The 922,746-nt window shown below is 61.2% G+C and carries 782 protein-coding genes, 10 tRNA genes, 31 pseudogenes and 2 riboswitches (2 of these 825 cut by a window edge); of the genes and pseudogenes, 376 read left to right on the top strand and 447 right to left on the bottom strand.

Annotated features, from left to right (window positions below; genetic code table 11):
- Positions 1-785, top strand: partial view of a glyceraldehyde-3-phosphate dehydrogenase gene (locus QMK50_RS04775; RefSeq protein ID WP_095165314.1) — the 3' portion only. Its footprint begins 679 nt before the window's first position; the window shows 785 of its 1,464 coding nt (coding positions 680-1,464); the start codon falls outside the window, past its left edge; it ends in the stop codon at positions 783-785.
- Between the two features lie 45 nt (positions 786-830).
- Here QMK50_RS04775 and QMK50_RS04770 read toward each other — a convergent pair whose 3' ends face one another.
- Positions 831-2,162 (bottom strand): IS4 family transposase, encoded by a 1,332-nt coding sequence (locus QMK50_RS04770; protein WP_320332658.1) that lies wholly within the window; start codon positions 2,160-2,162, stop codon positions 831-833.
- Positions 2,163-2,335: 173 nt separating this feature from the next.
- Between QMK50_RS04770 and ampC the strand changes: the two genes are divergently transcribed.
- From ampC to sthA, 3 genes are all read left to right on the top strand, one after another.
- Entirely contained in the window at positions 2,336-3,499 is a 1,164-nt protein-coding gene (gene ampC / locus QMK50_RS04765) for a class C beta-lactamase (RefSeq protein ID WP_320332657.1), read from the top strand.
- Positions 3,500-3,622: 123 nt separating this feature from the next.
- A complete protein-coding gene (locus tag QMK50_RS04760; protein ID WP_320332656.1) occupies positions 3,623-4,648 on the top strand; it encodes an FAD:protein FMN transferase in 1,026 nt (341 codons plus the stop codon).
- A gap of 210 nt (positions 4,649-4,858) precedes the next feature.
- The gene (sthA, locus tag QMK50_RS04755) at positions 4,859-6,253 is read left to right on the top strand and encodes a Si-specific NAD(P)(+) transhydrogenase (RefSeq protein ID WP_095165311.1); all 1,395 of its coding nucleotides are present in this window, start codon (positions 4,859-4,861) and stop codon (positions 6,251-6,253) included.
- Positions 6,254-6,295: 42 nt separating this feature from the next.
- Here the strand turns inward: sthA and QMK50_RS04750 are convergent, their stop codons facing one another.
- Both QMK50_RS04750 and QMK50_RS04745 read right to left on the bottom strand, forming a co-directional pair.
- Positions 6,296-7,018, bottom strand: a complete 723-nt coding sequence (locus QMK50_RS04750; protein ID WP_095165310.1) for a glycerophosphodiester phosphodiesterase — start codon at positions 7,016-7,018, stop codon at positions 6,296-6,298.
- Positions 7,019-7,031: 13 nt separating this feature from the next.
- Positions 7,032-7,613 (bottom strand): PilZ domain-containing protein, encoded by a 582-nt coding sequence (locus tag QMK50_RS04745; protein WP_095165309.1) that lies wholly within the window; start codon positions 7,611-7,613, stop codon positions 7,032-7,034.
- A gap of 94 nt (positions 7,614-7,707) precedes the next feature.
- On the opposite strand from QMK50_RS04745, the gene QMK50_RS04740 reads away from it, so the two are divergent.
- The 3 genes from QMK50_RS04740 (at position 7,708) to QMK50_RS04730 (ending at position 10,957) form a co-directional block, all read left to right on the top strand.
- Complete coding sequence (locus tag QMK50_RS04740) at positions 7,708-8,958, top strand: lipoprotein-releasing ABC transporter permease subunit (RefSeq protein WP_095165308.1); 1,251 nt, start codon at positions 7,708-7,710, stop codon at positions 8,956-8,958.
- Positions 8,959-8,965: 7 nt separating this feature from the next.
- Positions 8,966-9,649, top strand: coding sequence for a lipoprotein-releasing ABC transporter ATP-binding protein LolD (gene lolD, locus QMK50_RS04735; RefSeq protein ID WP_174244588.1), 684 nt, complete (start codon positions 8,966-8,968; stop codon positions 9,647-9,649).
- Between the two features lie 63 nt (positions 9,650-9,712).
- Positions 9,713-10,957, top strand: a complete 1,245-nt coding sequence (locus QMK50_RS04730; protein WP_159997025.1) for a lipoprotein-releasing ABC transporter permease subunit — start codon at positions 9,713-9,715, stop codon at positions 10,955-10,957.
- A 153-nt stretch (positions 10,958-11,110) separates the two neighbouring features.
- On the opposite strand, the gene QMK50_RS04725 is transcribed toward QMK50_RS04730, so the two are convergent.
- Positions 11,111-12,472, bottom strand: coding sequence for a heavy metal sensor histidine kinase (locus QMK50_RS04725; protein WP_095165304.1), 1,362 nt, complete (start codon positions 12,470-12,472; stop codon positions 11,111-11,113).
- Complete coding sequence (locus QMK50_RS04720; protein WP_320332655.1) at positions 12,472-13,152, bottom strand: heavy metal response regulator transcription factor; 681 nt, start codon at positions 13,150-13,152, stop codon at positions 12,472-12,474. Before QMK50_RS04720 ends, QMK50_RS04725 begins: the two co-directional genes overlap by 1 nt.
- Positions 13,153-13,307: 155 nt before the next feature.
- On the opposite strand from QMK50_RS04720, the gene QMK50_RS04715 reads away from it, so the two are divergent.
- Complete coding sequence (locus QMK50_RS04715; protein WP_320332654.1) at positions 13,308-13,853, top strand: cupredoxin family protein; 546 nt, start codon at positions 13,308-13,310, stop codon at positions 13,851-13,853.
- Between the two features lie 61 nt (positions 13,854-13,914).
- Positions 13,915-14,745, top strand: a complete 831-nt coding sequence (queF, locus tag QMK50_RS04710) for an NADPH-dependent 7-cyano-7-deazaguanine reductase QueF (protein ID WP_320332653.1) — start codon at positions 13,915-13,917, stop codon at positions 14,743-14,745.
- Positions 14,746-14,837: 92 nt separating this feature from the next.
- On the opposite strand, the gene QMK50_RS04705 is transcribed toward queF, so the two are convergent.
- Positions 14,838-15,101, bottom strand: coding sequence for a DUF4404 family protein (locus QMK50_RS04705; protein ID WP_095165300.1), 264 nt, complete (start codon positions 15,099-15,101; stop codon positions 14,838-14,840).
- A gap of 123 nt (positions 15,102-15,224) precedes the next feature.
- The gene (locus QMK50_RS04700) at positions 15,225-15,845 is read right to left on the bottom strand and encodes an HAD family phosphatase (protein WP_320332652.1); all 621 of its coding nucleotides are present in this window, start codon (positions 15,843-15,845) and stop codon (positions 15,225-15,227) included.
- A 191-nt stretch (positions 15,846-16,036) separates the two neighbouring features.
- Between QMK50_RS04700 and QMK50_RS04695 the strand changes: the two genes are divergently transcribed.
- The 3 genes from QMK50_RS04695 (at position 16,037) to rssC (ending at position 18,724) form a co-directional block, all read left to right on the top strand.
- Positions 16,037-16,726: a VacJ family lipoprotein gene (locus QMK50_RS04695; RefSeq protein WP_320332651.1), complete on the top strand. Its 690-nt coding sequence runs from the start codon at positions 16,037-16,039 to the stop codon at positions 16,724-16,726.
- Between the two features lie 334 nt (positions 16,727-17,060).
- A complete protein-coding gene (rssB, locus tag QMK50_RS04690) occupies positions 17,061-18,245 on the top strand; it encodes a two-component system response regulator RssB (RefSeq protein ID WP_095165297.1) in 1,185 nt (394 codons plus the stop codon).
- Positions 18,242-18,724, top strand: coding sequence for an anti-sigma factor antagonist RssC (rssC, locus tag QMK50_RS04685; RefSeq protein ID WP_093421055.1), 483 nt, complete (start codon positions 18,242-18,244; stop codon positions 18,722-18,724). Before rssB ends, rssC begins: the two co-directional genes overlap by 4 nt.
- Positions 18,725-18,837: 113 nt before the next feature.
- Here rssC and tal read toward each other — a convergent pair whose 3' ends face one another.
- Positions 18,838-19,764, bottom strand: a complete 927-nt coding sequence (tal, locus tag QMK50_RS04680; RefSeq protein WP_095165296.1) for a transaldolase — start codon at positions 19,762-19,764, stop codon at positions 18,838-18,840.
- A 177-nt stretch (positions 19,765-19,941) separates the two neighbouring features.
- On the bottom strand, positions 19,942-20,952 hold the full coding sequence (gene dusA / locus QMK50_RS04675; RefSeq protein ID WP_320332650.1) for a tRNA dihydrouridine(20/20a) synthase DusA: 1,011 nt from the start codon (positions 20,950-20,952) through the stop codon (positions 19,942-19,944).
- Between the two features lie 103 nt (positions 20,953-21,055).
- On the opposite strand from dusA, the gene QMK50_RS04670 reads away from it, so the two are divergent.
- Both QMK50_RS04670 and QMK50_RS04665 read left to right on the top strand, forming a co-directional pair.
- Positions 21,056-22,123, top strand: coding sequence for a site-specific integrase (locus QMK50_RS04670; protein WP_320332649.1), 1,068 nt, complete (start codon positions 21,056-21,058; stop codon positions 22,121-22,123).
- Positions 22,092-22,493: pseudogene (locus QMK50_RS04665) on the top strand (Presumed portal vertex protein); the annotation flags it as partial. The gene QMK50_RS04670 and the pseudogene QMK50_RS04665, both read left to right, overlap by 32 nt.
- 58 nt (positions 22,494-22,551) lie before the next feature.
- On the opposite strand, the gene QMK50_RS04660 reads toward QMK50_RS04665, so the two are convergent.
- Both QMK50_RS04660 and QMK50_RS04655 read right to left on the bottom strand, forming a co-directional pair.
- Positions 22,552-23,961: an ATP-binding protein gene (locus tag QMK50_RS04660; protein WP_320332648.1), complete on the bottom strand. Its 1,410-nt coding sequence runs from the start codon at positions 23,959-23,961 to the stop codon at positions 22,552-22,554.
- A gap of 55 nt (positions 23,962-24,016) precedes the next feature.
- A complete protein-coding gene (locus QMK50_RS04655) occupies positions 24,017-24,883 on the bottom strand; it encodes a phage antirepressor N-terminal domain-containing protein (protein ID WP_320332647.1) in 867 nt (288 codons plus the stop codon).
- A gap of 848 nt (positions 24,884-25,731) precedes the next feature.
- Between QMK50_RS04655 and QMK50_RS04650 the strand changes: the two genes are divergently transcribed.
- Positions 25,732-26,064 (top strand): hypothetical protein, encoded by a 333-nt coding sequence (locus tag QMK50_RS04650; protein WP_320332646.1) that lies wholly within the window; start codon positions 25,732-25,734, stop codon positions 26,062-26,064.
- Positions 26,065-26,145: 81 nt separating this feature from the next.
- On the top strand, positions 26,146-26,982 hold the full coding sequence (locus tag QMK50_RS04645; protein ID WP_320332645.1) for a hypothetical protein: 837 nt from the start codon (positions 26,146-26,148) through the stop codon (positions 26,980-26,982).
- 133 nt (positions 26,983-27,115) lie between these two features.
- On the opposite strand, the gene QMK50_RS04640 is transcribed toward QMK50_RS04645, so the two are convergent.
- The 4 genes and pseudogenes from QMK50_RS04640 to QMK50_RS04625 all read right to left on the bottom strand — a co-directional run.
- Complete coding sequence (locus QMK50_RS04640) at positions 27,116-27,319, bottom strand: helix-turn-helix transcriptional regulator (RefSeq protein WP_320332644.1); 204 nt, start codon at positions 27,317-27,319, stop codon at positions 27,116-27,118.
- Between the two features lie 354 nt (positions 27,320-27,673).
- Positions 27,674-28,585 (bottom strand): DUF2971 domain-containing protein, encoded by a 912-nt coding sequence (locus QMK50_RS04635; RefSeq protein ID WP_320332643.1) that lies wholly within the window; start codon positions 28,583-28,585, stop codon positions 27,674-27,676.
- Between the two features lie 378 nt (positions 28,586-28,963).
- On the bottom strand, positions 28,964-29,425 hold the full coding sequence (locus tag QMK50_RS04630; RefSeq protein WP_320332642.1) for a hypothetical protein: 462 nt from the start codon (positions 29,423-29,425) through the stop codon (positions 28,964-28,966).
- A gap of 413 nt (positions 29,426-29,838) precedes the next feature.
- A pseudogene (locus QMK50_RS04625) lies at positions 29,839-30,039 on the bottom strand (beta-ketoacyl-ACP synthase II); the annotation flags it as partial.
- Positions 30,040-30,233: 194 nt separating this feature from the next.
- Between QMK50_RS04625 and QMK50_RS04620 the strand changes: the two are divergent.
- The 6 genes and pseudogenes from QMK50_RS04620 to QMK50_RS04595 all read left to right on the top strand — a co-directional run.
- Positions 30,234-31,748 carry a hypothetical protein gene (locus QMK50_RS04620; RefSeq protein WP_320332641.1) on the top strand — a complete coding sequence of 505 codons (1,515 nt, stop codon included), beginning with the start codon at positions 30,234-30,236 and terminating at the stop codon, positions 31,746-31,748.
- A 1,109-nt stretch (positions 31,749-32,857) separates the two neighbouring features.
- Positions 32,858-33,577: a CatB-related O-acetyltransferase gene (locus QMK50_RS04615; RefSeq protein ID WP_320332640.1), complete on the top strand. Its 720-nt coding sequence runs from the start codon at positions 32,858-32,860 to the stop codon at positions 33,575-33,577.
- Positions 33,578-33,701: 124 nt separating this feature from the next.
- Positions 33,702-34,258: pseudogene (locus QMK50_RS04610) on the top strand (transposase); the annotation flags it as partial.
- Between the two features lie 84 nt (positions 34,259-34,342).
- Positions 34,343-34,702 (top strand): annotated as a pseudogene (gene tnpB / locus QMK50_RS04605) (IS66 family insertion sequence element accessory protein TnpB).
- A 69-nt stretch (positions 34,703-34,771) separates the two neighbouring features.
- Positions 34,772-36,210 (top strand): annotated as a pseudogene (tnpC, locus tag QMK50_RS04600) (IS66 family transposase).
- A 48-nt stretch (positions 36,211-36,258) separates the two neighbouring features.
- Positions 36,259-36,741 (top strand): annotated as a pseudogene (locus tag QMK50_RS04595) (IS3 family transposase); the annotation flags it as partial.
- Between the two features lie 178 nt (positions 36,742-36,919).
- Here QMK50_RS04595 and fabF read toward each other — a convergent pair.
- Positions 36,920-38,188, bottom strand: coding sequence for a beta-ketoacyl-ACP synthase II (gene fabF, locus QMK50_RS04590; RefSeq protein WP_320332639.1), 1,269 nt, complete (start codon positions 38,186-38,188; stop codon positions 36,920-36,922).
- A 114-nt stretch (positions 38,189-38,302) separates the two neighbouring features.
- Here fabF and QMK50_RS04585 point away from each other — a divergent pair, with 114 nt between their 5' ends.
- The gene (locus QMK50_RS04585) at positions 38,303-38,800 is read left to right on the top strand and encodes a helix-turn-helix domain-containing protein (RefSeq protein ID WP_320332638.1); all 498 of its coding nucleotides are present in this window, start codon (positions 38,303-38,305) and stop codon (positions 38,798-38,800) included.
- A 44-nt stretch (positions 38,801-38,844) separates the two neighbouring features.
- Here QMK50_RS04585 and QMK50_RS04580 read toward each other — a convergent pair whose 3' ends face one another.
- Both QMK50_RS04580 and QMK50_RS04575 read right to left on the bottom strand, forming a co-directional pair.
- Positions 38,845-39,960, bottom strand: a complete 1,116-nt coding sequence (locus tag QMK50_RS04580; protein WP_320332637.1) for a right-handed parallel beta-helix repeat-containing protein — start codon at positions 39,958-39,960, stop codon at positions 38,845-38,847.
- Positions 39,961-40,095: 135 nt separating this feature from the next.
- Positions 40,096-40,584, bottom strand: coding sequence for a hypothetical protein (locus QMK50_RS04575; protein WP_320332636.1), 489 nt, complete (start codon positions 40,582-40,584; stop codon positions 40,096-40,098).
- A gap of 421 nt (positions 40,585-41,005) precedes the next feature.
- On the opposite strand from QMK50_RS04575, the gene QMK50_RS04570 reads away from it, so the two are divergent.
- Together QMK50_RS04570 and QMK50_RS04565 are read left to right on the top strand one after the other, a co-directional pair.
- Positions 41,006-48,529: a type I polyketide synthase gene (locus QMK50_RS04570; RefSeq protein WP_320332635.1), complete on the top strand. Its 7,524-nt coding sequence runs from the start codon at positions 41,006-41,008 to the stop codon at positions 48,527-48,529.
- A 22-nt stretch (positions 48,530-48,551) separates the two neighbouring features.
- Entirely contained in the window at positions 48,552-49,904 is a 1,353-nt protein-coding gene (locus QMK50_RS04565; RefSeq protein WP_320332634.1) for an aminotransferase class I/II-fold pyridoxal phosphate-dependent enzyme, read from the top strand.
- Between the two features lie 1,872 nt (positions 49,905-51,776).
- Here QMK50_RS04565 and QMK50_RS04560 read toward each other — a convergent pair.
- The 8 genes from QMK50_RS04560 to QMK50_RS04525 all read right to left on the bottom strand — a co-directional run bounded on the left by QMK50_RS04560 (position 51,777) and on the right by QMK50_RS04525 (position 62,326).
- Entirely contained in the window at positions 51,777-52,820 is a 1,044-nt protein-coding gene (locus QMK50_RS04560) for a phytanoyl-CoA dioxygenase family protein (RefSeq protein WP_320332633.1), read from the bottom strand.
- A gap of 3 nt (positions 52,821-52,823) precedes the next feature.
- On the bottom strand, positions 52,824-54,950 hold the full coding sequence (locus QMK50_RS04555) for a capsular polysaccharide biosynthesis protein (RefSeq protein WP_320332632.1): 2,127 nt from the start codon (positions 54,948-54,950) through the stop codon (positions 52,824-52,826).
- Positions 54,947-55,525, bottom strand: a complete 579-nt coding sequence (locus tag QMK50_RS04550; protein ID WP_320332631.1) for a GNAT family N-acetyltransferase — start codon at positions 55,523-55,525, stop codon at positions 54,947-54,949. Before QMK50_RS04550 ends, QMK50_RS04555 begins: the two co-directional genes overlap by 4 nt.
- Positions 55,526-55,529: 4 nt before the next feature.
- Positions 55,530-57,041, bottom strand: coding sequence for an LTA synthase family protein (locus QMK50_RS04545; RefSeq protein WP_320334493.1), 1,512 nt, complete (start codon positions 57,039-57,041; stop codon positions 55,530-55,532).
- A gap of 7 nt (positions 57,042-57,048) precedes the next feature.
- A complete protein-coding gene (locus QMK50_RS04540; protein ID WP_320332630.1) occupies positions 57,049-57,825 on the bottom strand; it encodes an SDR family NAD(P)-dependent oxidoreductase in 777 nt (258 codons plus the stop codon).
- Positions 57,822-59,138, bottom strand: coding sequence for a capsular biosynthesis protein (locus QMK50_RS04535; RefSeq protein ID WP_320332629.1), 1,317 nt, complete (start codon positions 59,136-59,138; stop codon positions 57,822-57,824). Before QMK50_RS04535 ends, QMK50_RS04540 begins: the two co-directional genes overlap by 4 nt.
- Positions 59,078-61,099 carry a capsular polysaccharide biosynthesis protein gene (locus tag QMK50_RS04530; RefSeq protein ID WP_320334492.1) on the bottom strand — a complete coding sequence of 674 codons (2,022 nt, stop codon included), beginning with the start codon at positions 61,097-61,099 and terminating at the stop codon, positions 59,078-59,080. Before QMK50_RS04530 ends, QMK50_RS04535 begins: the two co-directional genes overlap by 61 nt.
- A 186-nt stretch (positions 61,100-61,285) precedes the next feature.
- Positions 61,286-62,326 carry a phosphotransferase gene (locus tag QMK50_RS04525; protein ID WP_159996990.1) on the bottom strand — a complete coding sequence of 347 codons (1,041 nt, stop codon included), beginning with the start codon at positions 62,324-62,326 and terminating at the stop codon, positions 61,286-61,288.
- A 238-nt stretch (positions 62,327-62,564) separates the two neighbouring features.
- Here QMK50_RS04525 and QMK50_RS04520 point away from each other — a divergent pair, with 238 nt between their 5' ends.
- The gene (locus QMK50_RS04520; protein ID WP_159996988.1) at positions 62,565-63,497 is read left to right on the top strand and encodes a KpsF/GutQ family sugar-phosphate isomerase; all 933 of its coding nucleotides are present in this window, start codon (positions 62,565-62,567) and stop codon (positions 63,495-63,497) included.
- Between the two features lie 152 nt (positions 63,498-63,649).
- Here the strand turns inward: QMK50_RS04520 and kdsB are convergent, their stop codons facing one another.
- From kdsB to QMK50_RS04455, 12 genes are all read right to left on the bottom strand, one after another.
- Positions 63,650-64,936 carry a 3-deoxy-manno-octulosonate cytidylyltransferase gene (gene kdsB, locus QMK50_RS04515; RefSeq protein ID WP_159996986.1) on the bottom strand — a complete coding sequence of 429 codons (1,287 nt, stop codon included), beginning with the start codon at positions 64,934-64,936 and terminating at the stop codon, positions 63,650-63,652.
- A gap of 31 nt (positions 64,937-64,967) precedes the next feature.
- Complete coding sequence (kdsA, locus tag QMK50_RS04510; protein WP_320332628.1) at positions 64,968-65,810, bottom strand: 3-deoxy-8-phosphooctulonate synthase; 843 nt, start codon at positions 65,808-65,810, stop codon at positions 64,968-64,970.
- 78 nt (positions 65,811-65,888) lie between these two features.
- Positions 65,889-67,457 (bottom strand): glycosyltransferase family 4 protein, encoded by a 1,569-nt coding sequence (locus tag QMK50_RS04505; RefSeq protein WP_320332627.1) that lies wholly within the window; start codon positions 67,455-67,457, stop codon positions 65,889-65,891.
- A gap of 15 nt (positions 67,458-67,472) precedes the next feature.
- Entirely contained in the window at positions 67,473-68,924 is a 1,452-nt protein-coding gene (locus tag QMK50_RS04500; RefSeq protein WP_320332626.1) for a hypothetical protein, read from the bottom strand.
- A gap of 99 nt (positions 68,925-69,023) precedes the next feature.
- A complete protein-coding gene (locus tag QMK50_RS04495) occupies positions 69,024-70,454 on the bottom strand; it encodes a mannose-1-phosphate guanylyltransferase/mannose-6-phosphate isomerase (protein WP_320332625.1) in 1,431 nt (476 codons plus the stop codon).
- A gap of 33 nt (positions 70,455-70,487) precedes the next feature.
- The gene (locus QMK50_RS04490; protein WP_320332624.1) at positions 70,488-71,579 is read right to left on the bottom strand and encodes a polysaccharide biosynthesis/export family protein; all 1,092 of its coding nucleotides are present in this window, start codon (positions 71,577-71,579) and stop codon (positions 70,488-70,490) included.
- Positions 71,572-72,678: an ABC transporter permease gene (locus QMK50_RS04485; protein WP_320332623.1), complete on the bottom strand. Its 1,107-nt coding sequence runs from the start codon at positions 72,676-72,678 to the stop codon at positions 71,572-71,574. The genes QMK50_RS04490 and QMK50_RS04485 overlap by 8 nt, the downstream gene beginning before the upstream one ends.
- A 56-nt stretch (positions 72,679-72,734) precedes the next feature.
- Positions 72,735-73,388 (bottom strand): ABC transporter ATP-binding protein, encoded by a 654-nt coding sequence (locus QMK50_RS04480; RefSeq protein ID WP_320332622.1) that lies wholly within the window; start codon positions 73,386-73,388, stop codon positions 72,735-72,737.
- Between the two features lie 12 nt (positions 73,389-73,400).
- Complete coding sequence (locus QMK50_RS04475) at positions 73,401-74,243, bottom strand: ABC transporter permease (RefSeq protein ID WP_320332621.1); 843 nt, start codon at positions 74,241-74,243, stop codon at positions 73,401-73,403.
- Positions 74,244-74,953: 710 nt separating this feature from the next.
- Complete coding sequence (locus QMK50_RS04470) at positions 74,954-75,679, bottom strand: acyltransferase (protein ID WP_320332620.1); 726 nt, start codon at positions 75,677-75,679, stop codon at positions 74,954-74,956.
- A 661-nt stretch (positions 75,680-76,340) separates the two neighbouring features.
- Positions 76,341-76,811, bottom strand: coding sequence for an arsenate reductase ArsC (locus QMK50_RS04460; protein WP_095165267.1), 471 nt, complete (start codon positions 76,809-76,811; stop codon positions 76,341-76,343).
- A gap of 181 nt (positions 76,812-76,992) precedes the next feature.
- Positions 76,993-77,481, bottom strand: coding sequence for a hypothetical protein (locus tag QMK50_RS04455; RefSeq protein WP_095165266.1), 489 nt, complete (start codon positions 77,479-77,481; stop codon positions 76,993-76,995).
- A gap of 174 nt (positions 77,482-77,655) precedes the next feature.
- Between QMK50_RS04455 and QMK50_RS04450 the strand changes: the two genes are divergently transcribed.
- Positions 77,656-78,321: a ribonuclease T2 family protein gene (locus QMK50_RS04450; protein ID WP_159996971.1), complete on the top strand. Its 666-nt coding sequence runs from the start codon at positions 77,656-77,658 to the stop codon at positions 78,319-78,321.
- A 109-nt stretch (positions 78,322-78,430) separates the two neighbouring features.
- On the opposite strand, the gene QMK50_RS04445 is transcribed toward QMK50_RS04450, so the two are convergent.
- Positions 78,431-78,592, bottom strand: coding sequence for a hypothetical protein (locus QMK50_RS04445; protein WP_320332619.1), 162 nt, complete (start codon positions 78,590-78,592; stop codon positions 78,431-78,433).
- A gap of 365 nt (positions 78,593-78,957) precedes the next feature.
- On the opposite strand from QMK50_RS04445, the gene QMK50_RS04440 reads away from it, so the two are divergent.
- Complete coding sequence (locus tag QMK50_RS04440) at positions 78,958-80,526, top strand: diguanylate cyclase (protein ID WP_320332618.1); 1,569 nt, start codon at positions 78,958-78,960, stop codon at positions 80,524-80,526.
- Here the strand turns inward: QMK50_RS04440 and QMK50_RS04435 are convergent.
- Positions 80,513-80,998 (bottom strand): HIT family protein, encoded by a 486-nt coding sequence (locus QMK50_RS04435; protein ID WP_320332617.1) that lies wholly within the window; start codon positions 80,996-80,998, stop codon positions 80,513-80,515. The genes QMK50_RS04440 and QMK50_RS04435 overlap by 14 nt on opposite strands.
- Positions 80,999-81,141: 143 nt before the next feature.
- Between QMK50_RS04435 and QMK50_RS04430 the strand changes: the two genes are divergently transcribed.
- The 4 genes from QMK50_RS04430 to QMK50_RS04415 all read left to right on the top strand — a co-directional run bounded on the left by QMK50_RS04430 (position 81,142) and on the right by QMK50_RS04415 (position 86,198).
- The gene (locus tag QMK50_RS04430; protein ID WP_095165260.1) at positions 81,142-81,972 is read left to right on the top strand and encodes an arylamine N-acetyltransferase family protein; all 831 of its coding nucleotides are present in this window, start codon (positions 81,142-81,144) and stop codon (positions 81,970-81,972) included.
- A gap of 209 nt (positions 81,973-82,181) precedes the next feature.
- On the top strand, positions 82,182-83,705 hold the full coding sequence (locus QMK50_RS04425) for a nucleobase:cation symporter-2 family protein (RefSeq protein WP_159996966.1): 1,524 nt from the start codon (positions 82,182-82,184) through the stop codon (positions 83,703-83,705).
- A 238-nt stretch (positions 83,706-83,943) separates the two neighbouring features.
- On the top strand, positions 83,944-85,161 hold the full coding sequence (locus QMK50_RS04420) for an alpha-xenorhabdolysin family binary toxin subunit A (protein ID WP_320332616.1): 1,218 nt from the start codon (positions 83,944-83,946) through the stop codon (positions 85,159-85,161).
- A gap of 32 nt (positions 85,162-85,193) precedes the next feature.
- Positions 85,194-86,198, top strand: coding sequence for an alpha-xenorhabdolysin family binary toxin subunit B (locus QMK50_RS04415; protein WP_320332615.1), 1,005 nt, complete (start codon positions 85,194-85,196; stop codon positions 86,196-86,198).
- Between the two features lie 78 nt (positions 86,199-86,276).
- Here the strand turns inward: QMK50_RS04415 and QMK50_RS04410 are convergent.
- Positions 86,277-86,352: transfer RNA gene (locus QMK50_RS04410), tRNA-Asn, on the bottom strand.
- Between the two features lie 252 nt (positions 86,353-86,604).
- Here QMK50_RS04410 and QMK50_RS04405 point away from each other — a divergent pair.
- The gene (locus tag QMK50_RS04405) at positions 86,605-86,838 is read left to right on the top strand and encodes a hypothetical protein (protein WP_095165258.1); all 234 of its coding nucleotides are present in this window, start codon (positions 86,605-86,607) and stop codon (positions 86,836-86,838) included.
- 4 nt (positions 86,839-86,842) lie between these two features.
- On the opposite strand, the gene QMK50_RS04400 is transcribed toward QMK50_RS04405, so the two are convergent.
- The 4 genes and pseudogenes from QMK50_RS04400 to QMK50_RS04385 form a co-directional block, all read right to left on the bottom strand.
- Positions 86,843-87,046 carry a hypothetical protein gene (locus tag QMK50_RS04400; RefSeq protein WP_095165257.1) on the bottom strand — a complete coding sequence of 68 codons (204 nt, stop codon included), beginning with the start codon at positions 87,044-87,046 and terminating at the stop codon, positions 86,843-86,845.
- A gap of 180 nt (positions 87,047-87,226) precedes the next feature.
- A pseudogene (locus QMK50_RS04395) lies at positions 87,227-87,486 on the bottom strand (integrase core domain-containing protein); the annotation flags it as partial.
- A 7-nt stretch (positions 87,487-87,493) separates the two neighbouring features.
- Positions 87,494-88,657, bottom strand: a pseudogene (locus QMK50_RS04390) (IS30 family transposase); the annotation flags it as partial.
- 40 nt (positions 88,658-88,697) lie between these two features.
- Positions 88,698-89,017 (bottom strand): annotated as a pseudogene (locus QMK50_RS04385) (transposase); the annotation flags it as partial.
- 144 nt (positions 89,018-89,161) lie between these two features.
- Between QMK50_RS04385 and QMK50_RS04380 the strand changes: the two are divergent.
- Complete coding sequence (locus QMK50_RS04380) at positions 89,162-89,857, top strand: CatB-related O-acetyltransferase (protein ID WP_320332614.1); 696 nt, start codon at positions 89,162-89,164, stop codon at positions 89,855-89,857.
- A gap of 112 nt (positions 89,858-89,969) precedes the next feature.
- Here QMK50_RS04380 and QMK50_RS04375 read toward each other — a convergent pair whose 3' ends face one another.
- The 7 genes and pseudogenes from QMK50_RS04375 to QMK50_RS04340 form a co-directional block, all read right to left on the bottom strand.
- Positions 89,970-91,844 carry a glycosyltransferase family 1 protein gene (locus QMK50_RS04375; protein WP_320332613.1) on the bottom strand — a complete coding sequence of 625 codons (1,875 nt, stop codon included), beginning with the start codon at positions 91,842-91,844 and terminating at the stop codon, positions 89,970-89,972.
- 16 nt (positions 91,845-91,860) lie between these two features.
- Entirely contained in the window at positions 91,861-92,130 is a 270-nt protein-coding gene (locus QMK50_RS04370; RefSeq protein WP_320332612.1) for a hypothetical protein, read from the bottom strand.
- Positions 92,131-92,132: 2 nt separating this feature from the next.
- The gene (locus QMK50_RS04365; RefSeq protein WP_320332611.1) at positions 92,133-93,224 is read right to left on the bottom strand and encodes a hypothetical protein; all 1,092 of its coding nucleotides are present in this window, start codon (positions 93,222-93,224) and stop codon (positions 92,133-92,135) included.
- A gap of 615 nt (positions 93,225-93,839) precedes the next feature.
- Positions 93,840-94,603: pseudogene (locus QMK50_RS04355) on the bottom strand (transposase); the annotation flags it as partial.
- 110 nt (positions 94,604-94,713) lie between these two features.
- A pseudogene (locus tag QMK50_RS04350) lies at positions 94,714-95,060 on the bottom strand (IS3 family transposase); the annotation flags it as partial.
- 40 nt (positions 95,061-95,100) lie between these two features.
- Positions 95,101-96,146 (bottom strand): annotated as a pseudogene (locus QMK50_RS04345) (transposase); the annotation flags it as partial.
- Positions 96,147-96,256: 110 nt separating this feature from the next.
- On the bottom strand, positions 96,257-97,453 hold the full coding sequence (locus tag QMK50_RS04340; protein ID WP_095165256.1) for an amino acid aminotransferase: 1,197 nt from the start codon (positions 97,451-97,453) through the stop codon (positions 96,257-96,259).
- Positions 97,454-97,803: 350 nt separating this feature from the next.
- On the opposite strand from QMK50_RS04340, the gene uvrB reads away from it, so the two are divergent.
- Positions 97,804-99,819, top strand: coding sequence for an excinuclease ABC subunit UvrB (gene uvrB / locus QMK50_RS04335; protein ID WP_159996962.1), 2,016 nt, complete (start codon positions 97,804-97,806; stop codon positions 99,817-99,819).
- A gap of 114 nt (positions 99,820-99,933) precedes the next feature.
- On the opposite strand, the gene QMK50_RS04330 is transcribed toward uvrB, so the two are convergent.
- Together QMK50_RS04330 and QMK50_RS04325 are read right to left on the bottom strand one after the other, a co-directional pair.
- The gene (locus tag QMK50_RS04330) at positions 99,934-101,424 is read right to left on the bottom strand and encodes an MDR family MFS transporter (protein ID WP_320334491.1); all 1,491 of its coding nucleotides are present in this window, start codon (positions 101,422-101,424) and stop codon (positions 99,934-99,936) included.
- Between the two features lie 49 nt (positions 101,425-101,473).
- Positions 101,474-102,520, bottom strand: a complete 1,047-nt coding sequence (locus tag QMK50_RS04325) for an HlyD family secretion protein (protein ID WP_095165253.1) — start codon at positions 102,518-102,520, stop codon at positions 101,474-101,476.
- A gap of 231 nt (positions 102,521-102,751) precedes the next feature.
- On the opposite strand from QMK50_RS04325, the gene gltX reads away from it, so the two are divergent.
- The 8 genes from gltX (at position 102,752) to QMK50_RS04285 (ending at position 106,996) form a co-directional block, all read left to right on the top strand.
- A complete protein-coding gene (gene gltX / locus QMK50_RS04320) occupies positions 102,752-104,233 on the top strand; it encodes a glutamate--tRNA ligase (protein WP_095165252.1) in 1,482 nt (493 codons plus the stop codon).
- A 180-nt stretch (positions 104,234-104,413) separates the two neighbouring features.
- Positions 104,414-104,489 (top strand) — tRNA-Ala (locus tag QMK50_RS04315).
- Between the two features lie 78 nt (positions 104,490-104,567).
- Positions 104,568-104,643, top strand: a tRNA-Glu gene (locus QMK50_RS04310).
- A gap of 53 nt (positions 104,644-104,696) precedes the next feature.
- Positions 104,697-104,772 (top strand) — tRNA-Ala (locus QMK50_RS04305).
- A gap of 79 nt (positions 104,773-104,851) precedes the next feature.
- Positions 104,852-104,927, top strand: a tRNA-Glu gene (locus QMK50_RS04300).
- Positions 104,928-105,107: 180 nt separating this feature from the next.
- Entirely contained in the window at positions 105,108-105,647 is a 540-nt protein-coding gene (locus QMK50_RS04295; RefSeq protein ID WP_159996956.1) for a TetR/AcrR family transcriptional regulator, read from the top strand.
- Positions 105,648-105,676: 29 nt separating this feature from the next.
- Positions 105,677-106,510, top strand: a complete 834-nt coding sequence (locus tag QMK50_RS04290; protein ID WP_320332610.1) for an alpha/beta fold hydrolase — start codon at positions 105,677-105,679, stop codon at positions 106,508-106,510.
- 48 nt (positions 106,511-106,558) lie between these two features.
- Positions 106,559-106,996 (top strand): thioesterase family protein, encoded by a 438-nt coding sequence (locus QMK50_RS04285; protein ID WP_320332609.1) that lies wholly within the window; start codon positions 106,559-106,561, stop codon positions 106,994-106,996.
- Between the two features lie 106 nt (positions 106,997-107,102).
- Here QMK50_RS04285 and QMK50_RS04280 read toward each other — a convergent pair whose 3' ends face one another.
- The 23 genes from QMK50_RS04280 to QMK50_RS04170 form a co-directional block, all read right to left on the bottom strand.
- The gene (locus tag QMK50_RS04280) at positions 107,103-107,897 is read right to left on the bottom strand and encodes a hypothetical protein (protein WP_320332608.1); all 795 of its coding nucleotides are present in this window, start codon (positions 107,895-107,897) and stop codon (positions 107,103-107,105) included.
- Positions 107,898-108,141: 244 nt separating this feature from the next.
- Complete coding sequence (nuoN, locus tag QMK50_RS04275) at positions 108,142-109,605, bottom strand: NADH-quinone oxidoreductase subunit NuoN (RefSeq protein ID WP_320332607.1); 1,464 nt, start codon at positions 109,603-109,605, stop codon at positions 108,142-108,144.
- A gap of 7 nt (positions 109,606-109,612) precedes the next feature.
- A complete protein-coding gene (gene nuoM / locus QMK50_RS04270; RefSeq protein WP_159996948.1) occupies positions 109,613-111,145 on the bottom strand; it encodes an NADH-quinone oxidoreductase subunit M in 1,533 nt (510 codons plus the stop codon).
- Between the two features lie 39 nt (positions 111,146-111,184).
- Positions 111,185-113,038 (bottom strand): NADH-quinone oxidoreductase subunit L, encoded by a 1,854-nt coding sequence (gene nuoL, locus QMK50_RS04265; protein WP_320332606.1) that lies wholly within the window; start codon positions 113,036-113,038, stop codon positions 111,185-111,187.
- A complete protein-coding gene (nuoK, locus tag QMK50_RS04260; protein WP_093421177.1) occupies positions 113,035-113,343 on the bottom strand; it encodes an NADH-quinone oxidoreductase subunit NuoK in 309 nt (102 codons plus the stop codon). The genes nuoL and nuoK overlap by 4 nt, the downstream gene beginning before the upstream one ends.
- Positions 113,344-113,346: 3 nt before the next feature.
- Entirely contained in the window at positions 113,347-113,847 is a 501-nt protein-coding gene (nuoJ, locus tag QMK50_RS04255; RefSeq protein ID WP_095165244.1) for an NADH-quinone oxidoreductase subunit J, read from the bottom strand.
- A gap of 9 nt (positions 113,848-113,856) precedes the next feature.
- Complete coding sequence (gene nuoI / locus QMK50_RS04250) at positions 113,857-114,405, bottom strand: NADH-quinone oxidoreductase subunit NuoI (RefSeq protein ID WP_042559871.1); 549 nt, start codon at positions 114,403-114,405, stop codon at positions 113,857-113,859.
- An 11-nt stretch (positions 114,406-114,416) separates the two neighbouring features.
- Positions 114,417-115,424, bottom strand: a complete 1,008-nt coding sequence (gene nuoH / locus QMK50_RS04245) for an NADH-quinone oxidoreductase subunit NuoH (RefSeq protein ID WP_095165243.1) — start codon at positions 115,422-115,424, stop codon at positions 114,417-114,419.
- The gene (gene nuoG / locus QMK50_RS04240) at positions 115,421-118,135 is read right to left on the bottom strand and encodes an NADH-quinone oxidoreductase subunit NuoG (protein WP_095165242.1); all 2,715 of its coding nucleotides are present in this window, start codon (positions 118,133-118,135) and stop codon (positions 115,421-115,423) included. The genes nuoH and nuoG overlap by 4 nt, the downstream gene beginning before the upstream one ends.
- A gap of 136 nt (positions 118,136-118,271) precedes the next feature.
- Entirely contained in the window at positions 118,272-119,627 is a 1,356-nt protein-coding gene (nuoF, locus tag QMK50_RS04235) for an NADH-quinone oxidoreductase subunit NuoF (RefSeq protein WP_159996942.1), read from the bottom strand.
- The gene (gene nuoE / locus QMK50_RS04230; RefSeq protein ID WP_008020715.1) at positions 119,624-120,121 is read right to left on the bottom strand and encodes an NADH-quinone oxidoreductase subunit NuoE; all 498 of its coding nucleotides are present in this window, start codon (positions 120,119-120,121) and stop codon (positions 119,624-119,626) included. The genes nuoF and nuoE overlap by 4 nt, the downstream gene beginning before the upstream one ends.
- A gap of 2 nt (positions 120,122-120,123) precedes the next feature.
- Positions 120,124-121,908, bottom strand: coding sequence for an NADH-quinone oxidoreductase subunit C/D (nuoC, locus tag QMK50_RS04225; protein ID WP_095165240.1), 1,785 nt, complete (start codon positions 121,906-121,908; stop codon positions 120,124-120,126).
- A 72-nt stretch (positions 121,909-121,980) separates the two neighbouring features.
- Entirely contained in the window at positions 121,981-122,655 is a 675-nt protein-coding gene (locus QMK50_RS04220) for a NuoB/complex I 20 kDa subunit family protein (protein WP_093421209.1), read from the bottom strand.
- Between the two features lie 10 nt (positions 122,656-122,665).
- A complete protein-coding gene (locus tag QMK50_RS04215; RefSeq protein ID WP_007905050.1) occupies positions 122,666-123,079 on the bottom strand; it encodes an NADH-quinone oxidoreductase subunit A in 414 nt (137 codons plus the stop codon).
- A gap of 556 nt (positions 123,080-123,635) precedes the next feature.
- On the bottom strand, positions 123,636-124,961 hold the full coding sequence (gene aceA, locus QMK50_RS04210; protein WP_008032724.1) for an isocitrate lyase: 1,326 nt from the start codon (positions 124,959-124,961) through the stop codon (positions 123,636-123,638).
- Between the two features lie 496 nt (positions 124,962-125,457).
- Positions 125,458-126,195: a secretin N-terminal domain-containing protein gene (locus QMK50_RS04205; RefSeq protein WP_159996940.1), complete on the bottom strand. Its 738-nt coding sequence runs from the start codon at positions 126,193-126,195 to the stop codon at positions 125,458-125,460.
- Positions 126,196-126,424: 229 nt separating this feature from the next.
- The gene (locus QMK50_RS04200; RefSeq protein ID WP_095165229.1) at positions 126,425-126,850 is read right to left on the bottom strand and encodes a GNAT family N-acetyltransferase; all 426 of its coding nucleotides are present in this window, start codon (positions 126,848-126,850) and stop codon (positions 126,425-126,427) included.
- Positions 126,843-128,012 (bottom strand): cupin domain-containing protein, encoded by a 1,170-nt coding sequence (locus tag QMK50_RS04195; RefSeq protein ID WP_320332605.1) that lies wholly within the window; start codon positions 128,010-128,012, stop codon positions 126,843-126,845. The genes QMK50_RS04200 and QMK50_RS04195 overlap by 8 nt, the downstream gene beginning before the upstream one ends.
- An 86-nt stretch (positions 128,013-128,098) precedes the next feature.
- Positions 128,099-129,469 carry an adenylosuccinate lyase gene (purB, locus tag QMK50_RS04190; RefSeq protein WP_320332604.1) on the bottom strand — a complete coding sequence of 457 codons (1,371 nt, stop codon included), beginning with the start codon at positions 129,467-129,469 and terminating at the stop codon, positions 128,099-128,101.
- 124 nt (positions 129,470-129,593) lie between these two features.
- Positions 129,594-130,217 carry a high frequency lysogenization protein HflD gene (gene hflD, locus QMK50_RS04185; RefSeq protein ID WP_320332603.1) on the bottom strand — a complete coding sequence of 208 codons (624 nt, stop codon included), beginning with the start codon at positions 130,215-130,217 and terminating at the stop codon, positions 129,594-129,596.
- A complete protein-coding gene (mnmA, locus tag QMK50_RS04180) occupies positions 130,214-131,338 on the bottom strand; it encodes a tRNA 2-thiouridine(34) synthase MnmA (RefSeq protein ID WP_095165224.1) in 1,125 nt (374 codons plus the stop codon). The genes hflD and mnmA overlap by 4 nt, the downstream gene beginning before the upstream one ends.
- Before the next feature lie 59 nt (positions 131,339-131,397).
- Entirely contained in the window at positions 131,398-131,844 is a 447-nt protein-coding gene (locus QMK50_RS04175; RefSeq protein WP_320332602.1) for an NUDIX hydrolase, read from the bottom strand.
- Between the two features lie 199 nt (positions 131,845-132,043).
- Positions 132,044-134,269, bottom strand: a complete 2,226-nt coding sequence (locus QMK50_RS04170) for an NADP-dependent isocitrate dehydrogenase (RefSeq protein ID WP_095165222.1) — start codon at positions 134,267-134,269, stop codon at positions 132,044-132,046.
- Between the two features lie 491 nt (positions 134,270-134,760).
- On the opposite strand from QMK50_RS04170, the gene icd reads away from it, so the two are divergent.
- Positions 134,761-136,017, top strand: a complete 1,257-nt coding sequence (gene icd, locus QMK50_RS04165) for an NADP-dependent isocitrate dehydrogenase (RefSeq protein ID WP_007905029.1) — start codon at positions 134,761-134,763, stop codon at positions 136,015-136,017.
- 86 nt (positions 136,018-136,103) lie between these two features.
- On the opposite strand, the gene cspD is transcribed toward icd, so the two are convergent.
- Positions 136,104-136,370, bottom strand: a complete 267-nt coding sequence (cspD, locus tag QMK50_RS04160) for a cold shock domain-containing protein CspD (RefSeq protein ID WP_159996936.1) — start codon at positions 136,368-136,370, stop codon at positions 136,104-136,106.
- A 226-nt stretch (positions 136,371-136,596) separates the two neighbouring features.
- Here cspD and clpS point away from each other — a divergent pair, with 226 nt between their 5' ends.
- Together clpS and clpA are read left to right on the top strand one after the other, a co-directional pair.
- Entirely contained in the window at positions 136,597-136,959 is a 363-nt protein-coding gene (clpS, locus tag QMK50_RS04155; RefSeq protein WP_093421263.1) for an ATP-dependent Clp protease adapter ClpS, read from the top strand.
- 29 nt (positions 136,960-136,988) lie between these two features.
- Positions 136,989-139,259 carry an ATP-dependent Clp protease ATP-binding subunit ClpA gene (clpA, locus tag QMK50_RS04150; protein WP_095165219.1) on the top strand — a complete coding sequence of 757 codons (2,271 nt, stop codon included), beginning with the start codon at positions 136,989-136,991 and terminating at the stop codon, positions 139,257-139,259.
- 1,157 nt (positions 139,260-140,416) lie between these two features.
- Here the strand turns inward: clpA and infA are convergent.
- From infA to trxB, 4 genes are all read right to left on the bottom strand, one after another.
- On the bottom strand, positions 140,417-140,635 hold the full coding sequence (gene infA / locus QMK50_RS04145) for a translation initiation factor IF-1 (protein WP_002553999.1): 219 nt from the start codon (positions 140,633-140,635) through the stop codon (positions 140,417-140,419).
- Between the two features lie 111 nt (positions 140,636-140,746).
- Positions 140,747-141,454, bottom strand: coding sequence for an arginyltransferase (locus tag QMK50_RS04140; RefSeq protein ID WP_095165218.1), 708 nt, complete (start codon positions 141,452-141,454; stop codon positions 140,747-140,749).
- 29 nt (positions 141,455-141,483) lie between these two features.
- Positions 141,484-142,194, bottom strand: a complete 711-nt coding sequence (aat, locus tag QMK50_RS04135; protein WP_320332601.1) for a leucyl/phenylalanyl-tRNA--protein transferase — start codon at positions 142,192-142,194, stop codon at positions 141,484-141,486.
- Between the two features lie 61 nt (positions 142,195-142,255).
- On the bottom strand, positions 142,256-143,206 hold the full coding sequence (trxB, locus tag QMK50_RS04130) for a thioredoxin-disulfide reductase (protein WP_095165216.1): 951 nt from the start codon (positions 143,204-143,206) through the stop codon (positions 142,256-142,258).
- Between the two features lie 307 nt (positions 143,207-143,513).
- On the opposite strand from trxB, the gene ftsK reads away from it, so the two are divergent.
- From ftsK to cysG, 6 genes are all read left to right on the top strand, one after another.
- Entirely contained in the window at positions 143,514-145,919 is a 2,406-nt protein-coding gene (ftsK, locus tag QMK50_RS04125) for a DNA translocase FtsK (protein ID WP_320332600.1), read from the top strand.
- 58 nt (positions 145,920-145,977) lie between these two features.
- On the top strand, positions 145,978-146,601 hold the full coding sequence (gene lolA, locus QMK50_RS04120) for an outer membrane lipoprotein chaperone LolA (protein ID WP_095165214.1): 624 nt from the start codon (positions 145,978-145,980) through the stop codon (positions 146,599-146,601).
- A 162-nt stretch (positions 146,602-146,763) separates the two neighbouring features.
- Complete coding sequence (locus tag QMK50_RS04115; protein WP_095165212.1) at positions 146,764-148,086, top strand: replication-associated recombination protein A; 1,323 nt, start codon at positions 146,764-146,766, stop codon at positions 148,084-148,086.
- On the top strand, positions 148,086-148,460 hold the full coding sequence (gene crcB, locus QMK50_RS04110; RefSeq protein ID WP_095165211.1) for a fluoride efflux transporter CrcB: 375 nt from the start codon (positions 148,086-148,088) through the stop codon (positions 148,458-148,460). The genes QMK50_RS04115 and crcB overlap by 1 nt, the downstream gene beginning before the upstream one ends.
- A 16-nt stretch (positions 148,461-148,476) precedes the next feature.
- Positions 148,477-149,757 carry a serine--tRNA ligase gene (serS, locus tag QMK50_RS04105; RefSeq protein ID WP_320332599.1) on the top strand — a complete coding sequence of 427 codons (1,281 nt, stop codon included), beginning with the start codon at positions 148,477-148,479 and terminating at the stop codon, positions 149,755-149,757.
- A complete protein-coding gene (cysG, locus tag QMK50_RS04100) occupies positions 149,758-151,152 on the top strand; it encodes a siroheme synthase CysG (RefSeq protein ID WP_095165209.1) in 1,395 nt (464 codons plus the stop codon). It abuts the gene before it with no gap.
- Between the two features lie 752 nt (positions 151,153-151,904).
- Here the strand turns inward: cysG and QMK50_RS04095 are convergent.
- The 9 genes from QMK50_RS04095 to QMK50_RS04055 all read right to left on the bottom strand — a co-directional run bounded on the left by QMK50_RS04095 (position 151,905) and on the right by QMK50_RS04055 (position 156,796).
- Complete coding sequence (locus QMK50_RS04095) at positions 151,905-152,906, bottom strand: glutathione S-transferase family protein (protein WP_159996926.1); 1,002 nt, start codon at positions 152,904-152,906, stop codon at positions 151,905-151,907.
- Between the two features lie 91 nt (positions 152,907-152,997).
- Positions 152,998-153,999: a glycosyl transferase family protein gene (locus tag QMK50_RS04090; protein ID WP_159996924.1), complete on the bottom strand. Its 1,002-nt coding sequence runs from the start codon at positions 153,997-153,999 to the stop codon at positions 152,998-153,000.
- Positions 153,996-154,331, bottom strand: a complete 336-nt coding sequence (locus QMK50_RS04085; RefSeq protein ID WP_159996922.1) for a TusE/DsrC/DsvC family sulfur relay protein — start codon at positions 154,329-154,331, stop codon at positions 153,996-153,998. The genes QMK50_RS04090 and QMK50_RS04085 overlap by 4 nt, the downstream gene beginning before the upstream one ends.
- On the bottom strand, positions 154,328-154,627 hold the full coding sequence (gene tusB / locus QMK50_RS04080) for a sulfurtransferase complex subunit TusB (protein WP_159996920.1): 300 nt from the start codon (positions 154,625-154,627) through the stop codon (positions 154,328-154,330). The genes QMK50_RS04085 and tusB overlap by 4 nt, the downstream gene beginning before the upstream one ends.
- Complete coding sequence (tusC, locus tag QMK50_RS04075; protein ID WP_320332598.1) at positions 154,627-154,989, bottom strand: sulfurtransferase complex subunit TusC; 363 nt, start codon at positions 154,987-154,989, stop codon at positions 154,627-154,629. Before tusC ends, tusB begins: the two co-directional genes overlap by 1 nt.
- A 3-nt stretch (positions 154,990-154,992) precedes the next feature.
- Entirely contained in the window at positions 154,993-155,385 is a 393-nt protein-coding gene (gene tusD / locus QMK50_RS04070) for a sulfurtransferase complex subunit TusD (protein WP_095171383.1), read from the bottom strand.
- A gap of 65 nt (positions 155,386-155,450) precedes the next feature.
- Positions 155,451-156,155 (bottom strand): YoaK family protein, encoded by a 705-nt coding sequence (locus tag QMK50_RS04065; protein ID WP_159996914.1) that lies wholly within the window; start codon positions 156,153-156,155, stop codon positions 155,451-155,453.
- 3 nt (positions 156,156-156,158) lie between these two features.
- The gene (locus QMK50_RS04060) at positions 156,159-156,488 is read right to left on the bottom strand and encodes a DUF6388 family protein (RefSeq protein ID WP_159996912.1); all 330 of its coding nucleotides are present in this window, start codon (positions 156,486-156,488) and stop codon (positions 156,159-156,161) included.
- Between the two features lie 59 nt (positions 156,489-156,547).
- Positions 156,548-156,796: a hypothetical protein gene (locus QMK50_RS04055; protein WP_095171377.1), complete on the bottom strand. Its 249-nt coding sequence runs from the start codon at positions 156,794-156,796 to the stop codon at positions 156,548-156,550.
- Between the two features lie 168 nt (positions 156,797-156,964).
- Here QMK50_RS04055 and QMK50_RS04050 point away from each other — a divergent pair, with 168 nt between their 5' ends.
- Positions 156,965-157,303 carry a hypothetical protein gene (locus QMK50_RS04050; RefSeq protein WP_320332597.1) on the top strand — a complete coding sequence of 113 codons (339 nt, stop codon included), beginning with the start codon at positions 156,965-156,967 and terminating at the stop codon, positions 157,301-157,303.
- Between the two features lie 100 nt (positions 157,304-157,403).
- On the opposite strand, the gene lpxH is transcribed toward QMK50_RS04050, so the two are convergent.
- Both lpxH and QMK50_RS04040 read right to left on the bottom strand, forming a co-directional pair.
- Positions 157,404-158,147, bottom strand: a complete 744-nt coding sequence (lpxH, locus tag QMK50_RS04045) for a UDP-2,3-diacylglucosamine diphosphatase (protein ID WP_095171374.1) — start codon at positions 158,145-158,147, stop codon at positions 157,404-157,406.
- On the bottom strand, positions 158,144-158,647 hold the full coding sequence (locus QMK50_RS04040; protein WP_095171372.1) for a peptidylprolyl isomerase: 504 nt from the start codon (positions 158,645-158,647) through the stop codon (positions 158,144-158,146). Before QMK50_RS04040 ends, lpxH begins: the two co-directional genes overlap by 4 nt.
- A 250-nt stretch (positions 158,648-158,897) precedes the next feature.
- On the opposite strand from QMK50_RS04040, the gene QMK50_RS04035 reads away from it, so the two are divergent.
- The 5 genes from QMK50_RS04035 (at position 158,898) to gltS (ending at position 165,154) form a co-directional block, all read left to right on the top strand.
- On the top strand, positions 158,898-160,598 hold the full coding sequence (locus tag QMK50_RS04035) for a glutamine--tRNA ligase/YqeY domain fusion protein (RefSeq protein WP_320332596.1): 1,701 nt from the start codon (positions 158,898-158,900) through the stop codon (positions 160,596-160,598).
- Between the two features lie 18 nt (positions 160,599-160,616).
- Complete coding sequence (gene cysS, locus QMK50_RS04030) at positions 160,617-161,999, top strand: cysteine--tRNA ligase (protein ID WP_159996908.1); 1,383 nt, start codon at positions 160,617-160,619, stop codon at positions 161,997-161,999.
- Between the two features lie 203 nt (positions 162,000-162,202).
- On the top strand, positions 162,203-162,928 hold the full coding sequence (locus QMK50_RS04025; RefSeq protein WP_320332595.1) for an IclR family transcriptional regulator: 726 nt from the start codon (positions 162,203-162,205) through the stop codon (positions 162,926-162,928).
- A gap of 20 nt (positions 162,929-162,948) precedes the next feature.
- Complete coding sequence (gene hutG, locus QMK50_RS04020; RefSeq protein WP_095171365.1) at positions 162,949-163,887, top strand: formimidoylglutamase; 939 nt, start codon at positions 162,949-162,951, stop codon at positions 163,885-163,887.
- Positions 163,888-163,945: 58 nt separating this feature from the next.
- The gene (gene gltS / locus QMK50_RS04015; protein WP_095171363.1) at positions 163,946-165,154 is read left to right on the top strand and encodes a sodium/glutamate symporter; all 1,209 of its coding nucleotides are present in this window, start codon (positions 163,946-163,948) and stop codon (positions 165,152-165,154) included.
- 129 nt (positions 165,155-165,283) lie between these two features.
- Here gltS and QMK50_RS04010 read toward each other — a convergent pair whose 3' ends face one another.
- Positions 165,284-167,119 (bottom strand): sigma-54-dependent Fis family transcriptional regulator, encoded by a 1,836-nt coding sequence (locus tag QMK50_RS04010; protein ID WP_320332594.1) that lies wholly within the window; start codon positions 167,117-167,119, stop codon positions 165,284-165,286.
- Between the two features lie 292 nt (positions 167,120-167,411).
- On the opposite strand from QMK50_RS04010, the gene QMK50_RS04005 reads away from it, so the two are divergent.
- From QMK50_RS04005 to QMK50_RS03980, 6 genes are read left to right on the top strand one after another with little or no spacing between them, the layout of a single operon-like run.
- A complete protein-coding gene (locus QMK50_RS04005) occupies positions 167,412-168,506 on the top strand; it encodes an ABC transporter ATP-binding protein (RefSeq protein WP_320332593.1) in 1,095 nt (364 codons plus the stop codon).
- Positions 168,506-169,621, top strand: a complete 1,116-nt coding sequence (locus tag QMK50_RS04000) for an ABC transporter ATP-binding protein (RefSeq protein ID WP_320332592.1) — start codon at positions 168,506-168,508, stop codon at positions 169,619-169,621. Before QMK50_RS04005 ends, QMK50_RS04000 begins: the two co-directional genes overlap by 1 nt.
- The gene (locus QMK50_RS03995) at positions 169,618-170,484 is read left to right on the top strand and encodes a sugar ABC transporter permease (RefSeq protein ID WP_320332591.1); all 867 of its coding nucleotides are present in this window, start codon (positions 169,618-169,620) and stop codon (positions 170,482-170,484) included. The genes QMK50_RS04000 and QMK50_RS03995 overlap by 4 nt, the downstream gene beginning before the upstream one ends.
- Before the next feature lie 8 nt (positions 170,485-170,492).
- Positions 170,493-171,293 carry a carbohydrate ABC transporter permease gene (locus QMK50_RS03990; RefSeq protein WP_095171355.1) on the top strand — a complete coding sequence of 267 codons (801 nt, stop codon included), beginning with the start codon at positions 170,493-170,495 and terminating at the stop codon, positions 171,291-171,293.
- A 10-nt stretch (positions 171,294-171,303) separates the two neighbouring features.
- Positions 171,304-171,576, top strand: coding sequence for a DUF2160 domain-containing protein (locus QMK50_RS03985; RefSeq protein ID WP_095171353.1), 273 nt, complete (start codon positions 171,304-171,306; stop codon positions 171,574-171,576).
- A gap of 46 nt (positions 171,577-171,622) precedes the next feature.
- Entirely contained in the window at positions 171,623-173,365 is a 1,743-nt protein-coding gene (locus QMK50_RS03980; RefSeq protein ID WP_095171352.1) for an extracellular solute-binding protein, read from the top strand.
- A gap of 223 nt (positions 173,366-173,588) precedes the next feature.
- On the opposite strand, the gene QMK50_RS03975 is transcribed toward QMK50_RS03980, so the two are convergent.
- Both QMK50_RS03975 and QMK50_RS03970 read right to left on the bottom strand, forming a co-directional pair.
- A complete protein-coding gene (locus QMK50_RS03975; RefSeq protein WP_159996895.1) occupies positions 173,589-174,278 on the bottom strand; it encodes a peptidase E in 690 nt (229 codons plus the stop codon).
- Positions 174,279-174,831: 553 nt separating this feature from the next.
- Complete coding sequence (locus QMK50_RS03970; protein ID WP_162530190.1) at positions 174,832-174,981, bottom strand: hypothetical protein; 150 nt, start codon at positions 174,979-174,981, stop codon at positions 174,832-174,834.
- On the opposite strand from QMK50_RS03970, the gene QMK50_RS03965 reads away from it, so the two are divergent.
- Together QMK50_RS03965 and QMK50_RS03960 are read left to right on the top strand one after the other, a co-directional pair.
- On the top strand, positions 174,980-175,939 hold the full coding sequence (locus tag QMK50_RS03965) for a tRNA dihydrouridine synthase (RefSeq protein ID WP_095171348.1): 960 nt from the start codon (positions 174,980-174,982) through the stop codon (positions 175,937-175,939). The two genes, QMK50_RS03970 and QMK50_RS03965, sit on opposite strands and share 2 nt — an antisense overlap.
- A gap of 120 nt (positions 175,940-176,059) precedes the next feature.
- The gene (locus QMK50_RS03960; RefSeq protein ID WP_095171347.1) at positions 176,060-176,506 is read left to right on the top strand and encodes an Hsp20 family protein; all 447 of its coding nucleotides are present in this window, start codon (positions 176,060-176,062) and stop codon (positions 176,504-176,506) included.
- 67 nt (positions 176,507-176,573) lie between these two features.
- Here QMK50_RS03960 and QMK50_RS03955 read toward each other — a convergent pair whose 3' ends face one another.
- The 8 genes from QMK50_RS03955 to QMK50_RS03920 all read right to left on the bottom strand — a co-directional run bounded on the left by QMK50_RS03955 (position 176,574) and on the right by QMK50_RS03920 (position 186,771).
- Positions 176,574-177,506: a phosphatidate cytidylyltransferase gene (locus tag QMK50_RS03955; RefSeq protein WP_320332590.1), complete on the bottom strand. Its 933-nt coding sequence runs from the start codon at positions 177,504-177,506 to the stop codon at positions 176,574-176,576.
- A gap of 1 nt (position 177,507) precedes the next feature.
- A complete protein-coding gene (locus QMK50_RS03950; RefSeq protein ID WP_095171343.1) occupies positions 177,508-178,128 on the bottom strand; it encodes a lysophospholipid acyltransferase family protein in 621 nt (206 codons plus the stop codon).
- A gap of 9 nt (positions 178,129-178,137) precedes the next feature.
- Positions 178,138-178,593, bottom strand: coding sequence for a hypothetical protein (locus tag QMK50_RS03945; RefSeq protein ID WP_095171341.1), 456 nt, complete (start codon positions 178,591-178,593; stop codon positions 178,138-178,140).
- Complete coding sequence (locus QMK50_RS03940) at positions 178,583-179,926, bottom strand: phosphatase PAP2/dual specificity phosphatase family protein (RefSeq protein ID WP_320332589.1); 1,344 nt, start codon at positions 179,924-179,926, stop codon at positions 178,583-178,585. Before QMK50_RS03940 ends, QMK50_RS03945 begins: the two co-directional genes overlap by 11 nt.
- Positions 179,923-181,680, bottom strand: coding sequence for a bifunctional alpha/beta hydrolase/class I SAM-dependent methyltransferase (locus tag QMK50_RS03935; RefSeq protein WP_320332588.1), 1,758 nt, complete (start codon positions 181,678-181,680; stop codon positions 179,923-179,925). Before QMK50_RS03935 ends, QMK50_RS03940 begins: the two co-directional genes overlap by 4 nt.
- Positions 181,681-181,690: 10 nt before the next feature.
- Positions 181,691-182,314, bottom strand: a complete 624-nt coding sequence (locus QMK50_RS03930) for a CDP-alcohol phosphatidyltransferase family protein (protein ID WP_320332587.1) — start codon at positions 182,312-182,314, stop codon at positions 181,691-181,693.
- A gap of 207 nt (positions 182,315-182,521) precedes the next feature.
- Entirely contained in the window at positions 182,522-185,812 is a 3,291-nt protein-coding gene (locus QMK50_RS03925) for a PAS domain S-box protein (RefSeq protein WP_159996885.1), read from the bottom strand.
- A 68-nt stretch (positions 185,813-185,880) separates the two neighbouring features.
- Positions 185,881-186,771, bottom strand: coding sequence for a LysR family transcriptional regulator (locus QMK50_RS03920; RefSeq protein WP_095171332.1), 891 nt, complete (start codon positions 186,769-186,771; stop codon positions 185,881-185,883).
- Positions 186,772-186,918: 147 nt separating this feature from the next.
- On the opposite strand from QMK50_RS03920, the gene leuC reads away from it, so the two are divergent.
- The 20 genes from leuC (at position 186,919) to QMK50_RS03820 (ending at position 207,100) form a co-directional block, all read left to right on the top strand.
- Positions 186,919-188,337, top strand: coding sequence for a 3-isopropylmalate dehydratase large subunit (gene leuC / locus QMK50_RS03915; protein WP_095171330.1), 1,419 nt, complete (start codon positions 186,919-186,921; stop codon positions 188,335-188,337).
- Positions 188,338-188,348: 11 nt separating this feature from the next.
- Positions 188,349-188,993: a 3-isopropylmalate dehydratase small subunit gene (gene leuD, locus QMK50_RS03910; RefSeq protein ID WP_095171328.1), complete on the top strand. Its 645-nt coding sequence runs from the start codon at positions 188,349-188,351 to the stop codon at positions 188,991-188,993.
- Between the two features lie 90 nt (positions 188,994-189,083).
- On the top strand, positions 189,084-189,851 hold the full coding sequence (locus QMK50_RS03905; RefSeq protein ID WP_159996881.1) for a class I SAM-dependent methyltransferase: 768 nt from the start codon (positions 189,084-189,086) through the stop codon (positions 189,849-189,851).
- A 53-nt stretch (positions 189,852-189,904) separates the two neighbouring features.
- Positions 189,905-190,987: a 3-isopropylmalate dehydrogenase gene (gene leuB / locus QMK50_RS03900; RefSeq protein WP_320332586.1), complete on the top strand. Its 1,083-nt coding sequence runs from the start codon at positions 189,905-189,907 to the stop codon at positions 190,985-190,987.
- 67 nt (positions 190,988-191,054) lie between these two features.
- Positions 191,055-192,167, top strand: a complete 1,113-nt coding sequence (asd, locus tag QMK50_RS03895) for an aspartate-semialdehyde dehydrogenase (protein WP_095171322.1) — start codon at positions 191,055-191,057, stop codon at positions 192,165-192,167.
- A gap of 203 nt (positions 192,168-192,370) precedes the next feature.
- Complete coding sequence (locus tag QMK50_RS03890; protein WP_095171321.1) at positions 192,371-193,381, top strand: aspartate-semialdehyde dehydrogenase; 1,011 nt, start codon at positions 192,371-192,373, stop codon at positions 193,379-193,381.
- A 196-nt stretch (positions 193,382-193,577) separates the two neighbouring features.
- Positions 193,578-196,316, top strand: coding sequence for a FimV/HubP family polar landmark protein (locus QMK50_RS03885; protein WP_320332585.1), 2,739 nt, complete (start codon positions 193,578-193,580; stop codon positions 196,314-196,316).
- Positions 196,317-197,196: 880 nt separating this feature from the next.
- On the top strand, positions 197,197-198,021 hold the full coding sequence (truA, locus tag QMK50_RS03880) for a tRNA pseudouridine(38-40) synthase TruA (RefSeq protein WP_159998870.1): 825 nt from the start codon (positions 197,197-197,199) through the stop codon (positions 198,019-198,021).
- Positions 198,022-198,084: 63 nt separating this feature from the next.
- A complete protein-coding gene (locus QMK50_RS03875) occupies positions 198,085-198,717 on the top strand; it encodes a phosphoribosylanthranilate isomerase (RefSeq protein ID WP_320332584.1) in 633 nt (210 codons plus the stop codon).
- Between the two features lie 272 nt (positions 198,718-198,989).
- Complete coding sequence (gene accD / locus QMK50_RS03870; RefSeq protein ID WP_095171991.1) at positions 198,990-199,910, top strand: acetyl-CoA carboxylase, carboxyltransferase subunit beta; 921 nt, start codon at positions 198,990-198,992, stop codon at positions 199,908-199,910.
- On the top strand, positions 199,907-201,214 hold the full coding sequence (gene folC, locus QMK50_RS03865) for a bifunctional tetrahydrofolate synthase/dihydrofolate synthase (RefSeq protein ID WP_320332583.1): 1,308 nt from the start codon (positions 199,907-199,909) through the stop codon (positions 201,212-201,214). Before accD ends, folC begins: the two co-directional genes overlap by 4 nt.
- Complete coding sequence (locus QMK50_RS03860) at positions 201,198-201,851, top strand: SPOR domain-containing protein (protein WP_159996871.1); 654 nt, start codon at positions 201,198-201,200, stop codon at positions 201,849-201,851. The genes folC and QMK50_RS03860 overlap by 17 nt, the downstream gene beginning before the upstream one ends.
- A 98-nt stretch (positions 201,852-201,949) precedes the next feature.
- On the top strand, positions 201,950-202,510 hold the full coding sequence (locus QMK50_RS03855; RefSeq protein WP_095171985.1) for a CvpA family protein: 561 nt from the start codon (positions 201,950-201,952) through the stop codon (positions 202,508-202,510).
- Positions 202,511-202,551: 41 nt separating this feature from the next.
- Positions 202,552-204,057, top strand: a complete 1,506-nt coding sequence (gene purF, locus QMK50_RS03850; RefSeq protein ID WP_095171983.1) for an amidophosphoribosyltransferase — start codon at positions 202,552-202,554, stop codon at positions 204,055-204,057.
- Between the two features lie 78 nt (positions 204,058-204,135).
- Complete coding sequence (locus QMK50_RS03845) at positions 204,136-205,347, top strand: O-succinylhomoserine sulfhydrylase (protein WP_320332582.1); 1,212 nt, start codon at positions 204,136-204,138, stop codon at positions 205,345-205,347.
- On the top strand, positions 205,344-206,120 hold the full coding sequence (locus QMK50_RS03840; protein WP_159996867.1) for an SDR family oxidoreductase: 777 nt from the start codon (positions 205,344-205,346) through the stop codon (positions 206,118-206,120). The genes QMK50_RS03845 and QMK50_RS03840 overlap by 4 nt, the downstream gene beginning before the upstream one ends.
- Positions 206,121-206,288: 168 nt before the next feature.
- Positions 206,289-206,364, top strand: a tRNA-Val gene (locus tag QMK50_RS03835).
- Between the two features lie 54 nt (positions 206,365-206,418).
- Positions 206,419-206,495: transfer RNA gene (locus QMK50_RS03830), tRNA-Asp, on the top strand.
- 93 nt (positions 206,496-206,588) lie between these two features.
- A tRNA-Asp gene (locus QMK50_RS03825) sits at positions 206,589-206,665 on the top strand.
- 273 nt (positions 206,666-206,938) lie between these two features.
- Complete coding sequence (locus QMK50_RS03820; RefSeq protein WP_174244586.1) at positions 206,939-207,100, top strand: hypothetical protein; 162 nt, start codon at positions 206,939-206,941, stop codon at positions 207,098-207,100.
- Between the two features lie 15 nt (positions 207,101-207,115).
- Here QMK50_RS03820 and QMK50_RS03815 read toward each other — a convergent pair whose 3' ends face one another.
- Positions 207,116-208,141 carry an AraC family transcriptional regulator ligand-binding domain-containing protein gene (locus tag QMK50_RS03815; protein ID WP_320332581.1) on the bottom strand — a complete coding sequence of 342 codons (1,026 nt, stop codon included), beginning with the start codon at positions 208,139-208,141 and terminating at the stop codon, positions 207,116-207,118.
- Positions 208,142-208,212: 71 nt separating this feature from the next.
- On the opposite strand from QMK50_RS03815, the gene QMK50_RS03810 reads away from it, so the two are divergent.
- Complete coding sequence (locus QMK50_RS03810) at positions 208,213-209,127, top strand: LysR family transcriptional regulator (RefSeq protein ID WP_095171976.1); 915 nt, start codon at positions 208,213-208,215, stop codon at positions 209,125-209,127.
- A gap of 9 nt (positions 209,128-209,136) precedes the next feature.
- Here QMK50_RS03810 and QMK50_RS03805 read toward each other — a convergent pair whose 3' ends face one another.
- Entirely contained in the window at positions 209,137-210,087 is a 951-nt protein-coding gene (locus QMK50_RS03805; RefSeq protein ID WP_159996863.1) for a transporter, read from the bottom strand.
- Between the two features lie 259 nt (positions 210,088-210,346).
- On the opposite strand from QMK50_RS03805, the gene QMK50_RS03800 reads away from it, so the two are divergent.
- The 6 genes from QMK50_RS03800 to QMK50_RS03775 all read left to right on the top strand — a co-directional run bounded on the left by QMK50_RS03800 (position 210,347) and on the right by QMK50_RS03775 (position 219,085).
- The gene (locus QMK50_RS03800) at positions 210,347-211,384 is read left to right on the top strand and encodes an AraC family transcriptional regulator (RefSeq protein WP_320332580.1); all 1,038 of its coding nucleotides are present in this window, start codon (positions 210,347-210,349) and stop codon (positions 211,382-211,384) included.
- Positions 211,385-211,447: 63 nt separating this feature from the next.
- The gene (locus tag QMK50_RS03795; protein WP_159996859.1) at positions 211,448-212,335 is read left to right on the top strand and encodes a Dyp-type peroxidase; all 888 of its coding nucleotides are present in this window, start codon (positions 211,448-211,450) and stop codon (positions 212,333-212,335) included.
- Between the two features lie 1,018 nt (positions 212,336-213,353).
- Positions 213,354-213,971, top strand: coding sequence for a transcriptional repressor LexA (lexA, locus tag QMK50_RS03790; RefSeq protein ID WP_320332579.1), 618 nt, complete (start codon positions 213,354-213,356; stop codon positions 213,969-213,971).
- Positions 213,971-214,588: a translesion DNA synthesis-associated protein ImuA gene (gene imuA / locus QMK50_RS03785; protein ID WP_159996857.1), complete on the top strand. Its 618-nt coding sequence runs from the start codon at positions 213,971-213,973 to the stop codon at positions 214,586-214,588. The genes lexA and imuA overlap by 1 nt, the downstream gene beginning before the upstream one ends.
- A gap of 7 nt (positions 214,589-214,595) precedes the next feature.
- Positions 214,596-216,011 carry a Y-family DNA polymerase gene (locus tag QMK50_RS03780; protein ID WP_159996855.1) on the top strand — a complete coding sequence of 472 codons (1,416 nt, stop codon included), beginning with the start codon at positions 214,596-214,598 and terminating at the stop codon, positions 216,009-216,011.
- Positions 215,987-219,085: an error-prone DNA polymerase gene (locus QMK50_RS03775; RefSeq protein ID WP_320332578.1), complete on the top strand. Its 3,099-nt coding sequence runs from the start codon at positions 215,987-215,989 to the stop codon at positions 219,083-219,085. Before QMK50_RS03780 ends, QMK50_RS03775 begins: the two co-directional genes overlap by 25 nt.
- Before the next feature lies 1 nt (position 219,086).
- Here QMK50_RS03775 and QMK50_RS03770 read toward each other — a convergent pair whose 3' ends face one another.
- Positions 219,087-220,037 (bottom strand): alpha/beta fold hydrolase, encoded by a 951-nt coding sequence (locus tag QMK50_RS03770; RefSeq protein ID WP_320332577.1) that lies wholly within the window; start codon positions 220,035-220,037, stop codon positions 219,087-219,089.
- Between the two features lie 334 nt (positions 220,038-220,371).
- Between QMK50_RS03770 and QMK50_RS03765 the strand changes: the two genes are divergently transcribed.
- Together QMK50_RS03765 and QMK50_RS03760 are read left to right on the top strand one after the other, a co-directional pair.
- The gene (locus QMK50_RS03765; protein ID WP_320332576.1) at positions 220,372-222,447 is read left to right on the top strand and encodes a PAS domain-containing sensor histidine kinase; all 2,076 of its coding nucleotides are present in this window, start codon (positions 220,372-220,374) and stop codon (positions 222,445-222,447) included.
- 123 nt (positions 222,448-222,570) lie between these two features.
- A complete protein-coding gene (locus tag QMK50_RS03760) occupies positions 222,571-222,810 on the top strand; it encodes a DUF465 domain-containing protein (RefSeq protein WP_095171767.1) in 240 nt (79 codons plus the stop codon).
- A gap of 38 nt (positions 222,811-222,848) precedes the next feature.
- Here the strand turns inward: QMK50_RS03760 and QMK50_RS03755 are convergent, their stop codons facing one another.
- From QMK50_RS03755 to QMK50_RS03735, 5 genes are all read right to left on the bottom strand, one after another.
- Positions 222,849-223,955 (bottom strand): SMP-30/gluconolactonase/LRE family protein, encoded by a 1,107-nt coding sequence (locus QMK50_RS03755; protein WP_320332575.1) that lies wholly within the window; start codon positions 223,953-223,955, stop codon positions 222,849-222,851.
- Complete coding sequence (locus QMK50_RS03750; RefSeq protein ID WP_320332574.1) at positions 223,955-225,109, bottom strand: sterol desaturase/SRPBCC family protein; 1,155 nt, start codon at positions 225,107-225,109, stop codon at positions 223,955-223,957. The genes QMK50_RS03755 and QMK50_RS03750 overlap by 1 nt, the downstream gene beginning before the upstream one ends.
- Before the next feature lie 103 nt (positions 225,110-225,212).
- Positions 225,213-226,076, bottom strand: a complete 864-nt coding sequence (locus QMK50_RS03745) for a LysR family transcriptional regulator (RefSeq protein ID WP_159996843.1) — start codon at positions 226,074-226,076, stop codon at positions 225,213-225,215.
- Between the two features lie 143 nt (positions 226,077-226,219).
- Positions 226,220-226,534 (bottom strand): SCP2 sterol-binding domain-containing protein, encoded by a 315-nt coding sequence (locus QMK50_RS03740; RefSeq protein WP_095171774.1) that lies wholly within the window; start codon positions 226,532-226,534, stop codon positions 226,220-226,222.
- 51 nt (positions 226,535-226,585) lie between these two features.
- On the bottom strand, positions 226,586-227,296 hold the full coding sequence (locus tag QMK50_RS03735; protein ID WP_095171776.1) for a histidine phosphatase family protein: 711 nt from the start codon (positions 227,294-227,296) through the stop codon (positions 226,586-226,588).
- Between the two features lie 205 nt (positions 227,297-227,501).
- On the opposite strand from QMK50_RS03735, the gene sohB reads away from it, so the two are divergent.
- Positions 227,502-228,524, top strand: a complete 1,023-nt coding sequence (sohB, locus tag QMK50_RS03730) for a protease SohB (RefSeq protein ID WP_095171778.1) — start codon at positions 227,502-227,504, stop codon at positions 228,522-228,524.
- Positions 228,525-228,988: 464 nt separating this feature from the next.
- Positions 228,989-232,936, top strand: a complete 3,948-nt coding sequence (locus QMK50_RS03725; protein WP_320332573.1) for a dermonecrotic toxin domain-containing protein — start codon at positions 228,989-228,991, stop codon at positions 232,934-232,936.
- 49 nt (positions 232,937-232,985) lie between these two features.
- On the opposite strand, the gene QMK50_RS03720 is transcribed toward QMK50_RS03725, so the two are convergent.
- Together QMK50_RS03720 and QMK50_RS03715 are read right to left on the bottom strand one after the other, a co-directional pair.
- On the bottom strand, positions 232,986-233,480 hold the full coding sequence (locus QMK50_RS03720) for a DUF934 domain-containing protein (protein ID WP_095171782.1): 495 nt from the start codon (positions 233,478-233,480) through the stop codon (positions 232,986-232,988).
- The gene (locus QMK50_RS03715; RefSeq protein WP_095171784.1) at positions 233,464-235,122 is read right to left on the bottom strand and encodes a nitrite/sulfite reductase; all 1,659 of its coding nucleotides are present in this window, start codon (positions 235,120-235,122) and stop codon (positions 233,464-233,466) included. Before QMK50_RS03715 ends, QMK50_RS03720 begins: the two co-directional genes overlap by 17 nt.
- A 521-nt stretch (positions 235,123-235,643) precedes the next feature.
- Here QMK50_RS03715 and QMK50_RS03710 point away from each other — a divergent pair.
- Entirely contained in the window at positions 235,644-236,729 is a 1,086-nt protein-coding gene (locus QMK50_RS03710; protein WP_320332572.1) for an ABC transporter substrate-binding protein, read from the top strand.
- A gap of 8 nt (positions 236,730-236,737) precedes the next feature.
- Here QMK50_RS03710 and QMK50_RS03705 read toward each other — a convergent pair whose 3' ends face one another.
- The 3 genes from QMK50_RS03705 to QMK50_RS03695 form a co-directional block, all read right to left on the bottom strand.
- Positions 236,738-236,956: a DUF2970 domain-containing protein gene (locus QMK50_RS03705; protein ID WP_095171787.1), complete on the bottom strand. Its 219-nt coding sequence runs from the start codon at positions 236,954-236,956 to the stop codon at positions 236,738-236,740.
- 95 nt (positions 236,957-237,051) lie between these two features.
- On the bottom strand, positions 237,052-238,824 hold the full coding sequence (locus QMK50_RS03700; RefSeq protein ID WP_320332571.1) for an acyl-CoA dehydrogenase C-terminal domain-containing protein: 1,773 nt from the start codon (positions 238,822-238,824) through the stop codon (positions 237,052-237,054).
- Positions 238,825-238,900: 76 nt separating this feature from the next.
- The gene (locus QMK50_RS03695) at positions 238,901-240,523 is read right to left on the bottom strand and encodes an acyl-CoA synthetase (RefSeq protein ID WP_320332570.1); all 1,623 of its coding nucleotides are present in this window, start codon (positions 240,521-240,523) and stop codon (positions 238,901-238,903) included.
- A gap of 206 nt (positions 240,524-240,729) precedes the next feature.
- On the opposite strand from QMK50_RS03695, the gene QMK50_RS03690 reads away from it, so the two are divergent.
- The gene (locus QMK50_RS03690; protein WP_320332569.1) at positions 240,730-243,006 is read left to right on the top strand and encodes a PAS domain S-box protein; all 2,277 of its coding nucleotides are present in this window, start codon (positions 240,730-240,732) and stop codon (positions 243,004-243,006) included.
- Between the two features lie 4 nt (positions 243,007-243,010).
- Positions 243,011-243,646: a response regulator transcription factor gene (locus QMK50_RS03685; protein ID WP_320332568.1), complete on the top strand. Its 636-nt coding sequence runs from the start codon at positions 243,011-243,013 to the stop codon at positions 243,644-243,646.
- Between the two features lie 540 nt (positions 243,647-244,186).
- Here QMK50_RS03685 and QMK50_RS03680 read toward each other — a convergent pair.
- On the bottom strand, positions 244,187-245,116 hold the full coding sequence (locus QMK50_RS03680) for a LysR family transcriptional regulator (RefSeq protein ID WP_095171909.1): 930 nt from the start codon (positions 245,114-245,116) through the stop codon (positions 244,187-244,189).
- Between the two features lie 98 nt (positions 245,117-245,214).
- Here QMK50_RS03680 and QMK50_RS03675 point away from each other — a divergent pair, with 98 nt between their 5' ends.
- From QMK50_RS03675 to QMK50_RS03655, 5 genes are all read left to right on the top strand, one after another.
- A complete protein-coding gene (locus QMK50_RS03675) occupies positions 245,215-246,078 on the top strand; it encodes an AraC family transcriptional regulator (protein WP_159996827.1) in 864 nt (287 codons plus the stop codon).
- A 98-nt stretch (positions 246,079-246,176) separates the two neighbouring features.
- Positions 246,177-248,003: a DUF1302 domain-containing protein gene (locus QMK50_RS03670; protein WP_320332567.1), complete on the top strand. Its 1,827-nt coding sequence runs from the start codon at positions 246,177-246,179 to the stop codon at positions 248,001-248,003.
- 12 nt (positions 248,004-248,015) lie between these two features.
- On the top strand, positions 248,016-249,353 hold the full coding sequence (locus QMK50_RS03665) for a DUF1329 domain-containing protein (protein WP_095171904.1): 1,338 nt from the start codon (positions 248,016-248,018) through the stop codon (positions 249,351-249,353).
- A 72-nt stretch (positions 249,354-249,425) separates the two neighbouring features.
- A complete protein-coding gene (locus QMK50_RS03660) occupies positions 249,426-250,781 on the top strand; it encodes a DUF1254 domain-containing protein (RefSeq protein ID WP_320332566.1) in 1,356 nt (451 codons plus the stop codon).
- Between the two features lie 3 nt (positions 250,782-250,784).
- Entirely contained in the window at positions 250,785-252,188 is a 1,404-nt protein-coding gene (locus QMK50_RS03655) for a DUF1254 domain-containing protein (protein WP_320332565.1), read from the top strand.
- An 866-nt stretch (positions 252,189-253,054) separates the two neighbouring features.
- Here QMK50_RS03655 and QMK50_RS03650 read toward each other — a convergent pair.
- Positions 253,055-255,028 (bottom strand): alkyl/aryl-sulfatase, encoded by a 1,974-nt coding sequence (locus tag QMK50_RS03650; RefSeq protein ID WP_320332564.1) that lies wholly within the window; start codon positions 255,026-255,028, stop codon positions 253,055-253,057.
- Positions 255,029-255,179: 151 nt separating this feature from the next.
- Between QMK50_RS03650 and QMK50_RS03645 the strand changes: the two genes are divergently transcribed.
- The 4 genes from QMK50_RS03645 (at position 255,180) to QMK50_RS03630 (ending at position 260,109) form a co-directional block, all read left to right on the top strand.
- Positions 255,180-255,851 carry an ABC transporter ATP-binding protein gene (locus QMK50_RS03645; RefSeq protein ID WP_095171897.1) on the top strand — a complete coding sequence of 224 codons (672 nt, stop codon included), beginning with the start codon at positions 255,180-255,182 and terminating at the stop codon, positions 255,849-255,851.
- A complete protein-coding gene (locus QMK50_RS03640) occupies positions 255,848-258,325 on the top strand; it encodes an ABC transporter permease (protein WP_320332563.1) in 2,478 nt (825 codons plus the stop codon). Before QMK50_RS03645 ends, QMK50_RS03640 begins: the two co-directional genes overlap by 4 nt.
- Positions 258,315-259,388, top strand: coding sequence for a lipocalin-like domain-containing protein (locus QMK50_RS03635; RefSeq protein ID WP_320332562.1), 1,074 nt, complete (start codon positions 258,315-258,317; stop codon positions 259,386-259,388). Before QMK50_RS03640 ends, QMK50_RS03635 begins: the two co-directional genes overlap by 11 nt.
- Before the next feature lie 142 nt (positions 259,389-259,530).
- Positions 259,531-260,109 carry a hypothetical protein gene (locus QMK50_RS03630; RefSeq protein ID WP_095171892.1) on the top strand — a complete coding sequence of 193 codons (579 nt, stop codon included), beginning with the start codon at positions 259,531-259,533 and terminating at the stop codon, positions 260,107-260,109.
- A gap of 279 nt (positions 260,110-260,388) precedes the next feature.
- Here QMK50_RS03630 and QMK50_RS03625 read toward each other — a convergent pair whose 3' ends face one another.
- The 3 genes from QMK50_RS03625 to QMK50_RS03615 all read right to left on the bottom strand — a co-directional run bounded on the left by QMK50_RS03625 (position 260,389) and on the right by QMK50_RS03615 (position 264,371).
- Positions 260,389-261,786 carry a VOC family protein gene (locus QMK50_RS03625; RefSeq protein WP_320332561.1) on the bottom strand — a complete coding sequence of 466 codons (1,398 nt, stop codon included), beginning with the start codon at positions 261,784-261,786 and terminating at the stop codon, positions 260,389-260,391.
- A 180-nt stretch (positions 261,787-261,966) separates the two neighbouring features.
- Positions 261,967-262,896, bottom strand: coding sequence for an alpha/beta fold hydrolase (locus tag QMK50_RS03620; protein ID WP_159996805.1), 930 nt, complete (start codon positions 262,894-262,896; stop codon positions 261,967-261,969).
- A gap of 20 nt (positions 262,897-262,916) precedes the next feature.
- Positions 262,917-264,371 carry an NAD(P)/FAD-dependent oxidoreductase gene (locus QMK50_RS03615; protein ID WP_320332560.1) on the bottom strand — a complete coding sequence of 485 codons (1,455 nt, stop codon included), beginning with the start codon at positions 264,369-264,371 and terminating at the stop codon, positions 262,917-262,919.
- A gap of 227 nt (positions 264,372-264,598) precedes the next feature.
- Between QMK50_RS03615 and QMK50_RS03610 the strand changes: the two genes are divergently transcribed.
- Positions 264,599-265,672: a diguanylate cyclase gene (locus tag QMK50_RS03610; protein WP_095171886.1), complete on the top strand. Its 1,074-nt coding sequence runs from the start codon at positions 264,599-264,601 to the stop codon at positions 265,670-265,672.
- A gap of 12 nt (positions 265,673-265,684) precedes the next feature.
- On the opposite strand, the pseudogene QMK50_RS03605 reads toward QMK50_RS03610, so the two are convergent.
- From QMK50_RS03605 to QMK50_RS03590, 4 genes and pseudogenes are all read right to left on the bottom strand, one after another.
- A pseudogene (locus QMK50_RS03605) lies at positions 265,685-266,593 on the bottom strand (ABC transporter substrate-binding protein); the annotation flags it as partial.
- Complete coding sequence (locus QMK50_RS03600) at positions 266,586-266,957, bottom strand: (2Fe-2S) ferredoxin domain-containing protein (protein WP_095171884.1); 372 nt, start codon at positions 266,955-266,957, stop codon at positions 266,586-266,588. The pseudogene QMK50_RS03605 and the gene QMK50_RS03600, both read right to left, overlap by 8 nt.
- A gap of 13 nt (positions 266,958-266,970) precedes the next feature.
- The gene (locus QMK50_RS03595) at positions 266,971-268,836 is read right to left on the bottom strand and encodes a TonB-dependent receptor (RefSeq protein WP_320334490.1); all 1,866 of its coding nucleotides are present in this window, start codon (positions 268,834-268,836) and stop codon (positions 266,971-266,973) included.
- A 204-nt stretch (positions 268,837-269,040) separates the two neighbouring features.
- A riboswitch (cobalamin riboswitch) is annotated at positions 269,041-269,246 on the bottom strand.
- Positions 269,247-270,089: 843 nt separating this feature from the next.
- Entirely contained in the window at positions 270,090-270,701 is a 612-nt protein-coding gene (locus tag QMK50_RS03590; protein WP_095171464.1) for a glutathione S-transferase, read from the bottom strand.
- A 364-nt stretch (positions 270,702-271,065) separates the two neighbouring features.
- Between QMK50_RS03590 and QMK50_RS03585 the strand changes: the two genes are divergently transcribed.
- On the top strand, positions 271,066-271,470 hold the full coding sequence (locus QMK50_RS03585) for a TraR/DksA family transcriptional regulator (RefSeq protein ID WP_095171462.1): 405 nt from the start codon (positions 271,066-271,068) through the stop codon (positions 271,468-271,470).
- Between the two features lie 330 nt (positions 271,471-271,800).
- Positions 271,801-272,022, top strand: coding sequence for a hypothetical protein (locus QMK50_RS03580; protein WP_159996795.1), 222 nt, complete (start codon positions 271,801-271,803; stop codon positions 272,020-272,022).
- Here the strand turns inward: QMK50_RS03580 and QMK50_RS03575 are convergent, their stop codons facing one another.
- Together QMK50_RS03575 and QMK50_RS27320 are read right to left on the bottom strand one after the other, a co-directional pair.
- Positions 272,023-272,253: a hypothetical protein gene (locus tag QMK50_RS03575; protein WP_095171458.1), complete on the bottom strand. Its 231-nt coding sequence runs from the start codon at positions 272,251-272,253 to the stop codon at positions 272,023-272,025.
- A gap of 157 nt (positions 272,254-272,410) precedes the next feature.
- Positions 272,411-272,659 (bottom strand): hypothetical protein, encoded by a 249-nt coding sequence (locus tag QMK50_RS27320; protein ID WP_401131024.1) that lies wholly within the window; start codon positions 272,657-272,659, stop codon positions 272,411-272,413.
- Between the two features lie 429 nt (positions 272,660-273,088).
- Here QMK50_RS27320 and QMK50_RS03570 point away from each other — a divergent pair, with 429 nt between their 5' ends.
- The 3 genes from QMK50_RS03570 (at position 273,089) to QMK50_RS03560 (ending at position 274,461) form a co-directional block, all read left to right on the top strand.
- Positions 273,089-273,538 (top strand): hypothetical protein, encoded by a 450-nt coding sequence (locus tag QMK50_RS03570; RefSeq protein WP_095171455.1) that lies wholly within the window; start codon positions 273,089-273,091, stop codon positions 273,536-273,538.
- Positions 273,538-273,741, top strand: a complete 204-nt coding sequence (locus QMK50_RS03565; protein WP_159996793.1) for a hypothetical protein — start codon at positions 273,538-273,540, stop codon at positions 273,739-273,741. Before QMK50_RS03570 ends, QMK50_RS03565 begins: the two co-directional genes overlap by 1 nt.
- A 282-nt stretch (positions 273,742-274,023) precedes the next feature.
- Complete coding sequence (locus QMK50_RS03560) at positions 274,024-274,461, top strand: DUF3995 domain-containing protein (RefSeq protein WP_095171451.1); 438 nt, start codon at positions 274,024-274,026, stop codon at positions 274,459-274,461.
- A gap of 9 nt (positions 274,462-274,470) precedes the next feature.
- Here QMK50_RS03560 and QMK50_RS03555 read toward each other — a convergent pair whose 3' ends face one another.
- The 7 genes and pseudogenes from QMK50_RS03555 to QMK50_RS03525 form a co-directional block, all read right to left on the bottom strand.
- Complete coding sequence (locus QMK50_RS03555; protein ID WP_095171449.1) at positions 274,471-274,839, bottom strand: Na+/H+ antiporter subunit G; 369 nt, start codon at positions 274,837-274,839, stop codon at positions 274,471-274,473.
- Positions 274,836-275,114 carry a K+/H+ antiporter subunit F gene (locus QMK50_RS03550; protein ID WP_095171447.1) on the bottom strand — a complete coding sequence of 93 codons (279 nt, stop codon included), beginning with the start codon at positions 275,112-275,114 and terminating at the stop codon, positions 274,836-274,838. The genes QMK50_RS03555 and QMK50_RS03550 overlap by 4 nt, the downstream gene beginning before the upstream one ends.
- Entirely contained in the window at positions 275,111-275,599 is a 489-nt protein-coding gene (locus QMK50_RS03545; RefSeq protein WP_095171445.1) for a Na+/H+ antiporter subunit E, read from the bottom strand. The genes QMK50_RS03550 and QMK50_RS03545 overlap by 4 nt, the downstream gene beginning before the upstream one ends.
- Positions 275,596-277,281 (bottom strand): monovalent cation/H+ antiporter subunit D, encoded by a 1,686-nt coding sequence (locus QMK50_RS03540; protein WP_159996789.1) that lies wholly within the window; start codon positions 277,279-277,281, stop codon positions 275,596-275,598. The genes QMK50_RS03545 and QMK50_RS03540 overlap by 4 nt, the downstream gene beginning before the upstream one ends.
- Positions 277,278-277,622 (bottom strand): Na+/H+ antiporter subunit C, encoded by a 345-nt coding sequence (locus QMK50_RS03535; RefSeq protein ID WP_005789164.1) that lies wholly within the window; start codon positions 277,620-277,622, stop codon positions 277,278-277,280. Before QMK50_RS03535 ends, QMK50_RS03540 begins: the two co-directional genes overlap by 4 nt.
- Complete coding sequence (locus tag QMK50_RS03530; protein ID WP_320332559.1) at positions 277,622-280,540, bottom strand: monovalent cation/H+ antiporter subunit A; 2,919 nt, start codon at positions 280,538-280,540, stop codon at positions 277,622-277,624. Before QMK50_RS03530 ends, QMK50_RS03535 begins: the two co-directional genes overlap by 1 nt.
- A gap of 297 nt (positions 280,541-280,837) precedes the next feature.
- Positions 280,838-281,847, bottom strand: a pseudogene (locus tag QMK50_RS03525) (DMT family transporter).
- Here QMK50_RS03525 and QMK50_RS03520 point away from each other — a divergent pair.
- Positions 281,842-282,405: an XRE family transcriptional regulator gene (locus QMK50_RS03520; RefSeq protein ID WP_320332558.1), complete on the top strand. Its 564-nt coding sequence runs from the start codon at positions 281,842-281,844 to the stop codon at positions 282,403-282,405. The pseudogene QMK50_RS03525 and the gene QMK50_RS03520 overlap by 6 nt on opposite strands.
- A gap of 63 nt (positions 282,406-282,468) precedes the next feature.
- Positions 282,469-283,902: an FAD/NAD(P)-binding protein gene (locus QMK50_RS03515; protein WP_320332557.1), complete on the top strand. Its 1,434-nt coding sequence runs from the start codon at positions 282,469-282,471 to the stop codon at positions 283,900-283,902.
- A gap of 440 nt (positions 283,903-284,342) precedes the next feature.
- Here the strand turns inward: QMK50_RS03515 and QMK50_RS03510 are convergent, their stop codons facing one another.
- The 3 genes from QMK50_RS03510 to QMK50_RS03500 form a co-directional block, all read right to left on the bottom strand.
- On the bottom strand, positions 284,343-285,110 hold the full coding sequence (locus QMK50_RS03510) for an SDR family oxidoreductase (RefSeq protein ID WP_320332556.1): 768 nt from the start codon (positions 285,108-285,110) through the stop codon (positions 284,343-284,345).
- 39 nt (positions 285,111-285,149) lie between these two features.
- Positions 285,150-286,217, bottom strand: coding sequence for a phosphotransferase family protein (locus QMK50_RS03505; RefSeq protein ID WP_159996783.1), 1,068 nt, complete (start codon positions 286,215-286,217; stop codon positions 285,150-285,152).
- A 144-nt stretch (positions 286,218-286,361) separates the two neighbouring features.
- Positions 286,362-287,327: a 2-hydroxyacid dehydrogenase gene (locus tag QMK50_RS03500; protein WP_320332555.1), complete on the bottom strand. Its 966-nt coding sequence runs from the start codon at positions 287,325-287,327 to the stop codon at positions 286,362-286,364.
- Positions 287,328-287,642: 315 nt separating this feature from the next.
- Between QMK50_RS03500 and QMK50_RS03495 the strand changes: the two genes are divergently transcribed.
- Positions 287,643-288,923 (top strand): serine/threonine transporter, encoded by a 1,281-nt coding sequence (locus tag QMK50_RS03495; protein ID WP_095171428.1) that lies wholly within the window; start codon positions 287,643-287,645, stop codon positions 288,921-288,923.
- Between the two features lie 181 nt (positions 288,924-289,104).
- Here the strand turns inward: QMK50_RS03495 and acnB are convergent, their stop codons facing one another.
- Positions 289,105-291,705 carry a bifunctional aconitate hydratase 2/2-methylisocitrate dehydratase gene (gene acnB, locus QMK50_RS03490; RefSeq protein ID WP_095171427.1) on the bottom strand — a complete coding sequence of 867 codons (2,601 nt, stop codon included), beginning with the start codon at positions 291,703-291,705 and terminating at the stop codon, positions 289,105-289,107.
- 406 nt (positions 291,706-292,111) lie between these two features.
- Here acnB and QMK50_RS03485 point away from each other — a divergent pair, with 406 nt between their 5' ends.
- On the top strand, positions 292,112-292,582 hold the full coding sequence (locus QMK50_RS03485; RefSeq protein ID WP_159996767.1) for a DUF1289 domain-containing protein: 471 nt from the start codon (positions 292,112-292,114) through the stop codon (positions 292,580-292,582).
- Positions 292,583-292,648: 66 nt separating this feature from the next.
- Here QMK50_RS03485 and QMK50_RS03480 read toward each other — a convergent pair whose 3' ends face one another.
- Positions 292,649-293,515, bottom strand: a complete 867-nt coding sequence (locus tag QMK50_RS03480) for a universal stress protein (RefSeq protein ID WP_159996765.1) — start codon at positions 293,513-293,515, stop codon at positions 292,649-292,651.
- Positions 293,516-293,739: 224 nt separating this feature from the next.
- On the opposite strand from QMK50_RS03480, the gene QMK50_RS03475 reads away from it, so the two are divergent.
- The 3 genes from QMK50_RS03475 (at position 293,740) to QMK50_RS03465 (ending at position 296,517) form a co-directional block, all read left to right on the top strand.
- Positions 293,740-294,348: a tRNA-(ms[2]io[6]A)-hydroxylase gene (locus QMK50_RS03475; RefSeq protein ID WP_159996763.1), complete on the top strand. Its 609-nt coding sequence runs from the start codon at positions 293,740-293,742 to the stop codon at positions 294,346-294,348.
- Positions 294,349-294,522: 174 nt separating this feature from the next.
- A complete protein-coding gene (locus tag QMK50_RS03470) occupies positions 294,523-295,230 on the top strand; it encodes a winged helix-turn-helix domain-containing protein (protein ID WP_320332554.1) in 708 nt (235 codons plus the stop codon).
- Positions 295,231-296,517: an ATP-binding protein gene (locus tag QMK50_RS03465; RefSeq protein WP_320332553.1), complete on the top strand. Its 1,287-nt coding sequence runs from the start codon at positions 295,231-295,233 to the stop codon at positions 296,515-296,517.
- A 353-nt stretch (positions 296,518-296,870) separates the two neighbouring features.
- Here QMK50_RS03465 and QMK50_RS03460 read toward each other — a convergent pair whose 3' ends face one another.
- Both QMK50_RS03460 and QMK50_RS03455 read right to left on the bottom strand, forming a co-directional pair.
- The gene (locus QMK50_RS03460; RefSeq protein WP_320332552.1) at positions 296,871-297,671 is read right to left on the bottom strand and encodes a MipA/OmpV family protein; all 801 of its coding nucleotides are present in this window, start codon (positions 297,669-297,671) and stop codon (positions 296,871-296,873) included.
- Between the two features lie 111 nt (positions 297,672-297,782).
- Positions 297,783-298,187 carry a PaaI family thioesterase gene (locus tag QMK50_RS03455; protein ID WP_320332551.1) on the bottom strand — a complete coding sequence of 135 codons (405 nt, stop codon included), beginning with the start codon at positions 298,185-298,187 and terminating at the stop codon, positions 297,783-297,785.
- A 222-nt stretch (positions 298,188-298,409) separates the two neighbouring features.
- Here QMK50_RS03455 and QMK50_RS03450 point away from each other — a divergent pair, with 222 nt between their 5' ends.
- The 5 genes from QMK50_RS03450 (at position 298,410) to QMK50_RS03430 (ending at position 302,556) form a co-directional block, all read left to right on the top strand.
- The gene (locus QMK50_RS03450) at positions 298,410-300,086 is read left to right on the top strand and encodes an MFS transporter (protein WP_320332550.1); all 1,677 of its coding nucleotides are present in this window, start codon (positions 298,410-298,412) and stop codon (positions 300,084-300,086) included.
- A gap of 148 nt (positions 300,087-300,234) precedes the next feature.
- A complete protein-coding gene (locus QMK50_RS03445; protein ID WP_320332549.1) occupies positions 300,235-300,873 on the top strand; it encodes a cytochrome b/b6 domain-containing protein in 639 nt (212 codons plus the stop codon).
- Positions 300,870-301,661 carry a molybdopterin-dependent oxidoreductase gene (locus QMK50_RS03440; RefSeq protein WP_320332548.1) on the top strand — a complete coding sequence of 264 codons (792 nt, stop codon included), beginning with the start codon at positions 300,870-300,872 and terminating at the stop codon, positions 301,659-301,661. Before QMK50_RS03445 ends, QMK50_RS03440 begins: the two co-directional genes overlap by 4 nt.
- A gap of 72 nt (positions 301,662-301,733) precedes the next feature.
- Positions 301,734-302,045, top strand: coding sequence for a pentapeptide MXKDX repeat protein (locus QMK50_RS03435; protein ID WP_320332547.1), 312 nt, complete (start codon positions 301,734-301,736; stop codon positions 302,043-302,045).
- A 157-nt stretch (positions 302,046-302,202) separates the two neighbouring features.
- Complete coding sequence (locus QMK50_RS03430) at positions 302,203-302,556, top strand: BON domain-containing protein (RefSeq protein ID WP_159996751.1); 354 nt, start codon at positions 302,203-302,205, stop codon at positions 302,554-302,556.
- A 58-nt stretch (positions 302,557-302,614) separates the two neighbouring features.
- Here QMK50_RS03430 and QMK50_RS03425 read toward each other — a convergent pair whose 3' ends face one another.
- The 7 genes from QMK50_RS03425 to QMK50_RS03395 form a co-directional block, all read right to left on the bottom strand.
- A complete protein-coding gene (locus QMK50_RS03425; protein WP_320332546.1) occupies positions 302,615-303,586 on the bottom strand; it encodes an oligopeptide/dipeptide ABC transporter ATP-binding protein in 972 nt (323 codons plus the stop codon).
- Entirely contained in the window at positions 303,586-304,575 is a 990-nt protein-coding gene (locus QMK50_RS03420; RefSeq protein ID WP_095171469.1) for an ABC transporter ATP-binding protein, read from the bottom strand. The genes QMK50_RS03425 and QMK50_RS03420 overlap by 1 nt, the downstream gene beginning before the upstream one ends.
- Positions 304,576-304,577: 2 nt before the next feature.
- On the bottom strand, positions 304,578-305,459 hold the full coding sequence (gene ddpC / locus QMK50_RS03415) for a D,D-dipeptide ABC transporter permease (RefSeq protein ID WP_320332545.1): 882 nt from the start codon (positions 305,457-305,459) through the stop codon (positions 304,578-304,580).
- 1 nt (position 305,460) lies between these two features.
- Positions 305,461-306,477 carry an ABC transporter permease gene (locus QMK50_RS03410; protein WP_095171400.1) on the bottom strand — a complete coding sequence of 339 codons (1,017 nt, stop codon included), beginning with the start codon at positions 306,475-306,477 and terminating at the stop codon, positions 305,461-305,463.
- 75 nt (positions 306,478-306,552) lie between these two features.
- Complete coding sequence (locus tag QMK50_RS03405) at positions 306,553-308,133, bottom strand: ABC transporter substrate-binding protein (RefSeq protein WP_320332544.1); 1,581 nt, start codon at positions 308,131-308,133, stop codon at positions 306,553-306,555.
- 160 nt (positions 308,134-308,293) lie between these two features.
- Positions 308,294-308,830, bottom strand: a complete 537-nt coding sequence (gene ddpX / locus QMK50_RS03400; RefSeq protein ID WP_095171397.1) for a D-alanyl-D-alanine dipeptidase — start codon at positions 308,828-308,830, stop codon at positions 308,294-308,296.
- 37 nt (positions 308,831-308,867) lie between these two features.
- A complete protein-coding gene (locus tag QMK50_RS03395; protein WP_095171395.1) occupies positions 308,868-309,728 on the bottom strand; it encodes a MurR/RpiR family transcriptional regulator in 861 nt (286 codons plus the stop codon).
- A gap of 241 nt (positions 309,729-309,969) precedes the next feature.
- Between QMK50_RS03395 and QMK50_RS03390 the strand changes: the two genes are divergently transcribed.
- The 6 genes from QMK50_RS03390 (at position 309,970) to QMK50_RS03365 (ending at position 316,965) form a co-directional block, all read left to right on the top strand.
- The gene (locus QMK50_RS03390) at positions 309,970-310,929 is read left to right on the top strand and encodes a helix-turn-helix transcriptional regulator (RefSeq protein ID WP_095171467.1); all 960 of its coding nucleotides are present in this window, start codon (positions 309,970-309,972) and stop codon (positions 310,927-310,929) included.
- 867 nt (positions 310,930-311,796) lie between these two features.
- Entirely contained in the window at positions 311,797-313,539 is a 1,743-nt protein-coding gene (locus QMK50_RS03385) for an amidohydrolase (protein ID WP_159996743.1), read from the top strand.
- Positions 313,540-313,656: 117 nt separating this feature from the next.
- Positions 313,657-314,397, top strand: coding sequence for a TorF family putative porin (locus tag QMK50_RS03380; protein ID WP_095171587.1), 741 nt, complete (start codon positions 313,657-313,659; stop codon positions 314,395-314,397).
- A 53-nt stretch (positions 314,398-314,450) separates the two neighbouring features.
- On the top strand, positions 314,451-315,857 hold the full coding sequence (locus QMK50_RS03375; protein ID WP_320332543.1) for a cytosine permease: 1,407 nt from the start codon (positions 314,451-314,453) through the stop codon (positions 315,855-315,857).
- 90 nt (positions 315,858-315,947) lie between these two features.
- Positions 315,948-316,400, top strand: coding sequence for a YMGG-like glycine zipper-containing protein (locus tag QMK50_RS03370; RefSeq protein ID WP_095171590.1), 453 nt, complete (start codon positions 315,948-315,950; stop codon positions 316,398-316,400).
- A 40-nt stretch (positions 316,401-316,440) separates the two neighbouring features.
- Complete coding sequence (locus tag QMK50_RS03365) at positions 316,441-316,965, top strand: transporter suffix domain-containing protein (RefSeq protein ID WP_159996739.1); 525 nt, start codon at positions 316,441-316,443, stop codon at positions 316,963-316,965.
- 38 nt (positions 316,966-317,003) lie between these two features.
- On the opposite strand, the gene QMK50_RS03360 is transcribed toward QMK50_RS03365, so the two are convergent.
- From QMK50_RS03360 to QMK50_RS03340, 5 genes are all read right to left on the bottom strand, one after another.
- A complete protein-coding gene (locus tag QMK50_RS03360) occupies positions 317,004-317,831 on the bottom strand; it encodes a 5'-nucleotidase, lipoprotein e(P4) family (RefSeq protein WP_371917611.1) in 828 nt (275 codons plus the stop codon).
- Positions 317,832-318,171: 340 nt separating this feature from the next.
- A complete protein-coding gene (locus QMK50_RS03355; protein ID WP_320332542.1) occupies positions 318,172-319,737 on the bottom strand; it encodes an amino acid permease in 1,566 nt (521 codons plus the stop codon).
- Between the two features lie 146 nt (positions 319,738-319,883).
- Positions 319,884-321,044 carry an iron-containing alcohol dehydrogenase gene (locus QMK50_RS03350; RefSeq protein ID WP_320332541.1) on the bottom strand — a complete coding sequence of 387 codons (1,161 nt, stop codon included), beginning with the start codon at positions 321,042-321,044 and terminating at the stop codon, positions 319,884-319,886.
- Positions 321,045-321,047: 3 nt separating this feature from the next.
- Positions 321,048-322,439 carry an aldehyde dehydrogenase family protein gene (locus QMK50_RS03345; RefSeq protein ID WP_320332540.1) on the bottom strand — a complete coding sequence of 464 codons (1,392 nt, stop codon included), beginning with the start codon at positions 322,437-322,439 and terminating at the stop codon, positions 321,048-321,050.
- 7 nt (positions 322,440-322,446) lie between these two features.
- Positions 322,447-323,820, bottom strand: coding sequence for a glutamine synthetase family protein (locus QMK50_RS03340; RefSeq protein WP_320332539.1), 1,374 nt, complete (start codon positions 323,818-323,820; stop codon positions 322,447-322,449).
- 356 nt (positions 323,821-324,176) lie between these two features.
- On the opposite strand from QMK50_RS03340, the gene QMK50_RS03335 reads away from it, so the two are divergent.
- The 7 genes from QMK50_RS03335 (at position 324,177) to QMK50_RS03305 (ending at position 329,935) form a co-directional block, all read left to right on the top strand.
- Positions 324,177-324,251, top strand: a tRNA-Gln gene (locus QMK50_RS03335).
- Between the two features lie 156 nt (positions 324,252-324,407).
- Positions 324,408-324,788 (top strand): RidA family protein, encoded by a 381-nt coding sequence (locus QMK50_RS03330; RefSeq protein WP_095171602.1) that lies wholly within the window; start codon positions 324,408-324,410, stop codon positions 324,786-324,788.
- 121 nt (positions 324,789-324,909) lie between these two features.
- Positions 324,910-326,913, top strand: a complete 2,004-nt coding sequence (locus tag QMK50_RS03325) for a U32 family peptidase (protein ID WP_320332538.1) — start codon at positions 324,910-324,912, stop codon at positions 326,911-326,913.
- A 153-nt stretch (positions 326,914-327,066) separates the two neighbouring features.
- Positions 327,067-327,309 (top strand): CopG family ribbon-helix-helix protein, encoded by a 243-nt coding sequence (locus QMK50_RS03320; protein WP_095171606.1) that lies wholly within the window; start codon positions 327,067-327,069, stop codon positions 327,307-327,309.
- Positions 327,299-327,583, top strand: a complete 285-nt coding sequence (locus tag QMK50_RS03315) for a type II toxin-antitoxin system RelE/ParE family toxin (RefSeq protein WP_320332537.1) — start codon at positions 327,299-327,301, stop codon at positions 327,581-327,583. Before QMK50_RS03320 ends, QMK50_RS03315 begins: the two co-directional genes overlap by 11 nt.
- Before the next feature lie 254 nt (positions 327,584-327,837).
- Entirely contained in the window at positions 327,838-329,253 is a 1,416-nt protein-coding gene (locus tag QMK50_RS03310; RefSeq protein ID WP_413787289.1) for a DUF2252 domain-containing protein, read from the top strand.
- Between the two features lie 43 nt (positions 329,254-329,296).
- Entirely contained in the window at positions 329,297-329,935 is a 639-nt protein-coding gene (locus QMK50_RS03305) for a dihydrofolate reductase family protein (RefSeq protein ID WP_159996727.1), read from the top strand.
- A 5-nt stretch (positions 329,936-329,940) separates the two neighbouring features.
- Here QMK50_RS03305 and QMK50_RS03300 read toward each other — a convergent pair whose 3' ends face one another.
- Together QMK50_RS03300 and QMK50_RS03295 are read right to left on the bottom strand one after the other, a co-directional pair.
- Positions 329,941-330,816, bottom strand: coding sequence for a DUF2950 domain-containing protein (locus QMK50_RS03300; RefSeq protein WP_320334488.1), 876 nt, complete (start codon positions 330,814-330,816; stop codon positions 329,941-329,943).
- Positions 330,817-330,854: 38 nt separating this feature from the next.
- Entirely contained in the window at positions 330,855-332,339 is a 1,485-nt protein-coding gene (locus QMK50_RS03295; protein ID WP_320332536.1) for a DUF3300 domain-containing protein, read from the bottom strand.
- 255 nt (positions 332,340-332,594) lie between these two features.
- Between QMK50_RS03295 and QMK50_RS03290 the strand changes: the two genes are divergently transcribed.
- The 3 genes from QMK50_RS03290 (at position 332,595) to QMK50_RS03280 (ending at position 338,853) form a co-directional block, all read left to right on the top strand.
- Positions 332,595-333,752, top strand: coding sequence for a two-component system response regulator (locus QMK50_RS03290; protein WP_159996723.1), 1,158 nt, complete (start codon positions 332,595-332,597; stop codon positions 333,750-333,752).
- Positions 333,753-333,798: 46 nt separating this feature from the next.
- Positions 333,799-338,184 carry a response regulator gene (locus tag QMK50_RS03285; RefSeq protein ID WP_320332535.1) on the top strand — a complete coding sequence of 1,462 codons (4,386 nt, stop codon included), beginning with the start codon at positions 333,799-333,801 and terminating at the stop codon, positions 338,182-338,184.
- 102 nt (positions 338,185-338,286) lie between these two features.
- Positions 338,287-338,853 (top strand): nucleotidyltransferase family protein, encoded by a 567-nt coding sequence (locus QMK50_RS03280; protein WP_320332534.1) that lies wholly within the window; start codon positions 338,287-338,289, stop codon positions 338,851-338,853.
- A 12-nt stretch (positions 338,854-338,865) separates the two neighbouring features.
- Here QMK50_RS03280 and QMK50_RS03275 read toward each other — a convergent pair whose 3' ends face one another.
- Together QMK50_RS03275 and QMK50_RS03270 are read right to left on the bottom strand one after the other, a co-directional pair.
- Positions 338,866-339,501: a DUF502 domain-containing protein gene (locus QMK50_RS03275; protein ID WP_095171621.1), complete on the bottom strand. Its 636-nt coding sequence runs from the start codon at positions 339,499-339,501 to the stop codon at positions 338,866-338,868.
- 165 nt (positions 339,502-339,666) lie between these two features.
- Positions 339,667-339,930 carry a hypothetical protein gene (locus QMK50_RS03270; RefSeq protein WP_320332533.1) on the bottom strand — a complete coding sequence of 88 codons (264 nt, stop codon included), beginning with the start codon at positions 339,928-339,930 and terminating at the stop codon, positions 339,667-339,669.
- A gap of 801 nt (positions 339,931-340,731) precedes the next feature.
- Here QMK50_RS03270 and QMK50_RS03265 point away from each other — a divergent pair.
- From QMK50_RS03265 to QMK50_RS03240, 6 genes and pseudogenes are all read left to right on the top strand, one after another.
- Complete coding sequence (locus QMK50_RS03265) at positions 340,732-341,250, top strand: Hcp family type VI secretion system effector (protein WP_320332532.1); 519 nt, start codon at positions 340,732-340,734, stop codon at positions 341,248-341,250.
- 108 nt (positions 341,251-341,358) lie between these two features.
- Positions 341,359-341,574, top strand: a pseudogene (locus QMK50_RS03260) (type VI secretion system tip protein VgrG); the annotation flags it as partial.
- Entirely contained in the window at positions 341,570-341,965 is a 396-nt protein-coding gene (locus QMK50_RS03255; protein WP_320332531.1) for a hypothetical protein, read from the top strand. The pseudogene QMK50_RS03260 and the gene QMK50_RS03255, both read left to right, overlap by 5 nt.
- Positions 341,962-342,819, top strand: a complete 858-nt coding sequence (locus QMK50_RS03250; protein ID WP_320332530.1) for a DUF4123 domain-containing protein — start codon at positions 341,962-341,964, stop codon at positions 342,817-342,819. The genes QMK50_RS03255 and QMK50_RS03250 overlap by 4 nt, the downstream gene beginning before the upstream one ends.
- Positions 342,816-343,604, top strand: coding sequence for a hypothetical protein (locus tag QMK50_RS03245; protein WP_320332529.1), 789 nt, complete (start codon positions 342,816-342,818; stop codon positions 343,602-343,604). The genes QMK50_RS03250 and QMK50_RS03245 overlap by 4 nt, the downstream gene beginning before the upstream one ends.
- 12 nt (positions 343,605-343,616) lie before the next feature.
- Entirely contained in the window at positions 343,617-345,818 is a 2,202-nt protein-coding gene (locus tag QMK50_RS03240) for a lipase family protein (protein ID WP_320332528.1), read from the top strand.
- 400 nt (positions 345,819-346,218) lie between these two features.
- Here QMK50_RS03240 and QMK50_RS03235 read toward each other — a convergent pair whose 3' ends face one another.
- A complete protein-coding gene (locus QMK50_RS03235) occupies positions 346,219-348,345 on the bottom strand; it encodes a TonB-dependent receptor family protein (RefSeq protein WP_320332527.1) in 2,127 nt (708 codons plus the stop codon).
- Positions 348,346-348,645: 300 nt separating this feature from the next.
- Here QMK50_RS03235 and QMK50_RS03230 point away from each other — a divergent pair, with 300 nt between their 5' ends.
- From QMK50_RS03230 to QMK50_RS03200, 7 genes are all read left to right on the top strand, one after another.
- Positions 348,646-349,125 (top strand): VOC family protein, encoded by a 480-nt coding sequence (locus QMK50_RS03230; RefSeq protein ID WP_095170806.1) that lies wholly within the window; start codon positions 348,646-348,648, stop codon positions 349,123-349,125.
- 203 nt (positions 349,126-349,328) lie between these two features.
- Positions 349,329-350,093, top strand: a complete 765-nt coding sequence (locus tag QMK50_RS03225; protein ID WP_320332526.1) for an enoyl-CoA hydratase/isomerase family protein — start codon at positions 349,329-349,331, stop codon at positions 350,091-350,093.
- A gap of 156 nt (positions 350,094-350,249) precedes the next feature.
- Positions 350,250-351,311 carry an ABC transporter substrate-binding protein gene (locus QMK50_RS03220; protein WP_095170803.1) on the top strand — a complete coding sequence of 354 codons (1,062 nt, stop codon included), beginning with the start codon at positions 350,250-350,252 and terminating at the stop codon, positions 351,309-351,311.
- A 12-nt stretch (positions 351,312-351,323) separates the two neighbouring features.
- On the top strand, positions 351,324-352,394 hold the full coding sequence (locus QMK50_RS03215; RefSeq protein WP_320332525.1) for an ABC transporter ATP-binding protein: 1,071 nt from the start codon (positions 351,324-351,326) through the stop codon (positions 352,392-352,394).
- Positions 352,391-354,094: an ABC transporter permease subunit gene (locus QMK50_RS03210; RefSeq protein ID WP_320332524.1), complete on the top strand. Its 1,704-nt coding sequence runs from the start codon at positions 352,391-352,393 to the stop codon at positions 354,092-354,094. The genes QMK50_RS03215 and QMK50_RS03210 overlap by 4 nt, the downstream gene beginning before the upstream one ends.
- A 3-nt stretch (positions 354,095-354,097) precedes the next feature.
- Complete coding sequence (locus QMK50_RS03205; RefSeq protein ID WP_320332523.1) at positions 354,098-355,651, top strand: AMP-binding protein; 1,554 nt, start codon at positions 354,098-354,100, stop codon at positions 355,649-355,651.
- Between the two features lie 123 nt (positions 355,652-355,774).
- The gene (locus tag QMK50_RS03200; RefSeq protein ID WP_256585534.1) at positions 355,775-356,578 is read left to right on the top strand and encodes an IclR family transcriptional regulator; all 804 of its coding nucleotides are present in this window, start codon (positions 355,775-355,777) and stop codon (positions 356,576-356,578) included.
- 335 nt (positions 356,579-356,913) lie between these two features.
- Here QMK50_RS03200 and proC read toward each other — a convergent pair whose 3' ends face one another.
- From proC to QMK50_RS03160, 8 genes are all read right to left on the bottom strand, one after another.
- Entirely contained in the window at positions 356,914-357,702 is a 789-nt protein-coding gene (proC, locus tag QMK50_RS03195; RefSeq protein ID WP_320332522.1) for a pyrroline-5-carboxylate reductase, read from the bottom strand.
- On the bottom strand, positions 357,699-358,904 hold the full coding sequence (locus QMK50_RS03190; RefSeq protein WP_320332521.1) for an alpha-hydroxy acid oxidase: 1,206 nt from the start codon (positions 358,902-358,904) through the stop codon (positions 357,699-357,701). Before QMK50_RS03190 ends, proC begins: the two co-directional genes overlap by 4 nt.
- A 102-nt stretch (positions 358,905-359,006) precedes the next feature.
- Positions 359,007-359,837 (bottom strand): IclR family transcriptional regulator, encoded by an 831-nt coding sequence (locus QMK50_RS03185; protein WP_320332520.1) that lies wholly within the window; start codon positions 359,835-359,837, stop codon positions 359,007-359,009.
- A 98-nt stretch (positions 359,838-359,935) separates the two neighbouring features.
- The gene (gene dapA / locus QMK50_RS03180; RefSeq protein WP_095170788.1) at positions 359,936-360,853 is read right to left on the bottom strand and encodes a 4-hydroxy-tetrahydrodipicolinate synthase; all 918 of its coding nucleotides are present in this window, start codon (positions 360,851-360,853) and stop codon (positions 359,936-359,938) included.
- A gap of 32 nt (positions 360,854-360,885) precedes the next feature.
- Entirely contained in the window at positions 360,886-362,655 is a 1,770-nt protein-coding gene (locus QMK50_RS03175; protein WP_320332519.1) for an ABC transporter permease subunit, read from the bottom strand.
- Positions 362,652-363,761 (bottom strand): ABC transporter ATP-binding protein, encoded by a 1,110-nt coding sequence (locus QMK50_RS03170; protein ID WP_320332518.1) that lies wholly within the window; start codon positions 363,759-363,761, stop codon positions 362,652-362,654. The genes QMK50_RS03175 and QMK50_RS03170 overlap by 4 nt, the downstream gene beginning before the upstream one ends.
- A 66-nt stretch (positions 363,762-363,827) precedes the next feature.
- A complete protein-coding gene (locus QMK50_RS03165) occupies positions 363,828-364,910 on the bottom strand; it encodes an ABC transporter substrate-binding protein (RefSeq protein ID WP_320332517.1) in 1,083 nt (360 codons plus the stop codon).
- A 67-nt stretch (positions 364,911-364,977) separates the two neighbouring features.
- On the bottom strand, positions 364,978-366,402 hold the full coding sequence (locus tag QMK50_RS03160) for an FAD-binding oxidoreductase (protein WP_320332516.1): 1,425 nt from the start codon (positions 366,400-366,402) through the stop codon (positions 364,978-364,980).
- A gap of 288 nt (positions 366,403-366,690) precedes the next feature.
- Here QMK50_RS03160 and QMK50_RS03155 point away from each other — a divergent pair, with 288 nt between their 5' ends.
- Entirely contained in the window at positions 366,691-366,852 is a 162-nt protein-coding gene (locus QMK50_RS03155; protein WP_320332515.1) for a DUF2986 domain-containing protein, read from the top strand.
- An 11-nt stretch (positions 366,853-366,863) separates the two neighbouring features.
- Here the strand turns inward: QMK50_RS03155 and QMK50_RS03150 are convergent, their stop codons facing one another.
- The 7 genes from QMK50_RS03150 to QMK50_RS03120 all read right to left on the bottom strand — a co-directional run bounded on the left by QMK50_RS03150 (position 366,864) and on the right by QMK50_RS03120 (position 372,707).
- Positions 366,864-367,316, bottom strand: a complete 453-nt coding sequence (locus QMK50_RS03150) for a hypothetical protein (RefSeq protein WP_320332514.1) — start codon at positions 367,314-367,316, stop codon at positions 366,864-366,866.
- A gap of 109 nt (positions 367,317-367,425) precedes the next feature.
- Entirely contained in the window at positions 367,426-368,214 is a 789-nt protein-coding gene (locus QMK50_RS03145; protein WP_413787288.1) for an amino acid ABC transporter ATP-binding protein, read from the bottom strand.
- Between the two features lie 17 nt (positions 368,215-368,231).
- Positions 368,232-369,473, bottom strand: a complete 1,242-nt coding sequence (locus QMK50_RS03140; protein WP_320332513.1) for an FAD-binding oxidoreductase — start codon at positions 369,471-369,473, stop codon at positions 368,232-368,234.
- Positions 369,474-369,524: 51 nt separating this feature from the next.
- A complete protein-coding gene (locus QMK50_RS03135; protein ID WP_095170771.1) occupies positions 369,525-370,235 on the bottom strand; it encodes an ABC transporter permease in 711 nt (236 codons plus the stop codon).
- Complete coding sequence (locus QMK50_RS03130; RefSeq protein WP_095170769.1) at positions 370,232-370,951, bottom strand: ABC transporter permease; 720 nt, start codon at positions 370,949-370,951, stop codon at positions 370,232-370,234. Before QMK50_RS03130 ends, QMK50_RS03135 begins: the two co-directional genes overlap by 4 nt.
- Before the next feature lie 111 nt (positions 370,952-371,062).
- Positions 371,063-371,818 (bottom strand): transporter substrate-binding domain-containing protein, encoded by a 756-nt coding sequence (locus QMK50_RS03125; RefSeq protein WP_320332512.1) that lies wholly within the window; start codon positions 371,816-371,818, stop codon positions 371,063-371,065.
- 13 nt (positions 371,819-371,831) lie between these two features.
- The gene (locus QMK50_RS03120) at positions 371,832-372,707 is read right to left on the bottom strand and encodes a MurR/RpiR family transcriptional regulator (protein WP_166591989.1); all 876 of its coding nucleotides are present in this window, start codon (positions 372,705-372,707) and stop codon (positions 371,832-371,834) included.
- A gap of 130 nt (positions 372,708-372,837) precedes the next feature.
- Here QMK50_RS03120 and QMK50_RS03115 point away from each other — a divergent pair, with 130 nt between their 5' ends.
- The 12 genes and pseudogenes from QMK50_RS03115 (at position 372,838) to QMK50_RS03060 (ending at position 387,303) form a co-directional block, all read left to right on the top strand.
- Positions 372,838-373,875 carry an Ldh family oxidoreductase gene (locus QMK50_RS03115; protein ID WP_320332511.1) on the top strand — a complete coding sequence of 346 codons (1,038 nt, stop codon included), beginning with the start codon at positions 372,838-372,840 and terminating at the stop codon, positions 373,873-373,875.
- A 762-nt stretch (positions 373,876-374,637) separates the two neighbouring features.
- Positions 374,638-375,735: a carboxynorspermidine decarboxylase gene (locus QMK50_RS03110; protein WP_320332510.1), complete on the top strand. Its 1,098-nt coding sequence runs from the start codon at positions 374,638-374,640 to the stop codon at positions 375,733-375,735.
- A gap of 27 nt (positions 375,736-375,762) precedes the next feature.
- The gene (locus QMK50_RS03105) at positions 375,763-377,007 is read left to right on the top strand and encodes a saccharopine dehydrogenase family protein (RefSeq protein WP_095170753.1); all 1,245 of its coding nucleotides are present in this window, start codon (positions 375,763-375,765) and stop codon (positions 377,005-377,007) included.
- A gap of 164 nt (positions 377,008-377,171) precedes the next feature.
- Positions 377,172-378,089 carry a LysR substrate-binding domain-containing protein gene (locus QMK50_RS03100; protein ID WP_095170751.1) on the top strand — a complete coding sequence of 306 codons (918 nt, stop codon included), beginning with the start codon at positions 377,172-377,174 and terminating at the stop codon, positions 378,087-378,089.
- Between the two features lie 238 nt (positions 378,090-378,327).
- Positions 378,328-379,515 (top strand): aromatic ring-hydroxylating dioxygenase subunit alpha, encoded by a 1,188-nt coding sequence (locus QMK50_RS03095; protein ID WP_320332509.1) that lies wholly within the window; start codon positions 378,328-378,330, stop codon positions 379,513-379,515.
- Between the two features lie 12 nt (positions 379,516-379,527).
- Positions 379,528-380,973 (top strand): aldehyde dehydrogenase family protein, encoded by a 1,446-nt coding sequence (locus QMK50_RS03090; protein WP_320332508.1) that lies wholly within the window; start codon positions 379,528-379,530, stop codon positions 380,971-380,973.
- 5 nt (positions 380,974-380,978) lie between these two features.
- Positions 380,979-381,143: pseudogene (locus tag QMK50_RS03085) on the top strand (rubredoxin); the annotation flags it as partial.
- Complete coding sequence (locus QMK50_RS03080) at positions 381,132-382,376, top strand: FAD-dependent oxidoreductase (RefSeq protein ID WP_320334486.1); 1,245 nt, start codon at positions 381,132-381,134, stop codon at positions 382,374-382,376. The pseudogene QMK50_RS03085 and the gene QMK50_RS03080, both read left to right, overlap by 12 nt.
- 10 nt (positions 382,377-382,386) lie before the next feature.
- Entirely contained in the window at positions 382,387-383,715 is a 1,329-nt protein-coding gene (locus tag QMK50_RS03075) for an FAD-binding oxidoreductase (protein WP_320332507.1), read from the top strand.
- Positions 383,712-384,083 (top strand): ethanolamine utilization protein EutQ, encoded by a 372-nt coding sequence (locus QMK50_RS03070; RefSeq protein WP_095170742.1) that lies wholly within the window; start codon positions 383,712-383,714, stop codon positions 384,081-384,083. The genes QMK50_RS03075 and QMK50_RS03070 overlap by 4 nt, the downstream gene beginning before the upstream one ends.
- Before the next feature lie 39 nt (positions 384,084-384,122).
- Positions 384,123-385,367: an MFS transporter gene (locus QMK50_RS03065; protein WP_177440703.1), complete on the top strand. Its 1,245-nt coding sequence runs from the start codon at positions 384,123-384,125 to the stop codon at positions 385,365-385,367.
- Between the two features lie 241 nt (positions 385,368-385,608).
- Positions 385,609-387,303, top strand: coding sequence for a BCCT family transporter (locus QMK50_RS03060; protein ID WP_095170741.1), 1,695 nt, complete (start codon positions 385,609-385,611; stop codon positions 387,301-387,303).
- On the opposite strand, the gene QMK50_RS03055 is transcribed toward QMK50_RS03060, so the two are convergent.
- From QMK50_RS03055 to QMK50_RS03000, 13 genes and pseudogenes are all read right to left on the bottom strand, one after another.
- Positions 387,304-387,567: an Ada metal-binding domain-containing protein gene (locus QMK50_RS03055; protein WP_095170739.1), complete on the bottom strand. Its 264-nt coding sequence runs from the start codon at positions 387,565-387,567 to the stop codon at positions 387,304-387,306.
- The gene (locus QMK50_RS03050; protein WP_320332506.1) at positions 387,564-388,175 is read right to left on the bottom strand and encodes a DNA-3-methyladenine glycosylase; all 612 of its coding nucleotides are present in this window, start codon (positions 388,173-388,175) and stop codon (positions 387,564-387,566) included. Before QMK50_RS03050 ends, QMK50_RS03055 begins: the two co-directional genes overlap by 4 nt.
- Positions 388,176-388,279: 104 nt before the next feature.
- Positions 388,280-388,708 (bottom strand): nuclear transport factor 2 family protein, encoded by a 429-nt coding sequence (locus QMK50_RS03045; RefSeq protein WP_095170735.1) that lies wholly within the window; start codon positions 388,706-388,708, stop codon positions 388,280-388,282.
- The gene (locus QMK50_RS03040; RefSeq protein WP_320332505.1) at positions 388,701-389,435 is read right to left on the bottom strand and encodes an SGNH/GDSL hydrolase family protein; all 735 of its coding nucleotides are present in this window, start codon (positions 389,433-389,435) and stop codon (positions 388,701-388,703) included. The genes QMK50_RS03045 and QMK50_RS03040 overlap by 8 nt, the downstream gene beginning before the upstream one ends.
- 9 nt (positions 389,436-389,444) lie before the next feature.
- Positions 389,445-389,531 (bottom strand): annotated as a pseudogene (locus tag QMK50_RS03035) (LysE family translocator); the annotation flags it as partial.
- A gap of 151 nt (positions 389,532-389,682) precedes the next feature.
- Positions 389,683-389,871: a TetR/AcrR family transcriptional regulator C-terminal domain-containing protein gene (locus QMK50_RS27315; protein WP_413787320.1), complete on the bottom strand. Its 189-nt coding sequence runs from the start codon at positions 389,869-389,871 to the stop codon at positions 389,683-389,685.
- Between the two features lie 10 nt (positions 389,872-389,881).
- Positions 389,882-390,031 (bottom strand): hypothetical protein, encoded by a 150-nt coding sequence (locus QMK50_RS03030; protein WP_320332504.1) that lies wholly within the window; start codon positions 390,029-390,031, stop codon positions 389,882-389,884.
- Between the two features lie 239 nt (positions 390,032-390,270).
- Positions 390,271-391,242, bottom strand: a complete 972-nt coding sequence (locus QMK50_RS03025; RefSeq protein WP_320332503.1) for a WD40/YVTN/BNR-like repeat-containing protein — start codon at positions 391,240-391,242, stop codon at positions 390,271-390,273.
- 14 nt (positions 391,243-391,256) lie between these two features.
- Complete coding sequence (locus tag QMK50_RS03020; protein WP_320332502.1) at positions 391,257-393,617, bottom strand: efflux RND transporter permease subunit; 2,361 nt, start codon at positions 393,615-393,617, stop codon at positions 391,257-391,259.
- Between the two features lie 67 nt (positions 393,618-393,684).
- A complete protein-coding gene (locus QMK50_RS03015; protein ID WP_159996673.1) occupies positions 393,685-395,547 on the bottom strand; it encodes a DUF1302 domain-containing protein in 1,863 nt (620 codons plus the stop codon).
- Between the two features lie 21 nt (positions 395,548-395,568).
- Entirely contained in the window at positions 395,569-396,924 is a 1,356-nt protein-coding gene (locus tag QMK50_RS03010) for a DUF1329 domain-containing protein (protein ID WP_159996671.1), read from the bottom strand.
- A gap of 88 nt (positions 396,925-397,012) precedes the next feature.
- The gene (locus tag QMK50_RS03005) at positions 397,013-397,924 is read right to left on the bottom strand and encodes an NmrA family NAD(P)-binding protein (protein WP_159996669.1); all 912 of its coding nucleotides are present in this window, start codon (positions 397,922-397,924) and stop codon (positions 397,013-397,015) included.
- A 374-nt stretch (positions 397,925-398,298) separates the two neighbouring features.
- Entirely contained in the window at positions 398,299-399,114 is an 816-nt protein-coding gene (locus QMK50_RS03000) for a helix-turn-helix domain-containing protein (protein ID WP_159996667.1), read from the bottom strand.
- A 552-nt stretch (positions 399,115-399,666) separates the two neighbouring features.
- On the opposite strand from QMK50_RS03000, the gene QMK50_RS02995 reads away from it, so the two are divergent.
- The 7 genes from QMK50_RS02995 (at position 399,667) to QMK50_RS02965 (ending at position 404,341) form a co-directional block, all read left to right on the top strand.
- On the top strand, positions 399,667-400,311 hold the full coding sequence (locus QMK50_RS02995) for a hypothetical protein (RefSeq protein WP_159996665.1): 645 nt from the start codon (positions 399,667-399,669) through the stop codon (positions 400,309-400,311).
- 73 nt (positions 400,312-400,384) lie between these two features.
- A complete protein-coding gene (locus QMK50_RS02990; RefSeq protein ID WP_237234927.1) occupies positions 400,385-401,599 on the top strand; it encodes an amine dehydrogenase large subunit in 1,215 nt (404 codons plus the stop codon).
- Complete coding sequence (locus QMK50_RS02985) at positions 401,593-402,138, top strand: MauE/DoxX family redox-associated membrane protein (RefSeq protein ID WP_320332501.1); 546 nt, start codon at positions 401,593-401,595, stop codon at positions 402,136-402,138. Before QMK50_RS02990 ends, QMK50_RS02985 begins: the two co-directional genes overlap by 7 nt.
- Positions 402,135-402,731: a methylamine dehydrogenase accessory protein MauD gene (gene mauD / locus QMK50_RS02980; protein ID WP_159996661.1), complete on the top strand. Its 597-nt coding sequence runs from the start codon at positions 402,135-402,137 to the stop codon at positions 402,729-402,731. The genes QMK50_RS02985 and mauD overlap by 4 nt, the downstream gene beginning before the upstream one ends.
- Positions 402,732-402,757: 26 nt before the next feature.
- Positions 402,758-403,285, top strand: coding sequence for a methylamine dehydrogenase light chain (locus QMK50_RS02975; protein WP_411740880.1), 528 nt, complete (start codon positions 402,758-402,760; stop codon positions 403,283-403,285).
- Entirely contained in the window at positions 403,282-403,725 is a 444-nt protein-coding gene (locus QMK50_RS02970; RefSeq protein ID WP_110660981.1) for a hypothetical protein, read from the top strand. The genes QMK50_RS02975 and QMK50_RS02970 overlap by 4 nt, the downstream gene beginning before the upstream one ends.
- Entirely contained in the window at positions 403,685-404,341 is a 657-nt protein-coding gene (locus tag QMK50_RS02965) for a c-type cytochrome (protein ID WP_320332500.1), read from the top strand. Before QMK50_RS02970 ends, QMK50_RS02965 begins: the two co-directional genes overlap by 41 nt.
- 112 nt (positions 404,342-404,453) lie before the next feature.
- Here QMK50_RS02965 and QMK50_RS02960 read toward each other — a convergent pair whose 3' ends face one another.
- From QMK50_RS02960 to QMK50_RS02950, 3 genes are all read right to left on the bottom strand, one after another.
- Positions 404,454-405,227: an SDR family oxidoreductase gene (locus QMK50_RS02960; RefSeq protein WP_320332499.1), complete on the bottom strand. Its 774-nt coding sequence runs from the start codon at positions 405,225-405,227 to the stop codon at positions 404,454-404,456.
- Between the two features lie 82 nt (positions 405,228-405,309).
- Positions 405,310-406,233 carry an SDR family NAD(P)-dependent oxidoreductase gene (locus tag QMK50_RS02955; protein WP_320332498.1) on the bottom strand — a complete coding sequence of 308 codons (924 nt, stop codon included), beginning with the start codon at positions 406,231-406,233 and terminating at the stop codon, positions 405,310-405,312.
- Positions 406,234-406,291: 58 nt separating this feature from the next.
- The gene (locus QMK50_RS02950) at positions 406,292-408,097 is read right to left on the bottom strand and encodes an acyl-CoA dehydrogenase (RefSeq protein ID WP_320332497.1); all 1,806 of its coding nucleotides are present in this window, start codon (positions 408,095-408,097) and stop codon (positions 406,292-406,294) included.
- Positions 408,098-408,198: 101 nt separating this feature from the next.
- Here QMK50_RS02950 and QMK50_RS02945 point away from each other — a divergent pair, with 101 nt between their 5' ends.
- Together QMK50_RS02945 and QMK50_RS02940 are read left to right on the top strand one after the other, a co-directional pair.
- Positions 408,199-409,041 carry a helix-turn-helix domain-containing protein gene (locus QMK50_RS02945; RefSeq protein WP_202982078.1) on the top strand — a complete coding sequence of 281 codons (843 nt, stop codon included), beginning with the start codon at positions 408,199-408,201 and terminating at the stop codon, positions 409,039-409,041.
- A 505-nt stretch (positions 409,042-409,546) separates the two neighbouring features.
- The gene (locus tag QMK50_RS02940) at positions 409,547-410,281 is read left to right on the top strand and encodes a transporter substrate-binding domain-containing protein (RefSeq protein ID WP_320332496.1); all 735 of its coding nucleotides are present in this window, start codon (positions 409,547-409,549) and stop codon (positions 410,279-410,281) included.
- Positions 410,282-410,847: 566 nt separating this feature from the next.
- On the opposite strand, the gene QMK50_RS02935 is transcribed toward QMK50_RS02940, so the two are convergent.
- From QMK50_RS02935 to QMK50_RS02920, 4 genes are all read right to left on the bottom strand, one after another.
- On the bottom strand, positions 410,848-411,279 hold the full coding sequence (locus QMK50_RS02935) for a GNAT family N-acetyltransferase (protein ID WP_320332495.1): 432 nt from the start codon (positions 411,277-411,279) through the stop codon (positions 410,848-410,850).
- 88 nt (positions 411,280-411,367) lie between these two features.
- A complete protein-coding gene (locus QMK50_RS02930; RefSeq protein WP_159996649.1) occupies positions 411,368-411,988 on the bottom strand; it encodes a LysE family translocator in 621 nt (206 codons plus the stop codon).
- A gap of 173 nt (positions 411,989-412,161) precedes the next feature.
- On the bottom strand, positions 412,162-412,731 hold the full coding sequence (locus QMK50_RS02925; protein WP_320332494.1) for a DJ-1/PfpI family protein: 570 nt from the start codon (positions 412,729-412,731) through the stop codon (positions 412,162-412,164).
- Between the two features lie 121 nt (positions 412,732-412,852).
- Positions 412,853-414,331 (bottom strand): DUF1254 domain-containing protein, encoded by a 1,479-nt coding sequence (locus QMK50_RS02920; RefSeq protein ID WP_320332493.1) that lies wholly within the window; start codon positions 414,329-414,331, stop codon positions 412,853-412,855.
- A 182-nt stretch (positions 414,332-414,513) separates the two neighbouring features.
- Between QMK50_RS02920 and QMK50_RS02915 the strand changes: the two genes are divergently transcribed.
- Entirely contained in the window at positions 414,514-414,960 is a 447-nt protein-coding gene (locus QMK50_RS02915; RefSeq protein WP_320332492.1) for a GNAT family N-acetyltransferase, read from the top strand.
- A 19-nt stretch (positions 414,961-414,979) separates the two neighbouring features.
- Here the strand turns inward: QMK50_RS02915 and QMK50_RS02910 are convergent, their stop codons facing one another.
- Together QMK50_RS02910 and QMK50_RS02905 are read right to left on the bottom strand one after the other, a co-directional pair.
- Complete coding sequence (locus tag QMK50_RS02910) at positions 414,980-415,609, bottom strand: LysE family translocator (RefSeq protein ID WP_320332491.1); 630 nt, start codon at positions 415,607-415,609, stop codon at positions 414,980-414,982.
- Positions 415,603-416,013 carry a VOC family protein gene (locus QMK50_RS02905; protein WP_320332490.1) on the bottom strand — a complete coding sequence of 137 codons (411 nt, stop codon included), beginning with the start codon at positions 416,011-416,013 and terminating at the stop codon, positions 415,603-415,605. The genes QMK50_RS02910 and QMK50_RS02905 overlap by 7 nt, the downstream gene beginning before the upstream one ends.
- Positions 416,014-416,141: 128 nt before the next feature.
- Between QMK50_RS02905 and QMK50_RS02900 the strand changes: the two genes are divergently transcribed.
- Positions 416,142-417,464, top strand: coding sequence for a PLP-dependent aminotransferase family protein (locus QMK50_RS02900; RefSeq protein ID WP_320332489.1), 1,323 nt, complete (start codon positions 416,142-416,144; stop codon positions 417,462-417,464).
- 45 nt (positions 417,465-417,509) lie between these two features.
- Here the strand turns inward: QMK50_RS02900 and QMK50_RS02895 are convergent, their stop codons facing one another.
- From QMK50_RS02895 to QMK50_RS02880, 4 genes are all read right to left on the bottom strand, one after another.
- Positions 417,510-417,728, bottom strand: a complete 219-nt coding sequence (locus tag QMK50_RS02895) for a hypothetical protein (RefSeq protein WP_320332488.1) — start codon at positions 417,726-417,728, stop codon at positions 417,510-417,512.
- A gap of 10 nt (positions 417,729-417,738) precedes the next feature.
- Positions 417,739-418,074: a hypothetical protein gene (locus QMK50_RS02890; RefSeq protein WP_320332487.1), complete on the bottom strand. Its 336-nt coding sequence runs from the start codon at positions 418,072-418,074 to the stop codon at positions 417,739-417,741.
- A gap of 447 nt (positions 418,075-418,521) precedes the next feature.
- Positions 418,522-419,460, bottom strand: a complete 939-nt coding sequence (locus tag QMK50_RS02885; RefSeq protein WP_320332486.1) for a DMT family transporter — start codon at positions 419,458-419,460, stop codon at positions 418,522-418,524.
- A gap of 104 nt (positions 419,461-419,564) precedes the next feature.
- Positions 419,565-420,341, bottom strand: coding sequence for an AraC family transcriptional regulator (locus QMK50_RS02880; protein ID WP_320332485.1), 777 nt, complete (start codon positions 420,339-420,341; stop codon positions 419,565-419,567).
- Positions 420,342-420,787: 446 nt separating this feature from the next.
- On the opposite strand from QMK50_RS02880, the gene QMK50_RS02875 reads away from it, so the two are divergent.
- The gene (locus tag QMK50_RS02875; protein WP_202982091.1) at positions 420,788-422,239 is read left to right on the top strand and encodes a DUF1254 domain-containing protein; all 1,452 of its coding nucleotides are present in this window, start codon (positions 420,788-420,790) and stop codon (positions 422,237-422,239) included.
- A gap of 155 nt (positions 422,240-422,394) precedes the next feature.
- Positions 422,395-422,805, top strand: coding sequence for a VOC family protein (locus tag QMK50_RS02870; protein ID WP_177082905.1), 411 nt, complete (start codon positions 422,395-422,397; stop codon positions 422,803-422,805).
- Positions 422,806-422,961: 156 nt separating this feature from the next.
- Here QMK50_RS02870 and QMK50_RS02865 read toward each other — a convergent pair whose 3' ends face one another.
- Positions 422,962-423,831, bottom strand: a complete 870-nt coding sequence (locus tag QMK50_RS02865; protein WP_320332484.1) for an AraC family transcriptional regulator — start codon at positions 423,829-423,831, stop codon at positions 422,962-422,964.
- A gap of 208 nt (positions 423,832-424,039) precedes the next feature.
- On the opposite strand from QMK50_RS02865, the gene QMK50_RS02860 reads away from it, so the two are divergent.
- Positions 424,040-424,477 (top strand): NUDIX hydrolase, encoded by a 438-nt coding sequence (locus tag QMK50_RS02860; RefSeq protein ID WP_320332483.1) that lies wholly within the window; start codon positions 424,040-424,042, stop codon positions 424,475-424,477.
- Positions 424,478-424,565: 88 nt separating this feature from the next.
- Positions 424,566-425,129 carry a dihydrofolate reductase family protein gene (locus QMK50_RS02855; protein WP_320332482.1) on the top strand — a complete coding sequence of 188 codons (564 nt, stop codon included), beginning with the start codon at positions 424,566-424,568 and terminating at the stop codon, positions 425,127-425,129.
- A 12-nt stretch (positions 425,130-425,141) separates the two neighbouring features.
- Here QMK50_RS02855 and QMK50_RS02850 read toward each other — a convergent pair whose 3' ends face one another.
- The 4 genes from QMK50_RS02850 to QMK50_RS02835 form a co-directional block, all read right to left on the bottom strand.
- Positions 425,142-426,188, bottom strand: coding sequence for an alpha/beta hydrolase family protein (locus QMK50_RS02850; RefSeq protein WP_320332481.1), 1,047 nt, complete (start codon positions 426,186-426,188; stop codon positions 425,142-425,144).
- Positions 426,189-426,227: 39 nt separating this feature from the next.
- Entirely contained in the window at positions 426,228-426,518 is a 291-nt protein-coding gene (locus QMK50_RS02845; protein WP_320332480.1) for a hypothetical protein, read from the bottom strand.
- Positions 426,519-426,713: 195 nt separating this feature from the next.
- Positions 426,714-427,091, bottom strand: coding sequence for a cytochrome c (locus tag QMK50_RS02840; RefSeq protein WP_320334485.1), 378 nt, complete (start codon positions 427,089-427,091; stop codon positions 426,714-426,716).
- A gap of 319 nt (positions 427,092-427,410) precedes the next feature.
- Entirely contained in the window at positions 427,411-428,301 is an 891-nt protein-coding gene (locus tag QMK50_RS02835; RefSeq protein WP_159996599.1) for a LysR substrate-binding domain-containing protein, read from the bottom strand.
- A gap of 129 nt (positions 428,302-428,430) precedes the next feature.
- Here QMK50_RS02835 and QMK50_RS02830 point away from each other — a divergent pair, with 129 nt between their 5' ends.
- On the top strand, positions 428,431-429,864 hold the full coding sequence (locus QMK50_RS02830) for an MFS transporter (protein WP_320332479.1): 1,434 nt from the start codon (positions 428,431-428,433) through the stop codon (positions 429,862-429,864).
- Positions 429,861-430,889 carry an LLM class oxidoreductase gene (locus QMK50_RS02825; RefSeq protein WP_320332478.1) on the top strand — a complete coding sequence of 343 codons (1,029 nt, stop codon included), beginning with the start codon at positions 429,861-429,863 and terminating at the stop codon, positions 430,887-430,889. Before QMK50_RS02830 ends, QMK50_RS02825 begins: the two co-directional genes overlap by 4 nt.
- A 2-nt stretch (positions 430,890-430,891) precedes the next feature.
- Here the strand turns inward: QMK50_RS02825 and QMK50_RS02820 are convergent, their stop codons facing one another.
- Positions 430,892-431,446, bottom strand: a complete 555-nt coding sequence (locus tag QMK50_RS02820; RefSeq protein WP_095169853.1) for a DinB family protein — start codon at positions 431,444-431,446, stop codon at positions 430,892-430,894.
- 54 nt (positions 431,447-431,500) lie between these two features.
- Positions 431,501-432,040 carry an adenylate kinase gene (locus QMK50_RS02815; RefSeq protein ID WP_320334484.1) on the bottom strand — a complete coding sequence of 180 codons (540 nt, stop codon included), beginning with the start codon at positions 432,038-432,040 and terminating at the stop codon, positions 431,501-431,503.
- A gap of 125 nt (positions 432,041-432,165) precedes the next feature.
- Between QMK50_RS02815 and QMK50_RS02810 the strand changes: the two genes are divergently transcribed.
- From QMK50_RS02810 to QMK50_RS02740, 15 genes are all read left to right on the top strand, one after another.
- Positions 432,166-434,025 (top strand): ABC transporter ATP-binding protein, encoded by a 1,860-nt coding sequence (locus QMK50_RS02810; protein WP_320332477.1) that lies wholly within the window; start codon positions 432,166-432,168, stop codon positions 434,023-434,025.
- A 176-nt stretch (positions 434,026-434,201) separates the two neighbouring features.
- Positions 434,202-435,479: a cystathionine gamma-synthase family protein gene (locus tag QMK50_RS02805; protein WP_320332476.1), complete on the top strand. Its 1,278-nt coding sequence runs from the start codon at positions 434,202-434,204 to the stop codon at positions 435,477-435,479.
- Between the two features lie 143 nt (positions 435,480-435,622).
- On the top strand, positions 435,623-437,053 hold the full coding sequence (locus QMK50_RS02800) for an amino acid permease (protein WP_159996587.1): 1,431 nt from the start codon (positions 435,623-435,625) through the stop codon (positions 437,051-437,053).
- Between the two features lie 59 nt (positions 437,054-437,112).
- Positions 437,113-438,003 (top strand): LysR substrate-binding domain-containing protein, encoded by an 891-nt coding sequence (locus QMK50_RS02795; protein ID WP_095169856.1) that lies wholly within the window; start codon positions 437,113-437,115, stop codon positions 438,001-438,003.
- Positions 438,004-438,019: 16 nt separating this feature from the next.
- Complete coding sequence (gene thrC / locus QMK50_RS02790; protein ID WP_320332475.1) at positions 438,020-439,414, top strand: threonine synthase; 1,395 nt, start codon at positions 438,020-438,022, stop codon at positions 439,412-439,414.
- Positions 439,411-439,848: an Lrp/AsnC family transcriptional regulator gene (locus QMK50_RS02785; RefSeq protein WP_320332474.1), complete on the top strand. Its 438-nt coding sequence runs from the start codon at positions 439,411-439,413 to the stop codon at positions 439,846-439,848. Before thrC ends, QMK50_RS02785 begins: the two co-directional genes overlap by 4 nt.
- Positions 439,849-440,468: 620 nt before the next feature.
- Positions 440,469-441,512, top strand: a complete 1,044-nt coding sequence (locus QMK50_RS02780) for a homoserine dehydrogenase (protein WP_320332473.1) — start codon at positions 440,469-440,471, stop codon at positions 441,510-441,512.
- 10 nt (positions 441,513-441,522) lie between these two features.
- Positions 441,523-442,935, top strand: a complete 1,413-nt coding sequence (locus QMK50_RS02775; RefSeq protein ID WP_159996581.1) for an aldehyde dehydrogenase family protein — start codon at positions 441,523-441,525, stop codon at positions 442,933-442,935.
- 317 nt (positions 442,936-443,252) lie between these two features.
- Entirely contained in the window at positions 443,253-444,455 is a 1,203-nt protein-coding gene (locus QMK50_RS02770; protein WP_095169935.1) for a pyridoxal phosphate-dependent aminotransferase, read from the top strand.
- 55 nt (positions 444,456-444,510) lie between these two features.
- On the top strand, positions 444,511-445,410 hold the full coding sequence (locus QMK50_RS02765) for a transporter substrate-binding domain-containing protein (RefSeq protein ID WP_095169861.1): 900 nt from the start codon (positions 444,511-444,513) through the stop codon (positions 445,408-445,410).
- A gap of 122 nt (positions 445,411-445,532) precedes the next feature.
- Positions 445,533-446,261: an amino acid ABC transporter permease gene (locus tag QMK50_RS02760; protein ID WP_159996577.1), complete on the top strand. Its 729-nt coding sequence runs from the start codon at positions 445,533-445,535 to the stop codon at positions 446,259-446,261.
- 2 nt (positions 446,262-446,263) lie between these two features.
- Complete coding sequence (locus tag QMK50_RS02755; protein ID WP_320332472.1) at positions 446,264-446,950, top strand: ABC transporter permease subunit; 687 nt, start codon at positions 446,264-446,266, stop codon at positions 446,948-446,950.
- The gene (locus QMK50_RS02750) at positions 446,947-447,675 is read left to right on the top strand and encodes an amino acid ABC transporter ATP-binding protein (RefSeq protein WP_095169864.1); all 729 of its coding nucleotides are present in this window, start codon (positions 446,947-446,949) and stop codon (positions 447,673-447,675) included. The genes QMK50_RS02755 and QMK50_RS02750 overlap by 4 nt, the downstream gene beginning before the upstream one ends.
- 492 nt (positions 447,676-448,167) lie before the next feature.
- Complete coding sequence (locus QMK50_RS02745; protein WP_095169866.1) at positions 448,168-448,491, top strand: helix-turn-helix domain-containing protein; 324 nt, start codon at positions 448,168-448,170, stop codon at positions 448,489-448,491.
- Positions 448,492-448,640: 149 nt separating this feature from the next.
- On the top strand, positions 448,641-450,992 hold the full coding sequence (locus tag QMK50_RS02740; protein WP_320332471.1) for a hypothetical protein: 2,352 nt from the start codon (positions 448,641-448,643) through the stop codon (positions 450,990-450,992).
- 62 nt (positions 450,993-451,054) lie between these two features.
- Here the strand turns inward: QMK50_RS02740 and QMK50_RS02735 are convergent, their stop codons facing one another.
- Positions 451,055-452,446: an aldehyde dehydrogenase family protein gene (locus QMK50_RS02735; RefSeq protein WP_095169868.1), complete on the bottom strand. Its 1,392-nt coding sequence runs from the start codon at positions 452,444-452,446 to the stop codon at positions 451,055-451,057.
- Between the two features lie 100 nt (positions 452,447-452,546).
- Here QMK50_RS02735 and ptrR point away from each other — a divergent pair, with 100 nt between their 5' ends.
- Positions 452,547-453,443 carry a putrescine utilization regulator PtrR gene (ptrR, locus tag QMK50_RS02730; protein ID WP_159996573.1) on the top strand — a complete coding sequence of 299 codons (897 nt, stop codon included), beginning with the start codon at positions 452,547-452,549 and terminating at the stop codon, positions 453,441-453,443.
- On the opposite strand, the gene QMK50_RS02725 is transcribed toward ptrR, so the two are convergent.
- Complete coding sequence (locus QMK50_RS02725) at positions 453,440-454,774, bottom strand: PLP-dependent aminotransferase family protein (protein WP_320332470.1); 1,335 nt, start codon at positions 454,772-454,774, stop codon at positions 453,440-453,442. The two genes, ptrR and QMK50_RS02725, sit on opposite strands and share 4 nt — an antisense overlap.
- A gap of 110 nt (positions 454,775-454,884) precedes the next feature.
- Between QMK50_RS02725 and QMK50_RS02720 the strand changes: the two genes are divergently transcribed.
- Positions 454,885-455,481: a DJ-1/PfpI family protein gene (locus QMK50_RS02720; protein ID WP_320332469.1), complete on the top strand. Its 597-nt coding sequence runs from the start codon at positions 454,885-454,887 to the stop codon at positions 455,479-455,481.
- Positions 455,482-455,547: 66 nt separating this feature from the next.
- Here the strand turns inward: QMK50_RS02720 and QMK50_RS02715 are convergent, their stop codons facing one another.
- The 6 genes from QMK50_RS02715 to QMK50_RS02690 all read right to left on the bottom strand — a co-directional run bounded on the left by QMK50_RS02715 (position 455,548) and on the right by QMK50_RS02690 (position 461,426).
- Positions 455,548-457,953, bottom strand: coding sequence for a TonB-dependent siderophore receptor (locus QMK50_RS02715; RefSeq protein WP_320332468.1), 2,406 nt, complete (start codon positions 457,951-457,953; stop codon positions 455,548-455,550).
- Between the two features lie 76 nt (positions 457,954-458,029).
- Positions 458,030-458,986, bottom strand: a complete 957-nt coding sequence (locus tag QMK50_RS02710) for a FecR family protein (RefSeq protein ID WP_320332467.1) — start codon at positions 458,984-458,986, stop codon at positions 458,030-458,032.
- On the bottom strand, positions 458,983-459,498 hold the full coding sequence (locus QMK50_RS02705; protein ID WP_320332466.1) for a sigma-70 family RNA polymerase sigma factor: 516 nt from the start codon (positions 459,496-459,498) through the stop codon (positions 458,983-458,985). Before QMK50_RS02705 ends, QMK50_RS02710 begins: the two co-directional genes overlap by 4 nt.
- 109 nt (positions 459,499-459,607) lie before the next feature.
- On the bottom strand, positions 459,608-460,060 hold the full coding sequence (locus QMK50_RS02700; RefSeq protein ID WP_320332465.1) for a GNAT family N-acetyltransferase: 453 nt from the start codon (positions 460,058-460,060) through the stop codon (positions 459,608-459,610).
- Positions 460,057-460,599, bottom strand: a complete 543-nt coding sequence (locus QMK50_RS02695; protein ID WP_320332464.1) for a cysteine hydrolase family protein — start codon at positions 460,597-460,599, stop codon at positions 460,057-460,059. The genes QMK50_RS02700 and QMK50_RS02695 overlap by 4 nt, the downstream gene beginning before the upstream one ends.
- A gap of 218 nt (positions 460,600-460,817) precedes the next feature.
- Entirely contained in the window at positions 460,818-461,426 is a 609-nt protein-coding gene (locus QMK50_RS02690; RefSeq protein WP_320332463.1) for a helix-turn-helix domain-containing protein, read from the bottom strand.
- A gap of 139 nt (positions 461,427-461,565) precedes the next feature.
- On the opposite strand from QMK50_RS02690, the gene QMK50_RS02685 reads away from it, so the two are divergent.
- Entirely contained in the window at positions 461,566-462,645 is a 1,080-nt protein-coding gene (locus QMK50_RS02685; protein WP_320332462.1) for a sugar phosphate isomerase/epimerase, read from the top strand.
- Positions 462,646-462,647: 2 nt separating this feature from the next.
- Positions 462,648-463,553, top strand: coding sequence for an alpha/beta hydrolase (locus QMK50_RS02680; protein WP_320334483.1), 906 nt, complete (start codon positions 462,648-462,650; stop codon positions 463,551-463,553).
- A gap of 46 nt (positions 463,554-463,599) precedes the next feature.
- Here the strand turns inward: QMK50_RS02680 and QMK50_RS02675 are convergent, their stop codons facing one another.
- The 6 genes and pseudogenes from QMK50_RS02675 to QMK50_RS02650 form a co-directional block, all read right to left on the bottom strand.
- Positions 463,600-464,274 (bottom strand): DUF3313 domain-containing protein, encoded by a 675-nt coding sequence (locus tag QMK50_RS02675; protein ID WP_095169880.1) that lies wholly within the window; start codon positions 464,272-464,274, stop codon positions 463,600-463,602.
- Between the two features lie 40 nt (positions 464,275-464,314).
- A pseudogene (locus QMK50_RS02670) lies at positions 464,315-464,462 on the bottom strand (transporter); the annotation flags it as partial.
- 48 nt (positions 464,463-464,510) lie between these two features.
- A complete protein-coding gene (locus QMK50_RS02665) occupies positions 464,511-464,906 on the bottom strand; it encodes a hypothetical protein (RefSeq protein ID WP_095169881.1) in 396 nt (131 codons plus the stop codon).
- Between the two features lie 121 nt (positions 464,907-465,027).
- On the bottom strand, positions 465,028-465,744 hold the full coding sequence (locus tag QMK50_RS02660; protein WP_320332461.1) for an anti-sigma factor domain-containing protein: 717 nt from the start codon (positions 465,742-465,744) through the stop codon (positions 465,028-465,030).
- The gene (locus QMK50_RS02655) at positions 465,741-466,322 is read right to left on the bottom strand and encodes a sigma-70 family RNA polymerase sigma factor (protein ID WP_320332460.1); all 582 of its coding nucleotides are present in this window, start codon (positions 466,320-466,322) and stop codon (positions 465,741-465,743) included. Before QMK50_RS02655 ends, QMK50_RS02660 begins: the two co-directional genes overlap by 4 nt.
- 51 nt (positions 466,323-466,373) lie before the next feature.
- On the bottom strand, positions 466,374-466,916 hold the full coding sequence (locus QMK50_RS02650; protein WP_159996551.1) for a DUF3455 domain-containing protein: 543 nt from the start codon (positions 466,914-466,916) through the stop codon (positions 466,374-466,376).
- Positions 466,917-467,312: 396 nt separating this feature from the next.
- On the opposite strand from QMK50_RS02650, the gene QMK50_RS02645 reads away from it, so the two are divergent.
- On the top strand, positions 467,313-469,469 hold the full coding sequence (locus tag QMK50_RS02645) for an LTA synthase family protein (protein ID WP_413787319.1): 2,157 nt from the start codon (positions 467,313-467,315) through the stop codon (positions 469,467-469,469).
- An 88-nt stretch (positions 469,470-469,557) separates the two neighbouring features.
- On the opposite strand, the gene QMK50_RS02640 is transcribed toward QMK50_RS02645, so the two are convergent.
- The 5 genes from QMK50_RS02640 to QMK50_RS02615 form a co-directional block, all read right to left on the bottom strand.
- Positions 469,558-470,004: an NUDIX hydrolase gene (locus tag QMK50_RS02640; protein ID WP_320332458.1), complete on the bottom strand. Its 447-nt coding sequence runs from the start codon at positions 470,002-470,004 to the stop codon at positions 469,558-469,560.
- A 526-nt stretch (positions 470,005-470,530) separates the two neighbouring features.
- Positions 470,531-472,954, bottom strand: coding sequence for a TonB-dependent siderophore receptor (locus tag QMK50_RS02630; protein WP_320332457.1), 2,424 nt, complete (start codon positions 472,952-472,954; stop codon positions 470,531-470,533).
- Between the two features lie 97 nt (positions 472,955-473,051).
- Entirely contained in the window at positions 473,052-474,020 is a 969-nt protein-coding gene (locus QMK50_RS02625; protein ID WP_320332456.1) for a FecR family protein, read from the bottom strand.
- Positions 474,017-474,529, bottom strand: a complete 513-nt coding sequence (locus QMK50_RS02620; protein WP_095169889.1) for a sigma-70 family RNA polymerase sigma factor — start codon at positions 474,527-474,529, stop codon at positions 474,017-474,019. The genes QMK50_RS02625 and QMK50_RS02620 overlap by 4 nt, the downstream gene beginning before the upstream one ends.
- A 212-nt stretch (positions 474,530-474,741) precedes the next feature.
- Complete coding sequence (locus tag QMK50_RS02615; protein ID WP_095169890.1) at positions 474,742-475,641, bottom strand: bile acid:sodium symporter family protein; 900 nt, start codon at positions 475,639-475,641, stop codon at positions 474,742-474,744.
- Between the two features lie 203 nt (positions 475,642-475,844).
- Between QMK50_RS02615 and QMK50_RS02610 the strand changes: the two genes are divergently transcribed.
- Positions 475,845-477,290: a SulP family inorganic anion transporter gene (locus QMK50_RS02610; protein WP_095169891.1), complete on the top strand. Its 1,446-nt coding sequence runs from the start codon at positions 475,845-475,847 to the stop codon at positions 477,288-477,290.
- Positions 477,291-477,411: 121 nt separating this feature from the next.
- The gene (locus QMK50_RS02605) at positions 477,412-478,404 is read left to right on the top strand and encodes an NAD-dependent epimerase/dehydratase family protein (RefSeq protein ID WP_320332455.1); all 993 of its coding nucleotides are present in this window, start codon (positions 477,412-477,414) and stop codon (positions 478,402-478,404) included.
- On the opposite strand, the gene QMK50_RS02600 is transcribed toward QMK50_RS02605, so the two are convergent.
- From QMK50_RS02600 to QMK50_RS02585, 4 genes are all read right to left on the bottom strand, one after another.
- Positions 478,374-478,772: a GFA family protein gene (locus tag QMK50_RS02600; RefSeq protein ID WP_320332454.1), complete on the bottom strand. Its 399-nt coding sequence runs from the start codon at positions 478,770-478,772 to the stop codon at positions 478,374-478,376. The two genes, QMK50_RS02605 and QMK50_RS02600, sit on opposite strands and share 31 nt — an antisense overlap.
- Before the next feature lie 32 nt (positions 478,773-478,804).
- Complete coding sequence (gene chrA / locus QMK50_RS02595) at positions 478,805-480,010, bottom strand: chromate efflux transporter (RefSeq protein WP_320332453.1); 1,206 nt, start codon at positions 480,008-480,010, stop codon at positions 478,805-478,807.
- A gap of 78 nt (positions 480,011-480,088) precedes the next feature.
- Positions 480,089-481,126, bottom strand: a complete 1,038-nt coding sequence (locus tag QMK50_RS02590) for an AraC family transcriptional regulator (protein ID WP_320332452.1) — start codon at positions 481,124-481,126, stop codon at positions 480,089-480,091.
- 9 nt (positions 481,127-481,135) lie between these two features.
- Entirely contained in the window at positions 481,136-482,050 is a 915-nt protein-coding gene (locus QMK50_RS02585) for a GGDEF domain-containing protein (RefSeq protein WP_095169896.1), read from the bottom strand.
- Between the two features lie 457 nt (positions 482,051-482,507).
- Here QMK50_RS02585 and QMK50_RS02580 point away from each other — a divergent pair, with 457 nt between their 5' ends.
- The 5 genes from QMK50_RS02580 (at position 482,508) to QMK50_RS02560 (ending at position 489,097) form a co-directional block, all read left to right on the top strand.
- Entirely contained in the window at positions 482,508-485,051 is a 2,544-nt protein-coding gene (locus QMK50_RS02580; protein ID WP_320332451.1) for a TonB-dependent receptor, read from the top strand.
- Between the two features lie 46 nt (positions 485,052-485,097).
- On the top strand, positions 485,098-487,011 hold the full coding sequence (locus tag QMK50_RS02575) for a phytase (protein ID WP_320332450.1): 1,914 nt from the start codon (positions 485,098-485,100) through the stop codon (positions 487,009-487,011).
- Positions 487,012-487,107: 96 nt separating this feature from the next.
- Positions 487,108-487,818, top strand: a complete 711-nt coding sequence (gene tolQ, locus QMK50_RS02570) for a protein TolQ (RefSeq protein ID WP_095169899.1) — start codon at positions 487,108-487,110, stop codon at positions 487,816-487,818.
- Between the two features lie 14 nt (positions 487,819-487,832).
- Positions 487,833-488,279 carry a protein TolR gene (gene tolR, locus QMK50_RS02565; RefSeq protein WP_095169900.1) on the top strand — a complete coding sequence of 149 codons (447 nt, stop codon included), beginning with the start codon at positions 487,833-487,835 and terminating at the stop codon, positions 488,277-488,279.
- A complete protein-coding gene (locus QMK50_RS02560; protein ID WP_320332449.1) occupies positions 488,276-489,097 on the top strand; it encodes an energy transducer TonB in 822 nt (273 codons plus the stop codon). Before tolR ends, QMK50_RS02560 begins: the two co-directional genes overlap by 4 nt.
- Before the next feature lie 48 nt (positions 489,098-489,145).
- On the opposite strand, the gene QMK50_RS02555 is transcribed toward QMK50_RS02560, so the two are convergent.
- Positions 489,146-490,855 (bottom strand): amidase, encoded by a 1,710-nt coding sequence (locus QMK50_RS02555; protein WP_320332448.1) that lies wholly within the window; start codon positions 490,853-490,855, stop codon positions 489,146-489,148.
- A gap of 222 nt (positions 490,856-491,077) precedes the next feature.
- Between QMK50_RS02555 and QMK50_RS02550 the strand changes: the two genes are divergently transcribed.
- The 4 genes from QMK50_RS02550 (at position 491,078) to QMK50_RS02535 (ending at position 495,013) form a co-directional block, all read left to right on the top strand.
- Positions 491,078-491,344 carry a ParD-like family protein gene (locus QMK50_RS02550; protein ID WP_095169903.1) on the top strand — a complete coding sequence of 89 codons (267 nt, stop codon included), beginning with the start codon at positions 491,078-491,080 and terminating at the stop codon, positions 491,342-491,344.
- Positions 491,341-492,132, top strand: coding sequence for a type I methionyl aminopeptidase (gene map / locus QMK50_RS02545; protein WP_159996525.1), 792 nt, complete (start codon positions 491,341-491,343; stop codon positions 492,130-492,132). The genes QMK50_RS02550 and map overlap by 4 nt, the downstream gene beginning before the upstream one ends.
- Before the next feature lie 90 nt (positions 492,133-492,222).
- Positions 492,223-492,675, top strand: coding sequence for a GNAT family N-acetyltransferase (locus QMK50_RS02540; RefSeq protein WP_320332447.1), 453 nt, complete (start codon positions 492,223-492,225; stop codon positions 492,673-492,675).
- A 979-nt stretch (positions 492,676-493,654) separates the two neighbouring features.
- A complete protein-coding gene (locus tag QMK50_RS02535; RefSeq protein WP_320332446.1) occupies positions 493,655-495,013 on the top strand; it encodes an MATE family efflux transporter in 1,359 nt (452 codons plus the stop codon).
- Between the two features lie 48 nt (positions 495,014-495,061).
- On the opposite strand, the gene QMK50_RS02530 is transcribed toward QMK50_RS02535, so the two are convergent.
- Complete coding sequence (locus QMK50_RS02530) at positions 495,062-495,715, bottom strand: peroxiredoxin (RefSeq protein WP_095169907.1); 654 nt, start codon at positions 495,713-495,715, stop codon at positions 495,062-495,064.
- Positions 495,716-495,886: 171 nt separating this feature from the next.
- Between QMK50_RS02530 and QMK50_RS02525 the strand changes: the two genes are divergently transcribed.
- Together QMK50_RS02525 and QMK50_RS02520 are read left to right on the top strand one after the other, a co-directional pair.
- Complete coding sequence (locus QMK50_RS02525; protein ID WP_095169908.1) at positions 495,887-496,090, top strand: hypothetical protein; 204 nt, start codon at positions 495,887-495,889, stop codon at positions 496,088-496,090.
- A gap of 69 nt (positions 496,091-496,159) precedes the next feature.
- The gene (locus tag QMK50_RS02520) at positions 496,160-496,375 is read left to right on the top strand and encodes a hypothetical protein (protein WP_237234923.1); all 216 of its coding nucleotides are present in this window, start codon (positions 496,160-496,162) and stop codon (positions 496,373-496,375) included.
- A gap of 10 nt (positions 496,376-496,385) precedes the next feature.
- Here QMK50_RS02520 and QMK50_RS02515 read toward each other — a convergent pair whose 3' ends face one another.
- Complete coding sequence (locus QMK50_RS02515; protein WP_320332445.1) at positions 496,386-497,240, bottom strand: CAP domain-containing protein; 855 nt, start codon at positions 497,238-497,240, stop codon at positions 496,386-496,388.
- Between the two features lie 152 nt (positions 497,241-497,392).
- Here QMK50_RS02515 and QMK50_RS02510 point away from each other — a divergent pair, with 152 nt between their 5' ends.
- The 4 genes from QMK50_RS02510 to QMK50_RS02495 all read left to right on the top strand — a co-directional run bounded on the left by QMK50_RS02510 (position 497,393) and on the right by QMK50_RS02495 (position 500,762).
- The gene (locus QMK50_RS02510; RefSeq protein WP_159996515.1) at positions 497,393-498,016 is read left to right on the top strand and encodes a cell wall hydrolase; all 624 of its coding nucleotides are present in this window, start codon (positions 497,393-497,395) and stop codon (positions 498,014-498,016) included.
- Positions 498,017-498,471: 455 nt separating this feature from the next.
- Positions 498,472-500,118, top strand: a complete 1,647-nt coding sequence (gene mqo / locus QMK50_RS02505) for a malate dehydrogenase (quinone) (protein ID WP_095169912.1) — start codon at positions 498,472-498,474, stop codon at positions 500,116-500,118.
- A 146-nt stretch (positions 500,119-500,264) separates the two neighbouring features.
- The gene (locus tag QMK50_RS02500) at positions 500,265-500,579 is read left to right on the top strand and encodes a hypothetical protein (RefSeq protein WP_166590616.1); all 315 of its coding nucleotides are present in this window, start codon (positions 500,265-500,267) and stop codon (positions 500,577-500,579) included.
- Positions 500,580-500,582: 3 nt separating this feature from the next.
- Positions 500,583-500,762: a DUF1289 domain-containing protein gene (locus QMK50_RS02495; RefSeq protein WP_095169917.1), complete on the top strand. Its 180-nt coding sequence runs from the start codon at positions 500,583-500,585 to the stop codon at positions 500,760-500,762.
- A 2,170-nt stretch (positions 500,763-502,932) separates the two neighbouring features.
- On the opposite strand, the gene yghX is transcribed toward QMK50_RS02495, so the two are convergent.
- On the bottom strand, positions 502,933-503,820 hold the full coding sequence (yghX, locus tag QMK50_RS02490; protein WP_095169065.1) for a YghX family hydrolase: 888 nt from the start codon (positions 503,818-503,820) through the stop codon (positions 502,933-502,935).
- Between the two features lie 62 nt (positions 503,821-503,882).
- Complete coding sequence (locus QMK50_RS02485; protein WP_159996511.1) at positions 503,883-504,392, bottom strand: MaoC family dehydratase; 510 nt, start codon at positions 504,390-504,392, stop codon at positions 503,883-503,885.
- A 200-nt stretch (positions 504,393-504,592) separates the two neighbouring features.
- Here QMK50_RS02485 and QMK50_RS02480 point away from each other — a divergent pair.
- Positions 504,593-504,739, top strand: a pseudogene (locus tag QMK50_RS02480) (LysE family translocator); the annotation flags it as partial.
- Positions 504,740-504,913: 174 nt separating this feature from the next.
- On the opposite strand, the gene QMK50_RS02475 reads toward QMK50_RS02480, so the two are convergent.
- The 6 genes from QMK50_RS02475 to QMK50_RS02450 form a co-directional block, all read right to left on the bottom strand.
- Positions 504,914-507,355, bottom strand: coding sequence for a TonB-dependent siderophore receptor (locus QMK50_RS02475; protein WP_320332444.1), 2,442 nt, complete (start codon positions 507,353-507,355; stop codon positions 504,914-504,916).
- Between the two features lie 102 nt (positions 507,356-507,457).
- The gene (locus QMK50_RS02470) at positions 507,458-508,426 is read right to left on the bottom strand and encodes a FecR domain-containing protein (RefSeq protein WP_159996507.1); all 969 of its coding nucleotides are present in this window, start codon (positions 508,424-508,426) and stop codon (positions 507,458-507,460) included.
- Entirely contained in the window at positions 508,423-508,929 is a 507-nt protein-coding gene (locus QMK50_RS02465) for a sigma-70 family RNA polymerase sigma factor (protein ID WP_095169074.1), read from the bottom strand. The genes QMK50_RS02470 and QMK50_RS02465 overlap by 4 nt, the downstream gene beginning before the upstream one ends.
- 95 nt (positions 508,930-509,024) lie before the next feature.
- Positions 509,025-509,495 carry a copper chaperone PCu(A)C gene (locus tag QMK50_RS02460; RefSeq protein ID WP_320332443.1) on the bottom strand — a complete coding sequence of 157 codons (471 nt, stop codon included), beginning with the start codon at positions 509,493-509,495 and terminating at the stop codon, positions 509,025-509,027.
- Positions 509,495-510,100: an SCO family protein gene (locus QMK50_RS02455; RefSeq protein WP_159996503.1), complete on the bottom strand. Its 606-nt coding sequence runs from the start codon at positions 510,098-510,100 to the stop codon at positions 509,495-509,497. Before QMK50_RS02455 ends, QMK50_RS02460 begins: the two co-directional genes overlap by 1 nt.
- Positions 510,101-510,236: 136 nt before the next feature.
- The gene (locus QMK50_RS02450) at positions 510,237-511,025 is read right to left on the bottom strand and encodes an AraC family transcriptional regulator (protein ID WP_095169077.1); all 789 of its coding nucleotides are present in this window, start codon (positions 511,023-511,025) and stop codon (positions 510,237-510,239) included.
- 83 nt (positions 511,026-511,108) lie between these two features.
- Here QMK50_RS02450 and QMK50_RS02445 point away from each other — a divergent pair, with 83 nt between their 5' ends.
- Positions 511,109-512,107, top strand: a complete 999-nt coding sequence (locus tag QMK50_RS02445; RefSeq protein WP_159996501.1) for a bile acid:sodium symporter family protein — start codon at positions 511,109-511,111, stop codon at positions 512,105-512,107.
- A 16-nt stretch (positions 512,108-512,123) separates the two neighbouring features.
- Here QMK50_RS02445 and QMK50_RS02440 read toward each other — a convergent pair whose 3' ends face one another.
- Positions 512,124-513,170: an ornithine cyclodeaminase gene (locus QMK50_RS02440; protein ID WP_320332442.1), complete on the bottom strand. Its 1,047-nt coding sequence runs from the start codon at positions 513,168-513,170 to the stop codon at positions 512,124-512,126.
- Between the two features lie 398 nt (positions 513,171-513,568).
- Here QMK50_RS02440 and QMK50_RS02435 point away from each other — a divergent pair, with 398 nt between their 5' ends.
- The 6 genes from QMK50_RS02435 to QMK50_RS02410 all read left to right on the top strand — a co-directional run bounded on the left by QMK50_RS02435 (position 513,569) and on the right by QMK50_RS02410 (position 518,819).
- Positions 513,569-514,330: an ATP-binding cassette domain-containing protein gene (locus QMK50_RS02435; protein WP_143501217.1), complete on the top strand. Its 762-nt coding sequence runs from the start codon at positions 513,569-513,571 to the stop codon at positions 514,328-514,330.
- Positions 514,331-514,357: 27 nt separating this feature from the next.
- Positions 514,358-515,140, top strand: coding sequence for a transporter substrate-binding domain-containing protein (locus QMK50_RS02430; protein ID WP_320332441.1), 783 nt, complete (start codon positions 514,358-514,360; stop codon positions 515,138-515,140).
- Between the two features lie 255 nt (positions 515,141-515,395).
- Positions 515,396-516,109 carry an ABC transporter permease gene (locus QMK50_RS02425; protein ID WP_095169082.1) on the top strand — a complete coding sequence of 238 codons (714 nt, stop codon included), beginning with the start codon at positions 515,396-515,398 and terminating at the stop codon, positions 516,107-516,109.
- Positions 516,110-516,114: 5 nt separating this feature from the next.
- On the top strand, positions 516,115-516,813 hold the full coding sequence (locus tag QMK50_RS02420) for an ABC transporter permease subunit (RefSeq protein ID WP_320332440.1): 699 nt from the start codon (positions 516,115-516,117) through the stop codon (positions 516,811-516,813).
- Positions 516,813-517,784 carry a DMT family transporter gene (locus QMK50_RS02415; protein WP_320332439.1) on the top strand — a complete coding sequence of 324 codons (972 nt, stop codon included), beginning with the start codon at positions 516,813-516,815 and terminating at the stop codon, positions 517,782-517,784. Before QMK50_RS02420 ends, QMK50_RS02415 begins: the two co-directional genes overlap by 1 nt.
- Before the next feature lie 18 nt (positions 517,785-517,802).
- Positions 517,803-518,819 carry a succinylglutamate desuccinylase/aspartoacylase family protein gene (locus QMK50_RS02410; RefSeq protein ID WP_320332438.1) on the top strand — a complete coding sequence of 339 codons (1,017 nt, stop codon included), beginning with the start codon at positions 517,803-517,805 and terminating at the stop codon, positions 518,817-518,819.
- A gap of 274 nt (positions 518,820-519,093) precedes the next feature.
- Here QMK50_RS02410 and QMK50_RS02405 read toward each other — a convergent pair whose 3' ends face one another.
- From QMK50_RS02405 to QMK50_RS02395, 3 genes are read right to left on the bottom strand one after another with little or no spacing between them, the layout of a single operon-like run.
- Entirely contained in the window at positions 519,094-520,227 is a 1,134-nt protein-coding gene (locus QMK50_RS02405) for a branched-chain amino acid ABC transporter substrate-binding protein (RefSeq protein ID WP_095169085.1), read from the bottom strand.
- A 48-nt stretch (positions 520,228-520,275) separates the two neighbouring features.
- Positions 520,276-522,966: an alpha-ketoglutarate dehydrogenase gene (mdeB, locus tag QMK50_RS02400; protein ID WP_320332437.1), complete on the bottom strand. Its 2,691-nt coding sequence runs from the start codon at positions 522,964-522,966 to the stop codon at positions 520,276-520,278.
- Positions 522,967-522,978: 12 nt separating this feature from the next.
- Positions 522,979-524,178, bottom strand: a complete 1,200-nt coding sequence (locus QMK50_RS02395; RefSeq protein WP_095169087.1) for a methionine gamma-lyase — start codon at positions 524,176-524,178, stop codon at positions 522,979-522,981.
- 124 nt (positions 524,179-524,302) lie between these two features.
- Between QMK50_RS02395 and QMK50_RS02390 the strand changes: the two genes are divergently transcribed.
- Positions 524,303-524,773, top strand: coding sequence for an Lrp/AsnC family transcriptional regulator (locus tag QMK50_RS02390; RefSeq protein ID WP_320332436.1), 471 nt, complete (start codon positions 524,303-524,305; stop codon positions 524,771-524,773).
- A 103-nt stretch (positions 524,774-524,876) separates the two neighbouring features.
- Entirely contained in the window at positions 524,877-525,269 is a 393-nt protein-coding gene (locus tag QMK50_RS02385) for a GFA family protein (RefSeq protein WP_320332435.1), read from the top strand.
- Between the two features lie 12 nt (positions 525,270-525,281).
- Here the strand turns inward: QMK50_RS02385 and QMK50_RS02380 are convergent, their stop codons facing one another.
- Positions 525,282-525,998, bottom strand: a complete 717-nt coding sequence (locus tag QMK50_RS02380) for a TetR/AcrR family transcriptional regulator (RefSeq protein WP_320332434.1) — start codon at positions 525,996-525,998, stop codon at positions 525,282-525,284.
- A gap of 78 nt (positions 525,999-526,076) precedes the next feature.
- Between QMK50_RS02380 and QMK50_RS02375 the strand changes: the two genes are divergently transcribed.
- On the top strand, positions 526,077-526,742 hold the full coding sequence (locus QMK50_RS02375) for a M24 family metallopeptidase (RefSeq protein ID WP_320332433.1): 666 nt from the start codon (positions 526,077-526,079) through the stop codon (positions 526,740-526,742).
- Between the two features lie 7 nt (positions 526,743-526,749).
- Here QMK50_RS02375 and QMK50_RS02370 read toward each other — a convergent pair whose 3' ends face one another.
- A complete protein-coding gene (locus tag QMK50_RS02370; RefSeq protein WP_320332432.1) occupies positions 526,750-527,613 on the bottom strand; it encodes a LysR substrate-binding domain-containing protein in 864 nt (287 codons plus the stop codon).
- 134 nt (positions 527,614-527,747) lie between these two features.
- Here QMK50_RS02370 and QMK50_RS02365 point away from each other — a divergent pair, with 134 nt between their 5' ends.
- From QMK50_RS02365 to QMK50_RS02345, 5 genes and pseudogenes are all read left to right on the top strand, one after another.
- Positions 527,748-528,800 carry an agmatine deiminase family protein gene (locus tag QMK50_RS02365; protein WP_320332431.1) on the top strand — a complete coding sequence of 351 codons (1,053 nt, stop codon included), beginning with the start codon at positions 527,748-527,750 and terminating at the stop codon, positions 528,798-528,800.
- A 4-nt stretch (positions 528,801-528,804) separates the two neighbouring features.
- Positions 528,805-529,719 (top strand): N-carbamoylputrescine amidase, encoded by a 915-nt coding sequence (gene aguB / locus QMK50_RS02360; protein ID WP_095169094.1) that lies wholly within the window; start codon positions 528,805-528,807, stop codon positions 529,717-529,719.
- Positions 529,716-530,816 (top strand): annotated as a pseudogene (locus QMK50_RS02355) (extracellular solute-binding protein); the annotation flags it as partial. The gene aguB and the pseudogene QMK50_RS02355, both read left to right, overlap by 4 nt.
- Before the next feature lie 32 nt (positions 530,817-530,848).
- On the top strand, positions 530,849-531,973 hold the full coding sequence (locus QMK50_RS02350) for an agmatine deiminase family protein (RefSeq protein WP_320332430.1): 1,125 nt from the start codon (positions 530,849-530,851) through the stop codon (positions 531,971-531,973).
- 236 nt (positions 531,974-532,209) lie between these two features.
- Positions 532,210-533,310, top strand: a complete 1,101-nt coding sequence (locus tag QMK50_RS02345) for a polyamine ABC transporter substrate-binding protein (protein ID WP_095169097.1) — start codon at positions 532,210-532,212, stop codon at positions 533,308-533,310.
- Positions 533,311-533,941: 631 nt separating this feature from the next.
- Here QMK50_RS02345 and QMK50_RS02340 read toward each other — a convergent pair.
- Positions 533,942-534,763: a helix-turn-helix domain-containing protein gene (locus QMK50_RS02340; RefSeq protein WP_320332429.1), complete on the bottom strand. Its 822-nt coding sequence runs from the start codon at positions 534,761-534,763 to the stop codon at positions 533,942-533,944.
- Positions 534,764-534,878: 115 nt separating this feature from the next.
- Here QMK50_RS02340 and QMK50_RS02335 point away from each other — a divergent pair, with 115 nt between their 5' ends.
- From QMK50_RS02335 to QMK50_RS02320, 4 genes are all read left to right on the top strand, one after another.
- Positions 534,879-535,205, top strand: coding sequence for a DUF2834 domain-containing protein (locus QMK50_RS02335; protein WP_320332428.1), 327 nt, complete (start codon positions 534,879-534,881; stop codon positions 535,203-535,205).
- Positions 535,202-535,636 carry an MAPEG family protein gene (locus tag QMK50_RS02330; protein ID WP_320332427.1) on the top strand — a complete coding sequence of 145 codons (435 nt, stop codon included), beginning with the start codon at positions 535,202-535,204 and terminating at the stop codon, positions 535,634-535,636. The genes QMK50_RS02335 and QMK50_RS02330 overlap by 4 nt, the downstream gene beginning before the upstream one ends.
- A gap of 87 nt (positions 535,637-535,723) precedes the next feature.
- Positions 535,724-536,560 (top strand): AraC family transcriptional regulator, encoded by an 837-nt coding sequence (locus QMK50_RS02325; protein ID WP_320332426.1) that lies wholly within the window; start codon positions 535,724-535,726, stop codon positions 536,558-536,560.
- Between the two features lie 51 nt (positions 536,561-536,611).
- Positions 536,612-537,208 (top strand): LysE family translocator, encoded by a 597-nt coding sequence (locus QMK50_RS02320; RefSeq protein ID WP_159996479.1) that lies wholly within the window; start codon positions 536,612-536,614, stop codon positions 537,206-537,208.
- A 122-nt stretch (positions 537,209-537,330) separates the two neighbouring features.
- Here QMK50_RS02320 and QMK50_RS02315 read toward each other — a convergent pair whose 3' ends face one another.
- Complete coding sequence (locus tag QMK50_RS02315; RefSeq protein ID WP_320332425.1) at positions 537,331-537,972, bottom strand: alanyl-tRNA editing protein; 642 nt, start codon at positions 537,970-537,972, stop codon at positions 537,331-537,333.
- Positions 537,973-538,028: 56 nt separating this feature from the next.
- The gene (locus QMK50_RS02310; RefSeq protein WP_320332424.1) at positions 538,029-538,961 is read right to left on the bottom strand and encodes a LysR family transcriptional regulator; all 933 of its coding nucleotides are present in this window, start codon (positions 538,959-538,961) and stop codon (positions 538,029-538,031) included.
- Positions 538,962-539,090: 129 nt separating this feature from the next.
- Between QMK50_RS02310 and QMK50_RS02305 the strand changes: the two genes are divergently transcribed.
- A complete protein-coding gene (locus QMK50_RS02305; protein WP_320332423.1) occupies positions 539,091-540,494 on the top strand; it encodes an MFS transporter in 1,404 nt (467 codons plus the stop codon).
- Between the two features lie 572 nt (positions 540,495-541,066).
- On the top strand, positions 541,067-542,623 hold the full coding sequence (locus QMK50_RS02300) for a TerC family protein (protein WP_320332422.1): 1,557 nt from the start codon (positions 541,067-541,069) through the stop codon (positions 542,621-542,623).
- A gap of 30 nt (positions 542,624-542,653) precedes the next feature.
- Here QMK50_RS02300 and QMK50_RS02295 read toward each other — a convergent pair whose 3' ends face one another.
- Positions 542,654-543,418, bottom strand: a complete 765-nt coding sequence (locus QMK50_RS02295) for an alpha/beta hydrolase (protein WP_320332421.1) — start codon at positions 543,416-543,418, stop codon at positions 542,654-542,656.
- A gap of 30 nt (positions 543,419-543,448) precedes the next feature.
- On the opposite strand from QMK50_RS02295, the pseudogene QMK50_RS02290 reads away from it, so the two are divergent.
- Positions 543,449-544,279, top strand: a pseudogene (locus QMK50_RS02290) (aldo/keto reductase); the annotation flags it as partial.
- Between the two features lie 106 nt (positions 544,280-544,385).
- Complete coding sequence (locus tag QMK50_RS02285; RefSeq protein WP_320332419.1) at positions 544,386-545,393, top strand: Ldh family oxidoreductase; 1,008 nt, start codon at positions 544,386-544,388, stop codon at positions 545,391-545,393.
- Positions 545,394-545,606: 213 nt separating this feature from the next.
- On the opposite strand, the gene QMK50_RS02280 is transcribed toward QMK50_RS02285, so the two are convergent.
- The 16 genes from QMK50_RS02280 to QMK50_RS02205 form a co-directional block, all read right to left on the bottom strand.
- Positions 545,607-547,193 carry an aldehyde dehydrogenase (NADP(+)) gene (locus QMK50_RS02280; protein ID WP_320332418.1) on the bottom strand — a complete coding sequence of 529 codons (1,587 nt, stop codon included), beginning with the start codon at positions 547,191-547,193 and terminating at the stop codon, positions 545,607-545,609.
- Between the two features lie 108 nt (positions 547,194-547,301).
- Entirely contained in the window at positions 547,302-548,696 is a 1,395-nt protein-coding gene (abaF, locus tag QMK50_RS02275; protein WP_320332417.1) for a fosfomycin efflux MFS transporter AbaF, read from the bottom strand.
- A gap of 71 nt (positions 548,697-548,767) precedes the next feature.
- Positions 548,768-549,685, bottom strand: coding sequence for a dihydrodipicolinate synthase family protein (locus QMK50_RS02270; protein ID WP_159996461.1), 918 nt, complete (start codon positions 549,683-549,685; stop codon positions 548,768-548,770).
- Positions 549,686-549,798: 113 nt separating this feature from the next.
- Positions 549,799-550,827 carry a trans-3-hydroxy-L-proline dehydratase gene (locus QMK50_RS02265; protein WP_159996459.1) on the bottom strand — a complete coding sequence of 343 codons (1,029 nt, stop codon included), beginning with the start codon at positions 550,825-550,827 and terminating at the stop codon, positions 549,799-549,801.
- A 1,066-nt stretch (positions 550,828-551,893) separates the two neighbouring features.
- Positions 551,894-552,616, bottom strand: a complete 723-nt coding sequence (locus QMK50_RS02260) for an amino acid ABC transporter ATP-binding protein (RefSeq protein WP_159996457.1) — start codon at positions 552,614-552,616, stop codon at positions 551,894-551,896.
- Positions 552,609-553,259: an amino acid ABC transporter permease gene (locus QMK50_RS02255; protein WP_095169115.1), complete on the bottom strand. Its 651-nt coding sequence runs from the start codon at positions 553,257-553,259 to the stop codon at positions 552,609-552,611. The genes QMK50_RS02260 and QMK50_RS02255 overlap by 8 nt, the downstream gene beginning before the upstream one ends.
- 10 nt (positions 553,260-553,269) lie before the next feature.
- The gene (locus QMK50_RS02250; protein WP_095169116.1) at positions 553,270-553,935 is read right to left on the bottom strand and encodes an amino acid ABC transporter permease; all 666 of its coding nucleotides are present in this window, start codon (positions 553,933-553,935) and stop codon (positions 553,270-553,272) included.
- A complete protein-coding gene (locus tag QMK50_RS02245; RefSeq protein ID WP_320332416.1) occupies positions 553,928-555,706 on the bottom strand; it encodes an aconitase X in 1,779 nt (592 codons plus the stop codon). Before QMK50_RS02245 ends, QMK50_RS02250 begins: the two co-directional genes overlap by 8 nt.
- A 10-nt stretch (positions 555,707-555,716) precedes the next feature.
- The gene (locus tag QMK50_RS02240; RefSeq protein WP_095169118.1) at positions 555,717-556,535 is read right to left on the bottom strand and encodes a transporter substrate-binding domain-containing protein; all 819 of its coding nucleotides are present in this window, start codon (positions 556,533-556,535) and stop codon (positions 555,717-555,719) included.
- A 440-nt stretch (positions 556,536-556,975) separates the two neighbouring features.
- Positions 556,976-557,725, bottom strand: a complete 750-nt coding sequence (locus tag QMK50_RS02235; RefSeq protein WP_320332415.1) for an AraC family transcriptional regulator — start codon at positions 557,723-557,725, stop codon at positions 556,976-556,978.
- Positions 557,726-557,799: 74 nt separating this feature from the next.
- Positions 557,800-559,056, bottom strand: a complete 1,257-nt coding sequence (locus QMK50_RS02230; protein ID WP_320332414.1) for an FAD/NAD(P)-binding oxidoreductase — start codon at positions 559,054-559,056, stop codon at positions 557,800-557,802.
- Positions 559,053-559,289 (bottom strand): (2Fe-2S)-binding protein, encoded by a 237-nt coding sequence (locus QMK50_RS02225; RefSeq protein WP_320332413.1) that lies wholly within the window; start codon positions 559,287-559,289, stop codon positions 559,053-559,055. Before QMK50_RS02225 ends, QMK50_RS02230 begins: the two co-directional genes overlap by 4 nt.
- The gene (locus QMK50_RS02220) at positions 559,282-560,397 is read right to left on the bottom strand and encodes an FAD-dependent oxidoreductase (RefSeq protein WP_320332412.1); all 1,116 of its coding nucleotides are present in this window, start codon (positions 560,395-560,397) and stop codon (positions 559,282-559,284) included. Before QMK50_RS02220 ends, QMK50_RS02225 begins: the two co-directional genes overlap by 8 nt.
- On the bottom strand, positions 560,394-561,326 hold the full coding sequence (locus QMK50_RS02215; RefSeq protein WP_095169123.1) for a 4-hydroxyproline epimerase: 933 nt from the start codon (positions 561,324-561,326) through the stop codon (positions 560,394-560,396). The genes QMK50_RS02220 and QMK50_RS02215 overlap by 4 nt, the downstream gene beginning before the upstream one ends.
- 114 nt (positions 561,327-561,440) lie before the next feature.
- A complete protein-coding gene (locus QMK50_RS02210; RefSeq protein WP_095169124.1) occupies positions 561,441-562,112 on the bottom strand; it encodes a GntR family transcriptional regulator in 672 nt (223 codons plus the stop codon).
- A 76-nt stretch (positions 562,113-562,188) separates the two neighbouring features.
- Entirely contained in the window at positions 562,189-562,737 is a 549-nt protein-coding gene (locus QMK50_RS02205; protein WP_320332411.1) for an acyl-CoA thioesterase, read from the bottom strand.
- A gap of 153 nt (positions 562,738-562,890) precedes the next feature.
- Between QMK50_RS02205 and QMK50_RS02200 the strand changes: the two genes are divergently transcribed.
- Positions 562,891-563,850: a GlxA family transcriptional regulator gene (locus QMK50_RS02200; protein WP_159996443.1), complete on the top strand. Its 960-nt coding sequence runs from the start codon at positions 562,891-562,893 to the stop codon at positions 563,848-563,850.
- A gap of 66 nt (positions 563,851-563,916) precedes the next feature.
- Positions 563,917-564,291: a cytochrome c family protein gene (locus tag QMK50_RS02195; RefSeq protein WP_320332410.1), complete on the top strand. Its 375-nt coding sequence runs from the start codon at positions 563,917-563,919 to the stop codon at positions 564,289-564,291.
- 7 nt (positions 564,292-564,298) lie between these two features.
- Here the strand turns inward: QMK50_RS02195 and QMK50_RS02190 are convergent, their stop codons facing one another.
- Complete coding sequence (locus QMK50_RS02190; RefSeq protein WP_320332409.1) at positions 564,299-564,799, bottom strand: GNAT family N-acetyltransferase; 501 nt, start codon at positions 564,797-564,799, stop codon at positions 564,299-564,301.
- A gap of 95 nt (positions 564,800-564,894) precedes the next feature.
- Positions 564,895-565,257 (bottom strand): winged helix-turn-helix transcriptional regulator, encoded by a 363-nt coding sequence (locus tag QMK50_RS02185; RefSeq protein ID WP_095169129.1) that lies wholly within the window; start codon positions 565,255-565,257, stop codon positions 564,895-564,897.
- Between the two features lie 120 nt (positions 565,258-565,377).
- Between QMK50_RS02185 and gstA the strand changes: the two genes are divergently transcribed.
- Positions 565,378-566,007, top strand: a complete 630-nt coding sequence (gstA, locus tag QMK50_RS02180; protein ID WP_320332408.1) for a glutathione transferase GstA — start codon at positions 565,378-565,380, stop codon at positions 566,005-566,007.
- A gap of 127 nt (positions 566,008-566,134) precedes the next feature.
- Here gstA and QMK50_RS02175 read toward each other — a convergent pair whose 3' ends face one another.
- On the bottom strand, positions 566,135-566,734 hold the full coding sequence (locus tag QMK50_RS02175; RefSeq protein ID WP_095169131.1) for a hypothetical protein: 600 nt from the start codon (positions 566,732-566,734) through the stop codon (positions 566,135-566,137).
- A gap of 390 nt (positions 566,735-567,124) precedes the next feature.
- On the opposite strand from QMK50_RS02175, the gene katG reads away from it, so the two are divergent.
- Positions 567,125-569,404, top strand: a complete 2,280-nt coding sequence (katG, locus tag QMK50_RS02170) for a catalase/peroxidase HPI (RefSeq protein WP_320332407.1) — start codon at positions 567,125-567,127, stop codon at positions 569,402-569,404.
- Here katG and QMK50_RS02165 read toward each other — a convergent pair.
- Positions 569,387-569,584 (bottom strand): annotated as a pseudogene (locus tag QMK50_RS02165) (site-specific integrase); the annotation flags it as partial. The gene katG and the pseudogene QMK50_RS02165 sit on opposite strands and share 18 nt — an antisense overlap.
- 45 nt (positions 569,585-569,629) lie before the next feature.
- Here QMK50_RS02165 and QMK50_RS02160 point away from each other — a divergent pair.
- Entirely contained in the window at positions 569,630-569,911 is a 282-nt protein-coding gene (locus QMK50_RS02160) for a DUF1353 domain-containing protein (protein ID WP_320332406.1), read from the top strand.
- Positions 569,912-570,145: 234 nt separating this feature from the next.
- Positions 570,146-571,435: an MFS transporter gene (locus QMK50_RS02155; RefSeq protein WP_320332405.1), complete on the top strand. Its 1,290-nt coding sequence runs from the start codon at positions 570,146-570,148 to the stop codon at positions 571,433-571,435.
- Between the two features lie 219 nt (positions 571,436-571,654).
- Here QMK50_RS02155 and QMK50_RS02150 read toward each other — a convergent pair whose 3' ends face one another.
- From QMK50_RS02150 to ppk2, 3 genes are all read right to left on the bottom strand, one after another.
- Positions 571,655-571,870: a hypothetical protein gene (locus QMK50_RS02150; RefSeq protein ID WP_320332404.1), complete on the bottom strand. Its 216-nt coding sequence runs from the start codon at positions 571,868-571,870 to the stop codon at positions 571,655-571,657.
- Positions 571,871-572,044: 174 nt separating this feature from the next.
- Positions 572,045-572,248: a hypothetical protein gene (locus tag QMK50_RS02145; protein WP_320334482.1), complete on the bottom strand. Its 204-nt coding sequence runs from the start codon at positions 572,246-572,248 to the stop codon at positions 572,045-572,047.
- A 350-nt stretch (positions 572,249-572,598) separates the two neighbouring features.
- Positions 572,599-573,516 (bottom strand): polyphosphate kinase 2, encoded by a 918-nt coding sequence (gene ppk2 / locus QMK50_RS02140; protein WP_095169136.1) that lies wholly within the window; start codon positions 573,514-573,516, stop codon positions 572,599-572,601.
- Positions 573,517-573,696: 180 nt separating this feature from the next.
- Between ppk2 and pstS the strand changes: the two genes are divergently transcribed.
- The 6 genes from pstS (at position 573,697) to QMK50_RS02110 (ending at position 578,934) form a co-directional block, all read left to right on the top strand.
- The gene (pstS, locus tag QMK50_RS02135) at positions 573,697-574,728 is read left to right on the top strand and encodes a phosphate ABC transporter substrate-binding protein PstS (RefSeq protein WP_320332403.1); all 1,032 of its coding nucleotides are present in this window, start codon (positions 573,697-573,699) and stop codon (positions 574,726-574,728) included.
- 75 nt (positions 574,729-574,803) lie between these two features.
- The gene (gene pstC, locus QMK50_RS02130; protein WP_159996429.1) at positions 574,804-575,769 is read left to right on the top strand and encodes a phosphate ABC transporter permease subunit PstC; all 966 of its coding nucleotides are present in this window, start codon (positions 574,804-574,806) and stop codon (positions 575,767-575,769) included.
- Complete coding sequence (gene pstA / locus QMK50_RS02125) at positions 575,769-576,662, top strand: phosphate ABC transporter permease PstA (protein WP_095169167.1); 894 nt, start codon at positions 575,769-575,771, stop codon at positions 576,660-576,662. The genes pstC and pstA overlap by 1 nt, the downstream gene beginning before the upstream one ends.
- Before the next feature lie 76 nt (positions 576,663-576,738).
- Positions 576,739-577,500: a phosphate ABC transporter ATP-binding protein PstB gene (gene pstB / locus QMK50_RS02120; RefSeq protein WP_045058436.1), complete on the top strand. Its 762-nt coding sequence runs from the start codon at positions 576,739-576,741 to the stop codon at positions 577,498-577,500.
- 100 nt (positions 577,501-577,600) lie between these two features.
- On the top strand, positions 577,601-578,299 hold the full coding sequence (locus QMK50_RS02115; RefSeq protein WP_095169140.1) for a hypothetical protein: 699 nt from the start codon (positions 577,601-577,603) through the stop codon (positions 578,297-578,299).
- A complete protein-coding gene (locus QMK50_RS02110; RefSeq protein ID WP_320332402.1) occupies positions 578,299-578,934 on the top strand; it encodes a hypothetical protein in 636 nt (211 codons plus the stop codon). Before QMK50_RS02115 ends, QMK50_RS02110 begins: the two co-directional genes overlap by 1 nt.
- Positions 578,935-578,961: 27 nt before the next feature.
- Here the strand turns inward: QMK50_RS02110 and QMK50_RS02105 are convergent, their stop codons facing one another.
- On the bottom strand, positions 578,962-579,282 hold the full coding sequence (locus tag QMK50_RS02105) for a universal stress protein (protein ID WP_320332401.1): 321 nt from the start codon (positions 579,280-579,282) through the stop codon (positions 578,962-578,964).
- A 268-nt stretch (positions 579,283-579,550) separates the two neighbouring features.
- On the opposite strand from QMK50_RS02105, the gene QMK50_RS02100 reads away from it, so the two are divergent.
- Positions 579,551-580,525, top strand: a complete 975-nt coding sequence (locus QMK50_RS02100; RefSeq protein ID WP_320332400.1) for a TerC family protein — start codon at positions 579,551-579,553, stop codon at positions 580,523-580,525.
- A gap of 61 nt (positions 580,526-580,586) precedes the next feature.
- On the opposite strand, the gene QMK50_RS02095 is transcribed toward QMK50_RS02100, so the two are convergent.
- Entirely contained in the window at positions 580,587-581,021 is a 435-nt protein-coding gene (locus QMK50_RS02095) for a GFA family protein (RefSeq protein WP_320332399.1), read from the bottom strand.
- A 71-nt stretch (positions 581,022-581,092) separates the two neighbouring features.
- Positions 581,093-581,845, bottom strand: coding sequence for a carbon-nitrogen hydrolase family protein (locus QMK50_RS02090; protein ID WP_320332398.1), 753 nt, complete (start codon positions 581,843-581,845; stop codon positions 581,093-581,095).
- A 4-nt stretch (positions 581,846-581,849) separates the two neighbouring features.
- On the opposite strand from QMK50_RS02090, the pseudogene QMK50_RS02085 reads away from it, so the two are divergent.
- From QMK50_RS02085 to QMK50_RS02065, 5 genes and pseudogenes are all read left to right on the top strand, one after another.
- Positions 581,850-582,341 (top strand): annotated as a pseudogene (locus QMK50_RS02085) (winged helix-turn-helix transcriptional regulator); the annotation flags it as partial.
- Positions 582,342-582,517: 176 nt separating this feature from the next.
- Positions 582,518-583,984 carry a DUF1254 domain-containing protein gene (locus QMK50_RS02080; RefSeq protein ID WP_320332397.1) on the top strand — a complete coding sequence of 489 codons (1,467 nt, stop codon included), beginning with the start codon at positions 582,518-582,520 and terminating at the stop codon, positions 583,982-583,984.
- Between the two features lie 14 nt (positions 583,985-583,998).
- A complete protein-coding gene (locus QMK50_RS02075; protein WP_320332396.1) occupies positions 583,999-585,489 on the top strand; it encodes a DUF1254 domain-containing protein in 1,491 nt (496 codons plus the stop codon).
- A 264-nt stretch (positions 585,490-585,753) separates the two neighbouring features.
- The gene (locus tag QMK50_RS02070) at positions 585,754-586,227 is read left to right on the top strand and encodes an antitoxin Xre/MbcA/ParS toxin-binding domain-containing protein (protein ID WP_320332395.1); all 474 of its coding nucleotides are present in this window, start codon (positions 585,754-585,756) and stop codon (positions 586,225-586,227) included.
- A complete protein-coding gene (locus QMK50_RS02065) occupies positions 586,227-586,718 on the top strand; it encodes an RES family NAD+ phosphorylase (RefSeq protein ID WP_320332394.1) in 492 nt (163 codons plus the stop codon). The genes QMK50_RS02070 and QMK50_RS02065 overlap by 1 nt, the downstream gene beginning before the upstream one ends.
- 61 nt (positions 586,719-586,779) lie before the next feature.
- Here QMK50_RS02065 and QMK50_RS02060 read toward each other — a convergent pair whose 3' ends face one another.
- Positions 586,780-587,946: an MFS transporter gene (locus QMK50_RS02060; protein WP_320332393.1), complete on the bottom strand. Its 1,167-nt coding sequence runs from the start codon at positions 587,944-587,946 to the stop codon at positions 586,780-586,782.
- A gap of 94 nt (positions 587,947-588,040) precedes the next feature.
- On the opposite strand from QMK50_RS02060, the gene QMK50_RS02055 reads away from it, so the two are divergent.
- Positions 588,041-588,934, top strand: coding sequence for a LysR family transcriptional regulator (locus QMK50_RS02055; protein ID WP_320332392.1), 894 nt, complete (start codon positions 588,041-588,043; stop codon positions 588,932-588,934).
- Between the two features lie 4 nt (positions 588,935-588,938).
- Here the strand turns inward: QMK50_RS02055 and QMK50_RS27310 are convergent.
- Both QMK50_RS27310 and QMK50_RS02050 read right to left on the bottom strand, forming a co-directional pair.
- A pseudogene (locus QMK50_RS27310) lies at positions 588,939-589,024 on the bottom strand (glutathione S-transferase); the annotation flags it as partial.
- 188 nt (positions 589,025-589,212) lie between these two features.
- Positions 589,213-589,851, bottom strand: a complete 639-nt coding sequence (locus QMK50_RS02050) for a TetR/AcrR family transcriptional regulator (RefSeq protein ID WP_320332391.1) — start codon at positions 589,849-589,851, stop codon at positions 589,213-589,215.
- A gap of 129 nt (positions 589,852-589,980) precedes the next feature.
- Here QMK50_RS02050 and QMK50_RS02045 point away from each other — a divergent pair, with 129 nt between their 5' ends.
- On the top strand, positions 589,981-591,198 hold the full coding sequence (locus QMK50_RS02045; RefSeq protein WP_159996399.1) for an MFS transporter: 1,218 nt from the start codon (positions 589,981-589,983) through the stop codon (positions 591,196-591,198).
- A gap of 170 nt (positions 591,199-591,368) precedes the next feature.
- On the opposite strand, the gene acs is transcribed toward QMK50_RS02045, so the two are convergent.
- The 7 genes from acs to QMK50_RS02010 all read right to left on the bottom strand — a co-directional run bounded on the left by acs (position 591,369) and on the right by QMK50_RS02010 (position 600,670).
- Positions 591,369-593,324 carry an acetate--CoA ligase gene (gene acs, locus QMK50_RS02040; RefSeq protein ID WP_320332390.1) on the bottom strand — a complete coding sequence of 652 codons (1,956 nt, stop codon included), beginning with the start codon at positions 593,322-593,324 and terminating at the stop codon, positions 591,369-591,371.
- Positions 593,325-593,442: 118 nt separating this feature from the next.
- On the bottom strand, positions 593,443-594,963 hold the full coding sequence (locus QMK50_RS02035) for an aldehyde dehydrogenase family protein (RefSeq protein WP_095168548.1): 1,521 nt from the start codon (positions 594,961-594,963) through the stop codon (positions 593,443-593,445).
- Between the two features lie 75 nt (positions 594,964-595,038).
- Entirely contained in the window at positions 595,039-595,866 is an 828-nt protein-coding gene (gene phnX, locus QMK50_RS02030) for a phosphonoacetaldehyde hydrolase (protein ID WP_320332389.1), read from the bottom strand.
- Between the two features lie 39 nt (positions 595,867-595,905).
- Positions 595,906-597,249 carry an MFS transporter gene (locus QMK50_RS02025; protein WP_320332388.1) on the bottom strand — a complete coding sequence of 448 codons (1,344 nt, stop codon included), beginning with the start codon at positions 597,247-597,249 and terminating at the stop codon, positions 595,906-595,908.
- 269 nt (positions 597,250-597,518) lie between these two features.
- Complete coding sequence (locus QMK50_RS02020) at positions 597,519-598,685, bottom strand: 2-aminoethylphosphonate--pyruvate transaminase (RefSeq protein WP_320332387.1); 1,167 nt, start codon at positions 598,683-598,685, stop codon at positions 597,519-597,521.
- Positions 598,686-598,878: 193 nt separating this feature from the next.
- Positions 598,879-600,270: an FAD-dependent oxidoreductase gene (locus QMK50_RS02015; RefSeq protein ID WP_320332386.1), complete on the bottom strand. Its 1,392-nt coding sequence runs from the start codon at positions 600,268-600,270 to the stop codon at positions 598,879-598,881.
- Positions 600,271-600,319: 49 nt separating this feature from the next.
- A complete protein-coding gene (locus QMK50_RS02010) occupies positions 600,320-600,670 on the bottom strand; it encodes a RidA family protein (RefSeq protein ID WP_320332385.1) in 351 nt (116 codons plus the stop codon).
- 145 nt (positions 600,671-600,815) lie between these two features.
- Here QMK50_RS02010 and QMK50_RS02005 point away from each other — a divergent pair, with 145 nt between their 5' ends.
- Complete coding sequence (locus QMK50_RS02005) at positions 600,816-601,691, top strand: LysR substrate-binding domain-containing protein (RefSeq protein ID WP_095168558.1); 876 nt, start codon at positions 600,816-600,818, stop codon at positions 601,689-601,691.
- A gap of 171 nt (positions 601,692-601,862) precedes the next feature.
- Here the strand turns inward: QMK50_RS02005 and ycaC are convergent, their stop codons facing one another.
- Entirely contained in the window at positions 601,863-602,489 is a 627-nt protein-coding gene (gene ycaC / locus QMK50_RS02000) for an isochorismate family cysteine hydrolase YcaC (protein ID WP_320332384.1), read from the bottom strand.
- 53 nt (positions 602,490-602,542) lie between these two features.
- Positions 602,543-603,229 (bottom strand): hydrolase, encoded by a 687-nt coding sequence (locus tag QMK50_RS01995; protein ID WP_320332383.1) that lies wholly within the window; start codon positions 603,227-603,229, stop codon positions 602,543-602,545.
- Between the two features lie 496 nt (positions 603,230-603,725).
- Here QMK50_RS01995 and QMK50_RS01990 point away from each other — a divergent pair, with 496 nt between their 5' ends.
- The 9 genes from QMK50_RS01990 to QMK50_RS01950 all read left to right on the top strand — a co-directional run bounded on the left by QMK50_RS01990 (position 603,726) and on the right by QMK50_RS01950 (position 617,137).
- Positions 603,726-605,066 carry an EAL domain-containing protein gene (locus QMK50_RS01990; protein ID WP_320332382.1) on the top strand — a complete coding sequence of 447 codons (1,341 nt, stop codon included), beginning with the start codon at positions 603,726-603,728 and terminating at the stop codon, positions 605,064-605,066.
- A 406-nt stretch (positions 605,067-605,472) separates the two neighbouring features.
- Entirely contained in the window at positions 605,473-606,159 is a 687-nt protein-coding gene (locus QMK50_RS01985) for a response regulator transcription factor (RefSeq protein WP_320332381.1), read from the top strand.
- Positions 606,160-606,288: 129 nt separating this feature from the next.
- Positions 606,289-606,954 carry a response regulator transcription factor gene (locus QMK50_RS01980; RefSeq protein WP_320332380.1) on the top strand — a complete coding sequence of 222 codons (666 nt, stop codon included), beginning with the start codon at positions 606,289-606,291 and terminating at the stop codon, positions 606,952-606,954.
- Entirely contained in the window at positions 606,951-609,344 is a 2,394-nt protein-coding gene (locus QMK50_RS01975; RefSeq protein ID WP_320332379.1) for an ATP-binding protein, read from the top strand. The genes QMK50_RS01980 and QMK50_RS01975 overlap by 4 nt, the downstream gene beginning before the upstream one ends.
- Positions 609,345-609,361: 17 nt before the next feature.
- Entirely contained in the window at positions 609,362-611,719 is a 2,358-nt protein-coding gene (locus QMK50_RS01970) for an ATP-binding protein (protein WP_320332378.1), read from the top strand.
- A gap of 306 nt (positions 611,720-612,025) precedes the next feature.
- On the top strand, positions 612,026-612,568 hold the full coding sequence (locus tag QMK50_RS01965; protein WP_320332377.1) for a fimbrial protein: 543 nt from the start codon (positions 612,026-612,028) through the stop codon (positions 612,566-612,568).
- 73 nt (positions 612,569-612,641) lie between these two features.
- Positions 612,642-613,388 carry a molecular chaperone gene (locus QMK50_RS01960; RefSeq protein WP_320332376.1) on the top strand — a complete coding sequence of 249 codons (747 nt, stop codon included), beginning with the start codon at positions 612,642-612,644 and terminating at the stop codon, positions 613,386-613,388.
- A 33-nt stretch (positions 613,389-613,421) separates the two neighbouring features.
- A complete protein-coding gene (locus QMK50_RS01955) occupies positions 613,422-616,016 on the top strand; it encodes a fimbria/pilus outer membrane usher protein (protein WP_320332375.1) in 2,595 nt (864 codons plus the stop codon).
- Positions 616,013-617,137: a fimbrial protein gene (locus tag QMK50_RS01950; protein WP_320332374.1), complete on the top strand. Its 1,125-nt coding sequence runs from the start codon at positions 616,013-616,015 to the stop codon at positions 617,135-617,137. The genes QMK50_RS01955 and QMK50_RS01950 overlap by 4 nt, the downstream gene beginning before the upstream one ends.
- 397 nt (positions 617,138-617,534) lie before the next feature.
- Here QMK50_RS01950 and QMK50_RS01945 read toward each other — a convergent pair whose 3' ends face one another.
- From QMK50_RS01945 to QMK50_RS01915, 7 genes are all read right to left on the bottom strand, one after another.
- Complete coding sequence (locus tag QMK50_RS01945; protein WP_320332373.1) at positions 617,535-618,584, bottom strand: iron ABC transporter permease; 1,050 nt, start codon at positions 618,582-618,584, stop codon at positions 617,535-617,537.
- 2 nt (positions 618,585-618,586) lie between these two features.
- Entirely contained in the window at positions 618,587-619,819 is a 1,233-nt protein-coding gene (locus QMK50_RS01940; RefSeq protein ID WP_320332372.1) for an ABC transporter substrate-binding protein, read from the bottom strand.
- The gene (locus QMK50_RS01935; RefSeq protein WP_320332371.1) at positions 619,816-620,784 is read right to left on the bottom strand and encodes an ABC transporter ATP-binding protein; all 969 of its coding nucleotides are present in this window, start codon (positions 620,782-620,784) and stop codon (positions 619,816-619,818) included. The genes QMK50_RS01940 and QMK50_RS01935 overlap by 4 nt, the downstream gene beginning before the upstream one ends.
- Before the next feature lie 2 nt (positions 620,785-620,786).
- Positions 620,787-622,844, bottom strand: a complete 2,058-nt coding sequence (locus QMK50_RS01930) for a TonB-dependent siderophore receptor (protein ID WP_320332370.1) — start codon at positions 622,842-622,844, stop codon at positions 620,787-620,789.
- An 802-nt stretch (positions 622,845-623,646) separates the two neighbouring features.
- Positions 623,647-626,715 (bottom strand): efflux RND transporter permease subunit, encoded by a 3,069-nt coding sequence (locus QMK50_RS01925; protein ID WP_320332369.1) that lies wholly within the window; start codon positions 626,713-626,715, stop codon positions 623,647-623,649.
- On the bottom strand, positions 626,712-627,818 hold the full coding sequence (locus QMK50_RS01920; protein WP_320332368.1) for an efflux RND transporter periplasmic adaptor subunit: 1,107 nt from the start codon (positions 627,816-627,818) through the stop codon (positions 626,712-626,714). Before QMK50_RS01920 ends, QMK50_RS01925 begins: the two co-directional genes overlap by 4 nt.
- 76 nt (positions 627,819-627,894) lie before the next feature.
- The gene (locus tag QMK50_RS01915; protein ID WP_095168605.1) at positions 627,895-628,509 is read right to left on the bottom strand and encodes a TetR/AcrR family transcriptional regulator; all 615 of its coding nucleotides are present in this window, start codon (positions 628,507-628,509) and stop codon (positions 627,895-627,897) included.
- 89 nt (positions 628,510-628,598) lie between these two features.
- Between QMK50_RS01915 and QMK50_RS01910 the strand changes: the two genes are divergently transcribed.
- Positions 628,599-630,026, top strand: coding sequence for an efflux transporter outer membrane subunit (locus QMK50_RS01910; protein ID WP_320332367.1), 1,428 nt, complete (start codon positions 628,599-628,601; stop codon positions 630,024-630,026).
- 380 nt (positions 630,027-630,406) lie between these two features.
- On the opposite strand, the gene QMK50_RS01905 is transcribed toward QMK50_RS01910, so the two are convergent.
- Positions 630,407-632,062 (bottom strand): arylsulfatase, encoded by a 1,656-nt coding sequence (locus tag QMK50_RS01905; RefSeq protein ID WP_095168613.1) that lies wholly within the window; start codon positions 632,060-632,062, stop codon positions 630,407-630,409.
- Between the two features lie 405 nt (positions 632,063-632,467).
- On the opposite strand from QMK50_RS01905, the gene QMK50_RS01900 reads away from it, so the two are divergent.
- Entirely contained in the window at positions 632,468-633,715 is a 1,248-nt protein-coding gene (locus QMK50_RS01900) for an OmpP1/FadL family transporter (RefSeq protein ID WP_413787287.1), read from the top strand.
- Between the two features lie 300 nt (positions 633,716-634,015).
- The gene (locus tag QMK50_RS01895) at positions 634,016-635,629 is read left to right on the top strand and encodes a mechanosensitive ion channel family protein (protein WP_320332365.1); all 1,614 of its coding nucleotides are present in this window, start codon (positions 634,016-634,018) and stop codon (positions 635,627-635,629) included.
- 34 nt (positions 635,630-635,663) lie between these two features.
- On the opposite strand, the gene QMK50_RS01890 is transcribed toward QMK50_RS01895, so the two are convergent.
- From QMK50_RS01890 to QMK50_RS01865, 6 genes are all read right to left on the bottom strand, one after another.
- Positions 635,664-636,890, bottom strand: a complete 1,227-nt coding sequence (locus tag QMK50_RS01890; RefSeq protein ID WP_095168620.1) for an MFS transporter — start codon at positions 636,888-636,890, stop codon at positions 635,664-635,666.
- A gap of 208 nt (positions 636,891-637,098) precedes the next feature.
- Positions 637,099-638,445 carry an OprD family porin gene (locus QMK50_RS01885; protein WP_320332364.1) on the bottom strand — a complete coding sequence of 449 codons (1,347 nt, stop codon included), beginning with the start codon at positions 638,443-638,445 and terminating at the stop codon, positions 637,099-637,101.
- 201 nt (positions 638,446-638,646) lie between these two features.
- Positions 638,647-639,669 (bottom strand): histone deacetylase family protein, encoded by a 1,023-nt coding sequence (locus tag QMK50_RS01880; RefSeq protein WP_320332363.1) that lies wholly within the window; start codon positions 639,667-639,669, stop codon positions 638,647-638,649.
- Positions 639,670-639,757: 88 nt separating this feature from the next.
- Positions 639,758-640,690 carry a glyoxylate/hydroxypyruvate reductase A gene (locus QMK50_RS01875; protein ID WP_320332362.1) on the bottom strand — a complete coding sequence of 311 codons (933 nt, stop codon included), beginning with the start codon at positions 640,688-640,690 and terminating at the stop codon, positions 639,758-639,760.
- Between the two features lie 2 nt (positions 640,691-640,692).
- Positions 640,693-641,445, bottom strand: coding sequence for a class II aldolase/adducin family protein (locus tag QMK50_RS01870; protein ID WP_320332361.1), 753 nt, complete (start codon positions 641,443-641,445; stop codon positions 640,693-640,695).
- Positions 641,445-642,755 carry an MFS transporter gene (locus QMK50_RS01865; RefSeq protein WP_320332360.1) on the bottom strand — a complete coding sequence of 437 codons (1,311 nt, stop codon included), beginning with the start codon at positions 642,753-642,755 and terminating at the stop codon, positions 641,445-641,447. The genes QMK50_RS01870 and QMK50_RS01865 overlap by 1 nt, the downstream gene beginning before the upstream one ends.
- A gap of 160 nt (positions 642,756-642,915) precedes the next feature.
- Here QMK50_RS01865 and QMK50_RS01860 point away from each other — a divergent pair, with 160 nt between their 5' ends.
- The 5 genes from QMK50_RS01860 (at position 642,916) to QMK50_RS01840 (ending at position 648,571) form a co-directional block, all read left to right on the top strand.
- Positions 642,916-643,890 (top strand): LysR family transcriptional regulator, encoded by a 975-nt coding sequence (locus QMK50_RS01860; RefSeq protein ID WP_095168630.1) that lies wholly within the window; start codon positions 642,916-642,918, stop codon positions 643,888-643,890.
- A 304-nt stretch (positions 643,891-644,194) separates the two neighbouring features.
- A complete protein-coding gene (locus tag QMK50_RS01855; protein ID WP_159996331.1) occupies positions 644,195-645,538 on the top strand; it encodes a gluconate:H+ symporter in 1,344 nt (447 codons plus the stop codon).
- 38 nt (positions 645,539-645,576) lie between these two features.
- Positions 645,577-646,929 (top strand): D-serine ammonia-lyase, encoded by a 1,353-nt coding sequence (locus tag QMK50_RS01850; RefSeq protein ID WP_320332359.1) that lies wholly within the window; start codon positions 645,577-645,579, stop codon positions 646,927-646,929.
- A gap of 56 nt (positions 646,930-646,985) precedes the next feature.
- Positions 646,986-647,933 (top strand): DNA-binding transcriptional regulator DsdC, encoded by a 948-nt coding sequence (gene dsdC, locus QMK50_RS01845; RefSeq protein ID WP_320332358.1) that lies wholly within the window; start codon positions 646,986-646,988, stop codon positions 647,931-647,933.
- 134 nt (positions 647,934-648,067) lie between these two features.
- Positions 648,068-648,571, top strand: coding sequence for a signal peptidase II (locus tag QMK50_RS01840; protein WP_320332357.1), 504 nt, complete (start codon positions 648,068-648,070; stop codon positions 648,569-648,571).
- Here the strand turns inward: QMK50_RS01840 and QMK50_RS01835 are convergent.
- From QMK50_RS01835 to soxR, 6 genes are all read right to left on the bottom strand, one after another.
- Entirely contained in the window at positions 648,568-649,044 is a 477-nt protein-coding gene (locus QMK50_RS01835; RefSeq protein WP_320332356.1) for a hypothetical protein, read from the bottom strand. The two genes, QMK50_RS01840 and QMK50_RS01835, sit on opposite strands and share 4 nt — an antisense overlap.
- An 80-nt stretch (positions 649,045-649,124) precedes the next feature.
- Entirely contained in the window at positions 649,125-649,415 is a 291-nt protein-coding gene (locus tag QMK50_RS01830) for a hypothetical protein (protein ID WP_320332355.1), read from the bottom strand.
- Between the two features lie 48 nt (positions 649,416-649,463).
- A complete protein-coding gene (locus QMK50_RS01825; protein ID WP_320332354.1) occupies positions 649,464-650,741 on the bottom strand; it encodes a flavohemoglobin expression-modulating QEGLA motif protein in 1,278 nt (425 codons plus the stop codon).
- Between the two features lie 196 nt (positions 650,742-650,937).
- On the bottom strand, positions 650,938-651,372 hold the full coding sequence (locus QMK50_RS01820; RefSeq protein WP_159996321.1) for an HIT family protein: 435 nt from the start codon (positions 651,370-651,372) through the stop codon (positions 650,938-650,940).
- 96 nt (positions 651,373-651,468) lie between these two features.
- Complete coding sequence (locus QMK50_RS01815; protein ID WP_320332353.1) at positions 651,469-653,643, bottom strand: TonB-dependent siderophore receptor; 2,175 nt, start codon at positions 653,641-653,643, stop codon at positions 651,469-651,471.
- Positions 653,644-653,785: 142 nt separating this feature from the next.
- Positions 653,786-654,250 carry a redox-sensitive transcriptional activator SoxR gene (gene soxR, locus QMK50_RS01810; protein ID WP_095168650.1) on the bottom strand — a complete coding sequence of 155 codons (465 nt, stop codon included), beginning with the start codon at positions 654,248-654,250 and terminating at the stop codon, positions 653,786-653,788.
- 108 nt (positions 654,251-654,358) lie between these two features.
- Here soxR and QMK50_RS01805 point away from each other — a divergent pair, with 108 nt between their 5' ends.
- Both QMK50_RS01805 and QMK50_RS01800 read left to right on the top strand, forming a co-directional pair.
- On the top strand, positions 654,359-655,816 hold the full coding sequence (locus QMK50_RS01805; protein WP_320332352.1) for an MFS transporter: 1,458 nt from the start codon (positions 654,359-654,361) through the stop codon (positions 655,814-655,816).
- Positions 655,817-655,917: 101 nt separating this feature from the next.
- On the top strand, positions 655,918-656,352 hold the full coding sequence (locus QMK50_RS01800) for a GFA family protein (protein WP_095168653.1): 435 nt from the start codon (positions 655,918-655,920) through the stop codon (positions 656,350-656,352).
- Here the strand turns inward: QMK50_RS01800 and QMK50_RS01795 are convergent.
- Positions 656,308-656,874, bottom strand: a complete 567-nt coding sequence (locus tag QMK50_RS01795) for an AAA family ATPase (RefSeq protein WP_095168655.1) — start codon at positions 656,872-656,874, stop codon at positions 656,308-656,310. The two genes, QMK50_RS01800 and QMK50_RS01795, sit on opposite strands and share 45 nt — an antisense overlap.
- A 240-nt stretch (positions 656,875-657,114) precedes the next feature.
- Between QMK50_RS01795 and QMK50_RS01790 the strand changes: the two genes are divergently transcribed.
- The 3 genes from QMK50_RS01790 to QMK50_RS01780 all read left to right on the top strand — a co-directional run bounded on the left by QMK50_RS01790 (position 657,115) and on the right by QMK50_RS01780 (position 659,083).
- Positions 657,115-657,852 carry a hypothetical protein gene (locus QMK50_RS01790; protein WP_320332351.1) on the top strand — a complete coding sequence of 246 codons (738 nt, stop codon included), beginning with the start codon at positions 657,115-657,117 and terminating at the stop codon, positions 657,850-657,852.
- Positions 657,849-658,274 (top strand): hypothetical protein, encoded by a 426-nt coding sequence (locus QMK50_RS01785; RefSeq protein WP_095168658.1) that lies wholly within the window; start codon positions 657,849-657,851, stop codon positions 658,272-658,274. Before QMK50_RS01790 ends, QMK50_RS01785 begins: the two co-directional genes overlap by 4 nt.
- Positions 658,275-658,444: 170 nt before the next feature.
- The gene (locus QMK50_RS01780) at positions 658,445-659,083 is read left to right on the top strand and encodes a LysE family translocator (protein WP_320332350.1); all 639 of its coding nucleotides are present in this window, start codon (positions 658,445-658,447) and stop codon (positions 659,081-659,083) included.
- Between the two features lie 23 nt (positions 659,084-659,106).
- Here QMK50_RS01780 and QMK50_RS01775 read toward each other — a convergent pair whose 3' ends face one another.
- A complete protein-coding gene (locus QMK50_RS01775) occupies positions 659,107-660,582 on the bottom strand; it encodes an L-lactate permease (RefSeq protein WP_320332349.1) in 1,476 nt (491 codons plus the stop codon).
- A gap of 129 nt (positions 660,583-660,711) precedes the next feature.
- Here QMK50_RS01775 and QMK50_RS01770 point away from each other — a divergent pair, with 129 nt between their 5' ends.
- Positions 660,712-661,200 carry an Lrp/AsnC family transcriptional regulator gene (locus QMK50_RS01770; RefSeq protein ID WP_095168664.1) on the top strand — a complete coding sequence of 163 codons (489 nt, stop codon included), beginning with the start codon at positions 660,712-660,714 and terminating at the stop codon, positions 661,198-661,200.
- 75 nt (positions 661,201-661,275) lie between these two features.
- Here the strand turns inward: QMK50_RS01770 and QMK50_RS01765 are convergent, their stop codons facing one another.
- Positions 661,276-661,731, bottom strand: a complete 456-nt coding sequence (locus QMK50_RS01765; RefSeq protein WP_320332348.1) for an isoprenylcysteine carboxylmethyltransferase family protein — start codon at positions 661,729-661,731, stop codon at positions 661,276-661,278.
- 406 nt (positions 661,732-662,137) lie between these two features.
- Here QMK50_RS01765 and QMK50_RS01760 point away from each other — a divergent pair, with 406 nt between their 5' ends.
- A complete protein-coding gene (locus tag QMK50_RS01760) occupies positions 662,138-662,398 on the top strand; it encodes a DUF6429 family protein (RefSeq protein ID WP_320332347.1) in 261 nt (86 codons plus the stop codon).
- Positions 662,399-662,572: 174 nt separating this feature from the next.
- Here the strand turns inward: QMK50_RS01760 and QMK50_RS01755 are convergent, their stop codons facing one another.
- From QMK50_RS01755 to QMK50_RS01745, 3 genes are all read right to left on the bottom strand, one after another.
- Positions 662,573-665,059, bottom strand: a complete 2,487-nt coding sequence (locus QMK50_RS01755; protein WP_320332346.1) for a TonB-dependent siderophore receptor — start codon at positions 665,057-665,059, stop codon at positions 662,573-662,575.
- Positions 665,060-665,175: 116 nt separating this feature from the next.
- A complete protein-coding gene (locus QMK50_RS01750; protein ID WP_320332345.1) occupies positions 665,176-666,126 on the bottom strand; it encodes a FecR domain-containing protein in 951 nt (316 codons plus the stop codon).
- Between the two features lies 1 nt (position 666,127).
- The gene (locus QMK50_RS01745; RefSeq protein ID WP_159996301.1) at positions 666,128-666,637 is read right to left on the bottom strand and encodes a sigma-70 family RNA polymerase sigma factor; all 510 of its coding nucleotides are present in this window, start codon (positions 666,635-666,637) and stop codon (positions 666,128-666,130) included.
- Between the two features lie 239 nt (positions 666,638-666,876).
- Here QMK50_RS01745 and QMK50_RS01740 point away from each other — a divergent pair.
- Positions 666,877-666,952 (top strand) — tRNA-Phe (locus tag QMK50_RS01740).
- A 148-nt stretch (positions 666,953-667,100) separates the two neighbouring features.
- Here the strand turns inward: QMK50_RS01740 and QMK50_RS01735 are convergent.
- Both QMK50_RS01735 and QMK50_RS01730 read right to left on the bottom strand, forming a co-directional pair.
- Entirely contained in the window at positions 667,101-667,907 is an 807-nt protein-coding gene (locus tag QMK50_RS01735; RefSeq protein WP_320332344.1) for a glycosyltransferase, read from the bottom strand.
- A gap of 57 nt (positions 667,908-667,964) precedes the next feature.
- Positions 667,965-668,426, bottom strand: a complete 462-nt coding sequence (locus QMK50_RS01730) for a helix-turn-helix domain-containing protein (protein WP_320332343.1) — start codon at positions 668,424-668,426, stop codon at positions 667,965-667,967.
- A 79-nt stretch (positions 668,427-668,505) separates the two neighbouring features.
- On the opposite strand from QMK50_RS01730, the gene QMK50_RS01725 reads away from it, so the two are divergent.
- Positions 668,506-669,012: a DUF2938 domain-containing protein gene (locus QMK50_RS01725; RefSeq protein WP_320332342.1), complete on the top strand. Its 507-nt coding sequence runs from the start codon at positions 668,506-668,508 to the stop codon at positions 669,010-669,012.
- 10 nt (positions 669,013-669,022) lie between these two features.
- On the opposite strand, the gene QMK50_RS01720 is transcribed toward QMK50_RS01725, so the two are convergent.
- From QMK50_RS01720 to QMK50_RS01700, 5 genes are all read right to left on the bottom strand, one after another.
- Positions 669,023-670,366, bottom strand: a complete 1,344-nt coding sequence (locus tag QMK50_RS01720) for an APC family permease (protein WP_320332341.1) — start codon at positions 670,364-670,366, stop codon at positions 669,023-669,025.
- A gap of 148 nt (positions 670,367-670,514) precedes the next feature.
- Positions 670,515-671,267 carry an N-formylglutamate amidohydrolase gene (locus QMK50_RS01715; protein WP_320332340.1) on the bottom strand — a complete coding sequence of 251 codons (753 nt, stop codon included), beginning with the start codon at positions 671,265-671,267 and terminating at the stop codon, positions 670,515-670,517.
- Entirely contained in the window at positions 671,251-672,606 is a 1,356-nt protein-coding gene (locus tag QMK50_RS01710) for a glutamine synthetase family protein (protein WP_320332339.1), read from the bottom strand. Before QMK50_RS01710 ends, QMK50_RS01715 begins: the two co-directional genes overlap by 17 nt.
- The gene (locus QMK50_RS01705) at positions 672,603-673,247 is read right to left on the bottom strand and encodes an isochorismatase family cysteine hydrolase (protein WP_320332338.1); all 645 of its coding nucleotides are present in this window, start codon (positions 673,245-673,247) and stop codon (positions 672,603-672,605) included. The genes QMK50_RS01710 and QMK50_RS01705 overlap by 4 nt, the downstream gene beginning before the upstream one ends.
- A 2-nt stretch (positions 673,248-673,249) precedes the next feature.
- The gene (locus QMK50_RS01700) at positions 673,250-674,104 is read right to left on the bottom strand and encodes a MurR/RpiR family transcriptional regulator (RefSeq protein ID WP_320332337.1); all 855 of its coding nucleotides are present in this window, start codon (positions 674,102-674,104) and stop codon (positions 673,250-673,252) included.
- 306 nt (positions 674,105-674,410) lie between these two features.
- Here QMK50_RS01700 and QMK50_RS01695 point away from each other — a divergent pair, with 306 nt between their 5' ends.
- Complete coding sequence (locus QMK50_RS01695) at positions 674,411-675,274, top strand: sensor domain-containing diguanylate cyclase (protein WP_320332336.1); 864 nt, start codon at positions 674,411-674,413, stop codon at positions 675,272-675,274.
- Between the two features lie 67 nt (positions 675,275-675,341).
- Here the strand turns inward: QMK50_RS01695 and QMK50_RS01690 are convergent, their stop codons facing one another.
- The 12 genes from QMK50_RS01690 to QMK50_RS01635 all read right to left on the bottom strand — a co-directional run bounded on the left by QMK50_RS01690 (position 675,342) and on the right by QMK50_RS01635 (position 691,159).
- Complete coding sequence (locus QMK50_RS01690) at positions 675,342-676,661, bottom strand: LLM class flavin-dependent oxidoreductase (protein WP_320332335.1); 1,320 nt, start codon at positions 676,659-676,661, stop codon at positions 675,342-675,344.
- Positions 676,662-676,683: 22 nt separating this feature from the next.
- Positions 676,684-678,108 carry an NAD-dependent succinate-semialdehyde dehydrogenase gene (locus QMK50_RS01685; RefSeq protein WP_413787318.1) on the bottom strand — a complete coding sequence of 475 codons (1,425 nt, stop codon included), beginning with the start codon at positions 678,106-678,108 and terminating at the stop codon, positions 676,684-676,686.
- A 48-nt stretch (positions 678,109-678,156) separates the two neighbouring features.
- Positions 678,157-680,652: a TonB-dependent receptor gene (locus QMK50_RS01680; RefSeq protein ID WP_320332333.1), complete on the bottom strand. Its 2,496-nt coding sequence runs from the start codon at positions 680,650-680,652 to the stop codon at positions 678,157-678,159.
- Positions 680,653-681,028: 376 nt separating this feature from the next.
- Positions 681,029-682,618: an ABC transporter substrate-binding protein gene (locus QMK50_RS01675; RefSeq protein ID WP_320332332.1), complete on the bottom strand. Its 1,590-nt coding sequence runs from the start codon at positions 682,616-682,618 to the stop codon at positions 681,029-681,031.
- An 87-nt stretch (positions 682,619-682,705) separates the two neighbouring features.
- On the bottom strand, positions 682,706-683,449 hold the full coding sequence (locus QMK50_RS01670; RefSeq protein WP_320332331.1) for an ABC transporter ATP-binding protein: 744 nt from the start codon (positions 683,447-683,449) through the stop codon (positions 682,706-682,708).
- The gene (locus QMK50_RS01665) at positions 683,437-684,282 is read right to left on the bottom strand and encodes an ABC transporter ATP-binding protein (RefSeq protein WP_320332330.1); all 846 of its coding nucleotides are present in this window, start codon (positions 684,280-684,282) and stop codon (positions 683,437-683,439) included. Before QMK50_RS01665 ends, QMK50_RS01670 begins: the two co-directional genes overlap by 13 nt.
- A gap of 8 nt (positions 684,283-684,290) precedes the next feature.
- On the bottom strand, positions 684,291-685,196 hold the full coding sequence (locus QMK50_RS01660; RefSeq protein ID WP_320332329.1) for an ABC transporter permease: 906 nt from the start codon (positions 685,194-685,196) through the stop codon (positions 684,291-684,293).
- Positions 685,193-686,260: an ABC transporter permease gene (locus QMK50_RS01655; protein ID WP_320332328.1), complete on the bottom strand. Its 1,068-nt coding sequence runs from the start codon at positions 686,258-686,260 to the stop codon at positions 685,193-685,195. The genes QMK50_RS01660 and QMK50_RS01655 overlap by 4 nt, the downstream gene beginning before the upstream one ends.
- A 25-nt stretch (positions 686,261-686,285) precedes the next feature.
- Positions 686,286-687,674 carry an aminotransferase gene (locus QMK50_RS01650; protein WP_320332327.1) on the bottom strand — a complete coding sequence of 463 codons (1,389 nt, stop codon included), beginning with the start codon at positions 687,672-687,674 and terminating at the stop codon, positions 686,286-686,288.
- On the bottom strand, positions 687,671-688,777 hold the full coding sequence (locus QMK50_RS01645; RefSeq protein WP_320332326.1) for an LLM class flavin-dependent oxidoreductase: 1,107 nt from the start codon (positions 688,775-688,777) through the stop codon (positions 687,671-687,673). Before QMK50_RS01645 ends, QMK50_RS01650 begins: the two co-directional genes overlap by 4 nt.
- The gene (locus tag QMK50_RS01640) at positions 688,774-690,003 is read right to left on the bottom strand and encodes an acyl-CoA dehydrogenase family protein (protein ID WP_320332325.1); all 1,230 of its coding nucleotides are present in this window, start codon (positions 690,001-690,003) and stop codon (positions 688,774-688,776) included. Before QMK50_RS01640 ends, QMK50_RS01645 begins: the two co-directional genes overlap by 4 nt.
- Positions 690,004-690,265: 262 nt before the next feature.
- Positions 690,266-691,159, bottom strand: a complete 894-nt coding sequence (locus QMK50_RS01635) for a LysR family transcriptional regulator (protein WP_320332324.1) — start codon at positions 691,157-691,159, stop codon at positions 690,266-690,268.
- Between the two features lie 119 nt (positions 691,160-691,278).
- Between QMK50_RS01635 and QMK50_RS01630 the strand changes: the two genes are divergently transcribed.
- Positions 691,279-691,887 (top strand): cysteine dioxygenase, encoded by a 609-nt coding sequence (locus QMK50_RS01630; protein ID WP_320332323.1) that lies wholly within the window; start codon positions 691,279-691,281, stop codon positions 691,885-691,887.
- Positions 691,884-693,467 (top strand): rhodanese homology domain-containing protein, encoded by a 1,584-nt coding sequence (locus tag QMK50_RS01625; protein WP_320332322.1) that lies wholly within the window; start codon positions 691,884-691,886, stop codon positions 693,465-693,467. The genes QMK50_RS01630 and QMK50_RS01625 overlap by 4 nt, the downstream gene beginning before the upstream one ends.
- 19 nt (positions 693,468-693,486) lie before the next feature.
- On the opposite strand, the gene QMK50_RS01620 is transcribed toward QMK50_RS01625, so the two are convergent.
- Positions 693,487-694,401, bottom strand: a complete 915-nt coding sequence (locus QMK50_RS01620; RefSeq protein WP_095168690.1) for a LysR family transcriptional regulator — start codon at positions 694,399-694,401, stop codon at positions 693,487-693,489.
- A gap of 192 nt (positions 694,402-694,593) precedes the next feature.
- Here QMK50_RS01620 and QMK50_RS01615 point away from each other — a divergent pair, with 192 nt between their 5' ends.
- The 4 genes from QMK50_RS01615 (at position 694,594) to QMK50_RS01600 (ending at position 697,868) form a co-directional block, all read left to right on the top strand.
- The gene (locus QMK50_RS01615) at positions 694,594-695,769 is read left to right on the top strand and encodes a M20 aminoacylase family protein (protein WP_095168691.1); all 1,176 of its coding nucleotides are present in this window, start codon (positions 694,594-694,596) and stop codon (positions 695,767-695,769) included.
- Positions 695,770-695,817: 48 nt separating this feature from the next.
- Complete coding sequence (locus QMK50_RS01610; RefSeq protein WP_320332321.1) at positions 695,818-696,597, top strand: ABC transporter substrate-binding protein; 780 nt, start codon at positions 695,818-695,820, stop codon at positions 696,595-696,597.
- 10 nt (positions 696,598-696,607) lie between these two features.
- On the top strand, positions 696,608-697,462 hold the full coding sequence (locus QMK50_RS01605) for a phytanoyl-CoA dioxygenase family protein (RefSeq protein WP_320332320.1): 855 nt from the start codon (positions 696,608-696,610) through the stop codon (positions 697,460-697,462).
- A 76-nt stretch (positions 697,463-697,538) separates the two neighbouring features.
- Positions 697,539-697,868, top strand: coding sequence for a hypothetical protein (locus tag QMK50_RS01600; RefSeq protein ID WP_095168694.1), 330 nt, complete (start codon positions 697,539-697,541; stop codon positions 697,866-697,868).
- Between the two features lie 43 nt (positions 697,869-697,911).
- Here the strand turns inward: QMK50_RS01600 and QMK50_RS01595 are convergent, their stop codons facing one another.
- The 5 genes from QMK50_RS01595 to QMK50_RS01575 form a co-directional block, all read right to left on the bottom strand.
- Complete coding sequence (locus QMK50_RS01595) at positions 697,912-698,424, bottom strand: PaaI family thioesterase (RefSeq protein ID WP_320332319.1); 513 nt, start codon at positions 698,422-698,424, stop codon at positions 697,912-697,914.
- A gap of 90 nt (positions 698,425-698,514) precedes the next feature.
- Positions 698,515-699,471 (bottom strand): helix-turn-helix domain-containing protein, encoded by a 957-nt coding sequence (locus QMK50_RS01590; protein WP_320332318.1) that lies wholly within the window; start codon positions 699,469-699,471, stop codon positions 698,515-698,517.
- A 97-nt stretch (positions 699,472-699,568) separates the two neighbouring features.
- Entirely contained in the window at positions 699,569-701,659 is a 2,091-nt protein-coding gene (locus QMK50_RS01585) for a hydantoinase/oxoprolinase family protein (protein WP_320332317.1), read from the bottom strand.
- Between the two features lie 36 nt (positions 701,660-701,695).
- Positions 701,696-703,441: a hydantoinase B/oxoprolinase family protein gene (locus tag QMK50_RS01580; protein ID WP_320332316.1), complete on the bottom strand. Its 1,746-nt coding sequence runs from the start codon at positions 703,439-703,441 to the stop codon at positions 701,696-701,698.
- Between the two features lie 582 nt (positions 703,442-704,023).
- Positions 704,024-704,308, bottom strand: a complete 285-nt coding sequence (locus QMK50_RS01575) for a hypothetical protein (RefSeq protein WP_159996271.1) — start codon at positions 704,306-704,308, stop codon at positions 704,024-704,026.
- 192 nt (positions 704,309-704,500) lie between these two features.
- Between QMK50_RS01575 and QMK50_RS01570 the strand changes: the two genes are divergently transcribed.
- Complete coding sequence (locus tag QMK50_RS01570; RefSeq protein ID WP_095168705.1) at positions 704,501-705,088, top strand: LysE family translocator; 588 nt, start codon at positions 704,501-704,503, stop codon at positions 705,086-705,088.
- A gap of 3 nt (positions 705,089-705,091) precedes the next feature.
- Here the strand turns inward: QMK50_RS01570 and QMK50_RS01565 are convergent, their stop codons facing one another.
- The 4 genes from QMK50_RS01565 to QMK50_RS01550 all read right to left on the bottom strand — a co-directional run bounded on the left by QMK50_RS01565 (position 705,092) and on the right by QMK50_RS01550 (position 710,185).
- Positions 705,092-705,925 carry an AraC family transcriptional regulator gene (locus QMK50_RS01565; RefSeq protein ID WP_320332315.1) on the bottom strand — a complete coding sequence of 278 codons (834 nt, stop codon included), beginning with the start codon at positions 705,923-705,925 and terminating at the stop codon, positions 705,092-705,094.
- 149 nt (positions 705,926-706,074) lie between these two features.
- Positions 706,075-708,555 carry a TonB-dependent siderophore receptor gene (locus tag QMK50_RS01560; protein ID WP_320332314.1) on the bottom strand — a complete coding sequence of 827 codons (2,481 nt, stop codon included), beginning with the start codon at positions 708,553-708,555 and terminating at the stop codon, positions 706,075-706,077.
- 112 nt (positions 708,556-708,667) lie between these two features.
- Entirely contained in the window at positions 708,668-709,654 is a 987-nt protein-coding gene (locus QMK50_RS01555; RefSeq protein WP_320332313.1) for a FecR domain-containing protein, read from the bottom strand.
- A 6-nt stretch (positions 709,655-709,660) separates the two neighbouring features.
- A complete protein-coding gene (locus QMK50_RS01550) occupies positions 709,661-710,185 on the bottom strand; it encodes a sigma-70 family RNA polymerase sigma factor (RefSeq protein WP_095168708.1) in 525 nt (174 codons plus the stop codon).
- Positions 710,186-710,543: 358 nt separating this feature from the next.
- Between QMK50_RS01550 and QMK50_RS01545 the strand changes: the two genes are divergently transcribed.
- From QMK50_RS01545 to QMK50_RS01530, 4 genes are all read left to right on the top strand, one after another.
- Complete coding sequence (locus tag QMK50_RS01545) at positions 710,544-711,698, top strand: NnrS family protein (RefSeq protein WP_320332312.1); 1,155 nt, start codon at positions 710,544-710,546, stop codon at positions 711,696-711,698.
- A gap of 159 nt (positions 711,699-711,857) precedes the next feature.
- On the top strand, positions 711,858-712,319 hold the full coding sequence (locus QMK50_RS01540; protein ID WP_095168710.1) for a (2Fe-2S)-binding protein: 462 nt from the start codon (positions 711,858-711,860) through the stop codon (positions 712,317-712,319).
- A gap of 2 nt (positions 712,320-712,321) precedes the next feature.
- Positions 712,322-714,490: a xanthine dehydrogenase family protein molybdopterin-binding subunit gene (locus QMK50_RS01535; RefSeq protein WP_320332311.1), complete on the top strand. Its 2,169-nt coding sequence runs from the start codon at positions 712,322-712,324 to the stop codon at positions 714,488-714,490.
- A gap of 1 nt (position 714,491) precedes the next feature.
- A complete protein-coding gene (locus QMK50_RS01530) occupies positions 714,492-715,070 on the top strand; it encodes a hypothetical protein (protein ID WP_320332310.1) in 579 nt (192 codons plus the stop codon).
- 580 nt (positions 715,071-715,650) lie between these two features.
- Here QMK50_RS01530 and QMK50_RS01525 read toward each other — a convergent pair.
- The gene (locus tag QMK50_RS01525) at positions 715,651-717,594 is read right to left on the bottom strand and encodes a DNA topoisomerase III (RefSeq protein ID WP_320334481.1); all 1,944 of its coding nucleotides are present in this window, start codon (positions 717,592-717,594) and stop codon (positions 715,651-715,653) included.
- A gap of 256 nt (positions 717,595-717,850) precedes the next feature.
- On the opposite strand from QMK50_RS01525, the gene QMK50_RS01520 reads away from it, so the two are divergent.
- Positions 717,851-719,176 carry an OprD family porin gene (locus QMK50_RS01520; protein WP_320332309.1) on the top strand — a complete coding sequence of 442 codons (1,326 nt, stop codon included), beginning with the start codon at positions 717,851-717,853 and terminating at the stop codon, positions 719,174-719,176.
- 173 nt (positions 719,177-719,349) lie between these two features.
- On the top strand, positions 719,350-719,565 hold the full coding sequence (locus QMK50_RS01515) for a hypothetical protein (protein WP_095168714.1): 216 nt from the start codon (positions 719,350-719,352) through the stop codon (positions 719,563-719,565).
- 174 nt (positions 719,566-719,739) lie between these two features.
- Here QMK50_RS01515 and QMK50_RS01510 read toward each other — a convergent pair whose 3' ends face one another.
- The 4 genes from QMK50_RS01510 to QMK50_RS01495 all read right to left on the bottom strand — a co-directional run bounded on the left by QMK50_RS01510 (position 719,740) and on the right by QMK50_RS01495 (position 725,857).
- The gene (locus tag QMK50_RS01510; RefSeq protein WP_320332308.1) at positions 719,740-720,072 is read right to left on the bottom strand and encodes a DUF2790 domain-containing protein; all 333 of its coding nucleotides are present in this window, start codon (positions 720,070-720,072) and stop codon (positions 719,740-719,742) included.
- Between the two features lie 149 nt (positions 720,073-720,221).
- Positions 720,222-723,383 carry a CusA/CzcA family heavy metal efflux RND transporter gene (locus QMK50_RS01505; protein WP_320332307.1) on the bottom strand — a complete coding sequence of 1,054 codons (3,162 nt, stop codon included), beginning with the start codon at positions 723,381-723,383 and terminating at the stop codon, positions 720,222-720,224.
- Between the two features lie 26 nt (positions 723,384-723,409).
- Positions 723,410-724,615: an efflux RND transporter periplasmic adaptor subunit gene (locus tag QMK50_RS01500; protein ID WP_320332306.1), complete on the bottom strand. Its 1,206-nt coding sequence runs from the start codon at positions 724,613-724,615 to the stop codon at positions 723,410-723,412.
- A gap of 66 nt (positions 724,616-724,681) precedes the next feature.
- A complete protein-coding gene (locus tag QMK50_RS01495; protein WP_320332305.1) occupies positions 724,682-725,857 on the bottom strand; it encodes a TolC family protein in 1,176 nt (391 codons plus the stop codon).
- Positions 725,858-726,394: 537 nt separating this feature from the next.
- On the opposite strand from QMK50_RS01495, the gene QMK50_RS01490 reads away from it, so the two are divergent.
- Positions 726,395-727,069, top strand: coding sequence for a heavy metal response regulator transcription factor (locus tag QMK50_RS01490; RefSeq protein ID WP_095168719.1), 675 nt, complete (start codon positions 726,395-726,397; stop codon positions 727,067-727,069).
- Entirely contained in the window at positions 727,066-728,472 is a 1,407-nt protein-coding gene (locus tag QMK50_RS01485) for a heavy metal sensor histidine kinase (RefSeq protein ID WP_320332304.1), read from the top strand. Before QMK50_RS01490 ends, QMK50_RS01485 begins: the two co-directional genes overlap by 4 nt.
- Positions 728,473-728,616: 144 nt before the next feature.
- Here the strand turns inward: QMK50_RS01485 and QMK50_RS01480 are convergent, their stop codons facing one another.
- Positions 728,617-731,772, bottom strand: coding sequence for a hypothetical protein (locus QMK50_RS01480; RefSeq protein ID WP_320332303.1), 3,156 nt, complete (start codon positions 731,770-731,772; stop codon positions 728,617-728,619).
- Positions 731,773-732,411: 639 nt separating this feature from the next.
- Here QMK50_RS01480 and QMK50_RS01475 point away from each other — a divergent pair.
- Together QMK50_RS01475 and QMK50_RS01470 are read left to right on the top strand one after the other, a co-directional pair.
- Positions 732,412-735,996: a patatin-like phospholipase family protein gene (locus QMK50_RS01475; protein ID WP_320332302.1), complete on the top strand. Its 3,585-nt coding sequence runs from the start codon at positions 732,412-732,414 to the stop codon at positions 735,994-735,996.
- 39 nt (positions 735,997-736,035) lie between these two features.
- Positions 736,036-737,541, top strand: a complete 1,506-nt coding sequence (locus tag QMK50_RS01470) for a DUF2235 domain-containing protein (RefSeq protein ID WP_320332301.1) — start codon at positions 736,036-736,038, stop codon at positions 737,539-737,541.
- Between the two features lie 51 nt (positions 737,542-737,592).
- On the opposite strand, the gene mgtA is transcribed toward QMK50_RS01470, so the two are convergent.
- On the bottom strand, positions 737,593-740,307 hold the full coding sequence (gene mgtA / locus QMK50_RS01465) for a magnesium-translocating P-type ATPase (protein ID WP_320332300.1): 2,715 nt from the start codon (positions 740,305-740,307) through the stop codon (positions 737,593-737,595).
- 921 nt (positions 740,308-741,228) lie between these two features.
- Positions 741,229-741,447 carry a DUF4287 domain-containing protein gene (locus QMK50_RS01460; protein ID WP_095168723.1) on the bottom strand — a complete coding sequence of 73 codons (219 nt, stop codon included), beginning with the start codon at positions 741,445-741,447 and terminating at the stop codon, positions 741,229-741,231.
- Positions 741,448-741,613: 166 nt separating this feature from the next.
- Here QMK50_RS01460 and QMK50_RS01455 point away from each other — a divergent pair, with 166 nt between their 5' ends.
- The 3 genes from QMK50_RS01455 to QMK50_RS01445 all read left to right on the top strand — a co-directional run bounded on the left by QMK50_RS01455 (position 741,614) and on the right by QMK50_RS01445 (position 745,687).
- On the top strand, positions 741,614-742,135 hold the full coding sequence (locus tag QMK50_RS01455; RefSeq protein WP_095168724.1) for a sigma-70 family RNA polymerase sigma factor: 522 nt from the start codon (positions 741,614-741,616) through the stop codon (positions 742,133-742,135).
- Positions 742,132-743,103 (top strand): FecR domain-containing protein, encoded by a 972-nt coding sequence (locus tag QMK50_RS01450; RefSeq protein ID WP_320332299.1) that lies wholly within the window; start codon positions 742,132-742,134, stop codon positions 743,101-743,103. Before QMK50_RS01455 ends, QMK50_RS01450 begins: the two co-directional genes overlap by 4 nt.
- Before the next feature lie 106 nt (positions 743,104-743,209).
- Positions 743,210-745,687 (top strand): TonB-dependent siderophore receptor, encoded by a 2,478-nt coding sequence (locus tag QMK50_RS01445; protein ID WP_320332298.1) that lies wholly within the window; start codon positions 743,210-743,212, stop codon positions 745,685-745,687.
- A 71-nt stretch (positions 745,688-745,758) separates the two neighbouring features.
- Here the strand turns inward: QMK50_RS01445 and QMK50_RS01440 are convergent, their stop codons facing one another.
- Entirely contained in the window at positions 745,759-747,381 is a 1,623-nt protein-coding gene (locus tag QMK50_RS01440; protein WP_095168727.1) for an MFS transporter, read from the bottom strand.
- Positions 747,382-747,489: 108 nt separating this feature from the next.
- A complete protein-coding gene (locus QMK50_RS01435; protein WP_320332297.1) occupies positions 747,490-749,142 on the bottom strand; it encodes a GMC family oxidoreductase in 1,653 nt (550 codons plus the stop codon).
- A 133-nt stretch (positions 749,143-749,275) separates the two neighbouring features.
- On the opposite strand from QMK50_RS01435, the gene QMK50_RS01430 reads away from it, so the two are divergent.
- The gene (locus tag QMK50_RS01430) at positions 749,276-750,172 is read left to right on the top strand and encodes a LysR family transcriptional regulator (RefSeq protein ID WP_320332296.1); all 897 of its coding nucleotides are present in this window, start codon (positions 749,276-749,278) and stop codon (positions 750,170-750,172) included.
- 5 nt (positions 750,173-750,177) lie between these two features.
- Here QMK50_RS01430 and QMK50_RS01425 read toward each other — a convergent pair whose 3' ends face one another.
- A complete protein-coding gene (locus QMK50_RS01425) occupies positions 750,178-751,281 on the bottom strand; it encodes a DNA alkylation repair protein (protein ID WP_320332295.1) in 1,104 nt (367 codons plus the stop codon).
- A gap of 253 nt (positions 751,282-751,534) precedes the next feature.
- Positions 751,535-753,346, bottom strand: a complete 1,812-nt coding sequence (locus QMK50_RS01420) for a monovalent cation:proton antiporter-2 (CPA2) family protein (protein ID WP_095168732.1) — start codon at positions 753,344-753,346, stop codon at positions 751,535-751,537.
- A 231-nt stretch (positions 753,347-753,577) separates the two neighbouring features.
- Between QMK50_RS01420 and QMK50_RS01415 the strand changes: the two genes are divergently transcribed.
- Positions 753,578-753,916, top strand: a complete 339-nt coding sequence (locus QMK50_RS01415; RefSeq protein WP_095168733.1) for an FKBP-type peptidyl-prolyl cis-trans isomerase — start codon at positions 753,578-753,580, stop codon at positions 753,914-753,916.
- A 7-nt stretch (positions 753,917-753,923) separates the two neighbouring features.
- Here QMK50_RS01415 and QMK50_RS01410 read toward each other — a convergent pair whose 3' ends face one another.
- Entirely contained in the window at positions 753,924-755,030 is a 1,107-nt protein-coding gene (locus tag QMK50_RS01410; RefSeq protein WP_320332294.1) for a cytochrome P450, read from the bottom strand.
- An 80-nt stretch (positions 755,031-755,110) separates the two neighbouring features.
- On the opposite strand from QMK50_RS01410, the gene QMK50_RS01405 reads away from it, so the two are divergent.
- On the top strand, positions 755,111-755,875 hold the full coding sequence (locus tag QMK50_RS01405; RefSeq protein WP_320332293.1) for a helix-turn-helix transcriptional regulator: 765 nt from the start codon (positions 755,111-755,113) through the stop codon (positions 755,873-755,875).
- A gap of 125 nt (positions 755,876-756,000) precedes the next feature.
- Here the strand turns inward: QMK50_RS01405 and QMK50_RS01400 are convergent, their stop codons facing one another.
- The 5 genes from QMK50_RS01400 to QMK50_RS01380 all read right to left on the bottom strand — a co-directional run bounded on the left by QMK50_RS01400 (position 756,001) and on the right by QMK50_RS01380 (position 762,228).
- Positions 756,001-757,020 carry a branched-chain amino acid aminotransferase gene (locus tag QMK50_RS01400; RefSeq protein WP_095168736.1) on the bottom strand — a complete coding sequence of 340 codons (1,020 nt, stop codon included), beginning with the start codon at positions 757,018-757,020 and terminating at the stop codon, positions 756,001-756,003.
- Between the two features lie 242 nt (positions 757,021-757,262).
- Complete coding sequence (lpdA, locus tag QMK50_RS01395) at positions 757,263-758,645, bottom strand: dihydrolipoyl dehydrogenase (protein ID WP_159996237.1); 1,383 nt, start codon at positions 758,643-758,645, stop codon at positions 757,263-757,265.
- Between the two features lie 3 nt (positions 758,646-758,648).
- Positions 758,649-759,932 carry a dihydrolipoamide acetyltransferase family protein gene (locus tag QMK50_RS01390; RefSeq protein ID WP_320332292.1) on the bottom strand — a complete coding sequence of 428 codons (1,284 nt, stop codon included), beginning with the start codon at positions 759,930-759,932 and terminating at the stop codon, positions 758,649-758,651.
- Positions 759,933-760,991 (bottom strand): alpha-ketoacid dehydrogenase subunit beta, encoded by a 1,059-nt coding sequence (locus QMK50_RS01385; RefSeq protein WP_095168739.1) that lies wholly within the window; start codon positions 760,989-760,991, stop codon positions 759,933-759,935.
- A 1-nt stretch (position 760,992) separates the two neighbouring features.
- Positions 760,993-762,228, bottom strand: a complete 1,236-nt coding sequence (locus tag QMK50_RS01380) for a 3-methyl-2-oxobutanoate dehydrogenase (2-methylpropanoyl-transferring) subunit alpha (RefSeq protein ID WP_095168740.1) — start codon at positions 762,226-762,228, stop codon at positions 760,993-760,995.
- Between the two features lie 186 nt (positions 762,229-762,414).
- Between QMK50_RS01380 and bkdR the strand changes: the two genes are divergently transcribed.
- Positions 762,415-762,903, top strand: a complete 489-nt coding sequence (gene bkdR / locus QMK50_RS01375) for a Bkd operon transcriptional regulator BkdR (RefSeq protein ID WP_095168741.1) — start codon at positions 762,415-762,417, stop codon at positions 762,901-762,903.
- 12 nt (positions 762,904-762,915) lie between these two features.
- On the opposite strand, the gene QMK50_RS01370 is transcribed toward bkdR, so the two are convergent.
- Positions 762,916-763,779 (bottom strand): MBL fold metallo-hydrolase, encoded by an 864-nt coding sequence (locus QMK50_RS01370; RefSeq protein ID WP_320332291.1) that lies wholly within the window; start codon positions 763,777-763,779, stop codon positions 762,916-762,918.
- Between the two features lie 162 nt (positions 763,780-763,941).
- Here QMK50_RS01370 and QMK50_RS01365 point away from each other — a divergent pair, with 162 nt between their 5' ends.
- From QMK50_RS01365 to QMK50_RS01345, 5 genes are all read left to right on the top strand, one after another.
- Positions 763,942-764,748, top strand: coding sequence for a sulfite exporter TauE/SafE family protein (locus tag QMK50_RS01365; RefSeq protein WP_159996229.1), 807 nt, complete (start codon positions 763,942-763,944; stop codon positions 764,746-764,748).
- Between the two features lie 333 nt (positions 764,749-765,081).
- Positions 765,082-766,266 carry a porin gene (locus QMK50_RS01360; protein WP_320332290.1) on the top strand — a complete coding sequence of 395 codons (1,185 nt, stop codon included), beginning with the start codon at positions 765,082-765,084 and terminating at the stop codon, positions 766,264-766,266.
- Between the two features lie 153 nt (positions 766,267-766,419).
- Complete coding sequence (nosP, locus tag QMK50_RS01355; protein WP_320334480.1) at positions 766,420-767,583, top strand: nitric oxide-sensing protein NosP; 1,164 nt, start codon at positions 766,420-766,422, stop codon at positions 767,581-767,583.
- Positions 767,513-770,146 carry a hybrid sensor histidine kinase/response regulator NahK/ErcS' gene (gene nahK, locus QMK50_RS01350; RefSeq protein WP_320332289.1) on the top strand — a complete coding sequence of 878 codons (2,634 nt, stop codon included), beginning with the start codon at positions 767,513-767,515 and terminating at the stop codon, positions 770,144-770,146. The genes nosP and nahK overlap by 71 nt, the downstream gene beginning before the upstream one ends.
- Before the next feature lie 141 nt (positions 770,147-770,287).
- Positions 770,288-771,034, top strand: a complete 747-nt coding sequence (locus QMK50_RS01345) for an SDR family oxidoreductase (RefSeq protein WP_095168748.1) — start codon at positions 770,288-770,290, stop codon at positions 771,032-771,034.
- Here the strand turns inward: QMK50_RS01345 and mapR are convergent.
- The 3 genes from mapR to QMK50_RS01330 form a co-directional block, all read right to left on the bottom strand.
- The gene (gene mapR / locus QMK50_RS01340) at positions 771,031-772,440 is read right to left on the bottom strand and encodes a GntR family transcriptional regulator MpaR (RefSeq protein WP_095168749.1); all 1,410 of its coding nucleotides are present in this window, start codon (positions 772,438-772,440) and stop codon (positions 771,031-771,033) included. The two genes, QMK50_RS01345 and mapR, sit on opposite strands and share 4 nt — an antisense overlap.
- Before the next feature lie 117 nt (positions 772,441-772,557).
- Positions 772,558-773,970, bottom strand: coding sequence for a cytochrome c oxidase accessory protein CcoG (gene ccoG / locus QMK50_RS01335; protein ID WP_320332288.1), 1,413 nt, complete (start codon positions 773,968-773,970; stop codon positions 772,558-772,560).
- 195 nt (positions 773,971-774,165) lie between these two features.
- Complete coding sequence (locus QMK50_RS01330; protein WP_095168752.1) at positions 774,166-774,399, bottom strand: DUF3203 family protein; 234 nt, start codon at positions 774,397-774,399, stop codon at positions 774,166-774,168.
- A gap of 122 nt (positions 774,400-774,521) precedes the next feature.
- Between QMK50_RS01330 and QMK50_RS01325 the strand changes: the two genes are divergently transcribed.
- Positions 774,522-775,022 carry an MgtC/SapB family protein gene (locus QMK50_RS01325; protein WP_095168753.1) on the top strand — a complete coding sequence of 167 codons (501 nt, stop codon included), beginning with the start codon at positions 774,522-774,524 and terminating at the stop codon, positions 775,020-775,022.
- Between the two features lie 10 nt (positions 775,023-775,032).
- On the opposite strand, the gene QMK50_RS01320 is transcribed toward QMK50_RS01325, so the two are convergent.
- Complete coding sequence (locus QMK50_RS01320; RefSeq protein ID WP_174244579.1) at positions 775,033-775,200, bottom strand: hypothetical protein; 168 nt, start codon at positions 775,198-775,200, stop codon at positions 775,033-775,035.
- 990 nt (positions 775,201-776,190) lie between these two features.
- Here QMK50_RS01320 and QMK50_RS01315 point away from each other — a divergent pair.
- The 3 genes from QMK50_RS01315 (at position 776,191) to glgB (ending at position 783,816) form a co-directional block, all read left to right on the top strand.
- Positions 776,191-778,185, top strand: a complete 1,995-nt coding sequence (locus QMK50_RS01315) for an alpha-1,4-glucan--maltose-1-phosphate maltosyltransferase (protein ID WP_159996223.1) — start codon at positions 776,191-776,193, stop codon at positions 778,183-778,185.
- A gap of 61 nt (positions 778,186-778,246) precedes the next feature.
- Positions 778,247-781,600, top strand: coding sequence for a maltose alpha-D-glucosyltransferase (gene treS / locus QMK50_RS01310; protein ID WP_320332287.1), 3,354 nt, complete (start codon positions 778,247-778,249; stop codon positions 781,598-781,600).
- Positions 781,600-783,816: a 1,4-alpha-glucan branching protein GlgB gene (glgB, locus tag QMK50_RS01305; RefSeq protein WP_320332286.1), complete on the top strand. Its 2,217-nt coding sequence runs from the start codon at positions 781,600-781,602 to the stop codon at positions 783,814-783,816. The genes treS and glgB overlap by 1 nt, the downstream gene beginning before the upstream one ends.
- A gap of 878 nt (positions 783,817-784,694) precedes the next feature.
- Here glgB and QMK50_RS01300 read toward each other — a convergent pair.
- The 13 genes from QMK50_RS01300 to QMK50_RS01240 form a co-directional block, all read right to left on the bottom strand.
- On the bottom strand, positions 784,695-785,759 hold the full coding sequence (locus QMK50_RS01300) for an autotransporter outer membrane beta-barrel domain-containing protein (RefSeq protein WP_320332285.1): 1,065 nt from the start codon (positions 785,757-785,759) through the stop codon (positions 784,695-784,697).
- A 314-nt stretch (positions 785,760-786,073) separates the two neighbouring features.
- The gene (locus tag QMK50_RS01295) at positions 786,074-786,874 is read right to left on the bottom strand and encodes an endonuclease/exonuclease/phosphatase family protein (protein ID WP_095170507.1); all 801 of its coding nucleotides are present in this window, start codon (positions 786,872-786,874) and stop codon (positions 786,074-786,076) included.
- A 101-nt stretch (positions 786,875-786,975) separates the two neighbouring features.
- Entirely contained in the window at positions 786,976-787,734 is a 759-nt protein-coding gene (locus QMK50_RS01290; RefSeq protein ID WP_320332284.1) for a PIG-L family deacetylase, read from the bottom strand.
- A gap of 203 nt (positions 787,735-787,937) precedes the next feature.
- Positions 787,938-790,100 (bottom strand): glycogen debranching protein GlgX, encoded by a 2,163-nt coding sequence (glgX, locus tag QMK50_RS01285; protein ID WP_320332283.1) that lies wholly within the window; start codon positions 790,098-790,100, stop codon positions 787,938-787,940.
- A gap of 120 nt (positions 790,101-790,220) precedes the next feature.
- The gene (locus QMK50_RS01280) at positions 790,221-790,493 is read right to left on the bottom strand and encodes a DUF2934 domain-containing protein (RefSeq protein WP_095170502.1); all 273 of its coding nucleotides are present in this window, start codon (positions 790,491-790,493) and stop codon (positions 790,221-790,223) included.
- 21 nt (positions 790,494-790,514) lie between these two features.
- On the bottom strand, positions 790,515-793,286 hold the full coding sequence (locus QMK50_RS01275; RefSeq protein WP_320332282.1) for a malto-oligosyltrehalose synthase: 2,772 nt from the start codon (positions 793,284-793,286) through the stop codon (positions 790,515-790,517).
- Positions 793,283-795,364: a 4-alpha-glucanotransferase gene (gene malQ, locus QMK50_RS01270; protein WP_095170498.1), complete on the bottom strand. Its 2,082-nt coding sequence runs from the start codon at positions 795,362-795,364 to the stop codon at positions 793,283-793,285. The genes QMK50_RS01275 and malQ overlap by 4 nt, the downstream gene beginning before the upstream one ends.
- Positions 795,361-797,166: a malto-oligosyltrehalose trehalohydrolase gene (treZ, locus tag QMK50_RS01265; RefSeq protein WP_320332281.1), complete on the bottom strand. Its 1,806-nt coding sequence runs from the start codon at positions 797,164-797,166 to the stop codon at positions 795,361-795,363. Before treZ ends, malQ begins: the two co-directional genes overlap by 4 nt.
- Positions 797,167-797,179: 13 nt before the next feature.
- Entirely contained in the window at positions 797,180-798,748 is a 1,569-nt protein-coding gene (gene glgA / locus QMK50_RS01260) for a glycogen synthase GlgA (protein ID WP_320332280.1), read from the bottom strand.
- Between the two features lie 571 nt (positions 798,749-799,319).
- Positions 799,320-799,754, bottom strand: coding sequence for a YqaA family protein (locus QMK50_RS01255; protein ID WP_095170492.1), 435 nt, complete (start codon positions 799,752-799,754; stop codon positions 799,320-799,322).
- A complete protein-coding gene (locus QMK50_RS01250) occupies positions 799,754-800,203 on the bottom strand; it encodes a DUF411 domain-containing protein (protein WP_320332279.1) in 450 nt (149 codons plus the stop codon). Before QMK50_RS01250 ends, QMK50_RS01255 begins: the two co-directional genes overlap by 1 nt.
- A gap of 35 nt (positions 800,204-800,238) precedes the next feature.
- The gene (locus QMK50_RS01245) at positions 800,239-801,087 is read right to left on the bottom strand and encodes a copper resistance protein B (RefSeq protein ID WP_237234920.1); all 849 of its coding nucleotides are present in this window, start codon (positions 801,085-801,087) and stop codon (positions 800,239-800,241) included.
- Positions 801,084-802,820 carry a copper resistance system multicopper oxidase gene (locus QMK50_RS01240; protein ID WP_320332278.1) on the bottom strand — a complete coding sequence of 579 codons (1,737 nt, stop codon included), beginning with the start codon at positions 802,818-802,820 and terminating at the stop codon, positions 801,084-801,086. The genes QMK50_RS01245 and QMK50_RS01240 overlap by 4 nt, the downstream gene beginning before the upstream one ends.
- A 220-nt stretch (positions 802,821-803,040) precedes the next feature.
- Between QMK50_RS01240 and QMK50_RS01235 the strand changes: the two genes are divergently transcribed.
- Entirely contained in the window at positions 803,041-803,229 is a 189-nt protein-coding gene (locus QMK50_RS01235) for a hypothetical protein (protein ID WP_095170484.1), read from the top strand.
- A 16-nt stretch (positions 803,230-803,245) separates the two neighbouring features.
- On the opposite strand, the gene QMK50_RS01230 is transcribed toward QMK50_RS01235, so the two are convergent.
- The 3 genes from QMK50_RS01230 to QMK50_RS01220 form a co-directional block, all read right to left on the bottom strand.
- A complete protein-coding gene (locus QMK50_RS01230; RefSeq protein WP_095170482.1) occupies positions 803,246-803,626 on the bottom strand; it encodes a fe2+ zn2+ uptake regulation protein in 381 nt (126 codons plus the stop codon).
- Between the two features lie 234 nt (positions 803,627-803,860).
- Positions 803,861-804,847, bottom strand: coding sequence for a FecR family protein (locus QMK50_RS01225; protein WP_320332277.1), 987 nt, complete (start codon positions 804,845-804,847; stop codon positions 803,861-803,863).
- Between the two features lie 97 nt (positions 804,848-804,944).
- Complete coding sequence (locus QMK50_RS01220) at positions 804,945-809,672, bottom strand: dermonecrotic toxin domain-containing protein (protein ID WP_320332276.1); 4,728 nt, start codon at positions 809,670-809,672, stop codon at positions 804,945-804,947.
- Positions 809,673-809,880: 208 nt separating this feature from the next.
- Here QMK50_RS01220 and QMK50_RS01215 point away from each other — a divergent pair, with 208 nt between their 5' ends.
- On the top strand, positions 809,881-810,912 hold the full coding sequence (locus QMK50_RS01215) for an Ldh family oxidoreductase (protein ID WP_159996201.1): 1,032 nt from the start codon (positions 809,881-809,883) through the stop codon (positions 810,910-810,912).
- A gap of 134 nt (positions 810,913-811,046) precedes the next feature.
- On the opposite strand, the gene QMK50_RS01210 is transcribed toward QMK50_RS01215, so the two are convergent.
- Positions 811,047-811,364 carry a DUF883 family protein gene (locus QMK50_RS01210; protein ID WP_095170474.1) on the bottom strand — a complete coding sequence of 106 codons (318 nt, stop codon included), beginning with the start codon at positions 811,362-811,364 and terminating at the stop codon, positions 811,047-811,049.
- Positions 811,365-811,529: 165 nt separating this feature from the next.
- Between QMK50_RS01210 and QMK50_RS01205 the strand changes: the two genes are divergently transcribed.
- A complete protein-coding gene (locus QMK50_RS01205) occupies positions 811,530-811,781 on the top strand; it encodes a hypothetical protein (RefSeq protein ID WP_095170472.1) in 252 nt (83 codons plus the stop codon).
- Between the two features lie 67 nt (positions 811,782-811,848).
- Here QMK50_RS01205 and QMK50_RS01200 read toward each other — a convergent pair whose 3' ends face one another.
- Genes QMK50_RS01200 through QMK50_RS01190 form a run of 3 tightly spaced genes read right to left on the bottom strand, consistent with a single transcriptional unit; the run spans position 811,849 to position 814,431 of the window.
- Positions 811,849-812,391 carry a GNAT family N-acetyltransferase gene (locus QMK50_RS01200; RefSeq protein WP_159996199.1) on the bottom strand — a complete coding sequence of 181 codons (543 nt, stop codon included), beginning with the start codon at positions 812,389-812,391 and terminating at the stop codon, positions 811,849-811,851.
- A 38-nt stretch (positions 812,392-812,429) separates the two neighbouring features.
- Positions 812,430-812,903: an LEA type 2 family protein gene (locus QMK50_RS01195; RefSeq protein ID WP_095170469.1), complete on the bottom strand. Its 474-nt coding sequence runs from the start codon at positions 812,901-812,903 to the stop codon at positions 812,430-812,432.
- 55 nt (positions 812,904-812,958) lie between these two features.
- Positions 812,959-814,431, bottom strand: a complete 1,473-nt coding sequence (locus QMK50_RS01190; RefSeq protein ID WP_320332275.1) for a nucleobase:cation symporter-2 family protein — start codon at positions 814,429-814,431, stop codon at positions 812,959-812,961.
- Between the two features lie 230 nt (positions 814,432-814,661).
- On the opposite strand from QMK50_RS01190, the gene zapE reads away from it, so the two are divergent.
- On the top strand, positions 814,662-815,786 hold the full coding sequence (gene zapE / locus QMK50_RS01185) for a cell division protein ZapE (protein ID WP_320332274.1): 1,125 nt from the start codon (positions 814,662-814,664) through the stop codon (positions 815,784-815,786).
- A gap of 95 nt (positions 815,787-815,881) precedes the next feature.
- Positions 815,882-816,373: a GNAT family N-acetyltransferase gene (locus QMK50_RS01180; protein WP_095170463.1), complete on the top strand. Its 492-nt coding sequence runs from the start codon at positions 815,882-815,884 to the stop codon at positions 816,371-816,373.
- Between the two features lie 41 nt (positions 816,374-816,414).
- Here the strand turns inward: QMK50_RS01180 and QMK50_RS01175 are convergent, their stop codons facing one another.
- Both QMK50_RS01175 and QMK50_RS01170 read right to left on the bottom strand, forming a co-directional pair.
- Positions 816,415-818,661, bottom strand: a complete 2,247-nt coding sequence (locus QMK50_RS01175) for a TonB-dependent siderophore receptor (RefSeq protein ID WP_320332273.1) — start codon at positions 818,659-818,661, stop codon at positions 816,415-816,417.
- Between the two features lie 173 nt (positions 818,662-818,834).
- The gene (locus tag QMK50_RS01170; RefSeq protein ID WP_095170459.1) at positions 818,835-820,574 is read right to left on the bottom strand and encodes a phosphoethanolamine transferase CptA; all 1,740 of its coding nucleotides are present in this window, start codon (positions 820,572-820,574) and stop codon (positions 818,835-818,837) included.
- Positions 820,575-820,813: 239 nt separating this feature from the next.
- On the opposite strand from QMK50_RS01170, the gene QMK50_RS01165 reads away from it, so the two are divergent.
- Entirely contained in the window at positions 820,814-825,757 is a 4,944-nt protein-coding gene (locus QMK50_RS01165) for a dermonecrotic toxin domain-containing protein (RefSeq protein WP_320332272.1), read from the top strand.
- A 71-nt stretch (positions 825,758-825,828) separates the two neighbouring features.
- On the opposite strand, the gene QMK50_RS01160 is transcribed toward QMK50_RS01165, so the two are convergent.
- Positions 825,829-826,014, bottom strand: a complete 186-nt coding sequence (locus tag QMK50_RS01160) for a DUF6026 family protein (RefSeq protein WP_320332271.1) — start codon at positions 826,012-826,014, stop codon at positions 825,829-825,831.
- Between the two features lie 222 nt (positions 826,015-826,236).
- Here QMK50_RS01160 and gnd point away from each other — a divergent pair, with 222 nt between their 5' ends.
- Positions 826,237-827,271, top strand: a complete 1,035-nt coding sequence (gene gnd, locus QMK50_RS01155; protein ID WP_413787317.1) for a phosphogluconate dehydrogenase (NAD(+)-dependent, decarboxylating) — start codon at positions 826,237-826,239, stop codon at positions 827,269-827,271.
- Positions 827,268-828,788 carry a glucose-6-phosphate dehydrogenase gene (zwf, locus tag QMK50_RS01150; protein WP_320332269.1) on the top strand — a complete coding sequence of 507 codons (1,521 nt, stop codon included), beginning with the start codon at positions 827,268-827,270 and terminating at the stop codon, positions 828,786-828,788. Before gnd ends, zwf begins: the two co-directional genes overlap by 4 nt.
- A gap of 120 nt (positions 828,789-828,908) precedes the next feature.
- Here zwf and nhaB read toward each other — a convergent pair whose 3' ends face one another.
- From nhaB to QMK50_RS01135, 3 genes are all read right to left on the bottom strand, one after another.
- A complete protein-coding gene (gene nhaB, locus QMK50_RS01145) occupies positions 828,909-830,411 on the bottom strand; it encodes a sodium/proton antiporter NhaB (protein ID WP_320332268.1) in 1,503 nt (500 codons plus the stop codon).
- Positions 830,412-830,505: 94 nt separating this feature from the next.
- Complete coding sequence (locus tag QMK50_RS01140) at positions 830,506-831,804, bottom strand: hypothetical protein (protein ID WP_320332267.1); 1,299 nt, start codon at positions 831,802-831,804, stop codon at positions 830,506-830,508.
- Positions 831,805-832,109: 305 nt separating this feature from the next.
- On the bottom strand, positions 832,110-832,376 hold the full coding sequence (locus tag QMK50_RS01135; protein ID WP_095170447.1) for a hypothetical protein: 267 nt from the start codon (positions 832,374-832,376) through the stop codon (positions 832,110-832,112).
- 343 nt (positions 832,377-832,719) lie between these two features.
- On the opposite strand from QMK50_RS01135, the gene QMK50_RS01130 reads away from it, so the two are divergent.
- On the top strand, positions 832,720-834,045 hold the full coding sequence (locus QMK50_RS01130; protein WP_320332266.1) for a sigma-54 dependent transcriptional regulator: 1,326 nt from the start codon (positions 832,720-832,722) through the stop codon (positions 834,043-834,045).
- A gap of 66 nt (positions 834,046-834,111) precedes the next feature.
- On the opposite strand, the gene QMK50_RS01125 is transcribed toward QMK50_RS01130, so the two are convergent.
- The 9 genes from QMK50_RS01125 to QMK50_RS01085 form a co-directional block, all read right to left on the bottom strand.
- Positions 834,112-835,425 (bottom strand): hypothetical protein, encoded by a 1,314-nt coding sequence (locus QMK50_RS01125; RefSeq protein ID WP_320332265.1) that lies wholly within the window; start codon positions 835,423-835,425, stop codon positions 834,112-834,114.
- Positions 835,426-835,471: 46 nt separating this feature from the next.
- Entirely contained in the window at positions 835,472-836,233 is a 762-nt protein-coding gene (locus tag QMK50_RS01120) for a hypothetical protein (protein ID WP_320332264.1), read from the bottom strand.
- Positions 836,234-836,280: 47 nt separating this feature from the next.
- Positions 836,281-836,961 (bottom strand): C39 family peptidase, encoded by a 681-nt coding sequence (locus tag QMK50_RS01115; protein WP_320332263.1) that lies wholly within the window; start codon positions 836,959-836,961, stop codon positions 836,281-836,283.
- A gap of 64 nt (positions 836,962-837,025) precedes the next feature.
- On the bottom strand, positions 837,026-838,003 hold the full coding sequence (locus QMK50_RS01110; protein WP_320332262.1) for a heme utilization protein: 978 nt from the start codon (positions 838,001-838,003) through the stop codon (positions 837,026-837,028).
- 64 nt (positions 838,004-838,067) lie between these two features.
- Positions 838,068-838,646 (bottom strand): adhesin, encoded by a 579-nt coding sequence (locus QMK50_RS01105; protein ID WP_320332261.1) that lies wholly within the window; start codon positions 838,644-838,646, stop codon positions 838,068-838,070.
- A gap of 1 nt (position 838,647) precedes the next feature.
- The gene (locus tag QMK50_RS01100) at positions 838,648-839,094 is read right to left on the bottom strand and encodes a hypothetical protein (protein WP_320332260.1); all 447 of its coding nucleotides are present in this window, start codon (positions 839,092-839,094) and stop codon (positions 838,648-838,650) included.
- Between the two features lie 356 nt (positions 839,095-839,450).
- Entirely contained in the window at positions 839,451-839,975 is a 525-nt protein-coding gene (locus tag QMK50_RS01095; RefSeq protein ID WP_320332259.1) for an AAA family ATPase, read from the bottom strand.
- Positions 839,972-840,535 carry a nicotinamide riboside transporter PnuC gene (gene pnuC, locus QMK50_RS01090; RefSeq protein ID WP_320332258.1) on the bottom strand — a complete coding sequence of 188 codons (564 nt, stop codon included), beginning with the start codon at positions 840,533-840,535 and terminating at the stop codon, positions 839,972-839,974. Before pnuC ends, QMK50_RS01095 begins: the two co-directional genes overlap by 4 nt.
- A gap of 295 nt (positions 840,536-840,830) precedes the next feature.
- Positions 840,831-842,465 (bottom strand): methyl-accepting chemotaxis protein, encoded by a 1,635-nt coding sequence (locus QMK50_RS01085; RefSeq protein WP_320332257.1) that lies wholly within the window; start codon positions 842,463-842,465, stop codon positions 840,831-840,833.
- 292 nt (positions 842,466-842,757) lie between these two features.
- Here QMK50_RS01085 and QMK50_RS01080 point away from each other — a divergent pair, with 292 nt between their 5' ends.
- Together QMK50_RS01080 and QMK50_RS01075 are read left to right on the top strand one after the other, a co-directional pair.
- Positions 842,758-843,588 (top strand): undecaprenyl-diphosphate phosphatase, encoded by an 831-nt coding sequence (locus tag QMK50_RS01080; RefSeq protein WP_095170436.1) that lies wholly within the window; start codon positions 842,758-842,760, stop codon positions 843,586-843,588.
- A complete protein-coding gene (locus QMK50_RS01075; protein WP_095170435.1) occupies positions 843,585-843,989 on the top strand; it encodes a DUF1294 domain-containing protein in 405 nt (134 codons plus the stop codon). Before QMK50_RS01080 ends, QMK50_RS01075 begins: the two co-directional genes overlap by 4 nt.
- On the opposite strand, the gene QMK50_RS01070 is transcribed toward QMK50_RS01075, so the two are convergent.
- On the bottom strand, positions 843,986-844,330 hold the full coding sequence (locus QMK50_RS01070) for an MmcQ/YjbR family DNA-binding protein (protein ID WP_174244618.1): 345 nt from the start codon (positions 844,328-844,330) through the stop codon (positions 843,986-843,988). The two genes, QMK50_RS01075 and QMK50_RS01070, sit on opposite strands and share 4 nt — an antisense overlap.
- Before the next feature lie 11 nt (positions 844,331-844,341).
- Positions 844,342-845,250: a LysR substrate-binding domain-containing protein gene (locus QMK50_RS01065; RefSeq protein WP_159996171.1), complete on the bottom strand. Its 909-nt coding sequence runs from the start codon at positions 845,248-845,250 to the stop codon at positions 844,342-844,344.
- Between the two features lie 127 nt (positions 845,251-845,377).
- Here QMK50_RS01065 and QMK50_RS01060 point away from each other — a divergent pair, with 127 nt between their 5' ends.
- The 3 genes and pseudogenes from QMK50_RS01060 to QMK50_RS01050 all read left to right on the top strand — a co-directional run.
- Positions 845,378-845,989, top strand: a complete 612-nt coding sequence (locus tag QMK50_RS01060) for an FMN-dependent NADH-azoreductase (protein WP_320332256.1) — start codon at positions 845,378-845,380, stop codon at positions 845,987-845,989.
- Between the two features lie 88 nt (positions 845,990-846,077).
- A pseudogene (locus QMK50_RS01055) lies at positions 846,078-846,341 on the top strand (PIN domain nuclease); the annotation flags it as partial.
- Positions 846,335-846,535: pseudogene (locus tag QMK50_RS01050) on the top strand (Tn3 family transposase); the annotation flags it as partial. The pseudogenes QMK50_RS01055 and QMK50_RS01050, both read left to right, overlap by 7 nt.
- Before the next feature lie 414 nt (positions 846,536-846,949).
- Here the strand turns inward: QMK50_RS01050 and QMK50_RS01045 are convergent.
- On the bottom strand, positions 846,950-847,672 hold the full coding sequence (locus QMK50_RS01045; protein WP_320332255.1) for a DUF4225 domain-containing protein: 723 nt from the start codon (positions 847,670-847,672) through the stop codon (positions 846,950-846,952).
- A complete protein-coding gene (locus QMK50_RS01040) occupies positions 847,669-848,154 on the bottom strand; it encodes an Hcp family type VI secretion system effector (protein ID WP_159996169.1) in 486 nt (161 codons plus the stop codon). Before QMK50_RS01040 ends, QMK50_RS01045 begins: the two co-directional genes overlap by 4 nt.
- A gap of 185 nt (positions 848,155-848,339) precedes the next feature.
- Between QMK50_RS01040 and QMK50_RS01035 the strand changes: the two are divergent.
- Together QMK50_RS01035 and QMK50_RS01030 are read left to right on the top strand one after the other, a co-directional pair.
- Positions 848,340-848,432 (top strand): annotated as a pseudogene (locus QMK50_RS01035) (FMN-dependent NADH-azoreductase); the annotation flags it as partial.
- A 203-nt stretch (positions 848,433-848,635) separates the two neighbouring features.
- Positions 848,636-849,685, top strand: coding sequence for a dienelactone hydrolase (locus QMK50_RS01030; protein ID WP_320332254.1), 1,050 nt, complete (start codon positions 848,636-848,638; stop codon positions 849,683-849,685).
- Between the two features lie 8 nt (positions 849,686-849,693).
- On the opposite strand, the gene QMK50_RS01025 is transcribed toward QMK50_RS01030, so the two are convergent.
- From QMK50_RS01025 to efeU, 5 genes are all read right to left on the bottom strand, one after another.
- Complete coding sequence (locus QMK50_RS01025; RefSeq protein ID WP_095170431.1) at positions 849,694-850,884, bottom strand: MFS transporter; 1,191 nt, start codon at positions 850,882-850,884, stop codon at positions 849,694-849,696.
- 150 nt (positions 850,885-851,034) lie between these two features.
- A complete protein-coding gene (gene efeO / locus QMK50_RS01020; protein WP_320332253.1) occupies positions 851,035-851,859 on the bottom strand; it encodes an iron uptake system protein EfeO in 825 nt (274 codons plus the stop codon).
- Between the two features lie 33 nt (positions 851,860-851,892).
- Positions 851,893-853,191, bottom strand: coding sequence for an iron uptake transporter deferrochelatase/peroxidase subunit (gene efeB / locus QMK50_RS01015; RefSeq protein ID WP_320332252.1), 1,299 nt, complete (start codon positions 853,189-853,191; stop codon positions 851,893-851,895).
- A gap of 18 nt (positions 853,192-853,209) precedes the next feature.
- Positions 853,210-854,409: an iron uptake system protein EfeO gene (efeO, locus tag QMK50_RS01010; protein WP_320332251.1), complete on the bottom strand. Its 1,200-nt coding sequence runs from the start codon at positions 854,407-854,409 to the stop codon at positions 853,210-853,212.
- Positions 854,410-854,417: 8 nt separating this feature from the next.
- Positions 854,418-855,269, bottom strand: a complete 852-nt coding sequence (efeU, locus tag QMK50_RS01005; RefSeq protein ID WP_320332250.1) for an iron uptake transporter permease EfeU — start codon at positions 855,267-855,269, stop codon at positions 854,418-854,420.
- A 232-nt stretch (positions 855,270-855,501) separates the two neighbouring features.
- Between efeU and QMK50_RS01000 the strand changes: the two genes are divergently transcribed.
- The gene (locus QMK50_RS01000; protein ID WP_320332249.1) at positions 855,502-856,518 is read left to right on the top strand and encodes an AraC family transcriptional regulator; all 1,017 of its coding nucleotides are present in this window, start codon (positions 855,502-855,504) and stop codon (positions 856,516-856,518) included.
- 542 nt (positions 856,519-857,060) lie between these two features.
- Here the strand turns inward: QMK50_RS01000 and QMK50_RS00995 are convergent.
- On the bottom strand, positions 857,061-858,074 hold the full coding sequence (locus QMK50_RS00995; protein WP_320332248.1) for an RHS repeat-associated core domain-containing protein: 1,014 nt from the start codon (positions 858,072-858,074) through the stop codon (positions 857,061-857,063).
- 464 nt (positions 858,075-858,538) lie between these two features.
- Between QMK50_RS00995 and QMK50_RS00990 the strand changes: the two genes are divergently transcribed.
- From QMK50_RS00990 to QMK50_RS00970, 5 genes are read left to right on the top strand one after another with little or no spacing between them, the layout of a single operon-like run.
- Complete coding sequence (locus QMK50_RS00990) at positions 858,539-860,197, top strand: AMP-binding protein (protein WP_159996157.1); 1,659 nt, start codon at positions 858,539-858,541, stop codon at positions 860,195-860,197.
- 16 nt (positions 860,198-860,213) lie between these two features.
- The gene (locus QMK50_RS00985) at positions 860,214-860,975 is read left to right on the top strand and encodes an SDR family NAD(P)-dependent oxidoreductase (RefSeq protein WP_095171473.1); all 762 of its coding nucleotides are present in this window, start codon (positions 860,214-860,216) and stop codon (positions 860,973-860,975) included.
- Between the two features lie 12 nt (positions 860,976-860,987).
- Positions 860,988-862,181, top strand: coding sequence for an acetyl-CoA C-acyltransferase (locus QMK50_RS00980; protein WP_095171474.1), 1,194 nt, complete (start codon positions 860,988-860,990; stop codon positions 862,179-862,181).
- 9 nt (positions 862,182-862,190) lie between these two features.
- The gene (locus QMK50_RS00975; RefSeq protein ID WP_320332247.1) at positions 862,191-863,318 is read left to right on the top strand and encodes an acyl-CoA dehydrogenase; all 1,128 of its coding nucleotides are present in this window, start codon (positions 862,191-862,193) and stop codon (positions 863,316-863,318) included.
- 15 nt (positions 863,319-863,333) lie between these two features.
- On the top strand, positions 863,334-864,107 hold the full coding sequence (locus QMK50_RS00970; protein ID WP_320332246.1) for an enoyl-CoA hydratase: 774 nt from the start codon (positions 863,334-863,336) through the stop codon (positions 864,105-864,107).
- Positions 864,108-864,203: 96 nt separating this feature from the next.
- Here the strand turns inward: QMK50_RS00970 and QMK50_RS00965 are convergent, their stop codons facing one another.
- Positions 864,204-865,355, bottom strand: a complete 1,152-nt coding sequence (locus tag QMK50_RS00965; protein ID WP_095171480.1) for an acyl-CoA dehydrogenase family protein — start codon at positions 865,353-865,355, stop codon at positions 864,204-864,206.
- Positions 865,356-865,360: 5 nt separating this feature from the next.
- Positions 865,361-866,467 (bottom strand): enoyl-CoA hydratase/isomerase family protein, encoded by a 1,107-nt coding sequence (locus QMK50_RS00960; RefSeq protein WP_320332245.1) that lies wholly within the window; start codon positions 866,465-866,467, stop codon positions 865,361-865,363.
- 459 nt (positions 866,468-866,926) lie between these two features.
- Here QMK50_RS00960 and QMK50_RS00955 point away from each other — a divergent pair, with 459 nt between their 5' ends.
- From QMK50_RS00955 to ctlX, 6 genes are all read left to right on the top strand, one after another.
- Entirely contained in the window at positions 866,927-867,706 is a 780-nt protein-coding gene (locus QMK50_RS00955; RefSeq protein WP_320332244.1) for a transporter substrate-binding domain-containing protein, read from the top strand.
- A 75-nt stretch (positions 867,707-867,781) separates the two neighbouring features.
- Entirely contained in the window at positions 867,782-868,507 is a 726-nt protein-coding gene (locus QMK50_RS00950) for an ABC transporter permease subunit (RefSeq protein ID WP_320332243.1), read from the top strand.
- Complete coding sequence (locus tag QMK50_RS00945) at positions 868,504-869,214, top strand: ABC transporter permease (protein ID WP_320332242.1); 711 nt, start codon at positions 868,504-868,506, stop codon at positions 869,212-869,214. The genes QMK50_RS00950 and QMK50_RS00945 overlap by 4 nt, the downstream gene beginning before the upstream one ends.
- 74 nt (positions 869,215-869,288) lie before the next feature.
- A complete protein-coding gene (locus tag QMK50_RS00940) occupies positions 869,289-870,050 on the top strand; it encodes an ABC transporter ATP-binding protein (RefSeq protein WP_320332241.1) in 762 nt (253 codons plus the stop codon).
- 12 nt (positions 870,051-870,062) lie between these two features.
- Positions 870,063-870,539 carry an Lrp/AsnC family transcriptional regulator gene (locus QMK50_RS00935; RefSeq protein ID WP_320332240.1) on the top strand — a complete coding sequence of 159 codons (477 nt, stop codon included), beginning with the start codon at positions 870,063-870,065 and terminating at the stop codon, positions 870,537-870,539.
- Between the two features lie 173 nt (positions 870,540-870,712).
- Positions 870,713-871,651 (top strand): citrulline utilization hydrolase CtlX, encoded by a 939-nt coding sequence (gene ctlX, locus QMK50_RS00930; RefSeq protein WP_320332239.1) that lies wholly within the window; start codon positions 870,713-870,715, stop codon positions 871,649-871,651.
- A 1-nt stretch (position 871,652) separates the two neighbouring features.
- Here the strand turns inward: ctlX and QMK50_RS00925 are convergent, their stop codons facing one another.
- From QMK50_RS00925 to arnC, 9 genes are all read right to left on the bottom strand, one after another.
- Entirely contained in the window at positions 871,653-872,360 is a 708-nt protein-coding gene (locus tag QMK50_RS00925; protein WP_320332238.1) for an HPP family protein, read from the bottom strand.
- A gap of 209 nt (positions 872,361-872,569) precedes the next feature.
- On the bottom strand, positions 872,570-873,091 hold the full coding sequence (locus tag QMK50_RS00920) for a GNAT family N-acetyltransferase (RefSeq protein WP_320332237.1): 522 nt from the start codon (positions 873,089-873,091) through the stop codon (positions 872,570-872,572).
- Positions 873,092-873,100: 9 nt separating this feature from the next.
- Positions 873,101-874,477 carry a UDP-glucose/GDP-mannose dehydrogenase family protein gene (locus QMK50_RS00915; protein ID WP_320332236.1) on the bottom strand — a complete coding sequence of 459 codons (1,377 nt, stop codon included), beginning with the start codon at positions 874,475-874,477 and terminating at the stop codon, positions 873,101-873,103.
- The gene (gene arnF, locus QMK50_RS00910; protein WP_095171491.1) at positions 874,474-874,887 is read right to left on the bottom strand and encodes a 4-amino-4-deoxy-L-arabinose-phosphoundecaprenol flippase subunit ArnF; all 414 of its coding nucleotides are present in this window, start codon (positions 874,885-874,887) and stop codon (positions 874,474-874,476) included. The genes QMK50_RS00915 and arnF overlap by 4 nt, the downstream gene beginning before the upstream one ends.
- Positions 874,884-875,228 (bottom strand): 4-amino-4-deoxy-L-arabinose-phosphoundecaprenol flippase subunit ArnE, encoded by a 345-nt coding sequence (gene arnE, locus QMK50_RS00905; protein WP_095171493.1) that lies wholly within the window; start codon positions 875,226-875,228, stop codon positions 874,884-874,886. Before arnE ends, arnF begins: the two co-directional genes overlap by 4 nt.
- Positions 875,225-876,871: a lipid IV(A) 4-amino-4-deoxy-L-arabinosyltransferase gene (gene arnT / locus QMK50_RS00900; RefSeq protein WP_320332235.1), complete on the bottom strand. Its 1,647-nt coding sequence runs from the start codon at positions 876,869-876,871 to the stop codon at positions 875,225-875,227. The genes arnE and arnT overlap by 4 nt, the downstream gene beginning before the upstream one ends.
- On the bottom strand, positions 876,868-877,752 hold the full coding sequence (gene arnD, locus QMK50_RS00895) for a 4-deoxy-4-formamido-L-arabinose-phosphoundecaprenol deformylase (RefSeq protein ID WP_320332234.1): 885 nt from the start codon (positions 877,750-877,752) through the stop codon (positions 876,868-876,870). The genes arnT and arnD overlap by 4 nt, the downstream gene beginning before the upstream one ends.
- Positions 877,752-879,743 (bottom strand): bifunctional UDP-4-amino-4-deoxy-L-arabinose formyltransferase/UDP-glucuronic acid oxidase ArnA, encoded by a 1,992-nt coding sequence (gene arnA, locus QMK50_RS00890; RefSeq protein ID WP_320332233.1) that lies wholly within the window; start codon positions 879,741-879,743, stop codon positions 877,752-877,754. The genes arnD and arnA overlap by 1 nt, the downstream gene beginning before the upstream one ends.
- On the bottom strand, positions 879,740-880,759 hold the full coding sequence (gene arnC, locus QMK50_RS00885) for an undecaprenyl-phosphate 4-deoxy-4-formamido-L-arabinose transferase (protein WP_320332232.1): 1,020 nt from the start codon (positions 880,757-880,759) through the stop codon (positions 879,740-879,742). Before arnC ends, arnA begins: the two co-directional genes overlap by 4 nt.
- 490 nt (positions 880,760-881,249) lie before the next feature.
- On the opposite strand from arnC, the gene xerC reads away from it, so the two are divergent.
- Positions 881,250-882,200 carry a tyrosine recombinase XerC gene (xerC, locus tag QMK50_RS00880; RefSeq protein ID WP_095171501.1) on the top strand — a complete coding sequence of 317 codons (951 nt, stop codon included), beginning with the start codon at positions 881,250-881,252 and terminating at the stop codon, positions 882,198-882,200.
- A 90-nt stretch (positions 882,201-882,290) separates the two neighbouring features.
- On the opposite strand, the gene QMK50_RS00875 is transcribed toward xerC, so the two are convergent.
- Positions 882,291-882,917, bottom strand: a complete 627-nt coding sequence (locus QMK50_RS00875; protein ID WP_159996135.1) for a histidine phosphatase family protein — start codon at positions 882,915-882,917, stop codon at positions 882,291-882,293.
- A gap of 364 nt (positions 882,918-883,281) precedes the next feature.
- Between QMK50_RS00875 and QMK50_RS00870 the strand changes: the two genes are divergently transcribed.
- Positions 883,282-883,635: a DUF1428 domain-containing protein gene (locus tag QMK50_RS00870; protein ID WP_095171505.1), complete on the top strand. Its 354-nt coding sequence runs from the start codon at positions 883,282-883,284 to the stop codon at positions 883,633-883,635.
- 19 nt (positions 883,636-883,654) lie between these two features.
- Here QMK50_RS00870 and QMK50_RS00865 read toward each other — a convergent pair whose 3' ends face one another.
- Together QMK50_RS00865 and QMK50_RS00860 are read right to left on the bottom strand one after the other, a co-directional pair.
- The gene (locus QMK50_RS00865) at positions 883,655-883,846 is read right to left on the bottom strand and encodes a hypothetical protein (RefSeq protein WP_095171506.1); all 192 of its coding nucleotides are present in this window, start codon (positions 883,844-883,846) and stop codon (positions 883,655-883,657) included.
- A 13-nt stretch (positions 883,847-883,859) separates the two neighbouring features.
- On the bottom strand, positions 883,860-884,510 hold the full coding sequence (locus QMK50_RS00860) for an MliC family protein (RefSeq protein WP_095171508.1): 651 nt from the start codon (positions 884,508-884,510) through the stop codon (positions 883,860-883,862).
- Between the two features lie 177 nt (positions 884,511-884,687).
- Between QMK50_RS00860 and QMK50_RS00855 the strand changes: the two genes are divergently transcribed.
- Together QMK50_RS00855 and QMK50_RS00850 are read left to right on the top strand one after the other, a co-directional pair.
- Complete coding sequence (locus QMK50_RS00855; protein WP_320332231.1) at positions 884,688-885,908, top strand: helix-turn-helix domain-containing protein; 1,221 nt, start codon at positions 884,688-884,690, stop codon at positions 885,906-885,908.
- Between the two features lie 34 nt (positions 885,909-885,942).
- Positions 885,943-886,569, top strand: coding sequence for a PQQ-binding-like beta-propeller repeat protein (locus QMK50_RS00850; RefSeq protein WP_320332230.1), 627 nt, complete (start codon positions 885,943-885,945; stop codon positions 886,567-886,569).
- A 3-nt stretch (positions 886,570-886,572) separates the two neighbouring features.
- Here the strand turns inward: QMK50_RS00850 and QMK50_RS00845 are convergent, their stop codons facing one another.
- The 4 genes from QMK50_RS00845 to QMK50_RS00830 are packed head-to-tail and all read right to left on the bottom strand — an operon-like array spanning position 886,573 to position 889,635.
- On the bottom strand, positions 886,573-887,232 hold the full coding sequence (locus QMK50_RS00845; protein ID WP_320332229.1) for a glycosyltransferase: 660 nt from the start codon (positions 887,230-887,232) through the stop codon (positions 886,573-886,575).
- The gene (locus QMK50_RS00840; RefSeq protein WP_159996127.1) at positions 887,229-887,828 is read right to left on the bottom strand and encodes a class I SAM-dependent methyltransferase; all 600 of its coding nucleotides are present in this window, start codon (positions 887,826-887,828) and stop codon (positions 887,229-887,231) included. Before QMK50_RS00840 ends, QMK50_RS00845 begins: the two co-directional genes overlap by 4 nt.
- Positions 887,825-888,592, bottom strand: a complete 768-nt coding sequence (locus tag QMK50_RS00835) for a PIG-L deacetylase family protein (protein ID WP_159996125.1) — start codon at positions 888,590-888,592, stop codon at positions 887,825-887,827. Before QMK50_RS00835 ends, QMK50_RS00840 begins: the two co-directional genes overlap by 4 nt.
- Positions 888,589-889,635: an acyl-CoA dehydrogenase gene (locus QMK50_RS00830; RefSeq protein ID WP_320332228.1), complete on the bottom strand. Its 1,047-nt coding sequence runs from the start codon at positions 889,633-889,635 to the stop codon at positions 888,589-888,591. Before QMK50_RS00830 ends, QMK50_RS00835 begins: the two co-directional genes overlap by 4 nt.
- A gap of 219 nt (positions 889,636-889,854) precedes the next feature.
- Between QMK50_RS00830 and QMK50_RS00825 the strand changes: the two genes are divergently transcribed.
- Entirely contained in the window at positions 889,855-891,780 is a 1,926-nt protein-coding gene (locus QMK50_RS00825) for a PAS domain S-box protein (RefSeq protein WP_320332227.1), read from the top strand.
- A gap of 876 nt (positions 891,781-892,656) precedes the next feature.
- Here the strand turns inward: QMK50_RS00825 and QMK50_RS00820 are convergent.
- The 4 genes from QMK50_RS00820 to QMK50_RS00805 all read right to left on the bottom strand — a co-directional run bounded on the left by QMK50_RS00820 (position 892,657) and on the right by QMK50_RS00805 (position 896,521).
- Entirely contained in the window at positions 892,657-893,274 is a 618-nt protein-coding gene (locus tag QMK50_RS00820) for a Yip1 family protein (protein ID WP_320332226.1), read from the bottom strand.
- 62 nt (positions 893,275-893,336) lie between these two features.
- Positions 893,337-894,680, bottom strand: coding sequence for a sodium:proton antiporter (locus tag QMK50_RS00815; RefSeq protein ID WP_320332225.1), 1,344 nt, complete (start codon positions 894,678-894,680; stop codon positions 893,337-893,339).
- A 65-nt stretch (positions 894,681-894,745) separates the two neighbouring features.
- Positions 894,746-895,276, bottom strand: a complete 531-nt coding sequence (locus QMK50_RS00810) for a hypothetical protein (RefSeq protein ID WP_320332224.1) — start codon at positions 895,274-895,276, stop codon at positions 894,746-894,748.
- A 42-nt stretch (positions 895,277-895,318) separates the two neighbouring features.
- The gene (locus QMK50_RS00805) at positions 895,319-896,521 is read right to left on the bottom strand and encodes an MFS transporter (protein ID WP_320332223.1); all 1,203 of its coding nucleotides are present in this window, start codon (positions 896,519-896,521) and stop codon (positions 895,319-895,321) included.
- A 122-nt stretch (positions 896,522-896,643) separates the two neighbouring features.
- Here QMK50_RS00805 and QMK50_RS27305 point away from each other — a divergent pair, with 122 nt between their 5' ends.
- The 7 genes from QMK50_RS27305 (at position 896,644) to QMK50_RS00775 (ending at position 902,479) form a co-directional block, all read left to right on the top strand.
- The gene (locus QMK50_RS27305) at positions 896,644-896,820 is read left to right on the top strand and encodes a hypothetical protein (RefSeq protein ID WP_413787286.1); all 177 of its coding nucleotides are present in this window, start codon (positions 896,644-896,646) and stop codon (positions 896,818-896,820) included.
- Positions 896,821-897,486 carry an XRE family transcriptional regulator gene (locus QMK50_RS00800; protein ID WP_413787316.1) on the top strand — a complete coding sequence of 222 codons (666 nt, stop codon included), beginning with the start codon at positions 896,821-896,823 and terminating at the stop codon, positions 897,484-897,486.
- Between the two features lie 251 nt (positions 897,487-897,737).
- Positions 897,738-899,108: an NAD(P)/FAD-dependent oxidoreductase gene (locus QMK50_RS00795; protein WP_320332222.1), complete on the top strand. Its 1,371-nt coding sequence runs from the start codon at positions 897,738-897,740 to the stop codon at positions 899,106-899,108.
- Positions 899,108-899,518, top strand: coding sequence for a RidA family protein (locus QMK50_RS00790; protein ID WP_003182257.1), 411 nt, complete (start codon positions 899,108-899,110; stop codon positions 899,516-899,518). The genes QMK50_RS00795 and QMK50_RS00790 overlap by 1 nt, the downstream gene beginning before the upstream one ends.
- A 10-nt stretch (positions 899,519-899,528) precedes the next feature.
- Positions 899,529-900,203 (top strand): DUF1028 domain-containing protein, encoded by a 675-nt coding sequence (locus QMK50_RS00785; RefSeq protein ID WP_320332221.1) that lies wholly within the window; start codon positions 899,529-899,531, stop codon positions 900,201-900,203.
- Positions 900,196-901,365 (top strand): acetylornithine deacetylase, encoded by a 1,170-nt coding sequence (argE, locus tag QMK50_RS00780; RefSeq protein WP_320332220.1) that lies wholly within the window; start codon positions 900,196-900,198, stop codon positions 901,363-901,365. Before QMK50_RS00785 ends, argE begins: the two co-directional genes overlap by 8 nt.
- Before the next feature lie 73 nt (positions 901,366-901,438).
- On the top strand, positions 901,439-902,479 hold the full coding sequence (locus tag QMK50_RS00775) for an ABC transporter substrate-binding protein (RefSeq protein ID WP_095171876.1): 1,041 nt from the start codon (positions 901,439-901,441) through the stop codon (positions 902,477-902,479).
- A gap of 882 nt (positions 902,480-903,361) precedes the next feature.
- Here QMK50_RS00775 and QMK50_RS00770 read toward each other — a convergent pair.
- Positions 903,362-904,165 (bottom strand): alpha/beta hydrolase, encoded by an 804-nt coding sequence (locus QMK50_RS00770; RefSeq protein WP_320332219.1) that lies wholly within the window; start codon positions 904,163-904,165, stop codon positions 903,362-903,364.
- Positions 904,166-904,325: 160 nt separating this feature from the next.
- On the opposite strand from QMK50_RS00770, the gene QMK50_RS00765 reads away from it, so the two are divergent.
- The gene (locus QMK50_RS00765) at positions 904,326-904,829 is read left to right on the top strand and encodes a GNAT family N-acetyltransferase (protein WP_320332218.1); all 504 of its coding nucleotides are present in this window, start codon (positions 904,326-904,328) and stop codon (positions 904,827-904,829) included.
- Positions 904,830-904,833: 4 nt separating this feature from the next.
- On the opposite strand, the gene QMK50_RS00760 is transcribed toward QMK50_RS00765, so the two are convergent.
- The 4 genes from QMK50_RS00760 to QMK50_RS00745 are packed head-to-tail and all read right to left on the bottom strand — an operon-like array spanning position 904,834 to position 908,095.
- A complete protein-coding gene (locus QMK50_RS00760; protein ID WP_159996073.1) occupies positions 904,834-905,259 on the bottom strand; it encodes a pseudoazurin in 426 nt (141 codons plus the stop codon).
- A 21-nt stretch (positions 905,260-905,280) separates the two neighbouring features.
- Positions 905,281-906,072 (bottom strand): ABC transporter ATP-binding protein, encoded by a 792-nt coding sequence (locus tag QMK50_RS00755; RefSeq protein ID WP_159996071.1) that lies wholly within the window; start codon positions 906,070-906,072, stop codon positions 905,281-905,283.
- Positions 906,069-907,085: an iron ABC transporter permease gene (locus tag QMK50_RS00750; protein WP_320332217.1), complete on the bottom strand. Its 1,017-nt coding sequence runs from the start codon at positions 907,083-907,085 to the stop codon at positions 906,069-906,071. Before QMK50_RS00750 ends, QMK50_RS00755 begins: the two co-directional genes overlap by 4 nt.
- Complete coding sequence (locus QMK50_RS00745; protein ID WP_320332216.1) at positions 907,082-908,095, bottom strand: ABC transporter substrate-binding protein; 1,014 nt, start codon at positions 908,093-908,095, stop codon at positions 907,082-907,084. The genes QMK50_RS00750 and QMK50_RS00745 overlap by 4 nt, the downstream gene beginning before the upstream one ends.
- 144 nt (positions 908,096-908,239) lie before the next feature.
- A riboswitch (cobalamin riboswitch) is annotated at positions 908,240-908,432 on the bottom strand.
- A gap of 190 nt (positions 908,433-908,622) precedes the next feature.
- Between QMK50_RS00745 and QMK50_RS00740 the strand changes: the two genes are divergently transcribed.
- On the top strand, positions 908,623-909,066 hold the full coding sequence (locus tag QMK50_RS00740; RefSeq protein ID WP_320332215.1) for a hypothetical protein: 444 nt from the start codon (positions 908,623-908,625) through the stop codon (positions 909,064-909,066).
- Between the two features lie 210 nt (positions 909,067-909,276).
- Here the strand turns inward: QMK50_RS00740 and QMK50_RS00735 are convergent.
- Positions 909,277-909,573: pseudogene (locus tag QMK50_RS00735) on the bottom strand (c-type cytochrome); the annotation flags it as partial.
- A gap of 201 nt (positions 909,574-909,774) precedes the next feature.
- On the opposite strand from QMK50_RS00735, the gene QMK50_RS00730 reads away from it, so the two are divergent.
- Entirely contained in the window at positions 909,775-910,047 is a 273-nt protein-coding gene (locus tag QMK50_RS00730; protein ID WP_320334479.1) for a cytochrome C oxidase subunit IV family protein, read from the top strand.
- A gap of 15 nt (positions 910,048-910,062) precedes the next feature.
- Here QMK50_RS00730 and QMK50_RS00725 read toward each other — a convergent pair whose 3' ends face one another.
- From QMK50_RS00725 to QMK50_RS00700, 6 genes are read right to left on the bottom strand one after another with little or no spacing between them, the layout of a single operon-like run.
- Positions 910,063-911,193: a hypothetical protein gene (locus QMK50_RS00725; protein ID WP_320332214.1), complete on the bottom strand. Its 1,131-nt coding sequence runs from the start codon at positions 911,191-911,193 to the stop codon at positions 910,063-910,065.
- Positions 911,177-911,644 (bottom strand): hypothetical protein, encoded by a 468-nt coding sequence (locus tag QMK50_RS00720; RefSeq protein WP_320332213.1) that lies wholly within the window; start codon positions 911,642-911,644, stop codon positions 911,177-911,179. The genes QMK50_RS00725 and QMK50_RS00720 overlap by 17 nt, the downstream gene beginning before the upstream one ends.
- On the bottom strand, positions 911,641-912,771 hold the full coding sequence (locus tag QMK50_RS00715) for a hypothetical protein (RefSeq protein WP_320332212.1): 1,131 nt from the start codon (positions 912,769-912,771) through the stop codon (positions 911,641-911,643). The genes QMK50_RS00720 and QMK50_RS00715 overlap by 4 nt, the downstream gene beginning before the upstream one ends.
- Positions 912,755-916,387, bottom strand: a complete 3,633-nt coding sequence (locus tag QMK50_RS00710; RefSeq protein ID WP_320332211.1) for a toxin VasX — start codon at positions 916,385-916,387, stop codon at positions 912,755-912,757. Before QMK50_RS00710 ends, QMK50_RS00715 begins: the two co-directional genes overlap by 17 nt.
- Positions 916,384-917,250 carry a DUF4123 domain-containing protein gene (locus tag QMK50_RS00705; RefSeq protein WP_320332210.1) on the bottom strand — a complete coding sequence of 289 codons (867 nt, stop codon included), beginning with the start codon at positions 917,248-917,250 and terminating at the stop codon, positions 916,384-916,386. Before QMK50_RS00705 ends, QMK50_RS00710 begins: the two co-directional genes overlap by 4 nt.
- Positions 917,247-919,247 (bottom strand): type VI secretion system tip protein VgrG, encoded by a 2,001-nt coding sequence (locus QMK50_RS00700; RefSeq protein WP_320332209.1) that lies wholly within the window; start codon positions 919,245-919,247, stop codon positions 917,247-917,249. The genes QMK50_RS00705 and QMK50_RS00700 overlap by 4 nt, the downstream gene beginning before the upstream one ends.
- A 183-nt stretch (positions 919,248-919,430) precedes the next feature.
- On the opposite strand from QMK50_RS00700, the pseudogene QMK50_RS00695 reads away from it, so the two are divergent.
- From QMK50_RS00695 to QMK50_RS00675, 5 genes and pseudogenes are all read left to right on the top strand, one after another.
- Positions 919,431-919,813: pseudogene (locus QMK50_RS00695) on the top strand (c-type cytochrome).
- Between the two features lie 246 nt (positions 919,814-920,059).
- Entirely contained in the window at positions 920,060-920,278 is a 219-nt protein-coding gene (locus QMK50_RS00690; protein ID WP_320332208.1) for a DUF3079 domain-containing protein, read from the top strand.
- 114 nt (positions 920,279-920,392) lie between these two features.
- Positions 920,393-921,025 carry a dTMP kinase gene (locus QMK50_RS00685; protein WP_320332207.1) on the top strand — a complete coding sequence of 211 codons (633 nt, stop codon included), beginning with the start codon at positions 920,393-920,395 and terminating at the stop codon, positions 921,023-921,025.
- 201 nt (positions 921,026-921,226) lie between these two features.
- Positions 921,227-921,626: pseudogene (locus QMK50_RS00680) on the top strand (DDE-type integrase/transposase/recombinase); the annotation flags it as partial.
- Positions 921,627-922,033: 407 nt separating this feature from the next.
- Positions 922,034-922,492, top strand: a pseudogene (locus QMK50_RS00675) (TrlF family ATPase); the annotation flags it as partial.
- Positions 922,493-922,613: 121 nt separating this feature from the next.
- Here the strand turns inward: QMK50_RS00675 and QMK50_RS00670 are convergent.
- Positions 922,614-922,746: the 3' portion of a hypothetical protein gene (locus QMK50_RS00670; RefSeq protein ID WP_320332205.1), read on the bottom strand. It continues 1,625 nt past the right edge of the window; 133 of the gene's 1,758 nt are visible here — the last part of the coding sequence; its start codon lies beyond the right edge, outside the window — the gene reads right to left on this strand; its stop codon occupies positions 922,614-922,616.

The raw sequence follows: 922,746 nt of genomic DNA, 5'->3' as shown, positions 1-922,746 counted from the left end.
TGGACTACACCCAGTACGGCATCAAAGACGCGCTGCTGGTGGACAACACCGGTGTATGGCGTGACGCCGATGGCTTGGGTCAGCACTTGGCGTGCCCGGGTATCGACCGCGTGGTCCTGACCGCGCCGGGCAAAGGCAAGCTGAAGAACATCGTTCACGGCATCAACCACGGTGAAATCACCGCTGACGACAAGATCGTGTCCGCCGCTTCCTGCACCACCAACGCCATCGTGCCGGTGCTCAAGGCAGTGAACGACAAGTTCGGCATCATCAACGGTCACGTTGAAACCGTTCACTCGTACACCAACGACCAGAACCTGATCGACAACTTCCACAAAGGCGATCGCCGTGGTCGTAGCGCTGCGTTGAACATGGTTATCACCGAGACCGGTGCTGCTACCGCCGCTGCCAAGGCCCTGCCTGAGCTGGCTGGCAAGCTGACCGGCAACGCGATCCGTGTACCGACGCCAAACGTGTCGATGGCCATTCTCAACCTGAACCTTGAGAAAGCCGCTACCCGTGAAGAGATGAACGAGTACCTGCGCTACATGGCGCTGCACTCCGATCTGCACAAGCAGATCGACTACGTCAACTCGCAGGAAGTGGTGTCCACTGACTTCGTTGGCTCGCGCCACGCCGGTGTGGTCGACGCTGAAGCCACCATCACCCAAGACAACCGCGTTGTGCTGTACGTTTGGTACGACAACGAATTTGGTTACAGCTGCCAGGTAGTTCGCGTGATGGAAGACATGGCCGGGGTCAACCCGCCAGCATTCCCGCGCTAAGCCTTAGCTGCAGATAAAAACGCCCCGACAGTGTCGTAATGCTGTTCACTTAAGCGGAGCAGCCTCACGGTCCACTGGGAACCGGGTCTTTGAAATCTTCACCGTCCTTGGCCTCGAAGGCCTGGGGCGGTGATCCAGAAACAATCCCCCGATACCTGCCCTCAGTTCCGCCAAGCGTCTCCCTGTCGCTGAAACTGGATTGGCTGCTGCCATCACGATCAATTGCACGGCGATGTACTGGCAGGCCGGTTTGAAACGGATGTCCGAAGGCGCTCGACCAAACGCCACCGCCGCTTGGCTCGCTTCCCGGCGAATCACGTTGTAAGCCAGCAACAGCCCCCACACTTCCTGATAGATCAGCTCGATTTTTTTGCTGCGCAAGGTCATTGCGTTCTGTTGCATTGAACTCTTGATGTCCCTGAAACCCAACTCGATCTCCCAACGCTCCTGATAAAGTTTGGCAACAGCCTTAGTGGTGTAGGTCTTGGCCGGCAAGGACGTCATCACGGTCTTCACTTTGCCTTGAATTTCATAGCTGACTTCGCGTACCTCCCAGTGCGAGGGAAGAGTCGGATTTCGCTTTCTGGCCTGTGGCGAGACTTTCATACGCACCAAACGGTCGCGCTGGTTGTAGCGGGCCACTTCCTCGCAGACCAGTCCCTTTTTTGCCGGGATCAACCAATGACGGCTGGTGCCCGTTCTACTTAGGCTCAACAGCAGCTCCGCGCCCCAGAACCCTTTGTCGAACAGCGTCACCGAGTGGTCGGGAATATGCTGCAAAAACTCGTCGGCCAGGCGCATTTCACTGCGTCGGTAAGGGCTCAATTGTGCATCTAGGATCACGTGCGAACGCACATTCATTAGCGCCACCAGGCGCAGCATCGGAAACGGTGTCTGGCGATCGCTGGGGGTGTTTCCCGACCCGAAGTGATCTCGAAGCTCGGGCGTATCCGGGGTGCGAAAAAGCGCACCGTCCACCGCGAAAACCTGCAAATTATGCCAGGCATCATCGTCATAGCGCTCTGCGCCCCAATGGTTGCCGGTCTTGCGGAACAACCACTCAACAGGATCGGCGCCGAGCCGTTTACGAGCTTCGGTTACACCACTGCGCGCCAGCAAATGGTCAGAGGCCAGGCCTTGGGCGCAGATGTTCAAACGCCTGGCCACCTCGTGAACCGGCTCGTCACGAAATAACGCCATGCCAAGCACTAGCCACAGCACTTGATCAGCGGGCAGGCGCCGCCGGCGAATGGTCGCCTGACTGGAGAGGTCGAGCGCAGACGCTACCCACTCGATGGGAATGTTTTGGGTGAAGGTGCTCAGGTCGCAGAAGTTAAAAAGGTCGTCGAGGTCGAGCAGGTCCTGTTGAACAGACATAAAAAATCCGATGCCAGAGGTCTGGCATCGGATTTTCTAGGAAGCCCGGCGTGAGCTCAAATGCTTAAGTGAACAGCATTACGACAGTGTCGGGGCGTTTTTGTTTGTGCGTGAGAGGCAAAATGCTAGGTTGGGCGACTTCCGCCCCCGACAGAATACTGAGGACGATTTTGATGCGCCTGATCCGACTGCCCTGTACCGCCTTGCTTGCACTGGCCTGCGCCGCTTCTTTCGCGCCGCTCACCGTGGCGAGTACCGAGCGCCCGGTCTTCGTCGGTGTGGTGCAAGAGGCTGCACAAACGCTGATGCAGCAGTACAACATTCCCGGGCTGGCTATTGGGCTGTCCGTAGACGGCCAGCAGCGCTTCTACAATTTTGGCGTGGCTTCCAGGGACACGCAGCGCAAGGTCGGCAGCGATACGTTGTTCGAGATCGGTTCGATCAGCAAGACCTTCACCGCCACCCTGGCGACCTACGCACAAGTCAATGGCCAGCTCTCGCTCGCCGACCACCCGGGCAAGTACCTGCCACAACTGGCCGGCAGCCCGTTCGATCAGGTGTCGCTGTTGAACCTGGCGACCCATACCGCAGGCGGCTTCCCGTTGCAGGTGCCGGATCAGGTGCAGGACCACCAACAGTTGCTGGAGTACTTCAAGACCTGGCAGCCGTCCTATGCGCCAGGTGCCCAGCGCACCTATGCCAATCCGAGTATTGGCGCGTTGGGCATGATTACCGCCATCAGCATGAACGTGCCTTACGCCCAGGCGCTGGAGGGTCAATTGTTTCCCGGGCTGGGCATGACCAACAGCTACATCAACGTACCGCCGGGCAAGCAGGCGCTCTACGCCCAGGGCTACAACAAGCAGGACGCGCCAGTCCGCTTGAGCTCCGGGGTGCTGGGTGATGAAGCCTATGGGGTGAAAACCTCTTCTGGCGATCTGCTGCGGTTTGTCGAAGCCAACCTTGGCGTAACCAAGGTCGCGGCAAACTTGCGCACTGCATTGCTGGAAACCCACAAGGGCTACTTCCAGGTGGGCGCCATGACCCAGGACCTGATCTGGGAGCAGTACGACTATCCCGTAGCCCTCCAGACGCTGATCGAGGGTAATGGCGACAAGATGATCTACGACAGTCACGTCGTTAGCGCAATCAACCCGCCCCAGCCACCCAAGGCAGCTGCCTGGATCAACAAGACGGGATCGACGGGCGGGTTCTCGGCTTATGTGGCCTTTGTACCCGAGAAGAGGCTGGGCATTGTGGTGCTGGCGAACAAGAGTTATCCCAATGAAGCGCGAGTGCGCTTGGCGTATCGGATCTTCAGTGAGCTGGAGCGCTGAAGAAGATACGGCAGGGCGCCTTTGCTGTAGGGGCAAGGCTTGCCCGCGATGCCCTCAGCGTCGAATGCCATCGCGAGCGAGCTCGCTCCTACAAGGTAGGGCGTGATTGCGGGAGTTGTGCACATGTTGGGTAGGCAATGGAGGGGCTCGGTCGGATTGCTGCTATTGATCGCGGCCCTGGCCGGCTGCGGCAGCGGCGACTCCCAGGAAAAATTTGGCGGGCCGACCATGGGTAGCAGTTATTCGATCCAGTACGTTCGCCATGCGGGCCTGCCCGGGCCGGCGCAGGTGCGCCAGCAGGTCGAGGCGATATTGACCGAGGTCGACCAACAACTGTCGACCTATCGCAGCGACTCCGACATCGAGCGCTTCAACGCGTTGCCGGCCAATAGCTGTCAGCCGATGCCGGCGGCAGTCCTGCAACTGGTCCAGGTCGGAGAGCAGCTTTCCCGCGCCAGCGAGGGGGCCTACGACCTGACGGTTGGGCCGCTGATGAACCTCTGGGGCTTCGGCCCGCAGGCGCGCACCGTGCAGGTCCCCAGTGAGCAAGCGCTGGCGCAGGTACGGCAGCGGGTCGGCTACCAGCACTTGCGGATCGACGCAGGGCAACTGTGCAAGGACGCCGCGGTGGAGGTCGACTTCGACAGTATTGCTGCCGGCTACACCGTCGACCGGATAGCCGCCGCGTTGGGCAGCCTGGGCATCAGCAGCTATCTCGTCGAAGTCACCGGTGAGCTCAAGGCCGCCGGCATAAAGCTCGACGGCAACCCCTGGAAGATAGCCCTGGAAGAACCCCGTGACGACCAGCAGGTGGTGGAACGGATACTGGCGCTGGATGGTTATGGGGTCTCGACCTCGGGCGACTACCGCAACTATTTCGAGCGGGGTGGGCGGCGCTATTCCCACACCTTCGACGCCCGCAGCGGGGCGCCAGTGCTGCATGACCTGGCAGCGGTTACGGTGGTTGCTCCGCAAGCGCTGATGGCCGATGGCTGGTCGACCCTGTTGTTGATCCTCGGGCCGGAGCAGGGCCTTGCATACGCAGAAAAACACGCGATTGCGGCTTTTTTTGTGATGCGCACCGAGCGCGGTTTCGTCACACGTAGCAGTCAGGCGTTTATCCGCCTGAGCGGGGAAAAACCCCAATGAATCGGGCGCCGATCCCAAGCGCGGCTGGCGTTGTAGTGCAGGCAAAACTAGCCTACGACGCGACCAAGGGTTAATGTGCGCGGCGTTGACGCTTCTATAGACTGTTCCTGGGTTTTCGACTGACCCCAAATTGTTCCTTCATGCCGCATCGCCGGCATGATTTAGCCGCAGGTGCCAACGGGGCGCCGCGGCCTGTTCTGAGGAGTACGCATGGCTGTCTACAACTACGACGTGGTGGTGCTGGGTTCCGGCCCGGCAGGAGAAGGCGCGGCAATGAATGCCGCCAAGGCAGGGCGCAAGGTGGCGATGGTTGATAGTCGTCGCCAGGTCGGCGGCAACTGCACTCACCTGGGCACCATCCCGTCCAAGGCGTTGCGGCACTCGGTCCGGCAGATCATGCAGTTCAACACCAACCCGATGTTCCGGGCCATTGGTGAGCCGCGCTGGTTCTCGTTCCCGGACGTGCTGAAAAGCGCCGAGAAGGTCATCTCCAAGCAGGTTGCCTCGCGCACCGGCTACTACGCGCGCAATCGGATTGACGTGTTCTTCGGCACCGGCAGCTTTGCTGACGAGCAAACCATCGAAGTGGTCTGCGCCAACGGCGTGGTCGAAAAACTGGTGGCCAAGCACATCATCATCGCCACCGGCTCGCGTCCGTATCGCCCGGCTGATATCGATTTCCACCACCCGCGTATCTACGATAGCGACACCATCCTCAGCCTCGGCCACACCCCGCGTAAACTGATTGTCTACGGCGCCGGCGTGATCGGTTGTGAGTACGCCTCGATCTTCAGTGGCCTGGGTGTGCTGGTGGAGCTGGTGGATAACCGTGGCCAGTTGCTGAGCTTCCTCGACTCGGAAATCTCCCAGGCCCTGAGCTACCACTTCAGCAACAACAACATCACCGTGCGCCACAACGAAGATTACGATCACGTTGAAGGCGTGGACAACGGGGTGATCCTGCACCTCAAGTCCGGCAAGAAGATCAAGGCCGATGCCTTGCTCTGGTGCAACGGGCGGACCGGTAACACCGATCAGTTGGGTCTGGAAAACATCGGGGTCAAGGTCAACAGCCGTGGCCAGATCGAAGTCGACGAGAACTACCGCACCTGCGTCCAGAACATCTATGGCGCCGGCGATGTGATCGGCTGGCCGAGCCTGGCCAGTGCCGCCCATGACCAGGGTCGTTCGGCCGCTGGCAGCATTGTCGACAACGGCAGCTGGCGTTTCGTCAACGACGTACCGACCGGGATCTACACCATTCCGGAGATCAGCTCGATCGGCAAGAACGAGCAGGAGCTGACCCAGGCCAAGGTGCCTTACGAAGTCGGCAAGGCGTTCTTCAAGAGCATGGCGCGGGCGCAGATCGCCGGCGAGCCACAAGGCATGCTGAAGATCCTGTTCCATCGCGAGACGCTGCAAGTGCTGGGCGTGCACTGCTTCGGTTATCAAGCGTCGGAGATCGTGCATATCGGCCAGGCGATCATGAACCAGCCGGGCGAATTGAACACCTTGAAGTACTTCGTCAACACCACGTTCAACTACCCGACCATGGCCGAAGCCTATCGGGTAGCTGCATACGATGGCCTCAACCGGCTTTTTTGAGCGGCTCCGGCCGGTGGCCTGAGCCGGCCGGGGAGACCGATTTCAGCAATTCTCGAGGGTGGCAGTGGCCAAACCGGGAAAGTCTGTAATCAGGCTGTCAACGCCGAAATCAGCGAGCCTGCGCATCAGCGCGGGCTCGTTGACGGTCCACACCGACACATGCAGGCCCTGACGCTGCGCCTTCTCCAGGCGTTCCGGCGTACACAGGGTCCAGTTCAGCGCCAGAATCTCACAGCCATAGCTTTGCGCGACCTTCAGCGGGTCGAGCCAGGCGTATTCGGCTACCAGCCCCCGAGACACATCCGGCACCAGGTCCAGGGCCGCCTTGAGCACTTCCCGCGAGCTTGAGGTGATGGTGACTTTGTCCAGCATGCCAAAACGCTGGGCCATTTCGCGAATCGCCAACACGGTGGTGGCGGCGCGGGTGCGTGAAGCGCTTTTGACTTCCAGTTGCCAGTGGTCGAAGTCGCACTGTTCGAACAGTTGCTCCAGGGTCGGGATCGGGCAGGGCTTGATCCAGCCCGGTCCGCCCTTGCGCGCGTCGTAGGTCACCAGGTCCGCCGCCTTGTGCTCGACGACCTTGCCGCGGCGGTCGGTGGTGCGCTTGAGCGTCGAGTCATGGATCACCATCAACTCGTTGTCCATGGACAGGTGCAGGTCCAGTTCGCAGCGACGCACGCCATGCTTGAGGCATTGCTGGAAGCTGCTCAGGGTGTTTTCCGGTGCTTCGCCTTTAGCGCCGCGGTGGCCGTAGATGAGGGTCACGGTGGTTCCTTAATTAGTTGCCGGATTCGGTGATTTCGCGCGCCAGGCGGCGTTCTTGGGCCTGTCTTTGCAGGATATAGCGTGCCAGCAGTTGGCGCTGGGCATCGCTCAAGTGTTGGAATTCGGTGCCGACGTCAAAACCGCCGTCCTTGGCATCGCAATGAGTGACTCGGGCGCGGACCAGCAGGCCCAGGGCCTGGGGCATCAGCACCAGTTTGATCGATAGGTGGCTGCCGGGGGCGAGCGGGGTGGCATGCTGGAAGTCGATGCCGCCTTCGGAAAGGATCACCGGTTGCGGTTCGCCGATCTGGCCGAGCACCGTCAACGCGACTACCTGGCTGAGCAGGTCGATACGTTTGTTGAGTACTTTCAGGTAGGCCGCGGTATTGCGATCGCGCTCGCTGATCTGGCGCAGCAGGTGCTGGGATTCGAATTCACTCAGGTGCAGTTCACTGAGCAGATTGAACAGTGGCGAAGCATCCTGCAACACTTCCTCCGCAGTGGCGGCAGGGCCTGTCAGGGTCTGAATTTCCAGTGCGATCCTGTCCTCGATACGGTAGTATTCGCGGCGATCTTCTTCATCTAATGTCGACATGGCGAACCCATGGTAGCGGCGGTGGTCTGAGTGTAAAGCTGGTTATCGACCCCCGCCACAAGGACGTTCCTTTTCCCTCCGAACAAGCCCCGACATGTTCAGACCTCTCTTCGTATTTATCGGTACGCGTTATACCCGTGCCAAGCGACGCAATCATTTTGTGTCGTTCATTTCCCTGACTTCGATGATCGGACTCGCCTTGGGCGTGGTCGTGATGATCGTGGTGCTGTCGGTAATGAATGGCTTCGATCATGAGATGCGCACCCGCGTGCTGGGCATGGTGCCCCACGCGACCATCGAGTCCGGTGAGCCGATCAGCGACTGGCCGAGCCTGGCCGCCAAGGTCAAGCAGAACCCACAGGTGGTGGCCGTCGCGCCCTTTACCCAGATGCAGGGGTTGCTGACCAACAATGGCCAGGTCTCCAAGGTATTGCTCAATGGCATCGACCCGGCGCTGGAGCGCCAGGTCTCGATCATTGATAACTTCATGCAACAGGGCCAGCTCGATGCCCTGGCACCCGGCAGCTTTGGCATTGTCATCGGCGACAAGGCGGCGGCCAAGCTCGGGGTAGGCCTCGGCGACAAGCTGACCTTCGTCGCGCCGGAAGTCACCGTGACCCCGGCCGGGATGTTCCCGCGCATGAAGCGTTTTACCGTGGTCGGCATCTTCCATGTCGGCGCTGGTGAGATCGACGGCTACCTGGGTGTCACCAACCAGCAGGACCTGTCGAAACTGCATCGCTGGAAGCCGGACCAGATCCAGGGCCTGCGGCTGAAATTCGACGACCTGTTCCAGGCCCCGCGCGCGGCCTGGAACATCGCCCAACAATTAGGCGATGACCGTTTCTACGCCCGTGACTGGACCCGCACCCACGGCAACCTGTACCAGGCCATCCGTATGGAAAAAGCCATGATCGGCCTGTTGCTGCTGCTGATCGTCGCGGTGGCAGCGTTCAACATCATTTCCACCCTGGTGATGGTGGTCAACGACAAGAAAGGCGACATCGCGATCCTGCGCACCCTGGGTGCTACGCCGGGCACCATCATGGCGATCTTCATGGTCCAGGGCACGGTGATCGGGGTGGTCGGCACGGCCATCGGCGCGCTGGTGGGGATGTTTGCCGCACTGAATGTGAGCGCGGCGATCTCCGCCCTCGAAGGCCTGATCGGGCACAAGTTTCTCAACGCCGATGTGTACTTCATCGACTACCTGCCGTCGCAGTTGCAGGCCCAGGATGTGTTGATGGTCTGCGGCGCGGCGTTGGTCCTGAGTTTCCTCGCCACCCTGTATCCAGCCTGGCGTGCCGCGCGCACCCAGCCGGCGGAGGCGCTACGTTATGAGTGAGTTGGGCATGAGCGAAAAAGCAATCTTGAGTTGCCGCAACCTGGGCAAATCCTACGAGGAAGGCCCGGAGTCGGTGGAAGTGCTGGCCGGTCTGCAGTTGGAGTTGCACCCGGGTGAGCGCGTGGCGATCGTCGGCACTTCGGGATCGGGCAAGAGTACCTTGCTCAACCTGCTGGGCGGGCTCGATACGCCGACCCAGGGCAGCGTCTGGCTGGCCGGCGAAGAGCTGTCGGCACTCAATGAAAAGAACCGTGGCTTGCTGCGCAATCGTTCGTTGGGCTTCGTTTATCAGTTCCATCACCTGTTGCCTGAGTTCACCGCCCTGGAAAACGTCTGCATGCCGTTGTTGATCGGCAAGACCGCGATCCCCGAGGCCCGCCAGCGCGCGACCGCCTTGCTGGAGCGGGTCGGCCTAGGGCATCGCCTGGAGCACAAGCCGGCCGAACTGTCCGGTGGCGAGCGCCAGCGCGTGGCCATCGCCCGTGCGCTGGTGAACAACCCAGGGCTGGTGATGCTCGACGAGCCAACCGGCAACCTCGACTCCCATACCGCGCAAGGTATCCAGGACCTGATGCTGGAACTCAGCACCTCGATGCGCACGGCGTTCCTGGTGGTGACCCACGACATGAACCTGGCACGGCAGATGGATCGCGTTCTGCACTTGCAGGAAGGTCGCTTGACGCCCATCTGATGCTTTGCAACCCGGTGCCTGAACAGGCGCCGGGTCTTTTATTTTTATACGGTGCCCCAGCGAATGTTCAGACCGTTATCGATCTTTATCGGCATGCGCTATACCCGCGCCAAGCGCCGCAATCGCTTTGTTTCGTTTATCTCGATGACCTCGATGATCGGCCTCGCCCTGGGCGTGTTGGCGATGATCGTGGTGCTGTCGGTGATGAACGGCTTCCAGCGCGAAATGAGCTCGCGCATCCTTGGCATGGTGCCTCACGCGACCATCGTCGGCGTCAAGCCGATCGACGACTGGGCGCCGGTGGCTGCCGCCGCGCTGAAAAATCCGGCAGTGACCGCCGCGGTGCCCTTCACCGAGATGGAAGGCATGCTCTCCTACAAGGGTTCGATGCAGCCGATCCAGATCAGCGGCATCGACCCGGCCCAGGAAGGCAAGGTGTCGATTGTCACCCAGCACATCGTGCAAGGGCGCCTGGATGACTTGAAGCCAGGTGAGTTCGGGGTGGTGGTCGGCGAAATCACCGCGCGGCGTTTTCGCTTGAATGTCGGCGACAAGCTCACCCTGATCGTGCCGGAAATCAGCAGCGCGCCGGGGGGCATCACCCCGCGTATGCAGCGCCTGAACGTGGTGGGGGTGTTCAAGGTCGGTGCTGAGCTCGATGGTTCGATGGCCCTGATCCATGTCGCCGACGCTGCGCAAATGCAGCGCTGGGCGCCCAACCAGGTGCAAAGCGTGCGCCTGGCGGTGAAGGACCTGTACGCCGCGCCTCAGGTGTCGGCGGCGATTGCTGGCAGCCTGGGGGCTGGATACAAGGCCGATGACTGGACTCACACCCAGGGCAGCCTGTTCAGTGCCATGAAAATGGAAAAAACCATGATCGGCCTGTTGCTGCTGATGATCGTCGCGGTGGCGGCGTTCAACATCATCGCGACCCTGATCATGGTGGTGAACGACAAGGGTGCCGACATCGCGATCCTGCGTACCATTGGCGCTACGCCACGGCAGATCATGGCGATCTTCATGGTTCAGGGTACGGTGATCGGTATCGTCGGCACCCTGATTGGCGGTGTGCTTGGCGTGATCGCGGCGCTGAATGTCAGTGCGCTGGTGGGCTGGGTGGAGCGCGTCAGCGGCCAGCACATCTTCAGTTCCGACGTGTACTTCGTCAGCAACCTGCCGTCGGAGTTGCAGGGCGCCGATGTGCTGTTGATCTGCTCGGCCGGGTTTATCCTGAGCTTCCTGGCCACCGTCTACCCGGCCTGGCGCGCCGCGAAGATCGAACCAGCGCACGCCTTGCGTTATTCCTGACTACGATCCGTGGGGTGCCACAGCCCCTGGGTTTACCGAAGACATTGTAGGGGCGAGCGCCCGCTTGCGGCTTGCTCGCGATGGACGTCAACGATAACGCTCAGCCTCAGGATGAGCGCGGTGGCCTCTCTCCCACAGGTTGCCTGCGCTGGCTCAATTGCCTTTGGGCAGTTCGATCACAAAGCGCGTCCAGCCCTGGGCCGATTCGCAACGAATGGTCCCGCCATGGGCGCGGATGATTGACTGGGTAATCGCCAGGCCCAATCCCGCATGTTCACTGCTGCCTTCACGGCGCGCCGGATCGGCCCGATAAAAACGGTCGAACAGGCGCGGTAACAAGGCGGGGGGAATGCCTTCGCCGGTGTTGGCGATACTCAGGTGTAAACCCTGCGCCGAGTCCACTATCTGCACCTGAACCTCACCCTGCGCTGGAGTAAAACGCAGGGCGTTGTCCAGCAGGTTGGACAGGGCCCGGCGCAGCATGCTGCGGTCGCCGCTGATGGCGGCTTCGCCCTGGCGGGTCAGGCGGATTTGCGCGTCTTCAGCCAGGGGCGCATAAAACTCCAGCAGCGCATCCGCCTCTTGCGCCAGTTGCAGCGGCTCACGCCGAGGCATCAATAAACCGTGGTCAGCCTTGGCCAGATAGAGCATGTCGTTGACCAGTTGCGCCATCCATTGCAGTTCCTCGAGGTTGCTGTGCAAGGCTTCGCGGTAGTCCTCAAGGTCCCGAGGACGGGTCAAGGTAACCTGGGTGTGGGTCAGCAGGTTCGACAGCGGCGTGCGCAGTTCGTGGGCGATGTCGGCGGAAAACGCCGACAGCCGCTGGAATGAATCGTCGAGGCGTCCGAGCATGGCGTTGAATGCGTGGGCCAGTTCGGCCAACTCGGCCGGCATCTGCGCGTGTGACAGGCGTTGGGTCAGGGAGCTGGCGGACACCCCGGCGGCCACTTCGCTCATGCGCCGTAACGGGCGCAAGCCACTGCGCGCCGCCCAGGCCCCGAGCAAGGCCGTGGCCAGCGCCGAGAGCCCGACCGTCAGCCAGATCAAATGCTGCATGCGCTGCAAAAAGTGCTGATGGTGGGTGATGTCGAGCACCAGGGTCAGTTGCGCCCCATCGGTTCTGCCTGGCTCCAGTGGCGCGCTGTAGACCCGATAGGCGGTGCCGGCGCTGTGCAGGCTAGACAGGCCGGGCAGGGTGGGCAGGTCGCCAGGCAAACTGGGCGCGCTGTCGAACCACACGTGGCCATCGGCACCGCGTACGCGCAGTGCGAGGTCAGTCTGATGGCTCATTTCTTCCTGCAGGCGGGCTTTGCGCTGGACGAACAGCGCTGGGTCGTCGGCGCCTTGCAGGGCGCTGCGCAGGGCCACCAGCTTGCCGTCCAGCAGTTGTTGGTCCAGCTCAATGAAGTGGGTCTCGCTGGCGCGACTGAACAACACGCCGGCAATCAGCGAGACCACCGCGGTGCACGCCGCAAACAGCAACGCCAGGCGACTGCTCAAAGACAGGCGGGGCATCAGCTTGGACGCTCTTCAAGCACATACCCCATGCCGCGTACGGTATGAATCAGTTTGTTGGGGAAGTCATCGTCGATTTTCAGGCGCAAACGGCGGATCGCCACTTCGATGACATTGGTGTCGCTGTCAAAATTCATGTCCCAGACCTGGGAGGCGATCAACGATTTGGGCAGCACTTCGCCCTGGCGGCGCAGGAGCATTTCCAGCAGGGCGAACTCCTTCGCGGTCAGGTCCAGCCGCTGCCCGCTGCGTTCGACCCGGCGGCGGATCAGGTCCAGGCGCAGATCCGCCAGTTGCAGGCTGGTTTCCTGCGGGGCCGCATTGCCACGGCGCAACAGGCTGCGCACCCGGGCCAGCAGTTCGGAAAAGGCGAAGGGCTTGACCAGGTAATCATCGGCCCCCAGTTCCAGGCCATGCACCCGGTCCTGCACCGCATCCCGGGCTGTCAGGAACAGCACCGGCACGTCCAGGCCGGCGGCGCGCACCGCTTGCAGGATCTGCCAGCCGTCGCGGCCAGGGAGCATCACATCGAGAATCAGCAGCCCATAATCCCCGCTCAACGCCAGTTGCTGGCCCGTGATGCCGTCGGCCACCAGTTCAGCGTTGAACCCGGCCTCGGTCAGGCCTTGGCGCAGGTAGTGGCCGGTTTTCGGTTGGTCTTCGACGATCAGCAGTTTCATGGGCGACTCAGGGTGGATGGGACACAAGCGTTATACCGTGGCGGGCGCGCAGCCAGCTCAACCTGACAAAGTTGTAATCTACTCGTCAGCTACCTGGCAGCGGCACACCCTTAGAGTTTCCCACAAGCTGAACCTTATCTTGTTGGAGTGTGATCATGTATTTCGCTAAATCCTGGGTGCTGGCCGGCTGCTTGTTGGCATTGAGTTCTCCGCTACTGGCCGCACCGGCGCAGTCCTACGCCTTTGGTGCGCCTGCCCCGGCGGCCAAGGCGACGCGCACGGTGGAAATTGTCATGGGCGATATGACGTTCAATCCCAAGGCCCTGCAGATCAAGGCCGGTGAGACCGTGCGTTTTGTGTTGATCAATAAAGGCCAATTGCTCCACGAATTCAACCTGGGCGACGTGGCGATGCACAGCCAGCACCAGGCCGAAATGCTCAAGATGCAGCAAAGCGGCCAGCTCACCCCGACCGCAATGAAAGCGCCGGCGATGGATCACGCGGCCATGGGCCACGGCTCGATGGCGGGCATGGACCATGGGGCGATGCAGCACGATGACCCCAACAGCGTGCTGGTGGAGCCGGGCAAAACCGCCGAATTGACCTGGACCTTCAAGCAGGCCAGCAACCTGGAGTTCGCCTGCAACATCCCGGGTCACTATCAGGCGGGCATGGTCGGCAAACTGACGGTCAGTCAGTAAGCACTCAAAGGCGGGAGCAAAGGCTGGTAGAATCGGCTGATTCTTCAGTCAGGTTTCCGCCATGCATCCCGCAGCCGAACACTCGCCGCTGGGCAAATCCAGCGAATACATCGCCACGTACACGCCGTCTTTGTTGTTCCCGATCCCGCGCACCGCCAAATGGGCCGAGTTGGGGCTGACGGCCGACACCTTGCCGTACAAGGGCGTGGACTTCTGGAACTGCTTCGAACTGTCCTGGCTGCTGCCGTCGGGCAAGCCGGTGGTGGCCATCGGTGAGTTCAGCATCCCGGCGGACTCGCCGAACATCATTGAATCGAAGTCGTTCAAGCTGTACCTGAACTCACTGAACCAGACTCCATTCGCTGACACCCAGACCCTGCAAGCTACCCTGGGCAAGGATCTCTCGGCGGCAGCGGGCAAGCCCGTGGGCGTGCGCATTCGTAGCTTGAACGAAGTGCAGGCTGAGGGTGTGGTGGCCCTGCCGGGTGTGTGCATCGACGACCTCGACATCAGCGTCAGCAACTACGAGCACCCGCGTCCGGAGCTGCTGCGTTGTGATGAGTCGCGCGTCGTCGAGGAGAGCGTGCACAGCCATTTGCTCAAATCCAACTGCCCGGTCACCAGCCAGCCGGACTGGGGCAGCGTGGCGGTGGAGTACCGTGGCGCGGCGCTGGATCACGCCAGCCTGTTGGCGTATCTGGTCAGCTTCCGCCAGCACTCGGACTTTCACGAACAGTGCGTGGAGCGGATCTTCCTCGACTTGCAGCGCTTACTGAAGCCGGAAAAACTCACCGTCTACGCCCGTTATGTGCGCCGTGGCGGGCTGGACATCAACCCGTACCGCAGCACCGAAGAAGTGCAGTTGCCCAACCATCGCCTGGTTCGCCAGTAAGCGCGGGCAGCGCGAAATTCCGGGATTTTTTGCCGATCAGGAAACGAAAAAGCCCCGCTGTCGCCAGCGGGGCTTTTTGGTATTCGTGTGGATCAGATCCCGATGTTGCCCAGGGTCTGCACAATGTTGCGCAAGGTGGCGGCCAGCGCCGGGTGGTCGAGTTCGAAGCGTTCCACGGCCAGGTTGACGCCATCGGCCAGGCTGCTGTCGTTAGTGGCGGTTTCCAGTTGCAGCTGTGCTTCGATCTGCGTCATCAGGTCCAGCAGGTGGTCACGTTCTTCCTGCGAGAGCGGCGGGTTCTGCTCCAGTTGCTCGCGCAGGGTATTGAGCTGTTCTTGCAGTTCGCGGGCAGGCATGGCTACTTTCCTTTTATCTATAGGCACTGGCATAGACCGCAGCAGTGATCCAAAGGTCTACGTCTGACCTGTAGATTAATCCACTGGCGAGCGAAGTGCATGATCTTGATCAAGAATGATCGATCAGGGTTTCTCGCCCTTGCGCCGGCGCAGGCCGATATCCGATAGGCAGGTGTCGAGATCGCCGAGGTGATCGATCACCGAATGCACCCCCAGGCCAAACAATTGCAAGGTCGCTTTACCGCGCATGAGTTCGCGCTCCTGTCGGCTCAGGGCTTGCCATTCCTTGGGTGCCAGGCCACAGAGCGAGCCACAGGACGCCAGGCCAATGGTCCACAGCCCGGCATTGAGGCCCGATTGCAGCAAGCGCGGCTCGCCGCTGACCAGTACGCAACCGTCCAGGCGATGGATGTTCAGCGCCATCAACGATGACCAGCAGGCATCGGGAGCGGGCCATGGGCGGACGCTCAGGGGCCGCGGGCCGGCGCTGATCCAGTCGGGTAGCTCGGTCGCCAGTGACTGGCTCTGGCTGGCAGGTAACTCATCCAGCCAGGCGCAGGGAATGCCTTGCAGCCGCAACGACAGCAAGGCTTGCTCGGCGCCAGGGGTGAGTTGGCCATGTGGGGCACGGCCGCTGCCGTAGAGTCGGGTTTGCGCGCCGAAATCCACCAGGCAGCCACTCAGGCCAAAAAGCACGGCGGTGGGTTGGGGGAGGGCTTGGGGGTGTACCTGAGGTTGGGGCATTTCAACATCCCTGAAATAATCAGAGAGGGTAGGCCTGCCTCGTGACAGTTAAGTGACATTCTCTTGACCGGCTGGGGAAACATGCAAGGTGTCGTAGGGCGTTTCCCTGAAAGCCGGTATCCGTCTTATACTAGCCAGCTTACCGTGCGGGTTTCGCGATCCGCGCCAGTACAATCCAAGGAGTTTCTGCTATGCGCTGGAGCAATTGCCTGGCTCGACTAAGTCTATTTGCCGGCGTCCTGTTGGTTCCGTTCGCTGCCCAGGCGGCCACCGAAGAAGATCCCTGGGAAAGCATCAACCGCCCGATCTACACCTTCAACGACGTGCTGGACACCTACGCCCTCAAGCCTCTGGCCCAGGGCTATCAGTTCGTCACGCCGCAGTTCCTCGAAGACGGCATTCACAACATGTTTCGCAACATCGGTGACGTCGGCAACCTGGCCAACGACATCCTGCAGGTCAAGCCCCATGCGGCGGGCGTCGACACTGCACGCTTGTTGATGAACACCACCCTGGGCCTGGCCGGGTTCTTCGATGTGGGCACCAAGATGGGCCTGCACCGCAATGACGAAGACTTCGGCCAGACGCTTGGCTACTGGGGCATGCCCAGCGGCCCTTACGTGATGCTGCCGTTCCTCGGCCCGAGCACCCTGCGTGACGCGCCGTCCAAGTACGTCGACAGCTATGCCGAACCCTACCGCTACATGCACGACATTCCAGCGCGCAACATGGCGCTCGGCATAGATGTGATCGATACCCGTGCCAGCCTGTTGTCGGCCGAGAAGCTGATCAATGGCGACAAGTACGTCTTCATCCGCAACGCCTACTTGCAGAACCGCGAATTCAAGGTCAAGGATGGCCAGGTTGAAGACGACTTCTGAGTCGGCGCTTCAATAACAGGAAGGCGGCCCACGGGCCGCCTTCTTCGTTTTATAGCTGGCGTTCCAACCTTGCATTTTGTTGCAAATTTTGCGGTTCTTATAACTCCCGGTGATTTGCAGGGTAAAGACGCCTGATGACCATCGGCGTGAGCTTGAAACGCCTCGCGGATGGGAGTACCGTCTGCGCCTTAGAAGGGCACCTCTGATGAACATGTGTGTCGGGCAAATGCTCGAAAGCAGTGCAGCAGAGAGGCTAGAAAGCGAATCCAGTAGTGTGTGCCGGGCTAATCACCCCGCCAGCTACGCCAACCTAATTCTGGCGCCGTTTGCCCACATGCAAAAAACCAGTGCCACGCTGCTGATAATCGATGACGACGAAGTAGTGCGCGCGAGTCTCGCGGCCTATTTGGAAGACAGTGGGTTCAGCGTCCTGCAGGCCAGCAATGGACTGCAAGGGCTAGCGGTATTCGAGCAAAGCCACCCCGATCTCGTGATCTGCGATCTGCGCATGCCGCAGATGGGCGGGCTCGAACTCATTCGCCAGGTGACTGACCTGTCGCCGCAAACGCCGGTGATCGTGGTGTCCGGTGCCGGCGTGATGAACGACGCGGTCGAAGCCTTGCGCCTGGGCGCGGCAGACTACCTGATCAAGCCGCTGGAAGACCTGGCCGTGCTCGAGCACTCCGTGCGCCGGGCCCTGGATCGCGCGCGCCTGCTCCTGGAGAACCAGCGTTACCGGACCAAGCTTGAAACCGCCAACCGTGAGCTCGAAGCCAGCCTGAACCTGCTGCAGGAAGACCAGAACGCCGGTCGCCAGGTGCAGATGAACATGTTGCCGGTGAGCCCCTGGGCCATCGACGAGTTCAAGTTCGCCCACCAGATCATCCCGTCGTTGTACCTGTCGGGTGATTTTGTCGACTATTTTCGGGTCGACGAACGCCGAGTCGCGTTCTACCTGGCGGATGTTTCCGGGCATGGCGCGTCTTCGGCCTTCGTCACCGTGCTGCTCAAGTTCATGACCACGCGCCTGCTGTTCGAATCCAAGCGCAACGGCACCTTGCCGGAATTCACCCCTTCAGAGGTGCTCGGCCATATCAACCGGGGCCTGATCAGCTGTAAGCTGGGCAAACATGTCACGATGGTCGGTGGAGTCATCGACGAGGAGACCGGTTTGTTGACCTATAGCATCGGCGGACACCTGCCGTTGCCAGTGTTGTACACGCCAGACAGTGTGGGATACCTCGAAGGCCGCGGTCTGCCGGTAGGCTTGTTCAATGAAGCCACCTACGAAGACCACGTCATCGAACTGCCACCGGTGTTCAGCCTGACGCTGATGTCCGATGGCATTCTGGACCTTTTGCCAGAACCGACACTCAAAGAAAAAGAGGCCGCCTTACCGCAACGGGTAAGATCGGCGGGCGGCAGCCTGGATGGTCTGCGGCAGGTTTTTGGATTGGCCACGCTAGGGGAGATGCCGGATGATATCGCCCTGTTAGTGTTGAGCAGGAATCTTCAATGAGTACCGGTAGAATCCAGTTCGCCGAGCAGGATGGCACCTTTGTCCTGAAGTTCGTCGGTGAGGTTCGCCTGACCCTGTGTTCGGCGTTGGATGCGACTATCGAGCGGATCTTCACCGCGTTGAATTTCAACGCGATCGTGATCGACCTGACCGAAGCCCGCAGCATCGACAGCACCACCCTGGGCCTGTTGGCCAAGCTGTCGATCATGTCGCGGCAAAAGGTCGGCCTGCTGCCGACCGTCGTCACCACCCACGAAGACATCACCCGACTGTTGGAATCCATGGGTTTCGAGCAGGTGTTCAACATCGTTGACCGCCCGGTGCCGTGCCCGGAGTGCCTGACCGACCTGCCTGACCAGGACCAGTCCGAAGAGGTGGTGCGGATCAAGGTGCTGGAAGCGCACAAGATCCTCATGGGGCTCAACGATTCCAACCGCGAAGCGTTCCATGACCTGGTAAACGCCCTCGAGCGGCACTGATAGCCCCTGCAATCCCTCGTAGGCGCTGGCGAAGGCAAAACACTGCGTCAAACCAGGCACACAAAAAAGGGCGGACCCAGCAGGGTTCGCCCTTTTTGCATTGAGCTGTAACCTTACAACTTGGCCTGCAGCAACGCCTCCAGCTTCTCCTGGTCGCGGGCAAACTGCCGAATGCCTTCGGCCAGTTTCTCGGTGGCCATCGCATCCTCGTTGGATGCCCAGCGGAACTGTGCTTCGTTCAGGCTCTGGCGTGCTTCACCGGCATGCCCTGGCGCCAGCTGGCGCTCCAGCTTGCCGGTGTCGGCCGCCAGCTTCTCGATCAGGTCGGGGCTGATGGTCAGGCGATCGCAGCCCGCCAGTTGCTCGATCTGATTGAGGTTGCGGAAGCTCGCGCCCATGACCACGGTCTTGTAGTCATTGGCTTTGTAGTAGTTGTAGATGCGCGTCACCGACTGCACGCCGGGATCATCGGCGCCGCTGTAGTCGGTACCGTTGGCCTTCTTGTACCAGTCGTAGATGCGCCCTACGAACGGCGAAATCAGGAACACCCCGGCTTCGGCGCAGGCCACTGCCTGGGCGAAGGAGAACAGCAGGGTCAGATTGGTCTGGATGCCTTCGCGCTCCAGTTGTTCGGCGGCGCGGATGCCTTCCCAGGTGGAGGCGATCTTGATCAGCACACGGTCACGGCCAATGCCGGCCTTGTCGTAGAGTTCGATCAGGCGGTGCGCACGCTTGAGCATGGCATCGGTATCGAACGACAGGCGCGCATCCACTTCAGTGGAAATGCGCCCCGGAATCACTTTCAGGATCTCCTGGCCCACTGCGACCCCAAAACGGTCACTGGCCAGGCCCACGTCGCCCTTGCAGTCGGTAACGCTGGCGTTGAGCAGTTCGGCATAGGCAGGAATGGCCGCAGCCTTGAGCAGCAGCGAGGGGTTGGTGGTAGCGTCCACTGGTTTGACGCGAGCGATTGCTTCGAAATCGCCAGTATCGGCCACGACAGTGGTGAATCGTTTAAGTTGTTCCAGCTTGGAAGTCATGGGTGTGCTCTATCCTGTGGGTCTGTTGACATTACCCGAGCGCTGGCAGCCACTCAAGGGCACAAATGCGTAACAACGGCCTGGGCGGCAACATCTGCAAAACAGATGTTTGAAAGGCCCGGCGCTATCCGCTAACTACGATGGCAAAACCGCCCACAGGTTCAATCGCGGCGACGGCTAGCGGCCTTCCAGCAACGCAGCCGCCTGATCGAGTAGGGCCAGTGGGTCCTTGGCCTTATGAATGTCCACCGACAGCAACTGGCGAAACTTGCGCGCCCCAGGAAAGCCTGTGCCGAGCCCCAGGACATGCCGGGTGATGTGGTGCATCGCGCCGCCAGCCTCAAGGTGTGCGGCAATGTACGGACGCAACTGCGCCAGCGCCTCGGCCCGGCTGATCACCGGCGCGGTGCTGCCAAACAACTGCTGATCCACCTCTGCCAGTACATAAGGATTGTGATACGCCTCACGGCCCAACATTACCCCGTCAAAGGTCGCCAAATGCTCATGGCAGGCCTCCAGCGTCTTGATCCCGCCGTTGAGAATGATCTCCAGCTCCGGGAAGTCCGCCTTCAGCTGCGCCGCCACGTCATAGCGCAGTGGCGGAATATCGCGGTTCTCCTTGGGCGACAAACCTTCAAGAATCGCAATGCGCGCATGCACGGTAAAGCTGGTGCAGCCGGCATCGCGCACCGTACCGACGAAATCACACAGCTGCGCGTAACTGTCGCGTCCATTGATCCCGATCCGATGCTTGACCGTAACCGGAATCGACACCGCATCGCGCATCGCCTTCACGCAATCAGCCACCAACTGCGGATGCCCCATCAGGCACGCACCAATCATATTGTTCTGCACCCGATCACTCGGGCAGCCGACATTGAGGTTCACCTCGTCATACCCATGCTCCTGCGCCATCCGCGCACAGGCCGCCAGATCCAGCGCAGCACTGCCGCCCAACTGCAACGCCAGCGGATGCTCAGCCTCGTTGTGCCGCAGAAAACGCTCGTGATCACCGTTGAGCAGCGCACCGGTGGTGACCATTTCGGTGTAAAGCAGGGCGTGTTTGGAGAGCAGGCGCAGGAAGAACCGGCAGTGGCGGTCGGTCCAATCCATCATGGGGGCAACGCTAAAGCGCCGAGACAGTGCGGGGCTTGATTCTGCTGGGCTAAAGCTCTGTTTTTGAATCATTTTACTCAACGTGTTTTCGGCATGTTTGGGGGCGTTTTCAGGCGTTTTTTAGGTCTCGGTGGTACGATGTACCACTCAAAAACTGACGCGTACCACTTTCAATATGGCGACTATCAGGGCAAGAAAACTGGCAGATGGGACTGTGAGCTACACGGCTCAGATCCGCATCAAGCGCGACGGAGTGCAAGTCTACCAAGAGAGCCAGACCTTCGCCCGAAAACAGGCCGCCCAGGCTTGGTCGCGTAAGCGCGAGTCGGAGCTGGATGAACCTGGTGCGATCGAGCGGGCGAGCCGCAAAGGCACCACGCTCAAAGAGATGACCGATCGCTACCTGGTCGAAGTAGAGAAAGCCCGGCCGCTGGGCAAGACCAAGCGCGCAACACTCAACGCTATCGGTGAGACGTACCTGGGCGAGTTGACCGACACGGACATCAATACTCAGTGCCTGGTCGATTTCGCACTTTGGCGGATGTCCCTGGAGGGTGGTGGGGTTCAGCCGCAAACCGCCGGTAATGACCTGGCCCACCTCGGAGCTGTTCTAGCAATTGCCAAAGACGCATGGGGTTACCAGGTCGATCCGCTTGCCATGGGCGGCGCACGGCGTGTGCTACGCAAGCTCGGCTACAACCTGAAAAGCCGGGAGCGTGACCGCCGGCCGACTTTGGACGAGTTAGGGAAGGTGCTGACGCACTACCAGGCCATGCAGGCGAGGCGCCCGACTGTCACCAATATGCTGAAGGTGGTGGGCTTTGCTCTGTTCTCCACGCGCCGGCTGGATGAAATAACCCGTATCCGCTGGGCAGACGTTGATGAACCCGGTCAGCGGGTGCTGGTGCGCGACATGAAAAACCCCGGGCAGAAGATCGGCAACGATGTTTGGTGTTACCTGCCGGACGAGGCGTGGCAGATTCTCCAAACAATGCCGAAGGCTGGCGACGACATATTCCCCTACAGCCCTGAATCTATCTCCACGTCCTGGGCGAAAGCCTGCAAGTTCCTGGCAATCGCAGATTTGCACTTCCACGACCTTCGCCATGAGGGGGTCAGCCGCCTGTTCGAAATGGATTGGGACATCCCGCGTGTGGCGAGTGTTTCCGGGCATAGGGACTGGAATTCGATGCGGCGATACACCCACCTGTGTGGTAAGGGTGACCGACGCGGCTCAAAATGAAGAAGACATCAATGACCTGCGGACGGCGCTGAAGAACGCCAAGGGCCCGGGGAATTTTCGCAACCTATTCGTGTACGCACCAAACGGAAAAAAGGAGGGGATTCAGCTGATTCCGGTCAGTGAGGTGGCCGCGAAAGACGAATTCAACTCGATCAAGGATAAGACTCTTGAGGATGTCCTGGCCGCGTTGCGGGTTTACCCCCAACTGATGGGCATTGTGCCGAAGAACGCCGGGGGCTTTGGCTCTCCGCAAGAGGCCGCCACCGTGTGGTCAACCCTGGAACTCGAACCCATTCAGACCCGCCTGGCCCTGTTGAATGACTGGGTTGGTGAGGAAGTGGTTCGGTTCAAAACTTTTGAAGTAATTTAGGAGGAATGATTCGTTTACTAGCTATTCCTGTATCTTGGAATAGCTAGAAATCTTCAATTTAGCTTTGGTTATTGATAATGTTTATTGAGCGAATGCCGGCCTGAGTCAACTTCCAAACAAAACCTTCTTTCTTTCCATCAGTGCTCTCGCGCTCAAGTTCAGTTTTAACCATGTGAGCAAGTGGAAGTCCAAATGCCTCCGCGATAGGGAGAAAGGACTCGAAGGTTTGAATATACACCCTTGCTTGATTGGTCAATGAGTCATCAACCCCGTTAGATCTGATGAACCTAAAGGTTTCTGGGTGATTGCCAGGTGGGGAAATGCAATCACTCGTCAAGCAAACCGGTATGCCGTTGGAGTTGATGTGGTGAATAAAGTAGTCTATGTCAAGGAATGGTATTGTGCGCCAAACATTTAGGAGTTTTATTTTTATGTAAAACTCTAGCGGCCATCCAGCTTTATCTTGCAATGCGCGCTGGGATTCCACTACGCCCATTAATAGGTTGAATACAAGATTTAAATTGATGACAGTTGCCGATTCAATTTTCGATTGATCTAATATATCCTTGAATTCTTTTGCGAGCTCGTGTCCATAAAGCCCATGATAAATCTGGTCTGGTTCGCCGCTGTTCCAGTGGAGTGGAATTAAAACGTCACTTTCTAAATCTTTTGATATATTCCATGTTAACTGTGCTTTCGTTGGGTCGCTATTGCTGCTTTGGCGAGCTACCACGCCATCAGCACTCGAATAGACCGTCTCAAATGGTAACGTAGAGGTGCGACCCTCACTTCCATTGAGAGCCTCACGCACACTATCCGTATTTAATGAGAAATCCGTTCTTGGCATTTTCCAAGGATTGGGTGTAATCATTATCCGCAAATAAGGTGCTTCTGACTCCGACTTCGAAAATTCTGGGTCTTTTTTGATCCACTGCTTATAACGATCTACCGTTTCCTTCGCTCGTTGAAACATTTTTTCTATCATGTGCCTATCAGTCTCTGGCACCGGCTCAGAGCCATCCGATATGCGCCTGTAAATTAGCCCTTGATTGTGGATGTGAGGTGCTTCGATGCTTTGAGGGGCCGCTACGCAGATTATCGCATGTGATTCGCTCAAACCTATTTCTGTGCAAGGTCCAAATATTGCGCGAGCCTCATAATGACAAGCTGGACTCATTAAGTTTGCAACTGCTTGCCTGATCTTTTGTAGCGCACCATCTACTTCTGTTTTTTCAATTCCTGGAAACTCACCTGCAACGGAATTTTCTTTGGATTCTTCTTTTATTCCATAAAAAACCCAGCCGCCATAGCTGTTTGCTAGGGCTGATACGGATTTGGCTATAGACTTTGCGTTAGGGACTTCTTGCTTGTATTCAATGTACCAGCCTTCTGCGACCATTTTTAAGGCTGCGAGATCTTGTGCGTTTAGGTCATGGAGGCTTTTAGTAAATGGGTTGAAGCTGTTCATTGTTTGCCTGCCCGAAATCTGATGTATTGATGTGTGAATTCACGTCAGTAAATTTCTAGCAATGATTGCCATGTCCAAAGCTTAGGTCAACTGGTACAGGAAGAGATTCAAACACCCAGCATTTGATACCGCAGCGCTTTAGCTCGTTGTGAACCGTTTGACTATGGTCAACGTATTTTGGCGACGAACTGTTCTCCAGAGCGTTGGTTATTGCTGAGTCTAGTTTGATGGTAATGCCATGTGCCTCGAATTGCGCTGCAAGCTCGTCAATGCGAATCGCAAGCAAGGTGGACTTTTTCGCGTGGTTATACCGCACCCCCTTTCCATCCAGGTGTCTCAGTGCAGCCCAGAAGTCGGCAAGAATATCCTTCTCGAGAGGGTCAGCGATTTCGATGTTGTCTAGATCGGGGACGCTGAGGCCCAGCTTTGCCGAAAGCTGGGTGATCTCTTCCTGGATGGTGGCGCGAATCACGTGGTTGCGGGAGCGCTGCAGTTCCTTGAACAGGGCAATGCGGTGGCGAGATAGTGCAATCTGCTGGGTAACGTTAGGTGACCCTGACCCTGCTTGGGCTGCGGTGCCTGTAGTCCAGTAATTCCAAAGGACGTCGTCGCACTCCTCTTGGTAGCGAATGATTTTGTCGCGCAGTTCGGGCTTCACTTTGTTGGGGTTGATCGAGAAGAGCCAGGCTGGGAGCTTGCGAAGGGGGAGGCAGGTCATTCGGTACTGCTTGCCATCAGCACCAGTTGTTTCGATTTCCGAAACGACTGCTCCGAACTTCTCAGCAGTCTTGACGAACTGGGCGGACCAAACGAGTCCCATATTGCTCACCAGCGGTTTCATGACCACAAACGGTTTCTTGTCCTGGTCGACCAAGACCAAGGTGTCCTCATAGAACTGGACAGGCATCAGTTGTCCCTGCATTCAACACTTCCTTTTGTAAACTGCATGTTCGTCAATGAACCGAACGACAACCGATAAAAAACCCAGTTAAACATAGCATTTGCAGGGTTTCACGGCAACCGAGAGCAGCTGTTCGGGCCAATAAACACGGGGGAGTTCGCCTGCTTCGACTGGCGTCCTGCGTGTCGTTGCGGGTTAGGGGAGTTAGCGTGCTACATCGGGGCAATGGCGTGCTTCATCACCCGGCGCGCGCCGTCATCCCCCCACCACGCCTGCGGGCTAAATAGGGCGCTTTTTCTGCACGCCCTGCAGGTGCTGCGGCGTGGGCCTGGCTGGGCTCGCTCTGGCATCGACAGGAGTGAAAAAGCCTGCGAATCCCTGCGAGGGTAGGCTGTTTTGAGGGCGTGGCTGGAGCGAAGTCTCAGGGCAATTCTGAGAGGTGGCTCGGGGAAAGGGTTAGTTTTTGAAAATGGGGGGATGGCTGCTTTGCAGGCCCTGTGTTTGTTGGGCTTGGGCGCTAACTTTGGAGGGTTAGTTATGGTTAGGTTTGAGGTTATTAAGTTATAAGGTGCTGATTTATAAGGATTTTATTTAGTTGATTTTAAACGGTTATAAAGGTTAGGAAATTACCTCCCATAACCCTAAAGCTAACCTATGGCATCGAGCTCAGAGTCGCGCATTACAAGGCTTTCAGGGCGATTAGAAAAAAACTAACCTTCCTAACTTCTTTCCCGTGGGTCAACATGAAAAGCCGAAAGCACCTAGGGGTAGGCGCTGGCAAAGGTCCATCAGATGTTATGCATGCACGCTGCACCGCGCACGCTGTGCCGCTTAATGAGCTGGCGTTGGGTTGCCTGGATCGATTGTCGATGATCACGGCCGAAGACCCGCACCCATTTTCCGGCAAGGACCTCAACGAATCGATTCACACCAACTCACTGTCGCGTGCGGTTACCAAGCTTTACTCCAGACACAAGAAAGAGTTCGCGGGACCTTTCACACTGAGGGACATTCGGAGAACGTGTAAAACTTTGATGGGGGTCGCTGGAATCAGTAAAGAAATTCGGGACCGGATTCAGGGGCATGCATTTTCTGATGTGTCATCCAAGCATTATGACCGTTATGACTATTTCAAAGAAAAGCAGGCAGCTTTGCAGGTTTGGGCTGCCTGGCTAGAGGCTGAAGCTAAGGTCGTAAGGTAGGCGGCGAGTGTCTTGCGGGCTGAATCAAGATAAAGCAAACTGCCATCATCGAAGCTCGGTCAATTCATTGCCAAAGCGCGGATGGAAGAAGACACCACGTTGAGGGACGGAAAAGATATGTTGTTAGGGAAAAGCTGCAAAAAAAAAGACAACGTAAAAACCAGCAACACAATAAAACTCGGAACACTATTTGAGTATCGAGAGTCAGAAAACCAAGCAATTTCCGACAAAAAGGAGGGCAGCCTAGATTTTAATTTTTTCTTTGACGGAGAGGTAACTGTCAGTCAGCGAGTGTTTAACACTTTCGCCGGAGGTTTGATGCAAATTGGCCCCACAGGGGGATACAGATTTCCAGGGCGCGGCAATGCTCACTTCGAAAGTTTTAATATCGTGGAGCATGGCTTTGATACTATCACCCTTCAGGACTCTAAAGGCGTAATTAATCGAGAGGCTCTGAATAGCTTTATATTCTGTATGTCTCACGTTAGAGAAACAACTGAATGCCATGGCATGTTCGAAGGCTATGATGATTACTGGTACACCCATGATGGCAATATTGATCATGTTGGCAAAATTCTTGAAAAGCTTTTACTAAAACAAATCCAAGAGAACCAAAAGAACGGGAGCCACGTCATCCCAAAAGAGATAGATGCAAGTGAAATTGAAATCACTACTCTAGGGGGGAAGGTCATATATATGGATCGTGACTTACACTTCACGAATGAAACGATTCATGACCTCAGTGAGGTAATTGGTAGATTGCACAATATGTCATTCATCAAGCCATCGGTGCCTTTTCAAAAAGAAAAGGAGTACCGATTTCAATTTATCATTACCCACAATGGCTACATGATCGAGCCTCTCAAGAAGTGTATTATTCTGCACAATTGTGAAGAGCTACTTCCCTTTGTAATATAACTTGGCATTATTACTCTGCAGCGCCTAATTGCTGCAGCGCCGCTTTCAAGTCATCGCTACAAATGTTCATGACCACACCGAAGCCATCCTTGGCAGCCGCGATGACAAGCGCCTTGTCCGACATGCCTCTGAGTTATGCGGCGGATTTCAGCTGCCAATGCATAGGATCCGCCTGCCAGCATGCAATTTCGGATGCTCTCCAGCCTATACGACCAGGTGATATACGAACCTGAGCTGGGAACCGTTTAGCTTTCACCTCGCGCCAAAGTGTCGCATGTGAAAGGGAAGTGACCCTTAACACCTCTGCCTCCCTGAGATATCTGTCTAGCCCATCCATTATTCATTCCCCGCGGTGCGTCGTGCGAGGCCCTCGGCCTGGCGCTGCTTGCTACGTGGTTGCCATGTGCCCGCGACTAGTTGCACTTATCGCAGATCGTAACCAAATCGAGGGGCGGCATTTGCCCTCGTCGTATTCGTACTGTTCGGCGTAAGGCGGTCATGGGTTGACCTCTGTTCTTTCCACTTTAATTAAGCGGCGCGTTGATCAGGTATCGAGTTTGCACGTGCTGAGCAGCTTGATCGGAGCCATTTTCAACCTAAGACGTACTTAATGAATGAAGGTAAGACAGTAGACTCTCAGAGTGGTAATACGGGGGGATCGCAAGCTTGCGAAACCCCCATTAGGCACTATTCAAATTTCGCAGAAGGGGAGAAGTTCAAGCTGAAAGGAGTGGTTGGCTGGGACTGCCTGCAAGATTTCTGCATGTGGGTAGAGTCGCCTAATAGTCAGCGACAAGGCAGTTCTCTGATCAGGCGGCATGCGGCAGCCAAATATTGCACCCGTAAGTTCTTTGGCGCCAAACTCTGAATCTTCATAAGGGGCAAACTTATTGCGCCCGTCCCCTGCGAAAATTCTCCACTCATTCTCATGCTTCCATGCGTCTGATTTTGAGTAAATCAGCGAGTGGATTCGTTTGTTAGTATCGAAAGTAATCAATCCAGCCAAGAAGTCCGAAAGCTCGCTCTCTTCGAATAGCATCGGAATGTCAGGCATGTACGACATTTGCCTCGCCAATTTATATGGGCTACCTGCCCCAGGCTCATCTTGAAATCGTAAAACCACCCCTCTATTGCTATCGGCATAATACGCCCACATGAGTTGATTAGTAGGGGAGTCTGTTAAGCACAAGATTTTGGTAGTTGAAAGATGCTGTCTTGTATCTTGGTACGCTTGATGGATGTTCTTATCAAGCTCTGCAAACGCTTTTTTGATGCCTTCTTCCATTTTTTTCATGAAATGTTTTTTTGGCATTCCCCGAAGAAGTGGCCTCCAGATATTCATTGCTTCTGACATTTTGCTATCTTCACGGATGGTGAGTTCACCGGTAAAGATCTTCCATAGTTTGTCTAGTGTCTGATGGCGCACTTTGTCACGGTCGAAGTCAATGCGAAGGTCGAATTGGATATCGTAGGGGTCATTCAAAGTGGCTGGAGTGCTCCAGCGAAGCGTTTGGTTTTCAAGCACAATATTTGCGGTGCTATGAGTCATGTACTTATAAAAAGCTTCAGGCATTGTCATGCGCTCTAATGGGCTGATGGGCATGATGCCATCATTTGTCGTCCGACGAGTCAATGAGTACAGGCGAGAGCTATTAGAAGTTGAGCCGGCCTTCACGGGCCTGGTCATGGCAATCCTACGATCTCCTACGGACTGGCCAGTGAATGGTACAGAAATGGTACGAAAGAGAGTAAGGGCTGCTGTAACCCCTTATCATTGAGGGGCTTGGTGTTAGTAGTTCCAATCCATCATCGGCGCCACGGAGAACCGGCGAGAGAGAGCTGGAGCGATAGTTGATGCAGTTGAATGAGGCATGGGTATCTGAATCAGGAGGGTGAGGCGGGGGACGAGTTTATCAGGAATGGGGGAGGGGATGGGGTTGCGTCGAGGCGCCCGGACGAGGCTCGTGGCGCCTGACACCATTTAACTGGCTACTGCGGGTGCCGGCAGATTATCCAGGGCGTTGCGGGCTTGGTAGTGGTCCTTGGAGCCGAACCAGGTGAGCAGGCCTGTCACCCCGAAGAAGGTGAAAAGCCCTGAGGCTTGGTAGCCCGATACGTACATGGCGATGGCTGGGAAAAACAGCACCAGCACACAGAACACCACAACCACGCCGGAGTTGACCATGGCGTAATACAGTGGGTTCTTGGACACTTCGCCATTGCTTTCCTGGACGGCATACACAGTGTGCTTGCCAAGCGATTTAACGCAGGAAAGGCGCACGGTGTTGCCTGGTTTGATCATGCTGTCCAGATAGTTCTGGCAGCGGATGTGCCTGATTCGTTTGCCGCCGATCTTGATGTACTCGTAATCGGTGACGGTGCCGTTTCTGATCACGCCGTTACCGGTTTCTTCGATTAAACCTTCAAATTCCGCTACTGCCATTTTGCACCTAAGTGTTCAGTCAATAATTTGATGCTGCTAATTGCTGCTGCGTGCACATGCCGGCTGCATTAAGCAAGGCCGCCGGCATGCTGGCAGCGGCCAGGGGCTTTACGTTTTTCAACGGAGTTTCCCGGCGTACAATCTGCAGAAGGAATGATGGCGTATTGCCTCATTCTCGCGGGCACACTAACCACTAGTGCTTGAAAAATCACTCATTATTTTTTGACTGAAGGCTCTGGGACGATGGTTTCGGCGTGTTTTTCAGGTGTGGGTCGCAAGCGCTGGGTAGTGCGTGTTGGGTTCGTCTGGATTGAAGGCCAACTTTTTCGGCAAGAGGATTCAGGCGAAGATTTCTGACGGAAAAAGCCGAAGGCGACCGCTATGGTCACCCTCGGTGAATCTGGTTTGCGCTCTTAAACCCAGCGCCGAAACAACACGCTGGCATTCACCCCACCAAACCCGAAGCCGTTGGACAGTGCGTATTCCATCGGCATGTGCCGGGCCTCACCCTGAACCAGGTCCAGGCCTTCGGCTGCGCTATCTGGAGTGTGCAAGTTGAGCGTTGCCGGGGCTACCTGATCACGCAGAGCTAGAATGGCGAAGATCGCTTCGAAACAGGTGGCCAGTGGCGGATTTGGTGACGCGTGGGTGCCGAACGCCGTGTTGATCGCTGCCAGTTCATATTGTTTTTATCCTGTGAAAGTAAAAATAGGCGCTGAATTAATCTAGTAGTTGGTCAATCCCGAGTGCGATGATATGTACTGCTGGCCTGAATTTGAGTCAGGAAATCTAAGCGTGGATAAGCTAAATGGCTCGATTGCTAGGTGCAATCGGCAGGCGTTGCAAGGGTCTGTGGAATGAGTATTTCGATATGACGGGAATAGGGGGTATAAGTATGCGAAGTTTCTTTGTAATAGTATTGGTCGCATTTTTTGGCTTTCTGGGTGGAGAGTTTTTTTACTCATCTGCGGATGTGCGCCACATTGATGTCGTGGACAACGAAAAGTTGCGTTTTATTTCAGGGGGTGAGTATAAGCAGGTCGATACTGGTGGTGGCGGAAATAAAGTACATTCGCATGATTTTAAGATGCGGCCGCGATCTTCCGATGCTGGTGGGGCCGGATATCGATTGACTCCAGCTGAAAAAAAATACGGAGACTTGTTTGGTTGGCGGAGTCTAAATTCAGTGTTCTATTTTGGCGACGAATTCGGGGAGAGGTATTCGTGGGTGACTAACTCGGTGGGGGGGCATAGCGACTCCCGCGGTACGACCAGCAAAATTGACGCTGGAACAACGCAGTTCCCTCGAGTAGAGGTCCGAAGTATAAGTAGGCATTACTTATTTTGTGGTCAGGATGGGAGTGGGCTTCCGCTAATTAGAGATAGCTATCTGAATAAGGATTTGAGTAAGAGTTCAATTGAACTTGGTGTTGGTGGGGGACGTGTCTCGTCGAAAATAAACAGTCGTGCACAAGGCGGTGAGTTGCCCAGCTATTATGTTAATCCATTCAGCGTATCTGGATGGGGAAGCTCTAGTATGGCGCGGATGGCGACTCTGCTGTCGGATATGGTAGAGGGGCTTGAGCCGCGTGCCGCGTATTACAATGGAGGCAAGGGTGGTGAGCATTCCACCCATATTGCTGGTCGTATCGGTTCCATCCCATTTCAACTCACGGTCGCTGGTGGGGAAATCCCCGCAAGTGGGGGAGTTTTGGTCGTAGGCAGCAATGTCAAGCCTAGTGAATCGCTAAAACCCTTTACAGGCTGGCTAAATGGTGTTTATGGGGAGGTGTCCTCTACTCGTTCAGAATTGGTTTTTACTCGTGTCAAATCTGGCGTCGCAGTACCGTCGGGTGGTGAATTCCCCTTTTTGCCTGAAGTCGGTCCACAGCATCGCGGAGATATTGTTTTTTTGTGGATGGGGAAGAATGATATAAATACATATACCCCTCAACAAATTATCGAGCGGACGGACGTTTCGTTTGATTGGTTGACACCCTTCATCGGGCGCGGTTTAGTTCTTGGGCACTTCCACAACTCAGACTGGCGTCCTGAAAGTTCGCAGTCGCAGACTGTAGACATGATTAATGCAGCTTACAAGGCTCGATACGGCGAACTTTACGTTGATGTACAGAGCTATCTAATGTCAGGGCAGATTTGGACAGATACCGGAATTACGCCAACGGTCAGAGATTTAAAGCAACAATCACTTGGGCAAAAGCCCGTGTCTTTGTCTGTTGATAAAATGCATATGAATGACGCAGCGTACTTGGCGATTACCAGAAAAATTCAAGAGCGAATTCTAAGGCTCGGTTGGTACTAGGTTTGTTTTGTATGCTTGTGACAATCTATTGGCGTATGGCTGTGCCAAATCATTCAATGTTTGTATCTGATATGTCTAGTAGGTGTATGTTCGAAATCTGCCGTGGGGAACTTTTTAAGGTTTTTCATGGTTTATAATTCTGGTATTGTGTTGCGGTGAAGGGCGTAAAGATTTAGGCGGTCGGCGCCAATTCTTCGTTTTTGTTTCGTGAGTTGGAAGCGCATTGGTGAGGTGTGGTCTAATGAGATTACACGAGTTTGTTGCTGTCAAATTTCCGAGACGTGCGGTGTCGAAATGCAATCTTTTAGCCTCAGGTTGGTAGCAGGGAATGGCGGCCTGCTGTATTCCCCGACAAGATCACTAAGTGGTTCAGTTCGGTCAAAACAAGTCACGGCGTAGCGCCAGTAGTGACGAAACAAAGGAGTCTCTGGTAGGTTGAAAATACGTGGCGCACTGCGCTGCTGATTTTCGGAATAGCACTTCGAAGCGCATGTCAGAGAATATGGCGCCAGGTACGCACGCACCTGTGTGACCGGACTTAGCTAGGAGTTTTTGTATACTTTGAGTCTTGGTTCCATGCCTAGGATCTTTGTGTTGAGCTAGTGCCCTGTCAGTCAGGGAATAGGGTTGGTGATGTATGCTTAGGTGTGGCGTGGAGTTTGTACTTCCGTATTGTAGTTTGTTGTATTGTAGGTGTTTGTGTGGGTTTCCGATCGCTAGGGGTTCCGTTGGATGTATTAATGCAGTTGTGCTTAATGGTCTTTGGTTTGGCGAGAATATTGGTTGCGGTTTTCTGAAATTTATTGTGAGGTAGTGCTAAGTTAGAAAGGTGATAAGGCGGCTAGGTGGGGTTGTGCGTTACTTTTCATTTTGAATGAAGCTCTCCCCCTCGGCCTTTCGCTAGTGAGGTGGGTTTCTATATCATGGGGTTTCGGTTTGGAAGCGTTCTTTTCTAATGCATGGGTTTGTTGTGTAAAGCTATAGGCTTGAGGTGAGAAGTTGTACGTGCAAAATATTAGGCCTATCAGTTTTGCGTGTTCTTGATGTTTGATGTATAATCGAAGAATAAGTTATTCGTGTGATTAAAAGGGCAAAGCTTAGGGGGAAGGATGATATTTGAGAAAGACGGAAGAAGTGATGGGGAATGGAGTGAGCTTCTTTTGGGGAAGGGGATTCAATATGAGAATAGTTTCATTAGGAAGGGTCAGAAGCTTCAGGGTGCGTTACCCGTTAGTATAATTGATACTAAAATTCTAAATTCCTCAAGTGTTGGTAGGTATTCGGTAGTTCGCGGTGGGCGCATATCTGCAATAATTGGTGACTACTGTTCTATTGCGCCGGATGTGATGATGGGTGAGGGGAATCATCCTACGCCTTGGCTTGGGACGAGCGGGATTTTTTATCAGAAAAATAAATACGGTTTTTTTTCTGAGTCGCGTAATTTTCCAACCCAACCTTGGAGTGATAATAAAAACTCTCCGGTGATTCGACACGATGTTTGGATCGGGGCGGGCGTAAAAATTATGAGAGGGGTTACGATTGGTATCGGGGCTGTCGTTGCGGCAAACTCTATTGTAACTAAAGATGTGCCCCCCTATGCCATTGTTGGCGGTGCACCGGCGAAAATCATAAAATATCGATTTGATAGTGAATTGATAGAGGCGCTTATAAAAAGTAGGTGGTGGGTGTTTGATCTTTCGGTTATAAAAAAAATCGATTTCACTGATCCCGTAAAGGCGCTTCAGCAATTGTCTGAGATGGTGCACAAACCTATCGCGATAAGAAATAAGTTCGTCTTGTCGAATGTGGCTCTGGAGTTATTTGATTGATAATAATGACGGCTCGCAAGGTCTGGTTTTAGGCAAATCTTAGTTTTTTTGATTTTGTTGGTTGAGCTAGTCTAATGACTCTGGACACCTCAGTGGGGGAAGCTATATCCATTGAGGATCAACTATGACCAAGAAATACAGAAAGTTCGATGCCGCCTTTAAGCTTGATGTTTGCAAGCTCATCGTCGATCAAGGTCAGAGTGTGAACTCGGTCTGCCTTGATATGAACCTGAGCGATACGGCAGTGCGCCGCTGGGTTGAGCAATACAAGGCCGAGCTATTGGGTGGCCCGGGAATTGGCAAGCCGTTGACCAGCGAGCAACAGCGTATTCGCAAGTTAGAACAGCAAATTTTCGAGCTGAAAATGGACAATGAGATTCTAAAAAACTACGGCCTTCTTTGCCCGCGAATTGAAGTGACCCACCAGATGGTTCACCAATTACAACGCAACGCCCACCCGGTGGCTCCTGTCTGTCGGTGCTGCGGATCAGTCGCTCCGGGCTTTATGAGGTCCAACAGCGTCGCTTGAAACCGGAGCCCGCCTGTCCGGCAGCGGCCAGGATCAAGTCAATCTTTGAAGCGTCAGAGCGTTGCTATGGTAGGCGTCGCGTGCTGGGAGAATTACGCAAAGAAGGACTGTCCATTGGTCGTTTCAAGGTGCGCCGTCTCATTAAGCAACAGTAAGCGCTCCATAAATCCCACATTCAAAGCGTTTCGCTGATCCCGGATGCTGTGCTCCCGATTCCCTCAGGAGTTAGCATCGCCATGATGCGACCCGATGCCAAAGTCGAAAAAGTGTATTTGTACCCCAAGCCGGTCGACTTCCGAAAATCCATCGACGACTTGGCTGCGCTGGCCGAGCTGGATATTAAAGTCGCAGTATCTGACCCCGTGCTTTTCGTTTTCCTCAACTAGCCCCGCAACCGAGTGAAGATTTTATATTGGGAGCGCGACGACTTCTGCCTTTGGCTCAAGCGCCTCGAGTCCGAACGATTCAAAACATTGCCTGACGCCACCGACGAGGCGATCGTTCTGACCGTCCAGAGACTTAACTGGATGCTCGATGGCTTTGACCTCTGGCGCAACCGCTCTCACCAAGTTTTGACGCCGAAATTCGTAGCCTGATTGGGTATAATTCAGGGCATGAATTCCATGTCTGAAGGCCTTTCAGATGATCCCGTTCTGCTCAAGTAAATGCTTGGGTAGGTGCTCGACGAGCGTCAATTGGATAAGGGAAAGATTGTTCGGCTAGAAGAGTAGAATGCCCTCCTGCTTCAGCGTCTGTTCGGGCGTAAGTCCGAGCAAACAGCTGATGCGGCAACGCCGCAACTGGCCCTCTTCAATGAAATAGAAAGCGTCGTCGAGCCTGCGGATGAAGCATCAGATGAAGAGGTCGTTTCCCCGACCAAGCGCCGCGGCAAACGCAAGCCACTGTCCGCCGATCTGCCGCGCATCAAGATCATCCACGAACTTCCCGGGCATGAACTGACGTGCGTCTGCGGCTGCCGCAAACACACGATAGGCGAAGAAGTCAGCGAGCAGCTTGAAATCGTGCTCGTGCAGATCCGTGTTATCAGACACGTTCGGAAAGTTTACGGTTGCCGCGACTGCGAGATGGCGCCGGTCACTGCTGACAAGCCGGCTCAACTGATTGAAAAAAGCATGGCCAGCCTATGTGTTCTGGCGATGCTGTTGACCACCAAGTACGTCGATGGGCTGCCGCTTCACCGTTTCGAAAAAGTATTAGGCCGCCATGGCGTCGATATCCCGCGCCAGACGTTGGCACGCTGGGTTATCCAGTGTGGTGAACACTTCCAGCCACTGCTGAATTTAATGCGCGATAGCCTATTGGGCAGCCGTGTTATCCACTGCGATGAAAGGCGCGTGCAGGTGTTGAAAGAGCCTGACCGGTAGCCAAGTAGCCAGTCTTGGATGTGGGTGCAAACGAGCGGGCCGCCCGGCCGACCGACCGGTGATCCTTTTTGGCTACTCCACCAGCCGCGCACAGGAGGTGCCAACACGCATGCTCGATGGCTATTGTGGCTACGTGATGACCGATGATTACGCCGGTTATAACGCGTTGGGTGCGCAGGCCGGAGTCGAACGTTTGGGCTGCTGGGCGCACGCAAGGCGCAAGTTTATTGAGGCGCAAAAAGTGCAGCCGAAAAGGCAAGACAGGGCGTGTGGATATCGCATTGAACTTGATCAAGAAGCTTTCTGGTGTCGAGCGTGATCTGAAGGATCCGGGCGACGACGATCGTAAAACCGGCCGTCATGATCGGAGCCTGTCAGTGCTCGCTCAACTAAAAAGCTGGATGGAAAAGACGCAGCCACAAGTTACGACTCAGAATGCCTTGGGCAGGGCGATCGGCTATTTGCCGATCTACAACAACTCCGCCGAGCGTGCGATCAGGCCCTTCGTCATCGGAAGAAAGAACTGGTTGTTTAGCGGCACACCCAAAGGAGCGGCTGCCAGTGCTCAGCTTTACAGCTTGGTTGAGACTGCCAAAGCCAGCGGTCAATAGCCCTATGCGTGGCTGCGCCACGCATTAGAACGGCTGCCACTGGAGACCTCGGTTGAATATTACGAAGCGCTCTTGCCGTGGAACTATTCGCTGCTGCCGCCTAGCTAGACGCGTTACCCGTCTTGAAGTCGGCGGGTTTATGGAGCGCTTACGATCAATCAATCCTGGGTCGCGGACATTACTTATATCCGCACGCGCAGCGGCTGGGTGTACTTGGCAGCGGTCATGGATCTGTTCTCGCGCAAGATCGTGGGCTGGGCCATGCCCCCCCCCCATATGCGGGCCGAACTGGTGATCAGCGCCATGCAGTTGGCCATTGCTCAACGGCAGCCAGAGCCGGGTTTGATCGTCCATTCGGATCGGGGCAGTCAGTACGCATGAGCGGCCTATCAGACCTTGCTGACGCGCAACGGGATGCGTTGCAGTATTAGCCGCAAGGGTAACTGCTGGGACAACGCAGTGATGGAGCGCTTCTTCCTGAACCTGAAAATGGAGCGCACTTGGAGGAAGGATTACGCCAACCAAGGTGAAGCGATAAAGGACATCACGGACTACATCGTGCGGTTCTACAACGAGGGGCGATTGCACTCGACGCTGGGCTATTTACCGCCCAATCAATATGAGCGACAAGCAGCCTGACAATCGCCGATTAAGGTGTCCGGAAAAAGTTGACCACAACAGGGTGCAAGTGCTGGCTAGCAGGTGGAGAGGGCATCTGGAGTGATGGCCAGCCTTTACAGTAAGGTAGGCAAAAGGTCTTGGCGGATTCACCGAGGGCGGCAGCTATGGTCGCCCTCGGTGAATCCGGTTTGCGCTCTTAAACCCAGCGCCGAAACAACACGCTGGCATTCACCCCACCAAACCCGAAGCCGTTGGACAGTGCGTATTCCATCGGCATGTGCCGAGCCTCACCCTGAACCAGGTCCAGGCCTTCGGCTGCGCTATCTGGAGTGTGCAAGTTGAGCGTTGCCGGGGCTACCTGATCACGCAGGGCCAGGATGGCGAAGATCGCCTCGATGCCGCCTGCAGCGCCCAACAGGTGGCCAGTGGCGGATTTGGTGGCGCTGATCGCCAGGCCGCTGTGGGTGCCGAACACCGTCTTGATCGCCGCCAGTTCACCTTTGTCGCCGACCGGGGTCGAGGTAGCGTGGGCGTTCAAGTGCTGGACCTGGGAGGCTTGTATGCCGGCCTGGCGCAGGGCTTGCTGCATGGCTCGGCGGGCGCCGTCTCCGTCTTCCGGGCCAGCGGTCATGTGGTAGGCATCGGCGCTGGTGCCGTAGCCCACCAGTTCGGCGATTGGTTTGGCGCCACGAGCCAGGGCGTGTTCCAGTTCTTCGATCACCAGCAGGCCGGCGCCTTCGCCCATGACAAAACCGTCGCGCGCCGTATCGAAGGGGCGAGAGGCCTGTTCAGGTGTTTCGTTGTGATCGCTTGATAGTGCTCGTGCCGCAGCAAAGCCGGCCAGGCTGACCCGGTGAATGGCCGCTTCGGCCCCGCCACAAACAGCAACGTCCACTTCGCCTGCGCGAATCATGCGTGCGGCGTCGCCAATGGCCTGAACCCCAGCGGCGCACGCCGTTACCGGGGCGCCCAGCGGTCCCTTGAACCCATGTTGAATGGAGATGTGGCCGGCGGCCATGTTGCTAAGGAAGGAAGGGATGGTGAATGGCGACAGGCGTCGCGGACCCTTGCTATCCGTGGTGCGTACGGCCTCGGCGATCGCCGGAAAGCCACCCACGCCCGAGGCGATGATAGTTGCCGTGCGCTCCTGTTGCTCCGCGGTCTGTGGCGCCCAACCGGCTTGTGCCAGGGCTTCATGGGCGGCGGCCAGGGCAAACAGAATGAAGCGATCCATTTTGCGCTGTTCTTTCGCCGCCAACAGTTGGTCGGGGTCGAAGCCGGCTTCAGGGTCCTGCGTCCGGTCGGGAACCTGGCCGCCGATGCTGATCGACAGGTCACCAATCAGCGATTCCGGGAGGCGACGAATACCGGATTGGCCCGCCAGCAGGCGTTGCCAAACCGGTTCGACTCCGCAGCCTAGCGGGGTCAATGCGCCCATGCCTGTGACAACAATGCGTTTGCTCATGACAGTCCAGCTCCTTCAGCTTTGTCGGGGATAGTGATGTGTGGACGTAACTATCATCATGAAAGTAACATGCCCGTACGAAAAATGTCCGAGCGCATCACCCGAGGATCCGCCATGCAACGCAAAACCCTGGCCCACGCCGAATGCCCGATCGCCCGCAGCCTGGAAAGGGTGGGTGAGTGGTGGAGTATCTTGATCATGCGTGACGCCTTGCACGGGTTGCGCCGATTCGACGAGTTTTCCCGCAGCCTGGACATTGCGCCGAACATGCTCACCCGGCGCCTGAATTCGTTGGTCGAGGATGGGTTGTTGGAGCGGCGCGCCTACAGTGAGCGGCCTTTACGTTATGAATATGTGCCAACCGCTAAGGGCGAGGACTTTCGTGTGGTGCTGATGGCTTTTGTGGCATGGGGTAATTCGCACTATGCGCCGGAAGGACAGAGCGTGCAGATTGTCGAGCGTGAGACTGGTAGGCCGGTGCAGCCGATGATGGCGGATATAGCTGATGGGCACCTGGTGCCTTTGGCGCAATGCACGGTGCAGGCGGGGCCGGCGGCAAGCGCCGGCATGCGTCACCGGATGGGTAATATGGCGGCTTCAGAGTTAAATTGAGTCTTCAGCCTGGTTATTCTGTTGGAGAGTGGTAGACATGCAATCTAATTACTGCACTCTTCATAGCTGTTATTGATTATCCGGTTGCCCATGGTTGCAGCGCCGGTGAGTCGTGCTTTCATCGTTGTTGGTTCGGTGACCCAGTTGCTGGTGGTGTCTGCTCGGTTGTTGGTAATTGTATTGTTGTTGCCCTCAACTCTTATGTAGGCTTTATTTTTACAGAATACGTTGTTTTCAATGGTATTGTGGTCTGCGTAATCTTGGTAATACTTTCCCGTTGGGTCAAGTGGTTTGTCCCCGCAGTCACTTTTTTGTAAGTTTACGCTCTGGCGTGATGCTACCCATATTCCGACTTTTTCGTTGGTGAAGATATTGTTTTTTATTGTATTGTCATTGCTGGCTTGCCATCTAATGACTGACTTCCCTGTGCTGTATTTCTCGCCGCAATTTTTATAGAGATATATGCCTCCGGCCAAGTTACTGATGAATTTGTTGCCTTCGATCAGGTTTCCGGCAGAAGAGTCAATGGCCAAGCCCTCTCGCTGGCCACTATTTGGGGCGTTCGACTCGCCATTGTCTTTGATGAGGTTGTTAAGTATGTTGTTGTTCCGAGAGCTTTGCTCTAAGTAAATTCCAACTCCCTTGGATCTCAGTATAGTGGAGTTTTTTAAGGTCGAATTTGTTACGTAGCTGTGAAAGAAGATTCCAACACCGCCAGTGTCCTCTACATTTACATTGTCGAGGGTTATTTGGGTTGGGCTGATCTGATAGTTTTTTATTTGATTGTCGGTGCGTTTGTAGTCTGGAATTCCTGAGGTAATTAATATGCCTTGTGATTTAAAATTTTTTACGATACAGTTTTTTACGGTGACATTGCTCAATGGGTTGCCTTGGCTGGTTATTAGTATTCCTATTTTTTTAGTGAGCTGACCATCTAGGGTTGCGCCATTGCAATCTATGTTGGTGTTTGAGTTGTTGATAGTGATGGTCTGATTGTATGTGCAGTTTTGGTCAAGTGTTAAGTTTCCGCTCAGCTTTCCACTATTTGGAAGTTTGCATATTTGGCTTTCCTGTGCTGTTGATGGAAAGCACCATGCGATTATTGTTGCTGTAATTGCGGCCCTTGATAATTCTAATTTATAAGATGTTGATGTTTTCATGTGCTTGCCTCAGGTATCCGTATATGCGTCATGCAGTGATCGGTTATACGACTGATGGTTTTCAGGTAAATTCACTAATGAGAGAAGATACTGGTGCTGCCTATGGTAGGTGCGTTACAGGAAGGTCCAGCCCGCTTAAAGCCCCAACCCCTCCTCAACAATCCACATCAGATTCTCCTCACTCCACGCCACCGCAGCCATGGCAGCCTGCCCCAACGGCGGAACCTTCTGCAGGTGCCATTGCGACTCGCCGTGTTCGTCCGTGCTACGCAGGATGCGGTAATTTTTACTGGTTAGATGAATCTCGATCAGCCCCTCGGCTTTGGGGCTGAAGCGGGCGATCGGGTCGAAGGTAATGGTTCGATCAAGGGCTTCGAGCAGTAGTTGATCGACGGCGTAGTTGTACGTAGCGCCGCTTGGGTGACGCTCGTACACATGGGTGGAATTGCGGCGGATGCCGAGACCGGCTTCGCTCAAGGGGGCCAGCCAGGTTTCAATCTGCAGGTACAGGTCGTTGACCTGGGTCGGCCAATGATCGATTGCGGTATCGGTGCTGATTTCTGTCTCATCGGAGCCTTGCAGGCGCTGCTTCAGTTTTGCGGCCAGTTCATCTGCCTTTGTCATGTCGATTGCCTCCCGTAGTGTCTTTTGAATAGTAGCCAAATCTTGTGGCAGGCGGGGCGTGGGCTGGGGAGGCAAAAGCGTGGGCGTCAGCGGGGAGCTGGCCTATCGACAGTATATAGCCCGGCCTCTTGCGGGCTTTTGCTGATGTGAACCGATTCGAACATTTAATCCAGCAACCGTCGCTTAGGGTTTTCCCTGGCCGTCGAGACCGCGTATTATTCCCACAAATATGTCTGAAGATTTCCTGTGTGTAACCGTCAGGTCATCAGCCTTGCGCCCCAGCGTGCTATGCAAGGCAACCTCCAGATAAAAAAGATTCTCCTCAGGTGACGTTTAGCGACTTGCCAAAAAATATATCGGCCAGGCATGCGGCTGTCCGCAGGATGGGACGGTGTCCGGTAGCGTTTTAAAGGAATGGGTTTTGACAAAGCGTAGACAGGTAGCAATTGTTGGTTGTTCTTTTCGTTTCCCCGGTTCCACAACCAGCAGTTTCTGGCAGAACCTGATGACGGGGCAGGACCTGGTGACCCAGGTCGATGCCTCGCGCTGGGACCATGCCGAGTTCCTGCACCCGGACAAGGCCAATCCTGCCACCAGCTACACCTTCGCCGCCGGGTCGTTGGGCGACATCAGTGCGTTTGACGCGGGTTTCTTTAATATTTCGCCGCGTGAAGCAGCCGTGATGGACCCCCAGCAGCGGATGTTGCTGGAGATGTGCTGGGAAACCTTCGAGAACGCCGGCGTCAAGCCGTCGAGCCTGCGTGGCAGCAACTGCGGGGTGTACCTGGGCATTGCTGGCGTCGAGCAGGCCTATCGCCTGGTCGAAGACCTGGCCTCGATCGATGCGGCCACTGCCACCGGCAATACCATGAGCATTGCCGCCAACCGCCTGTCCTTCTTCTATGACCTGCGCGGGCCGAGCATGGCCATCGATACCGCCTGCTCGTCGTCGCTGGTGGCCTTCCACCAGGCCTGCCAGGCGATCATCAGTGGTGATATCGACCAGGCAGTGACGGGCGGTATCAGCCTGCACATGCACCCCTTCGGCTTCATGATTTTCGCCAAGGCCTCGATGCTCTCGCGCACTGGGCGTTGCCAGGCGTTCGATGAGCGCGGCGACGGTTATGCGCGTTCCGAGGGCGGTGGTCTGTTCCTGCTCAAGGATTACGATCAGGCCCTGGCCGATGGCAACCCGATTCTGGCGGTGGTCGCCGCCAGTGCGGTCAACACCGATGGTCGCAAGTCGAGCCTGACCCTGCCGAGTGCCGATGCACAGGCGGCGCTGCTCAAACGCACCTATGCCAAGGCGGGGATCGATCCGTCGCAGCTCGACTACCTGGAAGCCCATGGCACTGGCACGGCTGTCGGTGATCCGATCGAGACCCGCGCCATCGGCGAGGCCCTGGGCCAGGCCCGGAAGGCCGGCAACCCGTTGCCGATCGGTTCGATCAAAAGCAACCTCGGTCACCTCGAGGCAGCCTCCGGCGTTGCCGGCCTGATGAAGGCCCTCAACTGCCTGATCGAGCGAGAAGTGCCGGCCACCATCGGCATTGAAGAACTCAACCCGAATATCCCGTTTGCCGACCTGAACTTGCAGGTAGTCACCGAAAGCCGTGCGCTGAAAGCTGAAGGGCAACTGACTGTCGGCATCAACTCGTTCGGTTTTGGTGGCGCCAACGCGCACGTGATCCTGCAAAGTGCCGAGCCGCTGCCGGCGTCCACCACGGCGGGCAACACCCGGCGTGTGCCGCTGCTGCTCAGCGCCAAGGATGCCGAAGGCCTGCGCGCCACAGCCGAGGGCTTTGCCGAGTACCTGGCCGCCCACCCGCAGGGCAATTATTATGATGTCGCCTACCAGGCCATGTTCCGGCGCGATGCCCATCCCCATCGTTTGCTGTTGATCGCTGCCGACCCGGCCGAGGCTGCTCAGGCGCTGGCCGACTATGCCCAGGACCCGAGCCTCAGCGAGCTGAGCTCGGTGCTTGAGGTGGGCCAGGCGCTGGACAAAGCCCAGGGCCCGGTGTTCGTGTACTCCGGCAATGGGTCGCAATGGCAAGGCATGGGCCGGGCGATGCTCGGCCAGCCGGTGTTCGAAACCGCGGTGGCTGAAGTCGATGCGCTGTTCCAGCCGCTGGCCGGCTATTCGTTGCGCGCCGAACTGCTGGGCGAAAACGGTGAGGGGCGTTATGCGCGCACCGAGATCGCCCAGCCGGCCTTGTTCGCCCTGCAAGTGGCGGTCACGCGCGCACTGGCAGCCCAGGGTTTCCATCCGGCAGCGGTGATCGGGCACAGCGTGGGTGAAGTCGCCGCGGCCTGGGCCAGTGGCGCGCTGAGCCTGGAAGACGCGACCCAGGTTATTTTCCATCGCAGCCGTTTGCAGGGAACGACCCGCGGCACCGGGAAAATGGCTGCCGTTGGTCTCAGTGGCGAGGCCACGGCGATGTTGCTGGTGGAACTGGGGCTGGACGATCGGGTGGTCCTGGCCGGCGAAAACAGTGCGCGAGGCGCTACGGTGGCCGGCCCTGTCGATGCCCTCAGCGAACTCGAACAGGCCCTGACCGAACGCCAGGTGTTTGTCCGCCTGTTGGACCTGGACTACGCCTTCCACTCCCCGGCGATGAACCCGATCGAGCAGCAAGTAATTGCCGATCTGGCGCACATCCGTCCACGCAGTGCGCAGATTCCGTTCTATTCCACGGTGGTCGGCGGCGAGCTCGATGGTCAACGTCTGGACAGCCGTTATTGGTGGCAGAACATTCGCTTCCCGGTGCTGTTCCAGGGGGCGATGGACGAGTTGGTGGGGCAGGGCTTCAACCTGTTCGTCGAGGTGGGTCCGCACCCGATCCTGCGCTCTTACGTCAGCGATGCCCTGACCCAGCGCGAGCTGCCCGGTCAGGTAGTCGCCACCTTGTTGCGCAAGGACGACAGTCCGGCACTACTTGAGCGTTGCGTAGCGCGGTTGTTGATTGCCGGTGCGCAGCCGGAATGGCAGCAACAATTCCCGGTGGCCGGCAACAACTTGCGCCTGCCCAACTACGCCTGGCAGCGCGAACGTTTTCAATTGCCGGTCAGCGCCGAGTCGTTCGGCGTGCTGGCGCGCGAACGTGTGCACCCCTTGCTCGGCTACCCGCTGGCCGATCGTGCCTTGACTTGGGAAAACCGACTCGACACGCAGCTGTTCCCGACCCTGGCTGACCACAAGGTCGGTGAAGCGGTGCTGTTCCCCGGCGCCGGTTTCACCGAGCTGGCGCTGGCGGTGGCCTTGCTGCACCAGCCGGGCGAGTTTGTCGACATCGAAGAGCTGGAGATCCACAACCCGCTGTTGCTCGGCAACGAAGGCAGCAAGAAGATCCGCGTCAACATCGAGGAAGCCGACGGCGCCTTGCGGATCACCTCGCGCAGCCTGGCCCAACGTGAAGAGTGGGTCCAGCACGTGGTCGCGCGTCTGCCCGGCGAAGCCCGTGGCGTCTTGCTTGGCACGCGTGCACCGGCGCTGCCACAGCGCCCGGCGGATTTCACTGGCGAACAGCATTTGGCGCTGACCCGTGCGGTGGGCCTGAACTATGGCCCGGCCTATCAGGCCGTGGCCGCGGTGTGGGTCGAACCGGCCCACATCCTCGCGCAACTGAGCGTTCCCGAGGCCATCAGCCAGGAGCTGGCGACCCTGCACCTGCATCCGGCGTTGCTCGACGGCGCATTCCAGTTGATCACCGAATTGCTGGTCGGCCAGCCGGGCAGCAACAAGGGCCTGGCGTTCATCCCGGTCAAGCTCGGGCGCATCGCGTTTGCCAAGGCCGGCGGCGTGCCGTGCCTGGCCCAAGTGCGCCAGCTCAAGCGTACCGAGCATTCGTTGCTGGTGGATTTCACCCTGTACGACGCGACCGGCGCAGCGGTGCTGTTCATCAAGGACGCACGTTTCCGTGGCGTGCGCCTGCAACGTGACCGCTCCCATGACATCAAGCGCCTGGCCCACGTTGGTCTCGCCGCGCCAGGTCAGGCGGTGCCCGTGCTGCGCGCAGCCAGCAGCGCCACGCCGTTGGTAGAACACCTGCAGGGCCTGGCCGATGAGCCGGTGCAGCAGCGTTATCTGAATGAAGTCGAGCCGTTGCTCGATGCCCTGTGCGCGAGTTTTGTGCAGGACTTGATCGAGCAGGCCGGCGGCCGCTTGAGCGCCGAACAGGTTGCGCTGTGGTCGCAACAGGACGGTGTGCCAAGCAATTACCTGGCGACCTTGCTGCGTCAGGGCCTGGAAGACGGCAGCTTGAATTGCGATGCCGACGGCAACTGGTGTGTCGCCGATGTGGGCGAGCGTCCGCCTTCCGAGGCCATTTGGCAGGAACTGTTCCAGAGCTATCCGGAGCACTTCCAGATCATCCATTCGGTAGGCCGGATCGGTCGCCACCTGCTGTCCCTGCTCGACGCTCGCCAAACCCTGGAGCAGTTGCTGCCACGGGAAACCAGTGGCGCCAATCTGTCGCGCCTGGTGCTGGGTGCCGCAGGTCAGCAGCGTCTGCTCGCCGGCCTGCGCGAAACCCTGGCCCAGCGTCTCGCCGCGTTGCCGGCCGGGCAACGCCTGCGGGTGCTGGAGTTTGGTTTTGGCGGGCCATCTTTCGCCGAATCGCTGTACGCCGGGATCGATTTTGATCGCGTCGACTACAGCTACTGCGTAGCGGAACCAGAACTGGTGCAGATGCTCGGCGATGATTGCCCGGCACTGCAGGTCATCGATTTTGCACAACTGAGCAGCGTCGCAGGTTACGACTGGGTGCTGTTGCCGACCGATCTGGCGGCCCTGGACACCATTGGCGAAGCGCTGCGCCAGGCAGCCAGTCACCTCAACCCGCACGGGCAGTTGGCCGTGCTGGCGCAACACCCGTCGCGCTGGGCCGACTTCGTGTTTGGTGCCCAGGCCGACTGGTGGCTGACAGGCCCTGAGCAGGCGTTGTCGCGTCAACAGCGGCCACAGTTCTGGCTGCATGAGTTGCAGCGTCACGGCCTGAGCGTCAGCCACACCCTGGAAGCACTGCCGGGCAATGCCTGCGGCAGCTATCTGCTGCTGGCCGCTCATGGCGTGAATGCAGCGGCCGCTTTGCCGGAAGTCACCGTGCAACGCTGGGCGTTGCTGGCCGAATCCGGGCAGGCGGCTGCCGAGCAACTGGCCCAGGCCCTGCGTGAGCAAGGCCAGCAGGTCAGCCTGTTGCAGCCCGGTGATGCGCAATCCCTGGCGCAGCAACTCGCCGCGCTGGATCAAGCGCCAGAGCACGTGTTGCACCTGGCCGGTTTTGACAGCAGCCAAGGGCTCGATGGCCAGGGCGCGCGCTGCATGCTGGCGGCGGCGCTGGTCCAGGCCTGCGAGTCGCTGAGTATCGCGCCACAGTGCTGGCTGCTGACCCGTGGCGCGGCCGGTCACCTGTACGCTGCCGACCAAGACAGCGATGTCGATGCGATTGCCGATGCGGCGTTCTGGGGCTTCGGCCGAACCCTGGCGAACGAGTCCGCCGGTTGCCGGATCCGTCTGCTCGACCTGGCTTTCGCCGCGCCTGTCGCCAGCCTGATCCCAGCCTTGTTGCACGCCGACGCCGAGACCGAAGTGGCGATCAGCGCCGCCGGCCAGCGTTATGTGCCGCGCTTGCGCGTCCTGCACGAACAAAACGGTGCCAGCGCTGACGGCAACACGCGCATCAGCCTGGGCTTCGACCTGCCGGGGCAATTGCGCAACCTGCGCTGGGAAGCCCGTGAGCTGACCGCGCCGGCGGCGGACGAGCTGGACATCGAAGTACGCGCCACCGGCCTGAACTTCCGTGACGTGATGTTTGCCCTCGGCCTGCTGTCCGACGAGGCCATCGAAAATGGCTTCTCCGGTCCGACCATGGGCTTTGAATTTTCCGGTGTGGTCCACGGCAAAGGGTCTGCCGTGTTCGGCGACTTCGCCCCGGGCGATCGCGTGGTGGGTTTTGGCCCGCGCAGTTTCGCCAACCGCCTGGTGACCAACGCCAACGCGGTGGCTCGGATCCCTGAAGGCATGTCCTTCGAGGCTGCGGCGACCATTCCAAGTACCTTCTTCACCGTGTACTACGCGCTGCATCATCTGGCGCGCCTGGAGCCGGGCGAGAAGGTGCTGATCCACGGCGCCGCTGGTGGCGTCGGGATTGCCGCGATCCAGATCGCCAAGTGGTGTGGTGCCGAGATCTATGCCACCGCCGGCAGCGACGAGAAGCGCGACTTCCTGCGTCTGCTGGGCGTCGACAAGGTCTTTGATTCGCGCTCCCTGGCTTATGCCGACGAAGTGCTGGCCCTGACCGATGGGCGTGGCGTCGACGTGGTGCTCAACTCCCTGGCTGGCGAAGCGATCAACCGCAACTTCCAGGTGCTCAAGCCGTTCGGCCGCTTCCTTGAACTGGGCAAGCGCGACTTCTACCAGAACACCCGGATCGGCCTGCGTCCGTTCCGCAACAACATCAGCTACTTCGGTATCGACGCCGACCAGTTGATGAGTGAGCGTCCAGACCTGACCCGACGCCTGTTCGGGCAAATGATGGAGCTGTTCGAGCAGGGCATCCTGCACCCGCTGCCGTTCCGCGAGTTCGACGCCAACCACGTGACCGAGGCCTTCCGCTACATGCAGCAGGCGCGGCAGATCGGCAAGATCGTGGTGACCTATGGCAACCCGATCGAACGCCTGGTGGAAACCCGCGAACAGCCGGTGCAGTCGTTGCAACTCAGTGCCGAGGCGACCTACCTGGTCACGGGCGGCCTGGGCGGCTTCGGCCTGCGCACCGCGCAGTGGCTGGTGGACAAGGGCGCGCGGCACCTGGTGCTGCTCGGTCGTCGTGGCCCGGCCAGTGTCGAGGCGCAGCCGTGCCTGGCGGCCTGGCAAGCGCAGGGCATCGACGTGCAGGCGCTGGCTTGCGACATCACCGATGTGATGCAAGTGCGCGGCGTGTTCGAACGCATTGCCGCCAGCCCGTATCCATTGCGTGGCCTGGTGCATGCAGCGACAGTGATCGACGACAGTCTGATTCGCAACCTGGATGCCGAACAACTGCAGCGCGTGCTGGAGCCCAAGGCCAAGGGTGCGCAATACCTGCATGAGCTGACCCGCGAGTTGCCGTTGGACTTCTTCGTGATGTTCTCCTCGGCCACCACGCTGTTCGGCAACCCGGGCCAGGCCAACTACGTGGCCGCCAACTATTGGCTCGAAGCGTTGGCTCGGCATCGCCGAGGTCACGGCCTGGCCGCCACCGCGGTGCTCTGGGGTGCGATCGACGACGTTGGCTTCCTGGCACGCAACGAGCAAATCAAGGACGCACTGCAAAGCCGCATGGGTGGCGCCGCGCTGCGCGCCGAAGTGGCGCTGGCGCACCTGGAGCAGATGCTGCTCAAGGGTGACGACGGGATCGGCGTACTGGAGCTGGAATGGAAAGCCCTGTCGCGCTTCCTGCCGAGCGCTGCGACCCCGCGCTTCGTCGAACTGGTCCGCGCCCATGGCGGTGACCAGGACGATGAGAACGACGCCGAGGACATCCAGCGCATGCTCGCCGAGCTTGATGACGAGCAACTGCTGGAGCGTTTCGTCGAACTGCTCAAGCACGAAGTCTGCGAGATTCTGCGCTTGCCGGCCGCGCGCCTGGATACCCAGCGTCCGCTGCAGGAGCTGGGCCTGGACTCGCTGATGAGTGTCGAGTTGGTGGTGGCGCTGGAAGAACGCTTCGGCATTCGCCTGCCAGTGATGGAACTCAGCGAGAGTTCCAGCATCGATAAGCTCAGCGTGCGCATCCTTGACCTGCTGCGTGGTGAAGCGGGGGCCAATGAAACTGCGGCGCCTGCAGCCCTGGCGGAAAACGTATTGGCCCGCCACGGCAGTGAATTGAGCCGCGAGCAAATGGCCGAGCTGAACGCTGAACTGGCTGACAGCGCTGCGGCACCTAACCGTCTGATTGAGTGATGTTTGATTGAGTGATAGTGCGATGACTGCAAAAACGCCCACCGGCCTGAGTGTCGGAATCAAGCAACGGTTGATCCAGCAAGCGCTGGAGCGCCGTCGCAGCGAGGCGGGCGACGCGGCCGGCGGTGCCACCCTGGAGCAGGCGCAACAGGCGGCGCTGAAAGTGCCTGAAGCGTTTTATCGTTTCGACCAGCACCCCGGTTATCAGCAGTTGCGTGTGATGCAGCAGGGTGCGGCGCGCCTGGGTCTGAGCAGCCCGTTCTTTCGTTTGCACGAAGGCCTGGCGGGCGCCGAGACCCGCATTGGTGCCCGCGAATACGTCAACTTCGCCAGCTACAACTACCTCGGCTACTCCGGTCACCCGGCGGTGGCCGAAGCGGCCAAGGCCGCCATCGACCGTTACGGCACCTCGGTCTCGGCCAGCCGGCTGGTGTCCGGTGATCGTCCGCTGCACCGCGAGCTGGAGCGTGAGCTGGCCAATCTGTATGAGGTCGACGACGCCATTGTGTTCGTCAGCGGCCATGCCACCAACGTCACTACCATCGGCCATCTGTTCGGCCCCCGTGACCTGGTGCTGCACGACGAGCTGATCCACAACAGTGTCCTGCAAGGCATCCAGTTGTCCGGTGCGCGACGCCTGAGCTTCGCCCACAACGACTGGCAGGCCCTGGACCGGATCCTCGGTGAGCAGCGTCAGCACTTCGAGCGGGTGCTGGTGGTGGTCGAAGGCATCTACAGCATGGACGGCGACTACCCGGACCTGCCGCGCTTCGTCGAACTCAAGCGCAAGCACAAAATCTTCCTGATGGTCGATGAGGCGCATTCGCTGGGCGTGATGGGGGCGACCGGCAAAGGTATTCGCGAGCACTTCGACCTGGCCGGTGATGACGTCGATATCTGGATGGGCACGCTGAGCAAGACCCTCGCCAGTTGCGGTGGCTATATTGCCGGCAGCACGGCGCTGGTCGAGCACCTGAAGTTCCTCGCCCCGGGTTTCCTCTACAGCGTCGGCATGCCGCCTTCGGTGACGGCCTCGGCACTGGCGGCGTTGCGTTGCCTGGCCAACGACGGTGAGCGGGTGCGGACGGTGCAGGCGCGAGGTGAGTTGTTCCTGCGCCTGGCCAAGGCCGCCGGCCTGAACACCGCCACCAGCAGCGGCCTGGCCGTGATCCCGGTGATCACCGGCAGTTCATTCAAGGCCGGACGGCTGTCCAGCGCCTTGTTCGACCGCGGCATCAATGCCCAGCCGATCCTCTACCCGGCAGTTCCCGAGCACGTCGCACGGGTGCGCTTCTTTGTCTCGTGTGAGCACACGGAAGAGCAAATCATCCAGACCGTGGCCATAGTTGCCGAAGAGTTGGCCAAGATTGGTTGAGCCCAGGCGGCTCACCGCCATCGCGGGCAAGCCCGCTCCCACAGGTCTGGTGGGTGTATGCAAAATTTTCGAACGCCCAGAACCACTGTGGGAGCGGGCTCATTCAACATTGATGGTGGCTGACATACCGCCATCGCGGGCAAGCCCGCTCCCACAGGTCTGGTGGGTGTATGCAAAATTTTCGAACACCCAGAACCACTGTGGGAGCGGGCTTGCCCGCGATGAGGCCAGCACAGTCAACATCGATGCTGCCTGACACACCGCCATCGCGGGCAAGCCCGCTCCCACAGGTCTGGTGGGTGTATGCAAAATTTTCGAACACCCAGAACCACTGTGGGAGCGGGCTTGCCCGCGAAGAGGCCAGCACAGTCAACATCGATGCTGCCTGACATACCGCCATCGCGGGCAAGCCCGCTCCCACAGGTCTGGTGGGTGTAAGCAAAATTTGCGAACACCCAGAACCACTGTGGGAGCGGGCTTGCCCGCGATGAGGCCGGCTCATTCAACATTGATGGTGGCTGACATACCGCCATCGCGGGCAAGCCCGCTCCCACAGGTCTGGTGGGTGTATGCAAAATTTTCGAACGCCCAGAACCACTGTGGGAGCGGGCTTGCCCGCGATGAGGCCAGCACAGTCAACATCGATGCTGCCTGACACACCGCCATCGCGGGCAAGCCCGCTCCCACAGGTCTGGTGGGTGTAAGCAAAATTTGCGAACACCCAGAACCACTGTGGGAGCGGGCTTGCCCGCGATGGGGCCGGCTCATTCAACATTGATGGTGGCTGACATACCGCCATCGCGGGCAAGCCCGCTCCCACAGGTCTGGTGGGTGTAAGCAAAATTTGCGAACACCCAGAACCACTGTGGGAGCGGGCTTGCCCGCGATGAGGCCAGCACAGTCAACATCGATGCTGCCTGACACCACCCGCCATCGCGGGCAAGCCCGCTCCCACAGGTCTGGTGGGTGTAAGCAAAATTTGCGAACACCCAGAACCACTGGGGAGCGAGCTTGCTCGCGATGAGGCCGGCTCATTCAACATTGATGGTGGCTGACACACCGCCATCGCGGGCAAGCCCGCTCCCACAGGTCTGGTGGGTGTAAGCAAAATTTGCGAACACCCAGAACCACTGTGGGAGCGGGCTTGCCCGCGATGAGGCCAGCACAGTCAACATCGATGTTGCCTGACACCGCCATCGCGGGCAAGCCCGCTCCCACAGGTCTGGTGGGTGTATGCAAAATTTTCGAACACCCAGAACCACTGTGGGAGCGGGCTTGCCCGCGATGAGGCCAGCACAGTCAACATCGATGCTGCCTGACACACCGCCATCGCGGGCAAGCCCGCTCCCACAGGTCTGGTGGGTGTAAGCAAAATTTGCGAACACCCAGAACCACTGTGGGAGCGGGCTTGCCCGCGATGAGGCCGGCTCATTCAACATTGATGGTGGCTGACATACCGCCATCGCGGGCAAGCCCGCTCCCACAGGTCTGGTGGGTGTAAGCAAAATTTGCGAACACCCAGAACCACTGTGGGAGCGGGCTTGCCCGCGATGAGGCCGGCTCATTCAACATTGATGGTGGCTGACATACCGCCATCGCGGGCAAGCCCGCTCCCACAGGTCTGGTGGGTGTATGCAAAATTTTCGAACGCCCAGAACCACTGTGGGAGCGAGCTTGCTCGCGATGAGGCCGGCTCATTCAACATTGATGGTGGCTGACATACCGCCATCGCGGGCAAGCCCGCTCCCACAGGTCTGGTGGGTGTAAGCAAAATTTGCGAACACCCAGAACCACTGTAGGAGCGAGCGCCCGCTTGCGGCTTGCTCGCGATGGTCTGGAGAGCGCCGCGGGCAAGCCTTGCAAGCCGCTGTCTCAGATGTACGGCTTTTCGTAGGCGTTGAGTTGTTCGATGAAGCGCCAGTGGCTGCGTTTGTCGAAGCCCATCATGCGCTTGAGGCGGATGTCCCAGCGCATGTGGTGGTTGGCGATCCAGGGCAGGGCGAACAGGTGGGCGCCGCGCCAGGGGATGAATGGGTTGCGGCGCAGGCTGGCGTAGATTTCCACGCGATGGCTAGGGCGCAAGCTCGGGCAGCGGGCGTGGAAGCCCGAGGTGTCGGCCACCACCAGGGTGTTGGCCGGGACCGAGAAACGTCGAGGTGCCGGCAAACCCAGTTCCGCAAGTTCGTGCTCATGAATACGGAACGAGCCCTCGCGGTGCATCTGCTCGTGGGAGCGTGCCGCACCGAGGCTTTGGCGATACTCCCAGGCCAGACGCTCCGGCGTCAGCCGGTGGGAGCCAGGTACGTAACTGAACGGCCCTTGATCGTCGGCCACGTCATCGAGAAACAGCCAGGCCTTGGCCGTTGGGTGGAAGGTGTCGGCGTGCAGGCGGGTTTGCGGGTCCTGCTCGGCGTTCACGCCATCGATCACGATCGACTGCAATTGATAGGTGATCCCGCCGGTGTTCGACGAGGCATACGCAATCAGGTCGCGCACGCTACGGTCGGCGACAAAGGCGGCGCTGGCCGGGTTTTTCGCCAGCACGTCCTGGTCGAGGCTGACCCGCCGGGTCACCGCCTTGCCTTGGCGCATTTCCCAGCCAGTACTGCGCAGGTCGCCCAGTTCGGCGCGCAAGGCCGCAAACTGCTCGGCGGGCAGGGCGTTCTCGCGCACGAAAAACCCCTGCTCCTCGAAACTCTCCAGTTCTGCGCTGTCCAGCCGTGGTGCCAGGGCCCGGCGCCGCATCGCGGCCATGCCCATGGCCAGTTGTCGGCGCTGTACGTGCAAGCCCAGGGCGTTGAGCCGGGCGCTGCCCAGTACCGGGTTGTTCTCGAACGATTTGGCATGGGTCAGCAATTGCAGGCAATGCCAGGGGAGTGCCGCATAGCGGCCGAGATCCTTGAGTGATGCAGGCATGGTCTAATCCTTGAGTGGGACCGCTGCACGGTCGCAGCCGAGCATGGTCCGGGTGTAGTTGCGCAGCGGCAGCAGACGCGCAGGGAGCGTCAGGCGCGGCGGCCTCGGGGTCGACAGGCATGTCAGGGCATGCCAGGCATCGCAGGGCAAAGCTTGCTGGAGGTCGGCATAGCGCGCATAGCGCAACAGGGCGCCGGCTACCAACTGATCCAGGGTCAGGCGCCGGGTGCGGCGCGGCAAAGGTTGCTGGTCACGGGTCAGGCCCCAACCAGCATAAAACGGGGTGCCGTAGGTGACTACCGTGAGGCCACGCAGTAACGCTTCGAAACCGGCGGTGGAACTGAGGGTGTGCACTTCATCGACCTGCCCATACAGACGGGCGATATCGATCCCCGGCAGCACCTGGTCTGCCAGGCCCAGCAGGCGATCGGCCGACACCGCGCCATGGCGCTTGCCGGCTTCGACATCCGGGTGCGGTTTGTAGACGATCCAGGCATCGGGAGCGTTGCGGCGGACCTGTTTCAGCAGCTCGAAATTGTCCTGCAAGGTGCCGCCACTGCAGCGCAGCGAGGCATCGTCCTCCACTTGGCCGGGCACCAGGATCCGGCGCTGGCCGGCACGCGCGCCGACCTGAGCGGCCAGGTCACTCTTGAGGTTGAACTTGCTGGCCCCCAGGGTCACGATCCGCTCGCGCAGACGCGCCGCCTCGGCCAGCGTGGCCGCATCGAACTCGCCGTGCTCGAGCAGCGACTCCAGGTCGTTGCTGGCGCTGGCATCGAAGTGCATGCCGCTGCGGTCGAGCACCAGTGACAGGGCGGGTGCATTCAGTGCGCCGAGCCCGTTGGAGCGTAGAAAACCGTCTTCAATCCGCCACAGAGCGACCCCATGGCTGTTGGCACGAGCCTTGAGATCGGCTGGCTCACGCGCCGCCCAGACCAGCAGCTTGCCGCCTTTGGCCGCGACTTCCGCGACCAGCGCCGGGCGGTCTTCGGCGAACTCCAGGCGGCCCCAGCGGCTGCTGAAAAAGCGTCGGACGTTGTGCTGTTTGTGACGCTTGACCCCCAATACCGTGAAGTCCCCGGCAAACTCGCTGTCCCGGGCCTTCTGGCGCGCCAGTTGATGGGCCACGGTCAGGGCGTCGGTGGGCTGGCTGGTCAACGGGTCGACGTAGCGGCAGTAGCGCACATAGGCCGCGGCCACCAGTTGCACCAAGTCCGGTTGCGCCTGACGCCGGGCAATCGGCATGCGGTCGTCAGTCAGGCCCCAGCCAGCATAGAACGGCAGGCCGAAGCAGGTCACCGGCACACCCTGGATCAAGGCTTCCAATCCTGCCTGGCTGGTGCCGATGTAGACCCGCCGGGCACGCCGAGCCAACGAGGCCCAGGACACCGGGCGCGCTTCCAGAGTGACGCCACGCTCGGTGGCGGCAGCCAACAGGCAGCTGGGTTTTTGGCCGCCGACGCAATCCGGATGAATGCGCACGCGCACCTCGGCGTCGGGGTTTTCCGCGATGGCTGCGTCGAGCATGCGCACATAGTCGGCCTCGCACAAACCGCCACCGGGGATCGAATAGTCGCCGGCAGTCTGGTCCACCACCAACACCAATGGACGCTCGCGGCCCAAGGGGTCATTGGGGTCGAGGTCCGGGGCATTGTTGTATTTGCCGATGCCGCTGCTGCGCATCAGGGCGATCAACTGGCGCGCGCTGTCCAGTTCGCCCGCGGTCAGGCTGGCGGGGTCCTGGAGGATGTTTTCCAGCAGCGAAGGGCGGTCGGCCAGGTAGTGGATGCCCACCGGGTCGACCACCAGCGACATCGGCGTGTCGCCCTCGATGCCCAGCGATGAGGAGCGCAGGAAGCCGTCCTCGATGGCGATGTAGGGCAGGCCCCAGCGCTTGCACAGCACTCGCGCCTGGGCCGAGGAGTCCTTGTAGCCGATCCCGGCAATCGCCTTCAGGCCTTTGGGCGCGTGCCGCCCACGGCGCCACAACCAGAAGGGCGAGCCTTCTGGGCCGAGAAATTGTGGTAGGTGCAGGACGTTCCAGGCCACCCACTGCTGCATGATGCCGACCCAGCCTGGGCCTTCCACTAGCGGCGTGAGATTGATCGGTGGCGATTCGAGGCCGTTCAATGGATTGCCTCCAGGCGCCGCTGCATGCAGCGCACCGGCGGCCAGGGCACCCAGCGCTTGCGCAGCAGGCGGAAACCGTTATGCAGGTAGAGCGCGCGGGCTCGATCGTTGTCCAGCGGCACTTCCAGGAACACCTCCTGAAAACCACTGGCCGCCGCCTGTTGGCAGCAGGCCTGGACCAGCGCCGAGCCGACGCCGTGGTTACGTGCCGTCTTGCTCACGCGCAGGCCGTACAACAGGAATGGATAGCGCCACTCGCGCAGTTCGCTCAAGCAGAATCCGCCAAACCGCAGCCAGCCCATCAGCCAGCCGAACTCACGGACAAAGGGTTGCGGGCGCAGTGCGAAGGGGCCGCGCTGGTGATGCTTGAACGCGACATAGCCGACGGCGATACCGTCTTCAAAGGCCAGCAGCACGCGGTCCCAGTGAATGCTGGGGCCGAGCAGCCGCTCGCGGCAGGCGTTGTCACCGATCAGGAATGCCAGGGAGCCGCGCCCGCCCGTGACCAGGCGCGCCAGTTGCGGATCCGCCAGCGCCTCAGGTGTCAGGTCGCTGCCCAGTACAATCTTGGCCACGACCTCAGAGCACCTGCGCTGCAGCTGTCGGCGTGCGCGCTGGATGGGCGCAGGCGAGCAGTTGGCTGGACAGCGCCTCGACGCGGATCGGACAGGGGCTGGCACCGGGCTGGTGACGGTTGGACCAGATCAGGTAGTCGGTGTCGCCCACTGGCGCGCCTACTGCCTGGTAGACGTTGGGCAGGATCGGCACGTGGTCGCCGAAGAAACACAGCAACGCCTCGCGCGGCTGTTCGAGCAAGGTGGTGCGCAGTTGCCCGAGCATGCGGTCGGCGTTGCTGATGTGCCGCAGGTAGGGCGCGAGGTCGTCCATGCCGGTCAGCAGCGGACGGTCGAACCAGTTCGGCAGTTCGCTGGCGTCGACGGTTTCCAGGTGCAGCGGTCCGTGGTTTTCCATGGTCACTGCGTGGATGAACAGGGGCTGGGTACGAGTCGGGTCATCGAGCAGTTCACGGATCTTCTCCGCCACCGCGCAATCGCCAATGAACGGCCCGGCCTTTTGCGAATCGTTGAAGGCGCGCACATCGATGAATTCGTCGAAACCCAGGGCGGGCAGCACTTGGTTGCGGCCATAGAAACTGCCGTCGTAGGGGTGTACGCAGATGGTGCGATAGCCCTGCGCCTTGAGGTGTGCTGCGATACTCGGCAAGCCCTGACGGGCGAGCACCCGGTACGGATTGAAGCGGTGTACACCGAGGCGGTCGCCGGGAATGCCGGTCAGGTAGGCAAATTCGGTGCGCACGGTATTGGCGCCCCAGGCGGCCACTTGCAGCTTGCCCCGCGCCAGTGCTTGCGCGGCAAGGCGGTCGTATTCGCTGAGCACCTGGGTTTTCACTCCGGGCCACAGGTCGCGTACGTCAAAAAAAGATTCACTCTGCACCGATACCAGGTCGGGCAGGGTGGCCGCTGGTGTGTGCGAGGGGGCTTTGCTGAATGGCGAACCCAGGGTGGTTGGATCGACTGTGACACGGGCGGCCCAGAAGTAACCCCATAGGCTGCCTGCCAGGCCCCAGCGCTGCACATCGGCTTCGGCGTCGAAGGTCGGTGTAGTGCGGCGGCGGTGGCCGAGACGCAACAGGAGCAAGCCGGCCAGGCCAAGCCACAGTGCGCTGCTGCGGCCCCCGGCAACTTCGGGCTCGAAGGTCAATCCGGCCCACAGGTACACCAGGAAACCGACCGCCAGCAGCGCCGCCTTGCCGAAACCGAAGAACGGCAGGTACAGCCGCGGGAAGCGCACGGCATCGCTGAAATACTCGAAGTCAGCGCACACGAACGGCTCGCGCAGGGAGTGGTATTTGGCGTTGCTGACCATCACGATCAGCAGCCACAGCAGCAGCACGTTGATTGCGCTGAACAGCGGGCGAGCGGTCAGTGCGTAGAGCACGGCCAGGCACACGCACCACAAGCCGGCGTGCAACCACCAGTTGTTCAGCGGGCGGCGCAGGTTCGGGCGCGGGACCAGCAAGCGTTCGATGAGCACGGTGAGGAGCAGGCCGATAACCGCAGCCTGGAGGATGGACAATTCACTCACTGTAATTCAGACCACGCAGGATGAACGAAGAAAGGCGCTGGGGAATCACCCCCAGCAACCAGGTGCCGAGGTTCAGCGGAAACGGGAAGCTGATGCGCCCCTGATTGGCGGCCAGGCCGCGCTTGATGCGTCGCGCGGCTTTTTCGGCGGTCCACAGGAACGGTTTGGGGCCGGGCATCTCGAAGCACATTTTCGATTCGACATAACCCGGCAGGATCACGTTGATCTTCACCCCTTCCGGCGCCAGCCAATCGCGGATCGCCTCGCCGTAGACCCGAATCGCCGCCTTGCTGGCGCTGTAGGTCGGAGTGACCGGCAAGCCGCGCCAGCCGGCCAGTGAGCTGAACAGGGCGATCTGCCCATTGCTGCGCGCACGCATGGCCGGCAACGCTGCCTCCACGGTGGCCAGGGCGGCCATTACGTTGACTTCCAACAGGGCACGGCTGTCGTCCCAGCACTCGGCCTCGCCGTTGCTGCCAACGGCAGTGTTGAGGCCAGCACCGACCAGCACCAGGTCTGGCTGCTCGGCCTCGCTGACCCGCCGGACCATGGCACGCAAGGCGTCCAGATCCCGTACGTCGAGGGCTTCGAGCAATACTCGGGCACCGAGGGCGCGGCATTCGCTGGCCATCTCCTCAAGGCGGTCCATGCGCCGGCCTTGCAGGATCAAAGTCACGCCCGGCGCGGCGTAGGCAGGTGCCAGGGCGCCGCCGATGCCGCCCGTGGCGCCGGTGATGAGGATGCAGCGGGGTGCAGACGGGTGCGTCATAGGAAGTTTTCGATTCTCGAAGTTTTAGCCAGCAACACGTCCAGGCAGTTGTTCACCGCCATGTCGATCCCGCAGCCGGTGTAGAAGCCGCCATTGATCTGGGTGGTGTGGATCACGCTATTGCGAAAATCCCGGAACAGCGCCATGTCCGGCGCTTCGCGATGTCGCCAGAAGTCGTCGAGGCTGCCCTGTTGGGTCAGCCCCGGCATGGCGTAGATCGGGTTGGCGAGGGTGTAGGTCGGGCGTTTGTGCAGCAGTGCCGAGGCGCCAGCGGTGCTGTTGACCGTGATCATCCCGGCGATGTGTGATAGCAGCGTCGGCATGTGCCCGCTCTGCAGGAAGTCGACCCGGTCGGCTACGCCATACTGCTTGGCCAGCGCCTGGGTAATGCGGTGATAGTTCACCAGGCCCGGGGTCAGCGGATGGTTTTTCACCAGCAAGCGGGCCTCGCCTGGGGCAAAGGCAGCGAACGAAGCAATGACATGGTCGATGACTTCGAACATGTTGGCGAACGCCGAGTGATCCTTGATTTGCGCATCACTGTCCAGTTGCAGCGGCAGCAAAAAGGTCGGGTGGCGTTCACGCGCCACTTCGGTCACCAGCGCGTCGTCACGTCGGCCGGCGAACAGCAGGCGCACGCCCTGGCGAATGAAACCGGCGTACTCCTTGGCGGCATTGAAGGGCGCGTGGGTGCGGTAATGCGGGAAGCACAGTTTGTTCAGTGCGCCGCCGCAGTGGTAGGCCACATCGTGTGCGGCGCGGGAGACGAACGACAATTTGAACGGGTTGCCATTGTCATAACGCGGTACGTGCTTGCCGACTTCACGGTACCAATCCGGGTCCCGGGGCAGCAGGGAGTTGTTGTTGACTCCGTCGCGCTCAAGGGTGATCCAGTAGGGCCGGAAGTAGCCTTCTTCGAACACGTGCACACGAATGCCCAGGCGGCGAGCCAGGGCGATGGCCGGGCGATGTACCGGGCGGCAGTCGCCAAACAGTACCAGGTCGGTGATGTCCAGGTCGCGAAACCGTTGGCTATAGAACGCCTCGAGCTCTTCTGGGCGCGCCGAAAAACCATGGCGCGAGCCGGCGCTATACAGCACATCACCGACGTTGAAATTGATGCTGTGCACCCGCTGGTCGATCGCCCGCAAGGCCTTCGCCAGTCGCGCGAAGAACGGCGAGCTGACGCCCTGCAGGAACAAGAAGCTGTTGTGTGGCTGAGGCGGAAGAGGGCGATCGGGCGCCCGCGCCTTCAGCTTCTCAGGCGACTGATGCCCAATAAACTGCTCAAGCGCTGTTTCAATTCCTGCCATCTGGATGGTGCTCCTGGCTGCGGTAAAGCATGCCAATTCTGTAATTCGTAAAGAGTCTGTTCTGCAGTGGTAAAGCGGTTGGTGATGCGGCTGACATAGGTGGGGTAGAGCAGCAAGGTGCCGGCCACCAGTTCGTCGAGGTCCAAGCGGCGCATGCGCCTGGCCTGTACTTCGGGTTGCAGGTCCTGATCTTGGGTCAACCCCCAGCCGGCATAGAACGGCTGGCCGTAGGTGGTCACCGGTACGCCGCGCAGCAAGGCTTCGAAGCCCGATTGCGAGGTCAGGACGTGAACTTCGTCGACCAACTCCAGCAATTGTTGCAACGGTGTATCGCCGATCACTTCGTCGCACCAGTTGACGGTCTGCGCCTCGTCGTCGCCTCGGGCGCGGGTGCCAGCCAGTACTTCGGGGTGCGGCTTGTAGAGCACCCAGGCACCGGGGTTCTGCTCGCGTACCGCCTGCAATAATTGCAGGTTGCTGCGGATGCGGTTTGCTCCAAAACGGATAGACGCATCGCCCTCAACCTGGCCGGTTACCAGGATCACTCGTTGTGCCGCGGTGGGGCGTTGCCAGGCGTTGCCAGGCAAGTTGTATTTGGTCAGCCCGGCGTGGCAGATGGCTTCGCGCAGGGCTCGCGCCCGGGCTACCAGCGCTGGGTCAAAGGACTTATTGAGCAAGATGTGTTCCAGGCGCGAGGTGCGCGTGGCGTCGTAATAGATGCCCAGGTCATCGACGACCCACGACAGCGGGCGGGCCTTGCCGGCGCCGAGGCCGACCGAGCGCAGGAATCCGTCCTCTACCCGGCTGACCAATTGCGCATGTCGCGTCAGGTCGCTGTCATGCTTACAGCCCCAGGACACCACTGGGAGAGCGGCGTCCAATGGTTGTGCGGGGTTGACGAACTGAATGGCACAACCATTGAAGAACAGCTTAACCAGTGGCTCTTTCCAGCGACTGAAGCCCAGCATCTGCACGGACTCCGGCAGCGCACTGCGCTGGCGACGCTGCAGCCCGAGCCAATTCATCAGCACTTCTGGTGTACAGGGCTGACCGGTTTCGGGGCTGACATAGCGCGGATAACGCACCAGGCTGGCGTGTATCAACTGCGCAAGGCTGGCGGGTTGGCGCCGTGACGGTGCAGGCAGACGATCCTCGGTCAGCCCCCAGCCGGCGTAGAACGGCATGCCCCAGGTGTGCACGGGGACATTCCACAGCAGGGCATCGAAGCCCAGCTGCGAAGTCATCACATACACCGCGCGCATGTGTGGCAGCAGTTCGGCGGGATGGACATTCTGTACCAACACCTGCACTCGCGGGTGGTTGGCCAGGGCTGCGAGGTCGAAATGCCCGCGCTTGCGCCCGGCGATCACATCCGGGTGGACCTTGAGCACAATGGTGCTGGCGGGGTAGCGCGCCAGGGCGGCTTCGAGCATGGCGCTGAAATCGGCCGCAGTGGCCCCTTGCAGGGACGCATCGGCGAAAGTCTGGTCGGCCACCAGTACGCAATCGGCTGGCAGTTCGGGGTGGGTGATACGCGCGTCGTTGTATTTTGACACTCGCTGCTGTTGCCACAGCTGTTGCAGCGCGAGGGCTCGCTCGGTCTGGGCGCCACTCAGTGGTTCGGCGATAAGTTGCTCGAGTCGTGAAGGCGCGTTGGCATCGTAGTAGACGCCCATGTCGTCGACAACCAGGGAGAGTGGTGGCTCATCGGCACCCAGGCCCACCGAACGAATGAAGCCATCTTCCAACGTCAGGATCGGCAAGTTCGCTTGTGCGGCGTGGGAAATAGCCTTCAATGCACTGGGTTTACGGCCCCAGGCCATGACACAGTCGACCTGGTTAATGTCGCCCACGCTCCCGTTATGCAGCGCGTAATCGGGCAGCAACGAGGGCAGCGTGACGATGCGTTGGGCACCCTTGGAGAGGACCAACAAACGCGGGCGTGGAGAAACGTCATCCATAAACGTGAAGCGCAGATCCATTCGAGTGTGTGCCGTGGAGGTGTTAACGCTGGAGGTTTCCACCGTTAACAAATATCGCGAGGATGTTAATACAATTTAATAATTGGAGAACGGTCTTTCGGACGAATACGTAGTAAAGATCAACAAAATCATTGATGACAGTGTGCCATCATTTTCTCCGCGGCGTTAGAGCAAGCTGAGTAAGTAATCATATTTCTGCCGAAGCAGGGGCATGCGTTCCTTGTCCTGGTACTCGGCGATAGTCTCCGGGCGCAGGCAATGGAAGAGTGCATTAAGCAGGAACATGTAGTGCAGATTACGCAGCGCATCGTCGGTATCGAACTCTGCCGGTAATGCTTTGCGATAAGTCTCGATGAACTGCTTTTGTGCGGTAAGAAACAATGTCATGTCCTTACGCCGGAACAAGCTCCCCAGGTAGGCTCCGCCATCGAAACCCACGCGCCCGACCTTGACCTCGCTCCAGTCGATCAATTGCAGTTTTGCGCCATCGACGAACAAGTTTTTACGCAGATAGTCCATGTGACTGATGCAGCGTGGGCTACGACGTGCGGCTCGACCAAGGCGGGCCAACTCGGGCTCGAAAGCCTTGAATGAATCGGCCAGGCCGGCGAAGCGCTCATCGCTCTGCGCCAGGCGTTCGAGCTCGGGCAGGCAGCGGGCGAAGTTGAAGCGCGGGCGCAGCAGGAACCACGGGCGGTAGAAGTCCATGCTCCAGTACAGGGGCGCCTGATGCACTGGACGAGAATCGAGAAAGCGGTGACTGAGGCTTTCCAGTTCAGCGATGCCCAGCGCCAGTTGGGGAGCGATCGCGTGCATGCGCGGCGGTTTGCCAATGACGAAGTCAGTGAAGATCAAGCTTTCCCACGGGGTTTCGATTACCCCCAGGCAGGCCGGGTACTGAAAATGTTCGCTGCCCTCGAGCATCTCCCCGGTGCGATAGAAGCGCGCTTCCTGACTGCCAATAAAAGCCACTTTGCGAATGGACTTTTCCACCAGATCCAAGGTCTGACCATTGCTTGGATCCACCAGGCGATGATGGCGCACGTAATTGACGAAGGAGGCGTTGGAGTCCAGGTCCTGACTGCTAATGGAAAGTGGCTCATTGCCCCAGTGGGGCAGCAAGGCGCGTAAGTGCTGTTGCAGGGTGCCTTGTTGCCAACGGTAGATGATTCTGCGGCCTTGCAGGGGGTGTAGATCCAGATTCATGACTTCAACTTAGGCAAGTGCCGTATGTCCGATTTGTAGCGGTTTTGGTAACAATATGCTGCGTGATACAGATCACTGATTCAACGAAAAGTTTACTAAAAACGCCGCTGCCGTGGCTCGAGGCGGCATTAAACCGGTTAAAATCCTCTGCGTGCAGGATTGGGACTTTGCTAAATGTTGCAAAGACCTTAAAATTCGCCGCTTAACACTACGTTGTTTTCAGGGACGAAAGTCAAACATGAATCACCTCGCTATCGCTAAAGAAGCCCTTATCGCCCAGGCGCAGGCCGTCACTCAGATGGCCGCTCGCCTGGATGGTGAGTTCCAGAATGCCGTCGAGCTGATCTTCGGTTGCAAAGGTCGTGCTGTGGTCTGTGGCATGGGCAAATCCGGCCTGATCGGGCAAAAAATGGTTGCCACCTTCGCCTCCACCGGCACCCCGAGCTTCTTCCTGCATCCAGCCGAAGCCTTCCACGGCGACCTGGGCATGCTCAAGCCGATCGACGTGCTGATCCTGATCAGCTACAGCGGCGAAACCGAAGAAGTGATCAAGCTGATCCCTAGCCTGAAGTCCTTCGGCAACAAAATCATCGCGATGACCGGCAACGGTAAATCGACGTTGGCCAAGCACGCCGATATCTGGCTGGATATCTCCGTCGAGCGCGAAGTGTGCCCGAACAACCTGGCGCCGACCACCTCGACCCTGGCGACCATGGCCATGGGTGACGCCCTGGCAGTGGCCTTGATCGAGGCCCTGCAATTCAAACCGATGGACTTCGCACGCTACCACCCGGGCGGCAGCCTGGGACGTAAACTGCTGACCCGCGTCAGCGACGTGATGCACACACCGGCACCGATCGTGACGCCGGCCACCAGTTTCCACGACTGCCTGATGGTCATGACCCAAAGCCGCATGGGCCTGACGGTTGTGATGGACGACGGTGTTCTGGTCGGCATCGTTACCGACGGCGACTTGCGTCGTGCGCTGCTGGAAGACGAAGGGGTAATCCACACCACCGTCGCTCACTTCATGACCCCCAAGCCGCACACCATCAAGGATGATTCGCAGCTGGCCGAGGCCGAAGCCTACATGCTTGATAACAAGATCCGTGCCCTGGCTGTGACCAACCACGAAAACGCGGTGGTTGGCGTGGTCGAAATCTTCGACTGATCGTATTGCAGGTGCAAAGTTCGGGGTCGAGACGACCCTGAGCTGCCATGTTCGGTAGCAAAAAAAACGGTAGGAGCTAGTGGCTCCTACCGTTTTTTCGTTTCAGTCAGCGAAGGCGACCAACAGATCGCCCGCGCCAGCTAGTCCATCCACTACTGCGCCATCTTCGCCATCACCTGCGCATAACCTGCCGCAGTGCCGAGTACGGCCTCCTTGCCCTGGGCAAACAGAATCGCGTCCGCGACTTCACGGAACGCGCCGGTACCGCCTGCTGCGTTCAGCGTGTGGGTGGCCGCGGCTTTCACGTACACCGGCGCGTCAGCCACTGCGAAGGACAGGGCGCAGGCCGCAAAGGCCGGCAGGTCGATGCAGTCGTCGCCGATGCACGCAGTGTGCGCTGCGCTGACGCCGGCCTCGGCCATCAGTTGATTGCAGGCGGCCTGCTTGTCCTTGACGCCGAACTGGCAGAGGGTGATGCCCAGGTCAGCCACGCGCTTGCGCAGCGTCGCCGAGTCGCGGCCGGACAGCACCGCCACCCGTACGCCGTTCTCTTCGAGCAGGCGCATGCCCATGCCATCACGCACATGGAAGCGCTTCAGGCATTCACCCGTGGCGTCGTAATAGATGCCACCATCGGTCAGTACGCCATCGACATCGGTGATCACCAGGCGCACGTCGTTCAGGGTCGGCTGTGGCGCAGGCGCCTGGCCGCTCATGATTGCCCGCACTTGCTCCAGGCACTCCGGTGTATCGACCCCCGGACCGGTCGGTTCAACCAGATACGCACGAATGCAGTAACCAGCCGCCATCAGTCGCAGTTGTTCGAGTTTCTCGGCGTGCTCGAGCATCGGTTGCGGCAAGCCGCTGTAGTCGGCCAGCACTTCGCGACGATAGCCATACACACCTACGTGCTTGAGGTAGTGCGCAACTTCGCCATCCCGTGGGTAGGGGATCGGTGAGCGGCTGAAATACAGGGCGTTGCCGTTGTTGGCCAACACCACTTTCACGGTGTTGGGGTTGCCGGCTTCGTGCGCATCGATCGGGTGGCACAGGGTGCCGACCTTCACCTGCGCATCGGCGAGCATGCCGGCCGCGAGGGCTTCGATGTCGGCTGGACGCACCAGCGGTTCATCACCCTGCAGGTTGATGTAGATGTCCGCGTCGACCTGGGCCATGACTTCTGCCAGGCGGTCGGTGCCGGACGGATGGTCCGGCGAGGTCATTACACATACACCGCCGAAAGCCCGCACCGCTTGCGCGACGCGCTCATCGTCGGTGGCTACTACCACTACCTGGGCATTGCCCACTTGCAGGGCGCGTTCGTAAACGTGCTGCACCATCGGCTTGCCGGCAATGTCGGCCAGCGGTTTGCCCGGCAGGCGTGTCGAGCCATAGCGGGCCGGAATGACGATCGCGACCCGTTGTTCTGTACTTGCCATGTTCACAATCCTTGCGTCAAGAACCGCTGTTTCAGGCAATGTTCAGCGGGGCGAACGATTTGATCAGGTCATCCAGGGCCTTGATCTGTGCCAGGAACGGCTCAAGTTGGTCCAGCGGCAGGGCGCTAGGGCCGTCGCACTTGGCCTGGTCCGGATTTGGGTGAGCTTCCAGGAACAGACCGGCCAGGCCAACGCCCATGCCAGCACGAGCCAGTTCGACCACTTGATCACGACGACCGCCGGATGCCGCGCCCGATGGATCGCGTTGCTGCAGTGCGTGGGTCACGTCGAAAATGATCGGCAAGTCATCGCAGGTGCGCTTCATCACGCCAAAACCGAGCATGTCTACCACCAGGTTGTCATAACCCAGGCAGGTGCCGCGATCGCACAGGATCAACTGGTCGTTACCGGCTTCCTTGAACTTGTGCACGATGTTCTGCATCTGCGACGGGCTCAGGAACTGCGGCTTCTTGATGTTCACCGGCTTGCCGGTCTTGGCCAGGGCCACTACCAGGTCAGTCTGGCGTGCCAGGAACGCAGGCAGTTGTAGCACATCGGCGACTTCGGCAACCGGAGCGCACTGATAGATCTCGTGGACGTCGGTGATCACCGGTACGCCGAATTCAGCCTTGACCTTTTCGAAAATGCGCAGGCCTTCTTCCATGCCTGGGCCACGATAGGAGTGGATCGAGGAGCGGTTGGCCTTGTCGAAGCTGGCCTTGAATACGTAAGGGATGCCCAGCTTCTCGGTGACGCGCACGTATTCGGCGCAAGCGGTCAGGGCCAGGTCCAGGGATTCAAGGACGTTGATGCCGCCGAACAGGACGAAGGGGACGTTGTTGGAGCATTCGATGGTTGGGGTGATTTTGATCATGATCGTATTCGCATTAAATGATGATTATAGCAGTCAGCAATTGACTGAGTTGTTCTGAAAATTAATACTAGCTGTAGCCTATGCGTGCTGGCCGGCAAGATAATTGACGAGCTCGAGGTAGGTTTTTTTATTGGCAAAGAGTTGCTTTGCTTTGTTTTGGTTGGCTACCCGCATTCCGAAGCATTTTTTTGGGTTGAATTCGTATTTTGAGATAAATTCAATGATGTCTTCAGGCTTTTCAACAATAGTTGAAGGAAACTCGGTGCCCAAGCATTCTTGACCAAGTTTGTTCGTGACCAAGTGCTTGCCCGCAAATACAGCTTCAACGCTTTTAAAGTTAAGGCCGCCCTGCACCAGTACTGGGTTAAGGGAAACATCGATGTTGTTATAAAATTCACCGATATTGTTTACGAAGCCTAGCGGTACGATATTGGTGTCAAGAAAGATCTTCGGCAGGATTTCTGCAGATTTGCAAATAGAACCCGCTATGAAAAGCTTGCTGTCTGGCGAGTACTGTTTGATCGCTGGCCACCAAATGTCTAGGATATGGACTAGGGATTTTACGTTGGCAGACATTTGGCCGCCGATAAAACCGAAGAACAGAGGTTTTCCGTGGGGGCGGGATTTGACCTGCGAAAGCGCATAATCAAACCCAGAAGAAGCACGAATAACATTGGTGTTGGCGGATTTCTTGAGGGCTTTATTTAGAATGTCTTCATCTGATACTGATATCGCAAGCACCGAGTCACATTTTTTCAGTTCGTCGAGTTCGCATTTCTTTTCAGCTAAGCTATTGAAGAAAATACGTTCCTTTCGATTCAAAATGTCGTCGTTTCTGGTGAACTGAACATCATGGGTGTCGCAAATGACTTTAAAGTTTTCGCTGTCATGAATGATGTATTCAAGTGCGCCCATCATCCACGCATACGAGACGATAACTGACTCATATTTGTTTGCAAGATGGAGCGAGTTCACCCAGCGTTTGCACGACTCGGTTGGACGAGTATTCAAACGCTCTGAGAATAGTTCGGGAAGCTCTTTTGATTTTCCAAGGAAAGTGCGCGCCTTGGACTCAAGGTAGCGCTTTGTATTTACGGTGGTGCTATGTTTTTTCTTATTGTTTTTATAGATGTAAACGTTGTTGCAAATCGTTTTCAGTGCTGTTTGGTATTCGCTTTGTTTAACGTTTTTTGGGGTGGTGATCAAAACGTCGACCAGAATGCCATTCTTGCCGAGGTTGACCAGTAAATTGAATACGCGCTGGTGTGACCCTAATGTCAATGGCAGGATGCAGCCAGGAAATACGAGCAGAGTAGAGGCTTTTCTGTTGGGATTTAGTCGGTATCTTCTGAGGCATCCATCGCTGCGGATGTGCCAAACGTTTCCTAGGCTATTAGAAAAAAAGCTGTTGAGCATTTTCTCGTCGATAGAGAATTCATCTGAGCCAATTAGTATCAAGTCTTGAGCGCTGCAGCAGAAATCCAAAAAGTATTGAATATCCTTGGTTTCTTTTAAGTTTGGGTGTGCTATTGTTTTTTTTAGATTTAGCCCAATATAGTTGTTGTCTTTGTTTTCAGTTAGCAACTCAGTAACTGTTGTGTGCTGAGCAGCGTTGATGGTGTCAATAAAAATAGCGATATTTTTCATGAGTGTGTTCTCTGGTTACCGTACTTCATTGCCGTAAATGTCGATAGTCTTGTTGAACTTGTAGTCAGATGTTTCTGAGTTGCTTTCGTTGACTATTTTTATAGAGTATCGGTCTTTATTGGGTTTTCTTGAAGTTGAGAACTCATATCGCTTGGCATTTATATGTTTCTTCGCTATTTCAGTCAGCCAGTTTTTGGTGATGGGGGCTTTGTTGTTTCTATATGTCAAGTCAAGCGTTGCTGTGAGCGGGAATGCTAAGTGCACCTCAGCTGTCTCGACTTGCAATGTTTCCAGTCTTGACTCTTGCAATTCATTCGCAGGGGGGGCAAGGTTTGGATTGATTGAAAGCTGTTTACTTACCACTGATTTGTTGTAGGGGCCATTCGGCAGCAGTAAATTTGATTTTATCAGTAGGCCTAAGTAATTTATCAGCCTTTGGTGGTTTATAGCGCTGGATAGTTTTTTGTTGTCTAGTGCGTTTGTCAATCCGGCAGAGGAATAGATTGACTGTCCCAAGGAGATGACTTGCTTCCCTTTAATCAGTGCCTCAAGGCCCACGGTGCTGTTGATAGTGACGACCAAGTCCGACCAGTCCAGCCAATGATCGAGGCTTTTCTCACTGGATACTTTGACATTGTCAAAGCGGGGGATGTTAATGAGTGTTTCAGCGGTCTCTTCTGGGTGTGGACGAATAAGGAAGGTGCTGTGAGTGGTGTTCAATGCGGAGTAGATATCTAAGAAAGTCTCGCGCATTGATCGGTACTTGCAATACAGGATAATGTTGGTATCCAGTTGAACCTGCAGTGGGAAAAAAATGTTGAGATTTTTCTTGGGCTCGGTCTTTTCAATAGTCTGAGAGTCGATATTAAACAGCTGCTTGACAAATGTTGTTTCCTCGCTCGAAAGCAAGTAGTTGTCGACTGAGGTGGGGGTCAACTGATTTAGCGACGAGGCACCATTCACGCCCAGACGATCAATAAAGAGCGATCCCTTAAGAAGTCCGCGCTCAAGGAATGCGCACTCTATTTTTCGATGCTCACAGACAAGCCTCAGGATATTGGCAACATATCCTGTGAACCCGTTCCAGATGATTATTTTTCCTGGGTTCTGGGTTGAGATGATGTGCGAAAGAGTCTTGTGGATTCTATGGATATCTCGGATGGTTTTTACGCGCTGTCCGGGCCAGCCCACGATGGGGCGTCTTCTCGCTTCTGCAACCATTACATCATTATATTTAATTCCGTCCTCGAGAAAGGAGTCGATTGTGATTTCTTTTGCTGGAGCGTCTTGGGAAGCGTGCGCTTCGAGAGAAATGGTACTGATTCCATTATTCTCGAAGTAGCGTCCCTTTAAATTAGAGTATAGAAGTATTGTTGGTGAATGCCCGGCCTCTTTGAGTTCAAGGGCCAGTGTCATTATTCTGTTTTGGTTCTCTAAGTGGTCGCCGCATTGAATAAGTATGTTCATATCTGCACTTTGATTTGCGGTGCTCCCCTCGTCTCAAAGTCGGGGAGCAAGGCTTGCTACTAGTTCACACAAGGTTTTTTGTGCGCGGTTACTCGAGGATTATGCGGATTCGCGCTTGGACTCAACGCTACGGCCGTAGCGGTCCTCAAATCGGACAATGTCGTCCTCGCCCAGGTATCCACCAGATTGAACTTCAATCATTTCCAGAGGGATTTTCCCGGGGTTCTCAAGTGCATGTACTACCCCAACTGGAATGTACGTCGACTGGTTTTCAGTGAGCAGTATCTGCTTATCGCCAATCGACACTTTTGCTGTACCAGTCACAACAATCCAATGTTCTGCACGGTGATGGTGCATCTGGACCGAGAGTTTCTGTCCTGGGGAAACAGTGATGCGCTTCACCTGGTAACGAGGTCCATTATCAATGGAGTCATAGGCGCCCCAGGGACGATATACCTTGCGATGGTTGGTCGCTTCAGTGCGAGCGCTCTGCTTGATGCGATCAACCAGGAGCTTGACGTCTTGTGACTTGTCTTTGGCGGCGACCATCACAGCGTCTGCGGTTTCTACTACGATCACGTCATCTAGGCCTAGTACTGACACCATACGATGTTCGGCGTGAACATAGGCATTACTGGTGGATTCAAGCATGACGTCGCCACGAGTGGCATTACCTTGCGCGTCTTTGTCAGCGATTTCCCAGACTGCCGACCACGAGCCCACGTCGTTCCAGCCTGCATCCAGAGGCACCACCGAGACCTGATCGGAGCGCTCCATCACGGCATAGTCGATCGAGATGTTTTCAGCGGCCGCGAAGCTCAGCATGTCGAGGCGGGTGAAATCCATGTCTTCTTTGGCGTTACTCAGTGCGGCTTCTACTGCTGCCAGTACCTGAGGGGCGTGTTCACGCAATTGGGCTAGCATGCTCGACGCCTGGAACAGGAACATGCCGCTGTTCCAGTAGTAGCGACCGTCGGCCACGTACTGCTCCGCGGTAGCACGGTCAGGTTTTTCGACAAACGCTTGAACTGCCTGAATCTGGTTAGACTTATCAGCGACGCGGATGTAGCCGTAGCCAGTTTCTGCTTTGTTTGGCACGATCCCAAAGGTCACGATTCGGCCATTGCGGGCTGCCGGAGCACCTTTTTCGAAGGCTTCGCGCAGCGCGACCAGGTCGTCGAAGACGTGGTCGGCAGGCAGTACCAGCAGCAATTCATCCTTGCCGGTTGCCAGTGCTTTCACAACTGCGGCAGCGATAGCGGGCGCAGTGTTGCGACCAATGGGTTCAAGCAGAATCGCTTGTGGATTGATATTTAGCGCGCGGCACTGTTCGGCAACCAGGAAGCGATGATCTTCATTGCTAACCACAATGGGTGTCAGTGGACCATCTTGAATGCCTGCTAGGCGAGACAAAGTCGATTGGAACAACGACTGGTCGCCGTGCAGAGTCAGAAATTGCTTCGGGTGCATAGCACGAGAAAGTGGCCAAAGCCGAGAGCCGGAGCCGCCAGAAAGAATTACTGGGATCATGTAATTTCCCTATCGCTGATCAAATTGAAAGAATTACTTGTATGCGCCTGTGGCGCGGCCCAACAGCATGGTCTGCACGACTGGCGAGATAACTTTTTGCCATTCGTAGATCGCTGCGTTGGTCACGTAAATGGTGTCGTCGGGTTTCATCATGATCTGGCGGGCGTAGAAAACGGCCGCAGGATCACGCATGTCCAGACGTAGGACCGTGGGTTTAGGATTGGTTCCCTCACCCATGCGAAATACAAACACACCTTCCGGGTTGGCATTCGCTTCTCTCAGGCCGCCGACGCTACCCAGTGCATCCAGCAAGCTGGTGTTTTGCGCTGGCAGGTCCTTGAGTCCGGGTTCGCCGACCGCGCCCATGGCAACGAAGCGTTGGCGGGCACGGTCCAGAACAACTTCCGAATTTGGTCGCAGCACCATATTGTTGCCGGCCAGTACATCTTCGTAGTTGAACTGCTGGACTTGGCTGCCGGTGCGCACGGTGACGTTTGCCAGGTGTGGTTCCATGACCGGGCCACCGGCCTGGTTAACTGCGTCCAGCAAGGTCAAGGGGCCCTGCAAGGTGCTGAACCGACCTGGGGATTTGACGGCACCGGCTACCAGTACCGAGCCGGAGAGGTCGCCCACCAGTTCGACATGGGTCTGCACGTCGGTGGTTACACCCTTGAGTTGCTTGCGGATCATATCCTCAACCTGATTGAGGGTCATGCCGGCAACGAACTGACGACCCACGTAAGGCAGCGAGATCATGCCCTGGTCGTCTATGCGGGTCTTCAGTTGAGTTCCGCCGCTGGAGAGCGGGGCAAACAGTGCCGAGCCTTCCGGAGCGTTATCGGTGATCAGTACGTTCAGGATGTCTCCCGCCATCAGGCGTGCGGAGGGTGCGACCGGCTTGGCAATGGAGGCTTGCGCTGGACGCACCGCGCCACGCATATATGGCCCGATGGTGTTAGCGTTGATCTCGACCAGGTTGTACGACTCGTTCTTGGTTTCAATATCGCCCTTGTACGGGCCAGCGCCCGACAATGTGCCGCCGCATCCGGCCAGGCCCAGTGTAGCCAGGGTCAATGCTGCCAGTTTCAGTTTGAACTTTGGTGGGACAGCCAGGGATTTAATCACGATGATCCTCGATCGAAGCCAGGATGAAGCGGGTGATGCCGTAAAGCATGAGGAGAGCAAGCAAGATGGTTGCCAGGTTATATAAGCGCTCCGGGTACAGGGCGAGTTGTGGTGTGTTCGGGCTGACTACTGTTACCAGGGTGCGGATCTTTTTGCTCGCCTCGATCCGGGCGTTGTCGAGTGCGGCTACCGCAGTCTTGTAGCTTTCTTCGGCTATACCGGCGTCCAGGGTCAGTTGCTGGAAGCGCGACGCGACAACGTTCAACTGCGAGCCGTTGGGCGAGGAGACCAGCAGGCGTTTTTCCTTGGTCAGTTGCTGGGTAATGGCGTTGACCTTTTGCTTTTGTTGTTTCACCTGGGGAGAGTCAGGACGAAGCTTGTATTGCATCTCGGTGAGTACGGCTTGCTCTTTGGTGTACTGGCCTTCCAGGTCGGCTATGATGGTTGCACGATTTTGTGCAGTGTTGCCGCCATCCAGTACTTTGTTGACGTTCTGGAAATCGATCAACTCGGTTTTGCGCTCCGCATAGTTAACGCGCGCAGTCGCCAGTTCACCTTTGGCGAAGTTCATCTGCTCACGGGCGATGCTGTGACTGACTTCGTTGACGAAGTGTTCGCTGGCCTCAAGGATGGTGCGCAGCATCTGTTCCGACAGTTCAGGGTTGAAGGCTTGCACTTCGACCCGCAGCAGACCGGTGGTTTCATCGTAGTGGGCTGAAACCATACGCTGGTAGTACTTGAGTAGTTCTTCTCGTTTCGAATTTCTATCCAGCAAGAAGAATATGTCACTGCGTTGGGCTGCATACTGCTCGACCCAGTGCAGGCGATCTTCTAGTAGCTGCATCATATCGATGGACACGATGTACTCACGAAGATAGAGCGTTTCCTCTCGAGAGGCAGGATTGGTCCCGGTCAGCAGGGTTGCAAGTCCTGGCACGGCTGCACCTGGATTGGCGCCGTCCTGGCGGACTACCACTTGGGCGGAGCTGACATAGCGGTCAGTGGCGAACACTCCGTAGTAGATAGCTGCCAAGGCGAGTGGCAGAATGACCAAGCCGATTGCCATGCGCCAGCCCTTGAGTTTGCCCGTGTTGCTCATATGTGATGCATCCTTGAAGTGGAGCCGTGCTGCGATAGATATAAGAAAAGACATGTTTAGGTGTTATAGGCCTTGATGCCTTCGGTGACGTCTTCGTAGATCTGTAGCTCGCCATCACGTACCAATAGGACGATATCGCAGAGCTTTTTGACTTCCGTCATCGAGTGGGTGACCAGCACGACTTTAGATTTTTGAAGTTTTTCCCGGAATACTTGAGCGCACTTTCGTTTAAATTGGGCGTCACCAACTGACATCACCTCGTCGATCAAGTAGTAATCGAAATCAAAGGACATGCTCAAGCCAAACGCCAAGCGTGACCGCATGCCGGAGGAGTAGGTCTTGATGGGTTCATCGATCCAGTCTCCGATTTCGGCGAACTCCTGAACATAACGAACCTTTTCGCGCATTGCTTCACCTTCGGCTCCGTAGACTCGGCAGACGAATTTAACGTTGTCGCGGCCAGTCATGCTGCCCTGAAAGCCTCCAGCCAATCCAACGGGCCATGAAATGCTTCGATCGGTGATGATGGAGCCAGAGTCTGGTATGTCGGCACCTCCTAGCAAGCGCATTAGGGTTGACTTCCCTGCGCCGTTGCGACCAATGAGGCCAATGTTCTTGTCTGGAGGAATTGATAGCGATAGATTGCGGAAGATGTACCGACGCCCTTTCGGAGTCAGGTAGGATTTAGTTACGTTCTTAAGTTCGAACACGTTGGTCAGTACTCATCCGTTTTTCGTGGAAATAAGGTGCAACCGACGAGCGCGATAACTACCTAGTGCAATAAACAACAAAATTACTGTGAATGTGATCACATACTGTTCTGATATGCCATCTACCGGTGTGTAATGAGGTAGTACTTCTGCCCGGATTAGTTCGACGATATGCAGGAACGGGTTCAGAAGTAATAAAGGCATCATGCCCTGGGGAAGGTAGGAGGCAGGAACCAGAACTCCAGATATGAAGTAAAGTGGGAAAAAGGCCATTCGAATCACGACCTTCAAGCTGGGGAGGGCGTGTGTAATCAATGCCAGCAGCATTCCTAGGCCAAAAGCAAACAGCAGGCCAAGAGCAAGAGTGGTTACCCATTGTAAAGGACTGTGTACCGACATATCAAAGCCGTACCAGGCAAAGGCGAGTACCAAGATCGCATATACCGTAGCGCTTATGCAGGTTTCAACCAGCACTCTGGCGATGTATGTGTCTAGCGGTTTAATCTGCTTATATGCAAATAGAGAGCGATTTTCTCTTAGGCTATCCATCAATCTGAGGGAAGTATTCCGATACAGCAAAAAAGGTGCCATCCCCACCAGCACGAATACTGGATACTCAACTCCCGAAAATGTACGGCCGCGAATCAAAGAGAACAGCAAAGTGAAGACGAGTAGATGGCAGATCGGCTCAATCAAGGTCCACACGGCCCCCATGCGGCGGTCACCAAAGCGGGCGCGCGCCTCACGTAAAATCAAGGCAAAGATCACCGATTTTTGAATCTGGAAGGAGGTGCGAGGCTTCAAGTTATTTACCGAACAGCAAAGCAGCACGCCTTGGCGTGCCGGTGAATTCATTTCGGAAAGAGCCTGTGCACCTCCCGTTGTTTGGGAGGGGGCGGGTGGCTTCCGTGCTCGTTAGGGCGTGAGATTAATCGCTGTGTGGTATTAGCGTCAAGGGAGAAGCATTCTTAATGCTGATCGGAGGGGGCTATTTTCGAGCAGAGAGGTGTTAAGTCGGGAATTGTACAGCAGAGGGTGATATGTATAGCCTCTCAAAAATGACAGAGTGAAGTGCAGTTTCTAAATGGCTGCGAGCGACATCATTACGCCATCATCTGATGATGGCTTTGATATTCATGGTCGGGCTGTGGGGGGTGTATACAGTGTGTTAAAAAATCGTCCATATGATTCCCCTCAGGAAATTCTCTAAGTCGTGTTGGTGCTATCTGGCTTTTTGGGTGAGCTTGATTTTAGCTGGATCAATTAATTGCTTGAGTGCGAGTTGGGTTTGGTGGGTTGTTTTCAGGTTTCGGCTATTGAGTAGTCTGAGTGTGATGGTTTTAGAGGCGGCATGCTGTTTTATTGATTTTTACGCTCTATTAGCGTTGTTGGTCTAACGTTGGTTTTTATGGTTAAGCAGTGGGTCGCTTGCTAGTAGTCTGTCGATATATTTTATGTGTGGGTAATATGGTCTTCAGGCGATTTGCTTGGGATTACAAAAAATACTTTTTGTGTTTGCGTGTGTCTGGCGGCAACCGGATGGCATCCGGAAGCAGCCTGCGCAGTTATTTTGTTGTGAGGCTGGCTCGCTCGGTTTTTTCGGGTGGGGGGGTGTCGGATTGGCGGTAGTCCTCTTGGGCAGCACTCCACCAATGTTGGAACTGGGGGTCCATGCTGTCGTCGTTAAAATAAACTTTCTCAGCTTGCCTTCTGTCCCATACTACTCCTGTGCGTATGAGCTTTCCTGGAGTGCCGGCGACGATGCAGGACGGTGGATATTCGTTGTTCTGTAGAAACGAAGATGCGCCAACGATTGAATTTCTGCCTATTTTCGTTCCCTTGCTTATCAGTGCTGATTGTCCAACCCAAACGTGGTCGTTGATTGATACGTTTCCAGCGGGGTTGAGTCTCTCGCCGGTTTCGACACTATAGATTCCGTGAGCGTCGGTTGTTCGGATCTGGACATTATATGAAAGCATACAATCTCTTCCGACTGTAACCTCTCTTCCATTATCCGCTAGTATATAAGCTCCCTCAATGCTGGTATCCTTGCCGATACGAACTTTCCCGCCATTCTTTATCAGTACTCTCAAGTCTCCAATTCGACGTGGGTCGATGTCAAAAACTCCATGGTTACCCGTAATTGTGATGTCGAGTTTGTTAATATTCCTTAAGTTTGAGATATTAACGATGTTGTGATCTCCCTCAATTAGTATTGATACACTGCCTTTACTTTCCTTAGGAGTGTTGATGGTGTTTTGTAGCCCTTTGTCGTTGATACTTACTGGCATGTCCGGGGAGCTCTATTGAAAACACAATCATCAAGTTATGACAGTCGCATGATCGCTTGCGTGGCGACTGCCGTTCTTCGTGAATATTCTCTCACCACCAAGGGCGCTTAGCTAGTTCAGCGTCATGCTCGATGTCAGATGCTGCGCAGATTTGCTTAGGTAGGATTGGTACTCAACGGGCTGCCATCTGGCTCAGTGCTTTCGCCTACCGAGCCATATTTGGTGTTAAGACTTGGGCTTTCCGAGGGCCGATAGAGCAGAGCGAGTAGAGGGGGGGGGAGATTACCCCTGACCCTTTGTTGTCTGGAGGGGGGTATTGTTCGGTCCGCTGGGTATCTGTTTGTGTGTTCTTTACGCTCCGAATGCCGATCCGCTAGATCCGGCCGATCATTCAGCAGCGTGAGTCTCGCCAACTCTTCCATCACATCTACCGCTCGGTTATGGCGCGCCGAGGAGTCCGTGCGGTTGTGCTCGTCGAACTCGAAGAAGGCTTTTGGCACGGAGCACTGGCTGGGGATGGTGAACATGCGCATCCAGTGGCTCAGTCCCCGCAGTTGGTTGACGGTGTTGAAGGGCTGCTAGCCGCTTGAGACTTACATCACTGGGGCGGGGCTTGGGTCCGGCGGATGGCGTCGAAGGCCAGGGGCATCCAGGCTCCGGGTCAAAGACGGGCGATGCGTTCGAGTTCGGTTTGTAGGGCGGCGGCGTCGAGTTGGGCGAAGGGCAGTTGGAAGAATGCGCGGCAACGGGTTTCGATGATGGCCAACGTGGCGTTGAATGCGCCATTGATCTGGGCTTCGCTGCCGCTGATCTCGGAGGGGTCTTCGAGGCCCCAATGGGCCTTGAGTGCGGGGCCGAAGTACACGGGGCAGGTTTCCCCGGCGGCTTTGTCACAGACGGTGATGACAATGTCCGGCGGGCTGTCGGCGAAGGCCTCGTTGCCTTTGCTGTGCAGTCCTGCGGTGGCGATACCGGCCGCCTGCAAGGTGCTCAGGCTGCGGGGCAGAACCTGGCCCTTGGGGAAGCTGCCGGCGCTCACTGCCGTGAAACCTGTGGGGGCGAGGTGGTTGAACAGCGCTTCGGACAGGATGCTGCGACAGCTGTTGGCTGTGCACATGAACAGGACTTTCATCGATTTCTCCGTGGTGCGTAGGCCAGAGTCGTGACTGGTCATACATATGGATTATCGAATATACGAATTATCGAATATTAGGTAAAGCGCGGGAGTGATTTTTATCGATGCGGCGCCGGCGGCTTAAACGAAAAGGGCGACCGTTGTGGGCCGCCCGTTCTAGTGCATCGCTCGGGAGTCGTTAGAGCTCCAGCCCTTGCTCGATCACCGCGAGAAAGTTCAGCTCATCCAGTGCCACCGGAGTGGGGCGTGGTTGTCCGGTGCGGGCCACGGGCTGGATTTGCCATACGGGCTCGGCCATGTCGTTCTCGGTGCGGCGGATGTACAGCGCCTGGCCTTTGCCGCGAATGTCGACCTGGCCTGTGCCACCGATGACGAAACGGGCAATAGGGTCCAGGGTTATGGTGTTGTGGTTGCCTTCGATCTGCAGCTTGTCGATGGCGTAGTTGAAGGTCTCGCCGGATGGCAGGCTCTCGAACACGCGGGTCGGTACCCGGCGGATGTTGAGGCCGGCGTGGGTCAGCGGCTCGAGCCAGGTTTCCAGTTGGTGGTACATGTCATAGACCTGGCTTGGCCAGTGTTCAATGGCCAGGTCGGCGCGGGCCTCGGCGTCCACACGGGTTTTTTGTTTTTGCTTCAGTTTCGTGGCGAGTTCGTCTGCCTTGCTCATTCCGATTCCCTATCGTGCGTTCAGAGTGGTCTGCGCTTTCAAGGTACTGCACTTGACCGAGTGATTGCCAGTCGCCGGCACCACCCTGGTGCGGGTTAGACAAGAATGTCTTCTGCTGATGCGCGGCCAGCCGTCACAATAGGCCCATTGGATGTTTGGTTTTCAGGTGCGTGAATGAAAAAACTGTCTGTATGGGTCCTGTTTGCTGTGCTGGCGATTGGCAGTGTGATCCTGAGCAATACACCGCAATCCTCGCGCAACAAACAACAGAACGAGTCGGCGTCGGGGGTGTTCGACTATTACCTGCTGGCATTGTCCTGGTCGCCGACCTTTTGTCTGACGCGCCCGGAAAATGCCCAGTGTTCGGGCAAGGGCTACGGGTTTGTGTTGCACGGTCTGTGGCCGCAATACGCCAAGGGCGGCTGGCCGCAGTCCTGCGTGCCGAATGCGCGGTTGTCGGCGGCCGAGCGGGCGCGGGGGCTGACGCTGTTTGTCACGCCGGCCTTGCTCAAGCATGAGTGGGCCAAGCACGGTACCTGCAGCGGGCTGGGTGCCATGGGCTACCTGGCGGCTGCGGACAAGGCGCTCGGCGCGGTGAAGATTCCCGAGCCGCTGCAGCCTTTGAGCAAAGAGGTGTATTTCTCTGCCCAGGACATCACGCAGATGTTTCGCCGCAGCAACCCTGGGATACCGGCTGACGGTATTGCGGTGATCTGTCGCGGCCCGGAGTTGTCGGAGGTGCGGGTGTGCATGGCCAAGGACCTGTCGTTCCAGGCGTGCGGCAAGGGAGTGAAAAACCAGTGTCGCTCGGGTGATATCCGAGTGCCGCCGATGCGTTGAGGGGCTGGATGCGTTTTTGTAGCAGCCGAACGCAGCCTCGCTACGCTCGACAGCTGCTACAAGTGGTCCGCAGTCGTTACAGGTGCACAACTGCTCGACACGAGCGCTTTTATAGGGGCAAGCCCAGGGCGGCCAGGTCTTTGCGCAGTTGCCCGGCGTTGCTGAACTGCAGTGCATTGAAGCCTTCGCGGCGGGCGCCTTCGATGTTGGGGGTATCAGCGTCTCGTGTGTCGGGTGGTGGGCGATGGCTTCGTCGATGGCTTCCTGCCATGAGCGTCCGGCGTCCTGGCGTTCGTTCCAGTCGGTACTGCAGACCTCGGACAGAAAGGTCTCCATGCCGTGCTCGTCAGCGCCAAACAGCTTGCGGTAGAGGTTTCTCGGGTTCCAGCGAATCAGCACATTGCCCAGGTCGAAGACCACGGTGTCGATGGCGGACGGATGGTCCTGATGGTTCATGCGTTCCTCCATGGATAGCCGATAAGAATGAAGGTCCCAGCCTAGCAGAACACATGGGGGCTGCCGGTATAGGTGTTATCGCGCTGCCGTGGTTTGCCCCTCGTCACCGCCGTAGGCTAAGCTTTGTCGATCAAGGGATCCGGGCGTCTGCTCGCGTTTTACCCTTCAAGGATGATGCATTTGCCAACCCCCATTCACGATTCCCGCGATACGCTCGGCGGCCCATTGAAGCGTTTACCCCTGCGCAAGGCGGCGGTGATCTTTATTGCGGCGGTGTGCCTGAGCCTGTGTGGCCTGCTGTACCTGCAGCTCGAACAATCCCGGCATCACGACTTGTCCCAGGCGCAAATTGCGTCAGTGAACCTCACGCGGGCGATGGCGCAACAGGCCGAGGATACCTTTCTGGCCGCCGATCTGGTGGTGACCAGCCTGGTCGACTGGATTCAGGCCGACGGTTTTGGCGTGGCGTCGAGCCCGCGCCTGCAGCGCACCTTTGCCCGTCGGGTGCAGGCCCTGGAACAGTTGCATGGACTGTTTCTGTTCGATCGCCAAGGGCAGTGGGTGGTGACCTCCTTTGGTGAGTTGCCGACCCGGCAGGGCATCGCCGATCGTGAGTATTTCCGGTTCCATCAACAGAACGCTTCGTTGCAGGCGCATATCGGTCCGGCGATCCGCAGTCGGCAGAATGGTGAGTGGATCATCCCGTTGTCGCGACGGGTGAATGACCACAATGGTCAATTCCAGGGCGTGCTGATGGCGGGCATCCGCATGGAGTATTTCGACCGGTTTTTCAAAAGTTTCAGCCTCGACGACCACGCCTTGATGTTTCTGGCCCTGGCGGATGGCACTTTATTGGCCCGGCGGCCAGGTGCGGAGTTGCGCATTGGTGAGTCGCTGGCCCAGGGGGCGATCTTCAAGGACTACTTGCCGAATGCACCCTCGGGCACTGCGATGATTCGCTCGAAGGTGGACGGCGAGCTGCGGCTGTACGGCTACCAGCAGCTGGACGCGTATCCGCTAGTGGTAGCGGCGGCTACTCCTGAGGCGGTGGTGCTGCGCGGTTGGTATGCCAATGCGGTGCAGTCCAGTGTCATCGTGGCCCTGGTGGTGCTCGGCGTGAGTCTGTTCGGTTGGGTGTTCGTGCTGCAGGTGCGCAACGGTGAGCGCATCGAGGCAGACCTGCGTGCGGCCCAGGAGCGTCTGGAAGTGATCGCCACCCATGACAGCCTGACCGGCCTGGCGAATCGACGGTTGTTCGAGCGGGCGCTGCAGATCGAGTTTGCCCGGGGGCTGCGCCAGCAACGTCCGCTAAGCCTGATCATGCTCGATGTTGATTACTTCAAGCGCTTCAACGACAACTACGGCCACGTCGCCGGCGACCAATGCCTGGCGCAGGTGGCTGGCGTGATCAAGGGGTGCTGCCAACGCCCGTCCGACCTGGTGGTGCGCTACGGCGGGGAAGAGTTTGCGGTGCTGTTGCCGGATACCGATATCCAGGGTGCCGTCGCCATTGCCGAGCAGATTCGGCACAGCGTCCAGGGCGCCAACATTCTCCACAGCGGCGCGCCTTCGGGGCAGTTGACCGTCAGTCTTGGCTGCCATGCGATTGTGCCCAGGGAGGGCGACAGCATCGAGAGGCTCATCGAGTGCGCGGATGCGGCGTTGTACCAGGCCAAGAACTTCGGCAGGAATCGCACGCAGGTGGCCTCCATGGAGGGGCGTCCGAGCGATGCCCCTAGTCGGCGCTGAACGCCTTGCGTAGCCGTGCGATGGTCTGCTCGGTGGACAGCCCGGGAGCCGGCGGCGGATCCGGGCGTTCACAGAACTCGCGCCAGACAAACAGCGTCAGCTCTGCGCCATCGGTAAGGGTTTGCGGGGTGGGCGCGCCAAAACCCTGCAGGAGCCGATAGCGCGAGTCCTGCCAGAACAGCTTTTCCACCCAGTCGAACACCGGGATGAAGTGAAAGTGGATGGGCTGGTCGGGGGTATGGCCGTAGCGGCCGATATACAGGCGTTTTGGCTGCAACTGGCTCTGCATCACCTGTTGGGTGTGCGCCATTAACACCCCGAGTTCAGCCAGCGCCTCGGCGGGCAGCTCGTGGAGCGCATTGACGTTGGCCCTGGCCCCGAGCATCAGATAGCCCGGCAGGTGCGAGTTGATCCGGTGATTGACGATCCAGTGGGCGGTTTGATGGACGATCAGCTGTGGGTCGATGTGCATGGTCGGGCGTCACCTTTTCTTCACCGGGCCGATGAGGGTAATCAATTGTCGTTGCCTGTGGCGGCTATCGTATAACGTTTGCCCATCGGCACGGCACTCGACCGCTCCAGGTCCGGTGCGCCTTCATGTCCAAGGAATCGCTCATGACCGCGACTGCGCTCGAACACATCGACCTGTACCTTCAGCGTCTTGGTTTTGCCACGCCACCCAAGCCCACCCTGGAAGCCTTGGGTGAACTGCAGCTAAGGCACACCAGCACCTTTGTTTTCGAAAATCTCTCGCCCCTGGCCGGATTGCCGGTACCCCTCGACCTGCCATCGATCCAGCGCAAAGTGCTGCATGAGGGCCGTGGCGGTTACTGCTACGAGCTCAACAATCTATACATGACCCTGCTGGAGCGCCTGGGGTACCAGGTGCGCGGTATCACCGGGCGCGTGGTGATGAACGCGCCACAGGACGCCTGGGCGGCCCGTACCCATCGCCTGACTCTGGTGACCCTCAATGGCCTGCGCTACATCACCGATGTCGGCTTTGGCGGCATGGTGCCGACGGCGCCGCTGCTGCTCGATACCGAACAGGAGCAGGCCACGCCCCATGAGCCGTATCGCATCCTCCGCGAAGACGAAAGCTACACCCTGCACGCCAAGGTCGCTGGCGAGTGGCGGGCAATGTATGTCTTCGACCTGCAGCGTCAGGGCGATATCGATTATGAGATCGGCAACTGGTACGTCTCGACTCACCCGCAATCACCGTTCTTGCAGCGGCTGATGGTGGCGCGGACCGGGGAGGGCGTGCGCCGCACCCTGAACAACGGCAGCTATGCCGTGCATCGCCTGGGCAGCCCCAGCGAGCGGCGCGAGATCAATGATGTGCAGGAACTGATCGAGTTGCTGCGCAGTGAGTTCTCACTCCAGGTGCCCGAGCATCCGGCACTGCGGGCGACCCTGGCAGGATTGATCGCCATTGAGCAATAAGTAGCGACTTCGCAAAAAAAGATGATCAGTTGATCAGCTTTTTTTCGACCGACGGTAAAGCCCGGAAAGTGCAGGCTAGACGGTTCGAAGCGGGCTTGGGTGGATGCTTGTCCATTATGTGACTGATAAGTTGTATACAACTCTATGGACATTTGTCTTGGGTGTTGAATACAGTGTGCGCATAACAAAAACCCAGGGAACCCCCCACGATGAAAACGCCCTCTGTTTCACACCAACGGCCCGAGGATGAAAACCTCGGGGTCGGCGCGAATATGGCTTACGGCCTGCAACACGTTCTGACCATGTATGGCGGTATCGTTGCGGTACCACTGATCATCGGCCAGGCGGCCGGGCTTTCTCCGGCAGACATTGGTCTGTTGATCGCGGCATCGTTGTTTGCAGGGGGGTTGGCAACGCTGCTGCAAACCTTGGGTCTGCCGTTTTTCGGTTGTCAGTTGCCGCTGGTGCAGGGTGTGTCGTTCTCCGGCGTCGCGACCATGGTGGCGATTGTCAGCAGTGGTGGGGAGGGCGGCTTCCAGTCGATTTTGGGGGCGGTGATTGCCGCCTCGTTGATCGGCTTATTGATCACTCCGGTGTTCTCGCGGATCACCAAGTTCTTCCCGCCGCTGGTGACCGGTATCGTGATCACCACCATCGGCCTGACGCTAATGCCGGTGGCTGCGCGCTGGGCCATGGGTGGCAACAGTCATGCCGAAGACTTCGGCAGCATGGCCAACATCGGCCTGGCGGCCGTGACCCTGATGCTGGTATTGCTGCTGAGCAAGATCGGCAGCGCCACCATCTCCCGCCTGTCGATCCTGCTGGCCATGGTCATCGGTACCCTGATCGCGGTATTCCTCGGCATGGCTGACTTCTCCAGCGTCAGCGAAGGGCCGATGTTCGGCTTCCCGACACCGTTCCACTTCGGTATGCCGACTTTCCACTTCGCCGCGATCCTATCGATGTGCATTGTGGTCATGGTGACCCTGGTCGAGACCTCCGCGGACATCCTCGCGGTCGGTGAGATCATCGACACCAAGGTCGACTCCAAGCGTCTGGGCAACGGCCTGCGGGCTGACATGCTGTCGAGCATGATCGCGCCGATTTTCGGCTCCTTCACCCAGAGCGCCTTCGCCCAGAACGTCGGGCTGGTGGCGGTGACCGGGATCAAGAGCCGTTACGTGGTGGCCACCGGCGGGCTGTTCCTGGTGATCCTCGGGCTGCTGCCGTTCATGGGCCGGGTGATTGCCGCAGTACCGACCTCGGTACTTGGTGGAGCCGGTATCGTGCTGTTCGGCACTGTGGCCGCCAGCGGCATTCGTACCCTGTCCAAGGTCGATTACCGCAACAACGTCAACCTGATCATCGTCGCCACCTCGATCGGCTTCGGCATGATCCCGATCGCCGCGCCGAGCTTCTACGATCACTTCCCAAGCTGGTTCGCCACCATCTTCCATTCCGGCATCAGTTCGTCGGCGATCATGGCGATCCTGTTGAACCTGGCGTTCAACCACTTCACCACCGGCAACTCGGACCAGCAATCGGTATTCGCTGCGGGCACCGAGCGCACCTTGCGCTTCCAGGACCTGGCTGCGCTGCGTGAAGGCGACTACTTCAGTGATGGCAAGTTGCATGACTGCGACGGTAATGAAGTGCCGGTGATAGTCGAGGACCACGGTCACGGCACGCCGGAACATCGACCTGCGCAACTGAAGAGTAGCGAGCACGTCTGATCACAGTCACTGGTGAAAAAGAGGCCGACCTGTTGTTTAGACAGGTCGGCCTTTTTTGTTGTAGTGAGTTGCGGTGTTGTGGGTCCATGCGACGGACGTTAAGTGTTGGGTACTTCCTACGATAGAAGCTGAATGTTGCGACTTAGTTATTTTTCAGGTTGGGTTACTGTCGTCATTCGAATTTTAATAGTCACAAAGTTTTTGATGTGTGTTTTTGAATGACTGGATTGCTTAACGAATGGAAGTGAAAATCATGGAAGATGTGGGCGGTTTTAATGGGGCTGATCGCTCCTGTGCGGGTGATCAAGCGCTAAAGATGGGTGGCGGCGCTGGCGGCGCTGGCGGCGCTGGCGGGCGACGGTTGATCGTGACGTCGGACCAGCTTTTGCAAATAAAACTTTATGTGGAGAAGGGTAAGTATCTTCCGACGGATCGTCAGGGGATCGAAGTCGCACTCGGTGGGGTTATTGAGCATCCGGATTTTCATTGGATGGAGATTCAGGAACTGCATACAAAGATCAAGGTCCATGCTGGAAAGTGGCTGCCAATTGAAAGCAGTTTGCTTCTGGTTGGAGGTAATTTAGGCTCGTTTGCAAAAACACAGGGCAAATTTTCCGCAGACCTTGTGCAGCAAATCGACGCAATGCCGATCAGTGAGCGGGTCAAGAACTACGGTCCCATCGCAGTGGATGAAACGCCCTTTATCCCGTTTGATCAGCTTGATCGGGCGGTGTACGAAGAGCTGGGGGGGATGTTTCAAGACCTCAAGGAGAGTGTCAATCTGAGTCGCGCGCCTACGGTCGAATTGAAAGAGTCCATTGAGCTTTTTCAACGGGAGCTGAGCGAGCAGTTAGTGCCCTCGGTCAAGCTTAAAATAAACAAGCTTAATACCATCGACTTTGCGGTGGACCTGATCCGGTTTCGCGAATCTCTCGAGGATATCGAACGTGATATCGCTCAAGCAGAAAAAGAAATCAGAACGTTTGCGATCCCCAATGTGCTGAAGAGTTTGAATCCTATTGCTGTTCTGCTGGAATTTATCCTGGTCGGGCCGGAGGAAGCGCTGATGGGGCGGGGCGGTGTCGAGGCGATGCAAAAGTTGCGAACGTTCGAGAAAAAGCGGCGCAGTCTTATCGCGATGATTGATGGCCAGGAAAAGTTGCCGGGTTTAATACTGTCTCACAGTAACTCATTGGACAATATTTACGGTTTCATGCGGGCGGCGTCCGCCGCCGCAGAAGCCTTGGTAATGGTGTGGGATTCTGTATTGGCAGAAATAGAAAAGTCTGCGAGCGAGCTTTCGCTGATCAAGGAGGGCGTGAGCTTGATACGTTTCAAGCAAAGTTTCAGCCGCGGCATTGAGCCGTGGGAGAACATCAAAGAACTGGCGGAGTCGCTGTTGCACTCTCTAAACAAAGCCATTGAAGACTTCAATAAGCGGCAGTCCGCAGGTTAACCGAGGGAAGGTGTATGAACGGGATAGACAGGATGTCCACTCAAGCGCAGCGCCAGCCAGATTACGCGCTGATGAAGCAAAGCAAATACTCAATCAACAGGGCTGTTGCGGAGGTTTCCCTGGGGTTTGCCGAATATCTGCAGGCCAGGCTTGGACGCCTGAATGCAGCACTCAATGACGCGCATTCAAGTATTTTGCAATCGACGGTCGCCATGATGCCGTTGTTGAGAAATGCTAGTTTTTTAAGCTTGAACGCTGAACTCGATCGGCTGGAGAGCGCTCACGAACTGGATGCGCAGGCGCGGCAGCGGGCCAAGGAAGAGTTGCGGGAGGACTATATAAGCAGTGTCAATGCCGACATGCAGCGTGTCCGCGGTTTTTGGCTTGGAATGACTGCGGCGATCAATCAAGTCCACGACATTGAGGTTTTGCCCACTGACGAGGCGGACAGCTCGACTTCGGTCAACCTGGAAAATGGCATTCGATTGGCTCTGCAGGATCTGGACAAGCGACTTGTCGAGCTGGGTGAGCAGCGCAAGGAAATTGACGACTGGATCAAGGTGATCGATGACAAGAACCTGTTCGATTACCTGTTGCCCTGGGTTGCGACTGATGAAGAGTTGGATGGGCTTGATTTAAGCGCCCCGCAAGTTGAAATGGTAAAGCGTGGCGTGCGTCTGTTCAGGAAGTTGGTCGAGCATGCGTCGCAATACATCCGCTACACCGACATGGTGAAGCTCAGGAATGACCTGAGGGTCAAGCACCAGCATTACCAGGATCAAAAAGACCAGTTGACCAAGTTGTTGGCCGATTCAATCAAGCAGACACTAGCTTTGAGTCGGGTCGGTCGGCTTGATGCGGTACGGCTCGATTACGTGCGGGAGGCCCAGTTGCTGGCTGGACAGATCGGTGGTTTTGTCACCGCGTTTGATCTGCCGCCGCACACCGGCCTTGAGAGTTTGCGTGCGATTACGGCGCAAGGTGTCGACTTGCACAAAACCCTCGAACCTATCGCTTCGGCATGGCGCACTCGGTAAACCTGCCCGCTGGGTTTTTCTCTCGGCCACAAAAAAGCCCCTGATCTTTCGATTCAGGGGCTTTTTGATCTTGCTGTCTGGCTCCACGACCTGGACTCGAACCAGGGACCCAGTGATTAACAGTCACTTGCTCTACCAACTGAGCTATCGCGGAATTCGCCGTATGTTACTGATTAAAAAGAACAAGTCAACAAAAAATTGTATCTGTGGCGGCTTTTCCGGTGAGTGGTATCGATTTGTTGCGGGGCGGGCAGTCGACAGCCATTGGCGGTTACCAGAAGTGCGGTAGAGGACTACCATGCGTTCCCGGGCGTGGTTTCACGCGCTGCCGGCCATTCGTCCACAAGGTAGGCGTCATGACTCAACAACCGCAGTTCTCCGCAATCCTGGCGTACGGGGTGCTTGCATGAGCATTGCCCAGATCAGCCTGCCCAAAGGCGTGGGTGCGCCGGCCGAAAAACTGTTCGAAGCGATCACCCAGGCGGGCACCGCTGAGGAGCTCAACCGTGCCGGGGGCAAGGCCGAAGGGTTTGTGCTGGGGCTGGAAAGCGCCAAGGCGATCAAGAGCCAGGTGGCCGAGGCTTTGTATGTGGCTTATGACGATGCTGCCAGCCAGCGTTCGAGCCAACTGGCCGGCTGAAGCGTCAGCCGCCGAAGGTGACGGTGCCGAGCATGAACTTGGCATACAGCGAAGTGGCGGCCAGTTGCACCAGCCACAGGGCCAGGCCGCCGAGAAACACGCCGCTTGCCACTTGCAGCACCAGGCTGTTGCCACGCTTGGTGGTGGGGCGAGGGGTGAAGTGATCGAGGTCGTCATCGCGGTCGGCGCGTAAATTGTCGTTTTTCATCTCGGCTCTCAAAAAAATCGGGGTTTTGCTGGGGCTGTGGCAGAGAACTTTGCGAGCAGGCGGAGCGCCGCTCGGGTTGCTGCCGCAGTGAAGCTCTCTAGAGTCTAGAGTGTGGGTCGTTGGCATTGGACATTATCTGCTCGTGTCCAGCCCTGAAGTAGGGTTACACCCATTTCAGCCTCAAAACGCCCGATGCACCGCATGGGTGTTTAGTATTTCGGCGGCAGATGAGAGCGCTTGTTGTTATAGATTGGCACCGACTCGCCGATCATTCGCAAGGCTTCTGCCGCATCATTCGGTCTATGTAAGAGAAACTCAGTTTTCAGAATTCCGTTCACACGCTCAGAGAAAGCAAATTGATTGCAGTCGTGCCCATTGGTCATTGAGCATCTGACACCGTGCTTGGTGCGCAACCCCTGATAGAACTCGGAGTAGTATTGGACGGCTTCAACCGTTCGTCGTAGCACTGGGTTGTTGAACATATTTTAGATACTCATTCAGTGTTTCGGCGGATGTTGTCCAACAGAGTGTTTTTCGGGGCCTCGTGTGGGCTAGGGCTTGGATCTCTTGAGCGCTCCAACGACTCAAGTCGGTACATTTCGGGAAATACTGGCGTAGAAGACCGTTAGTGTTCTCGTTCTTGCCGCGTTGCCATAGATTATGAGCGGGTGCTGAAGAAGACCTTCACCCGGATTCGATAGTCAACCAAGTGTGATCCCATCACTCCTTCCCGCGATCCCAGGTTAAAAAACTCCACAGTTCGACGGGAAGAACAGTCCCCGTCTTCGTCAATGCGTTTGCCATGCTAACTGTCTCATAACCGTTAAGTTCGGGGCCGTTCTTAGTTCGAGGAATTAGCCCGTAACCTTATTTGCGAGATAGATGGACGAGCACGGTAAATTGAGTTAAGCGCTCGGTCGGCGTTCCAACAGCAGAGCGGTTTAGGCCGATGATCAGGTTGCCCTCCAAATGCCTTGGAGCAACACGGCCTCTTAACACAGCAGGGCGGCTGGAATTGATGACATCCTCGCGACGTGTGCCCACGCTTTGGCCTGCACCCTGGCTCTAGGCACGCACAATGCTCTCCCCGTGCGCAGACAGCTAATTGGTTCGCGCTTGAAACTCCCTCGGCCCTGAATATAGGCTGTTTGATATATGGCTTCGTGAGAGATGCGCATGGATTCATCGTTCGGGAAATCGATCTGTAACCGGTTGGTAATCTGTTCGGGCGACCGGCCACTGACACATTTACGGTTACTGAGATTTGGTTTATTTCGGCTTTTGAAGGGGGGGGCTAGGTCCGGTAATCTCCAAGCCATAAGCATCGTAAACCTTGCCCTTCAGTGGGGCTTGCACGTAGCGATGCAGTCGCGGATTAGTCACCATTTTCGCTAGCTTCAGCCTCTTGGGAACCAGTTCTACCTTCCGTTGCGTGACTGAAGCTCAATACTCAAGCCGACCGCAACGAGTAGCAACAATACGTGTGGGCTCCCGCGAAACTGTCGATGGGCTTGGTTCAGGGCGACAGGCAGTCTCGCGCACGCCAACACTTCGCACTCGAAGCAGCCCAATATTTTCTGGCTCTGCGAACGATAAGTAATATTCTGATACTTACTTGAGCTGTTTTGTTACCTATGTGGGTGAGTCATGCCCTAAGCTGATTGATCAGCGCGTATGTTCGTGATCTCCCGACATCAAGAGCGTGATGGCTTTTTAATATCCTTTTTCCCGTTCGATGCGTGTAATTCGAGCCTCAGCTCCTGGATTTTCTGCTGTTCCGGTGTCAGTGCTTTACTCTGTGGGGTGATGCCTCGGCGTTCCTGCTGAACTAGGTCAACCCAACGGCGAAGGGCCGACTCACCGACACCGAGTTAATAGCTGGCTTCGATGAGGCTGCAGTTTTGCTTAAGCAAGAGGTCAGCAGACCTCGCGTTTGAATTTAGCAGAAAAGGAGCAGCGTTGTTTGGTCATCTTACACCTCGATCTGGTGAGCGCTCTCGCCTAAATGGGTGTCTGATTTCATTAGGCTACTACATAACGCTCAAGATAGTGGCTGGAGGGTCATGATATAGTCAAAAGCTTAAAGGGGTCGCTTTGGAGATATTAGGGTGGGGCATGAAAAACGAAGACTTGCATCAGCGTGAGAAACCAGTTGGGATGGGTCGGGGAAGGCTGGAAGTCGAGCTTCCGTGCGTTGTCGATAAGATTAGTTTTCGCGGAACCTTGAACAGGTTTGGCGCGTTCAGCTACGGTAACGTTGGAGTGGTTCTATATGATGCGGATGTTGGTCGCTATTGCTCAATAGCTCATGAAGTTATGGTTGGACCTACTGAGCATCCTGTTAATTGGATGTCGTCTCACTGCTTTGTTTTTAATGATCGTGGGACCCTTGGTCACTCTTCTGATTTTCTAGATATTGTGTCGAATAATAGTTTTGCGGCGAATCAATCCAGAACTACCATAGGTAATGATGTTTGGATTGGATATCGCGCTTTCATCCGTCGCGGAATAGTTGTTGGTGATGGTGCGATAGTCGCTGCAAATGCAACTGTCGTAAAAGACGTGGAACCATATACGATTGTCGGAGGCACTCCTGCAAAGGTGATCCGCAAAAGATTTGACGAGGTGACCATAAAGCGCTTGCAGGCTTTGCAGTGGTGGGGTTATTCGCTGGGCAAGCAAGTTTTAGGGGCGGTTGATTATTCCGACGTATCGAAATCTCTTGATGTAATAGAGCGGGCTATTGAAGAGGAGCGTCTGAAGACGCTTGAGCCGAAGTGTGTGGTTTTTGTTAATGGGGCACTCGCTTAGTAGGTAATGTTTTCGGGCTCGGTATGCGTCAGGGGGAATCCAGAAACAGGCAAACTTTCGCGAAAAGTAGAATGGGCTCACAGGACGCGAAAGTTTGCTGTTTCTTTGGTTGTTATTGGATTCGTGATTTAAGACTGTCTAGCAGTACATCTAGGATGATGAAGTGATCCTCCCACCGCGGTGGGGAATAGCTTTTCAGTGCCTTCACTGCGTCGTCATGAGTATTTTTACTTGAATCGCAGAAATCAAGGATTGTTCTCTGCCAAGTAATGGCGTCGAGAGGATTAATGAAGGTGGCCAATGCCGAACTGGCTTCGTGGAAAACAGGTATGTCAGAGCAAATGACTGGGATTCCCATCGCCTGGGTCTCAATCAGTGGCATGCCCCAGCCTTCGCTAAAGGATGGGAATAGCATTGCTTTTGCTCCACGAATGATCCGTTTCAATCCTGCGTCACTGAGATCGCTGAGCTCAACTACATACGGTTTTATGGCCTCACACTGGTCTATAAAATTGAAAACATTCTGATTTTCCCAACCTCGTTTTCCAACAATGACCAGCTTTGGAGGCGTGAAGCCCCGCAAAATCCAGTCCCTCCAAATTTGAAGCAGGAAAAGATGATTTTTGCGTGGTTCAATAGTGCCGATGTACGTGAAGTAACTTTGTTGATCCAGTGTCTCAAATGCGGGGGAAAATTCTTCCGCAGGGTTCTCGAAGAAGCTTTCTTCAACCCCAATGTAGGCAACCTCGCATTCTGGCAATCGGAGCGCTTGGTTTTTACACCACGACAGGAAGGATGTTTTAGTCGCTTCGGAGTTGACAATAACCATATCTGCACAGAATGAGACGGTATCCATTCTTTTTGTATGATCGCTGTACCCGCTTGCGCGTACGTACTCAGGAAAATCTATCGGGATCAAGTCATGGATGTAAAAGGCGAACTTCAAGCCAAGCTTCATTTTGAGGGTAAAGAAGCCATCCTTGTTTGATATTCCGTGATGGGACGTGTTTAAGTATACGGTATTTCCGCGCGGATAAGAGTTGATCAGTCGCGCCAAGGGCCTGCTGCAGTACTTTAAAATTTCATCATCAATTTCACGACGATCGCTGGGCGATGACAGGTTGGCATCTTTCAGTTGTTCGGATTTTTGGGCTCTATGTATCGGAAGAAGACTTGAGTACGACTCTATTAAGCTCTTCGAGCTTAATGGTAGCAAGGTTCTGGTAATAAGCTCGATGAAGTCGTTGTATGAAAATTCCGGCAACTCACTGAGCGACTGCTCTGAATTTTCATTTCCAATAAACGATAACGTTTCAAACTTTAATGGGTTGAAGAATAGATCCTCCAGCTTCTCTGCAAAAACTTTCGTGCAGCGATCTACGATAATGGAGCCTGGCTTTGTGGTGAATGCGTAGTCGAATGCACCGTCCGAGGTGTTATTTTGTGAATTGTTGATGAGTACCGTGGTGGAAGTTGGATTCGCATCTTTGTAGGCGTTCAATTGATTTGATACGTTAGCAAGCTTCTCCTGTAGTATAAACAGGGATTTGTTTGCTTGGGGGAGTTTTAAGAGTGAAGATCCGCCGTGCCGAGTATTCTTTTCCGACAATTCGATCTGCAGTTGGGACAGGTGTTCGGCGTCCAGCATAAACTGCGTATTGCAGAGAGCATTCTCTGCTAGTCGAAGGTAGCTCTCATTATTTAACGTTAGGAGGTCATAGCCTACGGCAGAAATTCCAGAATCTTTGAACCAGTCTTTGGCTTCTTTGGTGAGGTGCCTTGAGGACACCAGTGTTAATACGTTTTTCTTAGGCTTAAGTAGACTTGATCTCTCTGTCAGCCAGATGCTGGGGGCGAAAGTAATCTTGACTGAGGTCAGTCGCGCTGAAATAGAGGCGTGCTTATCTGGTGGGCAGGCGACGATAATAAGCTCGCTTGCCACTTGATCGTTTTGAGCGACCAGTAGGGGGGATGCAATTTCTGTCATTTGATTGGCCGCTTATTTATTCTAAGGCATCAACTGGAATTGAAGGGGAAGTTTCCTTCTGACCATGATTCCATCGGTTCGCGATAGTTTTAATGAACTCTCTGCTTGATGTGTCGTCTAGCAGAACCAATCGAACGCCGTCCTGCCTGACAAATGCCACGTCTTTATCTTCAGCGTTAAATAGTTCGAGCGCATACCTTAAATCCACACGGTCGATGCCAGTTGGTGTCTCGGCATTCCTGCGAGCAATTAACCGTGTGAGGTCGTATACAACCAATTGATTCATGACTACCGTCCCCACTTCTGGTTGATCATGAACTTCATCGCGTCAGATGGAAGCGGGACGCCTGGGTTAAGTTGTTCCTCTGAGCCAGTGAATAGGTAGCGCCAAAATGCGGGAGTGAGCGAGATTCCCGAGACGGGTAGATAGGTTGTGCTACGTTCACTAGGCGGAACGTCAGATGGTTTGACTCCCTGCGGAGATGGCGTCTTGCTCAGGCGCAATGTGGTTTTCCCAAAAAGCTCCGCTTCGATCAGGGAGCCGGAAGAAATAGAGCAGAATGTGATGTTTTTATCAATGACGAATAAGTCGTAAATATTGACATCCAAGATGTGTATGTTGTGCGATTTCAACTCTGCTTCAAAGGGTTGCCTGTTTTTGAAGTGAGGGTGGAACTTATAGTAAACTTTTGGGAAGTAGGATTTTAGTTCGATCAGTGTGGCAAGGACTTCCTTCGGGCTAATCAATTTCTTGCCGTCAATCAAAGAAGAATCTACGTCAATTTGCCCTAGAAATATTGCGGAACCTGGTGAAACGGTTACATTTCTGAAGACGCGTGCGCTGCGTCCGAGGGACAGGCGTGCATGCGATACAATATCCTCGTGAGGGATTGTCATGGCAGCGATACGCTCTTGGAATTCTGGAACGTTGGTGCGCATCCCGAATACATAATCAGGCAAGAAGCGAATTGCGTGAAGTGTCAAGTCGATGTAGTGGATTGAGGCCTTGTTTAACGCATTTATCAGCAGTGGAGAAAGTTCAAAGCCGAAAAATAGATGGTTTTTATAAGGCTTCAAGATTTCCGCAATATAATTTGCTTCGTCTTCATTTGAATGGTATGCAGATGCCCAGCCAGAGCTGTCAAACGGGAGCTGGAAGTCGGAGTAGAATTTAAACCGATTGAGCGGGTCGCTGGGTTCTGTGCCGGTCAAGGCCGTGACTTGACATTTAAGTATTTCTGAAAAAGTGTTACCGAGCAAAGAGGAAAGCCAATCGCTATGAATTGCCTGCGGGTTCTCATATTTTTTATCTGACCGATCATCAACTTTCAAAACATCTGTTGTGAAAACTACACCGTCGTACAGTTTTTCCGTGGACATCAACAAACTCCGTGTGTGCATATTAATTGCAAGTGTTACCAGGTGAGATCAGAAAATTGACAGTCGATCTGAAATTGGGTGGCTTTCACTCTGCTGATAATGGCGCGTGCGCCTTCTCAATTTTACCTGTAACGGGCGGGCAATTGGAAGTGAGGGGGGAGCTGTAGTGCGTCACTCACGAATATTCCTTTCCTTTTGATCCAGAACCATTTTTAGGCTACGGATTTCGGAGCGCTGTTCGGTGGTCTCTGTCGTGGTCAACCAATCCCGGGCACGACATTAAGATTTTTCTTGGCCTGGGCCCACCGTTGAATTGATGGGGTCGAATCCAGTAATACCTACGCATCAAACATGGCTGATATCCTCTTGGGCCGTTTTGTAGCCCGTGGCCTGTATCCATTTGGTTCTCAAGCTGGGTAACGCGCTCCATCGGCGCATTTATGCTTCTATGTCAACAATATCGGGCAGAATCGGTTAAATCCGCCAGGATCAAAGGGGATCACTCCCTGACAGTGTAGCGCTTTAAACGGCGCTGGATTTCTTAGGAGGATAAGCTTTGGGCACTCCGCCGGGCGACGTAGCTTTGGGTTTTGGAGTCGCCGCGCATGCCCACCATCGCAATGCCCCCTCCGTGCGGAGACAGCTATCTAGTTCACGCTTGAAAGCCCCTCGTCCCTGAATGTAGGGTGCCTGATATATGGCTTCGTGAGAGATGCGCATGGATTCATCGTCCGGAAAATCGACCTGTAACCGGTTGGTAAACTGTTCGGGTGAGCAGCCACTGACCCATTTACGGTCACTGAAGTGTGGTTTATTTCGGCCTTTGAAGGGGGCTTCTCGAGGCCCCCGAGATCTCAAGGTCGTCAGCACCGTTAACCTTGCCCTCCCAGGCGGTCTCGTACGTAGTGATACAGTCGCGAGTTAGTCACCATTTTCGCTAGCTTCGGCCTCTTGGCAGCCAGTTCTACTTTCCGTTGCGCGACTGCAGCTCAATACTCAAACCGGCCGTAACGACCTACAACACTACGTGTCAGCTCCCGTGAAAGTGTCGATGGACTTCGTCCAGAGTGATTGGCAATCTCGCGTAAGCCAAAACTTTGCGCGCGAAGCAGCTCAATGTCTTCGAGCTCTGCGAGCGATAGGTACCGTTCTGATACGTGCTTCGACAGGAGTAATGGCATCCCGCCCCGATGATGGAAGCAGCGTGTCCCTATCGATGTTGATAGGCCAATGACTGGTGCTGCCTTTTCGCGGTGATGCCGGTCACGATCTGCATCCAAAAAAAGCCACTTGATCTCAACATGAAGTGACGGCGGGCCTGTAGTGCACATCGCTCCAGGCCCTGTCAATTTTTGCGTCCATCTTGTTAGTCGTCCCATAAACACCTCTATCAAGGTGTTGCGACGACCAGTTTAGTGGACCCCTTATCTGATTGAGGAGCCAGGTATTATTCAGTTGTTCGCTACTTGAGCGCTTTTCTGAATGCCTAAATCGCAGATTCGGTATGCAAGCTCAAGCTCTCGTGGACATGATGACCCACGATTTTTCGAGAAGAGGTATCCGTAACTAAGCTCAGATAGGCCACGCCTGTTTGAGTAGGTAAGTTGGTGATGTCGGCTACCGATACTAGTTCTGGCGCCGTAGCGACTACCTGTACTGGCTCTTCTTTAAGCAATTTGGGATGCGGAGCAACCAATGAAGGCTATCTGTCGTTTTGTGATGGTCCCGTTTGCGGGGAACTAGCTCGCACCGATCTCGCAGAATATCGAATCGACAGTCTCGGCCAACCTTTACAGACATCTTGAGCTCACCGTGTATGAGATTGTGTCGAGAACGAAAAGGGGAAGCCAAGTGCAAGCTGTGTGAAAACGCGGCTCACCAACGCCATTAGCTTTTGTGCTCGTAGCACCTTGATCGCTCTTTTCAGATTGTAGGCCTGCAACACCAGTGCCATTTCGGCTCTGGCGCCTTTCAGCTGTCGTAGCAAGAACCGGCCATTGCCGAATAGCCATTGAAGTCCGTACGATCGAAAAGCTTAGTGCCTCCACCTTGATTGTTAACCGAACCATTAGGGGTACAGAAACCGTGATGCCGGCATCTTCACAGGCCTGAAATTGCTCGCCATTAGAGTAACCAGCATCGGCATTCATGTTGAGTTGCGGCTGCTGTAATTTAGCATTAGCGGCTTTTGCCATTGGCTCAAGCTGTTGCCGGTCTGCGCCGTCCTGAGTTACCTAGCGGTGCAAAATAAGGCAATGCTCAGCATCTACAGCACTTTGGATGTTGTACGTCACGAACTTGTCGGAAGGTGGCCGCATTTTCTAGGCTTCGGGCTCGCCCACAATCTGTTGAGCCAGGCCTTGAGCTCCCGTCAACCCTTAGCAGGTCTGGATATTGGCCTTTTTACCTGCAACACACGAAGCGCCGCCTCCTGGTATTTGAGTTTTTTCGGCGTCATGTGCTTGCGATTAGACACTACCGACTGAATCTTGCTGCCGTCGATAGCTACCAACTGGCCGGCAATCATACCGGCGTGTCGGCAAACTGAACGAAGACACGGCATGTTGCGGTAAACGCGGCACTATTGTCGCGGCGAAAATCAGTGATGGTTTTAAAGTCCGGCGCCAGTCGGTCCAGCAGCCGCATGACTTCGACATTACGCTGACACTCGGCCTCGAGCCGACGCAATGAGCGAATGCACTGGAAATAACCATACAGGTTGAGTTTGAGCAGATCTGCGGGATCGTACTAAGGGCGCCCTGTAGCCTTGGGCCTGGCTTTGTCGAAGCCCAGTTGGCTCAAGGTGCAGAAGGGAAATACAGGCCTCGATCACCCGAACCAGATGGTCGTCGGGGATAAGTTCGTCCAACGGGAGTGGGCCAGCGCACTCTTGCAGCGGTTTTCACCTTGGGCATAGCGCATAAGAAAAATGCCTGTATCTTGCGATACGGGCATTTTCTTTAACCGGCCGGCAGATTGCTAGGTTTTCACACAGTCTGCAAGTGGCTCCCCCTTTTTATTCTGCGCGTGGCTTAGATCACCGCAACGATGGCCTTGGTCACTACGTCGATGTTGTTCTGGTTCAGCGCGGCCACGCAGATGCGGCCGGTGTCCAGGGCGTAGATGCCGAACTCGTTGCGCAGGCGGGTCACTTGTTCAACGGTCAGGCCGGAGTAGGAGAACATCCCGCACTGGCGGCCAACAAAGCTGAAATCGTGATCCGGGGCATGCTGTGCCAGCAGGTCGACCATCTGGGTGCGCATGCCACGAATGCGCAGGCGCATCTCGGCCAGTTCCTGCTCCCACTGGGCGCGCAGTTCCGGGCTGTTGAGCACGGCGGCAACCACTGCCGCGCCATGGGTTGGCGGGTTGGAGTAGTTGGTGCGGATCACACGCTTGACTTGCGACAGCACGCGCGCGCTTTCTTCTTTCGATTCGCTGACGATCGACAGTGCGCCGACGCGCTCGCCGTACAACGAGAACGATTTGGAGAACGAGCTGGAAACGAAGAAGTTCAGCCCCGACTCGGCGAACAAGCGCACGGCAGCGGCGTCTTCGTCGATACCGTCGCCAAAGCCCTGGTAGGCCATGTCGAGAAACGGCACGAGGTTTTTCGCCTTGACCACTTCCAGGACGTTTTTCCAGTCCGCTGGGCTCAGGTCAACGCCAGTCGGGTTGTGGCAGCAGGCGTGCAGCACCACGATCGAGTTGGCAGGCAGGGCGTTGAGGTCTTCCAGCAGGCCGACGCGGTTGACGTCATGGGTGGCGGCGTCGTAGTAGCGGTAGTTCTGCACTGGGAAGCCAGCGGTTTCGAACAGCGCACGGTGGTTTTCCCAGCTCGGGTCGCTGATGGCGACTACGGCGTCCGGCAGCAGTTGCTTGAGGAAGTCGGCACCGATTTTCAGTGCGCCAGTACCGCCCACGGACTGGGTAGTGACTACGCGGCCAGCGGCCAGCAGCGGCGAATCAGCGCCAAACAGCAGCTTTTGCACGGCCTGGTCGTAGGCAGCGATGCCGTCGATCGGCAGGTAGCCGCGGGAAGCGTGTTGAGCGGCGCGAGTTGTCTCGGCTTCGACTACGGCGCGCAGGAGTGGAATTCGCCCCTCCTCGTTGCAGTAAACACCGACCCCCAGGTTGACCTTGTTGGTTCGGGTGTCAGCGTTGAATGCTTCGTTGAGGCCCAGGATTGGATCGCGTGGTGCCATTTCGACAGCGGAGAACAGGCTCATTATTGCGGCGGCTCTGAATGGAATATGGAGGGACGTGTAGCGCTCCAGCCGAATGCACTAGAGCGGTGCACAAACGGGGAGCTAGTATAGAGGCCATCACCGGGCAGGGCGACAGGCGTTTGACCTTTTCCGGCAAGTTTTTCGGTTTATTTGCCAACCGTTAGTCTTATTGTCATGACGGTCTATTACGGGGCATGTAGGACGATTACCTTGAAACTACAGGTATTCGCCACCACATCAACGGTTATCATGATTTTTCCCCGCGACATCCGTCGTCAGCGTTGTTTATCGTGGCTGCCTGGCCCTCCCGCTCAGGCAGGCACCCGCGCCGCGCAAAACCAGAGGTAGGTATGTCCGAATTCCAGCTAGTCACCCGCTTCGAGCCTGCCGGCGATCAGCCGGAAGCCATCCGCCTGATGGTCGAGGGCATCGAGGCCGGGCTCGCGCACCAGACGCTGCTCGGTGTGACAGGCTCCGGCAAGACCTTCAGTATCGCCAACGTGATCGCCCAGGTGCAGCGTCCGACCCTGGTGCTGGCGCCGAACAAGACCCTGGCCGCGCAGTTGTATGGCGAATTCAAGGCGTTTTTCCCGAACAACGCGGTCGAGTACTTCGTTTCCTACTACGACTACTACCAGCCGGAAGCGTACGTGCCGTCGTCCGATACCTTCATTGAGAAGGACGCCTCGATCAACGACCACATCGAGCAGATGCGCCTGTCGGCGACCAAGGCGCTGCTCGAGCGCAAGGACGCGATTATCGTCACCACGGTGTCGTGCATCTACGGCCTGGGCAGTCCGGAAACCTATCTGAAGATGGTCTTGCACATCGATCGTGGCGACAAGCTCGATCAGCGTGCCCTGGTCCGCCGCCTGGCCGACCTGCAGTACACCCGCAATGACATGGATTTCGCCCGCGCCACGTTTCGCGTGCGCGGCGACGTGATCGATGTGTACCCGGCGGAATCGGACCTGGAAGCGATCCGCATCGAGCTGTTCGATGATGAGGTCGAAAGCCTCTCGGCCTTCGATCCGCTGACCGGGGAGGTGATCCGCAAGCTGCCGCGCTTCACCTTCTACCCCAAGAGCCACTACGTGACGCCCCGCGAAACCCTGCTCGGTGCCATCGAGGGGATCAAGGTCGAGTTGCAGGAGCGCCTCGACTACCTGCGTTCCAACAACAAGCTGGTGGAAGCCCAGCGCCTGGAGCAACGCACCCGGTTTGACCTGGAGATGATCCTCGAGCTGGGCTACTGCAACGGCATTGAAAACTACTCGCGCTACCTGTCCGGCCGGGATTCTGGCCAGGCGCCGCCGACCTTGTTCGACTATCTACCGGCCGATGCCTTGCTGGTGATCGACGAATCCCACGTCAGCGTGCCGCAGGTCGGGGCGATGTATAAGGGCGACCGTTCGCGCAAGGAGACCCTGGTGGAGTACGGGTTCCGCCTGCCGTCGGCGCTGGATAACCGGCCGATGCGCTTCGACGAGTTCGAAAACATCAGCCCGCAGACGATTTTTGTCTCGGCCACCCCGGGCAACTACGAAGCCGAACATGCCGGGCGCGTGGTCGAGCAATTGGTGCGTCCGACCGGCCTGGTGGACCCGCAGATCGAAATCCGCCCGGCGCTGACCCAGGTCGACGACTTGCTGTCGGAGATCACCAAGCGGGTGGCGCTGGAGGAGCGGGTGCTGGTCACCACGCTGACCAAACGCATGTCCGAAGATCTCACCGACTACCTGGCGGACCACGGCGTGCGCGTGCGTTACCTGCACTCGGACATCGACACCGTGGAGCGGGTGGAGATCATCCGCGACTTGCGCCTCGGCACCTTCGACGTGCTGGTGGGGATCAACCTGTTGCGTGAAGGCCTGGACATGCCGGAAGTATCGCTGGTGGCGATTCTCGATGCCGACAAGGAAGGCTTCCTGCGTTCCGAGCGTTCGCTGATCCAGACCATCGGCCGCGCCGCGCGTAACCTCAACGGCCGGGCGATTCTGTATGCCGACCGCATCACGGGTTCGATGGAGCGGGCGATCGGCGAGACCGAGCGTCGTCGCGACAAGCAGATCGCCTTCAACCTCGCCAACGGCATCACCCCCAAAGGGGTGTTCAAGGATGTCGCCGACATCATGGAAGGCGCCACCGTGCCGGGTTCGCGCAGCAAGAAGCGCAAGGGCATGGCCAAGGCGGCCGAGGAAAGCGCCAAGTACGAAAACGAACTGCGCTCGCCGAGCGAGATCACCAAGCGCATTCGCCAGCTGGAAGAGAAGATGTACCAGCTCGCCCGCGACCTGGAATTCGAAGCCGCGGCCCAGACCCGCGACGAAATCGCCAAGATGCGCGAGCGGTTGTTGGCGGTCTGATCCTCGGCGCCTGGCAGGGCCACATCGCGGGCAAGCCCGCTCCCACAGGGTCCTTCAATCACTGTGGGAGCGGGCTTGCCCGCGATGAGGCCCGCCAGTGCGCTACAAGTTCACCTAGTGCGCCTCACCCGCCTTGAGCCCCGCCGGCAATGCCTTGGTCAGCAAAATCGCCAACATGCTCACCCCCAGCGCAATCCCGACAAAATGAAAGGCGTCGTTGTACGCCATGATCGATGCCTGCTGGTGGGCGATCTCACTGAGCTTGCCCAGCGCGGCCGCCTCGCTGCCAAAACGGTCGGTGAGGCTGGCCAGGCGTTCGGCCACTTGCGGATTGGTCGGCACGATGGCCTCGCGCAGGTAATCGAAGTAGGTCTTGGTCCGGGCATCCAGCAGAGTGGCGAGCAGGGCAATGCCGATGGCGCCACCGAGGTTGCGCAGGATGTTGAACAGGCTCGACGCCGAGCCGGCATCCTGGGGCAGGATGTAGGCGGTGGCGATCAGCGAGATGGTGACCATGATCAGCGGCTGCCCCAGCGCGCGGATGATCTGGATCTGATTGAACTGCGGCCCGGCAAAGTCCGGGTTGAGCACCCCCGAAGAAAAACTCGCCAGGCCGAACAGGCCAAATCCCAGGGTGCACAGCCACTTCGGCGAGATGTACTGCATCAGCTTGGGCACCAGCGGAATCAGGAACAACTGGGGCACGCCCATCCACATGATCACTTCGCCGATCTGCAGCGCGTTGTAGTTCTGGATCTGCGCCAGATACAGCGGCAACAGGTAGATCGAGCCATACAGCCCCACCCCCATGCCCAGGCTGGAGATACTCGACAGGCCGAAGTTGCGGTTGCGCAGGATGCCCAGGTTGATCAGCGGATTGGGCTTGGACACCTGGACGATGACAAAGGTGATCAGGCTGACCAGGGCAATACTGCCCAGGGTCACGATCAGGCTCGACTCCAGCCAGTCCTTGCGATGGCCTTCCTCGAGGAATACCTGCAGGCAGCCCAGGCCGACACCCAAGGTGAGGATGCCGGTGTAGTCGGTGCTCTTGAGCAGTTCCCAGTGCGCTTCTTTCTTCTCCAGGCCATACATCAGACCGGCAATCATGATCAGGCCGGGCGGGATGTTGATGTAGAAGATGTACTCCCAGCCCCAGTTTTCCGTGAGCCAGCCACCCAGGGTCGGGCCGATGGAGGGGGCGAAGGTGGCGGTCATGGCGAACATGGCCATGCCTTTGGCGCGGTGGTGTTCGGGCAGCTTGATCAGGGTCAGGGTGAACGCCAGGGGGATCAGCGCGCCGCCGGTGAAGCCCTGTAAGGCGCGGAACACGATCATGCTTTCCAGGCTCCAGGCCATGGAGCAGAGCAGGGAGGCGAACAGGAAACCGGCCGAGACCCAGACCGCCAGGCGGCGTGCCGAGAGCAACTGCACCAGCCAGGCGGTGAGGGGGATCATGATGATTTCCGCCACCAGGTAGGAGGTGGAAATCCACGAGCCCTCCTCAAGCGTCGCCGACAGCGCGCCCTGGATGTCCTTGAGCGAGGAGTTGGTGATCTGGATGTCGAGTACCGCCATGAAGGCGCCGAGCATCACGCTCATCACCGCAATCCAGTCCCGCCGGGTCGGTTCGCCGACCGGGCGGATCAGTTGATCACCGGCCATCGACAGGGTCTTTGATGTTCACTTTGGCGGTGACTGACATCCCGGGGCGGATCTTGCCGTGCAGCGGGTTATCCGCGGCAAACGTCAGCTTCACTGGAATCCGTTGCACCACCTTGGTGAAGTTGCCGGTGGCATTGTCTGGCGGCAGCAGGCTGAACTGGGCGCCGGAGGCGGCGAACAGGCTGTCGACCCGAGCTTCGATCGGGGTGTCGCCGTAGGCATCAAAAATCAGCTCGGCCTTTTGCCCGGGCTGCATGTGGCCGATCTGGGTTTCCTTGAAGTTGGCCTGAATCCAGATGTCCTGGTCCGGGACGATCGACAGCAGGTACGCGCCGGCTTGCACCACCTGGCCGTTGCGCGCCGCGCGCTGGCCAACCAGGCCGCTGATCGGCGAGTGGATCTCGCTGCGGGTCAGGTTCAGCTCGGCCTGGGCCAGGTCGGCCTGGGCGTTGGCGATCTGCGCGTCGAGGCGCTTGATTTCGGCGCTCAGGGCGTTGACCTGCTGGCGCTGTGCCTGGGCGTCGGCCTGGGCCTTGGTGACTTGTGAGCGGGCGATATGGTTTTCCGCCGACAGGGTGGTGACCCGTTCTTCCGAGACATAGCCGGGTTTGCGCAGCGTTTCGGCGCGGGACAGGTCTATTTGCGAGCGCCCCAGGCTGGCCTGGCTGGAGGCGACCTGGGCTTCGCTGGAGGCGATCAGGCTGGCTTGCTGGGTCAGTTTGCTCTGGGCCTGCAGGCGCTCGGCCTGGCGGGTGGCGAGGGCGGCGGCAGCGCGGTCGACGGCAAGGCGGAAGTCTTCACCTTCGAGACGGATCAGCAACTGGCCTTTTTCCACGTGCTGGTTGTCATGCACCAGCACCTCGTCGATGCGTGCGCTCAACTGGCTGGAAACGCGGGTGATTTCACCCTGCACATAGGCGTTATCGGTGCTTTCGTAAAACCGTCCCTTGAAGAACCATTCGGCGAAAAATCCGCCGGCGACCAGCAGGACGATAAACAGGAAGATAAACAGGCGACGCTTGAGTTGGGCAGGCATGGGCAGCTTGTAGTCGATAAAGTGTAAGGAAATTTAACAGCTGGTGAATCTGGCACATAGCCGACAGGTGGTAAATGCCACTAAATGATAATCAGGCATTTGCCGCTGTTAGCGCCTTTTGTAGCCTCAATCTTGGCTTATATGCCCTGCTCACTGGAGCCGGGCGGGTGTCGCCTGTTACCATTCGCCCTTTGTTTCATCTCCGCTTTTCATCATCTTTCGAGACACGCCATGACCACCGTCCGCACTCGCATCGCGCCATCGCCTACCGGCGATCCCCATGTCGGCACCGCTTACATCGCTTTGTTCAACTACTGCTTTGCCAAGCAGCATGGCGGTGAGTTCATCCTGCGCATTGAAGACACCGACCAGTTGCGCTCGACCCGCGAGTCCGAACAGCAGATTTTCGATGCCTTGCGCTGGCTGGGCATCGACTGGGCCGAAGGCCCGGATGTCGGCGGCCCGCACGGCCCGTACCGGCAGAGCGAGCGTGGCGAGATCTACCAGAAGTACTGCCAGCAGCTCGTGGAGATGGGCCACGCGTTCCCGTGCTTCTGCACCGCCGAGGAGCTGGACCAGATGCGCGCCGAGCAAATGGCTCGCGGCGAGACCCCGCGCTACGACGGTCGTGCCCTGCTGCTGTCCAAGGAAGAAGTGGCGCGCCGCCTGGCCGCTGGCGAACCTCACGTGATCCGCATGAAGGTGCCGACCGAAGGCGTCTGCGTGGTGCCGGACATGCTGCGTGGCGACGTCGAGATCCCGTGGGATCGCATGGACATGCAAGTGCTGATGAAGACCGACGGCCTGCCGACCTACTTCCTGGCCAACGTGGTCGATGACCACCTGATGGGCATCACCCACGTCCTGCGCGGCGAAGAGTGGCTGCCATCGGCGCCCAAACTGATCCTGCTGTACGAATACTTCGGTTGGGAACAGCCGGAGCTGTGCTACATGCCGCTGTTGCGCAACCCGGACAAGAGCAAGCTGTCCAAGCGCAAGAACCCGACCTCGGTGACCTTCTACGAGCGCATGGGCTTCATGCCGGAAGCGATGCTCAACTACCTGGGGCGCATGGGCTGGTCGATGCCGGACGAGCGCGAGAAGTTCTCCCTGCAAGAGATGGTCGACAACTTCGACCTCAAGCGCGTGTCCCTCGGTGGGCCGATCTTCGACATCGAGAAGCTGTCCTGGCTCAACGGCCAGTGGCTGCGTGACCTGCCGGTGGAAGAGTTCGCCAGCCGCCTGCAGACGTGGGCGCTGAACCCTGAGTACATGATGAAGATCGCCCCCCACGTGCAGGGCCGGGTGGAAACCTTCAGCCAGGTGGCACCGCTCGCCGGGTTCTTCTTCGCCGGTGGCGTCAACCCGGATGCCAAGCTGTTCGAATCCAAGAAGCTCTCGGGCGACCAGGTGCGCCAGTTGATGCAGTTGATCCTGTGGAAGCTGGAGAGCCTGCGTCAGTGGCAGAAGGACAACATCACCGCGACGATTCAGGCGGTGGTCGAATCCCTCGAGCTGAAACTGCGCGATGCCATGCCGTTGATGTTCGCCGCGATTACCGGCCAGGCGAGCTCGGTGTCGGTGCTCGACGCCATGGAAATCCTCGGCCCGGACCTGACCCGTTTCCGCCTGCGCCAGGCCATCGACCTGCTCGGTGGCGTGTCGAAGAAAGAAAACAAGGAGTGGGAAAAGCTGTTGGCCGCAATTGCCTGATTCCTTGTAGCAGCTCCTGGCAGGCCCTTGGCCTGTGCCAAACCCCCGGATTTCCGGGGGGAGGGCGGTAAGTGATTGTTATGTCGGCAAAAAATTTTAATTTTTTTGAAAAATAAGTTTGACAGGCATTCGATACGCCCTTAAGATTCGCCCCGTCCTCAGCGATGACATCAGCGATGAGGGGCTATAGCTCAGCTGGGAGAGCGCTTGCATGGCATGCAAGAGGTCGACGGTTCGATCCCGTCTAGCTCCACCAATTTACACTTCAAGGTCTGGCCACACCGGCCTTGAAGCGATCAACACTCAGCGTTGATCAGTTGTATAGAAGGTTTGTGTCCCCTTCGTCTAGTGGCCTAGGACACCGCCCTTTCACGGCGGTAACAGGGGTTCGAGTCCCCTAGGGGACGCCAGTTTTACAGAAGTGATGTTGCAAGATGTCACTCCGCCGCGAGGCGAAAAATCCGGGGCTTTAGCTCAGCTGGGAGAGCGCCTGCATGGCATGCAGGAGGTCAGCGGTTCGATCCCGCTAAGCTCCACCAATTTTACACTTCAAGGTCTGGCCACACCGGCCTTGAAGAGATCAGTACTCAGCGCTGATCAGTGTATAGAAGGGTTTGCGTCCCCTTCGTCTAGTGGCCTAGGACACCGCCCTTTCACGGCGGTAACAGGGGTTCGAGTCCCCTAGGGGACGCCACGATTACCCGCTCTGCGGGATTTTATAAGGGTCATTCAATTATTGAATGGCCCTTTTGTTTGTCTGGCGTTTGGCCAATTCCCCCATACCCTCTCTGCTCTTCTGACCAACGGTCAAATCCAGCCCTTGCGTAAATTTATTATGAGAATAATATTTCCATCGTAATATTCGGAGGCAACGATGAACGACAAAAAAGCTCAAACCCGTGAACGCATTCTCCAGGCCGCCAGCTCTGCGCTGATTCAACGTGGCCCGGCGGAACCGAGCGTGGGCGAAGTGATGGGGGCGGCCGGCCTGACCGTCGGCGGCTTCTATGCGCACTTCGAAAGCAAGGACGCAATGATGCTGGAAGCCTTCACCCAGTTGCTCGGCCAGCGTCGGGCGTTGATCGCCGACATGGATGCCGAGCTGACCGGGGAAGAGCGCCGGGCGTTGGTCGCGGCGTTCTACCTGTCGCGCAAACACCGCGACTCCACCGAAAACGCCTGCCCGATTCCGGCGTCGGTGGGCGAGTTGGGCCGCCTGCCGGATGACTTTCGGGTGGCCTTGAACGAGCACGTCGAGCTGATGGTCGCGCAGTTGGCCAGCAGCCCGGAAGACGCCGACAAGGTCCTCGCGGACCTGGCGCTGATGGTGGGAGGCCTGGCCCTGGCGCGGGCGCTGGGAGCCGGTGAGTTGTCTGATCGATTGCTGCGTGCCGCCAAGTCGGCGGTGCTGTGACCTGAAGCGTTGGCCTTTGGAGATGAGCGATGAACACCTTGAGTTGGGTTCGCGGCGTTAACGGCACGTTGGGCTGGGTGGCGCCGAAGTTGATTGCGAACAAGATGCGTCAGGTGTTCATGACGCCGCGTGAATTGCCACCCCGTGACTGGGAGATGCCGCTGCTGGCCAGTGCCGAGCGCATTACCTTGCGCTTTGGGCTCTCGGCCTTGCGCTGGGGCCAGGGCCCGGCAGTGTTGCTGATGCACGGTTGGGAAGGGCGGCCGACCCAGTTCGCCAGCCTGATCACCGCCCTGGTGGACGCCGGTTATACGGTGATTGCCCTGGACGGTCCTGCCCACGGTCGTTCGCCGGGACGCGAGGCCAACGTCGTACTGTTTGCCCGCGCCATGCTCGAAGCGGCGGCCGAGTTGCCGCCGCTGCAAGGGGTGGTCGGCCACTCCATGGGCGGCGCCAGTGCAATGCTTGCGGTGCAGTTGGGGCTGCGTACACAGACCCTGGTGAGCATCGCGGCACCGGCGCGGATTCTTGGCGTGCTGCGTGGTTTTGCCCGCTACTTCGGTTTGCCACCGCGGGCGCGCTCGGCGTTTATCCGCAAGGTCGAGCAGGATGTCGGCATTCAGGCTTCAAGGCTCGATGTCGCCCACTATCAATTGGATATGCCCGGATTGATTGTGCATGCCGAGGACGACACCTTTGTCCCGGTGAGCGAGTCGCAGCTGATCCACGAAGCCTGGTTCGACAGTCGCCTGCTGCGCCTGGAGGAGGGCGGTCACCAACGGGTGCTGGCCGACCCGCGAGTGATCGAAGGGGTGCTGGGATTGCTCGCGGGTAGCAGCCTGCAGGCGCGGCAATCGGCCTGATCATCCGTTACACTGCTCCCGGTCGAATAAGCGGACCGGGAGTGAGGCATGGGCTGGGATCGGGCAACACCCTTTGTGATTGACCTGCAGGTGGCCGCGGAGGACATCGACGGGCTGGGACACGCCAATAACGCGGTGTACGTCACCTGGCTCGAGCGCTGCGCCTGGCGCCACTCACAGCGCCTGGGGCTGGACCTGGTGGAGTATCGGCGGCTGGACCGGGCCATGGCCGTGGTGCGCCACGAGATCGATTACCTGGCAGCGGCCTATGAAGGTGATGAGTTGCAGTTGGCGACCTGGATCGTCGACTGGGACCAGCGCCTGAAAATGACCCGGCATTTCCAGTTGGTTCGCCCCAGTGACAACGCGACCCTGCTGCGCGCGCAAACTACCTTTGTCTGTATCGAGCTGTCTACGGGTAGACCGAAGCGTATGCCGAGTGAGTTTATCGAGGGGTATGGCCCGGCGTTGCAGGTAGGTGTGTGAACCGGCAACGAGGCATTTAAGAGACAGCGAGTCACTAGACTGTGAAATGCAAACGGCACCGGAAGGTGCCGTTTGCATTCAGTGCTCTGAAACCATGATGTGAGTATCAGCCAACTACCTTGAGGAGCTCCATGCTGAGCAAGACCACGGCAAAGCCGGCGATTGAATAGGCAAGCATCCGATTGGGAATAGTCACCAGTCGTCGCAGGGATAAAGGAAAGCAAGCGATCTCGTCGATTGCGTAGGGATCACTTTTCGACAAGAAATCTTCGCTCAACAGAAGCATGGTCGAAATGTGTGATAAGCGAGAATAGCGGCCAAGCATGCTGTTTCCCATAACGCGACGGTTGCGAGCGACGAAGTAGGACTCCTTTAGATGATCTTCAAGTTCATCTAGTTTGAAGGTGCTGATGGATATCCGCACGAGCACGGCCATCACGGCGACGACAAAACACGCGATCAATGTGGCGATGGAGATTAGTGTCAGGTCGTTTGCCGGTCTGGATAGGGTTGTCAGTAGCCATTCGATACTGAACAGAAGCACGAGTAGTCCTGCGCCAAGCAGAGCCATTCGCATGATGCGCCCAGGTATCTGCGCCCATTTCTTCAGATGATCCGGAAGAATTTCTGCTTCCATGAATGCGTAGGGGTCCATCGTTTGGATAAGTGTAAATCGACCCGTAAGTGACCCTATCAGCTTCACTCGTTTCATCCGACCTAGAGTTCCATTTCCGACTATTTTTCTATTGATATCCACCAGATGCGAGGCAATGAAGTGATCCTCCATCTGGCCGAGCCTAAAGTAGGCAGCAGCCAACACAATTGCCTCGCTGGTGAAAACCAATAGTAATACCACCGCCCATGCGGCGAGGTAGAGAAGGTCAGGATGGGTGGTGATCACATACGCTCCGTAACGTTGTGATAGAGCATGCTCCGTTAAACAATCAAGCGACTCTGACGATCAGTCTTCAGTTTTGATGTCGTTTTCGTCTGATCTATGTGTAAGGAAAATCTGATTCACGGCGTTCAAGTTGAAATCAACTAAGCTTGGCGGGCGTTTGATTGGTGCTCTGATGCGAGACCCCAAACGCAAAAACGGCACCCAAAGGTGCCGTTTCTGTTCGTACTGCGATTCGCTTGAGCGATCAGCCCGCCAGGCCGGCTTGCTGGACCAGGGTCAGCAGCGGTTGCGGGTAGACGCCCAGGAAGAACGCCAGGGCGGCGATGGCCAGCAGCATCACGCCACCAGCCTTTTGCTCCCAGTGCAGCTGAGCGTCGACACGGCGCAGGTTAGGCTCGATCAGGAACAGGGTAACCATCACGCGCAGGTAATAGAACACGCCGATGGCGCTACCCAGCACCAGCGAGCCGACCAGCCACCATTGGTGCGCTTCGACACCAGTGGCAATGATGTAGAACTTGCCGATGAAGCCTGCGGTCAGCGGGATGCCGGCCAGGGACAGCATCATCACGGTCAGCACGGCGGTCAGGTACGGACGGCGCCAGAACAGGCCGCGATACTCGTACAGGGCGTCGGCGTCACGGCCTTTGTACGGCGAGGACATCAGGGTGATCACGCCGAACGCGCCGAGGCTGGTGATCACGTAGGTGACCAGGTACACGCCGATGGCTTCCAGCGCCAGGCCCTTGCTCGCCACCAGGGCGATCAGCAGGTAGCCGAAGTGGGCAATGGAGGAGTAGCTCAGCAGACGCTTGAGGTTGCTCTGGGTCAGTGCCAACAGGTTACCGAACAGGATCGAGGCAATCGCGATCACGGTCAGGACGTTGCTCAGCACGGCGGTGTTGGCGGCTGGGGAGATCTGGAACAGACGCACCATGACCGCAAACACTGCCACTTTCGAGGCAGTCGCCAGGAACGCGGCGACAGGGGCCGGAGCACCTTCGTACACGTCCGGCGTCCACAAGTGGAAAGGCACCAGGGACAATTTGAACGCCAGGCCCACCAGCATCATTGCCATGCCCAGTTGCGCCAGCGGGCTGGCCGCGCCGCTGGCGGCCAGGGCGTGACCGATACCGCTGAAGCTCAGGCTGCCAGCATCGGCATAGAGCAGCGCCATGCCGAACAACAGGAACGCGGAACCGGCGGCCGACAGCACCATGTACTTGATGCCGGCTTCCAGCGAGCGCTTGTTGAAGAAGGCATACGCCACCAGACCGTAGACCGGTACCGAGAGCAGCTCCAGGCCGATGAACAAGCCGGCCAGGTGTTGCGCGCTGACCAGCACGATACCGCCGGCCGCAGCCAGCAGGATCAGCAGGTACAGCTCTTCGCGGTTGCCCGGGTAGCCAGTGCCGCCTTCGCCGAGGTAGGCGTGGGCGAGGGTGACGCAGGCCAGGGTCGCCACGAGGATCAGTGCGATGTACAGCAGCGCGAAGTTGTCGACCAGCATCAGCGGGGTGACGACCAGCGGCGCGACCTTGAGTGCCGGCAGGATAGACAGCAAGGCCAGGTTAAGACCCGCCACCGAGAGCAGGAACGTCTGTGAGTGGTTGCGGCGCCATGCGATAGCCAGCATCACCACAATCACGGTGAGGCTGGTGATCAACAGTGGCGCTAGCGCGATAAAGTGTTGAATCGTGAATTCCATAGCGCTCTTACCGGGCCGAAGCGAGTTGAGTGAAGGCGGTACCGAGCCATTGCTGCACACCATGCATCGTCGCAGCAGAGGTATCGAGGAACGGTTGCGGGTAGACGCCGAGGTAGATCAGCAGTACCGCAAGGCCGAGCACCATGATCAGTTCGCGAGCATCCATGCCGTGCAGCACCGCGTCCGACTTGGACGGGCCGAAGTAGGCACGGTGGATCATGATCAGCGAGTAGACCGAACCGAACACCAGGCCGGAGGTGGCAATCGCGGTGATCCATGGCGCACTGGCGAAGGTGCCGATCAGGATCAGGAACTCACCGACGAAGTTGCCGGTACCCGGAAGGCCCAGGGAGGCGGCTGCGAAGAACAGGCTGATGGCCGGCAGGTAGGCGATCTTCGACCACAGGCCACCCATTTCACGCATGTCGCGGGTGTGGGTACGCTCGTACAACTGGCCGCTGAGGATAAACAGTGCCGCCGCGGACAGGCCGTGGGCAAGCATCTGGATCACCGCGCCTTGCAGGGCCAACTGGCTGCCGGAGTAGATACCGATCAGCACGAAGCCCATGTGCGAAACGCTGGAGAACGCGATCAGGCGCTTGATGTCGGTCTGGGCAAATGCCAGGAACGCACCGTAGAAGATCCCGACCAGGCCTAGGGCCATGGCGATCGGCGCGAACTCGGCCGAGGCGTTCGGGAACAGCGGCAGGGCGAAACGCAGTAGGCCGTAGGCCGCGGTTTTCAGCAAGATACCGGCGAGGTCGACGGAACCTGCGGTCGGTGCCTGGGCGTGAGCGTCAGGCAGCCAGGAGTGGAACGGCACCACGGGCAGCTTGACCGCGAAGGCGATGAAGAAGCCGAGCATCAGGATGTACTCGGTGGTCATCGACATCTTGGTTTTCAACAGGTCGGCGTAGTTGAACGTAATCACGCCCGTGCTGTTGAAGTTGACCAGGACCAGACCGAGGATCGCCACCAGCATGATCAGGCCGGAAGCCTGAGTGAAGATGAAGAACTTGGTCGCCGCGTAGATCCGGGTTTTCTTGCCGTCCGAAGAACTGTGACCCCAGAGCGCGATGAGGAAGTACATCGGCACCAGCATCATTTCCCAGAAGAAGAAGAACATGAACAGGTCGAGGGCGAGGAACACGCCGACAACGCCGCCCAGGATCCACATCAGGTTCAGGTGGAAGAAACCCACGTGACGCTGAATCTCTTTCCAGGAGCAGAGTACCGAGAGGATACCCAGCAGGCCGGTCAGCAGGATCATCAACAGTGACAGGCCGTCGAGGGCCAGGTGCACGTTGATGCCAAAACGCTCGATCCAGACATGCTTGAACTCAAGCGCCCAGGTCGGATCGGCACCAGGTGCCGGAGCAAATGAATAGTCACCATGGGCCCACAGCCAGAGGCCGAGGGCGAGTTCCAGGGTCATGGTCAACAGCGCAATCCAGCGAGGGAGGGTGGCGCCGAAGCGCTCACCCATCCAGCACAGCAGGCCGCCGATGAAGGGGATCAGGATTAGCCAAGGCAGAATCATGACGGGCTCGTTTCCTTTCGCAAATTCGCAAGGTTCATATCAGACCGCTACCAGCACGATGGCGCCGATTACCAGCACGGCACCAGCAGCCATCGAGGCGGCGTACCAACGCAGTTGACCCGTCTCGGTGCGGCTCAGGGAGTTGTGACCCCCTTTGGCCAGACGCGGGATCAAACCGATGGTTTGGTCGAACGGGTCTTTGCGCAGCAGATGGCTGATCGCCAGGTACGGCTTGACGAACAGCTTGTCGTAGATCCAGTCGAAGCCCCAGGCGGCGAACCACCAGGCCGAGAGCAGACGGCCGATGCCGCTGTTGGCGATGGCCGTGACAAACCGACGCTTGCCCAGGAACAGCAGGGCGGCCAGCAGGATACCGGACAGGGCGATGGCGCCCGAGGCGATTTCCAGGCTGTGCTTGGCTTCGCCACCGGCATGCCCGACGCTTTGCGGCAGCACACCGTGCAGCGGCGGCACGATCATCGCGCCAATGGCGGTCGACAGTACGATCAGCACCGACAGTGGCAGCCAGTGGGCAATGCCGTGGCCGGCGTGGGCTTCGGTCTTCGCTTCACCGTGGAACGCGATGAAGATCAGGCGGAAGGTGTACAGCGAGGTCATGAATGCACCCACCAGGCCTGCGTACAGCAGGGCGTGGTTGCCGCTGGCAAAGGCTTCCCAGAGGATTTCGTCTTTCGAGTAGAAACCTGCGGTAACCAGTGGCAGGGCCGCGAGGGCCGCGCCGCCAACGATGAAGCTGGCGTACGCCAGTGGCAGCTTTCTCCACAGGCCGCCCATCTTGAAGATGTTCTGCTCGTGGTGGCAGGCCACGATCACCGCACCGGATGCGAGGAACAGCAGCGCCTTGAAGAAGGCGTGGGTCATCAGGTGGAAGATCGCGCCATCCCAGGCACCGACGCCCAGGGCGAGGAACATGTAGCCGATCTGGCTCATGGTCGAGTAGGCGAGGATACGCTTGATGTCGGTCTGCACCAGGGCGGCGAAACCCGCCAGCACCAGGGTCACACCGCCGACGATGCCGACCAGTTGCAGGATGTCCGGTGCCAGGGCAAACAGACCGTGGGTACGGGCAATCAGGTAGACACCGGCGGTCACCATGGTCGCGGCGTGGATCAGTGCCGAAACCGGGGTTGGGCCGGCCATTGCATCCGCCAACCAGGTTTGCAGCGGCAACTGAGCCGATTTACCGACCGCGCCACCCAGCAGCATCAGGGTCGCCAACACGATCCAGAAGTCGCCAGCCTGGAATTTCTGCGGTGCCAGCACCAGCAGTTCCTGGATGTTCAGCGTGCCCACCTGTTGGAACAGGATGAACAGGCCGATGGCCATGAACACGTCGCCGATCCGGGTGACGATGAACGCCTTGAGTGCTGCGTTACCGTTGTTGCGGTTGCTGTAGTAGAAACCGATCAACAGGTAGGAGCACAGGCCCACGCCTTCCCAGCCGAAGTACAGGAACAGCAGGTTATCGCCCAGCACCAGGAACAGCATGCTGGCGATAAACAGGTTGGTGTAGGCGAAGAAACGCGAGTAGCCGGCTTCACCGCGCATGTACCAGGACGCGAACAGGTGGATCAGGAAGCCCACGCCCACGACTACGCCAAGCATGGTGACCGACAGGCCATCCAGGTACAGGGCGAAGTTGGGGGTGAAACCTTCCACCGCCATCCACTGCCACAACACCTGGGTGTAGTGGCCGCCTTCAGGCGGTGCGACGTTGAACTGCCAGATCACGTAGGCAGTGACGATCGCCGAGAGGCCGATGGAGCCGACACCGATCAGCGCCGCGAGGTTTTCCGAGATGCGTCCGCGGGAGAACGACAGCAGCAGGAACCCGATCAGGGGGAATACGAAAGTCAGGAAGAGTAGGTTCATCCGCGCATCTCACTGGCAGCGTCGATATCGAGCGTGTGGAAGCGGCGATACAGTTGCAGCAGGATCGCCAGGCCGATACTGGCCTCGGCGGCTGCCAGGCTGATCACCAGGATGAACATGACTTGTCCATCCGGCTGGCCCCAACGTGCACCGGCAACGATGAATGCCAGGGCAGCGGCGTTCATCATCACTTCCAGGCTCATCAACACGAAAAGAATGTTGCGGCGGACCATCAGGCCGACCAGGCCGAGGCAGAACAGGATGCCGGCGACAGCCAGTCCATGCTCTAAAGGGATAGCAGGCATGAATTACTCCTTCGCCTCGTTGCGGCCCAAATGGAACGCCGTGACGGCTGCAGCGAGCAGCAGCATCGAGGCGAGTTCGACCACCAGCAGGTAAGGACCGAACAGGCTGATGCCCACGGCCTTGGCGTCCACGGTGGTAAGACCAATGGCAGCGCCGCTGGAGTGGCTGAACAGTACGTACAGCAGTTCAGCCAACAGCAGCGCAGCGAGCACGACCGGGCCCAGCCAGATACCGGGCTTGAGCCAGACGCGTTCCTGCTGAACCGCGGCCGGGCCCAGGTTCAGCATCATCACCACGAACACGAACAGCACCATGATGGCGCCAGCGTAGGCAATCACTTCCAGGACCCCGGCAAATGGCGCACCGAGGCTGAAGAAGGTCATCGCCACGGCGATCAGCGAAATAATCAGGTAGAGCAGGGCGTGCACAGGGTTGGTGTTGGTGATCACACGAAGCGTGGACACCACCGCGATACCCGATGCGAAATAGAAAGCGAATTCCATCTTTCTTCCTTAAGGCAGCAAGCTCTTCACGTTGATCGGCTCGGCTTCATTTTGCGCGGAGCCTTTTGGCTTACCGGCAATGGCCATACCTGCAACACGATAGAAGTTGTAGTCAGGGTTTTTACCGGGACCGGAGATCAGCAGATCTTCTTTCTCGTAAACCAGGTCCTGACGCTTGAACTCGGCCATTTCGAAATCCGGCGTGAGCTGGATCGCGGTGGTCGGGCAGGCTTCTTCGCACAGGCCGCAGAAAATGCAGCGCGAGAAGTTGATACGGAAGAAGTCCGGGTACCAGCGACCGTCTTCGGTTTCAGCTTTCTGCAGCGAGATGCAGCCGACCGGGCAGGCCACGGCGCACAGGTTGCAGGCTACACAACGCTCTTCACCATCGGGGTCGCGGGTCAGGACGATACGGCCACGGTAGCGAGGCGGCAGGTACACCGCCTCTTCCGGGTATTGCAGGGTGTCGCGCTTGCGAAAGCCATGGCCGAAAACCATGATCAGGCTGCGCAACTGGGTACCAGTACCCTTAACGATGTCGCCAATATATTTGAACATGGGTCAAATCCTCACTGAACCGCGCCCGCAGGCGTGTTCAACAACACAACCGCAGCGGTCACCAGCAAATTGATCAGGGTCAGCGGCAGGCAGAATTTCCAGCTGAAATCCATCACTTGGTCATAACGCGGGCGCGGAATCGAAGCGCGCAGCAGGATGAACAGCATGATGAAGAACGCGGTCTTCAATGCGAACCAGAAGAAAGCCAGTTGCGGCAGGATGCCGAACGGACCGTGCCAGCCACCGAAGAACAGGGTGACCAGCAGCGCCGAAATCAGGATGATGCCGATGTACTCGCCGACGAAGAACATGCCCCACTTCATGCCGGCATATTCGATGTGGTAACCGTCGGCCAGTTCCTGTTCTGCTTCCGGCTGGTCGAACGGGTGACGGTGAGTCACGGCGACGCCAGCAACGAAGAAGGTACAGAAACCGAAGAACTGCGGAATGATGAACCACAGGTTCTGCGCCTGGTACTCGACGATGTCACGCATGTTGAACGAGCCGACCTGAACCACGATGCCCATGAGCGCAAGGCCCATGAACACTTCGTAGGACACGGTCTGGGCCGAGGCACGCAAGGCACCCAGCAGGGCGAACTTGTTGTTGCTCGACCAGCCGGCGAACAGCACCGCGTAGACCGAAAGGCCGGCCATGGCGAAGAAGAACAGCAGGCCGATGTTCAGGTCCGCCACACCCCAGGTCGGGGTGATCGGGATGATCGCGAAGGCGATCAGCAAGGCGCTCATGGCCACGACCGGTGCCAGGGTGAAAATCACCTTGTCGGCAAACGGCGGGGTCCAGTCTTCCTTGAAGAACATCTTGAGCATGTCGGCGGCGATCTGGAACATGCCGAACGGGCCAACGCGGTTCGGACCATAACGGTCCTGCCACCAGCCCAGCAGGCGACGTTCGACGAAGCTGAGCAGGGCACCTGCAACCACCACGGCCAGCATCACCACCAGGGCCTTGACGACCGCGATGATGGTGTCGATCACTTCAGGGGTGAACCAGGTCATTGCGCTGCCTCCTGCAGACCGTCAACGGAAAAGCCTGCGATCGCTGGTGGAATGCCAGCCAGGCCGGCAGGCAAGGCCACCAGGCCAGCACCCAGCTGCTCATTGATGCGCAGTGGCAGACGCAGGGTCTGGCCGGCCACGTTCAGGCTCAGCAGGGCGCCATCGTTGACCCCCAGGCGATCGGCTTCGGACTTGGCCAGCGCCACGTAGGCCGCGGGAATGCGTTCTTGTACCGGGGCGGCCTTGGAAGAGTTCTCTTCGCTGCCGAGCAGGTGGAAGAACGGCACGACCTGCCAGGTACCCTGGGCCGGGTTGAAGGCGCGAGGCACATTGGCGAACCAGTTCAGCGCATCACCCGTGCTTTCGATCAGGCGGGTGCCTGGGTCGCCAGCGCGGATGTGACCACCGACTTCGTCCTGGAACTTGTTCCAGGCTTGCGGCGAGTTCCAGCCCGGGGACCAGGCGAATGGCACTTGCTGACGCGGCTCGACCGAACCCGAGTAACCTTCCATGGAGAAGGCGAACGCGGTGTCGTTGTCTTGCGGGGTGCGCGGCTCGTGCACGCTGATGTCGGCGCGCATGGCGGTCCGGCCGGAGTAACGCAGCGGCTCACGGGCGAGTTTCATGCCCTTGATGCGGAACGCGGCGGACGGGGCGGCATCGACGATGCGTGCCAGTTGCGGCGTGCTGGAAGCGACGGCAGCGGTCACATGGTCGAGCTGGGTCCAGTCGATTGGCTGGTTCAGCAGGGTGGCGCGCAGGGCGTGCAGCCAGCGCCAGCCTTCGTGGACCAGGATGCTGGCGTCCATGTACTTCGGATCGAACACCTGGAAGAAGCGTTGGGCGCGACCTTCCTGGCTGACCAGGGTGCCATCGCCTTCGGCGAAGCTGGCAGCTGGCAGGACCAGGTGCGCGCGATCACTGGTGGCGGTCTTCTGATGGTCAGCGACGATCACTACTTTCGCGGCGCTCAGCGCTGCATCGACCTTGGCCTTGGTGGTGCGGGTGTACAGGTCGTTTTCCAGCACGACGATGGCGTCGGCCTGGCCGTCGATGACTGCTTGCAGGGCTGCATCGACCGATTCGCCACCGAGCATGGCCAGGCCGAGGCTGTTGGCCTCTGGCACGATCAGGCTGATGGAGCCGTTCTTCTCGCGCAGCTTCAGCGCCTTGGCGATGTTCGCGGCAGCTTCGATCAGCGCCTTGGAACCCAACGAGGTACCGGCAATGATCAATGGACGCTTGGCCGCGAGCAGGGCGTCGGCGATGCGCTTGGCCAGTTCGAGGGCTTCGCTGTCCAGGCCTTCAACGGCTGGAGCGCTGGCGTCGAGGGCGTGAGCCACGGCAAAACCGATGCGGGCCAGGTCGTCGGGCGCGGCGTGTACGCACTCTTCGGCGATGTCGTCGAGCTTGGTCTCAGCGATGCTGGCGATAAACAGCGGGTTCAGCGCGTGCTGGCCGATGTTCTTCACGGCGGCGTCGAGCCAAGGCTGGACGCGCATGGCGTCGGCCATGTCTTCAGCCTTGCCCTTGACCGATTGACGCAGGGACAGCGCCATGCGGGCGGCGGTCTGGGTCAGGTCTTCACCGAGGACGAAGATCGCGTCGTGGTCTTCGATGTCACGCATGTTCGGCACTGGCAGCGGGCTGTCGTTCAGCACTTGCAGGACCAGGCGAATACGCTCCAGCTCAGCGGCTTCGATACCGCTGTAGAAGTGCTCGGCGCCGACCAGCTCGCGCAACGCGTAGTTGCTTTCGAGGCTGGCCCGCGGCGAACCGATACCGACGATGTTGCGACCGCGCAGCAGGTCGGCGGCTTTATCCAGCGCTTCGTCGAGGCTCAGCTTGGCACCATTGGCCAGCAGAGGCTGACGCGGGCGGTCTTCGCGGTTGACGTAGCCATAACCGAAACGGCCACGGTCGCACAGGAAGTACTGGTTCACCGAACCGTTGAAACGGTTCTCGATGCGCCGCAGTTCGCCGTAGCGCTCACCTGGGGAGATGTTGCAACCGCTGGAGCAGCCATGGCAGATGCTCGGCGAGAACTGCATGTCCCACTTGCGGTTGTAGCGCTCGGAGTGAGTCTTGTCGGTGAACACACCGGTCGGGCAGACCTCGGTGAGGTTGCCGGAGAACTCGCTTTCCAGGGTGCCGTCTTCAACGCGACCGAAGTACACGTTGTCGTGGGCGCCGAACACGCCCAGGTCGGTGCCGCCGGCGTAGTCTTTATAGAAGCGCACGCAGCGGTAGCAGGCGATGCAGCGGTTCATCTCGTGGGAAATGAACGGGCCCAGTTGCTGGTTCTGGTGGGTACGCTTGGTGAAGCGGTAACGGCGCTCGTTGTGGCCGGTCATTACCGTCATGTCTTGCAGGTGGCAGTGACCGCCTTCCTCACAGACCGGGCAGTCGTGAGGGTGGTTGGTCATCAGCCATTCAACAACGCTGGCGCGAAAGGCCTTGGACTCTTCATCGTCGATGGAGATCCAGGTGCCATCGGTGGCAGGGGTCATGCAGGACATGACGATACGACCGCGGGTGTCGTTCTCGTCGGTGTACTGCTTGACCGCGCACTGGCGGCAAGCGCCAACGCTGCCAAGGGCGGGGTGCCAGCAGAAGTAAGGAATATCGAGGCCTAGCGACAGACATGCCTGTAACAGGTTGTCTGCCCCGTCGACTTCGAGCGCTTTGCCGTCTACGTGGATAGTGGCCATGGTTCAAAGTTCTTCGTTGGCCCGGTGTCAGCGGGCGTGGCTAATGGAATCTTGTCATTCGCGTGAGTCAAAACAGCCGCGGGCGGCGTCATCACACGAGAAGGCGAAGGGCACGGACCCTTCGCCTTGTTAAGCGTTACGCGCCGATTACGATCGGCCTTGCCAGGGGCGGGACGGCGGCGCTGATAGGCGCGATGCCGGCTTCGAACTCTGGACGGAAGTATTTGATAGCGCTGCCCAATGGCTCCACGGCACCCGGTGCGTGAGCACAGAAGGTCTTGCCTGGGCCGAGGAAGCCGACCAGACCCAGCAGGGTCTCGATGTCACCGGGCTGGCCTTCGCCTTTCTCGATGGCCATCAGCAGCTTGACGCTCCATGGCAAGCCATCGCGGCAAGGGGTGCAGAAACCGCACGACTCACGGGCGAAGAACTGTTCCATGTTGCGCAGCAGGGACACCATGTTGACGCTGTCGTCCACCGCCATGGCCAGGCCGGTACCCATACGGGTGCCCACCTTGGCGATGCCGCCGGCGTACATTTGTGCGTCCAGGTGTTCCGGCAGCAAGAAGCCGGTACCGGCGCCGCCTGGCTGCCAGGCCTTGAGCTTGAAGCCATCGCGCATGCCGCCAGCGTAGTCTTCGAACAGTTCGCGGCCGGTAACGCCGAATGGCAGCTCCCACAGGCCCGGGTTCTTGACCTTGCCGGAGAAGCCCATGAGCTTGGTGCCCATGTCTTCGCTGCCTTCGCGGGACAACGATTTGTACCAGTCCACGCCGTCGGCAATGATCGCCGGCACGTTGCACAGGGTTTCAACGTTGTTCACGCAGGTCGGCTTGCCCCACACGCCTACGGCGGCAGGGAAGGGTGGCTTGGAGCGCGGGTTGGCGCGACGGCCTTCGAGGGAGTTGATCAGTGCGGTTTCTTCACCGCAGATGTAACGCCCGGCGCCGGTGTGGACGAACAGCTCGAAATCAAAACCCGAACCCAGGATGTTTTTACCCAGCAGGCCAGCGGCCTTGGCTTCTTCCACGGCACGGTTGAGGTGCTTGGCGGCGGTGGTGTATTCGCCACGCAGGAAGATGTAGCCACGGTAGGTTTTCAGCGCGCGGGCGCTGATCAGCATGCCTTCGATCAGCAGATGGGGCAGTTGCTCCATCAGCATGCGGTCTTTCCAGGTGTTGGGCTCCATTTCATCCGCGTTGCACAGCAGGTAGCGGATGTTGATGGATTCGTCTTTGGGCATCAGGCCCCACTTCACACCCGTGGGGAAGCCCGCGCCACCGCGACCCTTGAGGCCGGCGTCTTTCACGGTCTGGACGATGTCGTCCTGGGCCATGTCAGCGAAGGCCTTGCGTGCCGCGGCGTAACCGTTCTTGGCCTGGTACTCGTCGAGCCATACGGCCTCGCCGTCGTCACGCAGGCGCCAGGTCAGCGGATGGGTCTCTGCCGAGCGTTTGATGCGGTTGGCCGGGCCGAAGGAAGTCAGGGTCATACGTAGCCCTCCAACAGTTTGGCAACGCCAGCAGGCTGTACGTCACCGAAAGTGTCGTCGTCGATCATCAACGCCGGCGCCTTGTCGCAGTTGCCGAGGCAGCAGACAGGCAGCAGGGTGAAACGACCGTCGGCAGTGGTCTGGCCGAGGCCGATCCCCAGTTTGCTCTGGATTTCACTGACCACCGACTCATGGCCGCCGATGTAGCAGACCATGCTGTCGCAGACGCGAATGATGTGGCGGCCCACTGGCTGGCGGAAGATCTGGCTGTAGAACGTCGCCACGCCTTCAACGTCGCTGGCCGGGATGCCGAGGATCTCGCCGATGGCGTACAGGGCGCCATCGGGCACCCAGCCACGTTCCTTCTGGACGATCTTCAGGGCTTCGATCGACGCCGCGCGCGGGTCTTCGTAGTGATGCAACTCGTGCTCGATGGCCGAGCGCTCGGTTTCACTCAGGGTGAAACGGTCTGTCTGGATAAGCGTGCTGTTCATGCTTAGCGGTCCACGTCGGCCATAACGAAGTCGATACTACCCAGGTACGCAATCAAGTCCGCGACCATGCTGCCTTTGATCACCGAAGGGATCTGCTGCAGGTGCGGGAAGCTTGGAGTACGAATCCGGGTGCGGTAGCTCATGGTGCCGCCGTCGCTCGTCAGGTAGTAACTGTTGATGCCCTTGGTCGCTTCGATCATCTGGAAGGATTCGTTGGCCGGCATCACCGGGCCCCACGAAACTTGCAGGAAGTGCGTGATCAGGGTCTCGATGTGCTGCAGCGTGCGCTCTTTAGGCGGCGGCGTGGTCAGCGGGTGATCCGCCTTGTACGGGCCTTCCGGCATGTTGCGCATGCACTGGTCGATGATCTTGATGCTCTGGCGCATTTCTTCGACGCGCACCATGCAGCGGTCGTAGGCATCGCCATTGGCTGCCAGCGGGACTTCGAACTCGAAGTTCTCGTAGCCCGAGTACGGGCGCGCCTTGCGCAGGTCGAAATCGCAACCGGTGGAACGCAGGCCGGCACCGGTGACGCCCCATTCCAGGGCCTCTTTGGTGTTGTAGGCAGCGACGCCGATGGTCCGACCCTTGAGGATGCTGTTCTGCAGGGCGGCCTTGGTGTACTCGTCGAGGCGCTTTGGCAGCCATTCAACGAAGTCCTTGACCAGTTTTTCCCAGCCGCGTGGCAGGTCGTGGGCGACACCGCCGATGCGGTACCAGGCCGGGTGCAGGCGAAAGCCGGTAATGGCTTCGATCACCGTGTACGCCTTCTGGCGGTCGGTGAAGGTAAAGAACACCGGGGTCATGGCGCCGACGTCCTGGATGTAGGTACCCAGGAACAGCAGGTGGCTGGTGATCCGGAAGAACTCGGCCATCATGATGCGGATGACGTCGACCTTCTCGGGCACCTTGATGCCGGCCAGCTTCTCGACCGAGAGCACGTACGGCAGGTTGTTCATCACGCCGCCGAGGTAGTCGATACGGTCGGTGTACGGGATGAAGCTGTGCCAGGACTGACGCTCGGCCATTTTCTCGGCACCACGGTGGTGGTAGCCGATGTCCGGTACGCAGTCGACGATCTCTTCGCCGTCCAGCTGCAGGATGATGCGGAACGCACCGTGAGCCGAAGGGTGGTTGGGACCCAGGTTGAGGAACATGTAGTCCTCATTCGCCCCGGAACGTTTCATGCCCCAGTCTTCAGGCTTGAAGCGCGCGGCTTCTTCCTCAAGCTGTTGCTTGGCCAGGGTCAGGCTGAACGGGTCGAACTCGGTGGCACGGGCCGGGAAGTCCTTGCGCAGCGGGTGACCTTCCCAGGTCGGCGGCATCATGATGCGCGACAGGTGCGGGTGACCTTTGAAGTCGATGCCGTACATGTCCCAGACTTCACGTTCGTACCAGTTGGCGTTAGGCCAGATGCTGGTGACGGACGGCACGCTGAGGTCGCTCTCGGACAAAGCGACCTTGATCATTACGTCACTATTACGTTCGATCGACATCAGGTGGTAGAACACGGTGAAGTCGACGCCGCCAGGCAGCCCTTGACGCTTGGTGCGCAGACGCTCGTCCACGCCATGCAGGTCATAGAGCATGACGTACGGCTTGGGCAGGTTGCGCAGGAAGGTCAGGACTTCGACGAGTTTGGCACGGGCAACCCAAAGCACCGGCATGCCGGTGCGGGTAGGCTGGGCAGTGAATGCCTCAGGGCCAAAGCGGTTGTTCAGTTCGACGACCACATCCTGGTCGTCTGCCTTGTAAGGCGGGATGTACAGAGCACTGCCTGTAGTCATGGTTATTTATCGCTTTCGGTCAACGTAAAGAATGAAGCCAGTTTTCGGTTTCTTTGCAGGAACAGATCTGGATCAGACTTCGTCGGGGCTGCGCAGGTTGGTGACTGCGATTCGCTGTTCGCGGCGCTGTTCCTTTTGCGAAGGCATCTCGGCGCGGTACACGCCTTGATCGCCGACGACCCAGGAAAGCGGGCGACGCTCTTGGCCAATCGACTCCTGCAGCAGCATCAGGCCTTGCAGGAAAGCTTCAGGGCGGGGCGGGCAGCCAGGCACGTAGACGTCCACGGGCAGGAACTTGTCCACTCCCTGAACCACGGAGTAGATGTCGTACATGCCACCGGAGTTGGCGCACGAGCCCATGGAGATTACCCACTTCGGCTCGAGCATTTGCTCGTAGAGACGCTGAATGATCGGCGCCATCTTGATGAAGCAGGTACCGGCGATAACCATGAAATCCGCCTGGCGCGGCGATGCCCGGATAACCTCGGCGCCAAAGCGCGCGATGTCGTGGGGCGCCGTGAAGGCAGTGGTCATTTCCACGTAGCAGCACGAAAGGCCGAAGTTGTACGGCCACAGGGAGTTCTTACGTCCCCAGTTGACCGCGCCGTTCAGCACGTCTTCGAGCTTGCCCATGTAGATGTTTTTGTGGACTTGATCTTCTAACGGATCGGAAACGGTTTCCCGCTCGCCGATCGGGTACTGCTCGTTAGGAGCATCCGGGTCGATCCTGGTGAGATTGTATTGCATTGCCAAAGCCTCATTGTTTCAGCTTCGCCTGCCGCTTACGACGAGCTTCCGGAGCCCAGTCAAGGGCGCCCACTCGAAATAGGTAGACAAGACCTGCCAACAGAATTGCTATGAAAACGAGAGCTTCGACGAATCCGGTCCAGCCGCTTTCGCGGACGGACACAGACCATGCAAAGAGAAAGAGGGCTTCGATATCGAAGATCACGAACAACATCGCGACCAGATAGAATTTGGCTGAGAGCCGCAAGCGGGCGCCACCTGTAGGTAGCATGCCGGACTCGAACGGTTCGTTTTTGCTGCGGCCCCAGGCTTTTGACCCGAGGAGGCTGGAGACGCCGAGCATGAAGGCACAAAGGCCGCCGACACCCAGAAGGAAAATGGCAAAGCCCCAGTTGTGGGCCATGAGTCCTGTCGCTTCGGGCATGCTGGTAATCCTTAACAGAGAGCAAGGGTCTCTGAGCTTGATAAAGAAATAAAGCAGTGACGATATGTCGCAGCGCAATCAATCGCGGTGATTTTATGGCTAAACACCGTGCAAGTAAAATTCCTATAGCGAAATTATTTATAGGAATAAGGACATAGCGCACCTGCGAGGCCCTGCAGCCCGTGCGGTACGGGCATTAGCCGGGGTTTTGTTAATTATGTTTTGTGGCTGTTGCAATGAATATAGTTCGAGCTGAATGATAATCAATATTATTTGTAGCGGTTTTTAAACTATTCCACGGCCGGGTAAGCGCAAAGTTAAGGTTACTTGCCTGCTACAGCAAGTTGCCCGGGGGCAGGTTTTAACCGTTTTGACCATTACCGACACCGCTCTGGATCAATGTTTTGCTTCATGCGTCCTGTGGGAGGGGCGCGCACGGTGTTCGTGGGATCCCACGCAAAAAAAACGCCCCGAACCAGTCGGGGCGTCAGATTTTCGGCATTGCAGTTAGCTTTCTACCAGGTCTGCGATGGCCGTGTGCTCAAGGCGAAGTCGATCAGTGGAACTGCTCTTCTTCGGTGGAGCCGGTCAGTGCGGTCACCGAGGACGAGCCGCCCTGGATCACGGTGGTCATGTCGTCGAAGTAGCCAGTGCCCACTTCCTGCTGGTGCGCCACGAAGGTGTAGCCTTTGGCAGCGTCAGCGAATTCCTGCTCTTGCAGCTTCACGTAGGCAGTCATGTCGTTGCGGGCGTAGTCGTGCGCCAGGTTGAACATGCTGTGCCACATGTTGTGAATGCCAGCCAGGGTGATGAACTGGTGCTTGTAGCCCATGGCGGACAGTTCGCGCTGGAACTTGGCGATGGTCGCGTCGTCCAGGTTCTTCTTCCAGTTGAAGGAAGGCGAGCAGTTGTACGACAGCAGTTGGTCCGGGTATTCCTTCTTGATCGCTTCAGCGAAGCGACGAGCTTCGTCCAGGTCCGGCTTGGCGGTTTCGCACCAGATCAGGTCGGCGTACGGAGCGTAAGCCAGGCCGCGAGCGATGGCCTGGTCCAGGCCGGCGCGCACTTTGTAGAAGCCTTCCTGGGTGCGTTCGCCAGTCACGAATGGCTGGTCGTACGGGTCGCAGTCGGAAGTCAGCAGGTCAGCGGCGTTAGCGTCGGTACGGGCCAGGATGATGGTCGGAGTACCGGCGACGTCAGCTGCCAGACGAGCAGCGGTCAGCTTCTGTACTGCTTCCTGGGTAGGAACCAGTACCTTGCCGCCCATGTGCCCGCATTTTTTCACGGAAGCCAGTTGGTCTTCGAAGTGAACGCCGGCAGCGCCTGCCTCGATCATGCTCTTCATCAGCTCGTAGGCGTTCAGGACACCGCCGAAACCGGCTTCAGCGTCAGCCACGATGGGTGCGAAGTAGTCGATGTAGCCTTCGTCGCCCGGGCCTTTGCCGGCTTTCCACTGGATCTGGTCAGCACGACGGAACGAGTTGTTGATGCGCTTGACCACGGTCGGTACCGAGTCAACCGGGTACAGCGACTGGTCTGGGTACATCGATTCGGCGGAGTTGTTGTCCGCGGCCACTTGCCAGCCAGACAGGTAGATCGCCTGGATACCGGCTTTGACTTGTTGTACAGCCTGGCCGCCGGTCAGGGCGCCCATGCAGTTGACGAAATCTTTCTCAGGGCGGAAGGACGGCTTGGCGCCCTGGGTCACCAGGTTCCACAGCTTCTCGGCGCCCAGTTTTGCAAAGGTGTGCTCAGGTTGAACCGAGCCGCGCAGGCGGACGACGTCAGCAGCGGAGTAAGCGCGTGTCACGCCTTTCCAGCGTGGGTTTTCAGCCCAGTCTTTTTCGAGGGCTGCAATTTGCTGTTCGCGTGTCAGTGCCATGGAGATAAACCTCGTCGCATAGGTCTTGGTGGAAAATTCCGTTTGCCGGGTACGCGTGTCAAAAGGCGTAACAGGCTGCTCGCTGACCAGAAGCTTGGCCGGTCAAGGCGGGTTTGGCGGGGGTGGCGACGGGATGAACGATGGGCTCGAGGATGGAGGCTGAGCAGGTAAGGGCGAGCTGTCGGGCGCATTCGGGCGTCGTGGGCCTGGTGCGAACATCAGTGGTGTGCCGGGTTACCTATTTACGCTTCCGTCCCTCGGGACAACTTCGTTCCAGTCGGCAACCTCGTCAAACACACCTTGTGGGCGGTACAGACACGAAACGGCTCGCAGGGTGGTTGCAAGCAACGCTTCGAAGGCCCTTGCCAGGGCCTCTGATTAGCGGGAGCGAGGCCATCATGCCTTTGCTTTTTTGCCTCGTCAAACGTTTTGTAGTGCTTTTTTTCAAGCACTACATCTTTGGTCTAATACGACTAATCAGTCAGTTTTCGGTGAGTTAGTCCAAGGTATCGACTTTCACCCGCAAGCTCAGGTCATCCCGGCCCTGGGTCCCATAGGTACGGGTCATGCCCTGTTTATCGGCCTGGGTCTGGCGGTTGATCCCGGCCAGGGTGATCCATTGGCCCAGGCGGCCGCTGACACTTGTGTCGGTGCTTTGCACATTCACTACATCGGGACGTTCCTGGCTCATGCGGTCACGGTTGGTGCTGATGGCCAGGTGCACGGTTTCGCCGGTGACGCTGGCGGTCACGTAAAAACCCTGGGTGACATTGCGGTATTCGGTCTGGCTTTGCAGGCGGCCGTAAGTGTCGGTCCCGGTGCTGGTGAGCGGGACGCTCTGGCCGGTCTGGATCAGTGCCGGCACGCCTTCGCTGGCCTGGATCTGCTGGATGCCGCCTTCGCGACTGGCGGTGCTGTAGCTGATTATCTGCGTCTGCTGGTCGCTGCTGTCCTGCTGGTTGTTCTGGTTGGTGTCGACGGTGATCAGCAGGCGTTTTGGCGCGGTGTCGAGCTGGCTGAGCAGGGCCTTAAGTTCGTCGATCCTGGCGGGATCTGCGTTGACAATCAGTTGATTGCCATAGGCGCTGACGGTGCCGTCCTTGCCGATGAAATTCTGCGCCACGGGGAGCAGGTCGGCGCTGGTGCGGTGGTTGAGCGGCACCACTTCGGTCGCCGCCATGGCCGCAAAGCTGCAGCCGAGCAGCAGGGTGGTGAGCAGGGCGCGTAGGGACATATCCGTTATCTCCGCATTCAAGTGTCTTGATAGTGCCAGTTTGTCGGCCTGCGGTGGAGCAAGTTGAATCGTAGACAGCAAAACGCCCCGGCATCGTTGGATGGCGGGGCGTTCTGGGTGGTTCTGATAGTGCTATCGCGGGCAAGCGGAGCGCCGCCCGGCCCGCTCCCACAAGGTCATGGGCAAGCCCTGTGGGAGCGGGCTTGCCCGCGATGGCCGCAACCCGGTTTCAAGCCGAGTCACGCACCATGTCGACATGAGGAATCCCGGCTTCGAGGAACTCTTCACTGACAATCTTGAAACCCAGGCGCTCATAGAACGCTGTGGCCTGCACCTGGGCGCTGAGCATCTGCTGCTTGAGCCCGCGCTCCTCGGCTTCGCCGATCACCGCTTGCATCAAGGCGTCGCCGACTTTCAGGCCGCGCCAGTCCTTGAGTACCGAGACCCGGCCGATGTGGCCGTCGGACAGCAGGCGGGCAGTACCAATTGGAAAGTCGCCTTCAAATGCAAGGAAGTGCACGGCGCTTGCGTCGTCGGCATCCCATTCCAGCTCGGGTGGAACCGATTGCTCGGCGATGAATACCGCTTCACGAATGCGCCGGATCTCGGCGTTATCCTTTTGCCAGTCTGCGACACGTACGCGAATCTTATTCATCGGCAAACCCCAGGCTACCTTGCTTGACCAGTTCGCACAGCAGGCCGCGGCCGTCTTCGTCGCTCAGCCATTGGCCGAGGTTGTCGACATGCAGCGCGTCGGCGGCGCAAATCATTTTCAGCAGTTCGCGCAGTTTGCCCGGCAGGTAACGGCTCTGGCCGCTGGCAAACAGCAGCAGGTCGTCGTCGACTTCGGACCAGGCCAGGCGCGCGCTCGGGTTGCGAATCAGCACCGCGCCTTGTTCCAGGGCGCCAAGGAAGTCGTCCTCGGTCACGTCTTCCGGTCCTGCAACCAACTCAGGGTAGCGCGGCTCGGTCATGAACTGGCCGAACCAGGTCAGCAGCAGGCGCTCGTCGCTCATGTGCTCGGCCAGCAGGCCTTTCAAGCGGTCGAGTGCGTCGTGCTGGATCTGGTGCGGGTCGGCAGCCGGTTGTGCGTCGGCGTCGGTGTAGCGTTCTTCGTCCGGCAGGAACTGGCTGAGGAAGTCAGTGAAGTGGGTCAGCACTTCAGCGGCGCTCGGTGCGCGGAAACCTACCGAGTAGGTCAGGCAGTCATCCACGGCGACGCCGCAGTGGGCCAGGCGTGGCGGCAGGTAAAGCATGTCGCCCGGCTCCAGGACCCACTCGTCGGTGGCTTCGAAGTCGGCCAGGATGCGCAGGTCGGCGTGTTGCAGCAGCGGGCTCTCGGAGTCGCACATCTGGCCGATTTTCCAGTTGCGCTGGCCATGGCCTTGCAGCAGGAACACATCGTAATTGTCGAAGTGCGGGCCAACACTGCCACCTGGGGCGGCGAAGCTGATCATCACGTCGTCGATGCGCCAGCTCGGCAGGAAGCGGAAGTTTTCCAGCAGTTCGCTGACTTCCGGCACGAACTGGTCGACAGCCTGCACCAGCAGGGTCCAGTCACGCTCCGGCAGCTTGCTGAATTCGTCTTCGGCGAACGGGCCGCGACGCAATTCCCAAGGGCGCTCGCCGTGCTCGATGACCAGGCGTGATTCGACTTCTTCTTCCAGGGCCAGGCCGGCCAGTTCGTCGGCGTCGATCGGGCTTTCGAAGTCAGGGATTGCCTGGCGGATCAGCAGCGGTTTTTTCTGCCAGTAGTCGCGCAGGAACTCGCGTGCAGTGATGCCGCCCAGAAGTTGCAGAGGAATATCAGGATTCATGTGTAACCTATTGAAAAAAAGCACTTTTCAGGCGGGAATAAAAACGCCCGGCGCTGCCGGGCGTCTCAAACGGGTCAAGCGGTCGATCAGATGCGTCGAGCTTGCTCGACTGCGTTACCGATGTAGTTGGCCGGGGTGAGCAGTTTCAGCTCGGCCTTTGCCTCGGCAGGCATGTCCAGTGCATCGATGAAAGTCTGCAGCGCTTCAGGGCTGATGCCCTTGCCGCGGGTCAATTCTTTGAGCTTTTCGTACGGGTTTTCGATGTTGTAGCGGCGCATCACGGTCTGGATCGGCTCGGCCAGCACTTCCCAGCAGGCGTCCAGGTCAGCGGCGATTTTCTGCGCGTTGAGCTCCAGCTTGCTGATGCCTTTGAGGCTGGCTTCGTACGCGATCACGCTGTGGGCAAAACCCACGCCGAGGTTGCGCAGTACGGTGGAGTCGGTCAGGTCGCGCTGCCAGCGGGAAATCGGCAGTTTGCTCGCCAGGTGCTGGAACAGTGCGTTGGCGATACCCAGGTTGCCTTCGGAGTTTTCGAAGTCGATCGGGTTGACCTTGTGCGGCATGGTCGAGGAACCGATTTCGCCAGCGATGGTGCGCTGCTTGAAATAACCCAGGGAGATGTAGCCCCAGATGTCACGGTCGAAGTCGATCAGGATGGTGTTGAAACGCGCGATCGCGTCGAACAGCTCGGCGATGTAGTCGTGCGGCTCGATCTGCGTGGTGTACGGGTTGAAACCCAGGCCCAGTTCGTCTTCGATGAAGGCGCGGGCGTTGGCTTCCCAGTCAATCTGCGGGTAAGCCGACAGGTGGGCGTTGTAGTTGCCTACGGCGCCGTTGATCTTGCCCAGCAGTGGCACGGCAGCGACCTGGGCGATCTGGCGCTCCAGGCGGTACACCACGTTCGCCAGCTCTTTGCCCAGGGTGGTCGGCGAAGCCGGTTGCCCGTGGGTGCGCGACAGCATCGGCACGTCGGCGAAGCGGATCGCCAGTTCACGGATGGCTTCGGCGGTCTGACGCATCAGCGGCAGCATCACGTCATCACGGCCTTCGCGCAGCATCAGCGCGTGGGACAGGTTGTTGATGTCCTCGCTGGTGCAGGCAAAGTGGATGAACTCACTGACGTTGGCCAGTTCCGGCAGCTTGGCCGCTTGCTCTTTGAGCAAGTATTCGATGGCCTTGACGTCGTGGTTGGTGGTGCGCTCGATCTCTTTGACGCGCTCGGCGTGCTCCAGCGAGAAGTTCTCGGCCAGTTCGTTGAGAGCGGCGTTGGCTTGCGCGGAGAAGGCTGGCACTTCAGGGATGGCAGCGTGGGCGGCCAGGCGTTGAAGCCAGCGCACTTCCACCAGGACGCGAGCACGGATCAGGCCGTATTCGCTGAAAATTGGCCGCAGGGCCTGGGTTTTGCCGGCGTAGCGGCCGTCAACAGGGGAAACCGCAGTGAGCGAAGAGAGCTGCATGGGGTGTTCTCGGACAGTCGGGCAACGAAATGGGGCGCGTATCATACATGAAAAAATCCGCCGGTCCGTTGCCAACTGACCAGCGTATTACGCCTAACACGGTGTACATGACCCTTGATGCGACTTATTCGTTGCGCATCAATGGGTAAAGTTCTTTGAGCAATTTGCGACGGCTGATCACCAACTGCCAGCGGTGCCCACCCAGTTGCCGCCACAGGCGTGCCGAGCGGATGCCGGCCAGCAGCAGGGCGCGGATTTTCGAGGCATTGCTGGGTTGCTGCAGGTTGCGCATGTCGCCGTGCACCTGGATGCGCTGGCGCAAGGTGCTCAGGGTGTCCTGGTACAGGGCGCCACAGCCGGCAATCACGTTCTCGTGCGCCGGGCCGAAGTGTTCAACCTGGGACTGGATCTGGGGCAGGCGCTTACCGATTTCCGCGAGCATGTCCTCACGCTTGGCCAGTTGCCGCTCAAGACCGAGCATCGACAGGGCGTAGCGCAGTGGTTCGCGCTGCAGGGTGCTGGGGTCGCGCTCCAGGGCGCCGATCAGCGCGCGATAGCCTTCGCGCAGGTTGAGGTCGTCGCCGCCGTAGACTTCCAGGGTGTCCTTGGGGTCGCGGATCAGCAGGCTGCCGAGCATGCAGGTCAGGCCGGCTTCGCTGACCTGGCCGGTCTTGGCGATCTTGTCCACCAGCACAGCGGCCAGGAAGACACCGCCCAGCGCGGTCAATTGCTCCTGAGTGGGGCTCATGCCTTGCTGCTCCAGGGCTCTGCGACTTCGATGACACCGCCACCGAGGCAGATCTCACCGTCGTAGAACACCACGGACTGGCCGGGCGTGACCGCGCGTTGCGGTTCATCGAAGGTGGCGCGATAGCCGGTCGCCGTTTGTTCCAGGGTGCAGAGCTGGTCGCCCTGGCGATAGCGGACCTTGGCGGTCAGGCGGCGCGGCTGGCTCAGGTCGACCGGGTTGACCCAGTAGATCTCGGAGGCGAGCAGGGCGCCGGAGAACAGCCATGGGTGGTTGTTGCCCTGGCCCACGATCAGCTCGTTGTGCTCCAGGTCCTTGACCAGCACGTACCAGGGCTCGTCGCCGGCGTCTTTCAAGCCGCCGATGCCCAGGCCCTGGCGTTGGCCGATGGTGTGGTACATCAGGCCATGGTGGCGACCGATCACTTCACCTTCGGTGGTCTTGATTTCGCCTGGCTGGGCCGGCAGGTATTGCTTGAGGAAGTCGCTGAAACGACGCTCACCGATAAAGCAGATGCCGGTCGAGTCTTTCTTCTTGGCCGTGGCCAGGTCGTGTTTCTCGGCAATCGCGCGGACTTCCGGCTTTTCCAGTTCGCCGACCGGAAACAGGGTCTTGGCGATCTGTTCACCGCCGACTGCGTGCAGGAAATAGCTCTGGTCCTTGTTCGGGTCCAGGCCCTTGAGCAGTTCGGTGCGGCCATCAATGTCGCGGCGGCGCACGTAGTGACCGGTGGCGATCAGGTCGGCGCCGAGCATCATGGCGTAATCGAGGAACGCCTTGAACTTGATTTCACGGTTGCACAGGATGTCCGGGTTTGGCGTACGTCCGGCCTTGTATTCGGCCAGGAAGTGCTCGAACACGTTGTCCCAGTACTCGGCGGCGAAGTTGGCGGTGTGCAGCTTGATGCCGATCTTGTCGCACACGGCCTGGGCGTCGGCCAGGTCATCCATGGCGGTGCAGTAGTCCGTACCGTCGTCCTCTTCCCAGTTCTTCATGAACAGGCCTTCCACCTGGTAACCCTGCTCGATCAGCAGTAGGGCGGAAACGGAAGAGTCCACGCCGCCGGACATGCCGACAATGACGCGCTTCGATTGGGTGTCAGAAGGGGCTGGATCACGCATGGGAATTTAATGAGTGTCTTGAAAAAGGACGCGATTCTAACAGGCTGGCGCCCGCAAGGCTAAAGAGAAGGACGGATCAGTTCGAGACTGAAGCAATTTCCCTGCAGATAATCGTCGATGCAACGGATGATCAGCTCGCTGCGCCAGTTGTCGCGCTGGGCCAGCAACTCGTCCCGGGTCAGCCACTTGGCGCCGACGATACCGTCGTCCAGTGGGTAATCGGGGTGGTGTTTGATCGCTTTGGCGATGAAGCAGACCCGTTGGTAAGTCACGCCGTTGCTGGGGGCGGTGTACAGGTAAATGCCGACCACGCCGGTCGGTTCAACGTCCCAGCCGGTCTCTTCGAGGGTTTCGCGCACGGCGGCTTCGGTCAAGGTCTCATCCGGATCCAGATGGCCGGCGGGCTGGTTGAGTACGTTGCGACCAGCCTTGTGCTCTTCAACCATCAGAAAGCGGCCGTTGTCCTCGACGATGGTGGCAACGGTGATGTGGGGTAGCCAGGTCATGAAGTGTCCTCGGTTGTGAGCAATGAAACCCTGTGGGAGCTGGCTTGCCAGCGATAGCAATGGGGCAGTCACCATCAATGTTGAATGATAAGCCGCCATCGCTGGCAAGCCAGCTCCCACAGGGTTCTGTGTCGATCAATAAAAGTCATAAACACAAACCCCGGCACATGGCCGGGGTTTGTGGTGTTCCCTTACAACCTTACACCAGCGCAGCAATCGCCGCGTTGAAGGTGTTGCTCGGGCGCATGGCCTGGCTGATCAGCTCGGCATTGGCGTGATAGTAACCGCCGATGTCCACTGGCTTGCCCTGGACGGCGTTGAGCTCGGCAACGATGGTTGCCTCGTTCTCGGTCAGGGTGCTGGCCAGTTGGCTGAACTGCGCCTGCAGTGCAGTGTCTTCGCTCTGGGCGGCCAGGGCTTGTGCCCAGTACAGCGCCAGGTAGAAGTGGCTGCCGCGGTTGTCGATGTTGCCGACTTTGCGCGATGGCGACTTGTTGTTGTCGAGGAACTGGCCAGTAGCCTGGTCCAGGGTCTTGGCCAGCACCAACGCTTTAGGGTTGTTGTAGGTCACGCCCAGGTGTTCCAGGGAGGCGGCCAGGGCCAGGAACTCGCCCAGCGAATCCCAACGCAGGAAGTTTTCTTCCAGCAGTTGTTGCACGTGCTTGGGTGCCGAACCGCCAGCGCCGGTTTCGAACAGGCCGCCACCGTTCATCAGCGGCACGATCGACAGCATCTTGGCGCTGGTGCCCAGTTCCATGATCGGGAACAGGTCAGTCAGGTAGTCGCGCAACACGTTGCCGGTCACCGAGATGGTGTCCTTGCCTTCGCGGGTGCGCTGCAGGGTGAACTTCATGGCGTCGACCGGTGCCATGATCTGGATATCCAGGCCGGCGGTGTCGTGGTCCTTCAGGTAAGCCTGGACCTTCTCGATCACCACGCCATCGTGGGCGCGCATTGGGTCCAGCCAGAAAATCGCTGGGGTGGCGCTGGCGCGAGCGCGGTTGACGGCCAGCTTGACCCAATCCTGGATCGGCGCGTCCTTGGTCTGGCACATGCGGAAGATGTCGCCGGCCTCAACCGGTTGCTCCAGCAGGGTGCGGCCAGCGCTGTCGGAAACACGAACCACACCGTCAGCCTTGATTTGGAAGGTCTTGTCGTGGGAACCGTATTCTTCGGCTTTTTTCGCCATCAGGCCAACGTTTGGCACGCTGCCCATGGTGGTTGGGTCGAAGGCGCCATTGACCTTGCAGTCTTCGATCACGGCCTGGTAGATGGTGGCGTAGCAGCGATCCGGGATCACGGCCTTGGTGTCGTGCAGTTGGCCGTCGGTGCCCCACATTTTGCCGGAGTCACGGATCATGGCCGGCATCGATGCGTCGACGATCACGTCGCTTGGCACGTGCAGGTTGGTGATGCCTTTGTCGGAGTTGACCATCGCCAGGGAAGGGCGAGCGGCGTAGACCGCCTGGATGTCAGCTTCGATCTGCGCTTGCTGGTCGGCCGGCAGGGCCTTGATGCGAGCGTACAGGTCGCCGATACCGTTGTTCAGGTTAAAGCCGATCTGTGCCAGCACGTCTGCGTGCTTGGCCAGGGCGTCTTTATAGAACTCGGCAACGATCTGGCCGAACATGATCGGGTCGGAGACCTTCATCATGGTGGCTTTGAGGTGGACCGACAGCAGTACACCCTTGGCCTTGGCGTCTTCGATCTCGGCGGCGATGAAGCTGCGCAGGGCGTTTTTGCTCATGACTGCGCAATCGAGGATCTCACCGGCTTGCACGGTGGTCTTGGCCTTCAGGACGGTGGCGGTGCCGTCCTGGGCGATCAGTTCGATTTTCACGGCGTCAGCGGCGTCGATCAGGGCGGCCTTTTCGCTGCCGTAGAAATCGCCGGTGCTCATGTGCGCAATGTGGGACTTGGAGTCCTTGGCCCATGCGCCCATTTTGTGCGGGTGCTTGCGTGCGTAGTTCTTGACCGACAGCGGTGCGCGACGGTCGGAGTTGCCTTCACGCAGAACCGGGTTTACCGCGCTGCCCTTGATCTTGTCGTAACGAGCCTTGGCGTCTTTGTCGGCATCGCTGGTCACGGTTTCCGGGTAGTCCGGCAGTGCATAGCCCTGGGCTTGCAACTCTTTGATCGCGGCCTGCAGTTGCGGTACCGAAGCACTGATGTTCGGCAGCTTGATGATGTTGGCTTCAGGCGTAACGGCCAGGGCGCCCAGTTCGGCGAGGTGGTCGGCTACGGCTTTGTCACCCAGTTGCTCGGGGAAGCTTGCCAGGATGCGCCCTGCAAGGGAGATATCGCGGGTTTCCACGGCAATATCGGCGGAAGCAGTAAAGGCTTCTACGATCGGGAGCAGGGAATAGGTGGCGAGGGCGGGAGCTTCGTCGGTGAAGGTGTAGATGATCTTCGAGCGGGTGGGCATATTCGGATTAACTCTCTTCTTTGCTAAAAGCGTGCGCGGAAATTCGAGGGGCGCCGGGTAAGCGCGTTCGTTCAAAGTCATCCATGAGCCGAATGTCGAGATTTCGTCGCGGTGATGTTGGGTGCATCAGTCGAGCGTCAAGCGCTCGGGTTGCGGTAACAACCCGGCTTTTCGGGCCGAAACTCTTGTAGTAGAGGGCTTGGCCGTCGTGACTCTGTGGTCAGCGGCGGCATTATACATAGGTAGCTGGCAAAACGCCGATGGTTCATACACCTCCGGTCTCGTCCATTGGTCTAAAGGTCGCACCCGGTGCTGCGGCGTAGAGTCGCTCCATGTGCTTGAGTTTGGCAGTTTCCCCTTTGCTTTCAGGCTTGTAGGCCGCGAACTGGTTAGCTTGGCGGCAGATGAGTGGAACATGAGGTTCCCGTGCAGATTCAACTGGGGTACGCTCGAACGCAGCCAGATGTTCAATCCACACAACGGAGTTCAGCATGGGATACAAGAAGATTCAGGTTCCAGCAGTCGGCGACAAAATCACCGTCAATGCAGACCATTCTCTCAATGTTCCTAACAACCCGATCATCCCTTTCATTGAAGGTGATGGTATTGGTGTTGATATCAGCCCGGTCATGATCAAGGTTGTCGATGCTGCTGTTAAGAAGGCTTACGGCGGCGAACGCAAGATTTCCTGGATGGAAGTGTATGCCGGGGAAAAAGCGACTCAGGTTTACGATCAGGACACCTGGCTGCCTCAGGAAACCCTGGACGCAGTCAAGGATTACGTGGTTTCCATCAAGGGCCCGCTGACCACCCCGGTCGGTGGCGGTATCCGTTCGTTGAACGTGGCCCTGCGTCAGCAACTCGACCTTTACGTCTGCCTGCGCCCGGTGCGCTGGTTCGAAGGTGTACCAAGCCCGGTGAAGAAACCAGGCGACGTCGACATGACCATCTTCCGTGAGAACTCGGAAGACATCTATGCCGGTATCGAGTGGAAAGCCGGCTCGCCGGAAGCGACCAAGGTCATCAAGTTCCTGAAAGAGGAAATGGGTGTCACCAAGATCCGTTTCGACGAAAACTGCGGCATCGGCGTCAAGCCGGTTTCCCTGGAAGGCACCAAGCGTCTGGCGCGCAAAGCCCTGCAATATGTGGTCGACAATGATCGCGACTCGCTGACCATCGTCCACAAAGGCAACATCATGAAGTTCACCGAAGGTGCCTTCAAGGAATGGGCCTACGAAGTGGCGGCCGAAGAGTTCGGCGCGACCCTGCTCGACGGCGGTCCGTGGATGCAGTTCAAGAACCCGAAAACCGGCAAGAACGTCATCGTCAAGGATGCTATCGCCGATGCCATGCTCCAGCAGATCCTGCTGCGCCCGGCGGAATACGACGTGATCGCGACCCTGAACCTGAACGGCGACTACCTGTCCGACGCCCTGGCGGCTGAAGTCGGCGGTATCGGTATCGCGCCAGGTGCCAACCTGTCCGACACCGTGGCGATGTTCGAAGCCACCCACGGCACTGCGCCGAAGTACGCCGGCAAGGACCAGGTCAACCCGGGCTCGCTGATCCTGTCCGCGGAAATGATGCTGCGCCACATGGGCTGGACCGAAGCGGCCGACCTGATCATCAAGGGCACCAATGGCGCCATCTCGGCCAAGACCGTGACCTATGACTTCGAACGCCTGATGGAAGGCGCCAAGCTGCTGTCTTCTTCGGCGTTTGGCGATGCCCTGATCTCGCACATGTGAGCTGAGCGGCATTAAACAAAAACCGGCCGGCTCAAGTGATTGAGCCGGCCGGTTTTTTTATGCAAAGCCTGCGGTCGGTGAGGGTCTCAGGCGGTAACGGAGTGTTCTTGCGGGGTGGTGTCGATTGCGCTGGCGTCAATGGCGGCACCGATGTTCACGGCGTGCAGGCCCTTGGGGCCCTGGATGATCTCGAAGACCACCGCCTGGCCGGCCTTCAAGGTTTTGTATCCCTCCATCTGGATCGCCGAGTAGTGGGCGAACAGATCGTCCGTTTTGCCGTCTTCATTGATGAAACCGTAACCCTTGGCATTGTTGAACCACTTGACCTTGCCATTGATCTTGACGCCTGACATACCCAACTCCCTCTGCAACAGACTCCATCACTGGAGTATCATCCAGTTGATCCTGCTCAAATCCTGCAAATAGGGTTTGACGGCACGGACCTTTTTTACCCACTGTGGGCTCTATTGGTTGTAACACTGATTTGCCGATAGTCAAGGCGACCGGACAGTCAGAGTTGAAAAGCTCTGGGACCGCCCCCACCACTGTATTCAGCTCAACAGACGAACCTTTCTTTCCATGCATGCAATCAGCCAGATTCGACTAACATTCAATCAGGATCGCCCGGATTCACACGACGACGATTCCGCAGGCATTGCTGTACAGGAGGCAAAGCCTGCTTTACAGGCGCCGCCGATGTACAAGGTGGTTTTGTTCAATGATGACTACACACCGATGGATTTCGTCGTCGAAGTGCTCGAGGTGTTTTTTAACCTGAATCGTGAGCTGGCGACCAAGGTAATGCTGGCCGTCCACACAGAAGGACGGGCAGTATGCGGATTGTTTACCCGTGACATCGCCGAGACCAAGGCCATGCAGGTCAACCAGTACGCCAGGGAAAGCCAGCATCCGCTACTCTGTGAAATCGAGAAGGACGGTTAACGCCGACCACTTGGGTATGAGGTGAAGCTATGTTAAACCGCGAGCTCGAAGTCACCCTCAATCTCGCCTTCAAGGAGGCGCGTTCGAAACGTCATGAGTTCATGACCGTCGAACACCTCCTGTTGGCACTATTGGATAATGAGGCAGCCGCCACCGTTTTGCGTGCCTGCGGCGCAAACCTCGACAAACTCAAGCACGACCTGCAGGAGTTCATCGACTCCACCACGCCTTTGATTCCCGTCCATGACGAGGATCGTGAAACCCAGCCAACCCTGGGCTTCCAGCGTGTACTGCAACGTGCTGTCTTCCATGTGCAGAGCTCGGGCAAGCGTGAAGTGACCGGCGCCAACGTGCTGGTCGCGATCTTCAGTGAGCAAGAGAGTCAGGCGGTGTTCCTGCTGAAACAGCAGAGCGTTGCCCGCATTGATGTCGTCAACTACATCGCCCACGGCATTTCCAAAGTGCCGGGGCATGGCGATCACTCTGAAGGTGAGCAAGATATGCAGGACGAGGAAGGTGGTGAATCTTCTTCTTCAAGCAATCCGCTGGACGCTTATGCCAGCAACCTCAACGAACTGGCACGCCAGGGTCGTATCGACCCGCTGGTCGGGCGTGAAATGGAAGTTGAGCGAGTGGCGCAGATTCTCGCGCGCCGGCGCAAGAACAACCCGTTGCTGGTGGGCGAGGCAGGCGTGGGTAAAACCGCGATTGCCGAAGGCCTGGCCAAGCGCATTGTCGACAACCAGGTGCCTGATCTGTTGGCCAATGCCGTGGTCTACTCCCTGGATCTCGGTGCGCTGCTGGCAGGTACCAAGTACCGTGGCGATTTCGAGAAGCGCTTCAAGGCGCTGCTCAATGAGCTGAAAAAACGTCCGCAGGCCATTCTGTTCATCGACGAAATCCACACCATCATTGGTGCGGGTGCCGCCTCTGGCGGCGTCATGGACGCTTCGAACCTGCTCAAGCCGCTGCTGTCGTCGGGTGATATCCGCTGCATCGGTTCGACCACGTTCCAGGAATTTCGTGGGATCTTCGAAAAAGACCGCGCCCTGGCACGACGTTTCCAGAAGGTCGATGTGTCGGAGCCTTCGGTGGAAGACACCATTGGCATCCTGCGTGGCCTCAAGGGTCGTTTCGAGGCGCATCACAACATCGAATACAGTGATGAGGCCTTGCGCGCCGCTGCCGAACTGGCCTCGCGCTACATCAACGACCGGCACATGCCGGACAAGGCCATCGACGTGATCGACGAGGCGGGCGCCTACCAGCGTCTGCAGCCGGTCGAGAAACGCGTGAAACGCATCGAGGTGCCTCAGGTCGAGGACATCGTGGCGAAAATCGCGCGGATTCCGCCTAAGCATGTCACCAGTTCCGACAAGGAGCTGCTGCGCAACCTTGAGCGTGACCTCAAGCTGACGGTATTTGGCCAGGATGCCGCGATCGACTCGCTGTCGACTGCGATCAAACTGTCCCGTGCCGGTCTCAAGTCGCCGGACAAGCCAGTGGGCTCATTCCTGTTCGCCGGTCCGACCGGTGTCGGCAAGACCGAGGCGGCTCGCCAACTGGCGAAGGCGCTGGGGATCGAGCTGGTGCGGTTCGACATGTCCGAGTACATGGAGCGTCACACCGTATCGCGCCTGATCGGTGCGCCGCCGGGGTACGTCGGGTTCGACCAGGGCGGTCTGTTGACCGAAGCCATCACCAAGCAGCCGCATTGCGTGTTGTTGCTCGATGAGATCGAGAAGGCGCATCCGGAAGTCTTCAACCTGCTGCTGCAGGTCATGGACCACGGTACGCTGACCGATAACAACGGGCGCAAGGCGGACTTCCGCAACGTGATCGTGATCATGACGACCAACGCCGGCGCCGAAACCGCGGCCCGTGCTTCGATCGGCTTCACCCATCAGGACCACTCGTCCGATGCGATGGAAGTGATCAAGAAGAGCTTCACGCCGGAGTTCCGTAACCGTCTGGACACCATTATCCAGTTTGGTCGCCTCAGTCATGAGGTCATCAAAAGTGTGGTGGACAAGTTCCTTACCGAGCTTCAAGCGCAGTTGGAAGACAAGCGCGTGCAGCTGGAAGTGACCGATGCCGCACGCAGCTGGCTGGCGGCGGGTGGCTACGATTCGGCAATGGGCGCTCGTCCAATGGCCCGTTTGATCCAGGACAAGATCAAGCGTCCGCTGGCGGAGGAGATCCTGTTTGGCGAGTTGGCCGATCATGGTGGCGTGGTGCATATCGATATCAAGGACGGCGAGCTGACCTTCGATTTCGAGACCACGGCGGAAATGGCCTGACGGTTGGTTGTGTTAGAGCAGAAGGCGCCGGGAGGCGCCTTTTTGCTGTGTGGGGTTTGGGGGTTTGGGGGCATATCCGTTGCTGCGGTAACGGCGGCTTAGGGTTTCGCCCTTACGGCGAGGCACTTTTGTCAAACGACACAAAAGTACCCAAAAAGTCTTGCCCCAGCGTTCGGCCCCTCGCCAAGGCTCGGGGTCCCTTCGCTACGGTGCCCATCAGGGGGCATCGCCTACGGTTTGCTTCGCTGCGCCTCCTCTCGATGCATGCGGCTTCGCCGCACGGCGCTACGCGCCTCCCCCTGATGGACACCTTCGCTCAGCCTGCCGAAGGGGCAGGTGGATCAAGATCAAAAGCAAGAGCACGGCGACCTGACAGTCGGCCTGAGTGGTAAAGGCGGGCGAGGCGGCCTACCGGCCGGCCTGTTTTTCCTGGCGTACGACTCTCCCTTGTAGGAGCGAGCTTGCTCGCGATGGCAATCCGCGCCACACCGTTGGCATTGGCATTGGCATTGGCATTGGCGTTTGCTTTGCTTTGCTTTGCTTTGCTTTGCTTTGCTTTGCTTTGCTTTGGCTCTTGATCTTTCGCCCCTTCGGCAGGCCGAGCGAAGGTGTCCATCAGGGGGATAGGCGCGTAGCGCCGTGCGGCGAAGCCGCACACATCGAGAGGAGGTGCAGCGAAGCAAACCGTAGGCGATGCCCCCTGATGGACGCCGTAGCGAGGGAACACTGAGCCTTAGCGAAGTGCCGTACGCCGGGGCGAAGCCTTTTGCTTACTTTTCGGCGTTTGGAAAAGTGAGTCGCTGTAAGAGCGAAACCGCCGGCGGCCGTAACCGCAGAAACGGATATACACGCAACCCAGCCCGCAAAAGCGCAACCGCCGGCGGCCGTAACCGCAGAAACGGATATACACGCAACCCAGCCCGCAAAAGCGCAACCGCCGGCGGCCGTAACCGCAGAAACAGATATATACGCAACCCAGCCCGCAAAAGTGAACCCGCCGGCGGCCGTAACCGCAGAAACGGATATATACGCAACCCAGCCCGCAAAAGCGAAACCGCCGGCAGCCGTAACCGCAGAAACGGATATGCACTCAATCTACACAAACAACAGACAAACAAAAACGCCCGGCATAAACCGGGCGTTTTGTATTGACTTGATTAGCGAGCGCGGTAAGTGATGCGCCCTTTGCTCAAGTCATAGGGCGTCAGCTCGACGCGCACTTTGTCACCGGTAAGAATACGAATGTAGTTCTTGCGCATCTTGCCGGAAATATGCGCGGTTACGACGTGCCCATTTTCCAACTCCACACGAAACATGGTGTTGGGCAGGGTGTCGACGACAGTGCCTTCCATTTCGAAGCTGTCTTCTTTCGACATGCAGTAAAGCCCTCGGTGTCCAATGAATGGCCCGGTGCAACTGCGCCAGGCAAAAGCGGCGTGCATTGTGCCCGAAAAATGGGGTTTAAGCCAAGGGCTTTAGGGTTGACCCTAGTTCAGAACCACCCAGCGCTGGTTAATCAGCAGCTCTATGGGGCGATATTGGGTCTTGTAGTTCATTTTTTTGCAGTTCTTGATCCAGTACCCCAGGTACACCGCATCCAGCCCCAGGCGGCTGGCCTCGCCGATTTGCCAGAGGATCGCGTAGCGTCCCAGGCTGCGGCGCTCTTCTGCGGGCTCGTAGAAGGTGTAGACCGCGGATAAACCATTGGGCAGCAGGTCGGTCACGGCGATGGCCAGCAGCCGGCCTTCCAGGCGGAACTCGTAGAATCGGGAAAAGGGCAGGTCGCGCACCAGGAAGGTGGAAAACTGATCGCGACTGGGCGGATACATGTCGCCATCGGCATGCCGCTGTTCGATGTAGCGCTGGTAAAGGTCGAAATATTCTTCGCTGAAGCCTGGTTTGGCCGGGCGTACCTGCAAGTCGGCGTTGCGCTTGAAAATGCGTTTCTGCTGCCGATTGGGGGTAAATTGCGCCACGGGGATGCGGGCAGGCACGCACGCATTGCAGTTCTGGCAATGGGGCCGGTACAGGTGATCGCCGCTGCGCCGAAAACCCATTTCCGACAGGTCTGCGTAGACATGCACATCCATGGGCTGGCTAGGGTCGAGGAACAGCGTGGTCGCCTGCTCCTCTGGCAGATAGCTGCAAGAATGGGGCTGAGTGGCATAAAACTTGAGACGCGCCAACTCGGTCATGGATCAACCCTCGGGGGTAAGCCGTTCAATTAAGTGTAAGCCACAGGCGTCAAAGTCGCCTGATAAACCCATGTGGCGCGGTTGGGCTGATCGAGGTGGCGGGCCAGATAATCGGCGAACTCCCGGCGCGCAATCGAGCGGGCGCCCAGGCTGTGCAGGTGGTCGGTGGGCATCTGGCAGTCGATGAGGACAAAACCGGCCTCCCGCAGGTGCTGCACCAGGCTGGCAAAGCCAACCTTGGAGGCGTTGTCGGCGCGGCTGAACATCGACTCGCCGAAAAACAACTGGCCCATGGCTAGGCCGTACAGGCCGCCCACCAGCACGTCCTGGTCCCAGACTTCCACGCTGTGGGCGTGGCCACGGGCGTGTAGCTCTCGGTAGGCGTCCTGCATGGCGTTGGTGATCCAGGTGCCGTCGGCATAGTCCCGGGGCGCTGCGCAGGCGCTGATCACGGCGGCGAAGTCCTGGTCGAACGTCACCCGGTAGCGTTGCTGGCGCAGCAGTTTGCCGAGGCTGCGCGAGATATGCAGTTCGTCGGGAAACAACACCGTGCGCGGATCGGGAGACCACCACAGGATCGGCTGGCCTTCGGAAAACCAGGGGAAGCAGCCGTGGCGATAGGCTTGGACCAGGCGATCGGCAGACAGGTCGCCACCGGCGGCGAGCAAGCCGTTGGGCTCGCGCAGGGCTTTTTCCAGTGGTGGGAAATTCAGGGAGTCGCGTTGTAACCAGGTCAGCATGGTATCCAGCTTGCAGTAGGGGAGGGCAGCGGCAGCGCCGGGCTGCCGCTCATCATCCGGGTCAGTTGTCGTCGAGGTATTTTTCAGCGTCCAGCGCCGCCATGCAACCCGCGCCGGCAGAAGTCACTGCCTGGCGGTACACATGGTCGGCTACGTCGCCTGCGGCAAACACCCCGGCAATCGCGGTGGCGGTGGCATTGCCCTCACTGCCGCCCTGGATCCGCAAGTAGCCATCATGCATCGGTAACTGGCCCTGGAACAGCTCGGTATTGGGTTTGTGGCCAATAGCAATGAAGACCCCGGCCAGGGGCAGCTCACGGGTTTGCCCGCTCAGGCTGTCCCGCAGGCGGGCGCCGGTCACGCCGCTGGCATCGCCGAGGACTTCGTCCAGGTTCTGGTTCCAGTGCAGGCGGATATTGCCGTTGGCGGCTTTTTCGAACAATTTGTCCTGGAGGATTTTTTCCGAGCGCAACTTGTCGCGACGGTGAATCAGGTGCACTTCCCGGGCAATGTTGGACAGATACAAAGCCTCCTCGACCGCGGTATTGCCGCCACCCACGACGGCGACCACTTGGTTGCGATAGAAGAACCCGTCGCAGGTCGCGCAGGCCGAGACCCCCTTGCCGGCAAAGGCCTCTTCCGACGGCAGTCCCAGGTACTGCGCCGAGGCGCCAGTGGCGATGATCAAGGCATCGCAGGTGTAGGTGGCGCTGTCGCCAATCAGCTGGAACGGGCGTTGCTGCAACTTGGCGGTATGGATGTGGTCGTAGACGATCTGTGTGTCAAAACGCTCGGCGTGTTTTTGCATGCGTTCCATGAGTGCCGGGCCGGTCAGGCCTTCGACGTCGCCGGGCCAGTTGTCGACTTCGACCGTAGTGGTGAGCTGGCCACCAGCCTGCATGCCGGTGATGACCACGGGTTTGAGGTTGGCGCGGGCGGCATAAACGGCGGCGCTGTAACCGGCAGGACCGGAACCCAGAATGATCAGGCGTGAATGCTTCGCATCGCTCATAAAAACACCTCATAAGCCTTTGTCACAAAAGACAATGCATGCTCAAATTGAATCGCGTGCCAGAGACTTCTGGCTATGCTGTAGCCATGGACTTGAAGCATGGCATCGGCCGTACAAACCCGTACAATGCAAGGCTGTAACAATGCCTTGCGGAAAAAAGCACCGCGTGTCGTGTTTATAAAAACCCAAGCGCAGTGTTAAAAGTAGTCCCAGTTGCGCCTCTACACTTTTTTACCTGCCTGGATTGGGCAGTTTTTTATAGTCATTCAACAGATGGACGCGCCCCTGGCGCAGGAAAAGTAGCGTTTTGAAGAAATCCACCGCAGCACCTAAACCAGTCGTTCCGCTTTGGCGTCAACACCTGCACTACCGACTCAAGGAAGGTGCGTTGATCGCCATCGGGGCCTTGTGCCTGTTCCTGATGATGGCCTTGCTGACCTATGGCAAGGACGATCCGGGCTGGAGCCACAACAGCAAGATCGACGACGTGCAGAACTTCGGCGGTCCGGCGGGCTCCTACAGCGCCGACATCCTGTTCATGGTGCTGGGGTATTTCGCCTATATCTTTCCGCTGTTGCTGGCGATCAAGACCTATCAGATCTTCCGCCAGCGTCACGATCCGTGGGAGTGGAGCGGCTGGCTGTTCTCCTGGCGCCTGATTGGCCTGGTGTTCCTGGTGTTGTCGGGCGCAGCCCTGGCCCACATCCATTTCCATGCCCCCACCGGCTTGCCGGCCGGCGCCGGTGGTGCGCTGGGCGAAAGCCTGGGTGAGTTGGCCAAGAATGCGCTGAACATCCAGGGCAGCACCCTGATGTTCATTGCGCTGTTCCTGTTCGGCCTGACCGTGTTTACCGACCTGTCGTGGTTCAAGGTGATGGACCTCACCGGCAAGATCACCCTCGACCTGTTCGAACTGTTCCAGGGTGCCGCCAATCGCTGGTGGGCCGCGCGTACCGAGCGCAAGCAACTGGTCGCGCAATTGCGTGAAGTGGATGATCGGGTGCATAGCGTCGTCGCACCGACCGTGACCGACAAACGCGAGCAGGCCAAGGTCAAGGAACGCTTGATCGAGCGCGAGCAGGCCCTGAGCAAGCACATGTCCGAACGCGAGAAACAGGTCCCGCCGGTGATCGCCCCGGCGCCACCGAAACCCGCCGCCCCAAGCAAGCGCGTGGAGAAAGAGAAGCAGGCGCCGTTGTTCGTCGACGGCGCCGTGGAAGGCACCTTGCCGCCGATCTCTATTCTCGACCCGGCGGAAAAGAAACAACTCAACTATTCGCCTGAGTCGCTGGCGGCGGTCGGGCATCTGCTGGAAATCAAACTCAAGGAGTTCGGGGTCGAGGTCTCGGTGGACTCGATTCACCCGGGTCCGGTGATTACCCGCTACGAAATCCAGCCGGCGGCGGGGGTCAAGGTCAGCCGTATTTCCAACCTGGCGAAAGACCTCGCGCGCTCGTTGGCAGTGACCAGTGTGCGGGTGGTGGAAGTGATCCCGGGCAAGACCACGGTCGGTATCGAGATTCCCAACGAAGACCGGCAGATCGTGCGCTTCTCCGAAGTGCTGTCGACCCCGGAATACGACAACTTCAAGTCGCCGGTGACCCTGGCCCTGGGCCACGACATCGGCGGCAAGCCGATCATCACCGACCTGGCCAAAATGCCGCACCTGCTGGTGGCCGGTACCACCGGTTCCGGTAAGTCGGTGGGGGTCAACGCAATGATCCTGTCGATCCTGTTCAAGTCCGGCCCGGAAGACGCCAAGCTGATCATGATCGACCCGAAAATGCTTGAATTGTCGATCTACGAAGGCATTCCGCACCTGCTCTGCCCGGTGGTCACCGACATGAAGGACGCCGCCAACGCCCTGCGCTGGAGCGTCGCCGAGATGGAGCGACGCTACAAGCTGATGGCCAAGATGGGGGTGCGTAACCTGTCCGGTTTCAACCAGAAGGTGCGCGAGGCGCAAGAAGCTGGCACGCCGTTGACCGACCCACTGTACAACCGCGAAAGCATTCACGACGAAGCGCCGCTGCTGACCAAGCTGCCGACCATCGTCGTGGTCGTCGACGAATTCGCCGACATGATGATGATCGTCGGCAAAAAGGTTGAAGAACTCATTGCCCGTATCGCGCAGAAAGCCCGTGCGGCCGGTATCCACCTGATTCTCGCGACCCAGCGTCCATCGGTGGACGTGATCACCGGTCTGATCAAGGCCAACATCCCGACGCGCATGGCGTTCCAGGTGTCGAGCAAGATCGACTCGCGGACCATCATCGACCAGGGCGGCGCCGAGCAACTGCTGGGCCACGGTGACATGCTCTACATGCCACCTGGCACCAGCCTGCCAATCCGGGTGCACGGTGCGTTCGTTTCCGATGACGAGGTTCACCGCGTGGTGGAGGCCTGGAAGTTGCGCGGCGCTCCGGAATACAACGACGACATCCTCGCCGGTGTCGAAGAAGCCGGCAGCGGCTTTGAAAATGGCGGCGGCGGTGGTGACGATGACGCCGAAACCGATGCGCTCTACGACGAAGCCGTGCAGTTCGTGCTTGAAAGCCGCCGCGCGTCCATCTCGGCGGTGCAGCGCAAGCTCAAGATCGGCTACAACCGCGCGGCGCGCATGATCGAAGCCATGGAAATGGCCGGGGTCGTGACCTCCATGAATACCAACGGCTCGCGTGAAGTCCTGGCCCCTGGCCCGGTGCGCGACTGATCAGTGCCGCGTGACCTCACGCGGCGCGTCATTCAAACGAATCTCTATGAGGACTCCCATGCGTCTTATCCGCATGTTGCTGTTGCCGGTACTGGCTTTCACCACCCTCTCGGCCCATGCCGATGACAAGGACGTGGCGCGTCTGACTCAACTGCTGGAAAAGTCCCAGACCCTGAGTGCGCGTTTCTCCCAGCTGACCCTCGACGGCAGCGGTACCCAGTTGCAGGAAACCACCGGCCAGATGTCGCTGCAGCGCCCGGGCCTGTTCTACTGGCACACCGATGCGCCGCAGGAACAGTTGATGGTTTCCGATGGCAAGAAGGTCTCCCTGTGGGACCCGGACCTGGAGCAGGTCACCATCAAGACCCTCGACCAGCGCCTGACCCAGACCCCGGCGCTGCTGCTCTCCGGTGATGTGTCGAAGATCAGCCAGAGTTTTGACATCAGTGCCAAGGAAGCCGGCGGCGTGATCGATTTCACCCTCAAGCCGAAAACCAAGGACACCCTGTTCGACAACCTGCGCCTGTCGTTCCGTAATGGCCTGGTCAACGACATGCAACTGATCGACAGCGTCGGCCAGCGCACCAATATCCTGTTCACCGGTGTAAAAGCCAACGAGCCGATCCCGGCATCTAAGTTCAAGTTCGACATCCCCAAGGGTGCCGATGTGATCCAGGAATAACCAGCCGCAAAACGCCTGTGGGAGCGGGCTTGCCCGCGATGGCGCCGGTACATCCAGCATTGATGTGACTGATGCGCCGCTTTCGCGGGCGAGCCCGCTCCCACAGGGATTGTGTTGTCAAGCACATCGACGTCAGGCCCCAGTGAGGTTTCAAACGTAGTCATGGATCTGTTTCGAAGTGCCCCGATCGCTCAGCCACTGGCCGCTCGCTTGCGCGCGGCGAACCTGGATGAGTACGTCGGCCAGGAACACCTGCTGGCCCGCGGCAAGCCCTTGCGCGAGGCGCTGGAGCAGGGTGCCCTGCATTCGATGATCTTCTGGGGACCGCCGGGTGTGGGCAAGACCACCCTGGCGCGTTTGCTCGCGGAAGTTTCGGATGCGCACTTCGAAACGGTTTCGGCGGTGCTGGCCGGGGTCAAGGAGATCCGCCAGGCAGTGGAAGTGGCCAAGCAGCAGGCTGGGCAATACGGCCGCCGCACCATCTTGTTCGTCGACGAAGTGCATCGCTTCAACAAGTCCCAACAGGATGCGTTCCTGCCCTATGTCGAGGACGGCACGCTGATTTTCATCGGCGCGACCACGGAAAACCCTTCGTTCGAACTCAATAACGCTTTGCTGTCGCGGGCACGCGTGTACGTGCTTAAAAGCCTCGACGAGACGGCCCTGCGCAAGCTGGTGCAGCGCGCGCTGACCGAAGAGCGGGGCCTGGGCAAGCGCAACCTGAGCCTCAGCGACGAAGGCTTCCAGATGCTGCTGTCGGCCGCCGACGGCGATGGTCGGCGTCTGCTCAACCTGCTGGAAAACGCCTCGGACCTGGCTGAAGACAACAGCGAAATCGGCACCGATCTCCTGCAAAGCTTGCTCGGTGACACTCGTCGTCGTTTCGACAAGGGCGGTGAAGCCTTCTACGACCAGATTTCCGCTTTACACAAATCGGTGCGTGGCTCCAACCCCGACGGCGCGCTGTACTGGTTCGCGCGCATGATCGACGGCGGTTGCGACCCGCTGTACCTGGCCCGGCGCGTGGTGCGCATGGCCAGCGAAGACATCGGCAATGCCGACCCGCGCGCCCTCAGCCTGTGCCTGGCGGCGTGGGAAGTGCAGGAGCGCCTGGGCAGCCCCGAAGGCGAACTGGCGGTGGCCCAGGCCATCACCTACCTGGCTTGCGCACCGAAAAGCAACGCGGTGTACATGGGCTTCAAGACTGCCCTGCGTGCCGCTGCCGAGCACGGTTCGCTGGAAGTGCCCCTGCACCTGCGCAATGCGCCGACCAAGCTGATGAAGCAATTGGGCTATGGTGACGAATACCGCTACGCCCACGACGAACCGGATGCTTATGCCGCCGGGGAAGACTATTTCCCGGAAGAGCTCGAGCCGATCCCGTTCTATCAACCGGTGCCCCGTGGCCTGGAGTTGAAAATCGGCGAGAAGCTCAATCACTTGGCAAAACTCGACCGTTTAAGCCCTAGGCAGCGGAGAAAATAGTGCTTGCACTGATTGTTGCGGTTTCCGTCGGCGGGGTGGCCGGCACGTTATTGCGCTTTGCCACCGGCAACTGGATCAACGCCAATTGGCCGCGGCACTTCTATAGCGCGACGCTGGCCGTTAATATCGTGGGCTGTCTGCTGATTGGCATTTTGTACGGCCTGTTTTTGACTCGCCCGGAAGTACCCCTGGAGGTGCGCGCCGGGTTGATGGTTGGCTTTCTTGGCGGCCTGACGACTTTTTCATCCTTTTCACTGGATACGGTGCGCTTGCTGGAAAGCGGGCAAGTGCCGCTGGCCCTGGGCTACGCGGCCATCAGCGTATTCGGCGGGCTGCTCGCGACCTGGGCTGGCCTGTCCCTGACCAAACTTTGATAAACGAGAGACCGACATGCTCGATTCCAAACTGTTACGTAGCAACCTTCAGGACGTAGCGGACCGCCTGGCATCCCGTGGTTTTGTGCTGGATGTTGCGCGCATCGAAGCGCTGGAAGAACAGCGCAAGACCGTCCAGACCCGCACCGAAGCACTGCAGGCTGAACGTAACGCGCGCTCCAAATCCATCGGTCAGGCCAAACAGCGCGGCGAAGACATCGCACCGTTGATGGCCGACGTCGAGCGCATGGCCAACGAACTGGGGGCCGGCAAGGTCGAGCTGGACGCGATCCAGACCGAGCTGGATGGCATCCTGCTGGGCCTGCCGAACCTGCCGCATGAGTCGGTGCCGGTAGGCGCGGACGAAGACGGCAACGTTGAAGTACGTCGCTGGGGCACCCCGGCCACCTTCGATTTCGAGGTCAAGGACCACGTCGCCCTGGGCGAGAAGTTCGGCTGGCTCGACTTTGAAACCGCCGCCAAGCTGTCCGGTGCCCGTTTTGCCCTGCTGCGCGGGCCGATTGCCCGTCTGCACCGCGCCCTGGCGCAGTTCATGGTCAACCTGCATACCACCGAACACGGTTACGAAGAGGCCTACACCCCTTATCTGGTGCAAGCGCCGGCCCTGCAAGGCACTGGCCAACTGCCGAAATTCGAGGAAGACCTGTTCAAGATCAGCCGCGAAGGCGAGGCCGATCTGTACCTGATCCCGACTGCCGAAGTGTCGCTGACCAACATCGTCGCCGGCGAAATCGTCGATGCCAAGCTGCTGCCGATCAAGTTCGTCGCGCACACCCCGTGCTTTCGCAGTGAAGCCGGTGCCTCGGGTCGTGATACCCGCGGGATGATTCGCCAGCACCAGTTCGACAAGGTTGAAATGGTCCAGATCGTCGAGCCGTCGACCTCGATGGAAGCCCTCGAAGGCCTCACCGCCAACGCCGAGAAGGTCCTGCAATTGCTGGAACTGCCTTACCGCACCCTGGCGCTGTGCACCGGCGACATGGGCTTCAGCGCCGTCAAGACTTATGACCTGGAAGTGTGGATTCCGAGCCAGGACAAATACCGCGAGATTTCCTCGTGCTCCAACTGCGGTGATTTCCAGGCCCGACGCATGCAAGCGCGTTTCCGTAACCCGGAAACCGGCAAGCCTGAGCTGGTGCACACCTTGAACGGTTCTGGCCTGGCAGTCGGTCGGACCCTGGTGGCGGTGCTCGAAAACTACCAGCAGGCTGACGGTTCGATCCGCGTGCCAGACGTGCTGAAACCCTACATGGGTGGCCTTGAGGTCATCGGCTAAATGAAATATCTGCCACTGTTTCACAACCTGCGCGGTAGCCGTGTGCTGGTGGTCGGTGGAGGGGAGATTGCCTTGCGCAAATCCCGCCTGCTGGCCGATGCCGGTGCGCTGCTGCGGGTCGTTGCACCCGAGATCGAAGTCCAGCTGCGTGAGCTGGTGCAAAACAGTGGCGGCGAACTGCTGGTGCGCGGCTATCAGGAATCGGACCTGGATGGATGCGGGCTGATCATTGCCGCTACCGATGACGAAACCTTGAACGCGCAAGTCTCCGCCGATGCCCATCGGCGTTGCCTGCCGGTCAATGTGGTGGACGCGCCTGCCCTGTGCAGCGTGATCTTCCCAGCGATTGTCGACCGTTCGCCGCTGATCATTGCGGTGTCCAGCGGCGGTGATGCACCGGTGCTGGCGCGGCTGATCCGGGCCAAGATCGAAACCTGGATTCCGTCGACCTACGGCCAGTTGGCGGGCTTGGCGGCGCGTTTCCGTGACCAGGTCAAAGGCCTGTTCCCGGACGTGCAGCAACGCCGTGGCTTCTGGGAAGACGTGTTCCAGGGACCGATCGCCGATCGGCAACTGGCCGGGCAGGGCGCCGAGGCCGAACGCTTGCTGCAAGCCAAGCTGGCGGGTGAAGCCAGCGTGACTACCGGCGAGGTGTATCTGGTGGGCGCGGGCCCGGGTGATCCGGACCTGTTGACCTTCCGCGCCCTGCGTCTGATGCAACAAGCAGACGTGGTGCTGTACGACCGCCTGGTGGCGCCAGCGATTCTCGAACTCTGTCGGCGCGACGCCGAGCGTGTCTACGTCGGCAAGCGTCGCGCCGATCACGCAGTGCCCCAGGACCAGATCAACCAGCAACTGGTGGACCTGGCTCGGCAAGGCAAGCGTGTGGTGCGACTCAAGGGTGGCGATCCGTTCATCTTTGGGCGCGGCGGCGAAGAAATCGAAGAGCTGGCGGCCCAGGGCATCCCGTTCCAGGTGGTGCCGGGAATTACCGCTGCCAGCGGTTGCGCAGCCTACGCCGGGATTCCCTTGACCCACCGTGATTACGCGCAATCCGTGCGGTTTGTCACCGGTCACCTGAAGGACGGCACCAGCGACCTGCCGTGGAGCGACCTGGTCGCACCGGCCCAGACCCTGGTGTTCTACATGGGCCTGGTGGGCTTGCCGATCATCTGCGAGCAGTTGATCAAGCACGGCCGGGGCGCGGACACGCCAGCGGCGTTGATCCAGCAGGGCACTACCGCTAACCAGCGAGTCTTCACCGGCACCCTGGCCGACCTGCCACGCCTGGTGGCGGAGCATGAAGTGCATGCGCCGACCCTGGTGATCGTGGGAGAGGTGGTGCAACTGCGTGAGAAACTGGCATGGTTTGAAGGGGCGCAGGCGCAGGTCTGAAGTCCGCGTTGCCAATATCGCGGGCATCCGCGCCCACAGATGACTTGTGCTGGACACAAATCCCCTGTGGGAGCGGGCTTGCCCGCGATGGGCATAGCTATCTACACAACGTTTTAGCGGTCTCTGGGCCGGGCGGGGTGTTGGATTAGACCGAGTACATATCCATTTCTTCGGTAACGGCCTCCTATGGTTCCGCTTTTACAGCGGCTCACTTTTGGAGGAGCCCAAAAGTAAGCAAAAGGCTCTTGCCCCACCACTCGGCACCTCGCTTGGGCTCGGTGTGCCCTCACTCCGGCTTGAATCCGTGGGCCGCCGCCACGCGCCATCCATGGCGCGGGGCGGCTAACCCGGCGTCCTGCCGGGTTACCCACGGCTTCAAGCCTGCGTTCGGCCAGCGTGGTTAACGGGGCGCCCAGGATCAAAAAGCCAGAGCCAGAGCCAGAGCCAGAGCCAGATCAAAAGATTGCTGACTTCGTCAGCGTCTTAGGAAGTAGAAGCCACACCGCGCAGGCCCTAGCGATCAGGTCGGCTCTAAGGCCGCCTCGCTTTGTTTTTGATCCTGGGCGCCCGGGGGGTATGAGCGTTTTGCTTACTTTTGCGCTGTTCAAAAGTGAGCCGCTGTAAAAGCGGAACCCATATCAGCCATTATCGCAAGAATGGATATGTACTCCGCCTAATCCAACCCCCCAGAGGCCGCTACAACGTTGTGTAGATACCTATACCGAGATAGGGCCTTCAAAAGCCCCGCAACATCAGGCCTTACGCCAAACCCCCTGGCCACTCAAGCGCTGCCGATCATGGGCCGCGTTGAAATCCTGTTGCGGTCCTTTTGGTACCACCCCCGTCGGATTGATGGTCTTGTGGCTGGCGTAGTAGTGATTCTTGATGTGGGTAAAGTCCACCGTCTCGGCAATCCCCGGCCATTGATACAGTTCGTGTAGCCAGTTCGACAGGTTCGGGTAATCGGCTATCCGACGCAGGTTGCACTTGAAGTGGCCGTGATACACCGCATCGAACCGGATCATCGTAGTGAACAAGCGCACATCCGCTTCAGTCAGGTACTCCCCCGCCAGATAGCGGTTTGCGCCCAAGACACGCTCCAGGTGATCGAGCTCGGCAAACACCTCATCAAACGCCTCTGCATATGCCTGTTGCGAGGTGGCAAACCCTGCGCGATACACGCCATTGTTCACGGCCGGATAGATCCGCTCATTCAGCGCATCGATCTCGCCGTGCAGCGGTGCCGGGTAGAAGTCCAGGTCATTGCCGGTCAAGTCATCGAACGCGCTGTTGAACATGCGGATGATCTCGGCCGATTCATTGCTGACGATGCGTTTGAGCTTTTTGTCCCACAGTAGCGGCACGGTGACGCGGCCGGTGTAGTCGGGCGTGTCGGCTGTATAGCGCTGGTGCATGAAGTCGAAGTGATCGAGTTTGTCGCCGGTTGATCCGAGCGCAGTGTCGAAGGTCCAGCCGTTTTCCAGCATCAGCCAACTGACCACCGAAACGTCGATCAGGCCTTCCAGGCCTTTGAGTTTGCGCAAGATCAGCGTGCGATGTGCCCACGGACAGGCGAGCGAAACGTAAAGGTGATAACGCCCGGCTTCAGCGCTAAAGCCACCTTCGCCGCTGGGGCCGGGCTGGCCGTCAGCCGTGACCCAGTTGCGGCGTTTCGCCTGTTCGCGCTGGAACGCGCCGTCTTTGCTGCTTTCGTACCACTGGTCCTGCCAGTGGCCATCAACGAGTAAACCCATGATCAAGACTCCGCAAACCAATAATCGTTGGAGCCGAGTCTATTCCGATGAGTTCGAACAAAAAGCGCAAAGATCGGGCGCCAATGATCGGTTAAATCGATTTGTCGCGAGCAGCCCAGTATTTTTCGGCGGTTTCAAATGCTTGCTCACGGGGCTGGCCAAGACCGCGCAGGGCCAGGGCCATGGTCGAAATCAGGGCCATTTGCGGATAGCTGTCGACTACATCGCCGCGCCACACCGCTTTCAGATGCTCGATATCCAGCGAGGCCGGCTTGACGTGACGTTGCGCCGACAGCTGTGGCCATTCTTCGTCCCAGCTCTCGCCGCCGGCAGTGCCGTACAGATGGCTGTCGGCATCCGGGTTGATCTCGATTTCACCGCCATCGCCCTTGACCACAATCGCCGTGTCACCGAGCAAGCCGCTGGCATCGCGATGCACAGCCTGATAGCCCGGATGGAAAATGCTTTGCAGGCCGCAGCGCGCGCCCAGGGGGTTAAGGATCCGCGCCAGCGAATGAATCGGTGAGCGCAGGCCGAGCGTGTTGCGCAGGTCGATCATCTTCTGCAGTTGCGGCGCCCAGTCCATCAGCGGCATGAACGCCAGGCCAGCGTTGTCCAGTGCCGTACCGACTTGCTGCCAGTTGCGGCACAACGCAATGTTCAATTCGCCGAGCAGTTGCTCGCTGTACAGGCGCCCGGCAGTGTGCGCGCCACCGCCATGCATGAAGATGCGCACGCCGTTCTGGGCCAGGCACTTGGCTGCCAGCAGGTACCACGGCAGGTGCCGCTTCTTGCCGGCGTAGGTCGGCCAGTCGAGATCGACCGCCAAGGGCGGGGCGTGCAGGCGCTCGCGCAGGGCTTCGGTGAAGCCCGCCAGTTCTTGCGGGCTCTCTTCCTTGTGCCGCAACAGCATGAGGAAGGCGCCGAGCTGGGTGTCCTCGACCTTGTCGTCGAGCAGCATGCCCATGGCTTCGCGGGCTTCCTCGCGGGTCAGGTTGCGCGCGCCGCGCTTGCCTTTGCCGAGGATGCGCACGAAGGGGGCAAACGGGTGTTCGGCGGGCGTTTCGGTAAGCAGTGGAGCGAAATCGGTCATAGACAATTCGTCGGTTTGGGCAGGCCCGCCAGCTTGGCGGCGAGTTTGGCGGGAGTGCCTTTGAACAGGCGGTTCAGGTGCAGGCTGTTGCCCTTGTCCGGCCCCAGCTTGAGCGCGGTGTACTTGATCAGCGGGCGGGTTGCCGGCGACAGCTGGAACTCCTGATAGAAGCCGCGCAGCAGCTCGAGGATTTCCCAGTGTTCGGCGCTCAGTTGCAGCTCTTCGGTGGCCGCCAGCGCGTCGGCGACTTGCGCCGACCAGTCCGCCAGGTCGAGCAGATAGCCGTCTTTGTCCAGTTCGATCTGGCGTGTACCCACGGTCAGCGTGTTCATAACCAGCTGTTGACCTTGTCGTAGGTTATCGACAGTTCGACGAAGGCCGGGTAGTCAAGGGACTTGATCCACTGCGGCACCGGCAAGCCTCGAGCCTGGACGTCTTCTTCCAGGACAAACAGCTGCAGGCTGTCAGCCCGTTGCTGTAACTGATTGCACGGTGTGGTGCCGGGTTGTAGGGCATAGACCGCGTCCCCTGTGAGCAGCAGGCCATCGTTGCCGCCGAGCAAGCGCAGGCAACTGTCCAGCCGGTTGTCGGAGAAGGGTGAATGAGACAACACATGCAAAGTCGACATCAGAGGGTAATAACCTGGTCATAGCGGTCAATAACGGCCGAGATTTGCCCGGCGGCCAATAGCTGCAGTTCATCGAGGCTCAAGTCCTGCGCCTGCAAGCCACGTGCGTGGGCACTGTCGGCGCAGACGTAGAGGTCTTCGACACCGAACAGGCCAAGGGCTTGCAGGTTGGCACTGAGGTCTTTCTGCTGGACCGCCTTGGCATTCTGCTGGCTGGCCAGCTGGAACACGCCATCATCGAGAAACAGCAGGCCGATGGGCAGGTCGAAGGCGCCGCCGGCCAGCACGATGTCCAGTGCTTCACGGGCACCGGGGCCGGACCAGGGGGCCTGGCGGCTGATAATCAACAGGGATTTAGGCACGGCTCACGGCCCTCCAAAGCATATCAGGCGATCGGCGTCCTGCACCGCGTCGTGCAGTTGACCGAGGCCGGACAATTGCCATGGCGCATCGACATCGATCGCGCTGCGCTGATAGCGCTTGGCCTCGGTCTCGTCCAGCACACCGCGTCTCAGGGCTGCGGCGATGCACACCACGCCGTCGAGCTGGTGCGCACTGACGAAGGTGCGCCACTGCAGGGCGACGTCCTGCTCATCCTGCGGGGTGACGACGCTGCTCGAAGCGTTGTAGACGCCGTCCTGATAGAAAAACAGCCGCACAATCTGGTGCCCGCCGGCCAGCGCAGCCTGGGCGAACAGCAGGGCGCGGCGCGAGGAGGGCGCGTGAGGGGCAGAAAACAGCGCGATGGCGAACTTCATGGCGAACTCTGACGATAAATCTGCGGCCATGATAATGCTTTATCGGCGGTGCGGCGAAGGGCGATTCAGCGTGGCATGTAGCCCAGTTGCCAGCGGCGCGGAATCTTCAGCGAGACAATGCCCAGCACGGCCGCCAACAAGCCGCTGGCGTACAGCGCTTGCAGGCCGAACCGTTGCTCCAGGATCGCCCCCAGCACGGCACCGGCAAACATCCCGGCCCAGGGGATCAACTGCACGCGCCAGCCCGTGCGCCGCTCGCCCAGCATCCAGCGCCCCAGGCCACGGCCGAAGCGTGACAGGGCGCCGGTAACGTAAGTCAGGCCAATCGGCAGGCCGTTGACCTGCTCCACGGCGGCATTGAGCATGCCCATGGCCAGAATGGCCGCCAGCAATGCCGGGAATTGCGTTTCGAATGGCCAGGCCGCAGCGGCGCACAGCAGGGCGGCGATACTCAGCATCAAGGGCAGGGCGCGGCGCCGACCGATGCGACTGACGATCACGCCCAAGGCGTTGCCGACGATAAACATCAGCACCAGCACTGACAGGTGCAGGGTCAGTTGCCAGTCACTGGCGCTGATCGCCACCGCCAGGCGGGTGGTGTTGCCGCTCATGAAGGAAACAAAGTCGCCGGTGGCCATGAAACCGATGGCGTCGGTCATGCCTGCCAGGACCGACAGGCTCGCCACCAGGCACAGGCCGACCCGGCCGCGCCATTTCTGCACGTGCAACAGCCCGCTGGTGGGGGCGCGATGGGGTGGGGAAGGCAGCATCGGCTAACGCTCGAGGCCGTGCAGTTCGCAGTACTCCTGCCAGTCCATGCCGGCCATCTGCGCCACCTCCTTGTGCACTTCCAGCCGTTGGGCGGCGAAGTCCTCGGGGGTAGCGGCGGTCAACTGCAAGGTCAGTTCCCAGGCAAACAGGCCCAGGCGCTCGGCCTCGGCTTCGTAGGCTTGGTGCAGGTGTTCGCTGCGAAACTGCTCCATGCTCTCGCCTTTGGCCTGGGCGGCCAGTGGATTGAGGTGGTCCAGTTCTTCGCGCAGTGCCGGATGGGCATTGAGAAAACGTTGCAGCGCCAGTTCGTGTTGCGATTCGATCGAGGCCATGAATCATCCTGGTCAAAATGAAAGTATGCGCGCGGTACCGGGCCGGGCCTTGATCCGGGTCAGGAAGTCTTCTTGCGGTTGGCCTTGGCCTCGGCTGCCAGGCACTCGAGGGCAAATTGTTCGGTGTAGGTCATCTGGATCGGCGTGGTCTCGCCCTTTACCGTGCGTTCGCCGTCGAGAATGTAGCGGATGCGTTTGTCGGTCACGCCAATGCGCTTGGCAATCCAGGAGGGGGTCTGGCCGATCTGGCTGATCAGTTTGTCGGCGTAGTCGGTGGACGGTTTGTACAGCTCGGCGTTCGGGGTCATTGGCTTTCCAGAAAGAGTACGTGGCGCAGGGCGCCCATAATGGCGCGACAGGGTGCGTGAATAACCGTGGCCTGTCGCGCCTTATCTCGAAGTAAAGCAGAGCCTTTGCACTTCGAGACGGCGGTGTGGAGTGATAGAGTCGCCGTTTTACCCATTTAAGGAAGCACGATGCGTATTTGTCTGGTGGCACTGGCGGGGCTGTTACTGGCCGGGTGTGCGGGATCGACGATGAACCAGGCCCGCACCCAGAGCCCCTACAAGACGCTCGCTTCGAACAAGGCTGATCTGGTGGTTGCCCAGTGTGTGCAGTTTGCCTGGCAGGATGAGGCGGTGTTTGGGATGGATGCCAGCGGTTACCTGGAGCCGGGGGACGGTGGTGGGTTTACTGTTTATACCCGGTCGGCTGAGTCGTTTATCGATGTGCAGGGCGGGGTGTTGAAGTATTACGTGGTGCAAGATAGCTGGGTTGCCACGCGTCGGTTGGCGGCTTTGGCGACCTGCTTGTAGGGGGTTATCCATAGATGTGGCAGCGAGCTTGCTTGCGATGGGGCCGGCACATTCAACAGCGATGGTGCCTGAGCCACTGCTATCGCGAGCAAGCTCGCTCCTACAGCTGAGGCAAGGCAGCCACCGGGAAGTCGAACGCGGCCAGTTGGAATCCCTGGTCGTCCACCTGCAATGCCCAGCCTTGACGGTCCCAGTCACCCAGCACAATGCGCTTGGCTGCCAGGTCGCCAATTTGCAGCTTGTGGATGGCGGGACGGTGCGTGTGGCCGTGGATCAGGGTTTTTACCCCGTATTGCTGCATGATCCGCGGGATTTCCTCGGGGGTCACGTCGACGATGTCGTTGGCCTTCATGCGGGTCTGCGCGCGGCTTTCGCTTCGCAACTTGCGCGCCAGCGCGTGGCGGGTGCGCAGGGGCAGGTGGCGCAGGATGAACAGCGTCAGCGGGTTGCGCAGGTAGCGTCGTAGTTTCATGTAGCCGATGTCGCGGGTACACAGGCTGTCGCCGTGCATCAGCAGCACCGGTTCACCGGCGAGTTGCACCACACTCGGGTCTTTTAGCAGGGTACAGCCGGCTGCTTTGCAGAAGGCCTTGCCCAACAGGAAGTCGCGATTGCCGTGCATCAGAAAGATAGCCGTGCCGCTGTCGCTCAAGTTGCGCAGGGCTTGGCAGATGGAGCGTTGGAAGGGGCTCATGGCGTCGTCGCCGATCCAGGCCTCGAAAAAGTCGCCCAGTATGTACAGCGCACTGGCCGTGCGGGCACGGGTGGCGAGCAAATCCAGAAACGCCCGGGTGATGTCCGGGCGTTCCTCTTCCAGATGTAAGTCTGAAATCAGCAGTATCACTCAATGATCTCGGCTTTCTCGATGATCACGTCTTCTGCTGGAACGTCCTGGTGGCCGGACTTCATGGTGGTGGAAACACCCTTGATCTTGTCGACAACGTCAGTGCCGGCAGTCACTTTGGCGAACACCGCGTAGCCCCAGCCCTGCACGTTCTTGCCGCTGTGGTTGAGGAAGCTGTTGTCCGCCACGTTGATGAAGAACTGCGCGGAAGCCGAATGCGGCTCCATGGTGCGAGCCATGGCCACGGTGTACTTGTCGTTGGAAAGACCGTTGTCCGCTTCGTTCTGGATGCTTGGACGCTTGTCTTTCTTTTCCTTCATGCCTGGCTCGAAACCGCCGCCCTGGATCATGAAGTTGCCGATTACACGGTGGAACACGGTGTTGGTGTAGTGACCGGCCTTAACGTACTCGATGAAGTTGGCCACGGTGATCGGGGCTTTCTCGGCGTTCAGGTCCAGGACGATGTCGCCGTGGTTGGTGGTCAGTTTGACTTGAGTCATGATCGCTACTCTTTAAGGAATTCGTGGGTTTCGGGGCAGCACGGCCCCCAACCGGTTTGGCCAGCGTCGGCCAAGGTGCGCAGTTTAGCGTGCCGGGCGCGAATTTCGAGGCTGTTTTTTCATCTGGGTTCGATTAAAAGCAGCAGTTTTCCGGCCTGCTCTGTCAGGCACTTGACCGCATCGGCTATGATAGCGGCTTTGTTTTGTTCGGCCTGCATGTAGGCCACGCACTTGTACGCCCAAGGATCCTATGAGCAAGCCCACTGTCGACCCTGCCTCGAATTCCAAGAACGGCCCAGCCGTGCCGGTCAACTTCCTGCGCCCGATCATCCAGGCGGACCTGGACTCGGGTAAGCACACGCAGATCGTCACCCGTTTTCCGCCAGAGCCCAATGGTTACCTGCACATCGGTCACGCCAAGTCGATCTGTGTGAACTTCGGCCTGGCCCAGGAATTCGGTGGCTTCACGCACCTGCGTTTCGACGACACCAACCCGGCCAAGGAAGACCAGGAATACATCGATGCCATCGAAAGCGACGTCAAGTGGCTGGGTTTCCAGTGGTCCGGTGAAGTGCGCTATGCCTCGCAGTATTTCGACCAGTTGCACGACTGGGCGGTCGAGCTGATCAAGGCGGGCAAGGCCTATGTCGACGACCTGACCCCTGAGCAGGCGAAGGAATACCGCGGCAGCCTGACCGAGCCGGGCAAGAACAGCCCGTTCCGTGAGCGCAGCGTGGAAGAAAACCTCGACCTGTTCGCCCGCATGAAAGCCGGTGAGTTCCAGGACGGCGCACGGGTGCTGCGGGCCAAGATCGACATGGCCTCGCCGAACATGAACCTGCGCGACCCGATCATGTACCGCATCCGTCACGCCCACCACCACCAGACCGGTGACAAGTGGTGCATCTACCCCAACTATGACTTCACCCACGGTCAGTCGGATGCCATCGAAGGCATCACCCACTCGATCTGCACCCTGGAGTTCGAAAGCCATCGTCCGCTGTACGAGTGGTTCCTGGACGCGCTGCCGGTGCCGGCCAAGCCGCGCCAGTACGAATTCAGCCGCCTGAACCTGAACTACACCATCACCAGCAAGCGCAAGCTCAAGCAACTGGTCGATGAAAAGCACGTACATGGCTGGGATGACCCGCGTATGTCGACGCTGTCGGGCTTCCGTCGTCGCGGCTACACCCCGGCGTCGATCCGCAACTTCTGCGACATGGTTGGCACCAACCGTTCCGATGGCGTGGTCGACTTCGGCATGCTGGAATTCAGCATCCGTCAGGATCTCGACGCGAACGCTCCGCGCGCCATGTGCGTGTTGCGTCCGTTGAAGGTGGTGATCACCAACTACCCGCAAGACCAGGTCGAAAACCTCGAACTGCCGCGTCATCCGCAGAAAGAAGAGCTGGGCGTGCGCAAGCTGCCGTTCGCCCGGGAAATCTACATCGATCGCGACGACTTCATCGAAGAGCCGCCAAAAGGCTACAAGCGCCTGGAGCCGGGCGGTGAAGTGCGCCTGCGTGGCAGCTACGTGATCCGCGCCGACGAAGCGATCAAGGATGCCGACGGCAATATCGTCGAGCTGCGCTGCTCCTACGATCCAGACACCCTGGGCAAGAACCCTGAAGGCCGCAAGGTCAAGGGTGTGGTGCATTGGGTGCCGGCGGCTGCCAGCATCGAGTGCGAAGTGCGCCTGTACGATCGCCTGTTCCGCTCGGCCAACCCTGAGAAGGCCGAAGACAGCGCCAGTTTCCTGGACAACATCAACCCTGACTCACTGCAAGTCCTCACCGGTTGTCGTGCCGAGCCTTCGCTGGGCGATGCACAGCCGGAAGACCGTTTCCAGTTCGAGCGCGAAGGTTACTTCTGCGCGGATATCAAGGACTCGAAACCGGGCGCTCCGGTATTCAACCGTACCGTGACCCTGCGCGACTCCTGGGGTCAGTGATTCAGTCAAGGAACTAACGTGCTAACGATCTACAACACGCTCACCAAGAGCAAAGAAGTCTTCAAGCCGCTCGATGGCAACAAGGTGCGCATGTACGTGTGCGGCATGACCGTGTACGACTACTGCCACCTCGGCCACGGCCGCAGCATGGTCGCGTTCGACCTGGTGACCCGCTGGTTGCGGTTCAGCGGGTACGACCTGACCTACGTGCGCAACATCACCGACATCGACGACAAGATCATCAATCGGGCCAATGAGAACGGCGAGTCGTTCGAAGCCTTGACCGAGCGCATGATCGCGGCGATGCACGAAGACGAAGCGCGCCTGAACATCCAGAAGCCGGACATGGAGCCGCGCGCCACGGATCACATTCCGGGCATGCACGCGATGATCCAGACCCTGATCGACAAGGGTTACGCCTACGCCCCGGGCAATGGCGACGTGTACTACCGCGTCGGCAAGTTCATGGGCTACGGCAAGCTGTCGCGCAAGAAGATCGAAGACCTGCGCATCGGTGCGCGGATCGAAGTCGACGAAGCCAAGGACGATCCCCTGGATTTCGTTCTGTGGAAGGGCGTCAAGCCGGGCGAGCCGAGCTGGGAGTCGCCGTGGGGCGCCGGGCGTCCGGGCTGGCACATCGAGTGCTCGGTGATGTCCACCTGCTGCCTGGGCGAGACCTTCGACATTCATGGCGGCGGCAGCGACCTGGAGTTCCCGCACCACGAGAACGAAATCGCCCAGAGCGAAGCGGCCACCGGCAAGACCTACGCCAACGCGTGGATGCATTGCGGGATGATTCGCATCAATGGCGAGAAGATGTCCAAGTCCTTGAACAACTTCTTCACCATCCGCGATGTGCTGGAAAAGTACCACCCGGAAGTCGTGCGTTACCTGCTGGTGTCGAGCCACTACCGCAGCGCCATCAACTACTCGGAAGACAACCTCAAGGACGCCAAGGGCGCCCTGGAGCGTTTCTACCACGCGTTGAAAGGCCTGCCGAAGGTGGCGCCGGCCGGTGGCGAAGCCTTTGTCGAGCGGTTCACCCAGGTGATGAACGACGACTTCGGCACGCCGGAAGCCTGCGCGGTGCTGTTCGAGATGGTGCGCGAGATCAACCGCCTGCGTGAGAGCGATCTCGATGCGGCGGCCGGTCTGGCAGCGCGTTTGAAAGAACTGGCCAGTGTGCTGGGTGTGCTGCAGCTCGAAGCCGACGACTTCCTGCAGGCTGGCGCCGAAGGGCGGGTGGATGCGGCTGCAGTCGATGGCTTGATCGCCGCGCGCCTGGCGGCTCGTGCCGCTAAAGACTGGGCCGAATCCGACCGCATCCGCGACCAGCTCACCGCCATGGGCGTGGTGCTGGAAGACGGCAAGGGTGGCACGACCTGGCGTCTGGCTGACTGAGTGGTGTCATCGCTGCAAAACCAAACCCGCCTAGTGCGGGTTTTGTTTTGACCGGCATCGCAAGGCATTGATTCGGCAGATCATCCGTGAGGCTAAGGGCTGACCGCTGATCGTTATCTGCGGGTTTTTTCCCACTCAGTGGGAATCCGGTTTCAGTTAATGGAAAACTCGGTGCACCATGCCCGCAAGAGCATGAGGCCGATATGAACTACAACACGCCCACTGATCGCTTGCTGCAAATCCTCGTCACCCTGGGGCAATCCGGCGAGGCGATCTCCGCCAAAGAACTGTCCGAGCAACTGGCACAGCCGCTCAGCAGCACTTATCGCCATCTCAAGACCCTGCTGCGCTGGGGGCTTGCCGAAGAGAACGGTCAGGGTCGCTATTTGCCGGGGCCAACTTGTTTGCAACTGGCCAAGAAATTCGACCGCGAAGCCGTGCTGGTGACCCTCGCCAAGCCGGAACTCAAGCGCCTGGCCGAGCAAAGCCAGGAAAGCGTGGCGTTAATGGTGCCCAGCAATGGCCAGGCGATTTGCATCGAACTGGTCGACAGCCCGCAACCGCTGCGTTGCTGCTACCAAAAAGGGCTGGCCCAGCCGCTGTTGGTCGGTGCGTCGGCGAGAGTGCTGTTGGCCTATATGGATGAGGCGCAAAGCCTGTCGGCTCTTTTGGCGCAAGGCGTCGAAAGCGAGGACGTCGCCACGTACCAACGCAGTTTTGCCGATATCCGCGCTGCCGGTTATGCCGTGAGTGTGAGTGAAATCGACGACGGCATTTGGGGTATCAGTGCGCCGTTGCTCGACAGCCGAAATCGCCTGCACGGCGCCATCAGCCTCATGGCTCCTGCCTTCCGGGCGCACACCTGCAGTGAACGCCTGATCCGCTGGACCCAGGACGTGGCCCTGCGCCTGAGCGCCCGGCTCGACTGAATTTGACTGGAGTTTCAAGCATGACTGCTGTTTCTGACATACCCCTGTGGACAGGTCGTATCGACGCTGGCGAAGGGCAGGCTGCGCTGCGCTGGCATCAATGGGTCAAGCCCTTCTGCGAGGGTCAGTCTGCGGGTGCAGCACTGATTGGACTGGCCTGTGATGAAGGCGTCAAACGTAATCAAGGACGCACCGGCGCCCGTCTTGGCCCGTCAGCACTGCGCAAGGCGCTGGCCAACCTGGCGTGGCACGGCCGTGCGCCGCTGTATGACGCGGGCGATGTGAGCTGCACCGACAGCAACCTCGAAGGCGCGCAGCAGATTTACGCTCACCACGTCAGCTATATGCTCAACCAGGGGCATTTGCCGTTGGGGTTGGGTGGCGGCCATGAAATCGCCTTTGCCAGCTTTAGCGGCCTGGCCGATCACCTGCGCCAGGCCACCCCGCATGCGCGGATCGGCGTTCTCAACTTTGATGCCCACTTTGATCTGCGCCATGGTGAACAAAGCAGTTCGGGTACCCCTTTTCGCCAGATAGCCGAGTACTGCCAGCGTGCGCAGATGCCGTTCACCTATTGCTGCCTGGGTGTCAGCCAGATGAACAACACCCAGGCGCTGTTTGAGCAGGCGCAGCGACTGAATGTGCGTTACCGCCTCGACCGGCAAATGAACAGCTGGGACATACCCGCCTGCGAAGCGCTGATCGATGAGTTCTTGCAAGACGTCGATCACCTCTACATGACCATCTGCCTTGATGTCCTGCCCGCCAGCCAGGCGCCCGGTGTCAGTGCGCCGTCTGCCCATGGCGTGGACATGCAGATCGTCGAGCACCTGATACGTCATGCCAAGGCCAGCGGCAAATTGCGCATGGCCGACATCGCCGAACTCAACCCCGGCCTGGATATCGACAATCGAACCGCCCGCATTGGCGCGCGTCTGCTCGCCAGCCTGATCGATTAAGTTTTTCCGTAAATCCCTGAAACCGCTTGTTGAATCATAAGAAAAAGAGAAATTCGCCATGCTGACATTCGAACTGGATGCGCTGAGCACCCTCGCTCTCGCTTTGCTCCTGCTGGGCCTGGGTGCCCAACTGAAAAAACGTAGCTACTGGCTGCGTCACCTGTGTGTTCCTGCACCGGTGATTGGTGGTTTTGGTTTTGCCTTGGTGATCTGGCTGTTACGTGATCAGCAACTGCTCAACCTGACCCTCGACACCAGCCTGCAAACCCCGCTGATGGTGGCGTTTTTCACCACTGTCGGTTTGGGTGGTAGCCTGGGTTTGCTGCGCAAGGGCGGCAAATTGCTGTTTATCTACCTGGGTGCGTGCTGGGGCCTGGCGCTGGTGCAAAACGTGGTGGGTGTCAGTGTCGCCAAGCTGCTGGGCATCGACCCGTTGCTGGGGATCATGGCCGGCGCGGTGTCACTGGAAGGCGGTTTTGGCGCGGCGGCAGCTTTCGGGCCGATTGCTGAAAACCTCGGTGCGGTCGGTGCGACCACTGCAGCGCTGGCAGCTGCAACCTTTGGCATGGTGGCAGGCGGCTTGTTGGGTAGCCCGCTGGCGCGCTGGTTGATCGAGCGCAACAAACTCGTAGTCAAGGCCGAAGCCGTTGGCAGCCTCAAGGCGTTCGAAGAAGTGGTCCACACCCCGCAGCCCGCGCTGGATGCTGCCACCTTGTTGCGCTTGTTGACCTGCATTGTGGTGATCATGGTGCTTGGGTTCTGGCTGGGCTCCAGCTTGCAACAGCATCTGGGTATCGTGTTGCCGAGCTATGTGGGCGCCATGTTCGTCGCGATCATCCTGCGCAACCTCAATGACCGTGCTCAGGTTATCGAGATGCCCGACCATGCCGTCAGCACTATCGGCGATGTGTGCCTGGGCATGTTCCTGACCATGGCAATGATGAGTCTGAAGTTTTGGGAGCTGGAAAAGCTTGGCTTGCCGCTGCTGGTGATCCTGGTGGTGCAGGTGGTGATCATGATTCTGCTGTGCGTGTTCGTCCTGTTCCGCCTGTTTGGCCGCAACTACGACGCGGCAGTCTTGTGCGCAGGCTTCATGGGGCACGGGCTGGGCGCGACGCCCAACGCAGTGGCCAACATGGGCGCCATTTGTGACCATTACAAAGTGTTCTCGTACAAAGCCTTCATCATCGTGCCGCTGTGCGGTGCCGTGCTGATCGACATTGTGGCTATCCCGATGATCACCTGGTTTATCAACGCATACAGTTGAGAATCACCTGGTTGCTTCATTGCTAAATCGCGCCGAAGCCAGCTTCCCCAAGTTGGCTTCGGCGCATGCAAAATCCGCGAGCACCCCAGAACCACTGTGCGAGCTTGCTCGCGATTGACCGCACTGCGGTCAGCTCTCGCACTGGCGCAACCTTTTATAGAGGGTATTGCGACTAACCCCCAACCGCCGTGCCAAATGCGAAATATTCCCCCCAACTGCCTGCAACTGCCGATTCAAATCCTCGGTATCATTCAAGTCCACCGCCAAAGTCTCGGGCGTCTCAAGCGGTTCCATCTCCAGGTCGACAAAAAAATCATCCGGTAAATGCTCCGGCCGCACCGGTTGGTCTTCGGCCATGGCCAGGGCCACCTGGATCACGCTGCTGACCTGGCGCAGATTGCCAGGCCATGGATGGCGTTCGAACAGGGCCAGTACCTCCGGGCTCAAGCCGGCCCACTGGAGCGCCTCGCGGTGCTGTTCCCAGAGACACTTGAACAGCGCCTGCTTATCGCTGCGCTCGCGCAGCGGTGGCAGTTCCAGAGTCAGGCCGCCGATGCGGTAATACAGGTCCTCGCGAAAGCGCCCCAGTTGCACCTGCTCGCGCAATGAACGGTTGGTGGCCGAGATGATGCGGATATCCACCGCGAACAGTTCACTGCTGCCCACCGGTTGCACGCAACGCTCCTGCAGCACTCGCAGCAGCCGGGCCTGGGTCGGCAGTGGCATGTCGCCGATTTCGTCGAGAAACAGGGTGCCTTTGTCGGCCTTGCGGATCAGGCCGATGCTGCCTTTCTGATTGGCGCCAGTGAAGGCACCTTTTTCATAGCCAAACAGCTCGGATTCCACCAGTTCGGCGGGGATCGCCGCGCAGTTGACGGCGATAAATGCCTGTTTGCTGCGTGAGCTCGCCTGGTGCAGGGCCTTGACGAAGACTTCCTTGCCCACCCCGGTTTCGCCGTGAATCAACAGGGGAATGTCTTTTTCCAACAGACGCTCGGCCTGGCGCACGGCCTTTTCCACGCGACTGTCACCAAAGTGCAGGGTGCCGAGGCTGATGGGCTGTGGCGCGGGGAGGGGGGCTTGGGCAAACACCCGGGCCTGCACCGGGCGCTGCAACGGCCGCTTGAGCAGGCAATGGAAACGATTGCGCCCGGCCGCCTGCAGGGCGAAGGGCAGACCGTCGGGCTGGTTGAGCAACTCCAGCAACGAGACCTTGAACAGACTGTCGATGCTGACCCGCGACAAGCTGATGCCCAGCAGATTGTCCGCGCGCCGATTGGCCGAGAGCACCTGACCGCTTTCATCAAAAATCAGCAGGCCGGCCCATTGGCTGTCGAGGTTGTTCAGCCCGGTGTTGAACACCAACTGGAAGTGTTCACCCTTGAACAGATTGAGGATCAGCCGGTTTTCCACGGTCTGGCTCATCATCTTGACCATGCCCAGGGTGTGGTCCGGGGGCAGGTAGCTGTCGCTGGATACATCGAGCACGGCGATCAGCCGCCGCTCGGCATCGAAAATCGGTGCGGCGGAGCCGGTCATGAAGCGGTTGGCCTTGAGAAAGTGCTCATCGTGGGCGATATGCACGGCCTGTTCGCAGGCCAGGGCGGTACCGATGGCGTTGGTGCCGCTGGATTGCTCACGCCAACTGGCACCGGCGTTGAAGCCACGGCTCAGGCACGGCTCGATAAAACGCTGGGTACCCCATGAGGTCAGCACTTGGCCCTGGTTGTCGGCCAGCATGATCAGGCAGTTGGAGTTGCTCAGGATGTTCTCATAGTAGGGCAGCACTTCCTGGTGGGTGGTCTGCACCAGGGAGTGCTGGCTTTCCAGCAGACGTGCGATGCCGGCGGCGGGGAGTTGGTCGAAGGCCGGGGGGCTTTGATGATCGAGCCCGAACGCGCGGCAGCGCGACCAGGAGTTCTGGATGATGGCATCGTGAGGCAAGGGCGAGGCAGGCGCGGACATGGCGGGCAGTCCCTGGGCGAGCATTTATTGTTTTTGTTATGGGCAAACACGATCGCTGCAGCTGTCGAGTCTACGCTGCGGCGTAGTCGGTTAAGTGTTGTTCACAATTGTTCAAAGTCAACTCGGCAACTGTTCAATTGTCCTGCCAATGTTGTTCATTTCTGTTCAGCGGCGAACCCGCCAGAATCCTCCTTTTGGTGAAATCCAAGGCAGATCAAGCGCTTGGAATTTCTGGCACGAATGTCGCTCTGTCACCTCGGTCGCTTGACTCCAATAAGAAAAAGGCCGAGCCATGTCATTAACGCTGGAGCACGTCAGCCGCACCGTCGAGGGCCAAGTCTGGATCGATGATGCCAACCTGCACTTCGAGCCCGGGTCGTTCAACGTCCTGCTGGGCCGCACGCTGTCGGGCAAGACCAGCCTGATGCGCTTGATGGCCGGTCTCGACAAGCCTGACAGCGGGCGTCTCCTGATGAACGGGGTCGATGTCACCCAGCGCCCGGTGCGTCTGCGCAACGTGTCGATGGTCTATCAACAGTTCATCAACTACCCGACCATGACCGTGTTCGAGAACATCGCCTCGCCCTTGCGCCAAGCCGGGATCTCGGCCGAGCTGATCCAGAGCAAGGTGCACGAGACCGCGCAGATGCTGCGCATCGACAAGTTCCTCAAGCGTTATCCGCTGGAACTGTCGGGCGGCCAGCAGCAGCGCACCGCCATGGCCCGGGCGCTGGTCAAGGATGCCGAACTGATCCTGTTCGACGAGCCCCTGGTCAACCTCGACTACAAGCTGCGCGAAGAGCTGCGCCAGGAAATGCGCGAGTTGTTCCAGGCGCGCCATACCATTGCCATCTACGCCACCACCGAACCCAACGAGGCGCTGGCCCTGGGCGGCACCACCACGATCCTGCACGAGGGGCGGGTGATCCAGAGTGGCAAGACTGCCGAGGTCTATCATCAGCCGCAGACCGTGTTGGCCGCCGAACTGTTCTCCGAGCCACCGATCAACCTGATGCCGGGGCGCATCGTCGGCAACGAAGTCAGCTTCGCCAATTTTGTGCACTTCCCGCTGAACGTCGACTTGCGCCCGGTGGGTGAGGGCGAGTTCCGCTTTGGCGTGCGCCCCAGCCATATCTCCCTGGTACCGAGCAACGACGACGACCTGGAACTGGCGGTGACCGTCGAAGTGGCGGAAATCAGCGGTTCGGAAACTTTCCTGCATGTGCGCAACGAACACTTCCTGCTGGTGCTGCACTTGCCCGGGGTGCACGAGTACGACGTCGATGCGCCGATCCGCATCTACATCCCGACCCACAAACTGTTTGTCTTCGACGGCCAGGGACGCTTGCTACAGGCGCCCGGCCGACGTGTCGCGAGGGTTGCCTGATGGCCGAAATTCACTTGCACAACCTCGCCCACAGCTACATCCGCACCCCGGCGGGGCCTGAAGACTACGCGATCCGCGAGATGAACCATGTCTGGGAACAGGGCGGGGCCTACGCCTTGCTCGGGCCTTCCGGATGCGGCAAGTCGACCTTGCTCAACATCATTTCCGGCCTGCTCAGCCCTTCCGAAGGCCAGGTGCTGTTCGACAACAAGGTGGTCAACCAACTGACCCCGGAGAAGCGCAACATCGCTCAGGTTTTCCAGTTTCCGGTGGTCTACGACACCATGACGGTGTTCGACAACCTGGCTTTTCCCCTGCGCAACCAAGGCATGGCCGAGGCCCGGGTACACAGTAAGGTCCAGGAAATCGCCGAGGTCCTCGACCTGCAGGCGCTGCTGGGGAAAAAGGCGCGCAACCTCAGCGCCGATGAAAAACAGAAAGTCTCCATGGGCCGCGGGCTGGTGCGTGACGATGTGTCGGCGATCCTGTTCGACGAGCCGCTGACGGTGATCGACCCGCACCTTAAGTGGAAGCTGCGGCGCAAGCTCAAGCAGATCCACGAGCAATTCAACATCACCATGGTCTACGTCACACACGATCAACTCGAGGCCTCGACTTTCGCCGACAAGATCGCGGTGATGTACGGCGGGCAGATCGTCCAGTTCGGTACCCCGCGCGAGCTGTTCGAGCGGCCGAGCCATACCTTCGTCGGTTATTTCATCGGCAGCCCGGGGATGAACCTGATCGAGGTCAGCCCACGTCCCGGCGGCGTGGGTTTCGCTGACATCGACTTGCCGCTTTCCGAAGGTCTGCAGCAGCGCATCGCCGAGGCCGCCGGCAAATCGCTGAAGGTTGGCATCCGCCCGGAGTTCGTGCATGTCTGGGACGAGCCCTTCGATGAGGCAATGCAAGCGACGGTGGTGCATGTCGAGGACCTGGGCACCTACAAGATCATGACCCTGAACCTGGGCGGCGTGCCGCTCAAAGTGCGCCTGGCCGAAGACAAGCCGGTGCCCCAGGGCACCGCCTATATCAGCTTTCCGGCGCAGTGGCTGATGGTCTACGCCGATGACTATCTGCTACCCATGCACGCCAGCAACGAGGGGCAGCCATGAACAAGGTGCAGAACAACAAGGCGTGGTGGCTGGTGCTGCCGGTGTTCCTGCTGGTGGCGTTCAGTGCGGTGATCCCGATGATGACCGTGGTCAACTATTCGGTGCAGGACATCTTCGACCAGTCCAGCCGCTACTTCGTCGGGGCCGACTGGTACAAACAGGTGCTGCTGGACCCACGGCTGCACGACTCGCTGCTGCGCCAGTTCATCTATTCCGCCTGTGTGCTGCTGATCGAGATCCCGCTGGGCATCGGCATCGCCCTGACCATGCCGACCAAGGGCCGCTGGTCGTCGCTGGTGCTGATCATCCTGGCAATCCCGCTGCTGATTCCATGGAACGTGGTCGGCACCATCTGGCAGATTTTCGGCCGCGCCGACATCGGCCTGCTGGGCTCGACCCTCAACGCCATGGGCATCAGCTACAACTACGCGGCCAACACCATGGATGCCTGGGTCACGGTGTTGGTGATGGATGTCTGGCACTGGACCTCGCTGGTGGCCCTGTTGTGTTTCTCCGGTCTGCGTGCAATCCCGGATGTCTACTACCAGGCCGCCCGGATCGACCGGGCATCGAGTTGGGCGGTGTTTCGCCACATCCAGTTGCCCAAGCTCAAGAGTGTGCTGCTGATCGCGGTGATGCTGCGTTTCATGGACAGCTTCATGATCTACACCGAGCCGTTCGTGCTCACCGGTGGTGGGCCGGGCAACGCCACCACCTTCCTCAGCCAGACCCTGACCCAAATGGCGATCGGCCAGTTTGACCTGGGGCCGGCGGCGGCCTTCTCGCTGGTGTACTTCCTGATCATCCTGCTGGTGTCCTGGCTGTTCTACACCGCCATGACCCACTCCGACGCCAACCGCTGAGGCCCGACATGAGCAAGACCAAGCTGCTGCCTCTGTTGCTCTACATCCTGTTCCTGCTGGTGCCGATCTACTGGTTGCTGAACATGTCGTTCAAGAGCAACACGGAAATCCTCGGTGGCCTGACCCTGTTTCCCCAGGACTTCACCCTGGCCAACTACAAAGTGATCTTCACCGACCCGAGCTGGTACACCGGCTACCTCAACTCGTTGTACTACGTGAGCCTGAACACGGTGATTTCCCTGAGCGTGGCGCTGCCAGCGGCCTACGCGTTCTCCCGTTATCGCTTCCTCGGCGACAAGCACTTGTTCTTCTGGCTGCTGACCAACCGCATGGCGCCGCCAGCGGTGTTCCTGTTGCCGTTCTTCCAGCTGTATTCGTCGATCGGCCTGTTCGATACCCACATCGCGGTGGCCCTGGCCCACTGCCTGTTCAACGTGCCGCTGGCAGTGTGGATCCTCGAAGGGTTCATGTCCGGAGTGCCGAAGGAAATCGACGAAACCGCCTACATCGACGGCTACAGTTTCCCCAAGTTCTTCGTCAAGATTTTCATCCCGCTGATCGGCTCGGGCATCGGTGTGACGGCGTTCTTCTGCTTCATGTTTTCCTGGGTCGAGCTGCTGCTGGCGCGCACCCTGACCTCGGTCAATGCCAAGCCGATCGCCGCGGTGATGACCCGCACCGTGTCGGCCTCGGGGATCGATTGGGGGGTGTTGGCGGCGGCCGGGGTGCTGACGATCCTGCCGGGCATGCTGGTGATCTGGTTCGTACGCAACCATGTGGCCAAGGGCTTTGCCCTGGGACGAGTGTGAGGAGCTGATGATGGAGTGGATGAACTGGACCCAGCCGACCGCGCTGTTCTTCGGCGCCATCGCCTTGCTGCTGGTGGGCATGACCACCTGGGAACTGCGTTCGCCGAGCATCGCCCGGCGCGGCTTTTTACCGATCAGCACCACCCGTGGTGATCGGCTGTTTATCGGTCTTCTCGGCAGCGCCTACCTGCATTTGCTGGTGATTGGTGCTACCGGCTGGAGCATCTGGGTGGCCACCGGCCTGTCCCTGGTGTGGCTGTTGGTCGTGATGCGTTGGGGCTAGCCGACACCCGGCAATCGTGCTCCGAAACCTAATACAGGAGGTCTCTATGTTCGAGAAAAACAATAAGCTGCGACATAGCATTTCAGTGGCAGCCATGCTGGCACTCAGCGGGTTGAGCGTTGCAGCCTGGGCCGATGCCTATGAAGACGCCGCGAAAAAATGGATTGGCAGCGAATTCAAACCCTCGACTCTCACGGCCGAGCAACAGCTGGAAGAGCTGAAGTGGTTCATCAAGGCCGCCGAGCCGTTTCGTGGAATGAAGATCAACGTGGTCTCGGAAACCATCGCCACCCACGAATACGAGTCCAAGGTGCTGGCCAAGGCCTTCAACGAAATCACCGGGATCAAGCTGACCCACGACTTGTTGCAAGAAGGCGACGTGGTGGAAAAACTGCAGACCCAGATGCAGTCGGACAAAAACATCTATGACGGTTGGGTCAACGACTCGGACCTGATCGGTACGCACTTTCGCTATGGCAAAACCGAATCAATCACCGACCTGATGGCCAATGAAGGCAAGGACTACACCTCGCCGACCCTCGATCTCAAGGACTTCATCGGTCTTTCCTTCACCACCGCCCCAGACGGCAAGATCTACCAACTGCCCGACCAGCAATTCGCCAACCTCTACTGGTTTCGCGCCGACTGGTTCGAGCGGGCGGACCTGAAGGCCAAGTTCAAGGAAAAGTACGGCTACGAGCTGGGCGTGCCGGTGAACTGGTCGGCCTATGAGGACATCGCCAAGTTCTTCACCGAAGACGTCAAGGAAATCGACGGCAAGCGGGTGTATGGGCACATGGACTACGGCAAGAAAGACCCGTCCCTGGGCTGGCGGTTCACCGATGCCTGGTTCTCCATGGCCGGTGGGGGCGACAAGGGCCTGCCCAATGGCTTGCCGGTGGATGAGTGGGGCATTCGCGTCGAGGATTGCCACCCGGTCGGCTCCAGCGTGACCCGTGGTGGCGATACCAACGGCCCGGCGGCGGTGTTCGCGACACAGAAATATGTCGACTGGATGAAGGCCTACGCGCCACCGGAAGCGGCCGGCATGACCTTCTCCGAATCCGGGCCGGTGCCCTCCCAGGGCAATATCGCCCAGCAGATCTTCTGGTACACCGCCTTTACGGCTGACATGACCAAGCCAGGGTTGGCGGTGATGAACGCCGACGGCACGCCGAAATGGCGGATGGCGCCATCGCCGCGCGGACCGTATTGGGAGGAGGGCATGAAGCTGGGCTATCAGGACGTGGGGTCCTGGACGTTCATGAAGTCGACGCCGGAGAAACAGAAACTGGCGGCCTGGCTCTATGCCCAGTTCGTCACTTCAAAAACCGTGTCGCTGAAAAAGACCATCGTCGGCCTGACGCCGATTCGTGAGTCGGACATCAACTCCCAGGCCATGACCGACCTGGCACCCAAGCTCGGTGGCCTGGTGGAGTTCTACCGCAGCCCGGCCCGCGTGCAATGGACCCCGACCGGGACCAACGTGCCGGACTACCCGCGCTTGGCCCAGCTGTGGTGGAGCCACATTGCCGAAGCCGCCAGTGGCGAGAAAACCCCGCAACAGGCCCTCGACGGCCTGGCCAAGGACCAGGACGCCATCATGGCCCGCCTCGAACGCTCCAAGGTCCAACCGGTTTGCGGCCCGAAAATGAACCCGGAACGCGACGCGCAATACTGGTTCGACCAGCCGGGCGCACCGAAACCGAAACTGGCCAACGAGAAACCCAAGGGCGAGACCGTGAGTTATGCCGAACTGCTGAAGTCGTGGGAGGCGGCGCGTAAGTAATTTGGCTTGATAAACGAACGGCGCCGCAACGGTGCCGTTTTTTTGTGCGCCAGGATAGCGCTTCCACTCGGAAGTGAAAAACACCTGCGCGCTGGGTAAAGGGGCGCACTGTAAATCCAGAAGCGTTTACGCAGACGGTAGTTTTATTGGCCATTGCAAGGTAATTGATGAGGGCGATGTTAAGTCTGAGTGTCGGCGCGACAATATCGTGGGCATTCTGGGTTCACAGTGAACGGACATGTGGGTATGCCGTATTGATGTAATAGCTGTTGCGTAACATCTCGTTGCGGATTGTTTTATGGTATTTGCCATTTTTGAAGTGGAGCGCAATGCCATCATCTACTGCATAGGCAGGGTGAATGTTTTTTGAACGCACTAACTCGACGAAGGATGCATGTCGTTCGGCCTCTGAGCTGAAGTGCGGACATAGTGCTCCGGAGAGTAACCCTAGGCCGTTGATCAGTGCGTATTCTCCTCCAGAGTCCGAGTGTCCGTAGTCGAACCAACAAATTGCTCCGGCGCTGACACCACAGAGAATTTTACCGTTTACCCACGCTTTTCTCAGACAGTCGGTTACACCGAATTCCCGCCAAATGGCGAGCATTGCTCTCGTGTTGCCACCAGCGACGTAGATAATGTCAGCTTGGTCTATCAATGATGAAATATGTGCTGCGTGCGTGAACGGCGGTATGAAAAATGTCAGTTGAATGACAATGCAGCCTGAACTTTCATATTTGTTAAAGAACTCGCGGGCCTTGATCGGATCGTCACCATTGGCTGTTGAAATAAAAAGAATCGTAGGGTTGGCTTTTTCTGATAGTGATCGTATGTATTCATCAATAGGCGCCATGTACTTTCGTTCTTCAGGTGATTCGCCTCCGATGACAATAATGTCTCTATTGGTTTTTGTCATGTTGTCTATCCTGTATGTGAAGTTTTATGTGTATTTATGTTGTTTCAGGTGTTGGAGGTGGCTCCGTAAGTTTGCGTTTTTGGTGGGTTAAAGTTGGCTTGATGTGGTGATGTTGTTTTCTGTTTTAAGGTGCGTGGTCGATGAAATTCAGTTGTTTTGCTTTCGTGAGTCATTAGTCTTGGATGGTTTTCTATGATGTCTCGTTCTGTGTTTTTAAGGTGGATACGTTGAGGTTTTGATTTGTTCATAATGCAAGTTTGACTATTCACGATTGTCGAGAGTTTGTTGAGTCGGCTTTATCCTGTGTTATCGCTCTACTTTCCTCTTGTTGTGAGGGATGAGTCCTACAATGTGTTTGGTCGATTCGGCTTTTTAGGCCTGCAGCGTAAGCACGCCACAATGCTTGATTTAGACTCCCCCTCCAGGTGACTTCTGATGCTGTACATCATTTTCTTTTCTAGAAAATTATCCAGTTCGCGAACCGAGGCGTAACTGCCGTCACGCATGTTCATCCACTAACTGGGCGTCGGAGTAAATGCATATGAAAGTGCTTTTACTTTGCCAGCCCGACTTTCTTTGCGGCGTGTCGACGGTTTAACTCGGCTTTTTCGTCGAAACGACGCGAAACCGTCCACCGGTACGGCATGCCCTGATCGGCGAAACCGGCTAAACTGCCGCACGATTTTTGTTGAGTGTTTTCCATGCAAATTGCCTTGGCGCCCATGGAGGGGTTGGTCGACAACATCCTGCGGGACGTGCTGACCCGGGTTGGCGGTATCGATTGGTGCGTGACCGAGTTCATCCGGATCAACGATCAACTGCTCACGCCTGCCTATTTCCACAAGTTCGGTCCTGAATTGCTCACCGGTGCCAAGACCGCTGCCGGCGTGCCGCTGCGTGTGCAATTGCTCGGTTCCGATCCGGTGTGCCTGGCGGAAAACGCGGCGCTGGCCTGTGAGCTGGGCTCGCAGGTGATCGACCTGAACTTCGGTTGCCCGGCCAAGACCGTCAACAAGTCCCGTGGCGGTGCGGTATTGCTCAAGGAGCCTGAGCTGCTCAATCAGATCGTCGAGCATGTGCGGCGTGCGGTTCCGGCGCACATTCCGGTGACCGCCAAGATGCGCCTGGGTTTCGATAGCCCGGACGGTTCGCTGGTGTGTGCCACCGCACTGGCCGAAGGCGGCGCCGAGCATATCGTGGTGCACGCGCGGACCAAGATGGATGGCTACAAGCCGCCGGCGCATTGGGAGTGGATCCCGCGGGTGCAGGAGGTGGTCAAGGTGCCGGTGTTCGCCAATGGCGATATCTGGAGCGTCGACGACTGGCGCCGCTGCCGCGAGATCAGTGGAGTGGAAGACATCATGCTGGGTCGCGGCCTGGTGTCGCGCCCGGACCTGGCGCGACAGATCGCTGCCGCGCGGGCGGGTGAAGAGGTGGTGGAGATGACCTGGGCCGAGCTGTTGCCGTTGATCCAGGAATTCTGGCTGCAGGCCAAGGCGCAGATGACCGCGCGCCAATCGCCGGGTCGCTTGAAGCAATGGCTGGCGATGTTGACCCGCAATTATCCCGAGGCGGTGGAGCTGTTTACCCTCATGCGCCGGGAGACGGAACTGGACCAGGTCTCGCGTTTGCTGGGTTTGCAGGTCGCGGAGGCGGCCTGAAAAAAACTGCAGAAAACCTCTTGAAATGCAATCAGCGGTCCCTATCTAAGGGTTACGCGATGCCGAATTCGGGTCGCGGAGACAAAAAACCTTGCTGATTGTTTTCAGGAGATTTGAACCATGAGTACCGCATTTTCCCTGGCTCCACTGTTCCGTTCTTCGGTAGGTTTCGATCGTTTCAACGATCTGTTCGAGTCTGCGCTGCGCAATGAGCCCGGCAGCAGCTACCCACCCTACAACGTTGAAAAACACGGTGACGACCAGTACCGCATCGTCGTGGCGGCAGCCGGCTTCCAGGAAGAAGACCTGGAACTGCAAGTCGAAAAAGGCGTGTTGACCATCAGTGGCGGCAAACGCGACAGCAACGACAGCGTGACCTTCCTGCACCAGGGCATCGCCCAGCGCGCTTTCAAACTGTCGTTCCGCCTGGCCGATCACATCGAAATCAAGGCCGCGGACCTGCGCAATGGCCTGTTGAGTATCGACCTGCTGCGCATCGTGCCGGAAGAGGCGAAAGCCAAACGCATCCCGATCAACGGCGAGCAAAAACCAGCACTGCAGCACTGAGTCACCGCAATGAAGAAGGGCGCCGATGGCGCCCTTTTTTATCGGCTGTCTGTAGGAGCCGCCGGACTCACGTCCATCCAAACCGCACCAGGTGAAAGAAGATCGGCGCGGCGAAACACACCGAGTCCAGGCGGTCGAGCATGCCGCCGTGGCCTTCGATCATGTGCCCCCAGTCCTTGACGCCACGGTCGCGCTTGATCGCCGACATCACGATGCCACCGGCAAACCCCAGCAAGTTGATCAGCAGGGCGATCAGGAACGACTGCCAGGCATTGAACGGGGTAATCCAGCACAACGCGGCCCCGATCACGGAAGCCAGGAGGATACCGCCGATAAAACCTTCGACGGTCTTGGACGGCGACAGGTTGGGCGCGATCTTGTGTTTGCCAAACAGTTTGCCGCAGACGTACTGCAACACGTCCGACATCTGCACCACGATCACCAGGTAGGCGATCAGCAGCAGGTTGCGGCCCTCGTAACCAGCAATGTCCAGGGTCAGCAGGGCGGGTACGTGGGACACGCAGAACACCGCAATCATCAGCCCCCATTGGACCTTGGAGGCGCGCTCGAGAAAGTGCGTGCTGTCCCCGCCCAATGACGCGAGGATCGGCAGCAACAGGAATACGTAGACCGGAATGAAGATCGAGAACAGCCCGTACCAGTCGAAATAAATCAGCAGGTACTGCAGCGGCAGCGCCAGGTAGAAGGCCGCCACCAGGGCCGGGTAGTCGCTGCGCCGGGTCGGGGTGAGGGTCATGAACTCGCGCAGGGCGTAGAAGGATACGGCGTAGAACAGCAGGATGACCGCGCTGGTGCCGAGCCAGAAAGCGATGCCGATCACCGCCACCATCACCCACCAGGCGTTGATCCGCGCGTTGAGATTATCGATCACCGGGTCCGGTGTACCGCGCTTGCGTAGCTTGAGGATCCAGCCGATCAGCGAGGCGAGCAGCAGGAAAGCACCAATCCCGCCAAACAGCATCAGGGTTTGTCTGTCCATGTCAGGCCGGCTCCTCAGCCAGGTCCAGCAGCGCTGCACGGCTGCGCTGGAGAAACTGTTCTTTGCTTTCATCAATATCGAGGGTCAGCGCCGCGCCAAAACGGGTGGTGCATAGCAAGGGCAGCGGCAGGAACCGGCCCTTGGGCATGACGCGGTTGAGGTTGGCGATCCACACCGGCACCAGCTCGACCTCGGGGTGTGCTTTGGCCAAGTGATAGATCCCGCTTTTGAACGGCAGCAGGCCGTCCGCGAGGTTACGTGTGCCCTCGGGGAAGATGATCAGTGAGTCGCCGTTGGCCAAGGCCTCGAGCATCGGCAGCAAGGGGTTGTCAGTTGGTTCCTTGCGCTCACGGTCGACCAGCACGCCATTGAACACGCGATTGATGATGTAGCGGCGCAGCGGGGTGGTTTGCCAGTAATCGGCGCCCGCCACCGGCCGGGTCATTTTGCGCAGGGCCGGGGGCAGCGAGGCCCAGAGCAGCACGAAGTCACCATGGCTGCTGTGGTTGGCGAAGTAGATGCGCTGCACCGCTTGCGGCGCGCAACCGAGCCACAGGCTACGGGCGCCGGTAATGGTGCGTGCCGCGGAGGTGATGAGGGTGGCGACCAAGGGTTCGAGCATGAAAGTTCCTTATTCAGCGAAGGCCAGCCAGGGGCCGGCCAGGATGAAGCCCAGTGTCAGCAGCACCTGCACCGCCACCAGCAGGGCCTGGCGCCGAAGCAGGTTGAGGGCGCCGCCGGTACGTTCGCTCCACAGGCGACCACCCCGCGCGGCAGGTTGCAGGCCGAGGGCGGCGAGGGCGTGATCCAGGGCCTCGGTACGCAGGGGCAGGGGTTGATTGCCGTCGGCTATGCGCTGGAACAGTTCCGCGTCGAGCGCGACCCGCACGGCCCAGTATTTTTGCAGCACGCCCAGTACCAGCAGGGCGGCACTGCACAGCACCGCCCAGACACCGGGGCTGGCCAACAGATACTGGCTCAAGCCCAGCAAGGCGCCGACCAGCGCGAGTCCGGTGGACAGTTGATCCAGGGAGGCCCCGCGGCGCAGCAGGCTGGCGGTCGTGTGCAGTTCCATGTCAGTGGTCATGGGCAGGCTCCGTGCTCAAGCACAAGGGTGTCAGGGCGACTCGGTGGGCCTGGCGCAGGACGATGCCCGGGCGGGCTCGTTGCAGTTGCAGGAGCGCTTGATCGAGGTTGGCAGCCCTGCCGCTGCGCAACAGCCAGGCGGCCACCGCAGTGGCACTGCGTGAATAACCGAGGGCGCAACAGACCAGCAGCGGACCGTGCTGGCGCAGGTCTTCGATGGCCTGCGCGGCTTCCAGGCATTGCGCGGTGGTGGGGGCGGTCAGGTCGAGCACGGGCAGCGAGCGGTAGGCCAGGTTTGCCGGGTCCAGCGACAACTCGGCACACAGGTCGAGCACCGCCTTGAACGGGCTGTCCTGCAGTTCCCGGTGGGTCGGCATCCGCCCCAGCCACACGCCATCGAGCACCAGGTCGGGCTGCGGATGGTGGCGCGTCCACCCGCGTGAGTTGAGCCAGGCCGCGGCCAGGTAGGGCGCCAACAACCAGCGTGCGGCCCAGCTCAGGCGCCCGTCGGCGCGCTTTTGAAAACCATTGGCGTCCAGCACCGCGTAATTCAGCGCGACCAACAGCAAGGCCAGCGCCGGCCAGAGCAACCACAACCCGCCGCCACCGATGCGCCAGGCCAGGAGACTCAAGACCCCGGCACCTGCCAGGTAGCACAGGCTGAGTTTCCAGCGTTGGCTGTCGCGGGCCAGCCGGGCACTGCACAGCGGACTCGGGCGATCCAGCGGCCACAGCCAGACACACAGCCAGCCGAGCAAGGCGCCCGTGGGCAAATCGATGAAGTGATGCTGGTAGGTGGTCAGCACCGACACCCCGATCAGGCCAAACCAGGCATGCATCAACCCGCGCCAGAGGCCCGATAGATGTCGCTGGTAGCAGGTCCATAACACCACCAGCAGGGCAATGTGCAGGGAGGGAGCCTGATTGAACGGTTTGTCGAAGCCGGCCAGGACCTCGAACAGCCAGCCGAAAACCCCATCGAGTTCGGGCCGTTCGAAGGTGAAGCGTAATGGCCACAGCAGAAAACAACTGACCGCGATCAATTGCGCGGTCAGCAGGCGCAACGCATGGCGCTTGAGCTCCTGGCGAGTGTCGGGTAGCAGCAACGACAGGCCATACAGTAGGTCGATCGACCAATAGGGCACGATGGTCCACGCCCAGAACGGCATGTGGTTTTCCCAACCAAATACCAGGCTGCCGACTTCGGCGCGCTGGGTGGTGGCCCAGGTGGCAAAGCCGTAGGTGGCAAAAAACAACGGTGCCAACACCAGCAGCCAGAGCACCGCGGGCTTCAACAAGCCGGGTTCACGCTGCCCGGTGATGGCGTTGCTCATGCCTGCACGCGCTGGGCCAGGGCGACGCTGAAGATGCCCCACTCATCGACCCGCTGGGTGATTTTGCGAAAACCTGCGGCTTCGACCAACTGGTCCATTTCTGCCTGGCTGCGGCGGCGCATGACCCAGGCCTGGCCTTCGCGGTGGCTGGTCAGGGCGCGGGCAATCAGTTCCAGTTGCGGGTGCCAGGGTTGGCCGGTGTAGACCAGGTATCCGCCGACGGGCACCGCGTCCGCCAGGCCCGCGAGAGAGCTGCCGACCCTCTGGTTGTCGGCGAACAGTTCATACAGGCCGGACACCACGGCGAGGGTCGGTTGCGGGTCGAGGGCCGCCAGGTCGGCGCGGTCGAAGGCATCGGCCTTGATGAAACGGGCGATGTTTTCCAGGCCCTTCTCGCGGATCAACGCACTGCCGTCGCGCACGTTGATGTCGCTGTAGTCACGCAACAGTATTGATTCGGGCAGCGGGGTAACCCCCTGCAAGGCTTCGAGAATGTAGCGTCCGTGACCGGCGGCGATGTCGACGATCCGCACCGTGCTGCCTTGCTCGCGCAACCGGGCGATCGCCAGGCGCAGCAGTTCCTCGACATGCAGTTTGCGCTGGCGAATGCCGCGCCAGCCGATCGAGTCCAGGTAGTTGCGGTCGATCATCCGCCCGATCGCAGAGGTGCCAGTGGGGGTGTTGCGGTAGACGTAGTCCAGGGTGCTGCCGGAGTCGAAACCGGTGTCGAAACCCAGCTTGACCCCGCTCGACAGTCGACTGCCCAGGCGCATGCTGGCGCGGGTCATGCGCCAGTAGCGGTCGCGCAGGGAGTTGTGCGGCAAGGGCGCGGCCAGGGCTTCCGATTCGGCGCACGTCAGGCCCAGGCGGTCGGCGGCCAGCAGCGAAGGGCGTGCGAGCGGTTGCTGGAAGTTCTGCACAATGAAGCGTCGGGCACTGGCGACGGCAATAGCGCGACGCTTTTCGCCGAGGGTGTCGTGGAAGAAGCCCGGCAGGATATGTTTTTCCTTGTGCAGGCTGCCCAGGCGCTCGAAGAACTGCTCCTGCGGATGGCGATGCACCACGAAGTCGGCACCAGAGATCAGGAGCTGGGTGGGCACCTGAATCGCCTGGGCATCGGCCACCACTCGCTCGGCGGCGTCATACAGGCCGAGCAGTACATTCACCGAAATGGCTTTGGTGATCAGCGGGTCGCTGTCGTAGGAGGCCACCCGTTCTGGGTCATGGCTGAGAAAGCGTGCCTTGACGTAGCTGTTGACGAAGAAGTTACCGCGAAACCGCCGCATCAGGGCCAGCCCCTGGCGGGCGAAGGGTACGTAGAGCTTTACTTTGAACGCCGGCGACGCCAGCACCAGTGCGCGGATGCGTGGGGCGTAGTCGTGGACCCAGGTGGCGACTATCACCGCGCCAACGCTCTGGGCAATCACGGCCATGTCCGACTCGGCGATCTGGTAGGTCGCCTGCAGGTGATCGCAGAACGTCTGCACGTCACGCACGCTGGTGGCGAAGCTCGGGCTGTCGCCGCGTTCGCCCGGGGACAGCCCATGGCCGCGTGAGTCCCAGGCAAAAAAATCCACTTCAGGCAGGTCCAGTTCGTCTGCCAGATGGGCGATGCGCGCGGAATGTTCATGGCCGCGGTGGAACAGCAGCACGGCTTTGCGCGGTTCGCCGGGGGCCGGGGTGCCTGGCCAGTAGCGATAGAACAGTTGCACACCGTCGTGGGTGGTGAATGTCTGGTGCTGGGCTTGGCGCATGACAGCTTCCTTAGACTGAAGGGGCGTTTTCCTGGACTTCCTTGAGACCCTGGCGGACCCGGTTGAACAGGGTGTAGGCCAGCAGGACCGCGATCAGCGCGAACACCCCGTTGATCCACGGGGTGCTGGCCCAACCCAGGGCGATAGCCATGGCCAGGAGCCCCAGCACCAACGCCCGGTCGCTCTTGCCCATCGGCCCGTCATAACGCCGCGAAGCACCGATCATCGGGCCCAATACGCCGCTGTATTCGCTGAACACCGCAAGCAGGGTGACCAGCATTACCAGCAGCAGGCTGACGTCGGCGATCAGGGCGAAGGGCAGGATCAGTGCACAGTCGGCGACCACGTCGCACAGCTCATTGAGATAGGCCCCCAGCGGTGATTGCTGGTTGAACTCGCGGGCGAGCATGCCGTCGATGGCGTTGAGGGCCATGCGCAGCAGCATCCACAGGGGAATCAGGGCGAACATCCAGGCGTGCTGGGCAAACGCGCTGATCGCGACCCCCACCAACACCGAACCGAGGCCTGCCAGCAGGGTGATCTGATTGGCCGTGGTGCCGTTGGCGAACAAGCGCCGGACCAGCGGTCGCAAGCAGTTCTGAAACGCAGGTTTGAGCTGATAGATGCTGGGCACGGCAAGGAGTCTCGGCGAGGGAGCGTGCGGCAAGGCAATGCCGGGAAATATGAGGTGTGAGTGTAGATGGCTTCTGGCTTCTAGCCGCGCGGGACAAGCTAACCGGTGAATGCCGAGGTGAGAATAGGAAAGGTCCCGAACAAAAGTAGGCCCCATCCTGTTTCTATTGGCTCAGTGGCGGGCTGGCGGGCGCAAGCCCATCACCGGTTACTGCAGCAACAACTGAAACTCCTCCACCGGCAACGGCCGGCTATGCAGGTAGCCCTGGTACAAGTGACAGCCCAGGCCCTGCAAAAACTCAAGCTGTTCCGGGGTTTCCACGCCCTCGGCGATGACTTCCAGTCCCAGGCTGCGGGCCATGGCGACGATGGCGCGGATGATTTCGGCGTCGTTGGGGTCGCTGGTAGCGTCGCGGATGAACGACTGGTCGATTTTCAAGGTGTCCACCGGCAGGCGCTTGAGGTAGGTCAGCGATGAGTAGCCGGTGCCGAAGTCGTCCATGGCAAAGCTGACGCCGAGTTTTTTCAGGCGGCGCATTTTGTTGATGGTGTCCTCCAGGTTCTGGATCACGATGCCTTCGGTGATTTCCAGTTTCAGCAGCGAGCAGGGCAGGCCGTGGCTGCTGAGGCTGCGCTCGATGCGCTCGACGAAATCGGCCTGGCGGAACTGTCGCGGGCTGATGTTCACGCACAGGCTGAAGTTCAGCGGATCGACCTTGCCCCTGGCGATCAGTTGCTTGAAGGCCTGGCAGGCTTCATCGAGGATCCAGGTGCCGACTTCGAGGATCAGACCGCTGTCTTCCAGTACCTTGATGAACTCGTTGGGCGACTGGGCGCCCAATTGCGGGTGGTTCCAGCGCACCAGCGCTTCGGCGCCGACGATGCGCTCGCCGCGGGCATCGACCTGGGGTTGGTAGTGCACCCGGAACTCACCCCGTGACAGGGCCAGGCGCAGGTCGGTTTCCATGCGCAAGCGCTCGCTGGCGGCCTTCTGCATGGTGTTGTGGTACATCTGCGTGGTGTTGCGCCCCGAGTCCTTGGCCCGATACAGGGCAATATCCGCGCGCTTGAGCAGGTCGGTCGGGGTGGAGCCGTGGTCGGGAATCAAGGCCACGCCGATACTGGGGGTGACCTGCAGGCGGTGACCGTCGAGGAACATCGGCTCCGACAGCAGCTCGCGCAGGGTGTCGGCCAGGTCCCGCACCTGATCGCTGACTTCATTGCGCGAGCCTTCCAGGCCACTGAGCAGGACCACGAACTCGTCACCGCCCAGGCGGGCCACGGTGTCTTCCATGCGTACGCTGGCTTCCAGGCGCGCGGTGATGATCTTCAGCACCGTATCGCCCACCGGGTGGCCCAGGGAGTCATTGATGTGCTTGAAGTGGTCGAGGTCGAGGAACAGCAGCGCGCCGCGCAGGTTGTGGCGCTTGAGCAGGGCGATCTGCTGGCTCAGGCGGTCCATCAGGAGGGCGCGGTTGGGCAGGTTGGTCAGGGAGTCGTGGTAGGCCAGGTGACGGATCTGCGCCTCGGCATTCTTCAGCAGGCTGACGTCCCGCGCGGTCAGTAGCAGGCAGTCGGTTTCATTGAGGGTGATCGGTTCCACCGAAACCTCGACGGTGAGCAACTGCCCGCTCTTGTTGCGCCCGAGCATTTCCAGGTGGTGCACCCGGCCCTTGAGTTGCAGCTCCGCCAGCAGCATCGAGCGCTGCTTTTCTTCGGCCCAGATTCCGACCTGGTACACGGTTTTGCCGACCACTTCCTCGGCACGGTAGCCGGTCAGACGGCAGAAGCCGTCGTTGACCTCCAGGTAACGCCCAGTGTCGCGTTCAGTGATGGTGATGGCGTCGGGGCTGGAGTGAAACGCCTTGGCGAATTTCTCCTCACTGGCCTTGAGCGCGGCCTCCGAGCGCTGTTGCTGGGTTATGTCGCGCAGGGTGGTGACGATGCACGGTTGTTCGCCGACGCTGATCTGCCGGCTGGAAATCACGCAGGTCAGGGACTGGCCGTCCTTGTGCTGGACCATGATCGCGACATTGTTCAGGCCCTGTTCGCGGATCACCTGTTCGATCCGCCGCAGGCTTTGCGCCGAGGCGTCCCACAGGCCGATGTCGTCGGCGCTGCGGCCGATCACGTCGGCGGCGGTCCAGCCGAAGGTCTGGGTGAAGCTGTTGTTGATTTCGATGAACTGGCCGCTGTCCTGGCGGGTCACGCAGATCGGGTCCGGGCTGACCTGGAACAGAGTGGCGAACTTCTCTTCGGAAGCCACCAGGCGCTGCTCGCGCTCCACCTGGTCGGTGATGTCGAGCAAAGTCCCGGCCATGCGCAAGGGCTGGCCGTCTTCGTCGCGGTACAGGCGCGCGCGGCTTTCCAGGTAGCGTGAGGTGCCATCGGCCAACTGCACCCGGTAAGTCAGTTGATAGTTGCCGGCCGGACCTTCACGCAGGCTGCGGTAGGCGTCGCGCATGCTGTCGCGCTCTTCGCCGGGAACCCCTTCGAAAAACTCCTCGAAGGATTCATGAAACGGGATCGGTTCCAGCCCGTGCAGTTGGGCGGCCCGTGCCGAGCCATAGAGCATGCCGCTGGGGATGTGCCAGTCCCAGGTGCCCAGTTGGGCGGAATCCAGGGCCAGGTCCAGGCGCTCCTGGCTGTCCTTGAGCGCGTCTTCGGCGATTTTGCGTTCGGTGGTGTCGAGAAAGGTGCTCAGCAGGTAGGGCTGGCCTTCGAGTTCGACCTTCTGCGCGCTGAGGATGCCGTCATGGATCTGCCCATTGCTGGCGCGGAACTGCACTTCCATGCTTACCAGCTCGCCCTTGGCCTTGGTCGCCTTGACCAGCTTGGCCCGCTGCTCGGGGTGCACCCACAACCCCAGCTCCAGGGTGGTACGACCAATGGCGTCCTGTACCGGCCAGCCGAACAGGCTTTCGAAATACTGGTTGGCCTCGGTGATCAGGCCGTCTTCCTGGCGAGTCAGCAAGACCATGTTGGGGCACAGGTGAAACAGCGTGGCGAAGCGTTTTTCCGAGCTGCTCAGGGCCTGTTCGCGCTGGCGCTGATGGGTTATCTCGCGGATCACCCCGATCATCCGTGGCCGGCCCTGTTTGTCCGGCAGCAGGCTACCGCTGATTTCCAGCCAGTGCAGGCTGCCATCCGGCCAGCGGATGCGGTGGTGCATCACTTGTTCCAGGGGCGCGCCGGCGATCACCGCATTGAACGCACGCAAGGTCTTGGGCCGGTCCTCGGCGGGCAGCAGGTCGAGGTATTCAAGGTCGGCCGGCAAGGGTTTGCGGGGGTCGAAGCCGAACAATGCCTGGGTGCCCCGCGACCAACTGATCAGCCCGCGCTCGATGTCCCAATACCAGGCACCCAGGCGCGCGCCGTTGAGCGCCGCCAGCAACTGCGGAGCGCTTTCCCAACTTTGCTCCGAAGTGTGGGGGTCAAGCGCCTGGATACGCGGCATCAATGGCGTATGGGGACGAGGGCGGTCAACAGATTTGGGCATTGGCAGCAGGCCTTGGGCTGAATGGGGCGTTAGGCACGGGTTTTGCGGCTCTATAGGAGTAGCACAAGTTAGCCATCAGTCCCTGGCAAATCGATCTGTGCGTCCAGCAAAGCCATGAAGGCCCGCGCGGCATTCGACAACGTCCTTTCGGTGTGCACGATATAGCCTAGCTGGCGAGTGAGTTGTATGCCCGGCAATGGGATGCGCGCCACCTGGTCGTCGAGCATGGTGCGCGGCAGGACGCTCCAGGCCAGGCCGATAGACACCATCATCTTGATGGTTTCCAGGTAATTGGTGCTCATGGCGATGTTCGGCGTCAGTCCCTGGGCCTCGAACAGGCGCTGGACGATGTGATGGGTGAAGGTGTTGCCGCCGGGGAAGACCGCCGGGTGCAGGGCGATGTCGGCCAGGCTGACCGCGCCATTGCTGATCAGCGAATGCTCGGGGGCCACCACGAAATCCAGCGGGTCGTCCCAGACCGGGGTGGCCTTGACCAGGGTGTGGGGTTCCGGGGCCAGGGTAATCACTGCCAGTTCAGCGCGGCCGTGAAGAATTTCCTCATAGGCCACTTCCGAGTCGAGGAACTGGATGTCCAGCGCCACCTCGGGGTATTGGCGGGTGAACGCCCTTAATAAGGGTGGCAAGCGATGCAGGCCGATGTGGTGGCTGGTGGCCAGGGTCAGGCGACCGGTGACCTCGCCGGTCAGGTTGGTCAGGGCGCGGCGGGTGTCATCCAGCACGTTGAGGATCTGGTAGGCCCGCGGCAGCAGGGCGCGCCCGGCTTCGGTCAGGCCCACTTCGCGACCCAGGCGATCAAACAGGCGCACCTTGAGCTGTTGCTCCAGGCCGGCGATGCGTTTGCTGATGGCCGGCTGGGTCAGGTGCAGGCGTTCACCGGCCCCGGAGAAGCTGCCGGTCTCGGCAATGGCAATAAAAGCATTGAGGTTGGCCAGGTCCATGTTCGTATTCCAGTTGGTTATCCAAAGCATAAAAAATATGAATTTGAGTTATTTAATGTAACCCCATAGGATCGACCTCACAAGCCAAGGGGTTATTGAGTCGCTCAAGGCCCAGGGCATAGAAACAAGCTGATGAGGAAACGTCTGATGGCCGGCAAAACGCTCTACGACAAGCTCTGGGATTCGCATTTGGTCAAGCAGCGCGACGATGGTTCGGCGCTGATCTATATCGATCGTCACATCATTCACGAAGTGACCTCGCCGCAAGCCTTTGAAGGCCTGCGTCTGGCCGGGCGCAAGCCGTGGCGCATCGATGCCAACATCGCGACCCCGGACCACAACGTACCGACCACCCCGGAGCGCAAGGGCGGCATCGAGGCGATTGTCGACCAGGTCTCGCGTTTGCAGGTTCAGACCCTCGACGACAACTGTGACGAATACGGCATCGTCGAATTCAAGATGAACGACGTGCGCCAGGGCATCGTCCACGTCATCGGCCCGGAGCAGGGCGCCACCTTGCCGGGCATGACCGTGGTCTGCGGCGACTCCCATACCTCGACCCACGGCGCCTTTGGGGCCCTGGCCCACGGCATCGGCACCTCCGAGGTCGAGCACGTGCTCGCCACCCAGTGCCTGGTGGCCAAGAAAATGAAGAACATGCTGGTGTCCGTCGAAGGCACCTTGCCGTTTGGCGTGACTGCCAAGGACATCGTGCTCGCCGTGATCGGCAAGATCGGCACCGCCGGCGGTAATGGCCATGCGATCGAATTCGCCGGTAGCGCGATTCGTGACCTGTCCGTTGAGGGCCGCATGACCATCTGCAACATGTCCATCGAAGCCGGCGCTCGCGTAGGTCTGGTGGCAGCGGACGAAAAAACCGTGGCGTACGTCAAGGGCCGTCCATTCGCCCCGAAAGGCGCGGAATGGGATTTGGCGGTCGAAGCGTGGAAAGACCTGGTGTCGGACGCCGATGCCAAGTTCGACACCGTCGTTGAACTCGACGCGACCCAGATCAAGCCACAAGTCAGCTGGGGCACCTCGCCTGAGATGGTACTGGCGGTTGATCAGAACGTGCCGGATCCGGCCAAGGAAATGGACCTGGTCAAACGCGATTCCATCGTCCGCGCCTTGAAGTACATGGGTTTGACCGCCAACCAGGCGATCACCGACATTCAGTTGGACCGCGTGTTCATTGGCTCCTGCACCAACTCGCGGATCGAAGACTTGCGCGCGGCAGCCGTGATCGCCAAGGGCCGCAAGGTGGCCTCGACCATCAAGCAAGCCATCGTGGTCCCGGGTTCGGGGCTGGTGAAGGCCCAGGCGGAATCGGAAGGCCTGGACAAGATTTTCCTCGAGGCCGGTTTCGAATGGCGTGAGCCAGGCTGCTCGATGTGCCTGGCGATGAACCCGGACCGTTTGGAAAGTGGCGAGCATTGCGCGTCCACTTCCAACCGCAACTTCGAAGGCCGTCAGGGCGCCGGTGGTCGTACTCACCTGGTAAGCCCGGCGATGGCCGCCGCGGCCGCTGTCAACGGCCGTTTCATTGACGTCCGCGAATTGATCTGAAGGAGCGCAGCATGAAAGCTTTTACCCAGCACACTGGTCTTGTCGCGCCTCTGGATCGTGCCAACGTGGACACCGACCAGATCATTCCCAAGCAATTCTTGAAGTCGATCAAGCGCACCGGTTTTGGTCCGAACCTGTTCGACGAGTGGCGCTACCTCGATGTCGGGCAGCCGTACCAGGACAACTCCAAGCGTCCGCTGAACAAGGACTTCGTGCTCAACGCCGAACGTTACCAGGGCGCCAGCGTGTTGCTGGCCCGTGAGAACTTCGGTTGCGGCTCGAGCCGCGAGCATGCGCCGTGGGCCCTGGAGGAGTACGGCTTTCGCAGCATCATCGCGCCGAGCTACGCCGATATCTTCTTCAACAACAGCTTCAAGAACGGCTTGTTGCCGATCATCTTGAGCGACGCTGAAGTCGACGAACTGTTCCAGCAGGTGGAAAGCACGCCGGGCTATCAGTTACAGGTCGACCTGCAGGCCCAGACCGTGACCCGTCCCGACGGCAAGGTGCTGAACTTCGAGATCGACGCCTTTCGCAAGCACTGCCTGCTCAATGGCCTGGATGACATCGGCCTGACCTTGCAGGACCACGAGGCGATTGCCACGTTTGAGGCCAAGCACCGGGCGAGCCAGCCGTGGTTGTTTCGTGACGCGTGATTGAACCGAGATTCAGGTAGGTAGTGTCGCCCTGATCGCGGGCAAGCCAGATCAGACACCACAAGGCTAACCGCCTAAAAGGAAGTCCCCATGACCAGCACCACCCAGCACACCCAAGTCGTACAAAAGCAATTCGGTGAACAGGCTGCGGCCTACCTGAGCAGTGCCGTGCACGCCCAGGGCACTGAGTTCGCGCTGCTCCAGGGCGAAGTGGCAGGGCGCGGTGATGCGCGGGTACTGGACCTGGGCTGCGGCGCCGGGCATGTGAGTTTTCATGTGGCGGCGCTGGTCAAGGAAGTGGTGGCCTACGACCTGTCGCAGCAGATGCTCGATGTGGTCGCCGGTGCTGCGGTTGAGCGTGGCTTGAGCAACGTATCGACCGTCCTGGGCGCCGCCGAGCGGTTGCCGTTCGCCGATGCTGAATTCGACTTCGTCTTCAGCCGGTATTCGGCGCACCATTGGAGCGATCTCGGCCTGGCCCTGCGCGAAGTGCGGCGGGTTTTGAAGCCGGGCGGGGTGGCGGCGTTCATTGATGTCTTGTCGCCGGGTAGCCCGTTGTTCGACACTTACCTGCAGAGCGTCGAAGTGCTGCGCGACACCAGCCATGTGCGCGATTATTCCGCCGGCGAGTGGTTGCGTCAGGTCAGTGAGGCGGGGTTGTTTGCCCGAAGCACCAGCCGTCAGCGGTTGCGCCTGGAGTACAGCTCCTGGGTCGAGCGCATGCGCACCCCTGAAGTGATGCGCGGGGCGATCCGCGAGCTGCAGCAGGCAATGGGTAGCGAAGTGCGCGAGTATTTCCAGATCGAAGCCGACGGTTCGTTCAGCACCGACGTGCTGGTGTTGATAGCCGAACGCTAGAATTTTTCCGGGCGTGCCTCGTATGGCGCGCCGACTGATGACATGAGGAACCCATGAGCAAGCAGATTCTGATTCTCCCAGGCGACGGTATTGGTCCGGAAATCATGGCCGAGGCGGTCAAGGTGCTGGAGCTGGCCAGCGACAAGTTCGCCCTGGGCCTGGAACTGAGCCACGACGTGATCGGCGGCGCGGCCATCGACAAGCACGGCGTACCGCTGGCGGACGAAACCCTGGAGCGTGCGCGCGCGGCCGACGCGGTACTGCTGGGCGCCGTGGGCGGCCCGAAATGGGACACCATCGAGCGTGACATCCGCCCTGAGCGCGGCCTGCTGAAAATCCGTGCGCAACTGGGCCTGTTCGGTAACCTGCGTCCGGCGATCCTTTACCCGCAACTGGCCGAGGCTTCCAGCCTGAAGCCGGAAATCGTTGCCGGCCTGGACATCCTGATCGTTCGCGAACTGACCGGCGGCATCTACTTCGGCGCGCCACGCGGCACCCGCACCCTGGAAAACGGCGAGCGCCAGTCCTACGACACCCTGCCGTACAGCGAAAGCGAAATCCGCCGGATTGCCCGTGTCGGTTTTGACATGGCCATGGTCCGTGGCAAGAAGCTGTGCTCGGTGGACAAGGCCAACGTGCTGGCGTCCAGCCAACTGTGGCGTGAAGTGGTCGAGCAGGTGGCCAAGGATTACCCTGAGGTCGAGCTGAGCCACATGTATGTCGACAACGCCGCCATGCAACTGGTGCGTGCACCCAAGCAGTTCGACGTGATCGTTACCGACAACATGTTCGGCGACATCCTGTCCGACCAGGCCTCGATGCTCACCGGCTCCATCGGCATGCTGCCGTCGGCGTCCCTGGACACCCACAACAAGGGCATGTACGAGCCTTGCCACGGCTCGGCGCCGGACATCGCAGGCCTTGGCATTGCCAACCCGCTGGCGACCATTTTGTCGGTGTCGATGATGCTGCGCTACAGCTTCAACCAGCAAGCGGCGGCCGATGCCATCGAGCAGGCGGTCAGCCTGGTCCTGGACCAGGGCTTGCGCACTGGCGACATCTGGTCGACCGGTTGCACCAAAGTCGGAACGCAGGAAATGGGCGACGCAGTAGTCGCGGCGCTGCGGAATCTGTAATCTCTCGGGCCCCGCTTGTTGCTGATGCCGGCAAGCGAGCCCACTTTTTGTAAAAGGTGTAGTTGCGATGAAACGTGTAGGTCTGATCGGTTGGCGCGGTATGGTCGGTTCCGTGCTCATGCAGCGGATGCTGGAAGAGCAGGATTTCGATCTCATTGAGCCGGTGTTTTTCACCACTTCCAATGTCGGTGGCCAAGGCCCGTCCGTGGGCAAGGATATTGCTCCGCTCAAAGACGCTTACAGCATTGAAGAGCTCAAGACCCTCGACGTGATTCTGACCTGCCAGGGTGGCGACTACACCAGCGAAGTCTTCCCCAAGCTGCGTGAAGCCGGTTGGCAGGGCTACTGGATCGATGCCGCTTCCAGCCTGCGCATGCAGGATGACGCGGTCATCGTGCTGGATCCGGTCAACCGCAAGGTCATCGACCAGCAGCTGGATGCGGGCACCAAGAACTACATCGGCGGCAACTGCACCGTCAGCCTGATGCTGATGGGCCTGGGTGGCCTGTTCGAAGCCGGTCTGGTGGAGTGGATGAGCGCCATGACCTACCAGGCGGCCTCTGGTGCCGGTGCGCAGAACATGCGTGAGCTGATCAAGCAGATGGGCGCGACCCACGCCGCGGTTGCCGATGAACTGGCCAACCCGGCCAGCGCCATCCTCGACATCGACCGCCGTGTGGCCGAAGCCATGCGCAGCGACGCCTATCCGACCGAGAACTTCGGTGTACCACTGGCCGGCAGCCTGATCCCGTGGATCGACAAGGAACTGCCGAACGGCCAGAGCCGTGAAGAGTGGAAGGCCCAGGCCGAGACCAACAAGATCCTCGGTCGCTTCAAGAGCCCGATCCCGGTGGACGGTATCTGCGTGCGGATCGGCGCCATGCGCTGCCACAGCCAGGCGCTGACCATCAAGCTGAACAAAGACGTGCCGATCGCCGATATCGAAGGCTTGATCAGCCAGCACAACCCATGGGTCAAGCTGGTGCCGAACAACCGCGACAGCAGCATGCAGGAGCTGAGCCCGACCAAGGTCACCGGCACCCTGAATGTACCGGTTGGCCGTCTGCGCAAGCTCAACATGGGCACCCAGTACCTGGGCGCGTTCACCGTCGGTGACCAGTTGCTGTGGGGCGCGGCCGAACCGCTGCGGCGCATGCTGCGGATCCTGCTGGAACGTTGATCGGTTGAAGTTGTGAAAGAACCCGTGCCTTGCGAGAGGCGCGGGTTTTTTTTTGCCGACCGAAAGTCCGTCATCGCGGGCATGCGTTGAACCCTGTGGGAGCGGGCTTGCCCGCGATGGAGTCGATACAGACACTGCATAATTGCCTGTGCGCCACCCACCCGGTAAAGTGCCGCTCCCCCCGTTTCGCCTGAGGTAGAACCATGAGCCAGTCCTTTGATATCGCCGTTGTCGGCGCCACCGGTACTGTCGGCGAAACCCTCGTCCAGATTCTCGAAGAACGCGACTTCCCGATCGCTAACCTGCACCTGCTCGCCAGCAGCGAATCGGCCGGGCATTCGGTACCGTTTCGTGGCAAGAACGTGCGGGTGCGGGAGGTCGATGAGTTTGATTTCAGCAAAGTCCAGCTGGTGTTCTTCGCCGCAGGCCCAGCGGTCACCTTGAGCTTTGCCCCGCGTGCGACGGCCGCCGGCTGCTCGCTGATCGATCTGTCAGGAGCCTTGCCGGCCGAGCAGGCGCCCCAGGTGGTGCCGGAGGCCAATGCCCAAGTGCTGGCCAGCCTGAAAAAACCGTTCCAGGTCAGCAGCCCGAGCGCCTCGGCCACCACCCTGGCAGTGGTACTCGCGCCGTTGCGCGAACTGCTGGATGTGCAGCACGTGACCCTGACCGCCAGCCTGGCTGTGTCCACCCAGGGCCGCGAGGCGGTGACCGAGTTGGCCCGGCAGACCGCCGAGCTGTTGAATGTGCGTCCATTGGAGCCGCGCTTTTTTGATCGGCAGATGGCATTCAACCTGCTGGCCCAGGTCGGCACGCCGGATGCTCAAGGCCACACCCTGCTGGAAAAACGCCTGGTCCACGAACTGCGTGCGGTCCTCGGACAGCCTGCATTGAAAATTTCCGTAACCTGCGTTCAAGCCCCGGTGTTTTTTGGCGATAGCTTTAGCGTGACCCTGGCGTCGGCCAAGCCGGTTGACCTGGCGGCGGTGAACGCTGCACTGGAGGTTGCCGAGGGTGTCGAGCTGGTGGAGGCGGGCGATTACCCGACTCCAGTCGGCGATGCGGTTGGCCAGGACGTGGTCTACGTCGGTCGGGTTCGCAGCGGGGTCGACGACCCGACGGAACTTAATTTGTGGCTGACGTCAGATAACGTGCGCAAAGGCGCAGCGCTCAACGCGGTGCAAGTGGCCGAGTTGTTGATAAAAGCCCTTGTGTAAAAGATACTTGGCAACAATTTTCAGAATGATTCTAGCTGAGCGCTATGCTTGCAAGCGGAGCGCCTGCGGGGGCTCCCTGGCGTGTCAGTGAAATAATCGCGTACAGCCTCATCCGAGGCCTGTGCGCAATGCCTTGTGGCAGCGACAAACAACACCTTCTCGCTGGCCGAGGAATGTTCAAACAAAGGATGAGGCTATGGTTCAAGTTCGCAAACTGGTGTTAGCAATAGCGGCCGCCTCGGCGCTGTCCTCCGGTATGGCGCATGCCCTTGGGCTCGGGGAACTGACCCTGAAGTCGACCCTGAACCAACCGTTGGTGGCCGAGATCGAGTTGCTCGATGTCAAGGACCTGACGGTGGCCGAAGTGGTGCCGAGCCTGGCCTCAGCCGATGACTTCGCCAAGGCCGGCGTGGATCGCCAGGCGTTCCTCAATGACCTGACCTTTACCCCGGTGCTCAATGCCAATGGCAAGAGCATTCTGCGGGTGACCTCCAGCCAGCCATTGTCCGAACCCATGGTCAAGTTCCTGGTCCAGGTGATGTGGCCCAACGGCCGCCTGCTGCGCGACTACAGCGTGCTGCTCGACCCGTCCAAGTTTTCGCCGCAAACGGCCGAGGCTGCCGGGCAAGCCGCGCCGGCGATCAATGCACCAGTCACCGGGGCGACAGCACAACACACCACCGTGGCCCGCGACACCCTCTGGGAAATCGCCGCCAAGGCACGCAACGGCGGTTCGATCCAGCAGACCATGCTGGCGATCCAGGCGTTGAACCCCGATGCATTCATCGATGGCAACATCAACCGCTTGAAGGCCGGGCAGGTCCTGCGCCTGCCGGATGCCACGCAAATCACCCAGTTGCCGCAGACCCAGGCCATTGCCGAAGTGGCTGCGCAGAACAAGGCCTGGCGCCAGGGCCGTCGGTATGTGCCACGGACCCAGGCCCAGCAACTGGATGCCACCGGTCGTGCACCTGACGCTGCCGCGGCGCAGGGTGCGGCCCGCGACAGCTTGAGCCTGGTCTCGGCCGAGTCGGGCAAAAACACCGGTAAAGGCGCGGTCGGCGACAGCAAGGGCATCAGTAACAAACTGGCGGTGACCCAGGAAAGCCTGGACACCACCCGGCGCGACAATGCCGAGCTGAAAAGCCGCGTGGCCGACCTGCAAAGCCAGATGGACAAGCTGCAACGCTTGATCGAACTGAAGAACAATCAACTGGCCAAGTTGCAGGCTGAAGGCGGCGCGACGCCTGAAGCGGCTGCGTCCGAGACGCTGCCTGCGGAGTCCGTACCGGACACTGCGCCTGCAGCGACTGACGCTGTACCGACTGCCACCCCTGGCGAAACACCTGCCAAGGCGACACCTGAGCAAACCTACAACGAACTGCTGACCAGCCCGCTGTTGATGGGGCTGATCGGGGGTGGCGCGATTGTCCTGGCGTTGCTGCTGTTGCTGCTGGCCCGCCGGCGCAAGGCGCAGCAGGAAGCCGAGAAGCATGTGCGCATGGCGCGTGCGTTGGCCGAGGAATCGGATTTCAACGAAGACCAGGATCTGCCGGAGAGCAGTTTCGAAGGCCTCGAAGAACCAGCCCCGACTGCCAAGTTGGCCACCGCGCCGACGCCAGCGCCGGTCGTTGCGGCAGTTGTTACCCCGGTGGTAATGACCACGCCGATTGCCGCGCCATTGGTGGCGCCGGCCGGCGAGCGGGCGGACGACGTGCTGGGCCATGCCCAGGCCCATATCGATGAGGGGCGCCTGAACCAGGCCGCCAGCCTGCTCGAGGAAGGCATCAAGCAAGAGCCACAACGCAGCGAGCTGCGCCTCAAGCTGATGGAAGTCCACGGTATGCAGGGCGATCGCGATGCGTTCGTGGTGCAGGAACGCCAGTTGGTTGCCAATGGCAAGAACTTTGCACAAGTCGAAGAGCTCAAGAGCCGCTTCCCGGCCATGGCTGCGGTCGCTGCAGTCGGTGGTATCGCTGCCGCGGCGGTAGCGGCCGAGCTGGATGCGCAATACGTCAAGGACCTGCTGCTGGACGAGCCGCAAGAACCTGCGCCGAGCGCTGAAGAACCGGCGCTGGACGATGATTTCGACAGTGCCTTTGATCTCGACCTGGACGCACCACAGGCCGCCCCGCCAGTAGAGCCGGCTGCAGCAGTGACGGCGCTGGAAGATGACTTCGACAGCGCCTTTGATCTCGACCTGGATCAGCCCGAGGAGCCGGTTGCGGCACCAGTTGCGCCAGCAGAAGTTGCGCTGGATGACGACCTCGATGCTGCCTTCGATCTCAGTCTGGATGAACTGGAGGCGGTGTCGCCGGCCGTGGTCGCGACCGAACCGGTTGCCGACCTGGAAGACTTCCCGCTGGACGACGATCTGAGTTTCGAGTCGCCGGCTGAGGCGCCGCAAAGCCCGGCCGACCTGGCGGATTTCGACCTGGACCTGGCTGGCGATGTACCGGAGTCGGTCCTGGCTGAGGACGCCGCGGTCCTGGGTCTGGACGATGAGCCCCAGGACCTGGCCGTCAGCGAGGAGCCGGCGGTAGCCGAAGTGACGCCTGACGACCTGGAGTTGCCGGCGGATTTCGACCTGTCCCTGGCCGATGAGATGGATGCACCCGCCACATCGGATGATTTCATCACCGACCTGGATGATGTTCACGCTGAGCTGGACCGTTTTGCCGAGGATCTCGAACATCCGCCTATCGGCGAGCCGAGCTTCACCGCCGAAGACGCAGCGCTGGCGATGGACAACGACGAACCGGAGTTCGACTTCCTGTCGGGCACCGATGAAGTCGCTACCAAGCTGGACCTGGCCCAGGCCTACATCGACATGGGCGACAAGGACGGCGCGCGGGATATTCTCGGTGAGGTCCTCAGCGAGGGCAACGACGGACAGAAAGGCGAAGCCAAGGAGATGCTTGCTCGTCTGGTGTGATTGAGTAGCTCTGGAAGCGGTAAACCTGTGGGCATATCCGTTGGTGGGGGCGGGGCGGCTTATGGTTCCGCCTGACGGCGGCTCACTTTTGAACAGCGCAAAAGTAAGCAAAACGCTCTTACCCCACCACTTGGCACCTCGCTTGGGCTCGGTGTGCCCTCACTCCGGCTTGAATCCGTGGGCCGCCGCCACGCGCCATCCATGGCGCGGGGCGGCTAACCCGGCGTCCTGCCGGGTTACCCACGGCTTCAAGCCTGCGTTCGGCCAGCGTGGTTAACGGGGCGCCCAGGATCAAAAGCCAAAGCCAAAGCCAAAGCCAAAGCCAGGCCAGAGCCAGAGCCAGATCAAAAGATTGCTGACTTCGTCAGCGTCTTAGGAAGTAGAAGCTACACCGCGCATGCTTTAGCGATCAGGTCGGCTTTTAGGCCGCCTCGCTTTGTTTTTGATCCTGGGCGCCCCGTTAACCACGCTGGCCGTACTTCGATATTGATTTGGGGGGTAAACCGGCAGGACGCCGGTTTAGCCGCACTGGGCCAGGGAGGGCCCATTGCGGCGGCCCCCAAATCAATGTCGGAGTACGGGCATGCCGAGCCTAAGCGAGGCACCAAGTGGTGGGGTTGAGCGTTTTGCTTACTTTTGCGCTGTTCAAAAGTGAGCCGCCGTCAGGCGGAACCATAGGAGGCCATTACCGAAGAAATGGATATGTACTCGGCCTGATCCAGCATCCGCCCGACCAGGTCCCACAGTTTCACTGTGAGCAAGCGCAAAACAAAAAACAGCGCGAACATGGCATCCCCGGCGCACACCCTTATAATGCCCGCCTTAGCGTAAATCAGCAGGCTGTCACCCCTTGGCAAATATAGATAACCCGGCCGCCGAAATGGCGGCCGACGGCTTTTTCCGGATCGCGTTGGGCGTCGAATACAAAGGCTCGCGCTACCGCGGCTGGCAGCGCCAGGCCTCCGGCGTGGCCACCGTGCAACAAGCCCTCGAGACGGCCTTGTCGAAAGTCGCCGATTCGCCGGTGTCCCTGCATTGCGCGGGGCGCACCGATGCCGGTGTGCACGCCTGTGGCCAGGTGGTGCATTTCGACACCCAGGTGGAGCGTTCGCTGAAGGCCTGGGTCATGGGCGCCAACATCAACTTGCCCCACGACATCAGCGTCAGTTGGGCCAAGGTCATGCCGGCGGATTTCCATGCGCGCTTCAAGGCCATTGCCCGACGTTATCGTTATGTCATCTACAACGACCAGATCCGCCCGGCCCACCTCAACGAGGAAGTGACCTGGAACCATCGGCCGCTGGATGAGCAACGCATGGCCGAAGCTGCGCAGCATTTGCTCGGTACGCACGATTTCAGCGCGTTTCGCGCGGGGCAGTGCCAGGCCAAGTCGCCGGTCAAGCAGATCCATCACCTGCGCGTGACCCGGCACGGCAAAATGATCGTGCTGGACATTCGCGCCAGTGCCTTCCTGCATCACATGGTGCGTAACATTGCCGGGGTGCTGATGACCATCGGTACCGGCGAGCGTCCGGTGGAGTGGGCCAAGGAGGTGCTGGAGAGCCGGATTCGCCGCACCGGCGGGGTCACGGCCCATCCCTTCGGGCTGTACCTGGTGCAGGTCGAGTACCGTGATGAATTCCCGCTGCCAGAGCGTTACATCGGGCCGCATTTCCTCACCGGCTTCTCGGAACTTGACGGCTGACGCCCGCCAATGCATTTGCTACCATCCGGGACTTTCCCGGATTTGCCCTGAGGTTCCCCCGACATGCCAGCCGTTCGCAGCAAAATTTGTGGGATTACCCGCATTGAAGACGCGCTGGCGGCGGTCGAGGCCGGGGCCGATGCCATCGGGTTGGTGTTCTACGCCAAGAGCCCGCGGGCGGTCACGGTCCAGCAGGCGCGGGCGATTATCGCCGCGCTGCCGCCGTTCGTGACCACCGTGGGTTTGTTCGTCAACGCCAGTCGCTGCGAGCTCGGCGAGATCCTCGATGCCGTGCCGCTGGACCTGTTGCAGTTCCATGGTGATGAAACCCTGGCCGATTGCGAAGGCTGGCACCGGCCCTATATCAAGGCCCTGCGGGTCAAGGCCGGGGACGATATCGCCGCTGCCTGTGATGCCTACCCGAGTGCCAGTGGGATCTTGCTCGATACCTATGTCGAAGGAGTGCCCGGTGGAACCGGCGAGGCCTTCGACTGGTCATTGATACCGCCGGGTTTGCGCAAGCCGATTATCCTGGCCGGCGGCCTGACCCCGGACAACGTGGCGCAGGCCATTGCCCGGGTCCGGCCGTACGCGGTGGACGTCAGTGGTGGGGTAGAGCAGGGCAAGGGCATCAAGGATCACACAAGGATTCACGCATTTATGCAGGCCGTACGCAGCAGCACCGCGACGATGTGACGGCTGGCAGTCTGCCGCCGTCCACTGCATGGTACAAAACATGCGCTGCACACAGCAGGCAGGCGTCGCCTTCGGGCGGGCCAGAACCGAAGTGGCAACCCCAAGCGCGGGTTGTCTGGATGGCTGAGGATGGAGTGCGTTGCAGGCAGGTCACGGCCTAGTGCTGACCGCCGTAGCGTACCGATCATCGCCGCACACATGAATTTAGCTCAAGGGCATACACGGGGCTGCGAACCAGAGCGTTCGGGCCGCCGGTACTGGAGAAAGAAAGCATGAGCAACTGGTTAGTAGACAAACTGATCCCTTCGATCATGCGTTCCGAGGTGAAAAAAAGCTCGGTGCCTGAAGGTCTGTGGCACAAGTGCCCATCCTGCGAGGCGGTGCTGTACCGTCCGGAACTGGAAAAGACCCTGGATGTTTGCCCCAAGTGCAATCACCACATGCGCATTGGCGCCCGTGCACGGATCGACATCTTCCTCGACGCTGAAGGCCGTGCCGAATTGGGCGCCGAACTGGAGCCGGTTGACCGTCTGAAATTCCGCGACGGCAAGAAGTACAAGGACCGCCTGACTGCTGCCCAGAAGCAGACCGGTGAAAAAGACGCCCTGATCTCCATGAGCGGTACCCTGTTGGGCATGCCGGTGGTGGTGTCGGCGTTCGAATTCTCCTTCATGGGCGGTTCCATGGGCGCGATCGTCGGCGAGCGCTTCGTGCGTGCGGCCAACTATGCGCTGGAGCACCGTTGCCCGATGATCTGCTTCGCCGCTTCCGGTGGCGCGCGGATGCAGGAAGCCCTGATCTCGTTGATGCAAATGGCCAAGACCTCGGCGGTCCTGGCGCGTCTGCGTGAAGAAGGCATTCCGTTCATCTCGGTACTGACCGACCCGGTCTACGGCGGCGTTTCCGCCAGCCTGGCGATGCTGGGCGACGTGATCGTCGGCGAACCCAAGGCCCTGATCGGCTTCGCCGGTCCGCGCGTGATCGAGCAGACCGTACGTGAAAAACTGCCAGAAGGCTTCCAGCGCAGCGAGTTCCTGCTGGAGCACGGCGCCATCGATATGATCATTGCCCGTTCCGAGCTGCGTCCACGCCTGGGTAACCTGCTGGCGCAACTGATGGGCCTGCCGACGCCTGAGTTCGTCGCCGCACCTATCGAGCCAATCGTGGTTCCGCCGGTGCCTGCCAACCTATGACCCAACGTACCCTTGGCGAATGGCTCGCCTACCTTGAGCAGTTGCATCCGTCCGCCATCGACATGGGGCTTGCGCGCTCGCAAGAGGTAGCGTCCCGGATGGGGCTGGGCAAGCCGGCGCCTCGGGTGATCACGGTCACCGGCACCAACGGCAAGGGTTCTACCTGTGCGTTCGTGGCTTCCTTGCTGCGCGCGCAGGGCCTGAAGGTGGGTGTCTACAATTCTCCGCATCTGCTGCATTACAACGAGCGGGTGCAGGTCAATGGCGTGTTGGCCACTGACGAACAGCTGTGCGAGGCCTTCACTGCGGTGGAGGCGGGCCGTGGCGAAATCTCCCTGACCTACTTCGAAATGGGCACCCTGGCGGCGTTCTGGCTGTTCCAGCGCGCAGGTCTGGATGCGGTGGTTCTGGAAGTTGGTCTTGGCGGGCGCCTGGACACGGTCAACCTGGTGGATGCAGATATCGCGCTGGTCACCAGTATCGGTGTCGATCATGCCGACTACCTGGGCAATACCCGGGAATCGGTGGCCTTCGAGAAGGCCGGGATTTTCCGCCACGGTGCCCCGGCGCTGTGTGGCGACCTCAATCCACCACAACCCCTGCTGGACAAGGCGCGCGAGCTGGCCTGCGGATTTTTCCTGCGGGGTAGGGATTTTGACCTGGGCCTGACGGACCAGCACTGGCAGTGGCGCGGTGTCGACGGCCAGGGGCGTACGCTAGAGCTGCGGGATCTGCCATTGCTCGACCTGCCGATGGAAAACGCGGCACTGGCGCTGCAGGCCTACGCCTTGCTGGACCTGCCTTGGATGCCTTTGCAGATTGCCGCGGCATTGCAGGCGACTCGCGTGGTCGGGCGCCTGGATCGGCGTCAGTTCAACTGGCAGGGCAAGCGCCTGAACCTGATGCTGGACGTCGGGCACAATCCGCACGCGGCCGAGTACCTGGCGCAGCGCCTGGCCCGGCGGCCGGTGGTGGGTCGGCGCCTGGCGGTCTTCGGATTACTGGCCGACAAGGATCTTGATGGAGTTGTCGGTGAATTGAGTGCTAGTGTCCAGCACTGGGCTGTCGCCCCGCTGGATTCTGCGCGCGCCCGCCCGGTTGCGGATATACAGGCCGCGTTGCAGAACCTTGGCGCGTCCGTGACCTCCTATGCAAGCGTGGCCGAGGCCCTGGAAGGGCAGAGCGCGCAGGCAACGGCAGACGACGAGATTCTGCTGTTCGGATCATTTTATTGTGTCGCCGAGGCCCTTGAATGGCTCGCTCGGCACTCCACGGAGGAAGCTGCAGATGGCTTTGCTGGATAACGCGTACAAGCAGCGGATGGTCGGTGCACTGGTGCTGGTGGCCCTGGCGGTGATTTTCCTGCCGATGATGTTCTCCCGTGAGGATGAACAGCGCCAGGTGGTGGTCCAGGCTCCGGCCGCACCACAGGCGCCGGCCATGCCTCAGGTCCAGGTCGAGCCGGTGGTGGTTCCCGAGCCACAAGCGCTGCCGCAGGAGCCTGTGCCCAGCGATGCCGAAATTGCCATGGAGCAGGCACCGGCCGCGAGCACGCCAACTGTCGCCCCGAGCGCACCGATCGTCGCGGCGCCGGTGGTGGCCAAGCCAGTTACTCCGCCGCCAGCACCCAAGCCAGTACCTGCTCCGGCTGTGCCCGCCAGCAAGCCTGACACCACCCAGAGTCGGGTCGATGCCAATGGCCTGTCGGTCAGCTGGTCGGTGCAACTGGCCAGCCTGGCCAATCGTGAAAGCGCCGAAAGCCTGCAGAAAACCCTGCGTAGCCAGGGCTACAACGCCTATATCCGCACCGCGGATGGCAAGAATCGGGTGTTCGTCGGGCCGCTGATCGAGCGCGCCGAAGCCGACCGTCTGCGTGACCTGCTGAACCGCAAACAGAACCTCAAGGGTTTTGTGGTGCGTTTCCAGCCTGAGCGCGGCTGAAACGATCGTCCCTATTTGAAATGCACTGAAAATCGCAGCTTACCGATAGCCATGGGCTCTGCTAAAATGCGCCGCCTTATCCGTCTGTAGGCTGTACTGTGCCATTTACCTGGGTTGACTGGGCGATCGTTGCAATCATCGCCATCTCCGCTTTGATCAGTCTGAGCCGCGGCTTCGTAAAAGAAGCATTATCGCTGGTGACCTGGATCATCGCAGGAGCCGTTGCCTGGATGTTTGGTGGCTCATTGTCCGAGTACCTCGCCGGATACATCGAAACACCTTCGGCCCGCGTGATCGCCGGCTGCGCCATCTTGTTTGTGGCCACCCTCGTGGTGGGTGCAATGATCAATTATCTTATCGGCGAACTGGTTCGCGTCACCGGCCTCTCCGGGACCGATCGATTCCTCGGCATGGCCTTCGGTGCGGCGCGTGGCGCCTTGCTGGTGGTCACCGCAGTCGGGCTGTTGAGCCTGGGCCCGGTACAGCAGGATTCATGGTGGCAGGAGTCGCGGCTCGTGCCACAATTTCTATTGGTTGCAGACTGGTCCAAAAACCTCATATTGGGGTGGAGCAGTCAGTGGCTGGCCAGCGGTATCAGCGTACCCGCTGACATACCGTTCAAGGAGCATCTCTTGCCGACGGCGAAAACGCCGCAGTGAGTCGTGTTCAGTTCAGTTTCATTAAGTAGGGGTTGCGTCGCATGTGTGGCATCGTCGGTATCGTCGGTAAGTCGAACGTCAATCAGGCGCTGTATGACGCGCTAACCGTCCTCCAGCACCGCGGCCAGGACGCTGCCGGGATTGTGACCAGCCACGACGGCCGGTTATTTCTGCGCAAGGACAATGGTCTGGTACGTGACGTGTTTCATCAGCGTCACATGCAGCGCCTCGTCGGCCACATGGGCATTGGCCATGTGCGTTATCCGACTGCCGGTAGCTCGACCTCGGCCGAAGCTCAACCGTTTTACGTCAACTCGCCATATGGCATCACCCTGGCGCACAACGGCAACCTGACCAACGTTGAACAGTTGGCCAAGGAGATCTACGAGTCTGATCTGCGTCACGTCAATACCAACTCCGACTCGGAAGTGCTGCTCAACGTGTTCGCTCACGAACTGGCCCAGCGCGGCAAGTTGCAGCCAACCGAAGAAGACGTGTTCGCCGCCGTCACCGACGTGCACAACCGTTGCATTGGTGGCTACGCGGTCGTGGCGATGATCACCGGCTACGGCATCGTCGGCTTCCGCGACCCGCACGGCATCCGTCCGATCGTCTTCGGCCAGCGTCACACCGACGAAGGCGTCGAGTACATGATCGCCTCCGAGAGCGTGTCCCTGGACGTGCTGGGCTTTACCCTGATCCGCGACCTGGCGCCGGGCGAAGCGGTCTACATCACGGAAGAGGGCAAGCTGCACACCCGTCAGTGCGCGACCAACCCGTCCCTGACCCCGTGCATCTTCGAACACGTGTACCTGGCGCGTCCGGACTCGATCATCGACGGCGTGTCGGTGTACAAGGCTCGCCTGCGCATGGGTGAGAAGCTGGCCGAGAAGATCCTGCGCGAGCGTCCCGAGCACGACATCGACGTGGTCATCCCGATTCCGGACACCAGCCGCACCGCGGCCCTGGAATTGGCGAACCACCTGGGCGTGAAGTTCCGCGAAGGTTTCGTGAAAAACCGCTACATCGGCCGGACCTTCATCATGCCGGGCCAGGCAGCGCGGAAAAAATCCGTACGCCAGAAGCTCAACGCCATCGAGCTGGAGTTCCGCGGCAAGAACGTGATGCTGGTGGACGACTCGATCGTGCGCGGCACCACCTGCAAGCAGATCATCCAGATGGCCCGTGAAGCTGGCGCCAAGAACGTCTACTTCTGCTCCGCGGCACCGGCCGTGCGTTACCCGAACGTCTACGGCATCGACATGCCAAGCGCTCACGAACTGATCGCGCACAATCGTTCGACCCAGGACGTGGCCGACCTGATCGGTGCTGACTGGCTGATCTATCAGGACCTGCCTGACTTGATCGAAGCGGTCGGCGGCGGCAAGATCAAGATCGAAAAGTTCGATTGCGCAGTGTTCGACGGCAAGTACGTCACCGGCGACGTCGACGAGGCTTACCTGAACAAGATCGAGCAGGCGCGTAACGACGCCTCCAAGGTCAAGACCCAGGCAGTCAGTGCGATCATCGATCTGTACAACAACTGAGTTTCTACCGGCCCTGAGGGGCCGGTTTTGTATCTACTACAGGCTCTTCATGACAAGAGCAGGGCAAGGAGTGACAGCATGAGTCAGGATTGGGATGCCGGTCGGCTGGACAGCGACCTCGATGGCGTAGCGTTCGATACCCTGGCCGTACGTGCCGGCCAGCACCGCACGCCGGAGGGCGAACACGGTGATCCGATGTTCTTCACCTCCAGCTATGTGTTCCGTACCGCGGCCGATGCTGCGGCGCGCTTTGCTGGCGAAGTGCCGGGCAACGTCTACTCGCGCTACACCAACCCCACTGTGCGGGCGTTCGAGGAGCGCATTGCCGCCCTCGAAGGCGCTGAGCAGGCGGTGGCCACGGCCACTGGCATGGCGGCAATTCTTGCGGTGGTGATGAGCCTGTGCAGTGCTGGCGATCATGTGCTGGTGTCGCGCAGTGTGTTTGGTTCGACCATCAGCCTGTTTGAGAAGTACTTCAAGCGCTTTGGCATCGAAGTCGACTACGTACCCCTGGCGGACCTGTCCGGCTGGAACGCGGCGATCAAGGCCAACACCAAGCTGCTGTTCGTCGAGTCGCCGTCCAATCCGTTGGCCGAACTGGTGGACATCAGCGCATTGTCCGAAGTCGCGCACGCCAAGGGCGCGATGCTGGTAGTCGACAACTGCTTCTGCACGCCTGCCTTGCAGCAACCGCTCAAGCTCGGTGCGGACGTCGTGGTGCACTCGGCCACCAAGTTCATCGACGGCCAGGGCCGGTGCATGGGCGGCGTGGTGGCTGGGCGCAGCGAGCAGATGAAGGAAATCGTCGGCTTCCTGCGTACAGCCGGGCCGACCCTGAGCCCGTTCAACGCCTGGATCTTCCTCAAGGGCCTGGAAACCTTGAGCCTGCGCATGAAGGCGCACTGCGCCAACGCCCAGCAACTGGCCGAATGGCTGGAGCAGCAGGACGGCATCGAGAAAGTGCATTACGCCGGCCTCAAGAGCCACCCGCAGCACGAGTTGGCCCAGCGCCAGCAGAAGGGCTTTGGCGCGGTCGTGAGCTTCGAGGTCAAGGGCGGCAAAGAAGGCGCTTGGCGCTTCATCGATGCCACCCGGCTGATCTCGATCACCGCCAACCTGGGTGACAGCAAGACCACCATTACCCACCCAAGCACCACCTCCCACGGGCGCCTGGCGCCACAGGAGCGCGAGGCGGCGGGTATTCGTGACAGCCTGATCCGGATTGCCGTCGGCCTCGAAGATGTGGTCGACCTGCAAGCGGACCTGGCGCGCGGGCTGGCTGCCTTGTGATCGAGATCGCAACGCCTGCCAGCGGCAGCAATGGCCGGGTTGCCCTGGTCACAGGTGCTGCCCGCGGCATCGGTCTGGGGATTGCCGCCTGGTTGATCAGCGAAGGCTGGCAGGTGGTGCTGACCGATCTCGACCGTGAGCGTGGTTCCAAGGTTGCCAAGGCGTTGGGTGAGCATGCCTGGTTCATCACCATGGACGTTGCCGATGAGCAGCAAGTGACCCAGGGCGTTGCCGAAGTACTGGGGCAGTTTGGGCGCCTGGATGCCCTGGTGTGCAACGCGGCGGTTGCCGACCCGCGCAATATCACCCTGGAAAGCCTCGACCTGGCCTACTGGAATCGGGTGTTGGCGGTCAACCTCAGTGGGCCCATGTTGTTGGCCAAGCACTGTGCGCCGTATCTGCGGGCTCACAACGGTGCCATCGTCAACCTGGCCTCGACCCGGGCCGGGCAGTCGGAACCTGACACCGAGGCCTACGCGGCGAGCAAGGGCGGCTTGCTGGCCTTGACCCACGCCCTGGCCATCAGCCTTGGCCCGGAAGTCCGGGTCAATGCGGTCAGCCCTGGCTGGATCGATGCCCGCGACCCGTCGGCGCGACGTGCCGAACCATTGAGTGATGCCGATCATGCCCAGCATCCGGCGGGCAGGGTAGGTACGGTCGAAGATGTCGCGGCGATGGTCGCGTGGCTGCTGTCGCGCAATGCCGGGTTTGTCACCGGCCAGGAGTTCGTGGTCGACGGCGGCATGACCAAGAAGATGATCTACGAGCAGTGAAGGGCAGCGACAAGTAAAAGCCGGTCGCAGGCGTCACTGCCTGCGCACCACTGCTTTGACTTGGAGCGTGCCGCTTGTGGCTTTCAGCTGTTTTTGAAAAAAACTTCAATCAGGGTATTGACTTAGCTTCGGTATCTGCGTAAATTTCGCGGCCTCGGAGAAGCAAACGGGTGATTAGCTCAGCTGGGAGAGCGTCTGCCTTACAAGCAGAATGTCGGCGGTTCGATCCCGTCATCACCCACCACTTCTTGAGAGTCTTGCGAAAGCAAGATGGAAGCTGAAAAGCCTCCACCGACGCGCAGCGGTAGTTCAGTCGGTTAGAATACCGGCCTGTCACGCCGGGGGTCGCGGGTTCGAGTCCCGTCCGCTGCGCCATATTTTCCAGATCGGGTTTACCCGGTTTGAGATTGCAAAGCCTCGAAGCTTTACAGTCAGACGAATTAACTGGACGCAAGTCCACAGCGATACGCAGCGGTAGTTCAGTCGGTTAGAATACCGGCCTGTCACGCCGGGGGTCGCGGGTTCGAGTCCCGTCCGCTGCGCCATATCTGCTCCAGGGCCCACTGAACGCCTTGGTGCTACGAAGCAAAACATTGGTCATGCCGATGTCTGTTTCGAGTCGATAGCAAAGACCCTGGTCGAAAGACCGGGGTTTTTTGTTTCTGCGATTCACAAAAAACCTGCGCGGCTCACGCTTCGCAGGTTTTTTGCTTTTCGCCTGGCGCGACAGACGCGCAAGCCAGCGTTGCCCTCAATATAGCGAAGCCGTGGCTTTGTTCTATCCTGAAATTTGAAACCCATCTCAGGAGGAGAGTGCCATGGCCGCTGACAAACAACACGATCAATACCGCGATAACGACGACGAAGAAGATCAGGACGAAGCCAGCCCTGAAGAAAACCCGCCACCACAGACCTGGAAACACCCCGATGACGGCAAAAGCCTCTCGGACCTGGACCAGGAATGGCCGTTGAAACCCTGACCCTGCCCGTACCGGTCATGCCTGGTGGCGTGATCGGTACGACCCCGGTGCGCATTCGAACCAGCGCAGGCAGGCGCGGTTGAAACTTTGCACATCGCTGTAGCCGAGCTGGTCGGAAATCTCCACCAGCTCCAACGGCGAGTGTTGCAGCAGGTCTTCGGCGCGATAGCGGCGGTACTCGTCCAGCAACTCGGAAAAACTCCAGCCCAGGGCTTTCAGGCGCCGGGCGGCGGTGCGTTCGAGCAGGTGCTGGGAGGTGCAGAAGTCTTGCCAGTGGGCGCCGGGCAAGTCGCGGATCAGGTGGTCGCTGACCAGTTCGAGCAAGGTCGGCTCGCTGTTGCGCCGAGTCTGCTCCAGCAGTTCGACCAGTGTCTCCTCCAGTTGATGATTGCCCGGGGTCAGCGCCTGCATGAACACCTGGGGTTCGAGGTGGATCACGTTGTGTGCCTGGCGCCACTGCACCGGAGCACGGAAGGCCTGCTCGTGAGCCGAGGGGCTGGCCGGAGCCGGGTGCACCAGGCCCACCCCCAGGATCGGGTCTTGCCCCAGCCCGCTCGCCAGCACCTTGCGGCGTAGCATGCTGCAGATGCTGATGAGGATGTAGTCAGTCATCGCGGCGGTGGCGCGCAGGCTGCCGCAGTCCAGTAAGTGCAGTTGCACCGAGTCTTCACTGCGCACCACCCGGGCCTGGAAATGGCCGTTGAAAAACGGGAAGAAACGCACGAAGTACGCGCAGGCGCTGTCCAGCGATGCGGCCACATCAAACAGGTAGGTCAGGCCGTTGGTCGAGGTGGACACGAAGCGCCGCCCGGCCGCCAGCCCCAGCAGCGGGTCGGCGGTCGTGGCCTGGGCAAAGGCCCAGAAGCGCCGGGACAGAAACAGCGGGATCCGCGTAAACGGGGTGCGCAGTTCAAACAGCGTACGGCGAAACAAGGCCTCGATCTGTTCGCGCGCCACTCCCCGGGCCAGCAGTTCTTCGATGGCCGGCAGCAGGCTGGGGGCGTAGAACGCGTTGGCTATCGGCTGATCGCTTTTTGTCATTTAGGGCTCACAGCATGTTCCGGTTCACTGGTTAGGCTGCCCGACGTTAAGCGATTTGCCGGAGCAAGACCATGCTTGATTTACGCCAGCTCGACCTCAACCTGCTGCTCGCCTTCGATGCCATCTACCAGCAACGCAGCGTCACCCGCGCTGCCGAAGTCATGAGCCTGTCGCAACCGGCGATGAGCAACGCGCTGCGCCGCCTGCGTGACCTGTGTGGCGACCCGCTGTTCATCAAGAGCCGCCTGGGGGTGACGCCGACCCTGGTGGCACACCGCCTGGCCGATTACGTGCGCGCCGCGCTGGAGTGCCTGCGCGATGGCTTGCGGATGATCCCGGCCGCGCGGCAAAGCGATCCGCTGCTGCGCATCAGTTGCCTGGACTGCCTGCAGCCGGTGTTGCTCGAAGCCTTGCTCCAGGCCCCGCATGCCGATTGGCAGGTGCGGTATTTCCAGCCGCGACGCCGGGACGCCCTGCAGGAACTGGCAGCGGGCAAACTGGACATCCTGATCGATCTCGACCAACCCCTGGCGGGCCTGGCCGGCTTGCACAAGCAGGTGCTGCCGGTCGATCACTATGTGTTCGCCTATGGCGAGGCGCTGCGAGAGCCGCCGCGCACCCTGCAGGCTTACCTGGCGCAACCGCAGATCCAGGTCTCCAGCCGGCGCGACGGGCTGAGCCCGGTGGATCTGCACCTGGGCCTGAAAAGCCTGCGGCGCAACATCGCCGTAAGCACCCAGAGCACCCTGGCGGCGAAGTTGATCGCCGACCGCCAGCCGTTCGGCCTGAGCCTGCCGAGCCGGGTCGCCACGGCCCTGGGTATGCAGCAGGCGCCGTTGCCCCTGGACGAACCGGTAGCGTTGCAATTGGCGCTGTACATCGAGTCGCGATATCGCTTCGAGCGCAGCCGGGAGGAGGCGATGCACTGCCTGCTCAACGCCCTGGGCGCACCTCGAGCTCCGCTGGCCGTGGCACGCCGGGCGTGAGGCGCGTTGTCAGAACGCGTAGGGAATGGTGACCTTGGCCCACAGCATCTGGCCTTCTGGACGGTTTTCCACGTCGAATTCCTTGGCCCAGCGCAACTCGGCGCTCGCGTACTTGAGAAAGGTCAGATACATCGCCGGACCAATGGCGAACACCTCGCCACGCACCCCGTCGTTGACGTCCTGGCCGTTGAACTGCACGGTCTTGCCGTATTGTTTATCGTCGGTGGTCTGCTTGAGGTAATAACCGTTGAGGCCGAGGTTGAGGTTGTCGGTCACTTTGTAGCTGGCGGAATAGTCGAAGTGGAAAATCTGCCCTGAGCGGTAATCGGTGTCGTGGTTCTCTTCGTTGAAGCTGTAGGTAGTCTTGAGTGACAGCTCGGTCCGCTCGGTCGGCAACCAGGTGAAGGAAAACAGCGGTTTGTAGGTGTAGAAGTTGTTGCTGGTGTTGGCCAGTCGCGTAGCGTCGTATTCGCCGGTAGGAATGGTGATCTCCAGCGCCGCACCCAAGGTCAGGTTTTTCCCCATGTCCCACAAAATGATCGGGGCTACGGTGGTGTCGCCCATGCTTTCGCGGTCATCCTCCAGGCCGAAGGCCTGCACGCGCTGCTTGATCCAGGGCTGGGCTGCGTAGAAACCCAGGCGGCCACCGGCGATTCGCAGCGGGGTCAAGTAGTCCAGGCGCGGAATCACTGCTTCGGAGGTGATCTCGACCCCCGGCACCTTGCCACCCAGGGAGCTGATATTGAGCTTCCTGGCCTTGTAGAAGTTGTAGTAGAGGTTGAACGCAACCATGTTGTCCGGAAGGCTGTTGACGTCCAATGGCAGCATGAAGAAGCCATCGGTGCCCGGGCCGATGTTGTCGACACCGGATTCGGTGGCCTGTGCCGACAGGCACACACTCGACAGCAGGGCCAGGCTTATCGCCAGGCGCAGGGGAGGGGAGACACGGGTCGGATTCATTTTTTTAACTCTTATTATTGTCTGGGGGCGCATCGCCGGCCTTGATGCTGGCCGCAACATAGAAATAAGCCCTCAGCGCCCGACAGGGCAGGGTATTGGCGGACACAGAGGGGACTTCTGCGGCCAGCCTGTGGCCTGCCATGGCGCCTGGCCGGCGAGGTTGGTTGCGGGTTGGCGGTCAGGCGGCCAGGCGTGCTAACGTTCTGCGACATAATCGGTTACAAAAATAACAATTGAACCTGACCGGAAGCCAGTCGCCATGCCCATCAAAGTCATCGATCCCCACTACGAACTGGCGCTGGTGTCACCGTTCCTGCTGCAGACCCTGGCCGAAGTGGCCAGTGCCAACGGCATCGACCCCCACAACCTGTGCCGTGGCCTGGGGTTTTCCCTCGAGGACCTGCAAGACCCGGCACAACGTATTTCCTACCGCCAGGCCGTGGCGATGATCCAGCGCGCACTCAAGGTCATCCCCAACCAGGGGCTCGGGCTGTGGGTGGGCAACCAGAACGTGCTGGGCACCCTGGGGTTGCTGGGGCATGTGTTGTCGCTGTGCAAGACCCTGCGTGACGCATTCGAGCTGGGTATGCGCCACCAGCACACCTCGGGCGGGATCGTGGTCTCCAGCGTCCGCGAAGTGGCCGCCCAGGTGTTTGTCGACGCCGAGTGTCGCCTGCCGTTCGCCGACGTGCAGATGTTCGCCGTGGAAGAGTTCTTTGCCAGCCTGCTGGTCTACGGCCGAGCGCTGGTGGGTGCCGATTTCAGCTGTGTGCGGGTCGAGTTCGTCCACGCAGCCCCCGATTACCTGGCCGAATATCACCGCCTGCTGGGCACGGATGTGCGCTTTGGCTGCCTGCACAACCGCCTGGTGCTGGAAGCCCGCTGGCTCGACGTGTGCCTGCCCAACCACCATTCCCTGGCGCTGCGCCAGGCGGTCAAGCTGCTGGAGCTGGAAGGGGCCGAGGTGCACCAGAAGCTCGACCTGATTCAAGCAGTGGAGCGGGCCATCTCCCGCGACCTGACCCAGGGCAGCCACATCGAGAAAATCGCTGGCGACCTGAACATGAGCGGCCGCACCCTGCGCCGTCGCCTGACCGAACATGCCCTGACCTTCGAGGCCCTGCTGGAGCAAGTACGCCAGGCGCGCACCATGAGCCTGTTGGCCAACCCCGAGATGTCCATCGAGCGCATCACCGAAGAAGTCGGCTACAGCGATGTGCGCAGTTTCCGGCGTGCCTTCAAGCGCTGGACCGGGCAGAGCCCGAGTGCGTACCGAGGTGAGGCGCAGGCACAATAACCCTTGCCCTCACACAAACCCCCGCGTGGCGGGTAGAATTCCTGCCTTTCTAAAGGAGTTCTCATGAGTTACTACCAGCCGGGTATCCTCGCCACCCCCGTCCCGCCTCAGGCGCGGCATCTGTTTTTTGCGCTGCAGGCCGTTGAGGCATTGCCGGCGGCGCTCGACCAACTGATGCAGTGGGTTGACGGGAAGACGGCGGTGGTTGGGTTTGGCAAGTCGCTGGTCAACGCCCTGGAGGCCAAGGTGCCTGGGCTGCGGCCGTTCCCGGCGATGATCGGCGTGGGCGTCGACAACCCGTCGACCCAGCACGCGCTGTGGCTCTGGCTGCACGGTGAAGACCGCGGCGAACTGCTCAACCGCAGCCGCGCCATCGAGGCGGCGCTGGCCCCGGCCCTGCGCCTGGTGCAGATGAACGAAACCTTCCGCCACATGACCGGCCACGACCTGACCGGCTACGAAGACGGCACCGAAAACCCCCACGATGATGCCGCCGTGGCGGCCGCACTGGTGGCTGAGGGCGAGGATGGCCAGGTGGGTGGCAGTTTTGCCGCGATCCAGCAGTGGCAGCATGACCTCAGCGGCTTCAATGCATTGGCGTCCCATGAGCAGGACAACATCATGGGCCGGCGTAAAAGCGATAACGAAGAGCTCGACGACGCGCCGATTTCCGCCCACGTCAAACGCACCGCCCAGGAAAGCTTCACCCCAGAGGCGTTCATCGTCCGTCGCTCGATGCCGTGGATCGAAGGCGAGCGTGCCGGCCTGATGTTCCTGGCCTTCGGTCATTCATTCAATGCCTTCGAAGCCCAGTTGCGCCGCATGAGTGGCCTGGAAGACGGGATCGCCGATGGCCTGTACCGCATGAGCCGGCCGATCACCGGTGGTTACTACTGGTGCCCACCCCTCAAGGATGGCCGCCTCGACCTGCGTGCGCTGCATATCGGCTGACGGGCATTCACCGTCGATAGCTGCGATCTTTTGATCCTGGGTTTGTGGGTATATCCGGTGCTGCGGTTATGGCGGGTCATGCAGCTGCAGGCGGGCTCGGCCTGTTGAGTGGTAAGGGCGGGCTTGCCCGCGATAGGCATAGGTATCTACACAGCTGTGGTGCGACCAGGATGTTGGATTAGACCGAGTACATATCCATTCTTGCGGTAACGGCCTCCTATGGTTCCGCCTGACGGCGGCTCACTTTTGAACAGCGCAAAAGTAAGCAAAACGCTCTTACCCCACCACTCGGTGCCTCGCTTAGGCTCGGCATGCCCGTACTCCGACATTGATTTGGGGGGCCGCCGCAATGGGCCCTCCCTGGCCCAGTGCGGCTAAACCGGCGTCCTGCCGGTTTACCCCCAAATCAATATCGAAGTACGGCCAGCGTGGTTAACGGGGCGCCCAGGATCAAAAACAAAGCGAGGCGGCCTTAGAGCCGACCTGATCGCTAGGGCATGCGCGGTGTGGCTTCTACTTCCTAAGACGCTGACGAAGTCAGCAATCTTTTGATCTGGCTCTGGCTCTGGCTCTGGCTCTGGCTTTTGATCCTGGGCGCCCCGTTAACCACGCTGGCCGAACGCAGGCTTGAAGCCGTGGGTACGGATTCAAGCCGGAGTGAGGGAACACCGAGCCCAAGCGAGGTGCCGAGTGGTGGGGCAAGAGCCTTTTGCTTACTTTTGGGCTCCTCCAAAAGTGAGCCGCTGTAAAAGCGGAACCATAGGTGGCCATTACCGCAAAAATGGATATGTACTCGGTCTAATCCAACACCCCAGAGGCCGCTACAAAGTTGTGTAGATACCTATGCCGCGATGAGGCCAGTCCATTCAACATCGATAGCGCCTGACACACCACCATCGCGAGCAAGCTCGTCCCTACACAAGTTGGGCGGGCGCACCTGCAAGAACCCAAAACCACTGTAGCTATGGGTAACCCCTCGGCAGATGGCTCTTGTAAGAAATATTCGAGAGGAGTACAAATGTACTCCATGAATACTTTAACGCCTCGCCGTGCCGCCATCCTGACCTTTATCCGCGACCGTATCGCGCAACAGGGCCAATCCCCGAGCCTCGCTGAAATCAGCGAGGCCTTTGGTTTTGCCTCGCGCAGCGTGGCGCGCAAGCACGTGTTGGCGCTGACCGAGGGCGGGTTCATCGAGGTCAACCCGCATCAGGCCCGGGGCATTCGCCTGCTCAACCAGCCGCGGCGCCCCGAGTTGCTGGACATCCCGGTGCTCGGGCGGGTAGCCGCTGGTGCGCCGATGGGGGTCGATGCCGAGGTGCACAGCCGGCTGTGGCTGGACCCGGCACTGTTCTTGCGGACCCCGGACTACCTGCTGCGGGTCCAGGGCGACTCGATGATCGGCGATGGCATCCTCGACGGCGACCTGGTGGGCGTGCGCCGTAGTGCGGAGGTGCAGAACGGCCAGATTGTGGTCGCCCGGCTCGAAGGCGAAGTCACCATCAAGCGCTTTGAACGGGCCGGGGACAGCGTGCGCTTGCTGCCGCGCAACCCGGCCTACAGCCCCATTGTGGTCAGCGCCGATCAGGACCTGGCAATCGAAGGGGTGTTCTGCGGCCTGGTGAGGCAAGGCTGATGGGTGCCGTCGTTGCGCTGGACACCCTGTTCCATCGCGGCCAGGTCTGGAAAGGCCGGCCTGCGCCCGCCGACGTCAGCCGCCAACCCACCGGGCATGCTGCGCTGGACGCGGCATTGCCCAGCGGCGGTTGGCCGGAAGCGGCACTCAGCGAGATATTGATTGCCGGGCAGGGCGTCGGTGAGTTGCAGCTGGTGTGGCCGGCCCTGGCCCGGCTGACCGCGGACGGTGAGCGGGTGGTGCTGGTGGCGCCGCCCTGCGTGCCCTATCCCCAGGCGTGGCAGAACGCCGGGATCGACCTGCGCCAGTTGTCGGTCATCCAGGCCAGTGACCGCGAGGCCCTGTGGGCGGCGGAACAATGCCTGCGCTCGGGCAGTTGCGGCGCAGTACTGTGCTGGCCGAAACAGGCCGATGACCGTGCCTTGCGGCGTTTGCAGGTGGCTGCCGAAACCGGCCAGACCCTGGCCTTCGCTTATCGCTCGATCAAGGACGCGATCAACCCTTCGCCGGCAGCCCTGCGCATCGCTATCGATGCGCGGCCCGCCCAGTTGCGGGTGCTCAAGTGCCGCGGCGGGCTGGCCCGTACGGCGCCCATTGCCTTCGCCCCGGGGCATTGAGGTTGCTATGCGCTGGGTCTGTATCCTGTTCCCGCAACTGGCGCTGGACGCGGTCTTGCGTCAGCGCAGCGACCCCGACGAGCCGCTGGCGCTGCTGAGCGGCCCGGCACAACGCCGGGTGTTGCAGGCGGTGAATGAGTCGGCGCGGGCCCTGGGCTTGCGGGCCGGGCAGTCGATGACGGCCGCCCAGGCCCTGAGCAAGGCTTTTGCCTGCGCCGACTATGACCAGGCGGGAGTGGAACACTGGCAGCAGTTTCTCGCGGCCTGGGCCTACCGCTTCAGTTCCCAGGTCAGCGTGCATTTCCCACGTACCGTACTGTTTGAAATCGAGTCGAGCCTGGCGCTGTTCGGGCCCTGGCCGCAGTTCGAGGCCCGCTTGCGTGCCGAGCTGACGGCCCTGGGGTTTCGCCATCGCCTGGTGGCGGCGCCCAATCCCTTGGCCGCGCGGATCCTGGCCAACGCCTACGACGGCCTGGCGGTGTCGGACTCCCAGGCCCTGGGGCCGTTGCTTGGGCAGATGCCGGTCGAGCGCATCGGCCTGGCGCCGACGGTCGCCAACGCCCTGTCACGCATGGGCCTGCGCACCTTGGGCCAGGTCCAGGCGCTGCCCCGGCAAACCCTGGCCCGGCGGTTTGAGGCAGCGGTGCTCAAGCACCTCGATACCCTGCTGGGCGACCGACCGCTGGCCTTGGCCTTCTACCTGCCGCCGGACCGCTTCGACGTACGCATCGAACTGAATTTTGATGTGCAATCGCACCAGGCCCTGCTGTTTCCGTTGCGCCGGCTGACCGCTGACCTGGCGGCGTTTCTCTGTGGTCGTGACAGTGGCGTGCAGCGGTTCGACCTGTACCTGGAGCACGCCGGCCTGCCTGATACCCTGATCAAGGTCGGGCTGCTGAGTGCCGAGCGCGACCCGGGCATGCTGTTCGAGCTGGCCCGGGGGCGCCTGGAACAGGTACAGGTCGAGGCTCCGGTACGTGGGTTTCGCCTGTCGGCGCAGGACTTGCCGAGCTTTGTACCGCAGCGCCGCGAGCTGTTCGACGAACGCCCGCAGCAATCCTTGCCCTGGGAGCAGTTGCGCGAGCGCCTGCGCGCCCGCCTGGGCGACGATGCCGTGCAGGGCCTGGGATTCCAGGCCGACCACCGCCCCGAGTGTGCCTGGCAACCCCATGCCCAGAGCCAGCCTGCCACGCTGCTGTCGCGGGCGCAGCGCCCGGGCTGGTTGCTGACCGAGCCGCAGGCGGTACAGGAAGGCGCGGCACGGATTCTCATGGGGCCGGAACGCATCGAGTCCGGCTGGTGGGATGGCGCCGATGTGCGCCGCGACTATTACCTGATCCAGACTCGTGCCGGGCAACAGGGCTGGGCCTATCGCGGGGTGGGCGAGGGTGGGCCGCTGTGGCTGCAGGGCTGGTTTGCATGAGCGGCGGGTATGCCGAGCTGCACTGCCTGTCGAACTTCAGTTTCCAGCGCGGTGCCTCCAGTGCCGGGGAACTGTTCGAACGGGCCAGGCGCCAGGGCTACCAGGCCCTGGCGATCACCGACGAATGCACCCTGGCCGGCATCGTTCGCGCCTGGCAAGCGGCCAGGGTGCAGGGGTTGCCGCTGATCATCGGCAGTGAAATGCGCATCGAGAACGGCCCGAAGCTGGTGCTGCTGGTGGAGAACATCGAGGGTTATCAGGCCCTGTGCCGGCTGATCACCCAGGCCCGGCGGCGTGCGGAAAAAGGCCAGTACCGGGTCCTGCGCGAAGACTTTGCCGAGCCCCTGCCCGGGCTGTTGGTCTTGTGGCTGCCGGACCCGGACGATGCGCCGGGCGAGGGCGCCTGGTTAAAAGGGCTGTTTGGCGCGCGGTTGTGGCTGGCGGTGGAGTTGCATTGCGGGCAGAACGATGCCCAGCGCCTGGCCGATCTGCAGGCCCTGGCGGCACAGTTGCAGATCCGTGCCGTGGCCAGCGGTGATGTGCACATGCATGCCCGTGGTCGCCGGGCGCTGCAGGACTGCATGACCGCGATTGCCCTGCACGTGCCGGTGGCCGCCGCCGGGCAGCGCCTGCACCCCAATGGCGAGCGGCATCTGCGCAGTCTTGAGGCGCTGGGTGAGCTGTATCCGCGCGCGCTGCTCGACGAAACCCTGGAGATTGCCCAACGCTGCCGTTTCGATCTCACTCAGTTGCGCTATCAATACCCTCGTGAGCTGGTGCCTGAAGGGCAGACGCCGACCTCCTGGCTGCGCCACTTGACCGCGCAGGGCCTGGCCCGGCGCTGGCCGCAAGGCCCGGACAGCAAGGTGCAGGCGCTGATCGACAAGGAACTGCAACTGATTGCCGAGCTGGGCTACGAGAGCTATTTCCTCACCGTCGAGGACATCGTCAGCTTCGCCCGGCGCCAGCGCATCCTGTGCCAGGGTCGAGGCTCGGCGGCCAACTCGGCGGTGTGTTTTGCCCTGGGCATTACCGAAATCGATCCGAGCCGGATGAACATGCTGTTCGAGCGGTTCCTGTCCCGCGAGCGCAACGAGCCGCCGGATATCGACGTCGATTTTGAGCACGAGCGCCGTGAGGAGGTCCTGCAATACGTGTTCCAGCGCTATGGTCGGCGCCGGGCGGCGCTGACGGCAGTGGTCAGCACTTACCACGCGGCCGGGGCGATCCGCGATGTGGCCAAGGTCCTTGGTTTACCGCCCGACCAGATCAACGCCCTGGCCGACTGCTGCGGCCACTGGAGTGACGACGCGCCGGGGCTTGCGCGTTTGCGTGAAAGTGGCTTTGACCCTGACACCCCGCTGCTGCGCCGGGTGTTGAGCCTGACCCGGCAACTGATCGGCTTCCCTCGGCACCTGTCCCAGCATCCGGGTGGCTTCGTGATTTCCGAGCAGCCGCTGGACAGCCTGGTGCCGGTGGAAAACGCGGCCATGGCCGAGCGCACGATCATCCAGTGGGACAAGGACGACCTGGACATGGTCGGCTTGCTCAAGGTCGACATCCTGGCCCTGGGCATGCTCAGCGCCATTCGCCGCTGTTTCGACCTGCTGCGCTACCACCGCGGGTTGGACCTGAGCCTGGCGAATATCCCGGCCGAAGACCCGCCGACCTACGAGATGATCTGCCGCGCCGACACCATCGGCGTGTTCCAGATCGAGTCCCGGGCGCAGATGTCGATGCTGCCCCGGCTGCAGCCTCGCACCTTCTATGACCTGGTGATCGAAGTGGCGATCGTCCGTCCCGGGCCGATCCAGGGCGGGATGGTGCACCCCTATCTGCGGCGGCGGAACAAGGAGGAGCCAGAAACCTATCCCAGCGTGGCGCTCGAAGCGGTGCTCAAGCGCACCCTGGGGGTGCCGTTGTTCCAGGAGCAGGTCATGCAGATCGCCATCGTGGCGGCCGACTACAGCCCCGGCGAGGCGGATCAACTGCGCCGCGCCATGGCCGCCTGGAAACGTCACGGTGGCCTCGACTCGCACCAGGTGCGCCTGCGCGAAGGCATGCTGAAAAACGGCTATTCAGAGGCGTTTGCCGCGCAGATCTTCGAGCAGATCAAGGGGTTTGGCAGCTACGGTTTCCCCGAGTCCCACGCCGCCAGTTTTGCCCTGCTGACCTACGCCAGTTGCTGGCTCAAATGCCATGAGCCGGCGGCGTTTGCCTGTGCCTTGATCAACAGCTGGCCGATGGGTTTCTACAGTCCCGACCAGATCCTCCAGGACGCGCGCCGGCATCAACTGCAGATCCGCCCGGTGGACATCAGTGCCAGTGCCTGGGATTGCAGCCTGGAACCGATTGCCCAGCAGCAGCCGGCGATCCGCCTGGGCTTGCGCATGATCAAGGGGTTTCGCGAGGAGGACGCCCGGCGTATCGAGGCGGCGCGCCTGTGCCGGGCCTTCGTCGATGTGGCCGACCTTGGCCAGCGCGCCGGGCTCGATGCCCGGGCCCATGCGTTGCTGGCCGATGCCGGCGCCTTGCGTCCGCTCGCCGGCAATCGTCACCGGGCGCGTTGGGAGGTGGCGGGGGTGCAGCAACAACTGGGACTGTTCGCCGGCTTGCCGAGCCAGGACGAACCGCCGGTGAGCCTGCCAGCCCCTACCGTCAGTGAAGACCTGCACGCCGACTACCACAGCGTCGGCACCACGCTCGGCCCTCATCCGCTGGCACTGTTGCGCGAGCAGTTGCGGGCCCGGCGTTGCCGCAGCTCACGGCAGTTGCTGGAGGTCGAACACGGGCGCAACGTCAGCGTCGCCGGCCTGGTCACCGGCCGCCAGCGTCCGGGCACCGCCAGTGGCGTGACCTTCGTCACCCTGGAAGACGAGTTTGGCAACATCAACGTGGTGGTCTGGCGCGACCTCGCCGAGCGCCAGCGCAAGGCCCTGGTCGGTGCGCAATTGCTCCAGGTCGACGGGCGCTGGGAAAAGGTCGGCGAAGTGCGCCACCTGATCGCCGGCCGCCTGAGCGACCTGAGTCCGCTGCTGAATGGCATCAGCGTGCACAGTCGGGATTTTCATTGAGTCAGCCGTTGGCGAAATTGCGCAACAGTCGCGCGGTTTCCACTGGACGTTCCAGCATGGGTAAGTGGTTGCAGCCGTCCAGGGTCACCAACTGCCGGGCCTGATGGGGCGGCAGGCGGTTTTCCAGGGTCTGCAGGGCAGAGATATCGATCACTCGATCCTCGCGGCAGCCGACGCCGAGCACCGGTATGTTGAGCCGGCCCAGGCGCGGGTCCAATGCCCGCCATTGGGAAGGCGGGCGGATTTGCTCCAGGGTCGATTCGATGAAGGCGCGCTGGGCGCGGTTGAGACTGATGGCGTCTGCCACCTGCTGGTCGGACATCGGCAGTGGATCGAGGTAGACCAGGCGCGCGGTGCGTTCGACACCGGCACGGTCATCGTAGATAAACGGGTTGTCACCGGCATTCAGGGCACGGATGAAGTCGTTTTCGACAAAGCTCAATCCCAAGGATCCGATCAGCGCCAGTCGGGCTACCCGCTGTGGCCGCTCGACGGCATGCACTCCGGTTATGGCGCCGCCCATGGAATGACCGACCAGGGTGAGCTGTTGGAGATCAAGCGCCTGGATAAACCCATCAAGGCGCGTCGCCTGGGCTTCAATGTCATAGTTCTGGCCCGGGAGGCGCGTCGATTGACCCCAGCCAGGAAGGTCGGGAATGATCAGGTGAAAGTCTGTGCCGAGGTCTGCGGCGAGGCGGGCCCAAACGTCCTTGCCGGAAGCAAACCCATGGACGAGCAGCAGGCTCGGGCCGTTTTTCTCGCCCTCGTAATAGGCCCAGGTCGTGTCACCGACCTGAATCGCACGGGACTGCAGGGCGGTGCCTGGGGGCGGCAAACCATCGGCACGGGCCGTGGCCAGGCAAGGCAGCAGGGCCAGCGCAAGGCTGAGCAAATGGGCCAGCAGTCGGTTGCGGGATTTATCGCGACGGGTGAAGCGCGGGTCAACGTCCATGTCATTACAGTCCTGTAGGCGGGGTGGGTGGGCTCATGCCCTGCAGGATCGATTTGAAGAGGAGTGCGGCGTCGCGGCAATGCTGGCAACCGGGAAAAACTGCCAGTTGAAGTTTCCGCTTGCTGCTGAGCGTGGCGTAGCTCGGCCCGCACATCGCGGGCTGACAAGCGCCGCGAGTTGGACAACAATGAAACCATCAGCGCCGGCCGCGCTCCAAGCTTTGAGCGCGGGCCCACCTGCGTCGGTCCGTTGTTCCACCTTTGCGCTGTGCGCACAGAGTCCATCGATGCAGTTTCTAACGCAGAGTCATGGTTGTAGCGGGTGGAGCGGCGAAATGGCCGAACGCATTCGCGCGTTCGACTGGAGCGTCACCGAACTGGGCAGCTACGATACCTGGTCGCGCAGCCTGCGCAGTTCGGTGCAGTTGCTGCTGGCCTCACCGGTGCCGCTGGTGATGCTTTGGGGACGCCCCGGCTACATGATCTACAACGATGCCTATTCGGTGTTTGCCGGCGGGCGTCATCCCTATCTGCTCGGCTCGCCTGTGGAACTGGGTTGGCCGGAGGTCGCCGAATTCAACCGTAACGTGGTCGACACCTGCCTGGCTGGTGGCACCCTTTCATACCGCAACAAAGAGCTGGAGCTGTTGCGTAACGGCCAGCCCGAAGCCGTGTTCATGGACCTCTACTACAGCCCGGTGGCCGATGATGACGGCGTGCCGGCCGGGGTCCTCGCGATTGTCGTGGAAACCACCGCCCACATGACCTCTGAACGCCTGCGCGAACAGGCCGAAGCAGCCTATCGTGCCGACAACGAACGGGTACGCCTGGCGCTCAATGCCGGGGCCTTGCTGGGGTCGTTTGTCTGGGACATTCGGGCCAATCTGCTGTCCGGGGATGAGCGGTTTGCGCGGACTTTTTCCTATCCGTGCGAGCAGTCGCTGGAGCTGATGTCACCCGAGTTCGCCGCGACCAGAATCCATCCCGATGACTTGCCAGAGGTTAATCAGCTGGTGGAGCAAGCCCTGGAAAATGGTGGCCCGTTCAATGCTGAATACCGTATCCGGCGGGCGGATGACAGCTATTGCTGGGTGCTGGCCAGTGGTTGCTGCGAGTTCGATGAACAAGCTCAACCCCTGCGTTTTCCCGGGGTGCTGATTGATATCCACGAGCGCAAGACTGCCGAAGAGAACCTGCTCAAGTTCACCCGCAACCTGGAGCAGCGGGTCGCCGATGAGGTGGAAGGGCGCCTGGCCGCTGAGGAGCAATTGCGCCAATCGCAGAAACTCGAAGCCATTGGTGGATTGACCGGCGGCGTTGCCCATGACTTCAATAATCTGTTGCAGGTGATCGCCGGCAACCTGCACCTGTTGGCCCGCCATGAAGCCGATAACGCCAACGTGCAGCGCCGGGTCGGTGCCGCCCTGGCAGCCGTCGAGCGCGGTGCCATGCTGTCCTCGCAACTGCTCGCCTTTGCCCGCCGCCAGCCCTTGTCGCCGGCGGTCTACAACCCTCGGCAAATCTACCAGCGCCTGGGGGAATTGCTGCAGCGTGCGCTGGGCGAAACCATTCAGATCGATGTGCAACTGCCCGACGACCCCTGGTGCATTTCGGTCGACCGCAACCAGCTGGAAAACGCCTTGCTCAACCTGGCGATCAATGCCCGTGACGCGATGCATGGCGAAGGCACGATTGTGATCAGTGGCAAAAACGTCGTGCTCGATCGCTTCGTGTGCGTCGGCAAGGGCATCAGCGCTGGCGACTATGTGCGCCTGTCGGTGATCGACCCCGGCGAGGGCATGGATGCGGCGACCCTCAAGCAGGCGTTCGAGCCGTTCTTTACCACCAAGGCCGACGGCCAGGGCACCGGCCTGGGCCTGAGCATGGTGTTCGGTTTCGTCAAACAGAGCGGTGGGCATATCGAGATGACCAGCGAGGTCGGCGGCGGCACGTGCGTGCACATGTATTTTCCTCGCAGTGAACGCGCCCAGAGCCGTGAGATGCCATCGCGAAGTGTGCCAGGCACAGGCGGCAACGAGACGATCCTGGTGGTGGAGGACAACGAGGAAGTACGTGGTACCGCCGCCGAATTTCTCCAGGCCTCGGGCTACCAGGTGTTGCTCGCGGGCAATGGCGACAGTGCCATGCAGTTGTTGCTGGACGGGGCGACGGTGGACCTGATTTTTACCGACGTGGTGATGCCCGGGCTGATCAAGAGTTCCGACCTGGCCGCCTGGGCCAAGGTCCAGGTGCCTGCAGTGGCGGTGCTGTTCACCTCGGGCCATACCCGCGACATCATTTCCGACAATCATCAGCTTAGCCCCGACACCTACTTGCTGAGCAAGCCCTATGGTCCGGATGCGCTGTTGAGCATGATCCGCAGTGTCCTGGGGGAGAGCGGCCGCGGGTGAGGGGCGACGAACGGACACCGCTGGTCCGATTGACGGTCGACAGCGACCCTCAGGCAAGGCCATGCTGATAACTGGTGAACACAGGACAAGTGTTCGCCACCGATCAACAAACGGAGGTGTTCCATGCCGGTGAAACATGACCTGTATCAGGACTTGAGCTATTCAAAGGAAGACATTCAGAAAAAGCGTGCCAATGATCCCCACCTGCACGCGCTGCTGGATAAATACTCGGATATCGACACCCAGGTACTGAAGGCGGAAGCCGCTGCCCAGGCCGACGACGAGGTGAGGAAGCTCAAGGCCAAACGCCTTACGATCAAAGACGAAATCTCCAAAAGCTTGAACGGTGCCTCCAAGGCTTGACCACTCGGCGGGGGCGCAGCGTCGCCCCCGTGATTTACTCAAGGCAGTGCTGACAACGCCTTGGCCAAAGGCAGTCGTACCATATGACTGGACTTCAGCGAACCGAAATACAGCCAGTCGCCATACTCGCGGACCGTGGTGATGGGTGAGTAGTTGCCACTGCTGGCATCCTGCAGGTTACTGATCACCTTGCCGTCCAGATCCAACCCCAGGGCAAACGCTCGGCGCTCTACCGGCTTGGGCAGGAGCATCATCGCCCTGACGATCATCTTGCGCACGAACGGATACCCGGCCAACCCATCGAGCAGGCTGTTGCGCGGTGCGTACAACGCCACCCAGAAACGCTCCTGGCCGTTGAAGCTGAGGTTGTCCGGTAAGCCCGGCAGGTTGTCGACGAACACTTCGCGGGTGCGTGCCTTGGGGCCGCTCAGCCAGTAGCGGGTGATGCGATAGGCACCGGTTTCGTTGACCAGCACGTAGCTGTCATTGGGCCCCAGCGCCACGCCATTGGCGAACTCCAGGCGGTCCAGCAACTGCTCGGTCTTGCCACTCTGGAAGTCATAGCGCAGCAGACGCCCGTCACCCCCGTGCTCGATGATCGCCTCGCCATCATGGCCGTAGCCCCACCGGCTGGACGCATCGCTGAAATAGGCGTAGTGCCCGGTCCGGTCGATGACCACATCATCGGTAAAGCCCAGGGGCACGCCGCCGGCCTCGGTGCTCAGGGCGATCAACTGGCCTTGGGTATCGAGGGCCAGCAGGCCCTTGATGGCGTCGGCGATGATCAGCCGGCCATCCGGATGCCGGGCCAGGCCCAGGGGGCGGCCGCCGGTGTCGGTCAGCACCTTGAGGATCTTGCCGTCCAGGCTGCTGCGGATCACCCGGCCGTCATGCAGGCCGCTGATCAGGAAGCCGTCTTCCAGCAGCAGGGCTTCGGGCCCCGGGAGGTTGGCCGAGCCGACGTGCTCCACGTCCCTGAGCCGTTGGTTTTCGGCAAACACCCCCGAGACCAGGGACGGGGCCGGTGGCGGCGTCCAAGCCACGGGTTGCACCTGGGTCGGCGCCAGCAGCAGGAACAGCCCGACCAGCACCACGACTACCAACAGCAAACCACTGAGGCTGACGCGCCGGCGCGCGCCGCTCATCAAGCGACGGCTCCGGCGGGCTTGCCCAGCGTGCCCAGCGCGCGGTCGCGCAGGGCCAGCAGCGACACCGCTGACTCGCGGTCGATCCGCCGCTTGAGCAGCAATTGATTGGCCAGGCGCATCCACAGACCGCTGAAGCGGTACTCCAGGGTACGCACAAAACGGCTGCCGTCGCCCTCGCTGCTGCATTCATAGGTCAGCAGCAATTCCAAGCCATGATCGCCCTGGGCCCGGGCGCTCCAGCGGCGCCCCGGCAGGTATTCGTTGACCTCCCAACTCAGGTGCCCGGCACGACCACCGGCGTGGATGTCCTCTTCAAAACGTGCCCCGGCATGCAGCGGTCCTTGCGGCCCCTCGACCCGCAGCGAGGAGGGGTGCCACTCCGGCCAGCGGGTGGCGCTGCTGGCGTAGGCGAGCACGGCAATCGGCTCGCGGGCAATGTCGATCTGGTGCTGCAGGCGGGTCATGGGCGTTCTGCTCCAAGGCAGGTGGGCGTGGTTGGGGTGGTCTTCCCAGTACAGCGTGCCAAACAGGTAGTCCATCAGTGGCAACACGATGTTGAAGTTGCGCGCCTGCATCAGCTCGCGCCGATGGTGCAGTTCATGCAGGTGGCGCATCTGGCGGATCCACGGCAGGCGGGTGAGGGGATTGCTCGGCGGCAGGTGTTCGCAGGCATGAAACACTTCGTAGGTCAGGTAGCCGAGGATCATGCAGCCGGCGAACAGTCCAGCAACGTTGCCATTGAACTGCGCCAGCAACCACCAGGCGGGCAAGGTGACCAGCAGGCAATGCACCACGATCAGCCAGGCCGGAAACAGAATCACCCGCCAGTCGCGCGCGGTGTCGTAGGCCATTTGGCCGGGGGCGAAAAAACTGTGGTGATCGCCGGCATGACGGGCATAAAACAGGCGGGCAAAGGCATGCTTGTGATGGCCCAGGTGCCGGTGCACGGTATAGACCACCAGGTTGAACAGCAGCAGGCTCAGCGGCACCGCCAGCCATTCGAGCGGCTCCACCTGATCCAGCGTGCCCCAGAACAGGCTGATCGCCGTGATCCCGAACACCAGCACAAACCCTGCGTGTAGCCACGGATTGTAGAAGCGGTGGATCTCGGCGCGATATCGGTTGCGAAACGCCTGCGTGGTTTGCCTCACCCTGATCACCTGTTGTCGTTGTTATTGACAGAAGATTAGTCGCGGGCAAATTATCCGGCCAATGGATCTGCGTAATAGCGCTTGATCCAGGTGCTGAATGTCTTCAGAGCAGCGGGTCCCAGCGCTGTGACCAGTCGCTTTCCCGCTGGACCAGTTGGCGCAGTAGCTCGAACGCCTGCTGCAGTACCTGGGAATCACGATCGCGCGAATACACCAGGAACGTCGGGTAGCTGAATTCCGGCGCCTTGGGCACCCGCTCCAGCACCCCGCTGTCCAGATAGGACTGCACCACCCGGGTCCGGAAGTAACCGGCGCCACCGTTCTGCAGAATGTACTGCAACGCCAGCGGCCCGAGGTTGAAACTCAGCACGGCCTTGGCCTTGTCCGGCAGCGCAGAGTCGTGCTGACGGCGAAAGTCGCTGCCCCAGTCGATGTACACATAGGGTTCGGGTTGCGAGGGCAGTCGTACCAGGATCAGCTTTTCCTCGAGCAGTTGCTCGACCTGCAGCCGCGGCCAGTATTCGGGTTGAAACACCAGGGCGGCGTCCAGCACGCCCATTTCCAACTGCCGCAGCAGAGCTTCGCCGTTGCCGATTTCCGTGCGCAGGGCGTAGGCCGGAATGTTGGCGCGAATGTCCCGGGCCCAACTGAGCATCAACGGATTGCACAGGCTGACCTCGCCACCGATGTGCAGCACATTGCGGTAGCCGTCCGGCAGGGGCAAGTCGCGACGGGCCGCTTCCCAGGTCTGCACCAGCTGATTGGCATACACCACAAAGGCCTCACCGTCGGCCGTCAGGCGGGCGCCGGCACGGTTGCGCACGAACAGGGTGGCGGCCAGTTGGCTCTCGAGTTTTTGTACCCGCGCGGTGATCGCGGTCTGGGTGACGTGGAGTTTTTCCGCGGCCGCGGCCAGGCTGCCGCAACGCACGATTTCCAGGAAGGTACGGGCGAGATCGATGTCCATGGGCCGGTCGCTGACGTAAAGGGCCCAGCAGTGTAGAGCAAGCGGGCGCTGAAGGCCCGTCGGGGGCCTGAAACGACGAATCCCGCCTTGGCGGCGGGATTCGTCTGCAGCTTGGCCGGGCCTCCACAGGGGAGGCCGCTGGCTTAGGCCGGGAACAGCTCGGACAGTTTCATCGCCAGCATCATGTCGCCTTCAGCGCGCAGTTTGCCGCCCATGAACGCTTGCATGCCATCGGTTTCACCGCTGACGATGCCTTGCAGGGTTTCGCTGTCCATGACCAGGGTCACTTGGGCGTCCGGGTTCTCGCCTTCTTTCAGTTCGCAGGTGCTGTCTTTGACAACCAGCGAGAAGTTTTTGTCTTCGTCGATACGGAAACCGAACACCAGGTCCAGGCCGGCAGCGGCGGCTGGGTTGAACTTGGCTTGCATTGCTTGTACGGCGTCAGCTACGGAGGTCATGGTTCGATCCTTTTATGGGGTGTTACAGCAAGGGTCACAGTAATCCGGGGTTCATCGGAAAGTGATGAGTTCCGGTGCCTTCAACAGTTGCAGGTGGGCATGACTGTTGAAAGAAGCCAGGGCCACCTCGCGACCACGGAACTTCAAGTGGTTGAGCGAGGTGTTGACGATTTGCCAGTTCAGCTCGAAAGCCTGTTTGGCTGGCATCAGCGTAATCAGGTGGAGCAGGGCGGTAATGGTGCCGCCGGAGGTGAACACGGCGATCTTCTGGGTGTTGTCGGCCTGTTCCAGTATGCGTTGCAGGCCGGCCTGCACCCGTTCGACAAACCCGAGCCAGCTTTCCAGGCCGGGTGGGTCGTAGGTGCCGGCCAGCCAGCGCTCGATGATCAGGGCGAAGATGCGCTGGAACTCGCCGCGGTTGTGCGCCGCGTTGCGCAGGATGTGCAGGGCCTCGGGTTCTTCGGGCAGCAGGTCCGGGAGCAGCGCACGGATCACCGCGTCGGCGTCGAACTCATTGAAGGCCGAGTCGGTCTCCAGGGTCGGCACCGGCAGGCCAACGGCGGCGAACTGCGCCAGCGCGCTGGTGGCGGTGTGTTGCTGGCGGCGCAGGTCGCCGGCCAGGCAGCGATCGAAGCTCAGCCCCAGCTCAGCCAGGTGGCTGCCGAGGATTTCTGCCTGGCGCACCCCGGTCGGCGACAACACGTCGTAGTCGTCTGCACCGAAGGAGGCCTGGCCATGTCGAATCAAGTAGATGCTGCCCACGTCCGCGTCATCCCGGTACGTTGAAGGTTTTGCGAGGTTATGAGGATGCCGGTGAGCTGTCAATGAAAAAACATACGCTTGTTTGAAATGCTCGTTGGAGGCCCCTCGCATCAGGTTTCACGGCTGGCCGCAACGCGGTCGCATGGGTATGCTGGAGCTATCCGCGCCCGCGTATCGAGCGGCGCACCGTCGTTAAGGAGTCCATGTGGAGTTTTTTGCCGAGTACGCAAGTTTTCTGGCTAAAACCGTTACCCTGGTGATCGCCATCCTGGTGGTCCTGGCAAGCTTTGCCGCGCTGCGCAGCAAGGGCCGGCGTAAATCAGCGGGCCAGTTGCAGGTCAGCAAACTCAACGATTTCTACAAGGGGCTGCGCGAGCGCCTGGAGCAGACCTTGCTCGACAAGGACCAGCTCAAGGCCCTGCGCAAATCCGAAGCCAAGTCCGAGAAGAAGCACAAGAAAAAGCCTGAGGCCAAGCCACGGGTGTTCGTCCTCGACTTCGACGGCGACATCAAGGCCTCGGCCACTGAGAGCCTGCGCCACGAAATCACCGCGCTGCTGTCCCTGGCCACGCCCAAGGACGAAGTGGTCCTGCGCCTGGAAAGCGGCGGCGGCATGGTGCACAGCTACGGGCTGGCCTCCTCGCAACTGGCGCGGATTCGCCAGGCCGGCGTGCCACTGACCGTGTGCATCGACAAGGTTGCCGCCAGCGGCGGCTACATGATGGCGTGCATCGGCGAGAAGATCATCAGCGCGCCCTTTGCCATCCTCGGCTCGATCGGCGTGGTGGCGCAGTTGCCCAACGTCAATCGGTTGCTGAAAAAACACGACATCGACTTTGAAGTGCTGACCGCTGGCGAATACAAACGCACCCTGACGGTGTTTGGTGAAAACACCGAGAAGGGCCGGGAGAAGTTCCAGGAAGACCTGGATGTGACCCATGAACTGTTCAAGAACTTCGTCGCCCGTTATCGCCCGCAACTGGCCATCGATGAAGTGGCCACCGGGGAAGTCTGGCTGGGTATCGCCGCGCTGGACAAACAACTGGTGGATGAACTCAAGACCAGCGACGAGTACCTGGCCGAACGCGCCAAGGGTGCCGAGTTGTTCCACCTGCACTATGCCGAGCGCAAGAGTTTGCAGGAGCGGGTCGGGTTGGCTGCCAGTGGTTCGGTGGATCGCCTGTTGTTGACCTGGTGGAGCCGTTTGACGCAACAACGGTTCTGGTGACCCCTCGCGGTCGATCAGCGTTCGCTTTTGGAAGGAATAGCGGCGGTCAAGCATGAACATGCCGGGCTGAGTGAGTTGTTCTTGTAATGTGGCAGGGAACCGAGGCTGTGGAGACCTTGCCCGTTCGACAGTGTCCATCTCGCCCGGTACCTGCTTGAAGCCATTGGACTCCAGGGCTTCAAGCAGATCTTCGAGGCTCCTGAAATGAACACGGTCAATCTACGGCCAGTCCTCGTGCTCAATATAGACAGCCGTGTTCTCGGTCTTGATTGGGGGTATAGGCAATGTTGCCATCGGCACCACACTACACAATGGCAATGTAATTAAGCGTATCCACTGCAGGTGCATTTTTCCGACTTGTACCATTGGCGTTTCGTGAGGTGCTGACGAGCTTTCCTGCGATGGGCAAGTGCTGAGTCCATTTAGGCTGACGCTTCTTCAACCAGCCGCAAAGGAATTGCACAATGATCGAGTCTCAAGAGCCCGAAGCCTCAGACACACACGGTGTCCCAATCACTCCCATGCGCGATGAGTTAAAGGCAGCGGTTGAAAAGGCTTTACCCCTGTCGCCGGAGCAGTTCGCCGGCCAACTCATTCAAACGAAATGGGGAGCAGACATTGCACCCCTGACCACGCAGTTGGTCACGCTCAACTACAACTATCACGGCCATCCTGCACAAAACGGGGTTCAGCAGGGTCGGGTAGCGAACGCCCAAAGCCTGGCTCAGGCGTTACTCTGCAACTACCAAACAGTGGGTGACGGGCGTTTCGGGGAAACCGCGTTCGGCTTGTACACGCCTCCCGATATCGGCCCGCAAGTACGGTTGGTCGACCATGTCGATGAGTTTGCCTATGTGGGTAATGGCAACCATGACACCTACGAAGGCATCTATCGCCACACGGAGCCGCAAACCTATGGTCCCTTGACGCAGCTAAGGCTGCGACCCGCCGATTTCAAGAAGTGGGTATGGGAACTGGAGCTCAAGGACCAATACCGTGAGTATGTGGAGCGGGCCTGGCCCTCGGATGAGGTGATCGTTGCGCCTGGCGCCTGTGCACTGAGGACGTCGGTCAAGGCGGCCTTTGTCATGGCCGCATACCTGCAACGGCAGGAAAACACCCTCACACGGCAGGGGTTCGAACTGGCCTTGCGGGCCGCGGGTTTGGCGCCGGATCAACCGTGGCAGCAACTGGCGATCGAGCCGTTGCAGGCACTCATGCACGTCCCCAGCCCGGTCGAAGTCGCACGATTGGTACTTTATCGTTACACCGCCAGCGATATCTGGAGTTTCCGCCACCGTTCCAGCCCCAGGATCATTCTGTACATCCCGGGCAACTCCTCACCGATCCATGACTTCGTCGATGCCAGGGCCTTGCACCGCTGGATCGTGGAGCAGGGCCAGGATGGGGAGCGAAAGCGGGCGCTGGCGGCTCACTTTGCCGAGGACGACCGCCATGACGGTACCTTTCATGCCGGTGTGTTGACCGCACTGGATGGCATGGCGATATACCCGCGCCAACACCATCTGAAACAGGGCCACGGATTCTTCAACGACGACGGGTACTGGGACCCGGCCGAGTATGTTCATCTTGAAGTGGTGTCTCCAGGCACCGATCCTTTCGCACAGCTAGTCCTGAGCATGAAGCAGGCGGCGAATGCCAGCATTGAAACCATTCGCGATGATGCGCAAGTCAATCGGGATAACCTGAGTGCGGTGGTCGAACCCATTGTGCAATGGATCAACAGGTTCGGACCTTTGGCCCTGTTTGTGCCGGGGGGTGAGGGCTTGTTGGTGTTGGCCGGGATTATCGATGCCGGGTATGGGCTGGACCAGGCAATGAATGGCAAGCAGCCGGATGATTCATCCGCGGGCGTGACCCGCGTGGTGTTTGGTTTGCTCAATGCGCTGCCGCTGCTGGGTGCGGGTGCGGCACTCAAGGGCGAGGGGGCCGTGGAGACGCTGCCAGGGCCGGTGGCCCGGCCTGCGGAGACCCCGGGAGAACCTGTCATCAGGCCCGAGATGCCCGAGGTACAGCCTGTGGAAGCCACACCGTCAGGCACTACCACGCGCCTGGCGTTGATACGCGGTATCGGCGCGCCGGTGGCGTCATTCAGCGATGAGGTACTGCACCAGATCGGCAATGTCAGCGCGGTCGACGACGATATGCTGCGGTTGATGCAGGCGGGGCGCCGTCCGCCGACGCCGCTGTTGGCTGATACCATCAGCCGTTTCAGGATCGATCAGGATCTTCAGCGCGAAACCCTGCAGGCGATCCCCGGGGAACAGGCCGCCACTGCCCTGGCGATGCGCTTTCAGGCGCGATATGACAGCTTCCAGCACTCTGACAATGAATGGGTGAAGCTGTTTCAACGTCAGTACCCGGGCTTGCCTAAAGGCGCCATAGAACAACTGCTCGACCGGTCAGGCGTGGATATTCAGGCGCCGCCGACAGTGGCCGAAAGCCGGCGCCTGCTCCGGCGGCTGGATGGCAAGGCCAGCCAGTATCGGCAACACGTGCGGCTCAATCGTGCCTATGAAGGGCTTTACCTTCAATCCATTCAAAACCCGGAGACTGACGCACTGGCGCTGCACTCTCTGCAAGCGTTGCCCGGATGGCCGAAGTCGCTGCGTATCGAGGTGCACGAGGGGTCAGCGGCGGGACGCCTCCTGGATCAGGTCGGGCCGTTCGCGTCCCATGAATGCAGGTACCTGATCAAAGTGGCTCGCCGATATAGCGGGCACGATGCGCAGGGTGTCTATCGGCCGGACGCCCACGATGTCTATCAGGCTGTTCTCGACCTGCTGTCAGAGTCCGAACGTGATGCGTTGCAGCTGCAACCGCTGGATGCCGCGCGCGGCCTGAGGCGGAAAATCAGCGAGCGGACACTGCCGCGTTCCGAACTCATCACCGGGCTTTCGCGAATGGACTCCGGGCTGCTTTTCGAGGCGCCAGGGCTGCGAGGCGGAGGTTATCCGGCGACCTCGCAGGGGGCGGCGTTGACTCGGGATATCGAGATCGTTCACGTCAGGTCGATTTACACCGGTTTTACTCCGGCGCAGGCCGCTGAGTTTCTGCAGAACCTGGGCGCCGGGGCGATGGAGCAACTGGCACGGCTGGAAATACAACTGAGCCAACTCGATCTCGATTTACGCCAATGGGTCGACCAGGTCTTGCAGGAAGTCGACGAAATGGCTATCGATTTTCTGGTCGAGGGCGAAGAGGCGGCGCAGGGGATGGATGCGGCCCAGATTGAGGAGGAGAACCTGGAGCGTGTCGAAGAGGTGCTTTACCTTGAGCAAGAGGCGCGGATTGAGCTGGTGTCCGACTTGATGAGCTTCTGGCAAAAACGCGGGCATGTCGACACTCATGTCTATTCGGGGGCGCAACTGCTGGGCTACAAACTGGACCTGGACTTCGAGTACTTCCATTCACTGCCCTTTCTGACGGCAAAATTCAATGACGTCGTCGAGTTGTCCATGAAAGGTTTCCAGCTGGCGCGACCAGAGGGGCTGGAAGGTTTCCTGGGGTGCTTTCCCAATCTGCGCACCTTGAACATGGAGAGCGTCGACCTGCGACAGGTCAATCCCCACGGTGTAGTTGAGGTGCGCTTGCCGCCTGCGATTACTCGCATGCCCCACCTCACCACACTGAACCTCAAGTCGACCTGGCTGGAACTGACCGAACTATCGGCGGGGCAGTTGTCTCAGCTGGTGCGTTTGCAGGTGCTGGACTTGAGCGATAATCCGCTGGGCGTCCCGCCGCTGGTGTTTGGCATGACGGATTTACGCAGGTTGAGCCTCGGCGGTACCGGCATTACCCATTGTCCCGTTGGTATTCCTGAACAACCCTCCATGGAATTGCTGGACCTCAGTAACAACCGGATTTCCCGGTTTCCCCCTGCCGTCCTGGTCCAGGCCGTGGCCAGGGACCGGGTCCGCCTGTGGGGCAATCCACTGACGGACGAGGACAGCCTGCGGCGCATCATTACCCATCGAGAACACACCGGCCTGAATCTTTGGTTGAGCGCCCCCGACCTGAGTGTCACGCAACCGGCGGTGTGGTTGCAGCGCCTGCCTGAGGCCCATGTCGAGCTGAAGCGTTTGCTATGGCAGCGGCTGGTCGCCAAGCCCCGGGGAGCGCGTTTTTTGCGAACGATAGAGGGCCTGAGCCGCACCGCTGATTTTCGGGTGGCCTATTCAGTGATCCAGGCGAGAGTCTGGCATTTGTTGAGTGAGGCCGATGCCTCGGAGGAGTTGTGGGGGGTGTTGAGCAGGGATGTCGCGCTGTCGACGCTGGATGCCGAGAACCCCTTCGCCAGTTTCACGCGGCTGGAGAACAAGGTCAGGTTGTACAGGGACTGGGTCCACACCGGCAGGCCGATTCCGATCGAGGATCTGTTGGGAGGCTGATGACGACAGCAAGCCTTGAACCCCGGGCGGGGTTCAAGGCCTTGGCCCGTTAGCGGCGACGGAACAGCGGCAGCGGTTCGTCAGTGGCGGCCTGGTAGGTCACCGAGAAGTCCTTGAGGCTTTCCAGCGCTTCGTACGGGTCTTTGTCGGCACGCAAGGCGTAGGCGTCAAACCCGCAGCGGCGCAGGTAGAACAACTGGTCGCGCAGGATGTCGCCAATCGCCCGCAGCTCGCCTTTGAAGCCGTAGCGGTCGCGCAGCAAACGGGCGTTGGAGTAGTTGCGGCCGTCGGTGAACGCCGGGAAATTGAGGGCGATGACCTGGAATTTATCCACGTCGTCACCGATTTCCTCGGCTTCTTCATCGGCGTCCAGCCACACGCCCAGGCCGCCATCACGGGCCAGGAGCATGCGCCCGTGTTCGCGCCACAGTTGCAACGGCACGATGTAGTCGTCGCAGTTGCTGATCTCATCGATGTTGAAATCCTTGGGCAGCAAGTGCCAGGTTTCGTCGATGACCTCGTTGTTCTTAATGATTCGCTGCATAGACGCGTTCCTTGAAGAGGTCGATGCCGATACGTTGATAGGTGTCGATGAAGCGCTCGTCTTCGGTACGTTGTTCCACGTACACATCGATCAGCTTCGAGATCACGTCCGGCATGGCGTCCTGGGCGAAGGACGGGCCGAGGATCTTGCCCAGGCTGGCGTCGCGGCTGGCGCTGCCACCCAGGGACACCTGGTAGAACTCTTCACCTTTCTTGTCCACCCCGAGGATGCCGATGTGGCCGACGTGGTGGTGACCACAGGCGTTCATGCAGCCGGAGATGTTCAGGTCCAGTTCACCGATGTCGAACAGGTAGTCCAGGTCATCGAAGCGACGCTGGATCGATTCGGCAATCGGGATCGACTTGGCATTGGCCAGGGAGCAGAAGTCACCCCCCGGGCAGCAGATGATGTCAGTCAGCAGGCCGATGTTCGGCGTGGCAAAACCTTGCTCGCGCAACTCGCCCCACAGGGTGAACAATTGGCTCTGCTCGACGTCGGCGAGAATGATGTTCTGCTCGTGGGAGGTGCGCAGTTGACCAAAGCTGAAGCGATCGGCCAGGTCGGCCACTGCGTCCAGCTGTTTGTCGGTCAGGTCGCCCGGGGCAACGCCGGTAGGCTTGAGCGACAGGGTCACGGCAACATAACCCGGCTTCTTGTGGGCCAGGGTGTTGCGGGTGCGCCAGCGAGCGAAGCCTGGGTGTTGCTGGTCGAGTTCGGCCAGTTCGGCGCTCTGGTTGTCCAGGGCCTTGTAGTCCGGGTCGACGAAATGCTTGGCGACACGCTGCACTTCGGCTTCGGTCAGGGTGGTCTGGCCACCGCGCAGGTGCTCCATTTCCGCGTCGACTTTCTGGGCGAAGACTTCCGGCGTCAGGGCCTTGACCAGGATCTTGATCCGCGCCTTGTACTTGTTGTCGCGACGGCCATAGCGGTTGTACACACGCAGGATGGCGTCGAGGTAGCTCAACAGGTCTTGCCACGGCAGGAATTCATTGATGAACGCACCCACCACTGGCGTACGCCCGAGGCCGCCGCCAACCAGCACGCGGAAACCCAGTTCGCCTGCGGCGTTGTGCACCGGCTCCAGGCCAATGTCATGGACTTCGATGGCGGCGCGGTCGGAAGTCGAACCGTTGATCGCAATCTTGAACTTGCGCGGCAGGTAGGCGAATTCCGGGTGGAAGGTGGTCCACTGGCGGACGATCTCGCACCACGGGCGCGGATCGATCAACTCGTCGGAGGCCACGCCGGCAAACTGGTCGGTGGTGACGTTGCGCAGGCAGTTGCCGCTGGTCTGGATGGCGTGCATCTGCACGGTGGCCAGCTCAGCCAGGATGTCTGGAATGTCTTCCAGTGCCGGCCAGTTGAACTGCACGTTCTGCCGGGTACTGATGTGGGCATAACCCTTATCGTAGTCGCGAGCGATCTTGGCCATCATTCGCGTCTGCCGCGAAGTCAGTTGGCCATAAGGCACGGCAACCCGCAGCATCGGGGCGAAGCGCTGGATATAAAGGCCATTTTGCAGGCGCAGGGGGCGGAATTCTTCTTCGCTCAGCTCGCCTGCCAGATAGCGTCGGGTCTGATCACGGAACTGCTTGACGCGGTCCTCGATGATCCGCTGATCGTACTCGTCGTATACGTACATATAAGTCCTGTTCTCAGGCTTGGGCCCCTCGAAAATCGCGGCGTTTCTCGCTCGCTGAGTTCCGAAAATGCCTTGGCAATTCTGCGCGCACGGCCGCGCACTCCCCACGGAGCCGGGGCAAGATACCAGTTTGCGTTTATGCGCAAAAGTGATGTTTGAGTATATGGAAAGAACCAAATCGACTAATGAGACTGATTATTGTCTTACCCTTATTTGTCGTATGGGCAATCCTCGACTTAACTGTGATCGAGTCTTCATGCAATCACCGATAAAACCGACAAGAGGCGATGCAATGAGCAATCCGACCAAAGCAGGCAAAAGCGATAGCAGCGTCGATGCGTGGGCGATTCTGTTCCTGATCATCCTGGTAGTGGGCACTGCCGTGTACTGGGTCAGCCATCAGTAAACCCGCGTGGCCGGGCCCTGATCCGCTGATTGTCGGACGACACGTTAATTAACCGCAATGTGCCAGCCAGTGGCCGGCTATAATGCGCGGCTAATTTTCGGGGCTCGGTTGTTTAATGTTCAGGTTCGTGTGGGGGATTTTACTGACGCTTTGCGCGGTCTTCGGACCCGGCGCGCAAGCGGCGTCGGTGGTATTCCTCAATCCGGGAACTACCATGGAAGTGTTCTGGGTCAGCTACAGCCAATTCATGCAGGCGGCCGCTCGCGACCTGGGCATGGACCTGCAGGTCCGTTATTCCGAGCGCGTGGCGCAATCCACCATCGAGCAGGCACGCGAAGTGCTGCTGGGGCCCAACCGCCCGGATTACCTGGTGTTCGTCAACGAACAGTATGTCGCCCCAGAAATCCTGCGCCTGTCCCAGGGTAGCGGGGTCAAGCTGTTCATGGTCAACAATGCCCTGACCGCCGACCAACTGGCGTTGCTCGGTGACGCGCGGGAAAAATACCCCGACTGGCTCGGTAGCCTGGTGCCCAACGACGAGGAGGGCGGCTACCTGATGCTCAAGGAACTGATCCGCCAGCATCCGCCCGTCGCCCCCGGCCAGAAGCTGGAGTTGCTGGCGTTTTCCGGGCTGAAGATCACCCCGTCCGCGCAGTTGCGCGAGAAAGGCATGCAACGTGCGCTGCGTGAGCATCCCGAGGTGCAATTGCGACAGATGGTCTATGGCGCCTGGAAGCGCGAGCGCGCCCATGAGCAGGCGGCACAACTGTTCAAGCGTTACCCCGGGGTGTCGCTGGTCTGGGCCGCCAATGACGAGATGGCCTTCGGCGCCATGCAGGCTTACGAGGAGGTCGGTGGGCAACCGGGCAAGGGCGTCTTGTTCAGCGCGGTGAATACCTCGCCGGCGGCGTTGCAGGCGTTGCTGGACGGGCGCTTGAGCGTGTTGGTAGGCGGCCATTTCAGCCTCGGCGGCTGGGCCCTGGTGCAGTTGCATGACTATGACCAGGGCGTGGCCGTCGAACAGTACGGCGGGCGCGACCGGCAAATACCGCTGTTGCAACTGATCGACCGCAACCAGGCCCGGCGCATGCTGGCGCTGCGCGACAGCCAGGGCTACGGAGTGAATTTCCGCAGCCTGTCGGCCAAGGGCCGTCCAACCAGTTACCGCTATCCGTTCAGCCTGCAGACCCTGATGCGCTGAGCCGCTCGCTAGACCCCGGCCAGATGCACCACCAACTTGACGATGGCAAACAGGGTCAGGGCAAACACCGCCGTGAATATGATCCCCAGCAGCACAAAATGACTCGGCTTGCCGTGGGTAAAGTCGCGGGCGCGGTTCTTCCCGCTTTGTACGCCAAAGGCCGCCGCCATCACGCTGTGGAGCATCTGCCAGAAGCTGGGGGGCTTGTTGTCGATTGGATCGTCCATAAATCCCTCGTCACCGGTGGGTGTCAGCCAAGCATAGTCAAACTTCCCGAGGGCGGGGCACCCATTGCCCCGCCCTCGCGAGGGCGGAAGGGGCCTCAGAACTGTTCGGCGCTGAGGTCGAACAACGGCTGGCTGCCAGCACGAATCGCTTGCTCCAGGCCCAACACCCGTGGCAGCAGGCGCTGCATGTAGAACTTGGCGGTGGCCAGTTTTGCGCCGTAGAACCCGGGGTCGTCCTGCAGCTTGTGTTTCGCCACCTGGGCCATGCGTGCCCAGAGCCAGGCGTAGGCGACATAGCCGAACAGGTGCAGGTACTCCACCGAGGCCGCGCCGATTTCGTTGCGATTGTTCGCGGCCTGGTCTTCCAGCCAGTCGCTGAGGTCTTCCAGGCGTTGCACCGCCTCGATCAATTGCGTGCGGTAGGGCGCATCCGGTTGTTGGGCGAACTGGTGGATTTCCCCGGTGAACAGGCGCAACGTCACGCCGCCGTCAGCCAGCACCTTGCGCCCCAGCAGGTCCAGGGCCTGGATGCCATTGGTGCCTTCGTAGATCTGCGCGATGCGCACGTCTCGCACCAGTTGCTCCTGGCCCCACTCCCGGATGTAGCCATGGCCGCCGAACACTTGCTGGCCGTGGATGCAGCTTTCCAGGCCGGTGTCGGTGAAGAACGCCTTGGCCACTGGCGTCAGCAGGGCCACCAGGGCCTGGGCGCGGTCCTGCTCGGCAGGGTCGGGGGAGAACTTCGCCAGGTCCAGCTGTTGCCCGACGTAACTGGCGAACGCCCGGCCGCCCTCGGTCATGGCCTTGATGCTCAGCAGCATGCGCCGCACATCGGGGTGGACGATGATCGGATCGGCGACCTGCGCCGGAGCACTGGCCCCGTTGGCTGCCCGACCCTGCAGGCGGTCACGGGCGTAGGCCACGGCGTTCTGGTACGAGGCTGCGGCGCAGCCGATGCCCTGGATGCCGACGGACAGGCGCTCGTAGTTCATCATGGTGAACATCGCCGCCAACCCCTTGTTGGCTTCGCCCACCAGCCAGGCGCTGGCGCCGTCGAAGTTGATCACGCAGGTGGCCGAGGCCTTGATACCCATCTTGTGTTCGATCGAACCACAGCTCACCGCGTTGGCCGCGCCGAGGGAACCGTCCGGGTTGACCAGCACCTTGGGCACCACAAACAGCGAGAGACCCTTGGGACCGGGCGGCGCATCCGGCAGCTTGGCCAGGACCAAGTGGATGATATTTTCGGTCAGGTCCTGGTCGCCTCCGGTGATGAAGATCTTGCTGCCGCTGATCCGATAGCTGCCATCGGCCTGGGGTTCGGCGCGGCTGCGGACAATCCCCAGGTCGGTGCCGGCATGGGCTTCGGTCAGGCACATGGAGCCGGCCCAGCGGCCTTCATACATGGGCGGCAGGTAGAGGCGTTTGAGGGCGTCGCTGGCGTGGGCGTCCAGGGCCAGGCAGGCTCCGGAACTCAGGGCGCTGTACAGGGCGAAGCTTGAGTTGGCAGCGTAGAGCATTTCCTCGAACTGCACGGCGAGCATCTTGGGCATGCCCATGCCGCCGAAGTCGGGATTGCCGGACAGGCCGACCCAGCCGCCTTCGATGTAGGTGGCATAGGCCTGCTGGAAACCCTCGGGAGTGCTGACCAGGCCGTCGTGCCACTGGGCACCCTGTTCGTCGCCACTGCGATTCAGTGGGGCGATCAGTTGGCTGGTGACTTTGGCGGCCTCCTCGAGAATGGCATCGGCGGTGGCGGCGTCGACCGTCTCGGCCAAAGCCGGCAGGCGCGCCCACAAGGCCTGGGCGTCGAACACTTCATGCAGGACAAAGCGCATGTCGCGCAACGGGGCGTTGAATTCGGGCATTACGTGAACCTCAATGGGACTGTGGGCACGGCGAGGTCTACACCCCGCCGCCGGACGGTTGGACCACACGCCTGGTTTACAGGGCCTGGGCCCGCTCGCGCAGGAGGTACTTCTGGATCTTGCCGGTGGAGGTCTTCGGCACCAGGGTGAAGACCACACTGCGCGGCACCTTGAAACCGGCCAGGTGGTCGCGGCAGAAAGCGATGATGTCGGCCTCGCTGACGTCCTGGTGATCGGCCTTCAGGGTGATAAAGGCGCAGGGGGTTTCTCCCCACTTCTCATCGGGACGGGCGACCACCGCCGCTTCCAGCACGCCGGGGTGGCGATACAACACACCTTCGAGTTCGATGGTGGAAATGTTCTCGCCGCCGGAAATGATGATGTCCTTGAGCCGGTCCTTGATCTCGATGTAGCCGTCGGGATGACACACCGCCAGGTCGCCAGTGTGGAACCAGCCGCCCGCGAACGCCTCGGCGGTGGCGGTAGGGTTCTTCAGGTAGCCCTTCATCACGGTGTTGCCGCGCATGAAGACTTCGCCGATGGTCTGGCCGTCGCGCGGAGTGGGCGCCAGGGTCCGCGAGTCGCCGACCATCACGCCCTCCAGCGTCGGGTAACGCACCCCCTGGCGGGACTTGATCTGGGCCCGTTCATCCAGGGCCAGTTCGTCCCATTCGGCGTGCCAGGCGCACAGCGTCACCGGGCCATAGGTTTCGGTCAGGCCATAGACATGGGTGACCTTGATGCCCATTTCTTCCACGGCGCCAATCACCTTGGCCGGCGGTGCGGCACCCGCGACCATGGCGTTGACCGGGTGATCGATGGCCGCCTTCGCCGACTCTGGCATGTTGACCAACGCGTTGAGCACGATGGGCGCGCCGCACAGGTGCGTGACCTGGTGCTCGCGGATCAGGTTGAGGATGCGCTGCGGATCGACCCGGCGCAGGAACACGTGCACGCCGGCCAGTGCGGTGATGGTCCAGGGATAGCACCAACCGTTGCAATGGAACATCGGCAGGGTCCAGAGGTACACCGGGTGGTTGCCGATGGACCAGGTCATCTGGTTGCCCAGGGAGTTCAGGTAAGCCCCGCGGTGGTGGTACACCACGCCCTTGGGATTGCCGGTGGTGCCGGAGGTGTAGTTCAGCGAAATGGCCTGCCATTCGTCCGCTGGCCACTGCCAGGCAAAGTCCGGGTCGCCTTCGGCCAGCAGCGCTTCATAGTCCAGCTCGCTGACAGCCTCGCCTTCGCCGTACTCCGGATCGTTGACATCGATCACCAGCGGCGGGTGATCGAGCATCCCCAGCGCCGCGTGGATCACCCCGTGGAATTCACGGTCGGTGATCAGTACACGGGCTTCGCCATGCTGGAGCATGAAGGCGATGGCTTCGGCATCCAGGCGCACGTTGAGCGGGTTGAGCACGGCGCCAATCATCGGCACGCCGAAATGCACTTCGAGCATCTCGGGAATGTTCGGCAGCATCACCGCCACCGTATCGCCCTGGCCTATTCCGCGCCCGGCCAGAGCCGAAGCCAGGCAGCGGCAACGATCGTAGGTCTGCTTCCAGGTACGGCGCAGCGAGCCGTGGATCACAGCGGGGTAGTGGGGGTAGATGCTGGCAGTGCGCTCAATGAAACTCAGGGGCGACAAGGCGATGTGATTGACCGGGACAGGGCTGAGCCCTTGTTCATAAATCGACATGACGGATTCTCGGTGGCTGATTGTTAGCTCTACGGACGACCCTGGGCGCGGTGGCCGGGATCGTCTCTTGGGTCCGGTAGACTTTATATAACATTCGTCGATCTATATGGAAGTTAAACCTAAGCACTATAGTAGATGTACTATATTTGTTTCATCCAAAGCCATGGCCGGTATATGCTGGGCGCCCCGGATGAAGTAGACCTGCAATGACCCACGTTCCCGTTCGATTGCACAGCTGGTTGCGCCTGCAGCGCGAAGGCGTGCCCCTGGCAACGCGGGCCGACGCCTTGTGCCGTGCATTGCAGGACTGCCCCGAAGTGCGCCGGGCGTTTTATTTGCGCTGGCAACCGCAGGCGCGCCTTTATAGCCATGCCGGTGCTGCCCGGCATTTTCCGCCGGGGCAGGGCGATCCGGCGCTGGCCAGCGATCAGCGATTGCTCGATCAACTGCAGCAAGTGGGGCGCCTGGACCTGGCCCAGGTGCGCCAGCTCGATTGCTGGCTGGCCGGACGCCTGCGCCGGGCCGCCATTCGCCATGGCCAGGTGTTCGAGCTGGCTTTGCAGGCAGGGCAGCCGGGGCTGTTGCTGATTGAAGTGTGCGAGGGTATCAGCCTCGATTGGCTGGGCTGGGTCCATGACCTGTTGACGACCCTGCTGCACAGCGCCAATGGCACGCTGCGCGCGTCACCGCTGTTGGGTCACGATCCGCAACCGAGCCTGCTGCTCGATGCCCAGGGCCGGACGCTGGAATGCAACGCCGCGCTGTTGGCCTTGCTCGGGGACAAGCCGCTGGCTGAGGTGCCGGGTTTGTTACCAGTCAATCATCGCGAACTGGTGCGCGCTTGCCTGGAGCAGCAGCGCGCCATCGACGGGGTCGAGGCCCAGTGCCAGGCACAGATCCTGATCTGGACTTTTATCCCCGACCCACAGGATGAGCGGGTGCTCGCCCGTTGTCGCGACGCCACCACCCAGGTGCTGGCCGCACGCGAAGCGGCCACGGCCCGTCGGCTTTATCGCTTGATCATCGAGAACACCACCGACCTGATTTCCCGGCACACCCCGGACGGGCGCTTTCTCGACGCCTCGCCGGCGTCCTGGACCCTGTTGGGCTACTGGCCGGAGCAATTGCGTGGGCGCCTGGCCCGCAGCCTGTTCCATGAACATGACCTGCACAGCCTGGTGCAGCGGGCGCGGGATGCGCTGGAGCAAGACGGTTATCACACCATGACTTACCGCATCCGCCACTGTGACGGCCATTACCTGTGGTTCGAAACCGCGAGCCGGGCGATCCGTGAAACCTACACCGGGGCGGTGGTCGAGGTGGTCAGCGTGTCCCGGGACATCACCGCCCGGGTCCAGGCCGAGGAGAACAAGCGGCGCCTGGCCGAGGTGGTCGAGGTCAATACCGATCCGGTGTTGTTCATCGACCCGCAGGGCCAGGTGACCTACCTCAATCCGGCGGCCCGGCGCTTGCTCGGGATCGCCGACGGACAACCGTTGCCGGAGCTGGCCGCGCTGTTTGCCAGTGACGACCTGGCGCGATTGCAGCGTGACGGCTGGAGCAGCGCTGAGCGCGATGGCGTGTGGAGCGGCGACGCGCGCCTGCAACCCTTGGCTGGCGCCAGTTCGGTGCCAGTGTCGCTGGTGCTGCTGGCCCACCGTTCGGCCGGGGGCGAGCGTTACTACTCGCTGGTGGCGCGGGACATGACCGAACGGGAATTGCGCGAAGCCCAGCAGCGTCGCCATCAGGACGAACTGGCGCACACTGCGCGGGTGGTGACGCTGGGCGAACTGGCCTCCGGGATTGCCCACGAGATCAATCAACCGCTGGCGGCGGTGGTCAATTATGCCAATGCCAGCCAGCGCTATTTGCAGAGCCTGGAGAGCAATCCGCAGGCCGCGGAAAAAGTCGCCCAGGGCCTGCAACGCATCACCCATCACGCGACCCACGCCTCGCAGGTGATCAGCCGCCTGCGGGCATTCCTGCGCAAGGGTCAGCGGCGCATGCAGGCCCTGGATTTTGCCGAGGTGGCCCGTGGCGCCGTGCGTTTGTGCGCCTGGGAAGCGAGCAATTGGCAAGTGACAATCGAGGATCGCCTGCCGGATAATCTGCCGCCCGTGTATGCCGACCGGGTGTTGCTCGAACAGGTGTTGCTCAATCTGTTGCGCAATGCCATCGATGCCAACCGCGAGCGCCATCCCGGCCAGCCTTCGCTGATCCTGATGGCGGCGCAGCAGGGTAGCGTGGGCAACGTCGAGATCACGGTGCATGACCAGGGGCCGGGTGTCAGCGAGTCGCAACTGGCGCAGATGTTCACTCCGTTCTACACCAGCAAGGCCGACGGGCTGGGCCTCGGCCTGTCCATGAGTCGCAGCATCATCGAAGGTTTTGGTGGCGAGCTTGAGGCTCGGCGCCAGGCCGTCGGCTTGCTGATGAGCTGCCGCTTGCCGCTGGCCGGCCCAACCAGACAACCTCAGGAATAACGTAATGGCGGGTGCGACAGAACACGTGGTGTATGTGGTCGACGATGACCAGGGCATGCTCGACTCAACGGTCTGGCTGCTCGAATCGGTGGGGCTCAAGGCCTTGCCGTTTACCAGTGGGGTCGAGTTTCTCAATGCCTGCGATGCCAGCCTCGATGCCTGCGTCTTGCTTGATGTGCGCATGCCCGGCATGGGTGGCTTGAACGTGCAGGAGGAAATGCGCCAGCGCGAGCTGAACCTGCCGATCATTTTTGTCAGCGGCCACGCCGATGTGCCGATTGTGGTGCGCGCTTTCAAGGCCGGGGCCCATGACTTCATCGAAAAGCCCTACAACGAGCAGTTGCTGCTGGACAGTGTGCAACAGGCGCTGAGCAATGGCGCCGCGGGCCGCTCCGGCAACCAGGGGCACCAGGCCTTGCAGGCGCGCCTGCAGGCGTTGACCCCACGGGAGCGCGATGTGTTGTTGCCGTTGGTACAGGGTTACACCACCCGAGAGATTGCCGAGCAATTGGGGGTGAGTGCCAAGACTGTCGACTTGTATCGTTCGCGGGTGATGAAGCGGATGTTGGCGCAGACTTTGCCGGATTTGGTGGGGATGGCTATTGCTGCGGGGTTGGTTGATCCGCTGCGGTTGCGGTGATTTTTTTTGGGGGGGAGGGTGGGTACATATCCGTTGCTGCGGTAACGGCGGCTTAGGGTTTCGCCCTTACGGCGAGGCACTTTTGTCAGACGACACAAAAGTACCCAAAAAGTCTTGCCCCAGCGTTCGGCCCCTCGCTAAGGCTCGGGGTCCCTTCGCTACTGTGCCCATCAGGGGGCATCGCCTACGGTTTGCTTCGCTGCACCTTCGCTCAGCCTGCCGAAGGGGCAGGTGGATCAAGATCAAAAGCAAGAGCACGGCGACCTGCCAGTCGGCCTGAGTGGTAAGAGCGGGCGAGGCGGCCTACCGGCCGACCTGTTTGCCCTGGTGTCGCGTTCCCTTGTGGGAGCGGGCTTGCCCGCGATGGCGATCTGCGCCACACCGCATTTCTCGACAATACCCCAATCCCCCGTAGCAGCTGCCGAGCCCGCGAGGCTGCGTTCGAGGACGTAGTCCTCGCCGCCTTTCAATCCTGCCGACGGTGCAGGGGGATCAAGATCAAAAGTCGCCGCACGGCGATCTGCTTGTCGGCCGGGTGGGTTATACCATCGCGCCTTCCAGTTCCAGCAAGCGTCGATCCACCCGCACAATCGCATCGACCATGGCCAGGGCCGCCGGGGTCAGGGAGTGTCCGGCGCGGCTGACGATACCGTAATGCAGCTGCAGTCCCGGGTCGTCTGTGGGGATGTCGGTGAAGCTCAGCAGGCTGATTTCGCCCTTGAGCACCAACTCGCTCAAGGCTTCCATGGTGGCGAGGCCCACGGCGTCGGAGCGCATTACTACGCGGCGGATCGCGTCGAACTGGGCACACTCCACGCGGGTCTCGAAGTCGGCTTCGCCCTGCACGTCGGCGAGGATTTTGCGGATCATCGGCGGGATCCGCGTGCCCACCACCGGGTAGTCGAGCAGGGCCCGCAGTGCCAGCGGCCGGCCGTGGCTCAAGGGGTGTCCGGCGCGGCAGAAGAACCGCCCGCGACGGGGTCGCAGTAACTGCACCTGGTACTGCGGATCGCCGGTGAAGTAGCGCGAATCGGCGACCAGGAATTCGATCTGCTGCTCCTTGAGCCAGCCCGCCAGTTGTTCCCAGTCACCCTGGTGAAAGCGGGTACGGATGGCCGGGTGGGCGCTGATGAATTCGGCCAGGGCTTCGGGCACCAGCAATTGCGCTGGGTAGGGCCCACAGCCGAAATGCAGCTCACCGCCGGTCAGGCCGTTGTATTGCATCAACTCGTTGTGCAGCGCCTGGCTGCCCGCCAGCAGGCGTCGGGCATGCTGCAGCACCAGTTGGCCCTGGCCGGTCAGGCGAAACTCGCGGCTGCTGCGCTCCACCAGCGCGCAATCGAGGTCGCGCTCCAGGGTCTGGATGCTGCGACTGAAGGCCGGTTGGCTGAGGTTGATCGCCTCGGCCGCCCGCACAAAACTGCGGTAATCGGCCAGGGCCACCAGGTGGCGAAGCTGACGGAGGTCCACTATGCGTCTCCTGCATTCGTTGGATGCTTTTAATGCATTTGATCGATAGCATACGGGCTGGCATAAGTACAACCCTCTTTTGCCTGCAGCGCTCGCTCATGCCTGATCAAACGTTCGCCTCCAGTGCCTTCACCCGCACCATCCTCAGTCATGCCCGCCAGGTCGGCCTGTGTGAGCAAGTCTTGTTGCAGCGTGCCGGTATCAGCCTGTCCTGGCTCGACGACCAGCATCAGCACATCCCGGCGCACCTGGTGGAGCAGTTGTGGCGTGAATGCGAGAACGCCGGCGTTGGGCGCCACTTCGGCTGTGACCTGGTCAATGGCATGGCCACCAGTTGCCTGCAAGGCATGAACATCCTGCTGGACTCGGCCGCCACCTTGCGCGCCAGCCTGCGCTGTTTTACCGACTATCTGCCGCGGGTCACCAACCATGTCTTGGCCGAGCTCGAGGAAAGCACCGACGAGGCCCGTCTGCACCTGCGCCCGGCCCGGCAGATGCCGCATTTTTTTGGCCTTGATGCTGCCACCTTGAGCCTGGTGCGCAACATTTCGCGGCGAGTTGGCCTGGCACCGGCCCAGTTGTTCAGCCGCGTGCGCCTGGCACCCGGGCAGGCGGCTGGCGAATGGCTGGATGGGCAGGGGGTCAGCACCGAGGTGGCCGAGCATCCATGTTTGATCCTGCCAAGGCTCAGCCTGGAACTGCCCGTGCTCAGCGCCCATCCCTTTTTGCACCAGAGCATGCTGCGCCACTGGCAAGCGGCGGCGCCCAACGAGACCCGCACTGACAGCCTGGAGTTGGCGCGGCACTGGTTGACCGCTGGCGACCAGCCGATCGAGCGGATTGCCGAGCGCCTGGGTTATCGCCAGCCGAGCAATTTCATCCGCGCCTTCCGCAAGCAGTTCGGTATCACCCCCAAGCAGTTTCGCCTTGGGCACTTCCAGGGTTGCGCTGACCCGGCCTAAAAAGCCGGATGATCATTTTTTGTCGCGCCACGCTTGCGCCTGTTGTTGGATTGTTGGGCATTTTGACCGGGCTGAGTACATCTGACCGGAGCCTAATAATGATAAAAACATGCTCGGCTAACGCCTGCGTCGCGCCACGACGCAAAAGGCTTGGCCACACCCGACCGCAACCGCTAGCCCTGGCCATCCTGGCGGCCATGGTCGCACCTGCCCAGGCGACCACCTTCGAGTTCAACGAAGACTGGAGCCTGTCGACCAAGACCACCCTGTCCCTGGGCAGCAGTTGGTCGACGCAAAATCCCGACAAAAGCATGATGACCCGGGCCAATGCCCTGCAGGCGCAGCATGTGCAGGCCAATGGCAGCAGCGTCAGTGCCGACGACAACCGGCTGAACTTCGAGAAGGGCGACCAGATCTCGCAGATCTTCAAGGGCCTGACCGATTTCAGCCTTGACGGGCAGGGGCAGGGGGCCTTTCTGCGGTTCAAGTACTGGTACGACGAGGCCTACGAAAACGGCGAAGGACGCTTCAAGCAGTTCGACGATTCGGGCTGGGACGACTTGTCCAAGTTCAAGGGTTTCAAGACCCTGGACGCCTATCTGTGGAAGGACTTCGTGGTCGCTGACCGCCCGCTCAACGTCAAGGTCGGCAACCAGGTGTTGTCCTGGGGTGAGTCGCTGCTGATCCAGAACGGCATCAACGTGATCAACCCGCTGGACGTCTCGGCGTTCAACCGTCCCGGGGTGGAGATCAAGGAAGGCCAGTTGCCGGTGGAGATGCTCTCCTTCAGCCTCGGCCTGACCGACACCCTGAACCTGGAAGGTTTCTACCAGTACAACTGGCGACCCAGCGTGCTCGACGGCTGCGGCACGTTTTTCGCCAGCAGCGACGCGATCCAGAAGGGCTGCGGACCGCTGTACCTGAGCCAGGTACAGACCGATCAGCAAATGCAGAGTGCCGGGCTCTACGCCACCTCCCGTGGCAACGAATCGCCGTCCGATAACGGCCAGTTCGGCTTTGCCCTGCGCAACATGATCCCGGCGCTGAACGACGCGGAAGCGGCGATCTACTTCATCAACTATCACTCGCGCCTGCCGTACTTCACCCTCGACGCGCGGGATGTCACCCAGCCCGGGACGTTCCCCGGCGGCATCCAGAACCCCAGCTATGCGGCGGCGTTCCCCGAGGACATTCGCCTGTACGGTTTCAGCCTCAATGGCGTCGAGCCGAATTCGGGCATCTCCCTGGCCGGCGAAATCAGCTACCGGCCGAACATGCCGCTGGCGATCAACGCCCCGGACATCAACGTTGCGGTGATTTCCGGGCCGGGCGGCAGCTCCTGGGTCGACCTGCCGAGCGGGTTTGATAACACCCATGGCGACCGCTACGACGGCTGGGTGCGCAAGGGCGTGTGGCAGATGACCGGTTCGGCGACCCAGGCCTACGACAACATCCTCGGTGCCACGCGCCTGAGCCTGTTCGGCGAGGCCGGGGTGGTGCACATCGAGGACCTGGGTGACGAGCGCCTGGGACGCAACGCCGCCTTTGGCCGCAGCAGCCCGAAAAATGGCGCGCAGTGCAATTCCGTGGCCTCGGGTGTGACCAACCAATATTGCACCGACAAGGGCTTCGCCACCGACTGGTCCTGGGGTTATCGCCTGCGTGCCAGCCTGGAATACAGCGACGTGTTCCCGGGGGTCAACCTGATCCCGGCGGTCAACTGGCGCCATGACGTCTCGGGTTATTCCTATGACCCCCAAGGCCCGTTCCAGGAAGGCCAGCAAGCGCTGGGCCTGAGCCTGACCGCCAACTACCTCAACGACTACAGCGTGGAGCTGGCCTACAACAGCTTCTTCGGCTCGAACGACTACAGCACCCTGGACGATCGCGATTTTGCCTCGGTCAGCTTCAAGGTCGACTTCTAAGGAGTATCAGTGATGCGTATGCAACTTTGTGTGCTGGCCCTGGCCTGCGCGGCGAGCCTGGCGCAGGCCAAAGGCAGTGATCCGGCGGCCCTGGGCAAGACCCTGACGCCGATGGGGTCGGAAATGGCCGCCAACGCCGACGGCAGTATTCCAGCCTGGACCGGGGGGCTGGCGGGCAACGCCGGCACGGTCGACGCCAAGGGCGGGTACAGCGACCCCTACGCCAGTGAGAAGCCGCTGTTCACCATCACCGCGCAAAACCTGGCGCAGTACCAGAAGTTTCTGAGCCCGGGGCAAGTGGCGATGTTCAAGCGCTACCCCGATACCTACAAGATGCACATCTACCCCACGCACCGCAGCGCCAACCTGCCCAAGGCGGTGCTCGAGCAGAGCCGGGAAAACGTCGCCAAGACCAGCCTGGCCGATGGCGGCAACGGCCTGCACGACTACGTCCACGGCATTCCGTTCCCGCTACCCACCGAAGCCCTGGAGGTGATGTGGAACCACATGACCCGCTACCGTGGCGGCAGCTACGAGCGCATCAGCAGCTCGGCTTTGGTGCGCGAGAACGGCGCCACCAGCTACGTGCGCAACCAGTCGTTGATCAACTTCGCCGACACCATCAGCGGGCTTGAGCCGGGCAACAACACCCTGTTCATGTTCAAGAGCCGGGTGCTGGAACCGGCCCGTCTGTCCGGTGAAGCGGTGCTGGTGCACGAGCCGATCGACCAGGTGGCCGAGCCGCGTTCAGCCTGGCAATACCTGCCGGGGCAGCGTCGGGTGCGTCGTGCGCCGATGATCGCCTACGACAACAGCGCCCGTTACAGCAACGGCCTGATTACTGCCGACAACATCGATGGCTACAACGGTGCGCCGGACCGTTTCGACTGGAAGCTGGTGGGCAAGCAAGAGCTGTACATCCCCTACAACAGCTACAAGATCGGCAGTCGCGACCTCAAGTACGACGCGGTGATCAAGCCCAACCACGTCAACCAGGACCTGGCCCGTTACGAGAAGCACCGGGTCTGGGTGGTGGAAGCCACGCTCAAGCCCAATGCCCGGCACATCTACGGCAAGCGTCGGTTTTATATCGATGAAGACAGCTGGCAGATCGCGCAATCGGATCAGTACGACAGCCGTGGCGAACTGTGGCGCAGCGGTGAGTTGCACGCGATCCAGCATTACGATCACGGGTTCACCTACAACGTCCTGGAAACCTCGTACGACCTGATCGCCGGGCGCTACTACGCCGGAGGCCTGGCCAACGAAGAGACCGAGCCGATGCGCGTGGGTTTTGCCGCCAAGACCGACGACTACACCCCCTCGGACCTGCGACGCTGGGCCAAGTAACCCGTCCTGCGGGGCCCGCTCCTACAAAGCGGGCACTGAGCGCCGCATTCATTGCTGTCAGGAGACATTTCCATGCGCCACTGGATTTCCGCATTAGCCTTGGGGCTCAGCGCGAGCGCCGTACAAGCCGCCAGCCTCGATCAACCGCAAGCCCGGGCCCTGGCCCAAGAGGCTTATGTGTTTGCCTACGCCACCGGCGAACACCTCAAGGTGCTCAGCGCCATCGCCGCCAAGCTGCCGTTCAACATGCTGTACAGCGAGCCACGACTGCTCGGCCCGCAAGACAACAAAGTGGTTTCCCCGAACAACGACACCTTCTACTCGCGCGCCTTGCTCGACCTGCGCGGCGAACCCCAGGTGCTGCAAGTCCCCGAGGTCGAGGGGCGATACTACAACTTCCAACTGGTGGACCTGCGCACCGACAACCTTGACTACATCGGCACCCGCGCGACCGGCAGCAAGGCCGGGCGCTACCTGATCGCCGGTCCAGACTGGCAGGGTGAGGTGCCGTCCGGTTTCAACGGGGTGATTCGCTCGCCGAGCCGCGTGGTGTTCCTGATCGGGCGCACCGAGGTCAAGGGTGCCGACGATCTCACGCAGGCGGCGCAGGTGCTCAAGGGCTACGCCTTGCAGCCCCTGTCCAAGGCGCTGGGGAACCCGGCACCCGCGGCGCTGCCCACCCTGCAGTTACCGGCCTATGAGGACAGCAAGCAGGGGCCGGCGGTGGCGTTGTTCGAGCGCTTCAATCGCCTCGCGGCGCTGCACCAGTGGACCCCCGCCGAACAGCAGAAGCTGGCACGCTATGCCGAAATCGGCATCCAGCCAGGCGGCGCATTCGTGCCGCCGCAAGACCTCAAGGACGCAGTGGCCGAAGGCGCCGAAGCCGGCCGCGAACAGGTGCGAGTGGCCTCCAGCAAACTGTCCGTGGAGCAGCAAGGCTGGTTCCGCTCGCCGTCCAACGTCGGCAAGTTCGGTGACGATGACCTGACTCGCGCGGCTGTGGCCTGGCGCTACATCTATGCCAACGATCCTGCCGAAGCGCTGTATCCCATGGCACTGCACGACGCCCAGGGCCAGCTACTCGATGGCAATAAAACCTATCGCCTGCATTTCGCCGCCGGGCAGTTGCCACCGGTGAATGCCTTCTGGTCCCTGACCCTGTACGACGGCAAGAGCCAATTGCTGGTGGCCAACCCGCTGGCGCGTTACTCCCTGGGTGATCGCAGCCCCGACCTGCGATACGACGCCGATGGCGGCCTGACCCTGACCCTGGCGCACGCGACCCCGGCACAGGACGCCCAGAGCAACTGGCTGCCGACGCCGCAAGGTCCGTTCAACCTGATGCTGCGGTTGTACCTGCCACAACAGCGGGCACTGGATGGCCGCTACCCATTACCGACCATCGAAGCCATCAAGGGCGAGGGCTGAACCATGAATGCTCCTTTCAGCCGTCGTCGTCTGCTCGCCGGCATGAGTGTGGCCGGTGCCGCACTGGCGTGTCCGAGTTGGTTGCTGGCCGCCAGCCAGGTCTACCCAACCTCTGCCGAGGATATCCAGGCCATCACCCGGGACGCGTGGATCTACGCCTACCCGATGCTGATGCACTACCAGACCATGGAAAAGCAGGTGCTCGACCCCAGTGCTGCCGAGTACGTCGGCGGCTTCAATCGCTTTCGTCACTACAGCAGCCTGTACACGCCGAAGAACCGCGAAATTGTCACGCCGAACAATGACACGCCGTACTCCTGGGCCTGGCTGGACCTGCGCAGTGAGCCACAGGTCTTGAGCGTGCCGGCAGTGGCCGAGGACCGTTACTACGTGCACCAGCTGGTGGATCAATACACCCACAACTTTGCCTATGTCGGGGTGCTGAGCACCGGGCGGGAGGCGGGGGACTACCTGATCGCCGGGCCTGGCTGGACGGGCGCAACCCCGGCCGGGATCAAGGCCGTACTGCGCAGTGAAACCGAGATCGTCATGGTGCTGGGCCGCACCGCGCTGAAGAACACCGAGGACATGCTGGCGGTGCGTGCCTTGCAGCAGCAGTATCGCCTGCGCTCGCTGCACGAGTATGCCGGTACCCCGGTACCCGCAGCAGCACCCGCCATCGCGTGGCAGGCGTGGGACAGCAAGACCGGGCTGGGGCCAGGGTTCATCAATCAGTTGAACCAGATCCTCACGCTGTGTCCGGTCCAACCGAGCGAGCAAGCGTTGCGTGAACGCTTTGCGCGGATCGGCGTCGTTGCGGGGCAAGCTTTTGATCCGGCCGCGTTGTCTGCCCAGCAGTTGCAGGCATTGCTGGCGGGTATCCAGCAGGCCCAGGCAGAGATGAAGGTCGCCGGGGCCAAGGTCCGTAGCACCCTGGGCATGTTCGGCAACCGCGAAGCCATGCACAACAACTACCTCAACCGCGCCCTGGGGGCGGCCATGGGTATCTACGGCAACAGCGTCGAAGAGGCGTTCTACACCGGCAGCCAGCGGGACAACCAGGGTCAGTCGTTGGTGGGCGGGCGCCACTACCGCCTGCGCTTTGCCCCGGGGCAGTTGCCACCGGCCAGCGAATTCTGGTCACTGACCCTCTACGACCTGCCGGACCGGCAACTGGTGGCCAACCCCATCGATCGCTATTGCCTGAGCAGCCGCGATCACCTGCAGCCGGACGCCGACGGTGGCCTGACCTTGCTGGTGCAGAGCACCGCCCCCGAGACCTCGAGCAACTGGTTGCCGGCCCCACAAGACGGCGCCTTCACCCTGATCCTGCGCCTGTACGGCCCCGAGCGGCAGGTGATCGAGCAGCGTTGGCAGATGCCGGCGGTGGAGATCGTCCAGGCCTGACCCACCGGCATCGCGAGCACCCCAAACCACCGTGGGAGCGGGCTTGCCCGCGATGGGGCCAGCCCATTCAACATCGATGGTGCCTGACACACCGCCATCGCGGGCAAGCCCGCTCCCACAGGTTTGCTGGGTATATGCAAAATCTGTGAACAGCCAAAACCACTGTGGGAGCGGGCTTGCCCGCGATGGGGCCAGCCCATTCAACATCGATGGTGCCTGACACACCGCCATCGCGAGCAAGCCCGCTCCCACAGGTTTGCTGGGTATATGCAAAATCTGTGAGCACCCAAAACTACTGTGGGAGCGGGCTTGCCCGCGATGGGGCCAGCCCATTCAACATCGATGGTGCCTGACACACCGCCATCGCGGGCAAGCCCGCTCCCACAGGTTTGCTGGGTATATGCAAAATCTGTGAGCACCCAAAACTACTGTGGGAGCGGGCTTGCCCGCGATGGGGCCAGCCCATTCAACATCGATGGTGCCTGACACACCGCCATCGCGGGCAAGCCCGCTCCCACAGGTTTGCTGGGTATATGCAAAATCTGTGAGCAGCCAAAACCACTGTGGGAGTGGGCTTGCCCGCGATGGGGCCAGCCCATTCAACATCGATGGTGCCTGACACACCGCCATCGCGAGCAAGCCCGCTCCCACAGGTTTGATGTGGTGTATACAGAATCTGTGAGCACCCAAAACTACTGTGGGAGCGGGCTTGCCCGCGATGGGGCCAGCCCATTCAACATCGATGGCGCCTGACACACCGCCATCGCGGGCAAGCCCGCTCCCACAGGTTTGCTGTGGTGTATACAGAATCTGTGAGCAGCCAAAACCACTGTGGGGGCGGGCGCCCGCTTGCGGCTTGCCCGCGATCAGGGCGTGACGACATTGAACTGCGGGCTGAAGGTGTCCAGGCTGCCCAGCAGTTGGCCCAGTTTCTTGCCGTCGCCCTGCAACTTGACCAGGCCTTTCTGGATGGCCGTCGGGAAGTCCAGTTGCTTGAGGGCGATCTGTTCAAGCGTCGCCTTGCTCATGCTGACGCTGGCGTCGGCCTGGGGATTGCTGCCGCTGCGGTGGGTCAGCACGCCGTTGCGCAAGGTCAGGTTGTAGGCCTGGTTCGGGTCGTCGAAGGTCCAGTTCAACGTCAGGTCATGGCCGACGGCTTTCTCGCTGTTCAGGCGAATGGCCAGGAAGTCGAAGAACATCTCCGGGGTCAGCGCCCGCACCATGTCCACCGACACCGAACTGCCGGCAGTCGGTGGCACACCATTGCGCAGTTCCATGGCGGCGGTCAGGTACATGTTGCGCCAGGTGGCGTTCTCGCTCTGGTAACCCAGTTGTTCCAGCGCCTGGGCCTGGGTTTCGCGGCCTTCGCTGTTGTCCGGCTCGGCGAACATCAACTGATTGCCCAGTTGCGTGGCCCAGCGGTAATCGCCCTTGGTCATGGCCTCGCGCATCTTGCCAATCACGGCCGCACTACCGCCGATGGCCTCGACATAATGCTTGGCGGTTTCCACCGGCGGCAGCGGGTTGAGGTTCGACGGGTTGCCGTCATAGAAGCCCATATAGCGCTGATACACCGCCCGTGAGTTGTGGCTCAGCGAGCCGTAGTAGCTGCGGGTGTACCACTTGCTCTCCAGGTCGCCCGGGAGTTTTTGCATGTTCTGCGCGATCTCCATCGGCGTCAGGCCCTGGTTCAACAGGTGCAGGGTGCGGTCGTTGAGGAAGGCATACATGTCGCGCTGATCGGCGAGGAAGGTGCGGATGCGCTCGCCACCCCAGGTCGGCCAGTTGTGCTGGGCAAAGAGTACGTCGGCCTTGTCGCCGTAACGCGTCAGACTGCTGTCCAGGTATTGCGACCAGGCCTTGGCATCGCGCACCGGGGCGCCGCGCGGAGTGAGGATGTTGTGCATCATCTGCGTAGCGTTTTCCGCCATGCACAAGGCTCGCAACTGCGGCAGGTAGAGGTTCATCTCCGACGGTGCTTCGGTGCCCGGGGTCAACTGGAACTGCACCTCGATGCCGGCGATGGTGCGAGTCTCGATTTCCTGGCTGATCAGGTCGGTCGGTGGAATCAGGGTGATGGTGCCGCCCGATGGCGTGTTCTTGCCCATGCCGGCGTCCACCTGGCCCTTGTCGCCCCGGGGCAACAGGCTGCCGAACTGGAACTGCGCACGACGGCTCATGGCGTTGCCGGCGTAGACGTTCTCGCTCATCACATGTTCCATGAACCCCGATGGCGCGAAGACCTTGACCTTACCGGCCTTGACGTCGGCTTCGTCGATCACCCCGCGCACGCCACCGAAGTGGTCGACGTGGGTGTGGCTATAGATCACTGCCACCACCGGCTTGTGCGCACGGTTCTGGTAGTAGAGGTCGAGGGCGGCCTTGGCGGTTTCGGCCATGGTCAAGGGGTCGATGATGATCAGCCCGTCATCGCCTTCGATGATGGTCATGTTGGCCAGGTCCAGGCCGCGCACCTGATAGATCTTGTCGCTGACTTCAAACAGCCCGGCGTGGGCGCTGAGCTGGGCCAGGCGCCACAGGCTCGGGTTGACGGTGTCGGGGGCCTGGTCCTTGTCGAGGAAGGCGTAGGCCTGCATGTCCCAGATCACCTTGCCGTCGGCGCTCTTGATCTGGCCCTTGAACGGGGCGATCAATCCGCGGTTGACCGACTCGTAGTCGGTGCGGTCGCTGAAAGGCAATTGCTTGAGGACGGCGGCGTTGCTGGCAGCGGTCAGGGGGCTGGCGGCGGCGGGGCCTTGGCTGGCACCAGCGGACTGGGCCAGGCAGGCGGCGATCAAGGCGGCCAGCAGGCCACGGGTGGACAGTGTGAAACGAGGCATGGAGTCTCCGTTTTTATCGTTATGGCTATTCCAGTCTTGAGCTTAGGGCGCGCACTTGGCACCCCGGCAATCGTCAAACGACAAAAACCATGCAGGGCCGATAACCCGGTCCGCTATCCTTGAGCTCTCTGTCACCGAGCGAGCGTTGCCCATGCTGGAGGTTCAAGGGGTGTTCAAGAGCTACGCCACCGCCCAGGGACCCTTGGCGGTGTTGTTGGGGGTCGACCTGCGCCTGGAACAGGGCAGCAGCCTGGCGCTGATGGGCGAGTCGGGCAGTGGAAAAAGCACGCTGCTGCACCTGGTGGCCGGGCTGGACCAGGTCGATCGCGGCAGCATCCGGATCAACCAGCAGCCGTTGGAGCGGATGAACGAACGCCAGCGGGCCCACTGGCGACGCACTGAAATCGGCCTGGTGTTCCAGCAGTTCAACCTGATCGGCAGCTTGCGCGTGGAAGACAACCTGGCCTTCCAGGCGCGTCTGGCCGGGCGCCTTGATCCGGCCTGGCAGGCGCAACTGGTGGAACGCCTGGGCCTGGGGGATCTGCTCAAGCGCTACCCGGAACAATTGTCCGGCGGCCAGCAGCAGCGCGTGGCGCTGGGTCGGGCGCTGGCCTCGCGCCCGCCCTTGTTGCTGGCCGACGAGCCCACCGGCAGTCTCGATGAAAGCACCAGCGATGAGGTGCTCGACTTGATGCTCGAACTGCTCGCCGACAGCCCCAGCAGTTTGCTGATGGTCACCCACAGTCCGCGGATCGCGGCGCGGCTGGCGCAGCGGGTGGTGTTGCACGGCGGACGCCTGGTCGACCCCGGCCCGCGGTCATGAACGTCTGGCGGGAAACCCTACGGGCGCTGCTCAGTCACTGGCGCCGGCACCCGGTGCAGTTGTTCAGTGTGCTCACCGGCTTGTGGCTGGCCAGCGGCCTGCTGACTGGGGTCGAGGCGCTGAACAGCCAGGCGCGTGACAGCTACGCCCGGGCCAGTCAGTTGATCGGCGGCGAACCCCAGGCCAGCCTTACAGCCGTCGATGGCGCAACCTTCGGACAACAGCTGTTCGTCGAGTTGCGCCGGGCGGGTTGGCCGGTGTCGCCAGTGTTGCAGGCGCGGATCCAGCTCAAGGACCAGCCCGACCAGCGATTGCAACTACTGGGCATCGAGCCCCTGTCGTTACCCATCGGCTCGGCGCTGGCCGGACAAACCCTGAAGCTTGAGCAGATGGTCGACTTTGTCAGCCCGCCGGGACGGACCTGGATTGCCCCGACGACCTTGCAGGCCCTGGGTCTCAAGGAAGGCGACCGGCCGTTGACCACCACGGGCCGGACCTTGCCGGCGCTGCACGGGCAAGCCGACATGGCGCCCGGCGTGCTGTTGGTGGACATCGGCGTGGCGCAGCAGTTGCTGCAATTGCCCGGGCAGCTTTCGCGCCTGCTGCTGCCCAAGGAATTTGCCGCCAGCGCGCCGCCGTTGCCCGGCTCACTCGGCGCGCGCTTGCAGCTCAAACACAGTGGCGAAGAAAACAATCTGGCGCGGCTCACCGAGAGCTTTCACCTGAATCTGGATGCCTTGGGCGTGCTGTCGTTTGTCGTCGGCCTGTTTATCGTCCACGCCGCCATCGGCCTGGCCCTGGAGCAGCGCCGAGGCCTGTTCCGGACCCTGCGCGCCTGCGGTGTGAGCGGGCGGACGCTGATCGGCTGCCTGTGCCTGGAACTGGCAGGCCTGGCCTTGCTCGGCGGTCTGTTGGGGGTGACCAGCGGTTATCTACTGGCCAGTGTCTTGCTGCCCGACGTTGCCGCCAGCCTGCGTGGGTTGTACGGCGCCGAGGTGGCGGGGCAGTTGAGCCTCAGCCCCTGGTGGTGGTTCAGTGGCCTGGGCTTGAGCCTGTTGGGCGCCTTGCTGGCGGGGGGCAACAGCCTGCTGCGTGCGGCGCGCATGCCACTGCTGGCGCTGGCCAATCCGCAGGCCTGGCACCAGGCCCACGCCCGCTGGTTGCGACGCCAGGCCTGGGTCTCCCTGGCTGCGGTGGTGATTGGCCTGCTGGCATGGGGCTGGGGCGACAGCCTGGCCAGTGGTTTTGTGCTGATGGCAGCGCTGCTGCTGGGGGCAGCCCTGGGTTTACCGGTGCTGCTCGACGCGCTGCTGAATCTGTTGGCGCGGCGCCGGCGCTCGGTACTCGGGCAGTGGTTTCTCGCCGATTGCCGCCAGCAATTGCCGGCCCTGAGCCTGGCCCTGATGGCGCTGCTGCTGGCACTGGCCGCCAACATCGGGGCTGGCAGCATGACCGCCGGCTTTCGCCTGACCTTCAATGACTGGCTGGAGCAACGGCTCAGCGCCGAGCTCTACGTCAATCCGCAGAGCCCGGCGCAGGCCACTGCTTTGCAGGACTGGCTGCCCCGGCAAAACCTTGACGCGGTGTTGCCCAGTTGGCAGGTCGCGCTGTCGCTGCAAGGTTGGCCGGCGGACCTCTACGGGGTGATCGACGACCCCAGCTACCGTGCGCACTGGCCCTTGCTCGAAGCCCTGGGGGAGCAACCCTGGGACCAGTTGGCGACGGGGGACAGGCTGATGCTCAGCGAGCAACTGGCACGCCGGCTCAAGGTGCGCCTGGGCGATCACCTGAGCATTGCCACGCCCCAGGGGCCGTGGTCGGTGCAATTGATCGGGATCTACGCCGACTACGGCAACCCCAAGGGGCACTTGTTGGTGAATGCCCAGCAGTTGCTACGGCATTGGCCGGGGCTGGCCCCCAGTCGTTTCAATCTGCGGCTGCAGCCGGCACGGATTCCCGCGCTGGTCAGTGCCTTGCACAGGGACTTTGCCCTGGATGACAGCCGCATCGTCGACCAGGCCCGACTCAAGGGCTGGTCGAGCGAGGTCTTCGAGCGCACCTTTGCCGCCACCGCGGCGCTAAATAGCCTGACCTTAGGGGTGGCCGGCGTGGCTTTGTTCATCAGCCTGTTGACCCAAAGCGAAAGTCGTCTCGGGCAATTGGCACCGCTGTGGGCGCTGGGGGTGACCCGCCGCCAGTTGATGTTGCTCAACCTCGGGCAGACCTGGCTACTGGCGTTGCTGACCCTGGTGCTGGCGTTGCCCCTGGGCATCGCGCTGGCCTGGTGCCTGGACACGGTGATCAATGTGCAGGCATTCGGCTGGCGCCTGCCGTTGCGGGTGTTTCCCCTGCAATTGGCGCAACTGATGGGGTTGGCGCTGTTGGCCACGCTGCTGGCTTCGGCCTGGCCCTTGTTCAAGCTGTACCGCAGCCAGCCTGCGGACTTGCTCAGGCGATTTGCCCATGAAGATTAACCGGCTGTCTGCGTTGCTGCTGGTGCTGGTATTGACCGGGTGCGATGAGCCGTCGGGCGACCAGGGGTTCGCCGGCCTGGGTAGCGACGCGGCAGCCTTCAGTCAGGTGACACCCGGACGCACGTTGAGCTTTCCCGCCGATCACGCCGCCCACGACGGCTATCGCATTGAATGGTGGTACCTCACGGCCAATCTCAAGGATGCCCAGGGGCGGGAGTTCGGAGTGCAGTGGACGCTGTTTCGCAACGCGCTCAAGCCCGGTCCCGAACAACCAGGTTGGGCCAGCCAGGTGATCTGGCTGGGGCACGCCGCCGTGACCTCGGCCACCGTGCACCATGCTGTCGAACGCTACGCGCGCGGCGCAGTGGGTCAGGCCGGGGTGCAGGGCGTGCCCTTTGATGCGTGGATCGATGACTGGCGCCTGAGCACCCGGGCTGATGCCCAGGAACCGCTGGCCGAGATGCAGGTGCAGGCCAGTGGCGCGGGCTTTGCCTATCAGCTGCAACTGACGACCAACCGGCCATTGGTGCTGCAGGGCGAGCAGGGTTTCAGTCGCAAGTCCGAGCAGGGCCAGGCTTCGTACTACTACAGCCAGCCGTTTTTCCAGGCGCGCGGCACCCTGGAGATCGACGGCGTGCGTTACCAGGTCAGCGGCCCGGCCTGGCTCGACCGGGAGTGGAGCAGCCAGCCATTGCTGGCCGGGCAGAGCGGCTGGGACTGGTTCTCCCTGCACCTGGACAGTGGCGCGCACCTGATGCTGTTCCGGGTCCGGGAGAAAGACGGGCAAGGCTACCTCAATGGCACCTGGATCAACCCGGACGGCAGCAGCCGGAGCTTGTCACGCCAGGACATCAGCCTGACGCCTCTGGCTCGTAGCGAGGTGGCGGGGCGCCAGTTGCCAACCCAGTGGTCGCTCAAGGTGGCGGGCGAGGGGGTGGACATTCGGGTCGCGGCGCTGAACCCCAGGGCCTGGATGGCCTTGCGCATTCCTTATTGGGAGGGTCCGGTGCAAGTGAGTGGCACTCACCCGGGCACCGGTTACCTGGAAATGACCGGTTATTGAGTGGTCAGTCGCAGTCCGCGACCCTGTTCAGGAATGTTTTAGGAAAAGTGCTGATCTATGTCTATGCTCACTCGACACACAAGACTTTAGGCTTGCGTAGTAAGTCACTGCCCATATTTTATTGCACAGGGAATGTATCGCCATGAAGCTCCATACACTGACCAAAGCCATCACACTTGCCACCCTGCTTTCTACCGGCAGCCTCAGTGCCTACGCTGCGGATATTCCACTGGCGGAAGTAGTGGAGGCCAACCAGGTAATCACCAAGGTGATTTCCGTCGATGCAGCCAATCATGAAGTGGTACTCGAAGGCGCCGAAGGCAAGCCGGTGCACATCCAGTTGAGCGACAAAGCCAAGGACCTGGGCAACCTCAAGGCCGGTGACAAGGTGCAGCTGGACGTTATCCGTTCGGTCGGCACGTTCCTTGATACCGATGTCGACAAGAGCCTGCCAGGCTCGGTTGAGCGGGTCGGCGAAATGCGCGCCACCGAGAACAATCCGAACCCAGGCGGCACCGCCTACCGTCAGGTCAAGGTCCAGCTGAAAATCACCGCCATTGACCTGGCGAAAAACCAGGTAACGCTGCAGAACCCGGCAGGCCTGAAAAAGACCGTGACCGTGGAAAAACCTGAGCTGCAGGCCAAGCTCAAAAACCTCAAGGTCGACCAGAGCGTGGTGGTGGTCTACACCGACGTGCTGAAGGTCACCACTGCACACTAAGATTTATTGCCGCACGATAAAACCAGACCCGGTGATGGTGACCCCATACCGGGTTTCGTTTTTTTTCGCTTATGAATTCTGTTGAAATATGTCGTGCACATTTATTCAGAATTTGTCACCGGACATATCTGCCAACTTGCATTAAAATCACCGCCGTTCGCCCAGTGCCATGGCTCTTTACCAGTGCAAGGATTGCCAGGTCATGACACTGGGCGAACTCCTCTCCAAAAAGTTCGACAAACAACATTCAGATGTACAACATTTCTGAATGTTCGTGCCTCAGTTTCGCGCTGGCAGATTCAACGCCGCGTAACACTCTTCAAGCGAACGCTGCTGCGTTTGCGCATACAACCCCAGCTCATCGATGGTCGAACGCCCCAACGCCTGCTCGAACGCGGCTTGGTTGGAGTGCTGTGCATAGTGGGTCTGGGCGGCATCGCCGAGGTTCGACTGAAAGATTCCGGCGGCGCTGACTGGCAGGAAATCCTCGTACACCAGCGGCTCGAACCGCAGGAAGCCGGCCTGCAGCAAAGCGTCCAGGCTCAGGCCCGCGAGCGCTTGGGCAGGGGCGGCGCGGCCTTGTTCAGTGACGAAAAACCGGAAGTAGGCCAGGCCTTGCTCACGCAGGGCGGCGTAGCTGTCCGGGAACGCTTCGAAGTGCTGGTGCATCAGGCGGTTGTAGCGTTCGGCGTTGGCTTCGTTGGGGAAGTCCTGCAGCTCGTCGCGGGCGGCATTCAGCAGCCGGTCATAAAGAGCCCGGCCTTGGGGCGTAAGGGCAGCGCCGCGTTGCTCGATTTCGCCGAAGCGCGCGCTGTGGCTGCCACTGGCCTGCTGCTGGTCGGTGAAGGCGATGGCTTCATCCAGCGCCTTGAAGCTGGTCTGGCGCAGCAGGATCGGGCACTGGCGACGGGGTGGGCCTTCGATGACGGCCTTGGGGGTGATGCCATGACTGGGCATCTGCGCCTGCACGATGTCGATGTCCAGGGTGCGCGGAGTCAGGTGGTTGATGTGCGGGCCCTTGAACGCCACCACATCGGCGACCAGCCGGTGCTGGGCACTCAGTTGCTGGTACTGCGCGGCGGTGACTGTGGCGTGGTGGTGCCAGCGGAAGGTCTCCAGTGCCTGTTCGACAAACGCCTCGGCCTGGGCTTCGTCGAGACCGCCTTGCTGTTCGGCCTGGTCGATCAGTTCCAGGGCCTGGGTGGTGAAGATCGAGCGCCGGGCCAGCACCGATTCGGCAAAGGCGCGCAACTCGGGGTCGGCGATCAGTTCCAGGCGCAGCAGCGAGGTGAACACACGAAACGGGCTGATCTGCAGGGCGCTTTCATGCACCGCGCGAAACGCCGTGGAATGCACCGGCACCCCGGCCGGGGTAAGGTCGTAGTAACCCACCGGCTCCATGCCCATTACCGCAAACAGCCGGCACAGGGTGGCCAGTTCGCTGGCGCTGCCGACGCGGATCGCGCCATGGCGCTCGAGGTCCAGGCGGTCGATTTCACCGGTCGCGCGCAGTTGCCGGGCGATGGCCGGATCCTGCTCCAGCACCTGGGCGTTGGTCTGGGCTACCAGCTCCATCAAGGCGCCGTACAGCGGCACTTCTTCGCGGTACATGTCCGACATCGCCCGCGAGAAGCGTTGGCGGATCAGGTCAGGGCTGACGACGTTCTGGTTGCTCATGAATAGGAATCCCGGCGCAGTGACAGTGAAGTAGGCCGATTCTGTTCGGCGCTGGCGAGGCTTGCAAACGAAGTTTCTTCCGAACTTCATTCTGCAAACGACTGCTGCACAGCTCGTTATCACGTCTCTAGCTGTCGGCTGGGCGGATCAGTAGTTTTTCGACTGCCCTCTGGCGGCGGCCTAACGCCGCGGGCGCTCGAGAAACTGCCGAAACAAGGCTGCAGTCTGCGCCGGGCGTTCGACCATCGGCATGTGGCCGATACCGTCCCAGATTTCCAGGCGGGCGCCGGCGATGCCCTTGGCCCAGACCTCGGCGCTGCTGACATGCAGCAAGCGGTCTTCGCGCCCCCACAGCAGCAAGGTGGGAGCATGGATCTGCGCCAGCCGGGAGCCGATCGGCTGGCTGGCGTGAAAGTCCTCGAAGATCTCCGCCAGTTCTTCGCGCCGGTCCTGGTAGCGTTCGGCAATGGCCGCCAGCACCACGCCCGGGACCCAGGGCGGGGATGCCATGGTCATCCGATAGAGCTGCTTGAAGTCGGCTGGCGAGTGGATCAGGAACGGATTAATGCCGGCGGCCAGCAACCGCTCCATGTCGCTGGGCTCGGGTGAGCTCAGGCCTGCGGGGTCGATCAGCGTCAGCGAAGCGATACGCCCTGGGTGGGCGGCCGCCAGCCACGCGGCGACGTAGCCGCCCATGGAATTGCCGATCACGTGGACCTTGCCGATCCCGCAGGCATCGAGCAACTGGATCATCCGTTCGGCCTGGGTCGGGATGTCATAGCCGCCACCGGCCTTGAACCCGGTTTCGCCATGGCCGGCCTGGTCGGGGATGATCACCCGGCAGTCGTCGACAAAATGCCGGGCGAAGCGCAGCCAGATGGTTTTGTCGGCGCTGTAGCCGTGGAGCAGCAGGAGGGTTCGGTCCGGCGTGTCAGGCCCGCCCTGGTAGGTGACCATGCCCATTTCGGCAATCGGCATGGTGATTTTTTCCAGGCGATACAGGCGCGCCTCCAACGCCGTGCTGGCGTCGTACAGCAGGTGGCCGAGACGCGGCCAGGTGCGCCAGGTCCAGTAGGCCAGCAGCAGCGCAAGGATCAGCACAATTACCATCGCGTTCTCCCCAGTACTCGTCAGGACAGGATGTGGTCGCCCGGTTTCAGTCGGCGCGTCAGTTGGTGGTAGCTGAAACTGAATCCGGGAAACATCGCGATCACGTGACCGCTCTTGCTTTGATACCAGCTGTGGCAGCCACCGGATTTCCACACGGTGCGCTGCATCTGCTGGTGGATCATTTCGGTATAGGCGCTTTCGGCCTCCTTGCGTACTTCTATGCTGCGCAGGCCCTGCGCCTTGAGGGTGCGAATGCAGTCGAGGATGTAGTTCATCTGCGACTCGATGATGAACAGCGCCGAGGTATGGCCAATGCCAGTGTTGGGGCCGGTGACGATAAACAGGTTGGGAAAGTCCGGCAGGCTGGTACCCAGGTAGGCGTGCGGGTAGAGCGCCCAGACGTCGCTCAGGCGAGTGCCGTGTTTACCCAGCACCGGATAATTGATCACCCCGTCGGTGGCGTCGTAGCCGGTGGCCCAGACGATCAGGTCGAGCTCCAGGTGCTGGCCATCGAGGGTGCGGATGCCCCGTTCGTCCAGTGCGGCGATGCCCTGGTCGCGGCCGTGCAGGGTAACGTTGGCGCGGCTCAGCGCCGGGTACAGAGTGCTGGACAGAATCACCCGCTTGCAGCCAATGGTGAAGTCCGGGGTGAGCTTTTGTCGCAGCTGCGGGTCCGGCACCTGGCGCTTGAGATGATTGAGCGCTTGCTGTTGCACCAGCTTGAGGGCGGTTTTCGAATACTTGAAGGCAATCACCCGGGTTTCGAATTGCCAATAGATCAGCCAGCGCAGCAGCTTGTAGGCCGGCTTGAGTCCCAGCAGCCAGCGCTGGAAGCGGCCGAAACTGCGGTCGGCGCGGGGCAGCACCCAATGCGCGGTGCGCTGGAACACATGCAAGTGGGCGACCTGCGGCGCAATGCTGGGAATGATCTGCGCCGCGCTGGCACCGCTGCCGACGATGGCGACCCGCTTGTTGCGGTAGTCGTAGCGGTGATCCCAGGCATTGCTGTGAAAGGTGCTGCCGGCAAAACGTAGCAGGCCCTCGAACGCCGGGATCACCGGTTGGCTCAGCGGTCCGGAGGCGTTGATCAGGAACTGCGCCCGGAAGGTGCCTTTGCCACGGGTGAAGACCTGCCATTGCCGGGCGTTGTCGTCCCATTCGACCCGCTCGACATCGGCCTGCAACTCGACCTTGTCACGCAGTTGGTAGTGCTCGACCACATGTTGGGTGTAGCGGTGCAGCTCGGCCTGTTCGGCGAACATCTGCGTCCAGGGCCAGGAGGCGAACGACAGGGAGTAGAGCGGGGAGGGCACATCGACTGCGGCGCCGGGGTAGGTATTCTGACACCAGGTACCGCCAAAAAAATCACGCCGCTCCAGCAGACGGAAGTCGTCGATACCTGCCTTGAGCAGATTGACTGCCGCACACTGGCCGCCAAAACCGCTGCCGATGATCAGAACCTGATGGGTGTGCATGCTCCTCCTCGTTTTTCGTCGTGCCGCACACCCGCGCCAGCGGTGCGATGAGTCCCTGTCATTTATAGTCAATCTTTCGGCGCCGGGTAGGCTGGGCCGGCTTTTTCTGGCTGCTGGACGGTGATGGCAATTTGACGTTGCCCTGATAGACTCCGATGTGTCGCCGTCTGCGGGACTAGCTGTCGCAGGGTTCCCATCTGCCGTACCAAGAGGAGCTTTGGCCCCCTATGCAACCTGTTGCAGGAAAGGGACTTTCAATGGCCAAGAGGCTGTACACCTCGCGCTCCCTCGGCCTGGTGCTGGGCCTGTTGTGCGTGGGTGCGGCGCTGCTGCCGCTCAAGCCGCCGGTCTGGCTGGTGGCATTGATGCTGTTCAACGGCCTGGTATGGCCGCACCTGGCGTACCAGTGGACCCGCCGCTCGGCGGTGCCGTATCGCGCGGAATATCGCAACCTGTTGCTTGACTCGTTCATGGGCGGCTTCTGGGTGGCGGCCATGCAGTTCAACCCGTTACCCAGCGTTGCCACACTGTCGATGATGGCCATGAACAACGTGGCCATTGGCGGTTTGCGCTTCCTGCTCGCCGGTCTATTGGCCCAACTGCTGGGGTTGGGGCTTGGGCTGTTGTTGTTCCTGCCGGCCTTTATCCCGCCGACCAGTTCCTTGCAGATGTATGCCTGCTTGCCCTTGCTGACCTTCTACCCGCTGGCACTCGGTTGGATCTGCTTTCGCCAGACCCATGCCCTGGGCAAAAGCAAACGTGAACTGTTGGCCCTGAGTCGCACCGACAGCCTGACCGGGCTGTTGAACCACGGGGCCTGGAAAGACGCCCTGGAAATCGAGTTCCAGCGCTGCCAGCGTCAGCAGGCCGGCGGGGCGATTGCCTTGATCGACATCGATCACTTCAAGTCGATCAACGACACCTACGGGCATGTCGCCGGGGACATTGTGCTGCGCCAGTTGAGCAAGATCCTCAAGCAGAACCTGCGCGCCACGGACGTCGCAGGGCGTTACGGCGGGGACGAGTTCTGCGTGATCCTCCCCGACGTGCCGCTGGCCCATGCGGTCCAGGCGATGGACGCCCTGCGCGACCGTTTCTCGGGCCTGGGCTATGAACAGAGCCCGACCCTGCAAGTCAGCCTGAGCATCGGCCTGGCGGCGTTCAACCCGATGCACAGCGACGCCACGCAATGGCTCAGCGACGCCGACCTGGCGCTGTACGCCGCCAAGACCACCGGCCGCAACCGCGTCATCTGCCACGCCGACGGGCTGGTCCAGCGCGTGGCCATAGGGGTCCCGTAGCAGCTCCATGCGTATCTCCTTTAAACGCTGCGCCAACTCCAGCGCCACGCGCCCGCTGGCGAACGTTGGCACGAGGTGGGCGAATGGTACGTCGAGCATGCGGTTTTCCTTCACTGCCCGCAGTTGCGAGAGCACCGGGTCGTGGCGCAGCAGATAACGCTTGCGGCTGGCCGGAGACCAGACGGCGTCGGCCAGCAACAGCACGTCGGGGTCACTGTCGAGCAAGGTCTCGCGGCTCACGCTCAGGCGGCCCAGGTCGACCTCGGCGAAGGTGTTGCGCGCCCCGGCGGCGCTGAGCAGGGCCGTGACGAAGGCGTTTTTGCCGACGCTGTCCAGGCCGTCCGCCTCGCTATCGAGGTAGAACACCGATAACGGTTTGGCACCGCTGTGCAGCGCCGCGGCCCGGGCCAGGTCGGCGTCGAGGGCGGCGCTCAATTGCTGCGCCTGCCCGGGGCGTTGCAGCAGAGCGCCGAGGGTTTGCAGGTCGGCACGGATGTGCGCGAAAAAATCCAGCGAGCGCTGGTCGCAGGCGGACTCCAGCAGGTAACTGGCGATGCCCTGGCGAGCCAGCATCGGCCGTGAGCTCAGGTGTTGCGCAAAGGCCGAGGCAAACCCGCCCACCACCAGGTCGGCGTGCTGGGTGTACAGCACCTCGGCCGATGGATAACGTTTGGAGATCAGGGGGATGCCGCGGTAGGCGCCTTGTTCGATCGCCACATTGTCATCGTCGATATAGGCCACGCCAATCAGCGCCGGTCCGGCTCCCAAGGCCAGCAAGGTGTCGGCACTGTGCTGGTTGAGCGCGATGATTCGTTGCGGTGCCTGTTCGATTTCCCGGGTTGTCCCGCAGTTGTCGTAGGTCTGCGCCAGTGCGGGTAGCGGGGCACAGAGCGACACACTGAGCAGCACTCGCCTAAGCATTGGACGGATCTCCTGCTGGCGCGCCGATCAGCAGGTGCGCGACCACCGCACCCGCCACCAGATGCCCGTCCACCAGTTGCTTGACCTCCTGGTCATCGCGCACCCGGTACCAGCAAGCATCCGGGTACACGGTCAGGACCGGCCCCAGGTTGCAGGGGAACTGGCAGCCGGTGCGGGTCAGCAGGACCCCCGCCGGTGTTTCGATCCGGTCGTGCTTGAGCAATTCCCGGCGCAGGGTTTTCCACAGCGCCAGGGAACCCCTGGCCACACACCGCGGCCCGGTGCACAAGAACACCTGGCGGGCGTGCGGCGGGATGCTCGACCAGGCCGGATCGCTCGGCACGCCGTTGACGTCATTTTCCATGGCAAGCACTCCCTCAGAAACGGTAGGTGTAACGCACCTCGGTGGTGAACGGCCGGCCGAGGTTCTCCACGGACGGGCTGCCGGTGGTCATGCTGGTGGCGTAGTCACGGTCGAACAGGTTTTCCACCAGCAGGCTCAGGCGGTGGCGCCGGGCGTTGTCCAGGTAGCGATAGGCATCGGCATCGACCACCGAGTAGTGGCCGTAATCCACGTCCTTGGCGCTGACCACCGAACGGATGTAGCGCAGCGACCCTCCGGCCCCCCACAAGCGGTTGTCCGACTCATAGCCCAGGCGTGAGCGGGCGAAGAAGCTCGGGATGTTGCTGATGGTCACGCCGTTGCGGCCCTCCACCAAGTTGCGGGTCATGTCGCCTTGCAGGCTCCAGCGATCATTGAGCTGCCATTGGCCGTCGACTTCGATCCCGCGCACCAGGATCTCGCCATCACCGTTGACCCACTGGTCGCCGTCGAGGGTGATCAGGTCATCGATTTCCCGGCGAAAGCCGGTGACGCTGGCGCTGAATTCGCGGCCTAGCAGGGTGCCCCGGTAATCCAGGCCGAGTTCGGCATTGCGGCTCTTCTCGGCCTTGAGGTTGGGATTGCCCATCTCCTCGCCAGGTTCGTTGACGTACAACTGCTCGGCATTGGGCAGCTTGTAGGCGCTGCCGAACTGGCCTCGCAATGCCCAGTGCTCCGTCAGGTCGTAGAGTGAGGTGAGCATGCCGACCGTGGCGCTTTCACCGCCGCTCAGGTGCTCCTGGCGAACGCCGATGCTCGGGTGCCAGTCCGGTAGCGCGGCGATCACCGGGCGCAATTGGGTATACAGCGCGTGGGCTTCGGCCTGTTGGTTGTCGATGACCATGACATCGTCCTGGCCCTTGAACCATTGGTTGTCGCTGCCGAACACCAGTACGTGGCCATCGGGCAGTTCGGCCTTGCCCTCGGCCTGCAGGCCCCAGTCGGTGAAGCCCCAGTAGTCGTTGTGATTGAGCACCCGGGTGCCGCCGCCTTCGAGGTTGTAGACCCGGGTGTAGCGGGTGTCCCAGTCGTTGACGTGGCCTTTGAGGAAGTAGCTCAGGTCTTGATTGACCTGCTGTTCGAAGGTCGCCGTGGCGATCTGTTGCACCCGGTCGTTGCTGGAGTTGCGGTTGTCCGTGGGGCGGGCGAAGTCCAGGTTGGCGTCGCTGTACTGGTAGAACAGTTCCAGGCGCGAATCGTCGCCGAAGGCCTGGGTGGCCTTGGCGCCAAAGGTGCTGACTTCGTAGCCGCGCTTGCGGTCGGTGGCGGTGCTGCGCATGTCACTGCTGCGAAATGGCTGGTAGCCGTCGGAGACGTTGTGGCTGACGTACGCCAGCAAGCCAAGGTCGCCAAAGCCGTTGCTGACGATCTGCTCGGCGCGCGCGTCGCCGCTGCGGCCCATGAAACTGTCCAGGCCCATGTTGAGTTCACCGGAGGTCTCGCGGGTCTGGGCGCTGCGGGTGACGATGTTGATCACCCCGGCCACGGCCTGGGTGCCGAACAGCAGGCTTTGTCCGCCCTTGAGCACTTCGATGCGTTCGATGGCATTGGCCGGCAGGGTGTCGAGGTAGAGCCCACCGTACAGGCGATTGTTCAGGCGCACGCCATCGAGCAGGATCAGCGTGTCGTCGTTGCGCCCACCCAGCAGCGAATAGTTGGCGTAGTCGAAGGGGCCGTTTTTCGGCGCGACGTAGAGGCCGGGCACTGACATCTGCAGCACGCGGGTGATGTCGGCGTCGGGGCCGGCGCGTTCGATCCGGGCGCGGTCGATGATCTCGACCTTGCTGCCGAACCGCGCCATTTCGGCGACGGTGGTGGATTCCACCGACGGGGCGCTGACGAGTTGCTGGTCGAGGGTCATGGCCGAGGTGTCGGCCAGGGCGGGTGGGCTGATCAGGCAGAGCAGGGCGCCACAGGCATACAGTCGCGCAGGACGCAGGTCCTGGCTGGAAGGAGTTGGAATCTGAGTCATTTTTGGTCTTCTCGAAAAAAATCTTCGCAGAAGCACGCAGGAGAAAGTACCGGACACGCGCCAATACCGGCCCATGCCCGCCCACCGCAGGTTTGCCAAACAGAAATTTCAGGCCGGTCTCCGGGCTTGCGAGGCTCGAAGCGTTCACCTTCCCAGGCCTTTGGGCCCAGTGGTCTGTCGAACGCGTCACTCGCTTACCGTTGCGGGGGCAGCACCGGACTAACCCTGAAAAGGGCGCACCGGTTTCCCGTTTCACCTCATGCACGGCGGCATGAGGCACCTGAAACTGGGCGGTATCTGAACACTCGGATGACCGTTCGTCAAATAATCAGGTGGGCGTTAGGTGCAAGGCTTGCTCGCGATGGCCGTAGGTATCTACACAAATTTGTAGCGGCCTGGGGCGAGGGAGCTTGCTTGCGTGGCGGCCTCTGGGGGGGTTGGATTAGGCGGGGTACATATCCATTTCTGCGGTAACGGCCTCCTATGGTTCCGCCTGACGGCGGCTCACTTTTGAACAGCGCAAAAGTAAGCAAAACGCTCTTTCCCCACCACTCGGTGCCTCGCTTAGGCTCGGCATGCCCGTACTCCGACATTGATTTGGGGGCCGCCGCAATGGGCCCTCCCTGGCCCAGTGCGGCTAAACCGGCGTCCTGCCGGTTTACCCCCAAATCAATATCGGACTCCGGCCAGCGTGGTTAACGGGGCGCCCAGGATCAAAAACAAAGCGAGGCGGCCTTAAAGCCGACCTGATCGCTGGGGCATGCGCGGTGTGGCTTCTACTTCCTAAGACGCTGACGAAGTCAGCAATCTTTTGATCTGGCTCTGGCTCTGGCTCTGGCTCTGGCTCTGGCTCTGGCTCTGGCTCTGGCTTTTGATCCTGGGCACACCGAGCCTAAGCGAGGTGCCGAGTGGTGGGGAAAGAGCGTTTTGCTTACTTTTGCGCTGTCCAAAAGTGAGCCGCCGTCAGGCGGAACCATAGGAGGCCGTTACCGAAGAAATGGATATGTACTCGGTCTAATCCAACACCCCAGAGGCCCACAGGTGCAACGTCGCACCACAGTTGTGTAGATACCTATACCGCGATGGCGATATCTGGAAGGCCATCGCGGGCAGGCCGGGAGCGGCAAGCATCAGGCGAGGCCTCAGGTCATCGGGGTCTCGATAAACGCCGGCTGCTGTTCGGCATACGCGGTAAATGCGCTGATCAGTGGAAACTGCGTGGTATCGACCTGATCGGGCACCACCAGCAGGGTGAAGCTCCAGGCTACGGCGAGGGTGATGCCGTCCTGTTGCAAGGTGCCATCCATAGGCAGCGGTTGCCTGGCCAGTTCCCGCTCCAGTGCCGAGTACGCCGCATGCAATTGCCCGCTGACCCGCTCCAGCCAGGGCGCATGTTGTTTCTCGGCGGGGCGCAAGTTGCGTTCGTAATAGATCTGCACCGACTTCTCGCACGCGGCCAATGCCAGGCCGATCAGCCGCAAGGAGCGCAGGCGCTGATCCAGGGACGCCGGCATCAGGCTTTTACCCGGGCTGCCCAGGGCTTGCAGGTAGTCGATGATCAGGGTCGAATCCATCAGCACTTCGCCGTCGTCCAGCACCAGCGTGGGCGCCTTGACCACCGGGTTGATCGCCTGGAACGCCTCGAAACCGCGGAACACCGAAATCGAGGCGTGCTCGAACGGGATGTCCAGGGTCTTGAGGCTGATGGCGACACGTCTTACATAAGGTGAATCGAGCATTCCGATCAGCTTCATGTACAACTCCTTGGAGAGTGGCGGGGCTAGGGACAGAATCTAGCGCTAAATGACTGGCCTTGAACACTTCTGGCGGGCGCCTGTCGCCGTTTGTCTTCTATATACAGCCGCTGGGTTGAATTTCTTGCTATAAACGCACTCCGATAAACGCCCAAAGCTTGCCGCAGAGCAATTTAAGGGCTTTGTCAGACAAATTCCCTGTCTTTTCAGTTGCTGAGGCCGCCCCTCGGCCTTAGACTGCCGCCCCCTCGTAAATTGACTGCTGGGTGGCGCTTGGAATGTATGGCGCCTTTGCGAAACCTGGCAGGTTGACCGGAACGCATCCTGATTCGCCTTAATGCACGTATTTTTTATAGAGAAATCAATGACAAAGGATAAGTTGCTGGCCATGCCGGCGGATGACTACATGAATGCCGAGCAACAGGCTTATTTCACTGAGCTGCTGCAAAACATGAAGGTGGAAACCCACGAGCGTATCGAGCAGAACCGTATCGCCATTGAAAGCCTGGACACCCCGGCAGATCCGGCTGACGCGGCTTCGGTCGAAGAAGAGCGCACCTGGCTGGTGAACGCCATTGACCGTGACCAGCGCATGCTGCCTCAGCTGGAACGTGCCCTGGAGCGCATCGCTGACGACAGTTTTGGCTGGTGCGACGACAGCGGCGAGGCTATTGGCCTCAAGCGCCTGCTGATCAGCCCGACCACCAAGTACTGCATCGAAGCTCAAGAACGTCACGAGCAGATCGACAAGCACCAGCGTCAAGCTTGATTCGCGCGGGTCACCCTTAGAGGGTTGCCGCAAACAAATCGCAACTTGCAACAGCGTCCGAGGCGGATGTTGCTGCAGGTTGCGATTTTTGCGTTTGGCGTAATGCTGGTCATTGTAGGAGCGAGCTTGCTCGCGATGAACTCAAAGACAGCGCGTTTGTTCAGGTTATACGCGTCATCGTTAACGTTCATCGCGAGCAAGCTCGCTCCTACGCGCGATTGTTACCGGTTACGCAACTAAATAGTGCAGGCACATCGCTATTTCCCCATTCGGCTATTCATTACCATAGGCCTATTGATAGGAAGCTAATGAATATCCCGAGGGGGGTTCATGCAATGTAAGGTCGATGTTGCCGTGATGATTGGCAGTGGTGTGCCTGCCGGGTTGCGGGCGTTGGGGCAAGCAGTGTGCTGGGTGGTCCTGCTCAATGGCGAGCAGTACGGAACGGCCTTTGGCAGCCGCACAGAGGCGCAAGCCTGCAAGGATGCCTGGTTGGCGCAGTTGAATGCCGGGCAGCCCGAGAGGCCACGGGCCGCAGCAGCGAAAGTCTGATCAGCTCTTCAGGGCGCCTTGATCGACGGCGAGCTTGAGGGCCTTGGCCGACTCCATGGCCGCGACGGCAGCCACTTCGCAGGTCTTGAACCAGCGGTCTTTTTCGACCTGGTGATAGGTGATGGTGGTCAGCGGTGGTTTGGCACGCATAACAATCACTGCCTGGAATTCGCCGTCGATTTCTCTGGCTTCGCCCCGGATGAAAAACTCGCCGATATCAAATTCGGTCACGTGCGCCTTCCCTTGGAAATTATTCTATTGATTGCAACGCAGTCCGCCGAGGAGGCTGGGTCTCAATGGTCGGGCAGTATGGCAGTTGTTGCGGGGAGGCGGCGCAGTTATGTCATTGGTATGACGAAACACCTGCGCCGGTTTACATGGCGGTTACTTAGTGGCTGGCTTCGAAGGTGCGGGCGAGGGCACAGGCTTCGTTGTGGCTCATACGGAAACCCCTTACACGACCTGTAGCGGTTTCTGTGATATGAAAGAAGCCATTCCCAGCGAGTATGACTTGATAACGCAATTGAAGCGGTGCTGGAAAAAGCTCGCCGATCGCCCTGCAAGTCCCGTCGTGAACGGTCTGTGGCGAATAGTGGCGGTTGCTGGTGATTAGGCTGGCAAGGTGTTGTGAGTACATAGGAATTCCTTTTCTATGGTTTGCCGACGGTCGCACGTCACTTTCAGTAGTCTAGGAGCGCTTGGCTGCTCTAGAATCCTCCACTGACTGGAGGTAGGTGCTCATCTAAAGCAATTTTCTTCAGGCTATATGTCAGAAAAATGCTTTTTTTTATGAGCTTTTTCCCTAAAGTTGATAGTCCAGTATTCTCTGATCGTTAGAAGGAACATTTCCTTCAACATCCGACGACTGCCAGAGACGACGGTGCGAGTGGTTATCCAGTAGCCTGCTCGTGCCTTGCGATGAAGCGGTGCTCTACCGGCTTCACGATGACAGCCTGGGCCATTGTTGCGACATCTTCGGTACGGCCGTTTTTTTTGCTGCCTGTTTTTCTGCCGGCAGTGTCATTTCTGATGTGGGGATATTTCGTTGGCAGTAAGTAATCTCGATATGCACGCTTTGTTTGTGCTGGGTGATTTGCGCGCAAAGCTGGTTAAGCAGTTTCAATCTCGTTTCGTCTACATCACCGAGCAAAACCCCGAAGGTATCTACGTCGCCGAGATCGATACCGAGTCGGCCCTGGTGGTGGATGACAAACAGCGCCTTGAACTCAAGGTCGGCGATCATTTTCGCGCCGCGGTATTACCCAGCCGCGAAGGCGGCAAGTTGGAAATCAAGTTTCGCGAAATCAAACTGACGGTCTACGGCCTGGGTGATTACGCGTTCGTCACCACTGCCGATGGCCAAGCCATCGTGTTCAAGGAAGGCCATAGCGTGGTCACCGTGTTTGCTGCGCATCAGCAACTGCAGGAAGGCCTGACCAAGACCCTGAAGGCCGTTACCGCCAAGGCAGCGAAGTTCCGCAAGGGTGAGTTGGTGTCGTTCAAGGCCAGTGAGTAATGAGCCTGTCCCGGGCTGATTTTCATCAGCAGCACCAGGCACGCGCCCACGCCCATGCACTGCAGTTGTTCGCCGAAAAGGCGGTCATGCAAGGTGCCTGGCTGAACTGGGTGGCTTCACAGCTCTACCTGTTGCGCCCGGCGGAGTACGCCAGCATGGTGCGTCGAGAGTTGCAGCAGCTGCAGGAACCGCCCGCCCGATAAACCTCGTCCCGCGATCACTGGACCCTCTACTGCAGTCAATTGACTGAATAAGCAGCGGCTGGCTTTTTTCCTGCGCCAGGCGGTCCTGACATCGCTCAGGCACCGATCCACTTTACCGACCTGAACTGGCAGCGCGGCAGCCAGGCCTGCGCAGCGTAAGCGAACTGAGGGGCACGGAGATATTGCTCATACCGATCGGCGTTTCATTGATAAATCGCAAAGCATTGAGGATTAGTCTGGTCTAGGCTGTTTTTTCTGCCAACGATTCAAGGAAACTCGATCATGACCTTCGTGCTTGCTCAATGGCTTGCAGGAGCATTTGTGGTGATCAGCCTGATCCATGTGTACTGGGCGCTGGGTGGTCAATGGGCCAATGATGCGGTAGTGCCCTACGTCCCGACGCCCGAGGGCAAGGGGTTGCGCCCGGCTTTCAAACCTTCGTCACTGGGCACCCTGGCGGTAGCCGTCGGGCTGCTGCTGATTGCCCTGATGGTGAGCTTGCGAGTGGGACTGCTGGTGCCACAGATTCAACATTGGTCGCTGCAATGGTTGATCAGCGCGATTGCCCTGCTGATGTTTGCCCGGGCCATTGGTGATTCGGACCTGGTGGGGTTCTTCAAGGAGCAGGTCGGGTCGAAGTTCGCGCGCCTCGACACCTGGGCCTTTTCCCCCCTGTGCGTAGTCCTGGGAGCGGGGCTGCTGACCGTCGCCTGGGTCTGAATCAGCCTCTCAACTACCGCTCTCGTTGCGCCGGCTGCTGACTTCAGCCGGCACGTCATCGCCCGCCATGCGCTTGCGGAACAACGCCGCGCGCGCCAGCAGCAGGGTCGTCACCGGCATGGTGATCGACAGCAGTATCGGGATCAGCCACGCATGTAGCACCGGACTGGACTTGAGCGTCGAAAAATAGATGATCGACGCCAGCGCTACGCACCAGGCCCCCAGGGTCGAGGCCAGTGCGGGCGGGTGCATGCGCTGGAAGTAATCCTTCAGGCGCACCATGCCGATGGCACCGATCAGGGCGCTCAGGCTGCTGATGACCAGCAAAATGGCGACGGTGATCTCGACCCACAGGGGCAGTTGAGAAGCCTGGTTCATTCGATCACCTCGCCGCGCAGGAGGAATTTCGCCAGGGCAAAGGAGCCGACGAAGCCGAACAGCGCAATCAGCAGCGCCGCTTCAAAGTAGGTGTCACTGGCATAGCGGATGCCCAGCACCAGCATCATCAGCATGGCGATGATGTACAGGTAGTCCAGCGCCAGGACCCGGTCCTGGGCCGAGGGGCCTTTGAACAAGCGGATCAGGGTCAGCACCATGGCCAGGGAAAACACGAACAGGCTGAACACAATCGCATTCGAGAGCAGGGCACTCATTCGAAGATCTCCATCAGGGGGCGCTCGTAGGTCGCCTTGAAATGCTCGATGAATTGCGCTTCGTCCTCCAGGTCGAACACATGCAGCAGCAGAATGCTGCGATCCAGTGCCAACTCCGACCAGACCGTGCCGGGCACCACCGTGGTGATCATCGACAGCGCCGCCAGGCCGTTGGCGTCGCGCAGGTCCAGCGGCACCTTGACGAACCGTGAGCGCGGCGGGCGTCGCTTGGCATTCAGGACGCCCCAGGCCACCGCCAGGTTCGACCCCAGCACGTCACGCCCCACCAGCAGGAACAGGCGCAGGACCACCCCCGGGCGGCGGATGCGGATCGGTAGCGGGCGCAGCTTGCGCATCATCAGCGGGGCACAGAAGCCCAGCAGCGCGCCGAGCAACAGGTTGCCCGGGCTGACTGAAAGGTTCAGCACCAGCCACAGTACCCACAGCGCCAGGGATAGCCAGGGAGCCGGAAACAGACGCCTCATGGGTGCACCTCCTGCGCGGCGGCCTGGGCTTCCGGACTAGGCACGGCGCGGGTGCCGAGCACGGCCATGACGTACTGCTGGGGATTGTTCAGGGTGTCGGCGGCGGCCTGGGTGAAACGCATCAGCGGTTCGGCCTTGAAGGTCAGCAAGATGCTCAGGCCCAGCAAGGCGATGATCGGCACGCACTCCAGGCGCCGCAGGACCGGTGGCTGGCGCTCTTCCGGGGTCCAGAAACGCTGGATGCCCAGGCGCGAGAACGCGATCAGCGAAGCCAGCCCGGACAGGATCAACAATGCGAGCAGGCACCAGGCCGCAGTCGACACCGGCTGGCCCGAGGACGCGCCGAGCCCCAGCGGGTTGAGCAGGGCGCTGAGCAGGCTGAGCTTGCCGATAAAGCCCGAGAGTGGCGGCATGCCGATGATCAGCAGGGCGCAGGCAATGAAGCTGAGGCCGAGAAAGGCCATGGTCCAGGGAATCACCTGGCCGACCACGGCTTGCTGTTCGTCGTCGAGGTTGATGCCCTTGGTCGGCGGGCTTGCTCCGAGTGGACGTGGCAGCGCTTCGACTTCGTCGTCCAGGGGGATTTCCACCGCCGTGCGCGAACGCTCGATCAGTTCCGCCAGGAGAAACAGCGCACTGAGGGCCAGGGTCGAGCTGACCAGATAGAACAACGCCGCTGCCACCAGGTTCGGTTGGGCAAAGCCGATGGCCGAGAGCAGGATGCCGGCCGAGACCAGGATGCTCAGGCTGGCCATGCGTTCCAGGCGGCGCGCGGAGAGGATCGCCAGCGCCGCGCAGACAATGGTCGCCATGCCGCCGTAGATCAGCCAGTCACCGCCGAAATACGCCGAGGCTCCGGCCTGCCCGGAAAACAGCAGGGTCCACAGGCGCAGCAGGGTGTAGACGCCGACCTTGGTCATGATCGCGAACATCGCCGCCACCGGCGCACTGGCCGAGGAGTAGGCCGGCACCAGCCAGAAGTTCAGTGGCCACATCCCGGCCTTGGCCAGGAACGCCACCGCGAGGATCGCCGCGCCGGCATGCAGCAGGCCTCGATCGGCTTCGGGCACCAGGGGAATCTTCAGCGCCAGGTCGGCCATGTTCAGGGTGCCGGTAACGCCGTAGATCAGCGCCGCGCCAATCAGGAACAGCGAGGAGGCCAGCAGGTTGATCGAGATGTAGTGCAGGCCCGCGGATACCCGGGTGCGGCCCGAGCCGTGCAGCATCAGGCCATAGGAGGCCGCCAGCAGTACTTCGAAGAACACGAACAGGTTGAACAGGTCGGCCGTCAGGAAGGCGCCGTACAGGCCCATCAGTTGAATCTGGAACAGCGCATGGAAACTGGCCCCGGCCCCGTCCCAGCGGGCCATGGCGAACAGCAGGGCGCTGACGCCGATGATGCCGGTCAGGACCAGCATCAAGGCCGACAGGCGATCGACCACCAGCACGATGCCGAACGGCACCGGCCAGTTGCCGGGCAGGTACACGCCGATGGAGTTGGGGACACCCTGTTGCTGGGTCCAGTACAGCAGCATCACCGAGATCCCCAGGCCGATCAGGCTGGAAAACAGGTTGAGCCGGGCCTTGAGTGGGCGATGTTTTTCCCCCAGCAGCAGCATCAAGGCCGCCGTCAGTAACGGCAGGAGAATGGGGGCGGCGATCAGATGTTGCATCCAGTTCATTCTTTAGGCTCCCGGCCATCGACATGGTCGGTGCCGGTCAGGCCCCGGGATGCCAGCAACACCACCAGGAACAGCGCGGTCATGGCAAAGCTGATGACGATGGCGGTGAGTACCAGCGCCTGGGGCAGGGGGTCGGTGTAGTTCAGCAGGTCCTGGGGTACGCCGTCCTTGATGATCGGCTCCTTGCCGATAAACAGGCTGCCCATGCTGAAGATGAACAGATTGACCCCGTAGGACAGCAGGCACAGGCCCATCACCACCTGGAAGGTCCGCGGACGCAGTACCAGCCAGACCCCGGAGGCCGCCAGTACGCCAATGGCAATTGCGATGACTTCTTCCATCAGGCAGCTCCTGGCTTGGCAATGGGTTTGGGCTGGCTGCTCGGTTTGTGGCCACGCACCGATTGGTGCGCTAGGGCCGTCAGGATCAACAGGGTCGAACCGACCACCACGGCATACACGCCGACGTCGAAGAACAGCGCGCTGGCGATATGGATATCACCCAGCAGCGGCAAGCTGAAGTGCCAGGTATGGGTGGTCAGGAACGGATAGCCGGCCACCATGGCACCGAGGCCGGTGACGCTGGCGAACAACAGCCCGGTGCCCATCCAGCGCAACGGACGCAGGCTCATCTGTGCCTCGACCCATTGGGTACCGGCCACCATGTACTGCAGGATGAACGCCACCGACATCACCAGGCCGGCGACAAACCCGCCGCCAGGCTGGTTGTGCCCGCGCATGAACAGGTAGAACGAGACCACCAGGGCAATCGGCAGCAGCAGGCGCACCAGCACGGCCGGGACCATCATGAAGCCCAGGGCGGTGTCGCTGGCTTGGCGCGGGTTGACCAGATCGGTGACCACGTCGGGTGCCAGCAGGCGCTGTTGCGCCGGCAGTTGCATGCTTTCCTTGGGTGGGCGGAAACGCCGCAGCAAGGCGAACACGGTCAGCGCCACGGCCGCCAGCACGGTGATTTCACCCAGGGTGTCGAAGCCGCGGAAGTCCACCAGCATCACGTTGACCACGTTGCTGCCGCCGCCTTCGGGCAAGGCGCGGCTGAGGTAGAACGAGGAAATGTCGTTGGGTGTCTGGCGGGTCAGCATGGCGTAGGACAGCAGCGCCATGCCGACACCGACCGCGATCGACAGCAGCAAGTCGCGCAGACGGCGAACCTTGGCCCGGGCTTCGCTGCCCGGCAGTGGCGAGACTTCTTCGATCCGCCGTGGCAACCAGCGCAGGCCGAGCAGGATCAGTACCGTGGTCACCACCTCGACCACCAATTGGGTCAGGGCCAGGTCCGGGGCCGAGAACCAGACGAAGGTGATGCAGGTCATCAGGCCGCAGACACTGACCATGGTCAGGGCGGCAAGACGGTGGTACTTGGCCTGCCAGGCGGCGCCCAGGGCGCAGACAATCGCCAGCAGCCACAGGGTGACGAAGACAATCGACCCTGGGATCTTCGGTCGGTCGCCCCAACTGATACCGCTGCCCAGCATCGGGATCAACCCGGCCAGCACTGCCGCCAGTACCAGCAGGAACAGTTGTGCCTGCAGGCGCTTGGTGCTGATCCGTCGCTCCAGGCGGCGGGCCAGGCGCATCATCACCACCAGGCTGCGTTCGAACAGGCGCTTGCCGTTGAACCGGCCAATCAGCGGCGGGTACTTGAAGCGCCCGTGCTTGAACTGGTTGCGCAGCAGCAAATAGAGAATGATGCCGCAGGACATGGCGATCAGGCTCATGATCATCGGCGCATTGAGGCCGTGCCAAATCGCCAGGCTGTACTCGGGCAAGGTGCCACCGACTACCGGCAAGGCGGCAGCGGCCAGCAGCGGGCCGACCACCTGGGCCGGGAAAATCCCCACCAGCAGGCAGGTGAACACCAGCAACTCGACCGGCGCGCGCATCCAGCGTGGAGGCTCGTGAGGGGTATGGGGCAGGTCGGTGGCGGTCGGGCCGAAGAACACGTCGACCGTGAAGCGCAGGGAGTAGGCGACGCTGAAGGTGCCGGCGATGGTCGCGATGATCGGCAGGCTGGTCTCGACCCAGGCGGTGGCGTTGATGAACACCGTTTCGGCGAAGAACATCTCTTTGGAGAGGAAACCGTTGAGCAACGGCACGCCGGCCATCGAGGCGCTGGCGACCATGGCCAGGGTGGCGGTGAACGGGATCAGGCGGATCAAGCCACTGAGCTTGCGGATGTCACGGGTGCCACTTTCGTGGTCGATGATCCCCGCAGCCATGAACAGCGAGGCCTTGAAGGTCGCGTGGTTGAGAATGTGGAACACCGCTGCCACTGCCGCCAGCGGGCTGTTGAGGCCGAGCAGCAGGGTGATCAGGCCCAGGTGGCTGATGGTCGAGTAGGCCAGCAGGCCCTTGAGGTCATTCTGGAACATGGCGCAGTAGGCGCCGAGCAACAGGGTGCAGGCCCCGGCGCCGCTGACGATGTAGAACCATTCTTCGCTGCCGGACAGCGACGGCCACAAGCGCGCCAGCAGGAAGACGCCGGCCTTGACCATGGTTGCCGAGTGCAGGTAGGCCGAGACCGGTGTCGGTGCGGCCATGGCGTGGGGGAGCCAGAAGTGGAAGGGGAACTGTGCGCTTTTGCTCAAGGCGCCGATCAGGATCAGGGGTAACAGAATGGGGTAGAGCGCGTGGGCGCGAATCAGATCGCCGGCGGCCAGGACCTGGTCAAGGTCGTAGCTGCCGACGACATGGCCAAGCAGCATGACCCCCGCCAGCAGGCACAATCCACCGGCACCGGTGACCATCAACGCCATGTACGCGCCTCGGCGGGCGTCGGCGCGGTGGTGCCAGTAGCCGATCAACAGGAATGAGAAGAGGCTGGTCAGTTCCCAGAAGAACACCATTTGAATCAGGTTGCCGGAGATCACCAATCCGAGCATGGCGCCCATGAACGCCAGGAAAAACGCGAAGAAGCGCGGTACCGGGTCTTCGGGCGACATGTAGTAACGGGCGTAGAGCGACACCAGGGTGCCGATGCCCAGCACGAGCATGGAAAACAGCCAGGCGAACCCGTCCATGCGCAGGACGAAGTTCAGGCCGAGGCTGGGCAGCCAGGAGAACTCTTCGCGAATCACCCCGCCGTCGGCGATTTGCGGGTACAGCAAGGCTACCTGGATGGTGCCGACGAGGGCGACCAGTCCAGCGAGAATCGATTCAGCATTACGTGCATTGTGGGGCAGCAAAGCCGCCAGACAGCTGCCAATGAATGGCAGAAGCAGTAGAACTATCAGGGACATAGGCTTCTATTCTGCGCAAGTTTGTGAAGGATCATACTTGCCGAGGCCCGGATCACCAACTGCCAAGCTGTGGCAGAATCCTACAAGTTAGACTGAATTTACCTGTTTATCATTGTTTCGGTGGTGGGTAGATGTATGTGCATATCCGTTACTGCGGTGATGGCTACTTAGGGTTGCGCCCTGCTTTGCCTGGCTGGAACGTATCCCCTGTGGGAGCGGGCTCGCCCGCGATGGCGATCACCACACACCACAAATCTGGGCAATACCCCAACCCCCCGTAGCAGCCGCCTTCAACGCCTAAACAGCGTCCTGCACCTCGACGTCAGCCTTTTCCTTGGCCCTCCACTCACTGACAATCACCGCCAGCACGATCAACCCCGCGCCAACCAGCGCCAATCCTGGCAACCGTTCCCCGGCAATCCTTCCGACAATCCCGGCCCACACTGGCTCGCCGGCGTAGATCAAGGTCGCGCGCGTTGGTGAGACGCTTTTTTGTGCCCAGTTCATCGCCAGTTGAATCGCGGCGCTCGCGGCGCCCAGGCCGAGGGCGCTGGCCAGTAGGAACCAGGAGAATCCGGGAATGACTTCCCCGGTCGGTACAATCATCAGCAGCGCCAGGATCGAGGTGGTCGCCAGTTGCACCACCGTGACCCGCCGCACATCGACACGGCCGGCGTAGCTGCTGATCAGGATGATCTCGACGGCGATGGCCACGGCACTGATCAAGGTCACCAATTCGCCGGCATTGAAATTCAGCGATGCCCCGGCCGGGCCGCAGATCAGCATCAATCCGGCAAAGGCCAGCATGATGCCGATGCTGGGCATCAGCCCTGGCCGACGCCCCATCACCAGCCATTGCAGCAAGGGCACGAACGGCACATAGAGCGCGGTGATGAAGGCCGACTGGCTGCTGGGGATGGTCTGCAGGCCGACTGTTTGCAGGCCGTAGCCGATCATGATCGCGGCGCCGATGAAGAACCCCGCCCTGAGCTCGAACAGGGTCAGGTCACGCAAGCTGCGCCAGGAGAACAGGGCCACCAGGCACGCGGCGGCGGCAAAGCGCAGGCCGACGAAGAACATCGGTCCGCTGACGGTCATGGCGTGTTGCACCAGCAGGAACGTGCCGCCCCAGATCATGGTGATCAGCACCAGCACGCACTCGGCCTTGCTTAAACGCAGGCGCGGGGAAGAGGGTTTGCAAGGGGGTGTCGGCGTCATGGTCTTGCGCGCTTCCTGAGTGGGACGCACAATGCGTCGACAGTTGGGCAGTATACTGCGCAATCAAAAAAGTGAGCAATATAGTGCACAAAGACCATGGCCAACGCGCCTCCGTCCTGCAACACGTCAGCCAGAATGTTCGCCGCCTGCGCCATGCCGCCGAACTGAGCCAGACTGCGCTGGCAGAAAAGTCCGGGGTCAGCCGGCGGATGCTGGTAGCCATCGAGGCTGGCGAGAAGAACGTCAGCCTGACCACCCTCGACCGGGTTGCCGAAGCGCTGGACGTGGCCTTCAGCGACTTGGTCCAAGCCCCCGACGCCCGTGACCCCAGTCGCATCAACGAGCTGGCCTGGGCCGGGGCAATCCCCGGCAGCCAGGCGGTGTTGTTGGCCAAGGCCAGCGCCAGTCGCGAGGTAGAGCTATGGCAATGGCGGCTAGAGCCCGGCGAGAACTATCTGTCGGAAGCGGATGCCGAAGGCTGGAGTGAACAGGTGTATGTCTTCGAGGGTTGCCTGACGGTGGTGCTGGGCGATGAGGAACGGCTATTGTCGAGCGGTGAGTTCATCAGTTTTGCCAGCGACCGCACCCACGCCTATCGCAACGATGGCGCCGTGGCTGTCAGGTTTGTCCGTAACGTGGTGATCTAAACCTCATGTAGATTCTCTAAAAGCTATCTAAATCATTGAATTAAAAATAATTATGAGAAATTCATGAGCGAGATTCCCTGTGAGCAAACACCGCCGGATTTGCGTAGCGCCGATATCCTGATTGTCGGCGGTGGCTTGAGTGGTGCACTGCTGGCAGCGCAATTGATGCGCCTGCCGGGCCGACGCCAGGTGCTGGTGATCGAACCGCGCGCCGAATTGGGTCGTGGTGAGGCCTACAGTGCCGTCGAACTGGGCCATACCCTCAATGGCAACGCGGCGCGGATGAGCGTCGATCCGGACAATGCCGATGACCTGAGCCAATGGCTGAGCGCCTTCATCGCCACCGGTGGCTGGCCGGAATCGGCAGAGCAAGCGGTGCCGGTTGCCGAGTTGTTCCCGCCGCGGGGGCTGTTCGGGGTCTATGTGCAACAGCGCCTGGCGCAAGCGCAGGAACAGGGTGCCCTGCAGGGCTCGAGCGTCGAGCATGTGCGCGGCGAAGTGGTGGACCTGCAGGTCGATGCCCAGGCGACCTGGTTGACCTTGAGTGACGGCAGCCGGCTACGCGGTGAGTTTGCGGTGCTGGCCACTGGCATGTTCCCGGCGGCGAGAACCCCGCAAACCCACTCCAGCGGGATCAACGCAGCGGCGCTCGATCCCTGGGACGTGGCGGCGATGGCGGAACTCGATCCGCACGCGACAGTGATGATCATCGGCTCCGGCCTGACCATGGTCGATGCCGTGGTCTCATTGGAGCAGGCCGGCCACCGTGGACCAATCGAAGTGTTCTCCCGCCACGGCCTGTTGCCGCATGTGCGGCGGCAACCGCCGGAGTGGGTGGATTTCCTGGCCCTGGACCCGGACATCCGCAGCCCCCGACAACTGCTTCACGAGGTGCGCCGCCAGTGCCGGGCGGCGCTGGCCCAGGGCATCGACTGGCAAGCGCCGCTGGACACCGTGCGCGCTCATATCGCGCGCTTGTGGAGCCAGGCCACGGACGTGCAGCGCCGGCAGTTCGTGCGGCATGTGCGGCCCTGGTGGGAAAGCCATCACCACCGTTCGCCACCCCTGAGTGCCAAATTGGTGGCCCGTTTGCATGAGCAGGGACGGCTGCGGATTCACGCAGCGTCGTTCAAGGGCCTGCTGCCGGCGCACGAGGGTCGGCTCAGCCTGGCGCTGCGGCGACGCGGCGAGTCTGAGATAACGGTGGTCGGCGGCGATGCCTTGATCAACTCCAGTGGCATCGAATACGACTGGCGCCGGGTTGCCCGGCCATTACCCCGGCAGTTGCTGGTCCGTGGCTTGATCCAGCCGGGGCCGCTGGCCCTGGGGATTGCCGCGCGAGCCGATGGGGCAGTGATCGACGCCCAGGGCCAGGTCGCCCAACGGCTGTTCGCCATGGGTCCACCCTTGCGGGGCATGTGGTGGGAAAGTACCGCGGTGACGGATGTGGCAAGCCAGGCCAAGGCGCTGGCGCAGCGTTTGGTACGCAGGGGCTGATATGCCCCCCGCTGTTGGAGCTCAAGCAAGCAGTCCTGCGCACGTTTGACGAGTAGGTGGCGGTGTGTCAGGCAGCATCGATGTTGACTGTGCTGGCCTCATCGCGAGCAAGCCGCAAGCGGGCGCTCGCTCCTACAGTGATTTTGGCTGTTCACAGATTCTGTAACCACATCAACCCTGTGGGAGCGGGCTTGCCCGCGATTGGCCGGTTGGGTCGCCGTGTCCTGCAGATATAGGGGCGGCGAGGACTGCGTCCTCGAACGCAGCCTCGCGGGCTCGACAGCTGCTACGGGGATTGGGGGCATACCAGGGATTTGCTGTGTGGCAGAGATCATCGCGAGCAAGCTCGCTCCTACAGTAGAGATTCGTACACCAGGCAAAGCAGGCCGGCCTGACCCCATCAACGGATATGCCCAAAAACCCGAGATCAAAAGATCAGGTCAAGACAGAAATCCCCCATCCACATTCAACGAAACCCCAGTGGTATAGCTGGACGCATCGCTCGCCAGGTACAGCACCGCGCCCGCCATTTCACTCGGCGCAGCCACGCGCTTGAGCGGGATCTGTTGCAGTGCGGTATTGAGGATCGCGTCGTTCTTGACCAGCGCCGAGGCAAACTTGGTGTCAGTCAGGCCCGGCAGCAGGGCGTTGCAACGAATGCCGAACTGCGCACATTCCTTGGCAAAGACCTTGGTCATGTTGATCACCGCGGCCTTGGTCACCGAGTAGATGCCCTGGAAGATACCCGGCGAGATGCCGTTGATCGACGCCACGTTGATGATGCTGCCGCCCCCGTTCTCGCGCATCAGCTTGCCGGCTTCCACCGACATGAAGAAGTACCCACGGATATTCACATCGACGGTTTTCTGGAAGGCCCCCAGGTCCGTGTCCAGCACGTTGCAAAACTGCGGGTTGGTGGCCGCATTGTTGACCAGGATATCCAGGCGGCCGAACTGTTCGCGGATCCCGGCAAAGACCTGGCTGATCTGCTCCATTTCTCCAATGTGGCAAGCAATCGCAGTAGCCTTGCCGCCTTCGGCGGTGATGGCGTCGGCCACGTGCTGGCAACCCTCGAGCTTGCGGCTCGACACGATCACATGGGCGCCTTGCTGAGCCAGCAGCCGGGCAATGGCTTCACCGATGCCACGGCTGGCGCCGGAGACAAACGCGATCTTGCCGTCGAGGTCGAACAACTGAGTCTTGGACATGGTTTTTCCTTGTGAGGGGGCGTGGCGCCGGAAGGGCGGTCAGAGGCTGGATTTGTGGATCACTTGCAGGCTCATCTGCTCCAGCAGTTTGTTCATCGAGATGAACTGCGCAAAGCGTTTGTCCTGGGTCTGGCCATGGAAGAAGCGGTAGTAGATCTGCTGCACGATACCGGCCAGGCGGAACAGCCCGTAGGTGTAGTAGAAGTCGAAATTGTCGATCTGGATGCCTGAGCGTTCGGCGTAGTAATCGACGAACTCACGCCGGGTCAGCATGCCGGGGGCATGGCTGGGTTGGCGGCGCATCAGTTGCACTGGCGCCGGGTCGGCGGCCTCGATCCAGTAGGCGAGGGAGTTGCCCAGGTCCATCAGCGGATCGCCCAGGGTGGTCAGCTCCCAGTCCAGCACGCCAATGATCTGCATTGGGTTGTGAGGGTCGAGGATCACGTTGTCGAAGCGATAGTCGTTGTGTACGATGCTCGACGTCGGGTGGTCGGCTGGCATCTTGTCGTTGAGCCAGGCCTTGACCGCCTCCCAGCTCGGCGCATCCGGGGTCAGGGCCTTGTCATAGCGCTCGCTCCAGCCACGAATCTGCCGCGCCACATAACCTTCAGGCTTGCCCAGGTCGGCCAGGCCACAGGCCTGGTAGTCGACGCCATGCAACTCGACGAGCTTGTCGATGAAGCTCTTGCACAGTGCCTGGGTCTTTGTCGCATCCAGGCCCAGCTCCGGTGGCAGTTCGGAGCGCAGGATGATGCCCTTGACCCGTTCCATTACATAGAACTCGGCGCCGATCACCGCTTCGTCGGTGCAGTGCACGTAGGCTTTGGGGCAGTACGGGAACCCGTCCTTGAGCTGGTTGAGGATGCGGAACTCGCGGCCCATATCATGGGCGGACTTGGCCTTGTGGCCAAAGGGCGGGCGACGCAGGACAAATTCCTGCTCGGGGTATTCCAGCAGGTACGTCAGGTTCGACGCACCGCCGGGGAACTGGCTGATCTGTGGCAACCCGCTCAAGCCCGGAATGTGGGCCTTGAGGTACGGATCGATCAGGCTGGCATCGAGTTCTTCGCCTGCGCGAATACGGGTGGACTGGTCGTTAAGCGCCATGCTTATCCCTTCTGCTTATTCTGGATGGCAGGAATTATTGGCTAATCTAATGCGCACACCCGGCACCCACAACCACGGCGGCCCTTTATAGGTGAGCGTGTTGCCGGCTAATCATTGCTTTTGATACAGGCGTTTGAAAGTGCTTCAGCGCAGCGCGCGCCGAACCGCCGGTGGCAGTTCTATGGGGGTCAGCAGCGGGCGACTGGAGAAGAACGCCAGCAGGTTCTGCCCCACCAGTTCCACGGTGCCCTGGGTCGCTTCGGGCGACAGGCCGGCGACGTGAGGGGTGAGGATCACATTGTTCAGGGCCTTGAGCGCATCCGGCACCTGGGGTTCGTCATCGAACACATCCAGGGCGGCGCCGGCGATCCGGCGCTGCTCCAGGGCGCTGATCAAGTCGCTGGTGACGATCACGCTGGCGCGGGCAATGTTGACGATAAAACCGTGGGGACCGAGGGCGTCCAGCGCCTGCTTGTTGATCAGGTGCTGGGTGCCCAGGCCGCCCGGGGTGCAAACCATCAGAAAGTCCGAGGCCCGCGCCAGTTCGGTGGGGGTGGAGCAGAAGTCATAGGGCACGTCGTTGCGCACCTGGCGGTTGTGGTAACTGACGCTCATGTCAAAACCATTGGCCGCGCGCTTGGCGATAGCCATGCCCACCGCACCGAGCCCGAGTATGCCCAGGCGCTTGCCGGCGAGGGAGGGGCGCATGATTTTCGGCCATTCGCCGCGGCGCACTGCCGAATCGGCCCGGGGAATGTCACGCACCAGTGCCAACAACAGGGCCATGGCATGGTCGGCCACCGATGAGGCGTTGACCCCCGCACCATTGGTCACGCGAATGCCCCGGTTGCTGGCGGCCTGCAGATCGACCTGCTCGTAGCCGGCGCCGATCACGCAGATGATCTTCAGGTTGGGCAGGGCGGCGATTTCTTCGGCATACAGACCCAGTGGCCCGCGAGTCAGCACTGCGTCGATTTGCCCGCCGTAGGTGTTGATGGCTTGGGTGCGTTCGGTAGGAGTGGGGGCGAGGATCAGGTGAAAGCCTTGGTGTTCGAGAATCGGCAGGTAGTCGTTGATGGTTTCAACCAGTACCAGGACAGTTGCGGGCATGCTCGGCTCCTTTAGGCATTGAATGAGGGTCACATCACACTGCTGAAGATTGCTGGCTGGCGCAGCGTTTGGCAATGGGCTCGGCGGGGTGGGTTGCGTGGCGTCAAAGCACCGTCGAGCAGGTTTTTTTGCAGGGTTAGTGGAAAAAAACCGCCTGATCATCTGATCTGCACCACCGCTCCTCAGCTAAGTCTTTGCTTCTGTTGATTAATCCCGGACAATCGCGCCCCTGTTTCGGCCGGGGCGCTGCCTGTCAGCTTTTTCTGACTCGCCCTGACCGAGTGGCAAGTGACCGGAATGCGGAGATCCGACCGGATGAATGATCAGGCCAATAGCGTTGATGAACGTTATGAAGCGGCGGCACCAGCAAGCCTCACTAGCTGGAATCGTCATGACACCACCTGGATGCTGGGCCTGTTTGGCACGGCGATTGGTGCGGGAACCTTGTTTTTGCCGATCAACGCAGGTGTTGGCGGTTTCTGGCCGCTGTTGATCCTGGCGCTGCTGGCATTCCCCATGACCTTTTATGCACACCGGGGCCTGACCCGCTTCGTGTTGTCCGGTCGCGAGGGCGCCGACATCACCGAGGTGGTCGAAGAGCATTTCGGCCTCAAGGCCGGCGCACTGATCACCTTGCTGTACTTCTTCGCGATCTTTCCGATCCTGCTGATCTACAGCGTCGCTTTGACCAACACCGTTGGCAGCTTCCTTGAGCACCAGTTGCACATCATGCCGCCACCGCGGGCGATCCTGTCGTTCGTGCTGATCCTTGGCCTGCTGGCGGTGGTACGTTGTGGCGAGCAAGTGATCGTCAAGGCGATGAGCCTGATGGTCTACCCGTTCATCGTCGCGCTGCTGTTCCTGGCGGTGTTCCTGATTCCGCACTGGAATGGCGGCATCCTCAGTACTGCTAGCACCCTGCCAGAGCCTTCGGCGTTGCTGCATACGCTGTGGCTGGCGATTCCGGTGATGGTCTTCTCGTTCAACCACTCGCCGATCATCTCGGCGTTCGCGGTAGACCAGAAGCGTCGTTATGGCGTCCACGCCGAAGAACGCAGCTCGCAGATCCTGTCCCGCGCTCACCTGTTGATGGTGGCGATGGTGCTGTTCTTCGTCTTCAGTTGCGTATTGACCCTGTCGCCTGCGCAGTTGGCCGAAGCCAAGGCGCAGAACCTGTCGATCCTGTCGTACCTGGCCAACCACTTCAGCAACCCGACCATCGCGTTCGTGGCGCCGTTGATTGCGTTCGTGGCGATCTCCAAGTCGTTCCTGGGTCACTACATCGGTGCCAGTGAAGGCCTCAAGGGGTTGATCGTGAAAAGTGGCAAGCGTCCGGGTGCCAAGGCCCTGGACCGCATGACTGCGGCGTTCATGCTGGTGGTGTGCTGGATTGTCGCGACGCTGAACCCGAGCATCCTGGGCATGATCGAGACCCTGGGTGGGCCGATCATTGCGGCGATCCTGTTCCTGATGCCGATGTACGCGATCCGTAAGGTGCCGGCGATGGCGCGGTATCGTGGTCAGGCGTCGAATGTGTTTGTCACGGCGGTAGGGTTGGTGGCGATTACAGCGCTGATTTATTCGTTTATTGGGTGATTTGGTTGTTTCGTTTGTAGAGAATGCGGCTGATCCAGTTTGTGGGTTGGCCGTTTTTTTTGGCTTGGGGTGGGGGGCATAACAACGGATATGCCCCCAACACAAGAGCCACCACATTCCCCGAGCACAAAAAAACGCCGCGTATCTCACGACACGCGGCGTCTTCTACAACAACTAAGCCTTAGGCTTGAACAACCGGGATGTTGGCGTTCGCAGCGGCTTCACGGAACTCGGCGATCTGGTCGAAAGACAGGTAGCGGTAGACATCGGCCGCCATGCTGTCGATCTTGCCAGCGTATTCCATGTACTCCTCGACGGTCGGCAAGCGACCCAGGATCGAAGCCACGGACGCCAGCTCGGCCGAAGCCAGGTAGACGTTCGCACCATCACCCAGACGGTTCGGGAAGTTACGGGTCGAAGTCGACACCACGGTCGAGTTCGGCTCTACACGTGCCTGGTTACCCATGCACAGCGAGCAGCCCGGCATTTCCATGCGCGCGCCAGCTTTGCCGTAGATGCCGTAGTAGCCTTCTTCGGTCAGCTGGTGAGCGTCCATCTTGGTCGGCGGCGACAGCCACAGACGGGTTGGCAGCTGACCCTTGACCTGCTCCAGCAGCTTACCGGCAGCGCGGAAGTGACCAATGTTGGTCATGCACGAACCGATGAACACTTCGTCGATCTTCTCGCCAGCAACGCTGGACAGCAGACGGGCGTCGTCCGGATCGTTCGGCGCGCAGAGAACTGGCTCCTTGATCTCGTTCAGGTCGATTTCGATGATTTCCGCGTATTCGGCGTCAGCATCGGCAACCATCAGCTCAGGGTTGGCAATCCAGGCTTCCATCGCTTGGGCGCGACGTTCCAGGGTGCGCGCGTCGCCGTAGCCTTCGCCGATCATCCAGCGCAGCAGGGTGACGTTGGAGCTCAGGTACTCGGTGATCGACTCTTTCGACAGCTTGATGGTGCAACCGGCAGCCGAACGTTCGGCCGAGGCGTCGGACAGCTCGAAAGCCTGTTCGATGCTCAGGTTGTCCAGGCCTTCGATTTCCAGGATGCGGCCGGAGAAGGCGTTCTTCTTGCCTTTCTTCTCTACGGTCAGCAGGCCAGCCTGGATCGCGTAGTAAGGAATGGCGTGAACCAGGTCACGCAGGGTGACGCCCGGTTGCATTTCGCCTTTGAAACGCACCAGGATCGATTCCGGCATGTCCAGTGGCATCACGCCAGTGGCTGCGGCGAACGCTACCAGGCCGGAACCGGCCGGGAACGAAATGCCCATCGGGAAACGGGTGTGGGAGTCACCACCGGTGCCGACGGTGTCCGGCAGCAGCATGCGGTTCAGCCACGAGTGGATGATGCCGTCGCCCGGACGCAGGGATACGCCGCCACGGGTCATGATGAAGTCAGGCAGGGTGTGGTGGGTGGTCACGTCGATCGGCTTTGGATAGGCCGCGGTGTGGCAGAAGGACTGCATCACCAGATCGGTCGAGAAGCCCAGGCACGCCAGGTCTTTCAGTTCGTCACGGGTCATTGGACCGGTGGTGTCCTGGGAGCCGACGGTGGTCATCTTCGGCTCGCAGTAGGTACCAGGACGAACGCCTGCTACGCCGCATGCCTTGCCGACCATTTTCTGCGCCAGGGTGAAACCCTTGGTGCTTTCGGCAGGTGCTTCAGGCTTCTTGAACAGGTCCGAAGGTGGCAGGCCCAGTTCGGCACGTGCTTTTTCGGTCAGGCCGCGGCCGATGATCAGCGGAATACGGCCGCCAGCGCGAACTTCGTCCAACAGTACTGGCGTCTTCATTTCGAAGGTGGTCAGGACTTCGTCGGTGCCGTGCTTGCAGACTTTGCCAGCATGCGGGTACAGGTCGATCACGTCGCCCATGTGCATGTTGGTGACGTCGAATTCGATTGGCAGTGCGCCAGCATCTTCCATGGTGTTGTAGAAGATCGGAGCGATCTTGCTGCCGAAGCAGAAACCGCCAGCGCGCTTGTTCGGCACGTAGGGAACGTCGTCGCCGAAGAACCACAGCACCGAGTTGGTAGCCGATTTACGCGACGAACCGGTACCGACCACGTCGCCGACGTAGGCGATCGGGAAGCCGGCGTTGCGCATTTCTTCGATCTGCTTCATCGGGCCGGTGACGCCTTGCTGGTCAGGCTCGATGCCTTCACGGGCCATTTTCAGCATGGCCAGGGCGTGCAACGGGATGTCTGGACGGGACCAGGCATCAGGTGCAGGGGACAGGTCGTCGGTGTTGGTTTCGCCGGTGACCTTGAATACGCGCAGGCTGATCTTGTCGGCCAGGGTCGGGCGGTTCTTGAACCACTCGCCGTCAGCCCAGGATTGCAGGACGCCTTGGGCGTGTGCGTTGCCGTTCTTGGCTTTTTCCGCGACGTCGTGGAACGCATCGAACATCAGCAGGGTGTGCTTGAGTTGGGCGGCAGCGACCGGGGCCAGTTCGGCGTCGTCGAGCAGGTCAACCAGGGTCACGATGTTGTAGCCGCCCTGCATGGTGCCGAGCAGTTCTACAGCGCGTTTTTTGTCGATCAGAGGGGAAGTGGCTTCGCCCTTGGCCAGGGCGGACAGGAAACCAGCCTTGACATAGGCTGCTTCGTCCACGCCAGGTGGAACGCGATTGGTGATCAGGTCCAGCAGAACGGCTTCTTCGCCAGCCGGGGGGTTCTTCAGCAGCTCGACCAGGCCTGCAGTTTGTTCGGCGTTAAGCGGCTGGGGAACGATACCCAGTGCTGCGCGCTCTTCGATATGTTTGCGGTAGGCTTCAAGCACAGTTATTACCCTCATCAGTGGTCCCAAATGGGTGTCCGGGACGCTCATCCCGAAATTGCCGTACTCATGCGCTGCGTGGCGTTGTGGGCCGCTTAGCCAGAATTACCGACAATTCCTTACAGAAGCTGCTTTCAAAGTTTTACGCCTGCAGAACGGGAGCTGATGAGGGTTGGCGCAAGGTTTTTCACCGCTGAAAAACCCTTCGCCAACACCGCTCTGAAGGAACGACTGTGCTCGTGACGCTTTGAAAACAGCTTCTAACGGACATTGGCGCCTAAAAAGGCTGGCTGATTCTACGGCAAAAAAAAATTAAAGGTAAGTTCGACCCTGAACTTTGAGGGGTGATGAATGTTAGACAAAGGGCTAACATGCCGGCCTGTCCTGCTTTCTCGCGTCCTGCCTACCTATGCCCAATCAGACTATCAAGACCCCCTGCATCGGCCTCTGCTCCACTGTTTACGGGGATCTGGTGTGCCGTGGTTGCAAGCGTTTCCACCATGAAGTGATCCATTGGAACGGTTACAACGAGGAAGAAAAACGCGCTGTGTGGCTGCGTCTTGAGCAGTTGCTGGTGCAGGTGATGGCCGGCAAGCTGGAAATTTTCGATGCCAAGCGCCTGCGCGAGCAGCTGGAATCACGAAAAATCCGCTTTGTGCCCCATCAGTCGGAATATTGCTGGGCCTATCAGTTGATTGCCCGTGGGGCGCGGGTGATCAACAACCTGGAGGCCTATGGGATGGTGCTGCTGCCGGAGTTTCGCGAGTGGAACCTGCCGGAGCTGCGTGATGCCATTGATCGGGAATTTTTCCTTTTGTCCGAGGCGCATTACCAGCGCTACATCGCCCCGGGTTTTCTCAAGGATGTATTTGGCGGCTAGGTTAAAAAAACCTCGCCGGCAAGCCGACGCCCAAGGTGGAGTTGGCTCACCAGCGAAGGCGCCTCATCAGGTCTCGCTAGACGCCAATTCCTCCAGGTGATCCATGATCTCCTGCGGCTTGAGCACCAGCACGTCGCTTTCCAGCGAGTCGAGCACCACTTCCGCGGTATTGCCGATCAACGCCCCCGAGAATCCGCTGCGCGCCACGCTGCCGATCACCGTCACCGCCGCCTGCAGCTTGTGGGCCATGTGCGGAATCAATACATCGGCCGGGCCTTCCTCGACATGCAGGTGCTCGTCATCGATGTCGAACTCGGCCTGGAACGCCTTGCAGTCTTCGCGATAGCGCGCCTCGATGGTTTCCTTGAGCTGGAACACCGGGTCGGCGGCCGACAGCATCGGCGACGGATGCGCGGTGATCACATGCAGTTGGGCCTTGGCCAGGTGAGCGATGTCGAACCCATGATCGACGATGGTGGCGTGCAATACCCGATGTTCGGGGTCGTTGTTCCCCACATCGATGGCCGCAAGGATAGTCCCGCCGGTCCAGGGTTTGGCGGTTTTCACCAGTAGCACCGGGCTCGGGCACTGGCGCAGCAGCTTCCAGTCGTCCGGGGTCAGGAGGAATTTTTTCAGCGGATTGTCGGCAAAGTGCTGCTTGACCACCAACCCGCAGCCTTCGGCCTGCTGCACTTCGACGATAGTGTCGTGCACGGTTTCGTTCCAGGCTTGCTCGGTGGTAACGCTATGGCCTTCGCCCACCAGACTGGCCTTGAGCACGCTCAACAGTGCCGAGTGATCATGCTTTTTATCGCAAATCAGCAAATGCAGGTGCGCCTGGGTGACCCCGGCGATCAACTTGGCGCGCTTGAGCGCCAGGCTTTCGTCGGGGGAGGGCTCAATCACCACCAGAATGCTGCGGATGTCTTGCATGGTCAGGATCTCCGATGACAAAAAATAAGCGTGTTGAACAACTATAGATGCTGGTGGTGATCCAGGGCCTTGATGCATATCAAGTGCAGCGACTGGTGGTCTGCCGGCAGCCCGGTATAATCGCGCCTCGCTTTGAACCTTTTGCCCGTGAGCCCCATGTCATCGATCCCTGAAATCCTCGCCGTCCTGCCCCATGGTCCTGTTGAACTGTCGGAAGTGAGCCAATGATCCTTCCCGAGATTCACGAGTTCCTTGGTTGCCGGACGCCGGACGGTTGGGTTCAGGCGGCGCTGGCCGATCAGGAAACCCTGCTGATCGACCACAAGAACTGCGAGTTCAAGGCCGCCAGCACAGCGTTGAGCCTGATTGCCAAGTACCACTCCCATGTTGACCTGATCAACCTGATGTCGCGCCTGGCCCGTGAAGAACTGGTGCACCACGAGCAGGTCATGCGCCTGATGAAGAAGCGCAAGATCGCGCTGCGCCAGCTGTCAGCCGGGCGTTACGCCTCGGGCCTGCGCAAGGTGGTGCGCAGCCACGAGCCGGTCAAACTGGTGGACACCCTGGTGGTCGGGGCCTTTATCGAAGCGCGCAGTTGCGAGCGATTCGAGGCACTGGTGCCGCACCTGGACGAGGAACTGGGCAAGTTCTACTTTGGCCTGCTGAAAAGCGAAGCCCGGCACTTCCAGGGATACCTGAAGCTGGCCTACCAGTACGGCGACGCCAAGGACATTGCCCAGGTAATCGAGCGGGTCCGCGCTGCCGAGCAGGAGTTGATCGAGTCGCCGGACGTCGAATTTCGCTTCCACAGTGGTGTCCCGGCCGCCGCCTGACACCCGCCGGGTAATTGTCAAAGAACCCGGGGCAATTGTTAAAAACTCTTAAGAGTATGAAAGATCACTGAAAACCGTCCGCCAAGGGCGGTTTTTGCCGTCTGTCGTCTGCGTCCCGCCGCCGATTGGCGCCATAATGCGACCCCTTCACTCAAGGCGTGGTCGACGGTCGTTATGGATAACCTGGGTTTTGGCAAAGTATTGCTGGTGGAAGACGACGAAAAGCTCTCCGGGCTGATCGCCTACTTCCTGTCCCAGCACGGCTTCGAAGTGCGGCAGGTGTATCGCGGCGACCTGGCCCTGGCCGCGTTCATCGAGTTCAAGCCGAAGATGGTCGTACTCGACCTGATGCTGCCGGGCCAGAGCGGGCTGCACCTGTGTCGCGAGATCCGCAGCCTGTCCGATACCCCCATCGTCATCCTCACTGCCAAGGAGGATGACCTCGACCACATCCTCGGCCTGGAGTCCGGTGCCGACGACTATGTGATCAAACCGATCAAACCACCGGTGCTACTGGCCCGCCTGCGTGCCCTGCAACGCCGCCAGGTCCCGGAAAGCACGGTGCGCGGTTCGCTGGAGTTCGGCGGGCTGCTGATCGATCGCAGTTGCCGCGAAGTGCGCCTGGCCGGCGAGCTGATCGAACTGACCACCATGGAGTTCGAGTTGCTGTGGTTGCTGGCGAGCTCGGCCGGCAAGACCCTGTCCCGGGACGACATCCTCAACCGCATGCGTGGCATTGCCTTCGACGGCCTCAACCGCAGCGTCGACGTGTACATCAGCAAGCTGCGGGCCAAGCTCAAGGACAACCCGCGCGAGCCGGTGTGCATCAAGACCGTGTGGGGCAAGGGCTACCTGTTCAATCCGTTTGCCTGGGAGCTCTAGATGCTGCGTCTGTTCTTTGGCCTGTTCCTGGTGCTGGCGATTGGTCTGGTGGCGGCCATCGAGGTGGTGGACCGGACCTTTACCGCGGTCCTCGACGGTGACCTGAAAACCTATAACCGCGAGGCGGTGCGCGGGCCCGCCTATTCTCTGGTGGAGCAACTGCGTGAGCTGGATGGGCCGGGCCGCCAGGCGCAACTGGAAAAACTGCGACCCCATTACGGCCTGCGCCTGCAGTTGGTCGAGCCGGCCGAGTTGGCGCTGAGCGACACCGAGCGGGCTGAGCTGGCGGATAACCTGATGGTGGTCCGCGACACATACACCCAGTTCATCTCGCGCATCGACGACGGCGAGCAACTGCTGAGCATCAAGCTGCCGGAGGAGCCCAGCCGCACCACCATCTACATGCTCCTGGCCTACAGCATGCTCGGGGTGTTGCTGGGCATCGTGCTGATCTTCTGGGTCCGCCCGCACTGGCGTGACCTGGAAAAACTGCGTCTGGCCGCCGAGCGCTTTGGCGACAATGACCTGACGGCGCGGATCCAGTTGTCCAAGCGCTCGAACATTCGTGACCTGGCCGAACACTTCAACCAGATGGCGGCGCGCATCGAAGGCCTGATCGCCAACCAGCGCGAGCTGACCAACGCGGTGTCTCATGAACTGCGCACGCCGATTGCGCGACTGTCGTTCGAACTGGACCAGCTCAGGCAGCAGGCTGATCCGAGTGCCAACAAGGCGCTGATCGCCGACATGTATGCCGACCTCGGCGAGCTGGAGGAGATGGTCTCCGAGCTGTTGACCTACGCCAGCCTGGAGCGCGGCGCGACGGTCATCAGCCGGGAAAACATCCAGGCCAACAACTGGCTCGACAGCGTGGTCGGCAGTGTAGCGCTGGAGGCCGAAGCGGCCGGGGTGCAGTTGCTGATCGTCGAGTGCCAGCTAGCGCAAGTGCGCCTGGAGCCGCGCTTCATGGCCCGGGCGGTGATCAACCTGCTGCGCAACGCCATTCGGTATGCCGAGCAGCGGGTGGAAGTGTCGTTGGTGCGTAACGGCGATCACTATGAAGTGCGGGTCAATGACGATGGCCCCGGCGTGCCGGTGGAAGGGCGGGAGAAGATCTTCGAACCGTTCTCGCGCCTGGACGCCAGCCGCGACCGCCGCACAGGAGGCTTCGGCCTGGGGCTGGCACTGGTGCGGCGAGTGTCGCAATCCCATGGCGGGCACGTGCACGTGACGGACTCGCCATGGGGCGGCGCGTCGTTTCGCATGACCTGGGCGCACCTGGATTAACCAGCAAACCCCACAATGACGGTGTTCACAACACAAGACTGTGAGCGACAGCAACCCCTGTGGGAGCGAGCTTGCTCGCGATGGTCGTCAACGATTACACGTACATTCAGGATGCCCGCAGCGCTCTCCAGCTCATCGCGAGCAAGCTCGCTCCCACAGGATCTCTGGCGTATCTCGGGTTGCGATTCTTCACTGACAAACCAGCTGCCACAACACAAAACTGTGAGCGACAGCAGCCCTTGTAGGAGCGAGCTTGCTCGCGATGGTCGTCAACGATTACACGTACATTCAGGATACCCGCGGCGCTCTCCAGCTCATCGCGAGCAAGCCAACTGCCACAATGGCTGCGCCCCTCAAAAGCTGTACACCACCTGCCCAGCCACAGTCGTCTGCCACCGTCGCTCGACCAGTGGGCTGTCGGCGGCATCGCCGTTGAGGTACTGCAGCGCCAGCACCGTGGACACGCTCCATTGCTCATCGATCGGCAGGGACCAACTGAGGTCCGCGCCGCGACTGACCAGCCCAGCGTGGGTGTCGTGGGCGCGAAATTGGCTGCGCGAAGCCTGTTTGGTGCTGACCCCATACCAGGTGCGCACATAGTTGCTGTCACCGAACTGACTGTTGAGACTGCCCAGCAACTCGCCGTAGGCACCCTTGTACAGCGGGGCGCTGATGCTCAACTTCAGGTGGTTGTAGGCCGAGCCGGTGTCATGTTCGTCGTCCTTTTCCAGCGCGTGTTCGAAGGTCGCGCCAAGGATGGCTTCGCCCAAGGGGTAGGTGGCCTCAAGGCCGAACACCGGGCGCGATTGGATCGAACCCATGCCGTTGAGCGCGTCGCTGCCGTGGAACTGCGATTTGCGGTCCTTGCGCGCATCACTGGCGCCGACATACAGGCTCAGGCCAAAGTCGTCCTCGTCAAAGGCCCAGCCCAAACCCTTGTCGCTGTCCAGGAAGAACCCATGAGGGCTAGTGATCTGCACACCCAGCAGCGGTGCACTGACCCGCTCGTCGCTGCCGCTGTAGCGGGGCAGGTTGGCGATGCCGGTGTGCACACTGGCGTGCCAGTCGTCGGCAGGCAACGGCTCGGCGCCGATCAACAGGCCGAAGGAGGTGAGGACGAGGCACAGGCACTTGCGGTTGTTCAGGGAAGACATGGGGCACCCAGGGGAAATTAGGATGCCGCCATGCTAGGCGCGCGAACTCAGGCAATCTTTGACAGCTTTGTCGGGAAACTGTCAAAGACTGTGCAGCGGTCCGGCCAGTCCTTAGCCCGCTTCAACCGGCACCAGGATCGCATCCCCGGTGGCGACCAGTTTCAACTGTTCGCCGTTCTGGGCAAACAGTTCGGCGCGGGCGAATACCTGTTTCTTGCCGGCCTTGATCACCTTGCCCTTGGCGATGAAAACTTCACCCACCGCCGGTGCCAGACAGTTCACCGAGAAGTGTGAGGCCAGCACGTTACCGGCCACCGTCCCGGCGGCAAAACCGCAGACGGTATCGAGCAGGGCGGCGATCATCCCGGCGTGCAGGAAGCCGGCATATTGCGCCATGTCGGCCTCGCGAAAGGCCATGCTTAGTTCCACCTCGCCGCTGTCGGCACGGATGACTTGCAGGCCGGCCCAGCGGTTGAAAGCCGAACTTGAGTTGATCTGTTTGAGTGTGTTGAGCATGTCGAATCCCTCCGGTTGAAACTTCACCCTGCGCCAGGGCCAATTGAAAGTCATCGACGATAGAGCAGGGTGATAGGCACTCAGGAGGCTTGTGAATGCAGGCGAGTGGATATCTGGCGCAAGCCGATTATGCTTCAGGGAGGCCATCAGCCTGGATCCCCGCCAAGCGGCATGGACAGAGAGGCACTCCGGCCTATGACAACTACTGGACGGAGAACACCCATGCCGGCAATCGACAGCACCTCCACGGGCAGCGCGCCTCATCACGGAATCACCAAGGAGGAGCGCAAGGTCATTTTCGCCTCGTCCCTGGGGACGGTATTCGAGTGGTACGACTTCTATCTGTACGGTTCCCTCGCCGCGATCATCGCCAAGCACTTCTTTGCCGGGGTCAACGAGACCACCTCGTTCATCTTCGCGCTACTGGCCTTCGCCGCGGGCTTCGCGGTCCGGCCTTTCGGCGCCATTGTATTTGGTCGCCTGGGCGACATGATCGGGCGCAAGCACACCTTTCTCATCACCATCGTGATCATGGGGGTCTCCACCGCAGTGGTGGGATTCCTGCCGGGCTACGCAACCATCGGCGTGGCGGCGCCGATCATCCTGATTACCCTGCGGCTCTTGCAAGGCCTGGCCCTGGGCGGTGAATACGGGGGGGCGGCGACCTACGTCGCCGAGCATGCACCCAAGGGCAAGCGCGGTTTTTTCACTTCCTGGATCCAGACCACCGCGACCCTCGGGCTGTTCCTCTCGCTGCTGGTGATCCTCGCCTGTCGCACCATCCTGGGCACCGAGGCATTCGAGGCCTGGGGCTGGCGGATTCCGTTCCTGCTGTCGATCCTGCTGTTGGTCATCTCGGTGTATATCCGCCTGCAGCTCAGCGAGTCGCCGGTGTTCCTCAAGATGAAAGCCGAAGGCAAAGCTTCCAAGGCGCCGCTGACCGAGTCTTTTGCCCGCTGGGATAACCTCAAGATTGTGATCATGGCGTTGCTCGGCGGCACCGCTGGCCAGGCTGTGGTCTGGTACACCGGGCAGTTCTATGCGTTGTTCTTCCTGTTGCAGACGCTGAAGATCGACCCGCAGACCGCCAACCTGCTGATTGCCGGTTCCCTGCTGATCGGCACGCCGTTTTTTGTGATCTTCGGCAGCCTCTCCGATCGCATCGGCCGCAAGGGCATCATCATGGCCGGCTGCATCCTGGCGGCGCTGACCTACTTCCCGATCTTCCATGCGCTGACCCAGTACGGTAACCCCGACGTATTCATCGCCCAGGAGAAAAACCCGGTCACAGTGGTCGCCGATCCCGCGCAGTGTTCGTTCCAGTTCGACCCGGTGGGCAAGGCCAAATTCACCAGTTCCTGCGACCTGGCCAAGACTGTGCTGGCGAAGCGGGCGATTCCCTACAAGAACGAGAAGGCCGAGCCTGGCACCGTGGCCCAGGTGCGTATCGGCGACCAAGTGATCCCCAGTTTCGAGGGCACCGGCATGCCGGCCGCCGACTTCAAGACGCGCAACGATGCGTTCGTCGCCTCCCTCGGCAGCGGCCTCAAGGACGCCGGATATCCCGAGAAGGCCGACCCGGCGAAGACCAACTACCCAATGGTGCTGCTGCTCCTGACCATCCTGGTGATCTATGTGACCATGGTCTACGGGCCCATCGCCGCCTGGCTGGTGGAGTTGTTCCCGGCGCGCATCCGCTACACCTCGATGTCGCTGCCGTACCACATCGGCAATGGCTGGTTCGGAGGATTCCTGCCGACGGTCGCGTTCGCCATGGTGGCGGCCACGGGGGATATCTACTACGGGCTCTGGTACCCCATCGTCATCGCGGTGATGACGGCCATCCTGGGCATCTTCTTCATGCCGGAAACCAAGGACCGGGATATTCATCACACCTGAGGCTGGGGCCCATCCCGGGGTCTTCGTCCAGTAGGCGAAACCTCGGGAACCCGCTTTGCAGTTATCACATTAAGTTGAACTTTCCGTGAGGATTTAGCGATCTATTGGTCGGCATACTCCCTGACAAATCCAACGTCAGGAACTGATCATGTCAGTGCTGCCCACCCCTATCCGCGCTCCTGTCGAGCACCCGTATGCCAGCCATCCGCGCTGGCTGCGGTTGACCCATTGGCTCAATGCCCTGGCCGTGCTGATCATGGTGACCAGCGGCTGGCGCATCTATAACGCCTCCCCTCTGTACGACTTCAGTTTCCCCCTGGCGATCACCCTCGGTGGCTGGCTGGGCGGCGCCTTGCAGTGGCATTTTGCGGCGATGTGGCTGCTGTTGTTCAACGGCATTGCCTACCTGCTGATCAACCTTGCCAGTGGTCGCCTGTCACGGCAGTTTTTCCCCTTGTCGGCCAAGGGCGTGGCGCAAGACCTGTGGGCCGCGTTGAGGGGTCGCCTGGGGCATGCCGACCTGAGCCGCTACAACCAGGTGCAACGGCTGGCCTACCTGTTCGTGATGCTCGACATCGCGGTGCTGGTGGTCTCCGGCCTGGTGCTCTGGAAGTCGGTGCAATTTGCCACGTTGCGCGAGCTGCTGGGGGGCTATGAAGCTGCCCGGCATGTGCATTTCGTGGCGATGGCGCTGATGGTGGGGTTCGTTGCGGTCCATCTGCTGATGGTCGCCGTGGTGCCTAAAACACTCTGGGCGATGATCGTCGGCCGCAAGGAGCGCACATGAACAAGCACACGCAAGGTCCGCATCTGGATGAGTCCTCCATTCTGACCGATGCCAGGAAAATCCTCGCGCCACAGCTGCAAGTCGAGGACCGCTCGCGTCGCTCGTTCCTGCTCAGGGGCCTGACCCTGGGGGGGGTGGCGATGTTGTCCGGTTGCAGCCTGACCGACAACGACAGTGTCGAAACCGCGCTGTCAGCGATGTCGCGGTTCAATGATCGGGTGCAGGGCTGGCTGTTCGACCCCAACGCACTGGCGCCGACTTATCCGCAATCGATGATTACCCGGCCGTTCCCCTTCAATGCCTTCTACGGCATCGACCAGGTGCCGGTGGTCGAAGAAGCCGAGTATCGCCTGGAAGTCACCGGCCTGGTGGCGGACCGGCGCAGTTGGCGCCTCGATGAATTACGAGCCATGGCGCAGACCGAGCAGATCACCCGGCATATCTGCGTGGAAGGCTGGAGTGCAATTGGCCGTTGGGGCGGGGTGCGCTTCAGCGATTTCCTCAAGCGGATCGGTGCCGACACCGACGCCAAGTATGTCGGCTTCAAATGCGCCGACGACTACTACACCAGCATCGACATGGCCACCGCCCTGCATGCGCAAACCCTGCTGGCCCTGACCTATGACGGCGAAGTGCTGCCGCGCCGCTATGGCTTTCCGATGAAGCTGCGCATGCCGACCAAGCTGGGCTACAAGAACCCCAAACACATCCAGGCGATATTCGTCAGCAATACCTACAGCGGTGGCTACTGGGAAGACCAGGGCTACAACTGGTTCGGTGGTAGCTGATGGGCGCCGAGAATTTCTACGGCGCGGCACTCGCTGCGTCGATTCGCAACCTGAGCTTCAAGGAGTTACACCATGAACAAGATCACCACTGCAGTCCTGTCCATGTGCCTGGCACTAGGCGCCGCCAGCGTGTATGCCGCTGACACCATGGGCAAGGACACCATGTCCAAAGATGCGATGAGCAAAGACGCCATGAGCAAGGACTCGATGTCCAAGGATGCAATGAGTAAAGACGCCATGAGCAAGGGCTCGATGTCCAAGGATGCAATGAGTAAAGACGCCATGAGCAAGGGCTCGATGTCCAAGGATGCAATGAGCAAAGACGCCATGAGCAAGGACTCGATGTCCAAGGACGCCATGAAAAAAGACGCCATGACGCAGTAATATCCACCCCGGCAGATCCCATGGGCCGCCTTCCTGGCGGCCTTTTTGCGTGGCCAATCGGCACCGCGCGCCAGGCACTATAATTAACCTGTGTTGTGGCGCGTATTGCCCGGCGAACCCGCTGGCCATACGACGGCTCACAACAGAGGGTTCTGCCATGAAAAATCATTCCTTGCAGCATTTGTCCCACGACCTGGGCATGGCCGTTCACGACACGTGGACCACCACCCGGGTGAAATCCGCCCTGGCCTTCGCCGATAAGACCTTGAGCCTGAATGTCCACGTCAAGACCCATGCCGGCACAGTGGCCTTGAGCGGCAGGGTGCTGACCCATCGCCAGTGTGAACAGGCCATTGAACTGGCCCGGGGCGTGCCCGGGGTCATGGAAGTCGACGCCCGGGAACTGCTGACTAACGTGTTCATGCCGGGCAGCAACATGGAGGCGCCAGACGCCGAGGAGCGCCACGAGTACCGCTCGCCGTTGTCGGGCAAGAAGGACGATGAGCTTTAGCCGACCCGCAACCCAACCGTAGCAGCCGGGGACTGGCTCCCCGGCTGGCCCAGCCCGATCACAGCTGGACGTGACACCTGACTCGCTGCTGCTCACCCCCACGCATCACCTGCGGTTGTTCACAACCGTGGGTGCTGAAGCTGCAGCGCTCACGGAAAAAACAGCCTGCGGGCAGTTGCCGGTTACCGGGTAGCTCGGTTGGCGCGGCGACCTGTTCGGCATGCAGGGCAACCCCCAGGCGCGGCACCGCTTCGAACAGCAGGCGAGTGTAGGGATGGCGCGGTTCTTCGAGGACCTGGGCGGCACTGCCCAGCTCGACAATCTGCCCCAGGTACATCACCGCCACACGGTCGGCCATGTGCCGCACCACCGAGACGTTGTGCGAAATTAATATGTACGTCAGGTTGCGGGCCCGTTGCAATTCGGCCAGCAGGTTGAGGATCTGCGCCTGCACCGAGATATCCAGGGCCGAGGTCGGCTCGTCGAGGACGATGATGTCCGGGTCCGAGGACAGGGCCCTGGCGATGGCGATCCGTTGCCGCTGGCCACCGGAAAACTGGTGGGCAAATCGGTCCAGGTACTCCGGGCGGATCCCCACCTGCGCCGCAACCTTGGCCGCGATCTCGCGCATTTCGCTGCGGTTGCGGTGGCCGCGGGCGTACAGCGGTTCGGTGATGATCCTCCAGATCGGCAGGCGCGGATCAAGGGACGATTGCGGGTCCTGGAACACGATCTGCACGTTGCTGCTGCCCGGTCCCTTGCTGCCAGCGGCCCAGTTCAGCTCACCGCTGCTGGGCGCGAGCAGGCCCATCAGCAACTGGGCCAGGGTGCTTTTGCCGCAGCCGGACTCGCCGACGATACCCAGGGTTTCCCCGGCCCGCACCTGCAGGTCAATGCCGTTGAGGGCGTGGGCGTAACCCCGTGGTCGCCCCAGCCAGTCGTTGCTCACCGGGAAGCGCACACGCACGTCCGTGAGCCGCAGGATCTCGACTGCGGATTCGCTAACGGGGTGAATCAGCGCACTGTTCATCACGCAAACTCCTTGAGCGGCAACCAGCACGCGCTTTGGCGTTGCTCATTACCCTGGATGGGGGTCAGGACCGGACGCTTGCCACACACTGGCATGCTGTGCGGGCAGCGTTCTTCGAAAGTGCAGCCCACGGGCAGGGAGGCCAGGTTGGGCACTTGCCCGGGAATGGTCATCAGCGGCTGACCCGGCTCGACCATTTCTGGCAGGCCGCTGAGCAACCCCTGGGTGTAAGGGTGTTGGGGGTTGCCCATGACTTCGGCGGTGCTGCCTTGCTCGACCACGGCGCCGGTGTACATCACGTAGACCCGGTCGCAGAACTGCGAGACCAGCGCCATGTCGTGGGTGATCAGCAAGATCGCCGTGCCTTTTTGCCGGGCCTTCTCGCGCAGCAGCAACAGCACCTGGCGTTGCACCGTGACGTCGAGGGCAGTGGTCGGCTCGTCGGCGATCAGCAGTTGTGGTTCACAGGAAAACGCCAGGGCGATCATCACCCGTTGGCGCATGCCACCGGACAGCTCGAAGGGATAGCTTTCCAGCACTTGTTCAGGGCTGGCGATGTGCATGTCGCGCAGCAAGGCAATGGCCTTGGTGCGAGCCTCGGCGGCACTGATCTTCTGGTGGTGGATGATCACGTCGAGCATCTGCCGGCCAATGCGCCGGGTTGGGTTGAGCGCGGTCATCGGCTCCTGGAAAATCATCGCCGCATCGCGACCGCGAATCTGCAGCAAGTCTTTTTCCGGGGCAGCGAGCATGTCGCGGTTGAGCATGTGCAGGCTGCCACCGGTCACGCGATAACTGCGCTCGGGCAGCAGGCGCATGCTGAGCATTGCGGTCACCGACTTGCCCGAGCCGGACTCGCCGACCACGCCGACTATTTCCCCCGGATTGACGTGCAGCGAGACGCCGTTCAACGCCTTGACGTTGTTCTTGTAGGCCGGGAATTCCAGGCTCAGGTTTTCGATGGCCAATACAGGCGTAGCAGTGTGCATGGTCATTTCCCCTGTTGCCGTGGGTCGAGCAGATCGCGCACGCCATCGCCCAGCAAATTGAAACCGGTGGCGGTGATCAGGATCGCCAGCCCCGGGAAGGTCGAGTACCACCAGTTGTCCAGGATGTAGTTGCGCCCGGTGGCGACCATGGCGCCCCATTCGGCGGTGGGTTGTTGTGCGCCCAGGCCGATGAAACCCAGGGCCGATGCCATGAGGATCGCGCTGCCGATATCCAGGCTCAATTGCACCAGCAAAGGGGGCATGGCATTGCGTGCGACGTGCCAGTGCACCATGTGCCAACGCCCGGCGCCGAAGGTTTCGGCAGCCTTGACGTAGCCCATCTGGCGGATGCTCAGGGCCTGGCCGCGGGCCAGGCGCACATAGGACGGAATCCGTACCAGGGTAATTGCCAACATGGCATTGAACAGGCTGGCGCCCAGCGCGGCGGCCAGGGCCATGATCAGCACCAGCGACGGCACCGACAGCATGATGTCCATCAGGCGCATGGTCAGGGCATCGAAGCGCCCGCCGATCACTCCGGAAAAACAGCCCAGCAAGCCGCCAATCAAGCACGAGGCAAAGGCCACGAACAGGCCGACGCCCACCGATTGCTGGCTGCCGTACAGGACTCGACTGAACAGGTCGCGGCCGACTTCGTCGGTACCGAACCAGTGCTCGGCCGACGGTGGTGCCAGGCGCTCGGCGAGGTTCAGGGCGTTGGGATCATGGCTGGCCAGCCAGGGCGCAAAGATCATGCATAGCAGGACAATCAGGGTGATTGCCAGGCCGGCCATGGTCAGCGGGCTGCGGCGGATCTGGTAGGCCAGGTAGGCGATTTTTTCGCGCCAGCGCGGACCACGCGCGGCCGTCAGGGTCAGGGACATTTCAATTCACCTCGCCAATGCGTGGATCGATCACGCGGTACAGAAGATCGATGGCCATGTTCAGCAGTACATAGATAAACGACACCAGGATCGCGAAGCCCATCACTGCCGGGAAGTCCAGGGACTGGATCGACTTGACCACATAGGCGCCCATGCCGGGCCAGGCGAACACGGTTTCGGTCAGCACCGCGCCATACAGCAAGTCGCCCAGGGTCAGCCCCAGCACCGTCACCGATGGGATCAGCGCATTGGGCAGCGCATGGCGCAGGATCACCGTCCAGCGTGACAGGCCATAAGCCCGGGCTGTGCGAATGTAGTCTTCGCCGAGTTGGTCGAGCATCGCCGAGCGGATCTGCCGGGCGACCACGCCCAGGGTCACGAAGCCCAGGGTCGCGGCCGGCAGGATAAGGTGTTCCAGGGCGTCGAGAAACAGCCCGCCGTCACCGGCCAGCAGGGCGTCGATCAGGTAGAACCCGGTGAAGGTCGGCGGCGGTGCCACGCCTTCGGACAAGCGGCCGCCGCCGGGCAACCAGCCCAGGTGGCCGTAGAACAGCACTATGGCCCCCAGGCCCAGCCAGAAGGCCGGTGTGGAAATGCCAGTGACCGCCAGGGTCCGCGCGATCTGGTCGATCGCCCGGTTGTGATAGACCGCCGACAGCACGCCCAGGGGCACGCCCACCAGGATCGCCAGGAACAGCGCCACCAGGGCCAGCTCCAGCGTGGCAGGGAAAAACGCCTGCAAGTCTTCCAGCACTGGACGGTTGGTGCGGATCGACGTCCCGAGGTCGCCGTGCAACAGGTCCATCAGGTAGCGGCCGTATTGTTGGTACAGCGGCAGGTCCAGCCCCAACTGGTGACGAATGCCCGCCACCAGCGCATCGCTGGCCCGGTCGCCGGCGATCAACCGGGCGGGATCCCCGGGGATCAAGTGGGAAATTGCAAAGGTAATCAGCGAAACGCCGAACACGACCAACACCAGGCCGAACAGGCGCTTGCGCAACAGAGTCAGGAAGGCCATTTGGCACCTCAGTCACAGCAACGACAAAATTCAACAGCCGCGCCAGCCATTGCTGGCTGGCGCGAGGGAGCGGGTTTACTTGCTCATGCTGCCAAGGTTGAACACCTGTTCCAGCATCGGGTTGAACACGTAGCCCTTGACCGAATCACGCATCGGCAGGGTGTAGCTCTTCTGATAGAGGTAGGCGTAGACGCTGTCCTTGAGCACCATTTTTTGCGCGCTCTGGTACAGCTCGACGCGCTTGGCCGTGTCGCTGGTGGTGGCGGCCTCGCGGATCAGGGTGTCGACCTGGGGGTTGCTGTAGAACGAACGGTTGCCTTGCAGGCCCTGCATCTTGGAGTCGAACCAGAAGTTCATGAACATGTAGGGGTCGGCGAAGTCCGGGCTCCAGGTGCCCACGGCGATGTCGTAGTCGGCCTGGCCAACGCGTTCACGCAGGGTGGCGTTGGCGGTTTTTTCCAGCTTGAGGTTGATGCCCAACGGCGCCAGGGCCGCTTGCAGGGTCAGGCCGATCGGCTCCCAGTTGGCGTCCTTGTCCGAGTACATGTAGCTCAGGTTGGTGATCTTCTGCGGTGCCTTGGCCAGGCTCTCCTTGGCGGCTGCCATGTCTTGCTTCATCTCGGGCAGGGAGCTGTCGTAGGCCCACATACCATCCGGGATCGGCCCGTTCAGCAGCTTGGCCTTGTCCTTGAGAATGCCCTTGACGATGCCGTTGTAGTCCACTGCTTCGGTAATCGCCCGGCGAGCGTCGACGCTGGTCAGCGGGCCTTTCTTGTTGTTCAGGTACAGGTAGGTGACCCGCAGCGACGGGAACTCCTTGACCACCACGCCCGGCTTGCTGGCGAGAGCGCCCAACTGGTCTTCGGGCATGTCCTCGATGATGTCCAGGTCACCGCGTTCCAGTTGCAGGCGGCGCACCGACGGCTCGGCGATGATCTTCAGCACCACGGTTTTCAGCGCAGGCTTGGGCCCGGCAAAGTGTGGGTTGGGCTCCATGGTCAGCGACTGGCCTTTCTGCCAGTTGCTCAGGCGGTACGGGCCGGAACCTGCAGTGTGGCTGGACAGCCAGGCGTTGGTTTCCGCGCCTTTGCTGGCCACGGCCGGGTTGACGATCGAAGCGCCGTTGTGGGCCAGGGTGAACAGGAACGGGGCGAACGGCGTCTTGAGCGTGAAACGAATAGTCTGTGGGTCGATCACGGCGACCACCATGTCTTCCGGGAACGCACCGGACGGCCCTTGCTTGAGGGTCATCAGGCGGTCGAAGGAAAACTTCACGGCGGCGGCGTCCACACTGGCGCCGTCATCGAACTTGTTGCCGGGCTTGATCTTGAATTCCCAGACCAGGTTGTCCGGGGAAACGGTCCAGCTTTCAGCCAGGTCGCCCTGGACTTCGGTGCTGCTCTTGTCACCCTCGATCTTGTAGCCCACCAGGCGCTGGTAGGACGGGTAGGTGATGGTCCAGTCGTTGTTGTCGAAGGTCACGGCCGGGTCGAGGGTCTGCGGGTCGGCGGGTTTGCCGATGACCAGTGTGTCCTGGGCGACGGCAGCGCTGGCGGCTTGCCAGGCGCCGAGGCTCAGCGCGCTGCACAGGACGCTCAGCAGCAGTTTGCCGACGCCGGGGAAAGGTTTGCGGGTCACGGTGGTGATTAGGGTCATGCCGGTTTCCTTGATCATTCGATGTATGGAAGTACGTCAGGTTTGTTTTTATAAAATCTATAACCGGGCAGTAGCAGGTGAAGCAGGGTGGAGCGTTTTGTTGTTGTAGGTCGCGGCAGAAACTCTGCGGTTTCTTCGGTACGTCTTGGCCGGGGGCGGTTCATTCCTCCAGCAGGGGGTAGTCGTCGGCATTCGGCAGTTCGAAATGCCACCACTCGGTGGCGATGGCCTGGAAGCCGGCGCCGAGCATGATCCCCAGCAGCAACAGGCGATTGCGCTGCACGCTCGCTGGCAGGTCGGGATAAAACTGATGGGACTTTTCTTCCATCGCGTCGAAGGCCGTGCCCATGTCCAGCGGCGTGCCATCGCTGTCCACCAGGGTCAGGTCGACGGCCACGCCGCGGCTGTGGTGCGAGCCCAGGTGCGGATCACGCACGTAGTCGTTGTTGGGCAAGGCTTCCCATAACAGGTACTGGGCATACGGCGGGCGGTAGGCGTCATAGATGCGCAGGGTGTAGCCGGCCAGGCGCGCCAGTTGGCTGGCCTTGTCCAGGCACTCGGCGGCTGCGGCGTGCAACAGGCAGCGCGCCGTCGGGTAGATCACTTTTCCAGCCAGGTTGTCGGCACTGGCGTAGATCAGATCGATTTGCACCTGATAACGCTGGGCGTCAATTTCTACAAGGGGGCTGTGGCTCACGCAAACACTCCAGTTGGGATTCAGTGGGGCGGGGGGATCAGCCTTCGAACTGGCCGAAGGCTTTTTGCAGTTGACGGTTCCTGGCCAGGCGTTCATCGAGGCGCTCGCCGTATTTCTCCGCGACGGCCGAAACCACCAGGTTCAACAGGCACGCCAGGGGCGCCGGGGAGTCCCAGAACTGCCCGACATCGGTTTTCAGCTGCAACAGGTCAAGGGGATAGTCACGGGCCCAGGGGCATTGCAGGTCGGTGATCAGCGCCAGCGGCAGGTCGTTGTCGATCGCCGCGTCGCAGAAGGTCTGGGTCACGCTGGAGTACGCGCGAAAGTCGGCAATGATGGCGTACGGGTTGGCGAAGCCGGAGTTCAGGGTTTCGGCATAGATGCCCGACAGGCCATCGACGTAGTAGACCTTGGGACGAATGTATTCCAGGTGACTGTGGAAGGCCGTGAGGATCCCGCGTGTGGACTGGATCCCGAGAATGAACACCGCATCGGCTTCGTAGATGCGCTGCACGATCTGGGCAAAGGTCTCGCTGCGCGCCAGGGCGTAGACCATCTGGATCGCTTCGATCTCGCGATGTTGGGAGCGCTCCAGGGCGTCGTCGGCGTTGGTTTCGGCACGGAAGGCGGCAATCCGGTCGGTGATCAGCCAGGAAGTGGGCGCCTCGCCGCGCAGGCTCTGTTTGACCTCATCGATATTCTGGTAGCCCAGGGAGCGCAAGAACCGCCCCACGGAAATCCCGGTGGTGGAGGTCTGCTGGGCGATGCTGTCGGCCGACTCGAAGGGCAATTGCTCGGGGTTGCCGAGCAGGTAACTGGCGATGCGCTTGCCGGTCGGGGTCAGGCTGGAGAACTTGTGTTCCAGCAACTGCAGAAAACTGTTCTTTTCCATGGACATAGGGGCGCGCCAGGTACGGGATTGTTATATGTGTGTCATTTATTGTGACCGTGTTATGAACATAACATTCGTTATCGAGGGAACACAACGCCTTTTTACTCAGTGCGCCAATGACCCGGTTTGCCGGCTGGACGCTGTTGCGTCGCCTGTGGCATGGTCCAGCGCTCAGGTACGTCAGGCTTGTTCAGTAGTCGGGGTTGTCGTGATGGTTGCGGGTGAGTTGTGCGCTGCACAGATGTCGATGGCCACGCTCGAGGCATTTAATGGTTGCCTGCTCCAGCTGGCGCGGGTTGCGCGGGAGCGGGGCGGTTCGCACTTCATTGCCGAAGGCTTGCAGGCCTTTCGCCAATTGGTGCCGTTTGCCTCGGGTTGGTGGGGTGAGATGTCGGCCTCCCATGCCAGCGCGCCGCCGCAAAGCTGGATGCACGGGCGTATCGACCTGCCGGAGTCCTTTGTCGAGGAGTGGAGCCAGGTGGCGGAACTGGACTGCTTCGCCAATGACACCTTTACCCGCCTGGGGCAGGTGATGCGCGACAGCGAGTTCACCGACCCCAGCGAGGAAGTGAACGACTTCGCCCGCCGGCATGATCTCTATCACCTGATGAGCATCACTTTCGAATTGCCTGAAAGCGGCCTGTACTTTTTTGTCTGCCTGTACCGGGGCGTCGACGACGCGACTTTCAATGAGTGCGAGGCCGGGTTGTTCCAGGCCTTCTGTGATCACTTGTTGCAGCTGTGGCGATTCCAGGTGCAGGACATGATCCGCCTCGACACCGGCAATGGCGCCAGCGATTTTGGCGTGGCGCGCATGGACGGCAGCCTGCTGTATGTGGGCGCGCAGTTATGCGCTGCGATTGGCCGCGAAGTGCCGGGGTGGAACGGCTCGATCCTGCCGCCCCAGGTCATCGCCCAACTGGCCAAGGTCCCCTGCGTGATGCGCCTGGGCCGCTGCGCCCTGACCCTGAGCCCGAATGCCGAGCATGTGATCCTGTCCCTCGAAGCGCCACCGCGCGGGGTGGTCCTGGCCCCCCGCGAACGCACGGCGGCCATGCTGTTTGCCGCGGGTCACTCGTACAAGGAAATCGCCAGGATCCTCGCCCTGAGCCCCGCCACCGTGCGCACCTACCTGCGCAATTGCTACGTGCAGTTGGGGGTCAAGAGCAAGGTCGAACTGGGCTCGGCGTTGCGCTCCAACAGCTGACACGCAGCAAAGTACATATCCATTTCTTCGGTAACGGCCTCCTATGGTTCCGCCTGACGGCGGCTCACTTTTGAACAGCGCAAAAGTAAGCAAAACGCTTTTACCCCACCACTCGGTGCCTCGCTTAGGCTCGGCATGCCCGTACTCCGACATTGATTTGGGGGGCCGCCGCAATGGGCCCTCCCTGGCCCAGTGCGGCTAAACCGGCGTCCTGCCGGTTTACCCCCAAATCAATATCGGACTCCGGCCAGCGTGGTTAACGGGGCGCCCAGGATCAAAAACAAAGCGAGGCGGCCTAAAAGCCGACCTGATCGCTAGAGCATGCGCGGTGTGGCTTCTACTTCCCAAGACGCTGACGAAGTCAGCAATCTTTTGATCTGGCTCTGGCTCTGGCTCTGGCTCTGGCTCTGGTTTTTGATCCTGGGCGCCCGTTAACCACGCTGGCCGAACGCAGGCTTGAAGCCGTGGGTAACCCGGCAGGACGCCGGGTTAGCCGCCCCGCGCCATGGATGGCGCGTGGCGGCGGCCCACGGATTCAAGCCTGCGTGAGGGCACACCGAGCCTAAGCGAGGTGCCAAGTGGTGGGGCAAGAGCCTTTTGCTTACTTTTGGGCTCCTCCAAAAGTGAGCCGCTGTAAAAGCGGAACCATAGGTGGCCGTTACCGCAAAAATGGATATGTACTCGGTCTAATCCAACATCCTGGTCGCACCACAGTTGTGTAGATACCTACGCCTATCGCAGGCAAGCCCGCCCCCACGGGTTGGGTCTAGGGTTGTCCTGTGTACCCCCTCCTCATTTGTAGAGGTCCGTTCTGCGCTGGTGTTCTATAGGGTGATGCCAGCCCGATAACAACAAGAGAGCGTCCCGATGCAACGATTGATTCCCAACCTGCTGGCCGCCGCGCTGGCCCTGACTGCGGTGCCGGCGATGGCCGCGGCCGACCTGGTGCTGTTCAACGGCAAGGTGTTTACCGCTGAGCCCGGCCAGGCGCTGGTGCAGGCGGTGGCGGTGCAAGATGGCAAGATCCTGCAAGTGGGCAGCGACGCCGAGATCCAAGCCCTGGCCGACGCCAACACCCAACGTATCGACCTGGCCGGCAAAGTGCTGATGCCGGGGTTGATCGACACCCACAGCCACCCGGTGGTGGCGGCCTTCGACAGCATGGGCGCCAACCTGCTGGACGAGGTCAAGCCGCTGGCGGAGCTCGAACAATGGATCATCGAGCAGGACCAGGCCGGGCGCGCGCGGGCCGGTGACGTGATCAGCATTGCCGGCACCAGTTCGGCCTACTGGGACAAAAGCCGCGAAATGGGCCAGCGTTTCAATCAGGGCCGCTGGGCCGATCAGCCGCTGGTGTTCAGCGGCATCGACGGGCATACCGGCTGGGCCAACAATGCCATGCTCAAGCGCCTGAAGATCGATGCCGCGCTGGTCAAGGGCCTGTCGGAGCAGGACCGTAGTTTTGTCGGGCATGAGGCGGACTTCACCCCCAACGGCTATTTTGCCGAATCGCGCTGGGACAAGATCCGCAACGAAATCCCTGCGCCCAGCCAGGAAACCATGCTCAAGGCCGCCCGCGAGGCAGTCAGGATCAACAACCAATATGGCGTCACTGCCTGGATGGACGCCGCGGCGAATGCGGGGAGCGACGATTCACTGTTCGACTTCCAGGCAACCGCCGACAGTACCGGGGTCCTGCCGTTGTACCGCGCACTGGCCGAGAAAGGCGAACTCAGCGCCCACGTCGCGGCCCTGATGCTGACCAATCCGAAGAGCCGGCCCGAGGACCTGGAAGTCCTGGCCACGGTGATGAAACAGTTCGAGGGCGTACCCAACCTGACGTTCCCCGGGATCAAGGTGTTTGCCGATGGCATTCTCGAGTTTCCCGGGCAGACGGCGGCGGTCATCGTGCCCTTCAAGAACAGCCATAAAAATGGCCAGTTGTTGATCGACCCGGAGCACTTCGGTGAACTGGTGGTGGCGGCCGAGAAGCGCGGCTGGATCCTGCACATGCATGCGGTCGGTGACCGTGCGGTGCGTGAAGCCCTGAATGGCGTGGCCTACGCGCGCAAGCTCAGCCCGACGCCGGTGCCCCATAGCATCGCGCACCTGCAACTGGTCAATCCCAAGGAGTTCCCGCGCTTCAAGCAACTGGGGGTGATCGCCTCGATGCAGTTGCTGTGGGCCACCGGCGAGTCGTACACGGTGGAGCTGGTCAAGCCCTACATCAGCGCGTTTGCCTACGGTTACCAGTATCCCGCCCGCTCGCTGCATGACGCCGGTGCGGTGATTGCCGGTGGCAGCGACTGGCCGGTGTCCAGCCCCAATCCGTTCAACGCCATCGCCCAGGCCAGTACCCGCAAAGGCCCGCTGGGGGTGTTGAATGCCAAGGAAAGCCTCGATCGCCAGAGCATGTTCTACGCCTATACCCTCAACGCCGCCAAGACCCTGCGCCTGGAGCGGCAGATCGGTTCACTGGCGCCGGGCAAGCAGGCTGACCTGATCATTCTTGACCGCGATGTGTTCAAGGTCAGTGACGACGAGTTGTTCGACACCCAGGTCCTGAAGACCTTCTTCGCCGGCAAGCAGGTATACGCCCCCGCGTCCTGAACCGCGCTACCCCTACCACCCGCGATCCAGCCAAACCACCGGGCGCCTTGCATCTCAAGGCGTCCGGCAACGCCGTGCCTGCAATAACCCGCACACTCATAACAACAAGGGTTTTCCATGAACGCACTCTCACGCTTCGCCCTGGCCAGCCTGGCCCTGTTGCCAATCACCAGCCAGGCGTTGCCCCTCAGCGACGACTTCAGCCTGGACATGAGCCTGACCGCCGCCAGTGACTACCGCTCCCGCGGAATCTCCCAGACCCTTGGCGATCCGGCGCTGCAGTTCGGCGCCACGCTGCAACACAGCAGCGGCCTGTACCTGGGCGCCTGGACCTCGAATGTCGACTTTGGCTATGACTACAAGACCCGCCAGGAAATGGAGTACTACGCCGGTTATTTCTGGCAGGCCACGGATGCCATCAGCCTGGACCTGGGATACATCAAATACGACTACCCGAAGGAGGGCCAATTCAACCTCAGTGAGGTCTACGCCATCCTCGACCTGTATGGGGTCAAGGTGGGTGCGTACTACTCCAACGACACACCCAATGTGTTTGGCCAGGATCAGGACACCCTGTATGCCTATCTCGGCTACACCCTGGTGTTGCCGGCCGAGGTGAGCCTGGACTTGCGCCTGGGGCGCAACGACACCAAGGATGAAGCCTTCCTGGCCACCAACGGCAGCGGGAGCTCGGCCTACAACGAATGGGAGGCCAAGCTCAGCCGTGAGTTCGTGGGCGTCACCTGGGGCCTGAGTTATGTCGACACCAACCTGAAAAAAAGCCAATGTGCCAGTTGGTATGGCTATGACGACCTGTGCACGGCCACCGTCGTGGTCAGTGCCAGCAAGGCGTTCTAAGTCGACGCCGCAATAACAACAACAGTGTCTGCTCCTCCAAGGAAAAACCGTTCATGACCAAGGTCATCGAGAGTTCCAAGCGCAATCCACTGATCGAGACCCGCTCGATCGACTACATCCCCGAATCCGAACGCCATGGCAGCCTCTACAGCCAGTTCACCCTGTGGCTGGGGGCCAACCTGCAGATCACCGCGATTGTCACCGGGGCCCTGGCGGTGGTGCTGGGTGGCGACGTGTTCTGGTCGCTGATCGGCCTGTTGCTCGGCCAGGTGCTGGGCGGGGCGGTGGTCGCCCTGCACGCGGCGCAAGGGCCGAAGCTGGGCCTGCCGCAGATGATCTCCAGCCGGGTGCAATTCGGGGTCTATGGCGCAGCCATCCCGATTGTCCTGGTGTGCCTGATGTACCTGGGTTTCAGCGCCACGGGCGCGGTGTTGTCGGGGCAGGCGATTGCCCAGTTGATCGATGTCAGCGACAGCGCCGGGATCCTGATCTTTGCCGCGTGCATCGCGTTCCTGACGATCTTCGGCTACCGGGTGATCCACCTGGTGGGCAAGGTCGCGAGTGTGCTGGGGATCATTGCCTTTGTGTACCTGTTCACCCGGCTGCTGACCCTCAATGACATCGGCCTGCTCCTGGAAAACCGCCACTTTGCCTGGGGCACCTTCCTGTTGGCGGTGTCGCTTTCGGCCTCCTGGCAGATCGCCTTTGGTCCCTATGTGGCGGACTATTCGCGCTACCTGCCGAGCACCACCTCGTCCTGGAAAACCTTCACTGCCGTTGGCCTGGGAACCGTGCTCGGCGCCCAGGCGTCGATGGTCCTGGGGGTGTTCGCCGCGGCGTTGGCGGGGGCCGGCTTTCGTGGGCACGAGGTGGCGACCATCGTTGGCCTGGGCAGCACCGGAGTGATCGCCTCGTTGCTGTATTTGAGCGTGGTGCTTGGCAAGGTCACCGTCTCGACCCTCAACGCCTACGGCAGCTTCATGTGCGTGGCCACCATCATCAGTGGTTTTCGCAGCAGCCTGCAGCTGACAGCCCGGCACCGCATGGTATTCGTGCTGCTGATTGTCGCGGCGTCGACCACGCTGGCGCTGCTGGGGCAGTACTCGTTCCTCAACTCGTTCAAGTACTTCATCCTGTTCCTGCTGACCTTCTTCACCCCCTGGAGCGCGATCAACCTGGTGGATTACTACTTCATCAACAAGGAGCGCTACGACATCCCGGCCCTGTCCGATCCGGCGGGCCGCTACGGGCGCTGGAACGTGCTGGGCATCAGCGTCTACGTGATTGGCGTGTTGATCCAGTTGCCGTTTGTCGACACCCATTTCTATTCCGGGCCGATGGTCGCGCAGTTGGGTGGGGTGGATATTTCCTGGATCGTCGGCCTGCTGGTGCCGGGCATCCTCTACTACTTGCTGGCCAGGTCGATGGCCCTGGCGGTGGTGTCGCAGCGGCCGGTTTAGGGGGGCATTTTTTGTCGAGGAGGCTAACCGTGGGTGATCTACACTGGATTGACTGCACCGAGCCGGTGCAACGGCTTCAGGGAGGTCATCATGAGTAGGTTGTCATCCATTAGCCTGTGCGCTGCCTTGTCGCTTGCCTGCACCCAGGGATGGGCGGAAACGGTAGTGCCGACAAAAGGTCAGAGCGCGCAGCAAACCCAGCTCGATATCAGTGAATGCCATAACGTGGCAGCCAGCCAGAGCGCAAGCACCAACACGGCTTCCGGGGGACGTTTGCGCGGTGCCGCCGTGGGTGCCGCTGCCGGCGCGACGGGGGCCGCGGTGCGCGGCAACCAGCATGACGAGGTGTACGACCGGGTCGACGACGATGTGAAGCAGGACTATCGTCAAGATCGCGCCAAGCAGACCGCAGCGGCTGGCGTGGTAGTGGGGGGCTCGCGGCAACGGCAGGAGCGCCGGGAGCAGGAAAAGACCAGCGCCTCGACCAGTTCCACCGCCTATACCAGCTGCCTGCAGGGCAAGGGTTATCAGGTCACGCCCTGAGGTTGTTTGCGCGGATTAATTCAAGTGAGGGACGCGGTCCATGAAGACCCCCGAGGATGTCGCTCAACCCCCTGCCGTCGGCTGGCGCTTCAAATTGGGCATCGGCATCATCTGCGTGATGCTCGGTTCCTGGGTCATGGTGCCGATCGCGGCGTCGCTCGGGCTCCCGGGCTCGAAAGTCGCGGCCCTGACCGGTGCGCTGTTCATCAGCAACAAAATCCTGCTGATCCTGGTCATCGCCGTCATGGGCAAGGCCGGGTTCCAGCGGGTCAAGCGCAGCCTGTTCGGCTACGTCTCCGGGCTGGCGCCGAGTGCTGACGTGGAAGTGGGGCCGGTGCGCCATGCCATCGGCATCGTGATGTTCTGCCTGCCGTTGATCTCCTCGGTCCTGGAACCTTACGTCGACAGTCTCTGGCCGGGTTTGCGGCCCAACGTGTGGCAGATCCAGCTGCTGGGCGATGCGATGCTGATCGGCAGCTTTTTTGTGCTGGGGGGCAGCTTCTGGGACAAGGTGCGGGCGCTGTTCGTGCGCAACGCCCGAGTGGTCACTGGCCAGGCGGGTTGAGTCCGGGCTCCGCCAGGGAGCCTCGGACTCGAACCGGGTTACGGCTTGGGCTGCCAGGCCGTGGAACCGGCGGCGGCCTTGAAACGTGCGTGGTTCTCGGCGGTGGCCGGTGGCTCGGAGTCGCCAAAAATTGCCTTCAGCCAGTGGCCGTCGGTGGGGTTGGGGAAAATGATGAACTTGCGGCCGAACTCTTGTTTGTCCTCGTTCATCAGGCTCATGCGTTGCTTGACGTCCCCCACGTAGTACTTGCGCTTGAAGTCGTTGAGGTTGTCGCCCAGCATCACCACCACCTCGTAGTTCTTGGCGATTTCCTGCTGCCTCGGCTCTTTGTTGGAGCTGTCGCGATACACCGTCAGGTGCTGCTCATCGGCATAGGGCAGGTTGTTCTTGCGCAGGTTGGCCAGGGCGTACTCGAAGGTTTTTTCGCCTTGATCGCGACTGGTGACGTAGAACACCTCCACGCCTTTGGATTTTGCGTAGTTGAGGAAATCCACCGCGCCTGGCGTGGCGACCGGGCCATTGTCCGCCACCCATTTGTCCCAGGCAGCATCGTCGAAGAATTCTTTGTCGGCGTTGATCATGTAGCCCCAGTAGCTGTTGCTCCCCAGCACGGTGTCATCGACGTCGCTGATGATCGCCAGCGGCCGGTCGCCGTCCTTGTGCGCCTGCAGGGCCCGATCCAGTTGCATTCTCGCCACGTTGAAACCCTGGTAGTACAGCGCCTCGAATTCGGCGGCGGTCTGTTTCCAGGCAACGGCGGCGGTGAGCAGGTTCGAAGCAGGAGGGCTGGCCTGCTCGGCAGCAGTGGCGGTGCCGGACAGCAGCAGGCAGGACAGGAGCAGGGGAGTGGCGAAGGTTTTGGTTATGGTTGTCTTCAAGGTTCAGCCCTTATCGCGAGGATTGATCAGCGTCGGAAAAATACCGCCAGGCAGTTCTATCCCAAGCTGGATTATTGCTCAATCCAGGTGTCGCGTTTATGGCTCAATGGGGCGTAATTCCTGCGGTTTGCTGGCGATGGTGCTCTGTCTGACGGTGGTGTGGGGGCTGCCGTAGGTTGCGATCTTTTGATCCTGGGTTTGTGGGGATATCCCTTGTGGGAGCGAGCTTGCTCGCGATGGTCGCCAACGATGACGCACACTGCCTGATGCACCACGCCGTCCTTGCAACCATCGCTGGCAGGCCAGCTCCCACAGGTCTCTAGCTTGCTTAACTTCCTGGGGTTTTGTTCAGCGCCGCTTCCGCTTCGGCGATCTGTGCCTGGCGTTTGCTGATCATGTCGCCGATCGGTGGGCCCTGGAAGCGCCGGGCTTCGAAGCCGAACCAGACGATTGCAGTCAGGACCAGAAAGCCGATGGTGATGTACAGCGCCCAATCGTTCGGGGGCTGGATGCCGATGATGAAGATCACCGCCATCGAGATGACTGACAGAATCGCAAACAGCGAGTACCAGCCGCGTCCCATGTTCCAGGGGCCCATGGTCGGCCACTTCGCCGTGCCGTAGGTGAACAGGCCGAGCACGATCGGGATGATGAAGGAGAAGAACAGGAAAATCACCGTGCAGGAGACCACGATGGTGTAGACCGGGGTGGCGCCGATCGAGATCACCGATGAGCCCCAGTCGAACAATACCGCCAGGGTCGCGCCGGTCCAGATCGCGGCGACCGGGCTGCGGAAGGTCGGCGAGACCGAGGCCAGGGTTTTCGAAAAGGGCAGGCCGCCATCCCGAGAGAAGGCGAAGATCATGCGTGACACCGAGGTCACGGTCGCCAATCCGCAGAGCACCTGGGAAACGAAAATTGCCACGTACAGTGCGAGTTTGACGTTGGGATTGACCTGGGTGTCCATGGCCCAGAAAAACACGTTCCAGCCCTGTTTCGCTGCTTCGTCCAGGCTCGGCAACAGCAACACGAACGAGCACAACATGACCCAACCGAACAGCAGCGACCAGACCACCGACATCACCATGCCCCGGGGCACCGACATGGCCGCGTTGCGGGTTTCCTCGGAGGTGTGCGCCGAGGCGTCATAACCGGTGATGGTGTAGATCGGCAGCAGCAGGCCGAGCATGAAGATCCAGGCATTCGACGCCTCGGGCCAGACATTGCCGCCAGCCGCGCCGGAATAGTTGCCGAAGGTCCACAGCCGGGCGAACTCATAGCTGGGCGCCGAGACCAGGCAAACGATCGTCAGCGCCAGGGCCGTGGCGAAGATCAAGTAGCCGGAAAAATCGGTGAGCTTTGCCGTCAGGCCAATGCCCAGGTGGTTGCACAGGGCCTGGAGACCGGTGAGGACCGCCAGGAAAATCACCCTGACCGTGGTGGTGTCCTCCATGCCCAGCGCCGGTCCGAAGGCGCCGAAAAAGAAGTAGTAGGTGCCGACGTTGATGGCGCCGAGCACGGTCACCAACCCCAGTAGATTGAACCAGGCGGTCAGCCAGCCGGTGAAGCGGTTACCCAGGATCGAGCCCCAGTGATACAACCCGCCAGCGGTGGGGTAGGCCGAGGAAATCTGCGCCATGGCCAGGGCAAATACCCCGGAGATCAGGCAGCCAAGCGGCCAGCCGATGCCAATTGCCGCACCGCCTGCCCCCGAGGTGCCCTGGGCCAGGGAGTTGATGCCGCCGGAGAGAATGCAGATGATCGAAAAGGAAATCGCAAAGTTGGAGAAAACCCCCATTCGTCGCGAGAGTTGCTGGGCGTAGCCCATGCTGTGCAGCACCTTGACGTCGTCGTCATGGGGGGTGCCGCTATCGGGCTGGCTGGCTGGTTTCATGTGGGTGCCCCTTCAGGTTTTGATACGCATCCACCCGCGCTGACAGCGCCGGATGGCTTGGCTTTCAACCCCTTGTCGTACTGCTCCTGTCACTGCTGGGTAAACCCTGTCCCGGCCCGTGGTCGGGCCATGGCCAGGTGACTGCTCTAGAGGCGACCGTGATAGGCCGCGGCAAATATCTGCGCCGCACCCTCGCGGGTCAGGGGCAGCGGATTGCCTCCTGCGCAGGGGTCGACCACGGCCATGTCGGCGATCAGTCCAGCCTGGCGATCGTCCACCCCCAGTTCAACCAGGGTATGGGGCACGTCGATGTCCTTGCGCAACTTGAGGACGAAGGCCAGGAAGCTGTCGAACCCGGGAGCGGGCAGGCCCAGGTAGGCCGCCAGGCGGGTGATGCGCTCCTCGATGGCCGGGCGGTTGAACGCCAGGACATAGGGCATGAAAGTGGCGTTGGTCATGCCGTGGTGGGTGTCGTACAGCGCCCCCACCGGATGCGACAGTGCGTGCATGCCGCCCAGGCCTTTCTGGAAGGCTGTGGCGCCCATGGCGGCGGCCGCGAGCATGTTGGCGCGGGCTTCGAGGTCGGCGGGGGTGCGCACGGCACGGACCAGGGCCCCGGCCACCAGGCGTATGCCTTCTACTGCAATGCCGTCGGCCATCGGGTGGAAACCGGGGGCGCAGTAGGCTTCCAGGCAGTGGGCAAACGCATCCATGCCGGTGCCAGCGGTGATCTTGGCCGGCATGCCAACACTCAGGGCCGGGTCGCTGATGACCACCCGCGGGAGCATTTTCGGGTGGAAAATGATGCGCTTGGTGTGGCTGCGTTCATCGATGATCACCGCGGCCCGGCCGACTTCGGAGCCAGTCCCGGCGGTGGTGGGGACGGCAATGATTGGGGCGATGCGGCTGTCGTCGGCGCGGGTCCAGTAGTCGCCGATGTCTTCGAAGTCCCAGACCGGCCGGCTCTGACCGCTCATGAAGGCGATGAGCTTGCCCATGTCCAGGCCGCTGCCGCCGCCGAAGGCAATCACCCCGTCGTGCTGGCCGGTGCGCCAGGCCTGCAACCCACCCGCCAGGTTGGCTTCCACCGGGTTGGGCTTGAGGTCGCTGAACAGCGCCACGCCGAGGCCGGCGGCGCGCAGGGCGTCGACTACCGCCACCGTGATCGGTGCCCGTGCCAGGCCGCTGTCGGTGACCAGCAATGGGCGCTGGATGCCCTGGCTGCGACAGACATCGGCCAGCTCGGCAATGCGCCCGACACCGAAGCGCACGCTGGTGGGGTAGTTCCAGTTTCCCGTCAGGCTCATGGTTCAGATCTCGTGGCGCAGATGAAAGGATTTGGCGCGGGTCAGGTGTTCATAGCCCAGGCTCGACAGGGTGACGCCGCGCCCGCTGTTTTTCACCCCGGTCCAGGCCAGGGCCGGGTCCAGGTAATCGCAGCGGTTCATGAACAGGGTGCCGGTGTCGATCGCGTTGCCCAACTGTTCGGCAGCGGCCAGGTCCTGGGTCCAGAGCGAGGCGCTGAGGCCAAACTCGCTGTCGTTGATCAGGGCGAGGGCTTCTTCGTCGTTGCGCACCGGCATGATGCCCACCACCGGGCCAAAACTTTCGTCGCGCATCAGCGCCATCCGATGGCTGACATCCACCAGGACCTGGGGCGCGAGGTAAGCACTGCCTGGCACGTCGGCGGGAAAATCTTCGGGCTTGATCAAGGCCCGGGCACCCTGGGCCAGGGCCTGGGCGATTTGTCCACGGACCAGGTCCGCGGCTTGGGGGGTGACCATCGGACCCAGCGTGGTGGCTGGGTCCAGCGGGTTGCCCAGCACGTACTGGCGGGTCAGGGCGACAAACCGTTCGACGAAGGCGGGGAAGAGGCTGGCGGCGACATAAATGCGCTCGACAGCGCAACAGCTTTGCCCGGAGTTGAAAAAGCTGCCATCCACCAGGTTCTCCACCGCGTGGTCGAGGTTGGCGTCTGCGCGAACGTAGGCCGGGTCCTTGCCGCCGAGCTCCAGGCCGACGCCGAGGAAACCGTCGACGGCCGCCCGTTGCATGTCCTTGCCGCCGCCCACGGAGCCGGTGAAGTTGACCCGCTGGACCTGGCCGCCAGCGATCATCTGCGCGGTATCCAGGTGGCTGAGCAGCAGGTTGTGGAACAGCCCTTCGGGCAGGTTGGCGCGGCGAAAGGCCTCGGCGAAACGCTCGCCCACCAGCAGGGTTTGCGAGGCGTGTTTGAGGATCACGCTGTTGCCCGCCATCAGCGCCGGAATAATGCTATTCACGGCGGTCAGGTAGGGGTAGTTCCACGGCGCTACCACCAGCACCGTACCTAGCGGCTCGCGACTGATCCAACGGCGAAACCCGGCGCTCGGTTCCGGCTCGACCGCCGCCAATGCCTGCGGTGCCAGCGCGATCATGTGCCGGGCCCGTTCGGCAAAGCCGCGCAGCTCGCCCGCGCCAAAACGCACCGGACGGCCCATCTGCCAGGCCAGCTCCGGGACGATCTCGGCCTGCATCGCCAGCATCGCGTCCACGGCGGCGCTGCACAACGCCGCACGCTCGTCTAGCGAGCGGCGCTTCCACAGTGCCTGGGCGCTGGCGGCGCTCGCCAGGGCCTGCTCGATCTGCCCGGCATCGGCGCGCTGACGCTCGGCGTAGACCCGGCCGTCGACCGGGGAAATCAGTTGGATGGTCGAAGTCATGGCGGTCTCAATAGCGCTCGAAGCCGCGCTGCAATTCCCAGTCGGTAATGCGCCGGTCGTACTCTTTCTGCTCCCATTCGGCGGTGTGCACGTAATGGTCGATCACGTCGTCACCGAACGCTTCGCGCAACATGCCCGAGCCCTTGAGCGCGGCGCAGGCCTCGCGCAGGGTCTTGGAGACTTCCGGCAAATGACTGTCGACATAGGCATCGCCCTCGAAGGGCGCGGCCAGCTCGAGTTGCTCGTCGATCCCGGCCAGGCCTGCGGCGATCAGGGCGGCGAAGGCCAGGTAGGGATTGAGGTCGGCGCCGCCGATCCGGCATTCGATACGGATGGATTTGCTGCCCTCGGCGCACAGGCGAAAGCCGGCGGTACGGTTGTCCAGGCTCCAGACGGCACGCGTGGGCGCAAAGGTGCCGGCCTGGAAGCGCTTATAGGAGTTGATGTAGGGCGCAAGAAAACAGGTGATGTCGTTGGCGTACTTGAGCTGCCCGGCCACCCAGGCACGCATCAGTTTTGACATGCCGAACTCGGCCTTGGCTTCGAAGAACAGCGGCTTCTTGCCGTTTTTGTCCCACAGCGAATTGTGGATGTGGCTGCTGGAGCCGGCGGCGTCGTAGCGCCACTTGGCCATGAAGGTGATCGCCTTGCCTTGCAGTTGGGCGATCTCCTTGCAGGCGTGCTTGATGATGACGTGGTGGTCGGCCATGGTCAGGGCATCGGCGTAGCGGATGTTGATCTCTTCCTGCCCCGGGCCCCATTCACCCTTGGAGTTCTCCACGGGAATGCCCGAGGCCTGCAGGTGCTTGCGGATCGCCCGCAGTACCGGTTCCTCGCGGGTGGTCTGCAGGATGTTGTAGTCCTCGATGTAGTGCCCGGCGGTTTTTGACTGGTGGTAGTTGCGCTGGTGGATGGCCTCGTAGCTCTCGTCGAACAGGTAGAACTCCAGTTCCGAGGCGAACATGCCGGTGTAGCCGCGCTGGCGCAGGCGTTCGACCTGTTTCTTGAGGATCGCCCGCGGGCTGTGGGGCAGGTCCTGGCGGTGGTGATGGTCGAGTACGTCGCACAGCACCAGGGCCGTGCATTCCAGCCACGGCACGCGGCGCAGGGTGCTCATGTCGGGTTTGAGCACAAAGTCACCGTAGCCTTTGCTCCAGCTGGCGGCCGCGTACCCGGGCACCGGCTCCATGTCGATGTCGTCGGCCAACAGGTAATTGCAGCAGTGGGTTTCCTCGTGGCCGCTGTCGATGAAAAACTCGACCTGGAAGCGCTTGCCCACCAGGCGCCCCTGCATGTCGACCATGCACACCAGCACGGTATCGATTTCGCCATTGGCAGCGGCGCGCTTGAGTGCTTCGAAGCTTAGGAGGGGCTCGGTCATCACGGCAAATCCTGCGGCAAGGAGGAGGGCAGTCTGATCAGTCGTTGCAGACGCTCTCCAGAAAACCCCAAAACCTGCAGCATGAGCATCGTGTGCAATGAGCTGCTCAAAGCTTAGCTTACTGTCGCCAAGCGCAAGTCTGGCCGAGCAAAAGCTGGAAAAAACTGCCCGGGAACGCCGCTCATGGCCATTACTTATGAGCAAGTAGCTGTTTTCAAACAAATTTGTTAAAAAAAAGCTTCCCAGGTTCGAACAAACTTGGTAAATTTCCGCGCATTCTTGCACTGGCCTTTACCGGGTCGTCAGTCGTGCAAGGGTTCAGCAAGTGAGTGCCCAGCACTCGTCGCTACATCTGCAGGGGCGTCGCCAAGCGGTAAGGCAGCAGGTTTTGATCCTGCCATGCGTTGGTTCGAATCCAGCCGCCCCTGCCATTTTCCAAAGCAATCTGTCTCGTAAAATCTGCTGCGCCGGCCTGGGTCGTGACGCGGGTTTTTCCGTGCCTGGGATTTTTTTCCAGCGGATCACTCAGCGTGGGCGCGATGGGGCGGTAGACTGCGGGACTTTTTCCCCCTCAAGCAGGAGCACCCATGGCTAACCAAGACCTGACCTTCATCCCCGATCCGGACGCCGATTCGATCTCTTCCGACGTTGCCGGTTTCGCTGGCCTGCTGGTTTCCACCCAGATTCCTACTCGCGCCGATGGCAGCCTGGAGCTGGGTGATATCGAGTTGCAGAGCGAGTGCACCTTGCAGGCGCTGAAAGTCGCGCTGGAGAAGGCCGGCAGTTCCATGGACCGGGTGCTGCACCTGACCATCTACCTCACCGACATGGCCGACCGCGCCGCCTTCAACCAGGTGTACCAGCGCTTCTTCGCCAAGCCATGGCCAGTCCGCGCCGCCGTGGGCGTGGCCGCCCTGGCGGTTGAAGGGATGCGTGTGGAAGTCACCGCGATGGCCGCCAAGGCCTGAGTCGACGGGCTCGGACGGCGGCCTTGCCCAGGCAACGGCCGCCACCTGGCAGCACACGGGTGCCGCTCCGGCGATTCGCCGCTACAATGCGCACCTACCGTGACAAGTCGACTAAAAAAATATGTCCCTGCCTAAACATCATCTGGAATTACTCAGCCCCGCCCGCGATGTCGCCATTGCCCGCGAGGCCATTCTGCATGGCGCCGACGCCGTGTACATCGGTGGACCGAGCTTCGGTGCGCGGCATAACGCCTGCAACGAAGTGAGCGAAATCGCCGGCCTGGTGGAATTTGCCCGGCGCTACCATGCCCGGGTGTTCACCACCATCAACACCATCCTGCACGACAACGAGCTGGAGCCGGCGCGCAAGCTGATCCATCAGCTCTACGATGCCGGCGTCGACGCGCTGATCGTCCAGGACCTGGGGGTGATGGAGCTGGATATTCCGCCGATCGAGCTGCACGCCAGCACCCAGACCGACATCCGCACCCTGGCCCGGGCCAAGTTCCTCGACCAGGCCGGCTTCTCCCAGCTGGTGCTGGCGCGCGAGCTGAACCTGCAGGAGATCCGCGCGATTGCCGACGAGACTGACGCGGCGATCGAGTTCTTCATCCATGGCGCCTTGTGCGTGGCCTTTTCCGGCCAGTGCAACATTTCCCATGCGCAGAACGGCCGCAGCGCCAACCGGGGCGACTGCTCCCAGGCCTGCCGCCTGCCGTATACCCTCAAGGACGACCAGGGTCGTGTGGTCGCCTTCGAGAAGCATTTGCTGTCGATGAAGGACAACAACCAGAGCGCCAACATCCGCGCCCTGGTGGAAGCCGGCGTGCGCTCGTTCAAGATCGAGGGGCGCTACAAGGACATGGGCTACGTGAAGAACATCACGGCCTACTACCGCCAGCGCCTGGATGATGTGCTCGAAGACCGTCCGGACCTGGCCCGCGCTTCCAGCGGCCGCACCGCGCACTTCTTCCTGCCGGACCCGGAAAAGACTTTCCACCGTGGCAGCACCGACTACTTCGTCAGTGACCGCAAGATCGACATTGGCGCCTTCGACACGCCGACCTTTACCGGCCTGCCGGTGGGCATCGTCGAAAAAGTCGGCAAGCGCGATTTGCAAGTGGTCACGCAAGAGCCGCTGTCCAACGGCGACGGCCTCAACGTGCTGATCAAGCGTGAAGTGGTGGGCTTTCGAGCCAACATCGCCGAGGCCAAGGGCGAGTTCGAGGAAGACGGCGAGAAGCGCTACCGCTATCGCGTCGAGCCCAACGAGATGCCGGCGGACTTGTACAAGGCCCGGCCAAATCACCCGCTCAATCGCAATCTCGACCACAACTGGCAGCAAGCCCTGCTCAAGACCTCCGCCGAACGCCGGGTGGGCGTTGACTGGCACGTGCAGCTGCGTGAAGAGCGCCTGGAGCTGACGGCCACCAGCGAGGAGGGCATCAGTGCCAGCGTCGCCCTTGAAGGCCCGTTCGGCGTCGCCAACAAACCCGAGCAGGCCCTGGAGCAACTGCGCGATCTGCTCGGTCAACTGGGCACCACCCAGTATCACGCCGCAGCGATCAAGCTGGATGCGCCCCAGGCCTACTTCATCCCCAACTCCCAGCTCAAGGCGGTGCGCCGCGACGTCATCGAAGCCCTGACCGCAGCCCGGGTCGAGGCCCATCCCAGGGGTGGACGCAAAGCCGAGACCAGTCCGCCGCCGGTGTACCCGGAGTCCCACCTGTCGTTCCTGGCCAACGTCTACAACCAGAAAGCCCGGGACTTCTATCATCGCCATGGGGTCAAGCTGATCGACGCGGCCTTCGAGGCCCACGAGGAGACCGGCGAGGTGCCGGTGATGATCACCAAGCACTGCCTGCGGTTCTCCTTCAACCTGTGCCCGAAACAGGCCAAGGGCGTCACCGGCGTGCGCACCAAGGTCGCGCCGATGCAACTGATCCACGGCGACGAAGTGCTGACCCTGAAGTTCGACTGCAAACCCTGCGAGATGCACGTGGTCGGCAAGATCAAGGGCCACATCCTCGACCTGCCGCAGCCGGGCAGTGGCGTGCAACAGCAGGTAGTCGGGCACATCAGCCCGGCGGACCTGCTCAAGACCATCGTCCGCGCCCCGCACTGAATGCCGGGCGCACGCGATGCCAAGGCGTCGCGTTCGCCTGTCGGGCAAAGAAGGGGCAGGTTCACTTCGAGATACACCTCTCGGCGGCCTGCTGCTCCAAGTCAGCAGTTGACGGTGTAAGATGCCCAACAAATATCCACCATCGAGGTTGCCATGACCGGGATATCCCTGATCCTGCCGGAAGACCTATCAAACTCCCTCGCCGATCTGGCCAAGACCAACGGGCAAAGCGCGAGCTATCTCGCGATGGACGTTCTTCGCGATTACATCGCGCATGAGCGTGCGCTGACTGCACAGATCGAATTGGCGGTAAAAGAAGCCGACGAGGGCAAATTTGCCACTGAGGACCAGGTAGCAGCGATGCGTGCTCGTCGCTGGAGCCGTAGTGCGGGTTGAGTGGCTGGAAAGAGCCCTGAAGAACCTGGAAGACGAAGCTAGCTACATTGCCCTTGAAAATCCCAAGGCTGCCAACGACTTTTCCGATGCTGTCTTCGCCAGTGTAGAAAAACTGGCCCGGTTTCCAGCCATGGGCCGTGAAGGCCGGGTCAAAAACACACGTGAATGGGCTGTGCCCAACTGGTCCTATCTCATTCCCTATCGAATACGCGATGAACGCCTTCAAGTTCTTGGCGTATTCCACACACGACAGCGCCCACGTTCCGAGTGGTGATGTTGGCGAAATCTGATCCGTCTCGTCACTCCTTCGTCGCTACCGCGCTCAAGTAATCCTGCCCATCCTAGAGTGTTATCTGTTGATTGCGTCCCCGCTATGCAGCACCCAGGATAAGAGCTGCTACGCTTGAACCATTAGCTTTGGCGCTTTCTAGCCTACCGCCGCACCTGTCTTCTGCGGGCTGATGGAACAGTCGAATTATCAGGTCCTGTGCCCAAGCGAATCAGACTTCGTTGAGCGTAGGAGGGCACATGCCCCCGCCAAAAAGCAGGCCTGCCGCCGGCAATCCAGAGCCGTCGGATGACACCGGTGACGAACGAGTCTTTCAGTCGCGCAAGGAGCGGCTGTACGCCGGTGCGTTATTGCGCGAGCGTCTGCCCCATGGCCAACACGCCCAGTGGAAGCCCGCCCGCAAGCAGCGTAACGCCATCGAGCTGCTCGAAGAATCCAACCGCTATCGACTGCCCAACCTGGTGCCGGTGCGCTACGGCCGCATGCTGCGCAGCCCTTTCACCTTCTTGCGCGGCTCTGCCGGGTTGATGGCCCATGACCTGGCGGCTACCCCGACGACCGGCATCCAGGTCCAGGCCTGCGGCGATTGCCACCTGATGAACTTCGGCTTGTTCGCCACCCCCGAGCGCAACCTGATTTTCGACATCAACGACTTTGACGAAACCCTGCCCGCGCCCTGGGAGTGGGATGTCAAACGCCTGGCGATCAGCTTTGCCGTGGCCGCGCGCGACAACGACCTCGGCGACAAAGAAGCGCGAGCCATTGCCGCCGGTTGCGTGGGCGCCTACCGCGAGCACCTGCGCAGGTTTTCCAGGATGAACCCGATGGACGTCTGGTACGACTGCCTGGACGCGCAAACGATCATCGACATGGCGCCCAATGCGCAGATCAAGAAAATCCGCGAGCAAGTGGTCGCCAAGGCCCGGATGCGGGTCGGCGATTACCTCTACCCCAAGATCAGCGGTGAAGTCGGCGGGCGCCGGCGCCTGATCGATCAACCGCCGATCCTGTTTCATGTGTATGAAAAGGGTTTCATGCGCAACGTCCAACTGACGCTGCAGGACTATCGGCTGTCACTGCCCCATGAGCGGCGCGTGCTGTTCGATCGTTACCGCCTGGAAGACATTGCGGTCAAGGCGGTGGGCATCGGGAGCGTCGGTACCTACTGTTTTGTCGGCCTGTTCTTTTCCGCGGAAAATCACCCGTTGCTCCTGCAGTTCAAGGAGGCCTGTCCCTCGGTCCTGGCGCCCTATGCCGGCAAGAGCAACTACGACAACCACGGTCAGCGAGTGGTCACCGGGCAGCGCCTGATGCAGTCCTCCAGCGATATCTTCCTGGGCTGGACCCGCAGCCAGAACGGTCGCTGTTTTTTTGTCCGGCAGTTGCGTGACATGAAAATGTCCGCGCCGATTGAAGGCGTATCCGCCGCGCGGATGAAAATGTACGCCCAGTGGTGCGGCCTGACCCTGGCCCGCGCCCACGCCAAATCCGGCGATGCGGCGCTCATCAGTGGTTACTTGGGCAAGACCGACTCCTTCGACCAGGCCATCGGCAAATTTGCCATCGCCTATGCCGATCAGAATGCCGCCGACCATGGCACGCTGCTGGCCGCCGAAAAATCCGGGCGGATCATCGCGTTGCGAGAAGAGGAGTGAGGCGCGGCGCTGATGTCGCACCAGGCCCGAGCAGGAGATAACCATGCGCAAACTTATCGTTGCCGCGTTCATCAGCCTGGATGGGGTGATGCAAGCCCCCGGCGGGCCACAGGAAGATACCTGCGGCGGCTTCCGCTATGGCGGCTGGATCGTGCCTTATGCCGACCCGGTTTCCGGCCTGGCGATACAGGCACTGTTTTCCCAGCCGTTCGAATTGCTGCTGGGGCGCCGGACCTACGACATCTTCGCGGCCTATTGGCCGCAGTACAGCCAGGCCGATGCCGATCACCGCACTATCGCCGAGCTGTTCAACAGCGTGCCCAAACATGTAGCCACCCATCACCCCGAGACCCTGGCCTGGCACAACAGCCATGGATTGCAGGGCAACCTGACGGAGTCGATACGCGCGCTCAAGCAGGAGCAGGGCGCTCAACTGTTGACCCAGGGCAGTGGTGATCTGGTGCGCCAACTGCTGGTGGCAGGCCTGGTGGACGAACTGCGGCTGATGATATTTCCGATCCTGCTGGGCAAGGGCAAGCGCCTGTTCGACCACAGCGCCCAAGCGGCGGCTTTCACCCTGGTGGAGTCCAGCAGCACCCCCGGCGGCGTGCTGCTGACCCGTTATGTGTACTGCGGTGAGGTGCGCACGGGAACCTTTGACGAGCCCGGCCCAGGCGGCTAAGCGCGTTACTCTTGGTCCGGCCCGACTTCCTTCCAGCTGTCATCCGGGTCAAAGACGGTCATCCCCTGGGCCAGCTTCTCGCTGTCCGGTCCCAGGTCTTTTTCGAACACCTGGCCTTCATGGCTGATCATGAAGCTCATCACCCCGGTGTCGGCGTATTTTGCCGGCCAGGCGATCAGGGCAAACCCCCGGCTCATCTTGTCGCCGATCAGGTAGCTGTAGGCACCGCCCGGGGCCGAGGGTCCCTGGCCATGCAGGATGCGGAAGTGATAACCGTGCCAATCCTCGCCGGCAACGGTCTTGCCGAAGGAGGGGCCCAGCGGGCTGATCTGGCCGCTGTCGTCGTCTGCCCAATAGAGCCCGTCATGCAGGCCCGGGTGGCTGAAGAGGTTTTGCGCATACTCCAGGGCACCATCGCCGTCACGGTCGATTGAGGCATATTCCATCTGCGCATCGTGATAGGCCAGCGCCGCCTGTACCGCAGAGAGTTCGTTGCGGCCTATGCGCCGGGCCCGGACTTCGGCGCCGCCGGCCTTGATGTCGAAGCGCCAACCGTTGGCGCTTTTGACCAGGGGGATCGGCAGCGTCCAGTGGTTGCTGCCGACCGACAGCAGCGCCTTGCCGTCGCTGGTTTGCTCGATCTGATGCTGTTCGTGGTACTGCTTGATGAACGCATCGACATCCTGGCGTTCGGCACCTTCACGCGGGATGAAACTACGCCACTCATTGCCCAGCAACGCCGTCAGGCGCTCGTGGTCGGCGTGTTTGCTGCCCAACGCTTCGACGAACGACTGGGCGGCCTGTTCAGGCGTGGCAAATTCCTGCTGGGCGCTGGCCAGGCACGACCAGGCCAGGCCGACAGTCAGCCCCAGGGCGTGCAGGAGCCGGCCGGTGAGTGGCTTGCTGCGAGGATGGTTATTCAACGACGGCTCCCCCGTTGGCGCGCGGGTGCGCTGGATGGTCGACTGATTTGATGGCCAGCGGCTCGCGAGGCGCTCGGGCGCTGCGCGGAGACTTGGCTGGCACGGCCACGATTGGCCTGGGCATTGACCTGGGACGGTGAGCGCGCGCCGGCGAAGGCATTGTTGCGCGTCGCGCCCTGAGTGGCGGCCGGGCGTTTTTGTGTGGTTTGGCGCGCCTGCGCGGGGCGCTGGTCGCGCTGGTTGACCTGCGGGTTGTGCTGGCGCGGCTGCTGATTGTCGCGGGTGGTCCGGGGCGTGCCCTGGCTGCGGTCCGTGGTCCGTGGCCGCTCGTTACTCGCTTGCATGCGGTTGCCCGCCGAGGCACCGGACTGGGCTTCGCGCACCCGGTCCCGGGCTTCGCGGTTGCTGGTGGCGGGGCGTTCGATACCGTGCTTGTCCATCGAGCTACGGGCGTTTTCCCGAGCCTGGGCGCGCTGGGCGTTGTCCCCGCGGTAGGCCTCACGCTGAGTGGCACCGTCCAGTTGGCGACCGTATTGCTGGCGGCTGCGGTTGTCGCGATAGGGCACGCCATTGCGGTGCGCGGAGTTGTGCTGCCACTTGTTCTGATTGTTGCTGATGCGGTTGTTGGCATTGATGTTGTTGTAGCGATCGACGTCGATGTCGATATCGTTGTCGTCCCAGTCACATTCGCCCCACAACGCCCCGACGATCGCCACGCCGGTGCCGAACGCCAACCCGGCCATCAGCGCCGAACCCGGGTAATAGGCGGGCGGCGGCGGATAGTAGGCCGGTGGCGAGGCCGGGTAGGGCCAGGTGCCGTAGGTGGTGGTCGGGTTGTAGGTGGGTACGTACACCACCTGCGGGTCGGCGGGCTGGATGATGATGGTCGAGGTGCTGCTGGCCGGGGCGGGCGCCGAACTGCTGGAGCTGGCGGCTGGAGCCGGGGCAGCGGCCTGGACCGTGACGTTCTGGTACTGGTTGCTCTGCAGGTTACCGGCGGTTTGCGCCTGGCGGCGCAAGCGTTGCACGCCTTCCATGACGTCGTCGGGCTGCGCCAGGAAGGCATCCCCCAGGCGTTGGACCCAGACCGGATCCTGGCCCAGCGTGACCATGACCTGGGGAAACGCGACCAGCGCCTGCACGCTCGGGTCCCACGGCTGGCTCGCCACCTGCTTGACCGCGTCATCGCCCTTGGCGTCCGGGTGGGCCTTGGACCAGGTCACCGCCTCGGCGATTTCCCCGGGGTAGGTGCTGGCCATCAGCAGTTGGGCCAGCAGGGGGTCGGGATACAGGGCAATAGGCGCCAGCATCTGGTCGAGCTGTTCCTGGGTAAACACCGGGTCCTTGGCCGCTGCCGTGACCGGCGCTGGCGCAGTGGTGCTGGCGGGTGGAGTGGCGGCCGGCGCTACGCTTTGTGCCTGGCTGGCCGCTGCACTGACAAAAAGGACGGCTGAGAACGCGTAAATTAATGGAATGCGCATTGCAACTCCATGGGCTCAGGCAGGTTGAGAGGGGTGATTCAAAACCAGGGAAGTGTCAGCCGACTGTGCAAGCCGCAGGCGTCGGTGTCGATGCCGTTCGCTAATAGTAGCAAAGGTTAAAAAACTGCCAGGAAACTCCCGTTCTTTTCCGCACGCAACGGTTCGGCAAGTGCGCAAAACTGCAACTACGCTTTCCAGCGCCAGGCTGGAAATGCCGCCTGGGGATGCCAATGTCTGGCGAGGGAGCGGCCTGCGATGAATAGCCAACCGAGTCATTACACCCGTGCGACCTTGCTGGTGGTCGACGACACGCCCGATAACCTGTTGCTGATGACCGACCTGCTCAAGGATCGCTATCGGGTCAAGGTCGCCAATAGCGGGGAAAAAGCCTTGCGCCTGCTCCAGGGTGACTCGCTGCCGGACCTGATCCTGCTGGACGTGATGATGCCTGGGCTGTCCGGGCATGAAGTGGCCAGGCGACTCAAGGACGATCCTCATACCCGCGAGATTCCGATCATTTTCCTCACCGCCATGGCCGGCACCGAGGACGAGATCCATGGCCTGGAACTGGGCGCGGTCGACTACATCACCAAGCCGATCAGGCCGGCACTGGTGCTGGCGCGGGTCGACACCCAGCTCAAGCTGAAGGCGGCGGCCGACTTCCTGCGTGATCACAACGACTACCTCGAACAGGAAGTGCAGCGTCGCACCCGCGAGGTGGTCGCTATCCAGGACGTAGCGATCCAGGCCATGGCCTCCCTGGCGGAGACGCGCGACAACGAAACCGGCAACCACATCCGCCGCACCCAGCACTACGTCAAGGTGCTGGCCGAACATCTGCAGGATCACCCGCGTTTCCGGCACTTTCTCAGCGTGGCGACCATCGAGTTGCTGTTCAAGTCGGCGCCCCTGCACGACATTGGCAAGGTCGGCATTCCCGACCATATCCTGCTCAAGCCGGGACGCTTTAGCGCAGAGGAATTCGAGATCATGAAGAGCCACACCACCCTTGGGCGTGACGCCATCCAGCGCGCCGAGGACCAGTTGGGCATACGCGCCGAGTTCCTCAGCCTGGCCAAGGAGATCGCCTACAGCCACCAGGAAAAATGGGATGGCAGCGGTTACCCCCAGGGGCTGGTGGCGGACGCTATCCCCATCAGCGCCCGGTTGATGGCAGTGGCCGACGTCTATGACGCGCTCATAAGCCGGCGTGTGTATAAGGCGGGGATGCCCCATGAGCAGGCTGTCGAGATCATCACTCAGGGGCGCGGCAGCCACTTCGACCCGGACATCTGCGATGCCTTCCTGGCCTGCTGTGAACAGTTCCAGGAGATCGCCCAGCGTTTCGCCGATACCGACCAGGACATGGCCGTGCAGTTGGCGGCCCTGCAACGCAGCGGGCAGACGCCTTGAACCCGCGCGTGCGGGGCTTTTTCGATCAGGTCCACGAGGATAGGTAATGGCTGGATTTCGCACCCTGCTCGAGCGTCTCGCGCTGCTGCACAAACTGCTCCTGGGATTCGCCGCGCTGCTGCTGTTGGTGCTGGTGCTCGGCGTGCAAAGCCTGCGCACTCAGCAATCGCTGAAGCAGGACATGCAAAACCTCTATCTGCAGGAACTGGTCGGCATGGAGTACCTGCATGAAGCGCGGGTGCAACTGCCCCATTTGATGCAAACCCTGCAGCGGGCGGTGGGCACCGACAGTGCGCAGATCCGCGTCGAAGCCCTGCAGCAGTTGGCTGACAACCGGCAACGCCTGCAATTGGCCCTGGCCCAGGCCAAGGTCACCCTTAAGCGCCCGGAGAACCTCGCGCGCCTGGCCGAGATCGACCTGATGCTGCAACAGTTGCAGCGCTACAGCGAACAGGCTTTTGTGTTGATCGACCAGGGTCGGCAGAGTCAGGCGCTATTGCTGCTTAACAGCAGCGAGTTTCAGAGGATCGCCCGGCAGGCCGACAGTCATTTGTACGGTATTGCGCAAATCAAGGAAGCCTCGATTCGCGACACGGCCAAGGGCATAGTCGAGTACGCCGAACGCAGCACCTTGCTGACCTACACCCTGCTGTTCGGTGGCCTGTCGTTGGCGTTGTTGCTGTCGTGGCTGGCCAGCCAGTCGATCCGCAATCCGTTGAATCGGGTACGGGTGGCGGTCGATCAGTTGGCCGCCGGACAGCTCGACCAGCCGATCCCCCACACCGACCTGAACAATGAAACCGGGGACCTGGCGCGGGCCATCGCCCAACTGCAGACCGAGTCCCAGCAACTGGAGCGCCAGCGCTGGATCAAGGGCCATATCGCCCAATTGCAGATCGACCTGCAGCAGGCCGACACCCCGGACGAACTGGCGCAGGTATTCCTGCTGCACATCGCGGGCCTGCACGGCATCTGCCAGGCGGTGCTGTACAGCGCCCAGGAAGACGCCGCCACGCTGCAGCTGATGGGCGGTTATGCCACCGATTCCGAGCACCCACCCAAGGACCAGGTGCCATTCGGCGACGGCCTGTTGGGTCAGTGTGCGCTGGATCGCCAGGTGCGGCAGTTGCAGGCGTTGCCGCAACAGTACTGGCGGTTGCACTCGCCGCTGGGCGAGGTAGCGGCCAGTTGCCTGTTGCTGCAACCGATCGTGCATGGCGAGCGCCTGCTGGGGGTATTCGAGCTGGCCAGCCTGCAGCCTTTGGACGAGCGTGAATGGCTACTGTTGCAGGAGGCCACGCCACGACTGGCCGCCGCGATGGCGATCATGGAGCGCAACCAGGCGGTCAAGACCCTGTTGGCGCAAACCCGGCGCCAGGCCAGCGAAGTGGCGCAACAGGCGCTGCAACTGGAGGCCCAGGCCCAGGCGCTGGAAACCCAGCAAGGGGCACTGCGCGCCACCGAAGCCTGGTATCGCGGCATCATCGAAGCGGCACCCGATGGCATGCTGGTAGTGGACGATGGCGGGCACATCCTGAGGACCAACCGTCAGCTGGATCAACTGTTCGGCTACGCCCCCGGCGAGCTGATCGGCGCGGCCATCGAGCGTCTGGTGCCGCTGGCCAGTCGCGGCCGTCACGTGGCGCTGCGCGACGGTTTCATCGGCCACGGCGACACCCGGCAGATGGGCGCCAACCTCGAAGACCTGCAAGGCGTGCGCAAGGACGGCAGCCTGTTTTCCGCCGAGATCAGTCTGTCACGCTTGCCCAGCCTGGAAGGGAGCGGCATGTGTGTGTGCGCCTCGGTACGCGATGTCAGCGAGCGCCGGCAACTGCAGGCGGCGCTCAAGGCCAGCGAGATCCAGTTGCGCGCGGTCCTCGACAGCAGCCCGGTGGCCATGCTGATCAAAGACGCCGATGGCCGCCCGACCTACAGCAATCCGCAATTCGACCGCTTGTTCGCCAGCCAGCTTGGGCAACTGCAGGGCAGCGACCTGAGCCAATTCTGGGTCGAGCCCGAGGCCCATCAACGGTTTCTCGCCGAGGTGGCGCAAGGGGCGGTGCTCAACTTCGAGGCCAGCCTGCAGCGCACCGACGGTGAGCGTTTCGAGGTGCTGGTGTCGAGCGTCACCCTGACCCAGGGGGAGCGGGGCATGGGGGCCAACTGGTACTTCGATATCACCGATCGCAAGATCGCCGAGGCCCAGGTGCAGCGCGCGCGCGAGACGGCAGAGGAGGCGACCCGGGCCAAGAGCGACTTCCTGGCGACCATGAGCCACGAGATCCGCACCCCGATGAACGCCATCATCGGCATGAGCCACCTGGCCTTGCGCACCGAGCTCGACCATCGCCAGCGCAACTACATCGAAAAGGTCCATCGCTCGGCGGAAAGCCTGCTGGGGATCATCAACGATATCCTCGACTTCTCCCGGATCGAGGCTGGCAAGATGCACCTGGAACAGATTCCCTTCCATCTCGAAGACGTGCTCGACGGCTTCGCCAACATGATTGGCCTCAAGGCCGAGGACAAAGGCCTGGAACTGCTGTTCAGCATCGCCGCCGAACTGCCCACCGGGTTGATCGGCGATCCGTTGCGCCTCGGCCAGGTGCTGGTCAACCTGGGCAATAACGCGACCAAGTTCACCGAGCAGGGCGAAATCGTGCTCGGCGTGGAGCAGCGCGGTGGTGAGGAAGGCCAGGCGCAGCTGCATTTCTGGGTGCGGGACAGCGGCATCGGCATGAGTACCGAACAGTGCTCGCGCCTGTTCCAGCCCTTCAGTCAGGCAGACAGTTCCACCACCCGCAAATACGGCGGTACCGGCCTGGGCCTGGCGATTTCCCGGCATCTGGTGGAACTGATGGGCGGCGAGATATGGGTCGAGAGCGAGCCGGGCCAGGGCTCGACCTTTCACTTCGAGGTCAGCCTGGGGCTGCAGCGCGAGAGCCATGTGCGGCGCATGCTGACCGCCGAGGAATTGCTCGGCTGCCGGGTGTTGGTGGTCGATGACAACGCCAGCGCGCGGGAAATCCTCTCGACCATGGCTCGCAGTTTTGGTGTCGAAGTCGATGTCGCGCAGAGCGGCCGGACGGCCCTGGCCAAGCTGGTGGACGCCGAAGCCCGGATGCTGCCCTACGACCTGGTGCTGATGGACTGGCGCATGCCCGGCATGGATGGCGTGGAGACGGTGCTGCAGATGCATGCCGCCCAACTGGCACAAACTCCGTCGGTGATCATGGTCACCGCCTTTGGCCGCGAAGAAGCCCGCGAAGAAGCCAGCCGCCACGGTATTCAATTGCCGGTGGTGCTGACCAAGCCGGTGACCCCCTCGACCTTGCTCGAAGCGCTGGGCACGGTTCTCGGCAAGGCGCCCCAGGTCGACACCCGGGCCAACGAGCGCTCCGGCCAAAGCGCCAGCGCCATTGCCAGCCTGCGTGGCGCGCGGGTGCTGCTGGTGGAAGACAACGAACTGAACCGCGAGCTGGCGTGTGAGTTGCTCGAGAGCGCCGGGATCGAACTGTGCCTGGCCGTCCACGGCGCCGAGGCGCTGGAGCAATTGCAGCGCGACTCAGACTTCGACGGCGTGCTGATGGACTGCCAGATGCCAGTGATGGACGGCTACACCGCCACCGGCAAAATCCGCGAGCAGCCGCGCTGGGCCGACCTGCCGGTGATCGCCATGACCGCCGACGCCATGGCGGGCGACCGCGAGCGGGCGCTGGCCTGCGGCATGAACGACCACATCAGCAAACCGCTGAACATTGACGACATGTTCGCCACCCTGGCCAAGTGGATACACCCACGTCCAGGGCGCGGCGCCCCTGCCGCCGAGGTGGCCGCGGCCAATGCAACGACCAGCAGCCTGCCCGCCAGCCTGCCCGGGATCGACCTGCACGCCGGCCTCGCCACCTGCATGGGCAAGACCGACCTCTACCTGCGCCTGCTGGGTAAATTCAACGCCAGCCAACAAGGCTTTGACGGCCAATTCCGCAGCGCGCGAACCCAGGCCGATCCAGCGGCGCCAGCCAGACTCGCCCACACCTTGCGCGGCACCGCCGGCAACATCGGCGCCACCGCCCTGGCCCAAGCCGCCGGTGCCCTGGAGCAAGCGTGCCTGCAAGGCGCCAGCGAACCGGACCTGGCCGAACGCCTGGCGGCCGTCGAACAGCACCTGACCCCGCTGCTGGCCGGCTTGTCGCAGCTAAACGAGGCACCGGTAATCGACGTCCCCCCACTGGACAGCGAATGGCACACCCAACTGGCCCACGTCCGCGACCTACTGGCCGAAAGCGACGCCCAAGCCCTGAGCGCCTTGCACACCCTGCAAGGACTGGCATCAGGCCCACGAGTGGCCGAACAGTTAAATCAAGTGATGCAACAAGCCCAATCCTACGACTTCGACCAAGCCCTGGAGCTCCTGGAAAACCTGTCCTGACCAACTGACGGAGATAGAGCAGGGCGCCAAATCACTATAATCCACACCCCCCAACGCTAAGCTATCCTCAGCACCCCGGAGCCCCACCCAAAAAGGATCAACATGACACTAACGGCCAAAACCCTGCTCGAGGTCGCACTGGCCAACCCAGTCAACGCACTCATCACCGCCCGCCTGCCCGCACTCGGCCTGGACCAATGCATGCTCACCGCCGGCTGCCTGTTCCAGGCCATCTGGAACCAACAGGCCCAACGCCCCCTGGACTGGGGCGTAAAGGACTATGACATCTTCTACTTCGGCCCAGACCTGTCCTGGGAAGCCGAAGACCAGGTCATCCAGGCCGGCCGCCAACTGTTCCAGGACCTCGACGTCAACATCGAATTGAAGAACCAGGCCCGCGTCCACCTGTGGTACCGCCAGCGATTCGGCAGCGACTATCCGCAATTGCACTCAACCCGGGACGGCGTCGACCGCTACCTGATCGCCGGTACCTGCATCGGCCTGGACATCACCACCGGCGAACTCTACGCCCCCCATGGCCTGGCCGACACGCAGCAGGGGCTACTGCGGATCAACCGGAAGAACCCCAAGCCCGAGTTGTTTGCCCAGAAGGCACAGAGTTACCAGCAGCGCTGGCCTTGGCTGAAGGTTGTGGATTACTGCTCTTGAGAACGAGGCGAATCAAGGTGCTGCATCAACCTTGCTGGCGACCACTGGAACCTCAGGCCGCTTGGCCCCGGCTTCCATGGCCGCCACCAGATCCTTGGCACCCAAACCCCATTTGCTGATGACCTTGAAGGCATCAGTGAAGGACACATCCAGCGGATGCACGCGGCTTGCTTCCAGCACATAGATGGCGCCGGCCAATGGCGTGGGCACCGAAGGGACGAAGATCGTATAGCGGCCGTCCTCGAACACTTCAATGATGAACGCCGGGACCAGCGCATCTTCGATTTCGACCAAGGCCGGCTTCCAGACGTTTTGCCGGCTATCACCCGCCACTTGCTGGGTCAGGCTGCGGAACAGGCTGTAGCCGGGGATTTTTTCAAACACCGCCCGTTCTGCCCGCGCACGGGTGCGCTCGCCCAAACCGGTACGCAGGGCGGCGCCAATGAAAAAGCAGATCAACAACACCAGGATCAACGATAACAACTGCTCGGCAGGCAGCCATTCCGGCAACAGTTGGGAGAAGGGTCGCACCAGTTGTCCCAGCGACTTCATGCCCTTGAGCAGCACCAGGATCGCGAGGTAAATCGGGACGATAACCAGCAGACCAGCAAGTACCCGTTTGGCGAAGTATCCGAGCGCCGTCTTCATATGCACTGCCCCTGTCGGGATTGGCGGAATAGGGCCGCGCCCCTTGATCGCCCCCTGCAGTTGTTGTGCGCGGCGCTCCAATCAACACGCCGCGCAGCTCCAACATAACCGAAGGATCAACCTGTCCTGGCCCCACAGCGAAGTGCGGGGGTGAGATCTACGCAATCAGTACTTGATGTCCCGCGCAGTGTCGCGCGTGTCTTGCTTGGTATCGCGCTTGTCCTGACGGCAATTGGCGCGACTCTTTTCGTCACCTTCCTTGCAGGCCTCCTTGGTCTCCCGAGAAGCATCACGCCCCTCCTGCTTGGTATCGCGCGACTCCTGCCGCTGGTCAGCCTGATCGGTAGCGAAAGCCAGTGTCGGCACCCAGGAGCCGCCAACTGCAAGGGCCAGGGCGGTGAGGGCGGTTAGATAGTACTTGCGGATCATGAGCATTCTCCTCGCACTGAATCTAATCAGTGCTTGCCCCGATCTCTGTATCACACGCGGTTAACTGGGGCTGTTGGGCCGCGTGAATTTAAAGGTGCTCTGAGGGATTTAACGATAGGACGAGATGGGGGGTTGTACAAGGTGGGGGGTTTCCGTTTGTCGTGGTGGGCGGGAAACGGTCGATTCTGTTGAAAAAGTCGGCCATGGTTTGCGCATCAGAAAAGTACGCGTCCGAGATTGAAATCTTTACTTTTGGCAGGGGCTTCCGGACTCGGATTTCACGTAGCAGCGTGCAAAAAAGGCGTTTTCACCAGTCAATGATCAGGCAGTTTGGGCTGACCGACTTTTTCAACAGAATCGGGAAAAAGTGGTCGGAAAAAATATTTTATGGGCCCCTTACACTCGTCGCCACAGACAAAGGTGTAGGATTCGTCTGGAAATACACGTGGAAATTTCCCGTGCGATTGATATTTATGGATACTGAAGCGCGTAGCACCAAACTGCTATTATGCGCCATAAGTTGCACACTGAAATGTGGATAACCCTGTGAATAAACCTCTACAGCGCACGCACTTAAACATTCACAGGCAAGTGCGCAAGAAGTTGCGCAGCATTGCGCAACTTCTTGCGCACTTTTATTGATAATTTCTATGTTAGGCGCTAGCCAAATCTACGGCTTTAAATCAATGCCGTTGATAAATAAGGAATTTAATATTGTTGGCATAAACCTTGATGATTGTTTTGGAACCTGCAGCGCAAACATGCCTGTGGGTCCCTATATTCTCAGCAAGGAGAGCATCCATGGCTACGCCAGCATATATGTCTATCACGGGTACCAAACAGGGCCTGATCACCGCCGGTGCCTTCACCGCTGACTCGGTCGGCAACACTTACCAGGAAGGTCATGAAGGCCAGGTCATGGTTCAGGGCTTCAACCACGAAGTGATCATTCCTCGCGATCCGCAATCGGGCCAACCGACCGGCCAACGCGTTCACAAGCCTGTCAAAATCACCAAAGTGTTTGACAAGTCCTCGCCGCTGCTGCTGGCAGCACTGACTTCCGGCGAGCGCCTGACTGAGATCACCATCCAGTGGTATCGCACCTCGGCAGCGGGTACTCAAGAGCACTACTACACCACCAAGCTCGAAGACGCGATCATCGTTGATATCAAGGACTACATGCATAACTGCCAGGACCCGGCGAACTCGCACTTCACGCATCTGGAAGACGTTGAGTTCACCTACCGCAAAATCACCTGGACCCACGAAGTGTCTGGCACCTCTGGTTCTGATGACTGGCGCACCCCAGTCGCAGGCTGAAACTGACTAGCTGTTTCGCGGCATCGACCGTTTCTAACGGTTGATGCCGTTTATTACGCCTAAGGTGGGCGTCGCGTTTTGTCTCCTCTCTCAGCTAAGGATAAGCGTATGTTCGCGCCGGCCAATGCTGCGCACTTCACGTTACTGATCCCCTCTGTTCGTAACGATTTCAAGGTGCTGGCCTTCAAGGGCACTGAAGCCATCAGCAGCTTGTATGCGATCCAGATTGAACTCGTCAGTGAGTCCCCTGATTTCGATCTGGAGAGCCTGCTCAGTCAGCCGGCTTTTCTCCAGTTTGGTCTGAATGGGGAAGGTATTCATGGGCGTAGCTAGCAGCAGCCACACCCGTGTAGGGCAAACGGTGGTAATCGAGGCTGGTCAACAAGTCCACCTCAAGGCCGGCGCTCATCTGATCCTGGACGCAGGGGCCAGCATCACCTTGAAAGGCGGTGGCCAGCATATCGTGATTGGCCCTGGCGGTATTTTCAGCAGTACCGAGATTCAAATAGGTGGCGCCCCAATAGGAGGAACTGCGGCCAATCCAATATTGCCGGGGGCATTGACTGCGCTAATAGCTCCTGCCGCGCTCCCGCCTATGATTGCCCCTTCCCAGTACGCCCTGATGGCCATCTCGAAAGTTAAAAGCCCTGATTTCTGCCCGATCTGCGAGGCCTGCAAAAATGGTGTTTGTCTGATTGAAGGAGCTACAGCATGACCAACATGTCTCCTCAACAATGGATGATCGAACAACACCAATTCGGACATTCTTTGTGCCTGATTCTGGACTCTGAGGACGAACGCCAAACACGTCAGGCTCTGCTGGATTCTCAAGACGCTGACCAGTATTGCAGTGTGTACAGCGAGACACCGGTCGCAGACCTGGCGGATGCAGGGCCCTTCATGTTTCTGATCGAAAATCCGGAAGACGGACAACTGAACGAGTTGCTCAAGGCCCCTGAAAGAAACTGGGGATGGCTTGCCAGTATTCCACTTGAGGCAGGGTTACAGGAGCTGGTCAAACATTGGCGTGAACGTCTGATTGTCGGGACGAGACCGTATCAGGCGCTCTATCGTTTCCATGACAACCGAGTATTGACCCGCGCACTGAAACACTTAGCCACTGAGGCTATTGCGGGGTACTTGGGGCCAATTATCAGCGTCTGCTACTGGCAAGGTCAGCACTGGGAAACGCTCAGTAACCCCGCACCGGGTAACCACCCCGCTCCTGAAAGCCCTGCATGGTGCGAGATTCCCGTTGAGGGCGATCAGTCCGCGCACATACGCGAGGTCAATGCCCGTCGCTACTTGTTGGCTGAACATCTGGATGCCTACGCTCTAATTGCTGAGCAGCAAGACCCCGATCTATGGCTCAGCACTCAGTTGGCCTTGGCTGACACTTGGGGTTGGCAAGCGCCGGAGCAACTGGAGTTCTTGTTGATCCAGAGCTTAAAGGACTCAGACGGTAACTTTGCAGAGCGCTGGAAGGCCCGCCCTGATGAAACACCGGCAGCTCATTTCGAGCGGGTTTATCAGGCAACACAATTTTGGCAAGGAGATGCCCCGCTATGACACAAACACTTAAAACTCTGCTCTTGGGCGGCTGCATGGTCTTTACAGCCGGGTGCGCCGCGGGGAAACAGGAGAGTTTTAACCTTACAGCTGATCTGCCATCAGACTTCACTTATGAAGCGCTAGCCAAATACGCACCCACCCCGGAAGAGACCTGTACGGTTATAAAAACCGATGTCGGCTACAATCAAAGGTGGCGCCTAGATAACAAAGAAAGATACAGGCTCGACTATGAAATACCATTATATCGCGTTGTTGAGGGCTGCCGACTGGCACTCTACCGCATAGAACTTGGCATCTACGGAGCTTACGGGGAAGACCGTGGAGATTTCGGCAAAGATTCAGCAATGATGATTGTTAGAGAGCAGCTGGACGAAAAACTGAAAGAGCAATACAAGGGCGAGTTTGATGCCGCTGGAGAAAGTGCCATAAATGGTCAGTGCCAATGGCTGTTCCGTACCCAAGGGCCAAAGCGTCGTCTCTCGAAAGGACTGGACTGCAAAAAATTTGACGATCAAGGCAGGGTGACGAAGAGACGCCCCATTGCAGCTTACACCTTGGATCAACTACCGGGTAAAACCGTGAAGTTGAAGATCAAGCTGGCTGATGAGGAACAGCCCGGCTGGGGAGACACTTGGGTCAAGGTTCCTAATGGCTGGAAGCGTTGCATAGGGGAAGGCCCCGAAGATCAACGCGGTTACTGTAATGGGAATTATAAAGACTTCAGCAGCTTCAAAATGCCAGATGGCCGCGACTGTACCATTTACCCAGGCTGTACCGAATAAGGACGTCACTCAATGAGTACTTTGGATGAAGAGCTGAAGCACCCGCTAAACAGCCGTATGTTTACCTGTCCTGCTCAAGGCAAATGGTCCAGTTTTCAGTTAGTTGATGAAATGGGTGAAGGACAACCTTACGCTGGTCTTGCCTATGAGGTTGTTGATGCGGAGGGCCATACATACAAAGGTAAACTTGACGCCACTGGCACAGGCGAAGTTGAGAACCACTTTGCGGGCCCAATAGCATTAATTCTTGCAAGTGAATATGTCGGCACAACCATTCCCTATAAAGATTTAAAGCAGCGAAAACACTACCCACTGCCAATAACCGAACTCCAAGTTCGCGCCGAGCAAACGCGTTATTTTCATAACGATGGCTCGCGTACCCAAAGCAATCCCGCGCAAGCCTGTGCAGATTTTTTCTGCCAAGTCGAAGTTCGTCATTTGGTCGACCATGTCGCGCATTTACCGCCCGAAGTCGAGAACTACTACCCGCCCAATCAGGGATGGGCCAAGCTGATGCGCGAGCATGGCAAGCGCGGTGTCTGCCTGCTTCCCAACAAGCACAATGTGCTGGAAGTACGCCCTTTACGGGCCCTACGTCCGATGCTCTCCACTGACTCGCAGTTCTGTGCGTTGAATCTGTATCAGCTCGCCATTATGGCCACCTTGAGCTACAACCCCTTTGGTCAAGAGCCTGATAAGGCGCCGATCAGAGACAAAAAAGTAAGTTTCCCGCAAAAACCAAGCGTGGGTAACTGGTTTGGTGATGCTCTGGGGAAGTTCGATGAAATATGGAAAGCCGACCCCGCCCAATCCAAGGCGTACTACCCACTATACGAAGATGTACCGTACTCCAAGCGTCTGGAAGTAGTGCCGTTTGATCCAGAGCTCTATCCATCGAATGATCCTGCGTTAGGCACGGACCAAGAAACCCCCGAAAGCATTCATTTTCTTGATGATCGAGGCCAGAAAGTTGATACCGACACCCAAGCGTTTATCACTCATAACGATGAGTTGGTCCTGATTTCCGTACGCGGCACTAACGAAAAGTTTGCTGATGGTCTGAGAGATGCCGATGCTCTCCAAGTCCCCTTCGAGCAAGGTACAGGCAAGGATAAGGGTAAAGTTCACCGAGGGGTCTATGAGGCAGCACTGAAAGTCTACGAGCTCACGGTCAATTATCTCGAGAAGTTCTACACTGGCCAGAAGCTGATCATTTGCGGCCACAGCTTGGGCGGGGCAATCACCTTGCTGCTCTCAGTGATGCTGCGTCGTAGAAAAGATTTCAACTATGACATCGTGCTGTACACCTACGGTGCCCCGAGAGCTGCTGACGCTACCTTTGTAAAAGGGGCTGCTGACTTAGTGCATTACCGCATGGTCAACCATAACGACCCAGTGCCGAGCGTGCCTGGAACATGGATGAACACCAAGACCTCGGTCTATGCGACAGGGGCAGCCTTAACCTTCGTAAACGTTCCAGCGGGGCTCGCAGTTTTTGCTGCGGGTATTACCAACCTGAGCGGTGAACCCTATGAGCACCACGGCAAGTTGCGCCACTTCTTTCCGGTGGAGCTTGGAGGCAAAGAAAAATCTTCGATCCTCTGGGAGCCTGGTTGCGACACCATTACCCAGCACGCCGCCTGCTCGTTGGCTGTCCAGCAAATCAATGGCCTCCCCAACCGCCCCGGTTTGATTTCTCAGGCTTTTCATGGTGGCAATCACTCAATGGTGGGGGGCTATATTCCCAACTGCTGGGCCGCTCTTAAGCGCGCGCAGGAATCGCTGAAGCTCAAGAGCTCGGTGGTCACCGACCGTGAGTTCGATTTCGTAGATGGTGCTCTGACACGAATTACCGACCAGTTGCGCAGTAAACGCAATGACTTACGGGGTCGTGGTGACAAATATCGTGAAACCCACGAACCTGCAGTTGATGCATTTAACCGAGAGGTCGATAAAGTGCAAGAGACCCGCGACCGATTAGCGACCGTGCATAAGGAAAAGGTTGACGCAGCGAAGGTCTACGGTTTGCTTTCACAAGATGCCGAAGCACTGGCAAAAAACTTGCTTCGCTGGCAGGCCCACCCTGAAAACAGAGTAGCTGAACAACTGGCCATGGCGCCCACCGCAGTAGAAAGCGACCATGAATTATTCGCGTCCATATTAGGTCGCCCAATCGGCGCACCACACACACTTGATATTGATTCAATCGTCTGAAACAGAACGGTAGCAGGCAACGCTTCGAAATGGTTGCCAGCAAGATATCCGGCAGGTTATCTAAAGCTTCAGGAGTCCTTCAAGAACGTCTGCTAGCGCTTCTACGGGATTCCCTGAGCCGTAGTTATCATAGGCAACTCCTGTAGCGTGCCTCACATACGCCTACTTCAATTTGTAGTCGTGCTGATCGAGTTCAAGTAGCTTGATGGACGATGATTCCAAACTGAAAACGGACCTTAGTATTTCCAGTCGAAACCTGGTCCATCATTGGGACAAGGCAGGGGCGCCGGCACAGATACCGGGTTAATTGGTGACTCGGGGCCGGCTTGCGAGAAGGTTACGCAAGGAGGTCAGCAATTGGCCGTTAGCTGCCTCCCCACCGATCTTTCCCATCCCCCCCTCACCGCAAACTCCAAGAAACCCCCGCATAAACCCCAAACCCTTCCCCAGGCGTCGACCGTGCTGCATCCAACCCCCTATCGTCGTACCCTGGCGTAACCGTCGCCGCGTACCGTTTATCCGTCAAATTGCGCAGGTCCAGCCACGTTTGCCAGTCGCCCTTCGGGGCGTTGTAGCCCAGGGTGGCGCCGAAGAGGGCGTAGGGGTCGGCGTATTCGCTGTTGGCGTAGTCGACGGCGACTTTGGAGACCAGTTGGCTGTTGATTGCGGCGAAAAAGCCCAGGGGCCAGTCGTAGCGCAGTTCGCCTTGGTAGTAGTGCATTGGCAGGCCGGGTAGGCGGTTATCGTCGAAGTGGTCGTCGTCGCGGTAGTGGAAGTCGCTGAAGGTGTAGCTCTGGCGCAGGCTCAGTTGTTCACCGGTTGGCGATGCCCAGAGGGTGCTTTGCAGGCTGGCTTCCACGCCCTGGTGCACGGTGGGGCTGGCGTTGAGTTCGTAGGGGGTGACGGTGTTGGCGTCCGGCAGGACGGAGAGCAGTTCATGGCGGACCTGGGCGTAGTACCAGGACAGGCTCCATTGTCCGAGGGCGGCATCGCCGCGTCCGCCGAGTTCGAGGGTGGTGGCGGTCTGGTTTTGCAGTTCGATCGGGTCGCGCTGGGTGCCGGTGGCGGGACCGCTGCCTTGCGGGAAACGAATGTTCGAGCTGTAGATCAGCGACCAGGGGTGGGGCGCTTCCACCGAGCGGCTGAGGTTGCCGAACACTTGCACGCCGGGCGTCAACTGGTAGCGCAGGCCCAGGCGGGCGGCGTAGTCCCAGTCGTGTTGGCTGGTCTTGCCGCCTTCCTCGGGGTAGGTGACGGCGCTTTCGCGGCGGGTGTAGAGGGCGGCGAGGCCGGTGGTCAGCCACAGGTCGTCGGCGATTTCCAGGTCGTTGCCGGCGTGCAGCACGGAGTCCGAACCCTGGTAGGTGAAGTCGCGCATCGGTGTGCCCGGGACGTAGCCTGCCGTGTTGCCGGTGGGGATGCGCACTTCTTCGCTGGCGCCGGCGTTGGGCAGGTGCTTGGTGGTGCGCAGGCCCAGGGTGCTCTGGCTTTCCAGGCCCCAGAGGGTGTCGCGGCGCTTGTAGTCGAAGGTGCCGCTGACATCGCTGTAGGCGACTTTCAGGCGGTTGGGTCCTTCGCGCAGGTCCATCGGGTAGTCGTGGTAGACCAGGCCGGTCTGGATGCTCGAATCGTCGTCGATGTAGTAGGTGGTCTTGTTGCCGATGAAGGTGCTGCCCGGTTGCTCGCGGCGATCGTCGCGCGTCACGTACGCAGGGTTGGCAGCCCGTGGGTCGTGCTCGATCGAGTACTTGCTGACCCGCCCGGCCAGGTCGTTGTCGGTCTGGCGGTAGCGCAGGTAGAAGCGGGTTTCCAGATTCGGGTTGAAGCGATAGCCGACGTTGGCGATGAACCCCTGGCTGTCGCTGGCGGTGTGGTCCTGGTAGCCATCGGAGCGGGCATCGGTCACGGCCAGGTAGTAATCGAAGTCGCCCAGCACCTGGCCGGAGCTGATCTGGCGCTGCTGGTAGCCGTGGCTGCCGATCCCGTAGCGCACCTGCAACAGCGGTGAGTCATAGCCGGTATGGCTGACGTAGTCGATGGCGCCGCCCAGGGCGAGGGCGCCGCGGTCGAAACCGTTGGCGCCGCGTAGCACTTCCACGTGATCGAGCCACAGCGGCTCGAGCAGTTCATAGGGGGTGCCGCCTGGGCCGGTCAAAGGCAGGCCGTCGAGCATGGCGTACAGTCCCGAGGCGTGGGCGCCAGGGGCGCGGTTGATCCCCGAGCCACGGATCGAGATCTTGACCCCTTCGTTGCCCGCGGACTGGGCATAGATCCCCGGCTGATAGGCCAACACATCCTGGTTGCTGGCCACCCGGCCCTGGAGCGGCCGGCGCAGGTCGACCACGTTAGTGCCGCCGGGCACCTGGGCCAGCCGGGCCTTGGCTTCTTCCACCGAGGCGTCTTCGCCGCTGCGCTCTTCGGCACCGATCAGCACCTGGCCCAATTCCAGACCCTGCGCCTCGGCCATGGCCGGACAGGCCAGGGCCAGGCCCAGTAATGCAGTGGGCAAGGATTTGGACGCGGGCATCGGGCGAACTCCAGACGAAAAGGGGGCGGGCAGTAAACAACTGCGACGCCGGGGAGCCCCCGGGGAACACATGAAAACCCGGTTTTTTACCGTGAATTTCAGTGGCTTGCCTGCCAGATCATGGTCTGGACCAGGGTCTGCGGATGACTGGCCAAGGGCTCCCACTCATCGATGAAGACGAAACCTGCGTCAGTGAATAAGCATGATCTTCCTGATCCTGGGTAAACCGCCATGCTGCCATGGGGGCGATGAACGGTGCAGCTAGAATGAACCGGTCTGTACCAATTCTGGAGAAACAAAATGGTCAGCAAAAATACGATCTGTCTGTGGTTCAACGGCGATGCCCTGGACGCCGCGACCTTCTACGCCAAGACCTTCCCGGACAGCACGGTGGGCGCTGCGCATCGTGCGCCCGGCGACTACCCGGCGGGCAAGCAGGGCGATGTGTTGACGGTGGAGTTCAATGTGATGGGCATCCCTTGCCTGGGGCTCAACGGCGGGCCGGCGTTCAAGCATAACGAGGCGTTTTCGTTCCAGGTCGCGACCGACGATCAGGCCGAAACCGACCGCCTGTGGGACGCGATAGTCGGCAACGGCGGCGAGGCCAGCGCCTGCGGCTGGTGCAAGGACCGCTGGGGACTGTCGTGGCAGATCACTCCGCGAGTGCTCACGGCGGCCTTCACCCACCCCGACCGAGCGGTGGCCAAGCGCGCCTTCGCGGCAATGATGGAGATGGGCAAAATCGATGTCGCTGCCATTGAGGCCGCGATCAAGGGTTAACCCGCGTCAACCGGGGGCAGGGCAGGCCGACTGTCCTGGCCCCGACATCTGCAGCACCCGGTCTGCGCCAGCCTGACCCCCCAGCCTTAACCCCCCAATTACCCGACCTTGCACCAAGCAGCCGCGAGCGCGATCTTTCCGCTTGCGAGTAAATCAATATGGTTATATCGTAATTAGACATCAACTATTGCATAGAGATAACCATGTCAAACATTGTGCTAGAAACTCAAGGTTCCGTGGCAGTTATCACCCTCAATCGCCCGGCAGTCTTGAACGCATGGACCACCGCCATGCGTAACGAAATCATCGACGCCTTGCTGGCTTATGACGCCGACGCGTCGATCAAGGCAGTGATCATGACCGGCGCGGGGGACCGTGCTTTTTCGGCGGGGCAGGACCTCTCCGAAGCCCATGATTTTGATGGTGAGCGCGCAGTGCAATGGGTCGGTGAGTGGGAACGCTACTACGCCACCTTGCGGGGGTTGTCCAAGCCACTGGTCATGGCCCTGAACGGCACGGCGGCAGGTTCCGCCTTCCAGGTTGCGCTGCTGGGGGATATCCGAGTCGGTCATCCGGGCGTGCGCATGGGCCAGCCGGAGATCAACTCGGGCATTCCAAGCACCACCGGGCCGTGGATCATGAACAGCATGCTGGGCATGTCGCGCACCATCGAGCTGACCCTGACCGGGCGCCTGATGGACGCCGAGGAGTGCCACCGCATCGGCCTGATCCACTACATGGTGCCGGCCGAGCAAGTGTTCGCCAAAGCCCTGCAGGTGGCCAACGAGTTGGCCAACAAACCGCCGGTGGCCATGCGCCTGGACAAGCAGCGTTTCCGCGAAATGAGCGACCCCGATTTCAAGAGCGCCATCGAAGCCGGCCAGCGCCTGCAGAAAGAGGCGTACGACTCCGGTGAGCCGGCGCGCATGATGGAAGCGTTCTTCCAGCAACGGGCCAAACAGGCCTGATTCACTCCTGGTAACTCGCCGCCGGCCTAGTGGGCCGGTGGCTACAACAATGCGCACGGCGGCGGCAACGTACCCTCACCGGCAACCCCCACGACCTTGTGAACTGCCGATGTCTTCGCCTTTTATCGATGCTTTCGTTTTTCGCAGGAGTCCTTCATGAATAATCCAGAAAGCCCTGACCGTCGAAATCTGCTCAAGGCCGGCATGACCCTCGCACTGGCCTGCAGCCTGCCGAGCGTGGTCCGCGCCAGTGCGCGGCAAATTATTGTTTCCGACCCCGGAGGCCCCTACACCAAGGCCTATCGCATCGCGTTCTACGACCCCTTCGAGCAAGCCACCGGGATCAAGGTGATCAGCGTCGCCCGCGAAGCACAGCCGGTCGCGCAGCTCGCGGCCATGGTCAAGACCCGCAACTTCGTCTGGGATGTCACCACCCTGACGATCTCGGCCGACATCCCCTACCTGGAGAGCCAGGGCTTCCTCGAGCCGATCGGCTTGAGCAGCGAAGAGTTTCCGGACCTGCTGCCGGAGGCCATTACCCCGAACTTCCTCGGCGTCGATGTGTACTCCACGGTATTGGCCTATCGCACCGACACCTTTGCCAACAACGCCCCGCAGTCCTGGGCGGATTTCTGGAACGTCGAGAAATTTCCCGGCCGCCGCTGCCTGCGCCGCAGTCCGCTGGACACCCTGGAACAGGCCCTGCTGGCCGACGGCGTCGAGCTGGACGCGCTGTATCCGCTGGACGTCGACCGGGCCTTCAAGAGCCTGGACCGGATCAAGCCGCACATCGACCTGTGGTGGACCTCCGGAGCCCAGGCCATGCAAGCGATCCAGAGCGGCGAAGTGGACCTGATCTCGATCTGGAACGGTCGCGCCCAGGCCGCGCTGGAGAACGGTGCACCGGTGCAGATCGAGTGGAACCAGGGCCTGTACTCCATCGAAGGCTGGGCCATTCCCAAAGGCACCCCGCGCGCCGAGATGGCCAAGCAATTCGTGCGGTTTTGCGCCGACGCCAAACGCCAGGCCGCCTTCACCAATGACCTGGCCTACGGTCCGACCAACCGTAAATCCTTCGAGCAGATCCCCGCCGAACGGGCCGCGCTGCTGCCCACCGCGCCGCAGAACCTGAAGAACATGCGCCTGCCCAGCCCGCAATGGTGGGAAGCCAACCGCACTCAGGTGACTGAACGTTTTAACGCCTGGATCTTGTCGTAAGGGAGTCGTTGCATGAGCGTAAAACTCGAAACACGTGGCCTGGGCAAAACCTATGGCCAGTTCGTCGCGCTGCAGCCCACCGATATCCAGGTGCGCGAAGGGGAGTTCCTGACGCTCCTGGGGCCTTCGGGCTCAGGCAAGTCGACCCTGCTGCAAATGATCTCCGGGCTGGTGCCGCCCAGCAGTGGGCAGTTGCTGATCGACGGCCAGGAGGCCACCCACATTGCTCCCGGCAAACGCGGAATCGGCCTGGTGTTCCAGAGCTATGCGCTGTTTCCCCACATGAGCGTGCGCGACAACGTCGCCTACGGCCTGCGCATGCGCAAGTACCCCAAGCGCGAACTGGAAACCGCGGTCGATGCGGCGCTGGAAATGGTGCGCATGCACGAGTTCGCCCATCGTTATCCCAGTGAACTTTCCGGTGGCCAACAGCAGCGTATTGCCCTGGCGCGCTGCTTCGCCTATCGGCCCTCGGTGATCCTGCTGGACGAACCCCTGGGGGCGCTGGACAAGAATCTGCGCGAGCACATGCAGTTGGAAATCCGCCGCATGCACAAGGAGCTGGGCGCGACCTTCATCTACGTGACCCACGACCAGGAAGAAGCGCTGACCCTGTCGGACCGCATCTGCCTGATGAACAAGGCACGCATTGAGCAACTGGCGACTCCCGAGGAGCTCTACGACCGCCCGGCCAGCCTGTTCGCCGCCGAGTTCATCGGCCACTCCAACGTGCTGCAGGGCAAGCGCACCAGTGCCAGCCAACTGCACGTCGAAGGGCGCCTGCTGGAACTCAGTGGCTGCATAGGCCACGAGGTGTCGGCCAAGGTCGACAGCACGGACCACTTCGTCCTGGTGCGCCCGGAAGCGGCGCGCCTGACCGAGCCGAGTGCCGGCCTGCTGGTGGGCAGTGTCGACGAATGCGTGTTCCTCGGCAGCGATACGCGAGCGCTGATTCGCCTGCCTTCGGGCGCCCGGTTCAGCGTGCGTTGCGCGCGCCACATCAACCCGCGGGTTGGCGACGCCGTCGGCATCACCTGGGACGCCCACCGTGCCACCTTGTTGCCTGCGCAGGTGCAGCCATGAGCCTGCCTAGACGGCTGTTGCCGGCGATCCCGGCCCTATTGTTCCTTGCGGTGTTCTTTCTGTTGCCGGTCGCCGAAATGCTCATGGGCAGCTTCCAGGACAGCGCCGGCGACCTGAGCCTGAGCAACTTCGAACGCATCGCCTCGACACCGGTCTATGGCCGGGTGCTGGGTATCACCTTCTGGATCTCGGCGCTGACTGCGATCCTCTCGGTACTGCTGGCCTACCCGGTGACCTACCTGCTGACCCGCTTGTCGCCCCAGGGCCGCGAGCGGTGGATGCTGTGGATCATGCTGCCGTTCTGGACCAGTTACCTGGTCAAGACGTACGCCTGGATGCTGTTGTTGTCGCGCAAGGGCCTGGTCACCAGCCTGGTGGCGCAGTTCATCGACAATCCGTCCGGGATGGTCCCGGCCTTGTCCGGCGTGCTGATCGGCATGGTCCACTCGATGCTGCCGCTGGCGGTCATCACCTTGTTGCCGATCATGCGCAGCATCGACCAGCGCCTGGCACCCGCCGCGCAAACCCTCGGCGCCAGTGGCCCGATGAGTTTTTTCAGTATCTTCCTGCCCCTGTCGGCGCCGGGTATCGCCGCCGCTGCGCTGCTGGTATTCATTACCAGCCTGGGCTTCTTCATCGTGCCGGCGCTGCTGGGTTCACCACGGGAAATGATGGTCGCCCAATTGGTCATCTCCTCGGTACTCGACCTGTTCGACATGCACTTTGCCGGCGCGCTGTCGGTGGTGCTGCTGATCTGCTCGTTGTTGGTGTTCGTGATCTACGACCGGGTTGCGGGGTTGTCTTCCCTCGGCGGCGAAGCACCCAAGGGCCGGCAGTCCGGCCTGGGCCTGCGGCTGTTGTTCGCCATCGGGCATTTCTGTTCGCGCTTCAGTTCCGGGCGCCCGCGCGGTGGTGATGGGGTGATGCTGCCGGGCTACAGCGTGCTGTTGGTGTTGCTGCTGATCCTGCCGGTGCTGGTGGTGATTCCGCTGGCCTTTACCAGCAGTCCATTCATTGCGTTCCCGCCCAAGCTCTACAGCTTCAAGTGGTTCATCGAGTTCTTTACCTCGCCGGTATGGCAGGCGGCCTTGCTGCGCTCCTTTGGCGTGGGGCTGGCGACGGCGTTGCTGGCGCTGGTGCTGGGGTTTGGCGCGACCATGGCCATGACCCGCATGTCGGCGCGCTGGCGCAAGGGCCTGTTCGCCTTGTTCATCGCGCCGCTGATCGTGCCGCGCATCGTCATCGCCCTCGGGTTGCTGTACCTGTTCTCCCGCCTGGGCCTGGCCGGCAAGGACCTGGGCCTGGTGCTCGGGCATACGGTGTTGGCGTTGCCCTACGTGGTGGTGACCCTGGCGGCGGCCTTTCGCCAATACGACATGCGCCTGGACGATGCGGCCCGGATCCTCGGTGCCGGGACCTTCACCAGGTTGCGCACGGTGACCCTGCCGTTGATGGCGGGCAGCCTGATGTCGGCATTCCTGCTGGCGTTCATTACCTCGTTCGACGACCTGACTGTCGCGATCTTCGTCAGCGGCGGGATCAACACCACCTTGCCCAAGCAAATGTGGGACAGCATCCAGTTGGCGCTCACGCCGACGCTGGCGGCGGTATCCACCACGCTGCTGGGCTTCATCGTGCTGTTCGTGGTGGTCGCCCAATGGGTCGCGCGACGCTCTCTTTCCAAACGCCAAGGCTCTTGAACGATGCAAAACTTTCCTAGCGAATTTTTCCCCCAGCGCATCACCGACGACCCATTGACGGCCGCGCCGCTGATTCATGCCGGCCTGATGAACGATGACAGCCGGGTGCGTATCACCTTCGAAGGGCGCTCGTTGCAAACCGCCGAACTGCGGGCCCGGGTCGCGGCCCTGCAGGCGGTGCTGGCCGCGCAAGGGCTGCGCCCCGGGCAACGGGTGGCGGTGATGCTGGGCAACAGCGACGAGCAGATCGTGTTGATCTACGCGTTGATCCTGTCCGGGCTGGTGTGGATTCCAATCAATACCCGGCTGCGCGGCCCGGGGCTGGATTATCCGTTCGAACACGCTCGGCCCGAGCTGGTGGTGGCGGACGCCGAGTTCGAGCCGCTGCTGCGCCAGGGTGTGGCCGCTGCTTTACCGTACCAGTCGATCACGGCCTTGCAGCGTGCCGCCGAGGAGTATCCGGATGCGCCGTTGCAATGGCTGGACAGCGCCAGCGATGCGCCGCTGTGCCTGATCTACACCTCGGGTACCACCGGTGCCCCCAAGGGCGTGATCTTTACCCATCGGATGATGCGCATCGCCGGCGAGGCAGTGTTGCTGGTGGCCGATGTGCAGGCGGGCGATCGCCTGCTGTTGTGGGAGCCCCTGTGCCATATCGGTGGTGCGCAAATGTTGTTGCTGCCATTCCTGGCCGATGTCCAGTTGAACGTGGTGCAGCGTTTTTCCGCGAGTCGTTTCTGGGACCAGTGCGCGGCGGTCGGGGCCACGCAGTTGCATTACCTGGGCGGGGTGCTGGACATCCTCATGCAACAGGATGCCGCCACCTGGCCGACCGCGCACAGCCTGCGCACGTTGTGGGGGGCGGGGGTGTCGGTGAACAACTGGGCGGCCATCGAACAGCGTTTCGGCTGCCAGTTGCGCGAGTGCTACGGCATGACCGAATGCGCCAGCTTCGCCACCCTCAATCGCAACAACAAGCCGGGCTCTGTGGGCCAGCCGCTGCCCTGGTTGACCCTGGAACTGCTGGACGCCGAAAACCAGCCGGTCGGTATTGGGCAGTTGGGCGAGATCGTGCTGTCGAGCAGCGTGGAGGGCGTGTTTCTGCCTGGCTACCTGGATAACCCTACGGCCACTGCCCAGGCGTTGCGCAACGGACGTTTGTACACCGGTGACATGGCGCGCCTGGATGCCGATGGCGACCTGTTCTTCGTCGGGCGCCGGACCGACAGCATGCGGGTACGCGGCGAGAACGTGTCGGCCTGGGAAGTGGAGCGGGTGTTCAGCAGTCATCCGGCGGTGCGGGCCTGTGCGGCGGTGGGGGTGCAATCGAGTATTGGCGAGCAGGAAATCCTCCTCTATGTGCAGTTCGAGGAACATGCGCAGGTCGACTGGTCTGCCATCGTGCAGTGGGCGAGCCAGCGCCTGGCGTCGTACCAGCAGCCGCGGTACTACCGGGCAATCGCCAGCTTCGAGATGACCCCCAGCGAGCGGATCAAGAAACACCTGCTGGCGCGCACCCTCGACGGTGCGTGGGACGGGCAGGGGCAGCGGGCGTAGAGGCAGGTTCAGGCGGGGAATTTCACTAAGAATTCGTGCCAGGTGACAGGCTGTCAGTGAATAGCGATAGACTGTGTCCAGCAAACCGCATTCTTTCATTTCACGACGCGATGTAAAGCACCCATGGCCAACCCCCGCCCGCCGAAAAAACCGGCAACTGATCCCACCGCTTCCTCGCTGTACGTGCAATCCGTGGAGAAGGCCATGAAAGTGCTCATGGCCTTCGATGGCAGCCAGCGGCAACTGTCGCTGTCGGAAATTGCCGGGCTGACGGGCATGGACCTCAGCGCGGCGCAGCGCTTCACCCATACCCTGGCCACCCTGGGCTACCTGAACAAGGACCAGGGCAAGAAGTATGAGTTGTCCCCCAAGCTGCTGGATTTCACCTTTCATTACCTCAGCTCCAGTGAGCTGGTGAACCGAGCCGCGCCGTACTTGCAGCAGTTGAGCGCGGAAACCGAGGAGGCGACCAACCTCACGGTGATGGACGACACCGACATTGTGTTTGTCCAGCGGATCGTCAGCCGCCATGTGTTCAACGCCAACGTGATTGTCGGCACCCGCTTGCCGGCCTGGTGCACCGCACCGGGCCTGGCGTTGCTGGCGACCTACCCGGATGACGAGGTCAACGACATCTTTGACCGCAGCCAGTTCGTCCAGCACACCCCGGCCACCATCACTGACCGTGGGCAGATCTGGGCCAACGTGGAGCAGGTGCGCCAGCAGCGGTTTGCCCACGTCGAGGACCAGTTTTTCTACGGCGACGTGTCCACCGCGGCAGCCATTCTCGACGGTTCCGGGCGCGGGATTGGCGCGGTCAACGTGGCAGTGTCACGTTCACGCTGGGTCGCCGAACGGGACATGCGCCGCTACGCCGACCTACTGATCTCCACCGCCTCCTCGATCTCCGCGAAACGCAAAAGCTGAGTCCCAGGCTCGCTCCTACAGTGTTTTGTGGTCCCCGCAGATTTTGCATACACCCATCGAAACCTGTGGGAGCGGGCTTGCCCGCGATGGCGGTGTGTCAGGCACCATCGATATTGACTGTGCTGGCCACATCGCGAGCAAGCTCGCTCCTACAGTGATTTTGGCTGTTCGCAGATTTTGCATACACCCATCGAAACCTGTGGGAGCGGGCTTGCCCGCGATGGCGGTGGGTCAGGCAGCATCGATGTTGACTGTGCTGGCCTGATCGCGAGCAAGCCGCAAGCGGGCGCCGCAAGCGGGCGCCGCAAGCGGGCGCCGCAAGCGGGCGCTCGCTACTACACCGCCGATAACGTCTGGGAACGGGCATGGGCTGCCTGGGTTGCGGTTTTAATCAGTTGGCGCAGGGCCTGGTTCTGTTCGAACACGCTGATGGCCGCTGCCGTGGTGCCGTTGGGGGAGGTGACGGCGGTGCGCAGTTCGACCAGGTCTGCGTTTTCCTGGGTCTGCTGGCATGCGGCGCCCAGGGCGGTCTGGCGGGCCAGGTTGAGTGCCAGTTGCGGTGGCAGGCCGAGCAGGACGCCGGCCTGGGCCAGGGCTTCGCTGAACAGGTGGTAGTAGGCCGGGCCGCTGCCGGAGATCGCGGTGACGGCATCCAGCAGGCTTTCCTGTTCAAGCCAGTAGCTACGTCCGACGTTGTCGAACAGTTGGCCGACCTGGGCGCGCCGTGTCGCATCCAGCCGGGCGTCGGCGTACAGCCCGGTGCAGCCGGCATTCACCAGCACCGGGGTGTTGGGCATCGCCCGGATCACCGGGCAGCGCCGGGCTAGCGCCTGGTCGAGGGCGTCGCTGGTGATGCCGGCGGCGACGGAGATGACCACCGCGTCCTGGCAGATCAGGTCCGGCAGGGACGTTGCGACACTGCACACCTTGTCGGGCTTGACCGCGAGCACAATCAGGTCGAAGGCTTGCGCCGTAACCGCCTGCAGATCCGCGTACAGGGTGGCCCGCAGGCCCGCCTGCGGATGTGGATCGACGGCGCTGACCGCGTCAACCAGACCGTTTGCCAGCCAGGCTTCGCCCATGGCGCTGCCCATGCGTCCGTAGCCAATAAAAAGTACGTTCATGCGGTGATCTCCGGATAAGCCCCAGGGCTTGGTTTGACAAACAGGGCGCGTTGCCGCCCGAGCACATTGGCCTTCCTGCAGTCGCGCACGGAGTGCGCACCCAGCAGGGTCATGGCCAGTTCCATTTCGTTGCGCAGCATCCGCAGGCTGTCGGTGGCGCCTTGCTGGCCGGCGGCTGCCAGGCCCCACAGCGGCAAACGCCCGACCATCACCGCATCCGCTCCCAGCGCCAGGTACTTGAGCACATCGCTGCCGCGGGTCACGCCGCTGTCGGCGATGATCTGCAGGTCGCCGCCGACGGCCTCGGCGATGGCCGGCAGGACTTGGATAGGCGCGGGCGCGATGTCGAGATTACGTCCGCCATGGGCCGAGACGACGATGGCATCCGCGCCTTCGTCCCGGGCAAGCAACGCATCCTGGGGGCTCAACACGCCCTTGATGACCAAACGCCCGTGCCAGCCACTGCGGATCTGCCGGATGTCGTTCCAGGTCAGGCGGTTTTCCAGGCGTACCGCCTCATGGACTGTCTGCTGGGTGACCGCAGCGCGAAACTGCGCCGGGTAATGCCCATAGGAAGGCATCCCGCTCGCCAGCCATTGGCGCAACCAGACCGACACCAGCCAAGAGGGATGGCCCAGCACATCCAGCAGCAGCGCGAGGCTGGGTTTCAAGGGAATAGAGAAGCCGTTCCTGACGTTGTATTCGCGTTTCGGACTGACCGGTGTGTCGGCGGTGATCACCAGGGTATCGACCCCGGCCGCCTGGACGCGTTCGAGCAACTGGCGAGTGAGGTTGCGGTCTTTCCACACGTACAACTGGAACCACAGATTGGCATCCGGCACCTGCTTGCGGATCTCTTCCACCGTGGTCACCGACTGGGTGGAAACGCAGAAGGGAATGCCCAGGTCACGCGCGGTGCGCGCCAGTTTTATTTCCCCTTGGAACGACACCAGTCCCGCCAATGCCGTGGGCGCGATGACCAGCGGCATGGCCAGCGCTTGCCCCAACAACGGGGTGCGCAGCTCCGGTTGATCGACGCCATTGAGCAGGGAAGGCGTCAACGTGATCTGGTCCAGGCTGGAACGGATGCGTAGCAGTGCCTGTTCATCCTCACTGCCGCGATCGATATATTCAAACAGTGCCTTTGGCAACCGTTGCCTGGCCCGGGCCCGGTAATCAATAAAGTTCAATAAGGATGACATAAGCCCTCGTCCAGACATGCAGGCAAACGCAACCGAGACTTATAAAGCCCGGTTGTTATTGATTGCCGATGTACGCGCTAAGTTATGAAATTGATGCGGGTTTCAGGAGAAAAACTTCTTCGCAGAAATGGAAGTTGCCACCACTTGAACATGTTGGGCGAGTTCTTCTTCGACGCGTTCTTTAGTCCAGCGAGTGGTCGGTACCGCGATAGTAATGGCCGCGATTGCATGGCCATGTTCATCCAATATGGCCGAGGCCACGGCAATATCTCCCAGTACGGTTTCATTGGCGATGATCGCGTAGCCGGTTTCAGCCGCGCGCTGCATGCGTTCGAGTAACAAACCCTTGTCGGTGACGGTATGTGGGGTCAGTGCCCGCAGTTGGGTGGCCTCGATCGCCGCTTCCCGCTCTTCAGCGCTGCAGTGGGACAGGATGGCGGTGCCCGAAGCGGTGAATATCGCGGGCAGGCGGCTGCCGACCATGATGTCGACGTTGATCAAGTGCCGGCCCGGATAGCGCCCCACGTAGACCACTTCGTGGCCATCGAGCTCTTGCAGGTTAGTGGTTTCGCCCAGGGTACTGCTCAGGTCCACCAGGTACGGCGCGGCCTTGTGCAGCAACTCGTGGGCGCACAGAAAGTTGTAGGAAAACTGCAGCACTTTGGAAGTCAGTGCGTAATCCCGAGTGTTGTGTACGCGGCGTAGATATCCCAGGGCTTCCAGGGTAAATACCAGACGTTGTGCGGCACTGCGATCAAGCCCCGACAAGGTGGCTATTTCCGAGAGCGGCATTTGTCGTTTCGGATGGTCGAAGGCATGCAGTATCTGAAAGGTCTTTTCAGTAGAGCCGACATACAATGACGAATTACGAGGATCGCCAACTGCTTCTTTTGCAGTTTTTCTTGTGGTTTTGGTTGGGCGAGAATTCGGCATTTGTTGAGCGGTCCATAAATGTCATGACATTGGATTGTGGCATTCACCTGTGCCCTTGCATAGCGCAGGGGCACTGGCGTGGCAGCCGTTGTTTTGAACTAGCGGGCCGCGGTTGGGGCCTTCTCGAACATGTCCAGAAGTTTGCTGTATTCGACTCTCAGTGCATTACGCAGATCTTCCTTCGGCTCACGCAGGGGCGCGAGCAGGGCAGGGGCGTTGACCCCGATCAGGTCCATCACCGACTTCATCGGCCCGGGGTTGGTTTCGGAAAACGCCAGGTTCATCAGCGGAATCAATTGCCGGTGCAGCGCCAGCGCCTCGGCAGTTTTGCCGGCGCTGGCGAGGTCGAACACCCGGCGCCAGGTTTTCGGCAGCAGGTTCGCCGTGACCACGATCCCGCCTGTTGCGCCCGCCGCCACTTGCAGCGGGAACAACGTGTCTTCGCCGCTGAGTACGGCGAACTCAGGATCGACGCCGGCGATCACCCGCAGGAAGTGGTACATGTCGGTGTTGCAGGCCTTCATGCCGATGATGCGTTCATGCCGGGACAGTTCGTGCAGCACCTCGGGATCGATCGAGATCCGCGTGCGATAAGGAATCTCGTAGATCAGGATCGGCAGCGGCGACTCATCGGCGTAACGCAGGAAGTAGTCGCGGATGCCCAGTTGGGTCGGGTTGGTGTAGTAGGGCGTGATCACCAGCAGGCCATCGGCGCCGGCCTTGGCAAAGTCCTGCGCCGCGGTCATCGCGTCGTGATAGCCGGTGTCCAGCACCCCGCAGATCACCGGCATGCGCTGGTCGGCGAGCTTGGCGCAGAGTTCGACGAAGCGCACCCGCTCATGCCTGGACAGGGCACCGTACTCGCCGGTTCCGCCCAACGGCACCACGCCGTCCACGCCTTGCCCGGTCAACCAACTGAACAGCGCTTCGGTGGCGGTTACATCAATCGTGTCATCACTCTGCACCGGCGTGGTAATGGCCGGGAAAATACCTTTGAGGTGTTCAGAACTGAGCATGGATGTTTCTCCTTTGATCATGGGTTACGGGCTCAGCGCGCCAGGCTGCGCTGACGCAGGCGATCGGCGCCGAAAATCAGCAGGGTGATGAAAATCAGCAAGCAGGTGGAGACGGCGGCAATCACCGGTGAAACCTGCAAGGTCACCTCATCCCAGAACTGCTTGGGCAAGGTGGCGTTGAGGCCGCCCGACGAAAACAGCGCAATCGTCAGTTCGTCGAACGAGGTGGCGAAGGCAAACAGGAACGCGGAAAACATCCCGGCGCCCAGCAGGGGGAAGGTCACGTGGCGCAGGGTTCTCAGGGGGCTGGCCCCCAGGCTCTGTGCGGCCAGGTCCAGGCGCTGGTCATAGTTGCGCAGCACCGCGATCATGGTCATCACCACGTAGGGCACACACACCACGGTGTGGCCAATGATCAGGCCGATGGACGTACCGACCAGCTTCAGCTCGGCGAACATGTAGAACAGGCCGAGGGCGATGATCACTCGTGGCGCGATGATCGGCGACAGCAGGAACGCCAGCAGGATCGCCTTGCCACGGATCCTGCCGCGGGCCAGGAGAAACGCTGCGGGCACGCCGATCAGCATCGACAGGATGCCCGCGCCGGTCGCCACCGTCAGGGAGCGCACCAGGGCCTGGGTCCAGACCGGGGTATTGAGCATTTGCTCGTACCACTGCAGCGTCATGCCCGAAGGTGGCCACTGCAGGCCGGCACTGCTGAAGGAGATCGGGATCATCAGCAGCGCCGGCAGGCTGATCAGCACCAGCACGGTCCAGACGAAGACACTGAGCACCAGCGGCGTGCCTTCAGCGCTCTTGCGCCGGCGCTTGAACGACAGGCGCGCGATCAGCCAGTCGCTGACCGCACCAATGCCCGCCAGCACCGCACTGCCTGCACGTCGCGCCAGGGTGTCGCGGCGGGCTTGGGCGGACGGGTCTTCGCCGGTGAGGGTGGCGAAGCCGAAGATCCGGTCATAGATCACGAAGACCACCAGCACCACCACCAGCAACAGCACGGAAATCGAGCCGGCCAGTTCCCAGTTCAGGGTCTGTTGCACCTGATCGATGATCAGTTGGGTGATCATGGTTTCTTTGCGTCCACCCAACAGCGCCGGAACGATGAAGAAGCCGATGGCAGTGACGAATACCATGATGGTGGCGGCGGCCACGCCGGGCATCGACAGCGGGAAGTAGATCGTCCAGAAGGCCGTACCCGGACGCGCGCCCAGGGTCGAAGCGGCGCGGGGCAGGCTGCGGTCGATGTTCTCCATCACCGCGAGCATGGTCATGACGGCGAGCGGCAGCATCGCGTGGACCATGCCGGTGAGCGTGGCGCCGGTGCCGTAGAGCAGGTTGATCGGTCGGTCGATCAGGCCCAGGGACATCAGGAAGTTGTTGGCCACCCCGTTGCGTCCCAGGATCACCACCCAGGCGAATGCCCGGACCAGGAAGCTGGTCCAGAACGACAGGAGCACCAGGAACACCAGGCGGCTCTTGAGCTTGGCTGGCGCCGTGGAGATCAGGTAGGCCACCGGATAGCCCAGCACCACCGACAGCACGGTGGTGGCCAGGGAGATCTTGAAGGTGATCCACAGCACGTTGAGGTACAGGCTCGAGGCGAACAGGTGCCGGTAGGCGTCGAGGGAAAAGCCCTCCGGCCCGAGGATACTCAACGACAGCAGGCGGCCTACCGGATAGGCCAGGAACACCGCCAGCAGCACCAGCAACGGCGCAATCATCAGGCTGTTCTTGGCCCAGGCTGGCATCGGCGCAGAGGCTGCGCGAGAAGTAAACAGGCTCATGGGAACGCCGCCTTGGGTTGTTCGGTGATGGCAACGGCGTCCGAGGCGTGCCAGGACAGGGAGACCTTGTCGCCGCGCTGGAAGCTCTCGCCATTGACCCGGGTCGGGAAGGCCGAGACCAGCGCGGGAATGCCTTCCTCGTCGGTGCTCATGTAGACCTTGGTCAGGCTGCCGGTGACCATCACATCGCTGACGCTCGCCTGCAGATGGCGCACGTCGCCGTCCGTGGCTTTGGCAATCAGCATGTTCTGTGGGCGGACCATGATGTGGATGTGCGCGCCCGGCAGGTTCTCGCCGTTTGGCGTGGCGCTGGCCTTGATCCCACGGCTGCCGACCAGCACATCGAGCACCCCGTCCTGGGAGGCGACGATCTGCGCCGGCAACAGGTTCGACTCACCGAGGAAGTCGGCAACGAACAGCGTGCGCGGGCGGAAGTACAGGTCATCGGGGGTGCCCAGTTGCTCGATCTTCCCGGCATTCATCAGGCAGATGCGATCCGACATGGTCATCGCCTCTTCCTGGTCGTGGGTCACATAAATGATGGTGGTTCCCAGCTCCCGGTGAATGCGCTTGATCTCCAGTTGCATGTGTTCGCGTAGCTTCTTGTCGAGCGCGCCCAGGGGTTCGTCCATCAGGATGATCGAGGGGCGATAGACCATGCAGCGCGCCAGCGCGACCCGTTGTTGCTGGCCGCCGGACAGCTCCTTGGGATAACGCTGGGCGATGTGCGGCAGCTTGATCATGTCCAGGGCGGCCATGGCCCGCTCACGGGCTTCGGTCGCCGAGACCTTGCGCATCTTCAGCGGGAAGGCAATGTTCTCCAGGATCGTCATGTGGGGAAATAGCGCGTAGTTCTGGAACACCACACCAATGTCGCGATGATGGGGCGCCAGGTACGTCACATCGTTGTCGCCGATGGACACCTCGCCGCCATCGGGATGGGTGAGGCCGGCCACCAGGCTGAGCAAGGTGGTTTTGCCGGAGCCGGAAGGACCGAGCAGCGTCAGGAACTCCCCATCGGCGACGGTCAGGTCGGTTTGTGCGAGGGCCACGAACTGGCCATAGTTTTTAGCGAGCTTCTTTACGGTTAGGCTGGAAGAGGACATGGCGAAGACCTGAAGACAAGGGGCAGGAAATATCGGGCCCGCCGCGTGGCGGACCCGTCAGCGGGGTCAGCTCAGGAGCCATGCGTTATAGCGTTCCAGCGCCGTGCCCTGTTTTTCTGTCCAATACTGGGCGTCGATCGGTAGCCCCTTGGCGATGTGGTCGGGGTAGGAGGGGCAATCGGCGGCCACGGCCGGGTCGATGAAGTCAAAGGCCCGGGGATGGGTCACACCGGCGGGGAAGTACTTGGTCAGTGCAGCCTGGCGCTCGGGGTCGCAGGTGAACTTGATGAACTCGCGGCAGGCTGCGGCGTTGGGCGTGCCCGCCAGGATGGCCCAGCTGTCCAGGCCCCAGATGTTCTGGTCCCAGACGATGCCGACCGGGGCATTGGAGCTGCGGGCCGATTGCGCACGCGAGACCCAGACCGGCACCATGTCGACTTCGCCGGACACCAGCAATTGTTCGACTTGCGCGCCACTGGTCCAGAACACCGAGACGTCATTCTTGATTCTGTCGAGTGCCGAGAACGCCCGCTCCAGGTCGCACGGGTAGACATTGGCCACGGCAACCCCGTCGGCCAGCAGTGCCTGCTCGATGGTGTCGAAGGGGTGACGGCGCAGGGCGCGGCGACCGGGGAAACCCTGCACATCGTAGAAGTCTTTCCAGGAGGTAGGTGCCTGGCGCCCTTCGAAGGCGTCCTTGCGATAGGCCAACACGGTGGTGTAGACGTTGGTGCCGACTCCGTACTCGGACATGAAGTGCTCGGGCATCTGCGCCACGATGGGGTCGTTGCCCAGGCCGTGGGCCTCGAGGTATTTCTTCTGGCCCTGGGTGAGCATCTTGATTGCCGGCTGGCTGATCTTGGCCATGTCCCAGATGTAGGAACCGGCATCGACCATCGACAGGATCTGCGCGGTCGGCTCGGCGTTGGCCTGTACGCCAATCACCTCGATTCCCGTCGCCTCCTGGAACGGCCGATAGAACACCTCGGTGTAGGCCTTGGTGTAGACGCCGCCATCATCGCGCACCACGATGCGTTTGGTTTGCGCCCGCAAGGACGACCACATGCTGCTCGTCGACAGTGCGACGGCCCCGACCACACTGGCCTTGAGCACGCTGCGGCGTGACCAGTTATTAATGTTGTTGCCCATACTCCTGACCTCTCTTCGCGATATTGTCGATAGTCGCTATCGTCACTAGGGATGTTTGTTGTGGGTTTTATTTTTCAGGCGGTATAAGTCGGCCCGGGTTGAACAGGCCAAGGGGGTCGACGGCGTGTTTGATCGCCCGCATCAGGGCGAGCGAAGCCGCGGATTTATAGTTATGCATTTCATCGAGCGAGGTTTGCCCGACGCCGTGTTCGGCGCTGAAGGTCCCGGCCAGTTCGGCGGCCACGTCATTGACCGCACGACGCAGTTCACGAGCGAGGGCTTCGGTTTGCTCGAGTCCGTCCCAGACCGCGAACGGGAAGAACGGAATGTAGTGAATGTTGCCGTCACCCATGTGCCCGACGATCACGATCTGCGCTTGCGGGGCAAGCTTCGCCACCGCGGCGTTGGCCCGCTCGATGAAGGTCGCGATGGTGGACACCGGCACGGCGCAATCGGTGGTCAGGCCGATGCCGCCTTTCTTGTTGGCTTCCGACACGCTGTGGCGCAGCTCCCACATGGCGGCTTGCTGGCCTTGACTGGAAGCGATGCTGGCGTTGTCGACGATGGCCTGGTCGAACGCCTGCTCGAGGATGGCCGTAAGGGCCGCCTCGGGGTCGGCGCTGCCCGCGGTATCCGCCAGCTCGATCAGCACGTGCCAGGGATGCCGGGTATCCAGTGGCGAGCGGCGCTGCGGCACGTGCTCCACTACCAGGTCCAGTTGCAATTGGTTCATCAGCTCGAAGGCCGACAGCGATGAGCCTGACAGCTGGCGGGTGAGCACCAGCAGCTCGATCGCTTGGGCCGGGCTGCCGACGCCGACCCAGGCCACTGCGCAGCGCGTGGGCAGGGGATGCAGCTTGAGCACGGCGGCGGTGATGATCCCCAGGGTGCCTTCGGAGCCAATGAACAGATGCTTGAGATCGTAGCCGGTATTGTCTTTGCGCAGGGCTCGCAGTTCCGAGCAGATGGTGCCATCGGCCAGTACCACTTCAATGCCCAGGACGTTGTCGCGGGTGTTGCCATAACGCAGTACGGAGATGCCCCCGGCGTTGGTGGCGATGGTGCCGCCGATCTGGCAGGAACCTTCGGCCCCCAGGCTGACCGGGTACAGGCGTCCGGCGTCCCGCGCCACTTGCTGCACGTTAGCCAGGACGCAGCCGGCCTGCACTTCGATGGAGTTGTTGACGAGGTCGACGAGGCCGATGCGGCGCATGCGCTGCAGATTGATGATCACCGGAACCGGCCCGCTGGAAGGCGGCACCGAACCACCGACCAGGCCGGTGTTGCCACCTTGAGGCAGCACGGGCACGCGGTGCCGGTGACAGCAGGCCACTACCGCCGCCACTTCTGCGGTGCTGGCCGGACGGGCGACACACAGCGCCGCGCCACGGTAGCGCCCACGCCAGTCCTCAAGGGAAGCGGTCATTTCGCCGGCGTCGGTAATCAGGTTGTTTGCACCAAGCAGAGCGATGAGCTCGTCGACCAATGACATTCGCTGACTCCAGTAATCTCAATGCAATTAAAGTAATTGCAAAAATAGTAGAGTGCTTCTCCCCTCATTGGCAATAGGGATTCTGGGGTGTGTCGTTTTTAGGTATGTCGTTTTTAGATATGGCTCACGGCCGGACAACGGAGCGCCCATTGCGCTGCCGGAGCCAGGCGGGAAGGGAGGAGGGTGATCGCTGATGGGCAACTTTATCGACTCAGCCGGTGCCGCGGGCACCAGCTTGAATATCGCAAGCTGCTACCATCGCGCCATTGTCACCCTGAGTAGAGCACCATGAATCGCCGTAAGAAAATCAAGCAGCTGTTAAAAGCCCACGCGAAAAAGGCCAGCGCCAAGCTGGCCCCAGTCAACAAGGACAAGTACATCAGCAAAGCCGACCGCTTGAAGCTGGCGGCTGAAGCCAGTCAGGATCCAAGCAGCCCGGTCGAGAACTGATCGCGCCTCGACTATTTTGCTGTGCCGCCCTGGGGAATATCGCCACAGAACAGATCGAGGTTGCCGTCCTCCGGTGCCGATCGCAGGACGATCGAGTACTGGCCGGCCAGCAACTCTGGCAAGGCGATGGGGGCGCTCCTGGAAAAGGTCCAGCCGGCAACGGCGGCGCGTTCGGTATTGACCTTGTCGTTCATCGCATAGGCCACCGGGCCGGGCTGCTGGCAACTGCCCTTATGGATGAAGGTGTAGATGCGCAGGGGCAGGGAGGTGCCGGTGGGCACGCCGCTGATGAAAAAGTCGAACCCGGTGTTCTGGTCCCAATTGGCCAGGGTGGTATTGGCGATTTGCCCGACGTTGTGCCGAGTGGCCGCCAGGGGAATGCTGATCCCGTGCTCGCTTGACGTGGTACAGCCAAACAGGCTCGCGCTGACCAGCAGGGCGACCAGTGGATATCTGGGATTCATGACCAACCTCCAGTGTTGAAGAATTGCCATGGGAGATTAGCGGGTATCGCCCAATAGTCGCCTGACGTTCGTCAGTCAGGCCCGCAGCACCCTGCGGGCCTGGCCTGTGTCAATGCACGATCTGCGCCAGGAAGGCCTTGGCCCGTGGGCTTTTCGGGGCGTTGAAGAAGTCTTCCGGCGGGGCGTCCTCGATGATCTGGCCACCGTCGAGAAACAGCACGCGCTCGGCCACTTGCCGGGCAAAGCCCATCTCGTGGGTCACGCAGAGCATGGTCATGCCGCTGCCAGCCAGTTTCACCATCACGTCCAGCACTTCGCTGACCATCTCCGGGTCGAGCGCCGAAGTGGGCTCGTCGAACAGCATGATTTTCGGTTCCATGCACAACGCCCGGGCGATGGCCACGCGCTGTTGCTGGCCGCCGGAGAGCTGGCTGGGGTACTTGCCGGCCTGGCTGGCGATACCGACTTTGTGCAGGAAGTGCTCGGCCAGTTCCTCGGCTTTCTTGCGGCTCAGGCCACGCACCGAGATCGGTGCCAGGGTGCAGTTGTCGAGCACGCTCATGTGCGGGAACAGATTGAAATGCTGGAACACCATGCCCACTTCGCTGCGCACCTTGGCCGCCTCGCGGGTGTTCTGGGACAGGTCGGTGTTGTTGACCAGGATGCGGCCTTTCTCGGCGATTTCCAGGCGGTTGATGCAACGGATCAGGGTCGATTTACCCGAGCCGGAAGGCCCGCACAGGACGATGCGTTCGCCTTCGCGCACTTGCAGGTTGATGTCGTGCAAGACATGGAAGGCGCCATAGAACTTGTTCAGGGCGGCGATATCCACCACCACCTTACGGGTGTCGGGTTGCACGGCCAGCGGCGTATCGATACGGGCAGAGAGGGCAGGCATGGTCGGGTCTCCGGCAATCAATGGAAGCGCTCGGCGCTGTAAGGGGCAGGGTCGGTGAACGGGGTGGCGCCGGTCATCATTTCGGCCAGCAAACGGCCGCAGACCGGGCCGAGGGTCAGGCCGTGGTGGGCGTGGCCGAAGTTGAACCACAGGCCCGGGTGCCGCGCTGCCGGGCCGATCACCGGGCACATGTCTGGCAGGCACGGGCGGCGGCCCAGCCAGGGTTCGGCGTCCAGGCGCTCGCCCAGCGGGTAGAACTTGCGCGCCAGCTCTTCGCAGCGGCGCAACTGGATTTCGTTGATCGGGTCGTCACTGTCGGCGAACTCGATCCCGGTGGTCAGGCGCACGCCACCCACCATCGGCGCCAGCACGTAACCGCCGATAGGGTCGAGCAAGGGTTGTTGCAGGCAACTGCCTGGCAGGGCGGCATAGTGCATGTGATAGCCGCGCTTGATCGCCAGCGGAATCTTGTAGCCCAGGGGTTCGAAGACGCCCCGGGCTTGCGGACCGAGGGCGACCACGGCTTCGTCGCCGATCACCAGGCCCTGCTCGGTCTGCACCTGCCATTTGCCTTCGCCCTGGCGCAGGGAGAGGGCATCGCCGAGGACAAACACGCCGCCGCGTTCGACGAACAGTTCGGCATACCCACGGGTCAGGCCGCCGGGATCGCTGACGGTCTTGGGGTCGAGCCAGTGGATGCCACCGATCACGCTGCTGTGCAGGCCGGGTTGGCGCGCCCGCAGTTCGTCGCGCTCGAGCACCTGGTAATTGAGACCAAAGCGCTGCAGTGCTGCGGCGTCCTGTTGCGCCTTGAAGAAAGCCGGGATCGAGCTGTAGGCCTCGACCCAGCCGCCGGCCTGGATCAGATGGTCCATGCCGGCCGGCGTCGAGAGCAGGTCATGTTCACTGACACAACGTTCCACCAGCGGCAGCATGGCCTTGGTCGCCATGGCCAGGCCCTTGGCCCCGGAGTGCCGCCAGTATTGCAGCAACCAGGGACCGGCCTTGGGCAGGTACTTGAGGCTGTAGCGCACGTCCGATTGCTGGTTGCGGGCGTAGCGCAGCAGGCTCGACAGCTCGCGGGGGAACGAATAGGGAATCACGCTGGCGCGCTCGATCAGCCCGGCGTTGCCGTGGCTGGTGCCTTTGCCCGGCTGCTGGCGGTCGATAAGCACCACCTGGCGGCCACGGGCCTGTAACTGGAGGGCGGTACTGACGCCGACAATCCCGGCGCCCAGAACGATGGTTTGGCAATGCATGGGTAGATCCTTGATGCTGGGGCGCCCACGGCAGCCCGAGAAAAAACCGGTTTACTGCAAGTGGCGGCCGAGGCGGCCTTCCAGGGCTTTGAGGCTGCGTCGCACCACTTCCACGATCAGCAGGTACAGCACCGCGGCCCAGAGGTAGATCTGGAAGTCGAAACTGCGCGAGAAGGCCAGTTTGGTCACCCCCATCAAGTCGTAGATGGTCACCAGCGAGGCAATGGCGCTGGCCTTGATCATCAGGATCAGTTCGTTGCCCAGGGGACCGATGGCCACCAGCAGCGATTGCGGCAGGACGACTTTGCGAAAGGTGGTCCAGCGCGACAGGCTCAGAGCGTTGCAGGCTTCGCGTTGCCCCTGGGCCACGGCCATGATGCTGCCCCGCAGGATCTCCGCCTGATAGGCCGCGGTGTTCAGGGTGAACGCCAGCAGGGTGCAGAACCAGGCGTCACGGAAGAACCACCACAGGCCGACGTCCTGCCAGAAGCCTTTGAACGAACCCAGGCCGTAATACAGCATGAACAGTTGGGCCAGCAGCGGCGAGCCACGGAAGAAGTACACATAGACGCCGGCAAAACGGCTGAGAAAGCGGTTGCCCGACAACCGCGCCAGGGCAATCAGCAGGCCGAGCAGGGCACCGAGGGTGAAGGAAATAGCCACCAGTTTGGCGGTCACCAACAGGCCGTCGATGAAGCGTGGGCCATAACGTTCCAGCAACTCAGGGCTGAGGAACAGGCTCTGCAATTCAGCCAGGCTCATGGGCGCACGCTCCGTTGATGGCGGCTGAAATGCTGTTCCAGGTACTGGAACAGGCGGCCGGAAATCGCCGAGAAGAACAGGTAGCCAAAGCAGGCCACGGTGTAGAACAACATCGGTTCCTTGGTCACGCTGACGGCCAGGTTGGTCTGGCGCATCAGGTCGACCAGGGAGATGGTCGACACCAGCGAAGTGTCCTTGAGCAACGACAACCAGTTGTTCGACAGGCCCGGCAGGGCGATGCGCACCAGTTGCGGCAGCACCACTTTGGTAAAGGTGGTGCGCCGGGACAGGCCGAGGGCGGCAGCGGCTTCGAACTGGCCCTTGGGCACGGTCTTGAAGGCGCCCAGCCAGATCTGGCTGGAGAACGCAGCGAACACCAGGCTGAACGCGATCATGGCGGCGACGAAGGGGTTGATCGCCACTTCAGCCTCGTAGCCCATCACCGACAACAGTTTCTGCGCGCCGATCTGGCAGCCGTAGTAAATGATCAGCAGGGTCAGCAGTTCGGGCAGGCCACGGAACACGGTGGCAAACACCGTGCTCATGGCGCGCGGCCAGCGACGTCGGGAGCGGGCGGCCAAGGCCAGGCCCAACCCCAGTGGCAAGCCGATCGGCAGGCAGCTCAAGGCCAGGACGATGGTCACCAGGGCGCCGGCCAGCAAGGCTGAGCCCCAGCCGCCGCTGGCGAAGGAAAGCAGTGACAGGTTTTCGAACATGCTCGAACCCTCTCGGTAAATTAGGCCCGCACGCATGCACCGCCGCCGGTGGGCGCGCGGTGCAGCAGGTCGGCAAGGAACGCCCCGCAGGCTGACCTGGGGGGCAGGGGATCAGTAGATGTCGAACGCGAAGTAGCGGCTGGAGATCTTCTTGTAGGTGCCGTCGGCGACGATTTCATCCAGCGCCTTGTTGAAACGCTCGCGCAGTGCATCGTCACCCTTGCGTACCGCGATGGAGGCGTCGGCGGTGGTGCCGTTGACATCGCCGATGATCTTGCAGCATTCCTTGCCGGCGCTGTCGATCCAGGCCAGCAGTGGGAACTTGTCGGCAATCACCCCGTCGACGCGGCCGGCAGCCAGGTCGCTGTTGGCTTCATCCAGGGTCGGGTAGAACTTGACGTCGGCGCCAGCCGGGCCGTAGTGATCTTCGGCGTAGATGGCCTGGGTCGAGGAGGCCTGGGCACCCACGGTGCGACCTTTGAAATCGGTCTGGGCGTCGGAGATGTCCGAGTCCTTGGGCACGGCCACGGACAGCGGAGTGCGGTAGTAGTGGTTAGTGAAATCGATCTTCTGCTTGCGCTCGTCGGTGGCGATCATCGAGGCGACCACGGCGTCGTATTTCTTCGCCATCAGCGCCGGGATAATCCCTTCCCAGTCCTGGGCGACGATCTTGCATTGGACTTTCATGCGTTCACACAGCGCGTTGGCAATGTCCACATCGAAGCCGTGCAGCTTGTTGTCCGAGTCGACATAGTTGAACGGCGGGTAAGCGCCTTCGGTGGCGATCTTCAGGACTTCAGCCTGCGCGCCGGAGGCCCCGGCCAGGACCATTGCACATGCACTGGCAAAGCGAATGACGTGTTTCATCTAGCACCTCGATTTATTGTTTTGAGCTTGGTGATGATGTGTATCCAACGAACTCGTTGTGCAGGAGCGCAACGGCGGCAAGACGTTTTTCCACTTCCGGGCCCAGCTGTTTGCAGACGTCGTTGACCAGCAGGTGCACCAACGACAGCATCGCGGCGGTCGACTCCCAGAAGAGGTTGAACTCGGTGGGCACGCGGAACACTTCGTCGGCGTTCTGCTCGGCCCAGTCGCAAAAGGTGTCGGTGACCAGCGTCACCGGGATGCCCGCCTCGCGGGCCTTGCGGCACAGCGTCAAGGCATGGCGTGAATAGCGGCGGGCTTCGAACACTACCAGGGCGCTGTCGGCGGGCACGCTGAGCAGCACGTCGGCGTAATGCCCGGCAGCGCCGTCGACCCAGTGCACGTCATCGCGCAGGTACTGCAGCAAGTGCACCATGGAGGCGGCGATGCCCCGTTCGGTCTGGAATCCGGCGACGAACACCTTGCGCCGGCTGGCCAGGCGCTGGCTGACGGCGTGCCAGGTCGGGGTCAGGCTGTATTCGTAGACCTTGACCAGCGCCGCCACTTCCAGCTCGAAGCTGCGGGGTAGGCCCTGCGGACCCTGGCTGGCCTGCTGGCGGAATTCCTGCAAACGGTCGCCTACCAGCCACGGGCCATCGCCCAGGTCGGCCTTGAGGTCGTTTTTCAGGTCTTTGAAGTGGCTGTAGCCGATGGAGCGACAGAAGCGCCCGACGCTGGATTCACTGACGTTCAACTTCGCGGCAATGTCGGCAGCGGTCTGGAACGGCAGTTCATAGAGGTTGGCCAGCATGTAGTTGGCAATCGCCCGGCCAGAGGCGGCGGCGGTTGACAGACTGCTTTCAAGGCGTTGTTTGATGGGCTGGCTCAAGGCTGTTTCCTGTTGTTATTCAGCGCTTGGGAAGGAAAATGGATGTTTTCTGTCATAAAGTCAACATTTGACAGATAACTGTCATCGCCGGATAGTTCGCCCATAACAACAAATCGCCCGGAGCTTCAGAATGTCCCACGCCAACACCGCTTTGCCCGAAGTGCAAAGCCTTTCACTCGCCGACCTGACTGAGCTGCTGCAGCGCATCTTTGAACAGCACGGCACCTCGTCGGAAGTTGCCCAGGTACTGGCGCACAACTGTGCCAGCGCCCAGCGCGACGGCGCCCACAGTCACGGGGTGTTCCGCATTCCCGGTTACCTGTCGTCGTTGGCCAGTGGCTGGGTGGATGGTCGGGCCGTGCCGGTGGTGGAGGATGTGGCTGCGGGTTTTGTCCGGGTCGACGCGGCCAAAGGTTTTGCCCAGCCGGCCTTGGCCGCAGCCCGTGGCTTGCTGGTCGAGAAGGCCCGCAGTGCCGGCATCGCGGTGTTAGCGATCCGCAACTCGCACCATTTCGCCGCGCTCTGGCCGGACGTCGAACCCTTCGCCGAAGAGGGCCTGGTGGCCTTGAGCGTGGTCAACAGCATGACCTGCGTGGTGCCCCATGGCGCGCAACGGCCGCTGTTCGGCACCAACCCGATTGCCTTTGCCGCACCGCGTGCCGGTGGCGAGCCGATCGTCTTTGACCTGGCGACCAGCGCCATCGCCCACGGCGATGTGCAGATCGCCGCGCGTCAGGGTCAATTGCTGCCCGAGGGCATGGGCGTCGACAGCCTGGGCCAGCCGACCCGGGACCCCAAGGCAATCCTCAACGGCGGCGCGCTGCTGCCGTTTGGCGGGCACAAGGGTTCGGCCCTGTCGATGATGGTGGAACTGTTGGCGGCGGCCCTGACCGGCGGTAACTTCTCGTTCGAGTTCGACTGGTCGAACCATCCCGGGGCACAAACCCCCTGGACCGGTCAGTTGCTGATCGTGATCGATCCGAGCAAGACCGCCGGCAACCACTTCGCCAGCCGTAGCGAAGAATTGGTGCAGCAGATGCGCGGCGTCGGCCTGCAACGCATGCCAGGCGACCGACGGTATCAGGAACGGGCCAAATCCCTGTCCGACGGCATCAGCCTGCCTGCAGCCGAGTTGGCGCGGTTGCGTGAACTGGCGAGCGCGCGCTAGGCAAAGGTGTATCCGACCTTGCAGGTGTATACAAAATCTGTGAGCAACCAAGTTCACTGTAGGAGCGAGCTTGCTCGCGATGAGGCCAGCACAGCCAACATCGCTGGCGCCTGACACACCGCCATCGCGGGCAAGCCCGCTCCCACAGGTTTGATGGCTGTATGCACAATCTGTGAACACCTGGCGCTACTGTGGGTGTATACAAAATCTGTGAGTATCCAAATTCACTGTAGGAGCGAGCTTGCTCGCGATGAGGCCGGCACAGCCAACATCGCTGGCGCCTGACACACCGCCATCGCGGGCAAGCCCGCTCCCACAGGTTTGATGGCTGTATGCACAATCTGTGAACACCTGGCGCTACTGTGGGTGTATACAAAATCTGTGAGCAACCAAATTCACTGTAGGAGCGAGCTTGCTCGCGATGAGGCCGGCACAGCCAACATCGCTGGCGCCTGACACACCGCCATCGCGGGCAAGCCCGCTCCCACAGGTTTGATGTGGTGTATACAAAATCTGTGAACAGCCAAAATCACTGTGGGAGCGGGCTTGCCCGCGATGAGGCCGGCACAGTCAACATCCATGGCACCTGACACCCCCACCGGTTTGGTGGGTTGAAACTGCCGTCCTGCATGCCCCGCCCCGTTATAACTGACCCCTTTCCACGCCCTGGCCAGGGCGCAAACGCTTTCTGCTCTTTCGATCTGCAGTCAGTGAAGGCACAATGCGCATCCTTTTTTGGCTAGCCTTGCCGGAGGCCTCGAAATGATTAAGACGCCGTACTACCTGATCGATAAACAAAAGCTGCTGGCGAACATGGAGAAGATCGCCTATGTGCGCGAGCAGTCCGGGGCCAAGGCCCTGTTGGCGCTCAAGTGCTTCGCCACCTGGTCGGTGTTCGACCTGATGGAGCAGTACATGGATGGCACCACCTCGTCCTCGCTCTACGAGCTCAAGCTCGGCCGCCAGAAATTTGCCGGCGAGACCCACGCCTACAGCGTGGCCTGGGCCGACGATGAGATCGAGGAGATGCTCGCCAACTGCGACAAGATCATCTTCAACTCCATCGGCCAGCTGCAGCGCTTTGCCGAGGCGTCCGAAGGCAAGGTTCGCGGTCTGCGGGTCAACCCGCAGGTGAGCAGCTCCGACTACCTGCTGGCAGACCCGGCGCGTCCATACAGCCGCCTGGGCGAGTGGGACCCGGTCAAGGTCGAGGCGGTCATCGAGCAGATCTCCGGCTTCATGTTCCACAACAACTGCGAGAACGGCGACTTTGGCCTGTTCGACCAGATGCTGTGCACCATCGAGGAGCGCTTCGGTCACCTGCTGCACAAGGTCGAGTGGGTCAGCCTGGGCGGCGGTATTCACTTCACCGGTGAAGACTATGCCCTCGACCAGTTCTGCGCGCGCCTCAAGGCTTTTTCGCAGAAGTACGGCGTGCAGGTCTACCTGGAGCCGGGCGAAGCTGCCATCACCCAGAGCGCTTCGCTGGAAGTCACCGTGCTCGACACCCTCTACAACGGCAAGCACCTGGCCGTCGTGGACAGCTCCATCGAAGCGCACATGCTCGATCTGCTGATCTACCGCCTGAACGCCAAGCTGGCGCCGAGCGAGGGTGAACACACCTACATGGTGTGCGGCAAATCCTGCCTGGCCGGGGATATCTTTGGTGAGTATCAGTTTGCTGCACCGTTGGCGATTGGCGACCGTCTGTCGTTTGTCGATGCCGCGGGTTACACCATGGTCAAGAAAAACTGGTTCAACGGCCTGAAAATGCCGTCCATCGTAGTGAAACAACTCGATGGTAGTGTCGAGCTGGTTCGTGAGTTTGGTTTCGACGATTACTTGTCCAGCCTTTCGTAAGCTGGCGCAGAAGGAGAGAGAGAAAAATTGAAGAAGAACGTACTTATCATTGGTGCAGGAGGTGTCGCCAAGGTGGTGGCCCACAAGTGCGCGCAGCACAACGATGAACTCGGTCGTATTGCTATCGCGTCGCGCAACATCTCCAAATGCCAGGCCATCATCGACAGCGTCAAGGCCAAGGGCAGCCTCAAAGTGCCCGCCGATATCCAGGCTTTTGCCCTGGACGCCATGGATGTCGAAGCGACCAAGACGCTGATCCGCGAAACCGAATCGCAGATCGTCATCAACGTTGGTTCCGCGTTCCTCAACATGTCGGTGCTGCGTGCCTGCATCGATACCGGTGTCGCCTACCTGGACACCGCCATCCACGAAGAGCCGGGCAAGATCTGTGAAACGCCGCCCTGGTATGGCAACTACGAGTGGAAACACCTCGAGGAATGCCAGCAGAAGAACGTCACCGCCATTCTCGGCGTGGGCTTCGACCCGGGTGTGGTCAACGCCTATGCAGCCCTGGCGCAACAACAGTATTTCGACCGCATTGATTCGATCGACATTCTCGACGTCAATGCCGGTTCCCACGGCAAATATTTCGCCACCAATTTCGACCCGGAAATCAACTTCCGCGAATTCACCGGACAGGTGTGGAGCTGGCAGGACAGCCAGTGGACCAGCAACACCATGTTCGAAGTCAAACGCACCGACGACCTGCCAGTGGTCGGCGCGCAGAACCTCTACCTCACCGGTCACGATGAAGTGCACTCCCTGTCGAAGAACCTCGGCGTGGCCAACGTGCGTTTCTGGATGAGCTTCGGCGAGCACTACATCAATGTGTTCACCGTACTCAAGAACCTTGGCCTGCTCTCCGAGCAACCGGTCAAGACTGCCGAAGGCCTGGAAGTGGTGCCGTTGAAAGTGGTCAAGGCCGTGCTGCCGGACCCAAGTTCGCTGGCGCCTGGCTACACCGGCAAGACCTGCATCGGCGACCTGGTCAAGGGCACCAAGGATGGCCAGCCGCGTGAAGTGTTCATCTACAACGTGGCTGATCACGAGGAGGCCTATGCCGAAACCGACAGCCAGGGCATTTCCTATACCGCTGGCGTGCCACCGGTAGCCGCCGCCTTGCTGGTCGCCCGTGGCGAGTGGGACGTGCAACGCATGGTCAACGTCGAGGAGCTGCCAGCCGAGCCGTTCCTCAAGGCGCTGGACGTGATGGGCCTGCCGACCCGCATCAAGGATGAGCGTGGCGATCGTCCATGGGACAGCAAAGCCTGAGGCCTTCCAGGTCCTGGTAACTGCCCCGCGCACAAGAACGCCGCTCATTGAGCGGCGTTTTGTTTTCCAGCACAGGACCGGTGGGCGAGCGTCCCTCTGTGCACTGCTTATTACAAGGGCTAGACTAGTGGCATATAACCACAATAACGACGTGACTTGCCTGCATGAGAATCCATCCACTTCCACCCCTCAATAGTTTGATTGCTTTTGAGGCCGCAGCGCGGCACATGAGTTTCACGTTGGCGGCGCACGAGTTAAACGTTACCCAAGGCGCGATCAGTCGCCAGGTACGTTTGCTCGAAGATTACCTGGGTAAAACCCTATTTATACGCACGACCCGTACTCTGCAACTAAGCCCGGCCGCCAGCCAGTATTACGAAGCGGTTCGCAATTCATTGCTGGGCGTGGCGCAAGCCACCGGCGAAATACGCCAATGGCAGGGGGCCGAGCAAGTAACGGTGGCCACCAGTACGGCCATGGCATCACTCTGGTTGTTGCCCAAAGTCACCCAGTTCCAGCGCGAAAACGAAGAGATCGACCTGCGGATCATCGCCCACGACCAGGTCAAGGATTTCTCCCGGCTGGACTGTGACCTGGCCTTGTATTACTGCCGTACACCGCCGCCGAACATGCAGGTAACACCCCTGTTTTGCGAGGAGGTGTACCCGGTTTGCAGCCCGGCCTACCTGGCCCAGCACCCGCATTTGAGCAAACCTGAGGACCTGGCCGGCTTGACCTGGCTGTACCTCGATGACCCGCAGCGGGACTGGATCGGCTGGTCCGACTGGTTGCTCAGCCAGGGCCTGAACAAGGTCGAGCCAAAGCGCCGAATCAATATCAATAGTTACTCGATGCTGATCCAGTCGGCAATCAACGGGCAGGGCATTGCCCTGGCCTGGTCGAACCTGGTCGACGACCCTTTGCGCACCGGCGCATTGGTACGACCGCTGGAGGCGGTATTAACGACCGAGGCGCAGTTCTGTTTGCTGGAACCGTTGTCACGGGGCGCTATGCGCCAGAGTGTGAAGTGCTTTAGAAGTTGGTTGTTGAATCAACTTCCGCCTTCGAAAGACTCCGTCTAAGAATCGCAAAAGTTAAACTTGCCGATAACAACAAGTTGCTCATATATTCGCGCGCCCCTGCAATTAGCAAGTTTCAAGGCAAAAAACAAGGCAGGCGAATTTATGACTAAAAGTCATGAATCGCCCCGCAAATATCGTTTGTCGAGACCACTCCTGTTTTCCCAAACTGGCTGCCAACGGACAGTGGCCAGTGGGCCTGCCGATCTTTCCAAACCGTGCCCAGCAGGGGAAAACAATAATGAGCAACAACCGCCAAATTCCTGTGCATCACCTTGAAACCGTACTTAACCCGATCCATGAGGCCACCGGGCTGAGCAACGAGTTCTACACCGATCAACATTTCTTCGAACTGGAACGTGATCAGGTCATGGGCAAGACCTGGGCCTGTGTCGGTTTCGCCAGCGACCTGGTCAAGGCCGGTTCGGTCAAGCCGATTGATTTCATGGGCCTGCCCCTGCTGCTGATGCGCAACCGTGAAGGCGTGGTGCAGATATTCCATAACGTTTGCAGTCACCGCGGCATGAAGCTGGTGGAGGAGGCCGGTGAGGTGCAAGGGGTGATTCGCTGCCCTTACCACTCCTGGACCTATGACCTCAACGGCGGCCTGCGTGGCACGCCGCACGTCGGCGGGATCGATCAGCACAAGGACGAGCGCTTCGCCTGCGAAAAGCACGGCCTGAAAGCCATCCGCAGCGCGATCTGGATGGACATGGTGTTCATCAACCTGTCGGGCGACGCCCAGCCACTCGAGGACATGCTCGCGCCGCTGACCACGCGCTGGACCCAGTTCCTTGGCGAGGACGGCATGAGCCTGCTGCGTCGCCGTGCGGGCCAGGACCAGACCACCCTGGACATCAACTGCAACTGGAAGCTGGCGGTGGAGAACTACTGCGAGGCCTATCACCTGCCGTGGGTGCACCCGAGCCTGAACTCCTATTCGCGCCTGGAAGACCACTACAACATCTTGTTCGACGAGCATTTCGCCGGCCAGGGCAGCTACGCCTACAACCTCTCGGATGTCGCCGGGACCCACCTGCCGAAGTTCCCGGCGTGGCCCCAGGACCGTCTGCGCAACGCCGAATACGTAGCATTTTTCCCCAACGTGCTGCTGGGCATCCAGGCCGACCACGCCTTTGCCATGCAGCTTGAGCCGGTTGCGCCGGGACGCACCATCGAGCACCTGCGCCTGTTCTATGTGGGTGACGAAGCGGCCACCAGCGATGAGTTCGCCGCCTGCCGCGCCGCGATTCTCGAGTCCTGGAAAGTGGTGTTCCAGGAAGACATCAGCTCAGTGGAAGGCATGCAGAAAGGCCGTTTCTCCCCAGGCTACAAAGGTGGCGCGTTCTCTCCGGAAATGGACATCCCGACGCACTTCTTCCACCAGTGGGCTGCACGTCAGTTGCTCGCCACCACGCCGTCTGCCTGAGGAGGAGCGCCCATGTATCCGATAGCCTCGCACTGGCTCAACTACATCGACGGTGAATGGAGCGACAGTACCCAGCACTTGAAAGTCCACAACCCGGGCAATGGCGAGTTGCTCGCAACCATCGCCCAGGCCGGTCTGGCAGACGCCGAGCGCGCCTTGGCGGCGGCCCGGCGCTGTGCCGACAGCGGTGAAATGACCCGAGTGCGCCCGGCGCAACGTGTCACTTGGCTGCTGCGCATCGCCGAGGAGATTCGCGCCGTGGCCGACGAGGGCGCCTGGGTACTGTGCCAGGAGAACGGCAAGCGCCTGTGCGACGCCAGGGACGAGTTCGTCGAGGCGGCGCGGTACTTCGAGTATTACGCCGGGATGGCGGACAAGATCGAGGGCACCTCGATCCCGCTGGGCAACGGTTACATGGACTTTACCCTGTACGACCCGATGGGTGTTTCGGCGCAGATCGTGCCCTGGAACTTCCCGGTTTCGATCTGTGCGCGTTCCCTGGCCCCGGCGTTGGCGGCGGGTAACGCGGTGGTCATCAAGTCGCCTGAGCTTTCACCGTTGGGCCTGTGTGTGCTGATCGGCGCCATCAGCAAAGCGGGCTTGCCGCGAGGCGCGGTCAACCTGATCTGCGGCCGAGGCCGTGAGGTCGGGGCGCACTTGGTCAGCCACCGTGCGGTGGACCAGATTGTGTTCACCGGTTCCGTGCCTACCGGGCAGTCGATCTTGCGGGATGCCGCCCAACACGCGATTCCCAGCGTGATGGAGTTGGGGGGCAAGTCGGCGGCGATTGCCTTTGCCGATGCCGACCCCGAGCAACTGCTGGCCAGTGTCCAGTCGGGGATTTTCTTCAATGCCGGCCAGGTCTGTTCAGCGATGTCCCGGCTGCTGGTGCAGCGCGAGATTTATGAGCAAGTGGTCGAGTCCGTGGTCGCCATGGCCGAAGGGCTCAGCGTCGGGATCGGCCAGGACGACGCGGACCTGACGCCCGTGGTCAGTGCCGGACAACTGGCGGGTATCGAAGACTTGTGTCGCCGCGCTGAGGCGCAAGGTGCGGTAGCGGCCACCGGTGGCCAGGCATTGCCTGACCGCGCCGGTCACTTCATGGCCCCGACGGTGTTCCGCGATGTGCGTCCCGACATGTGCATTGCCCAGGAAGAGGTGTTTGGCCCGGTGCTGGCGGTGATCCCTTTCGACACCGAAGAGGAAGCGATCGCCATCGCCAACGGTACCGAGTTCGGCCTGGTCGCCGGGGTGTTCACCCAGGACATCAGCCGGGCGATGCGCTGCACCCGGCGCCTGAGGGCCGGCCAGGTGTTCGTCAACGAATGGTACGCCGGGGGAATCGAAACCCCGTTTGGTGGCGTCGGGCTGTCGGGTTTTGGCCGGGAAAAGGGCCAGGAAGCCTTGTACAGCTATGTGCGCACCAAGAACGTAGCGATCCGGGTTGCGGGGGAGTGAGCGCCATGTACAAGACTTGGCTGTGTATCGTCTGTGGCCTGATCTACGACGAGGCGCTGGGCTGGCCCCAGGACGGCATCGTCGCCGGCACGCGCTGGGAAGATGTGCCCGAAGACTGGCTGTGCCCCGAATGCCACGTCGGCAAGGCGGATTTCGAGATGCTCGATATCAGTGAGCATGTTGCGCCGGCGGCCGTCGCCAGTGTGCCGTTGCCCACCCCGGTGACAGCCCCTGCAGCGCTGCTGCCGACCCAGCCGATCGTCATCATCGGCAGCGGTTACGCCGGTTACGGCCTGGCCCAGGCATTGCGCAAGGCCGACCCGCGCGTAGAGATCCGCGTGCTGACCCAGGACTGCGGGCACTTGTATTCCAAGCCGGCATTGTCGATCGGGCTGGCCCAGGGCAAAGACGCCGAGGCATTGGCCAGCGAGTCGCCGATGGCGATCGAGCGGCGCCTGAACATCCGCGTCTATGCGCATTGCCAGGTGCAGCGCATTGACAGCGCGGCGCGGCGCTTGAGCACCAGTCTGGGTGAGATGGACTACGGCCAGTTGGTCCTCGCCAGCGGCGCGATGCCGCTGCGCCTGGCGATCGAGGGCGACACCAGTGCAGTGCTCAGCGTCAACAATTTGCACGACTACCGACAGTTTCGTCAGCGCCTGAGTAGCGTGCAGCGTGTCGCCATCCTGGGCGACGGCCTGATCGGTTGCGAGTTTGCCAACGACCTGGCCAGCAACGGCGTGCGTGTCGATGTCATCGGCCTCGGCCGCTGGCCCATGGAGCGCCTGCTGCCGGTCGAGGCCGGCCAGAAGCTGCAGCACGCCCTCAGCGAATTGGGAGTGAACTGGTATCTGCAGAACACCCTGCAGGCCATCGAGCCAACGGCCCAGGGTTACGGCTTGCAACTCGCCGACGGGCAACGCATCGAGGCCGACCTGGTGTTGTCTGCCGTCGGGCTGCGGCCGGACCTCAGCCTGGCAGAGAGTGCCGGGGTGACAGTCGGCAGGGGCATTCAAGTGGACTCGCGATTGCAGACTTCCCAGCCGGGGATCTACGCCTTGGGCGATTGCATCGAAATCGCCGGGCAGTTGCTGCCGTATCTGGCACCGATCAACCAGGGCATCCAGGCACTCAGCCAGACCTTGCTCGGCCGGCCTACGGCCGTCGATTACCCGTTGATGCCGGTGACGGTCAAGACCCCGGTCGCGCCGCTGTGCCTGCTGCCGCCCGCGGCGGGTTGCGTGGGGGAATGGCGCTGCACCTTGACCGAGGATGGGGTGAGTGCCGGTTTCCATGACGTCGACGGCGCGCTGCAAGGTTTTGTCCTGCTCGGTCGCCAGGCGCAAGCCCAACGCAGCCGTTTGCTGCAGTCCTGCCAGAACTCCCAACAGGCTGTAGCCTGAGGCCCGAATCATGAAGAACACGATCAATCTGCCGTATGACGATGCCAGCTGCGGCTGGTACGCAGCCTTGCCTGCACAACCCGCCTGCACCCGCCTGTCCGGTGAGCAGCGGGCCGACTTCACCATCGTCGGCGCAGGGTTTGCCGGCCTGGCGGCCGCACGCCGCCTGGCAACGCATCACCCGCAAGCACGGATTCTGTTGGTCGATGCCCAACGGGTGGCTCACGGGGCTTCGGGGCGCAACTCCGGGTTTGTGATTGACCTGCCCCACAAGTTCGCCCTGGAGCATCCGGACCCGGCACACAAACAGCGCTTGCTGGGGCTCAATCGCGCCGCCATCGCGCAGTTGCAAGGCTTGGTGCAGAGCCGTGGGATCGATTGCCAATGGTCCCATGCCGGTAAGTATCAAGGTGCTGTCGGTGCCCGTGGCCTGGCTTACCTGGATCACTTCGAGCGGCTGATGAGCGATCTTGGCGAACCGTTTCGCCGGGTGGGTCCGGCAGAGCTTTCCAGCGTCCTCGGCACCCAGCATTACAGTGGCGCGATCTACACCCCCGGCTGCTACCTGATGCAACCCGCGGCCCTGGTCACCGGGCTGGCGCGTTCGTTGCCGGAGAATGTCGAGTTGCTGGAAGAGTCACCGATCCAGCGCCTGGAGCGCGACGGCAAGGGCGGCTGGCTGTTGCATGGCAGTCAGGGGCTGATCCGCTGCCCGCAGGTATTGCTCGGCACCAGCATCTTCACCCAGGAGTTTGGTTATTTGCGTAACCGCCTGCTGCCGGTAATGACCTTCGCCAGTTGGACCCGACCGCTGACCGACAACGAGCTGGCGGCCTACGGCGGTCAGGTGGACTGGGGGCTGACCCCGGCGGACCACGCCGGTACCACGGTGCGCATGACCGAGGATCGTCGCCTGATTATCCGCAATACCTACAAACATGTGCCCAAGTATGGGCGCAGCACCAGCGATGCCATGCGCCTGGACGTGCGCGCGGCGCATCGCAAGGCGTTCCTGGCGCGCTTCCCGCAACTGGCCGAGGTGCCTTTCAGTCATACCTGGGGTGGGGTCTATGCGATCTCGCGCAACTTCACCAACTTCTTTGGCGAACTGGAACCGGGGCTGCATGCCTCGGCGTGCGACAACGGGGTGGGTGCGGCCTGGGGCACGATCTCCGGGACCTTGCTGGCCGATCTGGCGGTGGGCGCCGATTCGGCGCAGTTGAACGATATCCGTGCAGTGACCGGCATGCCGTCGCTCAACCCGCCGGAACCGTTTCTCGGCCTGGGGGTGCGCTCGCGCATTCGCCTGGCCGCCTGGAACAGCCGGAGTGAGTTATGAGCCCGCGCGCCCCAGGCAAGGCACGGGTGCTGTGCATCGACCAGCAGGACCTGACATTCACCGTGCGTGGTGGGCCGCCCGGAGCGGCCTATGTCGCCCGCGCCGTGAGCAACGAGGTGTCACCGAACATCGGGGTGGGATTTGCCCGCTGGGAAGGGGCAGAGGTGCGGTGGACGGTGCTGTATGACGAGGTGATCTTCGTGATCGAGGGCTGTCTGCAGCTGCAGGCCGACGGTGAAATGTTCGAGGTCAGGCCAGGCCAGGTGCTGTGGATTCCTGAAGGCAGCGAGCTGGTGTATGGCGGTCATGCCTTGTTCGGCTACGTGGTGCACCCGGGCAACTGGAAAGAGCTGCACGGATTGGCGTGACGCCAACTTCCCTCCCTTGGACTTCTTGGAATCCGCACCGTGCTTGGACTGACGCGAACTTTCGGGGCCCTTTACCTGGCCAGCTTGTTGATGCAATTGGGCTCGACCCTGCTGATGACCTATCTGGCGTTGCGCTTGAGTGGCATGGGCGGGAGCGAGGCGGCCGGCGGTGCCTTGATGGCCGCCAATGCCCTGGGCATGGTCCTGGGCGGTTGGGTCGGGCGTTGGCTGATCGGCGCGGTTGGGCACATTCGTACCTACGCGGCGTGCGCCGGGATTATTGCCGCGGCGGTGCTGGCCCATGAATTCAGTCATTCACTGCCGTTCTGGCTATTGCTCAGGGCGCTGGTGGGGCTGGCGATGATGTGCCAACTGATGGTGATCGAAAGCTGGCTCAACGATCAGGCCCGCACCGAGCAACGTGGCGCGGTACTGGCGCTGTACATGGTTGCCAGCTACGTCGGCATGATGCTCGGCCAGTTGGCCCTGACCCTCGATACCGGCTTGGGCATTCGTGCGCTATTGGGCGTGGCCATGGTGTTTGCCCTGTGCTCGGTGCCAGTGGCGCTGACCCGCAGCGCCCATCCCAGCGTGGTGCCCAGTGCGGCGATTGATGTGCGGTTGTTTGTGCGGCGGATTCCCCAGTCGTTGGTGACCGTCCTGGTGTCCGGGATGATCAATGGCAGTTTCTACGGCCTGGCTGCGATCTATGCGAGTAAGCAGGGGCTCGACACGGCGCAGGTCGGGCAGTTCATGGCCTTGACCATCGGCGCCGGGCTGCTGGCGCAGTTGCCGCTGGGTTGGCTCTCGGACCGCCTGCCACGGGCGAGCCTGATCCGTGGGGTGGCGGTGGTGCTTCTCGTGGCCAGCCTGCCGCTGGGGTTTAATCAGTCGCCCTCGTTCAGCACCGTGTTGCTGTTTGGCGCGGCGATTGGCTTCCTGCAGTTCTGCCTGTACCCGCTGGGCGTGGCGCTGGCCAACGACAATATGGAGGCAGGCTTGCGGGTGTCCCTCTCGGGCATGCTGTTGATCACCTTCGGCGTCGGAGCCTGTATCGGGCCGCTGGTGGCAGGTTTATTGATGGAATATGCGGGCGCCTCCAGCCTGTATTTTTTCCACGCCGGTTGTGCGCTGTTGCTGGCCTTGTGCGTGACCCAGACGCGAGTCAGCGGGCGGCACCTGAACCCGGATGCGCCCTTGCATCAACCACTCACGCCGGATGGTCTGGCAAGTTCGAACTGGGTGGCGGTGGCAGAGCCGGTAGAGCAATCGGCAAGGCACTAAGTGCCGTCGTCAGGGAGGGCAGCGACGGTTTTGATCGATGCGTTTTTCTCATGAATCGGTGACGAAAAATGGTTTGAAGGCGGGTGGGGTTTCCACCATCTTGCCAGTGGTAATTAGGATAAACACGCCTGGAATAATCATCGGATGAACAGCGTTGTTTTTCGGGGCTTTGAATAACCCGTCAAGCGCCTGACTCCAGAACACTCTCTACACCCTTATACAAAAACAAAAGGGGAATAAAATGCGTGCGCAATCTGGCATGTTGAAAGGCTTGAATCCGAAAGTGACGGTGGCTTCATTAGTTGGCGTGATCCTGTTTGTACTGTTTTGTGCCGTTCAAGATGAACAAGCCGCCAAGGCGTTTGAAACGGCCTCCGGGTTTATCCTGTACAACTTCAAGTGGTACTACATTACGTTGATCAGCGCTGTACTTGGGGTGCTGGCTTATATTGCCGTCAGCCGCTTTGGCAACCTCAAGCTGGGCGCCGACGAGGATGTGCCAGAGTTCAGCTTCGCGTCCTGGATCGCCATGCTGTTCAGCGCCGGCATGGGCATCGGCCTGATCTTCTGGTCGGTTGCCGAGCCCATGCTGCACTACGCCGACAACCCGTTTTCCAAGGGCTTGACCGACGAATCGGCGAGCATCGCCATGCGCATCACCCTGTTTCACTGGGGCCTGCACCCGTGGGCAATCTTTTCCATGATCGGCCTGGGCCTGGCGTACTTTGCCTATCGCCGGGGCTTGCCGCTGGCGCTGCGTTCGTTGCTCTATCCGTTGATCGGTAACCGCATCTACGGCTGGATCGGCCATGTGGTCGATATCATGGGTGTGGTGATCACCGCCTTTGGTGTTTCCCAGTCACTGGGCCTGGGTGTGGCGCAGATCAATACCGGCTTACATCAAGTGTTTGATGTCCCGGTGAGTATCGGCCTGCAGTTATCGATTATCCTGGTGGTCAGTATTCTCGCCTGCGTTTCCTTGCTGGTGGGATTGTCCAAGGGGATGAAGCGCATCTCCACCCTTAATATGTATTTGTCTTTCCTGTTAATGCTCGCGGTGCTGCTGTTAGGTCCAACCCGTTACATTCTGAACTTGATGTTCGAATCCACCGGCGATTATGTGCAGAACATCGTCGGCCTGAGCTTCTGGATGGATGCCCAGAAAGACAGCGAATGGCAAAACTGGTGGACCGCGTTCTACTGGCCTTGGTGGATGACCTGGGGGCCGTTTGTCGGCTTGTTCATCGCACGAATTTCCAAAGGCCGGACCATCCGTGAGCTGGTAGTGGGTGCGTTGATTGTGCCGACCATGGTCACCATCCTCTGGATGTCGGTCTTTGGTGGTGCTTCCCTGAAGCAGGAGCAACTCGACCGGCAGGCCTATCAACAGTCGGTAGCGGCTCAGGAAGTGGTGCAGGAGCAAGCACCGTTCAGCGGTGGCACGGTGCTGTTGGCGACCAAAAAAGAAACTACGGCGGCCATGTTCACCCTGTTGCAAGTGCTCGATGGCCCTGCGGTCGGCGCGGCACTGTCGATCCTGGTCTGCGTGTTGCTCGGGGTGCACTTTGTCACCACCGCCGATGCCGGGACCCAGGTGCTGTGTACCTTGTGCGCCTTGGGCAGCACCAATCCACCGAAGTGGATCAGGGTGCTCTGGTGCCTGTTGGAAGGCGCCATTGCGGCGGGGTTGTTATTGGCCGGCGGATTGAAAGCCATTCAAATGGCGAGTATTGCCGCAGGGTTGCCGATCGCCATGTTGCTGTTGGCCATTTGCTACAGCCTGATCCACAGCTTGCGCCAGGAGATGCCGGCCGTGGCCTACCGTACCCCGGCACCGCAGCCGAAATCGGAGCAGGACGCTGCGTTGGCAGAGCGACGTGAACCTGAAGTGGTAACGGGTAAACGTGTGCCTTTTCCGGTAGCTGAAGCCTACTGATCAGAGCGGTTGTCGGGCGTTTTTCCACGCCCGATAAGCCTCTGGCAAACACCCCGCACACGGCCGGAAACCGGCCGCCAGGGCGGCTGCCTCATCGGCAAAAAACACCCGATGAGTCACGTAGCCGCCCCGGGCGATGGCACGCAAGGCGCCTGGGCAATCCAGGCGACCGTAGATCTTCGAGCGCCGGTGGCCGCCCAACAGGCCGGGCACCGGGCTGGCGATCTTGTGCCGTTGTTCGTTGAGCAGCCAGTAGGTTTTCATCCCCTGGGCACTCGCCACAAATACCACGCGGCAACCGTCCGATACGGGCTCCAGGCTTGGCCAAGGTCGAGCATCTGCTTGCGCGTCGGTGTTTGCTCCAGGCCCTTGAGGCGGCGGTAACCGTCGCGTACACCAAAGTCGTCGGCGGGCAGGATGTCCGAGCGTTCGAGGGTGTAGATCAGCAGCATTTCCACGGTCCAGCGACCGACCCCACGCAACGGCGTCAGGCGCGCAATCAGCGCCTCGTCGTCCATGGCTTGCGCCGTGGGGTAGTCCGGGACAACGCCGCTCAACGTGGCGCCAGCGATGCCCTGGATGGTCGCGATCTTGCTCGCGGAAAAACCGCAGCGGCGCAGGTCGTCAAACTCGCTGGCCAGCAACTGTGCAGCAGTGGGGAAGGGCTGCCCGGGGAACAGCGCGAGCAAGCGCCCGACAATCGCATCGCCGGCACGCACGTGCAGTTGCTGATAGGCGATCGCCCGCACCAGGGCTTCGTAGGGATCGCGCGTTGGCTGGGGTTGATGCAGGCATGGGCCGATGGCCGCGACATGCCGCGCCCAGTCGTCGTCGAGGGCGGCGAGGAACTGGCGGGCGCGGTGATAGGGCATGGGGCATCCGGGTCAGGAGTGAGGGACTGGTGGACAGACTAGTCGTCCGCCCGCCATCGCGCACCCGGGGTCTTGCGCTTGAATTCGCAATGGCGCCTTGCTGCTCAGGCCTTGCTCGCAGCCAGGTACGCAGCAAGACGTCGGCCCATCTCGTCACCCAGGGCCTGCAAGGCACTCATCGGTCGCACCATCACTTCAAACTCGACGATTTTCCCCTCCTCGTTGAAGCGAATCATATCGATGCCCTTGAGTTGCTTGGCGCCGACCCGGGCACTGAATTCCAGCACCACATTCAATCCGTCGGCACTCGCCAGTTCGCGGTGGTAGGTAAAGTCCTCGAACACCTGGAACACCGTGTTGAGGATCATCGCCACCACCGGCGCGCCGGGGTAGGGCGTGTGGGCCATTGGCGAACGGAATACGGCTTCGGTAGCGAGCAATTCGGGCAGGGCGCGCAAGTCGCCCTTATCGAGCATGGCGTGCCACTGCGCCAGGGTGGCGGCGACGTTGGGATGCAGCTTGAGTTCAGACATGTTCGACTCCTGGGTTTTTATTGTTGTGCCGTCGCCCAGTGATGGCCTGGGCGGCGTGCTCTGCCCAGAGACTGTAGATCATCGGCCCGGGATGGAAACCGTCGACGGCCATCATCCCGGCCTCCGGGGCCAGGCTCAGGGTCAGCAGGCTACAGGATGGCTGGGCGGCGGTGAGGGTGGCCAGTCGTTGGTTGAAACGCCTGGCCCGGTTGCCCAGGTACCAGCGCAGAGGCTGGGGCAATGCCGGGAACAGATGCATCGGTGGCAGCGGGGAAATGATCAACTGTTGCACTGCGAACTTGTCCCTCAACAACCCCAGCAAGCGCTGTTGCCGCACCAGCCATTGATCGGCGCCAAGGCTGCTGGTGACATCGTTGACCCCAATGCCCAGCACCGCCACATCGAAGGGCTCCGCGTCCTTGGCTTCGAGCAGCTCCAGCAGGCCTTGGGAATCCAGCCCGGTCTGTGCCCAGAGTTGCCAGCTCACCTGGAAATCTGCAGCCAGCCGTCCAACCAGTTGCCCGCTCAGGGCCTGGTCCTGGGTCGCGGCACCCACCCCGGCGACGGCCGAATCCCCGACTATCAGCAAGCGCAGGCGCACGCCATTGCCGGTCAAGCCCTGGCGTGCACCGCTGGCTTCCGGCAACCGCGGGGTGACCCGCCGGACGTAGAGACCTTGCAGTAGGAGCAGGGGCCCCAGCAGCAGTTTGCTCAAGGGTTCAGACATGTCCGAGGCTCACGCCCGACGCGCCATCAACAGCACACTCGCCGCCGCCAACAGCCCGGCGCAGCAACGGTTGAAAATCCGCTTGCCACGGGGTTGGCAGGGGCGCGGGCGTCCATCCTGACTTTCGTAGCACTGAGGAGCAGGCTTTCGATCCATAAACTTCATCGGCGAGTGAAAATTGTCGGTCATGTGGGGTTGTTGTACGCAACACTGCTAACCGCTCAGAGTAGGTTATCGTCGGCCTAGATCACTGAGGGGCGCCGTACGCGGCTAAAAATGCATCTGTCGCTCTGGTAGCTGTTTCTTCACAAAACGTTTGGTCAAATCCCTGCATCGTGGAAAACAGGAAAAGATCAAGCCACTCGGATTCCAGTAGCGCGCGCAGGTGTAGGGCTGCTACTCGCGAATCCGCCTGGCGGAGTTTCCCTGTGTCCATATTGTAGTGGTCAAATGAAACCGGACACCCATTTAGGTGCATTCGTAACTGCTTTCCTTGCAGCCTTCACATAGCCCATCGGGATCACCGGCGCCTGCGCCTTTGTCACAGCGGTGTAGATGAAGGCGTGAGACAGCGCCTGTGATTTGCGCAACGGCACGATCACTCGCCTAACGCTGGTTGCTCAGGGCACTGTCCAGTGGCTTCAGTTCAGGGCCTGGAGGTGTCTACCGTTCAGGGGGTAGTCCAACCTGCCTTCAAAGGTGTCTACGAAACTAGAGGCGATTCATTTCGCCTTGAATGAATCGCTTCATTAAGACAGGCCTTGCGATGAACCCGATGGGACCACCGCAAGGCAAATGGCCGCGTCTGTACAGGTACTGTGTCGGCCTGAGCAACTCATTGCCGCGATGACAGCCGCTGATGCAACACACCCTGTGGACTGAACAATGTCAGTTGATCGTCATCCACAGCCAGCAGCGCAGAAAGGTTCACGCGGTCTTCACGAATCGCGCTACTGAAATGCTTTAGTTCAGCATCCGCGACGCTCACCAGCCCACCATTACCAACCACCACCACGCGGCCATCGACCAACTGGATCAAGGCGGTGATCGCCTCCTGGCTGCCGCTGTCCAACTCGCGCCAGGAATCGCCGCGGTCTTCGCTGAGCAGCACCCGCCCGCTCATGCCAGCCAGTAGCACGCGGCCGTCGCGCAATGTGATGCCGCTCCATAACGAGCCACTGACGCCGGTATGCAACGTCTCCCATGTCACACCGTTGTCGCGCGAGCGGTACGCGTTGCCGCCCTCCGCGGCGATGAACAGGCTGCCATCCGGTGCGCAGAAGATGTGATTGAGGTGATAGTCATCATCGTTCGCACCCAGGCTCAGGCGTTGCCAGCTCTGACCACCATCCTGGGTCTCGCTGGCGTAGCCATAGGCGCCGGTGACTATGCCGTGGCGGGTGTTCTCGAACCAGACGGAAAGCAGTACGGGTTTGTCTTCCAGTCGCTGCTGCAGAGTCCAGTTTTCGCCAGCATCGCTGGTGTGCAACAGCACTCCTCCGTGACCGACCGCCCATCCATTTTGCGCGTCGGCGAAACTAACCGCGGTCAGCAGCGTATCGACAGGAACCACCCTGGCTTGCCGCCAGTCCTGCCCCCCCTCGGAGAGCGCCACGACACCATAATCGCCCACCGCGACCAGGCGCTCGCCGGCCTGGCTCACCGCCACCAGCGGGGCGTGTTGTGCTTGGGCTTGGCGCATGGCGGGAGTCCGTTCAGCGGCACGGCTGTAGAGGACCATGTTGGCGCCTGCCAGCAAGGCGCAAACCAGCAGCAAACGCACGGGAGTGAAGTCTCTCTTGGGCATTTCGTGTCCTCCAATCAGTGCGCAACCAGAGGCGCGCAAACCGGCCCCCGACGCGGAATCAGCACATCCAGCATCACTGCGATGGCCGGTAACAGGGTAATCGCCATCAGCATGTTGACCATGAACATGAAGGTCAGCAGCAGCCCCATGTCAGCCTGGAACTTCAGCGCCGAGAACGACCAGGTGGCCACACCGATGGACAGGGTGATGGCCGTGAAGATGGTCGCCACGCCGACCTCGCGCAGCGCCAGCTTGAAGGCGTTGGCGATGTCCAGCCCCTCAGCCAGGTGCAACTGCAGACGGTTATAGATGTAGAAGGCGTAATCCACGCCGATGCCGACCGCGAGCACCATCACCGGCAAAGTGGCGACAGTCAGGCCAATATCCAGGGCCTTCATGAAGCAGTAACCGAGAAAGGTGGCCAAGGTCAGCGGCAGGCAGCAGGCGACCATCGCTCGCCAGTCGCGGTAAACCACAAAGACCAGCAGCACGATGGTCAGGTAGACGTAGAGCATCATCGGCAGCTCGGAGCTTTCGACGATCTCGTTGGTGGCCGCCTGCACCCCGGCATTGCCACTGGCGAGGCGCACGTTTACCCCCACCATTGGGTGCTCGGCGCGGTATTGCTGAACGGCCTCCACCACGCTTTTCAGGGTGCTGGCCTTGTGGTCGGCCAGATACAGGTTGACCGGCAGCAAGCTGCAGTCTGCGTTGTACAGCCGCAGCCCCTCGGGTACCTGGCGCACCGCTTCACCGAGTGACAGCTCATCCGCCGGTAGCGCCACCCATTTCGGATTGCCTTCGTTGACTCCGGAGGCCGAGAGCTTGGTCAGTACAGGCAACGACTGCGCCGATAGAACACCCGGCACATTGGCCAGGTACCAGGTCAGCCGGTCGATGTAGGCCATCACCTCGTGCTGATAGCAGCTGTTCTTCGGCGTTTCCACCGCGACTGTGAAGAGATCCAGGCCGAGACCGAAATGGCTGACCACGCTTTCCACGTCTTTGTTATAGCGCGAGTCGATATGCAGCTCCGGCGCGCCCGGCAGGACATGGCCGACATGCCGACCCTGGCTCTGCCATACGGCGGCGACCAGCAGCACCAGACACAGCACCGCCCCGATTGCCGCATTACGCGTCTCGGCGATGCGCCCGAGCTTGAGCATGGCGCCGTCACGCCCGCGGCGAAGTCGATCGACGCGTCTCACATAGGCCTGATCGAAGCGCAAATAGCTGGCCAGCACCGGCAGCATGATCAGGTTGGTGACTATCTTGTAGGCCACCCCAACCGAGGCGGTGATCGCCAGTTCGCGAATCATTGGGATTGGCACCAGCACCAGCGTAGCGAAGCCGACGAAGGCGGTGATCAGCGCCAGCGTGCCGGGAATCAGCAAGCCGGAGAAGCTGCGGCGCGCGGCGGTCATGCCATCGGCGCCGGCGCAGACTTCCTTGGAAATGAAGTTGACCTGCTGCACGCCATGGGACACACCGATGGCGAACACCAGGAACGGCACCAGGATCGCCAGCGGGTCGAGGCCGAAGCCAAGCAGCGTGATAGTGCCGAACTGCCAGACCACCGACACCAGCGAACAGCACAGCGGCAGGAAGGTCAACGCCCAGGAGCGGGTGTACCAATAGACCGCCAGCACGGTGAGCAGGAACGCCAGGGCGAAGAAACCCATCACCGACGTGGCGCCAGCGCCGATGTCGCCCATCTGCTTGGCGAAACCGATGATTTGCACCTCGTATTGGTCGTCGCCGTACTTGGCCCGCACTTCGTCCTCCAGGCGCTGGCTGAACTCCAGGTAGTTCAGGCGTTGGCCGGTCTGCGGGTCAGGATCGGCCAGCTCGGCCAGCACCATGGCCCCGGAGTAATCGTTGGCCACCAGGCTGCCGACGAAGCCGCCGACCAGGGTGCGCTCACGAATGCCGGCGATGGCCTGGTCGTTCAGAGTGGCCACGGTGACGTCGCCCCCCACCACATCCTCGGCCTTCATGCCCTCTTCGGTAATCTGTACCGCGCGGGTGTTCGGGGTCCACAGCGAGGTCACCGTGCGGCGGTCGATGCCGGGCATGAAGAACAGGGTCTGGGTCAGGTCGTTAAGCTTGGTCAGCGCCTCCTTGTTCCAGATATCGCCGTCCTTGGCGTGCAGCACCACGATGATGCGATTGGCGCCGAACAGCACGTCGCGGTACTGGTTGAAGGTCTTGATGAACTCGTGCTGCTGCGGCAGCTGCTTGTCGAAGCCGGCAGACATGCGCAGCTGCGCGGCGAAGCCGCCCATCACCAGGGTAATCAAGGCCAGCACGCCGAGGGTGGCAAGACGATGACGGAAGAAGAAGCGCTCGAGGCCGAGCACCAGGGAAGTCAGCATGGTTATGCCTTCCTGAAATTACCAAGCGAACGGAGCAGGGCGGGACTGGCCCGCCTTGCGCCGGCGGTCAGAACGAGTAGGAGATGTTGCCGCTGATGAAATCGCGGTCAGTCATCAGGTTGTTGTCGCCGCCGCCCCAGTACTGCACCCACTGCAGGCCTCCCTTCCAACGGTCGCGGTAGTTGAACAGCAAGGCGCTGGTCAGCGACTTGCGGCCCTCGACGAACGGCGATGCGTTCGGCGTGGTGCCGTTGACGTCGTGGTAGAAGTCCAGCTGCGGCGTGAGGGTGATACCGCTACCGAACGCATTCGGGTAGTTGATGCCCATCTCGGCGACGTAGCCCCAGGAGGTTTTGTCCGGCAGTGAATAGTCCGGGAGCAGGTATGGCGTCTCGCCCGAGGTGTCCAGATCCGGGTAGTGGGTGACGACCGCCTCGGTCAGCAGGAAGCCGTCGGAGGCGCCCAGGCTCCCTGGAATGAAACCCAGCGGGTCGCTGGCCGAGAAGCTGTAGACGGCATTCACATGTGCCTGCCATTTCTTCTCTTCGACATAGCCCTTGCTGACGCCGTTGTCGTACACGCTGAATTCATTGAACCGGCCGGTGAAGGCCGCGCCAAAGGGGACCAGAGGGTCGATGCTGACGCTGTCGTTGGGCCGGTAGGACAGCTCCGCGCCAACCGCTACCGGTCCGACCATGGTGTTCATCGACAGGCCGAACAGATTCTTGTCTTCGCCATAGTTGATGAAGTAGTTGTCGACCAGCAGGGTATCGGGGGAGCGGGTGGCCGTGTAGCCGACGAAGGGCAACTTGTCATGGTAGCGCTGGTAGAACACGCCGAACTCGGTCTCGATCTCCTCCGCCGTCCAGCGCAGGGCGATGCCGTACTGCCCACTGTTTTTCGCTTCATGCCTGCCGGCGTAGGGAATCGCCAGCCCCGTGGCGAACATCTGCTCGTCGCTCAGGCCGCTGATGCCTGGCGCGCCGCAGCGTCCCGTGGGCGTCAGGTCGGCGCAAGTCAGGCCGAGCAAGGGGCTGTAGACATTGTTGACGAAGCTGGTCGAGAGGTAGATCGGCAGATTGCCTTCACCCACCACATCGCTCCCCGAGTAGTAGGTGCCCACCGGGTCGATGCCATAGGCGTTCCACTTGAACTGGTAGTAGGCCTCAACGCTGAGGGTCTCGCTCAGCCCGAGGTTGAACGAAGCCATAGGTGCCGGGATGAACACCTCCTTCAATTGGGTGCCGGGGGTGTGGTAGTTCGCAAGGTTGATGGCGTTGATCTGGTTGATGCCACCGGTCACGAAGATTTCCTCGCCCCAGCTGATCACCTGGTTGCCGACCTTGACCTTGGCTGGCATCTCACCCAGGTCGAAACTCTTCGCCACCCAGAGGTCGAGCAACTCCAGGCGCTCGGTGGCTTCCCGCTTGGCGTCGTCATCCAGTTCGGTGTTTCGGGTGTCATCCATCTTGAAGTCTTTCGCCCAGGCGACCCGGCCGAGTGCGCTCCAACCCTCACCGAGTTTCAGGCTCAACTCATGGTTGCCCTTGATCACGTGCGAGAAGACATCGTGCTTGTTGTAGTTGAGGTTGCCATCGTCAGCATTGCTGTAGCTGATATCGGCGTTGGCGTAGCCATTCCCTTTGCTCAGATTGTAGAAGCGCCCGGTCTGAGTCTGGGTGCCGTTGTTACAGCCACCGCTATCGCCGCCGAGGATATGGCAGTCCTGCGACTCCAGGCGCTGCGCGAAGCCATAGGACAGACTCGAATCCAGGCTGCCGGATATCCCCGCGTCCGAGCCGAAGCGAAACGCGTGGCCCGGCGCGCTCCAGACCAGGCCGCAGGCCGCCATCATCAGCAGGGTCAGGTTGTTTTTGACACGCGGGAAGCCCGGCGCGGCAAGGGCCGCGCCTTTATTTTTGTTATGCATGAGCTTTTCCTCAGGTCGGACTTAACGTTCGCCGCGGCGACGTAGTTCGTCGGAGTTGAACATCTTGTCGTTGACCCGGCCTTCGAGGCCTGCGGTCAGGTCGAGCACCTTGCCTTCCTGGGTAAAGCCGTCGGCGATGTAGCGACGGGCGATCAGGTCATAGCTGACGTACTCGATGGAGGTGCATGCCTGGATCTGTGGATTGGCCCAGACGCTGCCTTCCTGGGCACGCCAAAGATTGCCCTTGGCGTCGAACATATCGACATGCAGCAATGCCCAGCTGTCCTCGTCGAAGTAGAACACCCGCTTGGCCAGGGAGTGACGCTTGTCAGCTTTCACCGTTGCCTCCACCACCCAGACCCGGTGCTGCTCGTAACGCTGCACGTCACGATTGAGGTAGTCCTGACCGATCAACTGCTCATAGCGGTTCGACTTATCGACCAATTTGTAAGAGTTGTACGCAACAATCATTTCCTTTTTGCCGACCAGCTTGTAGTCGTAGCGATCGAGCGCACCGGTGTACATATTGATCTGGTCAACGTAGTAGAGGCTGTCGGAGCCAGCAATCGGGTTGTCGTAGGCAAAGGAGGGGGCACGCCGCACGCGGCGTTGGCCAGGGAAGTAGATCCAGGCATCCTGCGGCTTATCCAATTGTGCATGCACCAGGTACATCTCGCCCGCCCGGGACGAGGGTGAAAGCAGGTCATACATCAGCTTGGCTTCGATATTGCCGGTATCTGCCGGGGCTTTTACGGCCGGGTCGTTATAGGGGTAGAACTCGTAGGATTTTTGCTCGACTTGTGTCAGCGTCCCCCCTTTGTCCCGCATCAGAAACGCGGCATCGAATTGCCGACCCTTGGCGATGTAGCGCAATTTGTAGTTCCACATCGCCTCGACACCGCTGGCCGGTAGCGGAAACGGAATCGCTTCGCCGGCCGCGGCTTCCAACTGCCAACCGTCAGCGCCAACCTTGCTCTGTGCGGCGAATTGTTTGGTGCGCTGCGCCACGGCGTCCGGGAAGGTGCAACTGCGATGGGTCGGATAAACGTCCACGCGGTAGCCGGGATAGGCCTTGATCAGTTCAATCTGTCCGGCGGGCAACTTTGCCTGATGTTGAGCGAGATTCTGTGCATTGACGCTGAAAAGCACCTTGTCAGCCCCATAGGGGTCACCATGGCCGGGCTCCCAGCCAGCCGGGGCACGGGCCAGGCCTCCCTCCCAGGCCGGGATGCTGCCATCCACGGTGCCAGCCCGCTCCGCACCGAAGGGGGTGAGTTTTTTGCCGAGTTGCTCCAGTTCAGCTGAAGTGGCCGCCTGTGCCGTGCTCAGGCCCCAGCATGCAAGCAGGGCGCTAAACAGCAAAGTCCGTTTGAACATGCTATTCACGAGGTGTCTCCTATTATTGTTAGAGGTCGGAGCGCAGGGCTGGGCGGCGTTCGCACAGCTTTCCAGCGGCGCCAGTGAATCAGATAAACAGGGTTCGATTGGCTATCAGATAGTCGCGCAAGGCCATGGGAGGTCGACCGGTCAACTGCGCAAAGCTGTCGGTGACAGGAATGTCGAGGTAATCGCGGGTTTCATGTCGGAAGTAGGTCATGAGCAAATCGAAGGCCTCTGCGGTGGCGGTGCGCAGGGGCTGGTCATCGTCCACCATCGTGACCGGCTCACCGATCACTTCGCCCAGTAGCTCGGCGAGTTGGGTAAAGTCGATGCGCTCAGTGCCGGTAAGCAGATACTCGTGACCCACATGGAGAGCGGCATCGCTTGCGAGGATCCTGGCGGCGGCTGCGGCAACGTCGCACTCAGACAACCACAGGCGTGATGCATGGGTGGCCTGCGGCATGGCCAGGCGCCGGTGTTGTTTAATCTCGGCAGCCAGGAACCAGGGCACATTGAACATCAGCCAACTGGCAACATTGAGGTAGGTCATGGGTAAGCCACTGGCATCAAACAGTGGCTTCGCGACAACCGAGAGGTTGGCCCCACATCGGGTGGCCAGAATGTCCGGCTCCAATTGATCAGCCGTCAGCCCTGGCGGGAGGGAGATCAAGCGCAGTACCTGGGCAACACAGCCGGCTTCCTGAATGGCGTTAATCAGGTTGGGGGTGACAATATTTTCGTCGGTGTAAAAATCCGGCGAGACAATAAACACCTTGTCTACGTCGGTAAAAGCGGCGGGCAGACTACCGGGGTCGTACCAGTCGGCCTTAAGTACTTCAGCCTGTGGATGCAGGGCACGCAGTAAATCGCAGCCGGCATCGCGGCTGCTGGTCAGACGTAAGTTTATAGATGGGTATTTTACCGCCAGCGCTTGAGCGGTCAGTCCACCAATATTTCCCGTGGCACCCAGAATGAGCACTCTGCTTGTTTTGTTCACAGTCAATAAGTCCTGATGATTGATTAAATATTCAGCCTTGCCGGTAACGATGGAATGACCACTGACGCCCGCGCAAGTTGTAGTGGTGCATCAAGTCTCAATGCGCATTGCAACGCGTTGGTTCGATTATTTGTGTGGTTGTGGCGCAGGCGTTAGCCAAAAATCGCAGTGTTTACGATGTTTGAATTATTGCCGGGCGCACTTAACCGCTGCTTCGGCGACACGTGTTGCGCGCGTGCAGAATTAGCGCCGGCCAGTGAGTGCTCCAGCGCTCATCTTCATTTGATAAATAACTATGTATTCGAAAGGGGCATTATTGGGCGAAAGGTTAGTGCACTGGAATAGCGGGCTGGTTAGTCAGGAGCAACATCACGTTAACTGGCATAACGTCGGCGCGTCTCGGATGGCAGATCGCCGAACAGGCGCTTGTAATCTGCGCTGAAATGCGACGGATGCCAAAAACCCCAGCGCGCAGCAATATCCAGCACGGAACTCTGTGGGCCGCCAGACTTGATGTCCTGCCGCACATAGTTGAGTCGCAATGCGCGTAAGTAAGCCACTGCGGTCATGCCCAGGACGTCCTGGAATGCATATTCCAGCGTGCGTGAGCCAACTCCCAGGTAGTGACAAAGCCTGGCAATGGTGAAGCTCTCACCCAGGGGATCGTGAAACAGATATTCACGCGCTCGCGCAACCAGGGCATAGCGATGTTTGGGCATGGCGAATGCGCACAGTTTGTCGCCGTTGCCGAGCAGCTTGAGCACCTGTGTGTAAATCGACTCGGTCAGCGAGTCCTGTGCATGCTGGTGCTGCAAGGCGCCAGGATTGTTCAGCAAAACGGTCAGCACGGTTTGCAGGAATGTTTGCAGCTGAGCAGCCTGATCTGGCATGACTTTTAGAAAGGCCGTTTTATCAAGGCTGCGAGCGACATCGGCATCTTTGATTTGATCGGCATAGGCAGCGAAGACGTCAGTATCGAAGCTCAGGGTCAGCAAGTCGCTTGAATGTGCTGTGTAATAGGTAAAGGTTTCATCCTCGGCAAAGCAGACGATTTCCCGGTGATTGACTTCGGTACCACTGAACAGGGCAGGCTGGGACAACGACAGCGGCAGGGCAATGGAGCGCGAATTAGCTTTGGTGGCGAACTTAACGCACATGCGCTGGGAGGTGATTTCGCGAAACAGTTGCATGCCGGCAAAGCTTACCAGGCTGCAGCGCCCGGCAAAGAAGCCGTTGCTCAACTGCTGGACCTCACTGGACCAGCCAGGCAGGGTCGCGCCATAGTCATCAACGTCATGCAGTTCTGCAACGCTGACGACGACGGGATTAGTCGCGATCAATGGAGTAGGGGAGTAAAGGCCGCCGCTGGTATTCACTGGCAATCTCCTTGGACAACATCTGATTCCTGGCGGTTACTCCGCCGAGCACTAGGCGCCTTTATCCCATGCGGCGCGTATCACCACTACTCCTGTAATCGCCCATCGTGCTGAAAGTGCACTGACGATCGGTCTCGCGCAGCCTAAGCGATTGGCAGTGCCAGCGTTAGCCAATAAACGCAATTTACTCAATGCGGATATTGGGTAACACCTGGCTGGGCGTTGATCTGACACTACGGCCATCAGGTTATTCCCGTTGGCCGATGAGGCCAATGACCTGCGCTGGCGCTGCTTAAGCCAGCCCATAGGCTGCAGTGGCGGTGGGTAATCAAAGTACTCCCCGAAAAAACAAAAAGGACAGCGGCAATGTCTAGCAGAGATATGATGATTTACACGGCTGTTTCGTCCCTGGTGTGGGTCGGCTTTTATTACGGATACCGCTTTCTCAAGTTGAAAAACGATATGTTGGGCTACGAGTGGTTCTTTCTCGCCGTGTCTGCAACCAACGTGATTTTAGATAAGGCCGGTGTCTTTGAATTTTCCGCCTATGTCTGGCATTACCTGGATACGTTTTCAAAACTATTTGGTGTTACCGTTATTGGTGCCATCGGCTTAATGAAAGTGACGCATAACTTTGAATTGTCCAAAGGTAAGGAGGTTCTGGTTTTTGTCGTCGCGCTTGTTCTCAGTTATGGCTTTGAAACGCTGGACTTCATGCGGGCGGCACTACCGGTCGCCTCGATGTTGGCAGCTGTACTCTTTTTAATCTTCTGCGGTTGTATCGTACAGCAGGCATTTAAATACAAGCTGATCTTGCACGGCTGGTTGATGGTCGTACTTATAGTCCTGAATCTGTTTGTCGCCGCTATCCAGGACTTCATGGTTCTGCCCAATGAAGACACAGCGGTGTTTTTCAATAAGTGGGTGATTGAAACCTTTGCCTGGTCGTTGATTTTTACAGAGATTTTCTATGTGTATCGCGCCCTGGCGCGCAAGAAGGGAATGGCATAGACCCACCGTCATACACAGTGAGAAAACCCCGATCGAAGCCAACTTCAATAGCTTATGGGTAGGTAATGTCGATATGTTCAAACGTTTAGCGTGCTATTTCATGCTGGGCACTTCGCTGCAACTGCCCTTGGCACTGGCTGATATCCCGGTGGAGCAGGCCAGGGTCGAAACCCTGGCAGCCCATGACGGTCAGCATTGGTTCTGGGTATGGGGCAATCGAGCGCCGACGCAACTCGATGGTCGAGCATTTTTGTTCGATGACAGCGGCAAGATGCTGGGCCAGCTTGATACCGGCTTCTGGTTCAACAGCCTGCTGCCTGCACAGTCACGTAATGAGTTGTTCTCCGTCGAAACCTATTTCAGCCGCGGCACCCGTGGAACCCGCAGCGATATGGTGACGGTCTATGATCCACAGACCCTCGCGCCCAAACGGGAAATCCCGATTCCGTCCAAGCGCATCAACGCCCTGGGCAATACGGGTTTGAGTGTGTTGTCGGACGACGAGCGTTTTCTCCTGGTGCTCAATTTTACCCCGGCGCAGTCCATCAGTATCGTCGATCTGGATGCCGATCGTTTTGTCAGCGAGGTGGAGACACCCGGCTGCGCCTCGATCTATCCGGCCGGCAAGCGTGATTTCTATGCCATCTGCGGCGACGGCGGATTTCTTCACCTGCGCCTGGGAGAACAAGGTCAGGTACTGATCCAGCAGCGCAGCAAACCGTTATTCGATCCGCTCAAGGACCTGCTGTCGACTGCGGCTTCGCGGATAGGTGACACCTGGTATTTCGTTTCTCGCGAAAGTCAGGTGTATGCCATTCAGATGGGCCCGGATCAGTTGCGCGTGTCCCGGCAGTGGTCGTTGCTTAGCGGGGATGAGCGAAAGGACGACTGGCGCATGAGCGGCATTCAGCACACCGCCGTACATGCAGCGAGCGGCCGATTGTTCGTGTTGATGCACCAAGGCGGGCCAGACACCTTCCAGGAGCCGGGCACCGAAGTCTGGGTCTTCGATGCGAACCAGGGCAAAAAAATCCAGACCATCAAACTGGCTGAGCAGAGCATCTCTATCGGCGTCAGTCCCGGCGTCCAGCCACGTCTTTACAGCGTGGACTGGGTGCTGCAGATGCCCTGGCTGGCCAGTGCCTGGATTTATTTAACCGAGGGCCAGGATGGTGTGCTGCGTCGTCTGCAGCAGGACATCAATCTTTACGATGTCGAGAGCGGTGCGCACCTGCGCACCATCACCGGGCTGCCTTATGGATATCTGAACATGGTGCTGCCATGGTGATCGGCCTGCTCGGCGAACCGGTCTGGTTGACCGCCATAAGTGTCGGCATGGCCCTGCTGCTGGGGGTTGCAGGCTGGCACAAATTACGCGACACGCTTGGGTTCACGGCGGTGTTGCAGAGCTATGACGTGCTTGCGCAAGGGTTGGTTCGTCCTGTCGCCTTGCTGTTGCCTTGGCTTGAGATAGTCACCGCCGGCGGGTTGTTGGCTTTCCGGCAGCCCTTCGTTGTGTGGCTCGCGGCGGCGTTGTTGCTGATCTATGCGCTTGCAATGGCGCTGAGCCTGTTGCAGGGCCGGCGCATTGCCGACTGCGGTTGCCAGGCAGGCGCCCGCCGCCAGGCAGTCAGTTGGCCATTGGTATGGCGCAACCTGATTCTCATGCTCCTCACCCTGAATCTGCTGCTGCCGCCGAGCGGCCGCATCCTGGTTTTCTACGATTGGCTGGTGATTGGCTGCGTGGTGCTTACCGGCAGCGCCTTCTACCTTCTGGCCAATACCCTGATTGCCAACCAAAACTCTGCCCGAGAACTCTCTCTATGATTGAAGCACTGGTTGTTGCCATTAGCCTTTCCTGGTTGGCCATCATCGGTTTGTTGGTGACGGTGCTGGCCCTGACCCGGCAAATTGGTCTGCTGCACGAACGCATCCGCCCGGTAGGGGCGCTGTCGCTGGGCAAGGTGATCAAGGTCGGGGATGAGGCGCCAGTCTTCAATCTGCCGAGCCTGACCGGCGGTGCATTGAGTCTGGCTGGCGTCGATGCTGGCGGACTCTCGACACTGCTGTTCTTCCTTTCGCCGACGTGCCCGGTGTGCAAGACCTTGCTGCCGGTGCTCAAGTCGGCCCAGGCAAAGGAGCGAGCCTGGCTACGCGTGATCCTGGCCAGTGATGGTGACGAAGCCGAACAGTTGTCCTTCATTCGACGTGAAGGGCTGAATGAGTTTGCGTATTTGCTCTCTCCCGAGGTTGGCATGGCTTACCAGATCGCCAAGCTGCCCTATGGGGTGTTGATTGATGCCTCGGGCAAGGTGACCGCACACGGCCTGATCAATACCCGCGAACATCTGGACAGCCTGTTCGAGGCGAAAAGCCTCGGCTACGCCACGGTTCAACAATTTCATGCGGCACATGGCTGAGTTGCCAGGCACACGCATCGAGGGCAATGACGATGGAAAACAATTGGCTTGATCAAGTGACCGAAAAACTCACCCGACAGACCGCTCGCAGCACGTCGCGTCGAGGTTTTCTCGGCGGCCTGGGCACTCTGTTGATCGGTGCGGGCGCCTTTACGCTGCTGCCGGTTTATCGCAACAGTGCCTTTGCCTCCACGGGCATTGCTGAAGAAGGCAATCCCAATAGCTGCGACTACTGGAGACATTGTGCGATCGACGGTTTTCTTTGTGGATGTTGCGGTGGCACGGCTAGCAGTTGTCCGCCTGGCACCGTGAAGTCAGACATCACCTGGATCGGCACCTGCCGAAATCCCACGGACGGCAAGGACTACGTCATTTCCTACAACGACTGTTGTGGCAAAAGTAATTGTGGGCGCTGCATCTGCCAGCGAGATCAGGGCGACACCCCGATCTATCGGCCGCAGAGCTCGAACGATCTCAATTGGTGTACCGGCAGCCAGGCGAATGTGCCTTATCACTGCTCGCTGTCGGTCGTGATCGGAGTGAAGGAACAATGATTCGCGCAGTTGCTCTGGGGCTTCTCCTGTCCAGCAGCTGCAGTTGGGCGACCGAGCCGGCTCAGGTCGATTACATGCTCAATTGTCAGGGTTGCCATTTACCAGATGGCAGCGGCTTTCCCGCACGACAGGTGCCAGATTTGCGTAATCGGATGGGCAGCTTTCTCAGTGTCCCGGGCGGTCGCGAGTATCTGGTGCAGGTGCCGGGCACCGCCCAGACGGCGCTGCCCGATTCTGATCTGGCACGCTTGCTGAACTGGATGCTCGGCAGCTTCAGTGCGGCACAGATACCGGCGGATTTTCAACCCTATACCGCTGCTGAAGTAGGCACCTTGCGTCAGTATCCCCTGGCCAGCCCATCAGTCATTCAAGCGCATTTGCTTGAACAGATCGTTCAGCGTGAGCAACAGCAGCACAGTGGAGCATTCGCAGATGAATAAGATGACCAGCCTGGCCTTACTGTTTCTGGCTCCGCTCGCCACCCAGGCGACGGAGGCGCCCACTGCAGCACTGAGTGCAACCTGTGCGGTGTGCCACGGCGCAGAAGGCCAGGGTAATCAGGCGTTGGGCGCACCGCGCCTGGCGGGGCAGAACGCACAATATCTGGCTCGTCAGCTGCTGAATTTCAAAGCCGGCCGGCGCGGTTACGCTCAACAGGATCAGGCGGGGCAGAGCATGCGTGCGATTACCCTGAGCCTCAGTGAAGAGCAGCTTGCCAGTCTGGCCGCGCACTACGCCGGTCTGCAACTGGCCAAGGCGCCACAGTCTGACAGTGCCACTGCCAAGGTTGGCGCAGCACGCTATCAGGATACCTGTGCGGCTTGCCACGGCCAATTTGCCCAAGGTTATGCACACCTGCAGGCACCTGATTTGCGAATCCTTGACGGCTGGTATATCGATCAGCAGCTGAACAATTACGCTCAGGGCTGGCGGGGGGCAGATGAGTATTCCGATATCCAGGGCAAGTGGATGCAAGCCATTGCTACCCAGGTCAATAACAAAGAACGGCAAGCCGTGGTCGACTTCATAGGAACACTGGGTGTTGATCCAAAGTAAGGCAACCCGCCAAAGCTGACGCTGTTATCCGTGAGCCCTCCGCTGCCAGCGGAGGGGGCTTTCTATTGCGGCTTGTCACAGAGTCTCATGAGTATCGCTGAAATCTATTTGATCAACCGGCGGCTGCGACCAGGCCACCGTCCAGCGCCAGCGTATGTCCGGTGATCCAGGAAGAGGCCCTGGATGCCAGGAAGATGGCAGCGCCAGCCATATCGTCCTGATTGCCAAGACGCCCCCTCGGGACCATGGCCATGATGGAACCTGCATCTTGCTCAACCGCGTAAGCCGTCATTTTCGTGTGAAAAAAGCCGGGCGCGATTGCGTTGACATTGATATTTGCGGGAGCCAGATCAACCGCAAGATGCCGGGTCAGGTGAATCAGGCCGGCCTTGCTGGCGGAGTACGCATAATTATCGACTCCGGGATTTACCAGGCCGTTGACCGAGGCAATATTGATCACCCGGGACGGAGTCTCTGCTTTAGCCGCAGTTTTGAGCAGCCCGAGCAGACGCTGCGTCAAAAAGAACGGTGACTTCAGATTCAGATCCACAACCTTGTCCCAACCCGCCTCTGGATACACGGAAAACTCCGCGCCCCAGGTAGCGCCGGCATTGTTAACCAGGATGTCCAGGCCGGACTCACGCTTGCCAATCTCATCGACCAAAAACTCGATGCCCTCCAGGCTGGAGAGGTCAGCACGGATCGCAACGCACTCGCCAAGGCTTGCAACAGCGTTGGTAAAATTCGCCAGCTCATCCTGATTTCGCGATGAAATGTACACCTTGACCCCGCATTGCAGGTACGCCCGCGCGATCATCGCGCCAATCCCTCGCGCCCCACCGGTGACCAGCGCCACCCGACCTTGCAAATTGAATAGATCCTGCATACTGCCTCCGAGAAAAACGCGCCCGTCCGTCAACCGGACAAGCGCAGAAATTGAATTGGATGCGCCGCTCAGGCATGCGATCTCATTGATTGCCGAAGCTGGCGGCAGCCTTGGACAGGAACTTCTCTGTCTGCTTGAAGCCCGCCTCCAGGGCGCATTGATCTGTGGTGTCACAGATAGCGTCCCAGGTCGCCAGCACACTCTCAGGGGTCTGCAAGGCAGGTGGGAGGTACACGCCATTGGTCTCGAAAATCCGCGTAGTGGCATAGCCACCTGCACCGGCACAGAGGATCGTGCGCTGCGGTGCACCCTCGTGGCACAGCAGTAGCGCGCCTGCGGTAACCGACTCAGGGGTCAAGAGTTCAAATACCGTCTTGTCCAATAGATCTTCGGTCATGCGGGTGGCAGCAGTGGGGGCCAGCGCATTGACCCGGATATCGTGTTTCTGTCCCTCCAGCGCCAGGGTATTCATGAGCCCTACAACCGCCATCTTGGCCGCACCGTAATTCGACTGACCGAAATTGCCGTAGAGACCGGAAGAGGAGGTGGTCATGACAATTCGCCCATAGTTCTGCGCCCGCATGATTTCCCAGACGGCCTTGGTGCAGTTGACCGAGCCCATCAGGTGCACGTCCATCACCAGCCTGAAGTCGGCCAGGTCCATCCTGGAGAAGCTTTTATCGCGAAGTATTCCGGCGTTGTTGAGCAGAATATCGATCCGCCCCCAACGCTCCATGACCTGCGCGACCATCGCCTCGACTTCAGAAAAGTTGGCAACGTTGGCGCCGTTGGCAATGGCTTCGCCGCCCATGGCCTGGATTTGCGCGACCACCTCGTCTGCAGCCTGCAACGAGTTACCCGCGCCGTCACGGGCACCTCCCAGATCATTCACCACCACCTTGGCACCGCGCCTGGCCAATGCCAGCGCATGGGAGCGTCCGAGTCCGTTTCCGGCTCCGGTGACGATGGCGACACGCCCAGTGAAATCGATACTTTGCTGACTCATATGAAACCTCTGCGATTGATACGGTTATTCAACGGACAAACCAGGTACGCCGCAGCCATCAAAACCACTCTTCTCGGGCCATGTAGAAGGCATCTTCGAAGTCGCACAGAATCTGTTTCCAGACCTGTATCTCTGGCAGTTCGTAGGCGTAGAAGTATTTGAGGGCTTGCAACTTGCCCAGGTAGAAGTTCCGGTCATTCTCATGCGGGTCCCTGGCCAGGCCAGCGCTCGCGGCTATGCCTTGCTTGAGCCACATCCAGGCCACAACCACGTTGCCAAACAGCTCCAGGTACTTGACCGAATTGGCCAGCGCCAAGTCGATGTGCAGTTTCTGCATGCCGCCAAGAACAGCACCGGTGGTTTCCTCGAGCACTTGAATGGCGGCCAGAAGCGCAGCCGCAGGCTCCTGCAAGGCCGGGTGCTGGGTGGCCGTCTCAATGTCGTCACGCATCCTGCTGATACAGTTCGTGTATCCGGCCATATTGTCGGCGGGCACCTTGCGTGCGAGCAGGTCAAGCGACTGCACGCCATAGGTGCCCTCATGGATCGAGTTGAGGCGGTTGTCGCGGTAGAACATCTCGACCGGATGCTCATTGGTATAGCCATGCCCACCCAACACCTGAATCGCCAGGCTATTGGCGCGCGGGCCGTATTCGGATGGCCAGGACTTGATGATCGGCGTCAGGAAATCCAGCAGTACCTTTGCGCTTCTGCGCTCGGCCTCTTCAGGAGCAGTGCGCACGTCGTCAGCCAGTTGTGCACCGAACAGACACAGGCTGTAGGCACCTTCGGCATAGGCCTTCTGTGCCAACAGCATGCGTCGCACATCCGCGTGCTCAATGATCCGCACGGGCGCAGACAGCGGATCCCTGGACGAAGGTAAACGCCCCTGTCGCCGCTCCTTCGCGTAGTCGAGGGAGTACTGATAACCGCTTAACGCGGTGAGTGCGGCGCTGGTTCCGACCATGATGCGTGCCTCATTCATCATGTGGAACATGTAGCGAATACCCTGATTCTCCTCACCTACCAGGTAGCCGATCGAGCCGCCCTGTTCACCGAAGTTGATCGCACAGGAGGTTTGCCCGCGCCCACCCATCTTGTGGAACAAGCCAGCCAGGCTCACATCATTGCGGCTGCCGACCGCACCGGTTTCATCGACCAGATACTTGGGAACAATGAACAGGGATACGCCCTTGATGCCCTTGGGCGCGCCTTTGATCCTTGCCAGGACGAGGTGAACAATATTTTCGCTAAGGTTGTGATCACCGCCAGAAATGAAGATCTTGTTGCCAGTAATCAGGTAACGACCCTCTTCAGTCCTGGTCGCGCTGGTCGCCAGGTCTGCCAACCCCGAGCCCGCCGACGGCTCGGTCATGGCCATGGTTCCGGCGAACCGGCCCTGACGCATCGGCACGACCCACTTGGCGATCTGTTCGGGCGTGCCGTGAGCCTCGATAAGATTGCAGTTGGCATTGGTCAGACTGGTGTAACCCAGTGTGGTGCTGCCAGCAGCTGACAGGAAAGAAGTGGCCACACTTGCAACAATGGCCGGCAATTGCATGCCACCCCATTCATAATCGGCTTCCGGGCAAGCGAGCCCGGATTGGATAACGGCATCGATTGCAGGCTTGATCTCGGGAAGCATGTGCACCTGCTTGCCGTCGAACGTAGGCTGTTGCACATCCACCTTCTGCCGGATTGGCAGGAAGTAGCGTTGCGCGATCTTGCGCCCGGTTTCGATGGCCGCCAGATAAGTTTCCTTGCTGTGCTCGGCATAGCGCGGGCGGGCGGTCAGGGCTTGCGCATCGAACAACTCGAACAGATAGAAATGCAGATCTCTGACGTTTAGTATGGAGGCCGCCATGGTATTACTCCGCGAAGAATGGACGAGACCCGCCCATTTTGCCGAGGCCGGCCCCAGTCACCACGACATGGGATGTCTGATAGAAGGGATTTCTCGCAACAATGGACATGGCCGAGACACAACACTTACAGCGCTTTGCTGACTTTCTCAGGTTCTGGCGCGGAGTCTTCGGGCTGAGCCAGGAGCAACTGGCCGAAATGGTCGGCACCTCGACTCGACATGTCAGTCGCCTGGAAAACGGGATAAGCAAGCCAAGTGAGGTGCTGACCGACCACATCGCGGACGCGCTAAAGCTTGGCCGCAGGGATCGCAGCCATCTGCGCATTGCTGCGGGCTACGCGACCAATGAAATAGCGCAGGACTTTCACAGCCCGGATCTCAAATGGTTAAGGTCTGCAATGCTCAGAACATTGCAGACACTGGATCCGTATCCATCCACCCTGACTGATGGCGCGGGCAATATCCTGATGGTCAACAAGGCCTGGGTAGGCTTCTATCAGGACAAAGTCGATACCGAGCGGCTCAGGCAAACCGTCAACTTGTATGACTTTCTGTTCAACGACGGCAGCGATGGCGCGCTGAGCGAGGAATGGCAAGACGCATTGTCGTTGGTGATCATGGCGTTCAAACAGCATGTCATGCTCAACGGCAGCGATCAGGAAGATCAGACCCTGAAGCGTATTCTTGGCTACCCCAACGTTCCAGCTGACTGGAAAATACGCGCCTCCAGGCTCGAGCCCAGAGCCAGCTTCAAAGTCAAAATTCAGCATCAGGGCAGGGTCAGGGGCTTCTACAGTGTCAGCCAGATGGTTGGCGCACTTGGCCCGGCGGCGTACATGACCGAACCCAGGCTCAGTATCAACACCCTCTATCCCGAAGATGCCGCACTGAGCCTTGAAAAGCTGCTGCTTACCCCCCTGGAACATCCCCTGCTGTTCTACTGAGTGGCAGCGGCTCAAGACCCATAGCTGCCTGTCAGCAAAGGGATAAATCGACCCATTGCTGCCAGTCGTGGCTGGCAGTCAATGATAGATTTTCAGGAAGGCTTTACATTCAATGCACCTAAGATTTGATCAGCTACGCTTGGTGTAAGACAAACTTCAAGGATGATGCTTTCCAACTGGCTAACCCAACCTCTGAAGGTGGCTCGAATTTGTCCTCGCGTGCTCAAGCACAATCTATTTCTTTGAATAAATACCCTCCGACCGTTTGCACTTGCTGACGAGATTAGACGAGGCTTCAGATGGCACCCGTTAGAAAACATTGGCATTCTGTCGCCGTTCGATGGGAATCGGAGGCCCAATCTGAGTGCCTGAAAACGCGGGCACCAATCGATGACCGTAGGGCGAGTTGTCGATGCTCACTGTCGACTTTAATCATCTGGTGACGCGTTTATAGTGACTCGAAGGATGAACAGGAGCAGCCCGAGTGGGATGTATGAAAAGGAGGATGTTGGCCGCGATTCTGGCTTTCAGCTCATCCCATGTCCTGGCCGATGAGTGGCAGGTATTGACGCACAGTACCGGCCTTGAGGTGTCCCGTACGAGCGGGAGCCTGCGCGGCGTGCCACATAGTGGGAAGCGCGCCTTCTACCTAGAGCTGGTACGAGCGTTGTTGTCAGAGCTCGGCGAGCCTATGGAGATTACCGAAGTGCCACTGGCTCGAGGCCTGGCGCTGGTACAACAAAACGAAGGCATTGCCTTTTTCAATGTAAGCCGAACGGCGGACAGGGAATCGACCGTCAATTGGGTAGGGCTGATTTCCAGCGAAACGGATCGGCTATATGAAAGCGCCGAACATCCAACCGGAATCAATACGCTATCTGATGCTCGCCATTTACCCGTCTGTGTGCTGAACCACAACGTGGATGATGCTGCCCTTGTGAGCCAAGGTTTTACTGCCATCATCCGTAGCAATAGCTATTCGGGTTGCTTCAAGATGCTGCAAGCGGGCAGAGTGCTGCTTGTAGCTTCATCGATATGGGGCTTACAACATAAGCTGGCCGAAGCCAAGGTCTCTGCCTCTGCATTGCGTCTAACGCCGGTGACGATCCTCACCTCCGATGGATACATAGCACTGTCCAAAAGCACACCTGGTTCGGAAGTGGCTCGATGGCAACGGGCCCTCGACCAGATCAAACAGAGCGGCAAATATGACGACATATTGAGTCTATATGCGGATTGATCGGGCGGTACGAGATCTATCCTACCGAGAAGAAAGCAGGCACAAAGGAAACGACTGATCTGAACTGATTTAACCGGTCGCGCATTTCACCAGAAAGGCTGGAGGATGCAGAAATCTAGATGTTTATTGCTCCGTGTATCGACGTCCAGCGCCAAAAAAAGCCTTTTAAATTGGCCTGTTGGTACTTCAATATCAACTTCAAACCATAGCCTGCGAAAACGCAGAGTGGGTGGCTCTGGTCATTGTCGACAAGCTCGGTGGGCTCTGGCGATCACATTCTTAGGTGTATTGTTCTACAACATGAGGATCTGCGAGCTACCCGGCTCAAGGTGCGAATTCGTGTTTACCTGAGTGACCGCTATTGGCCGGAAGCTGCCCGTCACCTTAGTTTATATTGGCCATCGCTGGGGTTGCTCAAGCCTGGCTTGATTTCACAGCAGCCAAGAGTGGAACTTGCAGGGAAGGAAAGCTTCGACCCAATGCGGACGCTGACCAGCATTGGGTTAAAGGCCAGTCTTTGTCCCTTTCCAGTGAGTGAAGCGAAAGGTTTGAACCAGCTGTTATGCCTATTTGACTAACCGTTTCTTTAAATGGTACAGGTTAGTCCCGATTGGCCGATCCTCAAGAACGCCATAAAGCTCATACCCATGCCGCTCATAGAACTGTTTAGCATCAACGGTTTTCAAGAATGCGACTACTGCCCCATTGTTGGCGCCAAACGTTTCTGCTTTTTCCAATAGCATGGAACCGACCTTTCTACCGCGATGAGATTCCTTCACCCAGAAGGTATCAATTTCCAAGCCGTCCCAGTAACAATTACAGCTTATTGCGCCGATGTAGTCGCCTACTTCATCGTGCGCGACCACCATGAATTTTTTATCTTCAGATTCTGGCGGTAGATTTGGATATTGAATTCGAAGGTATTCTGAAAACCTATTATTCAGAACTCCCTGATCCTTTTCGGTGGGTGAATCCAATATATCAATCTTGATTTCCACTTTATTGCTCCGATCACTCAACGTATGGGAAAAAGCGGATGTCGAGACCCCGCAGCCGTTTGCTCAAGCGCTCAGGCATGCCCGAGGCTCAGGCCCGACGCGCCATCATCAGCACACTTGCCGCCGCCGCCAACAGCCCGGCGCAGCACCGATTGAAAACCCGTTTGCCACCGGGCTGGCTGAACCAGCGGCGCATGTGCAGCCCCATGTAGGCGTATGAGGCGATGGCAACCCACTCCAGGGCCAGGAACAGCGCGCCCAGCAAGGCAAACTGCGGGGTCACCGCCTGGCTGGGGTCGACGAACTGCGGCAGGAAGGCGGTGAATATCAGGATGGCTTTGGGGTTGCCGGCCGCCACCAAAAACTCTTGCCGGGCCAGCGCCAGCAACCCCGCCTCAGGGCGTTTGGTTGCGGTCTCGACCTGGGGATCGGCGGTCCACAGTTGCCAGGCGAGGTACAGCAGGTAAGCCGCACCGACGATTTTGATCCCGTAGAACAGCCACTCCGACGTCTGCAGCACCACCGCCAGGCCGGCGGAGGCGAGGGCGATCATGCCGGCGAATGCCAGTAGCCGCCCGATCCCGGCCAGGCACGAAGTGCGGTAGCCATAGCGGGTAGCGTTGCTGACCGACAACAGATTGTTCGGCCCCGGCGCCATGTTCAAGGCGAAGCAGGCGGGGAGGAACAGGGTGAGGGTGGCGAGGTCCATAGGCGATTGCGTCCGTAGTCGGGGGTTGGTTCACTCTGTAGGAGCCGCCGGGTGGGGCTCCGTTTGCTTGCGATGAGCGTCACTGATGACGCGTATTGTCTGAATCAACGCGTTGTTCTTCAGTTCATCGCGAGCAGGCTCGCTCCCACAGTTGTTTGTGCAGGTGCGGTATCTCACCGATGTTCCGCTGCCAACATTGCCCTGAACTGTGCAATGGTCTCTGCAGATAGCCCGGCAGCCTCGAACACGGCGCAGGTGAAGCTGACGGGGGCCGGGCCGGGCGCTGTAATGATGCGGTCTGCAACTATCGCGACCGGACTGCTTCGATAAAACGAGTGTCCCGCGTAACCTTGGGCATTGTCTTGCAGGAAGGCAGGGTTGTTCGAGGTATGAGGCACCGTGTCGAGTAGCCCGGCTCTGGCCAGTGCCAGCGTTCCCCCACAGATACCGGCAATGCTCGCTCCACGTGATCGACTGGCCTGCAGAAAGTTTGAAATATCCGCTGCATGCGCACCTTCCCAGGCCGTTCCACCAATGACGACCACAACGTCCGGTTGCCAGTCCAGGCAGTGCTGCAAACTGCTCTCGACGGTGACAGCCAAGCCACCCTGTGAGTGGAACTGCCCCACAGCAGGCGCGAAAAACCTGACGTCGATCCCGTAGAACGGCGACCCAGTTCCTGCAATGAATGCATATTCCCAGTCTGCAAAACCGGGTGTCAGTATCAAACTTACGCGTGCCATCAGCCAGACTCCTCCATGAATGCCAGTAATCTAAGGTGCAAGTAAACAGACATCAAGGGCGGCAATGGGGGCGGGCTGTCGTAGTGACCCGTGCAGTAAGGTCACTACGATGGTGCAGCTTTCACTTCGCCTGGGTGATACCTGGGGGTGACCAAGTGCCGGAACCCGCTGGAAGAATCGAAGGTGGCGTGGCTTTCGGCCAATACAGGCGCAGCACCAGATAGGCGGTGTCGTCAGGCGCGGGCAACCAATTGGACTCCTTGGACGTGCCCGGCGAATCCTTCTGGATGTACAGCGTCAGCGAACCATCGGCATTCTTCTTCATGGCCGACAGCATCGGCGAGTTGATCAGGTAGCGGTCGAGCGGATTGTTGATCAGCAGCTGGCTCTTGCCGTCGTACATGGTCACCGACCAGAACGCATTGACGGGAGGCAGTTTGCCGGCAGGGAAGGTGAGCGTGTAGTTGTGTTTGCCGGTATTCAACGTTTGGCCGTTGCCGTCAGTACGTGTGAAGGGATACATGGCCTCGACGGCGTTATTACCGTAGATACCGCCCTTCGCAGCGCCAGCACGCATCAGCCAGTTGTCCTTGTAGAACGCCTGGTCGCCGAAGAACGCGCCGATGTTCCAGCCGTTGATGTTTTTCATGCCACTAGAGAGAAACTTGTCGACCTTCTCGTCGCCGGCCTTCATCCCCAGCAAGACCACGGCCTTGTGTTCGAGCGAGAGGTCCTTGAATTCGAAGCTCCGGCCCGGACCTACGCCGATGCTGGCCAGCCTGGCACGGATCTCCTTGTCGTACGCCGATGGCGGCACATACTCCAACGCGGCCGACAGGTACTCGAAGAAGTTGGCCTTGATGCCCTCTGTCGTCGCCGGCACGAAATCAATCTTCGGCGCAGCGGGCGGCGCGGGTTGATGGAGGAAGGCAGACAGCGGCTGGATCTTGTAACTCGCCTGCAGCTTCTCGACATTCGGCATGTCGGCCGGATTGAACAGCTGGGTGCGGATCAGCGTCAGCGCGAAGGGCGTCGTGGAGTTGAACACCTTGTGAATGCCAGGGGGCAGCGCACCCTTCCAGTTGGGGCCGGCGATCAGATAGCTCCCGGGTGCGCCGGCCGTTGCCCGGCTCCCGATGTAGCCGTAGTTATAGGTGTTGCCGTCGATCAACTGGACCGAGTAGTAGCGTTTTTTGGGCACCGCCGGCACGGTAATCACTAGCGGCTCTGCGCGCAGGTCGGCCCAGAGTATCGAGTACGGAGTGTCGCTGTTTGGCGTAATGACAGCCGTATCGGCGGGAGTAGAAACCCGATGCTCGTTGCGCAGTTGGTTGAAGGGCGCCTTGAACTGGCTGGACTGTGAGTCCACCGCGAACTCGTTCATCACGGCGTAGTTCATGACCAGCGGCAAGCCATAGATAAAACCTTCCTCGGCGATCGCCTTGGTCTGCTCCAGACTGGGTGCGGGTACGCCCTTGGCCACATCGGCCTGGTCTGCCTGCGTGATCGGATCGGTCTTGCTCGCACACCCTGCAAAAAGCGTTGAACCCACGACGACAGCCGCCGCCATTGTCCAGCCCCGGTTAAACTTCCTGTTCATTTGCACCTCGTCAGTGTTGAGCAAGCAATTACCGTGAGTGTTCAGGCTCCCATCCAGGCCGCAGCTCAACTGAAACTCAGGATTGTCTCCCGACTAAGTAAATCCGGCGGTAAAGCGCCAACTCAGCCGCCCAGGGAGTGTAGATCAGCCAAAACCCTTTAACCCCGAATCAAGGACGATGCATGAAACCAGTCGAGATTCACCACATCACCCACCTGCCGCCACAGATCCTGGCCTTGGAAAAAGAGGCCGTTGGAGAGGGTTTCAGATTTCTCACTCGGCTGATTGGCGAATGGCACTGCGGGGCGAATCGCTTCGATGCACCCGGGGAGTGTCTCATGGCGGCGTATTTCGACCAGCAACTGATAGGCATCGGCGGCCTTTCAGTTGATCCCTATGGCCAGACCAATACGGCAAGGCTGCGACGGGTTTACGTCGCAGCTTCTTCAAGGGGGCACCACGTCGGTCAAAGGCTAGTAAAAGCGCTGGTCGCACATGCCGCTCTGCGCTTTCAGAGCGTGCGTCTGAGCACCGATACGCCCGCAGGAGACGCGTTTTACCTGCACTGCGGTTTTGTGCGAACAGAGGATATCCATGCCACTCACATCATGCTGCTAGGCGACACTTGAACAAGTCTATCGGCCAGATTCATGCCGGCCGCGAGGTAAACACCAGGCGAGCCGCAAGCAACACCAATACCAATGCCAGGCCCCGCGACTGCCACTTCGCGGACTGGCTTTTGTCGGACACGTAACCGCGGATGACTCCCCCGACCAGGCCCAACGCGACGTGGAAAACGCTCGCGATCAGGGTCAACACCAGCCCCAGGACCACGATTTGCTGTGCCACCGTAGAGCTGCCCTGAACAACGAACTGCGGCAAAAACACCATGAAGAACAGCAGCGCTTTCGGGTTGAGCAATGAGTTCAGCAGCGCCCGGATGAACACCGACATCAGCGAGGCCTGGATAGCCGAGTGTGGTGGCAGGCCGGCATGCGCCCGTATGGCCTTCCAGGCCATCCAGAGCAGATAGAGCGCGCCGGCCCAGCGGATCAGGTCGAACGACGGTGGCCACTGTGCTATTGCGGCCGTGAGACCGGCTGCGGTGAGCGCGGTCAATACCAGGTCAGCTGCGCCGATGCCCAAAGCAGCAACGACGCCGCCACGCCAGCCGTAGCTCGCGCCGTGCGCAATCACGAAGGCCATGTTGGGGCCGGGAGACATCAGCAACAGCAACACCGCCCCCGCGAACAGCAGCAGCGTCGATGGCTCTACCATGTGTGCTCCAGATCGCCGCGATAGACGATGTGCAGCTTGTTGCCATCAGGGTCGCGCAGGTAGGCACCGTAGTAGCCCTTGCCATACCAGGGTCGCTCACCCGGAGTGCCTTCATCAGTACCGCCCTGGAGAATCCCCGCGGTGTACGCCGCGCGTACCCTGTCAGGCGTCTCGGCATGAAACGCGAGCATGCTGCCATTGCCCGCCGTGGCCGCAAGGCCATCACGCGGCAAGTAGACATAGAACCTCGGCAGTGTGCGCGTCGGATGCACCCAGCAAGCCGAGGCGGGGCCTCCATCCGGGGTCACCGCGCGGCGGATCAGCCCGAGTGGCGCAAGCACGGCGTCATAAAAAGCCGCCGCTGTTTCGAGGTCGGTGCATCCCACAGTAACGTGACTGAACATCTCTCAATCGATTCGACGCCACTGGAACGGTTGTGTCCTGCGGGCCGAACTCGCCTCCTTGTTTTGTGTGGTAGTGGAGCCTACGCTCGGCACCTGATACACACAAAGAATTGTTCTAGGTACATTGAATGACGATGCCACGCTACAAAACCATTGCTGACCAGCTAGCGGAAAATATTCGCAGCGGACGTTTGCGCCCTGGAACCCAACTGCCGACGGTACGCCGCTTGATGGGCGAACATGGGATTGCGCTTGCGACAGCCGCGCGGGTCTACCGCACGTTGGAATCGATGGGCCTGGTGGTGGGTGAAATGGGCCGTGGCACCTTCGTGCGCGACACCTCTGTGCCACGCGACCTTGGTCTGCAACCGGCATCCGACGCTGGAATAATTGACCTGGCCTTCAATAGTCCAGCGGTTCCCGGACAAGCCGAGTTGCTGAGGCGGGCACTGCGCAGCCTCGCATTGTCGGGCGATCTGGACGCCTTGTTGCGCAACGCCCCCCATGGCGGGCGTGCGCATGAACGAGAAATCGCGGCGAAACACCTGCGCAATCGAGGGGTACGCGTCCCCGGATCACAAGTGTTGATCGTCAATGGCGCGCAGCAAGGGCTGGCGCTCGCGATGATGGCGCTACTCAAACCGGGCGATGTACTCGCGGTCGACGCGCTCACCTACCCGGGCATCAAAGCGCTGGCCGTCGCCCATCGCATTGAACTTCTGCCTATACCGTTGGCTGATGGCAAGACCAATCTCGACGCGCTCGCGGCAAGTTGCAAGCGGCGTCCGGTGCGCGCGTTTTATGCGATGCCGACCCTGCACAATCCCCTGGGATCGATCATGCCGGCCGCCGACCGCAAACGCTTGGTAGCGCTGGCCGAGGAACACGGTTTTGCTTTGATCGAGGACGGCGCCTATGCGTTTCTAGCCGAGCCGGCGCCGAAGCCGTTGTTCATGCTCGCACCGAATCGCACGATCTACGTTTCCGGCCTTTCCAAAAGCGTCGCCTCGGGCTTGCGTATCGGCTTCATCGCAGCGCCTGTATCGCTGATCCCCGCGCTCGAGCAAGCCGTGCGCGCCTCCACCTGGAGTTCGCCATCGCTCACCGTCGAACTGGCGTGTCGCTGGATCGAAGAAGGTGTGGTGGATGACCTGGAACAATTGAAGCGCAAAGACGCCGCGCATAGGCAACGACTGGCCCGCCGCATTTTCGCCGGCATCAACCTGCTCGCCCATCCAAACGCCTACTTCCTGTGGCTGCCGTTGCCCGAAGACATGCGGGCCGAGAGCATTGCTGCTGCATTGCGCCGCGACAACATCCTGGTGACGACAGCAGAGCCGTTTTCTGCGGCCTCCCATGCGCCTAATGCGCTGCGCGTGGCGCTGGGATCAGTGCCTGTTGCAACGCTTGAACTCGCCCTGGAAAAAGTCAGAGTTGCCTGCGGCTATTAGTTTGAGTTCTCGCGACTGACCTGCGCCAGGCTCTCTATTGCAGCGCTAGAAGCTCTCAAGACTGGCTTTAATTCCGGCTCGTCCAGCCAACTCGATAATTTCTTCCAGCCGCTCAGTGTCAACAACCACACCTTCGTAATTGTCACCTGTGCAGTCCAGATGAAGATAACGTTTACCGAACTGAGCTAGCCACTGATCAAACTTGTCGAGCACCTCTGGCATCGACGACGCGTCTTCCCTCACATAAACGTAGGGTTCTTTCAATCGGCCTCGCCTATGGTGCGTGGCCAAAACCCTTGCGCAATTCGTCTTCAAGCTTTCGACAGGTTTCTTCAATCATGGTTTTGCCGACTTCCGGGCCAGAGTAGCTGTCTACTTGCTGACGGCATAGTTCGCTGGCCTCTCGGGCCTGGATTATTTCCTTGTCCTGCGAGCTGTTACTGACAAAAAAACCGAAAGCCAAATACAAGGCGATGGCGATAACGCTGCCGACGAGGACCTTGCTGGCCGGGCCCATTCTCGTTACTGATGATAGCGGCCCCCAGGGCGGGGTTGGTGTTTTCTGCCTTAGGTCGGATCGGCAGTGTTTGCACAAAATGGCTTCAGCCATGATGGCTTCCGCGCAGTAAGGGCAACTCTTTTTTCCAGCTTCCACAGATGAAACTCCTTTTTCAAAAGAGAATTCTATCATTGGGCCTGAGGGGTGAAGAAGGGCGGGGCTGTGTGTTCCACCAAGAGGTTTTATGGGGGGCGTACTGGCAGACCCGCTTCAATTGCTCGCAGTGGGCATGGAAAAGTCGACTGTGAAAGTCCGCTGTTGGCCGTTTTCTGCTTGGCGCAACTGGCGGAAATCGAGCCAAAGCTGTCGGTGGTGACAGGCAGAGAACGGCCGATTCTGTTGAAAAAGTAGCTCCCCTTTCTGGCCTGCGGCAAAATTGCTTCATTGGCCGGCGGGGATCACACAGCATGATGGGACAGTTATCGAGTGGGCGCCACGCTGAGCCGTGGCAGGTCGCGTTGAATTCTTATGGCGCCTTCAGAGGCAATCAGGTCCATCTCACAGCTCCTTTACAACAGTGATGTCGGCGTTGGGCTGGCCTGTTCGCGAGGTGGCGATAACGGCGCCGACGATAATCAGCAGTGCGGGAATAATCAGGATCGGGCTGGCATGGCTTTGCCCTATGGCCACCAGCAGCAGGGTCGAGATCAGAGGGGCCAGATAGGAGAGAGCGCCGAGCATCGCCAGGCTGCCGTGCTTGGTGGCGTGGTCCCAGGCGAAAAACGCCAGGCCCACCGGCCCCAGGCCAAGGCCGACGATGGCCGCCCATTGCCCGGTGCTTGGAATGACCGCGGTTTCAAACGCCAGATGGCAGACCAGGCCGGCCACTGCGACGAGGCCACAGATGCCACCAATGATGCTGCTTGGCACGTCGCTGAAGCGGCGGTTGATCACCGAATAGGACGACCAGACCAGCGCGCAGGCGAAGGCGGCCAGGTAGCCGGCTACCGGCATGGCGGCGGCTTCACCCGAGGCGCGCTGTTGCATGATGAACGCCGTACCGGCCAACCCCAGCAGCGCGCCGAGCAATTGGCGTTTGCGCAGCCGTTCCCCCGCGCTGAAGGCCGAGAACAGCACAATCAACAATGGCCACAGGTAGGCGATCAGGCTCGCCTCGGTAGCCGGGGCAGCCTTGAGGGCGAAAAAATACAGCGCGTGGTAGGCGAATATCCCGAGAAAACCGACCGCCCATACCGACCAGGGCTGACGCCAACTGCGAAACCCCGCCATGCCGTTGCGGCCAAGGATGCACAGGCTCGCCACAAACGCGACGGCAAAACTCAGGGTCAGCAGTTGGAAGGGTGGAATGCCTTCGGTGAGGCTGGTCAGCAACGCCAGGCATGACCACAGCAACACCGCGATCACGCCGATGGCGGAGGCCGAGGCTGCGGCTCTGACAGACACCTGTGTTTTGGCAGTGTGCGTCGCTTCGGTCATCTACGCCCCGTCTGATTTATCCTTGTCAGTGGGGCAATGATAGAAAGGTCCGGCCGGGCGGGTATTGATGAGCACTGCTGAAGATTTGTTCAGGCCTGCCGGATTCACCTTACCCGCGAACTTCGGCGCACCGCGGCCGGGGTCAGGTCGCGGTTCTTTTTCAGGGCGTGGGTGAGTGCGCTTTGATCGGCATAACCGACGCGGTGGGCGATCTCGGTGATCGACAGCGCGGTTTCACACAGCAAGTCGATGGCACAGTTGAGGCGCAAGGTGGCGATATGCGCAAAAGGCGTGCTCTTCAAATGCCGAGCGAACAGCACGTAGAGTCGCCGCTCGCTGGTACCTGCCACTCGTGCAATCTCCATGGCGCTGAGCCGGCTGTCCAGATGGCTTTCGATGTAAGCGAGAGCCCGTGCCAGGGTGAACTGACCATGCTCAGGGATGATTCCGGGCGGTAGCGTGAGCGAAGACAGCAGCAAAGTACTCCAGGACTCCGCCACCTGAGGTGAACTGGTCAGCAGGGGCGCGCTGCGGCTGGCGTAATCGAGTAAATGGCGGATTTCCGGGCGTACCGGGAAAAAGCGTTTGTCGGCCAGGAGTCTGGTCGACAGGTCGACATTCTTGGGCCCGCCGAAGGTCGTCGCCGGCACGTCGAGCACCAGAAAGGTATTGGTCTTTTGCGCCAGAAACGCATGGCGAGCACCGGCAGGAATTACCACGCCCTGACTCCAGTCGACCTTGCCGCCCCGACCGTCGACTTCGATGTCCATGGAGCCGGACTGCGGCAGTACGAGCTGATGAAAGTCGTGATCGTGCAGTTCGACTTGGCCCGAATACGAACGAAAGGCCAGTGAAACCGCTGGGTTGTCGTGACTGCCCATAGCGCCTCTCCGTTAGCTCAGGTTCACATCATGCCTGAGTCAGAGAACCCGGTGCCACTCCCGCGAGCGCTCAGGAGAGATGCGACGGGTCATCGGTTTTCAATGACTGCCCGGTCGCTTTTTCCGGCTTGATTAACTGGAAAAGGGGACGGAAAAGGGGACACCCATTAGCCTCCCCAAACGACCGCTCTTGACCGTTTTCTGCCTGTGGTGAGAGGCAGAAACTGACTCATAGCAGTCGCAGGCAGCCGTCATTAATGATATCGGACACATAACAGTAGTTTGCTGACTGTTCGCCTTTAGCTCGCAAGGGGATGTTGGCTTACTGTGATCTACACTCCTTGGGTGTGTGGATGGGGGCATGCCAGTCGATCAGTAAAAACCTTGCCAGCTTGCACTAAACCAACGAGGTGAAAATGAACAGGAAGTCAAACCCGGGCTGGACAATGGCTGCGGCACTCGTCGTCGTGGGTTCAACGTTATTTGCGGGGTGTGCGAGCAAGAACGATCCGATCACGCAGGCAGACAAGGCCGATGTGGCCAAGGGCGTACCCGCACCCAGTCTCGAGCAGACTAAGGCGATCGCCGAGGAAGGCTTTATCTACGGCTTGCCGCTGGTGATGAACTACGCCGTGATGCACGAATATGCTGTGGACAAGGGCGGCCCGCAATACAAGGCGCCGTTCAACCAGATCAAGAACGAGCCTCGCGTCTTCACCTACCAAGACACGGCCATCATCACCCCGAACAGCGACACCCCGTACTCGTTTGTCTGGCTGGACCTGCGCGCGGAGCCGATGGTTATCTCGGTGCCGGCAGTGGACAAGCGGCGTTACTACTCGGTGCAGATGATCGACGGCAACACTTACAACTACGGTTACATCGGCAGCCGTGCCACCGGCAACGAAGCGGGCGACTACATGGTGGTCGGTCCCGATTGGAAAGGCGCGCCCCCTCCCGGCATCAAAAAAGTCTTCACCTCGACCACTCCCTTTGCCGTGAGCGCCATTCGGACTCAGCTCTACAATGCCAAGGACATGCCGAATGTCGAGAAGGTGCAAGCGGGCTACAAGGTCCAGCCGCTCTCCGCCTTCCTCCATCAACCCGCGCCACCCACTGCGCCGAAGATTGATTTCGTACCGGCTACGACGGAAGGCATCAAGGCCAACTTCTTCGAGTACCTGTCGGCCGCGATGGAGTATGTGCCGCCATCGGTTGACGACCAGGAAATCCGGGCCAAGCTGGCGAGCATTGGTGTGGGACCAGGTCGCACCTTCGAATTCAAGGACCTCTCGCTCGAGCACAAGGCTGTGGTCCTGCTCGGGATGAAGGCCGGTGACGAGAAGGTCGACAAGTTCCTCGCGAGCGGCACGAAGATAATCAACGGCTGGAACGTAGGCGCGTACTTCGGCGACCAAGCGTTCTACAAGGCCGACTGGCTGAAGCGTGCTGGTGCCGCGAAAGGCGGCCTCTACGGCAACGACGCCGTCGAGGCGATGTATCCCAACACGCGCACCGACGGCACCGGCCAGACGCTGGATACTAGCAAGCGCAAGTACACGCTGACTTTCCCGGCCGGCAAACTGCCGCCAGTCAATGCCTTCTGGTCAGTGACCATGTACGACGGCAAGAGCCAACTGCTGGTCAAGAATCCGCTCAACCGTTACCTGATCAATTCGCCGATGCTGTCGGCGATGAAGAAAAACACGGATGGCTCACTGACGCTGTACATCCAGAAAGACTCCCCTGGCAAGGCTAAGGAGGCAAACTGGTTGCCCGCGCCTGACGACACCGTCTTTCTGGTAATGCGCCTCTATTGGCCGAAGACCGCACCCCCTTCGATTCTTCCCGCTGGCAAAGGCAGCTGGCAGCCTCCGGCGCTGGTGGTATCGAAGTAGTGCGACCCATTGCTGACACGTAGGTCGGTGTCGGCCAAGGCTACCTTTTTTGCCAATAGCAACCGATCAGAAGGGCTGCTATTGGCCGATTGTGTTGAAAAAGTCGACGTTGGTATGCTCACCCCCTCTCATCGACTTGTTTTGGATAGGTGCTCATGTTGACTGGCTTGAATCACCTTACGTTGGCGACTGCGAACCTTCCTCGCAGTATCGAATTTTATGTGGGGCTACTCGGTTTTAGGCTGGCTGCTCGCTGGGAAACGGGGGCCTATCTTACCCTTGGCGATCTCTGGCTTTGTTTGTCTTTCGATGAGAACTGTGCATCGGAAAAACACCCTGATTACACTCACTATGCGTTTTCGGTGGGGCAGGACGATTTTGAAGGAGTAACTGTTTGCTTGCGGTTACGGAACGTTATCGAGTGGAAAACCAATTCGAGCGAGGGTGACTCGTTTTATTTCTCAGACCCCGACGGGCACCGACTGGAAGTGCATGTCGGCAGTCTGGCTTCGCGGCTTGAGCAATGTCGGCGCCATCCATACGCAGGTATGGAGTTCTTTGACTGACAGTTTTGAAGCAAAAAGGGGACAGATTTATTTGGCTCCTGAAAGCTGGCCTGCTCAGGCAAATAAATCCCCTTTTTGCCGTTTCTCAACCGGCTGAAATCGACCCTGAACAGACACTCGTCAGCGTCAGCTCAGGCTCGAACGCTATTTGCTGCGCTATTGCAGCGGGACATACACATCGGTTTGCCATTGATCCCGCGGGGTCTCGGGATAGGCACTCAGGTAATGGAAGAACAGCGGCTGGTCACGCAGTTCCTCGCCACGGGTTGGCAGCCAGTCGCGGTAGATCGGATAGATCGTTTCACCGATGTGATCCGGTGACCCCGTGTGCCGTACCACGACGCAACGGCCGGCGGGGATGACGATCTCGTGCACGCCGAACTCATTGGGCACCACCGCTTGGTGAATCTCGCCGCAGATTGCGAAGCGAAATTCCTGTGCAGGTGTCGTATCGGGGTTGCTATAGGGAATGCCAAAGGTGCGACACGAGGCCACCGGCGACTGTCCACTGTGCATACGCCACTCGATGAACCTGTTCACGCTTTCACTGACGAGCCCGGCTGGCCCGCAGTGCTCAAGCGCGGCGACCTTGACCTCGGGGAAATCTACGATTCGTACTTGCATGATGACTGTCCTTGAAAAGTGAGGGATTGCGAACACCGCATTCCAGACCTGCCAGTTCGGTTCCTTCCTGAACGCGCTCGGCGTCATCCCGATCGCCCGCCTGAACGCCCTGCTAAATGCCTCGGGACTTTCAAAACCGGCATCGAGTGCCGCGTCCAGTACCGAGTGATCAGCGAGGGCTGCCAGGCGATGTGCCGCGCGGCGTAGTCGCATCAGTTGCACATAGCGTGAGACGGGCACTCCAACGAACGCGGTGAATTGTCGATGGAAGTGAAATGCCGAAAAGTTCGCCACACGGCTCAACGTCTTCACCGACAGGTCGCCTTCGAGATTGGCATCAATGTAGGCGAGCACGGCGTTGAAGCGTTTTGTGTAAGCGAGATTGCTCGGCATGTCAGACACTGGAAAAGCTCCTGGAAGTACGGTCGTCAATAGAGTCGACTATAGCGCCGTGCACGCGCCTAGCCGCGTTTGCTCAAGGCCGGTTTTGATTTGGCCAATGTGATCACTTGGCTGCAGCTCACGATGCCAGTCAGGACCCAACCACAGCCCTGACGCATTAGCTGAACGCGTATGATGGCGGGCCCTCATTACCGATACGGAAATCGCCATGCGTCCTGACAAGGCCTGCCCAGTCGTACTTTCTTCTACGTCGCCACCCAGGATCCTGTTGTTCCGGCATCCTCTAGCGGGGGTCCAACTGGTGAAGGGAACCATTGAACAGGGCGAAACACCGGCTCGAGCTGCCCTGCGTGAATTGGCGGAAGAGTCTGGTATAAGCACCGCCGAAATCGTCGACGATCTAGGCTGCTGGGACTCCGCTCATCACGGCCAGATCTGGTCGTTTCACCTTTGCCAGGCGGGTGGACCCTTACCTGAGCAATGGTCACACCAGACGCTCGATGACCATGGTCACCTCTTCGAGTTTTTCTGGGCTTCGTTCGACTGCTTACCCTATGACGATTGCCATCCTGTTTTTCGTCGAGCGCTGGACTTCTTGTGCGGGGTCTTGCAAGCGCGTGGGCACTTGGAGGACAAGCGGCGTTGATGTAACTACAGCGTGATCATCTTTTCCCCAAGAATTTCGGGCGTCAGCTCATGCTATAAACACCGCCCAAACAGGAGGTTCCCAGACTATGGATAGAAAATGCTCGGTGTTCATCGCGGCCAGCGTTGACGGCTTCATTGCCAGGATTGATGGCGATATCGAGTGGCTTCATCGGCCCGAGTACGAGTGCGCGGCTTTGAAGGGGCTCAATTACGACGAATTCATGACCACGGTTGATGCCATCGTCATGGGACGCAAGACCCTGGACAAGGTGCTGTCCTTTCCTCAATGGCCCTACGACAACACGCCAGTCGTAGTGCTCTCGCATGGGGAGGTGGCGCTGCCACAAGAACTGAGGAGCAAGATCGATGTGCTGGCCGGCGACCCGGCACACATCGTCGAGCAGTTGGCGGCGCGAGGTCTCAAGCATCTCTACATAGATGGAGGGCAGACCATCCAGGCTTTCCTTGCTGCGGGATTGATCAACGAGATTGTCATCACGCGCATTCCAGTGTTGTTGGGCAAAGGCATTCCACTGTTCAGCCAGTTTGCTGATGAGCTGGGCTTACGCCTGATTGCCTCATCAGTATCGGATAACGGATTTGTCCAGAGTCGTTATCAAGTGCTCGCACCGGTTGATTGCATGGGTTGATACTGGACAAGGTCAGGGTTGCCTGGCGGCAGATGTCTCAAGAAACCCCGCGATCAGCGAAGTCACCTGCTGTTGAATCACCCCACGTGCACGTGCGCTGTCGCCATCCTGGCAAATGATGCCATCGCCTGGTACCTCCTCTTCGAGCAGTGCCTGCGCCCCCGGTTTGCACACCGACAAGAAAGTGAAGTGGCTCGCGTCGCTGATTTCGACGTAACGACTTGAAGCCGCCGGCAGACGTTTGGCCAGGTTGGCAGACTCCAACTGCGCAGGAAGATCACGCGAAGGGGCGCCGGCAGCGATTACCAGCGCGGGAATCGGCAGCGCCGCCAGGCTCGCATCAGTCATGCCCCGTGAAAGCCCCACGTCTAGTGTGACCACGGCAGTGACACGTTGATCACGCAAATCGGCGGTCAATGCGGCTTTTGATTGTGAGGTGCTTGCCGGGTTCATCCGTGCATAGACGCTGCAACTGGTTAACTGCGGGTGTGCCTTGCAGTCTTGGGCGAAGCGGTCTGGGTCGAATCGCGCGCCGGCGATCTCCAGGGCGGTCCAGCCGCCGAGTGAATGGCCAGCCACGGCAATTCGGTCTTTGGCCACCGCGCCGAATTTTTCAGGTTGAGTGGTCACACTATCAATGGCACGGCTCACATCAACCGGGCGCTGCCATAACTGCGCCGCTGCGTGAGGGCTGCGGTCATGGGTGGTGGAACCCGGGTGATTGATGGCGGCGACGATGTAACCCCTGTGAGCCAGCGCACTGGCGAGCCAGATCTGGTTGCTCCAGTTACCTCTGTACCCGTGCGAGAGCACCAGCAACGGATGCTTGCCAGCCGCGGGCGGTGCGTCACGAACCGCAGCCGCCCCGGCAAACACCGCATCATCGCCGATCAGTTGTGTGGCGGTGGTGGTTGCACTGGGGTACCAGACCACCATCTGCAGTGCGCGGTCATTGTGCGCGTCCACCAGCGTGGAAGATTGGAAGCCGACAGCGCTTTCGTCAGCGAGTGCGATAGTCGTCAGCCCGGTCAACAGCAGGGTGCCAAAAGCTATTTTCAATGTGGTTTCTTCCTTGATCCCGCTATCACATCAGTTCATTCAATCTCTACGCCGGTCAAGGCACTCACGGCGCAAGGTCAGGTTGTTGATCTTCATGCAACTGACCGAGTGATCGTCATCGTAATCGTTGTTTTTGGCTTTGTCCTTGGCCTTGGCGCAATTGCCATTGTCATTACAATTGCCTTTACCTTTTTGATCGTTGTTGTTTTTTAAACAGTTTCTGACGTCACTTGCACTGCCCGCATCGTCACAGTCCGAACCGGCAAAGGACAGCGTTGGCAATGCCAGGGATAACAGGAATATGCACGCAGTGGCCGATAGAATTCGCATAATCAAACTCCTGAGTAGTTTGTTTTTTACCTGCAGCTATAGCCTTGAACCGACCCGGCTGACTATAGCAGGCGCCTTGAAAGTGGCTCGCCAAACGCCACAGATGTGCGCCCCAGCACTAACCTGAGGTGAATTCAGAGCAGTCGAAAGACGAGTGGGCAGGTCTGCTGTCGATTCAAACCGTCAAACTGATAATCATCGGGTTTTTGCAATCACAGCACTCATGTACTGATTCAAATCGCGAAAATCGTTAACGCTCCACGCGTGCGGCGCCACCTTTACGCCATTCTCGCGCAAGGTCCGGGGAATCAGGTCGCCATTGGGGCGCAGGATAATCGAGGAGACAATAACGCCCGGATAATCATGCAAGCGTTTCTTGAAAGTGGCTGTGGTCAGGTCCGGTGTCGGCGGGTTGCTTTTGTTGGCCAGAGGTCCAGTTCCCTTGATATCCGCTCCATGACACATGGAGCATCTCTGGGTAAAAAGATTCTTGCCGTTGGCATTATCGGCCAAGGACAGTGCGGTCTGCGTCAGCGAGAAAAGTCCTAGCGAAGCGATCAATAATACTTTCATGGTTTTCATCTTCCTTGATGGAGTGGCCGCGTTTCGGCGCGCGGCAAAGATATCAGCCCGCGTGTCGGCACACACAACCATTTGCGCTGCCCACACACCGCCATCGCGGGCGAGCCCGCTCCCACAGGTTTGATGTGGTGCATACAGAATCTGTGAACAACCAAAATCACTGTAGGAGCGAGCGCCCGCTTGCGGCTTGCTCGCGATGAGGCCAGCACAGCCAACATCGATGTTGCCTGACACACCGCCATCGCGGGCGAGCCCGCTCCCACAATGGACGGCGTCGCTTAACTGATCAGCATTAGCCGCAGGGGTGCCTCTAATTCATGCCCTGGGCTTCTTCCATGACCCACGCAACGAACGCCTTGACCTCATCGCGCTGCATCGCCTCCGGTTGCGTCACGACGTAGTAGGCAAAGCGTGCCGGCCAAGGTTTATCCATGACTTGCACGAGGCGGCCGGCGGCGATTTCGTCTCTTGCGTATTCCACGGGCACCAGGGCCAGCCCCTGGCCGGCCTCCGCTGCGCGGATCAGCAGAAAGTCATCTTCAAACGCCGTCCCGCGTTCTGCGCGCGGGTCTTTCGCCACGCCGTGTGCGGTCAGCCACAGGGGCCAGTCTGCCCGGTCAGAGTCGTGCAGCAGTGGAAAGTCGAGGCACTCCTGCGGTTCTTCAGGCATGGAGTGGTCGGCCATGAACCCGGGGCTGGCCACCGGCACCAGGACGGGCGCCATCAGGCGGCTGACGTGCAGGTTGGGGTAGACCCCCAAGCCATGTCGCAGGGCCACATCCACATGATCGCGGCGCATGTCGATCACGGCGGAGGTCGCCTCGACCCGCACCTCAATGTGCGGGTGGCGCAGGTTGAAACGCCCCAGGCGCGGCACCAGCCACGACGCGGCGAACGTTGCGACCGTGCTGACCGTCAGGGTCTGGCGAGACTTGATCTGTTCCAGCGACTGCAGCGCTTGCTCCATTTGCTCGAACGCCTGGAGCAGGGAAGGGTGAACGCTGGCTCCCGCTTCGGTCAGGCGCAAGCCGCTTCTCTGGCGAGTGAAAAGCGCCAGGCCGATCCGATCTTCCAGCAGGCGGATCTGTTGGCTGACCGCACCGGAGGTGACACTCAGCGCTTGAGCGGCAGCCTTGATGCTGCCGCGCTGGCCAACCTCGACGAAGGTGCGCAGGGCGAGCAGGGGCAGTGAGGTGGCCATAAGGTTTAGTTTTCCTAAAGTCAGTGCGCAGAAATGATCGTTTCCGCTGGAGCAGCACGCCAGCGATTATACCGTTCGTTTAGCGCGACTAAGAAGCTTTAGTAAAACTATATCTATCAGGATACCTGTATGAACAACCCTCGTTGGCGGCTCTGCCTCATATTGCTGTGCACTACCCAATTCGTTGCACTGCTCGACTTCTCCATCACCATGATTCCCCTGCCGCAGATTCAGCAAAGCCTGGGCTTTACCCCCGGCGCCTTGCAGTGGGTGATCAATGCGTACGGCGTGGCCATTGCCGGGTTCCTGCTGTTGGGTGGGCGAGCGGCCGACCTGTTTGGCCGCCGGCGCGTGTTTCTGCTCGGGCTGGTTATCTTTACCCTCGGTTCGTTGCTCGGGGGTTTTTCACAGAGCCCGGCGATGCTGATCTTCACCCGGGCCTTGCAGGGTTTTGGTGCGGCGTTGTTTTCGCCAGCGGCCTTTTCGTTATTGCTGGCCCTGTTTACCGATGAGCAATCGCGTAATCGAGCGCTGGGGGCCTGGACGGCCGTGGCCGCGACAGGATTTGTCGCGGGCTTGATCCTGGGTGGCATCATCACTGACCTCATGGGCTGGCGCTGGGTGCTGTGGATCAACGTGCCCGTTGGCGTGTTGGTGATTGCCCTGGCGGGTAATCTCCCGGTGGGTCAGCGCGAGGGGGCAAGGGCTGCGGGGCGCCTGGACGCCGGCGGTGCAGTGCTGGTGGCGGCGGGTGCTGCAACGCTGGTGTTCGCCTTTGCCAACAGCGAACACGTGGGCCTCGCGTCGCCCATCACCTATGGATTGATCGCCCTGGCCATGGGGTTGCTGGCCTTGTTCGTCTGGGTCGAAAGCAAGGTCAAACAGCCGTTGATGCCGATCCCGATTTTCTGGCGGCGCATGACCGGTGGGGCCAACCTGGTCTCGCTGCTGGCGAACACCGCGCTGGGTCCGACCTTTGTGGTCGTGGCGCTGTACATGCAGGAAATCCTCGGCTTCAGCGCCACCCAGACCGGAATGGGGCTGCTGCCGATGGCGATTGCCTTCACGCTCTCCAGCGCCTGGGTCGGGCCGACCTTGATAGCCAGGGTCACTACCAAGCCGGTCATCCTCGGCGGCATGACCCTGTTCATCGGCGGCCTGGCGCTGCTGGGTGCCTCACTGGCAGCGGACGCCTCCTGGGCTGCCTCGATTCTTCCCGGCACCTTGTTGGCGGGGATTGGCTACGGGGTGGCGTTTCCCGCCTGGACGGTGGCCGGGATCGAGGGCATTGATGCGGTCGACCACGGCTTGGCCGGCGGCATGCTGACCACCACTCAAGAGGTGGGTTCAGCCGTGGGCCTGGCGATGGGTGTGGCAGTCAGCATCGCCGTGCTGGCCGATGGTGGAAGCGCGGTGCAAGGCTTCAGCTATGCCATTTTGGTCTCCGCCGGCATGGTGGTGATCGGTGTGGTCTGTGCCGCGCTCATCCTGCCCGGCAAGTCTGCGGGTGCATCGCCCTTACCATGCCCGCTCCAGGCGCTTGAACCTGGAGAACGAGCATGAACTGCATCGATCATGGCGTCGGCAAATCCTCTTGGGCGTTCGCCAGCCATCCCGGCTACCGACGCATGTTCGCGTCCGATGAACTGACACTGGGGATTTTCCTGCCCTTGCGCTTCTATCAAGGTGACATGGCGGTGCTGGCGGGGCAGGCGCAGATGGTCAGGGACATTGACCGCCTGGGTTTTGCCGCCGTCTGGGTGAGGGACGTGCCGCTGTTCGATCCGGCGTTCGGTGATGCCGGCCAGGTGTTCGACCCCTTCACGTACTTGGCGTTCCTGGCCGCCCAGACCAAGACCATTGCGTTGGCAACCGGCAGTGCGATTTTTTCGCTGCGCCATCCCATCGACCTGGCCAAGGCCTCGGCGACGATCGACCAGCTGTCGGGCGGCCGCTTGGTCCTGGGCATTGCCTCGGGTGACCGGCCGCTAGAGTTTCCCGCCTACGGTCTGCAGCACGCCGAGCGTGGCCAGCGGTTTGCCCAGGCGGTGGCGTATTTTCGTCAGCTCACCGGTGGGCAAACGCCCTCCGTCGATTCGCCCTTGGGCCGGATCACCGGCGCTGAGTTCTTGCCGCAACCCGTGGCGGGAGTCATACCCTTGATGGTGACCGGTTCGTCCCGCCAGTCACCCGCCTGGATCGCAGAACAGGCGGATGGCTGGCTGACCTTTCCCGAAGCGACCCATACACCTGAAGGGCCGAAACGCCTGGCGGCAAAGATCCAGGCCTGGCGGGGGTTGATTGCAGACGGCGGGTTCCGGCCCCACATGACCAATGAGTGGCTCGATCTGGTTGACGACCCCAACCACCCGCGCACACCGATACAGGGGGGATATGTGCTGCGTACCGGGCGTAAAGGCTTGATTGAGTTGCTGGGTGAGTGGCGCGCTGCCGGGGTCAACCATGCCGCCTTGGGCATCCAGTTCTCCCAGCGACCGACCGCAGAAGTCGTCCAGGAACTGGCCGAAGAAGTCCTGCCACTGTTTCCGTCGCATCAGGGGCCTGCGGGCTTCAAGGTGGCATGGTGAGTTCAGCGCGAGCTATCCAGTGCGCCAGGCTCGGACGGAACAAGTATGACCAGGTCCGTATCCCCCATGTCGACACCCGCCTGTGACAGCAAGGTCGTCACTTGTCCGCGGTGATGGGTCTGATGGTTGAAAAAGTGCATGAGCAACGCGTAGAAGTTCTTGTCGGCAGGTACACCCTTCATGCTGCTGTAATGGAGGGTGTGATCCAGGTCCGACTCGGTAATGCAGCCAGACCACTCGACAATTTGCTCATCGAGCCACTCTCGATGTGCCGACAGTTCGCGGATATCCGGGAACAGCAACTGGTCCAGGCTGCTGACGGGAAATTGGCCAATCGCACCCAGTGCCAGGTAGTTCGCTGGGTGCGTGGCGAAGCGCTGCAGCCAGACCGTGTCGCCGGCCACCAGGTGGTTCAAGGTCCGCAGAATCGAACCAAAGAAGGCTTTACGATCCATGCACAGTTCTTCGTCTGGCAGGCTCCGGGCGGCCTGATAAATCCTGCTGTTCATCCACTGGTTATAGGTCGCCATCAGGTGGATGTGGCGGGTGCGGGTCATGGTGCTCATCCTTTTACCAGCAGCTAGCGGGGAAGCCGGCTCGGTTACGAGTGACTACGATACTTGCGACAATGCAGCAATCACATCCGCTGCCATCTGTTCAGCACTGTTGGCCCCGTCGATCCGCAGGACCGGAGCCGTTTGTTTGGATAACCACGCCTCGTGCCACGCTCGGTTGCGTCCTGCAAAGTCCGGGTTGTCATACTGCGCAGCCCATTCCCGAAAGGCCACGTGTATCTCATGCATGTCGCCACCGGGTGCGATGCGATCGCCAAAGCGCTGCTGTTCCCGGGTGGCCAGCCGTTCGAGACGAACCGGCGTTGGAGTTGCAACGAACACAATCAGATCGACCTGGCGGATCAGCGCATCTCCCCAACCCAAACAAGAACCGGTCAGCAGCCAATCTTCGTCAGCGAACTCCTGCTGGATCAATGACACGCGCTCGTCGGCAGGTCGCTTGGTGGTAAACGGAGGGTTGGTGGGCATCCAGAAAAAATCATCGACATCGACCTGCCGAACACCCAGCAGGGTTGCGAGGTTTTGCCCCAATGTGGTCACGCCCGCACACGACGCACCGGTAATGTAGATCCGCAATTGTTCCTCCATGAATACCAGCCGGTTCTGAGGTCGGCAAGATACCCCATAACCGCCGCTCGAAAAACCGCCAGGCTTCTCGTGTTTTGTCGAACGGACTAGACTGGATGGTTTTGGAGATCACCATGCTGGGTGCGTTTGAACGAAGGCTCGACCCCTTTCCTCCAGATGAGGTGCCACCGCCACCCGCCGGCTTGGCTCGCTTTTTGTGGGCCTGTACGCGGGGTGCTCGTGGTTACATCCTGGCGCTGGCGCTACTGAGTGCCGGTGTGTCGATCTACGAAGCCTGGTTGTTCTACTTCCTCGGGCAGGTCGTGGACCTGCTCTCGACCTGGCAGGCAGGCGGTGCAGCGGCGGCGCAGGAAAGTCGCGTGTTGTGGGGCATGGGCATCGTCATGGTGACCAGTGTCGTCCTGGTCGCGCTGCGCACCATGGTGCAGCACCAGATATTGGCGATCAACTTGCCGTTGCGCCTGCGCTGGGACTTCCATCGCCTGATGCTGCGGCAAAGCCTGTCTTTTTTTTCCGATGAGTTTTCCGGTCGAGTCACGACCAAGGTGATGCAAACTGCGCTAGCGGTGCGCGATGTGTTGTTTACCCTTATCGAGATCGCCCCCGGGATCGGCGTGTACTTGATTGCGATCATCGCCCTGGCCGGCGGCTTCGCCCTGAAGCTGATGCTGCCTTTTGTTGCCTGGGTCGTATTGTTCAGCCTGGCCATGCTGTACTTCGTGCCTCGTCTGGGGAAAGTCGGGCAGGAACAAGCCAACGCGCGGTCGATGATGACCGGGCGTATCTCGGACGCCTACACCAACATCACGACGGTGAAACTATTCTCCCACTCCAATCGTGAAGCGCACTTCGCGCGTGCAGCGATGGAGGATTTCAAGCAAACCGGCTTTCGCCAGATGCGCCTGGTCAGCCTGTTCGATATCGTCAACCAGGCACTGGTGGTGGCGTTGATCATGGCGGCAGGGGGTTATGCCCTGTGGCTATGGCATCAGGGCGAGATCGGCGCGGGTGCCGTGGCGGCAAGCATTGCCATGGCATTGCGTATCAACGGCATGTCGAACTGGGTCATGTGGCAAATGACCTCGCTGTTCGAAAGCATCGGCACCGTACAGGATGGCATGGCGACGCTGACCCAGGGCGCCAAGGTGCAGGACGCGCCAGATGCCGGCGTGCTAGTGACCAGCGGTGGCGCGGTCACCTTCGATAAGGTCAGCTTCAACTACAGTGGCGAACGCCAGGTGCTCGATGGCTTGAGCCTGAACATTCGCCCCGGTGAAAAAATCGGCCTGGTGGGTCGCTCTGGTGCTGGCAAGTCCACGCTGATCAACTTGCTGCTGCGTTTCTATGACGTCGACCGCGGGGAGATTCGCATCGACGGCCAGAACATCGCAAAGGTGACACAAGACAGCCTGCGTGCCTCCATCGGCATGGTCACGCAGGATACCTCCCTGCTGCATCGTTCCATTCGCGACAACATCGCCTATGGCCGTCCCGATGCGACCGACGCGCAGGTCCGCAGCGCCGCGGCCAATGCCCAGGCCGATGGGTTCATCAACCAACTGAGTGACCGACAAGGCCACACCGGCTACGACACCCTGGTGGGTGAGCGGGGCATCAAGCTGTCCGGCGGCCAGCGCCAACGCGTCGCGATTGCCCGGGTGATGCTCAAGAACGCTCCGATCCTGCTGCTGGACGAGGCCACCAGCGCGCTGGACTCGGAAGTCGAAGTGGCTATTCAGGAAAGCCTCGATGAAATGATGCAAGGCAAGACGGTAATCGCCATCGCCCATCGACTGTCGACGATTGCGGCCATGGACCGGCTCATTGTCATGGATGACGGACGCATCATCGAAGAAGGTACCCACACCGAACTGCTCGGCAAGAACGGCGTTTATGCGCGGCTGTGGCAGCATCAAAGTGGCGGGTTCCTGGGGGAGGACAGCGGCGTGGTCGAGGCTATGGATCAGGTGTGAGCCTGAATGGGCGCCGCAGGGGGGCGCCTGACCGTACAGCCCGTCCCCCAGCCATTAAAAAAACCGCCCCTTTGCCACCGATTCCATCGTTTCTCGGGGGCGGCGTATTTCCCTATATTGGCCGCCATACCCGGTGAGTGGCTGAACGCTCGCCATCCTTAGTGCGAGTAGTCTCTATGAATAAAAAACCTGACAGCGCAGGACTCACCCAGGCCGGTGCGGGGACCCGTGCGGTCTGGGGCGGGGAGCAGGGCGGGCATCCCTACAACGCCACGCAAACGCCGATCGTTGCCAGTGCCGCCTATGCCTACGACGACATCGACGTCTGGTACGACGTGGCGTTGGGCAAGGCCCCAGGCTTCATCTACAGTCGCATGAGCAACCCGACGGTGGAGACCCTCGAAGCGAAGATCCGCCAGCTGGAACAGGCCGAGTCCGCGGTGGCGTTCAGCAGCGGCATGGCGGCCATCAGCAGTGTGCTCTACACCTTCCTGGCCAACGGTGACCGGGTGGTGTCGACCAAGGACAGCTACGGCGGCACCAACAAAATCTTCGAAGAATTCCTGCCGCGCATGGGCGTTCAAGTGACCTTGTGCGAAACCTTCGATCACGCCGAGATCGAAGCGCAAATCGCCAAGGGCTGTCGCGTGCTGTACCTGGAAACGCCGACCAACCCGACCCTGAAAATTCTCGACATCCAGCGCCTGGTCGCCGCGGCCAAGCGTGTCGGTGCGCTGGTGGTGGCCGACAATACCTTCGCCACCCCCCTGAACCAGAACCCCCTGGCGCTGGGCGTGGATGTGGTGATCCACAGCGCGACCAAGTTTCTCAGCGGCCATGGCGACGTGCTTGGCGGCCTGGTGTGCGGCAGCGAAACCCTGATGGCGCAGGTCCGGCATTACCGGGAAATCAACGGTGCGTCCCTCGACCCATTCTCGGCCTACCTGATCATCCGTGGCATCAAGACCCTGGTGCTGCGCATGCGCCAACAGCAGCACAGCGCCCGCGTCCTGGCGGACTACCTGTGCAGCGAAGCGCTGGTGGAATCGGTCAACTACCCCGGGTTACCCAGCCACCCGAACCACAGTGTCGCGGCTGCGCAGATGCGCGGTTTTGGCGCCATCGTCAGCTTCGTGCTGGTGGGGGGCATGGACACGGTCAAGGTGCTGCTGCCACGCCTGCGGTATGCCCATTGCGCGGGCAACCTGGGGGCGGTGGAAACCATCTACGGCCCGGCCCGCACCACCAGCCATGTCGAGAACACCCTGGAGGAGCGTCTCGCCCTGGGGATCAGCGAAGGATTGGTGCGGGTCTCGGTCGGCATCGAAGACACCGATGACCTGCTGGCGGATCTGCAGCAGGCGTTTGCCCATGTCCGGCGCACTCGGGAGGAGCAAAGCGCGTCGATGGCGCGTGTTACCTGCAATCCGTCGAGCGCCGAGGTCGCAGGCTGACGAGTGAGGGATCACCAGCCCCACGGCGAGACCGTCCGTGGGGACTTCATGAAGAGCCATAACAATAAAACCTGGGTGCGCCTCTGCCGGGCAACCGAGCGCAGGCGCCAGTGCGTGCCCTAACCCCTTTCATGAGAACAACCATGTCCATAAAAGAACAACAACTCGACCCGCGTTCCGGTTTCAAACAGGAAATGCAGACCCGCCACATCGTCATGCTGGCATTGGGCGGCGTGATTGGCACCGGACTGTTCCTCACCTCTGGCTACACCGTCAACCAGGCCGGCCCGCTGGGCGCGGTGATTGCGTACATCATTGGCGCGCTGATGGTCTACATGGTCATGATGTGCCTCGGCGAACTGGCGGTGCAGATGCCGGAAACCGGCTCCTTCAGCACCTACGCCACGCGCTTTCTCGGCCCGGGCACCGGCTACACGGTGGCCTGGCTCTACTGGCTGACCTGGACGGTGGCCATCGGTTCGGAGTTCACCGCCGCCGGCATCCTCATGACGCGCTGGTTCCCGGACACTCCGGTGTGGATCTGGAGTGCCCTGTTTGCCGGGGTGGTGTTCCTGACTAACGTGATTTCGGTGCGCCTGTTTGCCGAAACTGAATTCTGGTTGTCGCTGATCAAGGTGATAACGGTGGTGGTGTTCCTGGTGATTGGCGGCGGGGCGATTCTCGGCCTGTTGAACATCGACCAGGTGCACAGCATCGGCCTGGGCAACTTCACCCGTGAAGGCTTGTTCCCCACCGGCTTCATGCCGATTGCCATGACCTTGCTGGCGGTGGCCTTTGCCTTCTCCGGCACCGAGTTGATCGGCATCGCCGCCGGTGAAACCAAAGACCCGCAACGCAACGTGCCGCGGGCCATCCGCACCACCGTGCTGCGCCTGGCGATCTTTTTTGTCGGCACCATCTTTGTCCTCGCGACCCTATTGCCCCGTGAGCAGGCCGGGCTGGTGGAGAGTCCGTTTGTCACGGTGTTCACCTACATCGGCATTCCGTACTCCGCCGACATCATGAACTTCGTGATCATCACGGCCTTGCTGTCGGCAGCCAACTCCGGGTTGTACGCCGCCTCGCGGATGCTCTGGACCCTCAGCGACCAGGGACACCTGCCCAAGCAATTCTCGGCCCTGACCCGCATGGGCACGCCGCTCAACGCGATCATCGTGAGCATGGCCGGGGGCGCCGCCTCGCTGCTCAGCAGTGTGTTTGCCGCCGACACCATCTACCTGGCACTGGTATCGATCTCCGGGCTGGCCGTGGTGGTGGTCTGGATGAGCATCGCTGCGAGCCAGATCGCCTTTCGTCGACACTACGTGGCCAACGGCGGCGATATCCACGACCTCAAGTTCCGGGTCCGCGGTTATCCGTGGGTGCCTTTGGGGGCGTTGGTCTGCTGCAGCCTGGCCTGCATCGGGATCGCCTTCGACCCTGAGCAGCGCGTGGCCCTGTACTTCGGCTTGCCCTTCATCGCCTGGTGCTACTTCGTGTATTACATTACCCGCAAAAGCCGTGAGCGCCGCTTGGCGCTTGCCCCCTTGGCACAACCGTCCGATGCGTTCTAGTAACCGTCGGCGGGCTGGGCAGGTTCGCTCGGTGCGGGGGTGTCACAGAGGTCCAGGCCATGAAGCAAAAAACCTTACCCCCGTTGAACTGGTTGCGGGCCTTCGAGGTGTCAGCCCGCTGCCTGAACTTCACCCACGCCGCCGACGAGTTGTTCCTCACCCAGGGCGCCGTCAGCCAGCAGATCCGCCAGCTCGAAAGCCATCTGGGGGTGGCGCTGTTCAAGCGCTTGCCTCGTGGCCTGGGGTTGACCGAGGAAGGGCAGGCCTACCTGCCCGTGGTGCAGGACGCGATCACCCGGCTGGCGGTGGGCACCAACGAAATTTTCGGCCAGCACAAGCGCCGGCCGATCAAGGTGCGCGGCAGCCTGTCGTTTTTCGTGCACTGGCTGGCGCCCAGGCTGGTGGGGTTCCGCCAGGCCCATCCGCATGTCGACATCCGCTACATCAGCAATATCTGGGTCAAGGAACTGGACGGCGAGGACGACATGGAGATTCGCTGGGGTCACGGCCATTGGCCCGGCCTGGTGGCGCAGCGCCTGACCTGGGACAGCCTGTTCCCGGTCTGCTCGCCAGCGCTGATGGCGCGCTCGCCGCTCAAGGTCCCGGCCGACGTGGCCCAGCATCCGCTGCTGCACGTGCTGGGCTACGAAGAAGGGTGGGGCTACTGGTTGAAGATGGTTGGCGCCGACAGCGTCGATTCCTCGACCGGCATGCAGTTCGACACCCTGATCTCGACCTTGCGCATGGCCGAGCTGGGGCAGGGCATTGCCCTGGCCCGCTCCTCGATGGTGCTCGAGATGCTCGAGGACGGGCGCCTGGTGGAACCCTTCGCCCAGCGCATCGAAGCCAGCGAGTCGTTTTACCTGGTGCGCGGTGCCGGCACCGACGAACACCCCGACGCGATCATGTTTGCCACCTGGCTGGTGGAGCAGGCACATCGTCACAAATGAATGGCCGGAGCCAACCATGCGTTATGTCAGTACCCGCAGTTCGGCCGTAGAGGCTGACTTTGAAAAGGTCGTGTTATCCGGACTGGCCGACGATGGGGGGCTATTCGTCCCCGTCGACCTTCCGCACTTCAGCCCGCAGGATATCGCCAACTGGTCGACCCTGGCCTATGACGAACTGGCCTGGCGGGTGTTGCAGCCGTTTATCGGTGAGGCGATTGCCGAAGCGGATTTACGCCCATTGCTCAAGGCTGCCTGCCGCGGTTTCAGTCATCGTGCGATAGCGCCCCTGCACCAGGTCGACCGCAATGAGTGGGTGCTGGAGCTGTTCCACGGGCCCACGGGTTCCTCCAAGGACTTTGCCGCGCAACTGCAGGCGCAGCTGGTGCAGCACTTCTTGCGCAAACGCCAGCGCCGGGCGGTGGTGCTGGGGGCCACCAATGGCGACACCGGGCTGGCGGCCATCGAGGCATTCAAGCATTGCGCGCAAGCCGAAGTGGTGCTGCTTTACCCGCAGACTGGCGTGGCGCCGCAGCAGTGGCAGCAGTTGCAGGCGGTGAACCGGCCCAGGGTCCACAGGTTCGCGGTCAACGGCAGCTTCGATCAGTGCCAGACCCTGGTCAGTCAGCTATTCCAGCAGTGGCCGTGCGCCGACTTGCAGGCGGTCAGCTTCAACTCCAGCAACTGGGTCAGTGTGCTGGCGCAACTGGTGTTCTATTTCCACGGGGTGTTGCAACTGGGTGGCGGTCAGCGGCCCATCGGCGTCAGCGTGCCGGCGGCGAGCTTTGCCCAGGTGTATGCCGGGTACATCGCACAGAAGATGGGGCTGCCGATTACCCAGATCATTGTCGCGACCAACCAGAATGACGCGCTGCACCAGCTGTTCCTGAAGAATTACTACTGCCGGTCGCACGCCAACCAGACCCTGTCGCCGGCCATGGACCTGTCGATTTTCTCCAACCTCGAACGTTTGCTCTGGGCGCTGTATGGGCAAGATGGCCAGGCGGTGAGTGCGCTGATGGCCGGGTTCGAGGCCACTGGCGAGATGCGCATGGCCAACGAGTGCTGGTTACAGGCGCGGATGATCATTGACTCCTACGCGGTCAGCGATGCCGAGACGGTGCAGGAAATCAGCGCGCTGTACCGCGACACCGGCTACGTCATCGACCCCCACACGGCGACCGGGGTGCTCGCGGCCCGGCTCTATCGCCGCAGCCTGGTGGCGCCGATGGTGACCCTGGGCGAGATCGCTCCCGGCAAGTCGGCGCAGTTGCTCGCCGAGCTGGGGATCGTCCTGCCCATGATGCCTGCCCCGGTGGTGGAGAAGGGCGGCGGCGTGGCGTCTCGGATCGAGGCGGATGATCTGCAAACACTTCGCCAGCGCCTGGGCGCGCTGCCTTGGGAGGCCCGGTGAAACGTATTCTCGATCCCCTCGATGAGCGCATCATCGCCGAGCTGCGGCTCAATGCCCGGGCCGCCCATGCGGAGCTGGCGGCCAAGGTCAACCTGTCGCGCAATGCCGTGCGCCAGCGCATCGAACGACTCGAGCGCGACGGTGCGATCCAGGGGTATACGGTGCGCACGGGGGAGGGGCATTCCGGCGCCTCGCACATCAATGCGGTGATCTTTGTCTACCGCTACGACCGCATGCGTGGGGCCGAGGTGCTGGAGGCGCTGCGAGCGATCCCGGAAGTCATCCAGTGCGATGTGATGAGCGGTGAGTTCGACCTGATGCTCCGCGTCGGCGCCGCCAGTCCTGAGCGGGTGCACAAGGTCTGGAAGCAGATTTCGGCACTGCCTGGGGTGGAAAACACCGTGACCTCGTTTGTGTTGTCGTCGGTGGTCTAGGGCGAGTCGGGGTGTATACAGAGTCTGTGAACAGCCAAAATCACTGTGGGAGCGGGCGCCCGCTTGCGGCTTGCCCGCGATGGGGCCGGCCCATCCAACCTCGATACTGCCTGACCCACCGCCATCGCGGGCAAGCCCGCTCCCACAGGTTTGATGTGGTGTATACAGAATCTGTGAACAGCCAAAATCATTGTGGGAGCGGGCGCCCGCTTGCGGCTTGCCCGCGATGGGGCCGGCCCATCCAACCGCGATACTGCCTGACCCACCGCCATCGCGGGCAAGCCCGCTCCCACAGGTTTGATGTGGTGTATACAGAATCTGTGAACAGCCAAAACCATTGTGGGAGCGGGCGCCCGCTTGCGGCTTGCCCGCGATGAGGCCGGCCCATCCAAATCGCGATACTGCCTGCCCCACCGCCATCGCGGGCAAGCCCGCTCCCACACAAAATCTGCGAACACCCAAAACCCCATTCTGGGAGCCCCCCGCAACGGCGTGTGAAATTGCGCAAACCCTGGGCAAAACGCTCAGGAAATAGAGCAAATTGGCCTATTTCACTGCCCAGGCCCGCCGCCTAATCTAGAGCCCAACAACCCATCTTCCGGATCAAGGGCAATAACAAAATGACTGAATACAAACTGGCGCTGGTCGGCTTCGGTGGTGTCAACCGGGCGTTGGCCCAACTGATTGCCGAGCGTAATGAAGGCTGGAAAACCGAGCTGGGTTTCAGCCTCAAGATTGTCGGGGTGACTGACTTGTTTCTGGGTTCGCTGATTGGCCGTGAAGGCCTGGACGCTGGAGTGCTGGCTCGGTTGCCGGCAGTCAAGGGGGCTTTGGCCCAGCTGCCTGGTGGCACGGTCGAGGCCTTGAATGAGGCGGTGATCAAGGATTCGGGGGCAGACATCATCGCCGAGGCGACCTTCACCAATCCAGTGGATGGCGAGCCTGCTACCTCGTTCTGCCGTTGGGCCCTGGAGGCCGGCAAGCATGTGGTGACCACCAACAAGGGGCCGATTGCCCTGCACGGTGCCGAGCTCAAGGCCCTGGCCCTGCGCAACAAGGTGGCGTTTGAATACGAAGGTTCGGTGATGAGCGGCACACCGGTGATCCGCCTGGCCAAACAGACCCTGGCCGGCAGTGCGATCAACGGCTTCGAGGGCATTCTCAACGGTACTTCCAACTTCGTCCTGACCTGCATGGAAGGCGGCCTGGGGTTTGCCGAGGCGGTGCGCCAGGCGCAGGAACTGGGTTACGCCGAAGCCGACCCGAGCGCCGATGTCGAAGGTTACGACGTGCGCCTCAAGGTGGTGATCCTGGCCAATGAATTGCTGGACGCCAAGCTGCAGGTCAGCGATGTCAGTTGCCAGGGCATCAGCGCCCTGACCCTGGACGACATCGCCAAGGCCCGCCAGGAGGGTGCGCGCTGGAAGCTGATTGGCGCCGCCACGCGTCAGGCCGACGGCTCGGTCAGTGCGCGGGTCGAACCGCGCCTGCTGCGCAACGACCACCCATTGGCCGCGATCAGCGGCGCCACTAACGCCGTGTCGTTCACCAGCCCATTGCTCGGTGCAGTGACGGTCTCGGGGCCGGGCGCCGGGCGCATGGAAACTGCATACGCGTTGTTGTCGGACATCATCAGCCTGCACCAATCCGTGGTCACCCACTAGGAGAAAGCCTGTGAACCTATCGCGTCTGGCCCTGGCGGTTGTTGAACCGCACATCGATGTGTTGAACCCGTTTGACGGCAGCGTCGTCGGCACGGTTGTCAAGGTGGATGCGGCCCAGGTCCCGCAGCTGCTGGAGCAGGGCCGGCATGGCGCGCGCCTCTGCGCCGCGCTGCCGCGCCATCGTCGCGCACGGATTCTCGAGCAGGCCGCGCTGGCCATCGAGCGCGACGCCCAGGGCTTTGCCCGGCTGATTGTCGAGGAAGCCGGCAAGACCCAAGTGCAGGCGCAAAAAGAGGTCAAGCGCTGCGTCAACACCCTCAAATTGTCGGCCGAGGAGGCCAAGCGCAACGCCGGCGAAGTGGTGCCGTTCGATGCCTATGAAGGCTCCGAGTCACGCCAGGGCTGGTTCACCCGTGAGCCGTTGGGCCTGATCGTCGCGATCACCCCGTACAACGATCCACTGAACCTGGTGGCGCACAAGCTCGGCCCGGCGATTGCCGGGGGCAATGCGGTGATCCTCAAGCCCTCGGAGTTGGCGCCCTTGTCGGCCCTGCGCCTGGTGGATTACCTGGTGCAAGCCGGGCTGCCGGAGGCGGTCGTCACGGTCGCTACCGGTGGGGCCGAGTTGGGCCGCGCGCTGGTGGCCGCCCGCGAGGTGCGGATGATTTCCTTCACCGGCGGCTTCGTCACCGGCGAAAAGATTGCCCGCACCGCCGGCCTGAAGAAGCTGGCCATGGACCTGGGCGGCAATGCGCCGGTGATCGTGATGGGCGACTGCGACTTGCCGGCGGCGATCGACAGTTGTGTGTCCGGGGCGTTCTGGGCGGCCGGGCAGAACTGCATCGGCACCCAGCGCCTGTTGGTCCAGGCGTCGGTCTATGAGGCCTTTCGCGAAGGCTTCGTGCGCCAGGCCGAGGCGCTGGTCGCCGGTGATCCTGCCTTGGCGAGCACTGATATCGGGCCGATGATCACCCCGCAGGCCGCACAGAATGCCGAGCAGGTGGTCAACGAAGCCTTGCGCGAGGGCGCCACGCTGCTCTGCGGTCATCGCCGCCAAGGTTCCTGCTACGCGGCAACGGTGCTGGAGAATGTCGATCACGCCAGCCGGTTGTGGCGCGATGAAGTGTTTGCCCCGGTGGTGGTCCTGCAACCCTTCGACAGTTTCGATGAGGCCATCGCGCTGGCCAACGAGCCGGAGTACAGCCTGCACGCAGGGATCTTCACCGGTAACCTGGCCACGGCCATGAGCGCTGCTCGGCGGATCGAGGCGGGAGGGGTGATGATCAACGACTCCTCGGATTACCGCTTCGATGCGATGCCGTTCGGCGGCTCCAAGTACGGCAGCCTGGGACGCGAAGGGGTGCGCTTTGCCTATGAGGAAATGACCCAGCCCAAGGTGGTGTGCCTCAACACGCCGGCCTAGGTGCTGGAAGGTCTCAGTTCCCGGAAGATGCCTTTAAGTCATCGTACCTCTTTCGGGGTTAAGCAACCCAGGCAGCGATTTTATTCTGCTTGAACCTAGCGCTGCCATCACCCTCATCTAGACCCATCAGGCCCGTCATCCCACGATAACCACTGGTTATCGTGGGATGACGGGCTTTTTTGCGTGGAAAAAAAACACTGGCACTTGGCGATTGCGAAATCAGAAAAACGCATGTCATACTACGTCGTACAACAACAGCGAGGCGCTTGACGATCCTCCATGATCTTCAGCGGACCTCCATGGAAGGCGGGCATTTCATGAGTTTTGAAAGTCAACGCGTCAAGCAGATCTCTTCTTCTCCGAGCATGATTATCTCCATGCGTGCCAAGGAGCTGGCCAGCCAGGGTCGCGACATTGTCGACATGAGCCTGGGTGAACCGGATTTCGATACCCCGGCCCACATCATCGACGCGGCCTGCCAGGCCATGCGTGACGGCCATACCCGCTACACCGCGCCCCAGGGCACCCTGGCCTTGCGCCAGGCGATCGTCAGCAAGTTCCAGCGCGAGAATGGCCTGGACTACAGCGTCGACGAGATCACCGTGGGCAACGGCGCCAAGCAGGTGATCTTCAACACCTTCATGGCCACCCTGGAAGCCGGTGACGAGGTGATCATCCCCGCGCCGTACTGGGTCTCCTATTCCGATATCGTCACCTTGAATGGCGGCAGCCCGCAGGTGATTGCCTGTGGCATCGAGGTCGGCTTCAAGCTGACCGCCGAGGCGCTGCAGGCCGCGCTGACCGAGAAGAGCCGCTGGCTGGTCCTCAACTCGCCGTCCAATCCCAGCGGCGCGATCTACTCCCTCGCCGAGCTGCAAGCGCTGGGCAAGGTGCTGGAAGACTTTCCCAATGTGCTGGTGATGTCCGACGAAATCTACGAGCACGTGCTGCTCGCCGACCAACCGTTCGTGTCCTTCGCCAATGCCTGTCCGCAGTTGCGTGAGCGCACCCTGCTGATCAATGGCGTGGCCAAGGCCTATGCCATGACCGGCTGGCGCATCGGCTACGCCGCCGGCCCCAAGGCGCTGATCGCCGCGATCAGCAAGATCCAGTCGCAAAGCACCTCAGGCGCCAGCGCGATTTCCCAGGAGGCATCGCGCGCCGCGCTGCAAGGCCCGCAGGATTTCGTCAAGCACAGCGCCACCGAGTACGCCGCGCGCGGTCGTCTGTTGGTGGACGGTCTGCGCCAGTGCGCCGGCTTGCGCCTGAGCGCACCGGCAGGGGCCTTTTATGCCTTCCCCGAGTGCAGCCAGCTGCTCGGTCGGGTCAGCCCGGACGGGCAGGTGATCAGCGATGACGTCGAGTTGTCGGCCTATCTGCTCAACCATGCCGGTGTCGCCGTCGTGCCGGGGTTGGCGTTCGGGTTGCCGGGGTACTTCCGGCTGTCGTTCGCCACCTCCCGGGAAAACCTACAAAAAGCTGTCGTTCGTATCCGCGAAGCGCTGGATGCCTTGCGCTGAAGTTCTTCGCCCTTTCGCTGTGCCAAAGCTGCCATAACAATAGTCGGAGATCCCCATGCTCGATAAAAAGAAACAGCTGCTTGCCCTAGTCGTCGCTGCTTGTCTGGGCACCAGCGTTGCACAGGCTGACGACCTCACAGGAACCCTGAAGAAAATCAAGGAATCGGGCACCGTCACCCTCGGCTACCGCGACGCCTCGTTGCCGTTTTCCTACCTCAACGATGCCCAGCAACCGATCGGCTACAGCATCGAGCTGTGCCAGAAAATCGTCGACCAGATCAAGGTCAAGGTGGGCGAGCCGGGCCTCAAGACCGAGTACGTCTCGGTTGTCGCGGCGACCCGTACGCCACTGTTGATCAATGGCACCATCGACCTGGAATGTGGGGTGACCACCAACACCGTCGAGCGCCAGAAACAGATCGGCTTCCTGCTCACCAGCTATGTGGCCAGCGCCAAGTACGCGGTGAAGAAGACCGCCGGCATCAACAGCGTCGCCGACCTCAAGGGCAAGGCGGTGGTGGTGATTACCGGGGGCAGCGGCGAGTGGATCACCAAGAACCTGGACCGGGAAAAACAGCTGGGCCTGAAAATCCTCAATGCCAAGGACGGTGGCGAAGCCTTCCTGATGCTGGAAACCGGGCGCGCCGTGGCCTACATCAACGACGACGTGCAGTTGATGGCAACCATCGCCCAAAGCCGCAGCCCGGATGCCTACACCTTGCTGCCCGAGCCGATGTCCGCCGAACCCTATGCCATCGGCATCCGCAAGAACGACCCGCAGTTCAAGTCCTTTGCCGATGACGTGTTGCGCAACCTCTACAGTACTGGCGTGATCGATACCCAGTACCCGAAATGGTTCGAGCAGCCGATCCCGCCGAAGAATGCCGTGATCAACCTGCCGATGAGCGAAGCGCTGAAACAAGCCATCGCGCACCCGAACGACACCGGCGTCTGATGCCGGTTTGCCAATGAGCTGAGGCGCTTTTCAAGGCGCGGGCGCTGGCTTGCCAGTTCCTGCGCAGGGGAGAGCGTGTCCAGCGTGCAAGCGTTGTGCTTTTTCTTAAAGGTTGGTGGTTGATGGATTACAACTGGAACTGGAGCGTGTTCTGGGATTTCGCTCCCGGAGAAACTTCGTCGTATCTGCACTGGCTGGTCACCGGCACCAGCTGGACCCTGGCGACCACCCTGGTCGCGTTCATCCTCGCGTTGTTGATCGGTGGCCTGGTCGGCACCCTGCGCACCAGTACGCTGCGGCCACTGGTATGGCTGTGCAACCTGTACACCGAGGTGTTTCGCAACATCCCGCTGCTGGTGCAAATGTTCATCTGCTTCTTCGTGGTGCCCGAGTTACTGCCGGTGTCGATGGGTGATTACCTCAAGCAGGATTTGCCCTATCCCTCGTTCTTCAGTGCCGTGGTGGCGCTGACCCTGTTCACCTCGGCCAAATTGTCGGAGCTGTTCAAGGCCGGTATCGAGTCGGTTGCCGGCGGGCAGCGGGGTGCGGCCCTGGCGCTGGGCTTGCGCCCGACCCAGATGTACCTGCAGGTGTTGTTGCCCCAGGCGATCCGCGTGGTATTCCCGCCGCTGACCTCCGAGGCCCTGAACACCCTGAAGAACTCATCGGTGGCCCTGACCATCGGCTTGATGGAGTTGACCGCGCAGGCGCGCAACGTCAGCGAGTACTCGTTCAACACCTTTGAGGCGTTCACCGCCGCAACCGTGATCTACGTGGTGATTTCGCTGCTGGTGACCTTTGTCATGGGTCACATCGAACGTTCCCTGGCCATTCGCGGCGCGACGAGGTAGTCATGTTTGATCTAGACCCAAGCGTCATTGTCCGGGCCATGCCGGCCCTGTGGAATGGCCTGAAATTCACCCTGCTGCTGACCCTGGTGGCAATGTCGGTCGGCATCGTCGCCGGTACCTTCCTGGCCCTCATGCGTCTGTCGCACAACCGCGTGCTGCGCGGCTTTGCCCTGGGCTATGTGACGGTGATGCGCAGCATCCCGCTGGTGCTGGTGATCTTCTGGTTCTACTTCCTGATGCCCTTGCTCCTGCAGATGGCCTTCGGCACCGAACGCCCGGTGCAGATCGGCCCGGTGGTCACCGCCTTCGTGACCTTCTGCATGTTCGAGGCGGCCTACTACAGCGAGATCATTCGTGGCGGTATCCAGAGCATCAGTGGCGGCCAGCGACAGGCCGCGGCCGCCCTCGGCCTGCGTCCGGCGCAATCGATGATCTACGTGATCCTGCCTCAGGCGCTGCGCCGCATGACCCCCTTGCTGCTGACCCAGACCATCATCCTGTTCCAGGACACCTCACTGGTGTACGTGCTGTCCATCGCCGACTTTACCGGCGCGGCCAGCAAGTTCGCCCAGCGTGACGGGCGCCTGGTGGAGCTGTACCTGTTCGTGGCCCTGGTCTACCTGGTGATCTGCTACTTGCTCTCCAGCCTGACCAAGCGCTTGAAAAGAAATGTAGGGAGAACCGCATGATCCAGATGAAAAACCTGAGCAAATGGTACGGCAACTTCCAGGTCCTGAAGAACTGCACCACCGAGCTCTCGCGTGGTGAAGTGATGGTGGTGTGCGGGCCATCCGGTTCCGGCAAGAGCACCCTGATCAAATGCGTCAACGGCTTGGAGCCGGTGCAGGAAGGCGAGATCTTTATCGAGAACCAGCCTGTCACGGGCAAGGGTGTCGACCTGCCGAAACTGCGTGCGCGGGTTGGCATGGTGTTCCAGCATTTCGAACTGTTCCCGCACCTGAGCATCATCGACAACCTCAACCTGGCGCAGATCAAGGTGCTGGGTCGCGACCGCGACACGGCGACCAAAAAGGGCATGGCCCTGCTGGAACGCGTCGGGCTCAAGAGCCATGCGCACAAGTACCCGATCCAGTTGTCCGGCGGCCAGCAACAGCGGGTCGCCATTGCACGGGCCCTGGCCATGGACCCGATCGCCATGCTGTTCGATGAACCGACCTCGGCGCTCGACCCGGAGATGGTCAACGAAGTGCTGGACGTCATGGTCCAGTTGGCCCGCGAGGGCATGACCATGATGTGCGTGACCCATGAAATGGGCTTCGCGCGCAAAGTGGCTGACCGCATCGTGTTCATGGATGGCGGCGAGATCATCGAGGACGTGAAGTCCGAAGAGTTCTTCGGCGCCCCACGCTCGGACCGGGCCCGCAGTTTCCTCTCGAAAATCCTCCAGCACTAAGGCGTTGCACGCCGGCCGCTCCCACAAGGCCCGGCGCAATCCCTGTAGGAGCGAGCGCTCGCTTGCGGCCTGCTCGCGATGGTCTGGAGAACGCCGCGGTTATTCTGGATGTGCGCGTTATCGTTGACGTTTTTCGCGAGCTCGCTCCTACAGTGAGCTTGGCCGCCCGCAGGTTTTGCAGACACTCAGCAAATTTAATGTTGGAGCGAGCGCCCGCTTGCGGCCTGCTCGCGATGGTCTGGAGAGCGCCGCGGTTATTCTGAATGCACGCGTTATCGTTGACGTTTTTCGCGAGCAAACGGAACGCCGCCCGGCTGCTCCCACAAGGCCCGGCATCGTTTAACTGCTCGAAATTAGCTGATACCCCTCGGTTTTTTTGCTGTCTCCCCCCGCGCTTTGCTAGCTGCCGCACAGTTCCCCCTGCGATCGCTCACTGGTGCTTGGCTTTTGTGCCAGATTTCCCTACAGGATATTCATTGCAGAGGGGCTGACATGCCACTGAATCGAGGACGACGTATCCGCAAGGCGATGGGGCAACGCCACATCAACAAACACTACGCGCTGGCTGCCGCCATGGGGGTTAGCGAAAGCGCGGTATCGCGCTGGTGCCAGGGCGGTCCCATGACCCTGGCCAATGTCATCGCCCTGTGCGAGTACCTGGACGTATCGGCAGACTGGCTGCTGCTGGGGCGCGGTGGCATGGAGCAGCACCGAGAGCCGGCGCCATGGCCGGTCGAGCAGCCTTTCCCCGATCTGTGTGACCGGGCACGTGCGCACCTGATCCGTGTTCTTCAAGACCCTGCCAGCGGCTACTGAGCACCACGCACGCGAAGTGCGCAGCACGCATGCGCCATTGCTTGTGGGCCTGGCACAAGCTTGCCAGGGTGGTGACGCGCTAAGTGCACCGCAAGGGTGTCGGGCGCCAGTGACGATTGTGCGGTTCAAACTGTTAAGGAGAACGACCCATGAAACAGATCTCAAGCAATCCGGTGACCTCCCTGCTCAACACCACAGTGGTGGGCCAGCCGTGGCAAAAGAGCTACCAGCTCGGGTTGGGTGTCGATGCCATCACCGGTCAATTGCGTGCCTCGGCGGTCAAGCCGTTCACGGTGACCCCGGCGGGGCAGAAGTCGACGGAATTCATCTATTCACTGGTGCAGTCCGAGAGCGACCTGCAGAGCATGATTTCCGGCTCGGTGAAGGCCGCCTACAACCTTGAGGGGGTGAATGTCTCGGCCAGTACCTCGTTCCTCAACGAGATGGCGGTTTCCGAGCTGAGTGTGACACTGGTGGCCCAGGTGTCGATCGAGGAGAGCCAGTACGCGCTGGCGCAGAAGAACGAACTGAACGTGACTCCAGGCGAGGATTTTCGCAGCAAGTACGGCGACTATTTTGTCGCAGGCTACAGGGCCGGTTCATCCTTGTATGCGATCTACCAGTGCCGTTTTTCCAGCGCCGAGCAACGCAACAAGTTCACCGCCGCGATGGCCGCCGATGTGCCCCAGGTGTTCAGTACCGAGGGCAGCGCCAGCTTCGAGAGAATCTCCAAGGAACACAACGCCAGCGTCTCAGTGCGGATCAAGGCCACCGGGGTCAACAGCGCGATCCCCTCGCCACCGAAAACGGGCTGGACCGCCGAGACCATCGTCACCGAGTTGCTGCCGTGGTTCAACCAGTCGCTGCAAGCCAATCAGTTGGAAACCTACCTGCAGCACTATCGAGTGATCGACCCGTCGATTTCCGGCGAAGTGCCGGTCAGCCCGGTGGTGTTTTCCGAGCTGAGCTTTCTCTACAACCGTTTCTGGCTGGCGCGCGCCTTGTTCAGTAGCTGCCCGGACTTCGGCCGACGCCTGGTCGAGGAGCCGTACCACCGGCTGGAATCGAAAATCCAGGCGCAGCAAGCCTCCTTGCCCAAAGACTCGAAAATGATCGAGTTGTTAACCGATGAAACCAATCGCCTGCTCAACGGCCTGCGCGAGATCAACAACCGCCAGGTGTTCTACACCCAGGTGGTCGCGGCGGGAAAAAACGAGCCGAAGAAGGACCAGAACTTCGACGCCGACAAGGGCACGGTGCGCTGGAGCTTCGGGTTCCAGAAAGGCGACCTGCCGGGGATCAACATCCAGAGCGTCTCGGACCATGTCGAGGCGAAATGGCGGATCGGCTGGAACAAACACGTGTTCTCCTTCCGTGATTCGACCAAGGTGATTGTCGGCTGGGACATCATCTGCAACTGGGACGATGGCACGGGCGGCGACTGGCACAAAGTCAGCGAGCAGGTAATCGGTCGCAGTAGCGGCGATGTGTTCGTCAAGAGCGACTACGACCGAGGCTACAGCTGGAACATCGTCTGGTACCTGGTGGAGGCCAACCTCTACCCGGTGGGCCCATGGCTGGCCACCGCCGTGCATGCCCAGGACTTTTCCGCGAGCGTTACCACATCGCTCGAAGACCTTGCCGCGCTGTGGACCGCCGAACGCACGGCCAGCGCACAGCCACTGGATCGCTCCACTCACGCGCTGGATGAATACCCGCTGCCGGAGGCTGGCCGGTCGATCGTCGGCGGCGACGCCAACAGTCTGTTGGCCGGGGGGACACCGCCGTCTGCGGGCAGCTTGAGTGTGCACCTGGGGCCAGATACTTCGCGGGTTCAGCACCTGCATGAGTACCCGCAGCGTACCGTCGGCAAGCTGTTCTTCGATATGAATGGCAGGCCGTGCACCGCGTCGGCGGTGGTGGTGCATCGATCCGGGATCTTGACGGCGGCCCACTGCCTGCTGCTCGATGGGCATCAAGCCAGCAATCTCTATTTCGTCCCCGCCTATGAAAACGGCAACGCCCCTTACGGTGGCTGGCAAGTGGAGAACTGGAATTGGCCGACAGCCTGGGAGAGCACCCAGAGCCCGGCCTGGGACCTGGGTTTTTGCAAGGTCAAACCCGGCCCCGATGGCCGCGGAGTAGGGGATGTGGTCGGTTGGGTGGGCTTGCAGTGGGGCATGGTTGCCGGTTGCTGGAGGAACACCGGTTATCCGGGGCAAGCCACGGTGCTGTTCCCGTTCGACGGTCAAGTGCCATGGCAGAGCATTGGCAGTCAGGTGGCCAGTGCCGCGCCGTCCATCGTGGTCAAGCACGATGAGTTGACGGCGGGTGGCAGCGGCGGACCCTGGTTCATGATCAATGAGCCGCAGTTGGTCAATGGTGTGTTCAGCCAGTACAACATCGACCTGCAACAGAACTACGGACCGGAGTTCGGCCCTTGGGTCGGGGAGTTCTACCACGGGGTGTTTGGCTCAGCCTTGAACCAGGATCAGGACTGATCGTTAGCCCCTTGCACCGCTAAAAACCCGGGAGCCTGGTGCTCCCGGTTTTTTTGCTGCCCTCAGCGGCGATCCAGCCACACGGTCTGGACGTTGCAGAATTCGCGGACGCCGAAGTGCGACAGTTCGCGGCCAAAACCACTTTTCTTCACGCCGCCGAAGCTCACGCGAGGGTCGGAGGCGCTGTAGCCGTTGATGAACACGCCACCGGTTTGCAGTTCGTCCGCCAGTTGCCGGGCCAGTTCCAGGTTGCGGCTGAAGACAGTCGCCGTCAGCCCGAACTCGCTGTCGTTGGCCAGCGCCAGTGCATGGGCGGCATCGCGGGCGGTGATGATCGACGCCACCGGGCCAAACAGTTCCTGGCGGAAGGCGGTCATCTGGTCGGTGACGTCGGCCAGAATCGTCGGCGGATAGTAGTTGCCCGGGCCTTCGGCCTTGGCGCCACCCAGCAGCAAGGTCGCGCCTTGCTCCAGGGTCTCGCGCACCTGCTCGTGCAGCTCGTCGCGCAGGTCAACACGTGCCATCGGGCCGATGTAGGTTGCGTCGGCCAAGGGGTCGCCGACCACCAGTTGGCGAGTCAGCTCGACGAACTTGCGGGTGAATTCCTCGACTACGCCCTGTTCGATGATCAGGCGCTTGGCGGCTGCGCAGACTTGCCCGGTGTTCTGGTAGCGGCCGAGCACTGCGGCCTTGACCGCTTCATCGAGGTCGGCGTCGTTGAGCACGATGAACGGATCGCTGCCCCCCAGTTCCAGCACGCATTTTTTCAAGGCCGCACCGGCCTGGGCGCCGATGGCCATGCCGGCGCGCACGCTGCCGGTCAGGGTCACGGCGGCGATCCGGGGATCGGCAATCGCACTGGAGACGCCGTCCGGCGTGACGTTGATGACTTCGAACACACCCTCGGCAAACCCGGCCTGGCGCAAGGCATCGCGCAGCAGGTAGGCGCTGCCCATCACGTTCGGTGCATGTTTGAGTACGTAGGTGTTGCCGGCGATCAGGGCTGGAACCGCGCCGCGCAGGACTTGCCAGATCGGGAAGTTCCACGGCATCACCGCGAGAATCGGCCCCAGCGGGCGGTACTCGATGCGCGCCTTGGCGCCTTCCACCTGGGTCGGCTCGGCAGCGAGCATGGCCGGGCCGTGTTCGGCGTACCACAGGCAGAGCTGGGCGCATTTTTCGATTTCACCACGGGCCTGGGTCAGCGGCTTGCCCATTTCCAGGGTGATCATCCGGGCCATGCTCGTGGCGTTGTCGCGTAGCGCCTGGGCCAGGGCAATCAAGGCCTGGGCTCGCTGGGCGAGCGGGGTACGGCGCCAGGTGGCGAACCCGGCACTGGCCCGGGCCAGCGCCGCATCCAGTTCAGTCGCGGACTCATAAGGGTAGTGGCCGATCTGCTCGGCGGTGGCGGGGTTGATCGAAAGGGCATGGGTGAGGCTGGAAATCTGGGTCATGGCACCGTCCTGCTGGGTGGGAATAGATGCAGGCTACGCTGGCGCTTGACTGCTGAAAACTGAATAATGCTGAGCATATCGTTCACGAATGGAGAATGACTTGGATCTGGTTCAGCTGGAGATTTTCAAGGCCGTGGCCGAGCACGGCAGTATCAGTGCCGCCGCGCAGCACATCCACCGGGTGCCCTCGAACCTGACGACGCGGATCAAGCAACTGGAGCAGGACCTGGGGGTGGATCTGTTTATCCGCGAGAAAAGCCGCTTGCGCCTGTCGCCGGCCGGCTGGAGTTTTCTCGACTACGCGCGACGGATTCTCGACCTGGTCGGGGAGGCCCGGGCGACGGTTGCCGGGGAAGAACCCCAAGGCTCGTTTTCCCTGGGCTCACTGGAGAGCACGGCGGCGGTGCGCATTCCTGCACTGCTGGCGGCCTATAACCAACAGTACGCCAAGGTGGCGCTGGACCTGTCCACCGGGCCCTCCGGGACCATGATCGACGGTGTATTGTCCGGGCGCCTGGCGGCGGCCTTCGTCGACGGACCGGTGCTGCACCCGGCACTGGAGGGAGTGCCGGCGTTCGAGGAGGAGATGGTGTTGATCGCCCCCCTCAATCACCCGCCGATCCACCGCGCGCGGGAGGTCAACGGCGAGAGCATTTATGCGTTTCGCGCCAATTGTTCCTACCGGCACCACTTCGAAAGCTGGTTCGCCAAGGACGCGGCAGTGCCGGGGCGGATCCACGAGATGGAGTCCTACCACGGCATGCTCGCCTGCGTCAGCGCCGGTGCCGGCCTGGCCCTGATGCCCCGCAGCATGCTCGAGAGCATGCCCGGTTGCAGCACGGTGAGCATCTGGCCGCTGTCGGAGTCGTTCCGCTACCTGCGCACCTGGCTGGTGTGGCGCCGGGGCACGGTGTCGCAAAGCCTGAGCATGTTTGTGCGGATGCTCGAGGCGCGTGGGGTGGTGGGATCAGAGGCAACCGGGCGCAAGCCGGCTTAATACGTATGCCTGTCCACCACCCGCTTCACCGTTTCCAGGGCCACCTGCAAGCTAGCCAGGTCCAGGGAGCCCAGTGCCAGGCGGATGGCGTGGGGCACGTGGCTGGAGGTGGCAAAGGGTTCGGCGGTCGACACCGAGACGTTCTCGCGCAGCAGGGCCATGGCAATCTGGTCGGCGCGCACTTCTTCGCCCAGGGGCAGCCAGAGGAAGTAGGCGTTGGGGTGACTGGTGAACGGCAGGCCGCGCAGGACGGCGCGGGCCAGGGCTTGGCGCTGTCTGGCATCCTCGCGCTTGTGTTGTTCCAGGCGTAGCACGGTGCCGTCGTCGAGCCAGTTGCAGGCGATCGAAGTCATCACGCCGGGGGTGTTCCACACGGTGGCCCGGATGCTCCGTTCCAGGGCTGGGATCCAGGGCAGGGGCGCCGCGACAAAACCGACCCGCAGGCCGGTGGCGACATTTTTCGACAGCCCCGAGACGTACACGGTGCGCTCCGGCGCCAGGGCAGCCAGGGGCGGTGGCGGGTCATCGGCAAGAAAGGCGTAGGCGGCGTCTTCGATGATCAGCAGGTCGTGCTGGCGGGCGATCTGCACCAGGCGCTGACGCCAGTCGGCACTGGCCACCCAGCCCAGCGGGTTGTGCAGGGTCGGCATGCAATACACGGCGCGCACCTTGCGTCGCCGGCATAGGCGCGCCAGGGCGTCGAGGTCAGGTTGCTGGTTGGCGGCGGCAATCGGCGCCAGTTCCAGGCGCTGGCTCTCGGCGAGGACTTTGAACCCGGGGTAGGTGAGGGCGTCGGTGGCGACCACATCTCCGGCGCGCAATAGCCCCATCAGGATGACGGCCAGGCCGTGCTGGGCGCCGCTGACAATCAGTACCTGCTCTTCACTGACCGCAAGACCGCGACAGTGCAGGTGCCGGGCGACGCTGGCCCGCTCATGGGGGCGACCACCGTGGGGCTGATAACGCAGCAGGGCTTCCAGGTCACCGCTGTTCGCCAGTTGCCGCAAGGCGCCGCGCAGCAGTTCGGCCTGGCCGGGGAGTGCGGGATAGTTGAAGTTGAGGTCGAGCAGGCCCGCGGCGACGGCGTGCTGGTCGACTCCCAGCCCGGCGGGCAGCGCGGTCTCACGGACAAAAGTGCCGCGGCCGGCTTCGCCGCTGACCAGGCCCATGGCTTCGAGTTCGCCATACACCCGAGTCGCGGTGGCCAGGGCCAGGCCTTCGCGAGTGGCCAGTTGGCGATGGGTGGGCAGACGCGTGCCGGGTGTCAGGCGGCCGGCACGGATGTCGGCGGCGAAGGCGTCCACCAGGTACTTGTAGCGGGAACGGGCCATGGGCTTGTATCCAGTACAATAATTTGATTGTACTGATTATTGGCCCTAGCCTGAGACCGCACAACCGCCCCAACAGGCGGACGCCAGCCCACTCAGCGGACGACCCGGTCATGCATATCGCGATCCTGACTTTTGACGGTTTCAACGAACTCGACTCCTTGATTGCCCTGGGGCTGCTCAACCGGATCAAGACCCCGGGCTGGCGCGTGTCGATTGCCAGCCCGACGTTGCGCGTGCGCTCGATGAACGGGTTGGTGATCGAGTCCCAGGCCACGCTGCAGGAGGCGAACGAGGCGGATGCGGTGATTGTCGGCAGCGGTGCGCTGACCCGTGAAGTGGTCGAGGACAGTCAACTGATGGGCCAATTGCGCCTGGACCCGCGGCGGCAACTGCTGGCGGCGCAGTGCTCCGGGACCCTGGTGCTGGCCAAGCTGGGGCTGCTGGAAGGGGTGCCGGCCTGCACCGACCTGACCACCAAACCCTGGGTCCAGGCCGCGGGGGTGGACGTACTGAACCAGGCGTTCTTCGCCAGGGGCAACGTGGCGACCGCCGGCGGCTGCCTGGCGTCAACCTACCTGGCGGCCTGGCTCATCGCCCGCCTGCTGGGCCAGGAGGCGGCCAGCAATGCGGTGCACTACGTGGCCCCGGTGGGAGAAAAACAGCTGTATGTCGAGCGCACCCTGGCCAATATCCAGCCTTACTTGTAGCGGTGCCCGGTTCTGGTGCTTGAGCCGAGCCGACCACCAGTGTCTGCTCGGCGTGTGGGCCATGGCTTAAAAGTCGTAGCGGCTGGTCACCATCACATTGCGTGGGTCGCCGTAGTACGAGGAGTTATAGAAGCCGATGTTGGTGTAGTAGTACTTGTCGAACAGGTTGTTGACGTTGACCGTGGCCGACAGGTGCTCGGTGAACTGATAGCGGCCCATCAGATCCACCAGCCAGTAAGCATCCTGGGAGAACTTCTCCTCGCTGGACTTGGCCCGATTGGTCAGGACCTGCCAGCCTTGTCCCTGCCAGCGTGCACCGCCGCCGAGGGTCAACTTGTCGAGGTTGCCCTGCAGTTTGTAGCTGCTGTAGAAGCTCAACTGGTCCTCGGGTTCCCAGGTGGACACCTTGTTGCCGTGCTCGTCACGCACGACCTTGTGGGTATAGCCGGCCTGCAATTGCCAGCCAGGGGCCAACTGCCCGGAGATTTCTGCTTCGTAGCCTTTGGTCTTGGCCTTGATGCCCTGGTAGGCGTACTCCACGGCGGGGTTGGTCGGGGCCGCGTTGTAGGCGTTGTCGGCTTCGGCACGGTTGGTCTCGTGGATCTCGAAGTACGCCAGGCTGGTGTTGAGCTGGCCATCGAAATACTCGCCCTTGATGCCCAGCTCGTAGTTCTTGCCCTCATCCGGTTCCAGGACTTTGTTCTGGCTGTCGATGTAGTAGAGCTGTGGCATGAAGATGCTGGTGTAGCTGGCGTACAACGACAGGTTCTGGCTGAGGTCGTAGGTGACGCCGGCGTACGGCACCAGCTTGCCGGTTTCCCGGGTGTCGCTGGTGCCCGTCAGCCAATAATTCGCCACGCGGGCGCCGAGCATCAGGTTGAGCTCATCGGTCAGGCTAAAACGTGCTGTGGTGTAGCCGGCAGTCTGGCGCGTGGTTTCATCCGTCGGGGTGGCCACGCCCCAGTCCGGCTTGATGCTGTCGCCGTCCCAGTGATAGAAGTCGATCACGTTGTTGGTGTAGGTCGGGCTGTAGTAGCTCTTGGCTTTCCAGTGGGAGTTGGAGGCCGAGGTGCCCACCACCAACTGATGCTCGCGACCCAGCAGGCTGAAGGGTCCGGACAGGTAAAAGTCGCCGCTGTCGCTGGTGGTTTCCCCGGTGAACTTGTTGGCGTACACGCTGGAGGTTCCGGTCAGCGCATTGGGGCTGCTCTGCACCGAACCGATCTCGGCGTGATAGCCATTGATCTGGTGGTTGTACTGGCCCTTGGCGACCCACTCATTGGCAAAGCTGTGTTCCAGGGTGGCGAATACCGTGCGGGTGTATTGCTCCCAGCCACTCCATTTCGCCCCATTGTTGAAGGCGCGTGGCAGGCTGATGCGATCGCCATTGGAATCGAACAGTGGGCGGCTGCCGGACCAGCCCGAGCCTTTGGGGTCGTTGTCCTGGTAATCGGCACCCAGGGTCAGCAGGGTGTCGGGGTTGAGGTCGATTTCCACGGTACCAAAGTAGACGCTGGTCTTGCGCTGGTAATGGTCCATGAACGAATGCTTGTCCTGGTAGGCGGCGACCGCCCGTGCCCGCACATTGCCGGTTTCGGTCAACGGCCCGCTGAGGTCGATCTGCGAGCGGTAGTTGTCCCAGCTGCCAGCGCCCAGCTCCACGTTGCCCTTGAACTCGGCGGTCGGTTTCTTGCGGATCAGGTTGATGGTGCCGCCGGGGCCACCTGCGCCAGTGAGTAACCCGGTAGCCCCCTTGAGCACTTCGACACGGTCGTAGACGGCCATGTCGGTCAAGGTCTGGCCGGCCGAGAAGGCATCGTTGCGCAGGGTCGGAATGCCGTCGTACTGGAAGTTCTGAATCGAGAAACCACGGGCGTAGTAGTTGGTGCGCTCGCTGTCGTAGGTCGAGACGGTGATCCCCGGTGTATGACGCATCACGTCGTCGATGGAGACCAGGCCGAAGTCATCCATGGTCTGGCGGGTCACCACTGAAATCGACTGCGGGGTTTCCTGCGGCGTCAGGACCAGGCGGGTGGCCGTGGCGATGGTGCCCGGGGTGTAGGAACCGGTGCCTTCGGTGATGGTCCCCAACTGGTTGGCGGTGACTTCTGTCGCCTCCAGCGCAATCGATCCGGTGGACAGTGGCCGACTCACCAACTGATAGCCGTCGTTGCTGGCGCTGGCGTCCATGCCGCTGTTACGCAGGATCTGCGCGAATCCTTCGGCGACGCTGTAGCTGCCGCGTACACCCTCGCTGCGCAGTCCCTCGACCTGGTGCGAGGCGAACGCGATCGGCACGCCGGCGGCCTGGGCGTAGCGACCGAGCACTTCGCCGAGCGGGCCGGGCGCGATATCGAAGGCCTGGGTTTGCTGTTGGGCATACGCCAGGGTGGGCAGGGCCAGCGGCAGGCTGCCCAGCAGCATGTGGCTGGCGAGCAGCAAACCGCTGCGGGTGAACGACGTTGAAGCCATCTTCTGTGTGCTCCTTATCAATGTTGGCCAAAGGAAGGACGCAGCAGAATCGCAAACATGAAATCAGCGCGAAAAATTATTCGCTTTCGCGTTTCAGCGACACCCGGGTGATCCACGGGCTGTAGCTTTTCACCTCGATCGGCAGGGTGCGCGCCAGCAGGCGCAGGGCGCGGTCGCTGTCGTCGGCCGGCAGCATCACCGTCACGCGCAAGGCCTGCAGGGCCTGGCGGTCGAAGATCAACAGCCCCGGGCGATGGCGCGCAACTCGTGCCAGCACATCGGCCAGGGATTGGTCGTGGGCGAGTAACTGGTGGGCACTCCACGCGGCTTGCAGGGCAGTGCCATCGACCTGGCTGACGGCGCCCAACCCCTGGGCGTCGAAGCGCACGCGCTGGCCCGGATTGAGGGTCAGGCTGCGTCCGACGCTGTCGATGCGGGTCGAGGATTCCAGCATGCTCACCTGGGTTGCGTCGCCGATGCGCTCGACGATGAACCGCGTACCCAGGGCGCGAATGGTGCCGTGGGGGGTGTCGACGTAGAACGGACGATGGGCGTCCTTGGCCACGTCGATCAGGATCTCGCCTTCGAGCAACCGCACGCGGCGTTGCGCGGAGTCGAAGTCCAGATCGACGGCGGAGCTGCTGTCCAGCTGCAGTTGACTGCCATCGGCGAGGTATTCGTGCCGCCACTGGCGGCTGTCGGTGCTGTGATCGGCCAGCAGGTAACCGTCCTGCCAATACTGGTAGCCGGGTGCTGCCGTCAGTCCCAGTACTGCCAGCAACGCCAGGCCCTTGACCCCCGACGCCCGGCGCCGCGGTGGCTGTGCTCGGCGCAGGGCTGCCCGCGCAGGGAGTTCCTGCAGGGGCGCAATGTGGCCCTGCAGCCGCGTGATCGCCTCGTGGTGCTGCGGGTCTGCCGCCAGCCAGGCGCGGAACTGTTGTTCGGTCTGCGCATCGGCATCGCTGCCGTGATCCAGGCGCACCAGCCATTCAGCGGCTTGGCGCAATACCTGGGGGGCGATTGCGGGTTTCATGCCTGGGCACATGCGTCGCAGGCCAGCAGCGCTTCCACCAGGTCGTGTTGCACCGTGCGCACGGTCACCCCCAGGCGCTCGGCAATCTGCGCCTGTCCCAGGCCATCGAGATGACGCAGGATGAAGGTTTCGCGCACCCGGGGTTTCATCCGGGCCAATGCCCGGTCGATGGCTTCGAGGATCTGGATGGCCTGGAGGATCTGCTCCGGCGACGGCGCTTGATCGAGGTAGGCAGCGCAGCGTTCAAGTTCCTCGCGAAACGCCAGTTCCAGGCGCAGGCGCCGGCCATTGTCGATCAACAGGCGCCGGGCCACAGTGGCCAGGAAGGCCCGGGGTTCACGCGGGGCGACGTAAGGGCCGGCCGCCAGCAGGCGAATGAAGGTGTCCTGCGCCAGGTCCGAAGCGTGGTGCGAACACTGCACGCGGCGGCGCAACCAGCCGAGCAACCATCCATGATAGCCACGGTACAGGGCTTCAAGCGTCGACGACTCGGCTGCGGGGGAGGGCTTCATGAGAAAATCTAGCAAGTGGTAATGTTTCGCATTCTATTGCGTCGGATGGAGAATCCGCAATGCTTAACATCTCGGACTCTCCACCTGAGGAACACCGACACTCAGCGGTTCAGACCAGCCGCTTGTGCATGATGATGGTGCGTTCGGCGCCATGCAGCTGGTCGCGAACCTTTGCATAGCCGAGCCGGCGATAAAACCCCTCGGCGGTGAGCGAGGAGGGCACACGCAACTGTTCGAGGCCGGCCTCGGTGGCCGCTGCGTGAATCACCGCCATCAATTGCTGGCCAATACCACGGCCTTGATGACCCGGCTCGACGAACACGCTGCGCACCACGTCCTGATCGAGGCTGGCCGTGGCGACGATCTGCTGTTGCAGGGTCGCCACGTAGACCTGGCGTTGCGCCAGGAATTGCCGGATCGCTGCCGGGGAAAAATGCTCCACCACCTGGGCAATGACCGTCGGCGGGTAGTCCTGGGCATTGGAGTGGCGCAGCGCGGCGATCACCACCTGGCTGATAGCGCTGGCGTCTTCGGCACGGGCGCGGCGTACCTGGCTGTTCATGGTGCGCTTGTCCTTAATGGCTGGAAGTTCCAGTCCGCGGCCCGTACCAGCCGGCAGAAAGGCCCCGCCAGCGTCGCATTGTGGTGGGCGACTATCTGCTCGGCGCTCAACACCTCGGTGTCGCTGCAACTGTGGGCGTCCTCGACCAGCACGGCGTCCAGGCCCAGGTCGCGGGCGACACGGCAGGTGCTGTCGACGCAGTACTGAGTCTTCAGTCCGGCGATCACCACGCCCTCTGCGCCACGCTCCCGTAGCCAGACGGCCAGGGGCGTGGCGGCAAAGGCGCTGGGACGGTACTTTTCGAAGATCACTTCATCGCCCTGTAGCCGCAGTTCATCAATCAGGTGGGTCAGCGGGCTGCCCGGTTCGATCGGCGACCCGGGCGGGCCGACGTGCCGGGCCAGGAACACCGGCGCGCCGGCCTGGTGCGCCTTGTCCAGCAGCAGATTGACCGCGTCCAGCAGTGCGGCACTGCGCCAAAGCGGGTCCGGGCCGTGGAACAGGCCAACTTGCATATCGAGAATCAACAGTGCGTGCATGCTGCATTTCCTTGTCGTAAACCAGCAACAGCGGCGCAAAAAAAGGCCCCGTCCATTGCTGGCGGGGCCTTTGGGGTAACGTGTGCTTAGCCGCTCACGGCACCTCTCACGACCCGCCCTGGGCGGTCGTGGTAAAGGTGGTCGAGGTCGTGCGGGGCTGGTTCATGGTCCTGACACTAGCGTCACCGTGCGGAGTTGGCAAGTGAGTTGTGCCGACATCAGCGCTGCGCTTTATCGACCGCCGCATCCAGGGCCGCCAACGCCATGGGAATCATTGCCAGCAGGCGAGCCTTGGCGATCCCGTCTCGCGCCTGGACCGACAACCCGTGCAGCAGGGTCGCGTAGCAGTCACCCAGGGACGTTACGTCGGTGCGCGCGGGCAACTCGCCGCTACGCACTGCCTGCTCCAGGCGTTCGATGATCGACTGGGTCCGGTTGCGCCGATGCCCAGCCAGCCACTCGCGGATGCCGTCGTTGTCGGGCGAGCAGTTGGTGGCTGACGAGACCACCATGCAACCCTGTGGCCGACCGGGCAGGGTGTACAGCTCGACGGCGTCCCTGAGCATGCGCTCGATAGCGTCGCGAGCACTGCTTTCCCCGGCCAGGGCGGCGTCGGCAAAGGCTCCATCGGCGGACTCGTAGAGGGCGACGGCTTCTCGAAACAGTGCTTCCTTGGAACCGAACGCGGCGTAGATCCGCGCCGACGCGATGCCTAGCGCCTCGACCAGGTCGGACATGGACGTGGCTTCGAAGCCGCGCCGCCAGAATATATCGCGGGCGTTGCGCAAGGCTTGATCGCGGTCGAACTCTCGGGGTCTGCCAGCCATGGGTTGGGGTCTCTTGGGGGAAGGGTCGTGGGGCTCGGCGCTATTATTGGTCGATCGACAAAAAAAGCAAGTCGACGTATTGACGGACTTTGTTCAACGTCTCTATTCTTTGTCGATCGACAAACAAATGGAGTGAACGATGAAAACCCTCAAGGGACCGAGCTTGCACCTGGCGCAATTCAGTGACGTCGCGCCGCCGTTCAATAGCCTGCCGGCCATCGCGGCCTGGGCTGCGGACCGTGGATTCAAGGCGCTGCAGATTCCGGCCTGGGATGAGCGCTTGTTCGATGTGAGCCTGGCGGCACACAGCCAGGATTATTGCGATGAGATCAGCGGGACCTTGGCAGAGCACGGCCTGGTGATCAGCGAGTTGACTACACACCTGTTCGGGCAACTGGTGGCGGTGCATCCGGCCTATGACAGCTTGTGCGATGGGTTCGCCCCGCCAGCGCTACAGGGCAATGCAGCCGCCAAGACCGAGTGGGCGCTGGAGCGCTTGTTGTTGTCGGCCAAGGCTTCCCGCCGATTGGGGTTGACGGACATGGGCACGTTCTCCGGCTCGTTTGCCTGGCCCTATCTGTTCCCGTTCCCGCAGCGCCCCGCGGGCCTGATCGACTCGGCATTCGACGAGTTGGCCAAGCGCTGGCTGCCGATCCTCAATGCCTGTGACGAGGAGGGCGTGAACCTGTGCTACGAAATTCACCCTGGCGAAGACCTGCACGACGGTGTGACGTTCGAGATGTTTTTGCAGCGGGTGGGCAATCATCCGCGCTGCAAGATCCTCTTCGACCCCAGTCACTTCGTGCTGCAGCAACTCAACTACCTGGACTATCTGGACATCTACCGCGATTTCATTCGGATGTTTCACGTCAAGGATGCCGAGTTCAATCCGACCGGGCGCCAGGGCATCTACGGTGGTTACCAGGGATGGGCCGATCGCGCAGGGCGGTTTCGTTCCCTGGGCGATGGCCAGGTCGATTTCAAGGGGATCTTTTCCAAGCTGGCACTCCATGACTATGCCGGCTGGGCGACGCTGGAGTGGGAGTGCTGCCTGAAAGACCAGGATGACGGCGCCAGGCAAGGCGTGGCGTTTATCAATGAACATATCATCCGAGTCACGGACAAGGTGTTCGACGACTTTGCCGGCGCCGCCGTCGACCAGGCGCAACTGGACGCCATGCTCGGCCTGGCCCGACCTGCACTTCAAGGGCGGGCATGAACATGGATCTCTTCGAACAGCAGGCGTTCGCCGGGCGCGCACACGAGCATGGTTACGCCGAGGTCGACGGCAGCCGCATTCATTATGTGACCGAGGGTCAGGGGGCGCCGGTACTGTTGATTCCCGGTTGGCCGCAAACCTGGTTGACCTGGCGGCATGTGATGCAGGCACTGGCGGCGAACGGATTCCAGGCGATCGCGGTGGATCTGCCGGGCACCGGGCTCTCCGATAAACCGCAAGAGGGTTATGACACAGGGGCCACGGCCAGGCGTTTGCACGGTTTGATGCAGGTTCTCGGCTACGAGCATTACGCGGTGGTTGGCCATGATGTCGGCATGTGGGTGGCGTACGCCCTGGCGAGCGATTATCCGCAGGCGGTTGAATGCCTGGTACTGACGGAGGCAGTGATACCCGGATTGGCGCCGGCGCCGTCGATTTTTGCGCCAGCGGGGCAGAACATATTTCTCTGGCACTTCATGTTCAACCAGTTGCTCGACCTGCCCGAGGTATTGATCGCGGGACGGGAAGCCCAGTACCTGGCCTACATGTTTGCGCAATGGTCGGTGCGCCAGGAGCGAGTCGCGGTACAAAGCTACATCAACGCCTATGCGACGCCGGGTGGGCTACGGGGTGGGTTCGGCTATTACCGGGCGATCCCTGAGACCATCGCGCAGAACCAGCGGCGAGCCGCCAGGCCGCTGGAAATGCCGGTGTTGGCTATCGGCGCGGAACATGCGACCAACGATGCGCCGCTGCTGACGATGCAAGGCAACGCGCTGAATCTGCAAGGCGCGATTGTGCCAGGTTGTGGTCACTTCATTACGGAGGAGGCGCCCGAGGCGTTTGTCGCGCATCTGTTGCCGTTTCTGCTGGCATCGCCAGCATCGCGGGGCACTGTGCAGCGTTGATGGGCTGCTGCCAGCGCCATGGACAGGCGCTGGCAGGCTTGGCGGATTAACGGATGAAGGCTTGCAAGTCGCTGTTGAGTTTGGCGATCGCCGCCTTGAAGTCGTTGGTGGTGATCTTCTGGCTGGAATTTTCCAGGGTCTTGCCGAAGAGTTTGCGCACTACCCGGGCCACAGTCTGGTTGGTGCGGGCGTCGACCAGTTCGGCCTCGATGAACAGTTCGGTGTCCTGGTCACGATGCCCGGTGGCCGCGCTGACCCCGCCGACGACAGCGGCGATGGGCACCACTTCATACCATTTCATGCCTTCGTTGGAGGCGCTGACGCCGGTGATCGCCGCACGCAGGATCAATACGCGGGAACCGGCAGGCGCCGCTTGCGGGGTGGGTACGATGCGGTACTTCGTGCCCAGGGTGGCTTTGGCCGAGCTGGTCATGTAGCGCTGCAACTCATCCAGGGTCTGGCGGTTGACCCGTTCATCAGGCTTGGGCGCCGGGTACAGTTCCAGCTTGTTGAACGCCACGGTGTCGTAAGCGTTGGCGTTCCAGGACGGGCTGACCCAGCGCATGGCTTTCTCGCCGCTGGTGGTGGTGACTTCTTCCATGTTGTTGTAGTTGGACAGGAAGCCGGAGTACTGCTCCCGCTCAGTGACTTTCGAGGTGCAACCACCCAGTAACAGGCTGGCCAATGCGGCGCCGAAGATCATTTTTCGCGTCAAGCTCATAGGGTGTGACTCCATGTATTTAAGTTCGGGTTGCAGGGTCTCAAAACTGCCAGTTCATGTTGCCGGCCAGGGCTTGTATCCAGGCGTTATCGAATTGCCCCAAAACTCGCTCGCCTGACTGGGATTTGCTCTGATCGTCTACAGCATAGGGCTCCTGTGGCAATGCGCCAGGATTCTGCCATCGGTATTCCACGCCGCTGTTACAGGTCAATCGCCAGGCTGCGCGGGCGAGACAGTTACTGGTAGCGGATTACGATGCCTTTGAGTTTGCGGCCCTGGATGGTCTCGATATCGCGGCTCCACAGCGGTCCGCTGACGTAGGCGGCCACGGGCTGGATGTGGTCGTAGACCACCACCACGGCGTCTCCGCCGATCTTCGCCGCTTCATCCTTGAGTTTCTGCTCGACGTCGGTGATAGGCGGGGCAGGGTCGACACTGGCATCGACCAGTATTTCACCCAGGCGCACATGGGGGCGCGTTGGCTCAACCCGCAGTACCTGGACGTTGGCCGCCAGGGTCGGGCCGGGATGCGGCCCGCCGACGTAGGCGGTGGTCTGGGCATCGATGCTGGCGCAGGCACCGAGCAGCAGGCTGATCAGGGTAATTGTCAGCCAGGAAAGCGTGTTTTTCATTGCACAACTCCGTCATCCAGAAATGGGAGGGTTCAATCGCCGTTCTTCATGTGAAAAAAAGCCTAGCACAAGGTTTTCCGCGCGCCGCTGCGGACTGCGAAAGGGTGCCCGCCGAGCACGATCAGAGGACCTTGACCGCCCGGCCGATGAACTGGATCGGCCCGGTGGGTTTGCCGGTCGGCGAGCCACCGGGGTTTTCCAGGGTCAGTTCGAACAACTGGTTGGGCGTCAGAGGAGGCAGTTGGTCCAGGGGCACCTGCAGGCGTTGCCCGGGCTTGACCAGGCCCAGGGACACCGGCGCCTGCCAACCCTCGGCCTTGGTCCAGAACTGCAGGGCCTTGTCGGCAGGCACCTGGGCCACGCCCAATGGAATCAGTTGCATCTCCCGGGAATCGCTTGCCTGGATGACCCAGCCTGGGGCCTGACTCTGTGGGGCCACCAGCACCACCAGGTAGGAGGTCACCGGCTGGGGCGTGGTCCGCGTCAGCAGCACGCTACCCAGCACCAGGGTCGCGGCAAGGCCGGCGCCGGCGAGGCCGCGCCACAGTGCCAGACGGTCCCACCAGGTCGGCGTTGTTGTCGGGGCAGGCGCAGTTGCCACAGGTCGATCAAGGGCGTCGAGGCTACGTTCGATGCGGCCCCATAGGCGTGTGCCAGGCGGGTGGGGTGGGGCCAGGTCGGTCAACTCCAGCAAGCGCCGCTCCCAACTGGCGACCGCCAGACGCAGGTCCGGGTCCACGGCCAGGCGTTGCTCAACCTCACGCCGTTGTTCGGCCGCCAGGGTGCCCAGCACGTATTCACCTGCCAGTTGGTCATTGTCGTCGGGGCTCGTGTTCATCCAATGCACTCGCGTAATGCCGCCAGGCTGCGTTTGATCCAGGCTTTGACGGTGCCCAGGGGCGTGCCCAGTTTTTCGGCAATCTGCCCATGGGAGTAACCATCGACATAGGCATGCAACAGGCAATCGCGGCGGGCCGGCTGCAGTTGCTCAAGGCAGTCATAGATCCGTCCCGAATGCCCGTGCAGGTCGAAGCCCGGCGAGGCGTCTTCGTGGTCTTGGTCGATGGGCACCAGCCTGGCGCTGTTACGCATGAAGTTAAGGGCCAGATGCCGGGTGACACTGAAAATCCAGCCGCGCGCTGTCCCCAGTGCCGGATCGAAACTGGCGGCTTTGGTCCAGATCCGGATAAACGCGTCGTGCACGATGTCTTCGGCCAGGGCGGTGTCCCCGGCAATGCGCCGGGCCACCCCCAACAGGCGGGCGCTCTCCTGCGTGTACAGGTCGCGCAGGGCCTGGTGGTCGCCTTGCGCACACGCCGTCAGGCACGCTTCATAATCAAAACCGGGCTCGGGCAAGGACAATGGATCCGCCATCGACAAGGTGAAACCGCCCCAGCCCTGAGGCTGGGGTGCCATTGCAGCAGGTTAGACGAGTTTCCCTGCGGCGGGTGTTTTTGCCCCGCGCTGTTAGTTGGCCGCCCAGAACAGGTAGTCGGCCTGATAGCTCACGACCTCACGCTGCCCCTTGTTGGCGGCGGTGCAGGCGAGGCTGGGCGCGACACCGCCGCGAGTAGCCACGCGCTGGATGTAGCTGACGCCGGTCATGGCACCTTTACCTTGTGCCGGGTTGGCCTTGACCAGTTGATAGGGCAGGTTGCCGCTGGACGAGGGCGCGACCGCCAGTTGGGTACCGGTGATGGTCGAACCATCCTTGGCCTGCCAGGTGGCGGGCGGGCCAAAGTAGCTGCCCAGCATTTGCCCATCACGACCATTGAGCGTGGCTTTGGGGCCGACAAAAAACCACTCGGTCTGGCCGGGCGCATTGGCTTTGTCGCGGCACTCGTAGGTGATTTCGCCAACCCCCACGCTTTCCAGCACCAACTTGTGTCCCGAGGGCACTTTGATCGGGTCCGGTAGATTCGTTTGCGCGTGGGCGAGCGACAGCGCGCTCATCAGGCAAGTCGCGGATAACGCAGTAGTGAGGTGGCAGAGCAATTGTCTGGTGTTCATTGAGGTCTCTCCAACAGGTTGAACAGCTCGGCAGCGCAGGGGCTGCTACCTGTACTACCCGCCAGGAAGGGTTTTGGATGCAGGCGCCGGAAAAATAAATGACCGCCTGATTAAACAGCCTGAAACAACTTGCTGCAGGCCTTCAGGACGCCGTTTCGTCGAGGCGGTGCAGCGCTCTGGCGCCGGGTTTATGCCCCATATCGCGGGGCCACGGTGCGGTAGCCGCCGTCCTACGTTTGTTTAATCGCGGCGCCGACGGGGAATATCACGGCACATCCTGTGCATCCCTTGGTACCATCGGGCATATCTATATGAAGATTTAATGTCTGGAAGCATATTTTTGTGAACATCATTCGTCACTGGTTGCAGCACCCGCGCGCGCGCCTGATTGCCCTGATGGGCCTGGTCCTGGTGGCGCCCCTGTGCCTGCGAGCGGCCATGGGCTGGTCGGACCCGTTGGGTTATCTGTCGGACCTGGGCATCGGCAGCCTGCTGGTGCTGCTGTTGCATCGCCGTCCCTGGTGGTTGGCGCTGCCGGTGTTGCTGGTCTGGGGCCTGTTTACCGTGGCGACGGCCGAGTTGGTCAGCGCAGTCGGCCGCTTGCCCAATGCGGCCGACCTTAACTACCTGATCGATCCGCAGTTTCTCGATAAATCCACCAGCGGCAGTTTTGCCCAGCCGTGGCTGGCCGCCAGCCTGATGTCGGGGCTGCTGGTGTGGCTGCTCTGCCAATGGGCAGGTCGCGGCCAACCCGCGACGCGCCTGCCGCGCAGCGCCTGGGCCGCCCCGGCGTTGCTGCTGGTCGCGCACTGGGGTGCCCAGTACCTGCACCCGACGGAGGCCGATCAATGGCAGCTGTTCAACCTGCCGCACCAGTTGCTGGCAGCCGGCGTCGGCGAGGTGCAGATGCGCGCCGAAGAATGGCTGGAAGGGGATGTGGTCGATGTGCCGCCGCAGATGGCTGGCCTCACTCAATTGGACCTGGACGGGCAGCAACTGCTTGGCGCGCCGGGTCGTGCGCGCAATGTGCTGATCATCACCCTTGAGGGCATACCCGGGGCGTATGTCGGGGTCAATCGCCAGGCCTTGCACAGCAGCTATCAGGAAAACCTGATGCCCAACCTCAGCCGCTGGGCCGAGCGCGGCATGAACACCCCGGACTATGTGCTGCACAGTCACCAGACCATCCGTGGCCTGTACGCGATGCTGTGCGGGGACTACGACAAGCTCGACAACGGCACGCCCAAGGGCGTGGAGATGCTCACCCAGACCGAACGCAACCAGGCCTGCCTGCCGGCCCAACTGCGCCAGCACGGCTTCGCCACCCATTACTTGCAGGGTGCCGGCCTGCGCTTCATGGCCAAGGACAAGATCATGCCGCACATCGGCTTTGATGCGACCCATGGCCTGGAGTGGTTCAGCAACAGCAACTACCTGGAATTCCCCTGGGGCAAGGACGACAAGGCCTTCTTCGAAGGCGCGCTGGATTACGTCGGTCAACTGAAAAAACAGAAACAGCCGTGGATGCTGACCCTGCTGACTGTGGGCACGCATCAGCCGTACTCGGCACCGGACGAGTACCTGCAGCGCTATGACACGGCCAAACAGGCCGCCGTCGGTTACCTGGACGACGCCCTTGGGCAATTCCTCGATGGCCTGGAACGCCAGGGCATTCTCAAGGACACCCTGGTGGTGATCACTTCCGACGAATCCCACGGCATCGATGGTGTGCGCCTGGCCTCGTCCTGGGGCTTCAACCTGACACTGGCCCCCGAGCAGGAACAACTGCCCCGGGTCAAGCAAGGGGTCTATGGGCACGTCGACCTGAGTACCTCGATCCTCGACTATTTCTCCTTGCCGGTGCCGCCGAGCCTGAGTGGCCGCTCGTTGTTTCGCGACTATGCCAGCGGCCGTGAAATCATGTCCTACACCAACGGCAAGCTGCGTTATCACGATGGCCAGGGCACCCTCACCGAGTGCGATTTCCAGCAGCGCTGCCGCTATTACAACAGCGCGGGGTTCATTGCCGACCGCGCGACCTTCGCCGGCCAGTACGGCGGCCTGCGGGCCCGTCAGATCAGCGCCCGCGCCGAGGCCCTGGACCGCACACTGCTGCGCACCCCGCTGAACCAGCGCTACCAGTTCGGCAGCCCGGCGATCATCCCGCTGCAGGCACAGATCAAGGACGACTGGGCCGACAACCTGATCGGCGCGCAGTACCTGGAAATGCCCAAGGGCTCCCAGACCCGCGTGCGCCTGACGGTGCGCTCGGTGGACCCGCAAGAGAAGGTCTACATCCTGCTCAAGGCCAAGGAGCTGGAACAGGACGTGCCGCTGGGCCTGCCGCAAGAAATGCTGGTGACCGGCGATCAACCGCTGGAGATGAACTTCAGCTTCGACAACCCCGAGTCACGCAAGGCCTTTTCCTTCCACCTGCTGGGGTACGGGGTGGGCGCGGTCGAGGTCAGTGATTTCACGGTGATCACCGAAGATCCGGGGCAACCGGAATCGTTGGACGATATTCCGGACGAGGCAATTGTGCATTCGAGCTGAAGCCTGCAGCTCGCCCCAGGTTGTCGCGCAGGCACTTCAACTCCCGGACATCCTTGGTGACGGTGGTCTGGGCGCGGTGGGATTGGGATTAGGCAAGCAGGCCGGCGTTCTTCAGCAGCGGATAGAGGCCTTCGGGTACCAGGGGCGACGTGGCGGTGAAAGCCGAGCTGTCTTGCCAGGTGACCTGAAAGGCCATGCCGTCGCTTTCGTGACCATCGAGGTGGGGCATCTGGTACAGGTGCTGATCGCGAAATTGTCCATCGTAGACCTGGACGATTTCATGCCCCGGGATGTTGTTGTACGTGAACAGGCTTTCCAGCGTGCCGACCAGGCGCAGGTTGTGGATCGCCAGGTCGAGCTCTTCCTGGACTTCACGCTCGATCGCCTGGGCACTGGTTTCACCGAACTCGATGCCACCGCCGACTGGCCGGAACAGGCTCTGTCCGGTGACGGGGTCGACGAAGCGATGGACCAGGATTTTTCCCTGGTGATGGAACACACAAAGCGCGAGCGCGCGGATGCGGGGCGTTGTCATGAGCTGAAGTCCTTTTGCAGGTGATGCGCGAGATAGCACCAGGTCCCAGGGCATGATAACGCGGCGACCGGGCTTGAAACCATGGGCCAATAGCGTGAGTCCGGGTATGCGATGGTCGTCAACGATGACGTTCCAAGCCTGATCCACCGCGGTGCTCTTGCGTCCATCGCGAGCAGGCCGCAAGCGGGCACCCGCTCCTACAGTGGTTTTGTGGTGCCCGCAGATTTTGCATATACCCATCAAACCTGTGGGAGCGAGCTTGCTCGCGATGGTCGTCAACGATGACGCGCAAAGCCTGATTCACCGCGGCGCTCTTGAGTCCATCGCGAGCAAGCTCGCTCCCACAGTGGTTTTGTGGTGCCCGCAGATTTTGCATATACCCATCAAACCTGTGGGAGCGAGCCTGCTCGCGATGGCCGTCAACGATGACGCGCAAAGCCTGATTCACCGCGGTGCTCTTGCGTCCTTCGCGAGCAGGCTCGTTGCCGGCACCGCTGCCTGTTCCGTCAAGCGTGGTGCGTCATGCTCAGTACTGGGCGCGCAGGGTCAGCGTGAGGTTGCGCGGGTCGCCGTAGAAGTTGGTGCCCCAGGATGCATCCACTCGGTCGTAGTACTTGCGATCGAACAGGTTGTTGGCGGTCAGGGTCGTCGACAGGTTGTCGTTGATCTTGTAGCCGACCTGCGCCGTGGTGATGCCATAGCCGCTCTGTTCGAAACGCACTTCACGCTGGAAGTACGTCTTGCTGACGACCCGTACACCACCACCGACGTTGAAATCCTTGAGCGGGCCATCGGTGAACTGGTACTTGGTCCACAGATTGAAGTTGTGTTTGGGGGTGATGGTGCTGAAGGTCTTGCCTTCGTTGCCGTCATCGGCCTCCAGGGTCTTGGTGGTGGTGAAGGCGTAGCCGGTGACCAGGCTCCAGTTGTCGCTCAGGTTGCCGCTCAACTCGGTTTCCCAACCCTGGCTGCGGGCTTTGCCCTGGGCCTCGTAGGCAGCTGTGAGGTTGTCGTATTCGGCGCGGTTTTCGTCATAGATGCGGAACACTGCCACGCTGGCATTCAGGCGTCCGTCGTAGAACTCGCGCTTGAGGCCCACTTCATATTGCTTGCCCTTGCGTGGGCCGATGGGCGAGCTGTCGCTGCCGATCTCGCTTTGCGGCTTGAACACCCCGGTGTAGCTGGCGTAGGCCGACAGCTCGGGAGTCAGCTTGGCGATGAGCGCACCGTAGGGCACCACCTTGCGGTTGATGCTGGTGTGGGCGCTGCTGAAATTGTTGAAAAACGCGTTGGCATTTTGCGCGTCGCTTTCGTACCAGCTCACGCGGCTGCCGCCGACCACGTCGAGCCAGTCGCTGACGTTGAGCTTGGCGCGGGTATAGAAGCCGTACTGATCGGATTTGGACCAATTGCCGTTGTTGCGCTCGTAATCCTGCTTGGGGATGTCGATGCTGCCCGGATCGAACACGTTGATCGGGAAGTAGTCGCCGCCGCCGTAGGTGAAGTCCTTGTCCAGGTGCTGGTACTCGCCACCCACGGTGAACTCATGGCTGCGCTCGAACGCTTCGAACGGGGTGGTGACGAAGCTGTCCACGCCAATGGTCTTGATGTGGGTGTAGTAGTTGTAGGCCACGGCCCAGCTGTCACCGGTGGCCGGGTCGACGGCGCCATCGGCCCAGGTGAAGTTGCGCTTGGGGGTTTCGGCGTCACGGTAGGTCAGGGTGGTCTTGAACTGGCCGCCGTTGTCCAGGGCGTGGTCGACTTCGGCGAAGCTCTCCCAGACTTTTTCGTTCAGTTCGTTCCACTTGGCATCGACGAAGGTCGAGCGTGGGACGTCGAGCAAGCGCCCGTCGGCGTAGGCCGGTAAGCCGAATGCCGGGGTGGAGTGGTTCTGCTGATAGGCACCGCCAACCGACAGGGTAGTGGACGGGTCGAGGTCGAACTCCAGGCGGCCATAGACCATCGGCCGTTCGTTCTGGGCATAGTCGACGAAGGACTGGTTGTTCTCGTAGGCAGTGATGAAGCGGCCGCGCACGCTGCCCTGTTCGTTCAGCGGGCCGGTGACGTCCACCGAGGAACGGTAGTGATCATAGGAGCCTGCGCCCAGTTCGCCACCCAGGGCAAACCGGCCCAGGGCGCGCTTGCGCACCACGTTGATGGTGCCGCCGGGCTCACCGGCCCCCTGGTACAGGCCCGATGGACCACGCAGCACTTCGACTCGGTCGTACATCGCCAGGTCGAAGCTGGTGGCCATGTCGCCCTGGCCGGTGGGTTGGGAGACTCCGTCGACCTGCACCTGGTCGACGAGGAAGCCGCGCATGTACACGTCGTTGAGGCTGGAACCTGAGTTGTAGGTCTTGATGGTGGCCCCGGTGACCTGGCGCATGGCGTCCTGCAGGCTGTTCATGTTCTGGTCGTCCATGCGCTGGCGCGTGACCACCGACACCGACTGCGGGATGTCCTTGAGCTTGATGTTGCCCTTGCCGATGCTGACTTCACTGGTGGTGTAGGAGTGGGTGTCTTCGGTGGTGACGCCCAGGCCCTGGCCGGTAATCGCGGTCGGCGCCAGTTGCAGGGCATCGCCGTTCGCCGAGCGCACCAGGGTGAAGCTGGCATCGGCGCGCTGCTGCAGGTCCAGGCCGCTGCCGTGCAACAGGTGGCTGAGGGCTTCCAGTGGTGAGTAGTTGCCGTTCAGGCCGGGGCTTTGCAGGCCATCGGTGAGACTGGGGTCGAACGACAGGGCGATGTGACTGGCGGCGGCGAAGCGCGACAAGGTCTGCCCCAGGGTACCGGCGGGAATCTGGTAGCTGCGCGCCTGGGTGTTGGCCAATGGCTGTGGCTCGGCAGCCCAGGCCTGGGCGCAGGTGCCACTGAGCAGCAGACTGAACAGCGCATGGCAGGCCGTGCGGCGAAACGGCGGGGTGGATCCTTGGGGGCGGACAACGGACATTGAGAGGTGATCCTGTGGGCAAGGGAGAAGGTGGATTCTTCCCTTGCCAGCCGAGCGCGAAAAAAGTGCCAGGGTTGGGTGAAAATATTTTCCGCGGCTACGCCTGGGCAATCGTCACCCAGTAACCGCCCAGGCGTGAGGTCACTCGCACCGGGTAGGTTTGGCTCAGCATGCTCAGGGCGCGACGGCTGTCGTCCAGGGGGAACGCGCCGGAGATCCGCACCTGGGCCACGGCCGGATCGCAGCGCAGCACTCCAGGGCGGTAGCGCGCCAGTTCGGCGGCGAAGTCGCCCAGGCGCATGCGGTCGGCCACCAGCATGCCTTGGGTCCAGGCGGTGCGAGAGCTGTCGGTGGCGCGCATGGCACCGATCGCTGAGGCCGAGAATGCGGTCTGTTGACCGGCCAACAGGATGGTCGGGGTTGCCTGGGGCTGTTGGTTCAGCTCGATTCGCACCCGCCCGTCGAGCACGGCCAGGCGCGTGATGCCGGTTTCTTCGCGCACGTTGAAGAGCGTGCCCAAAGCTTCCAGGCGACCCTGCTCGGTGCTGACCCGCAACGGGCGGGCAGGCACCTGGAGATCGGGTGCGGTCTGCACCAGGATTTCACCTTTGCGAACCCGGATCAGGCGCTGCAGCGGGTCGAAATTCACATCGATCGAAGTATCGGTATTGAGGGTCACCCGGGTGCCGTCGGCGAGGGTCAGGCGCCGACGTTCGCCAATCGGCGAGTGGTAGTCGGCGCTCCAGCCCTGGCGTTGGTCCAGTTGCCAGCCCAGCCAGGAGGCCGGCGCCAGCGCCAACAGTGCGGCCAGGCGCGCGAGCTGTGTCCGGCGCTGGGGATTGGCCGGGCGGTCGAGCGCCGACAGGGCCAGGTCCGCGGGTAGGCCGCCGAGGGTGCCGAGCAGGGCTTCGGCGCGCCGCCAGGCCCGCTCGCACTCGACGTTGCTGGTGCGCCATTGCTGCCATTGCGCGAGTTCCTGGGCGCTGAGGTTGCCTTCCCCAAGGCGCATCAGCCATTCGGCGGCCTGTTCCAGGACAGCCGGGTTAATGCTTGTCGGGCTGCTCATTCGGGCATCAACGTCAGGCATTGCAGGAACGCCTGTTTGATGTAGCGCTTGACCGTGGTCAGCGACACGTCGAGTTGTTGGGCAATGTCTTCGTACTTCACGGCGCTGATCTGGGCGAGCAGGAAGGCGCGCTTCACCAGCGGCGGCAAGGTGTTGAGCAGGGCATCGACCTCATGCAGGGTTTCCAGGATCAGGTAGCGCAGTTCGGGGGAGGGCGCCTGGGACTCCGGCAGTTGGGCCAGTGCCGAAAGGTAGGCGCGTTCCAGTGCCTGGCGTTGGTACCAGTTGATCAGGATGCCCTTGGCTACGCAGGTCAGATAGGCCCTGGGTTCGACCAAGTCTGGCACTGACTTGGCGGCCAGGATGCGGATGAAGGTGTCGTGCATCAGGTCTGCGGCCTCTACCCGGTTTCCCAGTTTTCGCTGCAGCCAGGCGTATAGCCAGCCTTGATGGCCCACGTACAGGGCTTCGACGTGCTGCTGGTGAGTGGCGGTTGGAGAGTCGCTCATCGCGTTGGTGGTTTTTTGTTAGTGAGAATTATTAGCAATAGTAACGGGGCGGGAATGTCTACGGCAAGAGCGGTGCGGTGGTGGGTGAGTGGTACGGGCGGGCGAGGCGGCCTACCGGCCGGCCTGCTTTCCCGCACTGGAATATCTCTGTGGGAGAGGGCCGGGCGGCGCTCCGTTTGGCCGCGATGGCGGTCTCGCCGCGTTTCGCTGACTCACCCAGCCAACTCCCGTTCCTCCAACGCCAACTGCTTGCCGTGCACGCGGTTGACCCACCAGCCGAATCCTGCGGCGGTGAAGAACATGATGAAGCTGTAGATGGCGGCCGGGATGGCCATGGTGGAGTTGTTCAGCAGGCTTGGGCTGAGTGCCAGGGCGATGGCCAGGGTGCCGTTGTGGATGCCGATTTCCATGCCGATGGCCACCGCCTGGCGCTGGGGTAGGCGGAGCAGGCGGGGGACGCCGTAGCCGATGGCCAGGCTGAGCAGGTTGAACAGCAGGGCGGCCAGGCCCACGACCGGCGCGTAGTCGACCACGGTCTGCCAGTCCTTGATGAAGGCGATGGTCACCGTGCCCACGAGGAATAGCGCGGAGACGATTTTCATCGGTTTTTCCATGCGGTTGGCAAAGCGTGGCCAGTAGCGCCGCACCAGCATGCCCAGGCCGACCGGCAACAGGACAATCGCGAACACCTGCAGCACCTTGGCAAATTGCAGGGGGATGGCCTGGTCGGCGGACATGAAATACAGCAGCGACAGGTTCACCAGCAACGGCATGCTGAGGATCGCGATCATCGAGTTGACCGCCGTCAGCGTCACGTTCAACGCCACGTCGCCGTGGGCCAGGTGGCTGTAGAGGTTGGCAGTGGTGCCGCCGGGGGAGGCGGCCAGCAGCATCAGGCCGACGGCCAGTGCCGGTTCCAGGCGAAAACCCTGGACGATCAGGAAGCACAGGAACGGCAACACCAACAATTGGCAGACCAGGCCGATCAGCACAGGCTTGGGGTATTTCACCACGCGGGTGAAGTCGGCCAGGGTCAGTGACAACCCCAGGCCCAGCATGATGATGCCCAGGGCAATGGGCAGGAACGCGGTCAGCAGGGGTGTGGCGGTCATGGGCGGTCGGCTCGAGGGTAAGGAGGCTCACCAAGGTGTAGCACGCAGTCTGGAAATGCACAGGTCGCCAGTTGTTACAAAATCCCCATTGACGGCTGGGCCCCGCCACGACTGGTTCGCCCGCCGGCAATTGCGTAACATTCAGCGCCTTTTCCCGCAATTCTCCACGGCCGGCTGCCCCGGTCGCCATTTTCAGGTAAGCCATGAAACCTCAACGTCTGCGCGCCGATGTCCTGGCCGGACTCACCACGTCTTTCGCCCTGTTGCCCGAGTGCATCGCCTTCGCCCTCGTGGCCCACCTCAATCCGTTGATGGGGCTCTACGGCGCCTTCATCATTTGCACCCTGACCGCGCTGTTCGGCGGCCGCCCGGGCATGGTCTCCGGTGCGGCCGGTTCGATGGCGGTGGTGATTGTCGCGCTGGTGGTCCAGCACGGCGTGCAGTACTTGCTCGCCACCGTGCTGCTGGGCGGGCTGATCATGCTTGCGTTCGGCCTGTTGCGCCTGGGCAAGCTGGTGCGCATGGTGCCGCATTCGGTGATGCTGGGGTTCGTCAACGGCCTGGCGATTATCATTGCCCTGGCGCAACTGGAGCATTTCAAGAGCGGGGAAGCCTGGCTCAGCGGGACGCCGCTGTACCTGATGCTTGGCCTCGTGGCCGCGACCATGGCGATTGTCTATCTGATGCCACGCCTGACCCGGGCGGTACCGCCGGCCCTGGTGGCGATTCTCGGTGTCGGTGCGGCGGTCTACCTGCTGGGCCTGCCGACCCGTACCCTCGGGGACATGGCGCACATTGCCGGCGGCTTGCCGGTGTTGGCATTCCCCGACTTGCCCTGGACCCTCGAGACCCTGCGCATCATTGCTCCCTACGCGGTGTTGATGGCGCTGGTGGGGCTGCTGGAAACCCTGCTGACCCTGAACCTGACCGATGAGATCACCGAGAGCCGTGGTTACCCGGACCGTGAGTGTGTGGCGCTGGGCGCGGCCAATATGGTGTCTGGGGTGTTCGGGGGCATGGGCGGCTGCGCGATGATTGGCCAGACCGTGATCAACCTCAGCTCCGGTGGGCGCGGACGGCTCAGCGGCGTGGTGGCCGGGGTGATGATCCTGCTGTTCGTGCTGTTCCTGTCACCGCTGATCGAGCGCATTCCCCTGGCGGCTTTGGTCGGGGTGATGTTCGTGGTCTCGCAGCAGACCTTCGCCTGGGCCTCCCTGCGGGTGCTGAACAAGGTGCCGCTGAACGATGTGTTGGTGATTGTCGCGGTGACCCTGGTCACGGTTTTCACTGACCTGGCCACTGCGGTGTTGTGCGGGATTATCATTGCCGCGCTCAACTTTGCCTGGCAGCAAGCTCGCCAGCTGTATGCCGACAGCCATCTGGAACCCGACGGCAGCAAACTCTACCGGGTGCATGGCACGCTGTTCTTCGCCTCGACCACGCCGTTTCTCAACCAGTTCGACAGTGCCGGCGACCCACCCCAGGTGACTCTCGACTGCCGGCACCTGAGCTTCGTCGACTACTCGGCCATCGCCGCCCTGGACACCTTGCGCGAGCGCTACGCCAAGGCCGGCAAGCACCTGCGCGTGCTGCACCTGTCCGAGCGCTGCAAGAAACTGCTCAAGCGCGCCCGAGTGGCTCACGACTAAGGGGCAGGCTCGGGTCGTAGCGTTCGTTCTCGATCGCGTTGATGGTGTCCCCGGTGTCCTTGACTCTCCCCCCAGGGGCAGAGTCTATGCTGGCCGCCACAACAGGGAACAACGAGGCGCTATGAGTCAGTCATGTCTGGTCACCGGGGCCAACGGGCACCTGGGCAATACCCTGGTCCGGGCCTTGCTCGGGCAGGGCTATCGGGTCCGGGCCGGGGTTCGCGATATCGACGACCGCGCGGCGTTCCAGGGCCTGGATTGCGAACTGGTGTACGTCGAACTGCTCGACGAAGAGGCGTTGTTCCAGGCGCTACAGGGCGTTGAGGTGTTGTTCCAGGTGGCGGCGGTGTTCAAGCACTGGGCCCGCGATCCCCAGGCCGAGATTGTCCAGCCGAATGTCGAGGGCACTCGCCGGGTCTTGCACGCAGCGAAGCGCGCCGGGGTCAAGCGGGTGGTCTACGTCAGCTCCGTGGCGGCTATCGGTCACAACGGGCAGGCGCTGGATGAGCAGCAGTGGAACGTCGAGCCGGACAACGCCTACTACCGCTCGAAGATCCTCGCCGAGCAAGTTGCCTGGGACACGGCGCGAGCCCTGGACCTGTGGATGGTCGCGGTCTTGCCTTCGGCCATGATCGGCCCGAACGCGACGCGCCTGACTGACACCATGGGGTTCATCGAGTCGGTCAGGCAGCGCAAACTGCCGCTGGACCCGGGCTTTCATTTCAATTTTGTCGATGTGCGGGACGTGGCCGCGGGCATGATCCTGGCCGCGCAGAAGGGCCAGCCTGGGCAGCGTTATATTCTGGCCAACGAACATTGCTCGTCCCTGGCGCAGATCATCGACGCGGCCAACGCGGTCGCTCCGGGCTATCGGCTGCCCGCGCCGGCGCCGCGCTGGCTATTGCTGGCGCTGGCGTGGATCGAGGAGGCGCGGGCGCGGCTGACCGGGCGGCCGGCGCAGCTGTTGCAAAGTCAGGTGCGGATGTTCCATCAAGTGCGCCAGCAATACTGCATCGACAAGGCCAGGCAGCAACTGGGTTATGCCCCGCGCACGCCCGAGGCCGCGCTGCAATCAGCCTTCAGCTACCTGGGTAACCGCGCGTCGTCGAGCTGATACCAGCAGGCCTTCGCCTCGAGGCAACTGTGGCTTTGCTTGGCGGGTTGGAACGGGGTGTCCAGGGTCGCGACGGCAATCGAGATCCAGTCCGGGAACGCGCCCCGGGCATTCGACCAGAACAGCGATGAACCGCAGTGCCCGCAGAACTGGCGGGTGACCCCGGGGGAGGATTCGTAGGCCTTGAGCAGCGACGCCTCGGCCGTGATCGCCAGCGCCGACCTGGGCGCACTGGCATAGGTGGCGAATGCCGCGCCATGGGCTTTCTGGCATTTGCGGCAATGGCAATGGGTGAAGGCCTTGAGTGGGCTGCTGAGCTGGTAGCTGATGGCGCCGCACAGGCAACTGCCGCGGTGTGACTGATCCATGTCCCGAGGTTCCTGCATAGTCGTCGAATGGCTCACAGGATGACATCCAGGCCCCAGCCCGCCAAGCCGCACCCCAGCACCACCTTCCACGGCGCGACCTTGGCGAACATCAGCGCCAGCAGTGCCACCAGGGCCAGGACAAAGTCTGCCGGGGTGAGGATGGCGCTGGTCCAGACTGGCTGATACAGCGCTGCCAGCAGCAGGCCGACCACCGCGGCGTTGATCCCGAGCATTGCCGCCTGCATGCGCAGGTTGCGCCGCAGCCGCTCCCAGAACGGCAGTGCGCCGACCACCAGCAGGAACGACGGCGCGAAAATCGCCAGCAGTCCCAGCAGGCCACCGAGCCAACCCGATTTTGGGCCCTGCATCGACGCACCGAGAAAGGCCGCGAAGGTGAACAGCGGCCCAGGTACCGCCTGCGTCGCGCCATAGCCGGCGAGGAAAGTCTGATTGCTGACCCAGCCGTTGGGCACCACTTCGGCCTGCAGCAACGGCAGCATCACGTGGCCGCCGCCGAACACCAGCGAGCCGGTGCGGTAGAAGGCATCGAGCATGCTCAGGGTCGGGCTCGCCAGCAGTTGGGCGAGGATCGGCAGGCCCACCAGCAGCACCGCAAACAGCACCAGCCAAAACAGCCCGGCGCGCGGGCTGACGGTGATCGGCAACGGTTCGTGCTCGAGGGTGGGGGCCGGCTTGAACAGCAACAGCCCGGCAATCCCGGCTGTGGCAATCACCCCGACATGGGCCCAGGCAGTTGGCAGCATCAGCACCAGGCACGTGGTAGCGGCCATCAGCAGGATGCGCGGGAGGTCCGGGCACAACAAACGCGCCATGCCCCAGACCGCCTGGGCGACTACCGCCACCGCCAGCACTTTCAAGCCATGCACAATGCCGCCGGGCAACACGTCGCCGTAGTTGTGCAGGCCGAGGGCGAACAGGATCAACACCAGGGCCGAGGGCAGGGTGAAGCCGCACCAGGCGGCAAGCGCGCCACGGTAGCCGGCCCGTGACAGGCCCAGGGCGATGCCGACCTGGCTGCTGGCCGGGCCGGGCAGGAATTGGCAGAGCGTGACCAGCTCGGCGTAGCTGCGCTCACTCAACCAGCGCCGACGCACCACGAACTCCTGGCGAAAGTAGCCCAGATGGGCAATCGGGCCGCCGAAGGAAGTCAGGCCCAGGCGCAGGAACACCCAGAAGACCTGCCAGGGACTGCGGTCTGCGTTCAGGGATGGGGGCATTCAGGGCTCTGCGCAAAAGACGGGGACAGGCGCCGAGCATAACAATGCCCGGTTGCGCTTTCGATAGCCTGCGGCGCTTCAAGCTCCACAGAACAACTGGCGGATCAGGTTGGGGGTGCTGCCGGTCCAGCGCTTGAACGAGCGCCGAAAGTTCGCCGGGTCGTTGAAGTTCAAGTAGGCCGCGACTTCCTCGTTGTTCATACCCTTGACCTGGTACAGGTAGAGCGCCACATGTTTGCGCACCAGGTCAACCTGCTGCTGAAAGCCGGTGTCGTGCTTGTGCAACTTGCGCTTGAGGGTGGCCGGGCTCATGGCGAAGGCGTGAGCCGCCTGCTCCAGGCTCGGCGCCTGGCGGACTTGGCTTTGCAGGTAACGGTACAGGCAGGCGAGAAAACTGCTGGCATGGCCCAACTGGTCCAACTGCTGCTGGGCCTCCTGGCGTGCGACCTGGCCGGCCGTGGCTGAGGAGCCGGGCCAGGCTTGCGTCAGGTACTGGCGGGGAATGCGCATCATGTCCAGCGGGCGCTGGAACTGGGTTTGCTCGCCCAGGTGCACCCAGTACTGCTCGACATAACGGGGCTCGTCGTAGCTTAAACTGCATTGCCAGGGCAGGCGCTGGCCGCTGAGCCATTGGCTCATGGCGACCAGCGAGGTCATGCTCGCTTCCAGCAGGAAGCGCCACTGCTCGCCCGCGCCGCAGCTGTCGAGCCAGTAGAAGTAGGCGTACTGCTCATCCAGCACCAGTTGCGGGGTGACCAAGGGACTGAGCAGCGCCTGTTGCTGGACCAGGGTGTCGAGAGCCTGGTGCAGGTTCTGCGCGTGGCGCAGGGCATGGCTGGCGGCACCGTAATGCCCCGGCAACAGACGCTGGCCAAACAGGAAGCTGCTGTCGTCGGCGTCGAGCAGCCGCTTGCTGTTGCCAATCAAGGCGAAGAACTGCTGGGGACTGAGGCGGGTCTGGCCGGCCAGGATGTCCTCATGGAACAGCCCGGTGCCGCGCAACAGGCGATGGCTGTCGATATCCCGCGAGAGGGCCAGGTCGATCAGGGTCGCCGGCTGGTAGTGCCCGGGAATGAAGCGACTGTCGTTTTCGTACCACAGGGTTTTGCAGGTCATGTGCGCGCCTCAGGCCGTCTTGGCCAGCGGCTGCTTGGCCCGGGCCAGCGCCAGGTTCAGGCGTTTGAGCAACTGCTCGGGGGATTCGTCCATGGCCATCACCACCGCGGTGCTTGCCGACAGGTGCAAGCGTTCGCCGTGCTGGCGGGTTTTGTGGGCCAGGCCGTGCACCGCCTGTTGCAGCTCCAGTGCCAGTAACCGCGCCTGGCTTTCGCCGGTGTTGGCCAGCACCACCACAAAACGATCGCCGGCCAGGCGGCAGAGCAGGTCCTGGCGCCGCAGGTTGAGCAGCAGCAAGTGACTCACGGCCTGCAGCACGGCGTCGCCTTCAGCGTGACCACAGGCTTGGTTGATGGCGGCGAAGTTGTCCAGGTCCAGGGCCAGCAGCGACAGCGGTTGCTGCTGCTCCAGGCTTTCCGCGACGCTGCTGGCCAGTTGGCGCTTGAGATAGTCGGCACCGCCCAAGGGTGTGAGCTTGTCGAACAGCCGGTGTTCGCGAAACAGCCGCTCGCGTTTTTCCATCTGCGCGCTGATCGCCAGTTGTTCGCGGTGCCAGTGGTAGATGCCAAGAGTCAGCAGGAGCATGCCCACCGGCATCGGTCCGGACTCCAGCCAGTGATCCCAGGTGATGCTGTCAGGCAGGCGGATAAACTCGTCGAGGCTGTCGATCCACCAGGAGAAAAAGATGCAGCCCAGGCCCAGCGCCAGGTAATTGGTGACCCGCCCGGCGGGCCGACTTTTCAGCACCAGGCCCAGCCAGACCAGGGCCAGCAGGGCCGAGCCGCCTTCACCGACGATGTCCAGCCAGACCCATTCGCCGACGCTTTTCAACTCGCCGCAGGCCAGGTGCAGGAGCAGCCCCAGGTTGGCGGCCAACAGCAGCAGGAGCAGTTTCCAGCGGTGGGGTTTGAGTACTGAGAACATGGCCGTGATCCTTTGGCGAACGAGCAGTGCGCGCCAGCACAGCAGATGTCTGTGACAGTTGGGTGACAGGGCAGGGAGGTCGAATCAGCTCAGCCTGGGACACGCGATTTTTGCGCCACCCAGCGCGTGGTGCCTGGAAAATCGCCATCGCGAGCAAGCGGAGCGCCGCCCGGCCTCTCCCACAGTAAATCTGGTTGCCTGCAAATCTTGCGTACGGCCACTAAACCTGTGGGAGCGAGCTTGCTCGCGATGCTCTCAAGTCAGAGCAAAATGCTGATCGGCCCCCTCGTACCAGAGGTCAAATCAGCTCACTGTCCCAGGAAAACCGCGCTAAACCCCCTGTTTACCGGGCCATCTGGCAGTGGCTGTCACAGAACCGTCATTCCCCACCCCTAGCGTGCCCTCCCAGTTGCCGGGCGTCTTGCCTGGCGTTATCGGACTCTTGGGGGGGACCACCATGTACCAGCGCAGCAGCCACCCGCGCAGCGGCACCGCCGGGCTTGTCAGTTTCACGCTGACCGCCCTGGCCCTGGCGATAGCCAGCGACCGCTTGCACGCCGCCGAAACCGCCGGCCAGACCGAGCACATCGAAGTGGTCGGCCAGGCTGCCAGTATCGATCAGGCGCTCAAGGAACAGCGCCGCTCCGACAGCATCAAGAGCGTGGTGCATGCCGACGGCGTGGCGCAATTGCCGGACGAGAACGTGGCCGAGGCGGTGCAACGCCTGCCGGGGATCAGCGTCGAACGCGACCAGGGCGAAGGCCGGTTTGTCAGCGTGCGGGGCCTGGGACCGGACCTCAACAGCGTGACCATCAACGGCACCCTGGTGCCCTCGCCGGAAAGCGAGCGCCGCGCCGTGGCCCTCGATGTATTGCCGGCGGAGCTGGTGCAATCGCTCTCGGTGATCAAGACCCTGACCCCGGACATGGATGCCAACTCCCTCGGTGGCACCGTGGATGTGCAGAGCCTGTCGGCCTTCGATCATCAGGGCCTGTTCTATACCGGCAGCAGCGAGGCCAGCTATGACCAGAACAGCCATCAGACCAGCCCGAAATTTTCCGGGGCGATCAGCGACCGCTTCAGCCTCGGCGATGGCATCGACAACTTCGGCGTGGCCGCGGCGCTGAGCTGGCAGAAGCGTGACTTCGCTTCGGACAACGTCGAGACCGGCGGCGCCTGGGACTTCGAGCGGGGCGCACGGCTCGAGGAGTTCGAGCAGCGTGACTACGACATCAGTCGGGAGCGCAGCGGCGGCGGCCTGAACTTCGATTACAAGCCCGACGACCTGAGCAGCTATTACCTGCGCACCCTCTACAGCCGCTACAAGGACAGCGAGACGCGCAACTCCACCAGCATCGAGTTCGCCGAGCCCCAGGCCGCCGGTGAACTGGGGGACGCCGATGGCAAGCGCAAGCTCAAGCAGCGCGAGGAAACCCAGGAAATCCAATCCTACGTGCTGGGTGGCGAGCGCCTGCTGGGCCTGTGGACCCTCAGCGGCCAGGCCGGTTACAGCCGCTCCAGCGAAGACAGCCCGGGGCACATCGCCAATGCCGCCTTCAGCGGCGCCGAGGACTTTGCCGGCAGTGGTTTCTACGACAGCGAAAAGCCGCGGCTGATCATCGGCCAGGACTTCTACAACCCCGACAACTTCAGCCTCGACAAGGTCGACTGGGAACAGCAGAAAACTACCGACACCGAGAAAAACCTGCGCCTGGACCTGGCCCGCGACTATGACCTCAGCGGGTATGCGTCGCAGGTCAAGTTCGGCGGCAAGGTCAGCCGGCGCAACAAAGACAACGACCTCGACGCCTGGGTCTATGAGGACTTCGACGACCTGGGGTTCAGTGATGAACAGCTCAACCTCAGCCAGTTCCAGAAGGGCAAGGTGCACTACCGTCTCGGCGAGTTCGGTCCGGGCATCAGTGGCAGCGCGATCAAGGACCTGATCGGCGGCCTCGACCGGGCGGACTTCTATGACGAGACCGAGTCACGGGTCAACGACTTCAAGATGAGCGAGGACATCAACGCCGGCTACCTGATGAACACCCTGGACATCGACGACTGGCGCTTCATTGCCGGTATGCGCTACGAAGGCACCGAGTTCGCGGCCAAGGGCACCGGGGTCAACGACGGCGAGTTCGAGGCCAGCGACAGCAAGAGCAGCTATCACCACTGGTTGCCCGGCCTGCACGCGCGCTACCAACTGGACAAGAACACCCAGGTGCGCGCGGCCTGGACCAAGTCCGTGGTGCGGCCGACCTTCGGTCAACTGGCGCCGGGGTTTGTCATCGACGATGACGAGGCGACCTTTGGCAACCCCAACCTCAAGCCCCTGGAGTCGAGCAACCTGGACCTGGGCATCGAGCACTACATGGGCCGTGCCGGCACGGTCTCGGCGTTCGTGTTCTACAAGGACATCCAGAACTTCGTCTACAACACCGACGTCGCCGGCAGCGGTGCCTGGGTTGATTTCTCCGAGGCCCACACCTTCACCAACGGTGACAGCGCCAAGCTTTACGGCCTGGAACTGGCCTACTCGCAGAAATACGACTGGCTGCCCGCCCCCTGGAACGGCCTGCTGCTGGGCGCCAACGCCACTTTCAGCCGTTCTGACGCGCAGATTGAAGGCTTCGACGCCGCCAGCGGCAGCAACCGCAAGCGCAGCATCGACCTGCCGAGCCAGTCGGACACCGTCGGCAACCTGATGCTCGGCTGGGAAGACGACAAGCTCAGCCTGCGCCTGTCGGCCAACTACAAGTCCGACTACCTCTATGAGCTGGCCGCGATCAACGACAAGGCCCACGACCTGCACGTGGATGCCCAGACCTTCGTTGACTTCAGTGCGCGTTACTCGCTGACCAAGAACCTGCAGGTCAACTTCGAGGCGCAGAACCTCACGGACGAGTCGTACTACGTCTACACCGGCCACGGCGCCTACAACGCCCAATACGAAGAGTACGGCCCGACCTTCAAGCTCGGCCTGACCTTTACCCATTTTTGATTCCCTGCGAGCCACAGATTCGGGCAATACATCACCAAGGACTTCCATGACTATTTCGTTTTCCCCCAAGCGCTGCCTGTTGGCCGCCTTGATCTGCCTGGGCACGGGCCAGGCGTTGGCCGCCGGGCCGAAGTTGACTCTCAGCCCCTGGGCCCCCGGTCTCACTGTGGATGCACTGGCGTTCTTGCCGGCCGACCTCGGCCCGCAGCGCCTGGCGGCCAGTGAGCGCGATGGCTTGCTGTTGCTCGACGAACAAGGTGCGCCGCTGGCCAACCTGCCTGGCACTTTCAGTGGCCTGGACCGCCGGGCTGCCGGCCAGCAGGTGCTGCTGGCCAGTCTCGACAACAGTCGGCAGCAGGCACTGCTGGTCAGCCTCGATCCGCGCCAGCGGCGTTTTGGCCAGCCGGTGTATCTGCCAACGCGGGACTTTGCGGTCAATGGCTTGTGCCTGTACCGCGACGACGCCAGCAACCTGTTCCTGTTCCTGGTGGGCGAGGAGGGCAAGGGTGAGCAGTGGCTGGTGGGCCACGGTGCACAGTTGAACCCGCAACCGCAGCGGGTTCGAGGTTTGCCGCTGCCGCCTTCGGCGCAGTTCTGCCAGGTCGACGATGGCGCCAACCAGTTACTGGTCAACGAGGAAAACGTCGGCTGGTGGGCCTATCCGGCCCACCCTGAGGCCGAGGTGTTGCGCGTGCCGGTGGCCCTGCGCAAGCCCTTTGGCGATATCAGCCAGGAGGCCGGGGCCATGGCGTTGGTGCCGGGCGGCGTGGTCGGGCTCGACCCCAAGGCGGCACAGCTGCACCTGTATCAGCAGCAGGACGCTGCCTGGAGCACCGTGGCAAAACTGCCCGTGAGTGAGTTGAAAGAACCGCAGAACCTCGCCCTGCGGGCCACCGCCAACGGCCTGCAGCTGTTGCTGCGTGATGACGACGACGGGCGTCTGTACCAGGGCGAACTGGACTGGCAGGCCAAGCCTGTGCCCTTGGCACCGGTGCTGCCGAGCGTCGGCGCGCTGGCCCAGAGTGACCCGGTCGGGCGCCAGGGCGATGCGGCGGACGATCCGGCGATCTGGATTCACCCGCAACAACCGGCCTTGAGCCGGGTCCTGGGCACCAACAAAAAGCAGGGCCTGTTGGCCTATGACCTGCAAGGCAAGCTGCTTCAGGAGTTGCCGGTGGGGCGCCTGAACAATGTCGACGTGCGGCCCAACTTCAAGCTCGGCCAGCAGACGGTCGACCTCGCAGTGGCGAGTAATCGCGATCACAACAGCCTCAGCCTGTTCAGCATCGACCGCAGCAGCGGTGAGTTGCGCGAGGCCGGCGAGATCGCCACGCCGCTCAAGGACATCTATGGCATCTGCCTGTTCCAGCCCGCCAGTGGCGAGCTGTATGCAATTGCCAACGGCAAGGATGGCACCTTCCTGCAATACCGCCTGAGTGCACCCAGTGGTGTGGTGCAGGGTGAGTTGGTGCGCCAGTTCAAGGTCGACAGCCAGCCCGAAGGCTGTGTGGCCGACGATCAACGCCAGCGCCTGTTCCTCGGCGAAGAGGACGTGGGGGTCTGGGCGGTGGATGCCCGTGCCGATCAGCCGGCGCAGTTGACCAGCGTGATCAAGGTCGGCCCGCAACTGCACGCCGATGTCGAGGGCCTGGCGCTGTATCAAAGCCCGGGCCATGACTACCTGGTGATCTCCAGCCAAGGCAACGACAGCTACCTGGTGCTGGACGCCGAGCCGCCCTTCGCCTCCCGCGGGGCCTTTCGGGTCGGCCTGAATGCGCCGGCCGGCATCGACGGTGCCGCAGAAACCGACGGCCTGGAGGTCACCGCGGTCAACCTCGGCGGGGCCTGGAGCAAGGGCATGCTGGTGGTGCAGGACGGGCGCAAGCGGATGCCCGAACAGACCCAGAACTTCAAGTTCGTGCCCTGGGCCGAGGTCACCCAGGCGCTGCAATTGCCCTGACCGCGGCTGTCATCAACCTGTCATCGGTTTTTCATCGAATAGCCTGGCGGCCGTTGCACGGCAACCGCCACCGGGCACCCACCAAGGAGCTTCACCATGCAGGCCACACTGGAACATATGACCGTCTGGGGGCTGATCAGCGACGCCAGTCTGTTGGTCAAAGCCGTCATGCTCACGTTGTTGCTGGCGTCTGTACTCAGCTGGTACCTGATCATTGCCCGCAGCCGTGTGCTGCGCCAGCGCGAACGCCAGGCCAACGCGTTTATCCAGCGCTTTCGCAGTGCCCCGGACTTGCAGCCGTTGTACCGCGAGACCGCGCAGAGCAGCGATCCCGAGGCCGGCATCGAGCCGGTGTTCCATAGCGGCCTACAGGCCTTCAGCCAACTGCGCCAGCACCCCGGCAACAATCCCGAGGTGGTGCTCGAGGGCGTGGAGCGAGCCATGTTCGTGGCCCTCAGCGAGCAAGAGATCAAGCTGGAAAAGGGCCTGCAGTTTCTCGCCACGGTCGGCTCGGTCAGCCCTTACATCGGCCTGTTCGGCACCGTGTGGGGGATCATGAACTCTTTCCTCGGCCTGTCTCAGGTGCAGCAGGCAACCTTGTCCACGGTGGCGCCGGGAATCGCCGAAGCGCTGATTGCCACCGCTATCGGCCTGTTTGCGGCGATTCCCGCGGTGATCGCCTACAACCGTTTTTCTGCACGCAGCCAGACCCTGCTGACCCGTTACTACGCCTTCGGCAATGAACTGCAGGTGCGCCTGCATCGCACGTTGCACGGCGGCTCCATCAACCTGGCCGTAGCCGCCTGAGCAGGAGAGAGCCAATGTTAGTCAGGCCGCAACGCAAACACGGGCCCAAGGCCGAAATGAACGTCGTGCCCTATATCGACGTGATGCTGGTGCTGTTGGTGATCTTCATGGTCACCGCGCCGATGCTCACCCAGGGCGTGAAGATCGAGCTGCCCAAGGTCGCCAGCGAAGCCCTGGCCACTGACAGCCGCCAACAGATCCTCACGCTGTCGGTGCAGGCCGGGGGCGGTTACTCCTGGAACCTGGGAGGGGAACTCGACACCCAGCAGCAGACCGACAGCGCGCTGACCCTGGACGAGATGCGGGCCAAGGTCACGGACATCGTTGCGGCCAACAGCCAGACCCAGGTCTATATCCGCGCCGACAAGGACGCTGGCTACGGCACGGTGGTGGCGGCCATGGCGGCGTTGCAGCAGGGCGGGGTGAGCAACCTCGGACTGGTTACCGAGGCGCCGCAATGACCAGCATGAGCATAGCCCACCCAGCCCTGGTGTTGCCACGCGCCGATCAGTCGGGGTTCTGGCGCAATAGCCTGGCGGCGGGCCTGGCAGTGGCGCTGCATGTGCTGGTCCTGGCGTTGCTGGTGCACACTTGGTCGGTGGCGCCACCACCGCCAGCGCCGGCTGCGGTGCTGCGGACCCAATTGGTGATGTTGCCCCCGGCGCCGCCAGCCCCGGTCCCCGCCGCTGAACCGCTGCCGGCGGTGGTCGAGCCTGCACCGCCTGCGCCGGTAGTGGCCGCGCCGGTACCAGCGGCTCCGGCAGCGGTCAAACCGGCAGTCGACCCGCAGATCCAGGCCCGCAAATTGGAACAGGCGAGCCTCGCTCGCAAGCGGGTCGAAGAGCAGCGCGCTCGCGAGGCCGAGCAACAACACCAGCGCGTGGCCCAGGAGCAGCGCAGCCGCGAAGCCGAGCAGCAACGCCTGGCCCAGCAGCAGGCAGACCAGGCGCAGCGTGCCGACCAGGCGCGCCAGGCAGCCGAACGCACGCGCCAGCAGGCGGCGGCCGACAGTCGTCAGTACCTGCCGTTGAGCAAGGAGGCGCCGGATTATCCGCAGCGAGCCCTGGACAAGAACATCGAGGGCGACTGCTCGGTGGAATACACCGTCAACCCCCAGGGCAAAGTGGAAAACCCGCGGGTGCTCGACGGCTGCCATCCGTTGTTCATGCGTCCGTCATTGGCGGCGGCCAACACCTTTCGCTATCAGCCACGCATGGTGGACGGTCGCGCGGTGGCTGTACCAGCGGTGCGCAATACCTTTCATTACCGGATCAAGTGAGACGCGGGGCAGGGGACTGGCGCCAGGGCGGCGCCAGTCCCGCGCAGGTCACAGTGGCGGGGTGCGCGGCGGGACCTGGCGCTTGGAACCCGTGGACTCGAACGCCGAGGCAAACCGCAGCAGCGCCGAATCGTCATAGGCCCGACCGGCAAAGGTCAGCCCGACGGGCATGCCGATGTCCGGCATGACGCCCATGGGCACGGTGACGGTCGGCACGCCCAGGTGGCGGATCGCGAGGTTGCCGTTGGCCACCCACACGCCGTTGCTCCAAGCGATATCCGCGGCCGCCGGATCGACATCGGCATTGGCCGGCGCCACGTCGGCGACGGTGGGGAACAGCACGGCGTCGAGCCCCAGGCGGTCCATCCACTCCTCGAGGTCAATGCGCCGGGTCTGCTCCAGGCCGCGCAGGCCGTCAGGCACCGTGCTGATCTGGTCCCAGGGGGTGATGCCGCGTTCGGCCATGCGCACGTATTCGTCCATGCCGGCGACCAGGTCACCTTCGCGGTTGGGCAGGGTGCCGGGGTCGTGGGGGAAAATCAGCGCACCGTCGACGTCCACCAGGCGCTGCAACTGCGGATCGCCGTTGGCCTGCAGGAAATCGTCGAAGGCCCAGGCTGTCAGGTCCCACAGTTCGTGATGGAGGAACTCCTTGGACACCAGGCCGCGGGTAAACACGGTCGGCGCGCCGGGACGATCGCCTTCGCAGTTGGAGACCAGCGGGAAGTCCACTTCGAGGACTTCGGCACCAGCCGCTTCCAGGGCCTGGCGTGCCTCTTGCCAGAGACCGATCACCGACTCGCGGGTGTGGATGCGCTGCCCGGTCGGGCCACCGATTCCCGGCGCGGCGCTGGTCCCGGCCTCCGGGTCGGCATTGATAAACATACGGGGCACGCCGAAGCGTTTGCCGGCGAGGGCTGCGGCGTTGGCGGCCAGTGCCGGGTAGGACGCCGGACGCACCGAGGCGACGCTGGGGATCGGCACCCAGGGTTGCAGGCGCCACAGGTCGCCACGGGTATCGGGGTCCTCGGCGACCACGATGTCGAGGACTTCCAGCAGGTCGGCCATGGTGCGGGCAAAGGGCACCACCACGTCCATGGTCGGGGTCAGCGGCCAGTTGCCGCGCACCGAGATCACCCCGCGCGATGGCGTGTAGGCACACAAGCCATTGTTCGACGCCGGCCCACGACCGCTCGACCAGGTTTCCTCGGCCAGGCCGAAGGCGGCAAAACTGGCGGCGGTCGCGGTGCCGGCACCGTTGGAGGAGCCAGAGGCGAAGGGCGCGGTGAGGTAGGCGGCGTTGTACGGGCTTTCGGCGCGGCCGTAGACCCCACGCTGCATACCGCCGTTGGCCATGGGCGGCATGTTGGTCTTGCCCAGGCAGATTGCGCCGGCGCCGCGCAGCCGTTCGATGGTGAACGCATCGCGGTAGGCGATCAAATTGGCGAAGGCCGGGCTGCCGGAGGCGGCGGTGAGGCCCTTGACCAGGTAGCTGTCCTTGGCGGTGTAGGGGATGCCATCCAGCGGTCCGAGTGTCTGGCCCTTGGCGCGCCGCTCATCGCTGGCCCGGGCTTCCTGCAGCGCGTCCGGGTTGGCCACCACCACGGCATTCAGCGCGGTGGGGGTGTCGGCGCCATCGTAGGCGGCGATTCGCGCAAGATAGGCCTGGACCAGCTCAACCGAAGTTGTCCGGCCGGATTCGAGCGCAGCCCGCAGCTGCGCAATGGATACCTCGGTGACCTCAAACTGCTGTTTCATATCGGCTCTCGTTGCACTGTATTACCCGCCAGGGTCCGGGCTTGCGCCCTGAGCGGGCTATTTAACACCAAGGCGCGGTTAAAAGAAGCAGGCCAAGGTTTTTTCGCGGCTTGTCACGCCAAGGGAAGGCCGCCTTCACCCACCTGTGCAATCCGCCAATTGCGATCGCGCCCTGGATTGGCTTAATATACGAAACGTATACATTTCATATTGAGTGACGCCATGGGTATCGTAAAAATTTCCGAAGGCATGCATGAGAACCTGCGTGTCGCCAGTGATGCGCTCAGTCGCTCGATCAACGCCCAGGCCGAGCACTGGATGCGTATCGGCATGTTGAGTGAGTTGCATCCCAACCTCGACCACAGCGATATCTGCCGTTTGCTGATTCGTGCCGAACAGGCCGGTGGCCTCGACTTGAACCAACTGTGCGCACCGGCGGACCAGGCCTTGAGCCCGGCAGTGCGGGCGGTCGGGGGGACCTCGCGATGAGTGCGAAAGTCCCGCTCAATACCCCGGCACAGATCGCCCAGTCGCGTACGGCCGGGATGCTCGCCGCCGAAGTGCTGGCGATGATCACCCCGCACGTCAAGGCGGGGGTCACCACCGATCAACTGGATAAAATCTGCCACGACTACATCGTCAACGTGCAGCAAGCCATTCCCGGCAACGTCGGTTATCACGGTTTCCCGAAAACCGTATGCACCTCGGTCAACCAAGTGGTCTGCCATGGGATTCCCTCGGGCAAGGCCCTGCAGGACGGCGACATCCTCAACATCGACATCGCGGTGGTCAAGGACGGCTGGTACGGCGACACCAGCCGCATGTACTTCGTCGGCGAACCCAGCGCGGACGCCCGGCGCCTGGTCGAGACCACCTATGAAGCCATGTGCGCGGGGATCCGCACCGTGCGCCCGGGCTCGACCCTGGGCGACATCGGTCATGCGATCCAGACCGTGGCCCACCGCGAGGGCTACAGTGTGGTGCGCGAGTACTGCGGCCACGGCATCGGCAAGGTCTATCACGACGAGCCGCAGGTGCTGCACTACGGCCATCCCGGCCAGGGCCTGATCCTCAAGCCGGGGATGATCTTCACCATCGAGCCGATGCTCAACGCTGGCAAACCCCACACCCGCACCCTGGGCGATCGCTGGACGGTGGTGACCAAGGATCACTCACTTTCGGCACAGTGGGAGCACATGGTGGCGGTGACCGCCGATGGCTTCGAGGTGCTGAGCCCCTGGCCGGACACCCCGGCCGGGTTTGCCCCGATTGTTTGATCGCGGGGCCTGGCGCTCAGAAAAGCCCGTGCGTGGCTGGCGGGCTTGGCTAGACTTCAGGATCGAGCCCTGACCTGATCCGAGTTGCCCATGACCCTTGAACTGCTGCGTGCCGATGCTTCCCGTGTGGATCAAGTTGCCGGCCTGTTCGATGCCTACCGAGGTTTCTACGGCCAGCCAGCGAACCTGCCTCAATCGCGGCAGTTCCTCGCCGAGCGCCTGGCCCGCGACGAGTCGGTGATCTTCTATGTGCAGGATGCGTCCGGCCAGGCGCTGGGTTTCGTGCAGTTGTACCCCAGTTTTTCCTCGATCGATGCCCATCGTACCTGGCTGCTCAGCGACCTGTTCACCGCCTCCCAGGCCCGCGGGCGCGGAGTAGGGAGCTTGTTGATGAACGCCGCCCGGGAGTTCGCCGTGGCCACCGGGGCCAAGGGTTTGGTCCTGGAAACTGCCACGGACAACCACACTGCGCAACGCCTGTATGAGTCACTGGGCTACGTCCGCGACCCGGGCTACTACACCTATTGCCTGGACCTGAAATAACCCGGCACCGGGCCCATCCAGCACTGCGCTACTCGCTCAAGGCCTCCATGGTGGTAACCAAAATCCGGATGCATACCTTCGCTCAGCCTGCCGATGGGGCAGGTGGATCAAGAGCTGCAGGCGAGCTAACGCTCGGCCTGTTGAGTGGCAAGGGCGGGCGAGGCGGCCTACCGGCCTGCTTTTCCCTGGTGTATGAATCTCCCCTGTGGGAGCGGGCTTGCCCGCGATGGGGCCAGCACAGCCAACATTTATGGACCCTGACACACCACCATCCCGGGTTGCGGCAATCTATGGGCACGCCGTAAATCCTGTGGGAGCGGGTGCCCGCTTGCGGCTTGCTCGCGATGGTCGTCAACGATGACGCACACTGTCTGATGCACCGCGCCGTCCTTGCGATTATCGCTGGCAAGCCAGCTCCCACAGGTCCCTGCATATACCGGACACTGTGGAGCGGGTGCCCGCTTGCGGCCTGCTCGCGATGGGGCCATCCCGGATTGCTGCAATCTATGGGCACGCCGTAAATCCTGTGGGATCGGGTGCCCGCTTGCGGCTTGCTCGCGATGGTCGTCAACGATGACGCGCACTGCCTGATGCACCGCGCCGTCCTTGCGATTATCGCTGGCAAGCCAGCTCCCACAGGTCCCTGCATATACCGGACACTGTGGAGCGGGTGTCCGCTTGCGGCTTGCTCGCGATGGGGCCATCCCGGATTGCTGCAATCTGTGGGCACGCCGTAAATCCTGTGGGAACGGGTGCCCGCTTGCGGCTTGCTCGCGATGGTCGTCAACGTTGATGCGCACTGCCTGCATGAACAGAGTGGCCAAAAAGTGCGGGCTGTCTTAGCCACAGAGTGCGAGGAATAGGATTGCGGTACCGCTATAACTATTGTCACCTCGCTTCCCTCCACCAGGCCCGGTAGAAGCGATTTGGCGTAGACTGCGGCGAGCACATTCTATTGCCCGTCCGAGATGGATCCTCCATGCACAACCCGGTTTCGCCGCGCCCCCTCTGGAAAACCTACCTGTTGTTCCTCGCCCCGATGGTGCTGTCGAATTTCCTGCAGTCGATGTCGGGCACGGTCAACAGTATTTACATCGGTCAAATGCTCGGTACCCAGGCGCTGGCGGCGGTGTCCGGGATGTTCCCCATCGTGTTTTTCTTCATTGCCCTGGTGATCGGCCTGGGCGCCGGCGCCGGGGTGTTGATTGGGCAGGCCTGGGGCGCGCGTGAGCCGGCGATGGTCAAGGCCATCGCCGGCACCACGCTGCTGCTGGGGGCGCTGATCGGCCTGGTCGCGGCGCTGCTCGGCAGTGTGTTCGCCCGGCAGGCATTGCAGGGCTTGGGCACCCCGGCGGACGTGCTGGAGGATGCGGTCGCCTACGCCCGCGTGATGATGTGGACCATGCCGCTGCTGTTGGTGTTTGTGCTGTTCACCCAGTTGTTGCGCGGGGTCAGCGATACGCTGTCGCCGCTGTTGGCGCTGGTGGTCTCGACCTGCATTGGCCTGTTGCTGACGCCGGCGTTGATTCGCGGCTGGTTTGGCTTGCCCGAGATGGGGATTCAGAGTGCCGCGTGGGCCGGGCTGGCGGGTAACCTGGCGGCGATGCTGTGGTTGGTCTGGCACTTGAACCGCAAGGCTCATGTGCTGGCCCCGGATCGTGCGTTGCTGGCCGCGATGCGCCTGGACCGGGTGATCCTGGCCAAGGTGCTGCGGATCGGCTTGCCCACGGGGCTGCAGATGGTGGTGATTTCGCTGTCCGAACTGGTGATCCTGGCGCTGGTCAACCAGCACGGCTCCCAGGCCACGGCGGCGTACGGCGCGGTCACGCAGATCGTCAACTACGTGCAGTTTCCCGCGCTGTCGATCGCCATCACCGCCTCGATCCTCGGGGCCCAGGCCATTGGTGCCGGACGCGTCGAGCGCATTGGCGCGATCCTGCGCACGGGCCTGTTGATCAACGTCTGGTTGACTGGCGGCCTGGTGCTGCTGGGCTACCTGTTGTCGCACTGGCTGCTGGGGTTGTTCATCACGGAACCAGCGACCCAGGCGCAGGCCCAGCATCTGTTGCACATCATGCTCTGGAGCATGTTGGTGTTCGGCTTCCAGTCGGTGATCGGCGGGATCATGCGGGCCAGCGGTACGGTGCTGGTGCCGGTGGCGATCTCGCTGTTTTGCATCCTCGGTGTCGAGTTGCCGGTGGCCTACCTGCTCAATGCACGTTTCGGTCTGCCCGGGGTGTGGATGGCCTTTCCAGTCGCCTACCTGAGCATGCTGGCACTGCAGACTGCCTACTACCGGCTGGTGTGGCGCCATCAGAAGATCGAACGCCTGGTGTAGGGCAAGCGCCCGTGCCGTCGCTACGGCCCGGGCGGCTGTCGTTTGCGCTTACTTCGGCGCCGCGGTGGTGCGCAGATACGGCAGGTGGATGTCCAGGCTGCCGTACTTGTCCCGGGCCTGCTCATCGTTGAGCGCCAGGGCGACGATTACATCCTGTCCCGCCTGCCAATTGGCCGGCGTCGCCAGCGGTACGTTGTAGGTCAACTGCAAGGCATCCAGGGCGCGCAGCACCTCGGCAAAGTTACGCCCGACGGACATCGGGTAGGTCATCGACAACTTGAGTTTCTTGTCCGGGCCGATGATGAATACCGAACGCACCGTGGCGGTGTCGGCGGCCGTCCGGCCATCGGGCAGGTAGGCTTCGGCGGGCAGCATGTCGAACGCCTTGGAGACAGCCAGGCCCTCGTCGGCAATGATCGGGAAGTCGGCCCTGGCGCGGCAGAAACCTTCGATGTCGGTCTTCCACTGGGTGTGCGAGTCGGCACTGTCCACGGACACGCCGATCACCTGGGTACCACGCTTGGCCCATTCGGCGGCCAGTTGCGCCACCGCGCCGAATTCGGTGGTGCATACCGGGGTGAAATCCTTGGGATGAGAAAACAGGATCGCCCAGCCCGAGCCGATCCAGTCATGGAACTGGATCGGGCCCTGGTCCGTGTCGGCGCTGAAGTCGGGGACGAGGTCGTTGATGCGCAATGCCATGGGAGTCTCCTTGAGTCGTGGGATGAGGTACAGGCCTGACTCAGCCTAGTCGGGATTTGCCGCCTGGCCCGGCAGCCGCAAACCGTTCGTCATCTCGCCCGCACCCCGGCGCATGGCCGCCTTCCAACGAGTACGGCCCAGGCTTTCTGGACCTCAATCGGTGAGGTGACTATGTCTACTGACTCGAGTTTCCAGGACGAACCCCTGGACGATGATCCATCCACTGCCGACCCGGCACCGGAGGACGATCCTCGGTTGTCCGATCCGCTGGCGCGTCCGGATGTGGTACCTCGCAAACGGCCTGAGGACTGGAACGAACCCAGCGAGGGCGATGGCATTCCCAGTGACAAGGATATGCCGCTGCCCAATGACTGATTACCCCTTGAACCAAACGCTTGGCGGGGCCTGGTGCCCCCTCAGGCGTCTTGAATGAGGTGCACGATGATGTCCATGTTTACCCCGAATGAACCCAGCCCCAGTGATCCACCGGATCCGGCCCGGCAACACGATCCGGTGACTGACCCCAACGTCAATGGCGATCCCGATCGCCAGGACCAGGGCACTGATGTCGAGCGTCCGATGGACCCGGATGCGCCCGGCGCCAACCCCCAGGTACCACCACCTGACGAGCCGACGCCGTTGTCGGATGACCGGCGTTAAGGCGCGTGGTTTATGGCGTGCCGAACAGGCTCGTCCAGTAGATGCCCGCGTCACTTTTCGGGTCCACCGCATAGGCCGCGCCCAGCTCGCTGAATTGCGGGTTCATCAGGTTGGCGCAGTGCCCGGGGCTGGACAGCCAGCCGTCGAGCACTTTGCGCGGGGTGTCCTGGCCGGCGGCGATGTTCTCGCCCACCAGTTGGCCGCTGTAGCCGGCCAGTTCCGCGCGGTCGCCGGGGGTGCGGCCGTCGCGGTCCTTGTGATCGAAGAAATTGTTGTTGGCCATCGACCGGCTGTGATCCTGGGCGGCAGTGGCGAGCGTGGCGTTCCAGGCCAGGGGCGTGGTGGCGCTGAATGCCTGGGTGCCGCACTGGCGCGGTTGGGCGCGGGCGCTGTTGATCAACTCCAGGAGCTTCTGGCCTTCGGTTTGCCAATCCCCCAGGCGCCCACTCAATAGCGGCCGCGCCAGGACGATGCGCCATGTCGGGCCAGCGCGGCTGACCCCGATATCGACGAACTGCGGGTCGAGCACCACCTGGCAAAAACTTTCCTGCACCGCTTTCATCGCCGCCTGGGCATTGAGTGGGCCCTTGAGGGTGATCGCCTGCACGTTGACCATCGGGTACGCCGCGCGGGCCATGGCCTGTTGCAGGTCGCCGATATTACTGTCGGGGGACAGTACCAGTCGCGGGTCGGCGGCCAGCGCAGGCAGTTCGCCGGCGGCCTGGCCCGCGCAGCGCTGGATCTGGCTGCGATAGGTGTTGATCGACTCCACCAGTTGGCTTTCCTCGGTGGCCGCCGCGCTGCTGGCAAAGCCGATTGCCAGCGACAACGTGGCAAGACGCAAAATGGATGACAGGACGCGCATGGAAGTCTCCCTTGAACTGACTGGGCACATGATGCGCGATCTTGCCCCGGGTCGCGCAACGGGTTTTTACTTCGCAGCTACGCTTAAGCCTGTCAATCGGCCGCAGTGTCGACTGTTTGGGCCCGTCGCCAATCTATCAGCAGGGTGCGCTCATGCGTTGCATCTGGATGGTCAGTGGTTTGCTATTTGCGCTCCTGGGTAGCCAGGCAGTCGCGGCACAAACGGCGCAAAAACCGGCCGCGGTGGTCGAGGACAAGGCCGAGGTCCTCGAGCAGAAAGTCGTCGACAAGGCCGGGACGGCTCCGGTGCCCAAGACCCAGGCCATCACCCCCAGCGAGGTGCAGGTGGTCGATCCGGTAGGCAAGGCGCCGCTGGATGATGCCATCACCTGCCTGTCGCGGACGATCTACTGGGAGGCTAAAGGTATCTCCACGGCCGACATGGAAGCGGTGGCCAGCGTGGTGATGAACCGCCTGGGCCATGAAGGTTTTCCCGACACCGTGTGTGGCGTGGTCAAGCAGGGCGTCGAGACCCGCGCCTGCCAGTTTTCCTGGTGGTGCGACGGTCGCTCGGATCAGGTCCGGGAGGAGGGCGAGTACACCGAGGCCAAGGAGATCGCGCGCAAAGCCCTCAACCAGCAACTCAAGGACCGCACCCTGGGCGCCTTGTATTTCCATGATCGCAATGTGAAACCCGACTGGTCGCGCACGTACATCAAGACCGCCGAGACCGGTAAGTTTCTGTTCTACAAGCCGCGTAATGGCACGGCGCAGTAAGGGGCCAATTTAAACGGTTTTTGCCAATGGCCGCTGCAGGCGCTAATCAAGCGGTTTTGCGGGTTCGTTGAGCGCCGCACCTGAGGTAGAATGCCGCGGCACGGAGGCTCGCGGCCTCGGGGATCATGGGCATCCGGCGTCTTCAGGCGTTGGGTGTGAGTGCCGCGAAGCGGTTGACGGGCGTATTTGAGCAAGCGGGTCTACTCTGTTTAATCACTGCGCTTGAAGTTGTATCCGAAATTAGTGTCACCCATGTAGCTGAAGCCAATGACTTACAAGAAAGTCAGCGCGGGAGGGGCCTAAACGTGAAGTCGACAGTGTTTGTCGGCCTTATATGTTCACCCACCGATCTTCCTGAGTGCGGGGTTCGTCGGCATGCGCCAGTGCATGTTGCCAGCCAGGGCGCCTCATGATCGTGAACGGGGTGAATGGCGTTCTATCCTAGGTATTACCGAATGTTAAAAAAAATGAACAAGGGGCTACTTGGCCTGGCCATGTCGATGGCCCTGATGCCTGTGCATGCAGCTGAAACCAAAAAAGTCGATGTGCTGCTGATCGGTGGCGGCATCATGAGTTCCACCCTGGGTGTCTGGCTCAACGAACTTGAGCCTGGCCTGTCGATGGAGATGGTCGAGCGTCTCGACGGCGTCGCCCTGGAAAGCTCCAACGGCTGGAACAACGCCGGTACCGGCCACTCCGCCCTGGCTGAGCTGAACTACACGCCGGAAGACAAGAACGGCAAGGTCGAAATCCCCAAGGCCATTGAAATCAATGAAGCCTTCCAGATTTCCCGTCAGTTCTGGGCCTGGCAGGTCAAGAACGGCGTCCTGAAAGATCCTCGTTCGTTCATCAACTCCACGCCACACATGAGCTTTGTGTGGGGCGACGACAACATCAAGTTCCTCAAGAAGCGCTACGAAGCCCTGCAGGCTAGCCCGCTGTTCGCTGGCATGCAGTACTCCGAAGACCCGGCCCAGATCAAGCAATGGGTCCCGCTGATGATGGAAGGCCGTGATCCGAACCAGAAGATCGCCGCCACCTGGTCGCCCCTGGGCACCGACGTCAACTTCGGCGAGATCACCCGCCAGTTCGCCGGTTACCTGCAGACCAAGCCGAACTTCTCGCTGAAAGTGTCGAGCGAAGTCGAAGACATCGCGCGCAACGAGGACGGCACCTGGCGTGTGTCCTACAAGAACCTGAAAGACGGTAGCGAAACCCAGACCGACGCCAAGTTCGTGTTCATCGGCGCTGGCGGCGGTGCCCTGCACCTGCTGCAGAAGTCCGGTATCCCGGAAGCCAAGGAATATGCCGGTTTCCCGGTGGGTGGTTCGTTCCTGGTCACCGAGAACCCGACCATTGCCCAGCAACACCTGGCCAAGGCCTACGGCAAGGCGTCGGTTGGCGCACCGCCGATGTCGGTTCCGCACCTGGATACCCGCGTGCTGGATGGCAAGCGCGTGATCCTGTTTGGCCCATTCGCGACCTTCTCCACCAAGTTCCTCAAGGAAGGCTCGTACTTCGACCTGCTGACCAGCACCACCACCCACAACTTCTGGCCAATGACCAAGGTGGGCATCGAGCAGTACCCACTGGTTGAATACCTGGCCGGTCAGTTGATGCTGTCGGACGCCGACCGCATGAACGCCCTGAAGGAATACTTCCCGAACGCCAAGGCTGAAGACTGGCGTCTGTGGCAGGCCGGTCAGCGCGTGCAGATCATCAAGCGTGACGAAGAGAAGGGCGGCGTGCTGAAGTTGGGCACCGAGATCGTGGCTTCGCAAGACGGCAGCATCGCCGGTTTGCTGGGCGCATCGCCAGGCGCTTCGACCGCAGCACCGATCATGCTCAGCGTGCTGGAGAAGGTCTTCAAGGACAAGGTAGCGACTCCGGCCTGGCAGGAAAAACTGCACCAGATCGTGCCGAGCTACGGTACCAAGCTCAACGATGATCCAGCCCGTGTAGCCCAGGAATGGGCTTACACCAGCGAGGTCCTGCAACTGGATCCGCCGCCGGCGATCAACCCGGCCCTGGCGCCGGCTGCAACCCCGGCAGCCCCGGCCAAGCCTGTGCCGAGCAACCCAGCGGCCGACATGGCGCTGTAAGACCTTGGGCGCCCTTCAACCCGCTTGAGGGGTGCGCAGGTTTTCAAACGATGTGAAAAAGCCCAGCTTAGTGCTGGGCTTTTTTGTGGTGTGGCGCCGCTCACGTATGATGGGCGCTTTAGCTGCACGTCATTCAAGGAACCCCCATGGCACTGAGTAAACGCGAACAGGCGCACATCGAGCGCCGCCTGATCGCTACCCTGACCGAGGCCTGCGAAACAGCCAAGGCCGAGATCGTCGGCTTCTGCTGGTTGACCCACGAGGTCGATTATCAACGGTTCCCCGCCAGCCTGCGGGTGACCTGGGTGTTTCAGGACCAAGCCCAATTGGATCGGGCTCTGGCCAGCGGTGAGGGCGAGCGCATGCTCGAGCTGACGGCAGTCGCATTGCGCGAGGCCGAGGTGGCGTTCCAGCAGATCGCGACTCACGTGCAGTTCGCCTGCGAAGCGCTGCGGGGTTGAACCATGGCCAAGGACATCGAGAACCCGTGCATTGCCGTCTGCCAGTTGAGCGGCGAGTTGTGTGTCAGCTGCGGCCGGACCAAGGACGACATCCGCCAATGGAAACGCATGAAGCGCCCGGAAAAGATGGCGGCGGTGCAACGGGCAACGCTGCGTTTGAAGAAACTAAAAAAATCCAGCTGAACTGACTACCCGCTCTTTTTGGTGGGAGAGAGTCGTGCGGCGCTCCGTCTGCCCGCGATGGTCGTCAACGATGACGCGTACAGTCTGACACCCAGCGGCGCCCTCAGGCTTTTCGCGGGCAAGCCCGCTCCCACAGGTTCAGTGGGTGCATGCAGGATTTGCAAGCACCGCAAATAACGGTGGGAGCGGGCTTGCCCGCGATGGTCGTCAACGATGACGCGTACAGTCTGCTAGCCAGCAGCGCCCTCAGGCTTTCGCGGGCAAGCCCGCTCCCACAGGTTCAGTGGGTGCATGCAGGATTTGCAAGCACCGCAAATAACGGTGGGAGCGGGCTTGCCCGCGATGGTCGTCAACGATGACGCGTGCAGTCTGACACCCAGCGGCGCCCTCAGGCTTTTCGCGGGCAAGCCCGCTCCCACAGGTTCAGTGGGTGCATGCAGGATTTGCAAGCACCGCAAATAACGGTGGGAGCGGGCTTGCCCGCGATGGTCGTCAACGATGACGCGTACAGTCTGACACCCAGCGGCGCCCTCGGGCTTTTCGCGGGCAAGCCCGCCCCACAGGTTCAGTGGGTGCATGCAGGATTTGCAAGCACCGCAAATAACGGTGGGAGCGGGCTTGCCCGCGATGGTCGTCAACGATGACGCGTACAGTCTGACACCCAGCGGCGCCCTCAGGCTTTTCGCGGGCAAGCCCGCTCCCACAGGTTCTGTGGGTGCATGCGGGATCTGCAAGCACCGCAAATTACTGTGGGAGCGGGCTTGCCCGCGATGGTCGTCAACGATGACGCGTACAGGCTGACACCCAGCAGCGCCCTCAGGCTTTTCCGGGCAAGCCCGCTCCCACAGGTTCAGTGGGTGCATGCGGGATCTGCAAGCACTGCAAATTACTGTGGGAGCGGGCTTGCCCGCGATGGTCGTCAACGATGACGCGTACAGTCTGACACCCAGCGGCGCCCTCGGGCTTTTCGCGGGCAAGCCCGCTCCCACAGGTTCAGTGGGTGCATGCAGGATTTGCAAGCACCGCAAATTACTGTGGAGCGGGCTTGCCCGCGATGGTCGTCAACGATGACGCGTACAGTCTGCTAGCCAGCAGCGCCCTCAGGCTTTTTCGCGGGCAAGCCCGCTCCCACAGGTTCTGTGGGTGCATGCAGGAATTTGCAAGCACTGCAAATTACTGTGGGAGCGGGCTTGCCCGCGATGGTCGTCAACGATGACGCGTACAGGCTGCTACCCAGCGGCGCCCTCAGGCTTTTCGCGAGCAGGGCTCGCTCCTACAGGTTCTGTGGGTGTATGCGGGATCTGCAAGCACTGCAAATTACTGTGGGAGCGGGCTTGCCCGCGATGGTCGTCAACGATGACGCGTGCAGCCTGACACCCAGCGGCGCCCTCAGGCTTTTCGCGGGCAAGCCCGCTCCCACAGGTTCTGTGGGTGTATGCGGGATCTGCAAGCACTGCAAATTACTGTGGGAGCGGGCTTGCCCGCGATGGTCGTCAACGATGACGCGTACAGTCTGACACCCCGCAGCGCCCACAGGTTCAGTGGGTGCATGCAGGATTTGCAAGCACCGCAAATTACTGTGGGAGCGGGCTTGCCCGCGATGGTCGTTAACGATGATGCGTAAAGTCTGACACCCAGCGGCGCCCTCGGGCTTTTCGGGCAAGCCCGCTCCCACAGGTTCAGTGGGTGCATGCGGGATCTGCAAGCACCGCAAATAACGGTGGGAGCGGGCTTGCCCGCGATGGTCGTCAACGATGACGCGTACAGTCTGACACCCAGCAGCGCCCTCGGGCTTTTTCGCGGGGCCCGCCCAGCCCCCCCTACAGGTTCTGTGGGTGTATGCGGGATCTGCAAGCACTGCAAATTACTGTGGGAGCGGGCTTGCCCGCGATGGTCGTCAACGATGACGCGTACAGTCTGCTAGCCAGCAGCGCCCTCAGGCTTTTTCGCGGGCAAGCCCGCTCCCACAGGTTCAGTGGGTGTATGCGGGATCTGCAAGCACTGCAAATTACTGTGGGAGCGGGCTTGCCCGCGATGGTCGTCAACGATGACGCGTACAGTCTGACACCCAGCAGCGCCCTCAGGCTTTTCGCGGGCAGGGCTCGCTCCCACAGGTTGAGTGGGTACATGCAAAATCTGCGAACAACTTGGTCCCTTGTCAGGGCAGCTTCTAGACCAGGTATCGATTGAACCAGGCCAGGGTTCTGCTCCAGGCCAGTTCAGCGGCTTGCTGGTCGTAGCGCGGGGTCGAGTCGTTGTGGAAGCCGTGGTTGGCGCCGGGGTAGATGTAGGCTTCATAGGTCTTGCCATTGGCCTTCAGGGCCTGCTCATAGGCTGGCCAGCCTTCGTTGATTGCCTTGTCCAGCTCGCCGTAGTGCAACAGCAGCGGCGCCTTGATCCGTGGTACATCCTTGGCGTCCGGCTGGCGGCCATAAAAGGGCACGGCCGCGGCCAGTTCCGGGTAGGCCACTGCGGCGGCATTGGACACCCCACCGCCATAACAGAAGCCGGTCATCCCGACTTTGCCGTTGCTGGCGTCGTGTTTCATCAGCCACTCGATAGCGGCGAAAAAATCGTTCATCAGCTTGGCCGGGTCGACCTTCGCCTGCAACTCGCGACCCTTGTCATCGTTGCCCGGATAACCGCCCACCGAACTCAGGCCGTCGGGCGCCAGGGCGAGGAAGCCGGCCTTGCCCAGGCGCCGTGCGACATCCTCGATATAGGGGTTGAGCCCGCGATTCTCATGCACCACCACCACGCTTGGCAGCTTGCCGCTGGCCTTGGCCGGGCGCACCAGGTAGCCGCGAACTTCGCCATGGCCCTTGGGCGAGGGGTAAGTGACGTACTCGGCGAGAATCTGCGGGTCGGTAAAGGCCACCTGTTCGGCCAGCGCATAGTTGGGGCTCAGGGCGGCGAGCAGGGCGCTGGCGTTCATGCCGGCGAAGGTGAACAACGCCGCTCGATCGAGGAACTGGCGGCGGTTGATTCGCCCATGGGCGTAGTAGTCGTAGAGTTCCAGCAGTTCAGGGGCAAAGTCTTTCGCAGTGAGACGGTTCATCTGTGCGCTCCCGTGAAAATCGTTGACGGACCCCAGCAGCAGGGGATCTCGGCGTCGCGGTGTCAGAGCAGCATAGCAGGCGTCGCCAGGGCGCAGGCTTCACGGGCGCCGTTGCTGGGGTCGCCTTCGGCCAGCATCCGGCTGAGGATTTGCCGTTCTTCTGCCCTCGGTACGATGCCGCTGGTATGGGCCTGCAACACCACAACGTCGTCTTCGTTGGTCATGGTTACTACCGCCTTGGCCCGGGCGTTGTCGGTGATTTCAGTGATGACCCAGTGGCAGGTGATGCGGTCGCCGGCATACACCGGCTTCTTGAATTCGAATGTCATGCCAGCCGCCAACCAGCCAATCTGTCCACCGATTTCGGTGAGCAGGCTGGCGGTCAGCAGGCCGTGGGACACCGGCGCCCGAAAGCCTCGCGCCTCGGCGAAGCGGGCATCACAATGCACCGGGTTGTAGTCTCGGGAAATCTTCGCGAAGTCCTGGATGTCGGCCTCGCTGAAGTGGCGGCTGAGGGTGAAGCTGTCGCCCACCTTCAGGCCCTGGGCGGCACGCTGTCTGAGGCTGGTCAATGAGTCGTCCTTTTATTGTAGTGATCGGCGCCGCCTATCAATAAGCGGCGGGTGGTCCTGCGTCAATGAGCAATTTCATCACCCGCACAGGTACAAGCCAGGTCGGCAGCTGCCTGCGTAGACTGCGTCGTTCAGTCAATTGCAACGGGTCTATCGCCCTTGCAGGGCATCGCCACTCTCAAGGTTCAGCAAGCCAGCTCATGGAAATCTTTCTCTACGCCTTCAGCGTCATGTACAGCCCCGGCCCGGTCAATTTCATGGCCTTGAATGCCGGGCTGGGCGGTGGTTTTCGCCGCACCCTGGGTTCTTTTGCCGGCGTGGGCTGCGCCTTGCTGGTGCTAGAAGTTGGGAATCAGCAACGATAAAGAGTTGTATGAGTATGCAATGAGAAATGGCCTGCTGTGACCGTCAAAGGTCACGTCGGGAGCATTCCATGATGCTCGATTGAAGACTCTGTCCTACCACCATTTACGCAGGCCGGGCATCCTCTGATGTCCGGCGCTGAGGCGCAGGTTGTGGGTTCAGAACGTCGGCGTGTATTTGACGCTGAACATCAGGTTGCGCGGGTCGCCGAAGTTGTTGTTGCCATCGAGCTGGTTGTAGCCCGCCGCGTAGTAGTGTTTGTCGAACAGGTTGTTGGCATTGAGCGCCAGGCCGATTTCCGGGCTCAGTTGATAGCCCAGGCGCGCGTTCCAGAGGGTGTAGCCCGGGACGTCATAGGTGCGCTCGTAACCCAGGGTGTGGCTTTGGCTGGTGAAGCCCAGGCCGGTGCTGACCTGGCGCCAGTCGCCGCTGAACTGGTAGTCGCTCCACACCCGCAACATATGCTTGGGCGTCCACTGGCTGAAGACTCGTCCTTCGTTGACCGGGTCGTCGAGGTACTTGGTGGTGTTGTAGGTGTAGCCGGCAAACAGTTGCAGGCCGTCCAGCACTTCGCCGCTGATCTCGGCGTCCAACCCCTGGCTGCGGACCTTACCCGAGGCCGTCGAGCAGTACCAGCCATCGCAGGCATAGCCCGCCGCGACGTCATTTACCGCGCGATTTTCCTGGTCATAACGGAACAGCGCCAGCGAGGTGTTGACCCGTCCGTCCAGCAACTCCCCCTTGAGGCCGATTTCGTAGTTGCTGCCGATCACCGGCTTGAGCACCGAGCCGCTGGCGTCGCGCTCGCTTTGCGGCTGGAACACGTCGGTGTAGCTGGTATAGACCGACCATTGCGGGTTGAGCGCGTAGATGGCGCCGAGGAAGGGCGTGACTTCGCCGGTTTCACTCATGCTACTGGGCTCATTGACCGTAACGACGTGGCTGATGGCCGCCTCGTTGGAGGCACTGTAGCGGTAGTCATACCAACTGACCCGGCTGCCAAGGATCAGGGTCAGGGGCTCGATCGGCTTGACCCGCCAAGTGCCGTACAGGCCTTTTTGTCGAATGTCGTAGCTGCTGCTGGTGCCACGCCCTCCCGGGGTGTTGAGCAGGCTTTCGTAGCTGATGGCGGGGCGCTGGTGGTTGATCGCAAAAATACTGTCGCTGCTGTCGTTGAAGGTCCGGGCGATGCGGTCATCGGAGGTGAACTTGGAGTAGTTGCCGCCGACGATGATTTCCTGGGCCATCGACAGGGCTTCGAAGCGGCCGACCAGGTTAGCGTCCAGGCCGACCTTGGTGGAGTCGAAGTCGGTGACCCAGTCGGCATATTGCACACCGCTGCCATCAAGGTTGAGGCCATCCCCGCTGCTTTGCACCCGCTGTTGGGTCGAGTCGTTGTTTTCGCTCATGCGTACCGCGCCGACCTTGGCGCTCCAGTCGTCGTTGAATCGGTGCTCAAGGTCGGCGTAGACCGTGGTGACATCGATGTGCGAGCGGTTCCACCCGGAGCCGGTGTAGGTCGAGCGCGGAACGTCCACCGGATCGCCGTTGGCGTAGCGCGGCAGGCCCCGCAGCATGGGCCGGGCGGAGGCGTCGGAATTGCTCACGGCCAGGCCCAGGGTGGTGTCGTCCTGCAGGTCGAAGTCCAGTGCCGCGTACAACGAATGGGTCTTGCTCCATTCATAGTCGATGAACGACTGGCTCTGGTCCTCGTCCGCCACCACCCGGCCGCGCACGGTGGCGCTGCTGTTCAGCGGACCACCGGCGTCCAGTTGCAGGCCGTAGTGATCCCAGGTCCCGGCCTTGGCCGTGAGGGCCACGGTCGGAGCGTTCTGGCCACGCTTGCGTACCAGATTGATCGCACCGCCGGGGCTGCCCGCGCCCTGGAGCAGGCCGGACGCACCGCGCAGCACTTCCATGCGGTCGAAGAAGATCAGGTCCTGGGTCGCCCAGTTGCCGAGCGCGTAGGTATTGCGCGGGATTGGCACACCGTCGTATTGCCAGTCATCGATCTGGAACCCGCGGGAGGTCAGGATCATACCTTTGCCGACGCCCTGGACGCCCACCAGGCCGGTGGTCTGGTTGGCCGCATCCTTGAGGTCGGTGAGGCCCTGGTCATCCATTTGCTTGCGGGTCAGCACGCTGACCGACTGGGGGATTTCCTTGAGGCTGTGGCTGCCCTTGCCGATGGTTACCGCGCGGGCGGCGTAGGAGCCCGAATCCTCGGTGGTGGCGTCGGTGCTTTGTTCAACAATGCTGGTTAGCCCCAGTTGCAGGGCGTCCTGGCTGTCCGTGGTCGGCTCGACGCTGTAGTTGCCTTGCCCGGTCACGCGCAGTTGCAGGCCGCTGCCGGCCAGGGCCATGTGCAGGGCCTGCTCGGTGGGCATCTGGCCGATCACGGCGGGAGCCAGCTTGTCCCGTACCAGGCCAGGGTCCAGGGAAATGATCTGCCCGCTCTGGCTGGCAATGGCATTCAGCGTACGGGCCAGCGGACCGGCCGGGAGGTTGAAGGACAGGCTCTGCGCCTGCACCAGGACAGGGCTGGCCAGGGTTGCCAGGGCAACGGCGAAGGAAAGGGCATTGGGCCACGGGTTAAACACAGCGTTCTCCTGATCGTGTGGAAGTGTCAGGAGATAGGTGGGATGAGAAATGAAAACCAGACACAAATAAGATCGATTTTCAAAAAATAATCCTGGCGACTGTCATTTCGCTTGAATCAGGGTCAGCCAGGGGCTGTAGCGCTGGACCCGGATCGGCAGGGTTTCCGCCAGGGCGGCCAGGGTTTTGTCCGGGTCGTTGAGGGGGAATACCCCTTGCACCCGCAGATCGCGAATCGCGGGGGCCACCCGGACAAAACCACGGCTGTAGGGGCGCAGGGCATTCACCACCTGTTCCAGAGGTTCGTCGAGCACGTTCAGGCGCCCGTCCAGCCAGTCGGCGCGATGCCGTTGATCACCGGCGAGACGGACTATCCGTTGCCGGTAGAGCAGAGCCGACTGACCTTCCTGCAGGACCGCCTGGCTGCCGTCGAACAGGCTCGCCTGGACTGCATGCTCAAGCACCAAGACCCGGCTGGCATCACGCTCCTGGGCCACCAGGAAACGCGTGCCCAGCGCGCACACTTCGCCTTGGGCGGTGCGTACGCGCAACGGACGCCGGGGATCGGCGGCCACCTGGATCAGCAGTTCGCCGTGGCGCAGGATCACCAGTCGTTGCTGCCCATCGAACTGCAGGTCGACCGCGCTCTCGGCGTTCAGGCTCAGGCGGCTGCCATCGGCCAGGTTGAAGTCCCGGCGCTGCCCACGCCCGGTGTGCAGGTCGGCGAACAGGTTGTCGCCCAGTGGACTGCGCGCCCCCAGCCACAGACCGCCACCGAGCAGGCCGAGGCCAGCGATCAGCCGTAGCGCATCGCGGCGCGAGCCCTGGGGTTGCAGGAGCAACTGTCGAGCTTGCGCGGCCTGGCCGGGAACCCGTCGATCAAGGGCGCGCAGGGTATTGAACGAGCCGCCGAGGCGTTCCTGCAACGTGGCCCAGGCCTGTGCGTGGGCAGGGTCCATGGCCAGCCAGGCATTGAAGCGTTCTTGCAGTCCGGCGTCGGGCTGGCCGGCGCGCAACTTGACCATCCAGTCGATGGCCTGCTCGCTGAGAGGGTCCAGGCGCGGCGCACTCATGAGCTCATCTCGCTCAGGCAGCACTGGCGCAGGGCCTGTTTCATGTAGCGGCTGACGGTGCGCTCGGACAAGTCCAGACGACGGGCGATCTCGACGTACGTCAGGCCGTCCAGTTGGCTGTAGAGGAAGGTGGCCTTGACGACCAGGGGCAAGCCGTCGAGGGCCCGGTCAATCGCCACCAGGGCTTCAATCAGCTGCAATTGTTCTTCGGGGGAGGGCGCGAGCAATTCGGGAAGTGCCGACAAGCGTTCCAGGTACGCCAGCTCCAGCTTGCGCCGACGATGGCGGTCAAAGATCAGGCGGCGGGCGATGGTCGCCAGGAAGGCGCGCGGTTGTTCGATGCTGTCGGGATCGACCCGGGCCACCAGCATCTGGCAGAAGGTATCGGCGGCAGTGTCCTCGGCGTCCGCGTGATTGCGCAGGCGACGCTGGATATGCTGCAACAGCCAGCGGTGATGGTCGCTGAAGAAGAAGCCCAGCTTGCGGGTCGAAGGGGGTTGCACCGGTCGGCTTTCCAGATGTTAGTGTGAATCGTTCTCAATACTACCTTCGAGAGGATCAACACTGCAATCGCCAACCGGTACGCCGCGACCCTGGTTTACATCTTGTGGTCGGCCATGTTCAGCGCCCGCACCGGGGCCTTGACCTCGATCGACTCTTTTTCACCCTTGGCGTTTTCGACGATCAAGGTCAGCGGCACGCTGTCGCCTTCCTTCACCTGGGCCACCAGGTCGATCAGCATCACGTGGTAGCCGTGGGGGTCGAACGACACCGCCTTGCCGGCAGGCAGGGCGACGGACTCCACCGGTTGCATGCTCATCACGTCGTTCTTCATGGTCGACTGATGCACCTGGACGATTTTCGCCGCTGGCGATTGCACGCCCAGCAGCTTGCTGTCGGTGCTGGCGGTCAGGGTCATGAACGCCCCGGTGGCTTGCTGCCCGGCGACGGTGGCGCGAACCCAGGCGTCATCGACCTGGGTCTGGGCCGAGGCCTGCAAGGCCAGGCCCAGCAGGGAAACACCCAGGAGCAACTGTTTGATACGGCTTTTGCTGAACGATGCGGTCATTAGCAGACCTCCATGACGGTGAGCAGGTCTTCCGTACACTCTTGTGCCGAAAGTGACTGGGACAATCCAAGGCGCAGGGTGCCCCTGGAGTCATAAACATAACTGGTCGCGGTGTGGGACAGGGTGTAGGTCGAGCCGCTGGGGACCTTCTCGAAGAACACGTCGAACTCCTTGGCCGTGGCCGCGGTTTCTTCGAGGCTGCCGTACAACGCGACAAACGATGGGTCGAAAGCCTTGACGTAGGCGTCGAGTACTTGCGGGGTGTCCCGTTCCGGGTCCAGGGTGATGAAGATCACCTGCAGGCGGTCGCCATCCTTGCCCATCAGCTTCTTGATTTTCGCCGCACGCGCAAGCGTGGTGGGGCAGATCGCCGGGCATTGGGTAAACCCGAAGAACACCATCGGCATCATCCCGCGAAAGCTCGACAGGGTTTGCACATCGCCATTGGTGTCTTTCAACTTGAAGGTGCGCCCGAGGATCTTGTCACTCAGGTCCTTGCCGTATTTGTATGACAGCTCGCCGCGAGTGTCGCAGCCGGTCAGCAGCCCCAGGCCCAACAGCCCCATACCTGCAATCACCTTGCGGCGATTCATCAAAACACTCATGCGTCAACGCCCTTTGGCCACCTGGCAGTCGAGTTGACCTGGCAGGGGGGTCACCGTGAAAGGGCAGCATCCTATCAAAATCGCGGCGATGGGTGCCGGCTTCGGGACAATTGGTCGCAGCAAGGTGGTCGTGCGCTCAGGGAAAGAACTCTCCGGGTGTGGCGCCGAATTGCTGGCGGAAGGCGGCGATGAAGGCCGAGGTCGAGTCGTAGCCGCAGGCCAGCGCCACGTCGGTAACACGCTCGCCCTGTTCCAGCGGGGTCAGCGCACCGAGCAGACGCAAGCGCTGGCGCCAGGCGCGGAAGGTCAGGCCGGTATCGCGCAGGAACAGGCGGCTGAGGGTCTTTTCGGTGACCGCGAATTTTTCGCTCCAGTGGCCCAGGGTGGTGGCCTGCTCCGGGTGCAGTTGCAGGCTCTGGTAGATTTTCTGCAGGCGACTGTCCTGTGGCAGGGGCAGCATCAAGTCGATCTGCGGCGCCTCGGCCAATTGGTCGAGCAGGACCTGCACCAGTCGTCCCTGGGCGCCGTCCTCCTGGTATTCCACCGGCATCTGGCTGAAGCGGCGGATCAGTTCGCGCAACAGGTCGCTGACCCCGAGCACGTGGCATCGCGGCTGCGCCCAGGCGGTGACGCTGCAATCGAGGTACAGGCTGCGCATTTCCGTGCGCGGCGAGCTGAACACCCGGTGCGGCACGCCGGCGGGGATCCACACGGCCCGTTGCGGCGGCGCGACGAAGCGCCCGGCGCTGGTCTGCACCTCGAGCACCCCTTGAATGGCGTAGGACAATTGCACCCAGGGATGGCTGTGGCGGCGGGTCAGGGCGCGATTGGGCAGTGACTCGGTGCGCCCGTAGACCGGTCGTGGCAGGCTGGGCAGCCCGGGCACACTGCGCCGGTAGCTCTGGTCATGTCCTTTAGGCGGCATCTGCTGGCTCTTTGGCGTTAGTCGGTAATCCGCAGTCACGTTAGAGTCGCCGCTACGTACTTGGCAACCCCCGGATGATACCGATGACCCGTCCTCGTTTCCTGCCCGACAACTTCACCCTGACCCTGATCGGCGTGGTGCTCCTGGCCAGCCTGCTGCCCGTCAGCGGCCAGGCCGCGGTCGGCTTTGGCTGGCTGACCAACGGCGCGATTGCCCTGCTGTTTTTCCTGCATGGGGCCAAGCTGTCCCGTGAGTCGATCATCGCCGGTGCCGGCCACTGGCGCCTGCACCTGCTGGTATTCGGCCTGACCTTTGTGCTATTCCCGCTGGTGGGCCTGGCGCTCAAGCCGCTGCTCTCACCGATGGTCGGTAATGAGTTGTACATGGGCATGCTCTACCTCTGTGCGTTGCCGGCCACGGTGCAGTCGGCGATTGCCTTTACCTCCCTGGCGCGCGGCAACATTCCGGCGGCCATCTGCAGTGCGGCGGCGTCCAGCCTGTTCGGGATCTTCCTCACGCCCTTGCTGGTGGCCTTGCTCCTGAATGTGCACGGCGACGGCGGCTCGACCCTCGATGCCATCCTCAAGATCAGCCTGCAGTTGCTGCTGCCGTTTGTGGCCGGGCAGATCGCACGCCGCTGGGTTGGCGCCTGGGTAGGGCGCAACAAGCATTGGCTGAAATTCGTCGATCAGGGCTCGATTCTGCTGGTGGTCTACGGCGCCTTTAGCGAGGCGGTGAACGAAGGGCTGTGGCAGCAGATTCCGCTGTGGGAACTGGCGGGCCTGGTGCTGGCCTGCTGCATCGTCCTGGCGCTGGTGCTGATCGCGGCGACGCTGCTGGGCAAGGCCTTTGGTTTCAACCAGGAAGACCGCATCACTATTTTGTTCTGCGGTTCGAAGAAAAGCCTGGCCACCGGCGTGCCGATGGCCCAGGTGCTGTTTGCCGGCAGCACTATCGGCCTGTTGATCCTGCCCCTGATGCTGTTCCACCAGATTCAACTGATGGTCTGTGCGGTGCTGGCCCAGCGCTACGCCAAACGCCCGGAGACGGTGGCCGAACTGATGGGCCAGGTCGATCCCTGAATCAAGGGCCGATTGCTCAGGCGCGGCGCAAGTGGGCGGCGACCACGGGCGGCTGGAGCAAGGCGAACAGGTTTTTCGGGTCCTGTAGTGTCGGCACCAGTTCAATCTCGCTGCCGATGTCCAGGGCCTCGGCCACGTCCAGCACGTAGCGCAGGGCCGAGTAGTCCTCGAGGGCGAAGCCCACGGAGTCGAACAGGGTGACTTCGTCGGCGCTTCGTCGAGCCTGTTCCTGGCCGTTGACCACTTTCCAGAATTCGATCACCGGCGAATCCGCGGGCATCTGCTGGATCTCGCCCTCGATGCGGCTTTGCGGTTCGTACTCGACGATCACCCGGGCCCGCTCGACGATGTCGCGGTGCAACTCGGTCTTGCCAGGGCAGTCACCACCCACGGCATTGAGGTGCATGCCGGGTTCGATCATATGTGGGGTGAGGATGGTCGCGTAGGCCTTGTCGGCGGTCACGGTGGTGACGATATCGGCTCCGCGCACGGCATCGGCGACGCTGGCGGCAATCGTGATCTTCAGGGCCGGGTAGGCACTCAGGTTGGCCTGCAGTTTGGCGCTGGCGGCCGGGTCGATGTCGTACAGGCTAAGTTCTTCGATGCCCAGCAGGGTGTGGAATGCCAGGGCCTGGAATTCACTTTGCGAGCCGTTGCCGATCAGCGCCATGCGCCGACTGTCTGGCCGGGCCAGGTAGCGTGCGGCCAGGGCGGAGGTGGCGGCGGTGCGAATGGCGGTGGTCAGGGTCATCTCGCTGAGCAGGACCGGCTTGCCTGTATCGACATCCCCCAACGCGCCAAAGGCCATGACCGTCAGCATGCCGTTATGGGTGTTTTTCGGGTGACCGTTGACGTACTTGAAGGCGTACAGCGCGGCATCCGACACCGGCATCAACTCGATCACGCCCTCCGGCGAGTGGTTGGCCAGGCGGGCACATTTCTCGAAGTCTTCCCAGCGCAGGTAGTCCTGGCGAATGTACTCGGCCATTTCAGTCAGGCAGCAGGTCAGGCCTTTGGCCTGGACGAGGCGGCTCAGGTCATTGACGTCAACGTAACGGGTCATGGGCGTACCTTTTTATTAGCGTTTGAGGGGGAGATGCAGGGGTTGGCCATAGCGCCATTGTCGGGGTAAGCGCCGGTCTATCTCGGCCAATCCGTGGCCATGGCGCAGCGGGTGCGGTCGAATACTCCGGGCCCACAGCCGAATCGGCTGTGGGCATCGGGAAAGCGCCCGGACTGTCGTGAAAACGACCTGTTGGCATCGAACGCGAACCGCGCTGAGTTTTCTGTTGAACGACTGTTCAGCTTGAACTATGTTGAGCGCACCTTCTGTTCCCGGCTGGTTGCGGGCTTGGCTTTCTTCACTTCGAATGAGGCACTGGCATGCGGTTTTCACCCTTGGTAGAGCGAATCCCAGGCCCGGATGCTGACGTCGGGGAGATTCCTCAGGCCGCCCGGACAATGATCGAAGTCGATCGCCTGCATAAACGCTTCGGCAACATCGAGGTGCTCAAGGGCGTCTCGCTGACGGCCCGCGAAGGCGAAGTGGTCTCGCTGATCGGCGCCAGTGGTTCAGGCAAAAGCACCTTGCTGCGCTGCATCAATATGCTCGAAGTGCCGGACCAGGGGCGCGTCCTGGTGGACGGTGAAAGCATCCGCCTCAACCATTCCCGTCCTGGTGCGCCGCTGGTGTCCGACGCCAGGCAACTGGTGCGGATTCGCTCGAGCCTGGGCATGGTGTTCCAGAACTTCAATCTCTGGCCCCATCGCACGGTGCTGGAGAACCTGATCGAGGCGCCGACCCAGGTCCTGCGCGAGAGCCGGGCCGAGGCCACCGAACGCGCTGAAGCCCTGCTCGAACGGGTGGGGCTGGCGGCCAAGCGCAACGAGTACCCGGCGTTTCTTTCCGGCGGCCAACAGCAGCGGGTGGCCATCGCCCGGGCCCTGGCCATGCGGCCCAAAGTCATGCTGTTCGATGAACCGACCTCGGCACTCGACCCGGAACTGGTGGGCGAAGTGTTGCGGGTGATCCGCTCGCTCGCCGAAGAAGGCCGGACCATGATCCTGGTGACCCATGAGATGGCCTTCGCCCGCGATGTCTCATCCAATGTCGCCTTCCTGCATCAGGGGCTGATCGAGGAAACCGGTACGCCGGACCAAGTGTTTGTACACCCACGCAGCGAGCGTTGCCGACAGTTCGTCAACGCTCATCAGACTCGCTAAAACACAATAACAAGACGGGGAAACATCATGGCAAATCGACGTTTGGCAAACTGGTTGACGGGCGTGGCCTGCGTGATGCTGGCCGGCATGAGCGCCGCGCAGGCACAGCCGATCAGGTTCGCGGTGGCGGCCGAACCCTATCCGCCGTACACCGAGAAGCAGCCCAACGGTGAGTGGAAGGGTTTTGAAGTCGACCTGATCCACAAGCTGTGCAGCGAGATGAAGGCCGAGTGCGAGATCAAGGAGGTGGCGTGGGACGGCATCATTCCTTCGCTGCTGGCGAAGAAGATCGACGTGATTTTTTCCTCGATGTCAGTCACCGCCGAACGCGAGAAACAGATCGCCTTCAGCAAGGCCTACTACGATTCGGCGATCGCCGTGGTCGGGCCCAAGGGCAGCTCGGTGAGCAAGTACCCGGATGACCTCAAGGGCAAGATCATCGGCGTGCAGAACTCCACCGTCAGCGCCAGCTACCTGAAGGCCAAGTACGAAAAAATCGCCGACGTGAAGTACTACGACACCCAGGACTCGGCCAACGCCGACCTGATCGCCGGGCGTCTCGACTTGATGATGGCCGACGGCACCGCCATGACCGAGTTCGTCAAGACCGCCGATGCCAAGGACCTCGCGTACCTGAGCACCGTGCCGTACGACCCGATCTTCGGCAAAGGCGTCGGCGCCGGCCTGCGCAAGGACGACGCCGCCCTCAAGGCGCGCCTCGACCAGGCGATCCAGACCCTGCTGGCAAGCAAGGACTATGACGACCTGTCGCAGCACTATTTCGGAACCAGCGTGAAACCTGCCTTCTGACTACAAACCGGGTCGCCGTGGCTGAGGCCGCCATCGCTGGCAAGCCGCAAGCTGGCGCCAGCTCCCACATGATGATGCTGTGAACCCGGTCTTTGTAGGAGCGAGCTTGCTCGCGATGGTCGCCAACGATAACGCGCCGAGCCTGATTCAACGCGGCGTTCTTGAGTCCTTCGCGAGCAAGCTCGCTCCTACAGGCTTGTCCGCGATGGGGCCAGACCGCCATAGGCGGTTGAAGGTCAGTAACCGGAGAGTGAAATGCCTGCAATGTTCGAATTGATCGGCTTCAGCGAACGAGGATGGGGCGGGGCCTTGTTGCGTGGGTTGTGGATGACCCTGCAGATATCCGCCGGCGCGTTTGTGGTCGGGTTGTTGATCGGGCTGGTGGTGGCCTGCCTCAAGTTGGGCGCGCCGAAACCGATCGCGGCCCTGATGCGCGGCTACACCACCTTGTTCCGCGCGATCCCGGAGCTGCTGCTGATCCTGCTGCTGTACTACGTCGGCTCCATGCTGCTCAACGCCCTTATGGCCCACATGGGCTACGACGCGATAGACGTCAGCGGGCCGCTGGCGGCGATCCTCGTCCTGGGGCTGGTGCAGGGGGCGTACGCCTCGGAGATTTTCCGCGCGGCGATCCAGGCAATCCCCTTTGGCCTGATCGAGGCGGGAAGAGCCTTCGGCCTCAGCGGCTTTGGCCTGTTCCGTCGCGTCACCCTGCCGATCATGGCGCCCTACGCGATGGCCGGGATGGCCAACCTGTGGATCAACCTGATCAAGGACAGCGCCCTGATCAGCGTGGTCGGCACCAACGAGTTGCTGTACACCGCCAAGCAGGGCGCGGGTTCGACCCGCCACTACCTGCTGTTCTACCTCACCGCCGCCGCGCTGTATTACGCGGTGACGCTACTGTCCAACTACCTGTCGGGACGGCTGGAGCGACGCATTCGTCGCTGGATGCCTTTGGCTGAGTGAATGAGATGATTGCAGCGTGGATAATCGAGTACGCCGCCCTGTTGGGCCGAGGATTGCAGACCACCATCAGCATCCTGCTGATCGCCAGCGTGCTGGGCTTCGTCCTGGCGGTGCTGGTGGCCCTGGCGCGGATCTCGAAAAACCGTCTGCTGGCCGAGGCCAGCCTGCTCTACACCAGCCTGTGGCGCGGCACGCCGCTGCTGATCCAGATCTACATTTTCTACTACGGCCTGGGCAGCCTGTTTGCCCAGTTCCCGCTGCTGCGCGCCAGCTTCCTGTGGCCCTACCTGCGCGATGGCTACTGGTACATCGTGTTCGCCCTGGTGCTGTCGGTGGGGGCCTATGTCGGTGAAGTGATTCGCGGCGGCCTGCTGGCGGTGCCCAAGGGCGAGATGGAAGCGGCCTCGGCCTTTGGCATGACGGCGCGCCAGGCGCTGTTGCGGGTGCGCCTGCCCCGGGCCATGCGCCTGCTGTTGCCGACCCTGGCCGGGGAGTGCGTGATGCTGCTCAAGTCCACGGCGCTGGCCTCGACCATCGCGGTGATCGACCTGCTGGGCGCCGCCAACGTCGTGCGCGCCCAGACCCTGCAGGTCTATGAACCGTTGCTGCTGGTGGCACTGGTGTACGTCTGCCTGACGTTCCTGATCGAGGCGCTGTTTGCCTTCGCCGAGCGCCGTGGCACTCCCGTGCGCAGGTCGGTGTGATGAGTAGCTCGCGGGTCGACCGCTCAGTGCAAGGCATTGGCCTGTGCACCCTGGGCTACGCCTTCCTGGCCCTGCAGGACGCCGGCATCAAGTGGTTGGTGGCCGATTATTCGGTGGTCAGCATCCTGTTCTGGCGCAGCCTGGTGGTGGTCGTTGCCTGCCTGCTGGTGGGCCGCCTGCAACTGGTACAACGGGCCTGGCGCTCGCCAAGCCGGCGCTTGCTGGTGGTGCGCGGATTGCTGTCGATTGTCGCCTGGCTGCTGTATTACACCGCCGCCCGCGACCTGACCCTGGCGGAGATGACCACCCTGTATTTCTCGGCGCCGATCATGGTTACGGTGCTGGCGGCAGTGATGCTCAAGGAGCGCGCCAACGCCTGGCAGTGGCTGAGCCTGATCATCGGTTTTGTCGGGGTGGTGATCGCCTGCCGCCCGACCCAGATCCAGGACCCGTGGCCGGTGGTACTGACCCTGCTGGCCGCCATGTGCTGGGCCTTCACCTACATCCAGTTGCGCCAGGTCGATGAACAGACCTCGGTGCTGGAGCAGATGCTGATCACCAATGTGGTGTTTGTGGTGTGCATGCTGGTGGCGTTGCCCTGGACCCACACCCCGGCGCCGACCCCGGCCTGGCTGGGCATGCTTGCGGCGGGGCTGGTAGGCGGGATCGGCCAGTTCCTGCTGTTCGCCAGCTTCCAGCGGGCCACCGCGACCTTGCTCGCACCTTTCGAATACACCGGGCTGATCTGGGCCTTCGCCCTGTCGAGCCTGGTCTGGGGCACGCTGCTGGATGGCTCGCTGATCATCGGCGCCGGGTTGATCGCGGTCAGCGGCACCCTGGCGATGATCTTTGGGCGGCATGGCAGCCAGGAGGTGGTCGGGGCCGAGTGTTCGGTCTCGCAGCCGCTGTATCCGCCGGCGACGCCGGAGCAGGCCGAGCGCGACCGGCAATCCATTGAGCAACAGCCATGAGCAGGGGAGGACAGGTGGATGGTCGAGGATATTTCATTCAGTGTGCCGAACAATAATGGCGACCCGGTGCGGGTCGGCGCCTGGCGTTTCGCCGGAGCCGGCCAGGGCCCTGCCGTGCACCTGCAGGCCGGGGTACATGCCGATGAAATCGCCGGCATGCTGGTGCTGCACCTGCTGATGCCCAAGTTGGCCCGGGCCCAAGCCGCAGGTCGGCTCAAGGGCTCGGTGACGGTGGTGCCCCAGGCCAATCCACTGGGCATCGGGCAGTTTCGCCAGGGGCGGATTCTCGGGCGTTTCCACGATGCCACGGGGCACAATTTCAACCGCGGTTTCGACCAGTCGGCGGCGATGGCCCAGCCGTCGACCGTGGTCCAGCACTGGCAAAAAAACCTGGTGCAACTGGCCTCCAGCGCCGACGTGGTGCTGGACTTGCACACCGACGACGAAGCCCTGCCATACCTCTACCTGCACCGCAGTTTCTGGCCTCGCGGCCGCGCGCTGGCGGCGGCGATGCGCATGGATGTGGCGATCATCTGGGATGACGGCGGTGACGGTTCTTTCGAAGAAACCCTGATCAGCCCCTGGCTGCGTGCAGGCGTGAACCAGCGGCAAATGGCCGCGACCCTGGAGCTGCGCGGGCAGGGCGATGTCAGCGATGCCGATGCCGCGCAGGACGCCGAGGGCCTGTATGCCTGGTTGTGTGGCCATGGGGTCATCGATGAGGCGCGTGAGCCTGTGGACTGGCCTGTCGAGGCCATGGACATGGGCCAGATGGAAACCATCCTGGCACCGCAGCCCGGGGTGCTGGTGTTTGAGAAGGCGCTGGGGGATTTCGTCGAGCAAGGGCAGCGATTTGCGCGGATTATCGGGCGTCCGGGTGATCCGTCTTCCGAGGTGGTGCTGTTGGCCGAACAGGCCGGGCGGATGGTCACCCGCCATCGGGACCGCCTGGTGGCCCAGGGCACGGTGGTCGCGAAGTTCACCGGCAGCCAGGTATCGCGTAACTGGCACGGTGGGTTGCTGGACCCTAATTAAGCGACAGATGCTACAGGTACTGCGCAAATTGCTTAACTGATCGGCATCAAGCGAAGATCCGGTGTTTTTTGTGAGACATAGGTGGGAGCGAGCTTGCTCGCGATGATCTCAAGAGCGACGCGTTGTTTCAGGCAGCGCGCGTTATCGTTGACGACCATCGCGAGCAGGCTCGCTCCTACAGTGTTTTTTGGGTGTTCGGAAAATCCACATACGACCACTGAACCTGGAGCGGGCGCCGCAAGCGGGCACCCGCTCCTACAGTTTCGGCATCGCTTCAGAGACCGGCGCTTTGCCCAGCTTCGGTCTTCGGCTTGCCGTAGTGCCATTCGTAGACCACGAACTTGAAGTCCTTGAGGTCGCCTTTTTCGTCGAAGCTCAGGTCGCCGGTTGGGGTCTTGAAGGTGCCGCTGTGGATCGCCGCGGCGACTTTTTCCGGGTCTTCGCTCTTGGCCGCGACGATCGCGCCGGCAATCACGTCCACCGCCGAGTAGGTCGGCAGGACAAACGGGCCGCTGGGGTTTTCCTGTTTCGCGGTGAAGGCCGCTACCAGCGCCTGGTTGGCCGGGTCCTGGTCGAAGGATTTAGGCAGGGTTACCAGCATGCCTTCGGCAGCGTCCTTGGCGATCTGCGAGATCGAGTCGTTACCCACGCCTTCCGGGCCCATGAAGCGGGCGCTGAGGCCTTTTTCCTTGGCCTGGCGCAACAGCAGGCCCATTTCCGGGTGGTAGCCGCCGAAGTACACGAAGTCGACATTGGCCTGCTTGAGCTTGGTCAGGATCGAGGAGTAGTCGCGTTCGCCGACGTTGATGCCTTCGAACATCGCCACCTTGATGCCTTCCTTGCCGAGGATCTCGCGCACCGAGGTGGCGATGCCTTCACCGTACTGCTGCTTGTCGTGCAGCACCGCGACATTGGCCGGTTTCAGGCCGACGATGTAGCGCGCCGCCGCCGGGCCCTGGGCGTTGTCCAGGCCGATGGTGCGGAAGATCATCTTGTAGCCGCGTGCGGTCAGTTCCGGGCTGGTCGCGGCCGGAGTGATCATCACGATGCCTTCGTCTTCATAGATATCCGACGCCGGCTGGGTGGAGCTGGAGCACAGGTGCCCGACCACGTACTTGATGCCGTCGTTGACTACTTTGTTGGCTACCGCCACCGCCTGCTTGGGATCGCAGGCATCGTCGTATTCCACGGCCACCAGCTGTTTGCCGTCGACGCCGCCACGGGCGTTGATCTGCTCGATGGCCATGCGGGCACCGCTGAACTGCATGTCACCGTATTGCGCTACCGGGCCGGTTTTCGGTCCGGCGATGCCGATGCGGATGGTGTCCTCAGCCAGGGCATGGCAGGACAGGCCGGCAAGGATCATGGCGCTGAGCAGTTGGGTGGTTTTTTTATTGATACGACTCATGGTGTTCCACTCCTGTGGGTAATGACTCATAAAGGTCTTGCAGTTGATTCAGCGATCCCAGGGCGCGCTGCGCGCTGGATCGGGGCAGTAGCGGCCGATCGCCGCGCTGAGTATGCCAGCGTCGAGGCCATCGTGGTCCACCAGACTTTTTAATCCGGCCAGGACAATGCTGTGCTGATCCACCTCAAAGAACTGCCGCAGGTTGGCGCGGTTGTCACTGCGGCCAAACCCGTCGGTGCCCAGGGTGGTGTAGGGCGCCTCCAGGTACTGGCCGATCAGTTGCGGCCAGGCACGCACGTAATCGCTGGCGGCGATGATCGGTTGGCGACCGCCGAGCTGTTGCTGCAGATGGCTGCTGCGCGGCTCGCCGGTCTGCAGGCGGTTGTCGCGCTCGACCTCGCGAGCCTCGCGCGCCAGTTCGCTGAAGCTGGTGGCGCTGAACACCTCGGTGTGAATGCCCCAGTCATTGGCGAGCAACTCGCTGGCCGCGAGTACTTCGCGCAATATCGCCCCGGAGCCCACCAGGCGCAGGCGAATTTGCGTCGGCTCGGTGCAACTGCGCGAATAGCGATACAGGCCGCTCAGGACATCGGCGTGCTGGCTGTCGTCGAGACTCGGCTGCGGGTAGTTTTCGTTCATCACCGCGACGTAGTGGAACTCGTCGCACTGCTGTTCCAGCAGGCGCCGGGCCGCGTGGTCGAGGATCACCGCCAGTTCCCCGGCAAAACACGGGTCCCAGGCACGGCAGTTGGGCACCATCGCCGCCATCACCAGGCTGGAGCCGTCCTGGTGTTGCAGGCCCTCGCCACCGAGGGTGGTCCGGCCCGCCGTGGCGCCGAGCAAAATGCCCCGGGAGCGCTGGTCGGCGGCGGCCCAGATCAAGTCGCCGACCCGCTGGAAGCCGAACATCGAATAGTAGATGTACACCGGCAGCATCGGCACGCCGTGCACTGAATAGGAGGTCGCGGCGGCGACCCAGGAGGACAGGGCGCCGGCCTCGGTGATGCCTTCTTCCAGCAATTGGCCATTGCGCGACTCCCGGTAAGAGAGGATCGAACCGCTGTCTTCCGGCTCGTACAACTGGCCGTGGGGCGAGTAGATGCCGATCTGGCGGAACAGGCTGGCCATGCCAAAGGTGCGTGCTTCATCGGCGACGATCGGCACCACGCGCGGCCCCAGCTCTGGCGCCTTGAGCCAGGCCGTCAGCAGGCGCACGGCGGCCATGGTGGTGGACATTTCCTTGCCTTGCGCCTTGAGCGCAAAGCCGCCCGACAACGCCAGCGCCGGCACCGGAATCTGCGGCGCAGCGCTCTTGCGCGCCGGCAGCGGACCGCCGAGGGCCTGGCGCCGGGCGCGCAGGTAGCGCATTTCGGCGCTGTCCTCGGGCGGGCGATAGAAGCGTAACTGTTCGACATCCTGGTCCGACAGCGGCAGGTGGAAGCGGTCGCGGAACGCCAGCAGGGCGGCGACATCGAGTTTTTTCGCCTGGTGCGCGGTCATCCGCGACTCGCCGGCCGCGCCGATGCCATAGCCCTTTTTGGTCTTGGCCAGGATTACCGTCGGCCGGCCCTTGCAGGCCTTGGCGGCGGCGAAGGCGGCGTGCAGTTTGCGCAAGTCGTGGCCGCCGCGTTTCAGGCCATTGATCTCCTCGACGCTCATGTGTTCCACCAGGCGCCGCACTTGCGGGTCCTTCTGGAAGAAGTGCTCCAGGTTATAGGCACCGTCATGGGCGCCAAGGGTCTGGTATTCGCCGTCCGGGGTGGCTGCCAGGCGCTTGAGCAGCACGTTGTCGGTGTCGCGGGCAAACAGCGCATCCCACTCCGAGCCCCACAGCACCTTGATCACGTTCCAGCCGGCACCGGCGAACAGCGCTTCGAGTTCCTGGATGATCTGGCCGTTGCCGCGCACCGGGCCGTCCAGGCGTTGCAGGTTGCAGTTGACGATAAAGGTCAGGTTGTCCAATTGTTCGCGGGCTGCCAGGGACAGGCCGGCGATGGACTCGGGCTCGTCCATCTCGCCGTCGCCAAACACCCCCCAGACATGCCGGCCCTCGGTCTGCAGCAACTCGCGGTGCTGCAGGTAGCGCATGAACCGCGCCTGGTACACCGCGCTGATCGGGCCGATGCCCATGGAGCCGGTGGGGAACTGCCAGAAGTCCGGCATCAGCCACGGGTGAGGGTAGGAGCACAGTCCAGGACCGTTGATTTCCTGGCGGTAGTTGGCCAGTTGTTCCTCGCTCAAGCGCCCTTCGAGAAAGGCCCGGGCATAGACCCCAGGTGCCGAGTGCGGTTGGAAAAACACCAGGTCGGCGTTGCGCTGGCCATTGTCGCCATCGCCACGGAAAAAGTGCTGGAAACCCACCTCGAAGATCTCTGCCGCCGAGGCGTAACTGGCGATGTGGCCGCCCAGTTCACCGTAGGCATGGTTGGCCCGGACCACCATGGCCAGGGCGTTCCAGCGCAGCAGGCCGGTGATGCGCTCCTCCAGCAGCAGGTCACCGGGGTAGGTGCCCTGTTGCTCCAGCGACAGGGTGTTGCGGTAGGCGGAAAAGGCCTGGGCGTCGCGGTTGATGCCGTGTTCGCCGGCGTACTCTTGCAGGCGCTTGAGCAAGTAGCGGGCGCGCTCAGGGCCACAGGCGGCGAGGGTCGAGGCCAGGGCGTCGAGCCATTCGCGGGTTTCTTGCGGGTCTTCATCCTGGGCGCAGGGCGGGCCCTGATGGAGCAGGTCTGGGGTAGTCATCGTTGGTCTCCCTCAGGCGCAAGCGTCGAGGGCCTGGGTGACGTCGGCCAGCAGGTCGGCGATGTCCTCCAGGCCCACCGACAAGCGTACCAGCCCTTCGGAAATGCCGTGTTCGGCGCGTTGCTCCGGGGAGTAGGTGGAGTGGGTCATGCTGGCCGGGTGCTGGGCCAGGGACTCGGCGTCGCCCAGGCTGACCGCGCGGCTGAACAGCTGCAGGGCGTTCATGAAGCGCCGGCCGTCGACCAGGCCACCCTTGAGTTCGAAGGCGATCATGCCGCCGGGCAATTTCATCTGCCGCGAGGCCAGTTGGTGCTGGGGAAAGGACGCCAGGCCAGGGTAGGTCACCCACTCGACTGCCGGGTGCGCCTGCAGATATTCGGCGATCACCTGGGCGTTGCTGCAATGGCGCTCCATGCGCAGGGCCAGGGTCTTGAGGCCGCGCATCAGCAGGAAGGCATCCTGGGGCGACATCACCGCGCCGGTCAGGTCCTTGAGGCCCTGCAAGCGGATCCGGTCAGCCAGTGCCTGGCTGCTGACCACGATCCCGGCGGTGATATCGCCATGGCCGCTGAGGTACTTGGTGGCCGAGTGCACCACCACGTCCGCGCCCAGCTCCAGTGGGCGTTGCAGGTAAGGGGTGCAATAGGTGTTGTCCACCACCAGGGTGACCTGCGGGTGCTGCCGGGAGATCTCGGCCACGGCGGCAATGTCCACCAGTTGCATGGTCGGGTTGGCTGGTGTTTCGCAGTAGATCATCCGCGTGGCCGGGCTGATCGCTGCGCGCAACTCGCTGAGGTTGGACAGGTCGACATGCCGCACCTTGACCCCGAACTCGCCGATGCCGTGGTGCAGCAGGGCGAAGGTGCAGCCATACAGGGTGCGGTCGACGATGATCTCGTCCGCCGGGCGCAGCAAGGTCCAGAGGGTCGCGGCAATCGCGCCCATGCCGGAACTGAAGGCCACGGCCGCCTCGCCGTTTTCCAGGGTCGCCATGCGCGACTCCAGCAGCGCCAGGGTCGGGTTGGAAATCCGCGTGTAGAAATGCCCGGGTTGTTCGCCGGCAAAACAGCCGGCGCCGTATTCGGCGGTGGGGAAGGTGAAGGTGGACGTGAGGTAGATCGGCGGGATCAACGCCCCCTGGTTATCCAGCGGGTTGTAGCCGTGGTGAATCGCACGGGTAGAAAAGCCAAGTTCGTTGTTTTTATTGTTCATGGTTAACGCTCCCTGATTTCCTACAATGCTATGCTCAAATTCAACGCGATAAATTCCAAACTTGCCCGTTTATAAACGGCTAATTGGAATACAAACCCATAAAAACAAGATTAAGAGGCAAGATATGCCCTCCGGCCTGGATCGTACCGATAAAGCCCTGCTGAACGCCCTGCAAGGCAACGCCCGCCTGACTACCGCCGAACTGGCGGACCAGGTAGCGCTGACCACTTCGCCGTGCTGGCGCCGGGTGAAAATCCTCGAGGAAAGCGGGGTGATCACCGGCTACCAGGCGATCCTCTCGCCCAAGGCGCTGGGGTATGGCGTGACGGCTTTTGTCAGCGTGATGATGGAGTCCCACAACCAGGAAATGGCCCGCACGTTCGAACAGCGCCTGCTGCAGATCCCGGAAATCGTCGCCTGCCACAACGTCTCCGGACGCTACGATTTCCTCTTGGAAGTGGTGGCCAAGGACCTGGAGTCCTTCGGCGAATTCGCCCGCGAAGTGCTGCAGACCTTGCCAGCGGTGAAGGAGATTTATTCGAGTTTTTCGTTTAAGTCGGTGAAGCCGTCGCGGGTGATTCCGGTGTTGGGGTGATGCACCCCAGCGCGGTTGTCCAGCTGCTATTTTTACCCTCGGCAGGATCGCACCGGGGAGTCACGCGGCTGCGCTGATCGATGACTTGCAGAGGAGTAGCACCATGCACCGGTTCACCGGCGGTTGCCTATGTGGCGATGTACGCATCGAAGCGGCGGGCCAGCCTTATCGAGTTGGGCTGTGTCATTGCCTGGAGTGTCGCAAGCATCACGGCGCGCTGTTTCACGCCTCTGCGATATTTCCCGAAGCAGCGGTGACCATCACTGGCGAAACGCGGGATTACGCCGGGCGGTTTTTCTGCCCGCGCTGCGGCTCGTCGGTGTTCGCCCGCAGCGCCGACGAAGTGGAAGTCAACCTGGGTTCCCTGGATGCCCCTGACCAGTTGATGCCCACCTATGAGAGCTGGGTGATCCGTCGCGAGTCCTGGTTGCCGGCATTTCCATTGGCCCAGCACTACCGGCAGGATCGCGAGGGCAGCGGGCGTCTGGAGGAGTAGGTCTCCCGGGTCTCAGGTGGTGAACCGGGCCAGCTTTTTCCCCACTGCCGGCTGGCCCACCACGCCACGCAGGACCATTTGCGTCAGGGTCGCGGCAACTGCGCGATAGTCGGCCTCTTGCGGAGTCTGGGTGCCGGTGATCTGGGCGATCTGCCAGCCGAGGTTGGTGTAGGTTCGGGTCGCGGACCAGATGAACAGCATCAGGTGTTCCGGGTCGGCAGGTGCCAACAGGCCGCGCTCGATCCAGCTGCGAAGGCACTCGACATTGCGCTGCACTTCGATCCGCAACAAGTCGCGGCATTGCTCAGGGAGCTGTTTGGCGCCGAGCAGCAACTCATGGCTGAAGACTTTCGACGTCAGCGGGTGCTCGCGGGTGATGCGGATCCGCGCTTCGATGTAGGCCTGCAGCCCCACGCGCGGGTCATCGCTTTCACGCAGTTTCGCCGAGGCTTCCAGTAGCGGTTCGACGAACCGGAGCAGCACTCGGGCGTACAGATTGTCCTTGCTCTGAAAATAGTAATAAAGGTTGGCCTTGGGCAGTCCTGCACGCGCTGCGATGTCGCGCGTCTGTGTGGCATCAAAACCCCTGGCGGCGAACTCCTCACTGGCGGCCTGCAGAATCAATTGCTGGTTGCGCTGGCGGATGCTGTCAGGCGGGCGCACCCGCGTCGGCGCCGGCAGATTAGGCTCGGGCGCGGGGGCAGGGCAGTGCAGCGAAGCCGTGGTCATGGCTATACCTTGGTTGACGATTATCGCAATATACAAAACTATATAGCGATAGATGGTTTTTTTCCAAGGGAGTGACTGATGGCAACGGCCCAGGGCAACAAAGAAGCAGTAGGTGAGCGGTATGAGCTGGAGACCATGCGCCATGCGCAGCAGATGACGTGGCAGGCTATCGAGCAGATTGCGGCGGCGATCACCCCGGGCATGCGCGAGTCCGAAGCGCAGTTGCTGGGCAAGCGGGTCCTCGGCGAGCTGGGCATGGACCGGATCTGGCATCCGCTACTGATCCGCTTCGGCGCCAATACCCTGAAGACCTTCAAGCAGCGCTCTGATGGCGACCCGGAGTTGGGGCGTGACGATATTTTTTTCGTCGACATGGGCGTGGTCTGGCAAGGCCACGAAGGAGATGCCGGGGCCACCTTCACCACGGGCTCCGACCCACAGATGAGCGCCTGCTCAGCGGCCGCCCGCGAGCTGTTCCTGCGGGTCGAAGGGTTCTGGCGCAGCGAGCGAGTCGCCGGCAGCGAGCTATACCGTTACGCCGCCGATGAAGCCCAGCGCATGGGCTGGAAGCTCAATCTGGACATCAAGGGCCACCGGGTCAGCGATTTTCCCCATGCGATCCACCGAGGCGGTGACCTCGGCGATTTTGCCCAGTACCCCAATACCGGCCTGTGGATCCTGGAAATCCAGATCGCGCACCCAGAGCGTCCGTTTGGCGCGTTCTATGAAGACCTGTTGCTCTGATCAAGGCTCATTGTGGCGTTTGCAGATTGTTCACCAACCACTCGCTGAAACTGCGCGCCAGCGGGTTGTTCTCGCTGTCGCGATGGGTCAGCAGGGCCCAGTTCGGGCCGCGAATCGTCTGTTCGACCAAGGGTTTCAATGAGCCATTGGCCAGGGCCTGGCGGCTCAACAACTGGCTGACTAACGCCATGCCCAGCCCCGCGCAGGCGGCGTCCAGCAGCAAGCCGGGGTCGGAGAAATTCAACCCCTGCGCCTGCTGACCGACATCGATCCCGGCCTCCACTGCCCAATGACTCCAGTCCATTTCTCGCTCGCCGTGCAGGGTGCTGCGCTGCGCATCGGGCACTGCCAGCAGGCTCGGATGGCATGCCGGGAACAGGCGGTCGACATACAGTACCTTGAAGCTGCACTCGGCCTGGGCGCTGAGGTCATCGCGCACCGCCAGGTCGATGGTCTGGCTGCTCATGTCAGGCACTTCATCGGTGCTGAACAGCCACAGGTCGACGCGCGGGTGCTGGCGGCGAAAATCCCCCAGGCGCGGCAACAGCCAGTGGCGGGCGAACGCCGGCGTGGTGTTGAGCACCAGTTGGTTGGGCTTCTGGTACTGATCCAGGCGGCGGATCCCCACGGCCAGTTGTTGCAGCAACGCCTGGGTGGTACTGAGCAGGTCGTGTCCAGCATCGGTCAGCGCAACGCTGCGCCCACTGCGCAAAAACAGTGGTTGTTCAAGGTACGCTTCCAGGCTGCGGATCTGCTGGCTGATGGCCGACTGAGTGAGGTGCAGTTCGGTGGCGGCCTTGTGGAAACTGCCCAGCCGGGCGGCGGCTTCAAAGCCGCGCAGGGTGCTGAGCGGCGGCCAATGCTTGAGCATATTGATAAGCTCCTCTAATCACTTATACACAAAATCCATCGTTTGTTTGCCCGTTTTACCAGCCGTAGCATGCATGCCAAGACCTCGTAGGCAGTTTTCATTGAACACAATGACTTAACTCAAAGGTATTTGTCATGCAGCACAACGAACGATTGAACGACGGTTGGTGGATGCCGGCCGAGTGGGCCAAGCACGCCGCCACCTGGATGGTCTGGCCGCACAACCAGGCACTTTGGGAATCCGCTTGGGGCGTCACGTTGCCCCAGGTGCAAGAAGACTTCGCTCGCGTGGCCAATGCCATTGCGCACTTTGAGCCGGTGAAGATGGTGGTCGATCCCTCGGCGCTCGCCAGCGCCAAGGCCTGGTGTGGGCCGAACATCGAACTGATCGAGCTGGCGGTCAACGACAGCTGGTGCCGTGATTCCGGCCCGAGCTTCGTCTGCCACCCGCAGCACGGTGTGGCTGGGGTGAGCTGGCGCTTCAATGCCTGGGGCGGCAAGTCGGCCCATGAGCTGGACGCCAGCCTGGCGCGGCGGGCCCTCGATCATCTGCGGCTAGAGTGTTTTGGCACCGCCCTGTGCAACGAAGGCGGGGCCATTCATGTTGACGGCGAGGGCACGCTGATCACCACCGAATCGGTGCTGCTCAATGCCAATCGCAACCCGGGAATGACCAAGGCCGAGATCGAGCAGATCTTCGCCCGCCTGCTGGGCATCAAGAAGACTATCTGGCTACCCGGCGATCCGGACTCGGTGACCGGCGACATGACCGATGGCCACGTCGATGGCGTGTGCGCGTTTGCCCGTCCCGGGGTGTTGCTGGTGGACGCGACCCACGACCGCGGCTCGGTGTACGCCGAGGTGGTGCGGGAAAACCGCCGGGCCCTGGAACTGGCCAGTGATGCCCATGGGCGCAGCTTCGAACTGATCGAACTGTATGAGGCCAGCGAGGCGGTGGATGCCAGTGCTGAAGTGTTCTGCGCCTCCTACACCAACTTCTACATCGCCAATGGCGCGATCATCATGCCGGCATATGGCATTGGCGCAGACCAGGCGGCGGCCGAGGTGTTGGCCCGGGCGTTCCCGGGGCGCACCGTGGTGCCCGTGCGGATCAACCACCTGGCCCATGGCGGCGGCGGTGTGCATTGCATCACCCAGCAACAACCGGCCTGGCCGGTGGAGGGTTGATGCCATGAGCCGGTTAACCATCGCCACCACCCAGATGCCCTGCAGTTGGGACCTGGCCCATAACCTCGACCAGGCCGAACAACGGGTGCGTGAGGCCGCGGCCCAAGGTGCCCAGGTCATCCTGCTGCAGGAACTGTTTGCCACGCCTTATTTCTGTATCGAGCAACACCACCCGCACCTGGCACTGGCCCAGGAGTATGGCCAGAGCACGATCCTGCAACGCTTTGCGGCGCTGGCCAGGGAGTTGGGAGTGGTGCTGCCGTTGAGTTGGTTCGAGAAGGCCGGCAACGCCTACTTCAATTCCCTGAGCGTGGCGGATGCCGATGGACGCCTGTTGGGGGTGTATCGCAAGACCCATATTCCCAACGCCATCGGCTACCAGGAGAAGGAATACTTCAGCCCCGGCGACACCGGTTTTCGGGTCTGGGACACGGCCTTCGGGCGGCTCGGTGTGGGCATCTGCTGGGATCAGTGGTTTCCCGAGACCGCGCGCTGCCTGGCATTGATGGGGGCTGAGGTGCTGTTGTTTCCGACCGCGATTGGTTCGGAGCCGGGCTGCGCGAGCCTGGACTCCCGCGACCACTGGCAGATGACCATGCGTGGCCATGCGGCGGCTAACCTGCTGCCAGTGGTGGCGGCCAATCGTATCGGTGAAGAAGTGGCAACCACCGACCCGAGCCTTGCGATGAGTTTCTATGGCTCGTCGTTCATCTGCGACCACAAGGGCCAGTTGCTGGCTGAAGCGGATCGCCACACGGCCGGCATCCTCCTGCATGAACTGGACCTTACGGCCATGGCACAGGAACGCCTGAGCTGGGGGATCTACCGCGACCGCCGGCCGGAGATGTACGGACCGCTGTTGAGCCAGGACGGGCGCCACCTCAATACCCGCTGGCATACTTCAGGAGACCTGGCATGAGCACCTCCAATCCGCTGTTGCTCGGCGCGCTGGGACTGGCGCTGAGCATGACCCTGCCGGCGCTGCACGCCGAAGAAAAAACCCTGCGGCTGTACAACTGGGCCGACTATTTTGCCGAGGACACCCTCGCGCGGTTCACCGCCGAGACCGGGATCAAGGTGATCTACGACGTCATGGAGGGCAGCGAGACCCTGGAGGCGAAAATGTTGGCCGGTGGCAGCGGCTATGACTTGATCTTCCCTGGCGACACCGTGGCCGAGCGCTTGATGCGCGCCGGCAGCCTGTTGCCGCTGGATCGCGCCAGGCTCACCGCCCTGGACGACATCGAACCGGGTTTGCAGCAGTTACGCAGCCATTATGTGCATTCCAGCCAGGCCACCGTGCCCTATACCTGGGGCACCATCGGCCTGACCTACAATGCCGAGCAGATCAGCCACCGCATGGCCGATGCGCCGGTCGACAGCCTGGACATGCTGTTCAAGCCGGAACTGGCTCGGCGCTTTGCCGACTGTGGCATCTCGATCATCGATTCGCCCGACGAAGTGCTGGCGGTGGTCCTGCATTACCTGGGACGGGAACCGCGCAGTGCCAAGCCGGCGGACCTGGCGGCGGCGAGTGAGCTGCTGGGTCAGTTGCGGCCGCACATCCGCAAGTTCCAGTCGCAGCCGGTGAGTGACCTGGTCAACGGCAACCTGTGCCTGTCCCTGGGCTACAGCGGTGACATGACCCAGGCGCAACGCACGACTGAGAGTGCCGGCAAGCACAATAGCTTCCAGTACCGCGTGCCCCGCGAAGGCACCACGGTGTGGATGGACACCATGGCGATTCCGGTCGATGCCAAACACCCGGAATACGCCTATACCTTTATCAACTTTGTCATGCGTCCGGAAAACATGGCCGCCATCAGTAACGCCACCGGTTATCCCACCTCCAACGCCAAGGCGCGTGCAGGTGTCGATGCGAGCATGCGCAATAATCCGGACATCTACCTCGACGCCGCCACTTATCAGCGGCTGATTCCGGGCCGGGATATTCCCCAGGCCGACATGCGTGCGCGGATGCGCACCTGGACCAAATTCAAGACAGCCACTGCCCAATGGCTACCGCTAGCCCTTTCAGGAAATATTTCATGTCGACCCGTCGCCACTTCATCAAGCAAGTTTCGCTGGTTGCCGGATGGGGCGCCGTGGCGTCCGTCGGCCTGGGCCTTGGCCCGTTGCCCGCGCGGGCGGCTACTTCGGGTTCCTGGCGCATGCCGGACGAAGGCGACCGGCACCAGCGCGCCTTCATCGCCTTTGGCGCACAGGACGCCGTCTGGGAAGACTTCACCACCGACGTGCAGGCGGCCCTCGGCCGGATCGCCCGGACCATCGCCCGCTATGAACCCCTGACAGTGTTGTGTCGCAAGGATCAACGGCAACTGGCCGAGCAGCACTGCGGCACGGCCAACATCACCTACGTCGAGACCGCACTGGACGACATCTGGATGCGCGATATCAGCGCCAACTTTGTAGTTGATGGGCAGGGTGGGCTGGGCGCCGTGGATTTCAACTTCAACGGCTGGGGCAACAAACAGCAGCACGCCGAAGATGCGCAGGTGGCCGCGCAGGTGGCTGAATTGGCCGAGGCCGAGTACCTGCGCAGTGAGCTGGTGGGCGAGGGTGGCGGGATCGAAGTCGATGGTCAGGGCACGGCGATCATGACCCAAAGCTGCTGGCTCAATCGCAACCGCAATCGCGACTGGAGCCTGGCCGAGATTGAACAAGAGCTCAAGCCGCGCCTGGGATTGCGCAAGATCATCTGGCTGCCGGGTATCAAGGGCAAGGACATCACCGACGCCCACGTCGATTTTTATGCGCGCTTCGTCAAACCCGGCGTGGTGATTGCCAACCTCGACCAGGACCCCGAGTCCTACGACCACAAAGTGACGCTGGCCCACCTGGACATTTTGCGCCAGGCCACCGATGCCCAGGGGCGCAAGCTGCAGGTGCACACCCTGTCGCCGCCACACAAGCCGCGCAACAACAAGTTCAGTAAAAACAACCCGGATTTTGCCGCCGGCTACATCAACTACTTCGTGATCAACGGCGCCGTGCTGGCACCGCAGTTTGGTGACCGGGCGGCCGATCGCCGGGCCCTTGAGTTGCTGACCCAGCTCTACCCGGACCGCGAAGTGGTGCAACTGGACATCGACGCGATCAGCGCCGGCGGTGGCGGCATCCATTGCGTGACCAGCCACCAGCCGCAGGTATAGCCGCGCATTGAGCCAAATGGCCATTTATTTTGGCCATTACGATCCCCTTTTGGCCAAGGCCGCACTGTGTCCCGCTGCGGCCCTGGGCAACAATCGGGGCAGTTGGCCGATCCCGGAACGTGCACTCAAACCCTAACTAGAATCCGGATTCGCCTGCCCTTGGCTATCGTTTAACCCGCTGCCGTTTACAGAACATAAAAACCGTCGAACTAACGCCGCATTTGGGGAAACCATTCATGGTCACGATGAACCGTATTCTGGGCGCCACCTTGTGTGGGCTGACGCTGCTGGCCAGCGCCGTGCACGCCGAACAGCGCGAATTGAGGGTGTACAACTGGGCGGACTACATCCTGCCGTCCGTGCCCAAGGACTTTGCCAAGCAAAGTGGCATCAAGGTCACCTGGGACACCTTCGACACCAACGAATCCCTGGAGGCCAAGTTGCTGACCGGCAACTCGGGTTACGACCTGGTGGTGCCCTCCAACCAGTTTCTCGAGACCCAGATCAAGGCCGGGGTGTTCCAGAAACTCGACAAGTCGAAATTACCCAACTGGCAGCACCAGGACCCGGTCTTGCTCAAGTTGCTGAACCAGAACGACCCGGGCAACCAGTACGGCGTGCCGTACATGTATGGCACGGTGCTGATTGGTTTCAACCCGGCCAAGGTCAAGGCCGCCCTCGGTGAAAATGCCCCCGTGGACAGTTGGGACCTGGTGTTCAAGCCAGAGAACATGGAGAAGTTGAAAGCCTGCGGCGTGGCCATGCTCGATTCGCCGACGGAAATCCTGCCATTGGCCCTGCATTACCTGGGGCTGGACCCCAACAGCCAGAACCCGGATGACTACGAGAAGGCCAAGGCCCTGCTGCTCAAGGTTCGCCCTTACGTGGCTTATTTCAACTCGGCCAAGTACATGACCGACATCGCCAATGGCGATATTTGCGTGGCCATCGGTTACTCCGGCAGCTTTTACCAGTTCGGCAACCGCGCCAAGGAATCCGGCAATGGCGTGGTGGTCGATTGGCGCCTGCCCAAGGAGGGCGCACCGATCTGGTTCGACACCTTTGCCATTCCCAAGAGCGCAAAAAACGTCTCCGAGGCCCACGAGTTTCTCAACAACCTGCTGGACCCGAAAGTCATCGCCCCCATCAGTGACTTCCTCGGTTATCCCAATGCCAACAAAGACTCTCTGGCGCTGATCAACCCGGAAATTACCGGCAACCCCAACCTGACGCCCACCAGCGAGGCGTTGAAAACCCTGTACGTGGTGCAGCCGTTGCCGCAAAAGCTGGAGCGGGTGCGTACTCGGGTCTGGACCAGTATCAAGACCGACAAGTAAGGCCATGGCCCTGGACCGCCACGCAAGGTGGCGGTCTGGCAGGTTAGAAGCGGTCTACAGCGCAGTGGGTGAAGTCCTGGTTTTGTGGGTATATCCGTTGCTGCGGTGATGGCGGCTTAGGGTTTCGCCCTTACGGCGAGGCACTTTTGTCAAACGACACAAAAGTACCCAAAAAGTCTCAGCCCCAGCGTTCGGCCCCTCGCCAAGGCTCGGGGTCCCTTCGCTACGGTATCCATCCGGGGGCATCGCCTCCGGTTTGCTTCGCTGCACCTCCTCTCGATGTATGCGGCTTCGCCGCACGGCGCTATGCGCCTCCCCCTGATGGACACCTTCGCTCAGCCTGCCGAAGGGGCAGGTGGATCAAGATCAAGAGCAAAAGCACGGCGACCTGACAGTCGGCCTGAGTGGTAAGGGCGGGCGAGGCGGCCTACCGGCCGGCCTGCTTTTTTCCTAGTGTATGAATTTCCTTTGTGGGAGCGGGCTTGCCCGCGATGGGGCCGCTACAGCCAACATTTATGGTTCCTGGCACACCGCCTTCCCGGGCTAGCGGAGCGCCGCCCGGCCCAGCCCCACAGTGGCTTTGGTTGCTTGCAGATTTTGCATACGGCCACCAGACCTGTGGGAGCGCAGCTCACCCCTCGGTGTTGCCTTGCAACGACTGCTCGTACGCCCTGGTCATGATTTTCCAGGTCTGGGCATCGGCCGGGATCAGGTGCTCGATGCGCAGTGAGCTCAGGGTGATGTCCTGGGGCATGCCGAAGGTGGTGAAGGTCGACAGGAAGTTCAATTCGCCCTGGGCGCAGTCGATGCGCGTCAGTACCAGCGGCGGCAGTTCGGCTGTCATCGGCGGCGGGTTGACCGGGGCGGGCAGGGTGTCCAGGAGCTGGGCCAGGGTCGGGTTGGCCAGGGCCTCGCGGGTTGCCCGCTGCCAGGCCAGGCTGCGGATCTCCTCCGCGTTGCGCAAATGGTCGCCCAGTCCGCCCGGCTGCAGCAGCGTCACCAGCAGGTTGAGCTCCACCGCCGCATCGGCCGGCAGTCCGACCAGATCGAAGAGCACGGCAGTGCTGGCGTTGGCGGCCAGCACTTGCCAGTGGCTGCCCAGGACAATCGCCGGTGCGGGATTGTTGGCGTGCAGGACATGGCTGATCGCGCCGCGCACCGCCTCCATGGGCGGCGCCGTCAGGGGCGTCGCTTCGTAGCGCGGCGCATAACCGGATGCCAGGAACACGCGGTTGCACTGCTCCAAGGGTGCCTCCAGGGCGGTCAGCAGGTTGTGCAGGGTGCCGGGGCTCGGCTGGGCGCGGCCGGTTTCGATGCAGCTCAGGTGACGCTGGGAAACCCCCGCGATCAAGGCGAGGTCGAGCTGGCTCAGGCGGGCCTGGCGGCGCAGCAGGCGCAACTGCTCGCCGGCGGTGGTCGGGGGTGTCGTGCGGGGAAAGGGGCGGATATCCATACGTTGACTCTGGCCGTGCGAAGGGTAGGCGTCCATGACCTCAGAGGTCATTGAGGGCCGGGCGACGATAGCACTAACTTGCTGCTCATCAACCGCCGATTGCAGGAAGCACCGCATGTCTCGACCCTATCTCGCCCTGGCCGCCTTGAGCGGATTTTCCCTGTACACCGGCTGGACCCTGTTGATCGCCGAGCAATCGCTGCTGGCGTTCGGGATGGGCCTTTTGTCCCGGCCGGATACCGCCCAGGTGGTCATCGATCTCTACCTGCTGGCGGGCATGGCCGGCGTCTGGATGTACCGGGACGCCCGGGCCAAGGGCCGCTCCTTGGTATCGGTGCTGCCGTATTTGCTGCTCACCGCGATCTTCGTCTCGATCGGCCCGCTGCTGTACCTGGTGGTCAATGGCTTTTGCGTCAAGCCCGGCGCCAGGGGGCAGGGATGAACAGCACGCTGCACGTCTATGCCCTGTGTGTGCTGCTGTTGTTCGGGAAGATGTTGCTCATCTCCTGCTACCAGGGGTTCTATCGTATCCGCCACCGGGTGTTCACCAACGCTGAGGATGCGCGATTTTTCCAGCGCCCGGCGCTAATCCAGGAACTGCCCCAGGTACAACGGGCCGGCAAAGCCTGGGCCAATGACCTGGAAAACATTCCGCTGTTCTTTGTGCTGGGCGGCTTGTGTCTGGCCCTGGATGCCGATGGCCAGCTCGCACCCGGGTTGTTTTGCCTGTTCACCAGTGCCCGGGTGATGCACACCCTGATGTACCTCGGCGGCTGGCAGCCATGGCGCACGATTGCCTATGGGCTAGGGTTGGCTTGCCTGCTGGCAATGGTCGGCCTGGTGGCGGTGAGGATTTTTCCGGCGGCGGGATGAGCTGCACAAATCTTCTAAACAGCGTGATGCAAAGCGCGGTAAGTTGATCGCCCGAATTTTTTGCCCAGGGCTGGCGCCGGAGGCACCATGGACGATCACCACTGGATCGAACTGTCCCAGGATCCCGACACTGGGATCGAGTCGATCCGCGCGCATTTCCAGGGCCACGCCTATGACCCGCACTGGCACGACAGCTTCCTGGTGGGGATCACCGAGCAGGGGGTGCAGCAGTTCAATTGCCGGCGGGTGCGCCACCTCAGTACGCCTGGCAAGGTGTTCATGCTGGAGCCGGGGGAAATCCACGATGGGCAGGCCCCGACCGAGGAAGGTTTCACCTACTCCATGCTGTACTTCGATCCGGCGTGGCTGGAGCAGCAACTGCGCTTGCTGTTCGAGCAGGTGCCGCAGCACAGCCAGTTGGGCTTCGCCGATACCCTGAGCCAGGATCCGGGCCTGGCAATGTGCATTGGCCAGGCTTTCCATGCGCTGCACCGGGGCGAGTTGCGCATCGTGCGCCAGAGCGCCACCGACAACCTGTTGGCCGCGCTCACCCGGCACCTCGACTGGCGTCAGCGCCAGACCTTTGATCCGCGCCTGCCTCGGGTGGCCCAGGTGGCGCGTGACTACCTGCAGGCCCACGCCTTTGAAGACATCGGCCTGGATCAATTGGCCCAGGTCTGTGGCGTCGACCGTTTTCGCCTGAGCCGCGCCTTCAAGGCGGCGTTCGGGCTGGCGCCCCATGCCTATCTGATCCAGCTGCGCCTGGCCCGGGCGCGCCTGTGGCTGGCGCGGGGCGAAACCCCAGCGCAGGTTGCCAGCGCCCTGGGTTTTGCCGATCAGAGTCATCTGGGGCGCTGGTTCCGCCGTGCCTATCGGCTCACCCCGGCCGATTACCGCAAGCGCTGCTCAAACCTTCCAGACTGAACCCCGCCGGCGCGCGAGCATGGACCCCTGTCTGATCAAGGAGTCCCTGCCATGCTGTCGTTCCTGCCTTTTCTGTTGTTTGCCTTCGTGGCCTCGATCACCCCGGGGCCACTCAATATCCTGGTCCTGAGTCACGGTTCCCGGCGCGGACTGGTTGCCACCCTGCCGATTATTCTCGGCGCCTGTGTCGCGGCGGCGCTGGTGGTGTTGAGTGTCGGGCTCGGGCTGGGTGAGACGCTGCTGCGGTTCCCGCGCGTGCAACAGGCGATGGTTTGGGCCGGGGCGTTGTGGCTGAGCTGGTTGGCCTGGCAGATCTTTCGCAGTCCACCGCCGGCGCTGGATTCGACCGACACGCGCGACGCCGGTATGGGCGTGCTCGGCGCCGCGGCCCTGCAAGTGATCAACCCCAAAGTCTGGATGATGGCGGTGGCCGTGGCGAGCGTGTTTGCCGGCGACGGGGAACAGGCGTCGCGGATGTTGCTGTTGTCACTGTTGTTCCTGTTGACCTGCCTGCCGTGCATGACCCTGTGGGCGCTGTTGGGCGTGGGCAGCGCCCGGGTATTGCGTTCGCCCCGGGCGTTTGTGCGGATGAACCGTGGGTTGGCGGTGTTGCTGCTGCTGTCGGCCTGGTTGGGCGTGTTGGTGTAGGCATCATCGATGTTGAATGGGCCGGCCCCATCGCGGGCAAGCCCGCTCCCACAGTGGTTCTGGGTGTTCGCAGATTTTGGGTACACCTACTCAACCTGTGGGAGCTGGCTTGCCAGCGACGCCTAGAGCAACGTGATTTCGATGCGTTCCTTGCCTTTGCCGGTGTTCTTGCGCTTGAGCTTGAGGGCGCCGATTTCCCCGGTGGAGCGTGGGTGAGTGCCACCACAGGCCATTCGCGCAAATCCTTCGACGTGCCAGTAGCGGCGCTGCGCGGCTTCATCGCTGAAGGCGGTGATGATGGGCAGGTCGGCGCTTAACAAGGCAACGACCTGGGACTCGATCTGCGGGAACAGGGTGGCGATGCTGGTCTCGCGGGCAAAGTCGATGCGCGCCTTGTCGGCCGAGATATGGGCACCGATGCGAGTGATGTCCGGTTCAAGCTGGTAGACCAGTTGCAGGACCATTTCCGCAGCAAAATGCAGGCGCATCAAGCGGTAGCGCCGCGCCCAGTCAATGCGCATCTCGACCTCGCTGCCCACCTGCAGGCCATGCCCGGTGGGCAGGGTGTAGACAATCTCCAGGCCGTGTTTTTCCGCCGCCAGCACTGCAAGGCCCGCGAGGGTTCCGCTGTCACTCTCCTGGCCACCGGAAAAGGCAAAGAACACTGTCTGTTCGAGACACACCGCATCCCCCTCGACCGCGGTGACCCGCGTTTGCAGCTCGGTTCGATAAGGGTCTTGCCAGAAGAGCTTGTGCGTCGCCATGGTTTGCCACCGTCCTTGAGCAGGTTGATGGCGAGATCATAGAAGGGTTGTTGGCTTCAGGCTTGAACGATCTTGCTCAACGTGTCGGGTTGAGCAAGCACCTGGGTACACACCTCGCGTATGCAGCCGCGCAGCCAGCGATGGGCAGGGTCGGCGTCCATTCGTGGGTGCCAGATCAGCGACAGGCCGATGGCCGGGGTGGGCAGCGGCAAGGTGAAACTGAACAGCTCACTGCGCAAGTGCCGGGTATGGCGCTCGGGCACCGTGGCGATCAACTGCGAGTCGCGGGTCAGCGCCAACGCCGCAGCGAATCCACTGACCAGGGTCGCGATGTTGCGTTGCAGGCCCTGGCTATTGAAGGTTTGATCCAGCAGCCCCTTGGCCAGGCCCCGACGGGAAACCAGCACGTGTTGCCCGTCCATGTAGCGGGCAACGGTGATTTGGCCCTGGCTCAAGGGGTGCCCGTGGCGTACCACGCCGACAAAACGATCCTCGAACAGCAGGCGAGTGTGCAGCTCGGGGCTGGTCCCTGGCTCGACCACGCCAGTGTCCAGGTCGACGCTTCCCTCGCGCAGGGGGGCGCTGTCCTTGCTGAGCTTTTGCAGGAAGTACACGCGCACACCGGGCGCCTCTGCGGCCAGGCGCTGGATCAATGCCGGGCCGAAGTTTTCGACAAATCCGTCGCTGGTGCGCAGCGTGAAAGTGCGCACCAGATGCCCGATGTCCAGCTGTTCGACGGGGCGCAACACGGCGCTGGCGTCCTGCACCAGTTGGCGCACCTGTTCGCGCAGCTCGATGGCCCGTGGCGTCGGTACCAGGCTGCGCCCGGCCCGCACCAGCAGCGGGTCGCCGGTGGTGCTGCGCAAACGTGCCAGGGCCCGGCTCATCGCCGAGGGGCTCAAGTGCAAACGCTGGGCCGCGCGCGCCACACTGCCTTCGGCGAGCAGGGCGTCCAGGGTAATCAGCAGGTTCAGATCAGGCGTCGACATTGGGCAACGGTAGCACGCTGCGCACCTGGGATGGCGTTTGCTGCAGCTATAAAGTGCAAATGCTGCGTCTTCCGCCTTGTCTCACTCAGGCATAGGCTTTCGCCCATCACCGAGCGCAAGGCCTAATCCATGAACACTCTCTCCCCAACAACCGCCGCCCAAGCGCCACCGAGCCGCTGGGCACTGGCCAGCCTGTCACTGTCGATGCTGTTGCCGTCACTCGATACCAGTATCGCCAATGCTGGCCTGCCAGCCCTGGCCGGGACGTTCGAGGCCTCTTTTGCCCAGGTGCAATGGATTGTCCTGGCCTACCTGCTGAGCATCACCACCTTGCTGGTCAGTGCCGGTCGCCTCGGTGACCTCATGGGGCGGCGACGCCTGCTGCTGTGTGGCATCAGCCTGTTCACCCTGGCCTCATTGCTCTGTGGCCTGGCGCCCAGTCTTGGCTGGCTGATCGCAGCACGGGCGCTGCAGGGACTTGGCGCGGCGATCATGCTCGCCCTGACCCTGGCGTTGGTGGGCGAGACTGTGCCCAAGGCGCGGATTGGCAGCGCCATGGGCCTGCTGGGCAGCCTGTCGGCGATCGGCACCACGCTGGGTCCGGCGCTGGGCGGGGTGTTGCTGGTCGCCAGCGGCTGGCAGGCAATCTTCCTGGTCAGCGTGCCGCTGGGCCTACTCAATAGCTGGCTGGCCTGGCGCTACCTGCCGGCGGATGGGCCGTTCGCCAAAGGCAAACCGCGCGGTTTTGATCTACCGGGGAGCCTGGTGCTGGCGTTGACCCTGGGTGCCTACGCGTTGGCCATGACCCAGGGGCACTGGGTGCTGTTGCTGCTGGCAGCCGCGGGCGCTGGGCTGTTTGTCTGGCGCCAGGGGCGGGTGGCGGTACCCTTGGTCCGCCTGCAACTGCTGGGCGATCGGCAATTGAGCGCGGGTCTGGCCATGAGCCTGCTGGTGTCGACGGTGATCATGTCGACTCTGGTGGTCGGGCCGTTTTACCTGGCTCGCGGCCTGGGGCTCGATGCCCTGGCAGTGGGGTTGGTGCTGGCGGCGGGGCCCGCAGTCGCGGCCCTCAGCGGTGTGCCGGCCGGGCGCCTGGTCGACCGTTGGGGCACGCGCCGCATGACCCAGGCCGGGCTGTTGGGGATGGCGCTTGGCGGCACGTTGCTGGCGCTATTGCCGAGCGCCAGCGCAGTGCCCGGCTACCTCATGCCGATGCTGTTGCTGACCGCCAGTTATGCGTTGTTCCAAGCGGCCAACAATACCTCGATCATGGCCGGCATCGACCCGCAGCAACGGGGCGTGGTGGCAGGCCTGCTCAGCCTGTCGCGCAACCTGGGGCTGATCAGCGGGGCGGCGTGCATGGGCGCGCTGTTTGCCTTCGCCACGGCGGCGGATGTGTCGATTGCGTCTGCGCCCGCATTGGCCCAGGGGCTGCACGCCAGCTTCGCGGTGGCCACCGTGTTGATCATTCTGGCGTTGCTGATAAGCCATTTTGCGCTGGGCAAACGCGGTCAGTCAGGCACTCCCGACTGATTTTGATCAGGCTGAGCGTCTCGACGAGCTCGCCTTCAACCAAGCCGTACAGCGCCATCTGATACGTATTTTTCATCTGTACCTGACGCTGTTTTCGGTACAGCCGGGGCGCCACAATAGGGCCGTAACCCTGGACAAATTTTTGGAGGCGCGATGTTCAAGATGGCGATGTTTCTCGGTGGATTCTTGCTGCTGACAATCATGATCGGCGCCCTTGCCACCATTTCCCCGGTGTAATCACTAGTCGATCGTGTCAAATCTTGTAATAACTCTGCGCGGCAGAAAAACCCTGCCGCACTGTAGGATCATGGACCCAATTTTCTACAGGTCCGTATGAACACCCTCCTGGAGCCTCCCAGTCGCTTCGCTCACCTTGCAGCCTCGTTTCCCTCAGTCAGCGCCCGTAGGTCCATCGCACCTACCACGGTTGCGTTGAACCGCCCAGGCACCTTCCTCGCCTGTTGCGCAGCACCCTTTACCCCGAACCAAACCGCCCCCATTGTGCGTTGCAGGGCGTCGTACTTGCGTGCGCGTCAATCGTTCAAGCTGATTCGAGAGAGTAAATAATCCCTATGGAATGGATTGCAGATCCCACGGCCTGGCTTGGCCTGTTGACCCTGATTGTGCTGGAGCTGGTGCTCGGCATCGACAACCTGGTGTTCATTGCCATCCTGGCCGACAAACTGCCGCCCGAGCAACGTGACCGTGCCCGGGTCATTGGCCTGTCGCTGGCATTGCTGATGCGCCTGGGCTTGCTGGCGAGTATTTCGTGGATGGTGACCCTCACCGAGCCTTTGATCGAGGTGTTCGACAAGGTCTTCTCTGGCCGCGACCTGATCATGTTGTTCGGTGGTGTGTTCCTGTTGTTCAAGGCGACCATGGAGTTGCACGAACGCCTCGAAGGCCACGTTGCCACCCGCACCGGGACGGCCGCCTATGCGCTGTTCTGGCCAATCGTGGCGCAAATCGTGGTGCTGGATGCGGTGTTCTCGCTGGACGCGGTCATCACTGCGGTGGGCATGGTCGAACACCTGTCGGTGATGATGATTGCCGTGGTGTTCTCCATAGGCCTGATGATCATCGCCAGCAAGCCGCTGACGCGCTTCGTCAACGGCCACCCGACGGTGATCATGCTCTGCCTGGGCTTTTTGATGATGATCGGCTTCAGCCTGACCGCCGAGGGCCTGGGTTTCCACATCCCTAAAGGCTACCTCTACGCGGCCATTGGCTTCTCGATCCTGATCGAGCTGTTCAACCAGTTGGCGCGGGCACGGCGCAAGAAGAGCCTGCAAGGGCACCGGCCGATGCGCGAGCGCACTGCGCACGCAGTGTTGCGTTTGCTCGGCGGGCGCAGCTTGCACGCCGATGAAGTGGGCGAGGAGATTGCCGACATGCTCGACGGCACTGACGCCGATCAGGTCTTCGATCGCCGCGAGCGGGTGATGATCAGCGGCGTCCTGCAATTGGCCGAGCGGCCGATCCGCAGCGCGATGACGCCGCGGGCGGAGGTCGATTACATTGACCTGGCCGACTCGGCCGAGGCGATCCGGACCACACTGATGCACTCCTCGTACTCGCGGTTGCCGTTGATCCGCGAGGGCCGCATCGATGAGCCGCTGGGCTTCGTCCACAAGAAAGAGCTGCTCAAGGAATTGCTCGCAGGCCACCAGCCCAACCTGGAAGCCATGGCCCGCACGTCGATCAACCTGCTGGAGAGTTTTTCGATCCTCAATGCGCTGGAACAGATGCGCAAGGAGTCGACGCACATCGCCTTTGTGGTGAACGAGTTCGGTGACTTCATTGGCTTGCTGACCATGACCGACATCCTTGAGTCGATCGCCGGCGAGTTGCCGGACGCCAGCGAAATCGAAGGCCCGAACATCGTGGCCCAGGGCAATGGTTTCCTGGTCAGCGGCGCCTTGAACCTGAGCCAGGTTCGCCAGCAGATCGGCTTCCAGGCCAAGGCCACGGATGACTACCAGACCCTTGCGGGACTGGTCATGAGCCTGCTGGACCGCCTGCCGGTGATTGGCGACACACTCACCTGGGAAGGGTGGAACCTGACCGTGGTCGAGGTCGAAGAGCGGCGGGTGACGCGGGTATTACTTAGCCCAGTGTTGCCAAGTTGAATGAACGTCCTGCGGCCGTTGACGCAGCCCTCACATCCCATCGCGCAGCAACGGCAGGTACCTGGGGCTGGCGGCGATGGAGTTGTGTCCCGTGCCGGGTATGACCTCGAGCCTGGCCACGCCGGGGGCGAACTGGCGTAGCAGACGCTCGGTGCTGGCGCGGGGGATGACCTCGTCATGTTCGGCGGCCAGCAGCAGGGTGGGCACCTGGATGCGCGGGGCGTACTTCCAGGATTCGTAGCGGTCGCGCAGCAGCCAGTGCACCGGGAAGATTGGCAACTGGCGCGCGGCCAGCTCTTCCAGGCTGTTGTAGGGGGTAATCAGGATCAGTCGCGCCACCGGCCGTTGGCTGGCCAGGCGCACCGCGACCCCAGAGCCTAGACTGCGCCCGACCACCACAACCTGTCGGTGCTTGGCGTAGACCTGATCGAACAGTGCCAGCGCATCCGCGGCAATCGCTTCCTCCGAAGGTGAGCCGCCGCTGCCGCCAAAACCCCGGTAGTGCATCAGGTACAGGGTGTGATCGGCAAAGGCCTGGGCAAACTGCGGCAGGTTCGCCGAGACATCCTCGGCATTGCCGCCGAAGTAGATCAGGGCCTGGGGAGCGTCGCGCTGGCGGACGCTGACCAGCACCTGGGTCTCATCCACTGCGAGCCTCAGTAGGGTTGTTGCGCTGTCAGCGGAACGCGCTTGCGGGTAGTAGATCAGCGCGCGCTGGAACACCCACAGTCCCGCACAGAGCGCCAGGTAAAGCGCTACAGCGATGAGCACGATGGACATCAGGATGCGCGACATTCGTCTAACGTTAGTACATCGATCGGACCAGGAGGCATGAACATGCTGACCCGCGCCATTCCTTCCAGCTCCGAACCCTTGCCCATCGTCGGGTTGGGCACCTATCGCGGCTTTGATGCCGCGCCAGGAGAGGCTCCCTACCAGCAACTGCCGGCAGTGCTCAGTGCGCTGTTCGCCAAGGGCGGCACGCTGCTCGACAGCTCGCCGATGTATGGTCGGGCCGAACAGACCAGTGGCGAGTTGCTGTCGATCCATGAACCGCGTTCGCCGGCCTTCCTGGCGACCAAGGTGTGGACCCGAGGTCGCGATGAAGGCATTCGACAAATGGAGCAGTCCTTGCGCTTGCTGCAGACTGACCGCGTCGACCTGATGCAGATCCACAACCTGCTGGACTGGCAGAGCCATCTGCCGACGTTGCGTGAGTGGAAGGCGGCCGGGCGGATTCGCTACATCGGCGTCAGCCACTACAGCGCCAGCGCCTATGCCGAGGTCGAGGCCCTGCTCAAGGCCGAGCCACTGGATTTCCTGCAGATCAACTATGCCCTCGATGACCGGGCCGCCGAGAAGCGCCTGTTGCCGTTGTGCCGCGAGCACGGGGTGGCGGTGATTTGCAACCGGCCGTTTGGCGGCGGTGACTTGCTGACCAGGCTCAAAGGCAAGCCGCTGCCGGGTTGGGCGGCACAGGTGCAGGTCAGCAGTTGGGCGCAACTGGCGCTGAAGTTTGTGTTGTCCCATAGCGCGGTGACGTGCGTCATCCCCGGTACCCGCCACCCACGCTTCATGAGCGAAAATGCCGGTGCCGGTTTTGGCTCGATGCTGACGGGGGCGCAGCGTGAGCAGTTGATTGATCTGATCGACTGACGGATTGCGCCAGGTTGTGCCGAAATCGTCATCGCCCAGGCTTAAAGCGATCAAGCCGGGGGCGGTGGAATGGGCGAGTCTGGACGGTCTGTTCAAGGAGCTGACTATGATCCGACTGTCCCTGGCCGAAGCCCGCGAGCTGGCCGAATCGATCCTGCTGCACAACGGTTTTAACTCCGCCCACGCCCAGGCAGTGAGCAACACGGTGATCGCCGGCGAGCGCGATGGCTGCGCCTCCCACGGTTTGTACCGGGTTCTCGGCTGCGTGAATTCACTGCGGGCCGGCAAGGTCTCGGCCGATGCCGAGCCCCAGGTCATCGACCAGGCGCCCTCGATCGTGCGGGTCGACGCGGCCGGCGGCTTTTCCCAACTGGCGTTCCAGGCCGGGTTGCCGATGCTGGCGGCGAAAACCCGGGCCAACGGGATTGCTGCCCTGGCGATCAATCGCTGTGTGCATTTTTCCGCGTTGTGGGTGGAGATCGAGCAACTCACCGCGGCCGGCCTGGTGGCGTTGGCCTGCAACCCGAGCCATGCCTGGGTCGCACCGGCTGGCGGCAGTCAGCCGGTGTTCGGCACCAACCCGATTGCCTTCGGCTGGCCGCGCGCGGGCCAGGAGCCGTTTGTCTTTGACTTCGCCACCAGTGCAATCGCCCGCGGCGATATTGAATTGCACCGCCGGGCCGGCAAGGCGATTCCCCAAGGCTGGGGCGTGGATGGGCAGGGGCAGCCGAGTACCGATGCCAACGTGGTGCTCGACAGCGGTGCGATGCTGACCTTCGGTGGGCACAAGGGTTCGGCACTGGCGGCCATGGTGGAGTTGATCGCCGGGCCATTGATCGGTGACCTGACCAGCGCCGAATCCCTGGCTTACGATGCGGGCAGCAAATCCTCGCCGTACCACGGCGAACTGATCATCGCCCTCGACCCACGGCGCTTCCTTGGCGACGCCACCGAGCAACACCTGGCCCGTGCCGAAACCCTGTTCCAGAGTATCGAAGGCCAAGGCGCCCGCTTGCCGTCGCAACGCCGCTATGAAGCGCGAGCCCGCAGCCTGGTGGAGGGCGTGCAGATCCCTGAGGCGCTGTACCACGACCTGAAGGCGTTGTTGGCCTGAACCCTTAGAAGTAGCGGGCTCCCGCTTGCGGCGCCCGCTTGCGGCCTGCTTGCGAAGGACTCAATGACGGCGCGGTGAATCAGGCTTTGCGCGTCATCGTTGACGACCATCGCGAGCAAGCCGCAAGCGGGCGCCGCAAGCGGGCGCCCGCTCCTACAGTGATATTAGGTGCCCACAGGTTCCGCATACACCCGCTCACCTGGAGCAACCCGCTTATTGGCTGATGGCTTCACGTTGCTGTTTGCCGTCAACCAGGCGGTTGATGCCCAGTGGGTTGGCGTTTTTCAGGGGCTCGGGCAGTAGCTGGTCGGGGCAGTTCTGGTAGCACACCGGGCGCAGGAAACGCTCGATGGCCAGGCTGCCGACCGAGGTGCCACGGGCATCGGAGGTGGCTGGGTAGGGGCCGCCGTGGACCATCGCATCACACACCTCGACCCCGGTCGGGTAGCCGTTGAACAGCACCCGGCCAACCTTCTGCTCCAGCAGCGGCAACAGCTCGCCATGGGCCTGCAAGTCAGCGGCTTCGGCAATTAGCGTCGCCGTCAGTTGACCGTGCAAGCCGTGCAGCGCGCGCTGCAGTTCAGCGGCGTCGGCCACTTCCACCAGCACGGTGGTCGGACCGAAGACTTCCTCCTGCAACAGCGGATCACCCTCGAGCAACAGACGGCTGTGGGCCTTGAACAACTGCGGCTGGGCCTGGCGACCCTGTTGCGCGCGGCCGGCGAGGTGGCTGACCTGCGGATGCGCGTGCAACGCTTCGACCCCCCGGGTATAGCTCGCCAGCGTGCCGGCGTTGAGCATGGTTTGCCCCGGCTGCTCGGCCATCAGGGCACTGAGCTGCTCGATGAAGGCACTGAATTCGCCAGAGCGAATCCCGATCACCAAGCCTGGGTTGGTGCAGAACTGCCCGCACCCTTGGACCACCGAGGCCACTAGTTCACTGGCGATTGTCGTACCCCGTACCCGCAGGGCTTCGGGCAGTACCAGCACCGGGTTGATGCTGCTCATCTCGGCGAACACCGGGATCGGTTGCGGGCGTGCGGCGGCCATGTCGCACAGGGCTCGACCGCCTTTTAATGAACCGGTAAACCCGACTGCCTGGATCGCCGGATGCTTGACCAGGGTTTCACCGACCCCGGCACCGTAGATCATGTTGAACACACCCTTGGGCATGCCGGTCTGTTCGGCGGCGCGGATGATCGCATCGGCGACTCGTTCGGCCGTCGCCATATGCCCGCTGTGGGCTTTGAACACCACCGGGCATCCGGCGGCCAGGGCTGCGGCCGTGTCGCCGCCGGCGGTGGAGAAGGCCAGGGGGAAATTGCTGGCGCCAAACACTGCCACCGGACCCACACCGATCCGGTACTGACGCAGGTCCACGCGGGGCAATGGCTGACGATCGGGCAGGGCGCGGTCGATGCGCGCGGCATAAAAATCGCCGCGGCGCAGGACTTGGGCGAACAGACGCATCTGGCCACTGGTGCGACCCCGTTCGCCCTGAATGCGCGCTGTCGGCAACGCGGTCTCGCGGCTGACCAGGGCGATGAACTGTTCATCCAGCGCCTCCAGTTGTTCGGCGATGGCCTCGAGGAACTCGGCGCGGCGACTGGCCGCCAAGCCGCGAAAGGCCGGATAGGCGCTCGCGGCGGCCTGGGCGGCGGCGTCCACCTCAGCCTCGGTAGCCTGGCTGAAAGCGTAGGGCAGGGGCTCGCCGGTGCTGGCGTCGTAACTGCGCAAGGTTTGGCTGCCAGCGGCGCTGCGGGCACCGCCAATGTAGTTGTGGCCGAGAAGGTCGGACATGCAAAAGCTCCTGTGAAAAATGGGGTCGGCTCTGCTGGTTTTGTCGGGGCGGGAGCACGCCGCAAGCGGGGGCCGCAAGCGGGGGCCCACCCCAACAGACAGACCGGGTTACGCCAGTGAGTCGGCGCGGCGTGGGGTGGTGGCGTTCGGGTCGAGGGCGGCGATCCGTGCCGCGGACTCGGCATCCACCAGGTGCAAGGACTTGCCACGGGTTTCCCGAGTCAGGCCGACGGCCACGATGGATATCAGCGACGCGCCGACCAGGTACCAGGCGATCGGTGTCGAGCTGTGGTACTTGTTCAGCAGGGTGATGGCGATCAGCGGAGCCAGCGAACCGGCGAAGATCGGCGCCACCTGGTAGCACAGCGACAGGGCGGTGTAGCGCACATGGGTCGGGAACATCTCGGCCATCAGCGCCGAGTAGGGCGCGTAGGTCATCGACTCGATGGCCAGGCCCAGGGTAATCGCCGCCATGATCAGCCAGTTGTTGCCGGTGTCCATCAGCGGGAAGCCGATGAAGCCCCAGAACGCGGTGAGTACGGCCCCGGTCAGGTACACCGGTTTGCGTCCGACGATATCCGACAGGTAGCCCATCAGCGGAATCAGGAAGAAATGCAGCAGGTGGGCGCCGAACATCAGGAACAGGATTTCCGAGGTGTCCTTGTGCACCACCAGCTTGAGGTACGTGATGGAGAAGGTCACCACCGTGTAGTAGAGGATGTTCTCGGCAAACCGTGCGCCGATCCCGACCAGCACCGCACGCCAGTGATGGCGCAGGACTTCCACCACCCCCAGTTGTTGCTGCTTGGTCTGCGCCTGGCGAGCCTGGGCTTCCTTGAAGATCGGGGCATCGTCGACGCTGGTGCGAATCCAGTAGCCGATCAGTACCACCACGGCCGAGAACCAGAACGCTACGCGCCAGCCCCAGGCGAGGAATTGCTCCTCGGACAGGTTCGACGACAACAGCAGCAGGGCGACCGTGGCCACCAGGTTGCCCGCCGGAACCCCGGCTTGCGGCCAACTGGCCCAGAACCCACGACGGTTGTCCGGGCAGTGTTCGGAGACCAGCAGGATCGCGCCGCCCCATTCACCACCAAAGGCGAAGCCCTGGATCAATCGCAACAGCACCAGTAACACCGGCGCGGCATAACCGATCTGGTCGAAGCCGGGCAGGCAGCCCATGAGGAAGGTGGTGATGCCGACTACCACCAGGCTCAGTTGCAGCAGGCGCTTGCGGCCGAATTTGTCGCCGTAGTGACCGAACACCAGGCCACCCAGGGGACGGGCGAGAAAGCCTACGGCGTACAGGGCGAAGGCGGCGATGATGCCGTCGATGGGGCTGTCGGTCTGGCGAAAGAACAGCTGGCCGAAGACCAGTGCCGAGGCCGTACCGTAGAGAAAGAATTCATACCATTCGGCGACGGTACCGGCCATGGCGGCGCCGACGACACGTTTGAGTCCTGCGGGGGTGGTTGCGCTTTGAGTGGGTTGAGCGTTGGACATGCTGGCGTTTCCTGTAGGGGCGCAAAAACAGGCAGCCGGGCCGGACCTGCGAAGGTCCGCCCGGCACTCACTCAGAGACCGACGTCCGGCAACTGCGGACGGTTGGCCAGAGCCTTGGCCATGATCTGCTCGACGAATGCCCGATCGGCTTCCGGCAGGGCCAGGCGTGGCGGACGGGTCAGCGCGCTGCCGCGACCGGCGATGGCTTCACACAGCTTGATGCACTGCACCAGGTCGGCACGGGCATCGAGGTGCAGGATCGGCATCAGCCACTCATAGATCGGCATGGCTTCGGCGAAGCGCCCGGCCTTGGCCAGGCGGAAGATGGTTTCGCCTTCCTTGGGGAACACGTTGGACATGCCCGAGACCCAGCCTTCGGCACCCACGGCGATGCTTTCCAGGACCACGTCGTCGAGGCCGGCGAACAGCACGAAGCGATCGCCGACTTCATTGCGCACATCGATGAAGCGCCGGGTGTCGCCGGAGGAGTCCTTGAAGCACACCACGTTGTCGCAGTCGGCCAGGGAAATCAGGATGTCCGGGGTCACGTCGTTTTTGTAGATCGGCGGGTTGTTGTAGACCATCAGCGGCACGTCGGCATTTTTCGCCACGTAGCGGTAGTGCTCGGCGGTCTCGAACGGCTTCGAGCCGTAGACCAGCGCTGGCATCAGCATCACGCCATCGACCCCGACCCGGCGCACGGCGTTGGCCACTTTGGCCGCTTGCACGCTGGTGAACTCGGCCACGCCACAGATCACCGGGACTCGACCGCGGGAAGCGTCGACCGCGACTTCGGTCACGGCGATTTTCTCTTCCGCGGTCAGGGAGGTGTTTTCGCCTACCGAACCGCAGACCACCAGGCCGGATACGCCATCGCGAATCACGTTGGAAATCACCTGGTGGGTTTTTTCCAGATTGATCGAGAAGTCATCGTTGAATTGGGTGGTCACCGCGGGGAAGACGCCACTCCAGTTAATGCGCTTGCTCATTGTTGCCTCCGATTGGTTTTTTGTATTTCGTATACGATATTTTAAATGCCGAAGCTCGGCTAGTGCTTTTTGCAAAATAAACAGGGGTTTTGCTGCCGTTGGTCCGGGCAGACTCAGGCGCCGGGCCAGGTGTCCGACAAGCGATAGCCTTGTGGCCACGGGTCGCTGGGGTCGAGCAGGTGTTGATGGGTGCCGGTGATCCAGGCCCGCCCGGAAATGCACGGGTAGATGGCCGCGCGTCCGGCGACTTCGGTCAGCGAATCGATGCGGCAGTGGAACTCGGAGCCAAGGATCGAGCGGCCGATAAAGCGTTCGCCGACCTGCATCAGGCCCTTGGCGTGTAACACCGCCATGCGTGCCGAGCAGCCCGTGCCGGTGGGCGAGCGGTCGATCTTGCCGGGCTGGATCACCACCGCGTTGGCGCCAGTGGCGATGCCGTTCTCCACCACGATCGGGGCCGCCAGTTGGCAGAAGGAAATGTGCGACCACTCTGGGTTCAGCGGGTGGACGAAGCCCAATTGCTCGTTGGCCGCGCGGGTGATCTTCAGCCCGACCGCCACCAGGTCCGCCGCCTCATCGGGACGAATCGAGAAACCCAGGGCTTGGGCATCGGCGATCACAAAACTGTCGCCGCCGTAGGCGGTATCGACCTGCAGCGATCCCAGGCCTTCGACTTCGATCCAGGCGTCGAGGCGATCGGCGAAGGAGGGCACGTTTTTCACCTCCACCCGTTGCACCTTGCCGTCCCGGCAGTCGGCGACCGCTTCGATCAGGCCGCCCGGGGCTTCGAGTACCAGCCGGGTTTGTGGTTCGGTCATCGGCAATATGCCGCTGTCCAGCAGCACGGTGGCCACGCACAGGGAATTGGACCCGGACATCGGCGGGGTGTCGGCCGGTTCCATGATGATCCAGCCCATCTGCGCCCGCGGGTCCTTGGCCGGCACCAGCAGGTTGACGTGGCGGAACACTCCGCCGCGCGGTTCGTTGAGCACGAAGTTGCGCAGGGTCTGGTCCTGGGCGATCCAGCGCGACTGTTCCCACAGCGTGGCGCCGGGTGGCGGCGCAACGCCACCGACGATTACATCACCGACCTCGCCTTCGGCGTGGCAACTGACGACGTGAATGACTTTTGATGAACGCATGCTGTCCTCCTGTTGTTGTCTGTTTGGGCCTTATCGCGAGCAGGCTCGCTCCCACATTGATCTGTGGCGGCCATCGATTTTGTGTACACCACCCAACCCTGTGGGAGCGAGCTTGCTTGCGATGGTCGCAAGAGCGACGCGTTTGTCCAGACTGCACATGTCTTCGTTGACGACCATCGCTGGCAAGCCAGCTCCCACATTGATCTGTGGCGGCCATCGATTTTGTGTACACCACCCAACCCTGTAGGAGCGAGCTTGCTCGCGAAGGTCGCAAGAGCGACGCGTTTATCCAGACTGCACATGTCATCGTTGACGACCATCGCTGGCAAGCCAGCTCCCACATTGATCTGTGGCGGCCATCGATTTTGTGTACACCACCCAACCCTGTGGGAGCGAGCTTGCTCGCGATGGTCGCAAGAACGACGCGTTTATCCAGACTGCACGTGTCATCGTTGACGACCATCGCTGGCAAGCCAGCTCCCACATTGATCTGTGGCGGCCATCGATTTTGTGTACACCACCCAACCCTGTGGGAGCGAGCTTGCTCGCGATGGTCGCAAGAGCGACGCGTTTATCCAGACTGCACGTGTCATCGTTGACGACCATCGCTGGCAAGCCTGCTCCCACATTGATCTGTGGTGGCCATCGATTTTGTGTACGCCACCCAACCCTGTAGGAGCGAGCTTGCTCGCGAAGGTCGCAAGAGCGACGGGTTTATCCAGACTGCACATGTCATCGTTGACGACCATCGCTGGCAAGCCCGCTCCCACATTGATCTGTGGTGGCCATCGATTTTGTGTACACCACCCAACCCTGTGGGATCGAGCTTGCTCGCGATGGTCGCAAGAGCGACGCGTTTGTCCAGACTGCACGTGTCATCGTTGACGACCATCGCTGGCAAGCCAGCTCCCACATTGATCTGTGGCGGCCATCGATTTTGTGTACACCACCCAACCCTGTGGGATCGAGCTTGCTCGCGATGGTCGCAAGAGCGACGGGTTTATCCAGACTGCACGTGTCATCGTTGACGACCATCGCTGGCAAGCCAGCTCCCACAGGATTGGGGTTATTTCACCGATTTGAGAAACGCCGCCGTCTCTGCGTGCAGCGGGTTGCCGATGACCTGGTCCGGCGAGCCGATCTCGTGCACCAGGCCGTTGCGAAAGAACGCCACGCGGTCGGAGACATCCCGCGCGAAGCGGATTTCGTGGGTCACCAGGACCATGGTCATGCCGTCTTCGGCGAGCATGCGCATGGTGTCCAGGACTTCGCCCACCAACTGCGGGTCGAGGGCCGAGGTGGCTTCGTCGAACAGCATGTAGTCCGGCGACATCGCCAGGGCGCGGGCGATGGCCATGCGTTGTTGCTGGCCGCCGGAAAGCTTGCCGGGGAAGGTCTTGAGCTTGTCGCCCAGGCCCACGTGAGTCAGTTGCCTGACCGCCAGCTCCTCAGCCTCGGCCTTGCTTTTGCCCAGTACTTTGCGCGGCGCCAGCATCACGTTCTCCAGGACCGTCAGGTGCGGGAAGGCGTTCCATTGCTGGAACACGATGCCGATTTTCTGCCGCAGGCGGTTGAGGTCGGTGCCGTTGCCGTGGACCTCGATGCCGTCGACGCGGATGTTGCCTTTCTGGATCGGTTCCAGGCCGTTGATGCACATCAGCAGGGTCGACTTGCCGGAGCCCGAGCCGCCGATGATCGACACCACCTCGCCCTTGTTCACCGTCAGGCTGACGCCCTTGACCACTTCCAGGTCGCCGAAGGATTTGTGTACGTTGTCGATCTCAATCATTTTCTTGCCACCTTCTTTCCAGACGAGCGCCCAGGCGGGCAACCACCAGGCTCATGACGTAATAGATCAGACCCGCGACGCACAGCACCAACAACGGCTCCTGGATGCGGGTGACGATGGTTTGCGAGGCGCGCAGCAGTTCGACGATGCCGATCCACATCACCAGCGCGGTGTCTTTCATCACGCTCAGGACCAGGTTCAGCCAGCCGGGGAAGGCCACGCGGGTAGCCATCGGCAGGACGATCCAGCGCAGGTCCTGCAGGTAGCTCAGACCCAGGGAGCGACTGGCGCGGCGCAGGGTGTAGGGCACCGAGAGCACACCGCTACGCACGATTTCGGTGAAGTACGCAGCGGCGTACACCCCCAGCACGATGCAGCCGACACTGAAGGCGCTGATGTTCAGGCCGACGATGCTTTTCAGCGAGTTGAACAGCACGAACTGGATCAGCAACGGCACGCTGCGAAACACGTCCAGCACCCAGGCCAGGGGCAGGCTGGCCCGTGGCATCAGGGCGCGCAGCAAGCCAAACAGCAGCCCGGCCACGGTGCCGAGGATGATCGACCAGAACGTCAGTTGCAGCGTGACCCAGGCACCGTTGAGCAGGAACAGCAGGTCATTGATCGAGAAGCTGGTGGTAAACATGCTCACTTCCTCAGTAACGGAACAGCCGCCACGACAGCAGTCGGGCCACCGCGACGATCGCCTTGGCAATCAGGTAGTACAGGACCGCGGCAATGGCGAAGTACTCGAAGGTGCGGAACGTCTTGACGTTGTAGTCCTGGGTCACCCCGGTCAGGTCATTGTTCAGCCCGACGATCACCCCCAGCGAGGTCATCAGTACCGCCCAGACCATTTGATTGGTCAGCGGGTAGAAGACGATGCGCAGCAGTTGCGGGACGATGATCAGGCGATAGGCCTGGAACGCGCTCATGCCCAGCGAGCGTGCGGCGCGCACCTGGGTGTCGGGCACGGCCTTGAGGCCCCCGCGAAAGTTTTCCGCCAGGTAGCCGGCGTTGTTGAAGGTGATCCCGGCGAGCAGGGCGAACCACGAACTGACATGCAAGCCGAGCGAACCCAGGCCGAAGTACAGAACGTAGATCTGGAACAGCGACGGGGTGTTGCGGGCAATCGATACCCAGCCGTTGCCGATCCCGCGCAGCAGCGGGTTGCGGGTTTCGCGCATCACCGTCAGGGCCAGGGCGATCAGCACCCCGAAGATCATCGACAGGGCTGCCGTCTCGAAGGTCACCAGGGCGCCGGCAAGCATGTCCGGCAGGGCGCGCAGGGCTGAGCGCCATTGGAAGCTGTAGTCAAACATGCGCAGGATTCTCCAGGCGGGCAGCAGGTTGCAGCCAGGCCGGCAGGCGTCCGCTGGCCGTGGCGGTGCAGGCGGCTTCGACACATTCCTTGAGGCTGGCGAAGTGCACCTTGCGCCCCACCAGGCCGGGTGCGTAGTGGGCGTATTTGCCCGAGTTGGTCATCAGGGTGGTGGCCGTCAGCGGGATCACCGGCTCGCCGAGCATGCACCAGCAGGTGTCGGTGACCAGGGTCGCGCCGAAGGCTTCAATCACCGCGATGTGCCCGGCGGCTCGCGCCTGCTCCAGCACCGCACGGCCGCAGGTGATGGCGACCACCACCGCGGGGTGCTTGTGCCGGCCGCGACACAAGCGCGCCAAGTGGCCAAATTCACTCAGGGAAAAGTGCGGGTTGCCCAGAGAGACCATATCGACCCGGCTGTCGCGGGCGCTGTTGAGTTCACCCCAGCTCACCAGCAGGTCTTGCAGGTGGATGTTTTCCTGGGGGAGCAGGACATCGGCCTCCAGCACCTGGCGCGGGTCGAGCGCCTCGGGGGTGACCCCGGCAATATGGAACATCGGCGCCGCCGAAGTAGTGGCGAACGCCGCGCCAAAGGCCTTGAGGTCATCCAGGCTCGGCTGGTGCTGTTCCAGGCCCAGCACCAGGGGAATACGACTGCCGGCCAGGGCGCCGATGTGGTAGCCGAGCAGCGGGTAGAACGCGTCGTCCAGGTCCGCCAGTTCGGGTACCTGCACCTGCAGACCGGCCTTGCGCTGGGCGTCCAGGTGGCAGCCGATCAGGGGCGCACGACCGGTGAGGGCAATGCAGATGTCCAGGTAGTCCGGGTACTTGAGGGTCCGCGCGCCGAGCACGCTGTTGGCGTAGACCACGGCATTCGATTCAGCCCAGACAATCTGCTCGCCGGCCTGGGGGGCGCTGTCGAGCAGATAGGGTGCACAGGTGAAGCTCAGTTGTGCGCCCATCGCCATGTAGGCATCTCCCAGGGCACTGGCCGGTACGCCGAGGGCAGGATCGATGCCCAGTTCGCGCCAGCGGCGCTGGTCCACGGAGATCGAATTGAGGGTGGTGGGCACGCGCACTTTCGCGCCCCACTGCACCAGTTGTTCGGCAAACCGCAGGCTGGCCGGACCGGTATAGATGCAGCCGTCGATGTGCGCCTGGGTGACATCCACCAGGCGTTGCGCGCCCTGCAACCGGGCCATGCGCAGGACGATCTGCATCGCCACTTGCGCGGCCTGGCCATGGTGGCCGGCGAGCAATGCCTGATCCAGTTCGCTGAGCTCCAGGGTGCTGTGGTTGTCGGGTTTGCGCAGGGTGTTGTCGGGTGCCTGCCAGGCATCTCCGGGTGTTTGCTCGAACAGGCTCAGGGCGCTGTCTTCGACCCGCGCGACCGCCATGCCGCGCAGGGTGGCAAAGGCCTCCCGGCCGATGCACAGCACCGGCAGGGAACGTTGGAAAATCGTCTGCGCCACGAGCACGCCCAGGGTCAGGATCTCATCCGGTTCGGCCAGCACCAGTGCCGCTGGGGCATGACCGTTGCTGATCAACTCCATCAGCACGCTGCTGCCAGTACAGGAGCCGCGGCCGCTGGGAATCGCCAGCACCCGGCCGGCCAGGTGTTGGCCGCTGAGGGGGTGGTGACGGTCGATGACCTCACCGCTGCACGGATCGACCCCGCCCCAGAAACTCAGGCCGACATCGGCGAACAGCAAGGCGCCTTCGGCGGCGCCCGGGACCAGACAGCGCCCGGTCAGAGAAGTGAGCCTAGGCATGCCGGACACCTTAGTAGTAGACCTGAGGCACGGTCAGGTTGGTCGGCGGGATCTCGGTGCCGACCCATTTGACGAACAGCTCTTTGTAGCGCCCGGTGCGCACCTGCTGGTTGACAAACAGGTTGAGGTAGTTGAGCAGGCCGTACTCGTTACGCTTGGCGCCCAACGACACGTAGTCGATCACGTAGGGTGCGTTGCCGGCGATTTTCAGGTTCTTGTATTTGCCCGACTTAATGGTCGCGGCGGCAACTGTGTTGGTCACGATCGTGGCGTCGATGTGGCCCTGGGCGACCGCCAGCAAGGTGTCATTCTGCGACTGGTAGGCGCGGAAGCTGCCGCTGCCCCAGCTCTTCACGTCCTTTTCCAGGGCAATCGCTTCATAGGTGCCGCTGGTGTTGCCGACGGGTTTGCCCTTGATGTCGTCGAAGCTGTTGATGCCGGTGTTGTCGCGGGTCAGCACCACCATCTGGAAGGCGAAGTAAGGCACGGTGAGGCCGACGGTCTTGGCCCGCTCCAGGGTGTCGGAAGTGGAGGCAACGATCACGTCGGCACGGCCCGAGACCAGCGCCGGAATCCGGTCGGGGAACGGCGTCTCCACCACTTCAGCCTCGACCCCGAGGATCTTCGCCAGGTCGTGGCAATAGTCCACGTCGAAACCCGCCGGGTTGTTACCTTCATCGCGAAAACCCATGGGCGGGAAGTCCAGGGTCACGGCGCAGCGCAGCTTGCCCGAACCGACGATGTCGTCGAGCTTGTCGGCCTGGGCGGTGGCAATAAAGGAGGTACTGAGCACAGCGCTGAGGGCTACGGCAAATGCGGGGTTTTTCATAGAGGCCTCGTGATGGGTGAAGTGCTGTTGGGTAGCGTATTGGGGATTTCGTATACGATATTAACAATAGCAATCAACGTGCCTGTTTCCAGTGTAAAAGCAGATTTTTTTCTCAGCCCTTGCGGTAGGGGTGCTGCGGTGAGGTGGCTGGAGGCAGAGCGACAGCATGGCCGTCGGGGGAGGTGGGGGACGGTGTTACATATGGGAGCAATGGGTGGGCGCACGCCCCTTTTAGGAACACCTGGGGCAAGGGGAGAGAGCTGTCGGATGTTCCACCGCAACTACAGCGCGTGGCACCTGATTCATCGCGGCGTAATGGGGTTCTTCGCGAGCAGGCCGCAAGCGGGCGCGCGCTCCTACAGTGGTTTCGGGTACTCGCAGATGTTGCAGGCACCAAACCTGTAGGAGCGAGCTTGCTCGCGATAGCGGTCTCAAGCTGGTTAGGGTTGGTTATCGCGATACTGGCTGGGCGACAGGCTGGTCAGGGCGCGGAATTGGCGGCTGAAGGCACTGTGGTCGGTGTAGCCGCAGCGCAGGGCGATTTCGGTGATGGGCAGGTCTTTGTCCAGCAATAGTCGCGAAGCTTCCTCGAGCCGCGCCTTGTGAATCATCTGCCGTGGGGTGAGCTGGAACACCCGCTTGCAGTGGCGTTCCAGTTGCGCCACGGAAAACCCGGCGAGCGCGGTCAGTTCGGCGAGGCTGATGGGGCGGGCGAAGTGGCTGCGGATATGGGCGTCCACCGCGGCGAGTTTGTGGAATGCCGGATGGTTGGCCTGGGGCAGTTGCAGGTCGCGGGAAATGCCGGCCAGGCCGACTATTTGCCCCTGCAGGTCGTGCAAGGCGAGTTTGTGGGTCAGGCACCAGACCGGTTGGTTGCCGTAATAAAGGTGCAGCTCAAGCTGGTCGGACAGTTCCCGGCCGCTGGCCAGGACCCGGCGATCCTGCTCGGTGTACAGCGGGCCGAAGCGTGCCGGGAACACCCTGTCGGCGGTAAGCCCGAGCAACTCGTCGCTGTGTTTTTTGCCGCAGCGCCGGGCCAGGGTCTGGTTGACGAAGGCGTAGCGGGCCTCGCGGTCCTTGATGAAAAACACCACGTCCGCCAGGGAGTCGAGCAGCGGCGTTATCGCTTGCAGGCTGCTGAGCAAGGTCGGCAGGTCGCAGGGTTTGAAGCTGTTGAGGGTGGGGTACATGGCGCTGAGGGTCTGGTGGCGACCCTCGGGATCATAGTGGCAAGGCGGTCCAACGCAAAGGGCCGGCATGGGATTCAGGGCGCCGACTGCTCATCCAGGCACAGCAGGGTCTCGATTCGCGCCGGGCTGAAGGGTGGGCGGGGTGCCGCGGCCGGCCAGTCGAACAGGTGCTGCACCGCACCGCCGCAGACCCGGCCTTGGCAGGCGCCCATGCCGCAGCGAGTGGCCAGCTTGGCCGAGCGCCAGTCGTGGTGTTCGGTCAGCGCCGCATAGGGCACGTCTTCGCAACGGCACACCAGAGTGTCCGGTTGGGCCAATGTCTTGAGCTGCGGGTCGAGGGCAAATGCGTTGTTCAAGGCCTTGGCGAATCCCTGCCAACGCGCCCGACGCGGCCACAGCTGCTGGGCCGCCTGGCGCTCGTCCACCGCTGCATGTCCGGCAATCGCGCCTTCCACCAGCGCCAGTTCACTGCCACCAAACCCGGTACATTCCCCGGCAGCGTAATGATCGGCACGGCTGCAGGCCTGCCAGGCATCCACGGCGATGGCCTGGCCGTCGATGGCGCAGTCCAGGGCCTGGCCTAGCTGAATATTGGGGATCAGGCCAAAACCGCAAGCCAGGCGCTGGCATTGCAGTTCAACGATTTTGCCCTGCTGTTGCAGACGCACCCCTTCCAGGCGATCGCTGCCCAAGGCCGCCAGCACATGGCTGGCGGTGCGGTACTGCGGATCGAACAGGCGCAACGACTGCAGCAGCTTGGCCGGCCAGCGCGGCAGTTGTGTGGCGAACCCGGCCACCGCACTGCGCGAGGCCTGCTCGGCAATGCGCAGCACATGTGCGCCGTGTTGTTTGGCGCTGGCGGCGCTGGCCAGCAACAGTGGGCCGCTGCCGGCGATCACCAGAGTTTCGCCCTGCACCGGCAGGCCACCCTTGATCAGCGCCTGCAGACCGCCGGCGCCAGTGACGCCGGGCAGGGTCCAGCCGGGGAAGGGCAGCAGCAATTCGCGGGCCCCGGTGCACAGGATCAGCTTGTCGTACTCGATCAGCCAGCCATGCTCCGGGTCTTCCACCAGCAACTGTTTTGGTCCGCTACTGGCGATCACCCGGGTGGCGGAGTGAATGCGGATGTTGCTGCAGGCGTCCAGGCGCTGCCGTAGGTTACGGGCCTGGCGCGGCAGATGGGCCTCTGGGCCGTCGCGCCAGATTTGCCCACCTGGCAGCGGGTTGTCGTCGAGCAGGACGATGCGCGCGCCACTGGGCGCGGCTGCCAGGGCGGCGCTGATGCCGGCGGGGCCGGCGCCAATGATCAGCAGGTCGGCGTAGTGCTTCATGGGCGGCTCTCCACCTGCATGCCATCCCGGCACAGGGTCTGGCAGGCCAGGCGCCGGCGGCCGTCGATGGTCACCCGGCACTCCTGGCAAATGCCCATGCCGCACAAGGGCGCGCGGCGCTGGCCGGTGACCGAGGTGCGGCTGCAGCCGTCGCCACCCAGGGCCAGCGCGGCGGCCACGCTGGTGCCCTCGTTGACCTGCAGGCGGCGACCGTCGAGCATCAATTCAGGCATACACGGGCTCTCCGAGAAAACGTTGCGGCAGATAGGGTTGGGCGGGCAGGGGCGAGGGTTCGTCGAACAGTTGCGCCACCAGCAAGTCGGCGGTACCGGGGGCCGTCGTCACCCCCAGGCCTTCGTGACCGACCGCCAGCCACAGGCCTTGTTGTTGCGGGTGCTGGCCCACCAGCGGCAGGCCGTCCGGGCTGGCCGCACGCAAGCCGGTCCAGGCGCGAATGCCATTGAGTTGGGTCAGCCCTGGCATGTAGTCGCAGGCGCGCTTGAGCATTTTGGCGAGCATCCAGCCCTCGACCTGCGGATCGCTGGTGCCGAACTGCCGGGAGGCGCCGATGAACAATTGCCCGGTCGGCCGTGGCTGGATGTTGCAGGCAGTCGACGGGCCGCTGGCGTTGTGCGCGCTGGTGACGTAACCCAGCTCCACCAGGGTGTGGGTGACGGTGCCGGGGTAGCGATCAGTAATCAGCAGATGGCCTTTTTTCGGTTCGATCGGCAGTTCCGGGCACAGTTCGGGGGCCTGCACGCCGTTGGCCAACACCACCGCTGCAGCGCTCAGCCATTGCCCGTCTTCCAGGCGCACGCGGTTGCCGTCGAGTTCGCTGACCCGTGCCCGACGCTGCTGGATGTTCGGTGTTTGCAGCATCCAGTCGGCGGTGGCGGGGGCATAGAGGATGCCGTCGCCATTGATCAGCAGCCCGCCCTCCAGGCCCTCGCGCAACTCGGGTTCGCGTCGGCGCAGGTCGCTGGCGCCGATCAGTTGGCAGGCCACGCCCTGAGCACGCAGGTTGAGGAATTTGCCATGGGCCACGGCCATTTCCTCGGCATTGGCCGCCAGCCACAGGGTGCCATTGCTGCGGTAGGCGCAACTGTCGGGCAGGGCCGGCGCCTGTTCACGCCAGCGTTGCAGGGAATACTGACTCAGGGCCAGTTCGGCCGGGTTGTCGTCGAGCACCAGCAGGTGGCCCATGCCGGCCGCCGTGGCGCCATGCAGGCCGGCGTCCAGCACCAGCACCCGCAAGCCACGTCGGGCCAGCGCCTGGGCACAGGCGGCGCCGATGATGCCGGCACCGATCACGATCACATCGGCTACCTGGCCCTCGCTCACGGGCGAATGCCCCAGGCGAACGGATCGTCCTGCTCGATGATCAGGCTGGCTTCGGCGCTGATGAAGGCCCGCCCGCGAATGGTCGGGATAATGCGTTCGCCCTGCCATTCATAAGAGCCTTCGAACTGGCTGCCGATGACACTGGCCTGGCGCCAGATCTGTCCGGGCGGCAATTTGTCGTCGGCCGCCAGGCACGCCAGTTTGGCGCTGGTGCCGGTGCCGCACGGAGAGCGGTCGTAGGCCTTGCCGGGGCACAGCACGAAGTTGCGGCTGTCGGCGTCCTGGTCGGCGGCGAACAGTTCGACATGGTCGATCAGGCCGCCGTCTTCACCGCGGATACCCTGGACTTCCAGCGCCTGCTGCACGGCGTAGGTGTAGGCGGTGAGGGCCTCCAGATTGTCGCCGGCGATGGCCAGGCCATGTTCGGCAATCAGGAAGAACCAGTTGCCGCCCCAGGCGATATCGCCGACCACCTGGCCGATACCGGGCACCTGCAGCGCCAGCGCCTTGCGGTAGCGGTAGGCCGGGACGTTGCGCACGCTCACCGATTGGTCTTCGTGCAGGGTCGCCTGCACCGTGCCCACCGGGGTCTCGATGCTGTGCACGCCGGGGCCGATCTTGCCCAGGTGCGCCAGGGATGCCACCAGGCCGATGGTGCCGTGGCCGCACATGCCCAGGTAGCCGGTGTTGTTGAAAAAAATCACCCCGGCACAGGCGCTCGGATCCACTGGCTCGCAGAGCAGGGCGCCCACCAGCACATCGCTGCCCCGTGGTTCGAGGACGCAGGCGGCGCGCCACTGGTCGTGGTGCTCGGCCAGCAGCTGGCGTCGCTCGGCCATGCTGCCACGGCCCAGGTCAGGAAAGCCGGCGGTGACCAGGCGGGTCGGTTCGCCGCCGGTGTGGGAGTCGATCACGGTGATGCGTTTCATGGGAGGGCCACGTCCGTTCAGATGAGTGAACAGAAGAGTGGCCTTTGCAGCGGGGGGCCGGCTTGATGGATTTACCTGCTGCCGATGACGAAATCGGCACAGTGCGGCGCAAAGTCAATGGGCGTGGGGCAGGTGTTCGAACAAGGTCTGGCAGACCCCGGCGATGTGCTCATCGAGCAGTTTTACCGCCAGGTCGACGTCGCCGGCCCGGCAGGCCGCGAGGATTTCCCGGTGTTCGTGGTCGGCGCGTTCCTTACCGGCCGACAGGCTCATCTGCATGCGCAGGTAGCGTTCCAGCTTGTCGTTGACCGAGCGGATCAGGCTGACCAGGAAGGGCCGTTGCGCCGGCTCGTAGAGGCAGGCGTGCAGTTGCCAGTTGAGCTCGGCCCAGCGCCCGACGTCATCTTCGCCAATGAACTCCTGGCAGATACTCTCGGCCCGGGCGAAGGTGGCTTCGGTCATGTTGGGAATGGCCAAGCGCAGCACCTTGTCTTCGAGCAACATGCGCACCTCGAACATCTGCGCCAACTCGGCATCGGAGATGCGCGTGACCATCGCCCCGCGATTGCGCTGGAACATCACCAGGCCTTCGGCCTCCAGGCGCTTGAGGGCTTCGCGCACGGGGATCTTGCTGACGTTGAACTGGCGCGCGATGTCATCCTGACGAATCGGCTCATCCTCGGCAAAATGCCCGGCGACAATGGCGTCGCGCAGATGGCGGGTGATGATTTCCGAAGTCGAAGGCGTATTGCCTAGGTCGGGAGCGTTGAGTCTGGATTGGGTCACGGCGGCGAATCTTCGGAATGAGGTTGCTATAGGGTATACGAAATTCGGTTTTTCTTCCTTTCACCCCCACAGGGCCTCAGGCCGTGACCCGTTCCTCGTCGCGCAGTTGCAGGCTCAGGTCGTCACAGCTCTGGGACCAGGCGGCCAACCACTCGGGCAGCGACGGTGACTGCGGGGCCAGGCCCATCTCCTCGACGAACTCGCTGGGCGCTACCGTGCCTTTGCCGGACCGGAACAGCCCGCGCATCACCACCACGCCCACCACCCGGCCGTTGCTGACGAAGCGGTGCTCCATAAAATTCCATTTGCCGTCCCAGGCGAGTATCCGCGTGTGGATCTCGAAGCGTTCGAACAGCTTCAGCTCGCGGCGGAACTTGCCCCAGACATCACCGACTATCGGCACCGCCTTATGCCGCAGGGCCACGCGAAATGCTCCGCTGCGCAGTACGTAGTCCATGCGCCCGACATCGGCCAGGGTGAAATAGCGACCGTTGGTGACGTGGCGGTTGAGGTCCAGGTCCAGCGGCCAGACGCGCATGCGCACGACCGTGGTGGCCAGGCCGCCCACCGGTTGGCGCCACGGTCGACGAAACAGCATGCACAGCAAGCGAAACCACAGATTCATACGGGGTACCTTTTATGGAGCTGGTTGGCCAGCGAAAGCGTATTCTCGGAACCGGGAGCCAGGAAAACAATCGCTGCACTGTAGAGCTGGCCGATCGGCTAAGCTAGGTGCACAAATGACTTAAACCATGCGAAAAGCGCAAACGAGTCCTCCATGCATATCACCCTGCTACTGGCCGAGCACTGTTCTGCCGCCGCCGCCACCATTGCCCTGGAAGTGCTGAATGCGGCCAACCTGTTCAGCGACAGTCCGCCATTTGAGGTGGTCAGCGCTTCGCTCGACGGCGCTCCTGTTGCCGCTGGGGGAGGGCAGATGTTGCGGGTCGATCATGGGCTGGCCGAGATCCACCGCACCGACCTGGTGCTGATTCCCGGGTTCCTCTTCACCCTCAAGGATGCCTTGCCGACCTTCGCCGTCTATGGGCCGTGGCTGCGGCAACAGCACCAGCAGGGCGCCGTGATGGCGTCGATTTGCACCGCATCGTTCATGCTGGCCGAGAGCGGTTTGCTGGATGGTCGGCGCGCCACCACCCATTGGGCGTTTGCCGACTACATGCGCCGGCGTTACCGCGAAGTCGATCTCGACGAGGACCAGATGATCTGTGAAGACCAGCAGTTGATCACCAGCGGAGGGGCCAGTGCGGCGATTGACCTGCTGCTGCACCTGGTCCGCCGCTTTGCCTCACTGGAGCTGGCCCACACCTGCGGCAAGTACCTGCTGATCGATAACGTGCGCCGCGAGCAAACGGTGTACGCGCTGTGGTCCTTGCCCAAGAACCATGGCGATGGCGAGATCCTGCGGGTCCAGGAGTGGCTGGAGGAGCGTTTTGCCCAGCCGCTTTTGATCGACGACATCGCCCGGCAATTCGGCTTCGGGGTGCGCAACTTCAAGCGGCGCTTCAAGGAAGCCACCGGCTCTACGCCCATTGCCTACCTGCAGACCCTGCGCCTGGAAAAGGCCAAGCAACTGCTGGAATCCACCCGCATGACCTTGGACAGCATCACCTACGCGGTGGGTTACGCCGATGGCAATTCTTTTCGCCGGCTGTTCCAGCAACGGGTTGGCCTGTTGCCGGCGGCCTACCGCAAGAAATTTCAGCCGAGACTGGGCTGAGGCCGGGTCGCGTGCTCCAATAGCCGCCCACACTGCTGGTCAGCAATAACCGATGGGATCCACAGGATGAAGAACACCGTAGCACTGATGCTCGCCTGGCTGCTCAGCACCGGCGCCTGGGCCGCGGGCGATGTGCCGGCCGGCGAGAAACTGTTCAGCCGCATTTGCGGCGGCTGCCATCAGGTCGGCGAATCGGCGCGCGCCTCGTTCGGCCCGCAGCTGAACTCGATTTTCGGCCGCCCCAGCGCGAGCACCACGGATTATCAGTACTCCGACGCCATGCGCGCGGCCAACCTCGTCTGGACCCGCGAAACCCTCACCGCCTATCTGGAGGCGCCGAAAAAAGTCGTGCCGGGCACCCGCATGATTTTCTGGGGCCTGAGCGATCCGCAGAAAATCGACAACCTGCTGGCCTACCTGCAGACCTTCCAGGCGCAGTGACCGCCCATCAGCACCCCAGGACCAGGTGGTAATCGAGCTTGCGTGGGTCTGCGGCGGGTCGTGGATCAAGGACAAATCCGCAGCGTTCAAGCACCTTGCTTGAGCCGACATTGCGCTTGTACACATCAGCCAGCAGGTGCTGTAGTTGCCAGCGCTCGCGGGCCTGGTGGATCAGTTGCCGCAGGGCCAGGGTGGCCAGGCCCTGGCCGCAGAAGCGGTGATCGATCCGATAACCGACCTCTGCACAGCCCAGGGTCGAGTCGATATCTTTCAGGTTGGCCCGCCCGACAATGCCCTGCGTGGCTTCTTCGAGCACCAGGGGCTGCCAGGTCCCTTCGGCAAACCCGCGCAGATAGTCCTCGACGTGCGCGGTAATCCCCGGCACTGAGTAGAAGTCAGCGGCGCGCGGATCGATCTGCGATTCGAACCAGTCGCGGTTGGCGATTTCAAATCTGAGCAAGGCTTGAATGTCAGTCTTGAGCAGTGGGCGAACGCGCACGGTTGGCATTGGCTTGTTTCTCCTTGCTTGAGCAGTCCTGCTGTTGAATGGTGAGTGACGAGTTGTGCTGTGCCGATCGAGCCGCAGTTTGCCACAGCCAGGGTTCATCCCTCTGCTGCCAGTCCTGCAGTCTCCACTGGCATCCGTGCGCGGCCGCTGAGCTTGAGCCACACACCAAATTCCTGCATCACCGCCACCACCGGGCGCAGGCGGTTGCCGTCTTCGGTCAGTTCATATTCGACTTTGACCGGGACGCTCGGGTACACCGTGCGTTTGACCAGGCCGACGTCTTCCAGGGCGCGCAGGTCCAGGGTCAGCATCCGCTGGGAGATCCCGGGGACGTCACGGCGCAGTTGATTGAAGCGCTTGGGGCCATCGAGCAGGTAGGACACCAGCAGCAAGCGCCAGCGGCCACCGAGCAGGCGCATGGCTTCTTCGACGGAGCAGCCGGTCACGTTGTGTTTCATCGAGCCTTCCTCAGGGTGCGGGCAGGTATATTTTATGTACCTAGATGATAAAAAAGTGCCTTCTTCCGTTTATATACCTGATCGCCAAGAATGTGGCTTCACCCTTTTTGGAAGTCGCCCATGAAGCTGTATTACATCCCCGGTAGTTGCTCGCTGTCGCCGCATATCGTGATTAATGAACTGGGGCTGGACGTCCAGTTGCTCAAGGTCGATCACCGCCAGCACACGGTGCTGGGCGAAGGTGATTATCTGCAGGTCAACCCGCTGGGCTATGTGCCGATCCTGGAGTTGGACGATGGCACGCGGTTGCGAGAGGGGCCGGTGATTGTGCAGTACCTGGCGGATCAGCGGCCCGAATCCGCGCTGGCACCCGCCAATGGCACGCTTGCGCGGTACCGGTTGCAGGAGTGGTTGAGTTTTCTCTCCTCGGAGATCCACAAAGGCTTCATCCCGTTGCTGTATGCCGGGTTGGCCGGCAAGTATGTGGACACCGCCAAGCCCAAGCTTGAACAGCGTTTTGCCTGGATCGACGAGCAACTGGCGGACCGTGAGTATTTGCTCGGCGAGCGGTTCACGGTCGCCGATGCCTACCTGTTTGCCCTCATCGGTTGGGGCCAGGCGGGGTGGTTGCGCTCTTACTACAAGGCCGATATTCACTTCGACGGATTGAGCCATCTCGAGGGGTGGTACGCCCGGGTCTATCAGCGGCCGGCGGTGAGGAGGGCGCTGTTGCAGGAGGGGTTGGAATGAGTGGTGGGAGCGCTCCGTTTGCCCGCGATGGTCGTCAACGATGACGCGTGCTTCCTGAGTAAATGCGCCGCTCTCAGGTTTTTCGCGCGCAGGCCGCAAGCGGGCACCCGCTCCTACAAGCAGGCAATCAACCGCCAGGCCGGTCGAGGCTCGCCAGGGTGTGATCGCGGCGCTCGGGGGATTCACCGCTGAGCTCCCACAACAGTGCGGTGATGGTTTGCCCGTCTAGCGTGCCCTGGGTTTGTAGCCGCTGCGCCAGCGTGCTGACAGCCGGCCAATAGCGCTGCAGCAGGCACTGGGAGCGGGCGATAGCGCGGGAGTGGGCGTCGAGCAACTTTCGCGCAGGCAGCAGGCTGATCAACTCTTCGCCCCGCAGCCAGTCCCCTCGGCCTCCACTCTTGAAGCACTGCTCGGGCGGTGCTTGCTGGTAGATCGCTTCGGCGATCGGGCCGGCAAAACAGTTGAGCAGGTCACGCTCGATCCACTCCACCATCGACGGCAGGTATTCCGCCACCCCGGGGGCCTCGGCGGACGGACGCAGGACAAAATAGCTGGCTTCCACCAGACCCTCGACCTGCTGCAGATTGCCGTGCAGATCCAGCATCGGGCCGCTGGCGGCTTCGGCCGGGGTGCGAACGGTGACCCGTTCGATAGGCCGGCCATTCCACCAGAAAGCCAAGGCATGGCCCGCTTCGTGGAATGCCGTGGAGCATGCGCGCGTATTCATGGTCGGGACCTCGCCCGTACAGCAGAACGCTGACAGCCTTGATGCTTGCACGACGTTATGGGCGCGGATAAAAGATTATCTCTATCGCCAAGCAATACTGGCGCTATTTGCCCTGTCCATGACTGGGGACTAGCCTTAATTCTGCGCTGGCGCGAGCCGGCCGGATTAGCGCTGACTAGGAGACAGGAAGACGTTGCACGTTTACCAGGCCTAACGTTGGTCACCGTTGCCGGCAAGCTGCTTGCCGCGCGCATGTTTTGCCGTGTGACCCTCCCGATCGGTTGATCGAGCTCTCGGCCCTGCAGCCTATGTCATTGATTTCGCTCGTCGCTATATCGCGCCCATCCCGGGCCAAATAGCTGGATGAATTCGACCAAAGGTAGCTCACACATGGCAACTGAATCGAAATGCCCGTTCAATCACGCCGCTGGCGGTGGCACGAAGAACCGCGACTGGTGGCCGAACCAACTGAACCTGAACATCCTGCACCAGCACTCTTCGCTGTCCGACCCGCTGGACCCGGGGTTCAACTACGCCCAGGCTTTCAAAAACCTCGACTTTGCGGCGCTCAAGCAAGACCTCAACGCACTGATGACCGACTCCCAGGACTGGTGGCCGGCGGACTTCGGCCACTACGGGCCGCTGTTTGTCCGCATGGCCTGGCACGCCGCAGGCACCTACCGCACCGGTGACGGCCGGGGCGGGGCGGGTTCCGGGCAGCAGCGGTTTGCCCCGCTCAACAGTTGGCCGGACAACGTCAGCCTCGACAAGGCCCGCCGCCTGCTGTGGCCGATCAAGCAGAAGTACGGGCAAAACATCTCCTGGGCCGACCTGATCGTCCTCACCGGCAACGTCGCGCTGGAGTCCATGGGCTTCAAGACCTTCGGTTTTTCCGCCGGGCGAGCGGACGTCTGGGAACCCGATGAAGATGTCTACTGGGGCTCGGAAAACAAGTGGCTGGGCGGTGACACACGCTATGGCAAGGATCAGGAACCGATGCAGGAACCTGGCGACGGCACCCTGGTGGCCGAACCTGACCTGCATGGCGAGGAAGAGAGCCGCACCGACCTGGGACGCAACCTGGAGAACCCGCTCGCCGCAGTGCAAATGGGCCTGATCTATGTCAATCCGGAAGGCCCCGAGGGCAACCCGGATCCCTTGGCCTCGGCCAAGGACATCCGCGAAACCTTCGCGCGCATGGCCATGAACGATGAAGAAACCGTGGCCCTGATCGCCGGTGGCCACGCCTTCGGCAAGACCCACGGCGCAGGCCCGGCCGATCATGTTGGCGCCGAACCGGAAGCCGCCGGCCTTGAGTTGCAGGGCCTGGGCTGGAAAAGCACCTTCGGCACCGGCAAGGGCGGCGACACCATCACCAGCGGGCTGGAAGTGACCTGGACCACCACACCGACCCGCTGGAGCAATAACTACCTGGAAAACCTCTTTGGTTTCGACTGGGAGCCAAGCAAAAGCCCGGCGGGCGCCAACCAGTGGACGGCGAAAAACGGTGCCGGTGCCGGGACCATTCCCGATGCCCATGACCCCTCGAAACGGCGCAACCCGAGCATGCTCACTTCGGACCTGGCCCTGCGTTTCGACCCGATCTACGAAAAAATCTCGCGTCGGTTCCTCGACAATCCCGAGCAACTGGCCGACGCCTTCGCCCGCGCCTGGTTCAAGCTGATCCATCGCGACATGGGCCCGCTCTCGCGCTACCTCGGCCCGGAACTGCCCAACGAAGAGCTGCTGTGGCAAGACCCGATTCCTGCGCTTGACCACGCCCTGGTCGACGACAGCGATGTCACCGCGCTCAAGGGTAAAATCCTGGCCTCGGGCCTGAGCGTGGCGCAACTGGTGTCCACCGCCTGGGCCGCGGCCTCGACCTTCCGTGGCTCGGACAAACGCGGCGGCGCCAATGGCGGACGCCTGCGCCTGGCGCCACAGGTGTTCTGGCAGGCCAATCAACCCGAGCAACTGTCCCAGGTGCTGGGCAAACTCGAAGCCGTGCAGCGCGAGTTCAACAACGCCCAGGCCGGCGGCAAGAAAATCTCCCTGGCGGACCTGATTGTCCTGGGCGGCAGCGCCGGGATCGAGCAGGCGGCAAAAAACGCCGGGCACAGCCTGACGGTGCCGTTCACTGCGGGGCGCATGGATGCCAGCCAGGAGCAGACCGATGTCGAGTCGTTCGGCTTCCTCGAACCGATCGCCGATGGCTTTCGCAACTACCTCAAGACCCGTTACCGGGTGTCGGCGGAGGCGTTGCTGATCGACAAGGCGCAGTTGCTGACCCTCACCGCACCGCAAATGACTGCCCTGGTGGGCGGCTTACGCGTGCTCGACACCAACGTCGGCCACACCGCCCACGGTGTCTTCACCCAACGGCCGCAAACCCTGAGCAACGACTTTTTTGTCAATCTGTTGGACATGGGCGTGGAGTGGAAACCCACCTCGGACAGCAACGAGACCTTCGAAGCCCGCGACCGTAATAGCGGGGCAGTGAAATGGACCGCCACCCGCGTCGACCTGGTCTTCGGCTCCAACGCGCAACTGCGTGCGCTGGCGGAGGTGTACGCCAGCAGCGACGGCCAACAGGCGTTCCTCAAGGACTTCGTGGCGGCCTGGACCAAGGTGATGAACCTGGATCGATTCGAGTTAAACCGCACTGTCTAGAGGAGATGTTGTCATAACGCTGGCATTACCGGCAAAAAGTGCCTCGGCCCGCCCTCCGGCTCCCACATCAGCGGAGGGCATCCAGCGACCATAAACCTTGGCGATCATGGTCCAGTCTTTGTGGCCGAGCTGCTTGGCGACCCACATTGGATTCTCGCCTGCAGATAGCATCATGGAGGCAACGACACGCAAGCCAGCAAGATCCTCGGTGCCGATCACTGGCGGGTGATCACGCCGTTCCGGTACTACCTGGGCAGCAAGTACAGCGAGCAATGGGTCACTGTGCCGGCGGGCTATCTCACCGACGGGGCCAGTGTGCCGCAGTTGGTGTGGAACTTGATCCCGCCGTGGGGAAGCTACGGCCAGGCTGCCGTTGTACACGACCTGCTTTGCGAGTACCTGGCGATCGTGGTCGCTGGCGAGCTGGTGAGCATCACGCGTGAACGCTGCGATGAGATCTTCTGCGAGTCCATGGGCGTGCTTGGAGTGCCAGAATGGAAGCGCTGAGTGATAGAAACGTCGAAGACCTTCCAGATAGTTACTTCTTTTAAGACTGGTCCGATATCCAAATCGATAGAGGCTGCCCTAGCCTCCGCCATGGTCTTTCCAAAGAACGCAGCGATCATCCGGCCGAGCGGAAAAACATTGTCCGCTTTTGAGTCATAGAGCCGGAAACGTAGGTGCTGAGTTTAGAGCGGCACAATCGATCACCCCTACCCAAACTAATAAGAGATTACTCCCGTGAATTCTATTCCTACGGAAGCTCCAGATGCTGCACGCCCGCTTAAACGTGACGACTATAAAACGTTGTCATTGTCCGCGTTGGGCGGTGCCCTTGAGTTTTACGATTTCATCATCTTTGTGTTTTTTGCCACAGTGGTGGGGCAGCTGTTCTTTCCTCCAGACATGCCGGAATGGTTGCGGTTGATGCAAACATTCGGAATCTTTGCTGTCGGGTATCTGGCGCGGCCTCTCGGAGGAATTGTAATTGCTCATTTCGGGGACATTCTAGGGCGCAAGAAGATGTTCACGTTGAGCATATTCATGATGGCAGTGCCTACCTTGATTATGGGGCTGTTGCCTACCTATGCTGAGATCGGGGTATGGGCGCCGGTGTTATTGTTCTTGATGCGGGTCATCCAAGGTGCGGCGATTGGCGGTGAAGTGCCTGGCGCATGGGTTTTCGTTTCTGAACACGTGCCCTCCCGTCTTACGGGATTTGCTTGCGGTACCCTTACTGCGGGATTGATGGGGGGGATTTTACTGGGGTCATTGGTCGCCACCCTCATCAATAGTGTCTTCACGTCCCAGGAGATTCTGGATTTTGCTTGGCGAGTACCGTTTTTGCTCGGAGGAGTATTTGGCCTAATGGCGGTGTATCTGCGCCGTTGGCTCCATGAAACGCCTGTATTCGCAGAAATGCAGCTGCGCAAAGGAATTGCAGTAGAGCTACCACTACGCACTGTGTTGCGGAGTCATCGTGATGCAGTCGGCGTGTCAATTCTATTGACCTGGTTCCTGTCTGCAGCGGTTGTCGTCCTTGTTTTGATGACCCCTACCTTGCTCCAAACTCAGTATGGTTTCAGTGCAATAGTTTCATTACGGGCAAATAGTCTCTCTATTGGATTTTTGATTGTTGGGTGCGTCATTGCAGGGGTGCTGGCCGACCGTTGCGGTGCGGGCAAGGTATTAATAGTGGGCAGCATATTGCTGCTGATAAGCGTACTGTTTTTCTTTAACGTTCTTCGGTCTCATCCACAATGGCTGTTTCCACTTTACGCACTCACCGGATTGTTAGTAGGCACCGTAGGTGCAATCCCTGCTGTGATGGTTCAGGCTTTCCCGCCCGCCGTGCGTTTTACTGGTTTGTCGTTTTCCTACAATCTGTCGTACGCAATTTTTGGCGGTCTGACGCCGATGATCGTCACCGCGTCTCTTAAGTATAACGAGATGGCGCCCGCTTATTATGTTGCAGGTCTCTGCTTAATCTGCATGAGTACGGCGGCCTATTTGCTGTTCCACAAGCGCTAACTCTTGAATTGCTAGCATGAGGAGATGACTAGCCCTACATCTCTACCCGCATTACGAATACTGTATGGTCGTTTGTAGAACCTTTCTGCGGTAGTGCTTGGTTGTCGTGTTCCTGCACGGTAACCGGGCGCTTCCTTCTCTTCTACTTCTCATCGTCCTCGGTGCTGCGCTCGCAATGTCCTGGATCTGGTTTCTCCAGCCATTTGCACAGTACACAACTCAGCGTTCGCCTGCGCGGGCGGCCTTGCCAGCTCGAATACTGATCGTTTCGTCCTCATTACCCCCGAATGCCGCGTTGGCGAGCGGATCATGGGCGACAGCCAGGCGCCAAGCCCGCTTGCTGCCGGACAACACTGCTATCAGCATCCAGATCGCGGCGACGGCTGATGCCAGCACGCACACAAGCCACAGCCCCAGCAAAACCAGGCGGCTCATACCTGCACCTTTGAATGGCTGCGGAACACCATGAAACACAGCCAAGCGGCCTCGCGATCAGTCACCGGCACCGCGTGGCGGTACTCCGAACGCTCTAGCCTCAGACAAGCCTGGGCGAGTAGGAGAGGGGGGGCGACCTTCGGATTGAGCGTTGAACGGGTTGCGCGCATGAGCTCACTCAGGCGTCATGAGTACGGCCAGCGTCATCTTGATGAACTCCTCATTCCGATCGATCGTGTCCAGGGCGCCGCGGACGTTCTCGGCGACGTCTGCCGATCCGCGAGCCTCCACCCAGTTCGAAAGCTCCATGATTGCCGCCTCGAGGGCGAGCTGGTTCTCATTGATCTTGAACAGCAGGGAAGGGAGCAGGTCGAGAATCCTCCGCGGAGTTTTCAGCGTATCAGGGGGATTGGGGGTGGTGTTCGGTCGGCAGGACGCCGGAGAGGGGAATGCAATGCTGACATAAAGCTGTCATTGCGTAGCCAAACTGAGCCATACACTCCGGCTCCTACATCAGCGGAGGGCATCCAGCGACCATACACCTTGGCGATCATGGGCCCGTCTTGGTGGCCGAGGTGCTTTGCTAGGCCTAGGACCGTCGACCGGTTGGTTGTGGTTGATTCGGGCGTCTGTCGCTTTCGACAGGTATTCAGAGATCTATTCGGCTTCATTTGTTGCACGACAGTGCAGTCACTCGCAAAGCTGATACAACAATCCGGTAATGAATATCAGTAAACCTGAGGCACGATTATTTCGGCTGGCGTTGGACTACGGAAGTAGTCTTCCTGCCGCTCACGTTGCGGTAAATTGATCACCGGTAGTTCCACCTCCTCATAGGGCATTTGCGCCAGTAGATGGGTAATGCAGTTGAGCCTCGCTTTCTTCTTGTCATCAGCTTGCACCACCCACCACGGCGCTTCGGCAATGTGGGTGCGCTCAAGCATGATTTCCTTGGCCTTGGTATAGGCCTCCCAACGCCGGCGGGACTCCAGATCCATTGGGCTGAGTTTCCACTGCTTGAGCGGGTCGTGAATGCGGCTGAGAAAACGCAAGTTCTGTTCCTGGTCGGAAATTGAGAACCAGTATTTGATCAGTTGTACACCGGAGCGAGCGAGCATCCGCTCGAACTCTGGCACTGTACGGAAAAACTCTTCGTACTGATCGTCATCACAAAACCCCATGACCTTTTCGACCCCGGCGCGGTTGTACCAACTTCGGTCGAACAATACGATTTCACCCGCTGCTGGCAGATGCGAAACATAGCGCTGGAAATACCATTGCGTGCGTTCGCGGTCGTTGGGCGCAGGCAGGGCCGCGACACGGCATACCCGTGGATTGAGTCGTTGGGTGATGCGTTTGATCACGCCACCTTTGCCGGCGGCATCGCGCCCTTCGAACAGGATCACTACTTTGTGGCCAGTCTTGACGACCCAGCTTTGCAGCTTCACCAGCTCACCTTGCAGGCGGAACAGTTCGCTGAAATAAAGTCGTCGAGCCTCCCTTGCACTTCCTTCCTGGGCGTGTTCATCGAACAGTGCATTCAGGTCGTGCCCGTCTTCGGATAATTCCAGTTCCAGTTCTTCGTCACTGTGATCAAGCAGCTCGCGGTGGATGCGCTGTATCAGGGTCTCTTCAGTTGAGAACATGGGAGAAATTCCGTCGTAAGGGATGGAAAAGTCTTAGTCGCAATTTGTTACGGAGTAATTACATCAGAAGGCGTTGCGGCGGCGGTATGGGGGCGGGCTAGTGTTTTGCCATCGTCTTTCATAAAAACGTAACAGGATTATCGCAGACTCCCTGAGCCCGTCATGACAAGGAGTTTTTTAATGAAATGTTTGATGAAGTCTGCTGCGCTCGCTATTACGGTTTCTCTTTGTGCCACCTCGGTGGCTTTCGCTGGTGAGAGCGTCCGCCTAACAGGTTCCGGAGCCAGTTTCCCGGCACCGATCTACCTCACTTGGTTCAAAGATTTCAGCAAGAAAACCGAAGGTGTCACGGTGGATTACCAATCCAAGGGCAGTGGTGCGGGTGTACAGGACTTCCTGAACAAAACCGTTGATTTCGCTGCCAGTGACTCGGCCATGAAAGACGAAGACATTGCCAAGGTCTCCGAGGGTGCTCAGTTACTGCCGATGACGGCGGGTGAAATCGTGCTGGCCTATAACCTGCCGGGCAACCCTAAGGGGCTAAAACTGCCACGCGACGTTTACTCCAACATTTTTCTCGGCAAGATCACTCGCTGGAACGATCCGCAGATCATCGCAGCCAACCCGGACCTGAAACTGTCCGACACGCCGATCACCGTGGTCGTGCGTGCAGACTCCAGCGGTACCACTGCGGTGTTTACCAAGCACCTGGCGGCGATCAATCAAGAGTTCAAGCAGGCGCTGGGTGAGGGCAACACCGTCAACTGGCCTGTCAGCGACAAATTCATCAAGTCACTCAAGAATGATGGTGTGACCGCCACCGTACGCCAGACCCCGGGCGCCATTGGCTACATCGAATACGGCTTTGCCAAGCTGGCCAAGGTTGACTTTGCCCAACTGCAGAACAAAGCCGGCCAGTACGTTGTACCAAACGCCGAAAGTGGTGCCGAGGCTCTGGCGGCGGTGAAGATGCCGGAGAGCCTGGTGGCCTGGTTGCCTGATCCGGACGGTGCCAAATCCTACCCGATCACTTCCTATACCTGGATGATCTTCCGCAAGCAGAACGAGAATCCGGCTAAGGCCAAGGCCATGCGCGAAATGGTCGAGTACAGCCTGACCGAGGGGCAGAAAATTGCCGACTCAATGGGTTACATCCCCTTGCCACAATCGGTCATCGACCAGGTTCGTAAAGCTTCCGCCAACATCCAGTAACGCTCGTGAGTCTCTTTCGGTATGTGCATGTCACTCATGCCGGGAGAGTTCCTCCCCCTGTTCCGGAATTAACCAATGAACAAACCTTTTGTCGTACCGGTTAACCCGGACTCTGCCTGCCAACCACCTTCTACGAAGGACTATCTGGTGGATCGCACCTTCCGTGCGCTCTCACGCATAGGCGTGGTTCTCGTTCTGGCGTTGGTGTTTGCGCTGGTATTTGAGGTGGGACGCAAGGCTATTCCGGGCATGGACAAGCACGGTCTGGACGTCGTTTTCGGCACTGTCTGGGATGTGAATCAGGGCAAGTACGGCATTCTGCCCGCCATTTGGGGCACGCTCTACAGCGCCCTGATCGCCTTGGTGATTGCTGGTTTTTTCGGCGTCAGCATGGCGATTTTCCTGACCCAGGATTTTCTGCCCGCCAAGCTTGCCGCCGTTTTTCGCACCATTGTCGAGTTACTCGCCGCCATTCCCAGCGTGGTTTATGGGCTGTGGGGGATCTATGTGGTGATTCCGGCGATTCGACCGCTGACGGCGTGGTTGAACAGCGAGCTGGGCTGGATACCTTTTTTCGGCACGTCCTTGAGCGGGCCGGGACTACTCCCTGCGGCATTAGTGCTGGCCATCATGATTCTGCCCACCATCGCCGCTGTCTCGCAGGACGCCCTCACCGGCGTGCCGATGAAGACCAAGCAGGCCGCCTATGGCATGGGAACCACCCATTGGGAAGCGATTCTCAAGGTGATGGTGCCATCCGCCGCCACCGGAATCTTCGGCTCCCTGGTACTGGGTCTGGGTCGTGCACTGGGTGAAACCATGGCCCTGGCCATGCTGGTAGGCAACGCGAACAATATTTCCCTTTCTCTGTTTGCTCCGGCCAATACGCTGGCGGCCTTGCTGGCGCTGAATTTCCCTGAAGCCGGGCCAAACGAGATCGAGGTCTTGATGTACGCCGCACTGGTGCTGATGCTGATCACGCTACTGGTGAACATCATCGGTTCCATGATTATGGTCTATGCCCAACGTGGTACTAAATGATGACTGACCTCACTTCCCCTATAACCGATTTGCCAAGCCTTCAGCGTAAGTTTGAAGGTCGCGCCCTGCGCAGCCTGGTGTTGACCACGCTGGTTTGGGGCGGCGCTCTACTTGCCAGCGTGCCGCTGATTTCCGTGCTCTACATGCTGATAATGCGTGGAGGGGCTCGTCTGAGCCTGGAGGTGTTTACCGAGCTGCCGCCGACGGGTTTCGAGACTGGCGGTGGCTTCGGCAACGCGATGGCAGGCACCTTTGTCATGGTCGGTATCGCGGCCGCAATCGCGGTGCCGGTCGGCATCATGGCGGCCATCTTCCTGGCTGAACTGGGGCCGGACAGCAAGCTGGCAAACGCTGCGCGTTTTGCCGCCAAGATGCTCACAGGACTGCCTTCCATTTTGGCTGGGGTATTTGCCTATGCCCTGGTGGTGATGACCACTGGTACCTACTCGGCACCAGCGGGTGGTGTGGCCCTGGCGGTACTGATGCTGCCCATTGTCGTGCTGACAGCCGAAGAGTCGATGCGCATGGTGCCCAAAATCATGAAGGATGCCGCCTATGGTATGGGCTGCACCCGCTCGCAGGTGATCTGGAAAATCGTCTTGCCTACCGGCCTGCCGGCGATCCTCACCGGCGTGATGCTGGCCGTGGCACGCGCCGCGGGTGAGACAGCGCCGTTGTTGTTTACCGCGCTGTTCAGCAACTACTGGATCTACCACGATGGCAGCCTTGCGGTGATGAATCCGACGGCATCGCTTGCCGTGCTGATTTACAACTTCTCCGGCATGCCCTTCGATAACCAACTTGAACTCGCATGGGCGGCCTCGCTGGTGCTGGTGATGATCGTGTTGGTCGTGAACGTTATCAGCCGTATTTTCGGCAAGCCCAAGTATTGAGAGCGGGAGCATCTGAATTTTGAACGTATCAATTGCGCAAAAAGCCGCTCCGGTTGTCACCAAGGCGCCTGTGGTCATGGACTGCAAACTGGACAAGATTTTCTATGGCAACTTCATGGCGGTACGTGACAGCCATGTGCCGATCGAAAAAAACAAGATCACTGGCTTCATCGGTCCGTCCGGCTGTGGCAAGAGCACCGTGCTACGCAGCCTCAATCGGATGAACGACTTGGTCAAAGGCTTTCGCTTTGAGGGTCATGTGCATTTCCTCGGGCAAGACGTCTACGGCAAGGGCGTTGATCCGGTGGTCGTGCGCCGCTACATCGGCATGGTATTTCAACAGCCGAACCCGTTCTCGATGAGCATTTTCGACAATGTTGCATTTGGCCTGCGCCTCAATCGCTACAAAGGTGATCTGGGCGACCGCGTAAAGCACGCCTTGCAAGGCGCCGCACTGTGGGATGAAGTCAAGGACAAGCTCAAGGTCAGCGGCCTGTCACTTTCCGGTGGGCAGCAACAACGGCTATGTATCGCCCGCGCTATCGCAACCGAACCGGAAGTGCTGTTACTGGATGAACCCTGTTCGGCGCTTGATCCGATCGCCACCCGCCGGGTCGAGGAGTTGATGGTCGAGTTGAAGAAGGATTACACCATTGCTCTGGTGACCCACAATATGCAGCAGGCGATCCGTGTTGCCGATACGACGGCTTTTTTCTCGGTGGATATTTCTCAGGGTACGCGCACCGGCTATCTAGTCGAGATGGGCCCAACGACCCAGATTTTTGGCAGCCCGCGCGAACAAATGACTGAGGACTACATCAGCGGGAAGTTCAGTTAAGTAACACCGTCCGGTCAAGACCGTATGTCCCCAAAAGTCAAAGTGTTTTGGAGGCGTCCGGTCGTTTTTCCTTCTTTTCTACCGTCTCTCGGGATTGCCAATGTCTGCAACGCGCCGTCTTGATTTGCCAGCGATTGAGCACGCACTGCGTGAGGTGCAAAGCCGCTTTGCCGAGCTAAGCAGGCACTTTACAGAGGCGCGTGACCCCTTGACTGATGAAGTGCTGCACAATGTGCTCGAGGGCTATGCGCTGATCGACGACTACGTTGCAAGTGGCGTCGACTTGTTTGATCTTCAGCAACTGAACCTGATGCTGGAAATCAATGCCACCGTTCTCTGCGGTCGAAACCCAGCGCGCCGACGGGAGTATGCCCAGCACCTTGCTGCGACTGAGGAGCACTTCTTCAACAATGTAGAGGGAGGAATCAAGGACTTATACAATTGGTACGGCGCGTATCGCAGCGAATCAGTCTGGAAGCGTGCGGCCGGTGTCTATGTACGTATCCTCAGCAAGCCGCAATTGTTCATTGAAGGCAATAACCGCAGCGGATCACTGATCGTCAGCTACTTGCTGATGCGCGCAGGACTGCCGCCGTTCGTACTGGCACTGGACAACGCCGAGGGTTACTTCAACCCGTCATCGGTCATACGAAACTCCGCCAAGCATGGTGTCAAGGCATTGTACGAGTTGCCCAAGATCAAGAAAAAGTATGCGGCTTTCCTGGAAGAGCAGGCGCCTGACTCAATGAGGTTTTTCCTGAGCGACAAACCCTCGCCCGTCTATCAGAGAGGGCATTGATGAGCTGGTATCCAACGCTCGCAAAATGCCGAACTTCCGGTAGCCGGGTATGGCAAGCAATCCAGTGTGTCATCCCGATGCACGTGTTCAGACGTCAGCGCATACGGATTTCGTTCGATATTGATGACACGCTGGCTTGCCAACTGCACCACTGCGCCGTTGAAAAAAGCTGGCTGCCGGCCTGTGTTCATCGTTGGCTGGGGGAGCCGTTGCGTATCGGAACGCGTTCCCTGACCCGAGAGTTACGTCGCCAGGGTTGCAGCATCTGGGTCTACACCTCGTCCGGCCGCACTCCGTCCTACATCCGGCGTTGGCTATTGCTCTACGGTATCCGCGTCGACGGTGTGGTCAACAGTGTTCGGCATTACCACGCCCTGACGGCGCATGGGCTTGCGAACTCGCCCTCGAAATTTCCGCTAGCCTTCGATATCGACTTGCATGTCGATGATTCCGACGGCGTGCGGACTGAAGGGCATGATCACGGTTTTCGCGTGGTTGTCGTGCATCCCGAAGATGAGAACTGGGCACAGAGCGTCTTGGATGCAGTAGCTAAAGTTCGGGAGCAGCTAACCTGGCAGCAATCGCACAGACACGAGGCCCCAGCACAACAACACTCGCAAGTATTGTCTTCTTGAGGCATTCCCAAATGCGCAACATTGTAGTCAGCATCGGGCCGCTTTCCTTGCACCTTCTACCTTGATCGCCAACACGCTGCAGGGCACCTGATACAGGACATGCTCCGTGGTACTGCCAAGCAGCTTGGCCACCCCTTGGTGATGGGTATTTCCCATGACGAAGACATCCGCTCGCGTATGCGTCGCAAAGTCGACCATCGCTTTGGTTGGCGGCCCCGCAATAAAGATGAACACCGCGATATGCAGCGCTGCACCGGTGGCATCGGCCAGTGCGATTGCCCGCTCCATCGCTGGCGAGTGACGCATGGTTGAACCTGCGATCAGAAAGAGTTGTTGATACTTCCTCATGTGGCACCTCCAAACATTCTGGGTTATCCGCTAGCGCCCCCAGCACTGTCGTTTGTCCACCCTCGGCGATCTCTTAACGCGTCAACTAACTGGATCGACACTATTCAATATAGGCCTGCACTGCCGGCTTTAATACTTCGGAAAAAACGAACAACAAGCCACGAATAAACGATTTTTGTTGTTGCGACATGCCCGTTAGCATGATCACTGGCATTAGGCGAGTAATCGCGCCGCTCTGCATGAGTATCGACCAAACCTGGATAGTTGAATGACTGCCATCAGCGTCGGCCAGTCCTGGATGTGGGCCGCCTTCATCGGATTCGTTCTCGCCATGCTGGCGCTGGACCTTTTCGTCTTCGGCGGGCGCAAGGCGCATCGTGTTTCGGTGCGTGAAGCGCTGTCCTGGGTCATCGCCTGGAGCAGTTTGGCGTTGCTCTTCGCGGGGCTGCTCTGGTGGTATCTGCGCAGCCAGTTCGGCGCCGAAGTGGCCCAGCGTACAACGCTCGAATTCCTCACGGGCTATCTGATCGAGCAGTCGCTGTCGATCGACAACATGTTCGTTTTCGTGATGATCTTCGGCTATTTCGCCGTGCCGCCAGAGTTGCAGCGCCGCGTCCTGCTCTATGGCGTGCTCGGCGCCATCATCATGCGCGCCGGGATGATTTTCGCCGGTGCCTGGCTGGTGCAGGAGTTTGCCTGGCTGCTGTATGTCTTTGGCGCTTTCCTGGTTATCACCGGCGTCAAGATGCTGATCTTCGCCAACCAGCAGCCCGATCTCGATAAAAACCCTTTGCTGTGCTGGCTACGTAGCCATCTGCGGATCACCGACGGCTTTCACGGCGAGCGCTTCTTCGTGCGCCAGAACGGCCTGCGCTGGGCGACGCCGATGTTCCTGGTGCTGGTCCTGATCGAGGCCAGTGACCTGGTGTTCGCGGTCGACAGCATCCCGGCGATCTTCGCCGTGACCACCGACCCCTTCATCGTGTTCACCTCCAACATTTTCGCCATCATGGGCCTGCGCGCACTGTATTTTCTGCTTGCCGACATGGCCTACCGTTTCCACTTGCTCAAATATGGCCTGGCCATCGTACTGGTGTTCATCGGCAGCAAGATGCTGGTCGCGCCGTGGTGGCATCTGCCGGTTCAATGGTCGCTGGCCATAGTCGGCGGCATCCTGTTGATTTCGGTCCTGTTGAGCCTGGCTTTGACGCAGGGCAAAACCCGAGTTACGCCAGAGCAATGATGAATGTGAGGCGAGGGCGGGCCCAAGCGAGGTTGGCACGCCCCACGCTACCGTGCGAATTCTATTCGTCCACGCTGATGCCCGATCCCCCTAATTCGCTGGGGACATCCTTGAGCTTGGGCAACCCATCTTTGATGGGCAGTCTGGTCTCCTGATAGTGGACGTGGACGCTTGGCGAATACGCGAGATCGGAGATCACCGCGGCATACACGTCGATGAGTCCCATTTCCGGGTGTTCGGTGAAGAGGTGCCCGCCACACTGCTTGCACCATTTGCGATAACTGCGCGGTGTCTTGTTGTAGGTGCCAATGCTCTCAGCACCCCGAGTGACTTGCACTGCCTCGGGTTTCCACAGTGTGAACGCGTTGACCGGCCCCGCTGACCAATGTCGACACGACTCGCAATGGCAATAGCCCATGGCGGCCGGTTCACCGCTGAGGGTGAACTCGACCGCGCCGCAAAAACAACGGCCGTTGTAAGACTTTTCTATGCTCATGGAATGACTCCTTGATCAGTGGTTACGGCTGCCGCCGGAGTGGGGAGGGGCCGTCAACGCGTTAGCGGGCTTCACCCGTCAATGTAGTGCACCGCAGTTGCTGGCGTGCGTCGAACCTGCAGTTGGAAAATGTCAGGGCGCGCATAGTGCCCGGTGACGTCAAGCGTCCGCCGTGCTGGCGCCACGAGCGAGACATCGATGTCCGCATACACAATGCCCGTCTCTCGGTGTAATGGGCCGGCCACGATGCGGCCTTGTGGGTTGACCACCACCGAGTCGCCGTCGTTGATCCACTCTTGCGGATCGGGAAACAGTTGCGCACGAGATGGGAAGTCATCAGGAATGTCGCTACCGCGCAACGACGTACCGCTGCCGAGCACCCAGCAACGGCCTTCGAGTGCAATGTGACGCATCGTGCTAATCCAGCCCTCGCCGGTGTCGTACGTGGGGGCGACGTAGATTTCCACGCCCTGTGCATACAAAGCATAGCGCGCCAGGGGCATGTAGTTTTCCCAGCAGATGAGCGTACCGATGCGGCCGACGGGTGTGTCGACCGTACGCAACCCTGAGGCATCACCGAAACCATGGACCATGCGCTCGGGGTTCGTTGGCATCAGCTTGCGATGTCGGTTCAGTACTTCGCCGTTGGTACCGATAACGACTACGCTGTTATATAGCGTGCCGCCTCCGTTATGCCGCTCGCATTCATTGATGCCGCATACGATTGTCACGGCGTAAGCGCTGGCGACCTCGCACAAATCCTTCAGGTCACCGTTCACGATATCAACGGCGTTCGCCAGCAGGCGCGTATGCAACTGGCCCATTGCCGCGCCGTCTTACGTCTGGGAGTACAGCCTGACTGAGGCAGGCGAGGAGTTGCGTCCCATCATTATGGCGCTTGGCCATTGGGGCGCGCGTTGGATAGGCAGTCGCCTTCGCGATAACGAACTCGACGCGGGCTTGCTCATGTGGGACGTGCGCCGGTTCGCACGCATCGAGATGTTCCCGCCCAGGACAGTGGTCATCCATTTCAGATTCCGCGACGCGCGGGCCGGCGAGCAAGACTGGTGGCTGGTGGTCGAACAGGGTGTGGCAGATCTGTGCCGCGACGATCCCGGACGCGAGCTCACCCTCGTCGTGGACTCTAGCGTGCGCGCGTTAACTGAGGTCTGGGCGGGCGACCGAACACCAAGGGAGGTTCTTCAGTCGCAAGAACTGCGTGTAGACGGGGCTGTACAGGATGCGCAAAACATATGGCGCTGGCTTGGCACGAGTGCGTTCGCCGGGACCCGCAGCGCTGCAATCGGGCCATTGCAATAGCCATCGAGAAAAGCAAGTGCTCGAACGTCCACTTCTGACCGATTTCTGCCTGTAGTATCGGGCAGCAATCGGCCAATACGAGCCGTCCCAGAGAATCATGATTAAACGAAGAAGATGGTCTATCTTGTCAGCCGACTCACCTACTCAGGTGAAATGCCATCTAGAAAGGATGCTGTATGAATCGATTGCCCCATCGCCGCACCCTCTTTGCACTCACGTTGGTCAGTACGCTCGTCACAACTTCAGCGCTCGCCGCCCAGAGCCCTGCAGTTCAAGCGACTGTCGCTGGGCCTGTCGCCGGTACCAAGGTTACCGAACCCTATGTGCGAATGATGGCGCGCGAAGCGTATTTCTGGGGTTGGCCGATGGCCAATATTTTCAATCGTCGCCAGGCCTTCAAGGACCTGCCCGAACCCGGTTTGATGGGGGGCATCGTTCCGGTGGCCCCGATCAATCGGTTGTCGATGCTCAGCGACTATATTGACCCGGCCGAGCGCCTTGTGGCCTGTCCGAACCAGGACGTGGTGTACGGCGACGGCAGTATTGCCTTGGACATTGAGCCGGTGGTGCTACAAGTTCCGGATTTCAATGGTCGCTTCTGGGTGTATCAGGTGGTCGACCTGCGCTCCGACAGCTTCGCCGAGCTGGGCAAAATGTATAACACCCAACCGGGTTTCTACCTGCTGGTCGGCCCGGACTGGAACGGCAAGGTGCCCGCTGGCATCACCAAGGTGTTCCGTGCGCGTACCAACACGGGTTTCGTGGTTCCCCGTGTATTCCAAGACGACACGGCCGCTGATCGCCAGGCCGTGCAACCGGCCCTGGCCGGTATCGACATGTACCCATTGTCCCAATATGACGGCAAGGTCAAACAGCGCGACTGGGCCAAGCTGCCAAAATTCCCCTCCCAGGTCTCGGACAGCAAGGGCGAAACCAAGTGGGTGATCCCAGAGAAGTTCTTCGACGAACTGCCGGCCCTGCTCAAGGACGCCAAGCCATTGCCGGGCGAAGAAGCCCGTTATGCGCAAATGGCCGCCCTGGCTGCCATCGCCAAGGCCGACCCGCAGCTTCGTGCCGCGATGATCGACGAGGCAAAAAAGGCTGACAGCGAAGTGATCGACCCACTTCTGCAATTCCGTAATTACGGTCTGCAACTGCCCAATAACTGGAGCACTATCAGCAACGGTGCAGCCTTCGGCACTGACTATTTCACCCGTACCGCCGTGGCTCGCTCAAACATCTTCGTCAACCCGCAAAAAGAAACCAAGTACTTCTATCAGGACCTGGACGAAAGCGGCCAGCGCCTCAACGGTCAGCACGGCTACAGCGTGACGTTCGCCAAAGGCAAGCTGCCACCGGTCAAGGGGTTCTGGTCGCTGACGCTGTACAACGAACAGCACTTCTTCTCGCCCAACGAGCTCAAGCGTTACTCCATCGGCACCAAGAACAAATCCCTGCAAACCAATCCTGACGGCTCGCTGACCGTCTACGTGCAAAGCCAATCACCGGGCAAGGACAAGGAAAGCAACTGGCTGCCTGCGCCTAAAGATGCCGATTTCTCGCTGTACATTCGCGCCTACTGGCCGCAGGCCGACGCACTCGACGGTAGCTGGACGCCACCGGCGGTGGTGAAAGCCAATTGAAAAGGACTTCGAAGATGAAAGCAGCCAGCAAAACACTGACCACACTGGCATTGGCGATTTCGGTCAGCCTCGGCGCCCAGGCGGCCACGCACTATGAACAACTGGCGGATCTGCCCTTCGCTGGCGGTTATCCAACTCTTGAAGGCGTGGCCCAGCTCAAGAGCGAGCTGTTATTTCAGCGTGGCGTGCAGTCCTACATCTGGGCTCTGCCGGCACTGAACATGTACGCCATGAAAGAAAGCTCGGAGAAAACCTTCGGTGCCGGCTACAACGTACTGCCGATCTGGAAAGACCGACTCAACGCCAAGACCCTGGTGACCACGCCGAACTCCGACGTGATCTATGCCATGGGCTATCTGGACCTGAAGCAGGACGGCCCGATGGTGATTGAAGTGCCGCCGGGAATGCAGGGCATTCTCGACGATTTCTTCCAACGCCCGATCTGCTCCGAAGGCCAGATCGACGGTCGCCAGTGGTGCGGCGATGTCGGCCTGCCTGGCCCGGACAAAGGCAAGGGTGCCAAGTACCTGGTGCTGCCACCGGATTACCAGGGGCAAGTACCTCCTGGTTACCTGACCTACCGCTCACGTACCTACAACGTGTTTGTGTTCTGGCGCGGTTTCTTCAAGGACCCGAAACAGCTGGAAGCACCGGTCACGCTCATGGAACAGACGCGCATCTATCCACTGGGTAAAGAAGCCACAGCCAGGAAGATGGAGTTCCCGAACGCCTCGAAAACGCCGATCAACATGCTCTACCCCACCGATGGCAGCGCGTTCGACATGCTTTCGCGGTTCATTGACCATGAATATGTCGATCCGCAAGACATGGAAATGCGCGGCATGCTTGCTGCCCTGGGCATCATCAAGGGCAAGCCGTTCCAGCCGGACGCAGCGACCCGCGACCTACTCGACAAAGCCGCGAAAACCGCGAGTAAAATGGGTCACGCCACTTCCTACACACCACAAACCATCGTCACCAATGGCACCTGGTATCCGGACCGCAAGTGGCTGAACGTCTTCCCGGGCAATGCCACGTTCACCGCCGACACCTTCAACTACATCGATCCGCGCACCGGCTTCTTCACCAATGCCTACTCGGCCAGCCCGGGCATGGCGGTAAACATGGAGAACGTCGGCGCCAAGTACCCGGCCACCTTCGTCGACGCCAAGGGCGAGTTCCTCTCGGGCAGCAACGCCTACACGTTGAACCTGCCCAAAGGCATCCCGGCGGCGTTGTTCTGGTCGGTGACGGTGTATGACTCGATCACGGCGTCTGGCGTGGACAACGGCCAGCCGTTCCCGTCGTTGAACACCATGGATAAACCTTTGGTGAATGCCGACGGTTCGATTGACGTGCACTTCGGGCCCGAGTCACCGGGTGCAGGCAAGAACTGGATTCGTACCCTGCCAGGCAAAGGCTTCTTCGTGATCCTGCGCCTGTACGGCCCGACCAAGGCGTTCTTCGACAAGGCATGGAAACCGGGGGACTTGGTCAAACAATGATCTGAGAGGGGCCTGAACGACATGAGTGTATGAATGCATTCATGTCTTGGGCATTCTCGAGTGACGGCTTTGGGTCGATTGGGGCCCTTCGTAACGGGCAGCAATCGGCCAAAGGCGGACTGCCTGCCCTATTAATAAATCCGTCCCCCTTCGGTCCCGTCGTCCCCCTTCGGTCCTATCATCGGGAAGTGACCTCTTTCGACGTAGCTGGCAATTTCTGTCAAGTGGCGCTATATTTTAGCCATATGGCAGAGGAGTGCGATCATGATTGCTGCAGGCAAAGAGTCCTATCCAATAGCGTACGACCCAATACGTCCGCTGCAATTGCTGTTCGGTGAGGGGAAAAAGCTCAAAGCCACCAACGCATTTGAGCTTCACGCGCTCATGGAGAAAGGTTTTCCGTCGGACCTGGTCATCTCGTTTGTTCAATCGTACAGCCAGTTCCGTGACCATCACGTTTTTTCTAAGATCATTGGCCTGTCTGATCGTACGGTGCAGCGTCGGATCAAGAGTCCTGAGCCGCTGACCGCTGAACAAACAAACGGCACCTGGCGCTTGGCTACGGTGTTGAGCAAGGCTGAAGAAGTGTTGGGTGATCGTCAGCAAGCGGTTAATTGGATGACGTCGCCAGCAATGGGGCTTGAAGGGAAGGCGCCTATAGATCTTCTGACCACGCAAATGGGCTTCGAGCTTGTCGAGGACTTTTTGACGCGCATGGAGTATGGGGTGTATTCCTGATGACGATAGTGCCAGGCAATGGTGAGTTGTATTTGTGGCGTCTTGATCAGGAGAAGCATGCGTCCACCTGGTCGTCCGGTATAGGCGCTGAAATTGCCGGCGGCCGGTGGAACTCTAAAGGTTGCAAGGCTGTGTATTGCTCGGCGGATCCTTCCACGGCAATTCTTGAGGTGGCGGTGCATAAAGGCTTTCAGGCATTGGACACTGTCCCACACGTCTTGACGTGTGCCCGGGTAAAAGAAATCAAGTTGGTTCACCGGGTGATGCCGAACTCGGTACCGAATGCCAACTGGCTATTTCCAGGCTCCCCCGGCCGCGGCCAACAGCAGTTCGGTGACGGCCTCCTAGCTCAGCATCCCTTCGTATTGATACCTTCGGCGGTTTCTCGGCACAGCTGGAATGTGCTGATGAATCCCGCTGCTGCGCAGGATCTGTTTGAGCTCGTTAGCCAAGAACAATTCGCTTTGGACACCAGGCTCAATCCTCCCTAGGTTGTGTCTGGCCGCTAGCCGTCACTCATCCATGGCGACTAACAGCCCCCTCACATCATCGTCACACAAGCGCTGCGGCAATCGATCTGGAGCGCCAGGCATACGCCAACACCATCAGCAGCCCCAGACTCGCCATAGCCGCTCCGGCTAGGGAGATCGCTGGATAACCCAACCCGGCATTGATCACCGCGCCGCCCAGCGCCGCACCAATCGCGTTGCCGAAGTTGAACGCTCCGATGTTCACCGCAGAGGCCAAATTAGGCGCGTCCTTGGCCGCTTCCATGACGCGCATCTGTAGCGGCGGTACCAGGGCGAAGCTGGCGATACCCCATATCAAGATGGCCACGGCGGCCGGCAGCGGCCAACGCATCAGTACGGTGAACGCCAGCAAGACCAGAATCAGTACGCTCAGCGAAACGATCAGGGTGCGATCTATCGAGCGGTCGGCGGCCCTCCCGCCCCACATGTTGCCCAGCGTCAACCCCACACCGAACAGCACCAGCATGGCTGTGATGTAAGCGGTGGACGCGTGGGTCTCGCTGCTGAGGATGGGCGCGATGTAGGTGAAGACAGTAAACATTGCCCCCGAGCCGACTACGGTCAGGGCCAGCGCCCCCAACACTGGGCCACGGCCCAGTGCCCGAATCTCTGCCAGTACACCGACGCTTTTCGGCGCCGGCAGGTTGGGCAGGGCGAACCACAACGCCGCCATGGCCACCACGCCGAGGCCGGTAATACCCCAGAATGCGGTGCGCCAGCCGAACAGTTCGCCAAACCAGGCGGCAAGCGGCACGCCGCCGATGGTCGCCAGGGTCAGGCCCATGAACATTGCCGCAACCGCCCCGGCACGCTTCTCAGGGGCGACCACGCTGGCGGCGACGATCGAGCCAACGCCAAAGAACGCACCGTGGTTCAGCGAGGTCACCACCCTGGCGACCATGAGGCTGTAGTAATCGGTAGCCAGGGCTGACATCAGATTACCCAGGGTGAAAATCGCCATGAGTCCGATCAGCAGATAGCGCCGGGGAATCTTGCCGGTGGTCAGGGTCATCAGCGGCGCGCCGAGCAGTACGCCCAGGGCGTAAGCGCTGACCAACAGACCTGCGGCGGGAATGGAAACGCCGAGATCGGCAGCGATACCCGGCAACATGCCCATGGGGGCAAACTCGGTAACGCCAATGCCAAAGGCACCTATGGCGAGTGCGACTAGTGGTGGATTGATACGCATGGAAGGCTCCTTATCTATGCTGCCAATGCTACGATCCAGCCTTTTCAAGCGGTAGATAGCATTTTTGGCAATCACCTTTGCGTAAGGGGCACAAATGGACTTCAGCGGCAAGTCGGGTGAAATGGCCGTGTTCGCCACCGTGGCGCAGGAAGGCAGCCTGTCGGCCGCCTCGCGTGCATTGGGGCTGACACCCTCGGCGGTCAGTCGGATCATCGCGCGTACCGAACAACGTCTTGGTACCCGCCTGCTGTTGCGAACCACTCGAGCGATCACCTTCACCGCAGAGGGTGAGGCGTTCCTGCGGGGCGCCCGACGGATCCTGGCCGACATGGCCGAGGTCGAAGAAGCCATCGCCGACCAGGGCGTACCAAGGGGCCGATTGCGGGTCAGCGCCGCCCTTGGCCATGGGCGGCTGGCCATCGTTCCCTTGGTGGCAGCATTCAGCGCTCGCTACCCGAACATCGTCGTCGACCTCACCCTCGGCGACGAAGTCGTCGACATTCTCGGCGGCCAGGCCGACGTAGCGGTACGCTTTGGCCATCTGCCGGACAGCCCGCTGACCGCGCGCAGGATCGGCGCCACCGGCCAGGTAGTGGTGGCATCGCCCGAATATCTGCAGCGCCACGGTACCCCCCAGGAACCGGAAGACCTGCTACGGCACAACTGCCTACGCTTCAACTTCCGACGTGCAGAACCCAATTGGCCGTTCATCCGCGACGCACGTGAGTTTTCCCTGAAGGTCAGCGGCAACATCGAATGCAGCAGTGGTGAAGCGCTGGCACAACTCGCGCGAGTAGGTGCCGGCATTGCGCGTATCGGCGAATTCAGCGTGAGCGAGGATCTGCAACGCGGCGACCTGATACCGCTGCTGGAAGCCTGGAACCCAGGCGACCAGGAATCGATTCATGCGGTGTTCGTCGGTGGTTCGACAATGCCGGCGCGGGTGCGGTTGTTCGTGGATTTCTTGCTGGAGCATCACCGGATGTAAGCGCTCGCGTCAAGGGGATTTCTATCTCAGCACGGCCCAGAGTACTTTTCGTACATTGATCGATGATGCCTTACCCAGTATGCGCAACATTCCTTGTCCTTACAGTTGTTGGCTAATCGTGTCGACACTATCGCCTATTCGAAACGGCTGCCCAGTGTCCGCTCCTGGGCGACAACTGCCTATTAAGTGAAGCGGTTGAAAGGAAAGTTTAGCAATAGCCTCGTGGTACAAACGTTGGTTTCCACACATCTTTCACCGGCTCAATCAATCAGTCTCTTTTAACCATTGCAATGGGTGGGCGGCACGGTAGAGGCAGCAATGTCCCACGTCAGCATTACCTGGGTGATGGCCGCATCAATGACCCCATGCGGCGTGTTATCCCGAGCAAGGATGGAAATACCCTGCAAGAAACTGTCGAACACCGTAGCCATCGCGGGCGCGTCAATATTGCCCGGCAACTGGCCGGCACTCACACCCAGTTCAACACACGCCAGAATCCCCGCGCGAGTGCGGGCGCGAGATTGGGTCAGGGCTTCGACCACCCGAGCATTCTCTGGGCTGGGCGCGCTCATCATGCCGAGGGTCACCATGCAGCCCTTGGGATGGCCTTCTTCACACTGCATGCGCGCCGACTGGCGCAGCGCGGTCTCGATGGCCTGGCGTGGCGGCAGGCTCTCGTCCCACAGGCATTCGGTGACCTGGGCGAAGGTCGCCAGGTAACGCTGCACGCACTCATCAAACAATGCTTCCTTGGAACCGAACGCCGCGTAAAAGCTCGGCGCGGAGATCCCGCCACCGAGTCCGGCTTTCAACTGAGCGAGGGAGGTCGCGTCGTAGCCGTGTTGCCAAAACAGGTGCAAGGCCTGTTCCACGGCGTGGTCGCGGTCGAAAGTGCGGGGGCGGCCCATTTGCGCCATTACAAGGCTCCTCTGAATGACGAGATAAATACTAGTCGATACATAAGTCGTTGACAACGAGCGCTTGCCTTCCTCAACATATGTATCGATCAGTATTTAAATCTGAAGTCCTCGCTCAAGGAGTCTCCCGTGACACCCACAATCACCTTATCGGCAGCGCCCGACCGCCTGCCCATCGGCGCGTTGCTTGCTCTGGCCATGACCGGATTCATCTGCATCGTTACCGAAACCCTGCCCGCTGGGCTGTTGCCGCTGATCAGTGAAGGCCTGGCGATTTCCCCCTCCATGGCCGGCCAGATGGTCACCGCTTACGCTCTGGGCTCGGTGCTGGCGGTCATCCCCATGACCATCGCCACCCGCGGCTGGCGCCGCCGTAACGTGCTGCTGCTGACCATCGTCGGTTTCTTGTTGTTCAATTCCATCACCGCGCTGTCATCCCATTATGGCGTGACTCTGGTGGCGCGCTTCTTCGCCGGTGTCGCGGCGGGGTTGGCCTGGAGCCTGCTGGCCGGCTACGCACGTCGCATGGTTGCGCCCCATCAACAGGGCAAGGCGCTGGCGCTGGCCATGGTCGGCACACCGATTGCTTTGGCCCTAGGCGTACCCCTCGGGACTTGGCTGGGCGGCCTCGTAGGTTGGCGCACCACCTTCGGCATCATGTCGGCCCTGACCCTGGTGCTGATTGCCTGGGTCCTGGTGAAAGTCCCTGACTACCCACCCCAAGCTGCGCACCAGCGCATGTCGCTGCGAACCGTGCTGACCACGCCGGGCGTACGACCTGTGCTAGCGGTGGTGATCAGCTGGATGCTGGCACACAACATTCTCTACACCTACATCGCTCCGTTTGTGGCGCCGGCGGGGTTGGGGGATCAAGTGGATTTGGTGTTGTTGGTGTTTGGTATTGCGGCGTTGGTGGGGATCTGGGTGACTGCCAAATTGGTTGAGCCATTGTTGCGCAAGACTGTGTTAGTGAGCTTGGCAGCGTTTGTGACGGTTTGCGTGATGTTAGGTTTTTTGGGTCGCGTGCCTGAGGTGATCTACATCGGTGTGGCGGTTTGGGGGTTGAGCTTCGGTGGGGCGGCGACGTTGCTGCAAACGGCACTGGCGGATGCGGCCGGGGATGGGGCTGATGTGGCGTTGTCGTTGAATGTAGTGGCCTGGAATAGCGCGATTGCGGGGAGTGGGGTGGTGGGTGGGGTGTTGCTGGATAGGTGGGGCGTCGCCTCTTTTCCATGGGCAATGGTGGTGTTGGTGGGTGTGGGGTTTGCAATTGTCTGGAGCGCTCGGGTTCACGGCTTCAAATCGGGCCCGCGTGCGGCTGGCAGGCCTGCGGTTGCGGGGCACTGAACCACATGCAAATTGAGTGTAGGGCGACGAGGACTGCGTCCTCGAACGCAGCCTCGCGGGCTCGACAGCTGCTACGGGGGATTGGGCATTTCCCAGCAAACGGCGAGCACTACGAAAAAGCCCCGCTCGGCGCAATGCCGGCGGGGCTTCTGGTGACTCGAGAACCGCGCCTACGCGACGTTCATGGTCTTGTGAGTATCGATCAAATGCTGCACCACACCCGGGTCGGCCAGGGTCGAGATGTCACCCAAGCCATCGTACTCAGCCGTGGCAATCTTGCGCAGGATGCGGCGCATGATTTTCCCCGAACGGGTTTTCGGCAGCCCTGGCGCCCACTGGATGACATCCGGCGAGGCGATCGGACCGATCTCCTTGCGCACCCAGTTCTTCAGTTCCAGGCGCAACGCTTCGTTCGGCTCTTCGCCACCGTTGAGGGTGACGTAGACATAGATCCCCTGGCCCTTGATGTCGTGCGGCACACCGACTACGGCGGCCTCGGCGACTTTCGGGTGGGCGACCATCGCGCTTTCGATCTCGGCGGTGCCCATGCGGTGGCCGGAGACGTTGAGCACGTCATCCACCCGGCCGGTTATCCACCAGTAGCCGTCTTCGTCGCGACGAGCACCGTCGCCGGTGAAGTACATGCCACGGAAGGTCTTGAAGTAGGTGTCGACAAAACGGTCATGGTCGCCGTACAGGGTACGGGCCTGGCCTGGCCACGAGTCGAGGATCACCAGGTTGCCTTCGGCCGCACCTTCGATGATGTTGCCCAGGTTATCCACCAGCGCCGGTACCACGCCGAAGAACGGACGCGCCGCAGAGCCCGGCTTGAGGGCGTGAGCGCCCGGCAGCGGGCTCATCAGGGTGGCGCCGGTTTCGGTCTGCCACCAGGTGTCGACGATCGGGCAACGCGATTGTCCGACGTTCTTGTAGTACCAGTCCCAAGCTTCTGGGTTGATCGGCTCACCCACCGAACCCAACAGACGCAGGCTGCTGCCATCGGTGCCTTCGCAGGCCGCAGTGCCGGAGGCCATCATCGCGCGGATCGCGGTCGGCGCGGTGTAGAGGATATTGACCTTGTGCTTGTCGACGATTTTCCCCACCCGGGTGATGTCCGGGTAGTTCGGCACACCTTCGAACAGCAGGGTGGTCGCGCCATTGGCCAGCGGGCCGTAGACGATGTAGGTGTGGCCAGTGACCCAGCCGACGTCGGCGGTGCACCAGTAGATTTCGCCCGGACGGTAGTCGAACACGCGCTCATGGGTCAGCGCCGCGTACAGCAGGTAGCCGCCGGTGGTGTGCTGAACGCCCTTGGGCTTGCCGGTGGAGCCGGAGGTGTAGAGGATGAACAGCGCTTCTTCGGCGCCCATTTCTTTCGGCGCGCAGACGGTGCCCGCGACTTTCATCAGGTCTTCGTACCAGATGTCGCGATGCTGGTTCCACTTGATGTCGCCACCGGTGCGCTTGCACACGATGACTTTCTGGATGCTGCTGGTTTCCGGGTTGGTCAGCGCGTCGTCGACGTTGGCCTTGAGGGAAATTTTCTTACCGGCACGCAGGCCTTCGTCCGCGGTGATCACCACTTTCGATTTGCAGTCGATGATCCGCCCGGCCAGGGCTTCGGGTGAGAAGCCGCCGAACACCACCGAGTGAATCGCGCCGATCCGGGTGCAGGCCAGCATGGCGACCACGGCTTCGGGGATCATCGGCATATAGATAGTCACCACGTCGCCGCGGTGCACATCCTGGCCACGCAGGGCGTTGGCAAACTTGCAGACTTGTTCGTGCAGCTCGCGGTAGGTGATGTTGCGGCTCTCGGTTGGGTCATCGCCTTCCCAGATGATCGCGATCTGGTCGCCGCGCTCGGCCAGGTGACGGTCGAGGCAGTTGTAGGAAACGTTCAGGGTGCCGTCGGCGAACCACTTGATGTCGACATGGTGGTCGTCGAACGAGGTCTGCTTCACCGTGGTGAAAGGCTTGATCCAGTCGAGGCGCTTGGCTTGTTCGCGCCAGAAGCCGTCCGGGTTGACGACCGACTGCTGGTACATGGCCTTGTAGGTCGCCTCGTCAGTCAGGGTATTGGCCAGAGCCTCGGGACGAACGGGATACAGAGAAGCCGCACTCATCTTGCTTTACCTCGGTGGAATAGTTGTCTCAACGGCAAGGCTCGCGCCTACAGGTACGACGTAATCCTGTAGGGGCAGGGCCTTGCTCGCGATCGCCGTTACTCGGTCTCGTAGCGGATCAGAAGAAGCCCAGCGGGTTGATGTCGTAGCTCACCAGCAGGTTTTTGGTCTGTTGGTAGTGATCGAGCATCATCTTGTGGGTTTCACGGCCGACACCGGACTTCTTGTAGCCACCGAACGCGGCGTGTGCCGGGTACAGGTGGTAGCAGTTGGTCCAGACGCGACCGGCCTTGATCGCCCGGCCCATGCGGTAGGCGCGGTTGATGTCGCGGGTCCAGAGGCCGGCACCGAGGCCGAACTCGGTGTCGTTGGCAATGGCCAGGGCTTCGGCTTCGTCCTTGAAGGTGGTGATGCTCACCACTGGGCCGAAGATTTCTTCCTGGAACACGCGCATTTTGTTGGTGCCCTTGAGCAGGGTCGGCTGGATGTAATAGCCGGTCGCCAGGTTGCCCTCGAGTTTTTCCACCTTGCCACCGGTCAGCAGCTCGGCGCCTTCGCCCTTGGCGATTTCCAGGTAGGAGAGAATCTTGTCGAATTGCTGCTCGGAAGCCTGGGCGCCGACCATGGTGTCGGTGTCGAGCGGGTCGCCGCGCTTGATTTGCAGGACCTTCTTCATCACGACTTTCATGAAATCGTCGTAGATCGACTCTTGCACCAGGGCGCGCGATGGGCAGGTGCAGACTTCGCCCTGGTTGAAGAACGCCAGCACCAGGCCTTCTGCGGCTTTTTCGATGAACGATTCTTCGGCTTGCATGATGTCGGCGAAGAAGATGTTCGGCGACTTGCCGCCCAGTTCCACGGTCGACGGAATGATGTTCTCGGCGGCGCATTTCATGATGTGCGAGCCGACCGGGGTCGAGCCGGTGAACGCGATCTTGGCGATGCGCTTGCTGGTGGCCAGGGCTTCGCCGGCCTCTTTGCCGAACCCTTGCACCACGTTCAACACGCCCGGTGGCAGCAGGTCGCCGATCAGTTCCAGCAGCACGCTGATGCCCAGCGGCGTTTGTTCGGCCGGCTTGAGCACCACGCAGTTACCGGCAGCCAGGGCCGGCGCGAGTTTCCAGGCGGCCATCAGGATCGGGAAGTTCCACGGGATGATCTGGCCGACCACGCCCAGCGGTTCGTGGAAGTGATAGGCCGCGGTGTGTTCGTTGATTTCCGCAGAGCTGCCTTCCTGCGCGCGGATGCAGCCGGCGTAGTAGCGGAAGTGATCAGCCGCCAGCGGGATGTCGGCGTTCAGGGTTTCGCGCACGGCCTTGCCGTTGTCCCAGGATTCGGTGATTGCCAGGACTTCGAGGTTCTGCTCGATGCGATCGGCGATTTTCAACAGCACCAGGGAGCGGTCCTGGACCGAGGTCTTGCCCCAGGCATCGGCCGCGGCGTGGGCTGCGTCCAGGGCTTTTTCGATGTCTTCGGCCGTGGAGCGGGGGAATTCGGCGATCGGTTGGCCGTTGACCGGAGAAGTGTTGGTGAAGTACTGGCCTTTGACAGGCGCGACGAACTCGCCGCCGATGTAGTTACCGTAGCGGGACTTGAAGGAAACGATGGCATCGGGAGTGCCGGGGTGGGCGTATTTCATGGTGGCGTTCTCTGGTTGTTGTGGGGTGTGGCCGTCTAGTGGACGGCCACTGTCAATTGCACCATCCCCAAGGGGTCAGGAGCCCTGCGGGGTTTCTCCACGTGCCAGGCATGCATTGATGTTTTCGATGACCTCTGGCAAATCAACGATGGTGTCGATCAGATAGTGCGGGCGAGAGCCTTCGAACATCTTGATGATGCGCGCGCGTTCCTCGGCCAGCTCCTCCAGGGATAAATCCTTGAACTCTTCATAGGACAGGCCCAATGCGTTGCCGGAGCAGGTCAATGCCACCGTCCACATTCCAGCGCTACGGCCTTCGAGAATCCCCGGCCAGGTGTCGTCGACCTTGACGCAGGCCGCGACATCACTGATGCCCAGCGCAATCACGTTAGCCAACGCTTGTGCGGGGTGTGGACGACCGTTGGGCACTTCGTCGGTCGCCACCACATGGTCGGTGACGTAGCCGTTCTTGCGAGCCAGCTCCACGACTTTTTCCATGACCACGGCCGGGTAGCCTGAGCAAGAACCGATTTTCAGTCCCTTGTCGCGCAAGCCATTGATGGTATTGAGCGCACCGGGAATCAGCGCCGAATGCAGGGCGATCTTTTCGATCTGCAAAGGCATGAAGCGCTCGTAGAGGGCGGTGACATCATCGTCGGTGGGCAACCGGCCGAAGGCGAGACGGTAGCGTTCGGCGATCTGCGGTTCGTTGCACAGCGTGCGGATGTGATCCCATTTGCCCATGCCCATCGGCCCGCGAGCTTCTGCCAGGGAGACTGCAACGCCGAACTCGGCAAAGGCTTCGACGAATATCTGAGTCGGTGCGAAAGAACCGAAATCAACGACAGTGCCGGCCCAGTCCAGTACCACGCCCTGCAGCTGGGAAGGTTGTTGGTAATGCATGGTGATTGCTCCAATGAATGGTGAGTGATTAATTCGAATTCAGGGGGTGGTGCCAACGATGACCGTTTGCATTGGAGCCGAGGCCAGCGCCGTGCTTTCCACGGTTTTCGGGCGGCTGTTCCAGAATGGAATCAACATCAGGCTGGCCAGTAGTGCCGCGACGGTGAACACCAGGAAGATGGTGGTGGTGTCGAAGTAACCGGGTAACAGGCCGCCGAGGACCGCGCCTATCGAACCGCAACCGTTGACGAAGCCTGCGGCGGAGGCCGCTCCATCCTTACTGCCGAAATCAATGGCCGCCGAGCCGCTCATCATCGAGTCCGGCCCGTAAAGCGTCAGGCCCATCATGAACAGCAGGCCAACCACCATGTAAAGACTGCCGCTCTGCATGGCAGGGACGAACAGCGCGAGGCAAATGGTCAGGAGCACCAGGCTAAGGACACAGGCCGGCATCCGCCGAGCGCCAAAGTACTTGTCTGAGGCGATACCAATCAGGATCGGACCTGCCAGGCCTGCCAATTCAAAAGCCGTCGGCACGATGGCGGATGCCACTTTGCCAATCTCTGGCATCCGCTCGTAGATAATCACCGGCCCCCAGAGCAGGATCGCGTAGCGCGCTGGCTTGAGCATGAAATAGGCCAGGCCGAGCACCAGTACGGTTCGATTTTTCATCACCGTGCGCAAACCAGCCCACATGCTTTCGCGCGGCACTGCGACCTTGCTGACGGGTTCGATTTCGATCTCTACAGGAGGCAGCCCGACATCTTCTGGCTGGTTGCGTTGCAGGAAAAAGAACAGTACCGCTACCACCAGCACCACCACGGCGCTGCTGATGAACGCGATGCGCCAGTCATGGTAAGCGTTGTAGGCCCACCAACCGGCAAACGGTGTGGCAACCAGGCCGCCGAAGGCGTAGCAGGTGCTCCAGTAACCCAGTACGCGGCCACGTTCGCCAGTGCTGAAGAAGCTCCCAACGTTCTTGCACAGCCCCGACCAACCCGTGGACTGAGCCAGGCCCTGGATCAGCATGCAGGAGGCGAAGATCGGTAGCGTGGCGTAGGTGCCCATCAGTAGCGCCGCCAGCGCCGAGATCACCAGTCCGCTGAGGACCACGACCCTGGGACCGAAGCGGTCAGAGAAGTTGCCCCACAGAAACTGGCCGACTGCGTACGCGATTAGGTAGAGGGCATCGAGGTTGGCCATCATGCTCTTTTCGAGCATGAAGTCCGGATCTTCGCCAATCCCCAGTTTGGCCACGGAAAAAGCCTTGCGGGTAAAGTAGAAGGCCGCGTAGGCCACCCAGGTGATAAGGAAAATTTGCACGCGCCAGCGCTGGAGCGATTTCCAGCCGGTTGCGAGAGGGTTTGTAGCGTTCTTGTTCATGGTGTTCTGATCCCGTATGTGGTGCCAGACAGCGCAAAGTAATGGGTTTTGTTTTTATTTTCGGTACAGAAAATCTCTCCACGCACACGGCATCGATCAGATGGCAGTGAGGTGGCATCAGGCTTTCGGTATTAAATTGACGCGGTCGCTGACTCCTGCTCGGCTGTGCCTAGCGGTAAGTCACCGAATCCATGGTTAAAAAAGACCCCTGCCCACAGGTGCTACCCATTGCACCAGTGCGTGAATCGACAAGGACCTTTGAAGGGCCGTCAGGCCGCCGGCTGTTGCATGTCGACGTTCATCGCCACGAGACTGTCGGCGATGGCGCGCAGCAACTGATGGACGATGTATTCGTCGATCTGGCCGATACAGCCGATACGGAAACTCTCGGCTACGGTCAGCTTGCCGGGATAGATGATGAACTGACGGGCTTTGAGCTCATCGTAGAACCGCTTGAACTCAAAGTTGGGATGTTGCGGGCTGAAGAACGTGGTGATGATTGGCGACAGCCAACGGTCTTCAAGCAACGTCTTGAAGCCCAGCTCGCGCATGCCTTTGACCAGCACATCGCGATTGCGCGTGTAGCGCGCCAGGCGGCCATGCACACCGCCTTCGGCAGTGTGTTGCTCCAAGGCTTTATGGAACGCTACTACGCTGTGGGTCGGCGGCGTGAAGCGCCATTGGCCCGTGCGCTCCATGTAGACCCACTGCTCATACAGATCGAGGCTCAGGGAGTTGGCGCGGCCTTTGGCGGCCTCCAGCACGGAGCGACGGATGATGACGAAACCGAAGCCGGGGATACCCTCGATGCATTTGTTGGCAGAGGACACCACCACGTCGAAAGCAATCTCATTGATGGTCAATGGCACGGCTCCGAAGGAGCTCATCGCATCGATGATCAGGCTCTTGCCATGCGCCTTCACCACATCGGCGATTTCGCGCAGCGGATTGAGAATGCCGGAGCTGGTTTCGCAATGGACCAGGAAGACGTTGGTGATGTCGGGATTGTCCCTGAGCAGGGCGTCCACCTCTTCAGGCTGCGGTGGCAGATAATCGCCTTTGTCCAAGGTAATGAACGCGCGGCCGAGGTACTCCAAGGTCTTGGTGGCGCGCTGGCCGTAGGCGCCATTCATCAGCACCAGTGCTTTACCGTCACGCGGGATGGCCGTGGCCAAAGCTGCCTCCACCGAGTAGCTACCGCTGCCTTGCAACGGCACACAGGCGAAGCTGTCGTCCTGGACACCGGCCATGCTGAGCAAGTTCTGGCGAACCTCGGCAGTGACTTGGTTGAAGGTAACGTCCCATGAACCCCAGTCGCGCAGCATGGCTTCCTTGGTCGCTTTGGACGTGGTCAAGGGGCCCGGGGTCAGCAGGTAGGGTTCACCCAAGGCTGGAGTAGCCAGCGCCTGTGTGGTCGGAAATTCAGCTTTGGTCATGATCTTCTCCGGCGGTTTTGTTTTTGTGGGGGAGTGATGCATGGCGTGATCAAAACATCTGCGGAAAAATAACTGAAATCGATTTATCACATGTCACAAACAAGCTGAGCTTATAAGTCGAAATCATTCGTCTACCCTCCAGATCAGACCCTGGGTTGCTGTTCAAGTGAGCGGTCGCTGTGTGAGCGCGGCGTTAGCCCTTGTCTGACTTGCCGGCGGCGGCGGCGAATTTCGCCAGGCGCACATCCAGTCGACGCGGGTGCAGGTTGTGGTCCTCGGCGTGCTCCTTGCGCCGAATGGCATTGCGCACCATTAGCGAACCCAGGTAGCGGATCGGCTCCGGTGGGAAATGGCCGAGCGGACCTTGCACCAGCGGCGAGCGTGTCCAGGGGTTGTCCTGCCCCAACACCAGCGATGAGAGGATCTGTCCACCCATGTGACAAGGGCCGACGCCGCTGCCGGAATAGCCGAAGCCATAAAAGATATTTCCGCCTGCGCCCATCCGGCCGAAGAACGGTAGCCCGGTGACGGAGCGATCGGACGGGCCATTCCAGGTGGCGGCGATGCCGACATCGGCAAAGTCGGGGAAGAACTCGGCAAGGGTGTTGCGCAACAATCCTTTGTAGGGCGATGGCTGGTCGAATACCGGCAACATGCGCCCGCCGTAGGCGAAGGTATTGCCGCCTTTGCCGAGCATGATCCGACCGTCCGGGGTGTTGTGGTAGTAGTGCACGAAGATGCGTGAGTCGAGCACGGTGACCCCGCTGGTCAGGCCGATCCGCTTGAGCAGGTCCGGTCGAGGCTCGGTAATGATCATGTCGCTGGAGACGATGGCAACTGACCGCGAGAACTGCGCAAAGGCACGCGCCATCCAGGCGTTCATCGCCAACACGACCCGGTCGCAGGTGACGTTGCCGTTCGGGGTGTTGACGGTGGCAGGCTGACCCTCTTGCAAATGGGTCATCGGTGAGCCTTCGTAGATACGCACACCCAATTGCAGTGCGACTCGACGCAGACCGCGCACCAGCTTGCCCGGCTGCACACTGGCTGCCGCAGGTGAGAACCAGCCTTCAATGTGTCGGGTCGAGCCCGCCATGCGCTGCACGTCAGCTAGCGCGTACTTGGAGAAAGAGTTAATGCCATTGCGCTCCAGCGCAGCGATCACGCTGTCGGTCGAGCCGACCTGGGCACGGTTGGTCGCTGTGTAAAGCGTGCCATCGAGGCGGTAATCGGCATCAACCGTGTACTTCTCGCAAAAGCTGCCGATGGCGTAGATGCTTTGCTCCGATTCCTTGACCAGGCGTATTGCCTCGTTGACCCCAAACAACCGCTCCAGGGTGAAGTACTTGGCCGACCAGGACAGCGCGCAGCCGCCGTTGCGCCCACTGGCGCCGGCACCACAGATGTCGGCTTCGACGATGACCACGTCCAGCTCGGGGTTCTGTTCCTTGAGCATGATCGCAGTCCACAAACCGGTGTAACCACCACCGACGATGCAGACATCGGCGCGGGTGTCCTGCCGCAGCGGCGGGCAGGGCGAGTCGGGTTGGGTTTTCAGGGCCTGATCGAGCCAGTAGGGGCGCATGACGTCATCTCCGTTGCAGCGGTTTTGGGGGCAGGGCTTGAGCAGGCAATCAGGCGCATGCAGCGACCACGATCATTTCCACGCGCCAACCGGGGTCGATCAGATCGGCCAGGGTGCACGCTCGCGTTGGGGCGTGGCCTTCGGGAAAGAACTGGTCCCAGACCCTGTTGAGCCCTGCGTAGTCGTCGCGATGGGCGAGCAGGATACGTACCGAAAGCACCTGCTTGCGGCTGCTGCCGGCACTCAGTAGTAGCTGCTCGATACCGGCGAGCACCTCGTGGGTCTGGGCCTCGATGTCGCCGCTGAGGTTGCTGGCGACCTGGCCACCGATATAGAGGTGGTTGTCATAGCGGACCATGTCCGAACGGCGTTTTATCGCGGCGAAACGTTCGATTTGCATAAAGTGCTTCCGGGCTGAGACGAGGGCGGCAGTGTTCGAACACTGGTCTGGGGCTTGCGAAAACCATGCTTGCAGTTCATCGTCTATAAATAAAATCGATTTAGCGTATGCATGAATAAGTTGAACCTATGCCAAGGCTGCCGCGATGACCATTTCCCATACCCAACTCAAGGCGTTCCACGCGGTTGCCGTCAACGGCAGCTTCACCCGCGCGGCCGAGCAGCTCTGCCTGTCTCAACCGGCGGTGTCCGACCAGGTACGCAAGCTCGAGGACTATTACGGGGTGATGGTGTTCTACCGCGACAAGCGTCAGGTGCGCCTGACTGAAGTGGGCGAGCGGTTGTTCGGCCTGACTCGACGCTTGTTTGATATCAGTGTCGATGCCCACGACATGCTGATGGACTACCGCACCCTGTCTACGGGATCCCTGAACCTCGCCGTGGATGCGCCGGTGCATGTGCTGCCCTATGTCGCACGCTTTTGCAGGCGTTACCCCGGTATCGATGTGAAGATTGAAACCGCCAACACCGATGAAGTGCTGCAACGCTTATTCGCTCATCAGGCCGACATCGCCCTGCTGGGTCGCACTATCGAGGACGACCGACTGCTGTCGCTGCCCTTGCGCAGCGATCCGATGCTGGCGTTCGTCGCGCTTGATCATCCCTGGGCGCAACGCGAATCCATCAGCCTTGGCGACCTGCACGACACGCCGCTAGTGCTGCGGGAAAAAGGCTCGATGACGCGTCTGTGCCTGGAGGAAGAAATGGCCACCGCGGGCTTGCGCATCCGCAAGGCGATCGAAGTGGATGGGCGCGAAGCCGCACGTGAAGCGGTGGCGATTGGCATGGGTGTCGGGGTTGTCTCGGCGACCGAGCTGGGCTCTGATTCACGGCTTCGCGGGTTGCCCATCGTCGATTGTCAGCGGCGCTTCACCGAGACGTTGGTGTGCCTGCGCGCGCAGAGTTCGCGGCGGATCCTGACGACGTTTTTTAACGTGGTTCGAGAGGGGCTGGCTGAATGAGGGGAATCGTCCCGGGTTTTGTAGACGCCTCTCGCCTTGAACGGAGGTCAATCAGCTACTGGCGACGCACGCTCCCAATGAGGACAGCAACAAAAAACAGGTCCCGACAGATCAGGGCCTGTTCATGATCATTTGCAAAGGCCACGGCAAGACGTGGCCCCAGGTTCGGACTTACTTATCGGAAGTCAGTTTGGTATAGCTGGTGATCAGGTTCCGGTAGTCCGGGATGTGATTGGAGAAAAGCGTACCCAGGCCTTCGATGTCGTTGCGCCAGTCGCGGTGCAGCTCACAGGCCAGGCCAAACCAGGTCATCAACTGTGCGCCGCCTTGCGACATACGATCCCAGGCCGAGTCGCGGGTCAGGGCGTTGAAGGTCCCGGAAGCGTCGGTGACCACAAATACCTCGAAGCCTTCGGCCAGGGCCGACAGCGCCGGGAAGGCCACGCACACTTCAGTGACGACGCCAGCGATGATCAGTTGCTTCTTGCCGGTGGCCTTGACCGCCTTGACGAAGTCTTCGTTGTCCCAGGCGTTGATCTGTCCTGGGCGGGCAATGTACGGGGCGTCGGGGAACAGCTCCTTGAGTTCGGGCACCAGCGGACCATTGGGGCCGGTTTCAAAACTGGTGGTGAGGATGGTCGGCAGTTTGAAGTACTTGGCCAGGTCACCGACGGCCAGCACGTTGTTCTTGAATTTGTCCGGGTCGATATCCCGGACCAGTGACAGCAGGCCGGTCTGGTGATCTACCAGCAGGACCGCCGCGTTGTTCTTGTCCAGGCGGATGTAGGGCTTGCTCATGGTCTAACTCCTTGCAGTGGTATGCCGGCGCTGGGGGCACCAGAGATGAGGGATTAGCGTTCGGAGTCCAGTTTTTCGTGCTCGTTGGCTACTTGCTGCGCCTTGAGGTAACTCTCGATCAGTAATTGATAGTGTGGGAACACTGCACTGTAGGCTTCGGCCCACTGTTGCGCGTCGGCACGGTTCCAACTGCGCTGTATTTCCGAGCACACCGCGGCGGTGTCCATCGGCACCACGCCGGCCTGCATCACCCGGGCCAAGGTGATTTCCTGAGCCATCTTCGAATAGGTGCCGCTGGCGTCGATCACGGCAAACACCTGGTAGCCTTCGGCGACTGCGCTGATGCTCGGGAAAGCCATGCATACACTGGTGATGGTGCCGGCGATGATCAGTTGTTTCTTGCCGGTAGCCTTGACCGCCTCGACGAACTCGGGATTGTCCCAGGCATTGATTTCACCTTTACGAGCGATGTAGCGGGCATGTGGCGCGGCTTCGTGAATTTCCGGTATCAGAGGACCATTGGGGCCTTGCGGCACGGAGGCGGTGGTGATCACCGGGATCTTCGCCAGGCTGGCGACCTTGGCCAGAGTGATGGCGTTAGCCCGCAGCTCGGTCATGGGCATGTCCTTGACCGTCTGGAACAGTCCACTCTGATGGTCAATCAGCAGCATCGCGGCATTTTCAGGGACGATGCGCGGGACCTGGCCGTTGAAGTTGGCAACGTTGGCGAATGCACTCATGAAACTGTCTCCTCGATGTCAGGTCGCAAGTCGTGCTCGCAACCAGGGTCGACGGCCGCCTTCCGGGTGTCCGTCGGGTTGTTGAGAGTAGTTCTGGTGACGGCAAGCAGATTTCAGGCACTAGTACTCTAAAATCTAATCACTAGCGGCATTCAATCCAATAGGAATAGGACTAAAAATCGGTGCAATGACTGTGCTCGGATTGAGTCGCGACCACAATCATTCCTCCGAACGATGTTCGACGGTTTGCGTGGGGTAAATAGGTGCCGGTAGAGAGATAGCGCTTTGAAATAATGGGTGATTGACCAATTACATGCTGGATGTGTCTAGAAAAGACTGGGTGATTTTCAATGGTGGATTGCGATTCATTCAGGCAGTGTTTCGGCGCCCATTGCGACCTTGCCCACGGCCTCGATTTTTTAGTCCCAATCCTATTTGATTCTTTTTTGGCGCTGATAAGCTTTTTTCCTGAAACCGAATCAGGAAAGCTATTGTCATGATCTTACACACCGCCGTGCCGAACGAGTTCAAAGCGTTAGGCGTCATTACGTTGACAGCTGACGCTGCCTGCGCACACCGGTTTGCCAATGTACTAAATTACTTGGGGGTTACCCCGCAGACCAACATCTCGTCTTTAAGCGTGGTGGAACACTACCTGATCGATAATCCGGTAGATGTCATCGTATGTGAAATTCACCCCGAGTGTGATGCAGGCTTGATGTTGCCAAGCCTTCTCAAGCGACTCCATGAAGACGGTACCTTGGAGCAGGTCCCCAGCATCTTTTGGACTGGGGAAATCACGATGAGTGCGCCGGCGCGGCTAGTCGATGGTGAGCGCTTGTTTGATCAGGCAGTGCCTAGCCATCACTTCTGGATCAAGTACATGGGCGGTGTGACAGTTAGCGCACTAGAGTCCCATGCTCGACTGGCACGGGCGGCGGGAATTCATGTGGAGATACTGCGTGAAGTTGGGGCTCAGGAGCTAGTTGATGCCTTGCGTGCTGCAGTGCTCACTCGAGCAAAAAACGATCCTATGCGACACATGGAAACCTTCGACTCTCTGGCCGAAGATGAAGTGATCAATGCACTCACCACGGGGGAAGGGTTACGTTTCGTGTTCCAACCGCAATTCGAACTGTTGAGCCGGCGTGTTGTGGGGGCAGAGGCGTTGGTGCGATGGAAACATCCGCACTTTGGCGAAATTCCGCCTTCGGTGCTGATGCCATTGGTTAACCGGTTGGGCCTGGACCTGTTGTTGTTCAGTCTGGTTGAGATGTGGACGCTCAGGGTGATGCTTGCACTCAAGCGTGAAAATATTTGGATTCCTATCGCCGTCAATGCGTCAGCAAAGACTATTTGTACACCGCAATTCGCTGATCGTCTGGCGGCACGAATGCATCAAGCCGGCTTGCCGACCAGGCTGTTGAAAATCGAACTCACCGAGGATGTGCCAGAGCCGGACGAACTCTATCTTTCCGCCTCGTTGACGGCCATACGGGCCAAGGGGTTTCAGGTGTCGCTGGACGACTTCGGAACTGGGGCCGCCACAATGAATCTGTTAGCGAACCTGTCGTTCGATGAGATGAAAATCGATGGCTCGTTTGTTCGTGATGTCGGGCGACATTCGTCGTCGCGCAAGGTCATCGGCGGTATAGCCAATTGGGCAGAACTGCTTAATTTGAGTCTGGTGGCCGAAGGCATCGAGGACGAGTCGACGATTCCGTTGTTGCACCGTTTGGGGTGCCGGGTAGGGCAGGGTTATGCGTTGGCACGTCCGATGGAGATCGATGCCTTCTTGAGTTTCATTACCCAAAAGGAAGTTAGTCAACAAAGCTAACCAACTTTGTTTTCCGCGCGGTTTGTCTGCGAGTTAAAAATCGAGTCTGCTCCTGTTGATGTAGCGTTTTTAGGAGTTTTCCGATGTTCATTTGAATGCGATTGAATTAGTTTAATATTATCGAATTTTCAGGTTGTTTACTGCCTTGGCAAATTTGTTAATCGACTGAGGAGTAGGTGCGCCTGGATTATTAGAATATCCCGAAATGCCAGAGAGCCTAATCGGTTGTCCATGGATGTGAAAGTGTGCATTTGGTTGTTCTTTTGTCTCGCTTTTAGTGTTCGATTGCTCGGTTGTACGGACATGGTTCATGTTGTAGGCCTCATCTGAAGTGACGACAGCTTGCTCGTGGTGAGAAGGTTGTACTTCTCATATTTTTGTTCGTTATACAAAGTGCCTGTACTCTATGAAATGCTTGCAAATTGCTTTGCTGGATGATCATGCAATCGTGCGACATGGTTTGGTGAGTCGACTGGTGCAGGAGCCCGATTTTGAGGTGGTTGGCGTTTATGCCCGCTCCCGTGACTTGATGGCAGGTCTCGCGGCAGTTCCGGCAGAGGTATTGTTATTGGATTTCGTTCTCGGCCCTCATGAGCAAGACGGCGCTATGCTGATTCGTGCGTTGCGGGTGAAGTTTCCGCGATGCCGTATCCTTGTGTTTTCCACCCATTATGATGCGGCCACGGTGATACTTGCATTGCGCGTTGGCGCTCGCGGGTTTATCAGTAAGGCTGAGGATATGAACCAACTGATCAACGCTGTCCGATTTGTAGCCTCGGGAGGGATATACCTGACCCCCGACATGGCATACCGTGTCGCGGAGGCCACTGCCAGCAATAATGAAGGTGAGGAGAACCGAGGAGATGCGTTGCGCTTTGTCAGCCTGTCTGCCCGTGAGCAGGAAGTGATTCGCTGTTATCTCGCGGGCATGAGCATCACCGATATCGCTGAAAAGTTCAGTCGCAGTATCAAGACGATTAGCTCACAGAAATCCTCTGCCTTCCGTAAGCTTGGCGTCGTGTCGAACAATGAACTGTTCAGGATCAGGCATATTATTGAAGGCGTTGGGGACCGCACAGAACCAATCGACTAGGCCTTCTGAGCAAAAGGAATGGTAGGGTGTGTCATTAGCCCGTTGTTGCATATACTCCTGTGCATGCCACACGGTTACTGCGCTTCTCCTATTATTCCAACAGCGCTGGGCTGAGCGGGTTCGATCACGATGAAACCTATACGTATTGCCTTGTTGGATGATCATGCGGTTGTTCGGCACGGACTTGTCAATACTCTGGCGGCCGAGGGGGACTTTGAGGTAGTTGGCATTTATGAGAAAAGTCGCGACCTTATTGCCAGTCTTGCCACCGTCCCTGCGGACTTGTTGCTTCTCGATTTTTCCCTGAGTCCCGATGAGCTGGACGGTGTGTCGCTGATCCGCGCCTTGCGGGTCAAATTTCCTGCTTGTCACATCCTTGTCCTGTCCGCTCACTACGACCCGGCGACCGTCGGATTGGCCATGCGTGTCGGTGCCCGAGGCTTTGTCGGCAAAGGTGAGGACATGGCTCAACTAGTCAAGGCTATCCGCAAAGTGGCGTCGGGGGCGGTGTACCTGAGCAACTCCATGACCTATCGCCTGGCAGAAACGGTCACCAGCGATACCCGCAAGGACTTAAGCGAGGCGCCAGATCCGCTAGTCCAGGCGGAGTTGACCAGCCGCGAACAGGAAGTGATTCGATGTTATCTGGCGGGCATGACCGTGAGTGAGATTGCCGATAAATTCAATCGCAGTATCAAGACCATTAGCACCCAGAAAACCTCGGCGTTCCGCAAGCTTGGGGTCACGTCAAACAATGAGCTGTTCAAGCTCAATAAGATCATCAGCCCACCATGAGGCAATGCCTGCACAGGATCTTCCTGCTGTTTTGGTTGGTGGGCGGTGCTTCGCTCGCCCACGCCGCTGCGGTTGAATTGAGTGCTGAAGAACGACAGTGGATCGCGTTGCACCCGATTTTACGGGTCGGGGTGGTCGAGGACCTGATTCCTTTCGAATACTTCAAAGACGGGGTGCTGCATGGGCGATCAAAGCAGTATCTGCAATTTGTGACAGCGGCCACGGGGCTTGAATTCACGTATGTGCCTGGTAAATCCAGGGCGATGCGCGAGCAAATGCTGGTGGACGGACAAGTAGACATATTGTCCTCCCACTTGCGTTTCGGGTCAGAACCGGTGAATGAAGCGCTTAAAACACTGGTCTATCACACGGCCTCACCCATCATCGTGACACGTGTTGATCACCCGGATGTTTTCGATATAGACCAACTGCAGGGCAGGACCGTTATGGTTCCTGAAGTCCAGTACTATGAGCAGATGTTCAGGGAGCGGTCGATCCAGGCTACCTTGATCAAAAGCACGTCGGCCCTGGATATGCTGAACAGGGTCGTGGAGGGCAGCGCTGATGCGGCGGTCGCCACGGAAACCTTTCTGATGCCGTACTTGTACCGACGGTTCAAGGGGGTCCTGGAGACCTCGGGTGTGGTAGGGAGCCAGATGCTGAACGTAAGCATGGCGGTCCGCGAAGACCAGGCAGTATTGATATCCATTCTCGAAAAAGCCCTGAAATCGATCACTGCCGAACAGCGCAAGGTCATCTATGAGCAGTGGTATCAAGAGTTGGACATGGAAGTGCCAATGCTGCCAAGTATTGTCAACCACTACCTGCATGTTCTGATCCTGGCTGCCGCGGCATTAACCAGCTTGTGCCTTCTGGTCTATCGCGGCCACCGCCAGCGAAAGATTGCGGTGCGTAACGAGCAGGAAAAAACCATGTTCCTGACCGTTATGAGTCATGAAATTCGCTCGCCGATGAATGCGGTGCTGGCGGCGATGGAGTTGTTATGGCACACCCGACTCAATGAGCAGCAACGCCACCTCGCTCATCTGGCCAATAGCGGTGCCAGCGCGTTGGTTCGCCTGCTTGATGATGGATTGCATACGCCTGATCCTGGCACTAGGCCGTTAAGGCTCGCCATCGAGCCAACCGACGTCACGTCACTAGTGGAGGGCGTGGTGGGCCTGCATCGCTTGCGTGCGCGGGAAAAACGCCTGAACCTGAACCCGAGAATCCAGGCGAAATTACCCCTGTTATTACTCGACAGTTCACGTCTGACGCAGATTCTTCATAACCTGCTTTCCAACGCCATCAAGTTCACTGATGCCGGTGATGTCGATATCAACGTACACCTGATTGCCTCGCAGGATGATTCCCGGCAGTTGCAGATTGAGGTCCGTGATACTGGGATCGGCGTGAGTAAAGCGATAGCAGCATCTTTGTTCCGGCCCTATGCCCGGGCCAGCCATTCCAGTAATCGTGCAGAGGGGACCGGGCTTGGCCTCGTGATCTGTCAGCAATTGGTTAGTTTGATGGGGGGCGAGTTGTTGTTCAGCAGTGAGTTGGATGTTGGCACCACGGTGACCATCTGCTTACCCGCAACGCTTGCGTCTGAGCCTATTGCCGTGCCGGCTATAGAGTCACCCACAACCGAACTGGCCGACACCGGCCTGCAGATTCTGGTCGTGGAAGACACTCTGGCCAACCAAGAAGTGTTGCGGGCGCAGATCAGCGGTTTTGGCTGTCGGCCCGTGGTGGCTGCCGATGCCGCCCAGGCCACAAAGTTGTTTGGGCAACGTGCTTACAATCTAGTCTTGATGGACTGCGATCTCCCAGATCAGGATGGCTACAGTCTGGTTCAGGAGTTGCGAGCTTTTGAATTACAGTTGGGCCGCACACTCTGTCCGATCATTGCCATCTCGGCCTTGACTGGCGACCAGCACCTTCAGCGCTGTCTTGATGCTGGGATGAATGCGGTGTTGAGCAAGCCCATTCGCCTGGGGCAACTAGCTGAGGTCATTGAGCGCTGGTGTAGCGTTAAACTGGCGCCTCCCAGCGCCAGCTTGATGGCCCCCGAGTTGGACCAAGCTTCGATTAACCGGGAAATGGCCGGCGATCTGGGGAGCCTGATCAAGGCCTTGGCGCTGTGTGATCGTCCTACTGCGTTGCGCGTCGCTCACCGCTTGCATGGCGCGGCATTGATCATGGAGTGGTTAGTCCTGGGTGCGGCAGCAGAGCGTATGGAGTTGCTGCTGCGCAGGGAGGAGGGCTGGGGCAGTCCTGCCTACGCGCAGGCGTTAGAGGCACTGGTTCAGCAGTGGCAAGCATTGAGCGGTGATACGCTGTTCGATGTGCTGCCGGTGGTTCGCGTGCATCGGATGGCACCACTATGAGGGGCAAGTGGCCGCGCGTGCTGCTCGCGTTGGTCCTGCTGGGCCATCTGGCTGGGGTGGGTGCAGACGCCAGCCCAACGCCGATGGTGTTGACGCAGCAGGAGCGGGACTGGATCACGGCCAACCCGGTACTGCGTGTCGGAGTTTTCGAGGACCTACTGCCTTTTGAGTACATCAGCCGTGACCAACTGCGAGGACTGTCGGCCAAGTACCTGCAACTGATCACGCTGCGCACGGGCCTGCACTTCAAGTCGGTGGCTACCACCACCCGTAGCGCCCGCAAAGATATGTTAATCAGCGGTGAAGTCGATATCTTGTCCACCCGACGCAGGTCTGACGACCCTGTCCAGGATCGTGGGATGCTCTACACCCTACCTTACAACACGAGTTCAACCATTCTTGTCAGTCGCTTTGACGACCAGCCTTTCGCTGACCTGGAGGATCTTGCCGGTAAACGGTTGGTGATGCTGAGCCGTGAAACTTACGCCCCGTTCCTGAGGGAAAAGGTCTGCGGTACGATCATCTCCGCCCAGAACGCCGTGGACATGCTGATGATGGTCAAGGATGGCCGCGCCGACGCGGCGATTGCTTCCGAGTGGATGCTCATTCCGTACTTGTCTCGCCAATACAAGGGCGTGTTGCAGATTTCCGGCGTGGTGCCGCAGTTGCATACCGGAGTGAGCATGGCAGTGCGTGACTCCGATGTGATCCTGCTGACCATTCTGGAGAAGGCATTGGCCTCCGTCACAGGGGATGAACGCAAGGCGATTTATGACGCTTGGTTGGCCGATATGAACCTGGATATCCCCAGCATCAAGGCCATTGCTGAGCATTACGAAGGTGAGTTGTGGCTGTTGCTGGTCATAGTGACGCTGCTCGTGACACTGGTTTGGCAAAGTTGGATCCAGCGCCGTCGTGCTGTGCATCGCGAGCAGGAGAAAGCAATGTTCCTGGCCGTCATGAGCCACGAAATCCGCTCGCCGATGAACGCGGTGCTAGCGGCTGTCGAATTGTTGCAACACACCCCACTTGACGAACAGCAGCGTCATTTTACCGACCTTGCCAACAGCGGCTCCAATACGTTACTGCGCCTGGTGGATGATGTGCTGGACATCTCCAAGATCGAGGCCGGACAGTTCAAGCTCAACCCGGGTCCGGTTGATGTCTGGCATTTGACCCAACAAGTCATGGATGAACACCAATCTTATGCCGAGGAAAAGGGTCTTTTGCTGACGTTAGCCGGTGAGCGATTCAATACCCCTATGTCGCTGGACGAAGCGCGACTGGCTCAGATCTTGCGCAACCTGATTTCCAATGCCATCAAGTTCACCGATAGCGGCGAGGTAGAGGTGCAGTTAAAGATAATTGAGCGAAGCACGAGGGGGGGCAGTCACTTGCGAATCCGGGTCATTGACAGCGGTGTCGGTTTGTCCAAGCAGGCGCAGCTATCGTTGTTCCGACCTTATGCTCGGGCCAAGCACTCCTACAAACGCACCGGCGGTACCGGTCTGGGACTGGTGATCTGTCGGCGGTTGGTGAAGCTGATGCGCGGCAAGCTAAGGCTCACTAGCACGCTTGGCGTTGGCACCCGGGTAGACGTGACGTTGCCCGTCAAGTTGGACTCGCTCCCGAACTCGATTGCGCAGGGTGAGGTGACGGTAGCCGTCGCAGAAACTGCAGCGCTAGGCAACGGGTTACGGCTACTGGTGGTGGAAGGCCACGAGGCCAACCAGCAAGCGTTGGTGGCGCAGCTCCATAGTCTTGGCTGTGAAGCTTTGCTGGCAGTGGATGCCGTCCAGGGGCTGGCGCTTTTCGAGGCGTATGGGGTGGATATGGTGTTGATCAATTGTGACTCGCCGGACAGTGATGGCTACCATCTGGCCGAGACCTTCCGTGAACTGGAGCACGAACAGCAACGAGGGTATTGCCCGATTGTTGGCATGTCGGCGTTCAGTGACAACGACCACCTGGTACGTTGTTTTGATGTTGGAATAGATGGCTTGCTGACTCTCCCTATCGGACGGGTCAAGCTACAGCAGATGATTGAACTCTGGTGCGAGGCCTCCCTGGCGCCCCAAGTGCAATCATTGCCTGAACACAAGCAAGAAGGGGAGGAGGAACATGCTGAACTTCGTAAAATTCTTAGTAGCCTGATTGAAGCTATCGCCTTGCGTGATCGCGCCGGGGCGTTGCAGGCACTGCCTCAGTTGTGTGGTTTGGCGTTGGCTGCGGATTGGGCGGATATCTCGACCCCAGCTGAAGAGATCGAGCGGCTGTTGAGGGGGGGCGTGAACTGGCCTGCCGTGGCGATTGCGGACCACCTTGTCATTCTGCTCCAGCAGTGGGCAGACCTTAGTGATGTTCAGGCAAGCTGATTTATTGCCGTGCGTACGCAGTGCACTGTTGGCAATTAAATACCCCGCCCTTACTTCTGAATGAGTTGAATTTTTAGGAGCGCTCCTATTGATGATGGCGTTCGCTTATCGGTCGGGAAAATAATAAACCGAAACAGTCAGTCTGCGGAGGGGTAGTGATTGTAGCGTTTAACTGATTTTTCGGAGCACTCCTATATTGCGTGTGGCGTGGGTTCCTTACACTTCGAGTCGCAACAACACAGGAGCGCTTCCGCGAAAGGAGGCTTCCAAACTCAATATAGAAAATTGTTATTTCGGAGTTGCCTCATGAACTACAAAGCCCGCGCCCTTGCTGTACTGGTCGCTGTAACTGCCACCTCCGCCGCTATGGCTTCGGACGGCACCATCAATTTCAACGGCGAATTGAAAGCCGAAACCTGCGCCGTTGCTGTGAACGGCGCTGGCGCAAGTGGCACGGTTGTTACATTGCCAACATTATCTACGTCGGTACTGGCTAACGCTGGCCAAGTTGCGGGTCAGACCGGCTTCAACATTCAGCTGAGCAAATGCTCTGCCGCACTCAAAACTGCAGCTGCTTTCTTTGAGGCCGGTGGTACCGTTGATCCACGAACTGGCAACCTGAAGAATTCGGGCGATGCTACCAAGGTTCAACTGCAACTCGTCGACGCCAGCAATGGTAACGTCATCAAAGCAGGCGACACCGGCCAAGTCGCTTCTACCAGCCGTATTGCGATTGACGCGGCGGCTTTGACTGCCGACCTGCCATACGCCGTTCAGTACTTTGCCCAAGGCGCTACTACTCCAGGCACCGTCGTCAGCTCCGTGACTTACTCCATTAATTATCAGTAAGTCGCAAGTAAACGATATGCGCCCTGTTTCATTTAGGGCAGGGCGTGTATTTAGGCGGCAATGGGATGACGTAATGTTTTGCACACTTTCATTCAAACAAATGCTCCTTGCAAGCTTTACAGCGCTGGTGTGTTTTCAGGCGTCTGCCGGTGTAGTTATTACCGGGACCCGATTGATTTATCCGGCGAATCAGAAAGAAATCACAGTAAAGCTCAACAATACCGGCACACAGCCTGCACTGACGCAGTCGTGGATCGATACCGGTAGCGTGGAGTCCACGCCTACCAGCTCCAAAGCTCCATTCTTGCTCTCGCCCCCCGTGGCTCGTATTGATGCCACCAAGGGGCAAACCCTTAGAGTGATGTTCACTGGCGCGCCATTGGCCCCAGACAAGGAGTCGGTGTTCTGGCTCAACGTACTGGAGATACCACCCAAGCCTCAGGACGTGGGGAATCTCAACACGTTACAGATGGCGTTTCGCTCGCGAATCAAGCTGTTCTATCGCCCAGCAGGGCTGGAGGGTACAGCTAGTGAGGCAATCGAACAGGTGCAGTGGCAGTTGGTTTCGGCCCGAAATGGGCAAGGTTTGGCCTTGCAAGCATTCAATCCATCGGCCTTCCACGTATCGCTGATTGAGTTGGATCTGGTCGCGGGCGCCCAGCGTGAGCGTAGCGAGGATGGCATGGTGGCTCCGGGTGAAACCCGGCAGTTTTTGCTGCCAACGCTCAAAGCCCGTCCTGCCGGCGCTACCGAGGTTGAGTTCAGCGCAATCAATGATTACGGAGCTCTGATTCCGACTCGAAAAACACTCAAGCCTTGATTAATCACTGACGATTTTACGCGCGAGTTATTTATGCAGACCTCTTCCCGCTCCAGGTTTCTTCTGGGGGCGCAGCCTCGCTTCGCCTTGAATTCACTGACCGCTTTGATTCTCAAGGTGTTGGCGATTACGCCAGGTGTGTGCGCGGTGCAAAGTGCGCTGGCGCAAGAGGTGCAATTCAACGACGCTTTCCTGCCCGAGGACTCGCGCAACCTTGATCTCGGCGCATACCAGGCCGGCAACCCGGTGATGCCAGGACAGTATCGCGCGGACGTGATCCTCAACGGTCAACTGAACAGTCGCCAGGACATTCGCATCGACGCTCAAGCGGATGGCAGCAACCCGGTGGTCTGTATGAGCCGAGGGCTGCTGGAGCGTCAGGGCGTGGAAATGTCCAGCTTGTCACCCGAGGCTGGCTTGGCCCTAGACAGTCCCGGATGCGTGTCGTTGGCCAGATTGATCCCCGGCGCCACCGCGAGTTTTTCACCGGAAAACCAGGCGCTCGACCTCAGTATTCCGCAAGCGACGCTCAAGCGTAATGCACGGGGTTACGTCAGCCCTGAGTTGTGGGACCGCGGTGTGACCGCAGGCATGCTCAGCTACAACTTCAACGGGAATCGCAACCGCACCCGCAGTGGCAACTATGATTCGGCCTATCTGGGACTCAACGCCGGCCTCAATTTGGGTGATTGGCGCTTGCGCCACAACGCCTCGACGAACTGGCAGTCACGTCAGGGCAGTAAGTACCAGGCCCTGGACAGTTATGCCCAACGTGATATCACCGCACTGAAAAGCCAACTGACGGTGGGGGAGTCCAATACCACGGGCGAGATTTTTGACACCCTGTCTTATCGCGGGGTGCAACTGGCCAGCGACGATCGCATGCTGCCCGATTCGATGCGCGGTTACGCCCCGGTGATTCGTGGCATTGCCCGCACCAACGCGCGGGTGACCGTTCGCCAAGCTGGCAACATACTGTTGGAAACCACCGTAGCCCCGGGTGCTTTCGTTATCGATGATTTGTATTCCACCGGATACGGTGGTGACCTCGATGTGACCGTTGCGGAAGCGGACGGTACCGAGCAGAGCTTTATCGTGCCCTATGCCTCGGTCAGCCAATTGCTGCGCCCCGGCACCTCACGTTTCAGCCTGACTGCTGGCGAAACCCGCAATAACTTCGTCGACGACCAGGCCCGCATGCTGCAGGGCACGCTGCAATACGGGCTTAATAACATCTTCACCGGTTATGGTGGTGTGCAATCGAGTGACGACTACATGGCGGCGCTCGCGGGCGTGGCCTTTGCTACGCCCATTGGAGCCATGGCTGCGGACGTGACTCATGCCCAGACCGATCTGGAAAGCGGAGCTGCCAAAGGCCAGAGCATGCGTCTTTCCTACAGCAAGAATGTGCTTAGTACCGGCAGTAACTTCTCAGTCGCGGCCTACCGTTTTTCCACCCGTGATTACCTGGATTTCAGTGACGCCGTACAACTGCTGGATGCCGAGAAAAACGGTTGGGACTCCAGCATGTTCGGACGTCCGCGCAGTCGTTTATCCGTCACGGCAGACCAGAGCCTGGGGACCTGGGGTCAGGTCGCGCTCAGTGGTTACGCGCAGAACTACTGGAACCTGCCAGGTAGTGACGTGCAGTACCAATTAAGTTACAGCAAGCAGCTCAGCCGAGTGAGTTTCAGTTTAAATGCCAACCGCAGTCGCATCGGGCTGGGCGATATGGAAAACAGCTTTTTGCTGACCATGAGTATGCCTCTGGAGTTCGGTGCTTCGAGCTTCGGTCCACAACTGACCGCTCAAGTTGGACGAGATATCCAAGGCAACTTCAACGAGCAGGCGGGTATCAGCGGGACTGCAGGTGAAGACCGCCAGTATGGTTACGGCGCTACGTTCGGTCATAACGGCGCCAGCAATAGCAAAAGTGCCTCACTCAATGGCCAATACACAGGCGCCCGCGCCATGCTCAGTGCTGCATTGGGGCGTGGCGATGGCTACACCAGCACGGCAGTGGGGGCCAGCGGTACGGTGGTCGCGCATGCCGATGGTGTGACGATGACACCTTATCGTGGCGAGACCATGGCGGTCGTCAGTGCGCCGGGTGCCGAGGGGGCGAAAGTGGCCGGCTACCCAGGGCTCAAGCTCGATGGCAGTGGCAACGCCGTGGTCCCGTACTTGCGCCCTTACCAATTGAACGAAGTAGCGATCGACCCAATCGGTAGTTCGCTGGACGTTGAGTTGAGCGAAACCAGCCAACAGGTCGCGCCACGTGCCGGTGCCGTGGTGCATCTCAAGTACACCACCAACCAGGGGCGAGCGGTACTGCTCAACGTACGGCTGGACGATGGCAGCAGTTTACCTTTTGGTGCCGGTGTGACCGATGCCGAAGGTGCCTCGGTCGGGATGGTGGGGCAGGGTGGCCAGCTCTACGCGCGCATCAAACCTGAAACTCGCCAGTTGTTTATCAACTGGGGCAGCAAGGCCCATGAGCATTGCGCACTGGTAATCCCACCTGCCCCGGGCGAGGAACAGCAATTGCAGCAGGTGGACGCCGTGTGTGCGGCCAGTAAACAGGTGGCTGACAGCGCGCGGCCCAACATGCAAAAGGTAGCGTTATGAAATTCGGCACATTGATTAAATCAGCGTTGGCATCTGCTGCACTGTGGGCAGCCTCCGGCACAGCAATGGCGCTGACGTGCACCTACTTGAATGGTATCCAGCCGGCGAATGGCTTTATGCCGCTGCAGGTATCGGCAATCACCGTGGGGCGCGATGTGCCGGTGGGCACGGAAGTTTATCGCCAGACATTCAGGGTTGCTTCAGGCCAGGCGCCGACGGTAGAGTGCCTGAATGCGCCGTTCCAGATTTGGAGTGAAATGAATGTTGATTCCTTCTATGGCTTGACCAGATGGTCCAGTGGGAAGTATGCCAACAAAGTCTACAGAACTGACATTGAGGGGCTGGGGGTCGCATTCAACAGTTTGGGTGGTACGCTGCCAAGGAAAAGCACTCCAGCTCCTACTACCTGTACCTCAGGCAGAAGATGTCTTGTGTCGATGGAGGGTCCTGCCAACTTTGAGTTGATTTTGATCAAAATTGGAGATGTGAGCCCAGGGGTGCTGATTGGCGCTAACTTGCCGACGGTGAGCCTGTATGCCAATTTCAACACCGTTAGATTGCTGGGCTTCGCCATGGGGGTATCTGGAAACATTCAAGTTGTCTCGCGCACCTGCAGCACACCGGATGTGGTGGTGCCGATGGGAGAGCACCAGACCAAGACCTTTACCGGGCCCAACAGCGCCAGTGGTTGGAAAGAGTTCTCCATTGCGTTGAACAACTGCCCGGCATTCAACGGTACATACGGTGTGAACGCTCCAAGTTGGACTTCGCAGAGTGGCAAATTTCCTAGCGGCACAGGTACTGGCGGAACGCGGACCAACAACAGCCTGCAATATCGAATTACCCCCGCTCGAACAGCGATTAACGCGAGCAACGGTGTGATGAGCCTAGATCCAAGTGCTGTGGGTAGTCCGCCTGCCGCTAGCGGCGTTGGTGTCCAGATTGCCACGCCCAATAATGCACCCGTGCCCCTAGGGACGAACCGAAATAGCAATCTGCCCCTGCAAACGAGTGAGGGGAATTACTCCATCCAACTGCGGGCCCGCTACCTGCAAACCGAGAGCAGCGTGACGCCAGGTCCAGCTAATGCGTCGGCGACGTTTACGATTATTTATCAGTGATGTTGTGTACCTGCGCAGTTGGAGCCGTGCCCCCGGTTGCACGCAGCCATTTGCGTGATCAGCTTGCCGAGGCTGTTATCTGCGCCGTCCACCGAGAGCATGTTTGCGCCGTACAGGAAGACCCGGCCAAGACCCTGAGAATCGAGGCGTTCTCCAAGGCATTGGCCAATGTTTGAGATCGAGTGATTGCTAGCACAGGTGGATTTTACGTAGTTCGCGGATTTGCTGTAGCTGCGCCATGAACGACACTGTTGCTCATGGCTGCATCCACTGTTAGCAGTCTGAGCCCCAGCAGATACTGGTTGGTCTGATCGTCGTTGCTTACTGTGGTGTCTGCCTAAGCGTGAGCTTGCATGCATCGAGGGATAATTTCGCACGCACCCTGGTAGGGCAGGAGTCAAGGCCTGGCGTGTGGACGCAGTAATACGTAGAGCGCGATGGGTGCACCCACCAGGCCGATCACAGCATTGAGGTGCAGCACGTGTCGGCTCCACGGCAGATGAGTGACCAGATCGGCAGCCAGCCCAAGCGAGGAACCCAGGAGCACGGCCGCAGGCATCAGCAGTCGGTGATCTGCGCTGGGTATGAGCCCTCGGGCGACTTGCGCTGCGACCAGGCCAAGAAAAGCCACCGGTCCGCAATAGGCGGTGACCAGCCCGCAGAGCCATGCCGCGATAAACAGGGCGATCCGGCGAATGCGTTTTACCGGCATGCCCATCGACGCCGCATAACGGTCGCCAAGGAGCAGCGCGTTAAGAGGCTTGGACAGTGCCCATAGGGCGGCAAAGCCAAGCAGGACTCCGGGTATCAGCAAGCGCAGCTGCGCGCCAGTCGCCCCAGCGAAACTTGCGTCATCCCACGCCTTGAAAGCCCGCGCCTGGTTCTCATCGACAAAGTGCAGCAACACACTGATCAAGCCCACAGCCATGTAACCCAGCATCAGCCCGCTGATCAGCAGGGTGATGGTGTTGACCCGCCCGGAAATAAACGCCAGCAAGCTCAACAGCAAGGTCGATCCCGCAACGGAGGCCAGCGCCAGCCCGACGTCGCCTGCCAAGCCGAACTGGCTCAACCAGGCGCTACCTGCCACACCGGAAAATGTCACCAGTACGGCGGCGCCCAACCGCGCGCTGTGGACGATGCCGAGGACATAAGGGTCCGCCAGGGGGTTGCGGAACAGCGTCTGCAGCAACAATCCAGCCGCCCCCAGCGCCCCTCCGCTGACCAGCGCATTCAAGGCGCGAGGCAGACGAAACTGAAAAAGGATGTTGTGCCAGACAGTCTCGATCGAACCGCCCGCCAGTGCGCCAAGAATCGCGGTGACCGGGATGTCTACAGCGCCGATGGTCAATTCAGCGATCAGCAAGGTCAGGGTCAAGAGCGCCAATAACACGTAGCGGCACCCAACGGGCAGGTAAGTGAATGAAGGGGCGTGTTTGATGATCATGGTCATGGCAACTTGCGAACAAATACGTTGGAGGGGAGGGCGGAAGGCGACAGTTGTGGGTGCAGCACTTGAAGCAGTTCGGCCAACAGCACGTGCGGCCGGGTCATGCTCTGGTCCTGATAGGGCGAAGCCCAGGCACCTGTGTAGCCTTGGTCGAAGGCATATACCCGGCCCTCACGCGCTGCACGAAACCAGCGACTGTGCGGGCTGGTTGCGAGCATCTGCGGCAGCGAGGCATACCCAGGCCTGGCACCCAGCCAGAAGGGGGCCGCAGCGCCTTTCTCGTAGATGTGTTCGAAACTTACCTGCACCAGACTGCCACGCTCCCGGGACTGCTCAAGCACGTATTGCCCACCCGCATCGGCAATCAACCGGGCCCGCTGATTGAGGCCACCAAACACCTCGAAACTGCCCCGACCAGAGGGGAAGCCCGCCATGACCAGAGGACGCTGCTGCAGATCGCTGGTCAATGCGGCCCAACGCAGATAGTCGTGTTCAATCGCAGCGAATTGGCGATTGGCTTGAGCTTCGCGGTTCACCAATAACGCCAGGAACTTCAACCATTCAGCCCGGCCCAGAGGGTGGCTTTCAAGATGATCGGCCTGAGGCAGGGCCAGCACGCCGACTTGCTGCAACTGCGGATGAATATTGAATTGCGGGTTGGCGGAGAAGAAACTCAGATAGACATCCGGCTGGGCCGCCATGATCGGTTCGATATTTGAGTGGGCATTGCCCCACAGCTCGTGGATGTGGCCGCTTGCAACTCGTTTGCGCACTGATTCCACGGTAGGCGCGCGGACATTCTCGATGCCCACCAGCCGGTCAACGATACCTAGCTCATCCGCCGCCCCCAACATTGCCGAGTTGCCGGTTGCCAGGCGCTGAATCGGCACCTGGACCACCAGTGTTGCAGGCGAATGCGCAGGTGTCGGCGTACCACACTGGACTAAAACAATCTCGAGGGGCTCTCCCACGTTGACGCTGGAGCGAAATCGCAGGCGTTTGAAATTCAGTCCGTATTCAACGGACAACTGATCTGACCAGCTAAAACTGGCGCGCTGCGGAAAGTAGTCGACACCGGCATGATAGTCAGCAACGCATGCCTCCAGTTGGTTGTGTTCGGGCTGCATACCGACGTTATGCGCAGGCTGAACGCGAGCCAGCGAAGCTTGGCGCGCATCGCATCCTGGCACACAAATCAACAGTAAAAGCACCGCCCACAGATGCCAACTCATGGCAATGCCTCCAGCGCCACAACCAGTTGCCCGAGACTGCTGAAGCGCTGAGTTCGCTCACCGTCACGCAGACGAAAATCCATCGGCTCTGCGCTGATATGCAGGGTGGCGTGCTCGGCCGCCTGGTAGCCGATCCGGTGCAAGGCGCGTTGCGTCCACACGCGTGTGATCCCAGATGCTTGCAAGCGCACGGGACGCCCCGGCCTGGCTGCAAGGCCCCACTCGCCACGTTCCAGGTCAAAGTGCAAGCCACTGCTGGAGAAGGTTTGGCCAAGCCGTCCATCAAGCACCAGATCCTCCGGGGCGCCACACTGCAATTGGCGCGACTGATCGATCAGCCACAGCAGGTCGGCGCAGCGCAGGGCAAGCTCGAGGTCATGGCACGACAGAAGAATGGCCAGATCCCGCTCTCGTGCCAGCTGCTGCAGCAGCCGCAAGGTTTCAATGCGCCGCGGCAGGTCCAGGAAGGCGGTGATCTCATCCAGGATCAGCACCTTGGGCTGTTGTGCCAAGGCGCGTGCCAACAGGACTTTCTGGCGCTCGCCGTCGGACATGTTTGCCACCGCCTTGGCTGCCAGACCCGCAGCGCCTGCGTGTGCGAGCGCCTGGGTGACGATGTGCCGATCGTGTTCGTTGAGTCTTCCAGCCCAGCCGACATGCGGATAGCGTCCGAGCGCGGCCAGTTCAAAGCCGCTAAGTGCGCCCGGATCGACCCGATCGGTCAACACCACGGCCATGCGTTTGGCGCGTTCTGCCGGGGCGAGGGAATCAAGCGGCTGCCCATCCAATTCGATGCGCCCTGAGACAGCCCGCTGCATGGCGCTCAATGTGCGGATCAGCGTCGACTTGCCGGCGCCATTCGCGCCCAGCAGACACACCAGGCGCCCTTTGGGTAAATGCAGGTCGAGTGGACCGAGTACGGCTTGTCGGCGGTATCCGACTTCTAGTGCGTAGCTGCGCAGCATGCTTAAAACGCCGCGCCAAGGGTAACCATCGCAGTACGCGGAGCCCCCGGATACATCGGCACGAAACTGCCGCCCGAATCGTAGTAGCGCTTGTCAAACAGGTTCTGCACATTCAGTTGTACGCGGTAGCGCAGTGCCTGGCCGAAGCGATACGTTACGTTGCTATCCCAGCGGGTATAGGAGGGCAGGGTAAAGGTATTGCTGTTGTTCGCCTGCCGTTCACCCACGTAATTGGCACCCATGCCGATGCTCAGCCCTGAAACACCAGGCAAATCGTAGGTGCTCCATAGACTGGCGTTGCGTTGCGGTGCGTTGGCCAGGCGATTGCCTTGCAGGCCACCGTCGCTGTCTTTGCTGATGGTGGTATCAAGCTGGGTATAGCTGGCAAGCAGGCGCCAGCGCTCGGTGACCACGAACGGCAGGTCAAGCTCCCAGCCTTTGCTGCGTTGCTCGCCCACTTGAATGCTGTAGGTGAACGTAGGGTCGTTCGGGTCGGCGACCAGGCCATCGCGACGGCGAATATCGAAAACCGCCAAGGTCGGGGTGAAGCGCCCATTGAGCAGGCTGAGCTTGGTACCCACTTCGAACTGCTCGCCTTTCACCGGTTTGGCGAGTTGACCGCCTTCAAGGATCCCGTTGTTCAATTCGGTGCGCATTGAACGCGACCAGCTGGCATAGAGTGATAAGGCTTCGACCGGCGTCCAGGTGAGACCCACGCGGGGGGAAAAGGCGTTGAAGGTTGCGGTTGATGGCTCACTCAGTCCGTAGTAGTCGTCGATGGCCGAGGCGTCGATTTGATCGAAGCGCCCGCCCAGCAACAGGCGCCATTGCTCCCTGCTGCCAAAGCTCAGTTCGTCCTGGGTGTACAGCGCCCAGGAGTCGTTGATGAAGCGCCCTTCGCCTGTCGGGCTCAGGGGTGAAGGGGGAGTGCCATACACCGGATTATTGAAATCGATCGTGCTGCTGGTACCGGCCGCGGAATCGTAATCCCACCAGTCCCGGCTGTACTCGGCACCGAACAGCAGTCGGTGATTGATCGGGCCAGTGCGAAAGCTGCGGCTGATTTCTGCCAGCGCGGTCGCGTCTATCTGGCGATCATGATTGAGCTGCGGCCGCCGGCTGACGGTGGGATTGTCCTCGCTGCCGCCGATTCCGCCATTGACAAAGCCGTAGGCGTACCACGAGGTTTGCAAACGCGAATCCGAGGCTTGAATGGCCGCATGCAGATCCCAGTCATCCGTCAAAGCGTGGTCCAGGGTTACCGAGGCCAGCTTGCTGATGGCGCTGTTGCGGGTGTCAGGCTCTGCGAAGTTGCGCTTGATTGGCGCATCCAGATAACGAGGGTTGTTACCGAATCCGCGGTCCATGTCGGCGACCTTGCGCGCGTATTCAAACTCGAAGGTCAGTGAGGTCTGCGGTGCCAGCTGCCACGTCAACACGGGCGAGAAGAATTTGCTCTCATTATTGACGAAGTCGCGGAAGCTGCCGTTGTCCTGCCAGGCCGCGGTCAAGCGATAATCAAGTGTTTCGCCGAGGGGGCCGGTGCTATCGAGTGTGGTGCGGTAGAAGTCGTAGCGGCCGGCACTCACATCGACCTGAGTGCGCTGCTCGTGTTGAGGTTTCTTGGTCACCAGATTGACCACGCCACCAGGCTCAAAACGTCCGTACAGGGCAGACGCCGGGCCCTTCAATACTTCTATCTGTTCGATGTTGACCAGTTCGTCGACGCTGGCGAAGCTGCTTCGGCGAATGCCGTTCTTCAGATTGCTTTCCGTGGCAAAACCACGCAGTCGGAATCGATCATTCAGCGCGCCAAAACCCACTTGGTTGGTAACTCCCGGCACGGTCCTAATCGCCTCACCCAAGGTCGTGACTCCCCGATCTTCAATCAGCTCGCGGGTAACCGTCTGAATGGAGAAAGGCGTTTCCTTGGCTGGGGTAGGGCTCTTGTTTGCCGTCGGCGCTATGGTCGAGCGGTACCCTTGTTCACGGGTACCGAAAACTTCCGTCGCGCCCAGCTCGAGAGTCGAATCATCTGCGCTCCCTGGCGGGGAAAACATGCACGCGATCCCAGCCAGAAAGAGGTGTTTAGAGGAGGATTTGTTTGTCATTGAGAGACCGGAGGTGCGTGGGTAGGCTGAAAGTTTACGCATCTACACATTGTTATAACATAACAATAGATGAGTTTTTCAGCAATCAAGGAATACCCCGGGTGGCGACAGCGCTGTCGGCCCACTGCGCGGATCGGCGTGCAAATTGCCAAGAACCGGGTTACCGACGTCGATCAGTCATATTGCGGATTAAATGCGTGCCAGACCGAAAATATACAGTTCGATCCGTACTATGTGCTTCATATGGTTTGGGGGTTTCCTTCTTCAAGGAGGACACGGCCGAAGAAAGTCTGGTTCGTGCGTCGCTGTTGGTCGATGTCGGACAAATGACCTTTGGCACGAAAAACAAACTTCTGATCGGCCCGGGTTACGAATATTGGAAGCACAAATATGGCGCGATCAACAAGCCCGGGACTGACACCTACGCACCGACAATGCACCTTGAGTGGCATTTCTAAACTGGATCGCCTGATTTGTACGGCTTGAAAACATAAGCATTAGCAGCCCTGGCAAACACCCGCCCCCTTGTTGCTCCCTTGGTTTGGGGGGCGGTTTTAGGCGCCCTAGTGGCTAATGCTGATCAGTTAAGCCCTTTTGTAGGAGCGAGCTTGCTCGCGAAGAACTCAAAGGCGCCGCGTTTATACTGGATACACGCGTTATCGTTGACGTTTTTCGCGAGCAAGCTCGCTCCTACAATTGACAGCGTCGCTTAACTGATCGGCATTAGCCCTAGTGGCGCCTTTTTTTGCAGTCAATTTGCCGCTTTCACCGGGCGAATCTTGAACCAGATTGAGTACATCGCTGGCAGGAACACCAGGGTCATGACGGTCCCCACGAGGGTGCCGCCAATCAAGGTGTAAGCCAGCGTGCCCCAGAACACTGAGTGCGTGAGCGGGATGAATGCCAGGATCGCCGCCACTGCTGTGAGCAATACCGGGCGAGCGCGCTGTACAGTCGCTTCGACCACCGCATTGAACGGCTCAAGCCCGTCCTTGACGTTGTGATCGATTTGCCCGATCAGGATCAACGTGTTGCGCATCAGGATCCCGGAAAGTGCGATCAGCCCGACAAGGGCGTTGATCCCGAATGGCTGGTTGAACAGCAGCAGGGTTGGCACTACTCCAATCAATCCCAGCGGTGCGGTGAAAAACACCATCACCATCGCCGACATCGAACGTACCTGAAGGATGATGATCAGCAAGGTGATTGCGATCATGATCGGAAACAGTGGTGCCAATGCCACAGTGGCCTTAGCCGACTCTTCAATAGATCCGGCCTGCTCGATGCGATAGCCATCTGGAAGGCTGGCGATGATCGGCAGCAGTTCTTTCATTATCTTGTTGGAAACATCCGGTGGTTGCAGATCCTCGGCAATGTCACCGCGTACGGTGATGGTCGGTGCCCGGTCTCGACGGCGCAGAATCGGGTCCTCCATACGTACCCTGACCTCACCTATCTGTGAAAGGGGAATGCGCTGGCCGGCGGCGCCCACCAGTGTGAAACCCTCGATCTTCGCAGGATCCAACCGAATATCACCCGCTGCTCGCCCCACCACCTGCACTGAACGAATGTCTTCGCGCACAGAAGTGATCGGGATACCTGAGAGCAGGAACTGTAATTGCTGGGCAACTGCGCTCGACGTCAGCCCGAACGCCTGCAATCGATCCTGATCCACAGAGAAATGCAGCGTGGGCGTTCGTGGCCCCCAATCGCTGTTGACGGTGCGCATCAGCGGACTCGCCTGCATGACGGTTTCAATTCGCCCAGCGATCTCTCGCAACGTGTCGGCATTCGGCCCCGTCACCCGATACGCAACCGGAAACGGTGAGTAAGGACCGAACACAAGTTGCGTAACTCGAACCCGAGCCTCAGGTGCGAGCCCTTGAGCAACAGCCTCACGAATCCGTAGCTTGAGAGACTCGCGTGCCTCCTGGCTTTGCGTCAGTACAACGATCTTGGCGAACGATGGGTCCGGTAGCTCTGGTGCCATTGCCAGATAAAAACGCGGCGAACCCTGCCCGATATAAGACGTGACGATCTTTGCTGCATCCTGCTGTTGCAGCCATGCCTCGATTTTAGCTGTCGTGGCGCTGGTCACCGCAATGGCGGTGCCATAGGGCATTTGCACTTCGATCAGTACTTCGGGACGATCCGATGTCGGGAAAAATTGTTTCTTAACCAATCCCATCCCGAGAATCGCCACCACAAACGCAGCGATCACCGCACCTGCCACCCACCATTTGCGGGCAATCACCTGAGCCAGCAGTCCTCGAAAACGGTTGTAGTGGGTGGTGTCATAAATAGCGGCATGTCCCCCTGCAACGGGCTTGATTGCAGGCAACAGCTTCACCCCCAGATAAGGCGTGAAGACCACTGCAACTACCCAGGAGGCAATCAACGCGATGCCGACAATCCAGAACATGTTGCTGGTGTACTCGCCAGCAGTCGACTGCGCAAAACCGTTGGGCATGAAGCCGACAGCGGTCACTAATGTACCGGCAAGCATCGGCGCTGCTGTGTGGCTCCAGGCGTAAGCGGATGCCTTGATCCGGTCGTAACCTTCTTCCATCTTCACCACCATCATTTCGATGGCAATGATCGCGTCATCCACTAACAGACCCAGCGCGAGGATTAATGACCCCAGGGTAATTCGGTCAAAGTTCTTGCCTGTGGCCGCCATCACCACGAAGACAATCGCCAGTGTCAGCGGCACGGCCGCGGCGACGACGACACCCACTCGCCAGCCCATACTGAGGAAGCAGACCAGCATCACCACCAGCAGCGCGACGAAGAATTTGATCATGAACTCGTCAACGGCCGAACTGATGTTCACCGATTGGTCAGTGACCTTCGCAAGCGTCATTCCCAACGGCATGCCTTGATTGATTTTGGCCGTTTCGGCATCCAGCGCTTTACCCAGGTCCAGGCCGTTCCAGCCGTCGCGCATCACGACGCCCAACAACAGGGCCGGTTCACCCTGGTTGCGCACCAGAAAAGTCGCGGGGTCTTCGTACCCACGCTCGACTGTCGCGACGTCTGATAGCTTCAGGGTTTTGCCCCGCGCCACAATGGGTGTGTTGCGGATTTTCCCCAGCGTGTCGAGGGCCCCATCCAGACGGAGAAACACCTGGGCCCCGCTGGTTTCAATCGAACCGGCAGGGGTCAAAACGTTCTGGTTATTGAGTGCCGAAAAAATCTCCTGCACAGAGATACCCAGGGTGGCCAACCGCTCATGGGAGAACGATACGAAGATCCGCTCGGCTTGTTCACCGATGATATTGATCTTTTTCACCCCCGGGACATGAAGCAAACGCTGGCGCAGCGATTCAGCATCGCGCACGAGTAAGCGTTGAGGTTCACCTTTAGCCTTTAGCGCAAACAGGGCGAAGGTCACGTCCGAGAATTCATCATTGACCAGCGGGCCGATGACGCCCGCAGGTAAGCTTTTCGATGCATCATTGAGCTTTTTACGCGCTTGATAAAACTCCTCCTGCACTTGCGAAGGTGGGGTTTTATCCAAGAGTGAGACCATGGTGAAAGCCAGGCCTGGCCGGGTGTAGGTCTCGCTACGGTCATACCATTTCAATTCCTGCAGGCGCTTCTCAAGTGGTTCAGCGACCTGGTCCTGCATCTCTTGCGCGGTCGCACCTGGCCATACGGAAATCACGGTCATCTGTTTGACGGTGAATGGCGGGTCTTCTGCGCGGCCCAGTTTAAAAAATGAAAGCGTTCCCGCCACGCCGATCAAAAAAATCAGGAACAGCGTGATGGACCGTTCGCGAACGGCCAGTGCAGAAAGGTTGAAACGGCCCCCGCTCATGGTCGTTCCCCTTTGATAACGTGATCCGGTTGCTGGACCAGCACCTCCTCACCCTCGTGGAGCAGATGCACTCCCAAGGCAACGATCTGTTGACCGGGCTTGAGGTCGCCACTGACCGCCGCCGACTCGTCGCTCAACCCCAGCAGTTGCACAGCGCGCCATGAGACGATTGCTGGCGTGCCCGTTACGATCCATACGCCCGGCCCCTTACCGGCGTCGTAGATGGCGGCCATTGGAACCGCAAGCGCAAGCTGGGCAGGCGTGTCGTCAGCGATGCGCAGCGTGACGGTAGATCCCAGCGGCGGGTTGGCGCTTGAGTCATCGAGCACATAGCGCGCTTCGAACGTACGCGTGAGCGGATCAGCTGCGTCGGACAGCAACCTCAGCTTCGCAGGGAGTGTCGTCGTACCATTGCCGTACAATTTGGCCTGAGCCTGGGCGCCAACAGCGGGGCGCAACGTTTCGGGCAAATGGACGATAGCCTCGCGTGGTCCGGCCTTGGCCAACTTGACGACGGGTTGACCGGCACTGACGACCTGCCCAGGCTCGGCCAACGTGTCAATCACTACACCGTCGGCATCGGCGAGTAAAAGGGCGTACCCAGTGGCGTTGCGAGCGACATTGGCCTGGGCTTGCGCCGCGTTGAGGTCTGCCTTTGCGGTGTCAGCCATGGATTTGATCCGGTCGTACGCCGAGGCAGAGATTGCACCGGCGGCGACCAGATCGCGATTTCGCGCTTCGTCATCGGCTGTTTGTTTGGCCCGGGCAGCCGCGGCCGCAACGGCTTGCACCTGGGCTTGAGCCTGGAGACCAAGGTCAATGGGATCCAGGCGCATCAGGGGCTGGCCCCGTTTGACTGCCTGCCCGGTGTCAACCAAGCGCTCCAGCACCTTCCCCGATACACGAAAGCCCAAATCGCTTTGCACGCGAGCGACCACCACACCGGTAAACGAGCGCGATGCGCCATCAGCGCTCGCGACAGTAGCGGCTCTTACCAGGGGCGGTTGAGTTCGCGGATCGCGCGCGCTCGACGATTCACCGCAGGCAGTCAAAACGAAAGGCAATAAGCAAACGGCAATGGTTGCAGATCTGGACCGAAGCATGGGATCCCTGACTCATATCAAGTGAACAGGGAACCGATTCTCTATTTAGTGACCAATATAGTCAATAGTCACAACCTCAAGGCGCCAGGCTACGCAGTATCAGGGCCGACAGGTGCACCGGGGCCGTCGTGACGATGTCCAGGTTGTACTGCAACTGCACTGGGCTGATGTAGGGGCGCATGACCAGATGAATCGCCTGGACGGCCTCATCCAGGGGAGTCTTGCGCTCGAACTCGCCCAACTGCCGCCCTTCGAGAACAATCTCCTGGACCAGCAGGCGCAGGCGCTCGTCGTGTGCCTTGGCAGAGGGCCACTGGTCGCGACCCGCGACAGCGGCGATGTCATAGAGCTTGCGGTCGTGAAAAAACAGGTCACTGCCTGCCTCGACGAGCGCGCGGAACAAGCGCCGCAGCTTCTCGGAGGCCGTTGGCGCATCCGCGATCGCCGCCTCCACGATGGCCATGATCATTGCCAGCCGATTGGCGCAAATCACCTCACCGATAGCCTGTTTGGAGTCAAAGAATTTGTAGATATAGGCTTTGGAGAAGCCAATGGCCTTGGCCAGATCGGAGACCGTGGTCTTCTCGTATCCGTAGTGTCCGAAGTGCTGGGTGGCCGCTTCCACGACCTGGTCACGCACGCTATGGTCCGATGGACCGCGTGCCGGGGTCGTCTTCGATTGATTAGTCATATTTGCAGCTTAGCTCCACGAGCCCTGATTGACAACGAGTGACCATATTGTAATGTCGTCACAACTTAAATCTGCTCAGGGGAAGTTCAATGCGCCCGCTCTCTACGTACGCACTGGTCATAAGTACCGGCCTACTGGCGAGTTGCGCCGTAGGTCCGGATTATCAGCGTCCAGATGCTCCAATCAATGATCGTTTTCTGACGCAACCGGGTAAAGAACCGAATATTACCGTGCGCTCAGCAAGCAATGTCGTTTGGTGGGAAGGTTTCGCAGATCCCATGCTCAGCGACTTTGTCTCACAGGCCCTGATCAAGAATCTCAACCTGGCCCAGGCCAATGCGCAACTCACCCAGGCACGGGCAGCTCTGGGCATTGCAACGGCGGCACTTCTACCCTCGGGCAGCACCAGCGCCCAAGCGGCACGTGCCTATCAATCAGTTGAAACGCCACTCGGCCAAGTCCTTGACTCGACGCCCGGCTATGATCGCTACGGCAACGCCTACGAAGCTGACCTCAGCGCAAGCTGGGAATTGGATGTGTTCGGCGGTCTGCGCCGCGGCAGACAGGCTGCATTGGCTGAGTACGAGGCCTCTGAAGCAAGTGTCGTCGCAGCAAGGCTTGCAGTCGCCGCTCTGACGGCTGATACCTACATCACCATCCGGGGCCTGCAAACCCGATTGGCCATTGCCCAGCGACAGGTCAAAACGCAGGAGGATCTGCTAGACAAGGTTCAGCTGCTTTACGGCAAGGGGCTGGCTGCGCAATACCAGCTGCGCCAGACCGAGGGCGAGCTTGCGCAGGCCCAGGCGAGCGTGCCGGTCTTGCGCACGGGACTTGATGCGGCCATGAATGCGCTGGACATAATGCTGGGCGTCCCCCCCGGCACCCATCGTCAAACCTTGGCGACAGCCAAAGGTATTCCGCAACCTGCGCAGCTGACGTCGACCGGTACACCCGCGGATCTGCTGCGCCGCAGGCCTGACCTTATCGTGGCTGAGCGTCGCCTCGCCGCCTCAAGCGCGCGCATTGGAATGGCGATGAGCGAGTATTACCCGAAGCTCTCCCTTAGTGCGTTGCTGGGCAGTGCGACAGCCGTTTCAAGCGCTAATCTGTTCAGCAGCGGAGCGAGCCAATCGGCAGCCGTACTAGGGCTGCGATGGAGGCTTTTCGATTTCGGCCGGGTAAACGCTCAGATCGAGCAGGCCAAGGGCAGCGAAGCGCAAGCCCTGGCCGCTTACCGCCAGTCAGTCCTGCAAGCCACTGGAGATGTTGAGAACGCGCTCTCTTCCTTGGCCAATCGCCAAGCCCAGGCTGCCACGCTGGGCAGAGGTGAAACCGCTCTTGCCTTAGCGAGACAATCCTCGTTCATGGGATATCAAAAAGGCGCGATCAGCTTGATTGAGGTGCTACGTGCCGATGAAAAGCTCCTGCAGACATCCGACGCCCGGGCCCAGGCACAAACGGAATCGGCGCGCTCGGCGGTTGCTGCATTCAAAGCACTCGGTGGCGGATGGTAACCCCAAGAGGGGACAGATCTATTTAACTGAAATAAGCAGAAACGGCAGAGGTTTATTTCCCATGACGTGACAGTCTGGCCCTAGCCGATTGCTGGGGATTGCTCATTCACTGAATGAAATCGGCCTCGATGCAGAGGCTGCGGCATGGGTTGGGGAGCAGGCGCTCGCCGGTATCTCCTCTTCGGACAGTAATGCCTGTGTCCTCAGTGCGGCCGAATATTGCCAGATTTTTTGCAGCGCCGTGCAGGGTGTCCTGCCTTCGCGAACCGCCTGGCACTGACTGGACACTGGGCATGACCCGATATTTCTGCGAAAGAACACGGTTGACGCTGTCATTAAGCGGTGGCCGTAGATAAAGCCGCCGCTCATTGCCTGCTTAACTAGTTTCCGGCGGGCATCGGCAAGTGAATGCCTTCTTTTTGCAGTTCCTCTCGAACCGACTGGAACTTTTGATATTTCGACAGCTCGATCGGTCCGTCGTAAGTCATGCTTTGCATCTTGCGAGGCGGGTATTGCACGTAGGTCTTCATCAAGTTGCTGATGGCGATGCTGATAGGAACCATCGACCAAGTGCGTTCGGTAAAGTTGTTCATGAAGATGTCATAGCGCTCCTGCGGGTCCTGCAGCAAGTCGAAGACCTGCGGTACGGTTGCCACGTACTTGCTGGCGCCTTTCCAGCCCTGATTGGAGTCGACCGCCAGGCCACCGGTCTGGGCGCCGTCATCGCCGCGCAGGTTGAAAACGGCCTTGAAGTTGCCGACACGGGCGGCACCGGGCGACAGTTCGTTTTCCGTGAAATAGAACCACTCCTTGCGGGGTGAGGGGCCGGTCCCCAGCAATACCGGGGTCATGTCGTAGCTGTCGAACATGATCGGCTGACCTTCGCGGTCTTTCTCCGGCAGTTTAATCCCGGCCACCGACGCGAATGTCGCCATCAGATCCAGGCCTCCGATGATGTCGTGGTTTTTCATCGCAGGTTTGATTTTTTCCGGCCATACCATGATTGCCGGTACTCGGTTGCCACCTTCGCGTACCGTGCCTTTGGTGCCGCGGAAGGGCGTATAGCCGGCATCCGGATAAACGTCCTGCCAAGCGCCGTTGTCGGTGGTGTAAACCACCAGGGTGTTCTTATCCATGCCCAGCGCTTTGAGCTTGTCCATGATGCGGCCAATGCGGGTGTCGAGTTCCACCACCGAGTCGGCGTACTTGGATTTGGAAATCGACTTATGTACGAATTCCGGTGCCGGCAAATTCGGCTGATGCACTTTCATGAAGTTGACGTTGATGAAAAACGGCTTGTCGGACTTGGCGGCGGTATCGAGAAACTCCATGGCGGCTTTCTCGACATATCCGTCAAAGTAGGGAATCCCGACCACACCGGGTTTTCCATCGATAACCGGCGTATCGACATACTCGCCGTTGATCTTGAATTCCTCGACCGGTTTTTCACCTGCCTTGCCGGACAGCGCGCCCTTGGTGACATTGGCGAACATGGCGCGGGTCTCGGGGTCCATGTCCGGGAACCATTCTGGATCGGCATAGGTGTAGGCGTTGAGGTGATAAAGGCCGACGTACTTCATGACGTCGTAGCCCTGGGCATTGGGCATGGCGTAATCGGCTTCGCCCAGGTGCCACTTGCCGGTGAAGTAAGTGTCGTAGCCACCGGTCTTGAGAACGGAGGCAAGGGTCCATTCGGCTGCCGGCAAACCGCCACCCTGGCCCTGAAATGCCACAGTGGTCATGCCGCTGCGGTTGGGAATGCGCCCGGTCTGCATGGCTGCCCGGCCGGGAGTGCAGCTGGGTTGGGCATAGAACGAAAAGAAAGTGGTGCCTTGCGCCGCCAGTTCGTCGATGCTCGGTGTCGGCATGCCGCGACCTACACCGCCGCCATAAGGGCCGAGGTCACCGTAGCCGGTATCGTCGGAGACTATGAACAGGATATTGGGTTTTTCGGTCTGGGCTGCATGGGCAACGTTGAGGGCGATGAGCAATGAGCACGCAAGGTAGAACTTGGTACGATGTGAGAGCCGTTTCATAAGCGGTACCCTATCGAAGGTTGACCCTTTCAGTTGTTACGCACACATCAAGTACGCAACGATCAGGATCTCGGTGAGTAAATCCCCCTACGCCGTGCCAAAAGGCAGTTCAAGGGGGCCAACCGACCCATCGAAAGAACTCCCGTTTAATTCAAAGCACCCAAAGAGCCTAGTAGGTTAATGGCATCTTGCGCGAAATCGGATTCATTGTTGAGGTCGTTCACCTTTACCGCCTCAATACCAAGCAGCTTCGAAGAGCATGGTTTGTGTTTTCTTGACTAGTATCTATTCGACTTGAGCGTGCGCGGTCGCACCAACTGTTACGCCCTGGAGTCGGGTGCGTGCGCTACGTTATTCGCACAATGGATAGTTGTGAGGTTAATCATGCCAACCAGAAGTAGTGTCATGCCCGCCTGCACACTCCTGGCACTGTGCTGCCAGCAAGCCTGGGCCGGCGGCATTATGCTCTACGAAGTTGGCACCGATAATGCCGGCCTGGCCAACGCCGGTGCCGCTGCGCGCGCCCAGGGCCCATCGACCATCGCCAGTAACCCCGCGGGCATGAGTTACCTGTCAGGCACACAAATTACCGCTGGCCTGCAAGTGCTGTATGGCGACCTGAGCTTCGATCGCGACGCCGGTAGCAATGTCGCAGGAACCGGCAGCGGTAACGCTCTCGACCCGATTCCCGGTGGCAGTTTCTTTATCAGCCATGAACTCGACGACCACTGGAGCGTCGGCTTCGGCCAGTACGGTGACTTCGGCCTGGCGGTCAACTACGACAATGACTGGTACGGTCGCTACTTCGCGCAGAACTCCAGTCTGCTGGGTCTGTCCCTGGTACCCAGCGTTGCGTACCGATTTAATGAGCAATGGTCGGTGGGTGTTGGCGTCAAGGCCATGTACGGCATGATGCAGGCGCAAACCGCCATCGACCGCGCTCCCTTCGGCTTCACCGATCGTGCTGACGGTCAGTACAAATACAAGGACGGGGCCTGGGGTTATGGCGCCAATGTCGGGGTAATCTACGCCCCGCAATCCGGCACGCGTATTGGCCTGACCTACACCAGTAAAGTCGATCTGGACTTCGAAGACCGGCTGGATGTGAAAGGCGACGGGCGTCTGCTGGAGCGCATCAACGACACCCCCACCAAACTCGACACCAGCGTGCCGCAGACCGTGACCCTCAGCCTGTTCCAGCAATTGGACCGGCAATGGGCTTTGCTGGCCTCGGCTAATTGGCAGGATTGGTCGCAGTTCGGTGAGATCGGTGTACAGGTCGACACCACGGCGTTGGGCGCACAGTCGAAATCAGTCGATGCCGGGTTCAAGGACACTTGGCACCTGTCCCTGGGCGCGCAGTACCAGGCTACCGAGCAATGGCTGTGGAATGTTGGTATGGCCTACGACAGCAGCGCCGTCTCCGACAGCAAACGCAGCGTGATTGTACCCATGGGCGAATCCTGGCGCATCGCCACAGGCGCAACCTATGCGCTTAATCAAGACACCGACATCAACGTCAGTTGGGCCATGGTCTGGCTAGGCGATATGCCTGTGGACCAGACCAAGTCGATCTCGGGTCATCAAGTCTCCGGGGAGTACGGCGACGCCTGGATTCAAGCCCTCAGCGGCAACATGACCTGGCGATTCTGAGGTGTGAGCGTTTTCGCAAGTGGACGGAACCGATTGCGCTAACCATTACACCACCGACCCAAACCTAATGGAGGTTGGGTCGTCGTGACTCCTTTGCCGCCGATCTGTGAATTCCAACTAAAGGTCTATAGTTGTAATCGCCCTGCAATAACTACCTGGCTAGAAAGTACGCCTCCCACCGCCGCCAATGCGGTGTTCGCCAACGTGCTCGGGCACCCCTCAATCAGCAAATAGCCCCTCGTTGAGCTACGCTGCGATACGTACCCCTGACCTGAATTATGTCAAGTAAGGAACTGACGCATGCGGAGCAGGTTTCTCGGGCAATTGACTGCTGTTTTCTTGTTGTTTTGCTCAGTTTTCGCGTTCGCGCAGGACTCTCGCGCAACGGTAGAACCTGCTTCCGCGGAACTGAAAATCTACAACCGCAGCGTCATGGTTTTCCACGCCGTGTTATTCGGTGAAACACCGGAAATACGGGTCAAGCGTGCGAAAGCGGTGATCAATGAGGCCATGAATGAAGCAGACGATCTGAATGTCACGCTCGACTCCATTCAGAGCAGTTACATGGTGCTGCTGGGCTCCAGGCGCGCGTTTATTGTTTCTTCCCAGGATGTCGATGCCAGCCAATTTGAATCAGTGCGCCAGGCCGCAGAAAGCGCCGCCGACAAACTGCGCCAGGTGGTTAGCGAAACCCAGGAAGCCCGCAGCCTGCATTTCATTCTCAGGTCACTGGCAGCTGCAGCCCTTGCCACCGGTATTCTGATTGCCGCGCTCTGGGGCATGGCGTATCTGCGCCGCAGATTGCTGAGCAAACTGCCGGACTTGATGGATCGGCATACACAGGCGCTGAAAGTCGGACGTGTACAGGTAATAGATGCCAATTACCTGTATCCGCTGGTCAGTCGTTTACTCGGCTTACTGCGCTGGCTCGTCGTGTTGTTGCTCATTTATGAATGGCTTGGCTTTATTTTGTCGCGGTTTCCCTATACCCGGCCCTGGGGCGAAAGCCTTAACAACTATCTGTTCGACGTCGCGGGATATCTACTCGAAGGGATCGTCGGTGCAATTCCTGGTTTCGGCGTCGCAGTCGCAATCTTTTTCATTGCCCGTGGCATCTCAGCTTTCAGTCGCCGGATTTTGCGTCGCATGGCCGTCCCCGGCACCTTCAGTTGGCTTAATCAAGAAACCCTGCACCCGACCCAGCGCTTGACCTCCCTGGCTATCTGGCTGTTTGCCTTGGCCATGGCTTATCCCTATTTGCCCGGCGCCGGTACAGATGCCTTTAAAGGTTTGTCGGTACTGATCGGTTTGATGATTTCCCTCGGTGCCACCAGTGTGGTCGGGCAGGCGGCGGCCGGATTGATCCTCACGTACACCCGAACCTTGCGTCCCGGGGAGTTCGTGCGCATTGGCGACTATGAAGGCACCGTCACAGAGTTGGGCATGTTCACGACTAGCATCCGAACAGGTCTGGGGGAGGTGTTGACGCTGCCCAATTCGATGATTACCGCAACCGTCACCAAGAACTACTCCCGTACTGTGCAAGGCCCTGGGTATGTGGTCGACACGGTCGTGACCATCGGTTACGACACGCCGTGGCGGCAGGTCGAGGCGATGTTGCTGGAGGCCGCCAGGCGCACCCCCGGTGTTCTCGAAGACCCTCCGGCGCAGGTGTTCCAGACAGCGTTGTCGGACTTCTATCCCGAGTATCGACTGGTGGCCCAGGCAATTCCGAGTCAACCTCGACCGCGGGCGGTATTGCTCAGCCTGTTGCACGCCAATATCCAGGACGTATTCAACGAGTACTCAGTGCAAATTATGTCGCCGCACTATCTCGGTGACCCCAGCGAAGAGAAGCGTGTACCCAAGGACAAATGGTTTACCGCACCCGCGCAACAATCGAAGGAACTGTGAGCGCTATTGCAGGGCGCTCACAAATTGGCCCGGGTTAGCAGGGCTGGGCCGCCAGGCTATTGGTGATATTACGCCCCAGCACCAGAACCGTGACAAAACCGCAACCTACCAGCGCCGTGGCAAGACTCAGCAGCACCGAGCTGCCCAGGTGGTCGACGATCTGCCCGCCGAAAAACGAACCCAGCGCAATAATCACCTGGAACAAGGCGACGAATAGCGGCATCCCGCGTTCGACATCCTTGGGCGCTACGACGAACATCCAGATACTGGCGCAGGCCGGGAAGGCGCCAAAGGCGAAACCCCAGAGCGCGATCAGCATCGCCGCGCCGGTCATGCCGGTGGCGAAGTGGGGGAATAGGGCGGTGCTGGTGCCGATCATCAGTGCGACCAGCAATAGGGTATGGCGTACGCTGCGGTTGGCGGCGAAGCCGGCAAAAATGTTACCCATGACCCCGGCCACGCCAAAGAGCAGCAGCAACGAGCCAATAGTCGGCCCATCGAAGCCGGCACTGTGTTTAAAGAAGGGGGCGACGTAGGTGTAGGCGGCAAAGTGCGCCAGGCCAATCAGCAATACCGCAATCAAGCCAACGCGCGCTTGTGGATTGACGAACAGGGCTGGCAGGTCACTGATGCGGATGGCCTTTTCCGGGGTCAGGCGGGGCAGGAGAAAGACCTGCGCCAGGAGCACCGGAATACCCATCAACGCGGTGATCAGGAACGTCATGCGCCAGCCCATCAGGCCGCTGAGCCAGGTGCCTACGGGTACGCCAAGGACGGTGGCCAAGGTCACGCCGACCATGATTATCGAGGTCGCCTGGGCGACGCCAACGCCCTTGGGTGCCAGCCTGCCGCTCAGCGCGATGGCCGTCGCCCAGAAGCCGCCGATACTGATGCCCAGCAGTACGCGCCCGAACAGCAGCAGGTTGAAGTCGCTGGCGAAGGCCACGACCGAGTTGGCGATGATCATGATCAACGTCAGGCCGATCAGTAGATAGCGACGGTCCATGGCGCCAATCCCGACAGACAGCAAGGGGGCGGCCAGGGCGGCCATGATGCCGGGCAGGGTCACCATCAGGCCGGCGTGGCCGGCACTGATGCCAAGGTCGCTGGCGACATCGTTGAGTACGCCCACCGGAAGAAACTCACTGGTGACCAGGGCGAATGCACCTACGGCGACGGAGAGAATCGCCAACCACTGCTGTTTGACACTTTGTTGGCTATGTTCGGGGATGTCGCGAGGGGCCTGGCTGGCGCTTGGCATGGTGTTGATTCCAGAGGGACAGGTCGCCTGCAGGCAGGCGGGGGGAAAAGGGAGGCGATTATAGGAATCAGTCCTGATTATTCAACAGGCGTGCCGCTCGATAGTAATCATCAGCGCAATCAATGCGAGGTTCTTGGCGGGGGGAGGCCATACACGGCGGTGCCGGCGATGGCCTCTGTTGATTGCGCTCGCTGGGAGCGCGTTCAAGCTAGCGCAGGAAACCCAGGTCCAAGGGGTAGTCCAGGATGATCCGGGTTTGATCCAGGTCGTTGGCAATCGCGCCGTAATCGCCACCGGTCCGCATCGAGGCGAGCATCAAGCGCAGCGACAGGTTCTTCGCCGGTCCTGACTGCACCACGTATTTGACCCACAGGTCCCGCTCCCACTGCGAACCATCGCGCACCGCCTGGTATCGGGAGTAGGCACCGCCGGCATCCCTGCCGTCGATGTCAGTGCCACGAATGTAGCGCGCGGTGAAGGTCAGGCCCGGCACGCCGAGCACGGCGGCATCCAGGTCATAGCGGGCACTCCAGGCCTTTTCGTTGGGACTGTTGAAGTCACTGCCCTGGGAGGCCGCATCCAGTTCGATATCAAAACTGTTCCAGACATAGTCGAATGGCTGGTCGCCATCGATCTGCGTATAGGCCAGTTCAAACTTGTGCCCACCCAGTGCATACCCCGCACGCGCACTCCAGGCATCGTTGCGGATATCGCCCAGCAATGCCGCGCCGGTATTGCGGGTACGGTAATAGTTGATGCCGGTATTCACCACGCCGCCGACGGTCAATGGCAGGCGGTAGTCAAGCGAGGCGAACTGCTGATTCCAGATGTCATCGAGTTCGGAGCCAAATAGCTTGATCTTGAGGTTGTTGACCCCCGTGTAAATACCGCCGTAATAACTGACGAACTCGCTGTCGGCCTGGCGCCCGCTGTAGGCCGTGCCCAGATGCCCGCCATGATTGGGTTGCGCGCGGTCGCTGCTGGAGACAAAACGCCCGGCATTCAGGGTCAGGCCCTCGAGCGAGCGATCCGTGGCGTTGAAACCCCTTAATGTTTGCGGCAACAGACGAATGTCGCCGTATTTGAGCACTGGCGAATCGGGAAACAGATCGCCGTAGGCCAACTCGGTATGGCCGACCCGCATCTTCACCGCGCCACCGGCCTTGGAGTAGCCACCTTTAGGCTCTCCTTGATTGTCCCGTGCAACGATGCCGCCATTGCCGATGCCATCCCCGACGCGTCCGTTGCCGCCGTCGAGTTTGAGCGACCCCATGTAATGCAGATCCATGCCGAAGCCAATCAGCCCCTGGGTATAACCTGAGTTGAACTTGGCCAGAACCCCTTGCGCCCACTCCTGACGATAACTTTGCCGTTCGCCTTCGGGGTTGCGGTAGCTGCCGCTACGGTTGTCGGCATTCCAGTAAAAGTTGCGCAAACCTACCGACGTCGTGCTGTCTTCAATAAAGCCGCTGGCCGACTCTGCCGCGCCCACTACGGTACTGCTCAGGCAGACGCTGGCGCCGGCCATCCCCAGGGTGAAAAGTTTGAACCACATGGTGCACTTCCTTTTTGCCAACGTTTAAGAGTGGCAGCGTGAATTTTTATTGTTCTGGACCAGGTGTGTTTGCTGCGGGCAAGGTCAAGCCCGACCGCTAACTTGCGCCGAGGCGTAAGTTGCACCCTTGTTGTTTTAGGTATTGCTCGGTAAGCCCAGGCTGCAACCCTTGGTGGGTTAACCAGCCCGGGCGATTGAGGCTCAGCGCGAGGCGGTCAAGCCGTCGAAGAACCGCGCAGCGTTTTCGTCGAGGGTGGCGATGTCGTAACCGCCTTCCTGCACCACCACGCATGGCAGGCCCAGCGCCTTGATTCGCTGGCCCAGCACCCGGAAACCTTCATGGGTTACCGCGACCTTGGACTGCGGGTCGTTTTCGTAGATATCAAAACCCAGTGACAGCACCAGTACGTCTGGGGCGAAGGCGCGCAAGGCGGCCTCGGCCTGGTCCATGCACGCGAAGAAATCCGCCTCGCTGGAGCCGTGGGCCATTGGCAGGTTCAGGTTAAAACCTTCACCGCGGCCAGTGCCGGTTTCGTCGTCGAAGCCGGCCACCACCGGGTAGAAGTTGGTGGGGTCGCCATGGATCGACACGTAGAGCACGTCGTCGCGGTCGTAGAAAATCTCCTGGATGCCCTGGCCGTGGTGCATGTCGGTATCCAGCACCGCGACCTTGGCGAACGTGCCCCGCAACGCCTGGGCGGCAATTGCGGCGTTATTCAGAAAGCAGAAGCCGCCAGCGCCTTCGGCACGGGCATGGTGTCCTGGTGGACGGCACAGGGCGTAGGCCGCCTCATCGCCCTGGATAATCGCCTGGGCGGCGGCCACCGCACTTTGCGCTGACCAGTAAGCAGCCTGCCAGGTGTGTTGGCCAATCGGGCAACTGCCGTCGGCCAGGTAGCGGGCGGTCTTGCCCAGGATCCCGCGCAGCGGATTGCCTTCGCGGATAAAAATGTTCGACATCACCTCATCGCCCCAGTCTTCCGGCACCTCGTGCCATTGCTGGTATGCGCTGCTCAGGTAATCCAGGTAGGCCGGGCTGTGCACGGCGGCGAGTGGCGCGTGACCGTAGTCGAGCGGTTCCTGCAGCGGGTAGCCGAGCTTCTTGATCACCGCCAGCAGTGGGTCGATACGCGCGGGCACCTCTTGCGGCTCGCGCATCTGCCCGCGCGACAGGTAGGAACGTGGATGGTGCAGACGTTGTGCCGGGTGGAAAAATGTTTTCATGGATGACCTCATGCCAAGACAATTCAGGTTGCATGTGCGTTGGCCGATAACGCGGCACACAACGCGCAGTGATTAATTAGCGGTCCGCTCAATATCCCTGTTCGGGATCGACCAGATTGTTCAATGCCAGTCCCGCGGCGAGCCGCGAAACGTTGTCGGTGACCTGCTGGGCGATGCATTGGTCCGAGGCGGCGGACGCCATGTGCGGCGTCACCCAGACCCCAGGGGTGCGCCACAGCGGCGAGTCCACAGGCAACGGTTCCTGCTCGAACACATCCAGCAAGGCGCCACGCAATTGCCCGCTCGCCAGGGCTTGTTGCAAGTCCGGATGATTGAGGTGCTGGCCACGCCCGCAATTGATCAAGGCACTGCCTCGCGCCATGTACTGGAACACCTCGCGGCCCAACACACCTTGAGTGGCGGCGGTCAGCGGCAGCAAGTTGACCAGTACATCCAGCTCCGAAAGAAACCCCTGCAGTGCACACGCTCCGCTGAAGGTGCTCACGCCATCGATTGCTCGCGGCGTGCGCGCCCAACCGCGCACGTCGTAGCCGGCCTCGGCCAGCCGCATGGCCACCGGTGCCCCGATCGCTCCCAGGCCCATCACCCCGACCCGGAACCCTTGCGCACGGCGCTGCAGCGGACGCTGCCAGCGTTGTGCAGCGTTGCCGGTTATCACCTGGTCGAAGCCGCGGTGAAAATGCAACACCCCCCAGTGCACGTACTCGCTCATACCCTGGGTGTGATCCGGGTCGACCACCCGGCATACCGGCAGCGCCGGATCACGCGAAGGATCCTGGGCCAGGTGGTCGACCCCCGAGCCAATCGAGTACACCAGGCGCAAGTTCGGCAAGGCGCCGAGGCTGCCCGCTGGTGGGAACCAGCACACCGCAACCTGGGCCTGCTGTGCGCCTGAATCTTCAGGACGCAGCACCTGCAAGTGCGGAGCATGGCTGGCGAACAGCGCGGCCAGCCAATCGGTCAGCGCAGGGTTCTGGCACAACAACACGAGACTGGCCATGGTCAACGGCACCAATCGGCGCGCTGCTCGTCGATCAGACTGAGCGCGGCCTGCCAGGCCAGATCAATGATCCCCTCGATACCCTCACGGCCAAACTGCGCGGCGGTGTGCCGGCACACGGCTTCGTCGGGGATGTTCAGCGCTACCCCGGCGGACATCGCCTGGATCTGCGCCTGGCAGGCGCGCTCCAGAAAGTAGATTTCGTGGAACGCCGCCGCCACGCTGTCACCGGCCGCAAGCAGGCCGTGGTTACGCAGGATCATCGCTTTGTGCGAGCCCAGGTCAGCCACCAGCCGCTCGCGCTCGTGCATCGACAACGCGATGCCTTCGTAGGTGTGATACGCCAGGTTGCCGTAGAACTTCAGCGCGTGCTGGGTCAGCGGCAACAACCCGTCGCGCTGGGCAGCCACCGCCATACCGGCAGCGGTGTGGGTGTGGATGATGCAGTGCAGATCCGGGCGAGCCTCATGAATCGCCGAATGGATGACGAACCCGGCCGCATTCACGTGCCCACCGTGCTGACCATCGACCACGTTGCCCTCGAGGTCGATCAGGACCAGGTCACTGGCGCGCATTTTCTCGAACGCCACGCCGTAGCGATTGATCAGGAAATGCCGCTGCGGCCCGGGCACACGCAGGGTGATGTGAGTGTCGATCAGGTCGGTCATGCGGTAGTAGGCGACCAGCCGATACAGCGCGGCCAACTCGCAGCGCGACTGCCACTCGATTTGCGACATAGCGCTTGGCTTGCTCATTAAACAACTCCTTGGGAAAGGGGCAGCCCGACCGGCTTGGCATTGACGCCGCGCAAATAAGCCAGGCCCAGTACACCGATCAACGACATCAGCGCCAGCCCGCTGAAGAAGACTGCCAGCGGCCACCATTGACCGGCGAAATGCCCCGCCAGGAAGGTGCCGATCAGTGGCGTCAGGCCACCACTCACGCCGCTGCCCAACTGATAGGCAATCGAGATGCCCGAGTAACGCACCCGCGCCTGGAAGGCTTCAGCCATGTAGCCGGCGATCACCGCGTACAGTGCTGCCAGCAGCAGTACCGCCAGGGCAATCCCCGCGGTCATGTAGAACAGGTTGCCGGTCTGCACCAGCAGGAACATCGGGTACGGCACCAGGATGCACAGCGACGCCACCCACTTGAGGAAGCGTCCCTCGCCCAGGCGTTCGGCCAACAGCGCAGAACAGGGTTGGGAGAGAAATTGCAGCACGGTGACCACGAACAGACAGTCGAGGATCGTGGTCTTGGCGATGCCCTGGTACTGCGTGACGTAGGTGATCATGAAGGTGTTGGTGAAGAAGAAACCGCCCGAGCCAATGGTCACTGCCAGGGCCGCGAACAGAATGCTCTTCCAGTCCTTGCGGATAACTTCCAGCACCGGGTTCTCGGCGGTTTGGCCGCTGTCCTGGACCTCGGCAAACTCCGGCGACTCAGGCACGCCGAAACGAATCGCCAGGCCGACCATCATCAGCACGCCGCTCATCAGGAACGGAATACGCCAGCCCCAGCTCATCAGTGCGTCCTGCTCCATTTCACTGATGCAGCGGAATGCGATCAGCGCCAACAGCAGGCCGGCCGGGCTGCCCCATTGGGCGAACGAGGCGAAGAACACCTTGCGGCCCTTGGGCGCGTGTTCACTGGCCATCAGCACCGCACCACCCCACTCGCCACCGACCGAAATCCCTTGCAGTAAACGCAGGACCACCAGGCCGATCGGGGCCCAGATACCCGCCTGGGCATAAGTGGGTAGCAAGCCGATGCAGGTGGTCGCGACCCCCATCAGCACGATGGTCACCAGCAACATTTTCTTGCGCCCCAGGCGGTCGCCCAGATGGCCGAAGACCATGCCGGCGAACGGGCGGGCGATAAAGCCGACCGCGAAGCTGCCGAACGCGGCCATGGTGCTGAGCATCGGGTTTTCACTGGGGAAGAACAGCTGGCCGAGGACCAGCGCTGCCGCGAAGGCATAGATGTAGAAGTCGTAAAATTCGATGGTGGTGCCGATAAAGGCCGCTGCCGCGGCACGTCGCGGACTTGAGGTAGTGCTCGTCATCTGTAGCTCCTGGACGTCATTGTTATAAGCAGGAGGAAATGTGTGTCATGCGCAGGCACGACGTTCGCACTCTGGCGGTGCGTTGCTGGATCTTGCGCCAGCCCCTATGCTAGGAAAAGCTTCTAATCTAAATACTCAAGTATAAGCACCAGGAATAATGATGATCCCTGCCGGCCCTTCGTTACGCGATCCCGACGCCAAGCGCTTCCTCAACGACCGCCTGGACTGGAATCTGTTGCGCACCTTCCTGGTGATCGGCCAGGAAGGCAGCATCAGCCGGGCCGCCGCGCGCCTGCACTTGAGCCAGCCGGCCATCAGCCAGGCCCTGCGGCGCCTGGAGGAGCAACTCGACAGCGCGCTGGTGGTGCGCCGTGGGCCGCGTATCAGCCTGTCCAAGGCCGGTGAAGAAGTCATGCAGATCGCCGCCGAACTGTACGGCACGGTCTCGCGCCTGGGCCCAGCCCTGGATTCACCTGCCGAGACGGTGGTGGGCAAGATCCGCATGCTGACCATCAGTCGTATTCAATCACGCTGCTACGATGAGTTCCTCGCGCAATTTCACCTTGAATACCCGCAGGTGGAGTTCGAGGTCGATGTGCTGCGCAGCTCGGATGTGGCCAGCGCACTGCTGCAAAAAACCGCCTCGTTCGGCCTGAGCCTGTGCCGCACCCCACAGCCCAAGCTTGAGCAACGGGTGTTGCTGCAGCAGCGCTATGCGTTTTTCTGCGGCAAGCGGCACCGGCTGTTCGGTCGCACGAACCTGACCCTGGCGGATTTGCAGAGTGAAAACTTCGTCAGTTTTACCAGCGACCAGATTGGCGGCAACCTGTCGCCGCTTACGGTGTTTCGTGATCAGCAAGGGTTCACTGGGCGCATTGTTGCTTCGTCTCCGAGCCTCGATGAAATCCGCCGGCTGGTGGGCGCCGGCTATGGCATCGGTTGCCTGCCGGAGCACATCGTCGCGGCTGATGTGCTGGCTGGAGAAGTCTGGCGCTTGCCGCCATGGGAGGGAGTGATTGACGTGAATGTCTACTTGCTGTGGAACCGTGAACAGAAACTGACTCAGGCTGAGTCGGTATTTCTCGAGAGGTTCCAGCAGATGCTCATGACCACGGATCTGGCTGAGCGGTTTTAGGTTCGGTACTGCGCGTTATCGTAGACGGTCATTGCGAGCAGGCTCGCGATGGTCGCCAACGATAACGCGCACAACCTGATGCACCGCGCCGTCCTTGCAACCATCGCTGGCAAGCCAGCTCCCACAGGTCCCTGCATACACCAGACCCTGTGGGGCTCGGCAAGCCAGCCCTCCCATAGATGACCCCACGTCATCCATCCATTGAAGAACCATCCTTTGTAAGCCCCCAGACCCCTGGCGCTTAATCGCCGCGGACCGCGATCCGCGCGGTCTCATGCGCTCACTACAATAACAAGGGGATGTCATGCACGAAGAGGCGGGTTTACTACTGATTTTGATGGCGGCTATCGGCTTGATTGTAGTGCTGGTGGTCAAGTTTCGCGTCCATTCCTTCCTGGCGTTGATGCTCGCCAGTTTTGTCGTCGGGGCGGGTGCGGGCATGCCGCTGTCGTCCATCGCCGACTCCTTTGAAAAGGGCATGGGCGGCACCCTGGGGTTTCTTGCGGCGGTGATTGGCCTGGGGAGCATCCTGGGTAAAATGCTGGAAGTGTCCGGTGGCGCCGAGCGTATTGCCCGCACGCTGCTCAGCACCTTGGGCGAGCAACGTGCCTCCTGGGCGATGATGCTGGTGGGCTTCATTGTCGGCATTCCGGTGTTCTTCGAGGTCGGCTTTGTGTTGCTGATTCCGCTGATCTATGTGGTCGCCCGGCAAACCCGCTTGAACATCCTGTATGTCGGCCTGCCCCTGGCGATTTCGTTGATGACCGTGCACTGCATGTTGCCGCCGCACCCGGCAGCCATGGCGATCACCCAACTGCTGGGCGCTGACGTCGGCAAGGTGATTATCTATGGGCTGATCGTCGGCCTGCCTACCGCCATCGTGGCGGGGCCGGTGTGGGTCAAGCTGGTGTGCAAGCGCCACGAGCCGGCCAGCGGCCAGAGCTTCGCCGCGGCGCCCACCAGCCTGGCAGACACTCGGGCGATGCCAGGCCTGGGGCTGACGCTGTTGGTGATCCTGCTGCCGTTGTTGCTGATGGTCGGCAAGACCCTGGTGACCATGAGCCTGCCCCAGGGCAGTGGCTTCTATCAACTGATGAGCTTTCTCGGCAATCCGCTGACCGCGCTGGCCATTGCGGTGGTGTTCGCCTACGGTTCCCTGGGCCTGTATCGCGGGCTGGGCATGGCCGAGCTGCAGCGCCTGACTGAGCAGTCCTTCACGCCGTTGGCCAATATCCTGTTGATCATCGGTGCCGGCGGGGCCTTCAATGGCGTGCTGATCGACAGTGGCGTAGGCAAGGTCCTGGCCAGCACGCTGTCGCAATGGGACCTCAATCCGATTCTGCTGGCCTGGTTCGTCGCCGGCCTGATGCACCTGGCCGTGGGCTCGGCCACCGTGGCGATGATCAGTGCCGCGGGCATGGTCCTGCCGCTACTGGACGCGATGCCTGGGCAGAACCGCGAAATCGTGGTGATTGCGATCGGCGCCGGCGCCATTGGCTGGACCACGGTGACCGACTCGGCGTTCTGGGTGGTCAAGGAATACCTGGGGGTGTCCCTGGGCGAGGCGCTGAAAAAATTTACCGTTGGAACCTTGCTGGCCTCGGTCGTGGCCCTGGGAATGACGTTATTGGTATCGCAGTGGGTTTGAGCACACCCGCGATGCTGTCCACTGTCTGGAGTAGAACCATGATTCACAACAAATCCCTGGCTGACTGGTGCCAGAGCCATCCCCTGATTGGACCGTTGACCCGGGTCGAACCCGTCACCTGGTTCAACCCGGCCCTGGCGCCGACCGCGCAGGCCTTGAGTGATGTGCCCCTGGGCCTGGCCGACGTGGATGACGCCAGCGCCCGGCTTGAGCGGTTTGCCAGCTACATTCAGTCGGCGTTCCCCGAGACCCAGGCGAGCGCTGGCATCATCGAGTCGCCGCTGATCGCGCTGCCGCGCCTGCAGGCTACCCTCTGTGCCGAGGCGCAACTGCCGGTGCAGGGCGCACTGTGGCTGAAGGCCGACAACCTGCTGCCGATTTCCGGGTCGATCAAGGCCCGCGGCGGCATCTATGAGGTGCTCAAGCACGCCGAGGACCTGGCGCTGGCCGGCGGCCTGATTCAACCGGGCGCTTGCTACAGCAGCCTGGACAGCGATACCGCCCGGGCCTTTTTTGGCCAGTACAGCATCGCCGTTGGCTCCACCGGCAACCTCGGCCTGTCCATCGGCATCATGAGTGCGCGCCTGGGGTTCAAGGCCACCGTGCACATGTCCGCCGATGCCCGGCAATGGAAGAAAGATCGCCTGCGCGCCTGCGGAGTGACGGTGGTCGAGTATCAATCGGACTACAGCGTCGCCGTCGAGCAGGGCCGGCAGCAGGCCGAGAGCGATCCCAAGTGCCATTTCGTCGACGACGAGAACTCGATCAATCTGTTCCTCGGTTACGCGGTGGCGGCGCGTCGCTTGCAGCACCAACTGGTGTCCGCGGGGATTACGGTCGACGCGCAACACCCGCTGTTTGTCTATCTGCCGTGCGGTGTCGGCGGCGGCCCTGGTGGCGTTGCCTTTGGCCTGAAGCAGATTTTCGGCGACGCGGTGCACTGCGTGTTCGCCGAGCCGACGCACTCGCCATGTATGTTGCTGGGGGTCTACACCGGGCTGCACGACGAGGTCAGCGTCTATGATTTTGGCATCGACAACCGCACCGCCGCCGACGGCCTGGCGGTGGGGCGGCCGTCGGGGTTTGTCGGGCGTTCGATGCAACGCTTGCTCGACGGCTACTACACCCTCAGCGACGAGCAGATGTACCGCCTGCTGGCCCTGCTGCATGCCGAGGAAGGCCTGAAGCTGGAGCCCTCGGCGCTGGCTGGATTGCCCGGGTTCCTGCGGGTGCTGCAAGAGCAACAGGGCTATCGTCAACGCCTGGGTCTCGATGCACAGCGCCTGGCCAACGCCACGCACCTGGTGTGGGGCACGGGCGGCAGCATGGTGCCGGCGCAAGAAATGGACGCGTACCTGGAGCAGGGACGTACACTGTTGGCCGCACACTAGCCATTGCACCCGGGGCCGCGCGGCCCCGGGTTTCTCGCCCGCGGAAAAACGCCCCGATGCTGAACCTGCCTCCTCGATTGAGCTCCCGGCTCAACAGCTCACAGTTTGCCAACCTGCACACCTTTCTGGTCGCCGCCCGGCACCTGAGTTTTGCCTTGGCTGCCGAAGAATTGTGCGTCACGCCCAGCGCCGTCAGCCATCGCATCGCCCGCCTCGAACAAGCCCTGGACCTGCGCCTGTTCGAGCGCCTGACCCGTCGGGTGCGCCTGACGGGGGAGGGCGAGCGCGTGTTTGCGATCCTCGAAGGGGTGATGGAGCAGTTGTCCGAAGCCCTGCAACAGTCGCCCCAGGCCGAGCTGTGCGGGTCGGTGGCGCTGTATGCCCGTCCTTCGGCTGCGCAATGCTGGCTGGTGCCACGCCTGGCGGACTTTCACCAACGCTACCCGAACATTGCCCTGGACATCCGCGTCGGCAACGACGCCATCGATTTTCGCACGCAAAACGTCGACCTCGCGCTGCTCTACGCCAATGGCGAATTCCCTGGGCTGGCCAGTCATGCCTTGATGAGCGAGACCATCGCGCCGGTCTGCAGCCCGCTGTATGCCGAGCGTCATGGCCTGCTTGAGGCACCGCACAACCTGCGCCATTGCACGCTGTTGCACGATGCCCTGGCCTGGGACAACGCGGTCTACGATGCCGAGTGGCAACTCTGGGCTCGGCAGCAGGGCCTGCTCGAGTTCTTGCCGCAACGCGGGCTGACCTTCGATCGCTCCGACTTGTGTGTGACGGCGGCCATCAATCACGCGGGCATCGCCATCGGCCGTCAGCGCCTGGTGCAGAGCCGCATCGACCAGGGCGAACTGATCCTGCCCTTTGGTGGATTTTCCCAGCCGGGGCGCTACGACTATTTTCTCGTCCACCCCCATCGCGATCCCATGCCCCCTCGGGTGCAGGTGCTGATCGACTGGCTCAAGGAAAAGGCCGGTGCAGGCATGACGGATTGAGCCGCCAGCGGAACCGACCGCTCCCGGTTGGCGGTGGATGGACGACACTCGTCAGCTGCGCTATCTTGCCGCCGCTGCCAAAACGGCGGTGCGTGCCTCCTGTCCAGGCATGAGAGTCAGCCCAAGGATTGTTCATGGAACGAGTCACAACGAGTCGCTGGTTTGCCGTACTGCTCGGCCTGGTATTTATCGCGTTCGACCAGTGGATCAAGGTGCTCGCGCTGCTGTCTCTGGCGGCGCAGAGCTTCAAGATCGGCGGCAGTTTCGCCTGGCTGGATATCGCCCTGAGCCTCAATCCGGGTGCGTTCCTGAGCTTGGGGGCCGGCCTGGCACCGGCGGTCAAACAACTGATTTTCATCGTCGGTGTGGGCGCTGTGGTGTGCTGGGCGATCTGCTGGGCGTTGTCGCGCTGGGCCAGTTCGCCAGGCAAGGCGCTGGCGGTGTACTGCATCGCACTGGGTGGGGCGTCGAACCTGATCGACCGGGTGCTGCGTGACGGGCACGTGGTGGATTACCTGGTGCTCAACCTGGGATCGCTGCATACCGGGGTGTTCAACCTAGCCGATATCGCCATCATGGCCGGAGCCGCAGCCTTGCTGGTGGCGGAGTTGCGCAAGCCGCGCCAGGCCCGAGGCTAGTCACAGGTCACGCTGACGGCCTTCGCCGCGCGCTGCAGTTCCTGTTTCACGTCCACGGTAATGCGCTGTTCCATGCGGCGCTGTTCGAGGAAGACCTGGTCGCCCCGGGTGTCCACCTGCACATCGATCGCCGCCGCCTCGGCCTCGATGGCGGCAGCATGCGCGGCAATCACCGCATTCACCTCGGCCTCGTTGCTGGCGGCGTCGAGCGCCTGGATCAGCGCCGCCACTTTGGCTTCCTCCTCCAGGCTGTAAGCGTCCAGCGACAAACCGGCCGCCAACGCGCGCGCCCGAATCTGCACATCCTTGAGCGCCTGCCGGGCCTCGGTGCACTGCACCTCGCGCTTGTGCTGGTTGACCATCTGCCACTGGACTAGCACGTAACTGGTCACGCCGATAAGCACCACGGTGAGGCCAGCCATCAGCCGACGGCTCATGGCCGCGTCCAGGCAGATGGGGAGAGGGGGATGCACCAATACATCGTATTAATCCATTCGGAGGAGTTCAAAGCGTAGCAGCAGAATCGATCCACTCCGTTTGCTGGCCGTCGGTGTTAGCGGGTTTTGCACTGGGCCAGCACCACTTTGCAGGTGCTCGGCGTGCCACCGGATCGACCGGCGTAGCGTTGACAACTCACCATGGATTTTTGCCGCGCCGCACCCAAGGTCGAGCCCCAGGCCAGGCCGCCTTCCCCGGCAGTGGGCAGCGCCTTGGCATAGCAGTTGGAGCCCTGGCTGCTGCTCGCATAGGTGCTCCGGTTGGGTTTGCTGCTGCATCCCGCCATCAGCAGCAGTTGCAGGGCGAGCAGGCAGGTCGCCCATTTCCCCACGGTTGTCGCGTTCATCTGGCTTCCCCTGAATGGACTTTGGTTGCCGCCCAATACGTCCATGGTTCACATGGCGCTGGCATCGCTTTCGTGTTCGTCGGCGAAGGCCATCAGCACCTGCAGATCCAGCACCTCAAGCTTTATCCGCGAGATGAAGGCCGAAAACGCCAGGTTCGCCGCCAGTCGCCGCAGATCACTGGCCCAGGCGGGCAGGTAGGTCGGTCCCTGGAGCCAGCCGGATTCGAACAGCGGTGCCAGGCGTACGGTATCACCGAGGGTCAGGCGCCCGGCAAATAAATGTCCGACCAGGTCCGGGCGGTTGTCGCGGATGGCGATGCGCAGCAGGGTATGCACACCGAGTAATCCGGTCAGGTAGGCCGCGTCCTTGGTGAACGCCGCGCCGCCACGCAGGTCGGCCCCGCGGAACACCCGTTGGGTTGAGCGGAACGATTCCTCCTGCGATTGGCCGGCCGCCAGGAACCCTTCGAATACCTGGATAAAATCGGCGCCATCCAGCGCCTGCTGGACCGCCAGCACTCGCAGGGCCAGGCGGCGCAAACGGTTGATGTCCATGCTGGCGGTGAATAGCTCGGCGAGGGTGGCAATGCCTTCCTGGGTCTGGGTGGTGCGTGGGGCACCGAGGCCGAGGCTTTTCAGATTGGTCTGGCGGGCGCCGTTCTGCGCCGTGGCGACATGTACGAAGGCCTCGTGTTGCAGCAACTGCTGTTTGTCCAAGTTCGAGAACAGCGCGCTGGCACGCAGGCGGATCCGGCTTGCGCCGGCAATCGCCTTGGCGGCCAGGCTCGGGTCGAGCACGACGCTGATCTGGCCGGCGCCGAAAAAGCTGTCCAGCTCCGGTTGCATCCAGGCGGCGAAAGCCTCGGCCGGGATGTCGGCCTGGCTTGGGGGAATCCGCGCGCCGCCCAGCAGCGCGTCGGTGGTCTTGAGGAAGAACTGGGCCGCGTCGAGCATGCTCAATTGCAGGTTCGTGTAATAGAAGTCCGGACGCCGGTACAGCGCCGAGGAGTAACGGGTGAAATCGGGAGTCCCGATGGCGCCCAGCATGCGCCCGGCCGTGGCGTAGCTGCGGGCGGTCATGGCCAGGTAATTGCCGGCCGGATGGCCCTCGTCACAGCGTCCGGCAAAGCTTTGCAGGGCGGCAATCTCGGCGCTGTGCTCACGCGCTTGTAACTCGACTCTGGGCAACGCCGCCTTGCCGGCGCGCCAATTGGCCAGGAACACCTGTTCAATTCCGGCCGGCCAGGACAGCGCGTCCAACACACGGATCCTGCGGGCCAGACCAGGCAGGGCAGCATCGAGTTCTGACAGCGCAGCCGTGCTCATGGCAGTCACCTGGGCAGTGTCGGGTGTTCCCTAAAAGCGTAGTCGTTGTTGTAGCCGCCGTAGCAGCTGTCGAGCCGCGCGAGGCTGCGTTAACGGCCGCAGGACGTTCAGTCGGATTGGCAATACCGTCGAGGGTCGCTACGCAACCCAACGCAGCCTTCGGCAGCTGCTACAGGAGTGCAAGCTGCGCCAGCTGCTACGGGCTAGTCAGCAGTTCGGCAATTTTGCGGCGCAGCTCACCGTGGGTTTCTTCGGCGTAGGGTGGGGCGGTTTTCCAGTCGTAGAACCAGGCGGGCATTTTGCGATGTTTTTCCGGTTCTGAGGCGTAGCGCGGGAATAGGTGGCAATGCAGCTCTGGCTCGGAATTGCCGAGGATCTCGTAATTCATCCGCAGCGCCCCGGTGGCCTGTAACACGGCGTCGCCGATGCGGGCCATGTCGAGCAGGTAGGTGGCCCTGGCCTGGGCATCCAGATCGTTGAGGCTGGGTACGACAGGGTCGGGCAGCAACAGGCAGTAGCCCGGCAGGAACTGCACGTCGCCCATCACCACCCAGCCCGAGGCCAGGCGGCAGATAACCTTGTCGTTGGCGCCGTTGCGCGCCATTTCTACTCGTTGCGAGATCAGAGCCATGTGCCTGTCCTTGGAGTGGGGGAGAAGAAGTACCGTCAATCCGTGCGCTATTCAAACATGCATCAGCAACCGTGCGCGTCCTTGCGCCCGGGCTATCTAGAAGCTGTATTTGGCGGTCAACATCATGTTGCGCGGAGCGCCGTAGGTGTCGCCACCGTAGCTGGTGGAGTTGGAGATGGACGAGTAGTACTCGCGGTCGAAGATGTTGTTGGCGTTGAGTTGCAGGTCCAGGTTCTGGTTGACCTGGTAGCCGGCCATCAGGTCGGTGATGGCGTAGGCACCCTGCTCGAGACGGTAGGTGCTGCCATCTGCCAGCGCGACGTCGTTGTACATGCGGCTCTGCCAGGAGATGTTGCCGCCGACCCGCAGTTTTTCCAGCGGGCCCTGGAAGCGGTAGCTGGTGGTCAGCTTGAACAGGTGCTCCGGGGTGTCAGTGTCGAAACGCTGGTTTTCGTTCTGCGGGTTGGCCGCATCCTTGAGGGTGTGCAGGCGTGCATAGGTGTAGCCGCCGCCTACCTGCCAGTTCTCGGTCAGTGCACCTTGCAGTTCGAAGTCGATACCCTGGCTGCGAATCTCACCGGAGGCCTCATAGCAGGTAGCTTGCGGGCAGTTCGGTACGTACACCTGCACAGCGCGGTTTTCCTGGTCGATGCGGAACACTGCCAGGCTCGCATTCAGCGCACCGTCGAAGTATTCGCCCTTGATGCCGACCTCGTAGTTCTTGCCGACGATGGGCTTGAGCGGAGTACCGGAGGTGCCCTTGGAACTCTGGGGGGTGAAGATGTCGCTGTAGCTGACGTAGACCGAGTGATGCTGGTCCAGGTCGTAGATCAGGCCGGCGTAGCGGGTGACGTTGCGGGTGACCTTGTAGTCGCCGTCGCCATCGCGGTTGTCGTAGTCGTACCAGTCCAGGCGGCCGCCGAGGATCAGCTTCAACGGGTCGGCCAGACTCAGGCGGGTGGTCATGTACAGACCGTCCTGGGTGGTCACTTCGCGGCTGTTGTCGGTGTGCACGAAGTCCGGTTTGCCGGCATTGATCGGCCAGTTGGTGTCGTACGGGGAGTAGTTGTGGGTGGTCATGTCGTAGATGCGCTTGCTGGCGCCCACCACCAATTCATGGCTGCGCCCGAGCGCTTCGAACGGACCACTGAGAAACGCATCCACGCCGGCCTGGTTTTCATCGTGGCCGGATTGGTAGACGGTACGGGCCAGGGTGTTGTTGACCCAACGCGACTGGTAAGACCCGGTGAATATTGCATTCTGTTCGGCGTAGTTGGCGTTGAACTGCAGCTTCCAGTCATTGGCCAACTGCTGGCGGACTTCGGCGAACAGGGTGTTGATCTCCTGGTCCTTGTTTTCCCAGTCAGTCCCGGGGTTGTAGGAGCGCGGCAGGTCCAGATGATGACCATCCAGGCCGATCATCGAAGAGCCCCAGAAGTAGTTGGTCTTGTCCTTCTGATTGGAGAAACCTAAGGTCAGGGTGGTGTCTTCGCCAAGGTCTGCTTCGGTGACCGCGTAGAACAGGCCGTGCTGTTCATCGACATCATCGACGAAGCTGTTGGTGTCGCGGTAGGACGTCACGACCCGGCCGCGCAAGGTGCCGTTGTCGTTGAGCGGGCTGGAGGCGTCGACTTCGCCGCGGTAGTTGTCCCAGGTGCCGGCGGCGCCGGTGAGGGTGACGTGCTGCTCGGCCAGTGGCCGCTTGCGGACCATGTTGATGGCTGCCGAAGGGTTGCCGGCACCGGTCACCAGGCCGGTGGCCCCGCGTACCACCTCGACCCGATCGAACATCGCCAGGTTCGGCTGGGCGCCGACCACCGCGCCTTGATAGCCGCTCGGGATGCCGTCATACATCAGGTTGTCGATGTCAAAACCGCGTGCCGAATAGGACTGCCGGCCGGGGCCACCGGAGTAATCGAGGAACAATCCAGGGGTCGCATTGACCACATCGTTGATGCTGGTCATGGCCTGGTCGTCCATGCGCTGGCGGGTAATCACGGTGACGGCCTGGGGCGTTTCACGCATGGTCAGCGGCAGTTTGGTTGCAGTGGACATGGCGCCGGTGGTGTAGGAACTCGTGCCTTCGGTCGTGCTACCCAGTTGGGTACTGGTAATTTCGGTAGCACCCAGTTCCAGGGTGGTCGGCCTGGAGGTTTCTGGCATAGCGCTGCTGTCATCGGCAAAGGCTGGCGCCAGGGTAGCCATGCAGATGGCCATGGCCAGCAGATTTCGGGGCGCATTCAAATAACGCAGCGGGGTAACGCGCGGCATAAGGTAGGTTCCTGGTTGCTAATGATATAAATAGGGCTATTGAGAATCATTAACAAACATTCTCTCAGGTATTGCAGCGGCGAAGAAGCCTGCCATGAAAAAAATCTATGGGAGAGCTACAGCGTGGGGCAGGTCGCGGTACTCAGTTGTTGGCCGGCGTGTCCTGGTCGAGCAGGACCGCACCGCTGCCCAGTTGGCCCAGGCGATCACCGGGATTGCGCAGCGGGCAGTCGTCGATCGACAGGCAGCCGCAGCCGATACAGCCGTCGAGTTGATCGCGCAGCTGGGTGAGGCTGTGAATCCGCTCGCTGAGCATGTCGCGCCAGATCGTCGACAGGTGTTGCCAGTCGTGCGCGGTCAAGGCGCGCCCGGTCGGTAGTTGGTCGAGCGTCGCCTTGATGGTCGCAAGGGGGATGCCTGCGCGCTGGGCGATCTTGATAATGGCTACCCGGCGCAGCACTTCGCGCGCATAACGCCGCTGGTTGCCGGCACTGCGCTCGGCGTGGATCAAGCCCTTGGCCTCGTAGAAGTGCACGGTGGCAACCGTCACACCGCAGCGCCGGGACACTTCCCCTACCGATAGAGGCACGCGAACATCGATCGACATGGCAGCTTTCTCTTGACCTCATCTATGGATGAGGTTTTATAAGGAGGTCGGCTTGCCGTTGCAAGCACCCATTCGCGGTTGCGAGTGGGATCACTGACTGGAGCTGACATGGACACGTGTGAAGGACCCACTGACGATCATCTGCAATCTGTGGCACCGGCTGGCACCGGCTGGGCCGACCTGCTATCGGGGGCCAATGGCGTGCGCTCGCTGGCACTCGCCGGTGGCGTGGTGCTCCATGCGATCAATGTCTATATCGCTACCACCATCCTGCCCTCGGTGGTCAAGGACATCGGCGGCCTCGACTACTACGCATGGAACACCACGCTCTTCGTCGCGGCTTCGATCCTCGGCTCGACGCTGTCGGCGCGCTGGCTGACGGGCATGGGACCTCGTGGCGCGTACATTGGTGCGACTCTGGTGTTTGCCTGTGGTGCGCTGATCTGCGCATTCGCCCCGTCAATGGCCGTGATGCTCACGGGCCGGCTTGTCCAGGGGCTGGGCGGCGGGTTGTTGTTCGCCTTGTCCTACGCGATGATCCGGTTGGTTTTCGCCGAAGCCTTATGGCCGCGGGCGATGGCCCTGGTCTCCGGCATGTGGGGGGTGGCCACCCTGGTCGGTCCCGCCGTCGGGGGGATCTTTGCGCAACTGGGCGTGTGGCGGGCGGCGTTCTGGTCGTTGATCCCGGTCGCCATCCTGTTCGCCCTGCTGGCGGCACGCATACTGCCCAAGCGCAGCGCGGACCAACCGTCGCGCGTGCCATTGCCGTTGGTCCAACTGGTGCTGCTGACAGCGGCGGTACTCTGCGTGTCGGCTGGCAGCGTTGGGTCGATGCTGTCGTGGAATATCCTCGGCCTTGGCGCGGCCGCGATCCTGACAGCCCTATTGATCTGGAGCGAAAGTCGCGCCCGCCAGCGATTGCTTCCGGCCGGTGCATTTTCCATGACCTCGGCGCTCGGTGTGCTCTACGCAACGATGTCGTTGCTTGCGGTCGCGGTCACCAGTGGCGAGATCTTTGTGCCGCTGTTCCTCCAGGTCCTCCATCAGCAGTCGCCGCTGATGGCCGGTTACCTCGCGGCGCTCATGGCGGCGGGTTGGACGCTGGGATCGATTGGCAGTTCAGGCGCGAGCGGCAGGGCAGTGGGCCGGGTGATCCTCGCCGGTCCACTGCTCGGATTCACCGGCATGGCGGCGCTGGCCGTTCTGCTGCGCAGCGAAAGTGGCGGCGACTGGCAGGCACTCCTGCCAATCTGCCTGGCGCTGGTGATCATCGGCTTGGGCGTCGGCCTGGCCTGGCCCCATCTACTGACCCGGATATTCCAGGTGGCACCGGCGGGAGAGCAAGACCTGGCATCGGCGTCTATCACCACCGTGCAATTGTTCGCGACCGCGCTCGGTGCGGCGCTGGCGGGAATGGTGGCGAACCTCGCCGGCCTGACTGTTCCCGGAGGTGTCGCTGGTACGGCGAATGCCGCAAGCTGGCTGTTTGGCGTGTTCGCTCTCGCACCGCTGCTGGGCATCCTGACGGCCCGGCGGGTGGTGCGGGGGATCGGCGCGAACTCGTAGCGCAGGTGCAGGACATCTCGTTGCCGACCGGTGTTTTTTCTGGTCCTCGGCCAGTCCAGCCTGTAGAAATGCCGAACTATCGTTGTACAAAGGAGCTATCCATGACATCCGGGCAGTGCCTGTGCGGGGCCGTACGTTTTACCCTGGAGGTAGAACCGCGCTATTTCTATCGCTGCCATTGCACCCTGTGCCGCAAGCAAACCGGGGTCGGCCATAACCTCGCGACGCTGGTCAAGGCGGCTGATTTTCGCTGGGTCGCAGGGCAGGAGCAGATCAGCAGTTGGCAAAAACCCAGCGGCTACCGCAACGACTTTTGCTCGTCATGTGGTTCCACGGTGCCGAATCCTCTGCGCCAGACCCCGTACTTCTGGATTCCCCTGGGGCTGCTGGAGGCTGAGCTGAGCATCGCGTGCATCGGCGATTTTTGCACCGATGACGCCATGCCCTGGGACCAGCACCGCTCGCCGAACAATCACCGTGCGGCCCCGGAATCACTCGGGTTTATCCTGCAGGCCCTGCAGGTCGACGCTGATTGATTGCGGCGTTGCCGGCAAGCTGTCGACAAAGGCGCGGATCTGCCGGGAACCGCGCAAGTGCAGGGTAGGGATGTGGGGCCCGATGGCCTGGCGCACCATCTCGATGCCTGGACGGTAGCCACGGTCGAAGTTCCACACGAAGTTCAGGAAGGTCAGGAACGCCCGGTCGATCTTCTCGCTGCAGCCTGCGGGAAGGTCGGGGCGAGGGCGGTTCATGACGCTGCGCCGGATCACTCGGGTGAAGCAGGTGAGCCGCGGTGTATCGAGCCAGATGATCAGGTCGGCACCGGGAAGGCGCAGGTCGAAGGTGCGCCGGGCATAGTTGCCTTCACAGACCCAGGCCTTTGGCGCAACCGCGGCCTTGACCCGGGCGCGGAATTGCTCGGCGTCTGGCTCGACCCAGCCAGGCTCCCAGAACAGCCTGTCCAAATGCACCACGGGCAGGCCAAGGCGGCTGCCGAGGGCGCGGGCCAGGGTAGATTTGCCGCTACCGGCGTTGCCGAGAATTACAATCCGTTGCATGGTCGCACTGCCTGTCGCGAAAAAAGCCGGCGATTGTGCCTAATGCCGATCAGTTAAGCGACAACAGGAACCTGTAGCAGCTGCCGAAGGCTGCGTTGGGTGGCGCAGCGACCCCTGCAATACCAAGTCAAACGAACGTCCTGTGGGCCTTGACGCAGCCTGAGTGGTACGGGCTTGAGCTTGCAGGTATCTTGCGCTCCATCAGGAATGGTTCAGCAGAACCCCCAACCAAGGAAGACCATGAACAACAGTACGGTGCGCTTTGCACCTTGGGTCGGCTCGCACTATGAGCGAGGATGTGGCGGGTTACGCATTCTCCTGGTGTGCGAGTCTCACTATGGCGCCAAACAGCACGAGCGCCCCACCGTTACACCCGAAATCATCAAGGCACTTGCCCTAGGCCAGAGGCACCCTAAAGCCACCGGTAAACTTCGGCGCCATCCCCATTTCACGAAAATCATGACGGCGGTGCAGAACGTTCGGCAGGCCTTCACCGGCGCGCAAAAAGCAGACTTCTGGAGCAGTGTTGCCTATTACAATTTTCTGCAGGAGTTCCTGCCAGACAGTCGAATTCCGCCGCCGCAAGGCGCTTGGCAGCGGGGTGAGCGAGCATTCAGCGAAGTCTTGGCGGTGTTGGCACCGGATCTGATTGTCTGCTTCAGCGTACGTAACGGTAAGTTGATTCGCTCGCTTGCCGGTGATGTGCCGGTGGCCGTGGTGAACCATCCCTCTTCGCGGTTTACCTATGCCAAAGTCAATCCAGTAATCGCTGAGCAAAAAGACAAAGCCTTGGTGCGCAAGACCCAAGGCCCCGCGTTCGTTGCCACTGCGGCCTTCGACCGCTGGAGCGAGGCCACCGCTTGTGCCTTGCCGACCCCCGGCCAACATCTTTGCGCGCAGGACAAAGCCGCACTCATTGCGCAGCGCAGGGAAGCAATGGCAGCACTTGATCAATCTTCAATGGCCTGGACCCAATGACAACCAACATCGCTAAACATACGCAAGCAGAGCAGAAACAGAGAGCCATCAAACGACTTGCACAAATATTCCGCGATCATTGGGAAGAGGGCAGGGTTGGTAGTACGCGGATTTTTGAGCACGTCGTTCCTGATGCGTGGCTGATATGCGCAAGGTCATCCAGCGGCGGCAGGTATAGAGAACACATCGTGCCCTGTGTCCTGATCCGCGACCAAAGCATGAAGATGTATCAGGCCGGCGAGTTGGTCGAAGCTGTGGCAATGATGATTGAGCGCCATCTGGCGATTGTTCTGATCTCGGAAGAAGAAAAAAACCGGATGGATAAGCAGCGTGGCTGGAAAACCACAATGCCTGAAGGTTGGGAGTTCGGCTCGGGAGATCCCTTTGCGCGACTCACCTCATGTGGCATTGAGTTCTCCTGATCAAACCCCTGGATGGATGGCTGCGTTCACCCGCAGCCTTTTAGGCGCACTCGAGCTAATCCCGCAAAAAACCAGATGAACCGTTGGGCGCTTGCTCCCGAAGATGATTTTTATCATCAGGCGATGAAACATTCGGTAGCATACCCGCCATTCTCAAGGAGGCTGGAACCATGGACCCGAACACAATGTTGGCTTTTACCCTGGTCGCTGCGATTGCCATCGCCAGCCCGGGTCCTGCGACCTTGATGGCGATCAACAACAGCCTGACCCATGGTCAACGCAGCGCAATCTGGTCGTCGCTGGGCAATGCCAGTGGGCTGTTCTGCCTGTCGGCGGCCGCGATGCTGGGGTTGGGCGCGCTGCTTGCCAGTTCGGAATGGATGTTCAATATGGTCAAGATCGCTGGCGCCGGGTATTTGTTCTACCTGGGGGTCAAGCAGTTGCTCAACAAGACGCCATTGCTGGCTGAGGGGATTGAGCAGGGGCAGAACGTTCGCCCCAGCCCCTTTAAACTGTACCGGTCAGCGGTGGTAACCGCGCTCGCCAACCCCAAGGCGACGCTGTTCTTTACCGCGTTGTTCCCGCAGTTTATCGATCAAGGCGCAGCCCTGTTTCCACAATTCCTGATCCTGACCGGGATATTCATGGCGCTTTCGTTGCTGTCGTTGAGCCTGTATGCCGCGCTCGCCTCGCGCGCCAAGGGCATGTTGGCGCGACCTGAGTGGTCGCGCTGGGTCAGCCGCGTGGTGGGGGTAACTTTCATCGGGTTTGGTGCGGCGATTCTCGCGATGCGCCGGCAAACCGCCTGATCGTCTGGCGTTGGCACAAAGGCTCACCACACCAGCGCCCAGCTGAACCAGCCGCTGAGCAACGCGGCCGCCAACGCCACCAGCACCGTATTGAGGCAAGCGAGGGCGAAGCCGAACCTGATCAGTTCGCCTTCTTCCTTCGCCTGAGTTTTTGCCAGCCCCACGATCAGCATGACAATCGATATCGAGCCGAGTGCGGCATGCCCTGCCGAACTGTTCTGCACCGCGGCCAACAATAGGCGCGCGGATTCGGGTAGCAGGGCGATGGCCGGCATGAAGATCGCGTTGCCGCCCACGTTCGAGCCGGTCATGTAGCCCGAGAGTGCACCGAACATCGTCACCAACGGCATCGCGGCGGCGGGTGAAAGGCCGGCCAGCAGTTGCATCAATCCCGCCAGGAAGCCGGCCTTGACCATGATCTGCGACATCGCCAGGAAGAAAAAAATCGTCAGCAACGGCCGCTTCGCCCGCGCCATCAGTGCCACCGGCAGACTGCCGTCCGACCCCACCTTGTGTGGTGTGGCCCGCGCATGCAGCCACACGCCGACCAGCACCAGCAGCAGGGCTACGCCAGGGGAGGCCAGGGGTTTCCAGGTGACCTGGGCACCAGACACCAGCCATTGATCCTGCCAGGAAGTCAGGGTCAGGATCAGCTTCAAGGAGACGATGCAGACAATCAGCACCAGGTACGGCCATGCCTGACGCGGCCAGTGCACGGCAATGCGCGGACTGGCGCTGCGTCGCACGCGCCACACTCCGCCAGCCAGCACCGCCAGGGCCGTCACCAGGGCCGCGGCAACACCGGCCACTTCCGGGCCCAGCCAGCGACTGGCGCTGTACAGCGCCGCCATAAACAACAGCCAGTAAATCCCCAGCGCCGCCCATGCCCGCAACTCACGCACACCCGCCAGATACAGCGCCAATCCACTGAGCAGCAAAAACACTGGCGCGCTGGTCAGTGCCGAGGTCGATGACAGTGCCCGGGCATCCAGGTGCGCCAGCGAAGCGCCTATCACCGAGGCCAGGCCGAGCGTGCCCCACGGCATGATTGCCATGCCCAGCAACGCAATGCGCAGCGCGGCCCGGCGCTCGAAGAGGCTCAGCAGCAAGGGCACCGTGGCGATCAAGGACACGCCGAAGCCGGTCATGGCTTCCAGCAGCGGCGCCAGGCCGAGCACGATGAACACCACCTGATCGCCGCTGCCCAGGCCCAATGAACGCACCCATTGGCTCAGCGCCAGGTTGACTCCCAGGCGTTCGATCACGATCACGAAGGCCAGGCCCGGCACAATCACGAAGGCGGTACTGGCAAACAGCACCGCCGTGTCCTTGAGGGCGGCCACCATGCTGCCCAGGTGCCAGGCATCGGCTGCACCGGCGAGCCACAGCAGCAGTACCAGCAGAGTGCCGGCGACGGCGGCCTGCACAGGTGGCCGCCGCAGCACGACGAGCATGGCGGTGACCAACAGGAACGGGGACAGATGAAACAGCGCGACCATGCCAATAATATCCTGTGTGGGTGCCCGGGCAGCCGCGGGTGCGGACTGTGACCAAGATAATATTTCGCGGCAGTGGATAAAGGGTCGCGGTTTTCTGCTAGTTTTCGAGAAAATTTCTCGCGAGCCAGCATGATAAAAACCACTGCAACAAGCCAAGCCCTGGACAAATTCGACCGTGCGATCCTCGACCTGGTCCAGCGCGACAACACCATGGCGCTGCGCTTGATCGCCGAGCAGGTCAACCTCTCGACCGCCGCCGTCCAGCGACGCCTCAAGCGCATGGAGGAGGGTGGCGTGATCACCGGCAACGTCGCCATCGTCGACCCAACCGCCGTTGGCCGACCGATTACCATCATTGTCGAAGTGATGGCCGAGCGCACCAGCCTGGAGGCACTGGAAGCCATGAAGGCCCACTTCGCAGTGCCCGAGGTGCAGCAGTGCTACTACGTCACCGGGGAAGTGGACTTTGTCCTGGTGCTGACCGTCGCCAGCATGCAGGAGTACCAGGCCCTGGCAAGGCGCCTGTTTGCGGAGAACACCAACGTCACCTGGTTCAAGACGATTGTGGCGCTGGATCGGGTGAAGGTTGGGTTGGATGTGCCGAGTGGGGGTGGGTAATGGGTGGTTTGGTTTCTGGCGGCCTGTGACTTATTGCGCTGGGCTGCTATCGGCCAGAAACCGAGGCTCTCTGTTCTAGAGCCAACGTCTGACCTGGCTGCAGTATTGCGTGAACTCTCTGCCGAAAAGGCTGGCGAGGGCTCGCTCCTCCGGCCCGATCTGGAAGCGGTTCATGTACATCGCGAAGCCCAGCACGCCGAGGAGTGCCGGCGGCCAGGCGAGGAAGATTGACCAGGCTATCAGGACTGTGGCGAAACCTAAGTACATCGGGTTGCGTGTGTATCTGTAGACGCCCGAGCTGACCAGGGCCGAAGCGGTTTGCGGCTTCAGCGGGTTGACCGTGGTGCGGGCACGGCGAAACGACAGTACGCCGGCTAGACAAATGGCTACGGCTGCCAGCGCCACCACCAGCGCCAGGGCAATGCGCCACTCGATAGTCAGCTCCAGGGTGCCCGGTGAGTGTCGAGCTGCGAACCACATCAACAGACCGAACAGGGCAGCAACCAGCGGCGGAGGGATGCGGTTGTCCATGAGCAATTCCTATTTGAGACGAACTGGCTACTAGCGTGAGGGTTATAGCCGCTATAGGGTCAAACCCCTTGAGTGCGATGGAGACTGCGGGGCACGTTGGAAGTCAGGCACGGGCAAACGCATCAGGACGATCACTATCAATATCGCAGTACAACCGATACTGGGCGCGACAGCGGCTCTTCATAAAGGCTGTCAGCATCGGTAAAAAAGATAAAGCGCTGTTTCGCCCACCATAAATCTCTCCATAAATGGGGACGGATTTATTTTATCGTCCAGTGCGAAAGAGGGAAAAATAGATCCGTCCCCGTTCGAGTTAAAAGAGGGAAAAATAGATCCGTCCCCGTTCGAGTTACCATTCGAGTTCCGGGCTCACGGGAAGTTTAAGAGTCCGAGTGGAGCAGCGATCATGAAATACGACGAAAGCTTGATTGAAGAAGCCGTTCTCGCCCTGTTGGTAACCTTCAGTGCGGATAACGGAAATACTTGGAAAGGGTACGATTTCGAGATCACGAACCGATTGCAAGAGCATGGATTCATCCGTGATCCGGTAAACAAGAGCAAATCCATCTGGTTGACGCCGGAAGGGATGGAACGAGGCCGCCAAATAGCCGATCGGCTGTTTGGGGTGAGAACTCAAGCGGAGCATGCCTCCAGCTCGGGTACCTGACTCCATATCCAAGGCATGCAGTAGGTGGGTTTATGGAACGCAGGCCTTCGCCAAGGTCCGCTTGCGCCCCACATGCACCCGGCCTCGCCAATAGATTGCGTGGGTGCAGGCGTTGCGGAGTCGGACACGTAAGTGTTGTGCACCTGGCGAAGGCTGCCTCGTTGCCCTACGGGATCACCAGTCGTAGGTCAATTCCACCGACGCCACTCGCTCCTGACCGTAGTAGCAGCCGAACGCATAGTTACAGTCCGAGACGTACTCTCGGTCGAAGACGTTCTGCACGTTGAGGCTGGTGCGCACGCCGCGCAGGCCGGCGTCCAGCTTGCCCAGGTCATAGCTGACCGTGGTGTCGTAGACCACGAAGGCCGGCACGTCGAAGGAGTTGGCCGAGTCACCCGGCTTGCGTCCGGTGTAACGGGCGCCAGCACCGAAGGTCAAGCCATCGATGGTCGCCTGGGTGAAATGATAATCCACCCACAGCGAGGCCGAGACCGGTGCCGTGGCTTCGCTGCGGTTGCCCTGATCGCCATAGGTGCTTTTGGTGTAGAAGGAGTCGATGTAGGTGGCCGCGGCCATGACGTCGACATTATCGAGACTGGACTTGGCTTCCAGTTCGATGCCACGAGAGCGCACTTCGCCATTCTGCGCCGAGTATTGCGGGTACTCGGTGTCGCCCGTCAGCACGTTTTTCTGTTTGACCTGGAACACCGAGGCAGTGATCAGCGTCTTGTCGTACGGCTGATATTTCACCCCCACTTCGTACTGCTCGCCTTCGGTTGGATCAAAGGCTTTGCCACCGCGCTCGGGTGCGGCAGTGCCCAGGGTTGGCAGGAAGGATTCGGAATAGCTGACATAGGGCGCCAGGCCGAAATCGGTGACGTAGGTCAGGCCCACTCGCCCCGTGAACTGGTTGTCCCGTTGTGACGTGACGGTATGGGCCAGCAGGTCCTTGTTGTCGATTTCCGCCCAGTCCTGGCGGCCGCCGATGGTGAGGATCCACTTGTCCAGCCTGATCTGATCCTGCAGGTACGCACCCGTCTGGCGAATGGTGTTGTCCCACTTGGTATCGAGCACCGGGGTTACGCTTGCGGTGTCGTAGTTGTTCTTGCCGTAAAGGTCGACCGGCAACACGTTGTAGGCGTTGTAGCCGTCGTACTTGCGGCTGAAGTGACGATAGTCGACCCCGGCCAGTGTGGTGTGCTCCAGGGCGCCGGTGTTGAATTTGTATTCCAGGTTGTTATCGACGGTGTAGGCGATGTTGTGCTGGCGCCAGTCCAGCTTGACGCGATTGGCTTGGGTCTGATTAACCACACCGGCATCATCGGTGACGAAGCTGCGCAGGTAGAAGCCTTTGTACTGGTCACGTACGTCGGTATAGCGCGCGGTGGACCGGTACGTCAGGTCTTCGCTGAGGTTGTGGCTGAAGTCATAGCCCAAAATGTACTGGTCGCGCTTGTAGTCGTTGTAGCGCGAATCCCCGGAGAAAAAATCCCGTTTGATTTTCTGGCCAGTCGGACCGCGATCCAGGGAGCCGACCCGCGGCAGCGCCTGATAATCGGCCAGGCCATCGTCGCGCTGGATTTGCGCCAGCAGGGTCAACGACGTGTCGTCAGTGGGCGTCCAGGTCAGGCTGGGCGCCAGCAGCATGCGTTCGGTATTGGTGTGCGCGACCTGCTCATTGCCTTTCTTCGCCAGGCCCACCACGCGATAGGTGAATGCCTTCTGGTCGTCGAGCGGGCCGCTGGTGTCGAATGCACCATTGACCCGGTTGTAACTGCCCGCGCCGAGCTTGACCTGGCTGCGCTGTTCGCTGGTGGGTCGCTTGGACACCAGGTTGATAAGGCCGCCCGGCTGGTTCTGCCCGAACAGCACGGAGGAGGGGCCCTTGAGCACCTCAATGCGCTCCAGGGTGTAGGGGTCGATTTGCGGAGCCCCGCCCAGGCTGCCGGCATAAGGCACGTAGGCGCCATCGAAGTACAACGGGGTCGGGGCAAAACCTCGGCTGGTGATCTCGTCGGCGATAACATTGCGGTCGGTGAAACCGCCGGTGCTCAAGCCCGGCGTATAGCGCAGGGCCTGGGTCAGGTTGCGTGCGCCCTGCACGGCGACCTGATCGGCCGTCACCACGTTGATCGCCTGGGGGATTTCCAGGATCGGCGTATCGGTCTTGGTCGCGGTGGCGCTGCGGGTGGCGACATAACCGTCGACCGGTCCATAGGCCGACTCGATGGCCTGGCCGGAAATAGTGGTTGCACCTAACTGCAGCGCAGCGCCCGGGACCCTTGGCAGCAGCGAGTAGCTGCCGCTCGGCAGGAGAACCGCTTGCAAGCTGCTACCGGCCAGCAGCTTCTGCAGGCCGGCATCGGTGGTGTAGCGGCCGCGCAGCCCGGCGGTCTTCTGCCCGCTGGCGTGGGCCGGATCGAACGAGACCGTCACACCAGCAGTCGCGGCGAACTGGGTGAGTGCCGAACCCAGGGCTCCGGCCGGAATATCAAAGCTGGTTTCAATGTTGGTCTGTGCCCAGGCAGGCTGTGCAATCAGTACCGTACCCAGTGGCAAGGCGAGCGCCATTCCCAGCAGCGCGATATGCACCGCGCGGTTCAGGGGTTTGACGGCAGACTTGCGGAAGACTTTGCGCGGCTGGGGGGTGCGGGGGATCATGCGGTTTCCTTTCGCCCGATGGCAGTAAATGGCGGCGTCTATTTGCGCCTCTATCTACAAAGTCGAACGAGAATCAAAATCAACAACCCCCTTCGATAAATTTTCTGCAAAAACCCTCAAATGGCTTCGACGCGTGTCCAATAACGGCTGAAACGCCGCAGCCGCACGGGCAGGGTCGAGGTCAGGTTATCGAGGATGGCATCGCTGCTACCGAGGTGAAACGCGCCGGAAATCCGCAGGTCGGCGACCGCTGGAGCGCAGCCCAGATGACCTGGACGGTAACGCTGCAATTCGGTGATGAAATCTTCCAGGCGCCAGTCATCGATCACCAGCATGTCGCGGGTCCAGGCGTCGACCTGGGGACTGGAGCGCTGCGCCGTGCCGGTATCATTGCTGTCGAAGTCGAGCTGCTGCCCGGCATCCACTCGCACGGCCGGACCGAGACTGTTTGCGCTGCGCACCTCGACCGCATGTTCCTGCACGCTGACCCGCGTGCGCTGCGCGTCGTAGCGCACCACGAAGCGGGTGCCCAGGGCGCGAATGCTGCCCGATGGGGTATGCACGATAAAGGGCCGTGCCTGTTGGTCTGGCGCAGTCTCGATCTGGATCTCACCGCTGAGCAGGTGGATTTCGCGCAAGCTCGCGCTGTAGCGAATGTCCACTGCGGTCGCGGTATTGAGTCGCACCAGGCTGCCGTCATCCAGGCGCACCCGACGCCGTTCGCCGGTGGCGGTCCGCTGGTCGGCCATCAGGGTCGGCAAGGGTGTTGTGTTCCAGGCCAGCGAACCAGCCCCGCCGGCCGCCAAGACAATCGACAGGACCTTGAGCACGTCACGGCGTTTGGCCCGGGCACTGGTCAGTGTCGGCCGGGCGATACCTGGTGCGACCTGGCCAAGTTTGTCTTGCAGGCGGTTCAGGCGCTCCCATGCCTGGACATGGCGAGGGTCACACTCCAGCCAGCGTCGGTGTGCTTCTCGGATGGCGGCGTCGGGCACTTCTGTACGCAAGTCGACGTACCAGCGCGCTGCGGCTTCGAGTGTCGCGTGATCCAAGGCGAGCGGGCGCACTTCAGTCGTCTGCCAACAGCAGGCAATGCGTGAGGGCGCGCACCGCGTGTTTCTTGACCGTGTTCACCGAGACGTTCAGGCGTCGGCCGATCTCCACGTAGCTCAGCCCGTCGAGCTGTGCCAACAGGAAAATCTCACGGGTGCGCCCACCCAGGCCATCGAGCAGGCGGTCGATTTCCATCAGGGTTTCGATGATCAGGGTGCGGGTTTCAGGCGAGATGTCGATCGGTTCGGGGCTGAGCGCGAGGGTTTCCAGGTACGCCTGTTCCAGGGACCGACGGCGGAACATATCGATCATCAAACTGCGCGCAATGGTGCTCAAGTAGGCGCGAGGCTCACGCAATTCAGGCGCCTTGCGTTGCGTCAGTACCCGGATGAACGTGTCCTGGGCCAGGTCCGCCGCGTTGTCGACACAGCCAAGCCGCTGGCGTAACCAGCCACAGAGCCACTGATGGTGATTCTCGTAGAGCGTCTGCACGGCATGTTGTTGAGAGTGGTCGACAGAGGACATGGGGGTGGCCCGCAACGAAGATATTTGATAATGACTCTCATTTTCTTCTAAGGTTTGCTGACTTGGCAATACCCTGACGCAATGAGTGCCTGTCGCAGCCAAATCCCACCTTTATCCAGAGACTCCGCGGCCGTTGACTTTTTTCGTCGTCAAGGACAGTCGTAAGCATAGGTATTCGTTAGATTTTTTTGATTTCGTGGTTGACGCCACGGTGGTAAAAAACGTTTAATTGCGCCGCGGCCCAGATAGCTCAGTCGGTAGAGCAGGGGATTGAAAATCCCCGTGTCGGCGGTTCGATTCCGTCTCTGGGCACCACCTTTTGTTTTCAGGTGCTTGCAATACCACCTGAAACAACCAAAAAACCCGCCTAGTGCGGGTTATTTGTTGTCTGCGGTTTCCTACCGTAGCCTTGCAAGCCACTGAATTCAGATCCCGCAGAGCCTATGGCCGGCATTAGCCATGTTCAGGCTGTGGGCGTGTTCAACGTATTGAAGCGTTTGAGAATATTTTCGTACATCTTTGTGCGTCGGTGATGTTGACCATAACCACCGCCGGCAGCGACCGTTCCCGCCTGGATGTGGTCCAGATACTTGAAGATTTTTCGCGGTGAAAGAAACACAACCTTGTAGCCGATATCGATCAGCCCGTCCTGCAATGCATAGCCAGGTACTCGCTCATCGAGCTGAAAATGCAAGCCGTGCTGCTTGATGATTTTGCTGTTCCAAAGCGTACAAAAGCTCTTCAGGTGGGTTTCCCTGTAAGGTTTCGGATCTCTGGAGCGCAGACCTAGCGACAGCTTCAGGCGCCTGAAATGATGTTTCGCCAGGCGCGAAGTGAATCGCCAAAGTGTCCTGGGCACTCCTCGATTGAGTTGCTCAGTACAACCGACGGCGGCGACTGTCGGATTTTGACGACAGTGCTCCAGCATCATCGTAAATACCTGTGGATCGAAAACGAATGTATCTGTGTGCAGCAGAAACACGTAATCGGTATCGACCTTTTCCAGCGCCATATCCAGGGCGTTGCCGTGGGCAATGTGGCCTGGCTCTGGGGTGAGCGACTTGCGTTCAATCAAGTTGATCCAATCGAGTGAGCGCAAATACTCAGTGCTGGCATCCGCAGATCCGTTATCGACTACCCATACCGCAATGCCGGCTTTTTGTGCATGTGCAGATAAAAGATCCAGGCATACCTTGGTCAAATCCAGGGTCTTGTAATTCACCAGAACGATACTGAAAAGGGGTTTCGACTCCGCGTTAAAGGTGCACATGCTCGAAATGCTCAGATCCAAAAAATCAAAAGATAAGGTTCCTACCTTATTTCAAACTTAATTTTCTCCGAGTGCGGGTTGGCCAACGCTAGCCAGCGACCTTCCTTTACCTGCTCTATTTCTGGTCTGCAGTTTTCCAGCAGCACTCAACATGTCCTGAAACTTTGGACATTCAATATGCCGCGGAGCAGGGCAGGATGCTGCACGACGAAGCTCGTCGCGTATGGCGCTAAGGCGTTCGATGGTGCGGTCCAGTTCGTCGGCCTTTTCTGCCAGGCGCTGGTGATCAATGGCGGGCCGGCCGTCGGCGTCCAGCATGGTGGCGATGTCGTCCAGGGAAAACGCCGCCGATTGCCCGAGGGCGATCAATGACAACTGCTGGAGTACATCCGCGCCGAACACGCGGCTCAAGCCACGGCGACCGATCGAGCGGATCAGGCCTTTTTCTTCGTAGTAGCGCAGGGTTGAAGCCGGCAGGCCGGAACGACGTGCCACTTCACCGATTTCCATCTCTTTCATGCTTGACCTCAAGTCGACTTGAACTTGCAGACTGCCCGGATCAAATCGCTAAAACAGGCCGAAGGCAAGGGGAGATGACATGGGAGTAGGGGAGGCGCTACTGCGCATTCTGTTGGTTGGCATGGGGGCGACGTTGATCATGGATCTGTCGGCCTTTATTCAGGCGCGGCTGTTGGGCCTGGCGTCGCTGGACTACGGGCTCGTCGGGCGGTGGTTGGGGCACATGGTGCGCGGGCGGTTTTGGCACGCCTCGATTGTGACGGCGCCCCGAGTCAGGCATGAACGCCTGCTGGGTTGGGTGTTTCACTACATCACTGGGTGTTTCTTCGCCACGCTGCTGGTCGGTGTCCAAGGACTCGCTTGGCTCCACAACCCCACGCTGCTGCCCGCATTGGTGGCGGGCCTGGTCAGTGTGATTGCGCCGTTTTTCATCCTGCAGCCCGCATTCGGCCTGGGCATCGCCGCTTCGCGAACCGCGGCGCCGAACGTGGCGAGGCGCAGGAGTGTGATTGCGCATCTGACGTTCGGCGTCGGGCTCTTTGTGGCGGGGTGGCTCTCGATACGGGTGTTTCCTGCGGGGTGCTAGCCCAGGGGCGTCAAATGTCCTTGGATAACACCAGGTTCGCACCTTTGCGATTGAGGATGCACAGGTAGACCAGGCCGAGCGCAATCCAGGCGCAGCCGAGTTTCTGTGCGTCCAGGCCCATGTTGTACATGATTGCACTGGTGATGATTAAACCCATGAGCGGGAATACCAGGTGAGCGAGGAATTTCCCGGTTTTCTGGCGGCGCCAGTAATAGTTGATGACGGTGATATGCAGAATGATAAAGCCGCTTAACGCGCCGAAGTTCACCAGCGACGTCAAGGTGTCGACGGCATTGATAAACACGTAGCAGATGCCCACTGACAGTATCGCCACCAGATAGATACTCACGTGTGGCGTGCGGTACTTGGGATGAACGTTGGCGAGGATTTTTGGCAGCTTGCCATCCCGGGCCATCCCAAACAGTAACCGCGAAACGGCGGCTTGCGAGGTAATGGAGACCGCAACCCCCCAGGACAGCGCTGTGGCGATGGCCGCCAGGGAGGCCAATCGATCGCCACCGGCGATGGCGGCAATTTCATAGAAGGCAGTGTCGGCCGAGGTGAAGCCCATGCCTGCCGCCAGGTCCGCGGCGAGCCATGTTTGTGCGACGAAAATCGCCCCCATGATCAGCAGGCTGATCAGGGCTGCCCTGCCAACGCTACGCCCGGCATCCCCCTTGGTTTCTTCGGCCAACGTGGAGATGGCATCGAAGCCCAGGAACGACAGCACCGCAATCGATACCGCCTGCATCATCAACCCGAAGTTGAAGTTCGCCGGGTTGTACAGGGGGGCTAATGTGAGTTGCCCGCTCCCGCCACCTGCGTGCAGTGCCTGCCAGGCACAGGCCAGGAAAATACCCAGGACCGTGAGCTGCGCAAGCAGGAACAGGATGTTCATGCGGGCCGTGAAGGTGATGCCGCGCAGGTTGACCAAGGTCGCGCTGATCAGAAAGGCGAAGATAAAACCGAACTTCGGAATATCAGGGTAGAGGTGGTTGAGAGCCATGGCGGCGTAGATGTACAGCAACGGTGGAATCAGCAGGTAGTCCAGCAACAGCAGCCAGCCTGCGATGAACCCAAGGTTGGGGTGCACGCCCCGTTGCGCATAGGAGTACACGGAGCCGGCGATCGGAAAGGCCCGTGCCATGTTGCCGTAGCTCAATGCCGTGAACAGCATAGCAACCATGCCAATGATGTAGGCCAGCGGAACCATTCCGGGGGCCTCTTGGTTGACGTAGCCGTACACACCGAAGGGGGCGATGGGAATCATGAAGATCATTCCATAGACCACCAGGTCGGCAAGCGACAAACTGCGTTTTAATTCTTGTTTATAACCAAAGTTTTCGACGGCCATGACAGGGTACTCCGTAAGCGAGTAAGGCGGATGTCCAGTCACTGCCGGACAACGGCGGTGACTGAAGCAAGTTTTTGAACCCGGCAGGTTTAAAAGCGCCCAAGCGGTGTTTTTATAGTTGTATTACCGATTTACCAAGCAACAGCGTTCAGAGCAGTGGAGCCAAGGCATCCGACCAAGCCTGTACGGCTTGCGGGCTGCGTAGCAGGTCGTTCCTGACCTCGATCAGTGCAGCGTCAATGCCGCGACTATCACCGTGGAAGGGGACGGTCATATCCTCCAGCGGGTTGATTTCATACGGCTGGTTCGCCGCCGCCTTGTGGCCCTGGGCCGCGAGGCCTTCGAGTAAGCGTTGGGCATAGGCCTGGGCGCGGGCGTACAACACGCCGATTTCCAGGGTGCGCGGCTGGCCGAAGTAGATCGGGGTGAAGCTGTGGATCCCAACCACCCGTACCGCGCGACCAGCGGCGAGCCTGGCGTCGATCAGGGCGCTGAGCCTTTGATGGAAAGGGTCGAACAGGCAGTCCCGTCGATACTGGCGTGTGGTCTCGTCGAGATTCTGGTTGCCCGCCACCCGATAGATTTCACTGTGTTGCGGAATACTGTCAGGCGCCTCGAGGGGGCGATTCAGGTCAATCAGCAGGCGTGAGTAACCCGCCGAGATCAGGGTCGCCCCCAGGGCTTTTGACAATTGTTGCGCCAGGTCTAGGGCGCCAATGTCCCAGGCAATGTGCTCGCGTGCCGCCTCGTGACTGAGCCCCAGGCGCTCCAGTTGCGGTGGTATGTAGGAGCTCGCATGCTCACACACCAGGATCACCGGGTGCCCGGAATCCTCTTGGCTCAGGGTGTAGACCGGCTCGCTGTACAAGCCTTGTTCCGGGGTTTCAATAGAGGCGGGCATAGTGGTCACAGAGTTCGGTTGGGGTGAATGAATCTGTCGATTTGAGCTCCTGGGTCTTGAGCGCGAGGTAAGCGTCCATCATCAGTTTGGGCAACGCTTGGAACAGCTCATCTTGGTGACGCAGGCAATCCAGCGCTTCCCCCAGGGAGCCCGGCAGAGCGACGATGTTGCGCGCCTGCCGTTGTTCGTCGCTCAGGGTGTCGGGCTCTTCATCGGTGGTGGCGTTCAGTGCGAGCTTCTGTTCGATGCCCAGCCGGCCGGCCATCAACACCGTTGCCATGCTCAGGTGCGGCGAAGCGGTGGCGTCCAGGGGGCGAAACTCAAGGTTGTACTGTTTGGCCGGTGACTTGCCGCCAATGGTGATAGTCGGGCAGATACGTAGCGAGGCTTCACGGTTGCGTTGCCCCAGGCAGGCGTAGGACGCACTCCAGTGATGGGGTTTCAAGCGCAGGTAGGAGATCGGCGTCGGAGCGCTGAAGGCACACAATGCTGGCAAGTACTTCAACACGCCGGCGGCCCAATGCTGTCCCAGTGTCGACAAGCCATTGCTGGTGTCGGGGTCATACATCACCGGGTTGCCTTGTTGGTCCTGCAGGCTGATATGCAGGTGCACCCCGTTGCTGACGCCATGCTCTTGCAGCTTGGGCGAGAAACTGATGGCCAGGCCCATCTGGCGAGCAATCTCACGGGTGATTTCGCGCACGTTCACCGCGCGGTCGGCCGCGGCAACCCCTTGGGTCGGGCGGCAGGTGATTTCGTACTGCGCCTTGCCGTACTCGGGCAGGAACATTTCGGGCTCGACCCCGGCAGCCCTCAAGGCACCGAGCAGCCAGCCGCCAAAGTTGGCCGCGTGGTGCTGGGCGCCGAGCGAGAATGCCCGGTGCGAGACCTGAGCATCCAACTCGCCAAGGTTGAACTCGTGTTCGAAAGCGGCCGTGACCTCCAGGCCCAATTGCTCGCGGTAGCGTTCGACTTCGGTGCGCAACAGTGTGCGCGGGCACGCCGCCCAGGGCCGGCCATCGGTTTCACAAATATCGGCGTGAATGAAATCCAGGCCCGGTGCAGTGGCGTCGGGACCGTTGGGTACCTGGACACGAGTGTGCATGTCCGGGATCAGTCGCAAGTCGCCATAAGCGCCCCAGGGATTGTTGTCGGCCACTACATCCTGTGGGGTCAGTGCACTGTTGGCGGGCACCCAGCCACAGCCGCTGGCTTGATAGCTTTCAAGTTCGTCGGTGGGAAACGAGCGACCGCGCGTGATGCCGATCAAGTCGGTGGTGACGATCGTGGTCATCGCAACAGGGCCGATCATGCCAGTGTCAGGTGTGGGCCGGCTCATGCTTGCATCTCCTGCAGGCGTTGGATCACGGTCTCGGTGTCAGTGATCCAGCAGTAGCCTTTGATTGCTTGCAGGCACGCCTGGTGTCGGGCCGATGTGTAGGTGGCGCACGCATCTTCGACCAGCGTCACCAGGTAGCCGCGATCCGCTGCATCGCGCACCGCCATGTCCACGCATTGATCGGTGACGATACCCGCGATGATCAAATGGCGGGTCTCAAGGTTGCGCAGCACGTAATCGATGTTGGTGGAGTTGAACACCCCGGATGAGGTCTTGGTCAGGATCACTTCGTTTTCACTGGCGGCCAGTTCGTCGATGATGCCGGCGGGGTAGCTGCCCTTGGGCAAGTGCATGTCCGACAGTTTGTGGTCCAGGGAGCGATCACGCCCATCGGCCGTGAGGCTTTCGATGATGGTGTGAAGCACATTCTGCCGAGCGCCGCGCATTGCCTTGAGTAGCCGTTGCTGATTGGGGATGACCTCGGCCTGGGTGCGTGTCAGGAAATACTCCGCCGCAGGGCCCTGCAAATGAGGATCGAGCTGGGGGTCCAGCCAGGCACGTTGCATGTCGACCAGCAGCAGGGCGGTGTGGCCGTGCACGTAGGGAAGGTCGCGGGGCGAATGATGAGGGAGTGTGAACATTATTATTTTTCCTCAAGCAGGTGGGCAGCGAAACGGGTGCGCAGTTTGTCGATGCCTTCCAGGCGATCTTCCAGGTCCGTGGTGCGCAGTGTGAGAGCGGCAATCAGGGCTTCAACCTGCGCCAGGGCCGGCACCATCGTGTCGAAGGCAGAGATCGACTCAACGGGGGCGCTGATGACCAGGTCGGCGAGTTCGCGCAAGGGCGAGGCGTAAATGTCGGTGAACAGTACGACACGCGCGCCGCGTGCCTTGGCTGCATTGGCAACGCGCAGGGCCTGGGTCTGATAACGGCGGTAGTCGAACAGCAGGACAACGTCCTGGCGCTGGACGTCGTACAGGCGATCCGGCAGTTGGGCGTTGTCTTCCAGGGCATGGCAACCCGGACGCAGCAGGCGCAGGTGCCCCACCAGGTAGCCAGCGAGGAAACTGCTGAGGCGTCCACCGAAGCAAAAAATCTGGTGACGGGTATCGAGTATCAGCTCAACCAGCACGCGCACATCTTCAGGTTGGGTCAGCGTCTGGGTTTCCTGCAGGCTGCGACTGCTCTCATCCAGGTACCTCGTCCAGGAGTCGTCCTGGGAGGAGTGCGAGCGGGGTTGCAAGAGGGTGACGGGGGAGCGCAGGCGATGGTCCATCTCACTGAGCAAGGCATCCTGGAAGTCGCCATAACCAATGAACCCCAGCTTTTTGACCAGGCGCATGATGGTCGGATCGCTGACGCCGGCATGTCCAGCCAGTTTGGCCATGGGCCCTAAACCGCTGCGCGGGTAATGGTCGAGCAATGCGCGGATCACCTTGCGTTCGGAAGGCGTTGGGTTCAGCGCAGGATCAGTGAGGCGTTCTCGCAGATTGGTCATGTGTGCAGTTCTTATGGGTTTGTTTGATTTGCTTCATATTGTCGATATCGAGTGTATGTGTAGTGTTTACTACAGTCTAGTGTTTTTGTAGTACAGCCCTGAAAACCGTAAAAGGTCATCATTCAAGCTATCTCTATCAGTTGAATGCAGGAGACTTTTCCAGAGGGACTGCCGCGTTGCAGGTGCCCGACGGGCTCTCCTGCAGGGCGGGTCATCAATGCGTGGATCTGTTTGCTCAAGCAGCCCTAGCCGTCGCCCCGGATGATCGGGCATGATCAGGCGATTCGAACCAGATTGCACTGACCTATGCCCGTAGACCTGCAAGCGCTCTATCCCAAACTGATCCATCTGATGTTGGACACGGTGTTTGTCGTCGATCGGGATAACCAGATTGCGTTTGTCAGCGATGCCTGCGAGACGCTGCTGGGTTACCGCGCCGATGAGCTGATCGGCACCCCGATCACCGACTATATGCACCCTGACGACCTGGCGGCCACCCGGGCTTCGATTGTCCGGGTCATGAATGGCCGGCCCCATGTCGATTTCCGCAACCGCTATCTGCGCAAGGATGGCGCTATCGTGCACATCCTGTGGGCGGCGTTCTGGTCCGAGGAGGTGGGGGCGCGGATCGGCGTCGCTCGGGACGTGACCGCCCTGTGGCAGGCCGAGGAGGAGTTACGGTTTCTCGCCCATCATGATCCGCTGACCCAACTGACTAATCGCTCGCTGTTCAATGATCGACTGGACTCAGCGCTGCACGCCGCCCACCGGCACCAGAGCACGCTGGCGTTGCTGTTTCTGGACATCAACGACTTCAAGCAGATCAACGATATCCATGGCCACGCCGCCGGCGATCGGGTGCTCTGTGCGATCGCTCGCCGGCTGCAAGCGTGCGTCCGCGAGACCGACACGGTGGCGCGGATGGGCGGTGATGAGTTCACGGTGCTGTTGACCGATATCCAGTCACCGGACGCGGTGGCGCACAAGGTGGAGCAGATTCTCGCGGCCATGGCTGAGCCGCTGGGTGCCGAGTTTGGTGCGATCAACACGCCGTCGTGCAGCATCGGCGTGGCCTGCTATCCCGCCGACGGCCAAGATGCCGATACGCTGCTCAGCCATGCGGATGGTGAGATGTACCGGGTGAAACGGCGCAGATCCGCAACCGGCTGAGCGCCGACAGCGGCCCCGCGCGCGCGATAGCCGTCGGGGCTCAGTCGATTCAGTGTAAACAGCCCACTCAGGCGGGCACTGCCAGGCCCAGGTTGTCGCGCAAGGTGCTCCCGCTGTACTCACGACGAAACAGTCCGCGGCGCTGCAACTCGGGTACGACCTGCTGGAGGAAGTCGTCGAGGCCGCCGGGCATGTAGGCCGGCATCAGATTGAAGCCGTCGCTGGCGTGCTCCTCCAGCCATTGCTGCATCTGGTCGGCGATGAACTGCGGGGTGCCAACCAGCAGGTTGTGCGAGCGGTTGGCGGCGTAGTTGCGGGCCACTTCGGCCAGGGTCAGGCCGCGCTCGCGGGCATCGCGGATCACATACTGGAAGCGCCCGCGACTGCCCTTGAGGCGGGCCTCGATGTCCGGGAACAGTTCGTCCAGGGGGTGCTGCGACAGGTCGTAGTTCATGCTGGCGGACATGAACGTCAGGCCGGCCAGGGGATGGGTGCGTTCCTGCAACAATGCCTGCAGTTCCTGCGCGTGTGCAGCGCTGCGACCCACGATGGGCACCAGGCCGGGCAGAATCTTCAGCGCCTCGGGTGGGCGGCCGAAGGCCTGGGCACGGGACTTGAGGTCAGCGTAGAAGGTCTTCGCACCGGTCAGGGTAGGTTGTACGGTGAAGATCACATCGGCCTGACTGGCGGCCAGGTCGCGGAACTCCTCCGACTGCCCGGCCTGGATGATCACCGGCCGGCCTTGGGGCGTGCGAGGCACATTGAGCGGGCCGCGGACGTTGAACCACTCGCCCTTGTGGTCCAGGTAGCGCACGGCGGACGGGTCGTAAAACTCACCGCTGGCCTTGTCGACCACCAAGGCATCCTCGCCCCAGGTCCGCCAGAGACCGGTCACCACTTCCAGGAACTCCCCGGCACGGCGATAGCGGGTGGTGCGGTCGAGGTGTTCGGCGCGACTGAAGTTTTGCGCCTCGCCGTCACTGGTGGAGGTCACGGCGTTCCAGGCGATTCGGCCGCCGCTCAGGTGATCCATGCTGGCGAACATGCGTGCCACGTGGAAGGGTTCGTTGTAGGTGGTAGACGCGGTGGCCGCCAAGCCAATGTGGCGGGTCACGGCGCTGAGCGCGGCAATCAGGGTAATTGGCTCGGCCGAAGTGGACGGTCGGTAACGCACTGCTTGGCGAAAGTCCGAGCCATAGATGTCGTCCACCGCCAGGCGGTCGGCGATAAAGATCATGTCCAGGCGCGCGGCCTCGGCCTTGCGCGCGATGTCCTGGTAGGCGGCGAAGTCCAGGTGGCGCGTGACGTCTGCCTGTGGGTGCCGCCAGCCGCCAAAGTGGTGGCCGTTGGGCATGAGAAACAGGCCCAGGTGCAAGGTCTTGCTCATGAGTGGGTTCCTTCAAGTACGGTCAGAGTTGGGAGACGTATTTGCGCACCAGGTAGCCGTCGAAGGTTTCGCTGCCGCCTTCACTGCCGATGCCGCTGTCCTTGATGCCGCCGAACGGGGTTTCCGGCAGGGCGATGCCAAAGTGGTTGACCCCCACCATCCCGGCCTCCAGTGCCGCTGTCGCATGGTTGGCCTGGCGCAGGGAATGGGTGAACACATAGGCGGCCAGGCCGAAGGGCAGGCTGTTGGCGCTGCGGATGGCCTCGGCCGGGTCGCGAAAGCGAATCACCGGGGCGATGGGGGCAAAAGGTTCCTCGTGCAGGATCGCCGCATCCACCGGCAACTCAGTGAGTACGGTTGGCGCTAGGAAGTTGCCCTGGGGGCCCAGCCGTTCGCCACCGAGGAGCACGTGTGCGCCTCTGTCCCGGGCATCCTCGATCAACCGCAGGCTGGCGTGCAGGCGGCGCTGGCTGACCAGCGGGCCCATGTCGCTGGTGGCTTCCAGGCCGCTACCGACGCGCACGCCGGCCAGGGTGCTGGTGAAGGTTTCGAGAAAGCGCTCATAGACCGCCTCCTGGACAAAGAAACGCGTCGGCGAAATGCACACCTGGCCGGCATTGAGCACCTTGAAGCGAGCCAACTGCTGGGCCGCCAGTTCGACGTCGGCATCGTTGAACACCAGCACCGGTGAATGGCCGCCCAGCTCGAAGGTCGTACGCTTGAGGTACTGGCCTGCCAGCGCTGCCAGTTGTTTGCCGACCGGCACCGAGCCGGTGAAAGACACCTTGCGCACGATTGGTGAGCGGATCAGGTAATCCGAAACCTGCGCCGGTTCGCCCCAGACGATGTTCAGCACCCCCGGCGGCAAGCCCGCGTCGTGGAACAGCCGGGCCAGGGCAACCACGGCGCTGGGTGATTCTTCCGCGCCCTTGAGGATCAGGCTGCAACCGGCGCCAATGGCCGCCGCGACTTTCTTCACCGCTTGCGACAGCGGATAGTTCCATGGGGTGAAGGCGGCGCACACCCCGACCGGCTCCAGGGTCACGGTCTGGCGGACCTCGGCCTGGCGCGCCGGAATCACCCGACCGTAGATGCGCCGGGCTTCCTCTGCGTGCCATTCCAGGTGCTCGGCACTGCTGTGCACTTCGCGCAGGGCTTCGGCCAGTGGCTTGCCCTGGTCGAGGGTGATGCCGTGGGCGATCTGCGGGGCGCGCTCCCGTGCCAGGGCGGCGGCGCGGCGCAACAGGTCCGAACGCTCCACGGGCGAGCTGCGGCGCCAGCCCTCGAAGGCCCGTTCGGCACTGTCCAGTGCGCGATCAAGGTCCGCTGGCAAGGCGTGGGGCAGGTGGCCGATGACCTGGCCGTCGGCGGGGTTCAGGACCTCCTGCAACGGCCGGTCGGCCTCGATGAACTCTCCGGCAATGTAAAGCGACAGTGATGGATATATGGTGCAGTCCTCGGGCTTCACGCTGGGCGTGGGGCAGGGTGGGGAAGATCAGAAGTCGAACGACAGGCGGCTGTAGTAGTAGCCGCCGGTCAATCCATAGGGTGAGTACAGCCCGTAGCCGTTGAGGCCCTGGCCGGTCACCGGGCCGATCTTGTCGGGGTACTTGTCGAACAGGTTGTTGGCGCCGATGGCGACCTTGAGCTGCCTGGTGATCGAGTACCCAACGTCCAGGTCGGTGATCCAGGTCGGGCTCCAGGTACGGTCGTAGGCCCGTCCGCCGGCGCTGGCCTGGAAGTACTCGCCGTAGCGAGTGCCGCGCAGGTTGACGTTGAAGTCGCCGATCAGCCAGTTGGCGTTGAGGATGTACTTGTTGGTCGGCGACCCCTTGGTCAGGTCGCTCTGGGCCTCGTAGTCGAACAAGGTGTAGTTCGAGCCCAATGCGGCCAGCGCCGCAGGGGCGTCATTGACGTTGTCGACCTTGGTCTTGTTCCAGTTAAGCCCCGCGCTCCACTTCACCGAACCGAAGGCGGCGTAGTCCTGCAGGTAGTCGAGGACTACATCGACGCCATGGGTGCTGGTGTCGATGGCGTTGGTGTAGTACTGCGCGGCGATGTCCGATTGCAGGCCATTGGCGGCAAGAATGTCGCTGACCTCAGGGCCTGCGAGTACGCTGGCTTCGACGATGCGGTCGCGGATCTTGATCAGGTAGGCGTCAGTGGTCAGGCGCAGGTTGTTGAGGGGTTCGTAAGTGAAACCGACGCTGTAGTTGGTGGATTTTTCCGGCTTCAGGGCCTCGGCACCGAGGGCCTTGGCGGCCGCCGAATCCACGGGCAAGACCTTCACGTCGTAGGAAGTGCTGGTGCCGGGGCCGGTGACCAGGGTCCGGGTCCAGGACGAGGCATAGATGGACTGGGCGATGGAGGGCGCGCGAAAGCCGTTGCTGACGGTGGCCCGCAGGGAAAACGCCGGGGTCAGCTCATAGCGCGTGGACAACTTGCCGCTGGTGGAGTTACCGGCGTCGTCGGTGTAGTGCTCGAAGCGCCCGGCCACACCCACGTACCATTTCTCGCTCGGATAGAAGCCCAGGTCCAGGTAGCTGGCGTAGTTGTTGCGGCTGCCGCTGGTGGCTTCATCCGGGCTGTAGCCACTGGTGGCGGTGGAGCCGGCCGGAGGGGCGATGCCCTGGTAGGGGCCTTCGGCAATGATGTAGCCGCCGTTGGCGTACGAGTCGTAGTCGCCGTCACCGATGCTGAAGCGCTCATAGCGGTGTTCGAAACCAAAGGACAGGTCCATCGGCTTGGCCAGGCCGATTTCGAACGGACGAGTGAAGTCCAGGTTGCTGGTCCATTGGTCGGCGGTCTGGCTGCCCTGGTCGAAGTGGCTGGCGCTGGCGTTACCGAAAGACGGGTTGAGGTCGTTGCGGCTCGACAGCCAGGCCTTGTTGCGGCCCAGGGTAGTGGACAGGTCCCAGTCCCAGGCGGCCAGTTCTCCACGGGCGCCGATGGCACTCTGGAAATCGTTTTCTTCGATCTCGCGCACCGGCAGGGTGCCGTCGGGGTAGAGGCTGGCATTGGCGCTCAGGCTGTTGGGCCGAATGAACGATGCGCCGCCCTCGGACTTGCGCACGCTGACGGTGGAGAAGGAGTACAGCGACGTGGTGCTCGAGAGGGGGAGCTCGGCGTTGTAGGAGGCGTTGAGCAGTTTGTAGCGCGGTTCGCCGTAGCTGGAGGAAATGTGCCGGTTGACCGTTTCCTCCCGTGGGTCCGGGCTGCCGTCGGGCAGCGGGTGGTAGAACGCGCCCTTGGCTGAATCGGCACGGTCGGCGTCATCCTGGGTACGCACGTCCAGGGCAAAATTGAAGAATCCGTCGTTGGGCAACAGGCTGCCCAAGTTCAATGACTGGGTCACCACGCCGCCCCCGCTGCCGTAGTTGTGCCCGCCGGTGGTGGTGGCGTTGCCGCCGTGGTCGTTGGTCTTGAGGATGATATTGATCACCCCGGCGATGGCATCGGAACCGTATTGCGCCGCCGCGCCGTCGCGCAACACTTCGATGTGGTCCACCGCGCTGACCGGGATCAGGTCCAGGTCGGCTGGCTGCGAGCCGTTGTTCATGTACGAAGAAATGTTCACCAGCGCCGTGGTGTGGCGGCGCTTGCCGTTCACCAGCACTAGGGTCTGGTCAGCATTGAGCCCGCGCAGGCCCGCCGGGCGCACCAGGGACGAAGAGCCACCGCCGGGAATGGCCGGCAGGTTGAACGAAGGCAGCAGGCTGTTCAGGGCGGCGGTCAGGCCGGCGCTGCTCTGGCGCTGTAGGTCGTCGGCCTTGATCACGTCAATCGGGGCGGGGCTGTCGGTAATGGTGCGCTGGTTGCCACGGGCGCGGTTGCCGGTGACGACCACGGTTTCCAGGGGTTTGTCCTGGTAGCCACCAGGGTGGCTGTCGTTGGTGTCGGCGAAGGCACTGCCACTGCCGGCCAGCAGGCCTAAGGAAATCGCGAGCCGAACCAGGTCGGGTAAGGTCGCCCGACGGAAGCTGTTATCCACGTTGCTTAACTCCATAGATCTAAGTGTGTGTTGGCTTTTTTTTGAGTTATGCGGGCGCGCGTTCCGTGTGCGGTGTGGCTGGCTCGCTGGGCAGTGCAGCCCCGGCCGTGCGGTCGGGGATTACGCGGCGGATCGCCGGGGGCCTGGTTCCAGGTAGTGGCCGGCGGCACCGCGAAGGTGTTGGAGGGCCATACTAGGAGGTGAACATAAATGCGTAAAAGACATAATATGCATAACCTAATATGCAAAGTAGTTCGTGTGTTGGGTGTGGTGTGCGATACAAAAAAGCCCGCTCGAGAAACTCGGGCAGGCTTGCATGAGACGATGGGTATGGACCCGCAACCTGAGTGGTGCGGGTCACCGCAGAGGTGGCGCGTCAGTCTTTCTTCAGCCCCGAATACACCGGGGTGTCGAAGGCCGGGCCTGAGACAAAACCGCTGAGATTCTTGCGCAGGGCCGTCTGCTCGTTCTGCTGGAGCAGGAAGATGTATGGCGAGTCGGCCAGCACTTTGCGCTGCAGGTCCTGGTACAGGCCGATGCGCCGCTGAGTGTCGGGTTCTTCTGCGGCCTGGTCGACCAGCTCGGGCTGGGGGAACTTCCAGTGCGTGCGCCAGGCGGCGGCTTTGAGAGTAGAGGCGTCGCTGTCATCCGGGTTGGGAATCAGGAAGCCGGCCGAGGAGTGTGGATCGTTGTAGTCGTGGGACCAGTAGAAGAACATCGCATCGTACTGGCGGCTGCGGTAGCGGCCCATCGCCTGGTTGACATCGACTACCCGCAGGTCAACCTTGACGCCGGCGCTGGCAAAGCTCTGCTGGATCGTCTGGGACACCTGCAGCCAGGGGAACAGGTTGGCGGCGTCCAGAGTGATGTTGAAGCCGTCGGCATACCCGGCTTCCTTCAACAGTTCACGGGCCTTCTGTACGTTGAGCTTGTAGGGCGTCTCATCCAGGGCACCGAGCACGCCTTTGGGGATGAAGGTCTGGTGAGTGAACCACTGGCCGGCGAGCAAATGCTCACTGATGTTGTCGTAGTCGATCAACCAGCGCAGCGCCTCGCGCACTTTGGGTTTGGCCAGTGCCGGGTTGCTCAGGTTCAGGGCCAGGTACAGCTCGGACACTTTGTGCTCTTCGTGCAGTTTGACTTCGGGATTGCCGGCCAGGGCCTTGACCTGTTCCGGGCGCAGGTCACGGGCAATATCGATGTCGCCCTTTTCCAGCAGCAAGCGCTGGGCCGACGGCTCGGGGATGTGCCGCAGGATCACGCGCTTGATTGCGGGAGTGCCACGGTAGTAGCCGTCGAAGGCATCCAGGGCGACTACGTCGCCAGCCTTCCATTGCTTGAGGCTGAAGGCCCCGGAGCCGGCAGCGTGGGTCTTGAGCCAGGCATGGCCAAGGTCGCCGTCCTGTTCATGCTCGCGCGCCAGCTTCTCGTCGACGATGGATGCCACGCCCGAGGTCAGGGTGTTGAGGACCAGGGTCGGCGCCCAGCGCTTGTTCAGCTCCAGCACCAATCGGCCGTTTTCCACACGCACTTTCTGCGCCACGTTCTGCGGGGTCCAGCCGTACTGTTCGAGAATGAACGAGGGCGTCAGGCCCAGTTGGGTCACGCGGCGCAGGGAGAAGGCCGCGTCTTCGGCGCGGATGGGGTTGCCCGATTGAAAACGCAGGTTTTCGCGAATGCCGATACTGAACTGTTTGCCGTCTGCGGAGACTTTCCAGTCGCTGGCGACACCGCCTTCGAGCTTGGAGAAGTCTTGCGGGTCGTAGGTGAACAGGCGGGTATAGAGATTGTTGATGACCTCGCCGCCGGTGACCTCGAAGGTTTCCGCCGGGTCGAGGGTCAGGATATTGGTGATGTCCTTGCCCATCACCACGGTGTCTTTGGGCGTGGCGGCCTGGACCTGGCCGGCCAGTGCCGCGGCCAACAGCGTCAGGGTGGCGAGCAGGGTTGCGGGTCGTTGTTTCATGCAGAACTCCTAGAGGGAACAGGGGCTGTGGTCGATCCCGCGCAGCGTCTATCCTGTAGCGAGTTCTTCGGTGGTTGGGACTGGGGTTCAGAACGCGGCGGCGCTCAACAGTGATTGGGTGTAGGGGTGGCTGACGTGACCGGCGGCCAGTTGTTCGCGCCCCAGCACTTCGACGAAGGCGCCGTGCTGCATGATCGCAACCTCCTCGCACAGGTGCGCGACCACGGCCAGGTCATGGCTGACCAGCACGTAGCTCAGGCCCCGCTCGCGGCGCAGCCGAGACAACAGGTTCAACACTTCGGCCTGGACGGAGACGTCCAGCGCCGAGGTCGGTTCATCCAGCAGCAGCAACCGGGGTTCCACCAGCAGGGCACGGGCAATGCTGATGCGCTGGCGTTGACCTCCCGACAGTTGGGCCGGGAAGCGAAAGCGGATCGAGCGAGGCAGAGCGACGCTGTCCAGGGCGTCGAGGATGCGCGTCTCATGCCGGTCGAAGCCATGGATCTGCAAGGGCTCACGGAGAATCTCGTCCACCGTGTGCGCCGGGTTCAGTGCGGCCAGCGGGTCCTGGAAAACGATTTGCAGCACGCGGCGCTGGGCCTTGCTGCGCCGCCGTGCCTGGGGTTCGCCGAACACCTCGATGCGTCCGCTCCAGCGTTCATCCACGCCGGCGATCGCCTTGAGAATGCTGCTCTTGCCACAACCGGACTCGCCGACGATCCCCAGGCTCTGGCCTTCACCCAGGTGCAGGGAGATACCCGCCACCACCTTGTGCGGACCATGATTGATTGCCAACTGGGTGATCGACAATGCCGCGTTCACACTGCCCATGCAGGGTCCCTCTGTAAGGTCGGTAGGTCGTGGCCACTGCGGGCCAGGCTTGGGCGGCAAGCCAGCAGGCCTTGGCTGTAAGGGTGGCGCGCAGCGTGTACGGCGCCACCCGCCAACGTCTCGACGACGCGGCCGGCGTACATCACCAACACGCGGTCGGCGAAGCCAGCGACCAGGTCCAGGTCGTGGCTGATCAGCACCAGGCCCATGTTGCGCTGGCGCACCTGGCGGTCGATCAGGTCGAGGATGGTGCGCCGCACCATGCTGTCCAGGGCGGAGGTGGCTTCGTCGGCGATCAGCAGATCCGGCTCGCCGGCCAGCACCATGGCGATCATCACGCGCTGGCCCATGCCCCCGGACAGTTGGTGCGGATACAGCGCCATGACCCGCTGCGGTTCGCGGATGTCCACGTCGGCCAGCAACTCCAGGGCCCGGTGCCGGGCCTGTTGGCTCGACAGCGACCAGTGCCAGCGCAGCATCTCTTGCAACTGTGCACCCACGTTGCGTTGCGGGTTGAGGCCCTGGCGCGGGTCCTGGACGATCATGCCGATGCGCCGGCCGCGCAGGGCCGATTGTTGTTTTTCGTCCAGGCCCAGCAGCGGCGCACCGGCAAATCGTGCCTGGCCGCTGACCTGGGCACTGGCCGGCAGCAGGCCGAGCAGCGCGCGGAAACTGACGGACTTGCCCGAGCCGGATTCACCGACCACCGCCAAGCGCTCGCGGCCCAGGCGCAGGCTTACACCACGTACGGCGGGTACCGGTCCGGCAGGACCGTTGAAGCGCACGTGCAGGTCGTCGACTTCCAGCAGTGGGGGCGTGGTTGACGTATTCATCTCATCTCCTAGCGGGTGGCGGGGCCGATCAGGTCGCGCAGTGCGTCACCGCACAGGTTGAAGCCAAGGCCGGCGGACAGGATCAGCAGGCCCGGGCAGGTCGCGACCCACCAGGCCTCGAACACCAGGGAGCGCCCGTCGGCGACCATGGCGCCCCATTCCGCCTGGGGAGGTGGCAGGCCCAGGCCGAGGAAACCCAGGCCGGCGACAATCAGGATGATCCCCGGTGCGTCCAGCGCGGCGCGCACTACCATCGATGGCATGCACAGAGGCAAGGCGTGGCGCCACAGCAGGCGCCAGGGTGAGGCGCCCAGTGTGCAGGCGGCCTGGATGAACTCCGCGCGGCGCAGGGAGGCGGCTTCGCTGCGAGCGATTCGCGCATACGGCGTCCAGCCGGTGAGGGTGATTGCCAGTACCGCCGTCCACAAGCCGGCGCCCAGGGAGGCCGCCACGGCAAGGGCGAGGATCAGCCGGGGAAAGGCCATGAAGATATCGGTAATACGCATCAGGACCCGGTCCAGCCACCCGCCGAACAGTCCGGCCGCCGCGCCAATCAAGGTGCCCAGGGGCGCACTCAATGCCAGCGAGGCCAGCACCACCAGCAAGGTCGGACGGGCACCCCACAGGGCGCGGGAGAAAATATCCCGGCCCAGGCTGTCGGTGCCAAACCAGTGCTGGGCCGAGGGCGGCGAGAGACGTTCGCTCAGTACCTGCGCCAGGGGGTCTTGCAGCGCCAGCCACGGCGCGGCGAGCGCGAGTACGGCGAGCAGGCCGACGATCAACAGGCCGAGCATGCCCACCGGGCTGGCCGCATAACGACGGGCGAAGCGATAGAGATTGCCCAGGCGTGCCTGCAGGCGATGGCGTGGCTCATCGCAGGTCAGCCAGGCGTGGGTGAGGGCGTAGGCTTTCATTGGACACGGGCTCGCGGATCAAGCAGGACCAACAGCGCATCGCTGCACATGTTGAAGCTCAGATAGACCACGCCCACCACCAGGGTGGCGGCGAGCACGGCAGGGATGTCGGCGGCAAACAGCGACTCGGTAATGAACATGCCCAGGCCTGGCCAGGCGAACACGGTCTCGGTGAGTACCGCGCCTTCCAGCAGATAGGCATAGGCCATCACCGTCACTGCCAGGATTGGTCCGGCGGCGTTCGGCAATGCGTAGCGCCACAGGATGCGCGACGACGAGAAGCCCTTGAGGCGCAGCACCAGGATGTAGTCCTGATGCAGTTGTGCCAGGACAAAACTGCGGGTCATGCGGGCGATGTAGCCCAGTGCGACCAGACCCAGCAGGGCGCCCGGCAGCACAATGTGCGACAGCGCGTTGGCGAAGGCCGCCATGTCGCCGGCCAGCAGGCAATCGAGCAGCACCAGGCCGCTGACCTCCGGGATCGAATACTGGTAGGCGATATCCAGCCGACCCGGTCCGCCGACCCATTCCAGCTTGGCGTAGAACAGCAGCAAGGCCACCAGCCCCAGCCAGAACACCGGGATCGAATGACCGAGCAGCGACACCACGCGACCCAGGTGATCCACCAGGCGTCCCTCATGCCGAGCACACAGCACACCCAAGGGAATCCCCAGCAGGGTGCCGAACAGCATGCCCAAAGTGGCCAGCTCCAGGGTCGCTGGAAAGAAGCGCAGGATATCGCTGGCGATGGGGTTGCTGGTCACCAGTGACGTACCGAAATCACCGTGGAGCATGTCCCGTACATAGAGCGCGAACTGCTCGTAAAGCGGGCGGTCCAGGCGCATCTCGACGAACACCTTGTCGTACAGCGCCTTGGATGCGCGGTCGCCGATCACGCTGAGTACGGGATCGGCAGGCAGCAGGCGGCCGATGGCAAAGGTGACAAACAACAGCCCTAGCAAGGTCCCGGCAATGCTCAACAGCGCGTAGACCAGGCGCAACACTCGGCGTACGGCACTGCGGGTCCATTGCGGCAGCGCCAGGCGCGAGGGTGCGCTGAACAAGTTGACCTCCTGGTGCATGCTCACCTCAGGCCCGCTGCGCATCGAGTTGAGCGACGTACCGCTGGGCATCGTCCAGGGCGCGCGCCAGGCCGTCGAACAACTGGTCGATCAATGCCTCGTCGATGATCAGGGGCGGGCACAGGGCAATCGCATTGCCGATGGCGCGCACGATGACGCCGTGCTCCTGGGCGGCATTCTGAATCCAGTCACCCAACCGCCACTGCGCCGGGAAGGGACTGCGGTTGCGCTTGTCGGCCGCGATTTCCAGCGCGCCGAGCAGACCGACCCCGCGCACATCGCTGACCAGCGGGTGGTCGGCGAGGCTGTGCAGGCGCCGCAGGAAGTGCGGTGACACCTGTTGTACATGGTCGACGATCTTGCGCTCTTCATAGAGGCGCAAGGTTTCCAGGGCCACCGCCGCCGCCACCGGGTGCGCCGCGTAGGTGGTGCCATGGGCGAAGGCGCCGAGCTTGCCACTGGCCTGGCGCAGCACCTCGTCAATCGCGTCGCTGACCAGCAAGGCGGAGATCGGCTGGTAGGCCGAGGACAGGCCCTTGGCGACTGACATCAGGTCCGGTTGCAGGTCGTAGGTCTGGCTGCCGAACAATTGGCCAGTGCGGCCGAAACCGGTGATGACTTCGTCGACGATGAACAGGATGTCGTGCTTGCGCAGCAGGGCCTGGACCCGCGGGAAATAGTTCGGCGGAGGCAGGATCACGCCGCCGGAACCGATCACCGGCTCAGCAATGAAGGCCGCGATGGTCTCGGGGCCTTCGCGCAGAATCAGAGCTTCAAGGTTGCCGACAATACGATCGCTGAAGGCCTGCGCGGTTTCACCCGGAAGACCGGCGTGATAATGGCTGGGGCTGTCGGTGTGCAGGATGCCGCTGATGGGCAGGTCGAATTCGGCGTGGATCGGTGGCAGGCCCGTCAGGCTGCCGGAGGCGACCGTGATGCCGTGATAACCCTGGCGGCGAGCGATGATCTTTTTCTTCAGGGGCCGGCCGAGCACGTTGTTGTAGTACCACACCAGCTTTACCGCGCTGTCGTTGGCCTCGGAGCCGGAGTTGGCGAACAGCACGTGGTTCAGATGTCCCGGTGCCAACTGCGCGAGTTTCTCGGCCAGTTCGATCCCCGGCACGTGGCTGCGGTGGTTGAAGCTGTGGTAGTAGGGCAGCACTTGCAGTTGCTGGTGGGCGGCGTCCACCAGGCGCTGTTCGGAAAACCCCAGGCTGGTGCACCACAGGCCCGACATCCCCTCGAGATAGCGCCGGCCCTGGTCGTCGAAGACATGGCAGCCTTCGCCACGCACGATCACCGTGGGCCCGCGCTCGGCATGGGCGTCGAGGTTGCTGTAAGGGTGGATGAAGTGCGCGATGTCCTTGCGCTGGTGGGCGCTGTGGGTCTGGCTCACGAGAGTGCTCCTTGAGTCGTGGAATGGGCGGCGGGAGTCGCCTGGCGTTCGGCGAGCAGTTGGCGGGTCAGGGGAATCAGGCGCCGGCCATAATCGAGGGTGTCCTCCAGGGGGTCGAAGCCACGGATCAGGAAGGTGTCGATCCCCAGGTCGTAGTAGTCGAGAAGGGCCTCGGCCACCTGACGCGCAGTGCCGACCAGGGCGGTCGAATTGCCCCGGGCCCCGAGCAGGCCGGCGATGCCGGTCCACAGGCACTTGTCCAGCCGGCTGCCCTGGGCGGCGGCGGCCAGGAGTCGCCGCGAACCCTCGTTGGCCGGCGTCTGGCGGCCTATGCCATTGCGTTCGGCGAGCGCCGTGGCCTGCTCGAGAATGGCATCGGCGCGGGCCCAGGCCAGTTCTTCGGTGTCGGCCAGGATCGGTCGTAGCGACAGGCTGAAGCGAATCTGCCGGCCATGCCGGGCTGCCTCGGCACGTACCCGTGTCACCAGTTCGCGGACTTGTGCGTAGGTCTCGCCCCACAGCGCATAGACGTCGGCATGCTTGCCGGCCACGCGGATCGCCGCGTCGGACGCGCCGCCGAAATACAGCGGGATGTGCGGGGTCTGCGGCGACTTGATCAGCGAGATGGCCTGTTCGACCTGGTAGTAGTGGCCGCTGAAATCGAACGGCGTATCGTGGCTCCACTCGCGGCGTAGCACCTCCAGGTATTCGTCGGTGCGCGCGTAGCGGGTGTCCTTGTCGATGAAACTGCCGTCCTGGCGCAATTCGGCATCGTCGCCGCCGGTGATGATGTGCACCGCGGTGCGCCCACCGTTGAGGGCGTCCAGGGTGGCGAACTGTCTGGCCGCCAGGGTGGGTGCGATGAATCCTGGGCGGTGGGCGATCAACACCTTGAGGCGTCGGGTCACGCTGGCGGCGTGGGCGGCCACGAAAGAGCTGTCCGCGCTGGTGGAGTGCTGCGCTATCAATGCCAGGTCGAAGCCTGCCTCATCGTGGGCGCGGGCCAGTTGCTCGATATAGTCGCGGTCCAGGTGCGGGCCCGTGCGAGGGTGGATTTCCGAGGCGTGGTGGGTGCCGATAAAACCGATGAATTCGATGCTCATGCCGAGGCTCCTTGGTGTCGGTGGGTGAAGGCGGCCTTGCCCGCGCCGATCAGGATGGTGTCGTTCTGGGGGGTATGGATGCGACTGCAGAGCACGTCGCGATAGTGCCGTTGCAGGGCGTTGCGCCGGGCCAGGCCGGGGTTGCCGGCGGCCTCGATGGCCAGTTCGACCGCGCGGATGGCGTTGCCGGTGACCAGGTATTTGAGCTGTCCGGCGCTGCACGCGGGGCTGTGTCCCTGGGCGGCGGCATCGAGCAGGGTACGGTTGGCGAACAGCAGGGTATCGATGTGGCCGACCACCTCCTGAAAACGCGGCAGGCTTGCCAGAGGCGCGCCGAGGTTGCTCGGCTGGCGCTCCAGCAACCAGTCCACCAGCCAGTCGCGGGCAGCCCGGGCGACGCCGTCGTAGACCGCCGAGAGCAGGACCGCCATCCATTGCTGGCCGACCCCATCCAGTTCCGGTTGTGGTGCGCTCAAGGGGCTGACGCTGACGGCATGCTCCAGGGGCAGATGCACGTCATCGAAGATCACTTCGTGACTGCAGGTGGCGCGCATGCCCAGGTGGTCCCAGTCCTCGACGATGCGGATACCGGGCATGTCTTTGTGCACCAGCCAGACGCCTACCAGCGGGTCGGGGTCGTCGCTGCGGCCCCACACGGCATACCAGCTCAGGCCGTAGCTGCCGGTGGAGTAGATCTTGCGCCCGCTCAGGCGCCAGCCATCAGTGCGGCGCCGGGCCAGTGTCGCGGGGAGGCCGCCACGGGCGGGGGTGCCGAGGTCGGGCTCGACCCGCAGGGCATTGATCAGCGCGCCATGGTTGACGGCATCACGGGCAACCCGTTCGCGCAAGGCCTGTGGCCAGCGTCGGGTGCTGTGCAAACGCGCATGTTGCAGGTATTGCATGACCAGGATCAGGGCCGTGGAGGGTTCACCCTGGGCAACGGCTCCGATCACTTGACTCGCCTGGGCCAGATCGCCTCCCAGGCCACCCAGCTCTTTGGGCACGGTCAGTGCGAGCAGGCCATGGCGGTGCAGCAGATCGAAATTAGCCTGGGGGAAGGCGCCAGTGCGGTCGTAGTCGTCGGCGGTGCTTGCCAGCTGGACACTCAGGCTTTGCAGCAGCTCGGCAAAAGACCGGGTACCGGGGCTGTCGGTTACATTGGGCGTTGCTTGGACCGGCCCGGTGGACCGGGCAGGCGGAATCTTGGCGCAGGATGGTGACGACATGGACGTCCCTCGTCATGGTGCGGAATAGCCGCATTCGGGTGTCCTCCACCTGGCGAGGGGTCGGTCATGGAGCAAACTTATTTGTATATTCGAGCGCTGTAAAATTCTTTTTTGATCTAAGCTAATTATATAAATATCGCATTATGTTGTTTGTGTAATATGTCGTATGAGAATATTAATCTCGCCCCTGCAGGAGCGAGCAGGCCCGCTCCTGCAGGATCTGGCAATCCACCGGGGGTGATTGCCGTCCAGCCGCCGTGTGTTAGCGCTGGCCGAGCCGCTGGGCGACCAGGCGACCGAACAGCTCGACGGGCTCCTGAAGATTGCCGAGGAAGCGCGGGTGCAGCAGCCAGAGGTCGATCACCGGCTTGAAGTCGCTGACATTGATGACTTCCAGGCGCTCGCGGTGCTGGCTTTTTTCCAGGATCGGCTGGGGCACCAGGCCCAGGCCCATGCCGTTGGCGACCAGGCCCAGTTGCAGTTCGGTACCGAAGGTTTCCAGGTTGATGTGCATCGACAGACCCTGTTCTGACAACGCTCTTTGCAGGCCGGCACGAAAACCGCAGCCATCGGGGTTCAGGACCCAGCCCTGCCGGTAGCAGTCGGCGAGTTTGCAGTTGCGTTTGCGCAGACTGTCCTTGGCGGCGACTACCAGCAGTGGCATGCGTCCGATGGATTGTCCGGCGATCCCTTCGGGAAAGATCTTGCCCGCCGGGAACAGCGCCGCGGCGGCGTCCAGTTCGCCGTTTTCCATCTTGGCCACCAGGTTGCTGCCCCAACCGTTGATGACTTGGGTGCGCAACTCGGGGAAGGCCCCACGAATCTCCTGCAGGGCATGCACCAACACGGCGTCGCCGATGGTTTGCGGCACGCCCAGGCGCAGGGCGCCGCTTGCCGGGCCTGCCGCACCGACCAGCTCGCGCAATGCATCGACCTCGCGCATGACCACCTTGCATTGTTCGTACACCCGCATGCCGATGGTGGTCGGCTTCAGCGGCTTGGTGTTGCGGTCCAGCAGCACCACGCCCAGGTCCTTCTCGAAATTCTGGGTGCGCCGCGTAATGGCCGGCTGGGTCAGTTGCAGGGATTCGGCAGCCTGACTGATCGATTGGCAGCGGACCACTGAGACGAAGGCGTCTATATCATCGATCTTCATTAAACATTCTCATATTAGGTTATGCCAAAAATGTTCTTATAGAATAATCATTCTCTTGCTAGCTTAGTAGCCCTGCAAGCCGTGGACCGGCTTGAATGCCAAAAAAAACAGGGGATACCATGACCGACACTGTCAACCTGGGACGCTTGCACGACTTCATTGGTGCGTTCGCTCAATTGCTCTGCGAGGCGCCAGAGGAAGCGCGAGTGCTGGAGGAGGGCGCCCGTCTGTTGGGCGAGTTGGTCAGGCATGACGACTGGCTGCCCGAGGAATACGCCGAGCCTGACCCACAGCGCTACCGGCAGTTCCTGCTTCATGCGGACTCCCAGCAACGTTTTTCGGTGGTCAGCTTTGTCTGGGGGCCGGGGCAAAGCACACCCATTCACGATCATCGTGTCTGGGGCCTGATCGGCATGTTGCGTGGCGCCGAGCATGCCCAGGGCTACACGCTGGGCGCCGGCGGTGCGCTGCAGGCACTCGGTGCGCCGACCTTGCTTGCGCCGGGTCAGGTGGAAGCCGTGTCCCCACGCATTGGCGATATCCACCGGGTCAGCAATGCCTTTGCCGACCGGGTCTCCATCAGTATTCATGTGTACGGCGCCAACATCGGCGCCGTACACCGCGCCGTCTACGAAGTGGATGGCCGGGAAAAACCGTTCATCTCGGGCTATTCCAATGCCCACCTGCCCAACATCTGGGACTTGTCCAAGGAGCCACACCACCCATGAGTCGTATCCTCACCCGCACCCCTGCCGATATCCGTGCCGCGCTGCTGGCACGCCGGGAACTCGCGTTGCTGGACGTGCGCGAAGAAGACCCTTATGCCCAGGAGCACCCACTGTTCGCTGCCAACCTGCCGTTGTCGCGGCTAGAGCTGGAGGCCTATGCGCGGATTCCCCGGCTCGATACCCCGATCACCCTGTACGACGCTGGCGAGGGCCTGGCGGTCGTTGCCTATGGGCGCCTGCGCGCGCTGGGGTACGTGGATGTGGCCCTGCTCGAAGGTGGCCTGGCGGGATGGCGCGACGCCGGTGGCGAGCTGTTTCGCGACGTCAACGTGCCGAGCAAGGCCTTTGGTGAGTGGGTGGAGTCGCATCGGCATACACCGTCGTTGTCGGCCGAAGAGGTCAAGGCGCTGATCGATGGCCAGGCCAATGTGGTGGTGCTCGATGCGCGGCGCCTGGACGAGTACCAGACCATGAGCATCCCCGGCAGCATCAGCGTGCCGGGCGCCGAACTGGTGTTGCGCGTCGGCGCCCTGGCGCCGGACCCGCAGACTCGGGTCATCGTCAATTGTGCCGGCCGTACCCGCAGCATTATCGGCGCCCAATCGCTGGTCAATGCCGCAATCGCCAACCCGGTGTCGGCGTTACGCAACGGTACCATCGGCTGGACCCTGGCCGGGCAGACGCTGGAACATGGCCAGGCGCGGCGCTTTGACCTGGACGCCACGACCGGCCACGAGCAGGCTGCCGCCAACGCACGGCAGGTGGCTGACCGGGCCGCAGTGGCTCGCCTGAGCCTGGCCGAGCTGCCGGGCTTGCTGGCGCAGAATACCCGCACCACCTACCTGATCGATGTGCGCACACCGCAAGAGTTTATCGCCGGACACCTGCCGGGTTTCCGCTCGGTGCCCGGTGGGCAACTGGTCCAGGAAACGGACCATACCGCCGCCGTTCGTGGCGCCCGGTTGGTGCTGGTGGACAATGACGGGGTGCGCGCCAACATGAGTGCCTCCTGGCTGGCGCAGATGGGGTGGGAGACCTGGGTGCTGGATGACGTCGCCAGCGAGCGGTTCAGCGAACGCGGCGACTGGCAAACCCCCTTGCCTGAGCTACCGCCGGCCGAGCAGATCGATACCACGCAGTTGGGCCTGTGGCTGCAGGACGAAGGCACCGTACTGCTGGACTTCACCAGCAGTGCCAACTACGTCAAGCGGCATATCCCCGGCGCCTGGTTCACCCTGCGCTCGCAATTGCCCCAAGCGCTGGAGCAATTGCCCACGGCCGAGCGCTACGTGCTCACGTGCGGGAGCAGTCTGTTGGCCCGCTTCGCCATCGCCGAGTTGCAGGCGTTGACGGGTAAGCCGGTGTACCTGCTACAGGGCGGTACGGGTGCCTGGATTGACCAGGGGCTGCCCCTTGAGGCGGGAGAGACTCGACTGGCCGCACTGCGTATCGACCGATACCGCCGGCCCTATGAGGGTACCGACAATCCGCGTGAAGCCATGCAGGGTTATCTGGATTGGGAATTTGGCCTGGTCGAGCAACTGCGGCGCGACGCCACCCATGGATTCCAGGTGATCTGAGCCGAGCGGCCAGCGCGCCTCAAACCAGCAAATCCACCGTCTGCAACATGCGTCGATACGGCGAGTGGGCGTGGCCCATCTCGAAGTGGATGGTTTCGATCAGGCATTCCAGGAACCGCTCCGCCGCTGGCCGCAGGGGTTGTCCGCTGCGGCTGATGGCGCCGACCGATGCGCTGCCCACCGGCTCGCGCAAGGGCAGGGCGCACAGGCCTTCGCGTTGTGCGCAGAGCTCCACCAGCGGCCAGGGAAAGACGCTGAGCATATCGGTTTCGCGCAGCAGGCTGAGGATAATCGACAGCGAATGGGCGAAGTGCACATGGCCCTGGGTGGAGATCGTGCCGTCCTGCTGCGACGCCATGATCCAGTCGGCCGCCGCCAGGTCCTCCATGCGCCGGCTGTCCGCCAGCGGGTGTTCCCGGCGGGCCACCACCGCACAGTCGGCGGTGAACAGCGGCAGGTAGGTCAGGTCGGTGCTGGAGAAACGCGTGTCCAGGCGCCCGATGAACAGGTCGACACTGGCATCGCGCAGCAGCGGGCAGGCCACCGATGACAGCCCCTCATAGAGTTCAAGTTGCACCTGCGGGAACAACTGGCGAAAGCGCACCACCGCCTTGGGCATCAGCGTCATTGCCAGCCAGGGGGTCACCGCCACCGACAAACGTCCCACCAGTTCGCCGTTGTTGTCGGCCAGCACCTGGCGTGCGTTGAGCATCTGCGCCACCAGCAGGCGGGCCTGGATCAACAGCTTCTTGCCCAGTTCGGTAAACACGATCCCCGAGGTGTTGCGGATCAGCAACTGGGTCGCGGTGTCGGCCTCCAGCTTCTGGATCGCCTTGGTCACCGCGGCCGGCGAGGTGTCCAGGCGCTTGGCGGCGCCACGGATGCTGCCCGCGTCGGCCACGGCCACCAGTGCATTGAGTTGATAGAACTTCATGGTGTCACCGCTGTTAACCCTGGGTTGCCCTGTTGACTTTCGATTGCCTGTCGGCGCCGGCTCCCTGCCTCTAAGCTCGGACCCATAGCGCCCAAGCCCTGTACCTGTGCCAGGGAGCAACAGGACCTGGCAGAAAACGTCTTGGCACTGTGCGCAATCCCGGCCTGACGTTCAACAAGGAAATTGCTGACCATGACCCAGTCCCTGCCGTTGTTGCAAGAAATCGAACAGGAGATGCGCGCGCTGCGCCATCAGATCCACGCCAACCCCGAACTCGGCTACCAGGAAGTCGAGACCAGCGCCCTGGTCGCCGAGCGCCTGCGCCAGTGGGGATATCAGGTGACGCGCGGGCTGGCGGAGACCGGGGTGATCGGCACCCTGAAAAAAGGCACCAGCAAACGGGTGATCGGCATCCGCGCCGACATGGACGCGCTGCCGATCCTGGAGAAGACCGGCCTGCCGTATGCCAGCCGGATCCCGGGGAAGATGCACGCCTGTGGGCACGACGGGCACACAGTGATGCTGTTGGCGGCGGCCTATGCCCTGGCCCATGACCACCCGTTCGATGGCACCGTGCATTTGATTTTCCAGCCGGCCGAGGAGGGCTTGGCGGGTGCCCGGCGGATGATCCAGGAAGGCGTGCTGGAACAGTTCCCCTGTGACGCGGTGTTCGCGGCGCACAACATGCCCGGCTACCCGGTGGGCAAATTGGGTTTTCGCGCCGGACCGTTCATGGCCTCCGCCGACCAGGTCACGGTGACCATCCACGGCGTGGGTGGCCACGGGGCGATGCCCCATCTGACCGTGGACCCGGTGGTGGTCTGCGCGAGCATCATCATGGCCTTGCAGACCATCGTCTCGCGCAATGTCTCGCCCCAGGACATGAGCGTGATCACCGTCGGCTCGATCAACGCCGGCAAGGCCTCCAACGTGATCCCCGACAGCGCACAGATGCTGATTTCGGTGCGGGCGCTGAACAACACCGTCCGCGACCGCCTCGAAAGCCAGATCAAGCAACTGATCCACGCCCAGGCCCAGGCATTCGGCGCGACCGCCGATATCCACTACAGTGCCGACTACCCGCTGCTGGTCAATGATCCCCAGATGACCCGCTTCGCCAGCCAGGTGGCCACCGACTGGCTGGGGGAGGACGAGGTCCTGAACGACATAGTGCCCTTCAACGGCAGCGAGGATTTCGCCTACTTCCTGCAGCAGGTCCCTGGCTGTTACCTGATCATCGGCAACGGCGACGGGGAAAAAAGCTGCATGGCCCACGACCCGCGCTACGACTTCAACGACGACATCCTGCTTCGGGGTGCCGGTTTCTGGGTCAAGCTGACCGAGGCCTTTTTACCGCTCAACCCTTGAGAATGACGACCTGCCCAACCGTGAAAACCAATAAAAGACGAGGTCTACATGCAACTCTTGAAACTTCGCTACCGCGCCCTGTTGCTCGGCGTACTGTTCGCGCCGCTGGCCCAGGCCCAACCGGTGATCAAATTTGGCGTCGACCCGAGTTACCCTCCGTTCGAACAAAAGCAGCCGGATGGCTCGCTGAGCGGTTTTGATATCGACCTGGGCAACGCCCTGTGTGCCGAATTGCAAGTCAAGTGCATCTGGGTCGAGCAGAATTTCGACGGCATGGTCCCGGCCTTGAAGGCACGCAAGTTCGACGCCATCCTGTCGGCCTTCAGCGCTACCGCCGCGCGCCGCCAGCAGGTGGACTTCAGCGACAAGATCTACACCGCACCGTCGTCGCTGGTGGCCAGGAAAGACAGTGGGCTGCAGCCCACCGCCGCCTCCCTCAAGGGCAAGTCCGTGGGGGTGGTGCAAGGCACCTTGCATGAAGCCTTCGCCCGCGCGCAGTGGGGCAACCAGGGCGTCAATATCCATACCTACCAGACCCAGGACCAGGTGTTTTCCGACCTGATCAACGGGCGCCTGGATGCCACCTTCCAGGCTTCGGTGCAGGCCGATGCCGGGCTGCTGCAAAAACCCCAAGGCCAGGACTTTGCCTTCGCCGGCGAGCCGATCACCGACAAAAGCATCATTGGCGACGGCGTGGCCATCGGCATCCGCAAGAACGAACCCGAGCTCAAGCAGCAACTGAACACCGCCCTGGCCAGCATCCGCCAGTCCGGCGAATACGAGCAGATCGCCAAGAAGTACTTCAACTTCGACATTTACGGTGAGTGAGGCCAACGTCATGAACGAAATGACCCGATTTGCCGATGCCGGCTTTACCTGCCCCATCAGCGCAGAGGCGGTGCAGGCCTACCAGACCCAGGGCGCCGTGTGCATCCGCAACGCTTTTACCCCAGAACAAATCAGCCAGTTGACCGCGGGCATCGAGGCCAACCTGGCCGCTCCCAGCCCACGGGCCAAGGTCGCCAGCAGTGCCAGCGACCCGGGCTGGTTCTTCGAGGACTTCTGCAACTGGCAGGAAAACCGCGACTACCGCGACTTCATCTTCAACTCGGCGCTGGGGCCGATCGCCGGAGCCTTGCTCGGCAGCCAGCAGGTGCGCTTGCACCATGACCACTTGCTGGTCAAGGAGCCCAACACCCGCCAACGTACCCCCTGGCACCAGGACCAGCCGTACTACAACATCAGCGGTTCAGACACCGTGAGTTTCTGGATTCCCGTCGACCCGGTGCCCAGGGCCGCGACCCTGGAATTCATCGGTGGCTCGCACAAGGGCCCGTGGCTGATGCCGCGCTCGTTCATGGACAGCCAGGCCAAATGGTTTGCCGAGGGCACCCTGGGCGAATTGCCCGACATCGAGAATCACCGCGAGGACTTCCCGATCCTCGGCTGGGAGCTGGCGCCGGGGGATATGGTGTGCTTCAACATGCTGACCCTGCATGCGTCTTCAGGGGTGGGCGGAAAAAATCGGCGGCGGGCGTTTTCGGTGCGGGTGATCGGTGATGACGTGCGCCATGCCCCGCGACCCTGGGCGACGTCCCCGGATTTTCCGGGGCTGCGCGAGGCACTGGCCGCCGATGTGCCGATGGAGCACGAACTGTTTCCGCCCCTTTGGCAGCGCCAGCTGCAGCGATAAGGCAATTTGCTGGCCCCTGAGCATTCGATGTGTCGTCAAAATCGCCGGAATTTCAGGCGGTTAAACGGAATATTTAATGCGAAATCTACTCAGCGCGCTGATCCCGGTTGCCCTGGTCAGCGTCGTGGCGTCTGCACAGGCCAAGGAGTTGCCGGCCAACGACCGGTATGTCTGCAGTTGGGGCGCCGGTACTGCGGCCAGGGCCCAGGAGCTCAAGCTGTCGGGGGTTTCCCTGTATGCCGCACGGCAGAAGATCCAGACCTACAAGTTCAACAAGTCGTGGATGCGCATGATGGCCCTGGGTATTACCGAGCAGACCTACGACAGCCCGTCGCGCTTCAAGCCGGCGGCGGTGCGCGAGAGCTTCTACAAGGATTGCCTGCGCTACAAGGTGGCGCGCAAGTAGCGCCAGGGGCGGGCAGCGTCATGGCGCTGTCCGCCCATCATCCTTAAGTGTCCGAAGCGGTCTCGCGCCCGTGGGCGGCAGCGGCCAGTTGTCCGGTGTCGACCCGCACGAACACCGAATCGCCGACGGCGGTGAGCACCTCGCCGGCATACACCTCGCAGATCACCCGGCTCTTGCGCCCGACTTCATCTTCGACCCGCGCGCGCAAGGTCAACGGTACGCCCATGGGGGTGGGCTTGATGAACTTGATGCCCAGGTTGCCGGTGACGCAGTTGATGCGCGGCAGGCTGCCGGGTTCACGCTGTTCGGCGCGGTAGTGGTAGGCCATCACCGCCCAGTTGGAATGGCAGTCCACCAGCATGGCAATCAGCCCGCCATAGACCAGGTCCGGCCAGCCGCAATACTTGGCATCGGGCAGGTGCTCGGCCACCACGTGCACACCATCCTCATGCCAGCGGCTCTTGATGTGCAAGCCATGGGGGTTGCGGCTGCCGCAGCCATAACAAACGCCCTCGGGGGCGGCGGTGTCTTGCAGGGAGGTGTCGAGCACGGGCATTCCTGGGTCCATCCTGAAGAGAAAAACCAAGCCTAGCGGATTTCCTCCTGAAGCAGAACCGCCTGGCATGGGTGGGAGTTGCCCGGGGAGTCAGGTCAGTCGGCTGGCGCGGACTTCGCTGGCCGTACAAGCGAAATGCTGGCGGAAGCTGCGGGTGAACTGCGCCTGATCGCTGAAGCCCCAGCGCATCGCCAGGGCGCCGATCGACAGGTAGCAGTTGGGATCGAGCAGGCCACGGTGCACGGCCTCGAGCCGGCGCCGGCGAATCCACTCGCCCAGGCTGTAGGGGGTGCTGCTGAAGAGTTTATGCAGGTAGCGCACCGACACCCCGCAGGCCTCGGCGATCTGCTGCGGGTTGAGGTCGGGGTTACCCAGCTGTTGTTCAACGTAGCGTTCGATGCGTTGCAGGTGCAGGGCGGCGAGGTTCGAGCTCTCGCTGCTGAGCACGCGCTCGTCGTCGCGCAGGGCCATCAGCAGGGTCGAGAGGGCCTGTTCCAGCAACATGTGGCGCGCGCTGGGAGCACACTCGTCAAAGCGTGCGGCGCACATGGCCAACTGATCGACGAAGATCCGCCCCAGGGCTCGCCGGGCGTCGAAACAAAAGCGTGTATAGCGTTCGGCGCCGCGCAGCTGGCCGTGCAGCGCTTGCTCCGGCAGCTTGAACACCCACAGGTCGTTGTCGCTGGCGTAGTGAAAGCGATAGGGCGCGTCACCGCGCTCGAAAATGAACCCGCCGGGCTGGCAATGCAGGGCGCGGCCGTCCTGCTCGAAATGCACTTCACTGCGCCGGGGCACGGTCACCAGGTAGCAGGCTTGCTGGTCTTCGCTGACCTGGGCCTTGCTGCGCGAATAGCCGAGCTGACTGGAGCGCAGGCGCGACAGGGTCAGGGGGGTGCTGGCGGTTTCCCAGATCTGCAGGTTGCCGCTGAAACGGTCGCTGGCGGCAAATTCCAGCGACAACGGGAAGTAGGCACTGCCGATCGCTTGCGCCCAGCGGGGCTGGCGTTCGCTGTCGGACCAGTGGCGGGTGGAGACGGTGTGTGCCATGGCTGCCCTCGTGTTGTTGTTTTTCTGAGGGCGGCGCCGCCGGTCAAGGACTGGCGGCGCCGCTGGGAGGCCATCATTTGCCAATGTCTACAGGGGGTCAACCGCCACGCGTCAGCCGGTAGGTGGCAGACGGCGCGAGCGTCGCGCGCCAGCCTGGCGGTACCACGATGTTGGTGGTCGCTTCCTCGATCACGCAGGGACCTTCGACCGTCTGCCCGGACTGCAGGTGCTCGCCGTTGTACACCGGGGTCTGCTGCCAGGCCGCCTGGGCATCGAACAGCATCGAGCGGTGGCTGCTGGCCTGGGCCGGGGCGTCGCTGGTGGCTGGCGGCAACTCGGGCATGGGTGGGCGTTGCAGGCGCGCGATCACCGAGCACTCAAGGTTGACCAGTTCGATCGGGCTCTGCGGTTCGCTGTAGGAGAACAGCGCCTTGTGCCGGGTGTGGAAGGCCTCGCGCAAGGTCGCCAGGGCGCTTGGGTCGAGTTGGTCGCAGGACAGTTCGACGCTGCATTCGTGAATCTGGCCCAGGTAGCGGATTTCCAGGTGGTACTGGCACTCGACGTTGTTGCCGGCGCCGAAGCCGTCTTCACGCAGGTTATCCATGCCCCGCTCGCGCAGCTCGCATAGCGTCCGGTTGAGCAGGGGCAGGTCGACCCGGTCGTCGTCCAGGCGCATGGGCAGGGTGGTCAACTGGTCGTAGCGGATGTCCGAGAGAATCTGCCCGTAGGCACACAGGCCCGAGGCAACTTTGGGGATCAGCACCACGTTGCTGCCGATCTCCTCGGCCAGGCGCATGACGTGCATGCCCGCTGCGCCTCCGGCGCCGATCAGGGCGAAATCCCGGGGATCGTAGCCGCGTTCCACCGAGACCCGGCGGATGCCGCTGACCATGTTCAGGTTGACCAGGGTGATGATGCCAGTGGCCGCCCGCTCCACGCTGATGCCCAAGGGCTCGGCGATCTTGCTGCGGATCGCCTCGATCGCCGCCTGGCGGTTCAAGCGAATGCTGCCGCCAAGCAATGCGCCATCGGCCAGGTAACCGAGGGCCAGGTTGGCGTCGGTGACCGTTGGCTCGACGCCGCCCTTGCCGTAGCACACCGGCCCAGGATTGGCCCCGGCGCTGCGTGGGCCGACCTGGAGCATGCCGAAGTCGTCGAGGAAGGCAATCGAGCCGCCACCGGCGCCGAGGGTTTCGACCTGGATCATCGGCACGCCGATGCGGTAGCGCAGGAAGTCGGTGTCCTTGCTGAAGTTGGTACGCCCGGCCTTGCTCAGGGTGATGTCGAACGAGGTGCCACCCATGTCGACGGTGATCACGTTGTCGATGCCGAACGGTTGGGCCACGCACAGGCCGGCCTGGGGCGCGGAGGCAGGGCCGGAGTTGATGGCGTTGACCGCGCGCTCGCGCATCACGAGGCCGGGGGCCAGGCCACCGTTGGACTGGAAGTAGCGAGTCGGCTGGCGTGCTCCCAGTTCCTCGAACAGCGCGTCGATGCGCTCGATGTAGCGGCCCATCACCGGGCTCAGGTAGGCGTTGACCACGGTGGTGGAGGTGCGGGTGTATTCGCGGATCTGCGGGAACACTTCATTGCCGGTGCAGACGAACACGTCCGGCAGCGCCGCGCGTACCAGTTCGGCGGCACGTTGTTCGTGGCTGGGGTTGCGCACCGACCAGACGAAGGAGATTGCCACCGCCTTGACCTGTTCTTGGCGAAAGTACTCGATGGCCGCGTGGATTGCCTGCTCATCCAGCGGCGTATGCTCGCGGCCATCGCTGATGATCCGGCCGCTGATCGGCCGGCGCAGGTGGCGCGGCACCAGCATGTAGGCGGGCGGGTAGCTGGCGTCGTAGCGGTGCCCGTCCTCCTTGTGGCCGAGGCGGATTTCCAGGCTGTCCTCATGCCCTTCGGTGCACAGCAGGCCGACCTTGACCCCGGTCTTTTCGATCAGGGCGTTGAGGGCCACGGTGGTGCCGTTGATGCACAGGTCGCAGTCGGCAATGATCTGGGCCGGGGTGCGGCCGATGGCATCGGCGATCTGCGCCAGGCCGTTACGGATTGCCAGCGTGCCGTCCTGGGGCGTGGAGGGCGCTTTGAACAACTGCACGTTGCCCTGGCGATCGGCGAGGATGAAGTCGGTGAAAGTGCCGCCGGCGTCGATGCCCAGGCGATATTGTGGTTGGCTCATGTGTCGGATTCCAGATGGCTCAAGGGGCTGGCGTGATCAGTGCGCGGTGCGCAGGGCATGGGTCGCGGCGTCGTCGACCTGGCCGTTGCCGTCGATGGCCACGCCGTACTCGCGGCGCGCGCCTTCAAGCGACACCAGGCCGTTGCGCACGTCCTCGAGCACACTGCTCACAGGTCGGCGCAACGGGTTGCCGTAGCCGCCACCGCCGGGGTTGATGTTGATCACCCGTTCGCCGGGCTGGGCCGTCAGTTGTGCGTTGTAGGTGAAGTGGTCTTCTGCTTCATCGACCTTGCGGTGGATCAGCCGCCCCAGTTTCGGTTCCAGCAGGACGTTGCTGGCACCCGCCGCACCCGCCGTGGGCAGTTGCCGGCCTTCACCGAAGCCGACCACCGTCATCGCGTGGTCCAGCGGTTCGATTTCGATACGGGTGCCTGAGCCACCACGAAATTCACCGGCGCCACCGCTGTCGGTCATCATGCTGTAGCGGTGGATCAGGATCGGGTAGGAGTACTCGAGCAACTCGATGTCACCGGACATCAGCGCGCCGAAGCAGCACAGCGGCCCGCACGCCGGCCAACCGTCCATGGCCTGGTTGGCACCCGCGCCGGAGATGATCGAGGCGAGGACCATGGTCACGTATTCGGCGTTGCCATTGCGTGGGTCATGGCCGGCAATGTTGATCCCGCTGGCGTGGCCCCAGGACGCGGTGACCCGCTCTGGCGCGGCTTGTTCCAGGGCCTGGCGTACCGCGTCGGCGAGGGTTTCCATCGGCGTGGTGGTGCTGTTGACGTGGGGCGCCGGTTCGGAGGCGTTGCACAGGGTGCCGGGTGGCCCGAGGTCGACCGACACGCAGCGGTACAGGCCTTCGTTGTAGGGCGGCGGTACCTGGGCAAACATCATCAGCCCCAGGTACACCCCCGACACCGAGTTGCCGGCATAGGAGTTGATGAAGTACGGCACCTGCGGCGGGCTTTCGATCAGCACGTGGGCCTCGTCGCCGCGAATCTCCACCCGCGCGGTGATCGCCAGTTCGCCCAGGCCGTGGCCGGAGTCTTCCAGTACCGCGGTGCCGCTGTAGAAACCGTCGGGGACTTCACGCAGCAGCGCGCGCATGTGCCGGTCGGCCATGTCCTTGAGTTCGGCGATACAGGCCCGCACCTGCTCCACGCCATAGCGCTCGAGCAGTTGCAGCAGGTGCCGCTCGCCGACGGTGCAGGCGCCGTATTGGGCGTTGAGGTCACCTTCCTGATAGGCCCGGGCGCGCATGTTGGTCAGCAGCAGGTTGATCACGTCCTCGCGGCGCTTGCCCTGGGACCAGAGCTTGACCGGCGGTATGCGCAGGCCTTCGGCGTAGATCTCCTTGGCGTCGGGGTTATAGCCGGCGGGCACAGGGCCACCGATGTCGGTCAGGTGGCCTTTGCAGACGGCCCAGAACACCAGTTCGCCTTGGTAGAACACCGGTTTGTACATGCAGCAGTCGAGGATGTGGCTGCCTTTGTAGGCCGGGTCGTTGTGGTAAATCACATCGCCTTCGAGGATGTCGTCGCCGAAGAAGCCGGCGACGCATTTCATGGCCGGGATGAGGGAGCCGAGGTGGATGGGGATATCCTGGCCTTGCAGGATCATTTCCGGAAGATGATCGAACAGGGCATTGGAATAGTCGTGAGCGAGGTTGAACACGCTCGAGCGACCGGTTTTTTCCAGGGTCAGGGTCATTTCCCGCTGCGCAGTCTCGAGCGCGCCGCGCACCACCGCCAGGGTGATCGGATCTACTGTACTCATGGGTCACCAGGGGTCTTGTTGTTATTAAGGTTGGAGCGCATATCGCGTCGTTCGCCCACGCCACCAAGCTACGCCGACGCGCGGGTGGCTGGCTTGTCAGCCAGTGCACTGGGATTTGACGGGGAGGGTACTGGCAACAACGGTGGCGCCTGACACTCCGCCATCGCGAGCAGGCTTTGTGGGTGTATGCGCAATCTGCGAGCAGCCGAAATCACTGTAGGAGCGAGCTTGCTCGCGATCAGGCCGGTACAGCCAACCTATATGGCGCCTGACACACCGCCATCGCGGGCAAGCCCGCTCCCACAGGTTTTGTGGGTGTATGCGGGATCTGCGTGCAGCCGAAATCACTGTAGGAGCGGGCTTGCCCGCGATCAGGCCGGTACGGCCAACCTATATGGCGCCTGACACACCGCCATCGCGGGCAAGCCCGCTCCCACAGGTTTTGTGGGTGTATGCGCAATCTGCGGGCAGTTGAAATCACTGTAGGAGCGGGCTTTGTGGGTGTATGCGGGATCTGCGGGCACCCAGAATCACCGTAGGAGCGAGCCTGCTCGCGATGCTCGTCAACGATGACGCCGCGCGTTAAACGAACGGCTGGCCGCTGAATCCCCGTGGCAGGCGTTGGCGGCCGGGCAGGTCGCTCAGGCGTTGCAGCCAGGCGGCGCGCCAGTCGAGGGCGGCATGGGCCACCTTGGCCTTGCGGGCGGCGCGGCGGGCGGCGTTGCGCGCTTCTCTGCGGGCGTCCTTGAATGCATCGGTGTTGCGGCAGCTGCGGCATTTGACCCGGGCGAACTCGGTGGTGGAAACCAGGTTCTTGCCGTGATGACCGCAGGCAAGGTGCCCGGCGGTCTTGTAGTGAGTCACCATGGGTGGCCCTCCTTCGTGTGACATATCCCCATACAGTTAGTGACAGCGCGCCGCTACCGGGGTTCTATTCCCTATGGACCCGCAACCAATTTCTCGGTGGGCGAGTAGTTGGGTGTTTTTCTTCAATACAGGCGTTGGTCGGGCTTTTACCTTGCACCCAGGGATGTTCCCCAGTTGCTGGAGAAAAGTGCAATGAGTCTGATTATGTCCATGGCCGCGTTTGCGCTGGCTGCGTCTATCACGCCGGGGCCGGTGAATATCGTGGCCTTGAGTTCGGGTGCGCAGTATGGCTTTCGTGCCAGTCAGCGGCATGTGCTGGGTGCCACTTTGGGCTTTGTGCTGTTGCTGGTGTTGATGGGGTTGGGGCTGCATGAGCTGCTCAAACTCTGGCCGGGGTTAACCCGGGTGGTGCAACTGGCCGGGGTGGCATTCCTGTTGTTCATGGCCTGCAAGCTTGCCACCGATGACGGACGCCTGGGCACAACCGCTGCCGCACAGGCGCCAACCCTGTTCTACGGCGCCTTGATGCAATGGCTCAACCCCAAGGCGTGGCTGGCCTGTGTCGCGGGGATGGGGGCGTTTGTCGCGGACGGCGATACGCGACTGGTCTGGCAGTTTGCCGCGGTGTACCTGGTGGTGTGCTATCTGTCGGTGGCCTGTTGGGCCTATGCCGGGACGTTCCTGCGCCAGTACTTGAGCAACGCTGGAGGCCTGCGCCTGTTCAATCGGGTGATGGCGTTGCTGTTGGCGGTGAGTGCCGGCTACCTGCTGTTGCCCTGAGGGTCAGCCGCGATACTGCCCGGGTGTCGCGGCCAGGTGCTGTTTGAACGCCCGCTGGAAATGCGCCTGGTCGGCAAACCCGGCGTCCAGCGCCACGTCGGCGATCAGCCTACCCTGGCGCAATTGCTGGCGGGCGAACTGGATGCGGCGGTTGACCAGGTACGCATGGGGCGTCATGCCGTACTGCTGCTTGAACGCGCGGATCAGGTACGAGGCCGAAAGCTCGGCGGCCGCGCAGATGTCATCGAGCTTGAGCGCCTGGGTGCAGTGTTCGCGGATGTATTCGGCGGCCCGTTCGAGCTTGCTGTTGGGCTCATCGAGCATGACCTGGGCCGGGTTGAGACGGATCTGCACCTCGGTGAAAAACGCCACCGTGGCGCTGTGCTTCTGCAGGGTGGAGGCCTGGGCATCGAGCAACAGTTCATACAGCTGGGTAAGGCCATCGAACAGCGCGTGGTCGGCGGTATGGGCGCAGGCGAACCGGCGAAAATCCAGCTCGGCAGCAAAGCCCAACTGATGCTGCAGGTCAGTCAGCCAGGGCGTGTCGACATACAACATGAGGTACGACCAGGGTTGATCGTCGATGGGGTTGCAGGCGTGCACGTCGCCAGGGTTCATCAGGACCACGGTGCCGGTCGCCACTTGCCAGGACCCCTGTTCATGCACGTAGGTGCTGCGTCCGGCAGTGATTGCACCGATCGAAAAGTGTTCGTGGGAATGGCGGGCGTAGCAGACTTCGCGGCCATCGGCGATGGCGCGGGCTTCGATGAAGGGCAGGGCCGCATCACGCCAGAAGCGCGGGGCTTTGTCGGCATCTTTGGTGATGGCGTGCTTCATCGGTCAACGTCCTTTGATAGTCCGGTGGGCCAGTGTAATGGCTCGCAACGGCAAAGGCTCGTGGTTGTGGGGGGATGACGATTGTCGGTAGTCAGGCGGGGGAAACCGCACGCTGCCCGGGGAGCGGGCAGCGTGCGGGTGTCACGGGCTTAGAAGTCCCACTTGGTGGTGAGCATCAGGTTGCGTGGCTCGCCGTAGTAGGTGGTGTCGAAGTTGCCCAGGCCTGACAGGTACTTCTTGTCGAAGACGTTGTTGGCATTGGCGGTGAAGCTCAGGTGCTCGTTGAACTGGTAGCGGGTCATCAGGTCGACCAGGGAGTAGCCGCCTTGCTTGATCCGGGTGTAGTCACCCACGCTTGAGCTGTAGATGTTGCCGTAGAACGAGCTCTGCCAGCTGACGCCGCCGCCGACGGTGACCTTGTCCAGTGCGCCCGGCAGACGGTAGGAGGTGAACGTGCGGAACACGTGCTCCGGCTTGGAGGTGGTCAGCGGATAACCAAAGATCCGTTGCTCATCCTGGTCACGGGTACGGGCGTAGGTGTAGCCGGCCATCAGGTTCCAGCCTTCTTGCAACTCACCGGCCAGCTCCAGCTCGATGCCCTGGGTGGTCGCGCCGTCGATGGCCTTGTAGATGCCTTCGTTGGTGACCGGGTTGGTGCCGATCGACTCGGCGACGTTGTCCTGTTCGATGCGGAACAGGGCCAGGCTGGCGTTCAGCGTGCCGTCCAGGTAGGCGGCCTTGATCCCGGTTTCGTAGCTGTCGCCTTCGACCGGTGCCAGGGTCTTGCCGTCGATGTCCTTGTAGGTCTGCGGTTGGTAGATCGAGGTGTAGCTGGCGTAGACCGAGTAAGTATCGTTGAGGTCATACACGACCCCGGCGTAGGGGGTGACGACCCCGTGTTCCTTGTAGCTGGCGTGGGTGTCGTCAAGGCCCGCGCTTTGGGCGTAGGAATAGTCTTCGTTGTACTTGAAGGTACTTACGCGACTGCCGAGGATGAACGACAGGTCATCGGTAGGACGCAGGCGGGTGGCCAGGTACATGCCGTTCTGGCTTTGGGTGCGCTCGTACTTGCCGTTTTTCGGGAACTCCTGGTACGGCAGGTCGCCGTCCCAGTCATAAATGCTGCCCGGCACCTGGCTGAAGGCACTGGTGTCGAAGGTCGAGCCGGTCTGGCGCGAGTGCGAGGTCATCACGCCGGCCACCAGGTCGTGTTCACGCCCGCCCAGGGTAAACGGCCCCGAGACGTTGGCGTCGGCGGTGTTCTGCACGCGGTGACCTTCCCAGCGACCCCAGTACAGGAACATGCCTTCACCGGTAGCACGGTCCGGGTTGCCGCCGCTGGCCGAGGCCAGGCGGGTGTCGTGGTCGGTGGTTTTCTGGTCGAGGCTGACCTTGAACGTCCAGTCGTTGGTCAGGGCCTGTTCCAGGGAGGTGAAGTAGGTGATGTCGTCGAAGTCGCGACGGCTCCAGTCGGCACCTGGGTTGAAGTGCCGTGGGAAGTCGGTGCGGCCGCCGTCGGCGAAGTAGGTCGGGTTACCGGTCCACGAGGTGCCACGCGGGGTCACGCTGGACTTGTCGATGCCGAAGGTCAGCAGGGTGTCGGGGGTCAGGTCGGCTTCGAGGATGCCGTAGAACAGGTCCTTTTTCTGGCTGTAGTGGTCCAGGTAGGAGTTCTTGTCCTGATAGGCGCCGACAAAGCGCCCGCGCACGCTACCGCTGTCGTTCAGCGGGCCGGAGATATCACCCTCGGTGCGGTAGGCGTCCCAGGAGCCGGCCGTGCCGCTGACCGAGGCCTTGAATTCCTTGGTCGGCTTCTTGCGGACCAGGTTGACGGTGGCGGAGGGGTCGCCGGAGCCGGTCATCAGGCCGGTTGCGCCCTTGACCACTTCGATGCGGTCCAGGGTGGCGGCGTCGACGTTGGTCGCCGCTTCACCGTAGACGCCGTCATAGGGACGGTTGATGCCATCGTACTGGTAGTTGGTGATGGCAAAGCCGCGGGAGGAAAACTCCATGCGGTCGCTGTCGTAGGCCTGTTGGCTGATGCCTGGGGTATTGCGCAACACATCGCCGACGCTCTGGGCGCCACGGTCGTCCATTTGCTGGCGGGTGATCACGGTCACCGATTGCGGGGTTTCGCGCAGCGACAGCGGCAGTCCGGTGGCGGTGGCGGTCGAGCCGGTGGTGTAGGAGTGCGTATCTTCGGTGGTGGCGCCCAGGCCCTGGCCGGAGATGGTGGTGGCGCCCAGTTCCAGGGTGCCGTCACCCTTGGGGGCTGCTTGCAGGATGTAGCCGCCATTGTCCAGGGCCTGGGCCTGCAGGCCACTGCCTTGCAGCAAGCGCTGCAGGGCTTCGGTTGCGCTGAAGTTACCTTTGAGGCCCGGGCTGCGCTTGCCGCTGGCCAGGTCGTTGTGCCCGGCGAGGAACACCCCACTTTGCTCGGCGTAGCTGTTCAGGGCCGCGACCAGCGAGCCACTGGCGATGCTGTATTGGCGCTTGCTGCTGGACTGTTCGCTGGCGGCGGTTTCAGCGGCATGGGCGACTGCCGGGGCAAGGCTCAGCAGAGCGGCCGGCAGGGCCAGCGCCAGGGGGCGCAAGGCAAATCGAAAACGGGCAGCGACGTGGTGCGGCATGGGGGTCCCTTTGGATCGAGTCGATCGGCAATTGAAGTACTTGTGCAGGGTTATCCGAACGAAAAACGCAAAAGGGAACCGCGAATCAAAATAATTCGTAATTGATTGATCTTTAGCTTCTGGCGTTGACGTTGACCCACCACGGCATGGGCTTTTCCACCGCGATTGGCAGCGCGGCGGCCAGCAGGCGCAGGGCCTGGTCGGTGTCCTTGAGCGGGAAGGAGCCCATCACCGGCATCTGCGCCACGGCCGGGTCGCAGGCCAGATGGCCGTGGCGGTAGCGGCTCAGTTCTTCGAGCAACTGGCCCAGGGGCAGGTTGTCAGCCAGCAGCACGCCACGGCGCCAGGCTTCGCGTGCAGGGGAGACCGGGTGTTGAGGCTCGAAGCGATCCTGGCTGAAGGCCATTTGTCGGCCAGCGGGCACTACTTGCACCTGGGCGTTGGCCAGGCGCACCTGGACCGCACCTTCGAACACGCTGAGCAAGGTCCGATCCTGGCCCTGGCGCACACTGAAGCGCGTACCCAGGGCGTGTAGCAGGCCCTGGTCGGTGTGCACACGCAACGGCCTGAGGGCGTCCTTGGCGGTGTCGATCAGGATTTCGCCGAGTCGTAGATTGAGCAGCCGCTGGTGGCTGTCGAAGCGTACATCCAGCGCGCTCAAGGCGTTGAGCCAGACCTGGCTGCCATCGCTGAGCCGGGTTTCGCGTATTTCACCGGTGCCGGTGGAGAGGTCGGCGGTCCAGCGCTCCAGGGTGGCGGGCAGCGAGGTCTGGCGCCAGGCACCGAAGCCCAGCAGGCTGCCCGAGGTCAGGATCAACAACGACTTGAGGGTCTGGCGCCGCGTGACGCTGGTGCGTCCGGAACCGCGCAAGACCTTGCTCGCCGCTTGGGTATCGGTGTCGCCCTGCAGTGGCGCAAAGCGCTCGCCGACCCGCTGCACATACCGCCAGGCATCCTGATGCTCGCCGCACTGGGCCAGCCAGGCTTGCCAGCGCAGGCGCTCCTGCTCGCCGACCTGTTGGTCGTTGAGTTGCACGTACCAATGGGCCGCTTGTTGCAGGCTGGCGTGACTGAGTTTGTTCAAGGCAGGGGTGGGCAAGGGCGGTTACTCGATCAGCAGGCCGTCGAGTTCGGCCTCGAGAATGGCGCAGTGCATCAGGGCCTGGGCCAGGTACTTCTTGACCATGCGCTCGGACACGCCGATCTCCAGGCCGATGGCTTTGTAGGGCATGCCGTGCAGTTGCGCGAGGATGAACGCGTCGCTGACCCGCTGCGGCAGGCGCTGCAACATGGCGTCCACTTCGTGCAGGGTTTCGACGATGATCGCCCGTTGCTCGGGAGAGGGTTGCACGGCCTGGGGGCGTTCGCTCAGTGCCTGCAGCCAGGCCTGTTCCAGTTGCCGGCGGCGCCAGTGATCAATGCACAGGCCACGGGCGATGGTCGCCAAGTAGGAGCGCTCATGGACTTCGCCCTGGAACTCCTGCGGGCGCTTGAGCACTCGGATGAAGGTGTCGTGGGCCAGGTCCGCGGCATCGAAGGCGTTGCTCAGGCGACGACGCAGCAGCTCGTACAACCAGCGATGGTGGCTGGTGTAGAGGTTCTGCACGAGTGAGGTTTCGACGACCATCATAAAGAGCGCATTTCCATACGGCGTGATGGCACCAGAGGTGCAAATGGGAATTGGTCGCGATTAAAACAAAAGGTGTGTCAGGGTGCAAATGATATTGGTTTGCTTTTAGGCACTTGATTGCTGCGGCCGACGGTAAATTCGTCCAGGCAGCCGGTTCAAGTAGTCATTATGACGTGCGGTGTGGTCGTTATGACCTGAATGGTGTGCAGTCAATATGACTCTCAAGCTGTCAAGGCCAGGGTTTGCCGGAGGTTGAAGCTGGCACGGGACTTGATAGCTATCAGCTACAACTGACGGATTAGGGAGTGACGAACAATGTTCGGCAACAATCTATGGCTGATAGACGGGGTGGCCTGACATGCCTTCAATCAAGGATGTTCCCCTGTGGAGCTTGGGTTTTCGCCCGTTTTTTCTTGCCGGCGCCGGGTTTGCCTGTGTCGCGCTGGCGATCTGGAGTCTGTGGTTGTACGGGCGCTTGCCCGCGGCCCAGCCCCTGGGCGGCATGGTCGCCTGGCATCGGCACGAAATGCCCTTTGGTTTTGCCACGGCGATCATTGCCGGGTTCCTGCTGACGGCGGTCCCCAACTGGACCGGCCGCCGCGGGGTGTGCGGCTGGCCGCTGCTGGGCCTGGTGCTGGTATGGCTGCTGGCGCGCCTGGCCTGGCTGCTGCCGATCGACGCGAGTGCCTTGCTGGTGCTGCAACTGCCGTTCCTGCCGTTACTGGCACTGTTGCTTGGACGGGACCTGATCGCGGCGGGTAAAACCGAGAACTACCCGATCCTGTTGATGATCGGCTTGTTGGCCGGTTGTCAGTGGCTGACGCTGTGGGGCATGGCCCACGAGGACCTGGCCTGGCAGCGCCGTGGGGTGTTGGCGGCACTGTGGTTGGTGGCGGGGTTGATGAGTGTCATTGGTGGGCGGGTGATTCCCTTCTTTATTCAACGCGGCCTGCAACGCGCGCCAGGTACTCCGGCCAGCCCGCTGCCGACCCGGGTGCTGCTGGTAACCAGCCTGCTGGCGGCGGTGCTGATCGGCATCGGCAGCAACGACCTGCCGCGGCCCTGGCTGGCGGCGCTGTACCTGTTGATCGGTGGACTGCACCTGGCGCGCCTGTGGCGTTGGCATGACCGGGGCATCTGGCGCGTACCACTGCTCTGGTCGCTGTACCTGGCTTATGCCTGGCTGCTGGTGGCCGCGCTGGCCATGGCGCTGTGGCAACTGGGGGTGCTGGCGCAACAGAGCCTGGCCACCCACGCGCTGGCGGTCGGCGGCATCGGCGGCCTGGTGCTGGCGATGATCGCCCGGGTCAGCCTGGGGCATACCGGGCGCCCGCTGCAGCCGCCCAAAGGGGTGGTGCTGGGGTTCGCCCTGGTGTTGCTGGCCGGTCTGTCCCGGGTGGTGCTGGTGCCGTTCAACAGCCATGGCCTGGGGATTTCAGCGTTGTGCTGGTGCCTGGCGTTCGCCCTGTTTTTGCAGGGTTACACGCGGATTTTAAGCGGGCCGAGGGTGTAGGACGGTTAGATCGGTGCCTGACCGGTGGTCGCGCCAGCCCAATTGCCGGGGGAATTGCGCTTAGCTCAAGGGACAACCACCAGCGCGCGTAGGCACTCGATGCCACAGCGACGCTGACCCAGGACACCGTGAGTCCTGACCGTCCCTGAGGAGATTGCCGTGCTGACGTTCAATATCAATGGCATCGATCAACCCCTGGAAGTGCCCGGCGACATGCCACTGTTGTGGGTGTTGCGCGATGTCGCGCACTTGACCGGGACCAAATTCGGCTGCGGCATGGCGCAATGCGGGGCCTGCACCGTGCATGTCGACGGTGCGCCCTTGCGCTCGTGTATCACCCCGGCTGCGGCGGTGGCCAAGGGACAGAAGATTGTCACCATCGAAGGCTTGTCCAGCGACGGCTCGCACCCGGTGCAGAGGGCCTGGGCCGAGATCGACGTGGTGCAATGCGGTTACTGCCAGTCTGGGCAGATCATGTCGGCAGTGGCCTTGCTGGCGAAAATTCCCGCGCCGACCGACAGCGATATCGATCAGGCGCTGTCGGGCAACATCTGCCGCTGTGGCACCTACCCGCGTATTCGGGCGGCGATCAAGCGTGCTGCGCAAATCGGGGAGGCCTGAGCATGAGCGTACTCATTGATAGCTCGCGCCGGTCCTTTCTCAAAGGCAGCGCCGTGCTGGGCGCCGGCCTGGTGGTGGGGTTTGTGATCCCCGGGGCCAACCGTTTTGCCCGCGCTGCCACAGCCGCCGATCCTGGCTTTGCGCCCAACGCGTTTTTGCGGATCGCCCCGGACAGCAGCGTCACCATACTGTTGGGGCACTCGGAAATGGGCCAGGGCATCTGGACCGGCCTGACCATGCTGATCGCCGAGGAGCTGGACGCGGATTGGAGCAAGATACGCGTCGAACACGGCCCGGCATCGGCGGCGTTGTACGGCCTGCCAGCCTTTGGCGGCATGCAGATCACCGGGGGCTCGACTTCGACCTGGATGGAGTTCGACCGCTATCGCCAGGCCGGTGCCGCAGCGCGCCTGATGTTGATCGAGGCTGGCGCCAAGCGCTTCAACGTTGCGCCATCCCAGGTGCGCACTGAGGCGGGAGTGGTAATCGCCGGCGAGCAGCGGGCCAGCTATGGCGAACTGGCCAATGAGGCGGGGCAACTGCCGGTGCCGGATCCGGCGTCGATCAAGCTCAAGCAAGCCAAGGACTGGACCCTGATCGGCAAGCCGACCAAGCGCCTGGACTCCCCGGAAAAAATCACCGGCCAGGCCAAGTTCGGCATGGACGTGCAGTTCGAGGGCCTGCTCACCGCCATGGTCGCCCGTCCACCGGTACTGGGCGGCAGCGTCCGCTCGTTCGACGCCCAGGCCGCGCTGGCGGTGCCGGGAGTGCACAAGGTGCTGCAGGTGCCCACGGGCGTGGCGGTGGTGGCCGATCATTATTGGGCCGCCAAGCTAGGGCGCGATGCGCTGAAAATCGACTGGGACCTGGGTCCCAATGCTGGCCTGGACAGCGTTGCCCTGCTGCAGGGCTTTCGCAAGCTGGCCACCACCGCGGGCACCCCGGCCAGCCAGGCGGGGGATGTCAGCGCGGCGTTGGCCAAGGCGACGAAGACCGTGGATGTCGAGTACAGCGTGCCGTATCTGGCGCATGCGCCGATGGAGCCGCTCAACTGCACGGTGCGCATTACCAACCAGCAATGCGAGATCTGGACCGGCACCCAGTTCCAGACCCTGGACCAGATGGTCGCGGCGAAGATCACCGGGCTCAAGCCCGAGCAGGTGGTGATTCATACCGAATTCCTTGGCGGCGGTTTTGGCCGGCGGGCCAACCCGACCTCGGATTTTGTCAGTGAGGCGGTGCAAGTGGCCCACGCCGCCGGAGCGCCGGTGAAAACCGTGTGGTCGCGCGAAGATGACATCCGTGGCGGCTATTACCGCTCGGCCTTCCTGCATCACGCGCGGATCGGCCTGGGGCCGGACGGCTTGCCATTGGCCTGGCAGCATGTGCTGGTGGGCCAGTCGATCATGGCCGGGACCATGTTGGAGGCAAGCATGGTCAAGGACGGCATCGACAAGACTTCGGTCGAAGGGGTGGCGGACAGTCCCTACCTGGTCGGCCTGGCCAATCACCGGGTCGACCTGCACTCACCCAAGACCGGCATCAGCGTGCTGTGGCTGCGTTCGGTGGGGCACACCCACACCGCTTTTGTCATGGAGTCCTTGATCGACGAACTGGCCGTGGCGGCGGGCAAGGACCCGGTGGACTACCGGCGGACCTTGCTCAAGGACCATCCACGGCACCTCGGGGTGCTCAACCTGGCCGTGGAAAAAGCCAACTGGCAGGCGCCCTTGCCAGCGGGGCATGCCTTGGGGGTGGCGGTGCACGAGTCCTTTGGCAGTTATGTCGCGCAAGTCACGGAAGTGTCCCAGGACAACCTGAAAATTCGCGTGCACCGGGTGGTCTGCGCCGTCGATTGCGGGATTGCGGTGAACCCGGCGAGCATTGCCGCGCAGATGGAGTCCTGCATCACTTTCGGCCTGGGTTTCACCTTGCACAGCAAGGTGACCTTCAAGGATGGCCAGGTGGTGCAGTCCAACTACCACGACTACCAGGTGCTGCGACTCAACGAAATGCCCGAGGTGCAGGTGCACATCCTGCCCAGCAACGAGAAGCCGGGTGGTATTGGCGAGGCTGGCGTGCCACCCACTGCGCCGGCGGTGGCCAATGCGGTGTACGCGCTGACCGGGCAACGCCTGCGTGAGTTGCCGTTGCAACTGGAGGGGGTGTGAGATGAGACGCCATCTGTTTTTGGCCACGTTGCTGTTGCTCGGGGTGGGCGGCTACACCTCGGACCTGTTCGCCGAAGAGTCGCCGGCGCTGAGCGCATTTGGCACGGTGCAGAAGGTGTTCCAGAGCCCGCGCTGCCAGAACTGCCATATCCCTGGGGATGCGCCTTTGCAGTTCGATGCCGGGCTGACCCACGGGATGAATGTGGTGCGCGGGGTGGAGGGCAAGGGGTCTGCTGGCTTGCCCTGTGCTACTTGTCATGCCGAGTCCAATCCTCCGGCCAGCTATGGCCCCCACGCGCCACCCGGTGCCCCTCACTGGAGCCTGCCACCGGCCGCGCACAAAATGGCCTGGATCGGGCTGCCGGCCGATCAGTTGTGCCAGATGATCAAGGACCGTTCGAGCAACGGCGACCGCGACTTTGCTGCGCTGATCAAGCATGTCAGCGATGACAAGCTGGTGCTTTGGGGCTGGAACCCCGGCGGTAACCGAGCGCCGGTGCCGGTGCCCCATGACGTGTTTGTCAGCCAGTTCAAAGTGTGGGCCGAGGCGGGTGGGCCGTGTCCGATGGCGGGGAGTTAGGGGACAGGTGAGATCCGCGGGCGGGCAAAAACACTGTGGGAGCGGGCTTGCCCGCGATGGGCCAGTACCTTCAACATCGATGGTGCCTGACGCACCGCCATCGTCGGAACGCCGCCCGGGGCAAGCCCGCTCCCACCCATGTGTTGGGTGCATGCGAGATCTGCGGGCAGGCAAAAATACTGTGGGAGCGGGCTTGCCCGCGATGTGGGTCAGCACATTCAACATCGATGGTGCCTGACCCACCGCCATCGTCGGAACGCCGCCCGGAGCAAGCCCGCTCCCACAGGTTTGTTGGGTGTATGCGAGATCTGCGGGCGGGCAAAAACTCTGTGGGAGCGGGCTTGCCCGCGATGGGGCCAGGGCATTCAACATCGATGGTGCCTGACGCACCGCCATCGCGGGCAAGCCCGCTCCCACAGGTTTGTTGGGTGCATGCGAGATCTGCGGGCAGGCAAAAACACTGTGGGAGCGGGCTTGCCCGCGATGGGGTCAGCATATTCAATATCGATGGTGCCTGACGCACCGCTATCGTCGGAACGCCGCCCGGAGCAAGCTCACTCCTACAAGTTTGGCAGTTGCCTCAGGCCTTGGGCTTGGCCTTGCGTTTGCCGGTCGTTGCGGTTTTGCGCGCAGTGCTCTTGCGTTTGCCTTTCCAGGGTGTCGCGCCTTTGCCGGCTGGGCTTGCCGGGCCGCTGATGGTCAGGCGCAGGCCGGTGCAGCGGCCCACTTGCTTGCTCATCCAGGCGGCCTGCTTGGCGACAAACTCTTCCAGGCTCATTTCTCCGCTCTGCACCATGTCCAGGGCTTGTTCCCAGATGGCCGTGGTGCCGGGATCGGCGATGGCCCGGGGCACGGCGTCGATCAGGCTGAAGGCCGCCGGCGTGGCAGCCAGCGCCTTGCCGTGCTTGACCAGGTAACCACGGTCCAGCAGCCCCTGGATGATCCCCGCGCGGGTGGCTTCGGTGCCGATGCCGGTGGTGTCCTTGAGCTTTTGCTTGAGCAGCGGGTCCTGTACCAGCTTGGCCACGTTTTTCATGGCCTTGATCAGGTCGCCTTCGGTAAACGGCTTGGGTGGCTGGGTCCAGAGGTCCTTGAGGTTGACGCCGGCAACTGGATAGTCGCTGCCCTGGGTCAAGGGTGGCAGGTTTTGCGGGGCGGCTGGTTCGCGTCCCTTGGCCGCTGCCAGGGCCTCGGGCATGGCGCGTTTCCAACCCGGTTCCACCACCTGCTTGCCCACCGCGCGCAGTGCCTGGCCGGCACAGTCGAAGTCGGCCTGGGTGCGGTCGTACTCATGGTTGGGGAGGAACTGCGCCAGGTAGCGCGCACGAATCAAGGTGTAGACCGCCCGGTGCTTGCCGCTCAGGCGCTCGAAGTTGTGGGCGGCGGCAGTGGGGATGATGCCGTGGTGGGCGCTGACCTTGGCATCGTTCCAGGCCCGGGAGCGGCGTTGCGGTTCCAGGTGCTGGAGCAACGGCGCGAGGCTTGGGTCCGCGCGGCCCAGGGCCTGGAGAATCGCCGCCGCTTCGCCATGCTGGCTCACGGGCAGGTAGCCGCAGTCACTGCGCGGGTAGGTGATGACTTTGTAGGTCTCGTACAGCGCCTGGGCCACGTCGAGGGTTTCCTGGGCCCCCAGGCCGAGCTTTTTCGAGCAGATTTCCTGCAGGGTGCCGAGGTCGAACGGCAGTGGTGCGACCTCCCGCATCCGCTCGGTGCGCAGTGTGACCAGGCGCGCACTGGCGGCATTGCGCATGGCGTGCGCCGCTTGTTGGGTCAGTGCTTGATTGAGGCAGCGGTCCTGTTCATCGCACAGGTCCGACGGCGCCCGCCATTGGGCGGTAAACGGCATACCGTCGTGCAGCAACTGCACGTCGATCGCCCAATAGGGCACCGGCACGAAGTCGGCGATGCTGCGGTCGCGGTCCACCACCAGGCGCAGGGTCGGGGTCTGCACCCGACCCACCGGCAGTACGCCCTGGTAACCGGACTGGCGCCCGAGCAGGGTGAACAGCCGGCTCATGTTCATGCCGATCAACCAGTCGGCCCGCGAGCGACCCAGTGCCGAGTGATACAGGCTGAAGGTTTCCGCTCCCGGCTTGAGGGCCGCCAGGGCCTTGCGGATCGAGGCATCGTCGAGCGCCGACAACCACAGCCGCTGGATCGGCCCGCGATAACGACAGTGCTCCACCAGTTCGCGGGCAATCATTTCCCCCTCCCGGTCGGCGTCGGTGGCGATCACCAGTTCCTGGGCCTCGCCCAGCAGGCGCTTGACCGCCTTGAACTGGCTGGCGGTCTTGGGCTTGACCAGCATCTTCCACTTCTCGGGAATGATCGGCAGGTCTGCCAGCACCCAGCGTTTATAACGGGCGTCGTAGGCATCCGGTGGCGCGGTTTCCAGCAAGTGGCCGATGCACCAGGTGACGGTGATCCCCGACCCCAGCCAGCAGCCATCGCCACGCCGGCTGGCGCCGAGCACCGCGGCAATGTCTTTGGCCTGGGAAGGTTTTTCACACAGATACAGACGCATATCGACCATCAGTCTTCAGGTAACAAGCTGCACAGCATGCGCGGTGCAGCGGCCTGGATCAATCTTTATCTGTATGGATGTACAGTCAAAGGCGTTGCCGGCCATTGCGCCCGACACCACGCCCGTGCATGACGAAATTGTCATTCGCCCATCATCTTCACGTTATCTAGCGCTTGCCACGATATCGCTCGGCGGACTCGGGGCACCCGGCCCCGCATTACAACAAGACTTTGCGCCAAACATTCAGGAGCGAAAGATGAATAACAGCACAACATTGACCCTGGCGGCGATAGCCGCGCTGGCCGGTTCCGGCGCTTCACTGGCGGTGGCCGAAGAGAAGCCCGAGGGGTTTGTCGAGGGCAGCAGCCTGACGGTGCTCAACCGCAACTATTACTTCAACCGTGATCACCGTAACGGCCAGTCCAGCCCTACGGGCAATGGTTATTCCGAGGCCTGGGCACAAGGGATTATCAGCAGGTTCGAATCGGGATTCACCCAGGGCACTGTGGGTGTCGGGGTGGATGCCTTTGCCATGATCGGCCTGAAACTGGACACTGGCGACGGGCGCAATGGCGGACGCAGTTCGTTCGATGTATTGCCGGTCGACGCACGGGGCGAGGCCCGCGATGAATACACCAAGCTCGGAGGCGCGGCGAAACTTCGTGCGTTTGATACGGTGGTCAAGGTGGGCGATGTGTTTCCTGCCACGCCGGTGGTGGCTGCCGGTGATTCGCGACTGCTGCCGGAAAGCTTCACCGGGGTCACGGCCAGCAACACCAGCCTGGAGGGCCTGACGCTGCAGGGCGGTCGTCTGCACGCGATGAGCCAGCCGGTTTCGAGCAACATGCGCGACAACTTCGCAACCTTTTATGCCGGGCCGGTCAACTCGCCCTGGGTGGCGTACTTCGGCGGCGATTACAGCCTCAATCGGCACGTCAGCGTCAGCCTGTATTCCAGCCGACTGAAGGACGCCTGGAATCAGTACTACGCCGGTACGACCCTGAGTTATCCGCTGGCCGAGGAGGTTTCGCTGTTCGGGGGCTTGAACTATTACAAGGCGGTAGATGAGGGCCAGCAGTTGCTGGGCCGGTTCGATAACAACATCTGGAGTGCCAAGGCCGGGGTGAAGTTCGGTGCCCACAGCCTGGCGCTGTCCCACCAGCGCAATAACGGCAACGATGACTTCGACTACCTGCGACAGTCGGACTCGATCTTCCTCGACAACTCGATCCAGTACAGCGACTTCAACTCGCCCAAGGAGCGTTCGTGGATGGTGCGTTATGACCTGGACATGACCACTTACGGAGTCCCGGGCCTGAGTTTCATGACCCGTTATGGTCGCGGCAGTGATGCCGACTATTCCAGCGCCAACACGGTGTACATGCGCCGCGATGCCGAAGGCAATCCGTTGACGGACCAGAAGCGCTGGGAGCGGGATATCGAAGTCAAATACGTGGTGCAGTCCGGATCGCTCAAGGATCTGTCGTTGCGCGTGCGCCAGGCGAACACCCGGGCCACGGCATTCGAGTCGGATCTGGACGAAGTCAGACTGATTGTCGAATACCCTTTGGCGATTCTTTAATAGTGGGTGATGGGATAAGCCGTTTGGCCCAGTTTTAATAGCCAACCTATCAAGAATGTAATGTCCCGCCCATGCTCCTGTTAACTTGGCTTTTTTATACTTGTCGGCAAGCCAAAGACTTGAAGGCCACTAGGTCGGCGAGTCTTTCCGATAATGGTAAGAGGAAGCCTGTCATGAAACTTGCGAAGTTCGTGTTTATTGCGGTAGTTGCCGTGGCCAGCAGCAGTGTGTTTGCCGAAGGGGGCGCGGAGCGTTCTCAGCAATACCTGGCAGCGTTCAAATTGAGTCAGCAACAAGTGCACGGTACTTCGAGCACTGTTGATGTCCAGTCGACGGCCAACGCTGATGCACAGGGTGAGGACAAGCAGGGCAAGAACTCGGAGGGTTGATCACCGTTCACAGTGTCCATTCACCTTGGTAGCGTCTTGCTCCTTTGGAAGAGGTGAATTTTTCAGCGTCCTTCGGGACGCTTTTTTTTGCTCTGCCGATTGTTGCGGCTGCCATAGCCGCTGGAGCGAGTGCGCTGGCTCCAGCGGGGGTGGACGTTGCCGGGCTCAGTGGGGTCAACCGCCGCGACGGTTACAGTCGCCGGCAACGGTGTAGCGCAGGGTATTGAGTTGCCCGCGGGCGTCTTCATAGGTCATCTGCGCCGGTACGGGCCCGCAGAACTTTATCGGGGGAGTGACATTCACCACTTTGGCCACATCCAGTTTCATGCCATAGGCATATTCCTTGACGATGGGTTGTTCCTTGCCTTGTTGGGCGGCATAGCGCTGCATGGCCATCCGATTGTTCTGCATCATCGTTTCAAATCGCTTGTCGCCGCCACTTTCGGCGAGGGTGTTAGTGGACAAAATCAGTGCTGCGGTGAGGCTGATAAGTTGGCTGAGTTTCATGTCGATTACCTCGGTTAAATAAAGCGCAATATTATCAATCCCGACCTGTCGTCGACGTGGCGGCACGATGACAGATCAGTCATGCAAATATCCAAAACACTAAAAAACCCGCAGTCATTAATGACTGCGGGCAAGTAAGCACGAATAGATTAGTGCGCTGGGTTTTCGCTCACTGCCTCTTCATCCCGCCGATGGGCCCAGTGATACAGCGCCGGCAATATCAATAACGTGAGGGCCGTCGACGACAGGATTCCACCGATCACCACGGTGGCCAGGGGCCGTTGGACCTCGGCACCGGTACCGGTTGCCAGGGCCATGGGGATGAAGCCCAGGGACGCCACCAGCGCGGTCATCAGCACCGGACGCAAGCGCGTCAAGGCGCCTTCGTTGACGGCCACGCCAAGGGATCGACCTTGCTCGCGCAGGTTGCGGATGAAGGCGATCATCACCAGGCCGTTGAGCACTGCCACTCCGGACAGGGCGATGAACCCCACGCCGGCGGAGATCGACAGTGGAATATCCCGCAGCCACAGGGCCATAACACCACCGGTCAAGGCGAATGGGATGCCGGTGAACACCAACAAGCCATCCTTGAGGTTGTTGAACATCATAAATAGCAGCGCGAACACCAGCAGCAAGGCCACCGGCACCACAATCTGCAGGCGCTTGGCAGCCGACTGCAGCTGCTCGAACTGGCCACCCCAGGAGGTCCAGTAACCGGCAGGAATCTGTACCTGCTGCTCGATCCGGGCACTGGCCTGTTGCACGAACGAACCGATATCGCGGCCACGCACGTTGGCACTGACAATCACCAGGCGCTTGCCATTCTCGCGACTGACCTGGTTTGGCCCGAGCACCAGATCCAGGCTGGCAACGTCCGCCAGGGCTATGAAGCCGATGGTATTGGCGCTGCCGTTGAGCAGGGCGGGTACTGGGATCAGCAGCTTCGACAGGCCATCGATGTCCTTGCGCATGGCGTCGGACAAACGCACCACCATGTCGAAGCGCCGATCTCCTTCATACAGGATGCCGGCCTGGCGTCCGCCAACCGCCACCGCTATGGTGTCTTGCACATCACCGACGTTGAGCCCGTAACGCGCGGCCTTGTCGCGGTCGATATTGATGGTCAATACCGGTAGGCCGGTGGTCTGTTCGACCTTGACCTCCGAGGCGCCATCGATTTTTTGCAGCGTCGCCGCAATCTTCGTCGCGGTGCTGTTGAGTACGTCCATGTCGTCACCGAAGACCTTGACCGCGACGTCGCTGCGCACCCCGGAAATCAGCTCGTTGAAGCGCAGCTGGATTGGTTGCGACAACTCATAGTTACTGCCCGGCAACAGTGCGGTCACCCGCTGGATATCGGCGATCAGCGCCTCGCGGCTTTTGTTCGGGGCGGGCCACTGTTGCTGCGGCTTGAGCATCACGTAGCTGTCGGAGATGTTTGGCGGCATCGGGTCGGAGGCGATCTCGGCGGTACCGGTGCGGGCGAATACACGTTGCACTTCGGGGATCTTTTCCAGCAGCAGCGTTTCCAGACGCTGTTGCATGTCCACTGATTGGCTCAGGCTGGTGCCCGGTACGCGCAAGGCTTGCAGGGCGAAGTCGCCTTCGCTGAGGCTGGGCACGAACTCACTGCCCATGCGGCTGGCGACCACCGTGCAGACGCCGATCATCGCGAGCGCCAGGGCGAACGCCAGTTTGCGGTGCCCCATGACCCAATCCAGTGCCGGAGCATAGGCCCGGCGCGCGCCGCGCATGACCAGGTTCTCGCCTTCCTTGACCTTGCCGGTGACAAACATCGCGATGGCCGCCGGCACGAAGGTTACCGAGAGCAGCATGGCGCCGAGCAGGGCAATCACCACGGTGAACGCCATTGGATGAAACATTTTGCCCTCGACCCCGGTCAGGGCAAAGATCGGCAAGTACACCACCATGATGATCAATTGGCCGTAGATCAGCGGCCGTCGTGCTTCCCTGGCTGCCGCGAAGACTTCATGGAAGCGCTCGGAGCGAGTGAGAATACGGCCATGCTGCTGCTGGGCGTGGGCCAGACGGCGGATGGCGTTCTCGACGATGACCACTGCGCCGTCGACGATAATGCCGAAGTCCAGCGCGCCGAGGCTCATCAGGTTGGCGCTGACCTTGTTGGTGAACATGCCGGTGAAGGTGAACAGCATGGCCAGGGGGATCACCATGGCGGTGATCAGCGCTGCGCGGATATTACCCAGGAACAGGAACAATATAGCGATCACTAGGATCGCGCCTTCGATGAGGTTTTTCTTGACCGTAGCAATGGCTTTGTCCACGAGCGTGGTGCGGTCGTACACCGTCACTGCGACCACGCCCTGAGGCAGGGTCCGGTTGATCTGCTCAAGCCTGCTGGCCACCGCTTGCGACACCGTGCGGCTGTTCTCGCCGATCAGCATGAACACCGTGCCGAGCACCACTTCCCGGCCGTTTTCAGTGGCGGCACCGGTGCGTAATTCACGGCCGATGTCGACACTGGCGACGTTCTTGATCCGGATCGGTGTGCCGTCGACGTTGGCCATGACGATGTTGGCGATGTCATCGAGACTCGCCACCTGACCGGGAGCGCGAATCAGCAACTGCTCCCCACTGCGCTCGATGTACCCGGCACCGACGTTGGCGTTGTTGCGTTCCAGTGCGCTCACCAGGTCGGTCAACGTCAGCTTGTAGGCGGCCAGGCGCTTGGGGTCGGGGGCAATCTGATACTCCTTGGCAAAGCCGCCGATGGTGTTGATCTCCGCCACACCGGGCACATTGCGCAGTTGCGGCTTGATGATCCAGTCCTGGATCACCCGCAAATCGGTGGGGGTGTACGCGCTGCCATCCTCCTTGCGCGCATCGGCGCTGGCTTCCACGGTCCACAGGAAAATCTCCCCGAGCCCCGTTGAGATGGGGCCCATGACGGCCTCGACGCCCGGAGGCAGTTGCTCCTTGGCCACCTGCAGCCTTTCATTGACCAATTGCCGGGCGAAGAACAGGTCGGTTCCTTCCTTGAAGATCACCGTCACTTGCGACAGCCCGGAGCGTGACAGCGAACGGGTCTGTTCCAGCGCCGGCAACCCGGCCATGGCCGTTTCGATGGGGAAGGTGATGCGCTGCTCGGTTTCCAGCGGCGAGAACCCGGCTGCCGCTGTGTTGATCTGCACTTGGACGTTGGTGATGTCCGGCACGGCGTCGATCGGCAACTTCTGGTAGCTGGCGATACCCAGGCCAGCCATGAGTAGAACCGCGAGCAGCACGATGATGCGCTGCTCGATGGCGAATTGGATCAGGCGTTCGAACATGAGGACCTTCTTGTGCCGATAGCGGATCAGTGAGCGTGCTCGGCCGAAGCCTTGCCCAGTTCTGACTTGAGGATGAAGCTGCCCGCCGTGGCGACGTGCGCCCCGGCATCCAGCCCCTGGAGGATTTCCACCTGGCCTGCGGAGCGGCTGCCGAGCACCACTGTCCGAGCCTCAAAGCCGTCGTCAGTGCGCAGGAAAACACTGGGGCTGTCCTCAATGGTCTGAATCGCGGTTTCAGGGACGGTGACCGGGGCCTGGCGGGTTTCGGTCGTGACCCGCACGGTCACGAACAACCCCGGACGCCAGGCGCCGTCTGGGTTGGCGAGGCTGGCCCGGACCGTGGCCGTGCGGGTTTGCTCGCCCAGCAGGCTGCCGACGTAGGACACGTTGCCCGCCACTTCGGCATTCAGTTCCGGGGCATTGACGTTGACCGACGTGTCGACTCGTACGCTTTCCAGGTCCTTGGGCGAAACCCCAAACGTTACCCAGACCCGCGACAGGTCGGAGAGGGTAAACACGCTGGTGGAGTCATTGACCACTTCCCCCAGGGTCAGGTGTTTTTCCACCACCATCGCGTCGAAAGGCGCACGCAACTCATAACGATTGCCACCACCGGTAGCGCTGCTGCCACTCAATGCGCTGATTTTCTGGCGTGCGTTGTTCAGGGCGATCTCGGCTTCTTGCAGGGCTTGGCGCGCTTGCAGAAAATCCTGCTCGGCGGAAATCTGCTCCTGCCACAACTGGCGCTCACGCTCAAAGGTGCTGCGCGCCAGTTCAACGCGACGCTGGGCTGCCGCCTGCTCACTGCGTTGCTCGGAGATTTGCGGGCTGGCAATCACCGCCAGCAACTGGCCCTTTTTCACCGCTTGTCCGAGGTTGACCAGCACCTGCTCGACCACCCCGGGTGCGCGGGGAACGATGTGAGCAGTGCGGTCTTCGTCGAAACGTACTTCGCCGGGGAACGCCAGCGACAGCGCCATGACCTGTGGCCGGGCCTCGGCCAGTTGAATGCCGGCGGAGTTGATCTGCCCCTCGCTGAGCGTCAGGTGACCTTCGGCTTCCTCCGGTTCTGCTTCAGCTGGTTTGTCGACCGTGATCTGGGCGGGTGTGCCGTGCTCGGCGTGCGCCTGCTCTGCATCGGTCGCAGACGTGGCGCGGGTGGTCAGCAATGAGCCGAGGCCGATGCCGGCGCTCAGGGTCAAAGCGATGGCCAGGATGGCTTTTTTGTCCATGGATACTCCAGGCACCGTTGGGTCAGTACGACCGGACGGGTGCGCAATACGGCTATAGATAGGATTTCAAGGGGTGGGGAAGAGGGCGCGGGTGTCGCCATAGATGCGTTCGATACGTACCCAGGCATCGGTGGCATCGGCCACGGCCTGCAGGTACTGGCTGCGTGCTTCGAACAGGGTGCGCTGGGCATCGAGCACGTCGAGGAAGTTGAATTTGCCCATTTCAAAGCCACGGGTGGCGCTGTCGACTGCACTTTGGGCCGCCGGCAGGATCACCTGGTTGAAGGCGTTGACTTCGGTGTTGGCGGTGGCCCATTGGTCCAGGCCTGACTGAACCTCGGAGCGCAAGCGCAATTCGCTGGCGTTGCGCAGGTCCCGAGCCTGGTCGGTGCGGCGCGCGGCGGCTAGCACATTGCCCTGGTTGCGATTGAACAGTGGAATCGGCATCGACACGCCCAGGAGGTTGACCCGTTCGCGATCGGTCTCGCTGTACTGGCTACCGATGCTTACCGTCAGGTCGGGGATACGCAGGGCCTTTTCCAGGCCTAGTGAGGCTTCCTTCTGGTTGATCTGCAAACGCGCCAGGCGCAGCTCGGCGGTATCGGGGAGGCGATCAAGCAGGATCTGTGAGGACGCGATGGCCGGCAATGCGCTTGTCGGTTCTTCGGCGCGGGTAAAGGTGGCCTGTGGGGCCCCGGTGACCTGTGCCAGCTGCTGATAGGCGGTGGCCTGGTCACGTTCGGCGCGACGCAGTTGCAGGCGTACCTGTGACAGTTGCACCTGTGCACGCATGGCTTCGACCGGCGCCGCCTTGCCGGCGTTGATGCGTCCCTGGGCTACGCGTAGGCCGCGCTCGGCCAGTAGCAGCGATTGCTCGGTCAATGACAAACGTTGCTGGGCGGTGGTCGAACTGTAGAAGGCCTGGATCACATCCGCGCGCAATTCATTGCGTCGACGTTCCAGCTCGATGCTCGCAGCGTCCTGCGCACGCTCGGCGACTTCGATTCGGGCGCCGCGTTTTCCACCCAGTTCCAGCGGTTGGCTGAGCATCAGTGTGGTGGTTCGCGAGCGGCGTCGGGTGTCTTCGGCCTCCCAGGACACTTGCGGATTGGGAATCAGCCCGGCTTGCTGGCGATCACCCTCGGCGACGCCGATTTCCCATTGCGCCGCAGCCAGATTCGGGTTGTGGGCAAAGGCACTCTGCAGCGCTCGCTCCAGGGTCAATGGTGCGGCCTGTGCCATGGCCGGCAAGGCACTGGCGGCGACTGCCAGACTGAGCAGTAAAACAGCAGGGCCAGTGATTAACTTTCTGATCCTGGGTGGAATAACGACGCATTGATAACCCTGCACTGTGGACGTTCCTTTAATGCGAAACAGGCGATGGCGTTAATCTAGAGGTCGGTGCTTATCAGTAAGGTGGCTGGATAATTACAAATACGTTATCCGCGGTGTGCGCGGGTACGTGTGTATTAGGATGGAAAGTGTTGGAACGTTATAGGTATCGCCATCGAAATATGACGATACAAACACCGATGGTTTATCCGCTCAGATGCACTTGTTGATTTTGTTTGTTCGTGAATTAGCCTGCCTGTTAGTTGCGGCATTTTGTCGCGCCTGCAGATTGCAGCGCTCAAGGTCGCGGATTCCGGTTGACCCTGAAGCCACTACAGACATTAGCGTGGTGCATGAGCGGTTCATGTTGAATCACAGAGCCGTATGAAAAAATCTTTGTCGTGCTCTGAATAAATCCATGCGTTATTTGTTTAAAGGTGAACAACTATGCGAATCCTTGTGATCGAGGACGAGCTGAAAGCTGCCGACTATTTGCACCAGGGGCTGACCGAAAGTGGCTATGTAGTGGACTGTGCGAACAACGGTGCAGATGGACTTCACCTGGCCCGGCAACAGGCCTATGACTTGGTGATACTTGATGTAAACCTGCCTGAGGTAGATGGCTGGTTCGTGCTGGAACATATCCGCAAGAGTGGCAACACCCTGGTGATGATGCTGACCGCCAGAGGGCGGCTTGCCGATAAGGTCCGTGGGCTGGATCTGGGGGCTGATGACTACCTGGTCAAACCCTTCGAGTTTCCCGAACTGCTGGCGCGGGTACGCACCTTGCTACGGCGCAGCGCGCAGATTCCGTTGCCTCAGGTGTTGAAGGTGGCCGACCTGGAACTGGATCAGGGGCGACATCGGGCGTTCCGGGGTGAGCAACGTATCGACCTGACCACCAAGGAGTTCGCGTTGCTGCACCTGCTGATGCGCCAGTCGGGTGAAGTGCTGTCGCGGACCCAGATTATTTCCCTGGTATGGGATATGAATTTTGATTGTGACACCAACGTGGTCGAGGTTTCGATCCGCCGCTTGCGGGCCAAGATCGACGACCCATTCGACCGTAAGCTGATCCACACCCTGCGCGGCGTCGGTTATGTGCTGGAGGCGCGCGAATGAAACCGGCCAGCCTGTCGATGCGCTTGGGGTTGACGGTCAGCGTCCTGGGCGCAGTGCTGGTGGTGGTGTTGGCCATTCTCGCGTTCCTGGCGCTGACCCACGAACTGGACGCCCTGGCCAAGGGCGGCCTGGAAAGGAAAATGCAGCAGATTCGCCACAGCCTGGCACTGGAGCAGCACGCCAGCGACCTGCCGCTCAAGCCACACTCATTGCTGGACCAGGTCATGGGGCATGACAACCTGAACCTGACGATTCTCGATCAAAGCGCCCCGACGGCACCGTTGCTCAGTGTCGGCAGCCCACTGCCGTTACCGGCGCAGGCCCGTCGTGAGGCGGCCGCGGCGAGTCAGGACAAGGTCACCTACTTCAGCCGTTCGGATGATCAGGGCAGGCACTTTCTGACGGCCAGCCAATTGATGCCGATCAACGATGGGCAGTCGGTTGTGGTGCTGTTGTCGGTTGACCGCTCCAATGATGAGGCCCTGCTCAGTGCCTACCTCAGCTCGACCCTGATTGCCTTGCCGTTGCTGTTGATCCTGATTGGCCTCAGTGCCTGGGCGATTGTCCAGCGTGGTCTTGCCCCGCTGCGTGAGTTTCGCAAGGTCGCAGCGATGGTTTCGGCCCAGGACCTGAATCATCGACTGTCGGAAGCCAATATGCCCCAGGAGCTCAGTGAACTGGCGCATGGCATCAACTTCATGCTGCACCGGCTCGACAACGGTGTGCAGCAACTGTCGCAATTCTCCGACGATCTGGCGCACGAACTGCGTTCGCCCATCAGCAACCTGATGGGCAAGGCCCAGGTGACCCTGTCGCGGGAGCGTCCAATCGAGGAGTACAAGGCGGTGCTGGTGTCCTGCACCGAGGAACTGGCGCGAGTCACGCGCATCGTTTCCGACATGCTGTTCCTGGCCCAGGTCAGCCACCCGGCGGCGCTGGTGCCCTTTGAAGTGATTTGCCTGGAGGATGAGGCGCTGAAGGTCCCCGATTTGTTTAGCCTGGCGGCGCAGGAAAAACACATCACCCTGCAGATTTCCGGCAGCGGACGAGCCCTGGGCGAGCGACTGATGATCCAGCGCGCGATGTCGAACCTGCTGTCCAACGCGATTCGCCATTGCCCTGACGGGCAGGCGATTTCGCTGGTCATCGAAACTCACGGCGAACACCTGTCGGTGCTGGTGAGCAACCCCGGTGCGGGCATCGAATCCCACCATCTGCCGCACCTGTTCGACCGCTTCTACCGCGTCGACAACAGCCGCTCCCGCGCTCAGGGCGGCACCGGCCTGGGGCTGGCCATCGTGCGCTCGATCATGAGCCTGCATCAGGGCTCGGCCCAGGTGCAGAGTTCACCTGGGAGTGTGACGGTGTTTCGGTTGGTGTTTCCCAAGGGGCGTAATAGCTAAGGCATTGGGAAACTTCTTTAACTTGGGTGACCACACAGCCGCTGAGCAGGGGGCCCACCCACCAGTGGGGCCAGGCCCACCGACATCGCGAGCCTGCTCGCGATTTGACGGTTGAGTCCGCCCCTGTGCGTAGACCAGAGATCACTAGTTGGACACTGGGTCGCAGATCGAGCGCTGGCTGACGGCGCGCTCAATGCGGTCTTCGTACCAGCGCCGATAGGCTAGCTGCGCCTCGGGAGCCGCTTTCCCGAGGACCTCATCGAGATCGGCGTCGGGAGCTTCTTCCCAGCGGATGGTCGGTTGGAAAGGCACGTAGGGGTGAGTTTCCTGCTCCAGGTCAATCAGGCGGGCCAGAGGGAAATCCGCGCCGAGCCCGCCTGCCAAGGCAATACGGAAGAAGCGCTGGAGCAGTACAAAGTCTTCCAGTGGTGCCATGAATGCGTCGTACGAAGGGCTCTTGAGTTGGGTCTTAAGGTAGCCAGGCAACTGCTGCGCGACTTCTTTGCGCAGTTGCTGGAGTTCCTGGGCAGGAAAATCGACAGCGCTGGCACTTGCTTCATCCGCGTCCCCGTCGGGGTTTTCGGCCCGGCGCAGGGAGAAGGTGGTGTGCACCCACAGGTCGATGTTGCCCAGGCGGTCCGGGGAGCGCTGCATCCAGGTCCAGTCGGGGCTGACGGCGACCAGGCGCTCACGAAACTGCGAGGTGTGATCTTCCGGAAACCAATAGCGCTCGGGCAAGCCGATACCCTGGGCTTTGTCGCATAGACAGCTTACGAGTTGCGCCTTGTCGGCGGCCGTCATGCAACTTTGTGCTGCACTGAGAACGCGAGCAGACCCTGCCTGCTTCTGTTCCTGTTGGGCGGCGAAGTCTTCAAGGGACTTTTGCAGGGCCGCACTCCATGGCACCGGCTTGACCTCACTGTTGGCCAACAACTCCATCAGTTGCTCCTTGGGGCAGGCTTGTGAGGGTGGGTAAGTGGCCAGTGCTTCAGTCAGCCGGCTGACACCCATCCAGCGGTGGGTCTGGAGCCGATCGGCAGACAAGCTCGCCATGGCGTTCGAGCGGGTGGGGGAGACGCTGAATGTATCAATCAGGCGATCGGCCTCGATGACCCTGCAGCCCAGTGGTGTGTCTGTCAGCACGGGGTGGGTGTAGGTCACACGGTCAATCAACTTGCCGTCACCCGGGGCAATGGTAACGGCGACCACCCGGCCATCCGAGGCATAGCGCAGCGCCTGATTGACGATGGCGGCATCATAGGTACCGAGGTCGTGCCATTGGTCATCGAGCAAGACCTGCAGGGTGACCTTGGAGGTTGCGTCGCTGTCTGTGGCGACTTGGATTGACCAGCGAATCTGGCTCGCGTCGATACCGACGGATTGAGCGTCCTGACCGATCAACACTCCGCGTACCCGAAAACTCCTGGAGGCGACCTTAAAGTTGGACGCACGGTTGCGGTTGAACGCGTGGTCCGCCCCGGGCAGGCCACCGCCTGCGCCAGGAGGAGCAAGATCGGGAAGATCATTGGGGAACAAACGGTTGTACCCCCCCAGACGCTCGCGCAAGGCCGCCCTCGCTTCAGGTGTATGCATCTGGGCGACTTGGGCACTGACCGCCTCGGCCACCTTGACTTCCTGCAGGGCCGCAGCACTTGAGGTCCAGCCCTGGCCTTCGGCGGCCATGAACGATTTGATCAGGCGGCGAGAGTCGTCCGTGGCATCAAGGGAAGCCTGGCGCGCGGCCAACGCCAGAACGTCAGGGCGCGCCGCGCTGGTGAGCGCCTGGCTCACCCAGTTTTTTGCCCAGGCCTGCGACCAGGTCTTGATCGCGTCCTTGCCCACATCCTTGACCAGTTTTTGCGCTTGCTTGCCCAGTTCCGTCGTGGGTTTGGCATCCAGTCCACCAAAGGCCTCATCCAGTACCTGGGCAATCAGTTTGCCCTGGGCATCCAGGGGCGCGATCGGGGCGCCATAGCGCCGCTCCAGGGTGGCGGTCAGCTTGGCGAACAGATTGGGGTTTTCTTGCCGCAGGCGCCGTACCGAGGGCTGCAAGGCGTCCTCGATTTGTTGTTGCGCCTGGGTGATCCCCGGTTTGCTCTCGACCGCCTCGCCCAACGTGGCGGCCACCTCTTTGCGCACTTTCGCCGTGGTGTCCCCACGCGAGGGTGTTTCAAGCTGCCGGTCGTTCAGCGCGGCCCGGACAAATTCGGCTTCGTTGCGACGTTCAGGGGGCAGTTGGACCCAGCGTTCCAGGGCTGGACTACGAGTCATTTCGCTGAGGGCGGCGCGGACAAACAGCCGGGTAGCAACCTGCACCGTGGGCAGCGACGTGTTGCTCTCGGCGGACTCAGGCGCGACAGGCGGCGGGGGGAGCGCCGAGAGTGCCTGCTCGATCTCACGCTGTGCCTGCTGGTCGGAGGCATTCATGCGTAGGTTGTTGACCATCAACTGCATGCTGTTGGCCAAGGGTTCGGCGCTCCAGCCCACCAGCGAAAGAATGAGCAAGGCGGTGGTCAGGTAGGACAGCGGTTTTTTGATCAGCCCCAGGTCTTTGCCCAGTCGTTCACTGGCCAGTACTCGCACCAGGCGTTGCCATGGGCCCTGCGGTTGAGAGGCTTCCTGTGCGGCGGAGCTGGCGACCGCCTCTTCAAACTTCAGGTCTTTGCGCGCCCACTCGATGGCAAGGTAGGACAGCAGGTCGGAGGCTCCGCTCTGTGTGCGTTCCAGCGCCTGTGCCGACATCACGGCGCCCGGGGCACCGCTATCGTGGGCGACCAGTTGTTCGATCAGCCCGTCCAGGCGCTCGACCGTCGGATTGAGCTGGGGATCTTCGCGGGCGGCGTCCAGACACGTTGGGTCGTTGATGATCCGCTCATGCAGCTCCTGGGCCTTGGCATTCCAGACCTGGGCAACCCTTGAACGGGCCTGGCGCGCTGCGAGGTAGAGCGCCAGGGCGGCACTCAACAGCCCGAACAGCCCCAGGATGGCACCGTATTCGCTGCTGAAGTCCTTGGTGGCGCCGTACATGGACTGCGCTGCATGAATGACCGCTTGGGGAGCGACGCTGGGGCTCGAGGAAAACCAGGTACAAAGCCAGACGAGTACGATCACCGCGGCCACGACGGTTGCGCCAATGGCACTGAGATCGCGAACCCGTTCCAATACCACCAGGCTGCCGGCGCGGGCCATTTTTTCTCGCAAATCGACCGCTTTCCAGCGGTTCTTGCTCAAGGGGACCAGCCAGAAGTGACACAAGGCCCACAGTACCAGAAGCAGCATCCAGATCGCGAACGGGTTCATGGCGTTCTCCGGCGGATTCGGCGCGTGCGTTCAGGGTATGACGGTAGAACGCGACTGCCGAATCAACTCCCTTGTGATCAGGCTGGGAGTCGAAACCCACGTATCTTTTCCCTAGATAGTGTTTACAGGTGCGCCGAATACTGTAATCACCGGGTAATCAATAGTAAGGGTGTGAAAGTGCGACTGCGCAAGATTGGTGGATGAATGGAGGGCGTCCTTTTTAAATGGGGTAGATGTTGTTTCGCAGGTGTTACAGCTGGGCGCCGATAAATGAACGTTCAGGTGTGCTTCGTCAATTGAATGGTTGGCTTAATGTAATTAGTCTCAGGTCGGTCTTCGCCAGGCCAGGTGCTCCAGGTGCCGTCGCAGCGGGGCGGTGGTGCGGGTTGCGTTGCCTGGGCGTTATAACTATCCGCTATTTTTATTATCAGATAAGGTTTTTATGGGTTTGGCCGTCTTGCGAAAGTATGGGCTATCGTCTGAAGAGTTGTTGTAAGTAGGTGGCGGTGGAAGTAGTGGGTGCAGTCAAATAATCCACTTATTAGTAGTGGGTAATTGCTCGATGTTTATGGCGCGTTGCTGGCTGTTAGCTGGTCGAGGGCGTGAGACTTGGGTAACGTCAAAACAAGGAGTGAGCAGATGGCGACCGAGAATACGACTTCAGCCACCGACGTCGAGACATCGCACCTCAAGACGCTCTACACCCAACGCCGTGCACAGTTACCTGAGGAGGTGCGCGCGACGTTGTCGAAGCGGCCCTGGGGCCTGGCGCTGTCAGGGGGTGGGATCCGCAGCGCGACGTTCTGTTTCGGTTTGATCAAGGCCCTGGCGGAAAAAAAGCTGCTGCATCGTTTCGACCTGATGTCCACGGTTTCCGGTGGCGGGTACATTGGCGCGACCATCGGCAAGCTGTTTCATAATGAAGGGCAGTCCGGTGCCCCCCAGCCCATGGACCTGGAAAAACATCTGGGGGAGGCGCAGTCCCGCTGGTTTGCCGTGTGGCTACGCGCCAACGGTCGTTACCTGATCCCCCGGGGACTGAAGGACATTCTGTTCGCTGCCGCCAATTTCGGTCGAAACCTGTTGGGTGTCCATGTTGAATTGGCGTTCCTCTCGCTGATTCTCGGCGGCCTTCTGGTAGGGCTGGACCTGGCGGTGTGGCAATGGGCCGACTGCCTCGCCCCCGGCGGCGGTTGTGCCCCCTTGTCCTGGCTGGACATGGGACTGATCGGCTTCTTTTCCAATTGGCCAACCCTGTGGGTCGCCTTGGCGCCGATCGCCTGGGTCGGCGCCATTTTATCCTGTGCCTATTGGGCGCTGCCCACGCGCAAAGGTCAGCGTCTGGGGGCTCAGCGTTTGCTGACGGCCCTCCTGGCCTGCGGGGGGATTGCATTGTTGTTGCGTCACGCGACGGACTGGCTGAGCCCTTACATCCCGCTGTGGACCGGCAGCCTGGTACTGCCTGGGCCTTTGGTGGTGGTGGCCTTGGCCCTGATGAGCGCCTGGGTGCTGGGCATTCTTTTCGCCATGGGCCTGTGCATCAAGGCCGAAAGAGACCCCGACCGCACGCGAAACAACCTGACCCAGGCACTTGCGGTGGCCTTGAAAGTTGCCCTGGCCTGCGTGGTGCTGGGCCTGGTTGATTACCTTGCCTGGGCGCTGGCCAATCTGGACACCACTTCGCAAAGTCGGTTGGGCGCGGCCCTGGCGCTGATCGCCGTGGCGTTGCGGGCGACCATGCCGATGATTTCCGATCTACCCAAAAGCCTGGTGCCAGGAACCCGGCGAGTGGTGATGGAGGTGATCAATGTGTTGGGGGTGCTGCTGGCCGGTGTCCTGCTGGTGTTCTGGATCAGTGTGCTGCACCGCGCAACCACCAGCGTATTGTTCGATCAGGACGCGCGCACGTTACAGTTTGTCCAGGCCTGGCAATACCTGGCCTGGCTCACCCTCCCAGCCCTGTTGATGGTGCTGGTCTCGGCCGGCAACCGCGACTTCCTCAATCGTTCTTCGCTCTATGCGTTCTACCGTGCCCGACTGATTCGTGCCTACCTCGGAGCCGCCAATCCGAACCGCTTTCAAGCGCCGACGGCGTCGCCCATGTCTTGCCTTTCGGCTAGCAATAGCCAGGCCCTGCCGTTGCGGGTCACCCAGGTGGACGAGGGGGATGATGTGCCCATGAGCGACTATCAACCCCATGCAGGCGGCGGTCCGGTGCACCTTGTCAATGTATGCGTCAACCAAACCGAAGACCCCATGGGCGGTTTGTTCAATCAGGACCGAAAAGGCTCCTTGCTGACCGTGGGCCCCGGTGGTTGTTTGCTCCACGGCAGTAACACCTGGCAGCCCGGCAGTCCGGCGCAGTCCTTGAGCCTGGGGGCATGGGTGGCGATTTCCGGTGCGGCAGTAGCCCCGGGGCTGGGTAAATCGACCCGTTCGGGCATCGCTGCATTGTTGATGATGTCTGGCATTCGATTGGGGTACTGGTGGGACAGCCTGGGTATGGGTGGCCAGGCTGTGGCCAAGCGCATTGGCAAATATGGGCAACTGTGGAGCGAGTTGCGTGGTCGTTTTGACGGTGATCGGCGCCAGGACTGGTTTCTCAGTGATGGCGGACACTTTGAGAACACCGCCGCCTATGCGTTATTGCGTGAAGAGTGCGAGTTGATCGTAGTTGCCGATTGCGGCGCCGACCCACGCTATGCCTTTGGCGATCTGGAAAACCTGGTGCGCAAGGCGCGTATCGACCTGCAGGCCGATATCACGTTCTTGCGCCCGCTGCGTCCGGACCGGGATTTGCCGGTGGTGTTCGGTTCGCTCAATGAACTGGCCTCGCCGGACAGTGAGGCCTGCCTGGCGCTGGCCAGAATCGACTATCGTCGCGGCGAACAAACGGGCTACATGATCATCGTCAAACCGAACATGAGTAATGGCGCGCCGGTGGACCTGGTCAATTTCAAGTCCGACAACCCGTTGTTTCCCCAGGAGCCCACCACTGATCAATCTTTCAGTGAGGCGCAATGGGAAAGCTACTTTCAGTTGGGGCAGACCCTGGGTCGCTACCTGGACCTGGCCCCGGAACATTTGCAGGACATGGGGGCCTTCGCCCGCAATTATTTTGTCAATGACGATGGCGCGATTCTGGTCAAGGAAACCGATGGGGCCATGGTGCTGAAGTTTTCCTCCAAGCGCCTGTCCTCACGAATTGCCTCGACCGGTGCGGTGTCGGCCTCTATCAGCCTGGGGGCGATTACTTCCATTGGTCTGGCGGGCTGGCAGGCGATCAACGCCGAGTTCACCCACCGCGCTGATCCGCAGCAGATAGAACCCGGCACCTTAAAGGAACTCACCACGATGTTTGGTCGGCTGCCTTCAGTCGGTCAGCCTGCAGCGCCGATGACCACTGACCCATTGGGCGAAATGGCAATGGCATTGTTATGGGTGGGCGACAAGGCATGTACTGCCTACAACATTGAGGCGTTTCGCCAGTCGCCGTTGATGAGCATGATCGTCAATCGGACCCGGGAAGCCTGCGAGTTGTCGGCATCTACGCATCCGGCCTGCGTATCGCTGGTAGAGGATTTCTCGCTGCCCAAATGTCTGCAGAAAAAACCCAGTCCCACCTGCGAAGCGCAGTACTGGGTTCGCGACTACTCGGCCACGACGCTGGAGTCGAGCAACTGCTGGGCACCCGGGCGTGAGAGTGTTGATCAGGGGCAAAGCGACCTGGCGTCCTCCGCAGAGCCAGCCCCAGCACCAGCACCAGCAGCCTTGCCTGAAGAGCCAATGCCCGAGTCGATGGCGACGCCAGAAGAAGTGGAGCCTGAACCGAGCACTTCAGTTGCGCCTCAGGCGCCGCCGGCGAGCATGCGAGATGTTTGCGAGGGCAAGACGGTCTACCTGCAGATCCATGGCCCTGAACTACGGGACTTTGCCAGAACCTTGCGCGAGCCGTGGCGACGCCTTGGTGCCTCGGTGCCGCCGGTAGAGGATGTGGTCGACAGTGCCCGCCGGGCGAATCGGCGTGCACCAAAACCCTATCCAACCCCTACCGTGATCTACCACGACGCCACATCAGAGGAGTGCGCCAACTCTCTGGTTAGCGTTGATCCGAACCAGGCCTGGAAAGTCACGCCCCTGACGGGAGGTTTCAAGGGGCAACAAAGCGTCATCGAAGTCTGGCTGCCGCCTTCAACCAAGGTTCCCCAGGACCCGGCGATGTAGGGTGCAAGCCTGCGGGTCACTGCTTACAAGGAGTGCGCTATGCCAATGGTGCTGTTGTTGCTGATCGTGATGCTCACCGCCTGCGCGTCGCCGCCTCAGTATTTGACCGGCCGTGGATCGGACACGCAAAGGGCGCGCGTGAGCGCCACCCGGCCGACGCTGGATGAGGAGCTGATCAACAAAGCCCGGGTCGCCGAGTGCAAGGGAATCACCGACCTGGACAGCGATGCGGCCAACGACAGCTATTTCAAGGTGCAGGCGCGTTGGCGCCTGCTCAACTGTGTGCATGGCGACACGCAAAAGCCTCGAAAACTGGTGGTGCTGCTTGATGGCACGGCCAACGACAAGAATGACAGCACTAACATCTGGCAGTTGTACAACATGGCACTGATTCGCTCACTGACGGAGCCTGATAAGGGCGGCTCCCGGATCATTGCTTACTATGACAAAGGCGTGGGTACCAGCCCGATAACCCCCATCAGCGGCGCGGCGTTCGGCAATGGCGTGAGCATCAACATTCGCCAGGCCTACCGGTTTCTGGTGGAGGCCTATCGGCCAGGTGACCAGATTTACCTCTTTGGTTTCAGCCGTGGCGCGTTTACCGCGCGTTCGCTCAATGGCTTCATCGAATTCGCCGGCCTGGCAACGTTCGACTCGCTCAAGGCGGACGGCTTGGACAACACGGTTCTATTGGGTTGGGCCGGGCACATGCATAACGTGGTCAAGGACATGTATGACCTCTACCACGTCAAGAACAGCGGCGACCCCGAGTTCTATGAGCGCCTTAGAACCACACTCTTCGAGTATCGCGAAGCCAACGGGATCAAGGCACACGGCATTGACGAAAAGGGCCATGTCATTGCTGGGAAGCAAGTGCAGGTCAAGGTCATTGGGGTGTTTGACACGGTGCCGGCGGTGGGCTGGGGGCTGGATGAGGACCCCGATGGGCATCGGCTGGAGCTGTATGCGCAGGCCGGTTATCAAGCCATGTCCCTGGATGAGCAACGCGCGGCGTTCCGCCTGCTGCGATTCGGCGTGCCGCAAACCTCGAGCCAGAAACTTGAAGAGGTGTGGTTTGCCGGGGTGCACGCCGATGTCGGGGGTGGTTACCTGAACAAGGACAACCTGGCAGGCTGTGGAAAGAGCCCCTACGGCGAAAGCCCTGACGGCGCGGTGGGCCTGGAGGCAACGGCGCAGCGCTGGATGCTGGAGAAACTCAAGCCCGAGCAGCTGTTCCCCGACACTCCCTGGCCTCCGGCGTGCGTTGCCGCGCATTTGCACGATGAGTATTTCGATGCGCCTTCGGTCCTGTCCTGGTTCTACAAAAATGCCGGCTTGTTGCGCCGCAAACCGGTGGAAATGGATCGGATGGATGCCAGCGTCTACCAACGGATGGCGCTTACTAAACTGCCTGCCCCCCATAAGGCACGTGAGCTGGGCGGGCGCTATCAACCGGTGAATATCGGTCAGGAGCCCTGGTGCATGTTCCGCACTGTGGGGACTGAGCAAAAGACGGCCCCCTGCGCGGACCACCGACAACCCTGAGGGTTCACCTGACGACCAGTGCGGTCCCGGTCGCCAGATGGCCTCAGCCCCTCAAAACCACTGCTTGAAACGGCGGATGTAGAGCGTCTTCATCACCTGGGCGACCACGCAGTAGCTGAGCAGGGTGCCCACCAGCCACGGGAAGTAGGACCACGGCAGCGGCGTCAGGCCGACCAGGTTGCCCAGTGGCGAGAACGGAATGTAGATGCCCAGCACCATGACCAGGCCGGTCATCAGGATTACCGGCAGCGCCGCGGTGCTCTGGAAGAACGGGATCTTGCGGGTGCGCAGCATGTGCACCACCAGGGTCTGGGACAGCAGCCCTTCGATGAACCAGCCGGACTGGAACAGGCTCTGCATTTCCACGCTGTTGGCCGCGAACACGTACCACATCAGGGCGAAGGTGGTGATGTCGAAGATCGACGAGGTCGGCCCGATCCACAGCATGAACCGCCCGATGTTCTGCGCATCCCATTTGCGCGGTTTGCTCAGGTATTCCTTGTCCATCTTGTCCCACGGCAGGGCCAGTTGGGAGATGTCGTACATCAGGTTCTGCAGCAACAGGTGGATCGCCAGCATCGGCAGGAAGGGAATGAACGCGCTGGCCACCAGCACCGAGAACACGTTGCCGAAGTTGGAGCTGGCGGTCATGTTCAGGTACTTCATTATATTGCCGAAGGTCTCGCGGCCCTTGAGCACACCTTCCTCGAGCACCATCAGGCTTTTTTCCAGGAGGATGATGTCGGCTGATTCCTTGGCAATGTCGGTGCCGCTGTCCACCGAGATGCCGACGTCGGCATCGCGCAGGGCGGGGGCGTCGTTGATCCCGTCGCCGAGGAAACCGACAGTGTGGCCGTTGGCTTGTAGTGCCTTGAGCACCCGGGATTTCTGCAGCGGTGTCAGCTTGGCAAACACCGTGCGTGTTTCGACCTGTTGTTGCAGGGTCGCGTCGTCCATCGGCTCGATGTCCTGGCCGAGCAGCGGCTTGCCGGGCTCCAGGCCGACTTCACGGCAGATCTTGCAGGTCACCACGGGGTTGTCGCCGGTCAGCACCTTGATGGTCACGCCCATGTCCCGCAGCGCAGCAATCGCCGGGCCGGCCGTTTCCTTGGGCGGATCGAGGAAGGTCAGGAAGCCGCGAATCACCAGGTCGTGCTCGTCACCCGTGGCGTACTGGGCTTTGCTCTGGGCCTTGGGGATGTGCCGGGTCGCCAGCACCAGCACCCGGAAGCCGTCTTCGTTGTATTGATTGGCCAGGCGCAGCAAGGCTTCGCGACGCTGCTCATCGAGGGGCACGACGACGCCGTTCTCGTGCAGGTGGCTGCTAATGCCGAGCATTTCCTCGACCGCTCCCTTGCACACCAGCAGGTGATCTGCGCGGTTGTCCTGGACGATGATCGACAGGCGCCGGCGAATGAAGTCGAACGGCAATTCATCGATCTTGCGGTAGGCCAGGGGTTCCTTGAAATGTGGATGCTGGCGGGCGAACTGCACCACCGCCTGGTCCATCAGGTTTTTCATGCCGCTTTGGTGGTGGCTGTTGAGCCAGGCCAGTTCCAGCACCGCGTCGTCACGCTGGCCGGCGCTGTCGAGGTGATGCTCCAGGATAATTTTGTCCTGGGTCAGGGTCCCGGTCTTGTCGGTGCACAGCACGTCCATCGAGCCGAAGTTCTGGATCGCATTGAGGCGCTTGACCACCACTTTGCGCTTGGCCATCGCCACCGCACCCTTGGCCAGGTTGGCACTGACGATCATCGGCAGCATTTCCGGGGTCAGGCCGACCGCCACGGCCAGGGCAAACATGAAGGCTTCGCTCCAGTCGCCCTTGGTGAAGCCGTTGATCAGCAACACCACCGGCACCATCACCAGCATGAAGCGGATCAGCAGCCAGCTGACGCTGTTGACGCCCCGGTCGAAGGCGGTTTGCGTGCGCGAGCCGACGATGGCCTTGGCCAGCGAGCCAAAGTAGGTGCGTGGGCCGGTGGCGACCACCACGGCGCGCGCGGTGCCGCTGACCACGTTGGTGCCCATGAAGCAGATGTTGGACAGGTCCAGCAGGTTGTTCTGCTCGCTGGTCACGCTCGCCGCGGATTTCTGCGCGACATCCCCCAGGGTGTCGTATTTCTCCACCGGCAAGGCTTCACCGGTCAGCACCGCCTGGCTGATGAACAGGTCCCGGGATTCGAGCAGGCGGATGTCTGCGGGGATCATGTCGCCGGCCGACAGCTGCACGATGTCGCCTGCCACCAGTTCGCGCATGGGTACTTCGCGCAGGGTCGGCGTGCTGCCCGGCTGGTCGCGGCGCAGCACGCTGGCGGTGGTACGCACCATGCTCTTCAGGGCTTCGGCGGATTTGCCCGAGCGGTACTCCTGCCAGAAGCGCATTAGGCCACTGGCCAGGACCATCACCAGGACGATGATGACGCCGGTCAGGTCGGTGTCTTCGCCGTCCCGCAGAGGGATCCAGAAGTCGGTGATGAAGCTGATGACCGTCAGGGTCAGCAGCACATAGATGAAGGGATTGTTGAAGGCCTTCAGCACTTGCACCAGGGCGTGGGGCGGCTGGTCGTGCGCCACCTCGTTGCTGCCGTCGCGCAGCAGGCGGCCTTCGGCGTCGAGTTCGGTCAGGCCGACGCTGCTGGTCTTGAGGTTGGCTAGGGTCACGGCCAGGCCGTTCTGCGCTTCACGGGCGGCGCGCATTGACAGTTTGCCGGCGTCGCGTGGGCTACCCTTGAGGACTTTTTTTGCGGTTTTTACTGTGTTCATGCTGGATGCTCCTGCCGCTGGCTGGCGGCACGACACAGCAACCACTCAACTAATAAAAGGCGAGCGAAAGTGCATCGAATCGCCCGGCAGCGATCGATTCTGGAAGTTGTTGTTATGCTGTTTTAATGTTCGCCGTACACCGCTGGAACACAGGTATACAGCGAACCGTCTACTGGCGTCGTCCATGCGTGTCCTCGCTCTTTTAATGTTTAACGGGCAATAGAAAGTTGCCGAATTCCTGAATAATGAAAACGTCGATCATTGGTGCCTGGAGAACTTTCAGATCAACTGAAAGTGCGCGTCCCGAGCAACCGGCCGAGTAGCAAAATGGCCTGTTGCATCAGGTGCACGAAGCCCCGACTTGGAGGTTCCTGGCCGTCATCGAGGCTCCAGCGTTGCTCGAGCTGGCCACTCGCCGAGCAGACATGCCAATGCCCCAGCGGGTGAGATCGCAGGCGTGCAGGCGGGGCGTTGAAAAGCGCCCGTGGGAGGGCCGCTGGCGGGCGGCGCAACAGGGCGCGCGCCGCTTTGGCAAGGGGGCGAACCCCTGGGATGTAGGTGCAGATGAAGTTCATAACATGCCTCGCAACCGGACTGACGCCGGCGAGGCAGGTTACGTTGGAGCCTCAGGCTCTAGCGCAGCATGCCCGACCGAGGTCGAGTCCCGTCGATGACTGGGTAAGTGGCCCGACCTGGCGTATACGCATCGGTCGGGCAGCGTCTAGATACTGTGTCCATTGAATTCTTTTGTGAGTTGAAAAAAGGGCCGGCTTTACCGACCCGGGGCAATCTACTCAGGCGAGTGTTTGAAGTCAACCGTGAATTAACAGTTGTTTAGCAATTAGACAGGAAACAGTGGTAATCGGTGTAAGTTACCGTTTAAAGGTCGTTTATAGATGACAGCACTATGACAGTCGATCCTCATGACTCTTTACCTTTGAGCAATGCATAGATAGCCATGGAGTGGCCATGACCGAGGTCGAAGTCGGCTTTCAACCATTCGATGATCTGGCCGGCCTTGACTCCGGCTTTCAATTTGCCGTCTTCGGCGAACCCTTTGGCGTTGGCCAATTGCTTGAGGTCAGCCGGTGATTGGCCGGTCTTGGCCTGGATGTTGTCCAGATAGGCTTGGAAAGACATGACGTGGCAGCTCCTGGATGCACGTAGAGGTGGCTTCAAGCCTAGACCAGATTTAATCCCTGGCGACCAAGGGTGGGTGCGGCAGACGAATGGCAACTGCCTATTGCCAAGCCCACCCGCGCCACATGACAATGCGAAACATTATCAATCACGAACCTGCGCCGTCATGTCCGCCAACGATCTTTCCCTGCGCAGTGCCGTCCACGACCTGTACCACGAGCATCACGGCTGGTTGCAGGGCTGGCTGCGCCAGCGCCTGGGCAGTGCCTGCGATGCAGCAGACTTGACGCAGGACACTTTCGTGCGGGTGCTCAAGGCACGTAATGCGCTAGAGATTCGTGAGCCGCGGCCGTACCTGTCGCAGGTCGCCAAGGGCCTGTTGATCGATCTGTTTCGCCGGCGTTCGCTGGAGCAGTCCTACCTTGAAGTCCTGGCCAGCGCCCCGCAATCTCAGCAACCGTCGCTCGAAGAGCAGGCGATCATGCTGCAGGCGTTGCTGGACATCGACCGCATGCTCGAAGGCCTGGGCAAGCAGGTCAAGCAGGTGTTCATCCTGTCGCAGTTCGAAGGCCTGACGTATCCGCGCATCGCCGAGCGCCTGGGCATTTCCACGCGCACGGTGAATAACCACATGGCCAAGGCCATGGAGCATTGCTGCCTGATGCAACTGCAGTTGCAGCTGTCATGAGTCACCTCAAGTCCAGCTTGTCCGGTCCTGAACTGCAGGCGCTGAGTGCGGCCGCGCAGTGGTATGCGCGGCTGCAGTCCGGTCAGGCAAGCGACCAGGATCGACAGGATTGGCATGCCTGGCAGGCTGCCGATGAGTTGCACCGCCAGGCCTGGCAACGCATCGAGTCAGTACGCCAGCAGATGGACCGGGTGCCGGGCAACTTCGTGGCGCCGACCTTGCACGGTGTCCAGCACTCGCGCCGGCAGGTATTGCGCAGTGTGCTGGTGCTGGCGTCGGCCGGTTCCCTGGGGTGGTTGGGCTGGCGCAGCGAGACCACCCAGAACCTGTTGGCCGACTACCGCACTGCCGTGGGCGAGCGGCGTGAGGTGCGTCTGGCGGATGGCAGTTCGTTACTACTCAACACCGACACCTCGGTCAACGTGCGCTTTGACGGCGCGCAACGGGTGCTGGAATTACTGTGGGGCGAAATGCTGGTGAGCAGCGCCCTGGATCCGCGCAAACGACCGCTGCGGGTCAGTACCCGTCACGGGCAGGTGTTGGCCCTGGGGACTCGTTTCATCGTGGGTTCCCAGGTCGCTGGCGGGGCGGTCGCGGTGCTGGAAAACGCCGTGCAGGTCAGCCTGGCGCAGGGTGGGCCAGCGGTCCGCCTCGAAGCTGGGCAACGCCTGGATTTCACCGCCCAGGCCCTCGGCGCGATTCGCCAGAACGATGCCACGGTCGGCGCCTGGCAGCAGGGCAGCATCATCGCCATCGACCGACCGCTGGGCGAGTTGCTCGCCGATCTCTCGCGCTATCGTCCCGGGGTACTGCGCTGCGACCAGCAGATTGCGCGGATGAAGATTTCCGGCGCCTTTCCGGTGGATGACACTGACCGGGCACTGGCTGCGTTGCACAGCGGCTTCGGTCTGAAGATCCAGCACTACAGTCGCTATTGGGTCAATGTTTCCGGGCCTGCAGCGGCCTGAAGCGCGGCGGCCAGAAAATTAATTGATTCTCATGTGCACTTTTTATCGACGTCGTTCGGCTCATCCCTCAGTGATTTCATTTGGATGGTTCTGGGGGAGGGTAAGCATGTCTTTTGTGTACAAGCCGGGTGCGGGCCGGTTGGCGACTGCGGTGAGGATTGGCCTGTTCGCGCTGGCAGCCAGCGGCACTGGTGTGGCGACTGCCCAGGCCGCGGCGGCGTCGCAGCAGGCGGTGCAATCCTACGATATCGCGGCCGGCAGCCTGACCGAGGTGCTGAGCCGATTCGCCAGTGCGGCGGGCGCGGCCATCTCGTTCGACGCACGGCAGACTGCGGGCCAACAATCAGCAGGTTTGCGCGGTACCTATAGCGTCGGCGATGGGTTTGCGCGGATTCTCGCCAACAGCGCTTTGCAAGCCGAACCCCAGGCCAACGGCAGTTATGTGCTGCGTCCCCGTCCGTCCGCAGGCTCGGCCCTGGAGTTGGCGGCGACCAACGTCAATGCCCAGGAACTCGGGGCGACGACCGAAGGCAGCGGTTCGTACACCACCGGTGCGGTGACCATCGCCAAGGGGGCCCATTCGCTCAGGGAAACCCCGCAATCGGTGACCGTGATCACCCGCAAGATGCTCGACGACCAGAATCTCAACACCATCGACCAGGTCATGGAAAAGACCCCGGGCATTACCGTCTATGACTCGACCATGGGCGGCAAGTACTTCTACTCCCGGGGTTTTCGCATGTCCGGGCAGTATGAGTACGACGGTGTGCCGCTGGACATGGGCAACTCCTATGTCCAGGCCGACAGTTTCAGCAGTGACATGGCCTACTACGATCGGGTCGAGGTGCTGCGCGGGGCAGCCGGGATGATGAAGGGCTCGGGCGGCACCGCCGGTGGCGTCAACTTTGTGCGCAAGCGCGGGCAAAGTACCCCGCAGACCCAGTTGAGCCTGTCCGGCGGAACCTGGGACAACTACCGAGGCCAGGTCGATACCGGCGGTCCGCTGAACGAGTCCGGAACGTTGCGTGGCCGTGCGGTGATCGCCGAGCAGAGCAAGCATTACTTCTATGACGATGCCAGTCGCAAGGACCAGGTCTATTACGGTGCACTGGATTACGACTTGTCCGCCGACACCACCCTGGGCTTGGGCATTGCTTACGAAGATGTCGACGCCAACCCGTGCTGGGGTGGCATGCCGCGCTACCGCGATGGCAGCGACCTCAAGCTCAGCCGCTCGACCTGCCTGGACCCGTCCTGGAATACCTGGCGCAGCCAGCGCACCACCACCTTCGGTGACCTGGCGCACCAGTTGAATGACAACTGGGCGCTGAAAGTGGCCGGGGTCTATAGCAAAAACACCCAGGACATCAAATACGCGTTCCCGTCCGGCGCGATCACCCCAGGCAACGGCACCGTGCGCATGCTGGGCAGCATGTACGACTACGATCAAGTCGACTATGGCCTGGATGCTTACCTGGACGGCAAATTCGAGGCGCTGGGGCGCGAGCATGAGTTGATCGTCGGCCTCAATGGCAGTCGCTCGAACAAGAACGACTTCTACTCGGTGGCATTCCTGCCGCAGACCCAGGACGTATTCAATCCCGACAAGCACCTGCCGAAACCCGATGACAGTTATTTCATCGCCAACTCGACCCGTGGTGGTCCGGTGGACAGCGTCACCAAGCAGTATGGGGTTTACTCCACGGCCCGCCTGAAACTGGCCGACCCCTTGACCTTTGTCCTCGGTGGGCGGGTCAGCTGGTACGACTCCGAAACCGATTCGCTGTTCATCAACTCGGGTATTTCACAGACGGCCAAGACCAAGGAAACCGGGCAGGTCACGCCGTTTACCGGGCTGCTGCTGGACCTCAATGAAAACCTTACGGCCTATACCAGCTATTCGGAGATATTCACCCCGCAAGGCAACCTGCGCTCCGAAAGCGGCGCGGCGCTCAAGCCGCTGGTAGGGCAGAGCTATGAATTGGGGATCAAGGGCGAGTGGTACGGTGGTCGCCTCAACAGCTCGTTCAACCTGTTCCGCACCATCCAGAAAGACCAGGCCCAGACCGACTACAACTCGTCCTGCCCATCCTCGGACGGTTATTGCTACGTCAACGCCGGCAAAGTCCGCGCCCAGGGTTTCGAAGCGGAGGTCAGCGGTGAGCTGATCGAGCGCCTGCAGTTGCTCGCCGGTTACACCTACACCCAGACCAAGACCCTCGATGACATCGACACCAGCCTAAACGGTGAGGCGTTCAACAGCTATGTGCCACGCCACGTGCTGCGTATGTGGGGCGACTACGCCCTGGAGGGAGCGCTGGAGCGATTCACCGTGGGGGCCGGGGTCAATGCGCAAAGCGACAACTTCCGCGTGTCACCCTTGAGTGGCGAAAAGATCAGCCAGGGCGGGTACGCCGTGTGGAACGGCCGGGTCGGCTACCGCATCGACGACACCTGGTCGCTGGCGCTCAATGGCAACAACCTGTTCGACAAGCGCTACTACAGCACCATCGGCACCGAGACCTTTGGTAACTACTACGGCGAGCCGCGTAATTTCATGGTCTCGGTAAAAGCCGACTTCTGAAGTTGATGCAGGAACTGTAGGAGCGAGCAGGCCGCAAGCGGGCACTCGCTCCTACATTGGACCCTTCGGGCTCAGTTCTTCTCCAGGTCGACATCCTTGGTTTCCCGCAGGCACAACATACCCACCACCAGGCTCACGCCGGTGATCAGCACCGGGTACCACAGGCCGTAGAAGATATCGCCGGTGTACACCACCAGGGCAAACGACACCGTTGGCAGGAAGCCGCCGAACCAGCCGTTGCCGATGTGGTAGGGCAGGGACATCGAGGTGTAGCGGATGCGGGTCGGGAACAGTTCGACCATCAAGGCCGCCAGCGGCCCGTAGCACATGGCCGAGATGATGATCAGCGCCACGATCAGGGCGACGATCATCGGTTTGTTGACCTGCTGGGTATCGGCGGTCTGCGGATAACCGGCCAGGGTCACGGCACCGCGCAGGGCGGCTTCGTCGTAACCGTCGATTTTCACCTCGCCAATGCTCACTTGCACGCCACTGCCGGCCGGTGCGGCGGCGCTGCTGTACGGCAGGCCCTGCTTGACCAGGAAGGTCTTGACCTTGTCGCACGGGCTGTCGAAACGAGCCTTGCCGACCGGGTCGAACTGGAAGGTGCAGGTGGCTGGATCGGCCAGTACGGTAATCGGCGCCTGTTGGCTGGCGCGGTCGATGGCCGGGTTGGCGTAGTGGGCCAGGGTCTTGAAGATCGGGAAGTACAGCACGGTCGCCAGCAGCAAGCCGAGCATCAGGATCGGTTTGCGCCCGACCCGGTCCGACAGCCAGCCGAAGAAAATGAAGAACGGCGCGCCGATCACCACGCTGACAATCAGCAGGGTGTTGGCCAGGGCTGGGTCCATCTTGAGGAACTGGGTGAGGAAGAACAGCACGTAGAACTGCGCGGCGTAGAACGTCACCGCTTGCCCGGCGTTGATGCTGAACAGCGCAATCAGCACCACCTTGAGGTTTTCCCAGTTGCCGAAGGACTCGCGGATCGGCGCCTTGCAGGACTTGCCTTCTTCTTTCATTTTCAGGAAGGCCGGCGATTCATGCAGGCTCAGGCGGATCCAGGTGGAGATGCCCAGCAGCACGATCGACAGCAGGAACGGAATACGCCAGCCCCAGACTTCGAACTGGTCGCCGGTGAAGTAGCGGCACCCCAGCACCACCAGCAGCGACAGGAGCAGGCCGAGGGTCGCGGTAGATTGAATCCAGCTGGTGTGGAATCCGCGTTTGCCCATCGGTGCGTGCTCGGCGACGTAGGTCGCAGCCCCGCCGTACTCCCCGCCCAGGGCCAGGCCCTGGAGCATGCGCAGCACCACCAGGATGATCGGCGCGGCGATGCCGATACTGGCGTAGGTCGGCAGCAGGCCGACGCAGAAGGTCGCCACACCCATCAGGATGATGGTGGCGAGGAAGGTGTATTTGCGCCCGATCATGTCCCCCAACCGGCCGAACACCAGCGCGCCGAACGGCCGCACGATGAACCCGGCGGCGAAGGCCATCAAGGCGAAGATGAACGCGGTGGTGTCGTTGACCCCGGCGAAAAACTGCTTACTGATGACCGCCGCGAGGGCGCCATAGAGAAAGAAGTCATACCATTCGAAAACCGTCCCCAGGGACGAGGCGAAGATAACTTTCTGGGTGTCCTTGCTGGTGCCGGTGCTCAGCGTTCCTGCCACGGCGGGTGCCTGGTCTGACATACGGGTATCCCTCACAGTGATTATTTATTGTTGTTCCACTGTCGGCGCCTGCCTTACGGGCTGGCGCGTCTGCTGTCATGCATCTGCCCTGTAGGGGCAAGCTTGCTCCTACAGGTGCGGTACGGTTGCCCGTTCTGTGGGTGTGGCGTTGCTCCTTGTCGGTGAGGCGAGAATCAGTTGCGCCGCTTTCTCGGCGATCATCAGCGTGGGTGAACAGGTATTGCCCGAGGTGATGTGGGGCATGATCGAGGCGTCGGCGATGCGCAGGCCGGGAATGCCATGCACCCGCAGTTGGGCATCGACGACCGCATCGCCATCCTGGCCCATGCGGCAGGTGCCCACCGGGTGGAAGATGGTGGTGCCGATCCGCGCGGCGGCCTCGTGCAACTGCTCCTCGGTGTGCAATTCGGCGCCCGGCAGATACTCCACCGGCTTGAACGGTTGCAGGGCTTTGGCGCTGACAATCCGCCGGGTCAGGCGAATGGCGGCGGCGGCCACGCGCAGGTCTTCGGGGTGGCTCAGGTAGTTGGGCTGGATCAGCGGCGCCTGCTGTGGGTCGGCCGAACTGATCTCGATCCGGCCACGGCTTTGCGGACGCAGGTCGCACACCGAGGCGGTGAATGCCGGGAATGGGTGCAGCGGTTCGCCGAAACGCTCCAGCGACAACGGCTGGACGTGGTACTCAAGGTTGGCCGAAGTCTGCTCGGGCCCTGATCGGGCAAAGGCGCCGAGTTGGCTGGGGGCCATCGACAGCGGGCCGCTGCGGTCGTACAGGTAGCGCAGGCCCATGCCCATCTTGCCCCACAGGCTGCCGGCAATCTGGTTCAGGGTGCGGGCGTTCTCAAGCTTGTAGATCAAGCGCAGTTGCAGGTGATCCTGCAGGTTGCCACCCACGCCATTGAGTTCATGTACCAGGTTGATGCCCAGGCGCTTGAGCAGGCCAGCCGGGCCGATGCCGGAGCGCTGGAGGATGCTGGGCGAGCCGACGGAGCCGGCGCTGAGGATGATTTCCCGGCGTGCGGTGAAGGTGCTGGCCTGGCCCTGCCAGCGCGCGGTGACCTTGCAGGCCCGGCCGTTTTCCAGGAGCACGCGGTCGACATCGACCCCCGTCAGTACCGTCAGGTTAGGCCGCTGGGCGACAGGCTTGAGAAACGCCTTGGCGGCGTTCCAGCGCACGCCGGCCTTCTGGTTGACCTGGAAATAGCCGCAGCCTTCGTTGTCGCCCTGGTTGAAGTCGTCGATGTTGGCGATGCCGGTCTGTTCGGCGGCGTTGCGAAAGGCGTCGAGAATCGGCCATGACAGGCGCTGGCGTTCAACCCGCCATTCGCCGCTGGCGCCGTGAAAGTCGTCGGCGCCGGCAAAATGGTTTTCGCTTTGGCGAAACAGCGGCAGTACCTCGTTCCAGCTCCAACCGGGATTGCCTTCGCTGGCCCAGCGATCGTAGTCACCGGCCTGGCCGCGCATGTAGATCATGCCGTTGATCGACGAGCTGCCGCCCAGCACTTTGCCCCGTGGGTAGCTCAGGCTGCGGCCCTGCAGGCCAGCTTGGGCCTGGGTCTTGTAGCACCAATCGGTGCGTGGGTTGCCGATGCAGAACAGGTAGCCGACGGGGATGTGGATCCAGGGATAGTTGTCGCGCCCGCCGGCTTCGAGCAGCAGCACCCGGTGTTGTGGGTTGGCGCTCAGCCGATTGGCCAGCAGGCATCCGGCTGGCCCGGCGCCGACCACGATGTAATCGTATGCATCAACGGCAGGTGACATCCATGACCTCGCAGCGTGTTGTTCTTATTGCGCTTCATCCTAGTTGTTAGTTTTCGACAAAAGAATGTTAGTTTTTGCTCAGCCGCTGTGCGTTTATAGACAGCGCCAAGTCCACGTTTAACAAGGAAGACCGATGTTCGACTGGAATGACCTGCGGTTTTTTCTCGAGCTGCAACGCAGCGGCCGCTTGCTGACCGCGGCCAAGCGCTTGAAAACTACGCATGCCACGGTGGCGCGGCATATCGAGGCCATCGAACAGAGCCTGGGCACCGCGTTGTTTGTCCAGCAGGCGCAGGGCTACCAGTTGACCCCGGCCGGCGAAGCGCTGCTTAAACATGCCGAGGCCATGGAAAATGTCGCGTTGCTGGCCCAGGAGGAAATCACCCAGTCCACGGCGCCCCTGGGCAAGATCCGCGTGGGGGTCACGGAAGGGCTGGGCATCATGTTTCTCGCCAGCCGCATGAAGGGCCTGTTCGACCGCTACCCGGGGCTTGAGGTGGAGTTGGTGGCCGTGCCGCGATTCGTCAGCATCCTCAACCGCGAAGCCGAGATCAGCATTCATTTGGAGCGGCCGTCGGCGGACATGCTGGTCACCCGCAAACTCACCGATTACCGCCTGGCGCTCTATGCCAGCCAGGACTACCTCGACCGCGCGCCGCCCCTGCGCAGCCGCGAAGACCTGGGCCATCACGCCTGGATCGGCTATGTCGACGACCTGTTGTTCAGCCAGGAACTGATGTTCCTCAACAGCTTCTGCCGCAGCCCCCAGGTGGTGTTCCACAGTACCAGCGTGATCGCCCAGCAACAGGCGGCGCGCTCGGGCCTGGGGATCGCCGTATTGCCGTGCTACATGGCCAGTGGCGACCCGGGCCTGGTGCCGCTGCTACCGGCCGAAAGTATCCAGCGCAGCTACTGGATCAGCACCCGCCGCGAGCTGCACAAGTCTGTGCGGCTGCGGGTGCTGTGGGATTATGTGGTGCAGCTGTGTGAGCGCGAGCAGGCCCTGTTGCTGGGCCCGAAACTGGCGTAGGCGCTTCAGCGGGTGATTTCGAAGGCCGTGCTCGCCAGTCGCTCGCCGTTGACCATGATGTGCACCGCGTGGGTGCCGGGGTAGTGCTTGCGGGTGGTCATGTCGCGGATCCGCTGGGCTCGGCTGATTTTCTGCCGGTTTCGGGCGGGCAGGGTCAGGCCCTTGAGCTTGAACACCTTGGTTGACGTCGCCCCCGAGGCCTTGACGTATTCGATGGCGTAATCCACCACCAGGCGCTGGGCGGCATCGGCGGTGGACTGCAGGTCGAACGACAGGCTGATACTTTGCCCCAAGGCGATCACGGCGGGTTCAATGCTCAGCTGATGAATCTCGACCTCAGGCTTGCCCCCTGCGCCAATCAGCGTCAGCGCCCGTTGATTGCCCTGCTTGATCAGGCTGCGCAGCGCATGACGGGCGATCCAGGCGGTACGAGGATCCTCCAGCGACCAGCCCTCGAGAGTGTCCAGCACCCAGTCCGGGTGGTCCTTGGTGATGTCGTTGAGGTGGTTGGCCACTGACTTGCGCACGTACAGGCTGCTGTCGGCCTTGAGGTTGTCGATGATCCTCGCGGCCAAGGTCGGGTCGGCCTGGACCTGCTCCAGGCGGAACGACCAGGGCAAGCGGGGGCGGCTGCCTTTGCTGGCGAGCCGGCGCACGTGTTCGTTGGGGTCCAGCGACCAGTCGTGCATCAGGGCCAGGGTGCGTTCGAAGTCGCTGCGCAGGAAGTGCCGTACCGCAAATTCCGAGGAGCCGAAGCGAGTGAAGTGCTGCAGCGCGTCCATCGACAATTCAAAGGCGTGGCTGCCGTAGCGCGAGACGTAGTGGGCCAGGAACATGCTGACGAAGCCGCTGTTGAGGCGTGGCGCCAACAGGCGCAGGACCTCCAGCGTCTGCTCGTAGTCCAGGCCCAGCACTGCATGCAGGCACTCGGCGGTATGGGCCATGCGCTGCATCACCGACAGTGGCTCGAGCCCGTCGTAGGCCATGGCCAGGAACGCCTGGTGATCGAACGCTGGATACACCGCGCGCAGTTCACTGGCGATGTGGGCAAAGCGCTCGGCGTTGAAGATCTCCTTCAAGGCCGGGGAGGATTGCGCAGGGTTGCTCATTGAGGGTCCTTTGAAGATTGGAGCAAAGCTTGCTCGCAATGGCGCCTGCCTGGGACGCCACAATTTATGGATACGTGTGGGAGCGAGCCTGCTCGCGATGGTCGTCAACGATGACGCGTTATACCTGAATAAACGCGTCGTGCTTACGACCATCGCGAGCAAGCTCGCTCCCACAGAAACCCTTGTACACCTGCTCCTGTAGGTGCGGGCAGGTCTTGCTCCTACGGTGGTGGAGGGGGCGCAAAGCGGGTTGCTACGCCGGCTTGGGGGTGTCCTCTTGCGTTTGGTCGGCCTCGAACAACCGGGCCAGTTCCTCCCGTGCTTCCTGGGCGGTCTGCATGACTTTGGCGGCATCGTCATAGATCGCGCGCTGGGCTTCGAGCACTTGTTCGTCGTGCTGCTTGAAGGTTTCGATGCGCGCTGCGGCCTGGGCCTTGCTTAGTCCCAGGCCGATCAGAGTCATGCGGCTCATTTCCAGGCTGGAATGGAAGGTTTCCCGCACCGCCTCGGCGCCCAGGTCGACCAGGCGATGGACGTGTTGACGGTTACGGGCGCGGGCGATGATTTTCATGTGTGGGTAGAGCCGGCGCACCAGTTCCGCAGTCTTGATGTTGGTGTCCGGGTCGTCGGTGGCAATCACGAAGAACTCCGCCTGCTCGACCTTGGCCGCGCTGAGAATCTCCGGGCGCATCGGGTCGCCGTAGAACACCGGCACACCGCCAAAACTGCGGGACAGTTCGATGGTTTCCACCGAGGTGTCGAGGGCCACGAAGCGGATTTTTTGCGCCCGCAGGATCCGCGCCACGATCTGCCCCATACGGCCCATGCCGGCGATCACTACGCGCGGGGTGTCGGTGTCGATCTCACGCAGGTGCGGCGGCACGGCCACCGGCTCGACCTTGGGTTTGGCCAGGCGTGCGCACAGCAGCAACAGCAACGGGGTGACGGCCATGGACAGGGTAATGGTCAGCACCTGCAGGTCATACAGGCGGGCATCGAACAAGCCTTGGTCGCGGCCAATCTTGAACACCACGAAGGCAAATTCGCCGCCGGCTGCCAGGACGATGCCCAGGCGCACCGCGCTCACGCGGTTGAGCCCCCCGGCCATGCGTCCGACCAGGTACAGCAGCGGCAGCTTCAGCGAAATCAGCAGCACGGTCAGGCCGAGCACGGCAACCGGGGCGCTGAACAGCAGGCTGATGTTGGCGCCCATGCCCACGCTCATGAAAAACAGCCCAAGCAACAGGCCCTTGAACGGTTCGATCTGCGCTTCCAGTTCGTGGCGGTATTCGGAGTCCGCCAAGAGCAGGCCGGCGAGGAACGCGCCGAGGGCCATCGACACCCCGACTTCATCCATCAACCAGGCGGTGCCGATCACCACCAGCAGCGCCGTGGCAGTGGCTACTTCCGGCAGGCCGGACTTGGCGACGATGCGAAATACCGGGCGCAACAGATAGCGCCCCCCCACGACCACCACGGCGATACTGCCGAGTACCTGCAACCCATGGTTGAGGTCTTCGGCAGGGGTGGTGGTGTCATTGCCCCCGGCCAACAGCGGCACCATGGCGATCAGCGGGATCGCGGCGATGTCCTGGAACAACAGGATGGCAAACGCCAGGCGCCCGTGAGGGCTGGTCAGCTCCTTGCGTTCGGCCAGGCTTTGCAGGCCAAAGGCGGTGGATGAAAGGGCCAGGCCGAGGCCGAGCACGATGGCACTGTTGAGTTTCTGGCCGAACATATAGAACGCCAGCACGCCGATCACCGAGGCCGTCAAGACCACCTGGGCCAAGCCGACGCCGAACACCGCCTTGCGCATCACCCACAGTCGGCGCGGCGACAGTTCCAGGCCGATGATGAACAGCAGCAGGACCACGCCCAGCTCGGAAATATGCATCACGCTTTGCGGGTTGCCGATCAGCCCCAGCACGGCGGGGCCGATGAGGACCCCGGCCAGCAGGTAGCCCAACACGGCCCCCAGTTGCAGGCGTTTGGCCAAAGGCACGGTGAGCACCGCCGCAAACAGAAACACCACAGCGGCTTGCAACAGGTTGCCTTCATGGGGCATGAGTCACTCCTGGACAGTCAAAAAGATTAAACACGGGGCTGACACTCCGTCTGGTTCGACGCGCAGTGTAACGGTGGGGCACGTTGACTGCATCGCTGGATCAGCCGTTGGCCAGTCTGACAAGCGAGTGTTACGCCGCGGAGTGCCTGGTCTGATGCAGCGAATCCAGCACGCTGTCTGGGTTAAGATTGCCCACTGGCCAGTCGGGCCAGTGAACAGACGAGAGCAGCAATGAACGACGAATTACAGGTCCTCGACCTGCTGGTGGGCAGCGGCAAAGCTGCGGTAAAAGGCGCGTTGATCACCACCCAATACCGCGGCTGCCTGGAAGACGGCACCGAGTTCGACTCTTCCTGGAGCCGCGGCAAGCCGTTCCAGTGCGTGATCGGCACCGGACGCGTGATCAAGGGCTGGGATCAGGGCATCCTGGGCATGCAAGTCGGTGGTAAACGCCAGCTGCGGGTGCCTGCGCACCTGGCCTACGGTGAGCGCAGCATGGGCAGCATCCCGCCCAATTCCAACCTGGTGTTCGAGATCGAACTGCTGGAAGTGCTGACGCGGGACGACTGATCGATGCTCATTTTTCGCTGAACAGGGGGATCCGCCCGTTCAGCGAGGGGCGGTAGCGCCAGGCCAGTCGGCCGAAGTGCTCCCTGTGCGCCAGCAACTCGCGCAGGGTGGCACTGGCGATGCTCATGGCCAATGCCTGGCCGGGGCAGTGGTGGCGTCCGGCACCGAAACTCAAGCTGCGCCGGGCCGGGCGCTCCAGCACAAAGCGCTCGGGCTCTGGGTTGAGTTGCGGGTCGCGGTTGGCCGAGGCCAGCAACAGCAGCACGCTATCGCCGGGTGCCAGGCGCACGCCCTCGATCTCGCAGGGTGCGCTGACAAAGCGCCGGGTATTTTGCACTGGCGGGTCAAAGCGCTGAACCTCTGCCACAAACCCATCGACTCGCCCGGGCTCCGGCAGTAGCCCTGGCTCGCGGATCAGCGCCAGTACGGCGTTGCCAATCAGCCCGGCACTGGCTTCGTACGTCTGGGAGAGCAGGCCGATCAGGTTGGCCAGCAGGACTTCGCGATCAGTCAGGCCCTGGCACAGGCTTTCCAGTAGCGGGCTCTTTGCGTCCTCGGCGCTCAGTCGCTCGATGAAATAACCCTTCAATTGCTCGGCGGCCTGGTGGGCCGCGACCCGTTGCGCGGCAGTGCTCAAGGGTGAAAGGCAGGCGACGAAGTCCGCGGTCAACTGGCTGAGGGTCCTGCCTTCGCTGGGCGCGAAGCCCAGCATTGCGGCGACCACCGCCACCGGCCCCAGGAACATGGCCTGGTGCAGGCCGGCGGCGTCTGCCGTGATCAGCCGGGCACGCAGCCGTTCGCCAACCTGCTCGGTGTCGACCCGCTCCAGCGCCGGCGCCATGGCCGAGCGCGGGCAGCGATGGGGTTCGCCGTCGTTCATCCGCATCAAGCGCGCGAACACCTGGCCGGCTTCACCCTGGGCAATTGCAGCGGGCACCGGTTCGTGTGCCGGGCGCACCCGGCAGTCGGCATGCGCCAGCACAGCAGCCACCGCCCGGGCGCTGCTGGCCACCCACAGACCCAGATCCTGGTCGAAGGCGAACCCGCCCGCAGCGCGCAGACTGGCGTAGTAGGGATAGGGATCGGCGTGAGTCGCGGCGATAATCGGGTCCATGGGACGCGGCCTTATGGGTAGTGGTAAGTCTTGTTACTATCCGGGGTTCGGCAGGACGACGATTCGTCCGGGAGCGAAATATGAGTGCAGAACAACACGACGTTGGTGTCTCGCAGGTGGCGGCAGCGATCGCCGAGCCGGCTCGGACCAAAATCCTCTGTTCGTTGATGGATGGCCATGCCCGTACCAGCACCGAACTGGCGAGCATTGCCGAAGTCAGCACGTCGACCGCCAGTGCCCACTTGGCCCGGCTCAAGGAGCTGGCGCTGGTGCGCCTGCACGTACAGGGCCGCCATCGTTATTACAGTCTTGCCAATCAGCAGGTCGCCCAGGCCCTGGAAGCACTGATGGTGATCGGCCAGAGCGCCGCGCCGACCTTCACCCCGCGCACCCCGGATCGCCTGCAGTTTGCCCGCACCTGCTACGACCACATGGCCGGTACTCTGGCGGTGCTGCTGCACGACCGGATGCTCGAGACCGGTTGGCTGCTGGTGACCGAGCAACAGGCGTACCGGTTGAGCGCGAGCGGCGAGGCGGGGTTCCAGCAGTTGGGCATCGAGGTCAGTGACTTGAGCGCACTGCGGCGGCGATTTGCCTGCCCGTGCCTGGACTGGAGCATGCGTCGACCGCACCTGGGCGGAGCGCTGGGTGCGGCCTTGCTGGCGACGGCGCTGCAGCGCAAATGGCTGATCCAGGACCTGGACAGCCGGGCGCTGGCGTTGACCGCCACCGGGCGCAAGGAAATCGGCAGGCGGTTCGCAATCGAGTTGCCGAGCCAACTGCCGCCAGCGTCCCGTGAGGCTCGCAAAACTGCACGCCGAGCACTCGTCAGTCCTGGGCTCTAGGGGCAGGGTGTTGCCTTGTGCCCGACGCATGGTTGCGCACCCAGTTCGCAGCAACGGCGCCGACAAAAAAGGCCCAGCCGACGCGCTAACGCCGGCTGGGCCTGTTCAGTGCCTGGAACGCTGGATCAGACCTTGACGATCCAGCCTTCTGGCGCTTCGATGTCGCCGGTCTGTACACCGGTCAGCTCTTTGTAGAGCTTCTGGGTGATTGGGCCGACTTCGGTTTCGCTGTGGAACACGTGCAGGTGATCGTTGTAGCTGATGCCACCGATCGGCGTGATAACTGCGGCAGTGCCACAGGCGCCGGCTTCCTTGAAGTCCGCCAGCTTGTCGATGAACACGTCACCTTCCACCACTTCCAGGCCCAGGCGCGACTGAGCCAGCTCGATCAACGACAGACGAGTGATGCCCGGCAGCACCGAAGGCGACTTCGGCGTGACGAACTTGTTGTCGTGGGTGATCCCAAAGAAGTTGGCCGAGCCGACTTCTTCGATTTTCGAGTGGGTCATCGGGTCCAGGTAGATGCAGTCGGCGTAGTGCGCCTTCTTGGCCTGGGAGCCGGGCATCAGGCTGGCGGCATAGTTGCCACCGACCTTGGCCGCGCCGGTGCCTTGTGGGGCGGCACGGTCGAAGCTGGAGATCAGGAAGTTGTGCGGGGTCAGGCCGCCCTTGAAGTAGGCGCCGACCGGGATAGCGAAGATCGAGAAGATGAACTCAGGGGCGGTGCGTACGCCGATGTTGTCACCCACGCCGATCACGAACGGGCGCAAGTACAACGCGCCGCCGGTGCCGTATGGCGGAATGAAACGCTCGTTGGCACGGACCACGGCCTTGCAGGCTTCGATGAACTGTTCGGTTTCGACGAACGGCATCAGCAGGCGTGCGCAGCTGCGCTGCATGCGCAGGGCGTTCTGGTCCGGGCGGAACAGGTTGATCGAGCCGTCCTTGCAGCGATAGGCCTTCATGCCTTCGAAGCATTGCTGGCCGTAGTGCAGGGCGGTGGAGCCTTCACTGATGTGCAGCACGTTATCTTCGGTCAGGGTGCCTGCGTCCCACTCGCCGTTACGCCAGTGCGACAGATAGCGCTTGTCTGTCTTGATGTAGTCAAAACCCAGCTTGTCCCAATTGATGCTTTCGTTACCCATGACACCCTCTATCACTTAACAATCGCCTGAAAGGTTCAAGGCTTCTGACGTTTTTCTGGATGGGCACAACAATACTTCATTCCGGGCCGGTTTCGCAGCCCAGACGATCGGACGAGAGGCAGATTAATCGTGTTGGCCTCAAGAAATCGCGGGCAAGCCCGCTCCCACAGTACGTCTAACCCATGTGGGAGCGGGCTTGCCCGCGAAGAGGCCATCACCTATGCCCACCAATCGCCCCTGGATTACAGGTGCAGCGCATGCCCCAAGGCCCGCAATGCAGCCTCTTGTACCGCCTCGCCCAGTGTCGGGTGGGCGTGGATGGTGCCGGCGATGTCTTCCAGGCGAGCGCCCATTTCCAGGCTCTGGCCGAATGCGGCGGACAACTCCGAGACCCCGACCCCGACGGCTTGCCAGCCCAGGATCAGGTGATTATCGCGACGTGCCACGACCCGCACGAAGCCGCTTTTCGATTCCAGGGTCATCGCCCGGCCGTTGGCGGCGAACGGGAAGCTGGCAACGATGCAGTCCAGGCCCGCCGCCTTGGCTTCGTCCGGGGTCTTGCCGACCACCACCAGTTCCGGGTCGGTAAAGCACACGGCGGCGATGGCGGTGGGGTTGAACTCGCGGGTTTTGCCGCTGATCAGCTCTGCGACCATCTCACCCTGGGCCATGGCGCGGTGAGCCAGCATCGGCTCGCCACTCAAGTCGCCGATCGCCCAGACGTTGCGCATGCTGGTGGCGCAGCGGTTGTCGATCTTGATCGCCGCACCGTTCATCTGCAGGTTCAGGGCTTCGAGGTTCCAGCCCTGGGTGTTGGGTTTACGTCCGACGGCCACCAGCACCCGATCGGTCGCAAGGCTCAGGGTGCCGCCATCCGGCTCCGTGACTTGCAGAGTATTTGCATCAGAATCAAAGCTTTGCACGCTATGTTTCAAGTAAAGCTTTATCCCGAGTTTTTTCAGCTCTTCGTGCACCGGCTGGGTCAGCTCGGCGTCGTAGGCTGGCAGGATCCGCTCCTGGGCTTCGACCACGCTGACTTCGGCGCCGAGCTTGCGGTAGGCAATGCCCAGCTCCAGGCCGATGTAACCGCCGCCCACCACCACCAGGTGTTTCGGCAGGCTTTGGGGTGCCAGGGCTTCGGTGGAGGAGATGATCGGCCCGCCAATCGGCAGCATCGGCAGGTTGACGCTTTTCGAACCGGTGGCCAGCAGCAGGTGCTCGCACTGGATGCGGGTGTCGCCGACGTCAACGGTCTTGCCGTCGACTACCTTGGCCCAGCCATGGATGACCTGGACCTTGTGCTTTTTCAACAGGGCCGCAACGCCGGTGGTCAGGCGATCGACGATGCCATCCTTCCACTCGACGCTTTTGCCAATGTCCAGGCTCGGCGCGGCGACGGTGATCCCCAGGGCCGAGTGCTGGTTGTGCTGGCGGGTCTGGTGAAATTGTTCCGCGACATGAATCAGCGCCTTGGACGGAATGCAGCCGATGTTCAGGCAGGTGCCGCCCAGTGCCTGGCCTTCGACCAGGATGGTATTGATGCCCAGTTGCCCGGCACGAATAGCCGCTACGTAACCGCCAGGGCCGCCGCCAATGATCAGCAGCGTGGTGTTCAGAGTCTGCATGTCTTACTCCACAAACAGCGTAGCGGGTTGTTCGAGCAAACCACGCAGGGCCTGGATGAATTGTGCTGCGTCCATGCCATCGACCACTCGGTGATCGAAGGAACTGGAGAGGTTCATCATTTTGCGGATCACGATCTGGCCCTTGATCACCATAGGCCGCTCGACGATCTTGTTGACGCCGATGATCGCCACTTCCGGCAGGTTCAGCACCGGGGTGCTGACAATGCCACCCAGGGCGCCGAGGCTGGTCAGGGTGATGCTGGAGCCGGACAGTTCGTCGCGGCTGGCCTTGCCGTTGCGCGCGGCCATGGCCAGGCGGGCGATTTCCCCGGCGCTGTCCCACAGGCTGCGGGCTTCGGCGTGCCGCACTACGGGCACCATCAGGCCGATGTCGGCCTGGGTGGCGATACCCACGTGCACGGCGCCAAGGCGGGTGATCACCTGGGCTTCGTCATCGTAGCGGGCGTTGATCTGCGGGAAGTCGCGCAGGGCAACCACCAGGGCACGCACCAGGAACGGCAGCAAGGTCAGCTTGCCGCGGCTCGCGCCGTGTTTTTCGTTGAGGTGTGCGCGCAGTTCTTCGACGGCGGTGACGTCGATTTCTTCGACATAACTGAAGTGCGCCGCACGCTGGGTAGCGTCCTGCATGCGCTGGGCGATCTTGCGGCGCATGCCGATGACCGGGATCTGCTCTTCGTCATGTCGTTCGCGGTAGGCATTGCCGGCCGTGGAGGTTGTCCCGGGGCCCTGTGCCAGGTAGGCGTCGAGGTCTTCGTGGAGAATGCGCCCGGCAGGGCCGGTGCCCTGGACCAGACGCAACTGGATACCAGCGTCCAGGGCATGCTTGCGCACGGCCGGCGAGGCCAGCGGACGTTCGTCGGCGGTGCGAGCCACCGGCGCCTGGGGCGCTGGTCGGCAGGCTGCTGCAGGTTTGCTCGGCGCCACGCTCTCGACCTTGGGTGCGGGTGCCGGCGCCATTTTGGCGGGCTCGGCCTTGACCTCGGCCACGGCAGCCGGCTGTGCGGATTCCTTGTAGTTGCCCGCGCCTTCGACTTCGATGCTGATCAGGATGCTGCCCACGGCCATCACTTCACCGGGCACACCGCCCAGGGAAATCACCTTGCCGTGCACCGGCGAAGGGATATCGACCATCGCCTTGTCGGTCATCACATCGGCCAGTACCTGGTCTTCGACCACCAGGTCGCCAACCTTGACGTGCCACACCGACAGTTCTACTTCTGCAATGCCTTCGCCAATGTCCGGCATTTTAATAACGTGCGTGCCCATTCAGACCTCCATGACCCGTTTCAACGCCGCGCCCACACGGGACGGCCCTGGGAAATACGCCCACTCTTGCGCGTGCGGGTAGGGGGTGTCCCAACCGGTCACACGTTCGATCGGCGCTTCCAGGTAGTGGAAGCAGTGTTCCTGTACCAGCGACACCAGCTCGGCGCCAAAACCGCAGGTGCGGGTGGCTTCGTGGACGACCACGCAACGGCCGGTCTTCTTCACCGAGTTGACGATGGTTTCCAGGTCCAGCGGCCACAGGCTGCGCAGGTCGATGACTTCGGCATCGATCCCACTTTCTTCAGCCGCCACCTGGGAGACATAGACGGTGGTGCCGTAGGTAAGGATGGTCACGTCCTTGCCCGGACGGGTGATTGCCGCGACGTCCAGTGGCACGGTGTAGTAGCCGTCCGGTACTTGTGCGGCCGGGTGTTTCGACCAAGGGGTCACCGGGCGGTCGTGGTGGCCGTCGAACGGGCCGTTGTACAGGCGTTTCGGCTCGAGGAAGATCACCGGGTCATCGTTTTCGATGGAGGCGATCAGCAGGCCCTTGGCGTCGTAGGGGTTGGACGGCATCACGGTGCGCAGGCCGCAGACCTGGGTGAACATCGCTTCGATGCTCTGGCTGTGGGTCTGGCCACCGTAGATGCCACCGCCGCACGGCATGCGCAGGGTCATCGGCGCGGTGAACTCGCCGGCCGAGCGATAACGCAGGCGGGCGGCTTCGGAAATGATCTGGTCGGATGCCGGGTAGACGTAGTCGGCAAACTGGATCTCGGCCACCGGGCGCAGGCCATAGGCACCCATGCCGACGGCGACGCCGACGATCCCGCTTTCCGAGATCGGTGCATCGAACACCCGCGAGGTGCCGTACTTGTTCTGCAGGCCTTCGGTGCAACGGAACACGCCACCGAAGTAGCCGACGTCCTGGCCGAACACCACTACGTTGTCGTCGCGCTCAAGCATCACGTCCATGGCCGAGCGCAGGGCCTGGATCATGGTCATGGTGGTCGTGGTCATGGCGGTTTCCAACTCGATTTTATTGTTGTGATCGTTCATGTCAGATCCCCAACTCCTGGCGCTGGCGCTTCAAGTGCTCCGGCATCTCTTTATAGACGTCCTCGAACATGGTCGCGGCGCTCGGGATCTGGCCACCGGCCAGGGTGCCGTACTGCTCGGCTTCTTTTTGCGCGGCAATCACTTCGGCTTCCAGCTCGGCGCTCAGGGCCGTGTGTTCCTCGTCGGACCAGTGGCCATTTTTCACCATGTGCTGCTTGAGGCGGGCGATCGGGTCACCCAAGGGGAAGTGGCTCCAGTCGTCGGCAGGGCGGTACTTGGACGGATCATCGGAAGTCGAGTGCGGGCCTGCGCGGTAGGTGACCCATTCGATCATGGTCGGGCCCAGGTTGCGGCGCGCACGCTCGGCAGCCCAGGCGGACGCGGCGTAGACCGCGATGAAGTCGTTGCCGTCGACCCGCAGCGAAGCGATGCCGCAGCCCACGCCACGACCGGCGAAGGTGGTGGCTTCACCGCCGGCAATGGCCTGGAAGGTGGAGATCGCCCACTGGTTGTTGACCACGTTGAGGATCACCGGCGCGCGGTACACGTGGGCGAAGGTCAGGGCGGTGTGGAAGTCCGACTCGGCGGTAGCGCCGTCACCGATCCAGGCCGAGGCGATTTTGGTGTCGCCCTTGATCGCCGAGGCCATGCCCCAGCCCACGCCCTGGATGAACTGGGTCGCCAGGTTGCCCGAGATGGTGAAGAACCCAGCGTCCCTGACCGAATACATGATCGGCAATTGCCGGCCCTTGAGCGGATCGCGCTCGTTGGACAGCAGTTGGCAGATCAGGTCGACCAATGGCACTTCACGGGCCATCAGGATGCTTTGCTGGCGGTAGGTGGGGAAGCACATGTCGTCGATGTTCAGGGCCAGGGCCTGGGCACTGCCGATGGCTTCTTCGCCGAGGCTCTGCATGTAGAACGACATTTTTTTCTGACGCTGGGCGACCACCATGCGGTTGTCATAGATCCGCGTCTTGAGCATGGCTCGCATGCCTTTGCGCAGGATCTCCACCGACACGCCTTCGGCCCACGGGCCCAGGGCATTGCCCTGGTCGTCGAGCACGCGAATCAGGCCACGGGCCAGGTCGGCGGTGTCGGCCGGTTCTACGTCGATTGGGGGTTTGCGCACAGTGCCCGCATCGGTCAGATGCAGGTAGGAGAAGTCGGTTTTGCATCCAGGACGGCCCGATGGTTCAGGCACGTGCAGGCGCAGCGGTTCATACGCTTCTTTCATGGCTTCTACGCTCGATCTTGTGAATTTCTTGTAGTGAGCTGACGTTCATCCTTCGGGTCGAAGGAATCTTGTCCTACAACAATCATAGGCCCGGCGCAGAAGAATATTTATCTCTGTTTCGTTGCACTTGAGATCATTTGAGGATAAAAAATCTGCATAAACATAAAAAACAGGTGGTTTTGTCTCATGCGCAAACTGGACCGTACCGATATCGGCATTCTCAACAGCCTTCAGGAGAACGCGCGCATCACCAATGCCGACCTTGCCCGCTCGGTGAATCTGTCGCCCACGCCCTGTTTCAATCGGGTCAAGGCCATGGAGGAGCTGGGGCTGATTCGCGAGCAGGTGACGCTGCTGGATGCTGATCTGCTGGGGCTGCATGTCAATGTGTTCATTCACGTCAGCCTGGAGAAGCAGGTGGAGGAGGCGCTGCAGCATTTCGAGGAGGCGATTGCCGATCGTCCGGAGGTGATGGAGTGTTATCTGATGGCCGGGGATCCGGACTATCTGATCCGGGTGCTGGTGCCGACCATTCAGTCGCTGGAGCGCTTCATGATGGATTTTCTGACCAAGGTGCCGGGGGTGGCCAATATTCGCTCCAGTTTTGCCCTTAAGCAGGTGCGGTATAAGACGGCGTTGCCTTTGCCGGCGAATGGGTTGACGTTGGGGGGGTGACGCGTCTCGGCTTCAGAGCTGGTTGATCGGGATTTTCAGGTACACCACGCCATTGTTTTCCGGCGGCGGCAGGCGGCCTGCTCGGACGTTGACCTGGATCGCTGGCAACAGCAGGGTTGGCATGTCCAGTCCGGCATCACGTTCGGTGCGCATGGTGATGAATGTGGCGGCGTCGATGCCGTCGTGTACATGGATGTTGTGCGCGCGCTGTTCGCCGACGGTGCTCTGGCACTGTGGCGGGCGGGCGGGTGGCGGGTAGTCGTGGCAGACGTAGAGGCGGGTGGTGGCGGGATAGGCCAGCAGGCGCTGGATCGAGGCGTACATCTGCGCGGCGTTGCCGCCGGGGAAGTCGCAGCGGGCCGTGCCGACATCTGGCAGGAACAGGGTGTCGCCCACCAGGATCAGTTGCTCGTCGATCAGGTACGCCATGTCTGCCGGGGTGTGCCCAGGCACATGCAGGGCTTTGGCCGACAGGTTGCCGATGGCAAAAACCTCGTCCGGCGCAAATAGATGATCGAACTGCGAACCGTCGACAGCAAATCCCGTTTCCAGGTTGAACAGGCCCTTGAACACCGCCTGTACCTGGCTGATGGCCTGGCCGATGGCGATCTTGCCGCCCAGTTCGCCGCGCAGGTAGGGCGCGGCGGACAGGTGATCGGCGTGGGCGTGGGTTTCCAGCAGCCATTGCACCTGCAGTCGGTGTTCGCGCACGAAGTGGATAATCCGCTGGGCCTGGACCGTCGAGGTTTGTCCGGAGGCTGCAGCGTAGTCGAGCACTGGATCGACGATCGCGCAGGCGCCGCCATCGGTTTCGTAGATCACGTAGCTGTAGGTCGACGAGGCGGGGTCGAGGAAGGCTTCAATCAAGGCGGGCATGGTGGCCGTTTCTGTCGGGACAAGCCTTGAGGGTAGTGGCATCTTCCCTGGCTTGACCAGCCCCGGGACAAATCAATACATGAAAAAAGCCGCGCGCGCTCTATCCTGTCAGGCATCGATACCGGGCGTTCCCGGCTTTTTTTCGCGGACCGTGAGTGTTTTATGTTGCTGGCGAGTTTTTTTGGCGTGGTGATGGGGCTGGTGCTGGGCTTGACGGGGGCAGGGGGTGGCATTCTAGCGGTCCCGGCGTTGGTGCTCGGTCTGGGCTGGAGCATGACCCAGGCGGCCCCGGTGGCTCTGTTCGCGGTGGGCAGCGCGGCGGCGGTGGGTGCCATCGATGGTTTGCGCCACGGCCTGGTGCGCTACCGCGCGGCGCTGTTGATTGCGTTGTTGGGCGCGGTGTTTTCGCCTCTGGGTATTTATTTCGCCCATCAGTTACCGGAAAAAATCCTCATGCTGCTGTTCAGCCTGCTGATGGTCATGGTGGCCGTGCGCATGCTGCGCCGTGAACGCCAGGACGCCGGGCCGAGCGATCACGGTCACGCCAACTGGGGGCAGAAGAACTGCATGCTCGACCAGCAGACCGGGCGCTTTTCCTGGACCGCCAAGTGCACCGCGACCCTGGCCGCACTCGGCGCGGTGACCGGGGTGGTGTCGGGGTTGCTCGGGGTGGGCGGCGGGTTCCTGATTGTCCCGGCGTTCAAGCAACTGACCGACGTGCAGATGCGTGGAATCGTCGCCACATCGTTGATGGTGATCAGCCTGATTTCGCTGATTGGCGTGATCGGTGCCTTCCATGCCGGCGTACGTATCGATCGCTTGGGTGTGGCGTTCATTGTCGCCAGTATCCTCGGCATGCTGCTCGGTCGCAGACTCTGCGCCCATGTTCCGGCTCGCGCGTTGCAGGTCGGCTTTGCCAGCGTGTGCGTGGTGGTTGCGCTGTACATGCTGGTAAAGGCCCAGGCCTGACGATTAGAAGCATGCGCACCACTTTGGTGGGTGTATGCAAAACCCGCGAGCACCCAAAATCCCTGTGGGAGCGAGCTCGCTCGCGATGAGGCCGGTCCTTTCAACATCGACGACGCCTGACACACCGCCATCGCGAGCAAGCTGTGCTCCCACGGTAAAGAGGCGTACGCCGAAAGTGGCGGGCCCTTGGCCGGGGCCGGTCTTACACCGTAGTAGCTGAGCATCACCCGCCAGTCCAAAGCACCTGGCAACCGCCTCCAAGGCAGCGTATGACGCCTCCGTTCGGCTTTCGATAATCGCCTCCGACATCAAGTCCCCGTTGCGGAGCGCGCCATGCACAACAATAAGAACTTCCAGCACCGTTTCTTGCCAGCCTTCATCGCCAGTCTGTCGACCCTCGGCCTCAGCTCGTTCGCCGAGGCGGATATCATGCTCTACGACAAGGACCAGACCACATTCTCCACCGACGGCTACATCAACGCGTTCTACGTCAACAGCGACGTCGACCGCACGGGTGATCAGTACGACCGGCGGCAGTCGCGGGTGAAGATGGGTTTTTTGCCCAACTACCTGGGCTTCAACATGGGCAAGCAAGTCGATGATCTGAAACTCGGCGCCCGGGCTTCGTTCTGGGTGACCATCAACGACAGCGAAACCAACGGCACCGACACTGCCATCGACGTGCGCCAGTTCTACGGCACGGTGGCCAACCCCGAGTGGGGCGAGGTGCTGATCGGCAAGGACTTCGGGTTGTTTGCCCGCTCCAACATCCTGCTCGACGAATTGCTGGCCGGTTATGGCCAGGTCAGCGACACCCTGGGCCTGGTGGATGGCGGTGGAGTGTCGTTCGGCAACATCGGCACCGGCTACCCGTACCCGTTCCCGACTTCGCAAATCACCTACCGCACGCCGGTGCTGGACGGGTTGCGGGTGGCCGTGGGGATCATGGACCCGGTCGACACCAACGACAGCAGCCCGACCGGCAAGGCCTACCAGGAAAACCCGCGGACCGAGAGCGAGATCACCTACCAGTTCGACCTCGCCGGGGCGAAGATCTACAGCTGGGTCAACGGCAGCTACCAGACCTCCGACAACACCGATTCGAGCGTCGATACCATTACCTCCAAAGGCGTCGGTTACGGCGTGCAGGCCAAGATGGGCGGGCTGTCGCTGACCGGTTCGGGCTTCCAGGCCAAGGGCATCAACCCGTTCTATACCAACAACGCCGGCGAACCCACGCTGCGCAATGTCGACAGCGACGGCTACCTGCTGCAGGGCTCCTACAAGTTGGGCAAGAACCGCCTGGCCTTGTCCTACGGCAAGACCAAAGACGATGGCAACGGTGTGGTCGGCAGCGGCGCGGACTACGAGACCCGGGGCATCGCCCTGTTCCACGACGTCAACGACAACCTCAAGCTGGTGGCCGAGTACAACCAGTTCGAACTCAACGGCCACGATAGCGACGCACAGAACGAAGACACCGATACCTTTGCCGTGGGTGCGGTGCTGACCTGGTAACCCCCCGGTGTGGCGCTGGCTGTGCGCATCACGGCCGGCGTCGCACCCCTCTCATCCCATCGAAGTGCCAGACCGCTACCCAAGTAGCATAGGTCGCGGTCCGTGGCCTTCGTACACTCAAGCCTCAACCATGCGCACCTGCCGGAGGCGACGATGCAGCAGGTCCAGAGTGAAGGGATCGTCAGTGCCATGTCCCAGGCCAGTGACGCGCAACAGGTAGCCCAGGAGCTGGCGCGGCAGTTGTTGCATCCGCACTTGGGGTTCGTGCTGTTTTTCTGCTCCGCCGAGTACGACCTCCAGGCGCTGGGCGAGGCCCTGGCGCAGGGGTTCGGCGGGATCCGCCTGGTGGGCTGCACCAGTGCCGGGGAAATCACCCCCCAGGGCTACGGCCGCAACTGCGTAACGGCGGTGGGTTTCGATCACCGGCACTTCTCTATCTCTACCGCGCTGATCGACGAGATGGAGCACTTCAGCCTGATCGACGCCCAGCAGATGGTCGAGCGCCTGGTCAGTGGCTGTCGCAGCAACACCCTGGCCCCGATCAAGGGCAACAGCTTTGCCCTGACCCTGCTTGACGGGCTGTCCAGTCGCGAGGAGATGGTGCTTGCCGCCCTCAGTGCAGCCTTGGGCGACATCCCTCATTTCGGTGGTTCGGCCGGCGACGACAATTACCTGACTCACACCCATGTGTACTTCGACGGTGCGTTTCACAGCGGCGCGGCGGTGGTGGTGCTGGTCAATACCTGGCTCGACTTTGAAGTGTTCACCACCCACCACATCCTGCCGCGTGCGGAAAAACTGGTGGTGACCGGTGCCGACAGTCCTTCCAGGCGGGTATTCGAACTCAACGCCGAGCCAGCCGCCGAAGAGTACGCCCGGCACATTGGCGTGCCGGTGGCCGAGCTCGACCACCGGATTTTTGCCGCCCACCCCTTGGCCGTGCGGATCAACCAGCAGTACTACGTGCGGGCGATCCAGCAAGTGCACCCGGACCTGAGCCTGAGTTTCTACTGCGCCGTGGAAAACGGCATTGTCCTCACCGCCATGACGCCGGGGCCGATGCTGCCGAACCTGGAGCGGCTGTTCGAGGGTTTGCAGGAGCGCCTCGGCGAGCTGCTGCTGACCATCGGTTGCGACTGCTTCCTGCGGCGCCTGGAACTGGAAGACAGCGGCAAGCTGGAGCAGATCGGCGGGTTTTTGCGGGACCAGCGGGTGATGGGTTTCAACACCTACGGAGAACAGTTCAATGGCATGCACATCAACCAGACCTTTACCGGGGTTGCCATTGCCCGTGGCCGATCCCCAGCAAAACGCTGAGCTGCAGGCGCAGATCGCCTGCCTGCAGCGCGACAACCACAAACTGGCGCGCATCAACAGTGCCCTGATCGAGCGCATCGAATCCGGCGTCACCCGGGGCAACGACCCCTATGCGGCGTTCCAGCACTCGGTGGTGCTGGCCGAACAGGTGCGTGAGCGTACCGATGCGCTGAACCAGGCGATGGCCGAGCTCAAGGCCGGCAATCACCTGCTCAGTGACGCGCGGCTGCGGGCCGAGACGGCGCACCAGCACCTGATCGATGCCATCGAGAGCATTTCCGACGCCTTTGTGCTGTTCGACGCCGACCAGCGCATCGTCCTGTTCAATAGCCGCTTCAAGGCGTTCTGGAGCAACAGCCGGGTGCGGATCATCGCCGGCATGCGCCTGGGCGAGGTTAAGCGCCTGATGGCCGGGACCGGGCTGTTTACCGAGGAACCCCGGGGCAGTGCCGACGAAAGCCTGCTGTATCGCCTGCAGAACGGGCGCTGGTTGCAGGTCAGCGAGCGGCCGACCCAGGAAGGCGGGCGAGTGATCCTGTTCACCGATATCACCGAGGTCAAGCAAAGCGAGACCGCGCGCCGTGAGCAGGCGGTGGCGCAGAAATCCCATTTGTTGCAACGGGCGGTGGACAACCTGTCCCAAGGGGTGGCGATGGTCAACGCCGAGGGCGTGCTGGAACTGTGGAACCGGCGTTTTCTCGAACTCAGCGGACTGGCTCCGGTGGCCGCTCATCGACCGTTCAGCGAGGTCATCGGCGACAGCGAACTGCAACTGCTGACCCCCGCCAGTCGCGACGCCAACGGCCGCCCCGTGCAGGAGTGCGAACAGCGCCTGTACGATGGCCGGGTCCTGGAGATCCGCACCCATCCATTGCCCACCGGCGGTTTCGTCAACACCTTCACCGATATCACCGAGCGCTACCAGCACGCCGAAGCGCTGAGTGAAAGCGAGCGCTGGATCCGCCTGATCACCGACCACGTGCCGGCCCTGATCGCCTACCTCAACGCCGACCTGGTCTACGAATTCACCAACAAGGTCTACGAAGAGTGGTACTGCTGGCCACGCGGGGTGATGCTCGGCCAGAGCCTGCGCGAGGTCCACAGTGAACAGCACTACCAACGCCTGGAAGCCTATGTGGCGCGGGCGCTGGCGGGCGAGAGCGTGACCTTCGAGTTTGCCGAGACCAACATCAACAATCAGGAGCGCTACATGCTGCGCTCCTATGTGCCCAATCGCCTGGCCAGCGGCGAAGTGGTGGGGATCTTTGTGCTGATTCGCGACATCACCGAGCGCCGACGGACCGCCGAGGCACTGCACCAGGCCTATCAGAACCTCGAGCTGCGGGTGCGCGAACGCACCACGGAGCTGACCACCCTCAACACTCAACTGCGCAGCGAGATCGACGAGCGCCGGCGCGTCGAATCGCGGCTGCGCGAGGCCAAGCTGGAGGCCGAGCGGGCCAACCTGTCGAAGACCAAGTTTCTCGCCGCGGTCAGCCATGACCTGCTGCAACCGCTGAACGCCGCGCGGTTGTTTACCGGGGCCTTGCTCGAACGCCGCGAGCCCCAGGCCAATGAAGTGCTGGTGCGCAATGTCAGCAATTCGCTGGAGGACGTGGAAAACCTGCTGGGCACCCTGGTCGATATTTCCAAGCTGGATGCCGGGGTGATCACTGCCGATATCGCGCCGTTCGCCTTGAGCGAGTTGCTCGAAAACCTCGCCGCGGAGTACACCCAGGTGGCTCGCAGCGAGGGCCTGGAACTGCACTTCGTGGCCTGTTCGGCCTTGGTGCGCAGTGACATCCAGTTGCTGGCGCGGATCCTGCGCAATCTGCTGAGCAATGCCATCCGCTACACCTACAGCGGCCGCGTGGTGTTGGGATGCCGGCGCCAGCACCAGCGGCTGTCGATCGAGGTCTGGGACAGCGGCATGGGCATCGCCGAAGATCGCCTGGAGGAAATTTTCCAGGAGTTCAAGCGCGGCGACGTGCAGCGCCCCCATCAGGATCGAGGGCTGGGCCTGGGGTTGGCGATCGTCGAGAAGATCGCCGGGATCCTCGGCCACCGGATCCACGTGCGTTCCTGGCCGGGGCGCGGCTCGGTATTTTCCGTGGAAGTGCCGCTCAGCGCCACTGCGCCCAAGGCCCTGGCAAGCCTGGTCATCAGCGAGCCGATGTTGGAGCGCCTGCGGGGCGCGCGGGTGTGGGTACTGGATAACGACGCGGCGATCTGCGCAGGCATGCGCACCTTGCTTGAAGGCTGGGGCTGCCGGGTGGTAACCGCGTTGTCCGAGCAGGACCTGGCACGTCAGGTGGACAACTACCACGCCGAAGCCGACTTGCTGATCGCCGACTATCATCTGGACGACGAGCAGAATGGTGTCGACGCCGTGGCCCGGATCAACGCGCGGCGCGCCTGTGCGATTCCGGCGATGATGATCACCGCCAACTACAGCAACGAGCTCAAGCAGCAGATCCGCGAGCTGGGCCATACCCTGATGCACAAGCCGGTGCGGCCGATGAAGCTCAAGACCGCGATGAGCCATTTGCTCGGCCGGGTGTAGGCCTGGGTCGGGCGCCCTGGGGAGCTTTTTATCGGCAATTCGGCCTGCGGATAACCCCGCGGCTGTTCGTCCCCATGCAAAACCCGGCTGTGGCGGGTATCCTTGCCACGCGAGGTTACACGTCTGGATAGGGGAGCAAGCATGGATAAAGTCATCGTCATCACCGGTGGCAGTCGCGGTATTGGCGCGGCCACGGCGTTACTGGCCGCAGAGCAGGGGTATCGCATCTGCATCAACTACCTGGCGGACGAAGAGGCGGCCCATCGGGTCCTGGCCCAAGTCCGTGCCCTGGGGGCCCAGGCAATCGCGGTGCGTGCCGATGTCAGCATCGAAGACGAAGTGATCAGCCTGTTCCAGCGCGTCGACCAAGAACTGGGGCGGGTCACCGCGCTGGTCAACAACGCCGGCACGGTCGGGCAGAAGTCTCGCGTCGAGGACATGTCCGAGTTTCGCATCCTGAAAATCATGAAGACCAACGTCCTGGCGCCGATTCTCTGCGCCAAGCACGCACTGCTGCGCATGTCGCCCAAACATGGCGGGCAGGGTGGCAGCATCGTCAACGTCTCGTCGGTGGCCTCGCGCCTTGGTTCGCCGGGGGAGTACGTCGACTACGCCGCCTCCAAGGGGGCACTGGACTCCTTCACCATCGGCCTGTCCAAGGAAGTCGCCGGCGAAGGCATCCGGGTCAACGCGGTGCGGCCGGGCTACATCTACACCGACTTCCATGCCCTGAGCGGCGACCCGGACCGAGTCAGCAAGCTCGAATCGGGAATTCCCATGGCCCGTGGCGGGCGTCCCGACGAAGTCGCCGAGGCAATCATCTGGCTGCTCTCGGACAAGGCGTCCTATGCGGTCGGGACTTTCATTGACGTGGCGGGTGGGCGCTAGAACGAGCGCACGATACGGCCCAGGGTCTCCATGGCCTTTTCCGTGTCCTCGGTCCAGGGGCTGCCGTAGTTCAGGCGGATGCAGTTGCGAAAACGTCGGGTCGGAGAAAAGATCGGTCCCGGCGCGATGCTGATGCCCTGGGCCAGGGCCATCTGGAACAACTTCAACGAGTCCATCTGCTCCGGCAGCTCCAGCCACAGGAAGTAGCCGCCGGCCGGCTGGCTGACGCGGGTCTGTGCCGGGAAGTAGCGGGCGATGGCCGCCAGCATGGCGCTTTGCTGTTCTTCCAGGGCATAGCGCAACTTACGCAAGTGGCGGTCATAGCCGCCATGTTGCAGGTAATCGGCAATCGCTGCCTGGGCCGGCATCGAGGCACACAGCGAGGTCATCAACTTCAGTCGTTCGATCTTCTGCGCATAGCGCCCGGCGGCCACCCAACCAATGCGGTAACCGGGCGCCAGGCTCTTGGCGAACGAACCGCAGTGCATCACCAGGCCCTCGGTGTCGAAGGCCTTGGCCGGTTTCGGTGCTTGCTGGCCGTAATACAGCTCGGCGTAGACGTCGTCTTCGATCAGCGGCACCTGATGACGGCGCAGCAACTCCACCAGTTCCTGTTTCTTGGCCTCGGGCATGGTCGCGCCCATCGGGTTCTGGAAGCTGGTCATGCACCAGCAGGCCTTGATCGGGTGGCGTTCGAGGGTTTGCGCGAGCACCCCAAGGTCGATGCCATCGCGCGGGTGCACGGGAATCTCCACGGCCTTGAGCTTGAGCCGTTCGAGCACTTGCAGGCTGGCATAGAAGGCCGGGGCCTCGATGGCCACCAGGTCGCCGGGTTCGGTGACGGCTTGCAGGCACAGGTTGAGGGCTTCCAGCGCGCCGTTGGTGATCAGCAGTTCTTCCATGGGCAGCATCAGCCCGCCGACCATGTAGCGCAGGGCGATTTGCCGGCGCAGTTGCGGGTTGCCCGGCGACATGTCGGTGACCACCATGCGCGGGTCCATTTCACGGCTGGCGCTGGCCAGCGAACGCGCCAGGCGTTGCAGCGGAAACAGGGTCGGGCTGGGGAAGGCCGAGCCGAACGGCACGGTGTGCGGGTCCTTGATCGAGTCCAGCACCGAGAACACCAGTTCGCTGACGTCGACTTCGGTGGACTCGTTGACCTGGCTGCTGATCACCGGCTCGGAAAACGGGCTGGGGGCGTGGGTGTTGACGAAGTAGCCGGAGCGCGGCCGGGCGCGAATCAGGCCTCGGCGCTCCAGCAGGTAGTAGGCCTGGAACACCGTGGACGGGCTGACCCCATACGTCTGGCTGGCATACCGCACCGAGGGCACCCGCTGACCGGGCCCCAGGACGCCTGAGCGGATCAGCTCGGCAATGTCGTCAGCGAATTTTTCGTAGCGTTTCATCGAAAGCCCGATAGATGTCATTCAGAAAAATCGAGGTGCCTGTTTCGCCAGCAGGCTCGCTGCCACTGGTATGGAGGAGCGAGCCTGCTGGCAATGACAGCACCGCAGTGTAAAGGCTCAGCGGTTCATCGGTGCAACAAAGCGGCTGTTCGCCACGCTGTTGATCTGCGGCTCGTCGCTGTCGCTGACCTTGAAGCTCAGGGTCTGCGAGCTGCTGGCGGGCTTGTCGGTGGTCATGGCGACCGACACCGGCACATCGAGAATCTCCCCGGGTGCCAGGCTCAGCTCGGTCTTGCCCTGCAACTGGAAACCCTCGCCATCGACCAGTGACAGGCGATAGTCCTGGCGCTGTTGGGTCTTGTTGATGATCTTGAGGCTGTAGATGTTCTCGATCTGGCCCTGGCTGTTTTCGCGGAACAGGCCGCGGTCCTTGCTCACGTCCAGGGACACCATCGGCCGCTCCATCAACGCCAGCACCAGGGCGCCGATCATCACCAGTAGCACCGCGGTGTAGCCGATCAGGCGCGGGCGCAGCAAGTGGGTCTTGCCACCTTGCAACTGGTGTTCGGACGTATAGCTGATCAGGCCCCGGGCGTAGCCCATCTTGTCCATGATCGAATCACAGGCGTCGATGCAGGCGGCGCAGCCAATGCACTCCATCTGCAAGCCGTCGCGGATGTCGATCCCGGTGGGGCAGACCTGCACGCACAACTGGCAGTCGATGCAGTCGCCCAGGCCCACCTCGGCCGGCTTGACCTCGCGCTTGCGCGGACCGCGGTGTTCGCCACGGGCGGTGTCGTAGGAGATGGTCAGGGTGTCCTTGTCGAACATCACGCTCTGGAACCGTGCGTAGGGGCACATGTGCATGCACACCGCTTCGCGCAGCCAGCCGGCGTTGATGTAGGTGGCGGCGGTGAAAAACAGTACCCAGAACAGGCTGACGCCGCCCATTTGCCAGGTCAGCAGTTCTTCGGCCAGCGGCCGGATCGGCGTGAAGTAACCGACAAAGGTCAGGCCGGTGAGCACGCTGATCGCCAGCCACATCGTGTGTTTGGCCGAGCGGCGCAGCAGTTTTTCCAGGGTCCAGGGCGCGGCTTGCAGCTTGATCCGCTGGTTGCGCTCACCCTCGGTGACTTTTTCACACCACATGAACAACCAGGTGAACGAGCTCTGCGGGCAGGTGTAGCCACACCAGACGCGCCCGGCAAACACGGTGATTGCGAACAGGCCGAAGGCGCAGATGATCAACAGCGCCGAGAGCAGGATGAAATCCTGCGGCCAGAAGGTTGCACCGAAGATGTGGAACTTGCTCTGCGCCAGGTCCCAGAGCACGGCCTGGCGGCCACCCCAGTTCAGCCACACGGTGCCAAAAAACGCCAGGAACAGAAAACCCGCACCGCTGATGCGCAGGGTACGGAACAAACCGCTGAAGCTACGGGTGTGGATCTGGTTGTCGCTGGATTTGGCCTTCATCTTTGAACGCGAAGGCTCGAATGTTTCTACTAATCGGACGGGGATTTTATCGCTCATGGTCTTTCGCTCATCAGCCTCCATCAGGCCAATGAACTATGCGCGGGCAACTGTTTGCATAACAGACTCAGGTATTGGATTAAAAAGCGGATCAGATGCGCTTCTGCACCGCCCCTGCGACAACTTGATGCACCCCGCCGGGCGTGGCGCGCATGCCTATCCCAGGCGTCTGGCGGGGGGCTTGATGGAGATCAGTCAAATCACCGAATCACTGTCAGTGACCTTCAGGTGCCGCCGGCCATCGACCGCACCTGCTACGGTCAATGCGTCGGCTTCTGCTTCGGTGATGTACACGCGCTGACCGTCGAGGTCCACCGCCGACATCGACTTATCACCGTCAGTGAGGATGGTCACGTCAGCGGCCAGGCGGATCTCTTCGCCGCTTTCGGTGGTGAAAAAGCAGGTCTGGTTTTCGATGCGCACGGTCATGGGGGCTCTCCACTGTATTTGGGGCTTTCACGTTAGGGTCCTGGGGCCGTCCATCGTTCGCTGCAACCGATTAGCGGTCGGCGCGGTCCATGCCTTATCAACTTTCTTTTCAGGACTGCCTCATGGACGCTTGGTGGCATGAAGTCTGGATCACCCTGCAAGCGGAGTTCGCCGACATCGGCGACGCGTCGCAGTTGACGCGCATTACCGTGCGCTTGCTGATCGCCGCGTTGCTGGGGGCGATCCTCGGGTTTGAGCGTGAGCAAAAAGGCAAGGCCGCCGGGGTGCGCACCCACATGTTGGTCGCCATGGGCGCCGCGCTGTTTGTGCTGGTGCCACAGATGTCCGGGGCCCAGGCAGATGCCATGAGCCGAGTGGTGCAGGGGGTGATCGCCGGCATCGGCTTTCTCGGGGCCGGGACCATTCTCAAGGGCAAGGACGGTGACGAAAGCCACGTCAAGGGCCTGACCACCGCTGCCGGCCTGTGGATGACCGCCGCCATTGGCGTCGCCGCCGGCATGGGCCGCGAGTCGACGGCGGTGCTCAGTACGCTGCTGGCACTGGCGGTGTTCAGCGTCATGCCGTGGATCGTCAACCTGTTTGAAAAGGACAAGGAGCCCTAGGGATGGATTCCTATGCCGGGCCGACAATGACCGGCGGCATCGGCGTCGGTGGCTCTTCGCGCGGTGGCGGGTTGGTGCCTGGCGGGTCCTGCTCGGGAACGGGTTGCGGATCGGTGTCGGGGATCACCGGATGATCGATGTTCGGATCCGGGGTTTCTCCAGGGAAAGGATTGGTCATCGGTCTAACCTCCAGTGGTACGTGGCGTGGGTCCTGCTTACGTGGGTTGACCTCCCGCGTGTGGATTTGATTCCAGGCAATTGATGGTTAGCGCAGAGGGGGCGTTGCTGCGCGGATGAATGCCTCGTCAAGGTTGTGCTCGTTGAGTAAGTGCAATAGTTCAGCTTCTGTAATGGTTGTTCGGCGCTGTAGCTCTCTGATTGCTCGCAGTAACGACGGTGGCGTTGTTCGTGATGCGTCTCTTGCGGAGGTGTCTATGTGGTCGTTATTGAAGTTCAGTAACTTGTAGTTTTCTATGCTGAGTCTCATGGCTGTCCTTGTTTTGACTTTTTAAGCGCGTTCGGAAGGGCCAGTTTTTATTCTGGAGTTCATTTTTGTTATTTGTTGTTGACGTGGGTGAAGCGGCTTACCACAAGGGCTGCCACAGCCAACAATTGATTGGGCGTCACGTGTTATCAAGTGGCTATCAATTTTTAGTTCGTAGGGAGGTATATTGCAAGTTGGTTGAATTTTCTGTTGTAGGAGGTTTCATGCATACTTCTGGATTTAATCTTTCAAGTTGAAGGCAGTATTCTGAGGCTTTTATTTTTATATAAGCGGTATCGCAGCATTTTTTTCAATGTTGCCAAGTGCATGGCATGTTTTTACATAGGTCGTCGGTGGGAGTTTCTCTGGCGAACTTGTTAATACGTTTGTAATGCTTTTCCTATAGCCATGTAGGCTTAGTATTTTTACTGGCGCAAACCTGGCAAAAAAGGCGACGAACGGTGTGCTGCAGTTTGGCCTTGTCCAAACCACCACTGGCATGTGGCCTGAGTCGTGCTTAAGTAGGTTGATCGTTGCGCCGCGGATTGGCGTCCAGCCAATTCCCTATGAACTTTTGCCGGTGCCTGTCGCTCGGAACCTAAGTGAGCTCATTCGGCGCGGGACTCCCTTGCCGACGACACCCAGACACAAGAGCGTCCTTGGGGCGTAAAGGAGAGATGCTCGATGACGGCTGAGAAACCTGATGAGTTGAGCTACAACCCGCACATGCCACTGTCCCAGGCGCTGTTGCTGCCGCGTATCGTGATTGAAGACTGCATGCCGATCCTCGAAGGCGGGCAATTTGCCGTCAAGGCCGTGGTCGGCCAGGACGTCGAGGTGACCAGCAAAGTGTTTGCCGACGGTCACGACAAGCTCGCGGTGCGCCTGCGTTGGCGTGGCGAGGGCGATGCGGTGTGGCAGAGCGAGGTGATGAGCGACCTGGGCAACAATGGGTGGCAGGGCCGCTTCCGTGTGCCGGTCCAGGGCCGTCATGTGTTTTGCATCGAAGCCTGGATCGACCACTTCGCCAGTTTTTGCTACGAACTGGACAAGAAGCACCTGGCGAGCGTCCCCGTCAGCCTGGAACTGCAAGAAGGCCGACTGCACGTCCAGCAAGCCGCCGAGCGCGCCGAAGGGCCACTCAAGGAGCAACTGACGGCGTTGCACCAGCAATTGTCCGGTTTGCTCGAAACCGAGCAGGTCGCGTTGTTCCTGCACCCCCATAGCGCCGAACTGATGAGCCAGGCCGATCAGCGTGCCTACCTGAGCTTGAGCTCGCAGTACCCGGTCGACGTCGAGCGCGAGCTGGCGCAGTTCGCCAGTTGGTATGAGCTGTTTCCGCGGTCAATCACCGACGACCCCACGCGCCATGGCACCTTCAATGACGTGCATGCGCGCCTGCCGATGATTCAGGACATGGGCTTCGATGTGCTGTACTTCCCGCCGATCCACCCGATCGGGCGCAGTTACCGCAAGGGGCCGAACAACTCCCTGACGGCCGGCCCGGACGATCCAGGCAGCCCCTATGCCATCGGTAGCGAGGAGGGTGGCCATGAGGCGATTCATTCGCAACTGGGCAGCCGCGAAGACTTCCGTCGGCTGGTGGCGGCTGCCGCAGACCACGGTTTGGAAATAGCCCTCGACTTCGCCATCCAGTGTTCCCAGGACCACCCTTGGCTGCAGCAACACCCAGGGTGGTTCAACTGGCGGCCGGACGGCACCATCAAATACGCGGAAAACCCGCCGAAGAAGTACCAGGACATCGTCAACGTCGACTTCTATAGCAGCGAGGCGATTCCCAGCCTGTGGCTGGAGCTGCGCGATATCGTGGTCGGCTGGGTCGAGGAGGGGGTGAAGATCTTTCGCGTCGACAACCCGCACACCAAGCCGCTGCCGTTCTGGCAATGGCTGATCGCCGATGTGCGGGCGCTGTACCCCGAGGTGATCTTCCTCGCCGAAGCCTTTACCACGCCGGCGATGATGGCGCGCCTGGGCAAGGTCGGCTACTCCCAGAGCTACACCTACTTCACCTGGCGCAATACCAAGCAGGAGCTGGCGAGTTACTTCAGCGAACTGAACCAGTCGCCCTGGCGCGAATGCTACCGGCCGAACTTTTTCGTCAATACCCCGGACATCAACCCGGGCTTCCTGCACCAGTCGGGGCGCGCCGGGTTTCTCATTCGCGCGGCGCTGGCGACCATGGGGTCGGGACTGTGGGGCATGTACTCAGGGTTCGAGCTGTGCGAGTCGGCACCGGTGCCGGGCAAGGAGGAGTACCTGGATTCGGAGAAGTACCAGATCCGCGTCCGCGACTTCAATGCCCCCGGCAACATCATCGCCGAGATCGCCCAGCTCAATCGCATCCGCCGGCAGAACCCGGCCTTGCACAGTCATCTCGGCTTGCAGCTGTACAACGCCTGGAACGACAACATCCTGTACTTCGGCAAACGCAGCGCCGATGGCAGCAACTTCATTCTGGTGGCCGTCAGCCTGGATCCGTTCAACGCCCAGGAGGCGCATTTCGAGCTGCCGCTGTGGGAGCTGGGCCTGGCGGACGACGCGGTGACCCAGGGCGAAGACTTGATGAATGGCCATCGCTGGACGTGGTACGGCAAGACTCAATGGATGCGCATCGAGCCCTGGCATCAACCGTTCGGCATCTGGCGGATATCGCTGTAGGGCGCGGTGACAAAACCCGCACGACCGGTACCTGCCACCCCCCACTGAACAGGAGATTGTAATGGCGAAGAAACCCAGGTCAGCCACCTTCAGCGATGACCCGCTCTGGTACAAGGATGCGGTGATTTACCAAGTTCACGTCAAATCCTACTTCGACTCCAACAACGACGGGATCGGCGATTTTCCCGGGCTGATCGCCAAGCTCGACTACATCGCCGACCTTGGCGTCAACACCATCTGGCTGTTGCCGTTCTATCCCTCGCCACGGCGTGACGATGGCTACGACATTGCCGAGTACCGTGGCGTGCACAGCGATTACGGGACCATGGCCGATGCCAAGCGCTTCATTGCCGAGGCCCACAAGCGCGGGTTGCGGGTAATCACCGAGCTGGTGATCAACCACACCTCCGATCAGCACCCCTGGTTCCAGCGGGCACGCAAGGCCAAGCCCGGATCGGCGGCGCGAGACTTCTACGTGTGGTCCGACGACGACCAGAAATACGACGGCACGCGGATCATCTTCCTCGATACCGAGAAGTCCAACTGGACCTGGGACCCGGTCGCCGGTCAGTATTTCTGGCACCGGTTCTATTCCCACCAGCCGGACCTCAATTTCGACAACCCGCAGGTCCTGAAGGCGGTGCTGTCGGTGATGCGCTATTGGTTGGACATGGGCATTGATGGCTTGCGCCTGGACGCCATTCCTTACCTGATCGAGCGCGACGGCACCAACAACGAAAACCTGCCCGAGACCCATGACGTGCTCAAGCAGATCCGGGCCGAGATCGACGCCAATTACCCGGACCGCATGCTGCTGGCCGAAGCCAACCAGTGGCCGGAGGACACTCAGCTGTATTTTGGTAATAAAAAGAGCGGCGATACCCACGGCGACAACGGCGACGAGTGCCACATGGCGTTCCACTTTCCGCTGATGCCCCGCATGTACATGGCCCTGGCCCAGGAAGACCGCTTCCCGATCACCGATATCCTGCGCCAGACCCCGGAGATCCCGGCCAACTGCCAATGGGCGATTTTCCTGCGTAACCACGATGAGCTGACACTGGAGATGGTCACCGACAGGGAGCGCGATTACCTGTGGAACTACTACGCCGCCGACCGTCGGGCGCGGATCAACCTGGGCATCCGTCGACGCCTGGCGCCCTTGATGGAACGTGACCGGCGCCGGATCGAGCTGCTCAACAGCCTGCTGTTGTCGATGCCTGGCACACCGACCCTGTATTACGGCGACGAAATCGGCATGGGCGACAACATCTACCTGGGCGACCGGGACGGTGTGCGCACGCCCATGCAGTGGTCGATCGATCGCAACGGCGGCTTCTCCCGCGCCGACCCCGCCAGCCTGGTGCTGCCACCGATCATGGACCCGCAGTACGGTTACCTGTCGGTCAACGTCGAAACCCAGGCGGGCGATCCCCACTCGTTGCTCAACTGGACCCGGCGCATGCTGGCTGTGCGCAAGCAATCCAAGGCGTTCGGCCGCGGAACTCTGAAAATGCTGTCACCGAGCAATCGCCGAATCCTCGCCTATACCCGTGAGTTCACCGGCGCCGATGGCCGCCACGAAACCATCCTCTGCGTGGCCAACGTCTCGCGCAGTGCGCAAGCCGCCGAGCTGGATCTTTCGGCCTACGTCGGCATGGTCCCGGTGGAGATGCTGGGGGGCAATGCCTTCCCGCCCATCGGCCAACTGAGTTTTCTGCTGACCCTGGCGCCCTATGGTTTCTACTGGTTCGTGCTGGCGGCGGAGAACCAGATGCCGAGCTGGCACGTGGAGCCGGCGCAGAGCTTGCCGGACTTCACCACCCTGGTCCTGAAAAAGCGCATGGAAGAGTTGCTTGAAGCACCATCGCGCACCCTTTTGGAGCAAAACGTGTTGCCCAGCTGGCTGCTCAACCGCCGCTGGTTCGCCGGCAAGGACGCCAGCATCGAATCGGTGCACATCGCCTATGGGGTGCGTTTTGGCGATGCCCAGCATCCGGTGCTGCTGAGCGAAATCGAGGTCAGCAGCCAGGGCCAGACCAGTCGCTATCAATTGCCCTTCGGTTTTCTTGGAGAGGACCAGATGGGCGCGGCGTTGCCCCAGCAACTGGCCTTGTCGCGGGTCCGGCGTGGGCCGCAGGTCGGCCTGGTCACCGATGCGTTCAGCCTCGACAGTTTCGTGCGGGCGGTGTTGCAGGCGATCCAGGCGCAGACGGTGCTGGCATCCAGCGACGGCGAGATTCGATTCGAACCCACTGCCCAACTGGCGCAGTTGGGGCTTGGGCCCGAGTCCGAAGTGCGCTACCTGTCCGCCGAACAGTCCAACAGTTCAGTGGTGATCGGCACCAGCCTGGTGCTCAAGCTGATCCGCAAAGTGGCTGGTGGTGTGCACCCTGAACTGGAGATGGGCGCGTACCTGACGGCGGCGGGCTTCGAGCATATTTCGCCACTGCTGGGTTCCGTGGTGCGGCGCGACGCCCAGGGTGAAGACCACTTGCTGATGATTGCCCAGGGCTACCTGAGCAACCAGGGCGATGCCTGGGAGTGGACCCAGAACAATCTTGAACGGGCGATTCGTGACGAGCTGGCCGATGCCATGTCGGAACAGGACCAGCACTACAACGCCCTCGGCGAACTGCAGGATTTCGCCGCTATGCTCGGCCAGCGCCTGGGGGAAATGCACCTGTTGCTGGCAGCACCCGGCAAGGATCCGGCGTTCGGCAGCGAAGTGACCACGGCCAAGGACCAGCAGGTGCTGTACACCTCGATCGCCGCGCAACTGGAGCGCGCCTTGCTGTTGCTCAAGCAGCACCAGGGGCAACTGGGGGCTGCCGATCAACAGCGGGTGGCCCGTTTGCTGGAACACCGCAAGGTCATTCTCAAGCATGTGCAAGGGTTGGCCGAACAGGCCACCGGCGGCCTGCGCATGCGGGTCCACGGCGACTTGCACCTGGGCCAGGTGCTGGTGATCAAGGGCGATGCCTACCTGATCGACTTCGAGGGCGAACCGGCGCGGGCATTGCATGAACGCCGGGGCAAGCACAGTCCGTACAAGGATGTCAGCGGGGTCCTGCGTTCGTTCGATTACGCGGCGGCTATGGCGCGCAACGGGCAGGGCGTCGACAGTACCGGGCAAGCGGATGTTGCGCGCGCGCGGGTCACCGAACGTTACTTGCGTGAGGCGCAAGCGGCCTTTGTCCAGGCATATCGGCTGGCGACAGCTAGTCTTGCTCATGCCTGGCAGATTCCTGGAGCGCAAGACGCTGCGCTGGCCTTGTTCAGCCTGGAGAAGGCCGCGTATGAAGTGCTGTATGAAGCCGAAAATCGTCCCGCCTGGCTACCCGTGCCGTTGCACGGGCTCTATGGGTTGTTAAGTGGACTTGAACCCTTTTCCGAGATAGGTGGAGAGCAGTGATGAAGGAACGGGGACTCAAAGAGGCGCTGCTGCCGGCAGCGCGCGACATCGAGGCGCTGGTGCGTGCCGAACATCCGGATCCGTTTGCGATTCTCGGGCCCCATGGCGACGCCGCCGGTGGCCAGTTCATTCGGGCCTATCTGCCGGACGCCTTGAGCGTCCAGGTGCTGGCCCGCGACAGCGGCGCCGTCCTGGGCAGCCTGACGGCCAGCGAGGTACCAGGGTTGTTCGTCGGCCATTTCCCCCAGGCCCAGGCGTACGTGCTGCGCACCCAGTGGGCCGGTGGCGAGCAGACTGCCGAAGACCCCTACAGCTTCGGGCAGTTGCTGGGTGAGATGGACCTGTATCTGTTCGCCGAGGGCAACCACCGTGACCTCAGTGCCTGCCTGGGCGCCCAGTTGCACAATGTCGACGGCGTGGACGGGGTGCGCTTTGCCGTGTGGGCGCCGAATGCCCGCCGGGTCTCGGTGGTGGGTGATTTCAATATCTGGGACGGTCGCCGCCACCCGATGCGCCTGCGTCATCCCTCCGGGGTCTGGGAGTTGTTCATCCCGCGCCTGCAGGCGGGTGAAGCGTACAAGTACGAGATTCTGGGAGCCCACGGGATCCTGCCGCTCAAGGCCGACCCCATGGCCCTGGCCACCCAGTTGCCGCCGGACACCGCTTCAAAAGTCGCGGGCCCCTTGAGCATCGACTGGCAGGACCAGGCGTGGATGCAGACGCGCGGCGAGCGTCACCGGCCGAGTGCGCCGTTGTCGATCTATGAATTGCATGCCGGCTCCTGGCAGTGCGAGGTCGACGATGTCGGGGAAGTGGCGCGTCAATACAGCTGGGCCGAACTGGGCGAGCGCTTGATTCCCTACGTGCAGAACCTGGGTTTTACCCATATCGAACTGATGCCGATCATGGAGCATCCGTTCGGTGGTTCCTGGGGTTACCAGCCGCTCTCGCAGTTTGCGCCCAGCGCGCGCTACGGTTCGCCCAGTGACTTTGCTGCGTTCGTCAATGCCTGCCACCTGGCCGGGATTGGAGTGATCCTCGATTGGGTGCCGGCGCATTTTCCCACCGACACCCATGGCCTGGCGCAATTCGATGGCACCGCGCTGTACGAGTACGGCAACCCGCTGGAAGGTTTTCACCAGGACTGGGACACCCTGATCTACAACCTGGGGCGCACCGAAGTCCACGGTTTCATGCTGGCTTCGGCGTTGCACTGGCTCAAGCATTTCCATATCGACGGGCTGCGGGTGGATGCCGTGGCCTCGATGCTCTATCGCGACTATTCGCGCAAGGCCGGTGAATGGGTGCCCAACCGCCATGGCGGGCGGGAGAATCTGGAAGCCATCGATTTTGTCCGCCATCTCAATGACGTGGTCGACCTCGAGGCGCCGGGCGCCCTGGTGATCGCCGAGGAGTCCACCGCCTGGCCGGGCGTCAGCCAGAGCACCCAACAAGGCGGGCTGGGCTTCGACTACAAGTGGAACATGGGCTGGATGCACGATTCCCTGCACTACATCCAGCAGGACCCGGTGTACCGCGCCCACCATCACAATGAGCTGAGCTTTGGCCTGGTGTACGCCTGGTCCGAACGTTTTATCCTGCCGATTTCCCACGACGAAGTGGTGCACGGCAAACATTCGCTGATCGACAAGATGCCCGGTGATCGCTGGCAGAAATTTGCCAACCTGCGGGCCTACCTGAGTTTCATGTGGGCGCACCCGGGCAAGAAGCTGCTGTTCATGGGGTGTGAGTTCGGCCAGTGGCGCGAGTGGAACCATGACCAGCAACTCGATTGGTACTTGCTGCAGTACCCGGAACACCGGGGTGTGCAAAAGCTGGTCAGCGACCTCAACCAGCTGTACCGCGAAGAGCCGGCACTGCACGACCAGGACGATGTACCGCAAGGTTTCCAGTGGTTGATTGGCGATGATGCGATCAACAGCGTTTATGCCTGGCTGCGCTGGAGCAAGGACGGCCGACCGGTGCTGGTGGTGGCTAACTTCACCCCTGTGCCGCGTCCGGCCTACCGGGTGGGCGTACCGTTCGCCGGACGCTGGAGCGAGTTGATCAACAGCGACGCGGGTATTTATGCGGGGTCCAATTATGGTAACGACGGTGGCGCGCAGACCGAGGAAGAGGGCAGCCATGGCCAGCCGCTGTCACTGGTGCTGAATCTGCCGCCGTTGGCGGTACTGATGTTGCGTCCGCTTGGGTAGAGCCGGCCTGATACATCGCTGGTGCCTGGCGGCCGGCCTGTTTGTACGGGGGGCTGGATTTCCCATGTGGGAGCGGGCTTGCCCGCGATGGGCATAGGTATCTACACAACTTTGTAGCGGTCTGTGGCGAGGGGGCTTGCTACCGTGGCGGCCTCTGGGGGGTTGGATTAGACCGAGTACATATCCATTCTTGCGGTAACGGCCTCCTATGGTTCCGCTTTTACAGCGGCTCACTTTTGGAGGAGCCCAAAAGTAAGCAAAAGGCTCTTGCCCCACCACTCGGCACCTCGCTTAGGCTCGGTGTTCCCTCACGCAGGCTTGAATCCGTGGGCCGCCGCCACGCGCCATCCATGGCGCGGGGCGGCTAACCCGGCGTCCTGCCGGGTTACCCACGGCTTCAAGCCTGCGTTCGGCCAGCGTGGTTAACGGGGCGCCCAGGATCAAAAGCCAGAACCAAAGCAAAAGCCAGAGCCAGAGCCAGATCAAAAGATTGCTGACTTCGTCAGCGTCTTAGGAAGTAGAAGCTACACCGCGCATGCCCCAGCGATCAGGTCGGCTTTTAGGCCGCCTCGCTTTGTTTTTGATCCTGGGCGCCCCCCCAAATCAATGTCGGAGTACGGGCATGCCGAGCCTAAGCGAGGCACCGAGTGGTGGGGTATGAGCGTTTTGCTTACTTTTGCGCTGTTCAAAAGTGAGCCGCCGTCAGGCGGAACCATAGGAGGCCATTACCGCAAGAATGGATATGTATTCGGTCTAATCCAACACCCGGGTCGGCCCACAGGTGCAACGTCGCACCACAGTTGTGTAGATACCTATGCCGCGATGGGGCCGGCACATCCAACCTGGATGGCGGCGGACCCACCGCTATCGCGGGCAACTCACCAACGCATCCGCACGCCAAGGCTGCCGATCAGGCCGTTGAGGTCGTTGTCGTCGACGTCGCTGCTGTAGTCGGCACTGACGTAGAGGCTGACGCTGGGGCTGACCCTGGCGACGAGGCCCAGGCCCAGTTCGACGGTGGAGGAGTAGCGGCTGCTGCTGATCTTGTCGACCTGGTCCAGGGTCACCGTGTCGCTGGTGTTGATCCGGTGCCACAGGTTAGTGCGTACATAGGGTTCGACCGGCAGGCCATTGATGTCGTAGCTCCCTTTCAAGCGCGCCCCGACACGGCCACTCCAGCTGTTCAGTTCATTGGCTTGGGCGTTGCCGTTGGCGTAGGGCGTGTCCAGGGAGATGCGCTGGTTGATCAACTGCGCCTGGGGTTCGATCACCCAGTTCTTGCTGATGCCGATGGGAAAGCCCCCTTCCACCGACAGGGTCACCGCGCTGCCTTCGGTGGCTTGGCGTTCGCCCTGGGCGTTACGGCTGAAACCGCTGACCCGGCCGCCACTGGCACTCAAGTCGACGTGCCAGCCATTGGCACCGGTCAAGCTCCAGTACGCACCGAGACTGTCGCCCTGGACGTTCAGGCTGTCGGTGCCGAGGTTGCCCAGGGCCGGACCGACCAGCATGCCATTGCTGTTCCCCTGGATCTGGTTGCTCCCTCCCAGCAGGCCCACCCGTTGGGTGCTGCCGCCATTGCCGTGCACGGTCACCAGTGCCGGCCCCTTGGCTAGCGCCGTACCTATCGTGGAGAACTGTGAGTTGAGGACATCCTGCTCGGCCTGGGTGGCGGCGTGGCCGTAGACCTGTTGCCATGCCGAAGGGGCGGCCTGTTCGACGCTCAACAGATGGTTGTCGAGCCCGGGCTGGCGCATGAACTGGCCGGGCTCAGGGATGGGCGGGGCAGGGAAGGCGAAGGTCGGTACGTCCTCGCGAAACCAGGGGATCGCCTCCTCTTCGGCAGACGATGCCACAACCTCCATGGACGTACACAGCAGCAGCGAAGTCGACAGGGTGTACAGGGTAACGGTTATCTCGTGCTGGATAAGGGAGGTGTTCATGGAGGTCTACCTTGCTGCATACGCATGCCATATCTGGTCTTGGCGTCTCTCCTACCCCGAATGAGGGGCGACCGATTTCGTTGGGGCAAGCCTTGGCGGCCCGCTGGAACGGGAGCTTGCGGCCTGCCCCAGGAGTTACTTCCGGGGGTAGTAAGGATTAGCTAAGAAGACCCAGAGCCCTGCGTCAAGAAATTGAACGATGAGCGGTATGGCTAATTTAGGCGTCGTAACTGCCTGAAAATTGACGAGTCTCTAAGCTGTTGTTTCACCGGAAAATCATCCGCGGACGGCTCTGCGTTACGCTTTTCGCCGGATCACAGATGCACCTCGACCGCTAGCGGCAAGTGGTCGGAAAGATGGCTCCAGGGTTTGTTGCCGAGAATTCTTGGGGCGTGGCTGCTGGCGTTGCGCAGGTATACGCGGTCCAGGCGCAACAGCGGGAAACGTGCCGGATAGGTTTTGGCCGGGCGGCCGTGATGGCGTTCGAAGGCCTCATGCAAGTCATCGCGTCGAGCGAGGGTCAGGTTGCCCTGCAACTGCCAGTCATTGAAGTCGCCGGCGATGATCACCGGAGCGTCTTCGGGCAGCGACTCGATCAACTGGCAGAGCAGCGCCAGTTGCAGTTGACGATGGCTTTCCAGCAGGCTCAGGTGCACGCAGATAGCGTGGACCTCGGCATGGCCCGGTACATCCAGCACGCAGTGCAGCAAACCCCGGCGTTCGGGGCCGGTGATCGATACGTCCAGATTGCGGTGGTGGCGAATTGGGTACTTGGACAGCAGCGCGTTGCCGTGGTGGCCGTCGGGGTACACCGCATTGCGCCCGTAGGCGAAGTCGCTCCACATGCTGTCGGCGAGAAACTCGTACTGTGACATCGACGGCCAGTTACTGTGGCGCGAGGCGTGGCGATCATGCTCGCCCAATACCTCCTGGAGAAACACCAGGTCGGCCGATGTACTGCGCACGGCCTCGCGCAATTCGGGCAGGATGAAACGCCGGTTGAGGGCGGTAAAACCTTTGTGGGTGTTGACGGTCAGCACCCTGAGCCGATGTACGGCCTGGGGTGCGTCCTGCGGGGGGACGGAGCCGGGTTGACGTTCTGGGTCGGGGTTCACATGCACTCCTGGAAAGTCGCGACGGGTTATCCATGCGACTGATGTTGCGGCCGGCAGTTCAGTGTTTCGCCGCCGATCGTCGACATCTGCGCGGGGCGGCCTTACACAAAAACAATCTCATAGGGTTGGCGCAAACGCTCCAGGACCACCTTGGGCAACAGCGGTGCGATGCCCATTTGCGGGTCGCCATCCAGTTGGCTGGCATAGGCGTGGATGGCATGGCGCTTGCGCGCGATCGTCCAGCTGTCCAGGCGCACCTTGTGTGCGCGGTGCCAGGGGATCTGCCCTTGGTCGCGCACCGGCCAATGCCAGGCCCAGAAAGGCAGTTCGCACAGGCGGGCACCGACCATCTGGGCGGCCTTGGCACTGGCGCGCCCGACGGTGTCATGGTCGACGTCGCCGTCTTCGCGCCAGGTGCTGAACAGCACATCCTCAGGGCGCAGGTAGCGGGCAATGAAATGTGCCAACTGCGTCTCGCGCTCGGCCAGTGCCGTGTCGGCGAAACCGCCACGAATCCACTTCAGGCTGTGCATGGGCAGCCCAAGCCTGCGCAGGGCATCGACACTTTCCTGGGGGCGAAACACGCTCAGGCGTTTCTCCGGCCACAGTTGCGAACCCGGGTAGCTGGCGCTGCCGTCGGTGACGGAGATCAGTTGCAGGGGATGCCCCAGGCTGGCGAACAATTGCAGCAGGCCGCCGCAGGTCACCACTTCATCGCCAGGGTGGGGTGCGATCACCACGGCTCGGGCGCCGGCCGGGATGATCGACTGAGTGTTGATGACCGGCAGGTTGTCCAGTTGGCGGGCGCCGTTCCAGATTTGCGCGGGCAGGTGGCCGTCGAGGATCGAGGTACTTTTCATATTGATACGTCCTTGTACGGGTGAGCTGTCGGTCGTCTCCAGACGCCTGACCGACAGGCTGAGTGTCCTGGGCCGCCGAAGTTCGCGGGGCACCGTGTGGCAGATACTCAAGGGCAGCGGGCAAAGTATTGCCCATGGTTCCGGGTTTCGCCTGCGTCGGGCGGTCCCCCAGACGTTTTTTGTGATTGGCCTGGGGGACCCGCTCAGTCCTCATCTTGATGCTGCAATTCGAACAGCAGCAGCGAGCGGCCGGTGACTGAATACTGGTGCTCGAATTCGAAGCGCTCCTGGCCGCGGATCGAGGGTTCGTTGGTGTCGATCATGCAGGTCCAGAAGCCACCGTCCGGCACCGCCGGCAGGCAGAAATTGACGATGTCATGGTGCGCGTTGACCACCAGCAGCAAGGTCGCATCGGCGCCCTTGCGGCGGATTCCGGTTTCCTGGGCGCGACCGTCGAGCAACATGCCCAGGCAGCGGCCATGCCCGTCTTCCCACTGTTCGGTGCTCATCTCGCTGCCATCCGGGGCTAGCCAGGTGACGTCCTTGACCCCGATATCTTCGTTGTAGCTGCCCACCAGGAATCGCCCGCGGCGCAGGATTGGGTAGGCCAGGCGCAGTTTGATCAGGCGCTTGACGAACTTGAGCAAGGCCTTGCCGTCTTCACTCAGGTCCCAGTTGATCCAGCCGATCTCGCTGTCCTGGCAGTAGGCGTTGTTGTTGCCGTGCTGGGTCCGGGCGAATTCGTCGCCGGCCACCAGCATCGGTGTGCCCTGGGCCAACAACAGGGTGGCGAAGAAATTGCGCATCTGCCGTTGGCGCAGCTCGTTGATCTCGGGATCGTCGCTCGGGCCTTCGACGCCATGGTTCCATGACAGGTTGTTGTTGCTGCCGTCCTGGTTGTCTTCGTCGTTGGCCTCGTTGTGTTTGTCGTTGTAGGACACCAGGTCGTTAAGGGTGAAACCGTCGTGGGCGGTGATGAAGTTCACCGAGGCGTACGGCCGGCGCCCACGCTGGTTGAACATTTCGCCGGAGGCGGTCATGCGTCCGGCGAAGTCGGCCAATTGGCCGTCGTCACCTTTCCAGAACGCACGGACGGTGTCGCGAAAACGATCGTTCCATTCCACCCAGCCTGGTGGGAAGCCACCGACCTGGTAACCCCCGGGGCCGCAGTCCCAGGGTTCGGCGATCAGCTTGACCTGGCGCAGCACCGGGTCCTGGCGGCATGCCACGAGGAAGCTGTGGCGCTCGTCGAAACCATCGTGGTAACGGCCGAGGATGGTTGCCAGGTCGAAGCGGAAACCGTCGACGTGCATCTCCGTGGCCCAGTAGCGCAGGGAGTCGGTGACCATCTGCAGCACGCAAGGGTGGCTCAGGTCGAGGGTGTTGCCGGTCCCTGAATCGTTGATGTAGAAACGTTTGTCGTCCGGCATCAGGCGGTAGTAGGAGGCGTTGTCGATGCCGCGCATGGACAGGGTCGGTCCCTGTTCGTTACCTTCTGCGGTGTGGTTGTAGACCACGTCGAGAATCACCTCCAGATTGGCTTCGTGCAGGTGCGCGACCATCTCCTTGAACTCGGCGATCTTGCCGCTGGCCAGGTAGCGTGGGTCGGGAGCAAAAAAGGCAATGCTGTTATAGCCCCAGTAGTTGGTCATGCCTTTATGCAGCAGGTGCTGGTCGTTGACGAAGGCATGGATCGGCAGCAGTTCCACCGACGACACCCCGAGCTTGCGGATATGGTCCAACAGGTCATCGACCATCAGTCCGGCGAAGGTGCCGCGCACCGCCTCCGGAACCGCTGGGTGGCGCATGCTGATGCCGCGCACGTGAGTCTCATAAATGATCGTTTTGTCCCAGGGCACACTGACCCGGTGGTCGTGGCCCCAGGTGTGCGCCGGGTCGATCACCTTGCACTTGGGCACGAATGGCGCACTGTCGCGTTCGTCGAAACTGAGGTCGGCGTCCGGGTGGCCGATGGTGTAGCCAAACAGCGCTTCGGACCATTTCAGCTCGCCAACCAGTTGCTTGGCGTAGGGGTCGATCAACAGTTTGTGATGGTTGAAGCGATGACCGTTCTGCGGGTCGTACGGGCCATACACGCGATAGCCATAGATCAGCCCCGGATGGGCATCGGGCAGGTAACCGTGAAAGATCTCATCGGTGTACTCGGGCAGTTCGATGCGTTCCAGTTCGACTTCCCCGGCATCGTCGAAAATGCACAGCTCGACCTTGGCCGCGTTTGCCGAGAAGATCGCGAAGTTGACCCCCAGACCATCCCAGGTCGCACCCAGCGGGAAGGGCAGGCCTTCACGGATCCGCGAGGCTTGCGCGCCTTGGGCTTGTGTTGCGGTGTTATCGGGCGTGGTCATAAAAACTCCTGTAGCGCATTACCGGCATCGGCCTGAGGTTGTCGACGTGGACGTCGTAGCAGCTGCTACGGGTCGTTTGCACAGGTCGGCAGTTGGCACGGGCCGCGGGGCGGTTGTGGGTCAACTGGCCGGTTTGCGTGGGGCGCGGGGCTTTTTCGTGGCGGCGCTTTTTTCCCCTGGTGGGGTGACGACCTGGGCGGCACCAGCCTTGGCCTTCGTCGCGGGTGCGGCCTTGGCTTTTGTCGCCTTTACCGGCTTGGCCGGGGCCAGGGCTTCGGCTTCCGCCAGCTTGCGGGCCATCTCCCAATGGCGGGCTTCCTGTCCTTCGGGTTTACCCTCGGACTCCCAGATCTGATAGGCAAATTCACGAACGCGTTTGTCATCGGTACTCATCGCAATGCTCCTGAGTTGAACTCAAGTCTGGATAAACAGATTGACCGGGAAGTCCCCCAGCGCGGCGCTGATCAGCAGCTCTGTGTGGTGTGTGACTTCCACTGTGGAAAAAAGTCCCTTCAGTTTTCCCTCGCGAGGGGTGAACGGTAGGGTGACTCGGGTATCGCCCCACTGCAGGGCAGGCACCAGCGGGGTGGCACTGCTTTCCAGCAGCGCGGCAACCCGCACCGGCACCAGCACGATCACCCACTGGCCCTGGTGCTCGCGGGCAAACGCCAGCACGCGCTGCGCTTGGCTGCCTTGCACCGTCAAGGGCAGGTAGCGCCCGGCGCGGAACAGTTCGGCATGCGCGGCGCGCACTGCCAGGGTGCGGGTGATCAAGGCCTGCTTGATGCGCCCGTCCTGCCAGGTGTCGAGTAACCGGGACGGATTCTGCTGGCGCTCCAGTGCCTGGATCCGTGCCTGGAAATCCACCGGCCGCCGGTTGTCCGGGTCCACCAGGCTGAAATCCCAGAACTCATTGCCCTGGTACAGGTCTGGAATCCCCGGCACTGTCATGCGCAGCAAGGTTTGCGCCAATCCGTTGAGGGCACCGCCGCAGGCGATCACCGCTACGGCGTCGGCGATACGGCTGCGCAACGCCAGGCCCTCTGGGGCGAGCAGCAGGCGCTCGGTAAACGTGCGGGCGCTCTGCTCGTAAGCGTCGTTGGCGGCACTCCAACTGCTGTGCAGCTTGGCTTCGCGCAGGGCTTTTTGTTGCCACTGCCACAGGCGTTCACAGTAATGAGACAGGGCCGGCAGGTCGTCGCAACGCAAGCCCAGCGGCCAACTGCCGAGCAGCGCCTGGTAGAGGATCAGTTCGTCACCGGCTGCCGGCGCCTGGCTGTCGTCCCGTAGACTCGTGGCCTCGGTGCGCCAGGTGTCGACTTGTTGCGCATACCAGGTGCTGCGTTCGCTGAGCACGGCCAACCGCGCTCGGCTGTCTTCACCGCGCTTGTGGTCGTGGGTGGCGCTGGCCAGCAGATTGTCCGGGAAGGTCGCAAGACGCTGGATGCAGGCGGCATGGAAATCGTCCAAGGGCGCACTGAAGCGCTCGGTATCAAAACCGACATCGTTGCGTGACAACAGCACGCCCGAACGATACAGCGCGGTGTCTTCTACGGCCTTGGCCGCCGCCGGTGACGTCAGTTGCTGGAACCGCACACAGGCGTGCTTGAGGATCTTGCGTTGGCGCCCCACCGGACGCTCGCGCCAAGGCTGGCCGCCCAGCCACAGGGCGATGCTGTCGAGCACCGGCCAGTCGGCTTCGCCCAGGGTCTGGCGGGCACCGTCCATGGCTTGCTGGAAAAAAACCTGGTCCTCGACGGAGCGTCCGCGCGGGCTGATGTAGGTGCGGTAAACCGGGAAATGCACGATCAGTTCCTGCAGTGCCCTGCGGATCGCGCCGAGGGTCAGGTCGCGGCTCATCACATCATCGCGGGCCACTTGCAACAGGGCCTGGGCGACACTCTCAAAATCGCCGGCCAGCGAGCCGTTGAGAATCTGCTGGCGGGACAGGCGCGCTTCTTCGATGAAGGCCGACGGACGTTCGCTATGGCGTACCCACAGCTCGCCCAGGGCCAACGCACCTTGCGGGTCGTGCTGCAGCAACGACAGTTGGTTCATGAATTCATAGCCGGTGGTGCCATCGACACGCCAGTCGCGACGCAAGGTTTCCCCGGGACCGAGGATTTTTTCCACGTAGATCGGGATGTGCCGAGACGGGACCAGGGCGTCGACCCTGCGCCGCAGTTTGCGGCAGTAGCCCCGCGGGTCGGCGAGTCCGTCGATGTGGTCGATGCGCAAGCCGTCCACCAGGCCTGCGGCAAGCAACTCGAAGATCTTGCCGTGGGTGGCTTCGAACACGGCCGGGCGTTCGACCCGCAGGCCGCCCAGTTCATTGACGTCGAAGAAGCGCCGCCAATTGATGTCGTCCGCCGCCGTGCGCCAACTGGCCAGGCGATAACTCTGGCGCTCCAGCAGGTTGTGCAGGCGGGTGAAGCCCTCGGGCTGGCGAGCGTCATGCAGGGCCAGGTTGTGTTCGATGCAACGGGCCAGCGCGGGCTCCCTGGCCAACTGCGCCAAGGCCTGTTGCAAGGGGCCGGCGAGCGTATGGGCGGCGGTCTGGTCATGCAGGCGGGTAAAACCCTCGGCGAGGGTTTTCAGTGCGGCGCGCTGTTCGGCGTCCAGATGCTCGTCCGGCATCAGCAATGCTGCATAGTCACTGGGACAGATCGGGAAATGGTGCTCGTAGTGCTCGGCATAAAACCGCCCCCGCGCCGAGTCAAAACGCAGCGCCAGGCTGCCGTCCTGCAAGGCGCTGCCATAGTCGCAGCCCAGGAATGGCAGGAGCAGCTGACCTTCGAGCAGCGGGTCGGGCGAGTGCCACTGGATATCGAAGAATTCGCCATAGGGGCTGAGTCGCCCCCACTCCAGCAGATCCAGCCACCAGGGATTATCGGCGCCACCGACGGCCATGTGATTGGACACGACGTCGAGAATCAGGCCCATGCCGTGGGCGCGCAGGGCCTTGACCAGGCGCCGCAGCGCCGCCTCACCACCCAGTTGCGGGTTGACCTGGGTGGGGTCGACCACATCATAGCCGTGCATCGAACCGTTGCGGGCACTGAGCAGCGGCGAGGCATACAGGTGACTGATGCCAAGGCGAGCGAAATAGGGCACCAGCGGCACCGCATCATCCAGGGTGAAACCTTGATGAAACTGCAGCCTGACGGTGGCCCGCAGACTGCTCATCGATCACGCTCGCTGGCTTGCAGGCGTGCGCAGGCGAGCATTTCCAGGCGTCGCGCGGCGTCGGCATCGTCCAGCAGTTGTCTGCTCTCGCCAGGCAAGCGCCGGCGCCAGTTTGGGTGGGTGTCGACGGTGCCCGGCAGATTGGCCTGTTCGTCCAGGCCCAGGGCATCTTCCAGCGGCAGCAACACCAGTGGCGCCCGGGTATGCCCGAGAAAACGCACGCTGGCATCGAGCACCTGGTCGGTCTCGTGCTGCTCTTCGCGAAAGTTCTGCGGGTCCTGGCTCAGGGCGCTGCGCAGGCTGTCACGCTCGCGCTGGCGGTGGGCGCGCCAATGGCTTTCGTCGTCGCTGGTCACAAGCCCCAGGCGAGCGTTCCATTCGATATCACGGCCGTGCCACCAGCCGTTGAGCGTGGGCAGGTCGTGGGTGCTGGTGGTGGCCAGCGCGTTATCGGGCCAGTCGAGAATCGGCCGAAAGCGTGTGCTGTGATCCTGTTCGAACAGCAATACGCGCATGCCCAGAATCGAGCGGGCGATGAGTTTGTCGCGCAGGCCATCGGGCACGGTGCCGAGGTCTTCGCCGAGGACGATCGCCTGGTGCCGGTGCGACTCCAGCGTCAGCAGGCGCAGCAGGTCGTCTACCGGGTAATACAAGTAGGCGCCGTCACAGGGCGGCGCGCCGAGGGGGATGACCCACAGCCGTTGCAGGCCCATCACGTGGTCGATGCGCAAACCGCCGGCGTGGGCAAAGTTGGCCCGGAGCATTTCGATGAAGGCGCGAAAACCGTTGCGCACCAGGCCTTCGGGTGAAAACGCGGAGATGCCCCAGCCCTGGCCGGCGCGATTGAGAATGTCTGGGGGCGCGCCGACGGTGAGCGAAGCCAGCAGTTCGTCCTGGCGACTCCAGGCCTGGCTGCCCCCGCCGTCCGCTCCGACCGCCAGGTCAGCAATCAGGCCGATGCCCATGCCGCTACTGCGAGCGACGTTTTGCGCACGCTGCAGGCAGCGGGCGATCAGCCATTGGCAAAACGCGTAGAAACCGATGCGTGCGGCATGCTGCTCGGCAAACGCGGCCAGCTCCGGGCTGCGCGGATTGCGCCAGGGTTCGGGCCAGTGGCGCCAGTCCAGGCTTTCGCCACGGGCAGCGCAGGCTTCTTGCAGGGCTTCGAAACGGCAGTGGTTTTCCAGGGCTTCGCCACCGCTGTGGCGAAAGCTGCTGAAGTCGGCGTGCAACGGGTGATCGCCGCGGGTAAACCCTTCATACAGGGCCTGGTAGAGTTTCTGTTTGGCCTGGGCGGCAGCGGGCCAGTCCACCAAGGGCTGGTTTTCCAGCTGGGCGAGTTCGTCGGCCAACTCCGTGGCGTCGATGGCCATGCGCAGGGCGCGTTCGCCAAGGATCTCGCCGGGAGCGGCGTACAGGCTATTGAGGAACAGCCGGCTGGACGGTGAGTAGGGACTGAAACGCTGGGTGTCGCAGCTGAACATTGCGTGCATCGGGCTGATCGCCAGTGCTTCGGCGCCGCGTTCACCGGCAACCCGGGCCAGCTCTTCAAGGGCCAAGGTGTCACCAAAACCGCCGTCGCCCGGGCGGCGCAAGGCGTACAGCTGCACGCTCAGGCCCCAGGCGCGCGGAGTGTCGCTGTCCACGGCCGAGGCGACGCTGTGGCAGTGCAGGGGCGCCACGGCCAGGGTGAAGTAGCGACCGGCGATGCTGACTTCCTGGTAACCCACCGGGATCAGCCCCGGCAACCGCGCCTCGTCGTCGAGTTTCAGATTGAGGATGGCGCCGTCTTCCAGATGAATCTCGCAGGGCGTGTGCGGTTCGAAGTAGCGCGCCAGGTCAAGCCCGGCACCGACATCCACGGTCAACAGCGGTGGCAACTGGCTGCGCGCCTGGCTCTGCTGTACCTGCAACAGGCTGGCGTCGATTTCCTGGGCGCTGCCGGCCGGGTGGCCGAGGCCGTTGAGGACCGCGCGCAGGACTGCCGGGGCAACTTTTTGCGCACGCCCATTGGCGTCGATCCAATCCACGGCCAGGCCGGCCCGGCTGGCGAGAATTTCCAGTTGCGCATCGCTCATTGGCGCTCTCCTGCGGGGGGTAGCATGGATGCCGCTGCCGTCAGGCTGACCAGCGCGCAATAGGGAGCCAGGGTACCTTGCTGTAATCGGGTGCACGCCTGTGGCGGGTACTCGAACAGCAGTTGGGCCTGGGCTTGCGGTATATGGGCAACAGCGTTGGCGCTGAGGTTCAACTCAATGTGCAGCATGCTGCCGTCCCCCAGTTGCCAACGCGCGCTGATCGCCCCTTCGCCGAGCACCGAAACACCCAGGGCGTGGGCGCCGGGCAGGCGTGGGATGATTTCGCGGTGGCGAATCAGCAGCAACTGCCGGTACAGGGCCTGGGTGCTGTGGCGTATGCCGTAGTCCCCGGGGATGAGGTTGGGCCGCGAGTCTTCGAAGGTCTGTGGGGCATTGGGGTCGGGTATGCGCTCGCGACTGTGGGGGTCGGCAAAGGCTTTGAAGCAGGCGAACTCATTGCGCCGGCCTTCGCGCACCAGTTGCGCGAGGTCGCCGTGATGGCTGGTAAAAAACAGGAAGGGTTGATCGGCGGCCACTTCGTCGCCCATGAACAGCAGGGGAATCATCGGCGACAATAACAACAGCACCGTGGCAGCGTGCAGGGCTTGGGGCGGGCACAACTGGTGCAGGCGTTCGCCAAAGGCGCGATTGCCGATCTGGTCATGGTTCTGCAGGAACAGCACAAACGCGCTGGGGGGCAGGTGACCGCTAGGCTCTCCACGGGTCTGGCCATGGCGGTTGGTGTGGCCCTGGTAGACAAACCCCTGGCTCAGGCAGCGGGCCAGTTGCTCGGTGGGGTTGTGGGCGAAGTCGGCGTAGTAGGCATCGGTTTCCCCGGTCAGCAGGACATGCAGGGCATTGTGCCCGTCGTCGTTCCACTGGGCGTCGAACCGCTGCTCCAGCAAGCTGGCCTGGTTGTGCTCGTTTTCCACGGTGAGCCACACATGCCGTGCCGGATCGATCTGCTGATGGACCCGGTTTGCCAGATCCTGGAGAAAGTCCGGGTCGTCGATGGCGTGCACGGCGTCCAGGCGTAGGCCATCGAAGCGGTACTCGAGTAACCACATCAAGGCGTTGTCGATAAAGAAATCACGCACTTCGCGGCGCCGGAAATCAATGGCGGCGCCCCACGGCGTGTGCCGGTCTTCGCGAAAGAAGCTCTTGGCGTAATGGTGCAGGTAATTGCCGTCTGGCCCGAAATGGTTGTAGACCACGTCTATGATCACCGCCAGGCCCAGGCCGTGGGCGCAGTCGATCAGTTGCTTGAGCGCTTCGGGCGAGCCATAGGACGATTGCGGGGCGTAGGGCAGCACGCCGTCATAACCCCAGTTGCGCTCGCCGGGAAACTGCGCCAGAGGCATCAACTCGATTGCCGTGATGCCCAGGTCCACCAGGCGCGGCAACTGCTGCTGGACTGCGGCGAACCCGCCGAGCAGGCCGACGTGTAGCTCGTAGATCACCGCCTCGTGCCAGGGCCGGCCCTGCCAGGACGAGTGTTGCCAGCGGTAGGCGAGCGGGTCGACCACGATGCTGGCCGACTCCGGCCCCGTCTCCTGGGCGCGGGAGGCGGGGTCGGGAACGTCGTGTTCACCATCGATGTTAAAGCGGTAGCGGGTTCCGGCCGGGCAGGGGGTCTTGAGGACAAACCAGCCATCGGCCTGGGGCAGCATGGGCAGCGACGGCCCCTCGTCCAACTCGACACTCACATAAAATGCATCGGGTGCCCACAGCGCAAACCGGGTGTGTTGCGCATCCAGCATGACAGCGCCGTGGGGCCAGGTTTCCATAGTCCGTAACGGCATGCACAGTTCCCTCTTATAACTTGACCGATTTCCCCAGCGCCTTGGCCACCAGTTGTTCGTAGAGTTCAGCGTAGGGTTCGACGGCCTTGCACCAGTTGAAGGGTGCGGCCATGGCCCGGCAGCGCATGGCATTGAGCAGGGCAGGAAAGGCAAAGACCTTGAAGGCCCGGCTCAGCGCCTCTTCGTAGCTGGGCACGGTGGACTCGTCGAACAGAAAACCGGTGACGCCATTTTCGATGGTGTCGGCCAGGCCCCCGGTATTACGCGCGACCGGCAAGGAGCCAAAACGCTGGGCGTACATCTGGCTCAGGCCGCAGGGCTCGTAGCGCGAGGGCATCAGCAGGAAGTCACTGCCGGCGAACATGCGCCGCGCATCGGTTTCATTGAAGCCGATGCGCACGCCGATCTGCCCTGGGAAGCGCAGGGCCAGGTTGCGCATGGCTTGTTCTTCCTCTGGTTCACCACGGCCGATGATTGCGATCTGCCCGCCGGATTTGACGATGTACTCGGCCACTCCTTCGGTCAGGTCCAGGCCTTTCTGGTAGACCAGGCGCGAGACCACGGCAAACAGCGGGCCCTCGCTGTCCTGCAGGCCGAACAAGTCGCGGACCTGGGCGGCATTGGCGGCCTTGCCGTCCCAGTCACCGATGGTGAAGGGGCAGGACAGGTGCGGGTCGGTGGCTGCGTCCCAGCTTTCATCGATGCCGTTGGGGATGCCACTGAGCAGGCCCTGTTGGGTCTTGCTGGCCAGAAAACCATCGAGGCCGCAGCCAAACGCCGGGGTGGTGATTTCCTGGGCGTAGGTCGCGCTGACCGTGGTGATGTGGCTGGAATAAGCCATACCGGCCTTGAGAAAGGACAGTTTGCCGTAGAACTCCATGCCTTCTTGCTGCAGGGCGTGTTCGGGAATTCCCAGCTCCGGGCAGGAGGCCAGGCTGACCACACCCTGGTAGGCCAGGTTGTGGATGGTAAACAGGGTCGGGGTGCGCTGCCCACGCCAGTGCATGTAGGCCGGGGCCAGGCCGGCGGGCCAGTCATGGGCGTGCACCAGGTCCGGGCACCAGTGGATTTGCGCCAGGTTGGCGGCGATGTCGGCGGCAGCCAGGCCCAGGCGGGCAAATCGGATATGGTTGTCGGGCCAGTCACGGCCATTGTTGGCACCGTAGGGCGAACCTTCGCGCTCGTACAGTTCGGGGCAGATCAAGACGTAGATCACCAGCCCGTCGGGCATGTCCATGCGTCCGATCTTGCACGGTGGCAGGGCCGCGTGGCCGCCGAGTTCGCCAATGATGTGGATCGGGTTATCGCTGTGCATGACTTGCGGGTAACCCGGGATCAGCACCCGGACGTCGTGCAGGTGGGCCATGGCCCGAGGCAGTGCGGCAGAGACGTCACCCAGGCCGCCGGTCTTCACCAGGTCAGCGATTTCCGACGTCACGAACAGGACTTTCTTTTTGTTCGGATTCTGACGTGGAGTGGGCAGTACCGTCTTTGCACCGGGGGCCAGGATCGCCATCGATGTCGCCTCGCCGATGGCCTGCTGAGTACGTTCTCCCTGGATTTCTAAAGCGGCACTGTTCATGTGTTTCTCCCGTTTTATTGATCTGCTTTAGGCATCTCACCCGTGCATCAAGCGGCCGTTTCCTGTGGCCAGGCGCAAATGCGCCACGCGTCGTGGCGCAAGCGCGGCCCGATGCGTTGAAGCTCCCAAGGCTGTTGTGAACATTGCAAGGATTGCACCAGCGGCCGTGACCCCTCTAATCACCTGACCCGTCGCTATAGCGGAAAGTTTCGAGTTTTTCTCCGTTATATGACCCGACGGTCTGGCCCCGCGAAATCCAGTCTAGGCCAGAACCTAGAGCGGGGTAGGCGGGTTTTCGGATTGTTCGACAATCGGTTTGGATCAGGAGAAGACAACTGGAAAATTGTGACAATTGCACCGACGAAGGGCAGGTTTTCAGTGGTGGTCGGTTAAAAAGAGGCAGGGGATGGGTGCCTGTGGAGCGGAGGGTTGCAGGTGGCTGCACCAAATAAGTGCGCGACTTGGAGGGGGTTGGCCTGGGAAATACCCGTCATCGTTGAAGACCATCGCCGGCAAGCCGGCTCCCACAGGGTTTGCGGCGCGCCTATGGATTGTGGCGGCCTGCTCGCGATCAGCCCTGCCAGCCGAGCGTGGCCAGGGCTAGCACGCCGTACCGGGCGCCTTTGGCCAGGGTGACGATCAGCAGGAAACGCCCAAGCGGCTCGCGCATTACGCCGGCCACCAGGGTCAATGGATCGCCGATCACCGGCAACCAGCTGAGCAGCAATGACCAGTGGCCGTAACGCTGATAATGCCGGCGGGCCCTTTCCAGGTTGGTTGGGCTGACGGGGAACCAGCGGCGATCCTTGAAGCGCTCGATGCCGCGGCCCAGCCACCAGTTGACCAGCGACCCGAGGACATTGCCCAGGGTCGCGACGGCCAGTAGCAGCCACAACCAGTACTGGCCATTGAGCAGCAATCCCACCAGCACTGCCTCGGACTGCAAGGGCAATAGTGTGGCGGCACCGAATGCCGCCGCAAACAGTCCGAGGTACGCCAGCAGCACTACTTGGCCGGGTAGTCGGCGATCACCGTTTGACTGCCATCCCTGGACACGCCGATTACCTGGTACGGGTCGACGGTATCGCCCATTTCCATGCCCGGCGAACCGGTGACCATGCCCGGTACGGCCATGCCCAGCAAGTCGTCACGCTTGGCCAGGGCCAGCACCTGTTCGGCCGGGACGTGGCCTTCGACAAACTTGCCGTTGATCAGCGCGGTATGGCAGGACGCGAGGCGCGGCGCCACACCCAGGCGTTGCTTGACTTCGCTCATGTTGGGTTCGACGTGGTCGATGACTTTGAAGCCGTTGTCCTGCAGGTGGCTGATCCAGGCTTTGCAGCAACCGCAGTTGGCGTCGCGATGGACGTCGATCGGGATCAGTTCGGCCGCCAGGGCCTGGGTGCTGATGAACAGGGCGCCCAGGGCGGCCAGGCGAAGTGCTGTGGTGTGCATGGGGAATCTCTTTGTCGATCGTTGCGTTGATGGGCTCAGAACCAGAGCCGCACGCCGGCGACGAAGCGCGTTTGGTTGCGCTGTTCGTCATCCTCGCCAGTGTAGTCGGCGGTGTTGCCGTAGGTGCTGCTCCAGGTCACGCCAATGTACGGGGCAAATTCGGGGACGATTTCATAACGCAGGCGCACACCGGCTTCGGTGTTGGCCAACCCCGCGCCGATCCGCCGTTCGGGGTCGTTGCGGCTGTACAGGTTGAGCTCGGCGCTGGGCTGCAGGATCAGCCGGTTGCTCAGCAGAATGTCGTACTCGCCTTCCAGGCGGAGGGCATTTTGCCCCTTTTCGCCGACGAAGAGCGTGGCTTGTGTTTCAAAGTTATACAGGGCCAGGCCTTGCACCCCGAACGCGGCCCAGGTCTGCGGCGAGCCTGGCTGGAAGTCCTGGCGCAGGCCGGCGACCAGGTCCCACCAGGGTCCGATGGCATGTCCCCACAACGCCTGCACTTCGGCTTTTTCGGTGTGGCCATTGTTGCGTTCACCTTCGGTGCGCAGCCACAGCCGGTCGATATCGCCGCCCACCCAACCACTCATGTCCCAGGCCAGGGCGCTGCCGTCGTCGGCATCCTGGTACTCCAGTTGGTCGATCAGCCAGAAGCCATTGAGCGCCTTGTCGTGAACCCTATGCCCATTGACCGCCGGGAAGGCTGCCCGGCGGTCCGCGTCGCTGGGCACGGGAATCGGCGTGCGGCTCTGCAGCGTGGGCATCTGGCTGTGGTCCATGGCAGGCATCGCGCCGTGGCCCATGGCCGCGTGGTCGATGCTTTCGGCCGACTGGGTCGGGCTCAGGTAAACGCCGCACAGTGCGGCCAGCAGCAGGCGAATGTTCATGTCGGGCTCCCCGGTTCATCGACGCGCACTTCGCGGAACATGCCCATCTCCATGTGCAGCAGCAGGTGGCAGTGATAGGCCCAGCGGCCCAGGGCATCGGCGGTTACCCGATAACTGCGGCGGGTGCCGGGCGGCATGTCGATGGTGTGCTTGCGCACCTGGAAGCGCCCGTGCTCGTCCTCAAGATCACTCCACAGGCCGTGCAGGTGAATCGGGTGGGTCATCATCGTGTCGTTGACCAGGGTGATGCGCAGGCGCTCGCCGTAGGTCAGGCGCAGGGGTTGGGCGTCGCTGAACTTGATGCCGTCGAATGACCAGGCGAAGCGCTCCATGTGCCCGGTCAGGTGCAACTCGAGCGTGCGCGAGGGCTCTCGCCCGTCGGGGTCGGCGAAGGTGCTCTTGAGGTCGGCGTAGGTCAACACTCGGCGGCCATTGTCGCGCAGGCCGATGCCCGGGTCGGCGAGCTTGGCGCTGGGGCGCATGGTCTGCATGTCCACCAGCGGATTGGCGGTTTCCGAAGCCGGATGGCTTTGCAGCGGGGCGGCCATGCCGGGCATGTTGCTGTGATCCATGCCGGCCATCTGGCTATGGTCCATGCCCGCCATGCTGCCGTGGTCCATGCCCATGTCGGCCATGCTGATTAACGGCCGCGGGTCAGGCTGCGGGACCTCGGCGCTGAGCCCCTGGCTGGTGGCGAGCGTGCCGCGGGCATAACCACTGCGGTCCATCGACTGGGCGAACAGGGTGTAGGCGCGGGCGCCGGTGGGCTGGACGATGACGTCGTAGGTCTCGGCAACGGCGATGCGCAACTCGTCGACGGTGACCGGCTGCACGTACTGGCCATCGGCCGCGACCACGGTCATCTGCAGGCCGGGAATGCGAAAGTCGAAGTAACTCATGGCCGAGCCGTTGATCAGTCGCAGGCGCAGCTTTTCCCCCGGCTGAAACAGGGCGGTCCAGTTGGTTTGTGGCGTCTGGCCGTTCAGCAAGTAGTGGTAGGTTTCGCCGCTGACGTCTGCAAGGTCGGTGGGGCTCATGTTCATTTGGGCCCACATGGTGCGGTCCGCCACTGTCGCCGCCCACCCGTCGCGGCTGACGTCGGTTATGAAGTCGCCGACCGTGCGCTGGTGCCGGTTGTAGTAGTCGGACTGCTTTTTCAGGGTGCGCATCAGGTGTTCCGGGGCCTGGTCGCTCCAGTCGCTGAGCATCACCACGTAGTCCCGGTCGTAGGCGAAGGGTTCGGGGTCGCGGGCGTCGATCACCAACGGGCCATAGACGCCGGCCTGTTCCTGCAGGCCGGAGTGGCTGTGGTACCAGTAGGTGCCGTTCTGCTTCAGGGTGAATTGGTATTCGTACAGGCCATCGGGGGCGATGCCGTGGAAGCTCAGGCCGGGCACGCCGTCCATGTTGGCCGGCAGGATAATCCCGTGCCAGTGGATCGAGGTGTCCTGCTTGAGTCGGTTGTGCACGCGCAAGGTCACCGTGTCGCCCTCACGCCAGCGCAGTAAGGGGCCGGGAATACCGCCGTTGATGGTCATGGCGGTGCGTGGGCTGCCACTGAAGTTGACTGGCGATTCGCCGATCCACAGGTCGAAGCGGCTACCGGTCAGGGTCGAGGAGGCTGTGTCTGCGGTCACGGCCCAACTGGTGGGGCGCCACAGGCCGGTGCCCGCCAGGACAGTGCCGGCGGTCAGGCTTTTGAGCAAAGAGCGTCGCGAGGGTGTTGAAGGCATAAAAAAGTCCCGTCAATCCTGAAGCTTCAGGTTTGGCAGGACCTTAAACGGCCCGCGCTGTCAGTAAACTGAGGCGCGGATTACCGATTTGTCAGCTGCGTGGCGCGCCCGGCGAAACATCTTGGGTGTACCATGTGGCCCGCGTGCTGCTGGCGCCCCCGAACAGGGATGGGGCCGGCCCGCTGCAGGACTCACACATTCACAGGTTCAGGAACCCGCAATGACCCAGTCGCAACGTTTGAAATACTCGATTCTGATTTCCCTGGTGGTCCTGGCGATCATGCTTGGGCTGTCATATCTGCAGAATGCCGGGATCATCAGCGAAACGCTGTTCCAGTACATCGCTATTGGCGTGGCCGTGTCGGTGGTGGTGATCAACGGCGTGATGCGGCGCAAGGTCAAGCCCTGAGCGAGGTGGGCCAGCGTCAGTCGAGGCGCTGGAGCACGGCAGCAGCCTGTGGATGCAGGCTGTAGCTTTTATCCGGGTTGAGCACGATCACGCCTTCGCTGCACAGGCGCTTCAAGACTTCACGCACGCTGAGAAAAGACAGCGGGATGTCCAGTTCCAGCAAGTGGCTGTGCACCCCACGCACGCCCAGCGGGTGGTCGTTTTCCGCGGCGCTGAGCAGTGCATCGATCACTTTCAAGCGTATCAGGCTGGTGCGCAGGCCAAAGCTCTTGAGCAGTTGGCGGATCCGCTCGTTACCGTGGCGCTCGACCGGTTTGCCGAACACAGTGACATCCTGACCCAGGGAAACACCTTTCGGCGCGGGTTTACCATCCGTTGGCAATTGCGAGTTGTACATGCAGAAAACTCCTTTTCAGAGCCTGATCAGGAAAATGTGATTTGTGCTCTCTGTCATTAAGACGAATGAGCGGGGCAAATCATGAAGCTCTGAATGTAGAAATTTTGTCGAAAGTACGTCAGCGAAGGGTGAGACGCCGATATTTCGGGCCAATGGCCTGTCAATTATTTTCCGCCGATTCGTATCGATGGCAAGGCAAAAAACGTTTTTGCCATTGCGGGCCCGGCCCCGGGGTTACTTCGGCCGGGAGTTGAGCACGGTCCGGCCGTCGGCGTTGTGCGTCAGGTACACCGGCAACACCTTGGGCAGCGAAGGCACCAGGCTGTGTAGCTGGCTGATGTTGTAGACCCCGCCGATGCGGATCATCCCGGTGTCAGTGTCGGCCAGCAGCACCGGCTCCTGCAGGTAACGATTGATCAGCGGCAGGGCTTCGTTGAGCGTCAGGTTGTCGAGCACCAGGCGGCCATCGCGCCAACTGAGGGACGTGTCGTTGGCGTAGGTCTGATTGATCTGCGGTTGGTAGTCGCCGCCCTTGTAGCGCGCCTGCATGCCAGGACCCAGGCGAAAGCCATCGCCGCGCTGGGCATCGTTGCTGGTCACCAGGACCGAGCCTTCGAGCAAGGTCACCCGGACCTGGTCCTGGTATTTCCAGACGTTGAACTGGGTGCCAGTGACGCGAATCTGGCCGTCAGCCGCCTTGACCACGAACGGGTGGCTGGCGTCATGGCTGACTCGAAAGAAGGCTTCGCCCTGTTTCAGGGTGACCCGGCGCTGGTCCTTGTAATTGCTGTAGGTCAGCACCGTGCCCAGGTTCAGTTCAACCTGGCTGCCGTCGCTCAACGTCACCTGGCGCAGTGCACCTTGGGCCTCGAAGCGCTCGTAGGAGTCTGGCAACCAACCCAGCTGCCAGCCACTGAATGCGGCCAGCGGCAAGGCCAGGGCACAGACCGCCGCCGCCATTGCCAGCCGCTGCCAGCCTGGGCGGACCACAGGGCTGGGAGCGATGGCCAAGTGTCCCGGGCGGGGCAGATGGTCACTGACCTCCCAGATCTCCAGCATCGCTTCATACTCCAACGCATGCAGGGGATGGGCGTCGCGCCATTGCACAAATGCCTGGCGCTCGGCTGCGCTGCAGTCCTGGGCATGCAAGCGCATGCACCAATGCGCTGCGGCGTCAGTGACGGCGTCGTCGTCTGCTGGAGTGAGTGGGGTTTGGCTCATTGATGCTTCCTGGTTTCGCGCATTCTAACCTTCACCACCAGCCGGCGAGAACAGCCGTCATGGCGATTGAGCATCAATGAGCGGCTTTTTCGTCAGTTTACGGGACCGGGTCCAGGCGCCGGCCCATTTCAGATACCAGGCGTGCCACCGATTCGGCATTGCGCAGGATGGTGTCGATGCGTCGATCGGCTGAGTCCGGGTTGAGGAAGGCAATACGCGCCTCACGCATATTATTGGTGCCGGTGGCGGACCTGACCGCCGCGCGCAATAGGCTAGCTTCCGGGGCGTCGTCAAAACTTTCCCATTCACTTTCTGCGTGGTTCCAGTAGGCGAACAGTTCCTCCGCCGGCGTGCGCAGGGACAGCGCGTTACGCTGGAACTCCTCATGTGCGGCCTTGAGCAGGCGGTGAGCGTGGGTGAGGGTCGAGACCAGGTCGCTGAAGGGTCTGCGGGCTTCCAATGTGGCCAAGTCATAGGTATTGGAAAACAAGTGCGAAAACTCGTGGATCAGGGTGACGGCCTGGGCGTGGGCGGTGATATCGAACGCTTCGGTCAAGGCCCCCTCATACATGTCCAGTTGCTGGTTGAAGAAGTGCTCGGTGAAATGCACCGCGCGCTGCGCGTCCTCACTGACCACAAAAGCGATCACACCCTCCGAGGGATTCAGGTTGGAGCCAACCACAAATCGATTGTGGTCGAGTTGGTCCAGGCTCGGATCCACCAGGGCTTTGCACAGGGGCACAATCGCCTCTTTGATTTTGCGCAGCAGGTTTTCATCGACGCTGTCGACGTCAAACATTTCCTTGAAGAAGACCTCCAGGCGTGCCCCGCGCTGGGTGCTCTTGAGCTGGGCCAGGTTGTGCAGGCTGTTGAAGGCGTAGAACCGAGCAAGGTCGAGTGCTTGCACGATCTGCCTGGCTTTTTCCGGGAACAGTTGGCGGATCGATTCCATGCCCCGGGCTTGGATATTGATGAGACTGCGTACCTGGTGCCGGGTTACCAGTTTGCTGTGCAGTTTCGACAGCGCCTTGCCGTAGTGAATGCTATGCACATCAGGGTCCAGCAGCCATTGGCTACCCTGGTTCAGGACATAGGGTCCCTGGTGCGTGGCCTCGATGATGCGCGGAGCGATGGCTTGCTTGCTGATTTGGTAGACCTTGCCCTCCACCGGGGCATAGTGCTTCCCGACAGCCAAGGGGTAGCTGCCATCGGCAGCGCGCTTGCCGGAGAGGGTCATCTGCGTGGCTTCGAACGGCTGCAGCCGGGTCCGCACGGGCGCGCAGAGGTCGATGGCCTGGGTCTCGCGGCGCACCCCTTCGGGGACATGCAACAACTTGCCGAGCCTCACCAGTTGCGCAACACCGTTGATAAAACTCGGCAGCACGCTCCTCCAGTGATGATCCTGCAAGGCCTCGGCCGACTCCTTGAAGGATGTGTAGCTTTGCCAGAGCGCTAGGGGAATCGCCAGTTTGCCCGGCAAAAAACTACCGCCGTATTTCAAACCCTTGGCGAACAGAGCCTTGAGCGCGTCCCAATCGGCCAGCGCGCCACGTTCGCCCTGACTGCCCAGCAGGTGTGACAGCAGAACGCTGTTGTCGCTGAACAAGCGATGCAGCAGGTTGCCCTGGATCGGCTGGCAGGCGAGCTGGATATCGCTGTCGGGGCCGCTAGCCAGCAGGTTCTGGTAGGTCGCCTTGTGCGGGTCGGGTAAGCGGCGCAGCAGCAAATCCTGCAGCGGCCCCGGGTGGTTGATCGCAGCCACCACGCTCGCAGCGTTTTCAAACTCGCTCAAGCCCAGGTGTTTGTCATAGGGCGCATAGAGAATCTGCGGGCCGCTCTCGGGTTCGCCGATCAGGTACAACCCCAACGCCTTGACGGCAGAGGCACCTTCGGTAGCGATCAGTTCAAGGGGCCGGACGATCGCCTTGGCCTCGCTGACGCTGGCGCGCGCCAATGCATCCGGCATGTCCAGCACTTGCTCGACCAGGGCCAAGCCTTGCTCGGAGAGTGTGCCCTGCAGGTTCAGGGCGTGGGCGTGCAGCAGCAATTGCCAGGGTAACTGCCGGACGAAACATTGCTGGCGCTTGAGGACCGCGTTGGTGTTGCCGCTCAAGTGTTGGTTCAGTCGTTCACGGTAGGCGGTCTTGATGTCCAGTTGTAGCAACAGCTTCCTGATTTCACTGGCAGTTACCTGTGCGGGGAGCGCCAGGGCACTGCCCGAAGTGATCGCGAAACCGGCGTCATGCAGCACATGGGTGGGGTTGAGTGCGAATTCACTCAGGGTCTGTACCGGGCCGGTCAAGGCCAGTGTGGGCGTCACCTGCAACTGATCGGGGTCAAGCTCGACTCCAGGGAATCGCGCGCCAAGCAGTTGCTTGAGGCGCTCGCAGACGTAGGCTGAAAAGGGTTGCAGGTCATCCAGGTAATCGCTTCCGGGGTCAAGGCTGAGACGAAACTGCTCCAGCAATTCGGCATGCTGCTGCAGTTGTCCGAGAGAGGCAGAGCCGAGCCAAGCGGGTAATGAGCCACGGGTGATGATTGCCTGGGCAATCTGCATGGCATGTTCGAGATTGAGCGGCGTGGGCGACAATTTATGCCGTACGAAATCCGCGCGTACGCTGGCGTCCGACAGTCCGAGTGCGCGGGTATGCCGGCGTGCGGCGATGAAGTGGTTGATCGCCGATTGCTGACGCTCCTGCAGTACATGGCCTTCAATCAGGCGCAATGGTCCCAGGGTGTAGTGACGATGAGGGCGGTAGAGGTCACGCGCAAGGTTTTCAAGCAGCCCCTGGCGCGCACCTTCATCGAGCAAGCGCTGGCCCAGTTCGAGCTGGGCGTGGGTGATGGAAGCGAAGGCCTCCAGCCCTTGTGCCGGCGTCCAGAGGATGGCCCGTCCCGAGTGTGATGGGTCCATGCCACCCCGTTCGGTCAGCAGCAAACAATTGGCCAGCGGCATCAGGTCAGGCTCGCCCGTGCAGTGCAGGGTCAACGACCAGGCATCGGGCCGGAAGCCGCGTAACGCGTGGCGTTGTCGTCTGGTTGCGGCATCGGGATTGAGCGCAGTGTCGACGATGGCCTTGTCGTACGCACTGAACGTACTGAGCAGTTGGCGCAGAGCGGCTTCGCCGCGAATACCGACCGCCAGGGCGTGGCCGAGGTCGGGCTTGAGACCTTCGAGGAAGGTTTGCTGGAGTGCCAGGTTGTCCGCGGGGAACGTGGCGAATTTTGCAGTCAGGGAGTCGAGTACGCTGCGCAGGGACTTGAGGTGCAGCTTGGCCCTGTCCGTCACCACGATGGAGGGGTGATGCTCACCGCTGATCAACGGCCGCAGACTCCAGCGCGGCTGATCCGCCGACTCCAGCAACGCGCTGTCGAGCATGACGCGCACATCCAGTGACTGATCGAACAATGCCGGCAGGTCGATCGCCCCTTCGCTGTTGCGAAACACATCCAATGCGTGGCTGATGCTCTGCTGTTGCTTGCTGATGATGTCCGCCACCAGGCGCTGGAACAGGCTGCCGAACAGCGGTTCGCCAGACACTTGGGGCTGCTCCAGGCGCAGCAGCAGGTTGCGCTCCGGCAGGCTCAACAGGCTGTAGACCTGATCTTCATGCCCGCTGCTGGTGACCATGCGTTGCACGGTCTGTTTCAGCTCGGCGTAGTTCCCCAGCACTTGCAGGCCCAGGGGCTGGCTATACAGGTAGGCATTGCTGCGGTTGCTCAGCATCAGTGTGCTGGCCGGCTCGACAAAATGCTCAGGGTGCTCCCACAGGCGCGCGGTTTCTGCCTGTAACTGTTCGGCGTCGTAGTTGGCGGGGATGTCCGCACGTTCGAGCAGCGCCACCAGGGCCTGATGCTGTTCGGGGTCAAGGATTGCATCCTGGCGCTTGCGCAGCAGGTCGAGGCGCGCCTTGTCACGCATGGCCTGGGCAAAAAAAACCTGGCGCGTACCGACGACCCCGGCGTCCGCTGCCCAATAGCTGCGTAATCGCTCGGCCAACATGGGCGCCAGCCCTTGGGCGATGGTCTTGACTGCTTTTTCCCAGGGGGCAGGGTCATCGGCAGTTGGCGCCAGGCGCGGATTGGCAAACTGCCGGCTAAGGCCCGCAGGCCATGCGCGCTGCAGGAAAAAATCAAGCAGAGCCTGGGTCAAGGGTTTGCTGTCGACCTTGCTTCGTTGACCTTCAGTGCCAAGCGCGAAGAAATCGACACGGCTTTGGCGCTGATCCAGGCCGGGGAGCGCGCTGCTCAGTTCACGGTCGAGCAATTGTTCAAGCAAGTGGCTCAAGGTGGGCAACTGTTCAAGCTGTTCGCGCATCAGGCTGAGGTTGTTGCCCTGGCTGGCCGCGAATTGTCGCGACTGGTGCTCGAACACCAGGTCGTCGATGACCGCATGGCTCAGGCTGACGCTGTTGTCTTTGGGCCATGCTTCACGCCAGGCGATGGGCAGGAAGCGCAACAGTTCCAGCCGCTTGCCGGGGGCCTTGAGCGACTCTTGTAGTGCCTGAATCACGGCACGAGGGTTGTCGAACTTCTGCAACCCGCCGTAGGGCGTGTACAGCACAGCCTTATGGTCAACCGGGGTCGGGTGCAGCATGAAGCTGCCGGCCAGGGGCTGTGGCTCGCGGTCCTTGACCTTGAGCGCGATGGACTCGACGGTCATGGGGTCGGGCTGCGCCGCACGTATCGTGTGGCTGGCGAGTTCTACACTGCGCAACCAGGCCAGGTCCGCGAGGGTGAAATCCAGGGCCCGTAACCTTGGGCTGAGGACTTTGATGTCTTGCAGGGCTTCAGGGAAAAACAGCGGTAGGAGCTGGTCAGTCATGGTGTTGGTCTCGGTGTGACGCGACGATTTTCAGTCGCTGGGGGAAAGTCCAAGGCTAAGTTGGCCGAGACGGCGCAGGGCGGTAGATAGTTAGTGGGCTGCGGGTTGCCTTTCGACGGTTGACAGCGGGCGCGTCAAGGGGTGTTTAATCAGCGCCTCAGGATCCCCCGCGCTGTTGCCCCCTCCAATAAAAAATCTGGAGCTTCAGATGTCTGTGTCACACGATCAAGCTGGCTCACATGCGGTGTCGTACCCAGCACTGGTGAATCTTCTGCAAGGGATTTTTCTGCGCCATGGCACCAGTCCCGAAGTCGCCGCGGTGCTGGCCAACAACTGTGCCGGGGCTGAGCGTGATGGCGCCCACAGCCATGGGGTGTTCCGCATTCCGGGATATGTCTCGACGCTTAAAAGCGGCTGGGTCAATGGCCAGGCGGTACCCGTGGTGGAAGATGTCGCCTCGGGGTTCGTGCGGGTCGATGCGCAAAACGGCTTCGCCCAGCCGGCTTTGGCTGCTGGCCGCGAATTACTGGTGGAGAAAGCCCGCAGCGCCGGGATCGCGGTCATGGCGATCCGCAATTCCCATCACTTTGCGGCGCTCTGGCCGGACGTCGAGCCCTTTGCCTATGAGGGGCTGGTTGCGCTCAGCGTGGTCAATAGCATGACCTGCGTGGTGCCCCATGGCGCCGACCGCCCACTGTTTGGCACCAACCCGATTGCGTTTGCCGCGCCACGGGCGGATGCCGAGCCGATCGTCTTCGACCTGGCCACCAGCGCCATCGCCCACGGCGATGTGCAAATCGCTGCACGCAAGGGCGAGCGCTTGCCTCCTGGCATGGGGGTGGACAGCCTGGGCCAGCCGACTACCGACCCGAAGGCGATACTCGAGGGCGGTGCGTTGTTACCGTTTGGCGGTCATAAAGGTTCGGCGCTGTCGATGATGGTCGAGTTGCTGGCGGCGGCGTTGACGGGGGGCAATTTTTCGTTCGAGTTCGACTGGTCCAACCACCCGGGAGCCAAAACCCCATGGACCGGGCAGTTGCTGATCGTCATCGACCCGAGCAAGGCAGCGGGGCAGAACTTTGCCGAGAGAAGCCAGGAGTTGGTGCGGCAGATGCATGCAGTCGGTTTGCACCGACTGCCGGGTGACCGTCGCCATCGCGAGCGGCGTAAAGCTGAGTCGGCCGGCATAGTGCTGGACGATGAAATCCTGGCGCAGTTGCACAGCCTGGCAGAGGACTGACCTGCTGATTTGCCGGAACCGGCTGGCTATCAACCACAGGGTCCCTATACGTGTAGGAGCAAAGCTTGCTCGCGATGCATCACCGCAAAGCCGAGCCTTGCTCCTGCACCTCCATCAACGAAGTCTTGCGGGACTCAACGGCGCCCCAACAACAACCCCACCACCAGGCCAAACCCGGCGGAGATCGCCACAGTTTGCCAAGGATGCCCGCCGATGTAGGTTTCAGTCGCCTCGACCACCGGTTGGGTGCGTTCACGCACGCTGGTGACCGAGTCGCGAGCCTGCTGCAGTTTCAGGGCAATTTGCCCGCGCAGGGTCTCGGCTTCCTCGCCGACCAGGGCGGCGCTGCTTTTCAGGAGCTTTTCCGACTCTTCGATCAGCGCTTGCAGCTCACTGAACGCCTGATCCTTGATTTGCTCTTCGTGAGCCTGGGCGGCAGTTTTTCGGGCCATCGGGTAACTCCTTGCAGGGTAAAGGGACAGTGAACAATGGAGTGTAGGCGGCAGGTAAAAGTTGCAGATTTTTTCTGCGATGGCCCTTGGTCCGGGTAAATCCGTCGCCGGAGATTTCCACCTACAGTGTAAGATGTCGCCTATTTTATGCAGCAGGTAACTCCCATGAGCTTCAATCTGGCCGACAAGCCCCTTGCCGAGCGCGCCGCGCTTGAAGATGAAAAGTCCCGTCTGTTCGACCTCTGGCAGAGCAACCTGGGCAAATCCAAGGGTGAAGCGGCCCGTCTGTTCGGTGAGCGCTCCAAGCGCAAAGGCAAATGGGCAGAATGGGTCCGCGCGGAGCTGGACGCCATGTCGCCGCCGGAATACGCCAACATGGTGCGCAGCGAAGTCAATCGCCTGATGGCGGCCAAGTAAACGCTGCGGGTTGGCAGCGCGGTGTTCTCGGGTCCATCGCGAGCACGCCGCAAGCGGGCACTCGCTCCTACAGGCGCTGCCACTGCTCGCGGGTGATTTCCCAGGTTTCTGTGGCGTAGCGACCGCCGACGAAGTTGCCTTCATCGACCCGGATCAGGCGCATGCCGCTGCGTTCCGAGAGTCGGCGTGACGCCAGGTTGGGCGAAGCCTTGGGCACTCGCATCAGCTCGCGCCCAAGGTCCTGGAACCAGTAGCGAGTGACCTCGGCCGACGCTTCGGCCATCAGCCCCTGGCCCTGCCACGCAGTGCCCAGCCAGAAACCACGGTTATTATCCTGTTCGTCCATCAGGCTGATGTTGCCGATCAGTTGCTCGGGGGCCGACTTCAAGCGAATCGACCAATGCCATTCATCGCCTCGGGCAATCGCCGGCAGGGCGATGTCACGCAGGTAGACCAAGGCACCGTCCGCTGGATACGGCCAGGGCACCAGGGCATTGAGGTAGCGCACCACGTCCCAGTGGGCGAACTGCTGCTGGATGGCCGGGGCATCGGCGAGTTCCAGCGGCTTGAGAATCAAACGCTTGGTATACAGCGTGGGGTATGGGGCCATGTAGCAATCCACCTCCTTGGTATGATCGGCGCGCGATGTCAGCGGGCACCGGCAGTTGGGCCGGCCAGGCTCAATTGGCCGCTGTCGACAAAACGCTGGGTGCCGAACAGGCCGCCCGCCAATTTTCCGCGCAGCACGTAGGGCAGGTTGTCCAGGGACTGGGTCTGGCTCAGCCCCAGGGTCTGGCGCATCACCGAGAACGCCGAAATGCTCACCGGCACACTGATCAGCGCCTCGCTGAAGCGGGGGATCGAGCCTTGCTGGTCACTGACGCCGCTAGCCAGTGGTTGGCCGTTGACCTCAAGGTTGAGGGCCACGCCGTTGTAGTCGATCGGATTGTCGTTGGGGTTCTGCAGGCGGATCTTGACCGCAAATCGTACCTCCAGGCCTTGGCTTGGCAGCGGCTCGAGGCCGACCACGTTGACGTTCAACGGGTCGCGATCGGGAAACAGCGCGCAGCCACTCAGGCTGAGCAGCAACAGGGCAAGGCCGGCAACGATGAATCGGCGCATAGAGGGGCTCTCATCAACAAGGGTCGAACCGCCAGCGGCTCGACCCACCAGCGGGTTAGCGCTTCAAGGATGCGACCGCCGCGGGCTTGAGCGGTTCACCCGGGTGGCTGACATCGGGGTTTTCCATGACCTGGAGAATCGAGGCCTCGGGGTCGAAGTCGTCTTCTTCCTGCTCGATGAACTCCTCGGGCAAAAAGATATTCAGCACGATAGCGCACAACGCACCGACGGTGATCGGTGACTCGAAAATGTTGTGCAACGCCTTGGGCAACTCACGCAGCACTTCCGGCACTGCCGCGACACCCAGGCCCATGCCCAGGGAGATCGCCACGATCAGCATGTTGCGCCGGTGCAGCCCGGCCTCGGCGAGGATCTTGATTCCGGCCACGGCCACCGTGCCGAACATCACCAGTTCAGCGCCGCCCAGTACCGGCTTGGGCATCAGTTGCAACACTGCGCCAATCATCGGGAACAGCCCCAGCAACACCAACAGGCCGGCGATGAAAAACGCCACATAGCGGCTGGCAACGCCGGTCAGCTGGATCACCCCGTTGTTCTGGGCGAAGGTCACCATCGGCATGCTGTTGAATACCGCGGCCATCGCCGAGTTGAGACCGTCGGCCAATAGCCCGGACTTGATCCGGCGGATGTACAGCGGGCCCTTGACCGGTTGTTGCGAGATCATCGAGTTGGCTGTCAGGTCGCCCGCGGCCTCCAGGGGCGAGACCAGAAAAATCACCGCGATCGGAATGAACGCCACCCAGTCGAAATTAAACCCGTACTTGAACGGCACCGGCACGCTCATCAGGGGCACGGCGGTCATGTTGGCGAAGTCGACGTCGCCCATCAACCAGGCCACCAGGTAACCCAGGGTCAGGCCGATGACGATGGCCCCCAGGCGCAGGAATGGCACGTCGACCCGGTTCAGTACCACGATAGTGCCCAGCACCAGGGCGGCCAGCAGTAAATGGTGGGCGCCACCCAGGTCAGTCGCGCCAAAGCCGCCGGCGATGTCGGTCATGGCGACCTTGATCAGCGACAGGCCCATCAGGGTGATGATGGTGCCGGTGACGACCGGGGTGATCAGCATGCGCAGCTTGCCGATGAACTGGCTCAGCACCACCTCGATGAACGCGGCAAAAAAACACACGCCGAAAATCGTCGAGAGGATTTCATCGGTGCCGCCACCCCGCGCCTTGACCATGAAGCCGGCGCTGAGGATCACGCTGATAAACGAGAAGCTGGTGCCTTGCAGGCACAGCAGGCCGGAACCGACCGGGCCGAATCGGCGTGCCTGGACAAAAGTGCCGAGGCCGGAAACGAACAGCGCCATGCTGATCAGGTAGGGGATTTCGCTCTGCAGCCCCAGGGCGCTGCCCATGATCAGGGTCGGGGTGATGATCCCGACGAAACTTGCCAGTACGTGCTGCAGCGCGGCAAACACGGTCGCAGTGAAGTGTGGGCGGTCGTAAAGGCCGTAGATCAGGTCGGAACGCAGGGCAGTTTTTGCGTGGTCAGATGAGGTCACGGGGAGAGTGCCATTAAGGCCAGGTCAGAAAATGGAGGCGCAGGATGCCAGAAAGGGGGGGCGGCCAGAAGTGCCAAGGCACTAAAGCGTTGAAGTTTGTGGGCACATCCGTTGGTGCGGTGATGGCTGATTAGGGTTCAGCCCTTACGGCCGGTCTCTACCTGGCATCTGGCGGATTATCCCTGAGGGCATGCGATACTCCGGTTTTTGCGCACTGACCCCAGGCAGCCATGACCTTCGACTCACCCCTCAGCGCTTATCAATCGGCCATCCGTCAGCAGGGCTTTGTTGTCGACGCTGCGCAGGAACGCGCAGTGTTGGCGTTGCAGGAGTGTCACCAGGCCCTGCATCAAGGCCAGGCGCCGATCACTGGGGTTTATCTGTGGGGGCCGGTGGGGCGGGGCAAGACCTGGTTGATGGATCAGTTCTACCAGACCCTGCGGGTTACGGCGCGCCGGCAGCATTTTCATCATTTCATGGCCTGGGTGCATCAGCGTTCGTTTCAACTGACCGGCACCGCCGACCCGCTGCGGGCGTTGGCCCGGGAGTTGAGCCGGGAGGTGCGGGTGCTGTGTTTTGACGAGCTGTTCGTCAATGATATTGGTGACGCGCTGATCCTCGGCCGGTTGTTCCAGGTGATGTTCGATGAAGGCGTGGTGTTGGTTTGCACGTCCAACCAGCCGCCCGAGCAGTTGTATGCGGATGGCTTCAACCGTGACCGTTTTGTGCCGGCGATTGCCGCGATCCAGGCGCATATGCAGGTGGTGGCGGTGGACGGCGGTGAGGATCACCGCTTGCATCCGGGGGTGAATCTGCAGCGCTATTGGGTCTGCGAAGCAGGTGAGCCCGGGGGGCTGAGTCAGGTCTTTGCCGAGCTGACCGCGGGCCAGCCGGTGTCCAGCGCGCCGGTGACTATCGGTTACCGTACGGTGGCGGTGGTCCAGGCCAGTGACAAGGTGCTCTGGTGCCGTTATGCCGACCTCTGCGAGCAACCGTTGGCCGCCATGGATTTCATGGCGCTGTGTGATCGCTTCAGCGCTATTTTGATCAGCGAAGTGCCTAATCTCAGTGCCCGGCAACGCCCTGGGCGGATTGCCCGCGGTACCGAAGATGGCAGTGCCCGTGTCGCTGCCGGTGATCGCGAGTTGCCGCAACTGTCCGTCCACGATGACAGCGTGCGGCGTTTCATTGCCTTGGTCGATGAGTGCTACGACCGCAAGGTCCCGTTGTATCTGGAGGCGCAGGTGCCGATGGATCAGTTGTATACCGAGGGCTACCTGGAGTTTGCCTTTCGCCGCACCTTGAGCCGTTTGAAGGAGATGCAGTTGCGGCGGTTTGCCCAGGCCCAGGGCTGATGCCACTGTTGTCCGGGCGCGCGTCACAGGGTAATGTCGATTGCCCCGGGCGCTAGCCGCAGGGATGCCCGCTTATTGTTCGATCGAGGAAGGAAATGGAATCCGCAGACATCCTGGTACTCCAGGCCAGCTACAGCAACCCAACTCACGCCGAAGCCATAGGCGTAGTGCTGGACCACTATGCGCAAGACCCGATGGGCAGTGGCGCACCGTTGCCCGCCGACGTATTGCAGCAATTACCCGGTGAATTGGCCAAGCGTCCCCATGCGTTCAGCGTCCTGGCTTTCGTCAATGGTGAGCCGGCCGGGCTGGTGAATTGCTTCGAGGGGTTTTCGACCTTTGCCTGTCGCCCGCTGGTCAACGTCCATGACGTTGCGGTGGTCGGCAAGTTTCGCGGTCTGGGGCTGAGTCAGAAGATGTTGCTCAAGGTCGAGGAGATTGCCCGTCAGCGTGGCTGCTGCAAGATCACCCTGGAAGTACTGGAAGGCAACGCCGTTGCACAGGCGGCGTATGACAAATTTGGCTTCGCCCCCGGCATGTTCGATCCGGACCACGGGCGGATGCTGTTCTGGACCAAGCCGCTGTAACGTGCAGGAGCGCCGGACGGCGCTCCTGCAGTACGTGAGGGTTAGAGCTTGTAGTCCAGGCTCAAGGTGACGGTGCGCGGGTCACCCCAGAACACACCGTTGTAGAAGCCGACGTTGTCGTAGTACTTCTCGTCGAACAGGTTGTCGACGTTCAACGATGCGGTGAGGTGCTTGTCGAACTCGTAGCGCGACATCAGCTTGACCACCGAATAGCTGTTCTGGTTGATCCGGGTTTCCTTGGTCACGATGTCACCATCGGCGTCACGTCCAACGGGGCGGCTGGCGAATTCGTAGATGTCGCTCTGCCAGTTCACCGCACCCCCCACCGTCAGCGCATTCCATTCACCCGGCAGGCGATAAGCCGTCGAGATGCGCAGCATGTTCAATGGCTGGTTGGTGTTGTTGCGCTCACCTTCACCGTTTTTTGAATGGGTGTAGGTGTAGCCGGCCGTCATGTTCCAGCCCTGCATCACCTCGCCCGATACTTCAGCCTCGAAACCGTTGACCTTGTTGCCCTTGCCGCCGGACTTGTAGAAGTCTTCACCGGTGGTTGGGTCCGGCCGCACCGAGTCATCCAATTCAGCGACGTTGTCCTGCTTGCTCCAGAACACCGCCGTGGCGACGTTCAGGCGCTCATCGAGCAAGCTGCCCTTGAGCCCCAGTTCGTAGTTCTGGCCGACAATCGGGTCCAGGTACTTACGGCTGGAATCACGCTCGGTCTGCGGCTTGAAGATGTCGGTGTAGCTGACATACGCCGTGTACTCAGGGGTGATGTCGTACAGCAAGCCGGCGTACGGGGTGAAGACGTCGTTTTGGGTCTGGCTGCTGTGGTCGTTGCCGGTGCGCTGGTTCTGGTCGTTGAAGCTGTAGGAGTTGCTGTCGGTTTTCCAGCTGCCATAACGGCTGCCCAGGACCGCATGCCACTGCTCGGCCAGGCTCAGGCGGGTGGCCAGGTAACCGGCTTTTTGCTTGGTGCTGTCGTTCGAGCCTTCGATACCGGTGTCGGTGTCGCGGAACTTGGCGATGTTGCCCATGTACTTCCAGTCGGCAATGTTGTCGTAGCCCGCTGGCGTCGGCGCAGACACCAGGTACGGGTTGGACGCGCTGCGCTCGGCTTCGCCGTAGCCGATCATCAGCTCGTGTTCGCGTCCGAGCAACTGATAGGGGCCGGCGAAGTTGAAGTCATAGACTTCCATCTTCTGCTCGCCCTTCATGTGGCTGCGGTAGGCGACCATGCCGCTGCGGTCGTCGTTGGGGTAACCGCCACCGCCGTAGTAGACCTTGCCGTCGGTGTCACTCTCACGGTAGGTATAGGCGCCCTTCATGTGCCAGCCATTGCCCAGGTTCTGGTCAAGGTTGGCGAAGGCGGTCTTGTCCTTCAGGGGCCAGGAGCTCCATTTGGTCGCCATGTTGGTCGAACGCGACAGGTTGGCCTTGTCGCCGTTGGATTTCCAGTACGGCACCGTGCCCCAGGACGTGCCCTGGACCTGTTTGTCCTGATAGTCGTAACCCACCGCCAGCACGGTGTCATCGGTGAGGTCCGCTTCGAGGATCCCGTAGCCGACTTCCCGTTGCAGTTGGTAGTGGTCACGGAACGATTTGCTGTCGCGGTAGGCCAGCACGCTGCGGCCACGCAGGCGGCCGTCGAACGCCAGCGGGCCACCAACATCGACGTAGCTGTAGTAATCGTCATAGCTGCCGCCGCTGACGCCGGTCTTGGCTTCCCATTGAGCGGTCGGACGCTTGCGCACCATGTTGATGGTGGCCGAAGGGTCGCCCGCACCGGTGGTCAGGCCGGTGGCGCCGCGGACCACTTCGATGCGGTCGTAGATGATGGTGTCCGAGTCGGACTTCATGCGCCCGAAGGTGTTGAGCATCCCATCGATCTGGAAGTTGTTGATCGAGTAGCCGCGCGAGGAATAGCTGACCCGGTCGGAGTCGTTGTGCTGGACCACCACGCCGGTGGTCTGGCTCATGGCCTCGGACAGGGTGGTGAGCTTGAAGTCGTCCATCTGCTGACGAGTGACCACCGAGACCGACTGCGGGGTTTCCTTGATGGAAAGGTTGAGCCGTGTCGCCGTACTCATTGCACCGGTGGTGTAGGAGTCGGTGTTTTCAGTGGTGGTACCCAGACCCACTGCATTGACGTTGGTGGTATCCAGTTCGAGCGCCTTGGCGGCAGGCTCCTGCTGTTTATCCGGCTTGGTGTCCGCATGGGCGGAAGGGCACAGGGCGAGACTGCACAGGCCCAGGGTCAAGGTCATGGAACGGGTAATAGGCGCGAACATCGCAGCCGACTCCTTGTCTTCGATGGAAAATTTCCGTTTGCTCAAAGACGAAGGTGAATCAGAAAATTTAGCTCAAATGCGAATAATTATTAATCTATTTTATTCGAGGGGCTTTCGCGAAGGCTCATGGCCAGCAAAAACGGGGGGCCGGAACCGGCCCCCGCAGGGTTCACTTATTGGGTAACGACGGCCGCGGTAGGCGCCTTGGGCTTCATCAGGCTGAAGTCGATCAGCGCTTTCTGCTCACGTTCGTAGGGGTTGCCAATCAACAGCGGGCGCGCCTTGAAGCTGTCGCTGACCAGGCTCTTGCTGTGGTCCAGTTCGTCGAAGCTCAAGCCGGCCAGGTCCGCCCAGGTGTGGATCAGGTGCGAACTGCTGTAGGGCCGCTGCAAGTCGCCGGCAAAATCCCAGGCGTGGTTTGCCCGCCATTTCGGCGAAGCCCAGGCCATGAACGGAATGGTGTACATGGGGGCAGTGGGTTTGGACTCGTTACGGCCCAGGGTGTTGTGACCCGCCGAGTCGAACACGTCTTCGCCGTGGTCGGAGAGGTACAGCAAGAAGCCGTTCGGATCGGTCTTGGCGTAGTCCTTGATCAGGCTCGAGACCACGAAGTCGTTGTAACGCACCGCGTTGTCGTAACTGTTGTAGGTTGGCAACTGGTCGTCGCTGACCCCGGGCGGCACGCCCTGACGGTCCTTGAAGGTGTCGTAGGTCGCAGGATAGCGGTACTGGTAGCTCATGTGGGTGCCCAGCAGATGCACCACGATGAATTTACGCGGCGCACTGTCGGCCAGGGCCTTGGTGAAGGGCTCCAGCACGTCACCATCGTACTGGCGGGCGTTCTGGTTGCGATTGTTGTTCAGGTAGACCTGCTCATCCGCCTGCTCGGAGAACGTGGTAAGCATGGTGTTGCGCTTGGTCATGGTCTGCTGGTTGGTGATCCAGTAGGTCTTGTAGCCGGCCTGCTTCATCACGCTGACCAACGATGGGGTCTTGAGGTACAGGTCCGGGTTCTCTTCGTCGGCGAAGGTCAGTACCTGTTGCAGCGCTTCAATGGTGTAGGGGCGCGGGGTGATGACGTTGTCGAACACCGCCAGTTGGTCCTTGAGCTTGTCCAGCTCCGGCGTGGTTTGCCGTGGATAGCCGTACAGGCTCATGCGCTGGCGGTTGGTCGATTCACCGATCACCAGGACCAGGGTCGCGGGCTGGCCGGCCATCGAGTCCTTGAAGTTGTGCAGCGGCGGGACCTGGCTGGCGTTGTCGAGCATGCCTTGCATGCTGGCCAGGGTTTCGCCGTAGCGGCGATAGGCAACCAGCATCTGCCATGGCACCGCCGGTTCGATGCGGGTTTCGAATTTTTCGTAGCCGGCGGCCAGGCTGCCGGTGCGCGCGGTCTGCTTGACCAGCGGGTAGCCAATGACCGCGACCAGGATTGCCGTGGCTGCCAGCAAGGCCTTGCCGCGCGGCAGGTAAACCGGGCGCAGGCGGCTCCAGAGGAACAGGGCCACGGCGGTGTGCGCGAGGAATGCGGCCACCATCCACCAGGCAAAGTACTGCGTCATGTACTCGCCGGCTTCCGAGACGTTCGACTCGAACATGATGAAGATGACGCTCTGCGAGAACTCCTGCTGGTAGATGAAGAAGTAACCCAGGCTAGCCATCGAACAGGCCCAGAGCACCACGCCAATCACCGCCGCGAGTAGGCGCGTACGGGCCGGGAACAGCAGCATCGGCGCGAGCCAGATGGCGGACATCACGAAGGCCTGGCGGAAACCGGTGAACCCGGAGGTGCCGGTCAACAGGATCAATAGTTGGGTGATGCCGGAAAAATACCAGAAGAACAGGAACAGCCAGCCCAAGCCTGCCCAATCAAACCCTTTTGCAGGCGTACTGCTGCGTTTAAACATCGCCATTCAGCGCTCCAGCTGATTAATGACTTCAACCACTGAAAGTGTTGAGCGCCAGTGACAAAAAAACGCTCGAAAATCGAGCGTCAACAGTGTTTACAAGTATCTGTAAGTTCATGTGAAAGTTTTGTGAAGCTATGGGTGAGGATACTTAGTTACCGCACGTTCTTCAGTGAAACCGCATTACATCCGGTTGAAGCAGGCCAGGGCGCCTGCTGCTCATTCCATGACAACAGGATGCTGAAATGACAGACACTCGCGCAACACCCGAGGACGTTTCCGACACATTGGCGCAGGCGGTATATGAAGAGTTCAAGGGGCGACCGATAGTGGTCACGGCGGCCCTGAAACAATTCGGCGCGGCCCTGAACAATCGGTACCCCGGGCTGAACATCGACGTGTTGACGACCTCGCTCAACTCACCCAACTGGGTCAGCGCAAACCGGGCTGCACTTGAGGGGGAGGGCGACAGCAGTCACTTTGTCGCGCTCGAGGGTCCGTGGATCGACGGTTACACCACAACACCGCTGTTCGAGGTGATGATTCACGCCATTACTGCAAGGGCCGAATTGACGTTCACCCATGATCACTTTCTGAGCGACGGGCAAAACATGCGGCTCGCCGTCGAAATGCGCGAAGTCGAAGACCTCTTGCGACGACTGCCCAGGGTCATGCTTGTTGCATTGCAGCAGGCGCTGACGGATTACTGGAATGAGCCGGCGGTTGACGGCACCAGCCGCTGGCAATGGCTCGGCGATGTCCTCAGAAGCGCATTGCTGGTCAGCATGGGGCCTTCGGGCAGCGGTGCGTTTCTGGATGCCGGGCAGGTCGATACCGTCCTGCAAGTCATTCGTTGCCCCATCAAGGAGGACCGAGTGGCTCGTTACGGGCCAGACTGCACGCGGGTTTTCCTCATCGACTATCACGCCCGGACCGGACGTACTCACAAAGCTCACCTGGCGTTTGATCTGGTAGCCGTGCGCACGGTATCGACGCGGGACATTGTGATGGGGTTCAGCACCAGCGGCGTTATCGAGACTTACGACACATGGCAGGCCTTCGCTGATTCAGAGGGCGACAAATGGGGACGCAGGCAGGAACTCAGTGTGCTTGAGTTGCAACCCTATGAGTCGTTCGGCGATGTCTTTGTGACTCAGGCCCAGGCGCTACTCAATAATCAACTTGAAAGCTTGAGCTTCTTCGGGGTATTCGAAGGCCAGGACCTGAAAGTGCTGGAGGAGCGCTATGCGAGTCTGACGGATCTGGCTCCCCATTTGCTCAAGCAGAACCCCGGTGCGTATGAGCAAGTACTGTACAGCGAAGTCGGCAGCCAGTTGCCTGACTGGATAGAACTGGCCACGCCCGCCGAGACCCAGGAGTACAGTCGCTACATGTTTCGCCTGGCCGCCCTCCAGTTGGCGAGCAAGGGGCAGGAGTACAGCCACGGGATTCGTACGGCTGAGCAATTCGCCCGGGAAGTCCTGCAGGACGGGATGGCCGCGTACGGCGAGGCGGTGGATCCAGACCAGATCGACATCACTCAGTATCGCAATGAAGACGGTTTGTTGGTGATCGTAGGGCCAGGAACCGGACGGTTTACCAGTGAAACCCTCAGCCTGACTCATCGAGCGTTGAACAACCTTGCCGGCGTGCCATTCCTGGTCTCTGAGTTCAAGCGCAAGGACGGTTCGGCGGCACCGGCCTGGATGACCCTCGACACCGTCAGGGAACTGATTCGCGATGCCGATATCGGCAATAACTACCCCGATGAAGTCAAAAGGCTACTGCTCGATGATCCGGTACAGCGAGCCGAGCGCGAAAAGCTGTTCAGCGACCAATTGCGCATTCAATTACCGATGCTGGCACTGGAGAACAGGATCAGGAAGCGCTCAGGGTTCACTGATGCCGGGTATCGCTGTGTGGCGGCCAACATGGAGCCGGATCCGCAAGCTCGGCGTGTGAGCGGGCAAGTGATGCTGGCCAGGACCCTGGCCTTCAAGACCGACGTATCGAACCACACGCATGTGGTTGCCGATATGTTTGTGTTTGGCCCCGCTGATGTGACGGCCGGGCCCCATGTGCTGTATCGGCCGCTGTACCCCGAACCATTGATCGAGTTTGCTTCGCTCGATGCCTTGATGGCTGAGATCGTCAGCAACGACCCTCGACCTGCGCTGGTGTCGGTCGCGCAAAGCAAGTCCAATCCATCGTTGCAGCAAAGCATCCTCGACTGGTTGGCGCCCGATGCACGGAAAATCTATGACAATGGCGGTTTTCTGGAACCCCACCCGGTGGGAATCATATTCGAAACGCAGCTATGGCCATCGGCTCCCGCCCGATTCGATCTGCAGCAGCTCGACGACAAGGTGCTGGCTCATTTGTATGAAGCCAACGCCAACGTCCTGGCCCAGTTGGCTGACGAACAGACGCTGTCCAATGCCGAGTACCGCTGGAATACGCTGAAAGAGATGGGCTTGATCATCTTCAATAGCGTGCTTAACACGGTATTACCCTTTGTCAGCGGACCTGCAGCTGCCGTTGGCTGGTTGTTAGTGGTGGAAACCGCAGTTCTGGAGGCCCTTGAGCCACTGGCGAGCGACGACAGCGAGCCGGCCAAGGACTTCACCTACAACCTGCTCATCAATCTGGCAGTGGCCTTGCTGATCCAGCGTCTTTCACCGGGCGCCGGTACAGCGGTAAAACCCTTCGAGCACCATGCGATCGTCTCCCGGCCGGGTGCTCTTGAAGTCAGCGCAGTGATCAAACCACCCATCGGGCCGGGTGCGGCCAGCGCCATCAGTGACAGCGTGCTGGATTTCTCTACCCCGGTATCGGGTGACTCGCGTCGATTGCTGGAGCGTTTCCTGAGCACCGAGCAGGCCGGACGCGGGCAGGTGGTCACAACGCCAGCGCCCCAAGGCATCGTAGTGGTCGGGGGGCGCTGGTATGCAAAAGTGCCGGCTCGCCTGCGTGGGTACGGATGGGCCAATGTAGAGCCCGCCGAGGGCGGCAATGTGGTCATCCTCGATCATCTTGGGAGGCCGATAAAAGGACTGGAACTGAAGAACAATGGCCAGGATCTCTGGGAGGTAGCGCCGGAGTTTCGTGTGCGCGGGGGGGGACCGGGCATGAGTCGCTACCTGTCGGATGTCTTCGCCGATTCGCAGCTGCGGGCGCGACGTGCCGACTATGCGCTGAAAGTCAAAAGACTCAAGGATCGCCTGCCGGGCCTGCACGCCAGTGTCACCCAGGCCCAGGAGGTTGGGCAGGGGGCGCTGGAGAGAGCGACGGCGATCGCCAATGAGATCGTCGACAAGACCAAGGCCATTGACGCCGCTATCGGTGCAGAGCGCAGCCGGCGGCAGGAAGAGCATGTGGCGCTGAGAAAGAAATTGCACGCCGCCGACCTCGATTACAAGAAGAAAGCCAGGACCTTTATTGACGGTCATCTGGACCTGATCAAGGTGTATGAGGAGATCGCGATCCTGCTTGCAAAAGACAAGGACTACCAGCGTGACGCCATTGTGGAGAATCTGCAGGCGCTCGTCGCCAGCTATGGCGTTGTCGACGAAAACCTGATTCGGGTGTCGGCGGTATGGGAGGAGTCGGGGCTTTCATTGCGCACCCTTTTTCCACTGGCCTTTGAGCTGCGCACCGCGGTCACCGATGTGCCGTACAGTGTGTTGCTGGAAGCCAGGAAACGCATCATCAATGGGTTTGCGGAGCGCATCAGGATCAGCTCCCGGCTCGAGAGCCTGATGACAGAGTTGGAGGTGTTGGATAGCAGTGTCCGAAAAGGCTATCTGCAAAGAACCGGCTATCTGTCGGCGCAGACACAACATCTCAAGGACATACTGGACAAGCGGGTGAAAACCACCGACTGGCTGATCGTGCACGAGTTGTTGTGTTTGCGCGGGGCATTGGCGGGTGACCCTGGGCTTGTTGAGCCCAGCCTGGCGGAAGTCGCGGGACTGGAAGGGTTGGGCAAGGCGAAACTGGGCGCGGTGACGGACAACGTGTTGCGCTTGAGCGCGACGCAGGGGTTTGAGCCCAGGCAGCGTGTCGAGCTGCTGCAGGACGCGGTCAATGTTTACAACGATGCGGAACTGATGGCGGCCAACCTGCGCAAGGTTGGCGATCGACAAAGCTACGTACCGCAGCAGTTTCTCGAGAAGTTCCTTGAGGCGCTGAGGCGGGTGCGCGCTATCGCGGAAGCAGAGCTCAGCGAATCGATCAGTGAAGACGTGCAGGAAGAGACCGCAGGGCAAGAGGGTGCGCAACCTGCCGAAGAACGGGTGAAAAAGGCCAGAAGGAGAATCAAGCGCCCCAACGAGCGCCTGATCCAGACGGCGGATGGTTTTCGAGTGGGCGATGTCCGCGAGAAAAGTTCGGGTGAAACCGGCGAAACGGTGGTGGTCCAGGACGCGGCAACGGACAAGCAGATCATTTTCTACAAGGATGAAGGGCAAGATCTTTACCGGCAGCGGGAGGAGGAGCCTGAAGTACCTGTGGCAGCGCCACCGAAGCCGGCCCTGGCGCTCCAATCGCTGCTGGACAACGGCAGGAAACTGGTCGAAGGGATAACCCCGCTGATCGCAAACTATAAAAAAGATGTCTCCCGGTACCGCGAGCCCGCCAGTGTGGAAGACCGGTTTTTGTCTCAGGCAAAAAAACTCTCGGAGCTGGCCACGCAAATTCAACAGAGAATGAAAGGTGTTACGGGCGCGGACCATGGAGCGGCGGTCAAGGTATTTCAGGACCTCAGGAGCACCAGCGAGCGATTGACCAGCGAAGGGAAAAAGCTGCGCGTCGAGATTACCAAGCAGCTGCCACCGAATGCCGGAAGCTTCGAGTACCTGCTGGGGGAGCGGGAGGTCCACGTCGAGAATCCGTCCTGGACCGACAAGTCTACTGCCAATCAAACAAGCTATTTGCTGGAATACGACATCGTCGACAGCACCAGCCGCATTGGTAGAAAGGTACTGTGGTACGCACACTTTCACTGTACGGCCAAATCGGTCCTGACCCTGACCGAAGCCCACCTGAAACTGGCGCGCCTGCGGTTCGTCACGGTCAAGGATCAGGTGCAACACCCCGAGCTCAACGCGGGAAAAGTGGTGTACCCGGGGGGAATGAAGGCGGCGTTCGCGAAAAAGTACTTTTTCGATGCCGTTCCACCGACGGCATAGCATGCCCTGGTGTCCTGATCAGTGCGTTGCGCTTGCCGGGGAAGCAGGTGCAACCTTTCAGGCGGGGGTGATCAATCCAGTGAGCGTATCGGCATGCGCGCAGTCAACCCTTCATCGCGCTGCGCCTGTAGCTGCTGACGCAGGTGCGCGACTTCGTTGAGCAACTGCTCGCGTTCGGCCTTGAGTTGGCGCAGTTCATCACGACGAACGGTGACGTACAGGGTTTGTACTGGGAGTGCGGTTACTACTGTGCCCATTGCTCACCTCGCAAATGGCGTCTGACAACGGTGGTCCGGCACGCAGAAGCGTGTGCGCAGCCACTTTCGACGGCGATTTTGATTTCTTTTGCCGTTGAAGGGAACTTTTTTATTTTACGTTGTCCCTGTGTCTTCGCCATTGTTTGGGACGTTATCCCTATAGTTCAGGCAAAATGCCCGGAAACTATGTAGCAACGCTCTGGACTAAGCTTGACTTGGTTCGTGGCGCTATCGACTTTTGGCACACTATTTTTTCGCAGTAAGGAGCATCAGCACATGCAATTAGGGATCATTGGACTGGGCCGCATGGGCGGCAACATTGCACGGCGCCTGATGCTCAACGGGCATAGCACTGTGGTCTACGACCGCAACACCGCGTTCGTTGATACCCTGGCTCAAGAAGGCGCGACCGGCGTTGCCGACCTGCCGGCACTGGTGGCTGGCCTGGCCAAGCCGCGCGCGGTATGGGTCATGTTGCCCGCTGGCGCACCGACCGAAGACACCATCGAAACCCTGAGCGAGCTGCTGGAAGCCGGTGATGTGATCATCGACGGCGGCAACACCTTCTATAAAGACGATATCCGTCGTGCCAAGACCTTGGCGCAAAAAGGCCTGAAGTACATCGACGTCGGCACCTCCGGTGGCGTATGGGGCCTGGAGCGTGGTTATTGCATGATGATCGGTGGTGACTGCGACGAAGTGAAGCGTTTGGACCCCTTGTTCGAGGCGCTGGCCCCGGGCATGGGCGATATTCCGCGGACCAAGGACCGGGTGTCGGAAGATGACCGTGCCGAGCGCGGCTATATCCACGCCGGCCCCGCCGGTTCCGGGCATTTCGTTAAGATGATTCACAACGGTATCGAATACGGGATGATGCAGGCATTTGCCGAAGGCTTCGACATCCTCAAGACCAAATCCTCGGAAATGCTGCCGGAAGACCAGCGTTTTGAGCTGAACGTCGCCGATATCGCAGAGGTTTGGCGTCGTGGCAGCGTAGTTTCGTCCTGGTTGCTGGACCTGACCGCCGATGCACTGGCCAGCGATCCGAAGCTTGAGGGTTACTCCGGCTCCGTGGCTGACAGCGGTGAAGGGCGCTGGACCATCGAGGCGGCCATGGAACAGGCAGTGCCGGTGCCGGTGTTGTCCAGCTCGCTGTTCTCCCGGTATCGCTCGCGCCAGCAAGGCGTCTACGGTGACAAGATTCTTTCGGCCCAACGCTTCGGTTTTGGTGGCCACGTCGAGACTCCGAAAAAATGACCTCGATCCGCAAGAAGTCCAAGGCACAACCAGCACCGGCGACCACACTGTTTCTGTTCGGTGCCCATGGCGACCTGGTCAAGCGCTTGCTGATGCCGGCGCTGTACAACCTCAGTCGCGATGGTTTGTTGGGGGACAACTTGCGGATCATCGGGGTGGATCACAACGCCATCAGCGATCTCGACTTCGCGAAAAAACTCGAAGACTTCATCCGCAACGAGGCGGCGAACAAGGTCGGTAACGGCCATGACTCCCTGGACCCGGCGCTCTGGGCCAAGCTGGCCAAGGGCATCAGCTACGTCCAGGGTGACTTTCTCGACGCCAGCACCTACCAGGCGCTGGCGGCGAAAATCGCCGAGAGCGGCACAGGCAATGCGGTGTTCTACCTGGCCACCGCACCGCGTTTCTTCAGCGAAGTGGTGCGCCAGCTCGGTTCGGCCGGGCTGCTGGAGGAGGGCCCCGAGGCTTTTCGCCGGGTGGTGATTGAAAAGCCCTTTGGTTCCGACCTGCATACCGCCGAAGCCTTGAACGCGTGTCTGCTCAAGGTGATGACGGAAAAGCAGATCTACCGGATCGACCACTACCTGGGCAAGGAAACCGTGCAGAACATTCTGGTCAGCCGGTTTTCCAACAGCCTGTTCGAAGCGTTCTGGAACAACCATTACATCGACCACGTCCAGATCACCGCCGCGGAAACCGTCGGCGTCGAGACCCGTGGCAGTTTTTACGAGCACACTGGCGCCTTGCGCGACATGGTGCCCAACCACCTGTTCCAGCTGTTGGCCATGGTTGCCATGGAACCGCCGGCGGCGTTTGGCGCCGATGCGGTCCGCGGTGAAAAGGCCAAGGTGGTGGGGGCGATCCGCCCCTGGTCAACGGCTGAGGCGCGTGCCAACTCGGTACGTGGCCAGTACAGCGCGGGAGACAGCGGCGGCCAGCCGGTGGCCGGTTATCGCGAGGAGCCCAAAGTGGCGCCTGACAGCACCACGGAAACCTTCGTGGCGCTCAAAGTGATGATCGACAACTGGCGCTGGGTCGGCGTGCCGTTCTACCTGCGCACCGGCAAGCGCATGAGCGTGCGCGACACGGAAATTGCCATCTGCTTCAAGCCTGCGCCCTACGCGCAGTTTCGCGATACGGAAGTCGATGAGCTACAACCGACTTACCTCAGAATTCAGATCCAGCCCAATGAAGGCATGTGGTTCGACCTGCTGGCCAAACGTCCGGGCCCGGCGCTGGACATGGCCAACATCGAACTCGGGTTTGCCTACAAGGATTTCTTCGAAATGCAGCCCTCCACGGGCTACGAAACCTTGATCTACGATTGCCTGACCGGCGATCAGACCCTGTTCCAGCGCGCCGACAACATCGAAAACGGCTGGCGTGCGGTGCAACCCTTCCTCGATGCCTGGCAGGAGGACGCCAGCGTCCAGGCCTATGCCGCCGGCACCGACGGCCCCAGCGCCGCCGACGAACTGCTGGCCCGCGACGGCCGCAAGTGGCACAGCCTGGGCTGACCCCGATGCCAGGCCGACGCGTTATCGTTGGCGACCGCGGCGCACCCCAGACCATCGCGAGCAAGCTCGCTCCCACAAGGTTACGCGTTCAGCCTGGAGCGGGCTCTCGCTCGCACACCGCTACAACCAGTAGCTCACCGCATACCAACCCAATACGCCCATCACCACGGTATAGGGCAACGCCATCCACACCATGCGCCCGTACGACAGGCTAATCAGCGGCGCGATCGCCGAGGTCAGCAGGAACAGGAATGCCGCCTGACCGTTGGGAGTGGCAACGCTGGGCAGGTTAGTACCGGTGTTGATGGCAATCGCCAGGGTCTCGAAGTGCTCCCGGCTCATGTGGCCGGAGAGGAACGCCTGCTTGACCTCGGTGATATAGATAGTCGCTACGAACACATTGTCACTGATCGCCGATAACAGGCCATTGGCAATGAACAGCATGCCCGGTTGCTGCTCGACGGGCAGGGCCAGCACCCACTGGATCAACGGGGTGAACAGTTGTTGATCGTGAATGACTGCCACCACGGCAAAAAAAGCCACCAGCAGCGCGGTAAAGGGCATGGCGTCCTTGAAAGCGTTGCCGAGGCGATGTTCATCGGTAATCCCGGTCAGCGAAGTGATCAACACAATCACCATCAGCCCGATCAGGCCCACTTCAGCCACGTGCAGCGCCAGGCAGATGATCAGGATCACCGCCGCTGCGCCTTGCACCAACAAGGCTGCGCGCTGGCGGTTGGTGCGTTCGGCGTTGTCCTGTGCCGCGTAGTCGGCCAGCACCGTGCGTACGGAGTCCGGGAGCAGCGTGCCATACCCGAACCAGCGCAGTTTCTCCAGCAGCACACAGGTCACCAGGCCGGCGGCCAGTACCGGCAGCGAGACCGGCGCGACCTTGAGGAAGAATTCTGCAAAATGCCAGCCCATCTCATGGCCGATCAGCAGGTTCTGCGGCTCACCCACCAGGGTGCAGACGCCACCCAGGGCAGTCCCCACCGCGCCGTGCATCAATAGGCTGCGCAGGAAGGCGCGGAACTGTTCGAGGTCTTCGTGGTGCAACACCGGCAAGTCGTGGTCTTCATTGAACGCACTGTCCTGGCGCGGATCGTTGCCCGAGGCGACGCGGTGATAGACCGAGTAAAACCCCACTGCCGCGCTGATGATCACCGCCGTCACGGTCAAGGCGTCGAGAAACGCCGAAAGAAAGGCTGAGAGAAAGCAGAACAGCAACGCCAGTACGGCCTTGGAGCGAACCCCCAGCAACAACCGGGAAAACAGGAACAGCAGCAGGTCCTTCATGAAATAAATCCCGGCCACCATGAACATCAGCAGCAGGATCACCGGGAAGTTGTGTAGCAACTCGTCATACAGCGCCTGGGGCGTGGTCATGCCCAGCAGCAGTGCCTCGACCATCAGCAAGCCACCCGGCATCAAGGGGTAGCACTTGAGGGCCATGGCCAGGCAGAAGATGAACTCGGCCACCAGCAACCAGCCAGCCACCACCGGGCCCGCGGTCCACAGCAGCAAGGGGTTGAGTATCAGGAAAGCGAGAATGCTCGCCTTGTACCAGCGCGGCGAATGCCCGAGGAAATTATGCGCAAACGCCTGGGCCATTGAACCGGACATCGGCTGCTCCTTTGATTAAGAAGCGCGCAACTTGCCGTAACACTCGGACAAGATCAAGTTCTTGAGTTTTATTGTTGTTCATGAACGATCGGGGTTAAGCCCGATAGCGAACCAGCACGGCACGATAGTGACCGTCCAGCGAGTAGCCGCCGACCACGATGCCTTCGTCCGCCTGCACCACCAGTGAGGTCGCGGTGTCCAGGCTATGCCCCAGGCGGGTGCGAACCCAGCCGTTACCCTCGCCGAAATCCAGGTCCGGGCGGCCGTCGGCCAGGTGCCGGGCGATCAGGAAGTCTGCCTCGACCCCGCCGATAGTGGCACCCACGCTGAGCACCCGACCATCCGGGCAGGTAGTTGCAGCCGTCCATTGGCTGGGAACCTTGGCGATCTGTGTGAAGTGGGCATGGCCTGCGTTGTTAGTCATGTCTGGACGACCATCGCAACGTACGTTCAGGGACAGGCAATGCATTGGGTCGCGACTGCTGCCAAAACACTGCAGGTGCCCATCCACGTGTTGCACCACCCGACTGACCTGGGCACTGCGCTCCTGGGCGCGGAAACTCAGGAAGCCGTGTTCGGCAAAACTGCTATCCAGACGGCCATCCTTGTCGAAGCGTGCCAGCAAACCTTCCTGGGGCAGGTCGATCGAGCCGCCGACCACAATTGCGCCATCGCGCTGCACCAGGATGCTGGACAGCCAGGTGTTGAGGAGTAAATGGCGGACCATGACAAACCCCCGGCCATTGAACGACGTGTCGAGGCTGCCGTCCGGCTCCAGGCGAATCAGGATGCCGACATGATCGGCAAATTCGAAATGGTGATTGGCCAATAGCAGGATCCGCCCATCGGCCTGAACCTGAGCGTCGCAGGCTTCGGCGCCGGGTACGCCGGGAGGCAGCCAGGCGTCACGCAGGCCCTGGGATAGGTTGCCCGGCAGGCGGACCACCTGTACGCCGCCATCACCGAACGAGAAGTCCGGGCGACCCTGAGAGTCGAACAAGGCGAGGGCAGGGAGGGTGCGGTATGGGCTTTCATATATCAGACCCGATACCAGGATGCGCCCGTCGGCCAAGGCCAGCACCTTGCCGCCAGAGGACTCCAGGCCTGGCGCGAATTGTCCGAGCACGCAGCCCTGAGTGCCAAAGCTCAGGTCCGGCGAACCGTCCGTGTGCAGGCGGGCCAGGCCGAAATGGCAGCCGTGATCCAGGCCGACTTTGGCCGCGACCAGCAATCGGCCCTGGCGGTCGACCGTAACGTCATTGGCCAGGCTCCACTGGCTGCCGGGGAAATCGACCCAGGCTTTGCCGGCGCAGGCAAAACTGCTGTCAAGTTGTCCTGCCGTATCTGTGGGGGCACAGTAAGCCAGGGCGCTGTGAATGGCGTGGATGGACATGCCGCTTCTCCTTGCGAGTCGACCTGATCCGGTATCGAGGAGGAGGACTTAATGAAGAAAACATTCAAGCGCTGATTCAAATAATGCACAACTGTCAGAAATTACAGGCGGTGCGGCGTTGTGTGCCAGAACAGTGTCTTTGCGAGCTGAAGTTCGGATTAGCCATGAAAAGCGACCGCTTGTCGTCAATTAACCGGAGTTTTCCTGGCTAACTAACCAAGGCTCACCGAGATTGCGGCAGAGGATGCCAGGAAGTTATCTCGATAAACAGGCGGGCCACCTGGATCAGTGACCCGCGCGCTGTTTTATTGCGGCATAGTCCAGGATTGCAACTGGTAACCTTCTTCGCTCAGTTCGGCACGCGCCTGCTTGAGCAGGCTCTCGAGCTGTACCGGGTCGGTGTAGATGCTGGACGGCACTTGCTTGCGTTCAATCGGGGTGCTGGTACGGTCGATCACGGTCAGCGTCAGTTCGCCAGTGCCATCTTGTGGGGCCCAAGCCACGCATTGGAAAGGAGTAAATGCGTGGTCGGCAATCAAAAGAGCTTCGTTGAGACGGAGCGGGGCGTTCATGGGGTCTTCTCTCGTAGTGCCCAATCAAGTGATCTGCCGTCGGTTGGGCTTACCGTTCGGCTGGTTACTTGTACTGATGCGCGCAACCACCGGGTAGGTCACACATCTTCTAAAGAAATTTAAACTTTCTTTCATAGACTTGGGATTAGCAGACACTTTGAAAGCTGAATGAAAGCTTGGGATTCGATAGCTTGCTAAGCAACTTGCTACTTATAACTAAAACGCCATTAACCTTATAGTTAAACGATACAAGACCCTGTCAAGTTCTTGCTAATGTTACACCCAGGTCTGCCAAACGACTGTTTCTAATAACTTTTCCATTATTTGGCGCCAAGGAACAGTCATGCTCGAAGTCCCTGCACTACGCCGTCTGTTGGTGGTGGATCCCTGTGACGATTGCCACCAATTGTTGCCCGGTCTGCGCGCCATCGGCTGGGATGTCGACAGCTGCAGCCTGGAAAATGCCGGCGACCGCAGTTGCGACGTCGGCCTGCTGCGCCTGCAACCGTTTCACCTGGAGCGGCCCGAAGCGGTCAAGGACCTCATCAGCCGCAGCGGCACCGAATGGATTGCCGTATTGAACCAGGAAGTGTTACGCCTGCAGAACGTTGGCGACTTTGTCTGCGAATGGTTCTTCGACTTTCATACCTTGCCGTTCGACGTCTCCAGGGTCCAGGTCACCCTGGGCCGGGCCTTTGGCATGGCGCGCTTGCGCGGCCAGGGTACGATCCATGTCGACCAGCCGGCGCACGAACTGCTGGGCGACAGCAAACCGATCCGCGAACTGCGCAAACTGCTCAGCAAGCTGGCGCCGACCGAGTCCCCGGTGTTGATCCGTGGCGAAAGCGGCACCGGCAAGGAACTGGTGGCCAGGACCCTGCACCGCCAGTCGCAACGCCACAGCAAGCCCTTTGTGGCGATCAACTGCGGGGCGATCCCCGAACACCTGATCCAGTCCGAACTGTTTGGCCATGAGAAGGGTGCCTTCACCGGCGCCCACCAGCGCAAGATCGGCCGCATCGAGGCCGCGCATGGCGGCACGCTGTTTCTCGACGAAATCGGCGACCTGCCGCTGGAATTGCAAGCCAACCTGTTGCGCTTCCTGCAGGAAAAACATATCGAGCGGGTAGGCGGCAGCCAGCCAATTGCGGTGGATGTGCGGGTACTGGCCGCCACGCACGTTGACCTCGAGTCGGCCATCGAGGCCAAGCGCTTTCGCGAAGACCTGTATTACCGGCTCAATGTCCTGCAAGTGATTACCGCGCCTTTGCGCGAGCGCCATGGCGACTTGTCGATGCTGGCCAACCATTTCTCCCACTTCTATAGCCAGGAAACCGGACGCCGGCCCCGCAGTTTCAGCGAGGACGCCCTGGTGGCCATGGGCAAGCACGATTGGCCGGGCAATGTCCGTGAACTGGCGAACCGGGTGCGCCGCGGCCTGGTGTTGGCCGAAGGCCGGCAGATCGAGGCCCGTGACCTCGGCTTGATCAGCCATCAGGCGATCGCCACGCCCATGGGCACCCTGGAAGACTACAAGACCCGAGCCGAACGCCAAGCCTTGTGTGATGTTCTGAACCGGCACAGCGACAACCTCAGTGTCGCCGCCCGGGTGCTGGGGGTGTCCCGGCCAACGTTCTACCGCTTGCTGCACAAGCACCAGATCCGCTAGGGCGCGGTGAAAGTGAAAGGCCCGCTGCGATCACCTCGCAGCGGGCCTTTTGCTGTGTGACACGGGTCAGAAGTAGTAAGGGAATTTCAGGCTGAAGGTGAAGTCCGGCGCATCGTCGGTCAGGCCGATCGACAGGTTGGGGACGATGGTCAGGTTGTCGCTGGCCGCCACGGTCATGCCGACGTTGAAGTAGCCGGCGTTGGCGTCGCTGGAAGTAACCGATTGCCAGTCACCGCCATCGGCCTTGAGCTTGCTCTTGCGTTGCACCAGGTCGGAGACCGAGAACGACATACTCATTTTTTCGTTCAAGGCAAACGCAACACCCGCGCCAATCTGGAAGCTGTCGCCCAAGCGCACCTTGCCCGGTGTATCGACGTTGACCGTGGAGCTGATGTCATCGAACGACTCCTCCAGGTTATGGGTGTAGGACAAGGAGCCGAAGAGTACGGCCGGGTCGAAGGTCTTGACCAGAGAGACCCCCGGGGTGATTGACCAGACACCGTTACCGGTCGGCAGGTCATCCGGGATGAACAGGTTACTGTTGCTGTCGACCTGGCGCAGCTTGATGCCGAATGGCTCCTTGCCGGTCGGCGCCTTGACGCGCAGGGTAAACACCGCATCCGGAGAGTTGACCGACTCATCGAGGAACTTGTAGGCAACACCGAAGTTAACGTCACCGATGGTTGGATCCTGGGTCACGGTTTCCTCGGACGTCACGTTCGCCGCGCCGCCCGACGCACCGCCGGACTGGTAGGTCGACTCGCGGTAGACCACTGGCACGTTGAGGTCGAATTGCCAGCGATTGTTCAGGTTATAGCGACCGGTCAGGTCGAAAGTCCAGTTGTCCGCCTTGATCCGATCCAGGTTGATATTGCCGAGGAAAATCGAGTCCAGGGCCAGGAACCCGTTGAGAATCAGGGTGCGCGTGTCATAGCGGGCATAGGTCACGCCTGTTTCGACGCTGAACTTGCCGCCCCCGAAGAAGCCACTGGCTTCGTCATAGAGGTTCGACACACTCTGTGCTGGTTGGGTGTCGTCGGCCAGTGATTGGCCATAGGAACTGCCCTTGGCGCCTCCGCCCCCAGCGGCCCCACCTGATGCTGCCCCGGCGCCTGTACCGGCGACTTGGGTGTTGCCGCGCATGTCGGCGGGCGATTTGGCCAGCCGTTTCGGTGGCGGCTCGGCCGGTTGTTCTTCAACCTGGCGGACTCGCTGCTCGAGCACCGCCAGGGCTTTTTGCTGGACTTCGTAACGTTGTTTCAGCTCCAGAAGCTCCTGTTTCAGGGACTCTACATCCGGGTCCGACGCTGCTTGCAGCAGTGCAGCGGGGAATAGAGTACTCAGACATACAACCGCGCGTAATGACACCGATCGATACATGAAATAAGCCGTCCCTTTGAGCCCAATGGTCGAAAGTCAGCGTAGTTCAATATCCCATGTTGCGTAGGCCTTTGAGTTGACTAAGGTTGCAATCCAAAGCGCCAGGACTTGGGCCGTTGTTATTGAGTACCACGTTGAGCTGAGTCAGGTTGTTAACCATGTTGCTGTCGCCCAACAGCCGAGTGTTTTGCAGCAAGCCACCTTGGGCGACCTGTTGCAGGGCACTGCCCTGGTTATTGTTGGCCGCGATGGCCATCTGGATACCGCCGCTGTTTGCCGATATGGCGATCGAACCCGCGGCGTTGCTGGCATTGATGGTATTACCTGCAGTCAGCACCTGGCTGCCAGGAGGAGGGGCGAGTGCGGCGGGGGCACTGGACGCTTCTTTCACGTCGATCGCTACATTGTTGTAGGCGGTGTTGCCATCGCCTGCTGCGCGCACGCTTTGGGTAACACCTTGTGTATTGTTCAAGGCTGCACCGCCATAGATGTTGCCGGTGCCTTGTTGATTGGAATGACCTTTACCGCCCGAGCCTGGCTCATTCACCGTGGATACATAAAACTGCGGTTTGACCGTGGAAGCTTGAATCTGCATCGAGGTAGAGGCCCCGATGATGTCGCCGCTGGCATTGCGCCAGGTGCTGCTCATGACCACGCCGAAGCTGATGATTCGGCCCGGCATGACGTAGCGACCGCGCAACTCGGAGAGCTCCGAGTCTTTGATCTCGATCGGTTTGAAACCTGCGTGGGCGAGCGTCGGAAGGCTCACAGTCAAGCAAGCGGCGACCACCCAATGTGAAGTTTTCATCTTCGGCTCCTGGAGCGTCCATCTGCTCCTTTATCTTTTTTGAGCGCCTAGAAGAAATCGCTCTGAATGAACCCGAAATCCATCAGTTCGGCATCTTTGACAGGGTTGAAGTTATCCAGCTTGTTCTTGGCGGTCAGCGGCGTCGGCGGGTCGAGCAAGGCGTTGGTCTTGTCGTAACCGGGGCCGATGATGGCAAACACAATACCGTTCCAACCTTTGACAAAATCATCGTGGGAGTAACGTTTATGGCCCAGGACCGGATCTCCGATGTACACCCAGTTTTTATCGGTCCGCTGCAATACCACGAAGTGCTTGTAGCCGCGAATATCCATCAGAACCACTACGGGGATCGTAATCGCTTCCAGTTTTTCCGCAGGAATACGATAGCCCCGGGCACGCATACCGATACTTTCGATGTAGCGCTTCATGTCGAGCATGGAAAAGCCCTGGGTACGTACCAGGTCCTGGTCTGCATTGACCAGCATGCCTTTGATGATGTGCTCTTCATCGACATCCAGCCAATAGGCTTGGCGCAAGATGGTTGCCAGTGTGGCAGCACCGCAGCTGAAGTCGGTTTTCTGTTCGACCAGATCGGCAAACTTGCGCTCGCGCAGGCTTTGCACATCCTTGTAGACCATGACACCGCCGGGTAGGGCGGCCACGGGCATCTGTGCGGCCTGAGTCAGGCCAGACAGACAAAGCATAAGGGAGAGGGCAGCAACTCGCATGGTCGATACGCCTTGTGGGGTCTGAAGAAAAGCCCCGTTTCCGGGGCTTTCAGGTTCGTCGCAGTTAGAAGGTGTTGCCGCCTTGGCAAGCCTTGCAACCTGCAGCGATGGACAGCGAGTTGCTTTGTTGGTTACCCACACCAGCTGCAACGTTGGTACCACCATTACCCGAGAAGCCGTTCATCGAGTTGGTCATCGAAGCATTGTTGACCACTGGGTTTTTCCAGCCATCTTTGGTCAGCACTTGCTGAGTCCAGTAGCCAGCCAGCTCGACACTGCCTTGTTCTTTGAAGGTGAATTTCTGATCCTTGTTGTTGCCACCGCCATATTTGTCGTCGTCGTCGTGACCTTTTTTGCCACCGTCAATGGTGCCGTAGCCGGTGCCTTTGTAGCTGCCGTGGGCTTTGAAGCTGCCTTTGAGGTCAACCACTTTGGTGACGCGATCAGCTTTGTTGTCTACATCCAGGCCGGAGGACGTCTGGTTGGCCGCGGCAGCTGCGGTAGCTACGCGACCGGCCGATACGGCAATGGCCAGGTTGTTTTTCTGTTGGTTGAAGTCGCCAGCGGCAGAGTTGACGCCGATGTTGCCCGAGCTGCCGTTGCCAACGTTGTTCACCGTGGCCAGGTTGCTCGTGGAGCGGTTGGTCACAGAGTTGTCGGTATTGTTTTGAGTGGCGCTGGAGATTGCAACAGCGCTACCGAAGATGAATTTTTCATCGGCGGTGGCGATCGCTGCAACGTTGTCTTGTTGGTTGCCGTCACCGGCTGCAACGTTGGCACCCATGTTGCCGCTGGAGCCATTGAGCGAGCTATCAGCCTTGGAGGTGTTTTTGGTGCCCTGATTGAGCACACTGTTGTCAGAGCTGTCCTGCTGGTCGAGAACCGCTGCGCCCGCACCGGCGGTGATAGACAGGATCTGATCCAGGGTTGGACCCTGTGGTTTAGTCGGATGATGACGTTTGCCGCCATCGGCCTGAGCCGCAATTGCCATGACCGCTGCCAGAGCGAAAACCAGTGGTTTCAGAGCTGTTGTAGGTTTCATGGTGTTTCTCCGTGCTTATTAGTTGGTTAAGTGTTGGTACTTTCTAATCGCACTGCGGTTTGGGTCAGTCAGCGACCCGGATGCTCAGGGTGTTAGCCATTCGGTTCCCCACCCCTGCACTCTGGTTCACCTGTATCACTCCTCGGCTGCCGGTGAAGGCCTGGTCGCTGGTAACGACCTGGCGACTGCCTTGCGAAGTGCCAGTTGCTCCTGAGTTTGGTAACAACGCCACGTTCTGCTGCGACAGGGCGCTGTCATCAATGCTCTGCGGCGCGGCGCTGACGCTGATCCGCATGGCATTGATCATTTGGTTGTTGGCCCCGGCCGACTGGTTCACGCCCAGTGCGCCGTTACCATTGCTGAAAGAGTTGCCACCGATGGAACTGCTTGCGTTCATCGAACGATCGGCGGGCGTAGTGATTTTCTGGCTGATGCTGCCGGTGGCCCCGGCCTCGGAACCGATGGCAATGGCGCGGTTGTTGATCTGTTGCTGTTGGTCGCCGGCGGCCTGGTTCATCATCATGTTGCCTTTGTAGTTGGCGCCGGAATTGTTCAGCGTTGCGTTGTTCACCGTTTTGACGTCGGAGTCGGCCATGACCGAAGTACTACTCAAGAGGGCGAGAAAGATCAGCGTCCGATTCATCTCATTTCCCCATGTTGGTCAAAGGTGAAAGGCCAATATTGATCGAGCGCGTGATGGTTCCGGAGATTGCGTTGCCGCTGCCGCCACCATGGCCGGACTGCATGCCTGGCAAACCGTTGGGATTGGTCACCACGTTGATGCCGGCGCCGCTGTTGGCGTTGGGTACGATGTTGCGATTGATGATGCTCGCGCCGCTGCTAATACCGGCGAAGTCACCATCGTTGAGTTCAGTGTTGGTGACCTGCAAAATACGTGCGGACGGATTGGCGTTGACGGTAGTCGGGTAGGGGTCTTTGGCGAAGGGCTGGCGGCCAATGGCACGCGGTTGCACATCACGTTGCAGAACGATTTCGCCATTACCCTCGGCCTGCACTGGCAGGCTGAGCACTGAGCTGAGTGCGCATCCAAGCATCAGGAGGCGAGTTGTGCCCTTTTCGTTAGTCCCCATCTCTGCACTCCTTCTGAAATTGCCGCTGGCCCTGTCAGCGTTGTCAGGGAGAGAGCAGAAGCTGTGCCGCTTTTTGTTTTTCACATGAATTCAACGACTTGGCGATTCAACCGGGTAATCACCGGCTGGCACTGTATCAAGCATGAGACAGGGCACCCCGCCAGCACGTGGCAGTGGTCGAGGTAAAGCTCTGGAACAAGGGTTCTGGCGGGGCTGTATCAGTGGTGTAACAGTGCGCGTGACAACGCGGTGAACCCGCTTGTATCGGCGGTTTCGCTGCATGTATGTGTTTCAGGAATGGACACTTGGGCCCCGGAACCGGGGCAAAAGTGCGGCTCGAAGGCCGCTTTGAGGGGTTAAACCTGGAGCAATTGCTCTACCGCAGTGAACGCCAGACGCCGCCGCTGGGCCCAGTCACCCTCGATGATTTGCAGCTTGCGTCCGTGCTGCTGCAACCAGCCACGGGTGGCATCGAAGAACGCCAGGCGTTGCTCCAATTGTGGTTGGCAACGTTGGCCGTCGTCGGTCCATTCCACCGCTTCCGGGGACAGCAGCAGGTGCAGGTCGTAGTGGCGGGCGAGCAGTTGTTCTTCGATCCAGGGCGGGCAGTCGCCAAACAGGGTCTGGCTCCAGAGTATGTTGCTCAGCAAGTGGGTATCGAGAATCAACAACGCCGGCTGTTGCACCCGGGCGCTGTCCTCCCAGTCCAACTGGCCCCGGGCAATCTGCGGGATATCGGCCAGGCAGGTATCGCGCGGGTTCTGCTCGATGAAGTAGCGCACGTATTCACCCACCAGCAGCCCGCCGAAATGCTGGTGCAGTTCGGCCGACAGCCAGCTCTTGCCGCTGGATTCCGGGCCGGTGAGGACTACCACCTTCATGTGCGCAGCGCCGGGTCGGCCCGCCATTCGCGCAGGCCCTGGACCGCCAGCAGGGTAAACACCGCATAGAGCGCTGCCGTCAGGTACAGGCCCTTATAGAGGAACAGCCCGACGAAGATCACATCCACGGCGATCCACAACGGCCAGCATTGCACCCGCTTTTGTGCCATCCACCACTGGGCAACCAGGCTAAAGCCGGTCAATGCGGCATCCAGCCAGGGCTGCGCGGCATCGGTCCAATGGGCCATGGCCGCGCCCAACAACAGGCTGCCGACTGCGCCCAACGACAGGTCGCGCAGCACGCTTGCGTTACCCAGACGGGTCACTTGCCGGCCGTGGCGGGTTTCGCCACCGCGCGTCCACTGCCTCCAGCCATACAGCTGCAAGCCGGCGTAGACCACCTGCAGCAACATGTCCGAGTAGAGTTTGACCTCGAAAAAAATCCAGCTGTAGAGCAGCACCATGACCAGGCCGATCGGCCAGCACCAGGGATTCTGTTTGACCGTCAGCCAGACGGCGATCACGCCGAGCGTGGCGGCAAACAGTTCAAGCCCGGACATGGCGGTTCCTTGGGGAAGTCGAAGAGGGCGCCGATTGTACAGCAGCGCCGCAAATCAAGGGCATGCCAACACATGCGTGAACGCCAGCGGGCCTTGTGTGCGAGCCGGGCGGCGCTCCGTCTGCTTGCGAAGACCTCGAGCACGCTGCGTTGAGCCAGGCTTGGCGCGTAATCGTTAACGACCATCGCTGGCAAGCCAGCTCCCACAAGGGTTACGCGCGGTCCTGTAGGAGCGCGCGCCCGCGTGCATTCAGTCAATACGCGTCATCGTTGACGAACATCGCTAGAAGCTCGCACTAAACCCGGAACTGCCTCAGCAGTCCATTGAGCTGTTCGCTGAGTTCCTTCAAGTGCACGCTCGCCGCACTCGATTGCTGCGCTGCCAGGGCGGTGCTGTGTGACAGGCCGGCCGCCTGGGTCACGTTCTGGTTGATGTCTTCGACCACGTGGGCCTGCTGCAGGGTGGCGCTGGCGATGGACGCATTGAGGCCGTTGAGGTTGTGCAGCGCCTGGCCGATGGCATGCAGGCTGGCACCGGCCAGTCCGGCTTGCTCGATGGTCAACTGGGAGGCGCGGCTGCTGTCGCCGATCACCTGCACGGCAGCCTCCGAATGGTTTTGCAGGCGTTCGATCATCGTCTGGATCTGCGCGGTGGATTTCTGCGTGCGTTGCGCGAGCAGGCGCACCTCGTCGGCCACCACGGCAAAACCGCGGCCCTGTTCGCCGGCTCGGGCCGCTTCGATAGCAGCGTTGAGGGCCAACAGGTTGGTCTGTTCGGCGATGGAGCGAATCACCTCCAGTACGCTACCGATCTGGGTGCTTTCGCTGGCCAGGGTGCGAATCACTTGCACCGCCTGTTCAATGGTGGCGGACAACTGATCGATCTGCTGCAGGCTGCCGTCAATGTTGACCTGGCCCTGTTGCGCCTGCGCCTGGGCGTCGCGCATTTCGCTGGCGGCGTGCTCGGCATTCTTGGCGACATCCTGTACGCCGTAGGTCACTTCATTGATGGCGGTTGCCACCAGCTCCATCTGTTGCGACTGCTGCTGGCTGCGGGACTGGGCTTGCGCGGCGTTATCGCCCAAGTCCGTGGAGGATTGTCCCAAGGCACTGGCCGATACCTGCAGTTGGCTGATCACTCCGCGCAATTTGGCGGTGAAGGCATTGAAATGCCTGGCCAGTTCGGTCACTTCGTCCTGGCCGTGGGTGTCGAGGCTGCGGGTCAGGTCGCTTTCGCCGCTGGCGATGTTGGCCATGGCGTCCACGGTTTCCTGCAGGGGCCGCACAATGCTGCGCGCGATCAGCATCACCAGCAGGGCCATCAGTAGCGCAATGCCCAGGCCCACTAGCGAGGCTTCCCGCACCTGGCTCCGGAACTCGAGTTGCATGTCGTCGATATAGACCCCCGAGCCAATCACCCAGCCCCAGGGTTCGAACAATTTGACGTAGGAGGTTTTCTGCACCGGTGTACTGGCGCCCGGCTTGGGCCAGCGATAGTCGACCATGCCGGCACCCTTGGCCTTGGCGATGGCCACCATCTCGTTGAACAGGGCAAAGCCGTCCGGGTCCTTGATCGCCGACAGGTTCTGGCCATCCAGCTTGGGATTGGTGGGGTGCATGACCATCACCGGGGTCAGGTCATTGATCCAGAAATAGTCGCTCTGCTCATAGCGTAAGCCGCGGACCACGCTCAGGGCCTGCTGTTGCGCCGCGTCGCGGGTCAGGGTGCCGGCGGTTTCCAGTTGCCGGTAGTAATCCAGCACGCCGCTGGCCGCTTCAACCACATGGCGGGTCTTTTCTGCCTTGGCTTGATACAGGTCGTCATGAATCTGCTTGAGCATCAGCAAACCCAGGGTCAAGAGCATCAGCACAGCCACTACCAGGATGAGCCACAACCGCCGGCTGATCGACATACTGCGCAAGCTGTTCATAGTGCGTCACTCCAGGTTCTTATTCTTGTCATCAACCAGCGCCAGCATAAGGGCATGCTTTTGCCCCTACGCCAATACGACTGAAGTCCCATGACGGCGCAGCGCTGGCCGGGCATGTCTGATAGGATTTCGGCCGCGCACGGGAAAACCTGAATCCGTGCTGATTTTTCACAGGATTTTTACCGGTTCCGGTAGATCCTGTACGCCTTGCCATTCAGCTACGCTGAGCGCAGTGAACACCAAAAAAACTAGATAACGTGGCATGCCAGGGGCATCGCTTCATGGGGGATTGATGGATCTTTGGACGGCCATACAGGCGTTGATTCTTGGGGTTGTAGAAGGGCTGACCGAGTTCTTGCCGATTTCCAGTACCGGGCACCAGATTATCGTGGCGGACTTGCTCGATTTTGGTGGCGAGCGGGCGATGGCATTCAACATCATCATCCAGCTCGGGGCGATTCTCGCGGTGGTCTGGGAGTTTCGCCGCAAGATCCTCGACGTGGTCATCGGCTTGCCGACCCAGCGCAATGCGCAACGCTTTACCGCTAACCTGCTGATTGCCTTCCTGCCAGCGGTGGTCCTGGGGGTGATTTTCGCCGACCTGATCCACCATTACCTGTTCAACCCGATCACCGTGGCCACGGCCCTGGTGGTGGGCGGGGTCGTCATGCTGTGGGCCGAGCGTCGCCAGCACAGCGTGCGCGCCGAGACGGTCGATGACATCACCTGGAAAGATGCACTGAAAATCGGCTTCACCCAGTGCCTGGCGATGATCCCGGGAACCTCGCGCTCCGGCTCGACGATTATCGGCGGCCTGCTGTTCGGCCTGTCGCGCAAGGCGGCCACCGAGTTCTCATTCTTCCTGGCAATGCCGACCATGGTCGGTGCCGCGGTGTACTCGGGCTACAAGTACCGTGACCTGTTCCAGGCCTCGGACCTGCCGGTATTCGCCGTGGGTTTTGTCACCGCGTTCATTTTTGCGATGATCGCGGTCAAAGGCCTGCTCAAGTTCATCGCCAGCCACAGCTACGCGGCGTTTGCCTGGTACCGGATAGCTTTCGGCCTGTTGATCCTGGCGACCTGGCAGTTCGGCTGGATCGACTGGACGGCGGCCAAGGCGTGAACGCCCCCCGCAACGGTGTTGCCATCCAGCATCCGCGTCTCAAGGGCCTGATCTTCCTCGGTCTCTGTGCCTTGCCGCTGATCGGTTCCAGCCTGTTGTGGCTGCGCGGGGGCTCGCCGCTGGCGCTGGCGGCCTACGGCGTGGTCAGCGTCCTGGCATTCCTGCTGTACTGGAGTGACAAGCGCAAGGCCCGTACCGAGCGCTGGCGCACCCCGGAAAACGTCCTGCACGCGGTGGAGCTGGCCGGCGGTTGGCCGGGCGCGTTGTTGGCCCAGCAAGTGTTCCGCCACAAAACTCGCAAGGTGTCGTTCCAGGTCGTGTTCTGGATCATCGTGCTGCTGCACCAGGTGTTCTGGATCGACCAGTTATTCCTCGGTGCCGGCTTGTTCAGCCTGTTTTAAAGGAGCAAGCCGACCTGCACCCGCTTGGGCAACTTGCTCACCACCAGTTGATGGGAACGTTGCAACAGGCCCTGCAGCTCAGCGGCCCCCAGCGGGTAGGGGGGCTGCATGATGATCCACTGGGCGCGCGCCAGATAAGGCGCCGGTCCTATCCCCGGGCGGTCGACGTGGCCGAGGAACAACTCCTTGTCCACCTTGAACGCCAATGAGTCGCCCCGCAGATTCTGCAGGGCGAACATCTTGTTTCCCGCCACCGAAAACACCCGCACGCCCCCCCATTTGTAATCTTCCCGGGCCCCAGGCAGGGCCAGGCAGAAGTCGGCGACCTGTTGTTCGCTCATCACCTTGGCTTTCATAGCAGTCGATCTCCACAGCCTTTGAACGATTCAGTCAGATGGTCTATCCACGCCCGCACCGCCGGCAACACGCCGCGCCGATGGGGATAGACGGCCTGCAACCAGCCACCGGGCAGCGACCACTGGGGCAGCAGTTGCACCAGCGTGCCGTCGGCCAGTTCCTGTTCGCAATACAGCATCGGCAAAATGGTGAAACCCAACCCGGCCAGGGTGCAGGCCTTGCGCACGACAAAGTCATCGATGCCCAGGCGCGCCTCCAGGCTCAAGTCGCAACTGTGCCCCTGCGCGTCGAGCATGCGCAAATGCACCAGGCGATCGGCTTCCAGGGCGGCGAGGACCGGCACATTTTTCAGGTCGTCGGGGTGGTCGATCTGGCGCTCGCGCAGGAACGCCGGGGTCGCGACGAGCACTGTTTGCGCCTGGCGCAGGCGGCGGGTCACCAGGAAGGGGTCCTCGTCGCCCAAATCGCGGACCCGCAAGGCCACGTCGATGCCTTCGGTGACCAGGTCGACCCGGCGGTTGAGCAGTTGCATCTCCAGTTGTACCAGGGGGAAGCGTTCGAGAAACGTGCTGATCACGCTCGGCAGGAACTCATGGGCCAGGCCCACCGGGCACGACACCCGCAAGCGTCCCCGCGGTTCGCTGGTCATGCTGGCCACCGCTTCATCGGCCATCTCCGCTTCCAGCAGCATGGCCTGGCAGTGGCGCAAGTAACGTTCACCCACTGCGGTCAGCTTCAGTTGCCGAGTCGTCCGTTGCAGCAGGCGCGCACCCAGGCGTTCTTCCAGCTCGGCGATGCGTCGTGACAACCGCGACTTGGGAATCCCCAGCAACCGCCCGGCCGCAGCGAAGCCGCCGGCTTCGACCACCTTGGCGAAATAGTACAGGTCATTGAGATCTTGCATGGCGCACTCGATTGTCCTATCAGTAGGACGAACTATCACATTGTTGCCGACTAATCGTCCATTGGATTCACCTGTAGGATTGTCTCAACTTGATCGCCCGGTGGCGATCCTCACTTGGAGATCCCACATGAAACTTCTGCATATCGATTCGAGCATCCTCGGCGACAACTCCGCTTCCCGTCAGTTGAGCCAGGGTGTGGTCCAGGCCTGGTTAACCGCCGACCCGGCCACCCAGGTGACCTACCGCGACCTGGCCAGCGATGCCATTAGCCACTTTTCTGCCGCGACCCTGGTTGCCGCCGGCACCACCGCCGAACTGCGCAACGCCGCGCAGCAGCACGAAGCCGAACTGAGTGCTTCGACCCTGGCCGAATTCCTCGCCGCTGATGCGGTGGTGATTGCCGCGCCGATGTACAACTTCACCATCCCCACCCAACTCAAGGCCTGGTTCGACCGCATCGCCGTCGCCGGCCAGACGTTCCGCTACACCGAGGCCGGCCCTGAAGGCCTGTGCGGCAACAAGAAAGTGGTGGTGGTGTCGACCTCCGGCGGCCTGCATGCCGGTCAACCGACCGGTGTTGGCCATGAAGAGTATTTGAAAGTCATGCTCGGTTTCATGGGCATCACCGACATCGAGTTTGTCCGTGCCCATGGCCTGGCCTACGGTGATGAGGTTCGCAACAAAGCCATGAGCGATGCCCAGGCGCACATCAGCGATCAACTGTTCGCCGCTGCGTAAAGCTTGCGTCAACCACTGGACTGCGCGCTTTGATCGAGAGTAAAACGATCAAGGCGCGCAGTTTTTTGTGTGCAGGTAGCTGTACAGCGTGCTCTTGGATGACACCAACATACTGTTCAGTACGCTGATCTCACCGCATGGGGCCCCCGATGCAATCTATCGAGCCCGGCGTTCGGCTCGGTTTGAGGTAGTGACCTCACGTGCACCGCTCGATGAGATTCGTCGGGCCAGTCGTTACTCCAAGCTTCATGCCATCCTGCAGCCTGCCAAAGTGGGAGCAATGATCAATAACCTGCAACGGGCGACGGTGCTGGCGCGCTTGACCATCGAGATTGAAGCCGATGATCCGGAAATCTAGTGACAAGCGTGTGTGCCGTGCTCCTAGGGTGAGCCTGCAACACCGGCCTGAAGCCACTGATTCGCAATGATCACCAAGCGCTGCGCCGTGACCGGCTGTCCTGGGTGAGCCAGAACTATCTCCGTGACTACAACCTGATTTCAGACCAGTTCTCCGGTCTGAATGCCATCACGGTGCCCGGCTACCTGGTGCAGGACGAGGATCTGACTCGGCTGTCGCCGCTGCTTAATCCAGACGATGACCTGTTAGGATAACCAGGACGCGTCTTTGAAACACCCTCCTGGATGGGTATTGATTCGGTGTGAGTTTACTTTCGTGAAAACCAGCGTTTTCGTTCCCAATTAGCTGGAAGGGTAAACGCATAGACAAATATCATGGCAAGGGATAGCCAGCCCATTACGGAGTTATCTACGTGACCCATAAAAGGTAGCGTGCTGTCTTGCACAAAAAAAACGTGAATAGAGCCGAACAGTACGTTATAGATGCCAACTCCCCAAAACTTAAATGGGGAAAAATTCCGACCTGAAAACGCGAAGTATGCCCAGTAGGATGGCCAGTACAGAAGCGCCGCTATCAGCACGAAGACGGGGTAAAAAATAAAGTTACTCATTAGACGGGTGGCACGCGCTATACATGGTTTTTACAGTCGCACTGTCCATCAATCTATCGAAGATAAAGCCTCCTCGCGCAGCTTGTTGATACCCTCTAACATAGTCCGTATTCACGTACCTAAACAAACGCCAAGCATCGGGTTTCAATACCATTCTGCCTATGCCGTAGGCTGACGAACTCAAGTCAACCATTCCATAGGCCACATCGGCTTCACAATTACCTTTCCCCAGCATTCCAGAAACGGCGCGATAACCCGTTCTCAGTGGGCCTACGGTATCGGAACGATTCTCGAAAAGGTTGCGCCCGCTCTCATAGGTGTTATTAGCACCGTTGAGCATCATGGGCGCACCCGCGAAAAGGCAAAGTGTGCCCACGGAGGCGTAGCAAATCCCAGCACCCGCAGCAAACTGAAGCGCTCCCGAAATAACGCTTGCTCCTCGTAAGGCAACGTCTCTTGCCTGACTGAGTAGACTGTTTTGCTCATCCTTTAGCTCTTTTAATCCCTGCTCAGCGCTTTTATTGCCCTGAGAAACGTCATTAACAATGCCTCTGGCATAATAAGAAACCTCTCTGTTGAATTGCAGGCGCAGCGTTCCATCTTTAATATGTCTAGCGCCTAATGTGCTCGCTTGAATACCCAACTTTGCGGCGGCTTGGCTAACCATCCAATAATCACAACTGCCAGGCATGCAACTTTCGTTTGTTGGTTTCATTCGTTATTTCCCCATGTGCTATATCCGCTGGTGCCGGCAGCGTGGTGAGTCCACGTGATATCTCGGTAACGAATAGCAACATGCTCTTGAGTTTCGGCATCGCTCTGCAAAATGGAATGAGGCATTTCAAGTGTCAGATCAGCAATGATCCCGCCATTGATCGAGACTGAATAGAATTTTTCTTGCATGCCAAAAGGCGACACTCGATAAAAACTAATTGTACAGTTTATTTCTTCTCTAGTTGAGAGTGCTTGAGCGAGTAGCGGCGAGGCTTTATCAACGTTTTTAGTGATAATGATTGGACTGTGTGTTGGCTTATTAATATTTCCGATGTTAACCATGTTGTGGGTGTAAGACAGCACCATAATTTCGTCGGTATGCCCGGACTGACACTTGTTGCCAATAGAATCTTGGGTTGAACAACCCGCCGAAATCAGTCCTTGAGCCTTGCCGGTGATGGTCATATAACCGTGATTAGCCATACGTGACACTCCTTTTAGTCAGCCAAACATCCTATTGCAATGTTTTCAGGTGCGCGGTAGGGCATTTCTGAAAAGCCATACGAAATATTTCATACCTGAAACCGACGGCTGCTCCGTGAAAAATCAGTCCTGGTAAGTCTGTGGGTAGGTCGCGAAACCAGGTATCCGAGTTGGTGTTATTGACCGCCCATGGCCTGGCCTACGGTGATGAGGTTCGCAACAAAGCCATGAGCGATGCCCAGGCGCACATCAGCGAGCAACTGTTCGCCGCTGCGTAAAGCTTGCGTCAACCACTGGACTGCGCGCTTTGATCGAGAGTAAAACGATCAAGGCGCGCAGTTTTTTTGTGTCCGCTTGAAAAAAGCCGCTCGCGCAGAGTGAGAGTGGCTTGGGTTATGCAGTGGGGTTATGCAATTCAGGTTCGCCAGCTTCGCGCTGAGTTCGAAATTTCTACCAATCGGTTAACAAGGTGGGGCATGCCATGTCGCGTCTGTGGGCACTGTTACTGATCTGCCTGCTGGGCAGCCTGAATTCAGTGCACGCCGCACCCCGACTGACCCCACATTGGAGCGTCGGTTACCACTCCCTGAGCTTTCTCGACCCGCTGGACCTGCAACCAATGTCCGCCATCGCGTTTTATCCGTCGACTGGCATCGAACACCCCAGCATGCTGGAGGGCTATCAAATCCAGGCCACGCAAGATGCCCGGGTCGCCATCGGCCGTTTCCCACTGCTGATGTTGTCGCACGGCAACACCGGTACGCCCCTGGCCCTGCACGACCTCGCCACGGCGCTGGCCCGCAAGGGTTTTGTGGTGGTGGCGGTGATTCACCCCGGCGACAACTCCAAGGACCACAGCCGCCTCGGCACCTTGAGCAACCTGTACGGGCGGCCGATCCAGATCTCCGAGGCCATCACCGCGACCCTGGCCGATCCGCTGCTGGCGCCATTCGTCAATCCCGAGCAGGTCGGGGTCATCGGTTATTCAGCCGGTGGTGAAACTGCATTGATTCTGTCCGGCGCCACTCCCGACCTCGATCGCTTGCGCCGCTACTGCCTGGAGCGCCCGGAGGATCGCGACGCCTGTAATACCCAGGGCGAACTGATCGTCGACCGTGACGACCTGCAACCGGTCGCCGATCCACGGGTCCACGCCTTGATGCTGATGGCGCCCCTGAGCTTGAAATTCGGCCGGCAAACCCTGGCGGGGGTGCATGTGCCGGTGCTGCTCTACAGTGGCGATGGCGACAAGCTGGTGGCCGTGGACAAGAACGCGGCGGCCCTGGCGCGCAAGCTACCGACCGCGCCGGACTTCAAGCTGCTGGCCGGGGCCGGGCACTTTGTGTTCATGGCGCCGTGTAGCGCTGAACAACGGCTGTCCATGGCGGCCCTGTGCACCGATGCCGATGGTGTCGACCGCGAGGACATTCACCGCAACCTGATCACCGAAGCTGCCGCGTTTTTCTCACGCACCCTGGGCAAACCCAGCCGTGCCGGGCTGCAGACTGTCAGCGAGGAACATGGGTCCTGACGCAGTGACTAGCCCCGCAGGTGCCTGCGCTTGAGCAGCAAGGTCAGGCCCAAGCCGCTGATCGACAACAGCGCTGCGCCAAAGAAGATCCACGAATACCCCAGGTTCAACGCCACGGCTCCCATCAAGGGACCAGCAATCGCCAGTGCCAGATCGAAGAACACCGCATAAGCGCTCAAGCCGGCGCCGCGACTGCTGCTCGGGACTTGCTTGATGGCTTCCACGCCGAGGGCTGGATACACCAGGGACAGGCCAAAGCCTGCGAGCCCGGCACCAATCAGGGCCACGGTCGTCGAGGGGGCCAGCCACAACAGTGCCAGCCCCAGGGTCTCGATGCTCATGCAGGCGATGGCCGAGCTGTACCCGCCGAAGCGGTTGATGCAGGAGATGAACAGCAGCCGCGCGAGAATGAAGCACAGGCCAAACACCGTCAGGCAGTAGGCCGCGCCGGTCCAGCCACGGCTGACATAAAACAGGGCGATGAAGGTGGTCAGGGTGCCATAGCCGATCGAGGCCAGGCTCAGGCTGGCGCCAAAGGGCGCGATACGCCCGAACACCGACCAGAAGGGCAGGCGCTCACCACGGATTACCGGCACCGAGGGTTTGTTGCGAATCAGCAGCAAGGCGGCCGCTGCCAGCACGGCCAGGGCAATCCCCAGGCTGGCGAAGCCCCAGGCGTCGATCATCACCACCCCCAGTGGCGCGCCAATGGCGATGGCGCCATAGGAGGCAATGCCGTTCCAGGAAATCGAGCGCGCCGTGTGTTCGGCGCCCACCTGGCCCATGCACCAACTGATGGTGCCGACGCCGATCAGGCCCTGGGCAACGCCCAACAACAACCGGCCGCAGATCAGGATGCCCAGGCTCAGCAGCGGCAGACTCTGCAGCAGGGTCGAGGCCAGGGTCAGCACGCCGCTGAGCAGGATCCCCAGCAGTCCATAGACAATTGCACGCTTGGTGCCGACGCTGTCACACATGCGCCCGGCCATGGGCCGGCTGAGCAGGGTGGCGAGGTACTGCGAGCCAATGGTCAACCCGGCCACCACCGCACTGAACCCCAGGTGTTCGTGGACATAACCCGGCAGCACCGCAATCGGCAGGCCGATACAGATAAAGGCAATAAAGGTGTAGAACACGATGGAGACGATCTGCAGGGTGATCGCCATGGAACTGACGGGGGGTGTTTGCTGCGCAGACATGGGAGCTCGTTCGCGGGCGGGCGGTACCCGGCATCATGGCGTGCGGTTGGGATAAAAGGAAGCAGGCTAACGATATATGTAGTAACCATGGGCCTGTGTCCTGGCAGTCGGCCTGAGTGATAAAGGCGGGCGAGGCGTGCGGGTCGTACTTCAGTTCAATCCCAATTTGCCGCGCAGCGTCGACAGGTCCTCGGCCAGGGTATTGACCGGTCCGATCAGGGCCTTGCGGTCTCGGTCCTTGACCTTGTCGTAGGTCTGGAAGCCACCGTCGGCGGTCCGGTACTTGGCGAGGATGCTGTTGACGCTGGCGAAGTTTTTGTCGACCTTGGCCACGAACGCCTGGTCCTGCTGGGTCAGTTGGCCACGGAACAGGTCGACGATTTTTTTCGCGCCGTCGATGTTGCCCTGAAAGTCATATAAGTCAGTGTGGCTGTAGCGATCTTCTTCGCCGGATACCTTGGTCGCCGCCACTTCTTCGAGCAAGGCCGCCGCGCCACCCACCACTTTTTCCGGTGGGAAGGTCATGCCAGCCACCCGGGCCTGCAGGTCCTTGATGTCCTTGTCGAGGCCGTCCGCCAGGGTCGCCAGACCCTCGGTGGTGTGCTCGGCGAACAGTGAATATTCGATGCGGTGGAAGCCAGTGAAGTCGGGCGCCTTGACCCCTTGTTCATGGTCGTCGACCCGGGAGTCGATGGACGCGTCGAGGTCGCTGAACAGTTCGGCGATCGGCTCGATCGACTCGTAGTACACCCGGGTTGGCGCATAGAGTTGTTGCGCGGTGGCCAGGTCGCCGCGTTTCACTGCGGCGGTGAACGCCTGGGTGTGGCTGGCCAGCTCATCCAGCTGTTCAGTGACGTAAATCTTGTAGTCGGAGATCGGCCCCACCAGGTCCAGCGGCGCCGTGACAGCGAAAGCCGGGATAGGGGCGTGGAGCAAACCAAGGGCTGCCAGCAAAACGAGAGGCGATTTGTTCATGGGACGATTCCGTGGGTGGGGTGTGAGGTGAAATCAGGCCCTGGTCATGGCCGGTGCAGCGCCAAGCAGTGAGCGACCGATGAAGTCCTGGTCGTCGGTGACGCCCGGCAAGCTGAAGAAGTACCCACCGCCAATGGGCTTGAGGTACTCCTCCAACGGTTCGCCGTTGAGGCGGTTTTGCACGGTGATGAAGCCCTTGAGCAGGTCAGCCTGGTAGCAGATGAACAACAGGCCCATTTCCAGCTGGCCATTCTTGCTCACGCCATTGGAGTAATTGAACGGCCGGCGCAGGATCAGATTGCCCTGGGTCGCGGCGGTGCGCGGGTTGGCCAGGCGGATATGGGCATCCAGCCGGGTCAATTGACCGTGGGGGTCTGAGGCGTAGTCCGGCACTTGGTTCTCCTGGGTACCGTCCAGGGGCGCGCCCGTGGTCTTGACCCGGCCGATGATGCTTTGCTGTTCCTGCAGGGGCGTGCGGTCCCATCGTTCCACCAGGTTGCGGATGATCCGCACCACCTGATAGCTGCCATGGGCGGCCCAGGCCGGCTCCGTGCTGCCGGGCTGGACCCAGACCACTTGGCGCATGCTGCCGGGGTCGTTGGAGTCGGGGTTGGCCGAGCCGTCGCGAAAACCCAGGTAATTACGCGCACTTTGCGCCGCGACCCCGGGCTTGGTCGGTGCCTGCGGCGGTACGCTGCCTTCCTGTTTCCAGCGCACCAGCAGCAGGTCCGGCAGGTTCTTGACGATGTCGCGCAGGGCATGAATGTTGGTGTCGGCGCTGTTGGCGCAGAACTGCAGGCTCAGGTCGCCGTGGCAAAGATCCGGCTGCAGTGCATCGTTGGAAAACTCGTGCATGCGGATCAGCCGGTGGGGCTTGACGGGCGCCAGGCCAAAACGTTCGTCGAACAGCGATTCGCCCACCGACACGGTGATGGTCAGGTTGTCCGGCGTTACCTGCGGGCCAAGAATCCCGGAGTCCAGCGGCGGCAGCTTGGCGTCCAGCTCAGCCACCGGGCCGCCGGCCATCAGGAAGGCGATCCGGCTGTTGAGGGTGCGGAACAGACGCTCGAGTTCGTCGCGGTCGCTGGCCAGCACATCAAAGGCTACCAGCATGCCGGCGGCCGGGCGTGGGGTGACGATGCCGGCCTGGTGCCGACCGTGGAAACGCTGGCGGTCCTCGGTCTTGTCGCTGCTTGGGGCCTGGGTGACTTGTGCTGGGCTGGCGGCCATGGCCGGGCAGCTCAGGGCGCTTCCCGCCAGCGCTATACCAGCGGCCCCCATGCCCAGTAACACACGGCGACGCTGGGCACTGAATGGATCTGAATGGTTCATCTGTCGTTGGTCTTCTGCTTACAGGCCGAAAAGGCCAAGGGCGGGATCGATGCCATCGAGCGCGTCAGCCAGGGCCTTGGCCCGATCGGCGATGCGCTGGCGCTGGTCGGCGTTGAGGCGCTCATAGCCACGGTCGCCAGCCTGGGCGTTCAGGTCATTGAGCTCGGTTTCGAAGTCGCTGGCTGCACGATCAATCTGCGCCAACAGCGGGCTGGCACTCTTGACCAGCAAGGGGCGCAGCAAGTCGAGCACTTTGCGGCTGACCGCCAGGTTGGCGATGAATCCGTTGAGGTCGCTGTGGCTGTAGCGCTCCTCTTCACCGCTGCTGGCGCGCACCTGGGCGATGCTGCGCAGGTTGCGCGTGACACTGCTCACCAGTTGTCCGGGCGGCAGCGATTGCGCCAGCAGTTGTTGCTTGAGTTGGCCGACATCAACCAACAGCCGTGCAGCGATTGGACCCAGGCCCGCGGTGCTGCGCTGCTCGAACAAGCTGTATTCAATCCGGTGGAAGCCGACAAACTGCGGGTCCTGCTCACGCTGCTCGAAGTAGTCGGCGCGGGCATTGATCGCGTTATCCAGTTCGGCCAGGCGTTGCGCCGCCGGGGCCAGGCGTTGATAAGCAATGCGGGCAGGCATGTACAGGGCTTGGGCCTGCTCCAGGTCTCCCGCATCGATGGCTTGCTGCAAAGCGCTTGCCGCCTTGATCAACTCGGTGCCCTGGGTGCTGAGATAGACCCGGAATTCCGACAACGGGCCGACAAACGCCAGCATTGATGGACGGGCCTTGGCGGCGGCTTCGGACGCGGCGGTCGGGGTCACGTGCAAGGTGCCGCGGGGATTGCTGAGCAATCCGCAGGTGATGCTGTAGTCGCCTGACAACAGGTCGGCGTTGATCACCTGGCTCAGGCCCGGGGCGATGTTTTCCCGTTCCTCGAGCACCAGCACGCCATCGAGGATTTCCCATTCCACGGCACGCTCGGAGCGGTTGACGATGCGAAAGCTGGTGGGGCCTGCCGGCACGGTCAGGGCGTTGGGTTCGCAACTGTGGGGGTGGATGGTCACGGTGATTTCACCCTGATGCGCCTGACGCTTGGCGGCGGCCATGTGCGCGGCGTAGTAGAACAATCCACCGGCGGCGATCATCACCAACACCGAGCCGGCCAGCGCCCAGTGCAAGGTACGGGGTGGCAAGGATGAAAGGGGGACCTGGCTTGACATGTATGCCCTTACTGACTGGAAGCGGAAGAGGAGGGGCTGGCTGGCGGTTTCGCGGGTGCGCTGACCGGCAGGCACAACAGCACCAGGGCCACCAGCAGATAAATCCCGTAGGCACCGAGGGTGCTGACGGTGGGCGCGTCCTGGTAGCCGAGCATGCCGGCCAGCACCGAGCCCAGTGGGCCGTCCATTGGCAGGCTGGCGCTGAGGTCAAAAACCACCTGTTGCAGGTGATTCCACACCCCGGCTTCATGCAGGGCCTGCACCGAGTTGGCGAGAATCCCGGCGGCCACCCACACAATGAACAGCCCGGTCCAGCGCAAGAACGCCGCGAGGTTCAGGCGCATGCTGCCGCTATAGATCAGCCAGCCAACGATAATCGCCAGGCCCAGGCCGAGCAGGGCGCCCATCGGCGCTGCCGGGCCGCTACTCTGCTGGAACACGGCTAACAGGAAGAACACGGTTTCCAGGCCTTCGCGGGCCACAGCGAAAAACACCATGGCGATCAAGGCGCCGACCTGATGCCGGGAGCTGCTCATGGCCTGCTCCAGGGACAACTGCAGCGAGTGCTTGATGGAGCGGGCGACCTTGCGCATCCAGAACACCATGGAACTGAGGATGGCCACGGCCACGAGGCCGATCACTGCCTCGAACAACTCCTGTTGTTTCTGCGGGAACTGCGCGCTCATCAATTCCAGGCCAGCGCCCACCAGCAGGGCCAGTGCGGCGGCGAGAAACACGCCGATCCACACCGCCGGCAGCCAGTGCCCGCGCCCGGTTTGCTTGAGGTAACTGGCAATGATGCCGACGATTAACGCCGCTTCAATGCCTTCGCGCAGCATGATCAGAAAAGGAACCAGCATTCAGCACCGTCGAGATAGATAGCAAGCTAAGTTGTAACATAATGATACTCATTGTCAGTCGAGGTTGATTGACATTTACCTGAACGAAGGCTGAACCAATTCCAAGGAAGGGTCGTTGCGCTGATCAGGGGCATTTTCGCGATTGAGTCAGCGCCTTGCCGTTGATCGAGGGCCAACTGGCCAGCTGGTACGTTAAGATGGCCCTCAAATAAAAACCGGGTCGCCACGCTTTATGTCGGAAAAAGACAGCATCTCCATTCACCTGGTGCGCGAAGCGCTGTTACAAAGCTGTGAGCCGGGTGCCGCCAGTCATGAAGTGCTGCTTAAGGTCGGTATCGAGCCGCAGTTACTGGAGGTGGCGGACGCCCGGGTGCCGGCTACCGCCTACGCCCGGCTGTGGCGGCTGCTGGCGCGGCGGCGCGACGATGAGTTCTTCGGCATGGACCCGCGCCAGCTGAAATCAGGCAGCCTGGCCTTTCTCTGCCAGTGCGCCATGGCCCAGCCGACGTTGGCGGCAGGTCTGAACAGCGGCTTGGGCTTTCTGTCGCTGATGCTCGAGCGCCTGCCAGCGCAACTGGTGCACCAGCAGAGCCTGGCGGAGATCGTCCTGCTGGAAGACGACCCGCAACCGCGTCGCGCCTTCACCTACTTCACTTATTGGATGATCGTCCACGGCGTGGCCTGCTGGCTGGCGGGGCGACGGATTCCGATCCTGGCCATTGAACTGCGTTGTGCCGAGCCGCCGTTCTGCGACGACTACAAGGTGATGTTTTCCGAGAACCTGCGATTCGACCGGCCACGGACCCGGATGATCTTCGCGGCCGACTGCCTCGACCTGCCGCTCAAGCGCAGTGTGCAAGAGCTGCAGCGCTTCCTGGCCCATGCCCCGGCCAACATCCTGGTCAAATACCGTGACCCGCAAAGCCTGGCCAGCCGCATCAAACACGACTTGCGGCATCTGCCGGCGCACACCTGGCCGGAGACCGAAAGCCTGGCGCAACAGCTGTGCATGTCGGCCTCGACCCTGCGCCGGCGCCTGGCGGAAGAGGGGCAGACCTACCAGGGTTTGAAAGACAGCGTGCGCAAGGAGTTGGCGATTGTCTGGCTGGCCGAACCGGCCATCAGCTTCAGCGACATCGCCGCCCGCCTGGGGTTTGCCGATACCAGCTCGTTCTACAAGGCGTTTCGCAAGTGGTCGGGGTCCAACCCAGGGCATTACCGCAGCTTGATTCTCAGCGACGCCGATTGAGTCGGTTTTAGCGCGCGAGCTGATATGGCTATCGCGGCATAGGTATCTACACAACTGTGTGTGCGACGTTGCACCTGTGGGCCTCTGGGGTGTTGGATTAGACCGAGTACATATCCATTTTTGCGGTAACGGCCTCCTATGGTTCCGCTTTTACAGCGGCTCACTTTTGGAGGAGCCCAAAAGTAAGCAAAAGGCTCTTGCCCCACCACTCGGCACCTCGCTTAGGCTCGGTGTTCCCTCACTCCGGCTTGAATCCGTGGGCCGCCGCCACGCGCCATCCATGGCGCGGGGCGGCTAACCCGGCGTCCTGCCGGGTTACCCACGGCTTCAAGCCTGCGTTCGGCCAGCGTGGTTAACGGGGCGCCCAGGATCAAAAGCAAAGCGAGGCGGCCTAAAAGCCGACCTGATCGCTAGGGCATGCGCGGTGTAGCTTCTACTACCCCGATATTGATTTGGGGGGTAAACCGGCAGGACGCCGGTTTAGCCGCACTGGGCCAGGGCTACTGAGACCAGGAATTGATCGGCTTGCAACGCCCGAGTGACTACCTTCGCGGGGCTAGTAAAAATGGTCGTGGAGGTTGTCCCGCCCGTATTCGTCGTGCATTTAGCACGTCCATTGCGGCTCGAAGTGCATCTTGTTGCAACTGGACTTGAGGATTCAAAAAGGCTTGTCTCGCAGGTGCTTGCAGTGGAAGAAGACGCGAGTTCATGCCAGTTGCATCACCACCTCCCCTAGTTCGAGGGAATACGACCTCTCGTCCATGTGTTCCACGAGAACTTGTCCACGTATCTCCCCCAGAGTTGCTTGGTTGCGGCGGGGCGAATTGTCCGGTTGACAGGCTGGAGCTTTGCACAGTACGACCAGTTGTTGATCTGCTTCCCAGAGCGGTCAATCCGTCCATGGCGGCGCCTCCTTCATAGCCGGGATGAATCCTTTCTGTTGTTGGTCCATAGTCACCAAGCCCTGGCGAAGGTGGGAAGTTTCGTGGCCCCGGCGCCCCGGCGATAACAGTGCCCAAGGTACCAAACGCATTCAGAGTGCTTTCTTTTTCGACGCGCATAGGTCCCGTCACAGTTTCCACTTGTCTAGTGGCTTTCAATGCTTTGCCGCGGCTGGGGCCAGTAACGGAGGCACCACCAAACAAAAACCGATCCACTCCTGAAAGGAAGTTGCCGATTTGGTGAATCAGTTTGGGTAAATGCCCGGTTGGATCTGAAAAATTCAACGGATCTACGCAATACATGTAGGCATTCAGTCCACCCGCTCCAAACGGACTCCAACTGTCCGGGCTATGAAAGCGCATCAACACAGGGTTGTAAGCCCTGTAGCCATTGCCCAGCAAGTACCAGCCCAATAGCACCTCGCGTAGCTCACCGTTAAAACCCAATCGCCCGTTGATTTCCTGCCGCCCGGTCTGTTCGCCATAAACTGAATAAGCGATCGAATTGAACCTTCCGCCTGCGACTTCGACCAGCACCGAGTTCTTACTGTCGGTGGCTAGAAGTATGGTTTGTGACTGCCGTGAGGGGCGGTCACTGTTTGCGGAATCGGTCATCACAAGGCCTGCCTTCGAGGTTGATTTCTTGCTTCCAGATATACTCGCGCGGCCAAAAGTTGGGAACTATCAGAACTGATAGTCAGACGTGGCGGTAATGCGGAATAAAACCCTGTAGGGGATGGCCCATTGCGGCGCCCCCCCCCCAATCAATGTCGGAGTACGGGCATGCCGAGCCTAAGCGAGGCACCGAGTGGTGGGGCATGAGCGTTTTGCTTACTTTTGCCTGGGCCGGCATTCCGGCTGTTCAAAAGTGAGCCGCCGTTGGGCGGAACCCTTATCAGCCGTACCGAAGAAATGGATATGTACTCGGCCTAATGTCGGCTCACAGATGCGCCCCCCTTGGCCAAAGCAGTCAAGCAACTTGATGGCTTTGACCATTGTCCCGCGCCGCCCGTGGAGCGAGTATTTCGAGGATTTTGTAGGTTCCCCCAACCCAATAAAAACACCAAGGGATTCTGGCAATGCGCGATTACCTGTCTGCGACTTCACAGTTCAACTATCAGCACACGGTCGATGCGGCACTTCATGGTTCGCTGACGGCCCTCAACGCCTGTGTCGAGTGCTGCGACCGCCACGCATTGCCCGGGCGCATTGCCTTGTTCTGGGAAGGGCGCGACGGCGCCAGCGCGACCTATACCTTCAGCGACCTGCAGGACAAGGCCGCGCGTTTCGCCAACTTCCTCAAGTCCCAGGGCGTGAAGCAGGGCGACAAAGTCGCTGGCCTGTTGCCGCGCAACGTCGAACTCTTGATCGTAGTGCTCGCCACCTGGCGCATTGGCGCGGTCTATCAGCCATTGTTCACCGCCTTCGGCCCCAAGGCCCTGGAACATCGCCTGGGCACTTCCGGCGCGGCCGTGGTGGTGACCGATGCGGCGAACCGGCCCAAACTCAGCGAAGTGCCCGACTGCCCGACCATCGTCACGGTCACCGGTGCCAAGGGCCAGGGCCTGGTCCGCGGCGACTTCAGTTTCTGGGCGGAACTGGCCAATCATTCCAACCAGTGCGAACCGGTGTTGCTCAGCGGTGAAGACCCGTTCCTGCTGATGTTCACCTCGGGCACCACTGGCCCGTCGAAAGCCTTGTACGTGCCGCTCAAGGCCCTTGTCGCCTTCCAGAGCTACACCCGCGACGCCGTGGACCTGCGCCCGGAAGATGCCTTCTGGAACGTCGCCGATCCCGGTTGGGCCTATGGCATCTACTTTGGTGTGGCCGGCCCATTGGGCATGGGGCACCCGATCACGTTCTACGACGGCCCGTTTACCCTGGAAAGCACTTGCCGGGTGATCAACAAGTACGGGATCACCAACCTCACCGGCTCGCCGACCGCCTACCGCCTGCTGATTGCCGGCGGCGACGAGTTCGCCCGCAGCATCAAAGGCAAGCTGCGTATCGTTAGCAGCGCCGGCGAACCGCTGAACCCGGAAGTGATCCGCTGGTTTGCCGATAACCTCGGCGTAGTGATCCACGACCATTATGGCCAGACCGAGCTGGGCATGGTCCTGTGCAATCACCACGGCCTCGAGCATCCGGTGCATGTCGGTGCTGCCGGTTTTGCATCGCCCGGCCACCGCATTGTGGTGCTGGACGACAACTACAACGAATTGTCCGTCGGCCAGCCAGGGATCCTGGCGATCGATCGCAGCCAGTCGCCGATGTGCTGGTTCCCCGGCTACGACGGTGCGCCGACCAAGGCCTTTGTCGGCGACTACTACCTGAGCGGCGACACGGTCGAGCTGAACCCGGACGGCAGCATCAGCTTCGTCGGTCGCAGCGATGACGTAATCACCACCTCGGGTTACCGGGTCGGTCCGTTCGATGTCGAAAGCGCGCTGATCGAGCACCCGGCGGTGATAGAAGCGGCGGTGGTCGGCAAGCCCGACCCGGAGCGCACCGAACTGGTCAAGGCCTTCGTCGTGCTCGCTAGCCAGTACCTGGCGTCGCCGGAGCTGGCCGAAGAATTGCGCCAACATGTGCGCAAGCGCCTGGCCGCGCATTCCTATCCCCGTGAAATCGAATTTGTCAGCGATTTGCCGAAAACCCCAAGCGGCAAATTGCAGCGCTTTATCTTGCGCAACCAGGAAATCGCCAAGGCTCAAGAGGCCGCGGTCAACAAGGCTTGAATTCAAGGAAACAACGATGCAGATCGAAAACAAGGTTTTTATCGTCACCGGCGGTGCGTCGGGGCTGGGTGCGGCCACCGCTGAACTGCTGGTCGCCGCTGGCGCCAAGGTGATGCTGGTGGACATGAACGCCGCGGCGGTCGCGGCGCAGGCCGAGCGCCTCGGGGCCCACAGCGTGGTCGCCGACATCAGCAACGAAGACGCCGCACAGGCTGCGGTACAGGCCACGGTTGCGGCGTTTGGCGGGCTCAACGGCCTGGTCAACTGTGCCGGGATCGTGCGGGGCGAAAAGATCCTTGGCAAAAACGGTCCGCATGCCCTGAGCAGTTTCAGCCAGGTGATCAACGTCAACCTGATCGGCAGCTTCAACATGCTGCGCCTGGCAGCCGAGGCGATTGCCCAGGCCACCCCGGACGCGGACGGCGAGCGGGGAGTGATCATCAACACCGCTTCGGCGGCCGCCTTCGACGGCCAGATCGGCCAGGCCGCCTATGCCGCATCCAAAGGCGCGATTGCCAGCCTGACCTTGCCGGCCGCCCGTGAGCTGGCACGCTTCGGCATCCGTGTGATGACCATAGCCCCGGGCATCTTCGAAACCCCGATGATGGCCGGCATGACCCAGGAAGTTCGCGACTCGCTGGCCGCCGGCGTGCCATTCCCGCCACGCCTGGGCAAACCTTGCGAGTACGCGGCGCTGGTCAGGCATATCATAGAAAACAGCATGCTCAACGGTGAGGTGATCCGTCTCGACGGTGCCTTGCGCATGGCCGCTAAATAAGGAGTCATGAACATGACCACTCACAACGATCCGATTGTCATCGTCAGCGCCGTCCGCACCCCCATGGGCGGTTTCCAGGGTGACCTCAAGAGCCTGACTGCGCCACAACTGGGCGCCGCCGCCATTCGTGCGGCGGTCGAGCGCGCGGGCCTGGCCAGCGATGCCGTGGAAGAAGTGTTGTTCGGCTGTGTACTGCCTGCCGGTCTCGGCCAGGCCCCGGCACGCCAGGCAGCATTGGGCGCCGGCCTGGACAAGTCGACCCGTTGCACCACCCTGAACAAGATGTGCGGTTCGGGCATGGAGGCGGCGATCCTGGCCCACGACATGTTGTTGGCCGGCAGTGCCGAGGTGGTGGTGGCCGGCGGCATGGAAAGCATGTCCAACGCTCCGTACCTGCTGGACCGCGCCCGTAGCGGCTACCGCATGGGCCACGGCAGCGTGATCGATCATATGTTCCTCGACGGCCTGGAAGACGCCTACGACAAGGGCCGCCTGATGGGCACCTTTGCCGAGGATTGCGCGCAGGAACACGGCTTCAGCCGCGAGGCCCAGGACGCCTTTGCCATCGCGTCGACCACCCGCGCCCAGCAGGCCATCTTGGACGGCAGCTTCACCGCCGAAATCGTCCCGCTGCAGGTCACAGTCGGCAAAGAGCAGAAGACCATCACCGACGACGAGCAACCGCCCAAGGCCAAGCTGGACAAGATCGCCAGCCTCAAGCCGGCATTCCGCGCCGGCGGTACGGTGACCGCTGCCAACTCCAGCTCGATTTCCGATGGCGCCGCGGCCTTGGTCCTGATGCGTCGCAGCGAGGCGCAAAAACGCGGTCTCAAGCCACTGGCGGTGATTCATGGCCACGCCGCGTTTGCCGACACTCCGGGATTGTTCCCAGTAGCTCCGGTGGGCGCGATCAAGAAGCTGATGAAAAAAACCGGCTGGTCGCTGGATCAAGTCGATCTGTTCGAAATCAACGAAGCCTTCGCGGTGGTCAGCCTGGTCACCATGACCAAGCTGGAAATTCCCCACAGCAAGGTCAACGTGCACGGAGGCGCCTGCGCCCTGGGTCATCCGATTGGTGCTTCGGGCGCACGGATCCTGGTCACGCTGCTCTCTGCCCTGCGCCGCAAAGGCCTGAAGCGGGGTGTGGCTGCCATCTGCATCGGCGGCGGCGAAGCCACGGCCATGGCCGTTGAATGCCTGGATTAAGGATTCCCTATGCTGCCCAATGACGAACAACTACAGATCAGCGACGCGGCCCGGCAGTTTGCCCAGGAACGCTTGAAACCGTTCGCCGCCGAGTGGGATCGCGAACACCGTTTCCCCAAGGAAGCCATTGCGCAAATGGCCGAGCTGGGTTTCTTCGGCATGCTGGTTCCCGAACAGTGGGGCGGCTGCGACACCGGTTACCTGGCGTACGCCATGGCCCTGGAAGAAATCGCTGCCGGCGATGGTTCCTGCTCGACCATCATGAGCGTGCACAACTCGGTAGGCTGTGTACCCATCCTCAAGTACGGCACCGACGAGCAGAAGGCGCGCTTCCTCACGCCACTGGCCAGCGGGGCGATGCTCGGCGCCTTTGCCTTGACCGAACCCCAGGCCGGCTCCGATGCCAGTGGCCTGAAAACCCGCGCCCGCCTCAATGGCGACCACTATGTGCTCAACGGCTGCAAACAGTTCATTACCTCCGGGCAGAACGCCGGGGTGGTGATTGTGTTTGCGGTGACCGACCCCAACGCCGGCAAGCGTGGGATCAGTGCCTTTATCGTGCCCACCGATTCGCCTGGCTACAAGGTTGCCCGGGTCGAGGACAAGCTCGGCCAGCACGCCTCCGACACTTGCCAGATCCTGTTCGAAGACGTCAAGGTGCCCGTGGCCAATCGGTTGGGGGAGGAGGGCGAAGGCTACCGTATTGCCCTGGCCAACCTCGAAGGCGGCCGGGTCGGGATCGCCTCGCAGTCGGTGGGCATGGCGCGCGCCGCGTTCGAAGCCGCCCGTGATTACGCCCGCGAGCGCGAAAGCTTCGGCAAGCCGATCATCGAGCATCAGGCCGTGGCCTTCCGCCTGGCCGACATGGCCACGCAGATCGCCGTCGCCCGGCAGATGGTGCACTACGCCGCCGCCCTGCGTGACAGCGGCAAGGCCGCACTGGTGGAAGCGTCGATGGCCAAGCTGTTTGCCTCGGAAATGGCCGAGAAGGTCTGTTCGTCCGCCTTGCAAACCCTCGGCGGTTACGGTTATCTGAGCGACTTCCCGCTGGAGCGTATCTACCGCGATGTGCGGGTGTGCCAGATCTACGAAGGCACCAGCGATATCCAGCGCATGGTCATTTCGCGCAATCTTTGAACAAGGAACCCTTGCATGAGTTACGAAACGATTTTGTTGGAAATCCAGGGCCGCGTGGGCCTGATCACCCTCAATCGCCCCCAGGCATTGAACGCCCTCAACGCGCAGATTGTCAGTGAACTGAACCATGCGCTGGACGGCCTGGAAGCCGACCCGCAGATCGGCTGCATCGTCCTGACCGGTTCGAAGAAAGCCTTCGCCGCCGGTGCCGACATCAAGGAAATGGCCGAGCTGACCTACCCGCAGATCTACCTGGACGACCTGTTCAGCGACAGTGATCGGGTGGCCAACCGCCGCAAGCCGATCATCGCCGCCGTCAACGGTTTTGCCCTGGGTGGCGGTTGTGAGCTGGCGTTGATGTGCGACTTCATCCTGGCTGGCGACAACGCCAGATTCGGTCAGCCGGAAATCAACCTCGGCGTCCTGCCGGGCATGGGTGGCACCCAGCGCCTGACCCGCGCGGTGGGCAAGGCCAAGGCCATGGAAATGTGCCTCAGCGGTCGCCTGATCGACGCGGTGGAAGCCGAGCGTTGTGGCATCGTGGCGCGCATTGTGCCGTCGGATGAGCTGCTGGATGAAGCGTTGAAAGTCGCGACCCTGATCGCCAGCAAGTCGCTGCCGATTGCCATGATGACCAAGGAGAGCGTGAACCGCGCCTTCGAAGTCAGCCTGTCCGAAGGCGTGCGTTTTGAACGCCGGGTATTCCACGCGGCGTTCGCCACCCAGGACCAGAAAGAAGGCATGGCGGCGTTTATCGCCAAGCGTGCGCCGGAGTTTGTCGGTAAGTAATCCTGGGTTCTGACGGTCACCATCGCGGGCAAGCCCGCTCCCACAAAGCATTAAAGAGCTTGTGGGAGCGGGCTTGCCCGCGATGCGTTCAGGGTTTCACAGCAGGTAGTTTTTCAATTCCCGCGCAATCACCATCCGCTGAATCTCGCTCGAGCCTTCGTAGATCTGGGTGATCCGCGCATCGCGGTAGTAGCGTTCCACCGGATAATCTTCCAGATACCCATAACCGCCGTGAATCTGGATCGCCGAGGAGCAGACCTTTTCGGCCATTTCCGAGGCAAACAGCTTGGCTTGCGAGGCCTCCGACAGGCAGGGTTTGCCGGCGCTGCGCAGGCGTGCGGCGTGGAGGATCAACAGGCGGGCGGCGTTCAGCCGGGTGTGCATGTCGGCCAACAGGTTGGCGATGCTCTGGTGCTCGATGATTGGCTTGTCGAACTGCACCCGGTCGCGGGCGTAGGCCAGGGCCGCTTCAAAGGCTGCGCGGGCAATACCCAGTGCCTGGGCAGCGATGCCGATGCGCCCACCTTCGAGGTTGGACAGCGCAATCGCCAGGCCCTTGCCGCGCTCACCCAGCAGGTTGGCTTCGGGGATGACGCAGTTGTTGAGCGTCACTGCGCAGGTGTCGGACGCCCGAATGCCCATCTTGTGCTCGCTGCGGTCAACGATGAAGCCCGGGTTGTCGGTGGGCACCAGGAACGCCGACAGGCCTTTCTTGCCCAACTGCGGGTCGGTCACCGCAAACACGATCGCCAGCTTGGCCCGCTTGCCGTTGCTGACAAACTGCTTGGCGCCGTTGATCACCCACTGGCCATCGCGCAGTTCGGCGCGGGTACGCAGGTTATGCGCCTCGGAACCGGCTTGGGGTTCGGTCAGGCAGAAGCAACCGATGGTCTGGCCGCTGGCCAGGTCCGCCAGCCAGGTCTGTTTTTGTGCCTCGGTGCCGTAGTTCAACACCGGCCCGCAACCCACCGAGTTGTGGATGCTCATCAAGGCGCCGGTTGCACCGTCGCCGGCGGAAATCTCTTCCACTGCCAGGGCATAGGCAACGTAGTCGACATAGGTGCCGCCCCATTCCTCGGGCACCACCATGCCCAGCAGGCCTAGCTCACCCATCTTCGCCACCAGGGCGTCGTCGATCCAGCCAGCCTTTTCCCAGGCTTGGGCATGGGGCGCGATCTCGCCGCGGGCAAAGTCCCGGGCCATGTCGCGGATCATCACTTGTTCTTCGCTCAGTTCGATATCGTGCATGAGAATCAGCTCCCGCTCTGCTCAAAGCCTGTGAAGAAACTGGCCACGTGCTTGGCGTCCAGGGCCTGGACGGTGGCAGGGTTCCAGCGTGGATTCTTGTCTTTATCGATCAGCAAGGCGCGTACTCCCTCGATCAGGTCGCCACGGGCGAACCATTGACGGTCCAGGTGCAGTTCCAGGGCAAAGCAGCGTTCCAGGCTCAGTTCGCGGCCGCGGCGGAGCATTTCCAGGGTCACGGCCATCGCCAGCGGGGAGCGGGTCTGCAGCAGGTTGGCGGTGTCCAGCGCCCATTGATGGCTGTCGGCGACCGTCACGCTACGCAGTTGTTCGATGATGCTCGGCACATCCGGCTGGGCGAAGAAGTGGTCAATCGCCGGGCGCAGGGCTTGCAGCGGGGGTTCGGGCAGGTGCTGCACCGCCAGTTGGGCCAACAGCCCTTGCAGGTCCTTGAGCGGCGTATCGTGCCACTGCAGGTTATCCAGGCGCTGGTCCAGCTCGCTCAGTAGCTCACTTGCCAGGTACCAGTCGGCCAGGCCGCAATACAGTGCATCGGCAGCGCGAATCTGTACCCCGCTGACCCCCAGGTAGATCCCCAGCTCGCCCGGGATGCGCGGCAGGAAATAACTACCGCCGACATCCGGGAAATAACCGATACCGACTTCCGGCATCGCCAGGCGGCTGCGTTCGGTGACCAACCGCAGGTCGGCGCCTTGCACCAGGCCCATGCCGCCGCCCAGGACAAAACCGTCCATCAGTGCCAGGACCGGTTTGCGGTATTGGTGAATAGCCAGGTCGAGGGCGTACTCCTCAACGAAAAAATCTTCGTGCAGGGTGTCGCCGGCTTGGTAGCTGTCATACAGCGAACGGATGTCGCCGCCAGCGCAGAAGGCTTTTTCCCCGGCGCCGCGCAGCACCACGGCATGCACCTGCGAATCCCGGGCCCAGGCCTCGAGTTGGCGGTGCAGGGTGCGGACCATGTCCAGGGTCAGGGCATTGAGGCCGGCGGGGCGATTGAGGGTCAGGTGGCCAATATGGTTGCGCACCTCGGCCAGGACTTCGTTGCGCGTGGCATCCATGGCCTTTACCTGCGTAGATAAAACCTCAGCAGTCATCGGTAACTCCCTGCTTTTATTGTTCTTTATGGAAATGCCCGGGCGCGGGCGATCGTCGATCGTAACAGTGCAAATTTGCCGTGTACAACCCGGATGAATGCAGGTTCGGTGTGCATTTTTGCAATATCGAAACTGCCGTCGACGATATTTTTAACTGAATAGGGCATTCACGACAGAATCGGCTGTGAATCGGCCGACGTCAGCGCAACCGCGCTGTTTGCGCAGCCCTTAACGACACCTCGAAGGCAACGTCTGTTGGCATTCTGGCCGTGGGTTTGAAGCCGTCTGCGTCAAGGGTTTCAAGCCCAAGGGCGGGGCCTTTGCCGGCTCCGCGCCTGAATCAGAACAATAAGAACGCTGGTGCGGCGCAGGCCGCATCGACTCTCTGTTCCTGCCCATAAAGGCGGCCAGGGCCACGGCCCGGTCGCGATAATTCCAAATAAATCGGGACTTATGAAGATGAAAACCCAATGGTTGACCTTGCCAGTACTGGCGTTGCTGGTGTGCGCCACAGGCGCTAGCGCCAAAGAGTGGAAAGAGCTGCGTTTTGGTACCAACCCCAGCTACCCGCCCTTCGAATCCAGTACCGCCGACGGTGGCGTGCAGGGTTTTGGCATCGACCTGGGCAATGCCATCTGCGCAGAGCTCAAACTCAAATGCGTGTGGGTCAGCAATGACTTCGACGGGCTGATTCCGGCGCTCAAGGCCGGCAAGTTCGACGCCATCCAGTCATCGATGACCGTGACCGAGGCGCGCAGCAAACAGATCGACTTCACCGACCGCCTGTACGCCGGGCCGACCGCCATCGTCACGCGCAAGGACTCGGCCCTGCAACCCACCGCCGAATCCCTGAAGGGCAAGACCCTGGGCTTCATGCAGGGCACCATCCAGGAAACCTATGCCAGGGCCAAGCTGGCGCCGGGCGGAGTCAAGCTGCGGGCCTATCAGAATCAGGATCAGGTCTATGCCGACCTGGTCTACGGGCGGCTGGATGCCTCGATCCAGGACAAGCTGCAAGCGCAGATGAGCTTCCTCGAATCGCCCCAGGGCGCCGACTTCAAGAACAGTGAAGGCATCAGCGACCCGCTGGTGCCGTCGCAAATCGCCATCGGCCTGCGCAAAGGCAACGACGAACTCAAAGGCATGCTCAATGCCGCCATCAAGGCCCTGCACGAGAAGGGCATCTACGCGCAGATCCAGCGCAAATACTTCGGCGACCTCGACCTCTACAACAACTGATCCCCGCGCCCGCGCCACTGTGCCGTTTACCCCGGCGCAGCGGTGCTGCGTGGCGCCTCGAAACAGGTGACTTGCGTGAATACCTTCCTCTCTGTCCTGGGCCTGGATCTCTCGGCCCTGCAAGGCTATGGCCCTCTGTTGCTGCATGGCTGCTGGGTGACGCTCAAGCTGTCGGCGTTGTCGCTGCTGGTGAGCATGCTCCTGGGCCTGCTTGGTGCCGCAGCCAAGCTCTCACCGCTGCGTGTGCTGAATCTGCCGGCGAGCTGCTACACCACGCTGATTCGCGGGGTGCCGGACCTGGTGCTGATGCTGCTGATTTTCTACAGCCTGCAAGGCTGGTTGAGCAGCCTGACCGAGGCCATGGGCTGGGCCTACATGGAAATCGATCCGTTCGTGGCCGGGGTGCTCACCCTGGGCTTTATCTATGGCGCCTATTTCACCGAGACTTTTCGCGGCGCGATCCTCAGCGTGCCCCGTGGGCAGCAGGAAGCGGCAGCCACCTTTGGCCTGAACCGCTGGCAGCGGTTTCACTGCGTGGTGTTCCCGCAAATGATGCGGTTCGCCTTGCCCAGCCTTGGCAACAACTGGCTGGTGCTGCTCAAGGCCACGGCCCTGGTGTCGATCATCGGCTTGTCGGACCTGGTCAAGGTCGCTCAGGAGGCAGGCAAGAGCACTTTCAACATGCTCGACTTCCTGCTGATTGCCGCGGCGTTGTACCTGCTGATCACCAGCGCTTCGAACTATCTCTTGCGCGTCCTTGAACGTCGCTACAACCAGGGTGTGCGGGGGATGGCGTCATGATGGAATTGTTCCTGGAGTACTGGAAGCCCTTTCTGTTCAGCGACGGCTACAACCTCACCGGCCTGGCCATGACCTTGTGGTTGCTGGTGGCGAGCCTGGTGCTGGGGTTCTTCCTGTCGTTGCCACTGGCGATCATGCGCACCTCACGCTGGGCGGTGTTGCGTTGGCCGGTGCAGTTGTTTACCTATGTTTTGCGCGGTACGCCGCTGTATATCCAGCTGCTGATTTGCTACAGCGGGATCTACGGCATCGCCGTGGTGCGCTCGCAACCGTTGCTGGAAGCGTTCTTTCGCGATGCGATGAACTGCACCTTGCTGGCATTCGTACTCAATACCTGCGCCTACACCGTGGAGATTTTCGCCGGCGCGATCCGCAGTATTCCCTACGGTGAAATCGAGGCAGCCCACGCCTATGGGCTCAGGGGCTGGCGCCTGTACCTGCAGTTGATCCTGCCATCGGCCTTGCGCCGGGCGCTGCCGTACTACAGCAACGAAGTGATTCTGATGCTGCATGCCACTTCCGTGGCGTTCACCGCGACCATTCCGGACATCCTCAAGGTGGCCCGGGATGCCAACGCCGCAACCTTCATGACCTTCCAGGCGTTTGGCATTGCCGGGTTGCTGTACCTGGGGCTGTCCTTCGCCTTGGTCGGCGGGTTCCGGCTGGCGGAGAAACGCTGGCTGAGCTTTCTCGGCCCCACGCACTGAAGCGCGCTGCACTCAACCGACCTTTTTTCCTATGCGGCACCGCATCGACAGGGGTGCGGGGCCAGGGGTGATTCATGTACAAGTTGACCGTTGAAAATCTGTATAAACGTTTTGGTGACAACGAAGTGCTCAAGGGCGTCTCGTTGAAGGCACGGGCCGGTGATGTGGTGAGCATGATCGGCGCCAGTGGCTCGGGCAAAAGCACGATGCTGCGTTGCATCAACTTTCTCGAACGGGCCGATGACGGCGCCATCGAGCTGGACGGTGAACGCATCGTCACGCGCCAGGCGCCCGGTGGTATGCGGGTCGCCAATCCGGCACAGTTGCAGCGCCTGCGCACGCGGCTGGCCATGGTGTTCCAGCATTTCAACCTGTGGAGCCACTTGACGGTGCTGGAGAACATCATGCTCGCGCCGTGCAAGGTGCTGGGGATCAGCCGCAAGGACGCCGAAGCCAGCGCCCGGGCCTATCTGGACAAGGTCGGTTTACCCCAGCGGGTGGCCGAGCAGTACCCGGCGTTCCTTTCCGGTGGTCAGCAACAACGGGTGGCGATTGCCCGCGCGCTGGCGGTGGAACCGCAGATCCTGTTGTTCGACGAGCCGACCTCGGCCCTCGACCCGGAACTGGTCGGTGAAGTATTGAAGGTGATTCAAGCCCTGGCCGAAGAAGGTCGGACCATGCTCATGGTGACCCACGAAATGGGCTTTGCCCGGCAGGTCTCCAGCCAGGTGTTGTTCCTGCATCAGGGGCGGGTCGAGGAGCAGGGCGCTGCGACTATTCTCGACCGGCCACAGAGTGAACGTTTGCAGCAATTTCTATCGGGCCGTTTGAAGTGAGGCAAGACGTACATGGCGGATATCCGCGATCTGTCGATTGTGCTTGATCGTATCGACCAGGCAATTATCGAGGTGCTGCGCCACGATGGGCGCATCACCTATCAAAAGCTTTCCGAGCGCGTGCACCTGACACCCAGGCCATGCCTTGAACGGGTACGCAAGCTCGAACAGTTGGGGGTGATTCGTGGCTACGGGGCGATTCTCGACGAGAAAAAGCTGACCCCCGGCCTGTCATTGCTGGTGCTGGTGGCGTTGTCGAACCAGAGTGGCCGCGCCGCGCAGAAGGCTTTCGAAGCCAAGGTCAGGGCTTGCCCGCAAGTGCTGGAATGCCAGTTGATCAGCGGCGCGTTCGACTACAGCCTGCGCATGCGATGTCGCGACATGGAACACTATCGGGTCCTGACTGAAGTCTGGTTCGACGACCCGGAGTTGCACATCGACAAACTGGTCAGCCACCCCGAACTGGCGATGGTCAAGACCTCTTCCTGATGCAGGAACTGGTGTACAACAGGCCATTGACCGGTCATTCCCAGGCGGTGTAATCGGCTGAAACACCTGGTGTTTTCAGCCAATTCCAGCACTGCCGATGCGTTTATCAGCCGGGTTTTTTCGGCATGTAAACAGACAATGGGCGTCTCTCAACCCTCATTGAATCTGTGCCCATGCAAACCACCAATACCGTTTTGATGATTCGCCCGACACGTTTTTCCTTCAATCAGGACACGGCGGCCAACAACCGTTTCCAGCGCCCGGCCGCGGTGTCGGAGGATGTCCAGCGCAAGGCTCTGGAGGAGTTCGATGGTTATGTCGCGGCCCTGCGCGCCCACGGCGTCGAAGTGCTGGTGCACAACGACCGCGAGGCGCCCCATACCCCGGACTCGATCTTTCCCAACAATTGGTGGAGCAGTCACCCCGACGGCACCCTGGTGCTGTACCCGATGCAAGGCCACAACCGGCGCCTGGAACGGGACAAGGGAGTGCTCGACTGGCTGCGCGATCATTACCAGGTCGAACAATTGCTCGACCTGTCGCATCTGGAACTGCACGACATGTTCCTTGAAGGCACCGGCAGCATGGTGCTCGACCGCGAGGCGCGAATTTGCTACGCCGGCTATTCCACGCGCACCCACGCTCAAGCGCTGGACCAGGTGGTCGATCACCTGGGCTACGCGTTGTGTGCCTTCAATGCGGTGGACCGCCAGGGCGTGGCGATCTACCACACCAATGTGATGATGAGCGTCGGCAGCCGGTTGGCGGTGGCTTGCCTGGAGTCGGTGGCGCAGGCCGATGAGCGTCAGTCGTTGCGCACGTGCCTGGAAGACAGCGGCAAGCAGGTCATCGCCCTGAGCTGGGAACAACTGGAATCCTTTGCCGGTAACATGCTCGAGGTGCACGGTGCTGCGGGCGAGCCGCTGCTGGTGATGTCGCGCACTGCCTGGCAGTCGCTGGATGCGGTCCAACGGCGGTTGATCGAAGCCCACACCACGCCGCTGCCGGTGAACATCGACACCATCGAGCGTATCGGCGGCGGCAGCGCCCGTTGCATGTTGGCCGAGGTCTACCTGAACAAACGTATGCCGGGCGCCCAGGCGCTGGGCTGAATCAGCCTTGGCCGCTCAACACCTGGCCGATGCTGCGACGCTTGGCGTGTCGTTCGCTGGCGTGAATCAATTGCTCGAGGTCTTCGGGGGTGACGTCGAAGAAGGCCTCCAGTTCGGCCAGCGCCGCCTTCAGGTCCTCGGCGTTGATGGCCTGGCTGTCGGTGGGCGGGTGGTCGGCGGGGATCATTGGCACCGGTTCGGCGGGGCGCTTGGGGTAACGAATGCGCGTCAGGTTGTTGTACCCCAGGGCGCTCAGCAGCAGGGTCGATGCGCCCAGCATCACCGGGGCCAGTGCCTGCCAGTCGAGGGCGATGGTCGCCGGATCCGCCAGCACCATCAGCAGCGCCAGGGCCCCGGCCGGTGGGTGCAGGCAACGCAGCCAGCACATCAGGATCAAGCCCAGGCCGGCCGCGAGGCAGGCACTGACCAGCGTTCGTCCCAGCACGTGAGCTACCAGCAACGCCATCACGGTGGCACACAGGTAGCCACCGATGATTGACCAGGGCTGGGCCAGCGCACCGGATGACACGGCAAACAGCAGCACTGCCGACGCTCCCAGGGGGCCGATCAAGTGCAGGGCAATCGGCATGCCGAAGACTTGGGCACAGACCCAGACACTCAGCAGGGTGCCCAGCGACATGCCGATGGCAGAGCGGCTCCATTCGGTAGGGCGGGTGTTGATGGCAGCGGGAATCCAGCGAGCGAACATGGGTAGGACGGTCCAATTGCAAAGGGCAGGCAAAAAGAAGGGCTTGGCTGGTTCTCCAGCAAGCCCTTTAAGCGTTCCAACATTTGGGGGAGGAACCGGCACAGTGTGCCGGCCAACTCGCAGCCTGACAAATTCATATTAATGAGCTTTAAGTTCATTAATATTGAAGTTAAATCACCCCGCGCGCAGCCCTGCACCCCGGTTTGTCGCTAAGGACGCAAGTCCAGGCGCATGGCACAGCGCCGATGGCGGGGCAGGCCGTGGGCCGCTTCCTCGTCCAGCAGCTGCTGCAAGCGGGAATCGATCTGCTGTGCATCCAGGGTGACAAAACCACTGCGCCGATAAAACAGCTCGTTCCAAGGCAATTCACGGAAGGTGGTCAGGGTCACTGCCAGCAGCCGCTGGTCCCGGGCGTGCTCGATCGCCGCCTGCAACAACTGCCGACCCAAACCCTGGCCCTGAGCTTCACGATCAACCGACAGTTCCTCGATATGCAACTGGCCGCCCGTCACAGCGGCGCTGAGAAAACCGACGATGCACCTATCCGCCGCCTCGACCACCCACACCGGGCAAGTTGCGATGTGCTGGCGATGCTCTGGGCCACTGATCACCGCTGCGTCGACCAGCCAGGCCAGCTCGGGGTCCTGGGCAAACAGGCGGGCCGCCGAGCGCTCGATGTCGGGTAGGGCGTCGGCATCTTCGACTCGGGCTCGACGCAAGACACAGGTCATGCCCACTGCCTAGGCGATGGCAGCAGCGGGCCACTGCTGCTGCGGGATTGGCAGATGGCAGGACTCGCCACGCCCCATGGGGAAGTACTTGAAACCATTGCGTGCCAGGCGTTCGCTGTCGTACAGGTTCCGCCCGTCGAAAATCACCGGGGCCTTGAGACGTTGTTGGATGAGGTCGAAGTCCGGGGCCTTGAACTGTTGCCATTCGGTGCAGACGATCAGCGCGTCGGCGTCCTTGAGGACTGACTCTGGCGTGCCCATCAGCATCAGACGGGTCTCGTTCGGGTACAGCTTCTGGGTTTCCTGCATGGCTTCGGGGTCGAATGCGCTGACCGATGCGCCGGCGGCCCACAACGCCTCCATCAAGACGCGACTCGGGGCGTCACGCATGTCGTCGGTATTGGGCTTGAACGCCAGGCCCCAGAGGGCAAAGGTCTTGCCGGCCAGGTTGCCGTTGTAGAAGGCCTTGATCCGCTCGAACAGCTTGTGTTTTTGCCGCTCGTTGATCGCTTCCACGGCTTGCAGCAGGTCGCTGGAGCAATTGGCTTGCTCGGCGCTGTGAATCAAGGCCCGCATGTCCTTGGGAAAACATGAGCCGCCATAACCACAGCCGGGGTAGATGAAGTGATAGCCGATGCGTTGGTCGGCGCCGATGCCCAGGCGCACCGACTCGATGTCGGCCCCCAGGTGTTCGGCCAGTTCGGCGATCTGGTTGATGAAGCTGATCTTGGTCGCAAGCATGCAGTTGGCGGCGTACTTGGTCAGTTCGGCGCTGCGCAGGTCCATGAACAGGATGCGGTCGTGGTTGCGGTTGAACGGCGCATACAGGTCGCGCATCACCTCGCGGACTTCGTCGCTGTCGCAACCGACAATGATCCGGTCGGGACGCCGGCAGTCGGCGACCGCCGAGCCTTCCTTGAGAAACTCGGGGTTGGAGACGATATCGAATTTCAAGCTGCGCCCGGCGGCCAACAACTGGCGCTCAATGTGCGCGCGCAGGGTGTCGCCAGTGCCCACCGGCACGGTGGATTTCTCGGCGAGGATCAGCGGCTGCTGGCGGTGGCGGGCCACTGCATCGCCGACTGACAACACATGGCGCAGATCGGCCGCACCGTCGTCGTCGGACGGCGTGCCCACGGCGATGAACAGCACCTGGCAGTGCTCGATGGCGAGCTTTTCGTCGCAGCTGAAATGCAGCCGTCCAGACTCCAGGCCTTCACGTACCAGGCTGGCCAACCCAGGTTCAAAAATGCTCACATGCCCCTGCTGCAGCAGCGCAATCTTTTGCTCATCGATGTCCATGCAGACCACATCGTGGCCCACTTCGGCCAGCACGGCAGCCTGCACCAGGCCCACGTAGCCACTCCCGATTACACTGATTTTCATGAGGCATTCCTGAGGTCTGAAGTACGGTTGCTGCGCGAATTGATGGTGATGACTCCGAGGATGACCAGGGCCACCCCCAGGGAGCGGGACAGGCTGAAGTCTTCGTTGAACAGCGGCAGGCTCGCCGCCAGCAGGTAGACCAGGGCGTAGCTGATACTCAGCAGCGAATAGGCGCGACCCAGGGGCAAATCACGCAAGGCCAGCAGCCAGCAGAGCATCGACAGCCCGTAGGCAAGGATGGCGCTGAGTACCACCGCCACCGCGAAGGGGTCGACCGTGCCGTCCTGCAGGGCCGTCCACCACTGCGCTGGCAGGGGCAGATGGCTCATGCTCCAGCGCATGCCCAACTGGGCCGTGCTGACCAGCACCACGCTGGCCATGCCAAAAGCAATTCCACGACCCAGGCTCATAGCTGCCTCCCGAGCAGAATCACCCCGGCGATCACCAGGGCGACGCCGATCCAGTGCCGGCGGTCGATCGTTTCATGGAACACGAAGCGGGCCACCAGGGTGATCAGCACAAAGTTCAGGCTCAGCATCGGGTAAGCCACTCCGACATCGAGCCGTTGCAGCACCAGCAACCACACCAGCAGGCCCAGGCCCAGGCTCGCCAGCGCCAGCCACAGCCAGGGTGAACGCAGTTTGTCGAGCAGCGCCGAAGGCCGTTCGCGCCAGCTTTCCACCGCGTACTTCTGCGCCACCTGGCCCAGGCACGTCAGGAGGCAGGCGAGCCCTACGAGTATCAGGCTCATGGCTGACTCTTGGGGAAAATCAGGATCACCAGATTGCCTTGGTCATAACGCTTGAAGTCCTGGGGCAACATGTCGATTTCGTAATGCTCCTCGCCATTGATCCGCATGACGACGCCCACCTGGCCTTGCTGGCGGGCTGCGCTCATCCATTGCGGGACCTTGAGGAAGTCCACCCGGCGATGCAAGGTGTCAGGATAAGCCAGACCATATTTCACTTCGCCTACGGTGTTGTACAGCGCCACGTCCGCGCGGTTGAGGCGCCAGGCCAGGGCCGAGGCGGCGCCCAGGTCGTTGCTCAACAGCCGGGTGCTCTGGCTGAGCTCCTGCAGATGGTCATTGATGAACTGGTCCGGGGTCTTGTTGTATACCACCGAGTTTGGCAGGCCGGCCGGCAGCAGGGCGATGAACAGCCAACTGCCGAGCACGGGGGCGGCCCACAGTTGCAAAGGGCGCAGGGCCTGCAGGGTGTTGCACAGCAACCAACCGATCACGGCAACGCTAACCAGCACCAGGTGCTCGGGTTCGTTGTTGTACAGCGGCTTCTTGATCTGGAAATACACCAGCGCCAGCAAGACCAGGCCACCCAGGGCCAGGTTGAATGCAGCGTTGAGACGGATGACCCGGGTCTGGCGGTTTCTCAGGCGATCCACCAGGGCATGGCCCATCAACAGCGCCAGCGGCAACAGGCAGGGAAAGATGTAGCTCGGCAACTTGCCCTTGGCCAAACTGAAGAAGGCCAGTGGCAACAGCAGCCACAGCAGCAGGAAGCCGATGCTGGCCTGGCGCCGATTTTGCCAGGCCTGGCGGATGGCGACCGGCAACAACGCAACCCATGGCAGGCTGAACGCCAGCAGCAGCGGCAGGTAGTACCACCAGGGCTCCGCGTGTTGTGCATCGGCACCGGCAAACCGGCGGATGTGTTCGTGCCAGAAGAAGAAATTCCAGAAGTCCGGCTCCTGGGCATGTACCGCCAGTGCCCAGGGCAGGCTCACCAGCACCGCGACCAGCACGGCCACGCCGCCGTAGGTCAGCAGTTCGCGAAGGCGCTTTTGCCAGGCCATGTAGGGCAGGGCGATCAGCACCGGCAGCAACCAGGCGAGGAAACCCTTGGTCATGAAACCCATGCCGCAGGCCAGTCCAGTCAGCGCCCAGTAGCCCAGGCGGGCACGTGGCGTCTGGCTGTCAAAGGCCAGCCACAGCCCCACCAGGCTCAGGTTGACCCAGAAGGTGAATTGCGGATCGAGGTTGGCGTAGCCGGCCTGGCCGACCACCACGCACAAGCTCATGTAGAGCAGGGCGCAGGTCAGGCTCTTGCGCGGGTCGTTCCACAGGCGCCGGGCAATCAGGTAGGTCAGCACGATGCTCAGGCCGGTGCTCAGGGCCGAGGCCACGCGCACACCAAACAGGTTGTCGCCAAACAGCGCCTGGCCCAGGGCGATCATCCAGTAGCCCGCCACCGGTTTTTCGAAATAGCGGATGCCCATGAAGTGCGGTGAGGCCCAGTTTCCGGTCAGGAGCATTTCCTGGCTGATCTGCGCGTAGCGGGTTTCGTCGGGAATCCACAGGCCGTGGGACATCATCGGCAGCAGGTAGAACAGGCCGAAAGCCAGCAGCAACAAAGGTAGTATCCAGCGTCTGCTCATGCGCCTTGCACCCCCAGCCAACCTTCACGGCCGGCCAGCGTGCCACGCAAGACCCGGCCCGCAGGCAGGCTGTCGAGCGTCTCGGGAAGCAAGTTGCCCAAGGGCCGGAAGTGGATGTCGCGCGCGCGCGCCTGCACCAGCAATTGACGGAAATGCTCAGCCATCAGAATCCCTTCTACCTCTGCGTGTACGGTGTAGACGTTCAGCTGCGAAGGGCTGAATCGATCCAGAATGAATGGGTTGAACCCGTCGGCGGTCACCAGCGGGCCGACCACTTCGTCGAAAGTCGGCAAGTCCACCGGAATCTGTGGGGTGCCGAGACTGCCGTCGGCCAAGCGCGGACGAAACAGGCTGTGCCCGCGGCAGTCACTGTTGTAGCGAAAAGCAAAAGCTTGCTTGGCGCCGATCACCCGCTCATCGGCGCGCCAACCGGCGGCGGCCGAACAGTCCACGGTTTGGCCGAGAATATCGCTGAGACAGTCGACGCCTCGGCGGATCTGTTCGCTCAACTGCGCATCGCTCCAGCGCCCGGCGTTGGCCTGCCAGCCGTGGTGGTCCCAGGCATGCAGGCCGATTTCATGGCCGGCGGCCGCGGCCCGGCGCATCAGGTGCCCGAGATCGCGGCCGATGGGCTTGCCAGGCCAGGCGGTCCCCGCCAGCAGAATGTCCCAGCCGTACAGGCCGGCGGCATTGGAGCGCAACATTTTCCAGAGGAACTGCGGGCGGATCAGGCGCCACAGGTGGCGCCCCATGTTGTCCGGGCCAACGCTGAAGAAAAACGTCGCCTTGACCTGCGCCTCATCGAGCATGTCCAACAACCGAGGCACGCCTTCGCGGGTGCCCCGGTACGTATCGACATCGATTCGAAGGCCCGCCTGCATCAACGCTGGTCCGCGATTTCGAGCATGGCTTCACGCAGGAAGAAGTCCAGCGTGTTGCCGATGGTTTCGCGCATGTGCACGGTCGGGGTCCAGTCCAGAAGGCGCTTGGCGTTGTTGATGCTCGGCTTGCGGTGCGCGACGTCCTGGTAGCCGTTGCCGTAGAACGCCTTGCTCTCGACCTCGCGGAAACCGGCGAACGGCGGGAAATTGCCGCGCAGTGGATGCGCCTCGAACTGGCGCAGCAGTTCCTCGCCCAGTTGGCGGATGCTGGCCTCGTTGTCCGGGTTGCCGATGTTGATGATCTGGCCGGTGCAGGCGCCATTGCGGTTGTCGATGATCCGCGCCAGGGCTTCGATGCCGTCGGCGATGTCGGTGAAACAACGTTTCTGCTCGCCGCCGTCAAACAGGCGGATCGGCGTGCCTTCCACCAGGTTGAGGATCAACTGGGTGATGGCCCGGGAGCTGCCGATCCGCGCGGAGTCCAGGCGGTCCAGGCGCGGACCCATCCAGTTGAACGGCCGGAACAGGGTGAAATCCAGGCCTTGCTGGCCGTAGGCCCAGATCACCCGGTCCAGCAGTTGCTTGGATACCGAGTAGATCCAGCGCTGCTTGTTGATCGGGCCGACGACCAGGTTAGAGGTGTCTTCGTCGAAGTTCTGGTCCTGGCACATGCCATAGACTTCCGAAGTCGACGGGAAGATCACGCGCTTGTTGTACTTAACGCAGTAGCGAACCAGCTTGAGGTTCTCTTCGAAGTCCAGTTCAAACACCCGCAGCGGGTTGCGGGTGTATTCGATGGGGGTGGCGATGGCCACCAGCGGCAAGACCACGTCGCATTTCTTGATGTGGTACTCGATCCACTCGGAGTGAATGCTGATATCGCCTTCGACGTAGTGGAAATTGGGGTGGCTGCGCAGGCGCTCGATGGCGTCGGAGCCGATGTCCAGGCCATAGACTTCGTACTGGTCGTCGCGCAACAGGCGCTCGGACAGGTGGTTGCCAATGAAACCGTTGACGCCCAGGATCAGCACCCGGGTGCGCCGAGGGCTGCGCCCCGATTCGGCGCCGCGCAGCACGGAACCCTCGACCAGGCCCAGTTCGTCGGCCAGTTGCGGGCCACTGAGGAACAGGCCGTTGTCGTTGCGCTGGCCAGAGGCGATCAGCAGCGAGTCTTCACCGCATGCAATGCGCAACGGATCGACGCTGATCACGCGTCCAGGGGCCAGGCCTTCATTGCCCTTGACCACCTCGGCAGACCAGACGATCAGCTTGTGCTCGCCGACGGCACAGAAGGCGCCAGGGTAGGGCTGGGTTACAGCGCGCACCAGGTTGAACAGTTGCTCGGCCGGTTGCTGCCACAGCAGTTTGCCGTCCGCCGCGGTACGGCGCCCGAACACCGTGGCGCGGGATTCGTCCTGGGCGGTTTCGCTGGTTTTGCCCTGGATCAGCAGCGGTAAAGTGTCGCGCAGCAGGCTGGCGGCGGCTTCGCGCAGCTTGCCGTGCAGGCTCAGCGCGGTGTCGCTGCGTTCGATGGCGACCGCTTGTTGGGCGACGATGGCCCCGGCGTCGGCGCGCTTGACCATGCGGTGCAGGGTGACGCCGGTCTGGGTTTCGCCCTTGACCAGCACCCAGTTGGCCGGGGCGCGGCCACGGTAGGCCGGCAGCAACGAACCATGCAGGTTGAACGCGCCCTGGCGCGCGGTTGCCAGCAGCGGCTCGCTCAACAGGTTGCGGTAATAGAAGGAGAACAGGTAGTCGGGGTTGAGCTTGGCGATGCGCTCGATCCACAGCGGATGGTTGACGTCTTCCGGCGCATGCACGGTGATGCCCTTGCGTGCGCACAGTTGCGCGACCGAGCCATAGAAGGTGTTTTCCTTGGGATCGTCGGCATGGGTAAACACCGCGCTGATCCGAATCCCCGCTGCGAGCAGGGCTTCGATGCCGGCGCAACCAATGTCGTGATAGGCAAAAACAACAGCGTTTGAACTCATGGCGAAACCTGATCAGTAGAAGTGGAAGTCAAACCGTCGACAGTGACAGCGGGAGCCGGCGTGGCGGGTTGGTTGCGCAGGACTTTTTCGATGAAGAACCGTGGCCGCGCCCGTACATCACCGTACATCCGCCCCAGGTACTCGCCCAACAGGCCCATGCCGATGAACTGGCCACCGGTGAACACGAACAGGATGGCGAACAGCACAAACATGCCGTCACCGGCCCAGCCGGCACCAAAGGCCAGGCGCAACACAATCAGGGCCAGGGCGAAGAGCATGCCCAGCGCCGCCATGCTGAAGCCGATGATGCTCAGCAGGCGCAGCGGGGTGGTGGTCATGCACGTGATCAGGTCGAACATCAGGTTGATCAGGCGCATGGTGCTGTACTTGGACTCGCCATGCTCGCGCTCGGCGTGCTGCACCAGGATCTCGGTGGTGTGGCGGGCAAAGCTGTTGGCCAGGATCGGTATGAAGGTGCTGCGCTCGCGGCAGGCCAGCATCGCGTTGACCACGGTGCGTCGATAGGCCCGCAACATGCAGCCGTAGTCACTCATGGCGACTCCGGTGGAGCGCTTGACCGCAAGGTTGATCAACTTCGACGGGTAGCGGCGCAAGGCCGAGTCCTGGCGATTGTTGCGTACCGTGGCCACCACGTCGTACCCCAACTCGGCCTGGGCCACCAGACGCGGGATTTCTTCCGGCGGGTTCTGCAGGTCGGCGTCGAGGGTAATCACCACATCGCCCTTGCACTGTTCGAAACCGGCCATGATCGCCGCATGCTGCCCATAGTTGCGATTGAGGATCACTGCCACCACCTTGCTGCCGTCGCGGGCGGCGGCCTCTTCAAGCAGTTGTGCAGAGTTGTCGCGGCTGCCGTCGTCGACCAGGACGATTTCATAGTCCTGTTTGAGTTGGCGGCAAGCCGCTTCAGTGCGTCGCAACAACTCGGGCAGGCTTTCTTCTTCGTTGTAGACCGGGATAACGATCGACACGCAATGGATTGGATAAGGCTTCAAAGGCTTGGGTCCAGGGTCTGTGCAATGGCGCCCACCACGGGTTCGACGTCATTGGCAGTCATGTCAGGGAACAATGGGATCGAACTCTGGGGTGTCGAGTTCCGTGGAAAGCTCGGCTTCACTGAATAAATTGTCACAGAGTAACTCAAGAAAAATAATCCATATCAAACGGTTAGCCGACAATGATGAAAAAGCGCATGAATTGACTTTTTCCGGCGGGACCGGCAGCGTGGGCTCAGGCAGAACCTGATTCGGATGCGCTGAGAGTAAGCGCGAAAATGTGAAAGTGACATGAAAAATCGGTGCCCGGATCGTTTAACTTAGACGTTTACAGCAATTGTTCAGGGTACGCTCAGGGCAGGCGTTTTTATCGGAAACTTCCTACGGGTTTAGCCTGTCAGACCCTGCTTCAATAACCCGTTCGACTATTAATAGACTTCAACAGATGAACCGTCTCTGTTGAGCACTTTTCATTAAAGGTCCTTTCAGTTTGTTCGATTTACCCGATACCGCAGACACACCGACGCCCGCCGTGCAACGCCCCAACCCACTGACGCTGTACCTGGCGCGCCTGGCACCCTCCAGCCAGTTGACCCTGCGTTATGTCTTGCAGGATGCGGCTGACCGCCTGGGTTTTGATGAGTTGAACATGGAAGACATTCCCTGGCACCAGTTGCAGCCCGAGGACGTGATCGCGCTGGTGGCGGCGTTGCGCAGCGACGGCTACGCGCCCAACACCTCATCCCTGTACGTCAACGCGATACGGGGGGTGATGAACGAAGCCTGGCGCATGAGCCTGATCAGCCATGAGCACCTGCTGAAAATCCGCTCGGTCAAAGGCATCGCCGGCACACGCCTGTCCCAGGGCCGCAACCTCAAGCGCACCCTGATCCACGACCTGATGGCGGTGTGCGCCGCCGACCCACGGCCCCAGGGCCTGCGCGATGCGGCGATCATTGGGATTCTGTACGGTTCGGGCATGCGCAAGTCGGAGTCGGTCAACCTCGACCTGGCGCAGGTCGACTTCGCCGAACGCAGCCTGCAGGTCACGGGCAAGGGCAATAAACAGTTGATCAAGTACGCGCCGAGTTGGGCCTTTGCCAAGCTCGAGGCCTGGCTCGAGCTGCGGCGTTCGTTTCTCGAAGAGGGGCAGGCGGACGATGGCTTCCTGTTCAATCGCATTCGCCGTGGCAGCCACATCACCCGCGAGCGGATAACCAAGCATGCGATCTACTACATTGCCCGGCAACGCGGCACCCAGGTCGGCGTGAAGATCATGCCCCACGATTTCCGCCGTTCATTCATCACCCGGGTGATCGAGGAACACGACCTGTCGATCGCGCAGAAGCTGGCGCACCACAGCAACATCCAGACCACCGCCAATTACGATGTGCGCGACGACAATGAGCGGCGGCGCGCTGTAGATCGTTTTGATTTGTGATAAAAGACTTATTAAACAATAGGATATAGCTGATTGTTGAAGTGATTTGTATGGTCGAGTTGCGCGCCTTTGTCACCCAGGTTCCGCAGGCTATTTCTCTGCAACTTGATTATTCAGCACGCTCGGCCAATCAGAATCATTCACCGTGCCGAGTATCTGCAACTTGCCATCCGGCCCGACTGCCGCAAACAAGGCGCTGGTGTACTCGGCTTTGCGGGCATTCTTGAAGCCGTTCTGGGCTTCAAAATCGCTGATGCAGCCACTGTGGGTGACCAGCACCAGATTGCGCTGCGCGGTCTTGTGCGCCAGCACCTCGGCACCCATGGTCGCGCCGCAGGCTGCCAGCCATTCCTGTTGGGGTACCACGTGGGCCGAGAGGTAGTGCGCGGTTTGTACCGTGCGGGTGGCCGGGCTGGTGAGCAGGTCGGTGTGCGCAAGCCCCAGGGTATCCAGGGCCTGGCCCACTTGCCGGGCCGCGTCCCTGCCGACTTCGGTGATGCCGTCGGCGGGGCCCAGGCAGGGATTGCTCGACTGGTCACAGCGTTCGGCATGGCGCACCAGCACCACGATTTCCCCGGCCTGCCAGCGTTGCAACACACTGGCCTTTTGCAGCTGATTCCCTTGCGCCAGCAACATCGGCGATCCCGGCCAGGCAACGAACCCCATTACCAGTGCCGCTACCAGCAGGGTCAAGATGACAAGGGCCAACTTGCGCATCGGCTGTTTAACCAAGCTTTCACCGGATAACTTCGGTGTTGGGGACATAACCACAGCGTTCACCTGTAGAGCGTAAATACCACACTGAAATGATCCTGGCGTTGCGCGTGCAAGGCGCTCGCCGGACAAATGATGTCGCGCACTGTAGGCGTCGGCAGGTGGCAGACGAGTGAAACCAATGTGAAAAATTCGCTTTAGCCAGGAAGCAAGTAATAACGGATGTAAATCATTGGCGTCAGTTGGCCGGACCACCCTTGTGCATGACCGTTGGTCGCTTCAGTCTCCGGGCCTGTCGATCGTTGGTCGGGCCAGTCGACTAGTGCATGAGTCTTTCCATCAGCCAACGTGCAACAGGAGTCCGAGCATGTCCTATGTCGATGGTTTTCTAGCCGCTGTGCCCACGGCCAAACGCGAGGCGTTCCGCCACCATGCCGAGACCATGGCGCAGATCTTCAAGGAATTTGGTGCACTGAACGTGAGTGAATGCTGGGGCGACGATGTGCCCGAGGGCAAGCTGACGTCGTTTCCCCTGGCGGTGAAGCTTGAGGAGGGCGAAACCGTGGTGTTTTCCTGGATTCTGTGGCCCGATCGCCAAACACGCGACGCCGGCATGGCCCGCTTCATGGCCGACCCGCGCGTGCATGAGCCGGGCAACCAGATGCCATTCGATGGCCAACGCATGGTGTTCGGCGGTTTCCAGCGGATTGTCGACGTCTAGCGTGTCGGGCCCGGGGTGTTCATTCGTGAGGACTGATCCGGCAACTCTTGCGGTTACGGATCTCCTCTTGCGAAGGCCGTTGCTTGACGAACTCGAACCGTGGTTCGCCTTCGTTGTAAGTCACCAGCCAGCCCCATTCCAGCTCTGACTCGTCCTGCCCTTGCCGGGGTGGCTCAGCCCACCAGGGTTCTTTACCGACTATCTGGCGCATGACGTCCTCCCGCTTATCCAGTGGGTTCGAGGGTGCAACTCAAGGGTGCGCTGGCCGGGCGTTGCAGCAGCGCCTGGTTGCCGTTCTGGGAAAAACTGTAGGAACCACGCGCGTCCTGGCCACTGTAGCGCTCCCCCGAGTCACTGGGCACCTGGGAGAGGGTGATCGAGGTCGTGGCCCAGCGCAGGTAGAGCACGTCCGGGCCGGCCTTGAAGTAGGTGGCGGCCACCAGCGCGTCAAGCCCGTTGCAATGAAACGCCAGCGGGCCATCGGTCAGCCGGCTGGGGTCTTTGGTCCTGACGATGGCGGAGCCCTGGCGCAACTGGTGGGCCCGCTCGGCATAGGCTTGGCGGATACAGGCCTTGGGCTCGGCGGTGGAGGCGCACTGATTGCGATCCAGGGTCCAGTAGCGTTGGTCGGTCATGACCTTGTCCGGGCGCGGCACCGAGCGCTCATCGGTGAGGGCCAGGCGATACAGCCGGTACAGTTCGAGGTCCATGCGGGCCAGTTGCGGATCGCGGCAGATCAGCTTTTCCACCACCAGGCTGGCCTGGGCACACTCGAAACTGGTTTTGTACAGGGAGTCTGCCCAGGTACGTTCGCTGCTCACCGCGCAGGCGCCGGTGGCGAGGAGGGTGGTGCACAGGGTCGTGAGCGTTTTCATGCTGGCTTCACTCAGATCATCAGGTACTGCCCGGGCAACGGTGAGCGCCATGATCCGCGTTATGGGTCTATCAGTGTAAGTCAGTGGGCAAAACTTGCCACCGGCACGGCCTACCGCAGGGCTGGTGGCCGCTGAGATAGACTGCACGGCAAGAGAGCAAGCGTGGGAGCGGTTGACATGGATTCGCTGATCACGGCAGCTGCCCGGGCACTGGCGGTGGGCGACCCGCTGGGGGCACTCAGGCACGTCGCCTTGCGCGACGATCCGCCGGCGCTGGCCCTACGCGGGATTGCCATGGCGCAGTTGGGCGACTTTGCGCGGGCCAAGGCCTTGCTGCGCCGGGCCAGCCATGACTTTGACCCGAACGAACGAGTGGCGCGGGCGCGCTGCGTGGTGGCTGAGGCGGAAATTGCCTTTGCCGCGCGGGACTTCGGCTGGCCGCAACCGGCCCTGGAGGCGGCGCGCGAGTGCCTGCAACTGCACGGTGACCGGATCAATGCCGCCCATGCCCGCTACTTGCAGATTCGCCGGCTGCTGCTGATTGGCCAACTCGACGTGGCCGAGGGCCAACTCGCGGCACTGCTGCCGGGCACGCTGCCACCGGCGTTGCGGGCGATCCATGGGCTGATTGTCGCGGGTTTGGCGATCCGCCGTCTGGATGCCCCGGCGGCGCGCCTGGCCTTGGCCGCCGCCGAACAGGCCGCACGGTTGGCCGCAATCCCGGCGCTTGGTGCCGAAGTGGCAAGCGCCTGGCAGGTACTCCAGGCCCCGGCGGCGCGATTGACCTGCCAGGGCGCAGAACGACTGTTGGACCTGGAGGCCGTCCAGGCGCTTCTGGGGTCCGGAGCGCTGGTGCTCGACGCGCGTCGTTATCAAGTCCAGCAGCGTGATGCGCGGATTTCCCTGGCGGGCCGCCCGGTGCTGATGGCGCTGCTGACCGTCCTCGGCGAAGCCTGGCCGCAGGCGGTGCCCAGGGCTACGCTGATCGCTCGGGTGTTCCGCCTGAAACTCAGCGATGACTCCCAGCGGGTCCGTCTGCGGGTGGAAATCGGTCGCTTGCGCGCGATGTTGCGCCCACTGGCCCAAGTCACCGCAACCCCGGGCGGTTATGCCCTGGTGCTGCCTGCATCGGGCACGCTGGCGGTCCTGGCATGGCCCATCGAAGCGCCCCACAGCGAGGTGCTGGCGCTGTTGATGGACGGTGAGTGTTGGTCGAGCTCGGCCCTGGCCCTGGCGTTGGGCGTTAGCCAGCGCAGCGTGCAGCGGGCCCTCGAGGCGCTGGCGGCTGAGGGTAAGGCGCAAATGTTCGGCCGTGGTCGGGCGGCGCGCTGGACCCGCCCACCGATTCCGCGATTCGCGACCACATTGTTACTCCCGCTGCCCTGGTCCGGTGATTAGGCTCAAGGCTCCCAACCACTACGAGGATGTCGCGATGAAACAGTCAGCCGCAAGCATAGTGCGTGAGTACGGGCCTTTTCCCGGGGTCGACAGCGTGCACGGCGTCACCTGGGACGGTGAGCGCGTGTGGTTCGCCAACAATCTGGGGCTGATCGCCTTCGACCCGGACAGTGGCAAGGCGCTGGATACGTTCGCGATGGCCGCCGATGCCGGCACCGCTTTCGACGGCCAGCACCTGTACCAGATTGCCGGGAACCAGATCCACAAAATCGACCCTGCCAGCGGACGGGTACTGGGCAGCATCCCGGCACCCGGTGGCAGTGACTCGGGGCTGACCTGGGCCGAAGGGTCGCTGTGGGTCGGTGAGTACCAGGACCGGCAGATCCATCAGATCGACCCCGCTTCGGGGGAAATCCTGCGGACCCTGCAATCGAACCGCTTTGTCACGGGCGTGACCTGGGTCGACGGTGAGTTCTGGCACGGCACCTGGGAGGGCGAGGAGAGTGAACTGCGGCGGATCGACCCGCAGAGCGGCGAAGTGCTGGAGACCCTCAATATGCCCGCCGGGGTCGGAGTCTCGGGCCTGGAGTCTGATGGCGCCGAGCAGTTCTTCTGCGGCGGTGGCAACAGCGGCCGCGTGCGGGTGGTGCGGCGGCGCTGAAGCTCAGCCGTCGCCCGCCAGCGACTTCAGATAATCACCGAAGCCGCCTTGCGCACGGGAGTCCAGGCGGCTGCTGGTGCGCACGCGGTTGAGGGCAGTCCAGACGATGCTGGCACCGCTGCGTTGCAAATCCTCCACCAGGCAGACGTCCTCATGCGCTGGCAGCGGGCGGAATCCGCCGACGCGCTGATAGGCTTGCGCGCACACCCCCAGGTTGGCGCCGTGCACATGCCGGTGGCCTTCCCGGGATTGATACAGCGCCTGGTAGCGCTGGCGCACTGCCGGGCAATGGTCGGGGTGCCACTCATCGATGCTGACCGTGCCACACACTGCATCGGCCTTGAATGCCAACTGCTGGCGCAGCCAGTTGCGGGGCACCCGGCTGTCGGCATCGGTACAGGCCAGCCAGCGCGCGCCCTGGTCGAGCATGTAGGCGGCGCCGGCCCGGCGGGCACACCCGACGTTACCGTCGTTGATCACCAGGGTCTGCACGCCACTGGCCTGGGCGATGGCTAACGAGCGGTCGGTGCAGGCATCCAATACCACCAGGATCGCCACTGCTTCTCCAGCGCGTTCGACGTCGTGCGCGGCGCAAGCGAGGGCGTCGAGGCAGCGTTTGAGCAGGGCCTGTTCATTGTGAGCCGGGACGACGACGCCGATCATTGGGTGGGTTCTTCGAGGTCAGGACGGTAGGGGCCTCGGCACCAGAGCTCGAGGATGAAATCGGGTTCCTCGTGGCGCACGGCACGCGGTAAATGCAGATGGGCATCGAGCATGGCGTGGACCTGCGCCCCGGTTTGCGGGCAGCCGGCAATGGGTTGCAGCCAGTGGCAGGCCAGGACCGCCCCCTGGGGACTGAGGCTCGCGCGGGCCTGGTCGATCACCTGACGCCAGTCGTTACTGTCCAGGTAATAGCCCAGTTCACTGAGCACAATCAGGTCGAACTGGCCTTCGGGCCACTCTTCAGGCAAACGACCTTGCACCACCTGCACCTCGGGATACCCGGCCAGGCGTTCGGCGGCCAGGGCCACGGCTGTGTGACTGAGGTCCATGCACAACAGACGGTCGCCGCGTTCGGCCAGGCCCAGGCTCAACTCGCCATTGGCACAGGCCGGCTCGAAGACCCGCCCATAGCGTTGGCGAGGTAACAAGGCAAGGGTCAGTGCCCGTTTGCGTTTTTCGTACCAGCGGCTGCGGAACGCCCATGGGTCCGGATTGGCACTGAACAGCTGTTCGAAGTAGATCGCCGACAGGCTCATAGAAACACCAGTTCAAAGGGTTGCAGCAGGCGTTCCAGCACTGCCGGGGGGAGAATGGCTGGCTGGCCGGTACTCGGGTCGGCCAACAGTTGGCTCTGGTGCGCAGCAATTGCCCGGCGCTTGCGCACCAGGAAACGCGGCGCGACCAGCAGTTTGCGGGCGCGCAACCACGGCAGGCGGTGATCCTCCGGTTCTGCCCAGTGCCAGGCCCAGACGGGCACTTCCAGCAGATGGGCCTGGCGCGTACGGCAGGCACTGGCACAGGCGCGGCCCACGGCTTCGTGATCACAGTGGCCGTCATGGCGCCAGGTGGTGAGCACCTGGTCGTCCGGACGAATCAGCGCGCAGAGTTGCTGCACCAGCTGCGTTTCGCTTTCGCCTACCGCGGAGTCGGCGAACCCCAGGCGCAACCAGTCAAGTCGTTGCGCATCCAGACCCAGGTGCGCCAAGGCCCGGGCACTTTCCCGAGGCCGCTCGGCGCCGAGGCGCTCGGTGGGCCAGAGGCTGGACCCCGGGTGGCTGCCTTCCCCATCGGTGACGGAAATCATCAGCATGCAGGTGGCGTCGCTGGCCAGGCTGGCCAACAGTCCGCCGCACATCAGCACCTCGTCATCCGGGTGCGGGGCGACCACCACCAAGCGCCGGCCCAAGGGCAGGATCAGCTCGCGGGGCAATGACGGTACGGCTTGCAAGGCGCGGGATGCCTGCCACTGGGCCAGCGAGGTACCCGCGCCTTGAATCAGTGGGTCTGGGTCCTGGCTCATAGGCACCAGCCCCGCGGATCACGTCCGTGCAGTTGCCGGCCGAGTTCAGCCAGGTCGCGCTCGGCATGGCTCTGCCGGATAAACACCGGCAGGTCAGCGCTCAACCGGGCGAAGCGCGGATCGCGGCAAAAGGGCGTGGCGCCCAGTGCTCGTCCGACGTGCCATTGCACTTGGGCCACTGCCGCTTCCACCAGGGCGCGGGTCCGACGCACGGTAAATTCCGCATCGGCCTGGGGCTGGGCATCGATCCACGCGGCGCACTCGCGCAAACCGGACGCCGCGCTGGCGAGCGCAGCGTCGACGGCTCCCAGGTGTGCTTGCGCGTGGGGATCGTTGCGCGGTCCGGCGCAGGCGTGGTGCAGGACCTCGGCCAGGGTCCGCGCGGCGCCATACCAGCAGGCGGCAATGCCGGCACCGCCATGCCAGAAACCGCGACGCTGCACATACGCACCGCTGCCCCCCACGCAGTGGGCGCGGGCGCCGTCGAAGTGGACACTGACGCTGGCGGTCGTCGCCATCCCGCGGGCCTGCCAGTCGTCACTGTCGATGCGCAGAGCGCCTTGGCTGAGTGCCAGCGCCACCAGTTGCGCACGGTCGTCTTCGTCCCAGGCGGTGAGCAAGGCATGGTCGATCTGCAGGGCGCCGGAGCACCAGGCTTTGGTCCCGCTCAATTGCACCGCCCCGTGCTCGCGACCGACGATTCGCACCCTGGCCGTTGGCGGCTCGGCCGCCCAGACGCCCCAGATGCCCGGGCTGTCCAGGTGCAGGGCATCCAGTTCGGCAAGAATCGCCTTGGCATCGGTGTGGCCTTCGAACAGCTTGAGTAGCGCCAGGTCATTGCCCGCTACCTGTGCCAGGGTGCGCCAGCGTTGCAAGGTCTGGCCCTGGCCGGGCAGCGGCAGGTCGGCCTGGCCGTCTGCCAGGCAGCGGCGCATGATCTCGGGTAACTGGCGATCAAGTTCCAGCGGCGCGGCGCGCTGGCCAAAGTCCTCGAGGATCTGCTCAAGCGAACTCCTCCCGTCCTGCGCTGTCGACCTGTTCATGCTGACTACTCCCTGCTGACCCAATGCGCTGGATGGCGAGTACCGCCGCCTTCATAGCATTGTGAGAGATCGGCATTTAAGGAGTTCAATCTGCTTTATCCGGTGCCGATGTCATCTATGATCAACAGATCCAGAACAACCCATGCAGCGTGCAACAGTGGGTGCGGCAGTACCTGCCGACATCCGGGCAGCGCCTGATAAAAAAACGAGAAGGCCGCCATGAGTGAACAACCGGGTACCCGCAGCGATCCACTGGAGCAAGGCCGACTGCGCTTGTTGATTGACGCGGTGGTGGACTACGCCATCTACATGATCGACCCCGAGGGCATCGTCGTCAGCTGGAACGCCGGCGCGGCGCGGATCAAGGGTTATGACGAGGCTGAGATCCTCGGTGCGCACTTTTCCAGGTTCTACACTCCAGGAGATCGCCAGGACGGCACGCCACAACGAGCCTTGCGCACCGCCATCGAGGAAGGGCGTTTCGAGGGCGAGGGCTGGCGGGTTCGCAAGGACGGCAGCCATTTCTGGTCCCATGTGGTGATCGACCCGATTCGCGACCCCCAGGGCAAGCTGCTGGGATTTGCCAAAATCACCCGCGACCTGACTGAGCGCAAGGCGGCCGAGGAAACCCTCAAACAGAGCGAACAGCAGTTTCGCCTGCTGGTGCAGAGCGTCACCGACTACGCCATTTACATGCTCGACCCCACCGGCCGGGTCAGCAACTGGAATATGGGCGCCCAGCGGATCAAGGGCTACCTGCCGCAGGAAATCATCGGCCAGCATTTTTCAGTGTTCTATACCTCAGAAGACCGCACCGCGGGCGAACCCGAACGGGCGCTGGAAGTGGCGACCCGCGAAGGGCGGTTTGAAAAGCAGGGCTGGCGCATGCGCAAGGACGGCACGCGCTTTCTCGCCCACGTGATCATCGACCCGATCCGCAGTGAAACCGGGTCGATCCTGGGGTTTGCCAAGATCACCCGCGACATCAGCGAAGCGACCCAGGCCCAGCGGGAATTGGAGATAGCCCGCGAAGCGCTGTTCCAGTCGCAGAAGCTGCAGGCCATCGGTCAACTCAGTGGCGGTATCGCCCATGACTTCAATAACCTGCTGACGGTCATCCTCGGCAACCTGGAACTGCTGCGCAAGCGCGCCGGAGAAGACCCCAAACTCCTGCAACTGCTGGACAACGCCGCCTTGGGCGCCCAGCGCGGAGTCTCGCTGACCCAGCGCATGCTAGCCTTTGCCCGGCGCCAGGAGCTCAAGGCAGAGTCGGTGGCCTTGCCCCATTTGCTGGAGAACATCACCGGCTTGCTGCGCAGCTCCCTCGGGCACCTGGTGACCATCCACTGTGATTTACCTCCCGACTTGCCGCCCGTGCAGGCGGACGTCAACCAGTTGGAGCTGGCGATCCTCAACCTGGCGACCAATGCGCGCGATGCCATGCCACTGGGGGGACGCATCCTGATCAACGCGGTGGATTCGCTCAAGGGGCATCCGATCCCGACCCAATTGACGGGCCAGCGTTATGTCTGCCTGTCGGTCAGCGATAACGGGCACGGCATGGATAGCGAAACCCTGGCCCAGGCCACCGAACCTTTTTTCACCACCAAGGGTGTGGGCAAGGGCACCGGGCTGGGCTTGTCGATGGTTCATGGCTTGGCGGAGCAACTGGGCGGTTGCCTGATTCTTGGTAGCGAGCAGGGCCTGGGTACCACCGCGCAGTTGTGGTTACCCCTGGCCGTCACCGCAGTGGCCCAGGCGTCCAGCGCACCCGACGCGGCGCAAGATGGGTTTACCCGCCTGTGTGTGCTGCTGGTGGATGACGACAGCCTGGTGTTGACCAGCACCTCGTTGCTGCTCGAAGACCTTGGGCATCGGGTGATCTGTGTGACGTCGGGCACCGAGGCCCTGCAGGTGTTCAAGAAACGCAGCGACATCGACCTGGTGATCACCGACATGGCCATGCCGCTGATGGATGGCGCACAACTGGCCGCAGCCATCCGCGAGTTGCACCCTGACATGCCGATCATTCTCGCCACCGGCTTCGCCCAGCGCCTGGACGGCTTCGTCGCCCACTTGCCGCGTCTGGCCAAACCTTTTACTCAACTGAACTTGATGGAGATCCTTAACAAGGCAATGCGCTGAGCTGTGGTGGCAGGTAACGATGGCGGACTACCGGCCGGCCTCTGGGGTGTTGGATTAGACCGAGTACATATCCATTTTTGCGGTAACGGCCTCCTATGGTTCCGCTTTTACAGCGGCTCACTTTTGGAGGAGCCCAAAAGTAAGCAAAAGGCTCTTGCCCCACCACTCGGCACCTCGCTTAGGCTCGGTGTGCCCTCACTCCGGCTTGAATCCGTGGGCCGCCGCCACGCGCCATCCATGGCGCGGGGCGGCTAACCCGGCGTCCTGCCGGGTTACCCACGGCTTCAAGCCTGCGTTCGGCCAGCGTGGTTAACGGGGCGCCCAGGATCAAAAAGCCAGAGCCAGAGCCAGAGCCAGATCAAAAGATGGCTGACTTCGTCAGCGTCTTAGGAAGTAGAAGCTACACCGCGCATGCCCCAGCGATCAGGTCGGCTTTCAGGCCGCCTCGCTTTGTTTTTGATCCTGGGCGCCCCGTTAACCACGCTGGCCGTACTTCGATATTGATTTGGGGGGTAAACCGGCAGGACGCCGGTTTAGCCGCACTGGGCCAGGGAGGGCCCATTGCGGCGGCCCCCAAATCAATGTCGGAGTACGGGCATGCCGAGCCTAAGCGAGGCACCGAGTGGTGGGGCAAGAGCGTTTTGCTTACTTTTGCGCTGTTCAAAAGTGAGCCGCCGTCAGGCGGAACCATAGGAGGCCGTTACCGCAAGAATGGATATGTACTCGGCCTAATCCAACCCCCTGGTCGGCCCACAGCCGCAAGCGGGCGCCCGCGATGGTCGTGAACGCTGACACGTATCTCCTGAATAAATGCGGCGCCCTCAGGTTTTTCGCGAGCGAGCTTGCTCCTACAGAAGCCAAATCCCACAGCTCCCTCTATCCCGGCACCAGGTCCGGGCGGATGTACTCGGGCGACAACACGTTCAACCAGAACAGGATCATGTTGACCATGATAGTCACCACCACCAACAAACCAATGCCCCACACCGCTGCGGCATACAACAACCCGCGGTCCTGATTCAGGCGCATGAACTTGGGCAACCCGATAAACAGCAGGTAGCTGGTGTAGGCCCCGGCGAGCATCAGCGCGCTAATGGCCAGCCAGCGGTTGGGGTACAGCGCGCTGATCCCGGACAGGAAAAACGGGGTCGCCACGTACGCCGCAAAGCCGATGCACTGGTTGAGGTTCGGCCGGGCCTCGAAGGCGCGTGACATCCAGCGGATAAACCCGCCCATCAAGGCAGTGCCCAAGACCATCGCCCCGTACATCAGCAGGCACAGTTGCAAGGCGCTGTTGAAGCTCAGGCGCACGGTTTCATCCTCGGCCAGGCTCCAGCCGACCCAGGTGGTGCCGATGAACAGGCACAGGGTCGGCAACAGCGCCAACAGCAGCAGGTGGGCCAGGTAGTGTCTGGGATGTTGCTCTTCTTCGCTGCGGATCTCGGTCCAGGCAAAGTCCGGATGGGTAAAGAGTCTGACGATATGGGGATTCATGACTGCCTCCAGTCGGCATCAGCCGCAAACGGCCTCTTATAGGTATGGATGCAAGGCAGCAGTCAGGGTTTCAAGTTTTTCGCCTTGTAGCGCTCGTAACCGACCAACAGCGGCTGGGTGCTTAAGCCGTGGAGCAGAATGCTCAAGGCCACCACCGACAGCGTGAAGTGGGTAGACACCGCCGCCACCTGGGCATCGAGCCCGTGGTTGAGGGCGTAGAACAGGTAAAACAGACTGCCGATCCCGCGAATGCCGAACCAGCCCACCAGCAGGCGCTGGCGCATATCGAGCAGCTTGCCCCAGGGCATTAGCAGCACACTCAATGGGCGGATCAGCACGAACAGCGCCAGGGCCACGGGCAGGGAGCGCCAGTCCCAGTGCGTGAGCAACACCACGCCCAGCAGCGTCACCAGGAACACCTCCATGGCGCGTTCGACGATGCTGCCGAATGACAACATGTCGCCCATCATGATACCGGCCGCGACCTGGCCGTCAGCCAACGCTTGCCGATCACCGTGGATCGCGTGTTGTGGCTCGACATGCTGATGCCCGACCAGCGGTTGCACCAGGTGTTCGGCCGGCGTACGGGCGCCGCCGGTCTGACGCACTTCGGCCTGGCGCAAGCCCAGCCCGGCGGCAAACACCGAGAGAAATCCGTAGCCTTCGATCGCCTCGGCCGCCACATAGGCCAGGGCAATCAAGGCCAGGCTCAAGTAGTCGTTGGGGGACAGGGTGCTGTCGTCATTGCGGATACGCATCGACAGGGTCAGGCGGCCCAGCCCACGGCCCATCCAGTAACCGGTCAACAGCCCTGCAGGCACCGCCCAGAGCAGATCGCGCAGCAGCCATTCGGTCAGCCACGCGCTGTCATCGCGCAGCAGTAGCAAGCCGAGAATCACGAACGGGAACGCCACCCCGTCATTGAGCCCCGACTCGCCCGACAGGCCAAAACGCACCCGATCGTAGTCCTTGGCATCGGTGACTTGCACCAGCGACGCCAGGACCGGGTCGGTCGGAGCGAGGATGGCGCCAATCAGCATCGACACCCCCCACGGCAAACCCATCAGGTAATGCAGCAACAGGCACACACCGACGATGGTCAACACCATCACCGGCCCGGCCAGGCCGTAGGCAATGCGCCAGGCGCGGTTGGCCAGTGGCAGGCGCAACTTCAGGCCGCCGACAAACAGCGAAAACAGTACCGCGACTTCACTCAGGTGCTCCAGCCAGAAAGACGCCTGGGCGATCTCCAGCTGCAACAGACCCAGGCCCGAGGGCCCGATGGCGACGCCCAGGATCAGGCACACCGCCGAGGTGGTCACCGGCAGCCAACGCAGATAGGAAGAGGTCAGTGCCAGGGTCAGCAAGACCGCCCCCAGCACTGCCATCCATAGAATGAAATTCATTGCCGCGCCCTCTATCCCCCTGTGACAACAGCAGGGGACGGGGAATTCAGCGTGTTAACCGGGGCTCAAGGCACCAGGTAGGCGAGGATCGGCTCGATCAGCTGCAATCGCGGCGCCGACTGCGCCACGTCAGCTGGCTGACACCAGGGATACTCAAGGCGCTGCAGCCAATCCATCAGAGGCTCCAGGTACTGCGGGGGACACGCCTGCATGTGCTCGATGGTGATGCCCAGGTGGCTGACCTGCGCCGATTCCGCCAGGAACTGCCAGTGGTATTCGCCGCAGCCAACGCGCAGTTCGCCGCTGCTTTTGACCGACATGCCCACCAGCCAGCGGCAGCGGTGCAGGGTAGCCCCGGGGGCGGGTGGTTCGCCGAAGCAGAAGGTGTAGACGTTTTCATACTCCTGGGCGAAGCGCCGGACCAGGATGTCGGCGATCTCGGCCCGGCCCTGGACATGCGGCGGGAAGCTGATCGCGCCAGTCTTGACCTGCATCTGCAGGGTGGCGGCAGGCGTAAAGCAATGACGCAGCAGATCGGGGCGATTGCCGTCCTTGGCCTGCAGGTAGGTTTCTATGGCACGGGAGGGAGTTAGCATGCAGCAAGCGTCCTTGAAGTGGATGATATTCAGCGTAACCGGCTAGCGGCTGCGCAGGGCATTGGGCGACGACAGCGCTGTCAGCCGCCGCACGTTATACAGTTGCAGCACGGCGCCCAGCAACGCCACGCCCGCGGCGCTCCAGGCCAGTGCCCAGCCGGGCATGGCCCATAACAACAGCAGGCCGCCAGCCGCCGCACCGAGGGCACTGCCCAGGTACAGCGCCGATTCATTGAGGGCCACCGCCAGGTCGCCATCGCCGTGGCGTTCCCGGGCGGCGAGCAGTTCGTTGTTCTGCGGAACCTGCAAGGCCCAACCGACGCAGCCCCACAGGGCGATCGGCAACAACGCGAGCCAGGGAGACAGGCCCGCCATCACGGGCAACAGCAACAGCGCTCCGCCGAGGACCAGCATGATGATCAGGGTCAGGATCGGCCCCTGGATACGCTCCAGCAGCGGACCGACCAGGAAACTCCCGGCCACCCCGCCCAGGCCCCAGACCCACAGATAGGGCGTCACGTTGCCAACACTGCCGTAGGCCGGGTCGCTCATGAGTGGCGCGATGAAGGTGTACATGCCCAGGCTGGCCACTGCGGCCAGCAGGGAAACCAGCAAGATGGCCAGCACCTTGCGGTCGCTGAGCAAGGCCAGCTTGCTGCGCAGGGCCACGGTCGGTCCGGCCGGTACCGCCGGCAATAGCTGCTGTAAACCGAGCCATGCACCTGCGCCCAGCAGTGCCACCAGCCACAGCGCGGCCTGCCAGCCGGCAGCTTCGGCCAACAGCAGACTCAGGGGCACCCCGAGCACGGTACCGCTGGCCATGCCGGTCATGATGATCGCGATGGCGCTGCCACGCCGTTCGGGCTCAGACAGCGCTGCACAGACCGTGATCCCAGTCGCCAGGTACACCCCGGCACCGAGCCCGGCCAGCGCCCGGCACAGCATCAGCAGGGCAAAGTCGGCGGTCAACGCACCGCCGACATTGGCCAGCACGAACAGCCCCAGTGCGCCCAACAGGCCAAGGCGCTGGCGATTGCGGGGCAGGAGGGCGACCACCAGCGGTGAGCCGATGCCGTAGGCCAGCGCGAACACGGTCACCAGTTGCGCGGCGATGGCCATCGGCACGCTGAAGGCCTGTTCGAGCATCGGCATCAGGCCGGCCGTGGCGTAGGACGCCATGCCCAGCGCAAAGGCGCCGACGGCAATCAGGTAGACCGAAGTGGGGGTGGGGGTGGGGTTGCGCATGCACATCTTCCTTGTCTGGCACAGTGGAGCAGGGGGGCTGAGCCCGGTGCGGACAATTCTTTAGCAGGCTAATCATTGTTACAATATCTACCGTTTATGCTGTTACTAGGAGTAACCGGATAATGGGTAGAACACTCGAGCGCACCCGCCTGGAGTTGGCGGCGTTCCTGCGCAGTCGCCGTGAACGCGTCACCCCCGAGCAGGCCGGATTGCCCGCCGGTGGACGCCGCAGGACTCCCGGCTTGCGCCGCGAAGAGGTCGCGGCGTTGGCCGGCGTCGGATTGACCTGGTACACCTGACTGGAACAGGGCCGCGAGATCGGCGTTTCACCGGCCTTCCTCGACAATCTGTGTCGCGTCCTGCACCTGGACCCCATGGAGCGTCGGCACCTGTACCTGCTGACCTATCAGCGGGCGCCGGCCGAGCAGGCACAGACCTGGTGCGTGGTGCCCAAGGTCATCCACCGCTTGCTCGCCGACCTGACGCTGCGCCCAGCCTACGTGTTGAACCTGCGCTGGGACGTGCTGGCCTGGAACCCCGCCGGCGAGCAGCTGTTTCACTTTGCCGACAAGCCGGCGGAGCAACGCAACCTGCTGTGGATGCTGTTCACCGATGAACACGTGCGCGCGCTGTTCGACCCGTGGGAAGAACAAGCACTGCAGATGTTGTCGAGCTTTCGCCGGGATTTCGGGCACGGCTCCCGGCAAAGCGATGTCGCAGAATTGGTCAAGGACCTGGAGAAAATCAGCGCCGAGTTCCGTCAGGGCTGGTTTCGCCAGGATCTCCATGGCCCTTGCCAGGGCACTCGACACCTGCAGCTCCCGGACCTGGGCGCGGTGTCGTTTGAGCACACCATGCTGACCATCGACGCTGACCGACACCTGCGCCTGGTGTATTACGCGCCGTGCCATGAGGGTGACGGGCAGCAACGATTCGAGGAATGGTTGCACGATCGTTTGCGCTGAGCCTGGACGCAATGTCCCAGGCCCCACCCAATCCCGTAGCAGCTGCCGAAGGCTGCGTTGGGTTGCGCAGCGACCCCCGGCGGAATCGCCAAACCCAATGAACGTCCTGCGCCCAGGCACGCTTTTTCCTCGCTCGCGACTACATAAAACATCATTTCGCTAATCCCCTGCGCGTCACAGAATGCGCCCAACACCCCCGCACCGTAAGCGCAAACGCAGCACCACGATGATCTGCATCAGAGGCGCCAGCCATGACCGATCTGAACCCTTCCAACTTTCAGAAGTGCACAGACATGACCGTTGAGAAAATCCAAATTGATACGCTTGTTGTGGGTGCCGGTCAGGCCGGCGTGGCCATGAGTGAGCACTTGAGCAAGCTTGGGGTGCCGCACCTGGTGCTGGAGCGCAACCGGATCGCCGAAGCGTGGCGCACCGGGCGCTGGGATTCGCTGGTTGCCAATGGCCCGGCGTGGCACGACCGCTTTCCGGGCCTGGAATTTGCCGGCCTGGACCCGGACGCCTTTGCCGCCAAGGAGCAGGTGGCGGACTACTTCGAAGCCTATGCGAAAAAATTCAATGCACCGATCCGCACCGGGGTCGACGTGCAGAGCGTCGAGCGCAATACCGACCGTCCGGGCTTCACTGTAAACACCAGTGCCGGGCTGATCGAAGCGCGGCATGTGGTGGTCGCCACCGGTCCGTTCCAGCGCCCGGTGATCCCGCCGATTGCACCGGCCATCAGCGGCGTCCAGCAGATCCACTCGGCGCAATACCGCAACCCGCAGCAACTGGCCGCAGGCGCGGTACTGGTGGTGGGCGCCGGCTCCTCGGGGGTGCAGATCGCCGATGAACTGCAGCGCGCCGGCAAGCAGGTGTACCTGTCGGTGGGGGCTCACGACCGGCCGCCGCGTGCCTATCGCAACCGTGATTTCTGCTGGTGGCTGGGGGTGCTGGGCGAATGGGATGCCGAGGCCATGCAGCCGGGCAAGGAGCACGTGACCATTGCCGTGAGTGGGGCCCGCGGGGGTGAAACCATCGACTTTCGTCGGCTCGCCCAGCAGGGCATGACCCTGGTCGGCCTGACTGAATCCTTCAACGGTGGCGTGGTGAACTTCGCTGACAACCTGGCCGACAACATTGCCCGTGGCGACGAGAACTACCTGGCCCTGCTGGATGCAGCAGACGCCTACATCGCCCGCAACGGCCTCGACCTGCCGCTGGAGCCCGAAGCCCGCAACCTGTTGCCCGATCCGGCCTGTGTCAGCCAGCCGATCCTGCAGCTCGACCTGGCCAAGGCCGGGGTCAGCACCATCATCTGGGCCACCGGCTACACGGTCGACTACAGCTGGTTGAAGGTCAACGCCTTCAAGGACAACGGCAAACCCCAGCATCAGCGCGGTGTGTCGAGCGAACCCGGGGTGTATTTCGTTGGTTTGCCGTGGCAGTCCCGGCGCGGCTCCGCGTTCATCTGGGGGGTATGGCACGACGCCAAACACGTCGCCGACCACATCGTCAAACAACACACCTACTTCAACTACCGAGATGCCGCGCAACGCCAGGCCGATGCCGAGCAGGCGTGCGCGGCACCGCTCCAACCAGCCAGCTGCATGGGAGTTCGTTGATGCCTACTCATACCCGCATCCGCATGTTCAACACCAAAGACACCTACCCCAACCAGACGCTGGACAACGACCTGTGCCAGGCCGTGCGCGCCGGCAATACCGTGTACGTGCGGGGCCAGGTCGGCACCGACTTCGATGGGCAACTGGTGGGCCTCGGCGACCCCCGGGCCCAGGCCGAGCAAGCCATGCGCAACGTCAAGCAGTTGCTTGAGGAGGCCGGCAGCGACCTGAGCCATATCGTCAAGACCACCACCTACCTGATCGACCCGCGCTACCGCGAGCCGGTGTACCAGGAAGTCGGCAAATGGCTCAAAGGGGTGTTCCCGATTTCCACTGGCCTGGTGGTCAGCGCCCTTGGCCAGCCGCAGTGGCTGATGGAAATCGATGTGATTGCCGTGATCCCCGAATAAGGAACCGACCATGACCTTTTCCATCGTTGGACGCTGCGCCGAGACCGGCCAGTTGGGCATCGCCATCAGTTCCTCGAGCATCGCCGTCGGTGCTCGTTGCCCTTGGCTGCGGGCCGGTGTCGGCGCGGTGTCGAGCCAGAACATTACCCTGCCGGCCCTCGGCCCGCAGATCCTCGACGGCCTGGCCGCTGGCGCTGCGCCGTCCCAGGCCCTGGACCAGGCCCTGACCCGCAACGGCTACAGCCAGTACCGCCAGGTGGCGGTGGTGGATGCCCAAGGCCGGACTGCCGTGTTCAGCGGCAGCCAAGCCCTGGGCACCCACAACGCTCTGGCCGGTGAGCAGTGCGTGGCCGCTGGCAACCTATTGGCCAACAGCGCGGTGATCGAGGCCATGGTCGCCGCCTTTGAGCACAGCGAAGGCTGCCTTGCCGCCCGCTTACTCAGTGCCTTGCAAGCTGGCCAGGCGGCCGGTGGCGAAGCTGGCACGGTGCATTCGGCAGCACTGTCGGTGGTCGATGACCTGACCTGGCCAATCGTCGACCTGCGGGTTGACTGGGCCGAACACAATCCGATCGATGAGCTGGGCAACTTGTGGCGCGCCTACCAGCCCCAACTGCAGGACTACCTGACCCGCGCCCTCGACCCAACCCTGGCGCCCAGCTATGGAGTGCCTGGTGATGAGTGAGCCGCGCAGCCGCGCCCTGTTGGCCAGGCTGGTAGGGTTCGCCACGGTCAGCCGCGACTCGAACCTGGCACTGATCGAGTTCGTGCGCGACTACCTGCAGGGCCTGGGCGTGGACTGCGAACTGATCTACAACGCCGAACGCAGCAAGGCCAATCTGCTGGCGTCGATGGGCCCGCAGGTGGCCGGTGGCATCGTGTTGTCCGGGCACACCGACGTGGTGCCGGTGGACGGCCAGGCCTGGACGGTCGAGCCGTTCTGTATGAGCGAGGCCGACGGCAAATTGTTCGGGCGCGGTACCGCCGACATGAAAGGCTACCTGGCCTCGGTCCTGGCGGCGGTGCCGCTGTTCCTGGCAAGCGACTTGCGCCGGCCGGTACACCTGGCGTTGTCCTATGACGAGGAAGTCGGCTGCCTGGGCGTGCGTAGTTTGCTCGAGCTGTTGCCCCAGCGGATCCCGGCGCCGGCCTTGTGCCTGATCGGCGAGCCGACCGAGCTCAAGCCGGTGCTCGGCCACAAGGGCAAGTTAGCGATGCGTTGCCATGTGCACGGCGCCGCCTGCCATTCGGCGTACGCCCCCTACGGGGTGAACGCCATCGAGCAAGCCGCACGCCTGATCGGCCGGCTGGGCGAGATCGGTGCCACCCTGGCCGAGCCGGAACTGCAGGACTCACGTTTTGATCCGGCTTATTCCACCGTACAGGTCGGGGTGATCCAGGGCGGCACGGCGTTGAACATCGTGCCGGCCGATTGCCGTTTCGATTTCGAAGTGCGCGCCTTGCCGGACTTCGCCCCGCAGGCGGTGGTCGATGAATTGCAGCACTACGCCAAGACCACGTTGCTGCCGGCGATGCAGGCGATCAAGGCCGAGACGTCGATTCGCTTTGAACAACTCTCGGCCTACCCGGGCCTGGCAACCCCGGCGGACAGCGCCGCCGCGCGCCTGATCGCCCGGCTGTGTGGCAGCGATGCCTTCAGCACCGTGGCCTTCGGCACCGAAGGTGGGTTGTTCGATGCGGCCGGTATCGCGACTGTGGTCTGTGGTCCCGGCAGCATGGAGCAAGGACACAAGCCCGACGAGTTCGTCAGCGTCGAGCAGTTGCACGCCTGTGACCGCCTGATGGATCGACTGGCGGCCTGGCTGAGCGCACCCGAAGAACAATAACAAGGCCCTCCGGCCGCCCATGCGTGTCCCGCCGCCGCCTCAGTGCGTACCGGCATTATCGAGGAACAGATCCATGTCCAGATCCTTGCGTTGCAGCCTTCCGTTTGCCCTGGCCCTGTTGAGCGGTGCAGTGTGCGCCGCGCCCCAGAGCCTCACCGTGATTTCCTTTGGCGGGGCCACCAAGCTGGCCCAGGACAAGGCCTACTTCCAGCCGTTCAACGCCAGCGGTGCCGGCAACATCGTCGCCGGTGAGTACAACGGCGAACTGTCGAAGATCAAGGCCATGGTGGCCGCCGGTCACACCAGTTGGGACGTGGTCGAAGTGGAAAGCCCGGACCTGCTGCGCGGCTGCGAGGAAGGCCTGTTCGAGAAACTCGACCTGAGCGCCCTGGGCGACCCGGCGCAATTTGTCCCGGGGGCACTGACCGAATGCGGGGTTGCCACCTATGTCTGGTCGATGGTCCTGGCCTTTGACCAGGGCAAGCTGGCCAAGGCGCCGCAGAACTGGGCGGACTTCTGGAACGTCAGCGAATTTCCCGGCAAGCGCGGGCTGCGCAAGAGCGCCAAGTACACCCTGGAAATCGCCTTGCTGGCCGATGGGGTGAAAATGGATGAGCTGTACAAGGTCCTGAATACCCCGCAGGGCGTGACCCGGGCCTTTGCCAAACTGGACCAGATCAAATCCAGCATCCAGTGGTGGGAGGCGGGCGCCCAGCCGGCACAGTGGCTGGTGGCCGGTGACGTGGTGATGAGCGCCGCCTACAACGGTCGCATTGCTTCGGCACAGGAGGAGGGCATGAAACTGAGCATCGTCTGGCCACAAAGCCTGTACGACCCGGAATACTGGGCCGTGGTCAAGGGCACCCCGAACAAGGCCCTGGCCGAGAAGTTCATCGCCTTCGCCAGTCAGCCCCAGGCGCAGAAAGTGTTCTCGCAAAACATCCCTTACGGGCCGGTGCACCTGCAGACCCTGGCCTTGCTGCCCAAGTCGGTGCAGGCGCAACTGCCCACCGCCGAGGCCAACCTGGCCGGCGCCGGAGCGGTGAACGCCGAGTTCTGGGTCGACCATGGCGAGGAGCTGGAACAACGCTTCAACGCCTGGGCTGCCCGCTAATCCCCACCTCAACTCCCACAGGCATCTCCAATTCCTGTGGGAGCGGGCGCCCGCTTGCGGCTTGCTCGCGATGGGCATTGACGTTGCACCTGTGGAGAGAGAACCTGCTTGGGTCGTGACCTCTGGGCCTCTGGGGGGTTGGATTAGGCCGAGTACATATCCATTTTTGCGGTAACGGCCACTTATGGTTCCGCCTGACGGCGGCTCACTTTGAACAGCGCAAAAGTAAGCAAAACGCTCTTGCCCCACCACTTGGCACCTCGCTTGGGCTCGGTGTGCCCTCACTCCGGCTTGAATCCGTGGGCCGCCGCCACGCGCCATCCATGGCGCGGGGCGGCTAACCCGGCGTCCTGCCGGGTTACCCACGGCTTCAAGCCTGCGTTCGGCCAGCGTGGTTAACGGGGCGCCCAGTATCAAAAGCCAGAGCCAGATCAAAAGATTGCTGACTTCGTCAGCGTCTTAGGAAGTAGAAGCTACACCGCGCATGCTTTAGCGATCAGGTCGGCTCTAAGGCCGCCTCGCTTTGTTTTTGATCCTGGGCGCCCCGTTAACCACGCTGGCCGTACTTCGATATTGATTTGGGGGGTAAACCGGCAGGACGCCGGTTTAGCCGCACTGGGCCAGGGAGGGCCCATTGCGGCGGCCCCCAAATCAATGTCGGAGTACGGGCATGCCGAGCCTAAGCGAGGCACCGAGTGGTGGGGTAAGAGCGTTTTGCTTACTTTTGCGCTGTTCAAAAGTGAGCCGCCGTCAGGCGGAACCATAGGTGGCCGTTACCGCAAAAATGGATATGTACTCGGCCTAATCCAACCCCCTGGCCGGCCCACAGGTGCAACGTCGCACACACAGTTGTGTAGATACCTATGCCGCGATGGGTCCGGTCTAGCTCACGCACGACAGCTGACGGCAAACCGCATCAATCACGGTTTGCGGCTGTTCACGGTGGGGCACATGCATGCAATCGCTGATCAGCAGCATCTCACTGCTCCCGCCAGTCAGGCCGGCATATCGATGGGCATGTTGGGTCGAACCAAACTCGTCGTCTGCGCCGTGGATCACCAGGTGCGGGCATCCAATCGCCGGCAGTCCTTGCTCGATGGTCCAGTCAGCGTAAGTCGGACTAAGCCAGGTTTGCGTCCAGGCATTCAGCACCCATTGGGCCTTTTCGCCGTGGTATTTGCGCAGACGCTCGATCTGTCCCGGTTGCTCGAACTGCTCTTTAGCAAACTGCACGCCCAGGACAGTGCGTTCCTCGACAAAGGCCTGGGACGACTCGGTCACCAGCGCCAGGCAGTGCTCGGGAAACAACGCGGCGCAGTGGGTGGCCATGGCGCCACCGACGCTATGACCAAAGGCGATAAAACGCTCGATGCCCAGTCCTGCCCGCACGAGCGGCACGTAGCGCTGGGCTTCCTGGCGGATGAAGTCGTTGGACCAATCGCCAGGATGGGGGTCTGAACGACCAAATCCCAAGCGGTCGTAGGCCACGACATTGCGCTGGGTGGCGCCTGCCAGCAGGGCAGGGAAGTCGCGCCACAACGCCACGCAGCCGAGCGAGTCATGGAGCAGGATGATCGGGGCCAGTGGCTGAGCCTGGGCTTGCTTGTTGGGGTACCAGCAGCGTGCGAATACCTGACCGTAGGGCGTGGTCAGCGAAAAGTCTTCGTGGTTGATGGACACCGGCATTGATGATCCTCCTTTTGCCCAACAGGGTGCGGTAGCCTGTTGGCCTGTTGGCCTGTTTAGCCTTTGCTGGCGATCCACGCTGGATGTCTCGCGTAAGTGAGCCGAACGCAGTCTATCCCGGTCTTCCGTGGCAATCACCCCCGAAAATTACGGAGCGCATGTGCATCAAACAGCTATCGAGGCCGTGGTGGCCGCAGACATTCCCCAGGTCCTGGGGTTCGTCCTGGCGGCGCGCTCCGAGCTGTTCCCGAAACTGCGCGAAGCCGGCACGCCGGATGACCTGGCGAATTTTGAGCAGGTTTACCTGCACGGTGCGGGACGCTTCCTGGTGGCCCGTCATGCCGGGCGAATCGTCGCCTCAATCGGCTATCTGCCCTATGATCGGCGCTTTGCGCACATCGATTATCCCGGGCTGAAGGTGGTGGAAGTCGTACGTCTGTTCATCCTCCCGCAGTTTCGCCGCGCGGGCTTGGCCAGCCAGCTGTACCGCGCCTTGGCGGCATCGGCCGTGGAAGCCGGGGTCGAGGTGATCTATCTGCACACCCATCCGTTCTTGCCGGGCGCCATCGACTTCTGGCTCAAGCGCGGTTTCAACGTGATCCAGGTGGATGACGACCCGGTTTGGCAGACCACCCATATGGAATGTCGGTTGCCCACGGACTGAAAGCTCAGCGCTGCAGGATGCTGTTCAATCGCTCGAGCGCACGTGGGGGCAGGGCGCTTGGCAACTCCGGCGGTTGGGCTGCTGGCTCGCCCACCTGGATCAACATCACCATGCCCATTGCCAGGTGCGGGGTGCACTGGATGCCGTAGAGGCCAGGGACCTGAAATACCTGTTCCACTACCTGGTTGATCTTGCCCTGGAATGCCTGCGCGCCGGCCGGCAGCAATTCGCTGACCGAGGCGGCGTTATGACCACTCTGGGCAGGGATGAACCGGACCGTGTCGCCAGGCGCCACCTGCAGGTAGTCCGGCTCATAGACCATGCTGCCCGCAGCGCCTCGGGTGAGCATTTTTACTTCATGGACTTCGGCGTATGCCGTGGGGCACAGCAACACTGCAGCGAGCAGCAAGGAGCGGGAAACACTACGCATGGTGGGCTATCCATAGACGAGTCAGGAGGCGCGTAATCGCAGGATCTGCGTGCCGTCAAAGGGGTCAGTGAGGTAATGCGCGTGGACCCCGAAGGTGTGTAGCAAGCGTTCTGGGGTCAACACTTCAAGCGGTTTGCCAAGGGCGACCAGGCTTCCGCGTTCGAGCACCGCCAACCGATCACAGCCCAGGGCCTGGTTAAGGTCGTGCAGGGCAATCACGGTGGTCACGGGCAATGCGTGAACCACATTCAGAATCGCCAGTTGATGCTGGATATCCAGGTGATTGGTCGGTTCGTCCAGTAACAGGATCTGCGGGCGTTGCGCCAGGGAGCGCGCGATATGCACGCGCTGGCGTTCGCCGCCGGAGAGACTGCGCCAGGTGCGGCTGCTCAGGTGAGCCGCATCGACGTCACGCAGCGCTTGCTCGACGATCGCCGCGTCCGCCGCCGACCACGGACTCAAGGCCGACAGCCAGGGCGTTCGGCCCAAGGCCACCGCATCGAATACGCTGATTGCATCGAGGGTGTCAGCCTGCTGCTCGACCACCGCCAGGGTTTGCGCGATGGTGCGCCGCGACAGGGTCTTGAGGTTTTGGCCGTTGAGATGGATGGCGCCCTGGCTGGGCGCACGCACCCCCGCCAGCAGCTTGAGCAGGGTGGATTTGCCGGAGCCATTGGGCCCGACCAGCCCCAGGGTCTCGCCACGGTGAATGGCCAGGTGAATGTCGTGCAGCAACTGCGCATCGCGAATGGCAAAGCCGATACCGGAACAACTCAATACACAGGGTTGAGAAACAGACACAGCTGCAGTCATCGGGCATTCCTCCTTCCTACCAGGATCAGCGCGAACACCGGCGCCCCGACCAGCGCCGTGACCACGCCGACCGGAATTACCTGGCCCTTGATCAGCGTGCGGGACAGCACATCGGCGGCAATCAGAAACACCGCCCCGCCCAGCGCACTGGCTGGCAGCAGACGGGTATGGCCAGTCCCGAGCAACAGCCTGGCTGCGTGGGGAATCACCAACCCAACAAAACCGATCGAGCCGACAATCGACACCATCACCGCCGTGACCAATGCCGCGCAACTGATCAACAGCAACTGCACCGGACGCACCGCAATGCCGAGGGAGGCCGCGGAGTCGGCGCCAAAGGTGAAGGCATCCAGCGCGCGGCGGTGCCACAGGCACACCGCAAGACCGGCCAGCGCCACCGGCACGGCCAGCCACACGGATGGCCAGCGCACGCCACTGAGATTGCCCAGCAACCAGAACATGATGCCGCGTGCCTGTTCGGAGCTGGCCGACTTGGTGATCAAAAACGCCGTGAGTGCGTTGAACAGTTGTGACCCGGCAATCCCGGCCAGGATGATCTGCCCGGTAGTGCCCGGTGCGCCGCTGGCACGGCCGAGCAAAACCACCACGGCGAAGGCCAGCACGGCGCCGGCAAACGCCCCGGCCGACATTGAGATCGCCCCGGCGCCCAGGCCCAGCAACGCCACCAGCACTGCGCCTGTCGACGCCCCCGCGGAAATCCCCAACAAGTAGGGATCGGCCAATGGGTTGCGCAACAGCGATTGCAGGATCACCCCGCAAGTTGCCAGCCCCGCACCGCACGCCGCCGCCACCAGTGCGCGGGTCAAGCGGTAGTTCCAGACGATGCCTTCGTCGATGGGGTCCAGGGCATAACCGGCGGCCCACAGCTTGTTGGCCAGCACCTGGAACACCACCGTCGGTTCAATGCTGGTTTCGCCGATGGTCACACCGGCAATCAGCGCGAACAGCAGGGTCGCCAGTGCCAATGAGGTGCGCAGTAGCATCGTCGTCATTGCGCCAGTTTGTAGCTGTTGAGGGCGGTAGCCAGGGTTTCAAGGCCGTCGAACATCCGCACGCTGGCCTGCATGGCCATGGCGTCGAGGATAATGATGCGATTGTGCTTCACCGCGTCCATGTTGCGGGTCACTGGGTCGCTGCGCAGGAATTGCAGTTTCTTTTGATAGTCGTCGGCTGGAAAACGGCGACGATCCATGCGCGCGATGACCAGGAAGGTCGGGTTAGCCTTGGCAATGGTTTCCCAGCCGACGCTTGGCCACTCTTCGTCGGACTCCACCACGTTGCGCACGCCCAGGGTATTGAGCATGAAGTCGGGAATGCCCTTGTGCCCGGCGACATAGGGGTCGATATCCAGGCTGGCGCTGGAGAACCAGACCAGTGCGCTGGTGTGCTTCAGGTCTTGGTTCTGCACCGTGGCCACCGACTTGGCCAGGCTGGCCTTGAGTTGCGCGTTCAATTGCTGCGCCCGCTCCTGGACATCAAAAATCTCCCCTAGCTGGCTGATGCTCTTATAGAGACTGTCGACCCGGAACGGCGCCAGGCGAGTACCGTCGGCCCCCACCAGATTGTCCTTGGACTCACAGTCCGAGGGCATCAGGTAGGTCGCAATCTTCAGCTCGTCAAACTGCTCCCGTGTACCCACCACCCCTTGCGGACCTACCATCCACTCCAGCTCGACGGCGACCAACTCCGGGCGCTTGCCGATTACCGACTCGAAACTCGGATCGTTATCGGCCAGGCGTTCGATCCCGGCGTTTTGCGCCTGGTACTGAGGCAACACATCGTTGAACCACAGGGAAGTGCCGACCAGTTTGTCTCCCAGCCCCAGGGCAAAGAGCATTTCGGTCCCGGCCTGGCCAATCGTCACGGCCCGAGCCGGGGCGTGGGCGAAGGTCTGTGTGCTGCCACAGTTTTGCAGCGTCAGCGGGTACTGAGTGGGCGCAGCCTGGGCCAGTGAACAAAGACCCAGGCCCGTGGCGAGGGCGACAACGCGGGGCAGCAGCATGATGCAATCTCCATTTGAACCGTACACGGAGCAGGGGTGTAGGGCCTGGAAACACATCAACGAGCGCTGCCGAAAAGCCGGGCAGGGGTCGATCACCAAAGTGACGCACGCGCAAGGATGCCCCTCCCGGACACCCCGCCGGTTAGTGATTGTTGCGTCGCCGGCAGGTCTCCTGACTGATGCGTCATGGCGTGCTCCAGCCTTCCCGGGTGATCCCAGTGGCAGTTGAGGAGCAGGCTCAGCACCTACAGTTGCGGGGGCAGTTCCGTTTGATGCGTTGCACGCATCACGGATTCCCTATTATTCCCAAGTGGAAACCGGCGGCGGCATGGTAGTCGATTGGGGGGGGGGAGGCGAACCTATGTTCTGTTCACGGGCTACAAAACCCGCGGCGATTCAGAGTGGGGGCGTTGTGGCTTACTTGATCGATGTCAACCACATGGAACGGGCGGCTCTGTAGTCTCTAGAGACCGACATCCCGTGCGCTTGTGGCGTAGCGGGTTGTCTTGACTCTAGGCGAAGCCACCATGATCTATCCGCTTCTTCTGACGCTGCACCTGTTTGCCGCCCTGATCTTTATCGGCACGGTGTTCTTTGAGGTCCTGTTCCTGGAAAACATCCGCAAACAGCTACCCGCCAGGGTCATGCTGCTGGTCGAGCAGGGCATCGGTCGGCGCGCGCGTTCGCTGATGCCGTGGGTGCTGCTGGTGTTATTCAGTGCGGGGCTGGGCATGGTCTGGCTGCGCTACCTGCCAGTCCTTGGCGCACCATGGGCTTCATCGTTCGGCACATTACTGGCCTTGAAAATCGTGGTGGCCGCAAGCGTACTGCTGCACTTCCTGATGGCCATGTTTTTGTTCAAAAGTGGCCGAATGAGCCCGCGATACCTGCGGTTCATACACGCCAGCCTGTTCTGTCACATGATCGTTATCGTGCTGCTGGCCAAGGCTATGTTCTATCTGACCTGGTGATCGGCGTTGACCGGTGGTCTGTCCTTCCAGGACTTTGCTTGTGCTTGACGCAAATCAAGGCGTATTGATCGTCTAACCCCGACACTGTTGATCCGCAGCCAGTCTCGGAGCCCCGTCATGCTCGATATCCTACACAACCCCGGCGAGCTGATCGCCCGCTGCGATCAGGGCGTACTCGATCCCAACTTCAGGTTTGACCAACACTTTTCAGGTTTTCAGCGTCTCGGCCATGCCCCATTCCGGTGGCGTCGGCGGCGTGTGCTGAATGAACTTGACCATTGACGTGATCTGATCCTTGGTCAGCGCATTCGACGTTCCCCAGTTCGGCATGCCCGCCGGCGAACCGTAGGTAATCAATGCCTCGAGAAACGGTTGCCCACGGGACTGGGTGATGTCCGGTGTCAGCGGTTTGCCCGTGGCCCCTTTGCGCAAAACACCGTGGCAGCCGGCGCAACCAGTCAGAGCAAACGTTTTTCTATTGCTGATCAGCACTCCATTTCTCCTCAGGCAAGACCTTTGCGATGTGCTGAAACTGCAGCGCAGAACGCAGGTTCTTAGTGCCGTGCACGGCTATGCCCGAGCAGGCCAATGTTCGCTTGACGACGATCAAGTTTGCCGGCCATCTCACTTGCCAGGTTGTCGCAGGGGCCCGTAGCGTGTTCCTTGAATCCGCTTTTGGAACAGGCAGCCCATGGACCGTACCCAGTCTTGCGAACACCCGATCGAACCGCTTCCAGGTTCTTGCTGGTCTGCTGGGCAGCGCTGGCCACGTTAAGCGTGTGCACGGTGGTGCTGGCACAGATGGGCGCGACGTGGCTGCTGTCGGTGGTCATTTTGCTGGTGGCGGTCGGCAAAGCGTGGTTGATCACCGATGGCTTCATGGAGATGCGCCACGCGCTGCGACTTTGGCGGCGGTTGATGTTGAGCTGGGCGCTGGTGTTGGCGGTGGTTGTGGGGTTGACGCTGGTGTTGGTCGGTTAATTAACCTGAAATAACTCATGCGTGATGTTTGTCGGTCGGGTTCAAGCGCTGGACCTCGGCAAAAATCTCGGTAATGGCTCGTCTTGGCTGTCGCTTGTGCAGTGCTCGTACCTGTGCGCTCAGGCGCAGCAGTTCTTCACTCGGTTTGGCCCATTGTTCCTTCGGCAGCGGCTCGGACCATTGGCGCATCACTTCGGGCATGGCCTGCGGGGCCATTTTCTTAAGGCGGCGGACTTCCCATTCGGTCAGGTGGTTGGGAATCGTCCACAGGGTCATCACGTGGTACAGGTACCAGAAGAAGCCGGACACCCGACCACGTTGGCCGTCACGGATTTGTTGGTGCATGCGCGCTCGGGCGTTGTGGAAGGTGTGCAGGCCTTCGTGGGGCGGGTCGTTGGGGCCTTGCAGGTCTAGCGGGTCCTGGATGGATTTGAGGTCGTGGATTTCGTATTCCATGTAGCCGCGAATCGCTTCCCAGTGGCTGATGGCCAGGGAAAGACCGAAGCAGGGGAATTCGACGCTGGTGAGTGTCTCGCCGTGCTGGAAGCCGATGCCCATGCCGTATTGGCGGTGGATGCCGTATTGGGTGGCGCCTTGGGCTTCGATGACCCAAGCCGAAAGGGATTCCCAGGGGACGAAGACGGGTTCAGTGGCGTCTTCGGGCATGAAGCAGACTTCGCGGCGTTGGCGGTTGAAGCGGGTGGGAATGATGGCGGCGCGTTTGTTGTGATAGTGGAGCCAAGTGAAGAAGAGGATGGCTAGAGCAGAGAAGCCGGTTATCAGGGCTATTCCATAGGCCTCATTGAAAATCCCTTTTATGGCATGAGAAACATCGTCCCAACCCATCCCGAACAAAAAAAACATGAAGCCGCCAAATAGAGGTATCAAAAATGCGATTGAGAAGGCAACGCTGAATGGTCCACCTAATACGACCTGCCATGAAAATACCTGCGGTGAACCTAACCCGAAGTCCATGTACACCTCATTTAGCTCACCGATATGCGGACCGAGCGGCGGCATCGCTGTCGGCAGTGGCAACGGCGCGAGATAAGTGATTTTCCCACTGGGAAACGGCTCCACATCTCCGGCTTTTCGGGATTGCTCAAGGTGCGGGGAAGGCAGAGGCGTATCAATCTTGGTGGGCATGGTCGGCCAACTCCAGCAGATGGGTTTCAACCAATAACAGCGGTGGATGCTCGGTAACGGATCGACGGGGCAACGCAGGAAAATGGTCCCTACCGCGCGGGTTGAGGTGAATAACGTCAGTCAGCGATTCCCACACCCCCTTGGCGTTCAAGGTCTGTATGCAGACGGCCAGCTCCAGTGTTTCGGACGCAGGGGTAAATTCAGCATCAAGGTCCTGCGGGTATTGCAGGCATAAAACCAACCGATCAGGTCCTGTTTGCACAATGCGCAGGCTGTTTGCGACTTCCTCTCTGATGATGTCCTTGCGCTCTCGGGGTGCGCCGCGACTGTGGAGAGGAATGGCAATGCGGTGGGCGCCGATCCCCAGGCGATGAGTCGCTTTGCCACTTCGGATCAGTTCCGGGTGTTTTTCCTGATAGTCGAGCAGGGTTTTACGGCTGTAGCAGTTCATGCGCGACGTTTGTCCGTCGGATTCAAGCGCTGCACTTCAGAAAAGATCTCGGTGATCGGGCGTCGCGGTTGACGTTTATGCAGTTGCCGGACCTGTTCGCTCATTCGAACCAGTTCTTCGCTCGGCTTGGCCCAATGTTCTTTCGGTAACGGCTCGGACCATTGGCGCATCACTTCGGGCATGGCCTGCGGGGCCATTTTCTTAAGGCGGCGGACCTCCCATTCGGTCAGGTGGTTGGGAATCGTCCACAGCGTCATCACGTGGTACAGGTACCAGAAGAAGCCGGACATTCGACCACGTTGGCCGTCACGGATTTGTTGGTGCATGCGCGCTCGGGCGTTGTGGAAGGTGTGCAGGCCTTCGTAGGGCGGGTCGTCAGGGCCTTGCAGGTCGAGCGGGACTTGAATGGATTTGAGGTCGTGGATTTCGTATTCCATGTAGCCGCGGATGGCTTCCCAGTGGCTGATGGCCAGGGACAGACCGAAGCAGGGGAATTCAACGCTGGTGAGGGTCTCGCCGTGCTGGAAGCCGATACCCATGCCGTATTGGCGGTGGATGCCGTATTGGGTGGCGCCCTGGGCTTCGATGACCCAGGCGGAGAGGGATTCCCAGGGGACGAAGACGGGCTCGGTGGCGTCTTCGGGCATGAAGCAGACTTCGCGGCGTTGGCGGTTGAAGCGGGTGGGGATGATGGCGGCGCGTTTGTTGTGGGTGTGGCGCCAAGTGCAAAGGAGGATGGCCAAGGCAGAGAAGCCGGTTATCAGGGCTAGTCCGTAGGTTTCATGGAAGATCCCCTCTATGGCGTGAGAAATATCGTCCCACCCCATGCCGAACAAAAAAAACATGAAGCCGCCGATTAGTGGAAATAGAAATGCAATCGAGAAGGCACCGCTGAATGGTCCGCCTAATATGAGCTGCCATGAAAACACCTGGGGCGATCCCAAGCCAAAGTCCATGTACACGTCATTCATTTCCCCGATATGCGGACCGTGCGGTGGTAGCGCTGTCGGCAATGGCAGAGGCGCGAGATAAGTGATTCTCCCACTGGGAAACGGCTCGACATCGCCGGCATTTCGGGATTGCGCAAGGTGCAAGGTCGGCACGAGGCTATCAATCTTGGTGGGCATGGTCGGCCAGCTCCAGCAGATGGGTTTCAACCAGCAACAACGGTGGATGCTCGTTAACGGATTGACGGGGCAACGAAGGGAGATGGCCCTTACCGCGCGGATTGAGGTGAATAACGTCAGTCAGCGACTCCCACACACCCTTGGCGTTCAAGGTCTGTATGCAGACCGCCAGCTCCAACGTTTCGGACGCCGGGGTAAATTCAGCATCAGGGTCCAGCGGGTATTGCAGGCATAACACCAACCGATCGGGTCCTGCTTGCACGATGCGCAGGCTGTTCACCACTTCTTCGCTGATGACGTCCTTACGCTCTCGCGGTGCGCCACGACTGTGGAGGGGGATGGCAATACGGTGGGCGCCGATCCCCAGGCGATGAGCCGGTTGTCCACTCAACGGTGGCTGGAAATCACTGAGTTTGAGCCTTGGCAGCACCAGGTGAATGTCCCTGGGCTTGGCCTTTAACAGCAGGTTTTTCAGCCACGAGTCATGCTCATTCGGGCCAAGTTGCGCGTACGGGGCGTTCAGCAAATAGGCCAGATAACGCTGATATTCATCCAGCGTATGGTTTCCGCGTGTCTCGGTGTCCAGGCTCCACGGCGTGGTTTTCAGCCATTTATCATGGGCACTGATGTTGTAGCGGTTGTACAGCCAGGTGCCACCCAGTTCCAGCACGGTGAACAGGGCGCCGGCCAGGTTGAAGCGGAAAAACACGGTTGAGAGACGGGTACCCGCAGCGGCCCACGCGGCCGTTCTTGCAGCCGTGTTTTTTGCGATCAACACGTTAAACGCAGCACGACCGGTGTGACTCAAACCATAGGCATTGACGGTCGTCATGCCGGCCGCCCCCGCTGTCGCGAGCGCTGCACTATTCTGTGCTGCCGCATTCCCGCTACGTGTCGCCTGCTGCCAGTTCTGGTGGTGGTGGATGAGGCTGACCATTGAAGAGGCAAAACCAAAAAGGTAGGTAAAGAAACCCAAGCCAACATGCATCTTGCCCATCTGCACATGCACATTCTGCAAGGCTTGGTGTTGAAGACCCGCGACGAGTGCAGCGCTGCGTGCCTTCAACGCGGTATCAGCCAGACTCTGCGCCGCAGTAAATCCCGCAGCTCCGGTAGCCGCCAGCGCATTGGCCAAGGGAGCCCATGTTCGCTTGTTCCTGGATTGGTTGGTCAGTTCCCTTATAACCGAAACCAAATTCACCCCCTGCACCAAAAACACCAACAACCCCATCCCTTCGCTTCGAATCAACTTCCCATTCGGCACGCCTTGAACCCCCAACCGAATATCCTTCAACAAACTCCGCACCTCCAGCTGCTGCGCCGGCGGAAACACTACTGTCACCCCTGCCCGAGCCGGCGTCGCGCCATACAGCCGAACCGACTGATCCGGCAGTTCCGCAATCGGGCTCAGCGCCCCGGCCAATCGGCCTTCAAGTTGCGTCAACTGCCCGCGCACCCGCACGATCTCGCCCTGCAACTCCACCGCCCGTGGCGTCTTGTGCCCCTGGCGGTTTTTGTTGTGCGTGATCTGGTTGCGTTCGCGGGTCAGGGTTTTCAGGTAGTCGCGTTCGCTGAGCAGTTCCTTGAGGTTGGTTTGCAGCGCCGCGTGTTCCGCCGGACTGGCAACGGTAAAGGTTACGCCGGTGGTTTTCGCCGCATCGAGGATCCGTACATGCAGGGCTTTGGGCAGACGACTGAACAGTTCGTCGAGGTCGGGGATTTTTTCGCCCGACAAGTCAAAGCCTTCCAGCGCCCGGCTCAAGCCCAGGTTCAGCGCCGGGCTAAGACTGTGCTGCGCCGCATCCGCGACGGCGCGGGTGTGTTCGGGCAGATCGTCGAGCGCCGGCAGGTGCGGCTGTTCGATTTTCTGCAGCTCGCCCAACCAGTGCGGCAGGTTGTTGAACACCCCCATGCCGGCGTTGAACAATGTGGTGTATTGCGCGGCCCGTTCTGGCTGAAGACGCAGCGGCAAGGTGTAGAACAGTGGCCGGGTCAGTTCCGGGTGTTTCTCCAGATAACCGAGGAGAATTTCGCTGGCGTGATCGCTGCGGCAGATGTCCTTGAGGCAGGCGTATTCGGCGGTGAACGCCTGGTGGAGTTGCTGTTGATCCTGCGCGTCGTAATACCAGGCCGAACGATGGAAGTGACCGGCGCCCACCAGCATGGTGCGGTCAGCGGTGATGCGCTCGAGCAGGCGGTTCCAGCGCCCGAGGTTGTCGCGGTGCTGAAACAGCGCAGCGTCCATGGCGGGGCGGTCGATGAAATCGTTGACCCCGCGTTTGCCACTGAAGCTGGAGCCTTCGAGCACATCGATGATGCGTTTGTTTTGCTCCTTGCCGAGCTTGATCAGGGTTTTGAGGTGCTGCCCAACGAAGTCGGTGGGGGCCCTCGCAAAGTGCTGGCGGGTGTAGTAACTGCGGTCCGCGTCGTCAATGGCGCGCCGGTGTGCAGTGATGTCTGGATTGCCCCCCTGATACTTGAGCATCTCCTGAACTTCGGCCTGGGCTTCCTTGCGCAGCTGCACCAGCTCCGGGGGGGCTGGCACGTCGACAGGCTCGACCTTGCCGCCCTTGTTCAGGTAATCCAGCAAGGCTTTGCGGGTCTGCTCCCGATCCGGCTCGGGCAACTGTTCCAGATCGCCAAAAAGTGCCTGGACTCGCGGATCGTCGCTGGCGTCGGCCAGATTGCCGACATCCGCAGGACTGAGCTGGCTCAAGGATTCGATGTAACAGGCCAGCAGGTAATCGCGTTCGTTATGGTCGGCATTACTCCAGTCGTCGACCCAGCCGACCACGGTGTCCTGATACTCGGCCAGATCGCGCAATACGCCGAGGTCGTCCTGCACCACGAGGAACAAGGTGTCGTCCTGATAGGCCGGGCGCACCCGCCCGAGAAACTCGCCAATGTGCGCCTCGCGAAAGCGCCGCGGCTGCTCCCATAAATAGGGTTCACGTTCGTGCGCGGGGGCATCGCTAACGTGCACCGTCGGCAATAGAACGGCGTCCGGCGGCGACTCGGCTTCCTGTTCCGCGCGGTCTTGGGCGGCTTGCGCCTGCCGGACCGGATCGGTCGCAATCTCCGCCAGCCACTGCTTGCCTTGCGCGACCGTCAGCAGATGCTCGCCACCGGTTTGGCAATGCACCGGGCCGAGATCGACGGCCTGCATGAAGTGTTCGCGCTCCTCGCGGCTGTCGAGCACTTGCGTGCATTTGGCCGCCGTCCACTGCACTTCGGCGAAGGTCACATGCAGGGTGCTGCGCCTTGAAAACACCAGTGCAGGACGCTCTTCGATGGGCGTGCGCTGATCGCCTGCCACCTTGGTGCCCTTGTGCAGCAAGGCGCTGACCAGTCCGTTGAGGACCTGATATTCGTGCAGGTGACCGGTCACGCTGTCGATGACGTACAACCAGCCATCGCGTAGTAAACGGATGCCCAGCGGGCGGGTCGTCAGGGCATAGGGCAGCTTCAGTTCGGCACTCGGGTCGAGGGGCTTTTCCACCAGTCCGTAACGCAAGGGCATCAGTTGCACGTGGGTTTGGCGCAGAGGGCAGGCACCGGGGGAGCCGATGGCGGTTTTCGAAGCGGCGGCCGCAGCAAGGTTCGCAGGGTGACTCATGGGCGTACTCCTTGGCTGGCCCAGCGCTGAGCCAGATCAGCGGCCAGCGCCACGCGCTCGCCAGGGGGTTGCAGTGAGGGTGTGTGGAGCAAATGGGCGATAGATGGATGTTGTTCGAGCGCTGTGCCGTCCAGCCAGGCCATGACGTTGGCGTAGTGGAAAAGTTCGGATTGGCTGCTCAAGCCCAAGGCGCCAGCCTCGGCCTCCAGCTGTTCGAGCATGGGCCAACGCTGGGCCACGGTTTCGCCGCCAAGGCGATCGGGGAAGTATTTGAGCAAATGGGCATCGAGCTCGAGCAACGCGCGGCGCCGATCAACCCGGTCCAACGCTGCATTCAGTTCAGGGCTCAGGCGATAGGGCGTGGTCAGCTCCGGGCAGTCGGGCAGTCGCGGTTGATGACGCTGCCAATCGGTGCTGACGCTGTCGGCCATCACCACGCAGACAATGGGACCGAACAAACGCTGATCGCCGCTACCGAACAACGCCTGCGCCACTGCCGCATCGGCCAAACGCAGGACCACCGGCAGACCTTCGGGCAATTCAACTGTCAGCAGTTTGCGCAAGTGCTGAGCGACGGCTTGTGCCGAGTCCGGGCTGAACAACAGCACGCCCGACTCCTCGTGTGCGTGCTCCAGATAAAACTGAACGAGTGGCTCGTCAGGTTGTTGAACGGCCACCAACAGCGGTGAGATATCCCGCAGCGCAGTAAACGACGGGCAGTCATACAGCGCGACGGTGGTAGCGCCGGGACTCAGTTGTTTCAAGCGTTCCGGCAAATCGCCCAAGGTCGTACCGTCCAGCAACAGGAAAGCCTGTTGCTCGCTCCAGGGCAGGTCTTCAGGCAGTGAGGTCAAAAGCTTCATGCTTGAGCGGCCTCGCATATCAGGCAGCGCGAGGCGCGGTTTGAAATCAACGCATGGCGTTGCTGGACCGCATCGAAGGTCACTTTCAGCAGGGGCAAGGCGCCCGGCATCAGGGGCTCGGCAGGTCGACCCACGGCCGGGGCGCCGCCCTGTAGAATCGGCACGCTGCTGAAAATGCCTTCCGGCCCCAGCGTCAGCCATTGGCCGCCAGCCTGGAGTGACAGGCGCACTCCGCCATCGATGACGACTTGCTGCCCGGCGCTCAGGTGAATGTGCTGGGTGGCATTGAGCAGGTGATTGGTGGTTCGGACGTGGCGGTCGCCGTAAACCAACAGATGATCGTCCTGCTTGAGTTCCGTCAGGCGGTTGCCGTGGGTGAGGTGATGTTCTTCACCGCGCAGGTCGTGGCTGGCGGTGCCGCCGATGATCACGGTTCGCTGGTTGTCGACTTGAATGCGTTCGTCGTTGAGCACGTGCTGGACGAAATCGCGCTGGGCACGCAGGGCAATTTCCTCGGCGCCTTGCCTGTCCTCGATGCGCAACTCATTGTAACCGCCACCGCCGGGGCTGCTTTGGCTACGGAAAATGCTGCGGGTGTGCTCTGCCGGCAGATCCAGTGGCACGGGGGTTGAGGCGTTGGGCATACAGCCAAGGACGAAGGGTTTGTCGGGGTCGCCGTCGGTGAATCCCACCAGGACTTCCATGCCGACCCGCGGGATCAGCACGCTGCCATAGCGGTCATGGGCCCAACCGGTAGCGACCCGCAGCCAGCAGCTCAATTGTTCGTTGTGTTGACCCTCGCGATCCCACGGCAGTTGAACCTTGACCCGACCGTATTCGTCGCAGTAGATCTCTTCGCCGGGCGGGCCTGTGACGATGGCATGCTGGTTACCCGTTATTCGCGGTTTGGCGTGTTCAAGAGCCGGTCTGAACGGGACGTCCCAAGGTGTCGCGACGAAGTGGTTACGATAGCCCTGACTGAAACCGTCCTGCGGACTGGCATCGATGATCGACTCCTCAAGCACTTGGGGTTGCAGGCCAACATGCTCGACTTCAGTCAGAAGCCACAGGCCATTCCAGTCAGTGCGGGGGTGTTCGGATATGTCGACGAAATGGCCACAGCGCATGGCGCTCTGATCACCGCGCCCTTCGGCTTGCCGGTAATCGGCGCGGTGGCGTTCCAGTGCCCGATTGGACAGATGTTTACCGCGCTCACGATGGGTGAACTGCCCTGGGAAACCATAATCCTCAAGGTGCGGCAGCAGCGGGGCTTTGGCCTCGCTGTCGAGCTCCAGACGCGGTTTCTCGAAGTCGTAATCACGCCGGCTGACGTGGGTCGGGCGGGTTTCCAGTCGCAGCTTGAAACGGTCGATCACCGGCGCTTCGGCGACCATGCCACTGCCTGGCATGTACGCGGTTGACTGGGAGGGTTTCGAGAAGCTGGTTTGATCGTCGCCGAACACCAGCACATGGCCGTCAGGGCTGTGCTCGAAATGAAAGTGCAGACCTTCTTCCTCGCACAACCTTTGCAGGAAATGCAGGTCGGCCTCGTACTGCACGCAATAGAGCCGTGGCCGGTACTCGGCGCTTAGCTGGAAGCGCCAGGTATCGGGCTGCATTCCCTGGTCTTTCAGCACGCTGGCGATGATCTGCGGCACGCTCAAGTGCTGAAAAATACGCTGATTGTGGCAGTGGGTGAGGTAGGCGAGTCGGGGCACCAACGTCATCTGATAGCGGGTCAGGCGCTTGCCTGAATCGCCTTGGGCGATTTGATAGACCTGCCCGTGAAGGCCGGAGTTATCAGGACCCAAGCGCAGAAAAGCTGGGCGATGCAGCAGAGACTCGAGGTCCAGGTCCGGGCGTTCGCTGACCAGTTCGAGTTTGACTGCATAGGGTTGGTTGAGCCTCTCCTTGGTGCGGAATTCGAGTACCTGAAGATCGTGGGGAAAACCTTCAATGTCGAGTTTGAAAACGACCTGCTTGGCATCGCTTTGCATCCACATGTCCCTGTGTCTATTTTTAGGCACGGGACTTTGCGTGGATCTACAAATTGGCGCAGTCAGATGAATCGATATTTAGCGTAGGACGCGTCCGTTAAACCGGGTGGTTGTCGAGGGCTCTGATCTTGTAAGTGATTTGCGTAGGAATAAAGGTGGTAGGCCGCACGTTGATTAAACGCCATCGGGCAGACCTATCACACGGAACAGACCTTTCCAGAGCGCAGCAATGAGGCGTTTTTAACCGAATCGGTCGAGCGCGGCAAGTAGGTCTGGGAGCAAAACAATTGCACTGGCTGCCACACGCTGCTGGGGGAGGGCGCCTGCTTGCTCCCGAGTTGGGCAACGTATTCCAGCGACGCGGCGCAGAGGAGGGTTTCAAACCCTTCCTGCACGCTTGGATGAAGATGCAGCCACTGGGAATACCGGGCCGTCGCGCGATGCCTCAGTTCAAGTTAAGTGACCAGGAGGTGGATGACATCGCTGAGTTCCTCAAGTGGAGTTCGAAAATCAACACCAATGGCTGGCCGCCAAACCGGCGTTGGTCATGGCGGGCGGTGCGGTAAACGCTTCGTCACCGAGAGATGTCGCGGCGTTCTGGTCGTCCCAAGTCGATAGGGTTGGATGACCGCCTGACAAAGGATTTTTATTGAGCATGAGTGACGTCCCCAGTCTATTCAGGCGTTAGCTTAGCTCCAGGATTGCGAAGGAGGTGCACGCAGGCACCAACGTCGATTCTTGACGCGTATCAAGATTGGATTTGCGTAAGGGCTGTAGGTTGGAAGAACGCCTCCCAATGACCGGAGATCGGCATGGCCAGGAATTTCCCCATCAACCCTAAGCACCCCGAACGGATCTGTTGGGGGTGCGACCGCTATTGCCCGGCGAAGTCCCTGGCCTGCGGCAATGGCTCTGACCGTACGATGCATCCGGCCGAACTTTTTGGCGACGATTGGCATCTTCCTGGTGACTGGGGCATCGATCCCCTGATGACAAACGACAAGCCGATAGATACCCAGAAACCGGGTTAAAGTGCTCATCCACGCCTATTCATATGCTCCCTCCACTCGACTCGCTTTAGTTGCGCCAAGCGCCTCCAGCGAACGAACCGGGCAAAACAACCGTATATCAATCGTTAGTGAAGAATGAATCGTCCGCTGTTTGTTTCTCTAGATGGGCCCAAGGGAACCGGTAAAACCACACTGTTGGAGGCCGTTACGAAAGTACTGCGGGCAGACAACAAAAAGGTGATCCGACTTTGCGAGAGTAAAAGCGATCCCTACAGGGGTGAAACCATGGCCCTGGTAAACCAGTTCGTCAGAAATCCCATACGGGATCTGGAGTGGGAGGTTTGCCGACGCTTTGCCGATAGTCGCCGCTGGATTTCCCAGCACGTGCTGACTAAACAGCCACAGGACAGCATCATCCTGATCGATCGCTGGTACCCGTCCGATGCCGCGTTTCGCCGGCAGATCCCGTTTGCAGAGATCCTGCAGTTGAACATTGATCGAGGCGTGCAAGTGCCAGACCTGCATGTCGGGGTTGTTACCGACCCTGAGGTTTCATGGGCGAGGGCCGCGGCACGCCAGCGTGGGCTGAGCAGTACCGTGATCCATAAGCTGGAAGAACATGTCGCTTGTACCCAGGCGTTCGAGCGCGCGATTGCAGATCACGACTGGGTTTTGTGCCGCAATGAAGGAACGATCGAAGTCGCAACGATGCAGGTGGTTGCGCAGATCCAAAGGGTCCTTCGCAGCTCTGTAGACGCCAGTGCATAGCACCTGGGCAGATGCTTGCTTTGTCAGCGCGAACCCTCGGCGTTGCGTGTTGACTCTGTTCCGATGAATGGCAAAAGGCTCGGAAAATAGCGCTGGCTGCTCACGCTTAGGGCGCCGATGAGGTCTTTTTTTGGTCTGGTATAGAGATCATACCATCATCACAGGTTACCTACCTCTACATCGTCCTGTCCAGAAGATGCGGGCTGGGCGCTGTCGAGCAAACCGGACGCGGATTGGTGATCAAGGCGTTGGACATGGCTTATGAAAAGCGAGGTAGACCTCAAGGACTGCTGTTCCACTCGGATCAGGGGTCGCAATATGGCAGCCGTCAGTTTCGCCAATGTCTCTGGCGTTACCGCATGCGCCAGAGCATGAGTCGTCGTGGAAACTGTTGGGACAACGCGCCGTGGAGCGCGTGTTCCGGAGCTTGAAAACTGAGTGGATACCGACCGTGGGCTACATGACGGCTCAAGAAGCGCACCGAGACATCAGCCATTATTTGATGCATCGGTACAACTGGATTCGACCACATCAGTTCAACGGTTGGCTGGCCCCAGCTCAGGCCGAGAAAAAACTTAACGTCGTGTCCGGGATTAGTTGACCACTACATAGCTAGCTCTGCTATCGCGAGATGAGATGCATTCGGCTGCGCTTGGAGCACTTTCAGCCTACGAGAGTGGCAAGGACATCCGCTGGCCGAGCTTGATTCACCGCTTCGAAACCCGCATCTTCGCGATGAGCAAAGTCCTTACAGCCTGTGTTAATCGTCGTGGCCTCGTTGATCTTGGGTGCCACCAACGCAACTGATCGTTGGCCAACCTACATCGCGATCTGAGCGGCAGTTTTGGTGTTGATCATCGTGGGCTCCGCCGCGCTTTTGAAATCGCTCAAAGCTCGTCGTAAGTCTCAGGCTGAGGTCTGATTGTTGCCAACGTTTTAGAAAATCGAGGGAGTGGTATGACTGGGGAGAACAGGTCGACAGTGGTGAAGAACAAGCCGAAGGTTGTGAATGGATGGCGCAATTTTCGTGTGACACGCATCCCAGATGTTGTGGACATCGAACTCTATCGCAACGACCGGTCATTGGTGAGCAATCTGGAAGGCGGCCAGCTATCCGAAGGGCAGCGTAATGCGGCGATACTCCACATGCTGCTGGTGAAAGGCGACGGCCCAATTATCATCGATCAGCCAGAGGACGAAGTAGATGCAAGCTTCATCTACAAAGACTTGGTGCCGTTGCTTCGGCAGGCAAAATCCTGTCGCCAAATCATCTTGGCCACGCACAACGCCAACCTACCTGTGAATGCTGACGCCGAATTCGTTTTTGCACTTGAATCTGTCAACGGAAGAGGAGGGGTATTGGCACAAGAGGGTCTGGACAGGCGAGAGACCGCCTTAGCTGTGCTGGACATCATGGAGGGGTCAGAGGAGGCGTTCAGGCGTCGTTTTGACAAGTACCACTTCTAATCAAACCGTCTCGCCGATCCATGTTTTGCGGTGCTGTGCACTCGTGATTTTTGGCCGCGCGTGTAGACGCGGCACTGAGGTTCTCCCAGGCCTAGAGAGTGGCAATTGCAACCTTAAGAGGCTAACCCTCAAGGAATGCAATCACCTCATCAAGTGAGCATGCCCAGCGCAGCGTACCCACGGAAATTGAGAGTGACTGCTCATCGCTCGTATAGACCGCGAAGGGGGTGCAAACAACACCGACGATTCTCTCG

The organism is Pseudomonas sp. P5_152 (assembly GCF_033989915.1).
Lineage (GTDB): Bacteria > Pseudomonadota > Gammaproteobacteria > Pseudomonadales > Pseudomonadaceae > Aquipseudomonas.
Note: the sequence above shows the minus strand (reverse complement) of the source record. Positions and strands in the feature narration are given on the sequence as shown.

Bases quoted from the DNA above. Each gene is read 5' to 3' on its own strand.
- QMK50_RS04770 (WP_320332658.1), bottom strand. From the start codon at position 2,162: ATGTCTGTTCAACAGGACCTGCTCGACCTCGACGACCTTTTTAACTTC.
- ampC (WP_320332657.1), top strand. From the start codon at position 2,336: ATGCGCCTGATCCGACTGCCCTGTACCGCCTTGCTTGCACTGGCCTGC.
- QMK50_RS04760 (WP_320332656.1), top strand. From the start codon at position 3,623: ATGTTGGGTAGGCAATGGAGGGGCTCGGTCGGATTGCTGCTATTGATC.
- sthA (WP_095165311.1), top strand. From the start codon at position 4,859: ATGGCTGTCTACAACTACGACGTGGTGGTGCTGGGTTCCGGCCCGGCA.
- QMK50_RS04745 (WP_095165309.1), bottom strand. From the start codon at position 7,613: ATGTCGACATTAGATGAAGAAGATCGCCGCGAATACTACCGTATCGAG.
- QMK50_RS04740 (WP_095165308.1), top strand. From the start codon at position 7,708: ATGTTCAGACCTCTCTTCGTATTTATCGGTACGCGTTATACCCGTGCC.
- lolD (WP_174244588.1), top strand. From the start codon at position 8,966: ATGAGCGAAAAAGCAATCTTGAGTTGCCGCAACCTGGGCAAATCCTAC.
- QMK50_RS04730 (WP_159997025.1), top strand. From the start codon at position 9,713: ATGTTCAGACCGTTATCGATCTTTATCGGCATGCGCTATACCCGCGCC.
- QMK50_RS04725 (WP_095165304.1), bottom strand. From the start codon at position 12,472: ATGCCCCGCCTGTCTTTGAGCAGTCGCCTGGCGTTGCTGTTTGCGGCG.
- QMK50_RS04720 (WP_320332655.1), bottom strand. From the start codon at position 13,152: ATGAAACTGCTGATCGTCGAAGACCAACCGAAAACCGGCCACTACCTG.
- QMK50_RS04715 (WP_320332654.1), top strand. From the start codon at position 13,308: ATGTATTTCGCTAAATCCTGGGTGCTGGCCGGCTGCTTGTTGGCATTG.
- queF (WP_320332653.1), top strand. From the start codon at position 13,915: ATGCATCCCGCAGCCGAACACTCGCCGCTGGGCAAATCCAGCGAATAC.
- QMK50_RS04705 (WP_095165300.1), bottom strand. From the start codon at position 15,101: ATGCCTGCCCGCGAACTGCAAGAACAGCTCAATACCCTGCGCGAGCAA.
- QMK50_RS04700 (WP_320332652.1), bottom strand. From the start codon at position 15,845: ATGCCCCAACCTCAGGTACACCCCCAAGCCCTCCCCCAACCCACCGCC.
- QMK50_RS04695 (WP_320332651.1), top strand. From the start codon at position 16,037: ATGCGCTGGAGCAATTGCCTGGCTCGACTAAGTCTATTTGCCGGCGTC.
- rssB (WP_095165297.1), top strand. From the start codon at position 17,061: ATGCAAAAAACCAGTGCCACGCTGCTGATAATCGATGACGACGAAGTA.
- rssC (WP_093421055.1), top strand. From the start codon at position 18,242: ATGAGTACCGGTAGAATCCAGTTCGCCGAGCAGGATGGCACCTTTGTC.
- tal (WP_095165296.1), bottom strand. From the start codon at position 19,764: ATGACTTCCAAGCTGGAACAACTTAAACGATTCACCACTGTCGTGGCC.
- dusA (WP_320332650.1), bottom strand. From the start codon at position 20,952: ATGATTCAAAAACAGAGCTTTAGCCCAGCAGAATCAAGCCCCGCACTG.
- QMK50_RS04670 (WP_320332649.1), top strand. From the start codon at position 21,056: ATGGCGACTATCAGGGCAAGAAAACTGGCAGATGGGACTGTGAGCTAC.
- QMK50_RS04660 (WP_320332648.1), bottom strand. From the start codon at position 23,961: ATGAACAGCTTCAACCCATTTACTAAAAGCCTCCATGACCTAAACGCA.
- QMK50_RS04655 (WP_320332647.1), bottom strand. From the start codon at position 24,883: ATGCAGGGACAACTGATGCCTGTCCAGTTCTATGAGGACACCTTGGTC.
- QMK50_RS04650 (WP_320332646.1), top strand. From the start codon at position 25,732: ATGATCACGGCCGAAGACCCGCACCCATTTTCCGGCAAGGACCTCAAC.
- QMK50_RS04645 (WP_320332645.1), top strand. From the start codon at position 26,146: ATGGAAGAAGACACCACGTTGAGGGACGGAAAAGATATGTTGTTAGGG.
- QMK50_RS04640 (WP_320332644.1), bottom strand. From the start codon at position 27,319: ATGGATGGGCTAGACAGATATCTCAGGGAGGCAGAGGTGTTAAGGGTC.
- QMK50_RS04635 (WP_320332643.1), bottom strand. From the start codon at position 28,585: ATGCCCATCAGCCCATTAGAGCGCATGACAATGCCTGAAGCTTTTTAT.
- QMK50_RS04630 (WP_320332642.1), bottom strand. From the start codon at position 29,425: ATGGCAGTAGCGGAATTTGAAGGTTTAATCGAAGAAACCGGTAACGGC.
- QMK50_RS04620 (WP_320332641.1), top strand. From the start codon at position 30,234: ATGGCTCGATTGCTAGGTGCAATCGGCAGGCGTTGCAAGGGTCTGTGG.
- QMK50_RS04615 (WP_320332640.1), top strand. From the start codon at position 32,858: ATGATATTTGAGAAAGACGGAAGAAGTGATGGGGAATGGAGTGAGCTT.
- fabF (WP_320332639.1), bottom strand. From the start codon at position 38,188: ATGAGCAAACGCATTGTTGTCACAGGCATGGGCGCATTGACCCCGCTA.
- QMK50_RS04585 (WP_320332638.1), top strand. From the start codon at position 38,303: ATGCAACGCAAAACCCTGGCCCACGCCGAATGCCCGATCGCCCGCAGC.
- QMK50_RS04580 (WP_320332637.1), bottom strand. From the start codon at position 39,960: ATGAAAACATCAACATCTTATAAATTAGAATTATCAAGGGCCGCAATT.
- QMK50_RS04575 (WP_320332636.1), bottom strand. From the start codon at position 40,584: ATGACAAAGGCAGATGAACTGGCCGCAAAACTGAAGCAGCGCCTGCAA.
- QMK50_RS04565 (WP_320332634.1), top strand. From the start codon at position 48,552: ATGACTGCAAAAACGCCCACCGGCCTGAGTGTCGGAATCAAGCAACGG.
- QMK50_RS04560 (WP_320332633.1), bottom strand. From the start codon at position 52,820: ATGCCTGCATCACTCAAGGATCTCGGCCGCTATGCGGCACTCCCCTGG.
- QMK50_RS04540 (WP_320332630.1), bottom strand. From the start codon at position 57,825: ATGACGCACCCGTCTGCACCCCGCTGCATCCTCATCACCGGCGCCACG.
- QMK50_RS04535 (WP_320332629.1), bottom strand. From the start codon at position 59,138: ATGGCAGGAATTGAAACAGCGCTTGAGCAGTTTATTGGGCATCAGTCG.
- QMK50_RS04530 (WP_320334492.1), bottom strand. From the start codon at position 61,099: ATGGATGACGTTTCTCCACGCCCGCGTTTGTTGGTCCTCTCCAAGGGT.
- QMK50_RS04525 (WP_159996990.1), bottom strand. From the start codon at position 62,326: ATGAATCTGGATCTACACCCCCTGCAAGGCCGCAGAATCATCTACCGT.
- QMK50_RS04520 (WP_159996988.1), top strand. From the start codon at position 62,565: ATGAATCACCTCGCTATCGCTAAAGAAGCCCTTATCGCCCAGGCGCAG.
- kdsB (WP_159996986.1), bottom strand. From the start codon at position 64,936: ATGGCAAGTACAGAACAACGGGTCGCGATCGTCATTCCGGCCCGCTAT.
- kdsA (WP_320332628.1), bottom strand. From the start codon at position 65,810: ATGATCAAAATCACCCCAACCATCGAATGCTCCAACAACGTCCCCTTC.
- QMK50_RS04505 (WP_320332627.1), bottom strand. From the start codon at position 67,457: ATGAAAAATATCGCTATTTTTATTGACACCATCAACGCTGCTCAGCAC.
- QMK50_RS04500 (WP_320332626.1), bottom strand. From the start codon at position 68,924: ATGAACATACTTATTCAATGCGGCGACCACTTAGAGAACCAAAACAGA.
- QMK50_RS04495 (WP_320332625.1), bottom strand. From the start codon at position 70,454: ATGATCCCAGTAATTCTTTCTGGCGGCTCCGGCTCTCGGCTTTGGCCA.
- QMK50_RS04485 (WP_320332623.1), bottom strand. From the start codon at position 72,678: ATGAGCAACACGGGCAAACTCAAGGGCTGGCGCATGGCAATCGGCTTG.
- QMK50_RS04475 (WP_320332621.1), bottom strand. From the start codon at position 74,243: ATGAATTCACCGGCACGCCAAGGCGTGCTGCTTTGCTGTTCGGTAAAT.
- QMK50_RS04470 (WP_320332620.1), bottom strand. From the start codon at position 75,679: ATGCCAGTAAGTATCAACGACAAAGGGCTACAAAACACCATCAACACT.
- QMK50_RS04460 (WP_095165267.1), bottom strand. From the start codon at position 76,811: ATGAAAGTCCTGTTCATGTGCACAGCCAACAGCTGTCGCAGCATCCTG.
- QMK50_RS04455 (WP_095165266.1), bottom strand. From the start codon at position 77,481: ATGAGCAAGGCAGACGAACTCGCCACGAAACTGAAGCAAAAACAAAAA.
- QMK50_RS04450 (WP_159996971.1), top strand. From the start codon at position 77,656: ATGAAAAAACTGTCTGTATGGGTCCTGTTTGCTGTGCTGGCGATTGGC.
- QMK50_RS04445 (WP_320332619.1), bottom strand. From the start codon at position 78,592: ATGGCAGGAAGCCATCGACGAAGCCATCGCCCACCACCCGACACACGA.
- QMK50_RS04435 (WP_320332617.1), bottom strand. From the start codon at position 80,998: ATGCACATCGACCCACAGCTGATCGTCCATCAAACCGCCCACTGGATC.
- QMK50_RS04430 (WP_095165260.1), top strand. From the start codon at position 81,142: ATGACCGCGACTGCGCTCGAACACATCGACCTGTACCTTCAGCGTCTT.
- QMK50_RS04425 (WP_159996966.1), top strand. From the start codon at position 82,182: ATGAAAACGCCCTCTGTTTCACACCAACGGCCCGAGGATGAAAACCTC.
- QMK50_RS04420 (WP_320332616.1), top strand. From the start codon at position 83,944: ATGGAAGTGAAAATCATGGAAGATGTGGGCGGTTTTAATGGGGCTGAT.
- QMK50_RS04415 (WP_320332615.1), top strand. From the start codon at position 85,194: ATGTCCACTCAAGCGCAGCGCCAGCCAGATTACGCGCTGATGAAGCAA.
- QMK50_RS04405 (WP_095165258.1), top strand. From the start codon at position 86,605: ATGAGCATTGCCCAGATCAGCCTGCCCAAAGGCGTGGGTGCGCCGGCC.
- QMK50_RS04400 (WP_095165257.1), bottom strand. From the start codon at position 87,046: ATGAAAAACGACAATTTACGCGCCGACCGCGATGACGACCTCGATCAC.
- QMK50_RS04380 (WP_320332614.1), top strand. From the start codon at position 89,162: ATGAAAAACGAAGACTTGCATCAGCGTGAGAAACCAGTTGGGATGGGT.
- QMK50_RS04375 (WP_320332613.1), bottom strand. From the start codon at position 91,844: ATGACAGAAATTGCATCCCCCCTACTGGTCGCTCAAAACGATCAAGTG.
- QMK50_RS04370 (WP_320332612.1), bottom strand. From the start codon at position 92,130: ATGAATCAATTGGTTGTATACGACCTCACACGGTTAATTGCTCGCAGG.
- QMK50_RS04365 (WP_320332611.1), bottom strand. From the start codon at position 93,224: ATGTCCACGGAAAAACTGTACGACGGTGTAGTTTTCACAACAGATGTT.
- QMK50_RS04340 (WP_095165256.1), bottom strand. From the start codon at position 97,453: ATGAGCCTGTTCTCCGCTGTCGAAATGGCACCACGCGATCCAATCCTG.
- uvrB (WP_159996962.1), top strand. From the start codon at position 97,804: ATGTCCGAATTCCAGCTAGTCACCCGCTTCGAGCCTGCCGGCGATCAG.
- QMK50_RS04325 (WP_095165253.1), bottom strand. From the start codon at position 102,520: ATGCCTGCCCAACTCAAGCGTCGCCTGTTTATCTTCCTGTTTATCGTC.
- gltX (WP_095165252.1), top strand. From the start codon at position 102,752: ATGACCACCGTCCGCACTCGCATCGCGCCATCGCCTACCGGCGATCCC.
- QMK50_RS04295 (WP_159996956.1), top strand. From the start codon at position 105,108: ATGAACGACAAAAAAGCTCAAACCCGTGAACGCATTCTCCAGGCCGCC.
- QMK50_RS04290 (WP_320332610.1), top strand. From the start codon at position 105,677: ATGAACACCTTGAGTTGGGTTCGCGGCGTTAACGGCACGTTGGGCTGG.
- QMK50_RS04285 (WP_320332609.1), top strand. From the start codon at position 106,559: ATGGGCTGGGATCGGGCAACACCCTTTGTGATTGACCTGCAGGTGGCC.
- nuoN (WP_320332607.1), bottom strand. From the start codon at position 109,605: ATGGAATTCACGATTCAACACTTTATCGCGCTAGCGCCACTGTTGATC.
- nuoM (WP_159996948.1), bottom strand. From the start codon at position 111,145: ATGATTCTGCCTTGGCTAATCCTGATCCCCTTCATCGGCGGCCTGCTG.
- nuoL (WP_320332606.1), bottom strand. From the start codon at position 113,038: ATGAACCTACTCTTCCTGACTTTCGTATTCCCCCTGATCGGGTTCCTG.
- nuoK (WP_093421177.1), bottom strand. From the start codon at position 113,343: ATGCCTGCTATCCCTTTAGAGCATGGACTGGCTGTCGCCGGCATCCTG.
- nuoJ (WP_095165244.1), bottom strand. From the start codon at position 113,847: ATGGAATTCGCTTTCTATTTCGCATCGGGTATCGCGGTGGTGTCCACG.
- nuoI (WP_042559871.1), bottom strand. From the start codon at position 114,405: ATGTTCAAATATATTGGCGACATCGTTAAGGGTACTGGTACCCAGTTG.
- nuoH (WP_095165243.1), bottom strand. From the start codon at position 115,424: ATGACCTGGTTCACCCCTGAAGTGATCGACACCATCATCGCGGTCGTC.
- nuoG (WP_095165242.1), bottom strand. From the start codon at position 118,135: ATGGCCACTATCCACGTAGACGGCAAAGCGCTCGAAGTCGACGGGGCA.
- nuoF (WP_159996942.1), bottom strand. From the start codon at position 119,627: ATGACCCTGACTTCCTTCGGCCCGGCCAACCGCATCAAACGCTCGGCA.
- nuoE (WP_008020715.1), bottom strand. From the start codon at position 120,121: ATGAACAGCACGCTTATCCAGACAGACCGTTTCACCCTGAGTGAAACC.
- nuoC (WP_095165240.1), bottom strand. From the start codon at position 121,908: ATGACTACAGGCAGTGCTCTGTACATCCCGCCTTACAAGGCAGACGAC.
- QMK50_RS04220 (WP_093421209.1), bottom strand. From the start codon at position 122,655: ATGCAATACAATCTCACCAGGATCGACCCGGATGCTCCTAACGAGCAG.
- QMK50_RS04215 (WP_007905050.1), bottom strand. From the start codon at position 123,079: ATGCCCGAAGCGACAGGACTCATGGCCCACAACTGGGGCTTTGCCATT.
- aceA (WP_008032724.1), bottom strand. From the start codon at position 124,961: ATGGCACTGACACGCGAACAGCAAATTGCAGCCCTCGAAAAAGACTGG.
- QMK50_RS04205 (WP_159996940.1), bottom strand. From the start codon at position 126,195: ATGTCCCTACGCGCCCTGCTCACCACCCTGCTGCTCGGCTGCAGCTTT.
- QMK50_RS04200 (WP_095165229.1), bottom strand. From the start codon at position 126,850: ATGAATAAGATTCGCGTACGTGTCGCAGACTGGCAAAAGGATAACGCC.
- QMK50_RS04195 (WP_320332605.1), bottom strand. From the start codon at position 128,012: ATGAATCCTGATATTCCTCTGCAACTTCTGGGCGGCATCACTGCACGC.
- purB (WP_320332604.1), bottom strand. From the start codon at position 129,469: ATGCAGCTCTCTTCGCTCACTGCGGTTTCCCCTGTTGACGGCCGCTAC.
- hflD (WP_320332603.1), bottom strand. From the start codon at position 130,217: ATGAGCCCCACTCAGGAGCAATTGACCGCGCTGGGCGGTGTCTTCCTG.
- mnmA (WP_095165224.1), bottom strand. From the start codon at position 131,338: ATGCGTGATCCAGCCCCTTCTGACACCCAATCGAAGCGCGTCATTGTC.
- QMK50_RS04175 (WP_320332602.1), bottom strand. From the start codon at position 131,844: ATGACCTGGCTACCCCACATCACCGTTGCCACCATCGTCGAGGACAAC.
- QMK50_RS04170 (WP_095165222.1), bottom strand. From the start codon at position 134,269: ATGCCCACCCGCTCGAAGATCATCTACACCTTCACCGACGAAGCTCCC.
- icd (WP_007905029.1), top strand. From the start codon at position 134,761: ATGGGATACAAGAAGATTCAGGTTCCAGCAGTCGGCGACAAAATCACC.
- cspD (WP_159996936.1), bottom strand. From the start codon at position 136,370: ATGTCAGGCGTCAAGATCAATGGCAAGGTCAAGTGGTTCAACAATGCC.
- clpS (WP_093421263.1), top strand. From the start codon at position 136,597: ATGCATGCAATCAGCCAGATTCGACTAACATTCAATCAGGATCGCCCG.
- clpA (WP_095165219.1), top strand. From the start codon at position 136,989: ATGTTAAACCGCGAGCTCGAAGTCACCCTCAATCTCGCCTTCAAGGAG.
- infA (WP_002553999.1), bottom strand. From the start codon at position 140,635: ATGTCGAAAGAAGACAGCTTCGAAATGGAAGGCACTGTCGTCGACACC.
- QMK50_RS04140 (WP_095165218.1), bottom strand. From the start codon at position 141,454: ATGACCGAGTTGGCGCGTCTCAAGTTTTATGCCACTCAGCCCCATTCT.
- aat (WP_320332601.1), bottom strand. From the start codon at position 142,194: ATGCTGACCTGGTTACAACGCGACTCCCTGAATTTCCCACCACTGGAA.
- trxB (WP_095165216.1), bottom strand. From the start codon at position 143,206: ATGAGCGATGCGAAGCATTCACGCCTGATCATTCTGGGTTCCGGTCCT.
- lolA (WP_095165214.1), top strand. From the start codon at position 145,978: ATGCGTCTTATCCGCATGTTGCTGTTGCCGGTACTGGCTTTCACCACC.
- QMK50_RS04115 (WP_095165212.1), top strand. From the start codon at position 146,764: ATGGATCTGTTTCGAAGTGCCCCGATCGCTCAGCCACTGGCCGCTCGC.
- serS (WP_320332599.1), top strand. From the start codon at position 148,477: ATGCTCGATTCCAAACTGTTACGTAGCAACCTTCAGGACGTAGCGGAC.
- cysG (WP_095165209.1), top strand. From the start codon at position 149,758: ATGAAATATCTGCCACTGTTTCACAACCTGCGCGGTAGCCGTGTGCTG.
- QMK50_RS04095 (WP_159996926.1), bottom strand. From the start codon at position 152,906: ATGGGTTTACTCGTTGATGGCCACTGGCAGGACCAGTGGTACGAAAGC.
- QMK50_RS04090 (WP_159996924.1), bottom strand. From the start codon at position 153,999: ATGACCGATTTCGCTCCACTGCTTACCGAAACGCCCGCCGAACACCCG.
- QMK50_RS04085 (WP_159996922.1), bottom strand. From the start codon at position 154,331: ATGAACACGCTGACCGTGGGTACACGCCAGATCGAACTGGACAAAGAC.
- tusB (WP_159996920.1), bottom strand. From the start codon at position 154,627: ATGTCGACTTTGCATGTGTTGTCTCATTCACCCTTCTCCGACAACCGG.
- tusD (WP_095171383.1), bottom strand. From the start codon at position 155,385: ATGAAGTTCGCCATCGCGCTGTTTTCTGCCCCTCACGCGCCCTCCTCG.
- QMK50_RS04065 (WP_159996914.1), bottom strand. From the start codon at position 156,155: ATGCTGCCTTCCCCACCCCATCGCGCCCCCACCAGCGGGCTGTTGCAC.
- QMK50_RS04060 (WP_159996912.1), bottom strand. From the start codon at position 156,488: ATGGCCTCGATCGAATCGCAACACGAACTGGCGCTGCAACGTTTTCTC.
- QMK50_RS04055 (WP_095171377.1), bottom strand. From the start codon at position 156,796: ATGACCCCGAACGCCGAGCTGTACAAACCGTCCACCGACTACGCCGAC.
- QMK50_RS04050 (WP_320332597.1), top strand. From the start codon at position 156,965: ATGCGTATTTGTCTGGTGGCACTGGCGGGGCTGTTACTGGCCGGGTGT.
- QMK50_RS04040 (WP_095171372.1), bottom strand. From the start codon at position 158,647: ATGACTCAAGTCAAACTGACCACCAACCACGGCGACATCGTCCTGGAC.
- QMK50_RS04035 (WP_320332596.1), top strand. From the start codon at position 158,898: ATGAGCAAGCCCACTGTCGACCCTGCCTCGAATTCCAAGAACGGCCCA.
- QMK50_RS04025 (WP_320332595.1), top strand. From the start codon at position 162,203: ATGAACTACAACACGCCCACTGATCGCTTGCTGCAAATCCTCGTCACC.
- hutG (WP_095171365.1), top strand. From the start codon at position 162,949: ATGACTGCTGTTTCTGACATACCCCTGTGGACAGGTCGTATCGACGCT.
- gltS (WP_095171363.1), top strand. From the start codon at position 163,946: ATGCTGACATTCGAACTGGATGCGCTGAGCACCCTCGCTCTCGCTTTG.
- QMK50_RS04010 (WP_320332594.1), bottom strand. From the start codon at position 167,119: ATGTCCGCGCCTGCCTCGCCCTTGCCTCACGATGCCATCATCCAGAAC.
- QMK50_RS04005 (WP_320332593.1), top strand. From the start codon at position 167,412: ATGTCATTAACGCTGGAGCACGTCAGCCGCACCGTCGAGGGCCAAGTC.
- QMK50_RS04000 (WP_320332592.1), top strand. From the start codon at position 168,506: ATGGCCGAAATTCACTTGCACAACCTCGCCCACAGCTACATCCGCACC.
- QMK50_RS03995 (WP_320332591.1), top strand. From the start codon at position 169,618: ATGAACAAGGTGCAGAACAACAAGGCGTGGTGGCTGGTGCTGCCGGTG.
- QMK50_RS03990 (WP_095171355.1), top strand. From the start codon at position 170,493: ATGAGCAAGACCAAGCTGCTGCCTCTGTTGCTCTACATCCTGTTCCTG.
- QMK50_RS03985 (WP_095171353.1), top strand. From the start codon at position 171,304: ATGGAGTGGATGAACTGGACCCAGCCGACCGCGCTGTTCTTCGGCGCC.
- QMK50_RS03980 (WP_095171352.1), top strand. From the start codon at position 171,623: ATGTTCGAGAAAAACAATAAGCTGCGACATAGCATTTCAGTGGCAGCC.
- QMK50_RS03975 (WP_159996895.1), bottom strand. From the start codon at position 174,278: ATGACAAAAACCAATAGAGACATTATTGTCATCGGAGGCGAATCACCT.
- QMK50_RS03965 (WP_095171348.1), top strand. From the start codon at position 174,980: ATGCAAATTGCCTTGGCGCCCATGGAGGGGTTGGTCGACAACATCCTG.
- QMK50_RS03970 (WP_162530190.1), bottom strand. From the start codon at position 174,981: ATGGAAAACACTCAACAAAAATCGTGCGGCAGTTTAGCCGGTTTCGCC.
- QMK50_RS03960 (WP_095171347.1), top strand. From the start codon at position 176,060: ATGAGTACCGCATTTTCCCTGGCTCCACTGTTCCGTTCTTCGGTAGGT.
- QMK50_RS03955 (WP_320332590.1), bottom strand. From the start codon at position 177,506: ATGGACAGACAAACCCTGATGCTGTTTGGCGGGATTGGTGCTTTCCTG.
- QMK50_RS03950 (WP_095171343.1), bottom strand. From the start codon at position 178,128: ATGCTCGAACCCTTGGTCGCCACCCTCATCACCTCCGCGGCACGCACC.
- QMK50_RS03945 (WP_095171341.1), bottom strand. From the start codon at position 178,593: ATGACCACTGACATGGAACTGCACACGACCGCCAGCCTGCTGCGCCGC.
- QMK50_RS03940 (WP_320332589.1), bottom strand. From the start codon at position 179,926: ATGAGCAACGCCATCACCGGGCAGCGTGAACCCGGCTTGTTGAAGCCC.
- QMK50_RS03935 (WP_320332588.1), bottom strand. From the start codon at position 181,680: ATGCGCCAAGCCCAGCACCAGACATTCACCACCCACGACGGTGTGCAA.
- QMK50_RS03925 (WP_159996885.1), bottom strand. From the start codon at position 185,812: ATGCCCAAATCTGTTGACCGCCCTCGTCCCCATACGCCATTGATGCCG.
- QMK50_RS03920 (WP_095171332.1), bottom strand. From the start codon at position 186,771: ATGGACCTGGCCAACCTCAATGCTTTTATTGCCATTGCCGAGACCGGC.
- leuC (WP_095171330.1), top strand. From the start codon at position 186,919: ATGGCCGGCAAAACGCTCTACGACAAGCTCTGGGATTCGCATTTGGTC.
- leuD (WP_095171328.1), top strand. From the start codon at position 188,349: ATGAAAGCTTTTACCCAGCACACTGGTCTTGTCGCGCCTCTGGATCGT.
- QMK50_RS03905 (WP_159996881.1), top strand. From the start codon at position 189,084: ATGACCAGCACCACCCAGCACACCCAAGTCGTACAAAAGCAATTCGGT.
- leuB (WP_320332586.1), top strand. From the start codon at position 189,905: ATGAGCAAGCAGATTCTGATTCTCCCAGGCGACGGTATTGGTCCGGAA.
- asd (WP_095171322.1), top strand. From the start codon at position 191,055: ATGAAACGTGTAGGTCTGATCGGTTGGCGCGGTATGGTCGGTTCCGTG.
- QMK50_RS03890 (WP_095171321.1), top strand. From the start codon at position 192,371: ATGAGCCAGTCCTTTGATATCGCCGTTGTCGGCGCCACCGGTACTGTC.
- QMK50_RS03885 (WP_320332585.1), top strand. From the start codon at position 193,578: ATGGTTCAAGTTCGCAAACTGGTGTTAGCAATAGCGGCCGCCTCGGCG.
- truA (WP_159998870.1), top strand. From the start codon at position 197,197: ATGGCGGCCGACGGCTTTTTCCGGATCGCGTTGGGCGTCGAATACAAA.
- QMK50_RS03875 (WP_320332584.1), top strand. From the start codon at position 198,085: ATGCCAGCCGTTCGCAGCAAAATTTGTGGGATTACCCGCATTGAAGAC.
- accD (WP_095171991.1), top strand. From the start codon at position 198,990: ATGAGCAACTGGTTAGTAGACAAACTGATCCCTTCGATCATGCGTTCC.
- folC (WP_320332583.1), top strand. From the start codon at position 199,907: ATGACCCAACGTACCCTTGGCGAATGGCTCGCCTACCTTGAGCAGTTG.
- QMK50_RS03860 (WP_159996871.1), top strand. From the start codon at position 201,198: ATGGCTTTGCTGGATAACGCGTACAAGCAGCGGATGGTCGGTGCACTG.
- purF (WP_095171983.1), top strand. From the start codon at position 202,552: ATGTGTGGCATCGTCGGTATCGTCGGTAAGTCGAACGTCAATCAGGCG.
- QMK50_RS03845 (WP_320332582.1), top strand. From the start codon at position 204,136: ATGAGTCAGGATTGGGATGCCGGTCGGCTGGACAGCGACCTCGATGGC.
- QMK50_RS03820 (WP_174244586.1), top strand. From the start codon at position 206,939: ATGGCCGCTGACAAACAACACGATCAATACCGCGATAACGACGACGAA.
- QMK50_RS03815 (WP_320332581.1), bottom strand. From the start codon at position 208,141: ATGACAAAAAGCGATCAGCCGATAGCCAACGCGTTCTACGCCCCCAGC.
- QMK50_RS03810 (WP_095171976.1), top strand. From the start codon at position 208,213: ATGCTTGATTTACGCCAGCTCGACCTCAACCTGCTGCTCGCCTTCGAT.
- QMK50_RS03805 (WP_159996863.1), bottom strand. From the start codon at position 210,087: ATGAATCCGACCCGTGTCTCCCCTCCCCTGCGCCTGGCGATAAGCCTG.
- QMK50_RS03800 (WP_320332580.1), top strand. From the start codon at position 210,347: ATGCCCATCAAAGTCATCGATCCCCACTACGAACTGGCGCTGGTGTCA.
- QMK50_RS03795 (WP_159996859.1), top strand. From the start codon at position 211,448: ATGAGTTACTACCAGCCGGGTATCCTCGCCACCCCCGTCCCGCCTCAG.
- lexA (WP_320332579.1), top strand. From the start codon at position 213,354: ATGTACTCCATGAATACTTTAACGCCTCGCCGTGCCGCCATCCTGACC.
- imuA (WP_159996857.1), top strand. From the start codon at position 213,971: ATGGGTGCCGTCGTTGCGCTGGACACCCTGTTCCATCGCGGCCAGGTC.
- QMK50_RS03780 (WP_159996855.1), top strand. From the start codon at position 214,596: ATGCGCTGGGTCTGTATCCTGTTCCCGCAACTGGCGCTGGACGCGGTC.
- QMK50_RS03770 (WP_320332577.1), bottom strand. From the start codon at position 220,037: ATGGACGTTGACCCGCGCTTCACCCGTCGCGATAAATCCCGCAACCGA.
- QMK50_RS03765 (WP_320332576.1), top strand. From the start codon at position 220,372: ATGGCCGAACGCATTCGCGCGTTCGACTGGAGCGTCACCGAACTGGGC.
- QMK50_RS03760 (WP_095171767.1), top strand. From the start codon at position 222,571: ATGCCGGTGAAACATGACCTGTATCAGGACTTGAGCTATTCAAAGGAA.
- QMK50_RS03755 (WP_320332575.1), bottom strand. From the start codon at position 223,955: ATGAGCGGCGCGCGCCGGCGCGTCAGCCTCAGTGGTTTGCTGTTGGTA.
- QMK50_RS03745 (WP_159996843.1), bottom strand. From the start codon at position 226,076: ATGGACATCGATCTCGCCCGTACCTTCCTGGAAATCGTGCGTTGCGGC.
- QMK50_RS03740 (WP_095171774.1), bottom strand. From the start codon at position 226,534: ATGACCTCCGTAGCTGACGCCGTACAAGCAATGCAAGCCAAGTTCAAC.
- QMK50_RS03725 (WP_320332573.1), top strand. From the start codon at position 228,989: ATGATCGAGTCTCAAGAGCCCGAAGCCTCAGACACACACGGTGTCCCA.
- QMK50_RS03720 (WP_095171782.1), bottom strand. From the start codon at position 233,480: ATGCAGCGAATCATTAAGAACAACGAGGTCATCGACGAAACCTGGCAC.
- QMK50_RS03715 (WP_095171784.1), bottom strand. From the start codon at position 235,122: ATGTACGTATACGACGAGTACGATCAGCGGATCATCGAGGACCGCGTC.
- QMK50_RS03710 (WP_320332572.1), top strand. From the start codon at position 235,644: ATGTTCAGGTTCGTGTGGGGGATTTTACTGACGCTTTGCGCGGTCTTC.
- QMK50_RS03705 (WP_095171787.1), bottom strand. From the start codon at position 236,956: ATGGACGATCCAATCGACAACAAGCCCCCCAGCTTCTGGCAGATGCTC.
- QMK50_RS03700 (WP_320332571.1), bottom strand. From the start codon at position 238,824: ATGCCCGAATTCAACGCCCCGTTGCGCGACATGCGCTTTGTCCTGCAT.
- QMK50_RS03695 (WP_320332570.1), bottom strand. From the start codon at position 240,523: ATGTCGATTTATGAACAAGGGCTCAGCCCTGTCCCGGTCAATCACATC.
- QMK50_RS03690 (WP_320332569.1), top strand. From the start codon at position 240,730: ATGACCCACGTTCCCGTTCGATTGCACAGCTGGTTGCGCCTGCAGCGC.
- QMK50_RS03685 (WP_320332568.1), top strand. From the start codon at position 243,011: ATGGCGGGTGCGACAGAACACGTGGTGTATGTGGTCGACGATGACCAG.
- QMK50_RS03675 (WP_159996827.1), top strand. From the start codon at position 245,215: ATGCCTGATCAAACGTTCGCCTCCAGTGCCTTCACCCGCACCATCCTC.
- QMK50_RS03670 (WP_320332567.1), top strand. From the start codon at position 246,177: ATGATAAAAACATGCTCGGCTAACGCCTGCGTCGCGCCACGACGCAAA.
- QMK50_RS03665 (WP_095171904.1), top strand. From the start codon at position 248,016: ATGCGTATGCAACTTTGTGTGCTGGCCCTGGCCTGCGCGGCGAGCCTG.
- QMK50_RS03660 (WP_320332566.1), top strand. From the start codon at position 249,426: ATGCGCCACTGGATTTCCGCATTAGCCTTGGGGCTCAGCGCGAGCGCC.
- QMK50_RS03655 (WP_320332565.1), top strand. From the start codon at position 250,785: ATGAATGCTCCTTTCAGCCGTCGTCGTCTGCTCGCCGGCATGAGTGTG.
- QMK50_RS03650 (WP_320332564.1), bottom strand. From the start codon at position 255,028: ATGCCTCGTTTCACACTGTCCACCCGTGGCCTGCTGGCCGCCTTGATC.
- QMK50_RS03645 (WP_095171897.1), top strand. From the start codon at position 255,180: ATGCTGGAGGTTCAAGGGGTGTTCAAGAGCTACGCCACCGCCCAGGGA.
- QMK50_RS03640 (WP_320332563.1), top strand. From the start codon at position 255,848: ATGAACGTCTGGCGGGAAACCCTACGGGCGCTGCTCAGTCACTGGCGC.
- QMK50_RS03635 (WP_320332562.1), top strand. From the start codon at position 258,315: ATGAAGATTAACCGGCTGTCTGCGTTGCTGCTGGTGCTGGTATTGACC.
- QMK50_RS03630 (WP_095171892.1), top strand. From the start codon at position 259,531: ATGAAGCTCCATACACTGACCAAAGCCATCACACTTGCCACCCTGCTT.
- QMK50_RS03625 (WP_320332561.1), bottom strand. From the start codon at position 261,786: ATGAGCAACCAGAACGTCGTCAGCCCTGACCTGATCCGCCAACGCTTC.
- QMK50_RS03620 (WP_159996805.1), bottom strand. From the start codon at position 262,896: ATGGTAATTGTGCTGATCCTTGCGCTGCTGCTGGCCTACTGGACCTGG.
- QMK50_RS03615 (WP_320332560.1), bottom strand. From the start codon at position 264,371: ATGCACACCCATCAGGTTCTGATCATCGGCAGCGGTTTTGGCGGCCAG.
- QMK50_RS03610 (WP_095171886.1), top strand. From the start codon at position 264,599: ATGCAACCTGTTGCAGGAAAGGGACTTTCAATGGCCAAGAGGCTGTAC.
- QMK50_RS03600 (WP_095171884.1), bottom strand. From the start codon at position 266,957: ATGGAAAATGACGTCAACGGCGTGCCGAGCGATCCGGCCTGGTCGAGC.
- QMK50_RS03595 (WP_320334490.1), bottom strand. From the start codon at position 268,836: ATGACCCTCGACCAGCAACTCGTCAGCGCCCCGTCGGTGGAATCCACC.
- QMK50_RS03590 (WP_095171464.1), bottom strand. From the start codon at position 270,701: ATGAAGCTGATCGGAATGCTCGATTCACCTTATGTAAGACGTGTCGCC.
- QMK50_RS03585 (WP_095171462.1), top strand. From the start codon at position 271,066: ATGACAAAGGATAAGTTGCTGGCCATGCCGGCGGATGACTACATGAAT.
- QMK50_RS03580 (WP_159996795.1), top strand. From the start codon at position 271,801: ATGCAATGTAAGGTCGATGTTGCCGTGATGATTGGCAGTGGTGTGCCT.
- QMK50_RS27320 (WP_401131024.1), bottom strand. From the start codon at position 272,659: ATGTACTCACAACACCTTGCCAGCCTAATCACCAGCAACCGCCACTAT.
- QMK50_RS03570 (WP_095171455.1), top strand. From the start codon at position 273,089: ATGCACGCTTTGTTTGTGCTGGGTGATTTGCGCGCAAAGCTGGTTAAG.
- QMK50_RS03565 (WP_159996793.1), top strand. From the start codon at position 273,538: ATGAGCCTGTCCCGGGCTGATTTTCATCAGCAGCACCAGGCACGCGCC.
- QMK50_RS03560 (WP_095171451.1), top strand. From the start codon at position 274,024: ATGACCTTCGTGCTTGCTCAATGGCTTGCAGGAGCATTTGTGGTGATC.
- QMK50_RS03555 (WP_095171449.1), bottom strand. From the start codon at position 274,839: ATGAACCAGGCTTCTCAACTGCCCCTGTGGGTCGAGATCACCGTCGCC.
- QMK50_RS03550 (WP_095171447.1), bottom strand. From the start codon at position 275,114: ATGAGTGCCCTGCTCTCGAATGCGATTGTGTTCAGCCTGTTCGTGTTT.
- QMK50_RS03545 (WP_095171445.1), bottom strand. From the start codon at position 275,599: ATGAGGCGTCTGTTTCCGGCTCCCTGGCTATCCCTGGCGCTGTGGGTA.
- QMK50_RS03540 (WP_159996789.1), bottom strand. From the start codon at position 277,281: ATGAACTGGATGCAACATCTGATCGCCGCCCCCATTCTCCTGCCGTTA.
- QMK50_RS03535 (WP_005789164.1), bottom strand. From the start codon at position 277,622: ATGGAAGAAGTCATCGCAATTGCCATTGGCGTACTGGCGGCCTCCGGG.
- QMK50_RS03530 (WP_320332559.1), bottom strand. From the start codon at position 280,540: ATGTCCCTGATAGTTCTACTGCTTCTGCCATTCATTGGCAGCTGTCTG.
- QMK50_RS03515 (WP_320332557.1), top strand. From the start codon at position 282,469: ATGAGCGAGATTCCCTGTGAGCAAACACCGCCGGATTTGCGTAGCGCC.
- QMK50_RS03510 (WP_320332556.1), bottom strand. From the start codon at position 285,110: ATGTCCAAGACTCAGTTGTTCGACCTCGACGGCAAGATCGCGTTTGTC.
- QMK50_RS03505 (WP_159996783.1), bottom strand. From the start codon at position 286,217: ATGGCGCTTAACGACCAGTCCACCCGTATTCGCGCAGGCGAAGAACTC.
- QMK50_RS03500 (WP_320332555.1), bottom strand. From the start codon at position 287,327: ATGCCCGCAACTGTCCTGGTACTGGTTGAAACCATCAACGACTACCTG.
- QMK50_RS03495 (WP_095171428.1), top strand. From the start codon at position 287,643: ATGAATGATCAGGCCAATAGCGTTGATGAACGTTATGAAGCGGCGGCA.
- QMK50_RS03485 (WP_159996767.1), top strand. From the start codon at position 292,112: ATGCCCAATCAGACTATCAAGACCCCCTGCATCGGCCTCTGCTCCACT.
- QMK50_RS03480 (WP_159996765.1), bottom strand. From the start codon at position 293,515: ATGCAAGACATCCGCAGCATTCTGGTGGTGATTGAGCCCTCCCCCGAC.
- QMK50_RS03475 (WP_159996763.1), top strand. From the start codon at position 293,740: ATGATCCTTCCCGAGATTCACGAGTTCCTTGGTTGCCGGACGCCGGAC.
- QMK50_RS03470 (WP_320332554.1), top strand. From the start codon at position 294,523: ATGGATAACCTGGGTTTTGGCAAAGTATTGCTGGTGGAAGACGACGAA.
- QMK50_RS03465 (WP_320332553.1), top strand. From the start codon at position 295,231: ATGCTGCGTCTGTTCTTTGGCCTGTTCCTGGTGCTGGCGATTGGTCTG.
- QMK50_RS03460 (WP_320332552.1), bottom strand. From the start codon at position 297,671: ATGTCTTCCCTGAACAACCGCAAGTGCCTGTGCCTCGTCCTCACCTCC.
- QMK50_RS03455 (WP_320332551.1), bottom strand. From the start codon at position 298,187: ATGCTCAACACACTCAAACAGATCAACTCAAGTTCGGCTTTCAACCGC.
- QMK50_RS03450 (WP_320332550.1), top strand. From the start codon at position 298,410: ATGCCGGCAATCGACAGCACCTCCACGGGCAGCGCGCCTCATCACGGA.
- QMK50_RS03445 (WP_320332549.1), top strand. From the start codon at position 300,235: ATGTCAGTGCTGCCCACCCCTATCCGCGCTCCTGTCGAGCACCCGTAT.
- QMK50_RS03440 (WP_320332548.1), top strand. From the start codon at position 300,870: ATGAACAAGCACACGCAAGGTCCGCATCTGGATGAGTCCTCCATTCTG.
- QMK50_RS03435 (WP_320332547.1), top strand. From the start codon at position 301,734: ATGAACAAGATCACCACTGCAGTCCTGTCCATGTGCCTGGCACTAGGC.
- QMK50_RS03430 (WP_159996751.1), top strand. From the start codon at position 302,203: ATGAAAAATCATTCCTTGCAGCATTTGTCCCACGACCTGGGCATGGCC.
- QMK50_RS03425 (WP_320332546.1), bottom strand. From the start codon at position 303,586: ATGAACAGTGCGCTGATTCACCCCGTTAGCGAATCCGCAGTCGAGATC.
- QMK50_RS03420 (WP_095171469.1), bottom strand. From the start codon at position 304,575: ATGCACACTGCTACGCCTGTATTGGCCATCGAAAACCTGAGCCTGGAA.
- ddpC (WP_320332545.1), bottom strand. From the start codon at position 305,459: ATGTCCCTGACCCTGACGGCCGCGCGTGGTCCGCGCTGGCGCGAAAAA.
- QMK50_RS03410 (WP_095171400.1), bottom strand. From the start codon at position 306,477: ATGGCCTTCCTGACTCTGTTGCGCAAGCGCCTGTTCGGCCTGGTGTTG.
- QMK50_RS03405 (WP_320332544.1), bottom strand. From the start codon at position 308,133: ATGACCCTAATCACCACCGTGACCCGCAAACCTTTCCCCGGCGTCGGC.
- QMK50_RS03395 (WP_095171395.1), bottom strand. From the start codon at position 309,728: ATGTCCATGGAAAAGAACAGTTTTCTGCAGTTGCTGGAACACAAGTTC.
- QMK50_RS03390 (WP_095171467.1), top strand. From the start codon at position 309,970: ATGGCCACGCTCGAGGCATTTAATGGTTGCCTGCTCCAGCTGGCGCGG.
- QMK50_RS03385 (WP_159996743.1), top strand. From the start codon at position 311,797: ATGCAACGATTGATTCCCAACCTGCTGGCCGCCGCGCTGGCCCTGACT.
- QMK50_RS03380 (WP_095171587.1), top strand. From the start codon at position 313,657: ATGAACGCACTCTCACGCTTCGCCCTGGCCAGCCTGGCCCTGTTGCCA.
- QMK50_RS03375 (WP_320332543.1), top strand. From the start codon at position 314,451: ATGACCAAGGTCATCGAGAGTTCCAAGCGCAATCCACTGATCGAGACC.
- QMK50_RS03370 (WP_095171590.1), top strand. From the start codon at position 315,948: ATGAGTAGGTTGTCATCCATTAGCCTGTGCGCTGCCTTGTCGCTTGCC.
- QMK50_RS03365 (WP_159996739.1), top strand. From the start codon at position 316,441: ATGAAGACCCCCGAGGATGTCGCTCAACCCCCTGCCGTCGGCTGGCGC.
- QMK50_RS03355 (WP_320332542.1), bottom strand. From the start codon at position 319,737: ATGAAACCAGCCAGCCAGCCCGATAGCGGCACCCCCCATGACGACGAC.
- QMK50_RS03350 (WP_320332541.1), bottom strand. From the start codon at position 321,044: ATGAGCCTGACGGGAAACTGGAACTACCCCACCAGCGTGCGCTTCGGT.
- QMK50_RS03345 (WP_320332540.1), bottom strand. From the start codon at position 322,439: ATGACTTCGACCATCCAACTGATTTCCCCGGTCGACGGCCGGGTCTAC.
- QMK50_RS03340 (WP_320332539.1), bottom strand. From the start codon at position 323,820: ATGACCGAGCCCCTCCTAAGCTTCGAAGCACTCAAGCGCGCCGCTGCC.
- QMK50_RS03330 (WP_095171602.1), top strand. From the start codon at position 324,408: ATGGCTAACCAAGACCTGACCTTCATCCCCGATCCGGACGCCGATTCG.
- QMK50_RS03325 (WP_320332538.1), top strand. From the start codon at position 324,910: ATGTCCCTGCCTAAACATCATCTGGAATTACTCAGCCCCGCCCGCGAT.
- QMK50_RS03320 (WP_095171606.1), top strand. From the start codon at position 327,067: ATGACCGGGATATCCCTGATCCTGCCGGAAGACCTATCAAACTCCCTC.
- QMK50_RS03310 (WP_413787289.1), top strand. From the start codon at position 327,838: ATGCCCCCGCCAAAAAGCAGGCCTGCCGCCGGCAATCCAGAGCCGTCG.
- QMK50_RS03305 (WP_159996727.1), top strand. From the start codon at position 329,297: ATGCGCAAACTTATCGTTGCCGCGTTCATCAGCCTGGATGGGGTGATG.
- QMK50_RS03295 (WP_320332536.1), bottom strand. From the start codon at position 332,339: ATGCGCATTCCATTAATTTACGCGTTCTCAGCCGTCCTTTTTGTCAGT.
- QMK50_RS03290 (WP_159996723.1), top strand. From the start codon at position 332,595: ATGAATAGCCAACCGAGTCATTACACCCGTGCGACCTTGCTGGTGGTC.
- QMK50_RS03285 (WP_320332535.1), top strand. From the start codon at position 333,799: ATGGCTGGATTTCGCACCCTGCTCGAGCGTCTCGCGCTGCTGCACAAA.
- QMK50_RS03280 (WP_320332534.1), top strand. From the start codon at position 338,287: ATGACACTAACGGCCAAAACCCTGCTCGAGGTCGCACTGGCCAACCCA.
- QMK50_RS03275 (WP_095171621.1), bottom strand. From the start codon at position 339,501: ATGAAGACGGCGCTCGGATACTTCGCCAAACGGGTACTTGCTGGTCTG.
- QMK50_RS03270 (WP_320332533.1), bottom strand. From the start codon at position 339,930: ATGATCCGCAAGTACTATCTAACCGCCCTCACCGCCCTGGCCCTTGCA.
- QMK50_RS03265 (WP_320332532.1), top strand. From the start codon at position 340,732: ATGGCTACGCCAGCATATATGTCTATCACGGGTACCAAACAGGGCCTG.
- QMK50_RS03255 (WP_320332531.1), top strand. From the start codon at position 341,570: ATGGGCGTAGCTAGCAGCAGCCACACCCGTGTAGGGCAAACGGTGGTA.
- QMK50_RS03250 (WP_320332530.1), top strand. From the start codon at position 341,962: ATGACCAACATGTCTCCTCAACAATGGATGATCGAACAACACCAATTC.
- QMK50_RS03245 (WP_320332529.1), top strand. From the start codon at position 342,816: ATGACACAAACACTTAAAACTCTGCTCTTGGGCGGCTGCATGGTCTTT.
- QMK50_RS03240 (WP_320332528.1), top strand. From the start codon at position 343,617: ATGAGTACTTTGGATGAAGAGCTGAAGCACCCGCTAAACAGCCGTATG.
- QMK50_RS03235 (WP_320332527.1), bottom strand. From the start codon at position 348,345: ATGCCCGCGTCCAAATCCTTGCCCACTGCATTACTGGGCCTGGCCCTG.
- QMK50_RS03230 (WP_095170806.1), top strand. From the start codon at position 348,646: ATGGTCAGCAAAAATACGATCTGTCTGTGGTTCAACGGCGATGCCCTG.
- QMK50_RS03225 (WP_320332526.1), top strand. From the start codon at position 349,329: ATGTCAAACATTGTGCTAGAAACTCAAGGTTCCGTGGCAGTTATCACC.
- QMK50_RS03220 (WP_095170803.1), top strand. From the start codon at position 350,250: ATGAATAATCCAGAAAGCCCTGACCGTCGAAATCTGCTCAAGGCCGGC.
- QMK50_RS03215 (WP_320332525.1), top strand. From the start codon at position 351,324: ATGAGCGTAAAACTCGAAACACGTGGCCTGGGCAAAACCTATGGCCAG.
- QMK50_RS03210 (WP_320332524.1), top strand. From the start codon at position 352,391: ATGAGCCTGCCTAGACGGCTGTTGCCGGCGATCCCGGCCCTATTGTTC.
- QMK50_RS03205 (WP_320332523.1), top strand. From the start codon at position 354,098: ATGCAAAACTTTCCTAGCGAATTTTTCCCCCAGCGCATCACCGACGAC.
- QMK50_RS03200 (WP_256585534.1), top strand. From the start codon at position 355,775: ATGGCCAACCCCCGCCCGCCGAAAAAACCGGCAACTGATCCCACCGCT.
- proC (WP_320332522.1), bottom strand. From the start codon at position 357,702: ATGAACGTACTTTTTATTGGCTACGGACGCATGGGCAGCGCCATGGGC.
- QMK50_RS03190 (WP_320332521.1), bottom strand. From the start codon at position 358,904: ATGTCATCCTTATTGAACTTTATTGATTACCGGGCCCGGGCCAGGCAA.
- QMK50_RS03185 (WP_320332520.1), bottom strand. From the start codon at position 359,837: ATGCCGAATTCTCGCCCAACCAAAACCACAAGAAAAACTGCAAAAGAA.
- dapA (WP_095170788.1), bottom strand. From the start codon at position 360,853: ATGCTCAGTTCTGAACACCTCAAAGGTATTTTCCCGGCCATTACCACG.
- QMK50_RS03175 (WP_320332519.1), bottom strand. From the start codon at position 362,655: ATGAGCCTGTTTACTTCTCGCGCAGCCTCTGCGCCGATGCCAGCCTGG.
- QMK50_RS03170 (WP_320332518.1), bottom strand. From the start codon at position 363,761: ATGTCCTCTTCCAGCCTAACCGTAAAGAAGCTCGCTAAAAACTATGGC.
- QMK50_RS03165 (WP_320332517.1), bottom strand. From the start codon at position 364,910: ATGGGCAACAACATTAATAACTGGTCACGCCGCAGCGTGCTCAAGGCC.
- QMK50_RS03160 (WP_320332516.1), bottom strand. From the start codon at position 366,402: ATGTCATTGGTCGACGAGCTCATCGCTCTGCTTGGTGCAAACAACCTG.
- QMK50_RS03155 (WP_320332515.1), top strand. From the start codon at position 366,691: ATGAATCGCCGTAAGAAAATCAAGCAGCTGTTAAAAGCCCACGCGAAA.
- QMK50_RS03150 (WP_320332514.1), bottom strand. From the start codon at position 367,316: ATGAATCCCAGATATCCACTGGTCGCCCTGCTGGTCAGCGCGAGCCTG.
- QMK50_RS03145 (WP_413787288.1), bottom strand. From the start codon at position 368,214: ATGCCTGCCCTCTCTGCCCGTATCGATACGCCGCTGGCCGTGCAACCC.
- QMK50_RS03140 (WP_320332513.1), bottom strand. From the start codon at position 369,473: ATGCATTGCCAAACCATCGTTCTGGGCGCCGGGATTGTCGGCGTCAGT.
- QMK50_RS03135 (WP_095170771.1), bottom strand. From the start codon at position 370,235: ATGAGCCTGGCTGAATTGCAGAGCCTGTTCCTCAGCCCTGAGTTGCTG.
- QMK50_RS03130 (WP_095170769.1), bottom strand. From the start codon at position 370,951: ATGTTCGAAAACCTGTCACTGCTTTCCTTCGCCAGCGGCGGCTGGGGC.
- QMK50_RS03125 (WP_320332512.1), bottom strand. From the start codon at position 371,818: ATGAAACACGTCATTCGCTTTGCCAGTGCATGTGCAATGGTCCTGGCC.
- QMK50_RS03115 (WP_320332511.1), top strand. From the start codon at position 372,838: ATGTCCCACGCCAACACCGCTTTGCCCGAAGTGCAAAGCCTTTCACTC.
- QMK50_RS03110 (WP_320332510.1), top strand. From the start codon at position 374,638: ATGATTAAGACGCCGTACTACCTGATCGATAAACAAAAGCTGCTGGCG.
- QMK50_RS03100 (WP_095170751.1), top strand. From the start codon at position 377,172: ATGAGAATCCATCCACTTCCACCCCTCAATAGTTTGATTGCTTTTGAG.
- QMK50_RS03095 (WP_320332509.1), top strand. From the start codon at position 378,328: ATGAGCAACAACCGCCAAATTCCTGTGCATCACCTTGAAACCGTACTT.
- QMK50_RS03090 (WP_320332508.1), top strand. From the start codon at position 379,528: ATGTATCCGATAGCCTCGCACTGGCTCAACTACATCGACGGTGAATGG.
- QMK50_RS03080 (WP_320334486.1), top strand. From the start codon at position 381,132: ATGCTCGATATCAGTGAGCATGTTGCGCCGGCGGCCGTCGCCAGTGTG.
- QMK50_RS03075 (WP_320332507.1), top strand. From the start codon at position 382,387: ATGAAGAACACGATCAATCTGCCGTATGACGATGCCAGCTGCGGCTGG.
- QMK50_RS03070 (WP_095170742.1), top strand. From the start codon at position 383,712: ATGAGCCCGCGCGCCCCAGGCAAGGCACGGGTGCTGTGCATCGACCAG.
- QMK50_RS03060 (WP_095170741.1), top strand. From the start codon at position 385,609: ATGCGTGCGCAATCTGGCATGTTGAAAGGCTTGAATCCGAAAGTGACG.
- QMK50_RS03055 (WP_095170739.1), bottom strand. From the start codon at position 387,567: ATGAAAACCTACTGGCTGCTCAACGAACAACGGCACAAGATCGCCAGC.
- QMK50_RS03050 (WP_320332506.1), bottom strand. From the start codon at position 388,175: ATGCCCTATCACCGCGCCCGCCAGTTCCTCGCCGCCCTCGACGACGAC.
- QMK50_RS03045 (WP_095170735.1), bottom strand. From the start codon at position 388,708: ATGTCTGAACTCAAGCTGCATCCCAACGTCGCCGCCACCCTGGCGCAG.
- QMK50_RS03040 (WP_320332505.1), bottom strand. From the start codon at position 389,435: ATGTCTGAACCCTTGAGCAAACTGCTGCTGGGGCCCCTGCTCCTACTG.
- QMK50_RS27315 (WP_413787320.1), bottom strand. From the start codon at position 389,871: ATGGACACAGGGAAACTCCGCCAGGCGGATTCGCGAGTAGCAGCCCTA.
- QMK50_RS03025 (WP_320332503.1), bottom strand. From the start codon at position 391,242: ATGCCCAAGAGAGACTTCACTCCCGTGCGTTTGCTGCTGGTTTGCGCC.
- QMK50_RS03020 (WP_320332502.1), bottom strand. From the start codon at position 393,617: ATGCTGACTTCCCTGGTGCTCGGCCTCGAGCGCTTCTTCTTCCGTCAT.
- QMK50_RS03015 (WP_159996673.1), bottom strand. From the start codon at position 395,547: ATGCATAACAAAAATAAAGGCGCGGCCCTTGCCGCGCCGGGCTTCCCG.
- QMK50_RS03010 (WP_159996671.1), bottom strand. From the start codon at position 396,924: ATGTTCAAACGGACTTTGCTGTTTAGCGCCCTGCTTGCATGCTGGGGC.
- QMK50_RS03000 (WP_159996667.1), bottom strand. From the start codon at position 399,114: ATGCAACTGTTTCGCGAAATCACCTCCCAGCGCATGTGCGTTAAGTTC.
- QMK50_RS02995 (WP_159996665.1), top strand. From the start codon at position 399,667: ATGTCTAGCAGAGATATGATGATTTACACGGCTGTTTCGTCCCTGGTG.
- QMK50_RS02990 (WP_237234927.1), top strand. From the start codon at position 400,385: ATGTTCAAACGTTTAGCGTGCTATTTCATGCTGGGCACTTCGCTGCAA.
- QMK50_RS02985 (WP_320332501.1), top strand. From the start codon at position 401,593: ATGGTGATCGGCCTGCTCGGCGAACCGGTCTGGTTGACCGCCATAAGT.
- mauD (WP_159996661.1), top strand. From the start codon at position 402,135: ATGATTGAAGCACTGGTTGTTGCCATTAGCCTTTCCTGGTTGGCCATC.
- QMK50_RS02975 (WP_411740880.1), top strand. From the start codon at position 402,758: ATGACGATGGAAAACAATTGGCTTGATCAAGTGACCGAAAAACTCACC.
- QMK50_RS02970 (WP_110660981.1), top strand. From the start codon at position 403,282: ATGATTCGCGCAGTTGCTCTGGGGCTTCTCCTGTCCAGCAGCTGCAGT.
- QMK50_RS02960 (WP_320332499.1), bottom strand. From the start codon at position 405,227: ATGCAGGATCTATTCAATTTGCAAGGTCGGGTGGCGCTGGTCACCGGT.
- QMK50_RS02955 (WP_320332498.1), bottom strand. From the start codon at position 406,233: ATGAGTCAGCAAAGTATCGATTTCACTGGGCGTGTCGCCATCGTCACC.
- QMK50_RS02950 (WP_320332497.1), bottom strand. From the start codon at position 408,097: ATGGCGGCCTCCATACTAAACGTCAGAGATCTGCATTTCTATCTGTTC.
- QMK50_RS02945 (WP_202982078.1), top strand. From the start codon at position 408,199: ATGGACATGGCCGAGACACAACACTTACAGCGCTTTGCTGACTTTCTC.
- QMK50_RS02940 (WP_320332496.1), top strand. From the start codon at position 409,547: ATGTTGGCCGCGATTCTGGCTTTCAGCTCATCCCATGTCCTGGCCGAT.
- QMK50_RS02930 (WP_159996649.1), bottom strand. From the start codon at position 411,988: ATGGACCTCGCCACCCTCACCCTGTTCCTCCCCGCCTGCTTCGCCTTG.
- QMK50_RS02925 (WP_320332494.1), bottom strand. From the start codon at position 412,731: ATGGCACGCGTAAGTTTGATACTGACACCCGGTTTTGCAGACTGGGAA.
- QMK50_RS02920 (WP_320332493.1), bottom strand. From the start codon at position 414,331: ATGAACAGGAAGTTTAACCGGGGCTGGACAATGGCGGCGGCTGTCGTC.
- QMK50_RS02915 (WP_320332492.1), top strand. From the start codon at position 414,514: ATGAAACCAGTCGAGATTCACCACATCACCCACCTGCCGCCACAGATC.
- QMK50_RS02910 (WP_320332491.1), bottom strand. From the start codon at position 415,609: ATGGTAGAGCCATCGACGCTGCTGCTGTTCGCGGGGGCGGTGTTGCTG.
- QMK50_RS02905 (WP_320332490.1), bottom strand. From the start codon at position 416,013: ATGTTCAGTCACGTTACTGTGGGATGCACCGACCTCGAAACAGCGGCG.
- QMK50_RS02900 (WP_320332489.1), top strand. From the start codon at position 416,142: ATGACGATGCCACGCTACAAAACCATTGCTGACCAGCTAGCGGAAAAT.
- QMK50_RS02890 (WP_320332487.1), bottom strand. From the start codon at position 418,074: ATGGCTGAAGCCATTTTGTGCAAACACTGCCGATCCGACCTAAGGCAG.
- QMK50_RS02885 (WP_320332486.1), bottom strand. From the start codon at position 419,460: ATGACCGAAGCGACGCACACTGCCAAAACACAGGTGTCTGTCAGAGCC.
- QMK50_RS02880 (WP_320332485.1), bottom strand. From the start codon at position 420,341: ATGGGCAGTCACGACAACCCAGCGGTTTCACTGGCCTTTCGTTCGTAT.
- QMK50_RS02875 (WP_202982091.1), top strand. From the start codon at position 420,788: ATGGCTGCGGCACTCGTCGTCGTGGGTTCAACGTTATTTGCGGGGTGT.
- QMK50_RS02870 (WP_177082905.1), top strand. From the start codon at position 422,395: ATGTTGACTGGCTTGAATCACCTTACGTTGGCGACTGCGAACCTTCCT.
- QMK50_RS02860 (WP_320332483.1), top strand. From the start codon at position 424,040: ATGCGTCCTGACAAGGCCTGCCCAGTCGTACTTTCTTCTACGTCGCCA.
- QMK50_RS02855 (WP_320332482.1), top strand. From the start codon at position 424,566: ATGGATAGAAAATGCTCGGTGTTCATCGCGGCCAGCGTTGACGGCTTC.
- QMK50_RS02845 (WP_320332480.1), bottom strand. From the start codon at position 426,518: ATGCGAATTCTATCGGCCACTGCGTGCATATTCCTGTTATCCCTGGCA.
- QMK50_RS02840 (WP_320334485.1), bottom strand. From the start codon at position 427,091: ATGAAAGTATTATTGATCGCTTCGCTAGGACTTTTCTCGCTGACGCAG.
- QMK50_RS02835 (WP_159996599.1), bottom strand. From the start codon at position 428,301: ATGGCCACCTCACTGCCCCTGCTCGCCCTGCGCACCTTCGTCGAGGTT.
- QMK50_RS02830 (WP_320332479.1), top strand. From the start codon at position 428,431: ATGAACAACCCTCGTTGGCGGCTCTGCCTCATATTGCTGTGCACTACC.
- QMK50_RS02825 (WP_320332478.1), top strand. From the start codon at position 429,861: ATGAACTGCATCGATCATGGCGTCGGCAAATCCTCTTGGGCGTTCGCC.
- QMK50_RS02820 (WP_095169853.1), bottom strand. From the start codon at position 431,446: ATGACCCGCACCCGCCACATCCACCTGATGGCGACCTATAACCAGTGG.
- QMK50_RS02810 (WP_320332477.1), top strand. From the start codon at position 432,166: ATGCTGGGTGCGTTTGAACGAAGGCTCGACCCCTTTCCTCCAGATGAG.
- QMK50_RS02805 (WP_320332476.1), top strand. From the start codon at position 434,202: ATGAATAAAAAACCTGACAGCGCAGGACTCACCCAGGCCGGTGCGGGG.
- QMK50_RS02800 (WP_159996587.1), top strand. From the start codon at position 435,623: ATGTCCATAAAAGAACAACAACTCGACCCGCGTTCCGGTTTCAAACAG.
- QMK50_RS02795 (WP_095169856.1), top strand. From the start codon at position 437,113: ATGAAGCAAAAAACCTTACCCCCGTTGAACTGGTTGCGGGCCTTCGAG.
- thrC (WP_320332475.1), top strand. From the start codon at position 438,020: ATGCGTTATGTCAGTACCCGCAGTTCGGCCGTAGAGGCTGACTTTGAA.
- QMK50_RS02780 (WP_320332473.1), top strand. From the start codon at position 440,469: ATGACTGAATACAAACTGGCGCTGGTCGGCTTCGGTGGTGTCAACCGG.
- QMK50_RS02770 (WP_095169935.1), top strand. From the start codon at position 443,253: ATGAGTTTTGAAAGTCAACGCGTCAAGCAGATCTCTTCTTCTCCGAGC.
- QMK50_RS02765 (WP_095169861.1), top strand. From the start codon at position 444,511: ATGCTCGATAAAAAGAAACAGCTGCTTGCCCTAGTCGTCGCTGCTTGT.
- QMK50_RS02760 (WP_159996577.1), top strand. From the start codon at position 445,533: ATGGATTACAACTGGAACTGGAGCGTGTTCTGGGATTTCGCTCCCGGA.
- QMK50_RS02755 (WP_320332472.1), top strand. From the start codon at position 446,264: ATGTTTGATCTAGACCCAAGCGTCATTGTCCGGGCCATGCCGGCCCTG.
- QMK50_RS02750 (WP_095169864.1), top strand. From the start codon at position 446,947: ATGATCCAGATGAAAAACCTGAGCAAATGGTACGGCAACTTCCAGGTC.
- QMK50_RS02745 (WP_095169866.1), top strand. From the start codon at position 448,168: ATGCCACTGAATCGAGGACGACGTATCCGCAAGGCGATGGGGCAACGC.
- QMK50_RS02740 (WP_320332471.1), top strand. From the start codon at position 448,641: ATGAAACAGATCTCAAGCAATCCGGTGACCTCCCTGCTCAACACCACA.
- QMK50_RS02735 (WP_095169868.1), bottom strand. From the start codon at position 452,446: ATGACCCAGATTTCCAGCCTCACCCATGCCCTTTCGATCAACCCCGCC.
- QMK50_RS02725 (WP_320332470.1), bottom strand. From the start codon at position 454,774: ATGGCCCGTTCCCGCTACAAGTACCTGGTGGACGCCTTCGCCGCCGAC.
- QMK50_RS02720 (WP_320332469.1), top strand. From the start codon at position 454,885: ATGCATATCGCGATCCTGACTTTTGACGGTTTCAACGAACTCGACTCC.
- QMK50_RS02715 (WP_320332468.1), bottom strand. From the start codon at position 457,953: ATGGCTTCAACGTCGTTCACCCGCAGCGGTTTGCTGCTCGCCAGCCAC.
- QMK50_RS02710 (WP_320332467.1), bottom strand. From the start codon at position 458,986: ATGAAACCCGCAATCGCCCCCCAGGTATTGCGCCAAGCCGCTGAATGG.
- QMK50_RS02705 (WP_320332466.1), bottom strand. From the start codon at position 459,498: ATGAAGCCCTCCCCCGCAGCCGAGTCGTCGACGCTTGAAGCCCTGTAC.
- QMK50_RS02700 (WP_320332465.1), bottom strand. From the start codon at position 460,060: ATGAACAGCCAGGTACGCCGCGCCCGTGCCGAAGACGCCAGCGCTATC.
- QMK50_RS02695 (WP_320332464.1), bottom strand. From the start codon at position 460,599: ATGCACGCACTGTTGATTCTCGATATGCAAGTTGGCCTGTTCCACGGC.
- QMK50_RS02690 (WP_320332463.1), bottom strand. From the start codon at position 461,426: ATGGCTGGCAGACCCCGAGAGTTCGACCGCGATCAAGCCTTGCGCAAC.
- QMK50_RS02685 (WP_320332462.1), top strand. From the start codon at position 461,566: ATGAAAACCCTCAAGGGACCGAGCTTGCACCTGGCGCAATTCAGTGAC.
- QMK50_RS02680 (WP_320334483.1), top strand. From the start codon at position 462,648: ATGGATCTCTTCGAACAGCAGGCGTTCGCCGGGCGCGCACACGAGCAT.
- QMK50_RS02675 (WP_095169880.1), bottom strand. From the start codon at position 464,274: ATGAGCTTGACGCGAAAAATGATCTTCGGCGCCGCATTGGCCAGCCTG.
- QMK50_RS02665 (WP_095169881.1), bottom strand. From the start codon at position 464,906: ATGAAAAACACGCTTTCCTGGCTGACAATTACCCTGATCAGCCTGCTG.
- QMK50_RS02660 (WP_320332461.1), bottom strand. From the start codon at position 465,744: ATGAACACGAGCCCCGACGACAATGACCAACTGGCAGGTGAATACGTG.
- QMK50_RS02655 (WP_320332460.1), bottom strand. From the start codon at position 466,322: ATGGCACCCCAGCCTCAGGGCTGGGGCGGTTTCACCTTGTCGATGGCG.
- QMK50_RS02650 (WP_159996551.1), bottom strand. From the start codon at position 466,916: ATGAACACCAGACAATTGCTCTGCCACCTCACTACTGCGTTATCCGCG.
- QMK50_RS02645 (WP_413787319.1), top strand. From the start codon at position 467,313: ATGGGCCTGGTCCTGGTGGCGCCCCTGTGCCTGCGAGCGGCCATGGGC.
- QMK50_RS02640 (WP_320332458.1), bottom strand. From the start codon at position 470,004: ATGACAACGCCCCGCATCCGCGCGCTCGCGCTTTGTGTGTTCCATCAC.
- QMK50_RS02630 (WP_320332457.1), bottom strand. From the start codon at position 472,954: ATGTCCGTTGTCCGCCCCCAAGGATCCACCCCGCCGTTTCGCCGCACG.
- QMK50_RS02625 (WP_320332456.1), bottom strand. From the start codon at position 474,020: ATGAGCAGCCCGACAAGCATTAACCCGGCTGTCCTGGAACAGGCCGCC.
- QMK50_RS02620 (WP_095169889.1), bottom strand. From the start codon at position 474,529: ATGAGCGACTCTCCAACCGCCACTCACCAGCAGCACGTCGAAGCCCTG.
- QMK50_RS02615 (WP_095169890.1), bottom strand. From the start codon at position 475,641: ATGACCGCCACACCCCTGCTGACCGCGTTCCTGCCCATTGCCCTGGGC.
- QMK50_RS02610 (WP_095169891.1), top strand. From the start codon at position 475,845: ATGAAACCTCAACGTCTGCGCGCCGATGTCCTGGCCGGACTCACCACG.
- QMK50_RS02605 (WP_320332455.1), top strand. From the start codon at position 477,412: ATGAGTCAGTCATGTCTGGTCACCGGGGCCAACGGGCACCTGGGCAAT.
- QMK50_RS02600 (WP_320332454.1), bottom strand. From the start codon at position 478,772: ATGGATCAGTCACACCGCGGCAGTTGCCTGTGCGGCGCCATCAGCTAC.
- chrA (WP_320332453.1), bottom strand. From the start codon at position 480,010: ATGCCCCCATCCCTGAACGCAGACCGCAGTCCCTGGCAGGTCTTCTGG.
- QMK50_RS02590 (WP_320332452.1), bottom strand. From the start codon at position 481,126: ATGACCTGCAAAACCCTGTGGTACGAAAACGACAGTCGCTTCATTCCC.
- QMK50_RS02585 (WP_095169896.1), bottom strand. From the start codon at position 482,050: ATGTTCTCAGTACTCAAACCCCACCGCTGGAAACTGCTCCTGCTGCTG.
- QMK50_RS02580 (WP_320332451.1), top strand. From the start codon at position 482,508: ATGTACCAGCGCAGCAGCCACCCGCGCAGCGGCACCGCCGGGCTTGTC.
- QMK50_RS02575 (WP_320332450.1), top strand. From the start codon at position 485,098: ATGACTATTTCGTTTTCCCCCAAGCGCTGCCTGTTGGCCGCCTTGATC.
- tolQ (WP_095169899.1), top strand. From the start codon at position 487,108: ATGCAGGCCACACTGGAACATATGACCGTCTGGGGGCTGATCAGCGAC.
- tolR (WP_095169900.1), top strand. From the start codon at position 487,833: ATGTTAGTCAGGCCGCAACGCAAACACGGGCCCAAGGCCGAAATGAAC.
- QMK50_RS02560 (WP_320332449.1), top strand. From the start codon at position 488,276: ATGACCAGCATGAGCATAGCCCACCCAGCCCTGGTGTTGCCACGCGCC.
- QMK50_RS02555 (WP_320332448.1), bottom strand. From the start codon at position 490,855: ATGAAACAGCAGTTTGAGGTCACCGAGGTATCCATTGCGCAGCTGCGG.
- QMK50_RS02550 (WP_095169903.1), top strand. From the start codon at position 491,078: ATGGGTATCGTAAAAATTTCCGAAGGCATGCATGAGAACCTGCGTGTC.
- map (WP_159996525.1), top strand. From the start codon at position 491,341: ATGAGTGCGAAAGTCCCGCTCAATACCCCGGCACAGATCGCCCAGTCG.
- QMK50_RS02540 (WP_320332447.1), top strand. From the start codon at position 492,223: ATGACCCTTGAACTGCTGCGTGCCGATGCTTCCCGTGTGGATCAAGTT.
- QMK50_RS02535 (WP_320332446.1), top strand. From the start codon at position 493,655: ATGCACAACCCGGTTTCGCCGCGCCCCCTCTGGAAAACCTACCTGTTG.
- QMK50_RS02530 (WP_095169907.1), bottom strand. From the start codon at position 495,715: ATGGCATTGCGCATCAACGACCTCGTCCCCGACTTCAGCGCCGACACG.
- QMK50_RS02525 (WP_095169908.1), top strand. From the start codon at position 495,887: ATGTCTACTGACTCGAGTTTCCAGGACGAACCCCTGGACGATGATCCA.
- QMK50_RS02520 (WP_237234923.1), top strand. From the start codon at position 496,160: ATGTCCATGTTTACCCCGAATGAACCCAGCCCCAGTGATCCACCGGAT.
- QMK50_RS02515 (WP_320332445.1), bottom strand. From the start codon at position 497,240: ATGCGCGTCCTGTCATCCATTTTGCGTCTTGCCACGTTGTCGCTGGCA.
- QMK50_RS02510 (WP_159996515.1), top strand. From the start codon at position 497,393: ATGCGTTGCATCTGGATGGTCAGTGGTTTGCTATTTGCGCTCCTGGGT.
- mqo (WP_095169912.1), top strand. From the start codon at position 498,472: ATGTTAAAAAAAATGAACAAGGGGCTACTTGGCCTGGCCATGTCGATG.
- QMK50_RS02500 (WP_166590616.1), top strand. From the start codon at position 500,265: ATGGCACTGAGTAAACGCGAACAGGCGCACATCGAGCGCCGCCTGATC.
- QMK50_RS02495 (WP_095169917.1), top strand. From the start codon at position 500,583: ATGGCCAAGGACATCGAGAACCCGTGCATTGCCGTCTGCCAGTTGAGC.
- yghX (WP_095169065.1), bottom strand. From the start codon at position 503,820: ATGAACCGTCTCACTGCGAAAGACTTTGCCCCTGAACTGCTGGAACTC.
- QMK50_RS02470 (WP_159996507.1), bottom strand. From the start codon at position 508,426: ATGAGTGCGCCGCGCCTGGACCCTCTCAGCGAGCAGGCCATCGACTGG.
- QMK50_RS02460 (WP_320332443.1), bottom strand. From the start codon at position 509,495: ATGACCGCATCGTTCAGCAAAAGCCGTATCAAACAGTTGCTCCTGGGT.
- QMK50_RS02455 (WP_159996503.1), bottom strand. From the start codon at position 510,100: ATGAGTGTTTTGATGAATCGCCGCAAGGTGATTGCAGGTATGGGGCTG.
- QMK50_RS02450 (WP_095169077.1), bottom strand. From the start codon at position 511,025: ATGCCGCCTAAAGGACATGACCAGAGCTACCGGCGCAGTGTGCCCGGG.
- QMK50_RS02445 (WP_159996501.1), top strand. From the start codon at position 511,109: ATGACCCGTCCTCGTTTCCTGCCCGACAACTTCACCCTGACCCTGATC.
- QMK50_RS02440 (WP_320332442.1), bottom strand. From the start codon at position 513,170: ATGACCCGTTACGTTGACGTCAATGACCTGAGCCGCCTCGTCCAGGCC.
- QMK50_RS02435 (WP_143501217.1), top strand. From the start codon at position 513,569: ATGATCGAAGTCGATCGCCTGCATAAACGCTTCGGCAACATCGAGGTG.
- QMK50_RS02430 (WP_320332441.1), top strand. From the start codon at position 514,358: ATGGCAAATCGACGTTTGGCAAACTGGTTGACGGGCGTGGCCTGCGTG.
- QMK50_RS02425 (WP_095169082.1), top strand. From the start codon at position 515,396: ATGCCTGCAATGTTCGAATTGATCGGCTTCAGCGAACGAGGATGGGGC.
- QMK50_RS02420 (WP_320332440.1), top strand. From the start codon at position 516,115: ATGATTGCAGCGTGGATAATCGAGTACGCCGCCCTGTTGGGCCGAGGA.
- QMK50_RS02415 (WP_320332439.1), top strand. From the start codon at position 516,813: ATGAGTAGCTCGCGGGTCGACCGCTCAGTGCAAGGCATTGGCCTGTGC.
- QMK50_RS02410 (WP_320332438.1), top strand. From the start codon at position 517,803: ATGGTCGAGGATATTTCATTCAGTGTGCCGAACAATAATGGCGACCCG.
- QMK50_RS02405 (WP_095169085.1), bottom strand. From the start codon at position 520,227: ATGAGTCGTATCAATAAAAAAACCACCCAACTGCTCAGCGCCATGATC.
- mdeB (WP_320332437.1), bottom strand. From the start codon at position 522,966: ATGACTACCCCAGACCTGCTCCATCAGGGCCCGCCCTGCGCCCAGGAT.
- QMK50_RS02395 (WP_095169087.1), bottom strand. From the start codon at position 524,178: ATGAACAATAAAAACAACGAACTTGGCTTTTCTACCCGTGCGATTCAC.
- QMK50_RS02390 (WP_320332436.1), top strand. From the start codon at position 524,303: ATGCCCTCCGGCCTGGATCGTACCGATAAAGCCCTGCTGAACGCCCTG.
- QMK50_RS02385 (WP_320332435.1), top strand. From the start codon at position 524,877: ATGCACCGGTTCACCGGCGGTTGCCTATGTGGCGATGTACGCATCGAA.
- QMK50_RS02380 (WP_320332434.1), bottom strand. From the start codon at position 525,998: ATGACCACGGCTTCGCTGCACTGCCCTGCCCCCGCGCCCGAGCCTAAT.
- QMK50_RS02375 (WP_320332433.1), top strand. From the start codon at position 526,077: ATGGCAACGGCCCAGGGCAACAAAGAAGCAGTAGGTGAGCGGTATGAG.
- QMK50_RS02370 (WP_320332432.1), bottom strand. From the start codon at position 527,613: ATGCTCAAGCATTGGCCGCCGCTCAGCACCCTGCGCGGCTTTGAAGCC.
- QMK50_RS02365 (WP_320332431.1), top strand. From the start codon at position 527,748: ATGCAGCACAACGAACGATTGAACGACGGTTGGTGGATGCCGGCCGAG.
- aguB (WP_095169094.1), top strand. From the start codon at position 528,805: ATGAGCCGGTTAACCATCGCCACCACCCAGATGCCCTGCAGTTGGGAC.
- QMK50_RS02350 (WP_320332430.1), top strand. From the start codon at position 530,849: ATGTCGACCCGTCGCCACTTCATCAAGCAAGTTTCGCTGGTTGCCGGA.
- QMK50_RS02345 (WP_095169097.1), top strand. From the start codon at position 532,210: ATGGTCACGATGAACCGTATTCTGGGCGCCACCTTGTGTGGGCTGACG.
- QMK50_RS02340 (WP_320332429.1), bottom strand. From the start codon at position 534,763: ATGGATATCCGCCCCTTTCCCCGCACGACACCCCCGACCACCGCCGGC.
- QMK50_RS02335 (WP_320332428.1), top strand. From the start codon at position 534,879: ATGTCTCGACCCTATCTCGCCCTGGCCGCCTTGAGCGGATTTTCCCTG.
- QMK50_RS02330 (WP_320332427.1), top strand. From the start codon at position 535,202: ATGAACAGCACGCTGCACGTCTATGCCCTGTGTGTGCTGCTGTTGTTC.
- QMK50_RS02325 (WP_320332426.1), top strand. From the start codon at position 535,724: ATGGACGATCACCACTGGATCGAACTGTCCCAGGATCCCGACACTGGG.
- QMK50_RS02320 (WP_159996479.1), top strand. From the start codon at position 536,612: ATGCTGTCGTTCCTGCCTTTTCTGTTGTTTGCCTTCGTGGCCTCGATC.
- QMK50_RS02315 (WP_320332425.1), bottom strand. From the start codon at position 537,972: ATGGCGACGCACAAGCTCTTCTGGCAAGACCCTTATCGAACCGAGCTG.
- QMK50_RS02310 (WP_320332424.1), bottom strand. From the start codon at position 538,961: ATGTCGACGCCTGATCTGAACCTGCTGATTACCCTGGACGCCCTGCTC.
- QMK50_RS02305 (WP_320332423.1), top strand. From the start codon at position 539,091: ATGAACACTCTCTCCCCAACAACCGCCGCCCAAGCGCCACCGAGCCGC.
- QMK50_RS02300 (WP_320332422.1), top strand. From the start codon at position 541,067: ATGGAATGGATTGCAGATCCCACGGCCTGGCTTGGCCTGTTGACCCTG.
- QMK50_RS02295 (WP_320332421.1), bottom strand. From the start codon at position 543,418: ATGTCGCGCATCCTGATGTCCATCGTGCTCATCGCTGTAGCGCTTTAC.
- QMK50_RS02285 (WP_320332419.1), top strand. From the start codon at position 544,386: ATGATCCGACTGTCCCTGGCCGAAGCCCGCGAGCTGGCCGAATCGATC.
- QMK50_RS02280 (WP_320332418.1), bottom strand. From the start codon at position 547,193: ATGTCCGACCTTCTCGGCCACAACTACATTGGCGGTGCCCGCAGCGCC.
- abaF (WP_320332417.1), bottom strand. From the start codon at position 548,696: ATGTCCAACGCTCAACCCACTCAAAGCGCAACCACCCCCGCAGGACTC.
- QMK50_RS02270 (WP_159996461.1), bottom strand. From the start codon at position 549,685: ATGAGCAAGCGCATTAACTGGAGTGGCGTCTTCCCCGCGGTGACCACC.
- QMK50_RS02265 (WP_159996459.1), bottom strand. From the start codon at position 550,827: ATGCGTTCATCAAAAGTCATTCACGTCGTCAGTTGCCACGCCGAAGGC.
- QMK50_RS02260 (WP_159996457.1), bottom strand. From the start codon at position 552,616: ATGATTGAGATCGACAACGTACACAAATCCTTCGGCGACCTGGAAGTG.
- QMK50_RS02255 (WP_095169115.1), bottom strand. From the start codon at position 553,259: ATGTTTACCACCAGCTTCTCGATCAATGACCTGCTGTTCCTGCTCAAC.
- QMK50_RS02250 (WP_095169116.1), bottom strand. From the start codon at position 553,935: ATGTTTGACTACAGCTTCCAATGGCGCTCAGCCCTGCGCGCCCTGCCG.
- QMK50_RS02245 (WP_320332416.1), bottom strand. From the start codon at position 555,706: ATGCCTAGGCTCACTTCTCTGACCGGGCGCTGTCTGGTCCCGGGCGCC.
- QMK50_RS02240 (WP_095169118.1), bottom strand. From the start codon at position 556,535: ATGAAAAACCCCGCATTTGCCGTAGCCCTCAGCGCTGTGCTCAGTACC.
- QMK50_RS02235 (WP_320332415.1), bottom strand. From the start codon at position 557,725: ATGTACCCCACCCTCAACAGCTTCAAACCCTGCGACCTGCCGACCTTG.
- QMK50_RS02230 (WP_320332414.1), bottom strand. From the start codon at position 559,056: ATGAAGCACTACGCCGACCTGCTGATCATTGGCGCCGGCCCCGCCGGC.
- QMK50_RS02225 (WP_320332413.1), bottom strand. From the start codon at position 559,289: ATGCCTGAATTGATGCTCGACGGTCGCCGCCTGCAGGTCAACGAGGGC.
- QMK50_RS02215 (WP_095169123.1), bottom strand. From the start codon at position 561,326: ATGAAACGCATCACCGTGATCGACTCCCACACCGGCGGCGAACCGACC.
- QMK50_RS02205 (WP_320332411.1), bottom strand. From the start codon at position 562,737: ATGAATCTGTGGTTTCGCTTGCTGTGCATGCTGTTTCGTCGACCGTGG.
- QMK50_RS02200 (WP_159996443.1), top strand. From the start codon at position 562,891: ATGCATATCACCCTGCTACTGGCCGAGCACTGTTCTGCCGCCGCCGCC.
- QMK50_RS02195 (WP_320332410.1), top strand. From the start codon at position 563,917: ATGAAGAACACCGTAGCACTGATGCTCGCCTGGCTGCTCAGCACCGGC.
- QMK50_RS02190 (WP_320332409.1), bottom strand. From the start codon at position 564,799: ATGCCAACCGTGCGCGTTCGCCCACTGCTCAAGACTGACATTCAAGCC.
- QMK50_RS02185 (WP_095169129.1), bottom strand. From the start codon at position 565,257: ATGAAACACAACGTGACCGGCTGCTCCGTCGAAGAAGCCATGCGCCTG.
- gstA (WP_320332408.1), top strand. From the start codon at position 565,378: ATGAAGCTGTATTACATCCCCGGTAGTTGCTCGCTGTCGCCGCATATC.
- QMK50_RS02175 (WP_095169131.1), bottom strand. From the start codon at position 566,734: ATGAATACGCGCGCATGCTCCACGGCATTCCACGAAGCGGGCCATGCC.
- katG (WP_320332407.1), top strand. From the start codon at position 567,125: ATGGCAACTGAATCGAAATGCCCGTTCAATCACGCCGCTGGCGGTGGC.
- QMK50_RS02150 (WP_320332404.1), bottom strand. From the start codon at position 571,870: ATGAGCCGCCTGGTTTTGCTGGGGCTGTGGCTTGTGTGCGTGCTGGCA.
- ppk2 (WP_095169136.1), bottom strand. From the start codon at position 573,516: ATGTTCTCAACTGAAGAGACCCTGATACAGCGCATCCACCGCGAGCTG.
- pstS (WP_320332403.1), top strand. From the start codon at position 573,697: ATGAAATGTTTGATGAAGTCTGCTGCGCTCGCTATTACGGTTTCTCTT.
- pstC (WP_159996429.1), top strand. From the start codon at position 574,804: ATGAACAAACCTTTTGTCGTACCGGTTAACCCGGACTCTGCCTGCCAA.
- pstA (WP_095169167.1), top strand. From the start codon at position 575,769: ATGACTGACCTCACTTCCCCTATAACCGATTTGCCAAGCCTTCAGCGT.
- pstB (WP_045058436.1), top strand. From the start codon at position 576,739: ATGGACTGCAAACTGGACAAGATTTTCTATGGCAACTTCATGGCGGTA.
- QMK50_RS02115 (WP_095169140.1), top strand. From the start codon at position 577,601: ATGTCTGCAACGCGCCGTCTTGATTTGCCAGCGATTGAGCACGCACTG.
- QMK50_RS02110 (WP_320332402.1), top strand. From the start codon at position 578,299: ATGAGCTGGTATCCAACGCTCGCAAAATGCCGAACTTCCGGTAGCCGG.
- QMK50_RS02105 (WP_320332401.1), bottom strand. From the start codon at position 579,282: ATGAGGAAGTATCAACAACTCTTTCTGATCGCAGGTTCAACCATGCGT.
- QMK50_RS02100 (WP_320332400.1), top strand. From the start codon at position 579,551: ATGACTGCCATCAGCGTCGGCCAGTCCTGGATGTGGGCCGCCTTCATC.
- QMK50_RS02095 (WP_320332399.1), bottom strand. From the start codon at position 581,021: ATGAGCATAGAAAAGTCTTACAACGGCCGTTGTTTTTGCGGCGCGGTC.
- QMK50_RS02090 (WP_320332398.1), bottom strand. From the start codon at position 581,845: ATGGGCCAGTTGCATACGCGCCTGCTGGCGAACGCCGTTGATATCGTG.
- QMK50_RS02080 (WP_320332397.1), top strand. From the start codon at position 582,518: ATGAATCGATTGCCCCATCGCCGCACCCTCTTTGCACTCACGTTGGTC.
- QMK50_RS02075 (WP_320332396.1), top strand. From the start codon at position 583,999: ATGAAAGCAGCCAGCAAAACACTGACCACACTGGCATTGGCGATTTCG.
- QMK50_RS02070 (WP_320332395.1), top strand. From the start codon at position 585,754: ATGATTGCTGCAGGCAAAGAGTCCTATCCAATAGCGTACGACCCAATA.
- QMK50_RS02065 (WP_320332394.1), top strand. From the start codon at position 586,227: ATGACGATAGTGCCAGGCAATGGTGAGTTGTATTTGTGGCGTCTTGAT.
- QMK50_RS02060 (WP_320332393.1), bottom strand. From the start codon at position 587,946: ATGCGTATCAATCCACCACTAGTCGCACTCGCCATAGGTGCCTTTGGC.
- QMK50_RS02055 (WP_320332392.1), top strand. From the start codon at position 588,041: ATGGACTTCAGCGGCAAGTCGGGTGAAATGGCCGTGTTCGCCACCGTG.
- QMK50_RS02050 (WP_320332391.1), bottom strand. From the start codon at position 589,851: ATGGCGCAAATGGGCCGCCCCCGCACTTTCGACCGCGACCACGCCGTG.
- acs (WP_320332390.1), bottom strand. From the start codon at position 593,324: ATGAGTGCGGCTTCTCTGTATCCCGTTCGTCCCGAGGCTCTGGCCAAT.
- QMK50_RS02035 (WP_095168548.1), bottom strand. From the start codon at position 594,963: ATGAAATACGCCCACCCCGGCACTCCCGATGCCATCGTTTCCTTCAAG.
- phnX (WP_320332389.1), bottom strand. From the start codon at position 595,866: ATGCATTACCAACAACCTTCCCAGCTGCAGGGCGTGGTACTGGACTGG.
- QMK50_RS02025 (WP_320332388.1), bottom strand. From the start codon at position 597,249: ATGAACAAGAACGCTACAAACCCTCTCGCAACCGGCTGGAAATCGCTC.
- QMK50_RS02020 (WP_320332387.1), bottom strand. From the start codon at position 598,685: ATGACCAAAGCTGAATTTCCGACCACACAGGCGCTGGCTACTCCAGCC.
- QMK50_RS02015 (WP_320332386.1), bottom strand. From the start codon at position 600,270: ATGCGCCCCTACTGGCTCGATCAGGCCCTGAAAACCCAACCCGACTCG.
- QMK50_RS02010 (WP_320332385.1), bottom strand. From the start codon at position 600,670: ATGCAAATCGAACGTTTCGCCGCGATAAAACGCCGTTCGGACATGGTC.
- QMK50_RS02005 (WP_095168558.1), top strand. From the start codon at position 600,816: ATGACCATTTCCCATACCCAACTCAAGGCGTTCCACGCGGTTGCCGTC.
- ycaC (WP_320332384.1), bottom strand. From the start codon at position 602,489: ATGAGCAAGCCCTACATCCGCCTGGACAAGAACAACGCGGCGGTCCTG.
- QMK50_RS01995 (WP_320332383.1), bottom strand. From the start codon at position 603,229: ATGAGTGCATTCGCCAACGTTGCCAACTTCAACGGCCAGGTCCCGCGC.
- QMK50_RS01990 (WP_320332382.1), top strand. From the start codon at position 603,726: ATGATCTTACACACCGCCGTGCCGAACGAGTTCAAAGCGTTAGGCGTC.
- QMK50_RS01985 (WP_320332381.1), top strand. From the start codon at position 605,473: ATGAAATGCTTGCAAATTGCTTTGCTGGATGATCATGCAATCGTGCGA.
- QMK50_RS01980 (WP_320332380.1), top strand. From the start codon at position 606,289: ATGAAACCTATACGTATTGCCTTGTTGGATGATCATGCGGTTGTTCGG.
- QMK50_RS01975 (WP_320332379.1), top strand. From the start codon at position 606,951: ATGAGGCAATGCCTGCACAGGATCTTCCTGCTGTTTTGGTTGGTGGGC.
- QMK50_RS01965 (WP_320332377.1), top strand. From the start codon at position 612,026: ATGAACTACAAAGCCCGCGCCCTTGCTGTACTGGTCGCTGTAACTGCC.
- QMK50_RS01960 (WP_320332376.1), top strand. From the start codon at position 612,642: ATGTTTTGCACACTTTCATTCAAACAAATGCTCCTTGCAAGCTTTACA.
- QMK50_RS01955 (WP_320332375.1), top strand. From the start codon at position 613,422: ATGCAGACCTCTTCCCGCTCCAGGTTTCTTCTGGGGGCGCAGCCTCGC.
- QMK50_RS01950 (WP_320332374.1), top strand. From the start codon at position 616,013: ATGAAATTCGGCACATTGATTAAATCAGCGTTGGCATCTGCTGCACTG.
- QMK50_RS01945 (WP_320332373.1), bottom strand. From the start codon at position 618,584: ATGATCATCAAACACGCCCCTTCATTCACTTACCTGCCCGTTGGGTGC.
- QMK50_RS01940 (WP_320332372.1), bottom strand. From the start codon at position 619,819: ATGAGTTGGCATCTGTGGGCGGTGCTTTTACTGTTGATTTGTGTGCCA.
- QMK50_RS01935 (WP_320332371.1), bottom strand. From the start codon at position 620,784: ATGCTGCGCAGCTACGCACTAGAAGTCGGATACCGCCGACAAGCCGTA.
- QMK50_RS01930 (WP_320332370.1), bottom strand. From the start codon at position 622,844: ATGTTTTCCCCGCCAGGGAGCGCAGATGATTCGACTCTCGAGCTGGGC.
- QMK50_RS01925 (WP_320332369.1), bottom strand. From the start codon at position 626,715: ATGAGCGGGGGCCGTTTCAACCTTTCTGCACTGGCCGTTCGCGAACGG.
- QMK50_RS01920 (WP_320332368.1), bottom strand. From the start codon at position 627,818: ATGCTTCGGTCCAGATCTGCAACCATTGCCGTTTGCTTATTGCCTTTC.
- QMK50_RS01915 (WP_095168605.1), bottom strand. From the start codon at position 628,509: ATGACTAATCAATCGAAGACGACCCCGGCACGCGGTCCATCGGACCAT.
- QMK50_RS01910 (WP_320332367.1), top strand. From the start codon at position 628,599: ATGCGCCCGCTCTCTACGTACGCACTGGTCATAAGTACCGGCCTACTG.
- QMK50_RS01905 (WP_095168613.1), bottom strand. From the start codon at position 632,062: ATGAAACGGCTCTCACATCGTACCAAGTTCTACCTTGCGTGCTCATTG.
- QMK50_RS01900 (WP_413787287.1), top strand. From the start codon at position 632,468: ATGCCCGCCTGCACACTCCTGGCACTGTGCTGCCAGCAAGCCTGGGCC.
- QMK50_RS01895 (WP_320332365.1), top strand. From the start codon at position 634,016: ATGCGGAGCAGGTTTCTCGGGCAATTGACTGCTGTTTTCTTGTTGTTT.
- QMK50_RS01890 (WP_095168620.1), bottom strand. From the start codon at position 636,890: ATGCCAAGCGCCAGCCAGGCCCCTCGCGACATCCCCGAACATAGCCAA.
- QMK50_RS01885 (WP_320332364.1), bottom strand. From the start codon at position 638,445: ATGTGGTTCAAACTTTTCACCCTGGGGATGGCCGGCGCCAGCGTCTGC.
- QMK50_RS01880 (WP_320332363.1), bottom strand. From the start codon at position 639,669: ATGAAAACATTTTTCCACCCGGCACAACGTCTGCACCATCCACGTTCC.
- QMK50_RS01875 (WP_320332362.1), bottom strand. From the start codon at position 640,690: ATGGCCAGTCTCGTGTTGTTGTGCCAGAACCCTGCGCTGACCGATTGG.
- QMK50_RS01870 (WP_320332361.1), bottom strand. From the start codon at position 641,445: ATGAGCAAGCCAAGCGCTATGTCGCAAATCGAGTGGCAGTCGCGCTGC.
- QMK50_RS01865 (WP_320332360.1), bottom strand. From the start codon at position 642,755: ATGACGAGCACTACCTCAAGTCCGCGACGTGCCGCGGCAGCGGCCTTT.
- QMK50_RS01860 (WP_095168630.1), top strand. From the start codon at position 642,916: ATGATCCCTGCCGGCCCTTCGTTACGCGATCCCGACGCCAAGCGCTTC.
- QMK50_RS01855 (WP_159996331.1), top strand. From the start codon at position 644,195: ATGCACGAAGAGGCGGGTTTACTACTGATTTTGATGGCGGCTATCGGC.
- QMK50_RS01850 (WP_320332359.1), top strand. From the start codon at position 645,577: ATGATTCACAACAAATCCCTGGCTGACTGGTGCCAGAGCCATCCCCTG.
- dsdC (WP_320332358.1), top strand. From the start codon at position 646,986: ATGCTGAACCTGCCTCCTCGATTGAGCTCCCGGCTCAACAGCTCACAG.
- QMK50_RS01840 (WP_320332357.1), top strand. From the start codon at position 648,068: ATGGAACGAGTCACAACGAGTCGCTGGTTTGCCGTACTGCTCGGCCTG.
- QMK50_RS01830 (WP_320332355.1), bottom strand. From the start codon at position 649,415: ATGAACGCGACAACCGTGGGGAAATGGGCGACCTGCCTGCTCGCCCTG.
- QMK50_RS01825 (WP_320332354.1), bottom strand. From the start codon at position 650,741: ATGAGCACGGCTGCGCTGTCAGAACTCGATGCTGCCCTGCCTGGTCTG.
- QMK50_RS01820 (WP_159996321.1), bottom strand. From the start codon at position 651,372: ATGGCTCTGATCTCGCAACGAGTAGAAATGGCGCGCAACGGCGCCAAC.
- QMK50_RS01815 (WP_320332353.1), bottom strand. From the start codon at position 653,643: ATGCCGCGCGTTACCCCGCTGCGTTATTTGAATGCGCCCCGAAATCTG.
- soxR (WP_095168650.1), bottom strand. From the start codon at position 654,250: ATGTCGATCGATGTTCGCGTGCCTCTATCGGTAGGGGAAGTGTCCCGG.
- QMK50_RS01805 (WP_320332352.1), top strand. From the start codon at position 654,359: ATGGACACGTGTGAAGGACCCACTGACGATCATCTGCAATCTGTGGCA.
- QMK50_RS01800 (WP_095168653.1), top strand. From the start codon at position 655,918: ATGACATCCGGGCAGTGCCTGTGCGGGGCCGTACGTTTTACCCTGGAG.
- QMK50_RS01795 (WP_095168655.1), bottom strand. From the start codon at position 656,874: ATGCAACGGATTGTAATTCTCGGCAACGCCGGTAGCGGCAAATCTACC.
- QMK50_RS01790 (WP_320332351.1), top strand. From the start codon at position 657,115: ATGAACAACAGTACGGTGCGCTTTGCACCTTGGGTCGGCTCGCACTAT.
- QMK50_RS01785 (WP_095168658.1), top strand. From the start codon at position 657,849: ATGACAACCAACATCGCTAAACATACGCAAGCAGAGCAGAAACAGAGA.
- QMK50_RS01780 (WP_320332350.1), top strand. From the start codon at position 658,445: ATGGACCCGAACACAATGTTGGCTTTTACCCTGGTCGCTGCGATTGCC.
- QMK50_RS01775 (WP_320332349.1), bottom strand. From the start codon at position 660,582: ATGGTCGCGCTGTTTCATCTGTCCCCGTTCCTGTTGGTCACCGCCATG.
- QMK50_RS01770 (WP_095168664.1), top strand. From the start codon at position 660,712: ATGATAAAAACCACTGCAACAAGCCAAGCCCTGGACAAATTCGACCGT.
- QMK50_RS01765 (WP_320332348.1), bottom strand. From the start codon at position 661,731: ATGGACAACCGCATCCCTCCGCCGCTGGTTGCTGCCCTGTTCGGTCTG.
- QMK50_RS01760 (WP_320332347.1), top strand. From the start codon at position 662,138: ATGAAATACGACGAAAGCTTGATTGAAGAAGCCGTTCTCGCCCTGTTG.
- QMK50_RS01755 (WP_320332346.1), bottom strand. From the start codon at position 665,059: ATGATCCCCCGCACCCCCCAGCCGCGCAAAGTCTTCCGCAAGTCTGCC.
- QMK50_RS01745 (WP_159996301.1), bottom strand. From the start codon at position 666,637: ATGTCCTCTGTCGACCACTCTCAACAACATGCCGTGCAGACGCTCTAC.
- QMK50_RS01735 (WP_320332344.1), bottom strand. From the start codon at position 667,907: ATGTGCACCTTTAACGCGGAGTCGAAACCCCTTTTCAGTATCGTTCTG.
- QMK50_RS01730 (WP_320332343.1), bottom strand. From the start codon at position 668,426: ATGAAAGAGATGGAAATCGGTGAAGTGGCACGTCGTTCCGGCCTGCCG.
- QMK50_RS01725 (WP_320332342.1), top strand. From the start codon at position 668,506: ATGGGAGTAGGGGAGGCGCTACTGCGCATTCTGTTGGTTGGCATGGGG.
- QMK50_RS01720 (WP_320332341.1), bottom strand. From the start codon at position 670,366: ATGGCCGTCGAAAACTTTGGTTATAAACAAGAATTAAAACGCAGTTTG.
- QMK50_RS01715 (WP_320332340.1), bottom strand. From the start codon at position 671,267: ATGCCCGCCTCTATTGAAACCCCGGAACAAGGCTTGTACAGCGAGCCG.
- QMK50_RS01710 (WP_320332339.1), bottom strand. From the start codon at position 672,606: ATGAGCCGGCCCACACCTGACACTGGCATGATCGGCCCTGTTGCGATG.
- QMK50_RS01705 (WP_320332338.1), bottom strand. From the start codon at position 673,247: ATGTTCACACTCCCTCATCATTCGCCCCGCGACCTTCCCTACGTGCAC.
- QMK50_RS01700 (WP_320332337.1), bottom strand. From the start codon at position 674,104: ATGACCAATCTGCGAGAACGCCTCACTGATCCTGCGCTGAACCCAACG.
- QMK50_RS01695 (WP_320332336.1), top strand. From the start codon at position 674,411: ATGCCCGTAGACCTGCAAGCGCTCTATCCCAAACTGATCCATCTGATG.
- QMK50_RS01690 (WP_320332335.1), bottom strand. From the start codon at position 676,661: ATGAGCAAGACCTTGCACCTGGGCCTGTTTCTCATGCCCAACGGCCAC.
- QMK50_RS01675 (WP_320332332.1), bottom strand. From the start codon at position 682,618: ATGAAACAACGACCCGCAACCCTGCTCGCCACCCTGACGCTGTTGGCC.
- QMK50_RS01670 (WP_320332331.1), bottom strand. From the start codon at position 683,449: ATGGGCAGTGTGAACGCGGCATTGTCGATCACCCAGTTGGCAATCAAT.
- QMK50_RS01665 (WP_320332330.1), bottom strand. From the start codon at position 684,282: ATGAATACGTCAACCACGCCCCCACTGCTGGAAGTCGACGACCTGCAC.
- QMK50_RS01660 (WP_320332329.1), bottom strand. From the start codon at position 685,196: ATGAAAGCCTACGCCCTCACCCACGCCTGGCTGACCTGCGATGAGCCA.
- QMK50_RS01645 (WP_320332326.1), bottom strand. From the start codon at position 688,777: ATGAGCATCGAATTCATCGGTTTTATCGGCACCCACCACGCCTCGGAA.
- QMK50_RS01640 (WP_320332325.1), bottom strand. From the start codon at position 690,003: ATGTCGTCACCATCCTGCGCCAAGATTCCGCCTGCCCGGTCCACCGGG.
- QMK50_RS01635 (WP_320332324.1), bottom strand. From the start codon at position 691,159: ATGAAGATCGATGATATAGACGCCTTCGTCTCAGTGGTCCGCTGCCAA.
- QMK50_RS01630 (WP_320332323.1), top strand. From the start codon at position 691,279: ATGACCGACACTGTCAACCTGGGACGCTTGCACGACTTCATTGGTGCG.
- QMK50_RS01625 (WP_320332322.1), top strand. From the start codon at position 691,884: ATGAGTCGTATCCTCACCCGCACCCCTGCCGATATCCGTGCCGCGCTG.
- QMK50_RS01620 (WP_095168690.1), bottom strand. From the start codon at position 694,401: ATGAAGTTCTATCAACTCAATGCACTGGTGGCCGTGGCCGACGCGGGC.
- QMK50_RS01615 (WP_095168691.1), top strand. From the start codon at position 694,594: ATGACCCAGTCCCTGCCGTTGTTGCAAGAAATCGAACAGGAGATGCGC.
- QMK50_RS01610 (WP_320332321.1), top strand. From the start codon at position 695,818: ATGCAACTCTTGAAACTTCGCTACCGCGCCCTGTTGCTCGGCGTACTG.
- QMK50_RS01605 (WP_320332320.1), top strand. From the start codon at position 696,608: ATGAACGAAATGACCCGATTTGCCGATGCCGGCTTTACCTGCCCCATC.
- QMK50_RS01600 (WP_095168694.1), top strand. From the start codon at position 697,539: ATGCGAAATCTACTCAGCGCGCTGATCCCGGTTGCCCTGGTCAGCGTC.
- QMK50_RS01595 (WP_320332319.1), bottom strand. From the start codon at position 698,424: ATGCCCGTGCTCGACACCTCCCTGCAAGACACCGCCGCCCCCGAGGGC.
- QMK50_RS01590 (WP_320332318.1), bottom strand. From the start codon at position 699,471: ATGGCACACACCGTCTCCACCCGCCACTGGTCCGACAGCGAACGCCAG.
- QMK50_RS01585 (WP_320332317.1), bottom strand. From the start codon at position 701,659: ATGAGCCAACCACAATATCGCCTGGGCATCGACGCCGGCGGCACTTTC.
- QMK50_RS01580 (WP_320332316.1), bottom strand. From the start codon at position 703,441: ATGAGTACAGTAGATCCGATCACCCTGGCGGTGGTGCGCGGCGCGCTC.
- QMK50_RS01575 (WP_159996271.1), bottom strand. From the start codon at position 704,308: ATGGTGACTCACTACAAGACCGCCGGGCACCTTGCCTGCGGTCATCAC.
- QMK50_RS01570 (WP_095168705.1), top strand. From the start codon at position 704,501: ATGAGTCTGATTATGTCCATGGCCGCGTTTGCGCTGGCTGCGTCTATC.
- QMK50_RS01565 (WP_320332315.1), bottom strand. From the start codon at position 705,925: ATGAAGCACGCCATCACCAAAGATGCCGACAAAGCCCCGCGCTTCTGG.
- QMK50_RS01560 (WP_320332314.1), bottom strand. From the start codon at position 708,555: ATGCCGCACCACGTCGCTGCCCGTTTTCGATTTGCCTTGCGCCCCCTG.
- QMK50_RS01550 (WP_095168708.1), bottom strand. From the start codon at position 710,185: ATGATGGTCGTCGAAACCTCACTCGTGCAGAACCTCTACACCAGCCAC.
- QMK50_RS01545 (WP_320332312.1), top strand. From the start codon at position 710,544: ATGCCTTCAATCAAGGATGTTCCCCTGTGGAGCTTGGGTTTTCGCCCG.
- QMK50_RS01535 (WP_320332311.1), top strand. From the start codon at position 712,322: ATGAGCGTACTCATTGATAGCTCGCGCCGGTCCTTTCTCAAAGGCAGC.
- QMK50_RS01530 (WP_320332310.1), top strand. From the start codon at position 714,492: ATGAGACGCCATCTGTTTTTGGCCACGTTGCTGTTGCTCGGGGTGGGC.
- QMK50_RS01525 (WP_320334481.1), bottom strand. From the start codon at position 717,594: ATGCGTCTGTATCTGTGTGAAAAACCTTCCCAGGCCAAAGACATTGCC.
- QMK50_RS01520 (WP_320332309.1), top strand. From the start codon at position 717,851: ATGAATAACAGCACAACATTGACCCTGGCGGCGATAGCCGCGCTGGCC.
- QMK50_RS01515 (WP_095168714.1), top strand. From the start codon at position 719,350: ATGAAACTTGCGAAGTTCGTGTTTATTGCGGTAGTTGCCGTGGCCAGC.
- QMK50_RS01510 (WP_320332308.1), bottom strand. From the start codon at position 720,072: ATGAAACTCAGCCAACTTATCAGCCTCACCGCAGCACTGATTTTGTCC.
- QMK50_RS01505 (WP_320332307.1), bottom strand. From the start codon at position 723,383: ATGTTCGAACGCCTGATCCAATTCGCCATCGAGCAGCGCATCATCGTG.
- QMK50_RS01500 (WP_320332306.1), bottom strand. From the start codon at position 724,615: ATGGACAAAAAAGCCATCCTGGCCATCGCTTTGACCCTGAGCGCCGGC.
- QMK50_RS01495 (WP_320332305.1), bottom strand. From the start codon at position 725,857: ATGGCACAGGCCGCACCATTGACCCTGGAGCGAGCGCTGCAGAGTGCC.
- QMK50_RS01490 (WP_095168719.1), top strand. From the start codon at position 726,395: ATGCGAATCCTTGTGATCGAGGACGAGCTGAAAGCTGCCGACTATTTG.
- QMK50_RS01485 (WP_320332304.1), top strand. From the start codon at position 727,066: ATGAAACCGGCCAGCCTGTCGATGCGCTTGGGGTTGACGGTCAGCGTC.
- QMK50_RS01480 (WP_320332303.1), bottom strand. From the start codon at position 731,772: ATGAACCCGTTCGCGATCTGGATGCTGCTTCTGGTACTGTGGGCCTTG.
- QMK50_RS01475 (WP_320332302.1), top strand. From the start codon at position 732,412: ATGGCGACCGAGAATACGACTTCAGCCACCGACGTCGAGACATCGCAC.
- QMK50_RS01470 (WP_320332301.1), top strand. From the start codon at position 736,036: ATGCCAATGGTGCTGTTGTTGCTGATCGTGATGCTCACCGCCTGCGCG.
- mgtA (WP_320332300.1), bottom strand. From the start codon at position 740,307: ATGAACACAGTAAAAACCGCAAAAAAAGTCCTCAAGGGTAGCCCACGC.
- QMK50_RS01460 (WP_095168723.1), bottom strand. From the start codon at position 741,447: ATGTCTTTCCAAGCCTATCTGGACAACATCCAGGCCAAGACCGGCCAA.
- QMK50_RS01455 (WP_095168724.1), top strand. From the start codon at position 741,614: ATGTCCGCCAACGATCTTTCCCTGCGCAGTGCCGTCCACGACCTGTAC.
- QMK50_RS01450 (WP_320332299.1), top strand. From the start codon at position 742,132: ATGAGTCACCTCAAGTCCAGCTTGTCCGGTCCTGAACTGCAGGCGCTG.
- QMK50_RS01445 (WP_320332298.1), top strand. From the start codon at position 743,210: ATGTCTTTTGTGTACAAGCCGGGTGCGGGCCGGTTGGCGACTGCGGTG.
- QMK50_RS01440 (WP_095168727.1), bottom strand. From the start codon at position 747,381: ATGTCAGACCAGGCACCCGCCGTGGCAGGAACGCTGAGCACCGGCACC.
- QMK50_RS01435 (WP_320332297.1), bottom strand. From the start codon at position 749,142: ATGTCACCTGCCGTTGATGCATACGATTACATCGTGGTCGGCGCCGGG.
- QMK50_RS01430 (WP_320332296.1), top strand. From the start codon at position 749,276: ATGTTCGACTGGAATGACCTGCGGTTTTTTCTCGAGCTGCAACGCAGC.
- QMK50_RS01425 (WP_320332295.1), bottom strand. From the start codon at position 751,281: ATGAGCAACCCTGCGCAATCCTCCCCGGCCTTGAAGGAGATCTTCAAC.
- QMK50_RS01420 (WP_095168732.1), bottom strand. From the start codon at position 753,346: ATGCCCCATGAAGGCAACCTGTTGCAAGCCGCTGTGGTGTTTCTGTTT.
- QMK50_RS01415 (WP_095168733.1), top strand. From the start codon at position 753,578: ATGAACGACGAATTACAGGTCCTCGACCTGCTGGTGGGCAGCGGCAAA.
- QMK50_RS01410 (WP_320332294.1), bottom strand. From the start codon at position 755,030: ATGGACCCGATTATCGCCGCGACTCACGCCGATCCCTATCCCTACTAC.
- QMK50_RS01405 (WP_320332293.1), top strand. From the start codon at position 755,111: ATGAGTGCAGAACAACACGACGTTGGTGTCTCGCAGGTGGCGGCAGCG.
- QMK50_RS01400 (WP_095168736.1), bottom strand. From the start codon at position 757,020: ATGGGTAACGAAAGCATCAATTGGGACAAGCTGGGTTTTGACTACATC.
- lpdA (WP_159996237.1), bottom strand. From the start codon at position 758,645: ATGCAGACTCTGAACACCACGCTGCTGATCATTGGCGGCGGCCCTGGC.
- QMK50_RS01390 (WP_320332292.1), bottom strand. From the start codon at position 759,932: ATGGGCACGCACGTTATTAAAATGCCGGACATTGGCGAAGGCATTGCA.
- QMK50_RS01385 (WP_095168739.1), bottom strand. From the start codon at position 760,991: ATGAACGATCACAACAATAAAATCGAGTTGGAAACCGCCATGACCACG.
- QMK50_RS01380 (WP_095168740.1), bottom strand. From the start codon at position 762,228: ATGAAAGAAGCGTATGAACCGCTGCGCCTGCACGTGCCTGAACCATCG.
- bkdR (WP_095168741.1), top strand. From the start codon at position 762,415: ATGCGCAAACTGGACCGTACCGATATCGGCATTCTCAACAGCCTTCAG.
- QMK50_RS01370 (WP_320332291.1), bottom strand. From the start codon at position 763,779: ATGCCCGCCTTGATTGAAGCCTTCCTCGACCCCGCCTCGTCGACCTAC.
- QMK50_RS01365 (WP_159996229.1), top strand. From the start codon at position 763,942: ATGTTGCTGGCGAGTTTTTTTGGCGTGGTGATGGGGCTGGTGCTGGGC.
- QMK50_RS01360 (WP_320332290.1), top strand. From the start codon at position 765,082: ATGCACAACAATAAGAACTTCCAGCACCGTTTCTTGCCAGCCTTCATC.
- nosP (WP_320334480.1), top strand. From the start codon at position 766,420: ATGCAGCAGGTCCAGAGTGAAGGGATCGTCAGTGCCATGTCCCAGGCC.
- nahK (WP_320332289.1), top strand. From the start codon at position 767,513: ATGGCATGCACATCAACCAGACCTTTACCGGGGTTGCCATTGCCCGTG.
- QMK50_RS01345 (WP_095168748.1), top strand. From the start codon at position 770,288: ATGGATAAAGTCATCGTCATCACCGGTGGCAGTCGCGGTATTGGCGCG.
- mapR (WP_095168749.1), bottom strand. From the start codon at position 772,440: ATGAAACGCTACGAAAAATTCGCTGACGACATTGCCGAGCTGATCCGC.
- ccoG (WP_320332288.1), bottom strand. From the start codon at position 773,970: ATGAGCGATAAAATCCCCGTCCGATTAGTAGAAACATTCGAGCCTTCG.
- QMK50_RS01330 (WP_095168752.1), bottom strand. From the start codon at position 774,399: ATGACCGTGCGCATCGAAAACCAGACCTGCTTTTTCACCACCGAAAGC.
- QMK50_RS01325 (WP_095168753.1), top strand. From the start codon at position 774,522: ATGGACGCTTGGTGGCATGAAGTCTGGATCACCCTGCAAGCGGAGTTC.
- QMK50_RS01320 (WP_174244579.1), bottom strand. From the start codon at position 775,200: ATGACCAATCCTTTCCCTGGAGAAACCCCGGATCCGAACATCGATCAT.
- QMK50_RS01315 (WP_159996223.1), top strand. From the start codon at position 776,191: ATGACGGCTGAGAAACCTGATGAGTTGAGCTACAACCCGCACATGCCA.
- treS (WP_320332287.1), top strand. From the start codon at position 778,247: ATGGCGAAGAAACCCAGGTCAGCCACCTTCAGCGATGACCCGCTCTGG.
- glgB (WP_320332286.1), top strand. From the start codon at position 781,600: ATGAAGGAACGGGGACTCAAAGAGGCGCTGCTGCCGGCAGCGCGCGAC.
- QMK50_RS01300 (WP_320332285.1), bottom strand. From the start codon at position 785,759: ATGAACACCTCCCTTATCCAGCACGAGATAACCGTTACCCTGTACACC.
- QMK50_RS01290 (WP_320332284.1), bottom strand. From the start codon at position 787,734: ATGAAAAGTACCTCGATCCTCGACGGCCACCTGCCCGCGCAAATCTGG.
- glgX (WP_320332283.1), bottom strand. From the start codon at position 790,100: ATGACCACGCCCGATAACACCGCAACACAAGCCCAAGGCGCGCAAGCC.
- QMK50_RS01280 (WP_095170502.1), bottom strand. From the start codon at position 790,493: ATGAGTACCGATGACAAACGCGTTCGTGAATTTGCCTATCAGATCTGG.
- QMK50_RS01275 (WP_320332282.1), bottom strand. From the start codon at position 793,286: ATGAGCAGTCTGCGGGCCACCGTCAGGCTGCAGTTTCATCAAGGTTTC.
- malQ (WP_095170498.1), bottom strand. From the start codon at position 795,364: ATGAGCGATGCGCAACTGGAAATTCTCGCCAGCCGGGCCGGCCTGGCC.
- treZ (WP_320332281.1), bottom strand. From the start codon at position 797,166: ATGCCGTTACGGACTATGGAAACCTGGCCCCACGGCGCTGTCATGCTG.
- glgA (WP_320332280.1), bottom strand. From the start codon at position 798,748: ATGAACAGTGCCGCTTTAGAAATCCAGGGAGAACGTACTCAGCAGGCC.
- QMK50_RS01250 (WP_320332279.1), bottom strand. From the start codon at position 800,203: ATGCACACCACAGCACTTCGCCTGGCCGCCCTGGGCGCCCTGTTCATC.
- QMK50_RS01245 (WP_237234920.1), bottom strand. From the start codon at position 801,087: ATGAACATTCGCCTGCTGCTGGCCGCACTGTGCGGCGTTTACCTGAGC.
- QMK50_RS01240 (WP_320332278.1), bottom strand. From the start codon at position 802,820: ATGCCTTCAACACCCTCGCGACGCTCTTTGCTCAAAAGCCTGACCGCC.
- QMK50_RS01235 (WP_095170484.1), top strand. From the start codon at position 803,041: ATGACCCAGTCGCAACGTTTGAAATACTCGATTCTGATTTCCCTGGTG.
- QMK50_RS01230 (WP_095170482.1), bottom strand. From the start codon at position 803,626: ATGTACAACTCGCAATTGCCAACGGATGGTAAACCCGCGCCGAAAGGT.
- QMK50_RS01225 (WP_320332277.1), bottom strand. From the start codon at position 804,847: ATGAGCCAAACCCCACTCACTCCAGCAGACGACGACGCCGTCACTGAC.
- QMK50_RS01220 (WP_320332276.1), bottom strand. From the start codon at position 809,672: ATGACTGACCAGCTCCTACCGCTGTTTTTCCCTGAAGCCCTGCAAGAC.
- QMK50_RS01215 (WP_159996201.1), top strand. From the start codon at position 809,881: ATGTCTGTGTCACACGATCAAGCTGGCTCACATGCGGTGTCGTACCCA.
- QMK50_RS01210 (WP_095170474.1), bottom strand. From the start codon at position 811,364: ATGGCCCGAAAAACTGCCGCCCAGGCTCACGAAGAGCAAATCAAGGAT.
- QMK50_RS01205 (WP_095170472.1), top strand. From the start codon at position 811,530: ATGAGCTTCAATCTGGCCGACAAGCCCCTTGCCGAGCGCGCCGCGCTT.
- QMK50_RS01200 (WP_159996199.1), bottom strand. From the start codon at position 812,391: ATGGCCCCATACCCCACGCTGTATACCAAGCGTTTGATTCTCAAGCCG.
- QMK50_RS01195 (WP_095170469.1), bottom strand. From the start codon at position 812,903: ATGCGCCGATTCATCGTTGCCGGCCTTGCCCTGTTGCTGCTCAGCCTG.
- zapE (WP_320332274.1), top strand. From the start codon at position 814,662: ATGACCTTCGACTCACCCCTCAGCGCTTATCAATCGGCCATCCGTCAG.
- QMK50_RS01180 (WP_095170463.1), top strand. From the start codon at position 815,882: ATGGAATCCGCAGACATCCTGGTACTCCAGGCCAGCTACAGCAACCCA.
- QMK50_RS01175 (WP_320332273.1), bottom strand. From the start codon at position 818,661: ATGTTCGCGCCTATTACCCGTTCCATGACCTTGACCCTGGGCCTGTGC.
- QMK50_RS01170 (WP_095170459.1), bottom strand. From the start codon at position 820,574: ATGGCGATGTTTAAACGCAGCAGTACGCCTGCAAAAGGGTTTGATTGG.
- QMK50_RS01165 (WP_320332272.1), top strand. From the start codon at position 820,814: ATGACAGACACTCGCGCAACACCCGAGGACGTTTCCGACACATTGGCG.
- QMK50_RS01160 (WP_320332271.1), bottom strand. From the start codon at position 826,014: ATGGGCACAGTAGTAACCGCACTCCCAGTACAAACCCTGTACGTCACC.
- zwf (WP_320332269.1), top strand. From the start codon at position 827,268: ATGACCTCGATCCGCAAGAAGTCCAAGGCACAACCAGCACCGGCGACC.
- nhaB (WP_320332268.1), bottom strand. From the start codon at position 830,411: ATGTCCGGTTCAATGGCCCAGGCGTTTGCGCATAATTTCCTCGGGCAT.
- QMK50_RS01140 (WP_320332267.1), bottom strand. From the start codon at position 831,804: ATGTCCATCCACGCCATTCACAGCGCCCTGGCTTACTGTGCCCCCACA.
- QMK50_RS01135 (WP_095170447.1), bottom strand. From the start codon at position 832,376: ATGAACGCCCCGCTCCGTCTCAACGAAGCTCTTTTGATTGCCGACCAC.
- QMK50_RS01130 (WP_320332266.1), top strand. From the start codon at position 832,720: ATGCTCGAAGTCCCTGCACTACGCCGTCTGTTGGTGGTGGATCCCTGT.
- QMK50_RS01125 (WP_320332265.1), bottom strand. From the start codon at position 835,425: ATGTATCGATCGGTGTCATTACGCGCGGTTGTATGTCTGAGTACTCTA.
- QMK50_RS01120 (WP_320332264.1), bottom strand. From the start codon at position 836,233: ATGAAAACTTCACATTGGGTGGTCGCCGCTTGCTTGACTGTGAGCCTT.
- QMK50_RS01115 (WP_320332263.1), bottom strand. From the start codon at position 836,961: ATGCGAGTTGCTGCCCTCTCCCTTATGCTTTGTCTGTCTGGCCTGACT.
- QMK50_RS01110 (WP_320332262.1), bottom strand. From the start codon at position 838,003: ATGAAACCTACAACAGCTCTGAAACCACTGGTTTTCGCTCTGGCAGCG.
- QMK50_RS01105 (WP_320332261.1), bottom strand. From the start codon at position 838,646: ATGAATCGGACGCTGATCTTTCTCGCCCTCTTGAGTAGTACTTCGGTC.
- QMK50_RS01100 (WP_320332260.1), bottom strand. From the start codon at position 839,094: ATGGGGACTAACGAAAAGGGCACAACTCGCCTCCTGATGCTTGGATGC.
- QMK50_RS01095 (WP_320332259.1), bottom strand. From the start codon at position 839,975: ATGAAGGTGGTAGTCCTCACCGGCCCGGAATCCAGCGGCAAGAGCTGG.
- pnuC (WP_320332258.1), bottom strand. From the start codon at position 840,535: ATGTCCGGGCTTGAACTGTTTGCCGCCACGCTCGGCGTGATCGCCGTC.
- QMK50_RS01085 (WP_320332257.1), bottom strand. From the start codon at position 842,465: ATGAACAGCTTGCGCAGTATGTCGATCAGCCGGCGGTTGTGGCTCATC.
- QMK50_RS01080 (WP_095170436.1), top strand. From the start codon at position 842,758: ATGGATCTTTGGACGGCCATACAGGCGTTGATTCTTGGGGTTGTAGAA.
- QMK50_RS01070 (WP_174244618.1), bottom strand. From the start codon at position 844,330: ATGAGCGAACAACAGGTCGCCGACTTCTGCCTGGCCCTGCCTGGGGCC.
- QMK50_RS01065 (WP_159996171.1), bottom strand. From the start codon at position 845,250: ATGCAAGATCTCAATGACCTGTACTATTTCGCCAAGGTGGTCGAAGCC.
- QMK50_RS01060 (WP_320332256.1), top strand. From the start codon at position 845,378: ATGAAACTTCTGCATATCGATTCGAGCATCCTCGGCGACAACTCCGCT.
- QMK50_RS01045 (WP_320332255.1), bottom strand. From the start codon at position 847,672: ATGAAACCAACAAACGAAAGTTGCATGCCTGGCAGTTGTGATTATTGG.
- QMK50_RS01040 (WP_159996169.1), bottom strand. From the start codon at position 848,154: ATGGCTAATCACGGTTATATGACCATCACCGGCAAGGCTCAAGGACTG.
- QMK50_RS01030 (WP_320332254.1), top strand. From the start codon at position 848,636: ATGTCGCGTCTGTGGGCACTGTTACTGATCTGCCTGCTGGGCAGCCTG.
- QMK50_RS01025 (WP_095170431.1), bottom strand. From the start codon at position 850,884: ATGTCTGCGCAGCAAACACCCCCCGTCAGTTCCATGGCGATCACCCTG.
- efeO (WP_320332253.1), bottom strand. From the start codon at position 851,859: ATGAACAAATCGCCTCTCGTTTTGCTGGCAGCCCTTGGTTTGCTCCAC.
- efeB (WP_320332252.1), bottom strand. From the start codon at position 853,191: ATGAACCATTCAGATCCATTCAGTGCCCAGCGTCGCCGTGTGTTACTG.
- efeO (WP_320332251.1), bottom strand. From the start codon at position 854,409: ATGTCAAGCCAGGTCCCCCTTTCATCCTTGCCACCCCGTACCTTGCAC.
- efeU (WP_320332250.1), bottom strand. From the start codon at position 855,269: ATGCTGGTTCCTTTTCTGATCATGCTGCGCGAAGGCATTGAAGCGGCG.
- QMK50_RS01000 (WP_320332249.1), top strand. From the start codon at position 855,502: ATGTCGGAAAAAGACAGCATCTCCATTCACCTGGTGCGCGAAGCGCTG.
- QMK50_RS00995 (WP_320332248.1), bottom strand. From the start codon at position 858,074: ATGACCGATTCCGCAAACAGTGACCGCCCCTCACGGCAGTCACAAACC.
- QMK50_RS00990 (WP_159996157.1), top strand. From the start codon at position 858,539: ATGCGCGATTACCTGTCTGCGACTTCACAGTTCAACTATCAGCACACG.
- QMK50_RS00985 (WP_095171473.1), top strand. From the start codon at position 860,214: ATGCAGATCGAAAACAAGGTTTTTATCGTCACCGGCGGTGCGTCGGGG.
- QMK50_RS00980 (WP_095171474.1), top strand. From the start codon at position 860,988: ATGACCACTCACAACGATCCGATTGTCATCGTCAGCGCCGTCCGCACC.
- QMK50_RS00975 (WP_320332247.1), top strand. From the start codon at position 862,191: ATGCTGCCCAATGACGAACAACTACAGATCAGCGACGCGGCCCGGCAG.
- QMK50_RS00970 (WP_320332246.1), top strand. From the start codon at position 863,334: ATGAGTTACGAAACGATTTTGTTGGAAATCCAGGGCCGCGTGGGCCTG.
- QMK50_RS00965 (WP_095171480.1), bottom strand. From the start codon at position 865,355: ATGCACGATATCGAACTGAGCGAAGAACAAGTGATGATCCGCGACATG.
- QMK50_RS00960 (WP_320332245.1), bottom strand. From the start codon at position 866,467: ATGACTGCTGAGGTTTTATCTACGCAGGTAAAGGCCATGGATGCCACG.
- QMK50_RS00955 (WP_320332244.1), top strand. From the start codon at position 866,927: ATGAAAACCCAATGGTTGACCTTGCCAGTACTGGCGTTGCTGGTGTGC.
- QMK50_RS00945 (WP_320332242.1), top strand. From the start codon at position 868,504: ATGATGGAATTGTTCCTGGAGTACTGGAAGCCCTTTCTGTTCAGCGAC.
- QMK50_RS00940 (WP_320332241.1), top strand. From the start codon at position 869,289: ATGTACAAGTTGACCGTTGAAAATCTGTATAAACGTTTTGGTGACAAC.
- QMK50_RS00935 (WP_320332240.1), top strand. From the start codon at position 870,063: ATGGCGGATATCCGCGATCTGTCGATTGTGCTTGATCGTATCGACCAG.
- ctlX (WP_320332239.1), top strand. From the start codon at position 870,713: ATGCAAACCACCAATACCGTTTTGATGATTCGCCCGACACGTTTTTCC.
- QMK50_RS00925 (WP_320332238.1), bottom strand. From the start codon at position 872,360: ATGTTCGCTCGCTGGATTCCCGCTGCCATCAACACCCGCCCTACCGAA.
- QMK50_RS00920 (WP_320332237.1), bottom strand. From the start codon at position 873,091: ATGACCTGTGTCTTGCGTCGAGCCCGAGTCGAAGATGCCGACGCCCTA.
- QMK50_RS00915 (WP_320332236.1), bottom strand. From the start codon at position 874,477: ATGAAAATCAGTGTAATCGGGAGTGGCTACGTGGGCCTGGTGCAGGCT.
- arnF (WP_095171491.1), bottom strand. From the start codon at position 874,887: ATGAGCCTGGGTCGTGGAATTGCTTTTGGCATGGCCAGCGTGGTGCTG.
- arnE (WP_095171493.1), bottom strand. From the start codon at position 875,228: ATGAGCCTGATACTCGTAGGGCTCGCCTGCCTCCTGACGTGCCTGGGC.
- arnT (WP_320332235.1), bottom strand. From the start codon at position 876,871: ATGAGCAGACGCTGGATACTACCTTTGTTGCTGCTGGCTTTCGGCCTG.
- arnD (WP_320332234.1), bottom strand. From the start codon at position 877,752: ATGCAGGCGGGCCTTCGAATCGATGTCGATACGTACCGGGGCACCCGC.
- arnA (WP_320332233.1), bottom strand. From the start codon at position 879,743: ATGAGTTCAAACGCTGTTGTTTTTGCCTATCACGACATTGGTTGCGCC.
- QMK50_RS00875 (WP_159996135.1), bottom strand. From the start codon at position 882,917: ATGCGCAAGTTGGCCCTTGTCATCTTGACCCTGCTGGTAGCGGCACTG.
- QMK50_RS00870 (WP_095171505.1), top strand. From the start codon at position 883,282: ATGTCCTATGTCGATGGTTTTCTAGCCGCTGTGCCCACGGCCAAACGC.
- QMK50_RS00865 (WP_095171506.1), bottom strand. From the start codon at position 883,846: ATGCGCCAGATAGTCGGTAAAGAACCCTGGTGGGCTGAGCCACCCCGG.
- QMK50_RS00860 (WP_095171508.1), bottom strand. From the start codon at position 884,510: ATGAAAACGCTCACGACCCTGTGCACCACCCTCCTCGCCACCGGCGCC.
- QMK50_RS00855 (WP_320332231.1), top strand. From the start codon at position 884,688: ATGGATTCGCTGATCACGGCAGCTGCCCGGGCACTGGCGGTGGGCGAC.
- QMK50_RS00850 (WP_320332230.1), top strand. From the start codon at position 885,943: ATGAAACAGTCAGCCGCAAGCATAGTGCGTGAGTACGGGCCTTTTCCC.
- QMK50_RS00845 (WP_320332229.1), bottom strand. From the start codon at position 887,232: ATGATCGGCGTCGTCGTCCCGGCTCACAATGAACAGGCCCTGCTCAAA.
- QMK50_RS00840 (WP_159996127.1), bottom strand. From the start codon at position 887,828: ATGAGCCTGTCGGCGATCTACTTCGAACAGCTGTTCAGTGCCAATCCG.
- QMK50_RS00835 (WP_159996125.1), bottom strand. From the start codon at position 888,592: ATGAGCCAGGACCCAGACCCACTGATTCAAGGCGCGGGTACCTCGCTG.
- QMK50_RS00830 (WP_320332228.1), bottom strand. From the start codon at position 889,635: ATGAACAGGTCGACAGCGCAGGACGGGAGGAGTTCGCTTGAGCAGATC.
- QMK50_RS00825 (WP_320332227.1), top strand. From the start codon at position 889,855: ATGAGTGAACAACCGGGTACCCGCAGCGATCCACTGGAGCAAGGCCGA.
- QMK50_RS00820 (WP_320332226.1), bottom strand. From the start codon at position 893,274: ATGAATCCCCATATCGTCAGACTCTTTACCCATCCGGACTTTGCCTGG.
- QMK50_RS00815 (WP_320332225.1), bottom strand. From the start codon at position 894,680: ATGAATTTCATTCTATGGATGGCAGTGCTGGGGGCGGTCTTGCTGACC.
- QMK50_RS00810 (WP_320332224.1), bottom strand. From the start codon at position 895,276: ATGCTAACTCCCTCCCGTGCCATAGAAACCTACCTGCAGGCCAAGGAC.
- QMK50_RS00805 (WP_320332223.1), bottom strand. From the start codon at position 896,521: ATGCGCAACCCCACCCCCACCCCCACTTCGGTCTACCTGATTGCCGTC.
- QMK50_RS27305 (WP_413787286.1), top strand. From the start codon at position 896,644: ATGGGTAGAACACTCGAGCGCACCCGCCTGGAGTTGGCGGCGTTCCTG.
- QMK50_RS00795 (WP_320332222.1), top strand. From the start codon at position 897,738: ATGACCGATCTGAACCCTTCCAACTTTCAGAAGTGCACAGACATGACC.
- QMK50_RS00790 (WP_003182257.1), top strand. From the start codon at position 899,108: ATGCCTACTCATACCCGCATCCGCATGTTCAACACCAAAGACACCTAC.
- QMK50_RS00785 (WP_320332221.1), top strand. From the start codon at position 899,529: ATGACCTTTTCCATCGTTGGACGCTGCGCCGAGACCGGCCAGTTGGGC.
- argE (WP_320332220.1), top strand. From the start codon at position 900,196: ATGAGTGAGCCGCGCAGCCGCGCCCTGTTGGCCAGGCTGGTAGGGTTC.
- QMK50_RS00775 (WP_095171876.1), top strand. From the start codon at position 901,439: ATGTCCAGATCCTTGCGTTGCAGCCTTCCGTTTGCCCTGGCCCTGTTG.
- QMK50_RS00770 (WP_320332219.1), bottom strand. From the start codon at position 904,165: ATGCCGGTGTCCATCAACCACGAAGACTTTTCGCTGACCACGCCCTAC.
- QMK50_RS00760 (WP_159996073.1), bottom strand. From the start codon at position 905,259: ATGCGTAGTGTTTCCCGCTCCTTGCTGCTCGCTGCAGTGTTGCTGTGC.
- QMK50_RS00755 (WP_159996071.1), bottom strand. From the start codon at position 906,072: ATGACTGCAGCTGTGTCTGTTTCTCAACCCTGTGTATTGAGTTGTTCC.
- QMK50_RS00750 (WP_320332217.1), bottom strand. From the start codon at position 907,085: ATGACGACGATGCTACTGCGCACCTCATTGGCACTGGCGACCCTGCTG.
- QMK50_RS00745 (WP_320332216.1), bottom strand. From the start codon at position 908,095: ATGCTGCTGCCCCGCGTTGTCGCCCTCGCCACGGGCCTGGGTCTTTGT.
- QMK50_RS00740 (WP_320332215.1), top strand. From the start codon at position 908,623: ATGATCTATCCGCTTCTTCTGACGCTGCACCTGTTTGCCGCCCTGATC.
- QMK50_RS00725 (WP_320332214.1), bottom strand. From the start codon at position 911,193: ATGCCCACCAAGATTGATACGCCTCTGCCTTCCCCGCACCTTGAGCAA.
- QMK50_RS00720 (WP_320332213.1), bottom strand. From the start codon at position 911,644: ATGAACTGCTACAGCCGTAAAACCCTGCTCGACTATCAGGAAAAACAC.
- QMK50_RS00715 (WP_320332212.1), bottom strand. From the start codon at position 912,771: ATGCCCACCAAGATTGATAGCCTCGTGCCGACCTTGCACCTTGCGCAA.
- QMK50_RS00710 (WP_320332211.1), bottom strand. From the start codon at position 916,387: ATGAGTCACCCTGCGAACCTTGCTGCGGCCGCCGCTTCGAAAACCGCC.
- QMK50_RS00705 (WP_320332210.1), bottom strand. From the start codon at position 917,250: ATGAAGCTTTTGACCTCACTGCCTGAAGACCTGCCCTGGAGCGAGCAA.
- QMK50_RS00700 (WP_320332209.1), bottom strand. From the start codon at position 919,247: ATGCAAAGCGATGCCAAGCAGGTCGTTTTCAAACTCGACATTGAAGGT.
- QMK50_RS00690 (WP_320332208.1), top strand. From the start codon at position 920,060: ATGGCCAGGAATTTCCCCATCAACCCTAAGCACCCCGAACGGATCTGT.
- QMK50_RS00685 (WP_320332207.1), top strand. From the start codon at position 920,393: ATGAATCGTCCGCTGTTTGTTTCTCTAGATGGGCCCAAGGGAACCGGT.